At 56.2% G+C, this 914,437-nt stretch carries 865 protein-coding genes, 5 tRNA genes, 1 other RNA gene, 20 pseudogenes and 2 riboswitches (1 of these 893 cut by a window edge); of the genes and pseudogenes, 502 read left to right on the top strand and 389 right to left on the bottom strand.

Annotated elements, in window-relative coordinates:
- Window positions 1-179, bottom strand: the start of a protein-coding gene (clpA, locus tag ACEWZM_RS04450) for an ATP-dependent Clp protease ATP-binding subunit ClpA (RefSeq protein ID WP_414005298.1). It extends 2,143 nt beyond the left edge of the window; the window shows 179 of its 2,322 coding nt (coding positions 1-179); it begins with the start codon at window positions 177-179; its stop codon lies off the left edge, out of view.
- A 181-nt stretch (window positions 180-360) separates the two neighbouring features.
- Complete coding sequence (gloB, locus tag ACEWZM_RS04445; protein ID WP_414005297.1) at window positions 361-1,134, bottom strand: hydroxyacylglutathione hydrolase; 774 nt, start codon at window positions 1,132-1,134, stop codon at window positions 361-363.
- 65 nt (window positions 1,135-1,199) lie between these two features.
- Here gloB and ACEWZM_RS04440 point away from each other — a divergent pair, with 65 nt between their 5' ends.
- The 7 genes from ACEWZM_RS04440 (at window position 1,200) to ACEWZM_RS04410 (ending at window position 7,781) form a co-directional block, all read left to right on the top strand.
- Entirely contained in the window at window positions 1,200-1,946 is a 747-nt protein-coding gene (locus ACEWZM_RS04440; RefSeq protein ID WP_414005296.1) for a class I SAM-dependent methyltransferase, read from the top strand.
- Window positions 1,947-2,391: 445 nt separating this feature from the next.
- A complete protein-coding gene (locus ACEWZM_RS04435; protein ID WP_414005295.1) occupies window positions 2,392-2,952 on the top strand; it encodes a F0F1 ATP synthase subunit delta in 561 nt (186 codons plus the stop codon).
- Window positions 2,953-4,491, top strand: a complete 1,539-nt coding sequence (gene atpA / locus ACEWZM_RS04430; protein WP_414005294.1) for a F0F1 ATP synthase subunit alpha — start codon at window positions 2,953-2,955, stop codon at window positions 4,489-4,491. It begins immediately after the preceding gene.
- A gap of 14 nt (window positions 4,492-4,505) precedes the next feature.
- Window positions 4,506-5,387: a F0F1 ATP synthase subunit gamma gene (locus ACEWZM_RS04425; RefSeq protein ID WP_414005293.1), complete on the top strand. Its 882-nt coding sequence runs from the start codon at window positions 4,506-4,508 to the stop codon at window positions 5,385-5,387.
- 20 nt (window positions 5,388-5,407) lie between these two features.
- Window positions 5,408-6,832 (top strand): F0F1 ATP synthase subunit beta, encoded by a 1,425-nt coding sequence (atpD, locus tag ACEWZM_RS04420; protein ID WP_414005292.1) that lies wholly within the window; start codon window positions 5,408-5,410, stop codon window positions 6,830-6,832.
- An 11-nt stretch (window positions 6,833-6,843) separates the two neighbouring features.
- Complete coding sequence (locus ACEWZM_RS04415; protein ID WP_414005291.1) at window positions 6,844-7,257, top strand: F0F1 ATP synthase subunit epsilon; 414 nt, start codon at window positions 6,844-6,846, stop codon at window positions 7,255-7,257.
- Window positions 7,258-7,430: 173 nt separating this feature from the next.
- Window positions 7,431-7,781, top strand: a complete 351-nt coding sequence (locus ACEWZM_RS04410) for an H-type lectin domain-containing protein (RefSeq protein ID WP_414005290.1) — start codon at window positions 7,431-7,433, stop codon at window positions 7,779-7,781.
- On the opposite strand, the gene ACEWZM_RS04405 is transcribed toward ACEWZM_RS04410, so the two are convergent.
- Both ACEWZM_RS04405 and ACEWZM_RS04400 read right to left on the bottom strand, forming a co-directional pair.
- A complete protein-coding gene (locus ACEWZM_RS04405) occupies window positions 7,778-8,155 on the bottom strand; it encodes a GFA family protein (protein ID WP_414005289.1) in 378 nt (125 codons plus the stop codon). The genes ACEWZM_RS04410 and ACEWZM_RS04405 overlap by 4 nt on opposite strands.
- Before the next feature lie 137 nt (window positions 8,156-8,292).
- The gene (locus tag ACEWZM_RS04400; RefSeq protein WP_414005288.1) at window positions 8,293-9,312 is read right to left on the bottom strand and encodes a ribose-phosphate pyrophosphokinase; all 1,020 of its coding nucleotides are present in this window, start codon (window positions 9,310-9,312) and stop codon (window positions 8,293-8,295) included.
- A gap of 215 nt (window positions 9,313-9,527) precedes the next feature.
- On the opposite strand from ACEWZM_RS04400, the gene ACEWZM_RS04395 reads away from it, so the two are divergent.
- The gene (locus ACEWZM_RS04395; RefSeq protein WP_414007954.1) at window positions 9,528-10,391 is read left to right on the top strand and encodes an alpha/beta fold hydrolase; all 864 of its coding nucleotides are present in this window, start codon (window positions 9,528-9,530) and stop codon (window positions 10,389-10,391) included.
- Window positions 10,392-10,492: 101 nt separating this feature from the next.
- Here ACEWZM_RS04395 and ACEWZM_RS04390 read toward each other — a convergent pair whose 3' ends face one another.
- On the bottom strand, window positions 10,493-10,927 hold the full coding sequence (locus ACEWZM_RS04390) for a hypothetical protein (protein ID WP_414005287.1): 435 nt from the start codon (window positions 10,925-10,927) through the stop codon (window positions 10,493-10,495).
- A gap of 92 nt (window positions 10,928-11,019) precedes the next feature.
- Here ACEWZM_RS04390 and ACEWZM_RS04385 point away from each other — a divergent pair, with 92 nt between their 5' ends.
- Window positions 11,020-11,883: a LysR family transcriptional regulator gene (locus ACEWZM_RS04385; protein ID WP_414005286.1), complete on the top strand. Its 864-nt coding sequence runs from the start codon at window positions 11,020-11,022 to the stop codon at window positions 11,881-11,883.
- Window positions 11,884-11,930: 47 nt separating this feature from the next.
- Here ACEWZM_RS04385 and ACEWZM_RS04380 read toward each other — a convergent pair whose 3' ends face one another.
- From ACEWZM_RS04380 to ACEWZM_RS04360, 5 genes are all read right to left on the bottom strand, one after another.
- Window positions 11,931-12,965: a threonine aldolase family protein gene (locus tag ACEWZM_RS04380; protein WP_414005285.1), complete on the bottom strand. Its 1,035-nt coding sequence runs from the start codon at window positions 12,963-12,965 to the stop codon at window positions 11,931-11,933.
- A complete protein-coding gene (locus ACEWZM_RS04375) occupies window positions 12,966-13,436 on the bottom strand; it encodes a YcgN family cysteine cluster protein (protein ID WP_414005284.1) in 471 nt (156 codons plus the stop codon).
- A complete protein-coding gene (locus ACEWZM_RS04370) occupies window positions 13,433-14,365 on the bottom strand; it encodes a bifunctional riboflavin kinase/FAD synthetase (protein ID WP_414005283.1) in 933 nt (310 codons plus the stop codon). Before ACEWZM_RS04370 ends, ACEWZM_RS04375 begins: the two co-directional genes overlap by 4 nt.
- Window positions 14,366-14,439: 74 nt before the next feature.
- The gene (locus tag ACEWZM_RS04365; RefSeq protein WP_414005282.1) at window positions 14,440-14,883 is read right to left on the bottom strand and encodes a MaoC family dehydratase; all 444 of its coding nucleotides are present in this window, start codon (window positions 14,881-14,883) and stop codon (window positions 14,440-14,442) included.
- Window positions 14,884-15,030: 147 nt separating this feature from the next.
- Window positions 15,031-15,906, bottom strand: a complete 876-nt coding sequence (locus ACEWZM_RS04360) for a TIGR01459 family HAD-type hydrolase (protein ID WP_414005281.1) — start codon at window positions 15,904-15,906, stop codon at window positions 15,031-15,033.
- A 250-nt stretch (window positions 15,907-16,156) separates the two neighbouring features.
- Here ACEWZM_RS04360 and ACEWZM_RS04355 point away from each other — a divergent pair, with 250 nt between their 5' ends.
- Window positions 16,157-18,016 (top strand): methyl-accepting chemotaxis protein, encoded by a 1,860-nt coding sequence (locus tag ACEWZM_RS04355; RefSeq protein ID WP_462046844.1) that lies wholly within the window; start codon window positions 16,157-16,159, stop codon window positions 18,014-18,016.
- Window positions 18,017-18,277: 261 nt separating this feature from the next.
- On the opposite strand, the gene ACEWZM_RS04350 is transcribed toward ACEWZM_RS04355, so the two are convergent.
- Window positions 18,278-19,198, bottom strand: coding sequence for a manganese-dependent inorganic pyrophosphatase (locus tag ACEWZM_RS04350; RefSeq protein ID WP_414005279.1), 921 nt, complete (start codon window positions 19,196-19,198; stop codon window positions 18,278-18,280).
- A gap of 259 nt (window positions 19,199-19,457) precedes the next feature.
- Here ACEWZM_RS04350 and ACEWZM_RS04345 point away from each other — a divergent pair, with 259 nt between their 5' ends.
- From ACEWZM_RS04345 to ACEWZM_RS04315, 7 genes are all read left to right on the top strand, one after another.
- Window positions 19,458-20,168 (top strand): DUF2161 domain-containing phosphodiesterase, encoded by a 711-nt coding sequence (locus ACEWZM_RS04345; protein ID WP_414007953.1) that lies wholly within the window; start codon window positions 19,458-19,460, stop codon window positions 20,166-20,168.
- A 168-nt stretch (window positions 20,169-20,336) separates the two neighbouring features.
- Window positions 20,337-20,624 carry a co-chaperone GroES gene (locus ACEWZM_RS04340; protein ID WP_414005278.1) on the top strand — a complete coding sequence of 96 codons (288 nt, stop codon included), beginning with the start codon at window positions 20,337-20,339 and terminating at the stop codon, window positions 20,622-20,624.
- A 77-nt stretch (window positions 20,625-20,701) separates the two neighbouring features.
- On the top strand, window positions 20,702-22,354 hold the full coding sequence (gene groL, locus ACEWZM_RS04335; protein WP_414005277.1) for a chaperonin GroEL: 1,653 nt from the start codon (window positions 20,702-20,704) through the stop codon (window positions 22,352-22,354).
- A gap of 144 nt (window positions 22,355-22,498) precedes the next feature.
- Window positions 22,499-23,392: an HNH endonuclease gene (locus ACEWZM_RS04330; protein WP_414005276.1), complete on the top strand. Its 894-nt coding sequence runs from the start codon at window positions 22,499-22,501 to the stop codon at window positions 23,390-23,392.
- Between the two features lie 90 nt (window positions 23,393-23,482).
- Window positions 23,483-24,352: a DMT family transporter gene (locus ACEWZM_RS04325; RefSeq protein ID WP_414005275.1), complete on the top strand. Its 870-nt coding sequence runs from the start codon at window positions 23,483-23,485 to the stop codon at window positions 24,350-24,352.
- A gap of 91 nt (window positions 24,353-24,443) precedes the next feature.
- A complete protein-coding gene (locus ACEWZM_RS04320; RefSeq protein WP_414005274.1) occupies window positions 24,444-25,271 on the top strand; it encodes an esterase/lipase family protein in 828 nt (275 codons plus the stop codon).
- Window positions 25,268-26,416 (top strand): alpha-D-ribose 1-methylphosphonate 5-triphosphate diphosphatase, encoded by a 1,149-nt coding sequence (locus ACEWZM_RS04315; protein ID WP_414005273.1) that lies wholly within the window; start codon window positions 25,268-25,270, stop codon window positions 26,414-26,416. Before ACEWZM_RS04320 ends, ACEWZM_RS04315 begins: the two co-directional genes overlap by 4 nt.
- Window positions 26,417-26,559: 143 nt before the next feature.
- Here ACEWZM_RS04315 and ACEWZM_RS04310 read toward each other — a convergent pair whose 3' ends face one another.
- The 3 genes from ACEWZM_RS04310 to ACEWZM_RS04300 form a co-directional block, all read right to left on the bottom strand.
- Window positions 26,560-27,639: a 5-(carboxyamino)imidazole ribonucleotide synthase gene (locus ACEWZM_RS04310; RefSeq protein WP_414005272.1), complete on the bottom strand. Its 1,080-nt coding sequence runs from the start codon at window positions 27,637-27,639 to the stop codon at window positions 26,560-26,562.
- Window positions 27,632-28,132, bottom strand: a complete 501-nt coding sequence (purE, locus tag ACEWZM_RS04305; protein WP_414005271.1) for a 5-(carboxyamino)imidazole ribonucleotide mutase — start codon at window positions 28,130-28,132, stop codon at window positions 27,632-27,634. The genes ACEWZM_RS04310 and purE overlap by 8 nt, the downstream gene beginning before the upstream one ends.
- 129 nt (window positions 28,133-28,261) lie before the next feature.
- Window positions 28,262-28,486 carry a YdcH family protein gene (locus ACEWZM_RS04300; RefSeq protein ID WP_414005270.1) on the bottom strand — a complete coding sequence of 75 codons (225 nt, stop codon included), beginning with the start codon at window positions 28,484-28,486 and terminating at the stop codon, window positions 28,262-28,264.
- Window positions 28,487-28,663: 177 nt separating this feature from the next.
- Between ACEWZM_RS04300 and ACEWZM_RS04295 the strand changes: the two genes are divergently transcribed.
- From ACEWZM_RS04295 to ACEWZM_RS04280, 4 genes are all read left to right on the top strand, one after another.
- Window positions 28,664-29,077: an Hsp20 family protein gene (locus ACEWZM_RS04295; protein ID WP_414005269.1), complete on the top strand. Its 414-nt coding sequence runs from the start codon at window positions 28,664-28,666 to the stop codon at window positions 29,075-29,077.
- A 5-nt stretch (window positions 29,078-29,082) separates the two neighbouring features.
- The gene (locus ACEWZM_RS04290; RefSeq protein WP_414005268.1) at window positions 29,083-29,307 is read left to right on the top strand and encodes a DUF1150 family protein; all 225 of its coding nucleotides are present in this window, start codon (window positions 29,083-29,085) and stop codon (window positions 29,305-29,307) included.
- Between the two features lie 282 nt (window positions 29,308-29,589).
- Complete coding sequence (locus tag ACEWZM_RS04285) at window positions 29,590-30,471, top strand: PhzF family phenazine biosynthesis protein (RefSeq protein WP_414005267.1); 882 nt, start codon at window positions 29,590-29,592, stop codon at window positions 30,469-30,471.
- Between the two features lie 16 nt (window positions 30,472-30,487).
- Window positions 30,488-31,348 carry a hypothetical protein gene (locus ACEWZM_RS04280; RefSeq protein WP_414005266.1) on the top strand — a complete coding sequence of 287 codons (861 nt, stop codon included), beginning with the start codon at window positions 30,488-30,490 and terminating at the stop codon, window positions 31,346-31,348.
- 105 nt (window positions 31,349-31,453) lie between these two features.
- On the opposite strand, the gene ACEWZM_RS04275 is transcribed toward ACEWZM_RS04280, so the two are convergent.
- From ACEWZM_RS04275 to trxB, 3 genes are all read right to left on the bottom strand, one after another.
- A complete protein-coding gene (locus ACEWZM_RS04275; RefSeq protein ID WP_414005265.1) occupies window positions 31,454-33,529 on the bottom strand; it encodes a bifunctional sulfate adenylyltransferase/adenylylsulfate kinase in 2,076 nt (691 codons plus the stop codon).
- Between the two features lie 257 nt (window positions 33,530-33,786).
- Window positions 33,787-34,122 carry a hypothetical protein gene (locus ACEWZM_RS04270; protein ID WP_414005264.1) on the bottom strand — a complete coding sequence of 112 codons (336 nt, stop codon included), beginning with the start codon at window positions 34,120-34,122 and terminating at the stop codon, window positions 33,787-33,789.
- 5 nt (window positions 34,123-34,127) lie between these two features.
- Entirely contained in the window at window positions 34,128-35,069 is a 942-nt protein-coding gene (trxB, locus tag ACEWZM_RS04265) for a thioredoxin-disulfide reductase (protein ID WP_414005263.1), read from the bottom strand.
- Window positions 35,070-35,309: 240 nt separating this feature from the next.
- On the opposite strand from trxB, the gene ACEWZM_RS04260 reads away from it, so the two are divergent.
- A complete protein-coding gene (locus tag ACEWZM_RS04260) occupies window positions 35,310-35,810 on the top strand; it encodes an Lrp/AsnC family transcriptional regulator (protein ID WP_414005262.1) in 501 nt (166 codons plus the stop codon).
- Between the two features lie 76 nt (window positions 35,811-35,886).
- On the opposite strand, the gene ACEWZM_RS04255 is transcribed toward ACEWZM_RS04260, so the two are convergent.
- The 5 genes from ACEWZM_RS04255 to lgt all read right to left on the bottom strand — a co-directional run bounded on the left by ACEWZM_RS04255 (window position 35,887) and on the right by lgt (window position 40,009).
- Window positions 35,887-36,663: a Hint domain-containing protein gene (locus ACEWZM_RS04255; protein WP_414005261.1), complete on the bottom strand. Its 777-nt coding sequence runs from the start codon at window positions 36,661-36,663 to the stop codon at window positions 35,887-35,889.
- Between the two features lie 260 nt (window positions 36,664-36,923).
- Entirely contained in the window at window positions 36,924-37,076 is a 153-nt protein-coding gene (locus tag ACEWZM_RS04250; RefSeq protein WP_414005260.1) for a hypothetical protein, read from the bottom strand.
- 202 nt (window positions 37,077-37,278) lie between these two features.
- Window positions 37,279-38,046, bottom strand: coding sequence for a peptidoglycan editing factor PgeF (pgeF, locus tag ACEWZM_RS04245; RefSeq protein ID WP_414005259.1), 768 nt, complete (start codon window positions 38,044-38,046; stop codon window positions 37,279-37,281).
- Window positions 38,043-39,110, bottom strand: a complete 1,068-nt coding sequence (locus ACEWZM_RS04240) for a class I SAM-dependent methyltransferase (protein WP_414005258.1) — start codon at window positions 39,108-39,110, stop codon at window positions 38,043-38,045. The genes pgeF and ACEWZM_RS04240 overlap by 4 nt, the downstream gene beginning before the upstream one ends.
- Window positions 39,107-40,009 carry a prolipoprotein diacylglyceryl transferase gene (gene lgt, locus ACEWZM_RS04235; protein ID WP_414005257.1) on the bottom strand — a complete coding sequence of 301 codons (903 nt, stop codon included), beginning with the start codon at window positions 40,007-40,009 and terminating at the stop codon, window positions 39,107-39,109. The genes ACEWZM_RS04240 and lgt overlap by 4 nt, the downstream gene beginning before the upstream one ends.
- A gap of 96 nt (window positions 40,010-40,105) precedes the next feature.
- Between lgt and ACEWZM_RS04230 the strand changes: the two genes are divergently transcribed.
- From ACEWZM_RS04230 to ACEWZM_RS04210, 5 genes are all read left to right on the top strand, one after another.
- Window positions 40,106-40,354 carry an accessory factor UbiK family protein gene (locus ACEWZM_RS04230; RefSeq protein WP_317959309.1) on the top strand — a complete coding sequence of 83 codons (249 nt, stop codon included), beginning with the start codon at window positions 40,106-40,108 and terminating at the stop codon, window positions 40,352-40,354.
- A gap of 375 nt (window positions 40,355-40,729) precedes the next feature.
- Window positions 40,730-41,230: a type III secretion system chaperone family protein gene (locus tag ACEWZM_RS04225; RefSeq protein ID WP_414005256.1), complete on the top strand. Its 501-nt coding sequence runs from the start codon at window positions 40,730-40,732 to the stop codon at window positions 41,228-41,230.
- Window positions 41,231-41,287: 57 nt separating this feature from the next.
- Window positions 41,288-42,115, top strand: coding sequence for a pyrroline-5-carboxylate reductase (gene proC, locus ACEWZM_RS04220; RefSeq protein ID WP_414005255.1), 828 nt, complete (start codon window positions 41,288-41,290; stop codon window positions 42,113-42,115).
- The gene (locus ACEWZM_RS04215; protein WP_414005254.1) at window positions 42,108-42,446 is read left to right on the top strand and encodes a tRNA-binding protein; all 339 of its coding nucleotides are present in this window, start codon (window positions 42,108-42,110) and stop codon (window positions 42,444-42,446) included. The genes proC and ACEWZM_RS04215 overlap by 8 nt, the downstream gene beginning before the upstream one ends.
- Before the next feature lie 26 nt (window positions 42,447-42,472).
- On the top strand, window positions 42,473-43,399 hold the full coding sequence (locus tag ACEWZM_RS04210) for a 2-hydroxyacid dehydrogenase (RefSeq protein WP_414007952.1): 927 nt from the start codon (window positions 42,473-42,475) through the stop codon (window positions 43,397-43,399).
- Between the two features lie 76 nt (window positions 43,400-43,475).
- Here the strand turns inward: ACEWZM_RS04210 and ACEWZM_RS04205 are convergent, their stop codons facing one another.
- Entirely contained in the window at window positions 43,476-44,075 is a 600-nt protein-coding gene (locus ACEWZM_RS04205; RefSeq protein WP_414007951.1) for a thymidine kinase, read from the bottom strand.
- Between the two features lie 377 nt (window positions 44,076-44,452).
- On the opposite strand from ACEWZM_RS04205, the gene ACEWZM_RS04200 reads away from it, so the two are divergent.
- Window positions 44,453-44,914 carry a hypothetical protein gene (locus ACEWZM_RS04200; protein ID WP_414005253.1) on the top strand — a complete coding sequence of 154 codons (462 nt, stop codon included), beginning with the start codon at window positions 44,453-44,455 and terminating at the stop codon, window positions 44,912-44,914.
- 49 nt (window positions 44,915-44,963) lie between these two features.
- The gene (gene arsH / locus ACEWZM_RS04195) at window positions 44,964-45,665 is read left to right on the top strand and encodes an arsenical resistance protein ArsH (RefSeq protein WP_414007950.1); all 702 of its coding nucleotides are present in this window, start codon (window positions 44,964-44,966) and stop codon (window positions 45,663-45,665) included.
- Window positions 45,666-45,753: 88 nt separating this feature from the next.
- Here arsH and ACEWZM_RS04190 read toward each other — a convergent pair whose 3' ends face one another.
- On the bottom strand, window positions 45,754-46,878 hold the full coding sequence (locus tag ACEWZM_RS04190) for a beta-ketoacyl-ACP synthase III (protein ID WP_414005252.1): 1,125 nt from the start codon (window positions 46,876-46,878) through the stop codon (window positions 45,754-45,756).
- 197 nt (window positions 46,879-47,075) lie between these two features.
- Here ACEWZM_RS04190 and ACEWZM_RS04185 point away from each other — a divergent pair, with 197 nt between their 5' ends.
- The 4 genes from ACEWZM_RS04185 to ACEWZM_RS04170 all read left to right on the top strand — a co-directional run bounded on the left by ACEWZM_RS04185 (window position 47,076) and on the right by ACEWZM_RS04170 (window position 52,977).
- Entirely contained in the window at window positions 47,076-47,573 is a 498-nt protein-coding gene (locus tag ACEWZM_RS04185; RefSeq protein WP_414005251.1) for a MarR family winged helix-turn-helix transcriptional regulator, read from the top strand.
- Window positions 47,574-47,576: 3 nt separating this feature from the next.
- A complete protein-coding gene (locus ACEWZM_RS04180) occupies window positions 47,577-48,620 on the top strand; it encodes an efflux RND transporter periplasmic adaptor subunit (protein ID WP_414005250.1) in 1,044 nt (347 codons plus the stop codon).
- Between the two features lie 11 nt (window positions 48,621-48,631).
- A complete protein-coding gene (locus ACEWZM_RS04175; protein ID WP_414005249.1) occupies window positions 48,632-51,676 on the top strand; it encodes an efflux RND transporter permease subunit in 3,045 nt (1,014 codons plus the stop codon).
- A 587-nt stretch (window positions 51,677-52,263) separates the two neighbouring features.
- On the top strand, window positions 52,264-52,977 hold the full coding sequence (locus tag ACEWZM_RS04170) for a trypsin-like serine peptidase (RefSeq protein WP_414005248.1): 714 nt from the start codon (window positions 52,264-52,266) through the stop codon (window positions 52,975-52,977).
- 125 nt (window positions 52,978-53,102) lie between these two features.
- Here ACEWZM_RS04170 and ACEWZM_RS04165 read toward each other — a convergent pair whose 3' ends face one another.
- Complete coding sequence (locus ACEWZM_RS04165) at window positions 53,103-54,410, bottom strand: serine hydroxymethyltransferase (protein WP_414005247.1); 1,308 nt, start codon at window positions 54,408-54,410, stop codon at window positions 53,103-53,105.
- Between the two features lie 105 nt (window positions 54,411-54,515).
- On the opposite strand from ACEWZM_RS04165, the gene ACEWZM_RS04160 reads away from it, so the two are divergent.
- Window positions 54,516-55,427, top strand: a complete 912-nt coding sequence (locus tag ACEWZM_RS04160; RefSeq protein WP_414005246.1) for a LysR family transcriptional regulator — start codon at window positions 54,516-54,518, stop codon at window positions 55,425-55,427.
- A gap of 63 nt (window positions 55,428-55,490) precedes the next feature.
- On the opposite strand, the gene carB is transcribed toward ACEWZM_RS04160, so the two are convergent.
- The gene (carB, locus tag ACEWZM_RS04155; protein ID WP_414005245.1) at window positions 55,491-58,850 is read right to left on the bottom strand and encodes a carbamoyl-phosphate synthase large subunit; all 3,360 of its coding nucleotides are present in this window, start codon (window positions 58,848-58,850) and stop codon (window positions 55,491-55,493) included.
- A gap of 187 nt (window positions 58,851-59,037) precedes the next feature.
- Here carB and ACEWZM_RS04150 point away from each other — a divergent pair, with 187 nt between their 5' ends.
- The 5 genes from ACEWZM_RS04150 (at window position 59,038) to ACEWZM_RS04130 (ending at window position 65,688) form a co-directional block, all read left to right on the top strand.
- Window positions 59,038-60,192: an aminodeoxychorismate synthase component I gene (locus tag ACEWZM_RS04150; protein WP_414005244.1), complete on the top strand. Its 1,155-nt coding sequence runs from the start codon at window positions 59,038-59,040 to the stop codon at window positions 60,190-60,192.
- Window positions 60,135-60,788, top strand: a complete 654-nt coding sequence (locus ACEWZM_RS04145) for an aminotransferase class IV family protein (protein ID WP_414005243.1) — start codon at window positions 60,135-60,137, stop codon at window positions 60,786-60,788. The genes ACEWZM_RS04150 and ACEWZM_RS04145 overlap by 58 nt, the downstream gene beginning before the upstream one ends.
- A gap of 247 nt (window positions 60,789-61,035) precedes the next feature.
- Window positions 61,036-62,814 (top strand): aspartate--tRNA ligase, encoded by a 1,779-nt coding sequence (aspS, locus tag ACEWZM_RS04140; protein ID WP_414005242.1) that lies wholly within the window; start codon window positions 61,036-61,038, stop codon window positions 62,812-62,814.
- Between the two features lie 224 nt (window positions 62,815-63,038).
- Window positions 63,039-64,436 (top strand): DUF1800 domain-containing protein, encoded by a 1,398-nt coding sequence (locus tag ACEWZM_RS04135; RefSeq protein WP_414005241.1) that lies wholly within the window; start codon window positions 63,039-63,041, stop codon window positions 64,434-64,436.
- Window positions 64,437-64,458: 22 nt separating this feature from the next.
- Window positions 64,459-65,688 carry a DUF1501 domain-containing protein gene (locus ACEWZM_RS04130; protein ID WP_414005240.1) on the top strand — a complete coding sequence of 410 codons (1,230 nt, stop codon included), beginning with the start codon at window positions 64,459-64,461 and terminating at the stop codon, window positions 65,686-65,688.
- Window positions 65,689-65,859: 171 nt separating this feature from the next.
- On the opposite strand, the gene ACEWZM_RS04125 is transcribed toward ACEWZM_RS04130, so the two are convergent.
- The gene (locus tag ACEWZM_RS04125) at window positions 65,860-66,579 is read right to left on the bottom strand and encodes a response regulator (protein ID WP_414005239.1); all 720 of its coding nucleotides are present in this window, start codon (window positions 66,577-66,579) and stop codon (window positions 65,860-65,862) included.
- A gap of 221 nt (window positions 66,580-66,800) precedes the next feature.
- Between ACEWZM_RS04125 and mce the strand changes: the two genes are divergently transcribed.
- Window positions 66,801-67,205, top strand: coding sequence for a methylmalonyl-CoA epimerase (gene mce, locus ACEWZM_RS04120; protein WP_414005238.1), 405 nt, complete (start codon window positions 66,801-66,803; stop codon window positions 67,203-67,205).
- Between the two features lie 57 nt (window positions 67,206-67,262).
- Window positions 67,263-67,538 (top strand): DUF1467 family protein, encoded by a 276-nt coding sequence (locus tag ACEWZM_RS04115; RefSeq protein WP_414005237.1) that lies wholly within the window; start codon window positions 67,263-67,265, stop codon window positions 67,536-67,538.
- Between the two features lie 87 nt (window positions 67,539-67,625).
- Here the strand turns inward: ACEWZM_RS04115 and ACEWZM_RS04110 are convergent, their stop codons facing one another.
- Together ACEWZM_RS04110 and ACEWZM_RS04105 are read right to left on the bottom strand one after the other, a co-directional pair.
- Window positions 67,626-68,318 carry an EI24 domain-containing protein gene (locus tag ACEWZM_RS04110; protein WP_414005236.1) on the bottom strand — a complete coding sequence of 231 codons (693 nt, stop codon included), beginning with the start codon at window positions 68,316-68,318 and terminating at the stop codon, window positions 67,626-67,628.
- On the bottom strand, window positions 68,315-68,893 hold the full coding sequence (locus tag ACEWZM_RS04105) for a nitroreductase family protein (RefSeq protein WP_414005235.1): 579 nt from the start codon (window positions 68,891-68,893) through the stop codon (window positions 68,315-68,317). Before ACEWZM_RS04105 ends, ACEWZM_RS04110 begins: the two co-directional genes overlap by 4 nt.
- 173 nt (window positions 68,894-69,066) lie before the next feature.
- Between ACEWZM_RS04105 and ACEWZM_RS04100 the strand changes: the two genes are divergently transcribed.
- The gene (locus ACEWZM_RS04100; protein WP_414005234.1) at window positions 69,067-69,225 is read left to right on the top strand and encodes a hypothetical protein; all 159 of its coding nucleotides are present in this window, start codon (window positions 69,067-69,069) and stop codon (window positions 69,223-69,225) included.
- Between the two features lie 18 nt (window positions 69,226-69,243).
- Window positions 69,244-69,399, top strand: a complete 156-nt coding sequence (locus ACEWZM_RS04095) for a DUF167 domain-containing protein (protein ID WP_414005233.1) — start codon at window positions 69,244-69,246, stop codon at window positions 69,397-69,399.
- Between the two features lie 67 nt (window positions 69,400-69,466).
- On the opposite strand, the gene ACEWZM_RS04090 is transcribed toward ACEWZM_RS04095, so the two are convergent.
- Window positions 69,467-69,721 (bottom strand): hypothetical protein, encoded by a 255-nt coding sequence (locus ACEWZM_RS04090; RefSeq protein WP_414005232.1) that lies wholly within the window; start codon window positions 69,719-69,721, stop codon window positions 69,467-69,469.
- A 149-nt stretch (window positions 69,722-69,870) separates the two neighbouring features.
- Here ACEWZM_RS04090 and ACEWZM_RS04085 point away from each other — a divergent pair, with 149 nt between their 5' ends.
- The 3 genes from ACEWZM_RS04085 to ACEWZM_RS04075 all read left to right on the top strand — a co-directional run bounded on the left by ACEWZM_RS04085 (window position 69,871) and on the right by ACEWZM_RS04075 (window position 71,335).
- Window positions 69,871-70,596: a M48 family metalloprotease gene (locus ACEWZM_RS04085; protein ID WP_414005231.1), complete on the top strand. Its 726-nt coding sequence runs from the start codon at window positions 69,871-69,873 to the stop codon at window positions 70,594-70,596.
- Complete coding sequence (locus tag ACEWZM_RS04080) at window positions 70,593-70,985, top strand: YigZ family protein (protein ID WP_414005230.1); 393 nt, start codon at window positions 70,593-70,595, stop codon at window positions 70,983-70,985. Before ACEWZM_RS04085 ends, ACEWZM_RS04080 begins: the two co-directional genes overlap by 4 nt.
- 86 nt (window positions 70,986-71,071) lie before the next feature.
- Entirely contained in the window at window positions 71,072-71,335 is a 264-nt protein-coding gene (locus ACEWZM_RS04075) for a DUF6455 family protein (RefSeq protein WP_414005229.1), read from the top strand.
- 68 nt (window positions 71,336-71,403) lie between these two features.
- Here the strand turns inward: ACEWZM_RS04075 and ACEWZM_RS04070 are convergent, their stop codons facing one another.
- The 3 genes from ACEWZM_RS04070 to rimO all read right to left on the bottom strand — a co-directional run bounded on the left by ACEWZM_RS04070 (window position 71,404) and on the right by rimO (window position 74,189).
- Window positions 71,404-71,778 (bottom strand): thiol-disulfide oxidoreductase DCC family protein, encoded by a 375-nt coding sequence (locus tag ACEWZM_RS04070; RefSeq protein WP_414005228.1) that lies wholly within the window; start codon window positions 71,776-71,778, stop codon window positions 71,404-71,406.
- Window positions 71,779-72,028: 250 nt separating this feature from the next.
- Window positions 72,029-72,289 carry a cupin domain-containing protein gene (locus tag ACEWZM_RS04065; protein ID WP_414005227.1) on the bottom strand — a complete coding sequence of 87 codons (261 nt, stop codon included), beginning with the start codon at window positions 72,287-72,289 and terminating at the stop codon, window positions 72,029-72,031.
- A 481-nt stretch (window positions 72,290-72,770) separates the two neighbouring features.
- Window positions 72,771-74,189 carry a 30S ribosomal protein S12 methylthiotransferase RimO gene (gene rimO, locus ACEWZM_RS04060; protein WP_414005226.1) on the bottom strand — a complete coding sequence of 473 codons (1,419 nt, stop codon included), beginning with the start codon at window positions 74,187-74,189 and terminating at the stop codon, window positions 72,771-72,773.
- A gap of 167 nt (window positions 74,190-74,356) precedes the next feature.
- Here rimO and ACEWZM_RS04055 point away from each other — a divergent pair, with 167 nt between their 5' ends.
- Window positions 74,357-76,324, top strand: a complete 1,968-nt coding sequence (locus ACEWZM_RS04055; protein WP_414005225.1) for an AsmA family protein — start codon at window positions 74,357-74,359, stop codon at window positions 76,322-76,324.
- 81 nt (window positions 76,325-76,405) lie between these two features.
- On the opposite strand, the gene ACEWZM_RS04050 is transcribed toward ACEWZM_RS04055, so the two are convergent.
- Genes ACEWZM_RS04050 through ACEWZM_RS04035 form a run of 4 tightly spaced genes read right to left on the bottom strand, consistent with a single transcriptional unit; the run spans window position 76,406 to window position 81,099 of the window.
- Window positions 76,406-77,902, bottom strand: a complete 1,497-nt coding sequence (locus ACEWZM_RS04050; RefSeq protein ID WP_414005224.1) for a phosphomannomutase/phosphoglucomutase — start codon at window positions 77,900-77,902, stop codon at window positions 76,406-76,408.
- A 21-nt stretch (window positions 77,903-77,923) separates the two neighbouring features.
- Window positions 77,924-78,757 (bottom strand): 3-deoxy-8-phosphooctulonate synthase, encoded by an 834-nt coding sequence (kdsA, locus tag ACEWZM_RS04045; protein ID WP_414005223.1) that lies wholly within the window; start codon window positions 78,755-78,757, stop codon window positions 77,924-77,926.
- A 4-nt stretch (window positions 78,758-78,761) separates the two neighbouring features.
- Entirely contained in the window at window positions 78,762-80,462 is a 1,701-nt protein-coding gene (locus ACEWZM_RS04040; protein WP_414005222.1) for a capsule biosynthesis protein, read from the bottom strand.
- Window positions 80,440-81,099, bottom strand: a complete 660-nt coding sequence (locus ACEWZM_RS04035; RefSeq protein WP_414005221.1) for an ABC transporter ATP-binding protein — start codon at window positions 81,097-81,099, stop codon at window positions 80,440-80,442. Before ACEWZM_RS04035 ends, ACEWZM_RS04040 begins: the two co-directional genes overlap by 23 nt.
- A gap of 290 nt (window positions 81,100-81,389) precedes the next feature.
- On the opposite strand from ACEWZM_RS04035, the pseudogene ACEWZM_RS04030 reads away from it, so the two are divergent.
- Together ACEWZM_RS04030 and ACEWZM_RS04025 are read left to right on the top strand one after the other, a co-directional pair.
- Window positions 81,390-81,982 (top strand): annotated as a pseudogene (locus ACEWZM_RS04030) (uracil-DNA glycosylase family protein).
- Window positions 81,979-82,776, top strand: a complete 798-nt coding sequence (locus ACEWZM_RS04025) for an SseB family protein (RefSeq protein ID WP_414005220.1) — start codon at window positions 81,979-81,981, stop codon at window positions 82,774-82,776. The pseudogene ACEWZM_RS04030 and the gene ACEWZM_RS04025 overlap by 4 nt, the downstream one beginning before the upstream one ends.
- Before the next feature lie 94 nt (window positions 82,777-82,870).
- Here ACEWZM_RS04025 and yghU read toward each other — a convergent pair whose 3' ends face one another.
- Complete coding sequence (gene yghU / locus ACEWZM_RS04020) at window positions 82,871-83,752, bottom strand: glutathione-dependent disulfide-bond oxidoreductase (protein WP_414005219.1); 882 nt, start codon at window positions 83,750-83,752, stop codon at window positions 82,871-82,873.
- 357 nt (window positions 83,753-84,109) lie between these two features.
- On the opposite strand from yghU, the gene ACEWZM_RS04015 reads away from it, so the two are divergent.
- Window positions 84,110-84,628: a YHS domain-containing (seleno)protein gene (locus ACEWZM_RS04015; protein ID WP_414005218.1), complete on the top strand. Its 519-nt coding sequence runs from the start codon at window positions 84,110-84,112 to the stop codon at window positions 84,626-84,628.
- A gap of 140 nt (window positions 84,629-84,768) precedes the next feature.
- Here ACEWZM_RS04015 and ACEWZM_RS04010 read toward each other — a convergent pair whose 3' ends face one another.
- Window positions 84,769-85,368, bottom strand: a complete 600-nt coding sequence (locus ACEWZM_RS04010; RefSeq protein WP_414005217.1) for a GcrA family cell cycle regulator — start codon at window positions 85,366-85,368, stop codon at window positions 84,769-84,771.
- A gap of 313 nt (window positions 85,369-85,681) precedes the next feature.
- Between ACEWZM_RS04010 and ACEWZM_RS04005 the strand changes: the two genes are divergently transcribed.
- Complete coding sequence (locus ACEWZM_RS04005; protein ID WP_414005216.1) at window positions 85,682-86,518, top strand: ABC transporter permease; 837 nt, start codon at window positions 85,682-85,684, stop codon at window positions 86,516-86,518.
- On the opposite strand, the gene ACEWZM_RS04000 is transcribed toward ACEWZM_RS04005, so the two are convergent.
- Window positions 86,500-87,474: a DMT family transporter gene (locus ACEWZM_RS04000; protein WP_414005215.1), complete on the bottom strand. Its 975-nt coding sequence runs from the start codon at window positions 87,472-87,474 to the stop codon at window positions 86,500-86,502. The genes ACEWZM_RS04005 and ACEWZM_RS04000 overlap by 19 nt on opposite strands.
- A 290-nt stretch (window positions 87,475-87,764) precedes the next feature.
- On the opposite strand from ACEWZM_RS04000, the gene ACEWZM_RS03995 reads away from it, so the two are divergent.
- A complete protein-coding gene (locus ACEWZM_RS03995) occupies window positions 87,765-88,949 on the top strand; it encodes an aspartate aminotransferase family protein (protein ID WP_414005214.1) in 1,185 nt (394 codons plus the stop codon).
- A 107-nt stretch (window positions 88,950-89,056) separates the two neighbouring features.
- The gene (argF, locus tag ACEWZM_RS03990) at window positions 89,057-89,983 is read left to right on the top strand and encodes an ornithine carbamoyltransferase (RefSeq protein ID WP_414005213.1); all 927 of its coding nucleotides are present in this window, start codon (window positions 89,057-89,059) and stop codon (window positions 89,981-89,983) included.
- A 113-nt stretch (window positions 89,984-90,096) separates the two neighbouring features.
- Here the strand turns inward: argF and ACEWZM_RS03985 are convergent, their stop codons facing one another.
- The 3 genes from ACEWZM_RS03985 to hrpB all read right to left on the bottom strand — a co-directional run bounded on the left by ACEWZM_RS03985 (window position 90,097) and on the right by hrpB (window position 94,826).
- Entirely contained in the window at window positions 90,097-91,578 is a 1,482-nt protein-coding gene (locus tag ACEWZM_RS03985) for an inorganic phosphate transporter (RefSeq protein ID WP_414005212.1), read from the bottom strand.
- A 90-nt stretch (window positions 91,579-91,668) separates the two neighbouring features.
- Window positions 91,669-92,127 (bottom strand): NUDIX hydrolase, encoded by a 459-nt coding sequence (locus ACEWZM_RS03980; protein WP_414005211.1) that lies wholly within the window; start codon window positions 92,125-92,127, stop codon window positions 91,669-91,671.
- A gap of 194 nt (window positions 92,128-92,321) precedes the next feature.
- The gene (gene hrpB / locus ACEWZM_RS03975) at window positions 92,322-94,826 is read right to left on the bottom strand and encodes an ATP-dependent helicase HrpB (protein WP_414005210.1); all 2,505 of its coding nucleotides are present in this window, start codon (window positions 94,824-94,826) and stop codon (window positions 92,322-92,324) included.
- A gap of 138 nt (window positions 94,827-94,964) precedes the next feature.
- On the opposite strand from hrpB, the gene meaB reads away from it, so the two are divergent.
- From meaB to ACEWZM_RS03950, 5 genes are all read left to right on the top strand, one after another.
- Complete coding sequence (gene meaB, locus ACEWZM_RS03970; protein WP_414007949.1) at window positions 94,965-96,002, top strand: methylmalonyl Co-A mutase-associated GTPase MeaB; 1,038 nt, start codon at window positions 94,965-94,967, stop codon at window positions 96,000-96,002.
- Window positions 96,003-96,327: 325 nt separating this feature from the next.
- The gene (rpmB, locus tag ACEWZM_RS03965; protein ID WP_414005209.1) at window positions 96,328-96,618 is read left to right on the top strand and encodes a 50S ribosomal protein L28; all 291 of its coding nucleotides are present in this window, start codon (window positions 96,328-96,330) and stop codon (window positions 96,616-96,618) included.
- Between the two features lie 157 nt (window positions 96,619-96,775).
- Window positions 96,776-97,132, top strand: coding sequence for a DUF2946 family protein (locus ACEWZM_RS03960; RefSeq protein WP_414005208.1), 357 nt, complete (start codon window positions 96,776-96,778; stop codon window positions 97,130-97,132).
- Between the two features lie 53 nt (window positions 97,133-97,185).
- The gene (locus ACEWZM_RS03955) at window positions 97,186-97,656 is read left to right on the top strand and encodes a copper chaperone PCu(A)C (protein ID WP_414005207.1); all 471 of its coding nucleotides are present in this window, start codon (window positions 97,186-97,188) and stop codon (window positions 97,654-97,656) included.
- A 156-nt stretch (window positions 97,657-97,812) separates the two neighbouring features.
- On the top strand, window positions 97,813-98,253 hold the full coding sequence (locus ACEWZM_RS03950) for a low molecular weight protein-tyrosine-phosphatase (protein ID WP_414005206.1): 441 nt from the start codon (window positions 97,813-97,815) through the stop codon (window positions 98,251-98,253).
- A 49-nt stretch (window positions 98,254-98,302) separates the two neighbouring features.
- Here the strand turns inward: ACEWZM_RS03950 and ACEWZM_RS03945 are convergent, their stop codons facing one another.
- The 3 genes from ACEWZM_RS03945 to ACEWZM_RS03935 form a co-directional block, all read right to left on the bottom strand.
- Window positions 98,303-99,268 (bottom strand): LysR family transcriptional regulator, encoded by a 966-nt coding sequence (locus ACEWZM_RS03945; RefSeq protein ID WP_414005205.1) that lies wholly within the window; start codon window positions 99,266-99,268, stop codon window positions 98,303-98,305.
- A 187-nt stretch (window positions 99,269-99,455) separates the two neighbouring features.
- On the bottom strand, window positions 99,456-99,767 hold the full coding sequence (locus ACEWZM_RS03940; RefSeq protein WP_414005204.1) for a hypothetical protein: 312 nt from the start codon (window positions 99,765-99,767) through the stop codon (window positions 99,456-99,458).
- A gap of 240 nt (window positions 99,768-100,007) precedes the next feature.
- A complete protein-coding gene (locus ACEWZM_RS03935) occupies window positions 100,008-100,190 on the bottom strand; it encodes a hypothetical protein (RefSeq protein WP_414005203.1) in 183 nt (60 codons plus the stop codon).
- Between the two features lie 832 nt (window positions 100,191-101,022).
- Between ACEWZM_RS03935 and ACEWZM_RS03930 the strand changes: the two genes are divergently transcribed.
- A protein-coding gene (locus ACEWZM_RS03930; RefSeq protein WP_414007948.1) for an IS3 family transposase occupies window positions 101,023-102,109 on the top strand; the annotation gives its coding sequence in 2 pieces (ribosomal slippage) (window positions 101,023-101,273 and window positions 101,272-102,109; 1,089 coding nt in all).
- Between the two features lie 808 nt (window positions 102,110-102,917).
- Window positions 102,918-104,732: a translation elongation factor 4 gene (gene lepA, locus ACEWZM_RS03925; RefSeq protein WP_414005202.1), complete on the top strand. Its 1,815-nt coding sequence runs from the start codon at window positions 102,918-102,920 to the stop codon at window positions 104,730-104,732.
- A 402-nt stretch (window positions 104,733-105,134) separates the two neighbouring features.
- On the opposite strand, the gene ACEWZM_RS03920 is transcribed toward lepA, so the two are convergent.
- Complete coding sequence (locus tag ACEWZM_RS03920) at window positions 105,135-105,284, bottom strand: entericidin A/B family lipoprotein (RefSeq protein ID WP_414005201.1); 150 nt, start codon at window positions 105,282-105,284, stop codon at window positions 105,135-105,137.
- A gap of 231 nt (window positions 105,285-105,515) precedes the next feature.
- Between ACEWZM_RS03920 and ACEWZM_RS03915 the strand changes: the two genes are divergently transcribed.
- The 5 genes from ACEWZM_RS03915 to ACEWZM_RS03895 all read left to right on the top strand — a co-directional run bounded on the left by ACEWZM_RS03915 (window position 105,516) and on the right by ACEWZM_RS03895 (window position 110,496).
- On the top strand, window positions 105,516-105,854 hold the full coding sequence (locus ACEWZM_RS03915; RefSeq protein ID WP_414005200.1) for a TraR/DksA family transcriptional regulator: 339 nt from the start codon (window positions 105,516-105,518) through the stop codon (window positions 105,852-105,854).
- A gap of 326 nt (window positions 105,855-106,180) precedes the next feature.
- The gene (locus ACEWZM_RS03910; RefSeq protein WP_414005199.1) at window positions 106,181-106,696 is read left to right on the top strand and encodes a PhnA domain-containing protein; all 516 of its coding nucleotides are present in this window, start codon (window positions 106,181-106,183) and stop codon (window positions 106,694-106,696) included.
- Between the two features lie 105 nt (window positions 106,697-106,801).
- Window positions 106,802-107,455: a protein-L-isoaspartate O-methyltransferase family protein gene (locus ACEWZM_RS03905; protein ID WP_414005198.1), complete on the top strand. Its 654-nt coding sequence runs from the start codon at window positions 106,802-106,804 to the stop codon at window positions 107,453-107,455.
- A 137-nt stretch (window positions 107,456-107,592) separates the two neighbouring features.
- Window positions 107,593-109,011: a TolC family outer membrane protein gene (locus tag ACEWZM_RS03900; protein WP_414005197.1), complete on the top strand. Its 1,419-nt coding sequence runs from the start codon at window positions 107,593-107,595 to the stop codon at window positions 109,009-109,011.
- A gap of 129 nt (window positions 109,012-109,140) precedes the next feature.
- A complete protein-coding gene (locus ACEWZM_RS03895) occupies window positions 109,141-110,496 on the top strand; it encodes a hypothetical protein (protein ID WP_414005196.1) in 1,356 nt (451 codons plus the stop codon).
- Window positions 110,497-110,620: 124 nt separating this feature from the next.
- On the opposite strand, the gene ACEWZM_RS03890 is transcribed toward ACEWZM_RS03895, so the two are convergent.
- Both ACEWZM_RS03890 and ACEWZM_RS03885 read right to left on the bottom strand, forming a co-directional pair.
- A complete protein-coding gene (locus ACEWZM_RS03890) occupies window positions 110,621-112,081 on the bottom strand; it encodes a cobyric acid synthase (RefSeq protein WP_414005195.1) in 1,461 nt (486 codons plus the stop codon).
- A gap of 217 nt (window positions 112,082-112,298) precedes the next feature.
- Complete coding sequence (locus tag ACEWZM_RS03885; RefSeq protein WP_009811619.1) at window positions 112,299-112,616, bottom strand: DUF6280 family protein; 318 nt, start codon at window positions 112,614-112,616, stop codon at window positions 112,299-112,301.
- Window positions 112,617-112,831: 215 nt separating this feature from the next.
- Here ACEWZM_RS03885 and efp point away from each other — a divergent pair, with 215 nt between their 5' ends.
- A complete protein-coding gene (gene efp / locus ACEWZM_RS03880; RefSeq protein WP_414005194.1) occupies window positions 112,832-113,395 on the top strand; it encodes an elongation factor P in 564 nt (187 codons plus the stop codon).
- Between the two features lie 88 nt (window positions 113,396-113,483).
- Here the strand turns inward: efp and ACEWZM_RS03875 are convergent, their stop codons facing one another.
- The 3 genes from ACEWZM_RS03875 to ACEWZM_RS03865 all read right to left on the bottom strand — a co-directional run bounded on the left by ACEWZM_RS03875 (window position 113,484) and on the right by ACEWZM_RS03865 (window position 116,791).
- Window positions 113,484-114,053 carry a hypothetical protein gene (locus tag ACEWZM_RS03875; RefSeq protein ID WP_414005193.1) on the bottom strand — a complete coding sequence of 190 codons (570 nt, stop codon included), beginning with the start codon at window positions 114,051-114,053 and terminating at the stop codon, window positions 113,484-113,486.
- Between the two features lie 101 nt (window positions 114,054-114,154).
- Window positions 114,155-114,895 carry a CAF17-like 4Fe-4S cluster assembly/insertion protein YgfZ gene (ygfZ, locus tag ACEWZM_RS03870; RefSeq protein ID WP_414005192.1) on the bottom strand — a complete coding sequence of 247 codons (741 nt, stop codon included), beginning with the start codon at window positions 114,893-114,895 and terminating at the stop codon, window positions 114,155-114,157.
- Between the two features lie 54 nt (window positions 114,896-114,949).
- Window positions 114,950-116,791, bottom strand: a complete 1,842-nt coding sequence (locus tag ACEWZM_RS03865) for an ABC transporter ATP-binding protein (RefSeq protein WP_414007947.1) — start codon at window positions 116,789-116,791, stop codon at window positions 114,950-114,952.
- A gap of 400 nt (window positions 116,792-117,191) precedes the next feature.
- On the opposite strand from ACEWZM_RS03865, the gene ACEWZM_RS03860 reads away from it, so the two are divergent.
- Entirely contained in the window at window positions 117,192-118,448 is a 1,257-nt protein-coding gene (locus tag ACEWZM_RS03860; RefSeq protein ID WP_414005191.1) for a pyridoxal-phosphate-dependent aminotransferase family protein, read from the top strand.
- A 26-nt stretch (window positions 118,449-118,474) separates the two neighbouring features.
- Here the strand turns inward: ACEWZM_RS03860 and ACEWZM_RS03855 are convergent, their stop codons facing one another.
- Window positions 118,475-119,584 (bottom strand): pyridoxal phosphate-dependent aminotransferase, encoded by a 1,110-nt coding sequence (locus tag ACEWZM_RS03855; protein WP_414005190.1) that lies wholly within the window; start codon window positions 119,582-119,584, stop codon window positions 118,475-118,477.
- Between the two features lie 154 nt (window positions 119,585-119,738).
- Here ACEWZM_RS03855 and ACEWZM_RS03850 point away from each other — a divergent pair, with 154 nt between their 5' ends.
- Entirely contained in the window at window positions 119,739-120,521 is a 783-nt protein-coding gene (locus ACEWZM_RS03850) for a crotonase/enoyl-CoA hydratase family protein (protein WP_414005189.1), read from the top strand.
- Window positions 120,522-120,636: 115 nt separating this feature from the next.
- Here ACEWZM_RS03850 and ACEWZM_RS03845 read toward each other — a convergent pair whose 3' ends face one another.
- The 3 genes from ACEWZM_RS03845 to ACEWZM_RS03835 form a co-directional block, all read right to left on the bottom strand.
- Window positions 120,637-121,017 (bottom strand): VOC family protein, encoded by a 381-nt coding sequence (locus ACEWZM_RS03845; protein WP_414005188.1) that lies wholly within the window; start codon window positions 121,015-121,017, stop codon window positions 120,637-120,639.
- A gap of 68 nt (window positions 121,018-121,085) precedes the next feature.
- Window positions 121,086-121,826, bottom strand: a complete 741-nt coding sequence (locus tag ACEWZM_RS03840; protein WP_414005187.1) for a helix-turn-helix domain-containing protein — start codon at window positions 121,824-121,826, stop codon at window positions 121,086-121,088.
- 138 nt (window positions 121,827-121,964) lie between these two features.
- Window positions 121,965-123,134, bottom strand: a complete 1,170-nt coding sequence (locus ACEWZM_RS03835) for an MFS transporter (protein ID WP_414005186.1) — start codon at window positions 123,132-123,134, stop codon at window positions 121,965-121,967.
- 88 nt (window positions 123,135-123,222) lie between these two features.
- On the opposite strand from ACEWZM_RS03835, the gene ACEWZM_RS03830 reads away from it, so the two are divergent.
- A complete protein-coding gene (locus tag ACEWZM_RS03830) occupies window positions 123,223-124,572 on the top strand; it encodes an aminotransferase-like domain-containing protein (protein ID WP_414005185.1) in 1,350 nt (449 codons plus the stop codon).
- A 115-nt stretch (window positions 124,573-124,687) separates the two neighbouring features.
- Here the strand turns inward: ACEWZM_RS03830 and ACEWZM_RS03825 are convergent, their stop codons facing one another.
- The 3 genes and pseudogenes from ACEWZM_RS03825 to ACEWZM_RS03815 form a co-directional block, all read right to left on the bottom strand.
- The gene (locus tag ACEWZM_RS03825; protein ID WP_414005184.1) at window positions 124,688-125,590 is read right to left on the bottom strand and encodes a fructose bisphosphate aldolase; all 903 of its coding nucleotides are present in this window, start codon (window positions 125,588-125,590) and stop codon (window positions 124,688-124,690) included.
- 213 nt (window positions 125,591-125,803) lie between these two features.
- A complete protein-coding gene (locus ACEWZM_RS03820; protein ID WP_414005183.1) occupies window positions 125,804-126,166 on the bottom strand; it encodes a VOC family protein in 363 nt (120 codons plus the stop codon).
- A 42-nt stretch (window positions 126,167-126,208) separates the two neighbouring features.
- Window positions 126,209-126,542 (bottom strand): annotated as a pseudogene (locus ACEWZM_RS03815) (DnaJ family domain-containing protein).
- A 1,206-nt stretch (window positions 126,543-127,748) separates the two neighbouring features.
- Here ACEWZM_RS03815 and ACEWZM_RS03810 point away from each other — a divergent pair.
- Window positions 127,749-128,105, top strand: coding sequence for a cupin domain-containing protein (locus ACEWZM_RS03810; RefSeq protein ID WP_414005182.1), 357 nt, complete (start codon window positions 127,749-127,751; stop codon window positions 128,103-128,105).
- Between the two features lie 332 nt (window positions 128,106-128,437).
- Here the strand turns inward: ACEWZM_RS03810 and ACEWZM_RS03805 are convergent, their stop codons facing one another.
- Both ACEWZM_RS03805 and secG read right to left on the bottom strand, forming a co-directional pair.
- Window positions 128,438-130,081 carry a CTP synthase gene (locus ACEWZM_RS03805; RefSeq protein WP_414005181.1) on the bottom strand — a complete coding sequence of 548 codons (1,644 nt, stop codon included), beginning with the start codon at window positions 130,079-130,081 and terminating at the stop codon, window positions 128,438-128,440.
- 261 nt (window positions 130,082-130,342) lie between these two features.
- Window positions 130,343-130,705 (bottom strand): preprotein translocase subunit SecG, encoded by a 363-nt coding sequence (gene secG / locus ACEWZM_RS03800; RefSeq protein ID WP_414005180.1) that lies wholly within the window; start codon window positions 130,703-130,705, stop codon window positions 130,343-130,345.
- Window positions 130,706-131,043: 338 nt separating this feature from the next.
- Here secG and nthA point away from each other — a divergent pair, with 338 nt between their 5' ends.
- The 5 genes from nthA (at window position 131,044) to ACEWZM_RS03775 (ending at window position 134,782) form a co-directional block, all read left to right on the top strand.
- Window positions 131,044-131,658: a nitrile hydratase subunit alpha gene (gene nthA, locus ACEWZM_RS03795; RefSeq protein ID WP_414007946.1), complete on the top strand. Its 615-nt coding sequence runs from the start codon at window positions 131,044-131,046 to the stop codon at window positions 131,656-131,658.
- Window positions 131,655-132,350, top strand: coding sequence for a nitrile hydratase subunit beta (nthB, locus tag ACEWZM_RS03790; RefSeq protein ID WP_414005179.1), 696 nt, complete (start codon window positions 131,655-131,657; stop codon window positions 132,348-132,350). The genes nthA and nthB overlap by 4 nt, the downstream gene beginning before the upstream one ends.
- Window positions 132,347-132,700, top strand: coding sequence for a nitrile hydratase accessory protein (locus ACEWZM_RS03785; RefSeq protein ID WP_414005178.1), 354 nt, complete (start codon window positions 132,347-132,349; stop codon window positions 132,698-132,700). Before nthB ends, ACEWZM_RS03785 begins: the two co-directional genes overlap by 4 nt.
- Before the next feature lie 529 nt (window positions 132,701-133,229).
- Window positions 133,230-134,543 carry an adenylosuccinate synthase gene (locus tag ACEWZM_RS03780; RefSeq protein WP_414005177.1) on the top strand — a complete coding sequence of 438 codons (1,314 nt, stop codon included), beginning with the start codon at window positions 133,230-133,232 and terminating at the stop codon, window positions 134,541-134,543.
- Complete coding sequence (locus tag ACEWZM_RS03775) at window positions 134,543-134,782, top strand: DUF2842 domain-containing protein (protein WP_414005176.1); 240 nt, start codon at window positions 134,543-134,545, stop codon at window positions 134,780-134,782. The genes ACEWZM_RS03780 and ACEWZM_RS03775 overlap by 1 nt, the downstream gene beginning before the upstream one ends.
- A gap of 151 nt (window positions 134,783-134,933) precedes the next feature.
- Here ACEWZM_RS03775 and ACEWZM_RS03770 read toward each other — a convergent pair whose 3' ends face one another.
- Complete coding sequence (locus tag ACEWZM_RS03770) at window positions 134,934-137,180, bottom strand: DNA polymerase III subunit gamma/tau domain-containing protein (protein ID WP_462047796.1); 2,247 nt, start codon at window positions 137,178-137,180, stop codon at window positions 134,934-134,936.
- A gap of 139 nt (window positions 137,181-137,319) precedes the next feature.
- Between ACEWZM_RS03770 and ACEWZM_RS03765 the strand changes: the two genes are divergently transcribed.
- On the top strand, window positions 137,320-138,024 hold the full coding sequence (locus ACEWZM_RS03765) for a thiamine diphosphokinase (protein ID WP_414005174.1): 705 nt from the start codon (window positions 137,320-137,322) through the stop codon (window positions 138,022-138,024).
- A 24-nt stretch (window positions 138,025-138,048) separates the two neighbouring features.
- On the opposite strand, the gene ACEWZM_RS03760 is transcribed toward ACEWZM_RS03765, so the two are convergent.
- The 3 genes from ACEWZM_RS03760 to ACEWZM_RS03750 form a co-directional block, all read right to left on the bottom strand.
- Window positions 138,049-139,011, bottom strand: a complete 963-nt coding sequence (locus tag ACEWZM_RS03760) for a DMT family transporter (protein ID WP_414005173.1) — start codon at window positions 139,009-139,011, stop codon at window positions 138,049-138,051.
- Window positions 139,012-139,119: 108 nt separating this feature from the next.
- Window positions 139,120-140,493 (bottom strand): L-serine ammonia-lyase, encoded by a 1,374-nt coding sequence (locus ACEWZM_RS03755; protein WP_414005172.1) that lies wholly within the window; start codon window positions 140,491-140,493, stop codon window positions 139,120-139,122.
- Window positions 140,493-141,239, bottom strand: coding sequence for a glutathione S-transferase family protein (locus tag ACEWZM_RS03750; RefSeq protein WP_414005171.1), 747 nt, complete (start codon window positions 141,237-141,239; stop codon window positions 140,493-140,495). The genes ACEWZM_RS03755 and ACEWZM_RS03750 overlap by 1 nt, the downstream gene beginning before the upstream one ends.
- A gap of 213 nt (window positions 141,240-141,452) precedes the next feature.
- On the opposite strand from ACEWZM_RS03750, the gene ACEWZM_RS03745 reads away from it, so the two are divergent.
- From ACEWZM_RS03745 to ACEWZM_RS03720, 6 genes are all read left to right on the top strand, one after another.
- The gene (locus ACEWZM_RS03745; RefSeq protein ID WP_414005170.1) at window positions 141,453-141,764 is read left to right on the top strand and encodes a Dabb family protein; all 312 of its coding nucleotides are present in this window, start codon (window positions 141,453-141,455) and stop codon (window positions 141,762-141,764) included.
- Between the two features lie 155 nt (window positions 141,765-141,919).
- Window positions 141,920-142,708, top strand: a complete 789-nt coding sequence (rpiA, locus tag ACEWZM_RS03740) for a ribose-5-phosphate isomerase RpiA (RefSeq protein ID WP_414005169.1) — start codon at window positions 141,920-141,922, stop codon at window positions 142,706-142,708.
- 358 nt (window positions 142,709-143,066) lie between these two features.
- Window positions 143,067-144,422: a glutathione-disulfide reductase gene (gor, locus tag ACEWZM_RS03735; protein WP_414005168.1), complete on the top strand. Its 1,356-nt coding sequence runs from the start codon at window positions 143,067-143,069 to the stop codon at window positions 144,420-144,422.
- Window positions 144,423-144,491: 69 nt separating this feature from the next.
- On the top strand, window positions 144,492-145,649 hold the full coding sequence (gene hflK, locus ACEWZM_RS03730; protein ID WP_414005167.1) for an FtsH protease activity modulator HflK: 1,158 nt from the start codon (window positions 144,492-144,494) through the stop codon (window positions 145,647-145,649).
- Window positions 145,649-146,539, top strand: a complete 891-nt coding sequence (gene hflC / locus ACEWZM_RS03725) for a protease modulator HflC (protein ID WP_414005166.1) — start codon at window positions 145,649-145,651, stop codon at window positions 146,537-146,539. Before hflK ends, hflC begins: the two co-directional genes overlap by 1 nt.
- A 273-nt stretch (window positions 146,540-146,812) precedes the next feature.
- Window positions 146,813-148,330 (top strand): Do family serine endopeptidase, encoded by a 1,518-nt coding sequence (locus tag ACEWZM_RS03720; protein ID WP_414005165.1) that lies wholly within the window; start codon window positions 146,813-146,815, stop codon window positions 148,328-148,330.
- Between the two features lie 587 nt (window positions 148,331-148,917).
- On the opposite strand, the gene ACEWZM_RS03715 is transcribed toward ACEWZM_RS03720, so the two are convergent.
- Window positions 148,918-149,523: a Crp/Fnr family transcriptional regulator gene (locus ACEWZM_RS03715; RefSeq protein WP_414007945.1), complete on the bottom strand. Its 606-nt coding sequence runs from the start codon at window positions 149,521-149,523 to the stop codon at window positions 148,918-148,920.
- A 180-nt stretch (window positions 149,524-149,703) separates the two neighbouring features.
- The gene (locus ACEWZM_RS03710) at window positions 149,704-150,249 is read right to left on the bottom strand and encodes a peptidoglycan-binding domain-containing protein (RefSeq protein WP_414005164.1); all 546 of its coding nucleotides are present in this window, start codon (window positions 150,247-150,249) and stop codon (window positions 149,704-149,706) included.
- Window positions 150,250-150,577: 328 nt separating this feature from the next.
- Here ACEWZM_RS03710 and ACEWZM_RS03705 point away from each other — a divergent pair, with 328 nt between their 5' ends.
- From ACEWZM_RS03705 to ACEWZM_RS03695, 3 genes are all read left to right on the top strand, one after another.
- Window positions 150,578-150,901 carry a 2Fe-2S iron-sulfur cluster-binding protein gene (locus ACEWZM_RS03705; protein ID WP_414005163.1) on the top strand — a complete coding sequence of 108 codons (324 nt, stop codon included), beginning with the start codon at window positions 150,578-150,580 and terminating at the stop codon, window positions 150,899-150,901.
- On the top strand, window positions 150,901-151,779 hold the full coding sequence (locus tag ACEWZM_RS03700; RefSeq protein WP_414005162.1) for an FG-GAP repeat domain-containing protein: 879 nt from the start codon (window positions 150,901-150,903) through the stop codon (window positions 151,777-151,779). The genes ACEWZM_RS03705 and ACEWZM_RS03700 overlap by 1 nt, the downstream gene beginning before the upstream one ends.
- Window positions 151,780-151,997: 218 nt before the next feature.
- Entirely contained in the window at window positions 151,998-153,770 is a 1,773-nt protein-coding gene (locus tag ACEWZM_RS03695; protein WP_414005161.1) for a DUF1217 domain-containing protein, read from the top strand.
- A 218-nt stretch (window positions 153,771-153,988) separates the two neighbouring features.
- Here ACEWZM_RS03695 and ACEWZM_RS03690 read toward each other — a convergent pair whose 3' ends face one another.
- Entirely contained in the window at window positions 153,989-154,870 is an 882-nt protein-coding gene (locus ACEWZM_RS03690; protein WP_414005160.1) for a bestrophin family protein, read from the bottom strand.
- A gap of 313 nt (window positions 154,871-155,183) precedes the next feature.
- Window positions 155,184-156,449 (bottom strand): phosphoribosylamine--glycine ligase, encoded by a 1,266-nt coding sequence (purD, locus tag ACEWZM_RS03685; protein WP_414005159.1) that lies wholly within the window; start codon window positions 156,447-156,449, stop codon window positions 155,184-155,186.
- Window positions 156,450-156,582: 133 nt separating this feature from the next.
- Between purD and xseA the strand changes: the two genes are divergently transcribed.
- The gene (gene xseA / locus ACEWZM_RS03680) at window positions 156,583-158,175 is read left to right on the top strand and encodes an exodeoxyribonuclease VII large subunit (RefSeq protein ID WP_414007944.1); all 1,593 of its coding nucleotides are present in this window, start codon (window positions 156,583-156,585) and stop codon (window positions 158,173-158,175) included.
- A 116-nt stretch (window positions 158,176-158,291) separates the two neighbouring features.
- Here the strand turns inward: xseA and ACEWZM_RS03675 are convergent, their stop codons facing one another.
- The gene (locus ACEWZM_RS03675; RefSeq protein WP_414005158.1) at window positions 158,292-158,705 is read right to left on the bottom strand and encodes a hypothetical protein; all 414 of its coding nucleotides are present in this window, start codon (window positions 158,703-158,705) and stop codon (window positions 158,292-158,294) included.
- A gap of 265 nt (window positions 158,706-158,970) precedes the next feature.
- On the opposite strand from ACEWZM_RS03675, the gene ACEWZM_RS03670 reads away from it, so the two are divergent.
- From ACEWZM_RS03670 to ACEWZM_RS03650, 5 genes and pseudogenes are all read left to right on the top strand, one after another.
- Window positions 158,971-159,648, top strand: a complete 678-nt coding sequence (locus ACEWZM_RS03670) for a lysoplasmalogenase (protein WP_414005157.1) — start codon at window positions 158,971-158,973, stop codon at window positions 159,646-159,648.
- 111 nt (window positions 159,649-159,759) lie between these two features.
- Window positions 159,760-160,986: a signal recognition particle-docking protein FtsY gene (gene ftsY / locus ACEWZM_RS03665; RefSeq protein ID WP_414005156.1), complete on the top strand. Its 1,227-nt coding sequence runs from the start codon at window positions 159,760-159,762 to the stop codon at window positions 160,984-160,986.
- An 85-nt stretch (window positions 160,987-161,071) separates the two neighbouring features.
- Window positions 161,072-161,974, top strand: a complete 903-nt coding sequence (locus ACEWZM_RS03660; RefSeq protein ID WP_414005155.1) for an EamA family transporter — start codon at window positions 161,072-161,074, stop codon at window positions 161,972-161,974.
- A 63-nt stretch (window positions 161,975-162,037) separates the two neighbouring features.
- The gene (locus tag ACEWZM_RS03655) at window positions 162,038-162,649 is read left to right on the top strand and encodes an inner membrane-spanning protein YciB (protein WP_414005154.1); all 612 of its coding nucleotides are present in this window, start codon (window positions 162,038-162,040) and stop codon (window positions 162,647-162,649) included.
- A 793-nt stretch (window positions 162,650-163,442) separates the two neighbouring features.
- Window positions 163,443-164,674 (top strand): annotated as a pseudogene (locus ACEWZM_RS03650) (transposase).
- 244 nt (window positions 164,675-164,918) lie between these two features.
- Here ACEWZM_RS03650 and ACEWZM_RS03645 read toward each other — a convergent pair.
- The 3 genes from ACEWZM_RS03645 to ACEWZM_RS03635 form a co-directional block, all read right to left on the bottom strand.
- Window positions 164,919-166,808 carry a PhoX family protein gene (locus ACEWZM_RS03645; protein WP_414005153.1) on the bottom strand — a complete coding sequence of 630 codons (1,890 nt, stop codon included), beginning with the start codon at window positions 166,806-166,808 and terminating at the stop codon, window positions 164,919-164,921.
- 1,058 nt (window positions 166,809-167,866) lie between these two features.
- Window positions 167,867-168,637, bottom strand: a complete 771-nt coding sequence (locus tag ACEWZM_RS03640; RefSeq protein WP_414005152.1) for a hypothetical protein — start codon at window positions 168,635-168,637, stop codon at window positions 167,867-167,869.
- Between the two features lie 98 nt (window positions 168,638-168,735).
- Entirely contained in the window at window positions 168,736-169,197 is a 462-nt protein-coding gene (locus ACEWZM_RS03635) for a RidA family protein (RefSeq protein ID WP_414005151.1), read from the bottom strand.
- Between the two features lie 122 nt (window positions 169,198-169,319).
- Between ACEWZM_RS03635 and ACEWZM_RS03630 the strand changes: the two genes are divergently transcribed.
- On the top strand, window positions 169,320-169,466 hold the full coding sequence (locus tag ACEWZM_RS03630; RefSeq protein WP_414005150.1) for a hypothetical protein: 147 nt from the start codon (window positions 169,320-169,322) through the stop codon (window positions 169,464-169,466).
- Entirely contained in the window at window positions 169,448-169,789 is a 342-nt protein-coding gene (locus ACEWZM_RS03625; protein WP_414005149.1) for a MarR family winged helix-turn-helix transcriptional regulator, read from the top strand. Before ACEWZM_RS03630 ends, ACEWZM_RS03625 begins: the two co-directional genes overlap by 19 nt.
- Before the next feature lie 276 nt (window positions 169,790-170,065).
- Here the strand turns inward: ACEWZM_RS03625 and ACEWZM_RS03620 are convergent, their stop codons facing one another.
- From ACEWZM_RS03620 to ACEWZM_RS03595, 6 genes and pseudogenes are all read right to left on the bottom strand, one after another.
- Window positions 170,066-170,542 carry a hypothetical protein gene (locus ACEWZM_RS03620; protein ID WP_414005148.1) on the bottom strand — a complete coding sequence of 159 codons (477 nt, stop codon included), beginning with the start codon at window positions 170,540-170,542 and terminating at the stop codon, window positions 170,066-170,068.
- A 396-nt stretch (window positions 170,543-170,938) separates the two neighbouring features.
- On the bottom strand, window positions 170,939-171,826 hold the full coding sequence (locus ACEWZM_RS03615) for a GGDEF domain-containing protein (protein WP_414005147.1): 888 nt from the start codon (window positions 171,824-171,826) through the stop codon (window positions 170,939-170,941).
- An 18-nt stretch (window positions 171,827-171,844) separates the two neighbouring features.
- The gene (locus ACEWZM_RS03610; RefSeq protein WP_414005146.1) at window positions 171,845-172,648 is read right to left on the bottom strand and encodes an alpha/beta fold hydrolase; all 804 of its coding nucleotides are present in this window, start codon (window positions 172,646-172,648) and stop codon (window positions 171,845-171,847) included.
- Window positions 172,649-173,403: 755 nt separating this feature from the next.
- Window positions 173,404-173,585 (bottom strand): annotated as a pseudogene (locus ACEWZM_RS03605) (IS110 family transposase); the annotation flags it as partial.
- A gap of 198 nt (window positions 173,586-173,783) precedes the next feature.
- Window positions 173,784-174,827, bottom strand: a complete 1,044-nt coding sequence (locus ACEWZM_RS03600; protein WP_414005145.1) for an alpha/beta hydrolase family protein — start codon at window positions 174,825-174,827, stop codon at window positions 173,784-173,786.
- The gene (locus ACEWZM_RS03595) at window positions 174,824-175,708 is read right to left on the bottom strand and encodes a sterol desaturase family protein (RefSeq protein ID WP_414005144.1); all 885 of its coding nucleotides are present in this window, start codon (window positions 175,706-175,708) and stop codon (window positions 174,824-174,826) included. Before ACEWZM_RS03595 ends, ACEWZM_RS03600 begins: the two co-directional genes overlap by 4 nt.
- A gap of 92 nt (window positions 175,709-175,800) precedes the next feature.
- Here ACEWZM_RS03595 and ACEWZM_RS03590 point away from each other — a divergent pair, with 92 nt between their 5' ends.
- The 13 genes and pseudogenes from ACEWZM_RS03590 to metZ all read left to right on the top strand — a co-directional run bounded on the left by ACEWZM_RS03590 (window position 175,801) and on the right by metZ (window position 193,949).
- Window positions 175,801-176,409, top strand: a complete 609-nt coding sequence (locus ACEWZM_RS03590; protein WP_414005143.1) for a TetR/AcrR family transcriptional regulator — start codon at window positions 175,801-175,803, stop codon at window positions 176,407-176,409.
- Window positions 176,410-176,868: 459 nt separating this feature from the next.
- Window positions 176,869-177,500, top strand: a pseudogene (locus ACEWZM_RS03585) (tyrosine-type recombinase/integrase).
- Window positions 177,501-177,863: 363 nt separating this feature from the next.
- Window positions 177,864-178,448, top strand: a complete 585-nt coding sequence (locus ACEWZM_RS03580) for an ANTAR domain-containing response regulator (protein ID WP_414005142.1) — start codon at window positions 177,864-177,866, stop codon at window positions 178,446-178,448.
- Window positions 178,445-179,629 (top strand): ABC transporter substrate-binding protein, encoded by a 1,185-nt coding sequence (locus ACEWZM_RS03575; RefSeq protein ID WP_414005141.1) that lies wholly within the window; start codon window positions 178,445-178,447, stop codon window positions 179,627-179,629. The genes ACEWZM_RS03580 and ACEWZM_RS03575 overlap by 4 nt, the downstream gene beginning before the upstream one ends.
- 237 nt (window positions 179,630-179,866) lie before the next feature.
- Complete coding sequence (locus ACEWZM_RS03570; RefSeq protein ID WP_414005140.1) at window positions 179,867-181,234, top strand: CmpA/NrtA family ABC transporter substrate-binding protein; 1,368 nt, start codon at window positions 179,867-179,869, stop codon at window positions 181,232-181,234.
- A 56-nt stretch (window positions 181,235-181,290) separates the two neighbouring features.
- A complete protein-coding gene (locus tag ACEWZM_RS03565; RefSeq protein WP_414005139.1) occupies window positions 181,291-182,367 on the top strand; it encodes an ABC transporter permease in 1,077 nt (358 codons plus the stop codon).
- 42 nt (window positions 182,368-182,409) lie between these two features.
- Window positions 182,410-184,095: an ABC transporter ATP-binding protein gene (locus ACEWZM_RS03560; protein WP_414005138.1), complete on the top strand. Its 1,686-nt coding sequence runs from the start codon at window positions 182,410-182,412 to the stop codon at window positions 184,093-184,095.
- Window positions 184,096-184,100: 5 nt separating this feature from the next.
- Window positions 184,101-186,536, top strand: coding sequence for a nitrite reductase large subunit NirB (gene nirB, locus ACEWZM_RS03555; RefSeq protein ID WP_414005137.1), 2,436 nt, complete (start codon window positions 184,101-184,103; stop codon window positions 186,534-186,536).
- Window positions 186,533-186,862: a nitrite reductase small subunit NirD gene (gene nirD, locus ACEWZM_RS03550; protein WP_414005136.1), complete on the top strand. Its 330-nt coding sequence runs from the start codon at window positions 186,533-186,535 to the stop codon at window positions 186,860-186,862. The genes nirB and nirD overlap by 4 nt, the downstream gene beginning before the upstream one ends.
- The gene (locus tag ACEWZM_RS03545) at window positions 186,862-189,492 is read left to right on the top strand and encodes a molybdopterin-dependent oxidoreductase (protein WP_414005135.1); all 2,631 of its coding nucleotides are present in this window, start codon (window positions 186,862-186,864) and stop codon (window positions 189,490-189,492) included. The genes nirD and ACEWZM_RS03545 overlap by 1 nt, the downstream gene beginning before the upstream one ends.
- A complete protein-coding gene (locus ACEWZM_RS03540) occupies window positions 189,489-190,424 on the top strand; it encodes a glycosyl transferase family protein (RefSeq protein WP_414005134.1) in 936 nt (311 codons plus the stop codon). Before ACEWZM_RS03545 ends, ACEWZM_RS03540 begins: the two co-directional genes overlap by 4 nt.
- On the top strand, window positions 190,421-191,839 hold the full coding sequence (cysG, locus tag ACEWZM_RS03535; protein ID WP_414005133.1) for a siroheme synthase CysG: 1,419 nt from the start codon (window positions 190,421-190,423) through the stop codon (window positions 191,837-191,839). Before ACEWZM_RS03540 ends, cysG begins: the two co-directional genes overlap by 4 nt.
- Before the next feature lie 779 nt (window positions 191,840-192,618).
- A riboswitch (SAM riboswitch) is annotated at window positions 192,619-192,698 on the top strand.
- Between the two features lie 60 nt (window positions 192,699-192,758).
- On the top strand, window positions 192,759-193,949 hold the full coding sequence (gene metZ / locus ACEWZM_RS03530; RefSeq protein WP_414005132.1) for an O-succinylhomoserine sulfhydrylase: 1,191 nt from the start codon (window positions 192,759-192,761) through the stop codon (window positions 193,947-193,949).
- Between the two features lie 45 nt (window positions 193,950-193,994).
- Here metZ and ACEWZM_RS03525 read toward each other — a convergent pair whose 3' ends face one another.
- The gene (locus ACEWZM_RS03525; RefSeq protein ID WP_414005131.1) at window positions 193,995-194,144 is read right to left on the bottom strand and encodes a hypothetical protein; all 150 of its coding nucleotides are present in this window, start codon (window positions 194,142-194,144) and stop codon (window positions 193,995-193,997) included.
- Between ACEWZM_RS03525 and folE2 the strand changes: the two genes are divergently transcribed.
- The gene (gene folE2 / locus ACEWZM_RS03520) at window positions 194,143-195,246 is read left to right on the top strand and encodes a GTP cyclohydrolase FolE2 (protein ID WP_414005130.1); all 1,104 of its coding nucleotides are present in this window, start codon (window positions 194,143-194,145) and stop codon (window positions 195,244-195,246) included. The genes ACEWZM_RS03525 and folE2 overlap by 2 nt on opposite strands.
- Before the next feature lie 664 nt (window positions 195,247-195,910).
- Here folE2 and ACEWZM_RS03515 read toward each other — a convergent pair.
- Window positions 195,911-196,378, bottom strand: coding sequence for a hypothetical protein (locus tag ACEWZM_RS03515; RefSeq protein ID WP_414005129.1), 468 nt, complete (start codon window positions 196,376-196,378; stop codon window positions 195,911-195,913).
- Between the two features lie 50 nt (window positions 196,379-196,428).
- On the opposite strand from ACEWZM_RS03515, the gene ACEWZM_RS03510 reads away from it, so the two are divergent.
- From ACEWZM_RS03510 to ACEWZM_RS03470, 9 genes are all read left to right on the top strand, one after another.
- Entirely contained in the window at window positions 196,429-197,877 is a 1,449-nt protein-coding gene (locus ACEWZM_RS03510; protein ID WP_414007943.1) for a TrkH family potassium uptake protein, read from the top strand.
- A gap of 157 nt (window positions 197,878-198,034) precedes the next feature.
- Complete coding sequence (locus ACEWZM_RS03505; RefSeq protein ID WP_414005128.1) at window positions 198,035-199,273, top strand: aspartate kinase; 1,239 nt, start codon at window positions 198,035-198,037, stop codon at window positions 199,271-199,273.
- Window positions 199,274-199,318: 45 nt separating this feature from the next.
- Entirely contained in the window at window positions 199,319-201,559 is a 2,241-nt protein-coding gene (gene ptsP / locus ACEWZM_RS03500) for a phosphoenolpyruvate--protein phosphotransferase (protein WP_414005127.1), read from the top strand.
- 658 nt (window positions 201,560-202,217) lie between these two features.
- A complete protein-coding gene (locus ACEWZM_RS03495; protein ID WP_414005126.1) occupies window positions 202,218-204,512 on the top strand; it encodes a bifunctional salicylyl-CoA 5-hydroxylase/oxidoreductase in 2,295 nt (764 codons plus the stop codon).
- A complete protein-coding gene (locus ACEWZM_RS03490; protein WP_414005125.1) occupies window positions 204,509-205,285 on the top strand; it encodes an SDR family NAD(P)-dependent oxidoreductase in 777 nt (258 codons plus the stop codon). The genes ACEWZM_RS03495 and ACEWZM_RS03490 overlap by 4 nt, the downstream gene beginning before the upstream one ends.
- Entirely contained in the window at window positions 205,285-205,743 is a 459-nt protein-coding gene (locus tag ACEWZM_RS03485) for a MarR family winged helix-turn-helix transcriptional regulator (protein ID WP_414005124.1), read from the top strand. Before ACEWZM_RS03490 ends, ACEWZM_RS03485 begins: the two co-directional genes overlap by 1 nt.
- Window positions 205,740-206,543, top strand: a complete 804-nt coding sequence (locus ACEWZM_RS03480) for an enoyl-CoA hydratase family protein (RefSeq protein WP_414005123.1) — start codon at window positions 205,740-205,742, stop codon at window positions 206,541-206,543. Before ACEWZM_RS03485 ends, ACEWZM_RS03480 begins: the two co-directional genes overlap by 4 nt.
- A gap of 100 nt (window positions 206,544-206,643) precedes the next feature.
- Window positions 206,644-207,804 (top strand): acyl-CoA dehydrogenase family protein, encoded by a 1,161-nt coding sequence (locus ACEWZM_RS03475; protein ID WP_414005122.1) that lies wholly within the window; start codon window positions 206,644-206,646, stop codon window positions 207,802-207,804.
- A gap of 1 nt (window position 207,805) precedes the next feature.
- A complete protein-coding gene (locus tag ACEWZM_RS03470) occupies window positions 207,806-209,425 on the top strand; it encodes an AMP-binding protein (RefSeq protein WP_414005121.1) in 1,620 nt (539 codons plus the stop codon).
- A 26-nt stretch (window positions 209,426-209,451) separates the two neighbouring features.
- Here ACEWZM_RS03470 and ACEWZM_RS03465 read toward each other — a convergent pair whose 3' ends face one another.
- Window positions 209,452-210,573 carry a glycosyltransferase family 2 protein gene (locus ACEWZM_RS03465; protein WP_414005120.1) on the bottom strand — a complete coding sequence of 374 codons (1,122 nt, stop codon included), beginning with the start codon at window positions 210,571-210,573 and terminating at the stop codon, window positions 209,452-209,454.
- A gap of 3 nt (window positions 210,574-210,576) precedes the next feature.
- Window positions 210,577-213,912 (bottom strand): glycosyltransferase family 2 protein, encoded by a 3,336-nt coding sequence (locus ACEWZM_RS03460; protein ID WP_414005119.1) that lies wholly within the window; start codon window positions 213,910-213,912, stop codon window positions 210,577-210,579.
- 637 nt (window positions 213,913-214,549) lie between these two features.
- Between ACEWZM_RS03460 and ACEWZM_RS03455 the strand changes: the two genes are divergently transcribed.
- Complete coding sequence (locus ACEWZM_RS03455; RefSeq protein ID WP_414005118.1) at window positions 214,550-215,035, top strand: hypothetical protein; 486 nt, start codon at window positions 214,550-214,552, stop codon at window positions 215,033-215,035.
- A 475-nt stretch (window positions 215,036-215,510) separates the two neighbouring features.
- Here ACEWZM_RS03455 and ACEWZM_RS03450 read toward each other — a convergent pair.
- Window positions 215,511-216,664: pseudogene (locus tag ACEWZM_RS03450) on the bottom strand (DDE-type integrase/transposase/recombinase).
- 88 nt (window positions 216,665-216,752) lie between these two features.
- On the opposite strand from ACEWZM_RS03450, the gene ACEWZM_RS03445 reads away from it, so the two are divergent.
- Genes ACEWZM_RS03445 through iolB form a run of 3 tightly spaced genes read left to right on the top strand, consistent with a single transcriptional unit; the run spans window position 216,753 to window position 219,174 of the window.
- Complete coding sequence (locus ACEWZM_RS03445; RefSeq protein WP_414005117.1) at window positions 216,753-217,454, top strand: thiamine pyrophosphate-dependent enzyme; 702 nt, start codon at window positions 216,753-216,755, stop codon at window positions 217,452-217,454.
- Window positions 217,454-218,359: a myo-inosose-2 dehydratase gene (gene iolE, locus ACEWZM_RS03440; RefSeq protein ID WP_414005116.1), complete on the top strand. Its 906-nt coding sequence runs from the start codon at window positions 217,454-217,456 to the stop codon at window positions 218,357-218,359. Before ACEWZM_RS03445 ends, iolE begins: the two co-directional genes overlap by 1 nt.
- Before the next feature lie 8 nt (window positions 218,360-218,367).
- A complete protein-coding gene (gene iolB, locus ACEWZM_RS03435; protein WP_414005115.1) occupies window positions 218,368-219,174 on the top strand; it encodes a 5-deoxy-glucuronate isomerase in 807 nt (268 codons plus the stop codon).
- A gap of 68 nt (window positions 219,175-219,242) precedes the next feature.
- Here the strand turns inward: iolB and ACEWZM_RS03430 are convergent, their stop codons facing one another.
- The 6 genes and pseudogenes from ACEWZM_RS03430 to ACEWZM_RS03400 all read right to left on the bottom strand — a co-directional run bounded on the left by ACEWZM_RS03430 (window position 219,243) and on the right by ACEWZM_RS03400 (window position 224,475).
- On the bottom strand, window positions 219,243-220,043 hold the full coding sequence (locus tag ACEWZM_RS03430) for a 3-hydroxyacyl-CoA dehydrogenase family protein (RefSeq protein WP_414005114.1): 801 nt from the start codon (window positions 220,041-220,043) through the stop codon (window positions 219,243-219,245).
- Window positions 220,044-220,045: 2 nt separating this feature from the next.
- A pseudogene (locus ACEWZM_RS03420) lies at window positions 220,046-221,220 on the bottom strand (acetyl-CoA C-acyltransferase).
- 122 nt (window positions 221,221-221,342) lie between these two features.
- Window positions 221,343-221,606, bottom strand: a complete 264-nt coding sequence (locus tag ACEWZM_RS03415) for a hydroxyisourate hydrolase (protein ID WP_414005111.1) — start codon at window positions 221,604-221,606, stop codon at window positions 221,343-221,345.
- Between the two features lie 45 nt (window positions 221,607-221,651).
- Window positions 221,652-222,662 carry a thiamine pyrophosphate-dependent enzyme gene (locus tag ACEWZM_RS03410; protein WP_414005110.1) on the bottom strand — a complete coding sequence of 337 codons (1,011 nt, stop codon included), beginning with the start codon at window positions 222,660-222,662 and terminating at the stop codon, window positions 221,652-221,654.
- A 328-nt stretch (window positions 222,663-222,990) separates the two neighbouring features.
- Window positions 222,991-223,578 (bottom strand): YceI family protein, encoded by a 588-nt coding sequence (locus ACEWZM_RS03405; protein ID WP_414005109.1) that lies wholly within the window; start codon window positions 223,576-223,578, stop codon window positions 222,991-222,993.
- A gap of 57 nt (window positions 223,579-223,635) precedes the next feature.
- Window positions 223,636-224,475, bottom strand: a complete 840-nt coding sequence (locus ACEWZM_RS03400; RefSeq protein WP_414005108.1) for a nuclear transport factor 2 family protein — start codon at window positions 224,473-224,475, stop codon at window positions 223,636-223,638.
- Window positions 224,476-224,580: 105 nt separating this feature from the next.
- Here ACEWZM_RS03400 and ACEWZM_RS03395 point away from each other — a divergent pair, with 105 nt between their 5' ends.
- Window positions 224,581-224,955 (top strand): winged helix-turn-helix transcriptional regulator, encoded by a 375-nt coding sequence (locus tag ACEWZM_RS03395; protein ID WP_414005107.1) that lies wholly within the window; start codon window positions 224,581-224,583, stop codon window positions 224,953-224,955.
- A 41-nt stretch (window positions 224,956-224,996) separates the two neighbouring features.
- On the opposite strand, the gene ACEWZM_RS03390 is transcribed toward ACEWZM_RS03395, so the two are convergent.
- Window positions 224,997-226,154: an aldehyde dehydrogenase family protein gene (locus tag ACEWZM_RS03390; protein ID WP_414005106.1), complete on the bottom strand. Its 1,158-nt coding sequence runs from the start codon at window positions 226,152-226,154 to the stop codon at window positions 224,997-224,999.
- A 22-nt stretch (window positions 226,155-226,176) separates the two neighbouring features.
- Here ACEWZM_RS03390 and ACEWZM_RS03385 point away from each other — a divergent pair.
- The 3 genes and pseudogenes from ACEWZM_RS03385 to ACEWZM_RS03375 form a co-directional block, all read left to right on the top strand.
- Window positions 226,177-226,444 (top strand): annotated as a pseudogene (locus tag ACEWZM_RS03385) (transposase); the annotation flags it as partial.
- 253 nt (window positions 226,445-226,697) lie between these two features.
- Window positions 226,698-228,098, top strand: coding sequence for a selenium-binding protein SBP56-related protein (locus tag ACEWZM_RS03380; RefSeq protein WP_414005105.1), 1,401 nt, complete (start codon window positions 226,698-226,700; stop codon window positions 228,096-228,098).
- The gene (locus ACEWZM_RS03375) at window positions 228,099-228,770 is read left to right on the top strand and encodes a hypothetical protein (protein ID WP_414005104.1); all 672 of its coding nucleotides are present in this window, start codon (window positions 228,099-228,101) and stop codon (window positions 228,768-228,770) included.
- A gap of 404 nt (window positions 228,771-229,174) precedes the next feature.
- Here the strand turns inward: ACEWZM_RS03375 and ACEWZM_RS03370 are convergent, their stop codons facing one another.
- Window positions 229,175-230,086, bottom strand: coding sequence for a LysR family transcriptional regulator (locus tag ACEWZM_RS03370; protein ID WP_414005103.1), 912 nt, complete (start codon window positions 230,084-230,086; stop codon window positions 229,175-229,177).
- A gap of 105 nt (window positions 230,087-230,191) precedes the next feature.
- On the opposite strand from ACEWZM_RS03370, the gene ACEWZM_RS03365 reads away from it, so the two are divergent.
- From ACEWZM_RS03365 to ACEWZM_RS03355, 3 genes are all read left to right on the top strand, one after another.
- A complete protein-coding gene (locus tag ACEWZM_RS03365) occupies window positions 230,192-231,382 on the top strand; it encodes a cytochrome P450 (RefSeq protein WP_414005102.1) in 1,191 nt (396 codons plus the stop codon).
- 33 nt (window positions 231,383-231,415) lie between these two features.
- Window positions 231,416-232,453 (top strand): TRAP transporter substrate-binding protein, encoded by a 1,038-nt coding sequence (locus ACEWZM_RS03360; RefSeq protein WP_414005101.1) that lies wholly within the window; start codon window positions 231,416-231,418, stop codon window positions 232,451-232,453.
- Window positions 232,454-232,819: 366 nt separating this feature from the next.
- On the top strand, window positions 232,820-233,362 hold the full coding sequence (locus ACEWZM_RS03355; protein ID WP_414005100.1) for a YaeQ family protein: 543 nt from the start codon (window positions 232,820-232,822) through the stop codon (window positions 233,360-233,362).
- 398 nt (window positions 233,363-233,760) lie between these two features.
- On the opposite strand, the gene ACEWZM_RS03350 is transcribed toward ACEWZM_RS03355, so the two are convergent.
- The 4 genes from ACEWZM_RS03350 to ACEWZM_RS03335 all read right to left on the bottom strand — a co-directional run bounded on the left by ACEWZM_RS03350 (window position 233,761) and on the right by ACEWZM_RS03335 (window position 238,982).
- Window positions 233,761-234,501 carry a sirohydrochlorin chelatase gene (locus ACEWZM_RS03350; protein WP_414005099.1) on the bottom strand — a complete coding sequence of 247 codons (741 nt, stop codon included), beginning with the start codon at window positions 234,499-234,501 and terminating at the stop codon, window positions 233,761-233,763.
- Between the two features lie 166 nt (window positions 234,502-234,667).
- The gene (locus ACEWZM_RS03345; protein ID WP_414005098.1) at window positions 234,668-237,004 is read right to left on the bottom strand and encodes a sensor histidine kinase; all 2,337 of its coding nucleotides are present in this window, start codon (window positions 237,002-237,004) and stop codon (window positions 234,668-234,670) included.
- Window positions 237,001-238,248 carry an FIST N-terminal domain-containing protein gene (locus tag ACEWZM_RS03340; RefSeq protein ID WP_414005097.1) on the bottom strand — a complete coding sequence of 416 codons (1,248 nt, stop codon included), beginning with the start codon at window positions 238,246-238,248 and terminating at the stop codon, window positions 237,001-237,003. The genes ACEWZM_RS03345 and ACEWZM_RS03340 overlap by 4 nt, the downstream gene beginning before the upstream one ends.
- A gap of 17 nt (window positions 238,249-238,265) precedes the next feature.
- Window positions 238,266-238,982: a response regulator gene (locus tag ACEWZM_RS03335; RefSeq protein WP_414005096.1), complete on the bottom strand. Its 717-nt coding sequence runs from the start codon at window positions 238,980-238,982 to the stop codon at window positions 238,266-238,268.
- A 253-nt stretch (window positions 238,983-239,235) separates the two neighbouring features.
- On the opposite strand from ACEWZM_RS03335, the gene ACEWZM_RS03330 reads away from it, so the two are divergent.
- The 3 genes from ACEWZM_RS03330 to ACEWZM_RS03320 all read left to right on the top strand — a co-directional run bounded on the left by ACEWZM_RS03330 (window position 239,236) and on the right by ACEWZM_RS03320 (window position 241,356).
- Window positions 239,236-239,784, top strand: a complete 549-nt coding sequence (locus ACEWZM_RS03330) for a CoxG family protein (RefSeq protein WP_414005095.1) — start codon at window positions 239,236-239,238, stop codon at window positions 239,782-239,784.
- 121 nt (window positions 239,785-239,905) lie between these two features.
- A tRNA-Gly gene (locus ACEWZM_RS03325) sits at window positions 239,906-239,979 on the top strand.
- A gap of 129 nt (window positions 239,980-240,108) precedes the next feature.
- A complete protein-coding gene (locus ACEWZM_RS03320; protein WP_414005094.1) occupies window positions 240,109-241,356 on the top strand; it encodes a DUF6538 domain-containing protein in 1,248 nt (415 codons plus the stop codon).
- Between the two features lie 333 nt (window positions 241,357-241,689).
- Here ACEWZM_RS03320 and ACEWZM_RS03315 read toward each other — a convergent pair whose 3' ends face one another.
- From ACEWZM_RS03315 to ACEWZM_RS03290, 6 genes are all read right to left on the bottom strand, one after another.
- Window positions 241,690-242,007 carry a hypothetical protein gene (locus ACEWZM_RS03315; protein WP_414005093.1) on the bottom strand — a complete coding sequence of 106 codons (318 nt, stop codon included), beginning with the start codon at window positions 242,005-242,007 and terminating at the stop codon, window positions 241,690-241,692.
- Between the two features lie 19 nt (window positions 242,008-242,026).
- The gene (locus ACEWZM_RS03310) at window positions 242,027-242,149 is read right to left on the bottom strand and encodes a hypothetical protein (protein ID WP_414005092.1); all 123 of its coding nucleotides are present in this window, start codon (window positions 242,147-242,149) and stop codon (window positions 242,027-242,029) included.
- Between the two features lie 13 nt (window positions 242,150-242,162).
- Window positions 242,163-242,618 carry a hypothetical protein gene (locus ACEWZM_RS03305; RefSeq protein WP_414005091.1) on the bottom strand — a complete coding sequence of 152 codons (456 nt, stop codon included), beginning with the start codon at window positions 242,616-242,618 and terminating at the stop codon, window positions 242,163-242,165.
- A 39-nt stretch (window positions 242,619-242,657) separates the two neighbouring features.
- Window positions 242,658-244,766: a DNA cytosine methyltransferase gene (locus tag ACEWZM_RS03300; RefSeq protein ID WP_414005090.1), complete on the bottom strand. Its 2,109-nt coding sequence runs from the start codon at window positions 244,764-244,766 to the stop codon at window positions 242,658-242,660.
- Between the two features lie 182 nt (window positions 244,767-244,948).
- The gene (locus ACEWZM_RS03295; RefSeq protein ID WP_414005089.1) at window positions 244,949-245,215 is read right to left on the bottom strand and encodes a hypothetical protein; all 267 of its coding nucleotides are present in this window, start codon (window positions 245,213-245,215) and stop codon (window positions 244,949-244,951) included.
- A complete protein-coding gene (locus ACEWZM_RS03290; RefSeq protein ID WP_414005088.1) occupies window positions 245,212-245,472 on the bottom strand; it encodes a hypothetical protein in 261 nt (86 codons plus the stop codon). Before ACEWZM_RS03290 ends, ACEWZM_RS03295 begins: the two co-directional genes overlap by 4 nt.
- Window positions 245,473-245,668: 196 nt before the next feature.
- Here ACEWZM_RS03290 and ACEWZM_RS03285 point away from each other — a divergent pair, with 196 nt between their 5' ends.
- The gene (locus ACEWZM_RS03285; protein WP_414005087.1) at window positions 245,669-246,328 is read left to right on the top strand and encodes a hypothetical protein; all 660 of its coding nucleotides are present in this window, start codon (window positions 245,669-245,671) and stop codon (window positions 246,326-246,328) included.
- Here ACEWZM_RS03285 and ACEWZM_RS03280 read toward each other — a convergent pair.
- The 3 genes from ACEWZM_RS03280 to ACEWZM_RS03270 form a co-directional block, all read right to left on the bottom strand.
- The gene (locus tag ACEWZM_RS03280; protein ID WP_414005086.1) at window positions 246,308-247,024 is read right to left on the bottom strand and encodes a helix-turn-helix domain-containing protein; all 717 of its coding nucleotides are present in this window, start codon (window positions 247,022-247,024) and stop codon (window positions 246,308-246,310) included. The two genes, ACEWZM_RS03285 and ACEWZM_RS03280, sit on opposite strands and share 21 nt — an antisense overlap.
- Before the next feature lie 173 nt (window positions 247,025-247,197).
- Window positions 247,198-247,539 (bottom strand): helix-turn-helix domain-containing protein, encoded by a 342-nt coding sequence (locus tag ACEWZM_RS03275; RefSeq protein WP_414005085.1) that lies wholly within the window; start codon window positions 247,537-247,539, stop codon window positions 247,198-247,200.
- Between the two features lie 4 nt (window positions 247,540-247,543).
- Window positions 247,544-247,876, bottom strand: coding sequence for a hypothetical protein (locus ACEWZM_RS03270; protein WP_414005084.1), 333 nt, complete (start codon window positions 247,874-247,876; stop codon window positions 247,544-247,546).
- A 49-nt stretch (window positions 247,877-247,925) separates the two neighbouring features.
- Between ACEWZM_RS03270 and ACEWZM_RS03265 the strand changes: the two genes are divergently transcribed.
- Window positions 247,926-248,372, top strand: a complete 447-nt coding sequence (locus tag ACEWZM_RS03265) for a helix-turn-helix domain-containing protein (protein ID WP_414005083.1) — start codon at window positions 247,926-247,928, stop codon at window positions 248,370-248,372.
- A 140-nt stretch (window positions 248,373-248,512) separates the two neighbouring features.
- On the opposite strand, the gene ACEWZM_RS03260 is transcribed toward ACEWZM_RS03265, so the two are convergent.
- Window positions 248,513-248,773, bottom strand: coding sequence for a hypothetical protein (locus tag ACEWZM_RS03260; RefSeq protein ID WP_040182934.1), 261 nt, complete (start codon window positions 248,771-248,773; stop codon window positions 248,513-248,515).
- 589 nt (window positions 248,774-249,362) lie between these two features.
- On the opposite strand from ACEWZM_RS03260, the gene ACEWZM_RS03255 reads away from it, so the two are divergent.
- From ACEWZM_RS03255 to lysC, 30 genes and pseudogenes are all read left to right on the top strand, one after another.
- Window positions 249,363-249,797, top strand: coding sequence for a hypothetical protein (locus ACEWZM_RS03255; RefSeq protein ID WP_414005082.1), 435 nt, complete (start codon window positions 249,363-249,365; stop codon window positions 249,795-249,797).
- A complete protein-coding gene (locus tag ACEWZM_RS03250) occupies window positions 249,797-250,141 on the top strand; it encodes a hypothetical protein (protein WP_414005081.1) in 345 nt (114 codons plus the stop codon). Before ACEWZM_RS03255 ends, ACEWZM_RS03250 begins: the two co-directional genes overlap by 1 nt.
- Window positions 250,134-250,790 (top strand): hypothetical protein, encoded by a 657-nt coding sequence (locus ACEWZM_RS03245; RefSeq protein WP_414005080.1) that lies wholly within the window; start codon window positions 250,134-250,136, stop codon window positions 250,788-250,790. The genes ACEWZM_RS03250 and ACEWZM_RS03245 overlap by 8 nt, the downstream gene beginning before the upstream one ends.
- Before the next feature lie 196 nt (window positions 250,791-250,986).
- A complete protein-coding gene (locus ACEWZM_RS03240) occupies window positions 250,987-251,571 on the top strand; it encodes a hypothetical protein (RefSeq protein WP_414005079.1) in 585 nt (194 codons plus the stop codon).
- Window positions 251,568-252,323, top strand: coding sequence for a hypothetical protein (locus ACEWZM_RS03235; RefSeq protein ID WP_414005078.1), 756 nt, complete (start codon window positions 251,568-251,570; stop codon window positions 252,321-252,323). Before ACEWZM_RS03240 ends, ACEWZM_RS03235 begins: the two co-directional genes overlap by 4 nt.
- Window positions 252,324-252,914: 591 nt before the next feature.
- Complete coding sequence (locus tag ACEWZM_RS03230; RefSeq protein ID WP_414005077.1) at window positions 252,915-253,373, top strand: hypothetical protein; 459 nt, start codon at window positions 252,915-252,917, stop codon at window positions 253,371-253,373.
- Window positions 253,373-255,136 carry a terminase large subunit gene (locus ACEWZM_RS03225; RefSeq protein WP_414005076.1) on the top strand — a complete coding sequence of 588 codons (1,764 nt, stop codon included), beginning with the start codon at window positions 253,373-253,375 and terminating at the stop codon, window positions 255,134-255,136. The genes ACEWZM_RS03230 and ACEWZM_RS03225 overlap by 1 nt, the downstream gene beginning before the upstream one ends.
- Window positions 255,133-256,374, top strand: a complete 1,242-nt coding sequence (locus ACEWZM_RS03220) for a phage portal protein (RefSeq protein ID WP_414005075.1) — start codon at window positions 255,133-255,135, stop codon at window positions 256,372-256,374. Before ACEWZM_RS03225 ends, ACEWZM_RS03220 begins: the two co-directional genes overlap by 4 nt.
- Window positions 256,343-256,813: pseudogene (locus ACEWZM_RS03215) on the top strand (HK97 family phage prohead protease); the annotation flags it as partial. The gene ACEWZM_RS03220 and the pseudogene ACEWZM_RS03215, both read left to right, overlap by 32 nt.
- A gap of 228 nt (window positions 256,814-257,041) precedes the next feature.
- Window positions 257,042-258,244, top strand: a complete 1,203-nt coding sequence (locus ACEWZM_RS03210) for a phage major capsid protein (protein ID WP_414005074.1) — start codon at window positions 257,042-257,044, stop codon at window positions 258,242-258,244.
- A 70-nt stretch (window positions 258,245-258,314) separates the two neighbouring features.
- A complete protein-coding gene (locus tag ACEWZM_RS03205; RefSeq protein WP_414005073.1) occupies window positions 258,315-258,605 on the top strand; it encodes a hypothetical protein in 291 nt (96 codons plus the stop codon).
- 14 nt (window positions 258,606-258,619) lie between these two features.
- Window positions 258,620-259,225, top strand: a complete 606-nt coding sequence (locus ACEWZM_RS03200) for a head-tail connector protein (RefSeq protein WP_414005072.1) — start codon at window positions 258,620-258,622, stop codon at window positions 259,223-259,225.
- Complete coding sequence (locus ACEWZM_RS03195) at window positions 259,222-259,578, top strand: head-tail adaptor protein (protein WP_414005071.1); 357 nt, start codon at window positions 259,222-259,224, stop codon at window positions 259,576-259,578. The genes ACEWZM_RS03200 and ACEWZM_RS03195 overlap by 4 nt, the downstream gene beginning before the upstream one ends.
- 16 nt (window positions 259,579-259,594) lie before the next feature.
- Entirely contained in the window at window positions 259,595-260,050 is a 456-nt protein-coding gene (locus tag ACEWZM_RS03190) for a hypothetical protein (protein WP_414005070.1), read from the top strand.
- Complete coding sequence (locus tag ACEWZM_RS03185; RefSeq protein ID WP_414005069.1) at window positions 260,050-260,403, top strand: hypothetical protein; 354 nt, start codon at window positions 260,050-260,052, stop codon at window positions 260,401-260,403. The genes ACEWZM_RS03190 and ACEWZM_RS03185 overlap by 1 nt, the downstream gene beginning before the upstream one ends.
- A gap of 46 nt (window positions 260,404-260,449) precedes the next feature.
- Complete coding sequence (locus tag ACEWZM_RS03180; RefSeq protein ID WP_414005068.1) at window positions 260,450-260,785, top strand: hypothetical protein; 336 nt, start codon at window positions 260,450-260,452, stop codon at window positions 260,783-260,785.
- A gap of 64 nt (window positions 260,786-260,849) precedes the next feature.
- A complete protein-coding gene (locus tag ACEWZM_RS03175) occupies window positions 260,850-261,296 on the top strand; it encodes a hypothetical protein (protein WP_414005067.1) in 447 nt (148 codons plus the stop codon).
- 87 nt (window positions 261,297-261,383) lie between these two features.
- Complete coding sequence (locus ACEWZM_RS03170; RefSeq protein ID WP_414005066.1) at window positions 261,384-261,854, top strand: hypothetical protein; 471 nt, start codon at window positions 261,384-261,386, stop codon at window positions 261,852-261,854.
- Between the two features lie 137 nt (window positions 261,855-261,991).
- Window positions 261,992-262,294 (top strand): hypothetical protein, encoded by a 303-nt coding sequence (locus tag ACEWZM_RS03165; protein WP_081497221.1) that lies wholly within the window; start codon window positions 261,992-261,994, stop codon window positions 262,292-262,294.
- A gap of 26 nt (window positions 262,295-262,320) precedes the next feature.
- A complete protein-coding gene (locus tag ACEWZM_RS03160) occupies window positions 262,321-266,907 on the top strand; it encodes a hypothetical protein (protein ID WP_414005065.1) in 4,587 nt (1,528 codons plus the stop codon).
- Entirely contained in the window at window positions 266,904-267,788 is an 885-nt protein-coding gene (locus ACEWZM_RS03155; RefSeq protein ID WP_414005064.1) for a hypothetical protein, read from the top strand. The genes ACEWZM_RS03160 and ACEWZM_RS03155 overlap by 4 nt, the downstream gene beginning before the upstream one ends.
- The gene (locus ACEWZM_RS03150; RefSeq protein ID WP_414005063.1) at window positions 267,788-268,210 is read left to right on the top strand and encodes a hypothetical protein; all 423 of its coding nucleotides are present in this window, start codon (window positions 267,788-267,790) and stop codon (window positions 268,208-268,210) included. The genes ACEWZM_RS03155 and ACEWZM_RS03150 overlap by 1 nt, the downstream gene beginning before the upstream one ends.
- 10 nt (window positions 268,211-268,220) lie before the next feature.
- Window positions 268,221-268,556, top strand: coding sequence for a hypothetical protein (locus ACEWZM_RS03145; protein ID WP_414005062.1), 336 nt, complete (start codon window positions 268,221-268,223; stop codon window positions 268,554-268,556).
- Window positions 268,556-269,389 carry a YncE family protein gene (locus ACEWZM_RS03140; protein WP_414005061.1) on the top strand — a complete coding sequence of 278 codons (834 nt, stop codon included), beginning with the start codon at window positions 268,556-268,558 and terminating at the stop codon, window positions 269,387-269,389. The genes ACEWZM_RS03145 and ACEWZM_RS03140 overlap by 1 nt, the downstream gene beginning before the upstream one ends.
- 9 nt (window positions 269,390-269,398) lie before the next feature.
- On the top strand, window positions 269,399-269,869 hold the full coding sequence (locus ACEWZM_RS03135; protein WP_414005060.1) for a hypothetical protein: 471 nt from the start codon (window positions 269,399-269,401) through the stop codon (window positions 269,867-269,869).
- Window positions 269,850-270,194, top strand: a complete 345-nt coding sequence (locus ACEWZM_RS03130; RefSeq protein WP_414005059.1) for a DUF1353 domain-containing protein — start codon at window positions 269,850-269,852, stop codon at window positions 270,192-270,194. The genes ACEWZM_RS03135 and ACEWZM_RS03130 overlap by 20 nt, the downstream gene beginning before the upstream one ends.
- Window positions 270,195-270,205: 11 nt before the next feature.
- Window positions 270,206-270,583 (top strand): hypothetical protein, encoded by a 378-nt coding sequence (locus tag ACEWZM_RS03125; protein ID WP_414005058.1) that lies wholly within the window; start codon window positions 270,206-270,208, stop codon window positions 270,581-270,583.
- A gap of 189 nt (window positions 270,584-270,772) precedes the next feature.
- On the top strand, window positions 270,773-271,438 hold the full coding sequence (locus ACEWZM_RS03120) for a peptidoglycan-binding domain-containing protein (protein WP_414005057.1): 666 nt from the start codon (window positions 270,773-270,775) through the stop codon (window positions 271,436-271,438).
- On the top strand, window positions 271,435-271,737 hold the full coding sequence (locus tag ACEWZM_RS03115; RefSeq protein WP_414005056.1) for a hypothetical protein: 303 nt from the start codon (window positions 271,435-271,437) through the stop codon (window positions 271,735-271,737). The genes ACEWZM_RS03120 and ACEWZM_RS03115 overlap by 4 nt, the downstream gene beginning before the upstream one ends.
- Window positions 271,691-271,933 (top strand): Rz1-like lysis system protein LysC, encoded by a 243-nt coding sequence (lysC, locus tag ACEWZM_RS20875; RefSeq protein WP_462046775.1) that lies wholly within the window; start codon window positions 271,691-271,693, stop codon window positions 271,931-271,933. Before ACEWZM_RS03115 ends, lysC begins: the two co-directional genes overlap by 47 nt.
- A gap of 190 nt (window positions 271,934-272,123) precedes the next feature.
- On the opposite strand, the gene ACEWZM_RS03110 is transcribed toward lysC, so the two are convergent.
- Together ACEWZM_RS03110 and ACEWZM_RS03105 are read right to left on the bottom strand one after the other, a co-directional pair.
- Entirely contained in the window at window positions 272,124-272,588 is a 465-nt protein-coding gene (locus ACEWZM_RS03110; protein ID WP_414005055.1) for a helix-turn-helix domain-containing protein, read from the bottom strand.
- Window positions 272,589-273,476: 888 nt separating this feature from the next.
- Entirely contained in the window at window positions 273,477-274,232 is a 756-nt protein-coding gene (locus ACEWZM_RS03105; RefSeq protein WP_414005054.1) for a hypothetical protein, read from the bottom strand.
- Between the two features lie 1,130 nt (window positions 274,233-275,362).
- Between ACEWZM_RS03105 and ACEWZM_RS03100 the strand changes: the two genes are divergently transcribed.
- The 3 genes from ACEWZM_RS03100 to ACEWZM_RS03090 are packed head-to-tail and all read left to right on the top strand — an operon-like array spanning window position 275,363 to window position 278,224.
- A complete protein-coding gene (locus ACEWZM_RS03100) occupies window positions 275,363-276,157 on the top strand; it encodes a helix-turn-helix domain-containing protein (RefSeq protein ID WP_414005053.1) in 795 nt (264 codons plus the stop codon).
- A complete protein-coding gene (locus ACEWZM_RS03095) occupies window positions 276,132-277,679 on the top strand; it encodes a GNAT family N-acetyltransferase (protein ID WP_414005052.1) in 1,548 nt (515 codons plus the stop codon). Before ACEWZM_RS03100 ends, ACEWZM_RS03095 begins: the two co-directional genes overlap by 26 nt.
- Window positions 277,676-278,224, top strand: coding sequence for an AAA family ATPase (locus ACEWZM_RS03090; RefSeq protein WP_414005051.1), 549 nt, complete (start codon window positions 277,676-277,678; stop codon window positions 278,222-278,224). Before ACEWZM_RS03095 ends, ACEWZM_RS03090 begins: the two co-directional genes overlap by 4 nt.
- 444 nt (window positions 278,225-278,668) lie before the next feature.
- Here the strand turns inward: ACEWZM_RS03090 and ACEWZM_RS03085 are convergent, their stop codons facing one another.
- Complete coding sequence (locus tag ACEWZM_RS03085; RefSeq protein WP_414005050.1) at window positions 278,669-279,496, bottom strand: calcium-binding protein; 828 nt, start codon at window positions 279,494-279,496, stop codon at window positions 278,669-278,671.
- Window positions 279,497-279,620: 124 nt separating this feature from the next.
- Window positions 279,621-280,313 carry an SOS response-associated peptidase gene (locus tag ACEWZM_RS03080; RefSeq protein ID WP_414005049.1) on the bottom strand — a complete coding sequence of 231 codons (693 nt, stop codon included), beginning with the start codon at window positions 280,311-280,313 and terminating at the stop codon, window positions 279,621-279,623.
- 107 nt (window positions 280,314-280,420) lie between these two features.
- On the opposite strand from ACEWZM_RS03080, the gene ACEWZM_RS03075 reads away from it, so the two are divergent.
- The 4 genes from ACEWZM_RS03075 (at window position 280,421) to ACEWZM_RS03060 (ending at window position 286,000) form a co-directional block, all read left to right on the top strand.
- Window positions 280,421-280,654 (top strand): hypothetical protein, encoded by a 234-nt coding sequence (locus ACEWZM_RS03075; protein WP_414005048.1) that lies wholly within the window; start codon window positions 280,421-280,423, stop codon window positions 280,652-280,654.
- A 393-nt stretch (window positions 280,655-281,047) separates the two neighbouring features.
- On the top strand, window positions 281,048-282,847 hold the full coding sequence (locus tag ACEWZM_RS03070) for an ABC transporter transmembrane domain-containing protein (protein ID WP_414005047.1): 1,800 nt from the start codon (window positions 281,048-281,050) through the stop codon (window positions 282,845-282,847).
- 180 nt (window positions 282,848-283,027) lie between these two features.
- Window positions 283,028-284,923: an acyl-CoA synthetase gene (locus ACEWZM_RS03065; RefSeq protein ID WP_414005046.1), complete on the top strand. Its 1,896-nt coding sequence runs from the start codon at window positions 283,028-283,030 to the stop codon at window positions 284,921-284,923.
- A gap of 141 nt (window positions 284,924-285,064) precedes the next feature.
- Window positions 285,065-286,000 carry an alpha/beta hydrolase gene (locus tag ACEWZM_RS03060; RefSeq protein WP_414005045.1) on the top strand — a complete coding sequence of 312 codons (936 nt, stop codon included), beginning with the start codon at window positions 285,065-285,067 and terminating at the stop codon, window positions 285,998-286,000.
- Between the two features lie 41 nt (window positions 286,001-286,041).
- On the opposite strand, the gene ACEWZM_RS03055 is transcribed toward ACEWZM_RS03060, so the two are convergent.
- From ACEWZM_RS03055 to ACEWZM_RS02990, 14 genes are all read right to left on the bottom strand, one after another.
- Window positions 286,042-286,605: a DUF4453 domain-containing protein gene (locus ACEWZM_RS03055; RefSeq protein WP_414005044.1), complete on the bottom strand. Its 564-nt coding sequence runs from the start codon at window positions 286,603-286,605 to the stop codon at window positions 286,042-286,044.
- A 55-nt stretch (window positions 286,606-286,660) separates the two neighbouring features.
- A complete protein-coding gene (locus tag ACEWZM_RS03050) occupies window positions 286,661-287,497 on the bottom strand; it encodes an alkaline phosphatase family protein (RefSeq protein ID WP_414005043.1) in 837 nt (278 codons plus the stop codon).
- A 193-nt stretch (window positions 287,498-287,690) separates the two neighbouring features.
- The gene (locus ACEWZM_RS03045) at window positions 287,691-289,328 is read right to left on the bottom strand and encodes an ABC transporter ATP-binding protein (protein WP_414005042.1); all 1,638 of its coding nucleotides are present in this window, start codon (window positions 289,326-289,328) and stop codon (window positions 287,691-287,693) included.
- The gene (locus ACEWZM_RS03040; RefSeq protein ID WP_414005041.1) at window positions 289,325-290,140 is read right to left on the bottom strand and encodes an ABC transporter permease; all 816 of its coding nucleotides are present in this window, start codon (window positions 290,138-290,140) and stop codon (window positions 289,325-289,327) included. Before ACEWZM_RS03040 ends, ACEWZM_RS03045 begins: the two co-directional genes overlap by 4 nt.
- Window positions 290,137-291,093: an ABC transporter permease gene (locus tag ACEWZM_RS03035; RefSeq protein WP_414005040.1), complete on the bottom strand. Its 957-nt coding sequence runs from the start codon at window positions 291,091-291,093 to the stop codon at window positions 290,137-290,139. Before ACEWZM_RS03035 ends, ACEWZM_RS03040 begins: the two co-directional genes overlap by 4 nt.
- Before the next feature lie 14 nt (window positions 291,094-291,107).
- A complete protein-coding gene (locus tag ACEWZM_RS03030) occupies window positions 291,108-292,694 on the bottom strand; it encodes an ABC transporter substrate-binding protein (protein WP_414005039.1) in 1,587 nt (528 codons plus the stop codon).
- A 455-nt stretch (window positions 292,695-293,149) separates the two neighbouring features.
- Window positions 293,150-293,596, bottom strand: coding sequence for a D-aminoacyl-tRNA deacylase (gene dtd / locus ACEWZM_RS03025; protein ID WP_414005038.1), 447 nt, complete (start codon window positions 293,594-293,596; stop codon window positions 293,150-293,152).
- 28 nt (window positions 293,597-293,624) lie between these two features.
- On the bottom strand, window positions 293,625-294,296 hold the full coding sequence (locus ACEWZM_RS03020) for a nitroreductase (protein ID WP_414005037.1): 672 nt from the start codon (window positions 294,294-294,296) through the stop codon (window positions 293,625-293,627).
- Between the two features lie 100 nt (window positions 294,297-294,396).
- Window positions 294,397-295,500, bottom strand: a complete 1,104-nt coding sequence (locus ACEWZM_RS03015) for a TFIIB-type zinc finger domain-containing protein (RefSeq protein ID WP_414005036.1) — start codon at window positions 295,498-295,500, stop codon at window positions 294,397-294,399.
- A 501-nt stretch (window positions 295,501-296,001) separates the two neighbouring features.
- Window positions 296,002-297,192, bottom strand: a complete 1,191-nt coding sequence (locus tag ACEWZM_RS03010) for an SPFH domain-containing protein (RefSeq protein ID WP_414005035.1) — start codon at window positions 297,190-297,192, stop codon at window positions 296,002-296,004.
- An 87-nt stretch (window positions 297,193-297,279) separates the two neighbouring features.
- Window positions 297,280-298,164, bottom strand: coding sequence for a DUF2927 domain-containing protein (locus tag ACEWZM_RS03005; protein ID WP_414007942.1), 885 nt, complete (start codon window positions 298,162-298,164; stop codon window positions 297,280-297,282).
- Between the two features lie 86 nt (window positions 298,165-298,250).
- Complete coding sequence (locus ACEWZM_RS03000) at window positions 298,251-299,447, bottom strand: toxic anion resistance protein (protein ID WP_414005034.1); 1,197 nt, start codon at window positions 299,445-299,447, stop codon at window positions 298,251-298,253.
- Window positions 299,448-299,469: 22 nt separating this feature from the next.
- Entirely contained in the window at window positions 299,470-300,378 is a 909-nt protein-coding gene (locus ACEWZM_RS02995; protein ID WP_414005033.1) for a 5-bromo-4-chloroindolyl phosphate hydrolysis family protein, read from the bottom strand.
- Window positions 300,379-300,567: 189 nt separating this feature from the next.
- Window positions 300,568-301,893, bottom strand: a complete 1,326-nt coding sequence (locus tag ACEWZM_RS02990; RefSeq protein ID WP_414007941.1) for a pseudouridine synthase — start codon at window positions 301,891-301,893, stop codon at window positions 300,568-300,570.
- A 61-nt stretch (window positions 301,894-301,954) separates the two neighbouring features.
- Here ACEWZM_RS02990 and ACEWZM_RS02985 point away from each other — a divergent pair, with 61 nt between their 5' ends.
- Both ACEWZM_RS02985 and ACEWZM_RS02980 read left to right on the top strand, forming a co-directional pair.
- Window positions 301,955-302,416 (top strand): nucleoside deaminase, encoded by a 462-nt coding sequence (locus ACEWZM_RS02985; protein ID WP_414005032.1) that lies wholly within the window; start codon window positions 301,955-301,957, stop codon window positions 302,414-302,416.
- Window positions 302,417-302,527: 111 nt separating this feature from the next.
- Window positions 302,528-303,151 (top strand): DNA-3-methyladenine glycosylase I, encoded by a 624-nt coding sequence (locus tag ACEWZM_RS02980; protein WP_414005031.1) that lies wholly within the window; start codon window positions 302,528-302,530, stop codon window positions 303,149-303,151.
- 129 nt (window positions 303,152-303,280) lie between these two features.
- Here the strand turns inward: ACEWZM_RS02980 and ACEWZM_RS02975 are convergent, their stop codons facing one another.
- On the bottom strand, window positions 303,281-303,973 hold the full coding sequence (locus tag ACEWZM_RS02975; RefSeq protein WP_414005030.1) for a metal-dependent hydrolase: 693 nt from the start codon (window positions 303,971-303,973) through the stop codon (window positions 303,281-303,283).
- A 156-nt stretch (window positions 303,974-304,129) separates the two neighbouring features.
- Between ACEWZM_RS02975 and gatC the strand changes: the two genes are divergently transcribed.
- The 6 genes from gatC (at window position 304,130) to rpmG (ending at window position 308,253) form a co-directional block, all read left to right on the top strand.
- Window positions 304,130-304,417, top strand: coding sequence for an Asp-tRNA(Asn)/Glu-tRNA(Gln) amidotransferase subunit GatC (gatC, locus tag ACEWZM_RS02970; protein ID WP_414005029.1), 288 nt, complete (start codon window positions 304,130-304,132; stop codon window positions 304,415-304,417).
- 3 nt (window positions 304,418-304,420) lie between these two features.
- On the top strand, window positions 304,421-305,908 hold the full coding sequence (gatA, locus tag ACEWZM_RS02965; RefSeq protein WP_414005028.1) for an Asp-tRNA(Asn)/Glu-tRNA(Gln) amidotransferase subunit GatA: 1,488 nt from the start codon (window positions 304,421-304,423) through the stop codon (window positions 305,906-305,908).
- A gap of 39 nt (window positions 305,909-305,947) precedes the next feature.
- Window positions 305,948-306,718 (top strand): hypothetical protein, encoded by a 771-nt coding sequence (locus ACEWZM_RS02960; protein ID WP_414007940.1) that lies wholly within the window; start codon window positions 305,948-305,950, stop codon window positions 306,716-306,718.
- 16 nt (window positions 306,719-306,734) lie between these two features.
- The gene (locus ACEWZM_RS02955; protein ID WP_414005027.1) at window positions 306,735-307,439 is read left to right on the top strand and encodes an N-acetylmuramoyl-L-alanine amidase; all 705 of its coding nucleotides are present in this window, start codon (window positions 306,735-306,737) and stop codon (window positions 307,437-307,439) included.
- 118 nt (window positions 307,440-307,557) lie between these two features.
- Window positions 307,558-307,978: RNase P RNA component class A (gene rnpB / locus ACEWZM_RS02950), an RNA gene on the top strand.
- Window positions 307,979-308,085: 107 nt separating this feature from the next.
- Window positions 308,086-308,253, top strand: a complete 168-nt coding sequence (gene rpmG / locus ACEWZM_RS02945; RefSeq protein ID WP_007814563.1) for a 50S ribosomal protein L33 — start codon at window positions 308,086-308,088, stop codon at window positions 308,251-308,253.
- Between the two features lie 389 nt (window positions 308,254-308,642).
- On the opposite strand, the gene ACEWZM_RS02940 is transcribed toward rpmG, so the two are convergent.
- The 3 genes from ACEWZM_RS02940 to ACEWZM_RS02930 form a co-directional block, all read right to left on the bottom strand.
- Window positions 308,643-309,116, bottom strand: a complete 474-nt coding sequence (locus ACEWZM_RS02940; protein ID WP_414005026.1) for a GNAT family N-acetyltransferase — start codon at window positions 309,114-309,116, stop codon at window positions 308,643-308,645.
- A 134-nt stretch (window positions 309,117-309,250) separates the two neighbouring features.
- Window positions 309,251-310,027, bottom strand: a complete 777-nt coding sequence (locus ACEWZM_RS02935) for a Bax inhibitor-1/YccA family protein (RefSeq protein ID WP_414005025.1) — start codon at window positions 310,025-310,027, stop codon at window positions 309,251-309,253.
- 568 nt (window positions 310,028-310,595) lie between these two features.
- A complete protein-coding gene (locus tag ACEWZM_RS02930) occupies window positions 310,596-310,820 on the bottom strand; it encodes a DUF1127 domain-containing protein (RefSeq protein ID WP_414005024.1) in 225 nt (74 codons plus the stop codon).
- A gap of 127 nt (window positions 310,821-310,947) precedes the next feature.
- Here ACEWZM_RS02930 and ACEWZM_RS02925 point away from each other — a divergent pair, with 127 nt between their 5' ends.
- Complete coding sequence (locus ACEWZM_RS02925) at window positions 310,948-311,841, top strand: LysR family transcriptional regulator (RefSeq protein WP_414007939.1); 894 nt, start codon at window positions 310,948-310,950, stop codon at window positions 311,839-311,841.
- 77 nt (window positions 311,842-311,918) lie between these two features.
- On the opposite strand, the gene ACEWZM_RS02920 is transcribed toward ACEWZM_RS02925, so the two are convergent.
- Window positions 311,919-312,887, bottom strand: coding sequence for an NADPH:quinone oxidoreductase family protein (locus ACEWZM_RS02920; protein WP_414005023.1), 969 nt, complete (start codon window positions 312,885-312,887; stop codon window positions 311,919-311,921).
- Window positions 312,888-313,252: 365 nt separating this feature from the next.
- Between ACEWZM_RS02920 and ACEWZM_RS02915 the strand changes: the two genes are divergently transcribed.
- From ACEWZM_RS02915 to ACEWZM_RS02905, 3 genes are all read left to right on the top strand, one after another.
- Window positions 313,253-313,624: a helix-turn-helix domain-containing protein gene (locus ACEWZM_RS02915; RefSeq protein ID WP_414005022.1), complete on the top strand. Its 372-nt coding sequence runs from the start codon at window positions 313,253-313,255 to the stop codon at window positions 313,622-313,624.
- Window positions 313,625-313,689: 65 nt separating this feature from the next.
- Window positions 313,690-314,484 carry a histidinol-phosphatase gene (gene hisN / locus ACEWZM_RS02910; RefSeq protein WP_414007938.1) on the top strand — a complete coding sequence of 265 codons (795 nt, stop codon included), beginning with the start codon at window positions 313,690-313,692 and terminating at the stop codon, window positions 314,482-314,484.
- A gap of 136 nt (window positions 314,485-314,620) precedes the next feature.
- Window positions 314,621-315,961: an 8-oxoguanine deaminase gene (locus tag ACEWZM_RS02905; protein WP_414005021.1), complete on the top strand. Its 1,341-nt coding sequence runs from the start codon at window positions 314,621-314,623 to the stop codon at window positions 315,959-315,961.
- A gap of 51 nt (window positions 315,962-316,012) precedes the next feature.
- On the opposite strand, the gene guaD is transcribed toward ACEWZM_RS02905, so the two are convergent.
- Complete coding sequence (gene guaD, locus ACEWZM_RS02900) at window positions 316,013-317,299, bottom strand: guanine deaminase (protein WP_414005020.1); 1,287 nt, start codon at window positions 317,297-317,299, stop codon at window positions 316,013-316,015.
- A 134-nt stretch (window positions 317,300-317,433) separates the two neighbouring features.
- On the opposite strand from guaD, the gene mgtE reads away from it, so the two are divergent.
- From mgtE to ACEWZM_RS02880, 4 genes are all read left to right on the top strand, one after another.
- Window positions 317,434-318,822: a magnesium transporter gene (mgtE, locus tag ACEWZM_RS02895; protein WP_414005019.1), complete on the top strand. Its 1,389-nt coding sequence runs from the start codon at window positions 317,434-317,436 to the stop codon at window positions 318,820-318,822.
- Window positions 318,823-318,885: 63 nt separating this feature from the next.
- Complete coding sequence (locus ACEWZM_RS02890; RefSeq protein WP_414005018.1) at window positions 318,886-319,446, top strand: 5-formyltetrahydrofolate cyclo-ligase; 561 nt, start codon at window positions 318,886-318,888, stop codon at window positions 319,444-319,446.
- A gap of 133 nt (window positions 319,447-319,579) precedes the next feature.
- Entirely contained in the window at window positions 319,580-320,392 is an 813-nt protein-coding gene (locus ACEWZM_RS02885; RefSeq protein ID WP_414005017.1) for a TIGR00282 family metallophosphoesterase, read from the top strand.
- A gap of 297 nt (window positions 320,393-320,689) precedes the next feature.
- Entirely contained in the window at window positions 320,690-322,468 is a 1,779-nt protein-coding gene (locus ACEWZM_RS02880; protein WP_414005016.1) for an SLC13 family permease, read from the top strand.
- 50 nt (window positions 322,469-322,518) lie between these two features.
- On the opposite strand, the gene ACEWZM_RS02875 is transcribed toward ACEWZM_RS02880, so the two are convergent.
- On the bottom strand, window positions 322,519-324,189 hold the full coding sequence (locus ACEWZM_RS02875) for an FAD-binding dehydrogenase (RefSeq protein WP_414005015.1): 1,671 nt from the start codon (window positions 324,187-324,189) through the stop codon (window positions 322,519-322,521).
- Window positions 324,190-324,301: 112 nt separating this feature from the next.
- The gene (locus tag ACEWZM_RS02870) at window positions 324,302-326,077 is read right to left on the bottom strand and encodes an SLC13 family permease (protein ID WP_414005014.1); all 1,776 of its coding nucleotides are present in this window, start codon (window positions 326,075-326,077) and stop codon (window positions 324,302-324,304) included.
- A 196-nt stretch (window positions 326,078-326,273) separates the two neighbouring features.
- Here ACEWZM_RS02870 and ACEWZM_RS02865 point away from each other — a divergent pair, with 196 nt between their 5' ends.
- Both ACEWZM_RS02865 and ACEWZM_RS02860 read left to right on the top strand, forming a co-directional pair.
- Entirely contained in the window at window positions 326,274-327,014 is a 741-nt protein-coding gene (locus tag ACEWZM_RS02865) for a YebC/PmpR family DNA-binding transcriptional regulator (protein ID WP_414005013.1), read from the top strand.
- 127 nt (window positions 327,015-327,141) lie between these two features.
- Window positions 327,142-327,612 (top strand): GNAT family N-acetyltransferase, encoded by a 471-nt coding sequence (locus tag ACEWZM_RS02860; RefSeq protein WP_414005012.1) that lies wholly within the window; start codon window positions 327,142-327,144, stop codon window positions 327,610-327,612.
- A 3-nt stretch (window positions 327,613-327,615) separates the two neighbouring features.
- Here the strand turns inward: ACEWZM_RS02860 and ACEWZM_RS02855 are convergent, their stop codons facing one another.
- Together ACEWZM_RS02855 and ACEWZM_RS02850 are read right to left on the bottom strand one after the other, a co-directional pair.
- The gene (locus tag ACEWZM_RS02855) at window positions 327,616-328,536 is read right to left on the bottom strand and encodes a COG3904 family protein (protein ID WP_414005011.1); all 921 of its coding nucleotides are present in this window, start codon (window positions 328,534-328,536) and stop codon (window positions 327,616-327,618) included.
- A 19-nt stretch (window positions 328,537-328,555) separates the two neighbouring features.
- On the bottom strand, window positions 328,556-329,440 hold the full coding sequence (locus tag ACEWZM_RS02850; RefSeq protein ID WP_414005010.1) for a LysR family transcriptional regulator ArgP: 885 nt from the start codon (window positions 329,438-329,440) through the stop codon (window positions 328,556-328,558).
- Between the two features lie 143 nt (window positions 329,441-329,583).
- On the opposite strand from ACEWZM_RS02850, the gene ACEWZM_RS02845 reads away from it, so the two are divergent.
- The 3 genes from ACEWZM_RS02845 to ACEWZM_RS02835 all read left to right on the top strand — a co-directional run bounded on the left by ACEWZM_RS02845 (window position 329,584) and on the right by ACEWZM_RS02835 (window position 332,450).
- Window positions 329,584-330,189: a LysE/ArgO family amino acid transporter gene (locus tag ACEWZM_RS02845; protein ID WP_414005009.1), complete on the top strand. Its 606-nt coding sequence runs from the start codon at window positions 329,584-329,586 to the stop codon at window positions 330,187-330,189.
- 145 nt (window positions 330,190-330,334) lie between these two features.
- Complete coding sequence (locus ACEWZM_RS02840; RefSeq protein WP_414005008.1) at window positions 330,335-331,297, top strand: DMT family transporter; 963 nt, start codon at window positions 330,335-330,337, stop codon at window positions 331,295-331,297.
- Window positions 331,298-331,379: 82 nt separating this feature from the next.
- Window positions 331,380-332,450 (top strand): DUF1036 domain-containing protein, encoded by a 1,071-nt coding sequence (locus ACEWZM_RS02835; RefSeq protein ID WP_414005007.1) that lies wholly within the window; start codon window positions 331,380-331,382, stop codon window positions 332,448-332,450.
- A 35-nt stretch (window positions 332,451-332,485) separates the two neighbouring features.
- Here the strand turns inward: ACEWZM_RS02835 and betI are convergent, their stop codons facing one another.
- Window positions 332,486-333,061: a choline-binding transcriptional repressor BetI gene (gene betI / locus ACEWZM_RS02830; protein WP_414005006.1), complete on the bottom strand. Its 576-nt coding sequence runs from the start codon at window positions 333,059-333,061 to the stop codon at window positions 332,486-332,488.
- Between the two features lie 161 nt (window positions 333,062-333,222).
- Here betI and ACEWZM_RS02825 point away from each other — a divergent pair, with 161 nt between their 5' ends.
- The 7 genes from ACEWZM_RS02825 (at window position 333,223) to ACEWZM_RS02795 (ending at window position 340,779) form a co-directional block, all read left to right on the top strand.
- Entirely contained in the window at window positions 333,223-334,431 is a 1,209-nt protein-coding gene (locus tag ACEWZM_RS02825; RefSeq protein ID WP_414005005.1) for a BCCT family transporter, read from the top strand.
- Between the two features lie 186 nt (window positions 334,432-334,617).
- On the top strand, window positions 334,618-336,126 hold the full coding sequence (gene betC, locus ACEWZM_RS02820) for a choline-sulfatase (protein WP_414005004.1): 1,509 nt from the start codon (window positions 334,618-334,620) through the stop codon (window positions 336,124-336,126).
- 61 nt (window positions 336,127-336,187) lie between these two features.
- Window positions 336,188-337,645 (top strand): betaine-aldehyde dehydrogenase, encoded by a 1,458-nt coding sequence (gene betB / locus ACEWZM_RS02815; protein WP_414005003.1) that lies wholly within the window; start codon window positions 336,188-336,190, stop codon window positions 337,643-337,645.
- Between the two features lie 125 nt (window positions 337,646-337,770).
- Window positions 337,771-339,426 (top strand): choline dehydrogenase, encoded by a 1,656-nt coding sequence (gene betA, locus ACEWZM_RS02810; protein ID WP_414005002.1) that lies wholly within the window; start codon window positions 337,771-337,773, stop codon window positions 339,424-339,426.
- A 167-nt stretch (window positions 339,427-339,593) separates the two neighbouring features.
- Entirely contained in the window at window positions 339,594-339,833 is a 240-nt protein-coding gene (locus ACEWZM_RS02805; RefSeq protein ID WP_414005001.1) for a YdcH family protein, read from the top strand.
- A 206-nt stretch (window positions 339,834-340,039) separates the two neighbouring features.
- On the top strand, window positions 340,040-340,483 hold the full coding sequence (locus ACEWZM_RS02800) for a DUF1963 domain-containing protein (RefSeq protein ID WP_414005000.1): 444 nt from the start codon (window positions 340,040-340,042) through the stop codon (window positions 340,481-340,483).
- A gap of 50 nt (window positions 340,484-340,533) precedes the next feature.
- On the top strand, window positions 340,534-340,779 hold the full coding sequence (locus tag ACEWZM_RS02795; RefSeq protein WP_414004999.1) for a hypothetical protein: 246 nt from the start codon (window positions 340,534-340,536) through the stop codon (window positions 340,777-340,779).
- 131 nt (window positions 340,780-340,910) lie between these two features.
- On the opposite strand, the gene ACEWZM_RS02790 is transcribed toward ACEWZM_RS02795, so the two are convergent.
- The 4 genes from ACEWZM_RS02790 to ACEWZM_RS02775 form a co-directional block, all read right to left on the bottom strand.
- Window positions 340,911-341,993 carry a Hint domain-containing protein gene (locus ACEWZM_RS02790; protein ID WP_414004998.1) on the bottom strand — a complete coding sequence of 361 codons (1,083 nt, stop codon included), beginning with the start codon at window positions 341,991-341,993 and terminating at the stop codon, window positions 340,911-340,913.
- Window positions 341,994-342,475: 482 nt separating this feature from the next.
- A complete protein-coding gene (locus ACEWZM_RS02785) occupies window positions 342,476-343,864 on the bottom strand; it encodes a helix-turn-helix domain-containing protein (protein WP_414004997.1) in 1,389 nt (462 codons plus the stop codon).
- 125 nt (window positions 343,865-343,989) lie between these two features.
- A complete protein-coding gene (locus ACEWZM_RS02780; RefSeq protein WP_414004996.1) occupies window positions 343,990-345,201 on the bottom strand; it encodes a multidrug effflux MFS transporter in 1,212 nt (403 codons plus the stop codon).
- 48 nt (window positions 345,202-345,249) lie between these two features.
- Entirely contained in the window at window positions 345,250-346,485 is a 1,236-nt protein-coding gene (locus ACEWZM_RS02775) for a M10 family metallopeptidase (protein WP_414004995.1), read from the bottom strand.
- A gap of 217 nt (window positions 346,486-346,702) precedes the next feature.
- Here ACEWZM_RS02775 and ACEWZM_RS02770 point away from each other — a divergent pair, with 217 nt between their 5' ends.
- The 7 genes from ACEWZM_RS02770 (at window position 346,703) to ACEWZM_RS02740 (ending at window position 353,465) form a co-directional block, all read left to right on the top strand.
- Entirely contained in the window at window positions 346,703-348,235 is a 1,533-nt protein-coding gene (locus ACEWZM_RS02770) for an acyl-CoA carboxylase subunit beta (RefSeq protein WP_414004994.1), read from the top strand.
- Window positions 348,236-348,517: 282 nt separating this feature from the next.
- A complete protein-coding gene (locus ACEWZM_RS02765) occupies window positions 348,518-349,045 on the top strand; it encodes a DUF6497 family protein (protein WP_414004993.1) in 528 nt (175 codons plus the stop codon).
- Window positions 349,046-349,328: 283 nt separating this feature from the next.
- Window positions 349,329-349,469 (top strand): hypothetical protein, encoded by a 141-nt coding sequence (locus tag ACEWZM_RS02760; protein ID WP_414004992.1) that lies wholly within the window; start codon window positions 349,329-349,331, stop codon window positions 349,467-349,469.
- Between the two features lie 69 nt (window positions 349,470-349,538).
- Window positions 349,539-349,895, top strand: a complete 357-nt coding sequence (locus ACEWZM_RS02755) for an SH3 domain-containing protein (RefSeq protein WP_414004991.1) — start codon at window positions 349,539-349,541, stop codon at window positions 349,893-349,895.
- Window positions 349,896-350,448: 553 nt separating this feature from the next.
- Window positions 350,449-350,652, top strand: coding sequence for a hypothetical protein (locus ACEWZM_RS02750; RefSeq protein WP_414004990.1), 204 nt, complete (start codon window positions 350,449-350,451; stop codon window positions 350,650-350,652).
- A 233-nt stretch (window positions 350,653-350,885) separates the two neighbouring features.
- Window positions 350,886-352,931, top strand: a complete 2,046-nt coding sequence (locus tag ACEWZM_RS02745) for an acetyl-CoA carboxylase biotin carboxylase subunit (protein ID WP_414004989.1) — start codon at window positions 350,886-350,888, stop codon at window positions 352,929-352,931.
- 9 nt (window positions 352,932-352,940) lie between these two features.
- On the top strand, window positions 352,941-353,465 hold the full coding sequence (locus ACEWZM_RS02740; RefSeq protein WP_414007937.1) for a hypothetical protein: 525 nt from the start codon (window positions 352,941-352,943) through the stop codon (window positions 353,463-353,465).
- An 88-nt stretch (window positions 353,466-353,553) separates the two neighbouring features.
- Here the strand turns inward: ACEWZM_RS02740 and ACEWZM_RS20870 are convergent, their stop codons facing one another.
- Window positions 353,554-353,943 carry a DUF4174 domain-containing protein gene (locus ACEWZM_RS20870; RefSeq protein ID WP_462047792.1) on the bottom strand — a complete coding sequence of 130 codons (390 nt, stop codon included), beginning with the start codon at window positions 353,941-353,943 and terminating at the stop codon, window positions 353,554-353,556.
- Window positions 353,944-354,376: 433 nt separating this feature from the next.
- On the opposite strand from ACEWZM_RS20870, the gene ACEWZM_RS02730 reads away from it, so the two are divergent.
- The 7 genes from ACEWZM_RS02730 to ACEWZM_RS02700 all read left to right on the top strand — a co-directional run bounded on the left by ACEWZM_RS02730 (window position 354,377) and on the right by ACEWZM_RS02700 (window position 360,918).
- A complete protein-coding gene (locus ACEWZM_RS02730; RefSeq protein ID WP_414004987.1) occupies window positions 354,377-355,312 on the top strand; it encodes a hypothetical protein in 936 nt (311 codons plus the stop codon).
- Window positions 355,275-357,398: a methylmalonyl-CoA mutase gene (gene scpA, locus ACEWZM_RS02725; RefSeq protein ID WP_414004986.1), complete on the top strand. Its 2,124-nt coding sequence runs from the start codon at window positions 355,275-355,277 to the stop codon at window positions 357,396-357,398. Before ACEWZM_RS02730 ends, scpA begins: the two co-directional genes overlap by 38 nt.
- 163 nt (window positions 357,399-357,561) lie before the next feature.
- Window positions 357,562-358,164 (top strand): VOC family protein, encoded by a 603-nt coding sequence (locus ACEWZM_RS02720; protein WP_414004985.1) that lies wholly within the window; start codon window positions 357,562-357,564, stop codon window positions 358,162-358,164.
- Window positions 358,161-358,682 carry a GNAT family N-acetyltransferase gene (locus ACEWZM_RS02715; protein ID WP_414004984.1) on the top strand — a complete coding sequence of 174 codons (522 nt, stop codon included), beginning with the start codon at window positions 358,161-358,163 and terminating at the stop codon, window positions 358,680-358,682. Before ACEWZM_RS02720 ends, ACEWZM_RS02715 begins: the two co-directional genes overlap by 4 nt.
- A gap of 9 nt (window positions 358,683-358,691) precedes the next feature.
- Entirely contained in the window at window positions 358,692-359,390 is a 699-nt protein-coding gene (locus ACEWZM_RS02710; RefSeq protein ID WP_414004983.1) for a TerB family tellurite resistance protein, read from the top strand.
- Window positions 359,371-360,366, top strand: coding sequence for an endonuclease/exonuclease/phosphatase family protein (locus ACEWZM_RS02705; RefSeq protein ID WP_414007936.1), 996 nt, complete (start codon window positions 359,371-359,373; stop codon window positions 360,364-360,366). Before ACEWZM_RS02710 ends, ACEWZM_RS02705 begins: the two co-directional genes overlap by 20 nt.
- A gap of 123 nt (window positions 360,367-360,489) precedes the next feature.
- Entirely contained in the window at window positions 360,490-360,918 is a 429-nt protein-coding gene (locus ACEWZM_RS02700; RefSeq protein WP_414004982.1) for a hypothetical protein, read from the top strand.
- A gap of 55 nt (window positions 360,919-360,973) precedes the next feature.
- Here the strand turns inward: ACEWZM_RS02700 and ACEWZM_RS02695 are convergent, their stop codons facing one another.
- From ACEWZM_RS02695 to ACEWZM_RS02685, 3 genes are read right to left on the bottom strand one after another with little or no spacing between them, the layout of a single operon-like run.
- A complete protein-coding gene (locus tag ACEWZM_RS02695) occupies window positions 360,974-362,518 on the bottom strand; it encodes a Ppx/GppA family phosphatase (RefSeq protein WP_414004981.1) in 1,545 nt (514 codons plus the stop codon).
- 48 nt (window positions 362,519-362,566) lie between these two features.
- On the bottom strand, window positions 362,567-363,328 hold the full coding sequence (locus ACEWZM_RS02690) for a P-loop NTPase family protein (RefSeq protein ID WP_414004980.1): 762 nt from the start codon (window positions 363,326-363,328) through the stop codon (window positions 362,567-362,569).
- Window positions 363,329-363,337: 9 nt separating this feature from the next.
- Window positions 363,338-364,405, bottom strand: coding sequence for an AI-2E family transporter (locus ACEWZM_RS02685; RefSeq protein ID WP_414004979.1), 1,068 nt, complete (start codon window positions 364,403-364,405; stop codon window positions 363,338-363,340).
- 285 nt (window positions 364,406-364,690) lie between these two features.
- Between ACEWZM_RS02685 and proS the strand changes: the two genes are divergently transcribed.
- The 3 genes from proS to ACEWZM_RS02670 all read left to right on the top strand — a co-directional run bounded on the left by proS (window position 364,691) and on the right by ACEWZM_RS02670 (window position 368,323).
- The gene (gene proS / locus ACEWZM_RS02680; protein ID WP_414007935.1) at window positions 364,691-366,046 is read left to right on the top strand and encodes a proline--tRNA ligase; all 1,356 of its coding nucleotides are present in this window, start codon (window positions 364,691-364,693) and stop codon (window positions 366,044-366,046) included.
- A gap of 254 nt (window positions 366,047-366,300) precedes the next feature.
- Window positions 366,301-367,593: a lipoprotein-releasing ABC transporter permease subunit gene (locus ACEWZM_RS02675; RefSeq protein ID WP_414004978.1), complete on the top strand. Its 1,293-nt coding sequence runs from the start codon at window positions 366,301-366,303 to the stop codon at window positions 367,591-367,593.
- Between the two features lie 31 nt (window positions 367,594-367,624).
- Window positions 367,625-368,323: an ABC transporter ATP-binding protein gene (locus ACEWZM_RS02670; RefSeq protein WP_414007934.1), complete on the top strand. Its 699-nt coding sequence runs from the start codon at window positions 367,625-367,627 to the stop codon at window positions 368,321-368,323.
- A 9-nt stretch (window positions 368,324-368,332) separates the two neighbouring features.
- Here the strand turns inward: ACEWZM_RS02670 and ACEWZM_RS02665 are convergent, their stop codons facing one another.
- The 3 genes from ACEWZM_RS02665 to ACEWZM_RS02655 all read right to left on the bottom strand — a co-directional run bounded on the left by ACEWZM_RS02665 (window position 368,333) and on the right by ACEWZM_RS02655 (window position 372,058).
- Window positions 368,333-369,034, bottom strand: a complete 702-nt coding sequence (locus tag ACEWZM_RS02665) for a hypothetical protein (protein ID WP_414004977.1) — start codon at window positions 369,032-369,034, stop codon at window positions 368,333-368,335.
- A 76-nt stretch (window positions 369,035-369,110) separates the two neighbouring features.
- A complete protein-coding gene (locus ACEWZM_RS02660; protein WP_414004976.1) occupies window positions 369,111-371,192 on the bottom strand; it encodes a molybdopterin-dependent oxidoreductase in 2,082 nt (693 codons plus the stop codon).
- Between the two features lie 113 nt (window positions 371,193-371,305).
- Window positions 371,306-372,058 carry a hypothetical protein gene (locus ACEWZM_RS02655; protein WP_414004975.1) on the bottom strand — a complete coding sequence of 251 codons (753 nt, stop codon included), beginning with the start codon at window positions 372,056-372,058 and terminating at the stop codon, window positions 371,306-371,308.
- A 445-nt stretch (window positions 372,059-372,503) separates the two neighbouring features.
- On the opposite strand from ACEWZM_RS02655, the gene ACEWZM_RS02650 reads away from it, so the two are divergent.
- Complete coding sequence (locus ACEWZM_RS02650; protein WP_414004974.1) at window positions 372,504-373,559, top strand: hypothetical protein; 1,056 nt, start codon at window positions 372,504-372,506, stop codon at window positions 373,557-373,559.
- 9 nt (window positions 373,560-373,568) lie between these two features.
- On the opposite strand, the gene parE is transcribed toward ACEWZM_RS02650, so the two are convergent.
- Window positions 373,569-375,527: a DNA topoisomerase IV subunit B gene (gene parE, locus ACEWZM_RS02645; protein WP_414004973.1), complete on the bottom strand. Its 1,959-nt coding sequence runs from the start codon at window positions 375,525-375,527 to the stop codon at window positions 373,569-373,571.
- Between the two features lie 312 nt (window positions 375,528-375,839).
- Here parE and ACEWZM_RS02640 point away from each other — a divergent pair, with 312 nt between their 5' ends.
- The gene (locus ACEWZM_RS02640; RefSeq protein ID WP_414004972.1) at window positions 375,840-377,255 is read left to right on the top strand and encodes a pyridoxal phosphate-dependent decarboxylase family protein; all 1,416 of its coding nucleotides are present in this window, start codon (window positions 375,840-375,842) and stop codon (window positions 377,253-377,255) included.
- A 162-nt stretch (window positions 377,256-377,417) separates the two neighbouring features.
- A complete protein-coding gene (locus tag ACEWZM_RS02635) occupies window positions 377,418-378,026 on the top strand; it encodes a peroxidase-related enzyme (protein WP_414004971.1) in 609 nt (202 codons plus the stop codon).
- 49 nt (window positions 378,027-378,075) lie between these two features.
- Here the strand turns inward: ACEWZM_RS02635 and ACEWZM_RS02630 are convergent, their stop codons facing one another.
- Window positions 378,076-378,810, bottom strand: a complete 735-nt coding sequence (locus tag ACEWZM_RS02630; RefSeq protein ID WP_414004970.1) for a DUF2461 domain-containing protein — start codon at window positions 378,808-378,810, stop codon at window positions 378,076-378,078.
- A 144-nt stretch (window positions 378,811-378,954) separates the two neighbouring features.
- On the opposite strand from ACEWZM_RS02630, the gene ACEWZM_RS02625 reads away from it, so the two are divergent.
- Window positions 378,955-380,340: an MATE family efflux transporter gene (locus ACEWZM_RS02625; protein ID WP_414004969.1), complete on the top strand. Its 1,386-nt coding sequence runs from the start codon at window positions 378,955-378,957 to the stop codon at window positions 380,338-380,340.
- 187 nt (window positions 380,341-380,527) lie between these two features.
- Here the strand turns inward: ACEWZM_RS02625 and ACEWZM_RS02620 are convergent, their stop codons facing one another.
- The 3 genes from ACEWZM_RS02620 to ACEWZM_RS02610 form a co-directional block, all read right to left on the bottom strand.
- Window positions 380,528-381,391, bottom strand: a complete 864-nt coding sequence (locus tag ACEWZM_RS02620) for a delta-class carbonic anhydrase (RefSeq protein ID WP_414004968.1) — start codon at window positions 381,389-381,391, stop codon at window positions 380,528-380,530.
- Between the two features lie 346 nt (window positions 381,392-381,737).
- The gene (locus ACEWZM_RS02615; RefSeq protein ID WP_414004967.1) at window positions 381,738-382,169 is read right to left on the bottom strand and encodes a hypothetical protein; all 432 of its coding nucleotides are present in this window, start codon (window positions 382,167-382,169) and stop codon (window positions 381,738-381,740) included.
- A gap of 15 nt (window positions 382,170-382,184) precedes the next feature.
- Entirely contained in the window at window positions 382,185-383,426 is a 1,242-nt protein-coding gene (locus ACEWZM_RS02610; protein ID WP_414004966.1) for a pyridoxal phosphate-dependent aminotransferase, read from the bottom strand.
- Between the two features lie 59 nt (window positions 383,427-383,485).
- Here ACEWZM_RS02610 and ACEWZM_RS02605 point away from each other — a divergent pair, with 59 nt between their 5' ends.
- The 3 genes from ACEWZM_RS02605 to ACEWZM_RS02595 all read left to right on the top strand — a co-directional run bounded on the left by ACEWZM_RS02605 (window position 383,486) and on the right by ACEWZM_RS02595 (window position 384,709).
- On the top strand, window positions 383,486-383,881 hold the full coding sequence (locus tag ACEWZM_RS02605) for a helix-turn-helix domain-containing protein (protein ID WP_414004965.1): 396 nt from the start codon (window positions 383,486-383,488) through the stop codon (window positions 383,879-383,881).
- Window positions 383,878-384,138 (top strand): FAD assembly factor SdhE, encoded by a 261-nt coding sequence (locus ACEWZM_RS02600; RefSeq protein WP_414004964.1) that lies wholly within the window; start codon window positions 383,878-383,880, stop codon window positions 384,136-384,138. The genes ACEWZM_RS02605 and ACEWZM_RS02600 overlap by 4 nt, the downstream gene beginning before the upstream one ends.
- 73 nt (window positions 384,139-384,211) lie before the next feature.
- A complete protein-coding gene (locus ACEWZM_RS02595) occupies window positions 384,212-384,709 on the top strand; it encodes a MarR family winged helix-turn-helix transcriptional regulator (protein ID WP_414004963.1) in 498 nt (165 codons plus the stop codon).
- Window positions 384,710-385,191: 482 nt separating this feature from the next.
- Here the strand turns inward: ACEWZM_RS02595 and ACEWZM_RS02590 are convergent, their stop codons facing one another.
- From ACEWZM_RS02590 to ACEWZM_RS02580, 3 genes are all read right to left on the bottom strand, one after another.
- On the bottom strand, window positions 385,192-385,620 hold the full coding sequence (locus ACEWZM_RS02590; RefSeq protein ID WP_414004962.1) for a VOC family protein: 429 nt from the start codon (window positions 385,618-385,620) through the stop codon (window positions 385,192-385,194).
- 116 nt (window positions 385,621-385,736) lie between these two features.
- Window positions 385,737-387,161 (bottom strand): hypothetical protein, encoded by a 1,425-nt coding sequence (locus ACEWZM_RS02585; RefSeq protein ID WP_414004961.1) that lies wholly within the window; start codon window positions 387,159-387,161, stop codon window positions 385,737-385,739.
- Window positions 387,162-387,165: 4 nt separating this feature from the next.
- Complete coding sequence (locus ACEWZM_RS02580; RefSeq protein WP_414004960.1) at window positions 387,166-388,104, bottom strand: thymidylate synthase; 939 nt, start codon at window positions 388,102-388,104, stop codon at window positions 387,166-387,168.
- A gap of 344 nt (window positions 388,105-388,448) precedes the next feature.
- Here ACEWZM_RS02580 and ACEWZM_RS02575 point away from each other — a divergent pair, with 344 nt between their 5' ends.
- Both ACEWZM_RS02575 and ACEWZM_RS02570 read left to right on the top strand, forming a co-directional pair.
- Window positions 388,449-389,282: a thymidylate synthase gene (locus ACEWZM_RS02575; protein ID WP_414004959.1), complete on the top strand. Its 834-nt coding sequence runs from the start codon at window positions 388,449-388,451 to the stop codon at window positions 389,280-389,282.
- A gap of 12 nt (window positions 389,283-389,294) precedes the next feature.
- Window positions 389,295-389,771, top strand: coding sequence for a dihydrofolate reductase (locus ACEWZM_RS02570; RefSeq protein WP_414004958.1), 477 nt, complete (start codon window positions 389,295-389,297; stop codon window positions 389,769-389,771).
- Window positions 389,772-389,843: 72 nt separating this feature from the next.
- Here ACEWZM_RS02570 and ACEWZM_RS02565 read toward each other — a convergent pair whose 3' ends face one another.
- The 5 genes from ACEWZM_RS02565 to ACEWZM_RS02545 form a co-directional block, all read right to left on the bottom strand.
- Window positions 389,844-391,001 carry a M24 family metallopeptidase gene (locus ACEWZM_RS02565; RefSeq protein ID WP_414004957.1) on the bottom strand — a complete coding sequence of 386 codons (1,158 nt, stop codon included), beginning with the start codon at window positions 390,999-391,001 and terminating at the stop codon, window positions 389,844-389,846.
- Window positions 391,002-391,125: 124 nt separating this feature from the next.
- The gene (locus tag ACEWZM_RS02560; protein WP_414004956.1) at window positions 391,126-391,926 is read right to left on the bottom strand and encodes a maleate cis-trans isomerase family protein; all 801 of its coding nucleotides are present in this window, start codon (window positions 391,924-391,926) and stop codon (window positions 391,126-391,128) included.
- Between the two features lie 434 nt (window positions 391,927-392,360).
- Entirely contained in the window at window positions 392,361-392,783 is a 423-nt protein-coding gene (locus tag ACEWZM_RS02555; RefSeq protein ID WP_414004955.1) for a carboxymuconolactone decarboxylase family protein, read from the bottom strand.
- 13 nt (window positions 392,784-392,796) lie between these two features.
- Window positions 392,797-393,090, bottom strand: coding sequence for a DUF1330 domain-containing protein (locus tag ACEWZM_RS02550; protein WP_414004954.1), 294 nt, complete (start codon window positions 393,088-393,090; stop codon window positions 392,797-392,799).
- Window positions 393,083-393,814 (bottom strand): GntR family transcriptional regulator, encoded by a 732-nt coding sequence (locus ACEWZM_RS02545; RefSeq protein WP_414004953.1) that lies wholly within the window; start codon window positions 393,812-393,814, stop codon window positions 393,083-393,085. The genes ACEWZM_RS02550 and ACEWZM_RS02545 overlap by 8 nt, the downstream gene beginning before the upstream one ends.
- A 102-nt stretch (window positions 393,815-393,916) precedes the next feature.
- On the opposite strand from ACEWZM_RS02545, the gene ACEWZM_RS02540 reads away from it, so the two are divergent.
- The 5 genes from ACEWZM_RS02540 to ACEWZM_RS02520 are packed head-to-tail and all read left to right on the top strand — an operon-like array spanning window position 393,917 to window position 398,740.
- A complete protein-coding gene (locus ACEWZM_RS02540) occupies window positions 393,917-394,519 on the top strand; it encodes an amino acid synthesis family protein (RefSeq protein ID WP_414004952.1) in 603 nt (200 codons plus the stop codon).
- Complete coding sequence (locus tag ACEWZM_RS02535; protein ID WP_414004951.1) at window positions 394,491-395,303, top strand: alpha/beta fold hydrolase; 813 nt, start codon at window positions 394,491-394,493, stop codon at window positions 395,301-395,303. Before ACEWZM_RS02540 ends, ACEWZM_RS02535 begins: the two co-directional genes overlap by 29 nt.
- Complete coding sequence (locus ACEWZM_RS02530; protein WP_414004950.1) at window positions 395,300-396,208, top strand: flavin reductase; 909 nt, start codon at window positions 395,300-395,302, stop codon at window positions 396,206-396,208. The genes ACEWZM_RS02535 and ACEWZM_RS02530 overlap by 4 nt, the downstream gene beginning before the upstream one ends.
- Window positions 396,209-396,222: 14 nt before the next feature.
- A complete protein-coding gene (locus ACEWZM_RS02525) occupies window positions 396,223-397,260 on the top strand; it encodes an LLM class flavin-dependent oxidoreductase (RefSeq protein WP_414004949.1) in 1,038 nt (345 codons plus the stop codon).
- A gap of 13 nt (window positions 397,261-397,273) precedes the next feature.
- A complete protein-coding gene (locus tag ACEWZM_RS02520; protein WP_414004948.1) occupies window positions 397,274-398,740 on the top strand; it encodes an aldehyde dehydrogenase in 1,467 nt (488 codons plus the stop codon).
- A 170-nt stretch (window positions 398,741-398,910) separates the two neighbouring features.
- On the opposite strand, the gene ACEWZM_RS02515 is transcribed toward ACEWZM_RS02520, so the two are convergent.
- Complete coding sequence (locus ACEWZM_RS02515) at window positions 398,911-399,117, bottom strand: cold-shock protein (protein WP_414004947.1); 207 nt, start codon at window positions 399,115-399,117, stop codon at window positions 398,911-398,913.
- Window positions 399,118-399,336: 219 nt separating this feature from the next.
- On the opposite strand from ACEWZM_RS02515, the gene ACEWZM_RS02510 reads away from it, so the two are divergent.
- Entirely contained in the window at window positions 399,337-399,657 is a 321-nt protein-coding gene (locus tag ACEWZM_RS02510) for an arsenate reductase family protein (protein WP_414004946.1), read from the top strand.
- Between the two features lie 40 nt (window positions 399,658-399,697).
- Entirely contained in the window at window positions 399,698-400,066 is a 369-nt protein-coding gene (locus ACEWZM_RS02505; RefSeq protein WP_414004945.1) for a hypothetical protein, read from the top strand.
- Between the two features lie 78 nt (window positions 400,067-400,144).
- Here ACEWZM_RS02505 and ACEWZM_RS02500 read toward each other — a convergent pair whose 3' ends face one another.
- From ACEWZM_RS02500 to ACEWZM_RS02475, 6 genes are all read right to left on the bottom strand, one after another.
- Complete coding sequence (locus ACEWZM_RS02500; protein WP_414004944.1) at window positions 400,145-400,681, bottom strand: hypothetical protein; 537 nt, start codon at window positions 400,679-400,681, stop codon at window positions 400,145-400,147.
- 3 nt (window positions 400,682-400,684) lie between these two features.
- Window positions 400,685-401,440 carry an HvfC/BufC family peptide modification chaperone gene (locus ACEWZM_RS02495; RefSeq protein WP_414004943.1) on the bottom strand — a complete coding sequence of 252 codons (756 nt, stop codon included), beginning with the start codon at window positions 401,438-401,440 and terminating at the stop codon, window positions 400,685-400,687.
- On the bottom strand, window positions 401,437-402,285 hold the full coding sequence (gene bufB / locus ACEWZM_RS02490) for an MNIO family bufferin maturase (protein WP_414004942.1): 849 nt from the start codon (window positions 402,283-402,285) through the stop codon (window positions 401,437-401,439). Before bufB ends, ACEWZM_RS02495 begins: the two co-directional genes overlap by 4 nt.
- Window positions 402,286-402,352: 67 nt before the next feature.
- Window positions 402,353-402,658, bottom strand: coding sequence for a BufA1 family periplasmic bufferin-type metallophore (locus tag ACEWZM_RS02485; protein ID WP_414004941.1), 306 nt, complete (start codon window positions 402,656-402,658; stop codon window positions 402,353-402,355).
- A gap of 234 nt (window positions 402,659-402,892) precedes the next feature.
- Window positions 402,893-404,824 (bottom strand): threonine--tRNA ligase, encoded by a 1,932-nt coding sequence (thrS, locus tag ACEWZM_RS02480; RefSeq protein WP_414004940.1) that lies wholly within the window; start codon window positions 404,822-404,824, stop codon window positions 402,893-402,895.
- 169 nt (window positions 404,825-404,993) lie between these two features.
- Window positions 404,994-405,998, bottom strand: coding sequence for an Lnb N-terminal periplasmic domain-containing protein (locus ACEWZM_RS02475; protein WP_414004939.1), 1,005 nt, complete (start codon window positions 405,996-405,998; stop codon window positions 404,994-404,996).
- Between the two features lie 298 nt (window positions 405,999-406,296).
- Here ACEWZM_RS02475 and ACEWZM_RS02470 point away from each other — a divergent pair, with 298 nt between their 5' ends.
- From ACEWZM_RS02470 to ACEWZM_RS02460, 3 genes are all read left to right on the top strand, one after another.
- Window positions 406,297-407,076 (top strand): alpha/beta hydrolase family protein, encoded by a 780-nt coding sequence (locus tag ACEWZM_RS02470; RefSeq protein ID WP_414004938.1) that lies wholly within the window; start codon window positions 406,297-406,299, stop codon window positions 407,074-407,076.
- Window positions 407,077-407,219: 143 nt separating this feature from the next.
- The gene (locus ACEWZM_RS02465; protein ID WP_414004937.1) at window positions 407,220-407,651 is read left to right on the top strand and encodes a VOC family protein; all 432 of its coding nucleotides are present in this window, start codon (window positions 407,220-407,222) and stop codon (window positions 407,649-407,651) included.
- Between the two features lie 87 nt (window positions 407,652-407,738).
- On the top strand, window positions 407,739-408,659 hold the full coding sequence (locus ACEWZM_RS02460) for an alpha/beta fold hydrolase (RefSeq protein ID WP_414004936.1): 921 nt from the start codon (window positions 407,739-407,741) through the stop codon (window positions 408,657-408,659).
- Between the two features lie 74 nt (window positions 408,660-408,733).
- Here ACEWZM_RS02460 and ACEWZM_RS02455 read toward each other — a convergent pair whose 3' ends face one another.
- Window positions 408,734-409,306: a DUF6151 family protein gene (locus ACEWZM_RS02455; RefSeq protein ID WP_414004935.1), complete on the bottom strand. Its 573-nt coding sequence runs from the start codon at window positions 409,304-409,306 to the stop codon at window positions 408,734-408,736.
- 60 nt (window positions 409,307-409,366) lie between these two features.
- Window positions 409,367-410,641 (bottom strand): polyhydroxyalkanoate depolymerase, encoded by a 1,275-nt coding sequence (phaZ, locus tag ACEWZM_RS02450; protein ID WP_414004934.1) that lies wholly within the window; start codon window positions 410,639-410,641, stop codon window positions 409,367-409,369.
- Between the two features lie 145 nt (window positions 410,642-410,786).
- On the opposite strand from phaZ, the gene phaC reads away from it, so the two are divergent.
- The 8 genes from phaC to ACEWZM_RS02410 all read left to right on the top strand — a co-directional run bounded on the left by phaC (window position 410,787) and on the right by ACEWZM_RS02410 (window position 420,251).
- On the top strand, window positions 410,787-412,616 hold the full coding sequence (gene phaC, locus ACEWZM_RS02445; protein WP_414004933.1) for a class I poly(R)-hydroxyalkanoic acid synthase: 1,830 nt from the start codon (window positions 410,787-410,789) through the stop codon (window positions 412,614-412,616).
- A gap of 132 nt (window positions 412,617-412,748) precedes the next feature.
- Window positions 412,749-413,192 carry a phasin, PhaP gene (locus ACEWZM_RS02440; RefSeq protein WP_414004932.1) on the top strand — a complete coding sequence of 148 codons (444 nt, stop codon included), beginning with the start codon at window positions 412,749-412,751 and terminating at the stop codon, window positions 413,190-413,192.
- Window positions 413,193-413,446: 254 nt separating this feature from the next.
- Window positions 413,447-414,007 carry a polyhydroxyalkanoate synthesis repressor PhaR gene (gene phaR / locus ACEWZM_RS02435; protein ID WP_414004931.1) on the top strand — a complete coding sequence of 187 codons (561 nt, stop codon included), beginning with the start codon at window positions 413,447-413,449 and terminating at the stop codon, window positions 414,005-414,007.
- A gap of 225 nt (window positions 414,008-414,232) precedes the next feature.
- Window positions 414,233-415,231, top strand: coding sequence for an XdhC family protein (locus tag ACEWZM_RS02430; protein ID WP_414004930.1), 999 nt, complete (start codon window positions 414,233-414,235; stop codon window positions 415,229-415,231).
- Window positions 415,228-416,232, top strand: coding sequence for a molybdopterin-binding protein (locus tag ACEWZM_RS02425; protein WP_414004929.1), 1,005 nt, complete (start codon window positions 415,228-415,230; stop codon window positions 416,230-416,232). The genes ACEWZM_RS02430 and ACEWZM_RS02425 overlap by 4 nt, the downstream gene beginning before the upstream one ends.
- A gap of 126 nt (window positions 416,233-416,358) precedes the next feature.
- A complete protein-coding gene (locus ACEWZM_RS02420; RefSeq protein ID WP_414004928.1) occupies window positions 416,359-416,844 on the top strand; it encodes a (2Fe-2S)-binding protein in 486 nt (161 codons plus the stop codon).
- A gap of 152 nt (window positions 416,845-416,996) precedes the next feature.
- A complete protein-coding gene (locus tag ACEWZM_RS02415) occupies window positions 416,997-419,360 on the top strand; it encodes a xanthine dehydrogenase family protein molybdopterin-binding subunit (protein ID WP_414004927.1) in 2,364 nt (787 codons plus the stop codon).
- 102 nt (window positions 419,361-419,462) lie between these two features.
- Window positions 419,463-420,251: an FAD binding domain-containing protein gene (locus ACEWZM_RS02410; RefSeq protein ID WP_414004926.1), complete on the top strand. Its 789-nt coding sequence runs from the start codon at window positions 419,463-419,465 to the stop codon at window positions 420,249-420,251.
- 85 nt (window positions 420,252-420,336) lie between these two features.
- On the opposite strand, the gene ACEWZM_RS02405 is transcribed toward ACEWZM_RS02410, so the two are convergent.
- A complete protein-coding gene (locus ACEWZM_RS02405; RefSeq protein ID WP_414004925.1) occupies window positions 420,337-420,978 on the bottom strand; it encodes a methyl-accepting chemotaxis protein in 642 nt (213 codons plus the stop codon).
- A gap of 243 nt (window positions 420,979-421,221) precedes the next feature.
- On the bottom strand, window positions 421,222-421,866 hold the full coding sequence (gene infC / locus ACEWZM_RS02400) for a translation initiation factor IF-3 (protein ID WP_462047789.1): 645 nt from the start codon (window positions 421,864-421,866) through the stop codon (window positions 421,222-421,224).
- Between the two features lie 215 nt (window positions 421,867-422,081).
- On the opposite strand from infC, the gene ACEWZM_RS02395 reads away from it, so the two are divergent.
- Window positions 422,082-422,903, top strand: coding sequence for a hypothetical protein (locus ACEWZM_RS02395; RefSeq protein WP_414004924.1), 822 nt, complete (start codon window positions 422,082-422,084; stop codon window positions 422,901-422,903).
- Window positions 422,904-423,207: 304 nt separating this feature from the next.
- Here the strand turns inward: ACEWZM_RS02395 and ACEWZM_RS02390 are convergent, their stop codons facing one another.
- Window positions 423,208-423,924 carry a helix-turn-helix transcriptional regulator gene (locus ACEWZM_RS02390; protein ID WP_414004923.1) on the bottom strand — a complete coding sequence of 239 codons (717 nt, stop codon included), beginning with the start codon at window positions 423,922-423,924 and terminating at the stop codon, window positions 423,208-423,210.
- A gap of 105 nt (window positions 423,925-424,029) precedes the next feature.
- Here ACEWZM_RS02390 and ACEWZM_RS02385 point away from each other — a divergent pair, with 105 nt between their 5' ends.
- The gene (locus tag ACEWZM_RS02385; protein ID WP_414004922.1) at window positions 424,030-424,428 is read left to right on the top strand and encodes a GFA family protein; all 399 of its coding nucleotides are present in this window, start codon (window positions 424,030-424,032) and stop codon (window positions 424,426-424,428) included.
- 256 nt (window positions 424,429-424,684) lie between these two features.
- On the opposite strand, the gene ACEWZM_RS02380 is transcribed toward ACEWZM_RS02385, so the two are convergent.
- The 6 genes from ACEWZM_RS02380 to cobA all read right to left on the bottom strand — a co-directional run bounded on the left by ACEWZM_RS02380 (window position 424,685) and on the right by cobA (window position 429,697).
- Complete coding sequence (locus tag ACEWZM_RS02380; RefSeq protein WP_414007932.1) at window positions 424,685-425,563, bottom strand: ferredoxin--NADP reductase; 879 nt, start codon at window positions 425,561-425,563, stop codon at window positions 424,685-424,687.
- 149 nt (window positions 425,564-425,712) lie between these two features.
- Window positions 425,713-426,111 (bottom strand): DUF934 domain-containing protein, encoded by a 399-nt coding sequence (locus ACEWZM_RS02375; RefSeq protein WP_414004921.1) that lies wholly within the window; start codon window positions 426,109-426,111, stop codon window positions 425,713-425,715.
- 3 nt (window positions 426,112-426,114) lie between these two features.
- The gene (locus ACEWZM_RS02370; protein WP_414004920.1) at window positions 426,115-426,894 is read right to left on the bottom strand and encodes a phosphoadenylyl-sulfate reductase; all 780 of its coding nucleotides are present in this window, start codon (window positions 426,892-426,894) and stop codon (window positions 426,115-426,117) included.
- Window positions 426,895-426,898: 4 nt separating this feature from the next.
- Window positions 426,899-428,563 (bottom strand): nitrite/sulfite reductase, encoded by a 1,665-nt coding sequence (locus ACEWZM_RS02365; RefSeq protein ID WP_414004919.1) that lies wholly within the window; start codon window positions 428,561-428,563, stop codon window positions 426,899-426,901.
- Window positions 428,556-428,864: a DUF2849 domain-containing protein gene (locus ACEWZM_RS02360; protein WP_414004918.1), complete on the bottom strand. Its 309-nt coding sequence runs from the start codon at window positions 428,862-428,864 to the stop codon at window positions 428,556-428,558. The genes ACEWZM_RS02365 and ACEWZM_RS02360 overlap by 8 nt, the downstream gene beginning before the upstream one ends.
- The gene (gene cobA / locus ACEWZM_RS02355; protein ID WP_414004917.1) at window positions 428,864-429,697 is read right to left on the bottom strand and encodes a uroporphyrinogen-III C-methyltransferase; all 834 of its coding nucleotides are present in this window, start codon (window positions 429,695-429,697) and stop codon (window positions 428,864-428,866) included. The genes ACEWZM_RS02360 and cobA overlap by 1 nt, the downstream gene beginning before the upstream one ends.
- A gap of 146 nt (window positions 429,698-429,843) precedes the next feature.
- Here cobA and ACEWZM_RS02350 point away from each other — a divergent pair, with 146 nt between their 5' ends.
- Both ACEWZM_RS02350 and ACEWZM_RS02345 read left to right on the top strand, forming a co-directional pair.
- Window positions 429,844-430,323, top strand: a complete 480-nt coding sequence (locus tag ACEWZM_RS02350; RefSeq protein ID WP_414004916.1) for an Lrp/AsnC family transcriptional regulator — start codon at window positions 429,844-429,846, stop codon at window positions 430,321-430,323.
- Between the two features lie 225 nt (window positions 430,324-430,548).
- Complete coding sequence (locus ACEWZM_RS02345; RefSeq protein WP_414004915.1) at window positions 430,549-431,769, top strand: MFS transporter; 1,221 nt, start codon at window positions 430,549-430,551, stop codon at window positions 431,767-431,769.
- Between the two features lie 60 nt (window positions 431,770-431,829).
- On the opposite strand, the gene ACEWZM_RS02340 is transcribed toward ACEWZM_RS02345, so the two are convergent.
- Window positions 431,830-433,014: a cytochrome P450 gene (locus ACEWZM_RS02340; protein WP_414004914.1), complete on the bottom strand. Its 1,185-nt coding sequence runs from the start codon at window positions 433,012-433,014 to the stop codon at window positions 431,830-431,832.
- A gap of 61 nt (window positions 433,015-433,075) precedes the next feature.
- Between ACEWZM_RS02340 and ACEWZM_RS02335 the strand changes: the two genes are divergently transcribed.
- The 5 genes from ACEWZM_RS02335 to ACEWZM_RS02315 all read left to right on the top strand — a co-directional run bounded on the left by ACEWZM_RS02335 (window position 433,076) and on the right by ACEWZM_RS02315 (window position 439,744).
- Window positions 433,076-434,899: a sensor histidine kinase gene (locus tag ACEWZM_RS02335; RefSeq protein ID WP_414004913.1), complete on the top strand. Its 1,824-nt coding sequence runs from the start codon at window positions 433,076-433,078 to the stop codon at window positions 434,897-434,899.
- Window positions 434,896-436,125, top strand: a complete 1,230-nt coding sequence (locus ACEWZM_RS02330) for a sigma-54-dependent transcriptional regulator (RefSeq protein WP_414004912.1) — start codon at window positions 434,896-434,898, stop codon at window positions 436,123-436,125. Before ACEWZM_RS02335 ends, ACEWZM_RS02330 begins: the two co-directional genes overlap by 4 nt.
- Window positions 436,126-436,538: 413 nt before the next feature.
- Window positions 436,539-437,540, top strand: a complete 1,002-nt coding sequence (locus ACEWZM_RS02325) for a DctP family TRAP transporter solute-binding subunit (RefSeq protein WP_414004911.1) — start codon at window positions 436,539-436,541, stop codon at window positions 437,538-437,540.
- Between the two features lie 123 nt (window positions 437,541-437,663).
- Window positions 437,664-438,341 carry a TRAP transporter small permease gene (locus ACEWZM_RS02320; RefSeq protein WP_414004910.1) on the top strand — a complete coding sequence of 226 codons (678 nt, stop codon included), beginning with the start codon at window positions 437,664-437,666 and terminating at the stop codon, window positions 438,339-438,341.
- Window positions 438,341-439,744, top strand: a complete 1,404-nt coding sequence (locus tag ACEWZM_RS02315) for a TRAP transporter large permease (RefSeq protein ID WP_414004909.1) — start codon at window positions 438,341-438,343, stop codon at window positions 439,742-439,744. Before ACEWZM_RS02320 ends, ACEWZM_RS02315 begins: the two co-directional genes overlap by 1 nt.
- A gap of 79 nt (window positions 439,745-439,823) precedes the next feature.
- Here ACEWZM_RS02315 and tpiA read toward each other — a convergent pair whose 3' ends face one another.
- The 4 genes from tpiA to ACEWZM_RS02295 form a co-directional block, all read right to left on the bottom strand.
- Window positions 439,824-440,576, bottom strand: coding sequence for a triose-phosphate isomerase (tpiA, locus tag ACEWZM_RS02310; protein WP_414004908.1), 753 nt, complete (start codon window positions 440,574-440,576; stop codon window positions 439,824-439,826).
- Between the two features lie 307 nt (window positions 440,577-440,883).
- On the bottom strand, window positions 440,884-441,243 hold the full coding sequence (locus tag ACEWZM_RS02305; protein ID WP_414004907.1) for a HesB/IscA family protein: 360 nt from the start codon (window positions 441,241-441,243) through the stop codon (window positions 440,884-440,886).
- A gap of 69 nt (window positions 441,244-441,312) precedes the next feature.
- Window positions 441,313-442,569 (bottom strand): glycerophosphodiester phosphodiesterase family protein, encoded by a 1,257-nt coding sequence (locus ACEWZM_RS02300; protein ID WP_414004906.1) that lies wholly within the window; start codon window positions 442,567-442,569, stop codon window positions 441,313-441,315.
- A 294-nt stretch (window positions 442,570-442,863) separates the two neighbouring features.
- A complete protein-coding gene (locus ACEWZM_RS02295; RefSeq protein WP_414004905.1) occupies window positions 442,864-443,226 on the bottom strand; it encodes an SUF system Fe-S cluster assembly protein in 363 nt (120 codons plus the stop codon).
- Between the two features lie 492 nt (window positions 443,227-443,718).
- On the opposite strand from ACEWZM_RS02295, the gene ACEWZM_RS02290 reads away from it, so the two are divergent.
- Window positions 443,719-444,192, top strand: coding sequence for a 2TM domain-containing protein (locus ACEWZM_RS02290; protein ID WP_414004904.1), 474 nt, complete (start codon window positions 443,719-443,721; stop codon window positions 444,190-444,192).
- 316 nt (window positions 444,193-444,508) lie between these two features.
- Here ACEWZM_RS02290 and ACEWZM_RS02285 read toward each other — a convergent pair whose 3' ends face one another.
- Window positions 444,509-444,871 (bottom strand): hypothetical protein, encoded by a 363-nt coding sequence (locus ACEWZM_RS02285; RefSeq protein ID WP_414004903.1) that lies wholly within the window; start codon window positions 444,869-444,871, stop codon window positions 444,509-444,511.
- 273 nt (window positions 444,872-445,144) lie between these two features.
- On the opposite strand from ACEWZM_RS02285, the pseudogene ACEWZM_RS02280 reads away from it, so the two are divergent.
- Window positions 445,145-445,296 (top strand): annotated as a pseudogene (locus ACEWZM_RS02280) (IS3 family transposase); the annotation flags it as partial.
- Between the two features lie 1,031 nt (window positions 445,297-446,327).
- Here the strand turns inward: ACEWZM_RS02280 and ACEWZM_RS02275 are convergent.
- On the bottom strand, window positions 446,328-447,107 hold the full coding sequence (locus tag ACEWZM_RS02275; RefSeq protein ID WP_414004902.1) for an IclR family transcriptional regulator: 780 nt from the start codon (window positions 447,105-447,107) through the stop codon (window positions 446,328-446,330).
- A complete protein-coding gene (locus ACEWZM_RS02270) occupies window positions 447,104-447,499 on the bottom strand; it encodes an acyl-CoA thioesterase (RefSeq protein WP_414004901.1) in 396 nt (131 codons plus the stop codon). The genes ACEWZM_RS02275 and ACEWZM_RS02270 overlap by 4 nt, the downstream gene beginning before the upstream one ends.
- 92 nt (window positions 447,500-447,591) lie before the next feature.
- On the opposite strand from ACEWZM_RS02270, the gene ACEWZM_RS02265 reads away from it, so the two are divergent.
- From ACEWZM_RS02265 to ACEWZM_RS02245, 5 genes are read left to right on the top strand one after another with little or no spacing between them, the layout of a single operon-like run.
- Window positions 447,592-450,276 carry a benzoate-CoA ligase family protein gene (locus ACEWZM_RS02265; RefSeq protein WP_414004900.1) on the top strand — a complete coding sequence of 895 codons (2,685 nt, stop codon included), beginning with the start codon at window positions 447,592-447,594 and terminating at the stop codon, window positions 450,274-450,276.
- 20 nt (window positions 450,277-450,296) lie between these two features.
- On the top strand, window positions 450,297-450,992 hold the full coding sequence (locus ACEWZM_RS02260) for a fumarylacetoacetate hydrolase family protein (RefSeq protein WP_414004899.1): 696 nt from the start codon (window positions 450,297-450,299) through the stop codon (window positions 450,990-450,992).
- Window positions 450,989-451,627 carry a maleylacetoacetate isomerase gene (gene maiA / locus ACEWZM_RS02255; RefSeq protein ID WP_414004898.1) on the top strand — a complete coding sequence of 213 codons (639 nt, stop codon included), beginning with the start codon at window positions 450,989-450,991 and terminating at the stop codon, window positions 451,625-451,627. The genes ACEWZM_RS02260 and maiA overlap by 4 nt, the downstream gene beginning before the upstream one ends.
- 12 nt (window positions 451,628-451,639) lie before the next feature.
- Entirely contained in the window at window positions 451,640-452,737 is a 1,098-nt protein-coding gene (locus ACEWZM_RS02250; protein ID WP_414004897.1) for a cupin domain-containing protein, read from the top strand.
- 2 nt (window positions 452,738-452,739) lie between these two features.
- Window positions 452,740-453,171, top strand: a complete 432-nt coding sequence (locus ACEWZM_RS02245; RefSeq protein ID WP_414004896.1) for a DinB family protein — start codon at window positions 452,740-452,742, stop codon at window positions 453,169-453,171.
- 12 nt (window positions 453,172-453,183) lie between these two features.
- Here ACEWZM_RS02245 and ACEWZM_RS02240 read toward each other — a convergent pair whose 3' ends face one another.
- From ACEWZM_RS02240 to ACEWZM_RS02215, 6 genes are all read right to left on the bottom strand, one after another.
- Complete coding sequence (locus ACEWZM_RS02240; protein ID WP_414004895.1) at window positions 453,184-453,525, bottom strand: cupin domain-containing protein; 342 nt, start codon at window positions 453,523-453,525, stop codon at window positions 453,184-453,186.
- A gap of 126 nt (window positions 453,526-453,651) precedes the next feature.
- Window positions 453,652-455,589 carry a TRAP transporter large permease gene (locus ACEWZM_RS02235; RefSeq protein ID WP_414004894.1) on the bottom strand — a complete coding sequence of 646 codons (1,938 nt, stop codon included), beginning with the start codon at window positions 455,587-455,589 and terminating at the stop codon, window positions 453,652-453,654.
- Complete coding sequence (locus ACEWZM_RS02230) at window positions 455,586-456,353, bottom strand: cyclase family protein (protein WP_414004893.1); 768 nt, start codon at window positions 456,351-456,353, stop codon at window positions 455,586-455,588. The genes ACEWZM_RS02235 and ACEWZM_RS02230 overlap by 4 nt, the downstream gene beginning before the upstream one ends.
- A 2-nt stretch (window positions 456,354-456,355) precedes the next feature.
- On the bottom strand, window positions 456,356-457,018 hold the full coding sequence (locus ACEWZM_RS02225; protein WP_414004892.1) for a glutathione S-transferase family protein: 663 nt from the start codon (window positions 457,016-457,018) through the stop codon (window positions 456,356-456,358).
- Between the two features lie 20 nt (window positions 457,019-457,038).
- Entirely contained in the window at window positions 457,039-458,166 is a 1,128-nt protein-coding gene (locus tag ACEWZM_RS02220; RefSeq protein ID WP_414004891.1) for an FAD-dependent monooxygenase, read from the bottom strand.
- Between the two features lie 87 nt (window positions 458,167-458,253).
- Entirely contained in the window at window positions 458,254-459,168 is a 915-nt protein-coding gene (locus tag ACEWZM_RS02215) for a LysR family transcriptional regulator (protein WP_414004890.1), read from the bottom strand.
- A gap of 121 nt (window positions 459,169-459,289) precedes the next feature.
- On the opposite strand from ACEWZM_RS02215, the gene ACEWZM_RS02210 reads away from it, so the two are divergent.
- Window positions 459,290-460,219 (top strand): VOC family protein, encoded by a 930-nt coding sequence (locus ACEWZM_RS02210; protein ID WP_414004889.1) that lies wholly within the window; start codon window positions 459,290-459,292, stop codon window positions 460,217-460,219.
- A complete protein-coding gene (locus ACEWZM_RS02205) occupies window positions 460,216-460,581 on the top strand; it encodes a Rieske (2Fe-2S) protein (protein ID WP_414004888.1) in 366 nt (121 codons plus the stop codon). Before ACEWZM_RS02210 ends, ACEWZM_RS02205 begins: the two co-directional genes overlap by 4 nt.
- Before the next feature lie 100 nt (window positions 460,582-460,681).
- Here the strand turns inward: ACEWZM_RS02205 and ACEWZM_RS02200 are convergent, their stop codons facing one another.
- From ACEWZM_RS02200 to ACEWZM_RS02160, 9 genes are all read right to left on the bottom strand, one after another.
- A complete protein-coding gene (locus ACEWZM_RS02200) occupies window positions 460,682-461,056 on the bottom strand; it encodes a DoxX family protein (RefSeq protein ID WP_414004887.1) in 375 nt (124 codons plus the stop codon).
- Window position 461,057: 1 nt separating this feature from the next.
- Window positions 461,058-461,507 (bottom strand): MarR family winged helix-turn-helix transcriptional regulator, encoded by a 450-nt coding sequence (locus tag ACEWZM_RS02195; RefSeq protein ID WP_414004886.1) that lies wholly within the window; start codon window positions 461,505-461,507, stop codon window positions 461,058-461,060.
- 70 nt (window positions 461,508-461,577) lie between these two features.
- Window positions 461,578-462,726, bottom strand: a complete 1,149-nt coding sequence (locus ACEWZM_RS02190; RefSeq protein ID WP_414004885.1) for an FAD-dependent monooxygenase — start codon at window positions 462,724-462,726, stop codon at window positions 461,578-461,580.
- Window positions 462,727-462,764: 38 nt separating this feature from the next.
- Window positions 462,765-463,730 (bottom strand): fumarylacetoacetate hydrolase family protein, encoded by a 966-nt coding sequence (locus ACEWZM_RS02185; RefSeq protein ID WP_414004884.1) that lies wholly within the window; start codon window positions 463,728-463,730, stop codon window positions 462,765-462,767.
- 14 nt (window positions 463,731-463,744) lie between these two features.
- Complete coding sequence (locus ACEWZM_RS02180; protein WP_414004883.1) at window positions 463,745-464,653, bottom strand: NAD-dependent epimerase/dehydratase family protein; 909 nt, start codon at window positions 464,651-464,653, stop codon at window positions 463,745-463,747.
- 12 nt (window positions 464,654-464,665) lie between these two features.
- Complete coding sequence (locus ACEWZM_RS02175) at window positions 464,666-464,971, bottom strand: antibiotic biosynthesis monooxygenase family protein (RefSeq protein WP_414004882.1); 306 nt, start codon at window positions 464,969-464,971, stop codon at window positions 464,666-464,668.
- Window positions 464,972-464,980: 9 nt separating this feature from the next.
- Complete coding sequence (locus ACEWZM_RS02170; RefSeq protein WP_414004881.1) at window positions 464,981-465,991, bottom strand: SMP-30/gluconolactonase/LRE family protein; 1,011 nt, start codon at window positions 465,989-465,991, stop codon at window positions 464,981-464,983.
- Window positions 465,988-467,505 (bottom strand): class I adenylate-forming enzyme family protein, encoded by a 1,518-nt coding sequence (locus tag ACEWZM_RS02165; protein ID WP_414004880.1) that lies wholly within the window; start codon window positions 467,503-467,505, stop codon window positions 465,988-465,990. Before ACEWZM_RS02165 ends, ACEWZM_RS02170 begins: the two co-directional genes overlap by 4 nt.
- 34 nt (window positions 467,506-467,539) lie before the next feature.
- Window positions 467,540-468,700, bottom strand: a complete 1,161-nt coding sequence (locus ACEWZM_RS02160) for an alpha/beta hydrolase family protein (protein ID WP_414004879.1) — start codon at window positions 468,698-468,700, stop codon at window positions 467,540-467,542.
- 260 nt (window positions 468,701-468,960) lie between these two features.
- On the opposite strand from ACEWZM_RS02160, the gene dctP reads away from it, so the two are divergent.
- From dctP to ACEWZM_RS02135, 5 genes are all read left to right on the top strand, one after another.
- Complete coding sequence (dctP, locus tag ACEWZM_RS02155; protein WP_414004878.1) at window positions 468,961-469,962, top strand: TRAP transporter substrate-binding protein DctP; 1,002 nt, start codon at window positions 468,961-468,963, stop codon at window positions 469,960-469,962.
- Window positions 469,963-470,166: 204 nt separating this feature from the next.
- A complete protein-coding gene (locus ACEWZM_RS02150; protein ID WP_414004877.1) occupies window positions 470,167-471,579 on the top strand; it encodes an FAD-binding oxidoreductase in 1,413 nt (470 codons plus the stop codon).
- Between the two features lie 29 nt (window positions 471,580-471,608).
- Complete coding sequence (locus tag ACEWZM_RS02145) at window positions 471,609-472,859, top strand: (Fe-S)-binding protein (protein ID WP_414004876.1); 1,251 nt, start codon at window positions 471,609-471,611, stop codon at window positions 472,857-472,859.
- Window positions 472,860-472,863: 4 nt separating this feature from the next.
- Window positions 472,864-474,546, top strand: coding sequence for an FAD-binding oxidoreductase (locus ACEWZM_RS02140; RefSeq protein ID WP_414004875.1), 1,683 nt, complete (start codon window positions 472,864-472,866; stop codon window positions 474,544-474,546).
- 62 nt (window positions 474,547-474,608) lie between these two features.
- Window positions 474,609-475,538 carry an NmrA family NAD(P)-binding protein gene (locus ACEWZM_RS02135; RefSeq protein WP_414004874.1) on the top strand — a complete coding sequence of 310 codons (930 nt, stop codon included), beginning with the start codon at window positions 474,609-474,611 and terminating at the stop codon, window positions 475,536-475,538.
- Between the two features lie 62 nt (window positions 475,539-475,600).
- On the opposite strand, the gene ACEWZM_RS02130 is transcribed toward ACEWZM_RS02135, so the two are convergent.
- The 5 genes and pseudogenes from ACEWZM_RS02130 to ACEWZM_RS02110 all read right to left on the bottom strand — a co-directional run.
- Window positions 475,601-476,038, bottom strand: a complete 438-nt coding sequence (locus ACEWZM_RS02130) for a MarR family winged helix-turn-helix transcriptional regulator (RefSeq protein ID WP_414004873.1) — start codon at window positions 476,036-476,038, stop codon at window positions 475,601-475,603.
- A gap of 149 nt (window positions 476,039-476,187) precedes the next feature.
- Entirely contained in the window at window positions 476,188-477,306 is a 1,119-nt protein-coding gene (locus ACEWZM_RS02125; RefSeq protein WP_414004872.1) for a hypothetical protein, read from the bottom strand.
- Window positions 477,307-477,844: 538 nt separating this feature from the next.
- On the bottom strand, window positions 477,845-478,117 hold the full coding sequence (locus tag ACEWZM_RS02120; protein WP_414004871.1) for a DUF2274 domain-containing protein: 273 nt from the start codon (window positions 478,115-478,117) through the stop codon (window positions 477,845-477,847).
- Window positions 478,114-478,389: a TrbI/VirB10 family protein gene (locus ACEWZM_RS02115; RefSeq protein ID WP_414007931.1), complete on the bottom strand. Its 276-nt coding sequence runs from the start codon at window positions 478,387-478,389 to the stop codon at window positions 478,114-478,116. The genes ACEWZM_RS02120 and ACEWZM_RS02115 overlap by 4 nt, the downstream gene beginning before the upstream one ends.
- A 23-nt stretch (window positions 478,390-478,412) precedes the next feature.
- A pseudogene (locus tag ACEWZM_RS02110) lies at window positions 478,413-478,607 on the bottom strand (hypothetical protein); the annotation flags it as partial.
- Window positions 478,608-478,786: 179 nt separating this feature from the next.
- On the opposite strand from ACEWZM_RS02110, the gene ACEWZM_RS02105 reads away from it, so the two are divergent.
- The gene (locus ACEWZM_RS02105; RefSeq protein WP_414004870.1) at window positions 478,787-479,353 is read left to right on the top strand and encodes a T4SS efffector SepA family protein; all 567 of its coding nucleotides are present in this window, start codon (window positions 478,787-478,789) and stop codon (window positions 479,351-479,353) included.
- Window positions 479,354-479,463: 110 nt separating this feature from the next.
- Here ACEWZM_RS02105 and ACEWZM_RS02100 read toward each other — a convergent pair whose 3' ends face one another.
- Window positions 479,464-480,519: a DUF932 domain-containing protein gene (locus ACEWZM_RS02100; protein ID WP_414007930.1), complete on the bottom strand. Its 1,056-nt coding sequence runs from the start codon at window positions 480,517-480,519 to the stop codon at window positions 479,464-479,466.
- Between ACEWZM_RS02100 and ACEWZM_RS02095 the strand changes: the two genes are divergently transcribed.
- The gene (locus ACEWZM_RS02095; protein ID WP_414007929.1) at window positions 480,482-480,847 is read left to right on the top strand and encodes a nucleotidyl transferase AbiEii/AbiGii toxin family protein; all 366 of its coding nucleotides are present in this window, start codon (window positions 480,482-480,484) and stop codon (window positions 480,845-480,847) included. The two genes, ACEWZM_RS02100 and ACEWZM_RS02095, sit on opposite strands and share 38 nt — an antisense overlap.
- 99 nt (window positions 480,848-480,946) lie before the next feature.
- Window positions 480,947-481,120, top strand: a complete 174-nt coding sequence (locus ACEWZM_RS02090; RefSeq protein ID WP_414004869.1) for a hypothetical protein — start codon at window positions 480,947-480,949, stop codon at window positions 481,118-481,120.
- A 654-nt stretch (window positions 481,121-481,774) separates the two neighbouring features.
- Here the strand turns inward: ACEWZM_RS02090 and ACEWZM_RS02085 are convergent.
- Complete coding sequence (locus ACEWZM_RS02085) at window positions 481,775-482,782, bottom strand: LacI family DNA-binding transcriptional regulator (RefSeq protein WP_414007928.1); 1,008 nt, start codon at window positions 482,780-482,782, stop codon at window positions 481,775-481,777.
- A 448-nt stretch (window positions 482,783-483,230) separates the two neighbouring features.
- Here ACEWZM_RS02085 and ACEWZM_RS02080 point away from each other — a divergent pair, with 448 nt between their 5' ends.
- The 6 genes from ACEWZM_RS02080 (at window position 483,231) to ACEWZM_RS02055 (ending at window position 489,614) form a co-directional block, all read left to right on the top strand.
- Window positions 483,231-484,469, top strand: a complete 1,239-nt coding sequence (locus ACEWZM_RS02080) for an ABC transporter substrate-binding protein (RefSeq protein WP_414004868.1) — start codon at window positions 483,231-483,233, stop codon at window positions 484,467-484,469.
- Between the two features lie 52 nt (window positions 484,470-484,521).
- The gene (locus ACEWZM_RS02075) at window positions 484,522-485,550 is read left to right on the top strand and encodes a carbohydrate ABC transporter permease (RefSeq protein WP_414004867.1); all 1,029 of its coding nucleotides are present in this window, start codon (window positions 484,522-484,524) and stop codon (window positions 485,548-485,550) included.
- Between the two features lie 64 nt (window positions 485,551-485,614).
- Window positions 485,615-486,442 carry a carbohydrate ABC transporter permease gene (locus tag ACEWZM_RS02070; protein ID WP_414007927.1) on the top strand — a complete coding sequence of 276 codons (828 nt, stop codon included), beginning with the start codon at window positions 485,615-485,617 and terminating at the stop codon, window positions 486,440-486,442.
- Between the two features lie 4 nt (window positions 486,443-486,446).
- Window positions 486,447-487,454: a nuclear transport factor 2 family protein gene (locus ACEWZM_RS02065; protein WP_414004866.1), complete on the top strand. Its 1,008-nt coding sequence runs from the start codon at window positions 486,447-486,449 to the stop codon at window positions 487,452-487,454.
- Window positions 487,451-488,449 carry a nuclear transport factor 2 family protein gene (locus tag ACEWZM_RS02060; protein WP_414004865.1) on the top strand — a complete coding sequence of 333 codons (999 nt, stop codon included), beginning with the start codon at window positions 487,451-487,453 and terminating at the stop codon, window positions 488,447-488,449. The genes ACEWZM_RS02065 and ACEWZM_RS02060 overlap by 4 nt, the downstream gene beginning before the upstream one ends.
- 1 nt (window position 488,450) lies before the next feature.
- Window positions 488,451-489,614 (top strand): nuclear transport factor 2 family protein, encoded by a 1,164-nt coding sequence (locus tag ACEWZM_RS02055; RefSeq protein ID WP_414004864.1) that lies wholly within the window; start codon window positions 488,451-488,453, stop codon window positions 489,612-489,614.
- A gap of 393 nt (window positions 489,615-490,007) precedes the next feature.
- On the opposite strand, the gene ACEWZM_RS02050 is transcribed toward ACEWZM_RS02055, so the two are convergent.
- Window positions 490,008-490,658 (bottom strand): tyrosine-type recombinase/integrase, encoded by a 651-nt coding sequence (locus ACEWZM_RS02050; protein WP_414007926.1) that lies wholly within the window; start codon window positions 490,656-490,658, stop codon window positions 490,008-490,010.
- 372 nt (window positions 490,659-491,030) lie between these two features.
- Here ACEWZM_RS02050 and dusA point away from each other — a divergent pair, with 372 nt between their 5' ends.
- The 3 genes from dusA to ACEWZM_RS02035 all read left to right on the top strand — a co-directional run bounded on the left by dusA (window position 491,031) and on the right by ACEWZM_RS02035 (window position 493,907).
- Window positions 491,031-492,035, top strand: a complete 1,005-nt coding sequence (gene dusA / locus ACEWZM_RS02045) for a tRNA dihydrouridine(20/20a) synthase DusA (protein ID WP_414004863.1) — start codon at window positions 491,031-491,033, stop codon at window positions 492,033-492,035.
- A 188-nt stretch (window positions 492,036-492,223) separates the two neighbouring features.
- A complete protein-coding gene (locus ACEWZM_RS02040; protein WP_414004862.1) occupies window positions 492,224-493,090 on the top strand; it encodes a sulfite exporter TauE/SafE family protein in 867 nt (288 codons plus the stop codon).
- A gap of 25 nt (window positions 493,091-493,115) precedes the next feature.
- Window positions 493,116-493,907, top strand: a complete 792-nt coding sequence (locus ACEWZM_RS02035) for a hypothetical protein (RefSeq protein WP_414004861.1) — start codon at window positions 493,116-493,118, stop codon at window positions 493,905-493,907.
- Between the two features lie 198 nt (window positions 493,908-494,105).
- Here the strand turns inward: ACEWZM_RS02035 and ACEWZM_RS02030 are convergent, their stop codons facing one another.
- Genes ACEWZM_RS02030 through ccmI form a run of 3 tightly spaced genes read right to left on the bottom strand, consistent with a single transcriptional unit; the run spans window position 494,106 to window position 496,065 of the window.
- Window positions 494,106-494,339, bottom strand: coding sequence for a DUF1289 domain-containing protein (locus tag ACEWZM_RS02030; RefSeq protein ID WP_414004860.1), 234 nt, complete (start codon window positions 494,337-494,339; stop codon window positions 494,106-494,108).
- Window positions 494,340-494,344: 5 nt separating this feature from the next.
- A complete protein-coding gene (gene ruvX, locus ACEWZM_RS02025; RefSeq protein ID WP_414004859.1) occupies window positions 494,345-494,818 on the bottom strand; it encodes a Holliday junction resolvase RuvX in 474 nt (157 codons plus the stop codon).
- Window positions 494,815-496,065 carry a c-type cytochrome biogenesis protein CcmI gene (gene ccmI, locus ACEWZM_RS02020; protein ID WP_414004858.1) on the bottom strand — a complete coding sequence of 417 codons (1,251 nt, stop codon included), beginning with the start codon at window positions 496,063-496,065 and terminating at the stop codon, window positions 494,815-494,817. Before ccmI ends, ruvX begins: the two co-directional genes overlap by 4 nt.
- A 243-nt stretch (window positions 496,066-496,308) precedes the next feature.
- Between ccmI and ACEWZM_RS02015 the strand changes: the two genes are divergently transcribed.
- From ACEWZM_RS02015 to ACEWZM_RS01985, 7 genes are all read left to right on the top strand, one after another.
- On the top strand, window positions 496,309-497,553 hold the full coding sequence (locus tag ACEWZM_RS02015) for a sarcosine oxidase subunit beta family protein (protein WP_414004857.1): 1,245 nt from the start codon (window positions 496,309-496,311) through the stop codon (window positions 497,551-497,553).
- Between the two features lie 33 nt (window positions 497,554-497,586).
- On the top strand, window positions 497,587-497,916 hold the full coding sequence (locus ACEWZM_RS02010) for a sarcosine oxidase subunit delta (RefSeq protein WP_414004856.1): 330 nt from the start codon (window positions 497,587-497,589) through the stop codon (window positions 497,914-497,916).
- A 58-nt stretch (window positions 497,917-497,974) separates the two neighbouring features.
- Complete coding sequence (locus ACEWZM_RS02005) at window positions 497,975-500,992, top strand: sarcosine oxidase subunit alpha family protein (protein WP_414004855.1); 3,018 nt, start codon at window positions 497,975-497,977, stop codon at window positions 500,990-500,992.
- On the top strand, window positions 500,985-501,557 hold the full coding sequence (locus tag ACEWZM_RS02000; RefSeq protein WP_414004854.1) for a sarcosine oxidase subunit gamma: 573 nt from the start codon (window positions 500,985-500,987) through the stop codon (window positions 501,555-501,557). The genes ACEWZM_RS02005 and ACEWZM_RS02000 overlap by 8 nt, the downstream gene beginning before the upstream one ends.
- Window positions 501,558-501,735: 178 nt before the next feature.
- Window positions 501,736-502,191 (top strand): hypothetical protein, encoded by a 456-nt coding sequence (locus tag ACEWZM_RS01995; RefSeq protein ID WP_414004853.1) that lies wholly within the window; start codon window positions 501,736-501,738, stop codon window positions 502,189-502,191.
- A 118-nt stretch (window positions 502,192-502,309) separates the two neighbouring features.
- Window positions 502,310-502,735, top strand: coding sequence for a hypothetical protein (locus ACEWZM_RS01990; protein ID WP_414004852.1), 426 nt, complete (start codon window positions 502,310-502,312; stop codon window positions 502,733-502,735).
- A gap of 186 nt (window positions 502,736-502,921) precedes the next feature.
- On the top strand, window positions 502,922-503,521 hold the full coding sequence (locus ACEWZM_RS01985; protein WP_414004851.1) for a superoxide dismutase: 600 nt from the start codon (window positions 502,922-502,924) through the stop codon (window positions 503,519-503,521).
- Window positions 503,522-503,633: 112 nt separating this feature from the next.
- Here the strand turns inward: ACEWZM_RS01985 and ACEWZM_RS01980 are convergent, their stop codons facing one another.
- On the bottom strand, window positions 503,634-504,176 hold the full coding sequence (locus ACEWZM_RS01980) for an LOG family protein (RefSeq protein ID WP_414004850.1): 543 nt from the start codon (window positions 504,174-504,176) through the stop codon (window positions 503,634-503,636).
- A 164-nt stretch (window positions 504,177-504,340) separates the two neighbouring features.
- On the opposite strand from ACEWZM_RS01980, the gene ACEWZM_RS01975 reads away from it, so the two are divergent.
- Window positions 504,341-506,254, top strand: coding sequence for a LysM peptidoglycan-binding domain-containing protein (locus ACEWZM_RS01975; protein ID WP_414004849.1), 1,914 nt, complete (start codon window positions 504,341-504,343; stop codon window positions 506,252-506,254).
- Between the two features lie 98 nt (window positions 506,255-506,352).
- Complete coding sequence (locus tag ACEWZM_RS01970) at window positions 506,353-508,161, top strand: ABCB family ABC transporter ATP-binding protein/permease (RefSeq protein WP_414004848.1); 1,809 nt, start codon at window positions 506,353-506,355, stop codon at window positions 508,159-508,161.
- 42 nt (window positions 508,162-508,203) lie between these two features.
- Here ACEWZM_RS01970 and ACEWZM_RS01965 read toward each other — a convergent pair whose 3' ends face one another.
- The 3 genes from ACEWZM_RS01965 to ACEWZM_RS01955 all read right to left on the bottom strand — a co-directional run bounded on the left by ACEWZM_RS01965 (window position 508,204) and on the right by ACEWZM_RS01955 (window position 513,790).
- Window positions 508,204-508,431, bottom strand: coding sequence for a hypothetical protein (locus tag ACEWZM_RS01965; RefSeq protein ID WP_414004847.1), 228 nt, complete (start codon window positions 508,429-508,431; stop codon window positions 508,204-508,206).
- Between the two features lie 218 nt (window positions 508,432-508,649).
- A complete protein-coding gene (locus tag ACEWZM_RS01960) occupies window positions 508,650-512,468 on the bottom strand; it encodes an efflux RND transporter permease subunit (RefSeq protein WP_414004846.1) in 3,819 nt (1,272 codons plus the stop codon).
- On the bottom strand, window positions 512,465-513,790 hold the full coding sequence (locus ACEWZM_RS01955) for an efflux RND transporter periplasmic adaptor subunit (protein WP_414004845.1): 1,326 nt from the start codon (window positions 513,788-513,790) through the stop codon (window positions 512,465-512,467). Before ACEWZM_RS01955 ends, ACEWZM_RS01960 begins: the two co-directional genes overlap by 4 nt.
- A gap of 298 nt (window positions 513,791-514,088) precedes the next feature.
- Between ACEWZM_RS01955 and ACEWZM_RS01950 the strand changes: the two genes are divergently transcribed.
- From ACEWZM_RS01950 to ACEWZM_RS01930, 5 genes are all read left to right on the top strand, one after another.
- Window positions 514,089-514,760: a hypothetical protein gene (locus tag ACEWZM_RS01950; protein WP_414004844.1), complete on the top strand. Its 672-nt coding sequence runs from the start codon at window positions 514,089-514,091 to the stop codon at window positions 514,758-514,760.
- Window positions 514,761-514,817: 57 nt separating this feature from the next.
- On the top strand, window positions 514,818-516,140 hold the full coding sequence (locus tag ACEWZM_RS01945; RefSeq protein WP_414004843.1) for a PQQ-like beta-propeller repeat protein: 1,323 nt from the start codon (window positions 514,818-514,820) through the stop codon (window positions 516,138-516,140).
- A gap of 99 nt (window positions 516,141-516,239) precedes the next feature.
- Window positions 516,240-517,700, top strand: a complete 1,461-nt coding sequence (gene der, locus ACEWZM_RS01940; protein WP_414004842.1) for a ribosome biogenesis GTPase Der — start codon at window positions 516,240-516,242, stop codon at window positions 517,698-517,700.
- Window positions 517,701-518,069: 369 nt separating this feature from the next.
- Entirely contained in the window at window positions 518,070-519,086 is a 1,017-nt protein-coding gene (locus ACEWZM_RS01935; RefSeq protein WP_414004841.1) for a fatty acid desaturase, read from the top strand.
- Window positions 519,086-519,835 (top strand): helix-hairpin-helix domain-containing protein, encoded by a 750-nt coding sequence (locus tag ACEWZM_RS01930; RefSeq protein ID WP_414004840.1) that lies wholly within the window; start codon window positions 519,086-519,088, stop codon window positions 519,833-519,835. The genes ACEWZM_RS01935 and ACEWZM_RS01930 overlap by 1 nt, the downstream gene beginning before the upstream one ends.
- 92 nt (window positions 519,836-519,927) lie before the next feature.
- On the opposite strand, the gene serS is transcribed toward ACEWZM_RS01930, so the two are convergent.
- Together serS and ACEWZM_RS01920 are read right to left on the bottom strand one after the other, a co-directional pair.
- The gene (gene serS / locus ACEWZM_RS01925; RefSeq protein WP_414004839.1) at window positions 519,928-521,220 is read right to left on the bottom strand and encodes a serine--tRNA ligase; all 1,293 of its coding nucleotides are present in this window, start codon (window positions 521,218-521,220) and stop codon (window positions 519,928-519,930) included.
- 121 nt (window positions 521,221-521,341) lie between these two features.
- Window positions 521,342-522,817, bottom strand: a complete 1,476-nt coding sequence (locus tag ACEWZM_RS01920; protein WP_414004838.1) for a pentapeptide repeat-containing protein — start codon at window positions 522,815-522,817, stop codon at window positions 521,342-521,344.
- A gap of 176 nt (window positions 522,818-522,993) precedes the next feature.
- Between ACEWZM_RS01920 and yajC the strand changes: the two genes are divergently transcribed.
- From yajC to ACEWZM_RS01875, 9 genes are all read left to right on the top strand, one after another.
- Window positions 522,994-523,278 (top strand): preprotein translocase subunit YajC, encoded by a 285-nt coding sequence (yajC, locus tag ACEWZM_RS01915; protein WP_414004837.1) that lies wholly within the window; start codon window positions 522,994-522,996, stop codon window positions 523,276-523,278.
- A 34-nt stretch (window positions 523,279-523,312) separates the two neighbouring features.
- Window positions 523,313-524,974: a protein translocase subunit SecD gene (secD, locus tag ACEWZM_RS01910; RefSeq protein WP_414004836.1), complete on the top strand. Its 1,662-nt coding sequence runs from the start codon at window positions 523,313-523,315 to the stop codon at window positions 524,972-524,974.
- Window position 524,975: 1 nt separating this feature from the next.
- On the top strand, window positions 524,976-525,944 hold the full coding sequence (secF, locus tag ACEWZM_RS01905; RefSeq protein WP_414004835.1) for a protein translocase subunit SecF: 969 nt from the start codon (window positions 524,976-524,978) through the stop codon (window positions 525,942-525,944).
- A gap of 192 nt (window positions 525,945-526,136) precedes the next feature.
- Complete coding sequence (locus ACEWZM_RS01900) at window positions 526,137-526,490, top strand: Mth938-like domain-containing protein (RefSeq protein ID WP_414004834.1); 354 nt, start codon at window positions 526,137-526,139, stop codon at window positions 526,488-526,490.
- Between the two features lie 96 nt (window positions 526,491-526,586).
- Entirely contained in the window at window positions 526,587-527,213 is a 627-nt protein-coding gene (gene ccmA, locus ACEWZM_RS01895; RefSeq protein ID WP_414004833.1) for a heme ABC exporter ATP-binding protein CcmA, read from the top strand.
- Window positions 527,210-527,866 carry a heme exporter protein CcmB gene (gene ccmB, locus ACEWZM_RS01890; RefSeq protein ID WP_414004832.1) on the top strand — a complete coding sequence of 219 codons (657 nt, stop codon included), beginning with the start codon at window positions 527,210-527,212 and terminating at the stop codon, window positions 527,864-527,866. Before ccmA ends, ccmB begins: the two co-directional genes overlap by 4 nt.
- Before the next feature lie 46 nt (window positions 527,867-527,912).
- Window positions 527,913-528,644, top strand: a complete 732-nt coding sequence (locus tag ACEWZM_RS01885) for a heme ABC transporter permease (RefSeq protein ID WP_414004831.1) — start codon at window positions 527,913-527,915, stop codon at window positions 528,642-528,644.
- Window positions 528,644-528,814 (top strand): heme exporter protein CcmD, encoded by a 171-nt coding sequence (ccmD, locus tag ACEWZM_RS01880; RefSeq protein WP_414004830.1) that lies wholly within the window; start codon window positions 528,644-528,646, stop codon window positions 528,812-528,814. The genes ACEWZM_RS01885 and ccmD overlap by 1 nt, the downstream gene beginning before the upstream one ends.
- Window positions 528,807-529,346 carry a DsbE family thiol:disulfide interchange protein gene (locus ACEWZM_RS01875; RefSeq protein ID WP_414004829.1) on the top strand — a complete coding sequence of 180 codons (540 nt, stop codon included), beginning with the start codon at window positions 528,807-528,809 and terminating at the stop codon, window positions 529,344-529,346. The genes ccmD and ACEWZM_RS01875 overlap by 8 nt, the downstream gene beginning before the upstream one ends.
- Before the next feature lie 61 nt (window positions 529,347-529,407).
- Here the strand turns inward: ACEWZM_RS01875 and ACEWZM_RS01870 are convergent, their stop codons facing one another.
- A complete protein-coding gene (locus ACEWZM_RS01870) occupies window positions 529,408-529,707 on the bottom strand; it encodes a putative quinol monooxygenase (protein ID WP_414004828.1) in 300 nt (99 codons plus the stop codon).
- 281 nt (window positions 529,708-529,988) lie between these two features.
- Window positions 529,989-532,676: an aconitate hydratase AcnA gene (gene acnA / locus ACEWZM_RS01865; protein ID WP_414004827.1), complete on the bottom strand. Its 2,688-nt coding sequence runs from the start codon at window positions 532,674-532,676 to the stop codon at window positions 529,989-529,991.
- A 245-nt stretch (window positions 532,677-532,921) separates the two neighbouring features.
- Between acnA and ACEWZM_RS01860 the strand changes: the two genes are divergently transcribed.
- Complete coding sequence (locus ACEWZM_RS01860; protein WP_414004826.1) at window positions 532,922-533,653, top strand: DUF1223 domain-containing protein; 732 nt, start codon at window positions 532,922-532,924, stop codon at window positions 533,651-533,653.
- A 19-nt stretch (window positions 533,654-533,672) separates the two neighbouring features.
- On the opposite strand, the gene ACEWZM_RS01855 is transcribed toward ACEWZM_RS01860, so the two are convergent.
- The 5 genes from ACEWZM_RS01855 to ACEWZM_RS01835 all read right to left on the bottom strand — a co-directional run bounded on the left by ACEWZM_RS01855 (window position 533,673) and on the right by ACEWZM_RS01835 (window position 539,772).
- Entirely contained in the window at window positions 533,673-534,614 is a 942-nt protein-coding gene (locus ACEWZM_RS01855) for a lysophospholipid acyltransferase family protein (protein WP_414004825.1), read from the bottom strand.
- 290 nt (window positions 534,615-534,904) lie between these two features.
- Window positions 534,905-536,104 (bottom strand): flagellar motor switch protein FliG, encoded by a 1,200-nt coding sequence (locus ACEWZM_RS01850; RefSeq protein WP_414004824.1) that lies wholly within the window; start codon window positions 536,102-536,104, stop codon window positions 534,905-534,907.
- A 75-nt stretch (window positions 536,105-536,179) separates the two neighbouring features.
- Window positions 536,180-536,797 (bottom strand): tetratricopeptide repeat protein, encoded by a 618-nt coding sequence (locus ACEWZM_RS01845; RefSeq protein WP_414004823.1) that lies wholly within the window; start codon window positions 536,795-536,797, stop codon window positions 536,180-536,182.
- A 201-nt stretch (window positions 536,798-536,998) separates the two neighbouring features.
- The gene (gene purB, locus ACEWZM_RS01840; protein ID WP_414004822.1) at window positions 536,999-538,303 is read right to left on the bottom strand and encodes an adenylosuccinate lyase; all 1,305 of its coding nucleotides are present in this window, start codon (window positions 538,301-538,303) and stop codon (window positions 536,999-537,001) included.
- Window positions 538,304-538,515: 212 nt separating this feature from the next.
- A complete protein-coding gene (locus tag ACEWZM_RS01835; protein WP_414004821.1) occupies window positions 538,516-539,772 on the bottom strand; it encodes a bifunctional alpha/beta hydrolase/OsmC family protein in 1,257 nt (418 codons plus the stop codon).
- A gap of 95 nt (window positions 539,773-539,867) precedes the next feature.
- Between ACEWZM_RS01835 and ACEWZM_RS01830 the strand changes: the two genes are divergently transcribed.
- Window positions 539,868-540,428, top strand: a complete 561-nt coding sequence (locus ACEWZM_RS01830) for an NUDIX hydrolase (protein WP_414004820.1) — start codon at window positions 539,868-539,870, stop codon at window positions 540,426-540,428.
- A gap of 256 nt (window positions 540,429-540,684) precedes the next feature.
- On the opposite strand, the pseudogene ACEWZM_RS01825 reads toward ACEWZM_RS01830, so the two are convergent.
- Together ACEWZM_RS01825 and dddP are read right to left on the bottom strand one after the other, a co-directional pair.
- Window positions 540,685-540,852 (bottom strand): annotated as a pseudogene (locus ACEWZM_RS01825) (ATP-grasp domain-containing protein); the annotation flags it as partial.
- 767 nt (window positions 540,853-541,619) lie between these two features.
- Window positions 541,620-542,972, bottom strand: coding sequence for a dimethylsulfonioproprionate lyase DddP (gene dddP / locus ACEWZM_RS01820; protein WP_414004819.1), 1,353 nt, complete (start codon window positions 542,970-542,972; stop codon window positions 541,620-541,622).
- Window positions 542,973-543,157: 185 nt separating this feature from the next.
- On the opposite strand from dddP, the gene ACEWZM_RS01815 reads away from it, so the two are divergent.
- Window positions 543,158-543,925: a heme-dependent oxidative N-demethylase family protein gene (locus ACEWZM_RS01815; RefSeq protein WP_414004818.1), complete on the top strand. Its 768-nt coding sequence runs from the start codon at window positions 543,158-543,160 to the stop codon at window positions 543,923-543,925.
- A gap of 25 nt (window positions 543,926-543,950) precedes the next feature.
- Here the strand turns inward: ACEWZM_RS01815 and ACEWZM_RS01810 are convergent, their stop codons facing one another.
- The 3 genes from ACEWZM_RS01810 to ACEWZM_RS01800 form a co-directional block, all read right to left on the bottom strand.
- On the bottom strand, window positions 543,951-545,045 hold the full coding sequence (locus ACEWZM_RS01810; RefSeq protein WP_414004817.1) for a hypothetical protein: 1,095 nt from the start codon (window positions 545,043-545,045) through the stop codon (window positions 543,951-543,953).
- Window positions 545,046-545,572: 527 nt separating this feature from the next.
- Window positions 545,573-546,979, bottom strand: coding sequence for a type I glutamate--ammonia ligase (gene glnA / locus ACEWZM_RS01805; protein ID WP_414004816.1), 1,407 nt, complete (start codon window positions 546,977-546,979; stop codon window positions 545,573-545,575).
- Between the two features lie 95 nt (window positions 546,980-547,074).
- Complete coding sequence (locus tag ACEWZM_RS01800) at window positions 547,075-547,413, bottom strand: P-II family nitrogen regulator (protein ID WP_414004815.1); 339 nt, start codon at window positions 547,411-547,413, stop codon at window positions 547,075-547,077.
- Window positions 547,414-547,593: 180 nt separating this feature from the next.
- Between ACEWZM_RS01800 and ACEWZM_RS01795 the strand changes: the two genes are divergently transcribed.
- Both ACEWZM_RS01795 and ACEWZM_RS01790 read left to right on the top strand, forming a co-directional pair.
- The gene (locus ACEWZM_RS01795) at window positions 547,594-549,255 is read left to right on the top strand and encodes an NAD(P)H-hydrate dehydratase (protein WP_414004814.1); all 1,662 of its coding nucleotides are present in this window, start codon (window positions 547,594-547,596) and stop codon (window positions 549,253-549,255) included.
- 120 nt (window positions 549,256-549,375) lie between these two features.
- Window positions 549,376-549,460 (top strand) — tRNA-Leu (locus tag ACEWZM_RS01790).
- Window positions 549,461-549,626: 166 nt separating this feature from the next.
- Here the strand turns inward: ACEWZM_RS01790 and ACEWZM_RS01785 are convergent.
- From ACEWZM_RS01785 to ACEWZM_RS01775, 3 genes are read right to left on the bottom strand one after another with little or no spacing between them, the layout of a single operon-like run.
- Entirely contained in the window at window positions 549,627-550,088 is a 462-nt protein-coding gene (locus ACEWZM_RS01785; protein ID WP_414004813.1) for a DUF4265 domain-containing protein, read from the bottom strand.
- Window positions 550,085-550,708 carry a recombinase family protein gene (locus tag ACEWZM_RS01780; protein WP_414004812.1) on the bottom strand — a complete coding sequence of 208 codons (624 nt, stop codon included), beginning with the start codon at window positions 550,706-550,708 and terminating at the stop codon, window positions 550,085-550,087. Before ACEWZM_RS01780 ends, ACEWZM_RS01785 begins: the two co-directional genes overlap by 4 nt.
- Before the next feature lie 46 nt (window positions 550,709-550,754).
- On the bottom strand, window positions 550,755-551,189 hold the full coding sequence (locus ACEWZM_RS01775; RefSeq protein ID WP_414004811.1) for a recombinase family protein: 435 nt from the start codon (window positions 551,187-551,189) through the stop codon (window positions 550,755-550,757).
- Window positions 551,190-551,590: 401 nt separating this feature from the next.
- Here ACEWZM_RS01775 and ACEWZM_RS01770 point away from each other — a divergent pair, with 401 nt between their 5' ends.
- The 5 genes from ACEWZM_RS01770 (at window position 551,591) to ACEWZM_RS01750 (ending at window position 554,177) form a co-directional block, all read left to right on the top strand.
- Entirely contained in the window at window positions 551,591-552,040 is a 450-nt protein-coding gene (locus ACEWZM_RS01770; RefSeq protein ID WP_414004810.1) for a hypothetical protein, read from the top strand.
- 3 nt (window positions 552,041-552,043) lie between these two features.
- On the top strand, window positions 552,044-552,262 hold the full coding sequence (locus tag ACEWZM_RS01765) for a helix-turn-helix transcriptional regulator (protein ID WP_414004809.1): 219 nt from the start codon (window positions 552,044-552,046) through the stop codon (window positions 552,260-552,262).
- A 61-nt stretch (window positions 552,263-552,323) separates the two neighbouring features.
- Window positions 552,324-552,935, top strand: a complete 612-nt coding sequence (locus ACEWZM_RS01760) for a LysE family translocator (RefSeq protein WP_414004808.1) — start codon at window positions 552,324-552,326, stop codon at window positions 552,933-552,935.
- A 30-nt stretch (window positions 552,936-552,965) separates the two neighbouring features.
- Window positions 552,966-553,583 carry an NAD(P)-dependent oxidoreductase gene (locus tag ACEWZM_RS01755; protein WP_414004807.1) on the top strand — a complete coding sequence of 206 codons (618 nt, stop codon included), beginning with the start codon at window positions 552,966-552,968 and terminating at the stop codon, window positions 553,581-553,583.
- Between the two features lie 141 nt (window positions 553,584-553,724).
- Entirely contained in the window at window positions 553,725-554,177 is a 453-nt protein-coding gene (locus tag ACEWZM_RS01750) for a DUF2267 domain-containing protein (protein ID WP_414004806.1), read from the top strand.
- A 93-nt stretch (window positions 554,178-554,270) separates the two neighbouring features.
- Here the strand turns inward: ACEWZM_RS01750 and ACEWZM_RS01745 are convergent, their stop codons facing one another.
- Together ACEWZM_RS01745 and ACEWZM_RS01740 are read right to left on the bottom strand one after the other, a co-directional pair.
- The gene (locus ACEWZM_RS01745) at window positions 554,271-555,137 is read right to left on the bottom strand and encodes an SDR family oxidoreductase (RefSeq protein WP_414004805.1); all 867 of its coding nucleotides are present in this window, start codon (window positions 555,135-555,137) and stop codon (window positions 554,271-554,273) included.
- Complete coding sequence (locus ACEWZM_RS01740; protein ID WP_414004804.1) at window positions 555,134-555,493, bottom strand: VOC family protein; 360 nt, start codon at window positions 555,491-555,493, stop codon at window positions 555,134-555,136. Before ACEWZM_RS01740 ends, ACEWZM_RS01745 begins: the two co-directional genes overlap by 4 nt.
- 100 nt (window positions 555,494-555,593) lie before the next feature.
- Here ACEWZM_RS01740 and ACEWZM_RS01735 point away from each other — a divergent pair, with 100 nt between their 5' ends.
- The 3 genes from ACEWZM_RS01735 (at window position 555,594) to ACEWZM_RS01725 (ending at window position 557,969) form a co-directional block, all read left to right on the top strand.
- Window positions 555,594-556,481 (top strand): LysR family transcriptional regulator, encoded by an 888-nt coding sequence (locus ACEWZM_RS01735; protein ID WP_414004803.1) that lies wholly within the window; start codon window positions 555,594-555,596, stop codon window positions 556,479-556,481.
- Window positions 556,482-557,010: 529 nt separating this feature from the next.
- Complete coding sequence (locus ACEWZM_RS01730) at window positions 557,011-557,379, top strand: MerR family transcriptional regulator (protein ID WP_414004802.1); 369 nt, start codon at window positions 557,011-557,013, stop codon at window positions 557,377-557,379.
- Window positions 557,370-557,969, top strand: coding sequence for a short chain dehydrogenase (locus ACEWZM_RS01725; RefSeq protein ID WP_414004801.1), 600 nt, complete (start codon window positions 557,370-557,372; stop codon window positions 557,967-557,969). Before ACEWZM_RS01730 ends, ACEWZM_RS01725 begins: the two co-directional genes overlap by 10 nt.
- A 459-nt stretch (window positions 557,970-558,428) precedes the next feature.
- Here the strand turns inward: ACEWZM_RS01725 and ACEWZM_RS01720 are convergent, their stop codons facing one another.
- The gene (locus ACEWZM_RS01720; protein ID WP_414004800.1) at window positions 558,429-559,529 is read right to left on the bottom strand and encodes a hypothetical protein; all 1,101 of its coding nucleotides are present in this window, start codon (window positions 559,527-559,529) and stop codon (window positions 558,429-558,431) included.
- 720 nt (window positions 559,530-560,249) lie between these two features.
- Between ACEWZM_RS01720 and ACEWZM_RS01715 the strand changes: the two genes are divergently transcribed.
- The gene (locus tag ACEWZM_RS01715; protein WP_414004799.1) at window positions 560,250-561,452 is read left to right on the top strand and encodes a multidrug effflux MFS transporter; all 1,203 of its coding nucleotides are present in this window, start codon (window positions 560,250-560,252) and stop codon (window positions 561,450-561,452) included.
- Between the two features lie 286 nt (window positions 561,453-561,738).
- Here ACEWZM_RS01715 and ACEWZM_RS01710 read toward each other — a convergent pair whose 3' ends face one another.
- From ACEWZM_RS01710 to ACEWZM_RS01680, 7 genes are all read right to left on the bottom strand, one after another.
- Window positions 561,739-562,662, bottom strand: coding sequence for a hypothetical protein (locus tag ACEWZM_RS01710; protein WP_414004798.1), 924 nt, complete (start codon window positions 562,660-562,662; stop codon window positions 561,739-561,741).
- 278 nt (window positions 562,663-562,940) lie between these two features.
- Window positions 562,941-563,612 (bottom strand): hypothetical protein, encoded by a 672-nt coding sequence (locus tag ACEWZM_RS01705; protein ID WP_414004797.1) that lies wholly within the window; start codon window positions 563,610-563,612, stop codon window positions 562,941-562,943.
- 89 nt (window positions 563,613-563,701) lie between these two features.
- Window positions 563,702-564,340 (bottom strand): TetR/AcrR family transcriptional regulator, encoded by a 639-nt coding sequence (locus ACEWZM_RS01700; RefSeq protein ID WP_414004796.1) that lies wholly within the window; start codon window positions 564,338-564,340, stop codon window positions 563,702-563,704.
- 290 nt (window positions 564,341-564,630) lie between these two features.
- Window positions 564,631-564,900, bottom strand: a complete 270-nt coding sequence (locus ACEWZM_RS01695) for a glutaredoxin family protein (RefSeq protein ID WP_414004795.1) — start codon at window positions 564,898-564,900, stop codon at window positions 564,631-564,633.
- A gap of 165 nt (window positions 564,901-565,065) precedes the next feature.
- Window positions 565,066-567,369, bottom strand: a complete 2,304-nt coding sequence (locus ACEWZM_RS01690; protein WP_414004794.1) for a TRAP transporter permease — start codon at window positions 567,367-567,369, stop codon at window positions 565,066-565,068.
- Window positions 567,370-567,472: 103 nt separating this feature from the next.
- On the bottom strand, window positions 567,473-567,694 hold the full coding sequence (locus ACEWZM_RS01685; RefSeq protein ID WP_414004793.1) for a hypothetical protein: 222 nt from the start codon (window positions 567,692-567,694) through the stop codon (window positions 567,473-567,475).
- Window positions 567,695-567,796: 102 nt separating this feature from the next.
- Window positions 567,797-568,552 carry a TAXI family TRAP transporter solute-binding subunit gene (locus tag ACEWZM_RS01680; RefSeq protein ID WP_414004792.1) on the bottom strand — a complete coding sequence of 252 codons (756 nt, stop codon included), beginning with the start codon at window positions 568,550-568,552 and terminating at the stop codon, window positions 567,797-567,799.
- Window positions 568,553-568,663: 111 nt separating this feature from the next.
- On the opposite strand from ACEWZM_RS01680, the gene ACEWZM_RS01675 reads away from it, so the two are divergent.
- The 8 genes from ACEWZM_RS01675 (at window position 568,664) to tig (ending at window position 578,726) form a co-directional block, all read left to right on the top strand.
- Window positions 568,664-569,173 carry a MarR family winged helix-turn-helix transcriptional regulator gene (locus ACEWZM_RS01675; RefSeq protein WP_414004791.1) on the top strand — a complete coding sequence of 170 codons (510 nt, stop codon included), beginning with the start codon at window positions 568,664-568,666 and terminating at the stop codon, window positions 569,171-569,173.
- Entirely contained in the window at window positions 569,170-570,822 is a 1,653-nt protein-coding gene (locus ACEWZM_RS01670) for a sulfatase-like hydrolase/transferase (RefSeq protein ID WP_414004790.1), read from the top strand. Before ACEWZM_RS01675 ends, ACEWZM_RS01670 begins: the two co-directional genes overlap by 4 nt.
- A 297-nt stretch (window positions 570,823-571,119) precedes the next feature.
- Complete coding sequence (locus tag ACEWZM_RS01665; protein WP_414004789.1) at window positions 571,120-572,202, top strand: agmatine deiminase family protein; 1,083 nt, start codon at window positions 571,120-571,122, stop codon at window positions 572,200-572,202.
- On the top strand, window positions 572,172-572,654 hold the full coding sequence (locus ACEWZM_RS01660) for a hypothetical protein (protein WP_414004788.1): 483 nt from the start codon (window positions 572,172-572,174) through the stop codon (window positions 572,652-572,654). Before ACEWZM_RS01665 ends, ACEWZM_RS01660 begins: the two co-directional genes overlap by 31 nt.
- A 173-nt stretch (window positions 572,655-572,827) precedes the next feature.
- A riboswitch (cobalamin riboswitch) is annotated at window positions 572,828-573,031 on the top strand.
- A 109-nt stretch (window positions 573,032-573,140) separates the two neighbouring features.
- Complete coding sequence (locus ACEWZM_RS01655) at window positions 573,141-574,364, top strand: aromatic ring-hydroxylating oxygenase subunit alpha (RefSeq protein WP_414004787.1); 1,224 nt, start codon at window positions 573,141-573,143, stop codon at window positions 574,362-574,364.
- 5 nt (window positions 574,365-574,369) lie between these two features.
- On the top strand, window positions 574,370-575,452 hold the full coding sequence (locus ACEWZM_RS01650) for an FAD-binding oxidoreductase (protein WP_414004786.1): 1,083 nt from the start codon (window positions 574,370-574,372) through the stop codon (window positions 575,450-575,452).
- A gap of 581 nt (window positions 575,453-576,033) precedes the next feature.
- Entirely contained in the window at window positions 576,034-577,164 is a 1,131-nt protein-coding gene (locus tag ACEWZM_RS01645; protein WP_414004785.1) for a porin, read from the top strand.
- 230 nt (window positions 577,165-577,394) lie between these two features.
- Entirely contained in the window at window positions 577,395-578,726 is a 1,332-nt protein-coding gene (tig, locus tag ACEWZM_RS01640) for a trigger factor (RefSeq protein WP_414007925.1), read from the top strand.
- 194 nt (window positions 578,727-578,920) lie between these two features.
- Here the strand turns inward: tig and ACEWZM_RS01635 are convergent, their stop codons facing one another.
- The 7 genes from ACEWZM_RS01635 to rpsF all read right to left on the bottom strand — a co-directional run bounded on the left by ACEWZM_RS01635 (window position 578,921) and on the right by rpsF (window position 585,159).
- On the bottom strand, window positions 578,921-580,189 hold the full coding sequence (locus tag ACEWZM_RS01635) for a calcium-binding protein (RefSeq protein WP_414004784.1): 1,269 nt from the start codon (window positions 580,187-580,189) through the stop codon (window positions 578,921-578,923).
- 298 nt (window positions 580,190-580,487) lie between these two features.
- Entirely contained in the window at window positions 580,488-582,446 is a 1,959-nt protein-coding gene (locus ACEWZM_RS01630; protein WP_414004783.1) for a bifunctional 2',3'-cyclic-nucleotide 2'-phosphodiesterase/3'-nucleotidase, read from the bottom strand.
- Window positions 582,447-582,593: 147 nt separating this feature from the next.
- Window positions 582,594-583,064 carry a transglycosylase SLT domain-containing protein gene (locus tag ACEWZM_RS01625; protein WP_414004782.1) on the bottom strand — a complete coding sequence of 157 codons (471 nt, stop codon included), beginning with the start codon at window positions 583,062-583,064 and terminating at the stop codon, window positions 582,594-582,596.
- Window positions 583,065-583,494: 430 nt separating this feature from the next.
- Window positions 583,495-583,665, bottom strand: a complete 171-nt coding sequence (locus tag ACEWZM_RS01620; protein WP_414004781.1) for a peptidyl-tRNA hydrolase — start codon at window positions 583,663-583,665, stop codon at window positions 583,495-583,497.
- A 257-nt stretch (window positions 583,666-583,922) separates the two neighbouring features.
- Window positions 583,923-584,537: a 50S ribosomal protein L9 gene (gene rplI / locus ACEWZM_RS01615; protein WP_414004780.1), complete on the bottom strand. Its 615-nt coding sequence runs from the start codon at window positions 584,535-584,537 to the stop codon at window positions 583,923-583,925.
- Between the two features lie 12 nt (window positions 584,538-584,549).
- A complete protein-coding gene (gene rpsR / locus ACEWZM_RS01610) occupies window positions 584,550-584,777 on the bottom strand; it encodes a 30S ribosomal protein S18 (RefSeq protein ID WP_005982441.1) in 228 nt (75 codons plus the stop codon).
- A gap of 28 nt (window positions 584,778-584,805) precedes the next feature.
- On the bottom strand, window positions 584,806-585,159 hold the full coding sequence (rpsF, locus tag ACEWZM_RS01605; protein WP_414004779.1) for a 30S ribosomal protein S6: 354 nt from the start codon (window positions 585,157-585,159) through the stop codon (window positions 584,806-584,808).
- 702 nt (window positions 585,160-585,861) lie between these two features.
- Between rpsF and ACEWZM_RS01600 the strand changes: the two genes are divergently transcribed.
- Together ACEWZM_RS01600 and ACEWZM_RS01595 are read left to right on the top strand one after the other, a co-directional pair.
- Window positions 585,862-586,443 carry a hypothetical protein gene (locus ACEWZM_RS01600; protein ID WP_414004778.1) on the top strand — a complete coding sequence of 194 codons (582 nt, stop codon included), beginning with the start codon at window positions 585,862-585,864 and terminating at the stop codon, window positions 586,441-586,443.
- A gap of 204 nt (window positions 586,444-586,647) precedes the next feature.
- The gene (locus ACEWZM_RS01595; protein ID WP_414004777.1) at window positions 586,648-587,223 is read left to right on the top strand and encodes a YceI family protein; all 576 of its coding nucleotides are present in this window, start codon (window positions 586,648-586,650) and stop codon (window positions 587,221-587,223) included.
- Between the two features lie 192 nt (window positions 587,224-587,415).
- On the opposite strand, the gene ACEWZM_RS01590 is transcribed toward ACEWZM_RS01595, so the two are convergent.
- Window positions 587,416-588,345: a glutathione S-transferase C-terminal domain-containing protein gene (locus ACEWZM_RS01590; RefSeq protein ID WP_414004776.1), complete on the bottom strand. Its 930-nt coding sequence runs from the start codon at window positions 588,343-588,345 to the stop codon at window positions 587,416-587,418.
- A 104-nt stretch (window positions 588,346-588,449) separates the two neighbouring features.
- The gene (locus tag ACEWZM_RS01585; protein ID WP_414004775.1) at window positions 588,450-588,938 is read right to left on the bottom strand and encodes an Lrp/AsnC family transcriptional regulator; all 489 of its coding nucleotides are present in this window, start codon (window positions 588,936-588,938) and stop codon (window positions 588,450-588,452) included.
- Between the two features lie 111 nt (window positions 588,939-589,049).
- Between ACEWZM_RS01585 and ACEWZM_RS01580 the strand changes: the two genes are divergently transcribed.
- Window positions 589,050-590,171 (top strand): glycine cleavage T C-terminal barrel domain-containing protein, encoded by a 1,122-nt coding sequence (locus ACEWZM_RS01580; protein ID WP_414004774.1) that lies wholly within the window; start codon window positions 589,050-589,052, stop codon window positions 590,169-590,171.
- A gap of 130 nt (window positions 590,172-590,301) precedes the next feature.
- Here ACEWZM_RS01580 and ACEWZM_RS01575 read toward each other — a convergent pair whose 3' ends face one another.
- Window positions 590,302-591,585 (bottom strand): cytochrome b/b6 domain-containing protein, encoded by a 1,284-nt coding sequence (locus ACEWZM_RS01575; RefSeq protein ID WP_414004773.1) that lies wholly within the window; start codon window positions 591,583-591,585, stop codon window positions 590,302-590,304.
- Window positions 591,586-591,770: 185 nt separating this feature from the next.
- On the opposite strand from ACEWZM_RS01575, the gene fabD reads away from it, so the two are divergent.
- The 29 genes from fabD to ACEWZM_RS01435 all read left to right on the top strand — a co-directional run bounded on the left by fabD (window position 591,771) and on the right by ACEWZM_RS01435 (window position 617,144).
- Window positions 591,771-592,703, top strand: coding sequence for an ACP S-malonyltransferase (fabD, locus tag ACEWZM_RS01570; RefSeq protein ID WP_414004772.1), 933 nt, complete (start codon window positions 591,771-591,773; stop codon window positions 592,701-592,703).
- Between the two features lie 84 nt (window positions 592,704-592,787).
- Window positions 592,788-593,525 (top strand): 3-oxoacyl-[acyl-carrier-protein] reductase, encoded by a 738-nt coding sequence (gene fabG / locus ACEWZM_RS01565; RefSeq protein WP_414004771.1) that lies wholly within the window; start codon window positions 592,788-592,790, stop codon window positions 593,523-593,525.
- A 617-nt stretch (window positions 593,526-594,142) separates the two neighbouring features.
- Window positions 594,143-594,376 (top strand): acyl carrier protein, encoded by a 234-nt coding sequence (locus ACEWZM_RS01560; RefSeq protein ID WP_005982462.1) that lies wholly within the window; start codon window positions 594,143-594,145, stop codon window positions 594,374-594,376.
- A gap of 165 nt (window positions 594,377-594,541) precedes the next feature.
- Window positions 594,542-595,285, top strand: a complete 744-nt coding sequence (locus ACEWZM_RS01555; RefSeq protein ID WP_414004770.1) for a 1-(5-phosphoribosyl)-5-[(5-phosphoribosylamino)methylideneamino]imidazole-4-carboxamide isomerase — start codon at window positions 594,542-594,544, stop codon at window positions 595,283-595,285.
- A 611-nt stretch (window positions 595,286-595,896) separates the two neighbouring features.
- A complete protein-coding gene (gene fabF / locus ACEWZM_RS01550) occupies window positions 595,897-597,162 on the top strand; it encodes a beta-ketoacyl-ACP synthase II (protein ID WP_414004769.1) in 1,266 nt (421 codons plus the stop codon).
- Window positions 597,162-598,316 (top strand): endolytic transglycosylase MltG, encoded by a 1,155-nt coding sequence (mltG, locus tag ACEWZM_RS01545; protein WP_414004768.1) that lies wholly within the window; start codon window positions 597,162-597,164, stop codon window positions 598,314-598,316. Before fabF ends, mltG begins: the two co-directional genes overlap by 1 nt.
- Before the next feature lie 294 nt (window positions 598,317-598,610).
- The gene (locus ACEWZM_RS01540) at window positions 598,611-598,952 is read left to right on the top strand and encodes a recombinase (protein ID WP_414004767.1); all 342 of its coding nucleotides are present in this window, start codon (window positions 598,611-598,613) and stop codon (window positions 598,950-598,952) included.
- Window positions 598,873-600,216, top strand: a complete 1,344-nt coding sequence (locus tag ACEWZM_RS01535) for a DNA-packaging protein (RefSeq protein ID WP_462046671.1) — start codon at window positions 598,873-598,875, stop codon at window positions 600,214-600,216. The genes ACEWZM_RS01540 and ACEWZM_RS01535 overlap by 80 nt, the downstream gene beginning before the upstream one ends.
- 192 nt (window positions 600,217-600,408) lie before the next feature.
- Window positions 600,409-601,602: a phage portal protein gene (locus ACEWZM_RS01530; RefSeq protein ID WP_414004766.1), complete on the top strand. Its 1,194-nt coding sequence runs from the start codon at window positions 600,409-600,411 to the stop codon at window positions 601,600-601,602.
- Window positions 601,595-601,813: a GTA head formation protein, RCAP_rcc01685 family gene (locus tag ACEWZM_RS01525; protein WP_414004765.1), complete on the top strand. Its 219-nt coding sequence runs from the start codon at window positions 601,595-601,597 to the stop codon at window positions 601,811-601,813. Before ACEWZM_RS01530 ends, ACEWZM_RS01525 begins: the two co-directional genes overlap by 8 nt.
- A 34-nt stretch (window positions 601,814-601,847) precedes the next feature.
- Window positions 601,848-602,465, top strand: coding sequence for an HK97 family phage prohead protease (locus tag ACEWZM_RS01520; protein ID WP_414004764.1), 618 nt, complete (start codon window positions 601,848-601,850; stop codon window positions 602,463-602,465).
- Between the two features lie 80 nt (window positions 602,466-602,545).
- Window positions 602,546-603,730 carry a phage major capsid protein gene (locus ACEWZM_RS01515; protein WP_414004763.1) on the top strand — a complete coding sequence of 395 codons (1,185 nt, stop codon included), beginning with the start codon at window positions 602,546-602,548 and terminating at the stop codon, window positions 603,728-603,730.
- A 180-nt stretch (window positions 603,731-603,910) separates the two neighbouring features.
- The gene (locus ACEWZM_RS01510) at window positions 603,911-604,558 is read left to right on the top strand and encodes a head-tail connector protein (RefSeq protein ID WP_414004762.1); all 648 of its coding nucleotides are present in this window, start codon (window positions 603,911-603,913) and stop codon (window positions 604,556-604,558) included.
- Window positions 604,555-604,929 carry a head-tail adaptor protein gene (locus ACEWZM_RS01505; protein WP_414004761.1) on the top strand — a complete coding sequence of 125 codons (375 nt, stop codon included), beginning with the start codon at window positions 604,555-604,557 and terminating at the stop codon, window positions 604,927-604,929. Before ACEWZM_RS01510 ends, ACEWZM_RS01505 begins: the two co-directional genes overlap by 4 nt.
- Entirely contained in the window at window positions 604,926-605,333 is a 408-nt protein-coding gene (locus ACEWZM_RS01500; protein WP_414004760.1) for a DUF3168 domain-containing protein, read from the top strand. The genes ACEWZM_RS01505 and ACEWZM_RS01500 overlap by 4 nt, the downstream gene beginning before the upstream one ends.
- Before the next feature lie 113 nt (window positions 605,334-605,446).
- Entirely contained in the window at window positions 605,447-605,860 is a 414-nt protein-coding gene (locus ACEWZM_RS01495) for a phage major tail protein, TP901-1 family (protein ID WP_414004759.1), read from the top strand.
- 67 nt (window positions 605,861-605,927) lie between these two features.
- Window positions 605,928-606,248: a GTA-gp10 family protein gene (locus ACEWZM_RS01490; protein ID WP_414007923.1), complete on the top strand. Its 321-nt coding sequence runs from the start codon at window positions 605,928-605,930 to the stop codon at window positions 606,246-606,248.
- The gene (locus ACEWZM_RS01485; RefSeq protein ID WP_414004758.1) at window positions 606,245-606,547 is read left to right on the top strand and encodes a rcc01693 family protein; all 303 of its coding nucleotides are present in this window, start codon (window positions 606,245-606,247) and stop codon (window positions 606,545-606,547) included. Before ACEWZM_RS01490 ends, ACEWZM_RS01485 begins: the two co-directional genes overlap by 4 nt.
- Entirely contained in the window at window positions 606,540-607,196 is a 657-nt protein-coding gene (locus ACEWZM_RS01480; protein ID WP_414004757.1) for a phage tail tape measure protein, read from the top strand. The genes ACEWZM_RS01485 and ACEWZM_RS01480 overlap by 8 nt, the downstream gene beginning before the upstream one ends.
- A 15-nt stretch (window positions 607,197-607,211) precedes the next feature.
- Window positions 607,212-607,844 (top strand): phage distal tail protein, Rcc01695 family, encoded by a 633-nt coding sequence (locus ACEWZM_RS01475; protein ID WP_414004756.1) that lies wholly within the window; start codon window positions 607,212-607,214, stop codon window positions 607,842-607,844.
- The gene (locus ACEWZM_RS01470; RefSeq protein ID WP_414004755.1) at window positions 607,844-608,809 is read left to right on the top strand and encodes a DUF2163 domain-containing protein; all 966 of its coding nucleotides are present in this window, start codon (window positions 607,844-607,846) and stop codon (window positions 608,807-608,809) included. Before ACEWZM_RS01475 ends, ACEWZM_RS01470 begins: the two co-directional genes overlap by 1 nt.
- A complete protein-coding gene (locus ACEWZM_RS01465) occupies window positions 608,806-609,273 on the top strand; it encodes an NlpC/P60 family protein (protein ID WP_414004754.1) in 468 nt (155 codons plus the stop codon). Before ACEWZM_RS01470 ends, ACEWZM_RS01465 begins: the two co-directional genes overlap by 4 nt.
- The gene (locus tag ACEWZM_RS01460; RefSeq protein ID WP_414004753.1) at window positions 609,273-613,229 is read left to right on the top strand and encodes a baseplate multidomain protein megatron; all 3,957 of its coding nucleotides are present in this window, start codon (window positions 609,273-609,275) and stop codon (window positions 613,227-613,229) included. Before ACEWZM_RS01465 ends, ACEWZM_RS01460 begins: the two co-directional genes overlap by 1 nt.
- Before the next feature lie 10 nt (window positions 613,230-613,239).
- Window positions 613,240-613,536, top strand: a complete 297-nt coding sequence (locus tag ACEWZM_RS01455) for a DUF7742 family protein (RefSeq protein ID WP_414004752.1) — start codon at window positions 613,240-613,242, stop codon at window positions 613,534-613,536.
- Between the two features lie 291 nt (window positions 613,537-613,827).
- The gene (gene cysE / locus ACEWZM_RS01450) at window positions 613,828-614,643 is read left to right on the top strand and encodes a serine O-acetyltransferase (RefSeq protein WP_414004751.1); all 816 of its coding nucleotides are present in this window, start codon (window positions 613,828-613,830) and stop codon (window positions 614,641-614,643) included.
- Window positions 614,644-614,959: 316 nt separating this feature from the next.
- Window positions 614,960-615,571 (top strand): GNAT family N-acetyltransferase, encoded by a 612-nt coding sequence (locus ACEWZM_RS01445; protein ID WP_414004750.1) that lies wholly within the window; start codon window positions 614,960-614,962, stop codon window positions 615,569-615,571.
- Between the two features lie 387 nt (window positions 615,572-615,958).
- Window positions 615,959-616,360, top strand: a complete 402-nt coding sequence (locus tag ACEWZM_RS01440) for a hypothetical protein (RefSeq protein WP_414004749.1) — start codon at window positions 615,959-615,961, stop codon at window positions 616,358-616,360.
- Window positions 616,361-616,446: 86 nt separating this feature from the next.
- Entirely contained in the window at window positions 616,447-616,782 is a 336-nt protein-coding gene (locus tag ACEWZM_RS20865; RefSeq protein ID WP_462046670.1) for a DUF6630 family protein, read from the top strand.
- A 56-nt stretch (window positions 616,783-616,838) separates the two neighbouring features.
- Complete coding sequence (locus tag ACEWZM_RS01435; protein ID WP_414004748.1) at window positions 616,839-617,144, top strand: hypothetical protein; 306 nt, start codon at window positions 616,839-616,841, stop codon at window positions 617,142-617,144.
- Between the two features lie 544 nt (window positions 617,145-617,688).
- Here the strand turns inward: ACEWZM_RS01435 and ACEWZM_RS20860 are convergent.
- A pseudogene (locus ACEWZM_RS20860) lies at window positions 617,689-617,952 on the bottom strand (transposase); the annotation flags it as partial.
- 306 nt (window positions 617,953-618,258) lie between these two features.
- Here ACEWZM_RS20860 and ACEWZM_RS01425 point away from each other — a divergent pair.
- From ACEWZM_RS01425 to ACEWZM_RS01365, 13 genes are all read left to right on the top strand, one after another.
- Window positions 618,259-619,017, top strand: coding sequence for a FadR/GntR family transcriptional regulator (locus ACEWZM_RS01425; RefSeq protein WP_414004746.1), 759 nt, complete (start codon window positions 618,259-618,261; stop codon window positions 619,015-619,017).
- Between the two features lie 172 nt (window positions 619,018-619,189).
- Window positions 619,190-620,254 carry an ABC transporter substrate-binding protein gene (locus ACEWZM_RS01420; RefSeq protein WP_414004745.1) on the top strand — a complete coding sequence of 355 codons (1,065 nt, stop codon included), beginning with the start codon at window positions 619,190-619,192 and terminating at the stop codon, window positions 620,252-620,254.
- 11 nt (window positions 620,255-620,265) lie between these two features.
- Complete coding sequence (locus ACEWZM_RS01415; RefSeq protein WP_414004744.1) at window positions 620,266-621,081, top strand: ATP-binding cassette domain-containing protein; 816 nt, start codon at window positions 620,266-620,268, stop codon at window positions 621,079-621,081.
- On the top strand, window positions 621,071-622,291 hold the full coding sequence (locus ACEWZM_RS01410; protein WP_414004743.1) for a sugar ABC transporter permease: 1,221 nt from the start codon (window positions 621,071-621,073) through the stop codon (window positions 622,289-622,291). Before ACEWZM_RS01415 ends, ACEWZM_RS01410 begins: the two co-directional genes overlap by 11 nt.
- Before the next feature lie 6 nt (window positions 622,292-622,297).
- Window positions 622,298-622,741 (top strand): gluconate 2-dehydrogenase subunit 3 family protein, encoded by a 444-nt coding sequence (locus ACEWZM_RS01405; protein ID WP_414004742.1) that lies wholly within the window; start codon window positions 622,298-622,300, stop codon window positions 622,739-622,741.
- Window positions 622,731-624,350: a GMC family oxidoreductase gene (locus ACEWZM_RS01400; RefSeq protein ID WP_414004741.1), complete on the top strand. Its 1,620-nt coding sequence runs from the start codon at window positions 622,731-622,733 to the stop codon at window positions 624,348-624,350. The genes ACEWZM_RS01405 and ACEWZM_RS01400 overlap by 11 nt, the downstream gene beginning before the upstream one ends.
- Window positions 624,351-624,358: 8 nt before the next feature.
- Window positions 624,359-625,819, top strand: coding sequence for an NAD-dependent succinate-semialdehyde dehydrogenase (locus ACEWZM_RS01395; RefSeq protein ID WP_414004740.1), 1,461 nt, complete (start codon window positions 624,359-624,361; stop codon window positions 625,817-625,819).
- Window positions 625,816-626,985, top strand: a complete 1,170-nt coding sequence (locus ACEWZM_RS01390; protein ID WP_414004739.1) for a mandelate racemase/muconate lactonizing enzyme family protein — start codon at window positions 625,816-625,818, stop codon at window positions 626,983-626,985. The genes ACEWZM_RS01395 and ACEWZM_RS01390 overlap by 4 nt, the downstream gene beginning before the upstream one ends.
- Window positions 626,986-627,022: 37 nt before the next feature.
- Window positions 627,023-628,015, top strand: coding sequence for a TRAP transporter substrate-binding protein (locus tag ACEWZM_RS01385; protein WP_414004738.1), 993 nt, complete (start codon window positions 627,023-627,025; stop codon window positions 628,013-628,015).
- Window positions 628,016-628,083: 68 nt separating this feature from the next.
- Window positions 628,084-628,614: a TRAP transporter small permease gene (locus ACEWZM_RS01380; protein ID WP_414004737.1), complete on the top strand. Its 531-nt coding sequence runs from the start codon at window positions 628,084-628,086 to the stop codon at window positions 628,612-628,614.
- Window positions 628,611-629,924: a TRAP transporter large permease gene (locus tag ACEWZM_RS01375; RefSeq protein ID WP_414004736.1), complete on the top strand. Its 1,314-nt coding sequence runs from the start codon at window positions 628,611-628,613 to the stop codon at window positions 629,922-629,924. The genes ACEWZM_RS01380 and ACEWZM_RS01375 overlap by 4 nt, the downstream gene beginning before the upstream one ends.
- 3 nt (window positions 629,925-629,927) lie before the next feature.
- On the top strand, window positions 629,928-630,833 hold the full coding sequence (locus ACEWZM_RS01370; protein ID WP_414004735.1) for a 2-dehydro-3-deoxygalactonokinase: 906 nt from the start codon (window positions 629,928-629,930) through the stop codon (window positions 630,831-630,833).
- Window positions 630,826-631,434 (top strand): 2-dehydro-3-deoxy-6-phosphogalactonate aldolase, encoded by a 609-nt coding sequence (locus ACEWZM_RS01365; RefSeq protein WP_414004734.1) that lies wholly within the window; start codon window positions 630,826-630,828, stop codon window positions 631,432-631,434. The genes ACEWZM_RS01370 and ACEWZM_RS01365 overlap by 8 nt, the downstream gene beginning before the upstream one ends.
- Window positions 631,435-631,811: 377 nt before the next feature.
- Here ACEWZM_RS01365 and ACEWZM_RS01360 read toward each other — a convergent pair.
- The 3 genes and pseudogenes from ACEWZM_RS01360 to ACEWZM_RS01350 all read right to left on the bottom strand — a co-directional run.
- A pseudogene (locus tag ACEWZM_RS01360) lies at window positions 631,812-631,937 on the bottom strand (IS3 family transposase); the annotation flags it as partial.
- 223 nt (window positions 631,938-632,160) lie between these two features.
- Window positions 632,161-632,373 (bottom strand): annotated as a pseudogene (locus tag ACEWZM_RS01355) (transposase); the annotation flags it as partial.
- 169 nt (window positions 632,374-632,542) lie between these two features.
- Window positions 632,543-633,037, bottom strand: coding sequence for an Lrp/AsnC family transcriptional regulator (locus tag ACEWZM_RS01350; RefSeq protein ID WP_414004733.1), 495 nt, complete (start codon window positions 633,035-633,037; stop codon window positions 632,543-632,545).
- 137 nt (window positions 633,038-633,174) lie between these two features.
- Here ACEWZM_RS01350 and ACEWZM_RS01345 point away from each other — a divergent pair, with 137 nt between their 5' ends.
- On the top strand, window positions 633,175-633,765 hold the full coding sequence (locus ACEWZM_RS01345) for a LysE family translocator (protein ID WP_414004732.1): 591 nt from the start codon (window positions 633,175-633,177) through the stop codon (window positions 633,763-633,765).
- 16 nt (window positions 633,766-633,781) lie between these two features.
- Window positions 633,782-634,189: a DUF2000 family protein gene (locus tag ACEWZM_RS01340; protein ID WP_414004731.1), complete on the top strand. Its 408-nt coding sequence runs from the start codon at window positions 633,782-633,784 to the stop codon at window positions 634,187-634,189.
- Between the two features lie 250 nt (window positions 634,190-634,439).
- On the opposite strand, the gene ACEWZM_RS01335 is transcribed toward ACEWZM_RS01340, so the two are convergent.
- The 10 genes from ACEWZM_RS01335 to ACEWZM_RS01290 form a co-directional block, all read right to left on the bottom strand.
- Window positions 634,440-634,691 carry a transposase gene (locus ACEWZM_RS01335; protein WP_414007922.1) on the bottom strand — a complete coding sequence of 84 codons (252 nt, stop codon included), beginning with the start codon at window positions 634,689-634,691 and terminating at the stop codon, window positions 634,440-634,442.
- 906 nt (window positions 634,692-635,597) lie between these two features.
- Window positions 635,598-636,365, bottom strand: coding sequence for a hydroxypyruvate isomerase family protein (locus tag ACEWZM_RS01330; RefSeq protein WP_414004730.1), 768 nt, complete (start codon window positions 636,363-636,365; stop codon window positions 635,598-635,600).
- Window positions 636,362-637,009 carry a 3-oxo-tetronate 4-phosphate decarboxylase gene (gene otnC, locus ACEWZM_RS01325; protein ID WP_414004729.1) on the bottom strand — a complete coding sequence of 216 codons (648 nt, stop codon included), beginning with the start codon at window positions 637,007-637,009 and terminating at the stop codon, window positions 636,362-636,364. Before otnC ends, ACEWZM_RS01330 begins: the two co-directional genes overlap by 4 nt.
- Window positions 637,006-638,256 carry a 3-oxo-tetronate kinase gene (otnK, locus tag ACEWZM_RS01320; RefSeq protein ID WP_414004728.1) on the bottom strand — a complete coding sequence of 417 codons (1,251 nt, stop codon included), beginning with the start codon at window positions 638,254-638,256 and terminating at the stop codon, window positions 637,006-637,008. The genes otnC and otnK overlap by 4 nt, the downstream gene beginning before the upstream one ends.
- Window positions 638,256-639,152 carry an L-threonate dehydrogenase gene (gene ltnD, locus ACEWZM_RS01315; protein WP_414004727.1) on the bottom strand — a complete coding sequence of 299 codons (897 nt, stop codon included), beginning with the start codon at window positions 639,150-639,152 and terminating at the stop codon, window positions 638,256-638,258. The genes otnK and ltnD overlap by 1 nt, the downstream gene beginning before the upstream one ends.
- Before the next feature lie 11 nt (window positions 639,153-639,163).
- Window positions 639,164-640,114, bottom strand: coding sequence for an SMP-30/gluconolactonase/LRE family protein (locus tag ACEWZM_RS01310; protein WP_414004726.1), 951 nt, complete (start codon window positions 640,112-640,114; stop codon window positions 639,164-639,166).
- Between the two features lies 1 nt (window position 640,115).
- Window positions 640,116-641,027 (bottom strand): ABC transporter permease, encoded by a 912-nt coding sequence (locus tag ACEWZM_RS01305; protein ID WP_414004725.1) that lies wholly within the window; start codon window positions 641,025-641,027, stop codon window positions 640,116-640,118.
- A 38-nt stretch (window positions 641,028-641,065) separates the two neighbouring features.
- Window positions 641,066-642,031, bottom strand: coding sequence for an ABC transporter permease (locus ACEWZM_RS01300; protein WP_414004724.1), 966 nt, complete (start codon window positions 642,029-642,031; stop codon window positions 641,066-641,068).
- Window positions 642,024-643,541 (bottom strand): sugar ABC transporter ATP-binding protein, encoded by a 1,518-nt coding sequence (locus ACEWZM_RS01295; RefSeq protein WP_414004723.1) that lies wholly within the window; start codon window positions 643,539-643,541, stop codon window positions 642,024-642,026. Before ACEWZM_RS01295 ends, ACEWZM_RS01300 begins: the two co-directional genes overlap by 8 nt.
- A gap of 106 nt (window positions 643,542-643,647) precedes the next feature.
- Window positions 643,648-644,727 (bottom strand): sugar ABC transporter substrate-binding protein, encoded by a 1,080-nt coding sequence (locus tag ACEWZM_RS01290; RefSeq protein ID WP_414004722.1) that lies wholly within the window; start codon window positions 644,725-644,727, stop codon window positions 643,648-643,650.
- Window positions 644,728-644,862: 135 nt separating this feature from the next.
- On the opposite strand from ACEWZM_RS01290, the gene ACEWZM_RS01285 reads away from it, so the two are divergent.
- A complete protein-coding gene (locus tag ACEWZM_RS01285; RefSeq protein ID WP_414004721.1) occupies window positions 644,863-645,876 on the top strand; it encodes a LacI family DNA-binding transcriptional regulator in 1,014 nt (337 codons plus the stop codon).
- Window positions 645,877-646,192: 316 nt separating this feature from the next.
- Here the strand turns inward: ACEWZM_RS01285 and ACEWZM_RS01280 are convergent, their stop codons facing one another.
- From ACEWZM_RS01280 to ACEWZM_RS01255, 6 genes are all read right to left on the bottom strand, one after another.
- Window positions 646,193-646,432, bottom strand: a complete 240-nt coding sequence (locus ACEWZM_RS01280; RefSeq protein ID WP_414004720.1) for a GNAT family N-acetyltransferase — start codon at window positions 646,430-646,432, stop codon at window positions 646,193-646,195.
- A gap of 64 nt (window positions 646,433-646,496) precedes the next feature.
- Window positions 646,497-646,934, bottom strand: coding sequence for a GNAT family N-acetyltransferase (locus ACEWZM_RS01275; RefSeq protein WP_414004719.1), 438 nt, complete (start codon window positions 646,932-646,934; stop codon window positions 646,497-646,499).
- Window positions 646,931-647,680 (bottom strand): ribosome small subunit-dependent GTPase A, encoded by a 750-nt coding sequence (rsgA, locus tag ACEWZM_RS01270; RefSeq protein WP_414004718.1) that lies wholly within the window; start codon window positions 647,678-647,680, stop codon window positions 646,931-646,933. Before rsgA ends, ACEWZM_RS01275 begins: the two co-directional genes overlap by 4 nt.
- Window positions 647,671-648,012, bottom strand: coding sequence for a ribosome small subunit-dependent GTPase A (locus tag ACEWZM_RS01265; protein WP_414004717.1), 342 nt, complete (start codon window positions 648,010-648,012; stop codon window positions 647,671-647,673). The genes rsgA and ACEWZM_RS01265 overlap by 10 nt, the downstream gene beginning before the upstream one ends.
- Window positions 648,009-648,590, bottom strand: coding sequence for a TetR/AcrR family transcriptional regulator (locus ACEWZM_RS01260; protein ID WP_414004716.1), 582 nt, complete (start codon window positions 648,588-648,590; stop codon window positions 648,009-648,011). The genes ACEWZM_RS01265 and ACEWZM_RS01260 overlap by 4 nt, the downstream gene beginning before the upstream one ends.
- 376 nt (window positions 648,591-648,966) lie before the next feature.
- Window positions 648,967-649,881, bottom strand: a complete 915-nt coding sequence (locus tag ACEWZM_RS01255; RefSeq protein ID WP_414004715.1) for a LysR substrate-binding domain-containing protein — start codon at window positions 649,879-649,881, stop codon at window positions 648,967-648,969.
- 94 nt (window positions 649,882-649,975) lie between these two features.
- Between ACEWZM_RS01255 and ACEWZM_RS01250 the strand changes: the two genes are divergently transcribed.
- From ACEWZM_RS01250 to ACEWZM_RS01230, 5 genes are all read left to right on the top strand, one after another.
- Complete coding sequence (locus ACEWZM_RS01250) at window positions 649,976-650,947, top strand: sodium-dependent bicarbonate transport family permease (RefSeq protein WP_414004714.1); 972 nt, start codon at window positions 649,976-649,978, stop codon at window positions 650,945-650,947.
- 136 nt (window positions 650,948-651,083) lie between these two features.
- The gene (locus ACEWZM_RS01245; protein WP_414004713.1) at window positions 651,084-653,900 is read left to right on the top strand and encodes a [protein-PII] uridylyltransferase family protein; all 2,817 of its coding nucleotides are present in this window, start codon (window positions 651,084-651,086) and stop codon (window positions 653,898-653,900) included.
- On the top strand, window positions 653,890-654,180 hold the full coding sequence (locus tag ACEWZM_RS01240; RefSeq protein WP_414004712.1) for a hypothetical protein: 291 nt from the start codon (window positions 653,890-653,892) through the stop codon (window positions 654,178-654,180). Before ACEWZM_RS01245 ends, ACEWZM_RS01240 begins: the two co-directional genes overlap by 11 nt.
- A gap of 107 nt (window positions 654,181-654,287) precedes the next feature.
- Window positions 654,288-655,502 (top strand): RSP_2647 family RNA methyltransferase, encoded by a 1,215-nt coding sequence (locus tag ACEWZM_RS01235; RefSeq protein WP_414004711.1) that lies wholly within the window; start codon window positions 654,288-654,290, stop codon window positions 655,500-655,502.
- 7 nt (window positions 655,503-655,509) lie between these two features.
- Window positions 655,510-656,052, top strand: coding sequence for an RSP_2648 family PIN domain-containing protein (locus tag ACEWZM_RS01230; RefSeq protein ID WP_414004710.1), 543 nt, complete (start codon window positions 655,510-655,512; stop codon window positions 656,050-656,052).
- A 34-nt stretch (window positions 656,053-656,086) separates the two neighbouring features.
- Here ACEWZM_RS01230 and ACEWZM_RS01225 read toward each other — a convergent pair whose 3' ends face one another.
- From ACEWZM_RS01225 to mazG, 3 genes are all read right to left on the bottom strand, one after another.
- Window positions 656,087-657,082 carry an LLM class flavin-dependent oxidoreductase gene (locus ACEWZM_RS01225; RefSeq protein WP_414004709.1) on the bottom strand — a complete coding sequence of 332 codons (996 nt, stop codon included), beginning with the start codon at window positions 657,080-657,082 and terminating at the stop codon, window positions 656,087-656,089.
- 200 nt (window positions 657,083-657,282) lie between these two features.
- Window positions 657,283-657,969: a M48 family metallopeptidase gene (locus ACEWZM_RS01220; RefSeq protein WP_414004708.1), complete on the bottom strand. Its 687-nt coding sequence runs from the start codon at window positions 657,967-657,969 to the stop codon at window positions 657,283-657,285.
- A gap of 58 nt (window positions 657,970-658,027) precedes the next feature.
- The gene (mazG, locus tag ACEWZM_RS01215; RefSeq protein WP_414004707.1) at window positions 658,028-658,864 is read right to left on the bottom strand and encodes a nucleoside triphosphate pyrophosphohydrolase; all 837 of its coding nucleotides are present in this window, start codon (window positions 658,862-658,864) and stop codon (window positions 658,028-658,030) included.
- A 64-nt stretch (window positions 658,865-658,928) separates the two neighbouring features.
- Between mazG and ACEWZM_RS01210 the strand changes: the two genes are divergently transcribed.
- The 4 genes from ACEWZM_RS01210 to ACEWZM_RS01195 are packed head-to-tail and all read left to right on the top strand — an operon-like array spanning window position 658,929 to window position 662,553.
- A complete protein-coding gene (locus ACEWZM_RS01210) occupies window positions 658,929-660,122 on the top strand; it encodes a M20 aminoacylase family protein (RefSeq protein ID WP_414004706.1) in 1,194 nt (397 codons plus the stop codon).
- Between the two features lie 59 nt (window positions 660,123-660,181).
- Window positions 660,182-661,150: an agmatinase gene (gene speB / locus ACEWZM_RS01205; RefSeq protein ID WP_414004705.1), complete on the top strand. Its 969-nt coding sequence runs from the start codon at window positions 660,182-660,184 to the stop codon at window positions 661,148-661,150.
- The gene (gene speB, locus ACEWZM_RS01200; RefSeq protein ID WP_414004704.1) at window positions 661,143-662,090 is read left to right on the top strand and encodes an agmatinase; all 948 of its coding nucleotides are present in this window, start codon (window positions 661,143-661,145) and stop codon (window positions 662,088-662,090) included. Before speB (ACEWZM_RS01205) ends, speB (ACEWZM_RS01200) begins: the two co-directional genes overlap by 8 nt.
- Window positions 662,091-662,133: 43 nt before the next feature.
- The gene (locus ACEWZM_RS01195) at window positions 662,134-662,553 is read left to right on the top strand and encodes a DUF1499 domain-containing protein (RefSeq protein WP_414004703.1); all 420 of its coding nucleotides are present in this window, start codon (window positions 662,134-662,136) and stop codon (window positions 662,551-662,553) included.
- 64 nt (window positions 662,554-662,617) lie between these two features.
- Here ACEWZM_RS01195 and ACEWZM_RS01190 read toward each other — a convergent pair whose 3' ends face one another.
- Entirely contained in the window at window positions 662,618-662,911 is a 294-nt protein-coding gene (locus ACEWZM_RS01190; RefSeq protein ID WP_414007921.1) for a hypothetical protein, read from the bottom strand.
- Between the two features lie 169 nt (window positions 662,912-663,080).
- Here ACEWZM_RS01190 and prfA point away from each other — a divergent pair, with 169 nt between their 5' ends.
- From prfA to ACEWZM_RS01175, 3 genes are all read left to right on the top strand, one after another.
- On the top strand, window positions 663,081-664,136 hold the full coding sequence (gene prfA, locus ACEWZM_RS01185; protein WP_414004702.1) for a peptide chain release factor 1: 1,056 nt from the start codon (window positions 663,081-663,083) through the stop codon (window positions 664,134-664,136).
- Complete coding sequence (gene prmC, locus ACEWZM_RS01180; RefSeq protein ID WP_414004701.1) at window positions 664,133-664,990, top strand: peptide chain release factor N(5)-glutamine methyltransferase; 858 nt, start codon at window positions 664,133-664,135, stop codon at window positions 664,988-664,990. Before prfA ends, prmC begins: the two co-directional genes overlap by 4 nt.
- A 225-nt stretch (window positions 664,991-665,215) precedes the next feature.
- On the top strand, window positions 665,216-665,962 hold the full coding sequence (locus ACEWZM_RS01175) for a DUF4167 domain-containing protein (RefSeq protein WP_414004700.1): 747 nt from the start codon (window positions 665,216-665,218) through the stop codon (window positions 665,960-665,962).
- A gap of 131 nt (window positions 665,963-666,093) precedes the next feature.
- On the opposite strand, the gene rsmA is transcribed toward ACEWZM_RS01175, so the two are convergent.
- From rsmA to lptF, 6 genes are all read right to left on the bottom strand, one after another.
- Window positions 666,094-666,939 carry a 16S rRNA (adenine(1518)-N(6)/adenine(1519)-N(6))-dimethyltransferase RsmA gene (gene rsmA, locus ACEWZM_RS01170; protein ID WP_414004699.1) on the bottom strand — a complete coding sequence of 282 codons (846 nt, stop codon included), beginning with the start codon at window positions 666,937-666,939 and terminating at the stop codon, window positions 666,094-666,096.
- A gap of 85 nt (window positions 666,940-667,024) precedes the next feature.
- On the bottom strand, window positions 667,025-668,017 hold the full coding sequence (gene pdxA / locus ACEWZM_RS01165; RefSeq protein ID WP_414004698.1) for a 4-hydroxythreonine-4-phosphate dehydrogenase PdxA: 993 nt from the start codon (window positions 668,015-668,017) through the stop codon (window positions 667,025-667,027).
- Window positions 668,014-669,279, bottom strand: coding sequence for a peptidylprolyl isomerase (locus ACEWZM_RS01160; protein ID WP_414004697.1), 1,266 nt, complete (start codon window positions 669,277-669,279; stop codon window positions 668,014-668,016). The genes pdxA and ACEWZM_RS01160 overlap by 4 nt, the downstream gene beginning before the upstream one ends.
- Window positions 669,264-671,453 carry an LPS-assembly protein LptD gene (locus tag ACEWZM_RS01155; protein WP_414004696.1) on the bottom strand — a complete coding sequence of 730 codons (2,190 nt, stop codon included), beginning with the start codon at window positions 671,451-671,453 and terminating at the stop codon, window positions 669,264-669,266. The genes ACEWZM_RS01160 and ACEWZM_RS01155 overlap by 16 nt, the downstream gene beginning before the upstream one ends.
- A 1-nt stretch (window position 671,454) precedes the next feature.
- Complete coding sequence (gene lptG / locus ACEWZM_RS01150; protein ID WP_414004695.1) at window positions 671,455-672,558, bottom strand: LPS export ABC transporter permease LptG; 1,104 nt, start codon at window positions 672,556-672,558, stop codon at window positions 671,455-671,457.
- Entirely contained in the window at window positions 672,555-673,697 is a 1,143-nt protein-coding gene (gene lptF, locus ACEWZM_RS01145; protein WP_414004694.1) for an LPS export ABC transporter permease LptF, read from the bottom strand. Before lptF ends, lptG begins: the two co-directional genes overlap by 4 nt.
- A gap of 225 nt (window positions 673,698-673,922) precedes the next feature.
- On the opposite strand from lptF, the gene ACEWZM_RS01140 reads away from it, so the two are divergent.
- Together ACEWZM_RS01140 and ACEWZM_RS01135 are read left to right on the top strand one after the other, a co-directional pair.
- Window positions 673,923-675,398: a leucyl aminopeptidase gene (locus ACEWZM_RS01140; RefSeq protein WP_414004693.1), complete on the top strand. Its 1,476-nt coding sequence runs from the start codon at window positions 673,923-673,925 to the stop codon at window positions 675,396-675,398.
- Between the two features lie 34 nt (window positions 675,399-675,432).
- Window positions 675,433-675,897, top strand: a complete 465-nt coding sequence (locus ACEWZM_RS01135) for a DNA polymerase III subunit chi (protein ID WP_414004692.1) — start codon at window positions 675,433-675,435, stop codon at window positions 675,895-675,897.
- Window positions 675,898-676,010: 113 nt separating this feature from the next.
- Here ACEWZM_RS01135 and ACEWZM_RS01130 read toward each other — a convergent pair whose 3' ends face one another.
- The 3 genes from ACEWZM_RS01130 to ACEWZM_RS01120 all read right to left on the bottom strand — a co-directional run bounded on the left by ACEWZM_RS01130 (window position 676,011) and on the right by ACEWZM_RS01120 (window position 679,136).
- Window positions 676,011-676,592 (bottom strand): retropepsin-like aspartic protease family protein, encoded by a 582-nt coding sequence (locus ACEWZM_RS01130; protein WP_414007920.1) that lies wholly within the window; start codon window positions 676,590-676,592, stop codon window positions 676,011-676,013.
- Between the two features lie 70 nt (window positions 676,593-676,662).
- A complete protein-coding gene (locus ACEWZM_RS01125; protein WP_414004691.1) occupies window positions 676,663-677,283 on the bottom strand; it encodes a MarC family protein in 621 nt (206 codons plus the stop codon).
- Window positions 677,283-679,136 (bottom strand): ABC-F family ATP-binding cassette domain-containing protein, encoded by a 1,854-nt coding sequence (locus ACEWZM_RS01120; RefSeq protein WP_414007919.1) that lies wholly within the window; start codon window positions 679,134-679,136, stop codon window positions 677,283-677,285. The genes ACEWZM_RS01125 and ACEWZM_RS01120 overlap by 1 nt, the downstream gene beginning before the upstream one ends.
- A gap of 245 nt (window positions 679,137-679,381) precedes the next feature.
- On the opposite strand from ACEWZM_RS01120, the gene ndk reads away from it, so the two are divergent.
- Window positions 679,382-679,804, top strand: a complete 423-nt coding sequence (gene ndk / locus ACEWZM_RS01115; RefSeq protein WP_414004690.1) for a nucleoside-diphosphate kinase — start codon at window positions 679,382-679,384, stop codon at window positions 679,802-679,804.
- Between the two features lie 155 nt (window positions 679,805-679,959).
- Here ndk and ACEWZM_RS01110 read toward each other — a convergent pair whose 3' ends face one another.
- On the bottom strand, window positions 679,960-680,289 hold the full coding sequence (locus tag ACEWZM_RS01110; protein ID WP_414004689.1) for a TfoX/Sxy family protein: 330 nt from the start codon (window positions 680,287-680,289) through the stop codon (window positions 679,960-679,962).
- Between the two features lie 239 nt (window positions 680,290-680,528).
- On the opposite strand from ACEWZM_RS01110, the gene ACEWZM_RS01105 reads away from it, so the two are divergent.
- The 3 genes from ACEWZM_RS01105 (at window position 680,529) to cydB (ending at window position 684,995) form a co-directional block, all read left to right on the top strand.
- Window positions 680,529-681,887, top strand: a complete 1,359-nt coding sequence (locus ACEWZM_RS01105) for a glycosyltransferase family protein (RefSeq protein ID WP_414004688.1) — start codon at window positions 680,529-680,531, stop codon at window positions 681,885-681,887.
- A gap of 653 nt (window positions 681,888-682,540) precedes the next feature.
- Window positions 682,541-683,977, top strand: a complete 1,437-nt coding sequence (locus tag ACEWZM_RS01100) for a cytochrome ubiquinol oxidase subunit I (RefSeq protein WP_414004687.1) — start codon at window positions 682,541-682,543, stop codon at window positions 683,975-683,977.
- Between the two features lie 13 nt (window positions 683,978-683,990).
- Window positions 683,991-684,995, top strand: coding sequence for a cytochrome d ubiquinol oxidase subunit II (gene cydB, locus ACEWZM_RS01095; protein WP_414004686.1), 1,005 nt, complete (start codon window positions 683,991-683,993; stop codon window positions 684,993-684,995).
- 317 nt (window positions 684,996-685,312) lie between these two features.
- Here the strand turns inward: cydB and ACEWZM_RS01090 are convergent, their stop codons facing one another.
- Entirely contained in the window at window positions 685,313-685,927 is a 615-nt protein-coding gene (locus ACEWZM_RS01090; RefSeq protein WP_414004685.1) for a response regulator transcription factor, read from the bottom strand.
- A 337-nt stretch (window positions 685,928-686,264) separates the two neighbouring features.
- On the opposite strand from ACEWZM_RS01090, the gene ACEWZM_RS01085 reads away from it, so the two are divergent.
- Entirely contained in the window at window positions 686,265-686,789 is a 525-nt protein-coding gene (locus tag ACEWZM_RS01085) for a putative pterin-binding protein (RefSeq protein ID WP_414004684.1), read from the top strand.
- Between the two features lie 74 nt (window positions 686,790-686,863).
- The gene (locus tag ACEWZM_RS01080) at window positions 686,864-689,425 is read left to right on the top strand and encodes a hybrid sensor histidine kinase/response regulator (protein ID WP_414004683.1); all 2,562 of its coding nucleotides are present in this window, start codon (window positions 686,864-686,866) and stop codon (window positions 689,423-689,425) included.
- Window positions 689,426-689,636: 211 nt separating this feature from the next.
- On the opposite strand, the gene ACEWZM_RS01075 is transcribed toward ACEWZM_RS01080, so the two are convergent.
- Both ACEWZM_RS01075 and ACEWZM_RS01070 read right to left on the bottom strand, forming a co-directional pair.
- Complete coding sequence (locus ACEWZM_RS01075) at window positions 689,637-690,056, bottom strand: DUF4345 domain-containing protein (protein ID WP_414004682.1); 420 nt, start codon at window positions 690,054-690,056, stop codon at window positions 689,637-689,639.
- Window positions 690,057-690,083: 27 nt separating this feature from the next.
- Window positions 690,084-690,911 carry an NAD(P)H-binding protein gene (locus tag ACEWZM_RS01070; RefSeq protein WP_414004681.1) on the bottom strand — a complete coding sequence of 276 codons (828 nt, stop codon included), beginning with the start codon at window positions 690,909-690,911 and terminating at the stop codon, window positions 690,084-690,086.
- Window positions 690,912-691,060: 149 nt separating this feature from the next.
- On the opposite strand from ACEWZM_RS01070, the gene ACEWZM_RS01065 reads away from it, so the two are divergent.
- On the top strand, window positions 691,061-692,044 hold the full coding sequence (locus ACEWZM_RS01065) for an AraC family transcriptional regulator (RefSeq protein WP_414004680.1): 984 nt from the start codon (window positions 691,061-691,063) through the stop codon (window positions 692,042-692,044).
- Between the two features lie 13 nt (window positions 692,045-692,057).
- Window positions 692,058-692,546 carry a P-loop nucleotide/nucleoside kinase family protein gene (locus tag ACEWZM_RS01060; protein ID WP_414004679.1) on the top strand — a complete coding sequence of 163 codons (489 nt, stop codon included), beginning with the start codon at window positions 692,058-692,060 and terminating at the stop codon, window positions 692,544-692,546.
- A 102-nt stretch (window positions 692,547-692,648) separates the two neighbouring features.
- Here ACEWZM_RS01060 and ACEWZM_RS01055 read toward each other — a convergent pair whose 3' ends face one another.
- Both ACEWZM_RS01055 and ACEWZM_RS01050 read right to left on the bottom strand, forming a co-directional pair.
- Window positions 692,649-692,894: a hypothetical protein gene (locus ACEWZM_RS01055; protein WP_414004678.1), complete on the bottom strand. Its 246-nt coding sequence runs from the start codon at window positions 692,892-692,894 to the stop codon at window positions 692,649-692,651.
- A 319-nt stretch (window positions 692,895-693,213) separates the two neighbouring features.
- A complete protein-coding gene (locus ACEWZM_RS01050) occupies window positions 693,214-694,290 on the bottom strand; it encodes a serine hydrolase domain-containing protein (RefSeq protein ID WP_414004677.1) in 1,077 nt (358 codons plus the stop codon).
- Window positions 694,291-694,630: 340 nt separating this feature from the next.
- Here ACEWZM_RS01050 and ACEWZM_RS01045 point away from each other — a divergent pair, with 340 nt between their 5' ends.
- Window positions 694,631-694,924: a hypothetical protein gene (locus ACEWZM_RS01045; protein ID WP_414004676.1), complete on the top strand. Its 294-nt coding sequence runs from the start codon at window positions 694,631-694,633 to the stop codon at window positions 694,922-694,924.
- Window positions 694,925-695,212: 288 nt separating this feature from the next.
- On the opposite strand, the gene ACEWZM_RS01040 is transcribed toward ACEWZM_RS01045, so the two are convergent.
- Together ACEWZM_RS01040 and ACEWZM_RS01035 are read right to left on the bottom strand one after the other, a co-directional pair.
- Window positions 695,213-696,226, bottom strand: a complete 1,014-nt coding sequence (locus tag ACEWZM_RS01040; protein ID WP_414004675.1) for an endonuclease/exonuclease/phosphatase family protein — start codon at window positions 696,224-696,226, stop codon at window positions 695,213-695,215.
- Between the two features lie 970 nt (window positions 696,227-697,196).
- Window positions 697,197-697,409 (bottom strand): AAA family ATPase, encoded by a 213-nt coding sequence (locus tag ACEWZM_RS01035; RefSeq protein ID WP_414004674.1) that lies wholly within the window; start codon window positions 697,407-697,409, stop codon window positions 697,197-697,199.
- Window positions 697,410-698,421: 1,012 nt separating this feature from the next.
- Between ACEWZM_RS01035 and ACEWZM_RS01030 the strand changes: the two genes are divergently transcribed.
- The gene (locus ACEWZM_RS01030) at window positions 698,422-699,090 is read left to right on the top strand and encodes a hypothetical protein (protein WP_414004673.1); all 669 of its coding nucleotides are present in this window, start codon (window positions 698,422-698,424) and stop codon (window positions 699,088-699,090) included.
- Here ACEWZM_RS01030 and ACEWZM_RS01025 read toward each other — a convergent pair.
- The 7 genes from ACEWZM_RS01025 to ACEWZM_RS00995 form a co-directional block, all read right to left on the bottom strand.
- Window positions 699,061-699,765 carry a helix-turn-helix domain-containing protein gene (locus ACEWZM_RS01025; RefSeq protein WP_414004672.1) on the bottom strand — a complete coding sequence of 235 codons (705 nt, stop codon included), beginning with the start codon at window positions 699,763-699,765 and terminating at the stop codon, window positions 699,061-699,063. The two genes, ACEWZM_RS01030 and ACEWZM_RS01025, sit on opposite strands and share 30 nt — an antisense overlap.
- A gap of 313 nt (window positions 699,766-700,078) precedes the next feature.
- The gene (locus ACEWZM_RS01020) at window positions 700,079-700,339 is read right to left on the bottom strand and encodes a helix-turn-helix domain-containing protein (RefSeq protein ID WP_414004671.1); all 261 of its coding nucleotides are present in this window, start codon (window positions 700,337-700,339) and stop codon (window positions 700,079-700,081) included.
- 286 nt (window positions 700,340-700,625) lie between these two features.
- A complete protein-coding gene (locus tag ACEWZM_RS01015; protein ID WP_414004670.1) occupies window positions 700,626-701,003 on the bottom strand; it encodes a DUF1761 domain-containing protein in 378 nt (125 codons plus the stop codon).
- A gap of 11 nt (window positions 701,004-701,014) precedes the next feature.
- Window positions 701,015-701,443 (bottom strand): SRPBCC family protein, encoded by a 429-nt coding sequence (locus ACEWZM_RS01010; protein ID WP_414004669.1) that lies wholly within the window; start codon window positions 701,441-701,443, stop codon window positions 701,015-701,017.
- Entirely contained in the window at window positions 701,440-701,772 is a 333-nt protein-coding gene (locus ACEWZM_RS01005) for an ArsR/SmtB family transcription factor (RefSeq protein ID WP_414004668.1), read from the bottom strand. The genes ACEWZM_RS01010 and ACEWZM_RS01005 overlap by 4 nt, the downstream gene beginning before the upstream one ends.
- Before the next feature lie 33 nt (window positions 701,773-701,805).
- Window positions 701,806-702,054: a hypothetical protein gene (locus ACEWZM_RS01000; RefSeq protein ID WP_414004667.1), complete on the bottom strand. Its 249-nt coding sequence runs from the start codon at window positions 702,052-702,054 to the stop codon at window positions 701,806-701,808.
- 539 nt (window positions 702,055-702,593) lie between these two features.
- Window positions 702,594-703,511 (bottom strand): MBL fold metallo-hydrolase, encoded by a 918-nt coding sequence (locus ACEWZM_RS00995; RefSeq protein WP_414004666.1) that lies wholly within the window; start codon window positions 703,509-703,511, stop codon window positions 702,594-702,596.
- A gap of 112 nt (window positions 703,512-703,623) precedes the next feature.
- On the opposite strand from ACEWZM_RS00995, the gene ACEWZM_RS00990 reads away from it, so the two are divergent.
- Window positions 703,624-704,484 (top strand): LysR family transcriptional regulator, encoded by an 861-nt coding sequence (locus ACEWZM_RS00990; protein WP_414004665.1) that lies wholly within the window; start codon window positions 703,624-703,626, stop codon window positions 704,482-704,484.
- A gap of 583 nt (window positions 704,485-705,067) precedes the next feature.
- Here the strand turns inward: ACEWZM_RS00990 and ACEWZM_RS00985 are convergent.
- Window positions 705,068-705,289: an adenylate/guanylate cyclase domain-containing protein gene (locus ACEWZM_RS00985; RefSeq protein ID WP_414004664.1), complete on the bottom strand. Its 222-nt coding sequence runs from the start codon at window positions 705,287-705,289 to the stop codon at window positions 705,068-705,070.
- Between the two features lie 28 nt (window positions 705,290-705,317).
- Here ACEWZM_RS00985 and ACEWZM_RS00980 point away from each other — a divergent pair, with 28 nt between their 5' ends.
- Entirely contained in the window at window positions 705,318-705,491 is a 174-nt protein-coding gene (locus tag ACEWZM_RS00980) for a hypothetical protein (protein ID WP_414004663.1), read from the top strand.
- On the opposite strand, the gene ACEWZM_RS00975 is transcribed toward ACEWZM_RS00980, so the two are convergent.
- Window positions 705,492-705,737 carry a hypothetical protein gene (locus ACEWZM_RS00975; RefSeq protein WP_414004662.1) on the bottom strand — a complete coding sequence of 82 codons (246 nt, stop codon included), beginning with the start codon at window positions 705,735-705,737 and terminating at the stop codon, window positions 705,492-705,494.
- Between the two features lie 238 nt (window positions 705,738-705,975).
- Between ACEWZM_RS00975 and ACEWZM_RS00970 the strand changes: the two are divergent.
- From ACEWZM_RS00970 to ACEWZM_RS00960, 3 genes and pseudogenes are all read left to right on the top strand, one after another.
- Window positions 705,976-707,050: pseudogene (locus tag ACEWZM_RS00970) on the top strand (IS3 family transposase).
- Between the two features lie 620 nt (window positions 707,051-707,670).
- The gene (locus ACEWZM_RS00965) at window positions 707,671-708,357 is read left to right on the top strand and encodes a c-type cytochrome (RefSeq protein WP_414004661.1); all 687 of its coding nucleotides are present in this window, start codon (window positions 707,671-707,673) and stop codon (window positions 708,355-708,357) included.
- Between the two features lie 24 nt (window positions 708,358-708,381).
- Window positions 708,382-709,647 carry an FCSD flavin-binding domain-containing protein gene (locus tag ACEWZM_RS00960; protein ID WP_414004660.1) on the top strand — a complete coding sequence of 422 codons (1,266 nt, stop codon included), beginning with the start codon at window positions 708,382-708,384 and terminating at the stop codon, window positions 709,645-709,647.
- A gap of 432 nt (window positions 709,648-710,079) precedes the next feature.
- Here the strand turns inward: ACEWZM_RS00960 and ACEWZM_RS00955 are convergent, their stop codons facing one another.
- Complete coding sequence (locus ACEWZM_RS00955) at window positions 710,080-710,496, bottom strand: GFA family protein (protein WP_414004659.1); 417 nt, start codon at window positions 710,494-710,496, stop codon at window positions 710,080-710,082.
- Between the two features lie 252 nt (window positions 710,497-710,748).
- Here ACEWZM_RS00955 and ACEWZM_RS00950 point away from each other — a divergent pair, with 252 nt between their 5' ends.
- The 3 genes and pseudogenes from ACEWZM_RS00950 to ACEWZM_RS00940 all read left to right on the top strand — a co-directional run bounded on the left by ACEWZM_RS00950 (window position 710,749) and on the right by ACEWZM_RS00940 (window position 714,438).
- The gene (locus tag ACEWZM_RS00950) at window positions 710,749-711,156 is read left to right on the top strand and encodes a GNAT family N-acetyltransferase (protein ID WP_414004658.1); all 408 of its coding nucleotides are present in this window, start codon (window positions 710,749-710,751) and stop codon (window positions 711,154-711,156) included.
- A gap of 367 nt (window positions 711,157-711,523) precedes the next feature.
- Window positions 711,524-712,947 (top strand): annotated as a pseudogene (locus ACEWZM_RS00945) (transposase).
- A 528-nt stretch (window positions 712,948-713,475) separates the two neighbouring features.
- Complete coding sequence (locus ACEWZM_RS00940) at window positions 713,476-714,438, top strand: glycosyltransferase family 2 protein (protein WP_414004657.1); 963 nt, start codon at window positions 713,476-713,478, stop codon at window positions 714,436-714,438.
- A gap of 181 nt (window positions 714,439-714,619) precedes the next feature.
- On the opposite strand, the gene ACEWZM_RS00935 is transcribed toward ACEWZM_RS00940, so the two are convergent.
- From ACEWZM_RS00935 to ACEWZM_RS00910, 6 genes are all read right to left on the bottom strand, one after another.
- On the bottom strand, window positions 714,620-715,147 hold the full coding sequence (locus ACEWZM_RS00935; protein ID WP_414004656.1) for a GNAT family N-acetyltransferase: 528 nt from the start codon (window positions 715,145-715,147) through the stop codon (window positions 714,620-714,622).
- A 138-nt stretch (window positions 715,148-715,285) separates the two neighbouring features.
- Entirely contained in the window at window positions 715,286-716,602 is a 1,317-nt protein-coding gene (locus tag ACEWZM_RS00930) for a pyruvate dehydrogenase complex dihydrolipoamide acetyltransferase (RefSeq protein ID WP_414004655.1), read from the bottom strand.
- Window positions 716,603-716,614: 12 nt separating this feature from the next.
- Window positions 716,615-717,988: a pyruvate dehydrogenase complex E1 component subunit beta gene (locus tag ACEWZM_RS00925; protein ID WP_414004654.1), complete on the bottom strand. Its 1,374-nt coding sequence runs from the start codon at window positions 717,986-717,988 to the stop codon at window positions 716,615-716,617.
- A gap of 16 nt (window positions 717,989-718,004) precedes the next feature.
- On the bottom strand, window positions 718,005-719,018 hold the full coding sequence (gene pdhA, locus ACEWZM_RS00920) for a pyruvate dehydrogenase (acetyl-transferring) E1 component subunit alpha (RefSeq protein WP_414004653.1): 1,014 nt from the start codon (window positions 719,016-719,018) through the stop codon (window positions 718,005-718,007).
- A gap of 315 nt (window positions 719,019-719,333) precedes the next feature.
- Window positions 719,334-719,633 carry an FtsB family cell division protein gene (locus ACEWZM_RS00915; RefSeq protein WP_414004652.1) on the bottom strand — a complete coding sequence of 100 codons (300 nt, stop codon included), beginning with the start codon at window positions 719,631-719,633 and terminating at the stop codon, window positions 719,334-719,336.
- A gap of 251 nt (window positions 719,634-719,884) precedes the next feature.
- On the bottom strand, window positions 719,885-721,075 hold the full coding sequence (locus ACEWZM_RS00910) for a phosphoglycerate kinase (RefSeq protein ID WP_414004651.1): 1,191 nt from the start codon (window positions 721,073-721,075) through the stop codon (window positions 719,885-719,887).
- A 181-nt stretch (window positions 721,076-721,256) separates the two neighbouring features.
- Here ACEWZM_RS00910 and ACEWZM_RS00905 point away from each other — a divergent pair, with 181 nt between their 5' ends.
- The 3 genes from ACEWZM_RS00905 to ACEWZM_RS00895 all read left to right on the top strand — a co-directional run bounded on the left by ACEWZM_RS00905 (window position 721,257) and on the right by ACEWZM_RS00895 (window position 723,578).
- Window positions 721,257-721,763: a peptidylprolyl isomerase gene (locus ACEWZM_RS00905; protein ID WP_414004650.1), complete on the top strand. Its 507-nt coding sequence runs from the start codon at window positions 721,257-721,259 to the stop codon at window positions 721,761-721,763.
- Complete coding sequence (locus tag ACEWZM_RS00900) at window positions 721,756-722,304, top strand: peptidylprolyl isomerase (RefSeq protein ID WP_414004649.1); 549 nt, start codon at window positions 721,756-721,758, stop codon at window positions 722,302-722,304. The genes ACEWZM_RS00905 and ACEWZM_RS00900 overlap by 8 nt, the downstream gene beginning before the upstream one ends.
- Window positions 722,305-722,654: 350 nt before the next feature.
- Window positions 722,655-723,578 (top strand): DUF3179 domain-containing protein, encoded by a 924-nt coding sequence (locus tag ACEWZM_RS00895; RefSeq protein ID WP_414007918.1) that lies wholly within the window; start codon window positions 722,655-722,657, stop codon window positions 723,576-723,578.
- Window positions 723,579-723,675: 97 nt separating this feature from the next.
- On the opposite strand, the gene ACEWZM_RS00890 is transcribed toward ACEWZM_RS00895, so the two are convergent.
- From ACEWZM_RS00890 to ACEWZM_RS00865, 6 genes are all read right to left on the bottom strand, one after another.
- Window positions 723,676-725,172 carry a calcium-binding protein gene (locus ACEWZM_RS00890; RefSeq protein WP_414004648.1) on the bottom strand — a complete coding sequence of 499 codons (1,497 nt, stop codon included), beginning with the start codon at window positions 725,170-725,172 and terminating at the stop codon, window positions 723,676-723,678.
- Between the two features lie 239 nt (window positions 725,173-725,411).
- The gene (locus ACEWZM_RS00885; RefSeq protein ID WP_414004647.1) at window positions 725,412-725,963 is read right to left on the bottom strand and encodes a calcium-binding protein; all 552 of its coding nucleotides are present in this window, start codon (window positions 725,961-725,963) and stop codon (window positions 725,412-725,414) included.
- A gap of 492 nt (window positions 725,964-726,455) precedes the next feature.
- A complete protein-coding gene (locus tag ACEWZM_RS00880; RefSeq protein WP_414004646.1) occupies window positions 726,456-726,998 on the bottom strand; it encodes a bactofilin family protein in 543 nt (180 codons plus the stop codon).
- Entirely contained in the window at window positions 726,988-728,319 is a 1,332-nt protein-coding gene (locus tag ACEWZM_RS00875; RefSeq protein WP_414004645.1) for a DUF5930 domain-containing protein, read from the bottom strand. The genes ACEWZM_RS00880 and ACEWZM_RS00875 overlap by 11 nt, the downstream gene beginning before the upstream one ends.
- A gap of 430 nt (window positions 728,320-728,749) precedes the next feature.
- The gene (locus ACEWZM_RS00870; RefSeq protein ID WP_414004644.1) at window positions 728,750-729,622 is read right to left on the bottom strand and encodes a ferritin-like domain-containing protein; all 873 of its coding nucleotides are present in this window, start codon (window positions 729,620-729,622) and stop codon (window positions 728,750-728,752) included.
- Between the two features lie 134 nt (window positions 729,623-729,756).
- On the bottom strand, window positions 729,757-730,218 hold the full coding sequence (locus ACEWZM_RS00865) for a peroxiredoxin (protein WP_414004643.1): 462 nt from the start codon (window positions 730,216-730,218) through the stop codon (window positions 729,757-729,759).
- Between the two features lie 505 nt (window positions 730,219-730,723).
- Here ACEWZM_RS00865 and ACEWZM_RS00860 point away from each other — a divergent pair.
- The 7 genes from ACEWZM_RS00860 (at window position 730,724) to uvrA (ending at window position 743,536) form a co-directional block, all read left to right on the top strand.
- Entirely contained in the window at window positions 730,724-734,077 is a 3,354-nt protein-coding gene (locus tag ACEWZM_RS00860) for a YhdP family protein (protein WP_414007917.1), read from the top strand.
- Window positions 734,078-734,185: 108 nt separating this feature from the next.
- Window positions 734,186-735,256: a tRNA preQ1(34) S-adenosylmethionine ribosyltransferase-isomerase QueA gene (gene queA, locus ACEWZM_RS00855; protein WP_414004642.1), complete on the top strand. Its 1,071-nt coding sequence runs from the start codon at window positions 734,186-734,188 to the stop codon at window positions 735,254-735,256.
- A gap of 246 nt (window positions 735,257-735,502) precedes the next feature.
- Complete coding sequence (locus ACEWZM_RS00850) at window positions 735,503-736,777, top strand: MFS transporter (RefSeq protein ID WP_414004641.1); 1,275 nt, start codon at window positions 735,503-735,505, stop codon at window positions 736,775-736,777.
- Window positions 736,778-736,914: 137 nt separating this feature from the next.
- Window positions 736,915-737,493: a DUF924 family protein gene (locus tag ACEWZM_RS00845; protein ID WP_414004640.1), complete on the top strand. Its 579-nt coding sequence runs from the start codon at window positions 736,915-736,917 to the stop codon at window positions 737,491-737,493.
- A 267-nt stretch (window positions 737,494-737,760) separates the two neighbouring features.
- Complete coding sequence (lpdA, locus tag ACEWZM_RS00840) at window positions 737,761-739,155, top strand: dihydrolipoyl dehydrogenase (RefSeq protein WP_414004639.1); 1,395 nt, start codon at window positions 737,761-737,763, stop codon at window positions 739,153-739,155.
- Between the two features lie 182 nt (window positions 739,156-739,337).
- Window positions 739,338-740,525 (top strand): MFS transporter, encoded by a 1,188-nt coding sequence (locus ACEWZM_RS00835; RefSeq protein WP_414004638.1) that lies wholly within the window; start codon window positions 739,338-739,340, stop codon window positions 740,523-740,525.
- Window positions 740,526-740,635: 110 nt separating this feature from the next.
- Entirely contained in the window at window positions 740,636-743,536 is a 2,901-nt protein-coding gene (gene uvrA, locus ACEWZM_RS00830) for an excinuclease ABC subunit UvrA (protein ID WP_414004637.1), read from the top strand.
- Window positions 743,537-744,314: 778 nt separating this feature from the next.
- Here the strand turns inward: uvrA and mmsB are convergent.
- From mmsB to ACEWZM_RS00815, 3 genes are read right to left on the bottom strand one after another with little or no spacing between them, the layout of a single operon-like run.
- A complete protein-coding gene (mmsB, locus tag ACEWZM_RS00825) occupies window positions 744,315-745,190 on the bottom strand; it encodes a 3-hydroxyisobutyrate dehydrogenase (RefSeq protein WP_414004636.1) in 876 nt (291 codons plus the stop codon).
- Window positions 745,187-746,233: an enoyl-CoA hydratase/isomerase family protein gene (locus ACEWZM_RS00820; RefSeq protein WP_414004635.1), complete on the bottom strand. Its 1,047-nt coding sequence runs from the start codon at window positions 746,231-746,233 to the stop codon at window positions 745,187-745,189. Before ACEWZM_RS00820 ends, mmsB begins: the two co-directional genes overlap by 4 nt.
- Window positions 746,234-746,255: 22 nt before the next feature.
- Entirely contained in the window at window positions 746,256-747,401 is a 1,146-nt protein-coding gene (locus ACEWZM_RS00815; protein ID WP_414004634.1) for an acyl-CoA dehydrogenase family protein, read from the bottom strand.
- A gap of 308 nt (window positions 747,402-747,709) precedes the next feature.
- Between ACEWZM_RS00815 and ACEWZM_RS00810 the strand changes: the two genes are divergently transcribed.
- A complete protein-coding gene (locus tag ACEWZM_RS00810) occupies window positions 747,710-749,461 on the top strand; it encodes an O-linked N-acetylglucosamine transferase, SPINDLY family protein (protein WP_414004633.1) in 1,752 nt (583 codons plus the stop codon).
- Between the two features lie 212 nt (window positions 749,462-749,673).
- Here ACEWZM_RS00810 and ACEWZM_RS00805 read toward each other — a convergent pair whose 3' ends face one another.
- From ACEWZM_RS00805 to ACEWZM_RS00795, 3 genes are all read right to left on the bottom strand, one after another.
- Window positions 749,674-750,273: a L,D-transpeptidase gene (locus tag ACEWZM_RS00805; protein WP_414004632.1), complete on the bottom strand. Its 600-nt coding sequence runs from the start codon at window positions 750,271-750,273 to the stop codon at window positions 749,674-749,676.
- 180 nt (window positions 750,274-750,453) lie between these two features.
- On the bottom strand, window positions 750,454-751,488 hold the full coding sequence (locus ACEWZM_RS00800) for a fatty acid desaturase (protein ID WP_414004631.1): 1,035 nt from the start codon (window positions 751,486-751,488) through the stop codon (window positions 750,454-750,456).
- Window positions 751,489-751,698: 210 nt separating this feature from the next.
- Window positions 751,699-753,198, bottom strand: a complete 1,500-nt coding sequence (locus tag ACEWZM_RS00795) for a CoA-acylating methylmalonate-semialdehyde dehydrogenase (RefSeq protein WP_414004630.1) — start codon at window positions 753,196-753,198, stop codon at window positions 751,699-751,701.
- 131 nt (window positions 753,199-753,329) lie between these two features.
- On the opposite strand from ACEWZM_RS00795, the gene ACEWZM_RS00790 reads away from it, so the two are divergent.
- The 3 genes from ACEWZM_RS00790 to coaD all read left to right on the top strand — a co-directional run bounded on the left by ACEWZM_RS00790 (window position 753,330) and on the right by coaD (window position 755,398).
- Window positions 753,330-754,226 (top strand): LysR family transcriptional regulator, encoded by an 897-nt coding sequence (locus ACEWZM_RS00790; protein WP_414007916.1) that lies wholly within the window; start codon window positions 753,330-753,332, stop codon window positions 754,224-754,226.
- 56 nt (window positions 754,227-754,282) lie between these two features.
- Complete coding sequence (locus ACEWZM_RS00785; RefSeq protein ID WP_414004629.1) at window positions 754,283-754,717, top strand: CBS domain-containing protein; 435 nt, start codon at window positions 754,283-754,285, stop codon at window positions 754,715-754,717.
- A gap of 186 nt (window positions 754,718-754,903) precedes the next feature.
- Window positions 754,904-755,398, top strand: a complete 495-nt coding sequence (gene coaD / locus ACEWZM_RS00780; RefSeq protein WP_414004628.1) for a pantetheine-phosphate adenylyltransferase — start codon at window positions 754,904-754,906, stop codon at window positions 755,396-755,398.
- A 138-nt stretch (window positions 755,399-755,536) separates the two neighbouring features.
- Here coaD and ACEWZM_RS00775 read toward each other — a convergent pair whose 3' ends face one another.
- The gene (locus tag ACEWZM_RS00775; protein ID WP_414004627.1) at window positions 755,537-755,680 is read right to left on the bottom strand and encodes a hypothetical protein; all 144 of its coding nucleotides are present in this window, start codon (window positions 755,678-755,680) and stop codon (window positions 755,537-755,539) included.
- 130 nt (window positions 755,681-755,810) lie between these two features.
- Window positions 755,811-756,812 carry a type I glyceraldehyde-3-phosphate dehydrogenase gene (gene gap / locus ACEWZM_RS00770; RefSeq protein WP_414004626.1) on the bottom strand — a complete coding sequence of 334 codons (1,002 nt, stop codon included), beginning with the start codon at window positions 756,810-756,812 and terminating at the stop codon, window positions 755,811-755,813.
- Window positions 756,813-757,092: 280 nt separating this feature from the next.
- On the opposite strand from gap, the gene ACEWZM_RS00765 reads away from it, so the two are divergent.
- The 3 genes from ACEWZM_RS00765 to ACEWZM_RS00755 all read left to right on the top strand — a co-directional run bounded on the left by ACEWZM_RS00765 (window position 757,093) and on the right by ACEWZM_RS00755 (window position 760,281).
- Window positions 757,093-758,064, top strand: a complete 972-nt coding sequence (locus ACEWZM_RS00765; protein ID WP_414004625.1) for a DUF808 domain-containing protein — start codon at window positions 757,093-757,095, stop codon at window positions 758,062-758,064.
- A 521-nt stretch (window positions 758,065-758,585) separates the two neighbouring features.
- Window positions 758,586-759,431, top strand: coding sequence for a crotonase/enoyl-CoA hydratase family protein (locus ACEWZM_RS00760; protein WP_414004624.1), 846 nt, complete (start codon window positions 758,586-758,588; stop codon window positions 759,429-759,431).
- An 85-nt stretch (window positions 759,432-759,516) separates the two neighbouring features.
- Window positions 759,517-760,281 carry a Stf0 family sulfotransferase gene (locus ACEWZM_RS00755; RefSeq protein WP_414004623.1) on the top strand — a complete coding sequence of 255 codons (765 nt, stop codon included), beginning with the start codon at window positions 759,517-759,519 and terminating at the stop codon, window positions 760,279-760,281.
- Window positions 760,282-760,409: 128 nt separating this feature from the next.
- On the opposite strand, the gene tkt is transcribed toward ACEWZM_RS00755, so the two are convergent.
- Complete coding sequence (gene tkt / locus ACEWZM_RS00750; protein WP_414004622.1) at window positions 760,410-762,431, bottom strand: transketolase; 2,022 nt, start codon at window positions 762,429-762,431, stop codon at window positions 760,410-760,412.
- Window positions 762,432-762,704: 273 nt separating this feature from the next.
- Here tkt and ACEWZM_RS00745 point away from each other — a divergent pair, with 273 nt between their 5' ends.
- Together ACEWZM_RS00745 and ACEWZM_RS00740 are read left to right on the top strand one after the other, a co-directional pair.
- Window positions 762,705-763,712 carry a coiled-coil domain-containing protein gene (locus ACEWZM_RS00745; protein ID WP_414004621.1) on the top strand — a complete coding sequence of 336 codons (1,008 nt, stop codon included), beginning with the start codon at window positions 762,705-762,707 and terminating at the stop codon, window positions 763,710-763,712.
- Window positions 763,712-764,110, top strand: coding sequence for a cell division protein ZapA (locus ACEWZM_RS00740; protein ID WP_414007915.1), 399 nt, complete (start codon window positions 763,712-763,714; stop codon window positions 764,108-764,110). The genes ACEWZM_RS00745 and ACEWZM_RS00740 overlap by 1 nt, the downstream gene beginning before the upstream one ends.
- A gap of 152 nt (window positions 764,111-764,262) precedes the next feature.
- Here ACEWZM_RS00740 and grxD read toward each other — a convergent pair whose 3' ends face one another.
- From grxD to ACEWZM_RS00710, 6 genes are all read right to left on the bottom strand, one after another.
- Window positions 764,263-764,625, bottom strand: coding sequence for a Grx4 family monothiol glutaredoxin (grxD, locus tag ACEWZM_RS00735; RefSeq protein ID WP_414004620.1), 363 nt, complete (start codon window positions 764,623-764,625; stop codon window positions 764,263-764,265).
- A 111-nt stretch (window positions 764,626-764,736) separates the two neighbouring features.
- Window positions 764,737-764,994: a hypothetical protein gene (locus ACEWZM_RS00730; protein WP_414004619.1), complete on the bottom strand. Its 258-nt coding sequence runs from the start codon at window positions 764,992-764,994 to the stop codon at window positions 764,737-764,739.
- A gap of 256 nt (window positions 764,995-765,250) precedes the next feature.
- A complete protein-coding gene (locus ACEWZM_RS00725; RefSeq protein ID WP_414004618.1) occupies window positions 765,251-765,487 on the bottom strand; it encodes a BolA/IbaG family iron-sulfur metabolism protein in 237 nt (78 codons plus the stop codon).
- Window positions 765,488-765,554: 67 nt separating this feature from the next.
- Window positions 765,555-766,103 carry a hypothetical protein gene (locus ACEWZM_RS00720; protein ID WP_414004617.1) on the bottom strand — a complete coding sequence of 183 codons (549 nt, stop codon included), beginning with the start codon at window positions 766,101-766,103 and terminating at the stop codon, window positions 765,555-765,557.
- Window positions 766,104-766,211: 108 nt separating this feature from the next.
- Window positions 766,212-768,377, bottom strand: coding sequence for a phosphoribosylformylglycinamidine synthase subunit PurL (gene purL, locus ACEWZM_RS00715; protein ID WP_414004616.1), 2,166 nt, complete (start codon window positions 768,375-768,377; stop codon window positions 766,212-766,214).
- Between the two features lie 743 nt (window positions 768,378-769,120).
- Window positions 769,121-770,026 (bottom strand): LysR family transcriptional regulator, encoded by a 906-nt coding sequence (locus ACEWZM_RS00710; RefSeq protein ID WP_414004615.1) that lies wholly within the window; start codon window positions 770,024-770,026, stop codon window positions 769,121-769,123.
- Window positions 770,027-770,206: 180 nt separating this feature from the next.
- On the opposite strand from ACEWZM_RS00710, the gene ACEWZM_RS00705 reads away from it, so the two are divergent.
- The 10 genes from ACEWZM_RS00705 to ACEWZM_RS00660 all read left to right on the top strand — a co-directional run bounded on the left by ACEWZM_RS00705 (window position 770,207) and on the right by ACEWZM_RS00660 (window position 782,182).
- Window positions 770,207-773,626, top strand: a complete 3,420-nt coding sequence (locus ACEWZM_RS00705) for an indolepyruvate ferredoxin oxidoreductase family protein (protein ID WP_414004614.1) — start codon at window positions 770,207-770,209, stop codon at window positions 773,624-773,626.
- 304 nt (window positions 773,627-773,930) lie between these two features.
- The gene (locus tag ACEWZM_RS00700) at window positions 773,931-774,809 is read left to right on the top strand and encodes a lysophospholipid acyltransferase family protein (RefSeq protein WP_414007914.1); all 879 of its coding nucleotides are present in this window, start codon (window positions 773,931-773,933) and stop codon (window positions 774,807-774,809) included.
- A gap of 20 nt (window positions 774,810-774,829) precedes the next feature.
- Complete coding sequence (locus ACEWZM_RS00695) at window positions 774,830-775,639, top strand: glutamate racemase (RefSeq protein WP_414004613.1); 810 nt, start codon at window positions 774,830-774,832, stop codon at window positions 775,637-775,639.
- Window positions 775,640-775,768: 129 nt separating this feature from the next.
- On the top strand, window positions 775,769-776,797 hold the full coding sequence (argC, locus tag ACEWZM_RS00690) for an N-acetyl-gamma-glutamyl-phosphate reductase (RefSeq protein ID WP_414004612.1): 1,029 nt from the start codon (window positions 775,769-775,771) through the stop codon (window positions 776,795-776,797).
- Window positions 776,798-776,849: 52 nt separating this feature from the next.
- Window positions 776,850-777,293: a cytochrome c maturation protein CcmE gene (ccmE, locus tag ACEWZM_RS00685; protein WP_414004611.1), complete on the top strand. Its 444-nt coding sequence runs from the start codon at window positions 776,850-776,852 to the stop codon at window positions 777,291-777,293.
- Between the two features lie 145 nt (window positions 777,294-777,438).
- The gene (locus tag ACEWZM_RS00680; protein WP_414004610.1) at window positions 777,439-778,050 is read left to right on the top strand and encodes a holin-associated N-acetylmuramidase; all 612 of its coding nucleotides are present in this window, start codon (window positions 777,439-777,441) and stop codon (window positions 778,048-778,050) included.
- A complete protein-coding gene (locus ACEWZM_RS00675; protein ID WP_414004609.1) occupies window positions 778,041-778,652 on the top strand; it encodes a holin family protein in 612 nt (203 codons plus the stop codon). Before ACEWZM_RS00680 ends, ACEWZM_RS00675 begins: the two co-directional genes overlap by 10 nt.
- Before the next feature lie 120 nt (window positions 778,653-778,772).
- Window positions 778,773-780,737, top strand: a complete 1,965-nt coding sequence (locus ACEWZM_RS00670) for a heme lyase CcmF/NrfE family subunit (RefSeq protein ID WP_414004608.1) — start codon at window positions 778,773-778,775, stop codon at window positions 780,735-780,737.
- Complete coding sequence (locus ACEWZM_RS00665) at window positions 780,734-781,228, top strand: cytochrome c-type biogenesis protein (protein WP_414004607.1); 495 nt, start codon at window positions 780,734-780,736, stop codon at window positions 781,226-781,228. Before ACEWZM_RS00670 ends, ACEWZM_RS00665 begins: the two co-directional genes overlap by 4 nt.
- A gap of 177 nt (window positions 781,229-781,405) precedes the next feature.
- Complete coding sequence (locus tag ACEWZM_RS00660) at window positions 781,406-782,182, top strand: enoyl-CoA hydratase-related protein (protein WP_414004606.1); 777 nt, start codon at window positions 781,406-781,408, stop codon at window positions 782,180-782,182.
- A gap of 160 nt (window positions 782,183-782,342) precedes the next feature.
- Here the strand turns inward: ACEWZM_RS00660 and ACEWZM_RS00655 are convergent, their stop codons facing one another.
- The 3 genes from ACEWZM_RS00655 to gltX form a co-directional block, all read right to left on the bottom strand.
- Complete coding sequence (locus ACEWZM_RS00655) at window positions 782,343-783,233, bottom strand: calcium-binding protein (protein WP_414004605.1); 891 nt, start codon at window positions 783,231-783,233, stop codon at window positions 782,343-782,345.
- A 366-nt stretch (window positions 783,234-783,599) separates the two neighbouring features.
- Window positions 783,600-784,895, bottom strand: coding sequence for a citrate synthase (gene gltA, locus ACEWZM_RS00650; RefSeq protein ID WP_414004604.1), 1,296 nt, complete (start codon window positions 784,893-784,895; stop codon window positions 783,600-783,602).
- A gap of 126 nt (window positions 784,896-785,021) precedes the next feature.
- Window positions 785,022-786,422 carry a glutamate--tRNA ligase gene (gene gltX / locus ACEWZM_RS00645; RefSeq protein ID WP_414004603.1) on the bottom strand — a complete coding sequence of 467 codons (1,401 nt, stop codon included), beginning with the start codon at window positions 786,420-786,422 and terminating at the stop codon, window positions 785,022-785,024.
- Window positions 786,423-786,501: 79 nt separating this feature from the next.
- On the opposite strand from gltX, the gene ACEWZM_RS00640 reads away from it, so the two are divergent.
- Window positions 786,502-788,565 carry a ComEC/Rec2 family competence protein gene (locus ACEWZM_RS00640; protein ID WP_414004602.1) on the top strand — a complete coding sequence of 688 codons (2,064 nt, stop codon included), beginning with the start codon at window positions 786,502-786,504 and terminating at the stop codon, window positions 788,563-788,565.
- A gap of 300 nt (window positions 788,566-788,865) precedes the next feature.
- Here the strand turns inward: ACEWZM_RS00640 and lexA are convergent, their stop codons facing one another.
- The 7 genes from lexA to ACEWZM_RS00605 all read right to left on the bottom strand — a co-directional run bounded on the left by lexA (window position 788,866) and on the right by ACEWZM_RS00605 (window position 794,421).
- Window positions 788,866-789,552: a transcriptional repressor LexA gene (lexA, locus tag ACEWZM_RS00635; RefSeq protein ID WP_414004601.1), complete on the bottom strand. Its 687-nt coding sequence runs from the start codon at window positions 789,550-789,552 to the stop codon at window positions 788,866-788,868.
- 139 nt (window positions 789,553-789,691) lie between these two features.
- On the bottom strand, window positions 789,692-790,864 hold the full coding sequence (locus tag ACEWZM_RS00630; RefSeq protein ID WP_414004600.1) for a molybdopterin molybdotransferase MoeA: 1,173 nt from the start codon (window positions 790,862-790,864) through the stop codon (window positions 789,692-789,694).
- Entirely contained in the window at window positions 790,865-791,335 is a 471-nt protein-coding gene (gene moaC / locus ACEWZM_RS00625; protein WP_414004599.1) for a cyclic pyranopterin monophosphate synthase MoaC, read from the bottom strand.
- Entirely contained in the window at window positions 791,335-792,147 is an 813-nt protein-coding gene (gene trpC, locus ACEWZM_RS00620; protein ID WP_414004598.1) for an indole-3-glycerol phosphate synthase TrpC, read from the bottom strand. The genes moaC and trpC overlap by 1 nt, the downstream gene beginning before the upstream one ends.
- A 14-nt stretch (window positions 792,148-792,161) precedes the next feature.
- Window positions 792,162-792,815 (bottom strand): uracil-DNA glycosylase, encoded by a 654-nt coding sequence (locus ACEWZM_RS00615; RefSeq protein ID WP_414004597.1) that lies wholly within the window; start codon window positions 792,813-792,815, stop codon window positions 792,162-792,164.
- Window positions 792,812-793,843, bottom strand: coding sequence for an anthranilate phosphoribosyltransferase (gene trpD / locus ACEWZM_RS00610; RefSeq protein WP_414004596.1), 1,032 nt, complete (start codon window positions 793,841-793,843; stop codon window positions 792,812-792,814). Before trpD ends, ACEWZM_RS00615 begins: the two co-directional genes overlap by 4 nt.
- Complete coding sequence (locus tag ACEWZM_RS00605; protein WP_414004595.1) at window positions 793,840-794,421, bottom strand: anthranilate synthase component II; 582 nt, start codon at window positions 794,419-794,421, stop codon at window positions 793,840-793,842. The genes trpD and ACEWZM_RS00605 overlap by 4 nt, the downstream gene beginning before the upstream one ends.
- A 200-nt stretch (window positions 794,422-794,621) precedes the next feature.
- On the opposite strand from ACEWZM_RS00605, the gene ACEWZM_RS00600 reads away from it, so the two are divergent.
- A complete protein-coding gene (locus ACEWZM_RS00600; RefSeq protein WP_414004594.1) occupies window positions 794,622-796,268 on the top strand; it encodes a divergent polysaccharide deacetylase family protein in 1,647 nt (548 codons plus the stop codon).
- 125 nt (window positions 796,269-796,393) lie between these two features.
- On the opposite strand, the gene trpE is transcribed toward ACEWZM_RS00600, so the two are convergent.
- The 6 genes from trpE to fabI all read right to left on the bottom strand — a co-directional run bounded on the left by trpE (window position 796,394) and on the right by fabI (window position 803,404).
- On the bottom strand, window positions 796,394-797,905 hold the full coding sequence (gene trpE, locus ACEWZM_RS00595) for an anthranilate synthase component I (RefSeq protein ID WP_414004593.1): 1,512 nt from the start codon (window positions 797,903-797,905) through the stop codon (window positions 796,394-796,396).
- Between the two features lie 15 nt (window positions 797,906-797,920).
- Window positions 797,921-799,762 (bottom strand): peptidylprolyl isomerase, encoded by a 1,842-nt coding sequence (locus tag ACEWZM_RS00590; protein WP_414004592.1) that lies wholly within the window; start codon window positions 799,760-799,762, stop codon window positions 797,921-797,923.
- A gap of 160 nt (window positions 799,763-799,922) precedes the next feature.
- Entirely contained in the window at window positions 799,923-801,125 is a 1,203-nt protein-coding gene (locus tag ACEWZM_RS00585) for an aminotransferase (RefSeq protein WP_414004591.1), read from the bottom strand.
- Between the two features lie 186 nt (window positions 801,126-801,311).
- A complete protein-coding gene (gpt, locus tag ACEWZM_RS00580; RefSeq protein ID WP_414004590.1) occupies window positions 801,312-801,815 on the bottom strand; it encodes a xanthine phosphoribosyltransferase in 504 nt (167 codons plus the stop codon).
- Window positions 801,816-801,852: 37 nt separating this feature from the next.
- Window positions 801,853-802,467, bottom strand: coding sequence for a LysE family translocator (locus ACEWZM_RS00575; protein WP_414004589.1), 615 nt, complete (start codon window positions 802,465-802,467; stop codon window positions 801,853-801,855).
- A 118-nt stretch (window positions 802,468-802,585) separates the two neighbouring features.
- Window positions 802,586-803,404, bottom strand: a complete 819-nt coding sequence (fabI, locus tag ACEWZM_RS00570; RefSeq protein WP_414004588.1) for an enoyl-ACP reductase FabI — start codon at window positions 803,402-803,404, stop codon at window positions 802,586-802,588.
- A 169-nt stretch (window positions 803,405-803,573) separates the two neighbouring features.
- Between fabI and pdxH the strand changes: the two genes are divergently transcribed.
- From pdxH to ACEWZM_RS00545, 5 genes are all read left to right on the top strand, one after another.
- Window positions 803,574-804,179: a pyridoxamine 5'-phosphate oxidase gene (gene pdxH, locus ACEWZM_RS00565; RefSeq protein WP_414004587.1), complete on the top strand. Its 606-nt coding sequence runs from the start codon at window positions 803,574-803,576 to the stop codon at window positions 804,177-804,179.
- Window positions 804,180-804,295: 116 nt separating this feature from the next.
- Window positions 804,296-804,832: a cold-shock protein gene (locus tag ACEWZM_RS00560; RefSeq protein ID WP_414004586.1), complete on the top strand. Its 537-nt coding sequence runs from the start codon at window positions 804,296-804,298 to the stop codon at window positions 804,830-804,832.
- Window positions 804,833-804,837: 5 nt separating this feature from the next.
- Window positions 804,838-805,359: a DUF192 domain-containing protein gene (locus ACEWZM_RS00555; protein WP_414007913.1), complete on the top strand. Its 522-nt coding sequence runs from the start codon at window positions 804,838-804,840 to the stop codon at window positions 805,357-805,359.
- Window positions 805,360-805,402: 43 nt separating this feature from the next.
- Window positions 805,403-805,479: transfer RNA gene (locus tag ACEWZM_RS00550), tRNA-Pro, on the top strand.
- An 823-nt stretch (window positions 805,480-806,302) separates the two neighbouring features.
- Entirely contained in the window at window positions 806,303-809,947 is a 3,645-nt protein-coding gene (locus ACEWZM_RS00545) for a vitamin B12-dependent ribonucleotide reductase (protein WP_414004585.1), read from the top strand.
- Between the two features lie 195 nt (window positions 809,948-810,142).
- Here ACEWZM_RS00545 and ACEWZM_RS00540 read toward each other — a convergent pair whose 3' ends face one another.
- Entirely contained in the window at window positions 810,143-811,312 is a 1,170-nt protein-coding gene (locus ACEWZM_RS00540; RefSeq protein WP_414004584.1) for an MFS transporter, read from the bottom strand.
- Window positions 811,313-811,588: 276 nt separating this feature from the next.
- On the opposite strand from ACEWZM_RS00540, the gene ACEWZM_RS00535 reads away from it, so the two are divergent.
- From ACEWZM_RS00535 to ACEWZM_RS00505, 7 genes are read left to right on the top strand one after another with little or no spacing between them, the layout of a single operon-like run.
- Window positions 811,589-812,428: a FadR/GntR family transcriptional regulator gene (locus ACEWZM_RS00535; protein ID WP_414004583.1), complete on the top strand. Its 840-nt coding sequence runs from the start codon at window positions 811,589-811,591 to the stop codon at window positions 812,426-812,428.
- Window positions 812,421-813,572 (top strand): aminotransferase class I/II-fold pyridoxal phosphate-dependent enzyme, encoded by a 1,152-nt coding sequence (locus ACEWZM_RS00530; RefSeq protein ID WP_414004582.1) that lies wholly within the window; start codon window positions 812,421-812,423, stop codon window positions 813,570-813,572. The genes ACEWZM_RS00535 and ACEWZM_RS00530 overlap by 8 nt, the downstream gene beginning before the upstream one ends.
- 55 nt (window positions 813,573-813,627) lie before the next feature.
- Complete coding sequence (locus ACEWZM_RS00525) at window positions 813,628-814,884, top strand: ABC transporter substrate-binding protein (protein WP_414004581.1); 1,257 nt, start codon at window positions 813,628-813,630, stop codon at window positions 814,882-814,884.
- Complete coding sequence (locus ACEWZM_RS00520; RefSeq protein ID WP_414004580.1) at window positions 814,866-815,816, top strand: carbohydrate ABC transporter permease; 951 nt, start codon at window positions 814,866-814,868, stop codon at window positions 815,814-815,816. The genes ACEWZM_RS00525 and ACEWZM_RS00520 overlap by 19 nt, the downstream gene beginning before the upstream one ends.
- Before the next feature lie 8 nt (window positions 815,817-815,824).
- Window positions 815,825-816,676, top strand: coding sequence for a carbohydrate ABC transporter permease (locus ACEWZM_RS00515; protein WP_414004579.1), 852 nt, complete (start codon window positions 815,825-815,827; stop codon window positions 816,674-816,676).
- Between the two features lie 13 nt (window positions 816,677-816,689).
- Window positions 816,690-817,757 (top strand): ABC transporter ATP-binding protein, encoded by a 1,068-nt coding sequence (locus tag ACEWZM_RS00510; RefSeq protein ID WP_414004578.1) that lies wholly within the window; start codon window positions 816,690-816,692, stop codon window positions 817,755-817,757.
- 26 nt (window positions 817,758-817,783) lie between these two features.
- Window positions 817,784-819,037 carry an AGE family epimerase/isomerase gene (locus ACEWZM_RS00505; RefSeq protein ID WP_414004577.1) on the top strand — a complete coding sequence of 418 codons (1,254 nt, stop codon included), beginning with the start codon at window positions 817,784-817,786 and terminating at the stop codon, window positions 819,035-819,037.
- A 200-nt stretch (window positions 819,038-819,237) separates the two neighbouring features.
- Here ACEWZM_RS00505 and ACEWZM_RS00500 read toward each other — a convergent pair.
- Window positions 819,238-819,312 (bottom strand) — tRNA-Asn (locus ACEWZM_RS00500).
- A gap of 479 nt (window positions 819,313-819,791) precedes the next feature.
- On the opposite strand from ACEWZM_RS00500, the gene ACEWZM_RS00495 reads away from it, so the two are divergent.
- On the top strand, window positions 819,792-822,752 hold the full coding sequence (locus ACEWZM_RS00495; RefSeq protein WP_414004576.1) for a hypothetical protein: 2,961 nt from the start codon (window positions 819,792-819,794) through the stop codon (window positions 822,750-822,752).
- A gap of 16 nt (window positions 822,753-822,768) precedes the next feature.
- Here the strand turns inward: ACEWZM_RS00495 and ACEWZM_RS00490 are convergent, their stop codons facing one another.
- From ACEWZM_RS00490 to ACEWZM_RS00480, 3 genes are all read right to left on the bottom strand, one after another.
- Window positions 822,769-824,238: a phosphatase PAP2 family protein gene (locus ACEWZM_RS00490; protein ID WP_414004575.1), complete on the bottom strand. Its 1,470-nt coding sequence runs from the start codon at window positions 824,236-824,238 to the stop codon at window positions 822,769-822,771.
- Between the two features lie 134 nt (window positions 824,239-824,372).
- Window positions 824,373-826,136 (bottom strand): tetratricopeptide repeat protein, encoded by a 1,764-nt coding sequence (locus ACEWZM_RS00485; RefSeq protein ID WP_414004574.1) that lies wholly within the window; start codon window positions 826,134-826,136, stop codon window positions 824,373-824,375.
- Between the two features lie 123 nt (window positions 826,137-826,259).
- A complete protein-coding gene (locus ACEWZM_RS00480; protein WP_414004573.1) occupies window positions 826,260-826,748 on the bottom strand; it encodes an Lrp/AsnC family transcriptional regulator in 489 nt (162 codons plus the stop codon).
- A gap of 93 nt (window positions 826,749-826,841) precedes the next feature.
- Between ACEWZM_RS00480 and ACEWZM_RS00475 the strand changes: the two genes are divergently transcribed.
- The 8 genes from ACEWZM_RS00475 (at window position 826,842) to ACEWZM_RS00440 (ending at window position 836,263) form a co-directional block, all read left to right on the top strand.
- A complete protein-coding gene (locus ACEWZM_RS00475) occupies window positions 826,842-828,047 on the top strand; it encodes a methionine gamma-lyase (RefSeq protein ID WP_414004572.1) in 1,206 nt (401 codons plus the stop codon).
- Window positions 828,048-828,119: 72 nt separating this feature from the next.
- Window positions 828,120-830,516, top strand: a complete 2,397-nt coding sequence (locus ACEWZM_RS00470; RefSeq protein WP_414004571.1) for a transketolase-like TK C-terminal-containing protein — start codon at window positions 828,120-828,122, stop codon at window positions 830,514-830,516.
- A 363-nt stretch (window positions 830,517-830,879) separates the two neighbouring features.
- On the top strand, window positions 830,880-832,016 hold the full coding sequence (locus ACEWZM_RS00465) for an ABC transporter substrate-binding protein (RefSeq protein WP_414004570.1): 1,137 nt from the start codon (window positions 830,880-830,882) through the stop codon (window positions 832,014-832,016).
- 76 nt (window positions 832,017-832,092) lie between these two features.
- The gene (locus tag ACEWZM_RS00460) at window positions 832,093-833,013 is read left to right on the top strand and encodes a branched-chain amino acid ABC transporter permease (RefSeq protein WP_414004569.1); all 921 of its coding nucleotides are present in this window, start codon (window positions 832,093-832,095) and stop codon (window positions 833,011-833,013) included.
- On the top strand, window positions 833,013-833,996 hold the full coding sequence (locus ACEWZM_RS00455; RefSeq protein WP_414004568.1) for a branched-chain amino acid ABC transporter permease: 984 nt from the start codon (window positions 833,013-833,015) through the stop codon (window positions 833,994-833,996). Before ACEWZM_RS00460 ends, ACEWZM_RS00455 begins: the two co-directional genes overlap by 1 nt.
- The gene (locus tag ACEWZM_RS00450) at window positions 833,989-834,759 is read left to right on the top strand and encodes an ABC transporter ATP-binding protein (RefSeq protein WP_414004567.1); all 771 of its coding nucleotides are present in this window, start codon (window positions 833,989-833,991) and stop codon (window positions 834,757-834,759) included. Before ACEWZM_RS00455 ends, ACEWZM_RS00450 begins: the two co-directional genes overlap by 8 nt.
- Window positions 834,756-835,445: an ABC transporter ATP-binding protein gene (locus ACEWZM_RS00445; protein WP_414004566.1), complete on the top strand. Its 690-nt coding sequence runs from the start codon at window positions 834,756-834,758 to the stop codon at window positions 835,443-835,445. The genes ACEWZM_RS00450 and ACEWZM_RS00445 overlap by 4 nt, the downstream gene beginning before the upstream one ends.
- Window positions 835,446-835,519: 74 nt before the next feature.
- A complete protein-coding gene (locus ACEWZM_RS00440; RefSeq protein ID WP_414004565.1) occupies window positions 835,520-836,263 on the top strand; it encodes a glycosyltransferase family 2 protein in 744 nt (247 codons plus the stop codon).
- A gap of 61 nt (window positions 836,264-836,324) precedes the next feature.
- On the opposite strand, the gene ACEWZM_RS00435 is transcribed toward ACEWZM_RS00440, so the two are convergent.
- Window positions 836,325-837,875, bottom strand: a complete 1,551-nt coding sequence (locus ACEWZM_RS00435) for a trimethylamine methyltransferase family protein (RefSeq protein WP_414004564.1) — start codon at window positions 837,873-837,875, stop codon at window positions 836,325-836,327.
- A gap of 475 nt (window positions 837,876-838,350) precedes the next feature.
- Between ACEWZM_RS00435 and ACEWZM_RS00430 the strand changes: the two genes are divergently transcribed.
- The 5 genes from ACEWZM_RS00430 (at window position 838,351) to ACEWZM_RS00410 (ending at window position 844,185) form a co-directional block, all read left to right on the top strand.
- Complete coding sequence (locus tag ACEWZM_RS00430) at window positions 838,351-838,944, top strand: outer membrane protein (RefSeq protein ID WP_414004563.1); 594 nt, start codon at window positions 838,351-838,353, stop codon at window positions 838,942-838,944.
- Window positions 838,945-839,348: 404 nt separating this feature from the next.
- A complete protein-coding gene (locus tag ACEWZM_RS00425) occupies window positions 839,349-839,930 on the top strand; it encodes an outer membrane protein (protein WP_414004562.1) in 582 nt (193 codons plus the stop codon).
- Between the two features lie 331 nt (window positions 839,931-840,261).
- Window positions 840,262-841,659: a cysteine--tRNA ligase gene (cysS, locus tag ACEWZM_RS00420; protein ID WP_414004561.1), complete on the top strand. Its 1,398-nt coding sequence runs from the start codon at window positions 840,262-840,264 to the stop codon at window positions 841,657-841,659.
- Window positions 841,660-841,774: 115 nt separating this feature from the next.
- Window positions 841,775-843,406 (top strand): citramalate synthase, encoded by a 1,632-nt coding sequence (gene cimA, locus ACEWZM_RS00415; RefSeq protein WP_414004560.1) that lies wholly within the window; start codon window positions 841,775-841,777, stop codon window positions 843,404-843,406.
- Window positions 843,406-844,185 carry a squalene/phytoene synthase family protein gene (locus tag ACEWZM_RS00410; RefSeq protein WP_414004559.1) on the top strand — a complete coding sequence of 260 codons (780 nt, stop codon included), beginning with the start codon at window positions 843,406-843,408 and terminating at the stop codon, window positions 844,183-844,185. Before cimA ends, ACEWZM_RS00410 begins: the two co-directional genes overlap by 1 nt.
- Window positions 844,186-844,308: 123 nt before the next feature.
- On the opposite strand, the gene ACEWZM_RS00405 is transcribed toward ACEWZM_RS00410, so the two are convergent.
- Entirely contained in the window at window positions 844,309-845,535 is a 1,227-nt protein-coding gene (locus tag ACEWZM_RS00405) for an MFS transporter (protein ID WP_414004558.1), read from the bottom strand.
- A gap of 124 nt (window positions 845,536-845,659) precedes the next feature.
- Between ACEWZM_RS00405 and ACEWZM_RS00400 the strand changes: the two genes are divergently transcribed.
- Window positions 845,660-846,310, top strand: coding sequence for a DNA-3-methyladenine glycosylase family protein (locus ACEWZM_RS00400; protein WP_414007912.1), 651 nt, complete (start codon window positions 845,660-845,662; stop codon window positions 846,308-846,310).
- The gene (locus ACEWZM_RS00395) at window positions 846,307-846,972 is read left to right on the top strand and encodes an alpha/beta hydrolase (RefSeq protein ID WP_414004557.1); all 666 of its coding nucleotides are present in this window, start codon (window positions 846,307-846,309) and stop codon (window positions 846,970-846,972) included. The genes ACEWZM_RS00400 and ACEWZM_RS00395 overlap by 4 nt, the downstream gene beginning before the upstream one ends.
- A gap of 57 nt (window positions 846,973-847,029) precedes the next feature.
- Here the strand turns inward: ACEWZM_RS00395 and ACEWZM_RS00390 are convergent, their stop codons facing one another.
- Window positions 847,030-847,731: a pseudouridine synthase gene (locus ACEWZM_RS00390; protein ID WP_414004556.1), complete on the bottom strand. Its 702-nt coding sequence runs from the start codon at window positions 847,729-847,731 to the stop codon at window positions 847,030-847,032.
- Window positions 847,732-848,348: 617 nt separating this feature from the next.
- Here ACEWZM_RS00390 and ACEWZM_RS00385 point away from each other — a divergent pair.
- Complete coding sequence (locus tag ACEWZM_RS00385) at window positions 848,349-848,915, top strand: HNH endonuclease (protein WP_414004555.1); 567 nt, start codon at window positions 848,349-848,351, stop codon at window positions 848,913-848,915.
- 78 nt (window positions 848,916-848,993) lie between these two features.
- Here ACEWZM_RS00385 and ACEWZM_RS00380 read toward each other — a convergent pair whose 3' ends face one another.
- Complete coding sequence (locus ACEWZM_RS00380; protein ID WP_414004554.1) at window positions 848,994-850,040, bottom strand: ornithine cyclodeaminase; 1,047 nt, start codon at window positions 850,038-850,040, stop codon at window positions 848,994-848,996.
- Window positions 850,041-850,150: 110 nt separating this feature from the next.
- Window positions 850,151-851,077, bottom strand: a complete 927-nt coding sequence (gene rocF / locus ACEWZM_RS00375; RefSeq protein ID WP_414004553.1) for an arginase — start codon at window positions 851,075-851,077, stop codon at window positions 850,151-850,153.
- 112 nt (window positions 851,078-851,189) lie between these two features.
- Here rocF and ACEWZM_RS00370 point away from each other — a divergent pair, with 112 nt between their 5' ends.
- Window positions 851,190-851,615 (top strand): Lrp/AsnC family transcriptional regulator, encoded by a 426-nt coding sequence (locus ACEWZM_RS00370; protein WP_414004552.1) that lies wholly within the window; start codon window positions 851,190-851,192, stop codon window positions 851,613-851,615.
- Between the two features lie 60 nt (window positions 851,616-851,675).
- Here ACEWZM_RS00370 and ACEWZM_RS00365 read toward each other — a convergent pair whose 3' ends face one another.
- Both ACEWZM_RS00365 and ACEWZM_RS00360 read right to left on the bottom strand, forming a co-directional pair.
- Window positions 851,676-852,146 carry a disulfide bond formation protein B gene (locus tag ACEWZM_RS00365; protein WP_414004551.1) on the bottom strand — a complete coding sequence of 157 codons (471 nt, stop codon included), beginning with the start codon at window positions 852,144-852,146 and terminating at the stop codon, window positions 851,676-851,678.
- Between the two features lie 2 nt (window positions 852,147-852,148).
- Window positions 852,149-852,727, bottom strand: a complete 579-nt coding sequence (locus ACEWZM_RS00360) for a YqaA family protein (RefSeq protein WP_414004550.1) — start codon at window positions 852,725-852,727, stop codon at window positions 852,149-852,151.
- A gap of 179 nt (window positions 852,728-852,906) precedes the next feature.
- Here ACEWZM_RS00360 and ACEWZM_RS00355 point away from each other — a divergent pair.
- Window positions 852,907-852,992: transfer RNA gene (locus ACEWZM_RS00355), tRNA-Leu, on the top strand.
- 102 nt (window positions 852,993-853,094) lie between these two features.
- Here the strand turns inward: ACEWZM_RS00355 and ACEWZM_RS00350 are convergent.
- The 12 genes from ACEWZM_RS00350 to ACEWZM_RS00295 all read right to left on the bottom strand — a co-directional run bounded on the left by ACEWZM_RS00350 (window position 853,095) and on the right by ACEWZM_RS00295 (window position 865,469).
- The gene (locus ACEWZM_RS00350) at window positions 853,095-853,850 is read right to left on the bottom strand and encodes an ABC transporter ATP-binding protein (RefSeq protein ID WP_414004549.1); all 756 of its coding nucleotides are present in this window, start codon (window positions 853,848-853,850) and stop codon (window positions 853,095-853,097) included.
- Window positions 853,850-854,704, bottom strand: a complete 855-nt coding sequence (locus ACEWZM_RS00345; protein ID WP_414004548.1) for an ABC transporter ATP-binding protein — start codon at window positions 854,702-854,704, stop codon at window positions 853,850-853,852. Before ACEWZM_RS00345 ends, ACEWZM_RS00350 begins: the two co-directional genes overlap by 1 nt.
- Window positions 854,701-855,642, bottom strand: a complete 942-nt coding sequence (locus ACEWZM_RS00340; RefSeq protein WP_414004547.1) for an ABC transporter permease — start codon at window positions 855,640-855,642, stop codon at window positions 854,701-854,703. The genes ACEWZM_RS00345 and ACEWZM_RS00340 overlap by 4 nt, the downstream gene beginning before the upstream one ends.
- On the bottom strand, window positions 855,639-856,697 hold the full coding sequence (locus tag ACEWZM_RS00335) for an ABC transporter permease (RefSeq protein WP_414004546.1): 1,059 nt from the start codon (window positions 856,695-856,697) through the stop codon (window positions 855,639-855,641). Before ACEWZM_RS00335 ends, ACEWZM_RS00340 begins: the two co-directional genes overlap by 4 nt.
- 1 nt (window position 856,698) lies before the next feature.
- The gene (locus ACEWZM_RS00330; RefSeq protein WP_414004545.1) at window positions 856,699-858,294 is read right to left on the bottom strand and encodes an ABC transporter substrate-binding protein; all 1,596 of its coding nucleotides are present in this window, start codon (window positions 858,292-858,294) and stop codon (window positions 856,699-856,701) included.
- A 96-nt stretch (window positions 858,295-858,390) separates the two neighbouring features.
- Window positions 858,391-859,461, bottom strand: coding sequence for a dipeptidase (locus ACEWZM_RS00325; protein WP_414004544.1), 1,071 nt, complete (start codon window positions 859,459-859,461; stop codon window positions 858,391-858,393).
- 207 nt (window positions 859,462-859,668) lie between these two features.
- Window positions 859,669-860,340 carry a class II aldolase/adducin family protein gene (locus ACEWZM_RS00320; protein WP_414004543.1) on the bottom strand — a complete coding sequence of 224 codons (672 nt, stop codon included), beginning with the start codon at window positions 860,338-860,340 and terminating at the stop codon, window positions 859,669-859,671.
- A 4-nt stretch (window positions 860,341-860,344) separates the two neighbouring features.
- Window positions 860,345-861,451 (bottom strand): S-methyl-5-thioribose-1-phosphate isomerase, encoded by a 1,107-nt coding sequence (gene mtnA / locus ACEWZM_RS00315; protein WP_414004542.1) that lies wholly within the window; start codon window positions 861,449-861,451, stop codon window positions 860,345-860,347.
- Window positions 861,452-861,556: 105 nt separating this feature from the next.
- Window positions 861,557-861,844, bottom strand: a complete 288-nt coding sequence (locus tag ACEWZM_RS00310; RefSeq protein ID WP_414004541.1) for a MoaD/ThiS family protein — start codon at window positions 861,842-861,844, stop codon at window positions 861,557-861,559.
- A gap of 9 nt (window positions 861,845-861,853) precedes the next feature.
- Window positions 861,854-864,124: a xanthine dehydrogenase family protein molybdopterin-binding subunit gene (locus ACEWZM_RS00305; protein ID WP_414004540.1), complete on the bottom strand. Its 2,271-nt coding sequence runs from the start codon at window positions 864,122-864,124 to the stop codon at window positions 861,854-861,856.
- The gene (locus ACEWZM_RS00300; protein WP_414004539.1) at window positions 864,124-864,606 is read right to left on the bottom strand and encodes a (2Fe-2S)-binding protein; all 483 of its coding nucleotides are present in this window, start codon (window positions 864,604-864,606) and stop codon (window positions 864,124-864,126) included. The genes ACEWZM_RS00305 and ACEWZM_RS00300 overlap by 1 nt, the downstream gene beginning before the upstream one ends.
- Window positions 864,603-865,469: an FAD binding domain-containing protein gene (locus ACEWZM_RS00295; protein ID WP_414004538.1), complete on the bottom strand. Its 867-nt coding sequence runs from the start codon at window positions 865,467-865,469 to the stop codon at window positions 864,603-864,605. Before ACEWZM_RS00295 ends, ACEWZM_RS00300 begins: the two co-directional genes overlap by 4 nt.
- Window positions 865,470-866,176: 707 nt before the next feature.
- On the opposite strand from ACEWZM_RS00295, the gene ACEWZM_RS00290 reads away from it, so the two are divergent.
- From ACEWZM_RS00290 to ACEWZM_RS00280, 3 genes are all read left to right on the top strand, one after another.
- Entirely contained in the window at window positions 866,177-867,142 is a 966-nt protein-coding gene (locus tag ACEWZM_RS00290) for a TAXI family TRAP transporter solute-binding subunit (RefSeq protein ID WP_414004537.1), read from the top strand.
- Between the two features lie 178 nt (window positions 867,143-867,320).
- A complete protein-coding gene (locus ACEWZM_RS00285) occupies window positions 867,321-869,930 on the top strand; it encodes a TRAP transporter permease (protein WP_414004536.1) in 2,610 nt (869 codons plus the stop codon).
- Window positions 869,927-870,358: a universal stress protein gene (locus ACEWZM_RS00280; RefSeq protein ID WP_414004535.1), complete on the top strand. Its 432-nt coding sequence runs from the start codon at window positions 869,927-869,929 to the stop codon at window positions 870,356-870,358. The genes ACEWZM_RS00285 and ACEWZM_RS00280 overlap by 4 nt, the downstream gene beginning before the upstream one ends.
- A 90-nt stretch (window positions 870,359-870,448) precedes the next feature.
- Here the strand turns inward: ACEWZM_RS00280 and ACEWZM_RS00275 are convergent, their stop codons facing one another.
- From ACEWZM_RS00275 to ACEWZM_RS00265, 3 genes are read right to left on the bottom strand one after another with little or no spacing between them, the layout of a single operon-like run.
- On the bottom strand, window positions 870,449-871,537 hold the full coding sequence (locus ACEWZM_RS00275) for a lipocalin-like domain-containing protein (RefSeq protein WP_414007911.1): 1,089 nt from the start codon (window positions 871,535-871,537) through the stop codon (window positions 870,449-870,451).
- A 28-nt stretch (window positions 871,538-871,565) separates the two neighbouring features.
- On the bottom strand, window positions 871,566-874,037 hold the full coding sequence (locus ACEWZM_RS00270) for an ABC transporter permease (protein WP_414004534.1): 2,472 nt from the start codon (window positions 874,035-874,037) through the stop codon (window positions 871,566-871,568).
- Window positions 874,034-874,699, bottom strand: coding sequence for an ABC transporter ATP-binding protein (locus tag ACEWZM_RS00265; protein WP_414004533.1), 666 nt, complete (start codon window positions 874,697-874,699; stop codon window positions 874,034-874,036). The genes ACEWZM_RS00270 and ACEWZM_RS00265 overlap by 4 nt, the downstream gene beginning before the upstream one ends.
- A gap of 89 nt (window positions 874,700-874,788) precedes the next feature.
- Between ACEWZM_RS00265 and ACEWZM_RS00260 the strand changes: the two genes are divergently transcribed.
- The 4 genes from ACEWZM_RS00260 to ACEWZM_RS00245 all read left to right on the top strand — a co-directional run bounded on the left by ACEWZM_RS00260 (window position 874,789) and on the right by ACEWZM_RS00245 (window position 877,153).
- Complete coding sequence (locus ACEWZM_RS00260) at window positions 874,789-875,271, top strand: hypothetical protein (RefSeq protein ID WP_414004532.1); 483 nt, start codon at window positions 874,789-874,791, stop codon at window positions 875,269-875,271.
- Between the two features lie 104 nt (window positions 875,272-875,375).
- Window positions 875,376-875,822 (top strand): potassium channel family protein, encoded by a 447-nt coding sequence (locus ACEWZM_RS00255; RefSeq protein ID WP_414004531.1) that lies wholly within the window; start codon window positions 875,376-875,378, stop codon window positions 875,820-875,822.
- 128 nt (window positions 875,823-875,950) lie between these two features.
- Entirely contained in the window at window positions 875,951-876,835 is an 885-nt protein-coding gene (locus ACEWZM_RS00250; RefSeq protein ID WP_414004530.1) for a YihY/virulence factor BrkB family protein, read from the top strand.
- Between the two features lie 132 nt (window positions 876,836-876,967).
- On the top strand, window positions 876,968-877,153 hold the full coding sequence (locus ACEWZM_RS00245) for a hypothetical protein (RefSeq protein WP_414004529.1): 186 nt from the start codon (window positions 876,968-876,970) through the stop codon (window positions 877,151-877,153).
- An 81-nt stretch (window positions 877,154-877,234) separates the two neighbouring features.
- Here the strand turns inward: ACEWZM_RS00245 and ACEWZM_RS00240 are convergent, their stop codons facing one another.
- Together ACEWZM_RS00240 and ACEWZM_RS00235 are read right to left on the bottom strand one after the other, a co-directional pair.
- Entirely contained in the window at window positions 877,235-877,990 is a 756-nt protein-coding gene (locus ACEWZM_RS00240; RefSeq protein WP_414004528.1) for an RlmE family RNA methyltransferase, read from the bottom strand.
- Window positions 877,991-878,061: 71 nt separating this feature from the next.
- The gene (locus ACEWZM_RS00235; protein ID WP_414004527.1) at window positions 878,062-879,174 is read right to left on the bottom strand and encodes a Ppx/GppA phosphatase family protein; all 1,113 of its coding nucleotides are present in this window, start codon (window positions 879,172-879,174) and stop codon (window positions 878,062-878,064) included.
- A 323-nt stretch (window positions 879,175-879,497) separates the two neighbouring features.
- On the opposite strand from ACEWZM_RS00235, the gene ACEWZM_RS00230 reads away from it, so the two are divergent.
- The 3 genes from ACEWZM_RS00230 to ACEWZM_RS00220 are packed head-to-tail and all read left to right on the top strand — an operon-like array spanning window position 879,498 to window position 881,818.
- Window positions 879,498-879,794: a virulence factor gene (locus ACEWZM_RS00230; RefSeq protein WP_414004526.1), complete on the top strand. Its 297-nt coding sequence runs from the start codon at window positions 879,498-879,500 to the stop codon at window positions 879,792-879,794.
- A 26-nt stretch (window positions 879,795-879,820) separates the two neighbouring features.
- Complete coding sequence (locus ACEWZM_RS00225) at window positions 879,821-880,753, top strand: methylenetetrahydrofolate reductase (protein ID WP_414007910.1); 933 nt, start codon at window positions 879,821-879,823, stop codon at window positions 880,751-880,753.
- Between the two features lie 3 nt (window positions 880,754-880,756).
- Complete coding sequence (locus tag ACEWZM_RS00220; RefSeq protein WP_414004525.1) at window positions 880,757-881,818, top strand: methyltetrahydrofolate cobalamin methyltransferase; 1,062 nt, start codon at window positions 880,757-880,759, stop codon at window positions 881,816-881,818.
- Window positions 881,819-882,296: 478 nt separating this feature from the next.
- Here ACEWZM_RS00220 and ACEWZM_RS00215 read toward each other — a convergent pair whose 3' ends face one another.
- The 4 genes and pseudogenes from ACEWZM_RS00215 to ACEWZM_RS00200 form a co-directional block, all read right to left on the bottom strand.
- On the bottom strand, window positions 882,297-882,821 hold the full coding sequence (locus tag ACEWZM_RS00215; RefSeq protein ID WP_414004524.1) for a GNAT family N-acetyltransferase: 525 nt from the start codon (window positions 882,819-882,821) through the stop codon (window positions 882,297-882,299).
- 140 nt (window positions 882,822-882,961) lie between these two features.
- Window positions 882,962-883,101: pseudogene (locus ACEWZM_RS00210) on the bottom strand (IS3 family transposase); the annotation flags it as partial.
- Between the two features lie 229 nt (window positions 883,102-883,330).
- Window positions 883,331-883,501 (bottom strand): annotated as a pseudogene (locus ACEWZM_RS00205) (transposase); the annotation flags it as partial.
- A 166-nt stretch (window positions 883,502-883,667) separates the two neighbouring features.
- Entirely contained in the window at window positions 883,668-884,366 is a 699-nt protein-coding gene (locus ACEWZM_RS00200) for a GntR family transcriptional regulator (protein WP_414004523.1), read from the bottom strand.
- A 186-nt stretch (window positions 884,367-884,552) separates the two neighbouring features.
- On the opposite strand from ACEWZM_RS00200, the gene ACEWZM_RS00195 reads away from it, so the two are divergent.
- The 9 genes from ACEWZM_RS00195 to ACEWZM_RS00155 all read left to right on the top strand — a co-directional run bounded on the left by ACEWZM_RS00195 (window position 884,553) and on the right by ACEWZM_RS00155 (window position 893,307).
- Window positions 884,553-886,067 (top strand): sugar ABC transporter ATP-binding protein, encoded by a 1,515-nt coding sequence (locus ACEWZM_RS00195; RefSeq protein WP_414004522.1) that lies wholly within the window; start codon window positions 884,553-884,555, stop codon window positions 886,065-886,067.
- On the top strand, window positions 886,064-887,071 hold the full coding sequence (locus tag ACEWZM_RS00190) for an ABC transporter permease (protein WP_414004521.1): 1,008 nt from the start codon (window positions 886,064-886,066) through the stop codon (window positions 887,069-887,071). The genes ACEWZM_RS00195 and ACEWZM_RS00190 overlap by 4 nt, the downstream gene beginning before the upstream one ends.
- A gap of 45 nt (window positions 887,072-887,116) precedes the next feature.
- Window positions 887,117-888,061 (top strand): ABC transporter substrate-binding protein, encoded by a 945-nt coding sequence (locus tag ACEWZM_RS00185; RefSeq protein WP_414004520.1) that lies wholly within the window; start codon window positions 887,117-887,119, stop codon window positions 888,059-888,061.
- A 126-nt stretch (window positions 888,062-888,187) separates the two neighbouring features.
- A complete protein-coding gene (locus ACEWZM_RS00180; RefSeq protein WP_414004519.1) occupies window positions 888,188-888,616 on the top strand; it encodes an RbsD/FucU family protein in 429 nt (142 codons plus the stop codon).
- Window positions 888,613-889,449 (top strand): amidohydrolase family protein, encoded by an 837-nt coding sequence (locus tag ACEWZM_RS00175; protein ID WP_414004518.1) that lies wholly within the window; start codon window positions 888,613-888,615, stop codon window positions 889,447-889,449. The genes ACEWZM_RS00180 and ACEWZM_RS00175 overlap by 4 nt, the downstream gene beginning before the upstream one ends.
- A complete protein-coding gene (locus tag ACEWZM_RS00170; protein WP_414004517.1) occupies window positions 889,449-890,186 on the top strand; it encodes an SDR family oxidoreductase in 738 nt (245 codons plus the stop codon). The genes ACEWZM_RS00175 and ACEWZM_RS00170 overlap by 1 nt, the downstream gene beginning before the upstream one ends.
- A gap of 18 nt (window positions 890,187-890,204) precedes the next feature.
- Window positions 890,205-891,050 (top strand): fumarylacetoacetate hydrolase family protein, encoded by an 846-nt coding sequence (locus ACEWZM_RS00165; RefSeq protein ID WP_414004516.1) that lies wholly within the window; start codon window positions 890,205-890,207, stop codon window positions 891,048-891,050.
- Window positions 891,047-892,336, top strand: a complete 1,290-nt coding sequence (locus ACEWZM_RS00160) for an L-fuconate dehydratase (protein WP_414004515.1) — start codon at window positions 891,047-891,049, stop codon at window positions 892,334-892,336. The genes ACEWZM_RS00165 and ACEWZM_RS00160 overlap by 4 nt, the downstream gene beginning before the upstream one ends.
- Entirely contained in the window at window positions 892,336-893,307 is a 972-nt protein-coding gene (locus tag ACEWZM_RS00155) for an aldo/keto reductase (protein ID WP_414007909.1), read from the top strand. Before ACEWZM_RS00160 ends, ACEWZM_RS00155 begins: the two co-directional genes overlap by 1 nt.
- A gap of 290 nt (window positions 893,308-893,597) precedes the next feature.
- On the opposite strand, the gene ACEWZM_RS00150 is transcribed toward ACEWZM_RS00155, so the two are convergent.
- Entirely contained in the window at window positions 893,598-894,626 is a 1,029-nt protein-coding gene (locus ACEWZM_RS00150) for a LacI family DNA-binding transcriptional regulator (RefSeq protein WP_414004514.1), read from the bottom strand.
- Window positions 894,627-894,784: 158 nt separating this feature from the next.
- Between ACEWZM_RS00150 and ACEWZM_RS00145 the strand changes: the two genes are divergently transcribed.
- From ACEWZM_RS00145 to ACEWZM_RS00095, 11 genes are all read left to right on the top strand, one after another.
- Window positions 894,785-894,976, top strand: a complete 192-nt coding sequence (locus ACEWZM_RS00145) for a hypothetical protein (RefSeq protein ID WP_414004513.1) — start codon at window positions 894,785-894,787, stop codon at window positions 894,974-894,976.
- A gap of 21 nt (window positions 894,977-894,997) precedes the next feature.
- Entirely contained in the window at window positions 894,998-896,146 is a 1,149-nt protein-coding gene (locus ACEWZM_RS00140) for a TRAP transporter substrate-binding protein (protein WP_414004512.1), read from the top strand.
- Window positions 896,147-896,246: 100 nt separating this feature from the next.
- Entirely contained in the window at window positions 896,247-896,759 is a 513-nt protein-coding gene (locus ACEWZM_RS00135; RefSeq protein ID WP_414004511.1) for a TRAP transporter small permease, read from the top strand.
- An 11-nt stretch (window positions 896,760-896,770) separates the two neighbouring features.
- Window positions 896,771-898,099 carry a TRAP transporter large permease gene (locus ACEWZM_RS00130; RefSeq protein WP_414004510.1) on the top strand — a complete coding sequence of 443 codons (1,329 nt, stop codon included), beginning with the start codon at window positions 896,771-896,773 and terminating at the stop codon, window positions 898,097-898,099.
- Window positions 898,100-898,109: 10 nt separating this feature from the next.
- The gene (gene hisD, locus ACEWZM_RS00125; protein ID WP_414004509.1) at window positions 898,110-899,417 is read left to right on the top strand and encodes a histidinol dehydrogenase; all 1,308 of its coding nucleotides are present in this window, start codon (window positions 898,110-898,112) and stop codon (window positions 899,415-899,417) included.
- Window positions 899,410-900,171, top strand: a complete 762-nt coding sequence (locus ACEWZM_RS00120) for an SDR family NAD(P)-dependent oxidoreductase (protein WP_414004508.1) — start codon at window positions 899,410-899,412, stop codon at window positions 900,169-900,171. The genes hisD and ACEWZM_RS00120 overlap by 8 nt, the downstream gene beginning before the upstream one ends.
- Complete coding sequence (locus ACEWZM_RS00115; RefSeq protein WP_414004507.1) at window positions 900,168-901,166, top strand: zinc-dependent alcohol dehydrogenase; 999 nt, start codon at window positions 900,168-900,170, stop codon at window positions 901,164-901,166. Before ACEWZM_RS00120 ends, ACEWZM_RS00115 begins: the two co-directional genes overlap by 4 nt.
- A gap of 3 nt (window positions 901,167-901,169) precedes the next feature.
- Entirely contained in the window at window positions 901,170-901,574 is a 405-nt protein-coding gene (locus ACEWZM_RS00110) for a universal stress protein (protein WP_414004506.1), read from the top strand.
- Between the two features lie 25 nt (window positions 901,575-901,599).
- The gene (locus ACEWZM_RS00105) at window positions 901,600-902,106 is read left to right on the top strand and encodes a sulfopyruvate decarboxylase subunit alpha (protein ID WP_414004505.1); all 507 of its coding nucleotides are present in this window, start codon (window positions 901,600-901,602) and stop codon (window positions 902,104-902,106) included.
- Window positions 902,103-902,657, top strand: a complete 555-nt coding sequence (comE, locus tag ACEWZM_RS00100; RefSeq protein ID WP_414004504.1) for a sulfopyruvate decarboxylase subunit beta — start codon at window positions 902,103-902,105, stop codon at window positions 902,655-902,657. Before ACEWZM_RS00105 ends, comE begins: the two co-directional genes overlap by 4 nt.
- Before the next feature lie 8 nt (window positions 902,658-902,665).
- On the top strand, window positions 902,666-903,802 hold the full coding sequence (locus ACEWZM_RS00095; RefSeq protein ID WP_414004503.1) for an alpha-hydroxy acid oxidase: 1,137 nt from the start codon (window positions 902,666-902,668) through the stop codon (window positions 903,800-903,802).
- A 71-nt stretch (window positions 903,803-903,873) separates the two neighbouring features.
- Here ACEWZM_RS00095 and ACEWZM_RS00090 read toward each other — a convergent pair whose 3' ends face one another.
- Entirely contained in the window at window positions 903,874-904,080 is a 207-nt protein-coding gene (locus tag ACEWZM_RS00090; protein WP_414004502.1) for a helix-turn-helix domain-containing protein, read from the bottom strand.
- Between the two features lie 10 nt (window positions 904,081-904,090).
- Window positions 904,091-904,600 (bottom strand): hypothetical protein, encoded by a 510-nt coding sequence (locus ACEWZM_RS00085; protein WP_414004501.1) that lies wholly within the window; start codon window positions 904,598-904,600, stop codon window positions 904,091-904,093.
- Window positions 904,601-904,779: 179 nt separating this feature from the next.
- Here ACEWZM_RS00085 and ACEWZM_RS00080 point away from each other — a divergent pair, with 179 nt between their 5' ends.
- The 3 genes from ACEWZM_RS00080 (at window position 904,780) to ACEWZM_RS00070 (ending at window position 906,147) form a co-directional block, all read left to right on the top strand.
- Complete coding sequence (locus ACEWZM_RS00080) at window positions 904,780-904,914, top strand: hypothetical protein (protein WP_414004500.1); 135 nt, start codon at window positions 904,780-904,782, stop codon at window positions 904,912-904,914.
- An 8-nt stretch (window positions 904,915-904,922) separates the two neighbouring features.
- Window positions 904,923-905,546, top strand: coding sequence for a COG3904 family protein (locus ACEWZM_RS00075; protein ID WP_414004499.1), 624 nt, complete (start codon window positions 904,923-904,925; stop codon window positions 905,544-905,546).
- 241 nt (window positions 905,547-905,787) lie between these two features.
- The gene (locus tag ACEWZM_RS00070) at window positions 905,788-906,147 is read left to right on the top strand and encodes a RidA family protein (protein ID WP_414004498.1); all 360 of its coding nucleotides are present in this window, start codon (window positions 905,788-905,790) and stop codon (window positions 906,145-906,147) included.
- A 229-nt stretch (window positions 906,148-906,376) separates the two neighbouring features.
- Here ACEWZM_RS00070 and ACEWZM_RS00065 read toward each other — a convergent pair whose 3' ends face one another.
- Window positions 906,377-906,796, bottom strand: coding sequence for a winged helix-turn-helix transcriptional regulator (locus ACEWZM_RS00065; RefSeq protein WP_414004497.1), 420 nt, complete (start codon window positions 906,794-906,796; stop codon window positions 906,377-906,379).
- A 202-nt stretch (window positions 906,797-906,998) separates the two neighbouring features.
- On the opposite strand from ACEWZM_RS00065, the gene ACEWZM_RS00060 reads away from it, so the two are divergent.
- Entirely contained in the window at window positions 906,999-907,631 is a 633-nt protein-coding gene (locus ACEWZM_RS00060) for a YdhR family protein (protein ID WP_414004496.1), read from the top strand.
- Window positions 907,632-907,638: 7 nt separating this feature from the next.
- Here ACEWZM_RS00060 and ACEWZM_RS00055 read toward each other — a convergent pair whose 3' ends face one another.
- On the bottom strand, window positions 907,639-907,872 hold the full coding sequence (locus ACEWZM_RS00055; RefSeq protein WP_414004495.1) for a hypothetical protein: 234 nt from the start codon (window positions 907,870-907,872) through the stop codon (window positions 907,639-907,641).
- Window positions 907,873-907,904: 32 nt separating this feature from the next.
- Window positions 907,905-908,501 carry a YceI family protein gene (locus ACEWZM_RS00050; protein WP_414004494.1) on the bottom strand — a complete coding sequence of 199 codons (597 nt, stop codon included), beginning with the start codon at window positions 908,499-908,501 and terminating at the stop codon, window positions 907,905-907,907.
- 117 nt (window positions 908,502-908,618) lie between these two features.
- On the opposite strand from ACEWZM_RS00050, the gene ACEWZM_RS00045 reads away from it, so the two are divergent.
- On the top strand, window positions 908,619-909,107 hold the full coding sequence (locus ACEWZM_RS00045; protein WP_414004493.1) for an RNA polymerase sigma factor: 489 nt from the start codon (window positions 908,619-908,621) through the stop codon (window positions 909,105-909,107).
- A complete protein-coding gene (locus tag ACEWZM_RS00040) occupies window positions 909,104-909,829 on the top strand; it encodes an anti-sigma factor family protein (protein ID WP_414004492.1) in 726 nt (241 codons plus the stop codon). Before ACEWZM_RS00045 ends, ACEWZM_RS00040 begins: the two co-directional genes overlap by 4 nt.
- A gap of 66 nt (window positions 909,830-909,895) precedes the next feature.
- Here the strand turns inward: ACEWZM_RS00040 and ACEWZM_RS00035 are convergent, their stop codons facing one another.
- Window positions 909,896-910,438, bottom strand: coding sequence for a superoxide dismutase family protein (locus ACEWZM_RS00035; RefSeq protein ID WP_414004491.1), 543 nt, complete (start codon window positions 910,436-910,438; stop codon window positions 909,896-909,898).
- 223 nt (window positions 910,439-910,661) lie between these two features.
- Between ACEWZM_RS00035 and ACEWZM_RS00030 the strand changes: the two genes are divergently transcribed.
- From ACEWZM_RS00030 to ACEWZM_RS00020, 3 genes are read left to right on the top strand one after another with little or no spacing between them, the layout of a single operon-like run.
- Window positions 910,662-911,249 carry a TetR/AcrR family transcriptional regulator gene (locus tag ACEWZM_RS00030; RefSeq protein ID WP_414004490.1) on the top strand — a complete coding sequence of 196 codons (588 nt, stop codon included), beginning with the start codon at window positions 910,662-910,664 and terminating at the stop codon, window positions 911,247-911,249.
- The gene (locus ACEWZM_RS00025) at window positions 911,246-911,710 is read left to right on the top strand and encodes a hypothetical protein (protein WP_414004489.1); all 465 of its coding nucleotides are present in this window, start codon (window positions 911,246-911,248) and stop codon (window positions 911,708-911,710) included. Before ACEWZM_RS00030 ends, ACEWZM_RS00025 begins: the two co-directional genes overlap by 4 nt.
- Window positions 911,707-912,363, top strand: a complete 657-nt coding sequence (locus ACEWZM_RS00020; RefSeq protein ID WP_414004488.1) for a hypothetical protein — start codon at window positions 911,707-911,709, stop codon at window positions 912,361-912,363. The genes ACEWZM_RS00025 and ACEWZM_RS00020 overlap by 4 nt, the downstream gene beginning before the upstream one ends.
- 138 nt (window positions 912,364-912,501) lie before the next feature.
- On the opposite strand, the pseudogene ACEWZM_RS00015 reads toward ACEWZM_RS00020, so the two are convergent.
- The 3 genes and pseudogenes from ACEWZM_RS00015 to ACEWZM_RS00005 all read right to left on the bottom strand — a co-directional run bounded on the left by ACEWZM_RS00015 (window position 912,502) and on the right by ACEWZM_RS00005 (window position 914,322).
- Window positions 912,502-913,113: pseudogene (locus tag ACEWZM_RS00015) on the bottom strand (RNA polymerase factor sigma-54).
- A 268-nt stretch (window positions 913,114-913,381) separates the two neighbouring features.
- Window positions 913,382-913,645 (bottom strand): hypothetical protein, encoded by a 264-nt coding sequence (locus ACEWZM_RS00010; RefSeq protein WP_414004487.1) that lies wholly within the window; start codon window positions 913,643-913,645, stop codon window positions 913,382-913,384.
- A 347-nt stretch (window positions 913,646-913,992) separates the two neighbouring features.
- Window positions 913,993-914,322 (bottom strand): hypothetical protein, encoded by a 330-nt coding sequence (locus ACEWZM_RS00005; protein ID WP_414004486.1) that lies wholly within the window; start codon window positions 914,320-914,322, stop codon window positions 913,993-913,995.
- Window positions 914,323-914,437 lie beyond the last annotated feature (115 nt).

Raw genomic sequence — 914,437 nt, 5'->3', positions numbered from 1 at the left:
AGGGTCGCGCGCAATTCTGTGAGGTCCACATTGCAGGCGCGCATGACGCGCCCCGCCTCAGGCTCATCTAGCAGGGCCAACAGCAAGTGTTCCAGGGTTGCGAACTCGTGACGCCGTTCGTTTGCCAGCGCTAGCGCGGCGTGAATGGCCTGTTCCAAAGTGCTCGAGAATGAAGGCACGGGCGTGCTCCTCTTGGTCTTGGGTTGGTGGTGAGGCTGCGGGACGGATGCCTCGCCTTCCACAGTCCAACCATGTCCTGATAGTATTAGAGTTTGGTTGATACGTGCCCGGCTTCAAGATCTTTCTTGCATTTTATTGTCACATTTATCGTGACTGTGCCGTGAAAGGATGCCGAAACGGTCAGAAACGGTCCTTCCGGGCTCGAATTTCGGCAAAGACCTCGGCAGCTGGGGCTCCAGCCATGCCCACGGCATCTTTGACACTGTCGAGATGTGCGCGCAGGAAGGGGTTGGTGTCCAGCTCTTCTTGCAGCTGTGAAGGCACGGTTGGGTGATCTTTTTCGCGTGCGCTGTGAACCGCAGCACTGCGCTTTTGAAGCGCTATGTTACCAGGCTCGATGCTGAGTGCAAAGCGCGCGTTGGACTCTGTATATTCATGACCGGAATAGACCGTGGTGTTGTCTGGCAAGGCCGCCAATTTCTGCAGGCTCTGCCACATCTGTGCCGGTGTGCCTTCAAACAGGCGGCCACAGCCCAATGCCATTAAGCTATCTGCGGTGAAGACAGCAGCTAATGCCGGAAAGTGAAGGGCAATATGGCCGACGGTATGGCCAGAGACATCCAGCACGTTGACCTCTTCGCCGAGGCAGGAGAAGGTCTCACCTTCTTTGACCGCCAGATCCAGATCCGGTAGCCGGTGGGCGTCTGCACTGGCGCCGACTATTTGCGGATCATAGGCTGCCTGCAGATCGGCAACTCCGTCGATATGATCCCAGTGATGGTGAGTTAGCAGGATCTGGTCCAAACCCCAACCTCGGCGATCCAGCTCGGTCTTGATTGCACCAGCGTCCGGTGCATCAACCAGTGCCGTGCCGCCGGTTTCCGCATTGTGCAGCAAAAAGGCATAGTTGTCGGAAAGACAGGGTAGGGTAACGATCTCAAGGGGCATGGTCATTCGCTTCTCGATGGGTAAACTGACGGCGACTGGCCTCAGATTGGCCCAAAGAACGGACGCCCGCAATGCATCTTGATGTTCAGGATCTGAGGAATTTCTACTATCGCAGCACTTTGGGGCGGGCGGCGCAGGCCTCAATCCGTGGTCGGCTGCTTGAATTTTGGCCAGAGGCTGCCGGGCTGACGGTGGCGGGATTTGGCTTTGCCGCGCCGTTGCTGCGCCCTTACCTTGCAGAAGCCCGCCGGGTTGTTGCGTTGATGCCCGGACCACAGGGGGTGATGCAATGGCCCGCCGGGATGCCGAATGTCTCTGTTCTGTGCGAAGAGACATCCTGGCCGATTGAAACTGGGCATGTTGACCGGCTGGTGCTCTTGCACGGGCTGGAGACGTCGGATCGACCCTCTCATTTGCTTGAAGAGTGTCGACGGGTACTTGGTCCCGGTGGGCGCGCGATCTTTGTGGTGCCGAGCCGTGCAGGTCTCTGGGCGCGATCGGACGTCACCCCCTTCGGTTTTGGACGTCCCTATACGCTGAGCCAGGTTGAGAACCAGTTGCGTCTGCACCAATTCACGGTCGAGAGGCACTCTGCGGCGCTTTATTTACCACCGAGCCAACGGCGGTTTTGGTTGAAATCGGGGGCTTTGTTTGAACGAATGGGCGATCGACTTCCTGCGATGCTAGGTGGCGGTGTGTTTTTGGTGGAGGTCAGCAAGCAAGCTCATACGCGGCGGGGAGAGATGACACGGTTGCGGGCACCAAGCCGGATCCGTGTCTTGGAGGGCCTGTCAAATCCGATGCCGGAACCGGCTTGATTGCGCAAATTCAGCGGGTGTTACATCGGACGTTCTTAATCTCTTGCCGTAAGATAGGCGACCTCGCAGGAGGTGGAAAGGGATCACAGAGTGCTTGATTCCCGGAAGATAGTTCAAAATCGCGCTTTCAGCGCCCATTTTCGACTGTCTGAAGGTTTTTTGACGCGCTCGAAGCGAATTTTCCCGATTTGGAATCGCAAAATTGACCTCTAAAGTTGGTTTTTTTGACGCATGATCTGCCGTTTCATTGCCGGTTATTGTCTAATCACTTGAAAACGCTTGATACTTCCTTTTTCGCGTTACTGTCCAAGGCAGTTGATAGGTTGCCAACGCTCTGCTACATCCACGCTGATTTTGACGCCCCACGAAATTGTGGGGAAACCTCACGCCCCCGGACGCCGACTGCACAGGTCAGCCAACCGGGGCCAATATCGGAAGGGTGGACGTGTCCGAACCAGCTTCGATCTCCGCAGGCATTGCCGCGCGCTATGCCACCGCGATCTTTGAGATCGCCGAAGAGAGCAAGGCGCTTGATAGCCTTGAAACCAGTATCAATGACCTGTCTGCCGCTTTGGCGGATAGCGAGGATCTCCGCGACCTGATCACGTCACCTCTGGTGTCACGTCAGGAACAGGGGACAGCGATTACTGCGATTGCCAAGAAAATGGGTCTGTCCCCGGTTCTGGCCAACGCGCTGACGCTGATGGCCGAAAAGCGCCGCTTGTTTGTGGTGCCTGCGCTGCTTGACGCTCTGCGCGCACGTCTAGCCGAAACCCGTGGTGAGATTACTGCCGATGTTACATCGGCTAAGGCTTTGACCAAAACCCAGAGCGAGAAGCTGGCCAAGACATTGGCCGAGCGCACCGGGAAGAAGGTCGTGATCAATGCAACCGTCGATGAGAGCATCATTGGCGGTCTTGTCGTTAAAGTGGGCTCGAAGATGATCGACAACTCGATCCGCTCCAAGCTCAACTCCCTACAGAACGCAATGAAAGAGGTCGGATAAATGGGTATCCAAGCAGCAGAGATTTCTGCGATCCTGAAAGACCAGATTAAGAACTTTGGTCAAGAAGCAGAGGTGGCTGAAATTGGCCGCGTGCTGTCCGTTGGTGATGGTATCGCCCGTGTCTACGGTCTCGACAATGTCCAGGCCGGCGAAATGGTCGAATTCCCAGGCGGCATTATGGGCATGGCGCTGAACCTCGAAGCCGACAATGTTGGTATCGTTATCTTCGGCTCTGACCGTGACATCAAAGAAGGTGACACCGTTAAGCGCACCAACTCCATCGTGGACGTTCCTGCAGGCCCCGAGCTGCTGGGTCGCGTTGTTGATGGTCTGGGCAACCCGCTGGATGGCAAGGGCCCGATCAACGCAAAGGAACGCAAGGTTGCTGATGTTAAAGCACCTGGCATTATCCCGCGTAAATCGGTTCACGAACCAATGGCGACCGGCCTTAAGTCTGTTGACGCGATGATCCCAATCGGCCGTGGCCAGCGGGAACTGATCATTGGTGATCGCCAGACCGGTAAGACCGCCGTTGCACTGGACGCTATCCTGAACCAGAAAGTCTACAACGACGCTGCTGGTGATGATGAATCCAAGAAACTGTACTGTGTTTACGTTGCTGTTGGCCAGAAACGCTCAACCGTTGCTCAGCTTGTGAAAAAGCTGGAAGAAACCGGTGCGATGGAATACTCGATCGTGGTTGCTGCAACCGCGTCCGAACCTGCCCCAATGCAGTTCCTGGCACCTTATGCTGCAACCGCCATGGCCGAGTACTTCCGCGACAGCGGCAAGCACGCGCTGATCATCTATGATGACCTTTCCAAACAGGCTGTTGCTTATCGCCAGATGTCCCTGCTTCTGCGTCGACCACCGGGCCGTGAAGCTTATCCTGGTGACGTTTTCTATCTCCACTCTCGTCTGCTGGAGCGTTCGGCAAAGCTGAACGAGGAATTCGGTGCAGGTTCGTTGACGGCTCTGCCGGTTATCGAAACTCAGGGCGGCGACGTGTCGGCATTTATTCCGACCAACGTGATCTCGATCACCGACGGCCAGATCTTCCTTGAAACCGAATTGTTCTATCAGGGCATCCGTCCTGCTGTGAACACCGGTCTGTCGGTCTCTCGTGTGGGCTCCTCAGCTCAGACAAACGCGATGAAATCGGTTGCTGGTCCGGTTAAACTGGAGCTGGCTCAGTACCGCGAAATGGCGGCCTTTGCTCAGTTCGGTTCCGATCTGGATGCCGCTACTCAGCAGCTTCTGAACCGTGGTGCGCGTCTGACCGAGCTGATGAAACAGCCTCAGTACGCACCTCTGACCAACGCTGAAATCGTCTGCGTGATCTTTGCCGGTACCAACGGCTACCTCGACAAAGTCGACGTAAAGCAAGTTGGCCGCTACGAGGCTGGTTTGCTCGCGCACCTGCGCGGTAAGCACCAGGACCTGCTCGATTGGATCACCAACGAAGATCCGAAGATCAAAGGCGATGCCGCCGACAAGATCAAAGCAGCTCTGGACGCGTTCGCAGCTGACTTCGCTTAAGGGGGGATCAGGCGTTGCCTAACCTTAAAGACCTTAAAAATAGGATCGCGTCGGTCAAATCGACCCGCAAGATCACCAAGGCCATGCAGATGGTCGCGGCTGCAAAACTGCGCCGCGCCCAAGAGGCTGCTGAAGATGCGCGTCCCTACGCTGAACGGTTCAATGCCGTCATGGCCGGGCTCGCCGCATCCGTCGGTGGCAGCGATTCTGCACCCAAACTGCTTGCAGGCAGCGGCAGCGACCAGGTTCATCTCCTGGTCGTGCTGACCGCCGAACGCGGGCTTTGCGGGGGCTTCAATTCCAACATCGCCAAGTTGGCGCGGCTGAAAGCTCGCGAGCTGACTGAGGCGGGCAAAACTGTCAAGATCCTGACAGTTGGCAAAAAGGGCCGGGACGCAATGAAGCGCGACCTTGGCGACTATTTTGTCGGACACGTGGATCTGAGCGAAGTCAAGCGCCTTGGATATACCAACGCGCAGGATATCGCCAAGGATGTGCTGGCCCGGTTTGATGCCGGGGACTTCGACGTTGCCACGCTCTTCTATTCGAAGTTCGTGAACGTTGTGACCCAGATACCTACAGCCCAGCAGGTGATCCCAGCGTCGTTCGAGGCGAAGGAAGATGAGGCTGCAACAAGCGCTGCCGTTTATGACTACGAGCCCAGCGAAGAGGCCATTTTGGCTGACCTGCTGCCGCGCGGCGTCGCAACGCAGATCTTTGCAGCCCTGCTGGAAAATGGGGCCTCCGAACAGGGTGCCCGGATGAGCGCGATGGACAACGCTACCCGCAACGCGGGTGAGATGATCGACAAACTGACCATTGAGTTCAACCGCTCGCGTCAGGCCGTGATCACCAACGAGCTGATTGAAATTATTTCGGGCGCTGAGGCGCTCTAAAAGAAAACCGGAGACGAAACATGGCAAATGCAAAAGGCAAGGTGACCCAGATCATCGGCGCCGTTGTGGACGTGCAATTCGACGGCCACCTGCCGGCGATCTTGAACGCGCTGACCACCGACAACAACGGCAAAATACTGGTTCTGGAAGTTGCTCAGCACCTGGGTGAAAACACCGTTCGTACCATCGCAATGGACGCGACCGAAGGTCTGGTTCGTGGCCAGGCTGTCGGCGATACGGGTTCACCGATCTCGATCCCCGTTGGTAATGCGACCCTGGGCCGCATCCTCAACGTCGTGGGCGAGCCTGTGGACGAGCAGGGCCCTGTGGTAGCCGCGGAAACCCGCGCTATCCACCAGCCTGCACCTGAGTTTAGCGACCAGTCCACAGAATCCGAAGTGCTGGTAACTGGCATTAAGGTGATCGACCTTCTGGCGCCCTACGCAAAGGGTGGTAAGATTGGTCTGTTCGGCGGCGCCGGCGTTGGCAAAACCGTTCTAATCATGGAACTGATCAACAACATCGCCAAAGTGCACTCGGGTTTCTCCGTGTTCGCCGGTGTTGGTGAGCGGACCCGTGAAGGCAACGACCTTTATCACGAGATGATCGAATCCAACGTCATCAAGCCCGACAACCTCGAAGAATCGCAGGTTGCTCTGGTTTATGGTCAGATGAACGAACCTCCGGGTGCGCGTGCACGTGTTGCTCTGACAGGTCTGACCCTGGCGGAACAGTTCCGTGACCAGTCCGGAACCGACGTTCTGTTCTTCGTGGACAACATCTTCCGCTTTACACAGGCGGGTTCTGAGGTTTCGGCTCTGCTTGGCCGTATTCCTTCGGCGGTTGGCTATCAGCCTACGCTTGCCACCGACATGGGTGCGATGCAGGAACGGATTACCTCCACCAAAAACGGCTCGATCACCTCGATCCAGGCTGTCTATGTTCCCGCGGATGACCTTACCGACCCGGCACCGGCAACAACCTTTGCCCACCTGGACGCGACCACCGTTCTCAACCGTTCGATCTCGGAGCTGGGCATCTACCCGGCTGTTGACCCTCTCGACTCCACTTCGCGCCTGATGGACCCGTCCATCGTGGGTGAAGAGCACTACGGTGTGGCGTCGGACGTTCAGCAGATCCTTCAGCGCTACAAGTCGTTGCAGGATATCATCGCGATCCTCGGCATGGACGAACTGTCCGAAGAGGACAAGTTGACCGTGACCCGTGCGCGTAAAATCCAGCGCTTCCTGTCTCAACCATTCGACGTTGCAAAGGTATTTACCGGCGCAGACGGCAAGCAGGTTCCGCTCGAGGATACCATCAAGTCGTTCAAAGCTGTTGTGGCTGGCGAATACGATCACCTGCCCGAGGGCGCCTTCTACATGGTTGGCGGCATCGATGAGGTGATCGCGAAAGCCGAGAAAATGGCTGCTGACGCGGCCTAAGGAGGGCCCTGATGGCTGATACGATGCAATTCGACCTCGTGAGCCCGGAGCGCCGTTTGGCGTCGCTCCCGGTGACCGCGGTAATGATCCCCGGCGCAGAAGGCGACATGACGGCTATGGCCAATCATGCGCCGACCATCACCACACTGCGTCCGGGTGTCCTGCGGGTGGAGAGCCCGCAAGGCACATCGGAATATCTGGTCACGGGTGGCTTTGCTGAGATTGGCACTGACGGTCTTTCTGTCCTTGCTGAGAAAGCAATCCCGATGGACCAGATGACACGCGAACATCTGGATGAGCTGATTGAAGAGGCCCGCACGACCTATAAGTCCGTGCAGGAAACGGCTCAGCCGCACGGCCTGGTGGAAGATGCCGCCAAGCTGCTGGCTGACATGGAAGCCCTGGGCACCCATATGAGCCTCTGATTTTCCAGAGCAATACTACGGCAATTGAAGCCGGCCCCTTGCGGGCCGGTTTTATTTTTTGGCAGTATAAGTACCAGAGCAATTCTACGCGATCTGCTGGTGCAAGCCAGGCGTCACCAAGACCAGATGCGGATAGGGTGGGGGTCACACCACTAGGTGTGCAGAATAGCAGTATGAAACGTGTACAGAGCCCCCGCATTGGGGTTGATCAGGGCGATATCGAGATTTTCTCAGAGTTTGAAAACGGCGGCGATATGTGGACCGGTGCCGGGCCGCGCGAACGTCGTCGAAAGGTTCAGTTCTCCGAACTCTTTGCTGTTGTGCCAGCGGTTCATCTTTCCTGCTCGTTGATGGATATTGCTTCCGGCGCTGCCATTCGAACGGAATTGGTGGCGGATAACATCACAACGGACGGGTTCGACGTGGTGTTCCGTACGTGGAACGACAGCCGCATCGCGCGGATCCGAGCGGCGTGGCTGGCCATCGGTACATTACCCTTCGCCGACGATTGGGATGTGCCCTAGGTCGGGCCTCTGTCACGGATATAGCCGGTTGTGTTCGTAAACTCTGGCAGCCAGTCTTCACGGTGTCGGCACCAGCTCTCATAGCTTGGAACCAAGCCGCTTGTCGTCTCAAGTGTACCGAGATGAATCTCGATCTCATTTCCGCTTTGGGCAAAGACGGAAGAGCCGCAGGTGCCGCAAAAATGTCGACCTTTGTAATGTTGTGACGAGCCATTGATAAGGACAGCGTCCTCAGGGAAAACTGCGGCCGCATAGAACAGTGCTCCATGGTGTTTTCGGCAATCTTTGCAATGGCAGATGCCAACCCTGAGCGGCGAACCAACGGCCTTTAGCTGAATAGCACCACAAAGACAGCCGCCTTGATATTGCTCCATGTAAGACCTCATCATTTATTTCTTGCCGAACTTAGCGCGGTTCACTGCAATTGGCCGATAGGGGGAGTTACAACCGCCAAAGAAAAACCCCACGCGCGGGGCGTGAGGTTCGGATTTCGTCTCTATACAGCGAGAGGCTAGCCACTGCGCGATAACGATTCATAGATAGGTACCAGCGTTTTGTCCTCAAACAGTGAAGACACCGAGGTACCATGCCAGATATTGAGGATGGCCTGAGTAAACAGCGGAGCGGTTGGCAGAATACGAATGTTGGGCGCACCAAGAACCGCTTCGGTTGGCTGAATGGTGTCAGTCAGGACCAGCGATTTCATGACGGAGTTGGTGACGCGTTCTACGGCTGGGCCGCTCATCACGCCGTGGGTGATGTAGGCGTGTACTTCCTTGGCGCCGTTGTCGAGCAGCACCTGAGCCGCCTTGCACAGCGTGCCAGCGGTGTCGCACATGTCATCGATGATCAGGCAGATTTTATCGGTGACATCACCGATCACGGTCATTTCTGCCACTTCACCAGCCTTTTCACGGCGTTTGTCTACGATCGAAAGCGGCGCGTTAATCCGCTTGGCCAGCTCACGCGCGCGGGCTACGCCGCCCACATCAGGAGAGACGACCATCAGATCGCTCATATTGTCTTTGAACTGGTTTTTCACATCCAGTGCAAAGATTGGCGACGCGTAAAGATTGTCTACTGGGATATCGAAGAAGCCCTGGATCTGTGCGGCATGCAGGTCCATGGTCAACACCCGCTCGATACCAGCACCGGTCAGCATATTTGCCACCAGTTTGGCCGAGATCGGTGTCCGCGCTTTGGTGCGGCGATCCTGTCGGGCATACCCGAAATATGGGATCACTGCTGTGATGCGCTGAGCCGAAGAACGGCGTAGCGCGTCTGCAATAATCAGCAACTCCATCAGATTGTCATTCGCCGGATTCGATGTCGGTTGAATGATGAACATGTCTTCGCCACGTACGTTCTCGTAGACTTCGACAAAGATCTCGCCGTCGTTGAAACGTTCGACGCGGGCATCAACGAGGCCCTGATCGACGCCGCGGTGCATCGACATGCGGCGGGTAATGGTTTCGGCAAGCGGAAGATTGGCGTTCCCAGCAATAAGCTTGGGTTCGTTCAAGGTCGGCATTGGCTGATATCCCCAGGCAGCAATGGCAGTGTGACAGATTCGTGATGTTGAACCCCGCTTAGCATGGGCATACCGTCGCGCCTAGATTTAAAGCGGGAGAACAGGCCCATGGTGGCGAACGACAGAGCAAGGATGACTTTCTGGGGTTGCAGGGGCGCTGGGGTAGAACTTGCCAGGGTTGAGACGCGCATGGCCGCATCGTTGGGGCACGAATGATGGTGGAAATCTCTGCAGGTCTGGCGCAACCCGTGTATGCGCGCGGCTTTGGTTCGGGCCCGAGGCAAGTGCTGGGGGTGCATTGTTCCTTGGCGCACTCCGGCGCATGGCGTGGCTTGGCGACGGTACTTGAAGATCAGGTGACCTTTGCCAGCTTTGATATGCTGTCCCATGGGCGTAGCCCGGATTGGGATGGTGATGGTTTGCTGCAATTGCGGAATGCAGAAGCGGGGTTTGCGTTGATTGAGGCTGAGAGCCTCGCCAAGGATGGTCCTATTGATCTGGTCGGTCATTCTTTTGGGGCCACGGTTGCATTGGCCATGGCGCAGATGCGTCCGGATCTTGTGCGATCCCTGGTAATGGTCGAGCCGGTGTTGTTTTCACTCGCGACCGCTGAAGATACCGAAGATCCGGAAGCGCTTGAAACGCTGCGCAGGAATCACATGATGGTTCGAGAGACCTATCTGGGTGGTGACATAGAGCAGGCGACACGCCTATTTAACCGTGCTTGGGGAGCTGGCAACTCAAAGTGGTCGGACCTGCCGGAGAGCGCCCGCGATGCTATGGTGCGTAGTTTTCCAGCTGTAATGGCCTGCGATACGCAGGTCTATGAGGACATGCTAGGGGTACTGAATCCTGAGCGCCTAGCTTTGCTGACGATGCCATGCCTTCTGATTTATGGCGGCCAAACCCAGCCAATTATGCACGAAGTTATTCGCGCCCTGGCAGGACGGTTGCCTAACGCAAAGTGCGCCCGGATTGACCGTGCGGGGCATATGCTGCCCATCACACATCCTGCCGAGACCGCCACTCTGTTGCAGGAGTTTTGGTCTGAGATGATAGTAGAAACCGCCGGTAGCTAGTCAAACAAGCAGCATCGCATCGTCTCGAAGTGATGGCCCGAGGTGCTAATTGCCCCTCGGGTCTGCAATGCTCTGTTATCAAGCAGGTGATGTGAGCAGCATTAGATATCGGTAACGGTAGTCACCGTTTCCCGGAAGTAGTCGATCTGGCCGTTGTTTTGATGCGACAGAATGAAGGTCAAGCTTTCAACCATACGATCCCGTACCGCATAATGGTATCGCTGACAAAAGCGCGTATTGCACCAGCCGTCGCCTAGGTCCTGAGTGCGCAGATCGATGATTTTGGTACCTTGTGGAAATACTTCTGGGCCCAGTCGCGACAGGATTACACCGAAACCTTCGATATCGCTGGCCTGTTGCCAGCTGACATCGGCTCCGTCGCCGTCACGGTAGTGATCAATGCGAAAGTCGATGTCAGGGGCGATGAACCCCATCAGCGCTGGATCACCGGCCTCGAACAAGCGCAGGAGTTGCTCGATAATGGGTTGCTTTGACGCGCTGTTAGCGTTGGTTGTGGCTGGGTTGGTCGCGGACATGATGCACTCCTGTTGGGTTATGTCCGCAAGATTGCAGAGGAGAGGTATATAGGGAATTGCGCAACAGACTATCTCAAGTATAGTTATCAACTATGGATGACTTGACACCGCTTCGTTATTTTCGGGCTGCATATGAATTAGGTACGTTTAGCGCGGCGGCGCGGGCTTGCGATGTCCGTCAGCCATCGGTGTCAGCGGCGATCGCACGGCTGGAAGGGCGGTATAATGGTCCGCTGTTCCAAAGAAGCAGGGATGGATTGACGCCGACAGCGCTTGGGCATGAGCTGTATCAACAGGCAGGCGGGGTGCTGGCGCAGGTGAGCCAACTGGAGGCGCGGCTGAAAGGGCATACCATCCAAAGGGTCCGAGTCTGCTGCGCGCCCGATGTTTTTATGGCACCGTTCGAGGCAGGGCTAGCCCGGATTAGGCGAGCAGTGCCGCGGGCGCAGTTTCAGTTTACCGACGACCCGGCGCAGGCGGATTTACATTTTGCGGCTGATGATTGCCTGCCGCGTGGGTGCGGGTTCTATCCGCTTTGGCAGGATAAGTATGGCGTGGGCTTGCACAAGGGGCATCCGCTTGTAGCGAATGCGGAGATCACAATGGCGGACCTCATAGGGGAAGCACTGATTTCGCGTCCCTATTGTCCCGGTGCGGATCTATTCATGAGCAGGCTAACCCAGCTCGACGGCGCTACAGGCCTATCTGTAGCTGCCAGTGCCATCCATGATGCTCAGTTGATGGATTTGGTCGCTGCCGGGCTTGGCGTAGCGCTGATGCCAATCTCTCATGGCGATGCCCACCGTGATGTCGTGCTGCGTGAAGTTGCAGGTGTAGACCCCGTTACGCGTATGGTTGGGGTTGGCTATCGCAAAACAGGATTTGCAGGTGACATGGCCCGTCATTTTCTGTCACGCGATACTTTGTTAGGTGCTGCGAGCCCAATCTCGGCGTAAACCACTTTAGGAGAGTTTGACTGCCGTGCAATGGACGCAATACCGCGTTACAATAGCTCCAAAAACTTGTCGATCTGATCCTCGCCGATAGACCAGTCACAGACAAACCGCGCTGTGACCTCTTCCTCATCCGCTCCCTCAAGACCGCCATCCCAGAGATGATAGACCGCGCCTGCATTAAACAGCTTTTGATGGGTGGCCCGTGGCAGAGCGGCAAAGATCATATTGGCCTGAGGTGTATGGCTAAATTTCGCCCCAGCGCTGCGCAGCCCCTCTGCCAGTCGTAGGGCCTTGGCATTTGCAGTACGGGCGTTTTTCAACCAGAGATCATCGGTCAGATATGCAAGCATCTGAGCCGACAGATATCGGTGTTTGGAGAAGAGATGTGCCCCGCGTTTGCGCCGATATTCGAACTCCTGCGCTTTGGCCGGGTCAAATAAGATCACGGCCTCAACTCCAAAACAGCCATTCTTGGTGCCGCCAAAGGAAACAGCATCAATCCCGGCTTTCCATGTCATCTCAGCCGGGGTGCAGCCGAGCGAAACCATCGCATTGGTGAAACGGGCGCCATCCAGATGCACGGGCAGCCCATAGGATTTGGACACGTCACACAGTGCGCCCAGTTCGTCCAGTGAATAGACCGTGCCAAATTCGGTCACTTGGGTGATTGATACCGGCCCACGTTGCGGGCCGTGAACGCCACGGTTTTCCTCGCCCTCAATTGCGGTTCGCAGATCAGCGGGGGTCATTTTGTCGGCCCCTGTGACAAGTGTCAGTTTCGCGCCGCCCGCGTAAAACTCTGGTGCGTTGCACTCATCCATATTGATATGGGCCGGGCCTGTGCAAAACAGTGTTTGCCATGGCTGCACCAGCGTCGAAAGTGCCAGTACGTTTGCTGCCGTGCCGGTGGCGACGAGATAAACCGCAGCCTCTGGTGCCTCAAAAATCTCGCGGATGCGCGCAGTGACTTTCACCATCTCTTCGTCCGCGCCATAGCCCATGGCGTAACCAGCATTCGCTGTTGCTATGGCCGCGAGGATTGCGGGGTTGGCAGGGCCAGAGTTGTCAGAGGCGAAATGCATTTAGAGCGGCTCCTCGATAATGTGTTCTTCCCAGTCTTCTTCGGGAGTGTCGAATTCGGATACTGTCCAACCGCGCACCGAAACACCGGCCTCATGTACGCTGGTCGGATAACCGGTGATCAGGGGATGCCAATCGGGTAGGGGCTTTTCTTCCCAAAGCAACCGGTAGGCGCAAGTCTGTGGCATCCAATAGGCGTGTGTGTCCAGATTGTCGGGCTTCAGCACGATGCACTCTGGCACGAATTGGTGTCGATTTTCGTAGTGGGCACAGCGGCAGGTGGCATCATCCAGAAGGCGGCAGGCGACACGGGTCAGGGCGACCTCTCCGCTATCCTCGTCTTCCAGTTTGTTAAGGCAACACTTGCCACAGCCGTCGCAGAGTGCTTCCCACTCGCGATCGTTCAGCTTGGCCAGCGGTTTCTTTTCCCAAAACCGGTTTGCCAGCCCATTACGATCAATGCCGGTGCTCATAGCGCAGCCAGCAGGCGGCGGGCCGTGGCGCAATCCGCCTCCATCTGTTCCAGTAGTCCCTCAAGACCGTCGAAGGTCATTTCCGGGCGCAGGTACTCGACCAGGCCAACAGACAATGTGGCGCCATAGAGGTTGCCGGTGAAATCAAACAGGAAGGTTTCGATATTGGGGTGACTGCCGTCAAACATCGGCCGCACGCCGACCGAGGCGGCACCATGATAGCTTCCCTGATGTGGCCCATCCAGTACGTCAACGAGCACGGCGTATACGCCAAAGGCAGGCTGATGCAGCCCGTCTATGGACATGTTGGCTGTGGGGTAACCCAGTTCGCGACCGCGCTGTTCGCCGCCGATCACCTCGCCTTCGATACGGTGCCAATGGCCAAGCATGTTGGCCGCATCACGGGGGCGTCCATCACTCAACGCACGACGGATCGCAGTAGAGGACACCGTGTCTTCGGAATATTCCATCAATGGCGCTACCGTGACGCCAAATCCCATCTCGTCACCAAAGTGTTTGAGATCCTCAGCTGTTCCCGCTCGGCCCTTGCCGAAACAGAAATCTGATCCAACAACCACGTGACGCAGGCCCAAGCCATCGGCGATCACTTTTCGGGCGAATCCCTCGGGCGTCAGGCTCGAGAGCGCGGCATTGAAATTCAATTGATAGAGCCGTTCGACGCCGAGCTTTTCCAGCCGTGACGCACGTGCATCGGCAGACATAAGACGAAACGGCGGTGCATCAGGGCCAAAAAATTCGCGCGGATGCGGTTCAAAGGTCATAACCCCCAACGGTGCATCGGGTAAGGCGTCGCGGGCCAGATCAATGACAGACTGATGGCCCCGGTGGACACCATCGAAATTCCCGATGGCGGCAGAGGCTCCACGATCCTTTGGATCTACGAATTGAAAGTCACGGATAATGCGCATGGCCACTGCCTAGCCGCGCCGGGACGCGCTTGCAAGAGCCATGCCGTGACTTGTCACGGGTTGTTATCCCTAGCTCAGTCGAACTTGCGCGAGGGGGCCATAACCATGGCTTCGCCAACAAGGACCTTCTTTCCATCGACCATGCAGCGGCAATCCAGTTTGACCCGGCGTTTGTCGATCTCGATACCTGTCACTTCGACTTCGGCCAGAACAAGATCGCCAGGGCGCACAGGGGCCAGAAACTTCAGTGACTGGCTCATATAGATAGTGCCATGGCCGGGGAGCTGTTCGCCGATGACTGCTGAAATCAAGCCGGCGGTCAGCATTCCATGAGCGATGCGCCCTTGAAACATGGTATCCTGAGCATAGCCCTCATCAAGATGCACCGGGTTGTGGTCGGTTGAAACCTCAGCGAACATTTCGATGTCCTTATCGGTCACCTCTTTGCGTAGATAGCGAACCATCCCCATCTCAATGTCTTCGATACAGATGGTCCCGCGTGGAAAATTGTCCAACATGTGCCTCTCCCGGTTGGCGATGATCTGCCGTGACTGATGATCGCCGCTCTGCATTTTGAAGTTTGCGACGAAACAAATGCGCAAATATTAAGCTATTCGCAGCAACTTTATTACTTCGCAGTCGCAGAAAATCAAGTGTTTTCTATATCAGCGTAACTTTCCTATCGAATAGGTCGGCGCAGATTTTTCTTTTTCTAGATAGTGCTTTAGAGCCACCGCATCGGGTTGGTGATCGGTTTTCGTTTCTTTTGCTGCAAGTCCACCTGTGATGAAAAGTGAGTCCAGCCCCTCTCCCATAGCCCCTGATACATCGGTATGAGGGCCATCGCCGATCGCCAGAATGTCATGGTCCGCGATGTCCTGTCCCAGTTCTGCGAGACGGCGCCGCGCCAGATCATAGATTGGGGGATGAGGTTTGCCGAAATAAAGGCTCTCGCCACCCATTTCAGTATAGAGCCGCGCCAGCGCGCCCGCGCACCATTCACGTATTTCACCGCGGTCGACCACGATATCGGGATTGGCACAGAGCAACTTCAACCCCATCTGCTTCGCATACAGGAAATCGGGTCTGTTCACATCTGGATCTGCCTGAGTGTCGAAGGGCCCGCAGCAGACAATACCCTCAGCCTCTTTCAGTGGGACACGGGTAACATCCAGCGGATCATCCAGCATTTTGAGGGGTTCAAAAAAACCGGCGTCACGCTCCCATTCGCCCATGAAATAGACCTTGCGACCTACCGCCCCGCTGAACATAGCTGATCGGGCAGAATCACCTGATGTGGCGATCGTGTCATAGGCATCATCTGGTACACCGAACTCGCCCAGCTGGGCTGCCACCCCGGCGCGTGGCTTGGGCGAATTGGTCAGTAGCACGACTATGCCGCCTGTTTCGCGATAGGCTTTCAGGGCCGAGACCGCTTCTGGATAGGCGGTGATACCATTGTGAACACAGCCCCATAGATCCACGAACAGGGCTTTGTAACGGTTTGAGACCTCTGCGAGGGAGGCGATGATCTGGGTCATGAGAGCAGTCTTTCGCATAGGATTTCTGGTTCCCAAGCTATGTCAGAGCAAGCGGTATTTGACCAGATCGGCGGTATTTTCATTTTTTTAATAACAGAGGCGTAGAACAGAAATTGTTTCAACCCTGAGGTGTGCAGTAATGTTTCGAAGTATATCCACAAAAAACCGGTTTGTTATTTCAGGTGCGGTTTCAGTTTTTACAATTCTAGTCCTGGCTACAATGTCAGTCTATAGCCTTTGGCAAAGTGAATTGGAACTTGAAAGGCAAATTGATGTTACACGTACTGTACGTCACGAGCTGAAAATTGATCTGCTGCATGAAGAGTTGCACGCAGAAGTAGTCTATTTGGTCTTTGCAGGTGACCATGCAACTGCGGCGAAGAAAGAAAAACTACGGCAAAGAGTCGGTGAGGCCGGCAAAGAGCTTCGTGAGAATCTCGAATTGCTGAAGGGAGATTTTTTACCACCAGAAGCGTTAGCCCAAGTTGAAAGCATGACCGCTGAGGTTGATACTTTTCTCTCGCTTGGAACCGCACTAGCTGATTTAGCCCTGGTTGATCCGGTTGCAGCGGACGCCGCTCTTGATGCGTTTCAGGACAGCTACTACGAGCTCAACAAAAAATTGCATCCGCTGAGCGATTGGATTGAGGAAGCTGCAATTCAAACGGCCGAAGACGCGCGGGCACATGACATCGCACTGCTGTATACGCTGTTGGTGACATCTGCAGTGTTGATAGTTGTGTCGTTCTTTAACGCCCGAAAAATGACGCTGAACATCGTACGCCCGATTGATCGCATGCGTGATGCGCTCCGTGATGTGGCCGAGGGCGATTTCGGTCTCAAGGTTGAAGAACGGATGCGCGGCGATGATTTTGGGCAAATTGCTCATGATATTGACCGGGTTTCCGGGCGCGTTCTTAAAGAATTGGCCAAACAAAACGAACGTCGTGAAGAAAGCGAAAAGGTTATTGACCGGTTGCGCCGTGGGCTTCAGGCGCTTGCCTCTGGAAACTTCAGTGATCGCATCAATGAGAGTCTGGGCGAGGAATATAACCTGCTTCGGGACAATTATAATGATACCGTTGATAAATTGAACGAGGTAATGGCTCAAGTCGTCAAAGCCAGCGCAGGAATTCAGAAACAATCTGATGAAATACGCAACGGTGCAGAAGATATGTCTTCACGCACAGAAAGTCAGGCTGCAACCCTAGAGGAAACGGCCGCTGCTCTTGAAGAGATGACCGTCAGTGTCAACAGTTCCGCAAATAACGCAAAAGCGGTAGAAAGCGCTGTCGACTCGGCACGTAAAGACGTCGAAAACAGTGGTCGCGTCGTTGAAGGAGCTATCGAAGCGATGAATGAGATCGAGCGGTCCTCCGGGCAGATTTCCCAGATCATCGGCGTTATTGATGATATCGCTTTCCAGACGAACCTTTTGGCACTGAATGCCGGCGTAGAGGCAGCCCGTGCGGGCGAAGTTGGCCGCGGGTTTGCTGTTGTTGCCTCCGAGGTTCGCGCTTTGGCGCAACGCTCTTCTGATGCGGCAAATGAAATCAAGACCCTGATCACCGCAAGTACGAAAACGGTCGAAGAAGGCGTAGAGAAGGTCGATAGCGCAGGTAAAGCACTGTCGCAGGTCGTCGGCGAGGTTGTGAATATCGCGACGCTTGTTTCTGGCATCTCAACCGAGGCCGGAGAGCAGGCTCAAGGGTTGAACGAGATCAATATCGGGGTGGCGCAGCTCGACAGTGTTACCCAGCAAAATGCTGCAATGGTTGAAGAATCCGGGGCGGCAATTCTGAGTATGAACGGTGAAACTTATGGACTGAACCAGATCGTCGGCCAATTCATATTGCTCCCTTCCGACGGGACGGTAAGCCAGCAATCAGCACCTCCCGCAAAGGCGGCGGCTGCGCCTGTCGAGGATAGCCTTCCAACTGAAGAGCGGTGGGAAGATTTCAATGAGGCATCAGCGCATGGGTCTATGTCAGGCGATGGTATTGATGACTGGGATACCCACGGAACAGAGCAGCAAGCGTCTGGATCGACAGGTGGCGATGTGGACGATGATGGTTGGGAAAACAACAGCGATCTTGCCAATTTTGCCTGATACATAACACGATTGGCTTGTTTCAGTCTGGATTGATCAGATTGCATCATTTGGTGGCGACTTAGTCACCAAGCTATAGAGCACTAACAGATTGGTTTCACTCTCAGGGTTGAACCACGGCAAAGGCGGGGTGCCTACCTCGCGCCATGGGGAAATGATTGAAACCAATCCTGGCACTGCTGGTCGCTATAGGTGAAAAAATGCGGAGCTCGCTCGAGCTCCGCATTTCATATTTATAAACCATATGAGCGATCTGACGCCTCAGATCTTGAGGTTGGGAATGATCTGCTTTTTCCGGCTCATCACGCCGGGTAGCACAACTGTGTCGCCTTCGACGGTCATATCGAAGCTCTTGGTGGCGAGGGTCTTTACCAAGTCATTGGGAACCAGCAGAGTTGCTTCTTCCCGCAGAATATCCACGACAAACAGCAGAACCTGGTCGACACCATCTTCTGCGGCGACGGTTGTCATAGTGTCCATCAACGATGCCTTGCGATCCAGTACGACAGACGGGGCAGTGGTTTCCAGAACGGAGACGCGGAATTTGGTTCCCTCAACCGCATATTCTTTGGAATCCATCCGCAGCAATTCGGCATCGGAGAATGCGGAAACGTCGGACTTTGCGGCGAACATCTCGGCGGCATAGGCGGCGATATCGACGCCTAGATCCTCGGCCAGGCTATTGGCAACGTCTCTATCTTCTTGGGTTGTCGTGGGCGAGCGGAACTCCAGCGTATCGCTGAGAATACAGGTCAGCATCGCGCCTTTGATCTCGCGGGGAGCCTGCGCGAGATCTGTGCCGATCATTTTCCACATGATGGTTGCGGTGCAGGCCACTGGTTCGATGCGAATGTTGATCGGGCCTTTGGTTTCCAGGCCGCCAACCAGCTTGTGATGGTCAATGATTGCCTGAACATCAGCGCCATTGATGTTGGCGGGCAATTCAGCTGGGTTGTTTGTGTCCACGATGACAACAGGTTGGTCGGCTGCCACATCCGCGATGATCTCTGGTTTGTCCAAACCCCAATGTTGCAGCATGAAAGCGGCTTCAGTATTTGGTTCGCCAAGCAGTTTTGGTGCCGCGTCGACACCTTTGATGTTGGAGAGATACCAAGCCCAGATGATGGCGGATCCGGTTGAATCAGTGTCTGGAGATTTATGTCCAAAAACGAAGGTCGTCATGAGTGCAGTCCTATGTATAGGGGGCATTTTGCGCGCCTTATAGGCAGCCAGACTTGACTTGTCACCCCGGCTCAGCCAGCCAATGACTGTGTTATGAGCTGTGCGCAGGTCCGCCCTGCAGTCAGGGTCCGACCTCTAAAACAAAGCGATGTCGCGATCGTTCCCACGTCGTCCATCAGGCTTTCGCTTATGTTCGGTTACCCTGTCATCTGATCGTGATCTGCTTTTGTTCGCGCAACACAAGCGTTATGCTTTGGCAATGGACCGCGAAGATCAGCTTTACCCGCCGATAAAGGCGCTTCTTGAACGGCAGGGTTATACTGTGAAGGGCGAGGTGGGCGCTGCTGATGTGGTCGGGTACCGCGACGATCCGTCACCAGTGATAGTCGAACTGAAACTTAAATTCTCTTTGACGCTTTTCCACCAGGCTATCGCGCGGTTGGCCGTTAGTGATCTTGTATATATAGCTGTACTGCGACCAAGGGGACGCCAAGCTCAGCGGATGCTGAAAGACAATTTGGCGATGTGCCGGCGTTTGGGAATAGGGCTGATCACCGTTCTTCCAGACGGCCGTACCGAAGTGCATTGTGATCCTGGACCTTATGCGCCGCGCAAGTCCGCCAAAAAACAGGCACGTTTGTTACGAGAGTTTCAGCGGCTTCAAGGGGATCCAAACGCAGGCGGCGCGACCCGTCATGGAATTGTTACCGCCTATCGTCAGGATGCATTGCGTTGCGCGGCCCATCTGGCCGAAACCGGTGCAGAAAAAGGTGCGGTAGTGGCCAAGGCTACTGGGGTTCCACAGGCCACACGGATCATGGCGAGCAATCACTATGGTTGGTTCGAACGGGTGGAAACTGGAATCTACGGGTTGACCGAATCCGGTCGGGCAGGGCTGGTTCACTGGGCCCATAGCTGGGAGCCGGTCGCGTCCGATACTGCTGCAAAGGTGGAGCCAGATCAGGCGTAGCACTCACGCCAAAATATTGCCGCAAAAATTCCCAACCAACCTGTTGACAGGGCCGCAGGGCCTGCTTAGCTATTCAATCGTTAGCACTCGATAGTGATGAGTGATAACACCCTCTGCGGGGAGTAGAGGGCGAGACAACAACCTTTGAGCCTTTAAGGAGCTACAAAGATGGCATTGAAACCGCTTCATGACCGCGTGCTGGTCCGTCGCACCGAAAGCGAAGAAAAAACCGCTGGTGGTCTGATCATCCCTGATTCCGCCAAGGAAAAGCCGAGCGAAGGCGTTGTCGTCGCAACTGGCGAAGGCGCACGTAAGGACAGTGGCGAACTGATCGCGATGGCTGTTTCGGCTGGCGACACGATCCTGTTCGGCAAATGGTCCGGCACCGAGGTCACCGTCGACGGCGAAGAGCTGCTGATGATGAAGGAAAGCGACATCATGGGTATCATCGAGTAAGACATCAGGATTTTCCCTGATATCTGCTCTGATCCCATCCATCGCTAAACATAAGATTTTCTCTAGGAGAGTGAACAATGGCTGCTAAGGACGTCAAATTCGACACCGATGCCCGCAACCGTATGCTGAACGGCGTCAACATTCTGGCTGACGCTGTGAAAGTGACCCTGGGTCCCAAAGGCCGCAACGTGGTTCTGGACAAATCCTTTGGCGCACCGCGCATCACCAAAGATGGTGTTTCGGTTGCCAAAGAGATCGAACTGGAAGACAAGTTCGAGAACATGGGCGCCCAGATGGTGAAGGAAGTTGCTTCCCGCACCAACGACGAAGCCGGCGACGGCACCACCACTGCCACCGTTCTGGCTCAGGCAATCGTCAAAGAAGGCTTGAAGCAGGTTGCTGCTGGTCTGAACCCGATGGATCTGAAGCGCGGCATCGATCTGGCAACTGCTAAAGTTGTTGAAGGCATCAAAGGCATGGCCCGCGAAGTCAAAGATTCTGCAGAAGTAGCACAGGTTGGCACCATTTCCGCCAACGGCGAAGCTGAAATCGGCCAGCAGATTGCTGACGCGATGCAGAAAGTCGGCAACGAAGGTGTTATCACCGTCGAAGAGAACAAGGGCCTGGAAACAGAGACCACTGTTGTTGAAGGCATGCAGTTCGACCGTGGCTACCTGTCACCTTACTTCGTGACCAACGCCGACAAGATGATTGCAGAACTCGACGACTGCATGATCTTGCTGCACGAAAAGAAACTCTCGTCGCTGCAGGCCATGGTGCCACTGCTCGAGCAGGTGATCCAGTCGCAGAAGCCGCTGCTGATCATTGCTGAGGACGTTGAAGGCGAAGCGCTGGCAACTCTGGTTGTTAACAAACTGCGCGGCGGCCTGAAAATTGCTGCTGTTAAGGCACCTGGGTTCGGCGACCGTCGTAAAGCTATGCTGCAGGACATCGCAATCCTGACTGGTGGTCAGGTGATCTCCGAAGATCTGGGCATGAAGCTCGAGTCCGTTACCATGGACATGCTGGGCACCGCCAAGAAGATCGAAATCACCAAAGACGAAACCACCATCGTTGACGGTGCAGGCGAGAAAGCCGAGATCGAAGCACGCGTAGCTCAGATCCGCGCTCAGATCGAAGAAACCACCTCCGACTATGACCGTGAAAAACTGCAAGAACGCGTTGCCAAACTGGCAGGCGGTGTTGCTGTGATCCGCGTCGGCGGCATGACCGAAGTCGAAGTGAAAGAGCGCAAAGACCGTGTTGATGATGCTCTGAATGCGACCCGCGCTGCCGTTCAGGAAGGCGTGATCGTCGGTGGCGGTGTTGCTCTGGTTCAGGCTGGTAAAGCTCTGGAAGGTCTGGAAGGCGCAAACGCTGATCAGAACGCTGGTGTCGTGATCGTGCGTAAAGCAATCGAAGCGCCTCTGCGCCAGATCGCTGAAAACGCTGGTGTCGACGGTGCTGTGGTTGCTGGCAAGGTGCGCGAAAGCTCCGACAACAACTTTGGTTTCAACGCTCAGACCGAAGAATATGGCGACATGTTCTCCTTCGGCGTGATCGACCCGGCCAAAGTGGCGCGTACCGCTCTGGAAGATGCGGCCTCGGTTGCTGGCCTGCTGATCACTACCGAAGCAATGGTTGCAGACAAGCCTTCCAAAGAAGGTGCGGCTGCAGGCGGTGGCATGCCCGACATGGGCGGCATGGGCGGCATGGGCGGCATGATGTAATCATAAATCCCATCGGGATTTGTGATGAGGCGAACGGCGATTGAGGGCCAATCGGCGAAGCCTTACCGCTAATGACTGCAAGATTTGGGGCTGCCTTCGGGCAGCCCCTTTTCGTTTTCAGTTTAGTTGCCTACAACCACAGGCATGGCAAAGGCAGTGTTCATTCAATCATCCCATTCCAGCTATGATGATCAGCCGGGAAGCGCTTATCATTTTCCAAAACGGCAGTACCTAAGCCGGGTCGAACAGACGGTAGGCGACTGGGTGATTTTCTACGAAGGGCGTCGTGGCGGCGGCAGAGGTTATTATGCGGTTCAAAAGGTTCTTCAAGTTGTAGATGATCCGTTGGGTCCCAAGATGGCTTACGCCATTCTTGATCAAGGGAGCGAATTATCCTTCGAGAATTTTGTTCCCCGCTGGATCGAGGGGCAGGGGCCGTACGAGACAGGGCTGCCGCAGTCACGGGGCAACAACACAAGTTCTGTCCGGGTGATCTCTGATAAAGACTTCGCAAAGATCATAAATACAGGGCTTGAGCCAAGAGACGAGCCAAATGCGATTCCAAGAACTGGTGAATTTCATCTGGAAGATGGTTTTGCCGAGGCTCAAACGCCGTTTTTGCCGCAAGGCCAGCCAAGAGAACTCATTTTATCGCAGCGCCAATTTCGAGATCAAAGTTTTGCCAGACAGGTAAAACATGCCTATGGGGGACGCTGTTCAATGTCTGGGTTGGAGCTGAGAAATGGCGGTGGCCGCCCTGAAGTAGAAGCCGCGCATATTGTTCCTGTCTCAAAAAGCGGCCCAGATACTGTTAGCAACGGTCTGGCTCTGTCTGGCACTGTGCATTGGATGTTTGACCGCGGATTGATTTCGATTGGCGACGATAACGAAATTTTGGTTGCCAAGAAGGCCGTTGACGATAGCACACTGGACCGGTTGCTGGTGCCTAGCAGGCGCCTGGTAGAACCAGTTGAACCGGCTTATAAGCCTCACATTGCCTACCTCAGGTGGCACCGTGAAAATGTCTTCAAGGGGTAAGAGGGCTACAGCGGCTGAGTTTCGATAGCCCGAAATCTTGACACAATAAATTCATTGGCAGGACAGTACAGAGCAAGATAACTGCGCCTTATGCATTTGATTTTTCTTGTCTCCCTTACCATGATCGCCTTCGCGGCAAATTCTATCCTTGGCCGCTGGGCCATTGGCTTGGGCTATATGGATGCAACTGGCTTCGGGTTGCTTCGCCTGTTTGCTGGGGCGGTCACGCTGATAACGCTGTGCCTTAGGAGTCGGGTTTCGCTGCGTCGCAGTCTTTCCCAGACCATCTGGGGTGGAGGGGCACTGACAGTCTATATGATCGGGTTTTCTGTGGCCTATCAGGATCTTGATGCCGGTCTTGGTGCGTTGATCCTGTTTGGCGTAGTACAGGTGTCGATGTTTCTTTGGGGCAGTTTTAGAGGCAGCCCAACCTCTGCAGGGCAAATCGGTGGCGCTATTATTGCGTTGCTGGGGCTGGCTATTGTGGTCTGGCCGGATGGCAGCGCCGCAACGCCGCTTGATGCCTCGCTGTTGATGGCGCTGGGCGGGTTGGGATGGGCGGCATACAGTCTGCTGGGGCGGGGTGCGACAGCCCCGATTGCGGCCACTGCAGTGAACTTCGCTGCTGCTACCGTCATGATGATACCGGTTGTTTTTCTGCTGGGTGGCGGAAGCCTTGTCACCGGCCCAGGGATTGCACTGGCCGTGTTGTCGGGAGCAGTCACATCCGGTCTGGGCTATGCGCTTTGGTACTACGTCTTGCCACAGCTTACGCCATCAGTTGCCGCTACGATTCAGCTAAGTGTACCAGTTATCGCCATTCTTGCTGGCGCGGTATTATTGGGCGAAGCGATTGGTCTGCGGCTTTTGATAGGGTCGGTCGCGGTGCTGGGCGGGATTGCTGTCGTGGTCAGCGCTACAACACCCAAACGCAGCGAGGTCGCCGCCCGTAGCAGATAGGGCGGGGTCGGATCGCGGGATGTCGAGCTGAAACATTATCCGGTGGTATCCGGGCTTCCAGCTGGCATAATTTGGCATTATCTGGTGTTCCATGACAGTCAGACCTTTCCGATATCTTCGCCGCCTCGTCACGCTAGCCGTCTTTGCCGTTTCCCCCGGCTTGGCCTTCGCGGATTGCACCATCCTTCTGCATGGGCTCGCCCGCAGTGAGATCTCTCTCGCGGTTTTGGGTAAGGTGTTGGAAGCGCGTGGGGTTGATGTTGTGACGCCAGGATATCCATCAACCGACAAGCCGGTAGCGGATCTGGCCTTCGATACACTGCCAGATGCTGTGGCTCAATGTGAGACGTTGATGAACCCGCAGGACCGCCTGCATTTTGTCACGCATTCCATGGGCGGGATATTATTGCGATACTGGTTGCAAGAAGCCCGGCCTGAGGCATTGGGACGTATCGTCATGCTGGCACCGCCCAATCAAGGTAGCGAATTGGTGGATGAGTTAGGCGCCTGGGAGGTCTTTGGTCTGTTGAATGGTCCGGCTGGTTTGCAACTGGGTACAGGAGAAGACAGCCTTCCGAACCAACTGCCAGCGGTCAGCTATCCAGTTGGGGTGGTTGCAGGGGATCTCTCATTCAATCCGGTATTTTCCGCGATCATACCTGGTCCGGACGATGGCAAGGTCTCGGTCGAGAGTACAAAGGTCGCTGGCATGCAGGCCCATATTATATTGCCGGTCACCCATACATTCATGATGAACAACCCGCAGGTTATCGCCCAGGCGCTGCATTTTCTCGAGGCCGGACAATTTGATCCATCAATTACTTGGCTCGACTCCGTCACCGGCAGTATTGAGAATGCCTGTGCAGAGGGGCGCTGCCGACAGGATGACAAGCAAAGTTTGGTGGAGGACAGCGAATGAGTGCGCTGGAATTGACGCTGGTCGGGGCAGATGTTCTGCGACCGGGCGGGGTGGACGCCAGCGGAGAGATTGCGATTGGCGGTGGGCTCATCCAGTCTGGCACAGTCGGGCGTCGAATTGATCTGACGGGATACCGCGTGATGCCGGGCATTATTGATTGCCATGGCGACGGGTTTGAACGCCATCTTGCGCCGCGCCGAGGCGCAATGAAGCAGATGGTTGAGGGGGTGATTGCCGCTGAGGCAGAGGTGGCTGCCAATGGTATCACCACCGCTGTTCTGGCGCAGTTCATATCTTGGGAAGGCGGGTTGCGCGGGCCGGAATTCGCGGCGCAAGTCTTTGAGAGTATCAAAATTGCCCGAGCAAGAGTGGTCACAGATGTGGTGCCGCAGCTACGGTTCGAGGTTCACTTGCTGGATGCCTATGAGAGGCTTCCGACGCAGATTGCTGAATGGGGGGTGCAATACGTGGTGTTCAATGACCACCTGCCCCACGACAAGCTCGCAGCGGGTAAAAAGCCACCCCGGCTGACCGGTCAGGCGCTAAAGGCAGGGCGAAACCCGGATGTACATTGGCAGATGCTGAAAGACATGCATGCGGCAAAGTCTGAGGTGCCTGCCGCGTTGGATCAACTTGCTGCCACTTTGGCAGCTGAAGGTGTGCGTCTGGGCAGTCACGACGATCAGACAGCGGAGGATCGCAAGATTTGGCGCGCTCGAGGCGCGCGGATATCAGAATTTCCTGAGACGCTGGAAGCGGCGGAAGCCGCACGCGGTGGAGGCGATCATGTTATCCTGGGTTCGCCCAATGTAGTGCGCGGTGGATCGCATAAGGGCAATGCTTCGGCGCTTGATCTCACGGCCATGGGGCTCTGCGATGCATTGGCTTCAGACTACCACTATCCCAGCCCGCGTCGTGCGGCGCTGATGTTGGCCAAATCCGGGTTGCTGTCGGTCGAGCAGGCTTGGGCATTGGTGTCTGATGGCCCGGCCAGAGTTTTGGGGTTGAAGGATCGCGGCAGACTGGAGGCCGGAAAGCGGGCCGATTTGGTTATTCTAGACGCGGATGACCGTGTGGCCGCAACTCTATCCGGGGGACGCGTTAGCTACATGAGCGGTGATGTGGCTGCCCGGTTTCTGGGGTGACGCCGGATGGCCGCCTTAGTGCAGGATAGACCCTTAGCCTAAGGGAGGGAGCGCCGCGCATCAGGCCGGATAGCCCTCTTTGCGGCGCAGTAAACCGGCTGGGCCGATTTACTTTTGACCAGCCGCTAGGTCACGCGTTTGCCTCAGGTCTTGGCGGGTGGGACGACGCGGTTAACATGTCCCATTTTGCGTCCCGGTTTTGCGTCGGCCTTGCCATAGAGATGGAGCGCACAGTTGCGCTCGCGTAGCAGGTCTGGCACGCGATCCATATCAGCACCAATCAGGTTCTCCATCACCACATCGCTGTGACGCTGACCGTCACCGAGGCCCCACCCAGCTACAGCACGAATGTGCTGTTCGAACTGATCCACGGCGCAACCGTTTTGGGTCCAATGGCCGGAATTATGCACGCGCGGCGCTATTTCGTTCACGATCAACCCCTGTGGTGTCACAAACAACTCAACTGCAAGGACGCCAACATAGTTTAGAGTATTCATGATCTTGCCCGCCATCAGGACGGCATCCATACGCTGTCCGGCGCTCAACCTTGCAGGGATGGTCGTGGTGTGCAGAATGCCGTCGCGGTGGACATTCTCGCCGGGGTCAAAGCATGAAATCTCTCCACTGACGCCACGCGCAGCAACGACAGAAATCTCATGGCTGAAGTTTACAAACCCTTCCAGAACCGAGGGAGCCCCGGCCATTTCACTAAGCGCCGTCGTTGCTTCTTCGGGTGTTTTTATCCGCGCCTGCCCTTTGCCATCATATCCAAAGCGGCGGGTCTTTAGGATAGATGGGGTGCCAATGGTGCTCATTGCGGCGTCGAGGCTTGCTTGATCCGAAACATCGGCAAATGGGGCTGTGCTCAGGCCTAGTTCCTGCAGGAACGTTTTTTCCGTGAGACGGTCTTGGCTGATCCTAAGTGCTTCGCGATCCGGGCGGATCGGTTTGTGCTGTTCCAGCAGATCCAGCGCCGATGTTGGGATGTTCTCAAACTCGTAGGTGATCACGTCGACGGAGGCGGCGAAGGCGGCCAGGGCCTCGGCGTCCTCATAGCTGGCAGTTGTCACCTTATGCGCGACATCACCGGAAGGTGGATTGGCGCTTGGTTCAAAGATGTGGGTTTTGAAGCCAAGACGCGATGCTGCGACCGACAGCATCCGACCCAATTGCCCGCCACCCAGGATGCCGATTGTTGCGCCTGCTTTCAATGCATCAGTCATCTACGGGTTCCTCGGGGATAGAGGCAGAGAGAGCCGCACGCCAGTCATCCAGTCGCCGGGCTAGGCTCTCATCTTGCAGCGCGAGAATACTTACCGCCATCAGTCCGGCATTGGCAGCCCCTGCAGACCCAATAGCCATGGTTGCAACGGGAAATCCTTTGGGCATCTGCACGATGGAATAGAGCGAATCAACACCAGACAGCGCGCGGGTTTGAACCGGAACGCCGACCACCGGCACACGGGTTTTGGACGCAACCATACCTGGAAGATGGGCAGCGCCGCCTGCACCAGCGATGATCACTTGCAGCCCGCGTTCGGCAGCAGATTTGCCATAGCTCCACAAGCGGTCAGGCGTACGATGGGCCGAGACGATCTTGGCTTCGTAAGGGACGCCTAGTTCATCCAAAAGGATGGCAGCTTCTTTCAGGGTGGGCCAGTCCGATTGACTGCCCATTATGATGCCCACTTTTATGTCGGCGGAATGCTCTGGCATAGGCTCAGATCCTGTCATGCCGCGGGCCTGCGAACCCGCTGGGGTGGAGGAAGCGCGCACTATAGAGAACCCTGTGCATCCCGCAATGCGGCAATGGAGCTATGTGGCGCGTTGGATTGGTTTGGCGGATCAGGCGATGATGTCGGGGGTCAACCGGTCCTCAATCAACGCAATTTTATCTTTGAGCGTTAACTTCTGCTTCTTTAGCCGCCGGATAGTCAGCTGATCGCTGGTGCCGCGCTCTTGTAGGGCGCTGATCGCCTCGTCCAGATCGCGATGTTGCCTGCGAAATACCTCCAGCTCCACCTGTAAAACATCATCGGTTTTCATGGAGATATCGGTTGGTGCGTTCATTGGCGACTCGTTGGATGGCAGGTTAAGACTTGGCTAATGTTACGCTTTTAGAGGCTTTTGCACCAGCGCTGCAGTGCCTCGGGCTTGTGAAAACACATAAAACACCCATATTCTTAGGGAAGCGGTCGCCATAATGGGGCCGCCCCATACGTCGCTTTGGAATCAAGGACGAAACCTGTGTCGAAACTCACACTTGGCTCATATCCGCATATGTTGGGATTTGAGCAATTGGAACGCCTTTTAGAACGCTCGGCTAAGTCCGGGAATGAGGGCTATCCACCCTACAATATTGAACAAACTTCGGATCACTCTTACCGCATCACATTGGCAGTCGCAGGGTTTGCTGAAGTGGATCTGGCGATCACCGTTGAGGACCGTCAATTGGTCATCCGGGGTCGGCAGGGCGACGACAGTGATGGACGGGTGTTTTTGCACCGGGGTATTGCGGCACGACAGTTTCAGCGCATGTTTGTGCTGGCTGATGGTGTCGAAGTTGGCGAGGCAGTCATGGAAAATGGCTTGCTGCATGTCGATTTGACCCGCGCACGACCCGAAACCGTGGTTCAGACAATCAACATCAAAAAGGGGTAAGACATATGCATACAGCATACCAGTTCCACGATACGGATAGCCGCATTGTGTACGTTAAGACGGTTGATGTTGCGGATTTACCGGCCGAGGTTCAGGCCAGTGCCGACGGGCGTGCGCAGCTTTACGCAGTACATGATGCAGCAGGGGAGCAGCTCGCGCTGGTCAGTGATCGTAAGATGGCGTTTGTGTTGGCGCGGCAGCACGACTACGCGCCTGTACCCGTGCACTAACTGCACGCGCGACGCAGTGGCTAAATGGCCACCGGCGCTGTGCATAGGGCGGGTCTTCTGGCGACCAGCTATAGAAAGTTATTCGAATTGGGCACCACGGTTTTGGTGCCCTTTTTTATTATGTGGCCCTTGTTGCCACAACAACGTTTTCTGCAATATCTGTGGCGCTGGGATTGGGCTTCGCCGAGCGATCCCGGTGGCTTAGAGCAATGTTCTCTTGCGATGCTCGGCACAGCGTGGTCTTCCTAAAACAAGGAAGCAAACAGGCGGGGAGAGTGTGCATTGCGATATGATTTTGATTGGGTCGATGCGTTTTCGGGGCGTGCATTTGGTGGCAATGGCTGCGCGGTCGTGCATGGCGGTGCCGAGCTTAGCGATGATATCTGTCTGGCATATGTGCGCGAAACCTCACTGGTGGAATGTACGTTTACCGGCCCATCTGAGGTTGCCGATTTAAGAGTCCGATATTTTCTCGCCAGCCGGGAAATCCCCTTCGCGGGACATCCGACAATTGCGACTGTTGCGGCCCTGCGTGATCGTGGGATGATGACAGGGGATGCAGTCACGCTTGAAACCAGTGCTGGGTTGGTGCGGGTGACCGTCGCGGATGATCTGATAGAGATGACCCAGGTCGCGCCGGAGTATGGTGCATTTGCCAATCCCGAATTGGTTGCGGCGGCGGTGTCTCTGCCGGTTGATGCGATTGTTGGTCGACCCCAACGAGTTTCTACCGGTCTGCCATTCTGTATTACTGTGCTGCGGGATCGAGCAGCACTGGAGGCCGCACGGTTGGATATTCAGGCTCTCCAGCGATTGGGAGAGGCAATGGGCGCTGAGGGCATAGATCTGATGGAGCCTTACTTGGTTACATTAAATGGCGCCACGGCTGAGGGCGATACGTTCTCGCGGCTGCTGATGGCACCACCCAGCCCACCAGAGGATCCATTTACCGGCTCCGCAACTGGGGCAATGGCAGCGTATCTTTGGCACCACGGCATGATGGAGCCGGATCAATTTATTGCCGAGCAAGGGCACGGCCTTGGCCGTCCTGGGCAAGCGGTCGTCACGCGAGTAGGGCCAGCGGAAGCCCCCAGCGGTATTCGCGTAGCGGGCAAGGGATATGTGCTCATGCGGGGCACGGTAGACCTACCCGACGCCACCTGACCGAGGCGCTGCTGTAATGCGAAAATCTGCTATTGCGGTGGTGCCTTATGGCATCAAGTTGGGCCGTGACTTTGCCGAGAGAGCGCTTTCCACCTTGCATTGGCCACTTGGGTGCCCGGCTGATCTTGCCGGTGGGCGAGTGGCCAACCTAGGCCCGCAGGATCATTTGATCGTCTGGGCTAAAACCGGAATGCATCTGCAGTGGCAGCGGCCCTGTCGCGCATGGGTGTCTATGATGGTGATGGAGCCCAAGATAATGTCGGCTCTGCACCACCGCCTGCTGCCATGGACATGGCGGCGATTTTGCCGTGTATTCAGCTACGATGAAGAGCTGCTGCGCCGCATCGGCAATGGGATATTCTTACCTTTTGGCACGACTTGGGTGCCGGATTGGCGGAATCTGTCACCTGAGAAGGGGGCTGATCTATCACTTATCGCCTCTGCCAAGTGTGACCATCCGGGCCACAAACTACGGCATGAGATTGTCAGCCATTTGCAGGCCTGTCAGCCAAAGGCCGCAATTTTGGGGCGCGGATATCAACCGTTTGAGGCAAAGTCAGACGGGCTGGCCCCCTATCGTTACAGCGTGGTGGTTGAGAACGTGCGAGAGCGAAACTACTTCTCCGAAAAGCTCATTGATGCGATCCTCTGCGAAACAGTGCCGATCTATTGGGGGTGTCCCAATGTTGGTGATTTCTTTGATCCTGAAGCGATGATGGTTTGTCAAACGGCTGAGGATATCCGCGTTGCCATCGGCCAGATCTCGCAGGAGGACTACGATACACGCTTGCCGAATCTTCGCGCGATGAAGGAGAGGGCGGCAACCCTAGGGCAGATTGAACTCCGTGCTGCCATTGCATTGCGCGACAGCCTGTGACGGTTTGGTGTCATCGGAAACGCTAAGATAAAATGGCCGCCCTCGTCTGTGGGGCGGCCATCTATTTTGATGTCGGTATTTTAGACATAGGCGCTGGGCCGTAAATCAGCCCGCGATCAGACCCATGTTCTCCAGTTTCAACAACACCTGATGAGCGCAGTTGTCGACATCTACATTTTCGGTCTCGACGCGAAGTTCCGGCTCGACTGGCACATCATAGGGATCGGAAATCCCGGTGAATTCCTTGATCTTGCCTTCGCGAGCCAGCTTGTAGAGACCTTTGCGATCCCGGCGTTCGCATTCTTCGATCGAGGTGGCGACATGCACTTCCAGGAAGGCACCGAACTGCTCGACATCTTCGCGTACTGCGCGGCGTGTCGTGGCATAAGGGGCAATCGGGGCGCAGATGGCGATGCCGCCGTTCTTGGTGATTTCAGACGCCACATAGCCGATACGGCGAATGTTGAGGTCGCGGTGTTCTTTGGAGAAGCCCAACTCGCTTGAGAGGTTCTTTCGCACGATATCACCGTCCAGCAGTGTGACAGGGCGACCGCCCATCTCCATCAGCTTTACCATAAGGGCATTGGCGATTGTGGATTTGCCTGAGCCGGAGAAACCGGTGAAGAACACCGTGAAACCCTGTTTTGAGCGTGGCGGTTTGGTCTTGCGCAGTTCATTCACAACCTCAGGGAAGGAGAACCACTCAGGGATTTCCAGACCTTCGGCCAGGCGGCGGCGCAGTTCGGTGCCGGAGATATTGAGAATGGTGACATTGTCACGATCTTCGATCTCGTCATTCGGCTCATACTGGGCGCGCTCCTGCACATAGACCATGTGCTTGAAGTCAACCATTTCAATGCCGATTTCTTCCTGATGCTCGCGGAACAGATCCTGCGCGTCATAGGGGCCATAAAAGTCTTCACCGGCGGAGTTCTTGCCGGGGCCAGCATGGTCGCGACCAACGATGAAATGGGTGCAGCCGTGATTTTTCCGGATCATCCCATGCCAGACTGCTTCACGCGGGCCTGCCATACGCATTGCCAAATTGAGCAGCGACATAGAGGTGGTGGCGGCCGGGTATTTGTCCAGCACAGCCTCATAGCAGCGCACGCGGGTAAAGTGATCGACGTCACCCGGTTTGGTCATGCCGACAACGGGGTGGATCAGCAGATTGGCCTGTGCTTCACGGGCGGCGCGGAATGTTAGCTCCTGATGTGCACGGTGCAGCGGGTTGCGGGTCTGGAAGGCGACGATGCGGCGCCAGCCCAGTTTGCGGAAATAGGCGCGTAGTTCGTTCGGAGTGTCGCGACGGCCACGGAAGTCATAATGCACGGGCTGTTGGATACCGGTCACAGGACCGCCCAGATAGATTTTACCTGCTTGGTTGTGCAGGTAGTTCACCGCGGGATGCGCATCATCATCCGCACCAAAGACCATTTCGGCCTCGTGTGACTTATTCGGTTCCCAGCGGTCGGTCACGGTCATTGTGCCTAGGATCACACCTTCCTGATCGCGCAGGGCGATGTCTTCGCCGATTTCCAAGGAGGCTGCAAAATCGTCGGAGACATCCAGCGTGATTGGCATCGGCCAGAGTGCGCCATCGGCCAATCGCATGGTGTCGACAACACTGTTGTAATCTTGTTCACCAAGAAAGCCCTTCAGCGGGTTGAAGCCGCCGTTCATCAAAAGGTCCAGATCACAGATCTGGCGCGGGCTCAGGTCGTGGCTTTTGAGCTCCGCAGCTTCAATCTTCAGCTTCTGAGCGGATTCATAGGAGACATAGAGCTCCGGGATGGGGGCAAGATTGTTTTGCATCAACTTGGTCCTGTACTTGAAAGGGGCAAGGCTACTGGTTGTTCCCGTGAGTTCAGCATGAAGCGCGTCATACTCGGCGAACTTGCGGGCGAGAAATTGATCGGTGAGCCGGATCTTTTCGGCACCACCACGGGTGGTAAGGGCATAGGCAAAGCGCTGGCGTTTATCCGGGCCCGCGCGTTCGCTGATCTTCACAAGGCCGGCCTCGGTGGCTGACCGGAGCTGCGCATTGAGTCGCCCCAGTGAAATTCCCACAGCTGCTGCCGTTGCCCGCTGCGAGGCGTCTGGTGCCTTGTCGAGCTGGCTGAGAATGCGAAAGAGCAGGTCTTCGTCCTCATGGCTGGGAGTTTCGGGTGCGGATGTCATGGCTCGACTCATGGTGCGTTCACTCGTGAACGCTTCTCATGCTTTACGGGTTCAGCAAAGGTGAAACGAAACAGGCCTGTACGAAAAAGACCGCAGTTCCCGAATTGCAACGAAGATAGAACAGCGGAGCCGTGCGATACGATCCGGCGGAACAGCGTTTCGGGCGGAATGCCGAATTGGGCAGGGGCCAGAAGGCGCATGACCAGTTATTGAGGTCTAATCTGTGTGTTCGAATCTTGGCCTGCCTCCGATGGGGTTTAAACCTCGGCAAATCCCCAGCCATCGGGAGTAAAACCGTGCTCCAAAGCCGAGCGGGTCGCCACCTCTTCAACCATCCAGATTGCCGAGGCAGACAGTAGCTGGTCCGGCATGGTTGCAATCAAAGTTGCCCGCTCGTCTCCTTCCGCTTCGGCCCATTGAGTGTCAAACCCAAGATCTGCAAGAGCCTGGGCCAGTGGCATCCACTCAGCGCCTTCGGTAGACGGGTTAAAGAACAAATCAAGATCCGCCTCAGCCGGGAGATCATTTGCGGCCTGAAGCTCAGAAAAGGCCGAGAATGTCTCGGCCTTTTGCGTTTCGAAATCATGCGCCAATGCGCTTACTCCTGCTCTGCAAGGAAACGCTCGGCGTCGAGCGCCGCCATGCATCCCATGCCAGCCGAAGTGACCGCCTGACGGTATTTGTGGTCGGTTAGGTCGCCGGCAGCAAAGATGCCAGGGATCGAGGTTTCGGTGGTACCGGGGGTGACCTTCACGTAGCCACCGTTATGCGTCTCGAGAACATCCTTCACCAACTCAGTTGCAGGCGCATGTCCAATGGCAACAAAAACACCCTTGCAAGGAATTTCGGTGATCTCACCAGTGTTGACGTTTTTGACACGGACGCCTTCAACACCCAGAGGATTTTCGGTGCCGACAACTTCTTCTAGCTGGTGGAACCAAAGGGGCTCGATCTTCGGATTCTTCATCAGCCGGTCCTGCAGGATTTTCTCTGCACGCAGTTCATCGCGGCGATGGATCAGCGTCACCTTGGAGGCAAAGTTGGTCAGGAACAGCGCTTCCTCGACGGCCGTATTGCCGCCACCGATTACGACAATTTCCTGGCCGCGGTAGAAGAACCCGTCACATGTGGCACAGGCAGAGACGCCAAAGCCTTTGAATTTCTCTTCCGATTCCATACCCAGCCATTTTGCGCGAGCACCCGTCGCTAGGATCACGGCATCCGCCGTGTAGATAGTGCCGCTATCGCCCTTGGCCACAAAGGGACGCGAGGTGGTTTCAAGCTCGGTGATGATGTCGCCTATAATCTCGCAGCCCATGGTTTTGGCATGTTCCTGCATACGCACCATCAGATCCGGGCCTTGAACTTCGGTGTCGCCAGGCCAGTTCTCAACTTCGGTGGTCGTGGTCAGTTGGCCGCCGGGCTCAATGCCTTGCACAAGGATCGGCTCGAGCATAGCGCGGCTGGCGTAGACGCCTGCGGTATACCCTGCCGGGCCGGACCCGATGATCAGAACTTTGGTGTGGCGCGTATCGCTCATCTCATTTTCCCGTCGATGAAAGGGCGGACTTGCCGCCGTCAGGCAATGCATATAACTGCAGCGGGCGGCGTCTTAAAGCCCTGCATCAGGCGAAATCGAGCGCCCGCGTTCCGCCTCCCTGACCTAAGAAGCTGAGGTTTGGACTTTGTAACGACAAATATTGTTGCGCAGATGTGAAATAATATTGCGCAAATCTTGGATATTGTTATAACAAACGGAAATTTCAACAGGAGCCACCAGATGGTCACAACACGCCTTGATCCGATTGATCGCATGATTTTGTCGGAATTACAGGCCGACGGCCGCATGACCAATGTTGAGCTTGCCAAACGAGTGGGCATTTCGGCACCGCCGTGCCTACGCCGTGTGCGGTCTCTCGAAGAAGCCGGGCTGATCCGGGGCTACCATGCCGAGGTCAACGCACGCGAGCTGGGATTTGAGGTTCAGGTTTTTGCGATGGTGGGCCTGGAAAGTCAGGCCGAAGCAGAGCTGAGTGCCTTTGAGGCGAAGTGCCGCGAATGGCCACTTGTACGCGAATGTCATATGCTGAATGGCGAGGTGGATTTTATCCTGAAATGTGTATCACCAGATCTGAGCACCTTTCAGAGCTTTCTAACCAGCGATTTGCTGACCACACCCAATGTGGCAAGCGTTAAGACCTCGCTGGTGATCCGGGGTGCTAAAGATGATCCCGGTGTGCCGTTTGATGTGCTCGAGCAGCGCCTTGCACGGGAAGCCTGATCACAACCTATAGACGGCCTATATATAAGAAAAGCGCCTCGCAATGCGGGCGCTTTTTTGCGTTTTCCGGGTCGTCTCAGGCTAAATCGGAATCCTGCAGATCAATCCGAGGAAATGCCAGCGGACCAAAGCCCGTGACCGAATCGACATGCGAAAACAGGTTCAGGTACAAGGTACGGATCGCCTGACTTACCAGTTTCAATGCCTCCGGGCCGGGATGGTAGGTCTCGAAGGGCAACCCGCCGACTTTGATCACAGCATGGCGTGGCAAGCAAATATGGTAGAGATCGACAGCCGTCGGCGGGGCAGTTTCGACAATACTCATCCCGTCTTGGTACTGCTGGACTGGAACCAATGAGGCACCATGTTCGAGCCGGATGCCGGGCAGTGGTGCGCGTTGCAGCAACCGCGCTGCTGGGCCTGCGACAACTGTCGACATCGGCTTCGTTTCGCCCAGACTATCAGCGGTAAAGCTGGTTAGCCGCAGACTGCGGCCGTTCTGGGCTGCCCGTGACGGAACAAGGCTTGTGCACCCTTTCCATACCAAGGGTTGGATGTCACCCTCCGCAGTAATCAATTCGTCTCCAGGTAATAGGTCTTCGATCGCGATTGGCCCCTGCGACGTCTCCACCAGGGATCCGCGACAGAACGCGGTAAAGGCTTCTTCAAACAGTGGCAGCGAAGGGGCGACGTGGCGGGTTTCAGCGATGTTACCATTGGGCAGCAGGCAGCGGACGTCATAGCGACGCAGCTGTGGCCGTACCGTGCCGCGCTGGGCAGCTGGGTCTTTCAGTAGTGCGTTGGCTTCGACCGCATTTGCAGCAGCACGTTGTAGCGACTGAGGTATGGTCATGGCTACCGAGCCTTTCTCAAACTAACGTATATCGGTCCCGGACAGCGCAATGAGCAGAAGGCGCGTCGGAATCGCTTGGTGTCCTGTCAGCTCACCCGACTGCAATACACGCGGTTCGGGATGTCGTGCCAAACAGGGGCAGTGATTTCAGGGCGGGGCATCTCTTGGGTAGAGAGCCCCGCCAGGCCTGAACATTGGTGGACGATGTCAGGCGGGTGTTGGATAGGCTCGCCATTCTGATGGGAGCCAAATGCAGGCGTCTAGGCGCTCTTGGCCTCTGTCTGGTGCGCTTCGGTGCGCTGACGAAGTTCGATCGCGGCTTGGCGGGTGGCGCCACGGGTCCACGGCAGACGGACCTCGTCTGTCTTGGCGGCAGCCACTATAGATTTGATGAAGCGCGAATTCGGTTTCATATGGCGTCTCCTGTCGGGGCGGGGCAACGTCCTGCTGCCCACGCTTTGGTCCCGTCTTTTGTGGCCTGCCAATGCGCCACCAATGTGGCCGATCTGTGAAATTCGCTGGAATCTTGCCGTGATTAGGCCCGCCAATACCGATTAATCCAACATCACACTGAGTCGGTGTCCATGCTGGGGATTGTGCTGCAAATGATCCGGGCTACAGGCGGATACAGGAGATCAAGCGGCCGTAGTCTGCTTCTTTTTTATGGGTCGCACGTCTGAAGGAATAAAACCGATCCGGGTCAGAATAGGTGCAGTGCCCGGTCCAGATCGCTTCCTCTACACCGGCGCTTCGCAGTCTGTGCAGACCAAGCGAGGGCAGATCAAAGAGATAGCGATCCCCTTGGCCATTGGTAAAGAATCTGGCGTTTTCCGGATCCTGCATCATGAAATTATCGAAAAACTCAGGCCCGACTTCATATGCGCTTTGCGAAATCGAAGGGCCGATGACTGCGCGGGTGTTCTGCCGTTTTGCACCCATCTGCTCCATCGCGTCCAATGTAGCCTCCAGCACACCATCCAGTGTGCCCCGCCATCCTGCGTGGGCCGCACCCACTACTTTGGCCTCCGCATCGTGAAATAGCACGGGCTGACAGTCTGCGGTCAGAATAGACAGCACCACGCCGGGTACGTTGGTCACCATCGCATCAGCGCGGGTGCCGCCCTGAAGATTGTCCTGCTGCGCGTCCGTGACTGTCAGGACATCGGCAGAATGCACTTGGTTTACCCGACCTAACGCCTCTGGCTCAGCCTCCATTGCTGCAGCGGCACGCGTTCTGTTGATGTTCACGGCTTCGCGCTGATCCGAGGAGCCAAGACCGCAATTCAACCCGGCAAAGATACCGGAGGAGGCGCCGCCACGTCGGGTGAAAAAACCGTGTTTGGTGCCATTCAGCAGGTCAGAGATGAGAATTTCCAACGTCATGCGTTCAATCCCGGTGGAGGTGGGGCCTGTGTTGGGAAAATCCCAAGCACTTTGAATAGGTTTCCCATTTCCTCTGGGTGCGTCAACCGTCGATGTGCAGCGACTAGCGATTGTCGTGCATCGCCTTTCAAGCGCGAGGCTAAAGCCTGTGCCCTTTCGGTGATTCCGAGCCGTTCGAGAAATACGCCCTGCGGCGTTAATCGGCTGTAGGCAGAGCCTGCAGATTTAGCAGCAAGCGCTAGCGCTTCAAAATCAACATGGGTTGTTAGATCAGCCTTACCTGGATGGTCGAGGGGGGCGCTGGGTTCATGGGCGCGCAGGGCCTGCAGCGTATCGCCAAGTGATCGCCAGTCGCCGTAGTCCAATATCAATGCCGCACCGCCATGGTCAGAAATACGGGACGCAATGGTCTGTATCATTGGCTGTGCGGTTTCACATAACTCCACCAAATCGCCATCCTTGGTGTCATCCAGCCGATGTATGAGGGCTGGTTGCGACGACGCTGAGCCGAGCCCGAAGCTGAGTATATCGTCGTGAAGGCCGACCGATTTTTCTCGCCAACCGTCGCCATCGCGTAGGAACTGGCGTACGGGCAGGGCATCAAAGAACTCGTTGGCTACTAAGAACAGTGGTTGATTGGCTAGGTCAGTAATTCTCTCATGCCACTGAGGGTTATAGTGGACGAGGTGATCCGCCTGACGCGCTCGCAAGATGGGCGAGGCCTCCAACAAGACAATCTGCATCGCATCGTGAAATCCCGGCACCAGCTTGGTTGCTCGCAGCAGATCCGCCATAAGTGTGCCGCGTCCAGGGCCGAGTTCTGCCAGCGTGAAACGAGCGGGTGCGCCCTGATCCAACCAGGATTGTGCAAGTGATAGACCGATAAGTTCACCAAACATCTGGCTGATTTCCGGCGCAGTGGTGAAATCACCCTTGGCCCCCAGCGGATCTCGGGTCGTGTAATAGCCGTAGGTCGGATGCAGCAGCGCATCTGCCATGAAGTCGGCCACCGAAATCGGCCCCTCGGCACGTATCCGGGATTTGATATGGTCGCTTAGGCTCATGCACCGGCCTCAATCGTGCGGCGGGCACGGACCACCAGTAGCAGGCCGATGGCTATCATCGGTAACGACAAAATCTGTCCCATCGTAAGGCCGTACCCGCCAATATGCCATGCCAGGCCTAGAGGATTGTCAAAGCTTGCAAACTGGATATCTGGTTGGCGGGCAAATTCCACAACAAAACGAGCTGTACCGTAGCCAGCCAGAAAGACGCCAGTAGTCTGTCCGGGATAGCGCATGGCTCCGCGCCTATAGGCCAGCCACAACAGAACGACGCCTAGGATTAACCCTTCAAGTAGCGCTTCATAGAGCTGTGATGGATGGCGGGCGCAGATTTCCCCAAGCGCCTGACCGCAGGATTGTGCAGCTTGACCAGGGAAGGCAACGCCCCACGGCAGGTCGGTCGCACGGCCCCAGAGTTCGGCGTTGTTGAAGTTGGCCAGCCTTCCTAACAGGAGCCCCGGCGGCACAGCATGGGCCACCAAATCGGCGATCTGTAGTCGTGGAATGTTGTTTCGCGACGCATAGACCCACGTGGCAAGGATGACACCCAAAAGTCCGCCGTGAAACGCCATGCCACCTTGCCAGATACGCAGAATTTCGAGTGGGTTCTGGAGGTAATAGCCGGGTTGATAAAACAGCACATAGCCCAGTCGCCCACCTAAAATAACACCAAGAATGATCCAGGTCAGTAGATCCTCGACCTGCGCAGGCTTCATCGGCGGCTGAGTATCTGGCCACAATGCAGGGCGTCGCAGAGCGGCGACGGCCAATCTCCATGCAATGACAATGCCAACGATGTAGGCCAGTGCATACCATCGGAGCGCAAACTGGCTGCCAAACAGCTCAATCGTGAAAATTTCGGGTGTGAGATCGGGGAATTGGAGTAGAAGTGCGTGCATATGCCGTCAATGCCTGTGTGGGGGCTGCGGTGTCAACGGCTTGCCGCCGACGGTGTTGATGCCCATATAGGGGGTAAGGCAGACATGGAGAAGACAATGCAGACGCGCAACAAGATCATGGATGATATTTCTCAGCTGATGACCAACGCCATGGGGGTTGCCCACGGTGCGCGGGAAGAGGCCGAGACGGCGATGAAGGGGCTGATTGACCGCTGGCTGGCTGATCGCGACTTTGTGACCCGTGAGGAGTTCGACGCCGTACGCGCCATGGCACAGAAAGCCCGAGAAGAAAACGAAGCACTGAAAGCGCGGCTAGATGCGCTGGAAGCCGGTAAATCCGCCTGAGCTTAATTAACGGATGAATGAGCGGGTTCCGCCTGTCTCGTGACGTTCGAATACCCAATCTGCAACATCCATTGGCGCACCGGCCTATGAGAGGCTGTGCGCCATTTTCTGTATTGCCCTGGGCAATGTCGCGGGGTTCAACATTTGGATGATTGACTGCTGAACAAGATCACAGCATCGTCACGATATTTTGAGGGTGATCATCATTCGTCCACAAGTTATTGCAGTTATCCCCAAATAAAGGGTTGCCAGACAGCGTTGCTACCGCCACCATATCTAGTAGGAGAAGAGGGAAGTCTCTCTCCTTATTGAGCAGTCCGCTAGCAATTGTGGGTGCCCCGCAGCTCTTTTGCTAGAGATCAGAGAGGTGGCAACATGGCTCTTTCCGAACATTTTCTGGAAGACGAAATTCACCCTATCGACATCGTCGAACATTTGGCCTCAGACCACGATTGGGACTTTGACCGCATAGGCGATGATCAAATCGCCATGGCAGTTGAAGGGCAGTGGCGAACCTACGCGCTAACGCTTGCGTGGTCCGGTTATGAGGAAACCCTAAGGATGGTATGCAGCTTTGAGATGGAGCCCCCTAAAGAGCAGCACTCACGTCTTTATGAGCTGATCAATGAGATGAATGATCAGTGTTGGTCTGGTGGCTTTACCTTTTGGCCCGACCACAAATTGATGTTGTACCGTTATGGGTTGGTGCTGACCGGTGGGCAGGTTGCCAGCCCGGAGCAGATCGACACGATGATCAACTCGGCGGTCGCCAATTGCGAGCGCTACTACCCGGCAATCCAGTTGATGGTCTGGGGCGGGCAATCGCCACGAGATGCGCTTCAGGTCGCCATTGCAGAGGCCTACGGGCGCGCGTAAACCTTTCCCTGAACTGGCCCCATAGCGGGCCAGACAACCCAGCAGGGGAGGGGAAAGATGCAGGTATCTGAGATCGCAGCGCGTGGTATTGCGCTTTTGGGTTGCGGCAAGATGGGGTCAGCGATGCTGGCTGGTTGGCTTGACCGTGGTGTTTCTCCCAGCGCCGTCTGGGTGATTGATCCGAACCCATCTGATTGGTTGCGCGCGACCGGCGTGCATATCAATGCGCCCTTGCCACAGGCGGGTGAGCACGCGCCGGGCATCGTGTTGATCGCGGTTAAACCGCAGATGATGGGTGAAGCCCTGCCGCAGCTGAAACAGCTGGGGAATGGGGGCACTCTGTTCATCTCCGTTGCTGCAGGCACATCGATTGCGACTTACGAAGAGCTTTTGGGGGCCGAAACGCCGATTGTGCGCGCGATGCCCAACACACCCGCAGCTGTTGGTCGCGGAATCACTGCGATTACGGGCAATGGCTGCGCATCAGATACCGACATTGGGCGCGCTGACATGCTACTACAGGCCATAGGCCAGACTGTCCGGCTTGAGAGCGAGGCGCAAATGGATGCCGTGACGGGGGTCAGCGGCTCCGGTCCGGCCTATGTATTTCATCTGATCGAAACCCTCGCCGCGGCTGGAGAGGCCGAAGGATTGCCTGCAAATCTCGCGATGCAACTGGCCAAGGCCACGGTAGCAGGCGCAGGGGCATTGGCTGAAGCTGCAGAAGAAACACCAGCCCAACTGCGCATCAATGTCACAAGTCCTAATGGGACCACACAGGCAGCGCTCGAAGTTCTGATGGATGAGGACGATGGTTTCCCGCCCCTTTTGCGCCGTGCCGTTGCCGCAGCAAGCAACCGTTCAAAGGAACTTTCTCGTGGATGAAATCAGTTTTGACGATTTTCTGAAAGTCGATGTTCGCGTCGGCGTGGTTGTGCGCGCCGAAGACTATCCTGAGGCGCGAAAACCTGCGATCAAGATGTGGGTGGACTTTGGCGATGAGATCGGCGTTAAGAAAACCTCCGCGCAGGTCACGGCCCATTACACCCCGGAAAATTTGTACGGCAAACAGGTGATGGCAGTTGTCAATTTCCCGGCCCGGCAAATTGGCAAATTCATGTCCGAAGTGCTGGTATTGGGATTGCCGGATGATGCGGGCAGCATCATCTTGATCGGCCCTGACGGTGACGTTCCAATTGGGGGGCGGATGCATTGAACGCGAAAGTCTGGATTACACGTCCGATGACTGCGGCTGTCGAAGCACGGGCACGTGCTGAGTTTGATGCTGAAATCCGTCAGGAGACGACGCCGCTTACGGCCGAGGAGCGTCAGCGTGCGCTGAGTGAATTCGATATCGTCGTACCCACGTTAGGGGATCAGTTCGACGCAGGCAGCTTTGCAGGTGTTCCGGTACCGCGTTGCAAACTGTTGGCCAATTTTGGTGTTGGCTTCAATCATATCGACATCACTGCGGCGAAGGCATCAGGCATTGCGGTTAGCAATACGCCTGGGGCTGTTACCGATGCGACCGCTGATATCGCGATGACGCTTATGCTGATGACAGCGCGACGCGCGGGCGAGGGCGAGCGCCTGGTGCGCTCCGGCCAGTGGCAGGGATGGCATCCGACTCAGATGCTTGGGGTGCATTTGACCGGAAAACATGTTGGTATCGTTGGTTTTGGTCGCATTGGCGAAGCTATCGCCCGGCGTTGCCATTTCGGTTTTGGGATGTCGGTCAGCTATCTTGCACGCAGTGACAAATCCCCGGGCTTCCCGGTAGTACGGGCCGAGAGGCTGATGGCTTTGGCAGCTGCGGTCGACGTGCTGGTTCTGGCTGTTCCAGGCGGAGCTGAGACGCGGCATCTGATTGACAAGGCAGTCTTGGAGGCCATGCGTCCCAGTTCTCTGCTGATCAATATCGCCCGTGGTGAGGTGGTTGATGAAGCCGCTTTGATTGCAGCACTTGAAGCAGGCACGCTCGCAGGCGCTGGCTTGGATGTTTATGAGTTCGAACCAAAGGTGCCGGAAGCGCTGAGCAGCATGGAGCAAGTTACATTGCTGCCGCATCTGGGCACAGCCACAGAAGAGGTGCGCAGCGATATGGGACATCTGGCGTTGGACAATGTTGCGGCTTTCCTCGCGAGGAAACCGCTACTTTCGCCAGTCTGACTTCAACGGGAGCTAAGGGAAACAGAACGGGCAGATATCTGTCCCGTTTAGTCTATTGGCGGTAGGTGAGTTGTGATCAGTCTTTAGGCCCGGTCGGTAGATCGCCAGTGGCCTCGCGCCAATGGCGGCGGCAGAGGGATACATATGTCTCGTTGCCGCCGATCTGTACCTGCTCACCTTCGGTGATTGGCCTGCCGGTTTCATCTTGTCTGATAACCATTGTCGCTTTCTTTCCGCAGTGACAGATGGTGCGCACCTCCCGCATTTCATCGGCCAGTGCCAGCAGCGTGGCCGACCCTGGGAATAAATTACCCTGAAAGTCGACACGAAGACCGTAGCACAGCACGGGCACCCGCAAATCATCTACCACTCGAGCCAGATCCCAAACCTGGTCGGGTGACAGAAACTGCGCCTCATCGACAAAAATGCTGGCGACAGCGCCTTTCTCCAGACGGTCGGACACCTTTCCGAACAGATCTTCACCGGGCCGAAACATATCAGCCTCAGCACCGATCCCGATGCGCGAGGCGATCCGTCCCTGACCGGCTCGGTCATCCAGTGAAGCGGTCAGTAAATAGGTATCCATATTGTTCTCGCGGTAGTTGTGCGAGGCTTGCAAGAGCACCGTCGATTTGCCGGCATTCATGGTGGAGTAATGAAAATAAAGCTTGGCCATGGCGCTGATGTAGCCGCTGTCTGGTACGGAGGAAACGGTTTTTTTTAAACCTTTCACCGGGTGCGCCTGTATGTTTGCACTGACAGTAGAAGCACCCTGCACGCCGATGTGGGTTCGAGACGAAACAACCCGAGAAACGAACCACAATACATCTGCGGCAGGGCGCAAACAGGACGAAAATTGCCCTCCAGCGAAGACACACGCAACACGCCCTCGCCCCTCAGCGTATTCTCTGGTCTTTCGACTAGGTTCAGCGCTGTAAGTCCCTTAAAACCTTAGGGATAGAAATAGCTTCACATTTCCTTTAAGTGTCGTGAATGGGAAATTAACTCGTTTCTTCCCCAGTGGGACAGCGGTCATATGCAGGTATATTTTATATGGCAGACATAGGTACTTATCTAAAAAAGCACACCGAGGCTCTGGTCAAGGATGTGGGGATCGAGGCAGCCTGCCAGATCACGGGGAAATCTAAGGCAACACTTGGGCGGTATTATTCTGATAATGCCGAGCACACTGATCGCTTCATGCCTGTCGACGCCGTCGCCAAGCTGGAAGCTGCGGCCTCCTTTCCTCATGTGACGTCGGGTCTGGCAGACCTTAAGAACATTACGCTGTCGTACTGCGAACCAAGTGCGGCATCGGAGGCCCGTAATGGCGGGGTCAATGCAGATGTGATCGCCTTGAGCCAACGCTTTGCTACCTTGATGAGCGAATATCAGGAGGCCATGGCTGATGGGATCATCACCATCAATGAAGCCAAACGGCTGTTGCGCGAAACCGTGATGCTGCAGCAAGTGCTTCTGGATATGAAGCTGCATCTGGAAGAAGAAAGTGGCTGAGATATCGGCGGCTGGCCCGTCCGGGCCTGAAGAAGCGAATGCTAACAAGTTGCCAGCGCTCGTCGCGGAGGCTTTGCCAAAGATCGATGGGACGGGGTTGAAGGCGGCGGAGGATCCCCAGCATCCGCCGCGCATACTGCTGCTCTATGGGTCGCTACGCGAGGTCAGTTATTCGCGCAAAGCGGCTGAAGAGGCGGCTCGTATCCTTCGCAACTTGGGTTGCGAAACGCGGGTCTTTGATCCAAGTGGACTGCCCTTGCCAGATGACGTGGGATCCCAGAGTCACCCGAAGGTGATTGAATTACGCGATCTTGTCGTTTGGAGCGAAGGCATGGTCTGGTCCAGCCCCGAACGCCACGGCGCTATGACTGGTATCATGAAGACCCAGATCGACTGGCTGCCGTTGTCGCTAAAAGGCGGGATTCGACCCACCCAAGGAAAGACGCTGGCCGTAATGCAGGTTTCCGGAGGGTCACAGTCGTTCAATGCGGTCAATCAATTGCGCATTCTCGGTCGTTGGATGCGAATGATCACCATCCCGAACCAATCCTCGATTCCAAAGGCATGGCTGGAGTTTACGGATGATGGTCGTTTGCCCGACGGTCCATTCTACCGTCGCGTTGTGGATGTGATGGAAGAACTGGTGAAATTCACTTGGCTAACCCGCGGTCGAAAGGACTATTTGGTCGACCGTTACTCTGAGCGAGTAGAGAGCGCCGAGGCTGTGCATCAGCGGGTATCACAGAAATAGTCTGCGATGTTTCTTGGAGAAATTGTAAAAATGGCCCACCAAGAACGGCCGGCCATTTTTGGACTTGGTTGCTGGGCTATCGAGGCGCTCAGGAAACGCGCCGCAGGATGACGGACCCCACGGAGTATCCGGCCCCGAATGAGCAGATTAGCCCAAGATCGCCCTGGGACAGATCTATCGAGTATTTTGAGAATGCGATGATGGAACCAGCCGAAGAAGTATTGGCGTAGTCCTGCAAAATATTGGGCTGTTCTCCGGTTTCGGGCGTGCGCCCCAGAACCTTTTTGCCAATGAAATCATTCATTGTTTTGTTTGCCTGATGCAACCAGAGCCTTTTCAGATCAGTATTGGCGATACCCTCAGCCTCCATATGGTCGGCGATGTGCTGGCTGACCATAGGTAGAACTTCTTTGAATACTTTACGTCCATTTTGCATGAACTGCATGTCGCGGCGATCCTCGACACCATCGGGGCGGGAGCGGCGCAGATAGCCATTATTGTTACGGATGTTATTGGAGAAGCTGGTGGCGCAACGTGTCGACAAAACTTCGAAATGAGGCCCGGCTGCATCGTCACTGCGTTCAATAAGTGTAGCTGTTGCGACATCACCAAAGATGAAATGGCAATCGCGATCACGCCATTCCAGATGGCCGGAACAAATCTCAGGGTTAACCACCAATGCAGAGCGAATGGAGCCCGAGCGGACCATATCCGCAGCGGCCTGAATCCCAAAGGTGGCAGAGGAGCATGCGACATTCATGTCAAAAGCAAAGCCCTTGATGCCAAGCAGGTCCTGAATTTCGATCGCCAGCGCAGGGTAGGCACGTTCCATGTTGGAGGCGGCACAGATCACGGCATCCACGTCGGCGGCGGTCTTACCTGCCTGGGCTAGCGCTGTCTTGGCGGCATCCAGTGCCATCTCCGCCATTATGGAGGGCTCGTCGTCGCTGCGCTGCCGCAGCAATGGGTGCATTACCGCCGGATCCAGAACCCCGGTTTTGTCCATCACATAGCGCTGTTCAATCCCGGATGCTTTTAGGATGAATTCCTCCGAGGAATGGGCCAATGGCTCCATCTCTCCAGCGGCAATCGCTTCGGTATTTTCAGCGTTTATCTTGTCAGCGTAGGCGTTGAACGCCACCACCAACTCGGCATTGGTGATCGTCTGTGACGGGGTAAAGACGCCCGTACCGGTGATGGCGGGTGTATACATGGCCTGAACCTTCGGGTGAGTTTTCAAAGTGGCGCATATCTGGGCATCTTACCCCTGTCAGGTCAAGGGTAGCCCCGGTTTCGAGCGTTAGGACGGCCCTTACGTCAACCAATCTTGGAGAGTCAGAGAGGAAAAAAACCTTTCCTTGCTTGAATGGTTCGAAATTTGAAGTATATGCGCACCCAAGGTGGTGCGCTATGATTCGAGAGACCGATATTGGTGACAGTAGGGCGGAAGTCGACAATCTCAGCGGGATGCGTCCTGAGGTCTGTGCGATGCTGGGTGTTTTTGCGCTCTATTGGCGCATCGATGCCTGTATCGAGGATACTGTTAATTTGCCGGATCTGAGCCGTATAGAATGCCATGTTCTGGCACGTCTCAGAAACCCTTGCCGTATGGGTGAATTGGCCCGCATGTTGCAGACCGTACCTTCGTCGGTGACCACGGCTGCAGATCGGCTGGAGGCGCAAGGATTGATCCAGCGCAGTCGCGATCCGCAGGATCGACGGGCTTGGCTCTTGTCGTTGACACCGGAAGGTACTGCTAAGAGAGACCAACTGGTTGAAGCGATGTCAGGGCTTTTCCGTCGCATATCCGGTCTGAGCAAAGATGAAATCCAGCACTTTGCCACCCTGTCGGCCAAAATTCATGACAATGTACTACGAGCGGACTCGAATCCGCTTCGGAAGGAGTGACTTATGCAGCTGAGTTCAAAAGTACTGGCTGGAATTGCCTCGCTTGTTTTGGGTGCTACGCCCACCTTTGCGCAGGATATTCTGAAGCCGGTTAAACTGATGGAAACCCAATCAGGGACCAAGCCGATCCACCGTGAATTCTACGGTCAGGTCGCAGCTAAGGAAACGGTTGATCTGGCATTTCAGGTTGGGGGGCAGGTCGTGACGTTCCCGGTCGCCGAAGGGTCAATCGTGCCCAAAGGATCCCTGATCGCGGAGCTGGATCTTGAGCCCTTCGAGTTGAAGCTCGGCCAGGCCCAGCTGCAAAAAGAACAGGCAGACCGTACTGTCGCCCGTTTGGAAAAATTGACTGGCACCGTCAGCCAAGTGTCCATTGATGATGCCGAGACACAGTCCGGACTGACCACAATCGCTTTGCGCGATGCGGATTATGCGCTGGAGCATGCGACGCTGAGCGCGCCTTTCGATGCCTTGGTTTCCAGCCGTGAGGTGGCGCTGTTCAGCACTGTCAGTGCTGGTGCCCCGATTGTACGTTTGCATGACATGTCTGAGCTGCATATTAAGGTCGATGTACCCGAGGTGCTGTTCCAGCAGGGCGAAGACAGCAATGCGATGACGATCACCGCAAAGTTCCCGGGCAGCGCAAATAAGTATCCACTGGAAATTCTTGAGTTCGATGCAGAAGCCAGCAGTGTTGGTCAGACGTACCGCGTGACCCTTCGCCTCGACCCGCCAAAGGATCGTCAGATCTTTCCTGGGGCCTCAACCACTGTTCGGGTGACTGTGGAGACAGGATTATCGGCGATTGTTGTGCCGACCACCGCCATTGTTCCTTCCTCCAGTGGCGATACCGGCGTGATGCTGTTTTCGGCCAAAGGCGCTGATGAAGGCGCTGTTAGCTGGACCAAGGTTGAAACTGCTACCACCGACAGTGGTGAGATCGAGATTGTTTCAGGACTTGAGGGCGGAGAAGAGATCGTCTTGACCGGTGGCAGCGCGTTGACCGATGGAGAGGCCGTACGCCGCTTCACCGGCTTCACCAACTAAGGACGGATCTCATGGATATTGCACGCGGGTCGATCAATCGACCGCTATATACGTGGATCATCATGCTTACTGCTCTGTTTGGCGGTATCTGGGGTTTTTTGAACCTCGGGCGGCTTGAAGATCCGGCCTTTACTATCAAACAGGCGGTTGTCATCACTCAATATCCGGGCGCCAGCGCGGAACAGGTGGCGCTGGAAGTCTCCGAGCCACTGGAATCGGCAATCCAAAAGATGGGAGAGGTGAAGCAGATCACCTCTACGAACCAGCCGGGACGGTCGCGCATCGATGTTGAGATGCAGGACACTTTTGACGGAACCGAACTGCCAGGGCTTTGGACCAAACTGCGCAGCGAAGTTGAGGATGCAGCACGCAATCTTCCAGACGGCGTCACAATGCCAATTGTGAATGATGGGTTTGGCGATGTTTTTGGTGTCTTCTATGCCGTGACTGCAGAAGGCTACACAGACGCTGAACGACACGAACTGGCGACTTTTCTGCGCCGCGAACTCCTTGCAGTGGATGGTGTGGCAGATGTCGAGATCGCGGGCCTACCGGAGGAAGCGATCTTTGTTGAGCCAAAGATGGCCATCACGGTTAATCAGAATATCCCACTCAATGCCATAGCCAACGCACTGGCCACGGCCAACTCTGTCCGCGCCGCAGGCAGCATAGAGAACAGCCCCGTAAAGACCCGGCTTAGCGCGCCAGAAGGCTCCGATTCTGTCACTGAGATTGCAGGTCTCACGATTGGTTCCCAAGGCGAGGTGATCAATGTCATCGACATGGCGGATGTCTTTCGCGGCCGTACTGATGATCCCTCTCAGATCATCCGATTTGACGGTGTCGAAGCGTTCACCATGGGTATTGCGGGTTTGGCGACCGAGAACATTGTCGAGGTCGGTCAGCGTGTTGATGAACGCCTGGCAGAGCTGGACAGCCAGATCCCATATGGCGTCGAACTAAAGCCGATCTACCAACAGCACGTCGTTGTTGATGAGGCGTCCAACGATTTCCTCGTGAATCTGGCGATGTCTGTCAGCATCGTTGTTATTGTCCTTGCGATTTTCATGGGGTGGCGTGCGGCCGTTGTCGTTGGCACCACGCTGTTGCTGACCGTGGTTGGCACACTGATGTTTATGAATTTTTTCTCCATCGAGATGGAACGGATCTCCCTCGGGGCTTTGATCATTGCGATGGGGATGCTGGTCGACAACGCCATCGTGGTTGCCGAGGGTATGCAGATCGCAATGGCGCGCGGGCGCACATCGCGTGAGGGCGCCCATGAGGCTGCTGCCAAGACGCAGATACCGCTCTTGGGGGCGACGGTGATTGGCATTATGGCCTTTGCCGGTATTGGCCTTAGCCCGGACTCTACGGGTGAGTTCATGTTCTCACTCTTTGCGGTGATCGGTATCTCGCTTTTGCTGAGCTGGTTACTGGCGCTGACCGCGACGCCGCTACTGGGTCACTACTTCTTTAAGCAAGGATCAGGCGACGACCACGATGCTTACTCGGGATTGTTGTTCCGCGGTTATGGGAAGATACTTCGTCTGTCACTCAAGCTGCGTTGGCTCGTTGTTCCGGGCCTGCTGGTTGTGACCGTACTTTGCTTCATCGGCTTTGGTCAGGTGAAGCAGCAGTTCTTCCCGAACTCCAACACGCCATTGTTCTTTGTGCATTACAAACTGCCGCAGGGTACATCGATTGAAACCACTTCAGAGCACATGCGCGTCTTTGAGGAGTGGTTGGCCACGCGTGAAGAGGTCGAGACAGTTGTGACATTTGTCGGGCAAGGCGCCACGCGCTTTATGCTCACATATGATTCCGAAGATCCCAATCCCAGCTATGGGCATCTGATTATCCGGGCTGCCAGCCTGGAACAGATTCCGGCAGTGCAGGCCGATCTGGAAGTCTTTGGGCAAGGCCGGTTCCCAGAGGGCGAATTCCGTACCAAACGGTTGGTCTTTGGTCCCGGGGGGGGGGCGCCGATTGAGGTGCGCTTTGCGGGGCCTGATCCGAAGGTGCTCCGTGGACTGGGCGAGGAAGCCATGCAGCGCCTGCACAGCGCTACGCCCGATATTCTGAGTGTACGTCAGGACTGGCGCGAGCAAGAGGTCACGCTGAAGCCGATATACGCGACGGATCGTGCTCAGACGGCGGGTGTCACCCGCGACTCAATCGCGGATGCGTTGCAGTTCTCGACCGATGGTTTGCGGGCCGGCGTCTTCCGCGATCGTGAACGCTTGATCCCTATCATTATTCGCCGCGCCGATGAGGGTGAATACAACATGATGGATCAGCTCGTCTTCTCAGAGGCAGCGGGTAAATTCGTCCCACTGGAACAGATGATCGATGGCGTTGATGTGAACGTGGAAAATACGCTTGTGCATCGTCGCGATCGGGTACCCACATTGACCGTCGGGGCGGATATTCCTGCGGATCTCACCGCCGCCAGCGTATTTGTGCAGGTCAAGGACAGTATCGAAGAGATGCAGTTACCGCCGGGCTATGTGATGGAATGGGGTGGCGAGCATGAAAACTCCGCCGATGCCAACGCCAGTTTGGGTAAACAGCTGCCGGTGACCATCCTGATAATGGTGTTGATTTCTGTGCTGCTGTTCAATGCAATCCGGCAACCAATCATCATTTGGCTTCTGGTGCCAATGTCTGTGAATGGTGTTGTGATCGGTCTGTTGGGCACAGGCATGCCCTTTACCTTCACTGCGCTTCTGGGCCTGCTCAGCCTCTCTGGCATGCTGATCAAGAATGGCATCGTGCTGGTTGAGGAAATCGATCTGGTCCGTGCCGAGGGCAAGCCCTTGCGCGATGCCATCGTCGAGGCTTCTGTCTCACGTTTGCGCCCGGTGATGCTCGCAGCAGTGACAACTATCCTCGGTATGGCGCCATTGCTGACCGATGCGTTCTTTGTGTCGATGGCGGTCACAATTATGGGGGGGCTGGCCTTCGCTACCGTTTTGACTTTGGTGGCGGCTCCGGTGTTCTACCTGATCTTCTTTGGTCGTGACGAAAAACGAGAACTGGCCGCGAGCGCCTGATCGCAATCCCCGATATCGTTAGAAAAGCCCCGGTTGTGAAACCGGGGCTTTTATTTTGTCTGGGTTTTGTATTCCCGCATAGGGCGTGTTCGAACGCCTGCTCAATGCAGGTCTTTCACGCCTATTCTAAGGTTTCGAGACTAGTGAGTAACGCGTTCGGCACGCCAGATTTACAGCTGAAAGGCACGCAAAGTACCCCTGACGCCAGTTAAGATATGGCTGCTCGAATACGTAGATAGGATTCGCCTCATTTGCGAATTCACGGACCCAATCCCGCCTCAATTCCCACGATTCGTTTCCAAACATCGGCGTTAAACCAACAGGCACAGGGGAAATCTCATCGAATTCCTTGCTGGAAAAATGACAATTTTTCAGATATTTGAGTGAATTTTTCCTAAAAATGTTTAGAAAGGTTAAGGAAAATATAGAGCTGAGGCAGATCGATGGCGGTAGAAATCTCTGACATTAACTGAACGTTAATCACGTCACATTCTGCCCGTGTTTCTGACAGCTCCGTACAGCTCTAAGCCGCATTCCAGCCTCAGCCGACCCCGATGATGGCGATGTGGGAAAATTTGGAGTGGACCATGAGACACTTTATTCGGCTTATCGCCGCGGCCTTTGTCGCAAGTACAACCCTTAGCGTATCTGCAGAGGCGCAATCGGCTGGAGTCAGAGCTATTCAGGGATGGGAGGCGGTGGGACGCCTTAACATCGCTGGGCGCAATATGTGTACGGGCAGTCTGATCGCCCCAAACCTTGTGCTGACCGCTGCGCACTGCCTTTACAATCCGCAGACTGGGCAGGCGGTAAATCCGCGCAACATCAAATTCGAAGCGGGTTTAAATGGTCGACGAGCCAAAGCCTCACGCCGGGTGGTCAAGGCTGTGATCCATCCCGGTTACCGCCACAAATGGTCCAGTCGCAGCGAAGCGGGTAGCGATATTGCGGTTTTGCGTCTGAACCGTCCCATTTCAGGGAGTCAGATCCGTCCCTTTGTGCTGGCGGCTGCGCCAACTCCGGGAGAGAGCGTAGATGTGCTGTCTTATACCGTGAACCATGCGAGCCGCCCGGCGCGGGAAAGAGACTGTCGAATATTATCAACCAGAAGCGAAACGCTGGTGACATCCTGCAGAGCTGACTACGGTGCGTCGGGTTCACCTGTATTGCAAATGCGCCCCGGGCATTCACCGATGCTGGTCTCTGTGATTTCGGCGAAGGCTCAGATGGGGCGAAAACGGGTATCACTGGCGACTACTTTTGACAGATCCTTGCGGGCACTCATGCGCCGCGCGGGCTGAAACAGGCCCGCCTAGCCTCCACTCTGTTTCTCACAAATGTATGTGTAGGGGCGGGTAGGGTCCAACCAACGAAAAACCCCGGTGGATGTGCACCGGGGTTTTTCGTTAGTTGGTATGATATAGTATCAGTGCACGTAGTGGAGCCTATTAAAGCTACTACGCCATTTTGAGACTTCTCCCAGCACTGGCTCACCGCGCAGGGCTGCCGCGATCAACTTAGCCAACCGTGGGGCGTCCTCTACTGTCATTCCCCAGCGTACCAGTTCGGGTGTTCCTATGCGTAGCCCGTTCATATCTCTGTCAACCGATGGCACCGGTAGGCCGATGCCACAGGCCAGAAGCCCGTTCTGCCGAAGCAGTTTCGATGCCGCCTGTCCGCCGCCATAAGGCGCTGCCAGCAGGGCAAACTGGTGCGATGTGGTAATACCCTCTGCTGTCTTGAAAAGCGGGACACCTTCGTCCTCCAGCGCGCTTGCAAGGGCCTGTGCCAGGGCAATCATGTCTGCCGCATAAGCACGACCAAAATCACGCCAATCCAGCAGGGTGACAGCAAGGGCGGCGGATTTCGCGACGTCAAAATTGGCTGTCATGCCGGGAAACGCAATACTATCCAACGTTTTGGCGATATCAGCATCATTGGTGACGATCAGACCACCCGCGGGGCCGCCAAGGCTTTTGTAGGTGCTCATGGTCATGAAATGTGCACCTTCGACCAGTGGGTCTGACCAGGCTTTACCGGCAATAATGCCGCATTGATGGGCAGCGTCGAACATCACCTTGGCACCGATTTCATCTGCAATGGCCCGCACCCCGGCGACGGGATGTTCAAACAGATTGAGGCTGCCGCCAATAGTGATCAACGTGGGGTGTTCTTTCCGCGCCAGCTGACGTAGCGCGACCAGGTCGACGGTATAGCCATCCGCCAGAACCGGCGCATCAATGCAACGTAGGCCATAAAGCCCCGCACAGCCCGCACCGTGATGTGTTACATGCCCACCGATAGCGGCGGGCGGCGCTATGATGGTGTCACCCGGCTGGCAGGTCGCCATAAAGCCGTAGAGATTGGCCAGCGCGCCGGAGGGCACCCGAATTTCTGCGAATTCCGCGTTAAAGATCTCACAAGCAAGCTGGGCTGCAATGACCTCGATCTCTTCGATGGCTTCCAGCCCCATTTCGTATTTATCCCCTGGGTGACCCAGCGAAGGACGCGAGCCTAGCCCAGATGCCAAAAGCGCTTCGGCTTTGGGGTTCATCACATTGGTGGCCGGGTTGAGGTTAAAGCACTCTTCTTCATGAATGACGCGGTTCTTGTCTGCCAGTGCATTGATATGGGCCAGCAGTGTATCGGAACTTGCGGCGGGGGTGGCTTGGGTGATGTCTGAGATACGTGTGGCGCTGACGTCAGTAAGCCAGCTGCGCGAGGCTTGGGTCATTTTATCCTCCATGTCTGGGCATCACCCTGCGCCAACAGTGCGTGACCGGGCAAATCAGATTTGCTATTCTTTGGCTTAGTAAAACTAAGCCTAGGAAATGTTGTCATGGCCGTAGCACCACTACGCCCCAAGGGGCCGCCGCTGAATGCAATGCGCGCGTTTGAAGCTGCCGCGCGTCTACAGAGCTTTGTTGCCGCTGCGGATGAGCTTGGTGTGACACCTGGCGCAGTATCTCAGCAGGTAAAAGCGCTCGAGGAATGGGCCGATACGCCGCTATTTCGGCGGAACCCGCAAGGCGTGGCACTGACGGTTGCAGGGCAGGCGCTGTTGCCGACCTTTGAGGCGGCCTTCGATGCGCTCGGGGCGGCGACACAAGCGCTCAGATCTCTACACCCGGTTAGAGAACTTCACATTGCGGCGCTCCCCTCCATTGCACAACTGTGGTTGCCCCGCCGACTTGAGCGTCTGCGTCAAGCACTGCCAGATTTGAAAATCTCGGTCACGGCGATGGAGATGCCGCCAAATCTTAACAGAGAGCTATTTGATTTTGCTCTGTTCTTCACTGCGCCAGGGGATTGCCCTTCAGGGGCAAAGGTTTTGCAAGGGGACCGGATCTTTCCGGTTTGTACGCCAATGATTGCCGAGGCGCTGGATCTGCCAGAACGACTGTCGGACTGCGTGTTGCTACAGGATCAAACATGGGTCGACGACTGGCTACATTGGGCTAGCGAGACTGGTGTTGCGCTGGAAAATCCAGTTAGCGGCCCGCGTTATTCGCTCTACAGTCTCGCCTTGCAGGAAGCGATGTCTGGTGCCGGTATCCTTATGGGGCATGAGGCGTTGGTTGCAGATGCGCTTAAGCAGGGCAGTCTGGTTTGCCCTTTCAGAGAGCTGAATGTGGATACGGGACGCCAATTGACGCTGACGCAGCCTCCACGGGCCCGCCGCTGCCCGGATCACGATGTCATTGTTGGGCTTCTTCAACAGGGGCCGATAGGCAGTGCAGCGGATAACTGAAAAGGCCCCGGACTTGCGCCGGGGCCTTTTCAGTTAATCGGTCTGTTTGCGAACGAAGGCTGATCAGCCCTGCAGGCTTTTCACTTCAACGTCGCCTTCCGCTTGTGCCTTTATGGCGCGGGCAGCGGCATTGGCCCCAGCTGCGGTCGTGAAATACGGGATCTTATCGTAAAGAGCGACAGAGCGCATATCCTTACTGTCCTGCACAGCCTGCGCGCCTTCGGTGGTGTTCATCAGCAGTTGAACGTTGCCGTCCTTCAGCATGTCCACCACGTGCGGGCGGCCTTCATAGACCTTATTTACCAGCTCACAAGGAACGTCGTGCTCGTCCAACCAGGTCTGGGTGCCGCGTGTGGCGACCAGAGTGAAACCCTGTTCGATCAGGATGTTTGCCGCATCCAACATGAGCGTACCCTTGTCAGCATCCTTGATCGAGATAAACGCACGGCCTTCGGAAGGGAGTACCATACCAGCACCCATCTGAGCCTTGAGGAAGGCGCGGGCAAAGCTGCGATCCCAGCCCATGACTTCGCCGGTGGAGCGCATCTCTGGGCCCAGCAATGTATCGACGCCGGGGAAGCGGGCGAAGGGCAGCACTGCTTCTTTGACCGAGAACCAGGGCATGTCAGGGTCGGCCAAGGTCATTGGATCTGCCATTGGCACATTAACGTCATAGCCTGCGTCCGGCTCATACGGCGCTCGTTTGGGGAAGGCTGACAGTGGCTCGCCGGCCATGACGCGCGCGGCGATCGACGCAATGGCTGAGTCTGTGGATTTCGCCACAAAAGGTACTGTGCGCGAGGCACGTGGGTTTACCTCGATCAAGTAGATTACTTCGTTGCCATCGGCGTCAGGTTTGACTGCGAACTGGATGTTCATCAAACCAACAACATTTAGCGCCTTTGCCAATGCGTTTGTCTGCGTCTTGACCTCAGCGATCACCTCTTTGGACAGAGAGTAAGGGGGCAGCGAACAAGCACTGTCACCAGAGTGCACACCGGCTTCTTCGATGTGCTGCATGATTCCTGCCACATGCACCTCGATGCCATCGCAGATTGCATCTACATCCAGCTCCACCGCGCCTGAGAGATAGCTGTCCAGCAGCACAGGGCTATCGCCGGAAACCACTACAGCCTCGGCGATGTAGCGGCGTAGCTGATCCATATCGCGCACGATTTCCATGGCACGCCCGCCCAGAACATATGAGGGGCGGATCACCAGCGGAAAGCCGATCTCTTCTGCAATTTCAAGCGCCTGCGCGTCTGTGGAGGCAATGCCATTGTGCGGCTGTTTCAGGCCCAATTGGTTGACCAGCGCCTGAAAACGCTCACGGTCCTCAGCAAGATCAATCGCGTCAGGTGAAGTGCCAAGGATCGGAATACCTTCCTCTTCCAGCGCGTTGGCGAGCTTCAGCGGGGTTTGACCACCGAATTGCACGATAACACCATGCAGGGTTCCGTTTTCCAGCTCTTTGGTTAGGATTTCCATCACATGTTCAAAGGTCAGCGGCTCAAAATACAACCGGTCAGACGTGTCATAGTCGGTAGACACGGTTTCTGGGTTGCAGTTGATCATGATGGTTTCATAGCCTGCGTCTGTCAGAGCAAAACAGGCGTGGCAGCAGCAGTAATCGAACTCGATACCTTGACCGATCCGATTGGGACCACCGCCCAGAATGACGACCTTTTTACGGTCGCTTGGACGGGCTTCGCATTCGACATCTCCAAAGGCCGGTGCCTCATAGGTGGAGTACATATAAGGCGTCTGCGCCTCAAACTCGGCCGCGCAGGTATCGATCCGCTTGAACACAGCATTGACGCCCAGACCGCGGCGGGTGCGACGCACATCGTTCTCGCTTCGATCGGTCAGCAAGCCAAGGCGGGCGTCGGTAAAGCCCAGCATCTTAATTGCGCGCAGGCCATGCGCGTCTTGCGGCAGACCTTCGGCGCGGATCTTTGCTTCAGCTTCAACAATTTCACGGATGCGGGCCAGGAACCAGGGGTCGAATTTGGTAACCGCATGGATCTCATCATCCGTAAGTCCGTGCCGCATCGCTTGAGCAATGGTACGCATCCGGTCCGGGGTCTGCTGGCTGATAGCCTTAATTACCGCAGCCTTGCCGTCGGTTTCATCTTCGGCACCGGGGATGACTACTTCGTCAAAGCCGGTAAGACCGGTTTCCATCGATGCCAGCGCCTTTTGCAAGGATTCGTGGATGGTGCGGCCAATGGCCATCGTCTCGCCCACAGATTTCATCGCGGTGGTCAGATACGGTTCGGAGCCTGCGAATTTCTCAAAAGCAAAGCGCGGGATCTTGGTGACAACATAGTCGATTGTCGGTTCAAACGACGCCGGGGTGACACCGGTAATGTCGTTGTCTAGCTCGTCCAAGGTAAAGCCTACAGCCAGTTTCGCAGCGATCTTTGCAATCGGGAAGCCCGTTGCCTTCGACGCCAGAGCGGATGACCGGCTAACGCGTGGGTTCATTTCGATCACAATCATACGACCGTCGGCAGGGTTTACAGCCCACTGAACATTGGATCCGCCCGTTTCCACGCCGATTTCGCGCAGGACAGCAATCGAGGCCGAGCGCATCATCTGGTATTCTTTATCCGACAGAGTAAGCGCAGGTGCCACGGTAATCGAATCGCCTGTGTGGACGCCCATCGGGTCAATGTTCTCAATTGAGCAGACGATAATCGCATTGTCAGCGGTGTCGCGCACCACCTCCATCTCGTATTCTTTCCAGCCCAGAAGGCTCTCGTCGACGAGGATCTGATTGACCGGTGAGGCGTCCATACCAGAGCGGCAGAAATGGATGTAGTCCTCACGATTGTACGCGACGCCGCCGCCGGTCCCGCCAAGGGTAAATGCCGGGCGGATGATCGCGGGCAAGCCGATGTCTTCCAGCTCGTCCAGTGCCATCTGAACACCTGCGTCCAGATCGGCGTTGCCGTTGTCTTTCTTGGGGGCAGTGATGATTGTGGCGCGGGGGTTTTCCAGCCCCAACCTATCCATCGCTTCGCGGAACAGCTTGCGGTCTTCTGCCATTTCAATGGCTTCGCGCTTGGCTCCGATCATTTCGACGTCGTATTTTGCCAGCACGCCCATCTCTTCCAGGGCCAGTGCCGTGTTCAATCCGGTCTGCCCACCCATGGTAGGCAGCAGGGCATCGGGACGTTCCTTTTCGATAATCTTGGCCACTACTTCGGGTGTGATCGGTTCGATATAGGTCGCGTCGGCCAGGCCTGGATCAGTCATGATGGTCGCTGGGTTGGAGTTCACCAGAATGACCCGGTAACCCTCTTCACGAAGTGCCTTACAGGCCTGCGCGCCCGAGTAGTCGAATTCGCAAGCTTGGCCAATAATAATCGGCCCCGCACCAATGATCATGATCGATTGGATATCGGTTCTTTTGGGCATGGCCTGGATCCTTTGATGTGCGCGAGTCATGGGCACCCCCGTGCGCCCAAATTGTCCTGCGTTATAGGGACCGCGCAGAAAGGTTCAAGGGGGATCGGAAACCGAATTGGAAATGCCGCATCTATCTCTTTTGTTCGCATAGCGAACGGATATATGTGGAGAGGTCGTAACGACGGAGCAGGCAGACGTGCGGATTCGCTTTGATCAGGGGCCGATGGGGCCCAGCACATATTTTGAAAACCCATTGCGGGTGATCCGCGCGGATGGGCCGGAAGAGGTGCCTACAGCGCTTGTAGCGCTGGATGCTGCCCGCGCCGCAGGGCATTGGCTGGCGGGATACGCTACGTATGAACTGGGCTATGCGCTGGAGCCAAAGCTGGCGCGCAGGATGCCCGACATACGTCGCCTGCCATTGATCTGCTTTGGAGTTTACGCCGGCCCGAATCCTCAAGCCGCCGAAACGAACACCAGGCCGCTAGCGGAAAACGAAGCTGGCCTTGAGGGGATTAAGCCGCGCTGGACGTATGAGCGCTACGCTCAGGCCTTCGCAGAGGTAAACCGCAATATCGGCAAGGGTGATATCTACCAGGCCAATCTGACCTTTCCGATTTCAGCAGACGCCTATGGTACCGCGGAAGAATTATACGCCGCTCTCCAGGACAGGCAGACCGTTGGACATGGGGTTCTTGTTGAACAGGATGGTCTGCCTGACCTATTGTCGCGCTCGCCCGAGTTGTTTTTTCGCACCGATTCTGACGGCGATATCGAAACTCGCCCGATGAAAGGCACTCAGCCCCGCAGCTCTGACCCGGTAGAGGATGCCCGCCGTCGCGATTTCCTGCGTCAGGACGAGAAGAACCGCGCCGAAAACCTGATGATTGTGGATTTATTGCGCAATGACATCTCTCGTGTGGCGCAGATCGGGTCGGTTCATGTGCCGGACCTGTTTGCGGTCGAAAGCTATGCGACCTTGCATCAAATGGTTTCCACAGTCCGGGCGAAACTGCGCCCTGATGCCGGATTGGCCGAGATCTTTGCCGCCTTGTTTCCCTGCGGATCGATTACCGGTGCGCCCAAAATCCGCTCGATGGAAATCCTTGCCGATCTGGAGCCTTGGGCGCGCGATATCTATTGCGGCACCATCGGATGGGCAGCACCGGATGGCGCATCGGAATTCAATGTCGCAATCCGCACCTTGATGCTGGAAGACGGCCGCGCGACGCTCAACGTTGGCGGTGGTGTTGTCTGGGACAGCACCGCAGACTCGGAATATGAGGAAGCCCTATGGAAAGCCCGATTTGCTCAGGTAACGCCCTCCAGAACGATCCCGCTTTCCGCCTGATCGAGACTCTGGGCTGGCATCCGGGGGAAGGGTTCCGGCATCAGAAGCAGCACCTTGCCCGAATGGAGCGCAGCGCGGCGGAGTTTGGCATTGCCGTTGATCCAAATCAGATAAGGCGCATTCTGGAGAAGGTCGCGGGGGATAGGCCACTTCGCTGCCGCCTAACATTGGATGTGGGTGGCCAGGCGGAGTTGACACAAACACCGCTGGCGGGAAACCCAAGCGAGTGGCGGCTGGGAATAGCTGATACAAGATTGGATGCCTCAGACGTTTGGCTAAGGCACAAAACCACCCGGCGAGCCCTTTATGACCAAGCGCGTGCCACTATGTCCGCTGACCTAGATGAACTGCTGTTCCTGAACGGACGCGCCGAACTGTGCGAGGGAACGATCACGAATATATTTGTTTCTCGTACTGGCGGCGAGTTGGTTACGCCGCCGCTATCCTCGGGCTTGCTACCCGGTGTACTTCGGCAGGTGATGCTGGATCAGGGAAATTGCAGTGAGGCAGTCCTAAACCTGCAAGATCTACGGGAAGCCCGGGCCATCTATATGGGTAACTCCCTGCGTGGGTTGATCCCGACGCGGCTTGTCTGAGACAGGCTATCTTTGCCTTTCAGGGGCGCTCTTATGGCGGCAGGGATTTGGCTTGGCATAGAGAGAAGGGGCTTGAACTCGCGTGGATGGGTCAGAAACGGTCAGTTGAGGTGGGAAAGCACCCAGTTTGCTTGACAACCGCGCCGCAACCTAGTGTACCACCCCGGACGAATTCCGCGCCGTTCTGGCGCATCTCTCGAATGACGGCCCGCCCGGACATGAGACCGGTATAACGAAAGGTCACCCCATGCACGACTATCGCAGCCACACCTGCGCCGAACTGAACAAATCCAACGTCGGTGATACCGTCCGCTTGTCGGGCTGGGTACACCGTGTTCGCGATCACGGCGGCCTTCTCTTTATCGACCTGCGCGACCACTATGGCGTTACTCAGGTCATGGCAGATCCGGATAGCCCTGTTTTCGCTGATATTGAGAAAGTTCGCTCTGAGTGGTGCATCCGTATTGATGGCAACGTCAAGGCCCGTGACGAAAGCCTAGTGAACAGCAAAATCCCGACAGGTGAAATCGAAGTTTTCATCCGTGATATCGAAGTGCTGGGCAAATCCGAAGAACTTCCACTGATGGTATTCGGCGAGCAGGAGTACCCGGAAGAAACCCGTCTGCGCTATCGCTACCTCGACCTGCGTCGCGAAAAGATGCAGAAGAACATGCTGCTGCGCTCCAACATGGTTCAATCGATCCGCCGCCGCATGTGGGACAAGGGGTTCAATGAATATCAAACCCCGATCATTACGGCGTCGAGCCCCGAAGGTGCGCGCGACTTCCTGGTGCCATCGCGTCTGCACCCTGGCAAATTCTACGCGCTACCGCAGGCTCCACAGCAGTTTAAACAGCTGATGATGGTCTCGGGCTTTGACAAGTATTTCCAGATCGCGCCGTGCTTCCGCGATGAAGACCCGCGCGCCGACCGCTCGCCAACCGATTTCTATCAGCTTGACCTGGAGATGTCCTTTGTCACTCAGCAGGATGTTTTCGACACCATCCAGCCGGTGATGCAGGGCGTGTTTGAGGAATTCGGCGGTGGCCGCAAGGTTGATAGCGAATGGCCGCAAATCTCCTACAAGGATGCAGCCAAATGGTACGGCACGGACAAGCCGGATCTGCGAAATCCGATTAAGATGCAGGATTGTTCCGAGCATTTCCGCGGTTCTGGATTTGCTATCTTTGCCAACCTGTTGGAAAATGACGGCACCGAAATCCGTGCAATCCCAGCGCCCACAGGCGGCAGTCGCAAGTTCTGCGATCGGATGAATAAGTTCGCTCAGGCCGAAGGTCTGCCGGGCATGGGTTATATTTTCTGGCGTGATCAGGGCGAAGGCTTGGAAGCCGCAGGTCCGCTGGCCAAAAATATCGGCCCAGAACGCACCGAAGCAATCCGCCAACAACTTGGCCTTGATGTGGGCGATGCGGCCTTCTTCCTCGGCGGCAAGCCGAAGGCGTTCGAAAGCGTTGCAGGCAAAGCCCGCACTGTGATTGGCGACGAGCTGGGTCTGACCGACAATGACCGCTTTGCCTTTTGCTGGATCGTGGATTTCCCGATCTACGAGAAAGACGAAGAAACCGGCAAGATCGACTTCGAGCACAACCCTTTCTCGATGCCGCAGGGTGGGATGGACGCGCTTCTGGAAGATCCGCTCGCGGTCAAAGGCTACCAGTACGATTTGGCCTGCAACGGCTACGAACTGGTTTCGGGTGCGATCCGGAACCACAAGCCTGAAATCATGTTTAAAGCGTTTGAAATCGCGGGCTACGGTAAGGATGAGGTCGAAAAGCGGTTTGGCGGTATGGTCAATGCTTTCCAATACGGCGCCCCCCCGCATGGCGGTTGCGCAGCAGGTATCGACCGTATGGTAATGCTGCTGGCGGACGAAGCAAACATCCGCGAAGTTATCATGTTCCCGATGAACCAACGCGCTGAAGATTTGATGATGTCTGCCCCATCCGAGCCGCTGAGCGATCAGCTGATGGAGCTTGGCCTGCGTGTGATCCCGCGGGATCAATAAGCACAGCAACTATTTTGCAAAAGGCCCGGGCAATTGTCCGGGCCTTTTTTGCATCCGCAGGTACGCTGGTGTTTATTTGATCCTCCATTGAGGTTGTGCGAAATCTGTTGGGCCTACGGTGGGAGGAAGCGGAGATCTGCGTATCACGGGAAATTCCGCTGTGGATCGGCGCTGCGATGCTTTAACCTGCAGATGCGGTGGCAGCACAGCGAAGAAGGAGAGCGATGCGCTTTGATCCGGAATTGGCAGAGATCCGCTTTGGCTGTGGTCTCTCCCCGCTCCATGTCCCTCCCTCTGACGCAGAGATGCTCCTAGCGGGGCTACGTGCGCCAGACGTGTCCGCACGGGATTGGCCTATCCCGGGCTTTGAGGGCGCATTGGCAGATGCGCGTGCCTATTCCTCGGCCCGCCGTGCCCGCAAACATGCCATCGATACCTCGCTTTTTGAGGCGCGAGACAAGGATCTGAAGCAGCATCGCGCCCTTATGCGAGATCATCAGGCGCTTTGGTTTACCCGTCGGTTGCTGCGCTGCGTAACAACTCCCCATGGTTTTCGTGAGCGGCTTACCTTGTTTTGGGCGGATCATTTTACCGCGCAGGGCAAAATTGCAGCCTTCCGCTACGCGGCGACCCCCTATGTGGAAACCTCTATCAGGCCAAATATTGCGGGGCGGTTTGAGGATCTGTTGATCGCGGCCGTAATAAGCCCTCTTATGTTGCACTATTTGGATCAACACCGGTCAACCGGCCCAAACAGTCGCCGTGCGAAACGAGTGGCACGGCGTCAGGATCGTCAGGTGGGGCTGAATGAAAACCTCGCCCGCGAGGTGTTGGAACTCCATACGCTGGGGGTCGACGGACCGTATACGCAAGCGGATGTGCGCCAATTGGCGGAGCTGTTCACGGGGATGATTTATGATATCAAAACCGGCTTCAAATTCGCCCCCGGATGGGCGGAACCGGGTGGGGAGACCGTGCTGGGTCAAGACTATGGCGTCGAGACGACGGGGTTAGACGCGATCACACAAGCGCTGCGTGATTTCGCGCGGCACCCCGCTACGGCCCAGCATCTGGCCCATAAACTGGCCGTTCATTTCACAGGCGACACACCGGACCCTGCACTGGTCGCGCATCTTGCGGCGCGCTACTGGGACAGTTCTGGTGATCTGATTGAGGTTTACACCGCCCTGTTGGAGCACCCGGCCGCGTGGCAACCTAACTTGGATAATGTCAAACCGCCCTTTGCCTATCTGGCGTCCGCATGTCGCGCGTTGGCAGTGCCGCCAGAAGCTCTGACCCAGCTCACTCGTCCCCAGGTCAACCGGTTCTTCTTACGCCCTATGCAGCGCATGGGCCAGCGCTGGGAGTCTTCCAACGGGCCTGATGGTTGGAGCGAGACGGATGGCGACTGGATCACCCCGCAAGCGTTGGCAGAACGGCTGCGTTGGTGCATGACGGTGCCTGCTCACATACTTCCACAAATGCCAGCGCCGCTGAATGCACTTAAGAGCGCGCTTGGCGGTCTGACCACAGCACAGCTGCGTTTTGTTGCGACAGCTGCCGAAACTGAGCGGGAGGGGGTCGGGCTGATACTTGCCTCGCCTGCTTTTCAGCGCCGTTGAAACCCTTGAGAAGGAGATCTAGATGATCAGGACGTCGTCGACCGGAGCAGGTGTTCTGTCCAGACGCGGCTTTCTCGCCCGCTCAGGGTTGATTGGCTGTTCGCTGGCCGCAAGCCCATTGCTAACGCCCGTTAGTTTTGCTGCAGCGCCATGGGATACCCGGTTGGTAGTGATCATTCTGCGCGGGGGTATGGATGCGATCGACGTGGTCCAACCTTATGGTGACCCCGCTTATGAGGACCTCAGACCCAGGCTGCTCGGGGGGCCGCAGAACGGCGCGCTGGATCTTGATGGGTATTTCTCCCTGCATCCGGCTCTGGCCCCGTTGATGCCCTTGTGGCGCGCGGAGCAACTCGGGTTTATCCACGCGGTTTCAACTCCATACCGTAACAAGCGCAGTCATTTCGATGGGCAGGACCTATTGGAAGCCGGTACCCCGGGGTTGCACCAACGCCGGGATGGTTGGCTGAACCGCCTGCTGCAAGTCACACCCGGCGTAGAGGCGCGTACGGCCTTCGCCATTGGACAAGGGGAAATGAAACTGTTGCAGGGAACAGCTCCGGTTTCCGACTGGTCACCTGATGCCGAGATCACACTCAGCCCGCAGGCAGAACGTTTGGCAGGGCTGATGATGGAGCAGGATCCCATGTTTCATACGGCTCTAACAGAGGCACTGGATCTGGCCCGTGCCGCCGGAGATTATGCCGGAGGGCAGAGCGATGGGGAGAAGAAACAAGATCGAGGTCGAAAAAAGCCGCATCAACGGATTGCGAGTTATGCGGCGCAGCAGCTGCGCGGCGACAGCCGGATTGCGGCCTTTTCTATTAATGGTTGGGACACTCATAACCGTCAGGCAGGCGCATTGTCGCGGGCATTGCGCCGACTGTCTGACACCATTCTTACACTAAAAGCGGATCTGACGGCTGACATCTGGGGCAAGACCGCGGTTGTGGCGATGACGGAATTTGGCCGCACAGTACGTGAAAACGGAACCGGGGGGACGGATCATGGGACTGGTGGCGCAATGGTGCTGGCTGGAGGAGCAATTCGGGGAGGTAGGGTGCACGGGCGATGGCCAAGCCTGGATGAGGCCGCGCTTTATGACCGTCGTGATCTGATGCCTACCGGGGATGTGCGGGCGCATATGGGTTGGATCATGCGCGGCATGATCGGTACCGATACCCAGAAAATCGCGGATGTGATTTTCCCCGGCGTGCAACTTGGCACGGATCCAGGTTTGCTACAGGGCTAGCTGATGTGAGCCGCATTGACCGGTTCTTGTTAGCTGTCGCCGGGATCAAGGATGACCAGAGACCCCACGCTGTGGTCGCGATTACGACGTATTTCTCGGGCCGAAAACCGCACTTGCAAGTATAAGACAATGCCCAAAGTTGCCGACGCGATAAGAACAATTTCGATCATTTCAGATAGCGACCTTTTGTTTCAGACGTTCTTGCACCAATCCGGCGACCCGTGCGGCCACAGCTGTCACTGGTTGACCGCTCTTGCGGGCATTCGCGAGATCTGATGCAGCCTTGGCCAGATGGGAATCCCCAACGCTACGGGCAACTCCGCCAAGGAACTGCGCTACATAGTCCAGTGTCTGTCCTTCTTCAGCTTCGTTCAGCACCTCAGCGGCGTGAGACATGTCATCCCGGAAGGCCAGCAGATCCGGTTGGATCACTTCGTCGGTCAGCGCATTGGGGCCAGAGAGTTGGCGGTCAGCAGGCAGCCGAGAAAGGATCGCAGACTGGAATTCAGCCAGTGAGGTGATTGGTTTGGCAAGAAATCCGTCCGCTCCAGCTTCCATTGCCGTCGCTTCACCGGTCTCATCTCCGGAAATACCAATGATGACACCAACCCGTGGAGTGGCTTCGGCCAGCGCGCGGATAAGATCAGCACCGGAACCATCGGGTAGGCCGAGATCTGCGATTACGACGGAAGGCCGGTAGACCTTCAGGTGACGGTGGGCAGATTTCAGGCAATCGGCACGACGGATCCTAGCCCCGCTGCGCAAGCACAGCAATCTCATTGCCTCACAGGCGTATCGGCTGTCTTCCACCACTAGGATCGTCAGCCCCAACAAAGGTCGTTTGGTGGTTGGCAAACGGTGGGCGGCAGCGAACAGTTCCGAATCGTCCATAACAAAGGCTCCTTACTGGATACGACTCAACGCTATGGAAACGGGGCTAACAGCCGGTTAACGATCATGCACACCTTGAAGTTGAATCGAATTATCCGTGTTAAATGCATGCAAAAAGGAGGTTTTCTTTTGGAATTTTCTCCGCGCGGATTAGCGCACTTGCTCGTAAGGCCAGCCTCTTTGATAAGTCATCAGCAAAAGATCACTCAGGAGACCGTAAAATGATTGGCCGCCTCAACCATGTCGCAATCGCCGTTCCCAACCTTGATGCCGCGTCGGCGCAGTATCGCAATACTCTTGGGGCCAAAGTTGGTGCGCCACAGGACGAACCGGATCACGGTGTTACCGTTGTGTTTATCGAACTGCCCAACACCAAGATCGAACTGCTCTATCCACTAGGAGACAACTCTCCGATCATGGGGTTTCTGGAAAAAAACCCTGCCGGGGGCATTCACCACATTTGCTACGAGGTTGATGATATCCTTGCGGCCCGCGACCGGCTGAAGGCCGAAGGTGCGCGCGTGCTCGGTTCGGGCGAACCAAAGATCGGGGCTCATGGAAAACCGGTTCTTTTCCTGCATCCAAAGGATTTCAACGGCTGCCTGGTGGAACTGGAGCAAGTTTAACGCTATCTGCCCCTTGTCTCTACGCAAGGGGGCAGTGGCAGAAGAAGGACGGCTAACATGGGCATTACATCCGGTTTGGTTCTCTATGCGGTGATCTGGTTCATGACCTTTCTGATCGTGATCCCGATCCGCATCCAGACCCAAGGTGATCGCGGAGAGATCGTCCCCGGCACCCATGCAGGCGCGCCGGAACATCACTATCTGAAGCAGAAAGCGGTGATTACCACGATTGTTTCAGCTGTCATCTGGGGAATTATCGCCACGATCATCCTCAGTGGCTGGATCACTGTGAATGATTTCGATTGGCTCGATCGGCTTCCGGACCCAGAGTAACTTGAGTTGGTGAATGATGGTATCTGGAACAGGCGGGCAAATGTCCCGCCTGTTTGTGTCTGTGGATAGAAAATGGCCAGAGGATCGTTACTGATCTCGGGTCAGGCGGTGAAACAGATGGGTAAAGGTCGCCGCGCCGATAATTGGGATCACCAGATTCACAAGTGGGATGGACAGTGGCATCGCCATCAGCACACCTGCCATCCAGATTGTGCCTAAATGCTTGCGGCGCAGACGCTTTGCTTCGGGCAAGCCTAAGCGGCGTGCGGAGACGAGTGTGAAATACTCTCTGCCGAGCAGAAACCCGTTGAGGCCCCAGAATATGAACAGCGCAAAGGGGGCAAACACCAGGTAAAGGACCAACGCCAGTAGGTTTGTGAGCACCAGAACGCCGAGAAAGTTGATGGTATCGCGGACGCTGTCCCAGAAGGGCGTCTTTGTGGCCGGAGAAAGACCCGGATAGTGCCGATCTTCCACTGCCTGAGCGACCTCATCCAGAAACATGGATGTGATCGCCGATGCTACTGGCACCATCAGGAAAACCGACAGTACCAGCATCAGCACCAGCGAGGTGATCGACAGTAGATCATCGACCCAGGTCACAGGTCCGATTAGCGGTAGCGTGGCATCAGGGCCAACCAACCATTGGATCAGAGCCAGAAACGCCGCGTAGGTGACCACCAAAAGAGCAATGGTCAATCCCACGCCGAGGAACAGCACCCGGCGAAACCGGGGGTCGCCAATCTGGCTCAGGGCTTTTGTAAAATCGGTCAGAATCATTTGTCGACCCAGGTCGTCAGCGCCGCCAGGTCGGGACGGGGCCGTTCAGGAGGGGGGGTGGACTCAGTTGCAATATGGATCAGGCCCGCAATACGTTCATGAGGCTGCAGGTCAAAGGCCTCGGCGCAGAACGTAGCATCATGGCTGACCCAGCCCGACAGCCAGTTGGCCCCCCAACCGGCTGCAAGGGCTGCGTTTAGAAGTGCCAGACAAACGGCTCCGGCTGAATAAGTCTGCTCAATGGCAGGAATCTTGGGGCTGGATTGCTGGACCTCAACCACGACAACGGCCAACTGGCCCAGCTCGAACTGGCTGCGCCCTTTGACGATATCCTCGGGTGATTTGCCCAGACGTTCACCGGCCTTGGTGGTGATGCTCGCCAATCGGGCCATCGCGGGTTTTTCAACCACGATGAAGCGCCAAGGCTCCAGCTTGCCGTGATCCGGTGTTCGCGAAGCGGCGGTGAGCAACGGCATCAGCTCGTCACGGTTCGGGGCAGGAGCCACCAATGTCTTCGCCGGCCGTGACCGGCGCGACAAAAGAAACTCCAGGGCAGCATCATTGCGAGGGGGCATATGTGAAACCTTTTTACATCTATCGCCCATGTCGGCAGGGCAGCGCGGGATTTCAAGGGGGAACGGAGCCACCAGCAACAATTGTTTGCTCAATGCTGGCAAAAGGCTGGCGGAAGCTGGACCCAAATGCGAGGTGTTGTGCAGGAAATATCCTGTACGGCTTGGCAAAGTCTATGGATTTTGCCGACAATTCACGCCATCACTTCGATATGGTCAGTCCAAAGCAAAAAGACCTTCTTGATCTGAGTTATCTGGCCGTTGACCGAGCGGAGATTGCTGTGCGCGTCACGCCGACAGCCACCCGTATGCTGTTAGCCCCGTTGAAGCGATAAGGGGCACGCGGGGGTGCGATGTTAAAGATTACGGTAACGGTTGCACCTGTGAACGGTAAGGCAAACGTAGCTGTTCAGGTACTTTTAGCCAGTGCCATGCCGATCGCGCCGTCCGATCTGGCGCTGCAACGTGGGGCAACGGCACGGAACAAGGTCTTTGCCGATCGCCGGTAGGCATCTCTCGGTCAGGTATCCCTGACGCCGTCTCCATAGGATCTCGACAGGCCATGGCTTTGTCCGATCAGTTTTCGGCCTCTGGCTCATCGTCTTCGGTGAAGCGGTAGACGCCTTCGGGTAGGTCCAGTGCGGCGGCAAGGTCACGCACCTGACTGTGGGACAAGGTGATCTTTTGAACCCGGTCAGTGCGCGGATCCAATTGCTCAACCGTGATACATTCGGTGAAAATATTGATGGAGACATCTTCCATCAACTGGGCGGCCTCGTCATCGACGAGGGTTACGACTGTGGCGTCAAATTCATGTTCGATGGTAAACATACTCCCAGCTTGCCACTGTGCCACCCGCGCTGACAAGGCTTTGTCGCATCACGTATTCTTGCGATACATTGCAGCTTTATCGGCGACTTGCGATTGATCCCGGGTTGGCTGTCACAGTAGGATAGCACTGGCAAAGCAAAGGAGATGTCATGCGCCGGTTGTTGCTGTGGATGGGATGTGCGGTCGCGATGGGTCTTGCGGCCTGTGACGTCGTAGTTGATCCAGGACCGGCCCCAGTATCGCAACCAACGGGCCCGAAGGCGCGGGGCATGTCTCCGACCGAGGGGCGTAATGCCTTTGCCTCAGTAACCCGTTTGGTCGAGCCGGTCTCTGAACGTGAATGCCGGGCGAGGACACAAGGCTTGAACTGTGATTTCCTGATCCGGATTGATCCCAACCCCAACGCGCCGCCAAATGCCTATCAAAGTCAGGACCGGTCCGGTCGGCCTGTGATTACCTTCACTCAGCGGATGCTAGGCCAGATCGCCAATCGGGATGAATTGGCCTTTGTGATGTCGCATGAGGCTGCGCATCATATTCGTGGCCACCTGGCACGCAAACAGCAAAGCGCAATCGCAGGCTCAATTCTGCTGGCAGGGCTTGCCAGTGTTTCGGGCGCCAGTGCCGCAGATGTCGCGCGTGCCCAGGATCTCGGTGCGGCAGTGGGCGCACGCACCTATTCCAAGACCTTCGAACTGGAAGCGGATGAACTGGGTACAATTATCACCCATAAGGCCGGGTACCGCCCCAGCGTCGGCGTTAAGTTTTTCAACCGGCTACCGGATCCCGGTGATCGCTTTCTGGGCAGCCATCCTGCGAACCCGGACCGGGTGCGGGTGGTGAACCAAACCATCCAGAAATACAATCTGAATTGACCAATCCAGAGCAGGCCGTCGCCACATTGAGGCAGTTGGGCGTGGTGCTGACCGACCGCGGCTCACGCTATGCTGTCAGCGGTGCACAGGTCACCAGCCGTCAGGAGATCGACGCGGTGCTCGCAGCGCTGAAGTCTGACCGCAGCTATGCAAAGGCAACACATAACACCTGGGCTGCGCAATTGCCCACTGGTGGGCTTAAGGCCGATGATGGCGAAAGCGGTGCAGGCATGGTGATCCTGCGCATGATGGAACGTGAGGGGCTGCGTGATCACGTCATCATCGTCACCCGCTGGTATGGTGGCAAAAAATTGGGCGGTGACCGGTTTCGCCGGGTTCAGGATGCAGTCCGCGCCTATCTGGAGCCAGGGGACCAACGCTCCGATTGAATTGCCGAGGTTTGACCTGCATCAAATCGCAACTCCTAATAGGCCGCTAAGCTGCTCCTTGAATGAATGTTTCAGGGGAGAGCGCGATGACAGCCCAAGCCGATCTAAAAACCCATGCTACCCTGTTTGATTGCATGGCGGAAACCGTGGGTCTGGACCTACAGGACGAGGCGATCTCAGGTCGTTTGCGATTTGACGAGATCAGTGAGGCAGTTTTGCGCTGCACGCGGTGCAGCGGCGTTGGGGCCTGCCACAAATGGTTGGACAAAGGCCAGCGGCCCGGTACTGACGCTCCAGACTTTTGCCGGAACCGCGACCTACTGGCCTATCTTAATGAAGACAGGGCTTAAGCGGCATCTATTGTATAGACTGCGTCACACCAGAAGACTGGAGTGAGGCAGTTGATTCGCCGGAGCTATCACTTCTGACGCAGGCGATGCCAGCGATAGAGCATCGGCGCCAACAGGTAGTCGTATAGGCCGGAGGCAAGCTGGCGCAGACCCGGCAGGCCGACAATGCGCGCCACCCAGCGATAGCGCGGCATTTGTGCCCAAAGCACCAGAAATGCAGGAATGCCGCTCAGCACTTTCCCTTGATGACGTACATGCAGCCTCCGCACGGCGCTGTCGGCATCAATACCCCATTGGGCTAGATCGTCTGAATTCAGGTCATCAAATTTGAGAGGCAAGTTCCGCCGTTCTGCCAGATTGGCGTAGTGGCGGATCTCAATACTGCAAACCGGGCAATCCCCATTGTAGAGGATGTCGGTGGTGTCGTCCTGAGAGGTTGGCATGATGTGTTTGGTGCCTCCAATTTGGATGATCTGCTATGTCATATATTCTCAGATATGCAGGACGAAAGAGGCGGATGGTCACAGGCCGTTGGAAAGAGCAGGCTGGTGGCTATTATCTGAAAAGAGAGGGTGCTGAATGATTGAGTCGAGGTTCGACAAGACGGTTCAGTCAGTGAAGTTCCAGGACCGCAAAACTCGATTTGATTAGCGGTGAAGGTTAAGGTGGCCTTTGGTGACCACCTCAGTTTTGTTACTTCGGTTTAATGGCGAAGTGTTTCAGTACCTTCTCCTTGATTTCCCGGACACCGTTGAAATCGGCCTCAATCACAAAGGCATCGCCGGAGCCAACCTCTACCGGGCTGCTGCCTTCTGGGGTGATGACAATCCGACCTTCGATCATATGCACGAATTCCAATGCGGCGTAGGTGGCGTGATAGGTGTCGGGTGTGGCGTCCCACCAGCCGCTGATGATACCTCCGTCCCCAGAGGTGTATTCGATCCAGGTGTTCATCGACGGCGCGCCGTCCAGCTTCTTCCAGCGTCCAAATCATCGGTGATTGGTTTAACTGAGCGGTTCGGAAGTTTGGTAACTGCAGGTCTTTTCACTGTAATCTCGTGGGGTCATTCAGGTAATCGATGATAGGTTTCCTATCGGAAATATATGTAGCCAAATGTGGATGACCTGCATAGGTGGTGGTGCTGCACAAAGAGCGTGTCTGGCTTTTTGTTTTGAAAACAAAAATATAAGCCATGGAAATACTTGGCCGATCACCATTCCGCCATCGCATGGAGTGAGGTTTCCCCCAGGGAATATGGTTCATCGGGCACGGTGAACCTGAACATCATCCTTTGGCGAGGCTAGTGGGCGGCACGCCGCTGGGGCGCCGGATCAACCTGTCCGCTTTTGTGGCTTTTGCAACTCTCAAAAAGCAAAAGGCGGCCCTGAGCAGGAACCGCCTTCTCATGGCAAAAATGTCTTGGGCTGAAACGCGTTAGCGGAGCCGCCCCCACAGATCATAGTCCCCGGCCTCATCAACTTCTACGGTGACCAGTTCACCAACCTGCAAGCCGTCAGTGTCTTCATCTATGAACAGGTTGCCGTCGATTTCCGGCGCGTCGGCCTTGGTGCGGCAGGTGGCAATGCCGTCCTCATCGATGTCGTCTACAATAGCCTGAACGGTTTGACCAACCTTGGCCTCCAGCTTGGCTTCGGAAATGGCTTGTGCCTTTTCCATGAACCGCTCCCAGCGGTCTTGCTTGACCTCTTCGGGCAGGTGGTCCGGCAGATTGTTTGAGCGTGCGCCATCAACGTTTTCATATTTGAAGCAGCCAATTCGATCCAGCTGCGCCTCGTCCATCCAGTCCAGCAAGTGCTGAAACTCTGTTTCCGTCTCACCGGGGAAGCCGACGATGAAGGTCGACCGCAAGGTGATGTCAGGGCAGGTTTCCCGCCAAGCGCGGATTTCATCCAGTGTCTTTGCCGCGGCGGCCGGGCGCGCCATGCGCCGCAACACATCCGGATGTGCGTGCTGGAAGGGGATGTCCAGATAGGGCAGGAGAGCATTGTCCGGATCCGCCATCAGCGGGATTAATTCGCGAACATGGGGGTAAGGGTAGACATAATGCAGTCGCACCCAAAGTTCGTCTGCAGGGCCCAGCTTGCCCAATTCGCGGCTAAGATCCTGTATGTGGCTGCGGACTTCGCCATCTTTCCAAGGGTTGACGTCATATTTGCGATCCAACCCATAGGCGGAGGTATCCTGTGAAATCACCAGCAGTTCGCGTACGCCCGCGTCGACCAGTTTCTCGGCCTCGCGAAGAACGGCATGAGCCGGACGCGACGCCAGCTTTCCGCGCATATCGGGGATAATGCAGAATTTGCACTTGTGATTGCAGCCTTCCGAGATTTTCAGATAGCTGAAGTGGCGCGGGGTCAGCTTTACGCCAGCTGCGGGTAGCAGATCGACATAGGGGTTTGGTGAGGGCGGTACGGCGGCGTGGACGGCGTCCAGCACCTGTTCATACTGATGCGGGCCGGTGACGGCCAAAATGCGCGGATGATGTTCCCGGATATAGTCCGGTTCCGCCCCCAGACAGCCAGTGACAATAACCTTGCCGTTTTCCTTTAGGGCTTCACCGATGGCCTCCAGGCTCTCGGCCTTGGCGCTGTCCAGAAAGCCGCAAGTATTCACGATAACTGCATCCGCACCCGAATAGTCAGGCGATACGCCATAGCCTTCTGCACGCAGGCGGGTCAGGATCCGCTCGCTGTCCACCAATGCCTTTGGGCAGCCCAGTGAGACCATCCCAAGGGTCGGCTGCCCATCACGCGGGGCATCGCCAAGCCGTGGCTTGGGGGCTAGGTCTGGGCGAAGGCTGGGCGGATTGGCTGAACCGGGTGTCTGTGTCATGGCCGGGCATATAGTACGGGCAAAGGCTGCTGCCTAGCCCGTTTGCACATTGCGCGCGGCCTCAGGGACGTTAATCTGCTTGGAAAGAGGCCTGTCCGTAAGGGAACAGCAATGGTGCGGAGCAAACCGGGCCAAACAGACCGAGTGGTCGAGCAAGGAGACGACAGATGCGATTGCTAATGCGGATAGGGATGGCTCTGGTGGTGGCGGTCGTGTTGCTGGTCGGCGCGTTGTTGTTGTTACCCGGCGAAAAACTGGCGCAACTGGCTGCAACTCAGATTGAGGCCCAGACCGGGCGCAAGGTCACTTTTGCTGGGAGGGTGGGCTATACGCTCTGGCCGACTTTGGGAGTGAAGGCTGATCGGGTGGCCCTGTCAAATGCGCCCTGGGCCGGGCCTGAGCCGATGCTGACAGCAGAGCGACTGACAATTGGTGTTGCAGCGGCTGATCTTTTGCGAGGGAATGTCCGGGTTACTGAACTTTCTGCAGTCTTGCCGCAGCTAAATCTTAGCACGCGCGATGACGGAACGGGCAACTGGGTATTGGACCCGGCTGACGCGACTCAAGGGGGTGGCGCCGGTGAGGAGGGAACGTCAGCGCCATCTGGCAATATGGAGAGCTTGCCCGTTAGCATCGAAGCACTGAACCTCACCGGAGCGAGTCTGCGCTACGCTCCGCATGGTGAGACGCCGGTTGAATTGAAACAGATTGATCTGGCTCTTCAGTGGCCTGATCCGACAGGAACCGTTGTTGCTGATATCACCTTGCGCCCCGCGGGCGCGCCGGTTCAGGTCGAGGCTGAAATTGGCACGTTTGAAGCTTTCTTGGCGGGGCAAGTCGCGTCCGTCGGAGCCACAGTTACTGCAGATGAGACGTTTCTGCGGTTTGATGGGCGAGCCGATATCAGGGGGGCCGCAACGGGACGTTTGACTGGCAAGAGCACTGACCTAGCACGCAGTTTGACCGTGCTGGGCGCGGGCGACGGTATCGAGATACCTGCGGTGAAAACATGGATTGTCGGTTCAGACATGACCTATACCACCGATGGACGCTTGGCATTGCGTGATCTGGCGCTGGAAGCTGACAGCAACAAGTTGCGCGGCGCTGCGGATCTGGTGCTTGGCAATGTGCCCAAGGTTACAGCGCGGCTCAATGGCGGCAATTTGGATTTATCGGCTCTTCTTCCCTCAGGTGAGGATGACGCGCCCGCTGGTGCTGTAGCAGGTACTAGCACCGACCCGGTGAGCCAAGGCTGGTCATCGACGCCGATGGACTTTGGCTGGCTGGCTGCGATGAATGCGTCGATTTCCCTTGATGTGCAGGGCATAGAAACGGGTTCGGTTGCCCTGGGGCCCAGCAAGCTGGATCTGGCGCTGGACAACTCTCGCGCCGTTCTGAAATTTCTGCCTGCTACATTGTTCGACGGACAGGTGCAGGGCCAGCTGGTTGTCAATAACCGCAACGGGCTTTCTGTCGGCGGCAAACTGAAATTTCGAGACATACACCTGGAACAAGCGTTGGGTCAGACGATGGGCTATGATCGGCTGAATGGCGAGGCATTGGGTGAGCTGGAGTATTTAGGCGTCGGCAATTCGATGGCCGCTATTATGTCCTCCCTCAGCGGGAAGGGTTGGCTGGAGGTCGGCAAGGGCTTCTTCACCGGGTTTGACCTTGAACAACTGATGCGCAGCGGCACCGGCAATGGCGGCAGCACTGTTTTTGACCAGTTGACTGCCAGCTACGCGATGGAGAGCGGCAATATTACCAATAAGGATCTGTTGTTGACGCTGCGTGGCCTACGTGTCGATGGTGAGGGGCGTATTGGACTAGGGGCGCAGGATCTGGATTATCTGTTTACGCCCAGCATTCAGCGTGGTGATGGCAGCACTCGCTTGTCGATCCCCGTCACAGTCACAGGCCCATGGAGTGATCCCAAGATCCGTCCGGATCTGAAGCGCGCGCTGGAGCCGGAAATTGATGTGGTTGAAGACGAAGCCAAGGAGCGCCTGCGAGAAAAGTTAACCGAGGAGCTGGATACTGAAATAGCACCAGAGCAGGATATCAACGAGGCCATTCGCGACCGGATTGAGAAAGAGGCCAAGGATCAGCTGTTACGCCTATTGGGTGGCGATTGATCAGCGGCATCTGATGGAAGTTCTGTAACAATAGAAAACGCCCGCCATCGGCGGGCGTAGACCTTCGACCTAGCATCTCAATCAAAATGTCTGGTCGTAGTTACCCACTAGAGGTTCTGTGCGGATCACTGCGTCGATTTCGGCAAAGATCTCACGCAGCTCAGCTTCGCTCTCACTGCTTTCACAGACCACGACGAGGTTAGGCGTGTTGGACGACGCCCGCACCAGTCCCCAGGATCCGTTGTCAAGGATTACACGCGCCCCGTTCACGGTAACAACCTCCTTGATAGGACGTCCTGCCAGCGTGTCACCGGCCCCGGCCTTTGCGACCAGCTTTTCAACCAGCCGTTCCAGCACGATGTATTTTTCGGTATCGGCGCAATAGGGCGACATTGTCGGGGTGGCCCATGTCTTGGGCAGTGCCTTGCGCAGATCAGACATGCTCTTGTCTGGGTTCCGATCCATCAGCTTGCAGATTTCGACGGCGACACGCATGCCACAGTCATATCCCCGGCCCACAGGTTCCGCCAAAAAGTAGTGACCGGATTTCTCAAAACCGGCCAGCGCGCCGATTTCTTTCACCCGTCGCTTCATGTGGCTGTGACCGGTTTTCCAATAATCCGCCGTCACACCATTGGCTTGCAGTTCGGGATCTGAGGCAAATAAGCCTGTAGATTTCACATCCGCAACAAAGGTTGAATTGGGGTAAAGCTTGCTGAGATCGCGGGCGATGATGACACCAACCTTATCAGCAAAGATCTCCTCACCCTCATCATCAACAACACCGCAACGGTCGCCGTCGCCATCAAAGCCCAGGGCCATATCGGCTCCTGAGGCTTTCACGCTGTCCGACATATCGTGCAGCATTTCCATGGCTTCGGGGTTGGGATTGTAATTCGGGAATGTGTAGTCCAGCGCATTGTGGCTATCGACAACCTCAACGCCCATGCGCTCAAATAGTTCCGGTGCAAAGGCTGATGCCGTACCGTTGCCGGTCGCGCAGACCACCTTTAGCGGGCGGGAGATTTTGAAATCGCCGACGAGATCATCCAAATAGGCTTCTTTCACACCATCAACGAACTGATAGGAACCGCCGGGGCGAGCGACACCTTCGCCATTGAGTACAATGTCGCGCAGTTCACCCATTTCGTCCGGACCATGGGTTAGCGGGCGTTCAAAGCCCATCTTTACCCCTGTCCAGCCATTTGGATTGTGGCTGGCGGTTACCATCGCTACCGCAGGAACATCCAGATGAAACTGCGCAAAATAGGCCATCGGTGAGAGGGCAGGGCCGATATCGCGCACCTCAAGGCCTGCCTGCATCAGACCGATGATCAACGCGTGTTTGATGGATACGGAATAGTCACGATAGTCATTGGCCACCGCAATAACGGGAGGGATGCCGCGTTTGTGCATCTGTGTTCCAAGCCCCAGACCCAGCGCGGTCATGCCGGGTAGATTGATCTCTTCGGGGTACTTCCATCGCGCATCATATTCGCGAAAACCGGTAGGCGCGATCATCGGATCGCGAAGAAAGCTCCAGGTGTTCGGACGCACCTCAGGGATGGGTTTGGTCATGGGATTAGGCTTTCTTGTCAATCAGATGCTAATGGGGTTGGCCTTGGCCAGCGCATCAAAGCGCATCAGGGTTTCCACCAGCTTTGGCATTTGATCCAGATAGATCATGTTCGGCCCGTCGCAGGGCGCATTGTCCGGGTCCTCATGCGTTTCCATAAAGACAGAGGCAATACCTGTGGAGACTGCGGCACGAGCCAGAACAGGCGCAAATTCACGTTGCCCACCAGAAGCGCCACCGAGGCCACCTGGCTGGGCGACTGCATGGGTCGCATCCATCACCACAGGATACCCGGTGCGTGCCATTTCTGGCAGGCTTTGCATGTCGACAACCAAACGATTGTAGCCAAAAGAAACTCCCCGTTCCGTGAGCATGATGCGCTCATTGCCGGTGCTTTCGATTTTGGCCACCACGTTCGGCATGTCCCAAGGCGCGAGGAACTGCCCCTTTTTAACATTGATCACCGCACCAGTTCGTCCAGCAGCCAGCAACAGCGAAGTCTGGCGACACAGAAAAGCAGGGATCTGCATGATGTCGACTACGGCTGCCACGGGCTCGCACTGATAGGCTTCGTGTATATCGGTGAGAACGGGCACACCGATTGCATCCTTTACCGATTGCAGAACCGCCAGCCCCTTTTCAACGCCTAGCGCCGGTTTGGCGTTGATTGACGTACGGTTGGCCTTGTCAAACGAGCCCTTGAAGACATATTGCGCGCCGACCTTGTCACAGGCTTCTTTCAAAGTTCCTGCGATCATCTGTGCGTGATCAGCGCTCTCCAGCTGGCAGGGGCCAGCCAAAATGGTCAGTGGGCGGTCATTGCCGATATTGAGATCGGCGACGGGGATATTTTTCATGGCGTTATGACGAAACCTGTTCTCGGAGGATGGACGCAGTAAGCGAGCACATCAGGTAGATACCGGAAAAGATCAGGAATGCCAAAATCGTATTTTCAAACCGGCGGGGATAGGACGCTTCCTGGCTGGGAACGGGTTCTACCGCCGTCGTGAGGTAGCGCACCTGGCGGTTTGCCTCCATGCGAGTCTGTTCAGCCTGTTGTAGGGCAGATTGCAGCATCAGATCTCGGGTTGCGAGATCAGCCTGCGCCATCTGGATCTGTACGGTCAGGCTGGCCAGCGAGTTTTCGCCTGCCGAGGCATCAACCATGCGATCATTCAGCCGTTGGATCAGGCTGTTCAGCCGTGCAATATCGGCACGGGCGCCATCGACCTTGGCTTGATTGGGGCGGGTATTGTCCAACAGCGCTGCCAGCTCGAGTTCTTTCTCCTGACGTTGCAACTCAAAGGTACTGATCTGCGAGCGCAATGATATGATCACGCCTTCGGGATCAAGCACGGTGCCGCGTTGTTGTAGCCGCACCAGTCTTTCCTGTGCGTCCCGGCGTTTGCCTTCTGCCATGTCCAACGCGGTTTCCGCATCGCCAACCTGGTCCGAACGTTTTTGCACCGACAGTTGGTTCACCTTTTCCTGAGCGTAGCTGATCAACTTGCGTGAGAACTCCGCTGAGACTTGCGGATCTGCTGCAGTGACCTCCATACGAACCACACCTTCGGTTGGGTCGTAGCCAATCTTCACATGGCGTGAATAGGTTTTGTAGGCATCTTCATTGGTTGGGGCGGTCTCCAACCGTTGGATCGGGTCGATCCACTCTTGTGTGAAATGCGATTTGAACCCGATCTCGCGATCCAGACGCAGCATCGCTTCTTTGGATTGCAGGTAGCTTTGTACAGCAATGGAATCCTGACTGGTGGCAAACTGTGTGCCACTGAGCAGCCCGCCAAGGCCGCCACCGCCACCAGCGCTATCGGCCTTCAGAACGAGGAATTCGGACTTTGAGGCATACATTGGCGTGGCAACATTGTAGAAGTAATACCCGGCCAACAAGGTTGGCACCATAACGAAAAATGCCAACCGCGCGCTAAGCAGCAACAACCTGCGACGGCGGCGGCGTGCGATATCGCGTTGAATTTGCTGAATTTCACGATTTCGGCGTTCCGCCGGGCTTATCTCGGTTGCTGGTAGAGAAATCTGGTCGGACGGTACCGTTTGAGGCAGCTGAACGCTTTCCGGTGCTTCTGGTGCGCCATCTGGATGTGCGGTATTCCGCTCTACAACCAATTCCAGCATATTGGCGCGCTGGAACGGATCGATGCCTTTCATCCGTAGCTGACGCACTGCATCGAAATCTGATGTGGCTGGCAGGTTGTTTTTTTGCGCGATCCGGCGGGCGATCCGCAATTGACGCCCGGTTAGCCCCTCTTTGCGGATGTCATCCAGATCAGTTGACGGCTTGTCATGGTTCTTTGCTGCCTTTTTGGTGTCACGCACTGGTGTCGCTTCGCTTGCGGGTGCGGCGGAGGTCTCGCTTGGTGCTTTTCTCGCCTCATGCTGTGATGTCGTTGCATCATGCGCCATTTGTGCAGTCGTCGCCATTGTCATCTCTGCATCGGGTGGTGCCACAGGTGTTGCTGCGGCAGGCTGGACCGCAGTGTTGCCCGTACGACGGACGCGGAATTTCTTAGCCTTGGGTTTGGTAGTCATAGAGCTGCTTCGCTTCTTCCAAGGTTTCAAACATATGCAGGTTACCATCGACCAGTACTGCTGCCGAACGGACGAATTTTTCCAGCGTTTTGGGCTGGTGTGACACCATGATGATGGTGGTGGTCTCAAGCCGTTCCTGAAGGATCGCGCCGGCTTTCTTGTTGAAATCCACATCGGTGGTGCTGGGCATCCCTTCATCAATGAGGAAGATGTCGAAGTCCAGCGCTAGCATCAGCGCGAAACTGAACCGCGCCCTCATGCCAGATGAATAGGTGCCAACAGGTTGGTCGAAATATTCCCCCAACCCACAGAGCCAGCGGCAGTACGCCTCCACATAATCGGGGTCCAGGCCATAGAGGTTGGCAATATAGCGGGCATTTTCCATCGCTGACAGGCGATTGATCACCCCCCCCATAAAGCCCAGAGGAAACGAGATACGGCATCCGCGGCGAATTTCGCCCTCATCGGGTTTTTCCAGCCCTGCCATCATGTTGATCAATGTGGTCTTTCCGGTCCCATTGGGGGCCAGAACCCCCATAGATTTACCCAGGTCAACGCGAAAGGACACCCGGTCAAGGATCACCTTGCGCTGGGTGCCGGTCCAGTAGGACTTGCTCACATTTTCAAACTCAAGCATCGCGGTTTCCGGTGCTGCTCTCGGCCCCATTCAGGGGCGTCTGGTCCTCTAGAAGCGCCAGGCGGATCCCGGCTGCTTTATGTCTGCTCTAACAGATATGTGTTAACGATATAGGCTGCTATTTGGACCACATTATGTCCAATTTTTGTAGGTTTTACCAACGCCCTCTTAATCAGATGACACAGCTTTGATCTCATCTTGGTGCGCTTGTGCAGTAACAACCGGGCTATAACGACAGATGTTTTGGGTAGCAAAACGAGGCGAGCGCGGCAGATGGTAGGGTGACAAATATGACGACAGCGGCTGGCTCGAAGCAGGAAATTCGCGCCTGTCGTCTTTGTGCTGAGCGGTTTTCTGCGACTGCTACAAGACATAGCCTGCGGCCAGTTGCCTGGTTCGACCGGCCCGCTCGCATATTGATCGGGGGGCAGGCCCCTGGTACGCGAGTGCATGAGAGCGGACGGCCGTTCACAGCCCCTTCCGGCGACCGGCTCCGGGATTGGCTAGGGTTGAGCGAGGCACAGTTCTACGATCAGTCTTTGGTTGCTATCGTGTCCATGGCCTTCTGTTTTCCGGGGAATTCTGCAAAAAAACCGATCTGCCTCCGCCAGCGGTATGCCGCACCACATGGCACCACCGGGCTATGAGAATGCTGCCTAATATTGGGCTGCGCGTATTGGTCGGTGCCTATGCACACAGCGACCATCTGGGACGAAAAGAGCCGGTGCAGGCGCGCGTCGAGGGTTGGCGAGACCATGCGCCACATGACTTTCCCTTGCCACATCCGTCCTGGCGCAATACCGCATGGCTGAAACGCAATCCCTGGTTCAAGACCGATCTGCTGCCGGTACTGCGCGCCCGGGTTCAGGAGCTGATAGAATGATAGATGCCACCCCTCTGGATACCAGCCATGCCGCGATGTTGGCAGCGCCACAGGACGACGCCACGCGTCTACGTTTCTACGAACGGCTCGCCGATAGCGAATTGTTTTTGATGCTTGCAAAGGAGTCGGAAGGCGACACCATTGCTCCTGAGTTGTTTGAGACATCAGATGGTACCTTTGCGCTGGTTTTCGATCGCGAAGACAGGCTGGCGGAATTTGCGGGCCGTATCGTGCCCTATGCTGCATTGTCAGGACGGGTCGTTGTGCAAATGCTGTCAGCTCAGGGATTAGGCCAAAATATCGGTCTTGGCGTTAACCTTGATGTGGCTCCCTCGGCGATCCTGATACCGGCGGAGGCAGTAGCCTGGCTGCACGAAACTCTCGGCCAGGCCCCGGCAGAGGTGGATGCCGAGATTGAGGCGATTAGTGCGCCGAAGGGCCTGCCAGAAGTGTTGATCACTGCTTTGGATACCAAACTGGCCACCGCAGTTGGGTTGGCCAAATCCGCCTATCTTGTCGGGCTGCACTACCGAGGCGGCGGGCAAGGGCATCTGCTGGGCTTTGTTGATTCCATGGACGCCGCCCAGCCCGCCTTGGCCAAGGCTGTGGGAGAAGCGCTGACATTTTCGGGTATTGAGGCCGGTGCATTGGATGTTGGATTTTTCGCCAGCAGCGATGTGATGGCGGCCCGCCTGGCGCAGACGGGACTGCGGTTTGATTTGCCGCAACCGACAGAGCCGACGACGCCCTCCGCGCCGGGCCGTGATCCCGATACACCGCCACGGTTGACCTGAGTCGGCCGACTGTGTGGCTAGAATGAAAACATCGCGACCCGAGAAGGCCGCGATGTTTATTTGTCGTTAGAGGCGGGGTGGACCCGCGCATGCATCAGCTCTCGGCGTCTGCCGGTTCCAGCTTGTCCTGTGTTTTGGTGTCAAAATCAGACGCGCTATGGCGTTCACGCAGCTGGGTATGCAATTCGCCGAAGGCCCGGTTGACCATACGCCCACGTGATACCGCCGGACGGGCGTCGATCTCCTTGGCCCAGCGAACCATATGCGTGTAGCTCTCGACGTCTAGGAATTCAGCCGCTTCATATAGCCGTCCCAGAACCAACTGACCGTACCATGCCCAGATCGCCATATCGGCGATGGAGTAATCAGCGCCCGCGATATAGCGGTTCTCGGCCAATTGGCGATCCAAGACATCCAGCTGACGCTTGGTCTCCATCGAAAAACGGTTGATTGGGTATTCGTATTTTTCTGGGGCATAGGCATAGAAATGACCAAAGCCACCGCCCAGATAGGGTGCGCTGCCCATCTGCCAGAACAACCAGTTCATCACCTCTGCCCGTGCAGCGCCTTCTTTGGGCAGGAAGGCATCGAATCTCTCAGCCAGATGCACCAGGATCGAACCGGATTCAAAAACCCGCACCGGCGCATCGCTACTGCGATCCATCAGCGCTGGGATTTTGGAGTTTGGGTTCACATCAACAAAGCCAGAGCCAAACTGATCACCTTCGCCTATATTGATCAGCCAGGCGTCATATTCTGCGCCGGAGTGCCCTGCAGCCAGTAGCTCCTCCAGCATCACGGTGACCTTCACCCCATTGGGCGTCGCCAGCGAATAGAGCTGATAGGGATGCTCGCCCACCGGCAGTTCTTTATCTTGGGTGGCGCCAGCGATGGGGCGGTTGATTGAGGCGAAGCGTCCGCCGCTTTCCTGTTCCCAGGTCCAGACTTTTGGCGGTGTATAGGTTGTGTCACTCATCTCTTAGCCTTGTTTTGAAGGTTTTTTTGAATGTGTTAGGCAAATCTTTCTGACATCGGTGGTGGCTCGTCCAAGTCTGGAAGCAACACCGTCTTCTGCAGAACATAAGCGGGCTGAGAGAAATTCCAATGACTGGAAGGTCTGTCTCGAACACTTTTTCTTGACGAAGCGCGTAAATAACGGGTGCCTGTAACAAATCCGGGCTTCAGATCACAGTGGCTCCGTATCGGACACAGGGCCGTGAGGCCCCCTTCGCATCTTCGCAGATGCGCATATTGTTGAGCCAGCCCGGCCGTTCCGGTCGGTGTTCAGCCTCTTCCGGGCGTTTACGCCCCGGACCCTAGAAAAGGATAGTTTATGAAACGCGTTCTCTTTGCCGCCCTTGCTGCCGCATCTTTCGGTCTGCCTGCATTTGCCGGTGACCAGTATGTAGATAGCACCGGTTTTGCAGTTTCCGGTTATGACGTTGTAGCCTATCGCGATTTGGCACAGAATCCGGTTGGGGCTGCTCAGCCTTCTGCGGTTCCTGGTAATGCGGCCTATACCGCTGAGCACAACGGTGCCAAATTTGCGTTCTCCAGTGCCGAGAACCGTGACAAATTTGCAGCTAACCCCGACTACTACGCGCCTCAGTACGATGGTCACTGCGCTTTTGGGGTGTCCAAGGGTGGCAAGGTTCCGGGCAACCCGAATCTGTGGCGCATCATTGATGACAAACTGTATTTGAATATCACCAAGAACGTTGTTGGATTCTGGGAAGAAGACATCCCCGGAAACATCAATCTCGCAGAAGGCAACTGGCCCGAAATCGAACCTGCAGATGCCTCCAAAAATGTGATTCCAAACTTTACATCCGTGGCTCCAGCAAAGGGCTGATTTCGCTCATACCCGGATCATATGGGGGAGGCGACGTAGGTTGTCTTCTCCTCATAGAAAAACAGCGCCCCGGAGCTGACCGGGGCGCTGTTTTTGTTTTGAGACGACAATGTCGGATCAGTGTCCAACAGGATCGCCGTTTACCGTTTGCGGTCGCGGCGTGCACTCATGGGCTGGAACGCGACGCCGACATGCGCTTCGCAATATGGCTTGCCCTGTTGAACAGGCAGGCCGCAGAACCAGAAATCCTCGGTCGCAGGGTCGCCTACGGGCCATTTGCAGGTCCGTTCGGTCAGCTCCATGAGGCCCAGTTTTTTGGCCTTTTTCTCGATCTCATTGACCTTTGCCAGCGCTTCAGGGCTGATTTCATTGGCCGAGGGCTGCGGCGGAAGCGGCTGGCCCGCCGGGATGATCTGGCGGCGCGCCGGCGTGGACGGCTTTGCATCAGCCGATGCAGCAGGCTCTGGCGTTACCGGACGGGCCGGTTCGGTCTTGGGCTGCGGCTTTGGCTTGGCCGGCGCTGCAGCTTGCGCCGGTTTCGGCGCTGCGGCTGGTTTTTCCTTGGGCTCGGCTGCGGGCTTTGCCGTACCGCTGTTGCGATTGGACAGTCCCAGGCGATGCACCTTGCCAATAACAGCGTTCCGGGTCACTCCGCCCAGTTCCTTGGCGATCTGGCTTGCAGATTGCCCTTCGCCCCACATTTTCTTGAGCAGTTCGACGCGCTCGTCTGTCCAGGACATCTGTTGCCTTTCCAAGCTAAAAGCGGCCCCAGGAACCTGCGGCCGCCATCGAATTCCGTAACAAGCCTCTATTCTAATCACTGCGTGGGGAGTTACAAGAGCGTCTTGCGCTTGCAAGCCTGCAACGGTGCTGCGTTGCTATGAAATGGGTGAAAGCCGCTTGCCCTGCAAGAGGGACCATGGTTTGAGACGGTGCAGTACGAAACAGGGTAGGGATCGACGAGGCCCGGTGAGCAGACGATTTCGCCGTGACCGGGGATAGACATAGAAATGGCCCCGGGCGTAAGCCCGAAGATTACTAAAGAGGCGCGATATGGCACAGGATACACCACCGCACATGGTTGAGATCGGAACTGGCATTGCGCTGGGCGAGCGCCGCTTTGGGCGGGTGAATTGGCTTGGTCTGCGAACCTTGGCCCGGCGCGAGATTACACGGTTTTTAGTGGTCTGGACCCAGACGCTTCTTGCGCCGATGGTCACCGCCGCTTTGTTCCTGATGATTTTCAATATTGCGATCGGTCCGGGGCGTGGCACTGTCATGGGTGTGCCGTTTATTGTGTTTCTTGCACCTGGCATCATGATGATGACAGTGATCCAGAACGCTTTTGCCAATACCTCGTCTTCGATTGTGATCACCAAGGTGCAGGGTAATATTGTTGATACCCTGATGCCGCCGCTTTCGGGATTTGAGATCTTGCTTGGCTATCTGGCTGGGGCTGTTGCGCGTGGTGTACTGGTAGCAGTGGGGCTCGGCGTTGGCATCATGCTATTTCTGGGTGTGGTGCCTGAATATCCACTGGTGGCACTGCTCTTCATAGTGCTTGGTGCGTCGTTTTTGGGGGCTCTTGGCATTGTTGCCGGGGTTTTTGCCGAGAAATTTGACCAGATGGCGGCGATCACCAATTTCATCGTTACACCACTCGCCTTTCTCTCGGGCACCTTTTACTCGGTCGAAGCCCTGCCGCCGGTGTTGCGGACCCTGTCCCACCTCAATCCGGTTTTCTACCTAATCGACGGCATGCGATTCGGTGTTATTGGCACGTCCGACAGCTCACCTTTGCTGGGGCTGGTGATCTGCAGCCTGTCCAGCCTTGGGATTGGGACCTTGGCGTGGGTGATGCTGCGCAGTGGTTACCGGCTCAAATCCTGATCAGCCTTTGTGCCGGGATCCAGATGCAGGGTAGGCGGCCGTTGTCGCCCCTCGCGCCAGGCCAAAAGTGCCGCCCCGTTCAGAATGATGACCGCGCCCAGCACCGTGATCGCATCCGGTGTCGCGGAAAACACCGCATAATCATAGATCGCTGCGAAGATCAGCGTCGCATAGCTGAACGGTGCAACAAAGGACGCATCCGCCCGGGCCATGCCATTGACGAAACACCCCTGTGCACAGGCCATCATGCAACCCAGCATGACCATCAGGGCCCATTGTTCTGCGCTCGGAGGCTGCCAGAACGCGAACACAGCAATGCAGGCAATCAGACTGCCAAGCAAATTGTTCAGCCATAGGATCTGTAGCGGTCGTTCGCGCCCCGCCAACCGTTTGATGAAAATCAGCTCAAGCCCCATCACGGCCGCTGCCGTCAGCGCGAGCAGGCTGGCCGGCTGAAAACTTGCAGGCGTTGGTCGCAGCAGCACCATTGCACCCACCAATGCAATTACCGCGGCGGCCCAACGCCAGGGACCAACTCGCTCTCCAAGCAATGGGACGGCGAGGATCATGGCAAATACCGGGTTGAGGAAGGTCACTGCCGTGGCATCCGCCAGTGGGATGTAGGCGACCGAGGCAAACATCAGGGTCGCCCCCATCCAGCCGAAACTGGTGCGCCCGATATGAAGCCCCCAATTGGGGCGCGTCAACTTGGGGCGTCGCAGGCCGACCAGCATGCTGATCGCCAGAAATGCAAATATGAACCGCCCAAAGCTGATCTGAAACGGGTGCAGCGGCGTGCCAAGAGCATCTGTGCCCAATGCTTTCGCAATCAGGGTGGTGCCGGCGATAAAGACCGTTGCGAGCAGAACAAGGGCGGCAGCAAGTGCCGGGTTTTGACGAGTACCGATCATATCGCGCAGCGTTGCCCGCCTCAGCAGATAAAGGCAAGCCGTCATCGACCATAAGCTCTTTGGTGGTTGCGCGAGGGCAGTCGTGATCGGAGCGTCTGGACGCTCGAATTGATAGTTGATTCTGACAAATAGTCTTTTCTTTTCTCAAAACCTCCGTTATGGACGCTGCCATGATCAACGCTGCACATATCACTTTGCTGCGACGCCGACGCCACAGCGCGTAATCGGCCCCGATCCCCCGTGTCTTATGCAGGCACATTTGATATCCAAAATCGTTGACCCTACGGCCTTGCTGCGTCACTGCTTGGCCCATTCTGTCCAAAAGGAAGATCCCGATGATCCCGTCCGTTCTGCCGACTTACAATCGTGCCCCCCTTAGCTTTGTGAAGGGCGAGGGCGCCTGGCTGATCGAGGCAGACGGGCGACGTTTTTTGGATCTGGCGGCGGGCATTGCTGTGAACGCGCTTGGCCATGCGCATCCGGCTCTGGTCAAAGCTTTGACCGAACAGGCGGAAAACCTCTGGCATGTTTCTAATCTCTACCACATTCCCCAACAACAGGCGCTGGCGGACCGGCTGGTTGAACATAGTTTTGCCGATACCGTCTTTTTCACCAACTCAGGCACGGAATCTTGCGAACTTGCCGTGAAAATGGCGCGTAAGTACTTCTATGAGAAAGGCCAGCCAGAGCGGGTTGAGATCCTGACCTTTTCCGGTTCTTTCCATGGCCGTTCGACTGCCGGTATTTCTGCAGCGGGGTCAGAGAAAATGACCAGGGGCTTCGGCCCGATGTTGCCGGGGTTCACACATCTTATGTTCGGTGATTTGGACGGGGTGACTGATGCGATCAGTGACCAGACAGCCGCGATCCTTATCGAACCGGTGCAGGGTGAGGGCGGCATTCGACCTGTTCCTGATGCAGAAATGAAGGCGCTGCGCCAGATCTGTGACGAAAATGGCATTCTGCTGATCCTCGATGAGGTTCAATGCGGCGTTGGCCGGACCGGCAAGCTGTTTGCGCATGAATGGGCCGGGATCACGCCGGATATCATGATGGTGGCCAAGGGCATCGGCGGGGGGTTCCCGCTTGGCGCGGTGTTGGCAAGGGAAGAGGCCGCATCCGGTATGACTGCTGGCACTCATGGATCGACGTATGGTGGCAACCCGCTTGGCTGCGCAGTAGGCTGCGCAGTAATGGACCATGTCACCGATCCTGCGTTCCTGGCGGAGGTCAACCGGAAGGCGGGCCTGCTCCGCCAAAAACTCGAAGGTCTGGTTGCTGGCCATCCGCATGTCTTCGAAGAAGTACGCGGATCAGGTCTTATGCTGGGTCTGAAATGCGTGGCAGCCAACACTGATGTGGTTGCTGCCGGATATGAGGCTGAGGTGGTGACGGTCCCTGCCGCTGACAATGTGATCCGTTTATTGCCGCCGCTGACACTCTCCGATGATGACATTGCAGAAGCTTATGCGCGGCTTGAACAGGCAGCCACCGCAGTAGAGGTCAAAGCGGGCGCTTAGGTGTATCTTTCCAGAAATACTCACGGGCTGCAGGGCTGGCCCTGCATGGCTCTTCAGCACTTTAAGGTCTCCGCCAAGACCTAAGATCAACGAAAGCGACGTTCGACATGAAGCATTTTCTCGATATCCATAAAACTGACGCAGGTGATCTGCGCACTATCATCGATCAGGCCAAAGCCACCAAGGATGCACGTCTTGGACGCCCCAAGGCGGCACTGGATGATGATTTGCCACTAAAGGACCGCATGGTCGCGCTTATCTTTGAAAAGCCATCCACACGGACGCGGGTCTCTTTTGATGTCGGGGTGCGTCAGATGGGGGGGCAGACCATGGTTCTGTCGGGCAATGATATGCAGCTTGGTCATGGCGAAACCATTGCCGATACCGCCCGAGTGCTGTCGCGCTATGTGGATATGATCATGATCCGGACCTTTGATGAAACCGTTCTGACGGAAATGGCGGAATATGCCGATGTGCCGGTCATTAACGGTCTCACCGATCGCACTCATCCCTGTCAGATCATGGCCGACGTGCTGACCTACGAGGAACATCGCGGCCCTATCAAGGGTAAAAAGGTTGTCTGGTGCGGTGATGGTAACAATGTCTGCGCTTCCTTCCTCCATGCTGCAGCACAGTTCGAATTTGACTTGACATTTGCAGGCCCCTCGCAGCTCGATCCTGAACCGGATTTCGTGGGCCTTGCGCGCAAAGCAGGCTCGCAGGTGATCATCGAACGCGATGCGCAAAAGGCTGTCGAGGGCGCTGATCTGGTGGTGGCTGATACCTGGGTGTCGATGCATGACAGCCAGTCTTCAAAGGAGCGTCGTCATAATATGCTGCGCGGCTATCAGGTGAACGATGCCTTGATGGTGCATGCGAAACCTGACGCGTTGTTCATGCACTGCCTACCGGCCCACCGGGAGGAAGAGGTGACTTCCGCCGTTATGGATGGCCCGCAATCGGTGATCTTTGATGAGGCCGAAAACCGTTTGCATGCGCAAAAAGCGATCATGCGCTACTGCGTAGGCGGTTAATCTGTCGAACTCGCGCGCCGAAAGGCGCGCGATGTATTGCTATTTTGATTGCCCCCGTTCAGCAATTTTCTGGGCGGGGTTTCGCGTTTCCGAGGAGAGCTATCCTGTGTGGATCACATGATGATTGCGGTCAACATCAGGAATACGCAGCCCGACAACAACGCAGCGGCCGGGACAGTGATGATCCAGGCGGCGGCAATCGTCATAAAATGGCTGCGGCGCACCAGCTTACGTCGGCGACGTTCTTCCGGTGCTATGCGCAGGATCTCGGGCCGTACAGCTTTGCTGTTACGCAGACGGCGCTCCATATGCCATTCGCGGAAAAATCCGACACCAAAGACCGCGCCCACTGCGATATGGGTCGATGATACCGGCAACCCCAGCCAACTGGCCACGATCACCGTGATCGCAGCTGACAGCGACACACAATAGGCGCGCATTGGGTTCAGCTTGGTGATCTGGCTACCAACCATGCGGATCAGCTTGGGTCCGAAGAGAAAGAGGCCAAAGGAAATGCCAAACGCGCCGATCACCATGACCCAAGTTGGTATCGCCACCTTGGAGGCTATGTCGCCGAACTCTGCGGTGTGTACAATCGCTGCAAGCGGGCCCACTGCATTCGCCACGTCGTTGGCCCCATGGGCAAAGGACAGTAGGGTTGCGGATATCACCAGCGGGATTGAAAACAGCACTTTCAGCGATTTGTTGCGGTTCTCTAGCCCCTCGGACTGGCGTTTGATCAAGGGCGCGGTCACCACATAGCTGAGACCACCAACAACTGCCCCGATCAACAGTGCGATCTCGAGATCGATCTTGATGATCCGCTTCAGACCTTTCAGCGCGAGATAGGAGGCAAAAGCCCCTGCCATGATGCCCACCAGAACCGGCACCCAGCGTCGCGCGGCGGCAATCTTATCATCTTGGTATATGATCTTGGCTTTGATGAAGGCGAGGAACCCGGCGGCAATCAAGCCGCCCAACAGCGGCGAGATCACCCAGCTCGCGGCGATCTTGCTCATTGTGGGCCAGTTCACTGCGCCAAACCCCGCCGCGGCAATACCTGCCCCCATCACGCCACCCACAACGGAATGGGTCGTCGACACAGGTGCGCCGATCCAGGTTGCAAGGTTGACCCACAATGCCGAGGAAATCAGAGCGGCCATCATCGCCCATATGAACATTTCAGAGCTGGCAACCCCAGCGGGATCAATGATGCCTTTGGAAATAGTCGAGACAACATCACCGCCCGCCAGCAGCGCTCCGGCGCTTTCGGCGAGGGCCGCAATAACGATGGCTCCACCCATGGTCAGCGCATTGGCACCCACTGCCGGGCCCATGTTGTTGGCCACGTCATTTGCGCCAATGTTGAGCGCCATATAGGCCCCAAAAGCAGCTGCCGTGATCACCACAAAATTTGAAGGTGCAGACCCAAGAAACACTGCGGCGCCGACACCTGCCAACGCGATAAAGACCAGTGCAATGCCCGGCGCAACAAGCGGTCGAGACACATAAGAAGTGGCCAGTTCAAGTTGAGAGATCCGGTTAAGATCCCGGTCCAGTGTTTTCCACTGCGGTCGCTGAGGTGCGTCGCTCATTGTCTCGATCCCGATTCAAATTCCGCGCACGCGCCTAGCCTCCCCTCTGCTGCCTTGCAAGGGGGGCGTCATATTTATGTCATGAAACTGTTACAAATTTCGCAGTAAATCGCGCAACTGCGGTTCGGCAACCAGTTCCGCTGCAGCCTTTGGCGATATCCATTTACGAACCCGTTCGGATTGCTCGGGATAGTCATCCGCCAGCTTGGTTACTTCAGCTTTATACACCAACGTATGTAAAACTTCTTTGGCACCATTATCCTGCGATTTCACATATTCGTAGCTGCCGATTGGCTCGCCTTCGATATGAGCTTCACGTACCCCAGCCTCTTCCCAGGCTTCCTGCAACGCGGATTGCGCGCCGTTCTTACCCTTGATGGGCCAGCCCTTCGGCAGAATCCAGCGGCCGGTGCCCCGGCTGGTAATCATCAGAACATCCTTGCCCTGCGCACCATTACGATAGCACATGGCGGCTACTTGCAGCCGGTTTGGTCGAAAGAACATAGGCCGGAGATACTCCTCCCAGGCACTGGACATGATATGTTTCATTGCTGCTCAGCTTTCTAGCACCTGCCGGATCTGTCTTTCGTGACAGTTCGGTGCATTTTTGCTTTGCAACGATTTTGGCATGTTGCGGCAAGATTTCAAGAGGAGTAGGGGGGTGAATCCCATGAATTTCGCTGATTTCGCTGTAATTTTCCGTGAAATAGTGGGGAAATTACACGTTTTGACGTCAATTTGGGCTATTTTCGTGGTTTCGCCCGCAACGTCGGGTCGGCTTGTGTGGGGTCCTCCGGCCAAGGATGTTTGGGATATTGCGCCCGCATGTCTTTACGTACATCTGCATAAGATCCAGACCAGAACCCCGGTAGATCACGGGTAATCTGGATGGGACGCTGTGCGGGCGAAAGAAGCGAGACTTTTAGTGCGACACCGCCCACCGTTGGATGCCGGGTGACGCCGAACATCTCTTGCAGTCGGACAGAGATTTCGGGGACCGCTTCGGTATAGTCAATTGGTACCGTGCGGCCCAGAGGTGTGGTGAAATGCGGTGGTGCCAGTTGGTCCAGTCGCTGCGTTTGCTCCCAGTTCAGTGCTGTACGTAGGGCGGGCAACAGATCAAAGCGTTTCCAATCTTCCTGGCTGCGCACGCCGCCCAACATTGGGAGTAGCCAGTCTTCAAGTGTGGCAAGCAGGGCAGTCTCGCTGAAATCAGGTAGGTCTTCGCCTGCCTCCTGCAACAGGCGTACCCGCGCCACGAAGCGCGCAGCTGCGCCCGTCAATCGCAGACCTAGCTCGCGCACACCGTCCAACATGGCCGCGGCAACTGTCTCTGCCGGGATATCTTTCCAAATGTGGTCCTCCAGCACGATGGCGCCCAGGCATTGCTGGCGACGCGCTACCACCCGGCGATCTCGCTTAGACCAGGCACAGGTCAATAGCGGTTCGATCTGTGCGGAGAATTCGTCGCGTAATTCCGACAGCGTGATTGGAGCAGCCAGACGCAGCCGTGCCTCACGCGGGTTGCCGTCGCTGTCCAGCCCCACCAGAAACGGAGTGGCAGCCAGACTATCTTCGAGTGGCAGGATCGCGCCCTTCCCGCCGGACAGCACATATCGGGGTGTGTCACCTTTGCGCCGTTGACCGATCCGGTCGGGGTAGGCGGCAGCGGCCATTACAGCAGGGCTTGCAGTTGATGTTTGTGATCTGTTGCGGGCTTGCTGCGTCAGCCGCTTGGCCTCCGCCCTGATGCGATCCAGCGTGGGGATGTTCAATTGATAGTTTCTGCGTCGTTGAAACCCTTTGGCATCACGCAGGGCCTCCAACCGCAGGGCAAGATCCACCGGCGCGCCACGCAATGGGTCGCGTTCTGCCAGCAGCGCTGCCAAAGGTGCGGCGGCGGCACCGAAACGTTGCAGCATATGCCCCAGGCGCGGATGCAGCGGCAGTTTGGCCAGTGCTTTGCCATGAGGGGTGATCCGCCCGTCATCGTCCAGAGCACCTAGCAGTCCCAGCAATGCCTGTGCTTCCTGCATCGCGCCCGCGGGCGGTTGTGTCAAAAAGGGCAGATCACCCGGACGCGCCCCCCATAGAGCGAGTTCCAGCGCCAGTGCTGTAAGATCGGCCGCTTGAATTTCGGGCGGCGGAAATGCTGCAAGAGCTCCTTCTTCACCCTTGGTCCATAAGCAGTAGCTGACACCGGCCGCCACCCGGCCGGCGCGGCCCTGTCGTTGGGTGGCCTCGGCGCGAGTGACCCGTTCAGTGATCAGCCGCGACATACCGGAACCGGGATCAAACCTGCTGCGCCGGGCCTGCCCCATATCCACAACCACGCGGATATCTTGGATGGTCAGTGACGTTTCAGCGATTGAAGTCGCCAGCACCACCTTGCGCGCCTGCGGATCAGGCTGGATCGCGGCGCGTTGCTCGGCAAAGGGCAGGGCACCAAACAAGGGGCGCACCACGCAATCACCGGGCAGTCGGCCTGCCAGTGCCGCAGCTGCCTTGCGGATTTCGCCTTCGCCGGGAAGGAACACCAGTATACCGCCACCTTTGGCCTCGGAGCCGCCTCTCCCACTTGATCCTGTAGGACGTGTCTCCGCCTCGGCGCGCAGCACTAGATCGACCAGTGCATCCAGACGCCGGGGCGCCCGCCCGCTGCGGCTGTCTATGGCCAGTGGAACCTCCAGCCAGCGCCTCTCCACTGGATAGCTGCGCCCCTCAGATGTGATCAGCGGGGCTTCCATCAGCGCGGCTACCGGAGCTGCATCGAGCGTTGCGGACATCGCTAGCAGGATCAGATCCTCCCGCAGTGCGCCTGCGACCTCGAGACAGAGGGCAAGACCAAAATCGGCATTCAGAGACCGTTCGTGAAACTCGTCAAAGATCACGGCACCAATACCCGGTAAATCAGGATCGGATTGTAGCATTCGTGTCAGGATGCCTTCGGTGACCACCTCAATTTGCGTCGCAGCGCTGGTCTTTGCCTCGCCCCGGATGCGGTAGCCCACGGTTTCACCCACAGGCTGCCCCAAAGTATCGGCCATGCGTTCAGCTGCCGCACGTGCGGCCAGACGGCGCGGTTCCAGCATCAGGATGCGGCCTGAACACAGTCCGGCCTCCAGCATGGCCAGCGGCACGCGGGTGGTTTTGCCCGCACCGGGCGGGGCCTGCAACACAGCACGTTTTTCGGCGCTTAGGGCTGCGATCAACTCGGGCAGGGCGTCATCTATGGGCAATCTTGTCATGCCGCCTTATCGCCAATGGCGCGGGTTTGGTCTAGCACCGAGACGACAGGCTTGCGCAGGTAGTAAGCGATGTTCTCTGGACAACCGCCGCCCGGCTGCGCCATCAATGCCCAAACCAAAGAGCGGGAGACAGCCACCATGGCAGCAGCAGGTAATTCCGGTGGATCAGAGAATACAGCCGCAAGCCGGAAGGCTCCGCTGGATATCGATGATCTGGCTGCACGCATTTTGAACGGCGAACGCCGTGCCTTGGCCCGGGCTATTACACTGGTCGAGAGTGGCCGGGCTGATCACCGCGAAGCGACGACCCTCTTGTTGGACCTGCTGGCGCGCGAAAACCGTCAGGCGCTACGTATCGGCCTGTCGGGAACGCCTGGTGTCGGGAAGTCCACTTTCATCGAAAGCTTCGGCATGAAGTTGATTGCAGAAGGTTTACGGGTTGCGGTGCTGGCTGTTGATCCTAGTTCGACGCGCTCCGGAGGCTCGATACTGGGTGACAAGACACGGATGGAATATCTGAGCCGTCAGAAAAATGCGTTTATCCGCCCTTCTCCCAGTCAGACGCATCTGGGCGGCGTCGGCCGCCGATCGCGCGAAGCAGTTGCGTTGTGCGAGGCCGCAGGGTTTGACGTGGTGCTGATCGAAACCGTCGGGGTCGGTCAATCCGAAACAGTGGTGTCGGAGATTTCTGATCTCTTTCTGTTGCTGCTGGCCCCTGCTGGGGGTGATGAATTGCAGGGCGTCAAACGTGGCATTATGGAAATGGCCGACATCATCTTGGTGAACAAGGCCGACGGCGATTTGAAAGCTGCCGCCACCCGGACTTGCGCCGATTATGCAGGTGCCTTGCGATTGCTGCGCAAACGCCCGCAGGATCCTGAAGGTTATCCCAAGGCACTGATGGTCTCGGCTATGGCAAAGGACGGTCTTGGGCGGGCTTGGGATGAGATGCAGGCGCTGGCCGATTGGCGGCAGACCAATGGCCACTGGCAGGGGCGGCGCAGTGAGCAGGCTCGCTATTGGTTTGACGAAGAGGTGCGCCAGGCACTGCTGGCCAGGTTGCAAACCCCATGGGCTCAGTCTCGCATGGCCGATTTGTCCGAAGACGTTGCCGCAGGCCAGATGACCCCGGCAGCAGCAGCCAAGGATATGCTGGCAGGGCTCGGTGTCGGTTGATTCCAGTGTTGCAACGAAGTGGCATGGGAGCAGCCGAGCCAGGCAACAAACGGCACGTAAACGGCAGGATAAACGCCGGATCAGCGCTGGATTTCGCTAGTTTGGCAGGCTAAAAGGGCGTGAACCTTGGTTGCGCGGGTGATCCGTCGGAGTTTCGATAAGGCCTGCCACATAAATCCGTTTCATATGGCTTGACCCTGCACGTGATTCCTCCTAAACGCATCCAACCAGTTTTCGGGCGCAGCCAATGGCCGCGCCCCTTGTAATTTGGTGTCCGAACTCAGATCTTCCATCTACGGGCGCCCCAGATACGAAGGATGAACCTATGTCGCGCCGTTGCGAATTGACCGGAAAAGGCCCGATGACTGGCAACAATGTCAGCCACGCCAACAACAAAACCAAGCGTCGCTTTCTGCCGAACCTGAACGACGTAACCCTGCAGTCCGAGACCTTGGGCCGTGGCATCAAGCTGCGAATCTCCGCAGCAGCGCTGCGCACCGTTGATCACCGTGGTGGTCTGGACGCGTTCCTGGCGAAAGCCAAGGATGATGAGCTGTCCAACAGCGCGCTGAAGGTGAAAAAAGAGATCGCCAAGGCACAGGCCGCCGAGGCTTGATTGCCTGAAACCTAAGCCGTTAGTGGCTGGGAAAAGAATTTGAAACGCCGTGCATGACATAGTGCGCGGCGTTTTCTTTTGTCCTATATAAGGCCTTTGACTGCGTCCCTTTTTCACCTTGTAGTGGCGTGGCCTTGCGCGCATATCTCGCGTCAGGATGACAAGTTTGCGTAGATATCTGGCACTGGCCCTGATTGCGTTGATGGCCGTTACCGGCATCAATGCCAAGGCGGGTATGCGTGATGCTGCGGGTCAGATGGTGATCTGCACTGGTACCGGCCCGGTCATGATCTATCTCGACAGCGATGGTCAACCTGTTTCGCCGCCGATGGACTGCCCTGAGTGTCTAACCTTCGTTGCCGATATAGGGCTAACCTTACCTGAACTTTGGCATAGCATTTTACCGCGACAATTGCCGCGCGAGCTGGGCCGAAGTGCTGAGATAATACCGGTGTTGCGACCGGCAACCTGGGCGCGTGCGCCACCGGACTTTGGAAGTTACCGCGCGATCTAATCGCGCCTCTTTCTCACCAAATTTCAAAGCTTACGTATCAAGGATGTAGTCTCATGACTTTCAAAACCACCTTCGCAGCGGTCATCGCTGCCGCCAGTTTCGCCACTGCAGGCTTCGCTGCCGATGTAACCGTTATGGACTCTTATGCCCGCGTGTCTTCAAAATCCGCCAAAAGCGGTGCGGTGTTCATGATGATCGAAAACACCTCCGAAAACGGCGACCGCCTGATCGACGCGCGCAGCGATGCCGCGAAGTTGGTCCAGTTGCACACCCATAAGGAAGGTGACAACGGCGTCATGCAGATGCTGCATGTCGAAGAGGGCTTTGCCATTCCGGCAGGTGAAATCCACATGTTGCAGCGCGGTGGCGATCACGTGATGCTGATGGGGCTGACAAAATCGCTGGCACATGGCGACAACGTTGATCTTACACTGGTCTTTGAAAAGGCCGGCGAAGTCTCCGTGACTGTTCCCGTCGATCTCGAGCGCAAGCCTGAGCATGGTGAGATGAAACACTCGCACTGATCACCGGTTTGATCCGGAAACGGATCCCGTAATTTCTAGCCAATCCGTTTATCTTTGCTGCACGGGTTGGCTATTTTCTTTAGCGGTTATTGCGCTAGGGTGAACCTTCATCCACGTGGTGTCGAATGGCCGAGAAGACAGCGAAAGTCAGTCATCATGACACAGAGAGTCCTTTTTGTTTGCCTTGGAAATATCTGTCGGTCCCCCGCCGCGGAGGGTGTGTTTCGCACCCTGCGCCGTGATGTTGTCACCGATAGTGCAGGCACGGCAGGCTACCATATCGGATCACCGCCTTATGGCGCTATGAAGACGGCGGCCGGCCTTCGTGGGATTGATCTGTCGGATCTGCGGGCACGTCAGTTCACGTCGCAGGATTTTAGCCGCTTTGATCTGATCATTGCGATGGATGATGACAATCTTGCAGATATCGAGGCCCAGCGACCGGCAGGGGTCACCGCTACCGTACACCTGTTCACTGATTTTGCTTCGGCAAGCGAAGCGGATCATGTGCCGGATCCATATTACACCCGCGATTTTGATGGCTGCCTTGACCTGATCGAAGAGGCAGCCAGAGGCCTGTCCGAGGCACTGCGCTAGCCGCCTGACAGACTTGCAAAAAAAACGTGACTAAGAGGAGCGGTCGCGTCTACTCGTCTAGGACTTTCAATTCCCCAGCCAACCAGGGCAGGCGATAGACCGCCGGATCAATCATATGCCCCTGTACCAGCCGTCGCATCGTCTGCGCAACATCGCGCGGAACCCGGTCGGCCCAATCAGCGCTAGAGAATAGTGAAATTCGCCGCGCAAACGTTCCAAAGGGCAGGGGGAAGGCTTCGATCTCATCATGAAAACGGGCCGCCCGCATATAGCCCAACGGGGTGGTGATCGCCCAACCGATCCGCCGCGCTACCAGTGCCATCAGCGAAAGGTGCGACCCGATTTCGAACCGCTCCTCAAACAGCAGTTTTTGCCGAGCGAGATGCGCTTCAATCTGTTGTGAAATCAACTGGCTGCCTTCGTAACGCAGAAACGGCAACGAATTGAGGATATCCATCTCGGCCTCAGGCTTGTGCAGCATCCCGCGGGGCGCAACCAGCATGAATGGATCCTGTACCAGCGGATATTCGGTGATCCCTTCGCGTAGCGCGCCCGCGGTCGCGGCGACGGCGATATGCAGCTCACGCGCGTCCAATGCCTCAAGGATGTCGTGGCTGGAGGCGGTGATCATTTTAAAGCGGCAATTGACAAGGCTTTCAGCCAGTGTTGTCGCCAGACGAGGGGTCAGATCATTGTCAAAATCATCGATCAGCCCAATGGATAGCGTCGACAGGTGGTTGAGATCAACCACGCTCAGCTCGCTCTGCGCCAGTCGCAACTCTGCCAGCACGGCCTCGGTGCGGGCCAGAAAGTTGCGCCCCGCCGGTGTCAGCACCATCGGGCGACGGCCATGATTGACCAGTTCGGCCCCCAGCGCGTTTTCCAGATTGCGCAGTTGCTGGCTTACGGCGGGTTGGCTCAATCCGGTCAGGGCAGCGGTTTGCGCCACGGATCCGGTCTTGGCCAACGCTTCAAAGACTTCAAGTCCCCGCAGCGTCACCCCTTTCATCAACATGTCTGCGCTCCTGCGTGGCGTTGTGGGCGCTGCTGTGCGCCTGTCAAAAGGGGAGGTAGGGGAGGGCGGCCTTGCCCGGTTTCATAGATACGCGGCCAATCCGAACCTCTCAAATATCTTGTCGGCCGATACTGAAATGGGTGGGGTGCCCTTTGCCTACAGCTCAGGACATCCCCGAAACAGCCACTCAGCTGCAAACGCGGGAGGCGTTTTCACCAAAGGACTTGTAGCGTTTCCAAAGGCGCTCGTCCGAGATGCGGCTGGATTGGCGCACAACCTGCGCCTGATGCGGGTCGTTGAACCATTTGGAGACGGTTTTGCGCTCACTGCGATTCAGGCTCGCATTGGCAACCGATTGTATGCAACGGCACAACGAAGGCGAGGCGGCGGTACGGTCTGACTGACGGCAGGCTCTCTCGATCGCGCCGGCATTGACTGGGGCGGGCATCACTCCGGTGATCATCGCAGCGCATAGCGTGGCTGACAGCAGTAGCTTCATCTTCATCGTCCCTAGAAATCTGCAAGTGCTCTGAACTTAGCGGGTCTGGTGCCCGAACTTGCCGGGACTATGGCGCAAGCGGCGGGGGCTTTCAATCTAGGTAAACAGTTGCTTTACCCTCGGCGGAAACTCGCCAATAGGGACGGGCAAGGCGAGTGATCCTATGTGCCTGTAGACATGCGCTATCCTGAGTATGTCAGGCTTGGCCTTTCTTACCGGCTGTCGAGCAAGGGTTGGCAGTCAAGACTGGCTTGGGCCCCGCAGTGAGAAGATCATCTGGCGCACGGATTTCCAATTTGCGGCCTCGGCAATCTTGCCGGTTTCCTGGCACCGCCGCATTTTCTGCGCCACTTCAACCTCGGCCTTCTCTCCATGTGCAGCATAAAGCGCACGGGCATATTCGGCGGTTTTGATGGTATCCATTGCGGTGTTCTCCCTTGTCTTATGTGTGCTGCATCAAAGACGCACACGGATCGCGGTCTGGCAGGACTATAACTGATTCTGAATTGCCGCATAGGGTGAGTGGTGGTGTGGTGTATAAAATCATGGGTTGCGTCGCTATAACGCAGGACTGGACTTGGCAAGGTGCAATCCGGGGGATGTCCGATCAGCCGGGCGGCAATATTTTGGCAAAGGCTTCAATGGCCTTCAAAATGGATTGCTCACCCTCCTTCTGTGCTGCGAAGGACGCGGCTGCCGCAAGCACTGTCCATTTCGCTCCGGTTTTGTACAGTTCCTTCACCTACTCGCGGATCATATCATCCGCAATCGATGCGCAGTATGCCGCGATGCGCAACGAAATGTCCCTGAGGGTTTGACCGATTTTTCTCAGTCTTGGCGGCGAGGGCGTAGGTTTCGCGATCTCCACTTCTATCTTATCAATTTCTTTCCAGATGAGCGATGGATCGGTTCGCAATGCCCGCTCAGTAGCATCGTTTAATGGTGGCCCGCCATTATCCCCCATCAGACTTGCAGCAGGTGTTTGGCTTGTTGGTGATAGTTGCGCCTTAAGGTGGACAACTTCCTGTTCAAGCTCAAAGAGGCGGCGGATTCGCTCGATTTCCTTGGCGACGGCTTCTGGGCCAGCGCCTCAGACTGTGTCATCAATCAACGCGATCCGGCGTTGGAGGTCCCAATCCAGCGGTTCTCCATCGAGGAAGACTTGATACCAATCAAGCCAAAATGGTACTCCCCCCTAAAATTAGTGGTGTTCAAAAGTAGAATTTTCTCGGCAAGATCTCTGAGGAGATTTACGATGAAGAATGGACGATGCAGCGACGCGCAGATCATGGCGATCCTGAAGCAAGCAGAGGGCGGGGTGCCGGTTTCTGAGCTGTGCCGCGAACACGGGATGAGCAGCGCGAGTTTTTACAAGTGGCGCGCCAAATTCGGCGGCATGGATGCTTCATTGATGTCTGAGATGAAGGATATGGCGGAAGAGAACCGTCGTCTGAAGCGCATGTACGCTGAGATGAGCATGCAAAACGATCTGCTGAAGGAGGCCTCGGAAAAAAGCGTTAAGGCCGTCTCAGAGGCGAGAGATGGCCATGAATGCGATTGCGCAACATGGGGTCAGTATCGCGCTGGCCTGTCGGGCGTTTGAGATCAGCGAGGCATGCTATCGCTACAGCCCTATTTTGAGCGACGAGAACGAGGAGATCGCGGACTGGCTGGAACGGCTGACGACGAACAAACGCAATTGGGGCTTCGGCCTTTGCTTTTTGTATCTGCGTAAAGTGCAAGGCTTCGGCTGGAACCACAAACGGGTCTATCGGATCTACTGCGAACTGGAATTGAACCTGCGGATCAAGCCTAAGAAACGGGTGAAGCGGGACAAGCCTGAACCATTAGCTGTGCCTGATAGGCCCAATGAGACATGGTCCATGGACTTTATGGCTGATCAACTGGCCGATGGCGGATCGATCAGGACATTGAACGTGCTGGACGATTTTAATCGTGAGGGCCTGGCGATTGAGGTCGATTTCTCATTACCTGCCGAGCGCGTCGTTCGCAGTCTGAACCAGATCATCGAATGGCGCGGCCAGCCCCAAACTATTCGTGTCGACAACGGCCCCGAATATGTCAGCGAGAAGCTGATGGAATGGGCTGAGAAGCGCAACATCTGCCTGCAATACATCCTGCCAGGCAAACCCCAACAGAACACCTACATTGAGCGCTACAACCGCACCGTTCGTGGCGAATGGCTGGGACAGTATATCTTTGAAACCATCGAGGAGGCAGAAAACCAAGCGACCGAATGGCTCTGGACTTACAACAACGAGCGACCCAACACGGGCATCGGTGGGGTGACACCCGCAATGAAACTGAAAACAGCCGCCTGAATTCTACGGCTGGACCCCATTAAAAATGGGGGCATTACCAAATGACCACGAAGGATTGGTGTCGGCATAGTCTTTGAAATCGAGCCAGATCGGAATTATTCCTTCTAACCCGACCAGCCTAACCCGACCAGCGACGACGGCGTAACTGCGACTGTAGCCTCGCCTGCAGGCCCCTTAAGTTCATGCTCGGCTTCAGCCATAGTCGTGTTGTAGGCGCAATTGCCTAGGTTTAGACGCTGCTGAAAGGGCATAAACCGGCCATGAAGACGGCTGGTCAATGCAGAGGCAAGATCGCTGACCCCTCTGGCCGCGACTGCAGCCTCAGGATTTGGATCAGCGGCTGCAGCGCTAATCCTTCCGGCCTTACGAAATTGTGAAATTGAGATGTCATTCTGGGTATTTTCGAGAATGTTCGAAAGTCGTCCGTGTGTATGATCTAACGCACTAGCGAGGTTCTCGTTCTCTTCGTTGGAGCTTGCTCCGAAAACCGCGGAAACTAAGGTTGCGCGAAAGCAGAACATGAGTAGTGCGGAACCGTCGAGGGCGGTGGAGTCTCCGTTATGGTGAAGAACAGGCATTGCCGCTGGCAAGCAACGCAGAGCTGTTTGCGTAGTAATGAGTTGACGTTTTGTTGGAACCATTGCGTCGAGAAGCTCTTTAAGCGGTGCCTCAAGCTTAATTCTCTCCCGAAATTTGGGATCGATCCCGAAGTCTGTCTAAGTCATGTGTCGAATAAACCCTGAAATATAGTCTGTTCGGTCAATGCGCCCGCTTGACCAAATCCCAAAACCAAATCATATCCCCTTGCATGACAGACCTCGCTCACATCCGCAATTTCTCCATCGTCGCCCATATCGACCATGGCAAATCCACCCTTGCTGACCGGCTTATTCAGGAGACCGGTACGGTTGAGGATCGCGATATGAAAGAGCAGCTGCTCGATAGCATGGATATCGAGCGTGAGCGCGGGATCACCATCAAGGCCAACACCGTGCGTATCGACTACAAGGCTGATGACGGTGAGACCTATGTGCTGAACCTGATCGACACCCCCGGTCACGTCGATTTCGCCTATGAGGTCTCCCGCTCCATGCGTGCGGTTGAAGGCTCTCTCTTGGTGGTCGACAGCTCGCAAGGGGTCGAGGCGCAGACGCTGGCCAATGTCTATCACGCGCTGGACGCCGACCACGAAATCGTGCCAGTCCTGAACAAGATCGACCTACCGGCCTCTGATTGTGATCGTGTGGCCGAACAGATCGAAGATGTGATCGGCATCGATGCATCCGAGGCCATACGGGTTTCTGCCAAAACCGGGCAGGGCATCCGTGACACGCTAGAGTCCATTGTCCAGACCCTTCCCGCGCCAACCGGCACACGCGATGCACCGCTGAAGGCGATGCTGGTGGATAGCTGGTATGATGCCTATCTCGGCGTGATCGTTCTGGTGCGCATCATGGATGGCGTGCTGAAAAAGGGTATGCGGGTCAAGTTCATGTCGAACAACACCCTGCACCACGTGGATCGCATCGGCGTGTTCCGCCCTGCCATGCAGGTGGTGGATGAACTGGCGCCGGGCGAGATCGGTTTTCTCACCGCGTCGATCAAACAGGTGCGCGACACCCGCGTTGGTGACACCATCACCAATGATCGCAATGGCACCGATGTTGCACTGCCGGGCTTTAAACCTGCGCAGCCCGTGGTGTTCTGTGGGCTCTTCCCCGTGGATTCATCCGAGTTCGAAGACCTGCGCGATGCCATCGATAAGCTGGCGCTGAACGACGCGTCCTTCTCCTTTGAAATGGAAACCTCCGCCGCTCTTGGCTTCGGCTTCCGCTGCGGCTTCCTTGGCTTGTTGCACCTGGAGGTGATCCGCGACCGGATTGAACGTGAGTATAATATCGAGCTGATCACCACCGCACCTTCCGTGGTCTACCATGTCTATATGAAAGGCAAGGAAGGCGAAGACGGCGAGATGATCGAGCTGCACAACCCTGCGGACATGCCCGACATGTCCAAGGTGGATCACCTTCAGGAACCCCGCATCAAAGCAACCATTCTGGTGCCGGATGAGTATCTGGGCGACGTGTTGAAGCTGTGTCAGGATCGCCGCGGCATTCAGGAAGATCTGACCTATGCCGGCTCTCGTGCCATGGTTGTTTATGATCTGCCGCTCAATGAGGTGGTGTTTGACTTCTACGACCGCCTGAAATCGGTTACCAAGGGCTATGCCTCCTTCGACTACCAGATGACCGGCTACCGCGAGGACGCGCTGGTCAAGATGTCGGTGCTGGTCAACGACGAGCCCGTGGATGCGCTGTCGATGATGGTGCACCGGGACCGTGCCGAGATGCGTGGCCGCGCCATGTGCGAAAAGCTGAAGGATCTGATCCCACGCCACATGTTCAAGATCCCGATCCAGGCGGCCATCGGCGGCAAGGTGATCGCGCGCGAGACCCTGTCTGCCCTGCGCAAGGACGTGACCGCCAAATGTTATGGCGGCGACGCGACGCGGAAGCGCAAGCTGCTGGACAAGCAGAAAGCCGGCAAGAAGAAGATGCGCCAGTTCGGCAAGGTTGATATTCCGCAAGAGGCGTTTATTTCCGCCCTTAAAATGGACAGCTAAGGCTGGTCAATTTGAGCGATGGCGTTGGTTCGCGGTTGGCAAAGCCCATTGCGTGCCCGCACCTCAGCAGTGAATCGGTGACTACGCGACACCTTCAATAAGTTACCAAACGGGGCCATGGCCCCGTTTTTTGTAGTGGTCCTTTTTAATGTCCCGCCCTCCCGTGGGCAGCGCCCGACCGTCCCCACGGGAGGGCGCTTCGCACCCACCCAGGGTCAGGCGCTCCCCTTTGTGGCTGTTACACCGGCTCGACTATACTCCGCTCAACCACACCATAGGTTCGCCACCAGTAAAAAGCCGGGCACTGCCCTCTGTGGGGGCACGCGTCCCTGGCGGCCCAACAAAAAACCGCCCAGCCCCTCGGGCCAAACGGTTCCTCTCTTTCCCGCAACTGTAACAAGGTCAGAGGTTGTTCTGCACATCCTGTGCGGCGCCGCTGATGGCTTGGCCGGCTTTGGAAATGTCGCGGCCTGCGCCTTTGGTGGTTTCGCAGGCTGTCAGGCTAAAAAATGCGCCCAACAGGGCGAGGGTGGTCACTGCGGCTCGGATCATCTTATGTCTCCCTTGGTCGATCTTGCCCAACAGATAGCAAGGCGGCGGGATGCGTTCCAGTGGTTTGCGCCGCGTTCTTTGTCGTGGTTTCACGATGTGTTGCGCTGGATCTTGCCGTCACCCTATCCCCCATATCCGGTGAGTTTCGCGTTAGGCGAAAACCGCATAGGTTGAGTCGGGCCGATAGAATTTCGTCAGCAAAACCTGTCACCGATCCGGGGAGGATTTCTAATGAACCACGCCGCTCAAAAAGACATACTGACACATCTACGCAGTGAATTGCACGCCGATGGTGGCCTGCCGACCGGGAACACACAGTCTGCTGATACTGCTCCGCATGGCGGCAATGTCGTGCCCATGACATCCCGGCTGGGTACATCTGTTGTGGCACAGCCTGCGGGTGCGGTGCTCACCCGCAAATGGCTGGAACTGCGCCGCGATATTGACTGCGCTCTCGCCCGTCTGGATGAGGGTTCTTATGGTTACTGCCAGATTTGCGGAGATCGCATCACCGACAGCCATCTTTCAGAACATCCGGCGACGCCATTCTGCGCCTCTTGCTCCGGATAATCGCGTCATTGTACTGCCCAGTAGGGTAGGGCAGTTCCGAGCAGCCCGCTCAGATGCGTCGCCTCAATTACGCCCCAGCTAAAACCACGCCGCCTATGACCCAAATCGGAGACGTAATTTTACCCAATTACAACACCCAAGAAGCGAATTACCCTGCGCAACCACCTTCTATCATTTATCGGTCCTCCCCCTGTGGACCTGCAGCACACCCTCGTGCTGTGCCCAACTCGCCCGCGCCCCTCGCGCGGGCGCTTTTCTTTAGCGGTTTTCTTTAGGGACCCGCTCGCCTAAAGCAGAGGCTTCTGAAATCTGATGGAGCTTTGCCAATGTCCTGCGCCCTATGTTCCGCCGAAACACCGCTTGTCGCATATGAGGTAGCCGGCGCGCCCGACGGGCAAGACGCATCGATCCTCATTTGCGCGACCTGTGCCGATCAGATTGCAGGAGTGCCAGATCCCAACCATATGCGTTGCCTCTCGTCAGCCATGTGGTCCGAGAACCCGGCAGTGCAGGTTCTTTCTGCGCGTCTGTTGGCCAGGCTCTCTGATCATGATTGGGCGCGTGACCTTTCTGAGCAACTTTGGCTGGACGATGAGACACGTGCATGGGTTGATGTTGTGCCTGCCGCCAGTGATCACCGTGACAGCAATGGCGCGCCTCTGAAGCAAGGCGATAACGTCGTGTTGATCAAGGATCTGCCGGTCAAGGGGGCAGGCTTTACCGCTAAGCGTGGTACAGCGGTGCGCAATATCTCTCTGGTTGCTGACAACCCTGAACATATCGAAGGCCGGGTCGAAGGTCAGCGCATCGTGATCCTCACCAAATTTGTGAAAAAGAAATAGACGAACCTTCGCCACAACTCCTGTGAAAATGCGCTCGCGCCCGTTGCCGCCCTGTCTTGGATGTGGCACAACGAGACCAACTGACTGAACAGATGAGTTTAGCATATGACTGACTTTGCCGAACGTCGCCGCATGATGGTCGACACGCAGATCCGCCCGTCGGATGTCACCAAGTTCCCGATTATCGAAGCCATGCTGGCGGTGCCGCGCGAAGCATTTGTTGCCGATGCGCAGCGAGAGGCGGCCTATGCTGATGGCAATCTGGATATCGGTCCGGGTCGCGTCCTGCTGGAACCGCGGACCCTTGCGAAGATCCTCGATGCTATTGATGTGCAACCGGATGAGCTGGTGCTCGATGTGGCTTGCGGTCTGGGCTATTCCACCGCAGTCGTCGCCCGCGTCGCCGAAATGGTGATCGGTGTCGAAGAAGATGAAGCAATGGCCGCCGAGGCGCAGGATCAGCTGTCGACCGTCGGGGCAGACAATGCCATTGTGCACGCCGGTGCGCTAAGTGAAGGCGCCGCGGAGCATGGCCCTTATGATGTTATGATCGTCGAGGGCGGGGTGGAAGCCCTGGCGGATTCTTTGCTGGATCAGTTGAAGGACGGCGGCCGAGTGGCTGCGATTTTCATGTCCGGTGCCTTGGGCGAGGTCAAAATCGGCTATAAAAGCAGCGGTCAGATTTCCTGGCGTCTGGCCTTCAACGCGGGCGCTCCCGTGCTGCCCGGATTTGAAGCGGCAGAAGAATTCGCTCTCTGATAGACTGAGAGTATACCAGCGATCCGCGCTGACCCCATGTTGGGGCGGATTGCAGCAGGCAGGCGTCTGACGAACCGCAGCGCCGAAGAGCAGAACGGCACTGCCGCGTCGGTGGGCCGGACCACATGAGGCTAAAGATGCGCAAAAAATTGACGGCAAACCTGTTCAAGGCCTTCGTCTTCGCTGGAAGCGCAGCGATGCTACTGGGCGCGCCGAAGCAGGCCAACGCCGACAATCTCTCCGATGCCATGATTGGTGCCTATAAAACCAGCGGCCTTCTCGAACAGAATCGGGCATTGCTGCGGGCGCAGGATGAAAATGTCGCCGCTGCCGTCGCGCGGTTGCGGCCGGTGGTGGATTGGGTTGCCCGAGCGGAGCGTCAATATGTGCGCAGCGGCAACAACAATGCTGCGACGTCGAACCATGATTCGACAGTTTCCACCGGGATTGATGTGTCTTGGCTGCTGTTCGACAACGGGGTCTCCCGGCTCAGTCAGCTTGCGGCGCAGGAAACTGTTTTGGCCACCCGTCAGGCATTGTTAGATGTGGAGCAGCAGGTATTGTTCACGGCCGTTCAGGCCTATGTCAACGTGTTGCTGCAGCAAGATACCGTGGCTCTGCGCAGCAACAACCTGCGTCTTCTGCGTGAAGAACTGCGTGCGGCAAATGATCGGTTCGAGGTCGGCGAAGTGACGCGGACAGACGTGGCGCTGGCTCAAAGCCGGGTTGCCGGCGCACAGGCCAACCTGATCGAAAGCCAGGGCGATCTGCGCAATGCTAAGGCAACTTATGTTCAGGCAGTCGGTAGTGCTCCTGGCCCGATTGCTGGGCAGCCGCCGCTGCCTCAGCGCGTTGCGTCACTGCAATCTGCCGAAGCCATTGCAATGAGAAATCATCCTAGCCTGATTTCCCAGCAGCATGCTGTAAAATCGGCTGATTATGCCTCACAGAGCAATACCCGCAACCTTGGTCCGTCGGTCACTTTGAATGCGAACGCGACCCACGCATCTGACGCGAGCGGGCCTGGCACACGGGATAGCTCCGGTGCAAGTGTTACGCTGTCGCAGCGGCTTTATTCCGGTGGGTCGCTGGCGTCGGCTCGACGCGCGAGCATAGCTCGTTTGCAAGCTGAACGCGGGGCATTGATCACCACCCAACGAGCGGTGGCGCAGGATGTTTCTGCTGCTTTCGTGGCCCTTGAGACCGCCCGTGCCAGCCTTGTGTCATCAAACGAACAGGTTCGCGCCGCTCAGGTGGCTTTTGACGGCATTCGAGAAGAGGCAACCTTGGGTGCTCGCACCACTCTGGACGTTCTGGAGGCGGAACAAGAGCTGCTGAATGCTCAGACTGCGCGTGTCCAGTCTCGCGCCAATCAAGCGCTTGCGGCCTATGCTTTGCTGCAATCGCAAGGCTTGCTTACCGCAGAACATCTCGGGCTTGCCGTCGAAATTTATGATCCGACGCTTTACTATAATCTGGTGAAGGACGCGCCCGCACATGTCAGCCAGCGCAGTAAAGATCTGGATCGGGTGATGCGCGCCCTAGGCAAGAACTAAGGCCTTACAAGAACCTAGGTGGGAGGCCCGCAGTTGCGAGCCTCCTTCAAATCCACTTGATTCATACGGTTGTCTGGACCGAGACAGCTCGCTACACTCAAACCTAAGAGGCGAGAGTGATAATCAAAAATGTCTGAACCGGTTACCCAAGCTGAAATAGAAGACGTCCTGTCATCGATCCGCCGTCTGGTGAGCGAGGATAGCCGGACAGTTGGTGCACAACCGGGCAAGGGAGTGCAGACTGCTTTGGCGGCGCAAATCGGCCAGTCCTATGCTGGAGCCCCCGGCAATGGCACTGCAAAGGGTGCGCCGTCCGGCGGCCAGTCGGTAACACGTCTTGTCCTGACACCTGCGCTGCGCGTGCCGGAAAACAAACTTGCCCCAGTTGATTCCTCGACCACATCATCGACATCCGCAGACTTGGCTTCCAGCGGGGGTGACGATATCACTGATCCCGCTCACGAACCGACTAACGCCGCCGACCAGACTGACGACAAGGTGGGGCTTGATCAAGCTGGCGCCATTGAATTTTGGGAGGAGCCGGAGGATCGCGTCGCGCAAGGTGTTGCGCTGCACGACGATGACCCCGAAAATGAGGATCTGGCGTTTTTCAAGGGTCTCGCTGCGGTCACGACTACGACTGGGGATGAGGCTTCTGACGATGCCCAATCGAGTGAATGCGTGGCAGATGCCGAGGCCCAACCGTCAATAAATAGAGAAGCTCCTTGGAGCGACCCTGATGCAACGCTTTATCAGGCTGCGGCGGGCACGGGCCATACAGTCGAACCCGGGAAACAGCTAATAGAGACCGTCACAACAACAAAGTCTACATCACAGTTGAACCCAAAGGTGGGGGCAGTGGTGCAGAAACTGGCGGAGATGGAAGCGGCAAATACTGCAAGCCCAGTGCTTTGGGAACCTGACGGAACACGCGATACGCCCTACGCTGGTGTCGATCTCGAGTCCCTTCCTTGGGAAGACCAAGACAGCATTGAGCCAGATAACGGTGATACCAATGGTGCGATTGGGCGGCCTGATCAGGACAAGGCTGCATTGAAGGACCCGGCGGACGAGCCGGAGAAGGTAGAAACTCAGTCTGCGACTGCGCCAGATGAAACGCTGAGTGGACCGCTTGCGGAGAGTGCAAACGGCGTTCCAATCGCGGCGCGACCAGACGAGGGAGCAATGTCACAGTCGACGGAGGGCCGGATCGACCAGATTGAGGCGTCTCAGACTGAGACGGCAGCCTCCTTTGATCACAGTGATACGCTCACCGAGGCTGCGATCACTGACACAGCGCTGGATACGCTAGATACACTGGTCGCCGAAGAGAGCTTTTTGGACGAACACGCCCTGCGGGAGCTCGTTTCGGAAATCGTTCGCGAAGAATTGCAAGGGCCACTGGGAGAGCGGATCACCCGCAACGTTCGTAAACTGGTCCGTCGAGAAATCCATCGCGCTCTTTCGGCGCAGAATTTGCTCTGATTTCGATAGCCTCTGTACGCTTGTAGGTGAATTGTAACGCCATCTAGCTGAGCGGCCGAGAGACTGGCAACGCCTGGTTTTCGCTGGTGGCCAATGCCACTGGCTAACATCGCAGGTCTTCCAGTTATGCACCGCTGACCGGCTCGGCCAGCACAAGAAGCGCATCCAGATCCATGCAATCTTCTAGGTGCTCGGCCAATGCATCCAGCGTTGCCTCGACCCCGTCGTCATAGCCTGCAACGCTTTCATGCCCGAGGCGAGACAGGACCGCGGCCCGGAACGCATCAGAACTGAACAACCCATGCAGATAGGACCCTCGGACGCGGCCATCCGCTGAGACAGCGCCCTCCGGACGACCATCAATATTGAGCCAAGCACGGTCACAGTCTGCACCGTCTGTGCGGCCCATGTGAATTTCATAACCACTCACCGGCAGGTTGCCATCTCGAGCCACGGCCTCGGTCAGGGTAACGCGTTTTTCACCGGCCATGACCGTATGGACATCCAGCAGGCCCAGCCCGGACACCTTGCCAGGATGACCATCAACGCCTTCTGGGTCGTCTATGGTCTGCCCGAGCATCTGATAGCCTCCGCATAGCCCCATAACATGGCCGCCGCGCCGATGGTGGGCCAGAATATCGATGTCCCAGCCCTGCGCGCGCAAGTAAGCCAGATCGCCGATGGTGGATTTGCTGCCGGGGATCAACACAAGATCCGCGTCACCGGGCAGGGCGCGCCCTGCGGGAACGATCTCTACAGTGACATTTGGCTCGGCCGCCAAGGGATCAAGATCATCAAAATTCGCCATCCGTTCCAACTGCGGGACGGCGATTTTACATGCGCCGCCGGGGCGGGAGGCGATATCCATCATGTCTTCTGCCGGTAGTTTCCAGGCATCCCAGAACCAGGGTATCACGCCCATGGACGGCCAACCGGTACGCGCAGCGATATCATCTCGCCCAGCATCAAACAGGCTGCGGTCGCCGCGAAACCGATTGACGGCAAAGCCTTTGATCCGTGCCAGATCCTGCGGTTCCAACACGGTATGGGTGCCAACGATCTGTGCAATGACGCCGCCACGATGAATGTCGCCGATCAATACAACCGGAACATCCGCAGCGCAGGCAAAACCCATATTCGCGATATCGCCCTTGCGCAGGTTGGTTTCGGCAGGAGATCCGGCCCCCTCAATCAGCACCAGATCCACGCCCTCCGCCAATTTGTGGAAGCTCTCCAATGCCGCCTCCAGCAAGCCGGATTTGTCACGCATAAAGGAAGCCGCCGCCTGAGTGCCTCGGCGCTTGCCCTGTACAATCACTTGCGCGCCTGTTTCGCTTTCGGGCTTCAACAATACCGGGTTCATGTCGGTATGAGGCGCGCGCATTGCAGCACGTGCCTGTAGCGCCTGCGCACGACCGATTTCACCGCCTTCGGGGGTTACGGCAGCATTGTTGGACATGTTTTGCGGCTTGTAGGGGGCAACTGACAGGCCACGGCGGACAAATGCACGTGCCAAGCCCGCCACAATAATTGATTTGCCGACGTTGCTGCCGGTGCCTTGGATCATGAGTGCCTTGGCTGTCATCTCTCGCCCCATCGGTCTGCGCGTTTGTCCAAGCCTAGCCTTGGCTGATTCTATCGCCGCTGAAAAGCCTGCGCTGCGTCCATCGGCTGCGCAAAACCGCCATCAGGAAAAGGCGCAAGGTCCGAAAATAAAATACATGATGTGTAAAAGAAAAAAACGCGCCCCCCAGGACGCGCTTTTCTTCGATCGTATGCTTTTGTCAGAGTGGCAGGTCTGACTAGGCCGCTTCGGCCTGGGCCGCATTGCGACGTTCGCTTTCTTCGCGGGACAGCGCGACAGATGTACGGACACCTCGGCCAACAAAATCCATCAAGCCGCCGACCACACGTTCATTCGGGTCAATACCCGCACAGCTCAGCACTTCGCGCCCGTCGCGCGACCGTGCCCACCGAGCAATCTGCTCAGGGCCGTTACCGTATTTCTTGTCATCGGCAATCGCGTCATCAAGCGCGGCCAACACTACCGCAGCAAACAGCTTGCGTGCTCGGTTGCCTTGCTCATTATTATATGCGGTGCCGTCAACGAAATCTCGCATCGTGCTTCCTTTTTGTTCTTGCTATTGCAATTTCGGCGTGACGCTCCTTATGGCGGAATTGTGACGATTCGGATAGCCTTCTAGCGCATATCTTTTATGCGTAATTTGCATAGCTCTCCGGTTCGCCGCACGACATATCGTTGTCTTGCCAGCCGACTCCCTGCCAGATATAGGGGCGGTTAACAGTTCATCAACCACCGAGAGGGATTTTTGTCATGCCCAAAATCAACGGTAACGAGATCCGCCCCGGCAATGTTCTCGAGCACAATGGCGGTCTGTGGGCCGCTGTAAAAGTCGATCACGTGAAGCCCGGAAAGGGCGGTGCATTTGCTCAGGTCGAGATGCGCAACCTGCGCAACGGCTCCAAATTGAATGAGCGTTTCCGCAGCGCCGACAAGGTGGAAAAGGTACGGCTTGAGCAGAAAGACCAGCAGTTCCTCTATGAGAGTGACGGCATGTTGGTGTTCATGGATACCGAAACTTATGAACAGATCGAACTGCCGGTAGAGCTGCTGGGTGACCGTCGGCCATTCCTGCAGGACGGCATGACCATCGTCGTAGAATTTCATGATGCCGAGGCGCTGAACGCCACGGTGCCGCAGAAAGTCACTTGCAAAATCGTGGAGACAGAGCCTGTCGTCAAAGGCCAGACAGCGGCAAATTCATTCAAGCCTGCGATCCTCGATAATGGGGTCAAGGTCATGGTGCCGCCCTTCGTGGGTCAGGATGAAATGATCATCGTCAATACCGAGACTATGGAGTATTCTGAGCGCGCATAAGTAGTTAGCACCGACTGGCTTTTAAAATGAAACCCCTTCAGCTTAGCTGTAGGGGTTTTTTCTTCTCAGATTGGGCTGTGACGCGCGTTCAGTTGTAGTCGATTTCGAGCTGGCGAAGCTCCAGACTGTACCCGCATTCGTCCATCATCTTACCATATGCGGCAGTGAATCCGGCCAAGGAGACATCCAGTAACATCTGGCCGGTTGCATAGGGAACCACCGTCCGAACTTCCATCCGCTGGCCGCTCTGCATCCAGCGGATGCTGTGCAATGCATCCATCCAGCGGACCCGAGCGCTGGCTTCGGCCAGACCTTCGTCGTTAATCTCTCCATTGGCGATCCCATAGAAAACCGCCTGGCGGTCGATGACAAATCCAATGGCCTGGCCATTCTGAACCTGTGTGGGATAGTGACGAGGAGCGCTCTCAAATAGCTCCAGCTGCGGGTAGGTTTCTGGTGGGCCGGCGTCGCCTTGGGTCACCGACAAGCGCAGGAGCGGTAGCCCATCACCCCCGGTCCAGGCGGTGCAATCTCGCCAGTCATGTTGTTCGGTGATCCGCATTTCAGCAGCCACGGACCAGTCCTGATATTCCCAATAATCCGTTGCAAGGGCAGGCAAGGGAAGCATCATAAAAGCAAGAAAAGGAAGCAATCGCATCAATTCGTCCTCTTGAAAACGGTGCCAAATCGATACCCGAGCTGCGGCCCCTGATCGGAGTGACGTTACGTCAGAATTCGGGCCGCGGCCACGGGGGTGGCTCAGGTGTTAACCTGCCACTGAATTTGCGCGTCCTGCGCACACATATCCTCTCCCGCGCGGTCGAATCGCAGATAGGCGATCGCCTGATTGCCGGACTGAGTGAACAATGTTCCCACAGGCTTTTCGGCGCGGCGAATCTCGGTGTTGATCGGGGCTGTGCCCTCGATGGATACGGTCGTCAGACCTTTGCGCAGGGTGGTCTTGTGTTTCATCCGCGCGGTGACCTCTTGCCCGACATAGCAGCCTTTGCGAAAATCGACGCCGTTCAACCGTTCAAAACCGGCCTCCAAGATGTAGCTGTCTGGCCCTAGCTCTACGCCGGTTTGCGGTATGCAGTTGTTAACGCGGATCGCGTCCCAGTCACTGCCATCGTCTCCAGCCTCTGGTCCGTACAGTCGCCAACCCAGATCCGGGTGTCGGGGATCCTGCAATGCGCCTTCGGGCGTATCTGTGGTGCCGCGGCGTACGGCGATATCGCTTTCAGTAATGGTCACCTTGGCACGCAGCCGATACATGGTCAGCCGTTTGGCCAGCCCGGCAGCCAGACTCTCGTCTACGTCAACCAACAGATCATCGCCGTCGGCGGTTACAAAGAAATCCGCCAGATACTTGCCCTGTGGCGTCAGTAAGGCGGCATAGACTAGGCCCTGATCGACCTTGCAGATGTCGTTGGTGATCAACCCCTGAAGAAAATCCCGGGTATCAGCGCCTGAGAGGCGCAGGATGCGGCGGTTTGTCATAAATCAGGCTCCTGAAGTGTCGAAGGGCATTGTAGATCAAGGACGCGCGGGGTGCTAACCGAACATGCGGCGAGCCAGTTTCTGGAACCAACGCGGTTGATCACCGCCATCGCGGACCTGTCTTGGTGCCTGTGCTGCGACACCTTCGCGGTCCACTAACGTTTTGCCGTCCTGAAACTGCAGGCGGTAGAGATCAGCGTAGATGCCGCCTCGTTCCAGCAACTCTTCATGGGTGCCGTGGTCCATCACCTGGCCGCGCTCCATCACCACGATCTTGTCAGCGTTGCGAATGGTCGACAAACGGTGTGCGATCACCAGCGTTGTACGTCCGCCGGAGAGCTTCTCGAGTGCTTGCTGCACTACTTTTTCTGACTGCGCATCCAACGCCGAGGTCGCTTCGTCCAACAGCAGGATTGGGGTGTCGCGCAGCAGCGCGCGGGCAATAACAACCCGCTGACGTTGACCACCGGACAGGGCAGAGCCGCGCGGGCCTACCAATGTGTCCAGCCCATTGGCCAGTTTCGGCAGGAAGTCGGCTACATGCGAGGCTTCAAGAACCTCCTGGAGCCGCGCGTCACTGACGTCAGTCCGGCCCAGCAAGATGTTCTCGCGCAAGGATTCATCGAATAGCAGCGCCTCTTGTGTGACCACGGAAAACAACCCGCGTAGAGCGTCTAGATCGAGATCCCGCACAGCTACTCCGCCAACGCAAACGGATCCCTCCTGTGGATCCACAAGTCGCGTCAGTAGGTTGAAGATCGTCGATTTCCCAGCGCCAGAGGCGCCTACCAGTGCGGTGGTCTTCCCGGCCTCCGCCACCAGCGACAGCTGACGCAACACGTCCGACTCGCCATAGCGCAGGGTGACATCCTTGAGTGCGACCTCGGGCAGGCCTTTCGGGGCAGCAACGGGATTAGTTGGCGAGACCAGTTTGATTGGAGAATCCATCAACTCCTTGATGCGCTCCATCGCAGCCGCCGCAGCCTGCCATGTGCCGCTGATCGAAGCCAGCCTGCGCATCGGGTCAAACGCCAGACCGATGGCGGTGAAAAAGCTCATGAATTCACCGACGGTCTTGGTACCTTCGATGATTTCCGCACCACCATATAATACAACGCCCATCACGCCCAATCCGGCCATGATGTCGATCATTCCGGTTGTAGAGGCGACGCCAAAGGATGCGCGCACTTCGGAGCGCACGAACTGATCCATATGGCCGCCAAAACGGTCTGTTTGATAGTCTTCAAGATTGTTTAGCTTGATTGGGACGATACCGTGGAAAATCTCGTCCAGCCGTGTCGACAGGGATGCACCAAGATCACGTGCCTGCGACGCCTTGCGCCGCACATAGCGCTGCACTGCCGCCAGCGGCAACAGCAGCATAGGCAGGCCGATCAGCATGATAGCGGTCCAGCGCCAGTCAACGCTGATGGCGACAGCCAGCACCGCTACCATCTGAGTGACATCGCGTCCTGCCCCAGTGATTAGCGCTTGCCAGACCGAGTTGATCGCCATCACGTCGCTTTGCACGCGTTGGATCAGAAAGCCGGGTGGGTTCACCTGATGAAACGACGGGTCCTGACGGATCAGTCGCGAGAGCATGTCTTTTCGCATATGCGCGGCGGAGGTTTGGGAAATCTTGCTCAGGATCACCTTCTGGCAGACGCTGGAAATCCCGCGCATAGTGAAGATGATCAAAAAAGCCAGGCTAACCCAGAACAATGCGGTGGTATTACCCGCGACAAACACCAGATCAAACATCGGCTGCATCATATAGCTGAGGCCACCGACGGTGCCGCCCTCAATCAGCATGAACACAACCGCCAGCCCCAACAGGCCCATATAGTGCCGCAGATACCCGCGCCACAACCAGCTTAGCAACTCCCGCGAGGACATGTGTTCGGGCTTGGATTTTGGCTTTGCCAAAGGCGCCTGCTCAGTCTCGTCAATAGCCGCAGACGTGGATTCCGCCGCTGTGTCTGCGTCATCCGGTGCAGAGGCGGCAGGGAGGTCCTGCGTCTGGGATTGGGGCGTTGTCTTTGGGTCAGTCTGGGGCAAGGATCACAACCGATGTGGTTTTTCTGGTGCTGACATCTGTGTCAGACCTGCGCCATTTAAGCAGCTGGTGGCCAAGGTGCAAGCGTAGCGCGTGTATTGCGGCCGAAGGGCATGCCTGATCAACAACGCGGCGTCGCTTCAAGAATTGCATCGATAGGTGCTTTGCAAGGGGTTGCAGTGCTCGCGCCCGCGCGCCACAGTCCGGACAAGAAGATCCCTAACAAGACAGGAGAGCAGCATGACAGCGGGTGTTTCCCTCGCCGCTGGGCGCGGATATCTGGCCATCCCCGGTCCTTCGGTCATTCCGGACGCGGTGTTGCAGGCCATGCACCGCCCCTCGCCAAATATCTACGCGGGCGAGCTGGTCGAGATGACGGCAACGCTGATCCCGGATCTGCGTCGGTTCGCGCGCACCGAACATAATGTCGCGATCTATATTTCCAACGGTCACGGGGCTTGGGAGGCGGCATTGCAAAACACTCTGCAGCCCGGTGACACCGTATTGGTCGCCGCTTCTGGTCGTTTTGCCATCGGCTGGTCCGAAATGGCAGAGGCTTTGGGCATCAATGTTGAATTACTGGATTTTGGCACCGGCGCAGCCTGGAATATGGACCGTGTCGCGAGCCATCTTGCGGCGGATACGGAGCATCAGGTCAAGGCAGTGCTGGCGGTTCATGTTGATACATCCAGCTCTATCCGCAACGATGTGGCCGCGATGCGTTCAGCACTGGATGCTTGCGATCACCCGGCGTTGTTGATGGCCGATTGCATCGCCTCGCTGGGCTGTGACCGCTTTGAGATGGATGCTTGGGGTGTCGATGTCATGGTATCGGCCTGCCAAAAAGGGCTGATGGTGCCAGCAGGTATGGGATTTGTTTTTTTCAGCCCCAAGGCGGCCGATGCGCGCGCGCGACTACCGCGCGTCAGCCGCTATTGGGATTGGATGCCCCGTGCCAACCCCGAAGAATTCTACCAGTACTTTGGTGGCACAGCGCCCACGCACCACTTATACGGCCTGCGCGCGGCACTGGATTTGGTCCACAGTGAGGGTATGGAAAACGTCTGGGCACGGCACCACCACCTTGCGCAGGCGATCTGGGCGGCCTGTGATAGCTGGGGCCAAGATGGTCCGCTGCGGATGAATGTGCAGGATGTGGCTTTACGATCCAACGCTGTGACATCGCTGCATCTGGGCAATGATCACGCCACCCGGCTCCGCAGTTGGGTAGAGCAGAACCTTGGCCTGACGTTGGGCATTGGTCTGGGCATGGCCCCACCGAACAGCCCGGAATGGCATGGGTTTCTGCGCTTGGGTCATATGGGTCACGTCAACGGTCAGATGATCATGGGCCTATTGGGGGGCGTAGATGCCGGGCTGAAGGCATTGGCTATCCCACACGGGTCCGGCGCGCTGGAGGCTGCGGCAACTGTGATTGCGGGTGCTGATGCGGCGCAGGCATTAGCGTCGGCCGATACGGAGAGCGTTTGCGGGTAGTCTGCTGTCAACAACGGCGTGCGACCTCAGCGGCTGTTCGCCCGCTCCAACGCGATAGGCAGAGCGGCGGCGAAGGCGGCCAGATCATCCTCAGGGCCGCAGCTCACTCGGATACAGCGGTTTTGAGGTGCTGCAAAAGGCATCCGGACAAACACGCCCTGATCCACCAGCCCGTCCAATACTGACTTGGCAAAATCGCCACTGCCACCGCAATCGATTGCCACGAAATTTGTTGCGGAGGGCAGCGGTTTCAGGCCGTTGTCACGGGCGATCTGGGCAATTCTGTCGCGCGCGGCGGCGATACGGCTGACCACCTCCGCCAACCATGTCTGGTCTTGCAAAGCGGCCAGCGCCCCAATCTGGGCGCTGCGGTTCATGCCAAAATGATTGCGGACCTTGTTAAAGGACTGGACCAGCCCACTTTCTGCCAGCAGGTAGCCGATGCGCGCGCCGGCCATGCCATAGGCTTTGGAGAATGTGCGGGTGCGGATCACGCGAGGGTCATTGATATCGATGGGCAGGGCTGTGCCCTCAGGCGCGCAGTCGATATAGGCTTCATCCAGCAGCAACAGACAGCTCTCGGGCAGGTTGTCAATCGCCGTCAATAGGTCAGCCCCGCTGTGCCAGCTGCCCATGGGATTGTCGGGATTGGCAAGGTACACCAGTTTGGCATCCACCTCTCTAGCTTTGGCAAACAATGCGACGGGGTCTTCGTGATCGTTCCGGTAGGGCACTGTGTGCAGCACGCCACCGAACCCGGCAACGTGGTAGTTAAACGTCGGATAGGCGCCAAGCGATGTTACCACCGCGTCGCCTTGCCCCACCAGCAACCGGACAAGGTAACCCAGTAGGCCGTCGATACCTTCGCCAACCATGATGTTCTCGGGGGCTACCCTATGGTGCGCCGCCAGCGCCTGACGCAGATCAAAGCTCTCGGCATCGCCATATTTCCATATGTCTGCCAGCGAAGCCTGCATCGCGGCAATCGCCTTTGGTGACGGGCCAAAGATGTTTTCATTGGCACCTAAACGGGCAGCAAACGGCGCGCCACGCTGACGTTCCTGTGTTTCCGGCCCGACAAAAGGGACCGATGCAGGAAGGGATTTGGCAAGCGGGGTGTAGCGTGGCTGTGTCATGGTGGCAGATAACGTGATCACGCGCTTTCGGGCAAGAGCTGGTACAGGCCACGCGGCAACCAGCCTCCTTTGCCCCGGCGTTACACTGGTACGGCCACAGAATCCGGGGCAGTCTGATAGTCAAACAAGGCATAAGAGAAGAAGGAGGCCAGCTATGGCACGGGTATCGGTAGAGATCGAGAACCACATCGCACGAGTCACGCTGACCCGCGGCGACAAGATGAACGCTCTAGACAGTCAGATGATTGAGGAAATCATCGCCGCAGGCCAAAGCCTGATGGACAGTAAGGCGCGGGTGGTGATCCTGTCGGGCGAAGGCAAGGCGTTTTGCGCTGGGCTTGATCTGATGAGCTTTGCTCAGATGGGGATGCAAAACCCCGAAGACTGGCTAATGAGCCGCGCTTATGACGATGCCAATCAGGTACAGGAAGTTGCGATGGTCTGGCGTCGCCTGCCGATGCCCGTCATCGCATCGATCAATGGGGTTGCTTTTGGCGGCGGGCTGCAGCTCGCGCTCGGGGCAGATATCCGTATTGCCGCCCCGGATGCGCGGTTTTCGGTGATGGAGATGAAATGGGGCATCGTGCCGGATATGGGCGGCATGGTGTTATTGCCGCGTCTACTGCGCTCTGACGTGCTGCGGCGCTTGACCTACACGGCGGAAAAGATCGAGGCACCGCAAGCGCTTGATTGGGGGCTGGTTACAGAGCTAGCCGAGGATCCGAATGCCCGCGCGGCAGAACTGGCGGAGATGATTGCAGGCCAAAGCCCGGCTGCTATCAGCGCGGCAAAATCCCTGATCGAGACTGCAGAATCCGCAGATCGCAACGAGGTACTGCTGGAAGAATCCCGTATGCAGGTCGGCCTGATCGGCAAACCCGAGCAGATGGAAGTTGTTGCAGCCCAGATGCAAAAACGCGCGCCGGTGTTTAAGTAAGCCGGCGTTAATGTGAGCCGGATTTTCTGCAGGTTCGTGTTTACTTAGATTTTGGCTGCAACGCTGACTTAGATGGGCCGGTCCTCAATCAGACCGGCCTGCGCATGCAAATATCTTACTTCATTGAGCTGATACCGAATAGGTTGCCTTCGGTATCCTTGCACAGTGTGACAAACCCATAGTCTCCGATTGAGAATTTCGGCTGCACCACCATTCCGCCTGCGTCGGCCACACGAGATTCTTCTTCGCCGCAATCCTCCGCGAGGAAATAAATCACGGTGCCGCCTATTCCCGGCCCTGCATGGGGTGACTTATTCAGAGCACCACCGGCCCCATATGCGTTCATCTCGGTTGGGAAACTCATCATCTGGGCTTCTCCGGTTGGATCACCCATCGGCTCCAGCTTGGTGGCAAGCACGGCCTCATAAAAAGCTACGGCCCGGTCCATATTGTCCACATAGATATCGAACCATCCAACTGCGTTCATCTTGGTCATATCACATTCCCTTCGGCTGTCGTTATGCAATCAACCTAGCCAGTCGTCAGGGATGTGTATTGTAGATATCAGACATCGAATTCGCGGGCGTAGCGCCCCGGCGTATATCCCGTCGCCTTGCGAAACGAATGGATAAAATGGGACTGATCGGCATAGGACCAGGTGTCATTGCCATTCAGAGATTGCTGCAGTCGCAGGATTTTCAGGAAATCATGTGGCGCGAACCCGGTGCTGCGTTTCAGGACCCGTTGCAGTTGCCGCGCTGAGATCTGGCAGATCTCAGCCATATCAGCAACAGAGCTGATCTGATCGAGATGTTGAAAAATCTGAGAGGTAATCGGGTTCGCCTGCACAGTTTTTTGTTCGACCAATTGTTCCACCAACCCCACTAGCAGTGATTGCTGGTCTGAGAATGGAAGGCCCGCGAGATCCCGGTTCAGCTGCGCCAAGTGCAACTCGCCAAGGTAGGGCTCTGTAATCAAGCCATAAGACAGTGGAGCGCAATTTGTCTGCCAGACACCGGGCAGGAACCGGATATTCACAAAATGAAACTGACGGCCAAGGTTGAACTCTTCAGACACTGCGCGCAGTTTGGATACCCCGGTGATGTCTCGGTTCAATTGATCAAACACCACATAGACGCAGGCATCCGGCAATGCATGAAAGCGATAATCTGCTTTCAGCACCGCGGTGGTCTTCAGCTCCAGAAATCTGTGAACTATGCCACGCAGATGCGCTGGCGGTTCGGCCTCGATAAAGTGCACAGGCTGTGCAGCCTTGTCCTTGGCGTTTCCCTTTGGGTCGTACATCGCAGGCTCTGCCTTCTGAGCTGTTCAGGGCCGCGTGACACTGGTTCGCAGCTGCCGCTGAATTGTTGCATTGCCTTGCGTCGTTGTACATTTGTTTAGTGCTGTGGGGTCTGGGGCCGGAGATGGCTACGGACATGACTAAGGCGGGGTCGGGGCGAGATAGCTGCGCGCCGTCACCTTGCTGCGCCATAGTGCCACAATAAGAGCGGTCGCGAGTACCTGTGCTGCGCCAAAGACCAGCATCGCATGGGGCAAGCCGATCATGTCAGCCAAAGCACCAGTCGCAATCGCTGGCAATGAGAACCCGCAATAGGCGTACACGAATAACCCCGCGGTGGCCCTTGCGCGATCTTCCGGTGCCCGCAACGATACCTCAGCCAGAGACGCGAGATAGGTAAAGCCATAGCTGGCCGCACTGGTGATGCAGGTGCCGACAAGGACCAGTAGCAGGAATTTGTACCAGACACCGGCGAGCAGCACGGTAAAGCCGAGCGGGATCAACACAAAGCCAACGGCGAGAGACCGCGGATTGCTTAAACGCTTTGCAAAAGGTTGGCAGAGAAACCCTACGAAGATAGCCAGAAAAATCACGAGCCCGGTCCAACTGCCCAGTTGGTTTGCGGCTAGTTCAAGCGGGACAACGGCGATGGTCATTCCGGTGGTGGACCAGGCCAAAGCCATGGCCGAGCCGTAGACCCAGGTACCTTGCGGAAAGCTGGGCAAGCGTAGCAGGGAGACTTTGCGGAGGCGGTCAGCACGGGGCAAACTCAGCGCTAGTGCTGCCAGGATAGGGGCGGCCAGAAAGAGTGCGATATAGCTGGCGGGCAGCAACGTCGAACCTTGCAGCCCAAGGCTGACGCCGGTTGCCAAAGCGCCGCCACCAAATCCGAGCGAGGTCGCCGAAGCGGTGATCAAAGCTGCGGTTCTTGCACGCGCTTCACCAAGAAGTTCGGCCATATAGGCGGTGCCGGCCGTCGTCGCCAGCCCGGTGCCCACGCCCAAGAGCCCGCGTGCGATGACAAGGCTGGTCCAGCTGGGCCACAGGATTAAAATGCCCGTTGCCACTACGCCAAGCAACAGTGCCGCCGCTATCGGCAACCGTCGTCCGATCCGGTCGGAAAGACCGCCCAGAAACATCAGCGTCGGCACTAGCCCGGCGACATAGGCGGCAAAGGCAATGGTGACAGCAGTGGCACCAACATCGCTTTCGGCTGCGTAGACATCATAGAGCGGGGCCTGAAGGTTAACCGCAAATGTCACGGTGAAAAGGCTGAGTGTCAGAAGTGCGGTAGCGAGAGCATGGGGCATCGATGAACCTCTTGGATTGACTTGGGTTCGAATTGCCATGACACAGGAGTCATCACAATTTTAATATTGTCATAGATACGGTCATCTTATGCCCAAACCTCGATACCTTGCCCTTGCGGATCAGATCGTAGCGACCATTGAAAATGGAAAACTGATGCCTGGCACGCGATTGCCAACACATCGGGCGTTTGCGGAACAGTTCGGGGTGGCGTTGGCGACAGCGACCCGAACGTATGGCGAGCTGGAACGTCGCGGTGTGGTGGTGGGTGAGGCGGGTCGCGGCACTTTTGTGCGCGATCTTGAGATCCCGGTTGCGCTGGGAATGCAGCAGACCGCCGCAGATGATCTGGTTGACCTGGTGTTCAACATGCCTGCGGCGCCGGGCGATGCGGATATGTTGCGTGACGGATTACGGCGGCTAGCCTCGGGTGGCGACATTGAGGTCATGCTACGCTACCAACCCCATGGCGGGCGCATACATGAACGCCGGATCATAGCGGATTGGTTGGGTCAGGCCCAGGGCGACACATTAGGACCGGTTGACCCGAACCAGCTGCTGGTGACCTCTGGCGGCCAGCACGGATTAGCCGTTGTGGCCTTGGGCCTGTTAAAACGCGGTGATCTGGTGGCGGTGGACCCTCTGACCTATCCCGGTTTTAAATCAGTCGCGGGCCTGCAGGGGCTCGATCTGCTACCGGTGGCTGGGGCAGACGGTGTTATGGACCCGACAGCGTTGGAGGGTGCATGTAAAACCCGGCCCCTCCGCGCGATTTACCTGATGCCAACTGTCCACAATCCATTGGGTGCAGTGATGGATACGCAGACACGGTTGCGACTGGTTGAGGTTGCGCGGACATATGATCTCCTGATCATTGAGGACGCAGCCTATGCGTTTCTTGAGACAGATCCACCACCCAGCTTCCACGCACTTGCGCCCGAGCGCACTGTACATATTGGCGGCTTTTCCAAGAGCCTCGCGACGGGGTTGCGGCTCGGGTATGTTTTGTCCGGTGAGGCTCATAACCCCCGACTAATTGAGGCAATCCGTGCGACCACTTGGAACGCACCGGCGCTGATTTCCGCGCTGGTCACGGGCTGGATCAGCGATGGGACGCTCGCCCAGTCCGAGGAGTCCCGACGTACGGATGGGGCGATGCGACAGCAGTTGCTGACCGATGCCTTTGGCGACATCCTTCTGCTCTCGCATCGCAATGCGGGCTTTGCTTGGGTGCCGCTACCAACTGGCCTGCGGGCAGAACCGATTTTAGCCCGGTTGCAAGCGCAAGGTCTGTCGGTGTCCGGTGCGGATGCCTTTGCCACCACGTCAGCCGTGCCGCAGGCTTTGCGATTGGCCTTTGGTGGCACGCCAATTGAAGCGATGAGTGAGATTTTCCAGACGGTGCGTCAAGCCATACGGGACACCGCAAAAGGGGATTGAACAAGGCCTGATTCTCAAAAGGACCCGTTCACAAAAAAGGGGCGATACGCAAACACGCCTCACCCCCCCAATAGCTTAGTATAGCTATGCCCCTGATCGATCAGGGACGCCGATCTCAGATCGAAGCGCGGTAGATTTTGTCGATGTTGGTTCCCAGCGCCGAGTTATAGTCATCGTTGCTCATCGCGACATTCAGGCCTTCGGTCAACGCGCGGCTGAAGGACGCGATCATGGTGGCGTTTCCAGCCAGTTTTTCACAAGCGTCATCGGTTGTGTAACCGCCGGATAGCGCAACAACCCGCACCACATTTGCGTGGGCAGCGAGGTCATCGTAAAGGCCTGCTTCTGTCGGAATGGTCAGTTTTAACGCCACTTTGGTGTCTGTGGGCAGCGCGTTCAGCTCTGCCTGAATGGCATCCTTCAACAGGGCTTCTGCCTCGGATTTGGTGGCGGAATGGATATCCACCTCTGGCTCGATGATGGGCAGCAGGCCGGCGGCTGCAATCTGGCGGCCGACGGCAAATTGCTGACCGACGACATTCTTGATGCCCGTCGCATTTGCGCCCTTGATGACGGAGCGCATCTTGGTGCCAAAGATCCCGGCCTGCGCGGCACGCGACAGCAGCGCATCCAGATCAGGCATTGGTTTCATGGTCTGGGCATCGTCGGCCTCATCAGCAAGGCCTTTGTCCACTTTGAGAAAGGGAACAACGCCACAGTTGTCCCACAGATAGGCAGGTACAGGTGTTCCGTCGATGGCGGCATCCATGGTTTTTTCAAACAGGATCGCACCAAGAATCTTGTCGCTGTTGAAATCCGGCGCAGTGATGATGCGCGCGCGCATTTTCTGGATTTCGCCAAACATCTCCTCATCATTGCCGTAGGCTTCTTCGGTTACGCCATAGAGCGCCAGCGCTTTTGGGGTGGAGCCGCCGGACTGGTCGAGCGCCGCAATGAAGCCCTTGCCGTTTGCGATACGATCAAGCTGAGCGGTCTGGGTCGAGGTTTCTTGCGCCATTGTGTCGGGCCTCCACGGAAAGGGATTGTCTGTCTGGCACCGTCTATACCGCGCTTGCCGCAGGAAACAACTATTAGCATCAGTTGGTTGCGCTAACGACGACGCTAACAGTGGGATGAATGGCCCGCATCTGGGCGAATGGCCGCGGATGGGATCTTCAAACCATCGTTTCCAGAGCCAAACAGGGCCATAACTGGCAGAGCAGATCACGCCTCAGGGGACAAAAGCCCGGCTCGAGACGGAGATCGCGTTGTTCGATGGATCTTTTGCGTTTGCAAAGCTGTAGCCATCGGCATGATGAATGGGGCCAAAGACCAGGCCGTTGACCTTGGCTGCGGTGCAGAAGGCGTCGACATCTCGAACGTCGAACACCAGTTTGACCAAGACCTGCCCCTCCTTTTGGCCTTTGGATGCCGGGTGCAGGAGAAGCGGCAGACCTAGCCCGGTGGGCGATAGTTCAACGATACGGTCGTTGTCTTTGCGGTGTGGTCGATACCCAAAATGCACGCTGTAAAACGCGATCATCTCATCGAGTTTTTTAGTGTAGATGAGCAAACGTCCCAGTCTTGCAGTCACAGTCTGATCCTTTGTTGGAAAGGCGGAGCGTTCCGCAGGGCACTAGCGTAGAAAGGACCTACGCGCATCCCGTGCCATAATTGTAGCGCATTTCCAAATCCGAGATCCGGGCCATGGCGGCCCTGCGCGCGCTTAGGTCGTTCAATGCAAGGTAATCTTTACGTGCTGTCGCGAGCTGCGCTTTCAGAGGAAACTCTTCTGGCAACACACCCGCCTGCGCCATCGTTCGCATGCCGACGGCCACTCCGGCATCCTCAAAGGTCTCGGCCCGGCGGTCGGGGAGTGGCTTGCCTGCACCGTCCAGCCCTTGCAACTGACCGCCGGTCTGTGCCTTCGATATCTGGCGTTCAACAAGATTTCGGAATGCGCGGATCATGCCGTTCTCCCAACCCATCTCTTAGATATGTGCAAATAGTATAGCGAATGTGGGCTGTCCCATCCAGTTCTCGCTGAGCGCCCCACCACTTGCCACAGCGAACTCCGCTGTTTTTGGAACGCACTATTCCCCAGTATACTAAGCACATTTTTCGCTGATATCAGAAGCGCGCCCGTGTTTTCCTTACCTATGTATGTGATCTGAAATTGTGTGTGTACGCCGTGATGAGTTTGCTTCGTCGCTCCAGTGGCACTGGTTTTGTCTCGGTGTTAGACGTTGCTTTCTCGTGAGCGATCGTATGCGTGCTGTGAGGCGCCGCTGAACGGTCGTGATGAGCTGGTTGCGCCATGGCGCCGCTGGCTGACAGAGTGATGATGAGAGCGGGTGTCGCAGTCAGTTTTGTGATGGTGTTGAAGCGTTTCATTTTCGATTTCCTTGTGTTGCCGTACATCTCAAACCTAGGAGTTCGATCGCTTGGGCTGCTATGAGAAGAGATCAGTTTTTTGCGAATTTCCATTAAGCTGACGCCGGTTCGCAGCACAATTTGCAGTGGGCTGCTCTCTGTCAGGTCGTCATTGGCCTTACGGCGACCTCGGGCCAGGTTGAATAGTTGGACATCGACAGCGCCGAAACAGCCGTCATTGAGGGACGGTGCCGCGTTAAACAGAGAGGGTTCGGATCTGCTTTGCCGAAGCGCAGCGTCCTGAGCGCGCCTGAACGGCAGCGTTGATTTCTGGGAAACCGAGGAAGACCTAGATGATGATGTTACAGAGCTTAAAACGCGGGATGGTCGATCACGTCTAAGAAGCCAAATACTGCGTGGAAAAAGGAAGTTGAGCTAGATGTTTCAACTGCGAAGCCGGCATCGGGTCACACTGTAGCATCATGCAGGTTTTGGGGCGCAAAGCAGCCTTTGCAGCGGCGGCGTCATGATCGCGCGTCTGGACGGCTGACTGAGCATCGTCAGGTGGCCGGAGGCAGCCCTAAGTAGACATTCGTGCTGCCTGCTGCAATCGCTAGCTCGCAGGCGCGGAAACGTCGGCCGGATTTCCCACAAGCAGCCGTTCAGGGGAAAGCCTCAGCCATGGCCGATGACGCGCCGGTCATCAACGGCTGCTATGTGGATCTAGCTAGCTGTCGCTGTAGTTGCATCATCATCCGGACCATGTGAAGAATTATTCTGCACCATGCAGGGAAATAATCGACATGAAGACCGTCAACCTCAGCGAAAAACTATCCAAATTCTCGAGCCATTGGGATCCACATGTGATTGCGGATTACAATCAGAATGACGTCATGGTGGTGAAATTCATTGGCGAATACCCGTACCATAAACATGATACGACGGATGACTTCTTTTACGTTCTGGAAGGCGAGATGGTGATGGACATCGAAGGCGAACCATCCCGCATGGTTAAGGCTGGAGAATTATTCATCGTTCCCAAGGGTGTTGTGCATCGCCCCAGAGCAGAAAAAGAAGTCAAAGTTCTTTTGATTGAGCCCAAAGGAGAGCCAAACTCGGGCGACTCAGACCGAGAACCAGCGCCTAAGCCGCGCATTTAATTCGGGGTGGAATAAGCCGACAGATAAGCTGTCCTCAGCAGCATGCCTTTTGGGCTCGTTGGATATTTCACGCATATCACTGGTATGGAAAAGCAACCTATGCTCGACAGTGGGCATGGAAAAGTTTGGCTATGACCCTTTAGGTTCAGTATTTGGCGGGGAGGCCAAAACTATTTGACAGTCTATGCTTTGGTTGAATGTAAAAAAGGCGGGCTGCAGTGCCCGCCTTTGTATTGATTGAGATCTGTTGACGGCGCGGAGCCTGAAAAGATGCGTTCACCTGATCTGAGAAGACAACAGGCGAGATAGTGTCCCGCCTGTGACGAAAACTCTTAGACCAGACGCGAGGCTTCCTTGGCCGCGCGAACGAAATCGTCGAACAGCGGGTGAGGATCAAATGGCTTCGACTTCAGCTCGGGGTGGAACTGTACGCCAATGAACCATGGGTGATCGGACCATTCAACGATTTCGGGCAGGCGGCCATCGGGGGACATGCCCGAGAAGTTCAGGCCGCAGGCTTCCAGCTGCTCACGGTATTTGGTGTCCACCTCATAGCGGTGACGGTGGCGTTCCTCAATCTTGGTGGTACCATAGACCTCGGCCACTTTGGAGCCTTCGGCCAGTGTGGCGTTGTAGGACCCTAGGCGCATTGTGCCACCTTTGTCGTCATCAACTTTGCGCGCGACGGTGTGGTTGCCCTGGACCCATTCCTTGAGGTGATAGACCACAGGCTCGAAGCGTTTCTTGCCTGCTTCGTGGTCGAATTCCTCAGATCCCGCTTCGCTGATGCCGGCCACATTGCGGGCTGCTTCGATTACCGCCATCTGCATGCCTAGGCAAATGCCCAAGTAGGGCAGCTTTTGTTCGCGGGCGTATTGCGCAGCCTTGATCTTGCCTTCGGTGCCACGCTCGCCAAAGCCGCCGGGAACCAGAATGGCATTATAGCCTTGCAGGTATGGGGCGGCATCTTCCTTGTCGAACAGTTCGGCGTCGACCCATTCGATTTTGACCTTCACCCGGTTGGACATGCCGCCGTGGGTCAGAGCCTCAGCGATAGATTTATATGCATCTTCCAGCTGGGTGTATTTACCCACGATGGCGATTTTGACTTCGCCTTCCGGGTTGTAGATGCGATCGGCCACATCTTCCCAACGCGACAGTTTGGGTTTGGGGGCAGGAGCGATGCCAAAGGCATCCAGAACCGCCTGATCTAAACCCTCGCGGTGATAGGCCAGTGGGGCCTCGTAGATCGATTTCAGATCCTGCGCAGCAATCACGCTATCAGCGCGAACATTGCAGAACAGTGCCAGCTTTTCGCGTTCCTTATGGGGGATCGGACCTTCGGAACGGCAGACCAGAATATCCGGTGCCAGACCGATGGAGCGCAGCTCCTTTACCGAGTGCTGTGTCGGCTTGGTCTTCAGCTCGCCCGAGGCCTTGATGTAGGGCAGCAGCGTCAGGTGCATAAAGATACACTGACCACGCGCCTTGTCATTAGCGAACTGACGGATGGCTTCAAAGAAGGGCAGGCCTTCGATGTCGCCAACAGTGCCGCCGATTTCGCAGAGCATGAAATCAACTTCATCTTCGCCAATGGAGATGAAGTCTTTGATTTCATTTGTTACATGCGGAATGACCTGAATGGTCTTGCCAAGGTAGTCACCGCGACGTTCTTTTTCCAACACGTTGGAATAGATCCGACCCGAGGAGACCGAGTCGGTCTTGCGGGCGGCAACGCCTGTAAAGCGTTCGTAGTGACCAAGGTCGAGATCGGTTTCGGCACCATCGTCGGTGACAAAGACCTCGCCATGTTCGAACGGGCTCATCGTGCCCGGATCGACGTTCAGATAGGGGTCCAGTTTACGCAGACGGACGGAATAACCGCGGGCCTGCAAAAGTGCCCCAAGAGCGGCGGACGCCAACCCTTTGCCCAGTGATGATACAACACCGCCAGTAATGAAAATGAAACGCGCCATGAGTGTTCGGCTGCCCCCGTGAGAAGTCAGAATTCAGCTGCCCGGCGGTTGCAAAAACCGCAGCATCACGGGGCTTTACATATAAAGGATTCGCGCAAAATGCGCAAGCAAGCCGCAAGATGCTGTTACGGCTGCTTTTGTTTATTCTAAGTCTAGTAGATTCTTGCGAATCCTGCGTCACACGCAGTTGTCTTTGGTGGATTTTCCCGGACGTCTGAGACGCGCCGGGCCGAATCCAACGGCCCGGACCTTGTGCCGGACTTAGTCTGCGCTGGGAACCAGCGGCGCGTTGTCACCCTGTACGGGTGGCAGCAGATCGCTGCCAAGCGGGGCTTCTGGTGCATCGGCTGCACCTTCGGCCGTAGGGGCAGAGAGACGGTCAGCAACTGATGAGCCTGCGGATTTTTGAGCCGCGAGAATGGTCAGGGTGATCGACGTGCAGATAAAGGCAATGGCCAGAGCCCATGTCACCTTACTTGTAGCCGTGGCCGCCGCACGACCGGACATGGCACCGCCGCCACCGCCGCCCATGCCAAGACCTCCGCCTTCGGAGCGCTGCAAAAGAACAACTGCAATCAGCCCCAGGGCCAGAAGAAGATGGATGATGAGTACGACGTTTTCCATAGGATCCTACGGCGGTTGGCTGAGTATCGGGCGGTAAATAGGGAAGATTGCTCTGAGGGGCAAGGGCTCAGTTTGCCGAACGGCGGAGAACACCGGATTGCGGGCGTAATGGCGCATCAAATCCACTCCAAAAGCGACTAAAAAGCGGCCCCTAAAATGGCTATGTCCTGGTCGGTGTGGGAGGGGAGGCTTTGGCCCCTATGGCAGGCGTCCGGTGAGTGACAGGCGTGTGGTTGTTCGTAGGTTTTAGGGCTGGTCATGTCGCATCAGCGATGTTGATCGGATCCGTGACAGATTGTGACTGGACAGGTCTGCGCCGCTGGGGGCAGTCTCGCACTATGCCCCATGATCACGCTGATGCCCCGCACGCCCTGTTGCCCTCTGATCCTGCCCTGCGCGTTAAGACGCTGGAGACAGTTTTGGCCCGCAAAGGGCTGATTGATCCCGCTGCGCTGGATGAGATCATCGATATATATCAGAATCGGATTGGCCCCTCAAACGGTGCCCGTGTGGTGGCACGTGCCTGGAGCGATCCGGTGTTTAAGGAACAGCTGCTAGCCGATGCCGATCCAGTGCTAGCAGGTCTTGATTATTATGGCCGTCAGGGTGAGCATATGGTCGTGGTCGAGAACACGCCTTTGCAGCATAATATGGTCGTGTGCACCCTATGCAGCTGTTATCCGTGGCCGCTGTTGGGGATACCGCCGGGCTGGTATAAATCGGATGCCTATCGCGCCCGCGCCGTGCGAGAACCGCGCAAAGTGCTAAGTGATTTTGGCGTAACCCTGCCCGAAGGCACGTCAGTTCGTGTTTGGGATTCCACTGCCGAGGTCCGCTATTTGGTACTGCCAATGCGCCCTGAAGGCACCGAAGGGTTGAGTGAAGACGCGCTGACCGAGTTGGTGAGTCGTGACAGCATGATCGGTATGGATATTCCAAAGGTGTTCGCTTGAGCCGGTTACATGACATGGGGGGGCGATTCGGCGATGGGCATATCCAACCCGCCGGTCGCGATGCACCGGTCTTTGCCGAAGATTGGCATGCCCGTGCGCTAGCAGTAACATTGGCCTGCGGGGCGCTGGGGCAGTGGAATATCGACACCTCGCGCCATGCGCGCGAACGGCTGGCGCCTTTGGACTACATGCGATTTTCCTACTATGAGAAATGGCTGGCCGGTCTGGCAGTTCTGCTGGTGGAGAAAGGCGTGCTGAGCCGCGAGGATTTGACCTCGGTCGATGCTGGCACGGGCACGGATGGCGTGGCCCCGCATCCGCTCGCGGCCCGTGCGCTGAAAGCGCCGGATGTCGCCGCAGCTCTTGCCAAGGGTGGTCCGGCAGATCGCCCAAGCGATATAACGGCCGTGTTTGCGGTTGGTGACGCGGTACGATGCCGTCGCCCAGGCGGCAACCGTCTGGTGGCGGGGGGGCATACACGTTTGCCAACCTACGCAGTCGGCGCGACGGGGCGTATTTTTCGTTTGCATGGCACCCATGTACTGCCTGACAGTGCAGCGCATGGTTTGGGTGAAGCACCAGAGCCGCTGTATGCGGTGAGCTTCCCGGCGGGTGAGTTGTGGAACCATGCGGAAGACCCGTGTGACGAGGTTGTTCTGGATCTCTGGCAGAGCTATCTGGTGCCAGCATGATTTCTGAAAACGCCAAGGTACCACAGAGGGTTAATCGCCGGGAGCCAGCCTTTGACCAGCCTTGGCATGCTCAGCTCTTTGCGCTGACGGTGCACTTGAATGAAAGCGGGGCGTTTTCCTGGGGGGACTGGGTAACTAGGTTTTCGACAACCCTGCGCCAGCACGGTCTGAACCGGGATTTGAACGGTGGCGAAGATTATTTCGCCGCTTGGCTGGAGACGTTGGAAACCTTTCTTGCGGAAACAGGTCAGGTCGCGCCAGCCGATGCCGAGGTTATACGGGCGCGCTGGGAAGAGGCCTATCTTACAACACCGCATGGCGCGCCAGTGCATCTGCACGACGATCGCTAAGCACAATATATGTTGGCGGTATGTGTTGGCCGTCAGTGCTGCTGCTCCTTCATATGTGTCGCTGACAATCTATCCGATCATTTGCATTGGTATCGTGTGTCGGGCGGGCCAAAGACTAAGAGGCGGCGCCGCTGGTGGAGGTGGACAGGTCCAGTTGGGCCTGCACTGGCAGGATATCCTGACGCGTCCCCGATGAGATCGGAGCGGTCTCCTGTGGCCTTGGGCGCGAGGGGGTTAAGTAACCCATCGCAGGTGAGGTGATCGATCGCTGCTAGACTGACAGATTCACCGGGAAAACAAATGAACGCAGAGCACGGTCCTGGCGCAATATCAGCATCGAACGCTTTGGTTAACGCCGTCGCAATGGTGATTTGTCAGCACGTTTACAGGTCTTATGCAGGGCTTGGCGAAGGTTGAGAGGGGGATTTGCAGTGGATTCCCGCACCCTGCGACGAAAAACCGGTTCCCCTGTCTGCACCGCCTCGCTATACGGGGCGTCGGTTTCAACCAGCATACATGAGGACCTGAGATGGCCAATGTCGTGGTAGTCGGCGCCCAATGGGGTGACGAAGGTAAAGGCAAGATTGTCGATTGGCTCAGCGAACGCGCTGATGTCATTGCGCGTTTTCAAGGCGGCCACAACGCCGGGCATACGCTGGTGATCGACAGCAAAGTCTACAAACTGCATGCGCTGCCTTCGGGTGTGGTGCGCGGTGGCAAGCTCTCGGTCATTGGCAACGGCGTGGTTCTGGATCCTTGGCACCTGATGAAAGAGATCGCAACGGTGCGTGCGCAGGGGGTTGATATCTCTCCTGCGACACTGATGATCGCGGAAAACACACCGCTGATCCTGCCACTGCACGGCGAGTTGGATCGCGCACGCGAAGAAGCGGCTTCCAAGGGCACCAAAATCGGTACAACGGGTCGTGGCATTGGTCCGGCCTATGAGGATAAGGTTGGCCGTCGGGGCATTCGCGTGGCGGATCTGGCGGATGAAGCCACGCTGGTGGCTCGTGTTGATCGTGCGCTGCAGCACCATGATCCGTTGCGCAAAGGTCTTGGCATCGAAGCGGTGGATCGTGACGGGCTGATCGCACAGCTCAAAGAGATCGCATCCGAAATCCTGCCCTTTGCCGCACCGGTTTGGAAAGTGCTGAACGAGAAGCGCAAAGCAGGCAAGCGGATCCTGTTTGAAGGGGCCCAAGGCGCTCTGCTTGATATTGATTTTGGTACATACCCCTTTGTGACCTCATCTAATGTGATTGCCGGGCAGGCCGCCACTGGTGTGGGTATCGGCCCCGGTTCAATCGACTATGTGCTTGGTATTGTGAAAGCTTATACCACCCGCGTGGGTGAGGGACCGTTTCCGACCGAGCTGCTGAACGAAGATGGCACGCCCGATGCCGATGGCGACCGTCTGGGTACCCGTGGCCATGAGTTCGGCACCACAACCGGCCGTCAGCGACGGTGCGGTTGGTTTGATGCCTGCCTTGTTCGTCAGACCTGTGCGACGTCCGGCATCACCGGTATTTCCCTGACCAAGCTGGACGTGCTGGACGGGTTTGAGACGCTGAAAATCTGTGTTGGCTATGATCTGGACGGGGAACGCCTGGACTATCTGCCGACTGCGGCGGATCAGCAGGCACGCTGCACCCCGATTTATGAAGAAATGCCGGGTTGGAGCGAGTCCACCGAAGGCGCACGCAGCTGGAACGACCTTCCGGCCAATGCGATCAAATACGTGAAACGAGTGGAAGAGCTGATCGACTGCCCTGTTGCATTGCTTTCCACCAGCCCGGAGCGGGACGACACCATTCTGGTGACCGATCCCTTTGCTGACTGATGTCGGATGATGGCGGGCTGAGTTATAAGGCGCGGCGGCGCTGGGCTTTGGTGATCTTGTTGATCGGGATGCCTGTCTATGTCGTGCTGGCGATCAATCTGATCAGCTGGCTCGACCGTCCGTCGATGCTGGTCGAGCTGATCGTTTATGTGCTGCTGGGCATCTTGTGGATCGTTCCGTTCAAATTCGTTTTTCGCGGTGTCGGCAAGGCGGACCCTGATAACCCGGATCAGAACTGAGCAGAGGGGCATTGCCCTCTCGGCTTGGCTTGTTGCTCACCCGAGGGTCTTTCCGACCCCGGAGTTTGCCTTAAAGGCCGGTGGCAGATATGCATTGAAATTGAAAAAGGCGGCCTCGCGGGGCCGCCTTTTTTCGTTACGAAACGTCGGCTCAGCCAGCGGCACGATTGCCTGGCTTGAAGCCAATCTGGCCCGAGGCAGTAAAGCGACCATTGTCGGCGCGCTCGATTTTGCCGTCGCGAAGGAGCTGACCAAAGCTGCGCAGCCCGTCTTCTCGGTTGAATTCTGTGCCATCGACGTCACGGACCTTGTTCATCAGCTGTGGGCGCGAGAAGTGATCGCGACCTTCGACAAAGCTCATGTAGGCGGCCGCGGCTTCCAGAAGTTCGGCGAGTTCAACTGCGCCGGTTTTTTCCGCATATGCGGCAAAGCCACCTTCGCTGCCGATGTCGCGTGTCGCGTCTTCGGTAAGAACGGCAGCAGAGACGCGGCGCGGACGAACCGGTGCTGCGGGAGACGCAGCGCTGTCGTCAATGCGTTGTTCCTGCACCAGCTTCAGTGGCGCTGGGCGGCGGCTGGGTTTCGCTGGGCGTTGATCGTCAGTGTCGCGCGCTTCGGGGCGGGATTCAGGCCGACGGGGGCGTACCACGCTGGCTAGATCGTCGCGGTAAACCTGTGCCTCGTCCTTGTTTTCCAATGCGCCACCGGCCCCACGTTCGCTTGAAGCAGCGGCCATGACTGCGCGGAGCTGGCTGTATGTCTCGCGAGATGTCGTGTTTTCCGGGTCTTCCAACCGTTCATCGGCTGAGGCCATCAGACGCGCAATATCACTATCGGCGGTGCTGGTTGCACCGCGTTTCGCGCTCGGTTGAACTGCGACAGCGGCTGCGGCTTCCGCCGGGGTGCTGATCGTGGCGTTTGCCTGGATGTCTTCCGCCGGAGACTGAATAGGTGCGTGGACCGCTGTGGTGTCGATCGCCGCGTCCTCTAATGTGGCGTCTTCATCCTCACCATCCGCGACCAAATCTTCAGCCGCATCTTCTGGCGTGTCCTCAATATGATCAGTGCCAAGCAGATCTGCTTCAACTGCCGCGAGTTCAGCGAGCAATTCAGCCTCATCATCAGGTGACAGGCTGCTGTCTGGCTGAGGTTTCGGCGCGGGAATTGCGGCTTCTTCCTGCTGCATCTCAGGTTCCTGCAATGTCACAGGATCGGTTCCTGGAACCGGCGCGTTTTCTTCAGCGTCGGCCACTTCTTGCAATTCGCCGGTGGCTGTTGCTGCGTCGAGTTCGCGGCGTGTAACCCGGACAATGCGACTACGTTTGGTTCGTTTTGGGGTATCGGTTTGGGCGGTGTCCGGCTGCTGCGCTGCTGGCGGGGTGTCCGTTTCTGGTGCGGCTGCTATAGTCTGTTCGGTGGCTATATCGTTTTGATCACCATCATTCAGATCGCTATCTGCTTCGTCTTCCAAATCTGTGGAGGCAACATCTTCATCACCCTGGGTGTTGCTCTCGCTGAAGAATTCTACTGCACCTTCGGGCGCATTCGGAACAACCGGTGCCTCAGTCTCGGCTGTTGCAGTGCCTAGGTCGAGATGACTAAGCGCATTGGCAATTTCCTCGTCGCGGTCTGATTCTATTGCGTCATCAAGGTCGCCCTCGACGTACTCATTGATATCAATGTGATCGGCGTCGTGATCTGCCGAGAGAGCATTGGTGATGTCTTTTACAGCTTCTTCGCGCACCTGATCGGCATGTTGGTCTTCGTTAAACTCATCTGTTGGCGTTTTGGCGACGACCTCGCGGATGCGGCGCAATTTGGCGGCAATGCTCTCGGCCGAACCATCAGCACTTGCTGTTGACTCTGGCTCTGCCACTGGTTCAGCAGCTACGGCCTCAGCGGCTGGTGCAGATGGCGCTGCGGGTGGAGGGGCTTGTTCAGTTGGTTTTACCTGCACCTTTGCCACGGATGCGACGGGTTTGGGCGCCGCAGTTTCGGCAGCTTCTGAAATAGCGTCCTGTGGTTCTGCCGGTACTGCGCTAGGCGTAACAGGGGGTTCCGCTACAAAAACGGGTTCAGCGGTTTGAGGCTGGGGTACATCGTCAACTGGCTGAGGTGGAGTCTCGGCGGCCGGAACGGGCAGGGTGGCTGCGCGCAGATGTATGCCTTCAGAGCTCGTCCGCGCCTCTACCTGACGGGCGACCTCTCGCTGTGCGATGCGGGCAAGCATTTCCGCATCCGGTTGAGGCGGCTCAGCCCCGAAATAGCGGTCATCTGACGCCAGATCACGAAAATACTCCGCGATCGCCTTCATGGTGCCAAATGAATCATCGAACCCTTCCAATGTGCAGGAGAAAGTCCCGTAGGAGACTGTTAGAACCTTGTTATTCTGTACCATCGGATAGGTGTCCTCGCCAAAGTCATTGCCGTTCACGTTGAAGGCGCAGGGGGTCAAATTCCGCCCGAATCCGTGCAATTGATCGTATCATTTTGTGTTCAGATTGTGGTCTGTTTCCTTTTCTGCGAGTAATTCCAGCATGAAAGAGCTTATTGTTGAACGGTTTGAGCCTGTGACACTGATTGGTGCAGGGGCGTTGGATCCCGGTGATCTGGAGGCGGCTCTGGCGCTGGCGCCGACACTGGTGGCTGCGGATGGTGGCGCGGCGGCTGCGTTAGCGGCGGGATATATGCCGGTGGCTGTGATTGGCGATTTAGATTCTCTGTCAGCGGATGTGCAGGCAGACCTCCCCTCAGATGCGCTGCATCATGTTGCAGAGCAGACCACTACAGACTTCGACAAAGCGTTGAGGATGATTGATGCGCCAGTCGTACTGGGTGTTGGGTTTCTGGGTGGGCGGATTGATCATCAATTGGCTGGCTTCAATACACTGATGCAACCCCACCCGAGCCCTTGCGTCCTGCTGGGGCCGCAGGAGGTTGTATTTCATCTGCGCGGCGAGATTGCTTTGCCGCTTGAACCGGGCGAGGTGGTATCGCTGTTTCCGATGCAGCAGGTAACCGGTTGGTCGGAGGGGCTGGAATGGCCCATCGAGGGCCTGCACCTGGATCCGATGGCGCGGGTGGGGACTTCAAACCGGGCGGAGGGGCCGGTTCGATTGCGCGCGAATGGTCCGGGGATGCTGGTGATCCTGCCGCGAGTGCGTTTGGGTCTGGTTACCCAAGCGTTGGTCGAAAAGGCGCATGCGGAACTGACGCGTGTTGAACCAGCGGTGCGAGACTAGGGTAAGGCCAGACGGCAGCCTGTTTCAGACGGGCGCTTGCTCCGGGGCAACGGGTGGGTCTTCAGTCAGCAGGCTATTCTTGGTTGCCGCTGACTGACGGGACTGGATATGCCGTTCGCGCAGTATTACGAACAGCCCGGCCGCGACAGTGACTACAATGCCGACCGCGGCAATACCGTTGGGCAGATCGGCAAAGATCCACCAGCCAAAGAGTGCGGCCACCGGAATTTCCAGATATTGCATGGAAGCCAGCGTGGCCGCCGGTGCATACCGAAGGCTCCAGGTCATCAGAAGATGCGCTGCAGTGCCAAGGCTGCCAATTGCTGCGAGTAGCCCCCATTGAGTGGGCGTAGGCATCACCAGCGCCAACATCGGGACATCCGTAACCTGTCCAAGCAACATCACCGGTATCATCATGACGCAGGCCATGGTGCCCGAGACTGCCTGCAGGCCAACCGGATCGGTGTCCTTGGCAATCTTGCGGGTGACGAGCATGAACAGGGCAAAAACCACTGCAACCATCAGTGGCCACAGCGCGTGAAGGCCTACTTCGGCAAAACTGGGTTGTATGACCAGCAACGTGCCACCAAAGCCGACAATGCAGGCCATAAGGCGCACCAGTCCGACCTCTTCTTTGAGGACATATTTGCCGAGCAGAAGCATGATGAACGGCATGACGAAGGCGATCGCCACCGCATCTGCCAGCGGCAGGTATTTAAGGCCGGTGAACATCGCTCCGATCCCTGCGATATGCAGAAGGGTCCGCAGAAAGGTCAGCCAGAGCACGCGCCCCCGCATCTGCCACATCCGTCCGGTTGCCCAGATCAATGGAACCAACAGCAGAACCTGCGCGGCGAAGCGGACAAACAACAATTGCCCCAGTGGAATATGTGCGCCCAGCAGTTTGGCCACGGCGTCGCCCAGGGGGGCAACAACGCAAAACCCAAACATGAGCAGGATACCAAGAGAGGGGCGATCGTGTGTCATGCGGCGACGCTAGACGCGGCGTTAGATGGATGCAAGCAGCGGTTGAGATTTGTAAGGTTGGGGGTGTACGACGTTGGTCGCACACCCCGCGTAATGGGTCTTATGGCGTCAGCAATTCGGAACGTTGACAGCCAGACCGCCGAGCGAGGTTTCTTTGTATTTGTCATGCATGTCGGCACCTGTCTGGCGCATCGTTTCAATACAAGCGTCGAGTGGTACGAAGTGCTCGCCATCACCGCGCAATGCGAGCGAGGCGGCGGATACTGCCTTGATTGCGGCAAGGCCGTTGCGCTCGATGCAGGGCACCTGCACCAGACCTTTGACCGGGTCGCAGGTCATGCCGAGATGATGTTCCAACGCGATCTCGGCGGCGTTTTCCACCTGTTCCGGCGTCCCGCCCATAACGGCGCAGAGACCTGCCGCGGACATGGCGGCGGCTGATCCTACCTCAGCCTGACAGCCGGCTTCGGCACCAGAAATAGAGGCGTTGAACTTGACGAGGCCGGCGATAGCGGCAGCGGTCAGGAGAAAATCCTCCACATGGCTTTCGGAGGCACCCGGCACGTGGTCAAGGTAATAGCGTATCACGGCTGGGAGCGTTCCGGCGGCCCCATTGGTGGGGGCGGTCACGACCTGACCGCCAGCCGCGTTCTCCTCGTTCACTGCCATCGCATAGACGCTCATCCAGTCATTTATAGTGTGCGGGGCTTTTAGGTTCATGCCGCGCTCAGCCAGTAGCGCGTCGTGAATGCCCTTGGCGCGGCGACGTACATTCAGGCCACCGGGCAGGATGCCGTCACGTTCGAGACCGCGATTGATACAGTCATTCATCACCTGCCAGATGCGGGCCGTGCCTTTGGCGAGGCTTTCCGCGCAGCCGCGCGCAACTTCGTTGCTGCGTTTCATCTGGGCGATGTTTTTGCCGCTGGCTTTGGCCATCTCCAGCATTTCGGTGGCTGACTTAAATGGGTAGGGGACCGGCGCGCCATCGTCAGTGTCTTTGCCGGCGGAGAGTTCTTCCTCGGTCAGAACAAAGCCGCCGCCAATGGAGTAGTAGACTTGGCGCAGGATTACATCGCCCTGTGCGTCGGTTGCCATCAGGATCATGCCATTGGCGTGGCCGTCAAGCGCGTGATCGTAATCAAACACCAGATCAGTTTTGGGGATAAAGGCGAGTGTGCCAAGACCCTCGGGGCTAACGGTGCCGCTGACTTCGATCTCGGCCAGAGTGGCCTGCGCTTTGGTGTCATCGTAGGATTCCGGCACATAGCCTGCGAGCCCCAGAATGGTGGCGCGATCCGTAGCGTGGCCAACGCCTGTAAAGGCCAAAGAGCCGTGGAGCGAGGCCCGCAAACCGTGGAATTCGAACGGGGAGGTGCGCATCAGATCCAGAAACTTCGCAGCGGCCACCATCGGTCCCATAGTGTGCGAGGACGAAGGGCCAATGCCCACTTTGAACATGTCGAAGACGGAGAGAAACATTAGGTGGCTGATCCTTCTGGCGGATTTGCGAGATGCGGCTGTGTAAAAGGCGTGGGGCCTAAACCTTCGGCCTTGATGGCGGCGGCTGTGCTGGGGCGGTTCTCAAGCCCGGAAAGCAACCGGGCCAGTTGGGGTGTGTCGGCAAGGTGGAACCAACTGCGATCGCTGTCACGCGGATAGAGCGCCATCCAGCGCATCATGCAGGCCAGATACAGCGTGAGTACGGTGGGCTGTCCCGATGACGCTTCGTCTCCGTTAGGGGCAGAGGGCGCTGTGAACAGCGAAGGGGTAGCAGTGGCGGCCGCGTCCAGATTGCGTAGGTGGACCATGATCCTCTCCTGCATGGTGGCCTGTAGTAGCTGTTGAGTTTCGGGGTCTGCGCCGATGTATTTACCCGGGTAAAACAGTATTCGCAGATCCGCATGCAATGTGTTGGAAGCATGAAACAGCCACTTCAGTAAGGCTGCACGTTGGGGGCTGTTTGCCGCAGGAACCAATGCTGAGTCCGGATGGCGGTCGCCCAGCCACAGAAGAATCGCGGCTGTTTCGAAGATAGCCCCGTCAGGGGTCTCCAATACAGGGATCAAGCCGGCAGGGTTCAGCGCGCGATAGGCGGGGTCATGCAGCGCCCCGGCACGGCGGTCAACCAAAGCAGTTTCATAGTTCTGACCCATCTCTTCCAGCGCCAGCCGGATAACCAGCGAGGCGTTGTCGGGGGCGTAATGCAGGCAGTACATATCCATCATGGAGCCGTTCTAAGGTTTCTAGTGGCATGGGTAACGCCCGTTTCCGACGTTTCCAATAGGAAACACGCAGTTTGCGCAAACACTGCGCCTGGCTGGTCGGCGCGTCTGTACATGAGGTTGACCTTGCTCTGTCAGCGCAGGCGGAGCTAGGGTCGGGCAGTATCGGGACAGGTTCATCAGTGACCGGTCATCGCCCGAACGGAGGTCGTACCTGTGATCCTACATTGTGTGTTTTTCCGGTTTCGTGAGGACGCCCCTTCAGAGACGTGTCGCGATGTTCTGAGTGAACTGGCGACATTTGCGCGCGGGCTTGCGGGCGTGCTGGATTTTGATGCTGGTCCAAATCGGGATTTTGAAGGGAAATCGCCGAACTATAGTGAAGGCTTCGTAGTCCGGTTTTCCAATCGTGGTGCCTTGGACCATTATGCCCAACACCCCGCTCATCAGGAATTGGGCGCGCGGCTTTGTGACTTATGTGTGGGCGGTGCGGATGGAATAATCGTTTTTGATCTCGAGACACCTTAGCCGTTTTGCGTGGCGGCCGGTGGTCGCAAGGCTGCCCGGGCGCAAGTAAGCGGCGGCACTGCCGCGCGAAATCTCCGGCAGGACCGGCATGACCTCTCGCGCGGGTGCGGTAAGTTGCTTATAACACCCATAAACAAGAGTATGGAGTCGCTGTCATGACAGGAGAATTGTCCCCGATCGACAAAGCCAAATTTGTTGCAGCAAAACGCGCAGCTGACATGGTTGAGGATGGCATGCGGGTCGGGCTCGGCACCGGATCAACCGCCGCCTGGCTGGTGCGCTGTCTCGGAGAGATGGTGCAAAACGACGGGCTGCGCATAAAGGGCGTGCCGACCTCTACGCGCACAGCTGAACTGGCCCATGAAGTTGGGATTGAGATTCAGACACTGGATGAGGCGAAATGGCTGGATCTGACCATTGATGGCGCTGATGAATTCGACCGGGATCTGAACCTAGTCAAAGGCGGCGGTGGGGCGTTGTTGCAGGAAAAAATCGTGGCAACGGCCTCGGACCGGATGGTGGTGATTGCGGACAAAGCCAAGGAGGTCGAGAGCCTTGGAGCTTTTCCACTGCCTGTGGAGGTGATCCCCTTTGGCTGGCAGACGACTCAGGCGCTGCTGGAGGAAACACTGGTGGCGATGGAGGTCATGGGCCGCAAAACAACGTTGCGGATGAATGGTGATGCTGCCTTTGTTACCGGTGAAGGCAATCACATTCTGGATTTGCATCTTAACCGCATCGGCAATGTTCGGCAGATGGCGTTGGTGCTGAACCAAGTTCCCGGTGTGGTGGAAAACGGGCTGTTTATTGATATTTGCGATACCGTTGTGGTGGGCTATGGCGATGGCAAGGTCGAGGTGCGCGACATCAACGAAGGCACCGTGGAAACCGACCGTCTGGATTTTGTCGAGACTGATAATCTGTTTAAGGATCTGAGTGATTGAGGTGGGATACCTGAGGCGGGTTCTCCTGCCAAATGGGCAGTATCTGGGTCTCGCTGATGACCACGAATTGGCCAACCAAACCAGACGCGCCTTTCCCTGACCTTTGATGGTCGGCGAAGAGGCTTCTTGTTGGTGAATCTGCGTGCCACTCTAATTGCTCCGGTTGGTTGCTGAAGTGTACTCGCGGGATACATCGACCCGGGGCCTTTGATGTCTGGTTATTCACGGGCTCTTCACGCTTTCGCGACTAAAACGCCCTAGGGCATTATAAACTCGGTACCGCACCCCCACCTGCGAGACTGGCAATTACCTCTGCGCTATGTGATACCTCGCGCAAGATATGAGAAGGGCGACCGAAATGAGCTTTGATTACGATCTTTTTGTTATTGGTGGCGGGTCCGGCGGAGTGCGTGCGGCACGGGTCGCAGCGCAGCAGGGCGTCAAGGTGGCGCTGGCCGAGGAAGACCGTTACGGCGGCACCTGTGTCATCCGCGGTTGCGTGCCGAAAAAGCTGATGGTGTTTGCCAGTGAATACGCGGGTATGGTCGAAGATGCGCAGGCCTATGGATGGGATCTGTCGCCGGGCAATTTCAACTGGGACCGCTTCAAGGGTAAGCTGCATGCGGAACTGGACCGGTTAGAGGGCATTTACCGCAACATCCTGAAAAACAACGAGGTCGAGACCTACGATCAGCGCGCCAAATTGGCAGATGCCCATACGGTTGAACTCGCGGATGGTACGCGCAAGACGGCCAAACACATCCTGATCGCGACGGGCGGCTGGCCGGTCAAGCCTGAGATCACGGGCGCGGAGCTGGCGATCACCTCAAACGAGATTTTCCACCTGGAAAAACTGCCTGAAACCATGCTGATCATTGGCGGCGGCTATATCGCCTGTGAATTTGCGGGCATCATGAATGGCCTGGGTGTCAAGACCACGCAATATTACCGCGGTGCGCAGATCCTGCGTGGCTTTGATGATGAGGCGCGCGGGCTGATTTCGGAAGAAATGTGCCAATCGGGCGTCGATTTGCATCTGGGTACAAATGCGCTGGAGATGCGCAAAGAGGGCGATAAGATCTGGGTCAAGGCGACCAATGGCGATGAGAACCTGTTCGATCAGGTGATGTTTGCAACCGGGCGCAACCCCAAAGCGGATAATCTTGGCCTCGAGGCGCTGGGCGTTGAGCGTGACCGAGCCGGTGCCATTGTGGTGGACCAATACAGCCAGACCGGGGTGCCATCGATCTATGCCGTGGGTGACGTGACCAACCGGGTGAACCTGACGCCGGTGGCGATCCGTGAAGGCATGGCCTTTGTCGAGACTGTCTTTAATGGCACCCCCACCAGACCTGACCACGAATTGATCCCGACGGCGATCTTTACCCAGCCGGAAATGGGCACTGTGGGTTTGAGCGAGGAAGCCGCAGCGGAGCAGGAACCGATCGAGGTCTACGCGACCTCGTTCAAACCGATGCAACAGGCCTTTGCTGGGCGTGCGCAGCGTGTGCTGATGAAATTGATTGTCTCTAAGGCCACGCGTAAGGTTCTGGGATGTCACATTGTCGCTCCTGGGGCTGGTGAAATGATACAGCTCGCGGGTATCGCCGTTAAGATGGGCGCAACAAAAGAAGACTTTGATCGTACCGTGGCGGTGCACCCGACCATGTCGGAAGAACTCGTCACGATGAAGACACCGGTGCGGACGGCTTGATTTTTCAGGCAGAAACCACAGGTAGGAACAACAAGCCGCGATGGGCGGCGAGATAGGGATTGGACACATATGGCGGGCAATAATGGTGGCCCCTGGGGCGGCGGAGGCTCTTCTGGCGGCTCAGGCAAAAATGGCAGCAACCAAGGTGGCGACGACAATCGGGGTGGCGGACGCCGTCCGGATGACGGTCAGATCCCCGAGATCGACGAGCTGGTGAAAAAAGGCCAGGAACAGCTGCGCGTCCTGATGGGCGGTCGCGGTGGTGGTACTGGCGGCGGCGGTCGTGGTGGCTCTGGCGGCGGCGGGGGTGGCCCGCAGCTGACCAAAGGCACAATTGCGCTGGGCGTATTGGCTGCGGTTGGTTTCTGGGTCTTTGCCAGCTTTTACACAGTAAAGCCGGAAGAACAGTCGGTTGAACTTTTCCTGGGCAAGTATTCCTCGACCGGACAGCCGGGCCTGAACTTTGCTCCCTGGCCACTGGTGACCAAGGAAATCCTGCCGGTGACCCGAGAACAGACCGAAGACATCGGTGTCGGCGGTGGCCGTAGCTCTGATGCGGGTCTGATGCTTACCGGGGATGAGAATATCGTTGATATCGATTTCCAGGTGGTCTGGAACATCAATGATCCGGCGCAATTCCTGTTCAACCTACGTGACGCGCGGACCACCATCCGTGCGGTTTCAGAATCTGCGATGCGTGAGATTATCGCTCAGTCTGAACTGGCACCGATTCTGAACAGGGATCGTGGCGCGATTGCATCGCGGTTACAGGACCTGATCCAGTTCACGCTGGACGACTACGACAGCGGTATTAACATCATTCGTGTCAACTTCGACAAGGCGGATCCGCCTGCTTCTGTGATCGCGGCTTTCCGCGATGTTCAGGCTGCAGAACAGGAGCGCGACCGTCGCCAGAATGAAGCGGATGCCTATGCGAACAATGCACTGGCCGAGGCCCGTGGTCAGGCGGCAGAACTGCTGGAAAAAGCCGAAGGCTATCGTGCGCGTGTCGTGAACGAAGCCCAAGGTGAAGCAAGCCGTTTCAGCGCGGTTTTGACCGAATACGAGAAAGCACCAGAGGTGACACGCAAACGCCTGTATCTCGAAACAATGGAACAGGTGCTGGGTCGCGTCGATAAGATCATCCTTGATGAGCAATCGGGCGAGGGCCAAGGCGTGGTACCATATCTGCCGCTGAATGAACTGCGCCGTGGAGGAAGCAACTGATGCGTAAGACAACTCTTTTGCTGCCCGCGCTGGTGGTTATCGTCATTACGGCGCTGTCGTCGGTGTTCATCGTGGACGAGCGTGAAAAAGCGCTGGTTCTGCAGTTCGGCCGGGTTGTTTCGGTTAAGGAAGAGCCGGGTCTGGCGTTTAAGATCCCAGTGATTCAGGAAGTCGTTCGCTATGATGACCGTATCCTGAGCCGCGACATTGACCCGCTTGAAATCACCCCGTCGGATGATCGCCGCTTGGTGGTTGATGCTTTTGCGCGTTACCGGATCACTGATGTGAACAGGTTCCGTCAGGCGGTTGGTGCCGGTGGTATTGCCACAGCGGAAAATCGTCTGGATTCAATCCTGCGGGCACAGACTCGTGAGATCCTCGGCTCGGTCAGCTCCAACGATATCCTGTCGTCGGACCGAGCCGCGCTGATGCTGCGGATCCGTAACGGCGCGATTGCTGATGCTCTTGCTCTCGGGATCACGGTTATTGACGTGCGCTTGAAGCGGACTGATCTGCCAACCGAAAACCTTGATGCAACTTTTGAGCGGATGCGAGCAGAGCGTGTGCGTGAAGCTACCGATGAACGCGCCCGTGGTAACGAAGCTGCGCAACGGATCCGCGCACAGGCTGACCGGACCGTGGTTGAATTGGTTTCAGAGGCACAGCGCGAAGCGGAGATCATTCGCGGTGAATCAGATGCGGAGCGGAACGCGATCTTTGCCGAAGCTTATGGCGCAGACCCGGAATTCTTTGAGTTCTATCGCTCGCTGAACGCCTATTCGAACTCGCTTCAAGCCGGGAACTCCACAATGGTTCTGTCGCCAGACAATGAGTTTTTCAACTATCTGAAATCCTCGAATGGAAAACCGGCGGCGGCTGCCCAGCAATGATCAATGCCGCAGATCATCTGCGCACAGAGTTGAGTAATACTCTGTTGAGTAAACAAACAGGGGGCTGGCCGGTTGGCTGGCCCCTTTTTTCTACGGGCTTGATCCCTTGTAGGACCTCACCGGGTTTCACTTCGATTTGAATACGTGCAACATTCATTGTGACGGGAATGAGAAAGACTACATTACGCCCATGATCTTTTGCGGCCTCGATAACGCCCACCGCGTATACCGCGCCGCAGAACATGGAATAGACGACAACTAAGGAGTAGTTTCGTGCAGCCACAGGCAAAGACGAACACAAACAATAAGGCACGCGCCCTTGCAAGCCAGCGCTCGGAGCAAGTGACACCGATGCGTCTGATCTGGCTTGCTATGATCAGCACATTGGTGCTGCTCGCGCAGGTTGCTATTGCGCAGGCCCGCCCTGAAAGCCTTGCGCCACTGGCCGACAAGGTCAGCCGCGCGGTGGTCAATATCACCACAACAACGGTGGTTGAGGGCCGCTCCGGCCCACAAGGCATCGTGCCCGAAGGATCACCTTTCGAAGATTTCTTCCGCGAATTTCAGGACCGTAACGGCGGTGGTGACGGAGAGCGTCCGCGCCGTTCATCCGCCCTTGGGTCGGGTTTTGTGATTTCGGAAGATGGCTATATTGTCACCAACAACCACGTGATCGAAGAAGCCGACGAGATCGAGATCGAGTTTTTCCCCGGTGAGGGCCAGCCCGCGCAGCCACTGCCTGCCAAAGTGGTCGGCACAGATCCAAATACCGATATCGCACTGCTGAAGGTTGAGGCACCAATGCCGCTGACCTTTGTAAAATTTGGCGATAGCGATCTGTCGCGCGTTGGTGACTGGGTCGTTGCAATGGGCAACCCTCTGGGGCAGGGGTTCTCGCTGTCTGCGGGTATCGTTTCGGCTCGCAATCGCGAACTTTCAGGGTCCTATGACGACTACATTCAGACTGATGCCGCGATCAACCGGGGCAACTCGGGCGGGCCGCTGTTCAATATGGACGGCCAGGTTGTCGGCGTGAACACTGCGATTCTGTCCCCCAATGGTGGATCAATCGGTATCGGTTTCTCCATGGCATCGAACGTTGTCAGCAAAGTGGTGAACCAACTGAAAGAATTCGGTGAAACCCGCCGCGGTTGGCTTGGCGTGCGTATTCAGGACGTGACCAAGGATGTCGCCGAGGCGATGGGTCTCGACAGTGCTAAGGGCGCGCTGGTCACTGATGTGCCCGAAGGCCCAGCGAAGGCAGCAGGTCTGCTGGCAGGCGACGTTATCTTGTCATTTGACGGTGTGGATGTGAAAGATACCCGAGGTTTGGTGCGTCAGGTCGGGAATACCGAAGTCGGCAAGGCCGTGCGGGTGCGAGTGTTCCGTGAAGGCAAAACCGAAACCCTCCGTGTTACTCTTGGTCGCCGTGAAGATGCACAGCGTCAGAGCACGCCTGAGGATGATGATGAGACTCCTCCTGAAACCGCCGAGAAACAGCTGTTGGGCCTGACGATCAGCCGCCTGAACGATGATCAACGTAGTGAGCTGAGTATACCGGACGACATGGATGGCTTGGTGATCACCTCCGTCGACGAAGCGTCGGAGGCCTGGGAAAAAGGTATGCGTGCTGGCGATCTGATCACTGAAGCGGGCCAGCAGAAATTGACCTCGATCAGTGAGCTGGAAGCGCGTATCGACGAGGCGAAAGAAGCTGGGCGTAAATCCTTGCTACTCTTGGTGCGCCGCGCTGGCGAACCGCGATTCGTCGCGCTGAACCTCAGCGAATAAGCGTCGACGAACATACTCCCTAAGCTAAGGACCGCCGGTTACGGCGGTCCGCTCTGATGACTGGCCTTACGACCGGTCGAGGGTCCTAATTTGCGGGACTGGTTTGGGGCCGGGAGGCAAATCAATACAAAATAGCCGGGCAAGAATGCCCGGCTATTTTGCGTGGATCGGTACAGGGCGGCCAAATTGCCCCCAGCCATTGGTCTCCGGCACGTCACGGACTCGCACCGATGGGAGGCGTCATCACATGGGCCTAAAGACCCCAGGCGCCTCCAGGCACCTTCTGTTCGATCCAACGAGTTGTTCTCAGATATCCGCCGCCCCAGATGGCGCATCTGGTCCCCGAATGCGCCCGACGGTTGTCTGGGTCCCGTCGAGCCATGTGCCGCGACACATGGCTCTTGATGGGACAGGCCACCGTTGGGATGGAACGGATAACGGCGGCCTGCGTACACCATGGCCCTTGCAGTGGGGCTGGTCTGTGATCCAGTTCACAATCAAGAGTATTTAGCGATTTGGCGTCTGTTTGGATCTTAGTCTGCTGCGTTGGCCGTGGTTCGGCCGCCGCTGAGATTCACCCACCTGGATCAACCCAGATCCGGATCAGCCAATAACCGCAATGCCGCCCGGTCGCGGATAGTCAGTCCGCCACGGCTGATGTCAATCACATCACCACGTTTCCATTGTGACAGCGTTTTGGAGACCGCTTCGCGGGTTGCACCGACAAACTCGGCCAGTTCACTTTGTGACAGGGACAGCCGCCCGTCGCCGCCCTCTGTCGTGAGATACAGCAATTTACGTGCCAGTCGCACTGGCATGGGCAGGAAAACCTGTTCGCTGTACTGCGTGTTCATCCAGCGCATCCGTTGCCCTGCAAGTCTAAGCAGGTCTCCGGCCAATGCAGGGTGATGCTGTAGCTTTGTCAGGACATCGCCGCTGCGCAGGCGACGCAGGCGACTGGGTTCCAGTGCTGTCGCAGTGGCCGTACGCGGACCGGGATCAAACAGGGCAATTTCGCCAAAGACAGCTCCTGGGCGCATAATATCGAGCGACAGTTTGCGCCCAGCAGAAGATAGCGTTGAGAACTCTACAGTGCCGCTGACAATCGCATAAAGCGCATCGCCCTCGTCACCTTGTTCGAACAATTCTTCCCCAGCCTGTAACAGGACTTCGCTTGCCTGACTGTCGAGCATCTCCAGCAGGCGGTCGGAAGCGCCAGACAGAAAACCGCGATCAGGGAGGAACCATTTACGCCGAGCAGTGGTGCGCGCGCTGCCATTGCCAGATCCCGGCGTGGGTAGCGTGTCAGAGGCAGGCGGTTGCGTGCTCATAGCGTACCCTTGCAGGTGAATTGGCGGGGATGTGAGAGCGTCCTAATTTTCAACGGCGACCAATCCCAACTTGCGGGCACTGACCAATGACAGCTGATCATTGGCAAATCCATCCTGTTCCTGAAATTTACGTACTGCCGTACGCGTATTGCGATCCATAAGACCGGTGATCTCGTCCCGGTAGAGGCCGCGAGCTGCCAGCGCTCGTTGAACTGAGCCGACGAATTGGGGTGTCATATCCACCGGGCAGGGCGTTTCGAACCAGCTTTCACGGCGTGGACGCACGATCTCTTGGCGGGTCTCGCGGCGAAAACGGGCGGGCTGCAAAACACGCCCATCCGGTGCGGTTTTGGCAGACCGGGTCATGACCTGAAAGGTGACGGTTTCAATCACGGCGGGGGTTGTATGTGTGCCCCAGCAGCTACCGGCCGGCGCACCGGGCGGGGCCGTTGGGCCTGCGCTGCGCGAGACCTGAGCGGTACCCGCTCTGGGCTGCGGTTCGACGCAGGCCACTGTCAGTGTCAGAGACCCCAGCGCAAACCACGTCCACAATGGACCGGCCCATATGAGGCGCGAGAGGTCAGCCATGAACAAAGTCCCCGTGTCTTGAAATCGGCAGCCGTGATGCCGCGATAGCCCGTCCGTATGGGGCTATCGCTATCAAACTACCGTAGTTCCGCGTCTGGCGCAAAGCCCAGTTACGGGTGCGGAGGGAGATGACTGGTTGGCCGTTATTGTAAGATCAAATATACGCAGAGACCAAAATTGTTGGGTGGTGGGCCTAGGCCGCCGGGCTATTTGGGGATTTGCGGCACTTCTGGGCAGGAGTTTTCTAATGCAGGCGGTTTCTGACTGGCGCGGTGCGCGGTGGTTGGCTACAACCTCGGACGCAACGCGAAAAAGGATGCAGCTGACGATGGCAAAAATCACTTATGTCGAACACAATGGTGCCGAACACGTTGTGGATGTGGCCAATGGGCTGACCGTGATGGAAGGCGCGCGCGATAACAACATTCCTGGGATCGAGGCGGATTGCGGCGGGGCCTGTGCCTGTTCAACCTGCCATGTCTATGTCGATGCCGCGTGGGTAGAGAAAATCCCTGCCAAAGACGACATGGAAGAGGACATGCTTGATTTCGCCTTTGAGCCGGATCCGGCACGCTCGCGTCTGACCTGCCAGATCAAGGTGACCGATGACTTGAACGGTCTTGTGGTACATATGCCTGAAAAACAAATCTGATGCGGCTGGGGCCGCAGGCGCGGCGTTGGCTGCGGTGCGCCTTGCCCTCGTCCTTGCGCCGCGCCAGCCAACCGCTGCACCTGTTGCAAGCTGGATGGCAACCTGGCGTGGCGCCTAGTCGTCTCCAAGCAACCTTTGCCATGGTTACAGGTCTTGTGACACTGTGCCTTGCGTCCGGTGGGGCAGCAGAGACTGCATCTCGATCGGCAGATGCGCATTTGCTGGAGGCCAGATTTGCGGTTCCCACGACACACTATCCGCATGGTGTGTTGGGGGATCGTATCGAATATTCTGCCATGACATTGCGTGACAGTCAGGGACGTGTGTTTCGCATAGACCTGCGCTCACGCGGACCAGTGTTTGAGGATCTGTCGCCACGGCTATGGGATGTCACCGCGGATGGTGCGCCGGAGGCCGTGGTGGTCGAAAGTGACCCGGAGAAGGGCGCGCAGTTGGCGGTATATGGGTTGCAGGATGGGGCCGTGCGCAAGATTGCGGCGACACCCCACATTGGCACTCGGTTTCGCTGGCTTGCGCCAATAGCTGCGGCGGATCTGGATGGGGATGGCCATATCGAAGTTGCCTATATTGACCGTCCTCACCTTGCGAAAACGCTGCGAGTCTGGCGCTATCGAGATGGCAAGCTGCATGAGTTGGCTCAGGCCGGCGGGCTGACCAACCACCGGATAGGCGAAGATTTCATCACGTCGGGCTTGCGCAGATGTGGCGATAAGCCCGAGCTGATCACAGTTGATGCTGGATGGGCCCGTATTATGGCCACTGCATTTGAGGCAGGCGAGTTGGTCAGTCGCGATATTGGGGCGTTTTCCCGGGCGCACGGGCTTGCAGCTGCATTGCAGTGCAACGATCCTGAGTAACCCGTCAACCACCCTACCTGTGCTATAGCTTCGCGTGGGGCAATGTGGCTTGGCCCATTGGTAAAGTTGCACCTATTTTCTGACAAATCCCTGGTGATGATCGCCTCGTTGTTTGAGGTTTGTTCACCACTTTGACCGTAGTGTATTGTCAAATACATCTTCCGGACCGCACTGGCGTGGCCCGTGACGCAACCCGTTTGCAAGCAGGAGACAGGCGTGTGACCTTTTCACCCTATGTGCTGGGAACCGGTATCGCCGGATGGAATTTTCTGGATCGAACTCGGGTTGAGCAGCAGAGAATATTTGATAAATCTCCGATACTTGACCGTGCGGTGGAGGAGTTTACGCAGAAGATCGATAGCATTAAGACTTCGGATCAGTTGCTAGACAACTATAATGTGCTGCAGGTTGCCCTGGGCGCATTTGGTCTTGAAGAAGACATCAATAACCGTGCCTTCATCAAACAAGTTCTGGATTCTGACCTGTCCGAGCCGACGTCATTTGCCAACCGTCTAAATGATAACCGTTATCTTGGGCTGGCCCAAACCTTTGGCTTTGGCAGCGAAGATGGTCCACAACTGCCAAGCAACACTGCCGACAAACCATATGTCACAGTCGCCAGCCCGGAAGATTTGCTGTCCAATCAGACATTGCTTACCCAGGCGCTGGAAGATTTCAGTCTCCAAAAATACGCCGGGAATGAGTTCTTTTTGATGCGGGTGCTGGAGTCGGACACGTCGGATCCCGCCTCGTTTGTAAACCGCCTGAGTGATCCCAATCTTACAGGTTTTGTGAACGCGTTCAAATTCAACCAGTCGCCAGAATATAGTACCGACATGGAAGCATTGGTGGGTGAATTCAGTGCTATGAACGATGGCAACGGCCCAGCCAATGCGGATGAGTTGCTGGCCGACGAAGGGCTCCTGAACGCGGTGATCAAAAGCTTCGATCTGGAATATACCAACACAATTTTCCTAAAACGGATGTTGGAATCAAATCCCCATGATCCGGAGTCGCCTGTAAACCAGAGAGAGGATCCACGCTACGTGGCGATGTCACGCGCCTTCGGCTTTGGGATATCGGATATCAATGAATTCACCAGCCCGGACGAGCTTTTGGCGCAGCCAGGGCTGCTTGCGGATGCGCTTGAACAGTTCAATGTCAGCAATCCGGGAGAGCAGTACATTCGCGATGTGTTGGAATCGGATCTATCGGATCCCAATTCGTTTGTGAACCAACCGGAAAACCTTGCCTATTATGACTTTGCTGATGCATTCCAGAACGAATGGCCAACAGCCCCCAGCAGGATGAAAGTGCTGGCAGATGAGGTCGGAAGCAAACTGTCGGGCTACGACACACCGCAGCAATTTGTTTTTGATTTTGATGCGTTTGAGGCGGGCCTCGACGTGTTCAATATCAGCAACCGAGCGCTCGACTTTGATGTGATGATCAAGGCGTTTGAATCAGACCTTTCTTCAGAAACATCATATGCGAACCTGCACCGCGACCCAAACCTCAAGGCTATGGCCAATGCTTTTGCCTTTAATTCTGGAGAAAGCGATCATACTTACCCTGGTGGCTTTGGGCAGGAAATTGCGAACCTTTACAAGGATCGTAATTTTGAGATCGCAATCGGAGAGAGCGATCCGAATATGCGGCTTGCGCTTGCGCTTGAGCGTGAGTTGCAGACTATTGCCGATTCTGGTGGAAGCGAGGATGCACATTGGTTTGGTATTATCGGGTCGCCGCCGCTTAAATCGGTGTTTGAGACTGCATTGGGCCTGCCATCCAATTTTGGCCAACTCAATATTGACCGTCAGGTGACTGAGATGAAAGAGCGGTCTTTGGCATCTTTTGGCACGACTCATCCGGCTGATCTGTTGGAGTCGGATAAACTGGATGAGTTCCGCAACAGGTTTCTTTTGCTAAGCGGTTTGAATAGCGACCAGACAACAGCTGGCTTCAGTGATCCGGTGCTGATGCTATTCTGATCGGGTTGATGCTTTGATTTTTTCAGTTTTGGCAAATAGCTGAGCCTGCCCTGAAGAATGTGGGGTGTGTGGTTCTTTATTTGGCGACATCTGGTATGCACCAGTCCGATTTTTTGTGGAGAAATTCCCCACGCCAGCGCATCTGTGAGGAATACTACGAGCGAGAGATATCTCATTAGAAGTAGGCACTTAAGGTGGCATATCTATCGAAGTCTGGATCAGGATAGATAGTAGCCCACCGGTTGAAGAGGGGGCGGCGCGTCTTGTCCCAACTTGGGTGCCAGCGCGCGTTCCACTGTGCGGCAAATCGCGTTCAGCGGCAGGCCGTTCACCGTCTCGCCAAAAGGGTGCGACAGCTCCTCGGTCACTTCGGCGAGGCCGAAAAACACATAGGCAACGATGCCCACAAAGATCGGCGTTAGCCAACCAGCGCCGTCGATCAATGCGAATGGCAATAAGATGCAGTAGAGATATGTCGTCCGAAACACCAACAGCGAATAGACATATGGCAGCGGTGTGGTGGCAATGCGCTCGCAACCTGCCTGTGCGAGGGCGATATTGGCAATGCGTTCGGCCAGTGCCTTGCGGGCAAAGCCATCGTCGGCACCTGCTGTCGCTTCGGCGGCCAGTGCGTCGAGTGCAGCACAGGGCGGATGAGGAGTGGATGCAAAATCTTCTCCTGCCCAGCGGATTGCCACTGAGGTGTCGGCCTGCTTACGCAGATTGATACGATGCAGGTGCAAAAAGCCGAGCGCCAGCTGCAGGATCCGCTTGCGTCTCTCAATATCCGTAACGAAGAGATCCACTTCGCGACTGAGGCTACGTAGATCGGCTACCAACTGGCCCCAGAGCTTGCGCCCTTCCCACCAGCGGTCGTAGGCCGCGTTGTTGCGAAACCCTAAGAACAACGATAGCGCGATACCAAAGACCGCGAAAGGTGCCGCATTTGTATGGGGCAAGGCGATGACTTTTGTATCGAGCCAAAGTACTAACGCTGATAGAGCCGAGAGACCAAGGATCCGTGGCAGAATGCGTGGCAGCACAGAGCCGCGCACCGCAAACAGCAGCTGCATCATGCCCGGTTTATCTCGTAGGATCATCGCTGTTGGCTCCTTTGTTCAAAGGCAAGCAGGATTTATCCTAGTGCGTTACGAAAGGGAATTCCGGTTCAGAAACGGCGGGCTGGAAGCGGTCGCGCCATTATCTATGACGGAATCGGATCATGGTGTCTCCGAACTGTATTTTGCAGCTCTTTGCCAGGGGCGGGTTTGCACATGTGCTCGTTGTTGCATGCTTCCCGCCGGGCGCGTCGCGCCCGGCTATGCCCAACTGTATTGAACCATCTTTGATGGGTCAGGAACAGGCGGGAGACGGCGCCCGCTATCTTGGCATCTTGCTGAAAACTGACCTTAATTAGTCAAATGCACGCCAGCCGATGTCGCGACGATAGAACCCTTCGGGCCAGTCAATAGCGTCGACCATCTCATAAGCGCGATCTCGGGCTTCCGGCAATGTTGCGCCCCGTGCGGTCACGTTCAACACACGGCCGCCGACTGCCAGCACCTTGCCGCTGTCACGCTTCGTGCCCGCATGAAAGACCATATTGCTGCTGTCCTCAGGCAGGGTATCAAGGCCTTTGATCTCGGTGCCTTTTTCATAAGCCTCAGGATAGCCATTGGCAGCCAGAACTACGGTTATGGCGTGGTCATCTGCCCAGTTGACCTTGGCTTCGGACAGGCGGCCTTCGGCGACTGCCTGCATCAGGTCCAGTGCCTGCGCACCGAGCCGCATCATCAGGACCTGACATTCGGGATCACCAAAGCGAACGTTGTATTCGACCAGCCGTGGCACACCATCTTTGATCATCAACCCGGCATAAAGCACACCCTGGTAGGGCATACCGCGATCGGCCATCACGCGCATCATGGGCTTCACGATTTCGCCCATGGCGCGGGCTTCGATCTCGGTGGTTAATACTGGTGCCGGCGAGTAAGCCCCCATGCCGCCCGTGTTGGGTCCCGTGTCTCCCTCGCCAACGCGTTTGTGGTCCTGCGCGGATCCTATGGCCAGCACGTCTTCGCCATCAACCAGAACAAACAGCGAGGCTTCCTCGCCTTCCATGAACTCCTCAATCACCACTTCAGCGCCAGCACCGCCAAATGCGCCTCCGAACATGTCGTCGATGGCTGCAATGGCCTCATCTTCGGTCATGGCGATAATGACGCCTTTGCCCGCTGCCAGGCCGTCAGCCTTGACCACCGTGGGCGCGCCATGTTTGCGCACATGGGCCTTGGCAGCCTGTGCATCGCTGAAATGGCCATAGGCCGCGGTCGGGGCGTTGGCAGCGTCGCAGATTTCTTTGGTGAAGCTCTTCGAGGCCTCCAGTTTTGCTGCCGCTTCCGAAGGACCAAAAACCAATACGCCCGCGTCGCGGAGACGATCAGCTACGCCAGCCGCCAGCGGCGCTTCGGGGCCAACGATCACGAAATCAATGGCGTTTTCCTCGGCGAAATTGACCACAGCGCCACCGCTTTCAATGTCCAGCGATGCGCAATCGGCGATCTGGGCAATACCTGCATTGCCGGGCGCGATGATCAGCTTGTCGCATTTGGGGTTCTGCATCACTGCCCAGGCGAGGGCGTGTTCACGCCCACCGCTGCCGAGGATAAGGATGTTCATGTCCGTGTTCTCCGATCTGCCTGCACCAATGGCTCCGCCGGCGATTGCCGGGGCTTGCCTTGCTTGCGGCGGGTTCTATGCTGCGCGCGACTTCAAAACAAGAACCACATGTGCCGCAGGAGAGCCGCGCCCGATGTCCGATCTGTTCGACGATCCCACCCCGGACACCAATCCCGGCCAGAATGCGCCCGAATTCACCGTTTCGGAGATTTCTGGTGAGGTAAAGCGCACGCTGGAAGGCAGTTTTGGGCGCATCCGGGTGAAGGGCGAGGTTGGCCGCGTATTCAAGGCACGTTCCGGCCATCTCTACTATGATATCAAGGACGACCGATCCGTACTTGCCTGCACCACCTGGAAGGGCCAGATCTCTAGCCTTTCGGTTGTGCCCGAAGAAGGATTGGAAGTGGTCGTCACAGGGCGGCTTACCGCGTTTGGAGCCCAATCCAAGTATAATATGAACGTGGATGAGGTGGCAGTTGCGGGTCAGGGCGCTTTGATGGCGCTATTGGAAAAACGCAAGAAACAGCTTGAGACAGAGGGGCTGTTTGCTGCTGAGCGCAAGCAGGCATTGCCCTATCTGCCGCAGGTTATTGGCGTGGTGACATCACCTTCAGGAGCGGTGATCCGGGATATTCTGCACCGCTTGCGTGAACGCTTCCCACGCAAGGTGCTGGTCTGGCCTGTTGCGGTTCAGGGCAAAGCCTGTGCCCCGGAGGTGACTCGCGCCATTGAAGGATTTAACCAATTTACACCGGGGGGAGCACTTCCACGACCGGATTTGATCATCGTTGCCCGTGGCGGTGGTTCGATCGAGGATCTCTGGGGCTTCAATGAGGAGGTCGTCGCGCGCGCGGCGGCGGCTTCGCAAATTCCGCTGATATCTGCGGTGGGCCATGAAACCGATACGACGCTGATCGATTTTGTGTCTGACCGACGCGCGCCAACCCCCACTGCTGCCGCGGAATTGGCTGTGCCTGTGCGGTTGGAATTGATGGGCTGGACCGAGAATCAGAGCGCGCGGCTGGTGCGCACTGCCGGGCAGGCGGTGCAGCAGCGCCGACAGCGGTTGAATGACCTGACCCGCGCGCTTCCGAATCCAGACACTTTATTGGAAAACCCGCGTCAACGGCTGGATCGCATCGCGGACAAGCTGCCCGATGCGTTGATCCGGGGGGTGGAGCGCCGCCGCCTGAGGCTAAGCGAGGCCACTGCCGCATTGCGCCCGAGCACCCTACGCCAGTTGGTACATGGGCGTCGCGATACGCTACGCTACCTCTCTTCGCGGCTGACATTGCGCCCGATTCAGCAGGAGCTTGCACGCCAACAGGATCGTCTTGGCCAATTGGCGCAACGCTTGGATACGGTTCAGAACCAACGGCTGGATCGGCAGCGGCGGAGACTGGAGGCCACTGGCCGTCAATTGGAAATTCTGAGTTACAAGGCCACGCTGGATCGTGGCTATGCTGTGGTGCGCGGTGGCGAAGGAGTGATTACTCGTGCGGCCGACGCTGCGTCGCAGGAAAATTTGTGGATCGAATTCGCTGATGCAGAGATTGAAGTCGCGTCAAACGGGAGCCGACGTCACGAGGATGGCGCGTCGCATAGCAACGCCAAGCAGGCCAAACCTAAACATTCCAAAATCAAATCAGCCAAAGTTACAGATGCAGAGCCCGAACCACCGAAGCATGACAAGCCGGAGCCCGACGATCAGGGGTCATTGTTCTAGTGGTATGATCGGCCTTGCTGCAGGCAAGCAAAAGGCTGCGAATTGAGAGGCGGGGCATTTAGCAAAAACTGAGTGACAGGCGGCAGCCTACGCCGTTCTATCTATATTTAGATCGATCAGACACCGATCTTGGGCCCAAGACAGAGCATTTCCTCGCCCAGTTCGTCGGCTTCATAGAGTTCGGTCGCCTCAGGGTCGCCCTCAAACTGGGCAATCAGGCCTTTGTCGCTGATTGAAAACTCCCAACATTGCGGCGCGCCGATCTCATCGTAGATAAAACAGATCTGATTGGCCTGCGGATACCATTCGCCGTTTTGGCATTGGCCATCCAGAAAAGACCATATCACGCGCCTGTTTGGTAGATATCGCTCGACTCCATAGGGAACTCCGTCAAAGCCATAAAATAACGTGCGGCCCTGCGTATAGCGATCAAACTGATCGGCTGACAGTGCTGCACCGGCCTGCGCCATTTCGCCGTGCAGAACGCCGCCACACAGGACGAGCGAGAGAATCGAACAGAGTGATCGCATTGTCTAACTCTGCCAGAGTGGTAAGCGTCTGGCCAATGTTTCTGTTGGTTTGCCAGTGGTTGGCATCAATTCGCGGGTGTTGCCGGGGTGCCGGGCGGATACTGGGGTTTCGCTGCGTCACCTTTGACCGATGCCACTCTGACGGGCAACATCGCGCCAGCAATCGGACAGAGATCTGCGACGGAGCCAAGTATGCTTGCGTCAAGACAGCTAAGTCTGATCAGCCAGAGTTGACAAATTAAGTCGATGCAGGGGAGAGATCAGAATGCCAGATTTGGGGGGCGCATCGATAGGGGATGTGCTGGTATTATTCGCAGCGCTGTTTGCACTCGTCTATCTGGGACTGACGGCCCGCTCGCCGAGTATCTTGCGCAGTGCCACCAAAACTTTGGCGGTGTTGCTGCTGGCCTGTGCTGCTTGGTTGGGGGGCGGATCCGCGCTTCTGATCCTGGCACTCGGCCTTTGTACATTGGGTGACTTGTTCTTGTCGCGCGACGGCGAGAGCGCATTTATGGCGGGCGTCGGTTCCTTTGCCGCAGGGCATTTGGTTTATATTTTTCTGTTCCTTGGACAGGAAAACAGTGATTTCGGCCGACTTATGCAGGTTCCCCAGCTTTTGGGCGTTGTGGTGCTTGTGCTTGCCGGTTTGGCGATGGCGCGCCTGCTAGCGCCCCGGGCTGGTGTACTCAAAGGGCCGGTACTCGCGTATGTGCCGATTATTCTTGGTATGGGGCTGGCGGCGTTGACCCTGCCGTTGGGGGCATCCACTGCTGGTCTTGCACTGGTGTTGCCTGCGGCGGTGGCCTTTATGGTGTCGGATATTGTTCTGGCTTTTGAGACCTTTGTGTTGTCGGAAAACCACCCGATGCGCTGGATCACGCCTTATGTCGTCTGGCCGCTATATTGGGGCGCACAGGTTGGATTTTTGCTGGCTTTTCTCTAGGGCTGTATCGGTTTTGCGGCGGTCAGCGGTCTGAGGTGCTTTGCACTTGCTGCAAAACCGCATTAGGTGTCCGCATGACAATACGCAAAGACCCAATATGCGGAGACCGACATGGCGTTTTTCTCAAAACTGAAGGACCGGCTGTTTAAGTCGTCAAACAAGCTTGAGGAAGGGCTGGATGCCATCGTCGAGGAGGGGCTAAGCGACGCGTCGGTAGAAAAGTCCGCCCCTGAATCGCCTCCAGAACAGGAGAACGTTCAGTCGACAGAACCAGCCGTCGAAGCGCCTGTCGCCCCCTCTGCGAATGTACCTGACGAAACACCACCGAAGAGCTCAATTGAGCCGACCGGCGCTACTCCTGACCCTTCACCCATTCCGACCGCGCCCATGCCGAAACCGGCCATGAAGCCCGAAATAGTATCGGAACAAGCACCGGCTGCACCCGGTTTCCTTGGCCGCCTGATGGGCCGTGGTCGGGCAGATGAACCACGCCGTGTGCTGGATGATGACATGTTGGAGCAGCTGGAGGATCTTCTGGTTGGCGCCGACATGGGGGTCGATACCGCGCTGCGTGTCACCGCGAATATGGCTGAGGGGCGACTTGGCAAGCGGCTCTCAACCCGTGAAATCAAAGAGTTACTGGCGGCTGAGATCGCGCGCATCATGGACCCCGTTGCCCGCCCTATGCCAATCTACCAAAAGCGCCCGCAGGTGGTGTTGGTGGTTGGTGTCAACGGGTCTGGTAAGACGACAACCATTGGCAAGCTGGCGAGCCAGTTCAAGGCGGCCGGAAAGAAGGTTGTGATTGCGGCTGGTGACACTTTCCGGGCTGCTGCGGTGGAACAGCTTCAGGTTTGGGGGGATCGTGCCGGAGTGCCGGTTCTGACAGCACCGGAAGGCTCAGACCCCGCGTCGCTTGCATTTGATGCGATGGCAAAGGCCCAGGAAGAAGGTGCAGATCTGCTATTGATCGACACCGCCGGGCGATTGCAGAACCGGGCTGATTTGATGGAAGAATTAGCCAAGATCGTCCGGGTGATCCGCAAGAAGGATGAAACAGCGCCGCATAATACTCTTTTGGTGTTGGATGCGACGACAGGTCAGAACGCGCTCAATCAGGTCGACACCTTCCAGAAACTGGCGGATGTCTCCGGACTGGTGATGACCAAATTGGACGGCACCGCTAAAGGCGGCGTGCTGGTCGCGCTTGCAGACCGGTTTGGGCTGCCGATCCATGCCATCGGCGTAGGAGAGCAGATCAATGATCTGGCCCCCTTTGATCCAGAGGAATTTGCGGCTGCGCTGACCGGTCTGGAGGCGTCTCAAGCCTTGATGTGAGTGGGCGTTCGTCGGGCTCTAGATATCGTCGGGCATCTGACGTGCAAAATCTCCGACCCATCGTTTTGATACAAAGGTATTCTGTTTGAGCGATTGGCTGATTTCCCTCGAAGGCACTGAAGCTGGTCACCACATGGCCTTGGTGCTGGCTCTGATGGCGGCAGTTCTGCATGCAGTGTTTGGCGCATTGCAAAAAGGCCGCTACGATCCCTGGCTATCACGCGGAGCGATAGATTTTTCCTATGGAATGATGGCAATGCCACTGGCGCTTTTTCTGGTGCCTTGGCCGGAACCGCATATGTGGCCGATTTTTGCCGCCGTCTGGCTGATCCATGTGCTCTACAAGATTTTGCAGGGACTGGCCTATAGCAAGGGCAGCTATACGGTGGTCTACCCTGTGGTCCGTGGCACGGGGCCGCTATTCACGGTGCTGGGCGCGTCGGTCCTGTTTGACGAGCAATTCACGCCAGTGCAATGGCTTGGCGTTGCGGTGCTGCTGGCGGGGATTTTCGGCCTCGCGCTTTATAACTACCGCAATCTGACTGCTAATCGCGAAACCCTTGGCAGTGCTCTGGCACTCGCTGTGGCCACCGGGGTATTTGTGGCGCTTTACACAACCTATGACGCCTATGGCATTCGAGCGACGGCGAATCCGTTCACTTTTCTTGCCTGGTTCTTCTTTATCGACGGTTTGACCATGCCGCCCTACGCCTATCTTCGGTGGCGGTCGATGTCGCCTCGCCCAGCCCCCGGACCATTGATGGCCAAGGGGTTGCTGGGTGGTTTGATTGCCTTTGGCTCCTTTGGTGCGGTGATGCTGGCCACGCGACTGGACAAAGTGGGCGAAGCGGCGGTTCTGCGCGAGACCTCCACCGTTTTTGCAGCCCTTATTGGTTGGCTGGTGTTGAAGGAAACGGTAGGGCCGCGGCGTATCGCCTTGATGGCTTTGATCGCGCTTGGCGCCGTGATAGTGGAGATGGGCGGCTGATCCAGCGGGCAGATTGCCCGAATTTCGGATCACTTTAGGCACAGGCAAGGAACAGGAACGACCATGGCGGGCAAACCGATCAACCCAACTCTCAAGATGGTGCTGGAATTCGGCCCGCTGGTTCTGTTCTTCATCGGCTATATGCGCCTGCGGGACGAGATGCTGATGATCGGTGGCCAGGAGTACAAAGGCTTCATCGTCGTGACGGCGGCCTTTATCCCGCTGATGATCCTGTCGAGTTTGGCGCTTTGGCGGCTCACCGGGCACATCTCCAAAATGCAGGTTGGCACCTTGGTCATTGTCGTCCTTTTTGGTGGCTTATCGGTCTGGTTCAATGATGAACGGTTTTTTAAGATGAAACCGACCATCCTCTATGTTGCACTCGGCGGCGCGCTGGGGCTGGGGCTGTTGAAAGGTCGAAGCTATCTCAAGGTGATGATGGAGGAAATCATGCCTCTGCAAGATGCAGGCTGGATGATATTGACCCGCAGGCTCTGCATGTTTTTCTTTGCGTTGGCAGTTGTGAATGAGCTGGTTTGGCGAACCCAGAGCACGGACACTTGGGTCTATTTCAAGACTTTCGGTCTGTCGGTGGCGATGTTTGCCTTCTTCATGACGCAGGCACGCGTATTTCAGGCCTATGCACTGCCGGATGACGACGTCGAGGAAACCTAGCTCTTCGGGATGGCCTGAAGCAGTTTTCTCCGATCGTTGCATATCGCGCGTTGCTGTCGTCTTCGGCGCGGGCTCATGTTAGAGTGATGCTATATTGAACTGCGATAGCGCTCTGAGCGGCATCGCGGGCTTGACCAAATGGCCAAATGACCTTAACCGAAATACTCATGTCGTGGCGATTTTTTGCTGGATGTATTTGTATTTGCGTTTAAGCCTTTGTTTTTATGTTGAAAAATATATCATGAAGTTTCAAGGTATACGCTGAGGCATTCATTTGAATATATCTTAGCCATCTAAGGAAAGTGGCGCTGTCGGTATTTTTGGAATGATCCTGAGATCGGAAGACGCTAACCTATACCGTCTGGGGCACGATCAATTTGAAACGCATACCGTGCCGCCACAGGCTAGAGCTGTTCCTCGAGCGGCGTTGTTCGTAGCGTAACAAGCGCGCTTAGAATGTTCACTTCGCTTCTTTGCTAGAATGTTTTAAGCTATGGTCTGCCATTTCGCTTATTGAGGCCGCACGTGCCAGGTAGCTGCGCTAAGCTACTGCAAACGGACTATACCGTCTGCGGCCCAATTCAGACACTCGTGCTGCCCGCTGTAATCGCGATGCCGCGAGCATGTAAGCTCAAGTCGGACTTCCCGAAAGTGGACGTTCATGGAAAAGCGTCGGCCTTGGCCGATGCTGCGCCTTTCATCAGAGTCCGTACTGCGGAGATACTGTTGAAAAAGTCCGTTGATCTGATGATTCAGTCTTGATTCACTTGATTTGAGAGTGGAGGACATGGCGATGATGGTTCCAAGTCTGGTTGCGCAAGGCGCGCTTTTCTATGAGTTCTCAATCGAAGATTTTGTTCGGCAGGATCATCCAATGCGCAGGATCGATCGGTTCCTTGATCTGGCTGAGGTGCGGCCGTTGCTTGCACCATTTTACAGGTCTCATGGTCGCCCGTCGATTGATCCTGAACTGATGATCCGGATGGTGTTGCTGGGCTATTGCATGGGCATCGGGTCTGAGCGTGGGCTTTGGGAAGAGGTCCATGTCACTCTGGCCTATCGGTGGTTTTGCAGGCTCGATCTGTCGGATGCGGTGCCTGATCATTCAGGCTTTGCCAAAAACAGGCACGGCTGTTTCCGGGAAAGCGGCTTATTCCGGCATCTGTTTGAGATCGTCTTGCAGCGCGGCATTGATGAAGGACGAGTTGGAGGTCACAGCTTTGGGCTCAATGCCAGCTTGATCCCGGCGAATGCGAACCAGACGCCTGGGATCGAGAGCAAAGAAGACTTGCCGCCGGAACTGACGGCCCGCGTCATCGACGACTATCTGGAAACGCGGGATGATGCCGCATTCGGCGCGGCCACCAAGATCGTTCCAAAATACATCTCACCGGTTGATCCTGCTGCGCGCCGGACCGCTTCGATATGGAACCTGACACATTGCTCGGCGACAGGGGGTACGGATCGGCGGAGATGCTGGGCTGGCTGATCGCGGAACGGGGCATTGCCCCGCATATTCCGGTCTGGGACAAATCAAAGCGGACGGACGGCACCTTCTCGCGCGAAGACTTCATCGAAGATACCGCAACCGACAGCTACACGTGCCCAAGCGGGAAGCGCCTGCAAACCGGTCGCAGAAACGTCTCCAAGCCGCGAAAGGCAAATGGTGGCAAAGACGGCTTTATCCGATACCGTGCTTCAAAACACGATTGCGATGCATGCCCGCTGAAGCCTCAATGCTGTCCGAAGGACACCGGGCGACGCCTCATGCGCTGCGTGCACGAAGCTGCCCGAGATGTCGCCCGAGATGTCACCCGCGAGATCCGCAAGACAGATGCCTACATGACCGCGTTCATTCAGAGGCGGAAGGTCGAAATGCTCTTCGCCCATCTGAAACGATACATCGGCGTCACAACCATGCGGCTGCGAGGACCCAAAGGCGCATATGAACAGCTCCAACCCGCCGCAACCGCCCAAAACCTCCGGAAACTGGCAAAATTGCCCCCGGAAGCATCGCCAACGTGAAGAGGAAGCAGGCAGGCCTGCTCCTCGCTTAGCATCAAGCTCGCCAAAACACCGACTTTTTCAACAGTATCCGGACAAACCAAGCTTTCGTTGCGGTTGCGCCGATGGCCGTTTCGGGGAAGGGGAGGTGCGCGCAACCGGCCGATATCACAGACGCCAAAAACGGTTGCGTTTTTCCTTTGTCGACCTTGCTGATTGTTGATCGACCACAGGCATGTGACCGATCAACTTCTAACCTAACAAATTAGCCTACAAGGCCGCCATCTTCGCGCGTTACAGCGATAACCGCCGAACGTGGCACCGAAGTACCACCCTCTGGCCAGTGGCTGTTTCCATCTTCGCCTGGGTGCTGGATGCCCACAAACATGGTGCGGCGATCAGGTGACCAGGTCAGGCCTGTGACTTCGCATTCGTTCGGTCCAACCAGGAAGCGGCGAATCTCACCAGTAGCAGGGTCACCCGCCAGCATCTGGTTGTTGCCTTGACCTTCGAAGTCGCCTTCATTGGAGTAATTGCCGTCTGTCTGGATCCATAGCAGACCATTGCTGTCGAACTTGATGCCATCAGGCGAGTTGAACATGTTGTCCGTGGTCACGTTGTCGGAACCCGCGTAGGCGTCGTCATGTACAACCGGGTTGCCGGCCAGAACATACAAATCCCAAGTAAAGCCAGACGCAGTGTGGTCTGCATTCTCGGGCCACCAGCGCACGATTTGACCATAGTTGTTGGCCTCGCGTGGGTTTGGGCCGGAAACAGGTGTTGCATTGCCGCCCGCATTGGTTTTGACACCGCGGTTCTTGTTGTTTGTCAACGCGCAGTAGATTTCCGCTTTGTTGGGGTTGGCCGTGATCCACTCCGGGCGGTCCATAGTGGTTCCGCCAACGGCAGAACCGGCCTGACGTGTGTGGATGCAGATCTCAGCCGCAGACGCCATGCCTGTTGTTTCCGGCGTCAGCTCCAACCACTCACCAGTGCCATTTTCGTAGAACTTGGCAACTGACAGCGTACCACTTTCAAGCAGGCTATTGGTGTCGGCACCCGGAGCAAAAACGCCCTCGGACACGAAGCGGTACATGAATTCGCCGCGCTCATCGTCGCCCATGTAGACCACTATGCGACCGTCGTTGTTGACAACAGCTTCTGCGTTCTCGTGCTTGAAACGGCCCAATGCAGTCAGCTTGCGTGGGGTGGATGTTGGATCGGTTGGGTCGATTTCAACAACATAACCGGCACGGTTTGGCTCATTCGGGTTTTTAGCAACGTCGAAACGCTCATCAATGCTGGCCCAGCTATAGCCCCAGTCACGGGAAGATACGCCATACCGCTGCAACTCAGCTGCAACTTCATGTGCTTCATCTTCTGCAGAGAAGTAGCCGTTGAAGTTTTCTTCACAAGCCAGGTAGGTGCCCCATGGTGTCACGCCGTTGCCGCAGTTGTTCCAAGTGCCCTTTGAGGTCGTGCCTGTCGTATCGGCTGCGGTTTTCATCAGATCGTGGCCAGCTGCCGGACCGGTCAGCGCCATGTCTGTCTGCGGTGTAATACGGCGGTTATAAGGGCTGTCCTTGACAACCTGCCAAGCGCCATCAACGTCAGCGATTTCCAAGACAGAAACACCATGCGCCATCATGCCCTTGGTGATCTCGCCTTCGTCCAGAAGCTTGTTGTCGCCGGTTACGGACAAGATCGACCGGTTGGTGTATTCGTTATTGGCCACCAGCAGCATTTTGCCTTCATGCGAGAACACATCCATGCCGTCGTTGTTGTCGCCAAAGGCCCGCTCTTGGCTTTCAGCCGTGCCGCGTGTGGCATGGTCGAACTCTGGTGCGTCAGCGAACAGTGGATCACCCCAGCGCACGATAACCTCAGCCTTGTAGCCAGCAGGCACGATAATATCGTCAGCTGTGGAAATGCCAATTGCGTTGAACGCAAAGCGGTCAGTTGCAGCACGCGCTGAGGCTGGAACCAAAGCGCCGCCCAGCGTGGCAAAGCTACCCATAGCTAAGACGCCGCCAAGGAGCCCGCGGCGGGAGATCGCAGATTCGACAACCTGGTCAAAATCGCAGTCTTCTGGGCGCGGGTAGTTGATTTCATCAAAGTCGTCGAAAGAGACGTTATCTTTTTTGTCGCTAGTCATTTGGCAGTCCTTTTGGCTCGGTGTCTATTTCAAACTCGGGTCAGGCGCACGACGCCAGTCAGCATGTTTTGAATCGTCTAATCCGGTTCCGTTACAAGGCAATGACATCGATAAATCGATGACGCTAAAGTCACTGAATTCTCTTGGAGCGCTGGCTTTCTACAAAGCAAGCATCGGTTCTGCCCTATCGTTGGATGAGGTTTTCGAGAGCACACGCCCGTTGTTGGTCTCGTCTTGAAAACCGGACATTCGTGTGCAGCGCAGCATTGGTAGAGATGGTCTCAAAGCCGATTTGCGGCGACGCTACGTCATGGTCGTGCGCCTGGACGGTTGACTGAGCGTCGTCAGGTGGCCGGAGGCCGCTCGAAGCGGCCGTCGTCAGAGAGTGTGACGCCATCAGTGCCGCAGTTGCGAAGTTTGAGGGTCAATTTCCCGAACGCGGTTATTGTGGACCACCCTCGCGCGGGATCGTCAATGCTGCAGCAACACCAGCGGCAGCTATGCGCAAATCGCGACCTTTGCAAAGCCCGCCTTTCGGCCTGGGGACACAGCTCTTGACGGCTGCGCTGCTGCGTAAGAACCGGTCATTGGTGAGGCTTGCTGCAAGGTTTCGAGGTTGAAGAGCAGTTGAGCGGACCAAACGGTCGTTCGCCGAGGCTGCGCAGATCACCGTTTTTGTTCATTGCACAACCATAGGTGAGGTCGCAAGTAGGAACATTTTTACCTATCCTGGAGCGGCGGCCTCTTCTACTGCTCACATAAAATCCGCCAGTATTTTATTGAACCTCAAGCGCTGGCATCGGGGCTGCGTTAACATCTGGCAAACAGACAGGTTTCCCAGACAAGGATCCAATCAGTTCCTTAGTTGGCATAGCTTTATCACATCCGTTCCGCGCTATATGTTTGGCATTGAAATGCTCTCTGGTTGTGTCCGGCATTGGTCAATTTTACGTTTGGATGGACATCCGCCATTGAACATCTGGAGCCAACATCCGCCAACTGAATTGCGACCGCCCCCAAAACATCTTCACCTATTTATTATAGCAGTTCCAGAGTCGTTACGGCTTGGAGAAATCGATGAACGGGTTTCCGCCAAGTCCTGCTTCTTTGGTGAATCCTGGGGCCTCATACCGCATTGTCCACGTTTCAGGACCTGTGATGTAGGCAATGCACAATCCAACTTCAGAATGAAAGTACGCACCATGTGGAGTTAATCCAGGGTACTTTAATCGCCACGCCTTATCTCCGGGCGCAATCTTTGCCATATGAAGTTCGACCGTGACACCGTCTTCGATCTGAAAGTACCATGTCCATGGACCTCCAGATGGCAGCGTCATGACCTCGTCCACCCCCATGCCATCATCAGTCGAATTCACGTGAAGCCGCGCAAATTTGTTCCTAGCGCCTAACCGGTCTTGTGTGCCCATCGACCTCAGATCATACAATTTTGGGTAAGACGCTACCCCGGCTTCGCCGGTTGACATGCTGCCCCCGCCCTCAATGACAGCTTCACGTCCAGCAATTCCCGCCTGTTCAAGCACCTCGGCTCGAGAAAGAGAAAAATACGACAGAATCTGCGTTGCTTCTTCCTGCTTTAGTGGTCTCTCCAACGATGTTCTCAGTAAAGAAACAGACTTTGCTGGCACATCAATTTGCGCAAGATGAACGCCGACACTTAACAAAACTTTGTTGATCTCACCGATGTTCGACAGGCTGGCACGACCATCTGAGAAATTCAAAAGCGCACCATCCTGCACCTCTTCTGCACTGGCCGGGCTGGAAACTATTGTGCATAGAAGAAAAAACACTTTGATTATGTTGAACTTCATTTCAATAGTTCCTCATCTTTGTGATTTATTGAATAAGCCAGATAGCGGCAGGGCTACGGTAAAGCTGACTCCAAACCGGGTATCTGTTTCATTAGGACCTATCGCGTCACCGCGACGGCACTGATCTCAAAATTCACTTCATCAATGTAAAGGCGGGTCACGGGAATTAGCACGCTCGCGGGTGGGCTATCCCCGAAAACCTCCCGTCGCTTTTTGCCGATGTATGCCAGCTTCTCTGGATCATAATCCTTGATCAGTAAAGTGATGCGCACGATGTTCTCAGGTGCGCCCCCAGCTGCTTTCAACGCGACCATCAAATTGGCAAATGAGCGATCAACCTGGCTTTCGAAATCGTTAGGACCTTCGACGGTTTGGCCAACCTGACCAGCAACATAGATGGTCCGCGCTGACGCGGGAACGCTGACGGCCTGTGAGTAGCCGTATTGGGTTGAATCTACCAGTTCTGGAGGATTGTGAGCCGTTTTTAGGGACGGCTCGCTTAAAGTCGCTTTGGGCAGGGCCACCGACACAAGGGCTGCAGCCATCAGGGCAAACTTCATGTTCATCATTTTCTCCGAAAGACATGCTCAATTTTTAGGCGAAAAAGTGTAGAGCTCTTATCTTGATGTCAAGATACGTCAAATTGTCTTGGAGTCAAGAGATTAAGGTGAAGCAATAAATCATGGACTTTGTTGATCTTATCATCGCGCAATGGGCTGGTGTTCGTTCCGACCTTGATACTGGACCAATGGAAACTGTCGGTCGCATCGACAGGCTTCACTTCGCGCTACGGCGCGAGATGGAGAAGACATGGAAACTGTCGGACTGAATGCGTCCAGTTTCGATGTCCTGGCCACTTTGCGTCGGTCAAACAGCGACGAGGGGCTTTCGCCCAATGGCTTGCTGAACGCCACCATGGTGACATCTGGTACGATGACCAACAGGATTGACCAGCTTCAGAAGTCCGGGCTCGTAATACGAGTCGCGAATCCAAAGGACAAAAGAAGCTGTTTTGTAAAACTTACGCAATCAGGACTAGAACTCATCGACGCAGCCATCACCGATCATGTTAGAACGCAAAAAGAACTGGTTTCATCGTTCACCTCCGAACAGCGCTTGAGGTTCAACATAATACTGGCGGATTTAATGTGAGCAGTAGAAGAGGCCGCCGCTCCAGGATAGGTAAAAATGTTCCTACTTGCGACCTCACCTATGGTTGTGCAACGGATAAAAGCGGTGATCTGCGCAGCCTCGGCGAACGACCGTTTGGTCCGCACAGCCGCCGCTGCAAAGCCGCGAGATTTGGCGGCATGACTTAGGGTCGATGCCGCATGCGCACAGGGAAAAGCCGCCCTTCGCCACAAGAGCAGCCTCAAATCAGGGTCGATCGGCAGCTATGCGGACTTTGCTGCCGTTGGGGTTGGCCAGCTATTTGTGACTTTGGTCTAGTGAAACCATCTCGGGTGTGCCGCGCCCATCGTTCCACCAACGGTTCGGATTGTCGTTCCTTGGTGTGTAGTTTGCGCGGCTCGCCCATCCCTCGCAGATGTGAATGATTGGCTCCTCATACTGATGGGCGTGCAGAACTGCTTCCATGATCTTTTCGAGTAGCTGCACATCGCGCTCAAAGGAAACTTTCAGCTCGACCGAGGGATAAACCTCGGTGCCGTCGGCCTCAAAACCTTCGTTATGAATTCGCGTAACCGTTTGTTCTCCGGGTCTTCCAGTCTCAGCTCCTTGAGCGGTCACGGTGGCATTTCGCTCGTATGCGCCAACAGCAAGAGGATGGACTTTGAAAATGGCATCCAATAAGCGCTCGGCATCATCCGATCGCGTATTAATTTCCATTCGAAAGACAGGGATCAGTCTTCCGGATTGGGATTCATAGTTATTGATGCCGCTCATTGTTGCTCTCCCACGCCAGCTTTGTTCGAAGATGGCATACGTCTCGACCAAGATATGTCAGTAGTGTCATCAGGGACCGGATTTTGCATCGCAGCATCGGTTAAAGTGGGCTCCGAGCTGCCTTGCGGCGGTGCGGCAGCACTGTTGCAGCGCGATCGTATTTAGTTTTACATGGCTGAGGGCCGCAGGCAGCCCAAAGCGGACCCGTCTTGGCACGGCCTACGCTTGTGCAGCACCTGAAAGGAGGGCGGGAAGGAGACTTTCGCTGCGGGTGCGAAATATAGGCCAACCGAATGAGAAAGCAGACATTTGGCGGCGCGCGGCACTTTCAACCGCAGAAAACGGCCGCAACAAGCCCCTCTCCTCATCGGGGAGCACGCAGTTAAAGTCCGGTTCTTAGGTGGCATTCGCTCTTCTTGTATGAGAGGCATTTCCGCCGTTCCGTTTGACGACGTACAGGCATTGATCAGCTAGCTTCAGCATGTCTGACAGTGCCATCTGCGCACCGTTTGGTTTAACAGAAAAGCCGATGCTGACCGTGATCTGGCAAGTTTTAACCCCAATCCCAGCAACCGCTTCGTGTATGCGATGGCAAAGCGCGGAAGCTTCAGCTTCATCGGTGTTGATGAGGACGCAGACAAATTCGTCCCCGCCAAGTCGGGCCATTATATCGCTTTCTCGGCAGACCGATCTCAATACATCGGCGAGCGCACAGATCACTTGATCGCCAATGTCATGACCATGAACGTCATTGACGGCCTTGAAATGATCAATATCCAAAAGGACAAGAGACACCGGCACGGAACTTCTGTCTGCATTCAGAAGTAAAAGTTTTGCAGATACTTCGAGGTCGCGTCGGTTTGCCAATCCCGTCAAGGCATCTGTGCGTGCCAAAATTTCGAGTTGTTCGCTTTTTTCCTGTAAGGCAATCCGCGCGGCTTCCAGTTCTTTAAAGAGTCTGTTTCGGTTCTCAGCTGGAAGCAAAACCCAGGCTAAATTGCCGTCCGGCATCTTTTGAACATTGGCAACCGCTGGGAAAACCGCGCCGTCCGGCGAGCAGAGTGTGATTAGGACTTCTAAACACTGTCCCTCGCGCAGAACCATTGGGATCACATAGCTTTCACAGAACAACTGCGTTGCTTTGTTCAACACGAGATTCAGTTTCTGATCCGCCAGCGCTGCAACGTGCCAATCAAAGGCCTCCGAAAAGTACCGGTTGATAGACAGTATTTTTTGATCCGGCGAAGTGATCAGGCACCCACAGGGCAAATGGTTAATATCCACCACAAGCGAAACCCAAAGTTACTTAAGAGCAAATTCTATGAGCGAAGGCGCGATTTCTTTCGGATGTGTCATGTGGAGGCAATGGCCATGTGCCTCAAAAACTTTCATCTCTGCGTTTCGCATATTTGACTGAATGAATTCCCCGACAGACACGGCTGCCAATGCATCTTCGGTGCTTTGGAAGATCAAGGTCGGCTGCTCGGCTTTTGGCAAAAGGTCCCGGCAATCCGAAAAGAAAGTTGCCTTAGCGAAGGTTTTGGCAAAGAGCGGGTCCGTAGAACAGAAGCTATCGCTCAACTCTTTGGACATTCCAGCCCCGCTTTGCCCCATGACCAAAGGCGCGAGATGGTTCGCCCAGCCGATATAGTTCTGATCCATCAATCCGATCAGCCCTTCCAAGTCTTCGCGCTCAAACCCGCCCGAATAATGCGGCGGGTCGTTCAAAAAGCAAGGGGATGGACAAACCATGGCCAGTTTGGTGATCACGTCGGGCGCTTTGAGTGCTGCGATCAAACCCGTCATCGAGCTCACGGAATGGCCGACGAGTGTGACGTCGCGCAGTCCCAGTTCTTCACATACGTCGATGATGTCCTGTGCATAACCGTCAAGCGTTTCGTAGCGTTTCATTTTGAATGCCTTCGGGTCCGATTGGCCGCAGCCGACATAGTCAAACAAAACAATTTTGAATTGATCGAGAAGGCTCGGGGTCAATAGCCGCCACATCGTTTGGTCGCATCCAAATCCATGGGCTAAAACAAGCGTTTTTGTCCCATTTCCAATCACTTTGACAGCGTTGCGTTCACGTGTATCCGTGCCAATCATTTATCGCGCTCCTTGCTAAGGGTCGCGCAAAACCATTTACTACATCACGCGCATTTTAACCTTTATTTTAGAATTGCTAACATTTGGCTAACTATAGATCTACACCCTAGAGCTTTAAATGATCGAAAGGCAGTAAAGTCCGCGATGCCGACCGTCCTACCCAGAAAATGCTGCGCAATGGACGAATGGCCGCTCTGGTGACTCTGCGGTTCGGCATCGGCCTGATGGGAGAAAGGCAGCTTTGGGCCGATCGGATTAACAAGTGCGCCCGATCACCCCGACTTTGCAAAGGTCACTTACTGCGCTTCACTGACATCCATGCCAGGCGCAGCATTGTCCTGAAAAGAAAAGCAAACCGGAAGGTCCGCTAACGGGAAGTTTGGCCTGATTATTCGTGCCCGCAGCAGAGCATTTGCTGCGCCTTGGATGAATATCGACATTGGGCTGACAGCCGCCCTCAGGCATGTAAAACTAAATGCGATCGCGCTGCCGCCGCACTGCCGCAAGGCAGCTTTGAGCCCAAAGTTACCGAGTTGCGGCAACGCCGCGAATGACGGCTTTTGTTGACACGGGCGGTGCTTCTAGCCGTGAGCAAAAAGTGAACATGACACATTGCCCGTGCTGAACAGGAGTGAGTTATGACCAAAGATCATCCTATCCACTGGCGCGACCTTCGATCACCGCAACTCAGGGAACTGGCCCAGAAAGACGCTGTTGTGTTGCTCCCGGTCGGCTCAATCGAATAGCATGGGCCCCAGGCACGCCTCCATACCAACAATGCAGCGTGGCAGTCCCTCAAACGTCGCGATCAATGCCATGCGTTTGATCTTCTTACGCAAAACACGCTGACATCTCGGTCAAAGCAAACAAAGTGAAACACATCTTTGCCAAAGCCGACGCCTACGGGCATCAGCTCGTCAAAATCGTTCTTCGCCATACTACTTCTCCATGCTGCAGAAATAGGCCAAGCCTAACCTGCGGGGGGAAGCAGCCGGTACATCCCATTATTACCCAATGCTGCGATCAGCACGAATGTCGGCATTTTGGTGCGTTTAAAAATCTGCGGGCTTCGTGCCAAGTCTCGCGACATTTTTTTGGCTTGGCAATAGAACCCATGCGGTAGTCCTCCCGAGTCTCATAAGTCGTCCAGCCACTTGGCCATTAGATCCATTACTGAGGGGTCAATAGTTGTGTCGATCCACATGTACTCTGAAATTCGGCCAGTCTCAGATGGCTGAAACAGGTGATTTAGCCCGTCCAGGACAATCACTTTGGACTGGGGATGTCGCAGCAAGCGTCGCATCAGTGGCGCGTTTTCTTTTGCCGAAACCTGAAGGTCCGTGCCGCCAAACAGAGCGAGAACCGGGCCATCGAAAGCGCGCAGAGCCGGTTCGGGATCGTAGGATGCATATTCGATACCCCATGGTGTGCCCCATAACTCCAGCGTCTCGCGTCTTGGGCCCGGTTTGATGTCTTGCGTTATCAGGTAAGCGTCTAATTCTGCTCGGGTTTCTCTTATTGGGCCAGGCCGGGCCAATATTTGCGTGGCCGCTTCATATTGTTGTCTGGCTTTGGCGATGACGTCTTCATCTACGCCCTCAATTCGCTGCGTATCGGCGAACTGAGTGGCCATGACGTCCGGCAGCAACGGTTTGGCTGAACCGCCCAAAAACACCATGAATTCAGCAGGCACTGACATAGCCGCCAACGGCGCTTTGTAGCCGCCTTCTGAATGGCCAATGAAACCAATTCGGCGACGATCAATGTCCACGCGTTGATAAAGCGCGTTGAAGGCGCCAACCGCGTCCTCGGCAAAATCGCGCAGCGTTGCGGTGTCGAAATCTCCGGTGCTTTTGCCGACACCGCGGTCATCAAACCTCAGCACGGCATATCCGGCACGGGTGAGGTGATCTGATAACACCAAAGCTGGGCGATGGCCCAGAATGGTTTCGTCACGATCACTCTCGCCGGACCCAGATAGGAAAATCGCGGCTGGAAAGGGTCCACCCGTCGATGGCATTGTCAGCTCTCCGGCGAGGATCACGCCGTCACCGCCGCTGAAGCGAACTTGCTCCACCAAGTAGGGACGGTCTCTGGGGTCCTGCGGACGAGGCCACGAGATAAACGCTGCGCAACCTGCCAATAAAACCAGACCAAAAATGACAAGGAAGAGTTTCACTTTTGCGCCTCCTTTTCATGCTTGGTTGTGTTTTGCGGGGACCAACCAGGAGAGCGAAACAGATGGCCAAACGCGTTTGGCCAGCTTTTGGCACGGCGAATGTCACGCCATAGGCTCGTGTATTCCTTGAAGTTGATGACCAGCGGATTGTGCGATGCGATGGGGGTTGTGATGCCATATTTGACCGGCTCGACCTCTGACGCATAGGTGCCGAACAAGCGGTCCCATATGATCAGAATACCGCCATAGTTCTTGTCGATATACTGCGCGTTCGAACCGTGATGAACCCGGTGAACAGAGGGTGTGTTAAACACCCCATCCAGCCAGCCCAATTTGCCCACCTTCTCAGTGTGTATCCAGCTCTGATAGGCCACAACAACAACCAATCCCACGACAGTATGAACAAGGCTGAACCCAAGCAGGATCATTGGAATGAAGAACACCCATTCAATCAACGCATCCATCCAGCTGATCCGTAGGGCGGTGGTGAAATTGAACTCGGGCGACGAATGGTGCACGCTGTGATTGGCCCAGAACAGGCGCACTTCATGTTCGCAACGATGCATCCAATAGTATGTGAAATCTGCGGCCAGAACTGCGAGCGGCACGCTCCACCATCCTTGCGGTATTTCAAGAACTGCAAATGAGGCGGTGAGCAGAAGCGCGACAACAAAAATAAGCCCGTAGAAGGTGCGTTCCAGAAGTGCTGTAACGATGGCGATTGCTACGTTGGCAAAGGTCTCTCCCAACCCTTTGCGCCGACCTGCGACAACGTCCCAGACGGTCTCCGAGGCCAGCGCAAACAAAAAGGCCAGGCCCAGAATTTCAACGACGCTGAACAACGTGTTGTATGCCTGAAATTGTGCCTCGATAGGGTCCATGGCTCTTTCCTTCTCGTGGGTAGTGATTTAAAAATGAACGAACGATTGTTCATGCAGGTAGATCTAAGTAGGAATTTCTTCAAGAGGTGCTTATGAAAAAAGGTGAGAAATCCCTGACGAAGCGGGAGCTATCGACAATCGAACGACGTAAGCACATCGTCGAGGCGGCCGCTGTCTGCTTTGTCGAACAGGGCTTTCACCAATCAAGCATGCGCGACGTTGCCAAACAGGCGCAGGTGAGCCTGGGCAATCTCTACAACCACTTCGACAGCAAGACAGATCTGATTGCCGAAATTGCCGGTTTGGAAGCCGATGATCTCGCGGGTATCTTCGACTTATCGCAAAAGGCTGTCTCAGGATTCGAGAGCTTGGGAGCTTTCGTTGCCGTGTATTTTGACTATATTTCCAAACCCGAAAACGCAGTACTTGCTGCCGAAATCACAGCTGAGGCAATGCGGAGCCCCGAACTTGTCGAGAAATTCACAGCCAATCGAAACCGGAATCTTGATGCGATCGAGGTGCTTCTGACGTCGGATGATATGGTGTTTCCCGAAACAGGGCAGGTCATGGCGGAGATTCTGCTGGACCTGATCGAAAGCACAGCAACACGCGTGGCTTTTGAGAGCGAGCAAACCAAGGCTTCAGCCCGCTCGGGTTTGCGATCAATTCTAGGACGATTGCTCAATATTCGAAAGGGGTAACCGGATTTGGTAAAGCCGCCCTGGGCGCAGCCACAGCGAAGGACCGGACAGTCCGCACGGCCGCCAGTCAGTTACAGTCGGCAGCGCGCTTGCAGCGAAAGGCGGCTTCCCTGTACGCATGCGGCATAGACCCTCAGTCAAGCCGCCAGATCTCGCGACTTTGCAAAGGGTGCTATCTGCGCTTCACTGACATCCATGCCAGGCGCAGCATTGTCCTCGCAAGAGAAGCAAACCTGAAGGTCCGCTAACGGGAAGTTTGGCCTGATTATTCGCGCCCGCAGCAGAGTATTCGCTGCGCCTTGAATGAATGTCGACCTTGGGCTGAAAGCGGTCGGATACGCGTGTACAGATACAGCTTTGCAAACGACTTCGGATAGCGGCAATTCAAACCGATGCTATGTTTCTGTCGTCAGCGCGGTGCTGATGTCTGGGTTTGGAGGGGGGATTAGAGCGCGCAATATGCCAAGAGTCCAACTGCCCGCAGTCACCCCTAAACACAAAGCCTGGAACAAGGGCCGCATTATCGGTGAGAAACGACCGCTGCTTCCTAAACAAGTGTGGACCATTCGTACCCGGCTCGAACTTTGGGGCTACCTTCGTGACCTTGCGCTGTTTAACTTTGCGATTGACAGCAAATTGCGCGGCTTTGATCTGGTCAAACTTGCTGTGGCCGATTTGGTCAAAGATGACCGCGTGCGTGAACGGGGCTCAGTGGTCCAGAGCAAAACCAAGAAACCCGTTCAGTTCGAACTTACTGAAAACACGCGAGATACCGTCGCTGCCTGGGTGAGATCACCTGAGATGAACGGGTGCCGCTACATGTTCACAAGTTGCTTCCATGACCGCCCGCATATCTCAACGCGGCAATATGGCCGCCTTGTGCGTTACTGGGTGACAGCGATTGGCCTGGAACCCGGCGGCTACGGGACACACTCGATGCGCCGCACCAAAGCTGCGGAGATTTACCGCAAGACGGGCAACCTTCGCGCCGTGTAACTTCTGCTCGGCCACACCAAGGTCAATAGCACGGTGCGCTTTTGGTCGTTGTGCAGGAAGATGCGCTGAGCATCGCTGAACGAATCGACATCTGAACGAAGTGGGCGGACAGCCCCGACCGTTCGCCAATCCAGACTAGGCCTTGATACATCCCTCATTCGACATCGCGCTCAGTGTGGCGATTCCTGTGTAGCGATTGGATGTCGGCTTCGGTGCGATCAGTGGACTTTCTCTGCAGATGGGTTCTCGCCTTTCAAGTTCTCGAACGAGTGGATGAAAGCATAACCCGTTATGGATGCTGAAGGCCAAGAGAACGGTCCCGTTGAGTTCTGTGCGCCGCTCCAGAAGTGTTGAAAAAATGGGCAGACTGGCGCGGAACAAGGCGCCGGTCAGAAATGTCGGTCCGAGCCTGCGCCAGTTGTATTGCCCTCATAGGGAAATCACGACACTGCAGGACCATGAAGGCAGAGTTGCGAATAGTCGTGGTTGAACAGGATGTGGATCGGGCTGCCGCGATACGAGACGCGTTGACAGCGGCCGGTCCGTGCACCGTTCAGATCATTACAGATCCAAGCCGCTTGTCGCGCCAGATCGCTGCGCAAGAGCCGGACATCGTTTTGATCGATATTGATCATCCGACCCGCGACATTATGGAAGAACTGACGTTGGCATCCGGTCCGCTCGAAAGACCGGTGGCGATGTTCGTATCCAGCAGCACCGACGGGCTTGCCCAATCCGCGATCGAAGCCGGCGTGTCTGCCTATGTGGTGGATGGCCTTGCACCGGGCCGGGTGAAAGCGGTGATCGACACGGCAATCGCGCGATTTTCGATGGTTCGTCAGATGCGCGAAGAATTGGCCGAGACCCGACGCGCGCTTGAGGAGCGCAAGGTGACAGAGCGGGCCAAGGGCCTGTTGATGAAAGCGAAAGGCATCGACGAAGAGGCCGCCTACGCGCTTTTGCGCAAAGCGGCGATGGATCAGGGACGGCGGGTCGCGGATGTCGCCGAAGCGTTGGTAACAGCCGCCGGATTGCTTGAATGAAGTTGGTCGAGATCTCTGTCGCTTATATGCCGCTAGTCGATGCCGCGCCGTTGATCATCGCCCAGGAGATGGGCTTTGCGCAGGCAGAGGGTATCGCTCTGGATCTGATCGTAGCGCCGTCTTGGTCATCGGTTCGCGATATGCTGGCCTTTGGGCGGGTGGACGCGGCGCATATGCTCTCTCCCGTGCCGATCGCGATGGCGATGGGTCTGGGCGGCATCAGCACGCCGATTTCTTCGGTGTCGGTCCTGTCGGTGAACGGTAATGTTATTGGCGTGGGCAATGCATTGGCCCAAAAACTGCGCAGTGCGGGTTACAGGTTCGACTTTGCCGATCCGTTGGCTGCGGCGCGGATGTTGGCACAGGTTGGAGAAGGTCCGATCACATTTGGCGTTCCGTTCCCGTTCTCGATGCATGTGGAATTGCTGCGCTATTGGGCCGAAGCGACGGAACTGGGGGCCGATGGAATTGCGATCCGCACCGTGCCGCCACCACTGATGGCCATGGCCCTCGCTGCCGGAGAGGTGGATGCCTTTTGTGTTGGCGAACCCTGGGGCTCTGTCGCTGTCGAAGCAAGTGCGGGCGCGCTTTTGCTACCGGGCAACGCGATATGGGGGTTTTCGCCGGAAAAAACGTTGGCCGTTCGAACGGACTGGGCCGACACGGAGCCAGATCTGCTAGGCCGCCTGATGCGTGCCGTTTGGAAGGCGGGGCGTTGGCTTTCGAACCCTGATGTATGCGCGACGGCCAGTGATCTGTTGTCACGCAAGGCCTATCTTGATGTATCGGCAGAGCTGATCGATCGCGCTTTGTCCGGCCATTTGACGGTGACAGGTTGGGGAAGCCACCGTCAAGTGGAAAGGTTCCTCGAATTTCATGACGGTGCGGCGACCTTTCCATGGCGCAGTCAGGCAAAATGGATTGCTCAGCGCTTGCACCGGGTTCATGGCGGCGTTGAATTGACGGACGCCCAACTGGCGAAGGTCGTGCGCCCCGATTTGCAGCGAGAGCATTTTGGCGGCGCAGGGATCGATTTGCCAGGGGCGTCGGAAAAATTGGAGGGGGCGATTCTCGAACCAACCGCGGTCGCATCAGCGGCTGGGCAGATCACATTGCTCCCTGATCGGTTCTTTGATGGTCATATTTTTGACCCGTACGCAAAAAATCTGCACAAAAAATAGGCTGAGTTCGATCCGCTCTTGAAAGCAAAAAACCTTGGCTTTGCATTCTCTCCGCGCTGCGGCATTGATTGATCGAGGTCAGCAACGGCGCTGACATCACTGAATTTCGTCCCGATGACCGGGATATTCTGAGCAAGGTCGCTCACTGACTGTCAGGGTTTCCTGATGGAAAGTGGTCGGCCTTTTTTCGTTTCCGTTCGGTGCTTTGGCTGTTCCGAACACATCATGGGGCAACACATGAAAAAACTTCTTCTTTCGCTCGCTGCAACAACGGCACTCGCAACTCCCGCTTTCGCAGAGCTTTTGGACCTTGAGAAAGATGAACTGACGTTCGGCTTTATCAAGCTGACAGACATGGCGCCTCTCGCTGTCGCGTATGAGCAGGGCTATTTCCTTGATGAAGGGTTGTTCGTCACGCTCGAAGCGCAGGCCAACTGGAAGGTTCTTTTGGATGGCGTGATCGACGGGCAGTTGGACGGCGCGCACATGCTGGCCGGTCAGCCGCTGGCGGCCACGATCGGCTACGGCACCAAAGCCCACATCGTCACACCCTTTTCCATGGACCTGAACGGAAACGGGATCACCGTTTCGAACGAGGTCTGGGACATGATGCGCCCGCATATCTCCAGCATGGACGATGGCCGCCCGCAGCACCCGATTTCAGCCGAAGCGCTGGTGCCCGTGATCCAGGATTTCAATGATCGCGGCGAGCCTTTCAACATGGGTATGGTGTTTCCGGTTTCGACCCACAATTACGAATTGCGCTACTGGCTGGCGGCTGGTGGCATTGAGCCGGGCTATTACAGCCCCGAGAACATTACCGGCCAGATCGGTGCGGATGTATTCCTGTCCGTGACGCCTCCGCCTCAGATGCCCGCAACCTTGGAAGCCGGCACAATCCACGGCTATTGCGTGGGTGAGCCTTGGAACCAGCAGGCTGTGTTCAAAGGCATCGGCGTGCCGGTCATCACAGACTATCAGATCTGGAAAAACAACCCAGAAAAGGTGTTCGGTTTGACGGCCGGGTTTGTCGAGCAAAACCCGAACACCACGCAGGCCTTAACCCGTGCGCTGATCCGCGCGGCCATGTGGCTGGACGAAAACGACAACGCTAACCGCGAAGCAGCGGTCGAAATGCTCAGTCGCCCGGAATATGTGGGCGCGGATGAGGAAGTGATCGCCAACTCCATGACGGGTACTTTTGAATTCGAAAAAGGCGACGTGCGTGAAATTCCCGATTTCAACGTCTTCTTCCGCTACAACGCGACCTATCCCTACTATTCCGACGCCATTTGGTACCTGACCCAGATGCGTCGCTGGGGTCAGATCGCCGTGCCCCAGACCGATGAGTGGTTCATGGAGGTCGCCGAAAACGTTTATCGCCCGGACATCTATCTGCAAGCCGCGCAATCGCTGGTCGATGATGGTCTTGCTGATGCCGCAGACTTCCCTTGGGACAGCGACGGCTACAAAGAGCCGACGCACGCTGCCGATGTCATTGACGGCATTCCCTATGACGGCCGCACGCCGAACGCCTACCTTGAGAGCCTGCCGATCGGCCTTAAGGGCGATCAGGTCGTCGTTGGTGATGAAATCCAAGGCTAAGAGCCAAACGCCCGGGCAGATGTGCTGCCCGCGCCATTCAGCCAGGAGGCAGGTTCATGACGACCGTAGACTCGAATTTCGATACAGCAGCAGAGCGCGAAGCGCGCCGGGAACGTCGCTTCACCCGCATCAACGCGGCCGATAAATGGTTTCAAGTTTTGGGTTTGGCCTGGATCACACCCATTCTCAAAGCCATCGCTGGCGACAACCCCAAGGCGCAAATATCCGAGATTTGGCGCCTGCTCGGCGTTCCGCTCTTGGCCATCGCTGGGTTCTTGTTGTTATGGGCCACCTTGGCGCCGACGGTTCAGACATCTCTCGGCGCGATCCCTGGCCCTGCTGCGGTCTGGGAAGAGGCTGTGAACCTGCATGAAGACGCGCAGAACAAGGCCGAAAGCCGCGCCCGTTTTCAGGGACAGGTGGCCACGCTGAACGAACGTCGGATCGAGCAAGGCCAGGAGCCGGTCGAGCGGGCCTATACCGGCGCACCCAGCTACTACGCACAGATATGGACGTCCATCAAAACAGTGTTCTTTGGCTTCCTGATTGCAAGCGTCGTCGCCATCCCGCTTGGCATGATGGCCGGGCTGTCGCCCACGGCAAATGCCGCGCTGAACCCGATCATTCAGATCTTCAAACCGGTCTCGCCGCTGGCTTGGCTGCCCATCGTGACTATGGTGGTGTCCGCCGTTTACGTCACCCAAGACGGCTGGTTCGCCAAGTCGTTCCTGACCTCCGCGATCACAGTAACCTTGTGCTCTCTCTGGCCGACGTTGATCAACACCGCGCTAGGTGTTTCCAGCATCGACAAGGACCTCGTGAACGTCTCGAAGGTGTTGAAGATGAATACCTATACCAAGATCACGAAGCTGGTGTTGCCCTCGGCGCTACCCCTGATCTTCACCGGCCTGCGTTTGTCGCTGGGCGTTGGCTGGATGGTGTTGATCGCGGCTGAAATGCTGGCCCAAAACCCCGGTCTGGGCAAATTCGTCTGGGATGAATTCCAGAACGGTTCCTCGTCCTCGCTTGCCAAAATCATGGTGGCGGTTCTGACCATCGGGATCATCGGCTTCATGCTGGACCGGGTGATGTATGCCCTCCAGTCGCTCTTCACCTTCACGAATAACCGGTGATCCGCGCTCAAGCAGCGACGCGATAGCGCGAAAGGAAAAGACATGAGCATTTTGAAACTGGATACCGTCAGCAAATCCTTTGGGTCCGGTGTGCATCGTACGGATGTCCTCAAGGACATTACCCTTGATGTGAAAGAGGGCGAATTTCTGGTGCTGCTGGGGTTCTCTGGCACTGGTAAGACGACGCTGATCAACATGATGGCCGGGCTGGACAGCCCGACCACCGGCACCGCGACCTTCAAGGGCGCGCCCATCAAAGAGCCGAGCCCAGAACGTGGTGTGATTTTCCAAAGCTATTCCCTGATGCCGTGGCTGACGGTGAACGGCAATGTGCGGCTGGCGGTGGACACGGTGTTCCCTGGCCTGACGTCGAAGGAAAAAGATGAAAAGGTCGCGCATTATGTCGGTATGGTGGGCCTCAGCCACGCCGCCACCCGCCGCCCAGCAGAGTTGTCGGGTGGGATGCGGCAGCGGGTCAACGTGGCCCGTGCATTGGCCATGAACCCTGAGATGCTGCTGCTGGACGAGCCGCTGTCGGCGCTGGACGCGTTGACCCGCGCCAATCTGGCGGACGAGATCGAACGCATCTGGGAAGCCGACAAAAAGACCTGCGTGCTTATCACCAACGATGTGGACGAAGCCATCATTCTGGCCGACCGTATCATCGCGCTGAACCCGGACGGGACGCTGGGCGAAGAGTTTGAAGTGTCCATTCCGCGCCCCCGCGACCGGATGGAGATGAACAGCAACGACGATTTCAAAAAGTTGCGCGTCGCCGCCACCAAATATCTAATGGATGTCGGGATCGAGGCCAAGGTCGAAGGTACGCGTCTGTTGCCCGACGTCACGCCGATCCACGGTGTGCCGATGGCCGTCGCCGACGCGCAGAAGGGGATAATCGACAATCGCTTCCTCGATTTTTCGCAGCTGCACAAGGTCTACCCGACGCCCAAGGGGCCACTGACGGTGGTCGAGGATTTTGACCTTAAGATCAACCGGGGCGAGTTCATTTCTTTGATCGGCCATTCGGGCTGCGGCAAATCCACTGTGCTGACCATGGCTGCCGGCCTGAATGAAATTTCCAAAGGCGCGATCAAACTCGATGGCCGCCATGTGGAAGGGGCCGACCCGGAACGCGCCGTGGTATTCCAATCACCCAACCTGTTCCCGTGGCTCACCGCGCGTGAGAACTGCGCGATTGGCGTCGATAAGGTTTATCCGCGCGCGTCCCGCGAAGAACGTACAGACGTGGTGGAATACTACCTTGAACGGGTCGACTTGGCCGACGCGATGGACAAGCCAGCATCGGAAATGTCGAACGGCATGCAACAGCGTGTCGGTATCGCCCGGGCCTTTGCGCTGTCGCCGAAGCTGCTGCTCTTGGATGAACCTTTCGGGATGCTCGACAGCCTGACGCGGTGGGAGTTGCAAGAGGTGCTTATGGAGGTCTGGTCGCGGACGAAAGTCACGGCGATCTGCGTGACGCACGACGTCGACGAGGCGATCTTGCTGGCCGACCGCGTGGTGATGATGACCAACGGACCGCAGGCGACGATTGGCAAAATCGTCAAGGTTGATTTGCCCCGCCCGCGCACCCGTAAGGCGCTGCTGGAGCACCCCGATTACTACAAATACCGCCAGGACGTTCTGGATTTCCTTGAGGAATATGAACACGGGGCAAAGCCTAAACCGAAACCGACGGCACCGACGGCCGTGGCAGCGGAGTGAATGCGATGACCAAACAACGAATCGTGGTTATTGGCGCAGGCATGGCATCGGGCCGGGTGCTGGAACACCTGACGGATGCCGCGCCCGACACCTTTGAGATCACGCTGTTCAACGCCGAACCACGTGGGAACTACAACCGTATCATGTTGTCTCCGGTTCTGGCAGGCGACCAGACTTACGAAGACATCGTGACCCATGATGACGCCTGGTATGCCGAGCGCGGTATCACCTGCCGCTTCGGCGAAAAGGTCATGAAAATTGATCGAGACGCCAAAACGGTCGAGGGTGAAAACGGCAAGGTGTCCTATGACAAGCTGATTTTAGGCACCGGCTCGAACCCGTTCATGATCCCGCTGCCCGGCCACGATCTGGACGGCGTCATCGCCTACCGCGATCAGGAAGACACCGAACGCATGATGGGCCTTGAGGCAGGGCAGAGATGCGTCGTCATCGGCGGCGGGCTGCTCGGTCTTGAGGCCGCCGCAGGTATGGCCGCGCGCGGGGTCGAGGTGACAGTGGTGCACATCATGGGCCACCTGATGGAACGCCAACTTGATGAGGCGGCGGGCTATCTGCTGCGGAAATCGCTAGAGGCCAAGGGCATCACGATCAAGTTGCAGGCGAACTCCAAGGAGATCACTGGCCAAGACGGCCGTGTAAAGGCCCTGATGCTGGATGACGGCACTGAATTGCCCTGTGATTTGCTGGTCATGGCCGTGGGTATCCGCCCCTCGGTTACGCTCGCCCAAGAGGCAGGCCTGGCTGTGGGCAAGGGCATTCATGTGGATGACCAGCTGCGCACTTCGGACGAGAATGTCTACGCCGTAGGCGAATGTGTGGAACATGACGGCGCGATCTTCGGGCTTGTCGCCCCGCTCTATGATCAGGCGAAGGTGCTGGCCAAGACGCTCATAGGCGAAGAGGCGGCGTTCGTGCAAAAGACGCTGTCCACCAAGTTGAAAGTCACAGGCTGTGATCTGTTCAGCGCGGGCGATTTTACTGATGGGGAGGGGCGCGAAGACATCGTGTTTCGCGACCCGGCCCGGGGTGTCTACAAACGGCTGGTCATCGAAGGCGATAAACTGGTCGGGGCCGTCATGTATGGCGATACAGCCGACGGCAATTGGTTCTTTGGGCTGATCAAAGACGAAACGCCCATCGAAGAGATGCGCGAGACGCTGATCTTTGGCCCGGCCTATCAGGGGGGCGACACCGCGGACCCTCTCTCAGCCGTTGCAGCATTGCCGCTTGAGGCGGAGATTTGCGGCTGCAACGGCATTTCCAAAGGCACGATCATGGACGCCATCGCAGGTGGCGCGACGGACCTGGCCGCGATTAAGGCCACGACCAAGGCCAGCGCCTCTTGCGGGACATGCACCGGGCTGGTCGAGCAGGTGTTGCGCGTTTCGCTGGGAGACGATTTTGTGATCCCCACGGCACAGCCGATCTGCGGCTGTTGCGACCTGACCCACGAAGACGTCCGGCGGTTGATCAAGTCGCAGGAATTGAAAAGCCAGGAGGCCGTATGGCAGGAACTGGGCTGGAAAACCCGCAACGGTTGCCATGTCTGTCGCCCTGCGATCAACTTCTACCTGTTGGCCGACTGGCCGCTGGAATATCAGGATGATCCGCAGTCGCGGTTCGTGAACGAACGCAAACACGCCAACATCCAGAAAGACGGCACCTTTTCCGTCGTGCCGCGCATGTGGGGCGGCATCACCAACCCCGCGGAACTGCGTGCAATTGCGGATGCGGCGGACAAATACAACGTGCCGACCGTCAAGGTAACAGGCGGCCAGCGGATTGACCTGCTGGGTGTGAAGGGTGAAAACCTCCCCGCGATCTGGGCTGATCTGAACAAGGCCGGGCTGGTCTCGGGCCACGCCTATTCCAAAGGCCTGCGCACGGTCAAAACCTGTGTCGGCACGGACCATTGCCGGTTCGGCACGCAAGACAGCACCGGGCTGGGGATCAAGCTGGAACAGGCACTGTGGGGGTCATGGACGCCCCATAAGGTCAAGTTGGGCGTGTCCGGCTGCCCGCGCAATTGCGCGGAGGCCACCTGTAAGGATGTGGGCATCATCTGCGTCGACAGCGGCTATCAGGTGGGGGTCGCAGGTGCGGCGGGCATGGACGTGAAAGAAACGGAACGGCTCGGCGATGTGGCCACCGAACAAGAGGCCATTGACGTCACCGTGGCCTTCGTTCAGCTGTATCGTGAGAACGCCAAATACCTCGACCGGCCCTACAAATGGGTCGCCAAGGTGGGGCTCGATTGGGTGCAAGACCGCATCGCCGATCTGTACGAACGCGCGCGCCTGATCGCCGCGTTTGAGCTGAGCCAGACGATCTACCGCAAAGACCCGTGGGCCGAACATGCAGCGACGAAGGCGCAGACCTACCAGCCGCTTGCTGACCTGACACTGGAGGCTGCGGAATGAGCTGGATCGACATCGGACATATCAACGACATCCCCCTGCGGGGGGCACGCAAGATCAAAACGGCGCTTGGCTGCATCGCGCTGTTCCGAACAGGGGACGCCGAGGTGTTCGCCGCCTCTGACACCTGCCCGCACAAAGGTGGGCCACTGTCAGAAGGCATCGTGCATGGCCAGTCCATCACGTGCCCGCTGCACAACTGGGTGTTTGATCTCAACACGGGCCAAGCACAGGGCGAGGACGGGCAGATCGCAACCTATCCGGTGCGTATCGAGGGCGACCGCGTCCTGATCGACTGCACCAAGCTCAGCCGGGCGAGTGCGGCCTGATGGACGGAACAAGCATGCCGGACACCAAATCGACTTGCCCGTATTGCGGTGTGGGCTGCGGTGTTCTGCTGCGCCCCGACCGGCAAGGCGGGCTGGCGGTGCGGGGCGATCCAAGTCACCCTGCCAATCAGGGACGGCTATGTTCGAAGGGGTCCGCCCTCGGGCAAACTGTAGGGCTGGATCAGCGGCTGCTGGTGCCTATGGTGAACGGGGTGCAAACCGGTTGGGACAGTGCGCTAGCCCATGTCGCTGACACCTTTACCAAAACCATCGCAGACCACGGCCCTGACAGTGTCGCCTTTTACGTATCCGGCCAATTGCTGACCGAGGATTATTACGTCGCCAACAAGTTGATGAAGGGCTTCATAGGCTCCGCCAATATCGACACCAATTCGCGGCTATGCATGGCGTCGTCTGTGGCCGGGCACAAGCGCGCATTCGGCACCGATACGGTGCCGGGCACCTACGAAGATATCGACGAAGCCGATCTTGTCGTCCTGACCGGATCGAACCTCGCGTGGTGCCACCCGGTTTTGCACCAAAGGCTACTGGCGGCTCAGAAAAAGCGCGGCACCAAGGTTGTCGTGATCGACCCGCGCCGCACTGCCAGCTGCGAAGGTGCCGATCTGCACCTGCCGTTGGCGCCGGGCAGTGATGTGGCGCTGTTCAACGGGTTGCTTGCCCGCGTTTCAGAACAGGGTGCGGTTGACCACGGCTTTGCGGATCATCTGAATGGCCTCGACGCGGCCATCGCCTCCGCCAAAGCGGATGACCCTGCCATCACAGGCCTATCAACCGACCTTCTCAACAGCTTCTATGACCTCTGGATCGACACCCCAAAGGTCGTCACGGTCTATTCGCAGGGCGTGAACCAATCCACCTCCGGCACCGACAAGGTTAACGCGATTCTGAATTGCCACCTTGCCACGGGCCGGATTGGCACGCTCGGCTGCGGTCCGTTCTCGGTCACCGGTCAACCCAATGCCATGGGCGGGCGCGAGGTGGGCGGGCTGGCCAACATGCTGGCTTGCCATCTCGATCTCGAAAACGCCGATCACCGGGCGGCCGTGGGTGAGTTCTGGCAAACCTCCCGCTTGCCCGCCACGGCGGGGCTGAAGGCCGTCGAAATGTTCAAAGCGGTGGAAAGCGGTCAGATCAAGGCGCTTTGGATCATCCATACGAATCCGGCCGTGTCCATGCCCGATGCCGCACGCGTACGGGCGGCGATTGCGAAATGCCCCCTGACGGTCGTCAGCGACATTACCGCCCGGACAGACACCGCCCGTTTGGCCGATGTCCTGTTGCCTGCGATAGCCTGGGCTGAGAAGGACGGCACTGTCACCAATTCCGATCGCACGATCAGCCGCCAACGCGCTGTGCTACCAGCTGCGGGTTCGGCCCGCCCCGACTGGGATATTCTGGCCGAGGTCGGGCGCCGCATGGGGTTTGCTGCTGCCTTTGATTTCGCCCATCCCGCCGAGATTTTCCGGGAATACGCCTCGTTGTCAGATATTTCGGGTCGGTTTGGCCTGGATTTCGACATTTCCGGCCTCGCCGCTTTGTCCGACACCGGCTACGGCGCGCTCGACCCGATCCGTTGGCCTGTTACAACACAACGCCGAGGCGGACGGTTCTTTGCAGACGGCGCTTTCTATCATCCAGATGGCAAGGCGCGGATGATCCCGGTTGCCGCAAAGGCCCCCGCATCACAGCCGTCAAAAGACACGCCGTTTGTTCTCAACACCGGCCGGTTGCGCGACCAATGGCACACGATGACACGCACCGCCTTGTCGCCGCGACTGACGGGGCATTTTCCTGAACCCTTCCTAGATATCCATCCCGTTGACGCCCAAGAAAGTAACATCGCCACTGCAGATTTGGTTGAGGTCCGCAACAGCCATGGCCGCGCGATCCTGCGCGCGCGGATCACCGAGGACGTCCAGCCGGGGCAGCTGTTTGCACCGATCCACTGGACGGGGGAAACCGCACCGTCTGCCCGCATTGACGATCTTGTTGCGCCCAAGACAGACCCGTTTTCAGGCCAACCTGAAAGCAAGGCCAGCGTGGTGTCTCCGCAGCGGTTTGCAGCGTCTTGGTATGGGTTCGCCGTAAGTCATCGTCCCATGGCTCTGACGGCGGACTACTGGGCTACCGCGCGCACGACCACCGGGTACCGCGCGGAGATCGCCGGTCTGACCCCCATCGTAGACTGGGAGGCCGAGGCCCGCAGGATGTTCGGTGTGACAGACGCGACCGCGTCGTCGCTCATTGATGTGAAACGAGGGACCGCACGCGTCGTTCTGTGGCAGGGCGATGCTCTTGTCGGTGCCCTGTTCGTGTCGCGGACCCCCGTCGCTGTGATGCGCGACTACCTTGTAACGTTGCCGGGCGGTGCGGCTGAAAACCCTCTCGCCGGGCGCGTGCCTGCTTCGCGACCCAACCCAGGTCCCGTGCTGTGCTCGTGCTTTGGAACCGGCCTCAACACGATCATCGACGCGATCGAAACGCAGGGCTTAGTCACCGTCGATCAGATCGGAGAGGCCCTTGGCGCGGGCACAAATTGCCGGTCGTGCAGGCCCGAACTGGCACAATTGCTGTCGCGGGTGAAAGTGACGGAGGCCGCAGAATGAGCCTGTCCGAGTATGTCCGCATATTGGGCCGCGGCCCCGGCCGGGCCCGCAGCCTGACTCAAGACGAGGCGTTCGCCGCCATGAGCCTGATGTTGCGCGACGATGCAGTCGCCGAAGCCGTGGGCGCGATCTTGATGCTGTTGAGGATGAAAGGCGAAACGGCGCAAGAGATTGCGGGCTTTGCCGCTGCCGCTCAGGCAGCTTTGCCCGCCATGCCGCAGGCTGATCTGGATTGGCCCAGCTATGCCGCAGGCCGCACGCGGGGTGCACCTTGGTTTTTGAAGGCCGCGCAGACACTCGCGAATGACGGGCAGCGGGTGCTTTTGCATGGCTGGAATGGCGCGGATCCGAAAGTGCGGGCGGGGCTGAACGATCTGGGCATAGGGATTGCGCACTCCGCAGCTGATGCCCCGCGGCTGCTGGACCGTGACGGGATCGCCTATATGCCGCTCGAAGACCTCCACCCCGCCTTGTTCCGACTGTTGCGCCTGCGAGATGTTCTGGGCCTGCGGTCTTGCGTTAACACGGTCTGCCGCATGTTGAACCCATCCTACGCATCGGCCAGCGTCCAAGGTGTGTTTCACCCGTCTTACCGGCTGCTGCAGGCCGATGCGGCTGCGCTGCTGGGGTGGGCAAACCTGACGATCATCAAAGGCGGTGGCGGCGAATTTGAATGCCACCCGTCCAAGGACATCGAGGCCTTTGGTTTGCGCGCGAGGCGACCTTGGCAGGCGGTTTTGCCTGCATCCATGACCGACACGCGCCGCCTGAGCGAGCCATCAGGGGCCGAACTTAGCCCAAGGTGGGCCAGCCAGTCCGCCGACGCTTTCGAAGTTGCCATTATCGAAACCACAACACACGCCGCACGCGGCACCGTTGCTGGCGCGGACCCTATCGCCCGCAACGCCGCTTACGAGGAGACGCCCCCATGAAAGCCTTTCCGATGTTTATCCGCACAACAGGGCGCAAAGTCGTCGTAGTCGGAGGCGGCGAGCAAGCCGCACAAAAGGCGCGGTTGCTTCTCAAATCAGATGCGCAAATCGTGATAATTGCGGCGGCACTGGAGGATGAATTGGCTGGGCTGGTGCAAGAAGGGCCTGCGTCCCATGTCACCGAACTGACCGCACAGACGCTCATGGACGCGGCCATGGTGTTCATCGGCACCGGCTGCCCCGGCTTTGACGCGGCAGCACACGGGCTGGCAAAGGCTGCGGGCTGCATGGTGAATGTCGTCGACCAGCCGGAACTGTGCGACATGACCACGCCCGCCATCGTTGACCGCGATCCGATCGTCGTTGCAATCGGAAGCGCGGGAACCTCTCCGGTTCTGACGCGAGACATCAAGACCAAACTGGAAGAGATGCTGCCGCTCAACCTCGGAGGGTTGGCGGCACTCGCGGGACGCCTGCGCCCAAGCGTGTCCCGCAAAGTCCCACGCGAGAAACGTCGCGCCTTCTGGGCGTGGGTTTTCAAAGGGGAGGCCCGAGGTCAGTGGACCCGCGGTGCGGAACGCGATGCCGCTCGCGCCATCAAAGCGGCGATCACTGCAGGGGGGGCGCCGGAAGAAAACCAGCGCGGGCATATCTCTCTGGTTGGGGCGGGCCCGGGCGCACGCGACCTTCTGACCTTGCGCGCTGTTGAGCGACTGCAAGAAGCAGACGTGGTCTTCTATGACCGGTTGGTCGATCCGGACGTGCTTGAGCTTGCACGCCGCGACGCGGAACGGGTTTTTGTCGGCAAACAAGTTGGCGCACATGCCTGGCCGCAAGACAGGATCAACGCGATGATCGTGGCAGAGGCCGCTAGGGGACGCAAAGTCGTGCGTCTGAAATCCGGCGACCCGGGCGTCTTTGGGCGCGCCACCGAAGAACTGCGGGCTGCACAAGACGTCAGGATCTCCATCGACATTGTTCCCGGCGTCACGGCAGCGTCCGCCGCAGGGGCCGCCCTGGGCCGCAGTCTGACCGAACGTGGCGCGACAGATACATTGGTCATTGCCACGGGCACCGGCTGTGTGGACGACCCGTTCCCGGAAAGCGCGCGCCTGTCGGGGCCGGGGACAACTACGGCTTTCTATATGTCCGTGAGGCAAGCAGGCAGAATTGCCCGGTCCCTGATGGATCAGGGCCTGCCGGGGCACAGCCCGGTTGATCTATGTGCCAATATCTCGAAAAAGAACGAACAGCTGATCCACACAACCGTTCGCGACCTATCCAGCGCGGTGGAACGCCACGGGATCAAAAGCGAAGCTATTATTCTGGTCAGTTGGCCCAAGCACCTGACCGCCGCCGCAGAGAATGTCCCAAGCGCGACACATGACTTGCTCGCCCACAAGATGGCAAACTGACATGGGTCATGACTGCGGCCGCCCGCCGATGCCGACATGCGTGGCGGGCCACTGCATCACAAACAGATAGTCAATGTCGGGCGAGGACCGGAGCAGCGAAAGGACAGCTTCGGTTCTACCCACATCCCGACCAACGAATGACCGGATCGACGACGCACACTGCGCCGCAACAAAGGTAGTTCTGCATCTGCAAGCAAATGCTGCGTCAGCAATAGCGGCATGTGCATAAGGCCGGTTCGTCCCGCGTCAGGACCGTTCGACCCTGAATTGAGGCTGCTCTTGCGGCGAAGGGCGGCTTTTCCCCGTGCTCATGCAGCACAGGTTCGCCACCCGGCTGTCAGATCCCGCGACTTTGCAAAGGGTGCTTTCTGCGCAAAGTGGACGCACGGGACAGCTCAAACTGCAACTGTTGCGAAAGCTTGCATTGTCTTGGAGATTGTCGCGGAGCGGACTATTTTGGGATCCAAACAGTGGCTGCAACGTTTATGATGAGAACACCGCCCCTTGCAATGCTGGTGTTTTGACATTCGTGGTTGTCTTATGCCTTGCATTTTAGCACTCATCTGGCGTATTTCCACCCGATCCTACTCGTCGCAGGGAGTGGTGAAATGGCCCTTTGCGGGTCGGTTTGCTACGGTATGCCCTAGAAGCTGAAGTATTCCTATCGGGCATACCGTTAGTGGCGAGCAGGTGAAAGACGCTAGGGTCGTGGCAAAGATCCAACCAGAGAGATTATTTAATTTATTGATTTGTTTGGTTTTTTAGGTTTCGAGGGTTGCTGCCTCAGACGTGTGTGATTTGTTGCCGGATTGCGGGCCACGTAAAACAATCCCGCTAAAGAGGTCAGGATGTGAAGGACCCCCTTTCGCTTGGCCGAACGGGGGTTTTTTAATGCGCACTGCGCGCAAGGAGACAGAAGATGAGCGAGACCTGGAACAAGCGTACCAAACTGGTTCATGGCGGCACCCGACGGAGCCAATACAATGAAGTCAGCGAGGCGATCTACCTCACGCAGGGTTTTGTCTATGAAAGTGCGGAGCAGGCTGAGGCGCGGTTTATTGAGACAGGCCCGGATGAGTTCATTTATGCCCGCTATGGCAACCCGACCGTCGCCATGTTTGAGGACCGTATCGCCGCCCTAGAAGGGGCCGAAGATGCCTTTGCCACCGCTTCCGGTATGGCGGCGGTAAATGGTGCGCTCGTTTCCATGCTGAAGGCGGGCGATCATGTGGTATCTGCCAAAGCGCTGTTTGGGTCCTGCCTTTATATTCTGGAGAATATCTTGACCCGATATGGGGTTGAGGTGACATTCGTGGATGGCACCGACCTTGACCAGTGGCGCGCAGCGCTGCGTCCTGAGACCAAGGCAGTGTTTTTTGAGAGCATGTCCAATCCGACGCTGGAAGTGATCGACATCGCTGCCGTAGCTGAGCTTGCACATCGTGTTGGCGCCACCGTGATCGTCGACAATGTGTTCTCGACGCCGGTGTTCTCTAACGCCATCGAGCAGGGCGCGGATGTAGTGATCTACTCAGCCACCAAGCATATCGACGGCCAAGGTCGGGTATTGGGCGGTGTCATTCTGGGCACGCGCGATTTTATCCGCGGCACGGTTGAGCCCTATATGAAACACACTGGCGGCTCGCTAAGCCCGTTTAATGCCTGGACCCTGCTGAAAGGGTTAGAGACGATTTCCTTGCGGGTGAATGCGCAAGCGGAGACTGCACTTGCAATGGCTAGGGCGCTCAGCGGCCATTCAGCTCTGTCTCGCCTGATGTATCCCGGTCTGGAAGATCACGCACAACACGCGTTGGTGCAACGCCAGTTGGGTGGAAAAGGCGGTACTGTGTTGTCGCTGGATCTTAAGGGTGGCAAAGAGGCCGCTTTCCGGTTCCTAAACGCACTGAGGATCCCGGTGATCTCCAACAATCTCGGGGATGCAAAATCTATCGTGACTCATCCGGCAACGACCACTCATCAGCGGTTGTCAGAAGATTTGAAGGTCGAGCTGGGCATCACACCGGGATTGGTCCGTGTTTCCGTGGGGCTTGAAGACGCATCCGATCTGATCGCGGATCTGACGCAGGCACTGGCCGCGGCAGAGGCCTGAGAAAGCTAAGGGGCGGGGTCGAAGGCCCTTTTGCCCCGATCCTTTTCAGGATTTTGCATGATCCTCTGCCAATCGCCGCAATTGCGCAAAAGACGACGCTTTTGAATGATCCGTTTTGCGATCTGCTGCGTAACAGACTAAAACCCAATCTGCTGTCTGATGACCGGGCAGCATCATCGGAGGTCTCTGTTTCATGAACTCTCACTCGCGTAGTTTGACCAAGGCGCCTGATCGAGCAGATGCAGAGGATGCGCTCGACCTTTTGCGCCAATGGGCCAGCACGGCAACTGAGACTGAAATTGCCCAGTTAAACCCGGCGGTTGCCCGGCTTCTGCCGGATGCACCAATGGGTAATTATCCTGATTTATCACGGCAATACCCCGACGAGTTTGAGGCAGACAGCGGCTATCGTGCCACCTTGCCTGATCTGCAAAATGGTCCATCCAGTTTGATCCGTGGCGCGCATGAGCAGATCCAGCACGTTGGGATCTCCAATTTTCGGCTGCCGATTCGCTTTCATACTCGCGACAACGGTGATCTGACACTGGAAACCAGTGTCACCGGCACTGTCAGTCTGGAGGCGGATAAGAAGGGCATCAATATGTCCCGGATCATGCGCTCGTTCTACAAACATGCCGAACGAACCTTCAGCTTTGAGGTGATGGAAGCGGCGTTGGATGACTATCTTACCGATTTGGAAAGCCTGGATGCACGTTTGCAAATGCGGTTTTCCTTTCCGGTGAAGATTGAAAGCCTACGCTCTGGCCTGTCGGGTTATCAATACTATGATATCGCACTTGAAATTGTGGATCATGATGGGGAACGGACCAAGATTGTTCACATTGACTACGTCTATTCGTCGACCTGCCCCTGTTCGCTGGAACTGAGCGAACATGCCCGCAGCGCACGCGGGCAACTTGCGACGCCGCATTCGCAGCGTTCCGTGGCCCGAATTTCACTGGTGCAAGAGCCGGGTGCAGCGCTGCTGTGGTTCGAAGATGTGATCGACCATTGCCGCCGTGCGGTGCCGACCGAAACGCAAGTGATGGTAAAGCGCGAAGACGAACAGGCCTTCGCTGAGTTGAATGCCGCCAATCCAATCTTCGTTGAGGATGCGGCACGGCTGTTCTGCGAGGCGCTGCAATCTGACCCCCGAGTAGGTGATTTTCGCGTCGTGGCCAGCCATCAGGAGAGCCTGCACAGCCATGACGCGATCAGCGTTTTGACGCGGGGGCCGACATTCGCGGCACGCAGCATCGATCCCAAGATGTTTACGACGCTGATCCATCAGGGATGATGTCGTACTGGTATCAACCTGCCAAAAATCCGAACATATTGAAAACCGCTTGCCCATCTGGGCGGCGGTTTTTGTAATTTTATCGAACATCTCTGCGACGCGGCAAATTTTATGCTGCGACGCCGCAAGAATCGGGTAACATGCAGCCTGAAGGGGTGCGTCTATCCGTGCCCTGTCCGAGAGGCGGAGGGAGGCTCGTGCCGCTGTCGGTGACGTGGTCTTGTACTATGGTCTGCGGTTTGTGGGCGACTGACTGATGTCTCTTGTCATCTGTGCCAGCCGGGTATTCCTGATGTCTGGCCAGTCATATCGCGCGTGTCGCGGCGGGGCGACCCGACAAACAGGAGAGTTGAATGATCCCTCTACTAGACTTCACTGATCTTCCCCGGACGCCTGCGGAACTTGCAGGTAAGCTTGTTGGGCGCCAGATGCGGTTCTGGCGCGGGGCAATGACCCTGATGGCGGCTATGCCTGCCACACAGATGACACTTGCCGGACAGGCGCTTGCTGCGGGGTTAAATCAGTCTGGCGTCAAGACGACCACTGCAAGCAGATCACAGACTAGTGCTGCCGCGCCGACTACACCGGCTAAACCTAAACCCGCAGCTACGAAGGTAAAACCGGCCCCTCGTCGTAAGGGCACGCGCAAACCGGCCCGGCCTGCTCAGGTTTCGTCGCCAGCGAAACCGAGAGCCACCAAGACTGCTACGGCAACGGCCTCTGGCTTTGCAAGCAAACGTGCGACCGCTAACACAGAGGAAGCCGTTGCCAAACCATCGGAACCCGCGACCGCTAAGGCGAAATCGGTCGTGGCTGCGCCGACTAAGCCGACTCGGAAAACCACGCGTGCTCCGTCTACGCCGAAAGTGATGCCCAACAAACCAACGACTAGAGCCAAGACCGCGGCAGCGACATCTCCGGCCAAGGCTGCCTCACCAGCCAAAGCAGCATCACCAGTAAGTAGGAAGCAGGCGGGTACGACCAGCACACAGGCCCAATTGGTGGGGCCAGGAGGTGGCGCTACAGCGGCGAAGACTTCTGCAAGCCAGGTAAAAACCGCTACAGGCCCGATAGAAAACAAGGTGGAGCCGATAGCACAGAAGCCGGCAAAAGCATAACGGCTAGGCCTCAAGCACGCGCCCTCTCTTGACACTACGCCCGGTGGAGGCCAACGCTGCGCAAATGTTGGATCTGCGTCCGGTTGGATATGTCATTGGCCTCTTGGTGGCCATCCTTGGGGCGACCATGGTGTTTCCTCTGGCCGTCGATCTCTACGACGGGCAGGGGGAGTGGCCGGTTTTTCTCGAAAGCGCGGTGATCACGATCCTTGGTGGTGGCTTGATCGCTCTCTCCTGTGCCAATGGTGTGCGTGAGGGGCTGACCATTCAGCAGACCTTTTTGTTGACCACGCTGGTCTGGGTGGCGTTGCCATTGTTCGGGGCTATTCCGCTGATGCTGGGGGCAACCGAACTGCGCTTTGTCGATGCGTTCTTTGAGGCGATGTCGGGGCTGACCACCACCGGGTCTACTGTGATTAGTGGTCTTGATAACCTGCCACGTGGTCTGTTGCTGTGGCGTGGTATCCTGCAATGGCTGGGTGGCATCGGCATCATTGTGGTCGCCATGGTATTTCTACCTGAGCTACGTGTTGGTGGCATGCAGATTTTTCGCTCTGAAGCCTTTGACACCATGGGGAAAATTCTGCCACGCGCGCAAGCCATCGCGAAGCAGATATCGCTGATCTACGTAGGGCTGACCTTCGCGTGTATGGTGGTCTACATGCTCCTGGGGATGTCCCCTTTTGATGCGTTGGTCCATGCACTGACGACCTGTTCTACCGGTGGTTTCTCAAACTATGATGCGTCGTTCGGGGCGTATTCTGGCGCGCCGGAGTACGCCGCATCGGTGTTCATGATCCTCGCGGCTCTGCCGTTTGTTCGCTATGTACAGATGATTAATGGGCAGTCTAAACCACTGTTTCGCGACAGCCAAATCCGTGCATTTCTGGCGACTATTCTGATCCTTGTGACTGTCACGGCCTGTGTACTGGTCTATGTGTTTCCGCATCATCCTGAGCAGGCGGTGCGCGAGGCGTTGTTCAACATTACGTCGATCATCTCCGGCACTGGATATGCCAGCGTGGATTACATGAAATGGGGCAGCTTTCTGGTCATGCTGTTCTTCTTTATCGGATTGATTGGCGGGTGTGCTGGGTCTACTGCCTGCTCGGTCAAAATTTTCCGCTATCAGCTGCTGTTTGCCTCGATCCGGGTGCAGATCCAGAGGATCCATTCACCGCATGGCGTTTTTGTGCCGCGCTATCAGGGGCGTACAGTGGACACCGAGGTGCTCAGCTCTGTCATATCCTTTTTTATGTTCTTTGTGGTCACACTGGGAATTGTCGCCTGGGCGCTGGCGCTGACGGGTTTGGATTTTGTCACTGCCGTATCGGGGGCCGCGGCGGCTGTAGCAAATATCGGTCCTGGTCTTGGGGATCGGATCGGACCTGCGGGTAATTTTTCGACCCTGAACGACGGTGCCAAGTGGATCCTGTGCGCGGCGATGTTGATTGGGCGGTTGGAGCTGATGGCCGTCTACGCTATTCTGACTATCCGGTTTTGGCGTAACTAGACAGAACGACCACAACGCGGGACATTTGCGCATCAATACTGCGTGCAGCCCCAATGTTTAGATGTGTATCGCTACAATCCGCAGTCTTGCCCTCGTGGGGCCGCTCGCATAAGAGGCGGGGAGTTGAAACCCGCAAGCGCACGGAGACCTCTGCCCAATGCCCGTTCTTGTGATGAAATTCGGTGGCACATCTGTCGCCAATCTGGACCGTATCCGCCGCGCGGCTAAACGTGTTGGTGTCGAAGTGGCCAAGGGGTACGACGTGATCGTCATCGTTTCTGCGATGTCGGGCAAGACCAATGAGCTGGTGGGCTGGGTCAATGAGACATCGCCGCTGTTCGACGCACGCGAGTATGATGCCGTCGTTTCTTCGGGAGAGAATGTGACTGCCGGTCTGATGGCGTTGACGCTTCAGGAAATGGATATTCCGGCGCGTAGCTGGCAGGGGTGGCAGGTACCGCTGAAAACTACCAGTGCCCACAGCCAGGCCCGGATTGAAGAGATCCCGCCCGAGAATATCAATGCTAAATTTGGCGAAGGCATGCGGGTTGCAGTGGTCGCAGGCTTTCAGGGTATCAGCCCGGAAGGTCGGATCACTACGTTGGGCCGTGGAGGCTCAGACACTACGGCTGTTGCCTTTGCCGCAGCATTTGAGGCCGAACGCTGCGATATCTATACAGATGTAGATGGGGTTTACACCACTGACCCGCGCATCTGCGACAAGGCACGTAAGCTCGACAAGATCGCTTTTGAAGAGATGCTGGAACTGGCCTCACTTGGGGCCAAGGTTTTGCAGACCCGCTCAGTTGAGCTGGCGATGCGCTACAAGGTGAAACTGCGCGTGCTGTCCAGTTTCGAGGAACAATCGGACGAGGCCGGAACACTGGTCTGCGACGAGGAGGAAATCATGGAATCCAATGTTGTGGCCGGTGTGGCCTATTCCCGTGACGAAGCCAAGCTGACCGTCCAGTCGGTTGCCGATCGTCCCGGTATCGCTGCGTATATCTTCACCGCGCTGAGTGACGCTGGTGTGAATGTCGATATGATCGTGCAGGATATCTCGGATGAAGGCCGTACTGATATGACTTTCTCCTGCCCGACCGATCAGGTCGCGCGCGCTGAACAGGCGTTGCAGGCGGCGAAGGAAAAGGGCGAACTGAATTACGCCGAATTGCTTGCCGACCGCGAAGTCGCCAAGGTCTCTGTTGTTGGGATCGGTATGCGATCGCAATCTGGGGTTGCGGCGAAGATGTTTAAGGTGCTTTCGGACGAAGGCATCAACATCAAGGTTATTACAACATCAGAAATCAAGATTTCGGTGTTGATCGACCGGAAATACATGGAACTTGCTGTGCAAGCACTGCATGATGCTTTTGACTTGGACAAGGCTGCCTGATCTTAACCTGGCTGCCTGACACCGAAATCTGTGTGAACGGCCCCCATGGCAAAGACGACCGAATCCGAAAGTCGCAACCTATTGATGCGCTTACGCGAGGCGATGGCCGGCGATGATGCCGGTCAGGCCCGGCTGGATAAGATCACTCAACTGATCGCCGACAGCATGCGCAGCGAGGTGTGCTCGGTATATCTGTTCCGTGATGACGAAACTCTTGAGCTATGCGCGACGCAGGGTCTGAACGTCGAATCCGTGCACCAGACGCGGATGCGCATTGGCGAAGGTCTGGTGGGGCGCGTGGCGCGCTATGGCAAGGTGGTCAACACCCCTGACGCCCCCAGTGCCAAGGGATTTCGCTATATGCCAGAAACCGGCGAGGAGCGTTATGCGTCGTTCCTCGGTGTGCCAATCCAGCGATTGGGTGAAATGCTTGGCGTTTTGGTTGTGCAATCCAAGGAGGGGCGAGAGTTTTCCTCCGATGCGGTCTACGCGCTAGAAGTAGTGGCCATGGTCATCGCCGAGATGACAGAATTGGGTGCCTTTGTTGGTGAGGGCGCAGCCCTGTCGCCACTGCACCAACAGCCGGTTCTGTTGCGCGGTACAATAGCGCAAGAGGGTGCGGTTGAAGGCCATGTTTGGCTGCATGAGCCACGCGTTGTTGTAACCAACCCAATTGCTGATGATCCCCACCGTGAGCTTGACCGTCTACATGAAGCGGTAGAAGAGCTGCGCGTTGGCGTCGACAAGATGCTGGAAGTGACCCAGACGGGTGACAAGGAACAGCTGCAGGTGCTGGAAGCCTACCGGATGTTTGCCAATTCTAAAGGTTGGATGCGCCGGATGGAAGAGGACATTGGCCGTGGCCTCAGCGCGGAAGCCGCGGTTGAGAAAGAGCAATCCCAAGCCCGTGCGCGTATGGCGCAGGTGCAGGACGCCTATCTGCGCGAGCGGTTGAGCGATCTGGATGATCTGTCTAATCGTCTGTTGCGGATTTTGACCGGGCAGGGCAGTGAAACTGGCGCGGAGTTACCCGAGGATCCGGTTCTGATTGCGCGCAACATCGGGCCCGGTGAGTTGCTCGAATACGGTCGGAATTTGCGTGGTATCGTGCTGGAAGAAGGCTCGGTCGGGTCGCATGCGGCAATCATTGCCCGCGCGCTTGCCATTCCGCTGGTCGTCCATGCCAAGCGTATCACGACGGAGGCGCTGAACGGCGATCATATTATGGTCGACGGAGAGCAAGGCGTGGTGCATCTGCGCCCTGATGATACGGTTGTCGGCGCCTTTCGTGATAAGATCGCGATGCAAGCCAAAGCCCAGGAGCGCTATGCCTCGATCCGTGACAAGCAGGCGCTGACGCGGGATGGCCAGCGGGTTCACCTCCTGATGAACGCAGGTTTGATGGCTGATCTGCCATCGCTTGAAAATTCGGGGGCCGAAGGCGTCGGTTTATTTCGCACTGAGCTGCAATTTCTGGTTCGCAACCAGATGCCGAAACGCTCTGAGCTTGTGGCACTTTATCAGCGGGTTCTGGATGCGGCTGGTGGAAAGCGGGTGGTTTTTCGTACGCTTGATATCGGATCCGACAAGGTACTGCCGTATATGAAGCCAACGGATGAGCCTAACCCAGCTTTGGGTTGGCGGGCGATCCGCGTGGGCTTGGACAAGCCCGGCGTCATGCGGATGCAGTTGCAGGCATTGCTAAGGGCCGCCAATGGTCGCCCCCTGACTGTTATGTTCCCTTTTGTGGCGCAGTTCGAAGAGTTTCGCAGCGCGAAGGCGGAGGTTGCTAAGACGCTGGAACGTGAACGCCGTTTGGGCCATCCGTTGCCAGAGAAACTGGAAGTTGGGGCGATGCTTGAAACTCCGTCGCTCGCTTTTGCGCCACAGCAGTTCTTCGATGAGGTCGAGTTTCTTTCGATCGGTGGCAATGATCTAAAGCAGTTCTTTTTTGCCGCAGACCGCGAGAATGAACGGGTGCGCAAGCGCTATGATACGCTGAATGTTAGTTTCTTGAGCTTCATCGCTCAAATAGTTGAACGCTGTGAGAATTCCCAGACGCCCCTCAGCTTTTGCGGTGAAGATGCCGGCCGTCCGATTGAGGCAGTTTGCCTTGCCGCGATGGGGTTGCGATATTTGTCCATGCGCCCTGCGTCCGTTGGTCCGGTCAAGTCGCTGCTGATGCGGGTCGATCTGAACGAGATTCGCAAAATCATCACCGACGCGCGCCATAGAGGCGAACAAACCGTGCGCCCGGCAGTGATGCAATATCTCCGGGAACTCTGAAAAACCGTGCATTGTCCTGAGGGCCGTGTAGCTGATGCTATGCGGTCCTTCATCGTTGCGAAGCAGGTAAGTTGTGCACTTTATTGGTGTGAAGGGCGTGGGAGATGTTAGGTTTAGCCATAGGGTAGTGTGCAATGAGCTTGAATATTTTAGACTTTGCGCCTGAATTTATCTTTTAAGCTTTTGTTAATATCTTCTGGATTTGTACTATACCAACAAATTTGAAGATTTTACCGTAGTGCAACGACATCTTGCTACGGTTGAGAGTTCAGAATTCTTCCCCAGACTTATCCACAGACTTGGTTGAGTATCGGCGAGACTCCTAACTACTTGGATTAAATGTATAAAATGTTGTGATACTAGTGCCGCGCTTATGCGGAGCCGATGAGTTCTCTACATCAGCTATGATGCGTAATTATCTGAAAAAATATGAAATATGGCAGCAGATGCCGTTGATAGTCGCGCGGCAAGATTGACGACGCTGGAGAAACGAAACTGCCGTGCTGATGTTGCGAGCCTAAACTGGCGAACTGAACAGTCCGTTAAGGTAAAATAGGCTGTCCGCTGCAATTGCTTCATGTTTAAAATTTTAAGCTTGAAGTTTATTCGCATCCGCCTATCCTATCCCTAGCTCTGGTAGCACAATGGGAGAGGTTTTATGAAAATTGCCTGTTTGGGAGGCGGTCCGGCCGGCCTTTACTTTGCGATCTCTACCAAGCTGCGCCAGCCAGATGCTGAGATCACAGTCTTCGAACGAAACAAGCCTGATGATACCTTTGGCTGGGGTGTGGTTCTCTCTGATGATGCGTTGGAGAACCTGACTGCGAATGATCCTGTCAGCGCCGGACAGATCCGAGACAAATTCGCCTATTGGGATGATATCGCCGTTGTGCATGGTGGTGTGCGAACAGTTTCAGGTGGGCATGGGTTTGCGGGTATCGGGCGCAAGGCGATGCTGGTGATCTTGCAGGAACGGGCGCGGGAGCTGGGGATTGATCTGCAGTTTGAAACCAAGGTGGGATCCGCGGCGGCCTATCAGGCGGATTACGATCTTGTGGTGGCCTGCGACGGGTTGAATTCGCGGGTGCGCGGCGAGTTCGCCGAACATTTCAAACCAGACGTAGATGTCCGCCCTTGCAAGTTTATCTGGTTGGGTACCCGCCAGAAATTCGATGATGCCTTCACCTTTATTTTTGAGAAGACACGGCATGGCTGGGTATGGATCCACGCCTATCAATTTGATGTGGATACGGCGACCGTGATCGTAGAATGCTCTGCGGAAACCTGGGAAAACTGGGGTTTTGAGAGCATGAGTAAAGAAGAGATCCTGCGCACCTGCGAGGGGATCTTTGCTGAACATATTGATGGTCACTCGCTGATTTCCAATGCCGATCATTTGCGCGGCTCAGCGGTTTGGATCAATTTTCCACGTGTGCTCTGCGAGACTTGGTATCATCAGAATATTGTATTGTTGGGGGATGCCTCGGCAACGGCGCATTTTTCTATCGGGTCGGGTACACGGTTGGCCTTTGATAGCGCGATTGCCTTGGCAGAGTTCATCTCGACTGAGGAGGCGCTGGAGGACGCGTTTGTTCGCTACCAGGATGAACGGCGGTTGGATGTGCTGCGCTTGCAATCAGCGGCGCGCAATTCATTGGAGTGGTTCGAAGAGGTTGAACGCTACCTCGATATGGAACCAGTCCAGTTCAACTATTCTCTGCTAACGCGATCGCAACGAATTTCTCATGAGAACCTGCGATTGCGGGATGCAGCTTGGCTTGCTTCGGCTGAGAAATGGTTTCAGACTTCGGCGGGAGCAAGTGAGGCCGCGCCAGTACGCCCACCGATGTTCGCACCGTATCATTTGCGTGAAATGACATTGAAGAACCGGATCGTGGTATCGCCGATGGCCCAGTATAAGGCCAAGGATGGATGCCCTACGGATTGGCATTTGATCCACTACGGTGAACGTGCCAAGGGCGGGGCTGGATTGGTCTATACCGAAATGACGTGCGTCAGCGCAGAAGGGCGGATCACACCGGGTTGTCCGGGGCTATATACCGCCGAGCATGAGCAAGCATGGAGGCGGTTGACGAATTTTGTCCAGGTTGAGACTGACGCCAAGATTTGCTGCCAAATTGGTCACTCCGGGCGCAAGGGGTCGACCCAGTTAGGCTGGGAAGTCATGGACGCGCCGCTGCAGGAGGGGAACTGGCAGACGGTCTCGGCCTCCGCAATTCCGTGGTCAGACAACAATCCTGCCCCGCGTGCGATCACGCGAGAGGAAATGGGCAGTATTAAGGGTGAGTTCGTGGCCGCAACGCAGATGGCCGAACGTGCTGGGTTTGACATGGTCGAACTTCATGCGGCTCATGGCTATCTCATCTCCTCGTTCATTTCGCCCAAGTCCAATATTCGCGATGACGACTATGGCGGCAGTTTGGAAAACCGCCTGCGCTACCCGCTGGAAGTGTTTGAGGCAATGCGCGCGGTCTGGCCCGAGGAAAAGCCGATGTCGGTGCGAATTTCTGCAACTGATTGGTTGGCAGAGGATGGGGTAACGCCCGAAGATGCGGTAGAGATTGCGCGCGCCTTTACCGCTGCAGGAGCAGATATCATTGATGTCTCGGCCGGGCAAACCTCGATCGATGCCAAGCCGGTTTATGGCCGCATGTTCCAGACGCCGTTTTCGGATCGCATCCGCAATGATGCGGAGATCGCGACAATGGCAGTGGGCAATATCTATGAGGCAGACCACGCCAATTCTATCCTGATGGCAGGGCGGGCGGATCTGGTCTGCATTGGGCGGCCTCATCTGGCGGATCCCTATTGGACCTTGCATGAGGCGACGCGCATAGGCGATCGCCATGCGGATTGGCCGTTGCCCTATAAGGCTGGTCGGGATCAGGCTTGGCGATTGGCGGATCGCAATGCGGAAGTCATTCGGGCATGACTGGTGATGAGGTGACAGCTAATCTCATGGGGAAACATGTGGTTATCACAGGCGGTGGCTCGGGGGTTGGTGCCGCGCTGGCAAGGAGCTTTGCTGCGCGCGATGCCAGGTTAACATTGCTTGGTCGCAGGCTCGCACCGCTGGAGGAAATCGCAGCGGAGACTGGTGCGACAGCGTTGGCTTGTGACGTGACGGATGCCGATGCTGTGCAAGCGGCGCTGGAGCAGGCTCGGGCACAGAAAGGGTCGGTTGCAGTGGCAATTGCCAATGCTGGGGCCGCGCCATCGAAACCCTTTTCAAGAATGGACCTGTCAGATTTCGAATCAGCCTTGTCAGTTAATCTGTCGGGTGTGTTTAATCTTTGGCAGGCATCACTGCCGGACATGAAAACACTGGGTTGGGGGCGGATGATTGCCATCGCTTCAACCGCGGGATTGAAGGGGTATCCCTATGTGGCAGGGTATTGTGCAGCCAAACACGGAGTGATCGGATTAACCCGTGCGCTAGCGCAAGAACTGGGGCGCAGTGGCATTACGGTAAATGCACTCTGCCCGGGGTTCATTGATACGCCACTGTTGGAGCGATCGATCAAAACTATTGTCAGCTCTACGGGGATGAGCGAGGAAGACGCCGCAAACTCGCTGCTTGCGGGCAATCCCCAAGGTCGCTTAATCCAACCCGAAGAGGTGGCAGAGGCGGCGCTCTATCTGGCTGGTCCTGCGGCAGTATCCATCAACGGCAGTGCACTGCCTATCACCGGAGGTGAGATTTGATGCAATCCGACCGCTCAAAGGACCGGCTGCGGCTGTGGCTTAAAATTCTCAAAGCCACCCGTGCTGTTGAAAGCGAAATTCGCGAAAACCTGCGCCAGGAATTTACCACAACACTCCCGCGATTTGACGTGATGGCGGCGCTGAGCCAGCATCTTGATGGCCTGAAGATGAGCGAGTTGTCAGGCGTGCTGAAAGTGTCCAACGGCAATGTCACCGGGATCATCGAGCGGCTGGTGGATGATGGCCATGTGCAGCGCGAAAAGGTTCCCGGTGATCGGCGTGCCAGCCGCGTACGACTGACCGAGGAAGGGGGGTCGGAATTCACCCGTCAGGCCGCCGCACATGAAATCTGGATCGACCAGATGTTTGACACAGTTCCTGAAGCCGAAGTCCAGACCTTGTCTGATGCATTGGATCAGGTGGCAAGGCGACTTGAAAACGAAGGGCGTAATGGATGATCTCGATGGATACCAAACACTTCCTGTGCAGTGTCAGCGATGGCGTAGCGACCGTATCTCTGGACCGACCCGAGCGTAAGAACCCGCTGAGCTTTGAAAGCTATGCCGAACTCCGCGACTGGTTTCGCGATCTGCACTACGATGACGACGTAAAAGCAGTGGTTTTTGCCTCCAATGGCGGCAACTTCAGTTCGGGTGGCGATGTGCATGATATCATTGGCCCGTTGACGAAGATGTCGATGAAGGAACTGCTGGCCTTTACCCGCATGACTGGTGATCTGGTAAAGGCGATGGTGAATTGCGGCAAGCCGATCATCGCAGCGTTGGATGGCGTCTGTGTTGGTGCGGGTGCAATCATTGCCATGGCCTCAGATATTCGTCTTGCCACGCCTGAGACCAAGACAGCGTTTTTGTTTACCCGCGTCGGGCTTGCGGGCTGTGACATGGGGGCTTGTGCTATTCTGCCGCGCATCATCGGCCAGGGCCGCACGGCGGAACTGCTTTATACTGGGCGGTCGATGAGCGCAGAAGAAGGCCATGCCTGGGGCTTTCACAATCGCGTGGTGTCGGCGGAAGACTTAATGGGTGAAGCACGCAATTGGGCGGAGCGCATCGTGGCCGGACCGAATTTTGGTCACATGATAACCAAGACGATGCTGGCGCAGGAATGGTCCATGTCTATTGAACAGGCCATCGAGGCAGAGGCGCAGGCGCAGGCAATTTGTATGCAGACTGCGGATTTTAAGCGGGCTTATCAGGCATTTGTCAAAAAAGAGAAGCCTCTATTCGAGGGCGATTGAGTCGCAAATGGCAATTCTAAGATTAAGGCGGGATGCTTCCGGCGGGAATATTTGAAGAAAGCTAGAAGGGGTGGCCAGCCCTGAAAATAGGAGGATCGATATGGCGGATAGAACATTTCTCAGCTGGCCTTTCTTTGAGGATCGCCACCGTGCGTTGGCAGCTGAACTGGAGCGTTGGGCCAGAGATACGCTGAAGAAAATCGATCACAGTGATACAGATGCGACCTGCCGGAATTTGGTCGCGCAGTTGGGTGAGGCTGGTTGGACGCGACACTCTGGCGCCATGCAGGGTGAACATCTGGATGTGCGTACACTATGCCTGATCCGTGAAACATTGGCTCGTCATGATGGTCTTGCTGACTTTGCCTTTGCCATGCAGGGGCTAGGTACCGGGGCAATTTCTCTGTTTGGCAGCCCTGCACAACAAGCGGAATGGTTGCCTTTGACCCGTAGCGGGAAGGCAATTGCGGCCTTCGCTCTGACCGAGCCACAGTCGGGGTCTGACGTGGCTAATTCCACAATGACGGCGGTGCTGGATGGCGACAGCTATGTGTTGAACGGCGAAAAGACCTGGATCTCCAATGGTGGGATCGCGGACGTCTATACGCTGTTTGCCCGCACCGGTGAGGGGCCGGGTGCAAAAGGTCTATCCGCCTTTGTGGTGCCAGCCGACCTATCTGGTTTCGAGGTGGTTGAGAGGTTGGAGACGCTGGCGCCGCATCCGTTGGCAACGTTACGGTTTACAGATTGCCGCATCCCTCGCAGTGCGCTGCTGGGAGAGCCCGGAGCAGGTTTCAAGATTGCCATGTCGGTGTTGGATGTGTTCCGGTCTACCGTGGCGGCGGCGGCATTAGGGTTTGCGCGCCGGGCTTTGGACGAAGCGATGGTAAGGGTGACACAGCGCCACGTGCAAGGAGCGCCACTAGCAGATTTGCAGATGGTGCAGGGTCATGTCGCAGATATGGCGTTGGATGTGGATGCAAGCGCCCTTCTGGTTTATCGCGCCGCCTGGGCCAAGGATAATGGGGCCGCTCGGATTACCCGCGAGGCCGCGATGGCGAAGCTGTTTTCGACCGATCAGGCGCAAAAGGTGATTGACCGTGCGGTACAGTTGCACGGAGGCGATGGCGTGCGAAAAGGTCAGAAGGTAGAAGAACTGTACCGCGATATCAGGGCGTTGCGGATCTATGAGGGGGCATCGGACGTGCAGCGCATCGTCATTGCCCGCCAGACCATTTCTGCGTTTCAAAAGGAGAGCTGAGATGTTGGGGCCTAGTGCACATATCGATAGTTTTACCCGTGACAACCTGCCCGCAGCTGACCAATGGCCGGAGTTTCTGCTGGAGGGAGGTGAGTATCCTGACCACCTGAATGCCGCAGTAGAGTTGACGGATGCCATGGTTGCCAAAGGGTTTGGCGATAATACGGCATTGATCGGCAACGGGCGACGGCGCACCTATAAGGAACTGGCGGATTGGACCAATCGCTTGGCACATGTGATGAGCGAGGATCTTGGGGTGACACCGGGCACCCGTGTGCTGATCCGCTCAGCGAATAACCCCGCAATGGTAGCCTGCTGGCTCGCGGCGACCAAAGCCGGGGCAGTGGTTGTGAATACCATGCCCATGTTGCGGGCAGGCGAGCTTGCCAAGATCATTGACAAGGCGGAAATCAGCCATGCGCTGTGTGATACGCGGCTGATGGATGAATTGATTTCCTGCGCGAAGACCTCGGAATTTCTGAAATCTGTTGTGGGCTTTGACGGGACCTCCAATCATGACGCAGAGCTAGACCGCTTGGCGTTGGAAAAACCTGTGACCTATGATGCTGTCGCGACAGGGCGGGATGATGTGGCCTTGTTGGGATTCACATCTGGCACCACCGGATCGCCAAAGGCAACGATGCATTTTCACCGTGATCTGCTGATGATCGCGGATGGCTACGCGGCGGAGGTTCTGGGCGTGACGCCGGAGGATATCTTTGTTGGATCGCCGCCGTTGGCGTTTACTTTCGGGCTTGGTGGTCTGGCGATTTTTCCGCTGCGGTTTGGTGCAGCGGCGACCCTTTTGGAAGATGCCTCGCCGCCCAACTTGATTGAGATCATTGAAAAATACCGCGCAACCGTGTGTTTTACAGCGCCGACCGCATATCGTGTCATGCTGCGCGCGATGGCGGAGGGGGTGGATCTGTCTTCTCTGCGTGCTGCGGTCTCGGCGGGTGAAACACTGCCTGCGCCAGTCTATGAGGATTGGATGGCCCAAACCGGCAAACCGCTGCTGGATGGCATCGGCGCAACAGAGATGCTGCATATATTCATCTCTAACCGGTTCACCGATCACCGCCCGGCTTGCACCGGTAAACCCGTGCGTGGTTATCAGGTCCGGGTGCTGGGTGCTGATGGTAGCGAGGCCCCACGGGGTGAGGTTGGCAGGCTTGCGGTAAAGGGGCCGACGGGGTGTCGGTATCTGGCGGATACACGCCAGAGCGATTACGTCAATGATGGCTGGAATATTACCGGGGATAGTTTTGTGATGGATGCAGACGGCTATCTTCATTTTGCAGCACGAAATGACGACATGATCGTCTCAGCCGGCTACAATATCGCCGGACCAGAGGTTGAGGCGGCTTTGCTGTCCCATAAAGCGGTTGCCGAGTGCGCTGTAATTGGTGCTAAGGATGAGGCACGCGGTGAAATCGTGCAGGCCCATGTGCTACTTGCCGAGGGGAGCAGCCCGTCGGATGTATTGACCAAAGATCTGCAGGACCACGTGAAGGCAGCCATTGCGCCATACAAATACCCCCGTGACATTGTTTATACCGACGCGTTGCCCAAGACCGAAACCGGCAAAATTCAGCGGTTTCGACTGAAGGGCAATAGTTAGTCCAACAAGATGCAGACCGGTAGCACCTAAAGAACCGGCACGGACTTAAGGCGGTTGATAAGTGCGGGCGAAATGGTTTCCGGGCCATCGTTGAACTGTGCACGTGATATGAAATTCAGATGCCGCGACAGAAGTGTCAGTTTGTCGTCGGAGATTTCATCATAGAACGATTTCATATCGCTGCGTGACATCAGTTCTGCGATTTTGGAGCGATGGGCGGTGACTGCTGTGTCATGTAATGCCTTGATGCCCTTTAGACGTTTGAGCCGCGCCAATTCCTTCTTCGTTGCCGCGACACGGCGCTGAATGGAAAAATCTTGCTCCATATTGAAATTCATGCGCATCCAATAGGCGAGCCCCTGATCGCGTTCGACATGGTTCACCCGTCCACGATCCCGTTTGACCAGAAAGCTCTCGGTGCTGCGAACGGCGTAGTGGTTCAGCGTCACCATGTCATATCCGTGATCACGAATGCCAAAGCGCCAGCCTTGATCGGCCATATCCTCAGGCACGGGTTTTCCAGTGCCCGCGACCCAGTTTGCGAACCCGTCGATGCGGCGCTTGAGCGGGCGATGGACACCAATGCGATCATAGGCGCCGGCAACATAGTCACCTTTTGTCTTGAAAAGGGTTTTGATTCCCCAGGCCTGAATGGGGGCAGGGCAGTATTTCGGCGCGCAGTGGGTATGCTGCTGGGTCAGAAGAATATCATCGTATTGATCCCGGAAACTGTTGCCAAACAAGCGCCACTGCATCGAGATCATGTCGGGGTCATTGGTCGCGGCTATTAGGCTATCAAAGTCGCCGTCTCCGACGTGAATGTTTACGAACTCGTCCACATCCGAAACCAGAACCCATTCAGCCTCTCTGACCAGATCAAGGCTTTCTGCAAATTTCAGCGCACCTTTTTGCGGATTATAGCCGTTGCCCACCTGCTGATATGGGTTGTCCATCCGGGTCACATAACCCCGAAGGGCCAGCGCATCTAGCAACTCAACTGTGCCGTCGTCGCAATCGTTGGTGAAGACCAGAACATGGTCAAAGCCTATTGCACGGTGATGAGCGATCCATTCGAGGATAAAGGGCCCTTCGTTTTTCATGCAGGTGATGATCAGGCGGTTTGCTTTGGGCTTGGGTTTACTTGCCATGACCTAGCCGTCCGTCTCTGCGACTTCGGCGCGCAAGCGTTCAAGGGAGTTGCGTATGTTTTTCGCATTGCGCTTTTTCAGTGTGTATTCGCAGACTTGGATCGCCAGTTTCCGGTGGTTCCTTTCCTCGGCCTTCATGAGCAGATCATGCTGATAGCGCGGTAGATCGCGTCGCGCCCGGAGTAGTTGGTAAAACTGCTCACTGGTAAAGCCGCCTGAGCAGATTTCGCTGAGCATCGGTTTGAGGATTTCCATATTAGCCAGTGCTTGTGGCAGCTGATGACCAAAGAAAGGCATCCGCATTGTACGTATGTTGTCGCCCTTAAGTCGGCTCACCTGATCTACATCAGGGGCAAAGTAGGGATCATATAAAACGACCACATCATCAGCCAGATGAGTTGCTGCTGCTGCATCCGCATAGCGGTCATCCCAGTCTAGGCGCGCGGTCCAGCCCCAACGTGCCTCATTCGGTACAATGCGCCGATCCAATGTGGTTTGAGGTGCGATAGCAAAGACTTTGGATCCCGGTGCACACTGAGAGTATGTCAGCGCTCCAAAAGCCCCCATTGACGCGCCGTAGAACAGAACCTCATCAAATTGCTTGAAAAATCCGCTGTCGCGCAAACGATCAAAGCTGTCATGGACGAAGGGGTTGCGGAACCAGTTACGTTTCGAGCCAAGTACGCCAAGTACGGAACATCCGAGGGTTTGTGACAAGAGCTTGTAGCCCCAGGGCCAGCGTTGGCCGTCTTTCTGTTGTACCACGTGGATGTTGTCGAAGGTGACCACTAACCGCTTGCCGAAGGGTTCGAAAAACAGCGCGTTCTCCTCTCCCTCCCAAAAGAAGCCGGCCCTGTGCGCTGCATGCGCGCGCATCTCTGTGAACCGAGAATCGCTGTTGCCAGATGTCGCTGTGTCGGGAGCTTTGGGAAGCCAGATCGGTTCGTGATCGAGGGCGTTTGGAGCGGGTGTCTGGACGCGTTCCGGGGCTTTTTCTGCGACGGATGTAGGAGAGGACGGAGCCACTCTGTTATGAGGCACAGGAATAGATGATGCGCTCATGCCCCCTGAGCTGCGTTGCATTCGTTGCGCTAAAGCTGCGACATCAATGGATGCGCCCAGTTCTTTTTCACGGGTTTTAAGATCAGAAACCCGGATACGGCCCTGGATCATTTCTTTGAGAAGTTTCGTCTTCGCCTCGATCTGAGAGGGAGACAACAGCAGCGCCTCAGGTTCGGGGATATGGACGTCGCTCGGTGTTCCCGCTTCAGACTGATCCTCTAATTTGGTAAGGTAGATTGCATCCGGGCGCGCAACGTCGGTGAGGTTTTCATAGAGGGTCGCGTATTCTGGTTGTGACTTCAGGTCTTCAATCTTTGCCTGGTGCCATTGGACCGCATCTACATGTAGGGCAGCCAATTTTGGATCGGCCATCAAAGTATCCAGTTCAGCGTGCATCAGCGGCAGTCGGTTGTGCATCCGCGTGTCTGTCTCGGAAGCATAGTTGCGCCGGGCCCAGTAATCGATGCCTTGATCCTGCTCTGTATGATTGATCCGACCACGATCGCGTTTCACCAAAAAACTGTCGGCCGATCGCAGAACATAGTGGTTCAGCGTCGCCATACGGTACCCAAGCGAGCGTTTTGTGGAGCGCCAGCCGTTATTGGTCAACAACATCTCTGGCATGGTACGCCCGGAACCGTTGACCCAGCGCACCTGAGAGACGTTTTCTTCATCATTTATTTTCAACGGCCGATGTACGCCAATTTTTGTGTAGGGCGCAGACTTGTGCAGCATGCTTTTGAAGCCCCAGCCGAGACGGGGCTTGGGGATGAATTCTGGCGCGCAGGCGGTAAACTGCTCGATTATCGGACGGTCTGAATAATCAGAGATCCCGCCGTTGCCGAAAAACTTCCAGGTGAAAGAGATGACATTAGGGTTTCCGGACGCCTTGAACAGATCCGATAATGTTCCGTCGCCGACGTGTATATTTACAAATTCATCGACATCAATGGTCAGAACCCAATCCGCATCCTTGAATACGGGTTGTTTCATCGCATCTTCCAGCGCCATATGCTGGGGTTTTTTCCCCGAGGCAGGATCCCAAGGGTTAGCCATACGGGTGACAAGGCCTATTTCGGCCAGATGATCCAAAATTTCATTTGTATTGTCGAGACAGTCATTTGTGTAGACGAGGAAATGTTTAACTCCTATCGCTTTATGATAGGCGATCCATTCCAGAATAAATGGCGCCTCGTTTTTCATCGAGGTTAGGACGAGTATATTTTCATTTGAGATTGGTTCCGTCAGCGGCGGGAGGCGATCAGAAATCGTATCAGTTCGCAGCTCGAGATTGTCTATTGCGCGCTGATAATGCGGGCTTTGTACCAACGAATCCAGGGGCATGTTATGCGGCAAGGGCGGGGCAGTGCGAGGTGACGGTGCCTGACCTTTTGGAGCAACTCCGGCATTTGCTTTCGCGACCTCTGCCTGGGTTGCTTTTCCTTGCGGCGGGCGGTCCGGTATGGGCGCAGCGGCGGCATCAATGTCATGACGGACCAAGGCGCGACCCAGATAGCTGTCTGGGTGCGGGATGCCACCTTCGTGAGTGATCAACCGTCGGCTAAGTCGCCGGTTCCAAAGGTGCACACCATAACAGCCGTCATCGATTTTCTTCTCGACGATATAGCCTGGGGACAAGAGGTTACGCCGTTCTTTGAACGAAATCTGGAAAAACGCCATCTGTGGCTTCACATGTGCAATTTCACCTGTTTCATTCAGGAAATGAGTGAGGGCAGAAGGTCCCCAAACGCCCCATTTTAGTTCTGATACGTGGACCGGATTGCCTGCTGCATGTGCGGCCTCCAACTGGGCGCGTTCCTCTCCTTTGACCCACGGTGGGATCGGGTATTCGTTTTCGCAGAATTTGTTCAGCCGCTGCAGTGTTCTTGAGAACCGAGGTAGCCCCAAAACGGCATTGCAGACCAGACGCCCCGGTTTCTCCCACCCAAACACCCATTGGTCCTGAAAATCCCACGGGCGCACACAAAGAACATCCGCATCCACCCAGATTACATTCTGCATCGAGATCATTTTGTAACGGAACGCATCCGCATGAACCGCCGGCGATCCGGATACTTTATGGCGAATAAAATCCGAAGCTGGAAAAATAGCGTTTGCATCCATCAATTCCACACCGGGAGGGCAGTTTTCTACCGTTTCGTAGGTGTAGAGAATTGTGCGATGACCATGGTCCGCAAACGATTTCAGGCATGTCTGTTCAAGATAGCTGAGATTGCCACCAATCCAGAGTGAGGCGATTAATGGTAGGTCTGACATTTTTGTTTCCGCACTGCTTCTTTTATTGGTTGGCGAATTTTTATTTGTGTTCTTTAGATGGCTGAGCCCTTGCCGCTACCTGGTACGCGGATTTTCTGAAAAGCTCGATCTATGGCACATCGATGTTCCCTGCTTACCGGTCTTCTGGACAATGCTGATCCTCTAGGGGCTGTCGGAACTCGCGGCAAAAAGATGCACGGTTTCAGCTGCCTTCAATGCGAAATCCTCTGTGACCAAGGACGGGTTGAGGGCGTTCTGATATCGTCAGCATCTATATGTCGCGAGCGGCCAGCTGTCGTTGATTGACGTGACCCGGCATGTCATAGGCGGACGATACCGTACGTTCAGAGCGCATTCAAATGATTGTAAGCCACAAGCATAACTTTGTTTATGTGAAGCTTGGCATGTGCGCATGAAGTTCAATCGAACTTGCAGTCAGTGAATACTGCGGTCCGCAAGACATGATTACCAAACTGCGCCCGCGTGACGAATATCGGCGTGAAGGTTGTGTTGCGGAGGCTGTAAATTCACAATTTCAAAACATAAATTCGGGCGAAATAATCACCCTACAGAACCATTCCAGATATCGCGAGGCGCTGCGTTCCTATGGAGATGACATTGTCGACTATGACGTCATATGCTCCGAGCGGAACCCTTGGGAAATTTCTTCTGGAAAGGAAGTGGACGCCCAGAACGTCTTGTTGAGCCGCGTTTCAAGCGGTTTGTGAATGATAGGCGTTGGCCTCAGGGTTTCGAGGTCGCTTCACTGAATGACGTCCGTGTTGCCGACCATATCATTCGGGTGGAGCGGCTTAAGGAGGGCTACCGGGATGTTCTTGGTTCTCTTGGGATCATCATCGAGGACGAGATGCAGTTTCCGGCGTCCAGGGGATTTCAACGCCCCAAAGAAGCCACGCGCGAGGCTATGTTTATGCGCCCATGGGTGAACCGCAAGATTCTGGAAAGCAAAGATAATTTACGCTCGGTTCTGCCTTGCCAGTCCGGAGATCGCTCGCCACCCCATATCCACCTCAATGAAGAGCGCCTGGCGGTTCGATATCAATTTCCGGAGCAATATGATTGTGGCCTGGCCTATTGGGTACCGATTGATACCTATGCGTGACGCTGAAAAAAACTCACCGAGAATGCTGTCCTATCGGCGGCCACCTTGAACCCTTTGGGGTCAGAGATGTCGCAAGTTTAGGGGCGTGGGTTTTTTGATAGCCAAAATGGATCAGGTTCGCGATTGGAGTTAGCGGTTACCTTATTGCAATGGAATGTTCCGCTTTACACATTTTTAGGCGTATAAATGTCAAAGCCCAGACCAACCCGCTGTGCCGCGGCGTCGACCCCTGCCTGTTTGGCTTTGATCAGCGTACTTATCGTCTCGCATGCGAAGGTCTGCATTGGATGGGAAATCACCATGTTAAGGCTCCCATTGATCAAATCCGCACGGGTCTCATCTCTCCTTAGTCAGGGATTTTGGGACAGATGGCTGCCTTATCTAAGAAAGGGTCTGGCGCATCTGATTGGTTTGATTATGCGGCGGATTTGCGGTGAAGAGAGCGTCGCGTTTCGATGGTCTTCCGTTTGATCCTTTATCGTTGTTTCAGAATGGTTTTGCGCCGTCCGAAGTAGACGTCAGCCGGGGTGAGGTTCTTCAGGCTCTCGTGGTAGCGCTGGTTGTTGTAATGATCGACAAAGGTGTCGATCGGTTGCCTGAGGTGACCGGTCAGGTCGTAGTTTTCCGGAAGGATGCGGGTTTTAGCGTCTGATGCCAGCGCGCGATCTTGCCCTGGGTTTGCGGGTGGGTTTGCGGGTGATAGGGTGATACGGTGCGCCACGGAGGTGATCCATCTGTTGATCTTCAAGCCAATCAGCCAATTCACCAGATATGTAACGCGCCCCCCTTGTCACTGAGCAGGCGCGGCCATGCAGAATCGTCGCCTGATCACAACCCGAATCCTGCAGCGCCAGGTTGAGCGCATCAGTCACATCGCCAGACTTCATCCTCGTGCAAAGCTTCCCGGCGACGATGTCCCGGCTGTAGTCGTCGAGGATCGTGCTGAGATGGAACCTGCCCCAGCCGATCACTTTCAGATAGGTAAAGCCGGTCTGCTACAGCTCGTTGGGACGCGTTGTCTTGTCTTTGAACTCGTTTGCGGCCGACAGAACCACATAGGCCGGACCGGCTGGAGACTGCGATTCCAGACCCGTGACGGCTTGGGACTGCGATCCTCAAACGCTTAAGGGCCGCCGGCCAGATACCGGTCGTACCAACGGTAGAAAGTGGTTCTGGGGATGCCGAGCTTATCAAGCGTTCGTTTCGTCGGCAGGTGCGAACCTTCGAAGAAACGGATGATCTCGAGTTTTTCGGATGCGGGGTAGCTCATTCGTAGTCGTCCCCATCCGCGATTATGCTTTTTTTGAGCCGTCGAAGTTCCAAGGCCTGCTCAGCGACGACCTCTTTCAGATCACGGGTTTCCCGACGCAGATCCTTTAGCTCAGTCTAGGTCGCGGCGCGGGCTGTGTCGCCCGCCAAGGTGTTTCTTACCAGCTTCGAGAAACGCCTTGGACCAGCTCTAATACAGGCTCTGTGCAATGCCTTCGCGGCGGCACATGTCTTCGCCTTTCAGACCGTCCAACACGATCCTGATCTTCTCTTCCGCTGAATACTGTTTGCATGTCGCACGGCGAATGTCTTCGACGCCTTTTCGCCGTGGCTCCGCTTCGTGCTGGGTTTCTGTCTCATCTCCACTCCCTGGTCGTTGCGATGCGCCAGAAACTCTCTCTTATCAAATCACCCTAAACTGTCACATCCGCGCTGACGTCAAATACCCTTGGCTGACGCACCTGGCGTTACGGCACTGCCAACAGACATGCAGGTGATTGGTGCGGTGCAGCGTGCTGCTACCGATGACACTGTGGTGATGTGTGCGGCTGGGACCATGCCAGAGGAATTGCATAAGCTTTGGAAATCCACACGCCCTATATCCTACCATATGGAATACGGCTTTAGCTGTATGGGTTACGAAATCATAGGCGCTATGGGTATCAAGATGGCCCGTCCTGAACGGGACGTGATCTGCTTTACCGGTGACGGCACCTATATGATTGCCAACTCCGAGATGGCGACCGCACAGCTAGTATGGGGATTTCCTTCACTGTCGTGGTTACGGATAATCGCGGCTAGGGCTGCATCAACCGGTCGCAGATGGGCACCAGTGGCGCTGAGGTTTAACAACCTTCTCAAGCACACGATCCACGATAAGCCTTCGAACATTGACTTTCCCGCGCATGCTGCCGCAATGGGGGCGACAAGCGTCAAGGTAGGCTCAATCGTTGAGATGGAAGAGGCATTGACAAAATGCGGTGATATCAAAGGCCCCTACGTCATTGTCATCGACACGGATCCCTATCCCAGCACTGAACGGGGTGGGACATGGTGGGATGTTGGTGTGCCCTCAGTATCTGGACGCGCTGAAGTGAACGCCGCACGGGAAAAATACGAAACCCAGAAGCAGTCACAAAGGGTCCAATAATGGCAGTGCAAGTTGGGATATCCCTCATCGCATGGCAGAATGACGATCTGCCTGATCTAACGGCGGCCTTCACCACCGAAGGCGCAATGGAGGATGCAGGCCGCATCGGCTACACAGGCGTAGAACGCGGTCGTCGGATGCCCGCGGATACCAAGGCGTTACAAACCTATCTTGAGCGCTATGGCGTTGCGCTTTGTGGCGGTTGGTGTTCCGGCAATCTGCTGGTCACCTCTGTCGCTGAAGAGAAGGAGGCGATCCACCAGCAGGTCGATCAGTTTGCTGCGCTGAATGCGCCTTGTATCGTCTATGCGGAATGCTCCAACACTATCCAAGGTATGAGAAGCACGCCGGTGTCGCGGCGGCCCAAGCTCACGCGGGATGAGGTAATGGCTTATGGTGCCAGACTCTCAGATCTTGCGAAATGGTCTGAAGATCAAGGCGTTGTCCTGAGTTACCATCACCACATGGGCGCGATCATTCAAGACTCCGATGACATCGATTGGCTGATGGACGGCTCGACTGACGAGCTGACGCTACTCTACGACACCGGACATCTGCACTTTGCAGGGGCCGATCCGGTATCTGTTCTGGATAAGTGGGGCCATCGTGTCCATCACGTCCACTTCAAGGATGTGCGTCAATCGGTTCTGGATTGGGTGCGTGCTGAGGATCGCAGCTTTTTGGATGGTGTGGCGGCAGGCGTTTATTCTGTTCCGGGCGATCCCGAAGGCTGCATCGACTTTCAAGGGATAACGGACAAGCTCAAGTCGCTTGGCTATGCCGGGTGGATCGTCGTGGAGGCCGAACAAGATCCAGCCAAAGCCCCGCCCTTTGAATACTCCAAATTGGGCTACGACTACATCATCGACATTTGCGGCCGTTCCGGCCTAACCCTCCAAACATGAGGCCAGATATGCCTGATCTTCTCAACAAGCCTTTCGGCGCTCGCGGTAAAGTACATCAAATCACACCGGAAAGCGCCGGCTGGCGCTATGTGGGTTTCTCACTCTACCACTTGAAGGCAGGAGACAACGCCAAGGAGATGACGGGCGACCGTGAGGTCATCTTGGTTCTGGTCGAAGGTAAAGCGCGGATCATTGGCGCCGGTCAGGATTGGGGTGTGCTGGGCGAGCGAATGAACGTGTTCGAAAAAACACCACCGCATTGTTTGTACCTACCCAATGGCACCGAATGGGAGGCCACGGCTCAGACCGATTGCATCATCGCCGTCTGCACCGCCCCTGGAATCGGCGGCCATGACGCGCGCCGGATCGGGCCGGACGGCATCACCTTGACGGAACGTGGAAAAGGGACCAACACGCGCTACATTAACAACATCGCCATGGAGAATGAGGACTACTGTGACAGCCTGTTGGTGACTGAAGTCTTCACACCTGCAGGGCATTGGTCGTCGTTCCCCAGCCATCGCCATGATGAGGACGATTACCCTCGCATTACTTATCTGGAAGAGACCTACTACCACCGCCTGAAGCCCGCATCAGGTTTTGGTATTCAGCGGGTCTATACGGACGATGGGCAGCTGGACGAGACGATGGCCGTAAGTGACGGCGATGTGGTCTGCGTACCGCGCGGTCACCATCCTTGCGGCGCACCCTATGGATTTGAAATGTACTACCTGAACGTCATGGCAGGACCGAAACGCAAGTGGCGCTTTGTTGCGGCACCCGAGGTCGAATGGATCATGGAACGGGATGCCTGATTGATCACTTCTCAATCCGGGTAGGGCCTAGGGATATCCGGTTTGCGGAAGGCCGAATTCATCGTGCCTTACATATATGAGCGCTTTGGACGAACTGAGTGAAGGCGCTGCTCGTCCAAAGCGGTTTCGCATCGAATAATTGACGAACATGGATATTGGCGGACGGTTTGACGATATTTCATCACTGCAAAAGGGCCGATGGCCACACCAAGTGCCGATTTTGCCACCGCGTTTATTTGTGCTGTGCGGCCCAGACCTTCTTCAAGGCAGCGTACGGCCTCGTTTGTATACGGGCAGAAGAAACGATTTAGGGCGAAGCTGCTCTGATCTTTACAGCGGATCGCGGTTTTCTGGGTCTGTTCCAGAAACGGTAGTGCTGTATCAATGGTCGCGTCTGAGGTCTCTAGCCCCCGGATGACTTTGACCACAGGGGTGATCTCGGTAGGGCTAAAGTCATGCATACCGCAGAAACGGCCTTTGTGCGTTAGCGCTTCGGCTATATCAGTCACCTGCTGAGCGCTCGTATTGGTCGCCAATGCCGCGTCCGGGCGCACTATAGTCTCCAGTAGTGAAAAGACGTCTTTCTTAACATTCAGGTCTTCAAAAATGGCCTCTATCACCAGACCAGCCTTGGACAGCCCACCCATCGTCTTCACGGTTGTCAGACGGGAAGAGACAGTTCGCGTCTCTTCCTCTGTAATCCGACCCTTTTCGACCTGCCGGGCCAGATATGTCACCAGTTTTGCCTGTGCACGATCCAACGCCGCGTCGGAGTTGTCCGACAGCACGGTGTCAAAACCACCCATCACAGTCGAAAGAGCAATGCCGCTGCCCATGGTGCCTGCGCCCAATACTCCAATCGTTCTCATGGTTATGTAGCATGTGGGTTTTCGACGACTACGGCAATGCCCTGACCACCGCCTATGCACATGGTTGCAAGACCATAGCGGCCGCCGGTGCGGCGTAGCTCATAGATCAGCTTGATCAGAATGACGGTACCTGAGGCACCAATCGGATGGCCGAGCGCAATTGCACCGCCGTTGGGATTGGTGATCTCCGCCGGAAAATCGAGCTCTTCTGCTACACCGCAAGCCTGCGCTGCAAAGGCTTCGTTGCTTTCAATGACGGCTAGATCCGCTACGGTCAGGCCAGCAATTTTCAAAGCCTTTTGGGTCGCCGGGATTGGGCAAACCCCATGACTTCGGGCGCGACGCCGCCGACAGAGGTCGCGCGGATAACGGCCAATGGTGCGTTGTCTGTCGCATCTGCCGCAGCCAGAACCAGAGCAGCAGCCCTGTCCTTGATACCTGACGCATTGCCCGCGGTCACGCTGCCGTCCTTTTTGAACGCAGGGCGCAACTTTGCCATATCCTCGGATTTCATGTCCTTCCGCACGTGTTCATCGGTATCGAATACAGTTGCGCCCTTACAAGACCTCAGTTCGACTGGTAGGATTTGATCCTTGAAATACCCTGCCTCCATAGCGCTGGCAGCGCGCTGGTGACTTTCGACAGCCAATGCGTCCTGCGTTGCACGGCTGATGCTCATCCACTCTGCGATGTTCTCTGCAGTTACGCCCATGTGCCCGTTACCAAAGGGATCGGTCAACGCGCCGGTTATCATGTCGACAGCGGTGACATCAGCCATCTTTGCACCAAAACGGGAGGCGTTCATCCGATGGCCGACGCGGCTCATGTTTTCGACGCCACTTGCCAATGCTATATTGGCGTTGCGGAGCGTGATCTGCTCAGCGGCAGTCACCACGGCCTGCAAGCCGCTGCCGCAGAGACGATTCAAAGTCAGAGCCGGAGAGGCAACAGGCACTCCCGCGCCAATCGCAGTGACACGGCTGATGTACATGTCTTGGGGTTCGGTATGTATCACATTGCCAAACACGCTGGTCTCAATCTGTTCAGGCGTAACACTCGCGCGGGCAATTGCTTCTGATGCGACTTTGGTGGCCAGCGCGCAGAGGGCAATCTTGGCGAGAGATCCGCCGAAGCTGCCGATAGCGGTGCGTACACCAGACAGGATGGCGATATTCATAGGTGAAGGCGTCTGTGTCATTTAGTTTCCTGGAGACCTAGGAAGGCCAGTACGGTGTGCCGAACCATGGACCTTTGGTTGAAGCGGCAACTGCGGTTTGGTTTCAGCTGCCGAAGAAGGTCCTAACTGGAAGACCAGGTTGAGTAGGTGTTTGGCCCTAGGATAATGGGCATATGGTAGAGGTTGTCTGCATCTGGCATGTCAAACCGCAGGACAATTTGTCGGATATGCCGAACTGTCGAAGGACCGATATTCTTTGTCGCCCAATAAGGACCTGTCTCAAAGACCAGCTCATATGTCGCGTTGGGATCGATCTTGTCCGGGTCGATGTCTTCCCGCAGTCGGCGACCGGCGTCGGTACAGAGAGACGTTGATGCCATCTGCATGGCTGCCATCAACGCCGTTCAAACTGTGTGAGGATACCGTCGCCATTACTCGATTGAGGCCTTGTCGCGTTTGCCGGCAGTCGCTGCCACGATTGGGCTGATCACGCCGCGGCACTTAACGTTGACGCAGGCCGCCTTGCGGCTGGCAATAGCGCGCTGAATTGCGCCAGATAGCTCTTCGCGTTTGGTGACCATTTCGCCGTAGCCACCCATGCCCTCAAACAAGGTGTGAAACGGGATATCGCGGAAATCGGTGGCATAGTGCTGACCGTTGCCAAACAGTTTTTCCTGCAGCCGACTGATGCAATCCAAGCCACCATTGTTGTCGATCACCACAACAATCGGCGGGTTTTCCCGAAAACATGCTTCGACCGACAATCCACCGGATAGAAAGGCGCCGTCGCCGGAGATTACAACCACGGTTTTGTCGGGGTGTACGTTCTTGGCCGACAGGCCAAACGAAACTCCGACACCCTGCAGACTGTAGTTGCCCGGATGTAGGATGCCGCCTAGTTTTAAGCCACGTTTGGCAGCTATGTTGGTTGCGATTTCGTTCCAGAAATGGGTGTTACCGCCAACGAAGACCAGCCAGTCACTATCATTGATTTCGGCCTGTACATCGACACCCAGTTGCAACGGGTGCATTTTTCTGCCCTCGGCCTGATCCTTGGCGGTTTCCTCTTCCAGATGGGCGCTCCATTCCTTCACCCATTCGGTACGGCGCTGCACCTGTAGATCGAACCAAGCATCCCAAGTCTTGTCCAGATCACCCATAGCATCCAAAAAAGCGCCCGGATCGGACAACAATGGCATGTCCGACCCGTGGTTGTAATCCAGCTCTCCATGGCCTGCGATCACTACGGGGCGCTCCGCGTTATTGATAGCCTCCAACACAGGCGCTAGCGCGTCTGGATCGGACCATGCGCGCGGCAGGGGTTGCGCAGTGCGGTCAAATGAGCGCTCCTGCAGGCCGACATTTTCGGCGAAGGAGGAGAACATGATATCCACCGGCAGTGCCAGATGTACCGGGCCGGGGTAGCCGGTGAGGAAATGCATAAAAAGGCCCATCGCTACTGTTTCGTCGCGAATTCAATCAGTGCCAAGATGACGATTACCCCTGTGGTCTGACTCGGGCCCTATAGGGGAGGTCAGAAGCCTTGTGAGACTGTTGCTCCACAGCAGTAGATCGCTAACTTCCACAGCTTTGACGGTCTATGTGAATACGCCAACTGTCTACGTGTTGCGCATGCCTGGGCTGGGGGACTGACGCACCGAAAGCGCGTCAGCCAGAAGATGTATCGGTTGTTTTATTCCGGTTGAGCATTGTGTGAATAGGTACTCAATCTGCTAACACCGCTGTAATCCGATGGCCTCAGATCGGCCGCTATTCAGCCGCTTTTAGCTCGGTGTCGATCTGGATGGTCAAATTCCCCACCGGGATGCTGCTACCGACACCGAAATCTGCTGGATCGATTGCGCCCTGTGCAGAGAAAGCCACCCAATCGCCCTTGTAGTAGTCGAAGAACTGGCCAACCGGATGAGCACCGAGATGGGTGAGACGGGCCTGTAGTTGCACGGGCTTGGTCACACCATGCAGGGTCAGATCACCGGTGATTTCGGCAGTATCCTCACCAGTCAGTACGACATTGGTGCTGGCAAAGGTGATTTCCGGATAGGTGTCTGTGTTCAGGAAATCCGGGCTCTTTGCATGCTTATCCATGGCCTCTACGCCAGAAAAGAAGCTGTCGGCTGCAATGGTGGCTGTAATGCTGGCTGTATCAGGGCTTTTGGGATCTAGGTCCAAGGTGCCGCTAACTGTTGTGAATTCGCCGTGCTGCATGGAAACGCCAGCGTGGCTCCAGCCGACACGGACCTCTGTGTGGCCGGGGTCAGTTAGATAGGTTTCCGCAGTAGCGGCACCAGCCGTGATTGCGAACATGGTCAGAGCGCCAAGAAGATGGAGTTTGGTCATAGTGTTTCCTTTTGGATGTGTGTTGAACTTTGATGTGTGTTTAATGAACAAGCGCTGTCAGAACATGCCGTTGGTGTGGGCGAATTCCGTAGGGATTTCCTGAACCGCGTCCCAATGTTCGGCGATTAGCCCGTCCTCGACGCGCCACAGATCGTAGAAAGCAACGGGTGTGCCGTCGTATATCCCCTCAGCCTGAGTCATCACGAAATTGCCCTCAGCCACGACATTGTACAGCGCTGTGTAGGCAAAGGAGATGTCGCTTTCCGCCAGGCCGTTGATAAAGCTTTTCAGCCCATCGCGGGTATCGGGCACATAGGGGCTGTGCTGCATGTAATCGGCACGGATGTAGTCGTCGATGGCCGCAAGATTGCCACCCATCAGAACATCTTGGACCAGTTTCGTGACCAGCGTTTTGTTGGAGTCGGTCTTGTCCAGATCAGTGATTTCGGTTGTGCCGCCGGTCATGGAACGGCCGTTTGCAGTGTCGGCCACATCGTCCTGGATTGCGTCCCAATGCTCTACAACTTTGCCGTTTTCGAAACGAAACAGATCAATCACCACTTTGGGGCCCATAAACTCGGCTGCCTGATGGATTACGACAAACTTCTCATCTGCAAACACCCTTAGTGGGTTTACCTCAACTGGCGGCTCCAGAGTTTCCAGAAAATCGACAAATCCCAAAAGACCTTCACGGCCATCCGCGGCCAATGGGTTATGCTGGATATAGTTTTCAGCGACATGAGAGAGAATGAATGCTCGATCCCCCTTCGCCAGGCCTTGCTCTAGCAGTGCAACAGCGGTCGCCTTGTTGTCCGCGGGAGTGGCAGCTGCCACACTGCCAATTGAGGTGGTTAGGAGGGCAGCTGCCGCTGCCGCCGTCGTTTTCGCGATGCTCATCTTGGTTTCTTTCGAAGTGATTGCGTGAGTCGATATATTCAGTTACTAATAATAACTATAAAATTTAGTTGGAAGTAGGCACTTTTTAGTAACTAAGGGGGATGTATGAAACGGCGTGAAGAAATTGAACAAAGGTTGGGATTGGATCTCTGTCCAATTCGCACAGTGCTGGCGCAGATCAGTGGTAAATGGAGCTTGCTGGTCATTCTGCTGTTGCGGGATGGCGAATACCGGTTCTCTGCAATTCAGCGGGCGATCCCGGATGTATCTCAGCGGATGCTGACACAGACGCTAAGGCAGTTGGAACGGGACGGGCTGGTAACACGTAAGGTCACACCAGTTATTCCGCCGCGCGTAGACTACACAATCACCGATCTGGGCAGATCGCTGTTTGAACCGATTGGTGCCATGGCGGCTTGGGCTGTGGAGAAACAACCGGAAATCGAGTCAGCGCGAGAACGTTACGACCTTGCTGGTTAGAACCTGGTAGTGGACCAAGACGGTAGCCTCGGTCCACTAGGTCAGGTGAACATCACTTGGATATAGGTGTATTCCTTTAGACCTTCTTCGCTGAACTCCACGCCCAGTCCAGAGGATTTCACACCGCCAAAGGGCGCATTCGGCTGAATGGCGCCGTGCTTGTTGATCCAGACAGACCCGCATTCCAGCCGCGCCGCGACGCTGCGCGCCGTGGCTGTATCTCTGGACCATACCGACCCGCCCAGCCCGTTGGGGCTGTCGTTGGCGGCGGCTATCGCCTCTTCCACGTCGCGGTATTTGATCACCGGCAGAGCCGGGCCAAACTGTTCCTCATCTACCAGTGGATCGCCATTGCTGAGACCTGTGATGATGGTCGGTTCAAAGAACAGCCCCTCACCGGGGTTGCCGCCCAGCAGGACGTGCCCGTTGCGACTGGCGGCAGCCACCAAACGCGATAGTTTGGCGTGCTGCGCAGGGTTTTGGACAGGGCCGAGAATGGACGCTTCGTCAGAGCCGGGCCCAACCGGGATGCTGCGCGCAAATTCTACCAGCGCGGCGCACACCGCATCGTGGATGTCCTCATGCACATATAGACGCTTCAGCGCGGCGCAGGTCTGGCCGTTGTTGATAAAGGCGCCCCAGAACAATCCTTCGGCAATCGCCTGGGGATCGGCGTCGGGCAGCACGATGCCCGCGTCGTTGCCGCCCATCTCCAGCGTCAACCGTTTCATCGTCGGTGCCGCCGAGGCCATGATTTCCTGCCCCGTGGCACAGGAGCCGGTGAAGACGATCTTGCGGATGCCCGGATGGGTGGACATCGCTGCCCCCAGATTCTCAGCCTGGTCATCGCCGGTGACACAGTTCAGGACGCCTGCAGGCAGCACCTCGTTCAGCAGCCCCACCAGCCATAATGTGCTGAGCGGCGTCAGCGGCGAAGGTTTGATCACCACGGTATTGCCGGTCCGCAGCGCTGGCAGGATGTGCCAAACCGCAATCATTACCGGGTAGTTCCAAGGGGTGATTGATGCGACCACACCCAGCGGTTTGCGGTGCAGCTCTATCCGGCCTTCGGAATCCTCCTGCAGCACCTTGACCGGCAGCGATAGTTCTGCGGTGTATCTCGCCCAGGCCTGGGCACCGCCCATTTCAAACCGGGAGCCAAGCCCGTTGAGCGGTTTGCCTTGCTCGGCAGTGATCAATTGGGCCAGCTCTTCGGCACCGGCTGACTGGCTGCTGGGAGATCGAGGCTATGACGCAGATTGGTTCCGCGAAGCCCTTAATGACAGGGGAATAAAGTCCTGTCCCAGGTCGAAAGTCACGCGACAAGCCTGTCCGATACGACAAGCGCCGCTACAAACGACGCAACCGCATTGAGATCATGTTCGGATGCCTGAAGGATTGGCGGCGCGTCGCCACCCAATATGACAGATGCCCAAAGGTGTTCCTCTCGGCCATCGCTCTCGCTGCAACGGTCCTATTCTGGCTGTAAATCAATGAGTCTGGAGCCTAACAACAGGGGCTGTATTTTTGCTCATTTCTCCCAAACGCTGCTGTTAGAGGCACCATTCTCGAACGAACACTCTGCAACCGGTCGAATTTTAACTCGGAGTTTTATTAACTTTGGTGTTAGCGTTCGGATGAGAGCCGTCGCTAAGCTAACAAGTGCTCTTGTAATAAGAGATAAATGAAGCCCGTAGAAAACAGACCTGACAGGATATTCATTTCAAACTGGGAGGAACGATATGAATCTGAGACCTGATCCGACATTCCATGCATCGCCAAAACTTGCAATGGAAGCGCCTATTGAAAACTACGCCTTTACAGTAATGCTAAGCCCTGATGGCTCGCAATCCGATGGTATTGCCGTCATTGACCTCAAGCCTGGCTCAGACACCTATGGTCAGATTGTCCATCAGGTGATTGTGCCCAACAAAGGTGATGAATTTCATCACTTCGGCTGGAACGCTTGTTCATCTTCTCTTTCTCCACTTTCGGGTCACGCCTTCCTTGAGCGACGATATCTGATTGTGCCGGGCATTCGCTCCTCGCGCATTTATGTCATCGACGTAAAAGAGCCGCTCAAAGCCCATATTCACAAGACGATAGAGCCTGAGGAATTGTTCTCCAAGACGGGCTATTCCCGCCCCCATACGATCCATTGCGGCCCCGAAGGCATTTATGTCTCTTGCTTGGGTGGAGGTGGCGAAGATGGCACCGATGGCCCTCCGGGTATCTTTATCATGGATTGCGAAACCTTCGAGATCATCGGTCAATACGAGATGGACCGAGGCAAGCAAGACAAACACTATGACTTCTGGTGGAACCTGCCGCAGGACTACATGGTCAGTTCCGAATGGGGGCTACCACCGCAGTTCGAGAACGGCGTCGTACCCGAGGATTTGCTGTCCAATAAATATGGGCACTCGATTCACTTCTGGGATCTGCGTGCGCGAAAAAATATTCAGACCATGGATTTTGGCGACAACTACCAGATGGCTCTGGAAATACGTCCCGCGCACGATCCAACCAAGTCATATGGGTTCTGCGGCGTCGTGGTGGATACGACCAACCTGCAAGGGGCTATCTTTACGTGGTGGCGCGACGACGACGGCGTGTGGCAATCCAAGAAAACCATCACTATTGATCCGCGTCCTGAAGACCCTGCAAACCTGCCCCCACTCCTGCAAGGTTTTAGCGCCGTTCCACCGCTGGTCACTGACATCGACCTTAGCTTGGATGACAAATACCTGTATGTGGCGTGCTGGGGCTTGGGGGAAATGCACCAGTATGATGTAAGCGACCCGATGAATCCTGTACTTGCAGGCAAGGTTGAACTGGGTGGTATCGCAAAAGGTGAGAACCACACAAACGGCAAACCCTTTGCCTACGGGCCGCAGATGGTTGAAATCAGTCGCGACGGCAAACGTGTATACTGGACAAACTCGCTCTACTCTACTTGGGACGACCAGTTTTACCCTGATGACGAAGGCGGGCAGATGGTAATGGCCGACGTGGGCGAGAATGGTGGCCTGACGCTTAACAAGGATTTCTACATCGATTTCCCGAAGGGGCTAAGGTCACACCAGATCCGGCTTGAAGGTGGCGACTGCTCCACCGACAGTTTTTGCTACCCATCTGTCTAAATGGTTGATGAACTTGCTTCTGCGACGGCCCTCTGGGGGGCCGTCATTTTTTCGGGCTTCTATCATGGTGTTAACCCTGGAATGGGCTGGCCGCTTGCTGTCTCCGCAGCTCTGATGGAACGTGATCCCAAAGCCATGCCAAAGGCATTGGCGATGCTTGCCCTTGGACATTTTCTGGCAATGGTCGGTATTTTGCTACCGTTTACATTGATGATTATGCTGATCGAGTGGGAGGTTGAAATTCGCATTGCTGCGGGCCTTTTGGTCATCGCAATGGGGATCTATCTGCTTATCAACAGGCGGCATCCGAAATTCCTGGCGCGGGTGCATCCAGCGCGTTTGGCACTTTGGTCGTTTCTCGCGGCTATGGCGCATGGCGCGGGGCTGATGTTGGTCCCGATCTATCTGGGCATCTGCGCCATTGGTGCGACTGAGACAGGCCACTTGGCAGCGCAAAATCTAATGGGTGACAACATCGTCACAGCTTTTGCAGTCGCCGCTGTACATACGTTCTCCATGACGATCGCTGGCGGAGTGATTGCTGTGGTGATCTATTTTTGGCTTGGTCTCAAATTTCTTTCACGCACATGGTTTAACTTGGATGTGGTTTGGGCGTCGAGTTTGATTTTGGTCGGAGCATTCGGCATTTACTCAGCTTACATGCCGCACTGAGACTGCATCTTGTTTAATTTGCGAATTTGGATTTCCGCACCTGTCAGTCAACAGGCTCAGCGCGCCGATGACGCTGCAATAGGACCGCCCCAGTTCGGTGTTTTCTGACGGTGGGACAGTGTGATGTAGCAGGGCGTGGCCCGGGCTGCCTGAAGAGCCGCACAAGGCTTTCGACGAAATTCGCTGTTTGGCTGAGAAACATCCCAAGTGAACCCTACCAGTTCAGGCAGATTTGGATAACGGCATCACCGAAATTCTGTAGTCGGCCAACCGCAGAGAACCTGCTCCTCTTGGCTGGGACAAGCGGGAAGACTCTCGTCGTGGGAGGGGGGCTGTCACACATCTTTTCCCGACTTCTTGGAAAACCGATCAGTTTAACTGAAAGTGGCAAACAGCTATCGCGTTTACGTTTCTTCCACTGTGATACGCGATGCCGCCTCGGCGATCTTGGAACGTAGCCACATATGGGGCGCGGATACATGGGTCCTTGCAGTCCAATAGAGGTCGATCGCGAACTGGGCCAGAAAAGGGCAGGGAACCGACGCCACTGAGCTCCCAAACATCTGGCTGATACGGGAGGGGACCGTGGCAATCATATCTGTGCGCGCCAGGAGCTCGGGCAGGTTTGCCGGGCTAGGTATTTCCAGCACTGTATTTGGCACATGTCCGGCGGCTTCCATTACAATCAGAAACTTGGACCGGAAGTTTCCACCATAGTTCACGACAACTTGCGGCGCGTTGACAAATTGCTCAATGCTCAGTCTGTCCTTGGCCAGAGGGTTCGATGGATCCATGACGCAGGCATATTCTTCTTGCAAGAGCGACCTTTTGTAGTAGCCGGTGTCCTCGATTTTGATCGGACCAATCAGAATATCGCTTTCGGAGCGCAACAACTGCTGTTTGCCCTGCGCAGATGATGAGATCACCTTGAGTTTGATACCCGGGGCCTCACGTCGGAGCGTCCGTATGACATGGGGCAAGATGGTTACGCGCTCGTAGTAGTTGCAGCTGAGGCCGATTTCGACCGAGGCTTCGCCCGGGTCAAACTTCCGTTGGGCGGTCATTGTTTCAAACTGATTGATCAGCTGTTCGGCTTGGGCCGCGATTTCATGGCATCGTTCGGTTGCCACCATACTGCTGCCTTGTCGCACAAATAGCGGATCTCTGAACACGTCTCGTAAGCGTGTCATCGTGTAGCTGATTGTCGATTGGGTCACACCGAGCGTTTCGGCTGCGCGTGAGAAACTCCCATGGGCATAGACCAATCGCAGGGTGCGCAGAGCAGTGAAGTCCAAAGCAAGGGGATCTGGTGGCATTATGCATCCTATCGAATTTTTCGAACCACACTATCAAATCCATCGGATTGCCCAATGAGAAATCGCTGCCTACCGTTTCAAACCACCGCATTCTTAGGACCTAATATGCCCTTATCCAGCTTACAGGCGATCCCTGTTGACGATCAGATCGCGATCGCTCAGCTGACGGAAGACCCATATTCGATCTACAAACGCCTGCGGGCCCAGTCGCCAGTCTTACGCATTCCCTCCATCAACAGAATTTTGCTGACCAAAGCGGCGGACACGAGACAGGTCAAAGAAAACTGGGAACTGTTCAGTTCAAATGACCCGCGCACTCCTATGAGGCGTGCCTTTCAGGCCGACACGTTGATGCGTAAGGATGGTGAAGCTCATAAACGAGAGCGCAATGCCATGGCTCCGGCCTTTGCGCCCCGTAACATCACCGGATGTTGGCAAGATATTTATACACAAGTGGCAGAAAACTATATCGGGCGACTGCCACGCGGCGAAACGGTTGATTTGTTTTCCGCACTCGCGGCACCACTGTCAGCCCGTTGCCTAACCCATCTTCTGGGCATTCCGGAGGCGTCAGACCAAGAGATGATCCACTGGTCACAGGCGTTGATTGACGGGGCAGGCAATTTCGGCAATGCGCCTGAACTTTATGATGTCTCGGACCGTGCCAACACGGCAATGGACGCGTTGTTCGACAAGTGCATCAAACGGGTCAGTGCCACGCCCGATCAATCCGCGTTATCGGCCATGGTCAACGCGGATCACCCAATCGAGAAAAGCCAGATCCATGCCAATATCAAGATCGCAATTGGGGGCGGAATAAACGAGCCGCGTGATGCGCTGCTCACCATTCTCTATGGGTTGCTTACAAACCCTGAGCAATTTGAGGCCTGCAAGGCCGACACGCTTTGGAATGCTGCTTTTGAAGAGGGGATACGCTGGGTGGCCCCGATACAGGTCAGTTCGCGCCTTGCGATGGAAGACACCGAAATCCGCGGTCATGCGATTGCCAAAGGCGAAGTGGTGATGACTTCGCAAGCCTCAGCCTGTCACGATGAGGATCTGTATGACAGGCCGGAAGAGTTTAATATCTTTCGCCCCAAAACACCCCACCAGGCATTCGGGAATGGCCCGCATTTCTGCCAGGGCACCCATATCGCCCGAAGGATGTTGGCGCAGATCGTTCTTCCGATGCTGTTTGACCGGTTTCCAAAGATGAGTTTGCAGGACCCCGGTGCAGTCAAGTTTTGGGGATTTGGTTTTCGCGGGCCACTCAGCCTGCCTGTTACGCTGAACTGATAAAGCACGAGATATAAAAAAGGGAGGAACCACATGAAACGTCTTACAAGCCTCAAATTCGCGGCGACTGCTGTGTTGGCTATTGGGCTTATGCCTGCAAGCGCACTGGCGCAGGAGGTTACACTTAACCTGCACCAGTTCTTGCCGGCACCGGCAACGGTGCCGAAACATATTCTCAAACCCTGGGCAACCGCCGTTGAGGAGCGTGCAGGTGGCAAGCTAAAGATCGAACATTTCGACTCAATGGCCCTTGGCGGCAAACCATCGGGGCTGATGGACCAGGCCATTGACGGCGTGGCTGATATCATCATGACTGTTGTAGGATATACCCCTGGCCGCTTCCCACAAACCGAAGTTTTCGAGCTGCCCTTTATGATGACCGATCCGGTGGCCACATCAAAAGCATTTCAGGATTTGGTCGAAACGGACCTGCAGGACGGTGAGTACAAAGACGTCAAGGTTCTGGGGGCGTGGGTTCATGGTCCGGGCGTTATCCATACAGCGTCTGCTGTGAAACAGGTTGAAGACCTGGAGGGGCTAAAGATACGTGCACCAACGCGTGTCATCAACGACATGCTCAAGGAACTGGGGGCAACGCCGGTCGGGCTCCCTTTGCCTGCCATTCCCGAGGCCCTGTCAAAAGGGGTGGTTTCGGGCACAGTGATCCCATGGGAAGTCACGCCTGCGATCAAACTCTCTGAGCTGGTTACACACCATACAGAGTTTGTTGGAGAGGAATCTCTTTATACCGCTACGATTGTTCTGGCTATGAACCGAGCCAAGTATAACAGCCTGCCTGAAGACATCCGTGCCGCGATTGATGCAGAATCCGGACTTATTCTTTCTGAGATGGCTGCCAGAGTGATGTGGGAGAAAGATGCGCCCGGCAGGGAAATTGCCGAAGATGCGGGCAATACAATCATCCAGCTGTCCGAGGCTGAGGTCGCCCGGTTTAAGGACCGCTCCCGGCCGGTTGTTGATCGTTGGGTGGCGGAAATGGATGCCAAAGGCATAGACGCCCGCGCGCTCATAGCTAAGGCAAAAGGCCTGATCGAAAAACACGGCGGCTAAACGCTGAACTCTAGATCGCAAAGGTGCTAAGCGGCACCTTTGCGATATGGAGCTAACAACTGGGACGTCAGGAATAGGCCTCCCAGTATTTTTGCATGCGGTATTGTTACATCAAATACTTGGCTGGTTTTGCACTGAACGCTTAGCGTGCCTAAGTCGGTGTCTTGAGCGCTTCCAAGTCACCGGCCCCTTGAAAACCCCACTAGGATTTCTCTCAGTCCAGAGGTCCCATACGTGCGGTATTCAAATGGTGATGGGCATTTGATTGAAAAGGCAGAACATCACGAGTGGATGGCAGTCGCTTTCCGCTTTCACAAAGCTGCGCTGCGCTCTAGACATGCCCATCTTCGCTAGTCAGGAAAAACCATGGCGCAAAAAGCCACCATTCATAAAGCCGAGCTTACCGTTTCGGATATGGATCGCCACTATTATGAAACGCACAAGCTGACCGTTGCTAAACATCCTTCGGAGACGGATGAACGACTGATGGTGCGTCTTCTCGCTTTTGCGCTAAACGCCCATGAACAATTGGAACTGACCAAGGGCCTTTCAACGGATGATGAGCCAGATATCTGGCAGAAAAGCCTGAGCGGCGAGCTGGAATTGTGGGTGGCGCTAGGGCTTCCTAGCGAGAAGATTGTTCGTCAATCTTGTGGTAAATCCCAAAAGGTCATTGTCTATAGCTACGGCCGAACGGCTGAGGCGTGGTGGGAAAAAATCAAAAACAGCACCACCCGGTTCGAGAACCTCCAGGTTGTCAATTTTTCGGAGACGGTTACCCGTGAGCTAGCTAACCTTGCAAGCCGTTCAATGAAATTGCAGGTGAATATTCAGGATGGCGACGTAATGGTCAGCGTCAATGACAGCATCGTCTATGTAACTCAGACTAAATGGAAAAATGTGGGGTAGGCGAGGTAAACTAGCCTTAGGCCCGCGCGATTCGGTGAGCTACTGCTGGTTTGTCAATTTAGCTGCTGCTCTTCTACAGTATACTGCATCACTCTCTAGGGACTTCAGACCGTGGGTCTACGCTTGACAGTTTTGCCGGAATATCGGCGCTGCTTTGAACGCTTCTGTGCGCGTTTGGGCCCGTCGTTGATCAGGCTTCGTCCAATTTTTGAAATTCACTTCGCAACTGAACCAGTATTTCCACAAATGAACGATTGAAATGGCCGCTGCACGGCGTCGCTGTCATGATGTCTGGTGGTAGTAGTCGACATGAGATTGGCCGTACGCTGCGGTGTTGTGGCTGACTCTGACACCAGGACATATGTCTTCTGCCGATGGTTTGATGAGGTTTGATTTTCTCAACGGGTAGCCGCCTCCGGGCTAGTAAGCGCCTCAGCGAGGGCGTTTGCGATCAGCTGTGGAACATCGGGGAGAGCCCCAAGCACAGGGATTGTTTCGCCGCTGAAATTAGCCTCTCTCAGCGCTTCCGGTAGGTCATCGCGTACGTGCTCGCCGGATTGTGCAAAAAAAGGCAAGCATAGGCTGGGCTGGGGTGGATGCGCTGTTTCTAGCGCGCGGGCAGAGGTGGCAATGCGTGGTTCCTCCTCGACATAGCCGGTAACTAAGTCTGTGCTAGGCAGGCGTTTTCGCAGATCTGTCGCAAAGGCTTCGGCGGCCTCGGCGGCTTTGGGACCGCGCGCAGATCCATGCGCGGCTAATAGAATGCGGGTCGTGTCGAGGCTCCAGCCCCTTTCGCGACAGGCCAATGAAAGCGCATCGCACGCCAGTTGTGGCAACGCTGGATCGAGTCCGAATGGAGGCAGCAGACGCACCTCGTGCTCTCTTAGCCGGCGTGGCAGAACAGAGCTGGTGAACCAGCCCCTGGCCATAAAGAACGGGTAAATTAAAGCACCTTGCGGGGTTACCTGTTCCAGCCGATTTGGCATGGCAAGAGTGGCCGAACGTATTTCCCAACCGGGCAACAATGCGGCAGTCGAATTGGCGAGGTCTGCCAAGGCGATTTCCTGAGGCTCCGGGGCAGAGGGTTGTCCGTGTGCCGTAATCACGGCGACCGGGTGCGGAGGTGTTGGGTGCGTCATGTCAGGCGGCTTTCAAGGTGTATCTGCACTGCCGGAGGATACTGGCAGGGACAATTGGATCTCAAATCTCTACGGAAGGCCAGTGGCGATAGATCATTCTTCCGCGGGATGGGTCGATTGAATAAGTGAAGTGAGCGACTAAGCCGACGTATTGTGTCGGGCTTGACTAAATCACAGGAGCGCGCACGCGGTTGAGAAATAGGAGCAGGTCGTCGCCAGTCGTAGGTTCCGTGAATAGTGTTAGGTTTTGCTGTCCTGCCAGGGCAGTCAGTTCTGGGGTATGAGTGGCGGCGATCAAACCTGCGGGAAACATACCAAGATCGTGGCGTAGGTCTTCAATCACGCCAATGCCGTCTCGGTTGCCTTCCAATTGCTGATCGCAGATGACGGCATCCGGGGCGACGTCGATTTCTGCCAATAGCGAACGGGCCTCTGCTTCGCTGCTACATGGCAGAACGTCGATATCCCATTGTTCTATTGTCAGGGTCAGCGCTTGGCGGGCATCGGTATCGGTGACGATCAGCAATGCTATCAAGTGTGGCACGGAGGCAGTTGGTGGATTTGAAGCTGCGTCTGGCGCAACGCCTTTGGTATTTCTATTGTGGTTTGAGGCGGTCACTGCCGAAACGGTCTGCTCACGCGGCAGGTTGATGGCAAAAACAGTGCCGATCCCTTCCTTGGATCGTAGAGTCAGCGGATGGCCAAGCAGGGCGCAAGCGCGTTCGACAATGGCGAGACCTAGGCCGATGCCATCGGCGGCGCTGGCGGTTGCGTTAAGGCGCTGAAACTCCCCAAAAATATGAGCGCGATCGTCTTCGGCAATGCCGATACCTGTGTCCCAGATTTCAACCCGCACGGCCCCCATGCGTTGGCGTACTCCGACCAGTATCCCGCCAGTGGTGGTATAACGTAAGGCGTTGGAAATGAGATTTTGGATAATACGCCTCAGATAGGTGACGTCGCTTCGGACCGTGGCGTGGCTTGGGCGCAGGCGAAAGGACAGACCTTTTGCCTCGGCAATTGGACGCATTTCGTCCTGCAATTGGCTAAGCAGGTCGTCCAGATCAACTGGTGCAATATGAACCTGTGTTCGCCCGGAATCGAGCCGCGATATGTCGAGGAGTGCCGCCAGTAAGGTCTCCACGCTATCCAGTGCGTTGGTCGCCTTTGAGAGTGTATCGCGAGGAGTGTCTGGGGGCAGTTCCGTCTCTAGAGCTGCAACAAAGAGTTTCGCGGCGGAGAGGGGTTGCAGCAGGTCATGTGAAGCAGCCGCAACAAAGCGGGACTTGGAGGCGTTTGCGCGTTCTGCGGCTTGCAACGCATCCTCCAGTTCTAGGGTGCGCTCCAATACACGTTGTTCCAGGGTATCACGGGTGGCGTTCATGGCGCGGGCGGCCTGACGTTCGGCGGTCACATCCGTGAAACTGATCACAAAGCCCCCATCGGGCATGTCCTGCATAAACACAGTCAGCACCCGTAGCCCACCTTGCTGGATATCATCTGTCCCTTGCTGGATGTCAAAAGAGAGCGGGACTCTGGCGGGTGGCATATGGGCTTGATTATCACTTGTCGATATTGGGTTGGCTGAAGGGGCTGCGCTGCCGTCCGGGGTAGGTCTTGGGCTGGCCCAGCGTTCCACCTCGCTGGCCATTTCTTTGTCTGCAAAGGTGAAATCAGCCCGCAGCCGATCAAAAATTGATCCAAACTGACTGCCTATGCGAAACCGCGCGATGGGTATGGACAGCTGCTCTCCCATGAGCCGGTTCCAACCGACGAGACGGGCTTGCCGATCAAAAATGCAAACGCCCTGATTTAAATGCTCAAGGGTGGCGCGGATCAGGCGAGCCTGATCATCCAGAATGCGCTCTCGTTCTTGATGTTGTAGCCGCATGATGTCGGTGACATCTGTTTGCAGGATAACGGTGCCGCCATCAGGTGTGCGGTGTTCGCTGACCTGAAGCCACCGATTGCCTGCTATGCGGACATTAAACATCACGCTGCGATCCTGGTGACGGTTCAACCTCCGCGTGGCCCAGTTGGCAGCTGTGGTGCCCGCCGGCAAGGACAGGGCGGTGCTGCTGCTGACCAGTTGCACGTAGGCCTCGAAGTCCAAACCGGGGCGCAAGTACGAGCGGATGTCGGGCATATGCATGCCAAACCGGCTGTTGCACATCACCAGCACATCCTGCGGGTTAAACAGGGCAAAACCTTCCTGTACGGTTTCAATGGCATTGGCGAGATTTGCGCGCGCGGCTTCGGTCTCGCGATTCGCCTCGGCCAGTTTGGCGTTGGACAGATTAAGAAGATCCAGCGTGCGTTCAAGATCGCGGGTCCGGCTGCGGATCTCTTCCTCCAACAGCACGGCGCGTTCAAACTGTGCATAGGCGAGGCCGGAGGCATCGGTGTCCTGTTCGACCCTCCGCATTAGTGTCGAGGTGATTTTCAGCAGCTTTTCATTCTGCCGCTCCAGCGAGTCGCGAGGATCAATTAAACCCTGCGTCATGATCGCTCTGAAGGCTCAGATGTGGTCGGTGGATATATCGCTACTCCAGTCAGTGTATGGTTCACATGGATAGAGTCCACCTGCTCTCCATATGTGCAGAATCCTACTGCGCGATGCTTCGCCAAGAGCGATGAAATCTGTGTAGTGAGCTGTTTCTGCTGGGCTTCCATCCGGCGCAAAACACAATCACAAGCGAGAATCACATCGGGTGTTTGCGCCTCTCCCAATCCTGAAAGGGCGCGATCCAGATGGTCTACCATGTCCAATGACTCAGCAAGGGTCAGCACCACGCCTTCGTCGATTGCGGAGAAGAACAGAAGATCACCTGTGTCCACAACCTGTTGGATGGCGCGGACGTGGTGTTGGCCACCAATGCGCACCACCACCGGGTGGGCGGCAAAAGTAAAGGTTGTCAGTTGTTCGGGATCCTTGCCCAGTAGCCTGGCATATTCACGCGCCGCGGGTTCCGCGTTGATCTCATGGACCAGCCTGCGAGCAGGGTCAGCACCTGTGACCACCATGCGTTGGGCGCTGGGCACAAGATGATCGGTGTTGAACACCTTGATCGGGCAATTGCTACGGATTTGCAGAAGCGCCGCTGTATTTTGCCTCGCTTTCCCGTCACTTAGTACATAGGTTGCTCCAAAGTCGGTGCCATCGCCGGCAGAGCCTCCAAATAAGGGTACAGGCCCAAGCCCAGGCGCTAGATCTGCGGTTAATGCGTCTTCCTTGATCGACAGGCCGTCGATCAACAAGAAGGCGAATTCTGATGTCCAGTCAGGCGTCTCATGGGCCATTTCATTGCGATTGCGAATGATTTGGTCGATCTGATCTTGGGCATTGTAGTTGCCTAAATCGTCAATGAGCAGAACTCGGGCACAGAAATGGCTGCGGGGTATACCGATGGCAATGATCTCTCCATCGGTATACCCGGTTTCGCCAATCTCTCCCGCAGTGGTGCAGCCAACCACACGGGTCGGCGCTAGATCACGTGCGGCATCGACGCCAAGTGTGTGGATATCGGCCAGCGGAGAAACGAAGAGGATCACCAGTTCCAGTTCGTCAAGCGGAGCCAGTGCTTCTGCAAGCTTTGCGACCGCATTTGGATCTCGTGCGTTGGCAGACCCGGTCCGTGTGATACGACCCGCCTGTTGCAAGGCTTTGCCAATGCTTGGCACAGCGCGCTGTACCTGGTCTGACGCAGGTTTCTTTTGGGTAGCTTCAGGGTAATCAGAGCGGGTCATGCAGAATGTTAGGCGGCTCAACCCAGGTCTTGCAAGACGTTTGCAAAACTGGTTTCCTTCGCGATCAGAACAGCTTGGGTTCGGCTTTGAACGCCCAGCTTACGCATAATAGCAGTGACATGCGCCTTTACCGTGGTTTCGGCTATGGATAGGTCAAAGGCGATTTGTTTGTTCAACTTACCTGCACAGATCAGCTGCAGGATCCTTGCCTGCTGGTTGGTCAGCGTAGCGAGGCGACACGTAGCATCCTGCGTTTCCGCGTCCTGCGGCAGCAGAACATAACCGGGCGGTACATAAGGTGTCCCTTTGCCGATGGCCGCGAATGCCGTCAGATAAATGTCGCGCTGGCTGTGTTTAGGAACAAAACCGGCAGCCCCTGCATGGATGGCGGCGCTGATAACTCGATTGTCGGCCATGGAGGACACCACAAGGATAGGCGTGGTTGTGGCATTCCTCAGCCGGACCAGCCCGTCCAACCCCTGTACGTCCGGCAAGTTCAGATCAAGCACCACAACATCAAGGGCAGGTTGATCTGCAATCTTGGCAATCGCAGCTTCCAGCGTCGAAGCGGTCGCAATGTCGCTAATGCCGACAGTCGCGCGCAGTGTCATGGCCAGCGCATCGCAGAACAGTGGGTGGTCTTCTACTATCAGCGCAGTGGAAAAATGGGTTTTATCACCCGGTGCAGAATTGCGCGGCGTGGCGGCATGGGGTGAGGCAGACGAATGTGACATCAAACTCCTGACGGCGGGTCGTTTGCAAAGGGCAAGGTCTCCCTGCGATCGAAATTTCGCAGGGCCTGCTATGGGAATCATGCTAACAGGGCGGATATGTTGTGGCCAATAGGCGAAAGGTCGGAGATGGCCGCCAATATTGTGCAACCAATGTCTCATAGCGGATTTGCCCTCGTTCGCGTTATCCACACACCATGATAGGCGACCGGACGCCTGCAACTCTACCGACCGCCAGCAGAAGGAATGACCACTCATGAAACTTGCCGATACCCGTACCATTGCGGCACCGCGCGCAGATGTCTGGCAGGGCCTGCTGGACGCTGAGACATTGAAAAGCGCCGTTCCCGGTTGCCAGGAAATGGAAGGCTCTGCCGAAGATGGTTTTTCCGCCGTCGTGGTCCAGAAAGTTGGCCCGGTCAAAGCCACGTTTCGCGGCACTGTCACCCTGTCCGATCTGGACGCGCCTAACAGCCTGACACTGCGGGGCGAGGGTAAGGGAGGTGCTGCAGGGTTCGCCAAAGGCGACGCCCAGGTAACGTTGAGCGATACTGACGATGGTCAAACCCTGCTGACTTACGAAGTCGAGGCCAAGGTTGGCGGAAAGTTGGCTCAACTCGGTAGTCGGATTATCGACGGGTTTGCCAAAAAAATGGCGGACCAGTTCTTTGAGCGCTTTCAAATGGCCGTTGAAGAAGAGGAAGCGGTTGAGGCCGCAGCCGAGCCTGAGGATGCTCAAACCGCAGATGCCGCTGAAGAGGAAGCGCCACGTAAGGGCTGGATCGGGCGCATGCTAGGCAAGTAATGCGTAGCCGGGGGCAGGGTCTCGTGACGGCTTAATCGCGTTGCTTCTACGAAATTTGATAAATTCGCACCAGAGCCGCTTGACGCTCCGAAAGTACCGAATTATAGACGAAATTCCCTGAGCGGGTATGGTGAAATGGTATCATAAGAGCCTTCCAAGCTTAAGGTGCGGGTTCGATTCCCGCTACCCGCTCCAGTGGACCTCCTTTTTTGAATTTAAAATCCTTGCAAAACATAGTGTTAGCTTACTGTCTTGCAATGAGGTATTGAATCACCCCACAAATCACCCCACAAATCGCCACACAAAGGGCGTTTGGAGAGTGTGATGACGCGGGTAAAGCTGGTTGGCAGAACCTATCGGTTCAGAATGCGCGTTCCGAAGATGTTCCGTGAGGTCGAGCCGCGGAATGAGGTCGATATCTCACTAAAGACGCCAGACCTGCTGGTCGCCGAGGCGAAGGCCCGCAAGTTCGAGAAAGAACTCGTCGCGATGTGGGAAGCTCGCATGGCCGGAGAGGATCCGGATTACGATGCCATCGTAAAATACTGCCAGGCGATGGGGTTTGCCTATCGAGCGGTGGGAGACCAAAGCGATGGTGACTTCATGCGGCGTATGGGCGCGCTTGATCCGTACAGTAAGGTTCAGAGCCAGTCCCTGATGGGCACGGTATCCGCACGCGGTATGTCGATCTCTCGCATGCCCAAAATGTACGAGACCCTGAGCGCCTATCGTCTAAAAGCGAAAAATGAAGAACAGCTGCGCATCTGGCGCATTCCGTTTAACCGAGCCGCCGATCTGTTCGTCGAGGTGTGCGGCGATCTGGCCATGGAAGATGTAAGCCAGCAGGAAGCGCAGAAGCTTAGAGATCACCTGCGCACCGCAGTCGAGAATGGGGAAATCGTTGCAAACACTGCAAACCGTATGATTGGCTCGCTGCAGACGATGTTCAAAGAAATATGCCGAGACAAGAAGCTATGGTTGCCCAATCCCTTCAACGATATGCGGCTCAAAGAATCCAAGACCAAAGGGCGGCGAAAGGCAATCCCGCCGAAAATGATCGACAAAATCTTGGCGCCCAAGGCGTTGGATCGATTGAATGATGAGGCAAGGGATGTGCTCTATATCTGCATCAACACTGGTTGCCGACCGTCTGAGATCTGCGGTGTCCTGAAGCATCACATGCATCTTACCGCAAACGTTCCTCACTTCGAGTTGGTCGAGGAGGAACGAGAGTTGAAGACGTCGGCGTCAGTTCGAAAAGTTGTGCTGGTTGGCATTGCCCTGGAGGCTATGAAGCGCCGATACAAGGCCGGAGGTTTTCCGCGGTATAAGGGCAAACACAGCAGCATGACGGCCCTGATCAACAAGTATCTGAGGAATAATGACCTGATCGACGAAGGCTACACGCTGTACGGCTTGCGCCATTCCTTTGAGGATCGCTTGATATCGCAGAATCTCGCAGATCGAATATCTGCAGAGCTGATGGGGCATGAGGTGAAGCGGGAAAGGTATGGCGATGGCCCTGACCTGCATCTTTTGGCGGAGATTTTAGCGCCGATCAGTTATCACTAGGCCGACAAGCGGCGCGCAACCTTCCGGGCTCTCTCTACCGCGTTTTGGCCCCTCAGGGCGTCTTCGAGCATGCGCTCTGCGCGCAAGAATGTTGGAACAAATTCCTCGCCCCAAAGCTCAACCAGCTTTGCGGCTTTCTCATACGCCATCTGGAGATCTTCAATGGGTTGCATGGGGACGTTGATCCGGGGTTAGTTGGTCATCCAGCCGTAGACGTAGGCGGCGACGATGGGTGAGTTCAGCAAGGTGTGCGCTGTGTAGAGAGCCAGCACATGAAAGAACGTGATGGGCTTGTGCAGCATGTTGCCTCCGGTGCGTTTCGGGGTTGGTCTTTTATGGACGGTTTTCATTTTGGAAGCTGGCCGCGAGCTTTTCGGCCTCTTCCTCAGTAATCACTTCCCCGGCGCCAAATTCGATGGCCCCGTTTATGGCTTGATCCATGATGTCCATGACCAGGGTATTCCCGCCCCGGTCATCCTGCTCGGCGTTGAGCGTGTGGAGCATTTCCTTTGCGAATGCTCTGGGGTCATCTACCCGCACCGGCGTATCGACTTTATGCGCGGCCCAGCCTGCATTGACGGCCACGGGGATAGTTGCGATGGGCATACGGATGACAATTTCGTCGCCTTCGATTTTTGCGAGATCAGGCATGTGTTCCTCCTGGCGGAACTTAGTTGGACAGCAGTCCGGCGACAAAGGCGGCCAGAATTTCGCTGTTGAGCGTTGAGTAGAAGACCCAGATCCAGATTGCGGATCGATAGGTGATCGGACGGTTGAGAAGTCGATCAAGCATTTGGGCCTCGGGGTTAGGTGGAAAGGTGGGGGTTGATCGCTCTGGAATGGATCTTGACCGATGCGATCTCGGCCATGAATTCCACCAAGGGCCATTCGCATTCCGAGTGGAGATATGCCGCATACCTTGCGGCAGAGTGGCTTTTGGCAGGCAGCAAGCTTGGAGGGTAATCACCCTGGCCCTTGTAGGTCACAGCATACCGCGCAGGGACGTGGAAATTTTTGAGGATGTAATCTCGCAAGGCCGACCGCCCTTCATCAGTCACGCTGAAATAGGTCGAGCCATGAGCTTTTTTGCCGCCGGTCCAATGCGGGGATGCGCGCATACTCTCTGCAATCTCGGTGTCGTCGCCAGTGCAGAAGTAGTTACGGTACGTCTCGCCCATGATCTCGTCCGGCCACGGGCAACCCAGCGAATGATGGATTTCCTGAAAGTGGCGGTCATCAATTCGGGTGTTGAATTTTCGCATTTTATGGCTCCATCAAAGGGGGGATTGTTGGAATTCAGGTCACGAATTTGCCGCTTCCATTTCGGGTTGTCCCGCTGCGATGAGGTGCCCGCAGTTAGCGGCAGCCAGGGCGCGAGCTAGGCCGGGGCAAACGCTGTTACCGCAGCAGCTCACCTGCACGTTCTTGGTGAAGGCATGGAACGACCAGGCACCGGTCTTGGTATCAAGCGACCAAACCCCTTCAATCACGTAGTCTGGCGGGAAGCCTTGGGCGCTGAACAGCTCACGCGGAGTGAGCATGCGCATGCCGATATCGACCACGACGAACTCTTGCCCCTTGATCGTGACAGTGACGAACTCGCCACCATGCCAAACGCCTTGGCTGCGTAGGAACTGTGCCACTACGCGTGCGCGGGCTTCATGTTCTGCTGAGAACGTAGGTGCCGCAAGTTCTGCTTGCATATGGCCCATTCGGTCTTTGACCGTGACCGTGTGCATGGGGTCGCTGCAGCGGGCCCCATCGCCGGTGCCGTAGTATTTGGCAAACCATGGGGCAACTATTCCGGACTTGCCGCCGCCGCCCGCTGTAACGGTGCCCAGCGGGGAATTTATCGCGTGGCCGGTGCTTTGCCCAAAGTGACGGACCACCACCGGTGCGACAAGACCCTGCTGGGATCCGGTGGCGGTGACGGTCGAAATCGGTGCGTCAAGGTTGCGCCCCGGATTAAATCCGCTGCGAGCTTTGTTGTGCTGGGCCAGAAACGGGGCAACTGCAGCATGTTTAATGCCGCCTGCCACTACGGTGCCGAGGGGTGCGGAGACGTCTAGGGTTCTTGGTGCTTGACCCTTACGCTCGCCATAACCTGACTGCACCAACATTGGGGTGATCATTGCGTTCTGGTCTTTTGTGCTGGCGGTAATCGTGTGGTGCGGGGCGGCTACGTCGCGGTTACGTCCACCTTGCTGTGCGTAGGTCAGAACAGGGGCGATAACACTCAAGCCGCTCGCGCTAGTGATTGTGCGGGCTGGCTCGCGAGTGTCCCAGACATTGGGCCCTCTGCCTGTTGTCTTGCTGTTGGCGAGATTCATTAGCGCTGGTGTAAGCAGTGCATGACGGTTTGCCGTGGTGACAGTCCGCAGTGGTTCTTGAAGATCCGCCGTGCGTGTTCCGCGACTCCCGTTGTGGCCATAGAAGGTTGCGAGAGCTGGCGAGATCATCCCTAACGGCGCTGCGCCTCCTGGCTTCTTGATCCAACTGTTTGCGGTGATCGTAGCTAGAGGGTCCCGCAAATCCTGTCCGGTAGCACCAGTGTTGAACCTCTGCACTGATGGCGTAGCGAGCTGACCGTCTGGCAATTCCACCACAAAGGGCTCGTCGGCATTCAGGACATAGCGCTGCATGCCGCGTGCAACTCTGGCCAGCGTGTTCTTGGCAAGAGGCCGGATCGCGCGCAGGCCGTGCTTTTCTTTGATCTCGGCTGAGGAGTCAAAAATAGACGGGCAGGGCAGGGACCAATCAATGCACTCGGCAGCGGTGCGCCAAGGCTTCAACTTGCCAGAAAGTACATCTTTGCTCTTTGGGTCGCCATGTGTCGGCTTTGGCCAGACAATTGGCCGACCGTCACGGCGCGCGATCAGGAAGAACCGTTTGCGGATGGTCGGGTCGCCATAGTCGCAGGCGCGCAACTCGCCCCATTTGAGCTTGTAACCGGCCTTTTTCAGGCGTTTGGTCCAGAGGTCAAAGGTTTGGCCCGCAGCCCATTTCAGAGGTTGCCCGTCTTCGCCTACTGGGCCCCAAGTTTTGAATTCCTCGACGTTTTCCATAAGGATCACGTCAGGCTTCACCTTTTCAGCCCAATCTACGATCACCCACGCGAGATCCCTGATGTTGCGATCACGCGGTGCGCCGCCTTTGGCTTTGCTGAAGTGCTTGCAATCAGGTGACGCCCACAACAGCCCGACCGAACGCCCCTTGGTTACAGAGGTCGGCTCGACATCCCAGATATTGCTATCCAGATGGATCGTGTCGGGGTGGTTGGCCTCATGTAAGGCCAAGGCTTTGGCGCTGTGGTTGATCGCATAGTCTGGGCTGCGACCTAAGGCCATTTCAATCCCGGTGCTGGCACCGCCACCACCTGCGAAGCTGTCAATGATCAATGGAAGGGGCATATTTGGCTCCATCAAAGGGGTGCGGTTCGCGGGGGCGGGATGAGGCGCGGCGGTAGGTCCGTGAGTGGGAGGCCGCGCCTCTGACGCAGCGTCTATGCTGCGGGTGCTCTATCCGGCTTAGGGGGTTTCAGCCTTCATCAGGGCGGGGGGCTTGGTCAGTGTCATCACACGTGGGTCCTTTCTTAGCGTGGGGTCGCGATTTTGCCTGTCCAGGCGTCGAATTCGGTGCGCAGGGCGGCGAAGCGGTTGGCAGCGGCCTTGTTGCTATTGAGCAGGCCACGGCTGTTCACGCCGCAGATCATGCGGACGTATTCAGCGGCGGCGCTGGACATCAGCGATGTGCCGGGAAAGCCGCTGCGCTGTGCGGCGAATTCCTGAAAGCGCGGATCATTGCAGAGGATCCCTGCCTGCTGGGCGGGTAGCATCTCGGCAAAGGGCTGGCGGGTCATGCGATCGCGCCTTGGGCGATCAGTGCCGGGGGGCGGTTTGAGTAGCCCTGCGCGGCCATGTGGCGATGTGCCAAAAGCTCACCAGCTATGTCTGGTAGTAAATGGCGTGCCATAGCGGCCAACTCTTCGTCTGACACTGTGGCCAGAGAGGTGTTGGGGTCGAGTGATGCGAGATCGCGCAGATTTCCATCGGATATTAGGTCGGATGGGCTTGCAGCCGCCTGATCTGTAGACGCTAGGCAATGTGCATTGTGCATGCTGTCTCTCCTGTTGCTCAAGCGACAGCATAGTTTGGCATTTGCCAAACGGCAATGAAAAATTTGGCATTTGCCAAATTGCCAGAAATCCCTTGCCGACTTTTCGCCCAATACTCGTAGCCAGCTGCGAGCGCAGAAGTGCAATCTTCTATCAGCCAGAGCGTGGGCTTTGGCATTTCAAATGGAGAAAGGTAACATGGACAAAAACGTTGTTTCTCAGCATCTTCAAGATCTTGAAGGAAAATTTTCTCGGTGGGGCCTCGATGCCTGCTTGGTGGCTGGACGTGCAGAAATAGAAACTATGATGTGCAGTGTGGGAAAGGAGGCCGTTCATCCGGTATCTGAGATCGAACCGAGGCAGATAGATCAGGGGCAGGCTTTTTGGTTAACACTGAAAAGGGGTGATCTACATATAGCCTGCATCGCCGCCAGATTTATACACCTGACCCCTATGGGGTTTGAGTGCTATTGGCGTGAACTTTGCGCGGGGAAGTATCCAAATCAGAAGTGTCCGGTTGGGTCTGTTTCTGAGGATATTCAGCGCGCACTACACGGTAAGATTGTGTACTTCGGCGGGGTTCAGGTTGCAAAATCTGAGCAGGGAAGCATATCCAAACTGGGAGCTTTTATTGAGTACGCGAAGCTCATCTCCATGCGTATGTGGTCCTTTGATAAGATCTACACGATCATCAACACAGAGCATCGCCCGCTTGCGCGAGTATATAGATTTGGGAGTATATTTGAGGCTGCTGTACGCTGGACTTCGCCACCACCCGACGGCCTATCCAACGATCAGCTTTACTTGGTCGAGGGAAGATCAGAGTTCGAGAATAGGCTAGCCCCTCAGCCAGGTTAATTTCGAAAAAACAGCGGTTACAGGCTGATCGTTGTCATCTTGCACTCGCATCGTGATTTTCCTGTAACCAGCTACTACTTTTTGCCCTTTGATTACTTCGTTGATTTCCTCATCAGAAACAACGAACCCGACGCACTGAGCCGCTTTGTGCGATTGCATCGCATGGTCGAGCCGTGATTGGCTCATGGCACCAACCGTTTGATAATAGTCTTCTTTTGAAGAAAGTAGCAGGCGTTCCATAGTGATACTATTGGTACCGAAGCTAATTGGCCGCATGAGTCGGTCGCAGACTTCAAGGGGGTTGTACAGGTCTACTTGGTCGGCGAACCACTGCCAGTTGCGTAGCCTTGCACCCTCTTCCCTATACCAATCCAGAATGTGATCGGTTGTCACTTCGAAACCGGCTCTGGTTACTTTTGCTCGTTGCCAGTTTACTTTTCGCGCCAGCCGCGCGTCTTTGCCTTCAGGGGCGTTTTGGGTAATTTCACCTTGGGGAAAAAAGAAATTTAGCGGGACGCCTAGCGCCGCCGAAATCTCACCTACTGTTGTGGCTGGAACGTCTCGACCGAGCCGGATTTGGTTGAACGTCGTGTTGTACTTCACTTTCGCTAGGGCGCAGGCTTTCTTTAGGCTGACGCCTGATATGTCACAGGCCGCCTTAATACGCTCTCCGATTAGCTTGCGGTGATTATCCATTGCACCCCTCCAAGTGGACGTATGACAACTATTTTAGCCATAGTTGACATGCGTTTAATTGAGGGTCAACAATCTAAGCGCGAAAAACAATCGCAAAAAATTACATCTGTGAGGAATTCTGGTGAAAGATATTAGGGAGGAGGCAGAGGAGGTGATCGGGCTACTTCGCAGGATTATTGATCTTCCTGACGACCCCCGGCGCGCATTGCTTCTGCAGCAGCTTTCAAAACACGCAGCTCTTCCTGACTTAGTTGATTTAATAGATCTTGCAATTCACCACGAAGGCCATCGTCTTGATCATCAATCGGTAGGCCGTTCATTAGATGACCAGTCGAAACACTGAGCGCTGATGCGACCTTTTCGAGTGCCTCAGCATTTGGAATAGCATTCTCACGTCTACCCCAGGTGTGTATCTGATGGTAGGGTATGCCCGACAGGCGAGATAGATCCGCAATGCTTAGGCCGAGACCTCTCATGCGGGCTTCAAGTCTCTGATAAAATGCGCTCTTGCTCATGCAGCTATGTTAATCTTGGCACTTGCCAAGAGCAATTTGGCATTTGCCGATTGACAAAAGTTGGCAAATGCCAAAAAGTGGCGACATGCCAGACATTGATATCATCAAGACGATAGACGACCTCGTAGAGCAAACTGGCTTTAGTGTTACCACTATCGGCCAGCGGGCCTGTGGGGATGCCCTGCTCTATGAGCGCGCCAAACGGAGGCAGGCTAAAGACGCCGACAGGCAAAAACGGCTTATCGCCTATCTGCATCAGGTCATGAAGGGCAGGCAATGAACCCGCTTTTCCATCCGACCAATCCGTCAGTTCTAGGTGTGTCGGTTTCATCTGCAAATCGCATGTCTCCATGTCTTCAACTTGGCCACGTGTTGATAGGATTGCCATGACAAACGAAACTGTCATTCCGCAGGATCTTGCGGTTCGGAAGCTTGAGGATGCGCTGCGCCTTCGCGTAGGTCGCGGACGCCGCTATACTTTTGCTGCCCTCGCGGATGCGACCGGCATCAGGACGCGAACATTGGAGAGCTACGTGCAAGGTGCTTCGCCTTCATTGGCAAACCTGCTGTCCCTTTGTTCTGTGCTCGGGCCTAGCTTTACAAGCGATTTGCTGTCTGTGGCGGGTCAGAGTGCAAAAGAGGGCACAACTGAAGACCCAGAACACATGCGCGCGCTCTGTACCTTGACCGGGTTTGCTGCCCAATTGGCTGAAGCCGTACAGGACGGTCACGTCGATCACCGCGAAGCTGCGGTCCTGCAGCCCTTCGCTCAACAGGTGATTGACCTCATTGAGCCAATTGCTCGTGGCAACAGTGTGCAGGGCAAGCGATGACCTTGCGCGGCAGACAAGCGCAGGGCGATTTCAAAAACGCAGCGAGCACAGAGGGCCGCCACCCTCATTGGTGCTCATATTGGGAACACGAGCGTCTGCATGTGGTCCCCGTTTCCCCCTGGATGGTATTGCTTCTTGGATTAAGCTGCTCTCAGAAGCCTGTAGGCTTCAGTTTTAGCATCCGGGTGTTCTTCACCTTTGAATACCTCAACAACGCGGGCTGGGTTTGTGCCCAGTTTCTGCGCAATGAGTGTGACCGACACACCTTGAAAAAACATGATGTGCGCAGTGACTGCCTCGATGAAATCGAGTGCAGGTCGCTTCTTTGCGGTGACATTCAATTTGACACCCGTAATTGGGTGTCTTTCGTATGGGGGTCCTTCCCCAAACAAGTCAGCCATGTCGGTTTTTCCTTTCGGGACGTGGTTGGCCGGACCGCACAGGGCACTATTGGTATCGTGCCTGCGATCCTTTGGTTCCGCGCTTTGCGTGAGTGCGCGGGTTCCTCAGCTGGGGCGATGACTGCGAATCGTCGTCCCAGCACACAAAATATCAAATGTGGCCCCATCGTTTCTCAATCCCCAATAGTTGGGAAACGCTGTGGAAAGCCGTGGAAGTCTGTAATTTTCAGAGGACCCCATTCCCGTAAGTATCAGATATCGATCCGTAATATTAAAATCAGCATTTCCCGTAGTAGACTGCTGATTTTACTCTGTCTTTACGGATTTCGGGTGGCACCCTGTGTCCGATGGTACGTGTCCCGCGTGACGCTATGGGCAGTAATTCAGCATCAGATGTTCTCTCGTTCAGTTGGCTATGCGGATTTGGTTAGCTCTGTAAGAAACGCAGCGGGCACAGAGGGCCGCCACCCTCGCTTCGTCGCCGATTGGGGGCAGGCGCGCCTGCATGTGGCCCCCTTATCCTCCCTGTTGGAACTTGGGCGCGTTGGTGCAGCTTGTGCCGCGCGCTCCTTTTTCCAAGGGGGTTGCCATGCTTGACCTTCAATCCTGCGCTTTGGCGTTTCCTGACCGGCCCGATTGGGTCTGGTTGCGCTGGTATTGGGGCGTCACAGATTTGCTGCGCGACGGGGTGACGCTTGATGACGTTGCCGCGCGTGAACGGGGGCGGATTGCCTGCCTCGCCACGCCCTATTCGGATTTTCCCGGTGGTCCGGTGTTGGCGGCTGATTATGCGGCGGAATGGGCGGGTTTGTTGAGTGGGGCAGGGCTGCTGCCCTTGTCGCCTGCGCTATCGGCGTTTGAGGCTGGCGCGGCCAGCGCTGAGGTTGGCCCGGTTTCTCGCGTTGCTGAGGTTGTCGTGGTGCCGCCGATCGAGGGCTGGCGTCAGTCGGCAGAGGTTTGGCGCGCTGTCTGCGCCGGGTTGGGCGCGATGCGGCCTGTGTATTTGCTGAATGGGGGTGCCTGATGGCTGAGCGGGATCTTTGGCGGGCGATCTTGGCCCTGGCTGTATCGGATACTCTCTATGAGGGGGATGCACCGGTCGCCTGCGATGCGCGCGATGCTGCGTGCGAGTGGTTCCGGTTTGGTGGCCGTGATTTCCGCTTCACATGCGTGATGGCGGGATTTGACCCCGATGCAGTGCAAGCACGGTATATGGCGGGCAAGTTCTCAGCGGTCGCCGAGGCTGGGCGTGCGTTCATGCATCATTCTGGGCGAGGGCCGCGTGTACCTGAGGCAGTAAGCGCATGGCCGCGCGTTTCAGCCGGTCACCAACAAAAATCAGAGCAGCAGGGAGGTCAGAATGGATGATCTAATTGAGTGTCCGAATGCGCCGCAGGATATTTGGCCACTGAAGAGGGGTGACACTCTGTCATCTCATGATTGGTTCCCCTTCTTCACTCATAGGTTTCTAGGCTCAAGTTTCGTGCGACGTTGCCGCGTCACTGGGCGGCGCGAAGATATCGGAACTGCGGTGATTTTGTGGGCTGAATCAATGCGTCAAGATCCGGCTGGCACCCTGCCACCCGGTGATCTTGACTTGGCGGACCTCGCCCACTTTCACTGCATGGAGGAGTGGCAACAGGCAAAAGAAAACGTGCTCTATGGCTGGGTGCCGGTCCTGGTTGAGGATCCGCGCACGGGCGAGTTTGAGACCAAGCTCGGTCATCCGGGCATGATTGAAGACATCGTGCAGGATATGCACAAGCGCAAAAAGGGGCGTGATCACGCTCGGGAGGCGCAGAACCTTGCTACCAAAAAGTTCAGAATTCGAGACAAGATGCGGGCCATGGGCGTTGATGAACACATCGTCAGTGATGATCGCGCTGTCACAGCGCTTGCAGAATTCTTCGCGCAATCTGGCCTCTACATAACACCTGATAATGTGCGGACGGCCATGATCGAGGTGTTGGGCTACACTGGCAAGGTTACCCCGATAAGCGCCGCGCGGGAGCGGTGACATTCATCTGCAATACACCTGAAATGCAGCTGAAATGATTTCACTACATTTCAGGATGATTTCACCCTGTAAGTGAAATTGCCCTACAGGACAGAACAAAAAAATACAGAAAAATACAAAACACCTTATTGGCGCAGAACTCTGGCGGGACGCCTGTGGATAACTTGGAATTGCTTAGAATAAAGGCAGAGCAGACATGGACGCTAGAGAGCAACAAGCGGGCGAAAAGCGGGTGCGGGAGCACCTGATTGATCCGCTGACCCGGTTGGGGTTGGTGAGGCCCTCGGGAATGACGGTGGCGCAATTCAAGGTGATGCAGGACGAACTCTGCGGCAAGCTGGCCTATATGACGGATCTGAACCTTCAGGCGCTGGCCGAGCAGGTGCGATCGATGCCGAGCGGCAAGAGCAAGGATCGGTTTCCGATTGCTGCCAAGGTGCTGGGCTGGGCTGCGCAGATCCAAGCGCCCGCCGATGATGCATCGCCCTTATTCCGCGCGGTGTTCGGTGGTGCCCTCGGTAAGGCTGCGATGGCGGAGGATTTCGCGCCGGAACTGTTGGCGCATCTGCGGAGCCATCGGGTGTGGCCGCGCGAATACGATGTTCGCCAGATCCGCGAGCGGTCAGTTGAGGTCAAGCGGCGCATCACTCGGATGACTGAGGCCGAGCAGCGCGGCGGTGTCGTATCTGAGGAAGATCAGCGGCTGCGGGCTGCGCGGGCGCAGGCAGCAGAGAAATGCCGGCGCATTGTTGCGATCGTCGAGAGTGGGGGTGCAGCATGACTGAACATGTGGTGATCGTTGCGTCCGATGGTGTTGCGCGGCTACAGGCTGAGGCTGATCGTATTGCCGCAATCAAGGCGCGCTGCGCTGTTCCGCTGGCCTGTGGTGATGAAATTCGGTTGGCCCCTGGTCGTGGTCCTATGATCCAGTTCACTCCGCGAGAAATCCGGGCGACGGGCAATGGTGGCTTTGCGGCGCTGAAGGCAGGGCATGAAGGTAAGGATGCCGCGCGGGTCGCAGATGTGTTCGATGAGATGGAACGCGCCGCGCGTAAGGCGCATCGGGCGGTTCAGCACCGGTTGGAGAAAGAGGGGAAAGATCCACAGCCTTATGTGCCGCCGTTCACGCCCGGGCAGATCAGCGCGGGTCGAGACTATGCCGCGCTGGTGGAGCGAGTGAGCGCATCGGGTGTCAAGTGTTCCTCCCTTGAGGCGGTCAATTCCAGCGGTGGTGGCGGTGATCGTGAAGAGGCGATCTTGCGCGACTTCCAGCGGCTGCGCGCGTTGCAGCGTAGGATTGGCGATGGGTTGGCAAAGGAGGTGCGGCGCATACGCCCCTCGCAGAATGGCGGGCGCAAGCGGTCGGCCATCTATGTTCGGCGACTTGTTGATTTGGTCTGTCTTGGCGATTTGCCGCTAGAAGGCGTCTTGGCTTCGCATGGCTGGGCAAAGAACGGGCAGGCAGTTGGTGCGCTGCGCCTATCTCTCTGCGGCGCTCTGGACAGAATGCAGGGCTATGATCTGTCAGGGTGAAAAAGGGTGTTGACACTTAAGTCACCTGCGAGGCATGAATAGTAAATCATCACGAAATGCGCCCTCGGGAAACCGGCGGGCGCTTTTGCGTTGTATCATCTGAAATCTGCGAAGGGGCGCTGGATGCCAAAGAAGCCCTGCGCGCATCAGGGATGTTTCCGCCTGGTCGAGGTCGGGACCGGCTACTGTGATGCGCATGCGCGGTCGGAGAAACGAGAGCGAGACAGGCCCTCTGAGGTAAAGCAGCGAACCGCGAGGCCGAGCCGCAAATGGTACAATAGTGCTGGTTGGCGCGGGAAAGATGGCAGGCGTTTGAAGCAGCTTGATGCCGAGCCGTTGTGTCGTCTTTGTCCTGACCATTCAAAGCAATTGGCTACCGTCGCGGATCACGTGGTCCCACACCGGGATGACTATGGATTGTTTTGGTTCGGTGCGTTGCAGTCACTTTGCAAGAGTTGTCACGACATTAAGAAGCAGCGGGCTGAGAGGCGCGCTGTCAAGGGAGGGGGGCTCTGAAAGTCTGGAACCTCCAAGGCTGAAACCGGCGTGGGTAATCGGATTTATTCGCGCGCAAATTTTATAGGGGGGGGTATGCACCACACCGGCACAGACATTCAGAAACTGGTCGACCTTCTCGGAGGCTGGCCCCCTCATTTTGATGAGGTCGAGCGGGCGCATGGCGAAAGCATCCTTCGCTACCTGAAGCGTGAAAAGAGAATTGATGAGCCGGTTTTTGGCCAGGTCGTGCGCTACGCGGTGCACCGTGCCGCCTTTGATCGGCTGTCTGTCTTGATTGTCGAGGAGGGGTTCGAGGCGACAGAGGGGAACTACCTCTCTGGCCTTAGCCAGCAGAGATCCTCTCATATCAACCAATTGAAGGCATTGGAGAAAGAGCTTCTTGGAACGCCCTACATTCGAGCGAAGGTAGGCGATTCTACTCAGACGAGCTTTATGGATCAGTTCGATGATCATGTGCCGAAAGACGGCGAGCATGGCGGCAAGGTGATTACTCCGTTCCGACCTTTGACCCGCAAGCGTGGGCCGTCTTGATGCTGGATACATCGTTTTCAACGCCGGTGACCCAGCGCGGGCTTGATTGGGCAGAAGACGTATTGGCGGGGAATGTACCGTCCTGCCGCCGGATTCAGCAGGCCTGCAAGCGTTTCAAAAGGGATCTGAAGCGGGCCGGAACGGATGAGTTCCCTTATGTGTTCGATGGCGAGGCCTCAGAGCATATGTGTGCCTTTATCGAGGCGCTGCCGCATATCGAGGGAGCTTGGGCGGCGCGCGGTGATTGCCTGACGTTGCTGCCTTGGCAGGCCTTCATGATCAGCCAGATTGGTGGCTGGCGTCATATGGTAACGGGGCTGCGACGCTTTAGGACCGCCTATGTTGAGGTGCCGCGCAAGAATGGCAAGTCCACGCTGTTAGCTGGTGTGGGTCTCTACTTTTTGGGGCCAGATGGCGAACCGGGTGCCAAGGTCTATTCGGCGGCGGCATCGACGCATCAGGCACGGATTGTCTTTGATGCGGCGCGTGTCATGGCGGTGACTGGCGAGGCTGACGGTGTGGGTCTAGATGAGGTCCTGGGGCTAACGGTCGAAGAGCATAAGATAAAGACGCAGGATCCGGCGGCGGTGTTCCAGCCGATTGCGAGCCAGACGAAATCCAAGGATGGCAAGAACCCGCATTGTGCGATCGTGGATGAGCTGCACGAGCATGATAAACGTGATGTCTGGGATTCTATGGCTTCGGCACTTGGGGCGCGTGAGCAACCGCTGCTGATTGCCATTACCACAGCAGGTTTTAACACTGGTGGCATTTGTTTCGAGCAGCGTAAATATCTGCAGAGCCTGCTGGATGGCGACCGGAAGAACGAACGTTATTTTGGCCTAATCTTTGAAGCCGATGAAGGTGACGAACCCAGTGATCCTGCAACCTGGGCAAAGGCCAATCCTAGTCTGCATACCGCAAAGTCGCTGGAATACATGCAAGACGAGTGGGAAAAGGCAGCGGCTAGTCCGGCAGCAATGGGCGAGTTCCTGCGGAAACACTTGGATATTTGGACCAGTGTTGGCGCGGCAGCCATCGATATGGAGGCATGGCGGGCCAGCGAAGATGCCAGCATGACACTGGCGCAGTATCGGGGGCAGAAAGCCTATATCGGGGTGGATCTGGCAACCCGGAAAGATCCGGCTAGCGTTGTGGCGCTGATCCCGGATGGGAAGCTCTATCGCCTGTTCAGTTGGCACTTCTTGCCGCAGAAAATCGTGGATTCACCTGGCAATGAACACCTCTGGGGCTGGAAGAAAAAGGGCCTGATCTACACCACGCCGGGGGCTGAGCTGGATCTCAATATCGTTGAGGCGCTTGTTCTGCAGCTTGCCGGTCTGGGCGATGATACTTGGGGCTGGTCTGATGTGCCGGCGCTTGATGTTGAGATGGTGGTTTATGATGCGGCCTTTGCGGCGCAGATGGCCGCGAATTGGGAAAACGCCGGGATCACAGCCGTTGAGTTGCGATCGCGGGCCGCAAACCTGAATGAGCCCTTCAACAAGCTGATTGCCAGCGTTGAAGATCACCGGGTGGTCAATGACGGCAATGAGGTTCTGACCTGGATGGCCGGTAATACCCTGCAGAAACAGGTGCAGGGCGGTGACTACATCTATCCAACCAAACAGGTGCCAGAGGATTCCATTGATGGGATGATCGCTACCATGAATGCCATCTGGCCCTTGTGCCAGGTGCCCGAAGATACAAGCGACGCGGAACGACGCGGCAGCTTTTTTGCAGCACTTGGAGCCTCCTCATGAGCCTTATCAACAAGGCGCTGTCAGCCGTGGGGCTGCAGCTCAAATCCGCAAGCTCGGTAAAATGGACCGATGGTCGGGGGCAGGCTGGCGCAGCGGGCAATGCCGGTGAATTGGTCAGTGCGCAGTCTAGCCTTGGGCTTTCGGCGGTCTGGGGCTGTGCCAATCTGATCAGCGGCACGCTGTCCTCACTGCCCTTTGAGGCGACCCGGCAAACGGAGGACGGAATTGCCGAGGTGGCCAGTGCTCATCCGTTGCACCGGGTGATCTATGAAAGTCCGAATTTTGACCAGACAGCGCTGGATTTTTGGGACTTCATGAACCTGTCGCTGGAGCTTTGGGGCAACGCCTACGCTTCAGTAGTGCGTAAGGACGGGAAGGTGACTGCGCTCTATCCGGTGCATCCGGAGGCGATGGCGGTGAGGCGGTTGGAATCTGGACGCATAGAGTATCGCTGGAGCGACAACGGCACGTCTTATGTAAAGCTCGATCGCGATGTGTTCCATGTTCGTGGTCCAGGCGGCAATCCCTTGGGTGGTATGTCCACCCTGCGTTTTGGGCTGCAGACTTTTTCTTCTGCGCTGGCGGCGGAGCGGGCGGCAGCAGGGATGTTCAAAAACGGTTTGCGCCCTTCTGGCCTGATCAAATTCAAGGAATGGCTTAACCCGGAAGAGCGCGCGATTGCAGATGCAATCGTCGAGAAATACCTGGGAGCAGTGAACGCAGGGAAACCCTTCATTGCGGAGGGTGGTTTCGAATATGAGCAAATTAGCATTTCGCCGGAAGATGCGCAGATGCTGGAGACGCGGCAATTCTCTGTTGAAGAGATCTGCCGATTCTTTCAGGTGCCGCCTGCTTTGATCGGGCATGCGGGGGCCTCGACCGCCTGGCCGACAAGCGTGGATCAGCAGGTTCTGATGTTCACCAAATTCTATCTGCGCCGCAGGGTAAAGCGGATTGAGCAGGCGGTGCGCAAGCAGTTGCTGACGCCAGCAGACCGGGCGGCGGGGATCTCGGTACGGATCAATATGGATGGGTTGTTGCGGGGCGATAGCGCCAGTCGCGCCAGCTTCTATCAGACCATGGCGCAGATTGGCGGCATGACCATCAATGAGATCCGCAAGCTGGAGGGCAAGTCGCCTGTGTCTGGTGGCGATGTCGTGCGCATGCAGATGCAGAATATTCCGCTCACAGATACAGGAGAAAGCGATGTCGATCGAGACAAAGGATATGGTGTTTGACCTCAAGGCTGCGGCTACAGATGGCGCGATTGAGGGCTATGCCAGCCTGTTTGGTGAAGTGGATCAGGGCGGAGATATCGTCGCTCCTGGGGCCTATGGCGCGAGCCTCGCCAAATTGGCGGCACAGGATCGCAAGGTGAAAATGCTATGGCAGCATGATCCCTCACGCCCGATTGGTGTTTGGGAGGACCTGCGCGAGGATGACCGTGGGCTTTGGGTTAAGGGTCGGATCTTGACCGAAGTCGAGAAAGGGCGAGAGGCGGTTGCTTTGATAAAGGCTGGCTCGATAGACGGATTGTCGATCGGCTATCGAACCATCAATGCGCAAAAAGACGACGGCGGCAATCGCGTGTTGCAAGAGGTTGATCTCTGGGAAGTGTCTCTGGTGACCTTTCCCATGCTGCCGACTGCGCGAGTGGCCAGCACGGGCGATGTGCCTTCAGATCTCATTGATAAGCTCAAGGCCGGGGACCGGCTGACAGAGCGGGAGTTCGGAAAGTTGGCCAAGGGATTTGGCCTTTCGAATTCACAGGCGGAGCGTTCCGCGCGCATCCATCTGAAAGGGCAGGGGGATCCTGCTGCAGCGGAGAATGAAGCGAGGGTCTTTATAACGACCCTCATGGGTTCTAAACCCAAAACCACATCCCACATTTAGAGGAGGTTCCCCATGTCGGGAGAAACCAAATCCGCTGCAGAGCTTGCAGTGGAAATGAAAGCCGCGTTTGAAAGTAAATTCGATGCGGTGAAGGAGATCGCAGAGGATGCCCTGGGCAAAGCCAAGGCGGGTGAGAGCCTGAGCCAGTCGATGAAGGAAAAGGCCGATGACGCCCTGACTGAGCTTGGCGGTCTCAAGGGCAGCCTGGAAGAGCTGGAGCAAAAACTCGATCGCTCTGGAGGCGGTGCAGGGGCAGATGTGAAATCTGTTGGCAGCCAGTTTACCGAGAGCGACGAGTTCCAGCGCTTCAAGGACAACCCGCGCAAGAGCGACAGCGCAGAGCTGATGGTCAAGGCGGATCTGACCACCACCACCGGCGGTGCCGGTGGCATGGGCGCGGCTGTGCATTCCAATCATTTGCCTGGCATTGCACCGATGCCGCAGCGCCGAATGACGGTGCGTGGCCTGCTGATGCCGGGGCAGACGGACCAGCCCATCATCGACTATGATCGCGAAACCGGGTTCACCAACAATGCGGATGTGGTTGCTGAGGGCGGTTTGAAGCCGCAGTCGGATTTTGAGATCGAAGAGATCCAGACACGCACTAAGGTCATTGCGCACTGGATCCGGGCTTCCAAACAGACCTTGTCCGATGTGTCGCAGATCCGCTCGATCATCGACAACCGATTGCTGTACGGGCTGTCCTTTAAGGAAGAGCAGCAGTTGCTGTTTGGCGATGGTACGGGCGAAAATCTACATGGCATCATTCCGCAAGCCACGGCCTTTGCGCAACCTGCCGGTTTCCCAGCTGGGACTTCGATTGACAAAGTGCGCTATATGGCGTTGCAGGCGGTGCTGGCTGAATATCCCGCCACCGGTATCGTTATGCACCCTGCGGACTGGGCGTGGATCGAAACCCTGAAGGATGGTGAGGGCCGATATATCATCGGCAACCCGCAGGGCACGTTGTCGCCAACTCTCTGGGGCTTGCCGGTGGTCGCAACCCCAGCCATGGCGCTGGATAAGGTGTTGGTTGGGGCTTTCGATATGGGTGCTCAGATCTTCGATCAGTGGACGTCTCGCATCGAAACTGGCTTTCAGAATGATGATTTCACACGCAACAAGGTGACTGTCCTGGCGGAAGAGCGTCTGGCTCTGGCGGTCTATCGTGATGAATCTTTCATCTATGGCGATTTTGGACGTCAGGCGGACTAACGCCCGTTCTCTCATCAATCGGAGAGGCGGCAGGTCGCCTTTCCCTCTCTCGAAATTGGAGTGACATTTCATGGACTTTACAGTGTTGCGCCCACACTTGGGCGACAAGCCGTATCGGTCTGGCGACGTTCGTTCGGCCAAAGAGGCAACTGTATCTCACTTGGTGGCTAAGGGTGTTCTTACCCCTGTGCGCCAAGGTGAACCAGCGGTTGAAACAGATCTTAAGGCGGTGACTGAACCGGACGGCGACGGGGCGGGCCAGCAGGTTGTGCCGGAACAGAAGGTGACTGCGCCGCCGCAAAATGCAAGCCATGGTTTGGCACCGTCAGAGGCGGCTGGCAAAGCCAAACCCAAAGACTAGCGGGAGCGCGGTGGATGTGGCTAGAGAGGCTTACAGGGCGCGCGGTCGACCTCATCACTTTGGCGGATGCCAAGGACAAACTGCGCATTATTTCACCAGAAGGGGAGGACCCGGAACTGGATGCGGAAATCTCGCGAGCCATCGCCGCCGCATCTGCGGCGCTGGATGTAGACCGGGATGGCTTCGGCGGGTTGGGATTTCCTCTGGTCTCACAAACTTGGGTGCGTAAGGGGGCATGTTTTGACGATCAATTCCTGTGTTTGCCTTTTGCGCGTATCCGCTCAGTTGAGGCTCTGAGTTATCAAACTGAGGCGGGTTCAGTTGAAACAATTCCGGCGGAGCGCTACGCGTTGGTTGGGCGAGGTCGGTTGCGCCAGCTGGTTGCAGTTGGCGGTTATTCGTGGCCATCGGTTGCTGATCGCCCGGATGCTGTGTCGCTAGAGTTTACGGCTGGGTTTGCTTCGGTAGCTGAGGTTCCGGAGGATCTTAAGGCAGCGGCGCGCGAGTTGGTTAAGTTCTACTATGACCAGCCACTTGCGGATGCAGCCAAAGGCGTTCCTGAACAAGTGCAACGTGGCGTTGACCGGCTAACTCTACGATATAGGGCTTTTGCGCTATGATCCGTGTCGCGTTTGACCGGCCGGAAAGGGGCGAACCCGGTGAATATGGTGGCTATGACACCAGTTTTGCCGAAATGCGGACATGTAGGGCAGAAGTGATCTACATGCGCGGGTCAGAGGCTGTAGAGGCTGCACGGCTGCAAGGGCGGGCGGTGTTCAAGGTCAAAATTCGCAAAATGGGAAGTGCAGCAGATATCAACTCGGATTGGCGAATGCGAACTGTTGGCACCGGACTGCCTGACGGAAACGGGCCGGATGATGATCTGCCAGGCGCGCGCTACAACGTGCGCGAAGTGGATGCCCTCTCCGACAAAAAATGGGTTTATCTCATCGTTGAGAGTGCCCTCTTATGACGATGGGAAAACGCTCATGAGATCCGTTTTGAATTTTGCCGGGGTTGATGAAATCGACGATTCCTTGGCCGCACTGCCGCGCGCAGCAAGAAAGCCCGTTATTCGCCGCGCGTTGAAAAAACAGCTTAAACCGGTCGCACGGGAAGCAAACAATCTCTGGGCTGGTGCGGGTCAGGAAGCCTTCGGGGTGTCAGAAAAGCTGCGCCAAAGTCAGCCAAAGGTCAGCCCATCGAACACAGCCGTCACGATGTACGTCGGTTCAACAAATGCCGCACCACATGCTCATCTGATCGAGTTTGGAACTGAGCCGCGATATCACAAGAGCGGCAAATATGTTGGCGCGGTTGCTCCGGCCCCCAGCCTTGGACCGGCTTGGGACGCCCATAAGGATCAAATCTTGAGTGGGATTGCCGAAGAAATCGGCAAGGAAATTGAAGCCACCTTGAACCGTAGCAGCGCGCGGGGTCGATGATGGAAGGTTACCTCCTGCAACTCCTCCAATCGGCTCTGAGTGTTCCGGTTGAATGGGGGAATTTTCGCGATGGGCAGGGCCTGCCGCGCGTGTCATTGACGCGGGTTGGCGGGCGACGTGATCAACATTTGGCCAGCAACGGACCTATGCGGGGGTCTGTCCAGATCGACTGCTGGGGCCGCGATGTAAATGAGAGTATCCCAGTTGAAAAGGATGTGCGGGCAGCGCTTGAGGGCCATTTAGGCGGTCCCCTCCTGAATGTTCAGCTGACTTCAATTCGTGACGGGTTCAGCAATGATCCCGCAGCTGCTGCACGGGTTTCTCTGACGTTTGCGCTGACCTGGCGCGAATAGAACGCCGGTCATCCGGCACTCACAACACTGCAAAAGGACTGTTCCTATGGACACAAAATCAACCGCTCTGGCGGACAGATCAGCTATGGCAGAAGAAAAGGCCCCGCCTTCCAAGCCGTCGCGCGCCACACTTGGCACCAAACCGGAGACACCTGTCACCGTGGTGGAGGGGGTCACGCTGGGCCGCAGCCCGATGCGGGCAAACGAAACCTCGCACCCTGTCGCTAAGTTCAAGGGAACAGAGGTTCCTGAACGCGGTGGCGTTTTGGAATTCAGTCTCGCAAATGGCGTCACTTATCGGGGCATCGTTGCCGATGCAACGCATGTGGACGGTGAAGTCCTCGTTGAGTTCTCAGAGGCTCTTCAACCGAAGCCAGAGTAAGAGGCGCACAGCCTCAACAGGCGTCTAAGACGCAAGTTCCCATACATCAGAAGGAATCAATCACATGGGTTTTCAAACCGGGTCAGGAGTGATCGTTGGCATCTCAAAGACGAAGCCTGCCACTCACGATGCAGCGGGCTTCGATGCTGTTAGCTTCGACGTATTGGGCGAGGTCACCAATGTTGGCGAGTTCGGAAAAGAGTGGGAGACCGTTACGCATAATCCGCTCGCGTTACGCGGCACGAAGAAAGGCAAGGGGACTTACAACAACGGTACGCTGAACCCCACCATCGCTCTCGACAATTCTGATGCCGGTCAGGCCCTGATGAAAGAAGCCTTGGCCAGCGATGATGATTACTACTTCACGATCACGCTTCAGGACGGCTCTGTCTATTACATGGTCGGCCTGGTCATGAAGTTTCGCCCCAATGTGGGTGCGGGTGGTGAGGTCGTCACAGCACCCACCACGATCGAATTGCAACCCGATAAGATCGTCGAAAGCACTGTCTGATCCGTTCTCGCGAACGGTTGGGCCGGGTGGAAAAGTGGTTCATTCCCCCGGCCCCTTTGAACCACCGAGCCAACAAGGAAAATACACATGGATTTCACGAAATTTGACAGCGTTGCAGCTTCAGAGCAGGGCGCGGACTATCATCTCAAATGCGCAGCTACAAGAAAACCGCTCTTTGACAATGACAAAGATCCCTATGCGGATAATGGCAAGCCTTGCCTGATCACCGTGAAGGGCCAGGAGGCCGCGTCGGTACGTGAGCAATCCCGAATGCGTCAAAAAGCCAAGGCACAAGAAAAACCGTCGACAGGCGATGGCGAGGATGATTTTGTCACATTCGATGATCTCCATAACGAGGCGGTAAAGATCATCATCCCCCGGATTATCGGTTTCAAGAATATCCGCAAGGGCAAGAAAGAGATCGGTCTTGAGGATGCGGAATGGCTCCTGAACCTAAACCGGTTGAACGCGCACCCCAATGAGGAAGCCTTTGTCAAACAGCTGAGCGACTTCAGCGCCTCGCGTGCAGGATACCTGGGAAACGCCTCGACCGCCTAAGGCTCTATTCCAGACATCTGGGATTCCTTGCCGCGCGTCCTGAAGAGTGGCAGTCAAATCGTTTCAAGATTTGGCAAAAACATGAACTTGACTTCGGGTTTCCAGACGTAAGCGGGGTGGAGTACCTGTTGGATTTCATGGCACCGGAGATGCTCGGTTGGTGCATCTTCGATCCGATGGGCGGTGCTAGGCCGATTGCATGGTCAGAAATCCGAGCTTTCTCATCGGCGGCGGGGCTGGATCTCGAGCCTTGGGAAGCCCAACAATTGCGCGCTATGAGCGCCGATTATGTGAGCGGGCTTCACCTTGGCAGCGACCCCTTTGTGGTCTCTCCAGCCTATGAGGCCTGTCCGGAAAAAGACCCCGGTATCAAGTACGAGCGCCAGCTCATCAACGACACACTCAAGGCCGGTTTTTCGGCTCTCAAAAGCGCCTCCTGATTGGGGGCGTTTTTTAGTTTCAATGAATGGCATCCAAGGGAGTGATGGCTTTGGCTTACGAAATCGGCGCAGTTCGCGCCTCTGCCTCCTTTGATGCTTCTGGGTTCCACTCAGGCGTTCAATCAACCCGGTCCTCTCTTCGCTCTTTGAGGGGGAGCTTCGATGAAACCTCTCGCGATGCCCTGCGATCGATGGGAGCAATGGAACGTGGTTGGGACACCAATGTCAGTAAGACCAAGGCATCGGTCAAAGATCACACTCTGGCAGTCATGGGATTGGTCCAGGCAAACAGCCGCGGTTCTGCGTCAGCGCGTGCATGGGCTGCTGACCTTGATCGAAATGCCCGTTCCTTCGACAACCTGCGCGCGTCACTTGATCCGGTCTATGCTCAATCCAAGCAATATGAGGCGGTTGTCGAAAAGGTCAAAACTGCTGTCAGTAGTGGTGTGGCCAGTCAGGCCGATGCAAATCGCGTCATGGATCTGGCGGCAACCAAGTATCTTGGTCTGACTTCTGCAGCGGAACGTATGGCTGAGGCCAAAAAGAAGGAAGCTGCCATCACAGCGGCTGCAGCACAGAGCTATCAGCGGCTGCGGTCCAGCATCGATCCGGTTTATGCAAGGAAGAAACAGCTTGAAGCCGCAGTTGAGACCCTGACCGCTGCCCAAAAAGCGGGCGTGATCTCTGATCGTGAGCGCGTTGAAACGCTGCAGCTGCTGAAGCAAAATCTGGCGGCTGTCAGCCCTGCATCATCCGGCGCGCAGAAAGGTGTGAACAAGTTCGGGTACATCGCAAATCAGGTGGGTTTTCAGATTCAGGACGTGTTTGTCTCTGGCCCGATGATCGGCTGGTTTCGGGCGGTTGCGCAGCAGGCTCCTCAAGCTGCCGGTGCTTTCTCAATGCTGGGTGGCAGTATCGGCACTATTGTGCCTTGGCTTGGGACGGCTTTGGCAATTGGTGCCGCGCTGGCACCTACGCTGCTGAATATGGGTGACGCCTCAGAAAAGATGTCTGAGCAGGCAAGATTGAATGCCTCAGCTGTTGATGCGGTAGTGGGCGCGCTTGATGACTACAGCAGATATTCAGAGATCGCCCGCCGTAGCACCGTCGATTTGATCGAGGAGTTTGGTGTCTTCGCTGAAGATGTTCGCCGAACATATGAATATCTGTCCGGTGTATCGGTAAAACGGGCCATGGACGCCCTGAAAACAGATAACTTTGATCTGTTTGCCAACCTCAGTGATGCGGCTTCTGTCATTACCCAGATGGATGATGCGCTGAGCGCGCTTGAGCGCAACAAGGCACTTGGTGCGACCTCTGAACAGGTGCAGATATTCCAAGAGAATTTCGAAGCTTTGGAAGATGAGGCGTATATTGCGGCTCAGGCGATTGGCCTTTTGCCAGAGCAGGTGATGGCCATCAAATCCGGTTTCGATGAGCTGAAAAATGCGCAAGGGTTGGAGGATATCCGACGACAGGCGCAAAACGCACTCGATGTGATCCAGAAAATATACCCTGAAGGTGCTAAGATTCCTTCGGCGTTTACGGCGGCTGCTACTCAGCTGAAAGGTGTCATTCACTCCGCTTCGGCGGCGGTCGCGGAAACCCAGAAGGCGAGTGGGGAGACTTTTAACTGGGCTGCGGCTCTATCGGGTGTGAATGCAGAGGTGAGCGCAATCATGAGATTGCTGTCTGCCATCGGCGGCGGGATCTTGAGCAATGCAGCAAAGCAGACCGAAATTGATGCTCTGCGGGCTGGTCAATCGATCAAAAGCGCAGCGGTTGAAGCCGAGCGCTTTCGCAAAGAGCTGGAGTTTGATGCGCGTCGTGAAAACGCTCAGACTTGGCTGGATAAAATGGTCGTTGATGCGGAAGCCGCTCAGTATGCGCATGGTCTCGCACTTGATGCGACCCTCGATAAAGAGCGCACGGTTGCGCGCGAGAGAGATCGCAATCTCAAGAAGGTTTCGAGCGCCAGTGCCAAGTCGACCAAACAGCTGAAAAAAGAAGCTGCGGCTGTTCGTGCCAGCCTCAGCCCTATTGCGCGATACAATGATGAGTTGGCCGAACTTGCTAAGCTCAAGGGGCTGCTCTCTGATGATGAGATGGCCAAGGCAGTGGCCAACATGAACGTAGAATTGGCAGATTCTCTGCCGCTGGTGGGCGATCTAACCGATACTCTCACAGAAGGTTTGTTCAATGGGTTCAAGGGCACATTGAATAGCATGGGTGATATCTTCAAGCGTTGGCTGATCCAATTGATCAGCACGGCAGCCAAAAACCGGATCATGCTTTCACTTGGCTTCGGCGGCTCGCTTGCTGGAACCGCCGCCTCAGCCGCAGGCGGGCTTGGTGGCGGCGGTGGCATTCTCGGTGGGGGTGGCAGGGGCCTGATCAACATTGGCGCAAATCTGCTCGGGGGCGGTCAGATCGCCCAAGGCATTATGTCTGGACTTGGTGGCGTCTTCACTGGTGGTGGTCTCACATCCAGCTTCGCCAATCTCGGCGGGCTGGTCAGCGGGGCTTCCAGTGGTCTCGGCGCATTTGGTGCAGCGCTACCCGCCCTCGGCATTATCGCAGGCGGTATCGCCATTCTATCCAAAGGCCTCTCGCGTGAATATGACGGGCGCGCCGTACGCGGTTCGCTTGGTCCCGAAGGGTTTGACGGTTTTGAATTTGACTTCTGGGACGGTGGCTTTCTGAGAGGAGACAAACAGGTCAACCACGCCGCGCGGCCTGAAATCCAAAGTATGCTGGATGACGGTGCGTTGGCAGTTCGCAGCAGCGTTGAGGAAATGGCGGCAGCGCTAGGGTTGGCCTCGACAGCTATCGATGACTTCACAGCAGATGGTTTCACGATCTGGCTGACCGGCCCGAATGCAGGGAGTGAAGAACAGATTGCGAAGGCCTTCGAGGACCAGCTGACCCGTCTGGGCGACGGTATGGCGGATCTGGTTTTGGAAACAGAGGATTACGCAAAGGCAGGCGAAGGCGCGTATGACACACTGACACGACTTGGCGGTTCACTGATCACGGCCAATGAGGGCTTTGGCCTGCTGAACCAATCACTGTTCGAGGGCAGTCTCAAGGCGGCTGAAAGCGCTTCAGCACTCATGGACGCCTTTGGCGGTGTTGAGCAGTTCACAACCGGCCTCGGTTCCTACTTCGATCTGATGTTTACCGATGTGGAAAGGCAGGCCAAGCGGCAGGAATATGCGCAGAAAGCCCTTGGTGAGGCGGCAGGAGAATTGAACCTGACCTTGCCGACCACACATGCGGAATTCCGCAACCTGGTCGGTGGCCTTGACCGGACAACCGAAGAGGGGCGTACCGCCTATGTGACGTTGATTGGTCTCGCGGATGAATTCGCCGTTGTGCATGGAAATGCACAAGAGGCGTCGGACGCCCTGGAAGGGGCGGGCGATAGCCTGTCGCAGTTGGAGGCTGAAGCGCAGAAACTCAAAGAGCAAAATATCAGATCTGCTTTGTCTGACCTGAATGCCGCGATCAAGGCTGCAACAGATGATTTGCAAAGCCAGCTCGGTATTGTTGAAGATCGGTTGCGTTTGCGCTTCAAGCGCCTGCAGGTTTCTGTCGGTGTCGAGCGTGAAGCGATCACATCCGCACATGAGCAGCTTATTGGCTCTTTGTCCGGACGTCTGGAGACGCTCGAAGCAGCAGCAGAGGCATCGCGCGCTCTGTTTGAAACTCTGGGTGAGGCGGCTCAATCACGTCGGCGTGTAGATACAGAAGGGGCTGAATGGGAGCGCCGTCGCGCCTTGATGTATGTCCAGGGTGGCGGGTCTGATCCCGAAAAACTATCCAAGGCTCTTGGTGTGTTAGGGGAAGATAACTCCGCTAGTTTCTCCAGCTATGCGGACTATCTGTCTGACTATTACCGCACGTCTAACATCATTTCAGGTCGTGCCGGAGAAGCACGATCCGAGATGTCAGCTGATGAGGCTGCTGTTGATGCGCTGCAGCAGCAAATCGACCTTGCAACGCTGCATCATCAGGAAGAGATGCAGCGCCTCGATCAGATCTTGGAGGACGCCCGCCAAACCTTGGATATGGCTTTGGGGCAGTATGTCGCTGCCATCAAGGTTGAAAATGCAGTTGCGCAATTGACCCATACTGCGGATCGACATGCTCTGGTTTCCGAGCGGGTTGAGGTCCGGATGGCGGAACTTGAAACGATCCGTCTCAGTATGGAGCAACTGGTCGAGGGCGCGCTTGGGGCGGAGAACGGGCTGCCCAGTATCAATCAGGGTGTCCAGAATGTTGTTGGTGCCGTGAACGCCCTGGGCGGTGCTATCGGTCAAATGACAGCTGGGATTGCTGCTGCGACCCGCGCGCAGGCGGAAGCAAACCGTATAGCCCAGACCAAAGCCTTGGAGCGAAAGCATATCGTCACAGAACCTCGCTCAGCCAGTGTTGGCAGTGCGCGAGACGATGGCACCGTGTCGGAATTGCGTGAATTGCGCAAAGAAGTGGTGCGCCTGCGGGAAGGAAATGAAGGCTATCTCGGCCCGATTTCCAAGGCGACCGGAGCGACAGAACGAACCCTGAAGCGAGCAGAACGGGATCGTCAGACAACGAAAGGGGCAGCATGATCATCATCGAGCCTATTGATGTCACAGAGGCAAACATGACCACGGATGTCCCGCTGTCCGAGATCGAATGGACGGCGGGCACCACGCCAGAGGGTGAAGATCGCCGCATCGGCAATGACCTCTATCGCGCGGTGATCGAGACCGCTGATGATCCCGTCACGGGCGTTAATGCGGATCCGCCAACATGGATCCGCATTGGCGTGGTCAATCGGTTTCAGATGTTTGATGAGTTCTACCACTCGCAGACGGTGGCAACTGAGCGGATTGAAGTCACTGTGCAGCCCTCAGAGGTCGTGAACTCTGTCACACTGCTCAATCTCGATGCCCTAGAGGTTCGGGTTCAAATTGAGGATGGGCAGGGCGGCACCATCTACGACGAAACCAAGAGCCTGCTGGATAACAGCCAGGTGGTCGACTACTGGGAATACTTCTTCTCGCCTATTCTGAGACGGCGGGATGTGACCTTCATTGATCTGCCTGCCTATTCGCAGCCGGTGCGCATTTCTGTGATTGGGCCGACCGGCGGTGAGGTCAGGATAGGCGGGGCATTTATTGGCCGTCAGCGGATCATCGGGGAGGCAGTCTATGGCACCCGTCGCGACCTGCTCAACTTCTCGACCAAAGAGCGCGACCAGTTTGGCCGCTTCCAGATCGTGTCACGACACAAGGCCAAGCTGGTCAGCTATGACGTCGCTGTGGAGACACGCAACAACGATTATGTTGCGGATTTTCTTGAGGATGTGGCTGACGTGCCCTGCATCTACATTGGCGATCCGGAACGCGGTGGCACGATAACCTACGGCTATCCGCGCGACTTTGGCTTTCCCTATGAAACCCCATCGATTTCCAAGCTGTCACTAGAAGTGGAGAGCGTGACCTAATGGCCATTAAAACAATTCCAAGTTTTACCAAGGTGCCAAATCGCAGCCAAGCGCCAAGCACCTTTTCAGACGATGTGGACACCTACCACAGCGAGATCCCTGCATTCATCGATGCCAGCAATCAACAGGCGCAGGAGGTCGCCGCAGCGGCAGAGCAGGTGGCCACACAGGCCGCAGCCGTGGCAGAGGCCAGCGCCGCGTTTGAAAGCGGTGTGAACGCGGATCGCTGGGCCGCTGGCGATTACAGCGACGGCGATGCGGTCTGGTCACCCTCGGATGGGCTGACTTACCGCGCCAAGGCCGATTTCAGCTCGGCCATCGATCCCGCCGCAGATCCCGCCAACTGGCACAACCTGAACCCGGTCGCGCAGGCCAAGGACGAAATGGCCCGCCTCGCGCTGGTCTTCGCCGCTCATCGTTAAGGAGAACCCGATGTCGCAATTTCCTGTGTCCAAACGTCTCGCGCTTGATGCGATGGCGACGGTCTACACCGTGCCTGCCGGTCGCTATGCGATGGTCTCACACCTTCAGATCACCCCGATCGATCCCGACAATGAGGTGGACGTCTCAGTGCAATGGCTGGACGCATCGGACGGCGATGCGGTCACGCAGCTTTGTCAGGGTGAGACGATCAAGCCCAACGGTACCGGCCCGATCTACCCGATGGGTGGCACTCTGATCCTCAGTGCAGGCGATCAGGTGCAGGCCGAAGCCTCTACTTCTGGTGACGCGGTGCTGAGCTTCAGCGCCCTGGAGTATGTTCTCTGATGGGCGGTATGATTGGCACCATGCGCGGGGATCGCATGTTGCGGGCCCGTGGGGGTGGAAAAACTCCGGTTGGACCGTTCCAGTTTGGGGTGTCGCCTGGCGCGACCTTCAGCATTGGTAGCAAGATTTCAGCGCTGACGGGTTTGACCGTTTCGCGCGATGGGCTGAACGCCTATGTTTCTGACATTGCTGACGACACTATTCATCGGTTCGCCCTCGCGACTGGCTGGGATGTCTCAAGTGTATCTGACCCAAACGATAGCCTCGCAATGTCTAGCCGCATCGGCAATCTTGTTGGGGTTGAGATTTCTCAGGATGGTTCGAAACTCTACGCCATGGACAGCGGCGTGAATGTGGAACAGTGGAGTCTGGCGGTCCCCTTTGACCTGTCGACCGCATCCTATGATGGATCTGGCGCGATTTCGGGAAACACGGCGTTACGCATCAGCGGGGATGGCTACTGGGCCTATGCAGTATCGCAAGGCGCTAGCATAATCCGGCAATACAGTCTGGGCACCCAATGTGACATGACTACCGCGACGGCTGCGGGAACCTTGCTGACCAGTACGGACCCACTCGTTGATGGGCAGCCATACGACATTCAGTTCTTTGATGAAGGTGCCCGCGCCCTTGTTCTGATTGGCACTGAATTCGCTCTCTATGAATACGTGATTGCCACGCCCTATGACCTGCGTACGGCGATTGCGACCGGCTATCGGCTTCCGGGTATCCGTGAAATCGTCAGCAGCAGTACATTCGTGATGAACCCTGCCAGCAAGGCCACAATTTGGGTCGGCGGATCCAGTGAAACTCTCTATCAATTCAATTTCTGAGGTGACGCAATGACCCTTTACACCAAGGGCGGCAGCTATCCTGCGCCGCTCCCTTTCCGCATTCGTCTGAGCGACGGGCGCAGCCGCACCGATCCGGCCAGCTTTACCGCCGAGGAAATCGCAGATGCGGGCTATATCGCAGCGCCTTCGCAGCCTGATCATGATCCAGCAACCCAGCGCCTAACGTGGGACGGGGCCGCTTGGGGCGTTGAGGATATTCCGGTGCCGGATCCGGTCTATCAGCCGCTGACCAAAATCGGGTTCATGCGGCTGTGCATGTTTCTTGGCGGCATGACCCCCGACATGCTGGTGGCGGCGCGGGAAGCGCCTGAGCTGAAAGCGATGTGGATCATGCTGGATATGGCCGAACAGGTGCAACGGGATGATCCTGAGGTCGCGCCGGGGCTGGCGCTGCTTGCTGGATTGGGTCATCTGCCAAACGGCCCGCAGGCCGTTCTGAATGGCTGGCCAGCCGCCTGATTGGTGCGCCCGCAGCGGGTCGGGCTATCACACCACCAAAGCAATCAGTTGGGAGATCGGCACCAAGGGATCCGGTCTCTTTTTGTACGTGCCGCAGGGGTTTCCCTTTGACGTCTCGATTCCGAGATGGGCCGGGTGGATCTTTGACCGGCACGATCCCCGATATCTGAAAGCCGCAGCGCTGCACGACTACGCAATTCACGTCCTCGGTTGGGGCCGGGTCAGCGCGGCGGCACCCTTTTCCGAAGCCCTCCGCGCCGATGGCGTGGGGCGCATCCGCAGGCTGGCAATGGTGCTGGCCGTCACCATCCACAAATGGAGCTGAAGGGCAATTTTATGAAACTGGAGCTGTTTCAATCCGCGCTGGCAGGCGCGCTTGGTGTGATGTCAGCCATCCTGACCAGCTATGGAACGTCATGGCCGGTTGTGGTTGTCGTCTGTCTGGGCGTTGCAGCGGCGTTGCTGGAGATCGAAAACCTGCGTTGGCGGCCAGCATTGGTCCTCAGCGTCTTTAACCTGATGATCGGCGCGTTGGGCGGGCCGATGGTCGCGGCGTTTCTGGGGGCTAAGTTCGACCTGCAGTTTCCAGCCTTGACGCTGATCATTGCCTTTCTGGTGGCCTATGTGGCGCATGACGCCTTCAGCAAGGCGCGCGGGCCGATCATGGCGCTGATGGTGAAGGTGATCGGCTTGGCCGGAGGGTCGAGCCGATGAATGCCCTCATTGATCTTGTCACCACGATCGCGGGGCCGGTGCTACGGCACCGCGCCCGCTGTGTCGTCTGTTTCCTCAGATCTCGCACCTGGGGCCGGGTGCGCCTGGTGCTGTCAGTCGTGCTTTGGGCGGCGCTGTGTTTCGCCGCGATCGCGATGCAACCAATCCAACATCAGGAGGGGCATTCCCATGAAACTCACCACCCGTGATATTCAGGCCCGATGCGCCGCTCTGGGCTTTCACCCTGGGCCAATAGACGGACGCAAGGGGCCGCGCACCTCTGCGGCCATTCGGGCCGCTCTTGAGGCGCAGAACGGCAGCACCATCACTGATCTGTTTCACAAGAGCGGTTTGCACCGGGTGCATATGCACTGGACCGGTGGAGCCGAGGGCGTCATCGACATGGAGCGCCGCGCCTATAACTCGCTGGTCACGCATGACGGTCAGCGGGTGCAGGGCGTGTTTAAGCCTGAGGCGCAGGCAACCTATGCTGTCGGGCGCGCGGCATCCCATACACGCATGTTCAACCCCGGTGCGATCGGGCACGCAATGGACGCAATGGCGGGCGCAAACGAGCGTCCCTTTGATCGTGGATCCGCGCCGATCACGCCACGCCAGCTTAATACGTTCTGCCGGTGGGCTGCGGAATACAGCGTCCAGTATTGGATTCCGGTCAATGTCTACGGCATGCCGACCCATGCAGAAATCCAGCCGATATTCGGTGTGCGCCAGCGCTGTAAATGGGACGTCACCTGGTTGCCGGGAATGCCTGGACCCGGTGATCCCTTGGTGGTTGGTGAGCGCCTGCGCGACATGATCCGCGAATGCCTGCCTGATGTGAGGGTTGCAGCATGATGCGGTTCATCACCAGTGGGGCCTTAGTTCTCGCGATCGTTTGCGGGTCCGTGGCGGTCTATCTCAATTGGCGAAACGATAGGCTGCAGGTTCAACTGACCGCTGCAGATCTCCGCCTAGATGTGCTGAACCGGAAGCTTGACGATGCCCGGCATGACAAAGCCGTCCTTAGGGCTCACCTAGATCGCATGCAGACGGATCAGCGTGGGCTCGAAACTCAGTTGCAAAACCTTCGGGGAAAGGAGGGATACGATGCGCCTCTGTCTGATTTTCTTGGCGATGTCTATGACGGGCTGTAGCTGGTTATCCCCTGATCCCCAGCCAATCTATATAGAACGGGAAGTGCCTGGTTATCTGGTAACGCCCTGCGATGAGCCGACGAAAGGGCCACGATCAGAGGGGGGGCTTGCTGAACTTGCGATCCGCTGGAAATTCACCGCCGGGTGCAACGCTGACAAGCTCCGAAGCGTGGGCGAGTTGGTTGGGCCGCACTGATTGAAGAAAGCCCCGCCAAGTGGCGGGGCTTTCTTGTCTACTCACTGACGCCCAGGGCCTTTAGTGCGAGGCGGGCGCTGTAGCGGGCGTTTGGGGTCGGCCGCCTTTTGCCATGCGCCTTGGCTTGCCTTCCCCGATGGCAGCGCTAAGAGCGTGCCTGAAAGGACGTACAGGTGGGTTTGGCGGGTGGTTACTTGGTGGCGAGGTCTAGGCCATGCTCTGCCATTAGGGCCTTCAGGCGTTCGACTGCATGTGGATTAAGGGTTAGCGGCCTGCCGCTAGACTTGTTCAATTTCCCATGTTCGATGTCATTCATGGTTTTGCCGCGAGTGTTGTGGTTTCCATTATAGCCCAGGGCGGCTGCAAAATCGGCGCAACTCAATCCCAAAGATTTGCGAGCATCCTTGACAACATCGCCGTACATAGTCGGCACAGAATTGTGCATGCGCTTCACATGCGCGCGGGCTTCCTCAACGGTCTTGAACCAGCCAGACGGGGCAGGCATGCCCTGCAGCCAGATCCGTGCTGCGTCTTCATCCTTCAGCACAGGGGCCTCTACAAGCGCCGCTAATGCCTCTACCAGTTTAGCTGCGGTATCTTGCATAATGATGGCCGGAATGGCCCCCTTTTGGGACATTACGATTGCAACAGGCATATTGCGTTCCTTCTATTTCTGAATTGTTGGGATAGTGACTGGCTCACTTGAGCCAGTCAGGGGGTGTCAGGACAATCATGTGGGGGCGTTTTTCTGTGCCACCGACTAAGACGGAAGACCTGGGGCGGTCGCGCCTGACTTCCTCTGCCCACTCTTTCATCAGGAGTATAGGGGGTTTTCTGGTTGGCTTTTAGCATCGGGCTCTCCTTTATTGTGTGGGATCTCTTATCCCTTGCCGATAACTAGATAATATGGGTTGTGACCCATAAATGCAAGAGCTATTTCCCCACAAAAAAGAAAATCAGCGGAGCGAATGCCCTGCCTTTTGTCATGCGTACCAGCTAGAATATTTTTCTTTTCCGTCCCAGATCAAAGCTGTTACCACCTTGCAGATTCTAACGCTCGGGCGGCTGCCGGACATATCCACCTTTCGGCGGAACGATTTCCCGATCTTGTTCTCCGGGTTCGGGACGCTATTGCCGGACATGACGAGCGATCAATGCCGCAGCCGCACGAGGAAAAGCTGACCTTCGCCGCGAGTTCAGCCGCCAACCATCATCGAATGGAAGGGGGGGCGAACAAAATACCATTTCGCCGCGGCTGCGCGAAGGTCAGCTTTGGAGGTTTTAGTTCCGCCAAAAACGGTCGTTTCTGCCGGTGGCACAAACCCTGTCCCAAAACCTCTTCTGAGCAAACAGTGGGCGACAAAAAGGTAGGGTTACGCAGCGTCGGGGGCCCAAAGTCTGGCAAAAAGTCTGGCGATCAGTTTTATGTAACTTAGTGCGCTCGATGCAACGTTTCGATGGTATATCAAGGTGCACAGATTTTTGTTATAAACCCTGAGGTCGGCTGCCCGCTCGGCCGTAGAGGGGATCGCGTCAACCATATTCATCCAATTTTCGCTTCAAAAACAACTGTTACTGGCTCAAATCCGTTTCCATCCGTAGAAATTGCACCTCCTTCGAGGCGGACAGCTTGATCTAGCAAACTTGTGCCAGCTGGTAAATTGAGACCAATAGGCAAGCTCAAAACTGGTTGAGAAAGTGTCGCCCAAATTTCTCTAATCTCTTTAAGTACTTGTTGTACTACTGGCAAAGACCAGTTCAGGTTCTGCACCCAGACAATGTCGATAGTCATTCCCAACCGTACTTCTTGTCCAACTTGAACAAGTGAGGGGATCGCGTAAGAATCTAATGTATGAGCTGATATCTGCCTTCCACCCATGGAAATTTGATATTCGTGTTCTGTCTTTGTGATCCCAAACTTCATCATGTTTTTTGCAAACTGAAGAAGTGGGTCTTGAATACCCAAACCAAAGGTCTGAGACAGTACTGCGGCACCGTGGGGTATCGTGATTGTAGCACCACCTAGACCGATTGTGCGTCCTTCAAAAAAGCCTTCAATCATCTGGTTAATCGCGCCCGCCGGAATGTTCTGTGTCCAATCTGGAGACGAGACGTATCGAGGTGGGTTGGGCCAGATGGATTTTTTTTCTGAATATCTCAGTAATGGCGAAAACTCATCAACATCTATTCTTGTTGATCTGTCTTCCGTCTTCGGGGCTGTAATATGTCCGAGCATAGTGTCCTCTGAAATTTCCAAAAAACGCGCCGGCGGACCAAGAGTGGTGTTTACCGACATCATTTCTAAGTTTAATCGAAGCGACTGTACATATTGGAACCTTTAAACAAGCTCTTGCTTTTTGGCGAGCCAACTGAACCTAGCATACCTTGCACCCTCCCCTTTCGTACACCCCAATCTTAGCCGACCAGAGGGTGGGATAGTTTCCACTCGTTCAGACTTGGTTTCGGTGGTTCCAATAACGGAAGTTACTGTAAAAGTTACCTTTACGCTGCGGCTTCTATTCGTGTTCACAGCGTACATAATATTCCCAGAGTTGGCAAAACCACACCATTCCCCAAATTCGAGTCTAATGATCGAGGTTTTCTCTGTAGCTGCGCTGTCAGCTGTTCGATGAATGAATTCGTTCATCTCATCTTCGGTCAAGGTCTGTATTTGGCTGTCAGGGCTTTGTTCGTATGAATTTAGTTCTCTAGCAATCGTTTCCAGGTCTTGCTTTGTAGTCATTTCGAGCACCTCTGAGTAAGTCGCACCAAGGTCAGTTGATAGTGTGCTTTTAATTGTTAAATGACAGAAAATTTTCCTCAATGAAAAATTGACACCAAGGAGCGGTGGAGGGTGCAGCTAAACAAAGCCGGTCGTTTTGACACAGGCGTTGCTGTCGCCGCAAGCGTTGAAAATTCTTGTGCCGTAAACCCTTGGTAAAACTCAGTTTGATTCTGCCACGTATTTGGCCGGGGTCGAAGGGGCAGACATTGGTGCAAAGTGCAGCATTCGGTAAAATGGGCTCACTGCCGCCATGCGGCGGTACAACACCGAGAAACCAGCACCAGCCTGCCCTAGGCCAGTTGTGATCGGCTCAAGCCAGCCCAAAGCGGACCTGGCCTGCGCTACCGCAGCATCAGAACCTCCAAGCAGGCGGGGCGGGAAGCAATTATTCGCTACAGGTGCACATTGGAACTTCTTTGAGCGACAAAGCGGACATTCAACGAGGAGCTTTCTCAACGAGTATTGCTGAACGAAGGCTGGAACCGCTTTTCCCGGCGAGTACCAAGCTTTTGAAGGATAGTGCTTGCACACGTCAGGGTGTAGCGCAAATGCTCTTTGCCACTAAATATGGACGAGGCGGCCGAATATTCCTTGTGAGGAATAATCACTTTTGTTACGTGTTGGAAAAAGAAAGCAGGTCGGGCATGAGCGATATCAATGGCAAAGTTGTGGAGATCAGGCGCTCTCAGGACGAGGACGCATCGGCTAAAATCGGCGAAGCACTGCGGCGAATGCGCAAGTTCTCTGGCTTGACCCAAGCCGAAATGGCGCGCCGTCTCGATGTGGGCCAAGCTTCGGTATCTAAGGTGGAAAAAGGTCGATCAGACGTTCATGTTTCGACGATCCAAAAATATGTCGAAGCATTAGGCGGAAAGTTACAAGTTGGCGCAGCATTTGATGCTGACAGCCCTCTCTCGTTGCATGTCCGAGAAGCCTTTGATGTCGAGCCGATTCACGACGATCAGCTCATCTTTCCGATTTTTGCCGATGAAGAGTTCAAGCATCAACGTGACGTAGTCTTGAGTATCCGACCACAATACTCAAGCAAGATCATGACTGGTCAAAAGACTGTAGAACTGCGGCGGCGGTTTCCGGTCTCCGCTCCCAAAGGTACCATAGCTTACATCTACTCGACCTCACCTGAACGAGCTATGGTTGGTATAGCTGAGATTGCTGCGGTCAAGAAGTTGGCAGTCGACGATATTTGGCGCAGCTACTCAAATGTGGCGTTTATTGATCGGCCAGATTTTGACAAGTATTTTGATGGTCTCGAATATGGAATGGCGCTGGAATTTACCAATGTCCGTCCGTTCGATAAACCAATGCCTTTAACCGACCTGCGAAAACGATTTGGTTTCGAACCTCCCCAGTCATTCTTGTACGCCAAACATAATTTGAGAAAGGCCCTTCAAGATGAGCCAGCAATCGTATCTCATTGATACGAATATCCTGATCGGGCTCGAGGATAATCATACAGTTGAAGCGGCTTATTCGCGATTCCACGCACTTGCATCGACCCACAAAGTCGACATTTATGTGCACGAGGCTGCCAAAGATGATTTCGCTCGTGACAATAAGGTAAAGCGGCGAGAAATCTCGCTCAGCAAATTTGATAAGTATCGCCTGTTGAAAAAGCAGCGGGGCTTGGCTAGAGCTGATCTCGAAGCTAATTTTGGCTCACTCAAAAAGCCCAACGATGTTGTGGATGCTACACTTCTACATACCCTTGAACAAGGGGTGGTGGATTTTCTCGTCACTCAGGACAAAGGCCTTCATCAACGCGCCCAAAAACGATCGTCCGATCTGGCGCGACGCGTGCTCTTTATTAGCGACGCAACTGAGTTGCTCATCCAGACCTATGAGCCGAAAGAGGTCCCCATCCGCCACGTCGGCAAGGTGAAAGCTCACGAAATCGACGCAGACGACATTTTTTTTGATAGCCTTCGTGATGGTTATCCGAAGTTCAACGATTGGTGGCGAGAGAAGTGTGTCAAGCAGCATCGTTCGTGCTGGGTGGTCTATGATAGCGAGCAATTGGCCGGGCTGATTGTTCGCAAAGACGAAGACGCGGCAGATACCGATGCCATCACGAAAGCCAGGAAAATCCTAAAGATTTGCACCTTCAAAGTGGGGCCCGAAAGTCGCGGCGTTAAGCTGGGTGAGCTGCTCCTGAAACAGGTTCTTTGGTATGCACAGCGCAACAGATACGACCTCGCATACTTGACTACTTACGAAGATCAGGTCGCATTAATGGAGTTGCTTGAATATTACGGATTTCGAAATGCCGGTAAAAACTCCAACGGCGAGTACATTTACGAACGTGACTTTTCTGCCGACGCGCTAGCACACTTAGAAAGTGAAACTGATTTCGATCAGGCGAGAAAAAACTACCCTCGATTTGTGTTTGATACCGACACCCTCGGCTTCGGAATCCCGATCAAGGAAGACTACCACGACACCCTTTATCCGGACCTTTGGCGCCCACGCCAACCGGATCTATTCTCAGGTGCGTCACGCGCCGAAGGCATAACCCGACCGGGAAATACGATCCGAAAAGTCTATTTGTGTCAGGCGCAATCAAATTTGGGACCTCCAGGTTCAATCCTATTTTTTTACAAGGGCGTTTCAAAAGATTCACCTTCGCAAGCTATAACGGCGCTTGGGATACTGGAAAGTATGACCCTTGCAGGCACCAAGAGAGAGCTGATGCACTTAACCGGCGGTAGGTCGGTATATAGCGAAGTCGAGCTGGAAAAGTGGGAGCAAAAAGTCAAAGAAAAAGGTAGACCAGTCAAGGTTATCAACTACTTGCTCGTTTCATACATCGAACCTGCCATTTCGATCGATGAGTTGAAGACTATGGGTGTCATCGCAAGGCACCCTCAGCAATCGATCTATGGGCTCTCTCACGAGTTGACCAATGGCCTCATAAAACGAACAGAATTGGAATTTGATGTATGAGCCAACGTGTCGTTGCATTTACGGGGATTTCCGGAGTCGGAAAAACTACATTTCTGAGGAAGTTTGCCGAACTGATGGAATTTCAGCATGTCACTGGTGGCAGCCTCATTGCTGCAGCTAAAAATGTCGCTAGGGACGCCCGTGATGACCTGCGCCATGCGGATCTTGATGAGAACCAACGTCTTTTAATCGAGGGATTCACGGTGGCGCGTGACGCAAATGCAGAAGTCATCATACTGGATGGGCATGTTGTCATTGATGATGGAGAACGTCCGACGAAGATTTCGAGCGACGTTTTCAAAGCGCTCGGTGTGATGGCCATGGTCCATCTGGAAACCGATCCAAAGCGCATTGCCAAAAACAGATCTAAAGACTCGGCTCGCTCCCGCCCCAGGTACGACACAGATATACTTAGGCAACATCAAGATATGTCGCGCCAAAATGCCCATTCTATCGCGGAGGAACTCGGCATCAGCTTCTATATAGTTACGCACAATGATGTCGCTCACTTGGCCTCGCTGCTGGAAGGCGCGCCCTTGGATTGAACGGTTCTCTTTACGGCCTGCTTATTCCGCAGTACCGCCGTCTGATCCTAAAGAATGCGGCACACTTCGCGAAGATCCGGTTGTGGCAAGCTACACTGCGGCGTTGCGAACGTTGGCCAAAGTCAGCCAGGGGCCGGTCAGACCGCTCTTGGCGCTTCTTGGACGCGGCTTTGCAAAGTTCACTATCTGCGCCTCGCTGCCCTTGGTGCGGGCCGCAGCATCACCTGAGACAGCTTAGCCCTGCCGAGAGTCCGCTTTCGGGAAAGTGGCCATGGAATTTTGCAGCGGCAGCATCATTGATCCTTGTCGCCATGTCTATGTCCGCTTCGGGCTGAGACCGGACGTCTGCTAGAACAGAGTGCCGAATGGTTCGATCAGCTTCGGTATCCCAATACGCTGGCCGTTTGCGTGGGCCGAACAGAACTGCGCGCGGAGGCATCATTCCTACCAAAATACAATCGAGTCCACGATTTCATCTGTAGTGAATGAGCCCAGAATGACAATTATCTCGATGGAGTCTGCGTTGTTAACGCGCAGCGGATCGTCAAAGTCAAACACCACTCGACCATCGTAGAAACTGGCAAACCGGTCTACCAGCTGCTCAGGCGATAGAAACTGAAAATGCCATAGATCGCGGTTCAGAAAAAGGTTGTCGAAATTCGCGTCAAAATCGCGAATGACGTCACGTCCGAAGTCATTGTTGAAGATGAAATTGTCTGCTCCGCTCCCTCCCCAGAATTGATCGTTTCCATCGTGCCGCCCCCTATCTGTGTTTTTGCCGGTCCAGAAGGAGTCGTCTCCGCGACCGCCGCGCTGAGTGTCATTACCTATTCCGCCACGAAAAACATCGTCACCCCGTCCCCCGATGAGCAGGTCGTGCCCCTTACCGCCGCGCAATTGATCGTCGCCATCACCACCTTCTAGTCGATCTCTACCGCTTCCGCCACGAAGGTTGTCATCTCCTGGGCCACCGTAGAGCCGGTCGTTCCCACCATATCCGAAGAGAGAATCGGCTTCTCGCTTTCCTATGAACACATCCTGCAGATAACCACCGTGAAGGATGTCGCGCCCGACCGTTCCAGTGATTGAGTATTTTTCAAAACCGTCAACATCAAAAAACGCGCTGTGCAGCGTGGTGTTGAGGAATGTGACCGCAACCGAAGTGTCTGTTTGTGCGTGGAATTGTACTGTTCTAGGGGTAAATCCGAGATAGTCGCTATGATAGTTCAATATTAACCAATCTACTCCGGGACCTCCTGTAAGATCTTCCAATAGGTATCCCGCATTCGTTCTAGTTGCCGCAACTGGCATTTGCTGCCCCCCAAGATTGCTAAAACTGAAAGCACAGTATTGACGGTCGTAAGTTCTGTCATTTTTTATCTATCTAGTGGTAGTGCTAGAACAGCGTGCCAAGTGGCTCGATCAGCTCCGGCCCATCGTCGTCGCGTCCAAAGGGGGAAACCTTGTGCGCTCTCATGCGCCCGTCCCAAACGGTTCCTAGGCGCTGCTCTTCGGCACTCTCAAGATTGCCTGATAGCCATGGGTGGACCTGATCATCCGCAAGTATCACCGGAGAGCGTGCGTGTATCTCGCTGATCTGCGGCAACGCTGATCGCGTCAGAATAGTGCATGTGTGCAGATCATCGCTTAGGCGTGAATAGAGCCCAGCGAAGAACAGGGCCGGGGCGTTGCTATCGGTGGTGATCCACCAAGGTTGTTTGTTGCCTCTCGGTCCTGTCCATTCGTAGTAGCCTGCTGCCGGGATGATGCAGCGCCGTGACTTCCATGCGTTGCGAAAACTTGGCAGGCTGGCCGCGGTCTCAATCTTCGCGTTGAAGGTGGTGCGTTTCCAGTCCTTTACATCGCCGCGATGCCAGCTTGGCACTAACCACCAGCGGGCTGTCGTGCTGAACAGCTGGTCTGCATTCAGATAGGCGATGTCCACCAGCTGGGTGGGCTTTACATTCCAGCTCGCAGATAGCTCAATAGCATTCGGATCGCGCACTGGTATAGGTGGGCCGAGAAAACGGCGCTCCAGCTCGTACAGCTGTCGCCACGTAAGATCTGGCCTGCCCAGTCTTCCGCACATGAACGATGCTCCTCTTGCCAAAGGGGGTCAGTGCAATACGATAAGCCGACGCTTTAATTTTGCAATACGTTCGCTTTATGTTCTCACCTTGTAAGGGGGATGTTCAGATGCCAAACGTCATGCATATGTGGTGCGTCTGCGGTCATGTCGGTACGATAAAGGTGCCCTACAGGGTGGATCACGCACCTCTTTGCGCCCGTGCGCGCTGCTTGGTCTGTGGCCGCTTGGGGCAGATTGAAGACATACGCCTTGGCTGGACCGATGATGCGTCATGGGAGCTAGAAAAACGTACCAAAGATAGTGGATTGAGCGAGGGCGACAAGCAGAACCTGCCATCCTGAGATCACCTGTGTTTCGCGCAAGATCCGTGTCCGCCATTCACCAACTGTTCCGAGGTTTTGGCGGGAGATCAGTGCTGCGGCAATAGTATAGAACTCAAGAAATAGATCGCCACACAAAACACCACACAAAACGCCACACAGTTTTAGTTATATACTTTAATAACATCGCCTTAAGTAATGGGTGTGATTCCCGCTACCCGCTCCAGGATTTCCTAACCAAGCAGGCTTTTGGTATAGATCAAGACGCTAACCCGGCTACTTTGACATGGTCATGCGACGGTTTGCCGGGGGCATAAGGCACCTGTGCGCTTGACCTCAAAGGTCTGCGCGGTCATGAACCTTTGCGATGCGCGGGGCACTCGCCTTGCCACACGGAACGTCAAAGGAGTTGACATGGCAGGCAATCAGGCCATCCCGACTGCGGATGTAGAGCGCGAGAAATCACGCAAAGTTGGTGTGCTGTCCGCTCTTTGGCCATTTATGCGCCCCTATAGTCTTTTGATGGCCACGGCGACGCTGGCTCTGGTCCTGACTGCCGGCCTTTCGTTGACCCTGCCACTGGCTGTACGCCGCGTGGTCGATAATTTCCGAATTTCTGAGACCGCACTGCTGAACCAGTATTTCGGGGCTGCACTTGTTATTGCAGCCTTGCTCGCAGTTGGAACCGGCCTCCGCTATGCGCTTGTGACTCGGCTGGGGGAGCGGGTGGTAGCAGATATCCGCAAGGCGGTTTTTGATCGTGTTATTGGCATGAGTCCGGCATTCTTCGAACAGGTCATGACCGGGGAAGTTTTGAGCCGGATCACCACTGATACGACATTGATCCAATCGGTATTGGGCTCATCTGTGTCGATAGCTTTGCGCAATATACTGATTTTCAGCGGTGGTTTGGTTCTAATGCTACTGACCTCGGCTAAGTTGACGAGCCTGGTGCTGCTGATTGTCCCCGCGGTCATTGTGCCAATCCTATTTTTAGGTCGGCGTCTGCGTGCCATCAGCAAGGAAAACCAAGACTGGATTGCGGCCTCATCTGGCAATGCAGGTGAGGCGCTGGGTGCCGTCCAAACCGTTCAAGCCTACACTCATGAGAGCGCCAGCCGGAGCGAGTTTGGACGTATGACCGAAACCGCCTTTGCTGTTTCGATGCGGCGCATTCAGACCCGCGCATTGCTGACAGTGATCGTGATCTTTCTGGTGTTTTCCGGTGTGGTCGGGGTGTTGTGGATGGGCGCAAATGATGTGCGCGCCGGTGCCATGTCCGAAGGCACATTGGTGCAATTTGTGATCTATGCTGTCCTGGTTGCCGGATCTGTTGCAGCGCTTTCTGAAATCTGGAGCGAGCTGCAACGGGCGGCGGGCGCGACCGAGCGTCTGGTCGAGTTGTTAACAGCTGTAGATCAGGTCCAGGATCCTGTAGCTCCGTGTAGAATGAAAGCGCCTGTGCGTGGCGAGATCCGTTTCGATGATGTCTCATTCCGCTACCCCGCACGCCCGCAGATCCCGGCCTTGGTCGATGTTTCTCTTACTGTGCAGCCGGGCGAAACTGTGGCCTTCGTCGGGCCGTCCGGGGCAGGGAAGACTACCATTATTCAGCTGATCCAACGGTTTTACGATCCGACTGCTGGCGCGGTTTGTCTGGACGGTATCCCGCTGCGCGATCTGCAACGGGATGTGTTCCGCAAGCACATCGCGCTGGTGCCACAAGATCCTGTGATCTTTGCCGCTACTGCACAGGAGAATATCCGCTTTGGCCGTCCGGGGGCCAGCGACGCCGAGGTAGAGATCGCGGCCCGTGCTGCTGCCGCCCATGATTTCATCACTGCATTGCCCGAAGGCTATGACAGTCAGGTAGGCGAACGTGGGGTGATGCTGTCGGGCGGACAGAAACAGCGTATCGCCATCGCCCGTGCTATCCTGCGTGATGCGCCGGTACTGCTGCTAGACGAGGCAACCTCAGCTTTGGACGCGGAAAGTGAGCGTTTGGTTCAAGCCGCGGTGGATGAACTGAGCCAGAGTCGCACGACCTTGATTGTGGCGCACCGCCTGGCAACTGTGAAGAAGGCGGATCGCATCGTGGTGATGGAAGAGGGGCGCATTGTGGCCACCGGCAACCATGATCAACTTGTTGCGGAAGAGGGGCTATATGCGCGGCTGGCGCGATTGCAGTTCACTGATGGTCTGGCTGCAGAATAGGCAAAAGCTGCCTTAAGCGATCAGAATTTGGGTTTCATGATTGAAAATCGGTAAATGTCGCTGCGTCAAAGTACTGACTTCCTTGACGTGACCCTATCGGCGCGCTTGCGCGGCGCTGCGTTTCAACTCATTTTGTGGTAACTGAAATTCCCCGGCACAAGGGGACTAGGGGAGGGAAAAATGGGATTTGCTACTGCCGCGGACTGCTTGACACTCGTAACTGAGATGCCTTTCGAGCAACGTAATATGCCGACGACGCTTTACGGATTGTTGTCCCGTACGGCGGGTAAATTTCCTGACAACAACGCGGTCAGCTATCAGATCTTTTCCGGCCCGACCGACAAAGCCGAAACCCTGACATGGCGCCAACTGAAGGACAAAGTGACCCAGGCTGCCAATATGTTCCGCTCTATGGGGATCGGCGAAAAAGACGTGGTGGCTTATATACTACCCAACTGCAACGAAACGGTTGTCACCCTTTTGGGGGGCGCGGTCGCAGGGATTGCAAATCCGATCAATCCTTTGCTGGAGCCAGAACAAATCGCGTCGATCCTGCGCGAAACCGGTGCCAAGGTTGTGGTGACGCTGAAGCCCTTCCCGAAGACCGATGTGGCGCAGAAGGTCGCGGAGGCGGTCCGCCATGCGCCCAAGGTGACCACGGTTCTGGAAATTGACCTCAACCGATATTTGACCCCTCCAAAATCATGGATCGTGCCGATGATCCGCCCCAAGCTCGACGGTAAGGATAAGCTGGCACATGCGGACTACAAAAACTTCAATAAGGAACTGCGCAAACATCCAACCGAGCTGACCTTTGCAGATTCGGAGAGTGATCGTGTCGCCTGCTATTTCCATACAGGTGGCACCACGGGCATGCCCAAAGTGGCCCAGCACACCTATGCCGGTATGAACTACAATGGCTGGTTGGGCAGCAAACTGCTGTTTAGCGCGGATGACAATATCATGTGCCCGCTGCCTCTGTTCCATGTGTTTGCCTGCCATGTGATCCTGATGGCGGCTGTGGCTTCGGGCGCACATGTGGTTTTCCCGACCCCGCAAGGCTATCGCGGCGAGGGGGTGTTCGATAACTTCTGGAAGTTGATCGAACGGTGGAAGATTTCTTTCATCATCACGGTGCCCACCGCGATCTCTGCCAAGATGCAGCGTCCGGTGGATGCTGATGTGTCGAGCGTAAAAACCGCTTTCTCGGGTTCGGCACCGCTGCCGGTGGAGCTGTTTAAACGGTTCGAAGAGGCGACGGGGATGAAAATCGTAGAAGGCTATGGCCTGACCGAAGCGACCTGTCTTGTGTCCTGTAACCCGGTTGCAGGTGAAAAGAAGATCGGCTCCATCGGTATTCCGTTGCCTTATACAGATGTGAAAATCGTGAAGGGCATCGAGGGCGGTTCGGTTGAGTTGGGTGTGGATGAGATCGGGGAGATCTGTATCTCCAGTCCCGGTGTCTACGCAGGCCACACCTATACAGAGGCCGAAAAGAACGAGGGCCTATTCTACAACGGCACGCATCTGCGTACAGGTGATCTCGGGAAACTCGACAGTGACGGATATCTTTGGATCACAGGACGCGCCAAGGATCTGATTATTCGTGGTGGCCACAATATTGATCCGGCAGAGATTGAAGAGGCTCTCTTGGGACATGAAGCCGTCGCCTTTGCCGGGGCCATCGGCCAGCCCGATGCTCATGCTGGCGAAGTGCCTTGTGCTTTTGTCGAGCTGGTTGCAGGAGCTAGCGTGACGCCTGAAGAGCTGTTGGCTTATTGCAAGGTGCATGTACATGAACGCGCGGCGATCCCGAAACATGTAACGGTGATGGACGAGCTGCCCAAAACAGCAGTAGGCAAGGTTTTCAAACCAGATCTGCGCAAGAATGCTATCACTCGTATCTACAATGAGGCGCTGCTGAAGGCGGGACTGCCTGCGCGGGTTGAACATGTTGTCGATGACAAAAGCCGGGGCCTGGTCGCACAGGTTGAGGACAACGGTGCCGGCGCAGCCGAAATTTCGGATGTGCTGGGTGCGTTCACGCGCCCTTGGGAGCCAATGCCGAAGCCTTAATTCACATATGTGATCTGAGGCGAATGTTCCCAAGATCCAGAAAGCGCCCCATTGGGGCGCTTTTTTCGTTTGTGAGGCATGGTTTTTGGCATCAGCGCTGCTAATCTCCTCCGACGCGCTATGAGGATGGGAACAGGCGAGATGAACTACGAGCGGCTAATCGACGAGGAAACCTGGGCCTTTATTCGCAGAACCGGCGAATGCTACCCGGATGATGCGGTAGATCTATCGATTGAGGAACAACGCAAAGTCTATGATGCCATGGCGGCTGACTTTCGCGCCGCACGCCCGGATGTGGTCACCTGCGAAGATCTCCTTGTTGGCGCGGTTCCAGTGCGGATCTACACTGCTGGGGAGCCGGGTTGCACGGTGATGTATTGCCACGGTGGGGGCTTTGTCGTGGGCGGGCTGGACAGCCATGACGATGTCTGCGCCGAGCTCTGCGCCCAGACCGGATACCGTGTCGTAGCGGTGGACTACCGTCTATCCCCCGAACATCTGCATCCTGCGGCCTTTGAGGACGCATGGGCGGTTTGCCAGTGGGTCCATGACAGTTTTGACGGGGATATGGTTCTGGCAGGTGATAGTGCTGGTGCAAATCTCTGCGCGGCTGTAGCGCAGCACGCGCGCGGGAGGATCGGCGGTCTTGTTGGGCAGGTGCTGATATATGGAGCCTTTGGCGGTGACATCAACGCAGGTTCCTATCTGGAGCATGCTCAGGCACCAATGTTGACCCGGGATGATATCCTCTTTTATGGCAATCTGCGGAACCCGGAGGGCGCTGATGACTCGTTTGATGTTAGTGACCCCACGCTTGCCCCGCTCGCGGATAGTGATTTTAGCAATTTGCCTGCGACTGTTCTGGTGACCGCTGATTGCGATCCGGTGCGCGACGATTCCCGCCATTACCGCGACAAGATCATGGCTGCCGGTGGCAAAGCGCATTGGATCAACGAGCCGGGGTTGGTTCATGGCTATCTACGTGCCCGTCACAGTGTTGGCCGCGCCCGCGACAGTTTTGAGCGGATATCCGTAGCGGTAGAAGCATTAGGGCAGGGGCTATGGCCCTATGAATAACAGTTAGCCGACTAGGACAAACGGAAAGACCGGCGCCCAAGTCAGCCAGCGTGTTTCCGACAGTTTTCCGGCGTAGCACTGCGGTCGTACCAGCCGCCACTTTTCACGCGCCAGTCGCTGCTGTGGGTCGTGACATAAGACCAGCTCCCAACCTGAAGATGGGCGTAGCCAACGATATCTCCGGTTCGGATCATACCGATGCGCGCTGTGCCCGAACTATGGCCTGAATACAGCGGTACAGGCTCGCTCAGCCAGCCAAGGCAAGCGCCTTCAAATTCATCGCGTATTGGCAAGTCGACCAGAAAACGCCGTAGATGCGTGTCATCTAGTGTCAGCTGTCGCCGGCCAGTGTCAACTTTGCAGCGGTGATATTGCTCAAGCCCACGGATCTCCTGCACCAGACGATTGCTATGTGGGTCCAGGGCTACGGATTTTCCCAGGCAATCTCCGTTGTCAAAGACGCTCTGTCCGAGTGCCGTGCCAAAGCAATAACCAGCGCGGTCCATGATCAGATTGCGGGTGAACCACAGGTCATCGCAGCCATCCTGCGCCAGAGCGGGCACTGGGAGCAACATCAGCAAGAAAGCAATGCATCGAATAGACATGACAGGCTCCTGTATGTAAGCGATCAGATCACGTTAAGAAGCCTGCCATGTATTTTCAGCTGAGGAAAGATTTTGCCTTCATCGTTTCGGCAATAGGTGCACCAAGGCGGCCTAAAATGGTTGGAGCCAGCTGGCGTTGATCGATAACCACATCTTCGGCAGGACCGGTTGCCTCGCCAAAGTAATAAAGCGCGGTTTCTTGTTGCAGCGGGCTACGTCCGCCGTGGTGCCCGCGTTCATCCTGACCATGGTCAGCGGTGACAATGATTTCATAGCCCATGCCACGCCATTTGAAGATAAATGGTGCCAGCATTTCATCCATCACGAAACAGGCATGGTCCATTTCCTGGCAGTCGTGAAAAAACCGGTGTCCCATGCTGTCCAGCGTACAGGTATGCAGCAGCCCGTAGTTAAGTTCAAAGCGCTGGCACAGATTGGTCAAGGTGCCGAACAGATCGACATCCGATGGGGTCATCTGGTTGGCCAGACCGTAACCCATCATGGAATGAAACCGTCCGTGATTGATGGTGGAGCCACTTGGCTCATCATATTCAACGTCGCGCACCGGGTCATAGGGATGGCGGTTAAAGAAGGACGACCAGAAGCTGTGGGCAACCGCGCCGGTGGTACCACCACCCTCACGGACCTGACTGAATACATCCTTGTGACTCAGACGAAAGACATTGCCGTTGCCTGTACAGCCGTGTTCGGCGGGTGCAACGCCGGTGTGGATCGACGCATAGCAGCTAGCGGAGATTGACGGCAGCACTGCGCGCTGCTTCCAGACCCGCGCCTCGCCACTATCAACCCAGCCTTCGAGGTTGCCAAACAGACGACGGAAGTTGCGCCAGGGCACACCATCCAGAATGATGAGGAGAAGTTTGTTGTCCATGACCCGAATCCTATGTTCTGCGGGTGTCTTTGATCCCATTTTTGCGACAGGAACTTAATCGACTGCTCCGAAAGCGACAGGGTTGGAGTAATTGCAGCGTTGTAAGCAATCTAGTCACCGTTTGGGACGTTTAAGCCAAAAGAGCCCGCACGGATTAGGCACGGGCTCTCTTCTATCTTGAGGGGCGAAGGTGTCAGTTGCCGGCGCTTTCCATCTTCCGATTGGCAATGACTTCTTCCAGCCAGCCCAGCCGCATTTCCGGCACCGAGCTGAGCAGCAAATCAGTGTAGTCGTCAAAGGGGGGCGACAGCACTTCGGTCTTACCGCCATAGCGCTGCACACGACCCTGATACATCACCGCGATATTGTCTGAAATCGCTCGCACGGTGGCAAGATCATGGGTGATGAATAGGAAGGCGACACTCTCGATTTTCTGCAGCTCCAAGAGCAGCTTTAGGATACCGTCCGCCACAAGAGGATCCAGCGCAGAGGTGACTTCGTCGCAGATGATCATTTTGGGCTTAGCTGCCAACGCTCTGGCAATACAGACACGCTGTTTCTGCCCACCCGACAGCTCCGCAGGATAGCGATCGATGAAGCTCTCGCCCAGTTCGATTTCATCCAGAAGCTCAATGGTCCGTTTGCGTCTCTCGGCACCTTTAATGCCGAAATAGAACTCCAGAGGACGGCCAATAATGGTGCCAACGGTCTGACGTGGGTTCATTGCCACATCTGCCATCTGGTAGATCATTTGCAGCTCGCGGAGATCCTCACGGGTCCGACCCGCCAGATCAGACGACAAGGTACGTCCAGCGAATTCGATCTCGCCTTCCCGCGGCGGCAGTAGGCCTGTAATCACCCGTGCCAGCGTCGATTTACCGGAGCCGGATTCACCCACGACAGCCAGCGTCTGACCGGGGTGCAAATCTACATTCACATTGTGCAACACGTCAAATTTGGTGCCTTTGTAGCGCGCAGTGATATTGCGAACACTCAGCACTGGTTCTGTGGTTGGGGCTTTTTCCTCGTGATTGATCGAACGCACTGAGACCAAGGCCTGAGTGTACTCCTCCTGAGGTGCGTTGATTATCTGATCAACCGGGCCGTACTCCACCATATTGCCGTGGCGGAGCACCATGATATCGTCGCTCACCTGTGCCACAACTGCAAGGTCGTGAGTGATATACAACGCCGCCACACCAGTATCGCGGATGGCTTCTTTGATCGCCATCAGCACCTCGATCTGGGTGGTCACATCAAGCGCTGTGGTCGGCTCGTCAAAGACAACCAGATCCGGCTCCGGGCAAAGCGCCAGCGCTGTCATGCAGCGCTGTAGCTGACCACCCGAGACCTGATGCGGATACCGTTCGCCGATGTTGTCCGGGTCGGGTAAACCCAACTTGGCAAAGAGAACGCGTGCACGGGCTTCGGCGTCTTTCTTGGAGAACTTGCCTTGCTCCACAGCCGCTTCAATCACCTGTTCCATGATCTTTTTGGCAGGGTTGAAAGAGGCCGCTGCCGATTGCGACACATAGGTCACCTCACCGCCGCGCAGGCTACGGATATCGCGCAGTGTGGATTGCAGAATATCGCGACCGTTAACCCAGACCTCTCCGCCAGTGATCTTCACGCCACCTCGGCCATAGGCCATGGAGGCCAGACCGATGGTGGATTTACCAGCGCCGGATTCCCCTATTAAACCCAACACTTTGCCGGGTTGCAGATCAAAACTGACCCCGTGCACGATTTCAATATCATGGGGTTTCTCACCAGGGGGGTAGACAGTTGCGCCGATTTTGAGGTCGAGCACTTTCACAAGAGGTTCGCTCATCCGCGGCCTCCTTTCAGAGAGGTTGTGCGGTTCAGAACCCAGTCCGCTACAAGGTTGACCGAGATCGCAAGGGTCGCAATGGCGAGGGCAGGCAGCAATGCCGCCGGTATGCCATAGACGATACCTTCCTTGTTTTCCTTCACAATCCCGCCCCAGTCAGCTTCGGGTGGTTGTACACCAAGGCCAAGGAACGAGAGGGTTGAAACAAACAACACCATGAAGATGAACCGAAGCCCCATTTCCGCCACCAGTGGGGACAGGGCGTTGGGCAAGATTTCACGGAAGATGATCCAGGCGGTTTTCTCACCCCGAAGACGGGCGGCTTCGACGTAGTCCATCACCTCGATATCCACCGCGACCGCACGGGCCAGACGATAAACACGGGTGGAGTCCAACAGGCCCATGACGACGATCAGAACCGGGACTGTTACGGGCATCACTGACAGCACCACGAGAGCAAAGATCAGCGTTGGGATAGACATCACCAGATCGACCAGTCGTGACATCACCTGATCCACCCAGCCACCGGCAACCGCGGCAAAAAAGCCGAGGATAGAACCGGTGGTGAAGGACAGGATCGTTGCAGCGGTGGCGATAAAGATCGTGGTGCGCCCGCCGTAGATCATCCGGCTGAGGAGATCACGACCAATATTGTCTGTGCCAAGGAGATGCTCCGCTGTGCGCGGCTCCCAAACATCACCAACGATTTCTGCCATGCCGTAGGGGGCCAGCAGCGGGGCAAAGATTGCCATTAGAAAATAGAGGGCCGTGAACAACAGCCCGATCATTGCGGAGATAGGGATATTCTTCATTTCGGATGCCTCAAGCGCGGGTTCGACAAGATGGCGACAATGTCAGCGATCATGTTCAGCACGATGTAGACAGCGGCAAAGATCAGGCCGCAGGCCTGCACCACTGGCACGTCACGCTTGGAAACATGGTCAACCAAGTACTGGCCCATGCCGGGATAGACAAAGACCACCTCGATCACCACAACGCCGACCACCAGATAGGCAAGGTTCAGCATTACGACATTCACGATAGGTGCTACCGCATTGGGGAATGCATGGCGTGCAATTACCTTGAAGGTGCTCAGCCCCTTCAGCTCTGCCGTCTCAATATAGGCAGATTGCATGACATTGAGGATTGCGGCTCGTGTCATACGCATCATATGCGCGAGAACAACCAAAGTCAGCACGGCTACGGGCAGGGCAATCGCGTTAAGCTTTTCCAGCAAACTCATGGAATCATTAATCATCGCGACTGAGCTAAACATGCCCATCTGCACGGCCACGAAATAGATCAGCAAATATCCAATAAGGAATTCCGGGATCGAGATCGAGGCCAGTGTCACGGCCGAAATCAGTTTGTCAGGCCAGCGATCGCGGTAGCGCACCGCCAGAAGTCCAAGGAAAATCGCCAGCGGAACCGAGATGACAGCGGCCCAGAAGGCGAGGAACAGCGTGTTGCCAAGACGGCGGCCAATGCTGGTTGCAATGTCCTGACCATTGGTCAAAGCCGTGCCCAGGTCGCCTTGCATGGCACCAAACAGCCAGTCGAAATAGCGCAGCATGGCAGGTTCATTCAGGCCCAGCTCCTCGCGCAGATTGGCGAGTGCTTCGGGGGTGGCCGATTGGCCCAGAATGGACTGCGCCACATCGCCGGGCAGGATTAGCGTGCCCATGAAGATAAGCACGGATGCGGCGATCAGGAGAATTAGTCCCAGCGCTAGGCGCTGGGACACAAGTTTCACTACGGGGTGCATGGCATAAACCTCTATTAGGCCAACCAGCACTTATGCGACCATTTGCCGGCCATGGTGTCACCAGTGGAATCCACCACCCAACCCTGAACCTTGCTGCTGGTCGCTTCGATGAAGTCGTTGAACATCGGGCAGATCAAACCGCCTTCATCGCGAACCATCATGCCCATCTGGCTGTAGATCGCTTTGCGCTTGGTTTCGTCCAACTCGCCGCGGGCGGCAAACAGCAGGTTGTCAAAATCTTCGCGCTTGAAGCGGGTATCGTTCCAGTCTGCAGTCGACAAATAGGCGGTGGAATACATCTGGTCCTGTACTGGACGGCCACCCCAGTAGGAGGCGCAGAACGGCTGAACGTTCCAGACTTCCGACCAGTACCCATCACCGGGCTCACGCTTCAGCTCCAGTGGGATACCTGCTGCGTTTGCCGACTGTTGGAACAGCTGAGCAGCATCCAGCGCGCCGGGGAATGCAACATCCGACACCTGAAGAGTGATTGGGCTGCCGTCATGGCCGGATTTTTTATAGTGCTCTGCGGCTTTGACAGGATCAAATGCACGCTGGGGGATGCTGTCGTCAAACAGCGGGTAGGCCCCATTGACCGGCATATCATTGCCAACCGAACCGTAGCCACGCAGAACCTTGTCGACCATTTCCTCGCGGTTGATGGCATATTTCAGCGCAAGACGCAGTTCGTTGTTGTCATAGGGCGCGGTGTCACAATGCATGATGAAAACATAGTGGCCGGGCCCTGCAGCATTGCGCACGGAGAGGTTAGGCGCGCGGTCCAGTAGGCCTGCTACCTTGGGCTCAACACGGTTGGCGATGTGCACCTGACCGGACTGCAGCGCCGCCATACGGGCGGTTGCGTCGTTGATCACGACAATCTCGACCTCATCAACATGGCCGCGGCTGTCATCCCAGTAGTTGGGGTTCTTTTTCCACAGGTGACGTACACCTGGTTCATCTGCAACCAACATATAGGCGCCGGAGCCGATGCCTGCCGTTGGGTTATCAAAGCCGCCATCGGGTTGAATCATCAGGTGGTAGTCGGCCATCAGATAGGGCAGGTCGGCATTGGGAGTGGTCAGCGAGACAACGAAATCGTCGCCATCAGCCTTCATGCTTTCGATCCCCCGCATGATACCAAGCGCACCGGATTGACTGTCGTCGTTGGAATGGCGCTCCATGGTGCGCATCACATCCTCGGCCGTGACAGTTTTGCCGTTGTGGAATTCAACGCCCTTGCGGATCTTAAAGGTCCAGGTCTTGGCGTCCGCGCTGGCTTCGATGCTTTCAGCGATGCGGTTTTCGATGCCACCTTCGGGCGTTACATTCACCAGCGTCTCACCAAACTGGTTAAGGTTGTGATATGGTACCTGGCTTGCGGCCACTGCTGGATCCAGCGAGTCGGTGCTGCCACCGCCGATGGAGCCGAGCTTTAGCGTGCCACCCTTGACCGGGCCTGCGGCCTCAGCTGCGCGGGCGAACAGGCTGCCAGCCACAGCGGCGCTGATCCCCAGTGCTGCGGTTTTGCCCATGAATTCACGCCGGGTCATTTTCCCGGAGGTGACGCTTTGCGTCATGAAATCGAGTTGGTCTTTCATTGCGGACTCCCTGTCGTGCGTAGACGCTGAACACGTCATTTCTTGAATTGTCATTCAAGGTTTGCGCATTTGCTGCAACCTCGCAACCCTTATTACCGCCATTTTTGGCGCCATCCGGGGCTGCAAAGTCATGAAGAGACGGTAATTCCGTCGCCTTTTGCGAGTGGTATGTCGTATTTGACTGGAAGTGAATGGTTGGCAGGGCAATATATGCAAAAAAACCACCCTTTCGTGGCTCCAAATACTATCGCTATTGCAGTATGAAATTCATCTTTTGGATGTTTTTAAGATGATAATTCACATTAAGGTGGTGTTTTTGTGGATACCAGCCGTCGCTTTACGAATTGCCTGGATCGGCGGAATTCGCGACTTTTCGCTTTGGTATATATGCTCATACCGAGCCCGATTGCAGTGGTGAGAACGGACGATAAACGACATCTGTTTTTTGACCGAAATTACCAATCAGCGCTATCCATCCAGATGGTCACCGGGCCGGAGTTGACCAGCGAGACTTGCATATCAGCGCCAAATGAGCCGCGGGTAACCGGCACGTCCAGAGAGGCCAATTGGTCGGCGAACCGGGTATAGAGCGTTCGGCCAAGATCCGGCGCAGCGGCACTGGAGAACCCTGGACGGTTTCCACGTCGGGTGTCAGCGGCGAGGGTGAATTGACTCACTACCAACGCGCCGCCACCAATGTCCTTGACCGAACGGTTCATCTTGCCGTTGTCATCGCGAAAGATGCGAAGCTTACTGATCTTTGTGGCCATCTGATCCGCTTCGGCTTTGCCATCACCCTCCATTGCACAGATCAGCACCAACAAGCCGGGGCCAATGTCACCGATGATATCGTCTTCAACAGTGACGGAGGCTTGAGAAACTCGTTGTATAAGGGCGCGCATGTGGTTTCCTGCGTAGTGATGGGCCGTGTCAATCGCGCCAGCTGATGAACTCTTCAAGCTCGGCGCGTTCGGTTCGGAATTGATTGGCCGGATGATCCGTATCAGCATAGCCAAACGACAGCGCACAAAGGATATTGCGATCCTCTGGTATGCCGCAAACCGCGTGAAGCATCGGGGCATATGTCGCAACAGCTGCCTGCGCAATCGTGGCGACACCGGCGGCAGTCGCGGCTAGCGTGAAGCCGGCTATAAAACCACCGCAATCTAGCGCGCCATATGGGCCAAGCTCTTTGGGGCTGGTCAGAATCGCGCAGTGGGGGGCGTCAAACAGGTCAAAATTCCGCATCATTTGCCGATGTGAAGCTGCCCGGTCGCCGCGTGTGACACCAACTGCCTCGTATAAGGCCCAACCGCAGGCATGTCGGCGCGCTTTATAGTCCCCGCTGTAGCGCTCGGGAAACTGCAGATCGGGTGCAGCGGAGGCCGTTTCGACCGCCTCCTTCAGCGCGTCGCGCAGCATATCGGTAGCTTTGCCGCCGAACATCGTCACCTGCCACGGCTGCGCATTACACCAGGATGGGATCTTCTGCGCGCAGCGAATAATATCTTCGATCACCGCGCGGGGTACTTGGTCGGGCCGAAAGGCGCGGCAGCTGTGGCGCTGACTGAACAAAACATCAAGTGCGGGCAGGGTGGTCATTGGAGATCCTCGTGCCGTGGGTGTGCCATATGATGCAAAGAAAGAATGGGCATGCATCACACGGTTTGAAGCGATCCTGGGGGCAAAGCGATCCCAAGTGTTAACGCGATCCGAAGTAGGCCACTGCTCCGCCGACCAGCATGGCCAATGCTATGGCCGCTGCGATCTTCCACGCGGAATAGGGGCGTTCCCCCTGTACCCGGCCTGATTGGCCGTTCACCACGAAGCGGTAGGTTTTTCCCCGGTATCTATAGGCCGCTAGCCAGACCGGCAGCAGCACGTGTTTGAAAGTGATATCGTCAAATTCACTGTCGATATGTTCAATGCGTTGACGATCTCCGCCGATGTCGAACCGGACGTCACGCTCAATCACCCTGCGCATCCGCGCATTGGCCTCGCTGTAGCCTTTGTCCAGTTCCACCGCATAGACTTCGGCCCGGAAACCGGCCAGATACTGTGGCTGATAGGGTTCCAGCGCTGAAAGATCCCAAGGTTCAAGCGCATCGGTATTCTTCTTTGGGAGGCTCTTGGACGCCAAAACAAGAACATCGTCAAAGAACCGTTTAACCCGACCTGAAACAGGTCGCCACCGGACTTTCGGTACTTGGCGGGACTGGCGCTTTCCATCGACCATCACCGTTTCAGTGACATAGTAGACCGTGCCGCGTTGGCCGCGATACTGTGACCGGGTGTCAGCGTCAAAGGTCCAATACGGCACATAGATGCCATCCATGCGCCGCCCCTTTCGGGCATATTGCTGCAGGCCGTTTGGGGCGAACCACAGCCGTCCCAACCAGTTCGACATCGCTTGATGAGCGCTGCGTTCGTCAAAGGCGAAGGGGAGAACGCCCTTGGGTTTAATATGGCGGTGAGTTCCGGTGTCTGTGACCATCGGCGTCGCACAGAAGGGGCATTCGCCGGCATGGTTTTGCGGACCCAGTTCAACCTGTGCAGCGCAGTTCGGACAGCGCAATACACGGGTTTCTTCCATATCGGCCTCGGCGAGACCGGATGCCAGCGCAGTTTCAAAATCCAACTCGCGCAGGCTGCCACCACGCCACGGGCCGGATCGGATTGTCTCCTGATGGCCGCAATGATCACAGGTGAGAGTGCCATTCTGCGGATCATATCGATAATCCGCCCCGCATTGCTCACAAGGAAAACGGTGCTCTTCCAAGGGTGCGTCAGTGTTGGATGCCGACATATTGCCAGCTGAAGACTGAGTGGACGGTGGCGGAGGTGGCGGCGTATGGGTCACAAATGGGCCTCAAAGATACTAGTGCAGCGGTTCCGGCACCATGATGCCGTGGGCGACGTCCTTCAACAAGAAATGATGCCAAAGCTGGAACAACACCCCGCAGGGGACAATGACAAATCGCAACGCATCACACGCGATCTCATGCTGATATTCCGCCAGCTCTTGCAGGCGCGAATAGCCCTTTGCGCAAATAGACCAGGATCCAGATCAGCGCGACTGGCGAATGGATCAATCCAACGCGGGCGTCTGTGGCAGGTGCGAAACTGGGCTTGGTGTCGTTTTCGCCAGCTTCGGCCAGAACGATTTAGAGCAACGGAATCAAGCTTGTCCAGTGAAGCCATGACAGCGCACTGCATCGGATTATTGGTCGAGAATCTTAGCGACATAAGAGCTGCGTAGATCATTTGCAGGGCACTTTTTGTCCAGCGCCCTGCAGCGATGCATCTGTTAGTTGGCTGGCGGAGCCGGTGGCGGAGGAGGCGGTGGCAGGACAGTGAAGAGCTGTGCCAGCTCCAATACATCGCCAGCGGACTTCCAGCCGTCTTGGCCGGGTGTCCAGACCAGACTGTCGCGGCGTAATCCGCCTTCCTGCGCCATACGGCCCAAACGTGCCTTTGAATACGGCCCTGTGGTTTGACCGTTCTCGGCAATGTGCCAGACATGCTCCACTGGCGGTGGCGGCGGTGCGATGGGCGCGGCTTGCGCTGGCGCTTGCGTGGCAGCGGGCGCGCGCCGGGCGCTCCAAGGACCGGAAGCGTGACCCGCTGCATGACCGGCGGCACCGGGTTGCGCCATCTGAGCCATCTGCTGCGCCATCGCCATGCCCATTCCCATGCCCATCCCGGCACCCATCCCGCTATTTGGGGTCTGAGCGGCGGCCGTCATCGCCTCGGCCGCAGAGAACTGGGTGTAACGTCCAAGATCGCCGACGATGCCCATCTGGGTGCGTTTGTCCAAGGCCTGTTCTACGGCTGCGGGCAACGAGATATTCTCGATATACAGCTCCGGAATTGCAATGCCGTACTCGGCCACTGTTGCTGTGATCTCGGCTGCGACCAGCTTACCCAGATCAGCAGTATTTGCTGCCATATCGAGAACAGGGATACCCGAGCCTGCAAGCACGCGGCTCACTTGTTGAACAATGATATTGCGGATCTGGAATGAAATCTCATCCATGGTGAATTCACCATCGGTGCCAACGATTTCGGTCAGGAAACGTGCAGGATCAACAACCCGGATGCTATAGGTTCCGAACGCGCGCAGCCGGACCGGACCGAACTCAGGGTCGCGCGCCATAATTGGGTTTTTCGTACCCCACTTCAGATCGTTGAAACGCGTGGTGTCGACGAAATAGATCTCGGATTTGAACGGTGACTGAAACCCGTGATCCCAATGCTGCAAAGTCGTCATCACCGGCATGTTGTTGGTCTCAAGCATATAGAGACCAGGGGTGAAGACGTCCGCCAATTGACCTTCGTGGACAAAGACGGCGGCCTGGCCTTCACGCACGGTTAGTTTGGCCCCGTATTTGATTGCGTGATCTTCGCGCTCAAACCGCCAAACAAGCGTATCGTTGGTGTCATCGGTCCAGTGGATGACGTCGATGAACTCTCCTTTGAGAAAGTCGAATATACCCATAGTTTCATCCTCTTTCGGTGATGCACACGGCATCTGGTCAGGCGTGTGCCGTAGCCTCGCAAGGGTAAGGCATACAGGCGCAGGGAGCTACTGTGGCTCCCCCAATATATCATATGCTATTGTCTTTACGATCGGCCGGGCCTCATCGGCGGACATGCCAGGGCGCAGACGTGAGTCATAGAGAACCTGTAACAGGTTCTCATCATGGCTGGTCAGAAGCGCAAATTCATCGTCATCGTTGAAGATCGAGGGGCGCGCGCTTGGGCTGTCATTGCGCAGGCCTAGGCCTTGGGCGATTTCTTCGTGGATACAGCTGCGGCGTGCCAGATCTGGGTGTTCAGCGCGTATGAGCGCCACTCCGCGCATGTAAGAGGAGGGATCTGCCTGCAGGCCGCCCGCGCGCACGAGGCAATAGTAACTTTGCGGCGGGTTGGCAAAGACCTGAAGATCGGCATCACTGATCGAAGGCAAGAGATCGCGCACCCGTTCGGCGACATACGCGCTATCGTCGGCCCCGGCAAAAATCACGTTGAAATTGGCGCGGGCACGGCTGGTGGTGGTGCTGATCGGGTGGCCTGTGACCCTCGCCAGACGCGCGGCATAGTTATCAAGGGTCTGGCTGTCTTTCTGCCGCTGTTCCGCGCTGACCGAAGGGCCAAAATCTGCGCGCAGCCGCACCGGCCCCTCCCAGCGCCCCAATGCGCCCGAGGTGCGCAGATTGCCACTGCCATATTCGTCATAAAAGGCGATTAACTCGAAGTTTTGGCGCAGATCATCTGCATCATACGGCGTTTCCGGGCCACCGCCGTCGGTACGCAACAATCCCCGTGTCAGCAGATCCTGCTGCAAAGCACCGTAGTAGCGCGCCAACCTTTGGCTCTCGGCCGAGGGTGTTCTGGGCGCGGGGGTCAAATTGGCTGGTCGCGTTGGCGGCACCAGAGACGTCCGCTCCGCCAACGGTTCACACCCCATAAGCAAGGCGGCGGTGGCAACAGTGCCGACAAGCGCCGGAAACAGCCGTCGCAACGCTCCACCCTGCAATATGATATCAGCCTTGGTCATGCCGTGCCGGGGACCGCCGTGGCTGCGTTGTCGCCGACACCATCGCGACGCGCTTTTGCAGCCGCCAATGTGTCGCGCAATTCGGCTTCCATCTTCTTCAGATCCTGTTCTGCAGCGGCACGCTTGGCCTTACCATCATCAGCGATCTGCAGGCTTTCCTGAATGGTACCGATTAGATCTGCATTAGCCTGTTTCACTGCTTCGATGTCGAAGACACCCCGTTCCATTTCTTCGCGGATCACCTTGTTGGTCTCCCGCAAGTTAGCGGCGTTAGAGGTCAACAGTTCATTTGTCAGATCATTGGCATCGCGCACTGCAGCCGCCGCCTCGGCAGAGCGCTGGATGGTAACCGCCTGCGCTAGCTGGGTTTCCCAGAGCGGTACGGTATTCACCAGCGTGGAATTGATCTTGGTGACCAGTGATTTGTCATTTTCCTGCACCAGCCGTATGGATGGCAGAGACTGCATGGTCACCTGGCGTGTTAGCTTCAGATCATGCACTCGGCGTTCAAGATCGTCACGTGCCGCCCGCATGTCGCGTAGCTCCTGTGCGCGCATGACCTGATCCGCCTCAGGTGCAGCAGCAACGGCGTCCTCAAGTGCAGGGATCTCGGTGACATCCAGATCAGCAAGTTTGGCCTCACCGGCCGCGATATAGAGCGCCAGCTCGTCATAGAAATCCAGTGTCTTGGCATAGAGCAGGTCGAGTGACTTAATGTCTTTCAGCAGCTTATGTTCATGACCGAGAAGATTGTCGGTAACGCGGTCGATCTGGTCTTGTACGTCCTCAAACCGCGCGGTGAATTTGGCGAAAGGCGCGGCCCGACCCAACAGCCGCTCCCAGAAGCTACGCTTGCGACGCACGTCAAGTTCCGACACCGAAAAGCCTCGGATGGTGGTGACGATATTGCGCAGAGAATCTCCGGCGGGGCCTACGTCCTTATTGCGAACATCCGTTAGCATGGCCTGGCTGATTTGCTGCAATTCGGCCTGTGCGCCAGAGCCAAAGTTGATGATCGAATTGCTGTCCGACATGTCGATCTGCGCCATGCGTGACTTGATATCGGTACTGGTGGTTTGATCGGCTTGTTCCAGAGATTGGATTTCGGCCATCGGTTCCGGCAAGGCGATCGCGGTGATTTCGGAAATTTCCTTTGCCTCTTGGGCGGCTTTCTTTTGAGTCGTCTCGGACATGTGCAAATTCCTTATGGCTATGTCAGCGGGTGTCCAGATGGACACCCTCACGCTGCAAACGATCCCGCAGCACGTCGATTTCAACGGTCAGATCAGTGCGATCTTCTCGTAGCATCTTGCGGGTGCGGGCGGCGAAGTTTTCCTCAAGATCCTGTAACAACGCCAGATAATCTACGCGTGATTGGGCGTCGCCACTGCGGGTGTAGATATCGGCAAACTTGATTGTCGCGTCGCGTGCGCCCATCAAATAAACTGTCAGGTAGCGCCGTGCTCCGGTCAGGTCGCGAGGATCTTCCTCAACCGTGCGGAAAAGATCGCGTGCGACTTCCTGAAATGCATCTACGCGCTGTTCGACCTTGCGATCACGGGCGCGCAGGGCGGCATCTTTCATGGCAGACAGATAGTTTTCGGCCTCATCGACAACGCGGGCAACGCGATCACGCTGAAAACCGTCGATGCCCTCTGTGCCCTTGTCGCTTAGTGGGTCAAGGCCAAATGCGGCGATGTGCAGGCCTAAGGCTGCAGTGGCATAAATCAGAGCTGACAGCGCTCCGGGGTCTTGTCGCCACACGGCAAACAGGGTGCCAACTCCACATAAACCGGCGGCTACAATTTTGCGCGGAAGCACAGGGCGGCGCGCAACGGTGCGTTCATCATAGGCCGCTTCGGCACGTAGGCCATCGCGTAACAGATAGGCGGACCCGGCCCATGTAGCGGCTGCGAGTAAGCCAAAGGCCAATCCGGCGGCGCTCGAGAAAACTGACAAGAGTGCTATTAACCCGGCAGGCAGTACCATCAGGTTGGCGCGCACCCCAACGGGATCGACCTTAGCGCTGCGATACCCGTTGGGCGCTGGGCGCGCCTCGGGCTCCTGTTCCGCTTTCGGGTCGCGGTCATCGGGGCTGTATTTGCCGCCAAAACGTTGTGCCATGCGATCAGCCTCCGACCAGCCAGCCGGTTGCCAGACCGATCATTAGGATCAGCAAGGCCACAAAGGCGAGTTTCTGCACGTCTATTCCCCCGAGATGAGCGCTCCAACCAATTGGAAACTTAGGATATGCAGCGCCATCTTGCTAGGGGGAACTCTGATGCCATAGACGCAGCTTCTCGACCTTGGCTATTATCGGCGTGGTGGCTTGCCACCGCTGCGCGGTGCAGGGCCGCGCCCGGTACTGCGGTTTCCACCACCACCGGAAGGTTTACCGCTTGGCTTGCCACCAGGTTTGCTCCCGAATTTGCCTACGGGCTTGCCGCCAGGTCTGTCAGACGATCTGGCTGCGCTGCCGCCTGATGTTTTGCCGTCGGATCGATCCGCAAACCGATCAGATGATTTGCCTTTGCCTGCGAATTTGCCGCCGGGCTTGCCCGAGGAGGAGAACTTCCCCGAAGGACGGGCACCGGTGCGGTCGCCGGACTTTTCACCAGACCGCTCTGACGTGCCAAAGGATCGACCGAGAGGTTTCCCTGCCGGTTTTCCGCCTAGCCTTGCGCTCGGTTTACTCGCTGGTTTGCCGGAACCGGAACCGGAACCGGAACCGGAACCAGAGCCGGGGCGCTGTCGCACAGGCCGTTTGGGCTTTTCCTCTTCTTCGGTGTCCGGAGCTGCTAAACCCAGCTGATCGCGAACAACGCGTGAACGCAGTTCTTCGACCTCTCCGGGTTTCAGAGCGCCCAGCTGAAACGGACCGTAGGACAGGCGGAGCAGGCGGTTTACCGTGAAGCCGATATCTTCGATGGCGCGGCGGATTTCGCGGTTTTTGCCTTCGCGCAGGCCAATTGTCAGCCAGGCATTTGCGCCCTGCTGGCGGTCCAGTGCCACGGTCATCGGCTGGAACCGTTCCCCCTCGATCACCAACCCCTGCCTTAGTGGTTCAAAATCAGTGTCTTGCGGGCGGCCGTTGATCCGAACGCGGTAACGGCGCAGCCACCCCGTCGAGGGCAGTTCCAACTGGCGCTTGATCCCGCCGTCGTTGGTCAGCAGCAGCAATCCTTCGGAGTTGAGGTCGAGCCGACCCACGGTCATGACGCGCGGCATGTCCTCGGGTAATTCGTCAAAGATGGTCTTGCGGTCCAACTCGTCACTTGTCGTTGTCACCAGACCTGATGGTTTGTGATACATCCACAAACGCGGTGGTTCGGGATCTTGCATCGGATTGCCATCCACCACGATCCGATCCCGACCCAAGACCACGTTGAGCGCCGGGCTGTCGATCACCTTACCGTTCACCGCGACGCGACCTTCGGCGATCATCCGTTCGGCTTCACGTCGGGAGGCGACACCGGAGCGGGACAGGACTTTGGCGATGCGGTCGCCTTCAGGGCTGTCGCCGGTTGCGGACGAGTCGGCAGCTGCCTTACTTGTACGCGCCGCTACTGGACGTGTGGTGCGGGCCGGTTTGGCCGTGCCGGGGCGCTGGCCCTTGGGGGAAGATGGTGTTTTGCTCATATGGAGGCCATAGATCATTCCGCGCAGTTGCGAAAGCTCCCATTCTGAGGCAGGGAGGGGCATGCCGTTTCGTTCTTACATGGATATTGCTCTTGCGGAAGCGCGCGCTGCGGCGGCGCGCGGAGAGGTGCCGGTCGGGGCGGTTCTCATCTCTCCGGCAGGTCAGGCGGTTGCGAGAGCCGGTAATCGCACCCGTGAATTGAACGATCCGACAGCTCATGCAGAGATGCTGGTGATCCGAGAGGCCTGTGCTGCTGCAGGCACCGAACGATTGATGGATCATGACCTCTACGTCACACTGGAACCCTGCGCGATGTGCGCTGCTGCAATTGCTGCAGCCCGTATCGGACGTATCTACTACGGTGCGTCTGATCCTAAATCCGGCGGTGTCGCCCATGGGGCCTGTGTGTTCTCGCATTCCCAGGCACATCACACACCAGAGGTTTACGAAGGTATAAGCGCCAGTGCCGCGGAAACTCTGCTAAAAGATTTTTTTGCTGCGCGCCGCTCTGGCGGAGATTGATCAGCGGCGGGTGGGGATGGTCAGGTGCAGGGTAACCCCGTGCTTGACGCAGCAATAGCGCGGCCCATAGCGTAGCGTTTCTGATTGGCATTAGCAGAAAGGCAAAGGCCTATGAGTAAGGAATTTCTGGCACCTGACGGGCAGTTGCGTTGTGGTTGGGCCGGATCGGTTGCTGAATTTCTACCCTATCACGATAACGAGTGGGGCTACCCCGTTGATGATGACCGCCGCCTATTTGAGAAGATCTGCCTAGAGAGCTTTCAATCGGGTCTTAGCTGGCGAACCATTCTGGCCAAGCGTGAAAATTTTCGTGTGGCTTTCCTCGATTTTGATTGGACCAAGGTCGCCCATTTTGGCCCGGCAGATGTGGATCGGCTGTTGCAGGACGCAGGCATCATTCGCCATCGCGGCAAGATCGAGGCGGTGATCAACAACGCCATGCGAGCGGTGGAAATGGTCGAGGCCGAAGGCTCGCTTGCTGCGTTTTTCTGGCAATATGAACCCGGACCTGATGATCAGGTGCTGCCTCAAACGGCCTCTATCACACCGCATTCCATAGCGCTGTCAAAAGAGTTGAAGAAGCGTGGCTGGAAATTTGTTGGCCCCACCACCTGTTTTGCCTTCATGCAGGCAATGGGGCTGGTCAATGATCACGCAACATATTGCATCTGCCGTGCCAAAGTGACTGAGGCGCGGGCAAATTTCAGATCACCTGCACTGCGGATAGCGATTTGATGGAACTTATTTTTTGACCGCCACTATTAGTGTCTTGATCTGACTTTAGCACCGGCCCGGAAGGGCTGGTGCCACGTCCAACGGGACCAAATCTGTCCCGCAGATCATGGTCCGGACTGGAGTATTTGTTCAGACTTCGATCGCTTCCAGAACCTGAGGCTCGATCACCTGCACATCGGGAAGAGATTCTGTAAGTACTGCAGCGCTTTGTTCCAGCACCGGGAAGGTGCGATAGTGGCAAGGAATTAACGTCTTGAACTTGAAATATCTCTTCGCAGCATAGGCCGCCTGCGCCATATCCATGGTAAAATGTCCACCTGCACTAAGAATGCCGATGTCAGGTTTGTAGTAGTCACCCATCCAATCCATATCCGCCATGATGCCGGTGTCACCGGAGATATAGACAGTCTTGCCCTCGCTCATCAGCATATAGCCAATTTCGGTACCGCCGGTGCGCAGCCCGTCCTGCGTCGAGAAGGTTGAGCTATGCGAGGCAGGCACCATCGCCAGTTTGGGACCATCAAGATTGACCGTGCCCCCCTTGTTGAAGCCGATTGTGGTAACACCCTCGGTCTCTCCCCAGAGGCCCATCAGATCATATTGGCCCACAATTGGCACATCCAACCGGCGCGCCAATGCGAGCACATCGATGACATGGTCAAAATGAGCATGAGTCAGAATGATATGTGTTGCGCCGGTAAGGGCCTCGTTGTGCTGGTCACCCTGCAGCATCGGGTTGCCGGTTAGCCAAGGGTCAATCAGCAGAACCTGCCCCACGGTTTCGATACGAAAACTGCCATGCCCAAGCCAGATGATCTTCATTGTGCTTCTCTCCTGCTGATTTGAGTCTCTTCACACTATCGCCGCATCGGGAAAAATCCACCGATCAACGGGTCCATAACTCGAATAGCGTTCCCATAGGCTTGCGGCGGCGGCGGCACGGCGGTAAATGCGTCTTAACACGAGATGAGGGTTTCCATGTCGATTGACCAAAGCACCGCCGCCAAGGTGGCCAAACTGGCCCGTATCAAGGTCGAAGAGGACGCTCTGCCCGCGCTGGCAGATGAGTTCAACACAATCCTTGGCTTTATTGAGCAGCTGAACGAGGTGGATGTCGAGGGCGTTGAGCCAATGACCTCCGTCACGCCCCAGCGCCTGAAGCGCCGGATCGATGAAGTCACGGATGGCAGCCAGCAGGATAAGGTCCTGGCCAATGCTCCCGATGCCCGCGAAGGCTTTTTTGCAGTGCCCAAGGTGGTTGAATAAGACATGACTGAACTCAACAAACTCACATTGTCCGATGCACGTGATGCACTGCGCAAAGGCGAGACTACATCGGTAGAACTGACCGAGGCCTGTCTGACAGCTATCGACGCTGCTGGGGCATTGAATGCCTTTGTTCACAAGACGCCTGAAATTGCGCTGGAACGTGCCAAGGCAGCTGATGCACGCATCCGGGAGGGTGATGCTCCGGCAATGTGTGGCCTGCCCATCGGCATCAAGGATCTTTTCTGCACCAAGGGCGTCGCCTCGCAGGCCGCTTCCAAGATCCTTCACGGGTTCAAGCCTGAATATGAATCCACGGTGTCGCAGCAGTTGGCGGACGCGGGCTCGGTTATGCTGGGCAAGCTGAACATGGATGAGTTCGCCATGGGCTCGTCAAATGAAACCTCTGCCTATGGCGACGTTGTCAGCCCTTGGCGACGCAATGCAGATGACGCGGCGCTGACGCCCGGCGGATCCTCGGGTGGATCGGCAGCGGCTGTGGCGGCAGATCTTTGTCTGGCGGCGACAGGTACGGATACCGGCGGCTCGATTCGCCAGCCCGCGGCCTTTACCGGTATCACCGGTATTAAACCCACCTACGGTCGCTGCTCGCGCTGGGGTGTGGTGGCCTTTGCCTCCTCGCTGGATCAGGCAGGCCCGATGACCAAATCGGTGCGTGACGCGGCAATGATGTTGGAAGCCATGTGTGGCCACGATCCCAAGGACAGCACCAGCGCCGATCTGGCGGTGCCAAACTTCGAAGCGATGCTGACCGGCGACATCAAAGGCAAGAAAATCGGTATTCCGCGCGAATACCGTATGGACGGCATGCCGGGGGAGATCGAAAAACTCTGGTCCGAAGGTGCTGAAATGCTGCGCGCTGCGGGCGCCGAGATCGTTGATATCTCACTGCCACATACCAAATATGCGCTGCCTGCCTATTATGTGATCGCACCAGCAGAAGCTTCGTCGAACCTCGCCCGGTATGACGGTGTGCGCTATGGTCAGCGCGCTGCATTGGAAGCCGGTGATGGCATCACCGAGATGTATGAGAAAACCCGCGCCGCAGGCTTCGGTCACGAAGTTCAACGCCGTGTCATGGTTGGCACCTATGTGCTTTCAGCCGGTTTCTACGACGCATATTATAACCGTGCCCGCAAAGTCCGTACTTTGATCAAGAAGGATTTTGAGGACGTCTTTTCCCAAGGTATCGATGCGATTCTAACCCCGGCAACGCCCTCCGCAGCCTTCGGTCTGGGTGAGATGACGGATGCCGATCCTGTTCAGATGTATCTAAATGACGTCTTTACGGTCACGGTGAATCTTGCCGGTCTTCCCGGTGTTTCAGTGCCGACTGGCGTGGATGCACAGGGCTTGCCATTGGGGCTACAGCTTATTGGCCGCCCTTGGGAAGAGGGCGATCTGCTGAATACAGCCTATGCGCTGGAAAGCGCTGCGGGTTTTGTGGCCAAGCCTGGGCAATGGTGGTAAACCTTTTTCTGATCTGAGCAGAACCAACAGGTGGTGATGATGCGTGCATTCCGGTCCATTCTGGCGACCAGCAGCCTAGTCCTGCTGGCCGCATGCCAGCCACAGGTGCCTGATAGCGGTCCTGAGGCCGGGTTCGGCTCCAGCCCCTTTGACGGAGCGCCTGCAACGGGAACGACGATCAATGGTGATCCATTGGTGCCGCCGGTGCGCGTCGCTAGTGAACCGCTACCGCGCAATGTGCAACCAGCCCCACGGGTGGCGGCACGTAGTACGGGGGCAGGGACGCTGGCATCGTCCGGCGGCAGCAGTGATATCGCGCGCGAAACGGCTGCTGCATTGGCTGCCGCAAACGGCAATTCCGGCACCGCGCCGATCGAGGCAAGCCCGTCTAATCCGGCTCCGGCACTGGTTGGCAATCCGAACATTTCGGATGAGAACGACTTTGATGCTGTGTCATCACGCCAGAGCATCGAAAGTGATGCCGACCGTCTGGCCCGTCAACGTGCACAATATCAGGTGGTCAGTCCGACGGCTGTGCCCACGCGCAGTGGCAGCCGTGACCCCAATATCGTGCGCTATGCGCTGAGCACCTCCAACCCCCGTGGGCAGCGTGTCTATTCGCGCTCCGGTATCAATCTGGCAGCGCGATCCTCGCGCAATTGCGCGGGCTTTACGTCGCCCGAGCTTGCCCAGATTGCTTTCCTTCAGGCCGGTGGCCCGAAACGTGACCGGCAAGCGCTTGATCCCGATGGGGATGGCTACGCGTGCGGCTGGGATCCGGCGCCATATCGGCTTGCGCTGCAGAACTAAGGCCCGGAGCGGCCACATGTATAACCGACCAGAGAATACCCAAGAAGGGCAGGGTGCAATCTGGCATCCAAGCCCTAATTTCGGTGCGCGCCGTGATGATCTGCGACCGCATTTGGTTGTGTTGCATTATACCGCGATGGACAGTGCCAGTGCCGCGCTGGAACGGCTCTGTGATCCGCAGTACGAAGTCTCAGCCCATTACCTGATCGGCTCTGATGGCAGACTCTGGCAGATGGTCCGCGAGGCGGAACGCGCCTGGCATGCCGGAGCCGGAGAGTGGTGCGGGCAGGATGATATCAATTCCCGTTCCATAGGTATTGAGCTGGACAATCGTGGCAATCACCCGTTTTCGGCCCCGCAGATGGCGCGTTTGGAAGAGTTGTTGCACGGAGTGCTGTCACGTTGGGATATCTCACCCAGTGGGGTCATTGGGCACTCCTGCATGGCACCTGGGCGCAAATTTGACCCCGGACCACGCTTTGACTGGGAGCGCTTGGCCCGACAGGGCCTCAGCGAATCGGTATGCCCTGCACAGCACGCGCAAGAGATCGATGTGAGTATGGATCTGTTCCGCCGCCTTGTGCGTGAGCGCGGTTTCACCGCGGATGTAGATGATGCAGCGCTATTGAATGCCATAAGGCTTAGGTTTTGCCCCTGGCAGCGCGGACCATTGACGCGCAAGGATCTGCTGCCGCTTTTGCCGCCAGTAGCCCAAGCGTAACGGCTTGTGGCGCTTAGCCATGCAATGCTGAATGCAGTTAGCCAACAGTGGCAACACCCTGTGACGATGGCATTATCCGCTTGACGTCGGGTGTGGTTGTTTCTAGGCCAGTCACCGCGCAGAGGGCTGGATGGCCGCGGGATGCCGCAAGGTGTCGCGAGGAAAGTCCGGACTCTACAAAACGACGGTGCCGGGTAACGCCCGGGCAGAGCGATCTGACGGAGAGCGCCACAGAAAACAGACCGCCCGCGTGCGCCTGCCTAGCAGACGGTCCCGCGTGGGTAAGGGTGAAACGGTGGGGTAAGAGCCCACCGCGCCGCTGGCAACAGGGGCGGCATGGCAAGCCCCACCGGGAGCAATGCCAAATAGGACCCCCGCGCGGGCCGGTCGGTGCAAGCCGATACCGCCGCTAGGCATGTTTTGGCCAAGAGGGGTCGGGTTGGCAGCTGGAGGTGCGCAGTAATGCGCATCCTAGATGAATGGTCGTCGAAGGAGCCTTGGCTCTGGAACAAAATCCGGCTTACAGGCCCTCTGCGCAAAATAACCCCTCGAATCCTATTGACTCGAGGGGTGGTGCAGGTAAAAGCGCACGCTCATATAGGAATTTACCGAGAGGCCCCTGCCTTTTCGGACGCAGGAGAATACCATGGCGAAGCCGACCACAATCAAGATCCGCCTGAACTCGACCGCGGGCACGGGCCACTTCTACGTGACCAAGAAAAACGCACGTACCATGACCGAGAAAATGGTTGTGCGTAAGTACGATCCGGTCGTGCGCAAGCACGTTGAATACAAAGAAGGCAAAATCAAATAAGCCTCACGATATCGCGCAGCCTCTGGCCGCGGTATCAACCCGATTTTCGGGACAGTAGATAGAAAGGGTCGCACCAGGGTGCGGCCCTTTTTCGTTTTCAGTCGCCTGGGTGATCGCCGGGGCAAAACTTGATGCCGAGCGCATTTTATTAAAATTGGGTAAACGAAAGCACGGAAGCGCCGTGGCTTTGGCCCGGAATTGCCATATTTCACCGCGAAAAGTGATTTCAGGAAGTGGGTGAGAGAGTGGACCCGGGTTGCCAAGCCAGAAGCGCGAGGCCTCGGAACGTCACGGCACCACAGGTCGTTCGGGGGAGCGACCAGAGCAGGAGGCGGCGGTGGGGCTGCCTCCTGCTTTCCATTTTGCGGATCACGGCTCGCGCAGGGCCCTTAGCTGCGCAATTCCGCTGTAACCATAACCGGTAGCAACCCCATACGCGCCATCAGCGCCGCTGAGGCGGTGTTGAATGGGGCGTAGGTGGTCGCAATCACGTTGATACCTTTGGCAGCCACAGCGCGTTTCATATCCATGATTAGGGCGGTTCCCACGCCCATCCTTTGCCAGCAGTCGGCAACAGCAATATGATGCAGCATGGCGCGGGTTTCGCCTGTCCGAACTGGGATGGCTGGCCGCTCCTCTATCCCGTAGATCATATAGCCCATAACACTGCCTTGGGGGCTAACAGCCGCGCGCGCTGTCAGGCTCTCGTTGCTTAGCCAGTTTTCCAGCCATTGGGCCAATGTCGCGTCATTTGGCTCTGCAGGGTAGCGCGCAGGTTGATGGGCCACGTGTAGGGCATGCAGGCCCTGCAGGAGCGGAATAAGCCGGCGGGCTTCCTTGGGGTGAATGTCGATCAAATCCATGGTGGTCTCAAATCAGTTATATCGGTGTTGTGCGTGGGGTGACCGCATAGGGTCTCGGATTCGTGTTTCGCAAAAGAAAAAGGGCGGATCGCTGTGATCCGCCCCGTTTGTGCTTTTGATTGGAAAGAGGTGCGTTATTCGCGGTTTCCAAGCAGCTGGAGCAGCATCATGAACATGTTGATGAAATCCAGATAAAGGCTGAGGGCGCCCATGATCGCAGACTTGGCAAGCCATTCTTGATCACCAGAATGGGCCATCTGCAGATATTCGTTCTTGATCCGCTGGGTGTCATAGGCGGTGAGGCCTGCAAAGATCAGCACACCGATCACCGAGATTGCAAACGCCATCGCCGAGGAGGCGAGGAAGATGTTCACGATCGAGGCCACGATCAGGCCGATGAGGCCCATGATCAGGAAGGCACCCATGCCGGACAGGTCTTTCTTGGTGGTGTAGCCTACCAGTGACAGACCTGCAAAGGCGATGGAGGTGATCAGGAACACCTGTACAATGCTCTCACCAGTAAAGACGAGGAAGATCGAGCTGATCGACAGGCCCATAACGGTTGCAAAGACATAGAACAGCAGCTGAACGCCAGCCGCGGACATGCGGTTTGCAGCAGCGCCGATGCCAAAGACAAAGGCCAGCGGCGCAAACATGATGACCCACTTCAAAGGCGAGGCATAAAGCGCATAGCCGATGCTGGTCAGATATTTATCCGCGCTCAGCTGAGCTGCGGCATTGGCTGGGTCGCTTGTGACAGCCAGGCCGGATACAGCCCAAGCTGCCAGAAAGGTGATGAATGTCCCTACGGCCATAGTGCCGTAGACCTTGTTCATATGGGCGCGTAGGCCCGCATCGATCTCGGCAGTGCGTGCGCCTGCAGCGGACCGGATGGTGTCAAACTGTGCCATGTATCATGGTCTCCGTCATTAAACTCCCTCGCGCAGCTTCCCTGCTGCGTGCAGAGAACTGGCCTTCCCCGCAAATATCGGGTGAAGTCGGGCATGGTTCAAGCCTGTAGATCAAAGTTTCGGCGCAATTATCGACAAAAAGCCTATGTCTGACGGCTTACTAAGGTCCAAAGGGCAATAACTGCAAAGCAAGAGTGGTTTTTACAGGCCAATTGCATCTTTCCGGCGAGTTTGAGTTGCTACTGTTTTCAGGGAATGCCGTATGCTGATGTCATGTTCTCCCACAACACTCTCGTGCAAGGGATCGCCCTGCGTCTTTTAGCGGCTTTCTTGATGACGGCGATGTCTGCGGCTATCCACGGCGCGCCTCACAGTGTTCCGATTGGTTCGATAATGTTCTGGCGATCTACTTTGGCCCTGATACCGATCTGTTTTTACATGGTTTGGCTTGGATATACTCCAGCAAACGCAAATTCCTATTTAAGTGTATCTCAATGAGAAGAAGGCCCGCGTAGCGGACCTTTTGGTGTTCTTTATTCAGCTTTGGCTGGACGCGTGTGTGTCGCGCTTACTGGCGCCAGTTGCTCGGCGCATCCCAGATGGGGCGGCGGGCTTCTGCTTCCGCCTGGTCTTTTCTGATGCCCATATCATCTAGGGCAGTCTGGTCGAGCTGTCCAAGCATCCGACGTTCGCGCCAGATTGCGAGGCGCTGAACGATTGCGCCCAGAACCGAACGACGTGGTGCTGGGGTCTTGCAAGCGGCGGAGCGGAAGCTGTCGTCCATATAGGTCATAATTCGTGTCCTTTTCTGGATGTCTGATGGTGGATCGCTGTGTGATCAATTATGTTGATGTATATGGCGCAGTGTGATTGATATGAAAAACGAATGTTTATGATTTCAACTATCAAGGATTGTGATGATGCGGAATCTCGATATCACCACCCTAAGGTCGTTTGTTGCGGTCGCGGACAATGGCGGGGTTACCCGTGCGGCCGGTTTTCTGCATTTGACCCAATCTGCCGTATCGATGCAGCTCAAGCGTCTGGAAGAGCTGTTGGGTTTGCAATTGCTGGACCGCTCGGGTCGCACTATTGCGCTGACGGCATCGGGCGAGCAGCTTTTGGCCTATGCGCGGCGTATGGTGGCTCTGAATGACGAGGTGATCGGGCGGTTGACTGATCAGGCGTACGAAGGGGAGATCGTCCTCGGCGTGCCACATGATATTGTTTATCCGGCAATCCCACAGGTGCTTCAGCGCTTCAATGCGTCGTTCCCACGTGTGAAGGTGCAGTTGATTTCCAGTTTCACGCGCTCGCTTAAGGAGCAATTCTCGCGTGGGGAATGTGATCTGATCCTTACGACGGAAACCAGCACTTCGGAAAATGGTGAAACCTTAGCCGAACGTCCCTTGCGCTGGGTTGGCGCACCAAATGGATCCGCTTGGCGGCAGCGTCCTCTGAAACTGGCCTTTGGCCGCTATTGCACCTTCCGGCCCAAAGTGGTGGGCGCGCTTGATACAGCCGGGATCGCTTGGGAGATGATGGTCGAGACCGATAGTGACCGCACGATCGAGGCGACTGTCAGTGCCGATCTGGCCATTCACACCATGATCGAGGGGACCGAGCCACCACATCTGGTGCAGATCGATCATAGCAGCAGCCTGCCGGATCTCCCGATCCAGTTGATCAATTTGTACGGTGCGGAAACTTCAGGTTCACCCACGGTGACAGAGCTGGCGTTTCTGGTGCGCAAAGCCTTTCAAAATGTGAGCACTCCGCTCGCCGCCGCACAGTCGCATTGGACCGCGGCCTGAGATGTCACAAAGCTAGCCTAGGGCCTTTGCAGGCCATAGGCTGTAGGTCAGCAAGTCGCAGCGGTGGCGATTAGGCTCTATGCCTCTGGTTGGATCATAATGACCACTTTGCCGGTGGCCTTGCGGCTGCGCAGCAGGTCCAGCCCTACGTCAACCTGTTCCAGCGGTAACTTGTGGCTGATATGAGGGCGCAGGGATCCATCGCTATACCAGCCAAGCAAACGGCCAATCGCGCCGCGGACCACCGCAGGGTGGCTCTTGAGGTAGCCAGCGAAATAGAAGCCGATCACGCTGAGGTTTTTGACCAGCAGATGGTTGGCCGGGATCAGCGGGACGTCGCCACCGGCAAAACCGATGGGCAACAACCGCCCGCCTGGATTGGTGGCGCGAAAGGCGGCTTTCCAAACCTCTCCGCCGATGGCCTCATAGACCACATCTGCACCGCCCAAATCCTTGACCGCCTGACGCAGATCCTCGTTCGCATCGATCAGGTGGTCGGCTCCGGCCGCTTTGGCCACGGCTAGCTTTTCAGCACCGCGTGCATGAGCAATTACCCGCGCGCCTAGTCTTTTGCCAATCTCGACCGCTGTCAGACCTACACCCCCGGCGGCTCCTGTTACCAACAGGGTTTCACCAGGCTGCAGCCGGGCACAATGATCCAGCGCCAACAAGCCGGTGCCATAGGTTATCTGAAACGCCGCGGCGTCGGCGAAGGACATGTCGTCCGGAATGCGGGTTACGCGTTCAGCTGGAAACACACCGGCCTCGGCTAGCCCGCCTTGACCTGAAAAAACCGCCACCCGATCCCCAATCGCAAGCCCATTCACATCTGCCCCGACCTCACGGATAATTCCAGCCAATTCCAGCCCTGGTATGAATGGCAACGCAGGCGTGTCCTGGTATCGTCCAGATAGCAGAAGGAGATCCGCAAAATTCAACCCACAGGCGTGTATTTCTACTGCAACCTCCCCGCTCTTAGGTGTACTTTTCTCAACCTCAACGATAGCTGGTGAAACGTCGAAATTTTGAATAAAGCAGGCGCGCATACTATTTTTCCATATTTGGCATTGGGTAAGGTGATTCTGGATGTCGAAACGATGCCAGATTCGCAGTGATGGCACCTCGCTATTTATGGGGAGGTGTGGAACATGAGTAAAACATGCAAAAAAGTGCAATAAAAATGATACATGAAATCATGCGTTTGCCGTACAGAGGCTTAATACAGCGAGAGCGACCGCTTGAATTCAACCGTTAAGGTCGTAAACTCAACCGCAATGGGAACGCCTTATCGTTTGGATGGGGACTTTCGGGTTTTTTGACAACATTGGTCTCACGCGGTGTTTTTACGGTGGGCGGGGGTTAGGAAAGACGGTCAGGGTGGTGCCCAGTTTGTAAATCTTAGGAGAAACGCATGGCTCATCCAGTGGACGTGCACGTGGGGAAACGTATCCGGCATCGCCGGTGGCTCATCGGCATGACGCAACAACAGCTCGCAGAGCTGGTTGGAATAAAGTTCCAGCAGATTCAGAAATATGAAACCGGTGCAAACCGGGTCAGCGCCTCTCGGCTCTGGGATATCTCCGACGCGCTTAGCGTGCCGGTCAGCTTCTTTTTTGAAGGTCTGCAGGACGATGAGGCGCCAGCATCAGACAAGGCGCAAGTGCCGGATGATCTGATGGGCGATAAGGAGGCACTGGATCTGGTGCGGTCCTATTACGCGATTCCTGAAAACCAGCGCCGTCGTCTGTTCGACCTAGCGCGGGTTCTTAGCGACGCGGCCTGATTTTCCGGCCCCAAGTGGGGGCTTGGGGCTTGAAATCTACGCGGTTGAATGTCACCCCTTCGGGTATGACTTCAGCTGCGTTTTCAGATCTAGACGTTGCCCATCGGATGGCCGATGCCGCACGTGAGGCGATCCTGCCACATTTTCGTTCCGCCGGGCTGCAATCCGACAACAAATTGGACGAAGGCTTCGATCCCGTGACCATTGCTGACCGCGCTGCCGAACTGGCGATGCGATCAGTGCTTGCCGAGCTTCGTCCCGAGGATGGAATCTTGGGCGAGGAGTTCGGTGAAACCAACGGCGTGTCCGATCGCACCTGGGTATTGGACCCGATTGACGGCACGCGCGGTTTCATAAGTGGTACTCCAACCTGGGGTGTGTTGATCGCACTGGGCGATACGGACGGACCTTTCCTCGGTATCATTGACCAACCCTACATTGGTGAACGTTTCATCGGCACGCCCGAAGGCGCAAGCCTGACGGGTCCACTGGGGGAGCAGGGGCTCAGAACCCGGAAGACCGCCAGTCTGTCCGAAGCAACACTGTTCACTACTTTTCCTGAAGTGGGTAGTGATGCGGAACGGGCAGCATTTCAGCGTGTCGCCACTCAGGTACAACTCACACGCTATGGCATGGATTGCTACGCGTATGCATTGCTGGCGGCTGGGCAATGTGACCTTGTAGTCGAGGCCGGGTTGAATGCCTATGACATTCAAGCACCTATTGCGGTCATCAAGGCCGCTGGCGGTGTGGTTACCAATTGGCAGGGTGAGCCAGTCCATGAGGGCGGACAGGTCGTCGCTGCTGCAACGGCTGATTTACATGCGGCAGCTCTTGCGTTGATCCAAAAAACAACCTGAAACCGTCTGGGAGAGTCTTGAACCTTCCAGTGGCAATCAGGTATGATGCGGCCGCGCGTCGAGTCCTTTGCCCTTATTCTGTCGGCGTGCCCTCACACTTCTGAACCGAAATGGGCGGCCTGACGGAGTGTGACCTGTGCCCGAAATTCTGATTGAAGATATTGATATTGTGCTGACTATGGATGATCAGCGCCGTAGGCTAACTATGGTGGATCTACGTATTCGCGATGGGGTGATTGCCGAGATCGGCAACGATCTGACCACAACCGGTGAGCGGATCAGCGTGACAGGCTGTGTGGTAACTCCGGGCCTCGTGAACACCCATCATCACCTCTATCAGAACCTCACCCGCGCTGTGCCGGGCGCGCAGGATGCTCTGCTGTTTGGCTGGCTAAAACAGCTCTATCCGATCTGGGCGGCCTTCAACCCTGATGATATCCACGTCTCCGCCCAGTTGGGGCTAGCCGAGCTGGCGTTTTCCGGCTGCACACTTACGTCCGATCATCTCTATCTCTATCCTAATGGCGCAAAGCTGGAGGATACCATCGAAGCCGCTGGCGACATCGGCCTGCGCTTTCACCCGACGCGTGGGGCTATGAGTATCGGCGAGAGCGCTGGGGGGCTGCCGCCTGACAGTCTGGTGGAGGATGAACGCGCCATACTGGACGATATGATCCGCGTGGTTGACCGTTTTCATGATGCATCCGAAGGATCGATGTGCCGGGTTGCTCTCGCGCCCTGCTCGCCGTTTTCCGTTAGTCGCGAACTGATGCGTGACAGTGCATTGCTAGCGCGGGATAAAGGTGTGATGCTACATACGCACTTGGCAGAAAACGAAGAAGATATCGCCTATTCGCTTTCACAGTTTGGCTGTCGTCCCGGTCAATATGCCGAGGAATTGGGCTGGACCGGTTCCGATGTCTGGCACGCTCATTGTGTCAAACTGGATGCGCAGGAAATCGACCTTTTTGCCCGAACCAAAACAGGCGTGGCCCATTGTCCCTGCTCCAATTGCCGTCTTGGCAGTGGCATTGCGCCGGTGCGTGCCATGCGCGACGCACGTGTAGCGGTCGGTCTTGGGGTGGATGGATCAGCCAGCAATGATATGGCTAGCCTGATGGGCGAGGCGCGTCAGGCTATGTTGTTGCAACGAGTCGCAAAGGGCGCTGGCGCTATGAGCGCCTATGAGGCTCTCGAGATTGCAACCCGTGGTGGCGCAGAGGTGCTGGGGCGCACCGATGTGGGACAGCTAGCGGTCGGTAAGCGCGCTGATATCGCCGTTTGGGATGTATCTGGGATTGCCTCCAGCGGCAGCTGGGATCCGGCAGCCATGTTGCTGGCAGGGCCCGCGCAGGTGAAGCACCTGTTTGTCGAAGGCCGTCAGATTGTTCGTAACGGCGAGCTGACAAGACTGGACTTGCCAAACCTCATCGAACGCCACCAGAAATCCACGGCACGTCTTATGCAGCTGGTGTAGACAGGCCCGCGTGCGCGCCTCTCTTGCCAGCTATCATATTGGCAGCGCTACTCAGTCGCGAGAGCCGTTGATCCAAACTTCGGCGATAGCGCGGTCATCACCCATCATGATGGTGCAAAAAGCCGCCTCCCAAAGATCCTTCGCACCGGCGCTACGTTGTGCAATCGCCGGGGTTGAGGCCAGGTCCAGTACCACCAGATCGGCCTCCATGCCGGGGGCTATATTGCCGATTTTTGTTTCCATATGAAGCGCCCGCGCAGAGCCTTGCGTGGCGAGCCAGAGCAACTGGGCGGCATGTAGCGCTGTGCCCCGCAGCTGACCAACCTCATAGGCGGCGGCCATGGTGCGCAGCATAGAGAAACTGGACCCGCCACCGGTATCTGTCGCCAGACCAATCGTCTGCCCCTCGACCATCAACCCGGCCATATCAAACAGGCCCGATCCGATGAAGGTATTTGAGGTCGGGCAATGCACCAGTGCAGCCCCAACGTCTCGCAACCGGCTGCGCTCTCGGTCTTCCAGATGGATTGCATGCCCGTATAAGCCGCGTTCACCCAGCAGGCCGTAACGCTCGTAGGTGTCCAGATAATCCCGCGCCTCGGGGAACAGGGATTTTACCCATGCGATCTCATCCGTTTGCTCGCTCAGATGAGTCTGCATCAGGCAATCGGGATGTACCGCCCAAAGCGCTCCCAGCGCCTCCAGCTGTTCCGGCGTCGAAGTAGGCGAAAACCGCGGTGTGATCGCATAAGACAGTCGGTCAACCCCATGCCAACGTCCAATCAGCGCGTCGCTATCGTCATAAGCCGATTGCGCCGTGTCGCGCAGCCCATCAGGCGCGTTACGGTTCATGCAGGTCTTACCTGCGACTACCCGTTGCCCACGCGCCCGTGCCGCAGAGAAAAACGCGTCCACGCTTTCGGGGTGGATGGTGCAATAGCTGCACATAGTGGTGGTGCCATTGGCACGTGTCAGATCCAGATATCGACCGGCAATTTCATCGGCATAGGCACGATCGCCAAACCGCATCTCTTCGGGAAAGGTATAGCTGTTCAGCCAGTCAATCAGTCGTTTGCCCCAGCTGGCAATGATAGCGGTCTGCGGGAAATGTACATGCGCATCTACAAACCCTGCCAGGATCAGCCGGTCGCCATGATCTACCAACTCTGCTGCTGGGTGGGCTTTGCGCAAGCTATCCAGCGGGCCAACGGCCAGCAGCTTGCCGCCACCGATTGCCACTGCCTCTTGGAGTTTTGCTGCCGCCTCAGGGCTATCGCCATCAAAAGGGTTGCCCACAAATGACAGAACCTGCCCCCGTAAGATGTATTCTGCCTGCATGAGACACGGTCCTTTATTGCCAAAATACGATACGCAGGATACGCGCAGCAACATCGGCGGTAAATTACGTCATTGTCATTGTTTTTCGGTAACTGCTTCTTTTATTCCAGAAGCAAGCGCGAAAGGGGCCTCAGATGATAGCAGATGACCACCAAGAGCCAGTCGATCCCGCGTCTGAGGATGCCTATGAATTGGATCGCAAGCGCGTTGCCCAGATCCTCTATGCGGTGGATTGCAACGACAAAGCCCAGCTGACCGACCTAATGGAGCCGCTACACGCGGCCGACATCGCCGACCTTCTGGAACAGATCAACGCCTTTGACCGTGGGCGGCTGATCCGCCTTTATGATCGAGAATTTGACGGCGAAATCCTGTCGGAATTGGATGAATCCATCCGCGAAGAAGTGATTTCGATACTAGCTCCTCAGGTGCTGGCAGAGGCCGTACGGGATCTGGAAAGCGACGATGTCGTTGACCTGCTGGAGGATCTGGAAGAACCCCAGCAAGAAGCCATTCTGAATACGCTGGAGGATGCAGACCGGGTCGCTGTTGAACAATCTCTAAGCTATCCTGAGAACTCCGCTGGCCGTTTGATGCAGCGTGAAGTGGTGATGGCTCCTGACCATTGGACCGTTGGTCAGGCGATTGATTTCATGCGTGAATCTGATCACCTGCCAGATCAGTTCTACCATGTCGTGCTGGTTGATCCCCGGCTCTATCCGGTGGGCAATGTCACGCTCGGGCGCATTATGGCATCCAAACGCGAGGTGCCGCTGAGCCAGATCGTAGAGGAAACGTTTCAGATTATTCCCGTCGATCAGGACGAGGAAGATGTGGCCTATGCATTCAATCAGTATCACCTGATCTCAGCCCCGGTTGTCGACGATCAAGGGCGACTGGTTGGTGTCATCACCATGGATGACGCCATGGTCGTATTGGATGAAGAGCACGAAGAGGATATTCTGCGTCTCGCTGGAGTAGGTGAGGGCAGTCTCGCCGACCGTGTTCTGGCCACCACCAAGCAGCGCTTTCCCTGGCTCGCAGTGAATCTCGCCACCGCTATTTTGGCCTCATTGGTGATTGCCCAGTTCGAGGCAACAATTGCTGAATTTGTGGCACTTGCAGTCCTGATGCCCATCGTGGCCTCGATGGGTGGCAATGCCGGCACCCAGTCGCTGACGGTTGCGGTGCGTGCACTGGCCACCCGCGACCTTACCGGATCCAACGTCTGGCGGGTGATCCGACGAGAGGTTCTGGTCGGCCTTGTGAACGGTTTGGCCTTTGCCGTGATCATGGCTGTTGTCGGTATCCTTTGGTTCGGCTCGCCCATGCTGGGCGCGGTGATAGCCGTCGCTATGGTGATCAATCTGGTCGTCGCCGGGCTGGCGGGCACTGGGGTGCCAATTATCCTGGAAAAGATCGGCGTCGATCCGGCTTTGGCCTCTGGTGCCTTTGTGACGACGGTAACGGACATTGTTGGCTTCTTTGCCTTTCTTGGCATGGCTGGGGTGGTTCTGCTCTGATCTCTTCACCTTCGGCGCGCGACCATGCGGGCCGTATTCATTTGCTCTGACAGGATTGCAGTCATGGAAGACCTCACCGAGATCAAGGCCGTTGCCCGCAAAGCCGCGTTTCAGCGTCGAAAGGCTGCCTTTGATATGAACAAGCCGGGCGTGGCGGGCCATCTTTCCGAGGTGCTGGCAGGATATCGCGGCGTGCCCTTGTCGGGCTATATGCCGATCCGCAGCGAAATTGATCCGCTCCCTGCGATGGCCGAAGCAGCAGCCCACGGCCCAGTAGGCGTGCCGGTTATTCAGGCGAAAGATACACCGCTGAAGTTCAGCCGCTGGCAGCCAGAAGGCGCGCTGCGCGATGGGGCCTTTGGTGCCAAAGTGCCTGAGGTAGATGATTATTTCGAACCTGAAATCCTGATTGTGCCGCTTGTCGCCTTCGATACGCGCGGTGGTCGATTGGGGTATGGCGGTGGCTTCTATGATCGCACGTTGGAGTTACTACGCGCCAAACGGCCGACGCTTGCGCTTGGATTTGCCTTCGACCTGCAAGAGGCGGAGGACCTGCCGCTGGAGCCGACTGACCAACCGCTGGACATGCTGATTACCGAAAGCCGGATTTTGCAGTTCACCTGATCCGACGCAAAAGGGTAAAAGCCCTGCTAAATTTCAGTCATGCAGGATTTTTGGTGCTTAAAACACTGTGAAATTGGCTCTGGAGGCACTGCGGGACTTGTTCTGCAAGGCGGAGCGGCCTAGGAGGGCTGCCATGCGACTATTATTTCTTGGCGATGTCATGGGCCGTGCGGGACGCAAGGCCATCTCCGAACACCTCCCGCAATTGCGCAAGGACTGGCGGCTCGATTTCGTCGTGGTCAATGGCGAGAATGCGTCCAACGGCATGGGTCTTAATGGCGAACATGCCAAAGCCCTGCTGGATGCGGGGGCTGATTGCCTGACCTTGGGGGATCATGCCTTTGACCAAAAGGACATGTTGCAGGCGATTGAAAAGGATCAGCGCATTATCCGGCCGTTGAACTTTGCCAAGAACGCACCTGGTCGCGGTTTTCGGCTGTTTAATGCGCCTGGCGGGCGCAAGGTTCTGGTGGTGCAGGCGCTGGGGCAGGTGTTCATGAAACGTGCCTATGATGATCCCTTTGGTGCGGTCGAGGCGGTGCTGAAATCGCACCCCCGTGGTGGTTTGGCGCAGGCCGTGATCGTTGATATGCATTGCGAAGCCACCTCTGAGAAAATGGCGATGGGCCATTTTTGCAATGGTCGCGCCTCTCTTGTGGTGGGAACACATACCCACGTACCGACTGGCGATGCCCAGATCCTGTCCGAAGGCACCGGCTACCTGACAGATGCGGGCATGTGTGGTGACTATAATTCCGTCATTGGTATGGAGAAAGCCGAACCGATGCGGCGTTTCCTGACCGGTATGCCCAAGAACCGCTTTTCCCCTGCGGAGGGCCCGGCGACGTTGTCCGGCGTTTTTGTCGACACTGATGATCGTACTGGCGCCGCCAAGTCGATCCGTATGGTGCGGTTCGGCGGACTTCTGGAGCAGGCGATCCCCTGAAAGAACTTGGCTTCTTGCACGCCCAGTTCTTGCGCCAATACGCGCGTGTTGTCTCCCTCGGCACCGTGGATGGATTTGCTGTGGGATATCTGCCTGTTGTCAGGGCAGAAAAACGAACTCTATTCGCGGAAGACCGCTAAATGAGGGCCACAGAAACCTGTCACACAGCGCGCCCCTTGCCTCAACCTGCCGTATCAGGTTCACTCCAGTGATCCGGACAATGCGTAACCCGGTACTGGCAGTTCTCTCAGGTCGCGGATGATTGATCTTTCAACTTCTTGGATGTCTTTACCCCTGATGCAGTTTATTCCCCTTGGCGAAACCGGTGGCGCGGTGCTGACGTTGCTAATCGTGGCTGCAATGTTCGTGGCTTTTCTGCGCGAAACGTTTCCGACCGAAGTGGTCGCACTTGCCGGGGTTTCTCTCATGCTTGCGACCGGGGTTCTGCCCTATCAGGCAGCACTGCCGGTGCTCGCAAATCCGGCACCCTGGACCATTGCGGCAATGTTCATCATCATGGGGGCACTGGTCCGTACAGGGGCGCTGGACGCCTTTACTGCTCAGGCGCGCAAACAGGCCGAGGTGAACCCGAAACTGGCCATTGCCTTGCTGATGGTATTCGTCGTTGCTGCCTCGGCGGTGGTGTCGAACACGCCTGTTGTTGTGGTGATGATACCGGTATTCATTCAGATCGCCCGCACGATGAATGTCTCGGCATCTAAGATGCTGATACCGCTCAGCTATGCGGCAATACTTGGCGGCACGCTTACCCTGATCGGGACCTCTACAAACCTGCTGGTTGATGGTGTCGCACGGGCGCAGGGGCTGGCACCTTTCACGATCTTTGAGGTCACGCCACTAGGCATAGTTCTGGTGATCTGGGGGATGATCTATCTGCGCTTTGTTGCGCCGCGCCTGCTGCCGGATCGCAGCAGCATGGCCAGCTTGCTCAGCGACCGGTCGCGCATGAAATTCTTTACCGAGGCGGTGATTCCCCCGGACAGCAACCTTATTGGTCGCGAAGTAACCGGTGTGCAGCTTTTCAAGCGTCAGGGCGTGAGGTTGATCGACGTCATTCGCGGTGATATCTCTCTGCGGAATGCTCTCAAAGGCGTCGCGCTGCAGGTCGGGGATCGTGTGGTTTTGCGCACCCAAATGACTGAAATCCTGAGCCTGCAACGCAACAAGGAACTAAAGCGTGTCGATCAGGTGTCTACGGTGGAAACCGAGACGGTTGAGGTCCTGATCACGCCGGGTTGCCGAATGGTTGGCCGTTCGCTGGGTGCCATGCGTCTGCGCCGTCGCTACGGTGTATACACGCTGGCGGTTCATCGCCGAAACCAGAACATCGGCGTTCAGCTGGAGGACCTGGTGATACGGGTCGGCGATACCTTGCTATTGGAGGGCAATGCCGAAGACATTCAGCGACTGGCAGCGGATATGGACATGGCAGCGGTGTCACAACCATCTGTGCGCGCCTACCGCCGCCGCCACGCACCCATTGCGATTGCCGTACTCATCGGCATCGTAGTGCTCGCCGCGCTTGGTGTCGCACCAATCTTGTTGCTGTCGATTTTGGCGGTATCAACTGTGTTAATCACCCGCTGCATCGATGCGGATGAAGCGTTTTCCTTTGTGGACGGCCGCTTGCTGACATTGATCTTTGCCATGCTGGCCATTGGTGCCGCTTTGGACAGCTCTGGTGCGGTGCGTTTGATCGTAGATGCGGTCGCGCCGTCTCTCTCAGTGCTGCCGCCGTTCATGTTGATCTGGGCCATATATCTTCTGACTTCGATCCTGACGGAGCTGGTCTCCAACAACGCGGTTGCTGTGGTGGTCACTCCGATCGCGGTAGGGCTGGCACAGGCCATGGGTATTGACCCGCGTCCGCTGGTGGTGGCGGTGATGGTCGCGGCATCAGCCTCCTTTGCGACACCCATCGGTTATCAGACCAATATGCTGGTCTATGGCCCCGGCGGGTACAAGTTCACCGATTTTCTGCGCGTCGGCATTCCGCTGAACCTCAGTATCGGTGTGTTGGCGTCGCTTCTGATCCCGTTCATCTGGCCACTTTAGGATCGGACGTTAGGATTTTGTTAACCATAAGTTTTCTGCAATAGCATGGGTCATGCTATTGCAAGAGACTGTCCTGCCTGACGACCTGTGAACAGGCAGCCGCCCAAAAAGCTACCTTCCAGTGCGTTGTAGCCGTGATAGCCACCGCCGCCAAAACCCGCGACCTCTCCAACCGCAAACAAGCCTGATACGGCTGAGCCATTCGCGCCGATTAACTGACCGTCCAGATTGGTCTGCAACCCACCCAAAGATTTGCGTGTCAGAATGTTCAGCCGTACGGCGATCAACGGCCCGTTTTTGCGATCCAGAATGCGATGAGGCTTGGCTGTGCGGATCAACCGGTCACCGCGATAGTTGCGTGCGGCATTTATGGCGATCAACTGCGCATCCTTGGCAAAGGGATTGTCGGCCTGTGCATCGCGCGCCTCGATCTGACGGCGCAGATGGCTTTCTTCCAGTGGTACCTCACCCAGCTCATTCATTCCGGCCACCAGCTCAGTCAGGGTGTCGGCAACCACAAAGTCTGCTCCGTGTTTTTTGAAGGCCTCAACCGGGGCGGGGGCGCGGCCGCGTGACAACAGTCGCGCTCGCAGCACTTCACCCCATTTGCCAGAGGTCAGATCCGGGTTCTGCTCCGATCCCGATAAGGCAAATTCCTTCTCAATGATCTTCTGGCTCAGAATAAACCAACTATAGTCTTGTCCAGTCTTCAAGATTTCGCGCAGCGTGCCCAGCGTATCGAACCCCGGCAGATAGGGGGCAGGCAGGCGGTCGCCATTGGCATCGAACCACATCGAGGAGGGCCCCGGTAAAATACGAATACCGTGATTGGGCCAGATTGGATCCCAGTTACGCAGGCCTTCTGTGTAGTGCCACATCCGGTCTGCATTGATAACATGGCCACCAGCGGCCTCGGTGATCGGGATCATTCGGCCATCAACGTGAAAGGGCACACCAGCCACCATGCGACCTGGGGCAGGGCCAAGACGCTCCACGGGCCAGTTTTTTCGTACGGCCTCAAGATTGCCGCCGATCCCGCCCGAAGCAACTAGCACGGAAGGCGCATAGACCTCGAACTCGCCGATTTCCTGCCGGTTGGTCCGGGCACCCTGCGGAGCGTCATCTACAGCAAGCACCTCACCTGACACGCCTTTGACAATGCCAGCTTGGGTGATGATATGGCTGACCTGATGGCGAAATCGCGGTTGGATCAATCCTGCTTCAATATGGGCACGCACCCGGTTCGCAAAGGGGGCGACCACCCCCGGCCCGGTGCCCCAGGTCAGATGAAACCGGGGCACCGTATTGCCATGGCCCTCGGCATCACCGCCACCGCGTTCAGCCCAGCCAACCGCCGGAAACCAGCGTAGACCCAGCCCATGCAGCCAGGCCCGCATCTCGCCGCTGGCAAAGTCCAGATAGGCACGCGCCCAACGTTGTGGCCAATGATCCTCTGGACGATCAAACTGTGCGCTGCCGAACCAGTCACGTCGCGCCAGATCCGTGCTGTCACGAATACCCATGCGACGCTGCTCTGGTGTATCGATCATGAACAGCCCGCCGAGACTCCAATGTGCCTGCCCACCAAGGAAGTGTTTGGGTTCTTGGTCGAGCAGGATCACCCGCTTGCCCCGATCCCCCAGTTCCGCCGCTGCGACCAGCCCGGCCAATCCTGCGCCGACAATGATCACATCTGCACTGTTTTCGCTTGGTTTTGCCATGGCGCGCCTCTGCTGCTGATCCTTGATGCTTTATCAGCCTAAGCGTGCGGATAGCATTGGTGCAAACACTGGTGGCCCTGCCGTCGGGTCAGATCAGCAAAGCGCAGCGGAGTTAGAGCGGCCAGAACACAAGGATAGACGGGATGGAGACGGCGATTATCAGAACCTCCAAAGGCAAGCCAATGCGCCAATAGTCGCCAAATTGATAGCCGCCGGGACCGAGAACCAGCGTGTTGTTCTTATGTCCGATCGGGGTCAGAAAGGCGGCTGATGCCGCTACGGCCACGGCCATCAGAAACGGATCTGGTGACACGCCAAGCCCATTTGCCATCTGGATCCCAACCGGGGCCGCAACAATTGCTGTGGCGGTATTGTTCAGCACATCCGACAAGGTCATGGTCACCACCATCAGAACCGTCAGAATGGCCCAGGCGGGCATGCCATCAGTCAGCGTCAGCAGGCTGTCGGCAATCAGCGCCGTCCCCCCGGCGCTGTCCAGCGCAGCTCCCAGTGGGATCATTGACCCAAGCAAGACCACCACGGGCCATTCGATGTGATCATATAGCTCCGCCAACGGCAGGATCTTGGTTAGAACATAGGCGACGACCACCATACCCAGCGCGATCGGCAAATAGATAATCCCCAGCGACGCTGCCAGAACCGCACCGGCAAACAAGCCGATGGCCAGCCAGGTCTTGTCATTTGCTGTCACTGACAGACCGCGCTCCGCAAGCGGAAGACAGCCCAGCCATTCGGTCACATCCGGGCCACGGTCGCGTGGGCACAGTAATAGAAGGATATCACCCGCCTCAATCTGTTCCTGCCGAATATGCCGGGTCAGGCGGCGCCCCTGACGTGCCAGCCCCATCAGAACGGTATTCTGACGCCAGGCCAGCCCAAGCGCCTGTGCGCTGCGGCCCTTGATGCGCGCTGTTTCCGGAACCACGACCTCGACCAATTCCAGCCCGTCGCCGGCAGCACCCAGTTTTTCCTGCCGCGCCGCATCCGCAAAATCAAGCGAGGCCGCAGTGCGAAATTCATCCAGGGCCTCAGGCGTGGCCTCCAGTACCAGCGCATCACCCGCGCGCAGCAATTGCCCAGCCGAACGCCCATAGAGCCGCTTGCCGTCGCGGATCAGCCCAAGGATGGCGGCATCTGCTTTCTCGGCATCCTTGTCGAACTCACCCAGCCGTTGGCCGATCATGTCAGAGTCTTCGGGCACGGTCAGCTCTGCGATATACTGCGACAGCTGCGCCTCGGATGCGCCGGCCGCATTCTGGCGCAGCGGGATCAGCCGCCAGCCGATCAGCGCCACAAACAGCAAGCCCGCCAGCGCCGCGATGCCACCGACAGGGGCGAAATCAAACATCCCAAACGGCTCGCCCAATGTCTCCTGACGGATTGATGCAATGATGATATTGGGCGGGGTGCCAATCAGCGTGGCCATACCGCCTAGTATTGTGGCAAAGGACAGCGGCATAAGGCTCATGCCTGGGGTGCGTCCAGCCTTGCGCGCGGTCTGGATATCCACGGGCATCAGCAGCGCCAGCGCCGCCACATTGTTCATGAAGGCAGACAGAACCGCGCCAATTCCACCCATCAGCGTAATATGTGAGCCCAGATTGCGACTGCTGTCGACCAACGTGCGTGTTATCAGGAACACCGCCCCGGACCGCACCAGCCCAGCGGATACGACGAGTACAAGCGCCACCACCAGCGTTGCCGGATGGCCAAATCCCGCGAAGGCGTCATTTGCAGGCACGACACCGAGCACGACCGCCACCATGAGCGCTGAAAATGCTACAATATCATAGCGGTACTTTCCCCATAGCAGCAGGCCAAAGACAGCGGCGAATAGGGCGAATAGAATGGTCTGGTCAAATGTCATGATGTCACTCTAGCTTCTAAGACGCGCGGCACAACCGCTTGAATGCGCAAGTAGACCCAAGATGAAAGCGCCCGATCAGCCGGTAGTGGTGGGATTGGGGGCCATAACACGTGCTTGACAGATGGGGCGCTTGAAAGCCCCCCGGTGTCGGGGCTATATGGGCGCCAGATCCAAATTGAAGCAGCAAGGATGCACCATGGCAGGCCATTCCAAATGGGCGAATATCCAGCACCGCAAGGGCCGTCAGGACGCCGCGCGGTCGAAATTGTTCTCGAAACTCTCTAAGGAGATCACCGTCGCCGCCAAAATGGGCGACCCCGATCCCGAAAAAAACCCGCGTCTGCGTCTGGCTGTCAAAGAAGCCAAGAGCCAGTCCGTTCCGAAGGATGTGATTGACCGCGCAATCAAGAAATCCACCGCAGGCGACGGCGATGATTACGAAGAAATCCGCTATGAAGGTTACGGCCCTAATGGCGTTGCGGTTATCGTCGAGGCAATGACAGACAACCGCAACCGTACCGCCTCCACTGTGCGCTCCACGTTTTCCAAGAATGGCGGCAATCTCGGCGAAACCGGTTCGGTTGGCTTCATGTTCGACCGCAAGGGCGAGGTGACATACCCGGCCACGGTCGGGGATGCGGACACTGTTATGATGGCGGCGATTGAAGCCGGTGCAGAAGACGTGGAAAGCTCGGAAGACGGTCATACGGTTTACTGTGCTGACACCGACCTCAATGAGGTGTCAAACGCGCTCGAAGGTGAGCTGGGCGAGTCGGATTCGACCAAACTGGTGTGGAAACCCACCACCACAACTGAGCTGGATCTCGAAGGCATGCAAAAGTTGATGAAGCTGGTGGACGCGCTTGAAGATGACGACGATGTCCAGCGTGTGACTACAAATTTCGAAGCCTCGGATGAGGTGATGGAGCAGCTCTAATAGCTGCCCTGCAAGTAATGATGGTCTCGGCCCAAAGGCCCGCTGCTATGGCGGGCCTTTTTGGTCTCTAGTCCGGCTCAGGGTCTCTGCCTTCCGGACGGTTCCTCGGTTCTGAAAAGGTATATTGATGAATATCAGACACTTTCGTTCCGAAGATGCAGCGGCCTTGGCGCAAATTTTTCATGCAGCGGTGCACGGCGTCGGCGCGCGCGATTACAGCGCGGCACAACTCGCAGCATGGAGCCCGGAACCAGCCCCATCGGACCACTGGCATCGCCGTGCCACCGACGGGCGCGAGGTCTTTGTGGCGGTCGATGCCAATGATCAGGCCTGGGGGTTTATCGAGCTGGAGCAGGACGGACATATCGACTGTTTTTATTGCCATCCTGATGTGGCCGGCATAGGCGTTGGCCTTGCTCTCTATCAACAATTGGAGACCTGCGCGTGGGATCTTGGTCTGACGCTTTTGTTTGTGGAGGCCAGTGAGGCTGCGAAGCGGTTTTTCATACGGCAGAGTTTTATTGACGAAGGTCGACGCGATTTCGAACGTCGGGGCGTGCCAATGCATAACTATCGCATGACTAAAACGCTGATCTGAGGCTCAGGGCAGGGTCAACACCCCGGCACGGTGCAGCTCCGCTGCATCCGGGATCCAGAGATCGCTGTTAGCGGTGGCAAACAGCCGGTCGGTAAAGCCCGCACTGATGCCCTGTTGCACCAGAAACGCCCGGTCCCGCTGCTGTTCTTTCTTCAGGTCCACCTGTGGTAGGCCGCCAGGATAGGCCAGCATATAAGAGTGGAAGCCTAGCGCGCCGCCTTCGGCCAACCTGCGATCCCGCCCAGCCACAAAGACCAACGTGCAAGCCGAGGCGCATAGGCCCTCGACAACAGTGTCCAACGACCGCTCCCGTATTAGCTGGGCAACGCCACGTGCTTCATAAATGAGGCCGCCAGGACCACTCAGCGCGACCTCGCGCAAGGCAGGGGTATCCTCCATCAGGGCTTCCATGCGTCGCGTCAGCCCATGTGGGATTTCCCCGGCAAAGACCAGCCGCTGCCCATCCGGTGACACCGACAAATCATATAGCGCTTCACGGGCCAGCTTTTCCTGCTCTGCATAGGCTGGTTCGGCAGGGGTGGTGGCGATCAGGACAGCGTCCCACCACAGCGTAACCGTGGCAAACCCAGAAAAGAGAATGGCAAGATAGCCCCCCCAGACCGGCGCCAGATGACCCGTGTCGCGGATATGCATATCCGCGCTGCGCAGAAAACACTGTGCCTGCCAGAGCAGCAACAGCCCATCAATCAGCACCAAAGCATAGAGCAGGCGCACCGGGAGAGCGACGACTGCATTCAGCAACGACCATGTCAGCAACACCGTCACCCTCGGCAGGACGAGTTGCCACAGGAAGCTGCGCCCCAGCGTCAGAATGCGCAGTCGCTTTGGTGAGCTGCGAGCCACGTCTTTTCTGATGTTTAACAGTTTGGTGCTTTCGGTCTTGCTGTCGTGGTCCTCTGGCACTTTGCTGTGCCTCCGCTGTTTACACTGGCATCAAATGTCGCCTAGCTGATTTGAGCACGGCACGGGTCACATCGGCAAGGGCCGGGGCCAGAACGCGGCTCACCTGCCATGTCAACGGTACATCCAATGGTGTGTGGTCGATCATCGGACGCAAGCTTTCCGTCGCCAGATAGGGTGCAACCAGCTGCTCCGGGTTCATGCCCCAGCCGACCCCCGCCAACGCTGCATCGACAAATCCATGGCTGGACGGAAGGAAATGCGCAGGCGGGGCAATTCCCCGTCCGACATGGGCAGACAGCCAGCGTGCTTGCAGCTGATCTTTGGCGTTGAAAATCAAACAGGGCGCGGTGGTTGCGGCTGCTTTTGTAACGCCCTGAGCAAACCACCGATCCCTGAAGACTGGCGCGACCGTCGCGATATAGCGCAACGCACCCAGCGGATAGGCATCACAGCCTGTCACCGGCTTTGCATGCGCCGTGACAGCTGCAGAAACCTCACCACGGCGCAGCCAATCGGCGCTGTGGTCCTGATCGTCGATCACCAGATCGAACAGCAACCCGTCAGTAGCTGCCATCACCGGAATGAACCAAGTTGCAAGACTGTCAGCATTGATCGCCACCCGCAGGCGTGATGCGCCCGGCGTTCGTTCCAGCCGCAGATCATCGGATACGGCCGCCTCCAACAGTGCCACATCCTCGGCATGTTTTGCGATCCGCAGGCCTGCCTCAGTGCCCATGCAAGGAGGGCCGCGTTTGACCAGACTTGTACCAATCCGATCCTCCAACGCCTTGATCCGTTGTGAAATAGCCGAGGGTGTCACCAATAACGTCTGCGCCGCCGCATCAAAGGAGCCAAGCCGCAGAACCGCTGATAGCGCAGCGAGCTGATTGGGGTCAAACTGCATTAGCATTTCTTAATTAGCGTTACTCTGTTTAATTTGCTTACATCTAGCAGGCGGCGTAGTCAAAACCTTAGCCATCGACAGAGCCTGCTAACATCGGTCTGGACAAACATCGGTCTGCGCATCGATCAACAAAGGATACCGCAATGCCCCCGAGCCTGATCGCCGGATTTTTTCTTGGCCTGAGCCTAATCCTGGCCATCGGCGCGCAAAACGCCTTTGTGCTGCGGCAGGGGTTGCGCCGGCAACATGTGTTCTGGATCTGCCTGACCTGTGCAAGCTCCGATGCGCTGCTGATCACAGCAGGGGTCTTGGGCTTTGGCTCGTTGGCACTGGCCGTGCCATGGTTCGAATTGGCGATGCGTCTGGGAGGTGCGGCATTTCTACTGTGGTACGGCGCGCGCAGCCTAAAGGCTGCCTGGCTCGGTGGCGCGCATCTGGACAGTGAGGCCGGGCAGGGCGCACCGGTGAGGCTATGGCCGATGCTTGCGACGGTGCTTGCACTGACTTGGCTGAATCCGCATGTGTATCTTGATACTGTCGTGCTGCTTGGCTCGATCTCGGCGCAGTATCCGCAGCCGCTGTTGTTTGGCCTGGGTGCTGCGGTCTCCAGCTTTGTGTTCTTTTTTACTCTTGGCTATGGCGCCAGCCTTCTGGCACCGGTCTTTGCTCGCCCCCGCGCGTGGCAGGTGTTGGATCTGCTGGTCGGTCTCACCATGTGGGCCATCGCCATCAAACTGCTGATGATGTGAGCCTGTCGGTTGTCCTGAATGATCTGTCTGGTGTCCCAAATGGTCTATCTGGCCGGTTTGACCAGTCAAACGATGGGCGGCATCTTCTGAGGATCAGAAGTATTTCATATGTGAAGGGTTGTCCTGCGGTGGTCCGGGTGCTCTCATGCGCACCATGACCCAAACACCCCAAGATCGCCTCGCGCTTGAGCCAGCCACAGACCCGTCGTCAGCAGCCTCCAGTCAGCCATTAAAAGGCGTATTCTGGATGTTGATGACGGGTTTTTGTTTCGTCGCGGTGACGGCGCTTGTCAAATATCTTGGTGATCGTATTCCGCCAGCCGAATCCGCCTTTTTGCGCTACCTTCTTGGGTTGGTGTTTCTGGTGCCGATGATCGGCACGCTGCGTCGCACTCGGATCACCACTCGGCTCTGGGGACTTTTTGCTCTCCGGGGCTTTGTCCATACACTGGCAGTAATCCTGTGGTTCTTTGCGATGACCCAGATCCCACTCGCTGAGGTTACGGCAATGAATTACCTCTCGCCGATCTATGTCTCTATCGGAGCTGCGCTGTTTCTGGGTGAGCGCATGGCACTGCGGCGGGTGGGGGCAATTCTGATTGCTCTTGTGGGGGCGTTGATCATTCTGCGTCCCGGGTTCCGCGAGGTGGAGGCAGGTCACATGGCGATGCTCGTCACCGCTCTTGGATTTGGCGCGTCCTATTTGTTGGCAAAGACCACCGTTGACGGCACCAACCCGGTGGTTGTTGTGGCGATGTTGTCGATCTGGGTCACTGCGTTCCTGGCGCCTTTTGCCGCCGTTGTCTGGGTGACGCCAACCCTTTGGGAACTGTCGATCCTGTTTGCGGTCGCCTGTTTTGCCACTGCGGGACACATCGCGATGACACTTGCCTTTGCGTCAGCCCCGGTCACGGTGACGCAACCGGTAACGTTTTTGCAATTGGTTTGGGCAACTCTGCTTGGCGCATTGGTCTTTGGTGAGGCGGTGGATGTCTGGGTCGTCGCGGGGGGCTGCTTGATCCTCGCTGCTGTCAGTTTCATCACTTGGCGGGAGGCCGTGCCGAAACGGCGTGCACTAACGCCTGTCAGCCTTGCTACGAAGGTCTAAGTTTGCAAAATCGTTACTTAATACTGATAGTTGTTATGAGCGGATCTTGTAACAGGCAGATCTGGGAACAGAGGTGAGAGAGATGTACGCCCGATTGATCCTGGCGCTTTTGCTTGCACCACTGCTCGTGGTGCAGCCTGCGCAGGCAGATCAGGCTTATGTTGGTTTAGAGATCTGCAATGACACGCCGGTACCGCAATCCGTCAGCGTGGCTTACCGCGAGGATGGTCAGTGGACCTCTCATGGGTGGTGGCATCTTCCGCCCGAAACCTGTGAGAGCATTATCGACAGTCCCTTGCAGAACCGTTTCTACTACTTCCACAGTCAGGCGCAGGGCTGGCAGTTTCTGGATGAACGGATTTCCTTTTGTACAGCGCCAGGTGAATTCAGCATCTCTGGCGACAAAAATTGCGTAACACGCGGATATGAAAACGCATTTTTTGCCAAGATCGACACGACTGTTGCCAGCGAATTGGAGGGTGTAGCACCGCTTGCATATGTCGCTGCGCTGGGCGATCACTCGAGATCTCAGAATAGCGGGACCGATACTGGGGCCGTTGCTTCCGGGTCAATATTCGAGGTTGGAGCTCCTTTCGTGCGGGATGTTACTTTTCAAGGATGCCAACGACGGCGCGGTGACGGTCGGGTGATCTGTAAAATGGTTGCTAATGACGGCCAGCTTTGCGTGATGGATGACGGCCGAACCGAACAGGCCATTATCGACCGCTTGCAACAATTAGAACCCGGCACGCCGGTGCGGGTTTCCGGCAACAGTCTGGCGACGGATGACAGGATCACCCATGTAAGCCTGAGTACCCTGACCGAGCGCGATGAAACCCGCTACGATCATATGCTGCAACAACTCTCCGGTGAATGGGTGTCGCAGGCTGATGGCTATGACCACTTTGTGGTAGAGGGCGCGACGCGGCGCAACTACTACGGTGTGGTTGAAACCATGACCGAGCTTCTGTCTGTTCAGAATGCCTGCGGCGATAGTCCAGAGGATGGGCCGTATTTGGTGTCACAGGCTGAGGATGGCGGCCCGGATCACTGTTATAAGATCACTTCGCTGACAGAGAATGACCTTGTTTTGACCTATCTTCCGCATGGGACCGAGTTGAGGTACCAGCGGTCCGATCTGCCATTGAATTGAACCGGCGCCATATGGCCGGGCCACCTTGGTCTAAATTAGCCAATCACCAGATCCACCACGCGGTGGGCGGCGCGGCGTGCTTCGGCTGGATCCAGCGGTGTTTCGGATTGGGCGGCTTGCAACCAGACGCCATCCATATAGCACTGTAACGCGTGGCGCGCGGTCTCGACCCGGTCTTGTGGCAACAGACGGTTCAGCTCGGCCAGAAAATGGCTGCGCACGCGGCTGCGGTTGATTCTGTGCAGACGCGACAGACGCGTTGAATAGGGGGCGCTGGCCCAGAATTGCATCCACAGACTGCACGGGGCGACTTGGAATAAATCATCGTCAAAATTGGCGTCCATCACCGCATATAAACGGTCTTTTGGGGTGCTCGCAGTGGCATAGCCTCTGATCATCGCCTGACGCAACTTGTGCAGAAGATGACGCATCGTGGCCTCCATCAGACCCTCTTTTGAGCCGAAATAGTAGTTGATTGAGGCAGCCGAAGCGCTAGCTTCCCGCGCTATTTCTGCCATTGTAACAACGCCATAGCCGCGAAGATGGACCGCGATTATGGTGGCTTCGATAAGCTCTTCGTTACGGATGTCTCGAATTCTTTTTCTTCCCATTATTCAGTCTTGCGTCAGGTCGCCGCCTGTTTCAACTCCTGTTATGTGCATTTTGGATCTTAAATGATCATTTAAAAAAATGTTTAGAGACGCACCTTTTTCTGCTATGCCTCCCCCACACGTCAAAAGGGCGATCAACGCCTATCCAAAGGGAGGGACGTATGACAACTATCATCTCAGCCGGGATCTTGCTGGCCTTTGCGCTGGTGATTTTCTGCGTGATCAAGTGGTGGAACATGCGCATCATCGGGGTGACCCCGGTGCCGCTGTTCACCTTCGTCGCAATTCTGTTCACCTCGGGTCTGGATGTGGGGCTGATCATGTTCCCTCTGGCCTTTGACTTTCCGCTCTATGCCGACACGGCAGCAGAGCCGGCCTATGCTTTCACCAATCCACTGGCGCTTGAGTTTGGCTTTTGGGGCTTCCTGATTTGGGCCTTCTATTTCCTGACCTCCTTTTACTTCTGCGCCATCGAGCCACGGGTGAAGTTCTTCGAGATCAAGCTTGTGAAGCTGCTAAACAATCTGGTGATCATCACCACCTGTGCCTTCACCGGCGCATTGTTCCTGATCTACATGCCGTATTACATCGCCGAAGTTGGCGACGGCGAGACGGTCATTCCGGCCTTCTACGTGATCTGCTTCCTGGTTATTCTGGCGGCGGCCTATTCCTCCACGGACATCAAATATGTGCGTATCCTCTCTGTCGGTTCCAGCATCTTGTTCCTGGCGCTGATCTTGGGCATGTGGGCCTATGCCGGCATGGGATTGGGCGAGTTCTTGTCAACCGCTGGCAATATCGGCGGCTACTTCGCCAACATCCACAAATTCATCATACCGCTGACAGAGTATCATGAATTCTACCTGTTCTGGTGGTTTGCATGGTCCATCATGATTGGCCAGTTCACCTCCCGTTTTGTTGGTGGTCTGACCACATGGCAACTGCTCGCCGCCTTGCTGGTGATCCCGTCCATCCCGCTCGGTTTGTGGTTCTCGGTGCTTTACTTCTATCACCTCAACGCCATCCCAACCGCAGGTCTCATCAACTGGTCCATGACCGTCGTTGGTATCCTCTTCGTGATCAACTCGTTTGACTCGCTGATCCGCCTATACACCGATAACATGAACCTGAGCGCGGAACGCCTGGGCAAGCTGCCTTACGTTCTGGGCAATGCGGTGGCTCTGTTTGCGCTTACTCTGGCGTTCCAAAGCCAGTGGTTGCAGATCCAGTGGGTCGGTACCGTGGTGATTGGCATCTACATCGCCTGCTTGGTCTATATCTTCGCCAATAAACGCAGTGAAGTAGCGGCGATCACAACCTCACCTGAAGAAAATACCCTCGATTTCGAGCGTATCAAAGCAGCCCACTAAATCCGGGCGCCCCGGCCCGCCACTGGCAGGGCCGGGGCCACACGCGGCTCTGCCGCAATCGTATATCTGCCGTCAGGATTGGGCCGTCGCACCACGCCGTGGGTTTTTCACTCGCTGCAATACCCGCCCTCACGCACGCCACCGCCGAACGGCCAAATTGCGATACCTGTAGGAGATGTTTGAAATATGACTGCCCCGAATATCTTGATCGTGATGGTGGACCAGTTGAACGGTACACTGTTCCCGGATGGTCCGGCTGATTTCCTACATGCTCCCAATCTCAAAAAACTGGCCGCGCGCTCTACCCGATTTGCCAATGCCTATACCGCGAGCCCTCTTTGTGCGCCGGGCCGTGCCTCGTTCATGTCCGGTCAGCTGCCATCACGCACCGGCGTTTATGACAATGCGGCAGAGTTCCGCAGCGACATTCCCACATATGCCCACCACCTGCGTCGCGCAGGCTACTACACCTGCCTCTCGGGCAAGATGCATTTCGTCGGTCCAGACCAAATGCACGGCTTCGAAGATCGGTTGACCACAGATATCTACCCGGCCGACTTTGGGTGGACGCCGGATTACCGCAAACCGGGGGAACGCATTGACTGGTGGTATCACAATATGGGCTCGGTCACCGGAGCCGGCGTCGCCGAGATTTCCAACCAGATGGAATACGACGACGAGGTTGCCTATCACGCCAAGGCTAAGCTCTATGATCTGGCGCGCGGCAAGGATGACCGCCCATGGGCGCTGACTGTCAGCTTTACCCACCCGCATGACCCCTATGTGGCACGCCGCAAATACTGGGATCTTTACGAGGATTGCGAGCATCTGTTGCCGCAAACCCCGGCGATGGGCTATGAGGATCACGACAGCCACTCTAAGCGGATATTTGATGCCAACGACTGGCGCAGCTTTGATATTTCCGAAGAGGATATCAAACGCTCCCGTCGTGCCTATTTCGCCAATATCTCCTATCTCGATGACAAAATCGGTGAGATACTGGAGGTGCTGGAAACCACAAGGCAAGAGGCAATTATTCTATTTGTCTCTGACCATGGCGACATGCTGGGAGAGCGTGGCCTCTGGTTCAAGATGAGCTTTTTCGAAGGCTCTTCGCGCGTCCCTTTGATGATCTCTTCACCGGATCTGCCAGCCGGGTTGATTGAAACACCTGTATCCACATTGGATGTCACGCCAACGCTGGGCGCGCTCGCGGGTGTGGATATGGCAGAGATTGAACCTTGGACAGATGGTCAAAACCTGTTGCCACTGGCCATTGGCACAGAACGCGCTGAACCGGTTACGATCGAATACGCAGCCGAGGCATCTTATGCGCCACTGGTATCGCTGCGCTATGGCAAGTGGAAATACAACCGCTGCGCGCTGGACCCCGATCAGCTGTTTGATCTGGATGCAGACCCGCAGGAGCTGACCAACCTCGCCGATGATCCGGCCCACGCGGGCACGCTGCAAACCTTGCGCGCCAAATCAGAAGCCCGCTGGGATCTGGACAAGTTTGACGCGGATGTCCGCGCCAGTCAGGCCCGCCGCTGGGTTGTTTACGAGGCGCTGCGTCAGGGCGGTTACTACCCATGGGACTACCAGCCACTGCAAAAGGCCTCGGAACGCTACATGCGCAACCACATGGATCTCAATGACGTCGAGGACGGCAACCGCTTTCCTCGCGGCGAATAACACTCACACACTCCTAGGTCAGTTTCCTGGCCCTCAATATCCCCGCCGAAGGCAAAATATCATGACACAACCCGCACAGCCCAAAGCCAGCCACTTTATCAATGGCGCATATGTCGAAGACACCGCAGGAACACCGATCCCGGTGATCTACGCCGCCTCCGGCGAGCAGATCGCCACAGTACACGCGGCAACGCCAGCAATCGTGGAGCAGGCGCTCTCCTCCGCCAAGGAAGGCCAGAAGGTCTGGGCCAAAATGACAGGCACCGAACGTGGCCGCGTCCTGCGGCGCGCCGCCGACATTATGCGCGACCGGAACCATGACCTGTCGGTTCTGGAAACCTACGACACCGGCAAGCCGCTGCAGGAAACCCTTGTGGCTGACGCCACGTCTGGTGCGGATGCGCTGGAATACTTCGGTGGTTTGGCCGCCAGTCTCACTGGTGAACATATTCCGCTGGGTGAGGATTGGGTCTATACCAAACGCGAACCGTTGGGCCTCTGCGTAGGGATCGGGGCATGGAACTATCCAACGCAGATCGCCTGCTGGAAAGGTGCGCCTGCCTTGGCTTGTGGCAATTCGATGGTGTTCAAACCCTCTGAGACAACACCGCTCTGCGCTCTGAAAGTAGCCGAAATTCTACACGAGGCAGGCCTCCCCGCTGGTGTCTACAACGTTGTTCAGGGCATGGGCGACGTCGGTGGCGCGCTGGTCACTGATCCGCGCGTTGACAAGGTATCGCTCACGGGGTCGGTTCCGACCGGCAAGAAAGTCTACGCCGCCGCCGCCGAAGGTATGAAGCACGTCACCATGGAGCTCGGTGGGAAGTCACCGCTTATCATCTTTGATGATGCAGATATCGACAACGCTGTCGGCGGTGCCATCAATGGCAACTTCTACTCCTCCGGACAGGTCTGTTCCAACGGCACACGTGTGTTCGTCCAAAAACGCATCAAGGATAAGTTCCTTGCTCGCCTCGCTGAGCGCATTGGTAATGCTATCCTGGGCGATCCGATGGATGAGGCCACCAGCTTTGGTCCGATGGTCACCGAGAACCAGATGAATATTGTGCTCGGCTATATCGAGAAGGGGAAAACCGAAGGGGCGAGGCTGATCTGCGGCGGCAACCGCGCAGACATGGATGGCTATTTCATCACGCCCACCGTTTTTGCCGACGTCACCGATGATATGACCATCGCGCGCGAAGAGATTTTTGGCCCGGTTATGTCTGTTCTAGATTTCGACACCGAAGAAGAGGTCGTGGCCCGCGCCAATGATACTGAATTCGGTCTGTCGGCTGGCGTTTTCACCAAGGATTTTACCCGCGCGCATCGTGTGATCGGAAATCTGGAGGCTGGTAGCTGCTTTATCAACTCCTACAACGACGCGCCTGTTGAAGCGCCGTTTGGCGGTGTCAAAGCATCAGGTGTCGGCCGCGAAAACTCGAAAGAGGCCATCAAGCATTTCAGCCAAGTGAAATCCGTTTACGTTCGCATGGGCGACGTCGAAGCCGCGTTCTGATTGGCATCTGCCAGACGCCAACAACAGGCCGGAAACGAGCTAAAGGGCAGGGTGCCTCTTGCGCCCGTCCAATCTAAAGAGAACGGCAGCGCTCGGGATGTGTCGGCTGCCGGATGGAGAAAGATATGAATGCGGATTATGTGATTGTCGGTGCTGGCTCGGCGGGTTGTGCTATGGCCTACCGTTTGTCGGAGGCTGGCAAATCGGTGCTGATCATTGAGCACGGTGGCACCGACGCAGGCCCCTTCATTCAGATGCCGGGCGCGCTCAGCTATCCGATGAATATGTCGATGTATGATTGGGGCTACAAATCCCAGCCCGAACCGCATCTGGATGGGCGTGAGCTGGTTTGCCCGCGCGGCAAAGTGGTCGGTGGGTCGTCTTCGATCAACGGTATGGTCTACGTGCGGGGCCATGCGGGCGACTACAATCACTGGGCTGAATCCGGAGCCGCGGGCTGGTCCTATGCAGATGTGTTGCCTTACTTCAAACGTATGGAAACCTGGGATGATCGTGGCCATGGCGGTGATCCTGACTGGCGCGGCAAGGACGGCCCGTTGCACGTAACGCGCGGCCCTCGCGACAATCCTTTGCATGCGGCTTTTGTAAAGGCGGGGGAGCAGGCTGGCTACCCCGTGAGCAAGGACTACAACGGCCAACAGCAAGAGGGCTTTGGCCCGATGGAAATGACTGTTTACAAAGGGCAACGCTGGTCCGCAGCCAACGCCTATCTCAAGCCAGCGCTGAAACGCGACAATTGCGAGATGATCCGTGCATTTGCCCGCAAAGTGGTCATCGAAGACGGCTGTGCAATCGGCGTGGAGGTCGAGCGTGGTGGCAGGATCGAAGTGATCCGGGCCGAAGCAGAGGTCATTCTGGCCGCCTCATCGCTAAACTCACCCAAACTACTGATGTTGTCGGGTATTGGACCCGCCAAACATCTGGCAGAGCACGGCATTGACGTGGTTGTTGATCGTCCAGGCGTTGGCCAAAACCTGCAGGACCACTTGGAATTCTATTTCCAGTTTGCCTCCAAACAGCCGATCACCCTGTTCAAATACTGGAACCTCTTTGGCAAGGCCTGGGTCGGGGCGCAGTGGCTGTTTACCAAAACCGGTCTTGGGGCGTCCAACCAGTTTGAAAGCTCGGCCTTCATCCGCTCCGACAAGGGTGTTGACTACCCGGATATCCAGTATCACTTCTTGCCCATTGCGGTGCGTTACGATGGTCAAGCTGCAGCGGAGGGTCACGGATTTCAGGCGCATGTTGGCCCGATGCGCTCGGATTCACGCGGCGAAGTCACTTTGGCGTCCAGCGATCCTAAAGATGCGCCGAAGATCCTGTTTAACTACATGTCGACCGAAAAAGACTGGGAAGATTTCCGCAAATGTATTCGTCTGACGCGCGAGGTCTTCGCTCAGGATGCAATGGAGCCTTTCGTCAAACACGAAATCCAACCCGGAGATGCGCTGCAAAGCGACGAAGAACTTAACGGATTTATCCGCGAACATGTCGAAAGCGCCTATCATCCTTGCGGCACCTGCAAGATGGGCGCGGTGGAAGACCCGATGGCGGTGGTCGATCCAGATTGCCGCGTCATCGGTGTCGAAGGTCTGCGTGTGGCGGACAGCTCTATTTTCCCGCGCATCACCAACGGCAATCTCAATGGCCCATCGATTATGACGGGTGAGAAAGCGTCTGACCACATCCTTGGCCGCCGCCTGCCGTCGTCCAATGCAGAACCGTGGTTTAATCCGGCTTGGGAAACCTCGCAACGCTGAGCCCTCCTTTACAGGTCACTACCATCGCCCGCCGCATCGCGTGTGCGGGCGATTTTCATTCGGATCGCGAAGTCGGCACAAATGAGGTTGTGATTTGATCCGGGTCAATGTGGCGTGGTCTGGTACGCGGTAGGGTCTGTTTGACACCAAGAAAAAGGAGCGAACAGATGTCCAATACCCCTCATGAACTGGCTGCAGAGTTTCCGGATAAACTATCGAAGATCCACGCGCTGAAACAGTCCGATGCCCATTTCTCCAAACTTGCGGACAGCTACCACGAGGTGAACCGGGCTGTTCACCGCGCTGAGACCAACGTGGAGCCGATGTCCGACACCGCCGAAGCAGACCTGCGTAAACAACGTGCCGCGCTTAAGGATATGATCTGGCAAATTTTGTCAAAAGCGTGAAGCTTGAATGGGTTGTCAGAGCAAAGGGACGTCAACGGCGCCCGTTTTTATGTTAGCTTAGATAGCCGGATACAGGCCAATATTGCGGTTGACTCGGATTGATGGAATGCCCTCTCCCAATCTATAGATTTGGGTAGCAGCCCGTTGCTTGGGCTTGAGTTTGGGCCAGGGCAATATGTCAAAAATCGGCCTTGTGAAGCAGATGTATGAATAGCTACAGAGCGGAAAACTCTGTGCCGCATGCGCATCAAGATACTGCTGGCTTATCTTTTATCGGCGGAACCCCGACCAAAGGGGAGAAGGACTGGCCGACCAACCCAGAGATGCCAAACGAACCATTGCATTTGGTTGCACAGCTCAGCTGCGAGGACATTCACCGTTCGCTTCCGACTAACCCACTTCCGAACCACGGTGTTCTCCAATTCTTTTTGGACATGGGCAGTTTCGTGGACTGTGAGGAGAGGCCAGTGTGCCGCTTCGTTCGCAGTGCCGCCCAGAGACCCAAGAAACACTGGCGTCACCTGAGCCGCAAAAACCATTGGCAAGGGGATGTGGTCATATCTATTTGGCAAACCGAGCTTCGAAATGGATATGTCGGGCCAGCTGCCACAAACAAGTCTCGAATTTCATCCACTCGATACGTGCGGTGAACGGGCGATCCAGGATGTAGCGAAACTGCGTAAAATGGATCTGGTGGGATATGATCCGCGCAATATCGGGGCTTGGCATCAAGCACTTGGAAAGCTGCCTTCTGATCTTGGAAGGGGCCGCTGGGCGCGACCCCAAGGTGGCAGATCATGCTATGTTGCCGCGTTTGGCTCGTGATGAGGAACATGGGTTAAACTGGGACGGTCATCATAACCCATTACTTACGTTTTGGAATGTCGGCGATGATCTAAATGCGGGTCGATGGGCTCAGGCTTACGGGCTGTTTACAGACTTCTAAGAAGCTGCAGAGCAGCGATCAAGTGCTGTGCCGGTATCGTGTATTCCACTAACGCTCCAGGCATTGTGCGAATGGTACACGTATTATGTCAGCTACCTGATCTGACAATCGAATATTGCCGGTACCTACACTCAGGCGTTTTCGACTACCGGTCGACTTTTTTCGACGTGCTTGGCGACAAGTTGTTTTTGCATGTCTTTGCACGGAACATAGCGCGCGAAACCTGACGAATAGTCGAGCGCTGTCAGTTCCGGGAACATGCTCAGGATCTCATCACGCGCCTCGGGAGCTACGGACTTTAAGGCTTCCGGACCCGTGAACAGGCTTTCAGATGCTGCACCCTCGGCATAGATAATCTCATGTTGATCGAACAGCAGATGAAAATACTCGACGCGTTCGATGTCTTCGTCAACGAAAACGCCAGGAAGCTGCGACAGCTTGATTGCTGGTATCAGAACCTCGGTTTCACCACACATGCGCTTGGCAATCTTTGATCGTACCAACACTCTATGTTGACGCGAAACCAATAGGTCACGTTTCGGGAGCCCCCCACCGAGAGCGCCGGACATGATCCGTATTGGTCTTTGTTTTACATGTGCTGCAAGGACACTCTCGTTCGCCTTGTATGAGCCGGCCCAGCGAATAGCTTGATAGCCGTTGTCAGCCGTTTTCACCCGATCGCCGATTTGCAGGGTCTCTATTTCTTTATGCCCTGAAGAGGTCTCGATCAGAGTGCCCTTTGCAAAGCAGACAACGGCATCGAAGCTATTGACGCTAGAGAGCAGATCTCCACCGTAACTTCGGGTGGAGAAGGTCAGATCATATGATACTATCTTTCCGGATTCCCAGATGCTGTTGTCTCTAACTCCATCCTTTGCGCCCCCCTGTTCATCGACAATGAATACATCACCGTTAAGGGTTTGCATCACGTCGACGCGTTCCGTTTGAGTGCCGGTACTGCCATCCTGGTAACGGAGAACAATGTCATATCTCGCACCACTCGACATCAAACTGGTAACTTGGCCAGCGCCCAGATCATAGGAAAGCCCGTCTCCCCCTGTTGATGTATTCAGGGCGTTATTCGAGTCGTTGTCCAATAGTGTGACATCTACAAAACAGCTCGGGTCGGTCGCATCAAACGCATGGTTTCCATCTAGTGCGAATACGTTGAAGGTATCCTCTGTGAGCAAGTTGTAATTGCCAACATAGATCAATTGGACCATTCGAGGTAGCTCCATACAGTAACAGCAGATTGGCCAATAAATATACTGGAAAAGTATGGGGATATCGTGAATCGTTGGGGCGATCTCTTGCGTATTCCTGCTGTCTCGAAATCGTCAGATTTAGAAGTATTTCAGAGCCTTGTTGAGAGCTGAGATGTGATGGCTGGCAGGTGAAAATGATATTTAACAACGGCTTACGGGTAATTTTTTTCGCTAGTACGCGGCGGTAGTAAGGCTATTTGTATTTTGAGTGGCTAGTCAATTACTTCAACGCCTAATAACTTGATTGTCAGGCTTACTAATTGTGCAGGTTTCTTGAATGCTGCGGATATGACTGTCCTGTACAGAATGGGTCTCGAAAATCACGAGCCGTCCCTGTCGGCCTTCACCCTGCTTGCATCCATTGCTGAGGCCTGAGGAAAACCTCGCTATTTTTCTTATGGAATAGAGCGGTTCCCGCCCGCCTTAGTATTTCAGTTCACCTCGTAGGGCAGGATGCCGCGTTGGTCGGTGTTGATGGTCAGTCGCCGCTCGAGTGGTGGTACAGATCGCTGATGACAATCAGGCCGTTCGCAGATGCGGCAAGAGATGCCGATTGGCTCATAGGCGCTGTCCTGGCTCACATCCAGCGTATCCGCATAGACCAGCGCGTCAGCGTGGCGTACTTCGCACCCGAGCGCAATGGCATAGCGTCTGACCGGAGAGCCAAAGGACCCGCCGGGTTTCGACACATCGCGGGCAAGCGAGATATAGCGAACCCCGTCGGGCGTCTCTGCCAGCTGCCGTAAAAAACGGCCCGGTGTTTCGAACGCCCGATGCACATTCCACAGTGGGCAGGCACCGCCGAATCGTGCAAATTGTAGCCTTGTGGCCGAGTGGCGCTTGGTGATGGTACCGGCCTGATCAACCCGCACAAAGAAGAACGGCACGCCTTTGGCTCCGGGGCGTTGAAGCGTTGATAACCGATGTGCGACCTGCTCAATCGACGCGCCAAAACGGGTGGAGAGCAGCTCCAGATCATGACGACAGTCAACGGCTGCATCCAGAAACTTGCGATAGGGCATCATGGCGGCCCCAGCAAAGTAGTTGGCCAGTCCGATTTTCGCAATCGACCGCGCGGCCTCGCTGTGGAATTTTGCAAAATCCAGCGTTGCTTCCAGCAGATCGTTTTGCCGCAACAGAGCCACCTGTAACAGCAATTGAAAAAGCTGCGTCTGGGGGGAGGCGCGGTTTGACAGCCGCAGTCGTTTGCCTGATGGATCATAGCTTCGCAGCCCGTCGATATCGCCAAAGGTCACGCTGATACCGGCCTGATCCAGAGCTGTGATGGCCGCACTGCGCGCATCAAGTCGTCCGCAGAAATTCTCAGCGGCGCGGTCAACAGCATCTATGTAATTGTCGCAATAATGGAAGAAGTCGCGCACCTCTTCCCAGGGGGAGGCTTGTATGCGTGCATCCTCCCGGCCCAACGCCTCATCCAGTGAGGCCAACCGTTCATGCGTTTGGCGATAGGCGCGGTGCAGGGTCAGCAATGCCCGCGCCAGTGCTGGCGCATTGGAGGCTGTTAATCTCAGATCCGCGATCGGTGGCGCTGTATCCGCAAATACCGGGTCCGCCATAACCTCGCGCATGTCGCTCACAAGACGCTCGCTGTCGCCGGTAGACAGTTCCGTAACATCCAGTCCGAATTCTTGCGCCAGTGCAAGCACCACAGTCGTGGAGACCGGGCGGTTATTGTTTTCCATCTGATTGAGATAGGGGAGCGAAACGCCCAGTTTAGCCGCAAACTCCTTCTGCGTCAGTGATAAACGCAGTCGCATTTCGCGTAACTTGGCCCCGGCATAGAGTTTTTGTTGCGCCACCTGATGTACCTTTGCAAACCTCGAACCATGCAATTGTAGAATTGCAAACTCTTCGGTGCAATAGCGGGCATCGGGCCGATTTTCTCAAACACGGCGAATTTGGTAAGGGATTCGGCGCAGGCGGCCTAAAGCCCGAGTGTTTTCTCGCGGCGCATAACCACCCTGATTGATACAAATCCTGCGACTGCCGTGCCCAGCATAATCAACAGCAGCGGAACCGGCGTTGATCCGGGCACGAGCAGGTAGCCGGCATAAGCACTGAGCGCAGCGCCCACGCCAATCATGATTGCGCCTGCCAGACCTGATGCGGTGCCTGCCAGATGTGGGCGTACGGAAATCGCGCCAGCGGTCGCATTGGGAATGGCCATACCATTGCCCAGCCCGACAAAGGTCATGAAGCCAAAGAACGAATAGACCGTGTCCGCGCCGACCAGCGCGAATGCCAGTGAAAGTGCGACGCCGATGCCGTTGATCAGGCAGCCCCAAAGCACCATCTGATTCAGTCCGATGCGCGTCGAGTAGCGCCCGGACAAGAAGTTCCCGATGAAGTAGCCAACAGCCGGAGAGGCGAAGAAAACGCCGAGCTGTGCGGCTGATAGACCGTAAACCTGTGTGCCCATAAATGGCGCGCCGCCGAGATAGGCAAAAAACGCGCCCGCGGACAGGCCGGAGGCCAGCGAATATCCCCAGAACCGGGGGGATCGCAGCAGCTCTGGGTATTCGCGAAACTGCGCCATTAAGGTCTTGCCGCTTTTGCAGGCGGTTTCTCCCAGATCCAGATACGCGATGGCAAATGTACCCGCGCCAAGCGCCATCAGCAGCCAGAAATTGGCCTTCCAACCGATCGTTTCCTCTAGCGCGCCGCCAATCATTGGCCCAATCATGGGAACGACCGCCATGCCCATCGTGACATAGCCAATCATGCTCGCTGCATGATCATTGTCGTAGATGTCGCGAACGGCGGCCCGGCTTAGAACCATAGCGGAGGCGACAATGGCCTGAAACATCCGAAACAGTAGGAAGACCTCGGCTGAAGGGGCATAAAGGCAGCCCAGAGTTGCCAGAAGAAACAGTGCCACGCCCCATAAAATCACCGGGCGGCGCCCCAATTTGTCAGATATCGGGCCGATAAAGATCTGCACCGCAGCACTGACGGCCAGATAAAGTGCTACCGACAACTGCATCAGGCTGTAGTCGGCGTTGAAATAGCGTGCCATCCCGGGAAGGGAAGGCAGAAATATATTCATCGCCAGAGCCGACAGTCCAGAGAGCAGGATCAGCGTGCCGATGTTGGGGTTGGACCGACGGTCCAGAAATCGCCGCGGAATGGTTCGCATGTGAACGAATTAGGTCAGACCGCGACGATTGTCCATATCGTTGGGGGCCTAGACCAGCAAATCGTCGTTGATCTGATCCAATGTCATATTGCGCAGCGTGACGCTGTGATTGCCATCAAGGTCGAAAAATAGATCTCCATCAATCTCGCTGGCCCTCGCTAGAACCTCGGCGCGGTTGCCGTGACCAACAATGCGCAGGGTGTCGATATCGTCTTGGAAATCGCGAACAGTATCATTGCCGCCATTGCGCGCAAAGACGAAGATATCTGCGCCGCTATTGCCAACCAGCCGGTCATTGCCGCCGGCACCGTTCAGGCGATCATTGCCGCCGCCGCCGACCAGCAGGTCAACACCGCTGTTACCATTCAGCGCGTCGTTTCCGCCATCACCGCGCAGGGTGTCGCGCCCGCCACCTCCGACCAACCGATTGTTGGCGTCATTGCCGACGATCCGGTCCCGACCACGCCCGCCAATTGCATTCTCTATGGTGGAGCCATAGGCTATGGTCACGTCGCTCTCTGCATCGAAGCTTGAGAAATGCGCTTCACGCAGATCCAGTGCCACGGCGTTGGTTCGGTCGCTGGCGTTGAAAGTGTCTCTGCCGCCGGTGTCCCAAACCACGTCTACGGTATCGGTCCGTGACCCGCGGTAGATTGTATTGCCGGTGTTGTAACCGGCAGCACCCCAGATGTCCTGCAGGGCCAGCACATCAAACAACATCATGGCATCGCTGTCCTGGCCATTTATCGGGTTCTCAGTGTAGGACATCACCGAATAGAGGTTGTTTTCATATTCATCGGGCAGGGGCGGATCGGCGGAAAAGGGATGTTCCAGCCCAAGGGCATGCCCCAACTCATGCAGGATCAGGCTTTCGCGGTTGTCCTGCGACATGTCCAGCGTATTGTCGAAAACCACATATCCTTCCCAGTTGGAAATGTCATTGCCGCGATAGCTGATACTATAACCGCCGACTCCAACCGTGTTGCCAGGGATCGTGACAGAGCCGATATTCAGATCCGGATCCGCGTTACCGCTTACCTCTACAAAATCCACATTCAGGAACGTTTCAATATGGGTAAAGGCTTCGGCGAAAGAGGCCTCCTCAGCAGCCGTAAAGTTTCGCCATCCACCATAGTTGTTGTTGGTTGGCAGGTCGCCCGGAGCGGAGTTTCCTGCAAACTGATATGTGATAGTCAGGCGCGGTTCGTCATCGGTGTTTACGGGGTTGCGGGTGTAGAAGCCGTCGAACTGCATGGCCTGGATGATTTGGGAAGGTTGTAACATGGGGGCTGTTCCGTTTCCGTTGCTCGGCCCCGGTGATACGAGCACATCGGTCAACACATCAAGAATACCCGCCTCGCTTGCGGTTTCTGCGCGGTTATGCGCTGATTTGCAAATTTGCGAACCGCATACGCAAACACTTTGCAAATTTGCCATTATTGGCTTTGGGTTCTCTTGCTCAGCGTCTATGGTCGCCTGAAATTCAACAGGGGGCATGGCCATGAAAGATATCCTTTCCGAGCTGGAAGACCGTCGCAACGCAGCGCGACTGGGTGGCGGACAAAAGCGGGTCGACGCCCAGCACGGGCGCGGAAAATTGACGGCGCGCGAGCGGATCGAGCTGCTGTTGGATGAGGGTAGTTTCGAAGAATTCGATATGTTCGTGGCGCATCGCTGCACTGATTTCGGTATGGAAAATCAACGTCCGGCAGGCGATGGTGTGATCACCGGTTGGGGCACCATCAATGGTCGGATGGTCTATGTCTTCAGTCAGGATTTCACGGTCTTCGGTGGTTCCCTGTCCGAAACCCACGCGCAAAAGATTTGCAAAATCATGGATATGGCGGTTCAGAACGGCGCGCCGGTTATAGGGATCAATGATTCCGGCGGCGCCCGTATTCAGGAGGGTGTCGCCTCGCTTGCGGGCTACGCCGAGGTGTTCCAGCGCAACATTATGGCCTCTGGTGTGGTGCCGCAGATTTCTGTCATCATGGGACCCTGCGCCGGTGGTGCGGTCTACTCGCCCGCGATGACCGATTTCATCTTCATGGTGAAAGATACCTCTTACATGTTCGTTACCGGCCCTGACGTTGTAAAAACCGTCACCAATGAGGTTGTCACCGCCGAAGAACTGGGCGGCGCGTCGACCCATACGAAGAAGTCGTCGGTCGCCGATGGAGCCTTCGAAAACGACGTTGAGGCCTTGGCAGAGGTCCGCCGACTGGTCGACTTCCTGCCGTTGAACAATCGCGAAAAGCCGCCGGTTCGTCCGTTCTTTGATGAGCCGGGCCGTGTTGAGGCCTCGCTCGACACGCTGATTCCAGAGAATCCCAACACGCCCTACGATATGAAGGAGCTGATCCACAAAGTGGCGGACGAGGGAGACTTCTACGAAATTCAGGAAGATTTCGCCCAAAACATCATCACCGGATTTATCCGCCTTGAGGGGCAGACAGTCGGGATCGTAGCCAACCAGCCGATGGTGCTGGCGGGCTGCCTTGATATCGACAGCTCCCGCAAAGCCGCCCGGTTTGTGCGCTTCTGTGACTGTTTCGAAATCCCTATCCTGACGCTGGTTGACGTGCCGGGGTTCCTGCCGGGAACCAGTCAGGAATACGGCGGTGTGATCAAACACGGTGCCAAACTGTTGTTTGCCTACGGCGAGGCAACGGTACCCAAGGTCACGGTTATCACCCGCAAAGCCTACGGCGGCGCATATGATGTGATGGCGTCCAAGCATTTGCGTGGCGATTTCAACTACGCGTGGCCAACTGCGGAAATCGCGGTGATGGGAGCCAAGGGCGCGACCGAGATTATCCACCGCGCTGATCTGGCGGATGCCGACAAGATCGCTGAGCACACCAAGGATTATGAAGAACGCTTTGCCAATCCCTTTGTGGCGGCGGAAAGGGGCTTCATCGACGAGGTGATCATGCCGCAGTCCACACGCAAACGTGTCAGTCGCGCATTTGCATCTTTGCGAGGCAAGCAGCTGAAAAACCCGTGGAAGAAACACGACAATATCCCTCTTTGAAATCCGGACCTGTTCCGAATTTCCTCGCCCCAGACCCTTGCGCTCAAAGGTGAATATCGCCTTGGCTGTGCGGATTAATTAGGATGCAACGCAGATGACCACCCATGGATGTGCCTGGATTTGTCGCCGCGTTTGTAGGGAAAGCCTGTTGAAAATCAGCGGACTGGAACCAATGACACCTGAATCGTGCAGATTGTTCGCAAAATGCGATCAATTTGAGCGATCTCAAATGTTTGCGCCTAGAAATGCGTCTTTGTTTGACACCGGAACCGAATCTGCCCCATGATCCGCGCCAGCTCATATCGAACAGCGCGCACCGCGTGTGCAGCGCCTGCAGCCCCGACAGGAGGAGCCCATCGTTTTTGGGGTCGGGGCTGCGGTATTGAGCTTGCTATTCGTTCTTTTGTAAGCGTCGGCGTTCTCGCTTTCGGGATCTGTATCTGCGGATGGGCTCAGCCTGCACGAGCTGGGTCGCTGGCCATCGAACTGCCATCAGGGCAGACGGTTGATCTGCAAGAGGTGCTTTTGGACGACCAAACTGGCGAGCTGTGGGTGAGGTTTCGCTTTCTTGCGCCGCAAATTGCTCGGGGTGCAGCCAAGATCAGTTACGAACAGGCTGCCCCGGATATGGATCATCTGTGTCAGTCTCTTGCGCTTGCCTATCTGCGCGAACATGCGTTGACACCCAGCCGTATCGTGATCTCGCTCTCCGATCGTGCGGTGGAATTTGGCCAGGCCGATGCGTCTGCAACTCAGTTCTTTGAAAGCTATCGTCCCGACGGTGACAGCTGCATCTGGGAGGCATTCTGATGATTTCATGCCTACCATCCGACGTTCCAGCCATGAATGCGAGAGTGACGCCGTCAATTTCGGTGTCATTTGGCGACGCAAAGACGCCTATGCCAGCTGAAGACTGGCGCTTTTTTGCAGCTTTGCCACCGGAACTGGCTGGGCGCGCAGCTTTGGGATGTGAAACCACATACTTCTCGGTTACTCTCGCGGCGGGTCACATCCGTGTGATCTGTTATTTGAGGATGAGGCAGGCGCCGGCCATGGCCCGCGCAAGTTTCAAAGACACAATTGGGAGACAGAAATGTCCAAGAGTATCAAACTCGTTGCCCTGGCGGGCCTGCTTGCTGCCGTCACAGCCTGTGCACAGCAGGAAGAAGAATACGTCGTTGTTGAGCCCGAGCCGATTTCGGCTGAGCCAGTTTACACCGGCAAATACAAGTAATCACTACAGGGGTCCGGCCCTGCGGCCGGACCCCACCGTCCCGCGGGGTGCCGGACTGGAGGCACCAATATGCTAAAACACCGCGGCTTTCCCGGCCGTTTGCCGGGCACCGATTTCCAATTCATCATCCGACGTCCTAACCCCAAAGGGGTGACGCCCATTACCCGGCGCGAACGCTTTCGTGATCGCCGCCCTGCCGACCGGCGCGCGGATGCCGGGTTTATGCAGGCGCTTTGGGATTGTTTTGGCGACCAGCCGTTTGAACGCGGCAATCTTGATGCCGGTCGTCTCAGCTGGCTGTTTGGCCGCGAAGTGATCGCGGCTGAAGACCCGTTTGATCCCGACAGCTACGAAGCACTGCTTGTCATCGACGTTGATGCCGCGCAGCTGTCCTTTCCTGAAGTCTTCGACGGAAGCGCGCGCTAGGGATGTGCGTCAGGTCCGATCATCACCTTGTTCGCAATGGCCCCGGCATGGGGTCGCTACAGCAAGTCTGTGAGGCTCGAACCTCGACGCATCTCTTGCCTTTGCACCGCAATGAGACGCCAAGATCTCAGACCCTGCGGTGGCGGGTTGAGATGCGAGGGCGTGATACGATCTGGTCGAGGATTGGGCCATTTCAGAGTGATTTCGGCATAATCCTGCAGAGCAGTTGTTGGTTTGCGCAACTTCTCGCCAAATTGGTGTGTTTTGCAACTCGGGGGATGTTTCTAAGACGTAAGGCGTGCAATCTCGCCGTGACAGGTCAGCCTGTCGTGCATCTGATCCAGCCCCTTCGCCTGGAAGGGCAGGCTTGCCCCCCCAATCGCGGCCTGCCCATTTTTTCCTTGGATGCAAAGGCGGAAGCTTGCCAATTGCCCCCCAGTGTTTGGCAGGCTTCTGCGCATTCCATCGCGTCACAATGGATGTCCTTGTCTCATGTCGGGGCTCTTGCAATCAGTTGCGCAGAGCTTGGATCACACAACGAAGGATCACCCCTATGCAGGCAAAATTCATTCTCGCGGCTTTCGGTCTTTGCACCACACTCGCCGCCTGTGGCGACACCACGGGCGAACAGGTCGTCTATGGTGCGGGTGCCGGCGCGGTTGGCTCGGCGCTTCTCAATGGCAATCTGGTTGCAGGTGCTGCTGTCGGGGCAGCCGCCAATGTCATCTATTGCAAGGAAAACCCGCGCAAGTGCTAGATCTGCGGGCCTGACGACCGGCGCCGTACAACGTACGACAGCGTATCGCCAGACATGCCCGGCGCCTGACCGTCTGCCCATATGTGGCAACGGCCAACGTCGCATATCCACCGCACAAAGGCTGCGCCCGGAGTTTTCTCCGGCGCGGTCTTTTTTGTGTTTCGACAACGCCAAAGGGGCGGCGGGGCAGGGCCTCGTCACTCTCCGAAGACACCGAAGACAAGGGACAGCCAATGTTTGAGAAGATCCTGATTGCCAACCGGGGCGAGATCGCCTGCCGAGTCATCAAGACCGCCCGTAAGATGGGCATCAAGACCGTCGCCATTTACTCGGACGCGGACAAACAGTCCCTGCATGTGAAAATGTCCGATGAGGCTGTCCACATCGGCCCGCCACCTGCCAACCAGTCCTATATCGTCATCGACAAGGTGATGGAGGCGATCCGTGCCACTGGCGCGCAAGCGGTGCACCCCGGCTATGGCTTCCTGTCTGAAAACGCCAAATTCGCCGAGGCCTTGTCGGCCAAAGGTGTTGCCTTTGTTGGCCCGCCAGTCAATGCGATCGAAAGCATGGGTGACAAGATCACCTCGAAGAAAATCGCGCAGGAAGCCGGTGTCAGCACCGTTCCGGGCTACATGGGCCTGATTGCCGATGCTGATGAAGCGGTGAAAATCTCCAATGAGATCGGCTACCCGGTGATGATCAAAGCCTCGGCCGGTGGCGGTGGCAAGGGGATGCGGATTGCCTGGAGTGACGAAGAGGCCCGCGAAGGTTTTCAGTCCTCCAAGAATGAGGCCGCGAATTCCTTTGGGGATGACCGGATCTTTATTGAGAAATTTGTGACCCAACCACGTCACATCGAAATTCAGGTGCTATGTGATGCACATGGTAACGGCATTTATCTTGGAGAGCGAGAATGCTCGATCCAGCGCCGGAACCAGAAAGTTGTGGAAGAGGCGCCATCGCCTTTCCTTGATGAATCGACCCGCCGGGCCATGGGCGAGCAGGCCGTCGCGCTGGCCAAGGCTGTCGGCTACGCCTCTGCCGGAACCGTGGAATTCATCGTTGATGGCAACAAGAATTTCTACTTTCTGGAAATGAACACCCGTCTGCAGGTGGAACATCCGGTGACCGAGCTGATCACCGGCGTTGATCTGGTAGAGCAGATGATCCGCATCGCAGGCGGAGAGCCACTGTCGATCAACCAAAATGATGTCAAACTGAACGGCTGGGCCATTGAAAATCGTCTCTATGCCGAAGACCCCTATCGCGGTTTCCTGCCCTCCATCGGGCGTCTGACCCGCTATCGTCCGCCTGCCGAAGTTGCCGCAGGCCCGCTGCACGACAGTGGAAAATGGCAGGGAGATGCGCCTGCTGGTAATCTGGCCGTGCGCAATGATACCGGCGTCTTTGAGGGCGGCGAGATCTCTATGTATTATGACCCGATGATCGCCAAGCTCTGCACCTGGGGGCCCACTCGCGATGCGGCAATTGCTGCGATGCGCGACGCGCTTGATGGGTTTGAGGTCGAAGGCATCGGTCATAACCTGCCGTTCCTCAGCGCGGTGATGGATCATCCGATCTTTATCGCAGGTACCATGACCACCGCCTTTATTGAGGAGCAATATCCCGAAGGCTTCGTTGGGGTCGAACTGCCGACAGAGGATCTTCGCAAGATCGCAGCGGCCTCTGCAGCCATGCACCGGGTTGCTGAAATCCGCCGGACCCGAGTGTCCGGCCGGATGGACAATCACGAACGGAAGGTTGGCAGCGACTGGGTCGTCACTCTTCAGGGCGAGGACTTCAACGTCACTGTAGATGCAGACCGGGATGGCGCGACCGTACGGTTCGATGATGGTAGCGATTTGCGCATCGCCTCGGACTGGACACCCGGTGATCAACTGGCGCGGCTCTCCGTGGGTGATGACAGTCTGATGCTGAAAGTAGGGAAGATCTCCGGCGGTTTCCGCATCCGCTCGCGTGGCGCCGATCTGAAGGTCCATGTCCGCACCCAGCGTCAGGCCGAGCTGGCAAAACTGATGCCGGAAAAAGTTGCCCCTGATACTTCCAAGCTGCTGCTCTGCCCGATGCCGGGTCTGGTCGTGAAGCTGGAAGTCGAAGTTGGTGACGAGGTCCAGGAAGGCCAGTCGCTTTGCACGATTGAGGCGATGAAGATGGAAAACATCTTGCGCGCCGAACGCAAAGGTGTGGTCAGCGCCATCAATGCGGCAGCGGGCGATAGTCTCGCCGTTGACGAAGTGATCATGGAATTCGAATAACACCTAATGATGTTGGTGCAGCCATATCGCAAATTGGCGCGTGTCGCCTGTCTGGCGCTGGTCCTTTCGGGGCTGGCGGGCTGTGCCTTGCAAGATGAGGCGGCGGCCCGCGCCGCCGTCCGCGATTGGGTGCAGCTGGGGGAGACACAGTACTACTTCTCTCGCAACAACTGCGCGGCTGGCGTGTTTGAGATCAAGGCCACCCGCATTTCATCCGTGTTGACCAAGGCCCGGTCGATCCCGGCCGGGCTGCGCCAGCTGGACGATAACAATCCCGTCGCATTTGAAGTGGAAGGTTTGTCACCGAATATGGTGTCTGTGCAGGTGATGACGCTGGATCAGGGACGTGGCAATCGTATCTTTGCCGCAGGTATCGTTGGCAAGGATTGTATGCTGGAAGAGGTGAGCCAGGCGTATCTCCTAGCGCTGCTCGATCCGACCTCGGTGCTGATCTACGAACCTCGCTCAAAGTTTGTAGCCGTTGTTGACCGTGCCAACAGGCGCCTGTTCTACGCGCAGGGCGGGGGGCCGTGATGCGCCGCGGTGTTACTTCGAACCAAAGACGGGTTTGCTCCGGCGGCAGGCTGGGTGAATGCTCTGGTCGCAGCTGGTCGATATCGGTTCAGCTGCCGCGCCGTTCCTCAACTTCGCGCAGCCGGTCGGGAAATTTATCGATGGTCCGGCTCAACTCTCGCACGGTCCAGGGCTGCGGTTTGCGCAGTTTGACACCACCATCTTTGCCCATTAGCACCATCATGAACCCACGCGGTCGCAGCTTTTTACGAAGAGCGGATTTTATGCTCGGGTCTGTGTCCGTCAGCACGATCACGTCTCGCTCAAGCAGGGCAGCGGCTCCTTCGGTCAGACGTTCCATCTGCTCATGGTACTGCGGATCGGCAGGGCTGTCGGCAAAAACAACAATTGGCCGTTGCAGCCACAACAAACTGTCCAGATCAACGCTGTCACCAGCGCGGATCAACCGGGTGACGGGATCCTCGGCCTGCTCGGTCACGTCAACCCGCTCGGCATCCGCATCGTCTGCCGCGCCGATCTCAAGTGGCGTAGTGAGTGTCGCTGCGTCGTCAGCCGCTGCAGGTATGGCTTCTTGGGCAATAGTAGCCAAGGGCAGACCAGCAGCCAGTAGAACTGCCGCTCCCAAAGCACACGCTGTGCCAGGGCGTCGCTCACAAGGCCAGGCCCATGACCCAAATCCGGTTTTTGCAAAGACAAACAAGTGTTTCATCAGCTCTCCTGTAGCGATGAATATATGCCCGTTCACGGTAATTGCGATGGGCAATCCCACTAGGCACACAAAAAAACACACCCCGCACAGAAGATGTACCCGTCGTATTAACTCTATTGTCAACCCACCCGTGGCAACCTCTTGGCCTCTGCAAACCGGGCTGCCCGTATCGCGTGGCGCCACGATCGGGATAGGACTGACCATGGAAATCATGCTGCATGTCGGCGCGCACCGCTGTGCTACCGGGTATTTTCAGGGCTTTCTTGCCCATAACGAGGAAGCGTTACGTCGCGATGGCACAGCCTTCTGGGGCGAGGAGCAGACCGGCGACGGGCTATTGCACGGCATTCAGCCGGGGCCAGTATCTGCGGTGGGGCGCGATCTGGTTACCCGTGCGCGCGGTCGTCTGCGGTTGCGCCTGGCGTCCGAACGGACCAGCGGCAGCAAACGCCTTTTTATCAGTGATGCCAACCTGATGGGCTCACCTCATGATCTTATCCGGCAACGCCAGCTATATGCAGACGCGGGTTTGCGCATGGCGCGGTTCGATGCAGCTTTTGATGGTCAGGTGTGCGATGTGATGCTGAACCTGCGCAGCCCGGATCGGTTCTGGACGTCGTTGATGACCAAGATGGTGGCCAATGGCCATCCCCTGCCTTCTGCTGATCTCTTGGGCCGGATTGCTGCCCATCCACGCAGTTGGCGCGATGTAATCACGGATATCGCCTGCGGCATGCCGAATGCCCGAATCCGGGTGATGCCCTATGAAACCTATGGCGATCGCCCCGAAGTACAGCTGTCGCTGTTGATCGGCACCCGGTTGCCGAGACGCCCGCTTTCTGACCGGATCAACTGCTCCGACGGGCTCCCGACGCTGCGCCATCGCTTGGCCCCTAACGTGGCCCGCGATCTGCCACGTGGTCAGGGGCGGTGGAGCCCATTTACCGACATTCAATCTGCGGCGCTGCGCGAGCGCTATGCCGATGATCTGATGTGGTTGCACAGCGGTGCCGATGGTCTGGCAGAGCTGATGTGCGACCCTGACAAACACGCGGCGGGCTCGAACCCGCCCCCATATGACCTGACAAGAGGAACTCCCGATGACGACCAAAACCGACGATTGGCGGACACTGGCTGAAAAAGAACTGCGTGGCCGCCCGCTGGACGGGCTGACCTGGAATACCTTGGAAGGTATTGATGTAAAACCGCTATATACCGAGGTCGATACTCAGGATCTGCCTCATATGGGCACCATGCCGGGCTTTGGCCCCTTTACCCGTGGTGTAAAGGCGACAATGTACGCAGGTCGCCCCTGGACCATCCGCCAATATGCGGGTTTCTCCACGGCCGAAGAATCCAACGCATTCTACCGTCGCAATCTCGCGGCAGGTCAGCAAGGTGTCTCGGTTGCGTTCGATCTTGCCACCCACCGCGGCTATGACAGCGACCACCCCCGTGTGATGGGCGATGTCGGTAAGGCCGGCGTGGCCATCGACTCGGTTGAGGACATGAAAATCCTGTTCGACGGTATCCCACTGGATCAGGTTTCGGTCTCGATGACCATGAACGGTGCAGTGATCCCGATCCTCGCCAGTTTCATTGTCGCGGGTGAGGAGCAGGGCCATGACAAAGCCCTGCTTGCGGGCACCATTCAGAACGACATTCTGAAGGAATTCATGGTCCGCAACACCTATATCTATCCGCCGGATCCCTCGATGCGGATCATTTCGGATATCATTGAATATACCTCGAACGAGATGCCGAAATTCAATTCAATCTCGATCTCCGGCTACCACATGCAGGAGGCCGGCGCGAACCTCGTGCAAGAGTTGGCCTATACGCTGGCGGACGGTCGAGAATATGTACGCGCTGCAATGGACGCAGGCATGGATGTCGATAAATTCGCCGGCCGTCTGTCGTTCTTCTTTGCGATCGGCATGAATTTCTTTATGGAAATCGCAAAGTTGCGCGCCGCCCGTACGTTGTGGCATCGGGTGATGACTGATTTTGATGCCAAAAGCGACCGCTCCAAAATGCTGCGCACTCATTGCCAGACCTCGGGCGTGTCCTTGCAGGAGCAGGATCCCTATAACAACGTGATCCGTACCGCCTATGAGGCGATGTCAGCGGTTCTCGGCGGTACCCAGTCCCTGCACACCAATGCTCTCGACGAAGCCATCGCATTGCCCACTGACTTCTCCGCCCGCATTGCACGCAACACCCAGTTGGTGCTGCAGGAGGAAACCGGCGTCACCAATGTGGTCGATCCTCTGGCCGGCTCCTACTATGTCGAAAGTCTCACCAACGAGTTGATCGAAAAAGCCTGGGCCCTGATGGAAGAGGTCGAGGAAATGGGCGGCATGACCAAGGCGGTTGCATCCGGCATGCCGAAACTGCGCATCGAAGAGAGCGCGGCACGCCGTCAAGCGATGATCGATCGCGGCGAAGAGGTCATCGTCGGCGTCAATAAATACCGCAAGGAGAAGGAAGACCCGATCGATATTCTGGATGTCGATAACGTCAAGGTGCGCGACAGCCAGATCGCCCGTCTGGAACAGATCCGTGCCAGTCGCGATAGCGCAGCCTGCACCGCGGCACTGGACGAGGTGACCCGTACTGCCAAGGAAGGCGGCAATCTTCTGGCAGCCGCAGTCGAAGCCGCCCGCGCCCGGGCCTCAGTCGGAGAGATCAGCATGGCGATGGAAAAGGAATTCGGCCGTCACAGCGCCGAGGTGAAAACCCTCGCCGGTGTTTACGGTGCCGCTTATGAAGGTGACGAAGGTTTTGCGGCCATTCAAAAATCCATTGAGGATTTTGCAGAAGCCGAGGGCCGTCGCCCACGTCTGTTGGTGGTCAAGATGGGACAGGATGGTCACGACCGGGGCGCGAAGGTGATTGCGACCGCCTTTGCTGACATCGGTTTTGACGTCGATGTTGGCCCTCTGTTCCAGACCCCGGAAGAGGCAGCGCAGGACGCCATCGACAATGACGTTCATGTCATTGGGATATCTAGTCAGGCCGCCGGGCACAAAACTCTGGCCCCACAGCTGGTCAAAGAACTGAAGGCGCAAGGCGCAGAGGATATCATCGTAATCTGCGGCGGAGTGATCCCGCAGCAGGACTACCAGTTCCTCTATGACAATGGCGTCAAAGCGATCTTTGGTCCTGGAACCAATATCCCCGAGGCAGCGCAGGACATTTTGAAACTGATCCGCCAGTCTTGATTACCCAGTCCTGATCACAATGTATTGGGTGTGTGATTAGAAACCTGCGCGGGTTTTGCGCATTGAACCACCCGCGGCAGTGCGTGCAGCGGGTGGTTTTTCTTTCTCGCTTGCACCCAGGCGTCTTGTGGCTAGTCTCACCGCCGATAACGGAGAGCATGTTATGAAACTGGATCACTTGGCTGTTGCGGCCGATACGCTGGAAGAGGCGATCGCCCATGTGGAGGAGAGCCTTGGTGTGAAGATGCAGCCCGGTGGGGTGCATCCGGTGTTTGCCACCCATAATCACCTGCTTGGTCTGGCTGATGGTCTTTACCTCGAAGCCATTGCGATTGACCCAAGCGCTGAACCGCAGCGCAGCCCGCGTTGGTTTGATCTAGACGGTCGTCGCGGCCCTGCACGACTGACCAATTGGATATGTCGTTGTGAGGATCTGGCGGCCGCGCTGGCTAAGGCACCCGAAGGCACAGGCGAGATTGTTGATCTGCAGCGGGGCGCGTTGCGGTGGCAGATGGCGGTGCCGCAGAGTGGATGCTTGCCGTTTGACAATCTTTTCCCGGCGCTCATGCAATGGCATAGCCCGCACCCGGCCTCAGCGCTGATCCAGCAAGGTTGCACTCTGCGCCACTTGCATCTGTCGCATCCCGAGGGGGCGGCGTTGGCCGATGCATTACCACTGACTGATCCGCGGGTAACCATCCATGTCGGCCCTGCTGGATTTGAGGCGGAATTTGACACGCCCCATGGTCAACGCGTGTTGCGATGATCATCCGCCCAGCAAACGCTACGGATGCCGAGGAGGTTTGCGCCATCGCCAATTGGGTGATCCGTGACACCCTGGCGACCTTTAACACCGTTGAAAAGACGCTGGATCAGGTGCGAGCGCAGATCAGCGAGGCTCAGGGCACATATCTGGTGGCGGAACAGGACGGTGTGATACTGGGTCATGCGTATTACTTCCCGTTTCGCTCAGGCCCCGGTTATCGTTTCACCGCGGAGCATACGATCCACCTGCTGCGGGATGCACAGGGTCAGGGGGCGGGGCGCAGCCTGATGCAGGCGCTGGAGGAGACAGCAAAAGATGCAGGGATACATGTTTTGATCGCCAGCGTCAGCAGTGCCAATCCTATTGCCATCGCCTTTCATGCAGCTCTTGGATACAGCGAGACGGCACGGATGCCTGAACTTGGCTGCAAGAATGGCCTCTGGTTGGACACTGTTTTCATGCAGAAAATTCTGACGCCGGGTATTCCTGCCCCTGACAGTCCGACCAAAGCGCGGTAGTCTCAACCCATGTCACTCTGGACCCGCATCACCGAAGCGCTCTCTGCACTGGCCTCTGGCCAGAGCCTGAGCGAGGTTTTTGACAGTCTGCGCGCCCCGCCCGAACGCACCGTTGCCTTTGCCATCGCGGTGATCGCACTTGGTGCCAAAATGGCCAAAGCAGATGGGCAGGTCACCCGCGATGAGGTTGCGGCCTTTCGCGAAGTATTCCAGATCGCGCGGGAAGATGAGGCGGGTGCCGCACGGGTGTTTGATCTCGCCCGGACAGATGTTGCCGGCTATCAGGACTATGCGGCGCGCATCCAGAAAATGTTTGCCAATGATCCACAGACGCTTTGTGATCTGATGGAAGGGCTGTTCCATATTGCCATGGCTGACGGATTCTACCATCCGGGCGAGAATGAATTTCTGTCCGAGGTAAGTCGTATCTTTGGACAGAGTGAGCAACAGTTCATGGCGCTGCGCGCGCGGTTCGTAGCGGATGCGCCCCGTGATCCCTTTGCGGTGCTGGGCATCTCGCCCGATATGCCGCGAGACGAAATCCGCAGTCACTGGCGCAAGCTGGTGCGTGAAACCCATCCCGATGCAATGATGGCCCGCGGTGTTCCGGAAGAGGCCGTTCGACTGGCCGAAAAACGGATGATCGATATCAACCGTGCTTGGGACGAGATCAATGGATGCAGTGGCTATGCGGCTCGTAACCTATAACGTTGAATGGTTTGCCTCGTTGTTCGACGACGAGGATCAATTGCTGCTGGACGGTGGCAGATCCGGTCGCCACGGGGTAAACCGCGAGACACAGGTGCGCGCACTTGCGCAGGTGTTTCAGCAACTGGATGCCGACGGCATCATGATCATTGAGGCACCGGATACCAACCGTCACCGCAAGACGGTGCAGGCGTTGCAACTGTTCGCAACAGAGGCCGGGCTGCGCACCAACAAAGCCGAGATCGGTTACGCAAATGACACCCAGCAGGAGATCGCGTTTCTCTATGATCCGAAGGTTCTGACAGCGGTGCATGCCCCGATCGAAAGCGCCGAAGCCCCCCGGTTCGACAATGTCTTTCACATCGATCTGGACATCGATGCAAAAAAGGATGCGGTGCGGTTCTCTAAACCTCCTTTAGAACTTACCGTAACGACGCGGTCGGGCAGGGAGGTTTCTCTGATAGGTGCGCATCTGAAATCCAAAGCACCGCATGGTGCAAAGTCTGATGACCACGCCGTCAGCCTGTCAATCGCCAACCGGCGTAAGCAGCTGGCGCAAGCAATCTGGTTGCGTCGCCGGGTTGAGCAGCTTTTGGCCGATGGCAGGGATGTCATTGTCATGGGGGATCTCAACGACGGACCGGGGCTGGATCAATACGAACAATTGTTCAACCGCTCGTCGGTGGAGATCGTGATGGAACAGGATCTTTATGATCCCAACGCGCACAGTCTGCTGCAGCCTAGGCTGCGTGTGATGCCCAGTTCCGCGCGCTTCTATAGCAGCGAATCCAAGCGGTATTTCAGTGCCTTGCTGGACTATATCATGGTGTCATCGAGACTGCGGCAACCGTCACAAAACTGGCGGATCTGGCACCCGTTCGAGGATGCTATTTGCTATGAGAACACTGACCTGCGCGAGGCTTTGTTGATGGCGTCTGATCACTTCCCGGTCAGTCTGGATCTGGATCTGGAATGAGTGTCACGCGGGTGGATTTCCGCTGTTCCCGTGCTTTGGCAAGCTTGTATCAGCTTCAATCCTGACATGTTTCACCTATATTGACTGCAGCCGATCCCTGTACAAAGCAAAGGGGGCAATCAGATGATGCCTTGGTTTCGAATAACACCGCAACTGACCCCTGTCTTGGTCCTTGGTGGAGCGCTGATGCTGCCGCTAAGTGCACCGCTGCAAGCCGAAAGCGGGCCCTCGCAGAATAACGAAGGCGGCAGCCTGATGCAGCGCGGAGCAGAGCTGTTCTGGGAAGGTCTGCGTGAGGAAATAGCGCCTGCCCTTGACGATCTGCAGTCGCTTGCAGATGAATTCGGACCTAGTTTCCGTGGGTTTATGTCCGAGATGGGCCCCGCGCTTGCGGATATCGCTGATAAAGTTGAAGACTGGAGCGTGTATGAACGCCCCGAAATCCTGCCCAATGGCGATATCATCATCCGGCGCAAGCCTGAGGTCGCGCCAGAGGCCTCCCCTGAAGACACTCCAGCGCCAGATCTGCCCGAAGGCCCCACGGACATTTGAATAGACATCCCGTGATCTGATCCGGACGGTCGATCTGCGGAGTATTGTGGGAGGATTATTTGGAGATCTTTACCCGCACCTCCGCTTCGAGAGATCGAGCGAGAGAGGCCAGCCGCACCTCAGCGACTTCGCTGAACAGAGGTTCCGCCTCTCGGGGTAGCTCCAGCAGCAGATGTTTCTTGCGCGGCTGCCAGACTAGTTTGCCGATATTGCCATCCTTACTGACCATCAGCATGGCGCCAAACCGCATCGCCTTACCCAGGATTTCGGCTTCTTTTTTGCCGCGATCATCCAGCAGATCATAGAGGTATTCGAACGGCGTGCCTTGCCGCTTGTTTCGATAGCGATGCAACAGAGCCAACCCCAGAAACACCCGTTCGGAGTGTTTAAGCCCGCCAAGATTGGCGCGGGTGGCATTATCGAAACAGACCTCCGCACGATAGTCCGGGTGGGCACGCCAACTGACGTCATGCAGCAGGCAGGCGGCCTTCACCAACCGGGTTTTGGCGTGGTCAGATGACTTAAACAGCGGTGTGACAAACTCATAAAGCGTGCGGCCAAAACCGGGGATGCGGGCATCCTTCATCTCGGCAAAGCGGCTGGCCTCAATCAATGGATCCCGGTTGCGCAGTCGCTGCGGCATCTGCTCATAGAGCAGACCTTCGCGGATCCCATAGCTTGAGACGGCTATATCCTTGGGTTTGAAGGTCTTGACCAGGCGAGACAGCACATCAACCGCATATGGCACCAGAGACATACGTGCGCTGGAGATATCACATTCGACGCGCAACTCCTCCAGATCCCGGCTCTCGATGTATCGCAGGGTTTCGCGGACTGCCTGCGCATTCATGCGGTATTCATGCAGCACGCGCAGGGGGTAACCCTGTCGCGCCATATCGATACGCGCAATCGCCCGCCAGCTGCCACCAACCAGAAACAGTCGGTCGTTTTGCTGGCCCATTTCGGCACGCAGTTTCTCCATCACCTCGGTGATATGTGCCTTGCGGCCGCGTTTGCCGCCGGGAATGTCGCGCAGCTTCAACGGACCCAGTGAGGAGGTCACGCGCTTGCCGATTTCGCCGTCGTGCATCTCGGCCAGTTCCATGGAGGAGCCGCCAATATCGCAGACTAACCCATAAGAGCCGGGCCAGCCCAACAAGACGCCCTGCGCCGATAGGCGGGCCTCTTCCTGGCCGTCAATAATCCAGATCTTGAGGCCAGTTTCCCGCAGAACCTCATCGCAGAACTCTTGCCCGTCGCTGGCATCCCGCACCGCGGCTGTGGCCACCACCGATAGCGGCGGCATGTCCATGCCTTTGGCCAGATGCTGGAACCGGCGCAGGGCCGCCAATGCACGGACGCGCCCCTCGGGGTTCAGGCGGCGGGTTTCCGACAGGCCAGCCCCCAATGCGCACATGATCTTTTCATTGTAGAAATAGGCAGGGCTACGGGCGGCGCCGTCAAAAATCACCATCCGGACCGAGTTGGAGCCGACGTCAACGACGCCCACCCGCGATAGCGCGCGCGCGCCGGGATCGTCAAACAGGGGGCGGCCAAATGGCTCCCAATCAGCAGTGGCAGGCTCCGGTGTCACGTGCATATTGGCTCCGTTACATATTCGTCAGGATGGGGGATTGGGATCAACGGGTCAATCGTCGGCTGCGGCTGGGCCTGTGGAGACAGGGCTGAAAAGCTGCGGATCTACAGGCTGTACGTCATCTATGCCACACGACGGCAGCTCGGAGCGGTCAGACATAAGTTCCACCGCGAGCAAACGAGAGACCATCCGGCCTTCGGTCAGCGACAGACGGTCCAGTTCTTCGACGATTTGCGAGGCGGCGGCAAAGGAACGGTCCATATGCGCCACCAGATAGGGGATTACATCTGGTTTTGGGGTGATCTGACGGTCGTTGAACAGTTTGGCCAGCACCACGGATAACAATGCATCATCGGCGGGTTGCAGCTGGGCATGGTGTGCGCCGTCGATCCGGCTTTGCAGATCAGGCAGTGACATGCCCCATAGATGGGGCGCGGCCCGCCCCGTCAGCATCAAGGCATGACCGTTGGCAAGGACCAGATTATGGAGGTGAAACAAGGCATCCTGTGCCTCGGCTGATGCGGCGATATCGGGCACATCTTCGATCGCGATGGGACCATCGGCCAATTGCGGCACATCGGCCGTGGTCAAGGCGCGGGCGGGCAGGATCCGCGCGCCTGAATGGCTAGCCCAGACATGCACCAGATGGGTTTTGCCGGACCGTTTTGGCCCGCTCAGCACCAGCTTTCCACCGGGCCATGCAAAAGAGGGGTCTAACATAGCCACAGCCATTGCATTGGAGGGGGCTACAAAAAAGTCATCCCGCCCAAGTGCTGGTTTCGCAGGGAGATCAAAGCTCAGCTGTTGTGCCATGAGTGAAGGTCAGTCCGCGTCGTGATGGGCTTTGCCCTGATAGAGCCGACTGTCCAGATACTGCTCAACGAAGAAACGTGCAATCACTCCAAGTGCGGCAGCAACAGGAACCGCGATCAACATGCCGACAAAGCCAAACAATGCGCCAAAAACCGACAGCGCCAGGAGCAGCCAGACCGGATGCAGGCCAACCGAGCTGCCGACCAGTTTGGGGGTAAGGAAATTGCCCTCGATCACCTGACCAATTGCAAAGATCCCTGCAACCATCCCAATGGACCACCAATCGCCCCAGAACTGGAAAAGCGCAAGACCAATGGCCAGCGCCCCGCCGATGAGAGCCCCCAAATAGGGGATGAAGGTTACAAGACCGGCAATGAAGCCCACTGCCAGGCCAAAGTTCAGCCCGACCAGCATCAACGCGACTGCGTAATAAGTGCCAAGGATCAGGCAGACGGTGCCCATGCCGCGAATGAATGACGCAAGTACTTTGTCGATCCGAGATGCCAGCTCACGAATGGTTGGGGCGTGATCGCGAGGCAGCAGCTCGTCAATGCGTTCTACCATGCGATCCCAATCCAACAGTAGGTACACCGCTACGACCGGTACGATCACAAACAGAACCAGCACATTGACCAGGGACACTGCGGAGCCGACGAGGCTTTGCAGCATGCCGATGGCTTTGGTTTGCAGGGTCTCGGCAATGGACGCGATGGTTTGTTGCGCACGGCTGCCTTCGTCAAACAGCGACGGGGCATGTTTCTGTGCAAATTCCCGAAGGTTCTGGAAGGCTTCGGGCAGCACTTTGGCCAGATCCAGCATTTGGTAGATCAGCGTTGGCACCACCACCAGCAGCATGATCACAAACACCAGCACAGCGCAGACAGTGATCGTGGCGGTTGCCGTGGTCCTGCTGAGGCCAAGTGCCTCAAGCCGGTCGGCAATCGGATCGATCAGATAAGCAATTGCGGCGCCCAGCACAAAGGGCAGCAGCACATGGCCGAGTGCCCAGAGCACCACGGCAATTACCAGAGCGACGATCCCCCAGTATTTCATCTGTTTCTGTGCGGGAAGAGCCATGGGTGTGTCCTTGCTGTCAGCCCGAGCCTGTGGCGCGTGTTTGGCTCAAGTCTTCGCCGATGCGCCCCGATGATGCAACAGATGATGCGCAGGTGATTCATTGCGAAATGCTGTGCGTTTGCCGTGTGACCCATGTTTCTTGTCGTATCTACCGTTTCGTATCTACAGGGGCGATCAAAGCGATGAGAGGTGATTGCAGATGGTGACAGCTGGCAAAGTGCGATTGCCTGAGGCGCGCCGATGGCTTAGACCGCTTGAGAACCCAGATTGATGAATGAGACCGCCATGCGCCTGTCCCGCTATTTCCTGCCTGTTCTCAAAGAGAACCCCTCCGAGGCCCAGATCGTCAGCCACCGCTATATGTTGCGGGCCGGTATGATCAAGCAATCAGCCGCCGGGATCTATTCCTGGCTGCCCTTGGGCTTCAAAGTGCTGAAGAAGATCGAAACGATCATCCACGACGAGCAGATGCGTGCGGGCCATATTCCGATGCTGATGCCGACGCTGCAATCAGCGGATTTGTGGAAAGAATCTGGCCGCTATGAAGCCTATGGCCAGGAAATGCTGCGGATCAAGGATCGGCACGATCGCGATATGCTGTTCACCCCGACGGCTGAAGAGTTGATCACCGACATCTTCCGCAGCCATGTCGGCAGCTACAAAGATCTGCCACTGACCATGTATCAGATCCAATGGAAGTTCCGCGACGAGATCCGGCCTCGTTTCGGGGTCATGCGCGGCCGCGAATTCTACATGAAGGACGGTTATAACTTTGACCTGACCAAAGAGGATGCGCTGCATGCCTACAACCGCCATCTGGTCAGCTACCTGCGCTCATACGAGCGCATGGGGCTGCAGGCGATCCCGATGCGCGCGGATGGTGGTCCGATCGGTGGCGACTACACCCATGAATTCCTGGTTCTGGCGGACACGGGCGAAAGCGAAGTCTTCTATGACAGTGCTGTCACCGATCTGACGTTTGGTGATCGCGAGATCGACTATGATAGCGTTGAGCAGTGTCAGGGCGTTCTGGAGGAGTTTACTTCCAAATATGCCCGCACGGATGAGACCCATGAGGAGGCGCTGTTCAACGAGGTGCCCGAGGATCGCCGCCGGGTGGCCCGCGGTATCGAAGTTGGTCAGATTTTCTATTTTGGTACGAAATACTCCGAAGCATTGGGCGCAAATGTCCAGGGGCCGGATGGCAAGCAATCACCTGTCCACATGGGCAGCCACGGTATTGGCGTCTCCCGCCTGCTAGGGGCCATCATCGAGGCCAGCCATGATGACAAGGGCATTATCTGGCCCGAAGGTGTGACCCCCTTCCACTGCGGGATCGTTAACCTGAAGCAGGGCGACGATGAGGCGGATGCGGCGTGCGAAAGCCTGTATAAAGCATTGACCATCGCAGGGCTGGAGCCGCTCTATGACGACCGTAAGGAACGAGCTGGCGGTAAATTTGCCTCCATGGACCTGATCGGTTTGCCTTGGCGTATCACTGTCGGCCCACGTGGTCTGAAGAATGGCGTTGTTGAGCTGACCTCCCGCCGCACTGGCGAAAGCGAAGAGCTCTCACCCGAGGCCGCAGTGAGAAAGATCATCGAGATCTATGCGAACCATCAGACCGGTCGCGGGTTCTGAAGGCGAGCTGACGCCTGTTAGACAATTAGACGGCCTGCGTATCATTCCGGTGGACGCGGGCCGTTATGTTCTTGTGCCGCATTGTTTTGAGGAATTCGGCCCGTTTTCTTATGTAAAATATTCCAGCGTGTCCTGAAACTGAGGGCTGAGATACCACGCGGCCGGGCGGGGAATACTGCCGGGGGCGAAACCAGATCTTGACCCGAGGCCCTAGTCGGCACAGGTTGCGCTGAAATTTCCGGGGCAGGACAATTATGGCCACACCACTACCGTTTTCGCGTTTTGAATGGCTGATCGCCTGGCGTTACCTCAGGGCGCGCCGCGCCGAAGGGGGTGTCAGCGTGATGACCTGGATCAGTCTCGTTGGGATTGCGCTGGCTGTTTTTGCCCTGATTGCAACATTGGCGGTGCGCACGGGCTTTCGCTCGGAGTTCGTGGGAACGATCCTTGGCGCAAATGCTCATGTGACGCTGTATTCGCACGGGCAAGTCACGGAGCAAGGCCAGCTGGACCGCAAGTTGACAGATTATGATGCGCTGGCAGCGCAGGTAACAACGGTTCCGGGGGTGATCCGTGCTGCGCCGCTGATCAAGGGTCAGGTGATGGCCAGCCTGCGCCAGCGCAGTGCCGGAGTCGAGGTGTTTGGTATTTCGGCGGCTAATATTGCCACCCTCCCGGGCGTTGCCGAGAGTGAGACTGCTATTGGCGATCTGTCGCGTTTTGACGAAGGTGTGGCGCTGGGCTCGGGCGTCGCGCGTGAGTTGGGCCTGCAGGTTGGCGACCGGATCAAGCTGATTTCGCCCAACGGAGTAAAGACCGCCTTTGGCACCAGCCCGCGCGTCAATGCCTATGAGGTGGTCTATGTTTTCACGGCCGGGCGATATGACATCGACCGCACCCGGCTCTACATGCCATTTGCCGAGGCGCAGAGCTATTTCAATCGCGAAGGTTTTGCGGATGAGATCGAGGTGATGGTGGAAGATCCGGAAGCCGTTGATCGTATGGTGCTGCCGCTGCTGCAGGCCGGAGATCAGGTGGTTTCGGGCATCGGCGTCTGGACCTGGCGCGATGCATCGGGTGGGTTCCTGCGCGCACTGGAGGTTGAGGACAATGTGATGTTTATCATCCTGTCGATCCTGGTGTTGATTGCGACGATGAATATTGTCTCAGGTCTGATCATGCTGGTGAAAAATAAGGGTCGCGATATTGGCATCCTGCGAACCATAGGGCTCAGCGAAGGATCAGTGATGCGGGTGTTTTTCTTATGCGGGGCCTGTACCGGTGTGGTGGGCACGGCATTGGGGGTTGTTCTCGGCTGTCTCTTTGCGATCTACATCGATCCGATTTTTTCCTTTGTGAACTTTGTGATGGGTGGTGGCGTCTGGGATCCCGCGATCCGTGGCATTTACGCGCTGCCCGCTGAATTGCGATTGGCGGATGTCCTGTCTGCAGTGTCGTTATCGTTGACGCTGTCGTTTTTTATTACGATCTTTCCGGCCCGCCGGGCTGCACGCATGAACCCGGTGGAGGCGCTACGTTATGAGTGATTCCGAGATGCAGAAAGACGTGACGAAAGATATGCGCCAATCGACAAGCGTGGCGGTATTAGAGTTGAGCCAGGTTGGTAAATCTTACAACCACGGCCTGCCGACGCAGGTAGATGTGCTGAGCGATATCGATCTGACCGTAGCCCCGGGTGAGATCGTGGCATTGGTCGCTCCCTCCGGGGCCGGCAAATCAACACTGCTGCATACTGCCGGGCTGTTGGACACCCCAGATCGCGGCACGGTGCAGATCAACGGGCAGGCTCTGACCGATAAATCAGAGCGCCGCCGCACCGCGGTGCGGCGTCAGGACGTGGGGTTTGTCTATCAGTTCCACCATTTGCTGGCAGAGTTTACGGCCTTGGAAAACATCATGTTGCCGCAGCTGGCCAATGGCACCAGCCCAGCACAGGCTGAACACCGAGCGCAGGAACTTTTGGCACGCGTCGGCCTGAAGGATCGCGCGGGGCACCGGCCTGCGGCCATGTCCGGTGGCGAGCAACAACGCGTTGCATTTTGCCGGGCCTTGGCGAATGGTCCGCGCCTTCTGCTGGCGGATGAGCCGACAGGCAATCTGGATCCGGGCACTGCCGATCAGGTCTTTGAGGCGCTGATGGAACTGGTTGCCGCCACCGGCATGGCGGCGTTGATTGCCACTCACAACTTTGAACTGGCGCAACGTATGGACCGGGTGGTGCGGTTGGATGGCGGTAAATTACACGCTGGGCTGTGATGGTTTTGTTCAGGTGCAGATGCCGGTCAGCTCAGCGTCTTTCCACGGCAGGTAGACATCGCTTTCGCGGTTCTGCGGCAGATCGGAGACGGGCATTGCGGCCTTGAGCATATCGTGCAGCCGTTTGGTGCGCCCGCCGGTCGGGTCCAGCGCCCGGCAGCATACATATTCCTCTACAATTGCGCCCTGTTGTTCATAGGCGTAATCGAGGAAGCGCTCCTTGCCTTTCAGCTCAAACAGATAAGGGTCATCCGTAGCCCGGTGCTCAGCGGCTGCGCGTAGCGGATGATAGCCGGTTTTGGCACGCTGCTGCCATTGCCAGACATGTGTGGCTTCATGAGCCAGCAACATCGCCTCTACCAGATAGAGCCGTTCGGGATAGGCGGGCATATAGTCGTCGATATACCAGTCGCGCACAAAAAGGATGCGGTTGAATAGCGCCAATGCTGCGGGAGAGGTGGTGACGATTTCGTCCTTGGCCGGCGGCAAAACGCGTTCGCGGCAGGTCACGCGCGGGCGTGGCTTACGGCGAAAGGTGATTTGCGACAGCGGGGCGCCTTTGACGATGCGCATCCGGTTCATATCAAGTTCAGTCCCATGGATGCGGGTCAGGAAGTGCTGTTCGCCATCCGACAGCGGCCTGCCACAGGATAGCAGGACAAGACAGCCCAGCAATAGACAGCCGACGGGAAGGCGGGAACCGGTGATCATAGCACCCACACTAGTGCAAGTCGTGCCGGGGTGGGAACTGGTTTTACGCGGTTTGAGAAGAGCGCAGCGGCGGCTGCTAGCTCGCGGCGCGGCGCACGTCCACAAAGGTCTCGTTATAGCAGGCACCATCCTCAGTATCGGTGCGGATATCTGCAGGGATCAGTGCATTCACTGTCAGACCGGTGGCACTGCTGGCGCGCCAAGTGCCTTTGGGGCTGTAGAGAACGCCGGGGCGGGTGGTATCACTTATTTTGAGGCGCAGGGTCACGACCCCTTGGGCGTTGAAGATCTCCAGAATATCTCCGTCGCAAAGGTTCTCGCTGGCTGCGTCCTGAGGGTGCATTTCCACCACCTCTGCCCCGTCAGAGGGCGGCTGGTCGCCAAAGGTGGCATTTGTGCGCTTGGCCGAGGAGGGCGTGATCAGCACAAAAGGCGCACTGCGGGGAACAGGATCATAGCGCGGCAGTCCAAAACCATAGCGGGCTTCGTAGCCGTCGCTGAACAGTTCGATCTTGCCCGAGGCGGTAGCTGGCGCGATTGTATCACATAGGATCGGTGCAGCCCCATCTGGTGCAGTGATTTCCAGTGCCTGATCCAAGGGGATTTCGCTCGGGCGAAGCCCTGCTAGCTGCGGGTGATCGTTGTCCAATGCCTGATCCATCAGCTCTGCATCGCTGGTCTGAAACAGCGGATCGTCATAGCCAAAGCGCGCGGCAAGGCGGCGGAAAATCTCGGTGTTGGGCAGGCTTTCACCCACCAGTGGGATCACAGGTGCTGCCCGTTGGAGGTAGTTCTGGCCATATGCGCCATAGACGTCGTCATATTCAAAATGGCTGGCGGCAGGCAGGATTACATCGCACATGCGCATTGAATCTGTCATCGCAACATCACTGCCAGCAATAAAGATGTCTTCCTGACTGAGCGCCTTGATCAGGCGGGCCTGGTCGGGGTGGGTCGCAACGGGGTTGTGGTTGTAGATCATTACGGCTTTGACCGGGATGCGCATGTTTTGATCCAGCAGTTTGCGCGCTACATCGAGAATGTTGAACACGCGGCTGTCCGGGTCGATCAGACGCGCGCCTTGTAATCTGTCCGTTGTTTTGGGCACCGCAAGGCCGGGTTTGGCGAGAACGCCAGCGCCCAGGCGACCGTGATGCCCCGTCAGTGCCTGCAACGCCATTGCCGCGCGCAGTCCAGAACCGCCAGAGCGGCCGCGCTCGATCCCGTTGCCAAGCGAGGTGGACATGCAGCTTGCCTGGGTTATCCAGTCAGCGAGCTGGTGGAACTCCGCCAGTGACAGACCACAAACCTCGACGACCTGATCAGGAGTATAGGCGCGGGCGGCGTGAAGATACTGATCTGCCCCCTTGATCCATTGGTCAATAAAGGCCTGGTCCAACGCATCACGGCGTTCCAGCTCAGCGGCCAGCGCCATGGCCAAGACGACATCTGTGCCCGGTATCAATTGCAGATGCAGGTCGCAGTGTTCAGCAATTTTGGTGCGTTTGGGGTCGATCACCACCAGCCGCGCGCCTTTGGCACGGATCTGTTTCAGAAGTGGGGCCATGTGCAGGTTGGAGACGGTGACATTGTTGCCCCAGACCAGCACCAGATCCGATTGCAACACCTGTTGCGGTGGCATCCCGGGGGCCGGTCCAAAGAGGCTCTCATAGGCGCCGCCACGCACCGCACCACACAGGGGGCCGCGGTTCAGCCGGGTCGCACCCATTTTGTAGAAGAACCGCCGGTCCATCGATCCGCCTGCCAGCTCGCCATGTGGACCCGCGTAGTTGAAAGGCAGCACCGATTGCGGGCCGTGGGCTGTGATCGCGCGTGTGAAACCTGCATGGATCAGATCCAGTGCCTCGTCCCAGCTGAACGGTTCATAGGTGCCGCTGCCACGTGGGCCGGTGCGACGTAGGGGGTGGGTCAGGCGATTGGGGCCGTGCACAAAGCCTGCAAAGCTGCGCATCACTTTGTTACAGACCACCGCGTCGGTCAGCGGATTGGCACGGGAGCCGCGCACAGATGTAATCTGGTCATCCGCGACGCCGACGGTCAGGCTGCAGGTGTCAGGACAGTCCAGTGGGCAGACGCTGGGGTGCTGCTTGACTGAGGGATCGGGCGACGAGGGGGCTGGGCTGGCGGTATCGCGCATGGCTGGGCTCGCAAATCAGGAGGAGGTAATCGCGAGCAGTGTAGCGGGAATTTTGACCTTGTCGAAATGGCCAGATTTGGACAATTTGATAAGGCCAAAACTCTGTGGTTGTCCTAACGCAGATCCACCACGGATTTGCCCAACCGAAAGGGCGCGGCAAAGGCCACCATGCAGAGTGCGAGGATCTGCAACACCAGAATATGGGCATTGGCCTGCAGGTATTCCCATTCTCGTTTCAGCTGGGTGATCTGGTCGATCAGCGCATCATAGGCGCGGGCTAGGATCAGAAAATCACCCGCAATCGCAGGCACCTTGCGCCGCAGCGTATTGACGGAAGTCTGCGTTGAGGTGTCCAGCGCGGTGAAGACGGTGAAGGCCGCCGGATCAAACGAATCTGCCCTAGCGGCCATCTCTTTCATTTCGCTGGTGTTTTCCGACCGGCCAAAGAGGGCTTGTAGCCCCTGCAACGGGGCCACCTGATCGGTCACCGCGATGAACAGCGGCAGATCGGCGTTGCCTGCGGTGGAGGCGGAGAGGAATTCGATCTTGTCGCAGAGGACCGCGATATCGCTGTCATAGGCGGGTTCGCAGAACCTGAGGCGGAAGCGCGCGGCATCGCGGTCAAAGGCCGAGGTGGCCGCATAGGCGATGTCGATCTGGCGCTCCAACCGCCCCGTGTCGGCCTTGTAAATTCCCGCCAGCACGGCAATCAGCGCGCCTATGCCGCCGAGAACCACCCAGCCCAGATCAGCAAGCCGCCAGACCCTGTGCCCCGCCGGTTTGCGCAGCAGGAAACCCGTCCCGACCAAGCCAATGCAAAAGCAGGCCAGGATCAAAAAGAACTGGTTGTCGGCGATAAAAATCATGGCGGCTCCTTGGGGCAGGGCATCTGTCGCAACAGTAGGAAGCCTGAAGGGGATCATGCAACAGGGGTGAAGGAAACGTGATCACTGTGGGTGTCTGGGCTGTATCAATTGAAGGATCACCAAGGCAGCCAGAGAGCCGGGGGGCAACACCTAATTGGAGCGCTGCACGGGCGGAGCCCCTCGCTGGTGTCCGCAGCTTTGGAAGGTCAGTTGCGAGGTGTTCGCTTGGGCCGCCAGGCCCGCGCCTGACCTTCCCGTCATGCCGGAGGCATGCTCTCAGCAGGGCGAAGGCGCATTCGCGCCTCCCCTAGTTCAGGCGCGGACCTTGTGTTGGGATGCCTCCGGCGGGAGTATTTTGAACCAAGAAGAAGCGGGAGCGGTTTTGCTGATTGACGTGGATTTATTTCTTGTGAAAGTTGAGTGGTGATTAGCAAGGGTAAGTGTCTTGAGCCAAATACAAATCCGGTTCGAAGTTCCGAACCACTACATTAGCGTTAACGCCTTTGTGGCATCTGCGAGTTCGGCTCAACGAGCACTGAAGGCCCTAAATAGAGAACTCTTCGAAGACCAATTGGATCTGGAGTTAGTTGTCTTTGCTCCCGAGCCTGGTAGCGTTCGCCAGATCCTTAAAGTAGTGGTGAAAGGTGCGAAAACTACTGCATGGACAATGGCTGGTGGCTACACGTTACTCTGGACCATTGTACAAGGCCTAGAAACGGATATCGCAAAGGAAGTTGTTAAAGAGCTGACAGGTAAGCTTCCTGCACAAATCGCGGCGGAGGCAGTAGGTGATTTCAAAGAACGTATCGAACTGGCGAATACTGAAAAAGAAAGAGAAGAGCTTGAGAGAGCTGCGACAGAACAAGCATGCAAAGAAATTGCAGAAGTAATGTCACAGGCTTCGTCGTCTGTACTGGCCGCGCCGCGTGAAAAGCTGGAAGCACTGCCGGTATCGGAGAAGACAGTTTTCGAATTGTCCGATGCTCAAGCCGAAATGTTCGAAGGGTGCATTGCGGATCCTGCGATCTCATCGGTTGAGATTGAAAATAAAGATCTCCCCCCTATTCCCAGAAATGAATTTCCGCGAAGGGCAATTCGGCCTAAGAGGCCTGATCCTGAACTAGATGAAAACGAAGAATGGAGGGTGAGTTTGGAAACCCTTATTGTTACCTCTCCAAACCTTGAGGAAGAGGACCAACAAGCTAGGCAATGGAAGGGCAAGACTGCCAACGAGAAAAAGGCGTTGTTTACTGTCGAAGATCGAGAATTCTGGGATCGGTTACACCGAAAAGAGTTCAGTTTTGCAGAAAACACGGAGATTGTCGTTCAAGTTGCTACGCGATTTTTGAACGGTAGAGCAAAGCAGTCCAAAGTCCTAAGGGTACTCAAATTCGAGGGGATGAACATAGCACAGCCCATTGATGAAAATGGGCTGCGTGCAATCTTGGGGGAACTGAGTTCAGCTAGCAAAGATGAAGGGTTTGGGTTTTTGCTTCATTAGCAGCACTCCTCAAACATCCAGCTCCTCCACGAACTTCGCGTTCTCCTGAATATACTGGTAGCGGAGCTCGGGTTTTTTGCCCATCAGCTGTTCGACCAGCTCACCGGTCTCACCCGGTTCGTCCTCGTCGATAGTGACGCGGATCAGCTTGCGGGTCGTGGGGTCCATTGTGGTCTCTTTCAGATCCTTGGCGTCCATTTCGCCAAGACCCTTGAAGCGGCTCACGTCGATCTTGCCTTTGCCGCCCAGGCCTTTTTCCATCCAGGTGTCGCGCTCGGCTTCGTCTAGGCAGTAGACGCGCTTGGCGCCCTGGGTCAGGCGGAACAGGGGCGGGCAGGCGAGGTAGAGGTGGCCGCCGTCAATGAGCGGGCGCATCTGGGTGAAGAAGAAGGTCATCAGCAGGGAGGCGATATGGGCGCCGTCGACGTCCGCATCGGTCATGATGATGATCTTGTCATAGCGCAGATCGTCGAGGTTGAATTTGGTTCCGGTGCCGACGCCAAGCGCCTCGCACAGATCGCGGATTTCGGCGTTGGTGCCGATCTTGTTGGAGGCGGCCCCCAATACGTTGAGGATCTTGCCCTTGAGCGGCAATAGCGCCTGATTGGTCCGGTTGCGCGCGCCCTTACCAGAGCCGCCAGCGCTATCGCCCTCCACGATGAAGAGTTCGGTGCCGGCCCGGTCCTTGGAGGTGCAGTCGGTCAGCTTACCGGGCAGGCGCAGTTTCTTGGTGGCGGATTTACGTTGTGTCTCTTTTTCCTGTTTGCGGCGCAGGCGTTCCTCGGCCCGCAGAACAAGGAAGTCGAGGATAGCACCTGCCGATTTGGTATCAGCGGCCAGCCAGTTGTCGAAGTGGTCGCGGACGGAGTTTTCCACCATCTTGGTAGCGGCCTCGGTCGAGAGGCGATCCTTGGTCTGGCCCACAAAGGCGGGATCCGCGATAAAGCAGGAAACCAGCGCACAGCCGCCCGCCATCAGATCATCACGGGTGATCTGCGCGGCTTTCTTGTTGCCGACCAGCTCTCCATAGGCCTTGATCCCCTTGAGGATCGCGGCCCAGAACCCTGCGACATGGGTGCCGCCCTCGGGCGTGGGGACGGTGTTACAGTAGGATTGGGTGAAGCCGTCGCGGGAGGGGGTCCAGTTGATCGCCCATTCGACATAGCCCGGTGCGTTGAATTTCTCGCGGAACTCCACTTTACCCGCGAAGGGCGCATCCGCGTAGACCGAGGATTTGCCAAGCACTTCTGTCAGATAGTCCTTGAGACCGCCGGGGAAGTGGAAGGTGGCTTCGTTTGGTGTTTCACCATCGTCAATATGGCTCTTCCAGCGGATTTCAACGCCGGAGAACAGATAGGCCTTGGAGCGCACCAGTGTAAACAGGCGCTTGGGTTTGAACCGGTGCGAGCCGAAGATCTGCTCATCTGCGTGAAAGGTCACAAAGGTGCCGCGCTTGTTCGGGGCGGCGCCAATCTTTTCCACCGGCCCCAATGGCAGGCCGCGAGAGAAGCGCTGTTCGAACAGCTCCTTGTTCTTGGCCACTTGCACAACCAAGGAATCCGACAGCGCGTTTACCACCGATGAGCCAACACCGTGCAGGCCGCCCGATGTCTGATAGGCTTTGCCGGAGAATTTGCCGCCTGCGTGTAGGGTACAAAGAATGACCTCAAGCGCGGATTTGTCGGGGAATTTGGGGTGTGGATCGATTGGGATGCCACGGCCGTTGTCGGTGATGGTGACGGAATAATCCGCGTTCAGGATGACCTCGATACGGTTAGCATGGCCCGCGACAGCCTCATCCATGGAGTTGTCGAGGATCTCTGCCACCATGTGGTGCAGCGCGCGCTCATCGGTGCCGCCGATATACATGCCGGGGCGCTGGCGGACCGGCTCCAGTCCTTCCAGAACCTCGATTGAGGAGGCGTCATAGGTGTCGGTATTCGGCGTGCTGAGGAGGTCGTCGGCCATATGTGGGGGCTGCTCTTCTTTGGTTTTGGTTAAGTCCATTATGGCAGGAGTGACGGTGCTGCGAAAGAGGGGGAAACGGCTGTCTGTTTTGGAACCGCGGCGTGTGACTGCGGTGTGGGCCGGTGGCTTGTGGGTAACCTGTGGACCACTGCCGGATCTGTTGTGGGCAACCTGTGGAGGGTTTGTGAACAGAAGGCGGGCCTCTGTGGACAATATCGTTCAATTGACTGTGGGGTTTGGTGAATAATCCGTGCGATGCGCACGCTCGCAGGCTAGACCGATGCCTGAGCAGACAATGAGGAGGGCACGCAGATGGCCGATAAGGGACTGGACCCAGAGGATTGGGCCGAAACACGGGCAGAGGCGCATCGGATGCTGGAGGCCGCACTGGATCAAGTGCAACAGGCCGCAGATCGTCCCTGGCAACCTGTGCCCGATGATATTGATGCACGTTATGCGGTGAGACCTGAGGCGGGCGGGCCGCAGGCGGCAGTCGAGCGGATTATTCAGGATGTACTACCCTATCATGGTGGGAACACCCATCCGCGGTTCTGGGGCTGGGTGCAGGGGAGCGGGCTGGCATCGGATCTGATCGCTTCGGTCGCGGCGGCTGCCCTAAATGCTAATATGGGTGGGCGTGATCACGGGGCCAACTACATGGAACGCGCCGTGGTGGAGTGGACACGCGCTAAGATGGGAATGCCTGAAAGCGCCAATGGCCTGCTGGTTACGGGGACGTCACAGGCGACGGTGATCGCGTTTCAGGCTGCGCGGTTGCGGGTGCTGAAAAGCCTGCGCAAGACCGGGCAGGGGAACGCGCGACTGATGGTCTACGCGGGCGACGGGGTGCATAATGCAACGATGAAGGCGGTTGAGCTGCTTGGCATCGGCTCAGATAATTTGCGGCGGGTGCCATTGGTGGCAGGGCAAATGGACTGTTCAGCATTGGCTGAGATGGTCGCTGCCGACCGGGCTGCGGGAGCTTTGCCGTTTCTGGTGGTTGGCACGGCAGGGTCTGTGGATCTGGGCTTGTTCGATGATCTGCATGCGCTAGCGGATGCGGCGGCGGATCTGGGGCTGTGGCTGCATGTAGACGGAGCCTTTGGTGCCTGGACACGGATAGCGGAGGAGCCTTGGAGATCGCTGTCAGACGGGATTGGACGGGCAGACAGCATTGCGCTGGATTTCCACAAATGGATGTATGTCGGATACGATTGCGGCATGGCGTTGCTGCGCCACGAGCACGAGCACCGGGCTGCCTTTGCAGCGCGCCCGTCTTATTTGGAAGGCGCCGAGCGCGGACTGGCCGGTGGCGAGCCATGGTTCTGTGACTATGGTATTGATCTTAGCCGTGGGAACCGGGCGCTGAAGGTCTGGACAGCGCTGGAAACCTATGGCGAAACAGCATTTGCGCAGGCAATCACTGACAATTGCAAGCTGGCAGCGTTTATGGCGGCAGAGGTTGAGGCACAGCCCCTTATGGCGTTGGGGGCACCGGTGGTGTCAAATGTCTGTGTGTTCACCGCCCGCAGCGATCTGGATGCGCAGGGGCAATCTGAAGTGAACGCACGGGTTGTCCAGTCCCTGCAGGAGTGCGGTGATGCTGTATTTTCCACCACACGAGCCGACGGCCGGGTTATGTTGCGCGCTGCGATTGCCAACCACCGCAGCCGTGCAGAGGATGTACGTGCGGCGATCGCGGCCGTGGCGCGGGAGGCAGTGACATAGAGGCGGTGACGTATTCGGAGTGCCTTGTAGGGTACCCCATCCTTAGATGGGCCTAGAGCATGCGGAGTGTCCCGACTTAAGGCCAGACTATCTGCGTTCCGTTTCTACTTCCATTGAGCTGAACAGCCGCTAGTCTCCGGGCAAATGATCAGGGAGGGGCGCATGGCCTGGATCAGGACAGTTCCGTTTGAAGAAGCAGCCGGTAAGCTGAAAAAGCTCTATGAGCGGGTGACTGGCCCCGGAGGGAATGTCGACAATATCATGTTGGTGCATTCTCTCAGGCCGCATTCGATGGAAGGGCATATGGCGATCTACAAGGCAGTGCTGCACCACAGCGGTAACAGCCTACCCAAGTGGTATCTTGAGGTGCTGGGTGTTTGGGTGTCGTCTTTGAATGATTGCGGATACTGCGTGGAGCATCATTTCTCCGGGCTGCAGCGCCTGTTACGGGATGCCACGCGAGGGGAGGCCATTCGCGCCGCGATTGAGGCTCGCAATCTTGAGCAGGCTCCCTTGGATGCAGCGCAACGCGCAGGCTTGGCCTATGCACGTAAGCTGACAGAAGCGCCAGCCGCAGTGATTGAGGCGGATGTCAATGCGCTGCGCGCCGCCGGTCTGGATGACGGCCAGATCCTGGAGATCAATCAGGTCACGGCCTATTTTTCTTATGCCAATCGCACGGTCCTGGGTTTGGGGTGCTCGACCAAGGGTGATGTGCTGGGCCTGAGCCCTAACAACAGTGAAAATCCGGACGATTGGGGCCACAGCTGAGTGGCTTCCTGATAGGCCTTGGGATCTATGCGCTGGGCTGTCGAAGACGCTAGGCCGTGTCAATATCTGTCAGGATTGGGCGTAACAGGATAAACAGTGGTTCCAGCATGAGAGCCGCGCTGCAGATTGTGCCCATCGGTACAATTTGCGCCTTAGGGTCCAGATCACACCAAAGGGTCAGCGATTTGCGGCGCAACAGATCCGCATGGGGATGGGTCTTCCCAAAAGGCGCAGGTACGCGGGTCAGTTCGGCAGCATTGGCCATAAACCGCTTGAGAGTGAGGATATCTGTCAGGGCAGCGAGCTCATCGGCAAAACCGCTGTCAGGTGAGGCATCGTGGCCTGCCACATGATCCAACCCGGCGGTGGGGTAGTCTCGCGTGAACGGTTGGCCCGCGACAGCACTACGCCACCGGGTGAGAGCCGCGCCCTTCAATGTCATGACACCACCACCTACCCGCAGGCGGTTTGCTTCGATGCCAAAGAACAACCCGGCCCCGGGCAGGCCGGGCAGCTGCCAGAGCATGTGTACATGAGTGTGATAGGGCGTTTTGTTCTTTGAAAACCGCAGATCACGTTGGGGGCGAAACAGTTTGCCCTGAATGCCGGGATGATGGGGACGCAGATAGTCAGCAACTTCGCTCAGCAGGGTTTGTGCGGGATCACGCACCTGTAGGTCATATCGACTTTTTTGGGTTTTGAACCAGTCACGCGAATTGTTTTTTGCAAGCTCCGCAAGGAAGGCTTGCGCATCCGGAATCAACTGGCCTGTGGTGTTGCTCATGCTGGCTCTTCCTCGTGACAACTGACCTCTACCGGCGAGCCTAGCACAGGTTGAGCAAATACGGTGGCGAAGGACAATGCCTCCAATGAACCCAGAGTAGAAATCATGCTTGCCGTTACGTTGCCCGGTGCCTAAGGCTTGGGCATGACACAAAGATTGCCGCCACCCGCCCCGAACACGCTCCTTGGCCACAGCCGCGCGATTGCGCTGCTTGGGGTGCCATTGATCGGCGGCCATGTTGCGCAGTTTGCTATTGGTTTGACGGATACGGTCATGTTGGGTTGGTACGGAGTGGAGGCCCTGGCTGCGGTGACGCTGGGCTCGACCTATTTTTTTACGATTTTCCTTCTGGGTTCAGGTTTTGCATTTGCGGTGATGCCGATGGTTGCAGCGGCGGCAGGCGCCGGTGAAGACCGCCAGATCCGGCGCAGCACCCGGATGGGGCTATGGCTGTCGCTGGCTTATGGCGTCATGGTCATGCCGTTGCTGTGGTGGTCGGAAACGATATTGCTGCTGCTGGGTCAAAAGGTGGAGGTCGCCCATGCGGCGGCACAATACCTGAAGATTGCCGGTTGGGCTCTGTTTCCGTCGCTGCTTTACATGGTGTTGAAAAGCTACCTTGCAGCGCTGGAACGTACGCAGATCGTGCTTTGGGTATCAGTGTTGGCGGCGGTGCTGAATGCTGCAATTAACTATGCCTTGATTTTTGGCAATTGGGGCGCTCCAGAGCTGGGCGTCACCGGGGCGGCGCTGGCCTCGCTTGTGACCAATATCTTTGCCTGTCTGATTGTCCTGTTCTATGCGCTGAAGGCCCTGCCGGAATATGAACTGCTAAGGAATTTCAGCCGCCCCGACTGGGAGATGCTGGGCCGGGTGCTGCGTATGGGTATACCGATCGGTCTGACCAATCTGAGCGAGACCAGCCTGTTTGCCGCTTCGGCGATGATGATGGGTTGGCTTGGAACAGTGGCGCTGGGCGCGCATGGGATTGCGCTGTCGCTTGGCGGACTGACCTTCATGATGCATTTGGGGCTGTCCAATGCTGCGACGATCCGGGCTGGCAATGCCTTTGGTCGTGGGGACCGGGATCACATGGCACGCGGTGCGCGGGTGGTGACGGCGATGTCTTTGGGCCTGTCTGTGCTGGGCATGGCTCTGTTTCTGGCAATACCGGAGACGCTGATTTCGCTGTTCCTCTCACCCAATGATCCGGATCGGGCCGAGATTGTCATTATCGGAGTTGTGCTGCTGGCAGCGGCTGCATTATTTCAACTGATGGACGGAATGCAGGTTATAGCGCTGGGCCTATTAAGGGGCGTGCAAGATACCGGCGTGCCAATGGTGATTGCGGCTCTCAGCTATTGGGCAGTTGGTATTCCCGCGTCATATCTCCTGGGATTTACCTTCGATATGGGCGGGCTTGGTGTCTGGCTTGGGTTGGTCATGGGGTTGTCGGTTGCAGGCATGTTCCTGATGATCCGTTTCTGGCGCCGGTCGATCAACCTGGTTGGTCAGTCGGCTGAGTCGTAAGCAGAGGCGTATCGATGACCGTGGTCCTGAGTGGCAGCAAGATCTCTGAAAATTTCGCCCAGAGCCCTCAGCTCCAATGAAAGACGGAGGGACAGCACGCCCCTCCATTCGTTGTTTCTATTCAGCAGGCTGAGCTACCGCCTGTGTGCCCTGCCAGCTACTTCCCGCCAATGTAGGCGTGGCAGTGTCAGTTGCTGATCGGTGACAACAGATCCTGGTTGGTCACCAGATTGCGCACCCCATGGGCGTGGGTTTCATCGAAGCTATTGTTCGCCAACCAAGTGGCAACGCTGTGAATATTGACGCGAACCACCTCGGGCCGGACGCTCCATGTCACCTGAAATGGGGAACCCGTAGTGTTGTAGCCTGGGCCGGTGGTCGAGCCTGCATACGTTACGGGCGTGCCAGTGTTGCTGGGGATGTTCTGTACCTGGTGCAGATCGTTTTTTACTGTCAGATCTGTCAGTTCTGTGAAGTCTGCGGCGGATTTGTCGTTGACCAACACATAGACTTGCGCTTCGACACGCAGCTGTGGGTTTTTAATCGCATCACTGAGGCAAGCGCCCAGTGTTGGGCCTGGGGTGACTTTGGCAGTGGTATGAACGTAGTGAACCTCAATCGTGTCGCCGGGTTCCAGATCGCCGTGACCACCAGCGCCGATGGGGCTGTCCAGCGGCGCCAGTTCAGCCTCTGTCAGAGTGCCGTCGTATTGATAGCCACTGCCATAGCCCTTGCCATCGCCATTGCCCGCATAGCGGGTAAATTCACCACCGCGATGTTCTGCATTCTCATGAAAGTGGATATTGCAGAGGTTCATTTCTGCTGCAGGCGGCGCAGTTTCAAAAATACGGGGGTTTTGGCCTTCGGCCAGATCGATGTCACGGGGTGATTGTGGGCCGAAACCCGCCCCAATAGTTGATTTTGCCAAGGCGGCACGTTGTTCGGCAACAACACCGTCATTTACGGGACCGGCGCTATCTGTGGACGCGAAGGTAACGGAGGCAAGAGGCAGCGTGGCAACGGCGGCAATAACCGAGAGATATGACGTCATAATGAGTCCTGTCTTAATTGATTTTCATTGGGAATGGTGGCGACAGTGGTGAATTTGTACGGGACCTTGAGGTGGGGCCGGGGGGATCACGTCACAATCCTCACTGTCGCTTCTGTTTTTTAGGTCGATTGTGTGACAATTATATTAATCGACCTGCAGTTGCAATCATCGCATTTTGGCCTCACAGTTTTGTCAAGGTCTTTTTGATGAATTGCGTCACCGTTATTTGCGGTGACGTTATGAAATACGGCCATTTGCGGCTCGATATATAGATAGACCAAAGAAACCATATGGCCCGGTAGGAGACTGATTATACTGATTATACTGATTATCAGGTTAAACCAAATCAGGAGGCGTTGTCATCCTTGCTGTCATCACCATTCTTGATCAACCGGTCGGCTTTTTTACGGACCAGTACAGAACGTAGATCATGCATGGCTAGCAGAATCTGATCGGTGATCTCTTCCAGCTGTGCGTCGCTGGCCCCGCTCTGCGCCCAATGGGTCGTGAGGTTGAGGTGATCAATAGCGCGATGAATATCGTCGATATCCCGTGCCGCCAGAGTGGCTTGACGTTGATCAATCCAATCCTGAATAGCCCTTAGATCCTCGGGGCTGAGGCTGCGATCGCCATGCGGGCGGATCTGGCCACTGCGTAGTTTGACCACTGCAATGTGATCCAACTCCAACCGCCGCTGTCGATTCTCGCTATCAACGCGAAACACAAACGCACCGTTGTCACGCACGCGAAAGTAATAGTCAGGCAGTGATGCAGCCATGTGGGAGATCTCCGGTCAGCGCAGCGCGGCGCAGAATGTCTGAATGCGGCGACAGGCTTCGGTCAGGGTCTCATCTGATGCGGCATAACTGATACGGAAGTTTGGTGATAGCCCATAGGCTGCGCCATGTACAACGGCGACATTTGCTTCCTCCAGCAGTGCCGTGGCAAAGGTTTCATCATCGACAATCTTTACGCCCGCGGCGGAGGTGCGCCCGATCAACCCGGCAATCGATGGGTAGACATAGAAGGCCCCATCGGGAACCGGACAGGCGAGGCCGTCGATATCATTCAACATCGAAACCACCAGATCGCGGCGGCGATGGAATAGCGCGTTGTTGGGAGCGATGTAATCTTGGGGGCCGTTCAGGGCCTCCACTGCAGCCCATTGGCTGATCGTGCTGGGATTGGATGTCGATTGCGACTGGATCTTGCGCATCGCATCAATCAGGATTTTGGGGCCGGCCGCGTAACCAATCCGCCAACCGGTCATTGCATAGACCTTTGAGACGCCATTGCAGGTGAGGGTGCGATCATAGAGTTTGGGCTCGACCTGGGCCGGGGTGCAGAAAGTAAAATCGTCGAACACCAGATGCTCGTACATGTCATCGGTCATCACCCAAACATGCGGGTGCCGCAGCAACACGTCAGTCAGCGCTTTCAGCTCCTCGGGGTGATAGCCAGCACCGGTCGGGTTCGAGGGAGAGTTGAAGATGAACCATTTGGTATTCGGCGTAATCGCGGCTTCCAGCTGGTCTGCAGTGATCTTGAAACCTGTCTCGAGCGAGGATTCCACGCAGACGGGCGTGCCGCCTGCCAAGCGGACCATATCAGGATAGGATACCCAATACGGGGCAGGGATAACCACCTCATCGCCGGGGTTCAGTGTTGCCATTAACGCGTTGTACAGGATCTGCTTGCCACCGGTGCCAACCGATACCTGTGCCGCCGTGTAGTCCAGCCCATTGTCGCGTGCGAACTTATCGCAGATCGCCTGTTTCAACTCGGTGATGCCGTCGGGGGCGGTGTATTTCGTCTTGCCCGCCTGAATGGCGCGGATCGCGGCTTCTTTGATATTGTCGGGCGTGTCAAAATCCGGCTCGCCAGCGCTCAACCCTATCACATCGCGACCAGCGGCGCGCAGTTCCCCGGCCAGAGTGGTCACGGCGATTGAGGGTGACGGTTTGACGCGGGAGAGGCTGTCGGACAGGAGTTGCAATGGAAAGACCTCTGTTTGAAGTTCATGTAGAACTGTCATAGGGTGCCGCTAACATGCGATCAAGCGACATCGCTGAACAGGCTAACAGGAGCAGGCAAATGAGCAACGACGACATGAATTGGTATGGCCCTGAGGCCGCTACATTTGGGGATCGGGTGGCTGCTGCGCGTGAGGCCGCCGGTATGACGCAGGCGGAGCTGGCGCGTCGTTTGGGAATCAAGAAGACAACATTGGCCGGTTGGGAGCAGGATCTATCTGAGCCGCGCGCCAATAAGCTGTCGATGATGGCAGGCCTGTTGAATGTGTCTATGCGCTGGTTGTTGACCGGCGAAGGCGAGGGCATGGAAGCTCCGGCAGGTGAACAGGTGCCACAGGATCTGGCAGCCGTGATGACCGAACTGCGTCAACTGCGCGAAGAACTGCGCGGCAATGCCGACCGGGCTGCGCGTTTGGAAAAACGCCTACGCCTGGTGATGGAAGGCAGCGTGCAATGAGCGAACTGCCTGCTCATCGTCTGAAGCGGCTGCAAATGCGATCCATGCGCCGCGGAATCAAGGAGATGGACATTCTCCTCTCGGCCTATGCCGAGCGGACGCTGGCGGGTATGGAAACGGCTGAGTTGGATCTCTATGATCTGCTGCTCGAAGAAAATGACCAAGATCTCTACCAGTGGGTGACAGGCCAAGTGGCCGCACCTACACAGTTTACCGCGCTGGTTAACGACATAGCGCAAACGCATCAAAAAGAATAAAATTTCAGCTTAACGGATTTTTCGGGAATTTTCCGCATTGTGGCCGTCAGACACCATCGAGTCGGAGATGCGGATGAGTATGGAAATGCAAATCGGCCAGCAGGACACCAAAGGGTTCATGACTGGCTACCTTGAAGCGCTCGCTATGGTCGAGCGGCTTCACCGGCTGCTGCTGGATGTGATCAAGGATGAGTTTGAGCGCGTCGGCGTGCTCGAGATCAATGCGGTCCAAGCCCTGCTGTTGTTCAATATCGGCAACAACGAGGTTACGGCGGGCGAATTGAAATCGCGCGGCTACTACCAAGGCAGCAATGTTAGCTACAACCTGAAGAAATTGGTCGAAATGGGCTATATGCACCACCAGCGTTGCGAGATTGATCGTCGCTCGGTTCGGGTGCGCCTGACGGAGCGTGGTCGCGAGATCCGCGATATCGTCTCAGCCCTGTTTTCGCGCCATGCCGAGGGTTTGGAAGGCAAGGGGGTGATCAGCGGTGAAGGCATTGCAGATATCACAACCTCGCTGAAGCGGGTGGAACGTTACTGGTCTGACCAGATCCGCTACATTTACTAAGCCGGATTATGCACGTCTATTTTGACGCGCCCTATAGATCGCAACGCATATTTCTTACAGGCAGAACGCCGTATATTTTTGATATGATAGATCCCTTTGATCTGCTGCACGCCAGCTGATCTGACCAAGCTAAACCGACGCTGACCGTGCAGAAGGCCGGAACGTGATCGGATACGGAGACCAGAAGGTCCAGCAGGCTTGGAAGCTCTTAAATCACAGTGCGATTGCTACACCACCGGGATACCGGCTGGTGCGTTTTGGTGTAGCCTGATGCCGGTTGAGTGATCTTTGGCCTAGATAAGGCATCGGCCAGCAATCTTACACGGTAGTTCGATCTAGGTGCAGTCCGGAATCGTGTATGCTCGGGTTGTACGACGATATCCGCGGCCGATGATCGTGTTCTAAGTTGTAGGGATGATGGTATCGCCGACGTTCCGAGGCAGGTGATTGAAACCATCCTGCCCCGGAGTGCATCCGGCAGTTTACCAGCTGCCGGTGTTTTCCATGCTGGCCCAAGGCTCAGCCGGGGCCTGTGACTCACCGTTTTGCAGCAGCTCGATCGAGATGTTGTCGGGGGAGCGGACAAACGCCATATGACCGTCGCGTGGAGGGCGATTGACTGTAACGCCATTGTCCATCAAGTGCTGGCAAGTGGCGTAGATGTCATCAACCCCATAGGCGAGATGGCCAAAGTGGCGGCTGTCGCTGGGCAGCGCGTCGTCGCCATCCCAATTATATGTCAGCTCAAGCGGCGTGTCTTCCTGACCTTCTGCGGCCATGAAAATCAGCGTGAAGCGACCTTTTTCGCTATCGTAACGTTTGGTCTCTTTCAGGCCTAAGAGCGCAAAGAAGGCCATGGATTTTTCCAAGTCTTTGACGCGAACCATAGTGTGCAGGTATTTTAGTGGCATCAGTGTATTCCTCGTGTCAGGACGTCTGGCGCAGCGGGCGCGACGACGTGTCGGATATCTCAGGCCAAGACCATAATGCGCCAGCCACTGGTGACCAGAGCGATTGCGGGTTCTTGTTAGAATTTGGACTGAATTCCCAGTGATAGTGACAGCTCACGCGATTGAAAACGGCTGTGATTGCTGTCCTTTTTACCCGCGCGCAGGCGCAGCGTCGGGGCAAACCCTGCATAATCATAATCCTCGAAGAACAGATTAACATCCGCGTAGAGCGAGGTATCCTCGCGCCCGTCGGGCAGGTGCCGAGCAGGAAACCCGGCGATAAACTGTGGATAATCCGACCGACCCAGGATCAACCCGGTGCTGACCTTAGCCGGGCCGAGCGGCTTGGCAAACTGATAGCCCAGCCGAAGCGTCGCAGTGCGGTTGGAGGTGTTTACATGGCCAGAACGGATATCGCGCAGGGCGACGCTGACGTCGATCTGATCGCCGTTCTGCAATTTGCGGTTCACCCGTGCCCCCAGCCCGAATACTTCGCCATCTTGTGAGGGCCCTCGGGGATCGAGCCGCTGTTCGGCCATACCATGTACGGTTAAGCCTGTGCGCGCCGACAGCTGCCAGCTGCGCCGGGCCGTTAGTTTGATCAGGTCATAGCTTTTGTCGCCACCATACCACGCACTGCCGAAGCTGATCCCAATGGCGGCCGAACTTTTTCGTTCGGGGGCGCCGATAGCAAAGGCATGGGTCAGGTTCAGCTCCGCATAGGTGGAGCCGAACTCGCTGTTGCGCGGCACGCTGGTGCGGGACTGCTGGGCAAGGGTGGCCGCCTTTGCCTTAGCATCTGACGACAGCGCCACGCGTTGCACATATCCGCGCAAACTCAGCGTCGTCAGGCTGTAGCGGCTTTCGTGAAGGCGGCGGCTGAGCGACATGTCCAGAACTCCGACCGTCCCTTCAAGTGCGACGGACCGGGGACCAAACCGCCCGAGCGTTGGCACGCCGTCGATGACCTCCAGAGTGCTATCAGCACCGTTGTTGACATTGTTTGATGGCTTAAGTTCCCCGCGCAACTGAAAGGACCACGGGTTGATACGCCGCAGGATCTTGTAGTCTGCAGCGATGCGTTTCTCGCTGACATCATCCGGGGCATGAATGGCAGTGCGGCGCAGCCAGATCTGCGCGAGCGTTGGTCGTTCGTCCTGTACCGAGAGGCGCGCGGCAAGCTGGGCGGCGCGAAATTTTCCAGCACTGTCAGGTGAAAATCGGTAGGCTCGTGCGGCAGATCTACGTCCAGCGCCGGGAGTTTTGAGTCGAGCCTGAGCCGCTGCTCGCAGATACCAGGCCAGGTGATCTCGCCGATCTGCCCGCAACAAGGCGCGGGTCAGATCCAAAGTCAGCTCAGGCTTGCCGGTGCCAAGAGAATGGACCGCCAGAAGTCGGCCCTGCTCAAGGCTTAGATGCTGTTCGGGTATCGGCTCTGCTGCAGCCAAAGGTGGTGCAACAAGCATCGCCAGTGTGAAGGCTGCGGCCAGGCTCCGCCGCATGGGATCAAGGTACCGGTTGGTCGCAGACGTCGGAACTTTCAGCGGTACCGCACTGGCCCAGAACAAAAATTCCGTATTCCTCGACACCCTGAATGGTTTCAATATGTTCGGCCGCGAAGATCGACCCACCAACCGATGTGGCATCGGTGCCAGCAAAAATGCCACCGTAGGTGCCGACATCAGTACGGGTGCCGTTGGCGACTTGTGACGCGATCCCTGTAAAGGTGCCGTTGTCTGCAATCGCCGTTGGGGCGAGATCAAGCGCCAGAAGTGTTTCGGGAACGGCGCCAGCTGACGTGGGTTCAATCTGTCGATTGTAGATGGTGCCGTTGACCACGTTATCGCCAAAATCGGCATTGATGAAAGCATCGCCGGTCACTTCGGCAGTTTGGGCTGGGCGAATGTCGCCGGGCGTGCCGGGTGTCACCGGCAGCAAATCACCACCATCACCTGCAACATTCAACAGACCGACATAGGTGCCAGCGTAGCTGACCAGACCACCCGAAGCGACGTCCTCGGTTGGCGCTGAATAGTCACCACGGCGGCCGTAGTTTGTGCCCGCAAAGTAGTAGGAGAACTGACCCCCGGTGCCGACCGCAACTGCAAAAGCGCCATCTTCGATTTCGCGAACATAGGCTGTGACGTGACGGTCAAGCGAGCTGTCCTGTGCCGTATAGGCCAGATAGCCGTCGCGATCGAGTGCCGGACGACGGCGATAGCTGGCGGAAAATGGTGTGTCATCCAGGCTGAGGCCGGTGATCACCAAGGTGCCTGCGTCGGCGTCGTAGGCGACGCTATCAACATCGGAGGCTAGGACTTCGGGAACAATTGGATCGGTGGTGGTGTCGCCATCAGTGGTATCATCGGTGGCAAAGGGATTGGTGCCCCCACCACATGCCGACAACAGTAACACTGCTGCAAGTCCAAGCATTGCCCGCTTCATCTGAATTGACCTCAAAATTTCTTTGTTTCCGGTAGTGTCTTGTCGCGGTTGCGGAAAGTCAATTGAATTGGCGCGTCTGTTCGGTGGTCTGCTGGGGATCGTGGCGCTTCGGTGACCCTTTTCAAGTGGAGGTCTATCTGACTTACAATTTGCAAGGGCTGTCGCGTTCACAGAAGCCAAAAGGAAGGGGCGTGTTGGTCTGTAATTTGCATGCAAACGCTTGAGATCCGAGGCCAGAGCAGGCTAGACACATTAAACACCAGAACTGACACACGACAGACATAAGTGCAGGATCGGCGGGCAAATCTATATGCGCCGCTTTGGAACCCGCCGGGGAGAGCGACATGCGCCAATACCACGATGCTTTGCAGCATATTCTGGACCACGGAGAAGCAAGCAGCGACCGAACCGGGACTGGTACGATTTCCTATTTTGGTATGCAGACGCGCTATGCGCTCGCGGATGGGTTTCCTTTGGTGACCACCAAGAAACTACACCTGCGTTCCATCATTCATGAACTGCTGTGGTTTCTCTCTGGTGATACCAATATCAGCTATCTGAAGGAAAACGGGGTCTCGATCTGGGATGAATGGGCGGATGAAAACGGAGATCTGGGACCGGTTTATGGCCATCAGTGGCGGCATTTTCCGCGACTGGAGCTTGCACCGGGCACCACCGGGGATGAACCATTATACCGTGCAGGCAGCGTGGATCAGATCGCAAATCTGGTTGAGATGATCCGTACCAGCCCGGATAGCCGTCGCCTGATTGTATCGGCCTGGAATCCCGCAGATGTGCCCGATATGGCGCTGCCGCCATGCCATACGCTGTGGCAGGTGCGGGTGCAGGGGCGACGGGTGCATCTGCAGCTCTATCAACGCTCGGCGGATATGTTTCTCGGGGTGCCGTTTAACATTGCCTCCTATGCGTTGCTGCTAAAGATGCTGGCGCATGTGACCGGCTATGAGGCGGGTGATTTCATCCATACCATTGGCGATGCGCATATCTATTCCAACCATATGGATCAGGTGAAATTGCAATTGTCGCGTAATCCGCAAGCGTTGCCGGAACTGCGCATCACCCGCGATGTACCTTCGCTTTTCGATTTCAACTACGATGACTTCGAGGTTCTGAATTACACCCCGGATCCGGGCATCAAAGCTCCTGTAGCGGTTTGAGGAAGACCTGAAATGATTACTCTTATTGTTGCGCGAGACCAAAATGGGGCCATCGGCAAGGACAATACAATTCCTTGGCATGCACCTGAGGATCTGAAGTGCTTTCAACGCGAAACCCTGGGTGGGGCTTTGGTTATGGGGCGTAATACCTGGGATAGCCTGCCGGTGAAGCCATTGAAAAACCGGCTGAACCTTGTGGTGTCCTCAAATCCGGATGCTGCTGATCTGGTCTGCCCCTCTATTGAGGCTGCGGTGGAAGAAGCAGGTGCACAGGGCTATCATCGGATCTACGGCATTGGCGGTGCAGGCATCTATCAGGGGATGATGGATATCGCGGATCGAATGCTGATTACCGAGGTCTGCACCGAGGTCGCGGATGCTGATACCTATTTCCCAGAGTTTCAGGCTGGGGATTGGCGCATTGCCGGTCAAACGCGGCTTCGCAGCGAGGCACCGGCCTGTACCGTAATAGAATATCTCCGCCGTTGAGCCGGGAGATTTTGGGCATAAGGCCATTCGCCCCGCTGGATCACCTTGCGGTGGGGTGAATTTCATTTGAACTTAGATAACCGGTAGGTCTGGTGCAGCGCGCGTGCTAAGCAGGCGACCGCCCTGCGGTGTCACCACAATGTTTTCCTCATGCACCATCATCAGCCCTGCGCCATAGGATAGTGATGGCTCCAGCGTCAGGACCATGTTTTCCTGAAGTTCCGTTGTGTCAAAGGCGGCGTGCGAAGGTTGCTCGGTCAGTTGCAGGCCCAATCCATGCCCCAGACGGCCGATGTCGCCACCGCTATCGTCCATTTCTGCGATCACAGATGACATGGCCTGGAACAGATCGCGGCAGCTGTTGCCGGGGCGTGCGGCGGCCAATCCGGCATCGGTTGCGCGCCACAGGACATCATAGGCACGCTGCGCGGTTGTGTCTGCGTGGCCGATGGCCCAGTTGCGATCAAAATCGCAATAATACCCATCCAGAACCATGCCGCTGTCCAACATCAGGATATCGCCAGTGGCCAGCGGGGTCGCATCGGGCGGCGAGATCACGTCGGCGTAGCCACCCGGCGCGCTGGCCCCGACCACATAGGGCGCTCCATCGGCTCCCTGTGCCAGCGCTTCGCGGCGAAAGGCGCGGAAGACCTCCTCCAGCGGGACGCCTTCGCGGGCAAATTGCGGGACCGCGTCAAATGTAGCGGAGCCGATAGCGCATATCCGCGAAAGTTTGTCAATTTCGGCAGGAGATTTCACCATCCGAAGTCCGTGCACCAAACCGGTTGCATCACGGATGCGCAAGGCGGGCAGGGCCGTCATCAGCCGTTCCCAATCCCCCAAGGGCATCCGCAGATGGGTTTCATGGCCCTTCATCACGCCAACTGTCTTGAGCGGCGACAATGCCTCAATCAACAGGCTGATTCCGTCGTCCTGCGGGTTGGGTGCGGACCAGCTGCGAATATCGTCCAGCCAGCATTGGCGCATCAGGCTCACGCCGATTTCGGGTATGATTGCGATGGGTTTGCCATTGGCAGGGACCAGCACAAACCACGGCCGCGTCGGGCTTTGCCAGAACAACGTTTGAAACCCGGTAAAGTACTGCACCTCGGGTTCGCTCATCAGCAGCATCCCGTCCATCCCGGCCTCGGCCATACGATCCTGGGCAAGCTTTGTTCTGGCGGCGTATTCTACATCGGGAAATCCGCGTGTGGTCGGCGAATCTGTCATAGGGACCTCTGTGACTTTGGGCGTGTAGGTGAATGGGTGTTTGCTGAGATGGCGGCAGCGACGAATACGGCGACCGGCACCAAACGTGGCATGGCGTGACGTGCGGGCGAAAACCGCAAAAAGATCAAATTCTGGCTGTTGGCTTCAGATCCTGACCAGCATGTTTGAAAATCTGCCCAAACCCCTCCAGCTCATCCATGATCCCGGCGCGGCGCAGGCAGGACCACATCAGCGCCTGATTGGAGGTTATAACCGGTTTGCCTGCGGCCTGTTCGATCTCATCCACCACTTCCAGTGAACGGATGCCACTGCAGGAAAGGAAAATCGCATCGGCCTCTGGTTGATCAATCTCCAATGCGAATTCTTTCCAATAGGAAGGTTCCACCTGGCCGAACTCCGCACCGGTTTCCAGCTGCAGTCCCTGAATGTCGAGAATGTCAAAGCCAGCAGCCAGCAAATACTCCGCCTCGGAGGTGTTGATATCGTCAAGATAAGGCGTGCCAACAACAATCTGTTTTGCGCCGATTTCGTGCAGGGCGTCGATGACGCCGGTGACGATACACATCGGCTGCGTGTATGGCGCGCCCTTACTGATCTCGCGAAAGACGTTTTCCTCTCGGCATACAATTGATCCGGAGGTGCAGCAATAAGCAACGACTTCGGGCTTCATATCCGGTTGCAGACGTCCGGCAGCATCGGCCATGTGGTCAATGTGGCGGGCCAGTGTTTCGTTGGTGGTGTAGTCGTCTGTTTTGAGCCGGGTGACATGGACGCCAACACCGACTGGAGCCATAGCAAAAATATCCGCTTCGCAGGCCAGATCGGTGGACATCAGGATAAACCCGAGACTTGCGCGATGCGCTGTGCCCTTGCCCATCAGCGGCGAGCGGGGTTTCGACTGAACGATTTGACCGGATTGGAACATCAGAGACGACCCTTGTTTGTGTATTTTGGATGGTGCGCCAGTTCTGCCCATCCCTTTGGTGTAAGCATTGTGCAGATTCCGCCTTAGGTTCGGTATCCTGTGACCGGGCGGTGGCGGTCAATAGCTTGCAACATGTGTGTTAGCTTGACCAGCCGCCGACCTTTTGTGTTATCGCGCTAGGGGATAATTGCGCAGCTGACAGGATGTGGCGTATCGAAAACTCTGTAAATGGTGATCAAATAGGGAGCCATTTCTGACTGTCGCGAGAAAATTCATCACCGCATGGCAGGAGTAACTATTGGCAGGTCCAAAGTCGGGCGATTCATGCCGACGGATGTGATGAAGGTCGTCAAAGCGTCGCTTGATATCCTTGGAGCTGGGCAGCCGCGTAGCTTAATGTGTGAGTGGCCAATAGCTGCCCGATATATTATCGATCAGGCCGGTTCGTGTTGGCTCAGTACCGCTTTGGCCGCACGAAAACACTCCAGCCCCTGCGGGACACCACAGTAGATTGCAACCGCGTGGATAATCGCGCGGATTTCCTCTGGGGTAACGCCATTGTTCAACGCACCTCGGCAGTGCAATTCCCATTCATGCATCTTGCCAAGCGCGCCAATCATGGCGAGGTTCATCATCGAGCGCGTTTTGGCGTCAATTGTGTCGTCACCCCAGCCGAAGCCCCAGCACCACGCGGTCATGGCTTCCTGAAACGGGCGAGTGAAATCATCGGCTGCGGCGAGGTTCTTTTCCACATATTCCGCCCCAAGTGTGGATTTGCGCTGCTCCAGACCTTTCAGAAACAGATCTTCGTCAAAGGTGCTCGTTTGGGCGGTGGTCGGCGCGGGTGTGCTGCTCATTGAGTTTTGTCCTTCATGGGGCGAGGCCTTCGACGATGGCGATTTCTGCGGTGCAGGCTGCCATTCGATGGGCGCGGGCAGATTGATATTCCGGCGAGTGGTAGCAGGCCAATGCGGTGTCCATGCTTGCAAACTCAATGACTACGTGGCGTTGATACCCATTGCCTTCCAGTGTTTCTGCAGCGCCGCCGCGCGCCAAGAACCGCGCACCGTATTTGGCAAAAGCCGCCGGTGCGTGTTCCTGATAGCCAGCGTAGCGGGCCGGGTCTGTAACAGTCACAAAAGCGATCCAGTAGCCCTTAGCCATGATGTATGTCCCGTTCTAGCAAATAGGTGTCGTTTGGATCTTTCTTGGGCTCTTTCAGGAAACGTTCCGCCGTGGCGGCGGCGTCGGTAATATGTGCTTCTATCGACCGTCGAGCGGCCTCGGGATTGCGGCTGAGGATGGCGTCGTGGATGGCTGCCATATGGCTCATCCCGGAGATCTCGCGGTCTTTGGCGGCGATGGTCAGCGCACGTAACCGGCTTATTCTGCCATTCAGACGCTGTACGATTTCCCAGGCGATGGAATGGCCGGCCTGAAGGAAGATCAGCTGATAGAATTCGGTGGTGGCCTGCAGAAGGCTGCTCCATTCGGTGTCGCTCATTGATGCCTCAACAGCTGCCAAGGCGCGGCTGAGGCCTGGTGCAAATTCGGGTTTCTGGATCTCTGCGCAGGCAGCAGCGGCAGAACCTTCCAATTGACGGCGTACCTCATAGATCTGCTGCGCCTGATCCCAGGATAGACGTGCCACTACTGGGCCGCGATTTGGGATGATCTCGACCAACCCTTCGGCCTCCAGATAGCGAATCGTCTCGCGCACAACGGTCCGGCTGACACCGAGCTGGTCGCAGAGCGGGCGCTCAACCAGCCGTTCTCCGGGGGCGAAATGGCCATCGATAATCGCCTCTCGCATCCGATCCTGCACGATATCACGCAGGGTTTGCGGGGCTTTTTCGATTTTTCGGAGCGTAGTCTGAGGGCTATCCATGGCGATCTCACTAGCAGTGTCCGACGGGCGTATCAAGTAGTATTGACATACAGTATAATGGTATACCATAAGATGATTAAGATGCAGATCAGGAGAGTCTCAATGCCCGCTGAAATCCGTAAAACGCTGCTTCATGTCGAAAAGACACTGATCGAAGGCGGCAAAACTGCTGCAACGCCGCTGACGCTGATTGCGGCCATGGCGGTTATACGCAACCCATGGGCCGGGCAGGGGTTCGTCGAGGAACTGGGCCCGCAGATCCGGGACTGCGCACCGGGGCTGGGCGCGCTGTTGACTGAGATGATACTGGAAGCTGCAGGAGGCGGTGATCGGGTCGAAGGTTACGGGAAATCCGCGATCGTTGGTCTGAACGGAGAGGTCGAACATGCCTCCGCGCTGATCCACACACTGCAATTTGGCAATCACTATCGTAACGCGGTCGGGGCGAAGTCCTATCTGTCGTTCTGCAACACTCGCGGCCCGGCCAATGCGCCGTTGATGATCCCGTTGATGGATAAAAACGATGCGGGCAAACGGTCCCATTACCTGACCATCCAGACATCCGTTGCCGATGCACCGGCCGCAGATGAGATCCTGATTGCACTTGGGGCTTCAATCGGCGGACGTCCGCACCACCGTATTGGTGACCGCTATCAGGATCTGAAAGAGCTTGGCCATGACGTCGACAATCCTGCAGCTGTCTGAAACAGGCCAGGCCTTCGCGTTTCGCGAACGGGGGCAAGGCGCGCCTGTATTGCTTTTGCATGGCGTTGGCATGCAATCCGCGGCTTGGGATCCACAAGCCGAGGAACTGAGCCATACGTACCGGGTAATCGCCCTGGACTTGCCCGGACATGGCGGTAGCGCGCCGGTGCCTGCGGGCAGTGAGCTGCCGGATTTTGTAAGCTGGCTACACGATGTGATCCGCACACTGAAGATTGGCCCGGTTAGTATAGCCGGGCATTCCATGGGGGCGCTGATCACCGCTGGTTTTGCCATAAGTCATCCGGAAATGACCGCCCGCGCTGCCCTTTTGAACGGTGTGTTTTGCCGTGATGCCGCAGCCCGCGCTGGGGTGGTTGCCCGAGCTGCGGATATTCGCGCAGGCAAAGGTGATCTGGAAACGCCCCTGGCGCGCTGGTTTGGCGATAGCGCGACGGATATCAGCGCCCGCAACCTCGTGGCAGGCTGGCTTCGGGAGGTTGATCCATCGGGCTATGCCACGGCTTACTCTGCTTTTGCGCGGGGGGATGCGACCTATGCTGACCGGTTTTCCGAGATTGCTTGCTCTTTCCTGGCCATTACGGGCGATGGCGATCCAAATTCAACGCCGGCTATGTCGCAGGCGATGGCCGCACAGGTACAGGATGGTCGTGCAGTAACCATCACCGGTCACCGTCATATGGTAAACCTGACTGCACCAGACCTCGTTACCAGCCATCTACGCGACTGGCTGAACTCACCGACCCAACTGGAGGCCCTGTCATGACATCTCTTGATCCGCGCGCGCTGCGCCACGCGTTTGGCACCTTCATGACGGGGGTGACGGTGGTGACGGCCCATGATCAGGCTGGTGAACCCATCGGCTTTACCGCCAATTCCTTTACCTCAGTCTCGCTGGATCCGCCCATGTTGTTGGTTTGTCTTGCCAATAGCTCGCGTAATTATGATGCAGTGGTCACCAGTGAAGGGTTTGCAGTGAACATACTGGCGGAGACGCAGATCGACATCTCAAATACCTTTGCCCGCCCGGTCGAGGATCGTTTTGCCGGGATCAACTGGCAAAAGGGACCAGAGGGCTCCCCCTTGATTGAAGGCGTGTCTGCCTGGTTCGACTGCAGCCTGCACAAAACGGTGGAGGCCGGAGACCATGTGATCCTGATCGGCGAGGTCAAAGCGTTTGATGCCAGCCCGCATCCGGGCCTTGGCTATGCACGCGGGGCCTATGTGACGCCCGCCATGACGGCAGAGAGCGCAGTGACTGGCCCCGATTTGGTGGTCTCGGCGCTGATCGAACGCGCTGGAGAGGTGCTGTTGGTCGATGATGGCCAAGGCGGCGCGACCCTGCCTGAAGCGATAGCAGGAACTGATGGTGCCTCTGCTGCGCTGCGTCAATTGATTGACGAGACGGGCCTGAACGCAGAGCCGGGGTTTGTCTATTCGATCTTTGAGGATGTCGCGCGCAAACGGCAGCATGTCGCGTTCTTGTGTCATGCCGCGACCGGCACGCCCTCGCGCGGCGCCTTTGTCCCATTGGACAGAAGCGCGCTCGAGGATGTCGGTGACACGGCTATCCTAACCATGTTGGACCGGTACATCCGCGAGGCGGCATTGGGAGATTTCGGAATTTATTCAGGCGATCAACGCAGCGGCGAAGTCCGCCAAATCGCATAACGGCAGGTGACACAATGCGCTTTTCACTTTTTGTCCATATGGAACGCACCTCTGCGGAGCAGGATCAAAAGAAGCTTTATGACGACTTTGTCGCCTTGGCCAAGATTGCGGATGCCGGTGGCATGCATGCTGTTTGGACCGGCGAACACCATGGAATGGATTTCACCATTGCGCCAAATCCATTCCTGAACCTGATCGATCTGGCGCGCCAGACCAAACATGTGCGGTTGGGAACTGGCACCATTATCGCGCCGTTCTGGCACCCTATCCGCCTTGCTGGCGAAGCCGCTATGACGGATATGATCACTGACGGGCGTCTGGATCTGGGCATTGCGCGTGGGGCCTACTCTTACGAATACGAACGGATGGTGCCGGGTATGGATGCCTGGGACGCAGGCCTGCGGATGCGAGAGCTGATCCCGGCTTTGCAGGGGTTGTGGCAGGGCGATTATGCCCAGGAGGGCACCTATCATTCCTTTCCCGCGACCACGTCGTCTCCCAAGCCACAGCAGAAAAACGGCCCGCCCATCTGGGTTGCGGCGCGTGATCCCAATAGCCATGAATTTGCGGTTGCCAATGGCTGCCATGTGCAGGTGACACCGCTATGGCAGGGGGATGAGGAGATCACCCGGCTTATCGAGACCTTTGACGCGGCCTGCGCCAAGTTTCCCGATGTGCCGCGCCCACAGATCATGCTGTTGAACCATACCTATATTGCAGCCGATGCAGCCGATGCGCAGCAGGCAGCAGAGGAGATCAACCAGTTCTATTGCTATTTCGGTGCTTGGTTCAAAAACGAACGTTCCGTATCGCAGGGCTTGATCGACCCGCTGAGCGACGCTGACATCGCCGCACATCCGTTCTATTCGCCTGAGGCCATGTTGCGTGACAATGTCATTGCCACCGCCGAAGGTGCGATTGAGCGGATCCGAGGCTATAAGGCGCTTGGGTACGATGAATACAGTTTCTGGATCGACAGCGGGATGAGCTTTGAGCGCAAGAAAGCCTCGCTCGAGCGGTTTATCCGCGATGTCATGCCGGCATTTGCCTGAAGAGGGACATATCATGCAGCAGTTTCAACAGTACATCGGCGGGGTGTTCTCTGATGGCTCCGCCCGGTTTGAGAGCCATGATCCCGCGATAGGAACCGCTTGGGCTATGATGCCTGAGGCGCGCACCGTAGATGTGGAGGCTGCTGTTGCAGCGGCGCGTGCGGCGTTCCAGTCCCCCGATTGGGCGGATATGACGGCCACCGCGCGCGGCAAACTGCTGTACCGGCTGGCGGATCTGATTTCCGAAAACGCAGAGACACTGGCCCAGTTGGAAACCCGCGACACAGGCAAGATTATCCGCGAAACCTCTGCGCAGATTGCTTATGTCGCCGAATATTACAGATATTATGCTGGCCTCGCGGATAAGATCGAAGGTGCGCATCTGCCCATCGACAAACCCGATATGGAGGTTTGGTTGCGCCGCGAACCACTTGGGGTGGTGGCGGCAGTGGTGCCATGGAATTCGCAACTGTTTCTGGCGGCTGTCAAGATCGGCCCGGCGCTTGCGGCAGGTTGTACTGTGGTGCTGAAAGCATCAGAGGACGGTCCTGCGCCAATGCTTGAATTTGCCCGTATCTTTGATCAGGTGGGTTTCCCGCCAGGTGTTCTGAACATCATCACCGGCTTTGGTGCGGATTGCGGAGCGGTGCTGACTGCACATTCTGGAATTGACCACGTGGCCTTTACCGGCGGGCCTGAGACGGCGCGCCATGTGGTGCGCAATTCGGCAGAAAATCTCGCATCGACCTCGTTGGAATTGGGGGGGAAGTCGCCCTTCATCGTGTTTGAGGATGCCGATATCGATAGCGCTGTGAACGCGCAGGTTTCCGGCATCTTTGCCGCCACGGGCCAAAGTTGTGTTGCCGGCTCACGGTTGATCGTCTCCAACCAGATCAAAGACGTCTTCCTGCAGCGGCTAAAGGAAAAGGCCGAGAGCGCGCAAATTGGCGTGCCGGATAAGCGCACGACCGAGATCGGGCCGCTCTGCACCAAGGCGCAGTTGAACCGCGCGGTGGATCTGGTGGCCGCGTCGGTGGCCGCAGGTGCACAGATCGTAACCGGTGGGGCGCCGCTGGATCGTGAGGGTAATTTCTTTCCGCCAACGATCCTTGATTGCTCCAAGGCACCCGATGCGCCTTGCCTGAGCGAGGAATTTTTTGGCCCGGTTCTATCCGTGCGTGGGTTTGATACGGAGGCCGAGGCACTGGCGATCGCAAACGACACTGCACATGGCCTTGCCTCAGGTGTTTTTACCCGCGATCTGACACGGGCGCACCGGATGATCCGGGGTATTCGCGCGGGCATCGTCTGGGTTAACACCTATCGTGCGGTTAGCCCGATAGCGCCATTTGGTGGGCATGGGCTATCTGGTCATGGGCGCGAGGGTGGTCTGGAGGCCGCATTGGACTACACCAAGGTTAAGACGGTTTGGCTACGCACCAGCGATGATCCGATCCCGGAACCATTTGTCATGCGCTGATTACTACCGTAATCGCTGCTCTAGTCCACAGGGGGCAATGGTAGGCGCACAACGGATTGCATCCAGACCTTGCGATACCAGCGGCTGGATCTTGTCAGATTGTTGGGATTTTCAACAGACGTCGCAGGCTGGCTGCGCCTAAGGGTCAGCCTTAGCGCAGCCTGATTGTATCATTGGGGTCGAATGTCGCTGGCCATCTGGCGGCCGTCGCGCCCTTCAGTCATTTCGAAATCGACTCTTTGATTATCCGCGAGACCGGTTAGTCCTGATCGCTCAACCTGTGAGATGTGTACAAATACATCCTTGCCGCCGCCTTCAGGCTCGATAAAGCCATAACCTTTGGTTGTGTTAAACCATTTCACGGTGCCACTCGCCATGTTCCCGTGTCTCCTTCTTGTTATTGAGCCGTGCTAAACAACGATAATTTCACGATGCAGCGCGGTATGATCGGTCCTGACGCAGCTTGCTGACAGAACAGGTCGAGGAAGTCTTCCCAACCCGGTTTTAACTTTTGCACGGACCATGTAAAAATCAAGAAAAACAGTGTGACTCTACCATAAATTGTGTTGAGCCGCCTCCTCTGGAAAGGAAATAACGTGCAAATCTTCGGATTGAAGACCTGTGATACCTGCCGCAAAGCATTGAAACAGCTGCCGCAGGCGGAGTTTGTTGATGTGCGTGCTGACGGCGTGCCAACGCCGATTCTTGAGTCCGCCTTGGCACAGTTCGGTGACCGGTTGGTCAATACACGCTCCACGACCTGGCGCGGGATGAGCGAAGACGAGCGCGCGGGCGAGCCGTTGGCGCTGTTGGCGGCAAACCCTACCCTGATGAAGCGCCCGCTGATCAAATCCGGCGAGGATCTGCATCTCGGATGGGATGCTAAAACCAAGGCAGCCCTTGGCGTTGATGGATAACGGCCCCATGTAATCTGGGAAGAAGTTAAGGAGAGCCGGAATGCGCAATGCAGCTCTGATACTTGGCGTACTGGCCGGGTTGCTTGGTCTGATCGTAGGGTTTGCGGGGTATGGCTATACGGCTGCCGTAGATTACTTTGGTGAAATCGATGGTATTGCCCAGCAGGTCGACAATGTCGACCAATTGCGCCTGTTGGCGGTCGCTTCGCCGATACTGGCACTAGCCGGGGGCGCTATGGCAGTGTCGCGTGCGCTTTGGGGCGGAGTGTTGCTGTTGGCTGCCGCGGCGGGATTTTACGCCGGGTTCGGCTTCAATGTTTTTACCATATTCCCGATCTCAATGGCGTTCTTAGCTGGACTGTTGGCGTTGGCGGCTGGCAAACCCGATGAGCCTAAGGCGCATTTCTAGAGACTGTCGAACGCGATCTAAAAAGGCGCCGCTGCTGATGCAGGGCGCCTTTTGTTGTTGAAATATTGCGGGCTGGTGTCAGGCCGCAGCCGGAGCGGTTACACGTCGCGCCAATGCGTCAAGCGACAGCGGGCCTGCACCTTTGAATACCAGCACTAGCAATAGGAAAGTCCACATCACCCGCTGATCAACAAGACCGATGGCATTGTCAAAAAGGCTGCCTAGTTTGACGCCATGGCCGGTGACATCAACAATCGTCTGCACCCAGATGAAGCCGATGGTGCCAAGCGCTGCCAAGCGTGTCAGCAGCCCCAATAGGATTAATGCGGGCAGCACATATTCTGCTACGGTCCCGGCAAAGATCACCAGCCGCTGAAAGATGTTGAGCTGTGACACATCATAAAGCACCGCTTCAGCGGCATGAGGGAAAATCTGGCCAAACGCCCCGGCAGAGGGGGAGAAGATAGATCCGTCGGTCTTTAACCCCGCGGAATTCCAATAATAGACCAGTAGCACCGCCACAAAAACGAGGCGAGCCAGGGTCGGGACAACGAAGTCCGACATCTTGTCAGCCTTGCCAATGATGGAAGTATAAGAGGAAACAAGCGCCTGCATCGATTATCCTTTGCGATTTAGGTCAATGATTGCACCGCCTTGCAGCAACAGGGCGAGTGGTGTGGAAAGGTCGAAGTCGGGATGGTCTGCCTGCACATCTGCAAGCGCTGCTTCAAGCGAAGCGCCATCCGTGATGGCGGATATCCAATCAGCGCCGCCCGGTGGCAGCTCCTGGATTAGTGGATCGAACTCTGGACGTGTAATCAGCACATCTTGTGCCATATGTCGCGGTTTTGGCGCGCTGTCTTCTGTGTTGAAACGCCAGATGTCATAGATCGGCCAGCGCGAGCGTAGCACCATCACAGCAGGGGCAAGGTGCAGGCCGGTGGCCATCAGTTCCTCGGGTGCCAACGCGCCCAGCTGAGCAGGATCCAGTGTGGTTGCATCGGCGGCATGATAGGCGCGGCGCCGTGCAAGCTCTAACCGCGCCATATCGGGGAGATACCCCAAGTGGCTGAGCTGTTCCATATTGGCCAGAAAGGCAGGAAACTCTGATCCATAGTGCATCATGAGCGGTGATGTTGGCGGATGCGCACGCAAGTACATCCCGGCCAGACCATCGATGTTCTGCTTGCCCAGCAGCTTGGTGATGATTGGAAAACCAGTATGCATTGCCTCGGTCAGGGAGACCGCGATGTTGTTGCGATAGACACTGAAGCGCCGCCCAGCAGGTTGATTCAGATGGTCTTGTAGATCTTGTGGCACCGGTTGTCCTGCGTCCATCATCGCGCGGGTAAACTCTGTCTGACTGACGCTCATGCCGGGACATGCTCCAGCGCGGTTGCCGCACGGGTTGCCTCTGCTGCCAGAACTTGCCATTCGGGAACATCGGTATCCCATTCCACAAGCACAGGTTTCGGGCCGGATTTCGCGAGCGTGTAATCCAACAGCGCCCAGACCGGGTCCACGACCTCGGCCCCGTGGCTGTCGATCAGCAGGGGATGACCATGGTCATCCTCATCCTCGTCATGGCCGCCAAGGTGGATTTCGCCGACGTGATCCAGGGCGAAGGCATCAATGTAGCCCTGAGGAGAGAAATCGAGATTGGTGGCGGAGACAAAGACGTTGTTTACATCAAGCAGCAGCCCGCAACCGGTGCGGCGGGTAATCTCGGCCAGAAATTCGGGTTCTGACCAGGTGCTCTCAGCGAAGGCGAGATAGCTTGAGGGGTTCTCAAGCAGCATCCGACGTCCGATTGTATCCTGGACCAGATTGATATGGCCGCAGATCCTTGCCAACGTCGCATCAGTATAGGGCAGGGGCAGCAGGTCGTTGTAGAAATGGCTGTCATGTGTGGACCAGGCAAGATGCTCGGAGAAGCTGGCTGGATTGAGCCAGCCGACCAGATGTTTCAGCCGTGCAAGATGATCACTGTCCAGCGGGCCTTCGCTGCCAATGGACAGGCCAACGCCATGGACGGACATGGCGAATTGTTCCGTCAGATGGCGCAGCTGCGCGATGGGGCGACCACCGTCCCCCATGTAGTTCTCGGCGTGGATCTCCAGCCATTTCACCGGGCCGGCATCCGCAAGGATATCGGCAAAATGCTGCGGCTTGTAACCAACACCCGCTGCTGCGGGCAGGGAGAGGGCGGCATCCAGCATGGTGAGACCTATGATCAGCTACAAAAAGGGCGGGAGATATCCTCCCGCCCTGATACTCTAACCTGACTTATGCAGGCAGGTCACGCTCCAGCGGCTCGAGTGAGCCGTTGCGGTCGGAACCATCCGCCATCTCGGGCAGATCCATACCTTCGCAGCTACCCGCGTCAACCAGGGTCCAGGCGTTACCCTGATAGTCAACGGTGGAGGTGCCTGCGCAGGTGGTGCCGGGGCCGGCGGCGCAATCATTCTGACCCGCCAGGGAGACGCCATAGCACTTCTCTTTCGACTGGGCGGCAGCCGGTGTGACCATTGCAGAGGTCAGTGCGGCAGCAACGGCACCAGCGACGGCGAGGGATTTTGCAGTGTTTGACATGTGTGTCTTCCTTCTTTGAATTTAATTGCGAGGGCGGTGTTACTAACGAGACATTAGCTCAGCCCGAGAAGTGTTTGAATTCACGAGCCTGTGTCTCACGCGGGCGTCAGCATCCGTGACTGTTTATTACAGTCGATTGGCTGCCGAACCCTTAAAACCATGCGCAAAAAGAAACCGGCCCCGCAAGTGGGGGCCGGTAAATCGGTAGAGGATCAGCAAAAGACCGCGGAAATGTTACAGAAGGTCCGGCGGAGTTGCGTCAACCGACAGGGTTTTTGTTACAGCATCCAGTGTTTCCACCTTGGTCTGTTTTTCACCAAGCCGGCGCACTGAGACGGTGCGCTCTTCTACTTCTCGGTGACCAACGGCCAGGATAACAGGCACTTTGCTCAGCGAATGTTCCCGAACCTTGTAGTTGATCTTCTCGTTGCGGATATCCGCCTCGGCCTGCACGCCAACGGCGCGTAGGGTTTCAACCACTTCGTTCACGTAATCGTCGGCCTCTGATGTGATCGAGGCTACGACGACTTGGCGCGGGGCAAGCCAGAAGGGCAGTTTGCCTTCCCAGTTTTCGATCAGAATACCGATAAAGCGTTCAAGCGACCCAAAGAGCGCACGGTGCAACATGACGGGGGCCAGTTTTTCACCTGCTGGGCTGACATAGGTCGAACCAAAGCGTTCCGGCAGGTTGTAGTCCACCTGCAGGGTGCCGCACTGCCAATCACGGCCAATTGCGTCACGCAGAACATATTCCAGCTTGGGTCCGTAGAACGCACCTTCGCCTTCGAAGATCGTGTAGCTCATTTCGGCCCGATCAAGGGCGGTTTTCAGCGCGCCCTCTGACAGATCCCAGCTTTCATCACTGCCGATACGGTTTTCAGGTCGGGTTGACAGTTTGACGTGCACATCCTCAAAGCCGAAGTCCTTGTAGATCGACAGGATCAGGTCGTTGACCTTGAGGCATTCGTCAGTCAGCTGCTCGGGGGTGCAATAGATGTGCGCGTCGTCCTGGGTAAAGCTTCGGACGCGCAAAAGCCCGTGCAGCGCCCCCGAGGGCTCATAGCGGTGCACCTTGCCAAACTCCGCTATCTTCATCGGCAGTTCGCGATAGCTGCGCAGCGCATGGTTATAAACCATCATATGACCGGGGCAGTTCATCGGCTTGAGCGCATAGTCCCGCTCGTCATGGGTTTTGGCCAAAAACATGTTTTCCATGTAGTTGAACCAATGGCCCGAGGTCTCCCAAAGGGCGCGGTCCATGATATCGGGTGTGTTTACCTCAACGTAGCCAGCTTTTTCCTGACGGCGACGCATGTAAGCAATCAGCGTCTGGAATACGCGCCAACCGCCGGGGTGCCAGAAGACAGATCCCGGTGCGACTTCTTCGAAGTGGAACAGGTCCATCTCGCGGCCCAGCTTGCGGTGGTCGCGTTTGGCGGCCTCTTCCAGCATAGTCAGGTGGGCTTTCAGCTTCTCTTTGCCGGTGAAGGCCACGCCATAGATCCGTTGTAACATAGCGCGGTCGCTGTCGCCACGCCAGTAGGCCCCAGCCACGGACATCAGCTTGAACGCGTCACCCGGCAGTTGGCCGGTGTGCTGCAGGTGTGGTCCGCGGCAGAGATCCTGCCAGTCACCATGCCAATACATCCGAAGTGGTTCATCGCCGGGGATGCTTTCGATCAGCTCGACCTTATAGGGTTCATCATTGTCGGCGTAGTGCTGGATCGCGCGGTCGCGGTCCCACACCTCGGTACGTACGGCATCACGCTTGTTGATGATCTCTTTCATTTTTTTCTCGATCGCGCCGAGATCTTCGGGGGTGAAGGGGGCGACGCGATCAAAGTCGTAGTACCAGCCATTATCAATGACCGGGCCAATGGTGACCTTGGTGTCGGGCCAGATTTCCTGCACCGCGCGGGCCATGATATGCGCCAGGTCGTGACGGATCAGTTCATTGGCCTGTTCTTCGTCCTTCATGGTGTGAATCGCGATGGAGGCGTCAGCATCAATGGGCCATTGCAGATCCCAATGCGCACCGTTCACGGTGGCAGAGATCGCCTTTTTGGCCAGAGACGTGGAGATGGAAGAAGCGACCTCGGCGGCGGTTATGCCTGCGTCGTAGGATCGTGCATTGCCATCGGGGAAGGTGAGTGAGATCTGGGCCATATTGGCTGCTCCTCGTCGGTTTGGCGCCCACAGAACGCCCGGTTGCGGGTTATGGTGTTTGGTCCGTTTGGCAGGGGTCGGCGAGGCTGTCAAGCGGGCGAGGGGCTAACCCCTCAGGCTGACCCAAATATTTTCTGCCAGACGACACCGATAGATATAGACAGGTTGATCAGGGCGCCGGAACTGGAACGCCTTCGCGGATCACTGCGGAGTATTGATCTGTGATGCCCATCGCTTGCGCCATTGCCGTGATGCTACCCAGTTTGCGCAGCTCCTCGGTGCTGAATGATTGGGCCAGAACGCCCTGATCATGGGCGTATTCGGGCAGGTAGCCATTGGCCAGCAGCCGCCAATCCAGCGGCACGTCCTGAACAATGGTGCGGATCATCGTCATCACAACAGTGGTACAGTTTTTGGTCAGCGAATTGTACCATTGGGGCCGTTGGGCCAGCCCATTGGCGGCGTCGACATATTGCATCAGCAAGGTGCGGGCAGTTTCGGGATCGGCCTTGATGCGAAACAACTGTACATCTTCGCCTCGGGCATTGGTGCGGGTTCCAATCACGTCGCGCTCATCAGCTGCGATCAGCACCAAGGTATTGGTTTTGAACAAATCTGCAATCGGTGAGAACTCGCCGCCGACCTGTCGCCGTACCTCAACCGACCAAGCGATATGCTCGCCATCTGCAAAACCAAAGCTGACCACCATATGGGCCATCTCCGGTCCAGCCCAATAGGACATAAAAAGATCGATGCTCTGCAGTTGGCTCAGATCATAGCTGCGGTTGTCCCAGCGAGCTGTGAAATCAGTGGGGGTGCGCCAGTCAAAGTTACGCACATTGGTTAAAGTCAGGATATCACCATCGCGGGTGCCGGTAACCTGCCGGGCGACATCAGGTGACCAATTGGCATCGGCTGGCGGGGTCAGGCTGCCCCACCACCAGATCACGGCGGCCAGCGCCAGACAAAAGGTAGCAAGCCCGCGCAGCGCGCGTCCACGGATCAGCGCCCACAGCGTGGCCAGACCCAATCCAGCAAATCCCGACGCCGCAGCTGTGCGCCACAGACTGTCAACTGGCAAGCGATACCACAGCGCCATCGTGCCCCAGATGGTGGCCAGAAGGATTAACAGGCACAGTAGACCAAGGCAGAAGAGGCGAAGGGCGCGGGTCAAGGGGATGGCTCCTGGTCCAAATTGGGCAGTGTCTCAGCGACGCCGACCGCTTTCTACGGTTGGTGGCGCCTAAGTCGCGCGGACCGTAGGCAGCAGGGCCGCCGGTCGCAAGAGGTGGCTCCCTATGACTAGGATAAGGCTGCGCAGCGTTGCGCGGCTGCATCTGGCGCATGTAGATGGCGGCTGTACTTGCTAGACCTTTGGTAACCGGTACACACATCCATTGCGGTGGCCTTGTCGTCGTGGCAAATCTGACTGCAACGCAATTTGACTGATGGCGCCGCCGCAGGGGGATATCATGGGGACGACCCAATTTCTGGACACCAAGATGGGCCGCCGTCTGGCCTATCACCTTACCGCCGCGACAGGCGCTACCGATGTACCAACAGTGGTGTTTCTAGGCGGGCTGAAATCTGACATGGAGGGTACCAAAGCGGTGCATCTGGAAGCTTGGGCCAAGGCGCGAGGCATTGGTTTTCTGCGGTTTGACTATTCCGGTCACGGCGAGAGTTCTGGCCGTTTTGAGGAGGGCTGCATTGGTGACTGGCATCAGGATACGCTGGCCGCGGTACAGGCATTGACCAACAGCCCGATCCTGCCGGTTGGCTCGTCCATGGGGGGCTGGCAGGCGTTGCTGTTGGCCCGCGCGCTGCCGGAGCGGGTGGTAGGCATGGTCACAATTGCTGCCGCACCGGACTTTACCGAAGATGGCTATTGGGCCAATTTTACCGAAGATCAAAAGGCAGAACTGGAGTTGCGCGGGCAGGTAGAGCTGCCGAGCGACTACATGGAGCCTTATGTGATCACCAAACACATGATCGAAGACGGGCGTGTTCATTTGGTGCTGCGAGATCCGCTGGTTTTGGCGATGCCGGTACGCTGCCTGCAAGGGACTGCTGACACCGCTGTCAGTACAGAAACAGCACTGCGTCTTCTTGATCACGCGACTTGCAGTGACATGCGTCTGGAGTTGGTAAAAGACGCCGATCATCGGTTCTCTGACGCGACTTGTCTGAGGTTGATCGAAACGGCCGTTGCCGAGGTTCTGGGACTATCTGGCGCGGCTAAGATCGGCTAGGCTAGTGATCAAAGCAGACTCGCCTAATTCCGATGTAACCTCTGGCCACTGCTTTGGATTATTATGAGGCCTGCCACATTGGATTGGCCTGTGTCTGACGAAATGGCGATGGGATGTGACGTAGCCCGAACAGGAGAGTACCGATGGAACAACGCATCAGCCTGATCACCCTCGGTGTGCATGATATGGGGCAAGCCGCTGCCTTCTATGAGGCGCTTGGCTGGAAACGCGCTGACAGCCCTGATGGAGTCATTGCCTTTGATCTCATATCCCAGACACTCGGGCTTTATCCGCTGGCGGCGCTGGCTGAGGATATCGGGCTGCCGTTGGAGGCGTTGGGAACTGGCGCGATGACGTTGAGCCATAATACCCGTAGTGCGGAGGAGGTCGCAGAGCTGTTGGCAAAAGCTGAGGCTGCTGGAGCTAAGGTGCTTCGCCCGGCCGGCGAGGTGTTTTGGGGCGGTACCATCGGGTATTTTCGCGCACCTGACAATCATATCTGGGAGATTGCCCATAACCCGTTTTCGCCTCTGTCTGACGAAGGGGCCTTTCGTTGGAACGGGTATGGGTCGTAGGCATGAATTGGAGTGCTATGGCCCCGATATCCTGACTTGGGGTGCTTGCCAAATCTACTTGTGCCATATCAAAGAGGTAGAACGCACGTGACAGATCAGCAAGGCGGCGCAGTACAGGGCGGTTGCGATAACCATGAAGCAACTCCAGGGACCTCCGGGTTCGAGCCTTTGGTGATGCTACCGGGATTGATGGGCACGGCTGAGGTATTCTTGCCGCAGCTGCGCGCGCTCTCAGGTGTCTTGCCCACCATGGTTGCTCCGCTTGTAGGCGGTGCGCGGATAGAGACAATAGCAGATCATCTGTTGACACAATTGCCGCCCCGGTTTGCGCTGGCTGGCTTGTCGATGGGCGGCATCGTCGCGATGGAGATCTTACGCCGTGCGCCAGATCGGGTGACAAGGCTGTGTTTGATCTCAACCAGCCCGTTGCCAGATACACCAGCACAGGCAGCCGAGTGGGAGCCACTGATCATCGCGGCGCGCAGCGGTCGAATGGAGGATGTATTGCGGCATTGTCTGCCGGTGGAGTGCCTTGCGCCCTCACAACAGCGGCTTGATGTTCTGAATGCAGTGTATCAGCAGGGGTGCGCGCTGGGGCCGGATCTCTTTGTGGCACAGGCGCGCGCCTTGCAACGGCGCACGGATCAGCAAGCAGCGCTGCGCCGCTGCAAAGCGCCGACGCTGATTTTATGCGGGGCGCAGGACCGGCTGACGCCGCTGAAACGACATGAATTCATGGCGGCGCTGATGCCCAACGCGCGCCTGCATGTGATTGAAGAGGCAGGTCACCTTCCAACCCTGGAACAGCCGGATCTGGCGACCAGTGCCATCGCGGAATGGCTTGCAGAGGTTGATCCGCGCCAGTCGGATGTGGAAAGCAGCGTATCAACGGCTCCGGTTCAGGGGCAGACACATACACGGACCATATCTGAGGTTGGCGGCACGCCACCCGCGACATCAAACGGCTTACCGCCGCTCACTCTGACGAATCCGTTGAAATCAAATTAACTCAACGGCTTCCGCCTGTAGGTTACTCCAGCCGATAGCTATGCCAGAACATGGAAAACAGCAAGTTGCCGTGCTCAGCGATAGAGCGCCGCACGTTCTTCTTTGCTGATTACCATTGGCGTTGATGTCGGCGTGCCGTTTTCGACGTTAAAGAATGGTGTCTCTTTCCAGCGACCAGACAGGCGGGCGGAAATCATCCGGCTGAGCAGCGAAATCACCATCCGAATAGCCCCCTCGGTCCGGGGCTGTTTTCCGGTTTTTTTCACAAAGGCGCGGGTGCGGATCTTGCCAAGTGCGTCCTTGTCGGCAAACCGGTCCGACCGCATCCCGGCGAAAGGCAGCGTGGGTTTCGCCAGTGTGTTGGCCATCGGGGTGCCGCAACAGCCAGCATACCAGCGATGCAGCCCCTTAGGACTCAGCCGCATCACACGCAGTAATCCCTGCCCTTGATGGAACTTGAGCCCATCAGGGTTGACCTGGAACAGGTCAACCGGGCCGGGGGCCGGGTCGGGTTGCTTATGATAGATCTCGTTTGCGCGGCAATCAGGACAGAAGCAAACAATGCGCGTACCGGCCTTTTGGGCATCTTGCGACAGCTCACCTCGGATCTGTCCACAATCGCAGGCGAAATTCAGCGGACCAGCCATTCAGGGTGTCCCTCACTTTGTGATTTGCGCCCAACTTCCAGCTGGGCGCAGCAATGCGTCTCAGGCGGAAATCTTGGCGCGTTTGGCCGCGGGGGTGCGCGGTTTGCGAGCGTTGGCGTTCATGAATTCGATAACCAACGGGCGGATGTTATCGCGCCAGCTGCGCCCGGCAAATATGCCATAATGTCCCGCCCCGGGTTCGACATGGCTGGCCTTTTTCTCCTCGGGCAGGCCGGTGCAGAGATCTAATGCCGCAATACACTGACCGGGGGCTGAGATATCGTCGTTGGCGCCTTCTACGGTTTTCACCGCCACATTGGTGATTTTGCCAATATCGACCTTGTGGCCTGCGACGACAAAGTCGTTGCTTGCAATCTCGCCCCCCTTGAACACACGTTCCACCGTCGAGAGGTAGAATTCCGCTGTCATATCCATAACTGCGAGGTATTCATCGTAGAAGCGGTTGTGGGCATCATGGTCAGAGGCTTCGCCGCGGCTGACCCGTTGGATCTGATCCATAAAGGCCTTGGAATGCCGTTCGCCGTTCATCGACATGAAGGACGATAACTGCAGCAGCCCGGGATAGACCTTGCGGCCGACGCCTTTGTATTTGAAACCGACGCGCTGGATCATTGTCTCTTCAAGCTGGCCCATGGTCACACGGCGACCAAAATCAGTGACATCCGTTGGGGTTGCATCGGGATCCACTGGCCCGCCGATCAGCGTTAGCGAGCAAGGCTGCGCGTCGGGATCCTGCTCCGCCAGATAGGCCGTCGCCGCCAGTGTCAGCGGTGCTGGTTGGCAGACAGCTATGACATGGGTGTCCGGACCCATTTCACGCATGAAATCAACCAGGTATAGTGTGTAGTCTTCGATATCGAACTTGCCGGCCGACACCGGAATGTCGCGTGCGTTGTGCCAGTCGGTGACATAGACTTCGCAATTTTCAATCAGGCTTTTTACGGTCGACCGCAGCAGAGTTGCATAGTGACCAGACATCGGAGCCACCAACAAAACCTTGCGCGGCTGTTCGGCTCGGCCTGCCACGCGGAAATGGATCAAGTCGCCAAATGGGCGTTCGACGACGGTGTCGATTTCGACCACGTGATCGCGGCCATCAGCACAGGTCTGGGTATAGATGCCCCAGTCTGGTTTGGTCACCATACGCTGATAACTGCGCTCTGTTACCTCACCCCAGGCGGCCATCCAGCTTAGTGCGGGATTGGGGATTGCGGCAAAGGCGGGGTTGGACGCCATCGATAGGGCCGTTGCGCCAAGCCACTGGTTTGTGTTGCGCATCGTTTCCATCAGATCGTACGACATCATGTAACGCATGTTATATCTCCATTGCGTTGGCCGCCCAGATCCGATCTGAATCCACGTGCGGTTGTGTCACAGCCCATCGGAGGTTTCACGGCTTTGTCGTATGATGGGCGGACGGTATTCTGCATAGCAGAAAGATTACGGGGGATTTGTTAAGATGACAACAAGTGACAGCGCGGACCCAGCGGTCTCGCCGGAACATATTGAACGAATTAAGAAAAATATGGAGCAAGTTGAGCAACTATCGAAACGCCTGATGGATGTTCTGGCTCAGAAAAAATCTCACCCCAAGTCATTGGATGGTCCGAATCAGGAGTTATTCGCACGTGCAGCAACTGCGTATTGGTCGGAGATGGCCCAGAACCCAGGTAAGCTGTTGGAAAAACAAGTGTCTTATTGGGGGCAGGCGGTGGTGAATTTCGCAGAAGCCCATTCATTGATGACGAAATCGATGGAGAGCGGCTGCACGGGTATCGCGGAAAAGCCAAAACCCGCTGACCGTCGCTTTGCCAATCCGATGTGGCAGACCAACCCATATTTTCACTATGTCAAACAACAGTATCTGACCAATGCTGAGATGATCCAGGCCGCAGTGGCTGAGGTCGAGGATCTGGAAGATATCGACAAACGTCGACTTGGCTATTTTGCCGATCAGATTGTGCAGATGATGGCCCCCACGAATTTTCTGGCGACGAACCCCGACGCGCTGGAAAAAGCGGTGGAGACCGAAGGCCAGTCGCTGATCGACGGGCTGGAAAATCTTGTTGCTGATCTGGAAGCCAATGATGGCGAATTGGTGGTGCGGCTGGCCGACGAGAGCGCGTTTGAAATAGGGCGAAATGTCGCCACGACGCCCGGTGAGGTTGTGTTTCGCAATGAGATGATGGAGCTGATCCAATATCACCCCACAACCGAAACCGTGCATGACATTCCGATCATACTATTCCCGCCCTGGATCAACAAATTCTACATCCTTGATCTCAAGGCTCAGAACAGCCTGATCAAATGGGTCACCGAGCAGGGCTATACGCTCTTTGTTGTCTCCTGGCTGAACCCCGGCCCAGAACACGCCGACCTGGGTTTAGACGATTATGTCGATAAGGGGTTCTTGACCGCAATTGAAACCGTCAGGTCGATCTGCAATGTGAAACAGGTTAATGCGGTTGGCTATTGCATCGCGGGCACCACGCTCAGCCTGACGCTGTCTTTGATGAAACAACGCGGCGACACTTCGGTGAAGTCTGCGACCTTCTTTACCGCACTGACCGATTTCTCTGACCAAGGAGAGTTCACGCCCTTTCTCCAAAACGATTTCATCGATGGCATTGAGGAGGAGGTCAACGCCAACGGGTTGCTGCGGTCTTACATCATGGCGCGGACTTTCTCCTATCTACGGTCAAATGACTTGGTCTATGGCCCGGCAATCCGCAGTTACATGATGGGGGAAACTCCACCTGCCTTTGATCTCCTGTATTGGAACGGGGATGGCGCAAACCTGCCGGGGCGGATGGCGATGGAGTATCTGCGTGGCCTGTGTCAGCGCAATGAATTTGTCAACGATGGCTTTGAGTTGATGGGCCACACGCTGCATGTGCGTGACGTGACCGTGCCCGTGATGGCCATTACTTGCGAGACCGACCACATCGCTCGTTGGAAAGATTGCTATCGCGGTGTGCAACAGATGGGGTCCCGCTCTAAAACCTTTGTGGTGGCGCAGTCAGGGCATATCGCGGGCATCGTTAACCCGCCGACCCGCAACAAATATGGCCACTACACCAATACCAGCCTTAAAGGCGTTCCCGATGCGTGGATGGAGGGGGCTAGCTTCCACGAAGGTTCCTGGTGGCCGCGCTGGGAAACCTGGCTCTCCAAGCGTTCTGGCAAGCAGATTCCGGCGCGCGATCCCGGCGATTCGCAGCATCCTCCGTTGACCTCAGCGCCGGGCGACTATGTGCGCGTTAAGGCGAGACAGGCAGTAAGCGGCTGATTTGTAATGACTTTGGAAAATTTTCTGCGCCGCAGCAATAAATATCTTGAAATGCTGCGACGCAGAAATAATATTGATCTCATGCGAAGGCGGCATCAGGATCTGGCCGCGTAACCAAGAGGAACTAGTACTATGGCTAAGACCCAAGATTTTACCGCGATGATGAAAGACATGATGGGTGCATTCCCAGTTGACACAAGCGCGATGGAAGACGCGTTCAAGAGCACTGCAGCTCTGAACGAAAAACTGTCCACTGTTGCCCTGCAGGCCGCTGAGAAATCCGCTGAGATTTCCAACAGCTGGGCCAAAGAAACCCTGACCAAGCTGGGCAGCGTTTCCAAAGCTCAGGCAGAGCCTGCTGACTACGCAAAGGCCGCAACTGATTTCGCCTCCGCTTCCGCTGAAGTGGCTGCTGAAAACATGGCTGCCTTCGCTGAAGTTGCCAAAAAAGTTCAGATGGACACGGTTGAGCTGCTGATGTCGGCTGGCAAAGACATCTCCGAAGAGGCGTCTGCCGCTGTCAAGAAGGCCACTGATGATGTGACTTCCGCTGCGAAAAAAGCAGCTGCTAAGTAAGCGCTATTAGAACTCGCAAAGAGATTTCGCACTCCTCCCGATGGCATCTCTTTGTACCGAAAGGGGCAGGTCACATGACCTGCCCCTTTTTCGTATCTGCATGACCGGGGTGATTGCCTCATGTGGATGCGGTCGTTTTGTCAGATGATATTGGATCCGACGATCAATTGTTGCGCGGTTTGGCGTAACGCTTCCCTTTTGTTCTGCGCTCGCATAGGCTTTGCTGCAATGCATCATGTCTGGGGAGAAGTGACATGTCGGATAAGGATAAACCCTTGTTGATCAAACGATATGCCAGCCGTCGGCTCTATAATACCGAGACCAGCGACTACGTTACGCTTGAGGATATTGCCGGGTTCATCCGAGAGGGCCGCGAAGTCCAGATTGTCGATCTGAAGACGGGCGATGACCTGACACGTCAGTATCTACTACAAATCATCGCCGAACACGAAAGCCGTGGTGAAAATATCCTGCCGGTCAATGTGCTCAACGATCTGGTGCGCAGCTACATGGTTCCCGGTGGCGGTGTTATGCCTCAGTTCCTGCAAAGCTCATTCGACATGTTGCGCGAGAACCAAAGCAAGATGGTTGAGAACATGAGCGCGATGAATCCGATGGCCCAGATGCCGGGGTTTGAGGCGATCAAAGCACAGCAGGAAGCATTTCTGAAGGCAATGACTGGTGGCTTTTCTGGGAGCTGGCCCACAGGTGGTACAGCACCAAGCGAGGCTGATAGCGACAAGGGCGGCGATGGGCTGGACGATATCAAGCGTCAACTTGCAGAATTGCAGGACAAGCTCTCCAAATTGAAGTGATCGCAGTCAGATGATGGGCGGCTTGGATCCGCAAGTCGGGTCCATCACTAGGGTCATGCTCAAATTTTGCGACCAAAGTCTCAGGGCTTGCACCGTATTTGTGATCCCGTTCGGGGCGCTCCAGAGTTAAGCTAGATTGGCCAGGCCTCCATCCGGTGTTCCGACCGCCTGGTATTTCTTTTCGTGTACTACGTGACGATTGCGACCCAACCCCGAAGGATCCAAATGACTACGCCGAGCTTGCAGCGTTTTGATAACATTCCTGAAACTGCGCTTGACTGGCATTGCGCCGGTAAGGCGGCGGGGCAGGGCGCTGCGCTGGCAACAGTGGTGGAAACATGGGGGTCAGCTCCTCGTCGCACGGGGTCGCAGCTGGTGGTTGCCAGCGATGGACGTATCGAAGGCTCTGTCTCGGGTGGCTGTGTTGAAGGCGCGGTGATCGTTGCCGCTCAGGAGGCAATCAATACTGGCCACCATCAGGTTCTGGAGTTTGGTGTCAGCGACGAGGATGCGTTTGCTGTGGGGCTGGCCTGCGGTGGCACTATTCGCATTCTGGTCGAACCTATTGGCGGCACATTGCCTGAAACGGTGCTGGCTGATCTTGTCGTGGCCCGCGCTGAACGTCGCGCCGTGGCTTATGTGGTCGATCTCGAGACAGGCCTAGGCCGGTTGGAGAGCGACACCCACGTCGAACGGATGCGCATGGATCGCTCCGGGGTGGAAGAGGATGGCACGACATTTGTCGCCATTCACAATCCTCCACTGCGGCTCATTGTGGTGGGCGCTGTGCATATCGCGCAGGCGCTGGTCCCGATGGCGCGGATCGCGGGATATGATCCGGTTATCATTGATCCGCGCGCTGCCTTTGCCTCCCCTGAACGCTTTCCCGGTGAGACACTGGTGGAGGATTGGCCGGATGAGGCGATGGCGCGCCTTGCTCCTGATGCCCGCAGCGCCGTTGTCTTGCTAACCCATGATCCCAAGATTGACGATCCTGCACTGGAGGCTGCCCTGCGCGGGCCATGTTTCTATATCGGGGCGTTAGGATCATCCCGCACCCATGCCAAACGGGTCGCGCGCATGCAGGATGCAGGATTTGATGCCAGCACCATTGAGCGTATTAACGGGCCTATTGGCCTCAATATCGGTGCAGCTGGCCCCGCAGAGATCGCAGTGTCCATTATTTCCGAGATGACGGCGGTGCTGCGCGGTCGCAAGATATGATTTTTGGTGAGGTGCCGCTTTCTCAGGCTTCGGGCTGCTATCTGGCCCATTCGCTCCAAGGAGCGGATCGCCGTATCGCCAAGGGCACCCGATTGGCTGCGCCCGATCTGGCCGACCTTGCCGCAGCTGGCCATAGCGCGCTGATTGTGGCGCAGCTTGAACCTGGCGACATTCATGAGGACCGCGCCGCTGAACACCTTGCCGAGGCACTGTTGCCCGACCCGCAGGCGCGTGGCCTGCGTATTTCAGGTGCCGGAGCGGGGCGGGTGAACCTCCATGCGCTTGGCCCCGGTTTGATCAGAGTCGATGCGGCGCGGATAAATGCGCTGAACGCGGTTGATCCGATGATCACGCTGGCAACTGTGCCTGACTATCATCGCGCAGATCCTGGCAGCATGGTCGCTACGGTGAAGATAATTTCCTATGCCGTGCCGAATATCGCTCTGGAAGCTGCTACCCGTGATGTGGCAGGCGCAATCAGCCTGATCCCTCCTCAGCTGCGTCGTGCGACATTGATTGAAACCCGCACCAGTGATGACATTCCATCGGACAAGGGGCGTGCGTCCATGATCGGGCGCTTGGACCGTTTTGACATGGTCATGAGCCCCCGGCAGGTGGTGCCCCACCGCGAGGCCGAACTGGCCGGCGCCCTAAAAGCTGCCAGTGCAGATAGCGATCTCCTTATGGTGCTCACCGGATCGGCTACATCTGACCCGTTGGATGTGGCCCCCGAAGCCCTGCGTCGCGCAGGCGGCGGGGTGCTGCGGTTTGGCATGCCGGTCGATCCCGGTAACCTGCTGTTCCTGGGACATCTGGCTGGTCGTCCAGTGTTAGGGCTGCCGGGTTGCGCGCGCTCGCCTGCGCTCAACGGCGCGGATTGGGTACTGGAGCGATTGATATGCGGCTTGGAGGTCAGCAGCGCCGATATCGCTGGAATGGGCGTCGGGGGCCTGCTGAAGGAAATCCCGACACGCCCGCGTCCGCGTCGCAGCAACCTCTGACTTCGTTTGCAGAGTGCAACTGCAACTGCGACTTTAGTCGCGGCTGGTGCGATTAGTGCTTCGCGCAGGCAACAGGCCCGTGTTTAACTTCTGCAAGCGAGTTAACACGAGCCAAGGGAGGCGCTGATGGTGAAAGTCACAATGACCGTAAACGGTCGGACTGCGAGCGGAGAGGTCGAGGGGCGAACGCTTCTGTCCGGTTTTCTGAGAGAAGAACTGGGGTTGACGGGTACCCATGTCGGCTGTGACACCAGCCAATGCGGCGCTTGTGTCGTGCATGTCGACGGCAAGGCGGTGAAATCCTGCACCATGCTGGCTGCCGAAGCCGAAGGCGCGGATATCGCGACCATCGAAGGGCAGGCGGCCCCGGATGGCACGCTCAATACCATTCAGCAGGCTTTTCAGGACCACCATGGTCTGCAATGCGGCTTTTGCACGCCGGGAATGGTGATGTCTGCAGCCGCCTTGCTGAAAGACAACCCAAAACCGAGCGAACAGGAAATTCGTGACTATCTCGAAGGCAACCTGTGCCGCTGTACCGGCTACCATAACATCGTGAAGGCGATCATGGCAGCTTCTGGTCAGGATGTCTCTGCTATCGCGGCAGAGTAATTACGCGGCGGCCACTCGATCTCCGAAGAAGATCACCGAATACGGTGGTACGGGACGGAGGGAACAGGACCTGCGACGAGACCAGATTCAGAACCAAAGTATGACCAAGAAGTTTGCCCCAGTGCAGACCATCCAGGGAGGAGATTTGGAGAATGCCAAAGGATAGCGGCATAGGCGCCAGCCCAAAGCGGCGCGAAGATGTAAGGTTCCTGACCGGAACCGGAAATTACACCGACGACATTAATCTACGTGGCCAAGCCTATGTGCATTTCTTGCGCTCGGACGTGGCTCACGGGCGTCTAACCTCAGTCGATACCTCGGATGCCGCTGCCATGCCCGGCGTTGTGCGCATCTTTACCGGCGCTGATTTCGAAGGCGTTGGTGGGCTGCCATGCGGCTGGCAGGTGACTGACCGCTTCGGTGAGGTGATGCAGGAACCCGCCCATCCGGTGTTGGCCCAGGGAAAGGTGCGCCATGTTGGTGATCCGATCGCGGCCATTGTGGCCGAGACGCCGGAACAGGCGCGTGATGCGGCTGAGGCGATAGATCTGCAGATTGAGGATCTACCCGCTGTCGTCAATATGAAAGAGGCCGTGAAGGATGGCAGCACCAAGGTGCATGACGATCTGACCTCAAACCTCTGTTACGATTGGGGGTTTGTTGAAGAGAACCGCGATGCCGTGGATCAGGCAATCAAGGCTGCCGCCCATGTCACCACGTTAGAACTGGTCAACAATCGTTTGGTTGCCAACCCGATGGAACCTCGGGTTGCAGTTGGTGATTTCAACCGCGCAACCGGCGACAGTACGCTCTATACAACCTCGCAAAACCCCCATGTTATTCGCCTTTTGATGGGGGCTTTTGTGCTCGGCATTCCAGAGCACAAACTGCGCGTCGTGGCCCCGGATGTGGGTGGCGGTTTTGGCACCAAGATTTTCCACTATGCAGAGGAAGCGTTCTGCACCTTTGCCGCCAAAGCCCTGAACCGCGCGGTTAAATGGACCTCGTCCCGGTCCGAGGCCTTTATGTCGGATGCGCATGGTCGCGATCATGTTACCAAGATCGAACTGGCGCTGGATGCTGACAACAACTTCACGGCGCTGCGCACTGAAACTTATGCGAATATGGGGGCTTATCTGTCCACTTTCGCGCCTTCGGTACCAACCTGGCTTCATGGCACGCTGATGGCGGGCAATTACAAAACGCCGTTGATCTATGTGAATGTGAAGGCCGTATTCACGAATACTGTTGCGGTGGATGCCTATCGCGGAGCAGGTCGGCCTGAGGCTACGTTCCAGCTCGAGCGTGTGATTGATAAAGCCGCCCGTGAGCTGGGCGTTGATCCGATAGCCCTGCGGCGTCAAAACTTTATCACGGACTTCCCCTATGCCACCCCTGTTGCGGTTGAGTATGACACAGGGGACTACGTGGCCACGATGGATAAGCTGGAAGAGATCGCTGATCTCGCCGGTTTTGAGGCCCGCCGTGCAGAAAGTCGCAAGAATGGCAAGCTGCGTGGGCTTGGGGTTAACTGCTATATTGAAGCCTGCGGCATCGCGCCCAGCAATCTTGTCGGTCAATTGGGAGCCCGTGCCGGCCTTTATGAAAGTGCGACAGTACGGGTCAATGCCACAGGTGGCATTGTGGTGATGACGGGCAGCCACAGTCACGGGCAGGGGCATGAGACATCGTTCCCGCAGGTGATCGCGGATATGATCGGCATCGACGAAAGCATGGTCGAGATCGAACATGGGGATACCGATAAGGCTCCGATGGGCATGGGCACATATGGCTCGCGTTCGCTGGCGGTTGGCGGTTCTGCCATGGTGCGGGCGACTGAGAAAATCATCGCCAAGGCCAAGAAAATCGCGGCCCACATCCTTGAAGCCTCTGATGCGGATATCGAGCTGAAGGATGGCCAGTTCAGCGTCGCCGGCACGGACAAGTCATTGGCTTGGGGGGATGTGACCCTTGCGGCTTATGTGCCGCATAACTACCCGCTGGAGGATATCGAGCCTGGGTTGGAGGAAACCGCGTTTTATGATCCGGCGAACTTTACCTATCCCTCGGGCGCCTATGCTTGCGAAGTAGAGCTGGACCCCGACACCGGAAAGGTGACTATCGAGAGCTTTGCTGCCGCAGATGATTTTGGCAATATCGTCAACCCGATGATCGTGGATGGTCAGGTGCATGGAGGCATTGGTCAGGGTATCGGCCAGGCGTTGATGGAGGGGTGTGTCTATGACGACGACGGTCAGCTGCTCTCTGCGTCCTTCATGGACTATGCCATGCCCCGCGCGGATGACGTGCCATTCTATCAGGTGGATCACTCTTGCCAGACGCCCTGCACCCACAACCCATTGGGGGTGAAAGGCTGTGGTGAGGCTGGTGCCATTGGCACCCCGCCTGCGGTGGTAAACGCGGTGGTTGATGCATTGCAATCTGCAGGCAGTTCCGTGACCCATATCGATATGCCACTAAGCCCGGCGCGGGTCTGGGCCGCAATGCAGGGTTGATGTGCGACTTACAACGGCGGAGGCGGGGGCCAGCTCCCGCACCCCCGGAGTATTTTCGGAAAGATGAAGGCCGGTTAGCCGGTTTTCGGAAAGGATACGAAAATGTATGAATTCGAATTCGAAAAGCCAACGACCATCGCCGATGCGGTGGCGGCTCTGGCGAAAGAAGAGGCCCAGGCCCTGGGCGGTGGGCAGACCCTTATTCCAACGTTGAAGCAACGGTTGGCGATGCCCGGTACGTTGGTCAGCCTGAGTGGGATCCCTGATATGCGGGGCGTCTGCGCGGATGGCGATGCTTTGGTGGTCGGTGGTGCTACGACCCACGTCGAAGTAGAAGCAGCGGTGGCGGCAACATATCCGGCACTGTCAGCGCTGGCGGGCCATATCGGCGATCCGGCTGTGCGTAATCGTGGCACAATTGGTGGATCTCTGGCCAATAATGATCCGTCGGCATGTTATCCGGCAGCCGCGCTGGCCAGCGCGGCGACGATCATCACCAACACGCGTGAAATCGCAGCGGATGATTATTTTCAGGGATTGTTCACCACAGCGCTGGAAGAGGGCGAGATCATCACCTCGGTTCGGATGCCAGTCCCAGAAGGGGCGCACTACGAGAAATTTGTCCAGCCTGCCTCGCGCTTTGCCCTTGTTGGCGTGTTTGTGACGCGGTTTGCAGATGGTGTGCGGGTGGCAGTCACCGGCGCGTCCGAAGACGGTGTGTTCCGCTGGGGAGCGGCGGAAAACGCTTTGGCCGCGAATTTTTCCCCCGATGTGATTGACGGGCTAAGCGTGGCAGAAGATGGCATGATTGGCGATCTGCATGGCAGCAAGGCCTACCGTGCACATCTCGTCGGGGTGATCACCAAGCGGGCCGTGGCTGCCGCCAGCTAGTCCCGCTGAGCGCAACGATTGACGGCCCTGGCGGATAGCCGGGGCCGTTCGTTGTTTTCTTGCAGTAGTTTGATCTGTTCGTGGATCAGGCGCGCAGGTAGCCGGACATCGTATCGAGCAGCGTCTGGGTGCGCCCAGAGAGGTTACGGATTTCCGAGGCAATCACCGCAAAACCTTTACCCTGATCCCCGATACGCGCGGCTTCAATCGACGCGTTGAAGGCGATCAACTGGATGTGCCGCCCCACGGTTTCGGCATTTTCAATCGCCTCGCGCATCCCGTCATCGCGCGCACTATCGCGAGATTTCTGCGCGTCGAACATGTTCTTGGTCATATCAATCAAAAAGGCAGAAACTTCCGGCTCGACCTTGTAGAGGGCCTGGGCCGTAAGTGAGGGCATCTCGCGCACACGCTTCAGCAACTCGGAATCGGATTTTTCCTCGACAACCTCGGCAAAGGGGGTCAATGCGTCGACGGATTTCTTGTGTTGTATCCGTAGTTCGGCCGGTAGCTCATACTCGCTCTCGGCGAGGAGCTTATCCAGTTTCTTGGTCAGCATCGCATAGGCGACCTTAATCCGAGAAACAGACTGATCGAGCAGTTCTTTCATGGTGTCGGGCGCGTGCTGGGTGTCTTCGTTGGCCAGAACAACTAGCGCAAGCGAAGCGGCGCGGCAGGGGGCGATGGCCATAAAGGCGCTGTTTTGGACGTCGCTGAGAGGCTTCAAGAGAGGCTCCATATTTGCGGTGATTATTCTTGTCGGAGGCGAGAGCGAACTCCCACTAGGAATTAACGCGAGGGCGTAAATAAAACGTCACCATAGGGGGCATTAAGCTTCATCGTGCTCGAAAAAGTCTATGCAATGCTCGAAATGGTGCTGTCTGATGTCGGTTGATGTGACAGGGCACGAAAAAACCCCGCTCCAGATGGAACGGGGTTGCTAACTCTGGATGGATGGTACAGCAGTTGCTTACTTCTGCGGCAGTGGCCCGATCATCATGATCATCTGACGGCCTTCCATCTTGGGCATGTTCTCGACCTTGCCCTGTTCTTTGATATCTTCTGCGACACGCAAAAGCAGCTCACGTCCCAGGTTCTGGTGCGCCATCTCGCGGCCACGGAAACGCAGGGTGATCTTCACTTTGTCGCCGTTCTCAAGGAACTTGTACACATTGCGCATCTTGACTTCGTAGTCATGGATATCCGTGTTGGGACGGAACTTCACCTCTTTGACTTCGATGATCTTCTGCTTCTTGCGTGCTTCGCTTTCCCGCTTTTGCTGTTCATACTTGAACTTGCCATAATCCATGATCTTGCACACGGGCGGGGTGGCGTTGGGCGAAATCTCGACCAGATCGAGACCGGCCTCTTCTGCCATCTGCATCGCCTTGGCGGGGTGAACCACACCAACGTTTTCCCCCTCGGCGCCAATCAGGCGAATCTCAGGAGCACGGATTTTTTCGTTTGTGCGCGGGCCGGTGTCGCGTTGCGGCGGCGCATTATGGGGTCTGCGGGCTATGACGTCTATCCTTCTGTCACTTCGGAAAAGTGCCCGGAAAATAACGATCCCGGGCCTGCGATTCAAGTCAATTGCGGGTATGACCGCGCATATCATGGTTTTCAAGGTTTGTTTGCACCTGAGAAGGTCAGCAAATGGTTAATTCTGATGTGCGCTGATCTTGGCAAACGGTGCCGAGCCAGAATGGCGGCGTTTGGCCTATGGCGACGACTATAGATTATTCCCCTTGTAGTTTCAGGTGCATAGGCCCAAATGCTAAGCCGCAAGCCCAACCGTTTTGCTGGGCAATTGAAGAGTTAAGGAGACCTATCATGAAACCGATCGTCATTGGCCTGGGTGTAGGAGCCGTCGCATTGGGCGGATATTTCTATGTCTCCTCCATGGAGACAAGCGAACCTGCGCCGGAAACTGTCGTCGTCACGCCCGAAAGTGAGACTGCTGCAGAAATTGCGGCTGAGGTCGAAAGCGATGTCGCAGCTGCCGCTGAAGAGGCCGAAAGCACCGTTGATGCAGCTACAGATGCCGTCAGCGATGCGGCCACCGCCGTGACTGATGCGGCGGAAGAGACTGCAAACGAAATTGCTGAAGGTGTAACCGATACTGTTGATCAGGTTCAGGAGAACGTGACTGACGTTGTTGAAGGAGCGACCGAGGGTGCCGCAGCTTTGACCGATGAGGCTGCTGCCACTGCAGAAGCAGCCAGCGACGCAGTAGCTGATACCGCCGCTGCTGCGGGTGATGCCGCGGCAGATGTTGTAAATGATGCAGCTGAAACTGCAGGCGATGCGGCAGAAGCTGTGTCAGATACCGCCGAAGCGGTGACTGACACCGTTGCTGATACCACGGCCGACGCGGCAGCTGCTGTATCCGATACGGCTGAAGCCGTCACCGACAGTGTTGCGGATACTGCCGCTGATGCGGCTGCCGTCGTTGATGGGGGTAAAGACGCGGCCATGGGTGCGCTGCTGACGCCTGAAGGCTTCAACTACGACAAGGTGATTGCCATGATCGAGAAGTCCTCAATCGACACCACACAGAAAGCGCTGCTGGCCACGACGTTGGGTCAGGCACGCGACAACCCGGCGCTGTTGGAAACGGTGCTAAAGCGGATCAAGGACGCGCTGTCGCTGTAAGCCGGTTCTGGTAATACACCAAACGATTGAGGCTCTCGTCAAACTCTGGCGGGGGCCTTTCTTGTTGGGCAATCTCTGAGATTAGCTCGCTATTTGCCAAACAGCGCCACTCGACCTCAACAAATTCCATACCTGTTCGAGCAATTTCCACTAGTGCATGGAAAAGACATCCGGCAGGCGAAAGCCATATTGAACTTTTTGGGTCGAAGATGATCGCTAAGTAGCAGGATCATCTGATGAATATCGACCAGTCGCCCAGGCACGCGATCATGACACCATTCGGGCGCAAGGACGCAGGGGCCCGTCATCCCGCGCTGCTAAGTTGGTTCGCGTAGCTGGCTCGTTCTTGATCCATCGCGGAGCGCCACCGTGCACGAAGAGCCAATGCATTTTCTGGGATCCTTTGCTCCAGAACATCCGTCGAAATCATACGATCTGTACGAAAATAGCGAAAGCTGTTGCGCAGCTCACACCACGCCGCGAGAATTCGGCCTTCGTCCCGATAGCCAAGCAGAATAGGCCAGACCACGCGCTCTGAACGTACTCCGGAGCCACTTTGATATATCAACGCTATTTTTCGATGGGTACGGATGGCATTCCTAAGAAATGAGGAATCGACGGCCTCAAATGCCGGAACAACTGGAGCAATACTCATAGCTGGCTGCAACACATGTCCTCGCAGACGTTCTGGAACGACCACCTCGATCTTGGCAAGAAAATTAAGAGCAGCTTTTGCCAAATCTGGTTCGCCTCTGCTTGCAACCCAATGCGCACCCAAAACTGCGGCATCAAGTTCATCTGAGGTCAACATCAAAGGAGGCATATCAAACCCCTTTTCGAGGACGTATCCGACGCCAGCTTCGCCTCGGATGGGAACGTCTTGTGACTTCAGTGCGGCGATGTCGCGATAAACAGACCGTTTGGACGATCCCAATTCGGAAGCAATATGCTGTGCCGAAAGCGGCTCTCTCGCTAGGCGAAGAAGCTGAATAATTTCAAACAGTCGCTCCGCTTTGCGCAAAAGTGGATCCTCATGTTGAATGCTGCCATGATGCTGTCAGCATGCCAGATTTATGTCGCCAGGCAAACGTGTGATTAAGACCACGCAATCAAAAGAGAGGCGAACATGATAAAGGGAAGTTGCTGTTGCAAAGCTGTCCAATTTGAGTTGATGAACGAACCTTCGTTTGTTGGTACCTGTCACTGCTCAAGGTGTCGCAAAGTTGGTGCAAGCACTATTGCATTTGTGAAAAAGGAAGACCTCAGATGGGTTTCAGGTAAGGAATTCGTTCACGTTTTTGAGCCGTCCGCCCCCTATATCTATGGGCGCTGTTTTTGCAAAATCTGCGGCACATCACTCGGCGAAATATTATCCGCCGACGACAGCGTTCCGATCGCAGCAAACGCACTTGATGGTGATATCGGCCTTAAGAACCAATCCCATGAATTCGTCGGTGAAAAACCATCTTGGTATAGCATCTGCGACGACGCCCCCCAGAACGACGGTCATCCAGAGAAAGCGTAGGGGAACATTTAATTTTGCTGTCGGACGGACGCTTTTCCGTACCGCCGTCATTCGCTTCGGCCCGCGAGTGATAGGTGGACGACTGTAGAGGATTGCCGTTGTACCGACCTGTCATATGGATGAAGGTCGTCCTGGCCGTTATAGTTTCAACACTTAAACATGCGAACAGCAGCGCGGTGATAGCCTGCGCTGCTGTCTCATTTTGTTCAATAATTCCATTGCCACTGGGGCTTCCAACCAGTTGCTGGTCTTCGGGTCAGTCGAGGAACGCTTTTTCCACCACGAAATGCGCGGGTTTGGAATTTGCACCTTCTTCAAGACCGTAGGTGTTCTCGAACAGGTCTTTCAGTTCGAGATTGAACGCAAGGTTGCCGCAGATCATCGCGCGGTCGCGTTCTGGGTTCAGTGGTGGCACGCCGAGATCGGCGAACGCTTCTCCGGAGCGCATCAGGTCAGTGATACGGCCCATTTTTTCGCTCTCTTCACGAGTGGTGGTGGGGTAGTATTTAATCTTCTTCCAGAAGCCTTCACCAATCACCTCATTGAGCAGTTCGTCTTCCTTGAGGCTCTCAATCAGCTCTGCGCCGTAGGTCAGCTCGCCTGCTTCGCGGCAGGTGTGGGTGATGATCACCTCATCAAATTTCTCATAAGTTTCGGGCTCGCGTAGGAGCGAGGCAAAAGGCGCAAAGCCGGTGCCGGTGGCAAAGAACCAGATACGTTTGCCGGGAACCAACGCGTCATGCACCAGCGTGCCGACGGGCTTGGGACGCAGGATAATCTCGTCACCCACGTTGATGTGCTGCAAACGCGAGGTCAGCGGGCCGTCTTGCACCTTGATCGAGTAGAACTCCATTTCCTCATCCCAGCTGGGGGAGGCGATGGAATAGGCGCGCAGCAGGGGTTTGACCTTGCCGGTCTTGGGGTCAGGGTCATTCATCAGGCCGATCATCACAAACTCACCCGAGCGGAAGCGCAGGGAGGCCGGGCGGGTCACCTTGAAGGAGAACAGCCGGTCGGTCCAGTGCTTCACCTCGGTGACGGTCTGAGCGTCGGGCAGGGCGGGCACGGCCTTGGCCGGTTTCGGTTCGGTCGCAGTATCTGTCACAGTTTCGCTCACGGGGGTCATCTCGTTCATCGGATCCATTGCCGGAGGAATAGCCGGCACCTCTGATTAATCTTTGATACAGGTCAGGAAAACCCCCTGTTTTGCAAAAGCGGATCCGCGCAGGGCGCAAAGGAACCGGGTCTGCCAGGAGTTTTCCCAAGAAACGGAAGATGGCTGGCTTAGCGCGCGGCAGTTCCACGCAGGCGGGCCTGGTAGTCATGCGCCTGCCAGTTGGCACGAGCAAGCCATTGTTCCTGCGGCTGGCGGGTGGCCAGATCATCGCTGATCTCTACCTCATCAAAACCCGAGCGCCGTGCCATCGCATATTGATCTGCCAGAACATGGCCATAGGCGCGCAGGCGCCCTTTGTAGCCAGCCAAACGCAAACGGCTGGCGAGGGTAAAGCCGCGCCCATCGGCAAAGCTGGGGAAGTGAATGCGGATCATCTTCAGCCCCGGCAGTTGGTTGGACAACGCCGCAGGATCGCCGTCTGGCTGAAGTTCGAGGGCAGTTTCACTGTCAAAACCAGCCGTCCAGCTGTCAGGGCTAAAGCCCGTATCGGTCACAATCACGCTCATCTCTTAAGCTCCCGTGCGAATGAATTTGCCATCCACCACGTGGATGCCGCATTCTTCCTTGTCTTGGTTACGCCAGCGTCCGGCCCGCGGATCTTCCCCGTCCTTGACGGGTGAGGTGCAGGGGGCGCAGCCGATTGAGGGGTATCCCTTGGCCACCAACGGGTGGCGGGGCAATCTGTTCTCGTCCATATAGACGCGGACATCCTGCGGTGCCCAATGGGCAAGGGGGTTGATCTTCATTCGGCCGGTAGGACCGTTTGCGGTTTCTTCCACCTCAAAGAAGTTCAGCGCGGCGCGAGACCCTGCCTGAAACCGTTTGCGTCCGGTGATCCAGCCGTCGAAACCCTCGAGGGCCTTTTGCAGCGGAGCGGTCTTGCGCAGAGCGCAGCACGCATCGGTGTCAGAAAACCGCAGCGCACCAAAGGGGTCTTTCTCGGCGATGTCGGCTGCCCGGATCACTTGCACATTGCGCAGGCCCAGTCGCTCGCTGACCTCTTGCTGGTAGACCAGTGTTTCGGTGAACAACAATTCGGTATCGACAAACACCACCGGCGTCATGGGATCGATCACCGCCGCCATATGCAACAGCACGACAGATTCCGCGCCAAAGCTGGAGACAAGTGCGATATGGCCCGCGTCGTTCAGCGCGCCCTCGATCACGGCGGTGGCAGAATGGTGGCGGAAGCGCGCATTGAGCGCATCCACCTTTGTTGCCAGTGCCTGTTGGTGGGCACTGCTTGGGCCTTGGCGTGTGTCAGGCGGTTGTGCCGCTGCATTGACCATGGTGCTAAGCAACCTTTTTCTGGGCCTCGGGATAAAGCGCGGCTTTGAACGGATCCATGCCGACGCGACGATAAGTCTGGAGGAAGGTTTCCTCGGCGCTGTCGCGCAGAGAGAGATAGGCGGTGATCAGACGTTCCACCGCAGGCACGATTTCATCATAGGCAAAACCAGGACCGGTGCGCGTGCCAATCGCCGCGGTCTCGGTGGCATCTCCACCCAGGGTGATCTGGTAGTTTTCCACTCCGGCTCGGTCGAGACCAAGAATGCCGATATGCCCCACATGGTGGTGACCGCAGGCATTGATACAGCCCGAGATCTTAATCTGGAGGTGGCCGACGTCGTGCTCCAGCTTCAATTCGTCAAATCGGGTCGCAATTTCCTGTGCCACAGGGATGGACCGCGCTGTCGCCAGCGCGCAGTAATCCATGCCCGGGCAGGCGATGATATCGGAGATCAGGCCAATATTGGCAGTGGCCAGACCACACGCCTTGAGTGTGTCGTGCAGCGCGGGCAGATCCGACTTGTGGACATGAGGCAGGATCACATTCTGCTCGTGGCTGATGCGCAGTTCATCATAGCCAAATTTTTCCGCCAGATCCGCCATCACCCGCATCTGCTCTGCAGTGGCATCACCTGGTGTCTGGCCGTGCGCCTTGATAGAGATGGTAACGATGCTGTGGTTGTCATCACGGTGCGCTGCCAAGTTTGTGTCTGCCCAGGAGCGGAACACCGGATCAGCATCGTAGGCGGCCATATAGGTCGCAATATTGCCGCCACGCAGCTTGGGCGGGGCGAAATCTGCTTTGATGTCCGCCAGCAGCAATTGGTCTGTGCCATCAAAGGTCACGCGACGCTCAATAAACCGTTCCTCAACCATCTCACGGATGGTATCGATGCCATTCTCCTGCACGGTGATCTTGATCCGTGCTTTGTATTTATTGTCGCGGCGACCGAGCAGGTTGTAGACCGCCAGAACAGATTCCAGATAGGGGAGCAGGTCGGCTTGTGGCAGGTAATCGCGGATCACCTTGCCAATCAACGGCGTACGACCAAGCCCACCGCCCACGATGACCTCAAACCCCGGCACACCGTCACGTTCAACCATGCGCAGGCCGATGTCATGCGCTTTGGTCACTGCACGGTCATTGGCACTGCCGGTGATGGCGATCTTGAACTTGCGACCCAGGAACTGGAATTCTGGGTGATCGGTTGACCACTGGCGGATCAGTTCGGCGTAGGGGCGGGGGTCTGTTAGCTCATCCTTGGCAGCGGCGGCAAAATGGTCTGATGTGACATTGCGGATTGTGTTACCGGAGGTTTGGATCGCATGCAGGCCGACCTCACCCAGTGCGTCCAGCATATCGGGCACATCACGCAGCTTGGGCCAGTTGTACTGGATGTTCTGGCGCGTGGTAAAATGGCCGTAGCCCTTGTCCCATTTCTCCGCCAAGAGCGCGAGGGTGCGCATTTGCGCGGAATTGAGCGTGCCATAGGGGATGGCGACCCGCAGCATATAGGCGTGCAGTTGAAGATAGAGCCCGTTCATCAGGCGCAGGGGCTTGAACTCATCCTCGGTGAGAGAGCCGTCAATGCGGCGCTCAACCTGGGCACGGAACTGTGCGTTGCGTTCAGCCAAAAAGGCTGTGTCAAAGGCGGTGTACTTATACATTTGCGCTGGCCTCTTGCTTGCCGTGGTCATAGTTTGAGGGTCCGGTGCGGCGGAACTCCTCGCGGAAATGGGTGGGTTCAGGGCCGTGATCGCCCGGTTTGGCGTCGGCGAGGTAGATCCCCACCACACTCAGAGCATCCTTTTCGGCATCCAGCATGCGCAGCTGTGCTTCGGCCTCATCTTCGATCAGCTCGGCCTCTTGCAGCTGACGGCTCCAGCCGTTGGTGTCGGTGAAATAGATCACATCACCTTCTAGCAGGTCATTGGCGGTGATGATTTTCGGGGTAAACGGACGAGGCATCAGGCAAGCTCCATTTTCAAATCTGTCAGGGCCTGGGCGCTGGCGCGCGGGGCAAGGCCAAGGAATGTCAGCGCCGGGCCAGTTAGGTTCGCGGCGGCAATATCGGTGGGCAGACGCTCCAGCGTGGTCTCAACGATACGCTGGTTGGCGCGCGAGGCGTTCTCAACAATGGTCATCGGCGTGGCACGATCCGCGCCATGCATGATCAGGCGGCCCTGCACAAAGCGGGCGGATTTTTTACCCATGTAGATGGCGGCGACCTCACCCGGGCGGGCAAGTGCGGACCAATCGTGATCAGCAAAGCCTTTCATGTCGTGGCCGGTGAGGAACCGCACAGATGCATTCCGCCCGCGCTGTGTCAGGCTCTGGCCAATAGAGGCCACGGCTGCAGAGGCGGCTGTGATGCCGGGCAGGATTTGATAGGCGATACCGGCGGTTTCGCAGGCACTGAGCTCCTCATCAAGACGGCCATAGACTGTAGGGTCACCTGATTTCAGGCGCAGAACCTTTTTGCCCTCATGTGCATGGGCAACCATGCGGGCGCAGATCTCTTCCTGGCTCATCTGCGGGCCAAAGCCCTCTTTGCCGACGTCTTCCAGCTGTGCTTGGGGGCCGGCCAGTGCCATGATTTCGTAACTGACAAGGCGGTCGAACAGGATCACATCCGCCTGCAAGAGTGCGCGAGCTACCTTGAGTGTCAGCAGATCGGGATCACCGGGGCCAGAGCCGGCAAATGCGACCTCCCCCGCGACCAGCGAGGCGGCAACAGAACCACAAGCGTTGCCCAACATCGACAGGGGCGCAAGGGTGGGGCTGGTGTCCGTTCCGGTCATTTTAGGCCTCATCTCGATTGTTTGACTTACCCTTAGATATAGGAAATATTCCCCCTTATCCGCTATATGCTGCGGCAAATAAGGAAGATTGTTCCAGCTGGCAGCAGATGCAGGCGGGTTGATCCCCAAACAAGGAGAAAACAGGAATGACAGTGCGGATCGACAGCACGGATAGGAAAATTCTGGCAGAGCTGCAGCGCGATGCAGGCCAGTCTCTGGATGAAATCGCCCGCCGTGTGGGTAGTTCTAAGACCCCGGTTTGGAATCGCATTCGCAAATTACGCGAGGGTGGCGTCATCGGCCGTCAGACCATGGTACTGGACGCCGAGGCGCTGGGATTTGAGGCATGTTTCTTTGTACTGATCCGCACATCTGCCCATGAGGCTGAGTGGCAGGCCAAGTTTCTAAAAGCTCTGCGGGATCGTCCGGAGGTGCAGGAAGCGCACCGGCTTGCGGGGGATATCGACTATATCCTGAAGGTGCGGGTGAAAAATGCCCGTGCGTATGACAAATTCTATCAGGCGCTGATCTCTGAGGTCAGGGTGCATAATGTCACCGCGCTTTTGTCGATGGAGGAGATCAAATCCACCACATTGCTGCCATTGGATGCCGTCGACGAAGAGTAAGGCCGTACCGCCAGCTTGGGATCATCTACTGGGATGTGGGCGCTGCTCCCTTTTTTATAGTGGGCCCGATGTGCGGTACCAGCGGCGCATAGGCCCTGCCTATTTGCTGTCCCGGAGTATTTACACTGATGTGGCGTCCTTTTGACTGCCTAACACCAGTGCAGAGCTTGCATGCAAGGCCCTTATCTGGAAAAGCTGGCGTATTCCCGGATGAGTTTTTTCACTATGCCTGTTTCCCCGACTCCCGCAGCGCCTGCCGGCGCACTAACCGCGCGCCTGTTGTTTTTGATGTTGCTGTTCTGTGGCACCATTTGTTCCTCAATGATTATACCGTTCATGGGCTATTTCCTGGTTGAGGGGCTGGGGTATGAGCCGTGGATCATCAGCATTTATGCCGGGATGGCGATTGGCCTGACATTGGTTGCCAATCGGCAATTTGCCCGCCGCATTGATGCGGGCGCACGGGTGTTTCCGTTGGTTGGATTTGCGGCGACCGGGTTTATCTTCGCCGCCGGATCATTGACGTTTGCGCCCAACCTGTGGGTCGTGCTGACAGCGGGTGTATTGGGGTTCGGAACCAGCTCCAGTGCGGTTTCCACCATGTTCAGTTTGGGCGGCAGTCTGGCCGAGCGTCATCAGGTGGAACGGGTACGGTTCAACTCGCATATGCGGGCCACCACCTCGACGGCCTGGATGGTTGGACCGGCGGTGACCTTCCTGATTGCTGACCGGATCGGTTTGCAGGCTGTGTTTGCCACGGCGCTTTGCCTCTCGCTGGTCTGGCTTGCCCTGTGGTGGTTTACGTTGCCCCGCGATATCACTGCCATGGCACGCACAGCGACGCCCAAGACAACGACGTCCAAGACAGATATGGGTGCGCCATCCGTGGCACCACGGGGGGTGTGGCTGGCGGCTGGGTTTGTGTTTTGCCTGTCGACCGCGCATTCTCTGACCTTTTCATCGCTACCGCTCTTTTACGTGCAGGAGGTGGGGCTGCCGGGATATGCGCCGGGTTTTGCGTTTACGATCAAGACCTCTGTCGAGGTCATTGCGATCTTTAGTACGCCTTGGGTGATTGCACGGTTTGGCATGTGGCGGGCATTGGTTGTAGTAACGGGGCTGGCCATCGTCACCATTCAGCTCTTGGCCGCTGTGCAGAGCTTTCCACAAATGCTGGCAGGGGCTGCGCTGGAGGGGATGTACTACGGCTTCTACGCCAGCCTTGGTATCAGCTATGTGCAGTCCTTTGCTCCGGACACCCCCGCCCGTGCAACAGCAATCTATTGGAATACGTTGATGGTGAGCGGGGTTCTGGCAGGGCCTGCAGTGGGGGTGATTGCGCAGATCTATGATTTCCAGACCGTGATCCGCAGTGCCTCTGTGGTGGCAATTGTTGCAGCAGGCGTACTGATCGCCGGACGTCCCAAAGGGCAAGTAACTGCCTGAATTTTAGGATATGTTGTGGCGGGGCCAAGAGTGTGGGCCCGCCACCGTCTGCCGAGCGGCTCAGGCTTGAACCATCAGGGCGCTTAACCCGTGGAAATGGTAGGTGTTGTTATATTCCGGCGCGCCGACCAGTTTCAGATTCGGACATCGCTCAAACAGGATCGGCAGGGCGATCTGCATCTCCATCCGTGCCAACGGCGCGCCAACGCAGAAATGCAGTCCTGCGCCAAATGACGTATTCACTTTCGCCGGGCGTGTTGGGTCAAAACTCTCGGGGCTATCGAGCATTTCAGGATCACGGTTGGCGGCCGCTAAGAGCAACGCCACCTCGTCGCCGCGCTGGAAAGTATGGCCAAAGACCTCGATTTTCTCATAGGCATAACGGGTGAACATGTGCAAAGGCGGGTCGTAGCGCAGGATCTCCTCAACCAGACCATCGATGCCATCGGGTGCGAGCCAGGATGTCTCCCAGCCCTGTTGGAGCATGGTTTTAACACCGTTTCCGAGCGAATGCACCGTGGCCTCATGCCCGGCATTCAGTAGCAGAATGCAGGTGCCGATCAGTTCATCTGTAGACAGGCTTTCGCCGTCTTCTTCGGCCTGGATAAGACGGGTGATCAGATCCTCACCGGGTGTCTTGCGGCGTTCCTCGACATAGGTCGTAAGGAAACCGATGAACTCCTGACTGGCGCGCGCGGCATCGTGTTCTGTCTCGGTGGTTTTGGAGGCCTGATACATCGCTACCATCTTGTGCGACCAATCCAGAAGCTTGGGTGCCATGCCTTCCGGCACGCCGAGCAGACGGCAGATCGCGATCACCGGTACTTGGGTACAGTATGTGGATAGCAGATCAAAGGGCGCATCCTGCGGGAAGGCATCGATCAGCTCATGGCAAAGGGTGTTGAGACCCGGCGCCAATGCTTTGATTTCGCGGCTGGTAAAGGCGCGCATGATAAGGCGGCGCAACCGCGTGTGCCGGGGTGGTTCGGCGTCCAACAGCGAATGTGCCTCGACCTGCAAGAAGGGCGCGAGGTGCACGGGGCTTTCGCGGGCCATCTCCGGTGGGATTTCGCGGCCAAAACGCCGGTCGCGCAGCAACATATGGACGGCCGGATGGGAAAAGGCTGCGACCATGTCGTAGTCCTGCCAGATGTGCAGATGTCCATCGCGGCGGGCAGCGGCGTAAAATCCATAGGGTGATTGGACAAAATCAGGATCGGTGGGGGATTGAATCAATGTCTTCATGCACGAAGCTTTTGCCAAGGTGGCTGGTCAATGCAAGGGGGGCTTTGCTACTGTGCGGACAATGACGCAATTTCTCGGACATCGATGGATCATTCTGGCGCTCCTGTTGGGCGCTGTGACAGCTGTTGCCGGCGGCGTATACCGGCTGGGCTATCGTCAAGCGCTTGATTCGCTTGCAGAACGCAGTGCGGCGGATTTGGCTCTGGCCTCGGACCGGGTGACCACGCAGTTGCAGGTCTATCAAGAGCTGGCGGTGTTGATGGCCGATCACCCGGCCCTGAAGACATTGGACAGCGAGCCCTCGCGCCGCGCGGCCAAGGTCCTGCTGCGCGAGGTGGCGGATAAGACGGCAGCGCTGGATGTGTTTTTTGTGGACCGCGCAGGGCGCGTTGTGGTGGCCGCCGCAGGCGTGATGGGTCGAGACGTGACCCAGGAGGGCTACTTTCATCGTGCCATGCAAGGGGCATTGGGGACAGGTTACGACGTGCTGAACCCTCGTGAGCGCCGCGCCTACATCTATGCGGCACCGGATTTTGACACCAATGGTCGAGTGCGAGGTGCGTTGGTGGTGGTCGCCGATGTGGAGGATGTGGAGCAGACGTGGCGCGGGTCACTGCCGGCGGTGTTTTTCACCAATCGCGGCGGCGAGGTGTTCATCGCAAACCGGCGTGAGCTGTTGTTCTGGCAACGTAGCGTTGAAGGGCCTGGCCTATCCCCGCCGGATGGCCGACCCGTAGCGCTGCGCGCGTGGCGGGAGGGATCCCATGAGATTTGGGATCTGCGTTGGTCGCCTTATCTGCCGGAACGGGCCCTGCATCAGGCGGTGAACCTTCCGCAGATCGGCATGGTGGGCGAGATTCTGGTGGATGTGACACCGGCGCAGCGGCTTGCAGCGCTGCAGGCTGCTGCGGTCGCGGCTATCGTGTTGGCGCTGGGGGCGATGTTGGTACTCGCACTCGACCGGCGGCGCATTCTGGCAAAGGCCAATGCGGTGCTGGAGAGCAGGGTTGCTGCACGCACGCGGGCGCTGTCCGCGACCAATACACGGTTGACGCGTGAGGTGCAGGAACGACTAGAGGCAGAGGCCGCACTGAAGCAGGCGCAAGAAGATCTGGTGCAGGCGGGTAAGTTGTCCGCACTGGGGCAGATGTCTGCAGGGATCAGTCATGAACTGAACCAGCCGCTGATGGCGATCCAGCAGTATGCCGAAAACGGCGAGGCATTTGTCGCGCGGGGCAAGCCGGATCGGGCCGGTGAAAACCTTGGCCGGATTGCGCAGATGGCCGGGCGGATGGCGCGCATCATCAAGAATCTCCGCGCCTTTGCCCGCAATGAAAGCGAACCGATGGGGCAAGTGGATCTGGTGCAGGTGATCGGTACCGCAGCAGAGCTGACCGAGCAGCGGCTGCATCAAGACGGTGTAACATTGAAGTGGGAACCACCAGCGGAACCAGTTTTTGCCTGGGGGGGCGAGGTCCGCTTGTCGCAGGTTTTTGTGAATCTGATCAACAATGCCGCTGATGCAATGCTGGAACAGGAACACCGGGAAATCCGTATCGCGATCCGACAGGGGCGGGCCGAGGAGGGTGATCGGCTGCTGGTTACCGTTGCCGACATCGGCCCAGGTCTGAAAGAGCCGGAAAAGATCTTTGATCCCTTCTATTCGACCAAGGCTGTTGGCAGTTCCGAAGGCATGGGGTTGGGGTTGTCGATCTCTTACGGGTTGGTGCAGAGCTTTGGCGGCAATATTCGCGGCATCAACACTGGTAACGGGGCCGAATTTACCGTGGAGCTGGACCGCTGGGCCGAGCCGTGGCAGCAGACTCGTCAGAAGTGGAGTGAGAAGACGGAGGCGAGTGCCCCAGAAGAGGATGACGTGGCATGACCAATCAGGTTTTGGTGGTGGATGATGATGCCGCAGTGCGTGCGGCGCTTGGGCAGACGCTGGAGTTGGCAGACTGCGAGGTCACAACGGTTGGGTCGTTTGTTGCGGCCAAAGATCTGATCCGCCCCGATTTCGACGGGGTGATCTTGTCAGACATGCGGATGCCGGGTCGCGATGGTTTTCATCTTCTGCGCTACGTGCGCGAGGTGGATGCCGATCTACCGGTCATCCTGCTGACCGGCGAAGGTGACATTCCGATGGCAGTGCAAGCCATGGGGGAAGGAGCTTTTGATTTTCTGGAAAAGCCATGTGCCGGGAGTGAACTGGTCGCTGTGGTGCGCCGTGCTCTGCGTACCCGGGCATTGGTCCGGGAGAACCGCGCGCTGAAATCACGGCTAGAGAGCGGCGACCCCGCGGCACGGATGATCTTTGGGACGTCGCCACAAATGGAAGAGCTGCGCGCCCGCGTGCGGGCAGTGGCAGCCACCGGGGCAGAGGTGCTGGTGACCGGTGCACCAGGCAGCGGTATATCTAAAGTCGCGGAAATCATTCATCTGATGTCGGACGCCGGCCAGGGGCCGTTTGTCAAACGCCCGGCAGCGGGGCTAACTCCTGAAGGGTTTCAGGAGCTCTGCGAACGGGCAGCCGGAGGATCGCTGTATTTAGATGAAGTCTCAGCTCTGCCGTTGGAGACGCAATACGCCATTTTGGAGGTCCTAGAGCAGGGACTAGATCTGCGAATTCTGGTTGGCGCAGTCACTGACCTGGCCGAGTCGTCGGAGCACGGCGGCTTTCTGGCAGATCTGTTCTACAGGCTGGACGTTATGCGAGTGCGGATCCCGGCGCTCTCGGAACGCCCGGAGGATATACCGGTATTGTTTCGCCATTATGTTGCGCAGGCGGCAGAGCAGTCAGGTGTCGCGGTGCCCGATGTTCCGCAGGAGCATTTGGCAGCACTGATGGCACAGGACTGGCCCGGTAATGCGCGCTCGCTCATGTCAGCGGCGATGCGATTTGTTTTGGGGATGCCCGAGGATAGCCAGGCAGCGGCAGATCTGGGGCTGGCGGAGCAATTGGCACAGGTCGAACGGTCGTTGCTGATCGCGGGGTTGGGGCGGCAGAACGGCAATGCCTCTGCCGCCGCCAAAGCGCTGAAGCTGCCGCGCAAAACCTTCTATGACAAGCTGACGCGCTATGGCATCCGGCCTGAGGACTATCGTCGCTAGCGGCATAGGGTGTGTTCTGAGAGGGATCCTGAGTGCGTCCGGGTAGTTGGCCTGTGTCAAATTGGATCTGTGTCACTGTTGGAATTGTGTCGCGACGGGGAGACGGGGATCTGTCTGGCAGGCTTGGTACAAAATAACAGCAGATGATGATTCCAACGCCTAATTGTTGGGCGCTAACAGATGTGCGGGTTTTCGCACAATCTCTAGGAACCCATGTGCGGAATTTCGCACAGTGTTCAAAGACGCACGAAGGTATAACATTAATTTCGTCAATCAAGCATTTGTTAAAAAATGATAAATTCTATAATTTTTTACATAGCTACGAAAGCTTGAGCCGTGCGCGTTGGGTCGTGATGCTAGCTACGGGGTCTTCGCTTAAGCGGAGGCTATGGAGAGAATCCGGGAGGAAAGACATGAAATTTGTAACTGCTGCTGCCACTGCTGTGGCACTGACCATGACTGCTGGCACCGCGATGGCCGCCTGTGACGATGGTGAAATCGTCGTTAAGTTCAGCCATGTGACCAATACCGACAAGCACCCAAAGGGCATTGCTGCCTCGCTGTTGGAAAAGCGTATCAACGAAGAGATGAACGGCACCATGTGCCTGGAGGTCTATCCGAACTCCACGCTCTACAACGACAACAAAGTGCTGGAAGCGATGTTGCAGGGCGACGTGCAACTGGCAGCCCCCAGCCTGTCGAAGTTTGAAAAGTTCACCAAGCAGTTCCGTCTGTTTGATCTGCCGTTCATGTTCAAAAACATCGATGCAGTTGATGCCTTCCAAGGCTCTGAGAACGGTCAAAACATGCTGGATAGCATGCAGCGCCGCGGCCTGCAGGGTCTGGCGTATTGGCACAATGGCATGAAGCAGATGTCGGCAAACAAGCCGCTGATCGAACCGTCGGATGCCAATGGCCTGAAATTCCGCGTCCAATCCTCGGACGTTCTTGTTGCACAGATGGAAGCCATCGGCGGTAGCCCGCAGAAAATGGCGTTCTCTGAAGTCTACGGCGCGCTGCAGCAAGGTGTTGTAGATGGTCAGGAAAACACCTGGTCCAACATCTATGGCAAGAAGTTCTTTGAGGTGCAGGACGGTGTCACCGAGACCAACCATGGTGCGTTGGACTATCTGGTTGTGACCAGCGTAGACTGGCTCGACAGCCTGGATCCGGCAGTTCGTGACCAGTTTTTGACTATCCTTGGCGAAGTCACCGGGACACGGAACTCCGAGTCTACCAAGGTGAACGCAGAGGCACGCCAGTCTATCGTTGATGCAGGCGGTGTTGTACGCGAACTGACGCCTGAACAGCGTGAAGCCTGGGTTGAAGCGATGAAGCCTGTATGGGAAAAATTCGCGGGTGATGTGGGGCAGGACATGATCGACGCAGCACAGGCGATCAACGCTGGTATGTAAGGATCGCTATATACGGGCTGCGGCCCTACGATCCGGGGGCAGGCGCGCCAGCGCGCCCGCCCCATTTTGCACGGGCGCCATCCGCGCCGATCTCTAATTATCCAAACATCGAGGGAGAGCGATATGGCGGGGGCAAAACCTGGCCCGACCGGGCTTATCAATACACTCGAAGAAACGTTGATTGCGCTGCTTCTGGGGCTCATGGCCCTGATTACATTTGCCAATGTGGTCGCGCGATTTGTTTTTAATTCCAATATTCTGTGGGCGCTGGAACTGACTGTGTTCCTATTTGCATGGCTAGTACTGCTGGGGGCATCCTATGCAGTCAAAGTTCACGCACATCTGGGGGTTGATGCGATCCTCAATATGCTCTCGCCGCCTGCACGCCGACTGGTGGGGCTGGTCTCAGTCGGATGCTGTGTCGTGTTTTCACTGCTGCTGCTGAAGGGTGCTTATGACTATTGGGCGGTCTTTGCAGACCTGCCGCCGACCTCAGGCCGCTGGTTTCCCACCGGGTTTGACATGAAGGCCCGCAGCCAGAGTTTTTACGAGGTGCAGGATGTGCCGATGGTTGCGATCTTTGGCTTTCTGGAAGAGCTGATCAACTACGGCGACTCCTATGAAAAACTGCCCAAAGTGGTGCCCTATGTGGTGCTGCCGCTGTCGATGCTGCTGATGCTGCTGCGGTTTGTGCAGGCTGGCCTGCAGATCCTACGAGGCGATGCGGATCGACTGGTTGCCAGCCATGAGGTTGAGGATGAAATTGCCGAAGTGCAGGCGAAGCGCGAGGAGTACGACTAATGGACGTCGTTCTATTATTTTCCATGGTCATTGGCCTTCTGCTGATCGGTGTTCCGATTGCAGTGGCGCTTGGCCTCAGCTCGACGTTGTTTCTACTGATCTACTCCGACAGCTCTCTGGCTTCGGTGGCGGGCACACTGTTTGAAGCCTTTGAAGGTCATTTCACTTTATTGGCGATCCCGTTCTTCATTCTGGCGTCGTCTTTCATGACCACTGGCGGTGTTGCGCGGCGGATTATCCGCTTCTCTATTGCTTGTGTGGGCCACCTGCCGGGCGGGCTGGCGATTGCAGGCGTGTTTGCCTGCATGTTGTTCGCAGCGCTCTCTGGCTCGTCGCCGGCGACTGTTGTTGCCATCGGGTCCATCGTGATCGCAGGTATGCGTCAGGTTGGTTACTCCAAGGAGTTTGCAGCCGGTGTGATCTGTAATGCGGGTACATTGGGTATCCTGATCCCGCCCTCAATCGTGATGGTTGTCTATGCCGCTGCGGTTGAGGTCTCCGTCGGGCGTATGTTCCTTGCTGGTGTCATTCCGGGCCTGATGGCTGGTCTGATGCTGATGGTGACTATCTACGTGATGGCCAAGATCAAGAACCTGCCCAAAGGTGAATGGCTGGGTTGGGGCGAAGTTGCCGCCTCAGCGGGCAATGCTTCAGTCGGCTTGTTGCTGATTGGGATCATTCTGGGCGGTATCTATGGCGGGATCTTTACCCCGACAGAAGCTGCGGCTGTGGCGTCGATCTATGCGTTTTTTGTGGCGACATTTATCTACCGCGACATGGGGCCATTGAAATCAGCCCCCAAGCCTAAGGACATGGCGCAGTTCCTGACCATGTTACCCAAGATGCTGGGGCAGACGGTGGTTTATTTCGTTCCGTCCTTCTTTCATGCCGATACACGCCACGCGTTGTTTGAGGCTGGCAAGTTGACGGTGACGCTGTTGTTCGTGATCGCGAATGCGTTGATCCTGAAGCATGTGTTGACCGATGAGCAAGTCCCGCAACAGATCGCAACGGCGATGCTTTCGGCAGGGTTTGGTCCGGTCATGTTCTTGATCGTGGTCAACGTGATCCTGCTGATCGGCGGTCAGTTTATGGAGCCATCAGGCTTGCTGGTCATCGTGGCACCGCTGGTGTTCCCGATTGCCATCGAACTTGGCATTGATCCTATCCATCTGGGCATTATCATGGTTGTGAACATGGAAATCGGCATGATTACCCCGCCGGTAGGTCTAAACCTCTTTGTGACCTCTGGGGTTGCGGGCATGCCAATGATGGCGGTGGTCCGTGCGGCACTGCCTTTCCTTGCGGTACTCTTCGTGTTCCTGATTATGATCACCTACATTCCCTGGATCTCAACCGTGTTGCCAAATGCGGTGATGGGACCTGAGATAATAACCAAATAGATCCCGAAATCAGGGATCTGAAAAGAAAAAGGCCCGGGAGCTTTCCCGGGCCTTTGCTTTTGTCAATATGGCAGGCGTTTTATGCGCTGGCGTCGAGGGCCGATACAATCGGGGCGAAGTCGGCAGCCTTGAGGCTAGCGCCGCCAACCAGAGCGCCGTCGACCTCTGCCACGGCAAAAATTTCCTTGGCGTTGCTGGATTTCACAGAGCCGCCATAGAGCAGGCGGATGGCTTTTGCAGTTTCGCCGCCAAACCGTTTGACCAGACTTGCGCGCAGGCCGCTGTGGACCTCAGCAATCTGTTCAACTGTTGGCACTTTGCCGGTACCGATTGCCCAGACAGGTTCATAGGCCACAACCACTTTGGAGCCGCTGCTGTCATCGGGGAGGGAGCCTTCGAGCTGCGCCCGCACCACATCCATTGTCCTGCCTGCTTCGCGTTCGACCAGTGTTTCACCGACGCAGATAATCGCGGTGAGACCGGCTGCGATAGCGGTTGTGGCTTTGGCCCGGACGAGTTTATCCGTCTCTGCGTGATCGGCACGACGCTCGGAATGACCGAGAATGACTGCTGTAGCGCCTGCATCATGAAGCATTTCGGCGCTCAGATCGCCGGTATGGGCACCGTATGTGGCGCTGTGACAATCCTGCGCACCGATTTCCACCTTGCTGTCCACGCAGACATTGGAGGCGCGGTATATCAGCGTTGAGGGCGGGCAGATCAGCACCTCGGATTTTGCTGATTTGCAGCTATATGCGAGATTGCCCAGCTCGGTCAGCGCGCTTGCGGTGCCATTCATCTTCCAGTTGCCTGCGACCAGTTTCTGACGCATCTGCGTATCTCCTCAAAGTCTTGTTGCGGCCTGCGCTGCCTTCGTCTGCAAGTCAGCTTACTGCCGCACCTGTTATGACAGTGTTCGGCCCGTCCTAGCATTGTTCGGAATGGGGAACAATTCGTGTCTTAGCACTGTAACTGCAACCAACATATGTCGAACAATACCTATGGCGTTCGGAAAACGATCACAAAAAAAGAGGCAGGGGTGCTGCCTCTTTCTGAACTGTGTTGTCTGGGCGTCATGTTGGGCCCGACGGTCGACTGTACGAGATTGGGTTCAGGCCCTGGTCTGAGGGCTGGCGCAATCAGCCTGCGGGCATGTCCTTGAAGCTGATCGATTCTCCGCAGCCACAGGCCTCTGAGACATTGGGGTTGTTGAATTTGAACCCAGCCTCCAGCAACGAGACCTCATAGTCTATTTCGGTTCCGAACAGGAACATCTGTGCCATTGGCGCAATCAGGACCCGTGCGCCGTCCTGTTCGACTACTTCGTCATTTGGATCAGGTTGATCGACATATTCCATGGTATATTCCATGCCGGCGCAGCCGCCCTTTTTAACGCCGATGCGCAGGCCGGAATGTCCGCCCGTGTTCATCAGCTTAGCGATCTGCGCTGCTGCCTTTTCGGTGATGGTCACCGCTTGTTTGCCGGGAATACCGAACATGTCTGTCTCCAATGTCGCGCGTTACCCCTAATCTAGGGGGGCTGCGGTTCAGGCTCAAGGGGGCTGATGTCACAAGCCCATGCAATTGGCATAATAGGTGACTGTTGCGGGCCAGTCTGAAAAGACACCAACCACACCGACATCTTGGGCAAGGGCATCCAGAACTTGATAGGTGGCCCCATCTGAGGTCACGGCGTCAGCCACTGACTGGAAGTACCAGCCTCCACCGTTTTTCAGCGGACCGGAACGTTCGAGGGTCCAGGTGATTATCTTCAGATCGGCCGCGTTGGCGGCTTTGGCATAGGGGGACGGGACCATTTGGCCGTTTTCCAGGGTAAGCAGCATCCAGATGGGCGGCGCGATGTAGTTAAGGCCCATATCCTTCAGCTCCTGCATCGAAGGGCGGAAGGTTGCCGGATCCATCGGGTCGACCTGACCCTCGTCTTCATCATGGCGTGCAAAACGGTCATCAAGATAGACAGCTTGGCGTCCAAACTCTGGCGTATGAGCCAGCCAATATTTGATATCACTGAGATTGAAGCTCTGGGCCCAGACATCAGCTGCAGGAATGCCAGCATCCACATAGGCATCGACCAGCTTTTGGGCGTAGTCTTCTTGAGTCATTTCGTTGAAAGGCATGACGACGACGGGGGCTTTCAGCTCAGGCATGAAACGCGCACCGAGATCTGCAAAGAGAGAAATGCTTTCGGCGTGGGTGAGCAGGGTTGTCCCGCTCTGATAAAGCGTGCTGCGCCAGGGAGAGAGACCGCCCTGATAAGCCTTGGCGGTGCTGGCTTTGGGATCGCGGCTGTCCATTTTGGGGTGCAGCGTTTTCAGTTCAGCCAGCGTCAGATCACTGGTACGGCACTCTGCCAAGGCTGGCGCATCTGCGGTGGTGGCCGTGAAGGGTTGGGTACAGCGGCCCGCCAGATCACTGGTGAGGATATCGGTGGTGGTGTGCAGGTCATTCTGGGAGTGCCGGCAGACCAGCTCCAGATCCTTGGTAAAGGTCACGTCGCACTCCAGAATCCCCGCGCCCATGGCAGCCGCCGCACGGTTGCCCTCGACCGTGTGCTCGGGAAACATCAGAGGCGCGCCTCGGTGGCCGATGGAAAATTCTGTGGTCTGTGGTGTCTGTCCGGCGCAGGACTGCAATCTAGATTTCAATGCGCCGTCGGGAAGGGCTGCAATCAGATGGGCCGGGCGGGGACCGTAGCTGAGGGCAGTCTTGGCCTCGGGTGTTTCGGCTAAGGCTGGGTTGAGCAGCGATGAAGCAGCAATCGTAAGCGCAAAAGCGCGGGCGCAGACGGCGGGGATGCGGTGCAAAATGAGGAACTCCAAATAATAAGGTCGCTCTGTGGTCTGATGCCCAATGGTAAGACCTGACACAGAACGGCTGCGGCTGAGAGGCACAGCGGATTATTGGAGGATGTTAAAAGTGCTTGGCCTGAAGGTGCAAGAGGTCTTGTGATCGTCTGTTGTCACTCATGTCTGGTATCAGGTGCGCCACATCAGGCAATCACACATAGAAAACGCGGCAGGGGAAATGCCATGCCGCGCTTTCAAAATCAACGCTGCTCCCACGCGCGCCCATCCGGGAGGGCGGGGCCGCGGCGCCGGTCACATAAAGCCGAGTTCGAGCCGGGCCTCATCTGACATCATATCCATACCCCAGGGTGGCTCCCAAGTCAGTTCGACATCGCAGCTTTTGACGCCGGCCACCGGTGAGACCGCATCAACAATCCATCCCGGCATTTCACCAGCCACCGGGCAGCCGGGCGCTGTCAGTGTCATGATAATTTTGACGTCATTTTCGGATGAGATATCAATCGTGTAGATCAGGCCCAGCTCATAGATGTTCACAGGAATTTCGGGGTCATAGACTGACCGGCAAGCCTCAACCACCGGCTCGTACAGCGCGTGGCTGACAGAGGAGGGTGCGATCAGCGGTGTGCCTTCCAGCGGCTCGGGTGCGTTGGTCATAAGTGCCTCAGTTCGTTTCCTGACCATTTATATAGGGAAGCCGGGGGCGGGGGTCCAGTGGCGGATGAAGAATGGAAGAGAGGGTAAATGTCGCAATGTTGATGGAGTAGCGGAGGCCGCCTTTGAGAAATGCAGAACTTGCTGCAAAATCGCTAACGGCCCATCCTTGCAAACGGTAGGGGTTCAGTGGGGAAACTCACCGTCCATTCCGCAGCAATATACAGTCAGGTCTGCGCCTTAGGAACACAGCTGGGAAAGACTGCGTTGCAATACAAACACCGGTTATTGGTGCGAGATCTAGAGAGATTTCAGCAAGGCTCTAAGCAGCGTGGACTAGGCTGACTTTTGTAAAAGGACCAATCGCAGCTGTCAGCACTGGCGACTGTCGAGTCGTGGTCGTGACATATACTGACAGGTTGCTGTCGTGGTGTTTAGGTTGGTGCATGTTCAATATTTGCTTTGCCGATACTCAAATGCCCGAGGAGTGATCAAATGCTAATCCGTAAATTGCGCATTAAAAGAGGATGGTCCCAGGAAACTCTGGCCGAGGTCAGTGAACTCAGTGTCCGAACAATTCAGCGGGTTGAGCGCGGAGGGAATGCAAGTCTTGAGACGCTTTGTGCTTTGGCTTCGGTGTTTGAGGTGGATGTGGCCACCATTGCAAAGGAGAAAAGCGTGTACACAGAAAATGAGTTGCCAGATAACGAGCGCAAGGCGGTAGAATATGCGCGCGACATCAAAGGCTTTTACAGCCATTTGGTCCTATATATCGTTTCGGTCGTGGTCATGGCTGCGGGCAACATGTACTTTCAGTCTGACAATCTCTGGTTTATTTGGCCATCGGTCGGTTGGGGACTTGGCGTAGCGTCCCATGGCCTGGCGGCGTTTGAAATATTGTCTTTCTATGATGTAAACTGGGAAAGACGCCAAATTGATAAGTGGTCAAGTCGCGGGCAGCACAAATAGCCACACAGCATGCAATGACCCCTGTTGCCGCAGCTGTAGTAGGGGGATTGTGAAACATGATTTTGGGTGTCGCGCGAAGAATCTTAGCCACGATGTGAGCTGATATTATAGAGATAATACGAAATTTCTCTCTAAAAGTGCTCGTTGCAGTGCTGTTCCATATGATTGGAAGCAACCCTGAGCCCGACATAACTTGTGCCTACAAAAAGGCACTTGATGCCATCCGGCTTGAGCTGTGCAAAACCAACTTGGATTTGCGGCAAGTCAGACATCCAACTCGATTGATGGTGGCCCTGAACTTAAGTTCTTATCAATTCTAACCAGGCGGGTTGAAACCCCTTTGATTCATAGAAGCTGACGGTATCAAGGTTTTGTGCCAGCGCACCGATAAGATGATCATTTGCCCCGGCATGGATACTTTACGTTCAATTGCAGCAGGTATGGCAGATCCAATGCCCTGTCCGCGGGAACATTCATCAACCACCGGGAATTTTGTTTCGGCAATTCTTGCACCTCTGGCCCAAGCGTCGGAGTATCCTTCCATCTCATCCGCACGGTATATCGCGGCGCTAACAAATCCGATCGGTTTTTCGTCTTGATTGACCGCGAAGAGCAATCCATCGACGGCTGCGGCGATCAGTAAGTCTTCGATGAATTTCCAGAAGCATTCATCCCCCACCCATGGGCCAAGGTTGGGAGAAACACTTTGGTGACGATGATGTTGGGCGAGCCAAAGGGGCCGCGACGCGCCGACATCGCCGACCGGGACGCGCTCTACACGTATGCTTGGATCTTGTTTGACACTAGGATAATTCGTTGAAACCGTGTCAGTATCGACCAGACCGGATGATACCCTCTTGCCTGGTATGTTTGACGTCAGCGCGGATGTGACAGTTTAGGGTGATTTGATAAGAGAGAGTTTCTGGCGCATCGCAACCACCAGGGAGTAAAGATGAGACAGAAACCCGGCACGAAGCGGAGCCACGGCGAAAAGGCGTCGAAGACATTCGTCGTTCGGCACGCAAACAGTATTCAGCGGAAGAGAAGATCAGGATCATGTTGGACGGTCTGAAAGGCGAAGACAGCATCACGGAGCTGTGCCGTTAGGTGATCTCGTAGAATGGTTCTGAAGACCAATCTGTCGGCTCGCGAGAGTTCCTCGTCGGCCTTGGCGCTTCCCTTTTGCTTTTGGCAATTGAACGTTTGGTGGACGTTTCGGATTTTTGGGGTTTCAAACGTCTTGGTGATGCCCCGGTGAACGCCAGTGACTGGGACGTGAAGGGTGAACCCGCAGATTGATTGCGCGAGATTCCTTCAAATGGCTTGCGGAACTGTGTTGAGTGGACTGAGATATGACCTTCTTCCTTAGTCGGCTATGAGGAGTTGGTGCTGTCTTGTTCCAGCTGGAAATTGCATGAGAGAGTCTTGTGAAGTCCGGGTCGGAAGTTAACGGCGACCGTACCAGCAGGGTCCCTTACTTGGGGATGCAGGCCGCGTATAAAGCTGCCGTTTGGTAGCAAGCGTTCTCTGGAAACCCACGGAAACCGCCGCAAATCGAGGTGAACCACAGGAAATGCGTCAAAGTAACGAAACCACGGACTTCCTGTTATGTCTCTGATTTAAAAAATTGATTAATCTGCTCGGCTCAGTGTTGGGCCAATGATGGGTTGGACGGATTAATACCTAAATTCAATCGGTTAGGTGGCGTCGTGTGCGCTGTGTGTGCAACGTGAAATCACCTTCTGGCGTGCCGCGTCGGGTGCTTGGCGATCGTGCAAAGTTGGTTGGATTGCAGCGCGTCGGAACCGGAGCGAACTAGGGATTTCGCTAACCCTGCAAAGGGACGAAGTCATTTACCCCGCAGCGCATTGACCCAACAGTCACACCATTGAACCTTGGCTAAGGGCAGGGGGCAACGGCGGCACTTGCTTACCGGTTTCAGGGGAACGTTTTGACAACAGACTGATCCGGCAACCGGCCGGTCTTGATCGACACGGCCCTTCAGAGCCTTGCGCTGCGTTGAACGATCCTGATGAAACTCTCGGCAGGGCCTCCGCTCTGAGATGACTGAGCGGAGGCCTGCTGCGAAGCATTTGGTGACTGGCCCAAGGTCGATTAGACGCGCGGCTAACCTGCTAAGTCGCGAGGGACCGCTTTTCGCAGAATGCTAGGATTTGCGAGACAGCTTGACTGTCTGCGCGCGTCGCCTCCGGATCAATCCCGACCAATGTGACAGCCGCCTGCGCTTCACCTTGCCAGTCAAGAATGGGTGCCGCGACGGCGACCAAGCCGGGGATGTAGTATCCGGTGACGGCCGCAAAGCCGCGGGCGCGCGTTTTTTTGATCAACGTGTCCAGCTCCGCCTTGGATGTCGGCGCGCTGTCCCGCCCCAGCGGATTTCGCGCCAGCAGCCGCATTTGCCGTTTGGCGACATCCAACATGGCAGCTTTTGGTGCCCATGCCAAAAACACATGCCCAGTCGCCGAGTTCAGCAACGGCATCGTCGTGCCCAACCCAATCGCGGTGTCTGTCGGCGTCGGCCCGCGTTTCCAGCGCACGACTGTGGCGCCTTCATTTGCCCAAACCGTCACAAGGGCGGTCATTCCTGTTTCATCAACCAGGTCCGCCAGCCCGTCAGCGGCGTCATCGACAAAGTCATGCTGGGCAATCGCCGTGACACCAAGTTGCAGCGCTTCAGGCCCGATGCCGTATCTACCCGAGCGACCTTCTTGTTTGATCAGACCCGCCTGCACAAAAGATGCCAGATAGCGGTGCGCTTTGCTTGGACTCATGCCGCAGTCGCTGGCAATGGTTGATAGCGTTTGTGGGGCGTTGTAACGGGCGACTAAGGCCAGGACGCCAAGCGCGGTGTCCAGTGACTTCAGCCCCTGGCCGCTAGATTGATCGTCCGTCATTCGAGCATCTCTTTCAGCAGGCCAATCGGACCCGCCGAAATGCCATTTTCGCTGGCAACAAACATGCAGCGCACCTCTTTCCCGGTGAAATGGACCTCATCCTTGATGCGACCCGAATATTCCAATGTCAGCGTTTTGCTGGTCCATGCCATGTCATCTATGTGGATGTCCAGCGCGTCCATGTCGCCGATGGGTCGCGAAAATTCCGCACTGGCTGAGGCCAACCCAAACCCGACAGTTCCAAGATCGCTGCAGATCTTTGGGTGCCCTCCATGCGGGGCCAGGCTGAGGTGAAACGCTTTATCCATCCATGAAAACATATTGGGGTAGTAGGCAATTCCTGCAGGATCGCAGTCTCCGAAAGAGACGAGGTGGGTGAAGATTTTAGCCAAGTATAATTTCCATATTGTTGAATGAGTTTCACAATAGTAAATTACACGAGCGAATCTGCGGCGTCGAGGAACATTTGGGGAGGAGGAGGACAATGTTGAATAAAGTTGATATTTTGGGCGCAGGCCCAGCCGGGCTTTACACGGCCATCCTGCTCCGGCGCCATTTCCCAACTGCACAGGTCCGTGTCACCGAACAGAACCCGGAAGGCGCCACATTTGGCTTCGGCGTTGTGTTCTCGGATCAGGCGCTGAGCTTTCTGAAAGCCTCTGATCCAGACACTTACGACTTGATCACGCCCCATATGGAGACGTGGCAAAACATGACCATCAATCACCCGGATGATCAGGTCATTCTGGATGGTGTGGGTTTTGCGGCCATCGGGCGACTTGAGTTGATTGAGGTCCTCAAGGACCGCGCCCGTGCGCTTGGGGTCGACATTCGTTTTGACACCCATATAGCCGCGATTGATGAACTGCAGGCGGATCTGGTCATTGGCGCAGATGGTCTGAATTCTGTCCTGCGCCAGACTATGGCCGAGCGGTTCGCACCCAAGATGGATCACTTCAAAACCCACTTTGCGTGGTTCGGGGCCGAAGTGCCGTTCGATACGCTGACGCAGACGTTCGTCCAGACCGAGAACGGCCCGATGAATGCCCATCATTATCGGTTCAGCAAAGACCGCAGCACGTTCATAGTGGAATGCGAAGAAGACACGTTTCGCGCCTTCGGCTTTGAGACGATGGGTGAAGCTAAAAGCGCACGGGTCTGCAGCAATATTTTTGCGGATGTGCTGAAGGGCACGCAGCTTGTCACCAACAAGTCAAACTGGCGTCAATTCCCTCGTCTTTGGTGTGAGAACTGGGTAGCGGATCGTTATGTCCTTTTGGGTGATGCAGCGCATACCGCGCATTTTTCTATCGGCTCAGGAACAAGGTTGGCCTTGGAGGATGCGATCGCCTTAGTGGATGCGCTGAAGACAGAGGATAACGTTGATCAGGCTTTGCAGACTTACCAAACCCAGCGCATGCCAATTGCCAAAAAGATCGTCGACGCGGCCAATACGTCGGCGATCTGGTATGACAGCTTTGGCGAGAAGATGACCCAGCCACCGCTCGAATTTGCCTATGGTTATTTGGCGCGGTCGGGGCGGTTAAGCCGGGATCGTATGCGTGGCATTGCGCCCGAATTTGTCAAAAGGTTTGAGGCCGAAGTTGAAGGCAAGATCGTGGATCCTGTGCCCGCTGGATTACCCTGTGCACAGCAGATCGGGTTTGAGAAATCAACCCATCCCAATTGCTCGGAACTTCTTTGGCAGAACCTAAGCCGCAATCCTGACAAGACCGCGTTGATCGGCCCGTTTGATGAAGTCAGCTATGCTGAGCTTGTCGCTAAAGCCAGTCAATGGGGGCATGCGTTTGGCGCGATGGGGCTGCAGCGCGGTGCGCGGATCGCGTTCTTCCTTGATGATACACCGGTCTTGCCTGCTGCCTTTTTTGGCGCAGTGCGCGCCGGATTTGTGCCAGTGCTGCTGAACATCCAAACCAAGCCTGACCTGTTGTCCTATTTCCTGAAAGACAGCGGCGCGCGATTGGCTTTGTGCGACGCTGAGGCTGCGCATCTTTTTGAAGACAGCGGGCTCGAGAAAGTCGTCATCGCCGAAGAGGCCGATGCCTTCCTTTGTGGACATGCAACAACGCTGGATGTGGCGGATACTGGCCCCGATGATATGGCGTTTTGGATGTATTCATCGGGCTCGACCGGGCGGCCAAAGGGCATCGTGCATCTGCACCACGACATGTTCTATGTCCAACAATCCTACGGGACGTTTGTCTTGAAACTCCGGGGTGATGACGTCTGTTATTCGGTTCCCAAAGGGTACTTTGCCTATGGGTTTGGAAATTCTTTCATCTTCCCATTTTCGATCGGCGCCACCACGCTTTTGCTGAGCGGGCAGCCGCGCCCTGATGTGGTGCTTGGCGCGATCGAGACCTACCGGCCCAGCGTTTTGTTCGGGTTGCCAACGCTTTACACCGCCCTGGCGCGTCATGAGAGCATTGAGACCCGCGATCTTTCGTCTCTCAGACAGTCCATGTCCGCCGCCGAGATACTATCTAAAGACGTTTATGATGCCTGGGCTGACAAGGTCGGCCATGGCCCGACAGAAGGGTTGGGCTCCACCGAAATGCTGCACATTTATCTATCCAACGCGCTTGGCGATCACCGCCTGGGTGCGGCGGGTGCTGTTGTGCCGGGCTATGAAGTTAAGCTTGAAACAACCGAGGGAGAACCAGTCGCGCCGGGCCGCGAAGGGGTGATGTTTGTGCGCGGAGATTCATCGTCTCCGACCTACTGGAAAAGGCCCGACAAAACGACCGAAACCATGCGGGGCGACTGGATTTATACCGGTGATCTGTTCGTCGAAAAGAACGGTTACTACTACTTTCATGGGCGCGCGGACGAGCTGATCAAGGTCTCGGGCCAATGGGTTTGGCCGATGGAAGTCGAACGCTGCTTGAACGAACATAAGGACGTCAACGAATGCGCGGTTTTGGCCCATCAGCTTGATGACAAGCGCATGGGGCTTCGGGCTTATGTCAGCCTCGTGCGGGGCAGTGCACCGGGCGACCCGATGACAAGCGCGCTGCGCGATTTCGTCAAGTCCGAACTGACCCCATACAAAGCGCCGCGCCAATTTGAATACATCGACACGTTGCCAAAAACCGGGACGGGCAAAATCGACCGTCAGGCGTTGATCGCAGCACATCCAAACACCTAAGCAATGAGAAGGCCCGAGCAATGAACTACGCGTTTGAACCAGCCCCACAGGCAAGTATGGCGATAGCCGACAGCGAAAACAGAATTCCGGTACGGCGCATTTTTTGCGTTGGTCGGAACTATGCCGCGCATGCGCGCGAAATGGGCAAAGATCCGGATCGCGATCCGCCGTTCTTCTTTACCAAACCTGCAGATGCCGTTGTCGAAACCGGTCAAACCATTCCTTACCCACCGCTGACCGAGAACTTTCACTACGAAGCCGAGTTGATCGTTGTGATCGGCAAGGGCGGACGCAATATCGCAGAAGAGGACAGCCTTGATCACATTTGGGGCTATGCCGTTGGCAATGATCTGACCCGTCGTGACCTGCAGCTTGAGGCGCGCGAAAAAGGCCGCCCTTGGGATTGGGGCAAGGCCTTTGATAAATCCGCGATCATCGGGCCAGTGCACCCGGTTGGCAAAGCCGGGCACCCGTCTTCTGGCTCCATTAAGCTGACGGTAAACGGGGAAACCAAGCAAGACGCCGATCTGAACGAGCTTATCTGGTCCGTGCCCGAGATCGTTTCGATCCTGTCTCATTCAATGGAAATTGCGCCGGGTGATGTGATCATGACAGGCACACCAGCAGGCGTTGGCCCACTGGTCGAAGGCGATACATGCGTTGTCGCGATCGAAGGTTTGGGCGAGATTGAAACCAAGATCGGGGCGCGCTTGTGACCTTGCGTTTGCACAATTTCTTCCGCTCATCGACGTCGACAAGATTACGCGTCGCGTTAAACCTTAAGGGGCTTACATATGACTACGTGCCCTATGTGCTCCGCGATGGGGAGACGCGCACGCCCCAGTATCTGAGCAAGAACACGCAGGGTCTGGTGCCAACGCTTGAGGTTGATGAAGACACCTATCTGACCCAATCCCTGGCGATCATCGAATGGCTGGAAGAAACCTACCCGGAGCCTGCGCTTTTGCCATCCGATACTTTGGGGCGGGCTCGCGTCCGCGCAATGGCGCAGATGATCGCTTGCGAAATTCATCCGCTGAACAACCTGCGGGTTCTATTTCGTATCCGTGATGAATTCGGGGCCGATGACGATGCGCAAAAAGCGTGGTTTTCGCATTGGGTGTCGACGACTTTTGACGCGCTAGAGGCCATGCTGCCCGAGGGTGCGGCGTTTTGCTATGGCAGCACGCCAACCCTCGCGGATGTCTGCCTTTACGCGCAGGTTTGGAACAACAAGCGTTTTGATGTGGACATCACCGCGTGGCCGCGGATCGCGGGGGTCGCCGAAAACTTGGAAAACATCGAGGCCTTTGCCAAGGCTGCCCCACCAAGACAACCGGATGCCGCCTAAGGAGGGCAAGATATGCGCAATGCAAAGACACACGACACTGTTGTTCACGGCATGCAGCCCGAAGACACGCCAGAGCTGCGCGCACTTTACGAAGGGTTCGAAAAAGAAAGCCTGATCCCGCTGTGGACCCAACTTGGGGACTTGATGCCCATGCATCCCAAACCCAAAGCGGTGCCATATGTGTGGAAATGGAACCGGCTGTTGCCATTGGCCAAGGCGTCTGGTGATCTGGTGCCAGTGGGCCGGGGCGGCGAGCGTCGCGCGATTGGTCTCGCCAATCCGGGGCTTGCGCCAAACGCCTATATTAGTCCGACGCTTTGGGCGGCCATTCAATACCTTGGCCCTAAGGAAACCGCGCCTGAACACCGACACGCACAGAACGCTTTTCGCTTTGTTGTTGAAGGCGAGGGCGTGTGGACCGTGGTCAACGGCGATCCGGTGCGCATGTCGCGCGGTGATCTTCTTTTGACGCCGGGCTGGCACTTTCACGGCCACCACAACGACACCGACAATCCGATGGCTTGGCTTGATGGGCTTGATATCCCGTTCAGCCAGCAGATGGATGTAGGTTTTTTCGAGTTCGGGGCAGATCGGGTGACAGATTATGCCACTCCGGAATTTTCTCGGGGGGAGCGGCTTTGGGCGCATCCCGGATTGCGGCCCCTATCGGGTTTGCAAAACACTGTGTCATCGCCTTTGGCCGCTTTTCGCTGGGTGCACACAGACCAAGCCCTCACCGAGCAGCTTGCCCTAGAGGACGAAGGACATCCAGCCACCGTAGCACCTGGCCATGCCGCGATCCGCTATACCAACCCCACGACGGGGGGCGACGTGATGCCCACCATCCGCTGCGAATTCCACCGCTTGCGGGAAGGTGCTCAAACGGTCGCCCGCAATGAAGTGGGCTCAAGCGTGTTTCAGGTCTTTGACGGCCAAGGTGCGGTTGTCCTCGGCGGTGAACGCACCACCCTTGAAAAGGGCGACATGTTTGTTGCGCCGTCCTGGGTGTCCTGGTCGCTTGAGGCAGAGAGCCAGTTCGATCTGTTCCGGTTTTCAGACGCCCCCATCATCGAACGGTTGGACTTCATGCGCACATACGTAGAGGGCTAGGCATGCCGGCCCGCCACGACGCGCCCGGAGCGCCGCATGACGACCTGCTGCACATGCGGCGCGGCACGGCCTTTTTCGCACGCGTGCTGGCGGATCTGAGCGATGACGACATTGCGCGAACCCCGCAGCGACGCATGATCATAGCCGAGGTGAGCCTTTGGGCGCGCAAAACTGCGCTTTGGGTCAAATCCCATCGTGAAGCGCTATCGGACGAAGAAACAAATTTCGAGGTTGATGTGCCTTACACGGCTACTTTGCCCATTCCGGCGCTCAGGCATCTGTTCACCCACAGCGCGTTGCATCTGAACGTAGAACTGCGCGATCTGGATGACCTTCATTGGGCACCAGTAGCAGATATTCCAAATCAACGGGCTGAGGAGATTTGGAAAGCTGGCAGCCGCCTGAAAGAACCGGCGGCTGCCAAAGATGTCTAAAAGGCTGCGGCCTTATTCCCCAAGCATTTGCGTGTCTGGTTGGCCATCCCAGGCCACGTACAGAACTGTTGGCCCATCCGTTGGGAATTGATCCTGATAATTCTGCCCACCGGCCTGATACCAGAAATCACCAGGGCCTTGCAGGGCGACATCGTCCGCTGTCTGGCCTTGGACCCAGTGCTTTGACGCGCCGCTGATGATCACCGCGCGATAGGCATGGGTGTGCTTGCGCACGGCGCCGGGCGAGCTGCGCGCCAACTTAACCATCTGTCCATGCCGCTCAATCTCAGGGTCCACCCAAAGCGGGGCGATCCTGATGCCACCGGGAGTGTCGACCCATTCGAGATCAGCCATGGCTTTGCGGATGTGTCACCTGTGGCCATCCGCGAGAAGGGGGCTTGCCGCGAGGGCTGTCCCTAATATGACCAGGCTTATGAGAGTCTTGATAGGTCGCATTGGCAGGCCTCCTCAAGTTTTGGGTTAATTCATTGTCGACGGCAGCCACAGCGCGATGGCAGGAAACGCAACAAGAAGGACGATCTTAATAATGTCGGCAAGCACGAAGGGCACGACGCCTTTCATCACGCCGCTGATCGGCTGGTCTGGCTGCAGGCTTTTCAGGACGAACAGGTTGATGCCGAAGGGCGGGGTGATCAGCCCGATCTCGACCACCACCAGCATAAGAATGCCCCAGTGAAAGATGTCAAAGCCCAGCCCCAGTACAATCGGTGTGACGACAGGGACCGTAATGACCATGACCGCGAAACTGTCCATCACGGCGCCGAGCAGAAGGTAGAACATCAACAAGATCAACAGGATCACCACGGGGGCGGCGTCCATCCCACCAATCGCACGGGCGATGAGTTCAGGGGCCTGACCGAGGTTGACGTAGAAAGAAAAGATGAGCGCGCCAAAAATCAGCGCGTAAATCAACGCTGTAGTGGCGGTGGTCTCAGACATGACTTCCAGCAGTCGGTCTTTGCTCAGTTTGCCGCGGAGCAACGCCAGGATAAATGCGCCTACGGCACCTACCGCCGCGCTTTCAGTGGCCGTAAAGACGCCGCCATAAAGCCCGCCAATGACCACACCGAACAAAACCGCAACAGGTGCCGCGCCGATAAGGGCGGGCAGGAATGGTTCACCTACGTCATCTGCGACAGGCGCTTTTTGAGGTTGCAGCTTGAGGACAATCCAAATTGTTGCAAAGTAGAGCAGTAAAGCCAGTATGGCAGGGCCCATCGCTGCAATGAACAATACGCCGATGGATTTCTCTGTCAGAAGCGCGAAGAGGATGATCGCCCCAGAGGGCGGGACAAGTGCGCCCAAGGTGCCGCCAGCGGCGACGACGCCTGACGCCAGTGTCGGATCATATTTGCGCCGTGCCATCTCGGGCAAAGCAATTCGTCCAAAGGTCGCCGCCGTTGCCACGGACGATCCGCTGACTGCTCCAAAACCGGCACAGCCTGCAACCGTGGCATAAGCCAGGCCGCCTTTGATGCGCCCAAGCGCAGCGTTAGCCAGACGATAGATGTCATCCGAGATTCCAGCCGCAACTGAAAAGCTACCCATCATCAGGAAAAGCGGCAAGGTGGCCACCTGCCAGTTGGTCAGGAATTCCATTGCATCGGTCGCAAACACCCGGCCTGTGGAGGGCAGCGACAGGATGATCGCGGTACCGGCGAGGCCCAAAAGGCCTGTCGCAGGGCCAAGCGGAATTTGACACAGCACGGCCACCCAAAGCAGGGCAAAGGTCAGCGCCACGAACAGCCCGGGGCGATTGCCTGCCGTGCTTTGCAGCGATGCGAAATCGAGCAAACCCCAGACCACAACGCCGCCGATGACGCCAAACAAAATGCATGCCAAGATAACGCCAGCCACCGAAGATTTTTCAGATTTGGTTTGCACAGGGTTGACAATGTCGCGCCAGATTTTGACGAGCTGCACCAGAAAGGTCAGTGCGACAGCGCCACTGACGAATATATAGGTCGGGCCAAGCGGCCATTGCAGGATCAGTGTCTCGCGCCCTTGCGCCAAAAAGCGCAAGCCAAGCGCCCAAATGTAATAGCAAAGCGCCCCAAAAAAGACCGCCAACAAGATCGAACCTGTCACATTCGAAAGGCGCGTCAGCTTTGGCCCAAAGGCCGTTGCCATCAAATCAACCTTCAGATTCACACGGCGTGACGCGCCAGCGGGCAATGTTGCGGCAACCGCCATGGCAAACATCTGCCCCATGATCTCATTGAGCGCAGCAATGCCGCCGCCCAGCGTCCAGCGCCACAATACATCGGTCACAACGACGAGCGCGCCAGCCAGAAGACCAAGAACAGCGAGGCCCGAGATGAAACCAGTCAGCCGGTCGGTGAATGCCTCAAGGCGATCAAGAACGACCGTGTTGGTGATTTGTGAGATATCAGTCATTGGATCACCGCCACCGGCCGGCACCAGCCCGCAGAGGCACGCGCGACCTTTACTGGAAAGGCCATTACCGTGAATCCGGTGTCTGGCAAGCTGTCGAGATTGCTAAGTTTCTCCATATGGCAATAGACGCAATCCGCGCCTGCCTTATGGCCTTCCCAAAACAGGCTATAGTCGCCGGTTTCTGCGATCCGTTCCATCTGGCTCGCCAGCGGCGGATCCCAGCTCCACGCGTCTGTGCCGCACACGCGCACCCCTTGTGCTGTCATCCAAAGCGTTGCGTCGCGTCCCATGCCGCACCCGGCGCTAACGTAGTCGTCCTTACCATACCGGCTGCCCGCGCGCGTGTTGACGACAACGATATCGCCCGCGCTGAGCGTGTGGCCTATGCGGGTCAGCTCGTCCTGCATCTCGCCTGCAGTGACGACGTGGCCATCGGGCAGGGCGCGGAAATCAAGCTTCACACCTGGTCCCATGCACCAGTCCAGCGGGATTTCATCGATGGTCAAAGATCGTTCGCCGCCGTTCATCGTCGGGTGGTAATGCCAGGGCGCATCCATGTGGGTCCCATTATGAGTTGTCATCGACACGCGCTCTGCTGCGGCGCCTTTGCCGTCGACCTGCTTGTCTACGGGCATGCCGAAGATTTTTTCAAATTCAACGGCGCCCTCATCATGTGCCTTGTATGTGATCTGCGGCCCAAGACCCGGAGGGTCGGCAATGATCGTGTCATCTAAGGTGACTGAAAGATCGATAATCGTGGTCATTGTTAACCCATTTTCGGAAGTAGACCTTCCGCCTCAAGCGTAGATTGCATTTCCGCCTCGCGCGCTAACGCGCGTTTGACAGCGGGCCGGGCATTCATACGAGATGCATGTGCCGACCAATTTGGATAGGGTTTGGTCGGGAAGTTGCCTCCGACAATACGGAACCACACCCAGAAAATATACGCGTCCATGATCGACCACTCATCGCCATACCACCAAAGCCCGTCGCCGAGGTGGTCGTCGATCAGCTTGGCCATTGGTATCATCGCCTCGACTGCTTTTTCCTTCACGGACTTGATCGCCTCTGGTCCGTCAGCCATGAGCATCGGCACCCGCATGCGTGACACAATGGGGTGGAGTGTGGCTGAGCAAAACACGAGATCGGCCGTTATTTTTGCCTGGTCAATCGCGTGTACCGCTTTCGGAAGCAAGCCGCTAAACTGGTCCGCCAAGTAAAGCGCAATGGCCGGATTTTCCGTGAGTGGTCCGTCCTGCGTGATCAAGCAAGGCACTTTCCCTTTTGGGTTCAATGCCAGATAACTGGGTTGTTTGTGGGCGGCGCGCATAAAACGGACCAGCTCCACATCAAATTCTGCGCCCGCTTCTTCCAAAGTGATCATCGGCACGCGAGAACATGCCCCCGGAGAGGCATAAAGTGTGTACATGGATGTTTCCTTTTTGGAGGTCATATGGGCTGAGACATCAGTTGGATTGTCTGCGCATTGAGCGTCTCGATATCAGCAGGTTCACCTATGCCCATTTGGGCTTCGCCGATGCGAATCGAATTCAGGGTAATATGGTCAACGCGTTCCAGTCTGCGGTCGCGATACGCTTTAAAAGCAATCTCAGGAGCGTCAGAACAGGCCATCTCTTGCGCTAGAACAAGGGCGTCTTCAATCGCTATGCCCGCGCCTTGGGCCAGATGCGGCGTTGTGGTGTGCACGGCATCCCCAAGAAGAACAACACGTCCTTTGTGCCAATCTTGATCCTGCAAATACACGACCTTCAGCGGGCGCGCGACGACTTCAGAATCGTCTTTGATCTGTGCGATCCATGGAATGAGTTGCGGCGGTGGCATCTTACTGGCGCGAGCACGCATGGCCGCGGCCGATCCTTCTTGTTCCAGGAACATGCCGTCTGGTTCTTCTGTGACCAGAAAGATGTACATCAGCTCATCAGTCATCGGGACCAATCCAGCATTGCAGGGGCCGGCGAAGACTTTCATCCCATCTAGATCGGCAGGTCGCGGCAGGTTATAACGCCAGACCCATTGTCCGGTGTAGCGCGGCTGCGGTGCATCCGGAAAAAGGGTTTCCCGCATCTGAGAGAAGACACCATCAGCACCGACAACGGCACCATAGCGGGCAGAGCTGCCGTCCGAAAAGGTAACATCAACGCCTGCTCCATCATCATTCAACGCGGTCACAGTCAGGCCAAGGCGCACATTTGTGCCCAAGGAAAGGGCTTTGTCACCAAGGACTTTTTGCAGATGGGGGCGCCGGATACCTGCATTGGACGGGTAGTTCGGCCCGGCAAGCTTTGGTGTTTCAAACTTGGTTTTCTCGATTCCCTCGGGTCCGACAAAGATCGTTGTACTGTCATATCCGGTTGCCATTGTCAGATAGTCGTCCAGCACCCCGATGTCGTTCATTGCCCGGATCACATTCATCTGCTGCGTGATCCCGACGCCGTAAACCGACCAATCAGGATCCCGTTCGATGATGTCGACCGCAAAACCCTGACGGCGCATGGCAATGGCCGCAGTCAGACCGCCGATTCCGCCACCGACGATTAAGATCGTTTCCCAATTCACAGGATGCTCCTCCCCTGATTGGGCAGACGCTAGAAAACTCCGGGGTATTTGAAAAATTGAAAGGTTTGATCTTATGTATTCATGCCATCAATTTAATAACAGCGCGTCGGATGCGTTTGCAAAGACGTTCCGCAGCCAGATAATGCCGGGATCGCGGTCCCGATAGCTGTGCCATTGCACCATTTGCCGAAACGGCCCGGTTTCGAATGGCAGCGGATAGGACACCAAAGGTGCGTGCCGCATAACAGCCTTGGCCAAGTGGCCATGCACGGTTGCGATCCTGCTGGTGCCGACGATGAGATGGGGCAGGGCGGAAAAAGAAAATGTGGTCAGATCGACGTTACGCGTGATTCCGGCCGCAGCAAGCAATTGCGTTTCGGCCGGGTTTGACGTCGATCCGGGCGGCACCATGATCGCATGGGGTGTTTCCTGATACCGCGTGAGGTCCATGTCCACGTTGCCATGGGGGCCGTCTGACCAGGCGACAACAACGTACTCGTCTTCAAACAAGAAGTGAGAAGGGTGGTCGCTAGAGATGAACAGGTCCGGGGTGATCAACAGATCGGCATCACCGCGTTCCAGCATCAGATAGGGGGACTCTTTTTGGGCAACCATGTTCAGGCTGCAGCGTGCGCCTTGGCGCTCCATCTCGGCAACGACAAGTGGCATCAAAACACGTAGCGTGTAGTCCGAAACAAGCACGTTGAAACTCCGGTTTGATACGGTCGGATCAAACTCGGGCTGGGTTTCAATCGTGGCCTCAACCCGGACAAGGATATCGCGTAGCGGGTCCTTCATTGCTTCGGCTTGTGGTGTCAGAACCATGCGTTTGCCCATCTGAACAAGCAGTGGATCACCAAAGTAATCGCGCAGCCGGGTCAGTGCATTGGACATCGCAGATTGGCTCATGAACATCTTGTCCGCCGCGGCACTCACAGACTGAAGCGTCAGCATATGATCTAGCGCCACCAGCAAATTCAGGTCCAGTTTTTTGAATCTCATCTAGGTCCCCTCCCAATCAGTATTCATTTACATCGTGAATGCTACGCATCCAATTTAATGATTTTATAAATGGTATGGAGCTTGGTAGCAAATCGTCAAGACTTCTAAATCGGAGGCAGTCATGCGCATAATCGGACCGGACGAACTGGTCTTTGGGGTGGATAATCTCAACGCCTGCAAAGATTTTTTACGAGACTATGGTTTGGCCGAAAAGGACAATGGCAAGTTCGAGGCTTTGGACGGCACCGCACTGACGGTGCGGGAAAAAGATGACGCTAGCCTTCCGCCTCCCCTCCCAACGGCCACTATGCTGCGCCAAACGATCTGGGGTGTTGAAGATCAAGGGACGCTGGACGAAATCGAAACGGAGCTGTCCAAAGATCGGACGGTTGACAAGGCCGCTGACGGCACTTTGTCTTGCGTAGACGATTCAGGGTTCCAGATCGCCTTCCGGATTTCGACCCGCACCAAGCTTGATTTGCCTGCAGAGTTGATCAATTCGCCCGGCGCCGAACCCGGCCGCCCTGCAAATGTTATCGGCGCTGACGAATCGGTCGACGCCAAGCCGCGCACCCTGAGCCATGTGGTCTACTTCGTGCCTGACATGGATATATGCGCGAATTTCTATATTGAGCGATTGGGCTTTGTCGTCACTGACAAATTCACCAACACCGGCCCATTTTTGCGCCCCCAGGCCAACGATGATCACCACGTTCTGTTTGTCATCCAGACGCCTGAATACATGCAAGGGCTCGAACACGTGGCCTTTCACATGCAGGGGCCAACGGAATTGATGCTGGCTGGCTCGCGCATGGTCAAAAAGGGGTATGAGAGTTTTTGGGGGCCGGGACGTCACAAATTTGGGTCCAATTGGTTCTGGTACTTCAATTCCCCGATGGGCGCGCACATTGAATATGATGCAGACATGGACAAGCACGACGGCGACTGGATCCACCGCGAAGTGCCAATGTCAAAAGAAGCATCCCAAATTTTCCTCTTCGAGAATGTGGAAAAATGGGCGCCCGGTGGGCCGCCCCCCGGTGACGAATGATTGCGCTTTGCGCGATAGATGACATCCCCGATGGCGCATCCAAAGGGGTGCTCCCGGGAAAACGCGGTCGCGACCGCGTTTTTCTCGTGCGGCAGGGCCGCCGCGTCTACGGGTATATCAACAACTGTCCGCATTATGACCGCGCGCCCTTGGGCTGGAAAACAGATGAATTTCTGAACAGCGCGCGTACGCATATCATGTGCGCTGCCCATGGCGCATTGTTTGGCATTGCCGATGGGCTGTGCGAAATTGGCCCCTGTCTTGGGCAACGGCTAGCGCCTGTTCCACTGAAGATCCAAGATGGAATCGTACATCTTAACAGCACGTTAGATGCATTATTAGAAAAGAGTGTGACGGTGTAGGTCAAGCGGGACCGTGCTGGCCCGCGCGCTTGAGCGCCTCCCGTTTTGTCTTATCGGCGCATAAAGGCCCGGCGCGTAGCGCCGGGCCTTTATGGGTAGCTTACGCCATTCCCGCAGCATCGCTCGATTTGCGGAATGACATGAAAATGAAGGCTGTGATCGCAAGCAGCACAAGGGCAGGGACACCCTCGCCAATGGGCGTATAGATGGCGTGGAACAGGAATGCGCCAAACGAGGTGGCTCCTAAGCCAAGGGCGGCCCATACGCGTACAGGCTTGACGAATAGCCCAACGACACCCGCGACTTCCAGCGCGCCGATAATGTAGGTGATGATGGCGGGCCAACCGGCTGCGGCCATCATGGCATGTACGGCCTCTACCCCCAGTAGCTTGGCAATGCCTGCACCGCCAAAGGCAAATGTGGCCAGCGCTATAGCGCCGTAGGTCGCGTATTTCATTGGTTTTGATTGGGACATTTCAGGTTTCTTTGTCTTTAGAATTTAGGGCGTCCACATTGCCTTTGAGAGAGCCCAAAGCGGTAATGAGCGCGCGTTTTTCAGATGTACTGGTTGTGCCCAGCAAGCGTTTCAGTTCGGCTTTATGGGCTGGGTAATAGGCGGCGATTTTCTCTTCGCCGGTCGGGGATAGGGTCACCACCCGTTTTCTGGCATCGTCTTTGCCCTGCTGTTTTTCGATCCATCCTGCCTTCAGCAAATTGTCGATCACCACGGTGATGTTTCCACTGGTCGACAGGACGTCTTCCGTCAGCTGCGTCACCGTGCGCGGGCCCTTGTGATGCAGAACCTCGAGAACGCTGAACTGTCCGGGCGTGAAGCCGGCATCCGAGATGTGGCGAAACAGCGGTTTCAGGATCGCGCCAACGGTGCGCGACAATGTGACGATGAGATTTTCTTCAAGCGACGGCATTTATAATCCCTAACTAGGGGTATTATGTCTCTAGTTAGGGATTGTTTCAAGCCTGATCCAGTTGGTTAGTTCAGAACGGCTGCGCCAATCGGTGCAGTGCGCCGCCCATCAGTTGCCCAAGCTCTTCTGGGGGCATGTTCGCCATTTGCGCCTTGCCGATCTCGACGCCGGACTCCACCACATCGCGGCACCGATCATGACGACGACTCACATAGGCGGCCAAAGCGTCTTCAATCGACTGGCCCTCTTTCGACAGCTCTTGGGCCAAGACCACAGCGCCTTCGACGGCCATGCCTGCACCCGACGCCAAATGCGGTGTCGTTGCATGCGCACTGTCACCCACTAGAACCACGCGACCTTTAACCCACTGATCTTTTGGCTGAATCAAAGCCTCTAGCGGGCGGTAGTTGACCCAATGGCTTTCGTTCATGTTGTCGCGGATCCAACCTATATTGCCGCCAAACCCTTCCAGGCGGTCGTGCAACATGCCGACGCCTTCCTTGTCATCGACCCAAAGTGAACCGTCGTCGGGCGTCAGCATCCACATGTACATCGCATCGGGCCCGCACAGGGTGATGCCTGCAGGGAACTTGTGGCCAAAGTAGATTTCGCCCTTGTCCATGCCTTCAGGGCGGTTGGTCGCGATGCGCCAACAGCCTTGGCCCATGGGCTTTGCACCGGTTGTCTCAGGGAACACCATCTGGCGAATTTCGGAGGCAATGCCGTCGCTACCGATCAGCAGGTCATAGGTGCCCGAGGTGCCGTCGCTGAGGGTGACAGTCACCGATGTATCTTGTTGTGTCAGGTTTTCAACCTTAACCCCCAGCTTGACCGAGACCTCGGCCGCGCGCACGCGCGATGACATCATCTCGTGCAGGATCGGGCGCATAATGCCGGCTGTTGCAGGCTCTTCGCCAACGGTTTCGGGCACGGCCATCTCACGCAGAACAACACCGTCAGCGCGGTACAGCAGGGAGGAGCGGACGATCGCGCCCTTTTCGGCAATCTCGTCATACATCCCAAGATGGCGATAGGCGCGCAGAGTGGTGCCGTTGATCGTGATACCGGCCCCATAAACGCGCCATTCCGGGTCAAGGTCGATCAGGTCCACCTGATAGCCTTGCTTGCTGAGCGTGATGGCCGAACACATTCCGGCAAAGCCGCCGCCGACAACCAGTATCTTGGTGTCTTCTGGCTTCTTGTCTGCTGAGTTTGTCATTGGTTCCTCCCAAACTTGTGACGGTCGTGCGTGGCGAACTAGGCGTCTGCCTTGACGACCTTTTGCTCGATTACCCCGAACAAGGGGCTGCCATCTGCGGCGGTGCATTCAAGCCGGACGGTGTCATTAAACGACATGAACGGGGTCGTGGCTTCGCCGGTCGCAACAAGCTCGATGGCGCGGCGCTCGGCAATGCAGGCCGATCCGACTTCGTCATAGTTGGTGTTGGAAACGGTTCCCGTACCCACAATCGTGCCTGCCGGAAGCGCGCGTGAATAGGCCCCATGTGCGACCAGCTCGTCCAATCCAAAGGCCATCGGGTAGGCGTTGGGCGAGCCGAACCACTCGCCGTTCCAATGCAGGTTCAGCGGCAGGTCAACGCGGCAATCGCGCCAGCTTGCGCCCAGTTCATCGGGTGTCACCGCAACGGGGGCCACGGAGCAGGCAGGTTTGGCATGGATCCATCCGAAGCCCGTTTTCATTTCGCGTGGACCGACAACGCGCAGGGACCAATCGTTGATCTGGATGACCAATGCGATGCTGTCGGCAGTGTCAGTTTTGCCCATCGGTACGGCTTTGGTGATCACACCAAATTCGCCCTCGAAATCGATGCCATCGGCCTCATCGCGCATCAGAACGTCTTCGGCATTGGCCAGAAACTGGTTGGAAATGCCTTGATACATCAGAGGGTAGCCGCCGCTATCGAGCGGTGGCAGATTGAATGCGGTCTGCATCAGGTCAGCGTGGTTTTCATAGGCTGACCCATCAAGCCACTGCCATGCACGTGGAAGAGGGGCGAGCGCTTTGGCGCCTTCAAAGGGCTCACCACCGCCTGCATTCAGCGCATCATACTCGGCCTGAAGCTTTGGTGTCAGCGCGTCCCAGTCTTCCAACGCCGCTTGTAGGGTTTCGGCGGTTGTGGACGCTGTGCAGCGGGCGTTGTCGCGGCTGACAATGTAGAGCCGACCATCGGGTGTGCCGTTAGGTAATGTGGCAAAGCGCATTAAAATTCTCCGTACTAGGACATAGAAGCCAAGACCAAAGCATCGGCATCAGCATCGCGGCTGAACCCAAGGCGGTCGGCGGTTTGAGTTTTCAGTTCAGGAAAGCTGCCGAACAGCGTGACGGTGTCGGGATCTGGCGCGAAGGTCACGTTGGCTTGGCTTTCGGGGAAACGGCGACGCAGGGCTGCAAGCAGCTCGCCATATGTCAGGCGCAAGGCGGGCAGGGTAAAGGCGCGGGTGTCGCCAACCTCTGGCAGGATGGCCGCATGGATAAAGTTTTGCGCCACATTTTCGACCGAAGACAGCCAGATCGTGTCCTCTGGACCGACGGGCAGAACGATGTCTTCGCCGCGCTGCACGCAATAAAACAGCCGCGACATAAAGGCGGATTTAAGCCGCGCATCGGCGCCATCCCGCGCCATGATGCCAGAAGGGCGCAAGGACACCGCATCCAGCCAGCCGCGCAGGGCAAAATTGTTCAGCGCGACCTCCATCATCGCCTTTTGTGCGCCATACACCATCGTTGGCCCATGGGGCGTGGTGTCATCCACCAGTGGCGCCATGGGCGTTGCATAGACACCGATGGTCGAGGCAAACGCGAACCGGGTCGTAGGCGCCGTGGCCTTGAGGTGGTCGATCAAATCCATCGACGTATCAAGGTTCACGCGGCGCGCCAGATCATAATCCACCTCTGCCGCACCACCAAGTATGGCAGCCAGAAAGATCACCGCGTCCGCTCCATCCAGCAAAGGATCGCGCAGATTGGGATCTGCAAAGTCGCCTTGTAAAACAGTGGTCTTTGGGCCGCCTTTGGTCGGTACCACGTCAATTGCAGTGACCTCGGCCACATCGTCGCGTTGTTCCAGCCGGTCAACGATACGTTGTCCGACAAATCCGCCGGAGCCAATCAGTGCGATCTTCATGTTCAAAGGCTCCTAGAGTTCCACCAGCGGCATAGCGATTTCAAAGTGCTGGACTTGTGGGGCTCCGTCGAAGAATGGGCCCACCAGGGCGCGCCATTCCTGAAACAGGGGGCCTTCGCGGAAGGTCACGGTATGGGCTTCCAGCGTGTCCCAGCGGATCACGACTTGGTATTCATCTGGTGCTTCAATGCAGTGCTGCAGATGCAGACCCCGACATTCTGGCACGCGCTTGAATACCTCGACGGCCTGTTCGACGGCAGCCTCAAAATCTGCGTTGTGACCGTCTTTGATCTTCACATGGGCGACTTCGATAATCATGGGATCCTCCTACCAGCCAAGAAGCGGCTGCCCAGCAATGGGGCTTTGAAAATACGGAATGGTGTCGCCGCGCAGCGAGCCAAGATAGACGGTCTTCAGATCGGGTCCGCCAAAGGTGACCGATGCCATCCAAGGACAGATCGACCCGCCAGCGGCAACCATCATATCGGGCGTCAGCGTTTTATCGGCCCAGGCGGCATCCATAATCGCCAGGGCATCCTTGTCGCCGCCCGCATCCAGAATGGTCAGCAGATCACCATCCGGGGTGATTGCGACCAGACGGTCAGCGGTGATCAGCGTGCTCCACAGATTGCCAAAAGCGTCAAAGGCGATGCCGTCACAGAAACCGCCGATATTCGTCGGCCCATAGATCTCGCGATCGACCAGAGTGTCGCCGTCCACCCGGAACCGAGTGACGTTGCGGGCCGAGGTCTCGGCGACATAGAGGAACTCTTCCTTGGGATCGAAACGTAGCTCGTTCGTTCCACATAGATTGTCGGCCACGATGCGCACGCCCTTGTCGTCGATCAGGGCGATATAGCCGTCGCGCGACATGGTTTTCACGTGATCTGTCCAAGGATTCATTGTGGTTGTGACTGTCAGCCAAAGCCGGCCCTTGCTGTCGCGGGTGACAAAGTTGGCTTTGCCAAAAGGTTGACCATCAATGTTGTCGATCAAGATTTTGGTGTCGCCGGCACGGGTCATATGCTCGACCCGGTCAGTACCGAAATTCGCGATGTAGAAATCGCCGTTCTCGTCAAATGCCAGACCGTTGGGCAGGGTGCCGATACCCTTGATGACCCGCTCAGCCAGCGGCGTTGTCGTGTCGGTCTCTATGCCTTTTTGCAAGATCAGTTCTTGCGTGCCATCCGGATCAATTCGCATCACACCGCCGCGCGCATCCGCGGACCACAGGGTACCGTCCCGCTCGGCCAAGATGCACTCGGGCCGGGCGAGATCGTGACCGACGTATTTCAAGTCAGATGGATCGATTTGGAAGCCGATCAGCGGATTGCTCATGGTTTGTCCAATCTATGAAGCTCGCGACGCATGATCTTGCCGGTGCTGGTCTTGGGCAGGTCGTCCACGAACTGAATGGCGCGTGGGCATTTGTAGGCCGACAGGTTTTCTTTGCAGAACGCGATCATCGCATCTGCATCGCCGGTGGCGCCATCTTTCAGCACCACATAGGCTTTCGCGATCTCGCCTTTTACCTCGTCAGCGAGCCTGCCAACGGCAGATAGGGCGACGTCGGGATGTCCTGCCAAAACGCGCTCAATTTCCGCTGGGTAAACGTTGTACCCGCCGGTCAGGATCATGTCCTTCTTGCGGTCCACAATCCAAACGCAGCCGTCTTCGTCCATGCTGGCCAGATCGCCGGAATGCAGCCATCCATCCGCTTCGAGCGTCTCTGCCGTCTTCTGGTCGTCGCCGTAATACCCAATCATCGTGATCGGTCCGCGCACCATCAGCTCGCCAACCTCGCCGCGTGGCATCGTGATTGACGGATCTTCGGCATCCGCAATCCGCAATTCGCAATAAGGCATCGCGCAGCCGATAGAGCCATGCTTGTTCTTCCCATAAAGCGGATGGGTCGAGCCCAGACCGGCGATTTCGGTCATCCCCCAAAGCTCTATCAGGGGAACGCCGAATTTTTCTTCCACCGCTTTCATGGTCGTGACGGGCATGGTCTGCCCGCCAACATAGCAACGCCGGAGGCTGCTGAGATCCGTGCTGGCCAGCGATTGCGCCGTCAGCATGTACATATACATGGTTGGCACGCCGTCGATGATGGTCACGCCGTGTTTCGCGACATCGGACAGGAACACATCGGGATCAAAGGTCTTGTGCAGCACCAGCTTGGCACCAAACATGGTCATGCCCGACATCACGGCATTGGCATAGACATGCGGGCAGGGCAGGGCGCTTAGGATCACGTCATCGCTGCCGCGCATTTGCATTTGCGATGTCATCGCCCCGTTCAGGATAACCGCTTTGTGCGATTGCTTGGCGCCTTTCGGGTGACCGGTCGTGCCAGAGGTGTAGCAAATGGTGGAACAGGCCTCTGGGTCAATATCGATTGCGGGCAGCTTAGGGTGGTCTGTGTTCAACAGATCATCGAACCTTGTGACGCCTTCGAACGCGCCATCGCCGAAACAGATCGCGGCTTTGATTTCGCCGAGCAAGGGTTTGATCACGTCGATCTTGTCGGATGAACAAATCACAACCTGCACGCCGCAGTCTTTGACCACATATCCCAGCTCGGGCGCGGTCAGCATTGTGTTGACGGGGTTGATGATGCCACCACAGCGCGCAATGGCGTAATAGCTGACGATCCATTCCCAGCAATTTGAGCTATAGAGCGTGACGACATCGCCCTTGGCGACCCCTTGCGCTGCAAGCCCCGCAGCCATGCGTTCGACCAGATCGTTTAGACGGTTAAAGCTGAGACTTTGGCCTTCAAAAACCAAAGCTTCCTTTTCGCCAAACTTCTCAGCGGCGACCGACATGGCATTTCCAAGATGTGACAGCATCTGTGCTCCTCCCAAAGACACGGCAAATGTGAAGTTACGCCTCCACACGTCCCCCAAGTTGTTCTGCAACCCAGTCGGCGATATACGCCCCGGCGTTTGCAGAGTTATCGAAACTTGAGTGTTGTACGCCTCCCGTACGCGCATCGAAGATCTTAAGCTCGCGGTTGGGGCTGTTGACCAACTGATCATAGGTCGCATGGGCCCATTTCAGTGGGATTTGGCTGTCTTTTTCGCCGTGTGTAACAAGGAACGGCACTTTGATGCGATCCAGCACTCCGTGCAGATGCATGTTTTCGGACATCTCCATAAACTCTTCGTCCGTTTCCGCGCCAAAGACCCAGCGAACATGGCTCCAATAATGCGGCACTGGGAAATCGCCCTCGGCTTCTTTGCGGCGCTTTTGTACGTCGCGCCAGTCGTGGTTTGCACCCCAGATGACACCGCATGCAAAGCGGGGTTCAAAGGCGACGGCGCGCGGGCAGTAGTATCCACCAAGGCTGACGCCGTGCAGGCCGATACGCTTGGCATCCACATCGTCGCGCGTTTCAAGGTAATCCACGACGGCCGAGGCCCAATGCTCGCTGTCGTAGCGCGCGGTCAGATTTCGGAGGCGCAGCGCATCACCGGTGCCGGGCTGGTCAATGACCAAGGACGCAACGCCGCGCGCGGCCAGCCAGCGGGGGCCGCCGACCATGTAAACCATCTCTTTGATGCTATCGAGGCCGTTGACCTGGACCAAAACGGGCTGCGGCCCTTCGATATTGTCGGCAGGGTAAAAGATGCCACTCAGAAAGCTGTCGCCATAGGGAATTTCAACGCGGGTCGCTTTCGATCCGCTGAGCTTCAGGCCGGAATAAAACGTTTCCTGCATCCGCTCATACAAAGCGACCCGGCCATCGGAACCGTGTGCCAGCAGACGTTCGGCGGTGCCCATGTAAACGGCGGCGCGCAGGTACTTGTCACCCGCCGAGATCATGCGGCCCAAAGCCTCATCGTCTCTTGCCAGACCGCACAGCTTGTCGGCCATTGTCACCCAGGTTTGACGAAACGCAGCGGTGCCCTCTGCATCTTTCTTCGTTGCAGCCTCCGCCAGCGGGGCGCACATTTCTTCGATCTCGCCCATCTTGGCACCCATTTCGATCGCCAGATTGACGGAAAGGTCCCAGACGTAATTTGTCGGAAAATATCTGAACATATGTGCGGCTCCGCAGGGTTGTTATTTTGGGGAGTGCCCCCGGTGGCCGGGTTTTAGACCGCGGCAATGTATTTGAAAAATTTCTTTCTGAAATCTGATGCATTGATTAGATGAATGCCTGGAGCTGGCTGGCCGAGGCGCTGGTGGGTGTCATGAATTCACGGGATCAATGTTGGTGGTTGATAAGATCAATTTTCTGAATTCCTTTTTGCACTTTATGAGATAGCTCTAGAGGTATTTCGAAGTTTGGGAGGACTCGTATGAAATCGCTTAGGACCCTTGGCGCAGCTGCGCTTGCACTAACGGCTTCGCTGGCACCAGCACACGCCGAAACACTGGTTTTTGCCAGCACAAATCCAGCGCCAGTGCCAATCAACCGCTTCTTTGAGCAGTGGGTTGAAAAAGTAAACGCAACTGCAAACGGGGCGGTCGAAATCCAACTGCGCCACGGGCCAACCCTTGCCAACCAGGTTAACGCTTATGACCGCGTCATCGACGGCGTTGTCGATATCGCGTGGAGCGGTAGCGTCTTTAACCCGGGCAAGTTCACCAACTCGCTCGCGTTCTCAATTCCATTCTTTATCCAAACATCTGAGCAGGGCGCGCAAGCTGCCTGCGCGATGCATGAAAATGGCGCGTTCGGCGCAGACTACGAAGACCTGCACCCGCTGCTCTTTGGGTTCTTCGGGAACTCAGCGCTTCACACGGTAGACCGTGAACTCACTGACGGTTTGGCCGGCATGAAGGACCTGACCATCATCGCGCCATCGTCGTCTGCGGTTGAGATCACCTTAGGCAACGAAGCCACGCCAATCTCTGTAAATGTGACCGAAGCGTACGAGTCACTGCAGCGTGGCGCGGCAGATGGCATGATTATCCCGTTCTCTGCTTTCCCGGCTTTCCAGTTGGGTGACGTGCTGAACCACCACTATGCCGCCCCGCTGGGTGGTATGCTTGGTGCGGTCTTTATGGCGAAATCTGACTACGAAGCATTGTCAGATGAGGCACGGGCAGCATTGGACGCGCATTCCACATGCGAAGACACGCGTGAATTCGGTGTCTTTATGGATGAGTGGTCAAACGGTGCCATGGAGATGGCAAGGGGCCTAGAAGGGCACACCTTCCATGAAATGTCACAAGACGAAATCGACGGAATTATCGCAGGCGTAGGCGGTGATATTCGCGAAAGCTTTGAGCAAGCATTCCCAGGTGGTAAGCCGCTGATCGACGAAATGATCATGCAGGTTGAGGCCTTCAAGTAAGGGCAACCGATCTATGCCTTCGGGCTACGAATGTTATGCGCGGGTCACCTAAGTGGCCCGCGTTTCTTCTTGTTACGCAACATTTTTTCATAAAACTTGATATAAACACTGAATCTTGGTAAATAATAGGCAACAATGTTGACTAAAAGTGGGTTGAGTGGATATAAACGATTATCAAATTTGAACATCTGGGAGGAGAATCAGTTGCTCAAAGCAATAGAACAAGACCGCCTTTCAATGGCCGAGCTATCCGATGTGCCATTGGCGGTATCCGTTGCTCGTGTCGGACAAGCCGTCGTTAATCCAAAGACACCAGAAGACATCGAAGTCATGGTGAACTGGGCGCGTGGCAAAAGTGTGAAACTGGGCACATCCAGCTCTTCCGCTCAGTCCAACGCACCTCTGGCCGATCTGGGGACAATCGACGTCCTGATGGATCTTAGCGACATGAACAAAGTGTTCCATGTTGACCCAGACGACGGTGTTGCCATCATCGAAGCGGGCGTCACCTTCGCGGACGTCGACAAGGTCCTGGCCCCGCAAGGCTTGCGCGCCATGAAACCGCTTCTCCCAGCAGCCGGGAAATCGGTTCTTGCCAGCTATATCGAACGCGAACCTCTCACAATCACACGAGAACAATGGGACGTGCTTGACCCAATGGGCTCCGCACAGATCATCTTTGGTTCGGGCGAGCGGTTTTATACCGGGAACGCCGCAAACCAAGGGTCCATGGAAGAGCACTGGAAATCCGGCCTGCGCTATATGACCGCGACGGGCCCCGTCGGCACCGACTTCCTACGCGTAATGCAAGGGTCGCAAGGAACGCTGGGCGTTCTCACCTGGTCCGCGATCTTCTGTGACCGCATTCCAGTGGCAGAACAAAGCTTTTTCATCGCCGACAATGATCAAGACAAACTGATCTCTGTCATGGCAGAACTGAACTACCGCCGGATCGGAAGCGAAATATTCCTGTCGAACAAGACGCATTTGGCAACCGTCGCAAAGGCTTGTGGCAAATCCATTGATGCTGCGGCCTTGCCAGAATGGGTTCTCTTCGCGAACTTCAGCGCCAATTGTGACCTGTCAGAAGACCGCGTGGCATTCGAAGTCAGCGACCTGAATGACATCACCAACAATGCAGGCGTCAAACCAGTGGTAGAGCTTTCAGGCTTCGCCGCCAGTGATGTGATCGCCGCCCATGCCAATCTACCGACAGGCGATTATCGCGATGGCCCAACAGGCGGTCACCGTTCCGTCGTGTTCCTGACGCAGGCGGATCGCACGCCGGGTTTCGTCAAAATCGCAAGGGACCTGGCGGGCAAGCACGGCGTGAACCCCAACGATCTGGCCACCTACATTCAGCCAAGGTTGCAGGGCCGGAATTGCAGCATTGAAATCATGCTGCTGACCGATGCGGGCAACGCCGGCAAAGCCGACGCTTTCGTTGTTGAACTGGCGCAGGCCACATGCGACGCCGGTGGATTTTACAGCCGCCCTTATGGCGATTGGACAGACATGGCCTACGAGAAAAACCCAGAGCTCGTACCCTATCTGCGCCACTGTAAATCAATGTTCGACCCCGACGGGATTTTGCATCCCGGTCGGCTTGGTCTCTGAACAAAACCTAAGAACTTGGGAGGGCAGATATGACTCTGCAAGATCGCGAACTTTCGATGAAAAACTGCATGCGCTGCTCATTTTGCAAATGGGTGCCGAGCATGAACACCGAAGAATTTGGCCATATCTGTCCAAGCATCCGCTATGGCAAATTCCATTCATATTCTGGCGGCGGCAAGGTCATCACCGCTTTTGGTTTGATGCATGATGTTGTCGAATACGATGACAAGATGCTGGACACTGTCTATGCCTGTTCTGCCTGTGGTGGATGCGGCACCGGGTGTTCCGCAAACCTGTCTGATCTGGTCGAACCGATGGAGACGATCTACGAGCTGCGCGCGCGTATCTTCAAGGATGGTAAGTTACCGGCTGCGTTATCGGCGCTTTTAGACAACCTCAAATCAACTGGAAACCCGCAGGGCAGCACTCAGGATCGCGGTGTATGGGCGACAGGATTGAGCGCAGAGCCATCAACGGGGGATATGATATTGGTCGTCGGGGAGGCCGCGTTTGAACAGTCCCAATGGCCCCAGCTGACCAGTTTGGTTGGGTTGTTGGACGCTGCGAAAGCAGACTACGCGATCCTTGGTGCGAACGAGGTTGACTGCGGAGGTCTTGCCTATGAGCTTGGTGATGTTGCGCAGGCCAAAGCGCTCGCGACTGATTTGGTGGGCCGGATCAAAGCCAGCGGCGCGCGCCGGGTCCTGACGCAAAGCGACGCGGTCTTTATGGCCCTGCGCAATTACGCCCCGCGCCTAGGCGTCGACCTAGCTGGGATTGAGGTGATCCACGCGTCCGAATGGATGGCCGAAAACGCAAAGCCAAAGGCCAAAAGCACTGAGACCGTAACCTACCACGATACCTGCAAATTGGGGCGCCTTAGCGAGCCCTATGTGCCATGGAATGGCGAACATGAAACTGTCATGGGCAGCATCTGGGTGCGCGAACAGCGCGATGTGAAGCACAGGTTTGGCAATGATGGCGTCTATGACGCGCCGCGCAAGGTGGTCGAAGCCACAGGGGCAAAGATCGTTGAAATGCCACGCCTCCGTGAGACCAGCTATTGCTGCGGTTTGAACGCTGGGGCCAAGGATTTCAATCCGGACTTCGCAGCCTCAGCCGCAAAGGACCGCTTGACCGAGGCGCTATCGACAGGGGCCAAGACCATGGTCACCAGCTGTGCGGACTGCGCCTGCCACCTTCAAGACGTCGCGGACAAAGAAGGCATGGACATCAAAGTGTCCAGCCTTCTGGAATTCACTCAGGCGCCGGGGGAGTAAGATCATGAAGATCAAATCAGATGCCTTAGAGACGCTTCAAAAGGCCGTCGGTGCAGAAAACGTCGCCACCGATCTTGCGACCCTAGCCAGCTATGCCTGGAACGGTGGGGTCGGGGGCATGCCCGGGCCAAAGCTGAAATTCTGGCCCGCTGCGGTCGTGCTTCCCGGTAGCACGGAAGAAGTAGCCGCAATCGTGCGGGCCTGTAACGCACATGGGCTCAAGTTCCGGCCGCTTAGTTCTGGCAACGGGGCAATGCACCTTCCGCAGATGCAAGGCGCTGTCATGATCGACCTTGTCCGCATGGATAAGATCGAAAAGATCGACCGCAAGAACTCTATGGCGGTCATCCAACCCTATGCGACTGCCGGTCGTTTGATGGCAGAGGCGATGAAAGTCGGCCTGACCTGCCACGTCGTCGGGGCCGGAGCAGGGCACTCCCCTTTGGCGTCCGCAACATCGATGCTGGGCATCGGCAGCTCCGGTGCATCCACCGGAACGAATGCCCGCAACATCCTTGGGCTTGAGTGGGTCACGCCAGAGGGTGAGATCGTGCGCATCGGTACAACCGGCGAAGACAACTGGTTCTCAGAAGAGGGCCCCGGCATCGGGTTCCGCGGCATGATCCGCGGCTATATGGGCGCGCATGGGGCATTGGGTATCTTCACCCGCATCGGGTACAAATTGCACCCATGGGCCGGCGACAAAGAAATGAAGCTGACAGGTGTCTTCCCACAAGCCGGGATTGAACCGTCAAACTACGCACGCTTCTACGCCCCTGTTTGGGACGCGCCTGAAAAGGTCGCGGAATGTGCCCAACGCCTCAGCCGGTCTGGTCAGCTTTTCGCCTTCCTGCGCCTGTCCGCGACAGCTTACGGCCTTGTTCTGACACCAACGAATGAAGACTTCGTTGAACAGAAAGAAGCAGGCACGTTGCCCGAAATCGCACATGACGAAAACCGCCACGGCACGCAGATCATGACGCAGGCGCATTCTGCAGCTCAAGCGGCCTATCAGGAAAAACTCGTTAAAAAGGTGGTCGAAGAAACCGGGGGTCGGTTCTTGGAGCTCGACCCAGATCACGAAAAGCAATTGATGCGCGGGCTTGTCACCTCGCAATACGTGGCACGCGTATCCCGTCAGGGTGGCGGGGGTGCCACCAGCTTTGGCATCAACGACTCGTGGAACCTCTGGCCCAAAGCACTTGAATTGGCAGAAGAGCTTGTCGAAGCCGACAAGAGCAGTGATTTGATGTGTACCGCTGATGTTGAAAGTCATTGGGCTTGGGTCCACGAAAACCGCCAGCTGTGGACGGAACACGTGATGATGCCTGGCCACAAAAAGCCAGAAGGCACCGGCATGGCGATTGGATCGTTCCTGCGCCACCTGCACCGGATGGATGAACGCCATCTTGGCATGCGTGCGCTTATCGGTGGCCCAATCGTTGATCTGTTCCAAACCAAATCGAAAGAAGGCGTCTGGATGCGCCGGATCAAGAACAGCATCGATCCAAATTGGAACGCAGATGCAAGTTTCTACATCCCACCAAAGGCTTTGCCGGGCGGGAATATGATGCCCTTCATCCGCAAGATCCTGTTCTCAGACAAGACGCGTCCATTTGTGAACTTCGTTCTCAAATCCGGTACCAAAGGGGCCGCGAAGACAGCTGCTGTCGCGCGCAAAGACTAAACAGATCTCAGCCTGAGGCGGCCGACGCCGCTTCGGCGTACTTGAATACCGGAGATGACCAAATGACCATCAAGAAAATACCCGAAAGCGTGCTGATCTTTGGCGCGGCCAATCACATCGGTTCGCCACTCGCCGCATTCCTCACCAAAGAAGCGCCTCAGGTTAAGCTGCGACTGGTGTCCAGCAAAGCAGACAAAGTCCCTGCGCTTCAGGAAAAATTCCCAAACGCCGAAGTCATTGTTGCGAACTACTTTGATGCGGCTTCCATGGATGCGGCCGTCGACGGGATCGAAGGGATGTTCGTAAACGCCCCGCCCGGATTGGACGAAACTGTTGTGACGGAAAACTTGATTTCGGCCGTCAAGAAATCCGGCACCATCGTGCACCTGCTGCGCACCACAGGCCTAATGCCCGAAGCCAACATTCACCGTGTCCCACAAGCGTTGCGGGAAATCCCCGGCGACCCGTTCGTGCAGCATCACCATGCAAAGAACTTGCTCTACGCAAGCGGACTACCGGTAACCATTATGAATTTTGGTGCGACTTTCATGGACAACTTCCTGACGATGATGGCGCCAGGCATTCGCAATGATCGCAAGCTGATCTGGAACAATCGCAAAGTACCCTATATCGACCCGCTCGATATCGCTGAAACGGCTGGACGCTTGTTGCTATCCGACAATGCCAAACACATCGGCCAGTTCCATACGCTCAACAACGGGCAAGACCTCTATCGCTATAGCGAAGTCGCGCCGATCATGTCCGAAGTGTTTGGTGAAGAGATCACGTACCACGGCAGCCGTGAAGACTTCATGGCGCAATACTCCCCCATGATGGGGCCATTCGCCCCCGCTCTTTGGGCGTTCCTGTCGTATGAGGGCGCAAATGAGGAGGTCTGGGCCCTCAACGACTTTGTCGAACGTACTATCGGCCGCAAACCGAATTCTCTGCGAAATTGGCTCGCCGATCACAAAGAACAACTGCTAGGCTAGCAGCTGCAACTTCGTTTCTAAAAAGAAATGATGGCGTCCAAGCGGCGCCGCTTTTCTATGGGTCAAGGAAGGTCAGGTTCGCCCCAATCTTCGGCAAGAGCCGCGCGCAGAACGGCCAGACGATCAGCGCCGATGATATCGCCAAGTTTTTTCTCCAAGCGTTGTGCGTGACGAAGTGTATTGCGCATCTGATCTTCTGCACTTGGGTCAATTTCGACAATGGTCGCGCGCCCATCGTCGGGATCTGGTTTGACCACCAAAGCGCCTGCCTCGACGAGATCTCCGATCAAACGACCGATGGCCTGACGGGAAATTCCCATTGCGTCAGAAAGTTCCTGCGGCTTTCGCATACCAAGCGTGACATTCAAAACCACCAAGGCCTGAGCCCGCGGAAAATTTGCCCCGCCTTCAGCTTTGGTAGCACGGCGTAGACCTTCGTCAAACCAATATGCAGACCGCAAAAGTCGCAACATTAAAATTGGGCTGTCGGCGTCTATCATGTGCATCATCTCCTTGATTTTAAGGGGTAGCGCGCAAAGATATAGATTACAAGCGCACCGAACTAAGTGGTCTAATTCTGTCGTGACTAACGTAATAAAGGCCCGCCAAAATAGCGGACCTTTGCTGTTTCACCGAAGCGTGGTCGTATTCAGAATGTGATCCCGTATGCGACGACCAAAGTATCCTGTGTTCGGTTTCCATTCAGACCTTGCCGCCGTTCATAGCCAACCTGAAACCTATTCCCATCTTTTGAAGTGAGAGAAGCGCCAATGCCCCCTATCAGGTAGGTATTTTCGTCAATAAAGTTGTCTAAATCGTCCTGGTAGACATGTTCGACGCCAAGCCTGAAGCTGGGGGCCCAACCGCCACCGGGGCGTACTTCTTTGACGAGGTCAGCCATCGCCCAGATTGAACCGGATTCTTCCGTGGAGCCAAAAACGCCGCTGCGTGTTCCGCCGAAGTTGTTTTGAGTTTCCTCAAGCGTTGAGCGCAAAAATGAAGCTCCAACCCTTGGATGCAGGACCCAGTCTTCAGGAACAAACGACAGGTCGCTGTGGCGAAAGTTGCCGACCAGATCGGCCTGCAGATAGAGCCGATCATCACGCTGCGTCTGTTCAAGCCCGGGGCCGAAAACATTAGTGGTCGACTCGCCGATTGAATAGGTCGCACGACCAGCAACACCCCAATTGTCATTCAGCTTGGTCAGGTAGTCCAAGCGGAAGTCGAGGGCTGGCCTTTGAACGCGTCCAATCCGATCACCGTTCGGCCGGAAGGTCCGAACATCAAAGTCAACATAAGTCAAAGACGCACCAAACATCGTGTTTGGACCAGTAAACTTCTGATACGCCAGTCGAAATGCCGGATATTCGGTGCTTGCCGCGATCTGGTTTGGCGCTTCATCTACGATTGCAACGGGCAATGAAAACGTCAAAAAAGAACTTTGGTCTGGCAACATCGTTGATGCCCCAAACCCAAGGATCAAAGAGCGACCCCCCTCTTTGATGCCATTGGCAGGCACGTTGCCCGACAGAACTTGGCCAATCCGCACACGCGATGCACCAAGACGTCCCTGCTGAATCCCGTACTGCGCATCCGAAAAGTACGGTGCAAGCAGGCCAGCACGCGCCATGTTGATCGTGCCTAGAATACCCGGAGGTGGTGGTCCACCTGGACCACCCGGTGGTCGGCCACCTTGTGGGTTCTCTTGTGCAAACGTCATAGACGCGCACAGCATTAGCGCCGCGCTGGCCACGGTTGTAAGTTTCATATGGATCTCCTCCCGATCACTCATGCCGCCGCAAGTATTGAATAGCGGTAGACGACCTGTAGGGCGTCCACCTGACCATCAACCGCGGAGGCAGTCATGGTATAATTGGTCAGCAATGTTTAATAAAATTGATAGAATGTATGTCCAGTATTGAGCCAGCGAATGGCTGGTCGTTTGCAATCACGGCCAACTCGGCAGTCAAAACGGCGAACATCCATGAGGGTGATGTTACCGTTGGGAACCGGGTTCAACTCCCCAAGCAATCAACATCGATCGCATGCCCTCGTTCTCGAGGGGCTAGACTGCCCCAATTCCTGTGCAGTAAATGTGCAATCTGGATGTAAAACCCTGATCGCGGGCCATTGAAGAGCTCAGAATGCCCGACATTGCCGCTCTTGATGCAGCGTGCTTGTCCGTCTCTCCTATGGAGGAGTGGAGCGAGACCGCTAACAGATCAACGGGTTAGGTGGCGGGCCTGTGCAAGCTGTGTGTAATCGTAGCGGATGCCCTTCTGTTAGAAGGCCGCGGGTGGCCAGATTCAAGTGTCTGAGGGCGGTTCGGTCGTCTTTCCGGACACCTTCTGACGCGATGCTGCATCCACAGTCTTGCGCGCTTTCGCAATCCCGCGATCGGTGGCCATGAAACGCGCTGACATGGGGGCGATCAGTCGTGGTGGGGCAAGCTCTCGGCCGGTCTGCTTGCCCAGAACGCGTGCATGGTCGATCAGATCCCGATGAACATCTGCGGGCAATTCCACGGTGGCCTTGACGGGTTTTTCGTCGGGGGTGGCACTCAGCTTCAATTTCGTCATCTTACTTCTCCCAATGGCTCGAGGATCAGATCGCGGGTGACCATGACATGGGCGGGAAATCCAGGGCGGATGGTGAATGTTGGGGGAACCGCGATTTGTTGGCGGACGATCTCGTTGCCTGTGCGCCCTATGGTGTCCTGTGCAGCCTCGCGGATGGCGGTTGCGACATCGTCCTCGCTCTCACCACCGCTCTCAAGCCCGAGGTTGAGGATCGTTGCGAACCATGCAGCGAGGAAGACGCGGCCCCAGTGGTAGTTGACCCGGTCCTGCAGCCCCCCGCCGCGCCGGCGCTGTCGGTCTCGGCGCCGTTGTCGTCCAGCATCGGCCGCACGGTGATGGAACTGAGCAGCGTCCGCCGCGCGATGTCCTTGACCAGTTCCTCGATCGCTACGCCCGCCTTGACGTGGCGCACGTTTGACTGGCTGAGCATCAGCTTGTTGAAGGGGATGTCGCGCGAGGCGCTGAGGGTGATTTTCTGTTGCTTGGTCATTGGGATATCTCCGTGACAGGCCAACCGGGAGCCTCTCTCCCGACCTCCAAACCCGTCACGGAAAACCCGGCACCTCTCTCACTCTCAATCGCCCTTCTGGAAATATGTAACATATTTTCTTGACTGCACGGCAGAATCCATGTTACATATTCCATATACCAAAACCAAGCGAGATGGCCATGATGCCCGTAGTTAGGATTAATGACGCAACGTTTGCCGATATCAGCACGCTCAAAGTCTGGTTCGGAACCAAGTCGCCAAGTGAAACGATCGATCGCATCGTCCAAGAGGCGATGGAACAGCTTGGTATGGAACGTGATTATGAAGTGCTGGAAACATCCGAGACTTCGGATGGTGGCGTACTGACATTTGACACTGCACCAAGCCTTACATTCACGAAGCCGATGAAAGCATCCATCGACGGAGAACTGATCCAGAATCCGAAATGGGCCTCAATCCTGAACTCGATGATTGTAGGATTGAAGTCCAAAGGGTTCGAGGGTGAGAAGCTGGTTCGGGAACTGGGTATTCCGGCAAAGGCTTCCAGCTATGAGGAAGAGGGCTACCGGTACTATACGGAGCTCGGGATCTCGATTCAGGGTCAGTCAGCCGCGGATGCATGGAAAGAGGTCGATCGACTTGCCAATCAGCATCGCATTCCCGTTACTGTGGAGTTCGTCTGGCGCCAAAACCCGAAAGCACAGTATCCTGGAAAGGCCGGTGTCCTCCGAGCCGGCAACGCTTAAGCACGGTCGAAAGCACTGAAAGCGCTTCAGTCAAAGCGCCGTGGGCCGGTCCCCTTTGCATTCTTCAATATATAGCGACGGCTTATCAGCAAGCCGTCGCTAAAGGCTTCTCAACTGACCTTCTCCAACAGCCCCTTCGCCTTCTCCTCCATCACCAACCGCGCATCCTGCTGCGGCTTTGACCGAGCCACGGCCGTGATCCCCTGAACGAAGTCGAAGACACTCTCGGGCGGGCGGTCTTCTTCGGCCAGCACTGTCTTGACTATCCGCCCTGTCTCCGCTTCCGAGAACCCGCGCTTGCGCAGAAAGTCCTCACGGTTGTCGTCCGGCCGCGTGACAATCTTCTCGCGCGCCGCGCGGATGCCGTCGATGAAGGGCGCGGGCGAGGACTCGGCGAAGCGGGAGGCAGCGTATTTCGAGTGTCGGATCGTGATCTCTGAAAATCCACAGCGCCCCAGAGGTTGCGGTTCTGGCAGCCACCCCGTCTCGATCGGGTTGAGGTCGTCGACAAGGAACAGGAACACGTCGCGGTCCGAAGCATAGAGCGTCATCGTCTCCTTCGTCACGTCCATGCGCGGGTTGTAGATGCCGGTGGACCAGTCCAGCACGCCGGGGACCTTCCAGCGGGTGTCAGCCGTGCCGTAGCCTGCAATGCGCTGAACGGCGGAAACCGGTTCGTGGTCGTAGATGCGCCCGTAGTCGGGGCCGGTCACCGCGCGCAGTTCCGTGCGCCCATCCGCGACTTCTATGGTCTTGATTTGCTCGGCGCGATGGCTGGTCAGGCCGTATTGCAGGTTGATCCCCAGCAGAGGGGCGGACAGCTGGCGCAGATAGGCCGCGGGTGCGCCAACGAGGCTCGAGAGCTGGCCGAAGGACCAATGCGCCGGCGCGATGGGTTCATCCGCATCGGGCAGGACAAGCCCGAGCTTCTCCGAGTTGTCGCGATGCGCCTCGACCCGGATCGCGGTATTTTGCACCGTGCAGGTGCGGCTCCGGTCTGCCCGGTCCTCGACCGGGGCGAACGGATCGACGAGCGACAGATGCGGCTCGTCATCGGGGCGCGAGAGCCACTCCGATGACACGCTATCCACGTTTTCACCGCGTGACACCTCAACCTTGTAGCGGCCACTGGCGTTACGCTCGGTATCGATAATCTCGGTATTCAGTGGGAAACCTTCGCGACGGACGCTCAGGAGCCTCTCTCTCGACCTCCAGGCACTGTATCTGCGGTATCCGACCGCGACACCGCTTGATGCCTACATTGCCAAAGCTGTGAAAATCGAGTCCGGGGCCAAATCAGCGCTTGATCCCAATTCAGTGCGCAGCATCGGTCCCTATCTCCAAGAGGATGTGCCGGATATTGATCTGACGGTCGGTAACGTCACTGTCGTCGATGTCGAGCGAACATTTTGGGACAAGATTGTCATCCTGCACGGCCAGCGACGTTGGTTCGACATCTGTGGGGAACTGAAGGGCAGCGGTCAACGCGTGTAGCGGCACTAATACGACACCTATCAACTTCTCGGATCGGATCTGAGCGAACGGGCACTGGCTGATCGCGCGCTTGGTGCAGACCGCGTTGCCCACGCGCGCATGTTTTTCAACCGCCCGGCCTTTGATCTCGCAACAGCAGTTGCACCGACATTTTCCATCAGTCTCGTTGGAAAGATGCTCGATGACCTGCGCCGAGACTACCGCGCGATGTCGGGCATGATCTTCGGACAGGCGCCGCCATTCGGTACCGTGATAGAACGGGTTGCTGATTAGGAGAGAAGGCTCAACACAACGCCGACCGGGTTGAAGGGCGCTTTGGATGGAAATTCACGATATTTGCAACAACCTGAGTTGGCCATAATAACAAGGCAAGTGAGATGGTGCATATATCAGTTGCAAAACTATGCTGGACCTAGCCGCTAAAGTCACTTGCTCAACGAACAGATCTAGGGCCCAGATTATGGGCTTTTTAGGGCAGGCGGCTCACTTCCCAATTGCAGGGCACCGATCGACACCAGGGCGGGAAGTGTGAATTCGCTGCACCTGCGAGAGCGTCTCATCTGAAAGATCAAAACGGCCATTCAAATACCCTTTACCTTTCCGGACTTGAGACTCTGATTCGAATTTGGCCCATTCCAACAGCCAGTTTCTGATCATAAATTTCATTGCGCAGTCTTGATTGGAAGATTCCGATGCAATGGGGGTGCGAGCCGGTCGATAGAGTCGAATTTGGCTGCCGCTGCTTTACGTCGTTGATCAATCGGCATCCAATTGAAGTTTATGGAAGACCACTTTGAAGCGTAAAAAGGGTTGTAAAAAACTGGTTCAGAGGCCGGGCTTGCTTTACCGCGAAAACTGGCTTTCAAAATCGTTGCAGCTCGCGATTGCAGCACTCCTTGGTTCCGGTCTGAGTTATCGCAATTATTGCTACCCGACGTCGTTTGCGCTGGTGGTCACAGGAATCCGCGATGAGCCGCGAATGATCAAGGGGCCATCCAGTGCAGTTCGACACGGTACCATGTCCTTGTTTTCAATCATCTGCAATAATATCCGCACGGTCTCTTCTGCCATCCGGTTTGTGGGCTGGCGAACTGTGGTAAGATCGAAACAAGGCCAAGCCGACATGGCGACATCGTCAAACCCAACAATTGAGATATCCTCCGGGATGCGCAAATTGTACTCGGACCGGATCACATCCATGACGGCAAAGGCCATATGGTCGTTCGAAACAAAAATAGCATCCGGGCGCACCGGTGCGCGCATTAGGACGCGCGCGGCTTCCTGGGCCTGATCATAGTGGTAGTTCCCACAACTGCGCGCAAACAACGTCACGCCGTGAGCCGCAAGCCCTGACAGAAATCCTGCCTCCCGATCTCGTTGGGTTGAGGCGCCGTCCCAACCGGCGACATGTGCAATGCGCTTATGACCTGCTTGCACCAGAAATTCCGCAAGTTTGCGCCCGCCAGAAAAGTTATCTGAGGTAACGGCGGACAATTTGTCATCCCCCTGATGACGATTGAATAACAAGACAGGGATGCCAGCGGCCTCGCAACGCCGGGTCAGTACATCTGTCATACCCACCGAGGCAGCGATAATGCCATCGACCTGATAGCCCAGCAAATCATTGATGACGGTTTCAGGGGCTTCGGTTTCGTCCCAGGACATAAACATCAGCACGTGATAGTTGTTTTCCTGAAGTGTGTTGGCGAGCTTTTCAATGGCTTCGGGGTAAAACTGGTTTTCGAAATAAGCGACCACAAGGCCGACAATTCGACTTTTGCCTGAGGCCATCGCGCGGGCGAGCGTATTTGGTCGATACCCCAGCTCTGCCGCGGCCTTGCGCACTTTGCGCGCCGTCTTTTCGGAAACCGACGCCCCGGGCTGGAAGGCCCGACTGACTGCCGATTGACTGACACCAGCCCGCTCAGCGACCATGTAGGAAGTTACTTTTTCGCCCACTTGGAGATCCTCTTATGCCGAAACCCATCCACCAAAACCCAGTGCCGACCTTTTGGAGGGGTATAGCGTGTTGATTCTGATTCTTGCATAAAATTCACTACTTTTTGAATGCGCAGTCAATATTTGAACTCAAGATCTAAGTCGTCAAATATCTTTCGCTCCATAGTAACCGGGTCGATTGGATCGCGGCACACAGACAGATTTCAACTTAACTATTTGATTTTTAACTATATATGAAACTCAAATATTATCAAATTTTTTGCCTGCCCGGCCGTGATCCCTGCTGCAACGTCAAAAAAATCCAATGAAAAAAATTCTTGTTGAGGCAAGATCAAAACTGGTGAATTATTTTGACTACGCATGCAAAACTGAAAGCGACAGTTCGGAACAAACAAAGTGCCAAAGACCTAGGGAGATAAGCCAAATGAATATTCAAAAATTAGGAACAGCTACGGTAGCCGCGATTGCGCTAAACGCAGGGGTCGCTTTTGCGGGCTGCGGTATTGCCAGCGGCAACATCAGCATTCTGGCCAATGATTTCCCCGCGCTCCAAGTCGTGGTATCAACGGCCGAAACCTGCGCAACGGACGGTATTGGTTTTAACAAGAACCACACCGCTCAGCACAACGAGATCTCAGTTGCCGCGATGAGCGCGAACCCCTCTGAATACACATCCAAGATCGTCGCTAACTCCTCCATCGTGCCACTGCTGAATGATGGTCTGATCCGCCCCTTGGATGATCTTGTCGCCAAACATGGCCAAAGCCTCAAGCCCAACCAACTGATCAAGATCGATGGTAAGGTCATGGCCGTGGCCTTTATGGCCAATGCACAGCATTTGTTTGTGCGCAGCGACATTCTTGAGCAAGTCGGCAAAGACGCCCCGACCTCATATGAAGAAGTACTAGACGTGGCCAAAGCCATCCGCGAAGCGGGGATCATGGAGTACCCTTTTGCCGCTTTGTTCAAGTCCGACTGGAATCTGGGCGAAGAGTTCGTGAACATGTATCTCGGCCATGGTGGCACGTTCTTTGAAGAAGGCACCGCCAAGCCTGCTGTAAACAATGAAACCGGCATCGCAACGCTGAACATGTTGAAAGAACTGGCGGGGTACACCAACCCCGACTTCCTGACCTACAACACGTCAACTGTCGCACCGATCTGGGAAGCAGGCAACATTGCCATGGCTCAGCTTTGGGGCTCTACTGGGGGGCAGCTTTTGGATGATGAAGGCTCCACGGCCGAAATCGTTTCTGCCACAATGCCGGTTGCAGCACCAACGGTTGGTGGTGGCAGCACGCCTGCCTCTACCCTTTGGTGGGACGGATTTACGATCGCCAAGAACATCAGCGATGAAGACGCGGAAGCCACTTTCATTGCGCTGGTGCATGGTATCTCTGATGATATGGTCAAGGCCAACAACGATAAGGCCGTCTGGCTGAGTGATGCCTACGTGCCCGGTGCTGCCGCCAAAGGCATTGCAGCAACAGCCGGGATGGGTGCAGAGCCCTATCCGATGTTGCCCTTCATGGGCTTGATGCATCAGGCATTCTTCCAGGAACTTCCAGACTTCTTGCAGGGCAATGAGAGCGCTGAGCAGACGCTGGCCGACATCGAAGCGGCGTACATCACTGCCGCGACCGAGCAAGGTTTCCTGAAATAAGTCACCTGTGGCGGCGCGTTTTGCGCCGCTACATCATCCTGTCGGACGCCCCATGCCACATAGATTCTTCTTTTGGTTCATCCTGCCCTCACTGGCCGCGATGCTGTTGTTTATCGCTCTGCCGATTGTTTCGGTCGCGATCCAATCGCTTTTTGTAGAGCACGAGCAGGTCATGAAGGAGGTCGAAAACTGCGGTCCATTCAACTGCACCAAAGTCCTGCAAATCGATAATGAGGCCACGGACGCCCTGCGAGAAGAAGCACCTTTGGGACGGTTCAATGGTCTGGGCACCTATACCAACCGCAGTCATTTGGCCTTTGGAGAAATATCAGAGATTTGGGGCAAGACGGATACGGCCGGAGACTTCATCAAGGGCGTCTACAATCTGCCGCTCTACAAGGCCTTCAGTTTTACACTGGTCTATACATTTGTGGTTACGCCGCTGGTGCTGGTCCTTGGATTGTTTATTGCACTGGGCGTCAACCGCCTGCCGGCGATTACCAAGGGTCCGACGATCTTTGCCTCCCTGTTGCCGATGATTGTCACACCACTAATAGGCTCTTTGATCTTGTTCTGGATGGTAGACGCAGATGGCATTTTGGGGGCCACGCTTCAACTGATCTTTGACGATGATGATTTATCGCTCAAGGCATCCGCCCCGCTGACGTGGATCATGTTGATGGTCTACGGCATATGGCACAACGCGCCTTTTGCCTTTGTAGTCTTTTATGCCGGCCTTCAGGCTGTGCCTCATGAAACCCTTGAGGCCGCCAAGGTCGACGGTGCTTCGCGCTGGCAGCAGGTTCGTTATGTGATTGTGCCTTTCATGATGCCGCTGGTGGTCTTCATCACCTTGATGCAATTGATGGATGGCCTGCGCGTCTTTGAACCTATCATCGGTTTTTCTGCACAGGCCAAGGCCAGCTCTCTGAGTGTTGCAATCTACACAGACCTCTTTGGAGACACCAAGCTGTATGCTTCGGCTGCCGCCACGTCCGTGATTACCATTGTCGCGGTCTGCATTCTGTTGACGCCAGTATTGATCCGAACATGGCGCGACTTCAACCGCAAGCCGACCTGAGGAGGCTGACATGAGCTCGACATCAAAAGGCAAGTTCGGCCTGTTTGGATGGTTCGCTACCAGCATGGTGGTGTTCTGGTTGCTGATCGCCATCGGCCCATTTATTTGGACCGTCTGGGGGTCTTTCAAGGTCCAGGGGGACTTCTTTTCTAAAGCCGACTGGCGCAATGCCATCTACGGGGTGATGACGACCGTCGAGACCGGCGATGCCTTTTCAGGCAATGGCTATCGCGGGGCGTGGATACAAGAGGAATTCTGGCGCAACGTCATGAACACTTCTATTGTGGTGTTCTTCACCGTCATTGTTTCGCTGACTATGGGCACGCTGGGTGGCTATGCCTTGGCGCGTTCGGGCTTTCGATATGCTTTCTTTATCCTGATTGCAGCTCTTGTATTCCGCGCCATGCCACACGTTACTCTGGTTTCGGGCTATTTGCTGCCGTTCTTTGAGTGGAACCTTTGGGGGCGTCTCAGCACGACCATTGTGGTATTGGTCGCGATCAACCAGCCCTTTACGCTTTGGATGTTGCATTCGTTCTTTTTGAACGTCCCAAAGGATCTGGACGAAAGCGCGCTGATCGATGGATGCACACGCTTTCAGGCCTTCCGCCATGTGATCATTCCGGTGATGTGGCCGGGCGTGATCACCACGGGTCTGTTTTCCTTCCTGCTTGCATACAATGACTTCACCGTAACCTCGATGCTGCTGAGCTCCGAGAACCAAACTATGGTGCCCCGTATAGCCAGCTTCCTTGGCACCGTGCGCGAACAGGGCAATGTGATGTTTGCCGTCTCAGCCGTTGTCAGCGCCATTGTGCCGCTGTTCTTCCTTGTTCTTTTCTTCCAACGCCAGATCGTTAGCGGCCTGACAGCTGGTGCCGTCAAAGGGTAAAACCATGGATTTCCAATCTGAAAAGCGCCTTGTGCGCGACTATTATGCCGCCCTGGATAGCGCCGAAGGGCCCATGATCGAGGATGTCATGACGCGTTTCGTCGCGGATGATTACATCTGGCGCGGCTATCATCCGTTTCACGAGCAAACCAGCGGACAGGACGTGGCCCGCGTGTTCTGGCAGCCGTTCCGTCAGGCGTTCACCCGCATGCAGCGGCGCATGGATATCTTTATTGCCGGCAAGAATGAAATGGACGGATTTCAATCCACCTGGGTGATCTCCATGGGACATCTGATGGGGATCTTCAAAAAGCCATGGCTGGGCATCCCTCCCACCGGCAAGATCGGGATTATGCGGTATTGCGAATTCAACAAACTTGAAGATGGCAAGATCACCGAGACCGCGATGTTCTTTGATATCCCGATGGTGATGATGCAGGCCGGTTTGCAGCCGTTTCCGCCCCAAACCGGCACCCACATGGTGCAACCTGGCCCAATGACGCACACGGGCTTGTGCTTTGATCCGCAAGACCCTTTGGAGGGTGAGAAAACGCTTGCTGCGATCAACTTCATGATCGGTGACATCCGCGACTGGAAAGACCGAGAGCCAGAGGGCCTCGAAATCGAACTGCCACGCAGTTGGAATGACGACATGATATGGTGGGGGCCTGCCGGCATTGGCGCGTCTTATACAATTGACGGCTACATCCGGGGGCACTCAGGCCCGTTCCGCGATGGCCTGGGCGATATGACTTTTAACGGTCATCTATGCCGCCTCGCCGAGGGTGAGTTTGGCGGCTTTTTTGGGTGGCCCAACCTGACCATACTGCCAGAGGGCGGTTTCATGGGCATGCCCGCGACGGGCAAATATTCCGACATGCGGGTGATCGATATGTACCGGCGTGACGGCGACAAGCTGACCGAGAATTGGATCTTCATCGACCTATTGCATTTCTGGAACCAACAGGGAGTGGATATCCTCGCCCGCACAACAAAGGACGCTCAGCCATGAGTGATATCTCGACCGCCAAGGCCCTGATCGCAAGGTTTATCGACAAGCTGGATCAAGCAGCAACTGATAGTGAAACGCGGGCCGTGTTTGAGGCGGCCTGTGCGGAGAACCTGAAGTATCGCGGAGTGCATCCCTTCAATGAGTTGCAGGGCCCGCAAGCTGTGGCTGATCAGGTCTGGTCGCCGCTGAAGGCGGCGATGCCAATGCTGCAGCGACGCCCTGATATCTTCCTGGGTGGCCACAACAACCTGCCTGGCCAATCCGGTCTTTGGGTTGTGCAAATGGGTAACTTTCTGGGTGATTTCAACGAAAGCTGGCTGGCCATCCCACCAACGCAAAAGACGACTTACGTACCATATGTCTCCTTCTATCGCATTGAGGGCAACAAGATCGCCGAGGTGGTCGAATTCCTCGACATCTTTGCCGTCATTTCACAGGCTGGTCTGAACCCATGGCTCGCTGAGCATTCCGGCGGGTTCATCATGTCTCCGGGGCCAATAACCCATGATGGTGTAATGCAAAGCCCCCAGGATGCAGGCGAAACCAAGAAGACATTTGATCTGACCTACGACATGTTGGCCGATTTGGCCAAATCCTACACCTCGCCCACCGATCACATGGCGCAGTTCTGGCACCCCGACATGAACTGGTTTGGCCCCACTGGCATAGGTGCGAGTCTTGGCTTTCCGGGCTATCGGCGCGGCCATACAGGGCCTTTTGAGCACAAACTCGATACGGTTGATATCCTCACCGAAGAGATCACGGCCGCTGAGGGCAATTTTAGCGGTGTGATGTGGTGGCCTTGCCTGCGCATGCGCAACACCGGCAACTACATGGGCGTGCCTGCCAATGATGCGCTGGCCGAGATGCGGGTCGTGGATATGTACCGCCGTGACGGCGACAAACTGGCTGAGAACTGGATTTTCATCGACATGCTGCACTACCTCCTAGGTCAAGGGATCGATGTGCTGGTCAGTATTCAGAAAGGAACCTGAGATGAGCGGCTTTGAAAACAACCGGACGCGGCAAACCTTCCATCCTGCAGCACCTTTGTCCCGCGCACATATGCCAACGGATTTTGCGATCTCTTTGGATGGCTACACGCGCGGTCGTGGTGTCCGTATTCCAGATGATTTCGGTCCCGCACAAAGTCTGAGCGGCTTTGACCCGGAGTACCGCAACATTGTGGATTATATCGTGCGTATCACCCACCGCATCTGGGAAACCGATGAAAGTGGTGTGGAATACATCGCTGATTGTTATGCACCGGACAGTTTGGTCTATGACGACTATGGACTTCAAACCGGCAGCAAAAAAATTGTTGCGGACACCCATCATACCACCGGTGCCTATCCGGGCATTATTCTGGACGCCGAAGAGGTGATCTGGGCCGGAAATGACCAAATCGGCTTTCACACCTCTCATTTGACGCGCATTCAGGGCAAGAACACCGGGCCCAGCCGTTATGGTGAGGCAACTGGTAAAGACATTAGCGTCATGGTCATCGCCAATTGCGTGGCATTGGGGAACGATATCTTTCTTGAACATGTGCTCTACAATACCTCCGCCATGCTTGAACAGCTTGGCATTGATCTGTGGGAAGAAGCAGAGCGCCTTGTTGGCGATCCGCCAGCCGGATGGCCGCGTGACAATGCATTGTGGGATGACCTCCGCGCAGCAACGGCGCCCCGGGCTCCTCTATCGAGCGCTGAGCCAGTGGAGGGATTCGATCCTGACCGTTTTGCGCGAGATCTGCACGACAATATTTGGAATGGCGACGGTAGCATTGCGGCGCAATCATACAAGAAAGGCTTTGCTTTTGAGGGCACAACCAACCGGGCGTTTGAAGGCCACGCAGCCCATGCTGCTTATGTATCCGGCTTGCGCGAGGCCTTTCCGGATCTTAGTCTGCAGGTGGATGAAGTCTACTGGATGGGAAATGAGACCGACGGTTGGCTCATCTCAACACGGTGGAGTGCCACGGGGACCCACACTGGTGGAGCGGTCTACCGCGATCCGTCGGGCGCGTACTGCCAAATATGGGGCATTACCCAATGGCGGGTGGAACAGGGACAGGTTGCTCAGGAATGGCAGCTGTTCAATGAGCTGGATTTGATGATGCAGATTTCGGCGGCACGTAAGCGTACCGCCTCTGGGTAGTCAAAAGCCCCTTTTCCCCAGTCAGCCCCAATTTTTCCCTATGAAATGGCATCATCAAAATATCTAAGAGACCTCCATAGTTCGGATACAGCACGTTATTCTCAGCGCTCAAGTCGCCTCGTCCAGCAGTTGACTTTTATGGGGAACATCCATCAAGGACTGTGAGTTCGCACACTATCCGACTTTGCATTCGCGGCGAACGGCTGGTTCAACGGGCCGCACCGCAGCGGAGGCATAGTACGGTGAATGTCCGATAAGGGTCGTGAGTGACAGGGCAGGGGCATAACGAAACTGGCTTACACTTGCGAATAGGTCATATTTACTGACTTATCACGCAATAATCAGTATGCCTTACATGGATTCATCCCAGCGCTGTCACTTGCACCCAGAACCTTACTTCGGCTGGACGCCTCTGTCTGAGCGACGTTTCCGTGGAAACTGGCCATTTCGAACCAACTTGAGCGAGTTGTCTCGCTTCGTGACTTCTGCCAGCCAAGTCCAATCAGCGTACTTGTCGCCAGTTCGACTCAGATGAGTATAGCGCTTTAGTGACGTCCAAGACCGATGGCCTGAATTGGCGGCAACGTACGGAATATTGAGGCCAGGTTCGAACAGGCGTGAGACCCCATCATGCCGGAGATCGTGAAAGTGCAGTCCCTCTATTTCCAGAAGTTTGCAGGCGCGCGTGAACGCTGCGCTGATAGCATCCGTTGAGTAAGGGAATATCTCGTCTTCTATCAATGGCATGGCCTCGATGATCGCTAGAGCCTGTTCCTGCAGATCACACCAGACATCGTCGCCAATCTTCTCGCCCGGGTTCTTCATGTCCCGGACCAATATGCGTTTGCCTTCCACGTCGAGTTCTTTCCAGCGAATGCGGACGATCTCTTCCTGTCGTCGGGTGGAAAAGATGGCGAAGGCAATGATCCTATGCATGGGGATTGACCTGGGGCGACGTCGCGAGCGGTCGAGGAAGTGCTGCATGAGTTGATCTAGTTCAGCGAGCGTGGGGCGCCTACCACGTTCGCGACTCTTGCCAGTGATACCTAGTTAGTCAGCGACTTTCCGGGCGTCTTCCATAGCCCGCGCGTGTAATGGGAAGCCCCAGGCGGGTCTCGCGATGGAGAAAACAGCACCGGGTCGTGCAAGACGTTCTTCGCAGTTTTCAATCCACGCGGCAGCGGTTGATCTGCGCTCGAATGTCTGACTTTCGCGAAGTAAGACTTTACCTTGCCGCATCACTGAGATTTGTGCGAGCCAAGCTATGGTGCCATTCTTGCGACGACGCTTTATGATGGTTCACATGATTTACAACATGGCCTTTCATTTTATAACACGTGTTGTAAATGCAGCAGGTAATTGGCCTAAATGGCAAGATATCGAACATAGACGGACTTGAATACTCGGAGCTAAGTATTGGAAAAAGCGGTAAAATCGCAGATTGGCGTAAGTAGCAGATTGTCCGTGGCTCCGATGATGGATTGGACCGACCGCCACTGTCGTTATCTGCACCGGCTGCTGAGCAATGAGGCGTTGTTATACACCGAGATGGTCACATCCCCGGCGCTGGTGCGTGGCGGCGCTTTGCATTTGTTGGACCACGATCAAAGCGAACATCCCGTTGCGTTGCAGCTGGGCGGGTCAGATCCTGCAGAGCTGGCGAAGGCGGCCCGTCTTGGTGCAGCGGCGGGCTATGACGAAATTAACCTGAATTGCGGCTGCCCGAGTGATCGTGTGCAATCCGGGGCGTTTGGAGCCGTTCTGATGAAATCGCCGGACCTTGTGGCCGATTGCGTTGCGGCAATGTGCGCGGCAGTGGATGTCGAGGTGACGGTGAAATGCCGGATCGGTGTTGATGATCAGGACCCGCAGGCGGTGCTGCCAGTGTTTCTGGACCGGATCGCGGAGGCAGGCTGCGAGCGGGTTACAATCCATGCGCGCAAGGCCTGGCTCAAGGGTCTGAGCCCAAAGGAAAATCGCGATATTCCGCCACTGGACTATGATATCGTGCATCAGATGAAGGCTGCATTTCCGCAATTGCATATTTCGCTCAATGGCGGGGTGGCTTCGCTGGATGAGGCGCTGCCACATCTGGAGCGTGGTCTTGATGGCATTATGATTGGGCGCGCGGCCTATCACCAACCCAGCGATATCCTGTCAAACGCGGATCCCTTGATCTATGGCACTGGCACGGCGGCGGATCCAGTTGTCGTGGTTGGGCAGATGCTGTCCTATATCGATGATCAAATGGTGAAAGGTGCGCGCCTGCATCAGATCACCCGGCACATGTTAGGTCTATTTGCTGGCCGCCCCGGTGCACGCAATTGGCGGCGGGTCTTGTCGGAGGGGGCAAGCCGGCCTGGGGCCGACACGCAGTTGGTCGCAACGGCGCTGGAAAAAGTCACGGGTATCGCTGCCTGACATGGGCCACGATTTTCCGAGCCCTGCGACCACGGGTCGCCGCCATAATCGACTAAGGTATAAGAAACCCTGAGACAATTTCCCCCGCCGCGTGTAGGGGATTGATGTGCCCGAGCAGAAATCCCGCCTATATCCACCATCGATATGCATCGGGCTGCTCACTTGGTCCGCCAGATAGGAGAGCCCCCATGTCGACCATGACAACCAGCCTGGTCACCACTGCGACGCTGCTGCCAGACACCGGGGTGCTTGCGCAGATGGCCGGGTTGCTGATCGTGACGGGGGCCGTGGCCGGAGTTTTGGCCGGACTATTGGGGGTCGGGGGCGGAATAGTTTTGGTGCCTGCATTTTTCTATGTGTTTCAGACACTAGGCTACGGCGGCGATCAGCTGATGCAGATGTGCCTGGCAACCTCACTCGCAACGATTATCGTAACCTCCCTGCGCTCTGTATTTAGCCACAACAAAAAGGGCGCGGTTGATTGGGAAATCCTACGCGGCTGGGGACCTGGGATCGCAATTGGTGCCATCATCGGCGTCACAGTTGCGGCCTCACTGCGCTCCACCACGTTGCAGGCACTGTTTGGCATTCTTGCACTGGTGATCGGGCTTTATATGGCGCTGGGACGAGCGGAGTGGCGTTTGGGTGATGCGATGCCCAAAGGTCTGCGCCGCGCTGTTGCATCGCCTATGGTCGGCCTCCTGTCTGTTTTGATGGGCATCGGCGGAGGCAGTTTCGGTGTCCCTTTGATGAGCCTGCACGCAACCCCGATCCATCGCGCGGTCGCCACTGCCGCTGGCTTTGGTGTGATAATCGCGGTGCCTTCTGTCATAGGGTTTTTGTTCGTCCCGATTGATACGGCAGTACGTCCGCCGTTCACGGTCGGGGCGGTCAACCTCGCAGCCTTTGTCGTGGTGATTGCAATGACGCTGGTCACGGCTCCTTGGGGGGTGAAGCTGGCCCATGCGATGGATCCCAAACCCCTGAAACGGGTATTTGCCGTGTTCCTGATCCTTGTGGCGCTGAATATGCTTCGCAAATCTCTGGGCTTTTGATCTCTCCATTTAACAAGGTTTTACAATGAGCTGGCAGCGTTTATCAAATTCGGGCTGGTGCCAATTTCCGATGAATGCGGCAACATTGGCCTGGGCAGAGCATGCTCGCATAGCAGGGACTAAGGCCCTGTATGATCCGGCCAATGCCGAGTGGCTGCAATGTGACGGAACCTGGTTTATTGGTGTGGATGCCCTGCCGAATGATCCTGATGGACGCTTGCCGGGAGGCCCAGAGTTGGCTGGCCCTGCGATAGATTTCATCAAGACCCATCTGGGTGGCATACCTAATCTTCATCGCGGTCAGGTCTCTTCAGTGTTTCCTGGCTACCCACGACCACGGCCGGGCGAGGGTGAAGCGGCTCTGCGCTACCGGATCAAACGCGATGCCGCTCATGTTGATGGGGTGAAGATCTTTGGTGAAAAGCGGCGCCGCAAGGTGGAGGAACCGCATGCCTGGGTGCTTGGCCTGCCGCTGAATGCCAGCAGCCTGGATGCGTCGCCATTGGTGATATGGGAAGGCAGCCATGTGATCATGCGCCGCGTCTTTGCTTCCACCTTTGATGGCATCCCTGCAAGGGAGTGGAGCGAGGTTGATGTAACTGACGCCTATACTGCCGGTCGTGCTGAGGTCTTCGAGACCTGCCCGCGGGTTGTGGTCTCTGCCAGGCCCGGCGAGGCCTATTTGATGCACCGCCTCTGTTTGCATGGCGTTGCGCCATGGGGTGCGGATGCCAGCGCGCCTGAAGAGGGACGTATGATCGCCTATTTCCGCCCTGAGTTGGAGAATTGGACCAATAGTTGGTTGGCGCAGGAGTAGCTGCTTATAGCGTGGGGACAGGGGCTTCCGTTTTAGGTCAGCCAACCTGCCTGTTTGTTTCGCGTGCGAAACAATGGTTCAGGTGGTGTTCCGCATGATTTTCAACCTGTTAACGAGGTGCCCGATCGAGTGCGGGTCTTGTTCTTATTCGCCACTAAGATGTTAGCCGTTGCAGTGCATCGTTTGCCGCGCGCCGCGTTAGCTGCGTTTTAGGCGGGCACTGCGGCCGCCGCGGCGCTTGGTCAGGTCTTTGGCGCGGTCGGGCAGGGCAGCCAGCAGTTCGGCCCGTTCGGCGTTGCTCATTTGCGACCAACGGGTGATTTCATCAATGGAGCGGTAGCAGCCGGTGCATATCCGTGCCTCCGGGTGGACAACACAGATTTGAATGCAGGGCGATTGCACCTCATCACGTTTCCAAAGCTCTTCGCTCATTCTCATTATCCTGCCTTGATATGGCGCATCCGGTCGAGCGCCCCTTGTAGGATATACGAAGCGGCGACGTGATCGATCACCTCTGCGCGACGTTTTCTGCTCGTATCCGCCTCCAAAAGCGCTCTTTCTGCGGCAACTGTGCTCAATCGCTCGTCCCAGAAGCCGATTGGCAAGTCTGTCAGCTTTGCAAGGTTACGCGCAAAGGCACGGGTTTTCTGGCAGCGGGGGCCTTCGCTCCCATCCATATTGCGAGGCAAGCCTAGGAGCAGTGCACCAACTTCGCGGGTTTTCACAATTTCGAAAAGCCGCTCGGCGTCGAGAGTGAATTTCTTCCGACGAATAGTCTCCAGCGGCGTCGCAACAGTGCCCATCCGGTCCGAGATGGCAACGCCCACTGTCTTGTCGCCAAAGTCGAGCCCAGCAATCGGCGTGAAGCCGGGGGTCGCCTCTGCGAAGGCTTCGAACTCATCATATATCATTGGGTCAATCCTGCACTTTCTGCCGCCGCCGTGATGGTTTCAAGCGCATCCGGCACATCGGCGAAGACCTGCTGCGCCTCGGCGTATATGGCCTGTGCGCGCTCGGTGTCTTGCAAAACACCGAGGGCGCCGATCAGCCGCGCCCATTCCTGCGGTGTGCCGCCTGCTGTTGCGAGCCGGTCGGAGAGGCCTTCAACCATGCCGCGGATCATATGCTGGCGGTCCTCGACGCTCATCTCCTGTGCGGCGGCGATGTCGTCTTCGCTGGGGCCGGGGACGGCCGGGCCACGGCCGGGCATTGCCATACTGCCAGGTTCAATTGGGGTGTATTCGACACCTGCGCGAAATGCGATGTCTTCAATCTGGGAGGAGATGGCATTTACCCAGGGCGCGCCTTCTGGTCCCATGGCGAGCGTTTCGCTCCAGATTTCATAGGCCACATCTGGACGGCCGATCTGCGCCATCATCAAGCCCCAGTAGTACCGCGCCCCGCCATCGAAACGATTAAGCGTCAGTGTGGTTCGCAGCGCGTCCTCGGCCTCGGGAGAGACATAACCACCGGTTGCCATGATCTGCAGTTCTGCCAATTCGCCAAAATCCCGGGCTTCAACATCGCCCGACATAATGCGGATATAATTTGCCTTTGCTTCGGCAGCGGCAGCAAAGTTTCCAAGGTTTGCTTCGTGTTGCGCGAGCAGCGCCTGACCTTCTGCATCATCGGTCCGTTCACCTGCGGTTTTGCGCAGCTGATCCACCAACGTTGCGTAGCCCGGTTCTACCACGCGTTCCGGACTGGCGGGGGCGCTGGCCTCCCCCTCTGCTTGCGAGGGGCGATTTGCGGCGCGTTCGGCCGCGGCGTTGATACGCAGTTGCAGACCAAGGTCGCTGTAGCCCGGTGCGCCAAGGTTGGCATAGAGCAAATAGGTTCCGCCGCAAACCAGTCCGGTCAGAACAATCGCGATTGCGCCTGTGAAAGCGCGCGGTTGGCTGCGCCCTGTTGCGGCGGCCTGCGCCTGGGTATCGGCAGTTAAGATACGGCGGGAGATTTCGGTGCGGGTGCGATCAGCGTCGGCCTCCTGCAGGACCCCGCGCGCCAGATCCTTATCAACGTCGCGCAGTTGCTGGCGATAGACCTGCAGGTCATAGGCAGCGGCCGGCTCGCCGCTATCGCGCCCACGCAGCAACACGAGGGACAACAGCGCGGCGGTGGCCAGCGTGATAAGGCTAATGACGATCCAGAAGGTCATGACGGCTCCCGTGGTTTCATTCTCATCTATAGGGCCACCGGGGCGGAAAAAAGGCCTATCTGCTGCGGCGCGCTGTCTCGTCTCCCACATTGGTACGGGCTAGCGTAGTATCAACGGCTATATTCACGGGTGTCGTCTTTGCAAGGCAGTGTCGCAATCATACAAGATTGCGACGATAAACGGCGCAGGTCTGTCCTGCGCTTCGTGCATACCCGTTAACAGTCTCGAACCACGGATTCGCCCATGAAACGTTATTCTGCCTTTGCTGTCGCACGTGAGGCCCTGCGCTATCACACTGGATGGGGCCGCGCCTGGCGCTCTCCTGCTCCAAAACGTCATTACGACGTCATTATTGTTGGTGCGGGTGGCCATGGTCTTGCCACTGCCTATTTCCTTGGCAAGAATTTTGGCATTACCAATGTTGCGGTGTTGGAAAAAGGCTGGTTGGGCGGCGGTAACACCGGGCGTAACACCACGATTATCCGGTCCAACTATTTGCAGGATCCGTCGGCTGCGATCTACGAGAAATCGCGTTCGCTGTATGAGACGATGAGCCAGGACATCAACTACAACGTGATGTTCAGCCCGCGTGGCGTAATCATGCTGGCGCAGACCGAGCACGAAGTGCGCGGCTATAAGCGGACCGCCCATGCCAATGCTCTGCAGGGTGTGCCGACTGAATGGATCGACCCGAAACGGGTCAAAGAACTGGTGCCGATCATCAATCTTGAGGGGCCGCGCTATCCGGTTCTGGGTGGTCTGTGGCAGGAACGCGGGGGAACCGCGCGCCACGATGCTGTGGCCTGGGGCTATGCGCGCGCCTGTTCTGCGATGGGGATGGACATCATCCAGCAATGCGAAGTCACCGGTGTGCGTAACGAAAACGGTCGCGTTGTTGGTGTGGACACCAACAAGGGCTCCATCGATTGTGACAAGCTGGGCATGGTGGTTGCGGGCAATTGTTCGCATCTGTCGGAAATGGCGGGTTTCCGTCTGCCGGTCGAAAGCGTTGCGCTGCAGGCACTGGTGTCTGAGCCGATCAAGCCCTGCATGGATGTGGTTGTGATGGCCAATACCGTGCACGGCTACATGTCACAGTCCGATAAGGGCGAGATGGTTATCGGCGGCGGCACCGACGGGTTTAACAACTACACGCAGCGTGGATCTTTCCACCATATCGAGGAAACCGTACGTGCGCTCAACGAGACCTTCCCGATGGTCAGTCGGCTGAAGATGCTACGCCAGTGGGGCGGTATCGTAGACGTGACAGGCGACCGCTCGCCGCTGATTTCCAAGACGCCGGTTGGCAATATCTTTGTCAACGCAGGCTGGGGCACGGGCGGGTTCAAAGCGATCCCGGGCTCTGGCTGGGCGATGGCGGAACTGATGGCCACAGGCCATTCACCGCTGGCCGAGGAGTTTTCGATGATGCGTTTCAAAGAAGGCAAGTTCATCGATGAGAGCGTCGCTGCCGGTGTGGCGCACTAACGCTGCAAAATTCAATACAATGGAGCACGCACAATGCTGATCCTTGAATGCCCATATTGCGGCGTCAAAGCCGAAGAAACTGAACTGCAGGCTGGCGGCGAGGCGCATCTTAAGCGTTTTGGCCCCGGTTCGTCGGATGAAGAGTTCCACGACTACCTGTTCATGCGCGAAAATCCCAAGGGGGTGCATTTCGAGCGCTGGCGCCATGCCAATGGCTGTGGCAAGTGGTTCCATGCTGCACGCTGCACCATGACGCTGGAGGTGTTTGGCACCTATTCGGCGCAGACCACTGAGCCACCGCAGGATATTCTGAACGCGGTTACGGCCAAGCGCCCTGATTGGACATGGCGGGATCTGAAATGATCACGTGCATGAACGTTTCCTCCCTTTTCGTCGCCCTCTCTTGCGAAAGGTCCGCTACATGAGCACGCGCCTTGCCAAAAACGGCCGGTTGATCGACCGCTCCAAACCGATCGAATTCACCTTCAACGGCACGCAGATGAAGGGCTATGCAGGCGATACGCTGGCGTCGGCTCTTTTGGCGAATGACCAGATGATGGTTGGTCGTTCATTCAAATACCACCGCCCGCGCGGTCTGGTTGCGGCTGGCCCCGAAGAACCCAATGCTCTTGTCGGGCTGGGCACGGGGGATCGGTTTGAACCCAACCAACGCGCCACCACGACCGAGCTGTTCTCGGGCCTGTCGGCGCAGTCTCAGAACCATTGGCCGAGCCTTGAGTTCGACGTTGGTGTGGCCAATAACGCGTTGGCGCGTTTCCTGCCTGCAGGCTTTTACTACAAGATGTTCATCCATCCGCGGCCCTTGTGGAAACATGTCTATGAGCCGATCATCCGTCATTCGGCTGGTCTGGGCAAAGCCCCTGATAAAGAGCTGAAGGATGCCGACACCTACGAGCATTTCTACTACTTCGCCGATGTACTGGTGATTGGTGGCGGTGTTGCAGGCCTGCAGGCGGCGAAGGCGGCGGCGACGTCCGGTGCCAAAGTGTTGCTGCTGGAGCAGAACAACCACTGGGGCGGCCGTGCGCCGGTTGATGGCGGCACCATTGACGGGATGGAGCCTGATGCCTGGGTTGAGAAAACTCTCGCCGAGCTGCGTGACATGGACAATGTGGTGCTGCGGGATCGCTGCATGGGCGCTGGTGTTTATGACCACGGCTATGCGTTGGGATACGAGCGCCTGACGGATCACGCGCCGGGGCAAGGCGGTCCACGCCACCGCCTGTGGCGGATCCGAGCCAGCCAGATTGTCACCGCGACCGGTGCGATTGAGCGGCCATTGTCCTTTGCTGGGAACGATGTACCGGGTGTAATGCTTGCGGCGTCCATGCGGGACTATGCTGTGAATTGGGGTGTAACCCCTGGGCAGAAAGTGGTTGTCGCCACCAACAACGATGATGCCTATCGCACTGCAATTGCGTTGCATGGTGCTGGTGTTGAGGTTGTCCGCGTATTGGATGCCCGTGACAGCGGCGGCGGCGCATTGATGGAAGAAGTCCGTCAGCTGGGTATACGCGTTGAATGTGGACGTGGTATCGCCAAGGTGAAGGGGGGCAAGCGGGTTACCTCCGTGGCGATTTGCGCCCAGAATGGCGAAGGCGGCGCACAGGAAGACGTGGCAGCGGATGCTGTTGCGATGTCCGGTGGCTGGTCGCCGGTTGTGCACCTGTGGTCCCATTGCGGTGGCAAGCTGGTCTGGGATCAGGCCCATGCGAATTTCCGACCTGATGCCACGCGTCCGCCGCTTGGCGCGGATGGAAATGGTTTTGTGATCGCTGCTGGTGCTGCCAATGGTGCCGCTGGTCTGGGCGAGGCGCTGACAGATGCGCAGGCCGCGGGCGTTGCTGCAGCCAAGGCTGCTGGCTTCAAAACGAAATCTGGTGCGGCTCCGGTTGGCGATGCGCCAACAGAAACCGCGATGGAACCAGTCTGGCTGATGCCTGCCAAGGCTGACATCAAGCTGCGTATGAAAACCTGGCTGGACTATCAGAACGACGTGAAGGTGTCGGATGTGCAGCTGGCTGCGCGCGAAGGCTACGAAAGCGTCGAGCATACCAAGCGTTACACCACGTTGGGTATGGCAACCGATCAGGGTAAGTTGAGTAACATCAACGGATTGGCGATCCTTGCTGATGCGCTGGGATCGGAAATTCCGCAGGTCGGGACCACCACGTTCCGCCCGCCATACCACCCGATTTCCATGGGCGCGATTGGCGGCGAGGCTCGCGGAGAGATCTTTCAACCGCTGCGCAAAACCCCGATGCACGACTGGCACGAAAGCAATGGTGCGGATTGGGAACCGGTTGGCCAGTGGCGCCGTCCCTATGCCTATGTCCGTTCTGGCGAGAGCTTGCATGATGCGGTGAACCGCGAGGTAAAAAACACTCGCGATAATCTCGGCCTGCTTGATGCATCGACGCTGGGTAAACTGGTCGTCAAAGGGCCCGATGCGGGCAAGTTCCTCGACATGATGTACACCAACATGATGTCGACGCTGAAGATTGGCAAATGTCGCTATGGCCTGATGTGTTCGGAGAATGGGTTTCTGATAGACGATGGTGTGGTTGCCCGCGTCGACGAAGACACATGGCTTTGCCACACCACCACAGGCGGTGCCGAGCGCATCCACGGCCATATGGAAGAATGGCTGCAGACCGAGTGGTGGGACTGGAAAGTCTACGTTGCGAATGTGACCGAACAATTGGCGCAGGTCGCTGTTGTGGGCCCTAGTGCGCGCAAGGTTCTGGAAAAGCTGGGCGGAATGGATGTCTCCAAGGAGACGCTGCCCTTCATGGAATGGCGTGACGGCGAGATCGGCGGCTTCAAGGCAAGGGCTTACCGGATTTCGTTCTCGGGAGAGCTGTCTTATGAAATCGCGGTTGCTGCTTCTGACGGTCTCGCTTTCTGGAACGCGCTGATGGACGCAGGCAAAGAATTCGGTGTGATGCCCTATGGCACCGAATGTCTGCACATCCTGCGGGCCGAGAAAGGCTTCATTATGATCGGCGACGAGACCGACGGGACCGTTATTCCGCAAGACCTTGGGCTGCATTGGGCTCTGTCCAAGAAGAAAGAGGACTTTCTGGGCAAACGGGCACATACCCGCAGCCATATGGCGGATCCCGATCGGTGGCAGCTGGTCGGCCTGGAAACCACGGACGGATCGGTTCTGCCGGACGGAGCCTATGCTGTGGGCAATGGCGTCAATGCCAATGGCCAGAAGAACACCATTGGCCGCGTAACTTCGACCTATTACTCCGCCAACATGAGCCGTGGCATTGCCATGGGTCTGGTTAAGCACGGCACCAAACGGATGGGTGAGGTGATCGAGTTCCCGGGAACTGATGGCACCATCTACAAAGCCAAAATCGTCGACCAAGTGTTTTACGATAAAGAAGGGGAAAAGCAGAATGTCTGATCCTGTCAGCGCAATGAATGGTGCTAAATTTTCCGGTTTGGCCCAGGTGGAAGACAGCGGATTGCAGGGGATGATCACGCTGCGCGGTGATCTTACCTCCAAAGCCCTGAAGGCCGCCGTAAAGTCGGCCACTGGGGCCGATGTACCAGCCAGTGGTTTCGTCTCTATGGCGAAAACCGGTGGCGTGGCTTGGATGTCCCCGGATGAGCTGCTGTTGTTGGTGCCTTACGGGGAAGTGGACGCCCGCGTTGCGGACCTGGACGAAGCCTTGAAGGGTGAGCACGCGCTGGCGGCCAATGTGTCCGATGCGCGCGGTGTGTTCCGCCTGTCCGGAGCGGGCGCACGTGAGGTTCTGGCCAAGATTTGCCCGGTTGATATGTCGGCAGAAGCCTTTAAATCGGGCCAATTCCGCCGCACGCGGATGGCGCAGGTTGCTGCGGCGTTTTGGCTGGATGACGCCGGTGACTTCCACATTGTGTGCTTCCGTTCGGTTGCGGCATATGTCTATAACTTGCTATGCACAGCCGCACATCCACAATCTAAGGTAGGGGCGTTAACTGGTTAAGGCAATTTAGCCTTGTGGTGATTTTTACGCCCAGATAAAGTGTCCTTGGATCTCCGGGGGCACTTTTTTGTTTTTATTTGTTGGTCGTTTTCCAACTTTGACTACTAAATACAGCCAAATCAGGAGTTTTTTTACGCGTCGTGGTCCTGCCACGTTTTTTTGCCGGTGGGATTACTCTATGCCTGATTTCACTGATCTGCTGTTGCCGATTGCCAGATCGTTGAGCCTCGTGGCAGGCCTCGCAGTTGCTGCGGGCTTGGCAACCCCGGTCGCGGCACTGGAGGGCCTGTTTACCTGCAAGATCAAATCCCTGTCCGGTCATGGCTGGATTCCGCCTCAGATTACATTGCGTTTCAATGATGAATGGTCTGCTGAGGTCGTGCATTCCGGCAATGTCAGCGCCCTGTCAGGTCGGTCACTAAAGGCCGGTTTTTTTCGTATCAGCGATATTTCTTATCGGGTGAGCTGGACGATTTCCAGCATATCTGTCGGTAATAGATCCGACGCGGTAGAAACCCATTATCGCGCGGTGTTCAATACTCAAAATAAGAAGCTATCGGTGCAGGTGATTTCTGCGGATACCGAACCACGATCCCCTCGTGGCATCGGTCAATGTACGCTGGTGACTGGTTAGCTGACTGTATCGGCGCCCCGCCATCCAAAAAGACAGTGATAGGGCGGCTCACAGCTGGTAGGAGATCCAACAGAGCTGTAACACACCTATTCCTATTTCTAAGATATGGATATTACGTATGAAAACCCTGATTAAAGCCGTCATTTCAGCTAGCGTCGTGTTCGCAGCGTTTCCTGTTTTGGCCGCGCCGATGACCTATGACTGTGCTATTCAATCTTATGAAAAACACGGCTGGATCTCTCCTCGTATTCTTGTCTTTGTAGACCATGATCAAGAGGTTGCTGGCGTTATGGACAGTGTGATTGCCAGTACGCAGAATACGCCGATGATTGTCCCCTATGATGTGCGATCCAAGCAGCGGATGAGGCTGACATGGACAGTGAACAATATTGACGCCCGTAGTGGATCAGCGAAGGCCAGCTATTCAGCTACTTTAGACGAACGCCGTATGAAGCTCTCAATCTCAGCTCGTGTTCACGGCTGGGACAACCGGCCGGCTGGCAGCGGCCCCTGCAAACGCAGCAATATCAAGTTGACCAAGTAGGCTTGGCAAGCGCGCCTTATCGGCGCGGTGGTACCTTGCAGTATATCGCTCATGGGGGCTTGTCGCTTTGGCCTGCTATAAAATCATCGGTTATTTTTGGGTGTTTCTCCGGCATGGTCTTGACCAGAGGGGAGACCCGCCGCATGTATCTGCCTAGGAACGCAACTGATAAAACAGGGGGCCCAGATGGCTTTTGAACTTCCCGATCTTCCTTATGCTCACGATGCGCTGGCATCCAAAGGCATGTCCGCCGAAACGCTGGAATACCACCACGACCTGCACCACAAAGCCTATGTCGACAATGGCAACAAGCTGATCGCCGGTACCGAATGGGACGGCAAGTCGATGGAAGACATCATCAAGGGCACCTATGATGCGAACTCTGTCGCTCAAAATGGTATCTTCAACAACATCTCCCAGCTGTGGAACCACAATCAGTTCTGGGAAATGATGGGTCCGGGCGAGAGCAAGATGCCGGGAGACCTAGAAAAGGCCATCAACGACAGCTTTGGCTCTGTTGATAAATTCAAGGCAGAGTTCTCTGCTGCGGGTGCTGGTCAGTTCGGCTCCGGCTGGGCGTGGCTGGTTAAGGACACTGACGGTGGTCTGAAGGTGACCAAGACTGAAAACGGCGTGAACCCTGTTTGCTTTGGTCAGACTGCTCTGCTTGGTTGCGACGTGTGGGAGCACTCCTACTACATCGATTTCCGCAACAAGCGTCCCGTCTATCTGACCAACTTCCTGGATAACCTGGTCAACTGGGAAAACGTTGCATCTCGCATGTGATAGCTGATTATCAGCACGCGGCTTTAGGCCTCGTCCGGGATCGGACGGGGCCTTTTTTATGTAAGAGGATTGGTAGGCTGAATAGGCGGATCAGCATTTTGGGTGTTGTCGGTCAGTTGCGCAACATGGTCAACGCATCTTCGACGCTGTCAATCCAAGTGAGAGCTGCCGCAGTTTCGACCCCGGCAAACCCTTCTGCGACGATATGCTCTACCAGTGCCTTCAGCGGATCCCAGTAGCCGTCGATGTTGAGGATCAAAATAGGTTTCTGGTGCAAGTCAAGCTGTCGCCAGGTCAGGGCCTCAAACAATTCATCCAGCGATCCGGCGCCGCCTGGCAGCACGACCACTGCATCGGCATTATAAAGCATGACCTTTTTACGCTCATGCATGGTTTCGGTGACCACATAGGTGCTCAGATCGGTCTTGGCGACTTCGCGACGGACCAGATGTTCAGGAACGACGCCGAAGGTGGTGCCGCCCGCCGCCTGAGCGGCGCGCGCGACTCTGCCCATCAGACCCACATCGCCCGCACCGTAAACCAGTCGCTGACCTTGCGTTGCGAGACCGGTACCAAGGGCTTCGGCGGCCGTGGCATAGGTCGGACTGCCCCCATCGCGCGATCCACAATACACACAGACGGAATGAATACGCATTGTGATCACCTTTTTTGTTGTGTTCTGCGGGGAAATAGGTCGTCCTTTGGACCCTGATAGCCGCATTGAACGGCTGGCTCAAGCAAGCGGGGGGCACATCCCGTAGGATCGACATTTAAAGATATCCGAAGTGGTATTTTGGCTGTCGGAAGGGAAGGAACGGAATGACGGATGTAACGGGCAAAGGCGGATTGTCCACGACGGCTATTGGCGGTGTCGCGGCAGTGGTCGTGGTTCTTGGCGGGGTTGTTTTCCTGCAGTGGGGAGGCTCTGACGAGACCAGAACGCCGGGCGTCAAAACGGCCGACGGTGATCGTCTGGTGATTTCACCCAGCGCACCCGCGGACGGTAAGCTTGCTTCGCCTAACGTGATGACAGACGCGGCAAATGATGCGCCTGCTGAGGAAACAGCCACTGCACCGGTGGCCGAAGATGTGGCGACAGATAGTTCGGAAGCTGAGACGGTCGCCGCGGAGAGCGTAGTTGAAGAGGCCGCGACCAGCGAACCTACTGCAGAGATAGCCGCCGAAGAAATCGCTGCGGCGGCTGCGCTGGCTGAAGCGGTTCAAGAGACAGAGGCCGAGACCTTGGACAGTACGCCGGAGGCGGCGACAGATATAGGTGCAGCTGAGAGTCCCGAGGTGACAGGGCTTAGCGCACCGCAGATGGATCTCGCGCGGTTTGAGATGGATGGTAGCGGAATGGTCGCGGGGCGTGCAATGCCGGGATCGGTGGTCTCACTCATGCTGGACGGGGCAGTGATCGAACAACTCACCGTACCGTCGGATGGCAGTTTTGTCGTATTCACCAATATCGCACCATCGGCGCAGCCACAGGTGATCTCGCTTGAGGCGGTGCTCGGCGATGAGGCCATGGCCTCTGATGCTCAGTTTATTTTGGCACCTGTCACGCCGGTTCAGGTGGCAGAGGCAACGACTGAAACGGAGGTTCAGGCACCGCTTGTAGAACCACAAACCGATGCCACTGATCCGGCGATTGCCAGCGTAGATACACCAACTATAGACACGTCCAACGTAGAGACAGCAGGTACAGATACCGACATTGCAGTTACATCAGTAAAGAATGATGTTGCGGTTGTTGCAAGTGAGAGCCCAACCAATGATGTTGACAGCGCTGACGTTGCTTCAAGTTCTGCAGAGGCTGCGCCGAACCTGCCTGAAATCACGGCCAGTCTGAATGCCGCTGATGCGGTGGGTAAGGACCCCGGTGCAGCTGATACGGGCAGTGATGTGGACAATAACGGCAGCAGCACGACTGATACGGCTGCGCCGAACAGCGACGTGACCGTAGCGGACAATACGGCGAACGAAGCTGAAGTTACCCCTGAACCGGAACCAACAGGTGTTGCTACAGCGGCTAATCCGGAGCCAGCAGAAGCCAGGATTGCGGCTGTGGCTGGTGCGTCGCCAGATCCACAACCCGAACCACAACCTGATACCGAGGTCGCGCCACAACCAACCACATCAGAACAAACAGCGCCACAGCAGGTGGCAGTGCTGCGCGCTGATGCCAGCGGTGTGACACTGGTGCAGCCAGCGACACCGACTCTGGCCGAAGTACCCGATAGTGTGGCGCTTGATACCATCTCTTATGATGACGAGGGCGCGGTGGTGCTGAGCGGGCGTGTTCGCTCCGACACGGTGGTACGTGCTTATCTGGACAACTCCGCCGTTGCGGATTTACCAGTGGATGAGGACGGGCGTTGGTCCGGCATCCTGCCGGATGTCGCACCGGGAATATATGCGTTGCGACTTGATGCGGTGGATACGGATGGCAAGGTGCTGAGCCGCCTTGAAACTCCGTTTAAGCGTGAGGCGCCGGAGGTCCTGCAACAGCCAGCCGCGGAACCCGCAACGACACCTGATGCAGCCCCCATAGGCGCGCAACCCTTGGTGCGTCTGGTCACCGTACAGGAAGGCGATACGCTCTGGGCAATTTCGCGAGAACGCTACGGCGACGGGTTCCTTTATGTGCGGGTATTCGATGCGAACCGTGCGTCGATCCGTAACCCGGATCTGATCTATCCCGGGCAGGTCTTCACGGTACCGGTACAGTAACGAAAATACGCGGATCAAGGTCGGGGTGTCCGGCGCTCATGTGCTGGTCAAACAGCCGGGCTGCCCCTATGTCATAGGTCTTGCAACAAGGACATGTGATGACAGACATCGATATGACGACTGCGCAGGAGGAACGCCGATCTGGTCTGCGCACTTTGCGACGTGTTGGCCCCTACCTCTGGCCAAAGGGGCAGGCGTGGGTCAAATACCGTGTGGTGGTTGCGCTGGCGGTGCTGGTGCTGGCCAAGCTGGTCGCCGTCACGACACCTGTGCTCTACAAAGGCGCGGTGGACAACCTGGCCGGTGAGGGCGTGCCGCCGCTGGCACTGGGCGCGGTTGGCCTGACTGTGGCCTATGGCATGGCGCGCATCCTCACAATTGGATTTCAGCAGCTGCGTGACACGGTGTTTGCACCGGTTGGACAGCGGGCGTTGCGGCGTCTGGCGCTGGAGACCTTTCGCCATATTCATCGCCTGTCAATGCGCTATCACATCACCCGTAAAACCGGTGGGCTGAGCCGGATTATTGAGCGGGGAGTAAAAGGCGTCGAGTTTCTCTTGCGCTTTTTGGTGTTCTCAATCGGGCCGTTGATATTGGAGCTGGCGCTGGTTGCCGTGATCCTCGCGGTGTTGTTCGACATCTGGTATCTGGTCGTGGTGGCCGGGACTGTGGGGCTATATATTTGGTTTACATTTGCTGTAACCGAATGGCGCGTGACGCTACGCCGTGAGATGAACAAGCAGGACACCGATGCCAATCAAAAGGCGATCGACAGTCTGCTGAACTATGAAACCGTGAAATATTTCGGGGCAGAAGAGCGTGAGACCGCACGGTATGATGTTGCTATGCGCGCCTATGCAAAGGCTGCATTGAAAACGGCCTATTCGCTGGCATTTTTGAACTTTGGCCAGAGCCTGGTGATAACCAGCGGTCTGGTTGCGGTGATGGTGATGGCGGCGATTGGGGTGCAGCAGGGGACTTTGACGGTTGGCGACTTTGTCATGGTCAACGCCTATATGATCCAGATCACCGTACCGTTGAATTTCCTTGGCACAGTCTATCGCGAAATCCGTCAAAGCCTTGTTGATATGGGGGAAATGTTTGATCTTATCGAACAGGCCCCCGATGTAAGTGACCAAAAGGATGCCAAGCAGCTGACGGTGACTGGCGGGGCGATCACACTGGACGAGGTTGAGTTCGGCTATGACAGTGACCGGCAGATCCTAAAAGGTGTCAGCTTTGAGGTGGCAGCGGGACAAACGGTAGCTATCGTTGGCTCAACCGGGTCTGGAAAATCGACTATCGGACGGCTGTTGTTCCGGTTCTACGATGTCACGCGCGGGTCCTTGCGTATTGATGGACAGGATGTGCGCGATGTGACCCAAAAAAGCCTGCACGCGGCGATTGGCGTGGTGCCGCAGGACACTGTGCTGTTCAACGATACCATCCGCTACAATATCGCCTATGGGCGCGATGGGTCGACACAGGATGATGTGGAGCAAGCCGCGCGGGATGCGCAGATCCACGACTTTATAATGCAGCTGCCAGAGGGATATGAGACGCAGGTCGGTGAACGTGGGCTGAAGCTGTCTGGTGGTGAGAAGCAGCGGGTTGGCATTGCGCGTACTCTGTTGAAGAACCCACCGATTCTGTTGCTGGATGAGGCCACATCGGCGTTGGACAGCGATACCGAGCAGGAGATCAAAGGCGCGTTGGCGCGGGCCGGCCTGGGGCGCACAGTGATTACGATCGCGCACCGTTTAAGCACGGTCGCGGAGGCAGATCAGATCATCGTTCTGGAACAGGGTGAGATCGCTGAACACGGCACCCATGATGAGCTGTTGGCAACGGATGGGCGCTATGCACATCTGTGGCAACGCCAGCAATCGGATCAGGACGCCGCGTGACGGCGATCTCAGAGACACCAGGTTAGGGTCGGGTCTACGTGGTTAGCCGCTGACGTAGACCCCGTCCTTGGGTTTGTAGAATATCTTTTGATTGTGCAGCCGCCCCAGTAACTCATGAATTTGGCGCAGGGTGTCGTCACGGCTGCGACCAGCGATCCCCTGAGCGGGCTGGCTGGCATCAGCAAGGCTGTCACGTGTTCTCTGTAAGGCAGCCTCAATCAGATCAACATCGGCGATGGTCAATTCGAACATATCGTTGAAATCGGGCATGGGTCGTGTCCTCTGTGCTGGCGACAGCTGTGTGCACCCCGCGTGATGGGGGATGCGTGGCTGTAGCGGGCTGTGATGGGCCATACCAAGCTGACGCAGTTCCCAAGTTATTGCCACCGAAATATGTTGATGCGGCGGATTGGTCGCTGATCCCGCCGTTGCAGCATCTGATCTGGGCCCAAACGAACAACGCCCCGCGTTTGCGGGGCGTTGGCAGTCTATTCAGCGGCGCGCAATGGCGGGGAGGGTGGTTTGTCGTTGTCCCAAACGTTATTGGGTTTGGCTTCGGCCTTCTTCGGCGCATTCGGTTCTGTACGGGTCTCGGTTTCCCACAGGATTTCCGTTGTTGGCAGGGTACGGGCCTTGGTCGCCAGTCGCATGTCGCGCGCGATCCGGCTTGAACGGCCACGGGTGATCCGTGCCAGCAAACGCCCGAGGGCACCAATATAGATCCTCAGCCAAACCCGGATGGCCAACAGCGATGGCGTGACCAGCAGGGTCAGAATCGTGGCAATGCCCAGACCAAAGACAACGGCGGTCGCCAGCTGTTTCCACCACAACGATGTCGGGCTATCGATGGAATAGCCGCCATTGATGAAGTCGAGGCTGAGCCCGAACATCATCGGGGCAAGACCGGCCATCGTGGTGATTGTGGTCAGAAGAACCGGACGGATGCGCGCCTCAGCGGTCCGAATGATCGCCTCAATCCGTGGCATCTTCTGGGCGTATTCCTGATAGGTGTCGATCAGAACGATATTGTTGTTCACCACAATCCCCGCCAGCGCCACGATGCCAGTCCCGGTCATGATGATCGAGAAAGGCTGCTGCATCACCATCATGCCAATCAGTACACCAGTGGTGGAGAGCACCACCGCCAACAGCACCAGCACCGAGTTGTAGAAGCTGTTGAACTGCGCCAGCAGGATCACGAACATCAGAGCCAGCGCACCGGCAAAGGCTTTCATCAGGAACGCACCGGATTCGGCTTGTTCTTCCTGATCTCCTGTCCACTCCCAAGTCACATCGGCAGGCAGCGGGTTGGTGTCCAACCATTTTGTTAGGGCTTCGATGCGTTCATTGGCATTCAGCGCAAGAACGCGGGCGTCATCATCAAGTGCGGCTTGCACCGCGTCAATGCTGCTCGCGGTTTCAAGGCTACGCAGTTTCAGTGGTGCACCGGATGGGCCAGTCAGATTGCTGCTGCTGGTGTCGGTGCCGTCAGCAAAGGTTTTGACATAGGCGAGTGTTTCATCTTCGCCGTTATCTGCATTGGTAGTGATTACCTTCGACAGACCCGGTTCGATATCCGCTTTCACATCGTAGTAGCGCTGCTGTTGCACACGGCTGATTTTGTCCAGTTTGGGCACGGGCTGACGGCTGATGAAGTTCGACAACGGCACTAAGCCATCCTCTGTGCGCAGCTTCAGCACATCCAGTGTGGACAGGACACGGTCCTCTTCCGGTAAGCGAACGCGGATTTCGATCTCCTCGTCGGAGCTGTCTACTCGCATCGTGTCCAGAAGAATACCACGTGTGACCAGTTGCACCATGGCCCCAACGGTTGCGACATCGGCACCATAGCGGCCGGCCTTTTCAACATCGACGTCGATCTGCCAGTCGATACCGGGCAGGGGCAGGCTATCTTCGATCAGATCCAGACCGGGGGTGTCGTCAAAATGAGCGCGGGCCTGTTGCGTGGCCGTGGTCAACGTGTCCCACCGGTCGCCCTTGATGCGCAGGTGCACAGGTTTACCAGAAGCAGGACCCTGTGCGAGCGCACGGATTTCAGCTTCGAACCCGGGCAATTTTGCCAGCTCCGCGTTGATCTCCTCAATCACGGTATCACCGTCGAAATCGGTTGCGGTGACCTGCCGGGTGAACCAGCCGTTGAACCAGCTTTCGGTCTGAGTTGGACGATCTTCCCATGGGATGATCTCAAACTGAACCTGGCCGATGGTATCGGGCGGTGTTTGTGCCCCGGAGGCATCGGTGTTCAGGCCACCTTCTCCGGCAAAGGCAAAGACGTTTACAACGGCGGGGTGCTGCAGGATGACCTGTTCGGTCTTGCGCACCATTTCATCCTCTTCCAACAGGGAGGTATTGCCGCGCGCACGCACATAGGCCGTTGCCTGTTCCGGTTCAGATTCGACGAAGAATTCCACCCCGTAATTGTTTTCACCGAACATGGCGAAGACCGACATGATCGCAAAGCCGACGGCGGCGATGGTGACGAGCGGCATCACTGGATTGCCAACAATGAACTTGATGAAGTGACCAAATGGCGTGTTTCTATAACCGGCATCAACGCTCTTTTCAGCTCTTTGCAGGCTGGCCGCCCCCAGAGTGACCGAAGCACCAAACGCCGAGAGGACAAAGATCAAGGCGCCAAAGATCAAGGCAGCCATATCTGGCACCGCAGGTGGTAGCAGGTAGTCGCCATTGAGCATCTGCATAGCGCCTGCAAACATGCCCCAGAGCGTGACCGGCACCAATGCCGCCCGCAGCCACCATGGCGCTACGGCGCGTAACCCGTCGGACAGGCTTTCAAACAGGCGGCTCATGCGGCCCGTTACACCGCCCATAACAGGCAGATAGATCAGCGCCACAACCAGCGATGCCGACAGAACGAAGATCAGTGTTACCGGCAGCATGCCCATGAATTCGCCCGGCACACCGGGCCAGAACAGCATGGGCAAAAAGGCGCAAAGCGTGGTCGCTGTAGAAGAGACCACAGGCCAGAACATGCGTTGTGCGGCCTCTACATAGGCGTGCATCGGGCCGACGCCGTTCTTGATCCGTTTATCCGCATACTCCACGACCACGATGGCGCCATCCACAAGCATCCCCACTGCGAGGATCAGACCGAACATCACAATGTTGGAGATACTGATGCCCATTACGGCCAGAAACGCAAAACACAGCAGGAAAGAGGTGGGAATAGCAAAGCCAACCAGCAGTGCGGCACGGCTTCCAAGGGCGGACAGCACAACAATCATCACCAGCGCGACGGCTGTCAGTACTGAACCTTCCAGCTGTCCGACCATGGAGCCCACCACGCGGCTTTGGTCGTTTGACGTGCCGACGGACACAGCGGCCTGTAGCTCTGTCGGCCATTTGTTCTTGGCCTTGGCGATAGCCTCCTTCACGACATCGACCGTGTCGATCAGGTTGTAACCTTTGCGTTTGACCACCTGGAGGGCCACGGTGTCTTCGCCGTTAAACCGGGCTGTGCCGCGACGATCCTCGAAGGTGAAGTTGATGGTCGCCAATTCACCCAATGTGACAACACGGTCACCATTTGTTTTGATCGGCAGCTGGTAGATATCGCGGACATCGTCAAAGGAGGAGGGGATCTTCACGGAGAAGGTGCCCTGATTGGTTTCCACCTCACCTGCGGCGATCAGCTGGTTGTTGTTCTGTACAACGGTGATCAGCTCAAGCGCCGTAACATTATAGGCCTCAAGGCGCAGGGGGTCGATCAAGACCTCGACCATCTCGTCGCGGTTGCCCGCGATCCCGGCCTCAAGTACTGGCTCCAGAGCTTCCAGATCGTCCTGCAAGTCCTTAGCGATACGCGCCATCGTGCGTTCGGGCACGGCGCCGGTCAGGTTGACGATCACAATCGGAAATTCAGAGAAGTTGATTTCGTTGATCGTGTATTTTTCAGCGCCTTCAGGGAAGTCGGCCTCGGCGGCATCCATCGCATCACGGACATCGGCCATGATAGCGGTCTTGTCCCAACCGAAATCGAACTCCAATGCCACGCCGCCATAGCCTTCGGCTGCGGTCGCAGACATCTTGTCCAACCCATCAAGATCGGCCAGCTCCGTTTCCATAACCTTGACGAGCAATGTCTCGGCGTCCTCGGCGGAGATGCCGGGGAAAGGCACGGAGATGAACAGAGCCGGGATTTCAATATCCGGTTCACCCTCTTTGGGAAGGCTGGCATAGGCAAAGCCACCAACCAGGAGCGAGATGGCGATAAACGCCAGGATCATACGGGCCCGTTCTGCGGCCCAACTGACGACGCCGGTCATTGGGAAACCTCTTCATAAGTGGGCGCGACAGCAACGCCCGCAACAACAAAATCCTGGCCAACAACGATCACATCGGCCTGTTCCGGAAGACCACCGACCCAGACGCCGCTGGCTTCATCGCGCTGCAGCTCGATCGGGAAAAACCCGACAGTCTGATCTGCCTTCACCACGCGAACGCCCAACTGACCATCATTGTTCAATGTCAGTGCAGATTGCGGCAGGTAATGCGCCTTGGAGCCTTCGGCGGAGATCACGATATCGGCGGTCTGGCCATCCCGGATCGACAGATCGGGGTTGGGTACGGTGATTTCCACCTCAAAGGTCCGGGTGGTGGGGTCGGCGGACCGGCTGATAAAGGTGACTTTACCCGCCACCTCACGGCCATTCGCCAGTTCAGCCCGTGCACCGGCTCCCACGGTGACACGGTTCACTTCGGTCTCCGGCACGTAGCCCACTAATTTGATGGTTTCCAGCTGGATCACGGTCGCACAAAGGCTGCCGGGCTGCATCAGGCTGCCAAGCTCTGCGGTGTCGCTTTCCAGTAGCCCATCGAAAGGTGCGAGAATATCGAGGCGGGAGAGTTCCTTTTCCGAGGCCGCAACCTGCGCGGAGGCGGCTTCGATCCCGGCGCTGGTGGTTTCCAGACCGGTTTCTGCGGTGGCAACCCCGGCGACGGCGGAACGTTCCGCGGCCTGGGCAGCGGCCAACCGTGTCTCGGAGGCAAAGCCGCCCTCGGAGAGTTTGGCAGCGGCGGTCAGGTTTATTTGCGCCTCTTTTAAGCGTGCGCGCGCTTCTTCCAGACGGGCCTTCGCTTCGGGAACGCGAATCTTGGCTTCGCTTAGGCGTGCCTTGGCCTCTAGCAAGGTGGAGGGGCGGGTCCCCGGATCCAATTTGCACAGAAGATCACCTGCCTTTACCTGGGCCCCTTTGCGTAGCGGCTCTGACAAGACGGTGGACGTGGTTTCCGAACGCACCTCAACCTGACGAATGGCCTGGGTTTGGCCGCGCAGGACGACTGCGCTGTCGATGCCTCGGGCTGTGCTGCGCAGGGCGACAACGCCGACACCCGAATTACCCACCTCACTGACATCTGTCGTTTGCGGATCAGCAGCTGTGCCAGCCGTCATATCGGTCTCCGCCGCCTCTGAGCCGTCTTCGGATTCTGCTGTGGCAGTGTCTTTGGCACCATCTGATGCCCCCATGGTCGCATCATCACTGATCTGCTCACCACGGGCAAAGGCCAGAAGCGAGTCCCGTTCGATTACGGCATAGTACAATCCTGCGGTTACAACGGCAGCAGTCAACAAGGGAATTACACGCATCTGGGGGCCTTCCTAATTCATAGTCATCCCAATCGGGACATATAGAGCCACTGAACAATCATACCATTAATGGGCATGTTTAGGCGAACTAGCGCCAAGTGATATGGCGGATATAGGTATTGTCCATACTAAACTCTGTAGTTCAGTTCACATTTTTTGCCTTTTTGGAGCAGTTTGTGCGCGATCCTGTGTGTCAGGGCCACTTGGCTTGGCATCGGTTGCACTGTAAGAGAAGCAGAACAAAGGAAACTGTCCGGTAACTGCGGGGGCGGTTGCGGGATTTGCTAGGGACATTTTCATGAGCGACACCGACAGCTTTATCGATGAGGTGACAGAAGAAGTCCGCCGTGAACGTTTGTTCACGATGATCAAACGTTATGGCTGGATTGGCGGCGTGGCCGTGGTTCTGATCGTCGGCGGGGCCGCACTGCGCGAGTACAACAATGCCCAGACCGAAGCCGCATCGCAGGCCCTAGGTGATCAGGTGATCGCCGCCTTGGATAGCGATGACAATGCGGAACGCGCTACGGCTCTGGATGCGATCACCGCCGGGACTGATGGTGGCGATACAATTCTAAAGCTGCTTCAGGCTGGTGCACTGGCTGATGCAGGTGAACGTGAGACCGCTGTGCAACGGCTGAATGCTGTCGCAAGCAATGGTGACATGCCGCTGATTTATCGCCACATCGCGGCTTTCAAGGCGCTGGGGCTACAAAAGGACAGTCTTCCTGCCGCTGATCGCCGTATCCAGTTCGAAGCACTTGGCCAACCGGGCGCACCATTGTCCTTGCTGGCGCAGGAGCAGCTGGCGTTGATTGATATTGAACTGGACAATTCTGAGGCCGCTATCACGCGGTTGCGCGACATTATTGCGTCTGCTGGTGTCACCACGGACTTGAAAGACCGTGCTTCGCAAGTGATTGTAGCGCTTGGGGGCGTTCTGGATCCGCAGGCGGCACCAGAAGGTTAAAGAACAGATCTGTGCCCCTCGGGCACATAAAGAATAGTGCAGTAACGGGGCATGGCAATGACGGTAGTAACAAGCTATTGGGGCGCAAAGGGTATACTGACAGGGAGCGCATTGGCGTTGATCCTGTCCGCCTGTGCCGAGCCTGAGGTCATCCTGCGCGGTGAACGTCTGGACTTGCGTGAAGACAGTCTCACCATTGTGACCAACAATTCCCGCGCGATAGCGCTGCCAGCGACCCGCAACAATGTCAGCTGGCCACAGGGGCCGGGCATCGAAGGATCGCGTCCGACACATCCCGCCCTTTCAGCAGCGCCAACTGCGATCTGGTCCACATCCATCGGCGATGGCGATAGCCGCCGTCAACGCATCATCGCAACGCCGGTGATAGGCGATGGCCGTATCTACACTCTGGACAGCGGTGCCAAGGTTTCAGCCGTCAGCCCGAGTGGCACTTTGCAGTGGCAAAGTGAGCTGCTTCCGACCTCGGACAGTTCCGGACAGGCGACTGGTGGCGGTTTGGCCTATGATGCGGGCGTGCTTTATGTTTCATCCGGCTATGGTGCGGTGACCGCATTGGATGCATCCACTGGCGTGACCATCTGGCGCCAAGAATTGGAGGCCACCGGGTCTGGTCAGCCGACTGTGCGTGATGGCTTGCTCTATTTGGTTGCCGGAGATGACACGGGTTGGGCCATTCATACCAAGGATGGCCGCATTGCCTGGCAGATCGAGGCAACCCCGAGCCCATCGAATATTCTGGGCGCGCCTGCGCCTGCAGTGACCTCGGATCTCGCGATCTTTGCGTTTGGATCGGGTGATCTTACCGCGACCTTCCGCAAGGGCGGATTGCGGCGCTGGAACGCATCGGTTTCGGGCAAGCGGATTGGCCGCACGATTTCACGGATTGGCGATGTGACCGGTGCGCCGGTTGTGTCGGGCAATAGGATGTATGTTGGCAATCAATCCGGTCGAACGGCGGCCTTTGACCTTGGTACCGGTGATCGCCTGTGGACTGTGCGTCATGGTGCGGTGGATCCGGTTTGGCCTGTTGCTGGCAATATCTTCTTGATCAGCGACCAGGGCCAGCTTGTGCGGTTGGACGCCGAAAGTGGTGAGGCGGTTTGGGCCGCTGATTTGCCTGGGTATCTGAAGGATAAGCCGCGTAAGCGCGGTGCCGTTGTAGCCCATCATGGCCCCGTTGTGGCTGGTGGGCAGGTGGTGGTGGCCTCTAACGATGGTTTGCTGCGGTTCTTTAGCCCTCAGGACGGCACATTGGTGCGTACTGTCGAAATCCCCGATGGTGCCAGCACAGCACCTGTCGTGGCGGGTGGGACGCTTTATGTTGTGTCTACCAAGGGGCAATTGCACGCTTTCCGATAGCGTTTTGATGCGGTAGGAGAGATTTACGCAGCGATGTGCTCTGGCAGGGCACGCGCAGATGCGCTATGGGGCGCGTCTGAATCGCAGAAAGTTGGTCTGATGTCTTTTACCCTCGCTATTGTGGGCCGCCCGAATGTGGGCAAATCCACATTGTTCAATCGTCTCGTAGGCAAGCGGCTGGCGCTGGTGGATGACCAGCCCGGCGTTACGCGCGATCTGCGCGAGGGCGAAGCACGTCTTGGCGATTTGCGCTTTACCGTGGTTGATACGGCTGGTCTTGAAGATGCCACCGACAACTCGCTCGAGGGACGCATGCGCCGTCTGACCGAGCGCGCTGTTGATATGGCTGATATCTGCCTGTTCATGATTGATGCGCGTGTTGGTGTGACACCGATCGACCAGATGTTCGCGGAAATCCTACGCAAAAAATCTGCCCATGTGATCCTGGCTGCGAACAAGGCTGAGGGCAATGCCGCGGATGCGGGTGTTCTGGATGCCTGGGGTCTTGGGTTGGGAGAGCCGATCCGGCTATCTGGTGAGCATGGCGAAGGTCTGAACGATCTCTATTCACAGCTGATGCCGCTGTCAGACGAGTTTGAAAAACGTGGTGATGACAGCAGCCCGGATGTCGATGTCGTTCTGGATGAGGATGCCGACGAGGAAGACCTCTCGGTGCCTATGCCAACCCGGAACAAACCGTTGCAGGTGGCCGTAGTGGGCCGCCCAAATGCGGGAAAATCCACTCTGATCAACAAGATTCTTGGCGAAGATCGCTTGCTGACCGGTCCCGAGGCCGGAATTACCCGCGATGCGATATCGCTGCAGATCGACTGGCAAGATGTGCCGATGCGTATCTTTGATACAGCTGGTATGCGCAAAAAGGCCAAGGTTCAGGAAAAGCTGGAAAAACTGTCGGTTTCCGATGGTCTGCGCGCGGTCAAATTTGCCGAAGTGGTGGTGGTTCTGCTGGATGCGGCGATCCCATTTGAGCAACAAGATCTGCGCATCGCCGACCTTGCCGAACGTGAAGGCCGCGCGGTGGTTGTTGCGGTGAACAAATGGGATATCGAAGACGAAAAGCAGGAAAAACTACGCAACCTGAAAGAGGCCTTTGATCGTTTGTTGCCACAGCTGCGTGGCGCGCCGTTGATCACAGTTTCAGCCAAAACCGGCAAAGGTCTGGACCGTCTTCACGCGGCTATCATGCGTGCCTATGACGTCTGGAACCGCCGTATCCCAACAGCTGCGCTGAACCGTTGGTTGATTGGTATGTTGGAACAGCACCCACCGCCCGCACCGCAGGGCAAACGGATCAAGCTGCGCTATATGACACAGGCCAAGACCCGTCCGCCGGGCTTTGTGGTTATGTGTTCGCATCCCGACAAAATGCCAGAAAGCTATAATCGCTATCTGGTCAACGGGCTGCGGCAGGATTTCGATATGCCGGGCACTCCCATTCGTTTGACGCTGCGCTCGCAGTCGGACAAAAACCCCTACAAGGGCAAGAAAAAAGCGCCACCTTCGAAGTTGCGCAAACACCTTGAAGGTCGTCGCAACTGATTGCAGACACGCTTGATCCGGGACGAGACAAAAGGCAGCTTCCTTATTTTTGGGCGGCCCTTTTTCTTTGGCGTTGTATCCATGTGTGAGCGTTTTGTCCCACGAGCGTATATCTGCGCAATGAATCTGGCTTGATTTGACCGCAAGCTGTTGGCTTTGCTAGGGTTAACGATAAGTCAAGCAAGTATCGGAAATGTCCCCGTGTAGAGAGTGAGGCCAGACAATCACCTTTGAAACAGTGGTGGTTCTGTCGGGGGGCTGTGTCGGAGCTAGCTACGGTGGCGTGTTGGGGCTGTTCGCGGACCTTCTGGCAATTGTGCCTGAGATGAGCGTCATTGCGGCGTTACACTGTGCCTCTAGGGAACATTTATGGATCTGAGAGCATATACACGGACCTATTGTGACAAGGATAACCGGCTGGCCGCGCTCAGCTATTTCGGAACCTTTGCCGTCTATTTCCTGTCATTGACGATTGCTATTCACTTCGCCGGGATGTGGTTTTTGATGCTGCCTGCTGGCGTTGTTTTTGCCTTCGCCGCGGTCCGGCTTTATGTTCTTCAGCACGACACCGGGCACCATTCGCTGTTTGAAACCCGTCTGCAGAACGAGATTGCAGGCCATTTTCTGTCTCCTTTCACCTTTGCTCCGTTTGAGGTGATGAAACAAAACCACAACGAACATCATGCCTTTGTCGGCAACCTTGAACATCGCGAGTCGGGTGAGATCCACACTATGACCCTGCGCGAATGGCACGCGGCAAATTGGGGTCGGCGTCTGGCCTATCGGCTCTATCGTAACCCGTTTGTTCTGGTGCCATTGGGGGCGGCATTCACTTACTTTATTCGCTACCGCTGGCCTAAGAATACGCTGCGGTTTGGCGTTTTGGGAGTGGTCCTTCACAATGTTGCTATTATTGCGTTGCTGGGGCTGCTTTTTGTCGTTGCGGGGCTGACAGGTGTGATGGTCTGGCTGGGGTTTTCCTTCCTCGGCGGTATGATCGGGGTGTTCCTGGTCTACCTGCAGCATAACTTCGAAGACACCTATTGGGATCGGCGCCCTGACCTCAATCCGCAAGTTGCGGCGCTTCAGGGCTCCTCATGTCTCGATTTCGGCTGGCTTTTTGACTTCGCAGTTGCCAATATCACGCTTCATGACATTCATCACTTCAATGCCCGCATTCCGAGCTATCGTTTGCGCCGCTGCCATCACAATCTGCCGCCGGAAATTGCGCTGCGCCGGATTAAGTTCGGGGAGGCTATCCGCGCCATGGGGCTGAAACTCTGGGATGAGGATCAACAGCGACTTGTGCCCTTTCCGAGGCATAATCCAGCGTCGACGGATCTGGCTGGAACCGCAGGGTATTGCAACACGCAGGAGCCTTCTTGATGACATCTATCACAAAACTACCCGGTGTCGGACCCGCATTGGCGCGGGTGCTGACAGAAAACGGCTGCACCACGATCGAAGCCCTTGCGCAGAAAACGCTTAGCGAATTGAGCGAGATCCCGAGGATCGGCAAACTAAGGGCCGCGAAACTCGCGGCGGAGGCAAGCAAGCTGCAAACCGGGGCAACTCCGGAGACCACGGCAAGCGCTCCTGCCGCATCAAAATCCATGCCTACGCGCGGGGCTAAGAGTGCATCGAAAACCGGGCCTACGATTATAGGCAATGGTAAGAGCTCGGGGCAGGCTGATACTGTACAGCTCAGCTCTGCACTGGCAGCTGCAGAAGCTGCCCGCCGAGCGGCGGAGGCAAAGGCGGAGAAAGCAGTTTCAAAAGCCAAGAAATCAGCCAAACAGGCGGTCGCTCTCGCAGAAGAATTTGCAGAGGCAAAGATAAAGGCCAAAGCCAAGGCCAAACGGGTCAAGGCCAAGGCCAAACGGGCGATTGAGAAGGAAAAGGCCAAGGCCAAGGCGATACTGGAAGCCAAGGACAACGCCAAGAAAGACAGTGCTAAGTCCGGCGGCGGCAAGAAAGACGGTGCCAAGAAGGACCCGGTGAAGAAAGCCTCCGGCAAGCCGACATCTGCCAATGCAGCGTCCGGTAAGACTGACGCCAGCAAAAAGGATGCGTCTAAGAAGCCATCCTCCAAAAAACAGAGGGCGCCAACGCCAAAGGTTAAGAAGAAGAAATAGCAGCCGTTCAGGTGATGAGATCAGAATAAAAGAAAGCCGGCGCTATGATGCGCCGGTTTTTTTAATTTTTATTAAGAGGTTGCGGAGGTCTGCTAAACCAGCGCGCCCTCGGCTGTCAGGGTCAGGCGCCCCCCCAGATAGGGGGCTAAAACCTCGGGCAGTTTGACAGACCCATCTTCCTGCTGGCCGTTTTCCAGCACCGCGATCAGGCAGCGGCCGACCGCCAGGCCAGAGCCATTCAGGGTGTGCAGATACTCCGGTTTGCCACCATCAGCAGGCTTGAACCGCGCGTTCATGCGGCGGGCCTGAAAATCGCCGGTGGTGGAGACAGAGGAGATCTCGCGGTAAGTATTCTGACCGGGCACCCAGGCTTCGATATCAAAGGTGCGGCGCGCGCCAAAACCCATGTCACCGGTGCAGAGCACCACAGTGCGATAGGGGATGCCCAGTTTTTCCAGCAGCCCCTCGGCGCAGCGCAACATGCGTTTCTGCTCGTCGTCAGATTTGGTCGGGTGCACCACCGATACCATCTCGACTTTCTCGAATTGGTGTTGGCGCAGCATGCCGGAAGTGTCTTTGCCGGCGCTGCCCGCCTCGGAGCGGAAGCACAGGGTATGCGCGGTCATCCGGATCGGCAGCGCGCTTTCATCTAGTGTCTCGCCGGCCACGGAGTAGGTCAGCGGCACCTCGGAGGTGGGCACCAGCCACCAGCCATTAGTGGTCTGATAGCTGTCTTCGCCGAATTTGGGCAGCTTATCCGTGCCATACATCGCCTCGTCACGCACCAGAACCGGGCTGTTCACCTCGGTCAGGTCGTTTTCGTCGACATGGGTATCGATCATGAACTGGGCCAGCGCCCGGTGAACGCGCGCCACGGCACCCTTCAACAGCACAAAGCGCGCGCCGGAGATCTTCGCTGCGGTTTCGAAATCCATCGCAGCTGTGACGCCTTTGATGTCAAAATGCTCCTTGGGATCAAATGCGAAATTTGGAATCGCGCCCCATTTGCTGACCTCTACGTTGTCGTCCTCATCCGCGCCCGTCGGCACGTCGGCGGCGGGCAGATTGGGGATACGCGCCAGAACGTCGGTCAGTTTGGCGTCCAGCTCTTTGGCTTCGGTTTGCAGGGCGGCAACTTCGGCTTTCTTGCCGGCCACTTCCGCGCGCAGGCGTTCGAATTCAGCGTCGTCGCCCTTGGCCTTGGCCGCGCCGATGGCTTTGGCCGCCTTGTTCTGGTCGGCTTGCGCGGTTTCCGCCGCCAGGATTTTGCTGCGGCGGGATTCGTCCAGCGCCAAGATGTCAGACGACATCGCCGCATCCCCACGCCGCGCCAAAGCGGCGTCAAAAGCGGCAGGGTTTTCGCGGATAGCGCGGATGTCATGCATGGGAGGTGCTCCTAAAGCGTTGAATCAGTGCCGCAAGCATATGCCGGATGGGGACGGGAAGGGGAAGGGGGCGCGCACGTTTGCCGCCGGGGTGTTGTGGGATGGCACGTTAGGGCGCGGGCTAAGAATTTCTCCATATAAAGAACTTTTCTTCGAACTCGTCATCCGAAAGTGTTTCTTCGATCCAGTGGTCGGGTGCGGATGTCGGCCAGTTGGTGACCGAGGTATCAGCGAGCAATTCGTTGAAGCAACCATTGTCGCGCGCCTTGTCTGACAGGCGGAGTTGCTGAAGCGCACATTTGCAAAGTGTATTTCCTGTAGAGGACCCGTACGGATATCTTGAATCGTCGTTGAGAGCTTCGAATTGTTGAGTTGATCGAAATATCATCCCTCTGATTTTTGAGCTCCGGACCACTCTTAGTGCGTCGGGGATTGGCACCCCATCGACATTCAACTCGCAGTTCTCGATCCTCGGCCCCCAATGGCCATAGTCGCTGGGCGTTAGAAAGCACTCGATCTGCTCCGCTTCGAAATGCGTGAAGCGCAGCTCAGCTCGCTCAATTTTCGCGTTCTCGAAACTACACTCAGCCATCGCGAGCTTTGAGAGGCGGCTTCTTCGAAAATCTGTTTCGACAAAGCTCGCATCAGAAAAACTGGCCTGTTCTAACGCACAATCTGACAGATCGGCTCGATTCCAGTTGCCACTGATTTGAGCGCCTTGAAGGTTGCAACCATTTAAGCCCAAAACAAAATCTGCGATGGCTTCTCGCTTTCTGATGCTGGCATCGGACCGTCGTCCCAGCGCATCAAGAGCTGTTTGGATATCGATGCGTAGGATAGGACAGTCATCCCATCTCTTTGCAACGGAGTGCCGATCCATATTACGTGGAAATTCGGCAGCACTTTGAAGCGGCGAATTTAATCGAATGTAAGTGCATAGGAGACCCATGGCTTGAACATGAAAGTCCAAACTTTCACGGGCTATGCGTTCGAGAGCAAAGATCGCCCCAATTCTCATTTCCAGATTGGGTTCTGTTGTTTCGGCAAAAACTGGCTTTGCAAAGTCTTGTTGGCCAACAGAGTTTCTCTCGTAGGTCAGGTTCCCTTCACTGTCGCGGCGCTGCCGCTTCACGGTTTTTTCGGCGCCTAGCCCCTCAACAGCTTTGTTAATGCGATCCGTGATCAAACCCTGTTCGGTTGCCGTGGTGTTCCGTTCATTTGTCCACACCCGGATCGAGGCGAAGAATACGGTGGCGGAGCCTGCAAGTATGGCGACGAGGATGCCTATGCTGTGAGCGAGTAAGCGTAGCTCCTCAGCCTTTGGTTCTGGCCTGGCAAGTTCGTTCCCCAGAAGATCGACAAGGCGACGCACGCTCAGCCCGATTTCGACCAAATAGAAGGTCATCGCGAGGACAAAGAGCACACCAACCACGATCAGCAGCGCCTTGACGTAGTGCTGGCGCAGCCAAGCCAATGGTTGCGGGAGTGTGGCGGGCTTAAGGCTGATCGCCCAGAGCAGCGCATAGACCCCGCCACAAAGCGCAAGAAACGTGAAAAACAGCGGCTGGCTGACAATCGCCAAATAGGTGTTGAACACGAAAATAACCTTGCTGAAAAATGCGCTTTCACCCTCTCACCGCCTCTGCCGGTGGTCAACTGCGTTTGCGGTATCAGCTAAGGCCGCCTTAGCCTTGCAAACCCTCGGGGCAACGCATAGGTTCCCCTGCAAAATTAAGGGCGTCACAAGCGCCCGTCACACAGAAGGAATATCCCATGGATGGTGGCGCACTCGCCCAATTTCTCCCGCTCATTCTGATCTTTGCGATCATGTATTTCCTGTTGATCCGTCCGCAGCAGAAAAAGCTGAAGACACATCAGGCGATGGTCGAAGCGCTGCGCCGAGGCGATCAGGTGGTGACCCAGGGCGGCATCATCGGCAAGGTGGCCAAGGTCAAGGAAGATGGCGAAATCGAAGTGGAAATCTCCGATGGTGTCAAAATCCGCGTGATCAAATCCACCATCGCACAGGTTCTGAACAAGACCGAGCCGGCAGCGTAAGTAGCCCCGCTTAACCAATTGAAAAGGCAGGGCAATGCTGCAAATTGATCTCTGGAAGCGGGTTCTCATCTGGCTGGTCTGTGTGACCGGCCTTTTGCTTGCCCTGCCAAATGCATTTTACACGCGCGTCGAGCAGGCCAATGATGCCGCCGCCGAAATTACGCTGCGGGGGGAAACCTCCGAGCGGCTGGAAGTGGCGGGTCAGTGGCCGTCGTTCATGCCATCGTCGCTTGTTAACCTTGGTCTGGACCTGCGCGGTGGCGCGCATCTTCTGGCAGAGGTGAAGGTAGGCGACGTTTATGCTGCCCGTATGGATGCGCTGTGGCCTGAAGTGCGCGACGCGCTGCGCCCTGAACGCGCTGAGGTTGGCACGTTCCGGCGTCAGCAGGCTCCCGACGGGCAGATTCGCCTGAAGATTACAAAGCCGGATGGCATGGCCCGCGCGCTGGAGGTTGTGCGAGGGCTGGCCAATCCGATTACCAGTCTGACCGGGGCAGGGGCTACGGATATCACGGTGTCTGGTAGCGGCGATATCATCACGGTCGAGCTGAGCGAAGCCGAGCAAGTGGCCTCTGATGATCGTACTGTGCGTCAGTCACTGGAAATCATCCGCCGCCGGATTGACGAAGTGGGCACCCGTGAGCCGACCATTCAGCGACAGGGCAGTGATCGTATCCTGATTCAGGTGCCGGGCATTGGCTCTGCGTCTGAGTTGAAAGAGATTATTGGCACTACCGCGCAGCTGACCTTTAACCCGGTTGTCGGGCGTGGTGGCGATGCGGATGCCAATGCCGGTGTCGGCAACAAGCTGGTCCCCTCTTTGGACGAAGAAGGGGTTTATTATACCGTAGAAGCCGCCCCCGTCGTGACCGGCGAAGAGCTGGTTGATGCGCAGCCATCGTTTGATCAGAACGGCCGCCCGGCAGTCAGCTTCCGTTTTAACACAACTGGCGCACGCAAGTTCGGTGACTACACCGCCGAAAACATCGGGTCGCCCTTTGCCATCGTACTGGATGATGAGGTGGTCTCCGCCCCGGTAATCCAGTCACATATTCCGGGTGGGTCCGGTATCATCACCGGTAATTTCGACATTGAGGAAAGCACCAATATGGCGATCCTGCTGCGGGCGGGCGCATTGCCTGCCGGGTTGGAGTTCCTCGAAGAGCGCACTATCGGCCCCGAACTGGGGCAGGACAGCATCGACGCGGGTAAGGTTGCAACTATCGTGGCCTTTGTCGCGGTGCTGGTGTTCATGGCGCTGAGCTATGGTTTGTTCGGTCTATTTGCCAATATCGCGCTGATCCTCAATATTGGCCTGATCTTTGGCGGGCTGAGCCTGATTGGTGCGACACTGACCCTGCCGGGGATCGCGGGCATTGTTCTGACAGTGGGTATGGCCGTGGACGCCAACGTGCTGATCTTTGAACGGATCCGCGAAGAGCTGAAAGCCGGTCGGGGGCCTGCAAGGGCCATTGATGAGGGGTATTCAAAGGCGCTGAGCGCCATTCTTGACGCCAATATAACCACTTTCATCACTGCGGTGATCCTGTTTGCCATGGGCTCTGGCCCTGTGCGCGGCTTTGCGATTACGCTGGGTCTGGGGATCATGACATCGGTCTTCACCGCTATCTTTGTGACGCGGGTGATCATAGTGATGTGGTTTGAACGGCGTCGTCCGAAAACGATCGAGGTCTGAGATGCGGCTGAAACTTATTCCCGAAAATACCTTGTTTGATTTCTTCAAGCGTTGGAAGCTGTGGCTGGGCATCTCTGCCCTGATGATTGTTGTAGGATTTGCCTCCTTTGCACTGCAGGGGCTGAACTTTGGTATCGATTTCCGGGGCGGGACGACCATCCGTACCGAAAGCACCACCGAGATTGACGTAGGCACCTACCGTTCTGCGCTGGAGCCTCTTGAGCTGGGTGACATCACGATCAGCGAAGTCTTCGATCCGACATTCGCCGAGGATCAGCATGTCGCTATGGTGCGTATTCAGGCGCAGGCCGATGGCGAGTCTGTCTCTGGTGATGTGATTGCCAGCGTTAACGCGGCACTTGATAATGTGGCACCCGGCATCAAGTTTGTATCGGTCGAATCCGTTGGCCCCAAGGTCTCCGGCGAGCTGGTGCAGACGGCGGTATTGGCGGTCGCGCTCGCGATTGGGGCGGTTCTGATCTACATCTGGCTGCGCTTTGAATGGCAGTTTGCGCTGGGGGCCGTCGCGGCGCTGGTGCATGATGTGGTGTTGACCATCGGCGTGTTCTCGGAACTCCAGATTAAGTTTGATCTGGCGATCATTGCGGCGCTGCTGACCATTGTCGGCTACTCGCTCAATGATACCGTGGTGGTTTTTGACCGGGTGCGGGAAAACCTGCGCCGCTACAAGAAAAAGCCGCTGGCCGAGGTGCTGAACATCTCGATAAATGAAACCCTGAGCCGGACGGTGATGACCTCGGTGACCACGCTTCTGGCACTGATCTCGCTTTATGTGCTCGGCGGGGATGTGATCCGGGGGTTTGTCTTTGCCATGATCTGGGGCGTCATTATCGGCACCTATTCATCGATCTTCGTCGCTTCCACCATCCTGTTGTGGCTGGGCGTAAAACGGGACTGGACCAAGCCATCAAACACGGCGGGCAACCAGTTCGCCAATATCGACGCCTGAGCCTTCTGCACGGAAGGCGCATGTTACGAGAGGTCGCAGCCGGAACGCTGCGGCCTCTTTTTATGTGGCGGTATTTTGTCAACGGGACCGACGTGTTATGCAGCGCACCAGAGAGATAGTCAGTAGACAAATCCCGCAGGCTTTCTCGCCGAATGACACCTTAGGATCTGGCACAGTACGAAAGGATGCCCGATGCGCATGAACGAAGTTGCTTATACTGACGCGCTGCCAATTGACGGCTATGGGCCTGGGTTTTTCCGGGTCGGGGGCGAGGTACATCAGGGCAATATTCTGACCGGGCCCACAGGCACGACCGATTGGGGCAGTTATGAGGACAGCGCATCCCTGATCGCACTCGCGGGGGAGGTCGATGTGCTGTTTATTGGCACCGGTGCTGAGGTTGCACATATCCCGACTGCGCTGCGTCGGCAGCTGGAAACTGCGGGCATCGGGGTCGAGACGATGAACTCTCCCGCCGCTTGCCGTACATACAATGTGCTTTTGTCCGAAGGGCGCAGGGTCGCGCTTGCAGCACTTGCTGTTTGATCATCACAGGTGGTAGCACGCGGCCTTGATCTGAGATGATAGCAGGAAGTGCTAGATCGCGTTTTCGACACAAAGCCAAAGAGGTAGGTGGATTTCATGACGGTGACCATCGCAGGTCTGAGCATCGCGCGCGGCGGTGTTCCGGTGCTGGACGGGGTGAGCTTTACGCTGACACCGGGCCGGGCGCTGATCCTGCGTGGGCCAAATGGCTGCGGCAAGACCACGCTGCTGCGGACCATTGCGGGCCTGCAACCAGCACGGGCGGGCGAGATCATCTTTGAGGCCGCTGGAGGCGAGGACGAGTTTGCCTATGCCGGTCATGCAGACGGGATCAAACTGACCCTGACAGTGGCCGAAAACCTGCAGTTCTGGGCGTCTATCTTTGCCACTGGCGATATTGATCGCGCGGTTGATGCCTTTGACCTGCACAGCTTGCGGGATCGGCAGTCTGGCGCCCTATCGGCGGGACAGAAACGTCGTCTTGGTCTGGCGCGCCTGATGGTGACCGGGCGTCGTTACTGGATCTTGGATGAACCGACCGTCAGTCTGGACCGCGCATCGGTCCAGCAGTTCGCTGGCGTGGTGCAGGGGCATTTGGCCGAAGGCGGTGCGGCACTGATCGCGACCCATATTGATCTGGGACTGGATGGCGACACGCTGGATGTCAGCCGGTTTCGGGCCAAACTGCCAGAGCTGGACGATTTTGACGGAGCGTTTCTGTGAAGGCGCTCCTGCTGCGGGATCTGAAACTTGCACTTCGTGCGGGCGGTGGCTTTGGTCTTGGCCTGGCGTTTTTCCTTATCGTTACGGTTCTGGTGCCGTTCTCAGTTGGGCCGCAGTCAGACCTTCTGGGGCGAATTGCTCCGGGTATTTTATGGCTGGGCGCGTTGCTGGCTTGCCTGCTGTCACTGGACCGGCTCTTGGCGCTGGATTGGGAGGATGGAACGTTGGATTTGATGGCCACGGCTCCGCTGCCGCTGGAGGCCGTGGTGACAATCAAGGCGCTGGCCCATTGGATCACCACCAGCTTGCCCTTGGTGCTGGCAGCTCCGGTGCTTGGTATACTCCTGAACCTGCCAACCGAGGGGTTCCTGTGGCTGGTTGTATCACTGCTGCTTGGCACGCCAGCGCTGTCCGTGATCGGCACTTTTGGAGCAGCGCTTACGGTGGGGCTGAAACGCGGTGGATTGCTGATGTCACTGCTGGTGCTGCCGCTGTATGTACCGACGTTGATTTTTGGCGCCGAAGCCGCAAGAGCTGGCGCGGCAGGTATGGCCGTTGAAACACCGCTTTTGATGCTGGCAGGTATTTCGGCGGCGACGCTGGCCCTATTGCCCTTTGCCAGCGCCGCCGTCCTGCGCGTCAATTTGCGCTAGGATGAATGAATTGAGATCCCTTCAAGCAAGAGCTAGATAAGCCACTATGTCGATCTGGGAATATGCCAATCCAAAGAAGTTCCTGAACACCTCGGAGCGGGTTCAACCTGTGCTCTGGGTGAGTGCCGCGGTGCTTATCGTCGTTGGCTTGATCTGGGGGTTCTTCTTTACTCCCGATGATTACCGTCAGGGATCTACGGTCAAGATCATTTTCCTGCATGTCCCTGCTGCGTTAATTGCGATCAACGCTTGGTTCATGATGTTGGTTGCGTCGCTCATCTGGGTGGTACGACGTCATCACGTCAGCGCACTGGCTGCAAAAGCGGCAGCACCTGTTGGTGTGGTGATGACGCTGATCGCGTTGATCACTGGCGCGCTGTGGGGGCAACCGATGTGGGGCACCTGGTGGGAGTGGGATCCACGGCTGACATCATTTTTGGTGCTGTTCCTGTTCTATCTTGGCTATATCGCCTTGTGGGAGGCTATTGAGGACCCAGATACTGCGGCTGATCTGACATCGATACTCTGTCTGGTTGGATCCGTTTTTGCCGTGCTCAGCCGGTATGCCGTGAACTTCTGGAACCAAGGCTTGCATCAGGGCGCGTCACTGTCGCTAGATAAGGAAGAAAACGTGGCAGATGCATTTTCCAATCCGTTGTATGTCTGCATGATCGGCTTTGGGCTGATATTTTTGGCGCTGGTGTTGTATCGCACTGGAACGGAAATCCGCGCTCGCCGGATCCGCGCGTTGATGCTGCGTGAAAGGATGGAAGCGTAATGCCCGATCTTGGAAAATACGCCACTGAGGTGCTGTCCTCTTACGGAGTCTCTCTGGTCCTGCTGCTGGGGCTGTTGGTGGTGACATTTGCCCGTGGCCGCAAGGTGCGGGGTGAGATGCAGGAACTGGAACAGAAGATGCAAAGCCGAGAGGAAGAGCGTCGTGGCTAAAGTCTCCCCCGTGATGGCGCTGCCGGTTTTTGTGTTCGGCGGCCTTGTCGCGCTGTTTCTGGCGGGAATGTTCCGTGATGATCCCGAAGGCCTGCCATCGGCACGTGAGGGTCAGCCCGCGCCGCCGGTTGTTCTGAGCGGTTTTGCCGACGATCCCGGATTTGATGATGCGACGTTGCGCGATGGCACGGTGAAGTTGGTGAACTTCTGGGCCAGCTGGTGCGGACCCTGCCGTGTTGAACACCCCAGCCTTGACGCGTTGTCCAAAGAAGGGCTGGCGATCTATGGCGTCAACTACAAGGATCAGGAAGACAACGCGACTGGGTTCCTTGAAGAGTTGGGCAATCCCTATGAGGCGATTGGTCAGGACAAAGCTGGGCGTATGGCATTGGATTGGGGCGTTTACGGCGTACCGGAAACCTATGTGATTGACGGCGAGGGGACCATTATCCTGCGCTTTGCCGGCCCGATTACGCAGCGGGTGATTGATACGACACTGCGTCCGGCGCTGGAGCAGGCTGCCAAAAAGTAAGCGTTGCAGTAGAGCTGGTTAGCGCCGTTGAGACGGGGTTAGTTCCACCAATCGATGCCTATCAGCCCAGCGAATAGGTGCGGAAAATTTGCTCTTCTTCGATGTACTCGGAACAACGTTCAAAATCACCGCGTTCTGCACGCCATGTCAGATAGGCGTTTTGCGCTTCGCTGCTTTCCCAGATTTGGAAAATTACCATTTCATGCCGTTCTGGCGACAGTAGGAGATGTGCTTCTATGCAACCCGAATAGTCACGGGTCTCAGGCATCATCTTCTGTATGACAGCAGTCAGTTCGTCAAAGGTGCCGGGGATCGCCGTGATGGTGACAATGACGGCTTCTTTCTCGGAAGTGTATTTCACATGTAGTCCGTATTGGTGAGTAACGCCGCCGGAACCGGCAGACGAGATCGATTGAGTGTGGAGCCAAAAGGGCAACGATCTTTACCGAGCGGTCGTTCTGAAGCCTAGACTGTTGCGAGAAGGGGCGTCCAGTAGAAAGGTAACGCTAGGGCAATTTGCCGCTGCTTTGGAATGTGGTGCCTGTGGTTTAGCCGGTCGTACTTATGGTCGGCTGAAACTGAAACGGGCGCCCCGAAGGGCGCCCACTCAGAATATCTAAGACACAGATAGCTGCGTCAGATTTACGATTTGGCGAGGTTCCGCAGAACGTAGTGCAGCACGCCGCCGTTTTCGATGTATTCGATCTCGGGCGCGGTATCGATACGGCATTTCAGCGTGATGGTTTTCTTGCTGCCATCCGCATAGGTGATGTCGCAGTTGACCTCTTGCAGCGGTGTAACGCTTTCAAGGCCTGCGATATCCACGGTTTCGTCGCCGGTCAGTTCCAGAGACTTCCGGGTATCCCCATTTGTGAACTCAAACGGGATAACCCCCATGCCCACCAGGTTGGAGCGGTGAATACGCTCAAAGCTCTCGGCGATCACGGCCTTCACACCCAAGAGCGCTGTACCCTTGGCTGCCCAGTCACGCGACGAGCCCGCACCGTATTGTTCGCCACCGAAGACAACCAGCGGCGTGCCGTTTTCCTGATGCGCCATGGACGCTTCAAAGACAGAGGTCTGCGCGCCGTCGGGGCCCTTGGTATAACCGCCTTCGACACCATCGAGCATCTCGTTCTTGACGCGGATATTGGCAAAGGTGCCGCGCATCATGATCTCATGGTTGCCACGACGCGAGCCATATGAGTTGAACTCACGCGGTTGCACCTGACGGTCCAGAAGATATTGGCCCGCCGGTGTGGTGGTCGCAAAGGAACCCGCCGGAGAGATGTGGTCCGTGGTGATCATATCGCCCAGCATCAGCAGCACTTTCGCGCCTTCGATGTTGGAGATGGTGCCCGGTTCCTGACCCATGCCCTGGAAATAAGGAGGGTTCTGGATATAGGTGGAGGTCGCAGGCCAATCGTAGGTCTCTTGGTCCGGAACATCCACGCCCTGCCATTTTTCGTCGCCTTTGAAGACGTCGGCATATTTGGTCAGGAAGGCTTCGCGGGTCACGGTCTCCTGGACCAGATCAGCGACTTCTTGTGTGGTCGGCCAGATGTCTTTCAGGAAGACGTCGTTGCCGTCCTTGTCCTGACCCAGCGGATCGCTTGCCAGATTGATATCCATGGTGCCCGCCAGCGCATAGGCGACGACCAGAGGCGGAGACGCGAGGTAGTTGGCGCGCACATCCGGTGAAATCCGGCCCTCAAAGTTGCGGTTGCCCGACAGAACGGCGGTTGCAACCAGATCACCTTCGGCGATGGCATCAGAGAGTTCTTTCTGGATCGGGCCGGAGTTGCCGATACAGGTGGTGCAGCCATAGCCTACGAGGTTAAAGCCGATTTTATCGAGATCTTCCTGCAGGTTCGCCGCCTCAAGATAGGCAGACACCACCTGAGAACCGGGCGCAAGAGACGTCTTTACCCAAGGTTTGCGGTTCAGGCCAAGAGCGGCGGCTTTGCGGGCCACAAGACCAGCCCCGATCATCACATAGGGGTTCGATGTGTTGGTACAGGAGGTGATCGACGCGATCACGACCTTGCCGGATTCCATGGTGTAGTCCTCGCCGGATACGGCGATTTCTTTGTTCATGGGACGCTTAAACGTGTCTTCCATTTCTTTGTGGAAGGCGTCTTTGGCACCGGTCAGGGCAACATAGTCCTGAGGACGCTTGGGACCGGAGATCGCAGGCACGATGCTGCCCATGTCGAGCGACAGGGTGTCTGTGTAGATCGGCGCGTAGGTCTCATCGCGCCAGAAACCGTTTTCTTTGGCGTAGGCTTCGACCAAAGCGATGCGGTCTTCGTCGCGACCGGTGTTCTTCAGGTAGCGGATGGTCTCTGCGTCAATCGGGAAGAAGCCACATGTCGCGCCGTATTCGGGTGCCATGTTGGCGATCGTCGCCCGGTCTGCCAGCGGCAGCTTGTCGAGGCCCGCACCGTAGAATTCAACGAATTTGCCAACCACGCCCAGTTCGCGCAGCATTTCCACAACCTTCAGCACGAGGTCGGTGCCGGTGGTACCTTCCATCATCTCGCCGGTCAGCTCAAAGCCGATGACTTCGGGTATGAGCATGGAGATCGGCTGACCAAGCATTGCGGCTTCGGCCTCAATGCCGCCAACGCCCCAGCCCAGAACCGCCGCGCCGTTGACCATAGTGGTGTGGCTGTCGGTGCCGACCAGCGTGTCGGGGTAGGCGACTTCGTTGCCATCCTGGTCTGTATCGGTCCAGACGGTCTGCGCCAGATACTCAAGGTTCACCTGGTGGCAGATACCGGTGCCGGGGGGAACAACGCGGAAGTTGTCAAATGCGGTCTGACCCCATTTGAGGAAAGTGTAGCGCTCCATGTTGCGCTCATACTCGCGGTCCACGTTCATCTGGAAAGCGCGAGGGTTGCCGAACTCGTCGATCATTACCGAGTGGTCGATCACAAGATCGACAGGCACCAGCGGGTTGATCTTGTTGGCGTCACCGCCGAGGTTCTTGATACCATCGCGCATTGCGGCCAGATCAACCACAGCCGGAACGCCGGTGAAGTCCTGCATCAGAACACGGGCCGGGCGATAGGCGATTTCGCGCGGGTTCTTACCACCGTTGGCGCCCCATTCGGCAAATGCTTTGATGTCATCGGTGGAGACGGAGAAACCGCCGTCTTCGAACCGCAGCATGTTTTCCAGCACCACTTTCAGTGCGGCGGGCAGTTTGGCGAAATCGCCAAGACCGGCTTCGGTCGCTGCGGGGATCGAGTAATAAGAGATCGACTTGCCACCTGCGCTTAGCTTACGGCGCGTTTTGGCATTGTCCTGTCCGACGGTGATAGGCATGTTTGGCCTCCCTCTGGGATGTGAAAACAGGGAATTCGCTAAGGGCTGTTTGCAACAGGTCGGGCGCTCATTCAATAGCTGAAACGCCGCAGATGGTATTTTTGTATGCAATAGTACACAAAATTTGCAGCAACACCGTAATTTGCCCAAAAAAGACCCGCGCACGGGCGTCTCAAGAATGATTGATTGGTCATTACAAGCCGGGGCAGCTAGATCAAAAGGCAAGAGTAGAAAGGGTTCGATGCATGAGATTTGTTACATCTCTTCTTTTCGCCACATGGATGGCCTTGCCGACGGTGGCCACCGCGCAAAGCGGTGAACAGGTTGCGGATCTGGTGGTCGTAGAACTGTTCACTTCGCAGGGGTGTTCATCCTGTCCGCCCGCCGATGCGCTGTTGCGGCAGCTGACAACACGGGACGATGTTCTGCCTTTGGCGCTGCATGTGGACTATTGGGACTATATCGGCTGGAAAGACCAGTTCGCAGACCCCGCCTATACCCGACGCCAAAAGGGATATGCCCATGTCAGCGGGCGGCAGATGGTCTATACACCGCAGATGATCATTAACGGTCAGGACGATGTGGTTGGAGCCAACGCGATGAAGCTGGCGGATGCTATATCTGCGCATAGAGATCGGTCGAGCCAGGTCGCGATTACCATCGATGAGAGCCAAAGCGACACGACCGGTGTTTCTGTGACACTGCATCGGGCCGAGACTGCACCGGCGCTTTCGCAGCCAATTACAGTACAGTTGGTGCGATATGCGCCGCTAAAAACAGTTGATATTGCTCGCGGAGAACTCGCAGGCCATCGGCTGGACTACGCCAATGTGGTCGAGCAGATCGACCGCGTCGCAGAGTGGGACGGGCAGGGCACATTGCAGTTTACAGTGGCATTGACGGATCCACGCGAAGCAGCCTTGCTGGTTCAGCAGGCCCCATACGGAGCCATTTTGGCAGCAGCTAAACTGAACTAACCAACTCCGTGATGGCCAGTCAGCTGCCGTCAGCGGGTTTTTGTGCCGGTGCCGGTGCCGGTTTCGGAACTGGATTGTAGGGTTTCCAGCGTCGATGGATCCAGAACCATTGCCCCATATTCTCACGCACGAGATCTTCCAGACGCTTGCAGACCGTGGTGGTCATTGTGATCGGATCGGAGGGGGCAATTTCCTCCTGCAGGATGATTTCAAAATCCAGACCGTTCGGCTGCCGAATAGCATAGACCGGGATCATCGCGGCCTTGTATCTCAGCGCCAGTTCCGCCGGTACGATTGAGGTCACAGCCGGTTTGCCAAAGAAATCAATATTGACGCCGCCATGGGCATGGAGATCGGCAACAATTGCGATAATGCCGTTTTGTTTCAGATGGCGGACCATCTCTATCATGCCGCGTTTTCCCTGTTCAAACATGGGTTTACCGGTTTTTTCTATCGCGCGCACATAGTGATCGTTGAAATATGGGTTTGCCATTCGGCGGTAGAGCGCGCCCATGGCGAAGCCGCGTTTTATCAAGTTCGCGCGGGCGGCGTCGTAGTTGCCAAAATGCCCGGTCACCAGAATGACCGGCCGTCCTTCTGCGCGGGCGCGTTCCAGATCAGGCAGGCCTGGGCCTGACACGGGTGCGGCCCAGGCGCGTTCCAGAAATGGCTGTCCGGCATAAAGCTCTGCCACCACACGGCCCACATTGTCGCTGACCTCATGACAAAGCCGGGCGATATCAACTTCCTGCAACTCAGGGCAGGTCAGCGCGAGATTGTCACGGACACGTTTGTCAAACCCCACCAATGGGGCTGCTTTACGTATGATCCATCCCATTGCGGGGATACGTTTTCTGTAAGGAATAAGCCCAAGCGCACCGATGAGGCCGCGCAGGGCCACGTTACTGGCATAGTAACTGGCGCGACGGCCTGAGGACAGGGTGGAGGGATCGACGGGCATGTCCGGAGGGCCTGCGTTTAGGGGCAATAATATCACCCGCGACCCTAAACGTCAGCGCCATTGGGTACAAGCAAGGCTGGCAGCGCAAAGCCGCTTGCGGAGTAATAATCGTGGCGGGAGAGAGCAGTGCCCTGTTCAATTTTCTGACAGGTTTGTAAACCTGCAGGATCGTGTGTCACCGAGGTTCATTAGATTGCGCGAGTCGCGGGCGGGGAACTGTTCTGCCTCTTAACCCCGGTGAAGCGCAGACACGGGCGTCTCGGACGCCGTTTTACTGACCTGCTGTAGCTTTACTCTTCTTCTTCCTCTTCCACGGAGCGCAGTTCGATTTCGCCGGAGTTCACCAGCTCGCGCAGTGAGTTGACGATGGTACTCATCGCGCCTTCGCCAATGCTGCGCTTGACCTTGCCGCGTTCGGTGACTTCTTCGCGGATATTGTTGGCCATCCGGCTGGACATATTGGCTAGCATAAATTCGCTCGTTTCGACATCGTCCTCGCCGGTGGAGAAGGCAATAGCGGTGACCAGATCCTGCTGTGCCAAAACACGGGTGATCTTGGGGACATCAACTGGGCTGACACGTTGTGCGATCAAGGCGTAGGTAAAGATCGACTTGCGCACATCGCCTGCAAATTCCTCGTCTTCTTCATCCAATGCGGTGAGCACTTCGTCGCGTTTTCCTGCTGCGGCCTGGGTGAGGATCGCGCCCATGCGCTGACCCGGCGTTTCGTCAAAGGCAACTTCGGGGCGCGCTTCGATCTGGGCGGCAAGAGACAGGCCAATACGATCAACAGTGTCGGGCGTTACAGCGGCGGTCTGACTAACGGCATAGGTGATGCGCCGTGCAACGGGGCCGGGCAGGTGGATCAGCATCTGTGCGGCCTTGGCGGTGTCGAGTTTTGACAACAGTACGGCGGCGACCTCGGTGCTTTCGGCCTCTGCCAACTCCGCCAGCTCTTCGGGCGGTAGGGCGCGCAGGCGTTCCCATGGATCGCCAAACTGGCGCACGCCGGCCTCTTTACGTAGGCGACTGGCGGTCTGACGGCTGATTTTACCTTCCATCGCGGAAAGCGCGCCGGCCAGGCCATTTGGGAACGACAGGCCGATATTGTCCAGCATTTCTGCAAACTCGTCGGCCACCTCATGCAGGGTATCACGGTCAATCAGCCCCATGCGGCCCATTTGCTGAGTTAACTCGATTTGAAGGTCGTCTGGCAGGGATTCCAGTGGGATGTCCGCGCCTTCATTCAGCAGGAGACGCACCACGATGGCTGCTTTGGCCTTGCCACTGAGCTTTGATTTGGTGGAGGGCAAACCACCACCCATGGCGGGCATATCCAATGCGCCGCCGCCCATGCCACCCATTCCCATGTCGCCGCCGCCAAAATCGCCCCCTAGATCAATTCCGCCAAGCGGAGCCGGGGCGGAAAAATCACCCAAGTCATCTGAGGAGGCCGCCATGGGAAGCGCCAAAGCATTTTCATTCTGCATTTATGAGCCCTAGCCAAAAAGATTCTCTTTCTGTTACTTCAATCTAGGGCGGAAGCCGTAAAGAAATGCTGAAAATCAGTAGCTTTGCGTCTGCCCCGACAAAAGAGCCTCGCGCAGAGAGACCTCGGCCCAACTGTCAGTACCACCATTGGCACGAATGATCTTCCACTGTTCCAGTGCCTGGCCGTATTTCCCTTCGGTAACAAATCCTTGCCCCATGTAGGAGCGCGCAAGATGATTGCCCGGATCCTGAGCGATGGCTCGATTGTAGTAGGACATCGCCAGATCGCGATAGCCCTGCTTACGATGGGTAAAACCCCAATAGGTCAGCACCCGGCTATCCGTCTGGTCAGGCATGGCAGCCAGTACAGCCTGCGCATCATCATAGCGTTCGGCATAGGCCAGTTCGCGGATGGCGTCGTACAACTCATCAGGGTCGAGTGAGGATTGTTCTGGCGCGACACAGCGCTGTTTCTGATCGTCCCAGACCTTCGCGCCTTTGCATGCCTTGGTGGTATTGGTTGGCTTGGGTGCTGCGCTATCCTCACCACCTGCGGCACTTGCTCCGGTGGCAAAGGCCAAAGATAGGGCAAATGCAGGCAAGGCCAGCAACAAGGCGGTCCCGGTTGCGCGCGTCGTCGAGTGAGATAAGGAACGGGCGAGGGTGGGCGATAGTGTCGGCGTTGCAGGCATCAGTCTGTCCTTGTGTCGCGCGCGCCGCGGATTTGCGGCCTTATGTACCTACCATAGATGGTTGATCGCAAAGACGGGATAACAAGGTAGTGAGGACCGGCAGCTACGAAATGAGCCGCCCTGCATGAGACAGAGCGGCTCTAGAGTCAGATCAATTGTCGATGCCCAATGATGGCTTAAGCACCGAACACCCGTGATGGCTTAGGCACCGAACACCCGTGCAAAGATCGTGTCGACATGTTTGGTATGGTAGCCCATGTCGAATTTCTCGTTGATGGCGTCTTGGCCAAGGGCGGCAACCACGTCTGCATCCGCCAGAAGCAGTTCCCGGAAATCAACACGGTCTTCCCAGACTTTCAATGCGTTACGCTGCACCATAGCATAGGCGTCTTCGCGGTTCACGCCCGCTTGGGTCAGCGCCAAAAGAACACGCTGCGACATCACCAGGCCTGGGAATTTATTCATGTTATCCAGCATGTTATCTGGAAAAATCAACATTTTATCGATGACACCGGCCAGGCGGTTCAAGGCAAAATCCAGCGTCACGGTGGCGTCAGGGCCGATGCCGCGCTCAACGGAAGAATGCGAGATATCCCGCTCGTGCCACAGGGCGACGTTTTCCATTGCGGGTATAACGGTCATCCGCACCAGACGCGCCAGACCGGTCAGGTTTTCGGTCAGGACAGGGTTTTTCTTATGCGGCATCGCAGAGGAGCCTTTTTGGCCCATTGAGAAGAATTCCGCACCTTCCAGCACCTCTGTGCGCTGCATGTGGCGAATTTCTACCGCGATATTCTCGATTGAAGAGGCGATGACACCAAGCGTGGCAAAGAACATCGCGTGACGATCGCGCGGGATCACCTGAGTGCTGATCGGCTCTGGGCTGAGGCCCAGCTGTTCGCAAACATGCTCTTCGACGCGGGGGTCGATATTGGCGAAGGTGCCCACCGCACCTGAAATCGCACCCGTGGCAACTTCGCTGCGGGCGCTCTGCAGGCGCTGCTTGTTGCGATCCATTTCGGCATAGAACCGGGCAAAGGTCAGGCCCATGGTGGTTGGCTCGGCGTGAATGCCGTGCGAACGACCAACGCGTACGGTGTCTTTGTGCTCAAGCGCGCGTTTTTTCAAGGCCGCCAGTACCTTGTCCATGCCATCCAGAAGGATGTCTGCGGCGCGGACCAGCTGGACGTTTAGGCAAGTATCCAGAACGTCGGACGACGTCATACCCTGATGCACGAAACGTGCTTCTTCGGAGCCCACATGCTCGGCCAGATGGGTCAAAAACGCGATGACGTCATGTTTGGTGACCGCTTCGATTTCATCAATACGGGCGACGTCGAATTCCACATCCTTGGCTTTCCACACGGCATCGGCATTCTGGCGCGGGATCACGCCGAGGTCGGCCATGGCTTCGCAGGCATGGGCCTCGATCTCGTACCAGATCTTGAATTTGGTTTCCGGCGACCAGATGGCAACCATTTCAGGACGGGAATAGCGAGGGATCATGGGCAGCAGCACCTTTTTGTAACAGGGCAGAAGGGAAGCGGATGATGCCGCGCGTCTTAGAGCAGCGCGCCCCACAGGGCAAGGGCACCGCGAAAGGCAGCGACAGAAAGCCCTAAATTCGGGTGCGTTATGCCAAAAGACCTGAGATTTGATCCCTTGTGGCAGGTCGTGGGTGTCAGAAATGGTGGCTAAGCGGCGTATTCAGGCGCGGTTCAGAAAGGAAGATGCGCCGGATCGACCTCGGTTTCGGCGTCCACCTGATCCAGCCGGGTGGTGACCTTGGCACCATGTTCCAGCGTCCGGTGAACTGGGCAACGATCTGCAATATCCAGCAGTTTGGCGCGTTGCTCTTCGGTCAGTTCACCACTGAGGTAGATCACACGGGTGAACTGGTCGATCTGCGCGGGGCCGGAGGGCAGGGTGTCCTGTGCATGTACCTTGTCGTGGCAGACATCGACGCTGACGCTCTCAAGCGGCAGGCCTTTGCGGCGGGCATACATACGTATGGTCATGGAGGTGCAAGCCCCAAGACCCGCTGCAATGAACCCATAAGGTGTCATGCCTTTATTGCTGCCACCATAAGCCAAGGGTTCGTCGGCATAGGTGTGGTGGCGTGGCCCGGATTGCACATCCTGAAGGAACCCATTGGGATCAGCTTCACTTACGCGCAACACGCCTTCGGGGGCGCCGGGCGGAGGTGCGGGCGGTGACAGATCAATATAGCGTCCGGCCCATGCGGCGATGAGATCGGCTGCGTATTCGGCGTCGCGGGCACGCGTGATCAGGTGATCTGCATCATCGAGCGTGACAAAGCTCTTGGGGTGTTTTGCCGCGATAAAAATATCGGCAGCATTGTCGATGCTGACGGTGGCATCCATTGGCGCGTGCATTACCAATAGGGCCGCATCCAGATCCTTGATGGCGCTGAGCAGAGCCTCATTGCGAATGTCGTCGACAAATTGCTTGCGGATAACAAAAGGGCGGTCGGCGAGGCAGACTTCGGCAGAGCCTTCGGTTTCGATCTTGTCCAGCGCTTCCCCGAATTGATGCGCAACATGGCCGGGATCAGATGGCGCGCCAAGCGTCACCACACCGCGAACCGACGGCAGCCCTGCACGGGCGCGCAGCACGGCAGCCCCGCCCAGCGAATGACCGACCAGCAGCGAAGGTGCTAATCCGCGCCCTGCCAGATACTGCCCGGCTGCAACGAGATCAGCGACATTAGACGTGAAGTTGGTGTTGGAAAATTCGCCGTCGGAATGACCAAGCCCGGTAAAGTCAAACCGCAACACCGCAATCCCCATAGCTGCAAGACGGGCCGAGATGCGGCGCGCAGCGGGAATATCTTTGGAACAGGTGAAACAATGAGCAAACAATGCGGTGGACAGGATCGGACCTTCGGGCAGGTCCAGACGCGCAGCCAGTTGGCCACCGGAGTGGCCGGGAAATGAAATGCGTTCAATGGGCATATGATTAGCCTTTGTCTGGAGGTGGCCCTAAGGTGCGGCTATGAGAGGGCAGGCACAAGGTATCTGTCTGCAACGTCACGCGAAGGTGAGGGATATTGACAACATTACGAATAATCGAGCGATGTGCCGGTATCGGAGAGTTTGCGCCTCAGACTGCCCGCGACCACCAGATGTGGCAGCGCTTGACGGCGTTCTGCGCAGCGGAGGCCAAAGCATTTGAGCGTGATCCCGCAACCGGCCATGTGACCGGATCGGCATTTGTCCTGTCTCCAGATCTGAAGTCTGTGTTGCTCACCCATCATGCCAAGCTTGATCGCTGGCTGCAGCTAGGGGGACATTGTGACGGTATCGCGGATGCCTGCTTTACCGCCTGGAAAGAAGCCTATGAGGAAAGCGGGCTAATACGGATCAGCCTGCTGTCGGATAAGGTGTTTGATATTGATATCCACGAGATCCCGGCTAATACCCGCGAGGACGCGCATCTGCACTACGATGTGCGCTACTTGTTTCGTGCCGAGGCCGGTGAAATCCGTGCGAGTGCGGAATCAAAAGCCTTGGCATGGGTCCCTCTGGTAGAGCTGTCGAAGTACAGTTCTGCAGATAGTGTTCTGGTTCTGCAGGACAAAATTGATCGGTTCGAATGCAAAACCGCTTGATCGCGCCAGAGGTGCAATGGCCCAACAAGCGGGGAAACTCTTTCAACCCTTTGCAGCAAATGGTGTAGCGCGGGCCCAGGATTGTATCCTGGGAAGGCCAAAAGCGATAGATTGCCCCGGGAGATCTTTGGGAGCGGCCCCCAAAAAAGCTCACGCGAACAAACGAAGCGACATGCAGTTCCACATGTAAAAACGTCGACCTCTCACTTAAACCAGCCACGCACCCGTTGATTGATGACATCGGCTTCAATAAGTCGGCTTCATAGAAACCCGCCGCATTGATGCAATTCGTTTCAAGCATCTTCAACCCATCGTTGCTCCGACATATATCGATGACATAGGTGGGCGCATATTTTGGGTTTGCTTCCACCAGCTGCTTGGCGAATTTCAAAGCATCCTCATCAATTTCATCCCGGTAAGCCACGCGGGTAACCTCTTTATTGAGGGAGAAGGTGAGATAACCTCGTCTCCAACGACCAAATGGCGCCACTCTTTAAGGATGCGTGCCGGTTTGGTGAACATCAGTTCAGTATCGTGACGCAGTGAGCTGTTTGGTACCCGCGTTCTTCGAGCGCGAGTACCCTGTTGGTCAGGTCATTGATTTCACAAGTAGGCCTGACATTTATTGGTTTTTCTTTGCTGTCGACTACGGGGGCAGAAACCAGAGTTTCCCGTCATCAGGTCGTTGTTCGGGAACGTCTCGCAGTGTCCGGAAAAGTGCGTCAGCGCCATTCAGAAGAAACGGATGCCGAGGTGTCTCATGCACAAATGGCCTGATCATGAAAACGCCGGGTTTGAGGTTCTTCGCCTTTGCGTATCGCCAAAGGGTATAAGAACCGAACATCACCGCAGCGTTTGTGTCATTGATAGTGGGTTCCGGTGTAAGGTCTCCGACGAATGGGACAACTTTGTGCCATGTGTACGGGATTTCAAGTTGATCAAGCGCATCAGCCAATTTCCGAGTGTCCTCGAAATCCTGAAGTAACCATTGCGTATATTTGCGCTCAGTTCTTGTGCTATCAGCCCTCATATGGAGAGCATTATTCTGCCAAATGCACAACAGCAGACGTCAGGGACGTGTTTGGCGCTGTGGGTGTGGGCTTAGAGCGATCATTGCGGTCAGAGCCCAACCGCCGGAACCTGCACCAGCTATTGTATAGGAGTAGGGTGAGGCGCCAGTTGTTTGCTGCCTCACCCCCGGCTTGTTGTATCCATCAGGGCCGGGTCAAAGGGGTAAGTGGTGAGGTTTTCATAGCCGGTCTCAGTAATCAGCACCTGATCTTCCAGCTTGATGGAGAAATCCCCGCCCTCTGCGCCGACCAGCGCTTCGACACAGAGTACCATGCCGGGCTCTAGTTCGTAGTCAAACGCGCCCTCTACCATCGCATCGGGGTAGGCCACCAATGGCCATTCATCGCACAGGCCTACGCCGTGCATCATGCAGCCGTATTTCTGTTTCTGGAACTGTTTGTCCAGCGGATGGCAATTGCGCGACAGGTCTTGCAGGTTCACGCCGGGCTTGAGCATCTCCATATTTGTTTGGATATGTTCGACTGCATGCTGCATCGCATAGACCATGTCCGCAGGCGGAGGACGATCGCCGATCCACCAGCTGCGAGAGATGTCGATACAGATCCCGTATGAGCCGACAAGATCGGTGTCGAAACTGACGATTTCATTGTTCTGGATGATGCGCCCACCACATTCCTGAAACCAAGGGTTTGTGCGCGGCCCAGAGGTCAGCAGGCGTGTTTCGATCCATTCACCGCCACGTCGGATGTTTTCGGCATGGAGTACGGCCCAGACGTCATCTTCGCTGATGTTCCCGCCGGGGATGGCGGTGCGGGCATAATGTTCCATTTCGGCAACCGCGGTCTCGCAGGCGTGATTGGCACAGCGCATTGCGAGGATTTCATCAGGGCCTTTGACGGCGCGGCATTTCTCGGTCAGCTCTTCGCCGGGGAAGACTTCTAGTCCTTGTGCCTCCAGCGCGCGCAGGCCATGCAGCATAATCTTGTCCACGGCGATCCGGGTATTGCCGCCGCTATGGGCTCGTAGAAGCTCGTGAACCTCGTCGGCGAAATTGTCGGCAGCCACATCAACTTTGTCGCCGCGATCAAAGTAAAACAGGTCTGCACCCGCCCTCTGTTCACGTACCAAGGGGTTGAATTCGCTTAGAAACGGAGCCTGCTTGTAGTCCCACATCACCATGTAGCCATCGGCACAGATCAACAGTGCGCGAAATGGATTGTGAGTGTTCCAAAGCTGCATGTTAGTGGAATCCGTCGCGTAGCGAATGTTCATTGGATCAAATACCAGCAGTCCGGCATAGCCGCGATCATTGATGAACTTAGTCAATCGCTCCCAGCGATAGAGGCGCATCGCCTGAAGATCGGGGAGCTGCAGTCCGGCAGCGGCCCATTCGCGATAGGCAAGCTGGGTCGGACCGATTTCAACCCGGTTCTGATCATTTGGGGTATTGTCTCCAAGCGTGGCCCCACATGTCGGATCGATCTTGCGGGTGTCGCGGTAGTATTCGTTCATTTGCGGCTCCGTCTCTGGACAGCTATGTCCAATGTGGCGCGGAGGTTTTGACCGCGTCGCCCCCAATTGCGACGGAGCGGGCGGTCGTTTTCAGACCGGCTGCTGCAGGCGAGGGGGCGGCACAGACGGTTGCTTACGCATGCGCGCAGGGGTGGTGCGGCGCGATTTGCTTGCTACAAAGTGACATGACTGAGATTCTGCAGACCCGCCTGTCCTATAATCCGCTGGAGAGCCGCAAGCTTCCGGGTATTCAGCCGCTTGAGCCTGCGGATTGGCTCTATTTTGACGATGCATTTGCTGCGCAGATGGCGGAGCGTGCGCGCTTGTTGGGGCGGCACCGCACAGAGGTGCTGCAATGCGCGCCTGAAGCGGTGCCAGCGGCAGAAGAACTGTTGGGGGTGGTGGTCGCGCAGCTTTATCCTGATGCGGCAGATTCTGGCACTGTAATACGGCCAGACGGCGTAGAGGTAGCGCTGGACTGGCGCGACCCGCTGGGTACGCTCGGACTGATTGCTCAGCAGGATTTTTGTATTCTGGAGAAACCCGAAGGCGCGGATGAACACGTGCTGACGGGAGCCGTCGTCTGCTTTCCGGCGAACTGGAGCCTGGCCCAAAAATACATGCGCCCGCTGATTGCCATTCATGCGCCCGTCGACAGTTACGATGCGGGTATTGCCGCGCGGGTGCAGCGGCTTTTTGACGGAGTGCAGGTTGGGCGTCCAATGTGGCGGTTTAATACGCTATGGTACGCCGATGCCAGCTTGCATCAGCCGCGCCGTCCAAGTGGTGACCGGCCACGACCGGGAGCGGATACCGCTCCATTTATCCGAACCGAGCGGCAGACGATCCTTCGATTGCCGCACAGTCGCGCCGTTGTTTTCAGCATCCATACCAGTGTCTTGGCACGAGAAGATGTTCTCAACCAATGGGGGGCACCAGTTGGATCGTCTTAGCAATCGGCAGCCGCTATCAAAGCGATCAGAAGGCGATGGCGGCCGAGCTTTGTAGAGCGAGCAGGGCGACAGAGCCGCAGATGATATGCAAGTGGCTGCGTAGATTCCCCCGTCGTTGCGGATTGCTTAGAGCATGTGAGGTCGCTGCAATTATCCGTTGTGGCATTGCCGCCAGCAAGCTGCCAAGACCCGCAACACTGGCATGATAGCCTCGCCTGTGATTTAGAACCGCTGTGGCACGGGCACGGGCGCGTTTCCGGGCATCAACAGCATGGCGTCCAATGGCGGGTGCCTCAGAGGGTTGCAGCATGGCGGTGCAATGTTCTGAGAGCTGCTCGGCGGTAACGTCCACCGGTTCAAAGCAGGCTTTCCCTCGCATTCGTGCAGGATGCGTTGGTCTGGCATCGCCGACCAATGACTGGACCGGGTCCTTGGGGGTGTCCGGCACCCGTGTGGGAGGCGTGTCAAGTGCGGCATCAATTGGTGCGTAACGAGGCGGTGCAGGCTGTGCTTGTCCCTCAGCTCGGGGTTCAATCACGCTTTCGGTCTGACTATCTATCTGCTGAAAGGGGTCGGCTTCGAGGTCGGCCATATCGAAGCCTATATTCAGCATCGCTTCTACTTCTGTTTCCTGCTCTGCGGTTTCGGCAATTTCTGTGGCTTCCGCTACAGGATTTCCCGCCTCTTCAAAGGCACCCAGAAAGGCTGCGCGTGTCAGGGTGAAAGGTACGTGCATCCAATCCACAGTCGCGACCTCTAGATCTTCGACCAACCGATGCAGAATTACTGCCAGCAATAGTTCGCTCAGTTCCACGTCACAATGATCGGGGTAATTTGGGACCAACGTCACGCTGAGCGAGCTACGCAGAGGGGCTTCGGTAGCATCTGCGTCAGCTGTGGTCGCCTCTGTCGGCTTTATCGGGTGGCGGCGATAGCGCAAGTCGATCCTGTAGTGGTCACAGTCAAGATGGACCAGGTTGGAACTTCGAGACTGAAATCGGCGCACGCAGTGGCCGTATTCTTCCAATGTGCTGACTACTGCGGCAGAGCCGCTGGATAATGCATCCGGGTGCCGGGCCTCAAAGCCAAGCTTGCCTTTGTACTGATCTACCTGTGTCACCGTCAGGGTCCTCCGCTCAGGTGCTTCAGTAATCAAGTTAAAATTTGAAATAGAGAAAAGTGAGGCGATAGGAGCCGAAGCGTAAAAAAATCCTTTCTATTTTAACGATTGTTTTGCATTGCCTTTAAGGCTTTGAAAACAATAACATAAAAATTCTGTTAGGCATCTATCTCACTTGGATTTGGGCGAAATAGCGGCGGGGGACGGCCATATTGATGCCGCAGCTATTACAAATCGGCGTATATCGGAGGCAATGTTTCCGCATGGATGATGGTAGCAATACTAACCGTATCTTCCCTGAGGACTTCGCCCAGGCGGTTTCGAACATCAGTCAAAGTTGAAAAACGAGCATGCATTCAGCGAGCAGATCCGCAGTCGCGTGCATCATGCTATCCGTGAGGCGCGTGTGACGACCTGGTACGAGACAGGTCCAGCGCTACCTTTGAGGTTGTGACAAGAGCGATGGTTGCCAAACGAAAAGGGCGCCCCCAAAGAAGGGGACGCCCAGTCAGCCTGTAGATCAGGGATCAGCAGCTGTAGTACATGCCATATTCAACGGGGTGCGGCGTATGTTCGTAAGTTTCCACCTCTTCCATCTTGAGGGCGATATAGCCTTCAATCTGGTCTTTGGTGAACACGTCGCCTTGCAGCAGGAAGTCATGATCTCCAGCCAGCGCTTCCAGCGCTTCACGCAGGCTGCCGCAGACGGTTGGGATATCAGCCAGCTCTTCTGCAGGCAGATCGTAGAGGTTCTTATCCATGGCTTCGCCCGGATCGATCTTGTTCTTGATGCCGTCAAGGCCAGCCATCAGAAGTGCTGCAAAGCAGAGGTAAGGGTTGGCCGCCGGATCGGGGAAGCGAGCTTCGACGCGCTTTGCCTTCGGGCTCTCGGTCCATGGGATCCGCACACAGCCAGAGCGGTTGCGGGCAGAGTAGGCACGCAGAACTGGAGCTTCAAACCCGGGGATCAGACGCTTGTAGGAGTTGGTCGCCGGGTTGGTGAACGCGTTCAGCGTTTTGGCGTGCTTCAGGATGCCACCGATGAAATACAGAGCCTCGTTGGACAGATCTGCGTACTTGTCACCGGCAAAGAGCGGTTTGCCGTCTTTCCAGATCGACATGTTAACGTGCATGCCGGTGCCGTTGTCACCGTAGATCGGCTTGGGCATGAAGGTTGCCGATTTGCCGTAGGCGTGTGCCACATTGTGGATCACATATTTGTACTTCTGCAGCTCATCGGCCTGTTTGGTCAGGCTGTCAAAGATCAGACCAAGCTCGTGCTGGCAGGACGCAACCTCGTGGTGGTGCTTGTCCACCTTCATGCCAAGACGCTTCATGGTCGACAGCATTTCGGAACGCAGGTCCTGGGATTCGTCGATCGGGTTCACTGGGAAGTAGCCGCCCTTAACGCCCGGACGGTGGCCCATGTTGCCCATTTCGTATTCTGTATCGGTGTTCCAGGAGGCGTCGGTTGCATCAACCTCAAAGGACACTTTGTTAATGGTGTTGGAGAAGCGCACATCATCAAACAGGAAGAATTCTGCTTCGGGGCCCATATATGCCACGTCACCAATGCCAGACGCCTTCAGAAAAGCTTCTGCTTTCTGAGCGGTACCGCGCGGGTCACGGGGGTAGGCTTCGCCGGTGTCGGGTTCAACAACGGAGCAATGAATGCAGATAGTCTTCTCGGCATAGAAGGGGTCTACATAGGCCGAGGATGTGTCGAGGATCAGCTTCATGTCGGAGTTTTCGATCGACTTCCAACCTGCGATGGAAGAACCATCGAACATGAAACCTTCTTCGATGAAATCTTCGTCCACGAGGTCGACGTCAACGGTCACGTGCTGGAGCTTGCCCCGCACGTCGGTAAAACGGATGTCGACATAGGCCGCATCTTCGTCTTTGATCATCTTCAGAACTGCGTCTGCGCTCATTTCCAATGGTCCTTCTGATCTTGTAATCTTGATTGTGTTTGGTTTGTCCCGCCTACCAGCAGCAGGGGAAAACCAGCGTACTTTTGGTCAGACTCTTAAAGAGCCTCGGAGCCGGTTTCGCCGGTTCGGATACGGATAGCCTGCTCGACGGGGGAGACAAAGATTTTGCCATCGCCGATTTTGTCGGTTTTGGCCGCGGCGACGATTGCTTCAATCGCGGCATCAACCTGATCGTCGTCCAGAACCACCTCGATCTTTACCTTGGGCAGAAAGTCGACGACATATTCGGCACCACGATAAAGCTCGGTATGGCCCTTCTGACGGCCAAAGCCTTTGACCTCAATCACTGACAGGCCCTGCACTCCAACGTCTTGCAAGGCTTCCTTTACCTCGTCCAGTTTGAACGGCTTAATGATGGCTTCGATTTTTTTCATCACGGGGCTCCTCGCAACCTTGTCGAGAGAGGTCAGATCACTTCTACTCAGGGACGACAATAAAAGCCGCAATTCCTGTAGTGAAACTGCGCATGATTTCATCGCGCTTGCTTAAAAAATAGGCGCAATGCCTGATTTATGCGCATTTGTGAATCTGTGCGTGTGAAGAGGGCCCGAGAGATGACCGAATTGCTGACCGCTGCCCAGATGCGCGCCATTGAACAGACGGCTATTAGCTCCGGTAAAGTGACGGGCTTAGAGCTGATGGAACGGGCCGGGCAGGGGGTGGTTGGGGCTATTTTTGAAGAATGGCCAGAGCTGGCGAATGCGCCCGTTGCAGACCAGCGAGGGGTCAACCCCGCGCGCTCCCCGGAGTATTTGGAGAAAGATGACGGGCCACGGGCCGTCGTTTTGTGTGGGCCGGGTAACAACGGCGGTGACGGTTTTGTTGTGGCACGGCTCCTGCATGAGCAGAAGTGGGAGGTTGTCGTCTACCTCTATGGAGACCCGAACAAGCTACCGCCGGATGCAAAGGTAAACCACGACCATGTGGCTGACCTGGTTCGTCCATGGATAGCAGAACAAATAGCAAGGGAAACGGCTGAGTTGTTTGTCGACGCGGTATTTGGTGCAGGTTTGACACGCCGCCCTGCCAGTGAGGTTCTGGAACCGCTGACGACGCTCTATTGTGAAGGGAGAACGTTCAATCGCATGGTCGCAATTGATGCGCCTACGGGCCTTTGTATGGACAGCGGTCGCGCATTTTGCAGCCATTACGGAGCTGTATGGAGTTGGCTTACCGTCACGTTCCATCGGCCCCGCGTCGGCCATTTCATTGGTGACGCGCAAAGCTATTGCGGGAAAGTTCGGGTTATAGACATCGGGCTAGGAGGTTTTGAATGGGGCGGAGCGGCTCGAGCGGCGCTGAACGCTTTCCATGGTCTAAACGATGGCAAAGGTCTGGGTAGGCAGTTAGTGGACCTCGTCGACGCAAATAACCTATCGCCTTATCTTGCCAAAGAAAGAGACGAACACAAGTTCACCCACGGTCATGGGCTTGTGCTTTCTGGAGGTATTGGTCGAACTGGCGCTGCCCGTCTTGCAGCAAGAGGGGCTTTGCGGATCGGGGCGGGGTTGGTCACAGTTGGGTCACCGCCCTCGGCAATGATGGAAAACGCTTGCCAGCTTACCGCGATCATGTTGCGCCAGATTGAGGGCGCAATTGGATTGGAAGAGCTGCTGAAGGATACCCGGATTAACGCTCTCTGCCTTGGCCCTGGGCTCGGACTGGGGAAGGAGACGCAAGCGTTGGTGATGGCGGCGCTGAAAGAGCGGCGCGCCACCGTTCTGGACGCGGATGCGCTGACACAGTTCGAGCCGGATCCAGAGGTCTTGTTTGTAGCCCTACACGAACATTGCGTATTGACGCCCCATGCTGGTGAATTTGCAAGGCTGTTCCGTGATCTGACCGGAAGGCTGACTATGCCTGCAATCAAAGGCCCAGCCTATTCCAAGATCGATGCCACGCGTGATGCAGCAAAACGTGCGGGGTGCGTGGTTCTGTTCAAGGGGCCGGATACGGTAATTGCCACGCCGGATGGGCTTTGCTCAATCTGTTCGGCTCAATACGACCGGTCTTCTCCGTGGCTTGCGACGGCCGGGTCAGGAGATGTGTTGGCAGGGTTCATCACCGGATTGCTGGCACGTGGCTTCGGCCCTAGGCAAGCAGCCGAAACTGCGGCCTATCTGCATGTGGATTGTGCGCTTGAATTTGGCCCCGGCCTGATTGCTGAGGATTTGCCGGAGCAAATCCCGGCGGTTTTTCATAAGTTGACGTTGTAAGCTCTCTGCGTAGACATCCACAAATGAAAAAACTTGTCAGAAACCTGCGCTTTCCCTTTTGCATCCGCTGAAAAGCTTTGCTATTGAGCGCGGCAAGGTGGGAATGCCCACTGATAGGATGCGGGTGTGGCGGAATTGGTAGACGCACCAGATTTAGGTTCTGGCGCCGCAAGGCGTGGGGGTTCGAGTCCCTTCACCCGCACCATCATTCAAACAGAACTGAACGTGTTTGAATATTTATTCTTACAAAACAATATGGTTACGGATTTTGGTGACCTGAGTGACTACCCATGGTGTGCAGAAATGTGTATTCGTTTACGCATATTTTCCGCACGGTGCGTAATTCATGCAGACTGTGTGGAAACGGAAGGCTAGTTGCCGTGTGCGCAATGGCCTTCTTCAAAATCCCAGATGCCATTTTGTTCCCCGCGTTCGAGCAAAGCGTATGCAGCTTTCACATCTGTGGAAGCGGGAACATCTACGGCGAATAGTTGGAAGCCGAAGTCTCCATGTTCGTATCGGCACCCTAGCTTTTCCATGGGGCTCCAGTAATCCTCGAACCGCGACACTTGATGCTCATTCTGGATAAGCGAGATGCGGTAGGTGGATCGGCCAGAGCGTGTGATTGCTTGTTTGGCCAACCGTTGTGCGCCAATCAATTCGGTCGTGAAGCTGTCTTCGAAGTTCGCGCCTTTAGCAAAAAAGGGTGTGTTTTCTAATCGGAACACCCCGCCTCCCAGATCGCTGGCCCACACACTTTCCGTTTCGTAGCTGTGCCATTCGCCGGGACCGAGATTAAAGTGCACCTTCTCCATGGCCGTGTCGTTGGTCATTGGCTCACTCCGCCATCAACAACTGTCTCCGCCTTTGCTTTGTAGACGGAGCTTCGCGCGACGCCCATATCGTGGGCTATGTTTACTGGGCGTTCGCCGTCTGACAGGCGTGGCTTGATATCGTCCATGTCGATCTTGGGTGGGCGGCCCTTGTAGATGCCTTTGGTTTTAGCGGCGGCGATACCTTCGGCTTGGCGTTCCCGGCGCAGGCTGGTTTCAAATTCAGCGAACACACCCAGCATGTCGAAGAAAGCCTTACCTGCCGCTGTCGAGGTATCGACAGGCTGTTCCGTGGCCACAAGGTGTGCGCCTTTCTGCTTGAGCCGGTCCACGATGATCTGGAGATCGCGCATGGACCGGGCCAAGCGGTCAATGCGGGTCACGACCAAAGTTTCGCCGTTGCGGATGAAGTCGAGAATCGTGGACAGCTCGCGCCGGTCTTTGAGGCTCGCGCCTGATTTCTGCTCGGTGCGGACCATGGTACAGCCCGCAGCCTCAAGCGCTGCGATCTGCGCATCGAGGTTTTGCTCTACCATCGAGGTGCGCGCATAGCCTATGCGGGCGGGGTGTTCATTTTGGGGGTGCCTATGCTCATTTCTGTCCAGTTTCTCACGAACCACCCAAAATGGACAAGGGAAATCAGCTTTGTGGTGTCTGGGCTGTGGATTATTTTGGGTATACCCAAAGTGACTTTCTAGATTCCACGGCTTTGCGCAAGATGCTATGAGCGGCCATTACCTTCATGACGGGGATGATCTTGGTTGTCGAGACGCCCGCCAGGGCAAGTTCTGCCGCTTTCTCCATCCGTTCGGGTGTCATTGTCTGCGGCCTGCCGTGACGCGCGCCGCGCTCACGGGCCGCTTTGAGGCCTGCTATGGTGCGCTCTCTGATCAGGTCGCGCTCCATCTGCGCAAGAGAGGCCATGATGTGAAACATGCCCTTGCCCATCGGGCTTGCGAGGTCAAAACGCTCTGTCAGGCTCACCAGTGTGACGTTGTTGACCTCGAAGATGGCATCGAGCCAAGTATGCCCATCAGGGTTCGGCCCAGCCTGTCGAGCTTCCAGACCGGCTTTGTTGCACAAATCGGGGTGTGAGCGCACTTCCCCTTTCCCGGACGGATTTATCCTACGACCTCTGTTACAGGTATGCCAAGAGAGGTGTAGCGGTTGAGGCCGGCGACTTGTGCAACAAAGCCAGCAGGAAGGTCATTTGACCCGATAGTGATGTAGCTAATCATGAGTCCTCTTTTTGCATGAGTATACCGTGCGCCTCAGATATGGACGCGATATCTAAACCATCGGATGGTTGTCGGAGGGGTAATTTCAAGCAATCAATCCAAGTGCTTGGCAGTGCGTTTTGACGCAGAAAATGGCGATATTTGCCTCGTTTCTACGCCCGGTCTGTCCAAATTTGTGTAAAAAATACTTTACACCTAGTATGGTGAGGCATACACGGAATGGACAATGCACTACACAGGCGTCGCGCATCAAGGAGCATCAGGATGGCATATCAAGATCGCAATACCGTTGTCTCGATCTTAGTGAATCTTGCTGTCAGTGCTTTCGTAATCCTGCGACTTTTGGAAATGAATGCGTCGGGATTGTTTGATGGCCCCGATGCCGTAAACAACTGGGCTCGTTTGGTGATCTGGTTGATCCCTTTGGGCGTTGTTGGCACGATCATCGGTACCGTCCTGTTCAACATTGGTTTTGCGATCATCACAAATGAGTCCAAACCGAGTTTCGTCGTTGACGAGCGTGACAAGCTTTTTGAACGTCGCGGCAGTCTCGCCATAATCACTTTCGCAGGGGCGGGTTTTGTCAGTGCCGTAATCGCCTTGGCACTCGGCGCTTCAGCCTTAGTCGGGTTCAACATCGTCTACTTTGGTATGGCCTTGGGGGCTTTGGCTGCGGATTTCGTCAAGTTCGCCAGCTATCGTCGTGGGTATTGAGGCATGGGAAAGCTCAAGATCACCAATTCAATCCGGCGGCTGCGATTTGATGCCGACGAAATGACACAGAAAGACCTTGCCGAAAAAGTGGGGGTCACGCGACAGACCATAGTGGCGATAGAAAAGGCCAAATATTCACCAACGCTTGAGCTGGCAATCCTGATTTCCCGCGTGTTCGACAAGCCGCTTGAAGAGGTCTTTGATGTCCATGACGCCAACTAAGCCCATTCAAATGCGGGCGCGCGATTGCGTCGGCCTACTCTAAATCACGGAGCAAAAAAACATGAGTTTCAGCGCTTACTTTGCTTTCGCAACGGGGATGTGCCTTCTGGCGATGTCCCCCGGTCCCGGCCTTGCGGCTGTGTTGTCGAGATCCATCGTGTCCGGGGCAAAGGCAGGGGCTATGGTTGTTGTGGGTCTGGTGCTTGTCGATTTTCTGTTTCTGGGGTTGGCGATCGTAGGGCTGTCCGCGATTGCCACAGCATTGGGGCCGTTGTTTCAAATCGTCAAATATGCGGCTGCGATCTATCTGCTTTGGCTGGGTTACAACACCATCAAACAAGCGGGCCAGGTAATTTCGGTTGAACGTCAGGGCGCTCGCTCCGATCTTCGAGATGTTGGCCTTGGGGCGGCAGTTACGCTGGGGAATCCCAAGGCGATCTTGTTTTACGGCGCATTTCTACCAACTTTTTTCGACATCTCCCTTATCGGGTTTTCGGAATTTCTGGCGATATGCGCGATCATTGTTGCTGTCTCTTTTGCGGTTTATTGCACTTACATGTGGCTCATCGCGCGTTCCCGCCAGTTCTTTGCGACCCCAAAGTTGCAGAAGCGGCTTCACCAGGTCACAGGCACTGTCTTTTTAGGGGCAGGTGTTTCAGTTGCACTGAAATAGTGGCGCAAGATATTTCACAAAGGGCACAACATGAAGATCGTTTTACTAGGTGCAAATGGACGAACAGGGCGCGAAGTGTTGAAACTCGCGCTCGCGGCAGGGGATAAAGTAACGGCGTTGGTGCGCGACGTGAGCAAGCTTGTTGATATTCAAGACGATAACCTGACGGTTCACGCAGGCGACGTTTGCGACCCCAAGACTGTGGCCGCGCTCCTCCCTTCACATGATGTCGTGATCTCAACGCTTGGGCCACGTTCCCCGCGAAAGGCGGCTTGCAAAATCTACTCTCAATCCGCCACGTCCATCATTGCGGCGATGGAACGCAGCGAGGTGAACCGGCTGCTTGTGATCTCAACGGCTTTGCTGTTCCCACCGCGCGGCTTGTTCGATCGAGTTTTAGGGACTATTGCAGGCAATAATGCACGTGAGGCCAAGGCGATGGAGGAGACTATTCGCGTGTCCGATTTGAACTGGTGTATCGCCCGCGTTGGGTTCCTGAACTCAAATCCCACCGACGTCTACCAATTCGCCGAAGGTCGTAGGGCCAGAGGGGGGAATTCAATCTCCCGCGCGGCAGTGGCCAGTTTTCTGCACTCCGAAGCTTCGAGCGCCAGACACGATCAAAAAATTGTTGGACTATGTTGTTAGGCAATAAATCCGCAAAAACGTGATTGGCGCAACTGCTGCCACGGCCGGTTCAACCTATTGATTGTAGCTCGACACTTTGTGAACAATCCCAATAGGCTAATTGGTAACTGAAATGAAATGGAGACAGGATTGCCAATGCCCATGCCGTGGACATATCGGCACGCATCCAAAGAATGGCGTGCCTTTCTTGCGGATGCCAAAGAGCGCATGTCGCTGGACTCCGACAATATGACCTACACAGCCGTCGACGCGGTATTGCAGGTGTTTCGACGTCGATTGACCGCGCAGGAAGGCCTGGATTTCGCAAGCGTGCTACCGAGCGTACTTCGTGCAATCTTTGTAAGCGGGTGGGACGTTACGAAACCTGCGGTGCCTTTTCCTTCGCGAAACGCACTGATTGACGAGGTAAAGCGAGTCCGGGTGAACCACAATTTGACACCCAACAATGCGATTGAAGCAACCGCTTGGGCCATCCGTCGCTATACCAACAAGAAAGACTTCGAGCGTGTGTTGACGCAATTGCCCGACGACGCCGTCGCTTTTTGGCACGTCGATGTAGACGATCCTGCTGAACTTGAACAACGGATCGTCTAGCTGTGGCGCAATGGCTTTCCAGATGGCTCATAGCCTTGCCTATGCAACAACCGACATCTGTGTGTGGGCATTAAATCAATCGTGCCAGAGATTCTATCCAGTTAACGCAGGCAAAAACACCTCTGATGCAAAGGCTCGGATTGAGCGTGGCGACGTTCCGGTGATTTTCTTCACGTTGTCGGTTGTGAAGTCACCCCAGCCCGATGCGTAGGCTTGTCCATAGTCTCTGGCCAAAGCAGCCATCCATTCGCCCCAACCAGCACCTTCGATCATCGCATAGATGTTTTCTGGTGAAACCGGTTGATAGGCCGTTGGCTTGCCACGTAATTCGCTCAAGACATCAGCCACGTCGAAATAGCTGATTGTTGCTGGCCCTGTCAGCTCATAGGTCTCGCCATCCCACTGATCCGAAACAGTACAGGCCACGGCACATGCCGCGATGTCGCGGGTGTCAATCATCCCCATGCGGCCATTGCCCATTGCGAAAGAGAACTGCCCTTGTTGACTAATCTGATCCGCGGCCATGAAGAGGTTTTGCATAAACAAATTGGGTCGCAGCATGACATATCCCATACCGCTTTCGATCAGCTCTGCCTCGGTTTTTCCATGCGCTCGCGTGTTGTTTGTCGGCCCATTTGGATCAGCCTTGATTGCAGACACCCTGACGATCCGTTGCACACCCGCAGCGCGGGCGGCCTTTTTCACATTGGAGGCATGGATTTCAGCCGAGGGATCGGCGGGCGTAATCAAGATGACGGTTTCGACATCCGCCATCGCAGTGGCCACAGCTATCTCATCCTCAAACGCACCGACCACCGCGGACATGCCTTTCGCTTCAACTTGTCCGACCTTGTCAGAGTTGTGTACCAAAGCGCGGATATCGGACACCCCGCGCTCAGCAAAGAGGCGCAGAACCTCCGACCCAATGGTGCCCGTGGCACCCGTTACCAGAAACGTCATTCCGCCACCTCGGCCCAAATGGCAAGCTCGTTACCGTTGGGGTCGGCGAAGTGGAACCGACGCCCTCCCGGGAAGCTGTAAACATCTCGGAGTATCTTTCCTCCGGCGGCTTTGACTTCCCCAAGAGCTGTTTCCAGATCTTCCGAGAACAGAATGACCAACACACCAGGGCTTTGCACAGGCGTTCCGTCTTCGCCGTTGAACCCTCCATCAAGACCCGCGCCGCTGAAGCTCAGGTATTTCGGGCCCCATTCCTGAAATTCCCATCCGAAAACGGTTTCGTAGAACCGTTTTGTCGCAGCAGGGTCGGTTAGCGGAAACTCGACATAGTTTATCGTTTTGTCCTCGTGGGGCATCAGGCTGTCCTCGTGTGTTTGTAATTCACACCAAGCTAACACTTCCGTTTACAGAAGAAATGGATAAGACTGAAACTATAATCCCAAATTTGGAAGTGACATGATGCAGCTGGATGCCATTACTGTTTTTGCAGAAGTCGCCCGTTTAATGAGCTTTACTGAGGCTGGACGCGCCCTAAATGCTCCGCTGTCCACCGTTAGCCGCAAGGTATCTGAACTTGAAGCCAGTCTGGGCACTCGCTTGATTGATCGCAGCAAACGACAGATCAGGCTGACGGATGCGGGCGAAACCTACTACAACCTCTGCCGCAAGGGGCTGGAAACGCTGGCTCATGCAAACAGAGTCATGAATGATCGGCGCACCGACACAGCCGGGACCGTTACGGTCACGATGCCGCCAAACCTGTGCGAGTGCGTTTTTCTGACTGCAATCGAGACCTTCCAACTCCGTTATCCGAAGGCACATTTGCGGGTGCTGGTGTCGGAGCGTATGTTAGACCTTGTTGATGACAATGTTGACATTTCGTTTCGGGTCGCGCCTCCAACCCAACCGGATTTGGTATCCCGCACAATCATGCGGCATCGCCATCGGCTGGTTGCAACGCCCGATTACGCGGCTATCAATGCACTGCCGATGGAGCCAGAAAACCTTGCCGATCACAGGCGCATAGGGTTTGGGTTCAGTACAAGGCGGAAAGTCACTTGGTCCTTGTCGAAAGGCACGAAAACCGAAGAGATCAGTTTCCAGCCCGAACTTGCGATCAATGACTACGCTGCAATCAAAGCGGCTGTTCTTGCCGGTCAGGGTATCGGTGAATTGCCAAAACCGTTGTGCCAGGGTGCGCTGCAAGCCGGGCAGTTGGTCGAGGTCATGCCAGACTGGCGTTTTCCTGAAATCAAGCTTTATGCCGTTCACTCCGGAGATGGGTTACTGTCAAAACTGGCACGCCTATTTCTCGATATTGTCGCCACGCGGATAAAATCCTAGCGCTGTTGAGAAAGACAAACAGACATTCGGCTGTTTCTTCCCGATGACCGGTTCGTCCCGCGTCTGGGCCGTTCGACCCTGATTTGAGGCTGCTCTTGCGGCGAAGGGCGGCTTTCCCTGTACGCATGCGGCATCGACCCTCAGTCATGCCGCCAGATCTCGCGACTTTGCAAAGGGTGCTTTCTGCGCGTCACTGACATCCATGCCAGGCGCAGCCTTGTCCTGAAAAGAGAAGCAAACCTGAAGGTCCGCTAACGGGAAGTTTGGCCAGATTATTCGCGCCCGCAGCAGAGCATTTTCTGCGCCTTGGATGAATGTCGACCTTGGGCTGCCCTGCGGCCCTCAGGCCTGTAAAACTAAATGCGATCGCGCTGCTGACCTGCTGCCGAACTGCCGCAAGTCCGCTTTGAGCCCACTTTACCTGATGCTGCGATATGAACGAATGGCTGTTCATGCGATCATGCCTGATAATCCCGCTTGACCTAAAGTAGCTTTAGGTCCGTATGAGAGTGAACAGAAAGCGGATCACATGAAAATATCAGAAGTTGCTGAAAGCACGGGGCTCAGCATTTCCACAATACGTTTCTATGAGAAATCTAGACTGTGTCCGTTCATCGAGCGCGGCCCTGATGGAAAGCGCGTATTTTCTAAAACGAATGCTGATTGGCTAGCATTGCTGGCATCATTGCGCGCAACAGGGATGCCCATGGAGGAAATGCGCGCTTTTGCGGAGCTTTACGCATCGGGCGACGAAACAATTCCCGAGCGCAAAGCGGCACTATTGGCACACAGGCAAAGCCTTGTAGACCGACAAGAAGAATTGGACCAGTGCCACGCAATTCTGAAACAGAAATTGCAAAGATACGATGAGATAATGAAGGATCAGACATGCGAATAGTCTTAGTTGGTGCGACAGGCGATATCGGACAAGCCGCCCGTAAGGAGCTTGAGCAAAGACACGAAATCATCACCGTTGGTCGCTCCGGCGGGGATTACCAAGTCGATGTGGGCGATCTGAACGCGGTGAAATCACTCTATGCGGCGGTAGGCGACTTCGAGGCCGTTGTGTCCTGTGCAGGGGATGCAACATTCGCGCCCTTGGCCGAGATGGATCAGGAAACCTTCATGGTCGGTCTTCGCCAAAAAGTCATGGGACAGGTGAATCTGGTCCTCGCTGGGTTGGACGTTATTGCCGATGGTGGATCGTTTACCCTGACCAGCGGCGTCCTGGATCGCGACCCGATTCGCATGGGCGCGAATGCAGCGACCGCGAATGGGGCGCTGGCGGGGTTTGTCAAAAGCGCTGCAATAGAGATGCCGCGTAGCCAGAGGGTCAACGTCGTCAGCCCCGGAATGCTGGACGTGTCAGCCTCGCGCTATGGTGCGTGGTTTCAAGGGCATAAACCTGTGTTGTCGCATCATGTTGGGTTGGCCTATGCGAAGTGCGTCGAGGGTGCTTTGACAGGGAAAGTCGTTATTGTCGATTGACAGGCAATTGACGAAACCAGCCATTGGCCCAGTTGCAGCGAAACGACAGTTAGTCCGTGTCTGGACCGTTCGACCCTGATTTGAGGCTGCTCTTGCGGCGAAGGGCGGCTTTTCCCGGCGCGCATGCGGCATAGACCCTCAGTCAAGCCGCCTGATCTCGCGACTTTGCAAAGGGTGCTATCTGCGCATTGCTGCCCTTGGTGCTGACCGCAGCATTGTCCTGAAAAGAGAAGCAAACCTGAAGGTCAGCTAATGGGAAGTTTGGCCTGATTATTCGCGCCCGCAGCAGAGCATTTGCTGCGCCTTGAATGAATGTCGACCTTGGGCTGGCTGGCGTCCTCTGAGGACCGGGAACATGTGCGCGCGCGCTGCAAGCCTGCTGGTGCATCGCCGCAAGGCAGCAATGAGCCCATATCCACCAATGCTGCGAGACGCATGAACGGCGGCTTCTTGTAAAAGCTAGAGGCCTTCGTTCCCAATTTCGAGAATTTTTAGGAGGGCATCGGCTCCTTGAGCAAACAATGAAACGGTTTCGGCTCTCTCAAGCGGAGACAGATCGGACCATGTTCGCCCGGCATGCTCTCCTTTCAAAATAAGCGCGTCTGCTTCTCCTGTTTCGGCATCCAGAGTCAGGCTCAGCTCTTCTGTTTCCATCTGTACTGAAGAGGCGCCCATAGTCAGTTGAAGAAGAGCCGCTGACCTTTCTGCCTGAAGCTCAGCAATACGTTCTTCACGCTCTTGCCCATGAAGGGCTCGCGCTTTTTGCATTTCTGTTCGCCAAGACCGCATCGCCACCAGAATTCCCGCTCCGGCACTGACCGGAACCAACGGGGGAAACAAGACGGCTGCCATTACCCCAAGCCCGACTCCGGCACCAGCCCCATGAGTTAGCGCCTTGCCGCTTGCCTGAAGTCGCATGCCGATAGGTTTGGTAACACTGTCTGACACCATTCCAGCCAGTGTCTGCTGCAAATTGGATGCGAGCGTCTGGACCGCGTGTGCGCGATCGAGAGATGTCAAAACTCCATCTTTTAGCGCCCCAATCACATTTGGTGCGGTTTCAACACTGCTCTTAGCCCTTTGCAAGGTAGTGTTGCAGGCCGACAAAACACCGTCGCGTGTTCGCTCGAACAACGACGCTTTCTTAAATTCCAGAGGGCTGGTTGGTGCATAATTGGCAAGCACGCTGAGTTCGACCTTGGCCTCCGTAAGCACAGATTTTTCAATCTGTTCCCGCGCAGAGGAGGCAAGCTGTGTGGCGCGATGGATTGAACTGTAAAGCTGATGCCGTTCGTCTTCGCTGATCGACTTCATGTCATCGATATCGTCCAGCATCGACATAATCGCCAGCAAACTTGGTATGTGAACTGCATGAAATGCCCGGTTCATTCGCCAGACGTCAGGGTCGCGGCGCATGGCATCAGAAACAAATTTCAAGTCTTGGGCCAGCGATCCTGTCGCTCGCTTGAACTCATAGTCAGTTAGGGATCGATTTTCGACCATCGCAGCAAGTTGATCTAAACTGCTTAGCCGTTCGCCCGTAGTAGGTGTATCTGGCAATTCGATGGTTCCTTGGCCTCGTTGTTATCAACCTAAGTGGTCGAACCACGTATTTGAAGTCGATTACCGATCCTTTGAGGACATTGGCCCAAATCAAAGGAAGCAGTCATTAGTGCAGCAGCAGCGAAAGCTAACTCTGTCCCGCGTCCCGTCCGTTCGATGATGGTTGGTGGCTGCACTTGCGGCGAAGGTCTGCTCCATCCGTTGCTCGTGCAGCATGGGACCGCCGTCCGGCTGGCAGATTTCACGACTTTGCAAAGGTCGCTATCTGCGCATTGCTGCACTTGGTGCTGACCGCGGCATCAGCCAGGGCCGCCACCGCCTGCTGAATGGCAGCTTTCGGGAAAAATGGCGCACATGCTTCGCGCTTGCAGCGGAGTGCGCGCTACGCCGGGTACGAAGGTCTTGTTTGGGCTGCCTGCGGCCCTCAGGCATGTAAAACTAAATACGATCGCGCAGCTGACCTGCTGCCGAACTGCCGCAAGTCGACTTTGAGCCCAAAGTTCCGAATGCTGCATGTTTCAAGAACGGCGGCTTTTCAGATTGCCAAGGCAGAACTGTCTGACTAAGCTCATCATCAGAGGAGAAACGCCATGTCGTTTAAATTCGTCGTCGTAGTCAGCAAGAGGTGCATGGTCCGATAAGGGTTTCCATATCCGTTTCCATGCGCCCCCGAAATCTTCGGGGGCTTTTTTTGTTTCTAGACCTGAGAACTTCAAAATGTACCGTGCAAAAACACCACCGCATTTGCTCACGCTGATACTCCTGACTGGGTTCTCGCCTATGTCTCTCAATATGTTTTTGCCTTCACTGGCGAACATCGCTGTCGATCTTGAAATAGACTATGGAACGGTGAGTTTGGCGGTCTCGGGGTATCTGGCCATTACGGCCATCATTCAACTGATCATCGGCCCCATGTCGGACCGGATCGGCAGACGGCCAGTCCTGTTGGGGGCATTGCTGGTCTTTGCATTTGCGTCGGTGGGCTGCGCTCTTGCTCAAAGCGTTGAGGTGTTTTTGTTGTCCCGGATGCTTCAAGGCGGAATAATCGGCGGATACGCCCTGTCTCTCGCCATCGTCCGGGACACGAGATCAGAGCGAGAGGCTGTGAGCCTGATCGGTTACGTCGGAATGATCATGGCAATCGCCCCGATGGTTGGTCCGATGTTAGGAGGTGTGCTGGACACATTTCTGGGATGGCGATCCATCTTCGCTTTCTATGCCGCTTCAGGATTTGGCCTGCTTATTTTGTGTTGGTTGGACTTGGGCGAAACCAAGCGGGACCGGGACAGTGATCCCGGCACGCCAGTGCCAGGCACGACATCCCTTTTGCGCGAACCGCTGTTCTGGGCTTACGCACTCTGCGGCACTTTCTCGGTTGGTGCGTTCTACATCTTCCTGACGGGTGCTCCGCTTGTGGCCCAAACCGTCTTTGAAATTTCGACGGCCGAGCTTGGATTCTACATAGGAACAATAACGGTCGGGTTCATGTTAGGTGGCTTCATTGCCGGGCGTTTTGGCAAAGGCTTTGAGCCGACAACCATGATGATTGCGGGCCGGGTCATAGCCTGTATCGGGCTTGTTGGAGGTCTGCTCGTCTTGGCTTTGGGCATCACATCGCCACAAACCTTCTTTGCGAGCACGATATTCGTGGGCCTCGGAAATGGGATCACAATGCCCGGTAGCAATGCTGGTGCGATGTCCGTGCGACCGGAACTTGCCGGCAGTGCCGCAGGGCTAAGTGGCGCGTTGATCGTTGCTGGAGGGGCCATTTTGACTGCGGCGACAGGCACAGCTGTGACCGAAATCAATGGCGCGCAAACGCTGCTTGCATTGATGCTTGCTGCATCCGGCTTGGGCTTGGGTTTCGCCACCTGGGCATCGTGGCTCAGGCAAAGGGCAGCGCAATGTGCGAATGAGTAAGGCGGTCGTTCGTGCGGTCGCAGCGAATTCACCCTTCGTCCGCGTCTGGACCGTTCGACCCTGATTTGAGGCTGCTCTTGCGGCGAAGGGCGGCTTTTCCCTGAGCGCATGCGGCATCGACCCTCAGTCATGCCGCCAGATCTCGCGGCTTTGCAGCGGCGGCAGTGCGGGGCAAAGGAGCCATTCGACAGCAATCAGTCAACGTCTGCTTAGATTTCGAGAAGCGTGTTCAGTGGCGCGACAAATGCCTTCTCCTCCTCCACTTGTCCAAGCAATACTGGCCGCTTCATCCAATAGCTTTGCGCCCTCTATGGTCGCCGACAATTTTGGCGAGAGCGAGGATAGCTGGGATCATCGGGAACAGGGCCGTATACATACCGGACGCATATTCGTAGCCTATGCCCAGCATTTGCATGCGCAGCACCGGGAAAACCAGCAAATGGGTGGGTTCACCTAAAATCATGCCTATGATCAAGAACCAAAAGATGAAATTGCCGATGGGGTGTTTGTTCCACAGACTCCACGCAGCAAAGAACCAAACAATTGGACCAACAAGCCCAATCAAAAGCATGAATTCAAAATCGGACCATGGCACGCCTGAGATATCCGAGATCATGCCGTTGAAATCCGTTAGGGCCTCTTCACCGACATGGATGTAAAAGAGCGTCAGCAAGAGCAGCATTAGCGGCACAGACCATGACGGGTCTGCAGGGACGCGCGATGTTGTTTTCCACCAACCAATCAAACCACCCACCATAGAGCCGACGATGATGCCCACAGGCAACAGGCCTGCTTGGCTGAACAATATCACGCCATAAACTGCAGTTGCGATAACAAAAGCAGCGGCCCATAACAGGCGCTCGCGGTTTGTCATCGGGGACGGATTCGGCATAGTTCGTGCTTTTCCAGCAAGAAGTTTCTGCACCATGAGAACCCCGAGGCTGATCAAAGCCAATCCCAATAATGCCGCCAATATCCCGACTGTTGAGTTTGAGTGGGAATGCCCCAGCGCGAGTTGGATTACTCCTTCTACCACCGCGTACAGGGCCACCCACCAGGCTACAAACTGCCCGGCGGGTTTATACGTGCTGATCAAGTAGCCGCCAAACAGGATGAACGTTACGGGCGCGCAGACCAGTAGCACGAACCAATTTGCGCCGGTAAAGGCAAATGTGGCATTGAACCATCCCGCATGATGATGCCCGAGCATGTCCGGCCAACCTCCGGCGTATCGCACGGAATGCAACGCCAATAAAACGGGAGGGACAAGCAGGTACAGGGGTAGAATTCCTGAATTCTGACTTTCGGCCGTGTTAAATGTCACGCGCCATGCCGCAAAGGAAACAACGCAGATCATAGCTAAAAGTATAGCGGGGCCGCGCCCAACTAGAACCAATGTGGCAGCAAGCAGCGTAAGCGCGCAGGCCAAAATCGTAAGGACAGTTGCGAAATTGGATTGGCCGACAGGTTCAGGGAGGGATCGGTTTTTCATGCGCGTTTATACAGAATTGGGATCGCGGCTGTGTTGTTCTGCTCAAAATTGTCCAAGACAAATGGCTTAAACGTTTTATTGAACAAAATAGCGGGCAGGATGTCTCGTAGCCTGTCCCAACGGCAATGATTGATGATTGTGTAGGGAATAGCGGACGCATCGATTGGCAAGAGGACCGTAGAGTTATCGAGGCCTGTTTGATCCTGGAACCAACCTGCGGTGTAGTTCCAAACTTTTAAGTTAAGCTCCAAGCTGTCCGCATAGAAATAGTTGAAAAGAAAGACGCCATCACGGGTATGATCGACAGGACCAATGTGGCGTGTGTTTGAGGCCGAAATGGTAAAAGAATGCCTTGCATTCTGGCTAGTTGTGGCCAAGGTTTCCTTCCATCGCGCTGTGTTCTGAAAACGTTGAGCTGCCTCAATGTCCACAAACTCAACAAGCATCACGACATCAAACCGTGCGACCGGAACGTTCGGGCGCTTGTTCAAAAACGCGCCGCGCCCCGGGGGTACGACCACCGCTTTGAAGACCGTGGCATCAAGGACGTCGTTTTGACTGCGCAGCATTTGCGTCAAGGCTTTGAGGCCCTTTAACACGCGTGTTTTGTGACGGCTCTGGATGAAAAATCCGAGGGGGGGACGGCGATCCACTTCAAGCGCCAGCATCAGGTAACCGGATTGGACCGGCTCCATAAGGGTTACTTCGGGGAACTGATCCTTTGGGCCGACAATCTTTAAGTCGTTGTTCTTCGGTTTCATTTTTCACTATCTCCAACAGCAGTCAGCCTGCGGGCCATCTCTTCAAGATGTTGCCGTGCAAGTGTGGTGGCCAGTGCAATGTCCTGTTCTGAGGCGTCGCCATGCATGTATGTCAGTCGGAGCGATGAGAGAGGCCCGATCACTTGCCAAATAGCGACATCAACCGAAATGTCGGGGCGCGTCGCTCCGCGCGCTTGCCACGCGGTAAAAACGGGCTTTAAACGCAACGTCACCTCTTTTAGGGCAGTGCCTATTCCACTGGGCCCCATGCGCAAGATCAGCGATGTGAAAGCTCTGGCGCGCGGAGTAGTCCACGCGTCGACGACTGCGCCAAACGTTTCGGGGATCGCGGTTTGCGGTGGCAACTGTCTTAATGTGTCTTCCCCAGCAATAGAGATCAAAACGCCTGGGCCTGCCTCGCGCATGAGAGCTTCAAAAATCTCTTTCTTACCTTTGAAGTGGGCGTAAAGCGCTGGATCCGTAACGCCCACCTTTGCGGCAATTTGGCGGACCGTCGCCCCTTCAAACCCCCGTTCCGAGAACACTTCGAGAGCAGCGTCAAGAATGCGATCAGGCGTTGCCTTCTTACCGGACAAAGGCGGTCGGCCACGTTTTGATATTTGTTTGGATGACATGTAAATTAATTAGCGCTTATTAATTTTATAAACAACACAAATCTTCAATGACTTCTCCAATACCCGATATTGAAGGGTATGAAGGGACTGGCGACACTTTTTATCGGCCAATAGCAAAAAATCGAAGCGGTCATCGGAGTGTTTTGCAGCACCGGTCAAAGTGGGATCAAAGCTGCCTTGCGGCAGTTCGGCGTCATGATCGCGACTGAAGGGTTGATGGAGCATCCTCAGGTGGCCATTGCTAGGGCGTACCTGCCATCGCATAGTCGGGCTGCCTGAGACTAGATCAATCAGCGTTGCCAGAAACGCTTTCGCTTCGGTTTTAGTGCTTTGAGGTGCTTCTTAAGGTCCGTATAACCGCCAATTTTCACGCCATCGATGAATACAAGAGGTGTTGTCGTGATGTGATGCTTGTCTTTGAACGCATCCGTTTCATGACGTGTTCGCAGAACATGCTCTTCAATATCGAACTTTTCGCGACGAAGCAGATCGAGAGCTGCCGTTCCGTACCCGCAGGTGTAGTTGGGCAAATCCATGCGATAAACTATGGCCTTGGACATTTGAAACGCTCCTCTTTTTCGCGATGGATCTCGGATGGCCAGTTCTTATATGCAAGGTCACAGCGATCACTTTGACGTGGGCTAGAGGTCGTTTGGATCACTCTCGTGTGCCAAAGGGCCTCTTGCGAGGCCTAACTATTTTCCGGAGCCCTCGGTTGTGGGTCGTTACGGACGAAGTGCGTGGCTTTCACGCAATCTGTTCGTCCAAAAATAGTGAAGGCACAAAATAACGATGGCTGCGGTGATCCCAATCCACATCACCAGGGCCGTTTTCCAAAGTATGAGAACAACGACAAGGAGCCGCGCACCTACTTCTAGTCCACCCATCGGAGCATGGTCATAGCGCGTTAAGGCTGAGGCCAGGAGATAGAGGGCCAAAATGAGACGCGCGCCGAGAAAGGCCATCCATGCCCAGTCGGTTTGGCCGCTATAGCCTTCGATCAGAACGTTTTGACCGGCATCATTTGTGATCGTCACGGCTTCTTCGATCAACAGTAACTCTGGGTACCAGGCGAAAATGAACGGGATGGCGAACATGACAATCCCGACACGTACTGCTGAGAACCCTGTGCGCATTGGTTCGGTATTGGCGATTGAGGCGGCAGCAAATGCTGCGATGGCAACTGGTGGGGTGATGGCCGAGGCAACGGCAAAGTAGAACACAAACATATGTGCTGTGAAAAAGCTTACGCCAAGATTGCTGAGCAGGGGGCCAAGCAGCAGCGCGACGTTTACGTAGGCCGGTACGGTGGGCATGCCCATGCCAAGAAGGATTGCACAAAACATTGCACATATCAGGGCCAGCATCAGGTAGATGCCACCGACTATCGGGATCTCGAACCCAAACAAATGGAGCATTTTTGCATGTTCCAGCCATGCGGTTACGGCGCGTGTCAGTTCTCCGGTCAACCCGCTTTCGTTCAGAAACGACGAAATGATAGATACCGCAAAGAGCAACAGGAACAGCCGGGACAACAAAATGCCGCCTTCTGCCAGAGAGTGCAGGATTTTGCGGGGATTGGCGCGCGTCTTTGGATCCAGCAACAGCAGGGGGAGTAGAACAATTACCGCCCACCAGCCTGCTGATATGGCATCGCCGGTGGCGTTGATGATCGTCTTAAGTGCCCCATCCCAAAGGATCCAGCTGAGCGGCCCATTTGCCACGGCATCTTTGTTGCCTAGCAACAAAAACAAAATAACCAGGATCGGAGCGAAGATCATGACCACGTTGAGCCGGTCCTGCGGCTCCATAATGAGATCTTCGGGAATTTCCTCCATCGCTTCGACACCATCCCGGCGGGCCTGAAACATCACCGTCAGGAATATCGAGAAGAAGAAGGCCATAGCTGGCAGAAATGCTGCGATAACAACCTTGGTGTAAGGGACGGCCGTAAGCGCCACCAACACAAAGGCTGCAACCCCCATGACCGGTGGCATGATTTGCCCACCGGATGAGGCAGCGGCCTCAACCCCGCCGGCGAAACGTGGATTGAACCCATTGCGGATCATCATCGGGATGGTCAAGCGCCCGGTAGAAAGCACGTTGGTCACAGGGCCGCCAGTGATTGTCCCAAACAAGGCCGAAGATACAATCGCCGCATGCGCAGGCCCGCCGCGCAGCCGACGTGTGAGTTTGACGGCCAGTTTGATCAGCGAGGTTCCACCCGCTGAGGTGCCAAAAAGTGCGCCAAGGATCACGTAGGGAAAGACCTGATTAACGACGATATCCATGAAACGACCCATGATGCCATCGGAGGAGATGAAGACATTGGTGGCCTTTTGTACCGCGGCAGCCATGGCGTCGCCGCCATCGGCCCCCAGCTTGGTAACAAGGAAACTGTTCTGGGAGAGATCAAAAACCCAGATCAGTGCCGTGCCAATCGTATAGGCCACAACGATGCTGGCCACGATGACCAAAGGTGCGCCCCAGACACGTACATTATATGTGAAGAACAAGCCGATGATTGTCATCAAAAGGGGCAGGATCCAAACTCCAAACCTGGCCTGACATTCGGGGACTTCCGCATCGAATGACATGCCGGGAATAACTCCGGCCGCGCGTTCCGAAGCGTCCTGAATAAGACGGGCACGTTGGCCTGTGATCTGGTCAAACAAACAGACGCTATCGATCTCGACTAGATATCCGAGCGCGCCAAGAAATGCACCCAGGACAAGGCCCAGCAGCAGCCCGAGCCAAGCCAGACGTGGCCTGTGTTCCTTCCACTGCCGGTACACACTGGCGTTGAGAGCAACAATCACCATCATGACCAAAAAGACTGGAGGATACAGATACTCAGGCGCAAAACCCGATACCCGAAAGAACGGTCGACCTGTGATGTCTCTGGCCCAATCCTGAAGGCCCGCAATCTCCGGCATCGTGTTGACCATACCAACAAGCACCAGTGCCAGCGACAATACAAATGCAATTTTTTGACCCAAAGGTCTGGTTTTGAGTATCGTGCCAGTCATGAGAACGCGCCATCTGTGGCAGGTCCGGCAGGAGCCAGTCCTGTATTGAGGGAAAGAGAGAAAGTGCTGCGGGACCCGGCTTTGCGGCGCGGGCCGCATACGTTTAGGGACGCAGACAGTCAGCGACGGAGTGACCCGCGGCTTCATAGGCCCGAATGGCACCGGGGTGCATTTTTATCTGAACAGCACCGCAAGCGCCCTGACTTGTGCCATCGATATCACCAAAGGTCAGGTTCAGGTTTGGGCCGATAGGGGCGCCTTTTTCAAATCGTTCCTGCGATCCGAGGAAGGCCGTGACAATGTCAAACACCAGCTGTTCATCCATGCCTGCCGGAACAATTTCGCCAAAGGCTGTGGAGTAGCTGTCAAAGGTGTTATCATCGGTGACTATGGTGATGTCATTGCCTGCGTAGGTTGCGCGATAGTCTTAGACGGGCATCGAAAACGGTGCATGACCAGGAGCAGCCGTGATCTGCTTGCCAAGTTCGCTGTTGTACAGCGCAGAAGGTATGTCGTGGATTGTTGTGGCACCGGCCGCTGCAACACGAATTTGACGGCCAGAGGGCAGGCCGTCTGGTGCAGTCCAGGCATCAACGCTACCGCCGGTAATGGTCGAGATTGCATCGGGCCAGGGCGTTTGCACGCCTTCATAGCCTTCGCCTTCTTTCAGACCTGAGAGCAATTGCACAGTGGCGCGTCCCGACGTCAGCGCCGCGCCACGCGGAGGGCCGTTCCAGATGCGTTTTCCGCTTAGCTTGGTGATATCGTCTACAGGGTTGTTGTTGTAGTAGGCAAAGATCTGATGCGATCCGGCATGAAAGAAAATCACCCGGATATTCTCTGCCAGTTCTTTGCCTTTTTCTGCGCCAACGCCGCTATACGGGCCGATGCCACGTGACAAAAGGAAGGGAAGAATCAGCGGAGCAGGTGCGATATCCAGCTGTCCTTCGGCGACGGCTTTGACTGAATTGGTCAGCGTCGCGCCTTCGGTAATCTGCAAGGTTGCAACGCCTGCACTTTCCAACGCAGCGGCAAAAGTTGTGTCGATGTAATGCGGGGTTGAGCCAACGCTGGTTGTCTCTGCTGTAAGTGTTTGCTGTGCGAATGCGGCAACCGGACCAGCAGCAAAGCGGCTCCGAGAACTGTAGATCTGATCATGCGTTTCCTCCCCGAAATGGTACATCTCTCCACGAATGCACCCCCCAATTGTTTCGGTCGCGCCTGAACGGTTGCAAAAAGTATATGACTTGTCACGTATAATCTTTTGAGGCTTTATCAGAACTCGGAGGAGAGAATGATCAAACCACCCATTTCAAAGTCCGAAAGGATCAAGGCGCGGCGTGCTCGGGAAGATGTGAATATCTTTTCCCGGATGCCTGCTGCCTATGCGGCATCCCGCAGCCAGGCCGCGAAGTTTCTGCAACGGGCTGGTGGGCTTTCTGTGGTGGAATGGCGGGTGCTTTGGGATCTCACCGAGGCCGGTCCTTTGTCGATCCGAGAGATGGCCTCCATACAGCGTGTTGATCACTCCCAATTGAGCCGGGCTCTTCCGGGGATGCGGCAAAAGGGATTTGTAACCATGGAGCGAGATGAGATCGACGGCCGCCAGATGAACGTGACATTGACGGATGCGGGGCAGGCTGCCTATGCGCAGACGGCCCCTATTATGAAACAGCGACGGGAAGGACTAAGGCGCGCCTTTACCGCAGAAGAACTCCAGCAATTTGCAGCCTTCATTGATCGGTTCGAAGATTTTCTTCGGCTCCCTGTTGATGAGCTGCTGGAAGAGGAGAAAGACCAATGACCAAACGCCCGAATGTTTTGTGGATAATGGCCGACCAGCTGCGGTTTGACTATCTGAGCTGCTACGGTCATCCGCATTTGCACACACCGCACATTGATGCGCTGGCCAAGCGTGGGGTGCAGTTCAACAAGGCTTATATCCAATCGCCGGTATGTGGGCCGTCGCGGATGTCTGCCTATACGGGCCGTTATGTGCGCAGCCACGGGTCAACATGGAATGGCATGCCACTGCGGGTAGGGGAGCCGACACTGGGCGACCATCTGCGAGAGGCAGGTGCGCGGGCCGTATTGGTTGGAAAAACCCATATGGTAGCCGACAAGGAGGGTATGGCCTGGCTTGGTATCGACCCCGATAGCACAATTGGTGTCAGCCGGTCTGAATGTGGTTTTGAACCCTATGAGCGCGACGATGGGCTACACCCGGACAGTGCGCGACAAAACTGGTCTGCGTATGACGACTATCTGGTGAAAAACGGCTTCAAATCGGATAATCCCTGGGGCGATTTTGCCAACTCGGGCTTAGACGAGAATGGCGAACGGCTCTCGGCCTGGCTTCTTAAAAATTCACGTTTGCCTGCTGATGTGCCGGAAGAGCACTCTGAGACTGCCTATATGACGGATCGTGCCATTTATTTCATGACCGAGGCCACGGCAGATGGGCGGCCTTGGATGTGCCATCTGTCCTACATCAAACCGCATTGGCCCTATATCGTACCTGAACCCTATCACGATATGTATGGTGCGGAACACGTCGTTGATCCCATCCGCTCAGACGCTGAGCGCAACACTGACCATCCCCTGTTGGGGGCCTATCTGAATGCCCGCGTATGTCGCAGCTTTGCACGTGATCACGTTCGTGAACATGTGATCCCGGCCTATATGGGGTTGATTAAGCAGCTGGATGATAACCTTGGCCGTTTGTTTGCCTGGATGGATGAGGCAGGCCTGAGTGACAATACCATCATTGCGTTCACGTCAGATCACGGCGACTACATGGGTGATCACTGGATGGGCGACAAGGATTTCTATCACGATGTCGCCGCCAAGGTGCCACTGATCATCGCAGATCCCCGTCCGGACGCAAACGCCTCGCGCGGGTCTACCTGCGAAGAGCTGATCGAGATGATTGATCTGGCGCCAACATTTATGAACGCGCTTGGTTGCGAGGCCAAACCACATATCATTGAGGGGCGCGATTTAACCCCGATCCTGAATGGAACTGACGGATTTTCCAGGCGTTATGCGATCAGCGAGCACGACTACCACTGGTCCGATATGGCCCGCGAGCTGGGGGTAGCACAAGAACATGCCCACACGGTGATGATCTTTGACGGTCGTTGGAAATACGTTCGCTGCGAGGGCTTCCGCCCGGTGCTTTTTGACCAGAAAACCGACCCACAGGAGCTAAGCGATCTTGGGGCCTCTGATCAGCCCGAGCACGTAGAGGTACGAGCCCGGATGGAGGCGGCGTTGCTGGATTGGGCACGGCGTCATCATACGCGTATCACAGCGACACCGGCTGTACTTGCGCGTCAAAAAATCGCCGCGGAGGGCGGAATTCTGATCGGGTTCTGGGACGAACAGGAATATGAACAGGCCACCGGCAAACCCTTTAGCAGTCTGGAGCCGCTGGGGCGTCCCGAAAGCTGACGCCTGCTATGGCGAGGGCGCGGTTTTCCAGCTTTGCTCTCGCGTACAAGCTGGCTGAAGGTCAGCCAAATGCTGTGCAGGTTTTCGGCACAGCTCCGGCGACATCCAATCGACCCGCTGATTTGCAATCTGATGCCTGCGATTGATGGTGCGCTCAAGCCGTTATTAGGCGGTTCGAACGCGGTATGTTCGTGTTGACTGCAATTCTCTTCGAAGAGGACGAGACAGGTTTTCGATCGTTTGCGGGTGGTGTAGTTAGGGTGCGTAGCCTCAGGAAATTGCGAAAGATTTTGTATTATGCATCGACGTGACGTTCTACTGACAGGGGGGGCTTTGGGTTTGATGGGTCTATCCGCTAGAGGAAGGGCTGGCACTGGCATTGGTAGTGGGTTCGGATATTCTGTCCCGCCGGAAGAAGCTCCGCACCAGCGCACATTCATGCAATGGCCCGTCAATCGTGGCGTGCATCCTGATCCGGTTTTTCTGGATATGGTGCAGCAGACAGTTGCCGATGTTGCAAACGCGATTTCAGCGTTTGAGCCGGTGACGATGTTGGCGGCAAATGAGGATCACGCCGGGGCAAGACGTAAACTGTCCGGCGCAGTGGAGCTGTGGGATATTCCGACCGAGGATCTCTGGTGCCGTGATGCCGGCCCGATTTTTGCTGTGAACGCGGCGGGTGACCTTGCCGTGAGCCATATTCAGTTCAATGGTTGGGGCGAAAAACAAGTCAACCGCCGTGACAGTCAAATTGCGGCACGTGTGGCTGATCGGCTTGAGCTAGAGCTGTTGCCAACAGGGTTGACCGGTGAGGCGGGGGGCGTCGAACAAGACGGCCATGGCTTACTGCTTGCGCACGAGAGCAGCTGGGTCAACGAGAACCGCAATCCGGGTTTGTCCCGTAGCGAGGTCGAAACGCGGCTGCTCGCAGCCTATGGTGCCGACCGGCTGATTTGGTCAGAAGGTGTCTGGGGGGAAGACATCACCGACTACCACATTGACAGTCTTGCCCGTTTCACAGGGCCGGGCCGCGTATTGATTAACCTGCCAGACAGACCTGACATGACCGATCCGTTCCACTTTGCTGCGCTCAACACCCATGATCGTTTGGTAGCGGAAGGGCTGGAGGTTGAGGTTATCCCAGAACCAAATCGGCGCCGCGTGCGCAGCATCGATTTTGTCGCATCTTATGCCAACTACTACGTTTGCAACGACGGCGTGATCGCTGCGCAGTTTGGCGACCCCAAAGCCGATCAAATAGCGGCTGAGGCGCTGACACGTCACTATCCGGGCCGTGAGATTGTGACGTTGAATGTCGATCCGCTGGGCGAAATGGGCGGCGGTATTCATTGCGCAACGCAGCAGATGCCAGCCACGTGACGTGGCTGTCGCGCAATGCCTCGCCCATCGAGGCCATCGCCGCCTGTATAACGGCAGTCGTAGCGGTTGGTGCGCTGATTGGTGTCACCATCCAGCTGGATGAAGCCGACCGGCTGCAAAGGGAGCAATCTGCGCGGGAGGCGTATCGCGGCCATCTTGTACTTGCCGTAGCAAGCCCGCAATTTTCGCGTCCGATGGATGGATGCCAATTGATCGCTTCCAACCAGGGTGGAGCTTATGCCGCTTTTGTTGATCATTTGCTCTATTCAGCTGAGCAGATGCTTGCTGTGAGCGATGGCTGGGATGAAACGTTTCTGATCCAATTGGAGAGCCACAAAGGCTATCTCTGCTCAGAAAACGCGCCGCTTGGCGCGACTGATGAAACGGCGCGTTTGTTGCTGCAGTTTCGCGCAACAACCTGTGATGGGGTAGCAAGCTGCCTATCACAATGACGTACTTCGCCAGTCTCTAGGGTGAACTCATCGGCGGTACCCGACACTGAGCCACCTTTGGCGATGGATCCGTGCACACCTCGGTCAAACTCCATTTCCTCAAGAAAAAATAGACGCGTCTGTTTTGATGCCGAAGATGTCGCAAGCTTTGCAGCGCGTGTTGTTTTGTCTGCAATATCACTGCCGTGTGAGGTGCCGCGGCTTCGTTAAGTTGTCACGGAGAATTGGGAAGCTGGTTTGACTCCAGCACTGCCCCCGCAACGGTAATGAAGGTCAGAGACGGCAAGCGACCACTGAGATGAGGATCTCGGGAAGGTGCCTATCTCGGGTAGATACCCCTTCTGAGTCCGGAAACCAGCCTTGCAAAATTCAAACTGCGGGTGGCGGTTCGGGCACAGGAGACGGTCGCATCCTCAGGCACCGATACGCTGTGTTCATGCCTCATCTGCTCCAGCAAAGCCGCGGGGCGCGGCAGGAGAGCAAGAAGTGAACAATATCCAGGCCTTATTGGCCCGACGGAGTCCCGGATACGCATTGGAACAAGCGTTCTATACTGATCCGGATGTGTTTCAGAACGATTTGGAAGCCATTCATTATCAGGCGTGGCTGTTTGCGGTTCCGGCCTGTGAGTTGGAGAAGTCGGGCAGCTATGTCACGTATACTATCGGCGCTTACCGCATCGCAATTGTTAAGGGAGCTGACAATCAAATCCGGGCTTTTCACAACAGCTGTCGTCATCGCGGATCGGTTATCTGCACCGCTGCCAAGGGTCACGCTCCCAAGCTGGTTTGCCCTTATCATCAATGGACATACGAACTGGATGGATCGTTGCTGTGGGCACGCGACATGGGGCCGAATTTTGATCCCAAACAGCATGGATTAAAAACAGTTCACTGCCGCGAGCTCGCCGGTTTGGTCTATATCTGCTTGGCAGATGAGGCGCCGGATTTTGAAGCATTTTCTGCCACGGTCGAGAGCTATCTTTCGCCACATGATCTGGCCAACTCAAAGGTCGCCTATGAAAGTTCAATCGTTGAGAAAGGCAATTGGAAGCTGGTCTGGGAAAACAACCGAGAATGTTATCACTGTGGCGGCAATCACCCGTCGCTGTGCCGGACGTTTCCCGATGATCCGGCGGCAATCGGGAATGACAATGAGGGCACGGCCTCCATCCTGAGCGCCCATGTGGAGAAGTGCGAGGCGGTTGGTGCCCCGTCTCAATTCACAATTTCGGAGGATTCCGAATGGCGACTGGTTCGCATGCCGTTGCTAGGTAGCACCGAAAGCTACACGATGGATGGCAAAGTCGCAGTGCACAAACCAAATTCGTCCTTTCCGTTCAAGGACGCAGGCGCACTGCTGAAGTACCACTACCCATCCACCTGGAACCATTTCATGTCAGATCATACCCTTGTGTTTCGGGTGACGCCGATCTCCGCAACGGAAACCGAGGTGACAACAAAATGGTTGGTTCACAAAGATGCGGTGGAAGGTGTGGACTACGACATCAAGCGACTGACCGAAGTCTGGGTGGCCACAAATGAGGAAGATCGTGTGGTGGTGGAAGCCAACCAAATGGGCATCAATTCACCTGCATATCAGCCGGGGCCATATTCCCCTACCCAGGAAGCCGGTGTGAGCCAATTTGTTGATTGGTACTGCGCAACCCTGTCCAAGCAATGGGCTGACAAAGCCATTGCTGCGGAGTGAACGGAATGAATAGCCTCAACCGCATCACATCGGCGATCTGGCAAGACGACGAACTGTTGGAATGCGTATCAGTCGTGCCAGAAACCCCGCATACGGCAAGCTTCACATTCCGTGCCCCGTCGGGGGCGCTCTTTGCCTATCAACCTGGGCAGTTTCTGACACTGGAAATCCCGGCGTCAGGCCAGCCGGGGGGCGTTGTGCATCGCACATATACGATTTCATCCTCCCCGTCGCGACCTCGGTCGATCACGGTCACCGCCAAGGCGCAGGCAGACAGTATAGGCACCCGCTGGATGCTGGATCACCTAAAGCCAGGTATGCAAATCAAGGCCATGGGGCCGGCTGGTCTCTTTACCAATGCGAACAGTTCGGCACGCAAATTCCTGCTGATCTCGGCTGGTTCGGGCATCACGCCGATGATGTCGATGACCACCTGTATGTGGGATGAAGGCCGTGATCTGGATATCGTCTTTATCAATTGCGCCAAACGCCCGTCTGAGATCATCTTTCAGCAGCGCTTGGAACAGATGGCGAGCCGTGCCCCCCATTTGGATCTGAAGTTTGTTGTGGATGAACCTGATATCTATCGTCCATGGACTGGCTATCAGGGGCAGTTCAATCAGCTGATGCTGGGTCTTATGGCGCCAGATTATCTGGAGCGTGAGGTTTACTGTTGTGGCCCGGAAGCCTTCATGCAGGCGGTGCGTGATGCATTGTCGGGGCTCGGCTTCGACATGGATCATTACTATCAAGAGAGCTTTGGTGCGCCGGTTCAGAAAGAGGCAGATCAACCTGAACTGTACGATGTCGTTCCTGATGACACAACCTCTGCCGAAATCCTCTTCGCAACCTCAGGGGTTATCGCCAAAGTGGCAGAGACTGACACCGTTCTGGCTGCTGCACGCTCGGTTGGGTTGAATATCCCGTCGGGCTGCACCTTTGGTGTCTGCGGAACCTGCAAGGTCAAAAAGACCACGGGAGATGTCCACATGGTACATAACGGTGGGATCTCGGACGATGACATTGAGGCCGGATATATCCTTGCCTGTTGTTCGAACCCGATCGGTAAGGTCGAAATAGAAGTCTGAAAAATGGCGAAGCGCTCTGCAGGGCTTCGCCAGCCTCCTAAACAAAAAAGAACAAATAGGCGCGGCAGGATCCTAAACACTGTTCTCTCGACCGTCTGTTCACGCAGGCCGTTGTACTCAACCCACCAGATTCACGCCTTGTGGTGATCCGGGAATAGTCACCATTCGACGTAGGCGAGGTGGAATAGTCGCGCCATGTTAGCTCCCCAGGAGATTGTGAAATATTGATATAGAATCTATTAATTCTAGCCTTTATTCGAAGCTTTCCTCTAGAAATTGCATTTTTGGAACTATCGGGCGCTCATGCGCATTCGTGATTCAGACACATCGGTGCAATGCAGGTGGCACTCCGTTTCCAATGTTTCGATGGCAAACCACGGGCGTCAGACGGGTGTATGCCGGGCCATGACTTCCCCGTGCTGATCACAAGTAAGCGAGAATTGGCTCAAAACGTCGCGAAGGAAGTAGGGCTGCATATTTCAAGAGTACTTCGGCGAAATTTCGCGTGATAGCGCCAGATTTAGGACGGCCCCTTAGGGATGGAGAGGGCGCCGCCCCGAACAATATTGGAGTATCTCCTCATGACTACCAAACTTGCCCCACATTTTGGGGTTGCGGCTTTGGTTTCCGGCCTCGTTGCGGGTATCGCAGCACCAGCCATCGCCGGGCCTACGTATGAGAATGGCTCGGGCGGAACTTTCCGTTACTATGGACAATTCAACCCGTCCTTCCAGTCGTTTGACGATGGCAGTGAAGATTTCAGCACCGTTGTCGACAATGCCAACTCCAACTCCCGCATTGGGTTCTGGTTGGAACAGTCGTTTGGCGAAAACACCTTGCGTTTCAACTTTGAAACCGCCTTTGGCCTGCGGTCCTCGGATGGGGTTGATCAAAACGGTCGCCCACAGAATATCAGCTGGGATCGCACACGGATCCGTAAGGTCGATGTTCAATACGTAACGCCGCATTACGGTACCTTCTCCTTTGGTCAGGGGTCGCTTGCGTCGGATGGGATTGCAGAGTCCGATCTCTCCGGTACTGGCGTGATCCAAACCTCAGCCGTCGCAGACTCGGCTGGTGGTTTTCTGTTCCGTAGCAGCACGGGTGCGTTGTCGACGGTCAGCATTGGATCCGCATTCCGCAGCTTAGATGGCGGTCGTTTGGGCCGGGTGCGCTATGACACACCTGAGTTCAGCGGGTTTACTGTGTCGGCGTCTTATGGCGAGGAAATCCTGCGATCAAATTCTGATCGCGAGGCCTATGATATTGCTGTGCGCTACACCAATGACGATCTTGGTGATTTCACCGTTAATGGCGCGCTGGGTGCGGTTTGGAACGAAAACGGCCCAGGTACCAAAACCCGTGATATCGTTGCATCCTTTGCCGCATTACACGAACCAACAGGCGTATCCCTTGCGGTAGCAGCAGGGGATCGCGATACCGGAGGTGACTATGGCTTTGCTAAACTGGGCTACACCGCCAACTTCCTGTCTGTAGGCGCGACCTCCTTCGCCGTTGATTACTATGATGGCTCGGACATGGTCACCAGCGGTGATAATGCGGAATCCTGGGGTGTCGCTGCAGTTCAGAACTTTGATAATCTGAACCTGGAAACTTATGTTGCCTACCGCGACTATTCCTATTCAGACACCAGCGGGACCAGCTTTCAGGACAGCTCCTCCATTATGGCAGGCGCACGCTGGAAGTTCTGATCAGCTGGGCAGCTCGGTCTGTTTTGACCTTGACCCAGGCCTGAACCACTTGAAACACGCCCCGAGGGGCGTGTTTTTCCATTTTACGGCCCAAAAACCGCACCAACACTGCCGGACAGGGGACCTTGGATGGCAATCCCTCTTGCGCCGCCGCTCTTGTCCAAATAGAAGGCCTCAAATTGTCTGGGGGAGCGCCTGCGCGCGCGCCCCGAATCTCTATGGGGAATATGATGCAGGTCACCGAGACGCTGAACGAAGGTCTGAAACGCGGTTACGCGATCACCGTCACCGCCGCCGAGCTGGACGCGAAGGTCAATGAGAAACTGGTCGAGGCGCAGCCCGAAGTTGAGATGAAAGGGTTCCGTAAAGGCAAGGTTCCCATGGCTCTGCTGAAGAAGCAGTTCGGCCAGCGTCTTGTCGGCGAAGCTATGCAGGAAACCATTGACGGTGCTATGAACAAGCACTTTGAAGACAGCGGTGACCGCCCGGCGATGCAGCCTGACGTCAAAATGACCAACGAAGACTGGAAAGAGGGCGACGACGTCAATGTTGAGATGTCCTATGAAGCTCTGCCTGAGATCCCTGAAGTCGATCTGTCCGGTGTTGAGCTGCAGAAGCTGGTTGTAAAAGCTGGTGATGACGCGGTCGAAGAAGCTCTGGCCAATCTGGCAGAGACTGCTCAGGAATTCGAGGCACGCGAAGACGGCGCAGCAGCGGAAGATGGCGACCAGGTCGTCATCGATTTTGTTGGCAAGGTTGACGGCGAAGCCTTTGAAGGCGGTGCAGGCGACGACTACCCGCTGACGCTCGGTTCGAACTCCTTCATCCCCGGTTTCGAAGAGCAGCTGGTTGGCTCCAAATCGAGCGAAGAAAAAGACGTGACCGTCACCTTCCCGGAAGAGTACCAAGCCGAGCACCTGGCTGGTAAAGAAGCTGTATTCTCCTGTACCGTGAAAGAGGTCAAAGCCCCTAAAGCGGCGGAGATCAACGACGAGTTGGCGAAGAAATTCGGCGCTGAAGATCTTGCTGGCCTGAAAAGTCAGATCTCTGAGCGTCTGGAAGCAGAATATGCCGGTGCAGCCCGTGCTGTTATGAAGCGTGGCCTGCTGGACAAGCTGGACGACCTGGTTTCTTTCGACCTGCCTCCCACGCTGGTTGAAGCAGAAGCCAAGCAAATCGCACATCAGCTGTGGCACGAAGAAAACCCTGAAGTTGAAGGTCATGATCACGCTGAGGTCGAAGCTACCGACGAGCACAACAAGCTTGCTGAGCGCCGTGTACGTCTGGGCCTCTTGCTCGCAGAGCTGGGCCAGAAAGCTGAGGTTGAAGTGACCGATGCGGAGATGACACAGGCGATCATGCAGCAGGCACGCCAGTATCCCGGTCAGGAACGTCAGTTCTTTGAATTCATCCAGCAGAATGCCCAGATGCAGCAGCAGCTGCGTGCGCCGATCTTCGAAGACAAAGTCATCGATCACATCGCTGCGCAGGCCAAAGTTGACGAAAAAGAAGTCTCCAAAGAAGAACTGCAAACCGCAGTCGAAGCACTGGAAGACGAATAACTACACTTCGGATCTGCCGCGCGCAGATCCAGAGTTCGAAATTGCAAAAGGCCGCCCGTACGTAATGGGGCGGCCTTTCTGCATTGATGGCACGTCTACCGCCTGTTTAAGACAAAAAAACAACCACCATGGCGCTGCCCAAAGCGGTTGTATTGATCGCTGGATCGTGCCGCAGGCGATACTGATTTTCTTATTCAGAACAGAAAGTTATCGGTGTTTGTTAGCTCGGTGACTGAAACGTTCTCGACTGTGACAACAACATTGTTAAAAGCCATCACAACGTGATCCCCCTTTGCTGTAAAGTCGATTTCATCAATGCTCTGCGTGCCGCTGAGGATATCGATTTGATCCTCACCCAGTTCAAAGTCCCGGATTCGCCCGCGTCCATGGTTGCTTGCAAAGGCAAATGTGTCGTTACCGGCACCGCCGATCAGCAGATCATTGCCTTGTTGGCCGAACAGCTTGTCGTTGCCGTTACCACCAATCAAGGTGTCATTGCCAGCACCGCCGCGGAGGGTATCGGCCCCATGGGAGCCATTCAGCACATCGTCGCCTTGCTGGCCGAGCAAGCGATCGCGTCCGCTGCCACCACGCAGATCATCATCGCCGGCGCGTCCTACCAGCCGGTCGTTGCCGCCACGCCCTGACAGCAGGTCGTCTGCATCGGTTCCATCCAACACATCACGGTTGACGGTGCCAATCTGGGTCTCTCCGGTCTCCTGCTCGCCGGTATCCAGCGGCGCAGTGCCGCCAGCTTTGCGATCCTGCCAAAAGGCAATAAGAGCTTCCGCTGTTGGGCTGTCGTAGCCGCCAAAATCCTGCACGTATTTCAGGATGGAGGTGCCGTATTCATCTGTCGACGCGATATCGCTCAGCAGAAGAGTGGCGAGCCCTGATGCGCCACGCAGGTGGGCAGCGGCCATCAGGCCGGTCAGCGAAAGCGTCACATCGACCATCGCACCGTTTACATCGCGATAGGAAACGGTCTGATCAACATAGTCACTTATGCTGCGGCCCTGTTGGCCAAGGTAGTGCGAGAGTATTTCAAAATTATAGCCAAAAGCCTCGTTGATCGCAGTGTCCTGCGCGGCGTGGCTCTTGAAATCGTCCAGACTATTGACGCCGTTCTTACCCGTCCAGGTGCCGTCCCAGCGATTGATGCTATCACCGCCTAGGTAGTAAAAATCATCCTGATAATAGCCGAGGTCAATCAGCAAGGCTTCGCCGAATTGATAGCCGACAAAGCCCAGAGAATTGGTGGAGTGATACGCCATATCACGCCATTGGGTGTCACTCAGCTGGCCCCAGCTGCTGAGTTCTGGGTAGAAGCTGGCGATTGGCGCACCCACCCATTGCGTCAACTGCGCATCGCTGATCTGTCCTGCATCGTAGCGATCCCGATCCCAACCGGATTCAAAGGCCAGAAGCGCATTGCGAAAGTCATTGAAACTGCCGTTTGTCATCGTAACTGCTCCTCTAGCTCATCAACCGTCTTGGTGCGGACCGCTGTCGTGCAGCGCTGTCCGATACCTGGCATGCCGGTTAACTTTGTCGCAAGAAGGAGGCGGAAATTTGGCAAATAAATGCCTAAAAAAGGAGGGGTTGGGCGCAGTTTTGCTTGAATTTTGTAAAAATTAACTCTTAGGGCGTTCATCTATAGATGGTGTTCAACTGCGGCCTGTGTGCCTAGATCTGCCGCCCGATAAGATTACACCAGGCGGCAGAAATTAGTTAATTTCACTCAAAACGGAAACAGTTTGTTCACAGCGAAATTCTGTAGCGTGCAAAGCCGTCTGGCCCTTCACCCGCAGGTTCAATTGCGATGCTCTCAACACTGTCGATATAGTCGGCCGCTTTTGGTCCGGTGTCGAACAGCACAGAGGTGTCGGCCAGTGGTGCAAAGCGCCAGTTGGCATCTGCACGCGGGCTGATGGTGCCTTTCTCAACAATATAGCGCACGATGACATCGCGGTTGGTGTCCGGACCTTCAAAGACCACAGTATCGCCCTTGGCCCCCGGGAAGGCTCCGCCGCCGCCGGCGCGGTAGTTATTAGTGGCGATAATAAACTCCTGCGCGAGGTCAATTGGAGTACCGTTGTACTCCAAATTCACCACACGGCTTGCCCCCGGATTTTCCAGCTCACCCTTAGGGCCGAACTTCGACGGCTGAGACAGATCAATCTGATATGTCACACCGTCGATCACGTCAAAGTTGTAGCTGGGGAAGGCCGGATTGAGCAGGATCTGGTCGTTTTGACCCGGGGTGACCTGATTGAACATACCGGCAGAGCGCTCAAGCCAGTCTTTCACCTGTGCACCTGTCACACGTACCGCGCGGGCCGTGTTTGGATATAGGTAGAGATCTGCGACGTTCTTGATCGCCACATCGCCTTTAGGCACGTCGGTGTAGTAGTCTGCACCACCGCGGCCACCGGCCTTGAAGGGGGCGGCGGCGGACAGGATTGGAAGGCCTTCATGCTCGGTGCCCTTCAGCATCTGTTCAATATACCAGGTCTGCGCAATCGATACGATCTGCACCGATGGATCATCTGCGACCAGAGCAAAATAGCTGTGCAGTGGCGCGTCTGTCTTGCCTACGGCGCGGCGCACATATTGCAGGGTCTCGTCATGCTCCGTCTGAGCTGCCGCCAGCACTGCGGGGGCGCTGTCGACCAGCGCGGTGATCGAGCGGTCCTCGTTGCGCTTGGAAATGGGCCGTGCTTCGGAGGCATGACCGACCACGCGCCAGCCCGCGCCGTCTCGCTCCAGCATCAGATCGATCAGGCCCATATGGCTGCCCCAGAATCCGCCCATGGTCGCAGGCGTACCATGGATGGTACCGTTGTCGGCATCAACGCCGGCGAAATCGGCGTAGGTGGAGGAGGGGAATACAAGATGCGAATGGCCGGTTAGAATGGCGTCAATGCCCTCAACCGCCGCCAGAGGTACCGAGGCATTCTCCATGCCGTCACTTTCCTGGGCGCTGCCAATGCCAGAGTGGGACAGGGCGATAATGATATCAGCGCCTTTTTCTTTCATCTCCGGCACATAAGCGCGAGCAGTTTGCAGAATATCGCGGGCCTGCACGTTGCCTTCCAGATGGCGACGATCCCAGTTCATCACTTGCGGTGGCACAAACCCAATCAGGCCGATCTTGATCGGATGGGTATTTCCCGCACCATCGGTCAGCTCACGCTCTATGATCACATAAGGTGGCAACAGTGTCTTGTCGTCTCGTGGCGAGGCTCCGGTTGTTTTTGCGACGTTGGCACAGACCACCGGGAAATCGGCCCCGGCCAAAGATTTCATCAGGAAATCCAGCCCGTAGTTGAATTCGTGATTGCCGAGCGTTGAGGCGTCAAAGCCAACGGCGTTCATGGCCTGAATGACAGGGTGGGAGTCGCCTTCCTTCATGCCACGTTCATAGGCGATGTAGTCGCCCATCGGGTTGCCCTGAAGGAAATCACCGTTGTCTAATAGTAGGGAGTTGGTCGCTTCGGCGCGGATGTCCCCAATCAACGAAGCCGTACGCGCGAGTCCGACAGTGTCACGGGGCTTATCTGCGTAATAATCATAGGGAAACACATGCACATGCAGGTCAGTGGTTTCCATCAGGCGTAAATGCACCTGATTGGCGGCGGCCTGAACAGAAAATGGGTGCAGCGCAATCAGGCCGGCGCTGCCAGCAAGAAAGGACCGGCGATCGAGTTGGATAGGCATTTGTCACTCCGACGTCTTTTTAATAGACATTCATCCTAGCAGAAAAATATCCGGCGTCATGTGACAGTTTTGCGCTAACTTTTTGTCGAGGCTGCTATCGGTCCATGCGTAATTTTCAATATATATTAATCTGTTAAGCGACTTTGATTAGGGGCGAAGCCCAGTTTCGCGCAGCATACCCCGACGTTTCGCAGCGTAGTAGTAGCCACGCGAATAGTGCTTTACCGCTTGATCATAGCTGCCGTCTGACAAGAGCCATGCACCGCGCAGATACTTCACCGCGAATTCCAAATTGGTATCGGCATCTAAAAGATCTTTGGGCTTACCTCTAAATCCCATGGAGCGGGCTGTGGCGGGCAGGATTTGCAGCAAGCCGTAGTACGGTCGGTTGATTGCCCAGGGCCGGTGAGTGCTTTCGCGCACTGCAAGCCGATGCACCAGAGGACGTGGCACCTCATAATGATCCGCCCAGAAATTGATTTTCTGCCGCAACTCTGGCGTCTCATTCGGGTAGAGCGGTGGGGCGGTCGGTTTTTTCGGTTCGGCCGGTGCTTCGCCACAGGCGGCCAGGGCCAGTGGGCTAAGGGCAAGGGCCAGTAGCGTTCTGCGTTTGATCATTGGTGTTTGACCTGATTGCAACCCGATACCAGCGGGTCACCGGCAGATTAGGCGGGCCGTGGAGGTTGAGCAAATAACCGTTTTCCGTATCGGCGGATATCCCCGCCTTTGGTTGAGCAAGAAACCAAGAAATAAATATCTGTGCCTATCATTTGAATTTTAGCTGCTAAGGATTTGTGTGCGAACCCTGACTGTCCCAAGATCTTCGCGCGCATGAGCAGGGCTCTGCCCTGGTCCCAACACGGCTCCCGTGCCTGCGGCCCGCCTGGGATGTACATGCACAGGGGCCGCAGGGGGGAGCCTTTGCGGTCCCGCCCGGCCAATGTCTTCGACAAGTGAGTAAATACTGCCGATATCACGACATATCGGTGATCGTTTGCGCTTGGCCCATCTGCTGGTTGGACCAAACACATTGCAACGATTGCGCTTACTAGGGCTCAATCACCCGGTTAGGATTGTGCCGCGTCAGTTCGGAGGTAATCAGTTCGGGAGGAACCAGATTGCTGATTACCTCGCCCCGATATCTCGGGTTTTCAAAATTGAAACCACGTAACAGACGCAGCAGCAGGCGACGGCGTAGCACCGTCTCCTCTTGGATCATATTCTCTTCCATAGTCACCCCCAGATGACAGGCTTCCAACAACACCTTGCTCAATATCGGAACAAGAATTGCAGAAACGACCGAATGTGAGGTTACCACATCCTACGGTTTCTGCTGAGAGTTTAAGATGATTTTGATCCGTTGACGCTCTCAGCCACAGGTGCGGCTGAAGGGGCTGCGACAAAATTTAACATCCGGCCATGAAAAAGGCCGCCCCAAGGGACGGCCAATCTCAATGTCTGATAGATCAATGCCGATTAGGCGTTGGTCTCTTCGTCGCTTGCAGCCGGAGCGGCATCGTCGTCGTCATCCGACGCGGCAGAGCCGATATCGTCGAACAATTCGGAGATTTCGAATTCAGCAGCAGCTTCCTCTTCGGCAGCGAGCTCTTGAATCGATTTGCCTGTTGCCTGCAGCTCGGCTTCTTCAGCCGAACGTGCGACGTTCAGTTTGATCTGAACTTCGACTTCAGGGTGCAGCTTCACAACAACGCTGTGCAGGCCCAGGTCCTTGATCGGCGAGAGCAGAGCGATCTGCTTCTTGTCGACCGAGAAGCCTTCTTCGGTGGCTGCGTCTGCGGCGTCACGGGGAGTGACGGAACCGTAGAGCGCACCAGCGTCGGAAGCGGAGCGAATCACGATGAACTGCTGTCCGTCGAGCTTCTCAGCCAGAGCTTCTGCTTCTTTTTTGGTTTCCAGGTTGCGTGCTTCAAGCTGCGCTTTCTGGTCCTCAAAACGAGCGATGTTGTTCTGCGACGCGGTCAGCGCCTTGCCTTGCGGCAGCAGAAAGTTGCGAGCATAGCCGGGCTTTACGTCCACGACTTGGCCCATCTGGCCCAGTTTGGCCACACGTTCCAGAAGGATAACTTGCATGTGCTTATCTCCTTACTTCACGGCGTAGGGCAGCAGGGCGAGAAAGCGGGCGCGCTTGATAGCACGGGCTAGTTCACGCTGCTTTTTTGCCGAAACAGCGGTGATGCGCGAAGGCACAATCTTACCACGTTCGGAAATGTAGCGCTGCAGAAGACGAGTGTCTTTGTAGTCGATTTTCGGCGCATTGTCGCCCGAGAACGGGCATACTTTACGACGACGGAAAAACGGTTTGGCTGCCATGGTTTAGCGTCCTTTTCTCAAGCGTTGATCAGCGGCGCTCACGACGCGAGTCGCGCTCATCGCGCTTCTGCATCTGAACCGAGGGGCCGTCTTCATGTGCGTCAACCTTGATGGTCAAAACGCGCATCACGTCATCATGCAGGCGCATCAAACGCTCCATTTCCTGGATCGCCGCTGCGGATGCATCGGTCTTCAGGAAGGAGTAGTGGCCCTTACGATTTTTGTTGATCTTGTAGGCCATCGTTTTGACGCCCCAGTACTCCTGATCGACCAGCTTACCGCCGTTGTCGGACAGAACAGCACCGAAATGTTCGATGAGGCCTTCAGCTTGCGAGTTGGACAGGTCCTGACGCGCAATCATGACATGCTCATAGAGTGGCATGTGAACTCCAGTTTTTGTCTAGGCGCATTTCATAGACAGGGCGGTTGATCCTTCCGCTGCCCTGTCACGAGAGTCTGCGCGGATCGAAACGTCGCGGAAGGAAGCTCCCATATACAGCCTGCTGGAGAAAGGGCAAGACCCGTTTGCCTACGGTCATCCACGAACGGTGTGTAGGCGTGGGGCAGGGGTCTCTTGGCCGACATATACTGCGCCGACACATATGCACCAGATATACACGTGACGTTTGGTCTGCCACTCGGTGCTGTAGCGAGCCCGTTTGGGATGTTAAAGTACAGTAAAATGCAATTGTTCCTGCATAATAGCACACCGTGTGAACCTAATTTTAGCAAAATTGTGAAAATTTGAACGCAAGGCACAGGGTCGGAGATCGGTCGGCGTGTTCGGGAGTTCAATACGGAAAGCAGATGCCAGGACGGCGGATCGCGGAACCATGCGCGACACAGGCAGGACACAGGCATGAAGCAGAGCGTCTAACCTAGGGCGGTTCAGCTTACGCCGCAGAACGATTGGTCGGACCCGTATTTACCGCAAGTCCGCCCCAATTCGGCCCCAATGCTGGCGTCAACCTTGGTTAATGAAGCGTTAACGAGGGTGGCCAGACCAAATCAACCGCGCAAAGCAAGCGCGAGAGGCAAGGCAGGCAGCAAACCACAACCGCGTGAACTGTGAAAGGGATCAGAGATGAGCATCATCGAACCATCCGAGATGGGTTTCCAGCCGGTACAACACGGGCGATCTTATCATGCTGGTCAGGGTGCTAGTTCGCAGTCCCGTGCGGCCCGTCGTTTGGCAGATCTGGCACGGTCTGCGCCGCTGAACTTGCAAGTGCAAGCCAACTGGCAGGTGCGGTCTATTCTGTTGCGGATCCTTGGCGGCGGTATGGTGCTCGGTTCCATGGGGCTGTGGCTTTTGCCGGACGCGGGCATCGACCCGCAGATGTCTCTGATCCGGATCGGCATCTCTATTGCTTTTCTTTTTGTTGGTCTGATCCTGTTGACCACTCACCACCCTGACAGCCAACCAGAAGCTTGTTTTGACCCGATCCGGCGAGAGCTGCGTATTCTGCGTAAGACCCGCAATGGAGCGCCACGGATTGTCCTGCGTCGCAGCTACAGCAGCCTTGGCGGTGTGCGCCTATCCGCAGATGCGATTTCGGTTCTGGACACCGACGGCACGATCCTGATGGAGCTGCCGATCGAGAGCAACGACACACGGATGCGCCTGCGCGACCAGCTGAGCGGTGCATTGCCTATCGTCAGCTGAGCCGACCGCTCAGCCGGGATGGCCTTCAGACATCGCCATTCGACCACCAGCATCACAACTGCGCGAGAACCCGCTGCTGGGCGCAGAAGCCGCTTTGGTTGTTCATGTGAACACAGATAGTGTTGGGAATTGCCGACTTCCCTTTGCTATGCCAAAACCGTCATCTGGGAAGTGATGTTATTCGGTCCAATGGAGCCAAAAACTATGAAAAACACTCTTATTGCTGCTGCCCTGATGGGTGCCGCTGCCACTTCGGCTTATGCCGCACCCGAAGCCTATACGCTGGATGCCAGCCACAGCCAGGTTGTGTTTAGCTATAACCACCTGGGCTTCTCCACTACATACGGCATGTTCTCTGGTTTTGAGGGCGAGATTTCCTTTGATCAGGAAAACCCCGAAGCTTCCAGCGTGTCGGTCTCCATGCCTGCAACGTCCATGCTGACCGGTTGGGAAGGGCGCTTTGATCACTTCATGTCCAAGGATTTCTTTGGCGCTGATGATGCAGAGATGATCACCTTCAAATCCACCGGTATCAAAGTCACCGGCGAAAACGCTGCTGAGATTACCGGCGACCTGACACTGAACGGTGTTACCAAAACTGTGGTTCTGGACGCGGCCCTGAACCAGGTTGGCCAGCACCCGATGGCGGGCAAGCCTTGGGCTGGTTTCGATGCAACCACAACCTTGCTGCGTTCTGATTACGAACTTGGCAAATTCGCGCCCTTCGTCAGCGATGAGGTCGAAGTCAAGATCTCTGTCGAAGCGATGAAAGCCGAGTAACGCCTTTGGCATAGGGTGGCGCGATAAAATCGGCCGCCGCTAAATTGTTGAACCGCCATCCAATCCGGGTGGCGGTTTTTCTGTGTCCAGCCCGCAAACCGTTTTATCAAAACTGAGCCTAAAATGTTGATGCTAACGCCGGGCTGAGCCAGTTGCGATTTCAAAGGTGGCCGCATAGTCCGTGCTTGGTCGCTAGTCCGACAAACCTTCGCGGCTGTCCCAATCGATCTGCGGTTGTTGGCCGATGATGCCGTGCGGATTATGGTCGCCGTCATTGATATAATACCCATACCGGATTTCATCGAAATCAACGGTTTGCCGAATATCGGGTATCTGAAAAATGCGACGGGTAAAACGCCATAATCTTGGATAGTCGACCAGTCTTTTGCGGGTACAGCGAAAATGCGTGGCGTAGACCGTATCGAACCGCACCAGGGTTGCGAACAATCTCACATCTGCCTGCGTAAGGCTGTCTCCGAATAGGAACGTTTGGCCGTTCAGGCGATCTTCCAGCTCGTCTAGAGTGCGAAAAACAGTATCGACGGCATCCTCATATTCAGCTTGTTTCTGAGATTTTCCAGCACGATAGACAGCATTGGATAAGCCATCAAATATGTGTTGTGTCAGAGCGTCTACCTTGTCGAGCAGGCCAGCGGGTCGGAGGTCGATCGTTGAGCTAGTGGCGTCGAATGCAGATATGATATCGGCGGAAGAATTGGACACTATTCTGCAGTGGTGCGCATCCCACAGCACCGGAACTGTCGACCGTCCTGTGTAGTTGGCATCTGTTGCGGTGTAGAACTGATGCAGGTGTTGATAGTCCGAACGATTGGGAATTGGTCCGCCGGGTAGCAGTCCATATCCTTCTCGCCTTGGACCACCGGCCCATTGGATGCCCACGGTGTGCTTCAAACCCGCGAGAACCAATGCGATAACAGCACCATGGGACCACGGGCAGCTCGCTGACGCGATCAGAAAGAACCGGTTTTGAGTGTTGCTCAACTCCGCCAGTATTTGATCATCAACAGACGTCGGAAGGGCGCTTTGCTCACGTCGATATGTGCCAGACACCATCGTGCGGTCAGCAGAGGCGTCCCACTTTCCATCAATCAGCATTCCCATGATCTATCTACCTGCCTGTAGCTCTTTTTGAATGTTTATCACTTGGGGCCTGAGGCGAACAACACCCATAGGGGCGAAGCTCCGCGATACAATGAAAGCGAGGGTCAATACTCGCCTTCTGCACTGGTTTGCCGGAGAACATCACAGGGGATGGCAGGTTCGGTTTTGTAGATCTCTGAAATGAAATGCGTCGTGTATCGGACGATGTTGTCATCATCGTCAAAAAGCCGGTCGCAGACGTCCTGATATTCAACCATATTCTGGAAATTCCCGATAAGTATCGCATCTACCTCACCGGTGACACCGTAAGCATATGCAATGGAGGGCTCTGCCTCGACGCGCCGAGCAAAGGCTTCTCTGTCTGCGCGCGTATGATCTCTTGTCGTTGTCGCAATGATTGCCTTCAAGCCGCGCCCGAGTTTGGCTGCATCCGCGAGGAAGATGTTCTTGGCCAGAAAACCAGATTTCTGAAGGTCACGAACCCGCCTCAAACATGTGGATGGAGTTGAGTTCACGATCTCAGCCAATTCCGCATTTGTCATATCGCCACGCTTTTGCAGAGCTTCGATAATTCGGATGTTGAGTGTGTCCATAAAGGGCCTGCAATATTATGCCATTTTTTGGGAAATATTGATCACACCCTGCATCAAAAATCTATAGCACCCATGTAAGTTTCAACACATCCGCCAAACAGGAGAGACCACGTGACGTTCAACATAGGTGTCGGCCCCAACATCAGGAAATCTGTCTATTTCGATGCAACAGTAGCGGATGGGGTTTCGTGTTTTTCAGTTTATAATCATATGCTTATTCCATCGAATTTTGGTAACCCACAGGCAGAATACGATAGCCTGATGACCGGTGTGGCAATGTGGGATGTCGCGGCTCAGCGCCAGATCGAGATTTCTGGATCAGACGCCGCGCAGCTTATTCAATATCTGACCACGCGGGATATGAGCAAAACCAAGATTGGCCAAGGCCGCTATGTGCCGATTTGCAACCACCAAGGCAGCCTTATCAATGATCCGGTATTGTTGATGCTCGCCGCGGATCGGTTTTGGCTCTCGATAGCGGACAGTGACATTGAGCTTTGGGCAAGTGCAATCGCGGCCGAACGTGGGTTGAATGTGCGGGTGTTTGAGCCTGATGTGTCGCCGCTCGCCATCCAAGGCCCATTGGCGGAGGCGCTTGCAGCGGATCTGTTTGGCGACTGGGTCAAAGACCTGAAATACTTCGGCTTTGCACAGACTGAGTTGCAAGGAGTTCCGCTTTTGCTGGCACGTTCGGGTTGGTCAAAACAAGGTGGGTTTGAACTATATTTGCAGGACGGATCGCGTGGTATCGAACTGTGGAATATCGTGAAAGCAGCAGGTGCAGCTTATGGTATCCGACCAGGTGCACCAAATGATGTGGAGCGCCTCGAAAGCGGGTTGGTCTCTTATGGGGCGGATGGGCGATTACAAACAAACCCCTGCAACCCTTTTGAAATCTCGCTGGGCAAGCTGGTTGACTTCGAAAAATCGGATGACTTCGTCGGACGGGCGGCGCTTCTTAAAATCAAGGCCGAAGGTCCAAAGCGAAGGCGTGTTGGCTTTGTTATCTCCGGCCCACGAATTCTTGCGTGTCAGCATTCACTGGACGTGCAAACAACAAGCGGACAGACCGTTGGTATCTTGAGTGAATTTATTTATTCCCAACGGTTTGGAAAGAACATTGGCGTTGGAATGATCGCAACAGATGTTGACAGTGATGCGTCAGACCTCGTGGTCCAAATGGATGGGGATGCGCGTCAAATCAGCGTTGCGCGATTGCCTTTCGATCTGTAGCCGCTTTGCGTTGAAGCCCCGGCCCAAGCGATCAGCTCGGGCCGGGGCTTTGGGGATAGATAACTGGTTGTTTTGACAAGAGCCGGAGCCAAGCCGGCCCATGCCAACTCAATCCTTGCCAATTCAGCCTCTAACGCGCGCGATTGGCAGTCAGATCCACGGCAATGCCCACAGCAAAAGCGAGCGAACCTTCATCCATGACGCCACGACCCACGTTGAAATCCAGACGGTTCACCTCAACGCTGCCTGTCATGACGGCAGCGTCGCCCTGCAAATCCAAGGAGAAAGGCAGGCGCAGAGGCACCTCCTGGTCACGAATTCTCAGGGTGCCATCAGCGACGTATCCGTCCGCTAGTTTTAAAATTTCTGCACTGAATACTGCGGTAGGATAGGTGGAGCTGTCGAAATAGTCGGGACCCATGGCCTGATCGGTGACCGAGGCCAGCATCAGAGATGGGATTGCAATGGTGACGGTGACGGTGCCCGCAGGGCCGGGGGCTTCTGGCTCTTCAAAATCAATGGTCGCCTGCCATTGGTCGAACTGGCCACGTACCTCGCTGCCCATCTGCACAATAGTCAGGGCTAGGGTGCCGTCTGCAACAACCCAATTGCCCGACGGCGCCGGAGGTGTTGTGGACGTATCTGAGGCATCTGCATGATCGGCAGGACCATGGCTATGCGGCGCGTAAAGCCCTAAGGCCCCGCCACCCGCCAGCACCATAACCCATATTGCCAACGCCACCATCATCGGCGCGACGCCGTGGGTGACATCTGTCTGCTGTTCCACAGCCGGTGCTGACCCGGGCAACATCCGTCGCAGAGTGGCGTCGCGGTCGATGATTTGATGCTTCAGCGCCCCCGCGATGTGAAGTGCCAGAGAGACTGCAAGGGTCCAGACAAACAGCCAATGCAGCCCGCCAAAGGCCGCAGCAACACCTTCAGATTTGGCGACAAACGGCAAACTCTGACCAAAGGGCCACCAGATTGGCGCAAAACCAGTGGTCGCAGCATGGTGGATCCAGCCAGTTAACGGTGCCGCAACAAGCGACCCATAGAGCAGCCAATGGACGACTTCGGCCAGTAATGTCTCCAGTCGTCGTTCGGGGTGCAGCGGAACCGGTTTTGGTTGGCTCAGCGCCCAGAGGATGCGCAGCAGTGCGGTCAAGAATAGGGTCAACCCCAGCGTTTTATGCAGCGAAAACAGCCGCGCAGCGCGGTTTAGCGTTGCTTGCGCGCCATCAAAGTCGGCGCTTTGGATGTAATGCGCCAGATCAGTGGCGAAATACCCCAGAGGGAAGACGGCCAGCATCAACAGGGCGGTCAGCCAATGAAACACCTTGGCAACGCTGCCATAGTGCAGGGTGGTGTTCTGGCGGGAAACGACGGGCGCGGGCGAGGACACAGGAGAGGACACGACAAGCAGCACTTTCTCGTTGGGAGTGATGGGAATAGTCTATCCCGTGAGCAATTTGTGACAATACGCAACTCTGTCACCTGATGCACAGCTTTGGTGCATCGGCGCAAGCCTTTGCTTGTACGTAGCGTCACCTGCGTCTAAACCCGGTGCAACGCAGATATGCAGACAAGATGAGGTCTCAGATGACAATTGCATTCGTGTTTCCGGGGCAGGGCGCGCAGACAATCGGTATGGGCAAGGCTTTGGCAGAGGCCTATCCGGCCGCCAAAGCCGTCTTCGACGAGGTTGACGCCGCACTGGGAGAAGCGCTGAGCCAGCTGATTTGGGAAGGTGATATTGAAACCCTGACACTGACTCAGAACGCCCAGCCTGCGCTGATGGCGACCTCGCTCGCGGCTATGCGCGCGCTGGAAGCTGAAGGTATCAGCATCGATAAGGCCGCATTTGTGGCGGGTCACAGTCTGGGTGAATACTCCGCTTTGGCAGCAGCAGGTACGATTTCAGTGGCTGATACCGCACGCTTGCTGCGCATCCGCGGCAAGGCAATGCAAAGTGCAGTGCCAGTGGGTGAGGGCGCGATGGCCGCCATTCTTGGGCTAGATCTGAATGCGGTGAGAACCGTTGCAGAGGAGGCCGCACAGGGTGAGGTCTGCCAGGCTGCCAACGACAATGATCCCACGCAGGTTGTTGTCTCCGGAGCGAAGGCCGCGGTCGAGCGCGCAGCAGAAATTGCCAAGGCAAAAGGCGCTAAACGGGCTGTGATGCTGCCGGTCTCTGCCCCTTTCCATTGTGCATTGATGCAGCCTGCCGCCGATGTCATGGCCGAGGCGCTGGCCGGGGTTGAGATCACATCCCCTGCCGTGCCGCTGATCGCCAATGTGCGCGCGGATGCCGTTACTGACCCTGATGAGATCCGCAAACTGCTGGTCGAACAGGTCACCGGTTCTGTACGCTGGCGTGAAAGCGTGCAGTGCATGGCCGCCAAAGGCGTGACCGAGTTCTGGGAGATCGGTGCAGGCAAAGCGTTGTCAGGGATGATCCGCAAGATCGACCGTAGCCTCAGCAGCCGCCAAGTTGGCACCACCGAGGACGTAACCGCTGCCACTGAGGCCTGAGCGTAGAATTTTCATAAGATACTGGCCCGTTTGATCTGAACATGACGACAGACCCGAGGCCAGGGACGAGATAAAGGAAACCATATGTTTGATCTGACCGGCAAATCTGCCCTTATCACTGGTGCCTCCGGTGGCATTGGCGGTGATATCGCACGCACGCTCTATGCCGCTGGCGCCACTGTTGGCCTCTCCGGAACGCGCGAGGCACCGCTGCAAGAGTTGGCGGCGGAGCTGGGCGATCGCGCGCATGTACTGCCTTGCAATCTTTCAGATGCGGAGGCGGTTGAGGCGCTGCCGAAACAGGCGATTGCAGCCATGGGGTCGGTGGATATTCTGGTCAATAACGCTGGCATTACCCGCGACAATCTCTTCATGCGTATGAAAGATGATGAGTGGAACAGCGTTCTGGAAGTGAATCTGACGTCGACCATGCGACTGTGTCGAGGAGTTCTGCGCGGCATGATGAAGGCGCGTTGGGGCCGGATTATCAATATCTCCTCCATCGTCGGAGCCACCGGCAACCCCGGTCAGGGCAACTATGCCGCCGCTAAGGCTGGCATGGTTGGTATGTCCAAATCGCTGGCCTATGAGGTTGCGAACCGGGGTATCACGGTCAATGCGGTTGCTCCCGGCTTTATTGCTACAGCGATGACGGAGAAGCTGAACGACACCCAGAAAGACGCAATTCTGACCCAAATCCCCAGCGGTCGTATGGGCAATCCCGCAGAAATTGCGTCTGCCGTATTGTATCTGGCAAGCGGCGAAGCAGGCTATGTCACGGGTACCACATTGCACGTGAATGGCGGCATGGCGATGCTCTGATCTGGGGCTCTGAACGCTCCCGCTTTTGGCTTTGCCACGGCTGATTCATCTAGCCCGGCTCCGGTTCCCCGGTGGCCGGGTTTTTCGTAGAGGGCCGTCTCATCGTGGGGTGGCGGCATGTCTTCGACGGGTGGCTGTATGGCGAATGAAACACCATGATCTACGTGGAGTGTTCGTTGAGAATTGGGGCATTCTTCGGCGTATTCACGTGTCTGCATCACAGCTCTATGCGCTAAATTCAGCCTGAAACCCAATTGGAGATCAGTCAAAACATGCTGAAAAATAATAAAAAATTCACCTTCTTGCTGTGCGAGCTGTAAAAAATAAAATATACAAGCCTTGCATATGAGGTCGCCTGTGGCCAAATGCTGAACCTGTCGCCTGAGCCTCAGGGGATAGGCCATTGGCTGGTGGTTGCAGTGATGCTGCGAAACCGTTTGCCTCTGCGTCGGTCTGTGTTATAGGCGGCGCATATTCGCCTTCTGTGGGTCCATGCCGGACCGGCAGTGGCACGTCCTGCTATGTGGGACACGATCGCCCGCATCGGGCACAACCAAGCCGCCCCGAGCGGGCAAGGGCAGAACCGGGCGAATGCCCTGACAAGATGAGGAATTGACATGAGCGACGTCGCAGACCGCGTAAAAAAGATCGTTGTGGAACACCTGGGTGTTGAAGAAGACAAAGTGACCGAGAACGCGTCGTTCATCGATGATCTGGGCGCAGACAGCCTGGATACCGTTGAGCTGGTCATGGCTTTCGAAGAAGAGTTCGGCATTGAGATCCCTGATGATGCGGCCGAAACTATCCAGACCTTTGGCGATGCGGTGAAGTTCATCAGCGAAGCTTCCTGATCCCACCTAATTGGTGACGGTCACAGACGGCGCTTTCCTTATAGGAAAGCGCCGTTTTGCATTTGGTGGACGTTTCCGACCCATGTGAGGTCGGCTTTTCTCCTTAGACGGGAACAAACTCCGTGCTAGCCTTGACGAAACTGCCGACGACAGGAGGGCATTGCGATGATGATCTACCCCACAATGGAATTGAAAGACGGGCGCTGCGTTACGCTGGATAAGGGGCGGCTTGATACCGCCATGATCTGGCACGTGGACCCGGTTGCGACCGCCAGCAGTTTTGCGTCTGATGGTGCGGAATGGATGCATCTGACGGACTTCGATGCCATCGAAGGCGACAACCGCAATGCCGAGCTAGTGGAAGAGATTATCCGCACCGCAGGTATCCCGGTACAGCTCGGTGGTGGGATGCGCAGCCGTGAACATGTCGAGCACTGGATCGACAAAGGGGCAGGCCGCGTTGTTGTCGGCACGCTGGCTGCACAAGATCCCGCACTGGTGCGTATGCTAACCCGCCTTTATCCTGACCAGATCGTTCTGGCGGTTGATGTCTGGGAAGGTCAAGTGATGACAGACGGCTGGCGTCAGGCCGGATCGTTCTCGCCCGATGCCTTTGTTGAGGCTTTTTCCGATTGTCCCTTCGCCGGGATTATCATCACCGATATCGATAGCGACATGTCCGATGTCGAAGCGCAGCTTGGCCTGATAGCGGGTCTTGCCGAGAAAGCCCGCACGCCTGTGATCGCCAGCGGTGTAGTGCGCACTGTCGATGACGTGGCGCGGCTAAAATATATCGGGTCAGTCTCTGGTGCGCTGGTCGGGCGGGCGCTGTTTCGCAAGACGCTGACGCTGACTGATGCCTTGGAGGCTGCGACTCCGAACCGTGAACCGGTGGCTGAATTCCGCTAAATCAGCGCATTGCCGCCATTGCTTAGATAATTGGGTTGCGTGGTTGCAAGACTGCGCAGCCCATTTGTATTTATTGCCCTACTTGTTCGCACTCGACATCGCTGGTTTTCGCCACTCACCGCCAGCCCTCCGAGGCAACCTTGTTAGCAATTTCCGTCGTTGAACACATCCCAGTCGGGCTATCTTCCGCTTTCTAAAACGGTCTGAATTCCGGGAGTTAACCTAACAATACCCAAAACCGGATTGCTGATAGAATATATGCGCGAAGGGGCGCGGTGTGCCGTCCGCAAGCCCCTTCGCAGACCAAAATCCAACAGCGTAGGGCGTTCAAACAAGAACAAAATGCACCATTTATGCGATGCCCAAACTACCGCAAACTTAGATCAAGTGCCCTACCACCGGGCACCGCGTGCCAGCCAATTGCCTGTGTCGGATATGAACCGGCAGAGGAGTACGAACCAGGCACAATTCAAAGGTACCTTGATCGAGTTAACTGCAATCTAAGAGTGTCATCAAATCTGCGCAAAACCGCATCCGTGTTCCGGCTCTTGCGCCTATGCGCTAATCCAAGCTATTTGGGGACAAATTGCTGAGGCAAAGGAGTGCAAGAAATGCGTCGAGTAGTAGTTACCGGACTGGGCCTGGTCACGCCGCTGGCAAGTGGCGTCGAAGAAAGCTGGTCGCGGTTGCTGGACGGACAGTCCGGGGCAGGCCCAATTACGCATTTTGATACGATCGAAAGCGGTGTCACAACGACCTATGCTTGTGAGGTCCCACGCGGTGACGGCAGCGAAGGAACCTTCAACGCAGATGACTGGGTGGTGAAGAAAGATCAGAAAAAGATCGACGACTTCATCCTCTATGGCATTGCTGCCGCCGATATGGCAGTGCGGGATGCAGGCTGGACGCCTGAGAGCGACGAGGACCGTATGCGCACCGGCGTTATGATCGGCTCTGGCATCGGCGGGCTGAGCTCGATTGCTGATACAGCCGTGATGATTAAGGAAAAAGGCCCGCGCCGGGTCTCCCCCTTCTTTATTCCGGGCGCGTTGATCAACCTGATTTCCGGTCAGGTCTCGATCCGTTTCGGTTTCAAGGGCCCAAACCATTCGGTTGTCACCGCCTGTTCCACTGGTGCCCATGCCATTGGTGATGCGGCACGGCTGATCAAATCCGGCGACGCGGATGTCATGGTTGCAGGTGGTGCCGAGGCGGCGATCTGTGAAATCGGGATCGCGGGTTTCAACGCCTGTAAAGCGCTGTCGACAAAGCGCGCCGATGACCCCAAGGCGGCTTCGCGCCCCTATGACGCTGACCGTGACGGCTTCGTAATGGGCGAAGGCGCTGGCATTGTGGTTCTGGAAGACTACGAGCACGCAAAGGCCCGTGGTGCGAAGATCTATGCCGAAGTTCTGGGCTATGGTCTCTCTGGCGATGCCTATCACATAACTGCACCGTCAGAAGACGGCGAAGGTGGCGAACGTTCCATGCGGGCGGCGCTGGCCAACGCCGGTCTTGAGCCCAAAGACATCGATTACATCAACGCCCATGGCACATCCACGATGGCCGACACCATCGAATTGGGCGCTGTTGAGCGGATGCTAGGTGATGCCGCTGGCAAGGTCACGATGTCGTCCACGAAATCGGCCACCGGTCACCTGCTTGGTGCGGCTGGCGCGATCGAGGCGATTTTCTCAATTCTGGCGATCCGCGATCAGGTGGCACCGCCAACCATCAATCTTGATAATCCGGCGGTGGAAACAGCTGTTGATCTGGCCCCGAACGCAAAGCGTGAGCGTGAGATCAATGTTGCACTGTCGAATTCCTTCGGCTTTGGCGGCACGAACGCGTCGGTCCTGTTTGGAAAGCCTGACTGATGTGGCGAAGCCTCGCTTCTAATATGCTGACCGTCCTTGTGGTGCTGCTGTTCCTTCTGGGCGGCGTGATCCTATGGGGGCAGTCGCAATACACCACTGAAGGCCCGTTGGAGAGTGCGATTTGTCTGCGTGTGCCCTCGGGGTCGAATATGTCGCGGGTCAGTCGCAATTTGGAAGAGCAGGGTGCGATCAACTCTGGCCCGCTCTTTCGTGTCGGCGTGCGTTACGCGGAGAAGGCAGCACAGCTGAAGGCCGGCAGCTATCTGGTGGCCGCTGGTGCTTCGATGGAAGACATCGTTGATCAGATCACCCGTGGCGGCGCGAGCAGCTGTGGCACTGAAATCGTCTACCGCGTTGGGGTGACCCGCGTGTTGGCCGAGGTGCGTGAGCTGGATCCTGCTACCAACCGTTTTGTCGAGCGTGCGGAATTCGTGCCTGGTACCGATGAGGTGCCCGCGGTCTACGAAGAGAAGCGGGCCGACGCGGATACCCGCTACCGGATCGCGCTTGCTGAAGGTGTAACCAGCTGGCAGGTGGTGGAATCGCTGAAGGCGATGGATATCCTTGACGGTGATGCCGGTGAGCGCCCCGCTGAGGGGATGCTTGCGCCGGACAGCTATGAGGTCACACCGGGTGATGATCGCGCCACGATACTGGCCGAAATGCAAGAGCGGCAGCTGCTGCGCATCAATGCCGCCTGGGAGAGCCGTTCGGATCGTGCGGCTGTTACAAGCCCGGAAGAGATGCTGATCCTCGCGTCGATCATCGAAAAGGAAACCGGTGTGGCCGAGGAACGGCCTCAAGTCGCCTCTGTTTTCACCAATCGTCTCAATCGCGGTATGCGGCTGCAGACGGACCCGACGGTGATCTATGGCGTTACCAAGGGCGAAGGAGTCCTTGGCCGAGGTTTGCGCCAGAGCGAGCTGCGCCGTGCAACACCGTGGAATACCTATGTGATCGAAGGGCTGCCGCCGACCCCTATCGCCAATCCCGGCATGGCGAGCCTTATGGCGGCTATAGACCCGGATCAGGGCGATTACCTGTTCTTCGTAGCTGATGGCACCGGAGGTCACGCTTTTGCCGTTACCTTGGATGAACATAACCGCAATGTTGCGAAATGGCGTGAGATCGAAGCGCAGCGCAACAGCAACTGATCGCAAAGCGGTGACTAGAAACTATTGGAAAGGGGCGCTTCGGCGTCCCTTTTTTTCATGAACTGTCCTGTTAACTGCCTGGTAGGGATGTGGCGAGATTGCTTAACAAATACGGCAGGTTGCGCACGTCTCCATAGGTGGGTGACTTTGACTTTTACGCCGATCTGTGTCAGTCTCACGATGCAGCTGGAAAAAGACAGAACCCGACCTGCCACGTGCTGACATGCCGCGCGTGGCCGTTATGTTGTGCTGTCTTTTCGACGACGGAGACCCATCAATCTGAGGCTCCGATCTATGACACGCTACACCCCGGAAGACCGGCGTTCTAAAACCGCCGATCTTCTCTTCTCCCTTCACAATTCCATCGAACGACTCCGTCAGGAGGCAGAACAGATGCTCGAACGCCTTAGCGCAGATGAAGACGGCGCGGGCGCCGGTCCGCGCATTGCCAAACTGGAAAGCCTGATCCGTGACAGCCAGAAAGTGGAGAAAACCCTTGTCGAACAGAGTGAACAACACAAGTCCGCTGCCGGTCTCGACACAGAGGCTGCCCGGATTGAAATCGAAGACCGACTGGCTCGCCTGCGCGCCAGCCTTAATACAGCGACAGTTTCTGGACCAGCTGAGCGACCATGACCTCTGTGCGCTGCCCTATCTCTTTGGTCTTTGGGCGCTGCCGCACCAAGTGCCCCCATCAGGCGACTGGCGCAGTTGGGTCATTCTGGGAGGTCGTGGCGCTGGAAAAACCCGGGCCGGTGCAGAATGGGTGCGTAACTTGGTCGAAGGGGCAACACCCCTGTCCGCTGGCCGGGCCTGCCGCATCGCCTTGCTGGGCGAGACCTATGATCAGGTGCGTGATGTCATGGTCAACGGTGACAGCGGTATCCTCGCCTGTACGCCTCCAGACCGGAGGCCCACGTGGAAAAGCAGTGAAAGACGGCTGACCTGGCCCAATGGTGCCACTGCACAAGCGTTTTCTGCCCATGATCCTGAAGGTTTGCGCGGGCCGCAGTTCGATGCGGCCTGGGCGGATGAATTGGCCAAATGGAAACGCGGGCAAGATAGCTGGGATATGCTGCAATTTGCACTGCGGCTTGGGCAGGATCCGCGCGTTTGCGTCACCACAACACCGCGCAACGTTGCAGTGTTGCGTAACCTTCTGGCCAGCCCTTCCACGGTGCAGACCCATGCCGCAACAGAGGCGAATCGCGCCAATCTCGCGGCGTCGTTTCTGCAAGAGGTGCGCAGCCGCTACGCAGGCTCCCGACTTGGCCGTCAAGAGTTGGACGGGATCTTGTTGCAGGACGTCGATGGTGCGCTTTGGACCAACGCGGGGCTTGTCGCGGCGCAGATTGCCAAGGCCCCAACACTGGATCGGGTTGTTGTTGCCGTCGATCCAGCCGTCAGCGCGGGTAAACAATCCGACGCCTGCGGTATCGTTGTGGTCGGCGCAACGCTGTCAGGACCTCCACAGGACTGGTGCGCCTATGTGCTGGCTGATCGTACGCTACAGGGCGTTGGTCCGCTCACCTGGGCGCAGGCTGTCATTGATGCGCGTGAGCGGAGCGGCGCTGATCGCGTGGTGGCTGAGGTCAACCAAGGGGGCGCATTGGTCGAAAGTCTGTTGCGTCAGATCGACCCGCTGGTCCCCTTTAAAGCGCTGCACGCCAGCCGCGGGAAGGGCGCGCGTGCCGAACCGGTCGCGGCACTGTATGAACAGGGTCGGGTGCGTCATTTGCCGGGGCTTGGCGCGCTCGAGGACCAGCTCTGCCAGATGACGCCGCGCGGCTACCTGGGGCAGGGGTCGCCCGACCGGCTGGATGCACTGGTCTGGGCGATTCATGAGCTGATACTGGCGCCCGTCAGCCACCACCGAAGGCCTCGCGCACGCATGTTGTAACGCGCGACACGTATCGACGAACATCACGGAACGCCCGCATTCTGCGGGCGTTTCTTGTTGGGTGCCAATGGTTTGGGTGAGGTGTTGCACGCCCTGCGCACGCCTCGCTCAAATCTTATTCAAATCCAGACGTCATAAAGGATCTCAGCAAACAGGGGCAGAGTTCGCCCCCTTCAATCAAAGGAGTGGCCCATGGTCTTTGACCTCCTGCGGCGCAAGCAACAGCCCGATGAAACCAAGGCAAGCGCCGCTGCCCGTGTGGTGGCCTGGCATGGCAGCACCGGTGGCACAGGCTGGAGCCCTCGTGACAGCAGCTCGCTGACGCGTAGCGGTTTTGCAGGCAATCCGGTGGGCTACCGCTCTGTAAAGATGATCACCGAGGCCGCCGCGGCGCTGCCACTGGTGCTACAGGACGGGCAGCAGCGGTATGACAGCCATCCGCTGCTGGCGCTTCTGGCACGCCCGAATGCGGCGCAGGGCCGGGCAGAGTTGCTTGAAGCATTGTTTGGCCACCTTCTTCTGTCGGGCAACGCCTATGTCGAAGCAGTTGTTGATGCGAACGCGGGTGCGGCGCTGCCGGTTGAGCTCCACGTGTTGCGGCCTGATCGGATGACCGTGGTGCCTGGCAGCGACGGCTGGCCAGTCGCCTATGATTACAGTGTGTCGGGTCGCAAGCATCGCTTTGATGTCACCATGCCCTGCGCGCCGATCTGTCATCTGCGTAATTTTCACCCACAGGATGATCACTACGGGTTGTCACCGATGCAAGCGGCGGCCATGGCCGTGGATGTGCATACGTCCGCCTCGCGCTGGTCCAAGGCGTTGCTGGACAATGCAGCCCGCCCATCAGGCGCACTGGTCTGGAGCGGTAGCGATGGTCAGGGCTTGATGGCGGAAGATCAGTTTCGGCGTCTAAGCGACGAAATAGAAATGAATTTTCAAGGTGCGCGAAACGCTGGTCGCCCGATGGTTCTGGAAGGTGGACTGGATTGGAAACCGATGGGGTTTTCACCGTCGGATATGGAATTCCACCAGACCAAGGACGCGGCCGCCCGTGAAATTGCACTGGCTTTTGGGGTGCCGCCGATGCTGCTCGGCCTGCCCGGAGATGCGACCTATGCCAACTATCAGGAAGCCAATCGCGCCTTTTTCCGCTTAACAGTGCTACCCCTTGTGACCCGTGTCACGGCAGCTCTGTCAGAGTGGTTGTCACGATACCAGGGAGCGGCTGTGACCCTAAAGCCAGATCTTGATCAGGTGCCCGCGCTAGCGTCTGAACGTGAGGCGCAATGGCGCCGTGTCGCCAGCGCCGATTTCCTGACCGCTGCTGAAAAACGCACCCTTCTGGGGCTCCCTCCGCAAGAGGATGCACAGGGTGATGACTGAGATACCGATCCCGCCGTTTGAATGTTCGCCAGGGCTGAGGCTCAGCGCGCATGAACGCATCTCCGAAATACAAAAAGAGGCAATGGACAGGCGTCTCGACCGTTTGGAGATGATGATGGAGCGGATGGAAAAACGCCTCTGGCTCACTGTGTACGGTGTGGCTGCCGTGATTTTAGCTCAGGCATTTCAGTCATTTATAGTAGTTCAGTAAGGCAATTAATTCAACGTGATAAGGGGAGAGGCTAATGCAATCCGATATGCATCTGGAACATAAATTCGCGCGCTTCGGCGAAGATTTGACCATTGGCGATGAGACTGACGCCACGGTCACCATCAGCGGCTATGCCAGCCTCTTTGGGTGCGTCGACGGTGGCGGAGATTTGGTGCAGCCGGGAGCGTATCAGGCGTCGCTCAGTCGTCTCGCTAAATCGGGGGTCGCAGTTAAAATGTTGTGGCAACATGACCCCGCGCAGCCCATCGGCCTCTGGGACGCAGTGCATGAAGATGCCCGCGGCCTGCACGTCAAAGGCCGCATTCTGACCCGCACCCAAAAAGGCGCTGAAGCTGCGGCGTTGATCGCGGCAGGGGCGCTTGATGGTCTGTCCATTGGTTATCGCACACGCCGGGCTACGCCCCGCAAGGGAGGCGGTCGGTCGCTCTGCGAACTGGATCTTTGGGAGGTGTCTTTGGTGACATTTCCGATGCTGCCATCGGCGCGTGTTACGGCCGCCTCGCAGCCTGCAGGTGCCACAAAATCGGATGGTTCCGAGGTTCTGGAAACCGACCTGAGCGAGACTGCGCAGATATGGCGAGAGGTGATTGACCTGTTGCGCAGTGGCGCCAGCTTGACGCCGCATACTTGATTTCAGCGGCGCCAATGTCGGCCTGAGCTAAGCCACCCCGCGTCCTTTCCAACCGACATCAGACACCAAAGGAGAGACAGATGAGCCAATCGCAATCCAACGCTAACCCGGACGTTACCTCACAAGCCGCACCACAGGAGGTCAAACAGGCTGTCGCGGAATTTATGCAAAATTTCAACGGGTTCAAAGACGAAATTTCCCTGAAACTGAAACAATCAGAAGAGCGTATGACCATGCTGGATCGCAAATCCCACTTTGCCACTCGTCCCCCTCTGGCCGCTGCTGAGCCTGGCGGTGCCCCCCATCAAAAAGCCTTTGATTCCTATCTGCGCTCCGGTGATGACGCCGCGCTGCGCGGGCTTGATCTCGATGCCAAGGCGATGGGAACCACCGTCAATGGTGATGGGGGTTACCTCGTAGATCCACAAACCGCTGAGAGCGTCAAATCGGTACTGACAAGCACTGCCTCGATCCGCGCAGTGGCGTCGGTGGTGACGTTGGAGGCCACATCCTATGACGTGCTGATCGATCACGGGGATATCGGTCATGGCTGGGCGAATGAGGTGACACCGGTTGCCGAAACCACAACTCCGGTGATCGATCGGATCACCATTCCACTGCATGAACTCAGCGCCCTGCCCAAAGCGTCGCAACGTCTCCTGGATGACAGCGCCTTTGACATCGAGGGTTGGCTGGCCAGCAGGATCGCCGACAAATTTTCCCGTGCGGAGGCGGCCTCTTTCATCAATGGTGACGGCAATGATAAGCCCACCGGCATTCTCTATCATCCGGTCATCGACAACGAGAGTTGGAGCTGGGGTAATATCGGCTATGTCACTACCGGGGTCGAGGGTGAAATCGGCGATGGGGATGCGATTGTTGAACTTGTTTATTCACTCGGAGCGCAATATCGGGCCAATGCCAGCTTTGTCATGAACTCAAAAACCGCCGGTGTGCTGCGCAAGCTAAAGGACGGCGATGGTCGGTTCCTGTGGTCGGATGGGTTGGCAGCGGCGGAGCCTGCGCGGCTTATGGGGTATCGCGTGGTTGTCGCCGAAGACATGCCCGACGCGGATGTGAACGGCTATGCGGTTGCCTTTGGTGACTTTGCAGCCGGTTACACCATCGCAGAACGCCCCGATCTGCGGGTGCTGCGCGATCCCTTCAGCGCCAAGCCACATGTGCTGTTCTATGCCACAAAACGCGTCGGTGGGGATGTCAGTGACTTTGCGGCCATCAAACTCCTGAAATTCGGCCTGAGCTAACGTTTGGACCGATGACGGAACCGGCAGCCCGGTTCCGCCTGCGGATGTGCGCCCACAGGCCACTGTCGTCCAGCTGCTTCCCTTCCGTCATGCGGCAGCAGCCCGGCGCGCATCCGCCCCGGATCCATTCCGCAAAGCCAGCAAGAGCAGACCCCAAAGATTAGCCGTTGGAGTGAAAACATGATGTTGAGTGAAGTGACACCGGTGCCAGAGGCGGTTCTGCCGCAAGAGGCGTTCAAGGCGCATCTGCGTCTGGGCACCGGGTTTGACGAGGCGGGTCTACAGGATGCGGTGTTGATCAGCTTCTTGCGTGCAGCCATTGCCGCAATCGAAGCGCGAACCGGCAAGGTGTTGCTGGCGCGGGATTTTTTGATGAGCGTCACAGCCTGGCGCGATCCACAAGTGCAGGCGCTCCCACTGGCACCAGTGCAACTGATCCAATCGGTAATAATTGTGGCAGCATCTGGGGATGAAAATCTGCTGGACAGCGCGCGCTACCATTTGGAACCCGACAGCCAGCAACCGCGGCTCCGCCCCGTTGGGGGCGCGCTGCCTGCAATCGAAACTGGTGGAGATGCGCGTATCCTGATGCGTGCCGGAATGGCCAACAGTTGGTCAGCGCTTCCGGGGGATCTGGCGCAAGCGGTGCTGATGCTGGCGGCGCATTACTATGAATTTCGTGATGACACTCGGCTTCAGGGCGGTTGCATGCCCTTTGGTGTGACCAGTCTGATCGAACGCTACCGCGCGCTAAGGGTGAGCCTGGGCGTGGGTGGTGGTTATGGTATGGGGCTTGGCCGTAAACTGGGACCGGGAGCGGGCGCATGAACCGGTACCGCACAGGCAAACGGTCTGCTTCCGCTACCACGCCGCGCCTCAATCGCTGTTTGGCGCTGGAGGACCCGCGCCGGACGTCTGATGGCGCGGGTGGGTTTCTGGAAGCCTGGCAATTGCTTGGTCATCATTGGTGCGAGATGCGTGCGCTCACAGGGCGCAGTACGGATCAATCCGGTACCTCTCTATCATTACAACGCTATCGCATCACGTTGCGGGCCCACCCCTCGGGCAGCTCGGCACGACCGCGACCGGATCAGCGGCTGCGCGACGGCGCGCGGATCTTTCGCATTGATGCCGTGGCCGAGGGCGACCCGGATGGTCGGTTCCTGACCTGCTTTGCCACCGAGGAGACGACGGCATGACCTATGCTCTGGCCTTGCCTCTGCAGGAGGCCCTGTTTCAACATTTAAGCTCGGACCCGGCGCTGAGTAATGCCCTGAATGGGGCGATATATGACGCGCTGCCCGCAGGCACTTTACCACAGACCTATGTGACACTCGGCCCCGAAGACGTTCGCGATCGGTCAGATCGCAGCGGCTCAGGAGCGCGTCACCGGGTCGAGATTACAGTGCATACCGATACGGCTGGTTTCGCCGGGGCCAAGGCAATCGCGGCCAGCATCTGTGACAGCCTTGCCGCCACCCCGCTCGTCCTGACACGGGGGCGGCTGGTAGGGCTGTGGTTTGATCGTGCCCGCGCCAGTCGCACTACTTCCGGTGGCCGAGAGATCCGTCTGCGCTTTGCGGCGCGGCTGGAAGACGACTGAGTGCTGAGTACATGCATCGATATCAGTATTAATATTTATTAACAATGAATTGAAGGGCGAAGCTGAACTGTCTTTGCGCGCTGTTCAATCGTACATCAAGAGGAGACATCACCATGGGTGCCCAAAACGGCAAAGATTTACTGGTCAAGGTCGATATGACCGGTGACGGCCAGTTTGAAACCATCGCAGGGCTGCGGGCCACACGGATCAGTTTCAACGCCGAAAGCGTCGATGTCACCAGTCTGGAGAGCCAAGGCGGTTGGCGCGAACTTCTGGCAGGTGCCGGCGTGCGATCGGCCAATATCTCGGGCTCCGGTATTTTTCGCGATGTCGGCACGGATGAGCGTGCGCGCCAATTATTCTTTGAAGGGCTGACGCCGGCATTTCAGGTGATCATTCCGGATTTCGGCACTGTTGAAGGGGCCTTCCAGGTGACTGCGTTGGAATATGCCGGAAGCCACAATGGCGAAGCCACCTACGAATTGTCGCTCGCCAGCGCCGGTGCGCTGGTCTTCACCGCTGTGTAAGGGGGCTATCGTGATCTCTACTGCGCAGCCCTGTCAGACGGGCAACCCCTATGCGGGCGAAGTTGCCATGCGGATCAATGGTGAGACGCAGAGGCTAAAGCTCACCCTCGGCGCGCTTGCAACGCTGGAAAGTCAGTTGAAAACCGGATCGCTGATCGATCTGGTAGCCCGATTTGAAACGGGCGGGTTTTCTGCTGCAGACGTGCTGGCACTGCTTGCGGCGGGGCTACAGGGCGCCGGGGCGACCCTGACCGTCACCGACCTCGCAGCTGCTGATATCGAAGGTGGTCCGATGCAGGCTGCACGGGTCGCCGCACAGCTTTTGGTGCGCAGTTTTTCCCTGCCGGGTGAGGTCGTAGCTGAAGATACCGGACTGAACGCGCGATGACCGGTCCAGACGTCTCCCGCTCAGGCAAGCGGGCCGGCTTTGATTGGCCTGCCCTGATCCGGGCAGGTTTGCTGGGGTTGCGCCTGCAGCCGGATCAATTCTGGCGGCTCACCCCGGCTGAGCTGCGGTTGATGTTGGGGCAGGACAGCGGCGTCGCACCACTTGGGCGGGCTGGGCTGGATCAGTTGATGCAGGCTTTTCCTGACTTGGCCGACAGCAATTCCACAGCCTTGGATCCGGCCAATCCGGATCCAGAGACACGCGCCCCTAGCACAACAGGAGCAATGAGCCATGAGTGACACCGGACTGAATGAGTTGGGACAGCAAGGCGAGGCGCTGAGTGACAGCCTTGGCGATGCGGCAGGCATGGCGGCCAGTTTCGACGCCGAACTGCGCCGCGTGCGCGCTGCCTTTGCTGCCACAGGAAAGGATGCCCAGACGTTGGAACGCGGTATGTCCAAGGGATTGCGCCGCGCCTTTGATGGAGTTGCTTTTGATGGCATGAAACTGTCCGACGCGCTTGAAACCATGGCTCAGTCGATGATCCAGACCACCTATTCGGCTGCCATCAAACCCGTCACCAATCATATGGGCGGGTTGCTGTCCGACGGGGTGTCAAAACTGATGAGCGGCATTCTTCCGTTTGCGGATGGGGCGGCGTTTTCACAAGGCCGGGTGATGCCTTTTGCAAAGGGCGGCGTGGTCAGCGGACCTGTCAGCTTCCCGATGCGCGGTGCCACCGGGCTGATGGGCGAGGCCGGACCCGAGGCGATCCTGCCACTGACCCGGGGCGCGGATGGCGCGCTTGGCGTGCGCAGCCAGGGCGGGGGTGCCACATCTGTGGTGATGAACATCCATACTCCTGATGTGCAGGGGTTTCAACGCAGCCAGGGCCAGATTGCGGCCCAGCTCAGCCGCGCCTTGTCGCGTGGCAATCGCAACCGCTGAACAGGAGGCCAGCAGATGAATTTTCACGATGTCAGATTTCCCGCATCGCTCAGCTTTGGCTCCATTGGCGGGCCAGAACGGCGCACCGATGTGGTAACTCTTGCCAATGGCCATGAGGAACGCAACACCCCCTGGGCACACTCCCGTCGCCGCTATGACGCGGGTTTGGGCTTGCGGGCGCTTGAAGATATCGAAGCGCTGATCGCGTTCTTTGAGGCACGGCAAGGACAGATGTTTGGCTTCCGCTGGAAGGATTGGTCCGACTACAAATCCGCACGTGCGACGCAGGAGGTGGCGTTTGACGATCAGGTGATCGGTATGGGGGATGGCGCAGAGCGGGTCTTTCAGCTGTCCAAGACCTATCGCTCCGGTAGTTTTGACTATCAGCGCCCGATTGCCAAACCGGTCTTGGGTAGTGTGCGGGTGGGCGTCGAGCAGGATCCGCTGCAGGAAGGTGTTGATTACCAGTTGGATAGCGCACAAGGCCTTATCACTCTGACTCATCCACCGGAGGCAGGGTTGGCGGTGAAAGCGGGGTTTGAGTTTGACGTGCCCGTGCGCTTTGACACTGACCGCATCCAGACCAGCGTCGCATCGTTTCAGGCGGGGGATGTTCCCAATGTGCCTGTGGTGGAGGTTCGGGTCTGATGGTGGGGGTAAGCGAGGCATTTCAATCCCATGTGGCGTCAGGTCTCACAACGCTGTGCCGATGCTGGTCGGTCACCCGCAGCGACGGCGTGCGGTTTGGATTTACCGACCATGATCGGGATCTGGTCTTCGCTGGCTCTGGGACAGAACCGGATGAGGGTGACACAGCCGATATGCTGTTTCGTGCAGGGACCGGACTGACTGCGCGCAGCCTGCAACAGGCAACCGGTCTAGCTGTGGACAATACTGAGGCGTTGGGCGCCTTAAGTGATGCCGCTATCCGCGAGGACGAGATTGAGGCGGGGCGGTTTGATGGCGCGGAGGTCCGTTGCTGGCTGGTGAACTGGGCCGATGTCTCGGTTCGCTGGTTGCAGTTTCGCGGAAGCTTTGGCCAGATCCGCCGGGCAGGTGGCGCATTCGAGGCCGAACTGCGCGGCCTGACCGAGGCGCTTAATCAGCCAATGGGCCGGATCTACCAGAAACCCTGTACTGCGGTGCTGGGCGATAGTGCTTGCCGGTTTGACGTGACGACGCCCGGCTACGCGCTGGAGCTGGCCGCCGAAGATATCCACGAGGGGCAGTATTTCGGATTTGAAGATCTGCCGGGGTTTGAGCCAAATTGGTTCACCTCGGGACGCATTACGGTGCTGAGTGGTGCGGCCAAGGGACTGTGGGGCTGGGTTAAGCAAGACCGCCAGCAGGTCGGCAAATTAGGACCGGGGACTGAGACACCGACCCCTGGTGCCAAGTCTCGCCAACTAACCCTATGGGAGCCGCTGCGTGCAATAGTGCAGCGCGGTGATCTACTGCATCTCACCGCGGGCTGTGACAAGCGGCTGAAGACCTGTCGGCTAAAATTCAACAATGGCGTCAACTATCAGGGCTTTCCAGATATTCCCGGTGAAGACTGGGTGATGAGCGTACCACGTCAAACCGGTCACAACACCGGAGGCAGCCGCAGATGAGCACCGCAGCAACGCGGCCTACGCCTGCGGGTCTGGTTTGTGCAGCGCGGGGCTGGTTAGGCACGCCGTATGTGCATCAAGCTGCCAAACGCGGCGCGGGGTGTGATTGCCTTGGCCTGATCCGTGGCCTGTGGCGTGAGATCTATGGCGCAGAGCCTGAGGTGGTGCCAGGCTATACGATGGACTGGTCCGAACCGCAGGGCGAGGAGGCGCTGTGGCAGGCCGCGCTGCGCCACCTTCAGCCAAAACCGGTGGAGCCTGCGTATCGCGGCGATGTGATTTTGTTTCGGATGCGTCAGGGGGCGGTTGCCAAGCATATCGCATTGCAATCCGAAACCGGGCCAATGTCCCGGTTCATTCATGCCTATAGCGGCCACGGCGTGGTCGAAAGTGCGCTCAGCCAACCGTGGCAGCGGCGGATCGTAGCGCGGTTTTCCTTTCCCGATGTTTATGAGGTGACGTGATGGCGACCATTCTTCTTTCTGCGGCTGGAGCGGCTCTTGGCGGCTCTGTTGGTGGGGCTGTGGCAGGGTTGTCATCGGTCGCGATTGGTCGTGCACTGGGAGCGACCGTTGGGCGCGCGATTGATAGTCGTCTCTTGGGTGCCGGTAGCGAGCCGGTTGAGACCGGCCGGGTAGAGCGGTTCCGCCTGACCCACGCCAGCGACGGTCAGCCGATTGCGCAGGTCTATGGCCGAATGCGGGTTGGTGGTCAGGTGATCTGGGCGTCTGAGTTCCGCGAGACCTCGACCTCCAGCGGTGGCGGTGGCAAGGGAGGCGGCCCGCGCCAACCGAAAGTCACCAGCTACAGCTATGATGTTTCTCTGGCCGTGGCGGTCTGTACCGGAGAGGTTGCCTCAATCCGGCGGGTCTGGGCTGATGGCGAGGAGGTCGCGCCCAAAGATCTGAACATGACCGTCTATCGCGGCACTATGGACCAGCTGCCAGATCCGGTGATCGAGGCGGTCGAGGGCGCAGGCGAGGTGCCCGCCTATCGTGGAACCGCCTATGTGGTGATGGAGAGTCTGGCGCTTGAGCGATTTGGTAACCGGGTGCCGCAGTTCTCGTTTGAGGTGCTGCGGGCCGAACAGCCCGCCTCCAGTACCCATGATCAGGATCTGGCGCAGTTGGTACAGGGGGTGGCCTTGATGCCCGGCACGGGGGAATATGCTCTGGCCACCACGCCGGTGCATTATGACTATGGTCCGGGGCAGGCCAAACCCGCCAACTCGCATAGCCCTTCGGGGGAGACGGATCTGGTGACATCTCTCACGACACTGGAGGAGGAATTGCCCGCCTGTGGTGCCGCCTCATTGATCGTGTCGTGGTTCGGAGGTGATCTGCGCTGCGGTGACTGTACCATCAAACCCAAGGTGGAGCGCCATATTGCTGAAGGGGCCAATATGCCCTGGAGCGTTGCCGGTCTGACCCGCACGGATGCAGAGCTGATCGCGCGTGAGGATGACAGGCCGATATATGGCGGCACACCCACCGATGCCTCGGTGATCGAAGCCATACGCGCCATGCAGGAGATGGGTAAGCGGGTGATGTTCTACCCGTTTATTCTGATGGACCAGATGGCAGGTAATGATCTTCCTGACCCGTGGAGCGGAGAGACTGGCCAGCCGCATTTGCCATGGCGTGGGCGGATTACCTTGTCGCGGGCACCGGGGCAGCCCGGTAGCCCGGATGGTACCGCGGCAGCGGGGATCGAGGTTCAGCAATTCTTTGGGTCTGTTACGGCAGCGGATTTCATCGTGGGCGACGGCACGGTCAGCTACTCTGGTTCAATCGATGATTGGGGGCTGCGGCGCTTTATCCTGCATAACGCTGCTGTCTGTGCCGCTGCGGGTGGGGTAGAGGCATTCTGCATCAGCTCAGAGATGCGGGGCCTGACACAGATCCGGGATGACGGAGGCTTTCCCGCAGTGTCAGAGCTGCGCGCCTTGACGCAAGAGGTGCGTCAGATCCTCGGCCCGGATACCAAGATAGGCTATGCGGCAGATTGGTCAGAATACTGGGGGTACAAAAGCCCGGAGGGGGATCGCTATTTCCACCTAGATTCCCTGTGGGCGGATGAGCAGATCGATTTCATCGGCATCGACAACTACATGCCGCTCTCTGATTGGCGCGAGGGAGATGATCATCTGGATGCCAAAGCGGGTGTCCCGAATATCTATGATCTTGAGTATCTACGGGCGGGTGTCGAGGGCGGCGAGGGATATGACTGGTATTACCATTCGCCCGAAGCGGAGGCTGCCCAGATCCGTACCCCCATCACCGATGGGGCGTATGACGAACCTTGGGTCTGGCGCTATAAGGATCTGCGCAATTGGTGGTCCAAGCCGCACCATGAGCGCATCAACGGTCAGCGGGCTGCCTTGCCCACTGCATGGGAGCCAGAGAGCAAACCGATCTGGTTCACCGAACTGGGCTGTGCGGCCATCGATAAGGGAACCAATCAACCGAATAAGTTTCTCGACCCAAAAAGCTCTGAATCGAAGTTGCCGAAATTCTCCGATGGGCAGCGCGATGACATGATGCAGCTGGCCTATCTGCGTGCGTTTCTGGGGTATTGGAAGCAGGAGGGGGTGAACCCGGTATCTGAGATCTATGGTGAGCCGATGCTGGACATGAACAACGCCTATGTCTGGGCCTGGGATGCACGCCCGTTCCCCAGCTTTCCCAATGCTGTGGAGATCTGGAGCGATGGCGAGAATTATCTGCGGGGTCATTGGCTAAACGGACGGGTAGGGCAGCGGACGCTGGCCTCAGTCCTTGAGGAGATTTGCGCAGCCTCCGGTGTGGGGGCAATTGATATCAGCGATTTGCCTGCGCTGGTGCGTGGCTATGCCATCAGTGACGTGGGCGAGGCGCGCGCCGCCCTGCAGCCACTTCTGCTACGCCACGGGGTGGACGCCATCGAACGAGACGGTGTGCTGCGGTTCCGCCTGCGTGATGGTCGACAAGAGGCAGCGCTGGATTTGGCCGAGCTGGTAGAAGGGCAGGAGCTGGACGGGGTGCTGGAACAAACCCGAGCGCCTGTGGTCGAGCTGGCCGGGCGGATGCGCTTGCGCTTTGTTGAGTGGGGCGGGCGTCATGACCTGCGGGGAGAAGAGGCCATCTTGCCGGATGAAGCGACCCACGCAGTAAGCGACAATGAGTTGCCGATGGCGCTCACGCGCGCTGAAGGGCGGCAGGTGGTGGATCGTTGGCTGAGCGAGGCGCGGATTGCGCGCGATGCCTTACGCCTGGAACTGCCACCGTCCGCCATGGCGCTGGGCGCGGGAGATGTGATCAGCCTGCCTGTTGCAGAAGGCGAGGCGGAGGGTATCGGCACCCAAACCGCACAGGCGCGCTATCGGATCGACCGCGTTGAACAGGGTGCGGCCCAGCTGATTGAGGCGGTACGAATCGAACCCGAGAACTACCGTCCTGCGCCAGTGCCGGAAGAATTGCCGGGTATTACGGCCTTTGCCGCACCGGTGCCGGTTCTGCCACTATTTATGGACCTGCCGCTGATCGGTGGCGATGAGATGCCACACGCGCCACATCTTGCGGTTACCGCCAATCCCTGGCCGGGAACCGTTGCACTATATGGGGCACAGAGTGATGCGGATTATGTGCTGGAGGAGGTGCTCGCCGCGCCTTCAACCATCGGAGTCACCAATACGGTGCTTCCAGCCGGTGCGCCGGGCCGCTGGGAACAGGGCGCGGATCTGGAGGTGGACCTGATCTCGGGCCAGTTTCAGAGCCGGGATCGACAGGCAGTTTTGAATGGCGCCAATCTGGTTGCGATCGGTGATGGCAGCCCCGGAAATTGGGAGCTGATGCAGTTCTCGAAAGCCGAGCTGATCGCACCGGGCCGTTATCTCCTGCGCGACCGGTTGCGAGGCCAACAGGGCAGCGATGCACGAATGCCGTCCTCCTGGCCGAAGGGCTCGTTCGTGGTTGCATTGGACGGCACACCACAGCAAATCGAACTGGCGGCCAATCAGCGCGGGTTAAGCCGGCATTATCGCATTGGCACCGCGAGGCGTGCCTATGATGATCCCAGCTATATGCATATCGAGGCAGCATTTGATGGCGAAGGGCTGCGTCCCTATGCGCCTGTGCATCTGCGTCAGACTGGCGCGCTGGGCGTTGGCGCCATAGAGCTGCGGTGGATCCGTCGAAGCCGCATTGATGGCGATCGCTGGGATCTGGACGAGATCCCGCTGGGGGAAGATCTCGAGCGGTATCGTCTGCGGGTCCTGCGCGGTGGCGAGATTTTGCGTGAAGAGCTGCTCGACAGCCCAGAGTGGATCTATGCTTTGCCTGTGCAGACGGCGGATGGTGCCGCATCGGGGGATCGGGTGGAGGTCGCGCAGATCTCCGCCCGCTATGGCGCCGGGGCGGTCTGCGCACAGCGGTTGATATGAGGGGTTGCTGATGCGCCGACCAATCCTTCCAGGTGATATCTGCAGCACGGCCCGTGCTCTTTTGGCGGTGGCCCCGGCTGAACGGCGCGCCTTGTGCGAGCAGATATTTGCCGGGGCCGGGCAGGCGTCGCACCATCTGCGCCGCCACCGGCAACTTTGCCCCGATTGGGGGGATGGTTCATTGAGTGCGGCGGCGCGGCGGTTCCAGCTTGCAGATGAGCCGTTTTATGATGCACCGCAATATCTAGCATGCACACGGTTAGTACTGGCCCGGCTGGCCCGTCATATTCGCAGAAATACGGAGTGATGTAATGCAATCCAGGCGGGAAAATCACGGCAGATACTACATGATTGTTGCGCGCATATATGCTAATCTCACGGTGTCCAAAGACGTTAAGTTTCGGTCTGCACAACAGATGTGCGGATACGCAAGATATCGCCTTTCCAATGTGAATTGCAATGTAAACAAGGGTGTGCCGCCGCCATAGTGATAGCCGCGAGGAAAACATCAGTGAATCCGATGACACCCATCACAGATTTGCGGTTGGCCTTTTTGCGGATACATAGGTAATCTTTGCCCAGCACAGGAGGCAGAGCCATGCTTGAGACGCGCCACGCCGTTAGTTCCGTTGATCCCGTCTGGGATCAGATCACCACCGAAGCGCAGGAGGCTGTGAGCCGCCAGCCTCTGATGGGCGGGTTGATTCACGCTTGCATCCTGCATCACACGTCGCTTGAGAAGGCGCTGTCCTACCGGATCGCTGCCAAGCTGTGTTCCAATGAGATGTCGATGGTGATCCTGCGCGAGATCGTCGATAGAGCCTATGCCGAGAACCCGGATCTATTTGCTGCCGGACGTGCCGATCTGATGGCCGTCTATGAGCGCGATCCGGCCTGCCATCGCCTGTTGCAGCCGATCCTTTATTTCAAAGGGTATCAGGCGGTGCAGGCGTATCGCGTGGCGCATTGGTTGTGGCGGCAGGGCGACTATGACCTGTCCTATTTCTTCCAGATGCGGATTTCTGAGATCTTTGGCGTGGATATCCATCCGGCCGCCAAAATCGGCCGTGGTATCATGATCGACCATGCCCATTCGATTGTCATCGGCGAGACGGCTGTGGTTGGCGACAACGTATCCATGCTGCACTCCGTCACATTGGGCGGCACGGGCAAGGAAGAAGAAGACCGTCACCCAAAGATTGGCGACGGTGTGTTGATCGGGGCGGGCGCGAAGGTTCTGGGCAATATCAAGGTGGGCCATTGCAGCCGCATAGCCGCCGGTTCCGTGGTGCTACAGGAAATCCCACCCTGCAAAACCGTGGCAGGTGTGCCGGCCAAAATTGTCGGCGAAGCCGGTTGCGATCAGCCATCGGTGAGCATGAATCAGGTTCTGGCGGGCGGCAGAACCGAATAACCGCCGCGGTCCTAACACATTGATTGGCGGTGAAAGGCTGCGCTTCCTCAGGCGGCTGGTATACTGTGAGTGTTTTCTGACCAGAAGATGAGGGGTGGGTTTCGGCTCACCTCATTCTCATTGTTGAGCTGCCATTCGTAGAGGGGAACCTGCTTAGTGGAGATCCTGGTTGGTAAAGTATCCTGCTGTTCCTGGGGCATGTTGGCCAGCGGGCGAAGGCAACGATGCCAGATAATCTGATGGCCCCGTGCGATCAATTCTTCTATGGTCTAAATCGTCTATGATGCGGTCAATCTTATCTGCAAGAGATTACGCCATGTTGAACATTCGACCCGCGAACCCGAACGATCTGGAAGCGCTTTATGATGTCTCTCTCAAGACGGGACATCTTGGCGAAGATGCCTCAAGTCTTTATGCCGATCCGAAGATGATGGGTCATATCTATTCGGCGCCGTATCTCATGTTGGACCCTGAGTTGGCGTTTGTTGCTGAGAGCCGCGATGGAGTTGTCGGGTTTTGCGTCGGCACAGCTGATACATCGGATTTTGAGGCACGGCTTGAACGTGAGTGGTGGCCCGCTCTTCGGCAAAAATATTCAAAACCCAATGAGGAAACGCGATCAGCCTGGACGGCAGACGAACGCAGACGCCAGATGATCCATGTTCCCGAAACCACACCATTGCCTGTTGCAGGGTCATATCCTGCGCATCTTCACATGAACTTACTTCCAGTTGCTCAGGGACGTAAGCTTGGTGGTCGGCTTCTTGAATATTGGTTGAGCAAGGCTGCGCCGATTGGAGTAACTGCTGTGCATATCGGTTCAAACAGCAACAACACGCGCGCCAATCAATTCTGGCACAATCACGGCTTTATCGACATTCCGGGTCCAAAATCCCGGACAAGATGGATGGGCAGAACGCTTACCTAGGCCAACGAGTGTTGCGCCCGCCAATCGGGCGATAACGATCTGAAACCTGAGCACGTATAGTTCCGTCACACCACCGCATTTGGCGGAGGGCAAATGCGGTGAACTTGCCCGGTAGAACGGCTCAGACTATCATGTTTTGTGATCGGACTGGCCAGAAAAGGCCATAAAGGAAGCTGGCGAGCGCAACCCGCCCAAGACTGTCGGCGCGGTCTCTGCCGGGTCCTCCTATAATAGCAAAGACCATTGAGGTAGGACATCCGGAGCCATGCCGTATTACATTGAAAGAAAGCCCTATCGCCATTATCCGAAAAGTTTGTCAGTAAAGAACGCGTGAAAAGGTTTCTAGAATCATCTTCAAGTGGATTTAGCTCAGGTTTACCTCCTCGTGTGCAGCTCCAAATTCGGAATAAATCGATCGATGACTATCAGGGGTTTTTTATTCCAAAGTCGATTTCACTTGGGCGGTATGGCCAAGAATACCCTACATACCATTTGATCATTGTCGGTGGTGAAGTTGACGCGCGTATAGAGGCCCCCTCCAGCACCAAGTCTCCTTGGGTTCTTGAAGACCAGCCATCTCTAGCTTCGATAGAAGGATATTGGCAACTGGTGCGGGGCGCGGATGAAATAAAAGAGATGCTACGATTATTTGAGATCGTTGAAAACCACGCTCGCAATAACCAATTTGACGACGTCACCAATGATGAAAAGCTCTCATCCGTAAGGCGAGAAGATGTGAATGTAGACGCTCTCTACACTTTCAGTAAGATGCTGGGGGCAGACGACTAGGGCACCGAAGACTATATTGAGAATCACGTTATTTTTTCGGCCTATAATCCTCATGAGTATCTTAAAATAGTAAATTGATAGAAAACATGACGCTCGATGGCTGTAGGCATTTATCATGGTGTGAAATTATGTTGGGGGGAAGCTATTTCGCTCGGCAAGGATATTTGTGTCACCTTGACTGGAAAGGGGATACTGGCGATGTGTCGTGGAGTATTAATTCACTTGCTTTGGCCCGAAATTTCAAGAGATTCCAAGAAGTAGAGATTCGACAAGATAAAAATGTATACTTAACAGATATATATCTAGGCAAGGCGGCTCAAATCTTGGCCAAATCCAAGCTATCAATAGCTATCATAGAAAACCCTGAAGATTCCTACATCTTCACGTTACTCAAAGACAAGTCAGTTCAATCATTTATATAGTCCGGGCAAGAGCTTGGCCTTGAGTGCAGTGTTCTGACAGCGCCAAAGAATAATGGGTGGCTCAAAAAGATATTTTCCTGAAGAGCCATTTCAAAGGTCTCGCCCAAATTCCTTTGCGCTCAAGGTGTTTATTCTTCTCCTGCGGCAACAACACAGTAGGTGGTTCTATGTTCGAACGCTCCGGTCGTTCTTTGCAAATCTCGATTTTCTGGTTCATCAGCTTTTGTCGTTTTGCCGTGCTGACTGTGGAAAGTGCGCGCGGATTGGCTATATTTCCTAGAGACGAAGACGTCAGGGCATCGAGGGATGCCGGTGCTATTGTTCTACCGACGGAGATGGGAAAACTCGTAAGTCGGCTTTGAATCTATATTACTGAATGCTGCATCCCGCTCGAAGGTCTGATTTTAGGTGCTTAGGAAAAATTATATTGGCATTTCAAATCGGACGTCCCTGATAGGCCTTGGGCGCGAATTCCCATCAATTATTTCTGAGAGAGAACTGGTCCTTCATCACAAAGGGTTCAAAGCTGCCTTGCGGCGGGTTGGAGCTGTTCATATGCGCCTTTGGGTCTTCGCGCGAGAAGGTGCCGTCCGTCCGCTTTGATTTGTCCCAGACCGGAATATGCGGGGCAATGCCCCGTTCCGCGATCAGCCAGCCCAGCATCTCCGCCGATCCGTACCCCCCTGTCGCCGAGCAATGTGTCAGGTTCCATATCGAAGCGGTTCGGCGCGCAGCAGGATCAACCGGTGAGATGTATTTTGGAACGATCTTGGTGGCCGCGCCGAATGCGGCATCATCCCGCGTTTCCAGATAGTCGTCGATGACGCGGGCCGTCAGTTCCGGCGGCAAGCCTTCTTTGCTCTCGATCCCACGCGTCTGGTTCGCATTCGCCGGGATCAAGCTGGCATTGAGCCCAAAGCTGTGACCTCCAACTCGTCCTTCATCAATGCCGCGCTGCAAGACGATCTCAAACAGATGCCGGAATAAGCCGCTTTCCCGGAAACAGCCGTGCCTGTTTTTGGAAAAGCCTGAATGATCAGGCACCGCATCCAACAGATCGAGCCTGCAAAACCACCGATAGGCCAGAGTGACATGGACCTCTTCGCAAAGCCCACGCTCAGACCCGATGCCCATGCAATAGCCCAGCAACACCATCCGGATCATCAGTTCAACGGACTTTTCAACAGTATCCGGACAAACGAACTTTCGCTGCGGAAGTCCCAATGACCGCTGCTTGAAAACTCTTGTCCCTACAAGAACCTCAGGAATACGTCTGTTGATTCGTGATTGTCAGATGGCAATTCGCCGAATTCTTAATTGGCCAAGCTGATGCCCGCACTGGCACATCACAGGCACGATTTATGATTTACTCATATTGTCAATGAGTTGTCGGATGGGTGTGCTGTGAATGTTGCCCAGTTGAAGGACGCCGATTTGATCTGGACATACAAAACATCAGATGTTTAGTATTATCAAATGAATGAAATGTTGTACTATGATCTAAAAGATGCCAGCGGGGTTGCCCCAGGGCTTGCTACGCAGGTGTCGCGGGAGCTGGGCCGTCGCATTGTTGCAGGGCATTACAAGGAAAACGCCCTGATCGAGGATGAGGGAAGGCTCTCGCAACGGTTTGGGGTAAGTAAGTCAGTCATCCGTGAGGGTGTGAAGCTACTGGTCAGCAAAGGTCTGCTTGAAGTTAAGCGGGGCAGCGGCACGCGGGTACGCCGTCGGGCGAGTTGGGCTTTGCTGGATGATGATGTGTTGGCATGGCATCTGTCTGTTGATCCCAAGCCTGCTTTTTTGCGTCAGTTGCTCGACATGCGCCGTATGATGGAACCCAAGGCCGCTGGTTGGGCTGCCATGCATGGAACTGAGGAACAGTACGCCGAGATCGAGGCTGCGCAGGTGCGCATGGAAGAAGACTCCCATTCGATTGAAGATTTTGTGGTTGCGGATGCCCTGTTTCACCGTGGGATACTGCGTGCTGCCAACAATGAAATTTTGCTATCAATGGAAGGCGTTATCTTTTCCGCTCTGCTCAGTTCGATCCGATTGACCAACCGCGATCCACGAGAAAACGCAAATTCGATCCCGTTTCACCGCAAGGTCCTTGAGGCGATCAAGGCGCGGGATCATGCGCTCGCAGAAGAGATGATGACAGCCCACTTGAACGATACGAGCCAACGTCTTGAGGGCGCACTGAAAGATATGGCCGGAGGAGCTTTGAAAAACTGACCGCCCAGCTGGGCAAAGATATTCACGAGCCTGCTGTGGTGTGCAGGCTAGTGGGTGGCAGCGCAACACCGGATTCAATCAACGTCGCGCTACCGGATCCAACCCGAGATTTCGGGGAAACCACCAGACGAAAAGACGCCCAAAAAAGCGTCAAAACATCAATGAGGAGGATATGATGTTTTCAAACCTAAAGAAAGGTCTTCTCGCGACGACCATGCTGGCCAGTGCAACGCTTGTTGCCCAGTCCGCTTCTGCCGAAGACATGGTGGCACTCTTGCTGCCTGAAAACGTAAACCCACGTTGGGAACAGCAGGATGCAGCGGCCTTTTTGCGCACTATGGCCGAGATTGCCCCTGACGTGAAGGTTGAGGTCTTCAACGCCAACAATGATACGTCCGTGCAGCAGCGTCAGGCAGAGCAAGCGTTGACACAAGGCGCCAAAGTACTGGTTGTGATCCCGATTGACGGTGAAAGCTCTGCTATTATCGCAGACACTGCCGCAGAAGAGAGCGTGCCAACCATCGCCTATGATCGGATGATCAACTCTGAGAACACGACGTTCTGGGTGCAGGCTGATCTTGAAGGCATGGGTTATGACCAAGCGATGCACGTGATCAATAACACCGCAGACGGCGATACGCTGGTCATGCTAAAAGGCTCTCCTACTGACCCCAACGCGGCCGTGATCCACAATGGCCAGCTCCGCGCGTTGACACCGCTCTACGAAAGCGGCGCACGTGTGATGGGCTATGAAAACTGGACCCAAGGCTGGGATCCGGCGATTGCACGCCGATCCATGGACCAGGCTTTGACGCAGTTGAACAATAATGTTCAGGGAGTAGTCTCCTCCAACGATGGTAACGCCGGCGCGGCGATTGCCGCGATGGAAGAACAAGGCATGGCGGGCACGGTTCCTGTCTCCGGTCTGGACTGCACGGTACAGGCGCAGCAACTGATGTTGCTTGGCAAGCAAACTCAATGTGGCTGGCGTCCGCTTGAAGATATGGCCGCAGCAGCCGCGCAAGTGACCGTACGCTTGGTGAACGGCGAAGATTTCTCCGACCTTGCCCCGCAAACGGTTGAAAACGGTGTCGGCGCGACCGTCGCCTACGTTCCGGTCGGATCATACTCCGCTGTTGGTGTGGATGGCGTCGCCTATGTGATCGCAAACGACGCATCGATCACCAAAGAGATGGTGTGCCAAGGCGAAGCCGCAGAAACGACTTTCTGCCAGTAATCGGAACAAAAATGTCTGAACATGAAAGTAAGGTGAGGCCAGCGGCCCCACCCCCTCACCTGCGCGTGAGCGGTATTCACAAACGATTTGGTGGCGTCTACGCCCTGCGCGGCGTCGACTTTGAGGTCTCCCGCGGTGAGGTGATGGCGCTGGTCGGCGACAATGGTGCGGGAAAGTCCACCTTGATGAAGGTGCTGGCCGGTGCCCATGCCGCCGACGAAGGCCAGTTCTTCATGGATGAAGCCCCTGTGAGTGTGAATTCCCCTCATGACGCAAGTGATCTGGGCATCCAGATCGTCTATCAGGACCTTGCGCTTTGCGAAAACTTGGATGTCGCGGCGAACCTGTCTCTGGGCGCGGAGCCGGTGAAAGCGGGTTGGTCATTCCTGCCACGTCTGCTGCGTCCGCTCGACGACCTCGAGATGGAGGTGAAGGCGCAACAGGCGATTGATCGTTTGCAAGTACGCACCCTTCAATCTGTGCGCGCCAAGGTCGGCGGCTTGTCCGGCGGGCAGCGTCAAGCGATTGCTATTGCCCGCGCCGTCGGAGCAGACGGGTCGGTGGTGATGCTGGATGAGCCGACTGCGGCACTTGGGGTCGCGCAAACGCGGCAAGTTCTCGATGTGGTCAAACGGCTGCGCGATACCGACCACGCAGTCGTCTACATCTCTCACAATATGCGCGACATCTTTGAGGTTGCTGACCGCATTTGTGTCCTGCGACACGGCGGCAATGTCGCGACCTGGAGAAAAGAAGACATAACCCCTGATGAAATTGTCGCGGCGATGACGCGCGGCCTTGATGATGAGGCCGGAAATGCAGCCTGAACACAAACTTTCTTTCATCGACCGACTGCGGATCATGCGCGAAACCCGGTTCGGTGCTTTCGTGCCGGTGCTATTGGCACTTGCAGCGATCTGGGCCTACTTCGGTCTTGCCGTTCCGCTTTGGGAATATTGGGGTGATCCGAATGCTGAAAACATCCGGTTCATTTTTCTCAGCCCGCGCAACATCTACAACCTATTCATGCAATCGGCCGTGATTGCGACGCTGGCCGTCGGCATTACGGTTGTTTTGCTGCTTGGTGATATTGACCTGTCAGCTGCGGCAACCGCTGGCGTCTGTGCAGCACTTCTGGGCGTCCTAGTGCTGGCTGGCGTGCCTGGCCCGATCGCCTGTCTGATTGTTATGGGCGTCGGCATTATCATGGGCACGGTCCAGGGTGTCTTAGTCGCTTATGTGGGCATTCCGTCCTTCGTTGTGACACTGGCTGGCTTGCTCGGTTTTCAGGGGCTGATGCAGAAAATTCTGCCGACGGGAAACCTGAATGTTGGTGATCCCTTTGTGCGCGGGTTTGCGCGGATTCTTCTGCCGGACGCGCTTGGCTGGGTGCTGGCACTGGCATGTATCGCAGTCTTCGCGTGGCTAAGCCTGCGCAAGCAAGGGCAGCGCAAGGTACGCGGATTGGAGTTGGACAGCACGGCAGCTGTCTGGGGTCAGATCGCGTTTTTCGGAGCGATCATGCTGGCGACAGTGGCCACGCTAAACAGCTACAGGTCGGTTCCTTTGCTCATTGTCTTACTCATGGCGATCACAGCGTTGGTCGGGTGGATCACAACCTCAACGCCATACGGGCGCTCGATATTCTCGGTTGGTGGCAACCCTGAAAGTGCGCGGCGCGTGGGCCTGAACGTCAAACGTATCCGAGTGTCGGCCTTTGCCATTGTCGGGCTTATGGCGGCTATCGGCGGTATCTTTGGTGCGTCGAGGTTTGGCTCCGTCAGCTACACCGCCTTTGCCGGTGGGTCGCTCCTGCTGGAATCCATTGGCGCGGCTGTCATTGGCGGCACCTCATTGTTTGGCGGGCGTGGATCGGTTTGGAACGCGATCCTTGGGGCTCTGGTCATCGGTTCGCTTGGTAACGGGCTGGATCTGTCTGGCGCGAGTGCTGCGGACAAACTGATGTTCTCGGGCGCGATCCTGTTGCTGGCCGTGGCCATTGATGCCGTGTCCCGTTCGGGCACATCGGAAAGGTAAGCCACCATGTTGAATGAAACCAACAGATCCGTTCTCGATGCCATCCTTGATGAGCTCATTCCACCGAGCGATGATGGTAAGATCCCCGGAGCGGGCGCGTTGGGTGTGGCGGAGTTTCTCCCGACTGCCCAGGCCTATGCGCCAGATCCGGCCGGATCCGTACAGACGATCATAGACGCGGTCTCGGGCGATTTTGAAGCCCTTCCGCGGGATGAAAAGGTCGCGGTTTTGAAGCGTGTCGAAGCGGCACACGTTCAAGCCTTTGAGACGCTCGTCCGGCTGACCTACATGGGCTACTACAGCCGCCCCGACATGCGCCCGCATTTTGGCGTTGGTTCGCATCCCATCCACCCCAAAGGCTACCCCGTCGAACGCGAAACAGACGCGCTGATGGATGAATTGACTGCACCGGTGCGTGCGCGAGGAAAGGCATATCGCGATGCAAAATGAACCCGTCGACGTTCTGATTATCGGTGCGGGTGCCTCTGGTGCGGCCATCGCATGGTCACTCTTGGAGACCCGGATGCGCATCCTGTGTCTGGAACAAGGCCCACGTCTTGACGACACGGATTTCCCTAGCCGCCATGGCGACTATGAGCTTGCGCGATATGGCGAATTCTCCTGCGATCCCAATGTGCGTGGGTTGAAGCAGGACTATCCGATCAATGTCGATGACAGTTGCATCACACCGGTGAATTTCAATGCGGTCGGTGGCTCGACGATCAACTTCCTTGGTCACTGGCCCCGGATGAAACCGTCAGATTTCCGCACGCAAAGCCTTGATGGCGTCGGCGCAGATTGGCCCGTCGACTATGACACCCTCGCACCCTTCTACGATATGAATGACCGCAACACGGGTGTGTCCGGCCTTGGCGGTAACCCTGCTTATCCGGACTACGCCCCGGAACTGCCTCCAATCCCAATCGGCAAATTGGGTCAAACGCTGGCCAAAGGGTTCAATGCAAAGGGCTATCACTGGTGGCCGTCGGATGTGTCGATCCTCAGTCAGGATCATGACGGTCGGCAGAAATGCGTCAATGCGGGCACCTGTGATCTGGGCTGTGCGGCGGGGGCCAAGGGCGGCACCAATTTCACCTATTGGCCGATGCTGGAAAACGCGGGCGTTGAGTTGCGAACGGGGTGCCGCGTCCGCGAAATTCTTGTGGATGAGAGCACAGGCTTTGCCACGGGTGCGTTGTATCACGGGCCAGACGGGCAAGTTTATGAACAACGTGCCGAGCTGGTTATTGTTGCCTGCAACGGTGTCGGTACGCCGCGCCTGTTGCTCAATTCCAAATCAAAAACCTTCCCTGATGGGCTGTCAAATCGCAACGGCATTGTTGGAAAGAACCTGATGTTCCACCCGCTAACTGGCGTGGCTGGAGTCTTTGATGAGCCTATGTTGGGGCACGAGGGGCCTATGGCCTGCTCGATCCTGTCGCAGGAATTCTATGAGACCGATCCGAACCGCGATTTTGTGCGTGGATACGGGTTGCATTCGGGGCGGTCCACGACGCCGATGACCTATGCGCTTGGGGGCTATGGCATCGATAATCCGGTCCCATGGGGCGCTGAACACCGCGAGGTCATGGATAATGTGTATCCGTACCTGGCGGGCCTGACTGTGGTCAGCGAAGATCTTCCCGAGGAACACAACTGCGTCACGCTGGATCCTGATTTGAAAGACAGTGACGGCATTCCAGCGCCGAAGATCAGCTATCGGCTGGGTGAAAACACTCGCAAGATGCTGCGGCACGGGGAAGAACGGGCCAAGGAAATTCTGCTCGCGGCCGGGGCAAAGCGCGTCCTTTCAAAGGGCGATGACAACGTGTGGTGGCGCGCAGGTTGGCATCAGATGGGCACCTGCCGGATGGGCGACGATCCGGAGACATCTGTAGTGAACGGCTGGGGTCGCAGCCACGACGTGAAAAATCTGTTCATCGTGGATGGCTCGATCTTTCCGACAGCAGGGGCGGTCAACCCGACCTCCACCATTCAGGCGCTGGCGCTCTATATCGGCGACAGCATCAAGACCAACATTGAAACCCTGTTTGATTGAGGCGCGCGATGGATTTCCCAACACAGATGTATATCGATGGCGCGCTGACAGACGGTTCTGCAACACGCGAAGTGGTCAATCCTGCGACAGAAACAGCGGTGGCCGCCGTGGCCGTAGCGGGTATGGATGATGTGGAACGTGCCTTGCAGGCAGCGAAGGTAGCTTTTCCCACCTGGGCGGCGGCGCCGATTGCTCAGCGGCAGGCATGGATGCGCAAGTTGCGTGATGAAGTCGTCGCAAGCGAAGACTGGCTGCGCACCTGCGTCCACCACGAAATGGGCAAGCCTTGGGCGCAGACCGAAGAAGACTGGGATCGCTTGGTTGCCTCACTTGAGTTTTACGCTGAAGAAATCACAAGGTTGAACGATTACAGTCTGACCGACCGCGCGGGCACACATACGCACCGCATAGTCTATGAACCGGCCGGGGTGGCAGTCGCATTTCTTGCATGGAACTTCCCGCTGCTGAATCTTGCCTTCAAAATTGGACCGGCTATGGCGGCAGGTTGCCCGATTATCATTCGGCCGTCGGATGCGACACCGATTTCGGCCTATGCTGTCGGGGCGTTGTGCGAAAAGATCGGGCTGCCGAAAGGGGTCGTGCAAATCCTGGCGACCGAGAGCTATGCGGTGGCGGATGCATTGAGTGCGTCAACCATTCCACAAGTGATCACGCTGATTGGCTCAACGAAGACGGGCCAGCATATCATGCGCACGGGCGCGACCTCGATCAAACGATACTCGATGGAACTGGGCGGCAACGCGCCCGTGCTGGTATTTGAGGATGCCGACCTTGATCTGGCGGCTGACATCGTCACAGGCGTGAAGTTCAGCAATGCAGGGCAAATTTGCGTGTCCCCCAACCGGGTGTTTGTCGCCAAAGCGGTGCGCGATGCCTTTACGAAAAAGGTCTTGGAACGTGCAAAAGCCGCCAAGGTCGGGTTCGACAAAGACACCGACATCACCACCGGCCCCGTGATCGACGGGCGGGCATGGACCCGACTTAAGGGGCTGGTTGATGACGCTGTGTCCCAGGGTGCCAGGCTTTTGGCAGGTGGCGACAGGCCAGCGGGCCTGAACGCGGGGCATTACTTGGCCCCCACCGTCCTGACAGAAGTGAACGAGACAATGGCCGTCTACCGCGAAGAGACCTTTGGACCTATCGTCAGCATCGTACCATTCGATACGAAAACTGACCTCTTGCGCATGGCCAATGATTGCGAAGAGGGCGGGCTAACTGCCTATATCTTCACCCGAAATCTGGCGCGTGCTGAATATTTCGCAGCACATCTGCGCTATGGCGAAATTCAAATCAACGGCGTGAAATATGACATTGATCTGCCACACGGTGGGATCGGGCAATCGGGGATCGGGCATGATTGTTCACCGCTCGCGCTGCACGACTATCTTGTGCAAAAGCGGATCACGCGCGCCGAAGGAACCACCACATTCGGAGGCCTAAACCTATGAAGATCGTGCGCATCACCAGCCATGTTTTGGGCTACGACTTGCCGGAACCCTTGGGTTATTCGCAGCAGTACTACACGAAACGCACGGCTCATTTGGTCGAGGTGGAAACCGACGAGGGCATCACCGGTTGGGGCGAGTGTTTTGGCGCTGGCAATATCGCGCTGGCCAACAAGGGCATCGTCGAGCAGGTGATCCAGCCGATGGTGCTGGGAATGGATCCGCTGGATCGCGACGTGATCTGGCACAAGGTCTATAACCTGATGCGCGATCACGGCCAAAAAGGGATGCCGCTGCAATCATTGTCCGGTGTCGACATCGCACTGTGGGACATCGCGGGCAAAGTAGCGGGGATGCCGCTATATCAGATGATCGGTGGGGCACATCGCGACCGGATCGAGGTGTACGGCTATGGCATGATGCTGCGTCCTGAAAGCGCCGACAGCCTTGTTGCGCGCTTTGTGGACGAGGCCGCTGCCATCAAAGACATGGGTTTCAAAGCTGCCAAAATGAAGGTCGGCCTTGGCCCCAGGGACGACGTGCGCCTGATCGAGGCCGTGCGCCGCGGTGTGGGCGATGAATACCGCTTTATGATCGATGCCAACCACGCCTACACGACCCATGACGCGTTCTATGTGGGCCGCGCTATGGAGGAATTTGACCCCTATTGGTTCGAAGAACCTGTCGCCCCCGAAGACCTCGATGGCTACCGCGAATTGCGCTCTGGTCTACGGGTGAACATCTCGGGCGGCGAAGCTGAATTCAACCGTTGGGGCTGGCGCGCGCTGCTTGAAAGCCGTGGCCTCGACATTGCCCAGCCAGAGGTCTGCGCATTGGGCGGGATCAGCGAATACCTGCGGGTGCTGGCCCTGTGTCACGCGCATTTCACGCCCGTTGTGAACCATGTCTGGGGCTCGGCCGTGGCGGTCGCCACCAACATGCATCTGCTGGCTGCCATGCCGCCTCTGCCCGGTGGTTTGTTCCCGTGGGAGCCGATGCTGGAGTTCGACACGACGCACAATGCATTCCGCGATGAATTGCTGACCGAACCCTTGGATATTCAAGGCCAGGTCGCTGCCAACGGTGGGCAGGTTTCCATCCCAGATGGTCCGGGTATCGGGGTCACCCCCGACCGCGATTTTATCCGTCATTACACGATCAGCAGCTGATGCTGATCGCACCCAACCAGTCCCACAGGAGGAAACTATGAAGCTGATGTCCTTTGGCAAAATTGCCATGATCACCGCAAGCACAGTGGCGCTGTCAAGCGCTGCATTCGCGCAAGAGGTCACCCTGCGCATGGGTGTCGTGACACCAACAGATCATCCGCACTCTATCTCGGCACGAGAATTTGCGCGTTTGGTCGAAGAGAAGACAGGCGGCGACGTCGCTGTGTCTGTATCTGACAACGGCGCGCTTGGGTCCAACCCCGAGCTTTTGGATGCGGTGCAGACGGGTATCATCCACTTCACCGTCTCCACCCCAGGTGTGATGGCCGAATATTCCTCTGCGATGGGTATTCTTGAGCTTCCTTATGTCTTCCAAAGCATCGACCACATGAAGGCCGTCACACGCGGCGATGTAGGCACGCAGATGGGCGCGGATTATCAGGACGCCACCGGTGTCGAGGTTCTGGGCTACTTCGGTGGCGCGCAGCGCAACATGATCACGACCAATGCCACGATCAACGGCGTTGAAGACCTCGAAGGTCTGAAAATGCGCACATGGGAATGGAGCGTAATGTTGGACTGGTGGTCCGGTCTGGGTGCGCTTGGGTCTGTGGTGGCCTTCCCCGAAGTCTACACCGCGCTGCAGACTGGCGTTGTTGACGGGGCAGAAAACGAATTCACGACTTTTACAACCGCACGCTGGGCCGAGGTTGCCAAGAATGTGTCGCTGACCCAGCACTCAATCACTGTCCTCCCGCTGGTGGGGAATGCTGCGGCTCTTGCTGGTCTGTCGGACGACCATCAGGCCGCGATCCGCGAAGCCGCAGTCGAGGCCGCCGATTTCGATGTGGCCCTTGAAGGGGAATTGGACATGAAGAACATGGCCGCCCTTGGGGCAGACTACGATGTGGTCTTCACCGAGCCCGACAAAGCCCCGCTGATCGAAGCCTCTGCCGCCGTTGTGACCAACTTTGCCGCCGAAAACGGCCTTGAAGATCTGGCCGCTGCAATCGCTGCCGCTGCTGAATAGGTTACCTCCCGTGCGGTCCCTGCTTTCTGGTGGGGGCCGCATCCCGACACCGCTTTGAGGAGGGCGCGATGTTACACAAGATCGTCGATAAGGTAGAATGGGCGCTGGAAAAGAGCGCGGCACTGATGTGCCTTGTGCTGTTGGTCTGCCTGTTTACCGAAGTTCTGACGCGCTATGTGTTCTTTACGTCGATCCCTGAAATTCAATACATCGTGCCGTTCTGCTTTCTGTGGATGGTCATGTTCGCCTCTGCCATCGCCGTGCGCAAAGGCACCCATTTTGAGGTCGACCTGCTGCAAACGAGCCTGTCGGGTCTGGCCAAACGCATTCACTGCGCTTTGATGTTGCTGATGGTGATGGCGGGCGGGTTGATCATCGCGCGGTCCTCAATTGATTTCGTGCAATTGGGCCTGCTCAAGAAGAGCCCCGCGACCGGCATTCGCATGATCTACATCTACGCCTCGCTTTTGATCGGCGGCGGCCTGATCGCGCTGATGGCGCTGGAACAGTTGTTTGCCTGCTCTGACGACACACCCGATGACATTGATACCATTCTTGACGCCAACAAGGCCGAGATCTCTGCGGAGGACCTGACATGACGTCCGAACTCGCGCTGTCCATTCTTTTGATCAGTTTCGTGATCCTGTTCACGATCGGTGTCCCGCTGGCGATTTCTTTGCTGTTCTCTTCCGTGCTCACAATTGCGGCCGACCCGAGTCTCAGCATCGTGGTGCTGCCGCAAAAGCTCTATACCGGCATCGACAATTTCCTGCTGCTGGCGATCCCCGGTTTCATGTTCGCCGCCCTGATGATGAACAAGATCGGCGTCACCCGCGACATTGTCCGACTGTCCGATCTGCTGGTCGGGCGGATCAAGGGTGGGCTGGCGCATATCAACGTGGTCTCCTCCATGCTGATGGGCGGCGTGTCCGGGTCTTCGACGGCGGATGTGGCAGGGATTGGGGCCATTCTGGTGCCCGCGATGAAGGAAAAGGGCTATTCCCCTGGCTTCGCCGCATCGCTGACCGCCGCGTCGTCGTCGATCGGGTCGATCATTCCTCCGTCAATCCTGATGGTGATCTATGGTGCCTCGGCCAATGTGTCGATTGGCGCGCTTTTCATGGCGGGCTACATTCCGGGCATTCTGGTGGGCCTGACCCAGTTGATAATCGCGTGGTATTACGCCCATAAATTCGGGATCGACCTGCGGAGCACCGAAAAGAAATCGCGCAGCGAAAAGTTCGAAATCCTCGCCAAAGGCCTGATCCCCGTGTCGGTCATCGGTGTGATTATCGGCGGCATTCTGACCGGCGTTATGACAGCGACGGAATCTGCGGCTGTGGCGTCGGTCTATGTCGTCGCCGTGGGCGTCGTGGTTTATCGCAAGATGACGTTCAAGATGCTGATGGATGTGGCGATTGAAACCGCCATGCTCACCGCTGTTGTGATGATCTGCGTTGGAACGGCCACTCTGTTTGGCTGGTTGATGTCCTTTTATGGAATCCTTGATGTAGCAGGCGGGTTGTTTGAAACCTATGCCAGTAGCCCGACGATGTTCCTGCTGTTCGCCACCGTGCTGTTTCTGTTGCTCGGGACGTTCATGGACCCGGCACCGGCGATGTTGATCTTTGTGCCTGTCCTCGCATCGGTTGCTGCCACCATTGGTGCCGACCCTCTGCAACTGGGGATCCTCGTCATCATGGCGCTGGCGATCGGCAAGATTACACCGCCCTATGGCATCAGCCTGCTACTGGCTTGCACGATTGCGGAAATCCCGCTGTCCAAGGGCTTGGGATGGACGTTGGTGTTCTTCGGTTCCTTCTGTTTGTTGATGGTCTTCATCATCCTGTTCCCCGCCATCACGTTGGGCTTGCCCACGTGGCTGGCCCCTGAATTGATGGGACGCTGAGACATGGCTGATCCGCATTTTGTCGCAGTCGATTGGGGCACAACCAGCTTCCGGCTTTGGGTGATGGACGAAGACGCCAACATCCTTGCCACGACCTCTGGCCCTTATGGCATGTCTCGTCTGAAACCCAATGAATATGACCACGCGTTGGAAGACAGCTTGCGAAAGCTGAATGTGGCGCGGGATATTCCTGTTATCATCAGCGGTATGGCCGGCGCGGCGCAAGGGTGGTGCGAAGCGCCTTATCTGTCGGCTCCCACACAACTTGATGATCTTGGCGCAGGTGCTGTAAAAGTCGCTGGCGCATCCCGCGATGTCCGCATTTTGCCGGGGGTTAAACAATCCTCCCCGGCCAATGTGATGCGCGGTGAAGAAACGCAGATTGCAGGGCTCTTGCGCGAGCAGCCTGACTTCGACGGCATTGCTTGCCTGCCGGGCACACATACAAAATGGGTCCGCATCAACAATCGTGCCATCAACGCATTTGAAACCTGTATGACAGGTGAGCAATTTGCGTTCTTTTCCGCGACTTCTGTGCTGTCTCATTCCATGGCCGACGGTGGTTGGGATGAAAACGCCTTTGAAACGGCAGTGCGATTGGCGATCAATGATCCGTTGAGCGTGCCGCGCCGCCTGTTTGCGATCCGGGCTGAAATGCTCGTCGCACAGCAATCCAGCGCTCAGGCGCGGGCCACACTGTCAGGGCTTTTGATCGGACAAGAGCTTATGTCTGTGCCGCATTACTGGCAGGGCCAGCATGTAACTCTTATCGGAGCCGCCGCACTTTGTGATCCTTATTTCAAAGCGCTCGGCCTCGCTGGTGGCGCTGCGTCAATCGTTGATGTGACCGCTATGACCTTGGCCGGGATCGCGGCTGTACATCAGCAAGGGCTGCATGCCAATGCATAGAGAAATCATCGCAATTCTGCGGGGCGTACAACCAAACGAAGTTGAGAGCATCGGTGAAGTTCTGATTGAATGCGGCATTTCTACTATCGAAGTGCCGCTGAATTCTCCTGATCCCTTTGAGAGCATCTCCAAACTGGCCAGACGGTTCGGAGCGGATGCGCAAATAGGAGCTGGTACTGTTTTAGATCAGGTTGATGTGCGCCGGGTCGCCGATGTTGGTGGCCAAATCATTGTATCGCCGGATACTTCGCCGAAGGTCATCCGAGCGACAAAAGACGCCAACCTCGCCGCATATCCTGGGGTGATGACACCAACGGATTGTTTTACAGCACTTAGCAATGGCGCGGACGGCCTGAAGTTTTTCCCATCGTCAGTTTTAGGCATCAGTGGGTTCAAAGCCATGTCTGCTGTCTTGCCCGCCAACGTTCGAACCTATGCGGTCGGCGGCGCAGGACCAGAAAACTTCAGAGATTGGTTATCAGCAGGGATCACCGGATTCGGCATTGGCTCCGCCCTATATCGGGCGGGATTCAGTCCCTCAGATGTTGCGAGCCGCGCGAATGATATCGTTGCGTCCTACGATCTCGCGGCTTTTCAATAAGTAGCCATCCCATTTGAAGATACGCTCGCTTGGAAAACCTGTGACGCTATACCAGCACTGTGTAGGATCATTTGCACGAGAGCTCTCATTCATGCCGACTGCAGCATCGGTTAAAATGGGCTCAAAGCAGCCTTTGCAGCGGCGGCGTCATGATCGCGCGTCTGGACGGCTGACTGAGCATCGTCAGATGGCCGGAGGCAGCGGAAAGCGGACTCGATTGGTCCTGCGGTTGGCCCAAGCGAATACCTGCAGGCAGTGTGGTGTTTGGGCCTTCGAAGCACATTAGAGCAACGGCAACTAGCGCTTAGCCTCGACGATAGTGGAGCTGTCGCGCTTTTGTGCCGCTCCAAGTGCTTGTTTGGCCCGTTTCCGTTCGAAGGCGACAGGGCTTTCCAAGCCAGTGCTGAAAGCCTTCGACGCGGATTGTAGAAGCCATTGATGTATTTGAAGAAGGTCTCGACGGCAGCATTGTCATAACAATTACCTTTCCCAGACATCCACTGCCCGGCGGTGCATGTTTACATGCATGAGAGCGGACAGCTTGAAGCCGCCCAGGCTCAGGCGCGATTGTTCTATAATGTACGCCAGTGTCACCAGGTCAGACCGCTGTCTTGCGACCGGCGGGACAATTGCGGAAAGCGCGCAAAGAACACCGTGGCCTTTTTAATATTTCCCTTTCCTCCTTGAGAATGTGCCCTCTCACACATGCAAGCATGTGCTGTCAGGCAATGGTGTCTCACGCCGAATCCCGCCATTCTCGTGGGCGAGGCTTAAATCCTCTTTCGACACCACATCTGTTTCCCGATGCGCCGTGATCCACTTGCTCAGCGTCGACATTCCAACACCCAGATCCTCAGCCACATGCTTGCGCGTCAGCCCACTGGTCAGCGCGATCCGCACTGCATCTTGGTGGAATTCGCCCGTCCGTTTCAGTCCCAAGGTCAGTCTTCTTTGCTACAGTAAATGCTATCAAAGGAGCGGCACCAAACCGCGACAGGTCCATTTGCCAAGAGCTGAACACGCCGCTCAAGTAGGGAGGGCGAAGAGCTGACTTTCGTGCGAACGCATTGACGCCAACAAAGAACTGAATAAGTAGACATTCGCTCTTTCAGCCTGCGGCGCTCGGTGACGCGTCGATCAAATCGAGGGTATCGACGAGATTGTGCTGGGATACGCTTTCAAAAACGATTGAGGTTTCGATACGGCTGATATCTGCGCGAGAGGAAAACCGTTCTACAACCAACCGGTGCAAATGCGACGTATCCTTGGTTAACACTTCCACCACCGCGTCAAAACGGCCGCTGATCATCCACCCTGCGCGCACTTCGGGGATTTTCAGGATCTCCCTGAGAATTCGATCCAAGTCGGTCTTTTTGTGTTCCGACATCTGGATGAACAAGAGCGCTTTCAAAGACAGACCCAGCCGTTCCAGTCGAATGTCGGTAAAGGTTCCCGCGATCAAACCACTTTGTTGAAGCCGCTTGAGACGCTCGTGCACGCTTGATGCCGCCAAACCGACCTCATGCGAGAGCTCTTTATTTGTCATTCGAGCATCTTTCGACAAAAGCGACAGAATGCGCCGATCTGTTCGGTCAATGTCCATTTACACACCTCTATGGCGAAATCACTTCGATGGATTCCGGCTTTCTCGAATGTTATTCACATGCGAAAGCATAAGTTGCGAAAATAGTTCGGGCAACAGATCAAAATGACGTCGTTTATCCGGATCAAGAGGTGGCCATGGAAGTCTCAGCATTTTTCGTCTTTGCGCTCATCGCTTCGGTGACGCCGGGCCCATCCAATGTCCTGCTGACGACTGTCGGCGCCGGAGTTGGTGTCCTGCGTGGGATGCCCGCGTTGATTGGAACCGCTTTGGGAACGGTGCTAATTCTATTCATTGTAGGATTTAACCTTGGCGTCACAATCCTTGAAAGCCAAGCCATGCTGACAGTGCTGCATGTTGCAGGCATGGGCGCCGTCCTCTGGCTGGCTTGGTCTATCGCTACAGCCGCGGTTTTCGATGAAATTGAACAACGAGGCGGCACGCTGAAATTCGGCTTTGTGTCTGCAATGTTGCTCCAATGGGTCAACCCTAAGGCCTGGATCGTATCTGTATCCATTGTTGGGACCTCTATGGCAGTCGAAGGTTCGGCGATCGAACAGTCCGCAATACTAAGCCTGATCTTCATTCTCGCCGCCGCTATCGGTTGCTTTCTCAGGCTGGCAAGTGGCGTGGCGATGCGGAAGCTTCTGCAACACCCGACCAACGCCCAACTGTTCAACATGACGCTTGGCCTTGGCCTCGCCGCGTCAATGATCACACTGATTTAAGAAGGAACCCCTCGACATGTTCGACACGAAAATCGCTATAATCGTCCGCGATGACCTCGCCACCTGGCAGAAGCTCAATGTGACCGCCTTTCTGATGAGTGGCCTGACCGGCGCCAACCCTGATCTGATCGGCATTCCTTATGAAGACCGCGATGGTAATGCCCATCTGCCGATGTCAGTGCAGCCGGTCATTGTGCTGACGGGCGCAGCCAATGTGCTGACCAACATCCGCAACCGCGCTCGGACTCGCAGCGTCGAAACCGTTGCCTATATCGAAGAGATGTTTGCCACTGGACATGATGACGCGAACCGCGCCGTCTTTGGCGAACATGGTCCCGACGAGCCCAACACGGTGGGGATCGCCCTTCGCGCAGACAAGAAGATCGTCGACAAGATCACCAAGGGAGCAAAGATGCATGGTTGAACACGGCAGTGAGCGTAGGCGCGCCCCTTTGGCGATGCCCCGCTGATCGGTGCAAAACTTGGCCAGATAAGGTTCACCCGACCAACCCTGCCGGAAACAGACCTTTTGCGTGGGCATCACTTTTGAAACCATTGAAGAGGGGCACGGGCAGCACAGCTAAAATACACTTAAGGTCGAAACATTCGACACAGTGTCTGGTGATGTTCTGATCCGCCAGCAACGGCAGCACGGCGTAGGCCTTTGGTACGCATCAAACGCATTCCCCAAGACTTAATTTGCGATTTCGCCATACTTCGCATGAGCAGCGCATTGCCCGCCGCATAAAGTGCAACACGGACGTCACTGTCCTCTGCCTTTGATCGTCGTGCTCTCCTGACTGGTATCGCCGGGGACTAAGCCCAAAATGGGCGCCCACCGTACGGGATCTTTTGAACCGTGTGGGATCATCGACGGCTGCCGTCAACGTCAGTGCTGAAATGGAGCCAACTCCGGGAACCGTCATCAGCCTCAGGCAAACCTCATCCTGACTGGCAGCCTGCTTTATGCGCCGGATCTGCTCCAAATATTGCTGATACAGCGCCACCCTGGCATCATTCTTATCGGTCTTGTTTCTCATCGCTGACAGGGCTGCGTTCACCTGCCGCGCCTCCATGCAAACCACATCAAAACCTGCAGCCCAAAGTAGAGATGCGGGCTCATCGTACCAGCTTACAAACCGATGTGTTCTATCGGGACCTCAAAATCAGAGAGGCACGCAGCAATGTCATCGACCTGGCAAGCCAGCTCGCGCTCGAGAACGACCTTGCCTTCGTATCAACACCGCAAAGCGCGCACGACCGAAGTGACACATCACGTCAAACAAAGTACTCCGTCATCTTTCTCCCTTGTTCACAGCTATCCTGTGATCATACCGGGAGGTCGACCTCGAAACAGCGGTAGCCCAATGGGGAAGTTCGCGCCGACCGCGATAGTCCCTATGCTGCAGGTACAGGCCTCTCGTGGTTTCTCGGCGGCTGTGCGGGACGAAACTGCCTTTTGCCGGTGCGGCTAGTGCTGGTTCAGAAAGCCTTCGCTTGTGCAATATCGTTGACTCGCTTGGCCAGCAGATTTCTCTGTAGCAGTCATTCGTGAGGACCTATCCAACGTTATACAGTCGTCTCTTTCACACTTTGTGAGATGTGATTCAAATGGAGCAGCGCGTGCCGTGTTGCGAAAAGTGGGATCTCTTGTCGCGGCGACCCGCAATCCGCCACAGCACGCAAAATGCTGGCTTTGTAGGAGGATCGAGCATAGCGCAGAGATTTTGGCTGCCTCGGAACTGCCGCTAATTGACGATACAACTACCATCTATTTTGTTCGCAACTGCCTTTCTAGCCGATCACAAGAAATTGGAATGCCAAAGCAAGCATTATTGCGGATGATTTCGCAGCCACGCCAGAGTCTGCTCTGTCGGTCCTTTAGGTTTATACTCCGCACCCAGCGGTGCGCGATAGCCCAGCCTGGCAATGATTTCGAATAAATAGGAATAGTTGGTCTCACCCCAATCCGGTGCACCGCGGTCAGGAACGGATGCAAATTGAATATGTCCAATAATCGGCAGCAACGCAGTAAGCCGATGGGTCAGATCGCCTTCCATCAGTTGCACATGGTAGCAGTCGAACATGAGCGCGATATTGGGCTTTGCGACCTCGGCGATGATGTCCTTTGCCTGATCCGTTGTCTGAAGGAAATAGCCCGCAGCGTCGTAGCGATTGAGTGGTTCAATCAGGATTTTAATCCCATGCGGCGCTGCTGCGTCGCAGGCAAAGCGCAAATTGGCGACAAAGGTAGCGTGGGCTGCCGCGCCTTGCGCAAAACCGGCCATGACGTGGATCGCGTGTGCATTGATGGCAACGGCATAATGCAGTGCCTCGTCGATTGCGGCGCGCGCATCTGTGATGCGATCTGGCAGCGCGGAGAGGCCGTTTTCGCCGTTGTCCACATTACCACGTCGGGTGTTTAAGCCCAGCATAACCAGTCCACTGGCATCCAGCGCGGCTTTTACATCTTCCGCAAGCGTCTCATAAGGCCAGTGGCATTCAACCGCGTCAAATCCGGCGGCTTTGGCAGCATGGATCGCGTCAGTCAGCGGCAAGTCAGCCCAAAGAAACCCAAGATTGGCCGAGAATTTGGTCATTCCTCCCACTCCACATTGAAATGCGTCACCAGATCAGTGATCTGCGCAGGCGTCAGTTGGCGAGCGCGCAAACCCTGCGTCATCATCGCAAGGCGCGCGGTGTCCTCCAGCTCTTCGATGGCATTACAAGCCGCTTCCACGTCCTTGCCAGCCACTACTGGCCCATGGTTGGCCAGCATCACGGCACTGCGCTTGCCTGCAAGGCCACGCACAGCATCCCCTATGGCCGGATCACCGGGGCGAAAGAAGGGCAGCAGCGGAACTTTGCCAAGTTTCATAATGGCGTAAGGAGTGAGCGGGGGCAGAAAGCTCTCCGCATCCACATCGGGCATCAAAGACAGGGCCACGGCATGACATGAATGCAGATGCACCACAGCGCCCGCCGTGCTGCGCGTGTCATAAAAGGCCGCGTGCAGTGGCATTTCCTTGGTCGGTGGATCGCCGTCGATCAAGATACCCGCGCTGTCAAATCTTGAAAGCCGGGCAGGATCAAGACGGCCAAAGCTTGTGCCCGTGGGCGACACAAGCAATCCGCCGTCTTCTGTGCGGGCAGAGATATTACCGGTGGATCCGCCGGTAAGGCCTCGATCAAACATTGACTTCGCTAGGATGCAGATCAACTCACGCAGCGCCGTCTCTGTCATGCTTTTGCTCCAAGTATTTCTGCGGCTTTCGCAAAATAGTCCGGCGCACCGAAGTTGCCGGATTTGAGCGCGATGACCAGCCTGTCACTCGCCCGCAATGCAGGAACGCCCGGATCAATTTCCGGGCCAATTTCAAGGGCGGTCAGATGCAATGCTTCGACGATTGCGCCGGATGTTTCGCCCCCCGCAGTCAATATCTTTCGGATGCCCCCAGCGACCAGCCGGCGCGATACCTCTGCAAAAAAGTTCTCCAAGGCTTCTGCGCTCTTCTCGCGTCCGAACTGGCTCTGGATATCCGCCACAACTGCTGGGTCAGCAGAACTGTACGCCAGCGGGATACCGTTGGCGTCCATCAGCCAATCAGCCACCGATTGTGGGTGCAATGCGCCATTGATCACATCGTCGGCAACGATTTCGTAAGACGGGTTTGTTTTGCGGTGCAGGGCGACCTGAGCCCGCGTCGCGTTTGAACAAGATCCGGACAGAACGACACATTTACCGCGTTCGCCGCGCCAGCCTGCGCCAGTATTGGCAATCTGGCCACGTTTGGCAAAATTGCGCGGCAGCCCCAGTGCCACACCGGACCCGCCGGTAATCAAGGGAAGCCCATCGGCGGCGGCCCCAATCTGTAGTAGGTCTTCGTCCTGCAAAGCATCGACGACGATCAGGCGCCTGCCAGCATCATGCTCTTTGGTCAAAGCGTCCCTGATCGCTTCGGTGCCCGCCAGAACGGTCCTTGCATCAACATGGCCAACGCCGTGCCGCGTTTGTGGTGCCAGCCAGCGGCGGATGTCGGGGTCTGTCATCGGAGTTAGAGGATGGTTCTCCAAGCCACTTTCGTTCAACAGCGTGTCATGCACAAAGAGGTGCCCCTGATAGATTGAACGCCCGGTGCCGGGAAAGGCAGGGCAGACGATCACTTTATGCGCATCTAAAGCGTCGGCAATCGCGTCGGCGACGGGGCCGATGTTGCCCTGGGGCGTGGAATCAAAGGTTGAACAATATTTGAAAAAGAATTGCTCGCACCCTTGCTCTCGCAGCCATGCCAGCGCGTCCAAGGATTGGCGCACGGCCTCTTGCGGATTGATCGACCTTGATTTGAGGGCGATGATACCTGCTTCAACGTCTGGCTGGGCCGGTTCGGATGGCACGCCTGTATATTGCACACACCGCATGCCTTGTTTTGACAAGGTGTTGGCCAGATCAGACGATCCGGTGAAATCATCCCCGATACAACCCAACAACATCAGATATCTCCTGGCAGTGTAAGGCCGGCATTGCGTGCATAAACCTTGGCAACGGCCGCATCGTCTTCGGACCCCAGACCCGAGCCTGACGTCGCGAGGAATTGTTGCAATGCGGCAGCGGTCAAGGGAGCCCCGAATTTGGCGTCTTTGGCGACATCAAGGACAATTCCGAGATCTTTGGGCCATATGTCGACAGTGGAGTGCGGCGTGTAATCACCGGCCACAATATGCGGTGCACGGTTCTCCAGCATCCATGATGTACCGGCACATTTGCTGATCACCTCAAGAAATTGCGCAGGTGTGATCCCTTGGGTTATTCCGAATGTCATTGCTTCGGCCATTGCCGCAATGTGGATACCTGCCAGAAGTTGATTGACTGCCTTCATCGCCGACCCCGCACCGGCGCTATCGCCAAGTTCAAACACAGTTGCGGCTGTCGCGTCCAAGACAGGGTGCGCGGCGGCAAAGGCATCTTTGGTGCCAGAGGCCATGATGCTCAAGGCACCCTGGCTTGCCTTGGCGGACCCACCCGAGATCGGCGCGTCAAGATAATGAACACCTTTTGCATCGCATTTTTCAGACATCTGCCGCGCAAAATCTGGTGCAACGGTAGCGCATGCCATGACGATAGCGCCGGGGGACAACATGCCCACCACGCCGTCCGGGCCAAACAAAACGCTTTCAGTCTGTGCCGCATTCATGACAACCACGACCACGGCGTCCAATGTGCCCGCGACTTTAGCCAAAGTACCTGCGGTCCCGCCCTCGCTTTGGAAACGCTGCGCGGTCTTTGCATTGATATCATAGCCAAACGTTGTGTGACCTGCTCGAAGCAAGGATTGCGCCATGCCGTAACCCATTGAACCCAAGCCAATCACAGCGATACTTTTCTTCATTTGGCTTGCTCCTATTGGGTTTGCGTAAACGATGTGCGGGCCTGTGCTGCATCAGTGCGGCTTGAACGCACCCACCAGACCGAGTCAGACGATGTGATAAACATGTCCGTACCAGATGCTCCGCCAAAGCAGATATTGGAAGTTTGCGCCGGGAGTTTGATCTTGCCCAAACATTGCCCAGCAGTATCAAGACAATGAATACCGTCCAGCGCACTGGTCCAGATCAGCCCTTCATGATCGACCCGAAAGCCATCGGGAACCCCGGGCATGATTTCTACGAATACACGCCCGCCGGATAACGACGTACCGTTCACGTCAAAGACGCGGATATGGTGCGGTAAGGTATAGTCGATCTCCGGAAAGCTGGCCCCCCGGATTGCTCCGGAATCGGCGATGTAAAGCTGGCTTTCATCTGGCGAAAACGCCAATCCATTCGGTTTGTCGAAATCGGTAGCGACAGCCGTGATGGCCCCGTCAGGCGTCACACAAAAAACATAGCAACTGCCAATCTCGCTTTCGGCAGGGTATCCCTCAATGTCGGAATTGATGCCATATGGCGGATCCGTGAACCACACAGTGCCATCGGATTTGACGACAACATCGTTTGGCGAATTGAGCTTCTTGCCCTGATAGCTGTCTGCGATGAGCTCAACTGATTTTACATCTTCTGGATCGCGCCTGCGGATCACACGTCGTCCACCATGTTCGCACGAGACCATGTGACCCCCAATATCCAACGTGTTGCCATTTGCAAATTCACTATTGGGTAGCGCAACCTGTGCCTGTTGACCCGCGCGCCATTTCATCATGCGCTTGGCCGGGATGTCGTTGAAATAAAGCGTGTCGTTTAACCAGACGGGGCCCTCAGTCCAAGTGCATCCGCGCGCTATCCGTTCAGGTGGACGGTTGATATCGACCATATCGGCGAAAGACGCGTCGAAGCTTTCAAAGAAAACATCCATTTCAACCAACCTTTTTTCGCAGAGTCTGAAGTAGCAGCATTGCCAGTATAATCACGCCGAAGATGATATTGCGCCAAGCGTCAGAGATTTGCATGACAGACAGAATGGACGTCAAAAGCGTGATGAACAGCACTCCGCCAATCGTACCGACGAGGCTGCCACGCCCGCCCAAGATAGACGTGCCACCGATCACCACTGCTGCGATAGTGGGCAGCAAAAACGGATCACCCATGGATTGATAGGCCTGATTTGCATAGCCCGCGAGCAATACACCGCCAAAGGCCGAACATATTCCGGCAATCGCGAAGGCCGCAAAAATAACCGAAGGCGTGGAGACGCCCGACAGGAACGTCGCCTTTTCGTTGTATCCGATAGAGGACAGATACCGACCAAACCCAGAGCGCTTCAAGAGCAGCGCCATACTCCCAGCCGTCGCCATCCATACAATAAACGCAGCCGGAATACCCACAACCTTGCCTGTCGCAAGCCAGATCATGGTTTCGCTGGCTTCGCCCTTGGGGTTGAAGCCGCCAGTATTCAGGACCGCAACTCCCAACAGCATCGAATTGACTGCCAGTGTCCAGACCATTGACGGTATCCGCAAGATCGCAACGCCTGCGCCGTTGATAATGCCGACGAGTGCGCCAAAAAGCAGTGCCACAGGAACCGCGACTGCCGTCAGAACCGGATCGCCGGTGCCTGCCAGAGATGTCGAAACGATCGCTGCCCCACCAAGTATCCACGGCACTGACAGGTCGATGTGACCAAGCAGTATGACCAGCGTGGCCCCAAGTGCCAAAAGCCCCAGGAATGCCGAGATTTGAAGTTGCTGGGTGAGATACTCAAACCCCAGGATTTGCGGGTAAACGATGCTTCCGCCGAGGATCAGCAGGAGCGTCCCAACATAGGGCATCAAACTGTCCATTCTTGGCAAGCGTTGTGCAAACGTACTCATCGTCCGAATACCTCCAGCCGATTTTTGACGCGCAGCACATCAGCGCTGCCAATTGCAATTGCCGTGGCAAGGATCAACCCTTCTACAAAGGGTTGCGCAAGCGGCGGGAGCCCGGAGAAGAACATCAAAGCTCCGATCGTTTTGAGTATGAATGCACCCGCAATCGCTCCGGTTAACGTGCCAACGCCTCCGCGCAGCGCAACACCACCCAGCACGACTGCTGCGATTGAATTGAGTGTGAAATTGGGCCCGATCCCTGCATCGCCCGTCGTCGTTACGAAGCTGAAGTAAAGCCCTGCCAACCCTGCAAATAGGCCACCCAACGTAAATGACGCGAGACGTATTTTGGTCACCGGCATACCAGATTGGAATGCAGCTTGTTCCGATGATCCAACAGCGTATAGCCCAAGCCCTAAACCAGTACGTCGCAGTGGCACCCAGATCAGTGCGATGATTGCGGCGGTAATAATCATGGCGGTTGGAATACCGAACAGATCAAGCGTCATTGCATCGGCGAGATCATAGTCGATTTGCCCCCCCGGTGTAGGGCGCAAGAGCAAGGCCACGCCAACGAAGAGTGATGCAGTTGCCAGAGTGACGACGATTGGCTGAATGCGTCCATAAACCACAAGAAGCCCGTTAAGCAGCCCACATCCGGCACCTACAAAAAGGACGGCTATAATACCGAAAGCCATATCTAGGCTGGACCCGACCACAACATATGACGCCACACAGTTGGTCAGCGCCATGACAGCCCCGACCGACAGATCAATACCGCGCACGATCACGGCAAAGAACTGCGCTATTGCCGCCAAAGCAAGGATCAGAGATTGGTTGGCCCAGATCGTCGTCACATAGGTCGTTGGACCCGCCGGATGGGTCGCAAGGTAGATTGTCACCAGCACGGCCAAAACCAGAATAGCGAAGGCCTCGCGTGGGTTGGCACGCAAAAGATCACGCATGATGTGTGTCCTCCACACCATGTATATTCAACGATGCGGCAATGATGTTTTCGGCGGTGATGTCGTCACCGGACAGGTGCTGAACGATACGGCCATCGTAGAAAATATGCGTCTCATCGCATAGGTGGATCAGCTCTTCGTAGTCGGTCGATAGCAACAGGATCGCGACACCGCTGTCAGCCAGCTTGCGCAGCAGGGCGTAAATTTGCGTCTTGGTTTTGACGTCGATGCCGCGTGTCGGATCGGCCAGCAACATGCAGCGCGGTCCCAGTGCGAGCCATTTCGTCAGGGCCACTTTTTGCTGGTTGCCGCCTGACAATTCAGAAACCGTTTGGTCCAGGCTGTTACATTTCAGTTCCAGCGCTTCAAGAAACGGCTGATAAATGTTGAGGTCGCCCGCATCGATACCATCAACACCAAGGGCCGCAAGTTCCAGATTGCGCGCGATGCTTTGATCCATGATCAAGCCTTCAGTCTTGCGATCCTCAGGAACCAGCGCAATGCTTAGTTGTGGCGATTTGGCTATCTTAGGATGGGTGATCGAGATTGGCTCACCACCCATCAGGCAGTTGCCGCTCGTTCCTTTAAGCAGGCCAAACAGACCGTGCAACACATCGCCCTGGCCTTGACCGTCCAGCCCGCCCAGACCTGTGATTTGACCTTTGCGCAGCGTGATGGAGACGTAACGCATACGGTCTCCCCACCCAAAATTGTTGATCTTTATGACCTCTTCAGCATTCGCGTTGGCATCAGGTTTTAGTGGGAATAAATCGTCGATCCGCTGGCCAACCATCTTGCTGATAATGGCACCATAGTCATAGGCACCGTAGTCAAAAGTTTCGACGTGCACGCCATTGCGAAAAATCGAAATCCGGTCGGCTAGGGCTTCGATCTCGTGAAATCTGTGGGAAATGAACAAGACGCCAACGCCGCGGTCGCGCTCTGCTCTGATCAGATGGAATACTTTTTCAACCACGGAGGCGTTCAGTGCAGATGTCGCTTCGTCCAAGATCAGCAGCCTCGGATTGCGTGACAAAGCCTTGGCGATTTCGACTTGCTGCCTCTCGGCTAATGTCAAGTCAGCAATGCGCGCCTTCATGCGGATCGCACCGCCGTCGATCTTTGACAATATGTCTTGCGCGCGCGCTACTACTGTTGAATCTAGCCGCCCGAGCCCAGTTCCGGGCACGCCAAGCATCAGGTTTTCGCGCACACTTAAGTCTGGCACGAGCGATAGCTCCTGAAACATACAAATAAGCCCGCGTGACATTGCATCAGCAGGCGAAACAAGCTGCGCAGCGCTTCCGTCGATTTGAATTTCACCGATCGTTGGTTGAATTACGCCCGATACAAGCTTCATCAGCGTCGATTTACCAGCACCATTTTCGCCGAGAATCGCGTGTATTTCTCCGCCGAAACACGCAAAATCCACGTCTGACAGCGCTTTCGTCGCCCCATATATTTTGGAAACACCTGAGAGGCGCACGATGGCAGCGTCTGACCGTGGCATAGAGAATCTCCACCTGACTAATGAGGGCCGCAATTCCCGGCGGCATTATGAAATGCCGCCGGGTGAGTGTGTACTTATGTGAGCTATAGGGTGATTGAGGGCTGCATTAGGTGTCGTCGGCGCTTTGACCCAACAGCTCTTCCGGAGTGAAAGGTGCAAAACAGTCGGGAAAACCTGTTCCGGTGTTGAACGATTTTGGCAGATCAGGGAAATAGTTCACGCTTGGCTGAAGGTCGTCCGCCATAACTTGTGGGATTGGCAAAAAGACGGTCTGTGGCAGTTCGTTCCCTTGCAACAACGCAACTGCTGCTTCTAGTGCAATCGACGACATGGCAGGCGCCTGTGCCGCTGAGATGCCTGGGATGTCGAGTTCATCCATCAGGATGCGCACGCCATTTTCACCATCGACGCCCATAGGTACAATCGGATGACCTGCCGCTTGCATCGCATTGATCGTTCCTGCGGACCCGTGTTGCGACACGACGGCGTCGAACTGACCGTGTGTTGCCAATGCATCGGCAACAACTTTCTGGCTGGTGCCCGTGTCCCAGTTGCCGACAACTTCGATGATCTCAAGGCCTTCAACGTTTGCGAGCACACTCATCATACCAAGGCGACGGTCACGATCTGTGGCGTTGCCGGGAAGTCCGTTGACCATGAGAATTTTGCTGGCGGTGCCACCAAGTTCATCCATGACGGTCTGCGCCTTGAGGCGTCCTAGCTCAAGTTGGCTTTCGTTGATTTGCACGACCCTGTCGGTATCAAGCACATTATCGAATGGGATCAGCACTGTTCCTGCGCGCTCCGCACGGCGGATAACAGGCTCAAATGCGCTTGGGTTCACCGCAATAAAGGTGATCGCGTCATAACCAGCGGCGATAAAGTTATCGATTGCGGCGATCTGTGCAGCGCTGTCATTGCCCACCGAGACAACGGTGAATTCTTCGATGTTTACAGCGTTTTCGGGGCGCGCAGCCCAAGCCTTGGAGGCTTGGATTGCCGCAATGCGCCAATCGTTGCCCGCAAAGCCATTCACAAATGCCATTTTGTAGGGGCCATCTTTGGCAACACCCTGAACGAAACTTGTCCCCGGTGCCGGTGCAAAACACTCTGCGCGGTAAGTTTCTGCCATCGCAGCCGTAGACATCATCGCAGCAAATGCCGTCCCCAAAAGCAACTTTTTCATTTGAAATCCTCCCAGATCATTATTTCCCCCATATGTTTACGTAAACATATTAGACCTTGGGTACATGTTTACGTAAACATCTGTCAAGAGACTCTCTTCTGTCGTTAGAGACAATTATTGCGAGGCAGGCTTTCGATGAATAATAAAGTTACGCGTCCTACCATGGGCGACGTCGCGGACAAGGCTGGCGTCAGCCAGATGACCGTTTCAAGGGTCATGAACGGGAAGGGGTATATTTCCAAGGAAGTCCACGACCGCGTTAAATCGGCAGCTGAAGAAATCGGCTATGTCCAGAACCGCCTGGCGCGTGGTCTGCGCTCTGAAAAAACGCCACTAATAGCGGTCGTTTTACCGACCTTGGGTAACTCCGTGTTTAATGACGTCCTAAGCGGGATTACTGATGCGCTTACCCACGAAGGGTGCCGCCCGGTTTTCGGGGTTACTGAATATTTGCAGGCCAAAGAGGACGCATTGGTGCGTGATCTACTGTCCTGGCGGCCTTCGGGGATAATCCTGGCCGGCTTGGAGCATTCTGACGGTACGCGCAAAGCGATTGCTGCGGCTGATGTCCGAGTTGCCGAGATCATGGATATTGACGGAGCGCCGATTTCGGTCGCGATAGGCCTATCGCAAACAGCAGCAGGCGAAGCGACGGCCAAACATATGCTGGATAAAGGACACCGGCGTTTCGTTTATGCCGGAAGCCACAGCGGGTGCGATCTGCGGGCCGGCAAGCGCCTTGAAGGATTCCGCAGGACGTTGCGCGAGGCTGGTGCTACGCTCTTGTCCGAGGACATCAGCGACAAACCTTCGTCCATGATGGAAGGGCGCCGGATGACGTCTGATATCCTGTCACGACCGGATCGACCGGACGCGATCTATTATTCAAATGATGACCTGGCAACCGGCGGCATCATGCACTGCCTTTCAGAGGACATTCGGATGCCCGATGATATTGCTTTGGCGGGCTTTAATGGTTTGCCTTACCTAGATGCCCTTCCGGTGCGTTTGACGACCATCGAAACGCCACGTTACGAGATGGGCAGGCAGGCCGGAAAGTTTATTTCGCGACCAAGCGAAGAGAATTCCGAAAGCTGTGCGCGTGCGATCGATCTTGGCTTTAAGTTGTCCGAAGGACAGACATGCTAGCTTAGGCTTTCCTCTAGCATTCTCTACGACCGCTTTTCCAGTCGTTTGGCTTTGTCTGATAGAGCTTGGCTGCAGCAGAAGGCGAACTGTGCGCGCGCGCCGAGAATCCGCATTTCGCTACTTGATTTGTAATGGCGGCACTTCGAATAGATCAAAAATCCAAGCACCGAGACTTAGCTTGATGCCGGATGGCATTTCTAGCTGGATTGAGGCACTCGTAACTGTGGATACCAAGGGTTTGATTTCATATCGCAGCTATGTCGTAGCGACTTTCAGTTCTGACTAATCTTTGTAGGTCATTCCGTAGGCAACTTTGTCACGCACGCCGGATACGTCTTTGAAGAAGCCCTTTTTGCAGCCCTGCGTGAGCATAGCCGTTCCTATCAAGCACGCGCATTGCGCCCTGATTGCTGGCATAGCTTTCAGTGGTGAGTTTGTGAGCACCAAGTTCATCGAACGCCAATGCTGTCATAAACTTGCAGGCCCGCGTTGCGATGCCGTTACGCCAAGCGTGCGGCATCAGCATAAAGCCGATCTTATAATTGCCCGAGTTCATCGGGCTGACCTAGTTTTAGCTGTGCTTTGGCCAGCGTTTTCTTTCGTTGTCAAACGTAAAGGGGTTATGCTATTTTTGCGCCGGGCATAGCCATTTTTAGGGTCAATGTGCCCGATTGCTCATGCAGGTATTCGTCAACGAACTCAAAGCCATAGCGTTCGTAGAACGGTCGTCCGATCTTGTTGTCCTTGAAGACATCAACACACAGTGGACCTTTGAGGCCAACCACATGATCGACCAGTTCGCGACCACGGCCGCGGCCATGATGGTCCGGATCAAGAAATAAGCCACCGATTTCATTGCCGATCATGGCGATGAACCCGATAGGGGCACTCTTGTCTTGGATGACCCATGTTTCTGCGTTGGGCAAATACATGTTGCGCAGCGCATCCCTGACGAAGGTCACGAAATCCGTGGCGAGAAACGGATGCGCAAGCGCGTTCGCCTTCTCCCAGATGGCGATCAACGCGTCCGTGTCATTTGATGCGTATTCTCTAATCATTGTCTTACTTTCGGTTGTTTCTGGACTGCCCGGATCATCTTATGAAGGGCTTTGTGATCTGATTTTCGCTCTGCCAACGAGGCTGAGTTGAACCGCTCATCGGCGACCAGTTTGTTCCACCGGGCCAGCCGATCTGGTGTGATGTCGCCCCGTTTTACAGCGTTTTGAATCGCGCAGCCGGGTTCGGTTTCATGGGTGCAATCGCTGAATCTGCATCGATTTGCCAAAGCTGCGATATCGTCAGACACCTTGGCAATTCCGTCTTGCGCATCTGACAGCTGAAGCTCGCGCGTGCCCGGAGTGTCCAGCACCGCACAGCCATTTTGCAAGAAGTGAAGCTGCCGTCGCGTGGTGGTATGCCTTCCCTTCGCGCCGTCTTCGCGAATGACTGTTGTCTCCACGGATTGTTCATCCGATAGGGCATTGGCCAGCGTTGACTTTCCAACCCCAGATGATTCCAGAAAGGCAATTGTCTGCCTTGATTTGCACCAATCACGCAGCTTGGTTTGTGGCTCGTCGCCAAGCGCGTTCAGGGCCAGAGCCAACACCTGCTGTGAAATGTTAGAAGCTTCCTGAACGAAAGAGCCGACATCTTTGCACAGGTCAGGTTTGGTCGACCGCATCACTGGCGTGACCTCCGCCTCAAACGCCAATGCCACATAGCGTTCAAGCCGTGCCACGTTGAAATCCTGATTGCAGGACGTCACGACAAATGCCGTATCCACATTGGCGGCAATCAATTGCAACCTGCGATCCGTTTCGCGGCACGGTTTTTGAACAGGCTTTTGCGATTAAGTACGATGCTTTCTGGCGGGTACTGCTGGTTCCGCAACAGCCAGTCAGCCACGGCGGCTTCTGGCTCCGGTGGAATGAGTTGATCAATGCCGTCACCAAGGGTTTGTAATCCGATGCGATGGACCTCGACCATGCGTACAGGCGGCGTTTCTGCCAGACCATCAATACTGGTTTGTCGTGTGAAAAACGGCTGCCAACCAAGTGTCACCAATCTGGACGGTTTGTGCACTGCCGGTTTTGCCGCGCCGGGTTGGAGCATGAACTTCGAATAATCTCGTGTCATGGCCGCCCCGCTTGAACGGCGCTGCGGCACCATTCTTTGACTGTCTTTAGAAGGGTTAGCTTCACCTCAGCGAGGGGGTAGTTTTCATACACAGACAAATAGTGCAGGGCTATTCCATCCAACACCGCCAGAAACAGCCGCGCTTGGTTTTCTGGGTCCGCAGAACCCCATTGGGTGAACCAGCCAGTCGTCTTGGACAGCAAGAGTTTCGCGCGCACTTGTTGAGACTGATACACAATGCTCTTTAGTTCGGGCATCAACATAAGGGTCAGTTGGAGCTTTAGAAAACGTCTCTCATTCTCAAGGTACTGGAAATAGACGTCTAAGAACCCGGACATTGACGCTTCTAGTGTTTCTTGGGGTTCCCATGTTGCCGCAACAACATTCATCTTCTCCGTTGTGTCCTCAATAAGGGCGATGAGCAAATCTTCTTTGCTGGAGAAATAGTTGTACACAAGACCTTTAGAGACGCCCGCCTTTACAGTGATTTGCTCCACAGTTGTTGCAAAATACCCCTGCGTTTCAAACAGCTCCATCGCAGCATTGAAAATCTTTTTCTTGCCCGTTTGAGGTCTCATCGGACTCTACCTTCGCGTTGCGACAATGCCGTCGTGAGTTTCTCTTCAAAGAACAGAGGCTTGTGACTGATGCATTTGACCCCTTCACCGGTCCAACACCTGTCGATCTATAACTGACTAATAAGTCAGTGACTGTAAAGTCATTTATAGGGCTAGTGCAATGTTGCGATACCCGAATACCAGCTAAAGCAGCCATTTATATATAATGCAGCATTAGTCCAAACGGGCTCAAAGCGATCGTCACTGCATCGTCCGCTAAGGAATTCCTCACCATCCTGGGTCAGTTTATGACGTGAAGGCGAAGTCATATGGCGTTCAACAATTACCCAGTTTTAGAGATCCGGATTTTCTTTAGCCTTCGTACAATCGCCGGCACTCAGGTTTGCGATACAGCCAGGTCGAGTGACAACGCGGCCTCTCGTATCGCAACGGTCAGCCTGTCACGACCTTCATCAAAGGGCTGATCGGCTGGGAACATCAGACTGATCCCTCGGTTCGCATCGTCCATATCGAGAGGTTTGACCACGATTTCATCGCGGTGGACAGCTTGCCGCCGTACAAAGAGATCGGGGAGCACCGCGACACCGGCACCGGTCGCGGCCATCAAGACAATGGAATCAAGGCTCGTCCCCTCGTAATCATCCGAAACGAGGCCGCCGCTAAGACCAGCGATACCATAGACGATACGTGCCAGCCGGTGGCCTGTATCGAGTGTTAGCAGGCGCTGCCCAGCCAGATCGCCTCCGCTGACTTTGGTAAGCGACGCGATAGGGTGGTCGGTTGAAACTGCGACCCAGAGCGGCTCTGTGAACAGGGGGCGCTGCCAGGTGTTGGGGTGGTCTTCAGGGGTGGAGATGATTGCATCGAACCGACCGTTTCGGATGCCCTCATCAAGGCTTAGAGTGTTTTCCTCACGGACTACAACGCGCAGATCAGGCTGATCGTCGTGCAGGGATCGCATCACCTGGGGCAGGAGATAGGGCCCGATTGATGGCAGCACGCCAAGCCTGAGTCGCCCTCCGAATGGCAAGGCCGAGGTCATGACACGGCGGAGGGTCTCGACCTCTGCCAATATGCGGCGCGCCCGTTGCACGAATTCAAGCCCTTTTGCAGTGGCTTGGGTGCCACCACGCCCGCGCGTGAAGAGCCGGACGCCCAGATCAGCCTCAACAGTGGCGACCTGATTGGACAGACTCGGTTGGCTCACGTTCAGAGTCTCTGCAGCCAGCCCGAACCCGCCGAGCTGATGCACCATTACGATGTATTCCAATTGGCGAAGTGTGGGTCTCATGAATAGCTTCAGGCTATGTTAAATGGTGATATAAAGTATTTAAGCTATCAAAATCGACATGGCAAGAAGCGCAAAACGGAATGGAGCTTCGCGAATGTCTGCCGTCTTCGACACTTTGTCTGTCAACCTCATGGTACCCACTATCCTGTTCTTTATCCTTGGACTTGTGGCCGCAGCCGTAAAGAGTGATCTGTCGATCCCGGAGGGAGCTGCCAAGTTCATGTCGCTCTACCTTCTGCTCGCCATTGGATTCAAAGGGGGGAACAGTCTGGCCGAGCATGGTTTGCGCGGTGATTTGCTGGTGGCGATCATGGCAGGCTTGCTCCTGTCTTTTGTGATCCCCTTTGCGGCCTTCTGGTTGCTTCGTGTTATGACGCGGCTGGATGCAATGAACGCAGCGGCTGTGGCGGGACATTACGGGTCGATCTCAATCGTGACCTTTGTGGCGGCGTCAAGTCTGCTCGAGCTGTCTGGAATTGCGTTTGACGGCTACATGGTTGCGGTTGCCGCCGCGATGGAGGTTCCTGCGATCCTGTCAGCCTTGTGGATCGCGCATCGGTTCTCCGGAGATCAGGCGGTTGGTGGCGTACCTGCACGTGAGTTGTTTGCAAACGGGTCGGTTGTGCTGCTCTGTGGCGCCTTCGTAATCGGGGCCGTAACGCAGGACAAAGGAATGGAGATGGTCGCGCCCTTTGTTGTGACTCCGTTCACGGGTATTTTATGCCTCTTTCTGCTCGATATGGGTATTTCTGCCGGCCGGAGCTTGCTGAACAACCGTCATTTACTGAACCCGGGGCTCTTTTCCTTTGGCCTGCTGATGCCTATCACCGGTGCATTATTGGGTTGGGTGGTTGGGTCAGTGATCGGGTTGCAGACGGGAAGCTTGTTCCTGCTTATCGTCTTGTCCGCCTCAGCCTCCTATATTGCGGTTCCGGCGGCGATGCGTATCGCGCTACCAAAGGCGGAGTCTGGTATCTATCTAACTCTATCACTGGGTGTGACGTTTCCGTTTAACATCACTGTGGGGCTGCCGCTTTATCTCTGGATGGCAGGTATGGGGTCCTGATTTCAGTGGGAATGATGCAGCGGCTGTCTTTCGATCATTCGGGTATTCCTTACCGAATTCAGATTGGGCGGTTTGGGATCATGACTGCACGCTTTCGCCAATTGACGGCAGCTGCATCTGAGCACAATGTCATCACATGGGACATTCTCTTGATATTCAGCGCCTTCCGCGCGCTTTTGATCCGGATTTGGGGCAAGATGCACTGGTGCTTGTGCCTGAACTTTCCGGCGATCAGGCGGCGTTGGTGGCAGGTGCTGCAGGCTCCAGCCCGTATCTTAAGGAGCTGATCACGCGTGAGGCAGATTGGGTGGCACCTGCACTGGCAGATCCGGAGGCGGCCCTGGCGCATATTACCGCCGATGTGCGTGCGCTTGCGCCGGATCAGCTGAAACCCGGCCTACGGCGGGCCAAGCGGCAACTCGCATTGCTAAGTGGGCTATGTGATCTGGCTGGAGCTTGGGATCTGATGCAGGTGACAACGGCGCTTACAAATTTTGCCGAACTCTGTGCAGATGTGGCCATCAAGGCCGAGATCGCCGCTCTTATTAGGCGTAAGAAACTGCCGGGCCTGACCGATGCGGATATTGAAACTGCGGGCGGCCTGACGCTTCTGGCCATGGGAAAAATGGGTGCCTATGAGCTGAACTACAGCTCTGATATCGACATGATTTGTCTCTTTGATGAGACCCGTTTTGATCCCGACGACTTCTATGAGGCTAGGCAAGGCATGGTGCGGGCGACGCGCAACATGTGCACAACTCTGAGCGAACGGACCGCTGATGGTTATGTGTTCCGCACCGATTTACGGCTGCGCCCGGATCCCGCGGTAACCCCGGTCGCCATGGCGATGGAAGCGGCGGAGCGATACTATGAAAGCCTCGGCCGCACTTGGGAACGGGCAGCTTATATCAAGGCGCGCCCCTGCGCTGGCGATTTGGATGCAGGCGCCAATTTTCTCCAGACCCTGCGCCCCTTTGTCTGGCGGCGACATCTTGATTTTGCAGCCATTCAGGACGCTCATGATATGCGGCTGAGGATCCGGGAGAATAAGGGAACCGGCGGCTCACTGACTGTGCCTGGACATGATATGAAACTGGGCCGTGGAGGCATTCGGGAGATTGAGTTTTTCACGCAAACCCGGCAGTTGATCGCCGGTGGCCGCGACGAAAGCCTGCGCTCACGCGGTACGCTCGAAGGTTTGCAGGCATTGGCATCCAAGGAGTGGGTGCCGCAGGATATCTGTGATCAACTTAGCGCACACTATGTTGCGCACCGCGAGGTGGAGCACCGCATTCAGATGGTGCATGACGCCCAAACGCACCGAATGCCACAGTCCGAAGATGGCATCGCGCGGGTTGCCTGCCTGATGGACCGTGACCGTGCGGAGCTGATGGCGGAGGTCAAGGCTCGACTGGAACAGGTGCATGAGTTAACCGAAGGTTTCTTTGCTCCTGACACACCCGTTGAGGTCGTACAGGCCGCGGCCCCTGAGGTGCTTGATGATGACATTTTGGCACGCTGGCCGACCTATCCTGCGCTGCGTTCAGCGCGGGGCGCGCAGATTTTTGAACGGCTAAAACCGGAACTTCTGGCGCGTTTGGCGCGCACCGCTCAACCAGCGGAGGCGCTGGTCGCACTGGATGGATTTCTCGCGGGTCTCCCCGCAGGTGTGCAGTTGTTTTCGCTATTTGAGGCCAATCCTCAGCTGATCGATCTGTTGATCGATATCGTGGGTACCTCCGGTACGTTGGCAAGTTACCTGTCCCGCAATTCCAGTGTTTTTGATGCGGTTATCGGGGGATCGTTTTTTGCCGATTGGCCTGAGCGGAAGGCCTTGGGACAATCTTTGCGGCTGGTTCTGGCTCATGAGGATGACTATGAAACCCGTCTGGATGCAACCCGGCGCTGGTGCAAGGAGTGGCATTTCCGTATCGGTGTGCACCATCTGCGCGGCCTAATCGATGCAAGTGATGCAGGAGCGCAATACGCTGAACTGGCAGAGGTGGTGATCGCTGAACTCGCGCCAATTGTGATGGATCAGTTTGCCCTTAAACACGGACCTGTTCCGGGGCGCGGTGCGGCTGTTCTGGCGATGGGCTCGTTGGGGGCAGGGCAGATCAATGCTCTGTCGGATTTGGACGTGATTGTGATCTATGATCCGGGCGATGAGGACACATCAAACGGGCCACGCCCACTGGCAACCCGTCCTTACTATGCCCGGCTGACACAAGCGCTGATTACCGCATTGACCGCGCGTATGTCGCAAGGCCAGCTTTATGAGGTGGACATGCGGTTGCGGCCGTCCGGCACGCAGGGGCCGGTCGCTACCAGTTTTGAGAGTTTTTGCCAGTATCAGCGCAATGATGCCTGGGTCTGGGAACATCTGGCGCTGACCCGCGCGCGGGTGGTTGCAGCTATACCCACGCCGATCGCAGAGGGGCTGTCTCAGGATATCACGGCTTTTCGCGAGACATTTCTGGGAGCGCCGCGCAGCCGGGGAGCGATCCTGCCCGAGGTCGCAAAGATGCGCGCGCGTCTAGCTGCCGCCAAAGTGCCAAGCGGGCCATGGGATGCTAAAACCGGTGCAGGTCGGATGATGGATATCGAGTTGATCGCTCAGACCGGAGTGCTCCTTAGCAATGCGACCGGACATGATGTAGCCGCCGGATTGACGGGCACTGTCGCCTGCGGCTGGTTGGATGCCGCAGATGCCGCTGAACTACAGCGTTCATATGAGCTATTCTTGTCTGTACAGACTGCCGCGCGGCTGGTTTCAGGCAAGGCCATAAACGCCCAGACATTGGGTGAGGGGGGGGCGCAGTTCCTGTGTCGCAGCACCGGTTATGATGATCTGGCAGAACTGGAAGCCGCGTTGACACAGAGCTATCAGAGCTGCGCTGATATCATTGCTGCCGCATTGGCAAGAGAAGGAGCAACCGACCATGACATCTGAGGCGATAACTGACGCGCAGCTTGCCACTCTGGATCCCAAGGGTTTGATCCGGGAAAGTTATCGCATTGAGGGCATCCAACCGGGTGAATGCCGCAGCATCTTTTTGGACTGGGCGCTGAGCCTGCCGGACGGGGTGGATAGTCGACAGGCTATTGTAACATTACGGGATTATCTGGGGGCTGCCTATCCAGATCATCCGATGACGTCGGTGCTGCAAGAGGGGCAGGATGCCGCTGCCAAACCGCGCAGGCGCGGCGGCTGGCGATCGCGCACTCGGTAGCGGTTTATACGCCGCGCAGGGGCAAATCACAGCGATAGTTGCGGGGCTGTGAACACACAGCAGAGGACACCCTTTCAACATAGCCTCGTTGCGGTTAAGAGGGGCGTATGACAGCTTCTTCCTCCGCGCCCGAGCGCGCCCGTGTAAAATTGAAACCCAAAGCCAACGCCCGTGCCTTGCGCCATGGTTTTCCTTGGGTCTATGCCAATGAGCTGGTTACAGACCGGCGCACCCGAAAACTGGGACCTGGCACCCTTGCAGTGCTGGAAGACGATGGCCTGACGCCAATGGGACTGGTTGCAGTCAATCCCGAGAGCAAGATCATCGGGCGAATGCTTGATACGGACCCCGCAGCGGAGCTGAGTGTGGATTGGTTCAAGAGTCGTCTGCGTCGAGCGCTGGACTTACGTGAACTGCTTTACGACGCGCCTTTTTACCGGCTGGTACACGCCGAATCCGATGGCCTGCCGGGCGTGGTGATCGACCGGTTTGGTGACACCTGCGTGGTGCAGCCCAATGCGGCTTGGGCCGATGCCCATCTGGACCTCTTGACCGAGGCTCTGGTTGCAGTGACCGGTGTGTCCACCGTACTTAAAAACGCCTCAGGGCGCGCTCGCAGCCTTGAAGGCTTGGATGACGTTAGCGCTGCGTTGCGCGGCACTGCGCCAGAGAAAGCTGTAGACGTCACGATGAACGGGGCGACCTATATGGCTGACCTCACCGGGGGGCAGAAAACCGGGCTGTTCTACGATCAACGCGATAACCACGCTTTTGCGGCCAAACTGGTGAAACCGGGCGCGAAGGTTTTGGACGTGTTTTCCCATGTTGGTGGCTTTGGTCTGGCTATGCTGGCGGCCGGAGCGGCTGAAGCAACCTGCGTTGATGGATCTGCGCCTGCGCTTGAACTGGCACGACAGGGCGCCGCTGTCAGCGGCTTTGAAGACCGGTTCACTGCACGGCAGGGCGATGCGTTTGATGTGCTCACTCAGCTTGCTGATGATGGCGCGCAATTTGATGTGATCATCTGTGATCCGCCGGCCTTTGCCCCATCGAAACAAGCGCTTGAAGCTGGGTTGCGCGCCTATGAACGGATTGCAAAACTTGCGGCACCGCTTGTGGCGCCGGGCGGTTATCTTGGGCTGTGCTCATGTTCCCATGCGGCTGATCTCAGCCGATTCCGCAATGCATCCGCGCGTGGGATTGGACGTGGCGGACGCCGCAGCCTATTGCTGCACACAGGTTATGCCGGGCCAGATCATCCGCAGCTGCCCCAGCTGGCCGAAAGCGGCTATCTAAAGGCAGTTTTCTTCCGGCTCGATTGATACGCTGATGAAACTGCTGCTGGATGCCTGCGTTCTTTACCCGACGGTTATGCGCGAAATGCTGTTGGGGGCCGCACGGATCGGTCATTTCACGCCGCTGTGGTCGCCGCGCATCCTGGAAGAATGGGCGCGGGCCGCTCGCAAGATTGGCCCCACGGGCGAGGCGCAGGCGCGTGGCGAGATCGCGCTGATATCTGCGACCTGGCCCAAGGCCGCTGTCGCGCCGACACCCGCAGTGGAAGCGCGGTTGTGGCTACCGGATGTTGCGGATCTGCATGTGCTGGCTTCGGCCATCGTGGGGCACGCGGATGCGATTGTCACGGTCAACAACAAGGATTTCCCGCGCCACACATTGGCCGAGGAAGGGCTGGAACGGATCGGCCCTGATCAGTTGCTCTACGATCTTTGGCTCAAGGATACTGGTGGTATGTCGGAGGTAGCAGCTACAGTGCTGGCCGAGGCCAACAGGCTGTCCGGCGGCGGGTGGGAGATGCGTCCGTTGCTAAAAAAGGCGCGGCTGCCTCGTATTGCCAAGGCACTCGCATCATAGAATTCCGCTTGTGGAGGGTATCAAACCGGTAGGTTCAGATCGTGCTCAGCACCTCGGCGGCAATCTCGAATGAGCGCAGCCGCGCATCATGGTCGTGGATTTGCCCGGTGATGATAACCTCATCCGGTTGATAGTGCTCCACAATTGCCGATAGATCAGCGGCGACGGTCGGTTTGCTGCCGGTGGCCGAGATCCGCAATGCCTCGTTCACACCTGCCAAAATCGGCGGAGCCAGATGTTTGCTGATGTCATCTATGGGTGCTGGCAGCTTTCCAGGTTTGCCTTCACGCAGGCGAGCAAAGGCCTGCTGCATCGTGGTTTTCAGCCTGACACCTTCAGCATCGCTTTCTCCAGCAAAGACATTGATCGCAATCATTGCATGGGGGGCAGCAAGGTGCTCGGAGGGCTGAAAACTGCTGCGATAGGCATCGAGCGCCTGATCCAGTGCCGCCGGAGCGAAGTGCGAGGCAAATGCATAAGGTAGGCCAAGTTGTGCCGCCAGTTGCGCTCCATAGAGGCTCGATCCGAGAATCCACATCGGCACCTTCGTGCCCAGGCCGGGGAAGGCGCGCACGCGCGCATCGGGGCGCTCGGGGCCAAGGTAGTTGATCAGCTCAATCACATCATGCGGAAAGCTGTCGGGATTTCCATCGCCGCTTTGTAAGCCCCGCCGCAGGGCACGGGCTGTCAGTAAGTCGGTGCCCGGCGCTCGGCCCAGGCCAAGATCAATACGATCACCGTAAAGGCTGACCAGTGTACCAAACGCTTCGGCTACCATATAGGGCGCATGGTTGGGCAGCATTATGCCACCAGCCCCGACACGGATCGATTGGGTCTGCCCCGCGATATGCCCGATCAGAACTGCGGTCGCAGCGCTGGCAATGCCGGGCATATTGTGATGCTCGGCCAACCAAAATCGATGATAGCCCCAGCTTTCGGCGCGCTGCGCCAGATCGGTACTGTTGCGCAGGGATTGTACAATATCGAGGCCTTCAGGAACGGGGGCTAGATCAAGAACGGAATAGCGCATGAATATTCTCCGGCGGCCCATAAATGTGGATGTGCGGGGCGAAGTCTGAAGTGGCGTATTCGGATGGCCGCCCGCAAACGCGATTGATCGTTACGAGGTGGGCTTGGCGCGTGCCGCTGACAAGGACGTTTGACGAGTTATCCATGCAGTGCGCGGTGAACCTTGCGTCACTTAGGGCCGGTGTCGGTCGTCCTTAGTTGTCACGCCTTGGACCAGCGTTTCTCCAGCTGGTCGAGCGCGGCGATGCGTTCTTCGGTTTTGGGGTGGCTCATCAGCCAAGCCGGGGCCATGCCGCTGCGCGCCTGCGTTAGGTCTTCCAGTTTACGAAACAGACTCTTTTGGGGGGCGATGCCGATCCCGGCCTTGGTCAGTAGGGCCGCCGCATATTCGTCAGCCTCATATTCATCGCTGCGCGACAGCCGTGCCGCCAGAAGTGATGTTAGCACATTGGCAATCCAAGGCCCGACGAAGGGCACAAACCGGCCGATAATGAGCATCAGAGCGGTGCGCAGGGCATTCTGACCAGAGAAATCGATCATCCGTTTCTTGGCGTGCCCCAGCGCCACATGGCCCAGTTCATGCGCTATGACCGATGCCAGCTCGACATCGCTGACCTCACCATCGCGGTACTTGCGATAGAACCCGCGGGTGATGAAGATCCGCCCATCAGGCGCCGCTAGCCCATTCACCGGATCAATCTCATAGATATAGACCGGAATATGGTCGATCTCGAGCGCGGCAGCCATCCGGTCCGTCAGCCTGCGCAGCTGCGCATCGGCCAGTTCAGTCGATTGCTGATCAAGGGCACGATGGGTGCGCCAGATCGACAGGCGGTAAGTTACCAGCCCGTAGATCACAGCCAAAAGGATAGGGGTCAAACGCAACATGGTTTAGGATATGGGGCTCTTGAGGCGTTGGGGCAAGGGATCGGCGATGTTCTTGGCGTCAGGCTTCATTGGTGTCCGCTTTGGCTCGCGCCTCTGCCTTGACCTCATCCCATAGCGCATCCATTTCTGCCAGATCGCTGTCCTCGGGGCGTTTGCCACGGCTGGCCAGCTTTGCCTCGACACCCTCAAATCGACGGGTGAATTTCGCATTGGCAGCGCGTAGCGCGGCTTCCGGTTCTACACCCAGATGGCGGCCAAGGTTGGCCATCACGAACATCAGATCACCAAACTCCTCTTCGACTTGGGTCTGAGTTAAATTGTCGCGAGCCTCTACCAGTTCGGCGGATTCCTCTGCGATTTTGGCCAAAACGTTGTCGGCAGAAGGCCAGTCAAAACCAACGCGCGCGGCGCGTTTTTGCAGCTTGTAGGCGCGTAGCAAGGCTGGCAGGCCTACGGCCACACCATCCAGCGTGCCCTGTTGGGCTTGTCCTGCACGTTCGGCTGCCTTGATTGTCTCCCAGTCCTGAGTTTGTTGTTCGGCAGATTTCTCGCGGGATTCAGCTCCGAATACATGAGGATGGCGCGAGACCATCTTGTTGGACATCGTGGTCACCACATCCTGAAAGGTGAAATGGCCGGATTCCGCTGCCATCTGGGCATGAAATACGGACTGGAACAGCAAATCGCCCAGCTCGCCCTTCAATTCATCCCAAGCTTCACGTTCGATTGCATCCGCAACTTCGTAAGCTTCTTCAATAGTATAGGGCGCGATGCTGGCAAAATCCTGTTCGATATCCCAGGGGCAGCCCGTTCGGGGGTCGCGTAGGCGGCGCATGATTTCCAGCAGGCGTTCGATGCCGGCAGATTCATTATGGATCAGATCGTTTTCGGGCATTGCGGCGGCTCTTGTTCCAGTGTCAGATGCATCAATCCCGAGTCTGACCAAGGAGTCCACCCCCATGCCCGTCGTGAATAGAATTGCCGATTACGCCGAGGACATGGCCCGCTGGCGGCAGCATTTGCACCAGATCCCTGAACTGGCGCTGGATCTGCCTAAAACGGCTGCTTTTGTTGCTGACAGGTTGCGTGAATTTGGCGTGGATGAGCTGCACGAGGGCATTGCCCGGACCGGCATGGTGGCGATTATCAACGGGCAGGCGGCCGATGGTGAAACGGGGCCAACCATCGGTCTGCGGGCTGATATGGATGCCTTGCCGATTCCGGAAGAAACCGGGGTGGAGTATGTTTCAAACCACGCGGGCAACATGCACGCCTGCGGTCACGATGGTCACACTGCTATGTTGCTGGGGGCCGCAAAATACCTAGCAGAGACGCGCAATTTCAAAGGCCGCGTGGCCCTGATTTTTCAACCTGCAGAAGAGGCGATCGGCGGTGCCCGTATCATGGTCGAAGAAGGCATTATGGAGCGGTTCAATGTCGGCGAAGTCTATGCGCTGCATAATGCGCCCGGCTTGCCGGTCGGTGCCTTTTCCACCACGCCGGGGCCGCTGATGGCGGCGGTCGACACCTTTCATATCAACATTCAGGGCGTCGGCGGCCACGGCGCAATGCCGCATGAAACCCGCGATCCGGTGATGGCGGCCTGTGGCATAGCACAAGCGATCCAGACCATTGTCAGCCGTAACCACTATGCGCTGGACGATCTGGTGGTCTCGGTTACGCAGATTCACACCGGCACCGTCGACAACGTGATCCCGGATACGGCCTACATCAACGGCACAGTGCGCACCTTTGATGCGCAGGTGCAGGATATGGTAATGCGCCGGATGAAAGAAATCGTTGCAGGGCAGGCGGCCAGCTACGGAGTCACAGCTGAGCTGGACTATGAGGTGGGCTATCCTGCAACTATCAATGATGCGGACAAGACGGGGTTTGCTGCAGCCGTCGCGGGCGAAATTTCTGGCGATGCAAATGTTGAGGCTGACTCCTCTCGTGACATGGGGGCGGAAGACTTCTCATATATGCTTCAGGCCCGTCCCGGCGCATATCTGTTCCTAGGTCAGGGCAACACAGCCGGGCTGCACCATCCCAAGTATGATTTCAACGATGATATCGCTCCTATTGGTGCGTCATTTTTTGCGCGTTTGGTCGAGAGGGCACAGCCCATAGTCGATGCGGCCATCGAGAGGTGACAATGGGAATGGAACCAGCTATTTGATCAAATAGCAGGAGCATCGGAAGGAGCCATACAATGGCGTTAGAAGACGCAAAGCACATGATCGATCACGCGTTTACACGTGACGACATGAAGGGGCTCAGCTTTGAGATCACCTTTGGCGGAGCGACTTCCTTTCTGCGACGAAAATACACCAAGGATCTGACCGGTGTGGATATTGCTGTTACCGGTGTGCCGTTTGATCAGGCTGTGACCAACCGCCCTGGCACACGTCTTGGCCCGCGCTCGATCCGCGAAGCGTCTTGCCTGCAAAGCCCCGATGAACCCTATGGCTGGCCGCATAAACCGCTCAGCACTCTGGCTATTGCGGACTATGGTGATCTCGCTTTTGATCACGCTGATGTCCCTGCGTTTCCGGCAGCATTAACCGAGCATATTCGTGGCATCTTGGCGGCGGATACGGCCGCGGTCGTACTGGGCGGGGATCACTACATCAGCTTTCCGATTCTCAAGGCCTATGCCGAGAAATACGGGCCCATTTCACTGCTGCAGTTCGACGCCCACACGGACACCTGGCCGGATGACAATATGGATCGGATTGATCACGGTACCATGTTCTACAAAGCCGTCAAAATGGGCCTCGTAGACCCCAAAACCTCGGTTCAGGTTGGAATCCGAACCACAAATGATGATACGCTTGGGGTCAACATTATTGACGCGCCCACCGTGCATGAAATTGGCCCTGCCGAAACTGCAAAACGTATTAAGGAAATCTTGGGCGATCAGCCCACCTACCTGTCCTTTGATATCGATGCGCTGGATCCGGCCTTTGCACCGGGCACCGGCACGCCGGTCTGGGGAGGGCTGACATCGGCGCAGGCTGCACGCATTCTGCGTGATATCGCAGGGATCAACATAAAAGGCGGCGATGTGGTGGAGGTTTCACCTCCGTTTGATACCACAGGTGCCACCGCTATCGCGGGTGCCCAAGTGGCGACCGAAATTATCTGCCTTCTTGGCTGGAACATGAGAGACAATGACTGACTTCAATCAGCCGATCAGCGGCAATGATCTGGCGCGGTTTTCCGGGCCGAACACTTTTATGCGCTTACCTCAGGCAACCTCGCTTGAGGGGTTGAATGTGGCGATTCTGGGCGTGCCTATGGATATCGGCACCTCCTGGCGTTCCGGCACCCGATTTGGCCCAAAGCAAATCCGTGCAGAAAGCGCGATGATCCGGCCTTATAATATGGCCAGCGGTGCTGCGCCTTTTGACAGCCTGAACATTGGCGACATCGGTGATCTGGCGATCAACACGTTTTCGCTGCCGGAGAGCCTTCGCATCATTCAGGAGAGCTATAGCGCCATCCTGTCCAGTGATGTGACACCCGTTGCAATGGGTGGTGATCACTCGATCACCCTGCCTATTCTTCGCGCGGTCGCCGAAAAATATGGCCCCGTCGCCTTGGTGCATGTGGACGCCCATGCCGATGTGAATGACGATATGTTTGGTGAGCGCGAAACCCATGGCACCGTATTCCGTCGTGCCTATGAAGAAGGGCTGATCGTCGCGGATAAAACCTATCAGATCGGCCTGCGCGGAACGGGGTATGGCGCTGAAGATTTCAAAGAAGCACAGCGTTGGGGATTTCAACATTTCCCGGCCAGCGAACTGTGGAATCGGTCGCTGCATGGCATGGGTGCGGAAATTCGTCGCGATATCGGCAATAGGCCGGTCTATGTCTCCTATGATATTGATAGCCTGGACCCGGCTTACGCTCCGGGGACAGGCACGCCGGAAATCGGTGGGCTGACTACACCGCAGGCACTGGAATTGATACGGGCCTTGCGCGGGTTGAACATCGTTGGCTGCGATATGGTTGAGGTATCGCCGCCTTATGACACGTCGGGGAATACGGCGCTCACAGCAGCGAACCTGCTATATGAGCTGCTCTGTGTATTGCCAGGCGTGACAACTAAATAGGGCAGCTGTCTGGTGGCAGCCGCCACGAGGGAGTTCAGACCATATGGGTCGAGTGATGGTATTTGTCTGGCTGAGCATCGCGGGGATTGTCGTGGTGCTTGGGTTTATTCGGCTTGCGCCAAGTGACCCGCTGGATTGGAACACGCAACCGGAGTTCACTGAGGACAAAACTTTTCGCGGGGGTGTCTTCCGGGTCGTGCGCAGCGGTGCAGACGGGTTGAAGCGGTTTCACACCGTCGCCAGCAATGCTGCACGCACCCGCGTTTTGGCAGGTTCGGTTGAAGACGAGATGGTCACTTATGTAACGCGCACCCGGCTTTTGGGGTTTCCCGATTACACCACGGCGCGGCAAGATGGGGATCTTTTGAAAGTCTATGCCAGACTACGATTTGGCCGCTCCGATCTAGGGGCCAACAATGACCGCATCAGCGGCTGGATGGCCCAGATGGAACAAGCCCCATAGTGATATCTGGTGGCTGAGGTCTGCTGGGCACGGCCTTATCGTTGGAGATAGCGAGGCGATACCGTTAGATCCGTGGCAGAGGGTTAGCCGCATCTGAAGATGTGGGAGCGCTGTTCGCATCCGCTGCAAGACAGCCCTTTTGCACCTCGCGCCACATAGGCACGTTCAGCGACATCTGACACTGCGCAGTGAACATGCGGCCATCGACCTGTAGGCAGATAAATTCGCCCAGCTCAATCCGGCTGCCGGATTTGTCGGTGCAATAGCAATCAATAGTGCGCCCGTTTGGCGCGGTCACGTCGGCTTGGGCAACGCCGGTAGAGCCAAAAACCAAAGTTACGATAGACAGAAACCGCATCGATGTAGACAGGCGCGGCAGAACCGTAGTCAACTCTGATCGGCGATGCTTGAGAGCGGGTCGCTGCCCCGCACCCTCTCTTATGATATGAAGACTGGCATGTTGCATGTCCCTAGCATATCACATGGGGAGCTTTCCGCCAAAGACAGATCAAACGGACATTGCGCGCATGATCCCAGAAGACCGAATCGATCAAATTCTACAACGGTTTCAATATCTTGAGGCCGTAATGGCGGAGGGGCCTGCTGGCGCGGATATCGCGGCGCTGGCCAAGGAGTATTCTGACCTGCGCCCGGTCGCGGAGCAGATCACCGCTTATCGTCGCTTGATGTCGGATCTAGACGAAGCTGAGCAAATGCTTGCCGATCCTGACATGGCGGCTTTGGCTGAGGAAGAGTTGCCAGAGCTGCGCGCGGCCCTTCCGGAGGCGGAACATGCTCTGCAGCTTGCCCTGTTACCAAGGGACGAAGCCGACAGACGCCCGGCGATGCTGGAAATCCGACCCGGCACCGGCGGTGACGAGGCTGCGCTTTTTGCTGGTGATTTGCTGCGCATGTACCAGCGCTACAGTGAGGCGCAGGGCTGGGGGTTTGAGATCATTGAAGAACAGTCGACTGAGCTTGGCGGACTGAAAGAGGTCGTGGCTCATGTCAAAGGGGTAAATGTGTTTGCCCGGCTGAAATATGAATCCGGTGTGCACCGCGTTCAGCGCGTGCCGGTGACGGAATCTGGGGGACGTATACATACTTCGGCTGCTACGGTCGCGGTCCTGCCCGAGGCTGAGGATGTTGATCTTCGGATTGATCCCGGTGATTTGCGGATCGATACCATGCGCGCCTCCGGTGCTGGAGGTCAGCACGTAAATACAACCGATTCAGCAGTTCGGATCACCCATATCCCGACTGGTATCATCGTCGTTAGCTCTGAGAAGTCGCAACACCGCAACCGCGAGATTGCCATGCAGGTTATGCGCACGCGGCTTTATGATCTGGAGCGCCAACGGATTGACAATGAACGCTCGGCCGACCGCGCAAGTCAGGTTGGCTCGGGGGATCGCTCCGAACGCATTCGCACCTATAATTTCCCACAGGGGCGGATGTCGGATCACCGGATCAACCTTACGCTCTATAAGCTGGATCAGATCATGCAGGGCGATCTGGAAGAAATCATCGATGCGCTCACTGCGGATGATCAGGCGCGGTTGCTGGCCGCAATGGGCCAATGAACGGGCCACAGACCGCAGCACAGGCAATGGCGGCTGCGGCGGCTCGCCTGCGTGCGGCCGGGGTCCCTGATCCTGCACGAGACGCCCGTATTTTACTGGCTCATGCGGCGAGCATCGAAGCCAGCCGCGTTACCCTGATTGCGCCCGAGGATCTGGCCCCCGAGATTGCCGAGCGCTATGAGCGGCTGATTGCCCTGCGGGTCATCCGTGTGCCAGTGTCGCATCTGATTGGAGAGCGGGAGTTCTACGGGCGCCGCTTCAAAGTCTCGGGCGATGTATTGGATCCACGTCCTGAAACCGAATGTCTGATAGAGGCGGCACTGGCCGAACCATTCTCGCGGGTTCTGGACCTTGGTCTGGGATCTGGCTGTATTTTGGTTACGTTGCTAGCGGAGATGCCGGAGGCCACCGGCCTTGGAGTGGATCTTAGCGAGGCCGCTTGCCTGCAAGCGAGCGCCAATGCAGTACTGCACAGGGTGGAGCCGCGCGCAGAAATCCAGCAATCGGATTGGTTTTCCAAAGTGGTAGGTCAGTTTGATCTCATTGTGTCGAACCCGCCCTACATCGCGTTGGATGAAATGCAAGATCTGTCTGACGAGGTGCGCGGTCACGAGCCAGAGATGGCGTTGACCGATGGCGGCGACGGTCTTAGTGCTTATCGTGTTATTGCTGCCGAATTGGGCCAGTATCTTGCGCCAACGGGCCGGGTGTTTCTAGAAATCGGCCCGACACAGGGCGCGACGGTCAGTGATCTATTGCTTTCAGCGGGGCTAACCCAAGTATCTGTCATTCCTGATCTCGACGGGCGCGACCGTGTGGTTTGTGGCCGCGGCTGTGGCGAAAACACCTCCTAATTCTGTGAAAACGACCTGAATTCGCAGTTTCGTAAGAAAAAGCACGGATAATCTCATGCAACCCCTTGTCTGAAAGGGCGTAACATGATTATTCAAAGAAGTCGCCTTCGGGCGAGGTTTTAGAATACCTCCCGGCGACATCAAGCCCAAAATGGTCGATGATCCGGCGCAGAGGCGCGCTGGTATGGATCCACGACAAATTCAATCAAGGCTGACGTTAGGCATATGAGATCGTCCAAATCACGTTCGCGTTCCAAGTCAAATCGGAACCGCCCAGCAGGGGCAAATGTTGTCAACCGCGTGTTTGACAGCTCCGGTCCCGAGGGTAAGGTACGCGGTACACCGCAACAGATTATTGATAAATACAATCAGTTGGCGCGCGATGCCCAGTTGAGTAATGATCGTGTTGCCACCGAGAATTTCCAGCAGCACGCAGAGCACTATCTGCGAATGCTGAACGAAGCCCAACGCGAGATCGACGCGCGCCGTGAAGAGCAGGAGCGGCAAAACCGCGAACGCCAGGCGGAACGTGATCGCGAACGCGCTGAGCGGCTTGAGCGTCAGGAACGCGAGGCGGGCAACCGCAACGACGATCCGTCTGCAGCACCTCAGCCTGAGGTGATTGATACGCGCGAGAGCAGTGGTGATAGCGGCTTGGTGGAAACACCAGAGAGCCGCGATCCGGCTGCAGCTGACGGTGAAAGCAAACCGCAAAAACCTCCTCAGACACGCAAACCACGTAGCCGTAAGCCCAAGCCAGAGAGCGGCCAGGCAGACGCTACGAAGGCTGAGCCTGCGAAGGCTGAAGCGCCAAAGGCGGAGACCGCTCCTAAAGGTGGTGACAGCCCTGCTACAGCCGATGCGCCTGTTACCGAAGGTACAGATGCGGCACCTGCGCCCGAGCGCAAGCCTGCCCGTCGCAAGCCCAAGCCGAAACCCTCGGCCGAGGACGCGCCAGAGGCCGCAGAGTAAACCTATATTGCTAGTGCCGCTTGGATAGAGCGCTGGCGACGACATAGAAAACCCCGATCTCAATCGAGACCGGGGTTTTTCATTTTAGAGAGTTTCATCAGAAGAACTCGCCAATCGCTGGCAGTTGCTTGTCAATCCAGCGGTTTCAGGCTTCGCGCCAATGCGCAAAATGCCTCCAATCCGACCTGCTCTGCACGCTCAGTCGGGGGGATGCCAACAGCGACAAGATGGGCCTCAATATCTGGGCTGACGCTTTTGAGGCTGGCGCGCAGCATCTTGCGGCGTTGATTGAAGGCCGCTGCCACCACCTTGTTCAATGTGCCGGCATCCGCCGGGTAGCGCGGTGCGTCCAGTGCTGTTAGATGTACCACCGCACTATGAACCTTTGGCGGCGGGCTAAAAGCTTCAGGGGGCAGGGACAGCACGATCCGAGCATCCGCGCGCCACTGTGCAAGCAGTGCCAGACGGCCATAGGCCTTACTACCGGGCTGTGCAACGATCCGTTCTGCAACTTCACGCTGGAACATCAGGGTCAGGCTTTGCCAGAACGGCGGCCAAGCCTTGGGGGTCAACCAACGTACCAGAAGCTCTGTGCCGACGTTATAGGGCAGGTTGGCCGCAATGCGGATCGGTGGGGTCAGATGGGTGAGGGGGTTCACTTCCAGCGCATCACCCTCGATTACCTCAAGACGGTCCGGATAGGCTGCCGCGACTTCTGCAAGTGCCGGGATGCAGCGGCTGTCTTTTTCCACCGCGAGCACGCGACGCGCACCTTCGGCCAACAGACCACGGGTCAGACCGCCGGGGCCGGGGCCGATTTCCAGCACGTCGCAGTTGCTCAGGTCGCCGGCCTGTCGGGCGATCTTGGCCGTCAGGTTCAGATCCAGCAAGAAGTTCTGGCCCAGCGATTTGCGCGCCAAAAGCTGGTGAGTGTCGATCACCTCACGCAGCGGGGGAAGAGAGTCGATAGCGCTCATATCATTGGTACCTTGGGAGGGGCGCAGCGGCTGCACCTTCAAATTATCATGTCTCCGGTGGGGATATTTCCGACCAGAAGAAGTTTCAAGTGCTGGGGGCCGCACTCCGGCTCATGCTCTGAGCCAGAAGTAGCGCTTCAATCAGGCTAGACGGGTTGGCGATGTCCTGGCCCGCGATATCACAGGCGGTACCATGGTCCGGTGAGGTGCGAATAAAGGGCAACCCCAGCGTGACGTTGACACCGCGGTCGAAATCCAGCGTTTTGATCGGGATAAGAGCCTGATCATGATACATGCAGACCGCAACATCATAGCGTGCGCGGGCGGCAGCGTGGAACAGGGTATCGGCAGGGTGAGGCCCGGTTAGGGTATAGGCGCTGTTCTGCATATCAGCTATCAGCCCCCTGATCCAATCCAGCTCTTCCTGACCCATGGCACCATCTTCGCCAGCATGTGGATTGAGGCCTGCCACAGCAATACGCGGATGTGCGATGCCGAATTGCTTTCGCAGCCCCTGCGCAGTGATCTCAATCGTTGCGCGCAGGCCATCGGGTGTCAGTTTCGCAGGAACCTCTGAAAGAGCGATATGGATCGTGGCAGGGACCACGCGCAGCTCAGGGCTGGCGAGCATCATGACGACGTCATCTAGGTCCCCCAGATTGGCCAGGAACTCGGTATGGCCGGGATAGCTGAAACCGGCCCCGTCAATCAGAGCCTTTTTGTGGATGGGTGCAGTGCACAGCGCGCTCGCCTGACCCGATTGAACCAACGCGACGCCTGTTTCGATGGCAGATATTACGCCTGCTGCATTGCGCGGATCCAGTTGGCCCGGTACCGCGGGCGCGGCAAAACCAACGGGCAACACCGGCAATGCTGTCGCACTGACATCAATGGCGTCGGCTGCGGAGGCGACCTCTTGCCAATTGGTGCCAGATGGTAGGTGACGCGGATCGCCCAGCCAAAGGAAGGGGCATGTAGCGCCCAGCTTCTGCCAGGCCTTCACGGCCAGTTCAGGGCCGATGCCCGCCGGTTCCCCACAGCTCAGCGCGATGGGCAGTGAGCGGGCAGGGTTGCTCATTCGCCGCTGATCCGCGCATCCGCTTTCAGCTGCTCCAGCAGGCTATTTGCAAAGGCGCCGAGGCGCTGCTGAGCCAAGGCATTGCCCACGCTCTCGCGGCTCGCTTCGGCATTCACTTCCGCCGTGCGCCCACAGAGCATCAGCAACATCAGGGTCTGACCGTTGTTACGGGTCAACGCCAACGATTTCTCATTGGGGTCGAGTTTGGCCAGCTCGATTGCGATGTCCTGCGGAATATCAGACGGGGGTAGAGTTTCACGATCCAAGACCGAGGGATCCTGATCCTTTGCTAAACCGTAGAGGTCATCACAGGTGTCGATGGAATTTGACACTTTGGTGCCGGCGGCCAGAGCCTCCGGGCTGCGACCTCCGGGGAGGTAATAGGCGGCATATTCTATAGCAGCGTAGCTGGGCGCAGCGCCGGTGGTTTCACGAAGATCGCGCAGCTGGAACAGGGCTACAGCGCCATCCAGAGGAAGTGGCGCGGTTACCTCACCCGGACGTAGGCCGAGAACAACCTGCTGCAGCTGTGGCGGCAGGTTGGTGAGCGGCATCCAGGGGAGGCGTCCGCCGCTTTGGCGAGTGGCCGTCGCTGAATATTGTTGGGCAGCCTGAGAGAACGCACCTATGGTGCGGATCTTGCTAACGTCTTGGGCGATATCCTCGACCTGAGCGGCGTTCTGGGCATTGATCGGCATGATCAGCTCAGACAATAGAACCTCGACCCCACCAGATCCCGAAAGCCCCATGGCGCGGTCGATTTCTTCCTCGCTGGGCCGGGCTTGGGCCAAATAACGGGCCGCAATATATTCACGCCATGCAATGCCCACACGGGTGAAATCCCGCAGGGTTTCAGGCGCTACGCCGTTCTGACCCAGCACGTTCAGAAATTCTTGCAGGCTGAGGTTGGCGCGCCCGGCCAGTTCGGCCATGCCTTCGGTGATTTCTTCCTCTGTTGGCGAAATTCCCGCCTGCGCCAAAACGTCAAGTTTCAACCGATCGAGGATCAGGGCCTCGCGTGCTTTTTCAAGCGGGTCACCAGGTTCGCGCAACAAGGTCAGGAAACGGGTGCGCTGCTCAAGCTCATAGTTGGTGACAACGGCGTCATTCACCGTAATCGCCGGGGCAAACAACCCCTGAGCCGTTGCAGGCGCAGGGCCAAACATCACCGAAGTCGCCAGCGCTAGCGCTATAGCTGTCTGGGTCAGTTGCTTAACGAAGGGGGCCGCACCTTGGGGCCGAAAACTCAGGTGTTTTTGCATGATCGCCTGTACTTCTTGCTGCCGCTGTCCACGGAAAACCCGTTTAACGCGATGGTAAAGCCGAAATCCGTTGTCGGCTCAACACTTGTTGTCGATGTATAGCGTCTGTTGACCGAAAGATCGACCGTCACGCATTCATTGGAATAGACCAATCCCAACCCGGCGCGGGTGGCGCGTGCGCCGGATATGTCGTAGCGCAGATTTGCGCTGGCGGTCCAGCCGGGCGTCACTTCATAGGCTCCGTCGAACCACAGTTCGGAGACCTCTTCGGAGCGACCTTCGGCGGGATCGGTGCCCAGCCACATATAGGTGCCGGTGAGGCGGCTGCGATCCGTCATCCAGTCGCCGCGCACTTCTGCCTTGGAGAAGTTAAACGACCCGTTCATCAACCCGCGTGTGGTGATCGCCAGATCGTTGTTCAGCTTAAGCTGTGCTGCCAGCAGCAGATCCGACGAGGTGCCGCCAAGGCCCGAACTCTTGGTGAAGCGGCCATCGTCGGCGTTGCGAAACACCTGACCGATGGTCGCGGATGCCTGCCAGCCACTGGGCGAAAACCGCGCCCAGTTCAGGCCGTAGACCACTGTGACGCCGTCTTCGCGCGCATCTATTGCCGGGAACCGGGACAGTTCCAGTAGGTTACCGCGATCGAATTCGACAAAGTTGCTTTCGTCATTGGGAACAGCGGTGTCGCCGGTGTCGGTCCAGCCAATCTGCAGGATCGGTTCCAGATATTGCGTGGCACCAGATTGTTCGCGACGGGTCATCGGCAGTCGGAAGGTCAAAGCGCTACGCGGGCTTAGCCGCGTGGTACGGCTGTCAAAAACGCTGTCATCATAGACCGCAAAGGCATCTGCTGCCGCGCCAAGTGACCATTCCGCAACCAAACCGCTGCCAAAGCGCCAGCTGCGCTGCCAATCAATATCCAACGTCGCTCGGCCCACATCACGCCCGCCGGGGTCGGTCAGATTGCCTTTGTTGTCCGATGTCCGGTTGTGGCCATGGGTTTCCAGTGACAACCGCAACTCGCCACCGATCTGCACCGGGAAGAACCGCCGTTCATAGTAGAGATTGCCGATGGAGGATGGAATCAGGTCCTGATTTTCACTGTCACGTAGGGTTTTGTATGAAATCGCGCTGGCGCGAAATAAACTGTCACGCTCCACCTTGGAAATCACAATTTCGGACCTCAACCGGTCAAGATCGCGCAAGCCATAGTCAGCCAGATAGGCGTCATCCGACACGGACTTGATATCAAACTGCAGTTTGAATTCATTCCTGAGGTCAAACGTGCCTTCGGCAAAGACATAACCGCGATCTTCTCCCCGGTACAATTCATCTCTGGTGTAGGCGCCGTTGATTTCGATTTCGCCGCGTCTGAACGCCTGCCTGTAGCGCAGGTCCACAGTCCGGGTACGTGACGAAAGATATGGCGAAATGGTTAGATCCCGGTGCGGGCCGATGGTCAGAAAATATGGCACCTTTACGCCGGTACCAAGGTTCGATGTGGTCCGTATTGATGGGATCAGGAAACCATTGGCACGCTCGAGCGTTGGATCAGGCAGGCGGATCCCTGGAAAATAAAATACCGGCGTATCAAGAATCCGCAGCTGCGCATTTTCGAGATAGAGCTGGCGTTCCTGTTGATCATGGGTGATCCGCTCAGCGCGGATCTGCCAGAGCGGTGGCCGTCCATCGTTGCAGACGTGGCAGGACGTTACGGCGGTCTTGTACAGCTGCGTATAGCGACCGCCGACCCGTGTCATCTGCAATGAGGCGAGCTGCAGCTGCTCCTGGAACACTAGGCGTGCACCAACCAGCAAGCCATTGCGCAGATCGCGATCCAGTTCGGCTGCATCAGCCAGAATGGTGATATCCCCGCCTTCATCGATCCGGATTGGGCCCTCAACCCGCAATGAACCTTGGGTTTGGTCGAATGTGATCCTTTGCGCGGTTAGTCGAACATCGCCCTGAAATGCCTCGACATTGCCTTCGGCCACTAAGGTTCGATCCGGGGTGATGAACAATTTGTCAGCGACCAGGATAGCCGGAGCAGCTGCCGGCTGCGCGCGGGCACTGCCCAGGGGGGCGGTTTGGGCCGTGGCTGCGTTGGGTAGGGCCAGCTGACCAAGCGCCAGCAGTGGCAAAACCGTCGAAAGAAGCAGGGCGCGGCGCATGTTATCCGTCCTCGGCATGTAAGAGTAACCCCATGGTCAGGAGGATCGCCGCGACGGGCGGAGCCCAACCAGCCAGCGCTACGGGAATCTGGCCATTCTCCCCAAGGATTTGCGCGAAATTGCGCAGGAAATAAAGCCCAAATCCCAACAGCACTGCCGTCAACACGGCCAGACCGGTACCCCCGAAACGTGCGTGACGCATGGTGAAGGCTGCCCCAACCAGCGCCATGGCAATCAGGAACAGAGGTCGAGCCAGTTCAACCTGCAGCCAGACCTCATAGCGTTTGGTTGAAAACCCGGCTTGTGACAGTTCGCGAATTGTAGTGGGCAGATCGTAAACCGAAATCCCGGTTGCCGTACCCAATGTGTCGCGGATCCGTTCAGAGGTCAGCGTGGTTGACAGTCGCAAGGTCGCGTGGCGCTCTGCGTTGGTTTCGGGGTTCACCCCGATGATCAACGGCCAGACTTTTGCCCTTGTCAGCACCCAGTCCCCACCGTCGAGGGTGGCTTCTTCTGCCAGAGTCTGACGGATCGGGCGGCCTTCAGCGCCGTAGGACAGCATAGTCACGTCATACAGGGTGATGTTTTCGGTATCGCCGCTGTAGCCAGTTGCGTGAATGACTGATTGTCCCTGCGCTCCGCCCTGGCGTAGCCACAGCCCCTCACCGGTGAGAGACAGTGCGGCGGGTCCGCCATTGCGATATGTCTCAGCCAGATCGCGGTAGCGGTTGGATGTCGCGGCGACAATCGGGTTCAGCGTACTGACGGCCAGAACTCCGATTACTGCTGCCAGCAAAACCGGTGCGGCAAGCGCGCGAATGCCTGAACGACCAATGGCGCGTGTGACCACCAACTCGCTGCTACGCGCAAGCCCGATGAACAACACGATGGTAGTCAGGATCATGATGAGTGGCAAAAACTCGCTTAGCGCGGCGGGCGTGTTTAGCAATGTCAGCCCAAACAGCTGTCCAAACGACAGATCCTGCGCGTCAAACCGGCGGATCTGCTCGTTCAGATCGATCAGCATCACAAGGGTTAACAGAACGCCACAAATCACTGCAAACCATTGCAAAAACCGACGCGCATAATAGAAATCAAGGGTCATGCGGTGCGCTCCCCCCGGCTATGGCGACTGCGCGCCAATAACGGTCCCAAGGGTTTCGCTGCCAGTTGCAGGAACAAAAACCCAACCATCAATCCGCTAAGCGTTGGCAAATAGATCAACGGCCAAAGATCGGCATCTTTCAGCACCGGTTCTGACACTACGCCGCGCATGCCTTCGATAAATATCAACAGAACAAACGCAAGGAGTGCCTGCCGCCACACCCCAAAGCGGGAGAACCCACCCAGCATCAGTGAGGCAAAGCCGATCAAGACCACCGCGACACAGACCAATGCGCGGGCAAATCGCAAATGAATCTCCTCTGCTAATGCGCCTGCACTATAGGGGCCGTCTGCGATCAGCTTAGGCATATCGCGCAGCATTTCCAGACTTGGAATGGCGCGAATATTGCGGTTCTTCGCTTCCGCTTTGTTTGCAAGGCTACTGATATCGTAGGAGAAATCAGAAAAAATTGTGGAAGAGAGCCGCCGCGTTTCGGCATCAATACGCTGCGACATGCCGTCTACCATCACCAGATGGGTCTTATCTTCGTCGCGCACCAGATAGGCCTTGCCGCCGGTATAGGTAACACTCTGCCCCGGATTTCGACGGTCCGAGAGGAACACATCGTTCAAGGTCCCATCAGGATCAATCCGGCCAATATAGAATGTGACACCGCGCGCAGGATGAAGAAAATCTCCCTCGCTCAAGAGCTTGGCAGTGACATTCCGCGCCACTTCGGATTCGCGCTGCTCTAAAGTTGCAATCGACGCTGGCAACAGAACATGGGTCAGAATGGTCATCATGAACGCTGTGATCAGACCAAACGCCAACGCGGGTTTCGCCATCTGCCAGGGGCTGGTGCCCGTGGCCCGTAATACCGTCAGCTCACTCTCACTATTGAGCCGGTTGGTCACCCAGACGGAAGCGGCAAAGGCGGCAACAGGTAGTACCATGCGCACCAGATTCGGCAGTGCAAGTGCAGTGAATTCAAGGAAAACCAGTGCCGACTGACCATCGCCAATCAGGCGATCAAACAGCACCACCGCGCGATTGATCCAAAATACGGCCACCAGAATCAAGGCAAAGAACCCGAAAAACAGTAGGTATTGGGACAGCACATATCTGTCGTATCGTGACACGCGATCCCCCCAGATCTTCCTGCCCTTGTTTTGCGGTGACCTTAGAGGAATTGTTAGCCGGGGAAAACTGCATTCTGAGCGAGGGCAATAGTCAGCCGGACTGATCCTTGTGTAACTTCATTTGTAAACACCCACTAGCTGGTGGTGGATCTGCCTCTAGTCATTGGTGCACAGGCAAGTTACCTGTTGTGCAATGAGGAAATGAAGCTGACAGGAGCTCTACACATGCGTCCATTGACCCCGACCCGTTTTGTTGAATTTGATCCGAAAACCCTCTCCGATATCGAGGGCCGCGTGGTGGTTCAAATCACACCTGAAGGGACATTGGGGCAGGCGGCGCGCACCGCAAACCGGATGACAAAGGGGGCATTGGCCCGTCTGGTTGAGGACAAGAGCTTTGAAAAGGCGAAGGCGGGCGATGTGATTTCGCTGGCTTGGCCTGCAGGAATGAAGGCCGAAGCGCTGGATGTTCTAGTGACGCCGCGCAAGATCAGCGTGATCGAGGCGCGTAAAGCCGGAGCGAAACTCTCCGCACGCAGCGGCGGCAAATCTGTGACCGTAATGGCCGGGTCTATGCCGCGCGCCGCTGATCTGGCGCTTGGGATGGCGCTGCGCGATTATCGCTTTGATGATCATAAAACCGCCGCTCAGGAGAAACCCGAGGCAGAGGTGGTGATCGCCCATAAGTCGCCTGCTGATATCGAGGCGGCTTACGGCCCGTTGGCCGCTGTGGCTGAAGGCGTCCATATGACCCGAGATCTGGTCAATGAGCCTGCAAATGTGTTGACCACGACCGAGTTTGCCAACCGGTTGGCGGAAATGGAGAGCCTCGGCCTCAAAGTTGAGGTTTTGGAAGAAGATCAGCTGGAAGAGCTGGGCATGCGGACGCTTTTGTGTGTCGGGCAGGGGTCTGACAGCCCCTCCAAAGTTGTCGTCATGCAATGGAATGGTGGCGATGATGACGCTGCCCCGTTGGCACTGGTCGGCAAAGGCGTAGTCTTTGATACTGGCGGTATCTCGCTGAAACCCGGTGCCGGCATGGAAGACATGACCATGGATATGGGCGGGGCAGGCGTTGTGGCAGGCACCATGCGCGCACTGGCGTTACGCAAGGCTAAGGCTAACGTTGTTGGCCTTGTTGGGTTGGTGGAAAACATGCCCTCTGGCAATGCCACGCGTCCTGGCGACGTCATCCGATCCATGAAGGGCGACACTGTCGAGGTGATCAACACCGATGCCGAAGGACGTTTGGTGCTGTGTGATGTCATGTGGTACGCGCAGGAGCGGTTCAAACCTGCGGGTATGATTGATCTGGCGACTTTGACGGGTGCGATTATTATCGGCCTTGGTCATGAAAACGCTGGTGTTTTCTCCAATGATGACTCACTGTGCAATCGCTTCCTCAAGGCCGCCGAAGCCGAGGGCGAGGGCGCGTGGCGTATGCCACTGGGCACGGGTTATGATGAGCTTCTTAAATCGCGCATCGCGGATATGAAAAACATTGGCGGCCGGGCGGCAGGGTCGATTACAGCCGCCCAGTTTCTGCAAAGGTTCGTGCAGGAAGATATGCCATGGATCCATCTCGATATCGCAGGCGTCGCCTCGGTAAAATCAGATACGGATTACGCGCCCAAAGGTGCCACCGGTTGGGGCGTTATGGCGCTGAACCGCATGGTGCAAAACATGTTTGAGGCGGACTGAGTGATCGGTCGGGACAAGGGCTGAGACAGATACCATGGGTGCTGCCTATTTCTACCATTTGACCCGGCGTTCGCTCGAAGAGACGCTGCCGGTCCTCCTCGATAAGGCGCTTGGCGCTGGGTGGCGCATTGTTGTGCGCGGGGTGGACCAGCCGCGGATCACTCGTCTGGACGAACGACTATGGCTGGGGGCAGAGGATCAGTTTTTCCCCCATGGTATTCTCGGCGGCCCCTATGATGCTTTCCAGCCTGTTCTGCTGAGTCATGAGGCTGTAGATGTGCCGGGCATCAGCTGCCTTATGACTGTGGACGGGGCTGAGGTTACCCCGCAAGAAGTCACCGGGATGGCGCGGGTCTGTATTCTGTTTGACGGTACCGACCAGACTGCGGTGGCGCGTGCGCGGGTGCAGTGGAAATCACTGACAGATGCGGGATGTTCGGCGCAGTATTGGTCCGAAGAGAGCGGGCGCTGGGAAAAGAAAGCCGAAAGCGCCAGTTAGAAAGCACGCCAGTCAGAGGCTTTGCTACAAAAAATCTTGATGCATCGAGCACTATTTTGTCGGACCTGACTCAATAGGACTAGGCCAATCAGATCGGCTCAAACAGAATAGGCTTAACGGGTCAGGATAAGTGATCCATTGCGGATTTCGATGCTGGACCAGCGTTGCAGATAATCCATACCCAGCAGCGATTGATCCATCTGTCCTTCATTCACCGACAATGAGATTTTGTGGTCAGTGATACCGCCGAGAGACATGCTCTCGACCCGTGCCAACGCGGTGCGGACCTCGCCATTGGCGGTACGCGCACGCCCTAGATAGGCCAGACGGTCAGGGTCAAGCCCCACGCGGCGGGCGTCTTCTTCGTTCAGCACCACAGCGCTGGCACCGGTATCGACCAGAAACTGCACCGGCACGTCGTTCACATCCACGGTCAGATAGTAGTGCCCATCGCGTGCACGGGGGACATCCACGCGTCCCTTATCACGCATGACCACCTGTTGGGGCTGAACGGTGTTGCGGATGTCTTCCCATAGCCCATAGCCTGCGATCACGCCCAGAAAGATAAAGGCCCAGATCGCCAGCTGTTGTATCGTTTTGCCCAGACCTTGCCGGTTCTGCACAAACACCCAGGATCCGACGGCCACCAGCAACAAGACCAGGTAAATCAACCGCGGTGTCTCGATACTATCCAACATGCCTCTCCTGCGTTGATGATTTGGCCTCACCCCACAATATGGGGAGATACAGTCTGGTTACGAGGGGTTAGCCGCCCGCAAACCCAAAGGCACGCAGCCCGTCCAGAACAAACTGCACTGACAGGGCTGCCAATAGCATACCCAGAAGCCGGGTCACGACCGTGATCCCTGTCTTGCCCAGCATCCGTTCGAAGAGGCCTGAAAACAGGCACATCAGCAGCAGGATGCCCAATACGGCAAAGACCACACCCATCACCATGGCGAACCCAGCAAGCCCAGGCTGCTGACCGGTGAGCAAGATCACTGTCGCAATCGACCCCGGACCCGAAATGAGTGGGATTGCGAGCGGGAACACGGAGGGGTCGTCGAAATCATCTTCTTCACTACGATCTTCGCGCCGCTTGTTGCGGCGTTCAAACAGCATATCCAGCGCAGTTAGGAACAGGAGCACGCCACCTGCGATGCGGAAGGCCGCCATGGAGATCCCGGCAAATCCCAACACCGCCTCGCCAAAGGCCGCAAACACCGCCAGCAAGACTGCAGCCGTCACAGTGGACCGCAGAGCAATTGCTCGGCGCTGCGCTGGCGTCATGCCTTGGGTCAGCGCCAGAAAAATTGGCGTCAAACCGATAGGATCGACAATGACAAACAGCGTCACAAAGGAGGTGATCAGAAAAGCGGTATCCATCAGAGCGCTTCGGCTTTCTCCAGTTTCTCCACCGCTTTCAGCCACAAATCCTCGGCACGGTCCTGGGCTTCCATGACTTCGGAGTATTTACGCTGCCAGACCACGGCTTCGTCCTTGCGATCTTCGTCATAAAGCGCGGGATCAGCCAGCTTCTTGGCAAGTTTGTCGCGCATTTCGCCGACTTTTTCTAGTCGGGCTTCGCCTTTACGTACCTCGGCGCGTAGGGCCTGAATGGCATCGCGGCTGGGACGTTTGGTTTTTTCGGACTTGGTCTTGGATTTACCTGCGGGTTTGTCCCGCGTCAGCAACAGATCGCGGTAGGAGGGCAGATCGCCTTCGTATGGCTTCACGGTCCCGTTGGAGACCAGCCATAGCCGGTCCGCAACAAGGCTCAGCAGGTGCATATCGTGGCTGACCAGAATGACGGCGCCGGAATAGGCAGTCAGCGCCTCGACCAGGGCTTCGCGGCTTTCGATGTCTAGGTGGTTGGTCGGCTCATCGAGGATCAAAAGATGTGGCGCAGGCAGGGTGGCGAGCAGCAGCGACAAACGTGCCTTTTGCCCACCAGACAGACGCCCGACTTCGGTATCCGCCTGATCTGATCCCAGACCAAAGCCCGCGAGCCTTGCACGCAGCCGGGCCTGCCCCTCGTTTGGACGCTCACGCTGCAAATGCTGTAACGGCGTTTCATCAATGTGCAACTCATCGACCTGATGCTGGGCAAAGAAGCCAATCCGCAGCTTGCTGGATTGGGTCATCTTGCCTGTCATCACGTCCAGCCGGCCCGACAGCATCTTGGACAGCGTTGATTTGCCTTCACCGTTCTTACCCAACAGGGCAATACGGTCGTCCTGATCAATGCGCAGATCCAGACGGTTGAGGATCGCCGTGCCGTCATAGCCGACCGAAGCGCCTTCTGTGGCGATGATTGGTGGCGACAGCTCCTCAGGTTCAGGGAAGGTGAACACCGTGCGCGCAGCGTCTTCGGGCGCGCGGATCGTTTCCATCTTCTCCAGCATTTTTACCCGGCTTTGCGCTTGTTTTGCTTTGCTGGCCTTGGCTTTGAACCGGTCGACAAACGCCTGTAAATGGGCGCGACGGGCGTCCTGTTTCTTGGCCTGTGCGGCCTGATTGGCGCGATTTGCCGCCCGTTGACGGGCAAACTGGTCATAGTTTCCGGAATAATAGGTCAGGCCCAGCTCTTCGAGATGCAGAATACCATTCACCGACCGGTTCAGCAGCTCACGGTCGTGGCTGATGATGATCACAGTATGTGGGTATTTGACCAGATAGGCCTCAAGCCACAGTGCGCCCTCAAGATCGAGATAGTTGGTCGGTTCGTCCAACAGCAGCAGATCGGGTTGTGAAAACAAAACCGCAGCCAGGGCAACGCGCATCCGCCAACCGCCCGAGTAGTCAGAGCAGGGGCGCTGCTGGGCGGCAAAGTCAAACCCAAGCCCTTTCAGGATAGCCGCGGCGCGTCCTTCGGCAGACCACGCATCGATATCTGACAGGCGGGTTTGAATTTCAGCGATGCGCCCGGGATCCTGAGCCGTCTCAGATTCTGCCATCAGTTCGGCGCGCTCAGTATCGGCGGCAAGCACCGTATCAATCAGCGATACGTTCGAAGACGGCGCTTCCTGAGCAATGCCGCCAATCCGGGACCGGCTGGGCAGTGAGATGACGCCGGATTCTAGCGACAACTCACTGCGGATCAGTCGGAACAACGTGGTCTTGCCGGTACCGTTGCGGCCAACCAAACCAACTTTGTGGCCTGTGGGGATCGTGGCGCTGGCGCCATCGAACAATAGGCGGCCTTCGACCGCGTAGGATATATCGCTGATACGTAACATATCTGCGGTGTGGCGCAGTGACCCGGTGCTGTCAATCGGCGTCAGGGCAACAATTGGCCCTGCATCACTGTGTTGCGCGCTATTGGGCACAACTCAGGCTGGCGCGTTGCCGGGTTGAGCGAAGGTTGTCGCTGCGGAGGTATCACAACAACACCCTTTCCATGACGCGCAAGCCATGTTAGGCGGCCCGCGAAGTTTCCGGCCACGGGGGTCTCCCGCGGCTCAAATATGCAGGAGTATGCCAAATGGCTCTGGAACGTACATTTTCGATCGTTAAACCCGATGCAACCCGTCGCAACCTGACCGGCAAAATTAACGCCAAATTCGAAGACGCAGGTCTGCGCATCGTCGCACAAAAGCGTATTCACATGACCAAAGAGCAGGCTGGCGTGTTCTATGCTGTCCACTCCGAGCGCCCTTTCTACGGCGAACTTTGTGAATTCATGTCCTCCGAGCCAGTTGTTGTACAGGTTCTGGAAGGTGAAAACGCGATCGCGAAAAACCGCGAAATCATGGGCGCCACCAACCCGGCCGACGCCGCTGCCGGCACCATCCGCGCTGAGTTCGCCGAATCCGTAGGCGAAAACTCCGTCCACGGTTCCGACGCACCGGAAACCGCAGCGGTAGAGATCGCTTACTTCTTCTCCGGTCTGGAACTGGTCGGCTAAGCCACCACTGTTTTCAATACTTGAGTATTAGAAGAGGCCGCACCGGATACACCAGTGCGGCCTTTTTATGTTACAATGCCCGAACATCGCGGCCTTCCTGGTCGTCATGTCAGCGTCGACGCAGATAGCAGATGGTTGAGATTTCCGGATATGTCTCAGCGACGCTCGATCACCCCGATCTCATTCAACGCGCGCTCCAGATCGGATCGATTGGCATCAAAACTGCCTGCCTTCAGGGAATCAAACCGTTTGCGCAGCGCGGCTTTCTCCTCGCCTTTGCAATCGTTCCAGGGGCGCCCTTGCAAAGCCATGACCAATACATAATACCCTATGAAATGTGGCCGGTGGCCCGCCTCAAGCAGCCGGGTATAGGCCGCATCAGCGCCCATAGCCCGCAGATCTTCAGCAGATGTGATCCCCGCCTTGGTACAAGCGGTCTCAAAAGCGGGGCCAAGATTGCGGATGGATGAGACAGGTGTGGACATATCGGGAACATACATGGGGGCACAGGGGGTGTCACGGTCGTATTTTAGGGAAATTTGAACCACTTCTGTGGTGAATTGTGTGTAGGCCCCACGCTAAAGTCGCTCCTGTTCTATCCTTTTTCGCGCATAGAAACGCCCACTGGATAGAAGATCGCGATAGCCGAATTCCCTAGTGTGAAGTCAACACATCATTTCTGGTCTCATCCAGACACGCCACGAAACGCCGAAAGGAATGCAGCATGATCTACCCCATCGTTCTCGCCGGAGCCACAGACGCAGATATCATGAATAGCGCGGATATGGTTCCTATGCACTTCGAAGACGCTGATGGTATTCAGAGCCGCTTCCAGACGCTCCTGTCGTCCATCGCCGCCCCTGAGTTTCATGCCCCAACCGTGCTGACGAGTGGCGCGTTTGCAGAGGTTGCAGGCACTCAGATGGCGGCGATGGACATTGCAGGCAAAATGTTACTGGAACCTTCGGCAACCAAAACTGCCGCTGGTACCATGGCAGCTTTGTACAGCCTGAACTGTGCACCCGACAGCCTCGTGTTGATCGTCCCTGCGGATCAGGATTTTGACAATGCGAACCAGCTCCAGGACGCTCTGGCTCAGGGTGTACAAGCTGCCGAGCAGGGCGATATTGTGATGCTGGGCGTGCAGACTGATCGTGCCTGCCGCAGCCACGGTTATATCGAATGTGCGCACAGCCTCAATGCTGATGGCGTAACCCCGATCAGCAACTTCTTTGACCAGCGCAACCCGGCCTTTGATGGCTGGCGCGAACAGCCGGCCGCGAAACTGTGGAGCACCGGCATCTATCTTGCTCGCCTCGATGTCCTATTGGCGGCATATAAGAAAAACGCCACACGAATTCTGATGCCCAGCAAGACAGCCGTCAGCCGGGGTCACCAGTCCGAAGGGATCATAGCGCTTGAGGCTGCAAGCTACCGCCGCGCCCGTGGCAGCTCCTTTGAGAGTGCCATCCTGTGCCTTCAGGCTCAGCTTTCAGTCGTGGAAATGGACGCTGGCTGGGATGAAGTGGCTGCTTGGCAGGTGGAGCCTGAGGTCGCAAGTGACGCTGAGTGGGAGGCATGGTTGGCCGGTAGCGTTTCTGGCGAGGCATCCTGGTGCAAAACCATGCCGCACAATCGCAAAGCAGTTGCAAACGGTCACTGTGATACCACCCGTGATGTTACTGAGATTAGCGACACAGCAGGGTTGGCGTCCCGGTATGCAGAGCAACTCAGTGATGGTGGCGCTATCCGCGGCATTTCAAGCAAAACAGACAGCTGGGGTCGTAGCGAAACCCTTGATGTGGGTGTGGATCACATCGTGAAGCATCTGACCGTGCTGCCGGGCCAAAGCGTTCCGCTCTCCGTTGCCACCCTTGGCACCCATTGGCGGGTGGTTGAAGGCTCTGCGATGATTTCGTCAGACGAGCGTGTTCGGATGGTCTGGCGTGACCAAAGCCTTACCAGCAACGGTGAGATCCAGCGGATCGACAACATCGGTATTCGTCCCCTGCGCCTGATCGAAGTTGCTCCTGCTCGCAGCGCGGCAAGCCTGAAGCGGACAACCCTGCAGGTGGTTGCCTAAGGTCAGCCGCGACCATGTCGGTCTGAGAGTTCAACGCCGAACATTTGAAAGGGCCGCAGTTTTCTGCGGCCTTATTTCGTTTTTGCTGGTGAAACTCGACGAATGACCTGTGCTTAACTGGCGTTACAAAGATGCGTTAAATCCAGTGAAAATGCTACGATGTTTCCATCTCTATACTCGGCCCTGATGGTCGACTGGATGGTGCACCCAGGCCAGATGCTAGCTACTGCCTATGATTTGTCAGGGCACGAATTGCTGCGCTCCGATACCTCTCAGCAGAGTTGATTCCGTGAGGGCGCGTGAGGTGCAAACTCTACCCTGGCGGGTTGAGTTGGTGAGTCAATTTGCCATAGCGGTCTATGCCGAGGTTATACCTGTTGGTCTATCTTTACCTGCGCCATTCTGCCACCTTCACAGGGAAATTGGGTTCAAATCGCCTGTCGGCGGTCGAAAAAATGGGGTCGCAGTCTCTTTACAGATGATCTCATTGATGGATGACTATTTGAAAGCTGAGACCTGTCGCCGCGCTGCGGCTTTCTGCCACCTGCAATTTTGCTACTCAGTATTAGTTTGTCTCATGAAGCGATCGCGCCGCCGTTGTTCGAACACCCAAGCCATTACGGCGGCGCGCAATTTAATGAAAGAGACCAGACATGTTCGATGGCCTGACAGCCGAGACCCTGGCGCGCATTCAATTTGCGTTCACCGTCTCGTTTCACATCATTTTCCCAGCCTTTTCCATCGGGCTGGCCAGCTATCTTGCGGTGTTAAATGCCCTTTGGCTGCGCACGCGGGACGACAGCTATTACACCCTGTTTGAATATTGGAAGAAGATCTTTGCCGTCGCATTCGGCATGGGGGTCGTGTCGGGCATCGTGATGTCCTACCAGTTTGGGACCAACTGGTCCGTGTTCTCTGATAAGACTGGCCCGGTCCTCGGGCCTCTTATGGCCTATGAGGTGTTGTCGGCGTTTTTCCTAGAGGCAGGGTTCTTGGGCATTATGCTGTTTGGTCGGGCGCGTGTTGGCGACCGGTTGCATATGTTCGCAACCGGTATGGTGGCCTTTGGTACATTAATGTCAGCGACCTGGATCCTCAGCGTGAACAGCTGGATGCAGACACCCGCAGGCTATGGCATCAACGATGTGGGGCAGTTTGTTCCTGAGGACTGGTGGCAGATCGTCTTTAATCCTTCTTTCCCGTACCGGCTGTTACATATGGTATTGGCGGCCTTCCTGACCACAGCGCTTGTGGTGGGCGGCGTCGGTGGGCTGCATCTTTTGCGAGACAAAGCCGACGTCTGTGCTCGGCGGATGTTTTCCATGGCAATGTGGATGCTTGTGCTCGTTGCACCGATACAGATCTTTGCAGGCGATATGCACGGACTCAACACACTGGAACACCAGCCGATCAAGGTGATGGCCATGGAAGGTCACTACGACAGCCATCCCGACGGCGCGCCATTGATCCTGTTTGGCTGGCCAAATTCTGAGACGAAGACTGTCGATTACGCCATTGAAATTCCCAAGCTTTCCAGTCTGATCCTCAAACACGACCTGAACGCGCCACTGGATGGTCTGGACACCATCCCAGACGAGGATGAACCGCCGGTGGCCATCGTGTTCTGGTCTTTTCGGATCATGGTTGGTCTGGGTTTTGCGATGCTGGGTCTTGGGACTTGGTCGTTGTGGCGGCGCCTGCGCGGACATCTATATGAGGACCGGTTGTTGCAACGAGCATCTATTGCGATGGGGCCGATGGGCTTTGTTGCAGTGCTTGCCGGGTGGATCACCACCGAGGTTGGTCGCCAGCCTTTCACTGTCTACGGTCTGTTGCGTACATCGGACAGTCTGGCACCGGTCTCGGCACCGGCGGTTGCTGCCTCGCTCACTGCATTTGTCATCGTCTATTTCTTCATTTTTGGGGCAGGGACCTTCTATATCCTCCGCATGATGAGCAAAGCGACGTTGACCCGAAGCCATGACTTGCAAGACGGGCTGCAGGACGGACCGGTACGCGCAGCCGGTATCACTCCTGCGCAGCAAGTCGCCCCCACCATCACTAACGATCCCAATCCCCGCGGCAACTGACAGAGGTTTTGATATGTTGTTTGACTTATCCTTTATCTGGGCCGGGATTATCGCTTTTGCGGTGCTGACCTATGTGGTGCTTGACGGATTCGACCTCGGCGTGGGTATCCTGTTTCCCTTTGCCAGCTCGGATCGTGATCGCGCGACAATGATGAATTCCATCGCTCCGGTCTGGGACGGCAATGAAACCTGGCTGGTGCTCGGTGGCGGCGGGTTATTTGCGGTGTTTCCACTGGCCTATGCGGTAATTATGCCCGCCCTGTACATGCCCATCACCCTGATGTTGCTGGCACTGGTGTTTCGCGGTGTCGCCTTTGAATATCGCTGGCGAACAACACGCTGGCGCGGTGTCTGGGACAGCGCATTCTTTGGCGGATCGGTTGTTGCTGCAACCATGCAAGGTATCGCATTGGGCGCACTCGTGCAGGGAATCGAAATCGAAGGCCGTGCCTATGCCGGCGGTTGGTGGGATTGGCTCACGCCGTTTTCGGTGATCACCGGTCTGGCTGTACTGATCGGCTATGCGCTACTGGGCGCGGCTTGGCTCAACATGAAAACCGAAGGCGAGTTGCAACAGCAGATGCGTCGCTATGCCCGGTGGCTTGCGGCAGCGACACTTGCCAGTATTGCAGTCGTGAGCCTGTTGACACCATTTCAGGACCCGGAGTATTTCCGACGCTGGTTCAATCTGCCTGGGAGCCTGTTCAGCCTGCTTGTACCGGGGCTGGTCGCACTCTGTAGCTATGCGCTTTTCCAAGGCTTGAAAGGGGAGCGGGATGCACAGCCGTTTTTGGCGGCACTAGGCCTGTTTATCCTTAGCTTCATTGGGATCGGCATCAGCTTTTACCCCTTCATTGTCCCGCCAGGGCTGACCATAGCCGAGGCCGCAGCGCCAGATGAAAGCCTGATGTTCACACTGGTTGGAGCCGTGGTTCTGGTGCCGCTGATCCTAGGTTATACCGCCTACGCGTATTGGGTGTTTCGTGGCAAGGTCGATCCGGAGGAGGGATACCATTGAATCAGCCTCATCCTCCTAAAATACCAAACCAAGACCATGACCCGCAACCTGAAGCGGGGGCTCAACATGCCCTTGTCAGGCTTCTTTGGTTTGCCGCGCTCTGGATTGGCAGCGTCGGTGTCTTGGCCTGTGTCGCCTATGTTATTCGTTGGGCGGTTGTTATCTGATACGGGGTTACGCGGCACGCTAAACTGTATTGTTTGGTTTAACCGGGCAACCGATCAAATATCCAAGAACGGTTCGCCACAAACAAACGCGCACTCAACTATGTTGGGTGCGCGGGCGGTCGAAATTGTGATGTAAATCAGCAGGCGGTTTTAGAACAGACCGGCTTCTTTGGCCGTCAGCGCTGCTTGGGTTCGGTTCTTGGCCTCAAGTTTGCGGCAGAGCGTGCGCACATGCAACTTGATCGTCACCTCTTGCAATTCCAGCTCGCGCGCGATTTCCTTGTTTGACAAGCCACGGCACAAGCCGTCCAGAACTTCAAGCTCACGGGGGCTCAGTTTTTCAGCCAGTGGATGGACCGGGGCCTCAGCCTCTTTGCGCATCAGCTCAACGGGAACATAGATTTCACCCGCGCTCATGAAACGCACAGCATTCAACAGCGATTGCGCGCCCATGGTTTTGGGAATGAAACCGATTGCTCCGGCGTCTAAAGCTTCCTGTGCGGTGCGAGTGGGTGCACTGCCTGAAATAATTGCAACGCCCTTGCCACCGTTGGCTTTCAACGCGGTATTGAGGCCGTCGAGCCCCTGCATGCCCGGCATATTGTAGTCCAATAGAACCAGGTCATAGGGACCGTTCTGTTCCAGTTCGCTCAGCGCACCGGGCAGGTCAACGGTTGAGGTAACCGCCGCGCCGCCCTCTGACTTCAGATAAGCCGAGATTGTTTCGCGAACCATGTCGTGATCGTCCGCCAAAAGAATACGCATGTAAGCTCCTACTAAGTGCCGACCTAAACCCGGATTATAACCCCAAATTGGTTTATGAAATATCAATGGGCCTGGGAGTGGGTGCTGACTGTTTAAACTATGTAAAACTCTCCCTAATCTTGTACTTAAGATAACGTATTCGCGCGTAAAATCGATGGCTTTTGGCAAAAAAAGTCGACGCTGGTTACGAATACTATACCAAAGAATAGCAACCTATCCGCAGGAACAACTGCCCGATGACGCGATTTGTGACAGTCTGGGAGCAGAATATTTGATGAGCATGGCAGCGGGGTAATTTATCTGATCATGCTCAAAGCTTCGGAAAAGGGATAAAGCTATGAAAAACTGGCACCTCCACATCGCGGCACTTGTTGCAGCCGTCACACTGATTTGCAACCTTTCGCCTAACGCAGCGCAGGCCGCACAATCGGACGAGGCTGTGCTGATAGTCGCGGTCAAATCTACAGATGGCAGCGATATGCAGCGCCACGAATTCTCCATGGAAGAATTAAGGACCCTGCCAGTTGCACAGTTCGATACACGCACCATCTGGACGTCTGGGGAACAGGCCTTCACGGGCGTCAGCCTGGCGGCACTCTTGACCTATGTCGGCGTGGAGCAGCGGCAAACCGGCGTTGTTGTTGCACGTGCCATTAATGACTACGCGGTGGAAATTCCTGTCACCGATGCGACCAATGGCGGCCCGATGGTCGCTTACGAACGCAACGGATCGACGATGTCCGTACGTGACAAGGGGCCGTTGTGGATCGTCTATCCCTATGACAGTGATCCGACTTATCGAACGGAAGCGGTTTATTCTCGTAGTATTTGGCAGCTTGAGGAGATTACGATAGGTCAATGATCTACCACGACAAAGGCCCTCTCTAGGTGCGGTCCAGGGAAAACCCTCTGCTGTCGCACAGCGTTCTGATCACCGTGAGCTTGGTTCTTACCTTGCTCGCGGTTCAGTCCGTTCGGCTTGGCCGTGAAGTTCTGGAACGTCTGGACGGCCTCTCCACTGCGGCCAATGACAGCCTGCAATGGACACTGTCACAGGCAGAGATTGAGCAGCTGAAATTAGAAAACGCGGTGCTGTCCGCACACACCGGTCAAGAGCTGTCACAGGTTCGGCGCGAATTTGATATTCTGTACAGCCGTGTGGCCACTATCCGTGAAAGCCAAGCTTTCGCTTCGGTACGTGAAGTCCCTGAAAATGCCGAGACCCTGCGACGGGTGATGCAGCGCATAGATACGTTGATTACCTACATAGACGGCCCGGATGAGGCCTTGTTGTTTGGCCTGCCGAAGGTCACCGAAATTCTACAGGAGAACCGAAGTGATCTGCGCATACTAGCGCTGGCAGGTCTTACCGAACATGCGCGTGTGACGGAGGGAAAACGCCTCAACCTCTTTGGTATTCTGTCGCGCTTGGCCTGGGTTGTTCTGGCGCTTTGTGTGGCGTTAGGGCTGACGGCGCTAATGATGGGGCGTCTCTATCAGCGCGGCAAACGCCTTGCCGAACGGACGCGCCATGCGGTTGCCCGGATGCGTGCCATGATCACCTCGTCCCTCGATGCGATCCTGGTCGTCGGCGATGATGGGCGTATTCAGGAATTCAACGGCGCGGCGGAGACGATTTTTGGGTATTCCCGCGCCGAAGCCACCGGTGCCGAGATGGCAGAGCTTATCGTGCCAGAGCACCTAAGGGTAGCACATGCTCAGGGAATGTTGGACTACCTGTCTGGCGGAGATGCCAGGGTTATCGGAAAGGGTCGTGTGCAGCTGGAGGCGCAGCGAAAATCCGGCGAGATTTTCCCAGTTGAACTATCGGTCAATGTCAGTGAAACACCCGAAGAGACCGTCTTTGTTAGCTACCTGCGTGACATTTCAGACAGGATAGCTGCCGAAGAGGAGCTATTGAAGGCGCGTGATGAGGCGCTTGCCGGCGAACGGGCTAAAGCGGATCTGCTGACTGTTATGAGCCATGAGATGCGCACGCCTCTCACCGGGGTGCTGGGCGCGGTTGAATTGCTGGATGGCACGACCTTGACGACGGAGCAGCACGAATACCTTTCCGTCATGCGGGACTCAAGCGACCGACTGATGTCCCACGTCAATGATGTCCTTCAGATGTCGCAGCTGGAGACCGGAACAGATCATGAGCAGCAGCGCATTTTCCACCTAGCTGACCTTGTGCGTGAAGTTGTCGAAACCCACCAGCCCTTGGCCCGCCAGACCCACAACGAATTGAGCCTACACTGTAGCCTTGGCGCGTCAGATGAGGTTTTAGGACGCCCTATCGCCTTGCAGAAGGTGCTGATAAATCTTGTTAAAAATGCGCTTCAATTCACAGCTGACGGGGCGGTGTCAATCGATGTCATGCGGCAGAAGGACAGCGATATGGTCGAAATCTGCGTCGCCGACACCGGTGCCGGCATCGCAGAGCACGACTTAGAACGGATTTTTGAAGATTTCATTCGCCTTGATTCCAGCTATGCGCGCAGCAGCGAAGGCACCGGGTTGGGTCTAGCGATCACCCGCCGCATCATCGTTTCTATGGGCGGTGAAATTACCTGTGAGAGCGAGCTCGGTGAGGGCAGCCTATTCACGATAGCTCTGCCTTTGCCTGCCTCTCATGCCGGTGTCTCGACACAAGCAAAGCAATCTATGCTAGCTGAAGCCACCCAGTCTATTGGCAAAACGGGGCCGATTGGGGAGTTGCCGGGAACCCCTTCGCAAGGTGTTGGCGCTGCGCGGATCCTCGTGGTCGAAGACAACGAAATCAACCAGGTTTTGGTTGAGCGAATGCTGATCAGCCTAGGCCATGAGGTCGTGCTTGCTCCTGGCGGCGCCGAAGGGGTCGAGGCCGCGCGGCAGGGGCAATTTGATCTCATCTTTATGGACATCAGTATGCCGGAGGTGGATGGGATGGAGGCAACTCGTCGCATCCGTGAACAGAAACTCGCGGAGGGTGTCGATATCGTTGCGCTCACAGCCCACGTTGCGGCCCGCGACCACGCCGAAATGTGTCTCGCGGGATTGGCAGAGGTGGTGACCAAACCGGTTAGCAAAGCTGCGCTTTCGGATGTGATTGCCCGCCGCGCGCGCGCTGATCGCAGTGGGTTGGTAGCGACAGAACCAGCGCAACACTCAGATGGTGGCATGGCTGCAGACGAGGAAGTGTCTGATATATCGCAGTTTTTACATGCCCTTGGAGCAGAGCGAGGGGCACAGTTCTTGCGTGGCTATCTTACTGAGATGCAACAGCTCCTCGATGATCTGGGAGCCGAGCAAAAATTGCGCCAACCCCTGCGTGATGAGGCGCATCGCCTGGCCGGATCAGCGGCCGTGCTTGGTTTTGCTGATCTCAGGGCCGCGTTGCTTGAGGTTGAGCATTCAGAAGGCGATGGCGTGCCTGCACTTGCTGGGCTGACGATGTGCTGGGATCGTGCAAATGATGAGATTACCCGACAGCTGCCAGACAACGCTTCAGGCTAGTGTGAAGATTGCGCATGTTGTGACCTGCGCTGTAACAACGTTCATAAGGTTTTGATATTCCTACAATACGTTCCGAAGCGAATCCTAGACGTCTGCCCAAGAGACGGTCGTGGAGTTGTCCCTGCTCGCAGGTATTGAGGGACGGGCTGCGAGACCCGCCACCAACTCTTGATTGGAACAACTGGCCAAAACCAGATTTGCTTTCAGAACTTTAGGAGACGTGTCCAGAAATCTTGCTGCCTCGAAAGGGTCGGTTCTGCCGTTGTAGTTCGAACAGACACAGCGAACCGACGATGAGCTCTATTGCAAGTGCCACCAGGATGCTTTCACCCGGCCATCCGTCGAGTACGATTCCGACGATGCGGCCGGAGGCATAGGCGAAGAAGACCAAAGTGCCTAGCGCCGCCGAAAGACGCGCCAAACCGGGCCGCAGAACACCGGTAAAGATAACCGCACCAAGGATGGCGAGGTTTGCACCGGGCGCGCGTAACTCGCTCAGGAGTGCTCGGTTTTCGCCTAGGTCAATACCGTAGCCCGCATAGAAGCCATGAGTTGCGAAAGTGATGGCGAGGCCGATGCTGCAGGCCGTGAGGCCCGCAGCGCTAAGGGTGAATTTCTGATAGAAAGACATCGTAATTTCCTTTTGATTATGGGCAAATCAGACTGCGGTTTCCCAGGCCCCGGAGCTGACGGCGTTTGTGGCAAAAGTGGTGAAATCGCGTGGCGGGCGGCCAAGGGCGCGCTGAACCCCATCAGCGATCCGCGCATTGCGGCCATCCAAGGTCTCTCGAGCGATATCGGTAAGCACATCAGCGATCATCTCGCCCTGTGAAGCGAGGAGGGCGGCGTGGAAGTCCTCGAAAGAAATCGGCATATGCGTGATTTTCTGTCCGGTTGCTGCGGATAGAACCTCAGCCATATGTTCAAACGTCATAAGGCGCGGTCCGGTGACTTCATAGGTTTCACTATCATGGTTCGTTTCAGTCAGGGCGGCGACCGCAACATCGGCGATGTCATCTACGTCTACGATGGGTTCAAGCACATCGCCGCCTGGCATTGGGAGGACCCCTGCCATTACCGGCGCATGTAACGCCCCTTCGGAGAAGTTCTGCGCAAACCATGCCGCACGGACGATGGTATAGGGCAGCCCCGAGGTTCGGATCACCTCCTCGGCGCGTTGTGCGTGGTATTCACCGCGTCCGGTGAGCAGGACAATTTTGCGAACACCTGCAACGCGCGCCTGATCGGTGAAGGCCGCAACTGTTTCAACTGCCCCCGGCACGGCAATGTCCGGGTAGTACGAGATATAGACCGCAGAAACGCCCGCAAGAACCGGGGCCCAAGTGTCGGGCGTGTTCCAATCGAAAGGAATAGCGGCACTGCGGGAACCCTGACGCACTGGCAGGCCCTTTGCATCGAGCAGATTTGCGATACGCGCGCCGGTTTTACCGGTGGCGCCAAGGACGAGGATAGGTTGGATAGTCATGGGGAAAATCCTTGAGTTGGGCAGATTGTTGGTTCGATGCCCCGTTTTCTCTCAAGATGAGTAGATGAACCATTCCTCTACGTCCGAAAAAATTGCCTGATCGTCCAGATCATCTGGACGTTCTGTCTTCGTCGATGCACAGTCTGCTTATGACAGAGCCACATGTTCCGAACCCCTCACGTCTCGCACAGCCCATCGGGGATCCCTTGGGAGAGATCCTGCATCTGCTCAAATTGACGGGTACGTTCTATTGCCAGTCACGGCTCAGCGCACCGTGGGGCATCGCCATTCCGGGGTTTCCCGAAGTGATGAGCTTTGCCGTCGTGATTGGCGGCCGGGCGTGGATGAAGGCCGGAGAGACTGCAGCTTTTGAAATACAGAAAGGCGATCTCGTGCTGATCACCAACGGCGTGCCGATCAGTCTTTACAGTGATCCGGACGCCCCATTGTTGACGCTTGAAGAGCTGCCGATCCGTAAGGTGACAGAACTGTACGAGACAGTAGAGTTCGGTGGTGGCGGTGAGGCCTGTAGCATCATGTACGGTCTTGCCCGGCTTGATCATGCCTCAAGCCCGATGCTGATGGCTCTGCTGCCGGATGTGTTGAAGGTCGACCCGTGGGAAGAGGATGCGGGAAGCTGGTTACAGGGCACATTGCAATTCATAGCGAGAGAGGCGCGCGAGCTGCGTCCTGGTGGCGAAACTGTCATCACGCGGCTTGCCGACGTCGTTGTGATTGAGGCGATCCGGCGCTGGCTGATCAGATCTCCCGATGCTGATCGAGGCTGGCTGAAAGCCGCGCGTGACCCACAGATCGGGCGGGCTATTGTGGCCGTCCATCGCGATCCTGCGGCAGACTGGTCAGTTGAGGCACTGGCGCGGGTGGCGAGCATGTCCCGCTCAGCCTTTGCTGCGAGGTTCACCAACCTCGTAGGCACCCCTGCGATGCAGTATCTTGCTGAATGGCGCATGAACCTTGCCCGGCGTACATTGCGAGAGAGCACCCAGTCTATCGCCACCATCGCCGCTGATCTTGGTTATCAATCCGAGCCTGCATTCAATCGTGCCTTTAAACGGGTGTTCGGCACAACACCGGGGCAGGCGCGGCGGGCCTCACGCGATATCGCGTTTTGATAGAGTGACAGGAATGGAACCGACGCTGCATATGCTTTGCGGTAAGATCGCGTCTGGCAAATCCACGCTGGCGAAGCAATTGGTTCGCGAGGATGGCGTTCTTATCTCTGAGGACGACTGGCTGGGTGCACTATTTGCGGATGAGATGAAAAACGGTGCGGACTACATGCGCTGTGCAGGCAAGTTACGCAGCATCATGGTGCCGCATCTTGTGGCGTTGTTGAATGCCGGAACCACCGTCGTCTTGGATTTTCCTGCGAATACAGTTGAACAACGCGTCTGGATGCGGGGTATCGTCACAGTAGCCAAAACAGCGCATCAATTGCATGTGCTGAATACATCGGACGAGGAGTGCCTTGCACGCCTTAGACTTCGCAATGCAGCCGGAGACCATCCTTTTTCGGTGACCGAAGAGCAGTTCTGGCAGTTCTCGAAACATTTCGCAGCGCCCACCGATGACGAAGGCTTCAATCTGGTCGTGCATAGCCCAAGTGATTTGTAAACTTGCACTGACGTCGATTAGCAGCGATGCGGCCCTCATCTAGGCGGCATCAGGGGCCACCTGTGTCAGATGGCCCCGTTATGTTTGCGCGGGTTATTCAGCTTATTCAGCGGGGATCATGCCCTGCACTTGGATTGTGACGTTGTCGCCCGGTGGTGTCAGAGCGTAGACAAAGCCTGCCCGCATCGCCATGGAGATAATCACCACAAGAAACGCAGCGATCATCTGCATCTTGAAGATCGACCGCAGCAGGATGACATGGTCAGGCTTGCACCAGCGCTGCCAATGATCAGCGCCATAACCGCCCCAGCGACATGCCCTTAGGCATCCCGAACTCTTCGATGACACATCACGTCAATAGCCTGATCAAAGCCGGGCTCATCGTTCAGGAGCGCCGCGGACGTACACTCCAGTGTATCCCGCGGTATCGACGCCTCTGGGAGGTTACGGTCTTTTTGCAAAGCGAATGTTGCGTTGGCGAAGCGCAACTTCTAGAGGGTGGTAGTCTAGGGGATTGATGTTTGCCCCATGGGATGCGCACGATTGGCATCTATGATGCTGCAAGGGCAAAACCCAAAAAGCAAAGCACGTCAGGGTTTTCCCGCATTCCGAACCCAGAACATCGTGCGATGGCACAGATATTGAGTGGACGCTGGCAGAGTACTGTCTACTCGGACTGGTGCCTGCCTGCTTCTGGCACAGCATAGTCTAGCAACACCTGGAGCGGCATTTCCCAAGCGCCCGGTTGGTTGTAGTTTCCTGCGAATGTGGCCACGACAAAGCGCGCTTTTGGCTGGATCGTGAGGCGCTGCCCGCCATTGCCCTGTGCTATGAGGATCGGATCGCCACTTGGGCCGCTCGCGACATACCAGAGTAGGCCATAGTTGAATCCGTCTATGATGTTCGCTTCCGGCCGAAAGGAGGCCTCCAGCCATGCGGCCGGTACGATCTGGCGCCCGTCATACTTGCCGTCTTGGGACACCATCACTCCAATGGCGGCGAGGTCACGAGCGGTTAGCCGCAGCCCGGAGGCCGCAGACGGAACCCCATCGCCGCCTCTAACCCATTCATAGTTGGTGATGCCCAATGTATGAAAAAGCCGCGCCTCAGCAAATTGGTCTATCTCCATTTTGGTACCATCAGCGATGAGCTTACCGATTAAGGCCACAGCACCACCGTTGTATGTCCAGATTTTTCCGGGTTCAGAGACCATTGGCCGATCCAGCACGAAACGATATCGGTCAGATGCCATCTCCATCGCAATTTCACTGTTCCGCGGGTTTGAGTAGGGCAGACTCTCATCCCACTGCGTCCCCATCTGCATTGTAAGCGCGTCCTGCACTGTGATGGCTTCACGGGCCGTGCCATCACGCAAATCGGAGTATTCGGGGAACAGATCCAACAATGGAGTGTCGAGCGGTGGGACCAGACCATCGGCGAGTGCAATACCATAGAGCAGGCCTACGACTGACTTGGTGACTGATCTGACATCGTGCAATGTCTCCGGGCCATGATCAACGATCCCGATTGGCATGCCCCAACGTTCATCTTCGCCTGCAAAATAGGCCTCGGAAATGCGCCCACCATCCAGCATGACAACGGTCGCATGAAGCCCGGCAATCTCGTTGGCGTGGATTGCAGCACTGAGTTTTTCTTCCATGGATTGTCCCCAGACGGACGAGCCATAGAGACACATCAACAGCGAAAACGTTGCGGCGAATAACGATGGACGAGCTTCAGACATACGCAGCCTCACGTTGGCCGATACGCTTCGAGACTTTTGGCCTGCTAGGCTCGAGATATTGCTGGTCCGAAGCAATACCCAGCGAGACCGAGCCTAGTTTTAGCGACGACCTTAAGCAAGACGCACAGGACAGTCTCAACTGCTGGCAATAGAATGGATGGTTTTCGCCGCGCAGCAATTTGATACGAGTTTAGTCATTCTAGAAGATCTGTATCCTTACGAGTTCAGGGCGCGCTATCGTATCTTGCCCGATGAATTGCCGACATTAAGTTCGGGCAAACAATTCTATTGACAAATCATCGGGATCAACTCGCCGTGGCGCGGAGGCAAGATCGCGCTCATGAATCTGGTTCGAGAGATTATTACAAGGAAACCCGAACACGATGACGATGTTTTTGCGGATCAGAACGGGGAAGTTCTGAAAGAGCCGCGGGGGGAGACGAAATATAATATCAATAAATATACCGATTCCAATATTATTTTTGCCGATGCCCAAAGTTGGGCTGAAGAGAATTCGGTCGATATTAGAGACGTTATCTTTAGCTCAATTTGCTGCTATTTTAAGGGCGCGGGTTTTTTATCCAGATCAACCAAAGCCAAGAGCGCTGCCAGTTCGGGGTATCCGAGCGATTAGAACATTGAGGCCTACCGCCTCATCTTTTTATCAATTGGACGATAATGTCCAAGGTTGTAGGTCAGATAAGGTGAATGCCGACGCCGGGACAACCGAGTACCCGCCTCGTGCCATTCTGATGGATGTCCTGAAAAAGGTAATAGGCGAGGCAACGGTCGTCATCGTCATTGAGGAGTTTGACCGGTCGCGCCCGGAGTGGACGCGAGGCAGAAGTCGAAACTCTACGCGAAGGCAACGATTAATTGCTCGCCATCTAGTGGATCGCCAAAAAGAGCCGCATATCCGATGTTAGCCAACTGGCGGCATTAAATGATCGTCGAACTGAACAACCATCGGGGCATGATCAGAGGCAGGGAACTTTCGATCCGTGGCAAAAGCGATGCTTTCGTCTTGGAGCCCCTCGTTGTGCACTTCGGAATGCATAAAGCACTCTACCATCCGACGTGAGCCGAGAATGTGGTCGATCATCTCGCCCTTACCGTGGTGGATGAGGGTAAAACGTTTGTCTTCAGGGATATTGTTTTCGAGTGGAAGTAGTACCCGGTTGGTTAAGTCAGCGTTTCCGGTTTCCTCAACCCTGCCGCGCAGAGCCATCACAGGAACCTCGTCTGGGAGAGCGTTGAAATCTCCGGCGAGAATGACGGCGGCATCGGCATCATTATCGAATATCTGATCGACAACGGCGCGGGCTTCGAGCGCGGCCCCAACCCGTTTAAGCGAAGACACGAAGAAGCCCTCGGCCCAGGCAGCGGCACTTTTCCAGGTGAAGCGATCCTCCATCGAGGGGCCGTGGCGAACAGCCAGCTTGGACTTAAAATGCGCGTTAAGCACGTGTAGCGTCTGGCCCGTGGGTAGTCGAAGCGTTACATGCTGGAGAGGCCGTTCCCAAGTCTGGGGTTTGGGAGTCTCGTCGCCCGCGATCTGGCGTTTGTAATGGGGGTGCCCTACGACCTCCCCGTTAATTTGGCGTTGGTCGATGACTTCGATATCCGGGCGGACCAGCACGACTAGATTGCGCTTATCATACACCTCGCTACCGTCTTTGAGCATTGTTGATACAGTTTTATAGTCTGCGTAGCGGGTCGGTGCGACTAGCTGTTGAAGGGTGAGCAGTTGGCGCGGCTCTCCTTCGGTTTCCTGGCCGTGAACCTCCTGTAAACAGATGATGTCTGCGCGAAGACGCTCCAAAGCGGCGCGAAGAACCGGGGCACGTTCGGCAAAGCCCGGGCGGATTAACTCGCCGTTATCATTGAATCGGTCCTCGTCGAGATTTTCAAGATTGTAGGTCGCAATTCGCAACATGAGTATGGTTCCTTGTAAATAGGATCAGGGGCAATGAGTTCTAGCTTAAGGTCTATTGAAATGTCTGACCAATCTCGCGTTTGTTTTCAAGTAAAACTCATCGCAGTCCTTTTGCCGTGTTGAGTTTTTCGGAAGCAGAGGTTCGTTAGCTACGTGGCATTGGCCGAAGCAGGCTTGCCGCCACCTTTTGCTAGATAAGGTGGCCCATACCCTCGATTAACCAGTCATTCGCCAGTCCGCAGAACGGCTCGTTGTACGAGAAATTCGCCGTCTCTGTGAAGTTATAGCTTGCGCCTCTTGTTTGGACGGCTCAGCATTGAAAGCCGCCTGGAGTCAGACAGTATTGGGCCAGCTAGTTGCTCGGTTAACTAAATTTCACTATCAATCTTTCGACACTGGATTTTTATCTTGGGCTTGTCTTCGCCTCGGTAATAGATATTTCGCAAATATATGACGGTACCGTGTCAATCATCATTTTGTTTCCGAAGCGGCAATCATGCGTTTTCTAGAGAAACTATATTTTCGGTCAGCGCTTTGAAACGAACTCGCATTACCTTCCTTTTCATTTCTAGCAGGTATTTAATCTGTCTGGGTTTTCCCGGAAGGGGCAGGGGTATTCCCTGAAAATGTAGGATGCGACAGATCGTTTGAAAATTTATAGAGCGCTGTATTTTATACACTTCGAGACGAGATTTTAAGATTAATATAAAATTTAAACTCGTTGAATGTCATACTGGGAACGTTTCAAGTACCTTCCTGATTATGTTTGAGACCGGGCTAGCCGCCTGAATACCCTCATATAACTCAAACTTCATAAGTGCCGTCAAAAGGTAAGCAAACTGGTTATTGTTTTGCGGAATTTTTATCAAGAGGCCCGGCTTCAGTCTATCTGAGCGCTCTATGCGTCATCGAGCAATGCAGATACCAGTAAGTAGGATTTCCATTTTTTTGGACTTTGAGTATACTAAAATCAGTTCCGAAGTAGTTTCAAGAATTCGAAATTGTGGGTTAGTAGAAAGATCGGTTTGGCATTATTAACAGCGTTTTTTGGGTAGGCGAAGGCTTGGTAGGCGGAGCCGGGATCCAAACTTGTGATAGCATCATCTGTCACGGCGACCTCTTTGGTAAGGTCAAAATATTGATTTCCTAAACGGATAACGAAATAGAAGAAGGTTTTTGCCATCTGTGGGGATGACAGGTTTTTAGCTCAAAGGTTCCCCTCCGAATTGATTGGCGCGAACTTGATCCATGTCGATGCAGTGAAAATGTGAATTAGTGCATATTCACAAGCAAGAAGATGTGCTTTACGGCATGTGGTCTATCTTCAGATTGTTCGTCATTTGTTCCTGTGGCGAATTGCGTCATGCCCGCATTTACGCCAAAAGTTAGAGCGTACCCAGGAAAGCTGTTCCACAACCTGTTAGACGCGGCCCGCGGTAGTCAAATGGTTGCGCTGCGATGTGCTGCGCGCTGTCGCCGCTGTGTTAACGACCTTGACGGTGGCATTGTATAGGTCGTTGGTGGGAAGTATTCGGTGCATATATCGCCACAAATGTTCAAAGTACGGTACAACCAAACACATGTACATTCGCTGCCTTTGGCCACCTTCGGGCAATAGACCCGGTGGCCGAACTTATATCCACAAGCGCATAGCGGGCATAGGTTTGGCTTCCACAAAGGCAATCTAAGAAGATGAACAAATCTTGTAATATCCATAAATAGGCAAGAGCCGCACGACTTGCATTGCGGATGTTACCACGGGTTGCTGAATTGAACTCTTATTGACTTGGATCAGGAATTTGGGCGGCGTGTTGTACTGCAAGGTCTTCAGCCCGATCTGAAAATAGTTAGCTGTCGGTGCCTGAGCCACATGCATAGCCGCGATCTGGTACCGATCCAGTTGTGAAAGGCATCGCAATAAATGTGCGGGGGTACGACAACGACAGTTTACTGTGATCCTAGCTCTCGTAGCTTGGCGGATTGTCTCACCAATGTTGACCTAACTTTCGCATTCAGAATGCTTGATGGTACTCAATATGAGTAATCATAAAAAACTACTCTTCAATATGAGTAGCATCAGATTGCCAGAGGTTACCGGATACGGCCGGGATGTGACTTAACAACCAAAAAGAGAGAATCCTTAGAGGCGACCGCAGCTTTCGGCAGCGGCGTCAATTCAACCTAAGGAGAGAACGATGCAAAACGCAAACATCACGGCGCATTTGAGTGCGATTGGGGCGCGCATGAGGGAAAAAGGCCTATATCCTTACATCGAAACAGATCATTCGGCGCTCTCACCACTGTTTGAACAGGTTGGAAAGGAGAAGGTCCATCCGATGTCAAGTGTGAGTGAAAAGGAGCTGGGAGATGGTAAGGCGTTCTGGTTGTTCCTTCAAAAGGAGGGAAGGAGCATCGCGTGTATTTCTGCGAAACTCATTGAATTGGGACGCGGTGATTTTGGAAGCTACATGTCTGGCCTGGCGAGTTCTCGGTATGAACGGGCGTCAAAAGTTGTGTCCAATGTGGCGCAACCTTTAATTGATGAGATGAGTGGAAGGATGATCTATTTTGGTGGGATCGAGTTCGCAGCAGATCAAAAGGGCAGTGTCAGGCTACTGGGTGATTTTGCTCAATATGCAAAGCTCACATCTGCTTTGAGATGGGAGTTTGATTGGATGTACACCATCATTGCATACAGGCATCGCAGGCTTGCTGATGACTATGGTTTTCACTGGCGCTTGAGGAATGCTATTCACTGGTCAGATCCTGTGCCCGAAGGCTTGGCTAACGATCACATGGTCTTAGCCACTAATCCGGCGCATTTCTTTCATGTGTTAGGTAGCGTGAAGCCAGGTGAGCTTTGAGAAAATAGCTGTGACCGGCCCTCTATCGGGGTCGGTCAACCTCATTGATACTTTACGGTAGCCGCCAAGGACCTTTTGACCCTTTACTGTGACATCAAGCTCTTCATCAGTGACGATGTAAGGCACATCTTGGAGAGCCTTGTGCGATTGCATCGCCCTATCAATCACACGTTTGTCGAAAGACCCAACCACGTGGTAGAAATCTCTGTTTCCACCTAGCATCAATCGTTCTGCCGTCGTGCTGCGCTTCCCTATTTGAAGGGGGTGCATGATGCTGTCGGTGGCCTCAAGCGGTTTATAGAGATCAATTTGATCTCCCAGCCACTCCCAGTTCTTAAGCTGCGCTCCCTCTTTCTGGTACCAGTCAAGAACGTGATCCGTCGTTACCGAAAACCCCGCGCGTGAACAAGCGGCTCGATCGACGTTGACGTGCTCAGCAATCTGCCAGCGATCTGCACCTGGCTGAATTTCCTGAGCTATGGGGCGGGATTCTTCAAAGAATGAGAGGGGCAGGCCCAGTGTAGCTGCAAGCTTGGAGATCGACGAAAACGGGATCTCACGCTCGTTCTTTATCTGATTGTAGAGCGTGCCATAGCTGATGCCCGACCTGTCGCAGGCCTGTTTGAGTTTCATGCCGGATAGTTTGCAAGCCTCCTTGATACGCTGCCCGAGCATGTGACCTTCTCCCTAAAAATATACATATGTGTATATTTAGTTCATTAGTTGACATATGTTCGCATTGAGGTCAACAATCAGGGCGTGTGATTGTTCGACCAAAAGGCTGACTCGAGATTGAAACTACGAGATAACACCGAGGCGCGCGAAGCGTGGGACGATATGGTGTCAAGCTGCGAGAATCGTCGACAATCTTTTTTGGAGGAGGCGCAACGAATCTCTGGGCGCCCCCTTGATTTCTGGGATGAATTTACTGAGGGCTTAGACCACCGAACTCTCGTAATCTTAACATCGAGAGCCCACATGATCGCCGTTACAGATACTTAGATATCCGTGTCGGCAAGTCGTCAGTTATTCCGTAATATAGAAATTCCAGCGATAAACGGTACCGCTTGCGGAGCTTTTTTGCGGCTTGCAGAGAAAGCTCACGCTTGCCGTTTTCAAATGCTCCGTAGGCTTGTTCGGACATGTTTGCACCTTCAGCAAATCCTCGTTTGTCGAAACCCAGCGACTCGCGGACATGCTTAAGACGGGCGGAGACTGCGGCAATGCTGTCCTGTTGATCTTCTAACATGTCGATACGTTATCTGATTTGAGTAACAAAATCACTAAACAATCCGCGTATTTTGCGTAAACTCAAAAGAGCTGATTTTTCGTAGCGAAACGGAATTTTTCAACCGGATATGTGGATCAAATTCGAGACAATGTTGTGATCGCAGTCCAAAGCAGACATTTGTACAGCCCGGAGCTTTCGCTATGCTGCAAGCGCAGCCCTCTGTCGGGTTCGACCGGCAGCTAAGCGGACAAAGTGTCCCTCAGAACACTCCAATTGAATAGCCGCTTTGCCCATATCCGGGGTGCTAAAGCAATCCCTGTGCAAGGATCATCAAGACGCCCGCCGCCACGATGTAACCAGCATCTATCAAGGTTGCTTTGCTTGATTTTTGGCTAAACAAATCCATTCCTGCAACGAACAAGGCCACAGCAAAGATCGCGCCGATGGCTGTCATGATCGCTTGGTCGGTTTCTGTTATTCCTACCACTAACGCTAACAAGGCAGTGCCGACAAACTGAATGATCATTGCCAATATTGGGGGAGACGCAGGTGCTTTTATACTGTGGCTACCGGCAGCCCAAGCCGTACCAAACATCTTCGGGCTAAACCAAATCATGCCAAGACCAAACGCTGCAATTGTTCCGACGGCCACTGCTGCCCAATTCATAAGTGCAATATCCATTGTTTTCCTATCTATGATGAAGGCGTTTCAAAACATCCACGCAAGCGTACATCCAGCAAATGCGCCCAGCCCATTTCATGGCGCGTCCGAAGATCGTCTTCTCCCTTGGGCCAGCCGGAATGCACGATATCCACATGGGTTGTCTCATTCACCTGACGCAGGTTAATTTCCAACACGGTTTCCGCTCGTGGCTCTGATATCACCCAAGAATAGATCAACCGCGCCGCGCCGTTTTTTGGCGGCGATATCTCGCGTATCTCACATTCGACTGGATCTCCGGACCCAATGCCAGGCGGACAATCCATCGTGAACGCCGCACCCTCCTGCATTTGAAAAGTATTCGGCATTAGCCATTCTGCGATCTTTGTGCTGTCGGTGAAGTAGGGCCAGACATCATCAATCACAGCATGAATTTGAATATTTTCGTGGACATGGGTCATTCCTCGCGATCCGATGACTTAGATTCAACAATGTGCTTGAGGCTTTGAAGGCGGCCCTTCCAGAAAGTTTCGTAGCGATTCAACCAATCATGTACTTCACGGAGCGGCGTTGGCGTCAGGTGGTGTTTGCGTTCACGCCCAACTTGTTGAATCTCGACCAATCCATGTTCTTCCAGGACGCGCAGATGCTTGACAATGGCGGGACGCGATATCTCGAATTGTTGAGCAATCTCACCTGCACTCTTATCGCCTCTAGCGAGCATATCAATAATCTGCCGACGGTGGGGGTCTGCGATAACACTGTAAATGCCTTGATTTCGATAAGTCACCGGTCGCCCCGCTAGATTGTCTCAGCTCAACACCTAAGACAAAACCTGTCGTGCAGACCAGATCAAAGCGCCAATCACGACGGTCAACAAAATCCAGCGGCCTAATTTTCCTGAGGGCGCATAGGTGAAACGCCAGATCATTCGGGCCACTCCGTTTGTGAACAGATAAGTCTTACCATCCAATACAACGCTGATGTCCTCACGGCCTTTGGGCAGCTCGCCCTGGCCCTTTTTGATCGCGCCCGCGAGAGCGCAGTCGCCATTATATTCAGGTGAATTCATCAGTATACCCTTCTCAATCGGTTACGGAGAGATATATGTTACCTACAGGTTACACGTCAAGCGCGAAAATCACGCTCAGTATGTTTGACTATATCGAAACGACATGGGAGCCACGCAGCAACGATGAGGTAACTTCAAACTAGCGAACAGATTTTTACTAGCGTCTGCCAACTTCACACACCGGGCGTTTAAGCAGAATGCAGCTTCGTCGCTCTGGGCTCTAAGCTGCCTGGCTGCGATGTGGCCCTCTGATCGCTAGCCTGGACCGTCGACAGAACTACCTCAGGCGGCCGCAAGACGACCAGATCGATTATTGAGGTCTGAAACGTGAGTTAGAACGTGCCCCACGAAACATTGAGGCCGGATCCACTTGTTTACATGAGCCGTCGACAAAACATACGTTCATGCCTTTGTCCTGTGATTGACAGCCAAAGGCCTGAATGCCCGTAAATCACCTTGCCTGGAGTCCTGTGCCGTGAAGGTATATGAGCCCAAGTCGATCCATTCGACTTCGACCTCAGCTGTCAGTGCATGAAGGATCAGTCCAATAGTAACGAGGAGCCGCTCGCGAGGACATCCAGCGGTAGTGCCCCATCCGTGTTGTGCGCCATGAGGTCGGCGATGGGCTCAAGGAAGAGATCGTAGGTCGTGTGGTGTACTGGAAGGATTTGCTTGGGCTGGATGGTCGCCACAAATGGTAGGAGATCATCCGCGTCCATGCTGATCTTGCCAAGTGCGCCGGTGGTTCCCACGCCGCCCACATGCGCAATCATCAGGTCCGGGCGGCCCATTGCCGTAGTCGTGTCAGTCACCTGCTGGGTTCCAAATGTATCGCCTGTCCAATAGATCGACCGCGACCAGTCCCCGATAGAGAAGGTGATCCAATATCCGTTTCCTTTGCCAAGAATTTCAGCGATTTGGGGCGTTTCCGAATGAAAGGCAGGCAGCGCTGTGATCTCAATGTTTCCACTGCCTGCGGCAATTTTGCGCGTCTCGTTCCAGTCTATAGGGTCAAGTCCGGTGAACCCAAAACCCGCGATCTTTGCGACATCAAAGGGCGGTAATATAATCGGGATATCATGCGCCAGTTCACGCGCGGCGGCCTGGTCGAAATGGTCTTCGTGCGCATGGCTAAGAATGACAGAATTCGGCGGGCGCAGTTTCGTTCGACGCAACGGCGTATTGCGTGCGTGTGTTTTGATATTCGGCCCCTTTGCGAGATCAAACATCTCGTTGGGATCGCCCATGACAAAGGCGTTCTCGCCCTCTCCGAAACACGGATCGGCCAACAACGTATAACCATTGAACTCGATCTGCAGGCTAGAGGCCCCAAGCCAAGTGACTTTGACAGCTGGTGTGACTTCGTGTGCCGGCGTGGTTGTGGCATGCACGGCAGAGGCGAGACCGCCAACGGCAGCGATACCCGCGCTATGTTTCATAAATGATCGACGATCCATGTCCGATCCTTTCCTAGGTTGCTTGAAACTTCCTCGTAGACCGGTGTAGCCATCAAAATTATGCAGTTAAATAAGATTAAGTTGCTCAGTTTGGCCATGAAAGTTGGATAATATGAATTTGCAACAGATCGATACATTCCTAGAGGTCGCTCGCACTGGCAGCTTTGCTGCCGCCAGCCGACGCATGTCGCTACCTACCTCGACGGTAAGCGCTCGTATCAAGGCGATGGAGGAGCGTATCGGCACTACACTGTTTCGCCGAACAACCCGGAAAGTTGCGTTGACAAGCGATGGCCAGCATTTTTTCGAGGTCTATACCGAAGTTTTTGAGATTCTTTCGAGCCTCGAACCAAGGGGCGTAGGCGGCGAAGTGCTGAGCGGCCACATCCGCCTCACCGCGCCGATCGATTTCCCAACGTCGTACTTGGCCGATGTTTTGACCCGGTTTACGGATCGGCACCCAGCCGTGACGATCGATATCCTGATGACAGATGACGTGTTGGATTTTGTCGAGGACAACATTGATATCGCGTTGCGGGGGCGTGCGCCTGGCGCAGAAAACCTGATTTGTCGAAAGTTCACGTCTGAGCAACTGGGCCTGTTTGTGAGCCCGGATTTTTTTTCAGAACACCGCGAACGCCTGTTGCAAGGTCAACTAAAAGGCTTGGTGCTTTTTGACCCCCTCCAACAGGCGGCTACGCTTGGGAGTGCCGTTTATGGCACGCTCTGCCCAGCGGTGCGAACAACAAACAAAGAGCTGTGCAAGGCGATGGCCATGCAGTCGCGCGGTGTTGCTCTTCTTGGACATACTGTTTGTAAGAGCGAATTGCAGTCGGGTGCTCTGCTGGCCCTGGATGACACGTTTAACCTGCCAGATTTGCCAATGTATCTTGTAATGCCGAGCAAGCGTTTGCTGCCGCAACGGATTAGGGCTTTCGTTGATCATCTGGTCGATGATCAACGCGGTGAGTGACTGCATTGATCACTGTGCCGACGGTATAGTTCCAAGGCCTTGCCGAAGAGTCCAATGACTTTGCAAAGTCGGTTTTCTGCGTACCTCCGTCGCTGATGGCCCGCGCAGCATCAGCTGGGGTAGTGACTTCCTCTTGTACGGCTGCGTCCGGGAAACTGACTTGAGTGTACGCACTTGCAGCATAGGTATTGTCGCGGGGAGTGCACCTGGTCCGCTATGGCTGTCATGCATCCACCAGCGGAGGCCCTGCCAACTATTCAAGCTCGTGATCCGTAGCCCGCGCCACCGTAAGGCAGTTTTGAGGGCCAGCCTACTATAGGCTGCACCTTGCACCAATGTCGGCGATGTCCACTATGGTCCATTGCGAAAGCTACTTTCTTAAGTTGTGCCCGGTTTATTGCGCCATAAACTGGTGTGTCTCCAATCCGGCCGCGAAGCTGCAAGGGAGCCAGCTCTTTGAAGTATGACTTGAGAGTATCAAAGCCCTCAGAGTTTTCACTTTCAGCGACGATCATCAGAGCAGTGCTCATAAGGATGCTAAATTCTGTCTGTCGGGTACTCTATTTCGGCCCGCTCGCGATGTTTACCGCATCCCCATGACAGCGAATTCCAATCGGTCTTGGGTGCCAATGTCACCAACTACTACGGGGCCAGAATGAACACCAACGCCGATTCCAACGTTCCTCATGTCGGGAGCTGCTTGCTTTTCCTTCCAGCCTTCAAAGAACTTTGAAATATCAACGGCTACTGCAAGCGCGTCAGTTGCATCACGCGACCCTTGTTCTGGCGTTCCGAACGTGTTCATCAGCCCATCTCCAGGAAACTTGTCGAAGGTGCCTAACGCACAGATCCTGATCGAGTGGGCGAATTCACTGGGGTTTGATCTGGTGTTGAGGCCGCGTGACCTGCCCACCTACACCCGCCGCGTGGTGGCCGAAAGCCGGGGAAAGCAAGGCCCGCGGCAAAAGCGTTTCAGGCTGGAGAACCGGCGCCGCTCCGGGCGGTGACTACTCCGTCTCGGCGTTCACAACGTCGCGGACCCGCTGCCAGTTTTGCGCGGCCAGAGCATCGGCCAGCGCCACGCACGCCCAGACCGGTGCGCCCTTGCGGCTCCATTCACCAACTGCCTGCCGGGTCAAATCATAGCGATTGGCGAATTCAGTTTTCCAGCGGGCGGTTCCGAACAGTTGGGTTGCCATCTGGTCGAGCGCGGTAAACCTTTCCTCGGCAGTGATTTCCGTGTAATTGGTCAAGGCCTCGTTCCTTTCGTGGCAATCGCCCTGCACCCGTTCCGCCTCGAAAGAGGGGGGGCAGGGCACCTTATCCATCAAATCAGATCCAGCATATCAAGCTGTTTGGCCGAGTCGTCAAATAGGCCGACGTCGTAAGGCGCCTGTGTGCCCTCTGGTGTTTCCTCGGTGTCGAAAACTGTCTGACGTCAGCACTTATGGGTCCAAATAGGGTCATTTGCTAAGAGAGTGTTTGTTGCTCATCGTAACCACTGAGGAGTGGACGAAGAGAAAGGCAACGAAGAGCCCTGGCGAGAAGATCGTCAAAGATATCAAACGGGCGACCGGCAGGCACTCTTCATCCGAAGAGAAGATCCGGATCGTGCTGGATGGCCTGCGCGGCGAGGACAGCATCGCTGAGTTGTGTCGTTGTGAGGGTATATCGCAGGGCATCCCCCGCACCACGTTCTATCGTTGGTACGATCGATACCTGCAGCGAGGCCGGGTTGCAGGATCAATCTCCTAAGCCAAAGCACGTCTGGAACCGCGTGCCTGACGAAGTGAAGCGCAAGGTTGTCGACTTCGCCCTGCAGGAAACGGAACTGTCACCGCGTGAGCTCGCGGTGACGTTCACAGATCAGGAACGCTACTTCGTGTCAGAATCTACAGTGTATCGTGTGCTGAAGGCGCATGATCTGATCACCAGCCCGGCGTTCATCGTTCTCAAGGCAGCGAACGAGTTCAAAGACAAGACGACTGGGATCAACCAACTTTGGCAGACCGACTTCACCTACATCAAGGTTCTCGGCTGGGGCTGGTTCTATCTCAGTACGGTCCTCGACGATTACAGCCGCTACATCGTCTCCTGGAAGCTCTGCACCAACATGCGGACTGAAGACGTTACCTATACGCTGGACCTCGCATTGCAGGCATCTGGATGCGACCAAGTTCACGTCGTTCACAAGCCACGTCTGCTCAGTGACAACGGCTCAAGTTACGTCTCAGGGGATCTGGCGGAATGGTTGCTGGACAAAGGCATGAAGCACTCTCGCGGTGCGCCATATCATCCGCAAACACAGGGCAAGATCGAACGCTGGCACCAGACCTTAAAGAACCGCATCTTGCTGGAAAACTATTTCCTGCCAGGTGACCTCGAAGCTCAGATCGAAGCCTTCGTCGATCACTACAACCACCAGCGCTATCACGAGAGCATCAACAACGTCACACCCGCTGACGTCTACTTCGGACGCAACAAAGCCATTCTAAGGCAACGCGAAAGGATCAAACGAAAGACACTCGAAGCGCGACGCTTGCATCACCGCCAGCACGCCGCATAATCAAACCAACCAGATGAGCCAAACCCTCTCTTAGATTAGGCAGCCATTGGTTCCAAAAACTCTGACAACGGACAGTCAAGACGTAGTCTTTGGATTAGCTGTACTCAACGGTGGCTAAGTCTGCACAGCCGCCGGTCGAAGCCGCCAGAGGTCCGGGCCTGCAGCATCGGGATTGTTGCGTGTAGTGCAAGTGTCTGCTTTGGGCTGGCTGTGACTAACTGTAATGCTTTGTCAGCCATCCAGGCGCGCGCCTGCGCCGCCGCAAGTAGGCTTTGAGGCCAGAGTGACTGATACTGCGATGCGCATGAATGTCGGCTGCAAATCCAATGTCTCCAAAGGCACTGGGATTCATCTTATGTGCTACAGTGGGTTTTGCGCGGAAATACCTAACGGTATTTTCGGTCGAATGGCCGATGATCGAGACGTCATTTCCTTTGAGTGACCAAGCCCGCAGGCGATCGATCATATATAGATTATTATTTATGATATCGCCAATGAAGCCGATTGTTGACTTAGTATCTATATTCACTAATATGAATATTTGAAGAACCACCGATAGGTCAGCCGTGCCGATTGCAACAGCCGAAAACGAACAGTCCTATTCGAATTGGGCGGGATCAATGGCCCTTGGTTTGATCCTCACATTTCCCGCTGCTGGAGCCTGGGCAGACGAAATCGGCGACCCTGAAAACGGTGCCAAGGTCTTTCGAAAATGTTCGGCCTGCCACCAAATCGGTGATGGTGCGGTAAATCGGATAGGCCCGCATATGAACGGTGTCTTTGGTCGATTGGCTGGATCAGTCGAGGGTTTCAGATATTCTGAATCGATGGATCGTGCCGGGACTGACGGCCTCGTTTGGACCCGAGAAACGCTGGACGCGTTCTTGGAGAACCCAAAATCGCTGGTGTCCCGGTCCCGAATGAATTTCAGAGGCTTGCCAGCCGCCGAAGACCGCGATGATCTCTTGGCATATCTAAGAACTTTTTCCGATGACCCCGCCAATATTCCAGAGGCCGAGCCAACGGCACAGGCAATCGATCACGGCCTTGATCCTGAAATTCTGGCGCTACAGGGCGACCCGCAGTACGGCGAATATCTATCGACCGAATGCACCACCTGCCATCAAGTTGATGGTAGCAACGATGGCATCCCGGCGATCACCCAATGGCCCCAAGAGGACTTTGTGATCGCAATGCATGCTTACAAACGCAAACTGCGCCCGCATCCAGTGATGCAAATGATGGCGGGACGCTTATCAGACGACGAAATCGCGGCCCTTGCGGAGTATTTCAGTAAACTTGAATAAAAAAACCTAAGGGAGGAAGACCAAATGAAACTAGATAGACGTACCTTTTTGGGCACGGCCACTGTGGCGACTGCAACTATGTCGGCGCCAATGGTATTTGCGGCTGGTCACGGAAAACCAAACGTCGTGGTCGTAGGTGGCGGCGCGGGAGGCGCTACAGCCGCACGTTATATAGCCAAGGACAGCGCGGGCGAAATTAACGTCACACTCATCGAGCCCAGCCGGGCATATTACACCTGCTTTTTCTCCAACCTCTATATCGGTGGTTTCCGCAACATCGATGACATTGGCCACACTTATGGCACTTTGGCATCCACTGGCGTGAACGTCCTGCATGACTGGGCCGTTGGGGTTGATCGCGACGCCAAGACCGTTTCACTGGCTGGCGGCGGCTCTGTCCCTTATGACAAGCTGATCCTTAGTCCCGGCATCGACTTTGTTGATGGCGCGGTAGAAGGGTGGGACATGAGCGCTCAGAACGCTATGCCGCATGCGTATAAGGCGGGATCACAGACCGAGCTTTTGAAGTCTCAGATCATGGCCATGCCTGCGGGAGGCACCTTTGCAATGGTCGCGCCGCCCAACCCATATCGCTGCCCGCCTGGTCCGTATGAGCGGGTCTCTATGGTGGCGCATCTGTTAAAGGCCAACAATCCGACGGCAAAGATTATCATCGCTGATCCGAAAGAGAAATTCTCTAAGATGGCCTTGTTTCAAGAGGGTTGGGCAGACCACTACGACGGCATGATTGACTGGATCGGATCGGACTTTGGTGGCGGAGAGGTTTCGGTAGACCCCAGCGCAATGACGCTTACAATTGATGGCGAAGTCACGAACGTGGACGTCTGCAATGTTATCCCGGCAATGAAAGCGGGTCAGATTGCACATTCAGCGGGTGTGACTGACGGGAATTGGGCGCCAGTCAATGCCGCGGACATGGGCAGCAAAGTGGACGCAGATATCTATGTCCTTGGCGATTCCAGCCAACAAGGCGACATGCCCAAATCAGGGTTTTCGGCCAACAGCCAGGCCAAGGTCTGTGCAAACGCTGTTCGGGGTGCTCTGACCGGTTCAAAGGTCTTTCCGGCCAAATTCTCCAATACATGTTGGTCGCTGATCGACACCGACAATGGGGTCAAAGTAGGGGCAACCTATGAGGCAACTGAGGAAAAAATCGCAAAAGTTGACGGTTTCATTTCTCAAACCGGAGAGAGCGCCGAAGTCCGAAAGGCGACCTACGAGGAATCCGAGGGCTGGTATGCCGGTATAACCGCAGACATGTTTGGCTGATTAATTCGCGGGGCTGGTCTCAGGACCGGCCCCGATCCAACTCAGGGAAATAAGCGCCAACAGATTTTGATTTCGATCCAACGACTAAAGCGCTGAGATATCAATCAAATGGATGTGAAAATCAACAAGACGGGCTTTTGTAGTGTGCCAAAACCGTCGTGGATTCAGCCGTAGTGAATTGGCGCGAAGTCCGGCAAAGCTGTCAGTCAAGGGCAGCAGGCCGTCCCGCCTAACGACGAAGGGATCGCCGCAAGCAGTGCGAGTGTCTTCTTCGGGCTGCCTCCGGCCACCTGGCAATGCTCAGCCAACCGTCCAGACGCGCCCAGGAAGCTGCGCCGCCGCAAGCCGGCTTTGAGCCCTCTTTGAACAATGCTGCGCCATACGGGAATGTCGGCTTACGACTGATACCGAAAAGCAGCCAACATGGGACAATCAGGTGGGCATTCCATCTGCTTTTGGGAGATTGGGATCCATTTGATCCCAAGGCTGAGCGCTCTTGACGTAAATGTCACGGCTTGGTGCGTACCAGCTCGGATCATCCAAACTACCCGCAAACAGGATCATCGCGCCATCACTTGCCTTGTTGATCAGAAACAGCGGTGATCCACATTCAGAGCAGAAGCCACGAAGCATAGCATGGCCGCTATCAGCTTGGCGCTCGAACCATTTTGGCTCTCCTTTTTCGACCTTGAAATCCGCCTGCTTCACTAGAACCGCTGGAAAATAAGCGCTTCCAGTAGCCTGCTGGCAATCACGACAATGGCAATTCCCCATGTAGCGGGCAACACCTTTGGACGTGTATCGGACTGCTCCACACGCGCATCCACCGGTGAACTGTTCTGGCAACATAAGCATTCCTCCTGAGATCATTTTAGGTAGGAGAACCAATTTCGCAACAGCCTTATGTTCTTATGAAACTATGTTGGAAGAGCGGCCATTGGAACAGTCGCAGCGAAATGGTGTTTTGTCCCGCTCAGCCGACCTTGACCTCTGGTTTCAGTCCCGGTTTGGTACGCTGGCGCGGCCAACGGCGGCAGTGAGCCCCAAGCTGTCGTTGCATTGCGTGTTTTTAGGCCTGATAGTCACTTGCGGAGGGCGCACGTGACCGCATCAACAATCAGACCTTGTGACATTAGTGATTATCCCGCGCTCAAGGGTTTTGACGAGTTTATGGGTGATCGACGGATCGACATGCAGCAGGGCAGCCTCTTGGTCGCGACGCTGGAAAGTGCGGTAGTTGGCTACGCCAAGGTCGCTCATTCCGAGTTTATGGGGTGGCCGCTTCTCTCGATTGTCTGTGTGGCCCCCTCATCGCGGAGGCAGGGCATAGGTCGCGACCTAGTCGAGGGTGCTAGGCTGGCCGCACAATGGCTTCGGCTTTACACCTCTACCGAGGCATCCAACATACCCATGCGAAACCTGCTGAAAAGCTGCGATGCCAGAGAAATCGGCTTTACAGATGATCTCAACATGTCTGGCGAACGCGAGGTACTGTTCAGACTGAAGTAGCGAACGGCAGCTGAGTCCGCTCTGCCGCCCTCCAACCCCAAAATTTCGCAGCACCTCTGATCAATGACCGCTTTTCACGCGGCATCGCAGCGGTCTTAGGCTGTGTTCTCAGGCCGAAAGGCGGACTTTGCAAAGGTCACTTACTGCGCTTCACTGACATCCATGCCGGGCGCAGCATTGTCCTGAAAAGAGAAGCAAACCGGAAGGTCCGCTAACGGGAAGTTTGGCCAGATTATTCGCGCCCGCAGCAGAGCATTTGCTGCGCCTTGAATGAATGTCGACCTTGGGCTGATTTTGTTAAAAAACTAATACCTGATCGAGGCATAATCTGTTGATTCAATTCTCTTATTGATTGGGAGAATTGGCGATGATGGGACCCAAGCAGGAAGCTCAGGCGGCACTGTTTTACGAGTTCTCGCTGGAAGACCACGTGCCACGAGATCACTTGTTGCGGTCGATTGATCGGTTTGTCGATCTGAGCAGCATCCGATCGCATCTGGCCGATTTCTACAGCCATACTGGTCGCCCTTCCATTGATCCTGAGCTGCTGATCCGGATGTTAGTGGTGGGGTATTGCCTCGGCATCCGGTCCGAGCGGCGGCTCTGCGAGGAGGTCCATCTGAACCTAGCGTATCGATGGTTTTGCCGTCTTGATCTAGGGGATCGCATTCCAGATCACTCTACTTTTTCAAAGACCCGTCATGGCCGGTTCCGCGAGAGCGATCTGTTGCGCCAGGTGTTCGAGATGACAGTTGCGCGCTGCATGCAGGAAGGGCTTGTCGGCGGTCAGGGTTTTGCGGTGGATGCCAGCTTGATCAGCGCTGACGTTCAGAAGCAGAATTCCAGCACCCCCGAAGACTGGGCAGCGCGCGGGATCGACCCCAATGATGCGCCGCGCGCGGTGCGCGAATATCTCGACGTTCTGGACGACGAGGCCTTTGGCGCAGCCAGTGAGGTCATTCCCAAATTTACGGCCCATGCTGATCCAGCTGGCCAGTGGACGGCAGCCCGCAAAGGCCTGCATTCTTTGCCTATTCGGACAACTATCTCATCGACACAGATCACGGGATCATCATGGATGTGGATGGCTCGCGGTCGATCCGGCAGGCAGAGGTGGGTGCTATGCGCAAGATGATTGACCGCACAGAAGAGCGCTTTGACATCAAGCCAGATTGGATCGCTGCCGATACCGCATACGGGTCATCTGACAACCTCGTTTGGTTGACACTGAAGCGGCAAATTCTCCCCTTCATTCCTGTTTTTGATAACTCTAAACGCAAGGACGGCACCTGGTCTCGGGCGGACTTCACATGGGACGAAGACATCGACGGATACATCTGTCCAGAAGGCAAAGAGCTCCGTCATACCCGGCGCAATTATTCTGATCCCGCTCGAAATATGCGTGGCATGAAAGCCCGAAACTATGGTGCTCTCAAATCTGATTGTCAGGTCTGCCCATCGAAGGCCAAATGCTGCCCCAACACCGACACCCGCCGTATCCGTCGCGAGAAATACGAGATCGTCAGAGACTTCGCTCGGGAATGCACCACCTCAGAGTTCAATCCGAAGGCTCAGGCGCGGCGCAAGAAGGTTGAGATGCTCTTCGCACATCTCAAACGCATTCTTGGATTGGGCAGGCTACGATTACGAGGCCCCTCTCAACAGATTTGCTCGGCAAATCGCCTGCCGGGCAGTGCATGCGGCGTCCAAGACGAATTTACACGCGCCGCCATCGCCCAAAACCTCCGGAAACTAGCAAAACTCAAGCCAATGGTGACAACCACCGGCTGACAACAAGCCTCAACATCGGTCGTTCAACGAAATCGGCTTCCTCCGGCCATCTGAGGACGTTCAGTCAACCGCCCAGGCGCACATCTCACAACGCATCTGTCGAAACGCTATGGTTGGTGACAATTTGAAACCTTAAGGTACTCGTAATCCGTCCAGATGGCTCCAATGTGACGTCCGAAAGTCCAAACGTCATAGATCTATGTCGCGGCTTTGCTCATATCTGAGCTTTGAATGTGTCCCCAAACACGGAGCCTGTGGGTATCGTGCGGAGGGCAGGGTGTGCAATCTGTGGGCGCAAACGGCTAATGTCAGATATTCGCGGTGGTTGGGTAGCAAGATAGAGGTGTGGAATTGTCGGTCGCGAATTCCGTATGATTGAGTTATCTCTCGCGTAAGCGTCTGCTATGGCGGACATAGATCGAGAGAATTGCTGCGCATACTTGCGTAAGGTTCCGATTGTGATGTGTTATGAGGTGCTTGCGCGCTTCCCTATCGGCGTTCCGGGAGACTGCATTGTCCTAAACCCTTGTGGCGACGGCCAAAAACGAAGGCCCGTCTATCTTCGAATGGGTTGCCTATCACAAGATGATCGGGTTCGAGACTATTATCATCTATCAGAATGACTCGGATGATTTCACGCATGAGATCCTGAAGACGCTGCGGGACATGGGTGAAATTGAGTATTTCTACAATCGGGCCAAGCGTGGCGCGCACCAAGTACGTGCGTATAAAAGAGCTTCTCAACGGCCTAAGTTCCGAAATGCGAAGCGGGTCATGGCGCTGGATCTGGATGAGTTTCTACTTATCAAGGTGGGTGCTGGGACACTGGATGACCTTGATCGTGCCCTTCCTGATAGCAATTGGATCATGCTGAACTGGAAGCAGTTCGGCGGTGCTGGGGAAACTGAAATCTCGGATAATCTGGTCGTAGAGACGTTCCAATTGGCCGAACACGAAAACCGGATTGTCACACATTTTGCACCGTTCAAATCGTTATTTGATCCGAAGTGTTTTGCCAGATGCGGGATTCACAGACCAAGAGAAGCTCTTGTGCCGGAGGAGACTATCAGGCTCTCCAATGGATCCGGTATGCCTGGTTCATCATACGATCACCATAACTTCCGTGCAAAAGACCCAGGGCGGCGCGCTTTGGCACAAATAAACCACTACCTCACGAAGGATGCTGCGAGTTTCGTGCTGAAATCGCATCGCGGGAGCGCGCATCAGGCCAACCGGGCCATCGATCGCAAATACTGGCAACGGCGCAATTATAATGATCAGAAAGATACCTTGCTGGCTGAAAAGAGCGATGCTCTGCGAGAGCGTATGAGCGCTCTTGATGCCGCATCCGGGGGGCGCTTGCAGGCGCTCCGCGCACAGTCCATTGAGTTGCGTCGCTACCGGTTCAATACGCTTTTGGACGAGGATGCCTACAAAGAGCTATATGATTTTTGTGTTGGCAATCCTGGACTTCCAGAAACCGTCATTTGAGCACATGACAGATAGCTGCACCGGTTAAAGTTACTTTGCTTAAATCGGTGCAAAGGTTAGGCGGCCTTGTCGTGACCTGACGGCGCGCGACGTCAGTCCTATAGCGATCCATTAAGGGATCGGCTGAAAAGCCTCTGACGAATATTTAGTCGTGTTATCAATCTTGGGGCGACCGCTCCGCTTACGTCTGTAGAAGGCGATAGATTTCGACCTCGCGCCCGCAGGTTGGGTCAATAGTTCTACGGTCAAAGACCATTCCGAGTTTTTGCATTATGCGGGCTGAGGCTGTGTTTTCGACTTGGTAAATGCTCACAATGTCTGAAAGGCCCAATTCGTCAACGCCAAACGACAACGCGGCACTGGCGGATTCGCTTGCGAAGCCTTTCCCCCAGCTTTGTTTGGCAAATCTCCAACCAATCTCAACGGAGGGCAGGATTTCCGGCAGAAAGCCGGGCCATGAGAAACCTGTAAAGCCGATGAGTTCGCGGGTTTCCCGCAATTCAACTGCGAATAGCCCAAAACCGCGTTCGGCCCACTCGGCTTCGAACGATCTGATAGATCGAGCGGTCGCGTCTTCGGTACGGGGTGCACCGTTCCCAATGTAACGCATGACATCCGGATCAGCGCAGATCGCTGCAAACGGGGCGTGATCCTCTGGCCTCCAGTCTCTGAGCAGAAGCCGATCAGTCTGAATTTCGTGCTTTGTCATGCTGGGACCTAAGCATATTGCTGGATGGCAGCACAGCCCGGAAAACATGCTGAAACCCATCCACAGGCTTGTCATAGAAAAAGGACCGGAGGTTAATCCGGTCCTTCCCAATCAGTTGGTCTGCCGTAGGCGGCTGGTTTAGGCCAGCATCATCATCGGATTTTCCAGATTGTCCTTGATAGCGTTCAACAGCTCTGCGCCAAGGGCACCATCGATCACACGGTGATCAACCGACATTGTGACCGACATTACGGTGGCCACGGCCAGCTCGCCATCTGCGCCAACAACGGGTTTCTTGACGCCAGCACCGACGGCTAGGATACCCGCGTGGGGTGGGTTCACGATGGCATCGAAATTGTCGATACCGAACATCCCAAGATTGGAAATCGCGAAAGAGCCGCCCTGGTATTCATGCGGCGCTAGTTTGCGATCACGTGCACGTTTGGCGAGGTCTTTCATCTCGGTCGAGAGGGTCGAGAGTGATTTCGTGTCACTATCCTGCAGAACCGGGGTGAACAAGCCACCTTCGATTGCCACGGCTACGGCCACGTCTGAGGAAGACATCTTCAGCACCCGATCACCAGCCCAGACGGCATTGGCATCCGGCACAGCCTGCAACGCCAGGGCACAGGCCTTGATGATGAAGTCATTGACCGAAAGTTTGACGCCGCGCGCTTCCAGTTGCTTGTTGAGCTGCGAGCGGAATTTCAGCAATGCATCCAGCTGGATATCGCGGCGCAGGTAGAAATGCGGCACGGTTTGCTTGGCTTCGCTCAGGCGTGCTGCGATGGTTTTGCGCATTCCATCTAGTTTGACTTCTTCAAAGTCTCGGCCTTCGTACATGCGTGCGACCTGATCTGCAGATGGACCTGTGGAGGCAGCTGCGGCTGGGGCTGCGGCGGTTGCCGGAGCGACTGCTGCCGGGGCGGCGGTCTGCGGTTTGGCGCTTTCCACATCAGCCTTAACGATGCGACCACGGGGGCCGGAACCGTTCAGCTGGGCCAGGTCCAGGCCTTTGTCGGCCGCGATACGTCGTGCCAAAGGCGAGGCAAAAATGCGTTTTCCATCAACACCTTGTGGGGCGGCGGGGGCAGGTTGCGCCGCATCTGTTTTGACCACTGGAGCGGTCGGGGCTACGTCCGGTGTGGCTTCGGCTGTAGGGGCGGATGTAGCAGGAGCAGCACCGGCTGCACCTATGTCATCAGCGCTTTCACCGTCTTCCAGCAGCACGGCGATGGGGCTGTTGACCTTCACGCCTTCGCTACCTTCGGGGATCAGGATCTTGCCGATGGTGCCTTCATCCACGGCTTCGAATTCCATCGTCGCCTTGTCGGTTTCTATCTCCGCCAAGAGATCGCCGGAGGCGACGCTGTCGCCTTCCTTCACGAGCCATTTGGCGAGCGTGCCTTCCTCCATTGTCGGAGAAAGCGCGGGCATCAGGATTTCTGTGGGCATCGCTGTCTCTCCTTACCGGTAGGTCACTTGTTTCACTGCTTCGATCACCTCATCTGTGGTGACCAGCGCGTGTTTTTCGAGATTGGCAGCATAGGGCATGGGGACGTCCTTGCCGGTGCAGTTGATCACTGGTGCGTCGAGGTAATCAAACGCCTCCTGCATCACAACAGAGGAGATATAGCTGCCGACGGATCCCTGCGGCCAGCCTTCCTCGACGGTGACCAGACGGTTGGTCTTCATCACCGATTTGATGATGGAGCCGGTGTCCATCGGGCGCAAGGTGCGCAGGTCGATGACCTCGGCGTTGATGCCATCCTCGGCCAGTTTCTCCGCCGCTTCCAGCGCATAGGTCATGCCGATGCCAAAGGAGACGATGGTGACGTCGGAGCCTTCGCGCCAGATACGGGCCTTGCCAAAGGGAACGGTGTAATCATCCAGTTTTGGCACTTCGAAGGACTTGCCGTAGAGAATCTCGTTCTCGAGGAAAATCACCGGGTTGTTGTCGCGGATTGCGGTTTTCATCAGGCCTTTGGCGTCGGAGGCAGAGTAGGGCATTGCCACCTTCAGGCCGGGGATCTGCATGTACCAGGCGGCGTAATCCTGGCTGTGCTGGGCACCGACGCGGGCAGCCGCGCCATTGGGGCCGCGGAACACCATGGGCGCGCCCATCTGGCCACCAGACATATACAATGTCTTTGCGGCGGAGTTGATGATGTGGTCAATCGCCTGCATGGCGAAGTTGAAGGTCATGAACTCAACGATCGGGCGCAGACCACCAAAGGCAGCACCGGTGGCGATGCCGGCAAAGCCGTGTTCGGTGATTGGGGTATCTATCACACGCTTCGCGCCGAATTCATCCAGAAGACCCTGGGAGATTTTGTAAGCGCCCTGATATTCGGCGACTTCTTCGCCCATCAGGAAGACGTCTTCGTCGCCGCGCATTTCCTCTGCCATGGCATCCCGCAGCGCTTCGCGCACGGTTGTCTGCACAACTTCGGTGCCTTCAGGCCAATCAGGGGTTTCATCCACCTCAGGGGCTGCTGGGGCCGCGGCAGCAGCGACCGGAGCGGCGGGCGCCGAAGGTGCCTCTGCCGCGGACGCTTGGTTGGCCGGGGCAGGGGCCGCACTGGCGTCGTAGCTCTCGCCCTCTTCGACCAGAACGGCGATTGCGGCGTTGACCTTCACGTTTTCGGTACCCTCGGGGATCAGGATCGCGCCGATGACACCTTCGTCAACGGCCTCGAACTCCATCGTTGCCTTGTCGGTTTCGATCTCTGCAAGGATATCGCCGGAATTTACGGTATCGCCCTCTTTGACCAGCCATTTGGCCAGCGTGCCTTCCTCCATGGTCGGCGACAGGGCGGGCATCAGGATTTCAGTTGCCATATCTTGTTACGTCCCCTCAGGCGGTTTCTTGCGGCAGGTTATCCGCATAAATATCGGTCCAGAGTTCCTCGAGCGCCGGTTCGGGGCTCTCTTTGGAGAAGTCTGCGGATTTGTTGACGATGTCCTTGATCTCTTTGTCGATCGCCTTGAGATCATCTTCGGTCGCGTGTTTGCCGGTCAACAGCATGTCGCGAACCTGTTCGATGGGGTCTCGTTCCTCGCGCATTTTCTGCACCTCTTCACGGGTGCGGTACTTGGCGGGGTCGGACATGGAATGGCCGCGATACCGGTAGGTTTTAACCTCAAGGATATAAGGGCCTTTGCCCGCACGGCAGTGGGCGACGGCGCGTTCGCCGGCATCTTTTACCGCCAGCACGTCCATACCATCCACTTCTTCACCCTTGATGCCGTAGGCTTCGCCGCGTTTCCACAACGCAGGCGACTTGGTGGAGCGCTGTACCGAGGTGCCCATGGCGTATTGGTTGTTCTCGATCACGAAAACGACCGGCAAATCCCAGAGCTGCGCCATATTGTAGGTCTCATAGACCTGACCCTGGTTGGCTGCGCCATCGCCGAAATAGGCGAAGGTCACGCGATCGTTGCCTTTGTATTTGTCGGAGAAGGCCAGTCCTGCCCCCAGAGGCACCTGCGCGCCAACGATGCCGTGGCCACCATAGAAATGTTTCTCTTTCGAGAACATATGCATGGACCCGCCTTTGCCTTTGGAATAGCCACCTTCGCGGCCGGTCAACTCGGCCATCACACCGTTGGGGTCCATGCCACAGGCCAGCATATGGCCGTGGTCGCGGTAGGAGGTCACACGTTTGTCACCTTCGCTGGCGGCGGCTTCGAGACCGACAACAACCGCTTCCTGACCGATGTAGAGATGGCAGAAGCCGCCAATCAGACCCATGCCATAAAGCTGGCCAGCTTTTTCCTCGAATCGCCTTATCAGAAGCATCTCGCGGTAGTATTCGGTCAGCTCTTCGGCAGAAACGTTTGGTTTCTTGACACTTTTTCTCGCAGCCATAGTGGCGGGCTCCCCCTTAAGGCTAGATAGTTTAATGCTAAACTAGTTCATAGTGGATTTTACGACGTCATGCGAGTGTTATTATGACGTCCGGTCACCAACGGGTAAAGGAACGCATTTTTATTAGGGGCGACCTGAGGGGGCAACGCTGTGGTTTGCTCTCTTTGACGGGGGGTATGGCGGGCGTTTACAAAACTGCATCTGACGTAGTTGAAGCCCGGTTGCCGACTGTATGGTGACAGCAAAAAGCCCGCAAGCGAGGCGCTGCGGGCAGTTCGTCAGCCATAGTGGACCGTGTTCGCAACGGAATCTGGCTTAGCGAATGACAATTTCATCCGCGCGCAGAAGACCCAGAACCGAGCGGGCCTGTTCATCCAGTAAATCAAGATCAAGATAGTCGTCCGAAAGGCGGTAGGTGAGGTTCTCGATCTGCGCGGTTTCGCGCTTCAGCTCGTCAAGGTCCTGACGCAGTGCTTCAGCCTCGGCCTGAATTTCGACGCGCCTGAATAATCCAAAATCCCCCTGCACAGCGGCGAAGGTAAAATACGCGCTAAGCGCGAATGCAATCGTGGAGAAAACGAATGCGCCCAATGAGGGTCTGTTGTTTCGGGTCACGGTGATGGCCTGTATGATCTGCTGCTCAAGTTTCGCGCCAGTTTGTCCGACGTCTGAAACAATACTGCCACAGGCAAAGTGGTTTGTGAAACGTAAAAATTGTTAATTTTGAACATTATCGAGGAAAATACACCTCAGCCAGGTGGCTGAGGTGCAATGAATTAGGGATATGCCAACGGGTTTTCCGTTTACTCCTAGTCGATCACCTTACGTGTGAGAGCGGCCTACCCTCAGACAGGTATGCGCGTCTCTCAACCTTCGAGGGCTGCAACGCCAGGCAAGGTTTTGCCTTCCATCCATTCCAGAAATGCGCCGCCTGCCGTGGAAATATAGGTAAAATCAGCGGCTGCACCTGCTTGATTGAGCGCGGCAACAGTGTCGCCGCCGCCCGCCACGCTGATCAGGCCGCCCGATTTGGTCAGGCTTGCGGCCTGAAGGGCTGCGGCATTGGTCGCCGCATCAAAGGGGGCGATCTCAAAAGCACCCATAGGGCCGTTCCAGATCAGCGTTTTGGACACGGCCAATGTCTCCGCAATGGCGGCAACAGTCTTTGGGCCGGCATCGAGGATCATTGCATCGGCAGGGCAGGCATCTGCGGCAACGGTCTCATTATCGGCACCGGCCTTAAACTCACGGGCGACAACAACATCAATGGGCAGGATAATCTTACAGTTCTTGGCCTCTGCCTTGGTCAGAATATCGCGTGCAGTATCGGCCATATCATGCTCACAGAGCGATTTTCCGACATCAATGCCCTGAGCGGCAAGGAAGGTATTGGCCATGCCGCCACCAATCACCAGATTGTCGACCTTGCCAACGAGATTGCCCAGAAGTTCAAGTTTAGTCGAGACTTTCGCGCCACCAACAACGGCCGTCACCGGGCGCTGGGGTAGCCCAAGAGCAGATTCCAAGGCGGTCAGCTCGGCCTCCATCAGGCGGCCAGCGCAGGCCGGTAGCAATCGGGCGAGAGCTTCGGTAGAGGCATGGGCGCGGTGCGCGGCAGAGAAGGCATCATTACAGTAGATATCACCCAGCTTGGCGATGTCTGCCGCCAGATCCGCGTCGTTCTTTTCCTCGCCGGGGTGGAACCGGGTGTTCTCCAACAACAGGACAGCGCCTGCTGGTAGTCCAGCCAATGCGGCCTCGGCTGCGGGGCCACGGCAATCAGCAGCAAAGACGACCGGTACACCAAACGCAGCCTCAAGCGATGGCACGAGCGGGAGCAGAGACATCTCGGCAACCACCTGGCCCTTGGGGCGGCCAAAATGGGCCAGCAGGATCGGTTGGCCGCCTTTGGCGAGGATATCCTTGATCGTGGGGGCAATGCGCTGGATGCGCGTATCATCGGTGACGCGTCCGTCTTCTACCGGAACATTGATATCGACACGTACCAAAACGCGCTTGCCTGTCAGTTCCATCGTGTCGAGTGCGTTCCAGCCCATGATTGTATCCTTTTTTGGTCGTGATGAGAGGCGCCAGCGGTGAGAGGCGTCCATATGGCAATGTTGGCGCGATGTTTCGGGGCTTTTTACCCCTCAGTCAATGCTCTGTGAGCAAAGCTCCCTTGGCAATTGGCGGCGCGGGCCTTAACTATCGGGCAAACGCAAAGAACAGGAGGGCCACATGGCCGAGATCAAGGATCCCGATAACACCATCATCATGGAGCTAAAAGACGGCAATGTGGTGATCGAACTGCTGCCTGACGTGGCGCCTCAGCACAGTGAGCGCATGAAAGAACTGGCCCGCAGCGGCGCGTACGACAATGTGGCGTTTCACCGGGTGATTGACGGCTTTATGGCGCAGACCGGTGATGTACAGCACGGTGATATGGAAGACGGGTTTAACCTGCGTATGGCAGGCACCGGTGGATCCGATCTGCCAAATGTTCCGGCGGAATTTTCGAAACTGCCGCATGACCGTGGCACGTTGGGTGCCGCACGGTCTGCGAACCCGGATTCGGCAAATTCGCAGTTTTTTGTTAACTTCAAGGACAACCATTTCCTGAACGGTCAATACACAGTTTATGGCCGTGTGATCGAAGGCATGGAACATGTCGACGCAATCAACCGTGGCGAGCCGCCTGCGGAGCCCGACCGTATGATCAGCGTCAAGGTGGCCGCAGATGTATAAGCTGGCAGCGGTATTTGCGCTGATGGCGGGGCCTGCCTTGGCCAGCGGTCTGGAGATCGCGGTCGAAGGCGAGGGGGCCAATGGCACGATCAAGATCGACCTGTTCGAAGACGTTGCCCCCAAGCATGTTGAACAGATTACCGCGCTGGCGGCTGAAGGCAAATACGATGGCGTGGTGTTCCACCGCGTTATCGAGGGCTTTATGGCGCAGACCGGCGATGTACAGTTTGGCAAGCAGGGTGGCGATATGCGCCGTGCGGGCACCGGTGGTTCCGAACGCGCAGACCTGCCGGCTGAATTTTCTGAGCTGGCATTTGATCGCGGTGTCGTTGGTATGGCGCGTTCTCAGAATCCGAACAGTGCCAACTCGCAGTTCTTCATCATGTTTGCACCGGGTCATTTCCTGAACGGGCAATACACTATCGTGGGCAAAGTCATCGAAGGCATGGATGTCGTAGACACCATCAAACGCGGTGGCGGTCAGAACGGTGCCGTTGTCGGACAACCTGATGCAATGAAAACGGTCACTGTTACTGAGTGATGCTGTCATCCGGCGTACCGGATGAATGTGATTGATGTTGATCGGCCCGTACCCCGGTGGTGCGGGCCGTTTTCTGTTGAGCGCCTGTCACGGGCTTGTGCGGTGCATGTGAGAGCATTTTAGGGCAAGCTGATTTCCAACTTTTCTCGGATACCCATTGGCGGCGTATTGTGGAGGCCTATTGGTGCGCGAACAGGAGGCTGCAGATGTCAGAAGATGTAGATGTAATGGAAGAGTGTCGTGCAGTGCTTAGCAATAGATTGCCGGATGCGAGCTCTGTCCCTCTTTTGAGGACGGCGTGGCTGCCGATCTTGGTGGCGCTGGCATTGTTGGGAGTTTCGATAGCGCAGATGGGCCCGGTCCAAGCGGATCCGGCGCAATGGACCCGAGAGTGGCCGACGACCGATTTTAGTCGCTCGACCGTCAAAGACTGGAGTGACATCAAATCTGGTGGGCCGCCCAAAGATGGTATTCCAGCGCTGAGTGATCCGGGGTTTCTGCCCGCGCGGCAGGGTCGTGGGCTGAGCGCGGCAGAACCCGTGGTTGTTCTGGACCTGCCGGGGCAGGCGGCACGGGCCTATCCGCTGCGCTATCTGATCTGGCATGAAATTGTGAACGACCAGGTCGGGAGGACGCCGGTTGCGGTCACTTACTGTCCTTTGTGCAACTCGGCTATAAGTTTTGACCGGCGTGTTAACGGCCGTACCTTGAGCTTTGGGGTTACTGGCAAACTGCGCCAATCCGATATGGTGATGTACGACCGCGAAACAGAGAGTTGGTGGCAGCAGGCCACAGGCACCGGGATCGTGGGCCAGATGACCGGGCGTGATCTGCGTCAGCTGCCAAGCTGGCTGGACAGTTGGCAGGGGTTTCGTGAGGCCTATCCAGATGGGGTAGTTATGGCTGAACCGCGCCACAACCGAAGCTATGGGCGCAACCCCTATCAAGGCTATGACCGGTCAAATTGGCCGTTTCTCTACGATGGAAGCACGCCGCCTCATGGCATTGCGCCATTGGCGCGCGTGGTCCGCGTTGGGGATCGCGCCTGGCCTTTGGAGCGTCTTGCCGAAACAGGTGAAATACGACAGGCGGGAGTGACTCTTAGCTGGCGGGCAGGTCAGGCCTCGGCGTTGGATGCAGGTGCAATCGGCAAGGGGCGCGATGTTGGCTCGGTCCGGGTACAGAATCGTGATGGCGTAGATTTGCCCCATGATGTGATGTTTGCATTTGCCTATCACGCGTTCTGGCCCAATGGGCGCTGGATGCTGAAGTAATGGGGGGGAAAGGTAGGTCGATATAAAGTAGGTCGATATAAAAAAGGCGCACCCACAAGGAGTGCGCCCAGAGCCTTATTCTGAGAGCGGTAACAAATCAGAACAGGAAGTTGTCGGTATCCATCAGTTGATCAACGGTCACACCCTCGACCAGTATCGAGACATTGGCGAAGGTGACGCGGGTATCGTCGCCCAGCTGGGCAAAGCCCAGATCGCTTATCGCACTAGCGCCTCGCAGGATCTGAAGCAGATCCTCGCCAAGCTTGAAGTCGGTGATTGTGTCATGACCGAAACCGCGCGCAAACACAAAGGTGTCGATGTCGCTGCCGCCAGTCAGGCGATCGTTTCCGGTCTGCCCTATGAGCCTGTCAGCGCCGTCGCTACCAAACAATGTATCGCGACCACGTCCGCCCAACAGAAGGTCATTGCCGGCATCGCCGCGTATGACATCGCGGCCTGATCCACCGCTCAGCCGGTCGTTATCTGCGCCGCCGGTCAGCGTGTCATTGGCACGTCCGCCGGTGAGACTGTCGTTGCCGTCGCCGCCAGCCAACAGGTCACGCCCGCGACCACCTGTCAGACCATCGTTGCCGCTGCCGCCATCTAGCGTATCGGCACCACTGCCGGCCTTGAGCGTGTCGTCTCCCGAGCTGCCGACCAGACTGTCGCGGCCGCTGCCACCGATCAGCAGGTCATCCGAATTGTCATCCGGGGCCACATCATTGTCACCGCGCAAGGTGTCATTGCCGGCACCGCCGATCAGCGTGTCATTGCCAAGATTGCCGCGAAGATTGTCGTTCCCGGCATTGCCGGAGAGATGATCGTCGCCGAACTCGCCATCTAGAAAATCATCATTACCGCCGCCGGAGATGTGATCGTTGCCGTCGCCGCCCAGCAGGAAATCCTTGCCCGCACCGCCCGAAATATTGTCGTTTCCGCCACGACCGTGGATCATCTCTGAGAGAGTGGGGTCAGATGTATTGGTGCTGGCGAAGGTCTCACTTTCGCTGCTGCCTTCCTGAATATGCAGGGTTTGATTGGCGAGCCTTACAGTTTCGATGCCATAAAGCTGATCCCGGCCTTCGACCGTTGTCAGTATGGCGCCGGAGCTTGCGTCAAAGGCGAAGCTGTAGCTGTTGATCCCATCTCCCAACACCAGCTCGTCCTGGCCGGCACCACCGATAATGGTATCATCGCCTGTACCGGCCCGAATGGTGTCGTCGCCACCAAAAGTGTTGATCTGTTCACCTGATGCCCAGGCGGAAGTAAAGCTGTCATCATCGACCAGAGCGGCAGCAAGCAAATCGAAAAGATTGCCTTGGCCGATCAGTTGCGAGGAGATTTGAAACCCCGTCACCGACATCACCAATGCGCCATTATGGAAGTAGCCAAAGTTATTGACGATGCTGTTTGGAGTTAGATTGCCAAGCTCATCGAAGGTGAAGGCACCCTGAAACACCAGCACAAATGCGCCGTATTTCAGCGCGATCTCGCTGTCGGATGCGCTCAGAATCTCAACCTTGGTAAAGTCGAAACTACCAAAGTTAAATGGGGGCGCGAAATTGGCCGCTGACGCGACGAGAACCTCTGCCATGATATGACCTACTGCCTGATTGCCTGCTGCACCTTTTGGCGCTTTTGACGAGAGGCTAGGCGGCGGATGCCAATCTGGAAAGCACCTTGTTAACGATTAATTAACCTTTGTTAGGCCTGTTGCGCAAACTCTTCACCTTGAATTTGCTGCGCCGCAATTGGTTGCCATTGCGGGATAGCTGAAAATGGAAAAGGCACACCAGAGATGATGGGCCTTTCAATGTGTCTGATGTTTTTATTCTAGAACAAGAAGTTGCCGGCATTCGCGAGCTGCTCCAATGTCGTGTTCTCCATCAGAACAGCGACATTGGAAAAGGCGATCTCTATGTCATCACTTTTGCTGGTGAAGGTCAGGCCATCCATCCCATCTGCGCCGCGGACGATTTGGATGTGGTCTTCACCGGTGGTAAAATCGGTAATGGTGTCACTGGTATAGCCGCGGTGGAATACAATTATTCCCGCATGGGCGCCGCCAGTCAGCCTGTCATTGCCCTCTTGGCCAATCAGCATGTCCCGGCCGTCAGCGGAGATGGGTGTTACAATTCCATAGTTAGACGAGATAGAGGCCCTACCATAGTTGTCATGTGCGATTGGCCAGTCTGTGTCGGTGTCGCCGTTCAGATAGTCATCGCTGATCCCTAGGCTGATAACATCATCGCTTCCATAAGCCAGCCAGCGACCACCTTCAGCGATATTGGATGTGATGGTATCGTCGCCAGTTGGAATAGCGGATTCCGGGGCTGCGTCACTACCGGTCGCAAAACGTGAGAAACTGAGGGAAAATCCGATCATAGACTAGACCAGAGTTCCACCCGTGCTGACTGACATAGAGCCGATTGTCCAAATATAGGGCGTCGAAGATATGAAATTTCCGGTCAGTGCAATGGCGGTGCCCGCGGGAGTGCTGAAAAACATCTGATTGATTATGCGGCTGTTTAGAGTGAGACCGTCGAAGTCGGGTTTCGCCACATCTGACAGGGTCATAGTTCCGGTTGGATTGTTTCCCGTAAAACTAGCCATCAGTAGAATAAGTCTTGATCGTGGCATTGCTGAAGCAACAGCTAAAAATCTAGTCGCTTACTGCATGCAGCAACTTCTAAATGCAACGTTGGGCCGCCAGGGTGGCTGGTGTCTCGACGAAATGCATCGTCTGTCATCGGATGGCACGATAGCTGTGCAACCTATCTGGCAGGCCTTCTACTTGAAAAGAAAAACGCCGCAGGCGGCACCTACGGCGTTTGGATTTTATTGGTCAAGGCAGCCGTTTGGGGCCGCCTTAAAAGATCAACTTTCGGCTTTATGTGCAGCTGTCGCTGCAGAAACAGCGGCTGAGGGCGCTGGCGCCGGAGCTGCGGCGCGGGGCGCTGCGGCTTTGCCGGGGTTCAGCGGATCATCCTGACGCTGTACGGAGCCTTCGAAATGGGCGCCGCTTTCGATCGCGATGGTCTTGTGGATGATGTCACCCTCGACGCGTGCGGTGGAGGTTAGGCGTACTTTCAGGCCGCGCACGCGGCCAACGATGCGCCCATTGATGACAACGTCATCTGCTGTCACTTCGCCTTTAATGGTGGCGCTCTCGCCGATGGTCAGCAGATGGGCGCGAATGTCGCCTTCGACTGTGCCTTCAACCTGGATATCACCGGTGGTCTTGAGGTTGCCTGTGATGTGCAAATCCGAGCTGAGCACGGACGCCGGAGGCTTGGCCTTTGGGGCTGTTGCCTTAAAATCGCTGGCGGGCGGTACCGGAGCGGAAGACGGCGCAGGCGCCGCAGGGGTTGCTTCGGCCACTTTTTGGCCGGGCTCGTTGATTTTGCTCTTAGAAAACATTTCTCGCAGCCTTGATATAGATCATCGGGTTTACGGGGTTGCCATTGACCCGAACCTCATAGTGGAGGTGGGTCCCGGTGGACCGTCCGGTGTTACCCATATCAGCAATGTGATCCCCGCGCGAGACCCTTTGACCGACCTTAACGCGGATGTTGGAGTTATGGGCGTATTTCGTCTCAATGCCAAAGGCATGTTGAATTGACACAAGTTTTCCGTAGCCGGATTGCCAGCCTGCATGGGTTACAACACCATCGGCCGTGGCAAAGATATCCGTGCCGGTGCGCCCGGCGAAATCGGACCCTTTGTGCAAGCGGCGTCCCCCTGTTTTGGGGTCACGGCGGTAGCCGAATCCAGAACTGCGGCGCACGATGTTGAGGTTAACCGGTGCAGCGAACGGCGCTTTTTGAGCGGCCAGCCGATAGAGGTTCAACTGATTCATTTGATGCAGCAGGTCATTGGCCCGCAGCTCCTCGCGGGAGGGTTCCTCACCGCGAGTGGACAGGGCTAAAGGGCTGAGCGGACCGCCCTGACCGCTGTATCCGCGCCGCACCTGTTCCAGAATACGGTCTGTGGGCATTCCGGCGCTGCGGAACATCTTATCAAGTGGCGCAACAGAGACCTCCATGGCCTCCTCAAGCTGGCGGAAGATCTGGTCGTTACGCTCATCCATCAGCTTCAATTCCAGTTCCAATGCGTCGCGCTGTTCCAGCGCGAACTGGGCATTGGCTTCGATCTCGTCTCGCTGTGCGGCGGTTTCGGCGAGGGCGTCTGCCATGAATTCCATCTGTACGGGCACGCTGACGGCCATCATCTGGGCAGGGCTGTCAGCAGCGGTTTCCTGTTCCAGTGCTGTCAGCGCACCGCGTGCTGTTTCGCGGTCTTTCATGGTTTGGCGCAGGGTGGTCTGGATCACTTCGATGCCGGTTTCCAGTTCGCGGCGGCGGGTTTCCGACGCCAAAAGTTCGGACTGCATAGAAGAAATCTGGGTGAGGGCGGCGTTAAACCGTTCCTGGGCGGCCAATGCCTCGGCGGCGCGATCATTCCGTTCGCCTGAAAGCGCATTCAGACGTGCGCGGTAAGTCATCTGATCGCGCTTTGCCTGTTCGCGAAAATTGCCGGACCCGATGCTGTCCATCAGCACGATGGCCGTTGCGACAATAGACCAGGCCACCAATAGCGCCATGCCCGCAGCGGCAAAGAGCTGAGTTTCAGATCGTAGCCTTATGAAACGGGTGTCAGAATCGGATTTCAAAAACACGCGCCGTTCCGGGAAACGGCGCTCTAGAAACGAATGTATTTTGATCGCCAGACGTGTCCGCACGCTTTGATCCTTGTCCTGCCCCCGTCGTGACCACGCCGATACCGGCACTCCTCTTGCCGGTGGTAGGCTGTACCGGTCCCAACCGGATCGCCTGTGTTGCGTCGCCAGGCAGCGCATCAGCGCACCTTGGCGAAAGTGAATAGCCAGCCGTTTGGATTTGGGCAAGCCTGTTGACCCAATGTTCGGCGGGACTGCGCGGAAACGGTCCATTGGCTGCAGGGATTGGCCGAAGAATGAGCGAAAAATCGCCTATACCTGCCTCACTTGCGCAGTCGAGAGTGTAAGGACCGATGACAGATGTGAGGCACCTGCAGGTGATCGGCAGGCTGATTTTCGCCGTCATCCAGAACAGTTATGGAGTGCCGTCGATCCAGACCACAGGGCCCAGGTCGACGCGCTCACGGTCAATAACACCCACCCGGTGGTGATGTTATCGCAACGCCGGGGGCTTGACGGGGAGGTCATCGGCCAGCGGCCAATAGAAATCTGGCGGGATCCCGGCCTCTGCGCGTTTTTCCTCGTTGAAGGGTGGCTTCAGAGTGCTGTGGAAATAGGTCTGCACTAGCCCGTGAAAAACTTCCTTTGGATCGAGATTCTCGCGGCCGCAAAGAAAGTGAAACCATTTGGAGCCATAGGCTACATGGCTGACCTCTTCTGCGTAGATCACCTCAAGGGCCTCCACGGCTTGGGTCAGTTTGGCGTTGCGGAAAATCTTGATCATGCCGGGCGTCACATCCAGGCCTCGAGCCTCGAGCACCATCGGGACAACAGCAAGTCGGCCCATCAGGTCTTCGGCGGTGTCCTCGGCAGCGCGCCACATGCCCGAGTGGGCGGGCAACTCACCGTAGTGGCTGCCAAGAGCCTCAAGACAATCGCACATCAGATTGAAATGTTTGGATTCTTCATCAGCGGCTTTGACCCAGTCATCAAAGAAACCAAGTGGCATTGGCACGTGGGAAAATCGCGCGATGATATCCCAGTGCAGATCGACCGCGTTCAGTTCGATATGGGCGACGGCGTGTAACAACGCTTTGCGCCCGGCCTCTGATCCCGGTTTGCGACGGGGAACATCACGTGGATTTAGGAGTTCAGGTTTTGCGGGGCGCGCGGGGTGCAGTGGCGGATTGGCGATCCCAATCTCGATGGCCTCACCATCCCCGGCGCGAGACGCAACCCAAGCCGCAGCATAGCGGTGCGACAGCGCTGTCTTTTCACGTCCGTCCGCCGTGGTCAGCACCTGATGCGCCATTTGAGCAAGGGTGAGCGGCCTGTCGTACCGGCTTTGATCGGCTGGGCTGGTCATCTGTATCCGGTCCAATTCGGCGAAGGGTTTGCAAGTTGATGACATCCCTGCCATCGGCCAGCCTGACCTGCAACCCGCTAGCGGCCCGTCGCATGACGTAGCAGGCCGCAGGCTGGCGCTATTTTCTATCGGAGTCAGAGCGCCTTAGCGGCCTCCAGGACCTCGGCGACATGGCCATCGACCTTCACCTTGCGCCAGACTTGGGCGATGTTGCCGTCGGCGTTGATCAGGAAAGTCGAGCGTTCAATGCCCCAGTGTTTCTTGCCGTACATGTTCTTTTCCTTCCACACACCGTAGTCTTCGCATGTGCTGCCATCAGCATCTGACAAGAGCGGCGTTGTCAGGCTGTGTTTCGCGACAAATTTGTCGTGTTTGGCAACCGGATCCTTGGAGATCCCGAAGACAGCGGTATCTGCATCGGCAAAGGCTTGCAGGTGCTCGGAAAATCCGATGGATTCCTTGGTGCAGCCCGGGGTATCATCCCGTGGATAAAAGAACAGTACGACGGCCTTGCCGCGCAGCTCCTCCAGCGTCACGGTGCCACCGCCATCACGGGGGAGGTTAAAGGAGGGTGCGGTGTCTGAGGGGGCGAGCATAAATTGAGGTCTCCAAAACGGTTTCGCAGTGTTTGCGTGCCATAGTTAGGCCACTACGGGCAAAGGGAAAGCAAGGATTAAACCGGCCTCAACCAAAGCGGTGGGTCCTGTAGAGGAACCATCTTCCGCTGCGTTGGCGGATGTCACGCAGGATGTCGCCTCCACCGAGGGTGCGCCCGAGGAAGATATGGGCGCGGAGGAAACTGCCGTTGCCCGCGCGGTGCCACCGCCGGATGGTCCCGGATTTGTGGGCCCTGACGAGAATATGCCTGAAGTTTTGAGCGGTGCCGAGGACGCGCCGGTTGTCGTGGATGTCGAGCCAAAGCCGGTTCCAGTACCCACTGCCGCAGATGGGATCTCCGCCGGTGATCTGGTGAAGGAGAGTGAGCGCGCTGAGTTCGCGCCCGTCATAGGTAGTTGTGGTAGCGGCGCGGATGGTGGCGCAGAGAAAAATGAGATCGCACCTGAAAACGGCGCTAAGCCCAAACGTGGTCTTCTGGCGCGAATGCTGCGCAGTGCAACCATCACCATGGTTTTACTGGCATTGTTGGTGAGTACCGTTGTTTTCCTTGGCCTTGGCACACAGTTTGATGCACCGGATTGGTTGCGTGACCGCGTAGAGCGGCGGATTGAGCGGCATCTCGGCGGGTTAAGTATAGAATTTGGCGCAATTCATCTTGTGGTGAATCGTGGCTGGCGGCCTCGCGTCAGCCTGCGAGATGTTACCCTGCGCGACCAAAATGGAGCGAGAGTTGCAAGGTTGGCCGATGCACAGGCGTCGCTGGCGATGCGGCCGCTATTGGCCGGTCAGATCCGCCCCAAGGCCATTGCGCTGAGCGGGTTATACGGAACTCTGCGCCGCGACGACAGTGGTGGGCTGGCGCTAAGCCTCGCGGAAGGCGAAGCTCCGTTACGTCAGGCCGCAAATCTGCCCGCGTTGATAGAACAGTGGGATCGGCAACTGGAACTGCCGGTATTGTCGGCATTAACCGAGGTAGAGACAGAAGCCCTGACGCTGCGATACGAAGACGCCCGTCTGGGGCGCGTCTGGACGTTGGACGGTGGCAGTATCCGCATGAACCGTGCCGGGCAGAATATTGAACTGGCTGCAGGTTTTTCGCTATTAAGCGGGCGGGATTATGTCGGCACAATTGAGGCCAACTACAGTTCAGCCATCGGGAACAAGGCTGCGGAATTTGGCGTATTGGTAAATTCAGTCGCCAGTGAAGATATTGCCGCCCAGAGTGCCGCATTGGGCTGGCTCGATGTGCTGGATGCGCCGATTTCAGGGTCGTTGCGTGGAGCTATAAGCACAGATGGTGCCTTGCTGCCGGTGTCGGCCAGCCTGCAAATCGGCGAAGGGGTGATCCAGCCAACCGCCGCTACCCGTCCGGTGCCGATCACCAGCGCGGAAAGCTACTTTACCTATTTGCCTGATCGGCAGGAATTGCGATTTAACGAGCTGTCGGTGAACAGCGGCTGGGGCTCTGGCTCAATGGAAGGGCGGGCGCATCTGATCGGGGTTGAAAATGGCCGGTTGACTGATCTGGTTGGTCAATTGCGGTTCCGAAATCTGAGCCTTAACCCTGTAAAACTGTATGACACGCCGCTGGATCTTGCCGGGGTGACCGCCGATTTCAAGCTTGAGATGAATCCGTTTCGCCTGCGTTTGGGGGAAATGCTTGTGCGCGATGGCGAGACGCGGATCTTGCTGGACGGTCACATTTCGGCAGGAGACACGGGTTGGGATTATGCGCTGAACGGGCGTGCCAACCAAATGTCGGCGCAGCGCCTGAAAGAGGTCTGGCCCGCCGCCGCACCTCCCAAGCCACGGGAATGGGTGCGGGAGAATCTGCTGGATGGTTATGCGCGTGATGTGAATTTTGCCATGCGCGGCAGTGGCGTTTCTGAACCCTTTATCTATCTGGATCTTGCATTTGAGGATGCAGCGGTGAAATTCCAGAAGTCACTGCCGCCTCTGCAAGATGGGGCTGGGCAATTTAGCCTATATGGTAAGCGACTGGTGGTGATGGCGACCAAGGGCTGGGTTGCAGCAGATGACGGTGGGCGCGTGGATGCGGCTGGCACGTCTTTCATTATACCTGATACGTCAGTCAAGGATGGGGGGCCGGGCATCGCCCGGATCGAGGCCTCCGGTCCGGTGACTGCCGCTCTGTCGCTGCTGAATCGCCCTCCATTGTCGGTAATGGACAAGGCAAGCTTGCCCGTGGATCTTGCGGACGGGCAGGTTTCGCTGAGCGGTACGTTGTCTTTGCCCCTGCGTAACCGCGTTAAGCCTGAGGACATCACCTATCACTATGAGGGCGTTATTCGCGATGCCGCCAGCGACAGGCTTGTGCCTGGAGAAAGCGTGTCGGCGCGTGTTTTGAGGCTGAGCGGTGATCAGGATCATGTACAGATCGAGGGGGCAGGCGCACTGTCTGGTATTCCGGGCAGTTTGTTGTGGCGGCACGCGGTTGGACCCGCTGCAGAACGCGTAAGTGTTGCGTCTGGTCGTTCGTCTGCGGTGCGTGTCACCGGAACAATTGAGCTGTCACAGAACACTGTAGACAATCTCCAAATCGGGCTTCCCAAAGGGTCGGTCACCGGTGCAGGGCGGGGGCGCTACGACGTTGTAATCGATAAAGGCACAGCGCCGTTGCTGACGCTGGAGAGTAATTTGGCCGGGCTTGGCCTGCGGATCCCGGCGCTGAGCTGGCGGCTAAGCGAAGCTGCCAAAGGTCAACTGAAGCTGCAGGCGACGCTGGGAGAAACACCGCGCGTCGACTCGATATCGCTGGAAGGACCGGGATTGCGCGCGTCTGGCAGCGTGACACTGGAGCCGGGCGGAGGTCTTGACCGGGCGCGTTTGGGTCAGGTCGTGCTGGGCAACTGGTTCCAGGGCGCTGTTGAGCTGGTTGGGCGGAGCGGACGTGTGCCGGCTATCAATGTGCTGAACGGGGTTCTTGATCTGCGGCAGATGCCCGACGGATCTGACGGTAATGGCAACGGCAATGGCGGTAATCGGTCCGGCGGGACCGGTCCAATTGATCTGCAGTTGGACCGGATGCAGGTGACAGACAGCATCGCGTTGACCGGTTTCCGTGGACGGTTTTCCACTACTGGCGGGCTGAATGGCAATTTCACTGCCGCGCTGAATGGCCAAACCGGAGTAACCGGCGTCGTGGTGCCCAAGGATGGTCGATTTGCCACGCGGATCCAGTCGCAAGACGCCGGCGGTGTGTTCCGCTCCGCTGGGGTTCTGCGGCATGGAAGCGGCGGTACATTTGATATGTCTTTGGTGCCTGCGCCCAGTGCCCCCGGCGAATACGACGGTCAGATTGAGGTCAAGAATACCCGTATAAAAGATGCTCCCTCCATGGCGGCGCTGCTGAATGCGGTCAGCGTTGTTGGGTTGATCGATGCGCTGGCGGGGCAAGGTATTCTGTTTACCGCAGTAGAGGCCAAATTTCGGCTGGGGGCGACCCATCTGATTGTACACGAGAGCAGTGCGGTGGGGCCGTCGATTGGGCTATCCATGGATGGGAATTATGATCTCGAGCGTAGCGTATTGAACATGCGGGGGGTAATCTCTCCGATTTATCTGCTCAATGCCATTGGACGGGTGTTCACGCGCAAGGGAGAGGGGCTTATCGGGTTTGCCTTTACCTTGAAGGGGACGACGGATGACCCACAGGTGCAGGTGAATCCACTATCCGGCCTGGCACCGGGCGTGTTCCGGGAGCTGTTCCGTGGCCCGGCCCCAAGCCTGCCGGGAGAAGAGCCGCAAGAAACCGTAGTGCCACGATCAAAACGCAAGAAACCGGCCTATTCGGTCTCACCTGGTGAGGATCGCTAACCGGCCGTCATTGGGCGCCTGACTCGCATGTAAGAGTGTGCTTGCCGTAACAAGCAGCCGCGCAAAAGCTATTGGCCAAGGGCCGCGCAACAGCCTATATCGCGATTTATGAAACTCAGTGATTTTGACTTTGACCTTCCCGATGACCGCATTGCCACCCGCCCGGCTGTGCCGCGCAGCTCTGCGCGGTTGCTGGTGGCGGAAGGCGACCATATCAGTGATGCCCGTGTCGCGAATCTGAGACAATGGCTGCGCCCCGGTGATCGGCTTGTTCTGAACGATACCAAAGTGATTCCGGCACGGTTGAGTGGCCGTCGTCATCGTGAGACTGCACAGGGGCCTATGGCGGCCAAGGTCGAGGTGACCTTGCTTGACCCGGGTGCCGATGGCAGCTGGGCCGCGTTGTTGAAGCCTTTGAAAAAGGTCAAACCGGGCGAAGAGATCGTCTTCTCTGATGCGCTTAGTGCCAAGTTGGAGCGTGTAGAGGACGGTCAGGGCTATCTGACCTTTAATCTCAGCGGTACGGATTTTGACGCAGCTCTTGCAGAGGCCGGTGCAATGCCTCTGCCCCCTTATATTGCTGCCAAACGTCCAGCAGATGAGCAGGATAAAACGGACTATCAAACTGTCTGGGCGAGCAATTCCGGCGCAGTTGCAGCCCCCACAGCATCCTTGCATTTCGATGCTGCATTGTTGGCAGAATTGCAGGGCATCGGTGTTGAGATTAGCTATGTCACTCTGCATGTTGGGGCGGGCACATTCTTGCCGGTGAAGGTTGAGGACGTCACCACTCATCGGATGCATGCGGAATGGGGTCGCGTCAGTGCCGAAGCTGCGGTAGAAATCGCTGCGACCAAAGCGGCAGGCGGGCGGGTGATCCCGGTCGGAACGACTGCGCTGCGTCTGATTGAGAGTGCTGGCCGCAGTGGTGAGATCGAACCCTGGGAGGGCGATACCGATATCTTTATTTACCCCGGTTTTACCTTCCACGTGGCAGATGCGTTGATGACTAATTTTCATCTGCCCAAGTCGACACTTTTGATGCTGGTCTCGGCGTTGATGGGGCAGGACCGGATCCACGCCATCTATGATCATGCGTTGGCTGAGAAATATCGGTTCTTTTCCTACGGCGATGCGTCGCTTTTGATCCCGCCGGTGGCGGAGACGTCGCAGACCTGAGACGCGATTTCAGCGAGAAGCAGTCTTAACCGGTTAGACCTACGGTCTTGACGGGTTCTGTTGTTACCGGTGCTGCTATTTGCACACACGGCTGCGGGTTCTTGCGGTCATGAAACTGCCACGAGAATCCATTCATAAGGACGCGCGGTAATAGCCGTGCTGGCGACCAATTCATCAAGACCCCGGCTAGGGGCCAGAGCTTGAGGGACATGCTCTGGAATAAACCGAGATTAGGAGAAACGGGCGATGTGGCAGGTGCTGTCGAGCGCATGGGCGCTGCTTTTGGGCATGGGAATGCTGATGGTCGGCAATGGCCTGCAGGGGACGCTCTTGGGGGTCCGGGGCGACATCGAAGGGTTTTCGACTTTGCAGATGTCCTTCGTTATGTCGGCCTATTTTGTAGGCTTTCTGGGGGGCTCGAGACTGGCACCGGAGATGATCCGCCGGGTCGGCCATGTGCGGGTCTTTGCGGCGCTGGCGTCGTTTATCTCGGCCGTGATGATCCTCTATCCCGCAGTGACAAACCCTGTCGCCTGGATGTTGGGTCGTGCGGTCATCGGATTCTGCTTTTCCGGGGTGTATGTCACCGCTGAAAGCTGGTTGAACAATGCCTCTGACAATGCCAACCGGGGCAAAGCGCTGTCTCTTTATATGATCGTGCAGATGATCGGTATTGTGAGCGCACAGGCGTTGATGCTGGTCGGCGATCCCTCAGGCTATGAGACCTTCGTTATTGCCTCGGTCGTGGTTTCGGTTTCCTTTGCGCCTATTCTGCTGTCGATTTCGCCAACGCCTGCGTTTGATCGGACCAAGCCGATGTCATTGCGTCGGCTGATGGATGCCTCACCGTTGGGCTGCGTGGGTATGTTCCTGCTGGGCGGTGTGTTCTCGGCTCAATTCGGTATGAGCGCGGTTTATGCGGCATCTGCAGGGCTTAGCCTCGCCCAGATCTCAATCTTCATCGCGACATTCTATGTGGGTGCTGTGTTGATGCAATATCCGCTGGGATGGATGTCAGACCGGATGGATCGCCGTATTCTGATTTTGTTCGGGGCAGCTGTTGCTGGTGCAGCAGCGATCGGGGCTATGAAATATGGCACTGATTTCAACTTCCTTTTGGTCGCGGCTTTCCTGATTGGTGGCATGACCAACCCGCTCTATTCGTTGCTGATAGCGCATACCAACGACTATCTGGACTATGATGATATGCCGGCCGCTTCTGGTGGACTTGTTTTCATCAACGGTTTGGGAGCCGTTGCGGGCCCGCTGATCACCGGTTGGCTAATGAGTGATAGCGTCTTTGGAGCACCGGGCTTTTTCTTGTTTATGGCGGTGTTGTTGTTGGTGTTGGCAGTTTACGCCGGCTATCGGACGACTCAGCGCCCTGCCATTCCGACCGACGAGACCGGGATCATGTCTGCAATGTCACCAACCGCATCACCCGTTGCGGTTGAGTTTGCCCAAGAATACGCCATCGAAACGGATATTGAGGAGCAGGAATCTGCCGTTGAAGCTGGATGATTGCGCTAACTATCGGGCGTTGTGGTGAAATTTTCACGAAACTGTCGTGTATGACGCAAATCGTGACGCGCTTCCCCTTGTAAAACTTCTGCAAAAGCGTCTGAATTTCAGAACGGTATCTATGTGGAGGCAGACCTATGACAGGTCCTGAGGAGATCCTATACTTTTGGCTCGAGACCACGGGCGAGAAGGGGTGGTATATGCAGGATGACGCGTTGGATCAGGAGATCCGGCGCCGGTTCGAAGCAACCTGGGAGGCGGCTTGCGCCGGCGACTGTGACAGGTGGCGCAGCGGACCGCGTGGGGTATTGGCCTATATCATTCTGACCGACCAGTTCCCGCGCAATATGTTCCGAGGGCGGGCGCAGGCGTTTTCGTCGGATGCGCTAGCGCTGGCGGCTGCGAAATGTGCGATCAGCAAATCCTGGGATATGAAGATCGACGAGCCGCAGCGGCAGTTTTTCTACCTGCCGCTAATGCACTCCGAAAACCTGTGTGATCAGGAGCGCTGTGTTCGGCTGATGTTGGAGCGGATGCCGGTGAACGGTGCCTCTAACCTGTTGCACGCACGTGCACATCGCGAGGTGATCCGGCAGTTTGGACGCTTCCCCTATCGCAATGAGGCGCTGTCGCGCAGCAGTACGGCGCCGGAGATGGACTATGTCATGGCTGGTGGCTATGGCAGCACCATGCGCAGCTTGCAGACTGCTGGTTAAGACCAGCGGTCTGAGTTCCTCTGCGGCTTCGTATTGGCTTCTGAAGTAAAGATAACAGCTCCGCGCCCGGTCATTTGATCGGGCGCGGTGTTGTCTTTTTCTGGTGTGCCGACACGGCGCAAACGGTCTGTCACACCGAGGAGGGCTGTTTTTGGGGTTGGGCCGGTTTTTGCATGGCAGATATGCGGATGCACTGTATGATTGCAGTGCAATCAGAAATAGTTTACCGCTAAACTAGTTTTTGATCCAGTTTGGCGAGGAACCACCATGGCCGCAGAAACCTATGACGTTATTGTAATCGGAGCAGGGCCGGGGGGCTATGTTGCCGCAATCCGCGCCGCACAGCTGGGGCTGAAAACCTGCATTGTCGAACGCGAGCACATGGGTGGCATTTGTCTGAACTGGGGCTGCATCCCGACGAAGGCGTTGCTGCGGTCCTCTGAAGTGTTCCATCTGATGGAGCGAGCCAAAGATTTTGGTCTGAAAGCGGACAATATCGGCTATGATCTGGATGCTGTGGTGAAACGCTCGCGCGGGGTGGCGAAACAGCTGTCCTCGGGCATCGGCCATCTGATGAAGAAGAACAAGATTGCCGTGGTCATGGGCGCGGCGACGATCCCTGCCAAGGGCAAGGTCTCTGTCAAAACCGACAAAGGCACCCAAGAGCTGCTGGGTAAGAACATCGTGTTGGCCACTGGCGCACGTGCCCGTGAGCTGCCGGGCTTGGAGGCGGATGGCGATCTGGTGTGGACATATAAGCACGCGCTGGATCCTGTACGGATGCCGAAGAAATTGCTGGTTATTGGATCAGGTGCAATCGGCATTGAATTTGCCAGCTTTTACAACACACTGGGCGCCGATACGACTGTGGTCGAGGTGATGGACCGGGTGTTGCCAGTGGAAGATGCTGAGATTTCGGCCTTCGCCAAGAAAGCTTTTGTCAAACAAGGCATGAAGATCATGGAAAAAGCCATGGTCAAGCAGCTGGATCGCGGCAATGGCAAAGTGACGGCGCATATTGAAACCGGTGGCAAAGTAGAAAAGCAAGAGTTCGACACCGTGATCTCTGCTGTTGGGATTGTGGGCAATGTTGAGGGGCTTGGTCTTGAGGGGCTCGGCGTCAAGGTTGATCGCACTCATGTTGTGACGGATGAATACTGTCGCACAGGCGTTGACGGGTTGTATGCGATTGGCGATATCGCTGGCGCACCCTGGCTGGCACATAAAGCATCACATGAAGGCGTGATGGTTGCCGAGCTGATCGCGGGCAAACATGCTCATCCGGTAAAGCCCGAAAGCATTGCAGGCTGCACCTATTGCCATCCGCAGGTTGCTTCTGTTGGCTATTCCGAGGCCAAGGCCAAAGAGCTGGGCTATGATATCAAGGTCGGTCGCTTCCCTTTCATTGGCAACGGCAAGGCGATTGCGCTGGGAGAGGCTGAGGGCATGGTGAAAACCATATTCGACGCCAAAACCGGCGAGTTGCTGGGGGCGCATATGGTGGGTGCGGAGGTGACTGAGATGATCCAAGGCTATGTGGTCGGGCGTCAGCTGGAAACCACCGAAGAAGATCTGATGAATACTGTCTTCCCGCATCCGACATTGTCAGAAATGATGCATGAATCGGTGCTCGACGCCTTTGATCGGGTCATACATATGTAAGCTGGTCCTTAGACCAACGAAGCCATAGTGAGATTTAATGCCCGAGGCAAAGCTTCGGGCGTTTTTACGTTTTGTGTTTGGCCTCTATCTGGTGCTTTTGAGCGCTACGCTGTATGCCCAATATTTCGGCCAGTATCGGCGGATCCCTTGCGCGATGCGCATCGAAAATCGAGGACAGCCCCATGAGCACATCCGCTATCCGTGCACCGCAGACACGTTGGAGTGTGGTCATGATCATCTGGGCTGCTGGTCTTGGGGCCGCTGCACAATACGGTAAGATCAGCGTTATCTTTGATCAGCTGGGGCTGCTCTATCCCGGTGCAGGGGCCTCACTTAGCCTGACGGTGACGATGGTTGGAGTGCTGGGTATTCTGCTGGGCGTGGTTGCGGGCGGGTTTGTGGCGTCATTCGGGTATCGCCGTAGTTTGGTCTGGGCGTTATGGATTGGCGCGGCGATGTCAGCGCTGCAGGCGCTGCATCTGCCCTACGCAGTATTTCTGGCGACCAGGCTGGTGGAAGGGCTGTCGCATCTGGGCATTGTGGTTGCTGCGCCAACGTTGATCCCGCAAATCTGTAGTCCGCGCCATCGTGGCACCGCGATGTCTATTTGGAGTACGTTCTTCGGCGTGTCCTTTGCATTACTGGTCTGGTTTGGCCTGCCACTGGTCGCGGGGTTTGGTCTGCTGTCATTGTTTGCAGCCCATGCTGTGTTCATGGCAGTGTTGGCACTGGCGTTGGGGTGGGTTCTCAAATCGGTTGATGTTCCGCCACGGTTGCCATTGCCGCGCCTTGCGGAGTTGCCTGCCTTGCATATGGCGATCTATCGCTCACCGCAGAAAGTGGCGCCAGCGGCGGGCTGGCTGTTTTATACCACCTGTTTTGTTGCGATTCTGACGGTATTACCACCGCATCTGGATCCTGCGGTACGAGTCAGCGTAATTAGCGCAATGCCTTTGGTCAGCATCGTCATTTCGATGACATTGGGCGTCTGGCTACTGCGCAGAATGCCAGCGGTCGTGGTTGTGCAGGCAGGGTTCCTTCTGGCGGCTGCTGCAGCTGTCTGGATGTTGCTGATGTCCGGCTTGCCACTGGCCTGTTTGGCGCTGGCAGTGGCTTTTGGTCTGGTGCAAGGGGCCAGCTTTGCTTCTGTGCCTCAGCTGAACGCCGAAGCGTCTGAACAGGCGCAATCCAATGGCGCAATGAGCCAGGCCGGCAACATGGGGAATGCTATCGGGACACCGCTGATGGTGCTGGCGGTCACCCTTGCCGGATACGTCGGTATGATGCTTGTCGCATTGATATTGTTCCTGGGCGGCTTTGCTGTTCACATGATCCTGGCACGGCGGCGGGTGCAAACTGACGCAATCTGATCTTGTTCGCCGTCTGTTCTCATTTTTCTATTGGAGACTCACTGAGCAATCCCTATCTGTAGGGTCGGACACCCCCTATAGGCGTGGGCGGCGTTGAATCTGGGGGCAGTATGGCTGAGTTGAAATCGATCGAAGTGCGCGGCGCGCGCGAGCATAATCTGAAAAACATCGACGTGGACATCCCGCGCGATCAGCTGGTCGTGATTACCGGCCTGTCCGGTTCTGGTAAATCGAGCCTTGCCTTTGACACCATCTATGCCGAAGGTCAGCGCCGCTATGTCGAAAGCCTGTCGGCCTATGCCCGGCAGTTCCTCGATATGATGGAAAAACCGGATGTAGATCACATCAGTGGTCTGTCGCCTGCAATTTCGATTGAACAGAAAACCACCTCGAAAAACCCACGATCCACCGTTGGTACCGTCACAGAGATCTACGATTATCTGCGTCTGCTGTTTGCACGGGCAGGTACGCCCTATTCTCCTGCGACCGGCATGCCGATTGAGGCGCAACAGGTGCAGGATATGGTCGACCGGGTGATGACCCTGGAAGAGGGCGTTCGCGGCTATCTGCTGGCGCCCATCGTGCGTGATCGTAAGGGGGAGTACCGCAAGGAATTCCTGGAACTGCGCAAGCAAGGTTTCCAACGCGTGAAGGTTGACGGAGAGTTCTACGAACTGGACGAGCCACCGACGCTGGATAAGAAATTTCGTCATGACATTGATGTGGTGGTGGACCGCCTTGTTGTGCGCGAGGGGCTGGAAACCCGATTGGCTGACAGCCTGCGAACCGCACTGGATTTGGCAGACGGCATCGCTATTCTGGAAACAGCGCCTCGTGCCGCCGAGGGCGAAGAGGCACCGGAACCGGAACGGATCACGTTCTCAGAGAATTTTGCCTGCCCGGTCAGTGGGTTCACCATTCCCGAGATTGAACCACGGCTGTTTTCCTTTAACGCGCCGTTTGGAGCCTGCCCGGAATGTGACGGGTTGGGGGTTGAGCTGTTTTTCGATGAACGGCTTGTGGTGCCGGATCAAAACCTGAAGATCTATGACGGTGCACTGGCGCCATGGCGGAAAGGAAAATCGCCCTATTTTCTGCAGACCATCGAAGCGATCGCGAAACACTATCAGTTCGACAAAAACACCAAGTGGAAAGATCTGCCGAAGACCGTACAGCAGGTCTTCCTGCATGGCTCAGGTGAAGAGGAAATCAAGTTCCGCTATGATGAAGGCGGCCGCGTCTATGAGGTGACCCGCGTTTTTGAAGGGGTCATTCCGAATATGGAGCGGCGCTACCGGGAGACCGATTCCAACTGGATCCGTGAAGAATTCGAGCGGTATCAGAACAACCGCTCGTGCGGTGCTTGTGACGGCTATCGTCTGCGCGAAGAGGCGCTGGCGGTCAAAATTGGCCCTGCCGGAGGCTCACCAGACCAGCTGTTGCATGTGGGGCAGGTTGTTCAGATGTCGATCCGTGAAGCTCTGGCCTGGATTGAGGACGTGCCGAACCAACTGTCGCGGCAGAAACAGGAAATTGCCCGCGCGATTGTAAAAGAAATTCGCGAGCGCCTCGGCTTCCTCAACAACGTTGGTCTGGAGTATCTAACCCTGAGCCGAAATGCGGGCACATTGTCCGGCGGTGAAAGTCAGCGGATCCGTCTCGCGTCACAGATTGGTTCCGGGCTTACAGGCGTCCTGTATGTTCTGGACGAACCCTCCATCGGGCTGCACCAGCGCGACAACGATCGCCTGCTGGAAACGCTGAAAAACCTGCGAGATCAGGGCAATACAGTGATCGTGGTGGAACACGACGAAGATGCAATCCGCGAGGCGGATTATGTCTTTGATATTGGTCCGGGGGCTGGGGTGCACGGTGGGCAGGTGGTCAGTCATGGAACACCGGATGTGGTCGCCGCTGATGAAGGATCGATCACCGGGCAGTATCTGTCCGGAACCCGCGAGATCGCTATCCCGTCGACACGACGCAAGGGCAATGGCAAATCTTTGAAGGTGGTCAAGGCGACCGGCAACAACCTCAAGAATGTGACCGCGGAATTCCCGCTGGGTAAGTTTGTCTGCGTATCTGGGGTGTCTGGCGGTGGCAAATCCACGCTGACAATTGAAACTCTGTTCAAGACCGCCTCGATGCGGCTGAATGGGGCGCGCCAGACGCCTGCGCCCTGCGAAACGATCAAGGGGCTGGAATTTCTGGACAAGGTCATCGACATTGACCAGCGCCCGATTGGCAGGACGCCACGGTCCAACCCGGCCACTTATACCGGCGCGTTTACTCCGATCCGTGAATGGTTTGCGGGTCTGCCGGAGGCAAAGACACGAGGGTATAAGCCAGGGCGGTTTTCGTTCAATGTGAAGGGCGGGCGCTGCGAGGCCTGTCAGGGCGATGGTGTTATCAAGATTGAGATGCACTTCCTGCCGGATGTCTATGTTGAGTGTGAAACCTGCAAAGGCGCGCGATACAACCGCGAGACGCTGGAAATCCAGTTCAAAGGTAAGAGCATTGCCGATGTGCTGGATATGACGGTCGAGGATGCTCAGCAGTTTTTCCAGGCGGTGCCCACGATCCGTGACAAGATGGATGCGCTGATGCGGGTGGGCCTTGGCTATATCAAGGTAGGACAGCAGGCCACGACCCTGTCGGGCGGCGAAGCACAGCGGGTCAAGCTCTCGAAGGAGCTGTCCAAACGCTCAACCGGGCGCACATTGTATATCCTTGATGAGCCAACCACGGGTTTGCACTTTGAAGATGTGCGTAAGCTGTTGGAAGTGCTACATGAGCTGGTGGATCAGGGCAATTCCGTCGTGGTGATTGAGCATAATCTCGATGTAATCAAAACCGCTGACTGGATCATCGATATCGGTCCGGAAGGGGGCGACGGTGGCGGACAAATCGTGGCTGCGGGTACGCCGGAAAAGGTCGCGGCAACCGAGGGTAGCCATACAGGCCGCTATCTCAAGGAAATGCTAGACGCGCGGAGCCTGGCTGCAGAGTGATCTGCAAGACTAAATAGGCACCGCACGCACCACTACGAATACCTTCTTGGCGAGTATCCCTATAACAACGCGGCGCCGCCGACATTCTGTCAGCGGCGCGTTCCACAGAGAGCTGGATTGGGGACCATTCGGATCCCTACGGGAGGGAATAATTGCCTGCATACGAGGATAAGCAGGCGACAATAGCCGCAAACCAAAGTGGCTTAATCCAATGGGCGTGGAATCCGTTTTTGGAAGGTTAAACAAAACCGTGTGGTCAATAACAATTACAGATACCGGATGAGGGCCGATTTCGTTTGTTGCGTATTTGAAGTGGACATCTTTTTTATCGTATTTCCTTTTTTTGTTGTCTTGGGTGTTGGTGGCGTTGTTAATGAGGTGCTGAACGTGATGCTACTATGCTGTAGCCCAAATTTCATAAGAAAAGCGAGCGATATGAGGCATGTAACCTTGTCGGATTAGTTGTGGCGTTGATTAATATGATATTGCCATGTGGTCCATTATTCGTCTAGGAAAATGTTAATATTTGAAAACGTGTTAAATCTAAAATTTAATATTTATTAATGTATCTCTCTGCCGGGTTAGTTGCTCTTTCAATAAATTTTCGCAGCGTTTTAGACCGATGAACGGCGGGTCGGAAGAACCAGAGCACAATAAATACTCCTTGTCTTCGCTCAAGGAATACAAAACGCCGCGCCCTTTTAATAAGGCGCGGCGTTTTGATCTAAGTTGAAACCAGCTGATACATGGAGCGGTATTATCGGATTGGCCGGTCCACTCAGTCGTGGCGACTACGTGCCTCAAACCGGGGCAGCATGGCGCTGAAATCTTTTCCGCTGCCGCCCTCTTCTTCAACAAACATGGAATAGAGGGCCTGTGCCAGCGCACCCATTGGCGTGTCGGCATCGGCACTGTGGGCCGCCTGTTGCGCCAGACGCAGGTCCTTCAGCATCAGTTCCGCTGCAAAGCCGGGTGTATAGTCGTTATCGGCAGGGGATTGCGGGCCAACACCGGGGGCAGGGCAATATGCGTTCATCGACCAGCTGTAACCTGAGGAAGTGGAGACGACGTCGAACATCTTCTGGCGGTCTAGTCCCAGTTTATCAGCTAATGCAAAGGCTTCGCAGGTGCCGATCATGGTAATGCCGAGGATCATATTATTGCATATCTTGGCCGCCTGACCCGCGCCCGCGTCTCCGCAATGTACAGCCTTCTGGCCCATAACCTCAAACAAAGGTTCCGCAGCGGCGAATGCCTCGACAGACCCGCCAGCCATGAAGGTGAGCGTACCGCCGGAGGCACCGCCAATTCCGCCTGACACTGGTGCATCAACGAACATAAGATCTGCGGCACCTGCCTGTTGTGCGACGCTGCGCGCGCTGTCGACATCAACGGTAGAGCAATCCACCAGTGTCGCCCCGTTCTGCATGGCTGGGATCAGCTGGTTGGCAACGGCACGCAGGATCTCGCCATTGGGCAGCATGGTGATGACAACCTCGGCCTCCGCGGCGGCCTCTGCCGCGGAGGCCGTCATTGTGACGCCGTCAATCGCAACATCGGCCATATCAAAGCCAATGACGCTATGACCTGCTTTGGCCAGATTGGCGGCCATAGGGCCACCCATATTGCCGAGGCCGATAAATCCGATCTTCATGTCTTGCTCTCCTCAAACTGCAGGGTGTCAGCGCCCAATGGTATCAACAACTGGCTGACGGCGGTGGCCGGGACATCACGATCTGCATGTTGCCATTTCGGCTCGCGATCCTTGTCGATGATCTGGGCACGTACGCCTTCAAGAAAGTCGCTGTGCTCCATCGAGCGATGGGTGAAACGGTACTCCAGTTCCAACGCCTTGCGAATGCTCATGGTGCTGGTGCGCAAACGGTGCAACATCTCAACTGTGCAGGCCATGGACAGTGGTGAATTGTACCCCATGGTTTTCAGGGTTACAGCGGCAAAATCGCTGTCATCGTGTTCCAGAACGTTCAGGATGTCACCCAGCGTTTCACCACCGAAATTGCGGTCAATTTCGGGGCTCATGGCTTCCAGTGTACCTGCGGGGGCTGTCTCTGCGGCGTTCTCCAGAAGATCAGTGCGGCCTGTTTCCTGCAGTTGCGCGATAAGGTCAGGCCAGCGGTTTTCGGGGATGAAGTGATCGGCGAACCCTGCGTGGATCGCATCCGCGGCCGTCATTCGAGCTCCAGTCAAGCCGAGGTACTCTCCCAAGCGTCCCGGTGCTAGTGCGAGCATTAGCGTGCCACCCACATCAGGGATAAGGCCGATGCCCACCTCGGGCATGGAAATTCGGCTGCTGTCGCCTACGATGCGATGGGTTCCGTGACAGCCGATGCCGACGCCGCCGCCCATGATAAACCCTTGCAGAAAACTGACTACGGGTTTGGGATATTCAAACAACCGCGCATTCATCTGGTATTCATCGCGCCAGAACCGGCGGCCATAGTCGTAGTCACCGTTTGTACCGGTCCGATATAGTTCGGCAATATCGCCCCCGGCGCAGAAGGCTTTTTCGCCCTCTGCATCTAGCACGACCAGATCCACGGCATCGTCAGTCGCCCATGCTTTGAGCGCCGTATCTATGGCAAGACACATCTCATAACTAAGCGCGTTCAGTGCCTTGGCGCGCGTCAGAGTGATCCGTCCCGCGCGACCAGAAATGCGAATATTGATATCGCTCATGTCCGTCCCAATCCTGTCAATGTCAGTGGTTTTCTGCCAGCAGATGCCGTGCGGTGATCACGCGCATGATCTCATTCGTGCCTTCGAGGATCTGATGAACCCGCAGGTCACGGACCAGTTTTTCGATGCCATAGTCCGCCAAATACCCATAACCGCCGTGCAGCTGGAGGCATTGGTCAACCACTTTTGAGCCTGCCTCCGTGACGAATTTTTTAGCCATGGCACAATGCTTGGAGGCATCAGGCGCGCCTTGATCCAGTTTCCACGCTGCCTGACGCAGAAAGACCCGCGCTGCTTGCAGTTCGATCTCCATATCGGCGATGCGGAATTGCAGCCCCTGGAACTGATCGATGGATTTGCCGAATGCCTGACGCTCGGACATGTATTGCAAGGTCATTGTTAGCGCTTGCTGTGCTGCACCAAGTGAGCAAGACGCGATATTGAGCCGCCCGCCATCCAGCCCTTTCATGGCGTATTTGAAACCGCTGCCCTCTTCTCCGACCAAATTGCCTGCCGGTATTTTACAATCATCAAACTGGACCTGAGCGGTGGGTTGGCTTTTCCAGCCCATCTTTTCTTCCAGACCGCCAAAGCTGAGGCCGACAGTGCCATCCTCGACGTAGACAGTTGAAACGCCTTTGGGGCCATCTTCACCAGTGCGCACCATGCAAACGTAGGCATCGGAGTAGCCGCCCCCGGAAATGAAAGCTTTGGTGCCGTTCAGCGTGTAGCCTTCATTTGTTTTGGCAGCGCGGGTCTTAAGAGCCGCGGCATCAGAACCGGAGCCGGGTTCAGTCAGACAGTAACTGAGTACGGTTTTCATGGAGAGCACATTGGGCATGATGCGGGCTTTCATGTCGTCACTTGCAAAGCTATCGAGCATTTTTGCGCACATATTGTGGATCGACAGGAAGGCCGCAACCGAAGGGCACGCCATCGACAGCGCTTCAAACACCAATGTTGCATCGAGCCGTGAGAGCCCCGCGCCGCCGGTTTCTTCCGATACATATAGGGATCCAAAACCCAGTTTGCCGATTTGCGGCCAGAGCGATTTTGGGATGGTGCCTTCAGCCTCCCATTCGCGGGCGAAGGGGGCGATATGCTCCTGTCCAAAGGCATGTGCCATATCGAAAATGGCGGTCTGTTCCTCGGTCAATGCGAAATCCACAGCGTGTCCTCCCTCGTGTGAACGCAGCCCGGCCCGGATCTGACCTGCCAGGTCGTCATGAATTGAACGGTTGTTTAGTTATCTAACGACCAAATGGCAGCAGAACAAGCCGCAGCGATGCAAAGCTGCTGTGCATAATTATAGGTTCATGACTGTTCAGGAAGGGCGTGTTGAGGCATTGCTGCAAGAGCGAAACTACGGCGTCGCAGTGAACCGTTTCTTAGGCATTTTCGTTCAAACTAGACGAAATTTGTAAAAACCATGGCGCATTCCCAGCCATGGCCTGATCAGTTGAGGGCAGAACGTCGATGAATAAGCCATTGCGCAAAAAGAACCTTTCAAAGACATCAAGACGTGGAGAGCAGAAGAAAGCGGTGTCACCGCTCGAGATTCTCCTGCGGGCTTCGGTTCAGGCCATTGCTGAGGGCGATACGGAAAGCGCGCGTGGCCACCTCTCCAACGCAATTATCATAAACCCAAACGACTCGTATTTGCATGGTCAGATGGCAGCTCTGCTCATTGAAGAAGAAGAATATGACAAGGCTCTGTTAAGCTTGATGCAAGCGCTGAAGCTGGAACCCGGTAACCCGAAATGGTTTACTTCCATCGGTACTTTGCTGCTGCAGGCAGGCCGCCCCAGTGATGCGGTTGGTTTCTTTGAGGCTGTCTATCAGTTGGACCCCGAGAACACGTTGAATGTCGTGCGGATGCTGCACACACAGATGGATGAATGCAATTGGGTTGCACATCAGGATCGTAAGAACAAGTTGCGTATTATGGACAACGCGCCGGCCTTAGGTGACAGATTTCCAACGCTTCTTTATGTGGACGATGCGGGATTTCAAAAGAAGCGCGCGGTTGCGAAGGCGAAAAATGATGCCTCCCTCATCCGAGCGGAAAACACGTTCAATCGCACGCCTGCGAAGGATCGCAAAATTCGCATTGGTTATTTCTCCAGTGACTTCTACCACCACGCGACCATGTTCCTGATGGTGCGCCACTTCGAGCTCCACGATTGCGACAACTTTGAAATCTTCATCTATGATTATAGCGTCAAACCTGCCGATGAGACGCGCCAAAGGGTGATGGATGCCGTTGATTGCTATCGGTCTGTAACAGACATGAAGGATGCTGACATCGCTGCGCTTGCCCGTGAAGATGGTATTGATATTGCCATTGATATGAAGGGATTTACAAATGGAGGGAGGCTGCCGCTCTTTGCCTTTCGTGCAGCGCCCGTGCAGGTTTCCTATCTGGGCTACCCAAGTACCACAGGCATGCGGACAATGGACTACTTTCTCGCGGATCCGATAACTGTTCCTAAGGATCTCCGACGGCATTTTTCTGAGAAGATCCTTTATATGCCAAACTGTTACCAGGTGAACGATAATACCCGCGAACATCCTGTTCTTAGGCCGACGCGTGCCGAGGTTGGATTGCCGGAGAATGCAGTGGTGTTCTCTAGCTTTAACAACCCGAACAAGGTCACTCCGGTAGAATTTGATATCTGGATGGACCTGCTGAAAGAGGTTGATGAGAGCGTGCTCTGGTTCTTGGCGCCTAGTGAACAGGTTAAGACCAATATCCGTAAGGAGGCAGAGACGCGTGGGGTGCCTGCCAATCGGATCGTTTTCGCTGACCGATGCACCACAGATGAACACCTGGCGCGTCTACCGCTCGCCGATATCTTTCTTGATACCTTTATCTGTAACGCTCACACGACCGCGAGTGAGGTGCTCTGGTCTGGGGTGCCGGTAGTTACGATGCCTGGACAGCAATTTGCCGCCCGGGTCGCCGCGAGCATCGTTACCGCCGCGGGTTGCCCAGAGCTGGCGGTAGAGACAACTGAGGACTATCGCAACCTTGCTCTGCGGTTGGCTACCACCCCGGAAGAACGCCAGGCGCTGCGCGAAAAGCTAATGGTAAACATCCGAACGACGCCGCTTTATGATACCGAGCAATATGTCCGTGATTTCGAGGCCCTGATGGCGAAGGCGATCCAGCGCTACGATGACGGTCTGAAGCCAGACCATTTGGGGCTTACGGAGGGAAAGGTCTAGTCAGAAGATCTGCTCCAACCGGCACCTTGCACAAACTCCTTGCTGTGTTGTCGGGCCTAAAGTGCTTGCGACGGATGTAGGACAAAATAAAACGCGCCCCGCATAGATCGGATGGCGCGTTTCTACTGCCTATTCTATTGGTTCACCTGACGCAGCACAGGTTTGCGGCGGTGGATCGCATGAACGGCTGGAGATAGCAGTCGGCCCGCATGTCAGAGCAAGCGCACTTGTGTGCCGACCTTGACCATCTCATAGAGCGCTTCAGCGTGTTGGTTATAAAGGCCGATACAGCCAGAGCTGCTCTGGCGGCCGATCTTGCGGGTGTCATGGGTGCCGTGAACAAGATACGCAGGCCAGCTGAGGTACATCGCGCGAGTGCCAAGCGGATTTCCCGGGCCACCATTCATGCGCAGGGGGAGGGACGGGTCACGTTCACGCATCGACGCGGTTGGAGTCCAAGACGGGTTCTTGGCCTTGCGCACGACCTTGGTGTAACCGCGCTTGGTTAGCTCTTCAGTCATTGGCACAGAGGAGGGGAACAAACGGTAGGTCACCCCATCGCTGCCCCAGTAATGCAGCGCGCGCGAGGAGATATCAGCCAGCAAGCAGCCAACGCCCAGCTCATCAAAGTGATCTTGCCAGGCTTGCTGCTGGAAGGACGAAATATTCCGTTTTACGGGGACTTCGGTTTCGATCTTAGGTTCAACCACCGGGAAGGCATCGCTTGACTGTGCGCGCAGAAGGGCCGGCGTGGCCAATGTAGCGCCCAACCCTGACAGGGCGGCGCGGCGGGTCATACGGAGCTTGGTCATGCTGTCCCTCGACAATCTATCCAAATTTAAAGGTAGAATAGTGGTGCGCTCAGAATTTAATAGTGGTTTGGACTAGGAATTGGCCTGCCTCACAGGGTTGTGTAGGCCCGTCATCATGAAAAATGGGACGCCTACAGCCGGTGCGTAGCATCCCCTTGTCCTCGTCTCAGAGGCTGAATCTTATCCGTAGAGCTGGCGTGCTTGTGCAAATGAAAGCAGCCGTTTGCTGTCTTCATCCCAAAGGTGCAAGCGCGCATTTGCAAGGCTTTCACGAATGGTCATGCGGTTTCCTTCGGCCAGCTCTGCATGGTCGCGCAAGACTTGCGGAAGCCTGTAGAAGGGAATGCGGCTGTAGAGGTGATGCACATGGTGGATGCCGATATTGGCGCTGATCCATTGCAGAACGGGGGGCAATACATAATGCGAGCTGCCGTGCAGGGCGGCGTCATGCAGGTGCCAGTCGTCTTCCTGTTCCCATTGGGTCGTCTCAAACTGGTGCTGGACATAGAACAGCCACAACCCGGCAGTGGCAGCAATCAGAGTTGCGGGGACGAAAATCAACAGGAGCGGCATTAGCCCGCCAAAATACCAAATAACACCAAGTGCAACTACGATGGTTACATTCGTGCCCATGGCACTGATCCAGTAGCGTGCCTGCCCCATCAAACCAAAAGGGATCCGGTTCTGAAGAAAGAAGAGATATCCGGGACCAATGCCAAATAGCGTGACAGGATGACGATAGAGCCGGTACATCAGGCGACCCCAGCGGCTTTCGGCGCGGTATTCCGCAACAGTCATGGTATGGATGTCGCCCATGCCACGCTTTCCCAGGTTGCCGTGGGTGCTGTGATGGATGGAATGTGTCCGTCGCCATACGTCGTAAGGTGTAAGAGTCAGAACGCCAATAATGCGGCCAGTCCAGTCGCTTAGCTGGCGGTTGCTGAAAAACGAACCGTGGCCGCAATCATGCTGAATTGTGAAGAGACGCAGCAAAAACGCGGCAATCAGGACCGATACGCCCAGCGTCAGCCAGTAGCTGACAGAGAGAGACCACCAGGCCAGTACCCACAAGCCCAGAAATGGGATGACAGTGACGGCCAGCTCGAACAGGCTGCGCAGCATGTTCGGTTCGCGGTAGTGGGCGAGGATCTTGACCCATTCACGTGCTGACTTTGTTGCCGACTGCGGCTCTGTGGACTCTGGGGAATTGCTCATATGCCTGCCGTTTATCTGCCTCTGGCAGACCGGATAGACTACCAGTGGTATTGAGCAAGTAAAATCAGGATCAAAAGCAACGAAATCACGCTTAATTGCAGAGAAAACTCGTAACTGAGACGATGCTACATCAGGTTTAGGTCCGGAGCGGACAAAAAAAGGGCCCCGGTCATACCGGAGCCCTGATCTGTTGTGGAGGTGTCTGAAAGATCAGTCCATCGCTTTAAAGTTGAATTCTCCACCTTCCTTGATGCCCGAGGGCCAGCGGGAGGTCACCGTTTTGGTGCGGGTGTAGAATTTGAAGCTGTCAGGGCCATGCTGGTTCAAGTCGCCGAACACGGATTTCTTCCAGCCGCCAAAGGTATGGTAGGCCAGCGGCACTGGGATAGGCACGTTGATGCCGACCATGCCGATGTTAACACGGCTGGCAAAATCACGTGCGGTATCGCCGTCACGCGTGAAGATCGCAGTGCCGTTGCCGTACTCATGATCCATCGCCAATTTCAGCGCTTCTTCATAGGTATCTGCGCGGACGGTTGACAGAACCGGACCAAAGATTTCCTGCTTGTAGATGTCCATGTCGGTGGTGACATGGTCGAACAGGTGCGCGCCAACAAAGAAGCCGTCTTCGTAACCCTGCAGTTTAAAGTCGCGATTGTCGACGACCAGTTCAGCGCCTTGATCAACACCGGACTGGATCAAGCCCAAAATACGGTCCTTCGCGGCGGCGGTGACAACCGGGCCGAGATCCACATCATTGCCAGCGGTATAGGGGCCGACTTTCAGTTTTTCGATACGCGGGATAAGTTTCTCGATCAGTTTGTCGGCGGTTTCTTTGCCGACGGGCACGGCGACAGAAATGGCCATGCAGCGTTCGCCGGCCGCACCGAAACCAGCACCAATCAGAGCGTCAGCTGCTTGATCCAGGTTTGCATCGGGCATCACGATCATGTGGTTTTTAGCGCCACCAAAGCACTGTGCGCGTTTACCGTTAGCAGTGGCACGGGAGTAGATGTACTGCGCGATCGGAGTGGAGCCAACGAAGGAAACACCCTGGATGATTTCGCTGTCCAGAATTGTGTCTACGGCTTCTTTGTCACCGTTTACCACCTGGAAAACGCCCTCGGGCAAGCCCGCTTCGACAAACAGCTCGGCTAGCATCAGTGGCACGGAGGGGTCACGCTCGGAAGGTTTCAGAACCACCGCGTTGCCGCATGCAAGTGCAGGACCAACGTGCCAAAGAGGCATCATTGCGGGGAAGTTGAAGGGCATGATGGAGCCAACAACGCCCAGCGGCTGGCGCATGGAGTACATATCAATGCCGGGGCCCGCGCTGTCGGTGAATTCACCTTTCAGCATCTGCGGTGCGCCGACGCAATATTCGATAACTTCCAAACCGCGCTGCAAATCGCCTTTGGCGTCGGGAATGGTCTTACCGTGCTCGCGGCTCAGGGCCTCTGCCAGCTTGTCCATATCGCGGTTCATCAGGCTGACCATAGCCATCATAACGCGGGCGCGTTTCTGAGGGTTGGTAGCACCCCAAGCAGGCTGAGCAGCAGCTGCTTTTTCGATGATATCGGTGGTCTCAGACGCGCTGGCCATTGGGCATTGATACTGCACCTCGCCAGTCGCCGGGTTAAAGACATCGTCAAAGCGCCCGGATGTGCCGGATACGCGTTTGCCGTTGATAAAGTGGCCGAGCTCTTCCATCGGATCCTCCTCTGTTCATGTTGTGGGCATCTTAGGCTTGCAAAAAACACTGGAAAAGAGGAAAGATTTCAAAGAGGCTTTGCAAGAACGCAAAGGTTAACAGAATGTTGACGGCAGCAGGAGAAAAGCTCTTGGATCCACAATGGGATGACATGCGGGTGTTCCTCGCAGTGGCACGGGAAAGCAGCTTATCGGGGGCTGGGCGTATCCTGAAAATGGACCCCGCCACTGTGGGGCGGCGGATATCGCGCTTTGAAGAAGCGCTGGACACACCGTTGTTTGTAAAATCCCCGCAGGGCTATGCACTTAGCGCAGCCGGAGATCGTTTGCTGGGGCATGCTGAAGCAGCAGAACAGGCGATGCGGGCAGGGCGGGAGGCCTTGGTTGGTCCCAGTGACACGCTATCGGGGCAGATTCGCATCGGCGCGCCGGATGGCAGTGCGAACTATCTATTGCCCCAGGTCTGTGCACGTATCGGTGAGGAAAACCCGGATCTAGACATCCAGATCGTTGCGCTACCGCGTGTGATCAATCTGAGCCGACGTGAAGCGGATATGGCTATTACCGTCAGCGCGCCTACCGCCGGTCAGTTGTTGGTCCAGAAAATCACGGACTACAAACTACATCTGGTAGGATCGCGTCATTATCTGCGCGACCATCCGCCGATCGAAAAGCTGGAGGATCTGAAGAATCATAAGATGATCGGGTATATTCCTGATATGATATTTGACCGTGAATTGGACTACCTCGCCAACCTTGGTATGGAGCGGGTGGCGCTGGCGTCCAATTCAGTCTCTGTGCAGATTAAACTGGCGGCTGAGGGCACTGCGCTATGTGTGGCGCATGATTTCACGTTGCCTGCTCATCGGGCCCTTCGAAAGGTTTTGACCGACAAAGTCAGTCTTTCGCGGAGTTTTTATCTGGTGCGACATCAAGGGGATCAGCGTAGCGATCGGCTCAATCGCTTTGCACAGGCGTTGTCAAAAGGCATACGCGACGAAGTGGTCAGGCTGGAAGGCTTGACTTGATGCCGCGATAGAGCAACCCTTGGTAGTACGCAATAAAATTACAAAAAGGAGCGCCTATGCTGGTTCAACTGATTCTGAAGTCCAAGGCAAGCTCTGGAGTGGTCACCATAGCTCCCGAGGCATCGATTTCTGAGGCGGCCAAACTATTGGGCGACAACAAGATCGGCACGGTGGTGGTTTCAAGCGACGGCGAGACCGCGGAGGGCATTCTGTCCGAGCGCGATATCGTCCGCGAGTTGGCACGCAGCGGTTCAGCTTGTCTGGATAAGACTACCGGCGAATATATGACGCGCAAGCTGGTCACCTGCACGAGCCAATCCAATGTCGAAGATGTGCTGAAACAGATGACGGGAGGCCGTTTTCGCCATATGCCGGTGATTGAAGACGGCAAATTGATCGGCCTTGTGTCTCTTGGCGATGTTGTGAAAGCTCAGCTGGCTGAGGTCGCGATGGAGAAAGACGCTCTGGCAGGCATGATTATGGGGCATTGAATTCGGGGCATAGATCCCTGAGCAGTGCAGTGAATTCAGAGCCTCTTTTAGCCGCATGATGTGGTCGCAACCGCGTCGGGCGGCTGACGTCACGGCCAAGACAAAGTTCGGTATTTTCACGCTCTTGCGTCCGAATAGCAAAAATGTTTGCTTGCGCGCAATCAATCAGCATGCAGGAGAGGCTCCATGCGCATAGGCTTGTATCCCGGCACATTCGACCCCATCACATTGGGGCATATAGATATTATTCGTCGTGCGAGCGCATTGGTGGACAAGCTGGTCATCGGCGTTGCGATCAATCGCGACAAAGGGCCGCTGTTCACGTTGGAAGAACGCGTTGCCATGATCGAGGCTGAATGCGCCAAGTTGAGCGATCAGACCGGGACCGAGATTGTTGCCCATCCATTTGAGAATCTGCTGATTGACTGCGCCCGTGATGTTGGGGCGCAGATCATCGTGCGGGGCCTGCGCGCCGTGGCGGATTTTGAGTATGAATTCCAAATGGTCGGCATGAATCGTGCGCTCGACAGCTCTATCGAGACAGTGTTTTTGATGGCAGAAGCGCGGCATCAGGCCATAGCATCAAAGCTGGTCAAGGAAATCGCACGGCTGGGCGGAGACGTGTCGAAGTTTGTCACACCACTGGTCGAGAGCGAACTGCGTCGTCAGCTCGCGAAGTAAGCCGACACCGAAAGCAACGCAGCAATGAAAGGCGGTCCGGTTTCGGGCCGTTTTTTATAGTGAAGTCTCTGGCGTAGAAGGATTATACCCTGTTCGCCTATCACCAACGTCTGATGTTTTTTGCATTCGCGGTTGGGGTCAACGCCAGAAAGCAATCCAGTCGATCAGATCAAACAGGCGTTTGCCCAGAAAAACCATATGCTCGGGACCGAATAGCCAGAGGTCTACAGAGATACTGCACAGGATCAACAGTCCAAGAGAAAGTGCAATGCGATTGGTCATTGGGCTCGTTCAAAAAAATACGCCCGGTCAGATATGCCTGACCGGGCGATGTCTTACAAGCAACATAGAGCTAACAGTGCAGGTGCACTTGCTTTCAGCCAGGCAAGTCAGCCGTGGATCGATGTGCTGATCAGGACAGTCGACCCATGGCAACGGCGACATCTGCCATACGCACCGAGAACGCCCATTCATTATCGTACCAAGCCAAAACGCGAACCAGGCTGTTTTCTACGACGCGGGTCTGATCCGGTGCAAAGATAGAACTCTGTTCAGTGTGGTTGAAATCAATTGAGACCAGCGGAGCCGGCTCATATCCGATCACGCGGGACATATGGCCTTTGGCGGCTTCGCTCATGATTGAGTTGATCTCGGTAACGCTTGTCTGCTTGCCAGTGCGAAATGTCAGATCCACTGCAGAGACATTCGGCGTGGGCACGCGGATGGCTGAACCGTCAAGACGGCCTTTGAGGTTTGGCAGAACCTCTCCCAATGCTTTGGCGGCCCCTGTGGTGGTGGGGATCATCGCCATGGCAGCAGCACGCGCACGGTACAGATCGTCATGGCGGCGGTCCAGCGTTGGCTGGTCGCCGGTGTAGGCGTGTATCGTGGTCATGATGCCGCTCTCGATGCCGACGGTTTCATCAAGAACTTTGGCCAATGGAGCCAGGCAGTTGGTGGTGCAGGAGCCATTGGAGACCATCCGGTCGCTTGCCAGCAGCGTGTTATCGTTGACGCCAAACACCACGGTTTTGTCGACATTGGTGCCTGGAGCAGACAGCAGCACTTTCTTTGCGCCGCGCTCCAAATGCGCCTTGGCCTTCTCACCATCGTTGAACTTGCCGGTGCATTCCAGCACAACGTCACAGTCCGACCAGTCCAACTCATCCATCTTGTAGGTGGAGAACATCTGCATGTCTCCGCGGCCAAGGTTCATGGTGTTTTCGCCCAGTGTGACCTCGCCGGGGAAGCGGCCGTGAATGCTGTCGTACTTTAGCAGATGCGCGGCGGTTTCCAGCGGGCCGGTGGCATTGACCTTGACCACTTCGATATCGTCCCGGCCCGAAGCCGCAATATGCGCCAGGGTGCAGCGGCCGATGCGGCCAAACCCGTTGATCCCGACTTTGATGGTCATATGCGTATCTCCAAGCGAGCAATAATTGCCCTCGCTATAGCGGCCATTTCCTCGGGTCAAAAGCTCAAAAAAGGCATTATTCCAGACTGTTAGCGCAAAACTTGACTGATTGCGGTAACAGAATTGACTGATTGCGATAACGGTTTTTCGGACTGCCCGTTCGCTTATGCTTGGTGGATTGCTCACAGGCTGGAACAAAGTGGCCCAGCAACGGCTTGTGCCTGATAGGCGATAGGATAGGGTGGGCAAAAATACGCGCGAATGGAAAAGGGAGCCGGGTATGAGCGGTTTGTTGGCTTTACTCGATGATGTGGCAGGCATTGTAAAGGTTGCTGCGGCCTCGGTGGATGATGTGGCAGCGGCGGCGGGCAAGGCCGGAGCCAAAACCGCTGGTGTCATCATTGATGACGCGGCAGTGACGCCCAAATATTTGCAAGGTTTTGCGCCTGCACGGGAGTTGCCAATTGTCTGGCGCATCACGCGCGGATCCCTGTTCAACAAGTTGATCCTGCTGATGCCAGTGGCGATGCTGTTGGCTAACTTTGCGCCTTGGCTGATCACGCCTCTGCTAATGCTCGGCGGTTCCTATCTGTGTTTTGAGGGGGCAGAAAAGGTCTTTCACGTCTTGTTCCCCCATGCCAGCCACGAGATCGATCAGGATATGTCGGTCAAAGACCCTGGTCACTTGGAAGAACAGAAGATCAAGGGTGCGATTAAGACCGATTTCATCCTGTCGGCAGAGATTATGACCATTGCACTAGCCGCTATTGAGGTGCCGAATGTCTGGATGCAGGCGGCGACTTTGGCGGTTGTAGCCATCGGTGTGACACTTGCCGTTTATGGTTCGGTTGCATTGATTGTGAAGATGGACGACGTCGGATTGTTTCTGGCCCAGAACGCGCCAACGCCCGTCGGGCGTGGCCTGGGGCGTGGGCTGGTGAAATTCATGCCGGTATTGATGTGGATTCTATCGGTGGTCGGCACGGCTGCGATGCTGTGGGTCGGCGGCTCGATCATCATCCACGGGCTTGAGGTGCTGGGCTTTGGGTGGTTGGGACATCACATTCATGATTGGGCCTATGCCGTTGGCCATGCTGTGCCCACCGCCTGGACCGGATTTGCGGAATGGACGGCCAAGGCAACCATGGACGGCGTATTCGGCGTGGCTTGGGGATTGGTCTTGATCCCGCTGGCGACCAAGGTTGTTGCACCAGCGATGCGCATGTTCTCTGCGAAATCAGCAGATCACTAGAGTAGGGAACCAGAGTGAAGGCCGAGGGTTCATATGTGTCGAAACCGATCCTAAAAATTCTATCGGGTCCGACACCCACTCAAGCGGCCGTCAATGAGATGTCGGGAGCCGGAGCATCCTCTTTGCTTTCGACAATGAGCAAAGCAGCAGACCTGGCGCCTATGGATGCAGAGCAACTATATGGGTTTCTTCATTTTCGATTAGACGCGGCGCAAAAGGCGCAAGCACGCCGTAGGTGGTTTGGTGGTTGGATTTACAACAGATTTAGCGGGACGGCTCGGGACTACATACCGCTGTCCGGAACCCAAGTACGGCAATCCTTTCTGGCTGCGGGGATAGAACCGCCGGGGCTTGTTGTCGCCAGTGGTGCTCATGAATAGCGAGTGGACTATGTTCAAAAAGCATATGATGCTCTTAAAGTGGCCGTCGAGACCAGTAGTCGTTAAAATCTAGGCTCATTGACGGAAGCGTAGCAGTTCAGTGTTTCTTGAAACCAATGCTACCTACGATAGGGAGATAGTATGGCAAAGGTACTCTACGAAAGAGATGGCCGGATCGGGCGGATCACCTTGAACCGCCCCGAGGTGATGAACGCGATTGACGATGTTTTGCCGCGGGAGCTTGCTGAAGCAGTGGCTCGGGCGGATGCCGATCCGGGTGTGCATGTGATGGTCCTATCTGGCGCTGGAAAGGCGTTCTGTGCGGGCTATGATTTGGCGCACTACGCGGAGGGCAGCGGACCAAACCAAGCTGTTCAGGACATGCCCTGGGATCCGATGCAGGATTTTCAGTTCATGTGGGCCAACACCCAAGCTTTCATGTCCCTCTTTCGTGCGATGAAACCGGTGATCTGCAAGGTTCATGGCTTTGCGGTCGCGGGTGGATCAGACATCGCGCTTTGCGCCGATCTTACGATCATGGGTGATACTGCGCAGATCGGTTATATGCCCACCCGAGTCTGGGGTTGTCCGACCACAGCAATGTGGGTGCATAGGCTGGGGCCGGAAAAGGCCAAGCGTATGATGTTCACCGGCGACAAGATAACTGGTGTGGAGGCGGCTGAGATGGGGCTGGTGCTCAAGTCGGTGCCTGACAATCAGCTGGACGCAGAGGTCGAAGCGCTTGCCACGCGTATGGGTTCGGTACCGATCAACCAACTTGCGATGCAGAAGATGGTGATCAACGCTGCGGTCGAAGAAAAGATCAACCAGACACAGCGGCTGGCCACTGTGTTCGACGGCATCTCGCGCCATTCTCCTGAGGGACTGAACTTCAAGGTCCGCGTGGAGCACGTCGGTTGGAAACAGGCTGTCCATGAACGCGACACTGGGACCTTCGATTGGACACAGAACAAACCTCTCGGCTGACCTACGCAAAGCAAAAGATAGACAAATTCAGGCATGGGTCGGTCAATCGCCCTAACACGTTCTGAGACAACTAAAGAGAGGCCCCATGGCGGAGTATAAGTCATATGTCATCTGCACATCGCCGCGCAGCGGTAGCACGATGCTTTGCAAGCTGCTGGCTGCCACAAAGGTCGCCGGCAATCCGGGGTCGCTCTTTCACACGCCATCGATTGGATCTTGGCTCGAGTATTACGGACTGAGACCTGATGCGTATGGGTCGAAAGAGCAGGCTCTCGAAGCAATTTTTGGAGCTGCCAAAGCGAAGGGCAGAGGCGACAGCGATGTCTTTGGCCTGCGTCTGCAACGTGGGAGTTTCGATTTCTTTATGGAACAGCTTGATTTGCTGCACCCGAATGAAACCAGCGATCTTGATCGTGTTGAGGCGGCTTTTGGACCGACTCTTTTTATCTTCCTGACGCGCGATGACAGGCTTGATCAGGCGATATCATATTTGCGCGCGGAGCAGACTGGCCTGTGGCATCGCCATGCAGACGGGACTGCTCTCGAGCAGCTAGAACCCAAACGCTCAGATGGATATGAGTATAAAGCCATCAAAGACCTCGTAGATGAGTTCACGCGCGTCAATGATGCTTGGAGACGATGGTTCGAAGTGCAAGCGATCACCCCACTTGAGGTTTCTTACGAGAGATTGTCGAAAGAGCCGAAAGCGGTTTTGGGTGAGATCCTGAACGGACTGGGTCTGGATGGATCAATCAGTCACGGCATTCCACAACAGACGGCAAAACTCTCGGATAAAACCAACAAAGACTGGCGTATTCGCTTCGAAGCACAGGCTGCACTGCCGACCTAGCTGGCACAGCGCAGCTGGTTCGGCTTCCCTCAGAGAAGGCTCGGCCTTTCCTAGGTATTGGCCATGTAACAATTGAAAAGGGCACCCATTGGGGTGCCCTTTGTACTTTTGCTATATCGAGACGCTGCTTAGCCCAGCAGCTCTTTCGCCTTAGCAACAGTGTTGTCTGCGGTGATGCCGAACTTCTCGAACAGCTCACCCGCGGGCGCGGACGCGCCAAAGCTGTCCATGCCGACAAATGCGGATTTCTTTTCCTGGCCGCGTTCACCCATCAACAGGCGATCCCAGCCACCGGCACGCATAGCAGCTTCGATCCCAACGCGTACGGGGCCTGCGGGCAGGACCTTGCGGCGGTAGGCTTCGTCTTGCTCGGCGAACAGCTCCATGCAGGGCATGGAGACAACACGGGTGCCGATGCCTTCGGCTTCCAGCTTGGCCTTCGCATCCATCGCGAGCGACACTTCGGAACCGGTTGCGATCAGGATCACCTGACGCTTGCCCTCGGCTTCGGCCAGCACATAGCCGCCCTTGGCCGTCAGGTTGTTCAGCTTATGCTCGGTCCGAACGGTTGGCAGGTTCTGACGGGTGAGCGCCATTACCGATGGAGTGTCTTTAGAGGTCAGAGCAATTTCCCAGGCCTCTGCTGTTTCGACGGTGTCTGCAGGACGGAACACATAGGTGTTTGGTGTTGCACGACAGATCGCCAGATGCTCAACCGGCTGGTGGGTCGGGCCGTCTTCGCCAACACCGATGGAATCATGGGTCATGACAAACACTGTTGGGATCTTCATCAGAGCCGCGAGACGCATCGCTGGGCGAGCGTAGTCGGTGAAGCAGAAGAAGGTGCCGCCATAGGGGCGCATGCCGCCGTGCAGCGCCATGCCGTTCATCGCCGAGGCCATACCGTGCTCACGGATGCCCCAGTAGATGTAACGTCCCTTGCGGTTGTCGGTATCAAAGATACCCAAGTCACCGGTTTTGGTGTTGTTGGACCCTGTGAGATCGGCAGAGCCACCTACAGTTTCCGGCATGATCGGGTTGATCACGTCCAGCGCCATTTCAGATGCCTTACGGGTGGCGACCTTTGGCTGGTCGTCGCTGATCTGTTTTTTCAGAGCCTTGATGGTGGCAGACAGTTTTTTGGGGGCGTCCAACGTATAGGCGCGGTTGAAGCGATCCTGTTTCTGCTGTGAAGTTTCGGCGAACCGGGCCTCCCAAGCGGCGCGTTCTTCCGCGCCACGTTGGCCAATGGCTTCCCATTGGGATTTGACGTCTGCGGGCACTTCAAACGGGCCGGTTGTCCAGCCATATGCGGCTTTGGCAGCCTTCATCTGGTCTGCGTCCGTCAATGCGCCGTGACCTTTGGATGTGTCCTGTGCCGCGTGGCCCAATGCGATGTGCGTTTTGCAAGCAATCATCGATGGTTTCTTGGACTTCTTCGCAGCTTCGATGGCGTCGTCGATGGCCTTGGGATCGTGGCCGTCGATTTCCAATACCTGCCAGCCCGAAGCCTTGAAACGCTGTACTTGGTTGGTGCGATCAGAAAGCTCAACAGTGCCATCGATGGTGATGTTGTTGTTGTCCCAAAGAACGATAAGCTTGCCCAGAGAATGGCGGCCGGCAAGGCCAATGGCCTCCTGGCTGATGCCTTCCATCAGGCAGCCGTCGCCTGCGATCACATACGTATGGTGATCCACTAGTTTGCGGCCATACTGTGCACGCTGCATTTCCTCGGCCATGGCAAAACCCACAGCGTTGGCGATGCCCTGACCTAGCGGACCAGTGGTGGTTTCGACGGCGTCGATCAGGAAGTTTTCCGGGTGGCCTGCAGTCAGCGCGCCCATTTGGCGGAAGTTCTTAACCTGATCCAAGGTCACCTGCGCATCCCCCATAAGATAGAGCAGCGAATAGATCAGCATGGAGCCGTGACCTGCGGACAGGATAAACCGGTCGCGGTCAGGCCACTGTGGGTTGGCCACATCAAACTTCATGTGCTTTTCAAACAGGACGGTCGCGACATCGGCCATGCCAATCGGCATGCCGGAATGGCCCGAATTTGCCGCAGCAACGGCATCAAGGGTCAGGGCGCGAATGGCCGCAGCCTTGATCCAATGTTCGGGGTTTGCATTTCGCAGGGCTGTCAGATCCACTGGATTTTTCCTCTGGGTTTTCGGCAGAATAATCGCTCAATAGCAGTGATATGGCAAAGATCAAGCGTTTGCGCGGCTTCTTGCGCGAAGATGACGCTGCAAGTGGTTGAAAGCAAACAGGGGGTAATTTATCCCTTCATGAACTAAGCTGGTTCCATAGCGTACTATCGGCTTTGATTCGCGTATTTGGCGATGAAAAAGAACGATGTTAGCGCTGCACAGGGACCGGCAGAAAATACCGGCACATAATCACGGGGTCGCAAAGGGACAGGCATGGAGCAAATCGAAGAATTGCAGGGTCGGATATTGGCCGCCATGGACCGGATCGGCAGCGGTGCCGCCGCATTGCAAGAAAGCGCGCGGTCATCTGCCGAAGCGCATGTTCAGGCGCAGGCCGATGCGCAGTCAAAGACGGATGCCGCACAGAATGACCTCAGCCGAGAGCTAGAGGAAGAGCGGACTGCCAACGCCCAGCTGGAAGAGCGCCTTAAGGTCTTGCGCGCAAAGCTAGAAGAGGCAGAAGCCAAAGTTGCGCCCGCAACCGATGATATCGGCAAGGTGGCTGCACTTGAGGCTGAGTTGGAGCTGCTGCGCAATGAGCTGAGCAACACCAGCGAGAAAGATGCATTGAAGGCAGAAGTCTCGCGGCTGAAGCAGGAAGTGGAAGTGCAGGGCAATGAGGCGGCAACTGCCCGAGAAGCCATGCAAGATGAGCTGGACGAGGCACGGGCCGAAGCCGCACGGCTGGGCGAAGAGCTGGGCGCAGCGGTTGATACTGCGGCCATGGAAACAGAGTTGGCAGCGCTCCGTGGTCAGTTAGAGACGGCACAGTCGGAAGCGGCCGCCGCAACCGCTGCTCTTGCGGCGCGTCCTGCGGGCCCAAGTGCTGAAGATATTGCTCAGCAAAACCAAACCCTGCTGCGGCTGGACGCAACCTTGCAGGAGCTCCGTCATGGCAACGAACAGCTGCGCGCCTCCAATTCCGCGCTGCGAGAGGCCAATGCAGCCGGTGTCGGTGATGCAACGCTGATAAATAGCGCTCTTCAAACCGAAATTGATGCGTTGAATGCTGCCCGTGCCAGTGATCAGGCCGAGGTCAATGCCGTGCTGGCTAAGCTGGAGCCGTTGCTGGCTGCATCGGATGCGAGCCAACAAGCAGGTGCTACATCGATTGATCCAGCGGTTACTGAAGCTTCTCTGGGTGCAGCTCCGGCCGCTGCTGCCCCCGTTGCATCACCGCCGCTGACCGCCCAGCCCATGCCCGAAGGGGAGGATGTATGATGCCCGAAGTCACAATCCATATCGGTGGACGCGGTTTTGAAGTCTCCTGCCAGGAGGGCGAAGAAAGCTACCTGCAATCTGCCGCGAAAATGCTGGACGATGAGGCACAGGTACTATCTGATCAGATCGGCCGAATGCCCGAGGCACGGATGTTGTTGATGGCTGGCCTGATGCTTGCGGATAAGACCGCAGCTGTTGAAGATCGCATCAAGGAAGTGGAGGCCGAACTGGCCGAGCGCGAGGCTGAACTGGCTGATCTGCGTGCGGCGCCCGCCCCTGAACCCGAACGGATCGAGGTGCCAGTGGTCCCGCCACTGGTTACAGAAACCCTCGCTGAATTGGCCGCGCGTAGCGAAGCGCTGGCGCAGGAGCTGGAAGAGCAGGGCGCGGCTGGCTGATTGGCCACTATACATAGCATAGCAAAAACCGCCGCAGGGGTCTGACCCTTGCGGCGGTTTTTCTTTGTGGCCTATGCACCTACGAAAAACACCCCCGGCCTGCGCCGGAGGTGTTTTGTTAATTAGCGTCAGAGACGTGTCCCGATACAGGATCAGCCGTTGGCTTCACGGATCTTGTCGGCGGCATCCTTGTCAAAGGTGACGCCGTTTTCAGCAAACATGCCGTCCAGCTCACCCGAAAGGGTCATTTCAGTGATGATGTCGCAACCGCCTACAAATTCACCCTTCACGTAGAGCTGGGGAATTGTGGGCCAGTCGGAATAATCCTTGATACCTGCGCGGATTTCCTCGTCCGCCAGTACATTCACATCGGTATAATCTACGCCGATATAGTTCAGCACGCCGGCCACGCGAGAGGAAAAGCCACATTGCGGCATGTCCTTGGTGCCTTTCATGAAGAGCACAACGTCGCTGGCTTTGACGGTTTCGTCGATGCGGTTTTTTACGTCGGTCATTTGGTCGTGTCCTTTCGGCTGATGTGCCGTTGTTCTGTTGACCCTGATATAGGCATAAACTCGCGAATTGCCAATCCGGGCCGGTGCATCTGATTGGTAAGACGCGCGCTGTTACTTTTTCCCTCTTGGGACGAAAAAGCGAGCGTACTCCTCCGGGTCCTTGGGAACCTTCCACGTTGTCATGGAGCCGCCACCCATGCCGGACTGATAGTCCGAGCGTAGGGTGTGATAGTTGGGGTCGTCTTCTTCCTCAACAAAAGCGCTGCGCGTCTGGCTGACCCGGGCCACGATGGCGACCATCACAACGATTGCGACGACCAGTATTGGAATGAACCCATCATTTAAGAGATAAGCGAGTACGTCAGTCATCGTTGCCTCCTTGATTGATCGGCGTGGCGCCGTTCAATTGCTTCGTTCTGACGGTTGACCTTATCAACCTCATCAAGATCGGTGGCTTCCATACCGAGCTCTTGGCCTCGGTTTAGGTGGTGATAAACTATCTTGGGCTGGCTGTCTGAGAGCGGGCGGTGCCTACGGCGCCTAGCTAGAAATCTATCCAGCAGATAGATCCTATAACCGAGCGCAACCAGCCCAATAGTAATGACCGACCCCGATGACATCTGCGTTACTCAGGTGCCTTTGTGGTCAGGGCCAGCGCGTGCAGTTCCCCGTTCGCGCCGTCCATTTTGCCTTTGAGAGCCGCATAAACCGCGCGCTGTTGCTGGACGCGGTTCTTACCACGAAAGCTCTCGTCGACGACCATGGCAGACATATGGACACCATCATGTCCACCGACCTGAATTTCCGCATTAGGGAAGCTCTCTCGCAGTAGGTCTTCGATTTCTTGGGCTTGCATCGGCATTAGGGGGATGTCCTTATTTCTAGCTTAGTGAAAATGTAGGTCGCGGCTGGAGGCTCTGCAAGGAGGATTAGCCGCGTGGGGGCACAAAGGCGATAAGCCCTTCGATAAATTCGGGCACCGACGCAAGTGCGCTCTGGACGCTGTCCTCTTCAAAATCCCAAACCGAGGTCGGAGCAGCCGGACAAAGTTCCGCGATCAGGAGCTGACAGCGGTTTTGTACCTCCGTAGGAAGCGGCAGAGCTGCGGCCTCTTTCAGGATCAACAAGGCTTCGTGGATCGGACGCAGGACGCGCAGGGCGTGGCTCATGTGTGATATAAGATCAGGGTCGTCGCGCCAGGTTTCCCCATGGAACAGATCTTGCGTTACACGCTGACCGGCACCGGCACAGGAATAGGCCACGCAGCCTCCAAAACCTCGATTGCTGAGATGATCGTGTATGGTGCAGCCAAAACAGCTACCTGACAGGTTCGGGCAGGGATCCTCTGTTTCCTTGATGATGGCAAAATCTTCTGACGCGTCAAATGGGTAGGCGACACAACACAACGCTGCACAGCGATCACAATCGGCGTCCAGCTGCGGCAGGGTTGGTGTGATTGACTGGGGAGACGACGTCACAGAAACAATTACCTTGGTTGAGAGCGGGCCGGTGGCAAAACGGGTGAGATGACAACGCCATCCCACCCGTATGTACCTTGTTCACAATTGTGAAAGATGCGCCTCAGATCAGGCCACCGCTTCCGCAAAGCTGTTGCGGAAGACATGAGCTAGCTCAGCCAGTGGTGCTTCGGAACCGCCGATCTTGACGCTGTCCCCACCAAATTTGCCGACTGTCGTGACTGTGACCCCGGATTGCCCTGCGGCCATCATCAACGCTTCGGCCTGGTCAAAGTTGCAGGCCACCAGATAGCGTGCCTGATCTTCGCCGAATACGGTCGGGGTGTCGCCCGCGTCGATCTGTACGCCGACGCCAGCACCTTCGGCCAATTCAAAGGCTGCAAGCGCCAGACCACCATCGCTGAGGTCGGTGCAGGCTTTGATCAGCTCGCGGTTGGTGCGAATAAACTCACCATTGCGCTTTTCAGCGTCCAGATCCACAGCGGGGGCATCGCCGTCCTCACGGTTGAACACTTCTGCCAGCAACGCCGACTGGCCGAGGTGGCCAATGGTCTCACCAATCAGAAGGGCGATGTGCCCATCGCGGACTTCCCCGGTGATGGCCTCTTCGCCTGCTGCGATCAGACCGACTGCACCGATGGTTGGGGTTGGCAGAATGCCTTGGCCATCAGTCTCATTATAAAGTGAGACATTGCCCGAAACGATGGGCATATCCAGCGCAGCGACTGCTTCACCGATGCCTTTAATGGCGCCGACAAATTGCCCCATGATCTCAGGCTTTTCGGGGTTGCCGAAGTTCAGATTGTCGGTGGTTGCCAGAGGCGTAGCGCCGACAGCTGTCAGGTTGCGATAAGCCTCTGCCACGGCCTGCTTGCCGCCTTCATAGGGGTTGGCTTTGACGTAGCGGGGCGTAACGTCGGATGTGAAGGCCAGCTGTTTGTCAGTCCCGTGCACGCGCACAATGCCAGATCCCACGCCGGGACGACGGGCTGTATCGCCCATCACAGTGGTGTCATATTGCTCATAGACCCATTGTTTGCCTGCGTAGTTGGGCGAGGTCAGCAGCGCCTTCAGCCCGTCAATCGGATCGATGGTGGGGACATCGGCGTCGGTCAGCGGCTCTGCGGCAGGCGTTGCGACCCACGGGCGGTCGTATTCCGGCGCTGTCGAGGCCAGTTTGGACAGGACCAGATCGGCTTTCACCTCGCCGCTATGCAGGATCAGGAAGCGATCTTCGGCGATGGTTTCACCGACGATGGCGAAATCCAGATCCCATTTTTCGAATACAGCGCGGGCTTCTGCTTCCAACGACGGTTTCAGCACCATCAGCATGCGTTCCTGAGATTCCGACAGCATCATCTCATAGGCTGTCATGTTCTCTTCGCGCTGTGGCACGTCTTCGAGGTTAAGCTTAACGCCCAGCTTGCCTTTGTCGCCCATCTCGACGGCAGAACAGGTCAGGCCAGCGGCCCCCATGTCCTGAATGGAAATCACGGCACCGGTCTGCATCAGCTCGAGCGTTGCTTCCATCAGGCGTTTTTCGGTGAAAGGGTCACCAACCTGAACAGTGGGGCGTTTTTCCTCAATGGTGTCGTCGAATTCGGCGGACGCCATAGTTGCGCCACCTACGCCGTCACGGCCGGTCTTCGCGCCAAGGTAAACAACAGGCATGCCGACCCCAGACGCCGCCGAGTAGAAGATGCCATCAGTCTTGGCGAGGCCTGCGGCGAACGCGTTGACGAGGCAATTCCCGTTGTAGGCGGGATGGAAGCGGACTTCACCGCCGACGCAAGGCACGCCAAAACAGTTGCCGTAACCGCCTATGCCTTCAACCACGCCGTTCACCAGCTGGCGGGTTTTGTGATGGGACGGCTCGCCAAAGGAAAGCGCATTCATCGATGCGATGGGACGCGCGCCCATTGTAAAGACATCACGCAGGATGCCGCCAACCCCGGTCGCAGCGCCTTGATAGGGTTCGATATAAGAGGGGTGGTTGTGGCTTTCCATTTTGAAGACGACCGCATCGCCGTCACCGATATCCACGATACCTGCGTTTTCGCCCGGGCCACAGATAACTTGCGGGCCTTCGGTCGGCAGTGTGCGGAGCCATTTCTTGGAGGATTTGTAAGAACAGTGCTCATTCCACATGGCTGAGAAGATGCCCAGCTCGGTGAAGGTTGGCTCCCGCCCGATGATTTCGAGGATCAGATCGTATTCCTCGGGCTTCAGCCCGTGGTTGGCAATCAGTTCAGGCGTGATGGCGGGTTCTTGCATCCGTGTAACGTCCCCAATGGCTGCGATTGCGCGCCTTTTAGGGCAACGAGGCCCAAGGGGGAAGGAAAAAGAGCAATGCCGCAGAGGGTGAGGCATCCATGCATGATGGCGTCTCTTATCTATCGCCAAGTAGCGCTGCCTGAACGATGTCGGAATGTGTGGCCTGCATGATAAAATGACCAGAGCTATAATAGCGCGGGCTTGATAGAATTCTCATGCGTTACAGGCGGCAGAAAAAACCAAGATTTTACGCGGTAGTGCAAGCTCAGCCAGTCAAGCGGGGAGCCGCTTTCGACGCTGCTATTGGCTTTGATGGCGAATGACGGGGCACACCGCGCCATGCATAGAGTGACCGTATGTTCAGCAGTTGTGATCAAATTTGTGGCGATCTGATGGATGGGAGATGAACGGCGCTGACGTCTGTAGCGCATAGTGTTGACGGGCGTCACAATCATCGTGACGGTATCTCTCATATGATCACAGTTCATTCCGAGAGCGTGATCAATATTGGGCGACGGGGAGTATGTCGGAAATGGCGCTTTAGGGCGCTGCTGCCGATCTAGCGATTGGCCAAAAAAAAGGCCGAGCACTAAGCTCGGCCGAAGTCCAACAGGGAGGTATGAAGGGCGACAGTGTCGCTGCCTTCGATGATTGATTTAGGGGTGGCGTGCGTCCCGATCAAGAGCAATCAGACCTAGACAACAGCAAGGCCGCCATGCATTTTTTGCATGGCTCTCGCACGTCTAGATTTTGCCCAGTTCTTTCATATGCTTGCGATGTGCAATAATCTCGTTCTGGACAAAATCCCGGAATGCGGAAATCCGCCGGGAGTGGCGCAATTCTTCCGGGTACGCGAGGTAGACCGGCACATCGCTGGTATCCTCCTCCTTAAGCACAGGCACCAAATCCGGGAAATCCTCGGTCACGTAGTCCGGTAGAACCCCAATCCCGAGGTCATGTATGACCCCCTGCAACACGCCGAAGTAATTGTTTACCGTCAGCAGGGAAGAGGGGTTATGAGTCATCAGCTTTTGAACCAAGACCGCCGCAGAGCCGACCTGAGCCGAACGAGGGTTCTGACATATCAGCCGATGGTCAACCATATCTTCGGCCTGTTCCGGCGCGCCGTTACGCTCGACATAGACACGCGAGGCATAAAGTTTCATCTGGACCGTCATCAGTCGCTTGCGGATCAGATCGGCCTGGCTTGGTTCCTTCATGCGGATCGCTACGTCGGCCTCACGCATCGGCAGGTCCAGCACACGTTCTTCGAGCATCAGGTCGATCTTGAGGTCGGGGTATTGTTCGTAAAGCTTGGTGAGGCGCGGTGCCAGCCATAGCGTGCCAAAACCAAAGGTCGTGGTGACGCGCAATTCACCGAACACCTCTTCTTCGCTATCGCGGATGCGGGCCGACGCGGCCTCCAACCGTTTGGACATCGATTTTGTGGCGTCAAACAGCAGTTCACCCTGTTCGGTGAGAATCAATCCGCGCGCGTGGCGATGAAAGAGCGTCGAGCTAAGGCTCTCTTCCAGTGCCCGAATCTGTCGGCTGACTGCCGATTGCGACAAGTTTAGCTTGTCGCCCGCATGGGTCAGACTGCCTGCGTCCGCCACTGCGTGAAATATTCTAAGCTTATCCCAATCCATATCCGTCACTTTCGATGCCTCGGTTACAGCCTATATGAAATGTATCGAAACTTTCAATTTGATAGGGCCGTCTGAAACATATTCGGCCGGAATTTGGCCAGAAAACTGTATACAGGTCAGTAATTGTGACCTAATATGACGCTAAGAAGTGCAAGCTAGTCGAGGTTGGGGAGGCCCAGGATGAGCACGCAGAAAATTTCTCTGAATGACAAATTTGATCTGACAAAATCACAGGTGATGCTGAATGGCACGCAGGCGTTGGTGCGACTGATGCTGATGCAGAAACACCGTGACAAAGCAGCTGGCCTGAATACCGCCGGTTTGGTCACCGGGTATCGCGGCTCGCCGCTTGGCGCTGTCGACATGCAGATGAAACGTGCTGAAAAGCACCTGACTGCCAGCGACGTGACCTTTCAATATGGTCTGAACGAAGATCTCGCTGTGACTGCTCTATGGGGCGCTCAGCAAGCTGAGGTGCGCGGTGAAGGTAAGTACGACGGTGTCTTTGGCCTCTGGTACGGCAAGGGGCCGGGCGTAGATCGATCCGGTGATGCGATCCGTCACGCCAATATGGCAGGCTCATCGAAATACGGTGGCGTATTGGTAGCGATGGGCGATGACCATACCGGCGAAAGTTCGACCGTGCTGCACCAATCAGAATGGTCATTGATGGATAGCTATCTGCCCATCGTCAGCCCGGCTGGCGTGCAGGAGATCCTTGACTATGGCGCATATGGTCTGGCGCTGAGCCGGTTCTCCGGTCTTTGGGTGGGCTTGAAGACCATGAAAGACACTATCGAGGTCACATCGGTGGTGGATGGCAGCCCTGATCGGATGCAATTGGTCACCCCGGATTTCGATATGCCTGCTGATGGCTTGAACATCCGCCTGGATGATGACCGGTTTCGCCAGGAAAACCGCATTATCGACTACAAGCGCTTTGCGGCAGAGGCGTTCAGCCGTGCCAATAAGATGGACAAGCGCGTGTGGGGTAAACCTGGTGCCAAGATCGGTTTTGTCGCGGCAGGTAAAAATTGGCTGGATCTGGTCCACGCCATGTCTCTGCTGAACATCGATGAAAACATGGCGGAGCGACTGGGGATCACCACCTATAAGGTAGGGCAGACCTGGCCTCTTGATATGACCAGTTTTAATGAGTGGGCTGAGGGTCTGGACCTGATCGTTGTGGTCGAAGAAAAGCGGAAGCTGATTGAGATCCAGATCAAGGAAGCGATCTTTGACGATCGTCGTGGCCGCCGTGTTTATGGTTGGTACAAAGGTGGTGCAGGGGCACTGCACCGCGAAGAGCTGTTCCCGACAAAATTTGCGCTAGACCCGATCATGATTGCAGAAAAGCTTGGCCAGATCCTGATTGAGGAAGGGCGCGAAACGGAGGCCATTCGTGCCGGTTTAACCGCGCTGGATGACGCCAAACGTGCTGACAACGCTGAAGAAATTGCCGCTCGTCTGCCGTATTTCTGCTCGGGTTGTCCGCATAACTCCTCTACCAAACTGCCAGATGGCAGCCGTGCTTATGCCGGTATCGGTTGCCATTTTATGGTGCAATGGATGGATCGCGAGACCACCGGTTTTACCCATATGGGCGGCGAGGGTGTGAATTGGGTTGGTGAGGCACCGTTTTCGAACCGCAAACATGTGTTCCAGAACCTGGGCGACGGCACGTACAATCACTCAGGCGTGCAGGCGATCCGGGCGGCGCTCGCTGAAGGCACCAATATCACCTTCAAGATCCTCTACAATGACGCGGTAGCCATGACCGGCGGGCAGGAGGCCGAAGGCGGGTTGACCGCGCATCAGATCGCACATGAGCTGAAGGCCATGGGGATGAAAACCATCGCCGTGGTTTACGATGAAAAAGAAGACGTCGATAAGAAGATGTTCCCGGCGGGCATGCGGATGCATGAGCGGGCCGAATTGATGTCGGTCCAGAAGGACATGGAAACGGTCGAGGGCGTTTCGGCGATCATATATATCCAGACCTGCGCGGCTGAGAAGCGACGCCGCCGCAAAAAAGGTCTGTTCCCCGATCCCGATCAACGAGTGTTCATCAACTCCGATGTTTGCGAAGGCTGCGGCGACTGTGGCGTTCAATCCAATTGCGTGTCCATCGTTCCCAAGGAAACCGAACTGGGCCGCAAGCGTGCCATTGATCAGTCCTCCTGCAATAAGGATTTCAGCTGTGTAAAAGGCTTCTGCCCGTCTTTCCTGACGATCGAAGGGGCGAAGATCCGTAAGGAGCCGACAGCCGCGCTGGATCTGCCGGACCTGCCCAAACCGGACCTGCCGCAGATCGATGGGACGCACAATGTGGTGATCACTGGTGTTGGTGGTACAGGCGTCGTTACGATTGGTGCAGTACTGGCACAGGCGGCACAGATCGATGGCAAAGGGGCCGGCATGATGGAAATGGCCGGTCTCGCTCAGAAAGGCGGTGCGGTGCATATCCATTGCCGGATCGCCAACGTCCCTGAGGATATCAGTGCCATTCGTGTCGCTACTGGCGAATGTGATGCGCTTATTGGCGGGGATCTGGTGGTTTCGGCCGGGGCCAAGACCATAGGCCTGATGAAGACCGGCAAGAGTGGTGCAGTCGTCAATAGTCATGAGATCATCACTGGCGACTTCACCCGTGACACCGATTTCCAGATCCCAAGTGACCGGCTCCAGGTCGCGCTTGAGGCACGGCTTCAAGATCGTCTTGATTTGTTTGATGCGTCTGATCTGGCACGTGTCAGCATGGGAGACTCGATCTTCTCCAATATGATGATCTTTGGTGCGGCGTGGCAGCGCGGGCTATTGCCGATTAGCCTTGAGGCCATTCAAGACGCGATCAGGCTCAATGGTGCGGCGGTAGACCGCAACTTGCGCGCTTTTGACATCGGTCGTTGGGCGGTTCTGTATCCGCAAGAGGTCGATAAACTGATTGCACCAAACGTGGTGGAGCTGCCAAAGTCTCTAGATGAAAAAATTGCTGTCCGCACAGCCCAACTGGTTGACTATCAGGGGCCGCGTCTGGCCAGGCGCTATGACAAAATGCTGGATGGTATTGCCGATAAGGCGCTGAAAGAAGCGGTCGCTAAAGGCTATCACAAGCTGCTGGCATATAAGGATGAATACGAGGTCGCGCGCTTGCTGTTGTCCAGCCGCGAGAAAGCGGAAGCGGAGTTTGAGGGGGATCTGAAGATTTCCTACAATCTTGCGCCGCCCATGATGACAGGCAACGACCCGGACGGACGTCCCAAGAAACGCAAGTTTGGCCCCGGTCTGGAACGTGGGTTGCGGTTGCTGGCCAAGTTCAAATCCTTGCGCGGCACACCACTGGATGTTTTTGGCTACACCGCAGAGCGCAAGATGGAGCGTGCGCTGATTGCGCAGTATCAGGCCGACATGAAGGAATGGCTGCCTAAGGCGTCCGCCGACATCATGGCGCCGTTGATTGCGCTGGCAGAACTGCCGCTTGAAATCCGGGGGTTCGGCCCGGTGAAACAAGCGAATGAGCAGAAGGCTGCCAAGCGCCGGGAGGAGCTGTTGGCAGCGCTGCGCCAAGGTGGCAGCGCGTTGAAGACAGCTGCGGAATAACCGACTGCTTTGCGTGCGAGGGCAACAGATCAAAAAGTAAAGAACGCTCCGGATGTTTCGGGGCGTTCTTTTTGTTGAGCGATGCCATAGGATCCGCAACACGCAGAATTACTGACCGGTTGTCGTATGAATGTTACCTCCATTGTGCATTGTATGAGACCGGCACTATCGCCGGATCTGGCACCAACGCTGCCCTAGGTTAGATAGCGACTGAGATCACGAGGCCATTCCCATGTCTTTCACCCGCAATACGCCCGACAATTTGAACAGTTTTCCGTCACGTACGTTGTCTCGGCGCGACGCTATGCGGACAGCGCGTGATTTGTCATATGCCCATTCTGCTCAGACACGGCCCGGCCGCGCAATAATCCGGGCTATGGAAAATGCGACGGGTCGGCTGCAGCTGATCAAACGCGCTGAGGGTTACGAGGCGGATGTCGCTGCTGGTCAAAGCTTTTGGAGCGTGATGCGTGAACGCTACGGCCTGCAGCTTGAGGTCGTCGGTGGTGCTCTGGCCAATATCCCCAAGGAGCGACCGATCGTGGTGATCGCCAATCACCCCTATGGCATTCTTGATGGGTTGATGTTGGGGAATATCCTTTCTGAGGCCCGTGGCGATTTCCGCATTTTGGCCCATCAGGTGTTTCGCAAGGCAGATGACCTCTCGAAGGTTATCCTGCCAATCGATTTCGCCGAAACCAAAGAGGCGCTGAAAACCAACCTTGAGACGCGCAAAACGGCGCTCGAATATCTTGGGCAGGGTGGTGCGATCGGCATCTTTCCCGGTGGAACAGTTTCGACCGCTGCGCGCCCCTTCCTGCGGCCAATGATTCCACCGATGGATCCGATGTGGCGCGGGTTTACCGCAAGGATGATCGCCAAATCCCGCGCAGTTGTTGTGCCGATCTACTTTGATGGGCATACCTCTCGGCTCTTTCAAATGGCCAGCCACCTGCATCCGACATTGCGTATGGGTTTGCTCATCAAAGAGTTTCGAAAACGAATTGATACACCGGTGCGGGTCGCCATCGGTTCAGCCATCGGGCGCGATGTTCTGGACCCCCTTGCAAGTGACGCAAAAGCAATGATGGATTTCCTGCGCAAAGCCACGTATGAGCTGTCTCCAACGCCACTTAAATCCTACGACTATGGATTTGAGTTTGAGGAGAAACACCGCGCCTGAGCGCGCAGCGAGAGAGAGAGATGGCTGTAGGTATCTTTGATTCCGGCCTTGGTGGGCTGACGGTTCTGAATGCCGCGCAAAAGCGGTTGCCCGATGTGGAGTTCCTCTACTATGCGGACAGTGCCCACGCGCCCTATGGTGTGCGAGATGCCGAAGATATCTATCAGCTGACTAGAGCCGCGGTTGAGGACATGTGGTCCAAAGGCTGTGATCTGGTGGTTTTGGCCTGCAATACAGCGTCAGCGGCAGCGCTGCGGCGCATGCAAGAGGGCGGCCTGCCCGAGGGCAAGCGGGTTTTGGGCGTATTTGTCCCCCTGATCGAAGCTCTGACCGAACGTCAGTGGGGCGACAATTCCCCGCCGCGCGAAGTTGCCGTCAAGCATGTTGCGCTCTTTGCGACGCCTGCAACTGTGGCCAGCCGTGCCTTTCAGCGCGAGTTAGCGTTTCGCGCCATTGGTGTTGATGTCGAAGCACAGGCTTGCGGTGGTGTTGTTGACGCGATTGAAGACGGCGACATGATTCTGGCCGAGGCGCTGGTGCGAAGCCATGTCGATGCGCTGAACCGAAAGATGCCCCAACCGCAAGCTGCGATCCTGGGCTGCACGCATTACCCGCTGATGGAAGAGATCTTTCAGGCGGCTCTGGGCGATGATGTGCAGGTTTTCAGCCAAGGCAAACTGGTCGCCGACAGTCTTGCGGATTATCTGGACCGTCATCCACAGATGCTGGGACAGGGCCAGGGTGGCTATTTCACCACTGGTGTTCCAACCCGCGTAAGTGACCGCGCCACGCAGTTCCTGCGACGAGAGATGATCTTTCAGGCGGCTTGACCGGCTCACTTTTGCAGTCTTTTCGACATATGTTTGATCTGCAAGGCTCATGGCCCAGCCTTTTCAGCTATCGCTGCCGCATCAATGACGCGGCGTCTCGTTTCTACCCAATTCACAAAGAGGTCCCTGATGACCCATAAAGTAGCTATTCTTGGCGCATCTGGTTACACCGGTGCCGAACTCGTGCGGTTGATTGCCCAGCATCCGAACATCGATATTGCGGCCCTATCGGCAGAGCGTAAGGCGGGTATGACCATGGCCGAAGTGTTCCAGCATCTGCGCCATATGGATCTCCCCCGGCTGTGCAAGATCAATGAGATCGACTTCTCTGGTATCGACCTGTGTTTCTGTGCCTTGCCGCATAAGACCAGCCAGGAGGTGATCTCTGGCCTCCCTAAGGATTTGAAAATTGTTGATCTTTCGGCTGATTTCCGGCTTCGCGATCCTGAGGAATATGAAAAATGGTATGGCAATCCGCATTCCGCGGTCGAGCTGCAGAAAGAGGCTGTCTATGGCCTGAGCGAATTCTACCGTGAAGAGATCAAATCCGCACGTTTGGTGGCCGGCACGGGCTGTAATGCCGCCACAGGTCTGTTTGCCCTGCGCCCCTTGGTTGCTGCAGGTGTGATAGATCTGGACGAGATCATTCTGGATCTGAAATGCGCGGTATCTGGTGCTGGACGCAGTCTTAAGGAAAACCTGCTGCATGCTGAGCTGAGTGAAGGGTATCACGCCTATGCCGTGGGTGGTGCTCACCGGCATCTGGGCGAATTTGATCAGGAATTCAGCAAGGTTGCAGGCCGTCCGGTCAAGGTACAGTTTACCCCGCATCTGGTGCCAAGCAATCGCGGGATCTTGGCCACCGTCTATGTCAAAGGCGATGCAGACGTGATCCATGAAACGCTTGCAAATGCCTATGCGGAAGAGCCGTTTATCGAGCTTCTGCCGATTGGAGAGGCGCCATCAACCCGCCATGTCCGGGGCTCTAACTTCTGTCATATCGGGGTGACAACTGACCGCATCGAGGGGCGCACGATCGTGGTCGCCGCGCTCGATAACCTGACAAAAGGTAGCAGTGGTCAGGCCTTGCAGAATGCCAACCTGATGTTAGGTGAAGAAGAGACCACAGGGCTGATGATGGCCCCGCTGTTCCCCTGACACTTTGGGATCTGGTACGCAACAGTGCCAGATCCACAGCCATGAGGCCCCGATGAAGTCACTGAAAAAACAACGCCGGATCCAGATCATCGCGATGACTACCGTGGCGCTTGTGGTGGCGACTGGGCTCATCGGATATGCTATGCGCGATGGCATCAACTTCTTTCGCTCCCCAAGTCAGGTGATGGAACAACCACCTGAGGCAAGCGAGGTGTTTCGTATCGGCGGGTTGGTTGAAGAGGGCAGTATCGTACGGGGACAGGGCGAAGTTGTTCGTTTTGTTGTGACAGATGGTGGTGCGTCGGTTCCTGTCGCTTACTCCGGTGTTCTGCCTGATCTCTTTTCTGAAAATCAGGGCATGGTTGGGACCGGTCGCTACATCAACGGAACCTTCGAAGCTTCTGAAATTCTTGCTAAACATGACGAGACTTATATGCCGAAAGAAGTCGTGGATGCGCTTAAGGAACAGGGTGTCTATCAAGCGCCTGAAGGCTGATATTCTCGGGTTATTTCCGGCGGCTTAGGATGATAGAGTCAACTTCCATACAAATCCCGTTGCTATCTGAGCGCACGCCGAGGTCCGGGTGCGCTCATTTTTATTTGTGATGCTGAAGTCCCAATTCCATTGAAGGGACTGACCCATGCAAGACATCAAAGCCATCGCTCAGGACATCGTTGCCCGCGAAGGCGGTTATGTGGATGACCCGGATGATCCGGGTGGGGCAACCAAATACGGCGTGACATTGGACACCCTGCAACGCCTCGCTATGGACCTGACCGGCGACGATCGCATCGACAAGGCCGATGTTGCTGCCGTCAGTCGGACACAAGCCGTAGATCTCTACATTCGTCATTACTTTGACCAGCCGCGCATCGCAGCTTTGCCGGAAGTACTGCATCCATCGGTGTTTGACATGTATGTCAACGCGGGGGCCAATGCGGTTCGGATCCTGCAGCGCTTGTTGGTGCAGATGGGATATGACTTGACGGTGGATGGTCGGATCGGCCGGAAAACCGCCGCTGCGGCCGGTGCCGCAGCCAAGATCGGGCGGATTTCCTTGCGTGACGCCTACGGCGTTGCCCGCCGGAACTACTACTTTGGCATCGCGGATCGCCGCCCTGCCAGCCGCAAATACGCCCGCACCCGCAAAGGCGGCAAGGGCGGCTGGATTTTGCGCGCCGAGAGTTTTGTCTCGCCTCAATACCACCTGAGTGACGCAGAATTTCAGCAGAGGGTGGCCACATGGGGCTGATTGCGGATGTACTTGCCTTATTATTCAGCCGAGAGCGGAACGTAGTTGCCGAGACGCTCGAAGTGTTCCGCGAAAACACCGAGGCGGGCGCGGCACGCGATCATGTCCGTCACGCTGACGCATTGGCTCAGTTTGCAGCTGAATTCGCCCGGTCACCAACACCGGACACATCCGAGAGCCGGTTTGATCGCTGGATGGATGGGGTGAACCGTTTGCCCCGGCCGCTTCTCGCTTTGTCGACGCTTGCATTACTTGGGTCCGCAATGGTCGATCCGTTGTGGTTTGCCGCACGTATGCAGGGGTTGGCGCTGGTGCCAGAGCCGCTGTGGTGGCTGCTGGGGGTTGTTGTCTCTTTCTACTTTGGGGCGCGACAGCAGTTGAAAAACCAGGGGTTTCAGCGTGAGATCGCGGCAAGTCTCGCCCGTGTCCCCGCCGTCGCGGCGAATATCGCGCAGATCACTGCTTTGCGGGCGGCAGACCCCGTTGAACCAGATCTGTCGACCGCAGGTGACCGCAGTGAGGATGGCGGTGGTGTGGCTGACTACCAATCAGAAAACCCAGCTCTCGCAGATTGGTTGAGGAGGTCTGAGCAAGGAGGATGAGCATCGACGATATTTGAAACTCGATCATGGGCGCAGGCTGACACCAGACCGAGGACACTGCGGCGTGACGACGCGTCGATTGCGATTGGCGGCCTAGCTGGATCGCCGTATAGATAGGATATGGTTACAGAACTCGGTCATTTCGCCCTTATCCTCGCTTTTATGATTGCTATCGTTCAGATGGTGGTTCCGTTGATCGGGGCCCATTTTCGATGGCCCGGCTGGATGTCGGTCGCAGAACCTGCCGCGCAGGCTCAGTTCTTCTTTACAGCCTTTTCATTTGGGGCGCTGACCTGGGCCTTTATCACGTCGGATTTTTCTCTGCGTCTGGTGGCTCTCAACAGTCATTCGGCCAAACCGATGCTGTACAAAATTTCCGGCACCTGGGGCAATCACGAAGGTTCAATGCTGCTTTGGGTGCTGATCGTCAGTCTGTTTGGCGCCTTGGCATCGGCGTTTGGAAATGGTCTCCCACCCACTTTAAAGGCCCGCGTGTTGTCGGTTCAGGCGTCGATCGGGGTGGCGTTTTTTGCGTTTATCCTCTTTACGTCCAACCCTTTCCTGCGCCTTGCCGTGCCACCGTTTGATGGACAGGGATTGAACCCTCTGTTGCAAGACCCCGGTCTGGCCTTTCACCCGCCGTTTCTTTACCTCGGCTATGTCGGTCTCAGCATGGCGTTCTCCTTTGCAGTTGCTGCCCTGATCGAGGGGCGCGTGGATGCGGCCTGGGGGCGCTGGGTGAGGCCATGGACGCTTGCGGCGTGGATCTTCCTGACCATCGGCATCGCACTGGGATCATGGTGGGCCTACTATGAGTTGGGTTGGGGCGGTTTCTGGTTCTGGGATCCGGTTGAGAACGCGTCTTTCATGCCTTGGCTTCTTGCGGTGGCGCTGTTGCATTCGGCCATTGTTGTTGAAAAACGCGAAAGCCTGAAAAGCTGGACCATATTGCTGGCGATCTTGGCCTTTGGCTTCTCGCTGATTGGTACCTTTATTGTGCGATCTGGCCTGTTGACCTCGGTTCACGCGTTTGCCAGTGATCCGGAACGTGGTGTGTTCATCCTCTACATACTGGCGTTTTTCACTGGTGGTGCACTGTTGCTGTTTGCCCTGCGGGCACAGGCGATGCAGGCCAAAGGTGTCTTTGGCCTTGTCAGCCGCGAAACAGCGCTTGTGGCCAATAATATCTTACTCGCTGTGAGTTGCTTTGTTGTCTTCTTTGGAACGCTGTGGCCAGTGGTGGCTGAAATGGCCTTTGATCGTAAGTTGAGCGTAGGCCCTCCGTTCTTCAACGCGGCCTTCACGCCGTTTATGGTGGTGCTTGGTGCAATCCTGCCGGTTGGTGCTATGCTGCCGTGGAAACGGGGCTTGCTTGGGCGTACGGCATGGCGGTTGCGCTTTGTTTTTGCACTGGCGGTGGCGTTTGGCGTGTTGGCCTGGGCGATGCAGACCGGGCGGACAGCCTTGGGTCCCGTTGGTTTGTTCCTTGGGGTTTGGATTGTCGTTGGCGCATTTGCCGATCTATGGCTGCGGGGGGGACCCACGGGCCGTATGCAGCGGTTGCTGCGTTTGCCACGCGCGGATTGGGGCAAGACGTTTGCTCATGCGGGGATCGGTGTCACTATCTTTGCTATCGCGGGCCTTACGGCCTGGCAGGATGAAGATATCCGCGTTGCTGAGGTGAACAAGCCGTTTGACGTTGGGGCCTATACGCTGGAGTTGCAAGACGTGCGCCGTGTCCAAGGGCCGAATTATCTCAGCACTATGGCCGACATCGAAGTGACCAAAGCGGGGCGTTTTGTGGCGTTGTTGAACCCGGAAAAACGCGACTATCCGGTGTCCCGGATGCCCACGACCGAGGCAGCAATCGACTATCGGTTCTTGCGCGATCTCTACATAGTGATCGGCGACCAACAGACCAGTGGCGGCTGGACGGTGCGAACCTATATCAAACCTCTGGCCAATTGGATCTGGGGCGGCTGCCTGTTGATGGCGCTTGGTGGTCTGCTGAGCCTGACTGACCGGCGGTTCCGTGTCGCCGCCGGTGCACGGCGTAGCCCACGGGCAGGAGTTCCGGCGGAATGATACGTATGATCCTTGGTCGGGTGCTGTTGTCTGCAATGCTGGTCATGCCATTGATCGGTTCTGGTAATTCTGCAATGGCGGTGCAGCCGGATGAGATACTGGAAGATGCTGCATTGGAGAGCCGGGCGCGTGAGCTGTCCAAAGGTTTGCGGTGTCTGGTGTGCCGGAACGAGAACATCGATGAAAGCAACGCGGACCTGGCGCGTGATCTGCGGCTGTTGGTGCGCGAGCGGTTGGTGGCTGGCGACAGTAACGATGAGGCGATGGACTTCATCGTTGAGCGCTACGGTGAATATGTTCTGCTTAGCCCGCGTGCGACCGGTGCCAATTGGTTGCTATACGCAGCTGGACCTTTGATGCTCGTTCTGGCACTGATACTCGCCGGTGCTTACATCCGCGCACGCAGCCGCACGCCAAGCGATGAGGATCCTGCAGCCGGAAGCCTCAGCACACAGGAGCGCGAACAACTCGACCGTATCCTGAAAGACTGATCCTGGATCTGTTCATTTAATGAACTCGCGGGTGCGGATGATACAACCCTTCCGATATGTCGCACTAGACGATATCTCTTTCGGTGGTTTTGCGACCAAAGGTTACGCGGCGTTTGCCTTTTCCTGCGGGCTTGCATAGTCAAGTCTGCGAAAAACCTTTAACCACGAGGCCCTTTGATGGATTACAAGGAAATTCTGTTCTCGCTGGACGACGGCTTGGCTATTGTGACGCTGAACCGCCCTTCTAAGATGAACGCGCTGACAGGTCTGACGCGGGCAGAGATAACGCACGCGATGCAAAGGGCCGGCAAAGAGGCACGTGCCGTGGTGCTAACCGGTTCCGGCGCGTCGTTCTGTTCCGGGCAGGATCTGTCTGACGCAGCAAGCCAGGGCAAGCTGGATCTAGAGCGCACGCTGCGAGATGAATACACCCCGATGCTGGAGGCAATTTACAATTGCCCGGTGCCGACCATTGCGGCCGTCAACGGTCCGGCTGCGGGGGCGGGTGCCAATCTGGCGCTTGCGGCAGATGTGGTGATCGCCACAGAGAGCGCGTATTTCATGCAGGCCTTTGCCCGGATTGGCCTGATGCCTGATGCAGGCGGCACGTGGTTCATGCCGCGCCAGATGGGTATGGCCAAGGCAATGGGTGCAGCGCTGTTTGCGGATAAGATTACGGCCAATCAGGCCAGCGATTGGGGTATGATCTGGGAGGCCATTCCGGACACTGGTTTTGACGCGCATTGGCGTGCCCGCGCGGCCTATCTGGCAAGTGGCCCGACCCGAGCGTTTGGCGCGATTAAGACTGCGATCCGCGACGGATATGGCAATTCTCTGCCTGACCAATTGTCGGAAGAGGCGCATCTGCAGGGTGAATGCGGCAAGACTCGTGATTTCATGGAGGGCGTCACCGCCTTCATGGAAAAACGCCCGGCAAAATTCGAAGGCCGCTGATCACCGGGATTATAGCCCGGCTCCAAGGCCAACCAGACATAAATGACCCGCCCGTCTGATGCGCAGAGGGCGGGTTTTTTGTTGTTTTATAGGTATTTAGAAGGTTATTGGGTCGAGCCAGACCAATTGACCAGATCCCATAGACTGTGCCTGCCAGGTTTCAGCGAGCAACCAAGGCGACGTGCTCAGCGATACTAAAGCTCGCCCCAGCGTTGATCAGGCGCAGCACTTCTTCGCCGTCGGCCACAAGGAAGGCATCGGTGCCGCCGTCCTCGTTGTCACGGGTGACCACGTCCAGTTCCGGCTCGTCTGCACTGTCGTCATAATAGTAGATGACCCGGTCATCATCGGCAGTAAAGTCAGTGATGGTGGCTTGTTCATCTTCAGTCAGCCATGCGCCGGTCTCAAAGCTGTCATTGCCAGCGCCACCGGTTACAGTGTCATTAAGACCAAAGAGGATCCCGTCATCGCCTGCACCGGCGTTAATTGTATCACCTTCGCCATCCTGATCGGTGGTGTAGTCAAAATTCAGTAATGCGTTTACTGCATCCACTGAGGGCGGTGTAATGCGGCCCTGAACAATGTCTTCATATGCGCCTTCATCCAGAATACCGGCCGCAACAATTAGGTCGTCACCCTGACCGCCGACAATATGATCCGCGCCACGGGTATCAATAAGGGTGTCGTCATCTGCATTGCCGCGCATGAAATCATCGCCGTTGCCGCCGACCAAGATATCCTCGCCGTCTCCGCCAAAGATATTGTCATCTGCGGAGCCACCATCGAGGGTATCATTACCAGCTCCGCCTTCAACGGTGTCTTCACCACCGCGCGCATCGATATTGTCGTTACCGGCGCCACCAAGAATGGTTTCGGTACCTATCGTGCCCAGCAGAAGGTCGTTGGTCTCGCCGCCTTCAATCACCCGGCCGTTGTTGCTGTCGTTGCCGTCGCCGCTTTCACCCGATGCGGCATCGGAGCTGTCGGAATCGTCTGTGTCGTTAATAATTACGCCAGCCAGCAAGCCAACCCCTATCATCGTCATGAACATTAGCAAGGTGCGTCTCCCGTTAAAGTTTAATTAGAAATTGAGATGATGCTTATTAAGGAGGTGGAAGTCCGTCAATCGAAACCCGCTGTAATTGAGTAGAATGCTATGAAACAGGTTAACCAAGTTTCCAATTTGGAAACATCAACTCCCTAACCTTTTGATTGTCCAACTATACGAAAGATGCAGTCTTGCAATTTAAAGGTGTGCATTCGGTTGCCGACTCTCGATGGTCTGAAGCTGGCGGCAGACGAAGTGTACAACGACGATGGTCGAAAGGTCGTGCGCAAAGAAAAACCCTGCCTTCGCAGTGGAAGGCAGGGCCTAGTTTGTCTAGCGGTTACAACGCAACTGCAGATCTATGGCCGTTTAGCGGCTTTCGATATCCACATAGTTGCGTTCGGTTTCGCCAAGGTACAGCTGACGCGGACGGCCGATCTTGTTCTGTGGGTCTGCAATCATTTCTTTCCACTGTGAGATCCAACCGACGGTACGCGACAGTGCAAAAATCGGCGTGAACATCGAGGTCGGGAAGCCCATCGCTTCCAGAATGATGCCGGAGTAGAAATCCACGTTCGGGAACAGTTTCTTCTCGATGAAATACTCATCGTTCAGCGCTGTGCGCTCCAGTTCCTTTGCAACCTGAAGGAGTGGGTTGTTTTCGACACCCAGTAGCTCCAGAACCTCATCGGCGGACTGCTTCAGCACTTTGGCGCGCGGATCTGTGTTTTTATAAACCCGGTGGCCGAAGCCCATCAGACGGAACGGATCGTTCTTGTCTTTGGCGCGTTCAATGAACTCAGGGATACGATCGACCGAGCCGATTTCCTTGAGCATTTCTAGGCACGCCTGATTTGCGCCACCATGTGCTGGGCCCCAGAGACAGGCGATACCAGCAGCGATGCAGGCGAAGGGGTTCGCGCCGGAGGACGACGCCAGGCGCACGGTCGAAGTGGAGGCGTTCTGTTCGTGGTCCGCATGCAGGATGAAGATCCGGTCCATCGCGCGGGCCAGGATCGGGTCCACGTGATATTCTTCGGCCGGGACCGAGAAGCACATGTGAAGGAAGTTGGCAGCGTAATCCAGATCGTTGCGCGGATATACAAACGGCTGGCCGATGGAGTATTTATACGCCATCGCGGCAATTGTCGGTAGCTTTGCGATAAGACGGATCGCCGCCACTTCACGCTGCCAGGGGTCGTTGATGTCCGTGGAGTCGTGATAAAACGCCGACATTGCGCCAACAACACCAACAAGCGTGGCCATTGGGTGTGCATCGCGGCGGAAGCCACGGAAGAAGTTGTGCATCTGCTCGTGCACCATGGTGTGCCGGGTCACACGGGTTTCAAAATCTTCCAGCTGTGCAGCAGTCGGCAGTTCGCCGTAAAGCATCAGATAGCAGACTTCGAGGTGGTGCGATTTGGAGGCAAGCTGGTCAATCGGATAGCCACGGTGCAGCAGCTCACCCTTGCCTCCGTCGATATAGGTGATGGTGCTGTCGCAGCTGGCCGTCGAAGTAAAGCCAGGATCGTAGGTAAACACACCCGCCTGGCCGTATAGCTTACGGATATCCAGAACATCGGGCCCGGTTGTCGGCGAAAAAATGGGAAGCTCGTAAGTTTCGCCATTCAGGCTGAGCTGGGCGGTTTTCTTTGTATCGGTCATAGATGTCCCTTCCTGATACAGGCACGAAAGCAGGGTTGCCCCCTGTTTCGAGCAGGCAGCACCTGCACGGCAATCGTGCAGGTGAGGTCATAGCGATACAGGTTTACCCAACCGTTAACGAAGGGATCAGCCTGCAACGTCGGCGAGCCGGGCCATTGTTTCTTCACGGCCCAGAATAAGCATCATATCGAAAACTGAAGGAGTTACCGCGCGACCAGCCAGCGCCGCCCGCAATGGACCCGCCAGTTTGCCGAACTTAGTATCCTGGGCTTCTGCAAATGTATTTAGAAGCGCCTCCAGATCGTCTCTGGTCCAGCTAGCATTTTGCAGCTGCGGCGTCAATTCACTCAGTATACCTTCGGATACAGATGCCAGAGCTTTCTCCGCTTTCTGGTCCGGCTTGATGGGTCGTGAAGCTAGAATAAAATGAGCTTTTTCAATCAACTCTGGGAATGTCTTAGCCCGGTCTTTGAGGCAATACATCGCACGTTCAAGATCGTTTGACTGAGCGTCACTTATCTGGGGCTTGTCAGCGGCTGTCAGATAGGCCTGAAGTTCTTTCCGCAATGCAGCATCGTCACCGATGGCAATATGCTGGCCGCAGAGATTTTCCAGTTTCTTGGTGTCAAAACGGGCGGGGCTTTTGCCGATGCCATCCAGATCAAACCAATCGCGGGCATCGCCGTCGGTGAAGAATTCATCGTCACCGTGGCTCCAGCCCAAGCGCGCCAGGTAGTTGCGCATCCCGGCGGCAGGATAGCCCATCGCCTGATATTCCTGAGCGCCTAGGGCTCCATGACGTTTCGACAGCTTTTTGCCATCTGGTCCGTGGATCAACGGAATATGCGCCCAGACAGGCACGTCCCAGCCCATTGCTTCATAGATCATCATTTGGCGCGCAGCGTTGTTCAGGTGATCGTCGCCCCGGATCACATGGGTGACGCCCATGTCGTGATCGTCTACGACAACGGCCAGCATATAAACCGGTGTGCCATCAGAACGCACCAGGATCATATCGTCGAGCTCACTGTTCTGAATGGTGACATCGCCCTGAACCTCGTCGCGGATCACGGTTGCGCCGTCCTGTGGTGCTTTGATGCGGATCACATATGGCGCGTCGGGGTGGCTGCCTGCATCGGCGTTGCGCCACGGCGAGCGGTAGAGCGTTGATTTACCGCTCGCCTTGGCCTGATCACGGAATTCGGCGATTTCGTCCTGAGTGGCGAAGCATTTATAAGCCTTACCGGCGTCAAGAAGCTCACGTGCAACTTCTGCATGGCGCTCGGCACCTTCGAACTGGCTGACCACCTCACCGTCGTGATCCAGCCCAAGCCAGGCCATACCTTGCAAAATCGCGGCGGTGGCCTCCGGGTTGGAACGTTCACGGTCTGTGTCTTCAATCCTCAGCAGGAATTTTCCGCCGCGACCGCGGGCATAAAGCCAGTTGAAAAGCGCTGTACGGGCGCCGCCAATGTGCAGATAGCCTGTAGGCGAGGGGGCGAAACGGGTGACGACCTGTTTAGACATGAGCGTGATTTACCTTTTGGAAACCATGGAAGGGCTAGTTTTGTCGTCTGTCTACCGAGCCAGAAGGCAAGGAGCAAGCATGCGCACCCTGGGCGTTATTGACCGGTTGTTGCAATCTCAGCGCGGGGATCTCTTTCCCTGGGTGCCGGTGCTGTTTGGGACAGGCATCGGTATGTTCTTTGCACTGCGATTTGAGCCGGAGGCTATCCAATATTTTGGGCTAACCAGTATAGCTGTAGTTTCCCTGCTGTTGCTATGGCGCGGCGACCGGCAGGATGGGGTGGTGTTTCTAGGCTGGGCAATCTTGTTGATTGTTCTTGGGTTTGCAGCGGCGGGATGGCGGGCCAATTCTGTAGCCGCCCCGGTACTGCAATTTCGTTACTATGGCCCTGTTGAAGGGCGCGTGGTTGCCGTCGATCGCTCTGCCCGTGATCGATTGCGCATCACATTGGATCGGCTACGTCTAGCCCGTTTTGATCCGGATCAGGTCCCCAGGCATGTGAGATTGTCACTGCCCGATGATGAACCGGTGCCTGACATTGGTGATCGGGTGATGACAACCGCGCATCTGATGCCGCCGCAAGGGCCGGTTGAGCCGTATGGATTTGATTTCCGTCGCCATGCTTGGTTCCAGAGGTTGGGCGCTGTTGGCTATACCCGAGTGCCAGTGCTGACTATTCGGCCAAATGCAACTGAACTCCCTGTCGAGCAGTTACGCCAGATGCTGTCCTCCGGTATTCGTGTGCGTATGCCTGATACGACTGGTGGTTTTGCGGCGGCGATTACGACTGGGGACAGATCTGGTATCCCGCAGACAGCTCTGACGGCCCTGAGAGCGAGTAACCTCGCACATCTATTGGCGATATCTGGTCTTCATATGGGACTTTTAGCGAGCGTAGTGTTTGGTGGGTTGCGACTACTCATAGCATTTGCCCCGGCGTTGGCGCAGCGATGTGAAGCCAAGAAACTGGCGGCTGTGGGCGCATTGCTCGCGGCTAGTGGCTACCTCTTGCTGTCGGGGATGCAGGTGGCCAGCACGCGGGCCTACATCATGGTGGCGATGATGCTGGGGGCAGTATTGGTAGACCGTCGTGCGCTGTCTTTGCGGGCGGTCGCATTGGCGGCCATGGTTATCCTGATACTGCGTCCAGAAAGTCTGCTTGGCCCCGGTTTCCAGATGAGCTTTGCCGCGACGACAGCGCTGGTCGTGGTGTTTGGCAGCCTGCGGTACAATATTTCGCCCTATGGTCCGCGTTGGCTAAGACTGGTCACGGGAGTCGTGCTGTCATCGCTGGTCGCGGGTGTCGCCACCGCGCCATTTGGTGCAGCGCATTTCAACATGCTGTCGCACTATGGCTTACTGGCCAATGTTCTGGCGGTGCCCGTTATGGGACTGGTCGTGGTGCCTGCCGCGGTTCTGGCGCTTTGTCTCGTACCATTTGGTGCGGAGGTGCTGGGTTTGAGTTTGATGGATCTCGGGATACGCTGGATCCTCTTTGTCGCAAATTGGGTCGCCTCGTTGGAGGGTGCTCAGGGAGCTGTTTCGATGCCTCCGGCTACCATATTGCCACTGATCACCCTTGGTGGTGCACTATTGGCGCTTTGGAGGGGGCGATTGCGGTGGTGTGGCCTACCGGTAATCGTGATGGCGGGGTGGCTATGGAATGCACATGAACGACCAGAGGTACTGATCGCGCCGAATGGCGGTATTGTTGGCGTAATGACACCGGAGGGACGGGCATTGTCACGTGCCAAGGGGCATGGCTATGCGGCAGAGCGATGGGCCGAGAACGACGGCAGTCTGAGAAGCCAAGCGGACAGTGCGTCACTGTGGCAAAAGGTCGAGACGGATGATGCATATCCTGAGGGAGGCAAATCGGTGACCGCGCAGATCGGTAAAAGCGATCAGTTGTTGATCCATCTTATTGGTAAAGCGTCTGCCGAGGCCATGACAGATTGTGCTGCCGGAGACGTGATCGTAAGCGCCAAATCGATCAATCCAGAGGGTGGCTGTCAGGTCTTCGATCTTGATATCCTGCGAGCTATCGGAAGCGTGCAAATGCAGGCGGATGGTCGTTGGGTCTCTGCAAGGGATGTTGTCGGCGATCGGTTCTGGAGCCGCAATGATGGGCCTGTCAGATGAGAACCATATAGACGTAGATAATCACAGTGGCTTTGTCGGGATCAGGCCGAGGCGTACTCCTAGTTGAATGCATTGGCTGTTTGACTATTTCAAATGTCGTTTCAGGTCGCCATCAACAAATACCAAGCCTGCGAAAACCGGTCACAGAGAGCGGTCGCTCCGATGTACATAACGCCATCGGCTGCCGCTGTCGGGTTCATAACATATGACAGGAACAGCACCTACTTCTACCAGAGAATTCGGCAAATGCGCAGCTAGGGCTATATGCTCGCGGCTGTGACCCGGACCCGCTTTATTCAATCAATAGCTACGAATAAGCCCAACAAGACGGCCCTGAACTTTGACCTGATCCTGAGGATAGCGACGTGTTTCGTAAGCTGGGTTCGCTGCCTCCAGCGCGATGGTGGTGCCATTGCGATAGATGCGTTTCAGGGTGGCTTCCTGACCTTCGACCAGCGCAACAACAACATCACCGTTGTCAGCCACTGCGGTCTCGCGCACGACAACGATGTCACCATCATTGATCCCGGCTTCGATCATCGAATCACCACGAACCTCCAGTGCAAAGTGCTGCCCCTGGGCAGACAGCATAGAGGCCGGGACTGCCACCTGATGAGATACTTGATTGATTGCCTCAATCGGAACACCGGCGGCGATACGACCCATCACCGGAAGCTCTACCGCAGCAATCATTGCTGGTGCGGTTACATGGTTGGCGGGTTCCAGTGCGCGCGCTACAGGCTCCGCAGCCTTTGATGTCTTGCCGCCAAGGCTTTCTGGCAAGCGAATGATTTCAATAGCACGGGCGCGGTGTGCAAGGCGGCGAATAAATCCGCGTTCTTCTAACGCGGTGATCAGTCGGTGAATGCCGGATTTGGATCGTAGATCCAGTGCCACCTTCATCTCATCAAAGCTGGGAGGTACACCGTCCTCTTGCAGGCGTATGTGGATGAAATCCAGCAAATCCAATTGCTTCTTCGTCAGCATGACATCCCTTTCAACCGGTGTAAGTTTCTCTTTGTTCTACGCATGTTCCCGTTTTGTGTCAACGGGTCGTTCCGTAAAACCTTTCAAAATCAGCGGTATTGATGGAAAATTGTTGGCAAAGTGCAATTTGAACACGCGCTCACAGCACAATATATGACAGGTGTTCGCCTTTGGTTTTTGGGGGATCATTGGGGGGCCGGATGGCGAGTGCGTTAGCGTCGGCTAATAACGTCAATCTGGCGCTGTCTTGATCGTCAAAAACGCTCAGGTCAGTACCAGTCAAACGTGCCCGCATATAGTGTGTGCGCGGCCCGTTTTCGGGTAGATCATGGGATAACATCGCCGTGGCCGGACGTTGTGCCTCGGATGGGAGTGCCTGCATCGCACGTAGCATTGGCAACAGAAAGATGTGTCCGCAAACCATTGCAGAGACAGGGTTTCCTGGTAGACCTACCATCGCAGATTGTCCAATCTTACCAGCCATAAGCGGTTTGCCAGGGCGCATGGCAACTTTGTAGAATGCGCGCGACATCCCGAGGTCTTCGGTTACCTGAGCAACCAGATCGTGATCACCAACTGAGGCCCCGCCAATGGTCACAATCAGATCTGCGTCTGCGGCAAGGTCGAGAGCCATGCGCAGGCTGCCCACAGTGTCGTGGGCAATGGGCAAGATACGCGAACGAGCGCCAGCAGCTGTCAGCATAGCGTCAAGGCCAAATGTATTTGAGGCTATGATTTGATCGGGGCCGGGGGTGTCGCCGGGCAAGACCAGCTCATCACCGGTCGATATAAGCGCCACGGTTGGTTTTATGCGCACCGGTACCTCGGCAATGTTCATCGCTGCCAGCAAAGCAATATCGGCGGCGGACAAAACGCGTGGGGCGTCAACCGTGGTGCCAATCTGGAAGTCGCTGCCTTTGGGGCGAATATTATTGCCCGAACCGGGATGATCCGAGATCGTGATCAAAGATGCGGTTCTGCTTGTATCCTCTTGAATAACAACAAAATCAGCTCCTTCTGGAACTGGTGCGCCGGTGAAAATACGAACGGCCTGGCCCGCGCCTACGCGGCCCTGAAAACCGTGGCCAGCTGCACTCTTACCAATGACCTTGAACATGGCGTCACGCTCAACTTCAGCGGATTTTAGCGCGTAGCCATCCATGGCTGAGGCCGCAAATGGCGGTTGATCCCGCTGGGCTGTAACGGGCTCTGCCAGCACGCGACCGGCGGCGATGCGCAGCGGTACCATTTCAATAGCTACAGGTGAAACCAGGGAGAGTAGCGTATCGAGTGCTTCGGATACGGATATCATCTATGCCTCGTAACGGCCTGATTTTCCACCGTCTTTGAGTGTTACGCGGATCCCGCCTATTTGCATGGCCTTATCGACGGCCTTGGCCATATCATAGACAGTAAGCGCAGCCGTTGATACGGCGGTGAGAGCTTCCATTTCGACACCGGTCTGTCCGGTTGTTTTCACAGTAGCGTCGATGCGCACGCCGGGTAGATCCGGATCAAGCGTTAGGTCAACAGATACCTTGGTCACCGGCAGCGGGTGGCAGAGTGGGATCAGGTCTGGTGTTTTCTTGGCGCCCATGATGCCTGCAAGCCGCGCCACGCTTAGTACATCACCTTTTTTCGCACGACCTTCTGAAATGATATCAAAGGTTTCGCGTGCCATGATAATGTGGCCCTCGGCGGTAGCTACGCGGGATGTCACGGGTTTATTCGAGACATCAACCATATGGGCATCGCCCTTGCCATCAAAATGGGTCAACGCCATTACATCGCCCCCGGCATCAGTGGGGATGCCAAGATTGCACGGGTGGCCGCGGTGACATCATCTTTGCGCATCAGGCTTTCGCCAATCAGGAAGCTACGCGCACCGTAACGCGCCATGTCAGAGAGATCCTGCGCCGTAGAGAGGCCGCTTTCGCAGACGATGGTGCGATCCGCCGGCACCAAACGCGACAGTGTGCGTGTTGTGTCCAGTGTGGTGTCAAATGTCTTAAGATTTCGGTTGTTGATGCCGAGGAGCGGGGACTTCAACGCGCAGGCACGGTTCAACTCATCCTCGTCATGAACTTCCAATAGCACGTCCATATTCCATTCAGTTGCTGCCGCCTCAAGCTCAGCCGCCTGCGTATCAGAGACCGAAGCGAGGATGATCAGTATGCAATCGGCCCCCATCGCACGGGCTTCGGCCACCTGGTAGGAATCATACATGAAATCCTTGCGCAGAACGGGCAGAGAGCAAGCAGCACGCGCAGTTGGCAGGAAGGGTTTGGCCCCCTGGAAACTGGGAGTATCGGTCAACACCGACAGACAGGTTGCACCACCCGTTTCATAAGCTATTGCAAGCATTTCAGGATCGAAATCTTCGCGGATCAACCCTTTGGAAGGGCTGGCTTTCTTTATTTCTGCGATCAGCCCATAGCCCTGCCGACTTGCGGTCATTACGGCCTTGGCAAAGCCACGAACAGGATCGGCTTCGCGGGCTTCGGCCTCGACGGCCTCGATTGGTTTTGCGGCTTTGTCGGCGGCGATCTCGTCCAGTTTATAGGCCTTGATCTTATCCAGCACTGTTTCAGTCATCTTGACGCCTCCGGTCACGCGTTCCAATCAATCTGCGGCTGCCCGCGTTTGGCTAGCCAGTTATTCACCGTCGAGAAAGGTCGCGAGCCAAAAAAGCCGCGGCGTGCCGAAAGCGGTGAAGGGTGGGCTGTCCTCAGAATAAGGTGATCGCCCGGTTGGATATGTTTTTCAAGCCCTTGCGCCTGTTTGCCCCACAATATGTAGGCGGTGGGGCGTTGGCTGCTATAGGCCAGTACTTGGTTTGCCAGAGCCTGCCACCCAAGATGTTTGTGGCCATTGGCCTCACCGGCGGGCACTGACAGCACCGTGTTCAGCAACAATACGCCTTGTTGTGCCCAACCGCGTAGGTCCCCATTTGTCTTTTCGACATTAATATCGGACCGTAACTCTTTGAACATATTTTTCAAAGAACGGGGCAGGGGTCGAACCTCTGGTTCCACCGAAAATGCTAGTCCATGCGCATGACCTGGCGTAGGATAGGGATCCTGACCCAGGATAACGACGCGAGTATCCTCGGGTCTTGCCAGGCACAGTGCGTTTAACCGCTGGGCGGCTGGGGGTAGAATCTCGCGCTGGTCGTCAGCCATCGCCTGTGCGATGGCCTGATATTTGTCGCGAAAAAACGGCAAATCCCCCCAAGCGCCAAGATCCGGCAGATCCGATGTCATTTGCTGTCAGCAGCTGCGGTCGTGATACGCGCGACGGCATCGATCTTGCTGCGAGCCGCTCCGCTGTCGATGCTGGCACGCGCCATTTCAACCCCGGTTTTTAGATCGCTTGCGGCGCTTGCCACAACTAGTGCCGCAGCGGAATTCAAGAGCACCGCATCGCGATAGGCAGATTCTGTGCCTGACAACAGCGCCTCAAATGCCTTCGCATTTGCCTCGGGAGTGCCGCCCACGATGTCTTCAAACGGGTGCACGGGGAGGCCGGCATCTTCCGGATGGATTTCCATCTCTTCAACCGTACCGGTGGGGGTAAGGGCCGCGACCCAGCTCACGCCGGTTATCGTCAGCTCATCGGTGCCATCGGAGCCGTGCACCAGCCAGGCTTGCTCTGCCCCCAGCTGCCCCAGAGTTTCGGCCATCGGACGGATCAAGTCGCGCGAGAACGCGCCGGTCAACTGACGTTTCACGCCTGCGGGGTTGGTTAGCGGGCCGAGGATATTGAAAACCGTACGCGTGCCAAGTTCCTGCCGTGTTGGCATAACATGGGCAATCGCAGGATGATGCATCGGTGCCATCATAAAGCAAATCCCGGCTTCCCGCAGGGCTTGCTCTGCCACCTGAGGACCAACCATGACGTTGATGCCCATTTGCCCCAGCGCGTCGGCCGCGCCGGATTTTGACGACAGGTTACGGTTGCCATGTTTTGCAACAATGGTGCCTGCTCCCGCGACCACAAAGGCTGTCGCGGTCGATATATTAAGCGTGCCCTTGCCGTCGCCACCGGTTCCGACGATATCCATCGCGCCGTCGGGGGCGATGACAGGGTTGCATTTGGCCCGCATTACGGCAGCGGCAGCCGCGTATTCGTCAACAGTTTCACCGCGTGTCCGCAGCGCCATCAAAAGGCCACCTATCTGGCTGGGCGTCGCATTGCCTTCAAACAGATGGGTAAAGGCCGCTTCTGCCTCGGTCCGCGACAGGGCGCGGTCGGCGGCCGCGTCGATAAGCGGTTTCATTTCATTGCTCATGCCGAAGGCTCCATCACGTTGAGGAAGTTTTTCAACAGAGCGTGTCCGTGTTCCGAGGCGATGGATTCGGGATGAAATTGCACCCCGTGGATCGGCAGCTCCTTGTGATGCAGGCCCATAATGGTGCCATCTTCCAGCTCGGCAGTGATCTCTAAGCAATCCGGCAAGCTTTCGCGTTCCACGATCAGCGAGTGATAGCGCGTTGCCTCAAACGGCGAGGCGAGACCTGCAAAGAGGCCACTATCGGTATGATGCATTGTGCCCATCTTACCGTGGACAATGTCCTTGCAACGGATAACTTTGCCACCAAAGACTTGGCCGATAGTCTGATGCCCGAGGCAGACGCCCATCAGCGGGGTGCGGGTTTCAGCCGCGGCTTCGGTCAGGGCAAGGCATATGCCGGCCTGATCCGGATCACAGGGTCCCGGAGACAACAGAATACCGGCAGGGTTCATGGCCATCGCATCTTGCACGTTGAGCGCATCGTTACGGTGCACGGCGACATCTGCGCCCAGCTCGCCGAGGTAGTGAACGAGGTTGTAGGTAAAGGAGTCGTAGTTGTCGATCAGCAGCAGCATGTTCGCGGGCTCGTTTAAGGGCTGGCGGGCCGGGGCCACGCCGCAGTATAGTGGTCGCAACATACATGTTCAGGGTTGCGCGGCAGCGTCAAGAGCACATCATCTACAGCTTGAGGATCCAAAGGACCCAGAGGGCTTTTGGTGAGGCATGACCAACAGAATGCGACCCGTTCCAGAAGGCAACGAGAGGCAGGACAGAGATGCGAGGGTTTCTTGGAGGCGTGAGTTTCGGGGCCTTGGTGGCCGCAGGCGGCGCCGTGGTGTGGTCGCTGTCGGTGCCATTGCCAAAATCGGTCGAGGTGAGTGTTGCGAACCCAGCCCGCAGCGAAGTGCAGGCCGCGGCTGATGAGACGCCGGTGGACGGCACGGGGGCTGATGCTGATTTGGTAGAAGCCCCGCCTGCGGCGTTGGATCAACAGGTTGTTGGCGATGATCTGGCAGCTTTGGCCGATGCTGATACGGGCCCAGCAAGTCGGCCTGAGGTCGGCACCGAAGTGGGCGGTGGCGACCGCGATGCCCCAGGTGGTGTTGGCGCGCCCGCCATTGATGTGGCGCGGGATGCGCCTGTCACTCCGATCGAGGCCTTGCCTGCGCCGAATGCACCGAGCCAGGAACAGCGGCTTGTCGTTGCCTCTGAGCCGGCGCAACCGCTACAACCTGCAACCGACAGTGCAGCGCCGACACGATTGGCACCGCAGCCGGATAGCACCTCCGAACCAGCTGAGGCTCAGGGCGAAGGCTCGCAGGCTGCTGTCGACAGCACCGACGATGGCGCGCCGACAGCTTACAGCTTGCCGGTGCCGGATGTTGCAAGTGGAGGTCCGGCGCTGACGGGCGAAGATGCAGATGGCAGTGCTGGGCCTACTCTGGGCGCCGCGCCTGATCCTTCGGCTACTCCGCTGGTTCCTAGCCTCGGCAGCGCAGGGCCTGCGCGCGTCGGGACTCAGCCAGCCGGTGATGTCACTGAGGCAGAGAGCGCTGTTTCTGAGACAGAAGATACAGAAACGGCAGAGACGCGTCGGCTGACGGAGCTGCCGACTACCAATTCGACCGTAGAACCTGAGAGTGACAGCCGCCCACGCATTGGTACCCCGGTCGTGCCTTTGACAGACCGTGATCAGGCCGCACGTCCTCAACCGGGCAGTCAGAGCACCGCGAGCGCTGATGGTCCGCCATTTGAGGCCAACGCCGAATCCTTCGCACCGGATGATGAGCGAGCGTTGATGTCGATCGTCTTGATTGATGATGCGGAGGCTATTGGGGCCGAAGCACTTCAGGACTTTCCCTATCCTCTGACCTTCGCATTGGATCCAGCCGACCCTGACGCCGCAGCCAAAATGACCCGCCATCGCAAGGCCGGGTTTGAGGTAATGATGATCGCTGACCTGCCACGGGACGCTGGCCCACAAGATGCAGAAACCGCCTTGCAGGTTTGGATGGAAACCCTGCCGGAAACGGTTGGCGTATTGGAAGGGGTTTCGACCGGATTTCAGGGAAATCGCCCTTTAGCAGACCAGATGGCCACCGCTCTTGGTGCGATGGGGTTCGGCATGGTCACGCAGGATGCTGGGCTTAATACTGTGCAGAAACTGGCGCTGCGAGAGGGCGTGCCTGCAGGTGTCGTGTTCCGCGATTTCGATGGTGCTGGCCAAGATCCACGTGCTATTCGTCGCTTTCTTGATCAGGCAGCATTTCGTGCAGGCCAGGAGGGGGCAGTCATTATGCTTGGGCGTGTGCAGCCGGATACGATTTCGGCGCTGCTCATTTGGGGTCTGCAGGACCGTGCAAACAGGGTGTCGCTGGCGCCGGTCTCTGCATCCTTACGGGCCAAGCTTGACGCCGAGTGATGTTTGGCCATTTCAAACACAATATCAAAAAGGCATCCCATATCGTGAGGGTCGCCTTATGTCATTGGTGTAGGTATTTTGACGATTATGAAAGTGCCGGAGTGTAGCTCCAGATCCTTAGTGCCTTAGCTATTGCCGTTGCCAGTGAACCGGGCGGCATCAGCAGCCGCGCGACGAATGGCGTTGGATTTATGAACGGTTTCCATATATTCCGCCTCGGGCTCACTGTCGTAAACCACACCGCCGCCGGCCTGAATGTATAGGTTCTGGTCCTTTACAATAGCGGTACGCAGGGCGATGCACATATCCATGTCGCCACCGGCGGAGAAATAGCCGACACCACCGCCGTAGATACCTCGTTTTTCTGGCTCCAGTTCATCAATGATTTCCATCGCGCGTACTTTTGGCGCACCGGAAACTGTGCCTGCAGGCATACCGGCAAAGAACGCATCCAGCGCGTCTTTGTCTTCTGCCAACTCTCCGACGACGTTGGAGACAATGTGCATGACGTGGCTATAGCGTTCGATGATAAATTGCTCGGTCGGGCGCACAGTGCCGATCTTGGCCACACGGCCAGTGTCGTTGCGTCCGAGATCCAACAGCATCAGATGTTCTGCCAGTTCTTTCTTGTCAGCGAGCAAGTCCAGTTCCAGCGCCTTGTCTTCCTCAGGCGTCGCTCCACGTGGACGGGTGCCTGCGATGGGGCGGATTGTGACCTCATCTCCGAAGACGCGAACAAGGATTTCCGGGCTTGCGCCTATCACCTGAAAGCCGCCGAAATTGAAGTAGAACATGAACGGAGACGGGTTTGTACGTCTGAGCGAGCGGTAGAGAGCAAAGGGTGGCAAGGGAAATGCCTGCGTCCAGCGCTGTGCAGGGACCACCTGAAAAATATCGCCAGCGCGAATGTAGTCCTTGGCCTTTTCAACAGCTTCCATATAGCCGCTCTTGGTGAAGTTGCTGACTGGCGGGGCAACTTCATGGGCGTCGCCCAGATCGCGGGTTTCGGCGGGCATCGCACGTTCCAGATCACGCACGGCGTCCATCACACGCTCTGCGGCCTGCGCATAGGCGGCGCGGGCGGATTGCCCATCGCTGACCCACGCCGGGGAGACCACTGTCACTTCGCCTTTGACACCATCCAGTACAGCGACGACCGATGGGCGCAACATCACTGCATCGGGCAGGCCGAGCGGATCAGGGTTCACATCTGGCAAATGTTCCACAAGCCGAACCATGTCATAGCCGAGATACCCAAAAAGACCCGCCGCGGCTTGGGGTAAATCATCGGGCAGATTGATCCGGCTTTCGGCAATGATGTCGCGAAGGCAATCCAGGGGATTGCCCTCCAGCGGTTCAAAGGCATCTGCGTCGAACCGTGCCGAACGATTGAGCGCCGCCGTCTCTCCATGGCAACGCCAGACCAGATCCGGTTTCATACCAATGATCGAATAGCGTCCGCGGACTTCGCCGCCGGTCACAGACTCCAGTATGAAAGCGTCTTTTTGTGCTCCGGTCAGCTTCAGCATCAAAGACACCGGAGTGTCGAGGTCTGCAGCAAGACGGGCGTAGACGACCTGGTTTTCACCGGCCTCATAGGCTTTGGCGAAAGTGTCGAAATCGGGGGTCAGGGCCATCTGAGTATGCCTTGGTTATTGGAAGTTGGCCTGCACGGCGTTGAGCGCCTGCGGGTCGATGCGCGGCGCAGCACGGGTCTGGGCGTCTTGCACGAACGCCTCGAACAGCGCTTGCGCCAATGCCTGATCGAGCTGTGTAGCCATGGCATCGGACAGCGCGGACATTTCGGGGCTGTCGTCCACTGGCAGTGTTTCGTTCAGGCGTACAACAACAGCCGAAGTGCCATCCGTGACTACAGCGATCTCACCCTCTGTCAGATCAAAGACGCGGGCCATCAGCTGTTGCGGGGCTGCGTCGATATAAGCGCCACGTGTTAAACCAGTTTCTGATGTCATTTCGCTGCCTTCGGGCAGTGTCTGGCCGCCGCGCAGGATTTCCGCCAGTCGCTCGGCCTCGGCTTTCAGCGCGTTTTGCAGGCGTTGTGTCTTCCATGCGGCACGCAGCTTGTCGGTTGCATCCGCAAAAGGCTCGGGGCGAGGCTCAAGCTCTTCGTCCAGGCGGATGGCAAAGAGGCTGCCATCTTCTAGGAAGGCGACCTCCGGGAAGTCTTCGGCGGTCACCGCAGATGCCGCAGTACGGAATCCATCATACGCGGCGATGCCATCTGTGCTGCCATTGTGCCAATCGATCTTGCCAAGCTCCATGCCGGGTTCATCCAGCAGCTCTTCCAGAGTGGCACCACCGGCGAGCATATCGTTGATTTCCTCGGCGCGGGTTTCGATCAGCCGGCGGGCACGGTCGCTGGCCAGTTCGGCGCGCAGCTCGTCCCGGACGTCGTCCAGAATGGTAACGCGGGCCTCAAGGCGCCCATTGATGCGGAACAGGGCAGGGCCTAGGTCACTATCCAGCGGTCCAACGACGGTACCGACCTCTGCCGAGAAAACGTCCAGACCGGCAGAACCAAGATCACCGATGGTCACATCACCCAGATCGACATCCGGCAGGCTAAGGCCACGATCGGCAACCAGTGCCTCAAATGTGGTGCCGTTAATGTCCAGCTGTGCCTTAGCACTCTCAGCGGATTCGGTATTGGCAAAGACCAGACGCTCTACGAGGCGGCGTTCCGGCACCTGATACTCATCGCTCCGATCTGTAAACAGCTGTTCCAGGGCGGCTGCGTCGATCTCGATCTCGTCCAGCAATGCGTCGGGACGCAGGGCGGCATAGGTGATGACCTTTGTGCGCGGGAGAGTGAATTGATCGATGTTCTCTTCGTAGTAGGTGCGCAGCTCGGTTTCGGTCGGCTCAACGGCTGTGAGAGCGACGCTGTCTTCGCCGACTGTCAGCCAGTCAAAGCTGCGGCGCGCACCAACATAGTCAGTCAGCGTATTGCGTAGGGTGTCAGGCATTACAGTGCCTGCCATGATAGCGCCCTGCACCATGGTACGAGCGGATTCGCGGCGTAGATCTGCCTCAAACGCAGCTTCGGTCAGGCCGATATTTTCCAGCGCATATTGATAGGTATCGCGATCGAATGCGCCACTTCCATCCTGAAAGGCCGGGATCTGACTGATTTCGTCGAACAGGTTCTCGTCACCGATGGAAAGGCCAAGATCAGCGCTTTCTTGATCAAGTGCGGCAATCGCAATCAAACGGCCCAGCACTACACGGTCGAGGCCGAGGGCTGTCATCTGAGCAATGGGCATACGCTGGCCAGTCTGAGCCTCCAGCGCGCGTTGCTCGCGCTGCAATTCACGGGCGTAGTCATCTACAGTCACTTCCTGATCACCCACCTCAGCCACGGATGTCATCGAGCCTGTGAAGTTGACGGCGCCGAAACCGGCCAATCCGATAATCAGCATCCCCATCAGGATCCAGACAAATGTATTTGATATTTTTTTCATGCCTGTAGCCATGATGCCCTCGTATTGTCGGTCGCCGAACTGCGCGGTGGCAGTCGGAAATGCTGGTGTGTTGTGGCTCTGAATACGCTGCCACCCATTAAGGGGCAAGGGACGACTGATCTGGACCGTTATTCAGACGGGGTGGATGTGTTTGAAATGGAGTGAGGTCTGTTCAAGCGGCCCAGTTTTTCAGCCGATCGAACAGAGTTTTGATACCATCGGTGTCGACATTGGCAAAAGCGATGCGGAATTGGCGTGCACCAGCCGGGTCGTCGTCTGGTGTGAACATACTGCCCGGCAACATCAGAATGCCTGCTTCTTTCACCATGCGCTTGGCCAGCGTCTCGGATCGCTTTGCAAACGGATGGGCGACATAGGCAAAATACGCACCACATCCCAACAGTCGCCAGCCCTGCTTGGCCAGCGACTCAAATCCGGCCTCAATAGCGGCCCGGCGTGTCAGCAGTTCCTGCCGTTCACCAGCAAGCCAGTCGTCAAGGTTTTGCAACCCCCAGAGCGCGCCGGTCTGACCCAGCTGTGCTGGGCAAATGGTTACGGTGTCGAGGAACTTCTCGATCTCCAACAAGTGATCCGGATGGGCTGCAATCGCACCGAGACGATGACCGGTCAGGCGGTAGGCCTTAGAAAATGAATAAAGATGCACCAATGTGTCAGACCATTTTGGATTTTGAAACATGCTGTGCGGTGGGCCGGTTCTGCTGTCAAAATCGCGGTAGGTTTCATCCACAATCAACGTAAGCCCATGGGAACGGGCCAGATCATGGAACCGTTGTACCAGACCACCTGGATATTCAACGCCACAAGGGTTGTTCGGGGTGACCAAGACGATGGCACGGGTGCGCGCGGTGATCAGTTCGGCTGCGGCATCGGGGCAGGGCAGCATGCCCTCTCCAACCTGCAAGGGACAAGTTTCCACCCCTTGCATATCCAGCCACATTTTGTGGTTAAAGTACCATGGCGTTGGCAGTATCACCTGATCGCCTTCACCGCACAGGGCTGCAATTGTCGCGGCAAAGGCCTGGTTGCAGCCGGAGGTGATCGCAACATCTGCTGCAGAGAGATCAGCGGCGTAGTGGCGGCTCATTTTGTCGGCGAGCGCTGCGCGTAGATCATCCCGTCCAAGCACCGCACCATAAAGATGACTGCTATCATCACTTAGCGCAGCATTTGAGATCGCCCGGCGCAATCCATCTGGCGGGGGATCAGCGGGGGCGGCCTGGCTCAGGTTCAGGAGCGGCATGTCAGGCGGCAACGTCAGCCCGTCCAGCCAGCGCCTGGATTCGACGATGGGCGAGACAAAAGTGTCTTTTGTCCGAGCTTGGGGATTGCGTTGTTGTGCTGGTGCCTGTGGCATAGCTCGTCCTGTCTTGCGTCGGCGTATGATTGGGCCGTGGCCTCTTAAATGTGCCCGGCTCACTCCGCCGCAAGTCCTGAGGTTTTGCAAGAGACTTTGGGCAATCGTTGTCAAAAACGCGAGGGTCCAGACAAAAAAACGCGCCCTAGGGCGCGTCGTTGTTTTGTGTTTTGACCTGGACTGCGGTCAGTCGGTGCCGCGATAGGGTTCGACATATTGCAACGCCATGTCCCAAGGGAAAAAGATCCAGGTATCCTGGCTGACCTCGGTGATGAACGTATCGACCATCGGGCGGCCTTTTGGTTTGGCGTAGACCGTGGCAAAATGCGCTTTGGGATACATCTGGCGCACCAGTTCCAAAGTTTTGCCGCTATCAACAAGATCGTCAATGATCAGCACCCCTTCACCGTCGCCCATCAGCTCAGCGTTGGGGGCTTTCAGCACTTCGGCTTGGCCCTGATCTTGGTGGTGATAAGATTTGACGCCAATCGTGTCGACCACGCGGATGTCCAGCTCGCGGCTGACGATCATGGCCGGGGCCATTCCGCCACGTGTGATGGCAACCACGGCGCGCCAGCCACCATTGTCCGGGCCTTGGCCATCCAGGCGCCATGCCAGCGCACGGCTGTCGCGGTGCAGCTGGTCCCAGGAAATGTGAAAGCCTTTTTCATGAGGCAGACGATCGGTCATGTTTTGATGCTCCTGTTAGGATCTGTGGTGGGGGCCGTCAGAGGGCGGCAATTTTGACACCGAGGGCAGCCAACAGGCCACCAAAGATCCGGTCGATCACATGTTTAAGGTTGATATACCCGCGGCGGGTTTTCTCAAAGGAGAAGATACGGGCCACGAGTGTGTTCCAGGTGACCTCACCCAGAAAGATACATAGCAGTAGCGCTACAACGGCTATGGTGCTGCTGTCTTGCGGCACGGTGCCGACAAAAACAGCGCCAAAGAAGGCTGCCGGTTTAGGGTTGGCCAACTGAGTTAAAATACCCAATCGGAAGGCTGCAAAAGCACTCTGCGGCAATTGCGTGTCGCTTTGCTGTGATATCGGTTCACAGGCATTGCGCCACATGTTCCAGGCCAGCCATATCAGATAGATCGCACCACCCATCTTGAGCAGCGTCAGCAGGAAGGGCGCATAGCCAAACAGCAAGTTAAGTCCAAACAGTGCTGTCGATGCCCAGAATACTGCACCGGCACCGATACCAATGGCTAGTGCAAGACCGCTGCGCCAACCATGAGCCAGCCCAACGCGCGCCGCCATCAATACTGCTGGGCCAGGGCTGATGGCAGCCATCAGGCACAGAAAAACTGAGGCAATAAAGGCGGCAAGTGTCATAATCTGGGCTCTTGGTATCTGAAGAGGCGCGTGTGAGCCGCGCGCTCGCATATATCATGTGTCTATATATTGCACCAACGAGGCAAGCCTAGCATCAGTTGGTTAGCTGCAGAAAGGGCTACTTGCGCCCGGTGGCTGCATCAATGTCTGGAGCATCGACGGCTTTCATTCCGACGACATGATACCCGGCGTCCACGTGCAGGTTTTCTCCGGTTACACCCGAAGAGAGATCTGACAGCAAATAGAGCGCAGATTTGCCAACATCATCAATGGTCACATTGCGGCGCAGTGGAGAGTTATACTCGTTCCACTTCATTATGTAGCGGAAATCGCCGATGCCCGAGGCCGCCAATGTCTTGATCGGACCAGCTGAGATAGCGTTGACACGAATGCCATCTTTACCCAGATCTTCAGCGAGGTATTTCACCGAGGCTTCCAGCGCAGCCTTGGCAACACCCATTACATTATAATGTGGCATCACCTGTTCGGCGCCATAGTAGGTCAGTGTTACGGCACTGCCACCTTCGGACATCATCTTCTCTGCTCGCTGCATCACCGAGGTGAAAGAGTAGACAGATATATCCATTGTCATCTGGAAATTATCGCGGCTGGTGTCGACATAGCGGCCACGCAGCTCGTTCTTGTCGGAAAAACCAATGGCGTGAACCAAAAAGTCCAGCTTACCCCATTTTTCTTCCAATGCGGCGAACAGCGCATTGACGGATCCGCCGTCAGCCACATCGCAAGGCAGAACAATGTCGCTGCCCAACTGCGCCGCCAATGGGTCGACGCGTTTTTTCAGCGCATCACCCTGATAGGAAAACGCAAGCTCAGCGCCGGCGTCAGCGCAGGCTCTGGCAATGCCCCACGCGATGGATTTGTCATTGGCAAGGCCCATGATGAGGCCACGTTTGCCGGCCATCAGTTGACTAGACATGCAGGTTCTCCGCCTGTGATATTCGAATTAGACGACGTTTAGTCTTTCATGCGGGGCGCTTCAAGGGCACTGTCTCTTGTCGTCGGCACCTTTGCGACCTAGATTACCAATAGCGAAGCGTAAAACGCCAAAGCCAATTCAAATAAAAAAATAGATCATGAGGTGCATTATGTCCGATCGCAACGGTATCTTTGCCGGAGAGGACCCCTTTGCAATCGCGCGCAGTTGGCTAAGCGAGGCTGAAGAGAGTGAAGCCAACGATCCGAATGCAATTGCCCTGTCGACAGTAGATGCGGACGGCATGCCAAATTGCCGTATGGTGCTGTTGAAGGAAATTGAGGACGCGGCCTTTGTCTTCTACACCAACTACGAGAGCACAAAATCTCAGGAGTTGGATAGCGCGGGCAATGCGGCTTTTGTCATGCATTGGAAATCGCTGCGTCGTCAGGTGCGCGCCCGTGGCATCGTCACTCGGGAAGAGGGGCCCCAGGCCGATGCCTATTATAAGTCACGCTCGCTGAAGAGCCGCCTTGGCGCTTGGGCGTCGGCGCAGTCACGTCCGCTCTCCAGTCGCGGGGCATTGATGGCAGAGGTTGCTAAAGTGACAGCGACCAAGGGGTCCAACCCTGAGCGGCCGCCTTTTTGGGGAGGCTACCGGCTGACGCCCCTGGAGATTGAGTTTTGGGCGGACGGGGCGTTTCGCCTGCATGATCGCTTTGTTTGGCGCAGAGAGAATCCCGAAGCGCTTTGGACGGTAGATCGGTTGTGCCCCTAGGTCATTTAGTGAAATAGTAGATTTGCGATATTTTGGTCTGTTTTTGGCTTGAACTTTGCGCCGAGAATGGCGCATCACCTACAGACAAAACTTGAAGAATACGGTGGACTACGAAAGTGGCAGAAGACTTAAGCAGTTTGCAACAGATACGCGGACTGGTGAAATGGTTCGATCCGACCAAAGGATTCGGTTTTGTTGTCTCCGACGACGGCGGACCGGATATCTTGCTGCACGTAAATGTGTTACGCAACTTCGGTCAAAACTCGATCGCAGATGGCGCTGACGTTGAGTTGGTGACCCATCGTACTGATCGCGGTGTTCAAGCGGTCGAGATTGTATCGATCACTCCTCCCTTGCGTGATGACACCCCTGTCCTGAGTGATTTTGCAGAAATGGACTCCGATACACTGTATTCGGAGCCATTGGTGCCTGCGCGGGTTAAATGGTTCGACAAAGGCAAAGGTTTTGGTTTCGCCAATGTTTTTGGTCGCGACGAGGATGTGTTCCTGCATGTTGAGGTCTTGCGCCGGTCAGGCCTGTCAGAGCTGCAACCGGGCGAGGCGCTTGGGATGCGCGTGATAGATGGCAAACGCGGCCGCATGGCGGTCGAGGTGCTGGCGTGGGAAGCTGCGCTTCTGGAAAATCAGGACTAGAAATGATGCACAGCCTCTGGAACCGACTGTCAGACCATGTGACGTCAGGAACCAGAGCCGCCGTGCTAGGCATGATCTGTGCTGTCACAACTGTGGCGGCAGGTGAAACACAGGCCAATACGGCGTGTCGTCCAGATCAGGTCAACCTGCGTGGCCCATGGGGGCAGACGCAGTTTACCGTCGAAATCGCTGATTCTGTTGAAGAACGTGCGCAGGGGCTGATGCATCGGCAGCAGTTGGCGCGCAGCAATGGTATGCTGTTCGTCTATGAGACCCCGCAGCCCGCCAGTTTTTGGATGAAGAACACGCTGATCCCATTGGATATCCTGTTCATTGATTCTACCGGCATCGTCCAACACATTCATCATCGAGCGATTCCCGGCGATCTGACTCCGATTCCGGGCGGCGATAACGTCTTTGCGGTCCTGGAAATCAACGGCGGCTTGGCTGCGCTTTATGGGATTTCCACTGGTACTCAGCTGCGCCACGAAGTTTTTTCAAATACTGGCGCAATTTGGTCCTGTTAGGGCTTTTCAAATCAGATCGGCAGCGCTAGGAAGGCGCACGGTCCGGGGCGTGGCGCAGTCTGGTAGCGCACCTGTTTTGGGTACAGGGGGTCGTGAGTTCGAATCTCGCCGCCCCGACCATTTCATCCGATTGGATGTAACGTAGACGCCGACATGCCTTTATGAGGCTGTCGGCGTTTCGCGTTTCACGTACCCTTCATCAAAGTGGTCATCTGCAGCAAGGCATGAATGCTCTCATTCTGATTGCGCCGTAACGTGCTTTCAATCGATGCGTGTCGGTCGTGGAGATTCGAAGTGGTTTCCAAATCCTTTCCAAATCGACGACTTTGGCAGGCCTGTTAAGGGTCCCTTAACCATCTGTTGCGCATTGGCGTCGATTTGGTTTTATGCTTCGTGCAAACGATGAAAAAAACCTCATGCGCGCACCGATGAATTTTTCTGGGGGAATTGTGATTTATCAACCCGCGGTAAGGTTGAGTGATTGGAAGTAAGATAATTATTCGGTCAGTTCTGATTACTGAAAGAACGGCGACAACCCCCTCTCAATAAGGGAAATTTTCGTATCAGCAGTCTGGGCTGTCATTGCTGTCTCGGGGCCAAGCGATCAACTCTGAATCGCAGCTTCGTGATCGCCGTCATACCAATAAGCTATCGTCAACGAAAAAGATGGTTAGGAAAGTCTAAAAATGGCGTTGACCCGATATACTACAATACGTCAAATTGTGTACGTCGGATGATGCAGCACAAAATATGGTAGATCCACTGCCGGTGCTGCACCACATCATACAAAGCATCAGTCGCTAGCGGAAATGGGGTGTCAGCCCTGACTCGCATCTTTTATGAGGTGCGCAGCATGGTGTTTTTGTTTTGTGAAACGACGAGGGGCACGTCGGAATAAGGCGTGGTTTGTGACAGTGAGACTGCAAAAAAAGAGGCAGATGGCATGAAGATTGAACGGAAATTTACAAAATCTGGGCAGGACGCATATGCCGATCTGGAGTTCGTTCCCGCAACGTCGGAAATCCGCAATCCGGATGGGACCATTGTGTTCCGGCTGGAAGGCGTTGAGGTTCCAGCAGGCTGGAGCCAGGTCGCCAGTGATATCATTGCGCAGAAGTATTTCCGTAAAGCCGGTGTTCCCAAAAAACTTAAAAAGCTCCGTGAAAAGGGTGTGCCTGAGTTTCTCTGGCGTTCGGCTCCGGCTGGCGATGAAGTGGAATTTGGTGGCGAGACCTCGTCTAAGCAGGTTTTTGACCGTCTGGCTGGTGCCTGGTGCTACTGGGGCTGGAAAGGCGGCTATTTCTCGACAGAGGAAGATGCCCGCGCATATTTCGATGAAATGCGGTACATGCTGGCGACACAGCGCGCGGCTCCCAACAGCCCGCAATGGTTCAACACCGGTTTGCACTGGGCCTATGGGATCGATGGTCCGGCGCAGGGTCACCACTACGTAGACTACAAAACCGGCAAGCTGACTAAATCTGACAGTGCATATGAGCACCCCCAGCCTCATGCCTGCTTTATCCAGTCGGTATCCGATGATCTCGTTCAGGACGGCGGCATCATGGATCTTTGGGTGCGTGAGGCGCGCCTGTTTAAATATGGTTCTGGGACTGGCACCAACTTTAGCCATCTGCGAGGCGAGGGTGAACCGCTGTCCGGCGGCGGTAAATCCTCTGGCCTGATGGGGTTCCTCAAGATTGGTGACCGCGCTGCTGGTGCGATCAAATCAGGCGGAACCACCCGCCGCGCTGCAAAAATGGTGATCGTGGACGCCGATCACCCCGATATTGAGAAGTTCATCGAGTGGAAGGTGATCGAAGAGCAGAAAGTTGCGTCTATCGTTGCTGGCTCCAAAATGCACGAAAAGATGCTGAATGGTCTGTTTGAGGCTATTCGCAGCTGGGATGGTGCTGAGGCCGATACCTATGATCCTGCGGTCAACGACGGGCTGAAAAGCGCGATCCGCGAGGCGAAAAAGGTCGCAATCCCTGAGACTTATGTGAAACGCGTATTGGACTACGCCAAGCAGGGTCACACCTCGATCGAATTCCCTACTTATGACACCGATTGGGATAGTGACGCCTATAGCTCTGTCTCTGGCCAGAACTCCAACAACTCAATCCGTGTGACGAATGCCTTCTTGCATGCCGTAAAGAAAGACGCTGATTGGCAGTTGATCAACCGTGTGGACGGCAAAGTTTCCAAGACCGTTAAGGCGCGTGATCTGTGGGAGAAGGTCGGCCATGCGGCATGGGCCTGTGCCGATCCGGGTATTCAGTTCCATGACACCGTGAATGAGTGGCACACATGCCCATCGGACGGTGAGATTCGCGGCTCAAATCCTTGTTCGGAATATATGTTCCTGGATGACACAGCCTGTAACCTCGCGTCTCTGAACTTGCTGACCTTCCTCAAGGACGGCGTGTTTCAGGCGGATGATTATATGCATGCCTGCCGCCTGTGGACGGTGACACTGGAAGTGTCGGTGATGATGGCGCAGTTCCCATCCAAAGAGATCGCGCAACGGTCGTATGACTTCCGCACGCTGGGTCTGGGTTATGCCAATATTGGCGGCCTGCTGATGACCATGGGCTACGGTTACGATAGCGCTGAGGGCCGTGCCCTTTGCGGTTCGCTTACTGCGATCATGACCGGTGTCTCGTATGCAACCTCGGCTGAGATGGCGTCGGAACTGGGACCGTTTGCCCGTTACGAGCAGAATTCCAGCGACATGTTGCGCGTGATCCGCAATCACCGCGCTGCAGCCCATGGAGCAATTGATGGCTACGAAGGGTTGGCGGTGAAGCCTGTGCCCTTGGATAGCGCCAATTGCCCGGACCCGCGTCTGGCTGAGCTGGCAATGAGCAGCTGGGACGAAGCACTGGAATTGGGTGAACGGCACGGTTTCCGCAATGCGCAGGCTACGGTTGTCGCACCCACCGGTACCATTGGTTTGGTAATGGACTGTGATACCACGGGTATTGAGCCTGACTTCGCACTGGTGAAGTTTAAAAAGCTGGCCGGTGGTGGATACTTCAAGATCATCAATCGGTCGGTTCCCGCCGCCTTGGAAGGGCTGGGTTATTCATCCTCCCAGATCGAGGAGATCGTTTCATACGCTGTTGGCCATGGCACCATCGGCAATGCACCGGGTATCAACCATACCTCATTGGCAGGTCACGGATTCGGACCAAACGAACTGGCCAAGGTTGATGCAGCACTTGAAAGCGCTTTTGACGTCCGCTTTGTGTTCAATCAATGGACCCTTGGTGAGGATTTCTGCACCGGCGTTCTGGGCATTCCCGCGACCAAGCTGAACGATCCTACATTTGATTTGCTGCGTCATCTGGGCTTCAGCAAAGTGGAGATCGAGGCTGCTAATGATCACGTCTGCGGGTCAATGACTCTGGAAGGTGCACCACATCTGAAGGAAGAGCACTACCACATCTTTGATTGTGCAAACCCATGCGGCAAAAAAGGTAAGCGTTATTTGGGGGTTGATAGCCATATCCTAATGATGGCCGCCGCGCAGAGCTTTATCTCAGGTGCGATTTCCAAGACCATCAACATGCCAAACGATGCGACCATCGAGGACTGCCAGAAAGCTTATGAGCTCAGCTGGTCGCTGGGGGTGAAAGCCAATGCGCTGTATCGTGATGGCTCCAAACTGAGCCAGCCGCTGGCGGCCGCCTTGGTCGAGGATGATGATGACGCGGCCGATATTCTTGAACACGGATCGCAGCACGAAAAAGCGATCACCCTCGCCGAGAAGATCGTCGAGAAGGTGGTTGTCAAAGAGATTGTGAAGTCCCATCGCACCAAGATGCCGCAGCGCCGTAAGGGGTATACTCAGAAGGCGGTTGTCGGCGGGCACAAAGTCTATTTGCGTACTGGCGAATATGAAGACGGCAACTTGGGCGAGATCTTCATCGACATGCACAAGGAAGGTGCAGGCTTCCGGGCGATGATGAACAATTTCGCGATCGCGGTCTCAGTTGGTCTGCAATATGGTGTGCCACTGGAAGAGTTTGTGGATGCCTTCACCTTCACCAAGTTTGAACCTGCGGGCATGGTACAGGGCAATGACAGCATCAAGAATGCGACGTCGATCCTCGACTATGTGTTCCGGGAACTCGCTGTAAGCTATCTGGATCGCACTGATTTGGCCCATGTCAAACCCGAAGGCGCCAGCTTTGATGATCTCGGCCGTGGTGAGGAGGAGGGCGTGTCCAACGTCTCCGAACTCAGCGAAACCGCTGCGACACGGTCGCTCGAAGTGTTGAAACAGATTTCCTCAACGGGCTATCTGCGCAAGCGTTTGCCGCAGGAGTTGGTCGTTCTGCAAGGGGGGCAAACGGATCTACTGGCAGATGGCAGCGATCCGGTGTCGGCACTTCAGTCACTGGTGCCCGAAACCTCAGTGGCCGTGGCTCCGGTTATATCCGGTGGGATGGATGCCCGGACCAAAGCCAAGATGCAGGGCTACGAGGGCGAGGCCTGCGGGGACTGCGGAAACTATACATTGGTGCGCAATGGGACATGCATGAAATGCAACACCTGTGGTGGCACCTCGGGCTGTAGCTGAACAGTAGATATAAAGTGAAATATGACTGTTGCGAAAGCTTTGTCGCAACAGTCAGGAACCCGGGATGGGTGCGCTCATCCCGACACGGATCGGACACAGGCAAAGACCTCGGGCGGTAACAAAAAACACCTGATCCGTGCACCTTGAGGGGGGAGGCCACCGTGCCTCCCTTTTTCTTGTCATTAGAATTTTTAGTTAGCTTCGCTTTAGAACACTTGAGAAAATAACGATAAACCCAGCAAGGGCGGCAAGGATTAAAAAGGCCGATTGCAGCGATAGCAGCTCAGCCGTGATGCCGATCATTGGTGGGCCTATTAGGATTCCACCGTAGCCGAATGTGGCGACACTTGCGATGGCGGCTCCAGCAGGCAGGTTCGGATCACTTGCCGCGCGACTGAACGCCAGTGGCATGACCAGCGCGTAGCCAATACCCATGAGAGCGAACCCAACCATGGCCGCACCATAGTTGCCAAATCCTACTGCGATCACTGCGCCGAGGCTGGCGCTGACACCTGCAAAGCGGCCCGCTGACACGGCACCGATCCGCGCGACGATAAGATCTCCAATCAGGCGCACAGCAACCATGGCTACAGAGAAAACAGCAAATCCCAGTGCGGCGTCAGCCTCGCTTGCGCCGGTGGTCAGTACCAGAAAAATCGCGCTCCAATCGGCCATAGCACCTTCGCCAACCGAGCCACAAAAGGCAACGAATCCAACTGCAACCAAGGCCCCGCGTGGCAGTAGGGAAGGCTTTGTTGTGCTGGTATCGGGGCGCGGATCATCAATCCAGGGGATCTGCGCCACATAAAGCGTGAGCGCGGCAGCGACAGCACCGGCCAGAAGGAAATGCAGCGGAATATCCGCCCCGATTGAGGCGGCCGCATAGCCAGACAGTGCACCTAAGCCTGCGCCGAGGCTGAACATCGCATGAAACGACGACATCATTGGCCGACTTGAACGAGTCTCAACTGCGCTGGCCCAGGCGTTCATTGTCACATCCATACTGCCGTGAGCCGCACCAAAGACAAACAGTGCTGCTGCCAATAGGGGCAGGTTGGGTGCCACAGCCAACAGGACGAGACCAAGCATGTAGGCAAGTGCGACCCGGCGGGTGATAAAAGCCGCGCCCATCCGGTCAGCCGCGCGGCCCGCTATCGGAAACGACAAGATAGCACCGGCAGCCATCAGTAGCAGAAGCAGGCCAAGACCTCCCGGCGTAAGTTCATGGATCTCAGCCACAGCCGGAATCCGCGAGGCCCAGATGCCAAATAGCGCTCCGTTAAGGGCAAACATAGCCGAAACCGCACGCCATGGTGTACGCAGCCGAAACCGGGGGCGAGGTGGCTGAGGGCTGATTGCAGGCACGTGGGCTCCTTCCAATGGGGATAAACTCTGCGAGTGGATTTGTGCGGGAGGTTGGTCCTAAAACTTGTCGGTGGCAACCCGCGTTCAGCGTCTTTTGCAGGGCGATTTAAACCATCCACGCTTACTCGTAGCATCAAAATGCTGGCGACAAATTTACGGCGAATCTCTCCGATTTTCTCAAGAGGCTCATCATCCGGATAGTGCATCTTGGTGATGCGAAATGTAGGATTTCGCGGCTTTAAAGTATTTAGTGCTCTGTAAATAAAGAGAAATATAATGTCCTACAATAAGATTGATAATGTAGGACATTACTGGCATGCTTTTCGAGACATGGTCTGGCAAAGCGCTGGACCATACGAAAGGCAGAGAATGGCAGGGCGCGATCCGAAACAAATCAATGACAGCATGTCGCCGCTTCCGCCGCGTAGCAGCAGCCGGGACGTGTTGGAGGCGTTGACACGAATGATCGATGCCGAAGGCTTGGGTATTGGGGATCGGCTGCCGACCGAAGTGGATATTGCGCGCCAACTCGGCGTTGGCCGAGCCAAGGTGCGCGAGGCACTGACCGCCTGGCAGAATATGGGCATCGTGACCCGTAACAAGAAAGCCGGAACGCGACTGGCCACAGGGGTGGTTTCTAACGCGATTCACCTGCCGGTTATGGTGAAATTGGAGGCTGAAAGCCTGTTGCGAACGCATGCTGTGCGCCGACCGCTGGAGTTGGAAACCGTGCGTCTGGCGACCCGCAATATCACAGCACATAGTGGCCGTATCATCATGGGACGGGCGAGCGAACTGATCGCGATCCTTGAGGCGGGTCAGGACTGGCGTGCCGCGGACTACCGTTTTCATGAGGCCCTGCAAGAGGCCTGCGGGAACCCGCTTTTTGGTCAATTGATCCAGCAGATTCAGCACGGTTTCAACGAAGTCTACGAAGCGCCGTTCGGCAAACCGCATTTGGGGCAGTCATCAATACCGCTGCACATGAAACTCGCCGCAGCAGTGGTTGCCGGGGATGAGGCCGAGGCGGTGCGTGTCATGGAGACTATCCTAGACATGGTTGAGGCAGAGATCCGAGAGTCGATGAGTGCCATGATGGAGGGTCGCAATGACTGATGGCTTGGATCTTGCAACGTTGATGGCCACCGTTATGGACGATGGCAATGGAGCGGTCACTCCGCCGATTGTTCAGACGTCGCTGTTCACTTTTGACAGCTATGAGGCGTTTGAGAATCGTATGGCGGGGCGCAGCAATAAGGCGATCTATACCCGCGTGCAGAATCCGACAGTGGCGGCGTTTGAGGCGCTGATGGCCAAGGCCGAACGGGGAGAAGCTGCGGTTGGTTTCGCATCTGGCATGGCTGCAATTTCATCAACAATTCTGGCCTTTGTGAAACCGGGTGACCGTATTGCCTGTGTCGAGCATGTCTATCCAGACAGCTATCGTTTCATGGAGCGGCTACTGCGCCCATTTGGCGTTCAGATCGACTATTATTCACCCAAGCAGTTCGAAGACGATGCAGATTTGCTCAAAGACGTGCAGCTTGCCTATCTGGAAAGCCCCAGCTCTGTCGTATTTCAGCCGCTTAACCTCAAAAAGGTTACAGCTCATGCCAAACGGCATGGCGTGCTGACGATGATAGATAACTCTTGGGCCAGCCCTGTGTTTCAGAAACCTTTGGCGCAGGGCGTAGATATCGTCCTGCATTCCGCGTCGAAATATATCTCCGGCCATTCTGATACCGTTGCTGGCGTGGTGGTGGCCTCGCAGAAGTATATTGACCGGATCCGCGATCTCACTTTGCCATTGCTTGGAGCAAAACTGGCCCCGTTTGAGGCGTTTCTGCTCACCCGTGGATTGCGCACATTGTCTGCGCGGATGCGCCAGCATGAGGCCACGGCAAACCTGTTCATTGATCGCTTATCGGCCTTGCCACAGGTGCGCCATGTGCATTCGCCGGGGCCAAACGATGTTCCGGGCCTGACCGGCCGTTCCGGGCTTTTGTCGGTAGAATTTGATGACAGCGTTGATATTCCTGAATTTTCCAACGCGCTAACGCACTTTCGGCTGGGGGTCAGTTGGGGCGGATTTGAGAGCCTGATCCTGCCGGCCCGTGTGGGGATTGCGCAGATTGGCGAAGAGAACTCGATGCAACGTTTTGGAGTTTCGCCGAATCTCGTTCGGCTGAACCTCGGGCTGGAGGAGGCCGAGGACCTGTGGGCGGATATCACATCTGCCCTCACGACAAGCACGGTCTGACAGGCTTGATCTGACAGCGCTGTGTGCAACGTCACACGACAAGGGGAAGGACAAAATGAAAAAACTTCTGACAGGGATTACCACGGCGGCCATGCTCATGGGGTCTGCCGCACATGCGGAAACCACGCTGAAGCTGGTCGAAGTCATCACCAGCCCGGAGCGCACCAAGGTGCTGCAGGGTATTGTTGATGGGTATGAGGCCGCGAACCCGGATGTATCCGTTGAAATCATCAGCTTGCCCTGGGGGCAGGCGTTTGAAAAACTGGCGACAATGGTTGCCGGTGGCGATATACCCGATGTCGTAGAAATGCCCGATACGTGGCAGGCGCTCTATGCGGGCTCCGGGCAGCTGGCCAGTCTCGCCGACCATGTCGCGGATTGGGAACATGGCGCGACCCTGACCGACAAAACCGTCGCGATGGGCAGCCAGGCAGGCGATCTCTATATGATCCCATATGGGTTCTATCTGAGAGCGATGTTCTACAACAAAAAGCTCTTAGCCGACGCCGGGGTTGAGCCACCGGAGACCATGGCTGACTTTATGGCTGCATCTGCGGCGGTATCGGAATTGGATGGCAAATCCGGTTATTGCCTTCGTGGTGGTCCGGGCGGCACTAATGGCTGGGTGATGATGGCGGCTGCCATGAATGGCACCAATGAATTCTTCACCGAGGACGGAAAAAGCCGCATGAACGAACCTGGTTCCGTTGAGGGTATCCAGTTCATGATCGACATGTATCAGAAGGGCTATGCGCCCAAGGATGCGGTCAGCTGGGGGTTCAATGAAATCGTTGCCGGGTTCTACTCCGGGACCTGTGCTTTCCTTGATCAGGATCCAGATGCGCTCATAGCGATCTCAGAACGTATGCCTGCCGAGGATTTTGCAGTAATCCCGATGCCGGTTGGCCCATCTGGCAAGGCATTCCCCACCATCGGCTTTGCGGGTTGGTCAATTTTTAGTTCAACCGAGCATGAAGACGAAGCATTTGATCTGGTTGCGGCACTGTCTGCACCCGAGGCCAACGGTACCTGGGCCAAGCGCGTTGGCGTGATCCCTGTTCACAAAGGCGCTGATCAGGACCCTTACTTCCAGACCGAGCAATTTGCGGGCTGGTTTAAAGAGCTGAATGGCGAGCAGTATGAACCGACCACCATGCCAACATATCTGGAAAAATGGGGCTATTTCGGTAGCACTGTCGTCCTGGAAACCAGTCAAGAGGCCTTGCTGGGGCAGCGCAGTGCGCAGGATCTGGCGGACGAATGGGCAGATCTGCTGACTGAAGAATATGCTAAATGGCAGGCGAAGCAGTGATTGCCCGCGCCCAAAAAAACGTCGTGCCCGGGGGAACCGGGGCACGACGCTCTCTTTACTGGCAGTATATGGTAGAGCCGTTTCTCTATCTGTCGCCGATGAACCTGTTGATTGGCTGTGTCATGCTGATCCCGTTGATTGTTGGAATATCGTATTCCTTTCAGTCGATTGAACTGCTCAACCCCTTTGCCACCGGTTGGGTGGGGTTTGAAAACTATCAAAAACTATGGTCGGACCGAAAATTCTGGATCGCATTGGAGAATACGTTTTTCTGGACCTTCTGGTCGATATTCTTCCAATTTTTCCTAGGGCTTGGGTTGGCGATGCTGCTCAATACGCAGTTTTTTGGAAAGAAACTGTTTCAGGCTTTGGTGTTCCTTCCTTGGGCCGTGCCCACATTCCTGTCAGCGTTGACCTGGGCATGGCTGTTCAACCCGGTGATTGGACCAATTCCGCATTGGCTGACGGCCTTGGGCGTCTTGTCGGAGCCATACAACATTCTTGGCGATCCTGATCTGGCGATCTGGGGGCCGATTACTGCCAATATCTGGTTTGGCGTGCCATTCTTTGCGATCACTCTGCTGGCGGCACTTCAGTCCATTCCGGGCGAGCTGTACGAGGCTGCCGAGATTGACGGTGCCAGCCCATGGCAGAGCTTTACCAAGATCACCCTACCGTTTCTTGCACCGATGATTGCCATCACTGTGATGCTGCGCACCATCTGGATCGCGAATTTTGCTGATCTGATCTTTGTTATGACAGGCGGCGGGCCGGCCAATTCTACACAGATCCTGTCCACCTATATTTTCACCACTGCGTTCCGCAAACTGGATTTTGGCTATGCCTCCACCATCGCGGTTGCTTTGCTGATCATCCTTCTGGCCTATGCTGTTATCCTGCTTTGGATACGCAAACGGCTGGTCAAGATCTGAGGTCACCCATGGCTACTGTTGCTCCTAAGGACGGGCGTCATCCGATGTTGGCGGTTGGTAAGATTGCCGCCATTATCTTTTACCTCGGTTTTGCACTGTTCCCGCTGTACTGGCTGATGAAAATCGCAGTGACGCCTGATGCGCAGATCTTTTCTGACGGAACGCGTATGTTTCCCAGCGCGATCACCTTCGAGAATTTCGCCACAGTGCTGTTCGAGACAGATTTTCTGGCCTATTTCCGCAATTCGCTGATTGTGTCGCTGGGCACTGCGTTTTTCACTACGCTGATTGCTGCAGGTGCGGGCTATGCGTTCTCGCGGTTTGTCTTTGCAGGCAAGCGGATCATTATTGCGGTGATGCTGATCACTCAGATGTTTCCGCTGTTGATGATCATTGCCCCGATCTACAAAATCGTTGCTGAGCTTGGATTGCTGAACTCACTCACCTCCCTGATCGTGGTCTACACCGCCTTCAACATTCCCTTTGCCACCTTTTTGATGCAGTCGTTTTTTGACGGGATCCCGAAAGATCTGGAAGAGGCGGCGATGATGGATGGCTGCTCGCGGTTTCAGGCGCTGCGCGCGGTCGTGTTTCCGCTGACGCTACCGGGGTTAGGGGCGACGCTTGGGTTTGTCTTTACCGCGGCATGGTCTGAACTGCTGTTTGCACTGATGCTGATCTCAAAAAACGACGCGATGACATTCCCGGTTGGGCTGCTCACTTTCGTGTCGAAGTTCTCGGTGGACTGGGGGCAGATGATGGCTGCCGGTGTGCTCGCACTCATCCCGAGTTGCTTGTTTTTCATCTTCATACAACGCTACCTCGTGCAGGGCCTCACGTCCGGCGCGGTCAAAGGATAGGGGGCCGGATATCATGGCGCGGATCGAACTTAGAGATGTGGTGAAACGCTACGGGGCCATTGAGGTTCTGCGTGACATCAATCTGGATATTCAGGACGGGGAATTCATCGTTCTTGTAGGGCCTTCTGGCTGCGGAAAATCGACCCTCTTGCGGATGATTGCGGGACTTGAACCGATCACCGCAGGGGAGTTTGAAATTGATGGGCAACGTATGAATGACGTGCGCCCACGTGATCGCGACATCGCAATGGTGTTTCAGTCGTACGCGCTTTATCCCCATATGGATGTGGCGCGGAATATGGGGTTCTCGATGGAGATCCGAAAGGATCCGGCCGAGGAACGCAAATCTCGTGTGGCAGCGGCTGCAGACACCTTAGGGCTGTCTGCATTGGTCGACCGTTTGCCCAAAGCCCTGTCAGGCGGACAGCGACAGCGTGTTGCTATGGGGCGGGCAATTATTCGCGACCCGCGCGCGTTTCTGTTTGATGAACCCTTGTCAAATCTGGATGCCGCATTGCGCGTGGAGATGCGATTGGAGATCGCACGTCTACACAAGCAATTGGGCGCAACGATGATTTATGTCACACACGATCAGGTCGAAGCACTGACCCTTGCTGATCGTATTGTGGTGTTGAATGGCGGCGACATTCAACAGGTTGGCTCACCGCTGGATCTCTATGAACGTCCGGCCAATAAATTTGTGGCGCAATTCATCGGCTCACCCACGATGAACATATTGCCAGTCTCCGGTGCCACGTCCGGGGTGATGGCCTCCAATGGGATGATGCTGACACTGGATCATGTAGATGACACATCTTCAGCGGTTGAATTGGGCATTCGTCCGGAACATCTTGATGTGGTGAACCCGGACGAAGGGGACCTGACGGCGGTGGCGGATGTGGTGGAACGTTTGGGATCGGACACCAATATTTATGCCAATGTCGACGGTTTGGGGCCGCTAATGGTGCGCAAGCACGGCAATGTCCCGGTCCGCAGTGGCGAGCGTCTGGGCTTGCGTGTGCAGGCACAGAATGCACATATCTTTGATGCTACGGGCATGGCCATCAGGCCAGCGGCCTAAGCCACGGTAATCACGGAGTATGACCGATGAGCGCACATCCACCTGTCGGTGATTTCAACGCGCCGGGGCACTGGCTAGACCATAGTGATCACCGGGCATTTCTGGTGGCCGATGCAAAACGACAATTGAGGTTTTTCGCCGGAAGCCTGCGTGATGGGCCGGGGTTTTACACCCTGGATGGGGCAGGGCAACCATTGCCAGATGATACCCAAGAACTGCACACGACCACGCGCTTGGTACATTCTTATGCACTGGCGCATATCTGCGGCTATAGCGGTTCCGATCGCATAATTGACCATGGCATTACCTATCTTAACACCTATCATCGTGATCCGGCCCATGGCGGTTATTTTTGGGCGTTGAGCGGCGATGCGGTCGCTGATGATCGTAAACTGGCTTACGGTCAGGTCTTTGTTTTGCTGGCGGCTTCTACTGCCAAACTCGCCGGTCATCCGGGGGCGGATGAGCTGCTGGAGGATGCAGCAGAGGTTCTGGATCAAAGGGTATGGGAAAGTGGGCCGAAACGCTTTGCCGATGAGTGGAACCGCGACTGGACGCCGTTTTCAAACTATCGCGGCATGAACGCCAATATGCACGGTGTGGAGGCGCTATTAACCGCCTACGAAGCCACACAGGATAGCGTCTTTCTGGCCCGTGCAGGTGATATCCTTGATTTTTTCACAGGGCAGATTGCTCCGGCTGAGGGGTGGCGTCTGCCAGAACATTATACCGAAGATTGGAGTATTGATCGCTCATATGCAGGGGATCCGATGTTCCGGCCGGCGGGCACGACGCCGGGCCATTCTTTTGAGTTGGGCCGGTTATTACTACAACACTGGGATCTGGTTGGTCGACCCGACGATGGCGCAGCTGACCGCGCCCGGCGACTGATCGAACAGGCGCTGAGAGACGCTTGGATGCCAGACGGTGGTATCGCCTATACACTTGGCTTTGATGGCAAAGTTGCGATGGGAAATCGGTTCTGGTGGCCGGTCACCGAGGCTATCGGTGCAGTTGCAACCTTGATCAAGCTTGACGGGCGGCCAGAGGACGAACAGTGGTATCGCCGACTCTGGGGTTTTGCTCTGGATCACTTCATCGATGAAGACCGCGGTGGCTGGTATCCGGAGATTGGCCCAGGCGGGCAGGTAACGCGCAGCATTTTTGACGGAAAGCCAGATATCTACCATTCCCTGCAGGCCTGTTTGTTGCCGTTGGGCGCTACTCAGATGAGCCATGTGAAGGGATTGCAGTTGCTGAAAACACAGCTGTTGTCGTGATTGGGTTTGCCTGTCGCTATCGCGGGTTTCTTTCACCAGTTCTAAATTGTGACAACTGATTTTAGATCGTAGCGCCAGGCTCGAGTGGGCCGCGGTTCGCCCTGAAATACGGTGTGAAATTACCGCACATCTATTTCGCGAGTACGCAAGGTAAAACCAAATAAGGACTTAGCGGGTGAGCGCTAAGTCCTTGAAATATTTGGCTCCGGCGGTAGGGATCGAACCTACGACCAATTGATTAACAGTCAACTGCTCTACCGCTGAGCTACGCCGGAATGTGGGGCTGATATATGGTGTGAGTTCTGGCGCGTCCAGAGAAAAAATGACCTTTGGTGCAATTTTTTAGCCATGCGAAGGGCTGCTATATGTACAGCCGTGGTATGTCCAAACGCCTCAAGAACGAAGCGGTGCAGCTTTCGTATCAAGAGCGGCTACGACTTGGTGTGGCCAGGTTGGAGGCCTGCCTACTTTTTGGCGATGAACTGTGTTAGGCTTGGCCGACTGGAGACACCTCAGCAACAGAGAGTTAGGGGTAGGGACGCGGTTTCGTGATCGATTGAGATCACCCAGTAACCAACCGCGTGGCCTCAATTGTGTCTCGAAAGAATGAGGCCGGAAGAGCCATCTGAACGACCGCGGGAAAACGGCTGAATATTATTGGCCTGCTTCCCGATGGGGACACATCCTGAGGATGTCGAGCAAGCTATATTGCATAGACATTGCTGCGCAGATTGCGCGGGCAAAGGGGGATTGAATGGCAAAAGTGACACTTCCGGGAAGCTGGCCGCCAGCGGCAAATATCGCAAGCGGCACATCGAGATCTTGGCTGCGATATGAACGTCAATACCCCGGATCAGACCGCCCGTCGCGGCTGATCTCACATCCATCTGCACCCTATGTCGCACAGGCACAGATAGGTGGTAGCGATGGTGACATTGATCTTACCGCGCTCGGCAATGTTGCTGAGCACTATTTGCAGCAACTTGAGACTTATGTGAACGCAAAGACGCCGCCACCACTAGGTGAGAGCGATCCGATGTTGGAACTGCTTGCGAGTGTGTCTTCTACGGGCAGTTTGCTGGATTGGTGCGATATCTGGCCGGAAATTGACGCGCCGCCGAAACGCCTGCAAGGCCAGATGGCCAGTTGGAATATGTCTCGCAACCCCAAGAGCGCCATGCCGGGAACGGTGATCCTGGTGGCGACCGAGACCATTCCTAATCCGTTGGGATCTTCTGCTCCGATGCGCCTTCCATCCGCCGGTTTCCGAGTGCCGATTGAGGTGCGTGAAACAGCTAGCGGGTTCGATCTGATCATTCGAGGCCTCACAGCGGAGTTTCCGGGCGGCGGATACGACACGCTCTCTTCGATCCTGGCGGGCAGCACTGATGACGAAAGGCTGAATGTTCTGAGCGGATTAGCTCGGTCCTTATCCGGTGTTCCTTTGGGCTACCAATCCGGTGACAGCGGTGTGGGTATCGAACAGGAACCGGTACCGGAAGTTGATGATTTTCCGATGAGTTCAGGAGCGGACGACTACACCAAAAGCGAAACGGCCAAGCCGAAGACAGCAAAGTCAACGAAAAGCCGCATCGTTTCCATTCTCGAAGAAAACATTGCCAAACGCGCCGGGGTTGAGGTCAACTCGTTACTGCTTCAGGACGTCCAGTTTTCTGCGGATCAAGAAAATGCTGCTGATGGCGCATGGAACATGACACTGACGCTATTGGCACGCGGTGAGGAAACCCCGCGCTCTGCTTCGCTCAGCTATCGTTTGACCGTACGCGTCCGGCTGAAAGATTTGACCCAGAACCGAGTTGAACTGGTTTCTGTAACCCGGGTGCCGCTCGTTAGCCATGGAGATGGCCCCGGTGGGGCAGTGATTGAACCCGTTGTCAGAGTTTTCCCGGCGCCACCGCTGGATTGGCGCGCCGCGGCGGGGCAGGTGCCGCCTCAGCCATCGCCGCCGCTGGCTTGGCGCCGCCCTGCGCGCTCCGATAGCTTGCTGGACCTGTTCCGAGAGAACGTGACGATACCGTTGGACCCAGACAGAAAGATGAAACAGGCAGCGTATGTTGTTCGCAATTGCCCCCGCATCGTAAGGGGTGATGGTGATGGCAAACTGCCAAAAGAGCTACCGCCGATTGACGTCTCAGCTGTGCCGCCGCGCAGAGATCTATCCAGCGCGATCAACGCTTATTGGCACTGTAAGACCTTCTTTGACAGTATGCGCGGGCTCGGTTTGCCACCAGAGACCTATGTGGCGACTTCGGATGGGCCACTGTCAGTGCACTACCGGTCTGGTATCACGCCAGGGCCGGGAGGGAGTGGCCGTACCATCAATGCACAGGTACGTTACGAGGTGGCCTCCGACGCCGTAGTTCAAAGCAAGCCAAGCATCGATATGCATTTGGCGCTTGCCAACCTCAATCGATGGGCAAGGGTGAAGCCCGGAACGGCGGACAGCCGACTGGAGCCGCTCAGCATAGCCACGTGTGGTCGCTGGATGATGCATGAATTTGGGCATTATCTGCTGGCCGCGCGCATTGGCCAGTTGGAGTTCGACTTTGCCCATAGCCCCGGTGACGCGCTGGCGGCGGTGTTCTTCGACCCACTGTCGGAGCTGTCCAACCCGAGTTATGCCGGGGATCCACGGATGCGTGGCTGGACCTTCCCCTATATTTTTGCGCCACGACGGCACGACCGAACCCCCGCTATGGGATGGGGATGGTATGGTCTGCTGAACCGGTCGGTGATTGAGGATCCGCCTAAACCGGGTACCGACCACAAGGCATATCTTACCGAACAGATCTTGTCGTCTTCGATCTTCCTGCTGTATCGCGCCCTGGGCGGAGATACTTTGGACGGGGCACAAGCAAATTGGGAGCTACGCGGCCGCGCGTCAGACATGACCCTCTATTTGTTGATGCAGGGTATAGCAGGACTGGCCCAGTCGCCATCGCGGGCAGAAATGCTGGAGATTGCGATGGAAGCTGCCGGATGGGGAGCGCCTGCCGCTGTGCCGTTGCTCAGAGGTGGCCTTGATTGGCAGCCTGCAAGCTCCCACAAAGTCATACGCTGGGCTTTTGAAGCCATGGGCATGTTTCCAGAAGACGCCACAAAGATCACCAGCAAGGCCGGGGCCGCGCCTTTGGTGGATATCTACATTCGTGATGGGCGCCCCGATATCTTTCCGACCGGGGACGGAGCTACGGACGTTGGGCCCGGTAGCTATGTGCCGGTTTCGCTCCACTGGGCGGCGAATGCTGATTGGGTGATGGACAGCGCGCTACCGGAAATCGGAAACCGAGGAAGTGTAGCCGCGAATGGTGCACGACTGCGGGTCTGGGTGGGTTGGGTTCTGAATGACAAACCGATCTCGCAAATCATGGAACGCAGTGTGGTTTGGTTGGGTCAGATGCTTAACCTTGGGCCATATGTCATCAACCCGGATGTGGCGGCAGCAGCGAGCATCAGCAACAGCGATCAACAACAGATCACTCAGCTGGCCGCCGATGGGCAAGGCGCAGCACCGGCGGGTGTTCAAATGGTTGTGCTTTATGAGGTGAGCGATGTCGGCGATCGGGCCAATACCGATCCTGCAGCTGCTCTGCCACTTGCCATCGGAGCAGGGGATACACCGCCCGAGACGGTGCAGACCCTTGTCGATTTAGTGGCCAATGACAACAATCTAGCCCTGAAAGTGCAGGGCTAGACGTTGGAGGCGGATATCAGTTGATATCCGCCGATACCCATGGCGTTGGCCACTCGGTTTTTGCCCTATCGAGGACACGGTGCAGGGTCGGAACATTGATATGGGGCCAAGCGCCGCCTCCATTTGGGTCACTTGGGGCTGCATCCATGATGCAGTACCAAATGCCTGCAGCAATATGGCGACCGGCGGTTGAATCCGATGGGTAATGCACGCCGATCCGCTCGCGGTTCACAGCAATCCGGTTGGCCATGGACAGCAACGGTGAGGCGATGATATCGCTGCCAAGAAGATCGTCGTAGGTTGGTTTGCGCAGCAGCGTACCGGCTGGGATCTGAGTCTCCGTGCCGGATCCGTCTGATGCATAGCCTTTCACAACACCAAATCGCTGGGCCACTCCGGGAATTTCGAGAAGAAGTAGCGAGAGAAAATGAGCCAGGAACGCATGGCCACTGGGAAATGCGGGATGGGCAGGCGGGCCAAACGGGACCGTCAGGCCGGGCCGTAGTATTGATGGCCGTACGCGTTTGAAGTGGGCTTTGTAGCTCATATAGGCAACATTGCCTAGCGCCAGCCCAAGATCGATCAGCTTTAGCGTAAAGGGATGATCAAAGCTGTTCGCCCCCAGGAAATGGATCAGATATGCAGGCAGACCATCAGCCTGGACATCGCACTCGTGAATATAGTGCTGGCGGTCGTCCTCCATATACATCTTGAGCACTTCCAGCTCGGCCACGATGATGTCGAAGCAGTCGCGCGCTTGGTCTTGGGCGTCGTCAGCGGTTCCCGCCTGCGTGTAACGCCAAAGCAGGTCGTTTTGTTCCAGCCAGCGATCACCAACATGAGCCGGGTGCCAGTGTTGGTCCTGCGATGCAAATTCTAGCGCCGCCAGTGTGGAGGGCTCGGACCTCTCTGCAGCCCGTAACCATTCACCAAGGTTGGGATCAAAAGGCAGGGACCAGAACCGCAGCGCTGGGTCCCAATCCTCGGTGATCCATTCCAAAACTATTGGGTATTGCGAGACCGGTGGTGCACCTTTGTCTTTCGGGATCTGGTAGGGGTTGATGATCATCGAGAGCGGGAAAGGATCGCCGCCGTTATTGTCGGGGCTGAAATCAAGTGTCCAAGGCAGCAGGCTTAACTCTGCCGGGGTGGCATAGTAGCTGCGCAATGTGCCGATACCTGCATCGGCCCCGTTCCCCAAAACAGCGCCGTTGCCTCCTAGTCCAAGCCCGGTACCGAGACCCGCTCCCAGCCCCAGGCCATTCCCAAGACCCAAGCCTAGGCCCAATCCCTGTCCGGTACCTAACCCCAACCCGTTTCCAAGCCCAAGTCCGTTACCCAAGCCAAGCCCGTTGCCCAGTCCCAGAGCATTGCCAAGGCCGAGCCCGTTTCCAAGGCCCAAGCCATTGCCCAACCCCAAGCCGAGACCCAAACCCAGGCCAAGCCCGTTTGATGCGCCTTGTGAATTGCCATTCGTTGTCATCATAAATCCCCCTAAAATCGTTCAATACGAGTTAAAAACCTCCTATGTGACTGCCGATATATGGCTCTGTGCCGGTCTGCCTCTCGTGTCTTTATTATTGTCGGGAAACCCCGATAATTCATTGTGTTATCTATGCTTTAGGCGGGCAATCCCGCGTGTACCAACCCTTTGATCAAACGATCCAGGGCTTCTTTTGATTTCAATGGATACCAAGTCGAAAATTTGGATACGGAAAAATGGGGGTCCAACTCCAGAATTTCCTGCGCAACCTTGCGGGCATTATCGGTCTGTCCGCTAAGCGCGAAGGAGGCTGCAAGCAACCGGAGGCTGGCCATAAAACGTGGTTTATTGCGCCGGGCGTTCTTCAATAGTTTGATCGCCTCTGGGAGGTTGCCGTCAACGAACTCTGCCAGACCGGCAGCCGTAAGAAAGAAAAAACTCAATGGATCATAGGGCGCGAGCCGCCATACATTGAGCATCCGGTCACGGGCTTCGCTGCCGTCGCCGAGATAGGCATATGTGGTCGCACTGAGCCCCCAAGCCAGCGGCAAATTCATATTATGGGCGAGCGCGTCTTCGAACAGTTCAAGGGCGTCTTCAGGGCTATTTTCATGCAGGCTGAGCACATGCGCCCGCACTGACAGTGTCAGCGCATCGTCTGGGTCCAGCTCGACCGCGCGCCGAGAATGTTTGATCATCATCAGAATGTCGTCGCGGGGGTTTTTTGAATGACCTTCAGCCAGAAAAAAATTCATGCACCACGCCAGATAAGCATGTGCCTGGGGATAGTTGGGATCCAGCGAGACCGCGCGCTGCAGCAGGGCAATGGCTTCAGTATAGCTATGGTCATCCAGCTGGTACAGGCGGGCCAGGGCGCGTAAAACGCATTTATAGGCGTCAAGACTATCTGTACTGCGGGTGCTGATATGCTCTGCTTCAATAGACAGAACCTTGGGTTCCAGCATCGCCAGCACCCCGGAGGAAATTTCTTCCTGAAAGGCAAACAGATCCTGCAGATCGCCGCGATATGTCTGGGCCCAGATCGCACGATTGCGCATGACATCGATCAGTTCGACAAAGATACGGAGCTGGTCGCGGTGCCGGTCCACCGACCCCGTCAGGAGATAAGAGACGCCAAGGCCGCGCCCGATTTCAGAAGGGTTTACATTGCTGCCACGGAATTTGAGCGTTGATGTGCGTGCCATGACAAACATGGTGCGACTACGGGAAACACCGGAGATGATTTCCTCGGTTACTCCATCGCCAAAATACTGTTCTTCCGCTTGGGCACCACGATCCTCAAACGGCAAGACTGCAAGAGTTGGGCGGTCTTTCCAATCGCTATGGGGCCTTAGAGGAACTGTATCGTTGCTGCCACCTAAGACCTGATAGACATGTACCGTGCGATCAATGTTCTTCAATAGCGGCGCGCCCAAGTCTTGGAAGCGGAGCGAGAGTTTGCCGCGTACGATGTCCCGGACCATCTTGGTGATTACCACAGTGCCCGGATCAGCCAGTTGCTGGATACGCGAGGCGATGACCACGCCGTCGGATTGTACCGTGCCTTCATCATCGATCACATCGTCGATATTGACGCCAATGCGAACCTGCATAGGGTTGGGGTCATCGTGCTGATGCGCTAGGCGGGTCTGGACGGCCATCGCCCAATGGACAGCATCCGTAGCGCTGGAGAATTCCAAAAGCAAAGCGTCGCCCGCGTCAGAGCGGCGCACGCCATTGTATCGGACCAGCTCATCCAAAAGAACCGTATCGCGCAGCAAACACCAGCGCCGCACGGTCTCGGTTGCGCTGATCTCCATATGGCGAGTGTAGTCCGCAACATCGGCAAAGGCAAAAGCCGTGAGCCGCGTCGAGACCTTGGTTGGAATTGGCCCTTGCATGGATGCTATCCTGCCATCAATTGTGGGGCAGTATATCGATTTGTCTCAGATTTCATAGAACATAGAGGACTGGGCCGTCGTTGATGACTCACAATGACGAGCAATGACAATACTGATGGATAATCAGCTATTTGCCTGATCAACCTCAGGGTAAACGGCCGTCTTCTTTACAACCCCGTAAACGAAGCTGGTGTCGATTGAGCTGATGCCGCCGATTGGGTGCAGACGTGTCCGGACAAAGCGTTCGTAGTCCTCCAGATCGGCAACCACGACACGTAGCAGATAGTCTGCAAGGCCCGTCATCACAAAGCACTCCAGTACCTCAGGTGTATCGCGGATCTTACGCTCAAAATTGGCAACTACACTCTCGGTGTGGTTCTCCAGACTGACCCGCACAAAGACCGTGACGGGCAGGCCGTACTGCTTGGCATCGACGTCGACGCTATAGCCCTGGATCACATTGGTGTTTTCCAGAATACGCAACCGGCGCAGGCAAGGCGAAGGTGATAGGTTGACCTCCTCAGCGAGATCAAGATTCGTCATCCGGCCATTGCGCTGAAGAGCGCGTATGATGCGTCTGTCAGTGGCGTCGAGTTTGGGAGATTCTGGCATAATATGCCAATCCTTGTGTCGTTTGGGGATAATTTAGCAACTAATCACCTGTCTTACCAGGCTAACATGCTTGAAACACAATGGGTGATCAACATGACAAAAACTGGCTCCAGCTTCTCAACGCGTGCAATTCACCACGGTTACGACACACAATCACAGCAGGGTGCGTTGAACCCGCCGCTCTATCTGACGTCGACCTTCACTTTCGATACCGCCGAGGCAGGAGGAGAGATGTTCACGGGCGAACGTGAAGGGCATTTCTATAGCCGAATTTCTAACCCGACGTTGGATCATCTCGAGCAGCGGATCGCCAATCTTGAAGGCGGCGAGGCCGGGTTGGCCACGGCGTCGGGCATGGGCGCAATCACATCGACGCTATGGTCGTTTCTCGCTGCCGGGGATGAGATCATTCTCGACAAGACGCTTTATGGCTGCACGTTTTCTTTCATGACCCATGGCCTTCCACGGTTCGGTGTCAAAGTTCGCCTAGTGGATATGACAGATCCCCGAAATCTGGCGGCAGCGATCAGCACCAATACCAAATTGGTCTACTTTGAAACTCCAGCCAATCCCAATAATCGCCTGATTGATATCGCCGCAATTTCCGAAATCGCCCATAAAGTTGGCGCTAAGGTCGTTGTCGACAACACGTTTGCCACGCCAGTTATCACGCGCCCGATTGAATTTGGTGCCGATATTGTGGTGCATTCAGCTACCAAATTCATCAGTGGACATGGCGATGTGATCGCGGGTCTGGTTGTCGGATCCAAGGAGGATATCACTCAGATCCGCCTTGTGGGGCTGAAGGATATGACCGGTGCGGTGATGTCGCCATTTAGTGCGATGTTGCTGATGCGAGGGCTGAAAACGCTGGAAATCCGCATGGAGCGGCACTGCAGATCTGCCCAGAAAGTGGCCGAGGCGTTGCAATCACACCCTGCAGTCGAACGGGTTTACTATCCGGGTCTCGATGGTTTTGCGCAGGGTGATCTGGCGCGCCGTCAGATGTCTGGCTTTGGCGGCATGATTCCGTTCGAAGTTGTCGGCGGCAAGGCCGGTGGTATTGCCATGATGAACCGCCTGGATATGATCCAGCGCGCGGTGAGTCTGGGCGACGCGGAAACGCTGATCCAACACCCGGCCAGCATGACCCATTCTACCTATACGCCCGAAGAACGTGCCGAACACGGTATAGCAGAGGGGCTTGTGCGGATGTCCGTTGGGCTTGAAGGTGTGGATGATATCATAGACGATCTCATGCAGGCGCTGTCGTCACATAACGCCTACGCAGCCGCCTGAGTATAAACTGACATGCTCTTTCCGCGTCCTTGTGGGAAGGCAAACATCTGTCTCTTATCCACGAGTTTGCACATGACCCCCAATGCAGCCGATCTAACGCTCACCGCGCCCGAAACACTCAAGACGATTGAGCAACGGCTTTTGTGGTTATCACATTGGATGATCCACAATGCCAACCACCTTCGGGCGAAGCACGATGGGATCAAGGTCGGGGGGCATCAGGCCAGCTCAGCGTCGATGGTGTCGATCATGACGGCGCTGTATTTCTCGGCGCTCAAGCCAGAAGATCGGGTGGCGGTGAAGCCACATGCCTCTCCCATTTTTCATGCAATTCAATATCTTATGGGAAACCAGACCCGCGATAAGATGGAGGGTTTTCGTGGGTTTGGTGGCGTTCAAAGCTATCCTAGCCGCACCAAAGATATTGATGATGTCGATTTTTCAACTGGTTCGGTTGGGCTTGGGGTAGCGATCACGTCCTTTGCGTCGATGGTGCAGGATTACATCAAGGCCAAACCCTGGGGGCAGGATGCGCCGCAGGGGCGCATGGTGGCGCTGGTGGGTGATGCAGAGCTGGATGAGGGCAACGTTTACGAGTGCTTGCAAGAAGGCTGGAAAAACGATCTGCGCAACACATGGTGGATCATCGACTACAATCGCCAGTCACTGGATGGGATCGTGCGCGAAGGGCTGTTTCAGCGCATCGAGAAGATTTTTGATGCCTTCGGCTGGGATGTGGTGAAGGTAAAGTATGGCGCGCTGCAACGCGCTGCCTTTGCAGAGCCAGGTGGCGACCGGCTCCGTGACTGGATCGACAGCTGTCCGAACCAGATGTATTCGGCCCTGACGTTTATGGGTGGTTCTGTCTGGCGTCAGCATCTGATGGAGGATCTTGGCGATCAGGGGGATGTCAGCGCCCTGATCGAACGGCGTTCTGATAAGGAGCTGGCCGCGATGATGGAGAACCTCGGCGGCAACTGTGTTGCGTCGATGGCCGAGACTTTTGCCGCCATCGACCATGATCGCCCGGTCTGTTTCTTGGCTTATACGGTTAAGGGCTGGGGCACGCCAATTGCCGGACACAAGGATAACCATGGTGGGCTGATGAACAAAACCCAGATGGCGGAATGGCAGCGCTATATGGGGGTCGCAGAGGGCGCGGAATGGGAAAAATTTGCCACCGTCGAAGACCCATCAGCGCTGCAGGCGTTTCTGGATAAAGTCCCGTTTTTTGCCAAGGGTGCCCGCCGCTATCAGGATGCGCAACTACCGGTGCCTAAGATCGCGGTCAACGCTGAGCGTGAGATGTCGACACAGATGGGATTTGGCAAGATTCTTGATGATCTCTCTAAGGGCGATAGCGATCTGGCGGCGCGAATCGTCACCATGTCACCGGATGTGACGGGCACCACCAACCTTGGTCCTTGGGTTAATCGTCGCAAGCTGTTCGCCCGGACTCCACAGTCAGATACGTTTATCGAACATAAGATTCCGTCGACGGCAAAGTGGGAATTCACGCCCGCAGGTCAGCATATCGAACTGGGTATTGCAGAAATGAACTTGTTCCTGCTGCTGGGGGCGGCCGGTTTGTCACAATCGCTCTTCGGCAAGCGGTTGATCCCTATTGGAACAGTTTATGATCCCTTTGTGGCGCGTGGTCTCGATGCGTTGAACTATGCTTGCTATCAGGATGCCCGATTTATGATTGTTGGCACACCGTCAGGTGTGACGCTTGCACCGGAGGGCGGCGCGCATCAGTCTATCGGCTCGCCTCTGATCGGCATGTCGCAGGACGGGCTGGCTGCCTTTGAACCAGCGTTTGTGGATGAGCTGTCGGTGATCATGAGCTGGGCGTTTGACTATCTGCAACGCGACGGTGAAGGCGATCCCGACGAACGCACGTGGCTGCGCGATGAAACCGGTGGTTCAGTCTATTTGCGGCTGACCACCAATCCAATTGAACAACCGGGTAAGCGGGTGGATGACGCGTTCCGCCAAGGCGCTATTGATGGCGCATATTGGTTGAAGAAGCCCGGGCCAAACTGCGATGTGGTGATTGCCTATCAAGGTGCTGTCGCACCAGAGGCGGTCAAGGCTGCCGCAACCATTGGTGAGGGGCGCCGCGATGTAGGTGTGCTGGCAGTAACCTCGGCTGATCGCTTGAATGCCGGTTGGACCGCTGCGCAACGCGCGCGTGCGCGTGGTGTTGCCGGAGCCCGCAGCCATATCGAGACGCTTCTGGCTACGCTGCCCCCTCATTGCAAGCTAATTACCGTTATTGATGGACATCCGGCCACCTTGGCCTGGCTAGGCAGCGTACAGGGGCACCAGAGTATTCCTCTAGGTGTGGAACACTTTGGTCAAACCGGCACCATCGGTGATCTCTACCGCCACTTTGGCATTGATGCGCAAGCCATTACAGAGGCTGCAGATGCGCTCACGGATGGTCGGAAGCTGAAGGTCGTATAAGCCAGCGCGGCCCTTTGCTTCAGAAGGTAGCATTCAGCGCGACTTAGCTACTTTGGTTATGCAGGAATTTTAAGGTTAGATATTTTAATCTTGAAATAAAGATCCACTTCAGCCTAGGCTTCCCTAAGGGCACGATAAAACGGCCCATGGATACAGCGCACCTTGGTCATTCTGGCGCGGCTTACCCAACACAATGTGACCTCATGATTGGGGTCGCATCGGGCCAAGTGGCGTGAGACGAGTAAATCCGAGGTCAGATCAGCAAAAAGCTGGCGCCGCGCGGTCCAATCAGAAAGAGTATGTAGCGAAGAGCCGCCATCAGAAGTGGCCTTCAATGCTCAGACAAATCAGGGAGATGGACCTATGAAGACACTGACGACTATGGCGCTGGCAACAGCCGTTTCTACGTTGGCTTTGGCTGCCGGGGCTGAAACTAAGATCGGCATGATCACAACGCTGTCGGGCGGTGGCGCCGGATTGGGCGTAGATGTGCGCGACGGTTTCATGTTGGCGATGGAGCAAGCCAATCGCGATGATATCGAGGTGGTGATTGAAGACGATCAACGCAAGCCAGAGAGCGCCGTTCAAATCGCCGACCGTATGATTCAATCCGAGAAAGTTGACATTATGACCGGTATCATCTGGTCAAACCTCGCTATGGCTGTGGTGCCCGCCGCAACTGCGCAGGGGGTGTTCTATCTTTCTCCCAATGCGGGTCCATCGGCGTTGGCGGGCAAGCGGTGCCATGAGAACTACTTCAATGTCGCTTGGCAGAATGACAATTTGCACGAGGCAGCAGGCGCTTACGCCAGCGATGCAGGGTTGAAAAACAGCTACGTTCTTGCCCCGAACTATCCTGCTGGCAAGGACGCGTTGACCGGCTACAAGCGGATGTATCAGGGCGATCTGGCGGGCGAAACTTACACCAAACTGGGACAGACGGACTACGCTGCAGAAATTGCGCAGATCCGGGCATCTGGCGCGGACTCAGTCTATTTCTTCCTGCCGGGCGGCATGGGGATCTCTTTCTTGAAGCAATATGCCGATAGCGGTGTGGATCTGCCTGTTGTCGGACCGGCATTCAGCTTTGATCAGGGGATCCTGCAAGCCGTCGGTGGCGCCGCATTGGGGATCAAGAACACATCTCAGTGGAACAAGGATCTCGACAATCCATCAAACACTGCTTTTGTCGCTGCCTTCCAGCAAAAATACGAGCGTTTGCCCTCTCTCTATGCCAGTCAGGGCTTCGATACGGCTAATCTGGTCCTGAGCGCTTTGGAGAAGGCGGATGTATCGGACAAAGACGCGTTTCGTTCCGCCTTGAAGGCCGCAGAGTTTGACTCGGTTCGCGGTGATTTCTCATTTGGTGATAACCACCACCCGATCCAGAATATCTATGTGCGTGAAGTGATTCAGGAGGGCGATGTCTTTACCAACAAGATCATCGCCACGGGTCTGGAAAATCACGCCGATGCCTACGGCGTTGAGTGCAAGATGTAAGATAAGGCGCGGAGTCTGGAAGCCGGGGGCACGTGCTACCCCGGCATTTCGGACCATATCAGGCCGGAAAATCAATATGTCCCTCATTCTTATTCTGGAGCAGATCCTGAACGGATTGCAGTTCGGGGTGATGCTCTTTCTCATGGCAGCTGGCCTGACGCTTGTCTTTGGCGTCATGGGGCTTATCAACCTCGCGCATGGTGCGCTCTATATGGTGGGGGCTTTTGCGGCTGCTATTGTTGCGGCGTGGACAGGGTCTTTTGTGCTGGCCTTAGTGGCGAGCCTTGTTGCTGCGGCAGCAGCAGGTGCTTTGGTCGAGCTGCTGGTGATCCGCAAACTCTATGATCGCGATCATCTCGATCAGGTTCTCGCGACCTTTGCGCTGATCCTGATTTTCTCCGAAGGCACACGTTGGGTATTCGGTTCGTTTCCTCTGTTTCTGGATGTACCGAGTTATCTGTCGGGTCCTGTGACGTTGCCCGGCGGGATCCAATACCCCCTTTATCGGCTCGCTATTATCGCGATTGGTCTGCTTGTCGCTGCCGGTTTGTTCTGGCTCATCGCGCATACCCGCATCGGTATTCAGATCCGTGCGGGTGAAAATGACCGCGAGATGATCGCAGCGCTTGGTGTTGATATTTCAAAGCTTTACACGGTGGTCTTCGCTTTGGGTGCGGCTTTGGCGGGCTTGGCTGGCGCATTGGTTGGGGCGATTCAGTCGGTACAGGTTGGCATGGGAGAGCCGGTATTGATCCTCGCCTTTGTTGTGATCGTAATCGGGGGTATCGGATCGATAAAGGGGGCTCTGGTGGGGGCACTTCTGGTCGGGTTGACGGATACATTGAGCGGCGTGTTCCTGCCGCAGCTCTTCGGATTGTTCATGGAACCAGCGAGCGCCACATCGGTTGGAGCGTCTCTGGCGTCAATGTTGATCTATATCCTGATGGCGGCAATCCTACTGGTGCGCCCCTCTGGCCTATATGGAGGGCACAGCTGATGATGCGCGAACGGATACTGAACGCAGGCGTCATTCTCGCGCTGCTGGCTGTTCCTCTTTGGGCGTGGAGCGCAGATGAGCCATTTCTAATCACTCTGGCCACCAAGGTTGCTATCCTTGCGCTGGCGGGTGTTGGATTGAACATTGCACTGGGCATAGGCGGGCTGGTCAGCCTGGGGCATGCGGCGTTTTTTGGTATCGGAGGCTATGCCATGGGTATTCTTGCGGCCCATGCGCAGAACTATGAGCCGTTGATGACCTGGCCGGTGACAATAGAAGGCAGCAACCAAATGCCCCTGATCTGGCTGATTGCCGGCGTCGTCAGTGCACTTACGGCTCTGGTAATAGGGGCGTTGTCTCTGCGCACATCAGGTGTTTACTTCATCATGATCACGCTGGCCTTTGGTCAAATGCTTTATTACTTCGCGATCAGCTGGTCGGCTTATGGCGGCGAGGATGGATTGTCGATCTGGGTCCGCAATGAGTTTCCGGGCCTCAATACATTGGTACCGATGCATTTTTTCTTAATCTGCTATGCACTCCTATGCCTTGCCTTGTGGTTTTCTGCCCGGCTGGCACGGGCGCCCTTCGGTCTGGCATTGGCTGCGGCGCGCCAGTGTGAGGCACGTGTGGAAACAGTGGGCATTACACCATATAAGTTGCGGCTCACGGCCTTTGTAATCTCGGGCGCGATCACAGGTTTGGCCGGCGCCCTGTTTGCCGATCTGAACCGGTTTGTCAGCCCCACCATGCTCAGCTGGCACACCAGCGGCGAGATTATGATCTTTGTGATTATTGGCGGTGTTGGTCGGCTGTTTGGTCCTGTGATTGGTGCTGCGTTATTCATTCTACTGGAGCATCTCTTAGGCGGTATCAGCGACTACTGGCAGATCTATCTTGGTGGGCTTCTGCTGATCATTGTGCTTTACGCCCGCGGTGGTGTGACCGGTGCCCTTTGCGGGCGGGAGGTTGCGCATGATTGAGGGTGTCGTGTCAGAGCAGGTTCTGAAAGTTCGGGGCTTGAACAAATCCTTCGGTGCGTTGCAGGCCAGCAAAAACATCACACTTGACCTGCGTGTCGGTGAAATTCATGCATTGATTGGTCCAAACGGCGCGGGAAAATCAACACTTATCAAACAGGTGTCCGGGGAACTTCACCCCGATAGCGGCACCGTTGAAGTGTTGGGCCAAGATGTCAGCAATTTAGATCGCGTCGCACGCGCTCGGCTTGGCCTTGGCCGAACGTTTCAGATATCCGCGTTGGCAATGGAGTTTACAGTGTTGCAAAATGCTGTGCTTGGAGCGCTTGGCGCACGGGGTGGTGTGTTCCGGTTCTTTGGCAAGGTGATGCGGGACAGCCTGCTGGTGGCACAGGCCGAGCATGCGCTGGAACGTGTAGGTCTTATTGACGAAGCTAAGCGTCGGACCGCGGATTTGTCACATGGGCAACGCCGCCAGCTGGAAGTCGCCGTTGCCCTTACGATGGCCCCAAAACTGTTTCTGATGGATGAGCCCATGGCCGGGTTGGGCGCGGGCGGCTCACAAACCCTAACAGCGTTCCTCAATGAGCTTCGGCAAGAGGCGCCGATCCTTTTGGTTGAACATGACATGGATGCAGTTTTTGCTCTGGCGGATCGGATCAGCGTATTGGTTTACGGACAAGTGATTGCTACTGGCACTACAGATGAAATCCGCAACAATCCTGAAGTGCGCCGAGCATATCTGGGTGAGGAGGATGCCGTATGACATTGTTATCATTAAACGGAGTCACTGCATCCTATGGCCCGTCCCAAGCGTTGTTCGGGATTGATCTTGATATTGCAGAAGGTGAAGTCGTCGCCTTGATGGGTCGAAATGGCATGGGGAAATCCACCACGATCAAGACGATTTGCGGGATGCTGCCTGTTTCTGACGGGGATATTTCCTTTGCTAGCAAAGACCTGCGCAAGTTGCCGTCTTACAAAATAGCACGCTTGGGAGTCGGGCTTGTACCTGAGGGACGTCGGTGTTTTGCACCGCTCACTGTAGAAGAAAACCTGATTGCAGCTGCGCGCCCCGGATCTTGGGATTTTGCAATGGTTGCAGAGCTGTTCCCGCGCCTGGCGGAACGCCGTGATCAGACGGCGTCTTCTTTGTCTGGGGGGGAGCAACAAATGCTGGCGATTGGGCGCGCACTGATGATCAATCCACGGCTTCTTATCTTGGATGAAGCAACGGAAGGCTTGGCACCGGTGGTTCGGCAGGAAATTTGGGCAGCCATTTCCCGCCTGAAACGCGATAGCGGCCTGTCTATATTGGTGGTGGATAAGACGCTGCGCGAGTTGGCGGCCGTGGCTGACCGTGCGATTATCTTGAACAAAGGCAGATCGGTCTGGGCGGGTGCAATGGATACACTGACACCGGAGCTGAAAGACAGATATCTGGGCGTCTGATCGTCCGGTCTTGCTTGGCCTTGTTGCATCGGTTTACTAGGCAGGGACAAACGCTCTTGGCCAAGGATACGAATATGCCAGCGATCACGATCTGCATACCGGCCTATGCAATGGGCGGGGATGGTGCGCGGTATCTGGCAGAGTCCTTTGACCACCTCTGCAAACAGAGTTTTACCGATTTTGATATTGTCGTGTCTGATCAATCAGATGACGCGGACGTAGAGACCCTGTGTCGGGCGTATGAAGATCGTCTATCTATCACCCATCTGTGGAACCGTGATGGACCTAGGCAGGCTTCTGCCAATGTGAACAACGCGATGGTTCACGCCTCGGGCGATGTTGTCAAAGTGCTTTTTCAGGACGATTTTATTATTGATATCAACGGTCTGAAAGCGATCTTTGATGCGATGGGGCAGGGCGCTGATTGGTGCCTTTGCGGCTCTGGCGTAACGCGTGATGGCCATACTCTGATGCGTCCGATGACCCCGCGCCTGACTGATCGCTTGCACTTTGGTAAAAACACCGTCTCCAGCCCCTCTGTGCTCGCAATGCGCCGTGCGTCGCTGATGAGTTTCGACGAGGAATTGATATGGTTGATGGATGTCGATCTCTACAAGCGGCTGTGGGACAGATACGGGCATCCGGCGATTGTCGAGGATACAGTGATCGCAAACCGTATGCACGACGGGCAAGTCAGCGCCTCGGTTAGCAAAGCACTGCGCCAGAGAGAATTGCGTTACATGAGCCGTAAGTTTGCCAAAACCACCAGATTGCGCGGCTGGTTGGAGTATTTCAGGCAGCGCTTGAAAGCGTTGTAGAGCGTATCTGGGAGCGACGCTGGATGGGCGGCTAAAATGCCCATCCAACATTTTCAATATCTTAGCGAGATAAGTGGATGTTGAAATGTTCTCGTATCGCCATGTCTAACACTGGATCAAACTGTGCCCGTGATGGCTCAGACAGGATTTCGATCTTGCGCGAAATAGCCTTTGCAATCAGGTCGGGCTTATTGATCTCTACCCACTCCTTGGGTGACGTGCGATCAGCAAGCGCGGGGTAAATATAGTCAGTTTGCATCCGTCCCAATGTCTGATCCGAACCCAGATAATGGCCGGGCCCACCGATACAGGTGGCGCGTATGGTTTCCAGACTGACAGAGTCCTCGTCGACCTCGATCCCCCGAACGCAGCGCAGTGCCTGACCAATCAGATCGTCACCCAGGATCAGCGACTCAAGACAGAAACCGAGCAGCGATGCGTGCATGCCCGCGGCCTCATAAACCATGTTTAGCCCGGACAGTCCCGCAAGCACGTTAGAGCACATCTGCTCCCATCCAGCCTGCATATCCGGCATTTTCGCATCTGCAATCCCTGCCGCAGCACCGCCGGGCAGGCCATAGAATGAATGCATCTGCGCGCAACCCGCAGACAAAAGCGCCTGCTCCCCGGACCCTCCAGACATTGCACCCGTCCGCAAATCGGAAACAAAGGGCCAAGTGCCAAATATAGCGGGCGCACCTGGCTTTATCGCGTTTACATAAACCAGCCCAGCAAGGCATTCCGCCACCGCCTGCACAATCGCACCAGCGATAGGTGCAGGCGCAGTTGCGCCGGCCTGCCCAGCGGAGAGAAGCAGCACCGGCATGCCGGCCAATATGGCAGCCTCCATCGCTTCGCAGCTTTCTGTGGCGAATTTCATAGGTGGTACGACAAAACAGTTTGAGTTGGAGACAAACGGACGCTCACGCCAGGCGGCTTCTCCACCGGCGATCATATGCAGCATCTCGATCACCGGCCCGACAAAAGCGGGTTCGGAAAAGGAGGTGCCGACATGTTTTGATGTACCGGAACAGCAGGCATAGATCGTGTTTAGATCCATCTCCAGATTGTCGGTGATATCGCGTGCCACCATAGGGCGCTGCAGGAAATGGATATTATCCATTCGGTCACATATACGGGCGGCATCGTGTAGATCCTGAACTGTGCATTCCCGGTAATTGCGCCCATCGATTTCGACCAGGTGAACAGCAGCACCGGCAGTCCCAAAATGTACTTTATCTCCAGATAGATGCAGGTCGTTCTTTGGATCCCGACCATGCAGGATGACGCTACGATTGGCGTTGCGAATGGTGTCTTCAACCAGTGCGCGCGGGAAGCGGATACGACCGTCTTCGCCTTCAATGCAGCCCGCTGCCGTCAGATAGGCGACCCCGGTGGGCGGGGCATCAGCAAGGCCGATTTGTTCTAGCGCATCAAGCGCAGCTTGGTGAATGCGTTCGACGCCCGCGTTGCTGAGTGGGCGATACTGTCCACCCTCCAACCCGGCACGAACTGGGCGCAGGTGATCGGCAAGCGGTGCTGCACGTGCAGCTCGACGTGCGGCTCGGCCACCGCTGCGCGCCGCACGAGGGGCGTTTGATTGATCTGTCATTTGAGGTCTCTTTTGGCTTAGTTCAGGGGGCTGATCGGCTCAGATCCCCTGCGGACGACCCCGAGCTGCCCGGCCACGGGACGCACCGATGGTTCGGCCAATCAGGATGATGAACCATTGTTCACCTGACTGTTTCCCTGGCTGTCTTTCTGCCATTTCGATGCTCCGTTGACCTCTGGACATCGTTGCACAGAGGGCGACCGATTCTATCTCATTTGCGACCTTTGTGAAATTTGCGACTTAAATTTCAAATCACCTCAGCTGGAGGTCGTCCGTTAAACTGGTAGTAAATAGCGTAAAAAGGTAATTATTATAACGCATTAAGTGGCACGGTGGGGCTGTCTTCGTCCCGCTACTTCGGACACTTTGGAAAAGCGATCATGCTGAACCGAGTGTTAAGCATTTGGATCGATACTCGTCGTAGTTGGACAACCATGCGCGCCTGAATGGCGAGCCGCCAGAAAGGGCAGCGCCGATGACACCGGCCTTCTTTTGCAGAACAGATGAAAACTGCTCGCCACACGCTCAGCGGCGGGTAGGTTGCAAGCCCGCATTGGATGTGTTCTCGCTGCGTAATCTCATCGCCGGACTGGGCGGAGTGTTTATTGGATGCACTCCTGTATTGGCTGAGGATTGGAGTGGCGTTTTTCTGGGTGCGTCGATTACGCAAAGCCATCAATCCCAATCAGATACAGGTTCGACGACAGCATCAGGACTACATCTTGGCTACGATCATGATTTTGGCCGGTTGGTTCTGGGCGGTGAGATCGAAGTTGATCGAAGCGGTCGTGCAAGCGTTAGCCCGCAGGAAGATCATACCCACCGCGTGAAACTGCGTGCTGGCTACGACATGGGCCAGACGCTTGGGTATGTAACCATTGGCTCGGCCCGCAATGAGACCGCGACCGATAGCGATAATGGGGCAGTCTATGGCCTTGGCGTCAGCTATTCTCTCAACCGGGCTCTGCGGTTGAGTGGTGAATATCTGCATCAGGACGCCAATGATGGTGCAGCCCTGCAGGCACCGTCACGCGATATTCTGTCGATCCGCGCGTCTTTTCGGTTCTGACGAACCAAACATCCTGACCCCGGTTCCTGATTTACGTATCCGTCATTGAGCTGCGGATCCGACTCCAGCGCCGCTTCCATCCCCAAATTACATCCCCCATCAGACTGCCGACCTGCTCGGTAGATGATCACGCGATTGTACGCGCACTGCATTGGGCAAGCAGAAATTGGCCTGTTGCATCCATGCTGCGCGCAGCTTTGCCAATCGGCGTATTGCCGCGTCAAAGCGGTCAGCAAGAACCTGCTTTGGGGAGTGGTTTTCGGCCATTTGACGCGCAAGAATCCGGAAAACCACAGCAGGGTCTGGAACAAATCGGTCTTCGATCTTCTTTAGGGGAAGCAGACGCGAGAGTAGCGCGTCTTAGAAAAGCCAGATGTCGTAAAGACAGACAAGGAGAAGTCGAGATGACTCGTATCGTATCTATGGCCGCCATGGCCGCAGTCCTGAGCACCCCAACCTTTGCTGGGAACCTGGAAGAGCCGGTTCTTGTTCCGACCCCATCAGCCCCGCCTGTCGTAGTGGCGAATGATGGTGGCGACTGGACTGGTGCCTATGTCGGCGGCCAGATCGGCCAGCTGGATGCAGACACCAGCACCGGTCTGTCGGGGGATGATGTATCTTATGGTGTGCATGCCGGCTACAACTATGACTTTGGCCGTTTTGTCGTTGGCGGTGAAGTCGATTTTGACGCCACTGATGTGGATTTGGGCGGCGGTGCTACCGTCGACTCGGTCCTGCGTGGCAAGCTCAAGGCAGGTTATGATTTCGGTCCTGTACTTGCCTATGTGACTGGAGGCGTGGCTCAGGTCGACACGTCGGTCGGTGATGAAACCGGTGAATTCTACGGTATCGGCGTCGCTTACCGTGTGACTGATCAATGGACCTTGGGTGGCGAAGTGTTGGAGCATGACTTTGACAATCTTGGCAGCTCCGGCATTGGCGCGGATGCGACCACCGTTGCTTTGCGGGCGTCGTTCCAGTTCTGACCTCAGCCTAATTTGTGAGTATCGCAGCGCGTCCATTTCAATATGGGCGCGCTGTTTTTATATGCAAATTTACGATCGCCGAGAACATGAGGGTAATGCCCAAATTGCAGGCTTGGCGGGGCATTCTCGCTGTGTTATGCCAATCTCATGAACCAGATATGCAACATTATTACCTGCTGCATTACCTGCTGAAAAATTCAGCGGGCTGGTATCTGTCGTTCCTTTCTTTTGAACAAGTTGCTAAGCCCGCGCTGTGCGCCGCTTATCCGCGGTACCCGTTGGGAGATCGGCCAAGGGCGTTAAGGCGCTATGGTCAGACGAAGGAATAGTGATGACGACGATCAAGCTGCACAACACCCGCACGAGAGGCAAAGAGGTGCTGGATCCGATCAACCCTGACGATGTGCGCCTCTATCTCTGTGGGCCGACGGTTTATGACCGCGCCCATTTGGGAAATGCGCGCCCGGTCGTGGTGTTTGATGTGCTCTACCGGTTGCTGCGCCATGCCTATGGCGCTGATCACGTCACGTACGCGCGTAATTTCACGGACGTAGATGACAAGATCAATGCAACAGCTCTTGCGCGCATGGAAGCGGGTGTACCCGGAACACTCGAAGAGCTGGTTCAGGAGCGCACAGAAGAAACCATCAGCTGGTATCTCAATGACATGGGGCAGCTCGGTGCCCTTGAGCCGGATCACATGCCACGTGCGACGGCTTACATCCCGCAGATGATCGCGATGATCGAAGAGTTGATTGCTAAGGATCATGCCTATGCAGATGGGGCGGGTCACGTGCTGTTTTCGGTCAAGAGCTATGCCGACTATGGTGCGCTGTCTGGCCGGTCGGTTGACGACATGATCGCGGGCGCGCGGGTCGAGGTGGCAGACAACAAACGCGATCCAATGGATTTTGTTTTGTGGAAGCCATCGACCGACGAGCTGCCGGGGTGGGAAAGTCCTTGGGGCCGTGGCCGGCCGGGCTGGCATATCGAATGCTCGGCAATGAGCCATGAGCTGTTTGGCGACAGTTTTGACATTCACGCCGGCGGCAATGATCTGATGTTCCCACATCACGAGAATGAAATTGCGCAAAGCTGCTGCGCCCATCCCGACGGTGAATTTGCAAAAATATGGCTGCACAATGAGATGCTGCAGGTCGAGGGCAAGAAGATGTCCAAGTCGCTGGGCAACTTCTTTACCGTTCGGGACCTTTTGGATCAGGGCTATCCGGGGGAGGTGATCCGGCTTGTGTTTTTGCAAACCCATTATCGCAAGCCGATGGATTGGACCGACAAAAAGGCAAAGGAATCAGAGGCAACTTTGCGCAAGTGGCGTGCTCTGACAAAGGGTGCCGTACCTGCGACGACCGCGACGACCTCTGTTATTGATGCACTGTCGGATGATCTGAACACTGCCGGAGCATTAACGGAGTTGCACCGGCTTGCCTCAGGCGGTGAGGCCGCGGATCTGTTGGCATCGGCACAATTGCTAGGCCTGTTGAGCGAAGAGATGGGTGCTTGGGCGGAAGGTGAAGATATCGATCTAACCGCTTATGAAAACGCACTTTTCGACGCACGTCAGGCGGCAATGGCTACCAAGGACTTCTCTGAGGTGGATCGTTTGAAAACCGCCTATCTTGCAGCCGGGGTTGAGGTTCGCATGTCCAAGGATAGCGTTGAACTTGTTCCGGGTCCTGAGTTTGATGCAGACAAACTGAGCGCAATTTAGGGCCTGAACTTAGATTGCTGCGGGTTGGTGACTAGCCTCCCGCGGCATAACGACCAGACTACACGGGCCCTCATGGGTGGGGGCGACTATCATTTGCCAAGCCATAAGGCCAGCCATGACCAAAGAACGTCTTTACCTATATGACACCACGCTGCGGGACGGGCAACAAACCCAAGGCGTGCAGTTTTCCACCGCTGAAAAGGTGCAGATTGCAAGGGCTCTGGATGATCTTGGGGTGGATTACATCGAGGGTGGCTGGCCAGGCGCGAACCCAACCGATAGTGGTTTCTTCGACGCAAGCCCAAAGACACGTGCGACCATGACGGCCTTCGGTATGACCAAACGGGTAGGGCGCTCTGCCGCAAATGATGATGTCCTGGCGGCCGTATTGAACGCCGGCACGGAGGCGGTCTGTCTGGTGGGCAAAAGCCATGACTACCACGTCACACACGCGCTGGGGATCACGCTTGAGGAAAACCTCGACAATATCCGGGCCTCGGTTGCGCATCTTGTTGCAAAGGGCCGTGAGGCATTGTTTGACGCCGAGCATTTCTTTGATGGCTACAATGACAACCCTGACTATGCGTTGGAGGCCTGTCGCGCGGCGCTGGATGCTGGTGCGCGCTGGGTCGTGCTTTGTGACACCAACGGTGGAACTTTGCCGGGCGACGTCGGACGTATTGTTGCTGAGGTGATTGCGGCAGGATTGCCGGGGGATCGCTTAGGCATCCACACTCACAATGATACCGAAAACGCGGTGGCCTGTTCGCTTGCAGCAGTCGATGCCGGCGCACGGCAGATCCAGGGCACATTGAATGGATTGGGAGAGCGTTGCGGCAACGCGAATCTGACCACATTGATCCCGACGCTCCTGCTGAAACACCCCTATGCGGATCGCTATGATATCGGCATCGATCTGGAAGGGCTCAGCACTCTGACAGCTCTTAGTCGGATGTTGGACGAAATTCTGAACCGGGTACCGATGAAACAGGCGGCTTATGTAGGCGCGTCAGCCTTTGCGCATAAGGCAGGGCTGCATGCTAGCGCGATCCTGAAAGATCCGAGTACCTATGAGCATATCGATCCGGCGCGGGTCGGAAATACACGCATCATCCCGATGTCCAATCAGGCGGGGCAATCGAACCTGCGCCGTCGACTGTCCGAAGCGGGATTGAGTGTTGATAAGGGTGACCCGGCACTTGCGCGGATCCTGGAGCGGATCAAGACACGGGAGGCTGATGGCTATTCCTATGATACGGCGCAGGCGTCGTTTGAGATTTTGGCCCGTGAAGAGCTGCGACAGTTGCCCAGTTTCTTTGAGGTGAAACGATACAAAGTCACAGTTGAGCGGCGCAAGAACAAGTATGACCGCATGGTGTCGCTGTCAGAGGCCGTCGTGGTTGTGAAGGTAGATGGTCAAAAGCTGCTTTCGGTCAGTGAATCCCTTGATGAAACCGGCAACGACCGCGGGCCGGTCAATGCATTGGCCAAGGCGCTCACCAAAGATTTGGGCCACTACAGCAAGGCGCTGGACGACATGCGATTGGTCGATTTCAAGGTGCGGATCACACAAGGCGGCACAGAGGCGGTGACGCGGGTCATAATCGACAGCGAAGACGGCAAAGGTCGGCGTTGGTCTACGGTTGGCGTCAGTGCCAACATAATTGACGCGTCATTTGAGGCTTTGCTGGATGCAATCCGGTGGAAGCTTTTGCGTGACACCGGTGCGGCCGGCGACCAGTCCTGATGATAGAATTTGATGACGATATGACCGCCTGTGCCGATCTGGTGCACAAAGGTGATCCTGATAGGTTTGCAACGGTCATGGCCTCTCCGGTCGCGGTTCGTAAACCGCTATTTGCGATCTATGCCTTCAATCTGGAACTGTCACGCGCACCCTGGGCGTCGACCGAGGCAATGATTGCTGAGATGCGCGTCCAGTGGTGGCGCGATGTTGGTGCAGAGATTGCGGCTGGCGGTCCGGTACGCCGCCACTATGTTGCAACGCCCTTAGGGCAGGTGCTGCGGTCCGACCTTGGGGTTCATATCGATTCAATGGCAGAGGCGCGGCGCTGGGATATCTACCGTGATCCGTTCGATGATGAGGCCGCGCTGGTCGATCATATCGACAAGACGTCCGGGTCATTGATGTGGTTGGCGGCTGCAACTTTGGGTGCGGAAGATGAGCAATCTGTGCGCCGATTTGCTTATGGTGTTGGTGTGGCCAATTGGTTGCGCGCGATCCCTAAGTTGGTTGCGGAAAAACGAGTGCCGCTACTGGATGGCACATCTGAAGGAGTGCGCGCGCTGGCCCAGAGCGGACTGACCGCGTTAAAAGAAGTGCGCGCCAACCGGGGGGCGATTGCGGCGTCGGCGCGACCCGCCCTGCTGCCGGGCTGGCAGGCCAGTACGATACTGAAGCAAGCAATATCGGCTCCGCAACGGGTTGCAGAGGGTGCATTGGGCACCAGTGAATTCCACCGCCGAGCAAGCTTGATCTACCGGGTTGCAACTGGCTGCTGGTAGCCCTGCCAAAGTGGTATAGAAAAAGACGCCTGCGGTTTCCCGTCAGGCGTCTTTTTAGTTTTGCCGTCAGATATCACTGGATATCAAATGCAGGTCGGTGCCGCCCAAACAGAAGCGTACGGGCTAAATATCGCGGAGTGGACGCGGTCGTAGCATCAGCCACAACAGTGCACCGCCCGCCAGTACCAGGAACGGAGCCATCGCTATGTTGACGGCAGTCCAGCCCTCGACAGCACTGCCACCGGAGCAGTTCATCAACCCGCCGGAGGCAAGCGAGGCAAAGGTCACGCCGCCAAAGACCAGCAGATCATTGAGCCCCTGCATGCGGCCACGCTCATAGCTCTCATGCGCGCCGGCCAGCATGGTGGTTGCACCGATAAACCCAAAATTCCAGCCAATGCCTAACAATACCAGAGCAACAAAGAAGTTTTCCAGATCCACGCCATGCAATGCAACAGCGCCTGCACCTGCGAGCACTATCAGGCCTGCACCAACGATTTTTTCGACACCAAACCGCGCGATCAGATGACCGGTAAAGAACGATGGCACATACATTGCCAGAACATGTGCGGTAACGACGTCGGCAGCTTTGCCCTCGCTAAAGCCACACCCAACAACGGCCAGCGGTGTGGAGGTCATGACCAGGTTCATCAACGCATAGGAGACCATGGCACAGATGACGGCGACAGCGATGGTGGGCGTGCGCAGTAATTCCATTCTGCTGCGGCCTTTGGGTGCATCTTCGCTTGGAACTGGCGGTTTGGGAATTTTGAGAAACAGGAACAGGATTGCGCCCAGTACATTCACTGCAACCACCGCCATATAGGTGCCGAGGAATGGGATCACAAAGGCCTGGCTGGTTGCTTTCACAATTTGCGGGCCGATAATGGCGGACAACAATCCGCCTGCCATCACATAGGAGATCGCCTTGGGCCGGAAGGAATCCGACGCGGTGTCCGTGGCGGCAAAGCGGTAAAAACCCTGCGCGCTCATATAGATACCAGTCAGGAAACTGCCGAGCAGAAAAATAGGGAAAGATCCAAGGTATAGCCCGTATGCCCCGATAATACCGCCAAGCGTGCCACCTGCCGCACCCACAAAGAAGCCGACCTTGCGCCCATATCGCTGCATAATCGCTGAAATCGGCGTGGCAGCCAGCATGGATCCAGCCACAATCAGCGAAATCGGCAACGTTGCAAAACAAGCATTGCTGGCAAGCGATTGACCTGCGAGACCACCAATGGTGAAGATCATCGGCATCTGCGCCCCCAAAAAGGCCTGCGCGAGCACGAGAATGAGCACATTGCGCTTGGCAACGCTGTCGTCGGGGAGGGGGAGTCTGTCAGTCATGCGAAATGCGTATCCCCGAAATTCCGGCGGGGCAAGATTGATGCTGCATGGGTGCGCAATGCGCGCGAAAAAGACGCGAGGGGATATGTAAGTGAGACAATCGCAAAAACCGCAGGATGTCAGCATGGATGGCGCTGATGATCCGACCGTAGGCCGGATCATCACTAGTGACGCCTGTGTGCAGGATGGCGCGGATTGGCTCGTTGCTCATGACCCGCGTTTTGCAAGGGCCATTGATCTCTGTGGGCAGCTGCCACTACGCCGTAAGCCGGAAGGTTTCGCCGAGTTATTGAGCGCAATCGTTAGCCAACAGGTCAGTGTAGCCTCCGCCAATGCTATATGGGGTCGGATGGTTGAGGCGGGGCTCAATACGGAATCGGCAGTTGCTGTTGCCAGCGAAGACGAATTGCGCAGCGCAGGCCTTAGTCGACAGAAAATACGTTACGCCCATGCGTTGGCTCAGGCCCGGATCGACTATGATGCTCTGCGGAGCCAACCGGATGCCGAGGTGATCAAGATCCTCACACAGGTCTCAGGCATCGGCACCTGGACGGCAGAGATCTACGCGATGTTCTCGCTCGGGCGCGCGGATGTGTTTGCCCATGGAGATCTGGCCCTGCAAGAAGGGGCGCGGGTGCTTCTCGATTTACCTGATCGCCCAAAGCCTGCTGAGATGAGACGCATCGCCGAGGCCTGGTCTCCCTGGCGGTCGGTTGCGGCGCGCGTGCTCTGGGCCTATTACCGGGTGGCAAAGGACAGGGAAGGGATCCGATGACACGAGTATTGAAAGCCGAGCGCAAAGCACCTTTGTCGGGACAGACCCGATCAGTGGTTGTGTTTCTGCATGGCTACGGGGCGAATGGCGCTGACCTTCTGGGGTTGGCTGATCCGCTCGGCGAACATCTGCCGGACACGCTGTTTGTGGCACCCGACGCGCCGGAGCGCTGCGCTGGCACCCCGTTTGGCCTCCAGTGGTTTCCAATTCCTTGGATTGATGGATCGTCAGAAGAGGAATCGATGCGAGGGATGACAGCATCGGTTGAGGATCTGAACGCGTTTCTCGATGCATTGATGGTAGATGAGGACGTTCTACCAGAGCAGGTTGTGCTCTTTGGATTCTCCCAAGGCACAATGATGAGCCTGCATGTCGCACCGCGCCGTGAAGACGCAATTTCCGGGGTTGTGGCTTTCTCAGGCCGACTGCTGTCGCCCGAGACGTTGAAGGATGAGGTGGTCTCCAAGATGCCCATACTTCTGGTCCATGGTGACGCTGATGATGTTGTGCCACCGCAATCGTTACCCGAGGCAGCCGACGCACTGGGCGAAGCTGGGTTTCAGGATGTTTTTGCACACATCATGAAAGGGACCGGCCACGGAATCGCCCCCGATGGACTCAGCGTGGCGCTGGCCTTCATGCGGGATAAGCTCGGCCTTTGATCCACTAAGGATCGGTATTGGATCAAGCTTGCCACTCAAAATCGAGAGTCGCGCGGTTCAACGCTTACGCGGCTTTCGTGGTTTTCTGGGCGGCTTCGGTCCATCTGTTGGCCTTACTGATCCGCCATTGTTGGTTGCGGCCTGACGCCGGGCAATCGCCTGCCGGTTTGGGGCAGGTTTAGGCTTTGGCGGGCCGGGAATAGCTGGCGCTTCCAGATCATCCCAGGTTCCTGGCGCTAATCCATCAAGGGTCCAGATCCCGATAGCGGCACGGATCAGGCGCAGCGTCGGATGGCCAACCGCGGCTGTCATCCGTCGAACTTGCCGGTTTTTCCCCTCACGGATGGTCAATGCAATCCAACTGTCGGGGATGGACTTGCGTACCCTGATTGGCGGATTGCGCGCCCAAATGCCATCTGGTTCGGTGATCAGTGCGGCCTTTGCTGGGCGGGTTAGCCCGTCCTTCAGCTCCACACCTTCGGCAAGCGCCTGTATCGCGGCAGCATCTGGCGTGCCTTCGACCTGCACCCAGTAGGTCTTTGGCATTTTATGCTGAGGATCAGATATCCAGGCCTGCAAGCGACCTTCGTCGGTCAGCAGCATCAGGCCCTCACTGTCGCGATCTAATCGGCCGGCGGGGTAAACACCCGGTAGGTCAATCCAGTCGCTGAGAGTTGCACGTGGGCTGCCTTTGCTGCCGCCATCAGTGAACTGAGGCAGCACGTCGTAGGGTTTGTTAAATCGGATCAATTTGGTCATGTGCCCGCAATAGGCAGAGGGTAGGGTGCTGACAAGGGGAACAGGGCGGATGGGTGATGTCTCAGACTGTCCTTAGGTGCCCCGTTCGGGGTTGTTACGCGGCTGTCATGGAATCACCCTACCGCTTGACCCAGTGACAGGCTGAGATCCCACACAGATCATTGATAATGGGGGCTTGCCAGTTGCCCGACACGATATATAGTTAATTCTAAGCAGGGGCGGGCTCCCCGCTCTGGTGTCGAAACGCAGACAGACAGGGCGATTGAGTCGTTGCAGAACATGCAGATCCATCAGCAACAAGCCAGACCACAGTGGAGCGCTGCCGAACCTATTGGCGCGGACTTATCTGTGACCCAGTATAGCTATGTTTCGCTGCGATTGAGACCGCGAACCGGTCTGCGAATACGTGTTTGGCCAATGCCGAGCCATATGTCGGTCCAGTCGCGGACCTCTGGCTCCAAGATAACTGATCCAAAGACAAGCGCGTGGGCTCCACGCGCTTTTGTTTTTTCTAATACCGGGACTTTTCAACGCGGTGTCTTCAGCGCGTTCAGGGTTTCTGGTCAATGGCTCCGGTCCGGGCGCAGGCCACTGTCATTGGAACGAGGAGGTGCAGCATGACCGTCGCCGTTGGTAGTCTCAGAACGTTGATTCTGAATGCAGATATGCAGCCGCTTAGCTGGGCGCCGCTGTCTGTCTGCAACTGGCAAGATGCCTTTGTCGCCGTTCATCAGGAGCGTGTGATTCAGGTTAAGACCTATGAAGATGTCGCGGTGCATTCGGCCACGGAAGCCTTTGAGGTTCCTGCTGTTGTTGCGCTCAAACGCTACCGCAAGCGTAAGAAGGTGGCCTTTACGCGCTATAACGTATTTCTGCGCGATGAGTTCTGCTGCCAGTATTGTGGCCAGAAGTTCGCAGCTAAGGATCTTACATTTGACCATGTAATCCCGCGCAGTAAGGGTGGGGCTTCGTCCTGGACGAACATCGTGGCCTGCTGCAGCGCTGATAATCTGCGCAAGGGCAATCTGACGCCTCAGGAGGTCGGATTGAAACTGCGCCGCAAAGCCTTCGTTCCGACGCCGCACGAATTGGATGCCATTGCCCGGCGCCTACCGCGACCAAAACCGGAACTGCACCAGACGTGGATGGATTTTCTCTACTGGGATAGTGAGCTGGACAGTTAAGCGATTAGAAACATAGGTAATTGCAAAGAAGGCCCCGACCAAAATGCTGGGCCTTCTTTCGTTTACACAGAGCTGGAATTAGCTCTTTGCGCGTTGGACCATGCCAAAGAGATCACGCGGATCATCGGGATCGGCCAGCATATCCAGCTCAAGAAAGAAATCGGTGCCCTTGATCTGGTCGCGGATGTAGCGCAGAGCTGAGAAATCCTCGATCGCGAAGCCTACACTGTCAAACAGAGTGATCTGCTTATCATCACGCCGCCCAGGTTTCTGACCCAGGATCACCTGCCACAGCTCGGTGACCTCGAAATCTTCGGGCATCTGCTGAATTTCGCCCTCGACGCGTGTCTGGGGCGGGAATTCAACAAATACGTCGGAGCGTGTAAGGATGCCCGGTGCAAGCTCTGTCTTACCGGGGCAATCCCCGCCAATCGCATTGATGTGGACACCGCTGCCGACCATGTTGTCGGTCAGGATAGTGGCGCACTGCTTGTCGGCGGTGCAGGTTGTCAGGATCTGAGCGCCTTCGATGGCCTCTTCCGGTGTCTTGCAGGCTACAACGGTCAATCCGCTGGCTGCGAGGTTGGCTGCGCATTTCGCGGTGGCGGCAGGGTCGATGTCATAAAGGCGGACCGACGACAGGCCGCAGATCGCCTGCATCGCCAGAGATTGAAATTCGGACTGTGCGCCATTGCCAATCATCGCCATCGTAGTAGCGCCTTTGGGGGCGAGATGCTTGGCAACCATGGCTGAGGTCGCGGCTGTACGCAGGGCCGTCAGAATGGTCATTTCCGTCAGAAGCACCGGATAGCCGGTGTAGACATCGGCCAAAAGGCCAAAGGCAGTGACAGTCTGAAGTCCCTCGGATGTGTTCTTAGGATGGCCGTTTACATATTTAAAACCATAGGCTTCACCGTCCGATGTCGGCATCAATTCGATTACGCCCACGTCGGAATGGCTGGCGACACGGGGTGTCTTGTCGAACAGCTCCCAGCGTTTGAAATCATCTTCGATATACGCAGCGAGATCTTTCATCACGGTATCGATCCCGACATGATGAACAAGGCGCATCATATTGTCGACGCTTACAAAAGGCACAAGCGCCTTATCGGAGGGTTGGGTCATGAGTGGATCCTTTCACTGGGGCTACAGCGGATGTTGCCAACATGCGGTGCACCGGCCCGCCAGCGGTTTCGAGTGTTTGTATGGAATGCGTCAGCAAGGTTGTGCAGCGCTTATTGATAGCTCCGTGTCGGACGGTCAAATACCCGGCGTCCCAAGGCTGACGCACAGAGGTCGACCATAAGATGCGCGGTGCGGCCACGTTCATCCAGAAATGGGTTCAATTCCACCAGATCAAGCGAGGTCATCAGACCGGAGTCATGCAGCATCTCGCAGACCAGATGCCCCTCACGCACCGTGGCTCCGCCGGGCACCGTGGTCCCCACGGCTGGGGCTACAGCTGGATCAAGGAAGTCCACATCCAGCGAGACATGCAGCATGCCATTTGCCTCAGCCACCCGGTTGAGGAAGGTCGACAGCGGGCCAGCAATGCCGTTTTCGTCAATTTCACGCATATCGTGGCGATGGATATTGCTGGCCTCCAATGCCAGACGTTCTGGCGTATCAACCGAGCGCAGGCCGATCATGCAGACATTTCCTTCTGGGACCGGGTTTTGAACCTTGGGAAAGCCTGCAAAATCCGGGCGTCCGGTGAAGTAAGCCACAGGGGTTCCGTGAAGGTTGCCACTGTCAGAGCTTGCAGGCGTGTGGAAATCGGTATGTGCGTCCAGCCACAATACGAATTGCGGGCGCCCTTCTTTGGCGGCGTGATTTGCGACCCCGGCCACTGAGCCGAGCGATAATGAGTGGTCGCCCCCCAAGAAGATAGGCAAGCCACTCTTCATGGCCTCTTCCGCAGCACGGATCAGGCGATTGGTCCAGCCAATGGTCTCGTTTCGGGCAAACACAATACCGTCGTTGGTATCTGCCTCGTGGTTTGCTGGGCGCAAGTTGCCTTGGTCGATAACCTTATGACCCAAGCTTTCGATGGCGCGTCCAAGACCGGCGGTGCGATAGGCGTCGGGGCCCATCAGGCACCCAGCGCGCCGCTTTCCGCTGTCTACGGGGGCGCCAATCAGAATACAGGTCTTGGAAGTCACGCACTCGTCTCCTTTGTCAAACATGTACACTCATAGAAATCTCCGATTTGAGGTAGAATATAGCATTCAAATCGCCCATATAGCATGGTGAGTGTTCAAGACGGAGAGTAAATTGGACAAAACGGATGAGCGCCTGATCGCAGCACTGCGCCATAATGCACGTGCTTCTCTGTCCGATCTGGCATTGCAGCTGAACCTGTCACGCACCACGGTTCGGGCCCGGATAGAACGATTGCAGGCGAAGGGCGATATCCTGGGGTTCTCAGTTGTACTGAAAGAGGACGTACTGCGCGACCCGGTGCGTGGGTTGATGATGATCGGTATCGAAGGTCGCGGCACCAGCCGCATTACCCGGCAGCTTCAGGGGCTGCCGGAAATCAGGGCTATTCACACCACCAACGGGCGTTGGGATTTGATTGTCGAGCTGGGCACCGAAACGCTCGAAACTCTTGATGCCGCTCTTGCCAAGGTTCGCACATTCGAGGGTGTCGTGAGCAGCGAAACCAGCTTACTGCTTGCCACCAAGAAGGACAGCTGAACTCTAGCCTCCAATGGCACACCAGTGACGTCCCGTTGCGCGCCCGCGTTGATGCGGACTTTAGATCCGGTTTTTGCGCATATGGTTCGCCGCAGCAATCCAGATCATAGCCAACAGGAGTGAGGCGATTGCATTCCAACTTGCCATGGACATGCCGAACATCTCCCACGGAACATCGTCACAACGCACCAACGGCGCGGACATGATCTGCTGCATAAGGTCTTCGGAGCTGAGGTCGCCAATCGGTCCGGAAGTGCAGGAGTTCGGACCTTCCCACCAGCCATGCTCCACTCCTGTATGATATGCACCGATACCAGCGGTCACTGACGCTGCCAGCGCACCAAGGTACGGCAGGACGGCCATCGGCAATGCCAGAGCCAAAATTCCGATCGCAATTGCGCCTCCATGCGGATAACGCTGCCAGATACACAGTTTACATGGTGGCATATCGCCGATGTACTGAAATCCAAAGGCACCAAGCAATAGTGCAGCTGATCCGGCAGTGGCAATCAGGATGAGGAATCGGCTCATATCTATAGGACCTTTAGTGCGAAAAATCCGCCGAACAACAACACGACAAAGATTGTAAAGACAAGGCCCAGACGGCGTTCGATAAAGTCGCGGATGGGCGCGCCAAATTTCCACAGTAGCCCGGCAACCACGAAAAACCGCAATGCGCGCGCCATAATAGAGGTCGCGATGAAGGTTGCGATGGGCATTCCTGTCCAGCCTGACATTATTGTGATCACCTTGTAGGGGAAGGGCGTGATGCCCGCGATCAGAACTGCCCAAAACCCAAAATCATTAAAACGCTGATTGAAATCCGCCATGGCATCGCCTTTGCCCATTGCGGCAAGGACGGGCTGTCCGATGCTGTCGTAGAAAAACGCTCCTATCGCATAGCCAAGCAAGCCTCCTGCTACTGATGCAACCAAGGCAACCAGCGCGATCAACCAGGCCCGCGAGGGGCGGGCCAGAATCATTGGGATCATGAGCACATCAGGTGGAATCGGAAAAACCGAGCTTTCGATGAAGGCAACGCCTGCCAGCCACCATAGAGCCTTTGGGTGATCGGCCAAGGCCATGGTTCGGTCATATAGCGCGCGCAGCATTGTCGAGGCTCTCTCCTTGGCGGTCTGTTTTGAGCGGTGCCACGCGGGCGCGGGCAGGTCAACCGCCATCGTCGACCAAGGTCAGGGAATACACGCACACTGTGTTGTGAATTTTCCCACTTCAGAGCACGATTTCGCTATGGACCTCCGCCGCGGGCTTGGGTAGGAACAGGGCAGAGGCCCAAGTGGCGGAATGGTAGACGCAGGGGATTCAAAATCCCCCGCTGGTGACAGCGTGCCGGTTCGAGTCCGGCCTTGGGTACCATGAAAAGCAGAGAGTGCGTTCTTCGCCTCTCTGCTTTTTTTGTTTTAAGTCAGTTTGTTGTCTGGCGCCGAGCCTCAGGCTTTCTCAGGTTCGTATCTAGCTTCAGGCCACGCGATTTGCAGAGGCCGCTAGCAGAGTTTGCGTATAGGGATGCTGAGTCTGACCTGCACGCATGGCATCAATACTCAGGATTTCGACAATCTTGCCATGTTGCATCACTGCGGCCTGATCGCACATATGGGCTACGACCGCGAGATCATGCGACACCATGACAAAGGTGAGCCCCTGTGCCGCACGTAGATCACTGAGCAGATTCAAAATTTCCGCCTGCACCGAGACATCGAGCGCGGAGGTTGGCTCATCCAAAAGTAGGATATCCGGTTGGGGTGCTAAGGCGCGCGCGATGGCAACACGTTGGCGTTGACCGCCGGATAGTTGGTGGGGGTAGCGAAAGCGGAAGGAGGGACCAAGCCCCACATCCTTCAGCAGTTGGTCAACCCGATCATCAATATCACGAAACCCATGTAGATGCAGCGTCTCGGAAAGCACCTGATCGACCGATTGGCGTGGATGAAGCGAAGCATATGGATCCTGAAACACCATCTGAACGGTTTTGTAGAACTCTCGGTCTCGGGTCGGGCCTAACCGCTTTTCTTCTACGGTGATCTCTCCATTCCATTGTGGTGCGAGACCGGTGATCGCTTTTAGGATGGTTGATTTTCCAGAACCGCTCTCCCCGACGAGGCCAAAGCTGGAACCCGTCCGAACCGAAAGAGAGGCGGATTTCACCGCATGGACCAAGGCGTGCCGTTCACCGAAATAAACGTTGAGGTCTTTGATATTCAAGGCTGTTGTCATCACCGCCCCTCCACACTTGGAGCATCCCGCCAGGCGGGATCACGTTGTAGAACTTCCAGCCGGGGGCGGGGTGTATCAAATCGGGGAAGGCTGCCCAAAAGCCCCTTGGTATAGGGGTGCTGCGCTTCGTGCAGGCGGTTGGCATTGCAGACTTCGACAATGCGGCCGGCATACATGATCAGGACCCGGTCGCAAAACTGCGACACCAGATTAAGATCATGGCTGATAAAAATCAGGCCCATGCCGCGTTCCTTGACCAGTCGATCCATGATCGACAGCACTTGCCCCTGAACCGAGACGTCCAGCGCCGATGTCGGTTCATCGGCAATCAGGATCTCGGGGTTCGGTATCAGCATCATGGCAATCATGATGCGCTGCCCCATGCCTCCGGACATCTCATGTGGATATGCGGTCATCACGCGTTCCGGATCACGGATCGACACCGATTCCAACATCTCCAACGCCTTCTGGTGGGCCTCGGCTTTGGTTGCTTTGGCATGCAGGCGGTGCGCCTCTATCAGTTGGTCGCCGATTGTCATCACGGGGTTGAGCGAAAACTTGGGGTCCTGCATCACCATAGATATCTGCTCACCACGCACTTTGCGCATACCACGCTCGGATTTTTCAAGCAGGTTCTCGCCGTGAAGCGCGATTTGATCCGCCTCGACCATGCCTGGTTTGCGGATGAGCCGTAGGATCGCACGGCCAGTCATGGATTTTCCTGACCCGCTTTCGCCAACAATACCAAGTCGCTCTCGCCCGAGCGTAAACGAAACGCCGCGCACCGCATCAAAGATACCGTTGCGGGTAGGGAAGCGAACCCAAAGATTTTCTACATCCAATAGCGGGCTCATGAGGCGCTATCCTTCGGATCCAGTACATCGCGCAAGCCATCGCCGAGCAGGTTGAACGCAAGGGATACGGCAAAGATGGCCAGACCGGGCATCGTGGCAACCCACCAATGATCAAGAATAAACCGGCGGCCTTCAGAGATCATTGCTCCCCATTCAGGACTTGGCGGTTGTGCTCCAAGGCCAAGGAACCCAAGACCGGCAGCCGCCAGGATAATCCCGGCCATGTCTAACGTGACCCGTACGATCAGCGATGAGACACATAGGGGCCAGATATGTTTGATAATGATCCTTAGCGGTCCTGCACCTTGCAGGCGAATGGCACTGATGTAGTCTGAGGACCGGATTGTCAGTGTTTCCGCACGCGCCATACGCGCATAAGGCGGCCACGCAGTAAGAGAGATCGCCAAGACTGCATTCTCAATCCCGGCACCAAGTGCAGCAACAAAGGCCAGCGCCAGTACCAGCCGCGGAAAGGCCAGAAAAATATCGGTGATCCGCATCAGAATGATATCGGCCCAACCGCCGACATAGCCGGATACAGTGCCAACCAGCAGTCCGGCGATTGGTGCAATCATTGCAACCAAGGCGACGATGTAAAGCGTGATACGAGCACCATGGATCAACCGGCTCAGGATGTCGCGGCCAAGTGAATCTGTGCCCAGAAAATGTCCCTCGGTACCAAGTGGCTGCAGCCGATTGGCCAGGTTCTGCACATAGGGATCATGTGGTGCTATTACCGGTGCCAGTAGTGCGATGGATATCAGCAGGATCAAAATACCAAGCCCGACCATTGCCATGTGGTTCTGGCGCAGCGACAGCCAGCCTTGATACAGCGCTGCCATTCGTGCTTGGCGACGAGACGTCGGTGTGTCTGTCAGCAGCCAGTCTCGCAGGCCTTGTGGCGGGGTCGGTGTCGACGTTTGCGGTGACGTGCTCATTTCGACCTCGGATCAAAAATTTTGTAGAGAAGATCGGAGAATATATTGAGACAGATGAACACCAATCCTACGACGACAGTGCCGCCCAGTACCGCATTCATGTCAGCAGACAGGAGCGCTGTGGTGATGTAGCTGCCGATCCCCGGCCACGAGAATATGATCTCGGTCAGGACAGAGCCTTCGAGAAGGTTGGCATAGCTTAGCGCGATAACGGTTATTAGCTGCACACGGATATTGCGGAATGCATGGGTCCAGACGACAGCCCATTCGTTCATGCCTTTGACACGGGCGGTGGTAACATATTCTGCGGAGAGCTGCTCGAGCATAAAGGAGCGGGTCATCCGGCTGATATAGGCAAGGCTGTAGTATCCCAGCAGGGCTGCGGGCAGCACGATATGTGAAAACGCATCACGAAAGGCGCCCCAGTCGCCTGCTATAAGGGAATCCAGAAGGATCATACCCGTAACTGACGGGATCATGTCCTCGTAGAAAATCCCCTGACGGCCGGGTCCGCCAACCCAGCCCAGAATGCCATAAAACAGCAGCAGCCCCATAAGGCCCAGCCAGAAGATTGGCATCGAATAGCCTACCAGCGCGATCACACGTGCAATCTGGTCGATCCAGCTGCCGCGGCGTACCGCAGCGATCACGCCGAGCGGCACGCCCAGAATGCAGCCAAAAAGAATACCAATGGTGGCGAGTTCAAATGTCGCCGGAAACACGCGGGCAATATCAGAGGACACATCCCGCGCCGTCAGCAGGGAAGTTCCGAAATCGCCCCTTAGGACATCGGTGACATAGTAGAAAAACTGTACCGCCAGCGAGCGATCAAGCCCCAGCTCGCGGTAGGCGGCATTGTACTGTTCTTCGGTGGCACGTTCGCCGACGATGGCCAGTACCGGATCAATGGGCATCACCCGACCGATCAGGAAGGTCACAAACAAAAGGCCCAGCATTGTGACCGCGATGGACGAGAGCGTCACCAATGTGCCGCGCGCCCAGGGTGGGAGGGGCAGCCAAGGCCGCCGCTCCGATTCTGTTGCGAAATTCGCCATATTACTTGGTCACATCCCAGTAGGCGACCGAGGTGATCGCGCCACCAAGGCTAAGACCTTCGACATTTTTGGCCATACCTGCCTGTTCGATCAGCTGGAACATCACCGCAAACGGTGCGGTGTCACGGAATTGCGCCTGAATATCGTGATACATCACAGCGCGTTTTTCGGTGTCGCCTTCGATCACGGCAGCGGAGACATCTTCGGTCAACCCTCCGGTGTCCCAACCGTTGCGCCAAGCCAGCAGGCCCGTTGCATTGGCTTCGTCCGAGTTATCTGGATTATAGGCAAAGGTGCCTGCGTTTGTATGCGGATCGGGATAGTCCGGTCCCCATGCGCCCAAATAAATGTCCAACTCACGCGCGCGGTACTTGCCGAGGATCTGTTTGCCGGTGCCCACTTCTAGATTGAGTGTAATCCCTGCCTGAGCAAACGTATTCTGCATAGACTGCGCGATTTCCAGCCGTTCCTGTGCTTCACGCACACCGACGGTCAGTTCCAGATTTTCGACACCAGCTTCTGCCAGCAGGGCCTTGGCCTTTTCTACATCGAGCGAGAACGGGTTCTCGTCGACCGCACCCAGATAAGTTTTGGGCAGGAAGTTCTGATGTCCGACATACCAGTTCTTGAGGAAGCTGTTTTCCATGCCGTCATAGTCTATCAGATACTTCAGAGCCTGGCGCACCTGTGGCTTGGACAGTTCAGGGTGTTTCTGGTTGAACGACACATACATCAGGCGACCGCGCATCTCGCGCAGGACTTCGACGCCTTCAACGCCGGCAAGACCGTCCACATCCGACGGGGTAAGGTCGCGGGCCACGTCAATGTCGCCGCGTTCCAGCATCAAGCGTTGGGTGGCGCTTTCCTGCACGTGACGCACGATGACGCGCTTCATGGCCGCTTCACCACCGTAGTAGTTAGGATTAGCGGTCAGGGTGACGCTTTCCTTTGGCTTCCAGCTGGCGAGGGTGTAAGCACCGGAGCCCGCCGAATTGGTTGTCAGCCACTTGTTGCCCATGTCTCCATCGACTTCATTGGCCATGACCAATTCTTTGTCGACAATGGCACCGATGGTTGCTGTCAGGCAGTTTAAGACAAAGGACGTCGCATAGCGCTTGTCCGTGGTGATCGACAGCGAGTTGCCATCCACCTTGATGGTCTCATCAATATTTTCGGGGGTGAAGCCGAATTGTGTGATGATGAACGACGGTGTTTTATTGAGAAGAACCGCGCGCTTGAGCGAAAACGCGGCATCTTCGGCGCGGACCGGATTGCCGGATTGGAACGACACGCCGTCACGCATGGTGAAGGTGATGGTGCGCCCGTCTTCAGATACGGTCCAGCTTTTAGCCAGATCAGGCTGATACCCTGCATCGAGATCAGCAGGATCAAAGTTGACCAGCTTGCCATAGATGTTGCGGATAACATCAGCGCCCGCGAATTCGAAACTCTGCGCCGGGTCCAGGGTGGTGATATCGTCAATACGGTTGGCGATGACCAACATGTTGGCGGGCGTTTCAGCCAGGGTCGTCATCGGTGTCAGGCCGACTGCCAGTCCCAGTGCAGCCGTGCCAAGAAGGGTTTGAATGGTTTTCATTTTTAACTCCCTATCGTTTTTTTGATCTTTGAAATCTGCGCTGTTCTTAGCGTCTTGTTTTTGTGTTGCTTTAAATAAAGTGGGGGTGTGTATCGATTAGCTGTTTGCGCCTTCGACTGGAGTTTTCCAAGTGGCATCAAGAACGCGTAGCCAATTGTCGTAGCACAGTTTTTTCATCAGGGCATCATTCACGCTGTGCTCGCGTAGCGCGGCGCGCAAGACCGGTAAACCGGCTACTGTTTCAATGTCCTGTGGTACGGTGGCGCCATCGAAATCAGACCCGAACCCAACGCGCTCTTCGCCCAATTGGCTTATCAAGTGATCGATGTGGCGGAGGATTCGATCAATCGGTGTGTTTGCGTCCATTCGGCCATCCTCACGCAGGAACGCCACCGCAAAATTGAGGCCGACCATCCCGTCGCTGTCGCGGATCGCATGAAGTTGGCGATCCGTTAGGTTCCGGCTGTGAGGCGTCAGCGCATGGGCATTTGAATGGGTCGCAACCAACGGCGCCTGACTTATTTCAGCTACATCCCAAAACCCGGCTTCGTTCAGATGCGATAGATCAACCATCACGCCCAAGTCATTACAGCGTGCCACCAGCCGCTTACCATCCGTGCTCAGCCCTGGGCCGATGTCGGGCGATCCCGGAAAGCGAAAGGGGACGCCATGGCCAAAGCGGTTAGGACGACTCCAGACCGGACCAAGAGAACGAAGCCCGGATTGATACATGACCTCAAGCATATGAAAATCCGGATCAATTGCTTCCGCTCCCTCCATGTGCAAAACGGCGGCCATCACCCCATCTGCAAGACAGCTCCGGATCTCTGTCGTGCTTCGGCAGATCTTTAAGGCGCCTTCGCGTTCTAACTGAAACAGGATCGCAGCCTGAGAAAGCGCGACATGGGCAGCATCGGGCCAGTTTATTTCCGGCGGCAGAGGCAGATCATAATGATCCGCCATCATTTTGTCTTCGTCGTGAGTATTGACAGGATCAGGGACGTAAATGGCAAAGAAGCCACCGCCAAAGCCGCCCTTTCGGGCTTTTGCCAGATCTATCTGACGTCCACCGTTGCCTTGGAAACCGTCCATGTCGGGTGAAATGTCGCGATTGTGCAATCGCAGCAAAAGATCGTTATGGCCGTCGAAAATAAGCGGGTCAGTCATTATTACTTCCTAATTCCCGGCTATGAGGTCGTGTTTTTTGCGCTAACGCAAGGGAATTTACGTTTGTTTCCGCGATAAGACCGGCCAATGCCTGAAAAGTACCGAAAGAGCGATGATACGGTCGACATGATCGCTCATCGCGGCAAAGCCTTGCTCTGCCAAACCTAAGAAACGTTCGAATATCGCGCATCGGCGACTCGGCAACGCTTAGTCTTGTTTCAGCCCATATGTAGCGAAGGCGGCAATTGCGTCGTTGATCTGCGCCGTACTCAGCAATTTGGGATCCCCAATGCTGCGTGCCAAAATGTAGGTGCGCGCCAGGCTTTCGAGTTCCACCATACGCCACATCGCGTGATCCAGGGTGTCGCCAGTAGCAATCGAGCCATGGTTTGCCATCAGGCACCCATGGCGATGTGCCATCGCGCGGACAACATTTTCGGATAGTTCAGCGGTTCCGAACAGGGCGTAATCTGCCACCGGTACGTCATGGCCGCCGAATGCCGCAACCATATAGTGACAGGGTGGAATCGACATATGGTTAACTGCCAGTGCGCAGCAATTAGCGGGGTGAGCATGCACGACAGCCATTGCATCGGGCTTTGCAGTCAGAAGGGCCTGATGAAGCTGCCACTCTGAGGAAGGAACGCAGGGGCTATCGTTAACATCTGGTGCTGTGTCCAAGGCCATACGAACAATCATGTCTGGTGTTATCGCCTCATACGGGACGCCGGATGGAGTGATCAGCATTTCACCCTTACCAACCCGTAAGGATATATTGCCAGAGGTCCCTTGATTGATGCCTGTCCGGTTCATCTCACGACAGGCATCAATGATCGATTGGCGCAGCATACGGCTGTCAGCAGGGGCAGGCTGGGCCATGGTGCTACAAGGCAGCTTTGCGAATGAGATCCGGGAACATCGCCGCCAAGCCGTGCTCAGACGCATCGCAAATGCCGCGTTCTGTGATCAGCCCGGTTACCAGTCGGTTTGGTGTAACGTCAAAGGCGGGGTTGCTGCAGGAGGTTTTCTCGGGGGTGACACGCAATACGTCAATCTCACCGTTATCAAGCACGCCCTGAACGTGGCTCACCTCGCGGCTGTCGCGGTCTTCGATCGGGATTTGTGAGACACCATCACTGACCGTCCAGTCAATAGTGGGCGAGGGGAGAGCAACATAGAATGGCACATCATTGTCATGTGCGGCCAAGGCTTTCAGATAGGTGCCGATCTTATTGCAGACATCCCCCTGACGTGTTGTGCGGTCGGTTCCGGTGATTACCAGATCAACTTGCCCGTGCTGCATCAGATGGCCACCGGCATTGTCAGTGATATAGCTCTGACTGATACCGTGACTGCCCAGTTCCCATGCGGTCAAGGCACCTTGATTACGAGGGCGGGTTTCATCGATCCAGACGTGGATCGGCACCCCGGCGTCATGGGCCTGATACATCGGGCTGGTGGCCGTGCCCCAGTCAACGGTTGCAAGCCAGCCGGCATTACAATGAGTAAGCAGGCGTACAGGCTCTCCTGCAGGTTTTTTCGCGGCTATGTCGCGGATCAATAACAGCCCATAAGCGCCGATACGGCGATTGATCTCAACATCCTCATCCGCAATGGCATGTGCAAGTTTCAGGGCTGCTGCGGCACGTTCATCCACGGGCAGGGGCTGCAGTGTCTCCGCGCAGCGGTTCAACGCCCAGCGCAGGTTGATCGCTGTCGGCCGGGTGGCGTTGAGCTGCTCCCATGCGGCGTTCAATGCGCTATCAGAAGGATCCAGCGCTGCCGCAAGAGCCATGCCATAGGCGGCGGTTGCCCCGATTAGTGGCGCGCCACGCACCCGCATTTCGATAATAGCTGTGGCAAAATCATCAAGCGTATGCAGTGCCTGAGTGCGGAAATCATGGGGTAACCAGCGTTGGTCGATGATCATCAGGACCGATTGATTCATGTCCCACCAAAGTGAGCGATAATGCGTGCCGTTGACCTTCACGTGGTGTCCTCCGTTATCGCGGGAGTAGAGCCGCAATGCCTGTATTGTGCAGTCTTGATTCAATGCCTTAGCCAATTGGCGGCAACGTACATTCATCTTCCCCAGCTATCCACCGCGCAGACGCTGCATCAGGTAGATTTCATGCTCGGGCCGAAGCGGTTCATCCAGACTGGCCGCGATGATGCGCCCATCAATGGCTACTGACACGCCTGCATCCAGTGCCGGGCCCAGCGCAGGGTAGGCCGCTTTGAGTGCCGATATCATGGCCCCGGTCGTGGCGGCCTCGACTTCTACAGCCTGCTGCCCGTCGGCAAAGCGGCGCAGGCCCGACCACAGATGTATCGTCAGGCGCCGCGCGGCGGTGTCCGGACTGGTTTCGGGTTCAGATGTCATCGCGCGATTTTATCCCGTTTGGGTTTTCTGCTGATCCAACGCGGCAAGAATACGAGGCGGTGACATTGGCAAAGCATGCAACCGGACGCCCGCTGCCGCTGAAACGGCATTGGCAATCGCTGCCAGGGGTGGGCAAATTGAGGTTTCACCAACGCCACGCACACCAAAAGGGTGACCGGGGTTGGGCACTTCGACAATGACCGTGTCGATCATTGGCAGATCAGAGGCCACAGGGATCCGGTAGTCAAGGAACACCGCATTCTGTAGGCGACCATCATCGCCGTAGATATACTCCTCGTTCAGCGCCCAGCCGATGCCCTGTGCTGCGCCGCCCTGAAACTGACCTTCGACATAGGTTGGGTGGATCGCCTTACCCGCATCCTGAATGACAGTGTAGCGGGTGACTGCGGTTTTACCCGTTTCGGGATCTACTTCGGCGTCAACAATATGCGTTGAAAATGAGACGCCGGCCCCTTCGGGCGTCGCCTCGAAATGACCGGAGATAGGACCACCGGTCCGGCCCATATCACTGGTGATATCAGCGAGCGGAAGTGGGTCGAAGTTGCCCGCATTGGGACCAGAAGGGATCGCATGGCCGTCTTCCCATTTCACAGCATCCTCGGGGATGCCCCATTTGGCGGCTGCACGTTTGCTGAGCTTTGCGACAGCGTCCTGGGCCGCCTTGATGGTGGCTAGGCCACTGGCGTAGGTCACCCGGCTGCCATGCGAGACATCATTGTACCCAAGCGTGGCAGTATCCGCGATGGTAACGCGGATGCTCTCGTAGGGGATGCCCAGAACCTCAGCCGCCATCAGCGCCATTGAGGCACGTGAGCCACCGATATCCGGTGTGCCGACCGAGATCTGACACGTGCCATCTTCGGACAAGGACAGGGAGACAGAGGTTTCACCGCCATGGTTAAACCAGAACCCACAGGAAACGCCACGTCCCTGTCCCGGCTTGAGCGGTGCGCTATAGTGGGGATGTGCCTTCGCGGCTTCGAGCGTCTCTACCAGACCGATACGTTCGAACCGTGGCCCGTAGGAGGCTTTGGTGCCTTCGCGCGCTGCGTTTTTCAGGCGCACATCAACGGGGTCAAGATCCAGCTGGCGGCACAGCTCATCAATCACGGATTCCACAGCATAGGCCGCCATGGGCGAGCCAGGCGCGCGATAGGCGGCCTGTTTGGGGCGGTTGCTCATGATGTCATAGCCGACCTGCTGGACATTTTGCAGATCATAAGGAGCAAAGGCACACATCGCGGTCATATCCGCAGGCGCGCCAGGGAATGCACCGCCTTGCAAGCGGAAAGTGCCCTGCGCTGCAGTAATAGTTCCATCGGACGTCATGCCGATCTTGATATCCATGGACGTCGACGCCGTCGGCCCGGTGGCGCGGAAGACCTCAGGGCGGCTCATCACGAGTTTCACCGGGCGGTTCGACTTGCGCGAGAGGGCGAGGGCGACCGGTTCGATGAACACCGTGGTCTTGCCCCCAAAGCCACCACCGATTTCAGATGCCGTTACGCGGAGCTGTGATGTCTCTATGCCCAGCAGCGCGGCGCAGTTTTTCTGCGCATACCAATGGCCTTGGGTGCAGCACCACAATTCACCTTTGCCATCCTGCCCGAGTTGGGCCAGACAGGCATGCGGTTCAATATACCCCTGGTGGGTTGCCTCAGTGACGAAACTCTCCTCGACCACCAGATCTGCGGTAGCAAAGCCTGCATCAACGTCGCCATGACCGCTTTCATGATAACGCACGACATTGGGATGCATCCCCTTAGGAACAGAATAATCTGCGGCCCCCTTGCGGATCACAGGCGCATCATGAGCCATTGCTTTGTCCACATCGGTGACATGTGGCAGCACGTCATAGTCGACCTCGATCAGCTTCAGCGCATCGCGAGCGGCGAGGGCAGATGTTGCAGCCACGGCGGCCACCGCGTGGCCGTCATATAGCGCCGTCTCGCCAGCCATCACATTTTCCAGGACGTTCCACTGCTCACCTTCCAGCCCGGGGGCTGGCTGGATTGCATCCGAAAAATCGGCCCGGGTGACAATTGCCTTAACATCACTCAGCGCCTCGGCCTTGCTGGTGTCGATACGCTTAATCGTTGCATGGGCATGAGGGCTGCGCAGAATGGCACCAAACAACATGCCCGGCGCAGTGACGTCAGCGCCAAACCGGGCTTTGCCGGTCACTTTGTCCAAACCGTCGGGGCGGTTGGGCCGTGTCCCAATCTGGGTAAATTCACTTTTGCGCTGATCCAGAGCCATTATGACGCCTCCCGCATCTCTGCTGCCGCGTCCATCACGGCGCGAATGATTTTGTCGTAGCCGGTACAACGGCATAGGTTGCCAGCCAGCCAGTAGCGCACTTCGGTTTCAGTGGGATTGGGGTTCTTTTCCAACAACGACTTGGCGGCAACCAGAATACCGGGCGTACAGACACCACATTGCAGTGCTGCATGTTCAATGAACTTTCGCTGTAACGGATGCAGCGTTTCGCCAGGTGCGATGCCTTCTACCGTCGCGATTTCTTGTCCCTCGGCCTCGACCCCGAGGACGAGACAGGAACAGACAAGCCGCCCATTGAGCGTTACCGAGCAGGCACCACAATCGCCAGTACCGCAGCCTTCTTTTGCGCCGGTCAGGTTGAGGCGGTCACGCAACACATCCAACAGTGTTTCGCGCGGATCACAAAGGTAATCTGTGGCGTCACCGTTGATCGTGGCCGAGACGTGGATCTTGGAACTCATGCCGTGTCTCCTTTGGCGCGGGTGTAGGCGATCTCAGCGGCGCGACGAGCCATGACGCCGGCAACTTGGGTGCGAAATGCAATCGTGCCGCGTTTGTCCGTTATTGGCATGCAAGCAACGGAGGCGGCCGCGGCCAGCTGTTCAAGTGCAGCATCATCAAGAGTGGAGCCGATAAGTGCATCGGCGCAAGCATCCACCAGCAACACGGTCGGGGCGACTGCCCCCAAAGCGACCCTTGCATCGGCGATCTGGTCGCCGTCTAGTCGCAGCCAGACGCCGCAGCCTACCACGGCGATATCCATTTCGGTTCGCGGGATGAAGCGCAGATAGGCATCGCCCTGATCGGAGCTCGGCGATGGAAGATGCACAGCCGTGATCAACTCGCCTGGCTTGAGTGTTGTCTTGCCCGGGGCTGTCGGGATGTCCCGCGCCGCCGCGCTTCGCGTCCCGTCAGGGCCGGTTATGCTGACCGTTGCATTGGCCGCTACCATAGCCGGGACGCTATCTGCTGCGGGTGAAGCATTACAAAGATTACCCACTAGGGTCGCCCGGCCCTGAACTTGCGTTGAGCCGATCAGGTCCATTGCCTCGACCACACCGGGCCAGGCAGAGCTGAGGGCTCCATGTTCGGTCATCTCGGCGCCGGCTACGGCTGCGCCAATGGTCCAGCTTCCATCATCCTCTTGCCGGATGTCGCGGACACCCTGAATAGATTTAATGTCGATCAGCGTATCTGGTGTCACGATATCGGCGCGCATCTGCACCAGAACATCTGTGCCGCCGGCCAGCACACGTGTAACGCCGGTTGCGGAAGCCGCCAGTTTTGCCGCTTCGGCAAAACTGGTGGGTCGATGATATTCCATTGAGACTGTCCTCTTGCTGGCCTTGCTGCTGGCGTCTGATGGGTGTGACGAAACGGGGGGGGCTGAGCGTGAGCGCTGGCCGCTAAATAGTGCGGCCCAGTTGATGCAGAGTGTATCGAGCCCCGGTGACGGTATCTTTATGTTGTCATCTTGCGTGTAGCTAGCGGCTTGAGCAACCCGCGATCGCATCATTTCCGACGAAAATCACGACTTCTAACCTCTTCGTTCATATGTCGAGCAATTGGGGCAGGCCGCTACAAACAGGCGTTCGAACGGCGCTAACGGGGAGGCTTTTACGCTTTTGCCCCTTGTGGTGTCGGATCCACTCTTTTATGCGAGCGGCGTTTCCGGATTTTCATGAAAAATATTGCCATCAAAAGCATTTGAATGGCAGAGCTGGGTTGCGCTTTGGTGTGACAATCTGCCACAGTGCCTCGAATCCAATGGATATGGATGCGGGGGAATATTCCGAGATTGATATCAGATAAGCAGAAACCCTGCGCCTACTGGCTGGGTGTCTGCTTGTTAACCTTGACTCGGTTCGGCACGACTGAAACGCTTTAGCTTCTGGACCTGCCGGAAATTGTTGCCAGAACGCGCGACACATTAACACCTGGCGTCTACATGTCCCCAAGGGTTCAACGACCCCGCCGCAGATTTTGCGGCCATATGGTTGCGACGACAAAAAACGTGGGAGAACAACGAACATGACCAACACCAAGCTGGCTGTTAGCGCCCTTGTGGCAACTGCCTTTATGGCACCTGCTGCTATGGCAGAAGAATTCATCACAATCGGTACAGGCGGCGTGACCGGCGTGTACTACCCAACTGGCGGAGCAATCTGCCGTCTGGTCAATAAGACCCGCAAAGAGCACGGAATCCGCTGCTCCGTAGAATCCACCGGCGGATCTGTTTACAACATCAATACCATCCGTGAAGGCGAGCTGGAGTTTGGTGTTGCCCAGTCTGACTGGCAGTACCACGCCTACAACGGCACCTCCAAGTTTGAAGACCAAGGCGCTTTTGAAGGCCTGCGTGCGGTATTCTCCGTGCACCCTGAGCCCTTCACCGTTGTGGCGCGTGCAGATTCTGGCGTAACCAACTTTGATGATCTGCAAGGCAAGCGCGTCAACATCGGCAATCCCGGTTCCGGTCAGCGCGGGACTATGGAAGTGCTGCTGGAAGCTAAAGGCTGGGGCATGGACAGCTTTGCGCTGGCAACCGAGCTGAAAGCCGCAGAACAGTCTGCAGCCCTTTGTGACAACCAGATCGACGCAATGGTCTACACCGTTGGCCACCCGTCGGGTTCTATCCAGGAAGCCACCACTGCCTGTGATTCCGTATTGGTGACCGTGGATGGTGACGCTGTAGAAAAGCTGATCGCTGACAATTCATTCTACCGGACGGCGACCATTCCCGGTGGCATGTATCGTGGCTCGGATGCTGATGTTGGCACCTTCGGTGTAGGCGCTACCTTCGTGACATCCGATCAGGTGTCTGATGAAGCGGTTTACACTGTTGTTAAATCGGTTTTCGAAAACTTCGAAGACTTCAAAAAACTGCACCCGGCATTCGCCAACCTCAAGCCGGAGGAAATGGCGACTGCTGGTCTGTCCGCACCGCTGCATCCCGGCGCTGCGAAGTACTACAAAGAACAGGGCTGGGTTGAATAACTTAGTCTGACACTTGAAACGGGGCGCCAATTGGTGCCCCGTTTTGCTCTCTGCCATTATGGCTTTGCCCTTTGCCATGACGCGCTAATCCGAAACGAAGTGATCGGCGCGCCAGGACCAAGGGCGACACCCAAGAAAAAACCGGCCGCAGATGCTGACGGCCTCAGGGGGATACTCCATGACATCCGATGTTCAAGGAAATCGACCGCTAACCGAAGAAGAGCTACAGGAACTCGTCGCATCCTCAGATGCCGGCGCCCGCAACCCAGTTGGGTCGATTGGCGTGTTTCTGGCGATTGTCGCGGTAATATGGTCCGTCTTTCAGGTTGTGCTGGCTTCGCCTATGTCCAACCTTCTGCTACCCGGAAGCGTGGTTAACAACTCACGCCAAATCCACCTTGCTTTTGCTATGTTTCTGGCGTTTGCGGCTTATCCGGCGCTGAAATCCAGCCCACGTAGCTACATTCCGATCCAGGATTGGATTATGTCTGTAGTTGGGGCGTTTATCGCGCTCTACGGTTATATCTTTTATCAAAAAGTTGTTAATTCAGGCGGGCTTGCGGACGATACCGACAAATGGGTGGCTCTTGTCGGATTGCTGTTGTTGTTTGAAGCGGCACGTCGTGCGCTTGGCCCGGCGATGGCGATCATCGCCTGTATTTTTCTTGCCTATGTGTTCTTCGGCTCTTCCGAGTGGGTGCCTGAAGTCATCCGCTGGAAAGGCGCAAGCCTGAAAAAGGCAATGAGCCATATGTGGATCACCTCCGAAGGCGTCTTTGGTATTGCCCTTGGCGTTTCAACGAAATTTGTCTTTCTCTTCGTTCTGTTTGGCGCGCTGTTGGATAAGGCAGGGGCCGGCAATTACTTCATCAAGATGGCCTTTGGCGCGCTGGGTCACCTGCGTGGCGGTCCGGCCAAGGCCGCCGTGGTCGGCTCTGCCGCAACTGGTCTGATTTCCGGTTCTTCGATTGCCAATGTTGTCACCACCGGCACCTTCACCATTCCGCTAATGAAGCGGGTTGGCTTCTCATCTGAACAGGCCGGCTCGGTTGAAGTCGCATCCTCCGTCAATGGACAGATTATGCCGCCGGTAATGGGGGCTGCCGCCTTTTTGATGGTGGAATATGTTGGCATTTCTTATGTCGAGGTGATCACGCATGCCTTTCTGCCGGCGGCGATTTCCTACATCGCGCTTGTCTATATCGTCCATCTAGAGGCGGTAAAGCGCAATATGCCAACCCTTGGCAACCGCGTTGTATCGATGGGTCGTACCATTGGTGGCATGGCAGCGTTCTTTGTCGGGTTTGCGGCGCTTTGCTACGGTATCCAATACCCGATTAAGGCGATCACCGCCGCGATCCCGGGGGCCTCTGGTCTGGTCCTCTCACTGATGGTTCTGGGGGCATATTTGGGTCTTTTGTGGCTGGCCGCAGGCACTGACGATCTGGTGCCTGATGATCCAAATGCCGCCGAGGTCGAACTGCCCGTTGTAGGTGAAATCTACAAGGCCGGTTTGCATTACCTGCTGCCGATCATCGTCTTGGTCTATTTCCTGATGATCGAACAGAAGTCACCGGGTCTCTCGGCCTTTTGGGCGACGGCCTTGCTGTTTGTGATCCTGTTGACGCAGAAACCACTAAAAGCACTGTTCCGTGGGCAAAGTACTTTGGCGCACAGTTTCCTTGATGGGGTGCATGATCTGTGGAACGGGCTGATTGACGGTGCGCGCAATATGATTGGCATTGCGCTCGCAACGGCGACTGCAGGGGTTATCGTTGGTACCGTAACACTGACAGGTGTGGGGCAGGTGATGTCCGAACTGGTCGAGCTGATGTCAGGTGGCAACCTGATCCTGATGCTGATTATGGTCGGCTTACTATCGCTGGTGCTGGGAATGGGGCTGCCGACGACCGCCAACTACATTGTTGTCAGCTCGCTGATGGCTGGTGTTGTGGTGGAACTAGGGGCGCAATCCGGACTGGTTGTGCCTCTGATTGCGGTACACCTCTTCGTGTTCTACTTCGGTATCATGGCTGATGTGACGCCACCGGTCGGGCTCGCCAGTTTTGCCGCCGCAGCGGTGTCGGGAGGCGACGCCATTCGCACCGGTTTCGTAGCGTTTTTCTATAGCTTGCGGACAGTGGCGCTGCCATTTGTGTTTATCTTCAATACCGATCTGTTGTTGATAGATGTAACATGGATGCAGGGTATTCTCGTAGCCATCTCTGCGACAATTGCGATCCTGGTGTTCACCGCTGGAACAATGAACTATTTTCTGACCCGTAATCGTATCTATGAAAGCGTACTTCTGGTTCTTGTCGCCTTTGCCTTGTTCCGTCCAGACTTCTTCATGAACCGCTTGATGCCTCCATTTGCCAGCACCGATCCGGCAGCCTTGGTGGAAACCGTTGCTGCGGCACCAGCTGGTAGTGAGCTGCGGATCACTGTGGAAGGTCCTGACTTTGACACAGGTGAGCAGAAAGCCACCACGTTGATTTTGCCAGTGGCAGAAGGCGGCGATGGTCAGGCACAGGTTGATGGCTTTGGCCTGATGCTGCTACCCGAAGACGGTGTCGTCAAACTAGACGAGCCGATGTTTGGCACGCCTGCGCAATCTGGAATGGACAGCTTCGACTTCTATGCGGACGAACCGGTTCGCCTGCTCAGCGTGCAGGCTCCGGCAGATCAGATGCCTAAGGAGTTGATCTTTATCCCTGCGCTGTTGCTTCTGGCGATGATCGCCTTTTTGCAGCGCGCGCGGATCAGCAAAGAAGGAGTCCCTGCATGAGCAAATCTGTACTTTGTGCGCTGGAGCTGAGCGACAAAACCGTTGATGCCAAAGTGTTGCGCGAAGCGGCCCGTCTGGCAGATCTGGATCAGGCACAGCTGGACGTGGTCAATGTGCTTCCTGATTTCGGCGAAAGCTGGGTTTCGGGGTTCTTTGAAGCGCATCACCACGAGCGTGCGGTAAAGGAGACTGCAGGCCATCTTAGTGAGCTATGCGAAAAGATCCTAGGAGAGGATCGCAATGCCAAGGTTCGCCATGTCGTTGCCACCGGCAAAGCCTATCAGGAGATTCTCAACGTTGCTGCCAAGGCAGGAACCGATCTGATTGTGATTGGCGCGCACAAGCCGGAGTTGTCGGATTATCTACTTGGTCCCAATGCGGCGCGGGTCATTCGCCACTCGATCTGCTCAGTCTATGTTGTGCGCTGATCATCCAAATATGGTTTACATTCGCATGAATAAAAGGGGCGTCCGACTGGGCGCCCCTTTTCCTTGGTCAAGGCCGTGGGAAAGTTTCGCCTAGTCTTGATCTGCGGGCGATCCATAACCTGTCATCTCAAGATAGCCTTGACCACGATGACTGCCCTTAACGCGCACGGGGCCCTCCCAATAGGGGAAAGATGTTCCCATCCATGCCTGCGGGTTCAGGGCGGTAATCTGCACATCCAGATTACGTGCAGGCAGGCGTAGTTGCCAATCTGTCGGAACCTGGCGGTCGGCCACTTGCGTCACCGACAGAGGTGTTGCCTGCAGGCTGCCGGGCTCCAGCGCGGTTGGTGTGCCGTCTGCTGCAATCCAGGTGCCTGAGGTGAAGAGGTTGCTGCCGCGCAACTGGAACCCCATCAGTTTTTCACCGCTTTCAAAACGAAGCGAAAACCAGTCCCAGCCGTGCTGGTCCTCGGCCAGCGGTTGGCTGGACCATTCACGATCAAGCCAGCCTTGCCCCGTCACTGCCACTGGCCCATCCGGTAACTGCAAGACACCGCTGACATTGTAATGCGGTTGCGAATAATAATAGCTGGACTGGCCGTTGGCTGATTTTACCGAATAGCCTGCATCGCCCTGCAGCACCAATGGCCCGTCCGCCTCCAGCATCAGCTTGTAGCGAAAATCTTGACCAGTTGCGCGTACAGTTAACGCCTGTAAACTTTCATCGCTGCTGCGCATATGCCAGTCATCGACATAGGCCTCAAACGGGGTGGCAGCTACACCGGCTTGCCCAATGCCGCCACGGGCGAGCCGCTCAGCATGGTAGTGGGCGTCGGGTGTCGTGAGCCCCGCGTGGCCCATCCAAATCTGTGGATCAGCCCAGGGCAGGGTGATGTCCCCTGTCGTTCCGTCGTCTGGCCGCAAGGCGGACCGGAACAAAGTCCACTGAACGCCGTAACTGAGTCCATCTTCGCCTATCAGGTTGGCTGTAAGATACCACCATTCGATCCGATAGTTGGGGTGGGCCGCATGATCCTGCGGGAACAGCAGTTCCGTACCTTTTTGGGGTACAGAGAAGCCGTCCGCCGCACTCCCCAATCCGGCATACCCCTGTGAGGCAGCTGGGCTTGCATAGTGCAACACCTGCCATAGAAGAGCCGCTGCAATACCGCAAAGCATTGGCGTCCGTTTTTTTCTGCAGGCGTAATTAACGTTCATTTGCAAAAACCCTCAACAGATCGGCCGGTTTCAGGGTCGCCAGCCTACGGGCGGGCAGGGCTGCTGCCAGGGCTGCCGCCGCCAATGCCATCAAGAACAGCCGTATCCAATCGAGCGGAAACAGAGACATCGGAAGGCGCCAGCCAAAGGCCTCGACGTTGACAACAGCCAAGAGGGCCCAGCCAAGCAACAGCCCCAAAGGCAGTGCCAGCAGTGCCGTCAATGCCGCCAAGATCACACTGCGCAAAATCTCGTAACGGGCCAGTTGCCGCCTTGTTAGCCCCATCGCCCAGATTGGGGCCAGTTGTGGCAGGCGCTGGCTCCAGAGTGTCAGCAGACTGGTGAGCATCGCAAACCCAGCCACGCCAAAAGTCAGGAGATTGAGCGCCCCGGTCACAACAAATGTCCTGTCGAAAATGGCCAATGAGCGTGCCTTCAGATTGCTCTGATTTATGAAGGCGCTATCGGGCAAGTTAAATCGCTCCTGTAGCGCGTTCTGTATCTTTGGCACATCCTCGGGTGGCATCCGCAGGCCAAACCGGCGGTTTTCAGTCAAAGGCCGATGAAACAGCAGTGTGTCGAGACCAACAATGCTTTGGGGATTTGGATTGCCATAATCGGAATAGACGCCGGCGATCCGCATCTGCCAATCTGGCGCAACCACCAGCGTATCGCCCGGACCAAGATTGGCGCGTCGGGCCAATTGTTCGTTGATCAAAGCACCGGTTCCTTTGGCGACCTGTTGCCAGACTGTTGGTTCAGCTTGTAATAGCGGCCAGTTCTCTCGATAGGTGGCATCGTCAATCACGCCGTAGACTTCCATCGGAGCACCAGCCACATTGGGTCCGGAATAGCGTTCTTCGCTACGTCTTATGGGCAAGGCACGGATATCACGCTGATCCAGCCAGAGTGTGACGTCATCAGCCATCTCATCCCTTGGCAATGTCATATATAGCTCCGATGCGAGCCGCTGATCCAACCAACCGAGAAAGGTAAGCCTGAAGCTGGAAACCATTGTGCCTACACCAATATTCGTTGCCAGTGCCAACAATAGCGCCATCAGCGCGAGCGAAAGTCCGGGCAACTGCGCGCGCATATCCCCCCAAAGCCAGAGCGTAACCGGTTTGCGGGCCATCTGCGTACCAAGTGTCGCCAAGCGCGATAATGTCAAAGGTAGCAACAGAGCTGCGCCCAGCATCAATCCACCCAGGAATACAAACCCCGCCAGAAGCCCGTCGAATAGCATGGGAACTCCGGCTGCTCCCAGAAGTAACGCGGCCCCGGAGATTGCTGAGATCTTATGTCCGCGCAGAGCCCGCTGCCCGCGTGCGGCGGTGGCTGGTGCGGCCAGAATGGGTAAGCGAGACAAGCTAAACCAGCTTTGCGCGCCAGCGAGCATCATGCCAGCCAGTGCCATCGCGAAACCAGACAACACCCAATCCGGGCGCAGTTGAAGGCTGCCTTCCAGCGAGGCACCATAGAGGCCTGACAAGGTAGCGCCAACGCCTGGAAGCAATGCAGCGGCTACAAGGTAGCCAAGGACAAGCCCTAGTATTGCTGCCAGGCATGTTATGGCGAGTAGCTCCCCAAAAATTAGCCATGCCAATGTCTTGAGAGGTAAACCTAAGCTGCGGAGCGTCCGAAACATTCCGCGCCTTTGCTCTATCCCCAGGGCGATCGTCCCCTGAACGATGAAAAGACCTACTGCAAAGGACAGCAGGCCAAAGGCGGTTAGATTGAGGTGAAAGCTGCGAGTGAGCTGGGCGGTATCAGCACCGGTTGATGGTGTCAGTAGACGCAAGTTCGGCGCGAGCTCTTTCAACGGTTGGAGGTCGTTTCTCTGGTTAGGAAGCACCAGTAAGCGACTTATAAAATCAGGTTTTTTTAGCAGCCGTGCAATAGTCGAAATATCGCCAATGGCCACACCACGCGGTACAACGGTTGTCCGCGTGGTGGGTGGCAGCATTTCTTTGTCAGCAGCCAGATCAGTTTCGGGGTGAACAAACACCCGTCCGGGCGGTAACAACAGGTCCGCTGGTGACAACGGATGATCATCCCTGTTCGAGGCAGTGGATTTCTGGCTATCTGCACCCGTACTCAGCTGCGCCATCATCGGATTGGACAGGATATCAATGCCAATCAACTCAAGAGGTGGTACATCAGTTTCCACATCCTCCCGGTCCAGAACACCCGTCAACACAGGGGATACAAGCCAACCTGCACGTCGCAGTGTAACATATTGGCTTAATTCTATTTCCCCCTCTTTTGCGGCTAGGTAGCTCTTCCCGGAGGGTGAGATCTGCGCGGCTGCCTCGGCGTAGCTGGCGCGCGCCTCTCCGTTGATCGCCTGAACGGCGGACCACAGCGCGGTTGCGAGGGCGAGTCCGGTGACCAGCATTGCCAGTTGCAGGGGATGTTGTCGCCAATGAGAGAGCAATGCAGAAAGCGCGACAGGGATCATGCGCTATCCTTAAAGAGGCGGCCGGAGGTCAGATGGACTTGCTGATCGAGCCTGGCAGCGATCGCGCTAGAATGGGTAACTAGCAGCAATGCTGCTCCGGTCTCACGGACAAGTTCGAGCATGAGACTCATCACAGAAGCGCTTGATGTTTCATCAAGGTTTCCGGTTGGCTCATCCGCGAGCAACAGCTTTGGCCGTAGTGCAAGCGCGCGGGCAATGGCCACGCGTTGTTGTTGCCCACCTGACAGCTGCTCCGGATATCTGTTTTCCAGCTCGCGTAGACCAAGACGCTCGGTGAGCGCATCGATCCAATCGTGGTCAGCATTGCCTGCAAGGCGGGCATGCAGGCTGATGTTCTGCGCGACGCTCAGCGCCGGTATGAGATTAAATTGCTGAAAGACCAAAGAGACATGATGACGGCGCAGCCAAGCACGTCCACTATCATCAAGATCTGCAAGGGAAATGTCGTTCACGATGACTTCACCACTATCGACCTGATCCAGTGCGGCTGCCAGATGCAATAGCGTACTTTTGCCGGAGCCGCTGTCCCCGGTCAACGCTAGGCTGCTGCCTGGGGACAAGTGCAACGATACACCATCCAGAACAGGGACTGGTCCGGATGGGCCTGCATAGGACTTGTAGACGTTCTCTATTGTGAGCATCGCACTATAACCTCTTTCGTTATAACCTTTTTTCCAAGCTCTGGCCTGCGCAAATCCGTTGTTGAGCGTCGTGACTATTAGATGAAAACATGCCCAAACTTGTAGACATCATTGACGCGATACGATGTAGCCCCCATTTGGACGTTACCCATGCTACATTTGTGGGAACGCTTATCACAGGTTGTGCCATGTCTCTGTTTCTACTTCCATACCGCCCGCTTGGTGGAATTGTCGCACTTGCTGGTATGATTGTCATATCGATGGCCAGCAGCGTAGCCGCGCAGGGGACCAGCGCAAACCGTGAAGAAATCTGCCGTAACAGGGCTGAGGCCTATGCGGGTGCCCCTAGAAACGATAGTCCAAGCGGGCTGCGGTTGGGGACTGATCGTGTCGGGATCACCTTTTCCGGTACAGCACGCATTGGCATTAGCGTACGGGACGGCAAGGTCAGTAGCGCAGGCACGCGCAACAGATCAGAACCCGGTGACCGAGATGACTATTTCAACACGCCAGATGCGCGACGCAAACGATTGGTAAAACAGCATTATCGTCATTGCATGTCTCAACCGTGATTTAGCAAACTAAGCTTAAATGAACGATGTCGACACTTTAATGATTAGAGAACTGAAATTGAGCCGGTGACTCGCAAACAGGGCATCTCGAAGGGGCAGGGTATATGACGCTTATTCAACAGCTGCTGCTAGGCAGCCTGTACCTAGGCATCTGCCTGGCAATCGAGGCTGGGTTGCTTGTCTTCTGTATCCATCTGCTGCGCAAACGGCTTGGGGGTCAGCAACGGACACGACAGTTCTTACAAACGACAGTTGTCATGGCCATTGCGATTGGCCTGATTGTGTTTGCGCATACGATTCAGGTGTGGATTTGGGCAACAGCATTGTTCTTTTCCGGAGCCATCGTTGATTGGAATACAGCGATATACTTTTCGCTCGTTACATATACGACACTTGGCTACGGGGACGTTGTGCTGGGCGAAGGCATGCGGATCTTTGCCGCGTTTGGAGCGGTGACAGGATTGTTCGCGTTCGGCATCAGCACGGCGTTTTTGGTAGCGGCACTGCGTGAGGTTTTCCTGCTGGAGGAGCGCCCGGCCCGCAAGGCGTAGTATGCCTCTACAATGCCAAGGATTGCCGGTTAGTTGAATATCGTCATGATTGACGCGGCCGCGGCGCCTGATCCCATATCTCTCTGAAAGGGCTGGTTTTTTGCCCCTAGCTATGAGACCGTTCCGGAATGAATATCCAATCCTATGCGAAGTCCGGTGCCTATGCGTTGTATCTGGCCGCCAAACGGTTCAACGAGAAGAACTGTTGGGTGCTCAGCAGCCATATTGCCATGTCATTGATGCTCGCGCTGTTTCCATTTGTGCTTTTCACGGTAGCGTTGACTGGTACAGTGGCGGGGTCGTTATCAGATCAGATCAATCTGGAAAATCTGGTCGATCTGGTTTTTGGTACCTGGCCCGAAAGCGTAGCAAACCCGATTGTACGCGAGGTCTATTCAGTTTTGGAAACCTCCTCCACAGGGGTAGTTACTCTTGGGGGTATTGTCGCGATTTACTTTGCCTCCAACGGTGTGGATGCGGTGCGCCTTGCGATGGTTCAAGCCTATCATGAACGCGACACGCGGCCGTTTTGGAAAACCCGTGGTCTGTGCATCGGCCTCGTGATCCTTGGCGGTGCCGGGATTATGGCGGCTGCGGTGTTTGAATTGATCTTGCCGCTCTATGCTCGCTATGTGTCCGATTTCTTCCCTCAGGCTCCTATCCCAAGCAATTGGGAGGGGGGCCTAAACGGTATCCTGGTGGCGTTGATCCCACTGATCGCGGTATTCGCTTTTCACATGTTGCTTCCATCCACGCGGCATCGCTTCATTCAGGTGCTGCCCGGTGTTCTGCTCACAGTGGTATTGTGGTGGGCCGCTGGCCTGGCCTTCGCCATTTACATCAGCAGTTTTGCTTCCTACTCAACAACCTATGCTGGGTTGGCCGGGGCAATGGCAGCGCTGATCTTTCTCTATCTCAATTCAGCTATTCTGATCTTGGGCGCCGAGCTGAATGGTGTTTTGCTGCATCCAGTTTCCGAAAACACACCTACCGGCACGAATGATCCGGCATAGACCGTTATTGTTTCGTCAATTGAAACAATAAGGCAGGTTTGCCACAATTGTGTCACGAATACGGCCCAGTGGCCGACTACTCTAAGAAAGACACCGGGCAAACCGGTTGACTACGGTACAAGGGTCTTTCTCATGCGCGTTTTGCACAACAAATTTCCAACCAACCAGTTGGTGCAACGCCTACTGAAGCGCTCGGAAGCCGACAGCGGCACGCAACATACTGAATGCCCGCGTATCTTTCTGCGTAGCGAGGGCACGTCAAGCGAAACCGTGGCTTTGCAGGATACCGCGTTGCGATCTTTCACTGGTACCGCGTAACGCCTCAGTTCAGTCGATCTTGGCCCGAAGTGTGCCAAGAATAGGGCCGTTGCCTCTTCAAGAATGGTGAGGTTCTGAATTTCAAACTTCAGATTCTTCGGGCGCGTCGCCGCGAAACCCGGTTGCCACAACAAATTTTTCGGAGCTGTCCGACCGTGAAGAGGGCGGTTTGACGTGGAAAACCTTGGTGAACTTCTGCTTGAGTAGTTTTTGCAGCTCGCCCTCAGCGCCGCCAGCCAGTACCTTAGCGACAAAGGTGCCGCCAACTTCCAGAACGTCAAAGGAGAAGTATGCGGCAGTTTCACAAAGCGAGATGATCCGCAGGTGATCGGTCTGCTTGTGCCCGGAACTCGCGGCCGCCATGTCCGACATCACAACATCTGCCTTGCCGCCCAGCCAAACCTTGACCTGATCGTCAGCGCCATCATCCATGAAATCCAGTTGATGAAACTCGGCACCTGCAAGGGGCTCAACCTCTTGCAGGTCGACACCAATGATACGGCCAACCGACTTGCCCGATCGCTCCCCTAGTGAGTTGATCCGCTTAACCGCGACCTGCGCCCAGCCACCAGGGGCACAGCCGAGATCGACAACACGCGCGCCTGGCACCAGGAAACGGAATTTATCGTCGACTTCCATAATCTTATAGGCCGCACGACCACGATAACCTTCGGCCTGCGCCCGCTTGACATACGGGTCATTTAACTGCCGCTGCAACCAGCGGGTAGAGCTCAGCTTGCGCCCGCGGGCAGTCTTGACCTTGACCTTCAGGTCACGCTGACCGCGCCCCGAGGTGTTTTTGCCAGTGGGTGTTTTTCCCGTGGGTGTCTTTGCCATATCCGCTGTTCCTTGTCGCCCGTTGCCACATCTGGGCCAATCATCGGACGCTCATATCCTGTGTGTGGCCGTTAAAACGGCCCGTCTTCCAATACGCCATCGGCGCTCATCTGTGCATAGAGCAAGCCTTCGCGCAGCCCACGGTCCGCCACTGACAGCCGGTCCGTTGGCCAGCAGCGCAAGAGGGCCTGCAGGATTGCCGCACCTGACATAATCAGCGCTTGCCGATCCTCGCCAATGCGCGGGTCGCTGCGGCGTCCCTGAGGGCCGAGTTCTAGATAAGACCGGATGACCTTGTCAATCTGATCGCTGGTCATGCGCAATCCGTCCACTTTTGTGCGGTCATAGCGTTTTAGCCCCAAATGCGAGGCCGCAACTGTTGTGACAGTCCCCGAGGTTCCGACGATCTGAAACCCTTGCCGGGTCTGCTCATCCTTGTAAGGGGCAAAGTCGGCGAGGTTTTCCTCAAAGAACCAGCTCATCAGGGCGAAGCGCGCCGCGTCATCCTCCACATCGTGAAACTGGTCACGCAAGGTCGCCACGCCCAATGGAACAGAAATCCAGTCCACAACCTTCGCCGCAGGGAAGGGGCTTTCGGCGGGGTGAAACCCTGCGTGCAGCCGCATGATGGCAGATGGGCGGTCCCGGCGCGCGATGGATGAGATGTCGATCCAGACCAATTCGGTTGACCCGCCACCAATATCAACAACCAGCAGCTGGTCGGTTTTGGTCGACACCAACGGGGCGCAGGAAATAACCGCGAGACGGGCTTCTTCTTCGGGTTGGATAATCTCAAGCGTCAAACCCGTTTCGCGACGCACCTGGCGGATAAATTCACGCGCATTCTTAGCACGGCGACAAGCCTCTGTCGCAACCAGCCGCATACGCTTGACCCGGTTTCGTTTCAGTTTTTGCTGACAAATCCGCAACGCCTGAATGGTGCGCGCCATAGACGCGCGCGATAAGCGCCCGGTACGCTCCAAACCGGCGCCCAGTTGCACCGACTTTGAGAAGCTGTCTACCACATGAAAGCCGCTGCCCTTGGGTTGGGCAATCAGCATCCGGCAGCTATTAGTTCCCAGATCAAGCGCCGCATATAGCGCATCAGGATCTGGGCGGGCCGGTGCAGGGCTCTCTACCGCTCGGGGAAATGCGCCCGCACCTTTGGAACGCCTGGGCGCCATGATTCACGCCCTCCGATAATCGTGTTGATCCAAGCATATGTGTGCTGATCGTCACGTGCAAGGTGGCCTGAGGGTGGCAACGACTATTTGAACAGCGTCGAATTGACGTTTTTTGAGTGGTTCGTATCGCATTGCTGGTCAAATTCATAAAGCTGTTGAATATTATGAGGAAGCCGCACGGTAGCCAGCACAGGGTCCCATTGTTATCCAAGAGCGACCCGCAAAAGGTCGCTCAGAACCAATGTCAGGTCGAAATCCGACGAACGCGCCCGGCGCTGCCACACTAGAAACGCATTTACACAGACGCAAAGGAAGCCAAGGCAATGCCCGACGTCACCATCGTATATTGGCGCGACATACCCGCACAAATCATCGTCGGCAAAGGCCGTCGTGGGGCCAAACGCCAATTGGAAGAGCGGTTTGAACAAGCCATCGATCGCGCCGCCATGAAGGTGAACGCCAAGGATGCCGACGCTTATCTAGCAGAATGGCGCAAAGCTGCGCCTTACGCAGTAGATGGTGACCCGGCAGACATTGCCGAGGCCGAAGCCCTGCGTCTGGAAACGGATTATGATCAGGATCGGCTCAAGACGCTGATCGCTAACGACGGATGGGCATGAGCCTGACATCTTTATGGGAGGCCACGATGGCTTTGTTGAACTTCAAAAAACGCGACGCGGGTGCGGCCAAGCCCAGCAGCCCAGAGGTCGAGGCCTTTCTGGAAAACTACTCCATCGAGGTGATGCCACGCACCGCGGCGAAAATCGACAGCTTTGCTGATCTGCTGCCTGCAGGAACTCGCGTCTATATCGCGCATATTGAAGGCACCCCGATAGAGGAAATGGTCGAGACCGCCAAACGGGTAAATGCCGAAGGATTCCCGGTGATGCCGCATTTCCCTGCTCGCATCATTCAGGATGAGACCACGCTGGCGGATTGGATCGCACGCTACCAAGGCGAGGCAGACGTCAAACAGGCGTTGCTGTTGGCTGGCGGCGTGAGCAAACCTCACGGCGCATTCGATAGCTCAATGCAACTGTTGGAGACCGGGCTGTTCGACAAAGCCGGGTTCAGCAATCTACATGTTGCCGGGCACCCCGAAGGCAACAAGGATATTGACCCCGATGGCAGCATGAAGAATGTCTCGGATGCGCTTCTTTGGAAACAAAAATTTTCCGAGCGCACGGATGCGGATATGGCTCTCGCAACGCAGTTTGCCTTTGAGGCAAAACCGATCATCGAATGGGCGGATAGTATCAAGGCAGCCGGTGTCGATCTGCCAATCCACATTGGTATCGCAGGTCCGGCCAAGCTACAGACATTGATCAAATTCGCTATTGCTTGTGGCGTCGGCCCATCGCTTAAAGTCCTGCAGAAACGCGCAATGGATGTCTCCAAGCTGTTGCTGCCGTATGAGCCCAACGACGTGATCAGCGAGCTGGCAGCTCACAAGGCCGCCAACCCAGATTTCAACATCACCAATGTGCATTTCTTCCCGCTAGGTGGCATCAAGACCAATGCCACCTGGGCCATCAACAACGGTGGCGCAGCAGCGCAGCCGGTCAATTCCCAAGGATAAACAATGACCCGTACTGTCGTAGAATCTAAGACAAAAACTGCAACTTTGGGGTTTGATGAACCGTTCTGTGTGATCGGCGAGCGGATCAACCCGACGGGCCGTAAGAAACTGGCCGCTGAGCTGGAAGCGGGCGATTTTTCCACTGTTGAGAAAGACGCGCTTGCGCAGGTTATGGCCGGCGCAAACATCCTCGATATCAATGCAGGCGTTGTCTACAACTCCAACCCGAACCCTAACGAGACCGAGCCACCGCTGATGACCAAGATCGTCGAGCTGGTTCAAGGGTTGACCGATACGCCGCTCTGCATCGACTCGTCTGTTCCCGGCGCGCTTGAGGCTGGTCTGCAGGCCGCAGAAGGGCGCCCACTGCTGAACTCTGTCACCGGTGAGGAAGAACGTCTGGAGCACGTGCTGCCGCTGGTAAAGAAATACAATGTCCCGGTTGTGGCGATTTCCAACGATGATACCGGCATCTCCGAAGATCCTGATGTGCGCTTCGCTGTTGCGAAGAAAATCGTTGAACGTGCCGCCGACTTCGGCATTCCAGCACATGACATCGTGGTTGATCCTCTGGTTATGCCCATCGGTGCAATGGCAACAGCAGGCCTGCAGGTCTTCGCTCTGGTCCGTCGCCTGCGCGAAGAGCTGGGTGTAAACACGACCTGTGGCGCTTCCAATGTGTCCTTTGGCTTGCCAAACCGTCACGGCATCAACAACGCGTTCCTGCCGATGGCGATGGGGGCCGGCATGACCTCTGCAATCATGAACCCGGTCGCACTTCCGATCACTCAGAAGAAGATTGCTGAGAAAAAAGCCGAAGTTGAAGCCGCCGGTATTGTCCTGCCCGAGGGTATGGAAGACGAGGCGTTTGTTCAGATGTTTGGTCTGGGCTCAACCAAGGCGCGTCCCGGTAAGGAAATGGAAGCCATTCGCGCCGCCAATTTGCTGACCAACAACGACCCGCATGGTGGTGATTGGATCCGAGCCAACAAAGAACCTGCAAAAGAGGGCGAAGAGGGTCGTGGCCGAGGTGGCCGTTCTGGTGGACGCCGCCGCCGCGCCTAATCGCTGCCCTTCTAACAATAGTGAGGTCAGGCCGCCGGTCTGGCCTTTTTTTGTAGGCCTAGAACAATAGGTGCAGCCAAAGATCAGCAGTTGCGGACCCATCCCAGAGACTTGATTGAATAAAGGTAAGTTCAAACGAGCGGCCTACGGGTAAAACCATTCCTCATGGACGCAGACCGCTCTCTCCCGCCCCGGATTCCTCGGGATTCTCCAATAGTAGTGGGGCAGGCAGGCAACGTCTATGTTAACGGTTCTGACCGGCAAGCCTTTGCTAGCTTGCGAAACAGGCAGGTGACAAATCAATCAGTTATCATACCCCGAACAGAGGAGATGGTAACCTACGTGGATAAGCGTGAGCGACGGTCGATGTGTACTGATCCGGCGGCCTCATCCCTGAGGAAATCGCGGAGGAGGGCGATGTAGCCTCGGCGCCAAAACCGAAGCACGACCCGGCAAGGCGGCTTCGAGCCCGACATGATCATTCTGGTTCAGGTCGGTGTGTCCAAACTTCTGCATTTGGTTCGTGATCAGCGCGCGTGCCATCGGTCTCCGCTCCGAGCCGTTTTGCAACCGCTTGTGAACGATGGTTCTCGAAATCGATATAGCTAACCAATTGCTCAATACCATGAGCTTGATACGCCCACTTGCGAACAGCTAGGCCAGCCTCGGTGGCATATCCTTTACCTTCGGCCTCATCAAAAAGATGCCACGCCAACTCAACGTCCGGCCAATTTGAATGCTTAAGCAACCCGACACGACCTAGTGGATGGCTCCCCCTCAGCTTCGTTATTGTAAAGAATCCAAACCCGTGCCATTGCCAATGGCCAACCCCGATCAAGAACCCGAACCAACACTGTTCATCGCTGACCGTTTCGCCTTGGGATTGCAGCCTCGGCGAACGCGTCATGTAGCGGGTAAATTCGGGTAAATCACTTTGTAAGGGCCCGCGTAGAGTTAGTCGCTCTGTTTCAAGGACTGGAGCAGACGTCAAAGGTTTTGCCATTTCGGCCTCCGTTCGGGCAGTTTACCTGAGAGAGTAGCCCCGGTAGCGGGAAAACCGCATCGATTTTTCCGCGAACTGGAGATCGGCTTTGTATGCACACTTTGGAGCTGTCGCGCTTTTGTGCCGCTCCAAGTGCTTGTTTAGGCCAGTTTCCGTTCGAAGACGACAGGGCTTTCCAAGCCAATGCTGAATGCCTTCGATGCGGATTGTAGAAGCCATTGATGTATTTGAAGAAGGTCTCGACGGCAGCATTGTCATAACAATTACCTTTCCCATACATCCACTGCCCGGCGGTGCATGTTTACATGCATGAGAGCGGACACCTTGAAGCCGCCCAGGCTCAGGCGCGATTGTTCTATAATGTACGCCAGTGTCACCAGGTCAGACCGCTGTCTTGCGACCGGCGGGACAATTGCGGAAAGCGCGCAAAGAACACCGTGGCCTTTTTAATATTTCCCTTTCCTCCTTGAGAATGTGCCCTCTCACACATGCAAGCATGTGCTGTCAGGCAATGGTGTCTCACGCCGAAGCCGGTCGTTTTCTTTGGCGAGTTCCAAATCCTCTTTCGACACCACATCTGTTTCCCGATGCGCCGTGATCCACTTGCTCAGCGTCGACATTCCAACACCCAGATCCTCAGCCACATGCTTGCGCAATGCCGCACTTGAGCCAGAGGGCATAACTGGCTTACGCTATAGCGCGAACATTTTAGTTCAGTTCAGGGATGCAATTATTGGTTTTTCGAGAGCGGTTCTCTATCAGAATTGGCAGGTCTGATTGATGTGGCTCTTTAGTCTCAGTTCAAATGTTCACAAGCACGCCGTTCGATCTAAAGCGCTATCATAGCTACGCTTTTCGGAAGAACTCTGGGTGTGTTGTCTCCAGCGGCGTAAGACGGTCGATGAGTTGACGCAAATGGATGGCCATACTTGCTCGTGCCGCCTTGCTGTCTTTGGCTTTGATCGCATCAAGGATTGCTTGATGTTCCTCTACTGCCTCTTTCGGCCGCCCCTTAGTCGGGAGCAAGAGCATCCGTGCGCGCAGTAACTGAAGCGAGAGATGATCTGCTGCAGCGATCACTTTTGGAAACCCGGTAAACTGCAAGATCAGATTATGAAATTCGACATCGGCCTCAAAGAACCCTGCGTGATCGCCGTCTTCAATTAGCAAAGTCTGCAGGCGGAGGTTTCGAGACAATTTGCAGAGTTGTTCCTCACTTCGTTCATTCGCAATTTTGGCGACTGCCGCTACCTCAATCGCTTCGCGCAAAAAGCTCTCTTCCTGAATCGCAGTCAGGGATAAGCGTGAAACACGGGTGGCTGATTGTGGGACAATGTCCACAAGCCCTTCTGAGGAGAGTTTGCCGAGCGCTTCGGCGACCGGTGACCTTGAAACACCAAGCTGTTCACACAGCGCGCCTTTGCGCAGAACAAAACCTGGCTCAAGTGACATATTCAGGATCTGGTCACGCAAAACCGTATAGACTCGGTGGCCCAGAGTGCCATCAAGCCCATCTATGCCCAACTCAACCGGTGTTCGTTGCATTTGAATTCCCATAACTGACATGTTAGTTGACATATGGCGCGAGTCAACCTAGTCAAAGATACCGGAGACAGAAGTCGACATCCAGAGGTCCTCGTTGACCACTGTCTGATGTGACTACGGCGCCCACAAGACGGCTGCTGGTTCTTCTGCGCGTACAAAAGCGATCGGCTTGGGAGGGCTGTACGCATGACAAACTTGGTGGAGATGAGGGGAATCCAAAAACGGTTCCCAGGCGTCCATGCCCTAAAGGATGTTCAGTTCGACCTGCGCCCCGGCGAAGTCCACGCATTGATGGGGGAGAATGGCGCGGGCAAGTCGACTTTGATGAAAATCATGTCCGGCATCTATGCTCGCGACGAAGGCGAAATGTACGTTGATGGCAAACCCATTGCCCCCAAAGGGCCGCGGGCTGCACAAGATCTGGGTATCGGGATCATTCACCAGGAATTGAGTCTGATGAACGATCTTACAGCAGCACAAAACGTTCTTATCGGGCGTGAACCACGCCTTCGCTTTGGTCGACTGGATGAGGCCGCGCTGAATGCGCAGGCTTCGGAGATTTTCAAATCGCTCAACCTGAGTATGGATCCGCGCACACTGGTCGGAACTCAGACAGTAGCCCGCCAGCAGTTGATAGAAATCGCGAAGACGCTGTCATACAACCCACGCTGCCTGATCATGGACGAACCGACGGCGGCGCTGAATGACACAGAGATCAATGAGCTATTCAAAGTAATTGCAAAGCTGAAAGCTGATGGTGTGGGGATTGTCTATATCAGCCACCGGATGGACGAAATAAAGCGCATCGCAGATCGCGTCACGATTCTTCGGGATGGGGCGTATATCGACACGGTGCAAGCCGCCGAGACGCCATTGTCTAAGATCATTCAATTGATGGTTGGCCGCGAAGTAACACACGACGAGTCAAACATCTCCGATCTTTCGCAGAGCCCCATTGCCCTTGAGGTGCGCAACCTATCGCGTGGTTCCGTTGTAAAGGATGTCAGCTTTGATGTGCGCAAGGGGGAAATCCTGGGGTTTGCAGGCCTAATGGGCGCAGGTCGCACCGAGGTGGCTCGTATTATCTTCGGGGCTGATCCCCGCGAGGCTGGCGACATATTGGTTCAAGGTCAGCCCGTGAACATTCGCTCTCCGAATGAGGCGGTTCAGGCGGGCATTGGATATCTGTCAGAGGATCGCAAGCACTTTGGTCTTGCTGTGGATATGACGGTTCGCGCGAATATCGCGATGGCAAATATGTCCTGGTTTACAAACTCTATGGGCGTGTTGAACGAGGCAGCAATGAAGGAAACCGCGCTTAAGTACATTGATCAACTCGGCATTCGGACACCTTCAGATATGCAGGATGTCCGGCTGCTTTCAGGTGGAAACCAACAAAAGGTCGTCATCGCGAAATGGCTATTGCGCGATTGCGATGTGCTGATCTTTGATGAGCCAACACGTGGCATCGACGTGGGCGCAAAATCCGAAATTTATGATCTGTTGGAAGACCTCGCCGCACAAGGGCGGGCGATCATCGTTATCTCATCTGAGCTTCCCGAAGTTTTACGACTGTCCCATCGTATCGCAGTCATGTGCGAAGGCCGCCTGACCGGCATCCTGCCACGCGATGGCGCGACACAAGAAAACATCATGGAACTCGCGACCCAGACCGACAAAACTAAGGAACCCATCCAATGACAGTGATGAGCCAGGATGCGCCCGCCAGTGCTTTGCGGAAGCTGACCGCAAGCGGTGCCTTTCAAAAATTGCTCGCCTTCGCCAGTCTCGTGTTGCTTTTGATCGCGTTCAGCATTGCCTCGCCCAACTTCATGCAGACCTCGAATATGATCGCGATTTTGCAGGCCACGTCGGTCAATGGCGTGTTGGCAATTGCTGCAACCCTTGTGATCATTACAGGCGGTATCGATCTATCTGTCGGCACTTTGATGACATTTACAGCCGTGATGACGGGTGTGGTGTTGACCAATCTTGGACTGCCTTTGCCGCTTGGCGTTGCTGCCGCGATTGCGACGGGGACATTGGCTGGCTTTATCTCGGGAACGCTGGTTGCCAAGATGAAAATCCCGCCTTTCATTGCGACTTTGGGTTTGATGCTCATTCTCAAGGGATTGTCACTGGTGGTGTCTGGCACGCGTCCGATCTATTTCAATGACACGCCGGGTTTTGACAAGATTTCCCGCGGCTCGCTGATAGGTGAAATTTTCCCAGCTGTTCCGATCCCCAATGGCGTCTTGATCTTGTTTCTGGTCGCCGGTGCCGTCTCCTATATTCTTAGCCGCACGGTTTTGGGGCGCTATTGCTTTGCATTGGGCAGCAACGAAGAAGCTGTGCGCTTGTCTGGCGTGAACACGGATCGTTGGAAAATCGCCATCTACAGCTTGTCTGGCGCAATTGTTGGCATTGCTGGCCTTTTGATTGCCTCGCGCCTGAACTCCGCGCAACCAGCCCTTGGACTTGGCTATGAACTGGAGGCTATTGCCGCCGTTGTGATTGGCGGCACGTCCTTGTCGGGGGGGCGCGGCACAATCCTTGGGACACTCATCGGGGCGTTGATAATGGCCGTTTTGTTGAATGGTTTGCGCATATTGTCTGTTCCACAAGAATGGCAAACCGTTGTCACGGGCGCGATCATTATTCTCGCTGTCTACGCAGATATCATGAGACGACAAAAGGCCAACTAAACCGGCCGAGAATTAAGCATAATTTCAAATGGGAGGAACTAGAAAATGATGAATAGAAGACAAGTAATGGGCACAATGGGTGCCGGTCTCGTCATGGCGCAAGCCACGGTCGCTATTGGTCAGGAAACCAAACTTATTCCGCTGATTTCCAAGGGTTTTCAGCACCAATTCTGGCAGGCTGTTAAGGCCGGCGCAGATCAAGCTGCTGCCGAATTCGGTGTTGAGATGACATTTGAAGGTCCAGATTCCGAAGCTCAGGTTGATCGCCAGATCGACATGCTGGCTGCTGCCTTGGCCAAATCACCTGCAGCGATTGGTTTCGCAGCATTGGACAGCCAAGCGGCCATTCCGCTTTTGCGCCAAGCCCAGGACGCAGGCATTCCGATTGTCGCATTTGACAGCGGTGTCGACAGCGACATTCCGGTCAGCACCTGCACCACAGATAATGCGGCTGCGGCTGGCATGGCCGCTGCCAAAATGGCCGAATTCATTGGTGGTGAAGGCAAAGTTGCTGTCGTGGCACATGACCAAACGAGCCGTACGGGCATTGACCGCCGCGATGGTTTCTTGAACGAAATCGCGAAACACCCCGGCATCGAAGTCGTCACTGTCCAGTACGGTGCCGGTGATCAGTTGCAATCGACAGAGATCACAAAGTCGATCCTGACAGCCAACCCTGACCTGAAAGGTATCTTTGGCACCAACGAAGGCTCTGCAATCGGCGTTGTGAATGGTGTAAGCGAAAACGGCGCTGAGGGCGTGGTCGTGATCGGTTACGATTCCGGCGCTGCTCAGAAGAACGCAATCCGATCTGGTCTGATGACGGGCGCAATTACACAAAACCCGGTTGGCATTGGATATGAAACGGTGAAAGCCGCTTTAATGGCCGCCAACGGTGAAGCTGTTGCCCCGCTGATCGACACTGGTTTTTACTACTACGACGCCAGCAATATCGACGATCCAAAGGTCGCGGCGGTGTTATACGACTAAATAATAATTTGCATCGCAGCCCGGTCAATTCGGGCTGCGCTCATTCATTGAAACGCGACACTTGCGCCCCGCGAACCTGCTCAGCGTAAGACGTCAATATGAACACTTTTGAAAGCGCACGCTGCCATGCTTCGAAATATCAATCCTCTTCTCTCGCCCGATTTGCTGCATGCCCTGCGCGCAATGGGGCACGGGGACTTTATCGTTCTGGCAGACGCAAATTTTCCGGCTGAGAGGATTGGCCCCCGTTGCATCCGGGCGGACGGGTCGGATGCGTCGATGATGCTGAACGCGGTCCTGTCTGTTATGCCACTGGATACTTATACAGATGATCCGGTCAGATGTATGCAGGTCGTAAGCGATGCGGACGCTGTGCCAGAGACTGTCGAGGATTTCCAACGCATTATTGACAACGTAGCTGACGCACCACAGCCGATCCAGTCGATAGAACGGTTTGCGTTTTATGAACTAGCTAAATCCGCTTTTGCTGTGGTCCAGACTGGAGAACGTCGGCTTTACGGCAATATCATTCTCACCAAAGGCGTGATAGAATGAAGATCGACGCGCATCAGCATTTTTGGGCCCTTGCGCGTGGGGACTATGGATGGCTGACGCCAGAGTTGCCACCCCTTTACCGCGACTTTTTACCCGCCGATCTTGCACCAGTATTACGCGTCAATGGTGTTGAGGGCACGGTTTTGGTGCAGGCTGCACCAACAATTGCAGAAACCGAATTTATGCTTGGGCTGGCTGATGACAATCCCTTCATCCTTGGCGTTGTCGGATGGGTAGATTTTGAAGCACCAGACGCTATCGGGCAAATAACCCGGCTTGCCACCCACCCAAAATTTGTTGGCCTGCGTCCAATGATCCAAGACATCTCGGATGTCGATTGGATGCTGTCGAAAACGCACACGCCCATCTTTCGGGCAATGGCCACCTCAGAGCTTGCCTTTGACGCGCTTGTCTTGCCCAAACACCTGCCTAACTTGCAAGAATTAGTGCGAGACCACCCGGATCTGAGCATCGTGATCGACCACGCCGCAAAGCCGGAAATTGCCGCTGGTCAGTTCAACGAATGGGCGGCCAATATGGTGTCATTGGCCCAAAATACATCCGTTGCCGTGAAACTCTCGGGTTTGGTCACAGAGGCCGCCAAGGATTGGACCGTTTCGCAGTTAAGACCATATGTCGAGCACCTGCTGGATCACTTTGGTCCTACCCGGATGATCTGGGGCAGCGATTGGCCTGTCTGCACTCTGGCCTGCGCATATGACGACTGGTGCGCCGCCACAGATCAAATCTTGAAAGATCTGAATGAGACCGACAGGGACGCGATATTAGGCGGAAACGCAGCACGTATCTATAGAATAAAAGGAGCGGCCTGATGGGACGATTAGATGGAAAAACAGCGCTGATTACGGCAGCAGGTCAAGGCATTGGTCGGGCTACGGCTGAGATGTTCGCGCAGCAAGGCGCACGGGTGATTGCGACGGATATCAACGTCGCAAGCCTGTCAAAGATTGGTCCGACTGATGGGATCGAGACGCATGTGCTGGACGTGTTGGATGGCGCCGCCGTCACCGCGTTCATTGCCAATATCGGCAAGCTGGACACTCTCTTCAACTGCGCAGGCTATGTGGCTAATGGGACGATTTTGAACTGTGCCGAGGATGATTGGGATTTCAGCTTCGACCTGAATGTAAAGGCGCAGTACCGGCTAATCAAACTGGTTTTGCCCGGTATGATTGCACGGGACGGTGGGTCGATCATCAACATGTCCTCCGTGGCATCATCTATAAAAGGCGTGCCAAACCGGCTTGCATATTGTGCGTCCAAAGCGGCGGTCATTGGGTTAACCAAGGCGGTGGCGGCGGACTACGTCACGCAGAACATTCGCTGCAATGCAATCTGTCCCGGCACGGTCGATAGCCCATCAATGCACCAACGACTGCGCGACACAGGCGATTATGACTCAGCACTCAAAGCATTTATCGAACGCCAGCCCATGGGGCGCATTGGCACGGCCGTAGAAATAGCCGCCCTCGCACTTTACCTGGCCAGCGACGACGCGGCGTTCACAACGGGACAATGCCACGTCATCGACGGCGGCTGGGCAATTTGAGATTTATCGGAGAGACTTATGAAACTACTACGCTATGGGCCTGCTGGCCACGAAAAACCCGGCCTCTTGGATGCGAACGAACAGATCCGCGACCTTTCAGGGGTGATATCTGATCTCGCAGGGCCGGTTCTGGATGATGCAAGCCTTGCAAAACTGCGTAATCTTGATCCAACCACCTTGCCTTTGGTGGGTGGGGACCCTCGCATCGGGCCTTGCGTCGGCAACGTGGGCAAGTTCATTTGCATCGGTTTAAACTATGCCGATCACGCTGCTGAAGCTGGCATGGAATTGCCGCAAGAACCTGTGATCTTCTTTAAGGCCACGTCTTCGATCATCGGATCAAACGACACCGTTGATATCCCTCGGGGCTCAGTCAAAACCGATTGGGAGGTCGAGCTGGGCGTGGTTATTGGCAAGCAAACGAAATACGTGACCGAGGCCGATGCACTGGATCATGTCGCGGGCTATTGTGTCGTGAATGATCTGTCCGAACGTGACTTTCAAATCCATCGGTCCGGTCAATGGGTGAAGGGCAAATCAGCTGATACCTTTGGGCCAATCGGGCCTTGGCTCGTCACCCGAGATGAGGTTTCTGACCCTCAGAACCTGCCAATGTACCTTGAGGTCAATGGTCATCGCTATCAGGACGGCAGCACCAAGACGATGCACTTTAGCGTCGCTACCGTAATTTCGCATTTGTCGCAGTTCATGTCGTTGCAGGCGGGCGATGTGATCTCGACCGGCACGCCTCCGGGCGTGGGCATGGGGCAGAATCCAGAAACCTACCTAAAGCCGGGCGATAAGATGGAATTGGGCATCGAAGGTCTCGGCATCCAACGCCAGAACGTACAGGCCTCTGCATGACTACGATCACCAATCTACGCACCCACGACCTGCGCTTTCCGACGTCTGAAAGCCTTGATGGCTCGGATGCGATGAACCCTGACCCTGATTATTCGGCGGCCTATGTGGTTCTGGAAACCGACGGCCCGCACGAGGGTCACGGGCTGACCTTTACCATCGGGCGCGGGAATGAGATTTGTGTCGCAGCAATTCATGCTCTGCGGGACCGTCTTGTGGGGCTTGATCTGGATTGGATTAAAGAGGACATGGGCCGGTTCTGGCGGCATGTGACATCTGACAGTCAACTGCGCTGGATTGGTCCCGACAAGGGCGCGATCCATTTGGCAACGGGTGCGGTGGTCAATGCCGCCTGGGATTTGTGGGCTAAAGAAGCTTGTAAACCAGTCTGGGAGCTGGTGTCCGAAATGTCGCCTGAAGAGATCGTTCAGCTGGTCGATTTTCGGTATATGACCGATGCTTTGACCCCCGAAGAGGCGCTCGAAATTCTGAAGCGCGCCGAGGCGGGCAAGGCGGATCGCGTCACCAAACTCAAGGCCGAAGGCTATCCGTGCTACACCACCTCGGCAGGCTGGCTTGGCTACCCCGACGACAAGCTACGCCGCCTGTGCCGAGAGGCCAAAGACGCGGGCTTTACCCATACAAAGTTCAAAGTGGGCCGTGACCTGGAGGACGACATTCGCCGCCTGACGATTGCCCGCGAAGAACTTGGCTGGGACATGAATATCATGATCGATGCCAATCAGGTGTGGGAGGTTGATCAAGCGATAGACTGGATCAAGGAATTGGCGTTTGCCAAGCCATTCTTCATGGAGGAACCGACCTCGCCCGACGACGTGTCCGGGCATAGAACGATCCGCGAGGCGATCGCACCCATCAAAGTGGCTACAGGCGAGATGTGCCAAAACCGGATCATGTTCAAGCAGTTCATTAAGGAAGGCGCTATTGATATCGTCCAAATCGACAGCTGTCGGATGGGCGGATTGAACGAAGTTCTGGCAGTGATGCTGATGGCTGCGAAATACGATTTGCCGGTTTGGCCACACGCGGGCGGCGTGGGCCTATGCGAATATGTGCAACATATGTCGATGATTGACTACATTACTATCACTGGCGAAAAAGACAGCAAGCGGATCGAGTTTGTGGATCATTTGCACGAGCACTTCGTTGATCCTTGCGTGGTGCAGAACGGCGCTTATACGGCCCCATCCTTGCCCGGATTTTCTATCGAGATGAAACCGCAATCTATTGCGGATTATACGTTTCGACCCAAGATTGCCGCTGAGTGATGTTTGAGCTTCGTCAAATCGGACAAACCAAAGTCAGCGTCACATCTGTGGCATTCGGCTGCGCGTCGATCGGGAATCTCTACCGCGAGGCCACGGAGGCTGAAGCCCAAGCCGTGCTAGACAGCGCGTGGAGGAGTGACATACGTTATTTTGACACCGCTCCCCACTATGGGCGCGGGCGTTCAGAACAACGGTTGGGGCGGTTTCTGGTCAATAAACCTCGCGATGACTACGCACTTTCGACAAAGGTCGGCCGGGTTTTGTCGGCAGGCGCGCAGCGGGCTGAAGCGGATAGTTATATCAATCCGCTGCCCAACGATATGCGCTACGACTACTCTGGCGACGGGATTGAATCCGCCCTTGAGGGCAGTCGGTCACGCCTTGGCAGCACCTACATCGATATCGTCTATGTGCATGACATCGGCACATATACGCACGGGACCGATAACGCCGCGCACATGGATGCGTTCTTGGGCGACGGATATGAACGTCTTGTTCGGCTGAAAGAAAAGGGCGCGATCGGAGCTATCGGCTTGGGCGTGAACGAGAACGAGATCTGCATAGAGATTATGAAAGACCACCCTTTGGACGTGATCTTGCTCGCAGGGCGTCTGACATTGCTTGATCGCTCTGCCGAAGAAACACTGGTGCCCATGTGCCACGCGGCTGGCACTTCGCTGGTACTAGGCGGTGTGTTCAACTCAGGCGTCCTCGCAACAGGGCCAATTGAAGGCGCGACATATGACTATGGGCCGGCGTCGGGCGACGTTCTGGCAGCCGTGACAGAGCTTCAGGCAAAGGCAGAAAGCCTGTCAGTACCTCTTTCAACGGCAGCACTTCAATTCGCAAAATGCCACCCACAGTCTGCATCCGTTCTTATTGGAACCGCGGAAGCTTCGATGCTATTGAGCAATTTAGCGGCATTAGAACACGTACCACCAGAAGGTTTTGCTCAGACGTTCACACTCTAGTTCAGTGCTCCCACCATCAGATCATGTCTCGTTGGCGATCAATGGTCCCGAAATCTAACACGGTCCTTGTTTGTCACATCGCAGGTCGTCTGGTTTCAGGACAGCGACTGTTCTCTCAGTGAACGTTTGCTGCGATATCTCAATTCAGAGGCTTGGGCTCGGCGCCGCTTTGAGGAGGCAGTGCGGCACCCTGATCACGAGCCTTAACGGTTGAATGAGCTGTCACAGGTGGATGTAAATAGCCAAGTTAGCGATTCAACCGCGCGACTTCGTCGATCCCACGTCTTAGATCAGGCTTTGCCCAGTGAGGTCCGCATGACCAAAGATGTTTCAATCAACACACTACTCTGGGTCTGAGTAGCGTTGACGAGGCCAATAAGAATATTTGCGGCCTCCTTGCCCATGCGCCGGTGTGGGACGTGGACAGTGGTTAGTGCTGGCGATGAAATTTTCGCAATCTCTATGTCGTCAAAACCAGTCACCGAAATATCCTCGGGAACGCGCAAGCCTAATTCCTGCGCCTTGGCGATTGCTCCAACAGCCAAAACATCGTTGCCGCAAATAACTACAGAGGGCCGGACAGACTGGCGCAAGAGCTCTTCTAGCGCCGCACCACCTTCGTCAATTCCATATTCAGCTTCAACAATCGACAGCTCCGTTTCGGGAATGCCTGCCCCAGTCATCGAGGCACGAATGCCTCTTAGGCGCTCACTGGCTCTATCATTACCCTCGGGGCTGGCAGTAATCGTTGCAATGCGGCGATGCCCCATACTGATTACCTTATCGGCCAAGGCTTTCATCGCTTCGTAATTATCAAAGCCGACGGTCGAGACTTTGGCATTCTGATCAAAAACCCAGGCCACAACAACCGGGACATTCTGGCGCTTGAGGAACTCATAAATCTTGGGGTCGCGGTGGAATCCGATAAGCAAAATTCCGTCGGCGCCGCGCGACACCAAAGTACGGATCTGCTCTTCTTCAAGCTCCGTTTGGTAGGAAGAGGATGCAACCAGCAGGGTGATCCCACTGCGTCCCAGCTCTTCTTGAAATGCTTGCAATCCGCGGGCAAAAATGGCGTTTTCCATCGTCGGGATGATCGCGCCAATTGTGTTGGTCCGTTTCGCAGCTAGCGCACGGGCATTAAAATTTGGCGCGTAGCCAAGTTCTAGCACAGCATTCCCGACTTTTTTGCGTGTTTCCTCAATGACCCGGTCCGGTGAGTTCAGATAGCGCGACACCGTAGCCGTGGACACACCGGCAAGCCGTGCGACGTCGGCTAGGGTAGGGGTTCGGCCGTTGTTCTCGTCATTGCTCATCATTCTGGCTCTGTAACGTGTTTGTTAGTTTTTCACACCCCATCTCTGAAATCTAGTTGGTCTTGTCTTCGATCATTGATGTAAGCGCTTGCACGGCGTCGGTGTAAGCGCTTACATTAGTCCTGCGAATCAAGCTTTTCACTGTTTTCCCGGAGAAATCGATGCTTTTGATCCTAGCCCTTATTCTTTTCGCTTTGTTCGGTACGAATGTGGCTTTGGGATCCATGGGATTAGGAGGGTTCCTGGGGGACGTGTCCGAAATGCTGTTTTTGCTCGCTGCTTCGGTAATTTTTGTGGCGGCAATTTTGCAAAGGGAAGCTGCTGAAAAAAAAGCCAAAGAGCAACAGCGCTGAACTGTCCATCGGGAGGAAAACATGGACCGGAACAACAAAGAACTCGCTTCGGCGTCGCGCCGTAACTTTTTAAAACTGGCCGGTACGGGCAGTTTCACAGCTGCGTTGGTGGCTGGTGCCGCAGGCACGCTTTGGTCCACAGAGGCCGTTGCCCAAACAAACAAAGAAGAGCGTGAGCGCGAACAGGCTGCCGCACATATCATGACATTGGCCACAGCCTATGTTTTGGGAGCGTCGCGCAGCTATCCAATCATGCAGCTGGACCTCAAAGAGAACATTCAGAACGCCACGAACGGTAAGGTTTATGTGAAACTTGCACCTGGCGGGCAATTGGGGGCCGGCGGCGCATTGGTGCAAAAGGTTCAGGGTGGAACCATTCAGGCAGCACAGCATTCGCTGTCAAATTTTGCCCCTTTCGCCTCTACCGTCGATTTGATCAATATGCCGTACCTCTGCGGTTCCAATCAACGTTTCACCAATCTGGTGAACTCCGATCATTGGAAAACTGAAGTTCATCCCAAAGTCGAAGCCGCTGGCTTTAAGGCATTGTTCTATGTGAATATTGATCCTCGCGTTGTTGCTGTCCGCAAAGGTGGCGCCGGAGCGGTGCTTTCTCCGGCGGATCTCAACGGCGTCAAATTTCGCGTTCCCGGCTCTAAGATGCTGCAGCAATACTACCGTCTCGTTGGGGCAAACCCCACGCCGGTCGCCTGGGGCGAGACACCATCGGCGATCAAGCAGGGCGTCGCTGATGCGCTCGATCCTTCGGTGGGCGCACTCTATGTCTTTGGCTTCAAGGATATCCTTAGCCATGTCACCTTCACCCAAGCCGTGCCAGACAGCCAAGTCTATTCGTGCAATCTGGAATGGTTCAACAGCTTGCCTGCAGATGTGCAAGAAGGGGTCATGTGGGGTTCTGAGATGACCGCGCATCAGAACCTCTCCAAAGTGCCGTCGGCGCGGGCCTATGCGATGTCCGAGCTGGCAAAATCCGGTGTGGAATTTCATTCGCTGAGCGATGACCAATTGTCGGAATGGCAGGCAGCAGGTGGCTATCAGCGGCCGGAGTGGGATGAGTTCAAGAAAGAGCTCGCTGGGTCCATGGATTCGTTTGCCAAGCTGGAAGAGGCCGCTGGGACGCAAGGCAAGTACTTCGTCCACGACGCATAAATAACGCACGTTGGGGGCCCGTTGGGGGCTCCCACATTTCTGCATGAACCGACGTTTGTCTCCACGTCGGTCCCCTCACCATTAGCCGTCGAGGCCCGTGATGAAGTTTCTCAGAAACATAGATCAGAATGCCGAGCGTTGGCTCCTGTTGGTCTTTTACGTGATGCTTGTCGCCACAATGGCAATCGAAGTGCTTCGCCGGGAAGTTTTTTCGTACTCATCGATCTGGGGTGAAGAGATCGTTCGATACTCGTTTATCTATCTTGCCTGGATTGGCGCTGCCGCGGCAGTGAAGGAGCGGGCTCATATCCGCATTGATGTCTTATTGCACTACCTTGGGAACCGACCAAAGGCGGCCGTCTACATCTTCGGTGATTTGGTGATGTTCGTCGTAGCCATAGTGGCCCTTTATTGGTCGTTCGAAACCGTTCTGGTGTCTGCCAAATTTGGGTCGGTGACGGACGGTCTTCGCATATCAAAAGTTTGGTTTCTTGCTGCAGTCCCTGTGGGTTTCGGATTGATGATTTTCCGGCTCACCCAATCGCTCCTGCGGGATCTCCGATCGCTTCGTGATGGCACCGCCGTCTACGAAGGCGACAAACTGTTTGATTGAGGGATAACATCATGCTCTGGAATAATCTTCAGCAAACGGTTGAACTTGGTTGGGATTTCTATCTGCCTGTCATTCTTTTTGTCGGGCTCATTGCAATGGCCGTGCCTGTTTGGGCCTCTATCGGGTCGGCGGCTATTCTTATGCTGGTCATGTCCGGAGATCTGCCGCTCAGCCTGGTCGGTGAGAGCCTGTTTACAGGCATAGACGCCTTTGCGCTGACGGCTGTACCGCTGTTCATCCTGACCGGAGACGTGCTGGTTCGCACTGGTCTAAGCCGCAAATTTTTGAATGTGGCAGAGGCGCTGACCTGCTGGGCGAAGGGAGGCTTTGGGTCGGCGACGGTTCTGGTCTGCGGAATGTTTGCTGCCATATCTGGTTCTGACGCGGCTGGTGCTGCAGCCGTTGGTCGGATGACCATCGCGCGATTGGTCGAAAGCGGCTACCCACGCCCCTATGCCTGTGCGCTGGTGGCCGCAGGTGCCTGTACTGGCATCCTGATCCCGCCGTCCATTGCATATATTATTATTGGCCTTGTACTGGGCATATCGGCATCGACCCTATTTCTGGCGGCCCTAATCCCTGGCCTTGCGATCCTAATCGCGATCCTCGTTACGAATATCGTGGTGAACCGGGTCTACGGCTATGAGGGCGGCGGCAATATGAGTGTCGGCGAGTGGTTCACGAACCTGCGCCGCGCCCTCGCTTCCGACTGGTATGCGTTCATTGTTCCCGGAATTATCTTTTACGGCATCTTTTCCGGCCGCCTTACCCCAACAGAAGCCGGCGCAACTGCTGTAGTCGTTACCATCATAATGGGTTTTATCCTCGGCACACTGAAATTGGCGGATTTCCCGGCGATGCTGGTAAGCTCTGCAAAGGTGAACGGCATTATTTTACCGATCATCGCATTTTCTGCCCCCTTGGCCGAAGCGCTTGCCATCATGGGGGTGCCTCAGGGATTTGTCACCGCTGTGACCTCGTTGACTGAGGATCCTTACGTTCTGATCCTGTTGATGATTGGCATCCTGATCGCTGCCGGCTGCGTTATGGAAACCACTCCGAATATTGTGATCCTCGCGCCGATCCTGAAGCCTCTGGCTGACAACATCGGCATGAACGAGATCCAATTCTGTATCATGATGATCACTGCACTGGGCGTCGGCTTTATCACCCCACCGCTCGGGCTCAACCTTTTTGTGGTGTCAGGCATAACCGGTGAATCCATTCTCAAGATTGCGGCCCGCGCTGTGCCTTTTGTGTTCTTCATGCTGCTTGTCGTCCTGCTGATCGCCTATGTGCCCGCAATCTCGACATCCTTGCTTCCCGATATCTACAAATAGGATCCATAAAATGGCTCGTGACTACCTTAAGAAAGCATCTTTGACGTCCAGATCGAATGCGTCAGATGTGCATGACACGGTGGTAAAAATCCTGTCTGACATCGAGGCCGGCGGTGATGCCGCAGCCTTGGACTATGCGGCCAAGTTCGACAAATACGATGGCAGTGTTCTGTTGAGCGCCGAAGAGATCGAGGCCGCATGCCGATCGGTGCCGGAGAAATTGAAGGCTGACATCCAGTTTGCCCACGACAATGTCAAACGATTTGCCGAGAAGCAGAAATCTACTGTGGCAGATGTTGAATACGAAATTGTTCCGGGGCTTATCGCAGGCCAAAAAGCGATACCGGTAGATGCTGCTGGCTGTTACGCGCCGGGCGGGCGTTACAGCCACGTGGCCAGCGCGATTATGACAGTGACAACAGCTAAAGTTGCGGGTTGCAAGCATATCACCTGCTGTTCCCCGCCGCGTCCGGGTATTGGGATTGCCCCCGCGATTGTCTATGCCGCGCATATCTGTGGCGCGGATAAAATCATGGCCATGGGAGGGGTGCAGGGCATTGCAGCAATGACTTTTGGTCTGTTTGGCTTACCCAAGGCCAACATATTGGTTGGTCCGGGCAACCAGTTTGTTGCGGAAGCAAAACGCATCCTCTTTGGCCGCGTTGGTATCGACATGATCGCAGGGCCGACAGATAGTCTGATACTGGCTGACAAGACCGCAGATCCGCATATCGTTGCCACTGACCTCGTTAGTCAGGCAGAACACGGCTACAATTCGCCGGTCTGGCTGGTCACGGGTGACCGGGCCTTGGCCCTGGATGTTATGTCTCGTGTGCCTGCGTTGATCGATGACTTGCCCGAGGTGAACCGTGAAAATGCAACAGCTGCGTGGCGAGACTATGCCGAGGTCATTGTCTGTGCAGATCGCGAAGAAATGGCGGCAACTTCAGATGATTATGCGCCCGAACATCTGACTGTTCAGGCTGAGGATCTGGATTGGTGGCTGGAGCGACTGACATGTTACGGCTCATTGTTTCTTGGTGAAGAAACCACTGTATCTTATGGCGATAAGGCAGCAGGGACAAACCATGTATTGCCCACCTCTGGTGCGGCCAATTACACAGGGGGGTTGTCCGTCCACAAGTATATGAAAATCGTTACTTGGCAGCGGGCCACACGCGAAGGCTCCAAACCGGTCGCCGAAGCCACCGCGCGCATTTCCCGACTGGAAGGCATGGAAGGACATGCCCGTGCCGCAGACGTTCGTTTGGCGAAATACTTTCCGGATGAAACTTTCGACCTAACAGCAAATGGGTGAGCGTCGAGAGCAGTTTTCAGTGCGCGGTAAAGTCGCTTGCGTGACTGGTGCGAGCTCTGGACTCGGTCGCCACGCGGCTACGGTTCTGGCACAGGCAGGCGCGAGAGTAGTCGGTGTGGCCCGCCGCAGTGATGCTTTGGCCGAATGGCAGGCTGAGGCAGGCGGCGAGACCAGCGCAGTAACATGTGACGTCTCAAACCGTGATGGGTTGGGAGATTTGGCGCAGGAGGTCAGCAAACCATTCGGAGCGCCGGATATCCTGATCCACGCTGCAGGTATCAACACACGTCAGGCCGCCGATGACGTTACCCCCGACGGGTGGGACGTTACTTTGAGTTTGAACCTATCAACCCCATTTTTCCTTAGCCAATATCTAGCACCGTCGATGAAGGGCAGGGGATGGGGCCGGATCGTCAACTTTGCGTCGCTACAAACCTCGCGGGCCTTTCCTGGAGGCATCGCCTACGGCGCAAGCAAAGCGGGGATTGCCCAACTCACCCGCGCCATGGCGGAAGCTTGGTCGCCACATGGTATCACGGCAAATGCAATCGGGCCTGGTTTCTTTGAAACGGAACTGACGGCAGCCGTCTTTGATGATCCCGCCCGTGCGGCAGCCAATGCTGCTCAAACCTGCATAGGGCGTAATGGTGAGTTGCAGGACCTTGATGGCCCGTTGTTGTTCTTGTGTTCTGATGCTTCAGCCTATGTGACCGGTCAGGTGCTGATGGTCGACGGAGGTTTTACAGCAAAATGAAGGCGTTAGTATATACTGGTCCCGAGCAGCTAAGTTATCTTGATGTGCCACCTCCAACTGTAGGGGAGGGTGACCATTTGGTTCGGGTTTGTTGTGTCGGGATTTGCGGTTCAGACATGCACGCCTACCTTGGGCATGACGATCGACGTCCTGCACCCTTGATCCTTGGTCACGAAGTTGCGGGTGTTATTGAGGGCGGTCCACGCGATGGTGAGCGGGTGACGGTCAATCCTTTGGTCACCTGCGGTACCTGTCCAGCCTGCAGGGAGGGGTACGACAACTTGTGCCCGAAGCGCCAGATCATTTCGATGCCGCCGCGTGAGGGAGGATTTGCAGAGTTCCTGGCGATACCCGGTACAAATCTAGTCAAGGTGCCAGATACTGTGTCACTATCCCAAGCCGCCTTGGCTGAACCCATCGCCTGCGGTTGGCATACGGTGCGGCGATCTCTGGCTGTTCTCTACGGTGCACACAACAGGGCGTTGGTCTTGGGCGGCGGAGCCATCGGTCTGGGGGCTGCACTCAGCCTGAAGGCACAGGGCATAGATGATGTTACAATCGTAGAGCCCAACCCGGCACGGCGAACCTATCTAATAGACGTCTGTAGTCAGACTGTGCTGGAGACTGCGCCGGAGAATGGGCTGTTTGATCTTGTCATAGACGGGGTTGGATATACATCAACGCGTGCCGCTGCCTCGGCCTGCGTCCGGCCTGGAGGCGTGATTGGCCATATCGGTTTGGGCGAGGATCAAGGCGGTCTGGATATCCGCCGAATGACGCTTCAGGAAGTGACTTTCGTCGGTACCTATACCTATACCGCAGAAGATTTTCGGCAGACGGCGCATGCCATTTTTGAGCAGCGACTTGGTGCATTGGACTGGACCGACCATCGGTCCCTCGCAGATGGCGGGGGGGCCTTTGAGGATATTCGCAATGGTGCCGTAGCCGAGCCGAAAATTCTGCTTGTCCCAACAGCCGCTCCAGAAAGGAACTGAGCCATGTATGAAAAGATCATCCTCGCCCTGTCGTTGGAGCACGGGTTTGCCGAACAGGCGATAGAGACAGCACAACGCCTAGGGAGCAAGAGCGCAGAAGTTATTGCCGTGCATGTCTATGAACCACCCAGTGGATCTGTCAGCGCCTATCTGGACGATGATCTCGTGCAGAAGGCCTACAATGACGCCAAACGTATGCTGACAGCGCGTGTCAATGGAGTCGCGAACGTGACGCCCGTGATCCTTAAAGGGCATTCCAGCCGTACCATCACCGAATACGCCACTAAGATTGGAGCTGATGCGATCATTGTCGGCTCCCACAAGCCCGGCTTGCGGGATTACTTCCTCGGCACCACTGCAGCCCGGATCGTTCGCCAAGCGTCGTGCGCTGTTATTGTACTGCGTTGAATTTTCTTCTCAAAAGGAGGCCTTTTTGTCTATCAACACAAAAATCGTTGATGATCTGGTGGCAAATGACATCAGCTTCGTCACCACTGTTCCCTGCAAGCAATTGGCAGGCGTCATCGATGAAATTGATGCCCGACCGGGTGTTCTTCACATCCCGTCAAACAAAGAAGACGAGGGCATGGGGCTGTGTGCAGGCGCATGGATGGGGGGCAAACGCCCAGCCATCATTATGCAAAACACCGCCATAGGCGTAACTATCAACACGCTGGCTACCTTGATTCAGTACTACCGGATGCCACTGCCCATGCTGATCTCATATCGGGGTGAGCTGCGAGAACCAGTCGCCTGTCAGGTCGAGATGGCCGTTCACACCAAGGCGCTGCTCGCTCAGATGAATATCCCGACCTATCATTTTCACAGGCAATCGGATGCTGACGAGCTGGATAACATCCTGAAATATACCTTCATGTGCAACAAGCCGGTCGCCATTCTGACCGATGCCAACTTCTGGGGAGGCTACGGCGACCAATGATCCGTTCTGACATTCTAAAAGACATCGCTCCCATTCTGCGGGATCAACTGGTGGTCTGCAACATCGGCCTGCCCAGTCAGGAACTGCATATGATCGACGACCAGCCAAGCACCTTCTACATGCTTGGTACCATGGGGCTATCGTCCTCTATCGGCTTCGGTCTGGCATTGGCGCAGGACAAAAAGGTGATTTCCATTGATGGGGACGGCTCCGTCCTGACCAACTTTGGCACGCTTCCAACGATCGCCAACAATCCCGCTGATAACTATATTCTCCTGATCATTGACAACGGCAGTTACGGATCAACCGGCGATCAGCCGACATATGCGGGGAAAAAGACATCGCTGGCAGCGGTAGCCCGTGCTTGCGGTTGCGAGAACGTCGTCGAGGTTGCCGCCGAAGAGACCGCAGCAGCCCTTCGGCACGCGATAGACGCAGATCAGATGACTATCATTGTGTCTAAATGCGAAAGCGGCAATATCCCTGTGCCAGTCATTACCATGGACCCGGTTGTTATCCGGGACCGGTTTATGAAAACAGTGCAGGCATAGGGCTATCCATGCTTTTTGAGACTGGCATCCACAGCTCTGCGGATGCGCGTCGTTTGGCGCGTAGGCGCCTGCCTTGGATGGTATTTGATTACATCGATGGGGCGGCAGGCCAGGAACATGGTGCTGCTCTGAGCCTGCGAGCGATGCAGGACATTAGGCTGACGCCGCGTGTTCTCAGAAATGTAGGGAAACGGGACTTGTCGGTTACCCAATTTGGCAAGCTGGCGTTGCGACCCTTTGGCATCAGTCCGATGGGAATGTGCAACCTCGCAGCCCCAGAAGCCGATCTGATGCTGGCAAAGATCGCCCGAGAACATCGGGTCCCGCACGGGGTGTCGACTGTCGCATCCACTGACCTCGAAACGCTTTACAAAGCGTCCGGTGGCACTGCTTGGTTTCAGTTGTATTTCAGTGGGGATGGCAGCGGCACGCTAAAACTATTGGACCGCGCCAGAGAGGCTGGGTACGACACACTGGTGTTGACCCTGGATGTTCCTGAGGTTGGGCGACGTCCGCGCGAGCTGCGCCATGGTTTCAAGATGCCGTTTCGCATCGGTCCCAGGCAATTTCTGGATTTCGCGATGCACCCGGGCTGGTCTCTCGCATCGCTGGCAAAAGGCAGCCCCAAACTGGCCAACTTTGATGGCAAGGATTACGTCTTTGATCGAACCGAAAGCCGTGCCGCAGCAGACTGGGGGTATTTTGATACCTTGCGTATGGCTTGGCCGGGAAAGCTCGTTGTCAAAGGTGTCTTGAGTGCCGACGATGCGCTGCGCCTTCGCGATGCCGGTGCCGACGCTATCCAGGTGTCCAGTCACGGATGCCGTCAGCTGGACAGCGCTCCGCCCGCCATCTTGACCTTACGTGAAATACGCGAAGCTCTAGGTTCGGAATTTCCACTTTTCTTTGATTCAGGCATTCGCTCAGGCGAAGATATCGTCAAAGCCTATGTCATGGGGGCTGATTTTGTTTTCCTTGGTAGGATATTACTGTTCGCCATAGCAGCAGGAGGCATCGAAGGTCTGCGAACCCTCTGGTCCGTTCTAAGCCAGGAAATTAGCCTCACGATGGCTCAACTGGGTGTCACAACGATTGCAGAATTGAAAGATGTCAGTCACCTATGGACGCCACCGAATGGTTCCTAACAACTCAACCTGCCACCGAAACTCAGCTGTGAGCTAAATTTTCAGATGCTGGACCTGTAAAGTGGGCTCGGTCAATCCGGTTCAAAACTCAATAGATCGCCGGGCTGGCAATCAAGATAGGTGCAAATTGCGTTAAGCGTTGAGAACCGGACACCCTTTATCTTGCCCGATTTGATCAGCGACAAGTTTGTTTCCGACAACCCAATCGCCGCGGCCAGTTCGCGGGAAGAGGTTTTTCGTTTCACCAGCATCAGGTCGAGGTTCACTTGGATGGTCATGACATCGCCCTCACAAAAAATGCTTGGTTTCGTCTTCGGCCAGCCAAGCACGTTCCAGCGTTTGGGAGATCGCCAGCAAGACAATACCAATGATTGCAAAGACAATATCGAGATCGAGCGGATCCCAGCCAAATTGGAACCCCTCGAGATTGGGCAACCCGATAACGATAAGATATTGCATGCCGCCTGAGAGCAGGTTGTAGCCCAGCCAAAACCCTAACAACCCCCAGGCGATACGGCGCAGGTTCTTCCCCAAATCCCGAAAATCCTGATTAGGCCCTCCACTAAGAATGACCCAGCCGCCACGATATGCACTGGCCAGCGATACAAGACCGAAGACAGTAATCAGCAATCCTACAATCACGGTCCATGTAGGTGGTGTTGTGGATTGAGTAGGGAAATCAAAGGCCTCCCAGACCTCATTGTGAAGGCCGAACAACTGACCAATCCAAAGATACCCGAGCATAGATGCATAGTAGGCTAAGCTGAGCGTCATCGCGGTCTTGGCTATAAGGTTCATCGTGTAGTCCCGGATTGTTTTGGACGCATGTAAAGCAGAGTTCTATGCTGCACCATACATAACATAATTTAAGTAAAACATAAAAATATTGTTGTTAAAGGCAACAGCGCACCCTAAATAGCCACGGAACATCAATAGTCGCTGCCATGCAAACCCAGTCTGGCATGTGAGGAGGCGCAATGACACTGAAGTCGATAGCCGGTCGCAATTCCGGTGCTGTCATTGGTGATCTGGCAAGTGAGGTTTCTGACGCAAAATCGTCGGTATCGTCGACGTCAGAAACTAATTTGTTTCAGTTTCATACAGGTAAGTAGGTAAAAAAATGTCAGATAAAAACAACATCCAGCGCCGTCATTGGTTTAAGGGCGGCTTAGCAGTTCTCGTATTTTTGGTCGCTACAAAGGTCCTAACCGGTTGTGGCATGGTGACGATTGTAGCCATGAACCAGATCAAAACGACGCATTTCGAAATACAAGATAACTCTCTCTTGATGCGTGGAGTGATTAACTCAAAAACACTGGCTCAGTTCGAAGACATCATCGCGGAGAACCCCAATATTACCACTTTGGTAGAGTTGGATGTTCCCGGCTCTGTCGACGACGACACGATGATCGCGTTGTCATACCGCGTTCGAGAACTGGGTCTGAATACGCATTTGACTGCCAACAGTGAAATCTATTCCGGTGGCGTTGATCTTTATCTGGCAGGGGTCAAACGCTCGATGGAACCGGGTGCAACTATCGGGGTTCATTCGTGGTCCGATGGCTCTAGAGATGCAAAAGACTACCCGCGTGATTCCCCTGCGCATGAACAGAACCGACTGTATATCGAGCGGATGCTAGACGACGATGCATTCTATTGGTTCACCATCTACGCTGCCCCTGCCGATGGAATGCACGTGATGACTGGGGCTGAAATTCGTAAGTACAAACTCGTCAATGGCTAGAGCCAGACGTGTGGATCTTCAGGTCGCAACTTAGCCGTCAGATACAGATTGCAACCTTTTCATCGGTTCGCATCCGCCATCGGAGTACGGCCCGGAGACGTTTTGATGCTGTATGACGATCCGCGAGCCGTAAAGTATATTTTTCGGGTTAGAGTATTGCTGTGCGTGCAGAGTTGACATTCGTTCCTATGCGACGAACGTCAACTATGAATCATACGAACCATCGGTTGGAGTGCGAAAAATGGATATCAAACGTGTTCTAAGCAGCGCGCGGGGACGAAGCGATGCTGTCGCATTTAATGGCATGGCATTTCTAGTCGCTTACGATCCCGACGCAGCAAATGGAATTGAAGCACAAACGCGCAATTGCCTACGCTTTCTGGATACCAAGCTGTCCGAGGTCAGCAGCGGAAAACATGCACTTCTCCAGGTTACAGTGTTTCTAAGCGACATGACGATGAAACCAGCCATGGATGAGGTCTGGTGCAATTGGATTGGACCGGAAAGAAACTGGCCCCAAAGAGCATGTGTTGGTGCAGACTTGGGCGATGAAGTGTCACTGATCGAGATCACGGCAATAGCTGCGCAATCCAAGAACTAACAACGGTGCAAAGTGCCGCACAGAGAATTTTGTGTTTAAAGCGTATATTTGCACTGCGCGAGACAATCTCTATGCTGCAGGCCTCTAGTGGCTTCGACCGGTGGCTATGCGGACAATCCAGGCTTTGAAGCTACAATGCTGAATGGCCGCTAGGACCGTACCACAGCGCTGCTCGGATATAACACGCAACGCGTTCCCAATTGAACAAAAATCAGATTTTTGCGTGCTGTCAACGCGCATTTTGGTCATTTGAGCGAATCTCATCTTCAAACCCGACACGGTCAGACCGAACAGTGTTGTAGGCTTCGTTCATAGGCTCATCAGCTTCATTGTAGGTGCCACCCCACAAAATGATCTCTGACAGAAGTGGTGCAAGGTCACGCCCTTTTGGCGTCAACTCGTAGAGGGAGCTTCGCCAGTTGGTGGGGTTTTTCCGCTTTTCAACGATACCTTTGTCTTCCAGATGCTTCATGCGTTGGGCAAGAATGTTCGTTGATATTCCCTCCCAACCCTCCAGCAGTTCTGCATAGGTTTTTACGCCCTTTATCGCGAGGTCGCGGATGATCAACAGTGACCAACGATCCCCGAAAACGCTGAGAGCGTAGTCGATGGGGCATCCTGACAGGGGGCGTTTGGATTTTGCACTCATTTTGTAATCCTAAAATATCAACTTGCAATTTGCAACCACACAGATCAAAGATGTGTCTACTTGCATAATGCAAGTTGTTAGGAGCGTTACGATGAACCCGCCAAAATCCAATCTGGATTCCAGGCTCTCCCGTCGCGAGTTGCTTATGGCAACGGCCGGAGCCGCCTTGGTCCCTTCGATCATTCAAGCAAAGGAATACCCTATGACAACAAAAGCCTTCGTTTACACTGAAGTCGCAATTTCGATTCCATTTGACCAGGCGCCATGGCCAACCATCAACGAAGAAATCAAAAAACAACCGGGATTTCTAAACAAGACGTGGCTGCACGGCCATGGAACAAGCTCGGTTGGGGGCTTTTATGCGTTCGACAGTCGTGAGAACGCTCGCGATTTCGTAACGGGATATTTCCCGACAGAGCCCCGCGCTTTTGGCGTTGCGCATAATACGCGGGTGTTTGATGCCGAGATTGTTAAAGAGGCAAGCGAGGATCTTGGCGCGGTGCACTACGGGGCGTCGCCTGCAAAGGCACCCGGGGCCTTTGTTTACACCGAATTGCAGCTTTCGCAGCCCTTCGAAACCTTTGATTGGCACGCTCGCAACAGGAAACTCAAACAGGTGCCTGGCCTTCAAAGTAAAATTTGGCTCAGCGGTGTTTCGACCAATACGCTCGGTGGCTTTGATGCTTTCGACACTTTGGATCTGGCGCTCGACTATGCGATTCACCAATTCCCTGAAGTTGCCGAAAGCTTGGGGGCTGCCTTCTATACAAGGGTTTTTGACGCGACGACCACGGCAGAAGCAAGCCGTCAGATGCAATCGCCATTTTATCGCTGATTGAAGTCTACTGTCGCGTCTTGGCATAAGCCGGGGCGCGGCTCATTCCCTTGGCATAGTATTGATATAGTGCATTCGAGAAAAATGCAGCATTAGGCACCTTGGGCACGAAGCTGCCTTGCGGTGATGTCGCGACGGTTTCTTGGTGTTCGAAGTCTGGATCGCGGATAATTCCGCTGTTCTTGATGTTCTCCCAAACGGCGGCTTGGGATCGGTTCAAGTGGCAGAGATTTGAGCCCATCTCCGCCACCTGTACAATTTTATAGCGAAGGACTAGCTATTTGCGTCAAACACCAAGCGCATAGTTACCGGGCTAACACGCGTGATGGAATCGAGACTTGCCAGTTCTTGCAGTTTGTCGATCCCTTCGTTGAACGCAGTATCTTCCGTGCTGAGCATGATCATACCATTGGTCGTGACTAGAACTTTGTCCTCGCTCAGACGCATCACAAAGATGGACGCATCCAATTCGGTGTCCGTGCCCAGCAGGCTGAGAGCGCCGCTGGTGTCAATAACGGTAGCTTGGTTCACAGAAAGGTTGCCAAGTTCAGCCATGTCCACTTCAGCGGCAATTGTCGCTGAGGGTGCATTTTGGAATACAAACTCCGCCATACGTTCGTTGCGGATATCGATCATGGTTTCCAGCGATGCCAAACCCACTGTGATTGAGACTTTGCCGTGCACATCCACGGATCCGCTCATGTCACTGAATGTGTGGTTTTCCCCTGTGTAGTCGTTCTTGATAGACCCAAATGAGATGTTCGAGAGTGATGGATCGAGCGTCCAAACCGCGGCCTTATCCCCAGCGTAGCTTGCCCCAGCCCATATCGAAACGAGTACCGCCGCGGCATAGATATTAAATTTGCGCATCAGATTTCCCTGCCTTAAAAGTTACTTTCCGCCGCATGTTTTTGTAGCGGCCACTGAGTAAACACCTTGGGGAGCGGAATTATTCGTTGGTTAAATAACAAAACCCGAAGAAAGGCTGTGACGGATGGCCTGACCTCGATCTATCCACGTCTGTGGCGGTTTTGTTTAGTCCTGACCAAAAGCCGACCGGCAGCGGATGACCTGGCACAGGCAACGTCTGAACGTGCTATCTCGCAAGCGGATAAATTCGAAATAGGCACAGACCTGGATCGTTGGCTTTTTACAATCGCGCGACGTATATGGCTGAATGACATACGCAGCGCAAAGGTGCGCTCTGGTCGGGGGCTTGTGTCTGTAGAAGACACCGATCTGGAGGATAACTCGCCACCTGTTGAAACGAATATTTTTGCGCATCAGGTGTTAGAGAGAATACAGGCGCTTCCGGAAGGGCAGAGATTGTGCGTTCTTCTGGTTTATGTTGAAGGCTATTCTTATAGAGAAGCGGCGGACATGCTGGGTATTCCCATTGGAACAGTGATGAGTAGATTGTCGACAGCGCGCCGAGCGATTTCGGATCATGTAGGAGAAGAGAGGATGGAGAATTGAATACGCCCAGCTCTTCGTTTTCTGATGGCGATCTGATGATGTTTGCTGACGGTGAGGCCAGTGCTGAGCTGGCTGAGAAGCTAACGATAGCGATGCAAACTGATGCAATACTGGCGAGACGGGTGGGTGCTCTTCAAACGCAGGTTGCTGACGTGCAAAGCGCCTTAGATTTAGATCTACTTGGCGCTCCCCCAATGCCCGAACACCTACTCGAGGCCGCGCCAAAGCCCAGAAGATATGCTGTCCCGCTTGCTGTTGCTGCGTCATTTGCGCTGGGGATGGTTGCGATGACTATTCTGCAACCCAAATCGAATTGGGTTGACCAGGTTGCATCCTATCAAGCCCTATATGTGAAAGAAACGCTGGCGGGCGGTCTGCAGGATCCAGCACTTACTCAGGCTGTCCTTGGGCAAATGCAGCAGAAGATTGGGATCGACTTAAAGGCGATTCCTGAGCTGGATGGGATGACATTTAAACGCGCTCAGATGCTCGCGATTGATGATGCCCCACTGGCGCAAATTGCTTATCTGGCAGACGACGGAACACCATTCGCGCTGTGCATTATGCGCATCGGCGGTCCAGATCAGATCACTGAACACATTCAGTCACATGACCTCTCGGCGACGACCTGGAGCAAAAATGGGGTTGGTTATGTGCTGATTGGCGGATCAGATGCAGCCCGCGTATCAGAGATTGCAACAGATCTGCACACAAAGATATGACCTGCTGATCATGGGGCGACCTGTTCCGCGCGCGCCCCAAACAACGGCCGCGCGCAGGTCGTAAGCCTAGCTTGCCTGAAGCAAACCACAGACGATGCGAGCGCCTGCGCCACCGATCGGCTGTGTCACCTGATCATCTGCTTCAGCGTGGATTACGATCGCCGTTCCGTCTTCATCCATTAGCGGCAAGTCACCACTATCCAAGAAGACGCCAGTCTTGAAAAACTGCATTTCACCCACGCCGTTCTCACCGACATAAATGTTCCCGAGATCACCCATCCCTGGGCCTGCAGCATTCAGGAGACCATGTTCACCTTTGCCTTCTCCGTGGTGGCCGTGGGAGGATTTAAATCCCGTTTGTTCGGCGCAATGCGCTTTGCTGTGAAAATGGACCGCTTTGGGGCCCCGCGGCAGGTCATTTACTTTGATGTGAACGAGCAGGCCATGCGGGCTTTGAGTGAGGTCGGCGGCACCGATGATTGCGCCCTCGATATTTTTCAACTCAGCTGTTGCAGCCGCTGCATGCCCGCCAGCAAGTGCCACCTGAGAGCTCAATCCAATGACGCCCAAAAAGCCAAATGCACTCAGCAGAGTAGGTGTAGATTTCATCATTTTTTCCTTTGTCGATGTTGGTACACAAAGGAAACACAGCAGGGGTAACCTTTATTCGACAAATTCAGTTGGTCACTTTGACGCAGTTGTTTTCATCGATGATTGTTGAACGGGATCAAGCCTGTTGTCCTCACTGTGCTGCATTCTGGTAAGTCTGCCGTGAGTGTGATTGTACAAAGGCTCTCTTGTATCAGAATGATCATTCTGTTAAATTAAAGAGATGCCACGCCAGACATCCTTTACGACAGAACAGTTAGCCGACCGGGCATTGCACAGGTTCTGGGTGCATGGATTTCATGCGTCATCCATGGATGAACTTGTTAAAGCGACCGGTGTCAGTCGTCACGGAATCTACACAACGTTTGGGGGTAAGAAAGCGCTCTTTCTGGCCTGTTTTGAACGCTACCAGCAGATTGTTGTTACGCCAGCGTTTGCCGTTGTCGAAACACCTGGTGCAGGTCTGGACAGCGTTGCGGCGTATTTTGAAAAACAAATCACCAGTGGCGAGGCGGCAGGCCTGCCCGGGCCAGGTTGTTTTGTTGCGAACTCCGCAACCGAAGTGGCACCGGACGATCCTGCTGTGATGACAGAGGTTCAACGACACAATGATCGTTTGAAGATCGGGTTTGCCGCTGCGTTGGAGACAAGCATACCAGACATCAGCGAGAGAAAGGCCAGTGATCTGGCCGATGTGATGGTGATTTTCACCAATGGTCTATGGACCATGTCGCGTAATACGACCGACGCCGACGCGTTACGTCGGACGGTTCGAAATTTTATAAGCCTTTTATCGGAAGACAAAATATGAGCACGATAACTCAGGTTCCAAAAGCCAAGCGTCGTATGTCGCCTCTGGCCATGGCATTCCTCGTCAACTGTCTTTGGATCAACGCATCTGAGGTTTTTCGCTATTTCACCTTCGTGATGCCAATGATGCGCGAGGCCTTTCCAGCCCTGCCTGACGTTGCCCCGATGAATGTGTCTATATTTCTGATCTGGGGCGTTTGGGATACGATCATCGTTGTCACGGCTACGTTGTTGCCGTGGACAGCCATGAAGGTCTACGGGTCTTCACTGTTGCATGCCGTTGTTTATGGAAGCGCGGTATGGCTGGCGGTTTTCGTCATACTGTGGCTAGGGCTCTACAATATGAACCTTGCCACTCCACAAATGCTAATGGTGGCACTGCCGTTGGCATGGCTAGAACTGATCGTCGCGTCTGTGATTGTCTGGTGGTTCGCCTCCAGAAATGCGGTGGAGGAAATATGAGCAAAACCCTATCAGAGTTCATGCTAGCCCCAGATCGATCGAACCTTTGGTCGGCGCGAAAACGCGACTTGCGATGCACCGCACTTAGACTTCGCGATGGGTCACTTTGTCTTTATAGTCCGGTTCTTGGATTAGGTGATCTGGCACGCGAAAGCCTGGCATCTCTTGGTGATGTGTCCGTCCTTCTTGCGCCGAACCATTACCACCATAAGGGTCTGGCCCAATACGCTACGGCCTTCCCTGATGCTGAACTGATTTGCTCTAATTATGCGCGCCCGCGGCTTGAAAAGCAGACCGGCCTCTCGTTTGGGAATCTGACGCGTTTGGCAAAATTGCTGCCCGACGTCTACCAGATCGTTGAACCAGAGGGGTTAAAGACCGGTGAAGTCTGGCTCACTTACCAGACGTCCACAGCATGTGGCTGGATCGTCTGCGATGCATTCAAGGGATCTTCGAATAAGGCGGATGACGTTGCAAGGCGGATTGAATTATTGAAAGCGTTCCCGACCTTTGGGATCAAAGACAAGGATACCTATTCGATCTGGGTTGAAGGGATGCTAGCGACCAAGCCGCCCAACACCATATTGCCCTGTCACGGCTCAATTGTAGAAAGCGAAAACCTCGCTGTAGACATTAAGTCCTTGTTGGCTTGATACTCGCAGCTGATCATCAAGACCGAGGTTTCTATCTGCCACAGCATACTCTGTTTTTGTTTATGGGCAGACCTACGTTGTCACCGGGATCCGCGATGGCCAAGGGCAGACGAACATAGGACGCTTGATCTGAACTGATCAGGGTTTCCGTCTGTGGTGGCCGCCAGGTATGCGCAGTATGTTTCGATACTTGGCGACAGTTCTGCGAGATACTGTGAAATTCAGTTAATAAAGCTGTTGAGCCAGTTGCTCATCAGATCCGGGCCGTTTGGGATCTTCTGTTTCGATCAACAACGCAAGCCGTCGAAGTGCCTGGTCACGTGTTTTGTTGTGCTGACCATCCTTGGTGAGCGCGCGTGCCAGAAAATCATGTGCGTGGAACGTTCCGCGATCTGTCATGATGCTGCATGATTTGAACGTGCGGGTTATCGTGCTCTTGTTCACACCGATATGGCTGGCAAGCTGTTCGATTGTAGGTGGTTGATGGTCGCGATCACGGCCGGTTTGAATGTACTTTTCCTGCTGCTTTGCGATTGAGCTACCGGTCGCCAGAAGAGTGTTCGCCCGCTTTTGCATCGCGCGAACCATATTGGTCGCACTTCGATGGTAATCCAGATAATAGGCGTGCGAAAGTCGGTCAGTTTCGGTCGCCATTGTTTTGGAAAACAGCACATTGTCTGTCGGGACACGGGGCAGGGTGGCCTCGTTTAGTTCAGCTTTGAGGTCACCGCCTAGCGTCTCCTTTATCATAATCTCAGGTGCGGATTGCACATTTGGGCTGTCTGGCCGTTGGCGCAATAGAGCCGGATCCAGTCCATGGATATCGTCCAACATGTCGACGGCGGCTTCTTTATCAATGTCGAACAGGATGCTGCCGGCCCCCGGAGTTGGTATCCGGGGGCCGGCAACAGGTGGTGGTACTTCGCGATTTCTCAGCGCCGTCTTGTCTGGCTCAACACCATGCAAGTAGCGGGTCAACCAAGGTTCGCGAGATAGCACAGGATGATCATTTTAGGGTCTAGTAATCCACAGGAATAACTTTGTTTTCTTCAGAACCCTGGAGCGGGGTTGAGGACGAGTCTTCTTGATCCTGATTGAAGCCAGGGTCGGTTTGGTGGGTATGGGCCCCACGGTCCGCGTTGTTGAGCGCTTGCGATGCGGCGGCGCGCACATCATGTGCTTTCCCGCCGAAGCTGTGGCCATTCAAAGGTCCGGCCATGGACGCTCCGGCGCTCATGACCAGTGCGAATACTGTGGCGGCTGTAATCATTGTCTTTTGCATCTGTCTTATCCTTTTGAGGTTGAGCGTGTGTGTCACGCTGTCTGTGCACTCAATTTGGCAGCTTACGGCGCGGATTTATTGTGCTGGCGGCTCAGGGTTTTGCGAAAAAACTTCAATTGAACGGGCTCAAGCGTATTTGCGGTGGGGCCGTCTCTGTCAGATCAACATCGGCTTGGCGGCCACCGCGCTGATCATCTGGCTTGGGGCAACATGGGGTTAGGCGTACACTGGCCGTAGGGAAAATATGCTGACCTGTTTCCGTTCAGAAGCCGGGTCCCGGCATTTGCAGCCAGGGCCCGGCGGTGAATGGCAGTGCTCCGCGCCGTCTCATCGAAGACGTGTCGGGATCAACAGAACGCTTGAACCGGACAACCGTAGAACCAGATTGGATCAACATTACTCGGCGTCTTACCAATAACCCAAGATTGCTTGCCATCGCCGTCAACGGGGATAAAGACAACATTGGGCAACTCCGTGCTCGGGTTCGAACCAGTCACTGTAGTGGTTTGATGGGCCAGGGTACTCTGATCAAACTGGCTGAGTGTTTGTGATACAGATGAACGAACATCCTGTGTAAACGCACGGTTGCCGTTGCCCCCCAACGGGCCGGCCATGGAGGTTCCAGTACTCAAAACAAGTGCGGCCACTGTAGCAGTTGTAATCATTGTCTTTTGCATTTGTCTTCTCCTTTTGAGGTTGAGCGTGTGTGTCACGCTGTCTGTGCACTCAATTTGGCAGCTCGCGGCGCGGATTTATTGCGCTGGCAGCTCAAGGTTTTGCGAAAAGACATCA

It is taken from the genome of Phaeobacter cretensis (assembly GCF_047372505.1).
GTDB classification, from domain to species: Bacteria; Pseudomonadota; Alphaproteobacteria; order Rhodobacterales; family Rhodobacteraceae; genus Phaeobacter; species Phaeobacter cretensis.
This window is presented reverse-complemented; position numbering and strand designations above follow the sequence as displayed.

Coding starts and splice junctions, on each gene's coding strand:
- ACEWZM_RS03265 (WP_414005083.1), top strand. CDS start 247,926: ATGACAAACGAAACTGTCATTCCGCAGGATCTTGCGGTTCGGAAGCTT.
- ACEWZM_RS02590 (WP_414004962.1), bottom strand. CDS start 385,620: ATGCCACTAAAATACCTGCACACTATGGTTCGCGTCAAAGACTTGGAA.
- hflC (WP_414005166.1), top strand. CDS start 145,649: ATGCGTAAGACAACTCTTTTGCTGCCCGCGCTGGTGGTTATCGTCATT.
- ACEWZM_RS01850 (WP_414004824.1), bottom strand. CDS start 536,104: ATGCAGAATGAAAATGCTTTGGCGCTTCCCATGGCGGCCTCCTCAGAT.
- ACEWZM_RS00160 (WP_414004515.1), top strand. CDS start 891,047: ATGACTACGATCACCAATCTACGCACCCACGACCTGCGCTTTCCGACG.
- ACEWZM_RS02915 (WP_414005022.1), top strand. CDS start 313,253: ATGGCTCATCCAGTGGACGTGCACGTGGGGAAACGTATCCGGCATCGC.
- ACEWZM_RS00885 (WP_414004647.1), bottom strand. CDS start 725,963: ATGATCGGATTTTCCCTCAGTTTCTCACGTTTTGCGACCGGTAGTGAC.
- ACEWZM_RS00485 (WP_414004574.1), bottom strand. CDS start 826,136: ATGCAAGGGCCAATTCCAACCAAGGTCTCGACGCGGCTCACGGCTTTT.
- ACEWZM_RS04280 (WP_414005266.1), top strand. CDS start 30,488: ATGCGAAAATCTGCTATTGCGGTGGTGCCTTATGGCATCAAGTTGGGC.
- ACEWZM_RS02320 (WP_414004910.1), top strand. CDS start 437,664: ATGGCGGGGGCAAAACCTGGCCCGACCGGGCTTATCAATACACTCGAA.
- ACEWZM_RS01040 (WP_414004675.1), bottom strand. CDS start 696,226: ATGTTGCGAATTGCGACCTACAATCTTGAAAATCTCGACGAGGACCGA.
- pdxH (WP_414004587.1), top strand. CDS start 803,574: ATGTCCGATCGCAACGGTATCTTTGCCGGAGAGGACCCCTTTGCAATC.
- betI (WP_414005006.1), bottom strand. CDS start 333,061: ATGGGAAGAAAAAGAATTCGAGACATCCGTAACGAAGAGCTTATCGAA.
- ACEWZM_RS03185 (WP_414005069.1), top strand. CDS start 260,050: ATGGAAGGTTACCTCCTGCAACTCCTCCAATCGGCTCTGAGTGTTCCG.
- ACEWZM_RS02730 (WP_414004987.1), top strand. CDS start 354,377: ATGGAAATCATGCTGCATGTCGGCGCGCACCGCTGTGCTACCGGGTAT.
- ACEWZM_RS01240 (WP_414004712.1), top strand. CDS start 653,890: ATGACATCTGAGGCGATAACTGACGCGCAGCTTGCCACTCTGGATCCC.
- ACEWZM_RS00130 (WP_414004510.1), top strand. CDS start 896,771: ATGCTCTGGAATAATCTTCAGCAAACGGTTGAACTTGGTTGGGATTTC.
- ACEWZM_RS04390 (WP_414005287.1), bottom strand. CDS start 10,927: ATGTCCGCGACCAACCCAGCCACAACCAACGCTAACAGCGCGTCAAAG.
- ACEWZM_RS00165 (WP_414004516.1), top strand. CDS start 890,205: ATGAAACTACTACGCTATGGGCCTGCTGGCCACGAAAAACCCGGCCTC.
- secG (WP_414005180.1), bottom strand. CDS start 130,705: ATGGAAAACGTCGTACTCATCATCCATCTTCTTCTGGCCCTGGGGCTG.
- mce (WP_414005238.1), top strand. CDS start 66,801: ATGATTGGCCGCCTCAACCATGTCGCAATCGCCGTTCCCAACCTTGAT.
- ACEWZM_RS03910 (WP_414005199.1), top strand. CDS start 106,181: ATGTCCTGCGCCCTATGTTCCGCCGAAACACCGCTTGTCGCATATGAG.
- ACEWZM_RS01475 (WP_414004756.1), top strand. CDS start 607,212: ATGAATTTTCACGATGTCAGATTTCCCGCATCGCTCAGCTTTGGCTCC.
- ACEWZM_RS01520 (WP_414004764.1), top strand. CDS start 601,848: ATGCAATCCGATATGCATCTGGAACATAAATTCGCGCGCTTCGGCGAA.
- ACEWZM_RS01025 (WP_414004672.1), bottom strand. CDS start 699,765: ATGCTCGGGCAGCGTATCAAGGAGGCTTGCAAACTATCCGGCATGAAA.
- ACEWZM_RS02860 (WP_414005012.1), top strand. CDS start 327,142: ATGAATATCAGACACTTTCGTTCCGAAGATGCAGCGGCCTTGGCGCAA.
- ACEWZM_RS00250 (WP_414004530.1), top strand. CDS start 875,951: ATGAATATCCAATCCTATGCGAAGTCCGGTGCCTATGCGTTGTATCTG.
- ACEWZM_RS02395 (WP_414004924.1), top strand. CDS start 422,082: ATGAAACCGATCGTCATTGGCCTGGGTGTAGGAGCCGTCGCATTGGGC.
- ACEWZM_RS03830 (WP_414005185.1), top strand. CDS start 123,223: ATGCCCAAACCTCGATACCTTGCCCTTGCGGATCAGATCGTAGCGACC.
- cobA (WP_414004917.1), bottom strand. CDS start 429,697: ATGACCGGAACGGACACCAGCCCCACCCTTGCGCCCCTGTCGATGTTG.
- ACEWZM_RS00435 (WP_414004564.1), bottom strand. CDS start 837,875: ATGACAGATCAATCAAACGCCCCTCGTGCGGCGCGCAGCGGTGGCCGA.
- rpmG (WP_007814563.1), top strand. CDS start 308,086: ATGGCGAAGCCGACCACAATCAAGATCCGCCTGAACTCGACCGCGGGC.
- ACEWZM_RS03360 (WP_414005101.1), top strand. CDS start 231,416: ATGAAACGTCTTACAAGCCTCAAATTCGCGGCGACTGCTGTGTTGGCT.
- ACEWZM_RS00630 (WP_414004600.1), bottom strand. CDS start 790,864: ATGATATCCGTATCCGAAGCACTCGATACGCTACTCTCCCTGGTTTCA.
- ACEWZM_RS01995 (WP_414004853.1), top strand. CDS start 501,736: ATGCCTGATTTCACTGATCTGCTGTTGCCGATTGCCAGATCGTTGAGC.
- ACEWZM_RS04145 (WP_414005243.1), top strand. CDS start 60,135: ATGGAAAGCCCGATTTGCTCAGGTAACGCCCTCCAGAACGATCCCGCT.
- ACEWZM_RS03220 (WP_414005075.1), top strand. CDS start 255,133: ATGAGCCTTATCAACAAGGCGCTGTCAGCCGTGGGGCTGCAGCTCAAA.
- hisD (WP_414004509.1), top strand. CDS start 898,110: ATGGCTCGTGACTACCTTAAGAAAGCATCTTTGACGTCCAGATCGAAT.
- ACEWZM_RS00220 (WP_414004525.1), top strand. CDS start 880,757: ATGACCCGTACTGTCGTAGAATCTAAGACAAAAACTGCAACTTTGGGG.
- ACEWZM_RS02685 (WP_414004979.1), bottom strand. CDS start 364,405: ATGGCTCTTCCCGCACAGAAACAGATGAAATACTGGGGGATCGTCGCT.
- ACEWZM_RS03335 (WP_414005096.1), bottom strand. CDS start 238,982: ATGTCACATTCGTCTGCCTCACCCCATGCCGCCACGCCGCGCAATTCT.
- ACEWZM_RS02555 (WP_414004955.1), bottom strand. CDS start 392,783: ATGAGCAGCACACCCGCGCCGACCACCGCCCAAACGAGCACCTTTGAC.
- ACEWZM_RS02340 (WP_414004914.1), bottom strand. CDS start 433,014: ATGAAGACATTGATTCAATCCCCCACCGATCCTGATTTTGTCCAATCA.
- ACEWZM_RS01405 (WP_414004742.1), top strand. CDS start 622,298: ATGTTGAATGAAACCAACAGATCCGTTCTCGATGCCATCCTTGATGAG.
- ACEWZM_RS04405 (WP_414005289.1), bottom strand. CDS start 8,155: ATGGAGCAATATCAAGGCGGCTGTCTTTGTGGTGCTATTCAGCTAAAG.
- ACEWZM_RS01530 (WP_414004766.1), top strand. CDS start 600,409: ATGGTCTTTGACCTCCTGCGGCGCAAGCAACAGCCCGATGAAACCAAG.
- ACEWZM_RS00260 (WP_414004532.1), top strand. CDS start 874,789: ATGCCCAAACTTGTAGACATCATTGACGCGATACGATGTAGCCCCCAT.
- rsmA (WP_414004699.1), bottom strand. CDS start 666,939: ATGAGCGCTATCGACTCTCTTCCCCCGCTGCGTGAGGTGATCGACACT.
- ACEWZM_RS04170 (WP_414005248.1), top strand. CDS start 52,264: ATGAGACACTTTATTCGGCTTATCGCCGCGGCCTTTGTCGCAAGTACA.
- ACEWZM_RS00995 (WP_414004666.1), bottom strand. CDS start 703,511: ATGGATCGTCGATCATTTATGAAACATAGCGCGGGTATCGCTGCCGTT.
- ACEWZM_RS03280 (WP_414005086.1), bottom strand. CDS start 247,024: ATGGATAATCACCGCAAGCTAATCGGAGAGCGTATTAAGGCGGCCTGT.
- aspS (WP_414005242.1), top strand. CDS start 61,036: ATGCACGACTATCGCAGCCACACCTGCGCCGAACTGAACAAATCCAAC.
- ACEWZM_RS00725 (WP_414004618.1), bottom strand. CDS start 765,487: ATGCCGATGCAAGCCCAAGAAATCGAAGACCTACTGCGAGAGAGCTTC.
- ACEWZM_RS04340 (WP_414005278.1), top strand. CDS start 20,337: ATGGCATTGAAACCGCTTCATGACCGCGTGCTGGTCCGTCGCACCGAA.
- ACEWZM_RS00400 (WP_414007912.1), top strand. CDS start 845,660: ATGGATGGCGCTGATGATCCGACCGTAGGCCGGATCATCACTAGTGAC.
- ACEWZM_RS04260 (WP_414005262.1), top strand. CDS start 35,310: ATGGTCACAACACGCCTTGATCCGATTGATCGCATGATTTTGTCGGAA.
- ACEWZM_RS03370 (WP_414005103.1), bottom strand. CDS start 230,086: ATGCCACCAGATCCCCTTGCTTTGGACTTCACTGCTCTGCGCACCCTG.
- ACEWZM_RS04345 (WP_414007953.1), top strand. CDS start 19,458: ATGGACCGCGAAGATCAGCTTTACCCGCCGATAAAGGCGCTTCTTGAA.
- ACEWZM_RS04125 (WP_414005239.1), bottom strand. CDS start 66,579: ATGGACGATTCGGAACTGTTCGCTGCCGCCCACCGTTTGCCAACCACC.
- ACEWZM_RS03635 (WP_414005151.1), bottom strand. CDS start 169,197: ATGAAGTTTGCCCTGATGGCTGCAGCCCTTGTGTCGGTGGCCCTGCCC.
- ACEWZM_RS02760 (WP_414004992.1), top strand. CDS start 349,329: ATGTCCAAGAGTATCAAACTCGTTGCCCTGGCGGGCCTGCTTGCTGCC.
- ACEWZM_RS03760 (WP_414005173.1), bottom strand. CDS start 139,011: ATGACACACGATCGCCCCTCTCTTGGTATCCTGCTCATGTTTGGGTTT.
- cydB (WP_414004686.1), top strand. CDS start 683,991: ATGTTGTTTGACTTATCCTTTATCTGGGCCGGGATTATCGCTTTTGCG.
- ACEWZM_RS01755 (WP_414004807.1), top strand. CDS start 552,966: ATGAAGATCGTTTTACTAGGTGCAAATGGACGAACAGGGCGCGAAGTG.
- ACEWZM_RS04395 (WP_414007954.1), top strand. CDS start 9,528: ATGGTGGAAATCTCTGCAGGTCTGGCGCAACCCGTGTATGCGCGCGGC.
- rpsR (WP_005982441.1), bottom strand. CDS start 584,777: ATGGCAGCCAAACCGTTTTTCCGTCGTCGTAAAGTATGCCCGTTCTCG.
- ACEWZM_RS01795 (WP_414004814.1), top strand. CDS start 547,594: ATGACCGAATTGCTGACCGCTGCCCAGATGCGCGCCATTGAACAGACG.
- ACEWZM_RS03610 (WP_414005146.1), bottom strand. CDS start 172,648: ATGATTGGCACGGATACACGTGAACGCAACGCTGTCAAAGTGATTGGA.
- ACEWZM_RS01785 (WP_414004813.1), bottom strand. CDS start 550,088: ATGACCAACGACACGGCCATGGAGAAGGTGCACTTTAATCTCGGTCCC.
- mgtE (WP_414005019.1), top strand. CDS start 317,434: ATGATAGCAGATGACCACCAAGAGCCAGTCGATCCCGCGTCTGAGGAT.
- ACEWZM_RS01680 (WP_414004792.1), bottom strand. CDS start 568,552: ATGTACCATTTCGGGGAGGAAACGCATGATCAGATCTACAGTTCTCGG.
- ACEWZM_RS03400 (WP_414005108.1), bottom strand. CDS start 224,475: ATGAGCATCGCGAAAACGACGGCGGCAGCGGCAGCTGCCCTCCTAACC.
- ACEWZM_RS02500 (WP_414004944.1), bottom strand. CDS start 400,681: ATGCAGGCGCTTGTTTCCTCTTATACTTCCATCATTGGCAAGGCTGAC.
- proC (WP_414005255.1), top strand. CDS start 41,288: ATGCAGGTATCTGAGATCGCAGCGCGTGGTATTGCGCTTTTGGGTTGC.
- ACEWZM_RS04010 (WP_414005217.1), bottom strand. CDS start 85,368: ATGTCCTGGACAGACGAGCGCGTCGAACTGCTCAAGAAAATGTGGGGC.
- phaR (WP_414004931.1), top strand. CDS start 413,447: ATGTCGGATAAGGATAAACCCTTGTTGATCAAACGATATGCCAGCCGT.
- ACEWZM_RS03840 (WP_414005187.1), bottom strand. CDS start 121,826: ATGTACGACCCAAAGGGAAACGCCAAGGACAAGGCTGCACAGCCTGTG.
- ACEWZM_RS00475 (WP_414004572.1), top strand. CDS start 826,842: ATGACAAAAACTGGCTCCAGCTTCTCAACGCGTGCAATTCACCACGGT.
- ACEWZM_RS00765 (WP_414004625.1), top strand. CDS start 757,093: ATGAGCGGTTTGTTGGCTTTACTCGATGATGTGGCAGGCATTGTAAAG.
- ACEWZM_RS02865 (WP_414005013.1), top strand. CDS start 326,274: ATGGCAGGCCATTCCAAATGGGCGAATATCCAGCACCGCAAGGGCCGT.
- argC (WP_414004612.1), top strand. CDS start 775,769: ATGACCCATAAAGTAGCTATTCTTGGCGCATCTGGTTACACCGGTGCC.
- fabG (WP_414004771.1), top strand. CDS start 592,788: ATGTTTGATCTGACCGGCAAATCTGCCCTTATCACTGGTGCCTCCGGT.
- ACEWZM_RS04090 (WP_414005232.1), bottom strand. CDS start 69,721: ATGTTTACCATCGAACATGAATTTGACGCCACAGTCGTAACCCTCGTC.
- ACEWZM_RS00835 (WP_414004638.1), top strand. CDS start 739,338: ATGAGCACATCCGCTATCCGTGCACCGCAGACACGTTGGAGTGTGGTC.
- ACEWZM_RS01070 (WP_414004681.1), bottom strand. CDS start 690,911: ATGACTATCCAACCTATCCTCGTCCTTGGCGCCACCGGTAAAACCGGC.
- ACEWZM_RS00455 (WP_414004568.1), top strand. CDS start 833,013: ATGATGCGCGAACGGATACTGAACGCAGGCGTCATTCTCGCGCTGCTG.
- ACEWZM_RS00195 (WP_414004522.1), top strand. CDS start 884,553: ATGACAAACTTGGTGGAGATGAGGGGAATCCAAAAACGGTTCCCAGGC.
- ACEWZM_RS02560 (WP_414004956.1), bottom strand. CDS start 391,926: ATGTTCCAATCCGGTCAAATCGTTCAGTCGAAACCCCGCTCGCCGCTG.
- ACEWZM_RS03485 (WP_414005124.1), top strand. CDS start 205,285: ATGCAATCCGACCGCTCAAAGGACCGGCTGCGGCTGTGGCTTAAAATT.
- ACEWZM_RS00895 (WP_414007918.1), top strand. CDS start 722,655: ATGGGCCCGGTCCAAGCGGATCCGGCGCAATGGACCCGAGAGTGGCCG.
- ccmA (WP_414004833.1), top strand. CDS start 526,587: ATGACGGTGACCATCGCAGGTCTGAGCATCGCGCGCGGCGGTGTTCCG.
- ACEWZM_RS01460 (WP_414004753.1), top strand. CDS start 609,273: ATGGCGACCATTCTTCTTTCTGCGGCTGGAGCGGCTCTTGGCGGCTCT.
- gpt (WP_414004590.1), bottom strand. CDS start 801,815: ATGACCGATCGTCTGCCTCATGAAAAAGGCTTTCACATTTCCTGGGAC.
- bufB (WP_414004942.1), bottom strand. CDS start 402,285: ATGCTGGATGCCGCCCTCTCCCTGCCCGCAGCAGCGGGTGTTGGTTAC.
- ndk (WP_414004690.1), top strand. CDS start 679,382: ATGGCTCTGGAACGTACATTTTCGATCGTTAAACCCGATGCAACCCGT.
- ACEWZM_RS02190 (WP_414004885.1), bottom strand. CDS start 462,726: ATGACAAACTCAGCAGACAAGAAGCCAGAAGACACCAAGATACTGGTT.
- ACEWZM_RS02755 (WP_414004991.1), top strand. CDS start 349,539: ATGCTAAAACACCGCGGCTTTCCCGGCCGTTTGCCGGGCACCGATTTC.
- ACEWZM_RS01380 (WP_414004737.1), top strand. CDS start 628,084: ATGTTACACAAGATCGTCGATAAGGTAGAATGGGCGCTGGAAAAGAGC.
- ACEWZM_RS01060 (WP_414004679.1), top strand. CDS start 692,058: ATGGAACCGACGCTGCATATGCTTTGCGGTAAGATCGCGTCTGGCAAA.
- ACEWZM_RS03040 (WP_414005041.1), bottom strand. CDS start 290,140: ATGAAGAATATCCCTATCTCCGCAATGATCGGGCTGTTGTTCACGGCC.
- mazG (WP_414004707.1), bottom strand. CDS start 658,864: ATGCCCGAAAACGATCTGATCCATAATGAATCTGCCGGCATCGAACGC.
- ACEWZM_RS00320 (WP_414004543.1), bottom strand. CDS start 860,340: ATGGCCCAGCCTGCCCCTGCTGACAGCCGTATGCTGCGCCAATCGATC.
- rpiA (WP_414005169.1), top strand. CDS start 141,920: ATGACAGGAGAATTGTCCCCGATCGACAAAGCCAAATTTGTTGCAGCA.
- hflK (WP_414005167.1), top strand. CDS start 144,492: ATGGCGGGCAATAATGGTGGCCCCTGGGGCGGCGGAGGCTCTTCTGGC.
- lgt (WP_414005257.1), bottom strand. CDS start 40,009: ATGCACGCACTTCTACTCCAATTCCCCGATCTCACACCCGAAATTTTC.
- folE2 (WP_414005130.1), top strand. CDS start 194,143: ATGAACTCTCACTCGCGTAGTTTGACCAAGGCGCCTGATCGAGCAGAT.
- ACEWZM_RS02205 (WP_414004888.1), top strand. CDS start 460,216: ATGATTGCGCTTTGCGCGATAGATGACATCCCCGATGGCGCATCCAAA.
- ACEWZM_RS02660 (WP_414004976.1), bottom strand. CDS start 371,192: ATGCGCGATACCGCCAGCCCAGCCCCCTCGTCGCCCGATCCCTCAGTC.
- ACEWZM_RS01990 (WP_414004852.1), top strand. CDS start 502,310: ATGAAAACCCTGATTAAAGCCGTCATTTCAGCTAGCGTCGTGTTCGCA.
- ACEWZM_RS01365 (WP_414004734.1), top strand. CDS start 630,826: ATGCATAGAGAAATCATCGCAATTCTGCGGGGCGTACAACCAAACGAA.
- ACEWZM_RS03430 (WP_414005114.1), bottom strand. CDS start 220,043: ATGAGAACGATTGGAGTATTGGGCGCAGGCACCATGGGCAGCGGCATT.
- ACEWZM_RS00850 (WP_414004641.1), top strand. CDS start 735,503: ATGTGGCAGGTGCTGTCGAGCGCATGGGCGCTGCTTTTGGGCATGGGA.
- ACEWZM_RS02580 (WP_414004960.1), bottom strand. CDS start 388,104: ATGAAGCGGGCAATGCTTGGACTTGCAGCAGTGTTACTGTTGTCGGCA.
- ACEWZM_RS03160 (WP_414005065.1), top strand. CDS start 262,321: ATGGCATCCAAGGGAGTGATGGCTTTGGCTTACGAAATCGGCGCAGTT.
- ACEWZM_RS02525 (WP_414004949.1), top strand. CDS start 396,223: ATGCGCTTTTCACTTTTTGTCCATATGGAACGCACCTCTGCGGAGCAG.
- ACEWZM_RS02495 (WP_414004943.1), bottom strand. CDS start 401,440: ATGAGCGTCAGTCAGACAGAGTTTACCCGCGCGATGATGGACGCAGGA.
- ACEWZM_RS01335 (WP_414007922.1), bottom strand. CDS start 634,691: ATGACGGTTCCCGGAGTTGGCTCCATTTCAGCACTGACGTTGACGGCA.
- ACEWZM_RS00710 (WP_414004615.1), bottom strand. CDS start 770,026: ATGGATTGGGATAAGCTTAGAATATTTCACGCAGTGGCGGACGCAGGC.
- ACEWZM_RS03565 (WP_414005139.1), top strand. CDS start 181,291: ATGACGACCGTAGACTCGAATTTCGATACAGCAGCAGAGCGCGAAGCG.
- ACEWZM_RS04055 (WP_414005225.1), top strand. CDS start 74,357: ATGCGATTGCTAATGCGGATAGGGATGGCTCTGGTGGTGGCGGTCGTG.
- ACEWZM_RS00080 (WP_414004500.1), top strand. CDS start 904,780: ATGACACTGAAGTCGATAGCCGGTCGCAATTCCGGTGCTGTCATTGGT.
- ACEWZM_RS00740 (WP_414007915.1), top strand. CDS start 763,712: ATGCCCGAAGTCACAATCCATATCGGTGGACGCGGTTTTGAAGTCTCC.
- ACEWZM_RS00335 (WP_414004546.1), bottom strand. CDS start 856,697: ATGGCGAATTTCGCAACAGAATCGGAGCGGCGGCCTTGGCTGCCCCTC.
- ACEWZM_RS02040 (WP_414004862.1), top strand. CDS start 492,224: ATGTCGACCATGACAACCAGCCTGGTCACCACTGCGACGCTGCTGCCA.
- ccmI (WP_414004858.1), bottom strand. CDS start 496,065: ATGACCTTCTGGATCGTCATTAGCCTTATCACGCTGGCCACCGCCGCG.
- ACEWZM_RS02225 (WP_414004892.1), bottom strand. CDS start 457,018: ATGTACACACTTTATGCCTCTCCGGGGGCATGTTCTCGCGTGCCGATG.
- ACEWZM_RS03230 (WP_414005077.1), top strand. CDS start 252,915: ATGCACCACACCGGCACAGACATTCAGAAACTGGTCGACCTTCTCGGA.
- ACEWZM_RS03510 (WP_414007943.1), top strand. CDS start 196,429: ATGTTGGATCTGCGTCCGGTTGGATATGTCATTGGCCTCTTGGTGGCC.
- ACEWZM_RS03560 (WP_414005138.1), top strand. CDS start 182,410: ATGAGCATTTTGAAACTGGATACCGTCAGCAAATCCTTTGGGTCCGGT.
- ACEWZM_RS03345 (WP_414005098.1), bottom strand. CDS start 237,004: ATGACGCAGGGTTTAATTGATCCTCGCGACTCGCTGGAGCGGCAGAAT.
- ACEWZM_RS01245 (WP_414004713.1), top strand. CDS start 651,084: ATGGGACATTCTCTTGATATTCAGCGCCTTCCGCGCGCTTTTGATCCG.
- ACEWZM_RS03670 (WP_414005157.1), top strand. CDS start 158,971: ATGCCAGATTTGGGGGGCGCATCGATAGGGGATGTGCTGGTATTATTC.
- ACEWZM_RS03105 (WP_414005054.1), bottom strand. CDS start 274,232: ATGATGTCGGTAAACACCACTCTTGGTCCGCCGGCGCGTTTTTTGGAA.
- lpdA (WP_414004639.1), top strand. CDS start 737,761: ATGGCCGCAGAAACCTATGACGTTATTGTAATCGGAGCAGGGCCGGGG.
- ACEWZM_RS00555 (WP_414007913.1), top strand. CDS start 804,838: ATGCACAGCCTCTGGAACCGACTGTCAGACCATGTGACGTCAGGAACC.
- gatC (WP_414005029.1), top strand. CDS start 304,130: ATGTCGATTGACCAAAGCACCGCCGCCAAGGTGGCCAAACTGGCCCGT.
- ACEWZM_RS02290 (WP_414004904.1), top strand. CDS start 443,719: ATGCTAATCCGTAAATTGCGCATTAAAAGAGGATGGTCCCAGGAAACT.
- ACEWZM_RS01065 (WP_414004680.1), top strand. CDS start 691,061: ATGACAGAGCCACATGTTCCGAACCCCTCACGTCTCGCACAGCCCATC.
- ACEWZM_RS02180 (WP_414004883.1), bottom strand. CDS start 464,653: ATGAAGATCGCACTGATTGGCTCCGGCGGATTTGTCGGACAACGTATC.
- hisN (WP_414007938.1), top strand. CDS start 313,690: ATGACTTCAGCTGCGTTTTCAGATCTAGACGTTGCCCATCGGATGGCC.
- ACEWZM_RS00890 (WP_414004648.1), bottom strand. CDS start 725,172: ATGGCAGAGGTTCTCGTCGCGTCAGCGGCCAATTTCGCGCCCCCATTT.
- ACEWZM_RS03130 (WP_414005059.1), top strand. CDS start 269,850: ATGGCTGGCCAGCCGCCTGATTGGTGCGCCCGCAGCGGGTCGGGCTAT.
- guaD (WP_414005020.1), bottom strand. CDS start 317,299: ATGCAGGCAGAATACATCTTACGGGGGCAGGTTCTGTCATTTGTGGGC.
- ACEWZM_RS00010 (WP_414004487.1), bottom strand. CDS start 913,645: ATGCAAAAGACAATGATTACAGCCGCCACAGTATTCGCACTGGTCATG.
- ACEWZM_RS02565 (WP_414004957.1), bottom strand. CDS start 391,001: ATGACAGATTCGCCGACCACACGCGGATTTCCCGATGTAGAATACGCC.
- ACEWZM_RS02080 (WP_414004868.1), top strand. CDS start 483,231: ATGAATATTCAAAAATTAGGAACAGCTACGGTAGCCGCGATTGCGCTA.
- ACEWZM_RS00880 (WP_414004646.1), bottom strand. CDS start 726,998: ATGTTTTCTAAGAGCAAAATCAACGAGCCCGGCCAAAAAGTGGCCGAA.
- ACEWZM_RS00525 (WP_414004581.1), top strand. CDS start 813,628: ATGAAAAAACTTCTGACAGGGATTACCACGGCGGCCATGCTCATGGGG.
- ACEWZM_RS03805 (WP_414005181.1), bottom strand. CDS start 130,081: ATGGCGCGTTTCATTTTCATTACTGGCGGTGTTGTATCATCACTGGGC.
- gor (WP_414005168.1), top strand. CDS start 143,067: ATGAGCTTTGATTACGATCTTTTTGTTATTGGTGGCGGGTCCGGCGGA.
- ACEWZM_RS03205 (WP_414005073.1), top strand. CDS start 258,315: ATGGACTTTACAGTGTTGCGCCCACACTTGGGCGACAAGCCGTATCGG.
- ACEWZM_RS00480 (WP_414004573.1), bottom strand. CDS start 826,748: ATGCCAGAATCTCCCAAACTCGACGCCACTGACAGACGCATCATACGC.
- ACEWZM_RS02595 (WP_414004963.1), top strand. CDS start 384,212: ATGAGTATGGAAATGCAAATCGGCCAGCAGGACACCAAAGGGTTCATG.
- ACEWZM_RS02670 (WP_414007934.1), top strand. CDS start 367,625: ATGCGCCAATCGACAAGCGTGGCGGTATTAGAGTTGAGCCAGGTTGGT.
- ACEWZM_RS00760 (WP_414004624.1), top strand. CDS start 758,586: ATGGCAAAGGTACTCTACGAAAGAGATGGCCGGATCGGGCGGATCACC.
- ACEWZM_RS01075 (WP_414004682.1), bottom strand. CDS start 690,056: ATGTCTTTCTATCAGAAATTCACCCTTAGCGCTGCGGGCCTCACGGCC.
- otnK (WP_414004728.1), bottom strand. CDS start 638,256: ATGTTGTTGGGTTGTATCGGGGATGATTTCACCGGATCGTCTGATCTG.
- ACEWZM_RS01470 (WP_414004755.1), top strand. CDS start 607,844: ATGGTGGGGGTAAGCGAGGCATTTCAATCCCATGTGGCGTCAGGTCTC.
- comE (WP_414004504.1), top strand. CDS start 902,103: ATGATCCGTTCTGACATTCTAAAAGACATCGCTCCCATTCTGCGGGAT.
- ACEWZM_RS02245 (WP_414004896.1), top strand. CDS start 452,740: ATGCCGGCCCGCCACGACGCGCCCGGAGCGCCGCATGACGACCTGCTG.
- ACEWZM_RS03315 (WP_414005093.1), bottom strand. CDS start 242,007: ATGCCTGATCTCGCAAAAATCGAAGGCGACGAAATTGTCATCCGTATG.
- ACEWZM_RS02705 (WP_414007936.1), top strand. CDS start 359,371: ATGCGGCTCGTAACCTATAACGTTGAATGGTTTGCCTCGTTGTTCGAC.
- atpA (WP_414005294.1), top strand. CDS start 2,953: ATGGGTATCCAAGCAGCAGAGATTTCTGCGATCCTGAAAGACCAGATT.
- ACEWZM_RS02035 (WP_414004861.1), top strand. CDS start 493,116: ATGAGCTGGCAGCGTTTATCAAATTCGGGCTGGTGCCAATTTCCGATG.
- ACEWZM_RS03350 (WP_414005099.1), bottom strand. CDS start 234,501: ATGACGCACCCAACACCTCCGCACCCGGTCGCCGTGATTACGGCACAC.
- ACEWZM_RS00265 (WP_414004533.1), bottom strand. CDS start 874,699: ATGCTCACAATAGAGAACGTCTACAAGTCCTATGCAGGCCCATCCGGA.
- ACEWZM_RS03950 (WP_414005206.1), top strand. CDS start 97,813: ATGACACAGAGAGTCCTTTTTGTTTGCCTTGGAAATATCTGTCGGTCC.
- ACEWZM_RS02740 (WP_414007937.1), top strand. CDS start 352,941: ATGTTGGTGCAGCCATATCGCAAATTGGCGCGTGTCGCCTGTCTGGCG.
- ACEWZM_RS00340 (WP_414004547.1), bottom strand. CDS start 855,642: ATGAGCACGTCACCGCAAACGTCGACACCGACCCCGCCACAAGGCCTG.
- ACEWZM_RS04085 (WP_414005231.1), top strand. CDS start 69,871: ATGCGCCGGTTGTTGCTGTGGATGGGATGTGCGGTCGCGATGGGTCTT.
- ACEWZM_RS00665 (WP_414004607.1), top strand. CDS start 780,734: ATGATACGTATGATCCTTGGTCGGGTGCTGTTGTCTGCAATGCTGGTC.
- ACEWZM_RS01885 (WP_414004831.1), top strand. CDS start 527,913: ATGTCGATCTGGGAATATGCCAATCCAAAGAAGTTCCTGAACACCTCG.
- otnC (WP_414004729.1), bottom strand. CDS start 637,009: ATGACAGAGACGGCGCTGCGTGAGTTGATCTGCATCCTAGCGAAGTCA.
- ACEWZM_RS02715 (WP_414004984.1), top strand. CDS start 358,161: ATGATCATCCGCCCAGCAAACGCTACGGATGCCGAGGAGGTTTGCGCC.
- ACEWZM_RS02985 (WP_414005032.1), top strand. CDS start 301,955: ATGCCGTTTCGTTCTTACATGGATATTGCTCTTGCGGAAGCGCGCGCT.
- ACEWZM_RS01285 (WP_414004721.1), top strand. CDS start 644,863: ATGAATAATAAAGTTACGCGTCCTACCATGGGCGACGTCGCGGACAAG.
- ACEWZM_RS02640 (WP_414004972.1), top strand. CDS start 375,840: ATGGCCGATAAGGGACTGGACCCAGAGGATTGGGCCGAAACACGGGCA.
- ACEWZM_RS04325 (WP_414005275.1), top strand. CDS start 23,483: ATGCATTTGATTTTTCTTGTCTCCCTTACCATGATCGCCTTCGCGGCA.
- ACEWZM_RS00385 (WP_414004555.1), top strand. CDS start 848,349: ATGACCGTCGCCGTTGGTAGTCTCAGAACGTTGATTCTGAATGCAGAT.
- ACEWZM_RS04320 (WP_414005274.1), top strand. CDS start 24,444: ATGACAGTCAGACCTTTCCGATATCTTCGCCGCCTCGTCACGCTAGCC.
- ACEWZM_RS02055 (WP_414004864.1), top strand. CDS start 488,451: ATGAGCGGCTTTGAAAACAACCGGACGCGGCAAACCTTCCATCCTGCA.
- der (WP_414004842.1), top strand. CDS start 516,240: ATGTCTTTTACCCTCGCTATTGTGGGCCGCCCGAATGTGGGCAAATCC.
- ACEWZM_RS04370 (WP_414005283.1), bottom strand. CDS start 14,365: ATGCGCATTATCCGTGACTTTCAATTCGTAGATCCAAAGGATCGTGGA.
- ACEWZM_RS01560 (WP_005982462.1), top strand. CDS start 594,143: ATGAGCGACGTCGCAGACCGCGTAAAAAAGATCGTTGTGGAACACCTG.
- ACEWZM_RS01675 (WP_414004791.1), top strand. CDS start 568,664: ATGATCAAACCACCCATTTCAAAGTCCGAAAGGATCAAGGCGCGGCGT.
- ACEWZM_RS00900 (WP_414004649.1), top strand. CDS start 721,756: ATGTATAAGCTGGCAGCGGTATTTGCGCTGATGGCGGGGCCTGCCTTG.
- ACEWZM_RS02570 (WP_414004958.1), top strand. CDS start 389,295: ATGATTACTCTTATTGTTGCGCGAGACCAAAATGGGGCCATCGGCAAG.
- ACEWZM_RS00460 (WP_414004569.1), top strand. CDS start 832,093: ATGTCCCTCATTCTTATTCTGGAGCAGATCCTGAACGGATTGCAGTTC.
- ACEWZM_RS00390 (WP_414004556.1), bottom strand. CDS start 847,731: ATGACCAAATTGATCCGATTTAACAAACCCTACGACGTGCTGCCTCAG.
- ACEWZM_RS02885 (WP_414005017.1), top strand. CDS start 319,580: ATGCGACTATTATTTCTTGGCGATGTCATGGGCCGTGCGGGACGCAAG.
- ACEWZM_RS03410 (WP_414005110.1), bottom strand. CDS start 222,662: ATGCATTTCCTCACCGGCTACCCCGGCCCGGTACATCTGGCACTGCCG.
- ACEWZM_RS01485 (WP_414004758.1), top strand. CDS start 606,245: ATGACCGGTCCAGACGTCTCCCGCTCAGGCAAGCGGGCCGGCTTTGAT.
- prfA (WP_414004702.1), top strand. CDS start 663,081: ATGATCCCAGAAGACCGAATCGATCAAATTCTACAACGGTTTCAATAT.
- ACEWZM_RS00800 (WP_414004631.1), bottom strand. CDS start 751,488: ATGAGCAATTCCCCAGAGTCCACAGAGCCGCAGTCGGCAACAAAGTCA.
- ACEWZM_RS01735 (WP_414004803.1), top strand. CDS start 555,594: ATGATGCAGCTGGATGCCATTACTGTTTTTGCAGAAGTCGCCCGTTTA.
- ACEWZM_RS03835 (WP_414005186.1), bottom strand. CDS start 123,134: ATGCCCCATGCTCTCGCTACCGCACTTCTGACACTCAGCCTTTTCACC.
- ACEWZM_RS04175 (WP_414005249.1), top strand. CDS start 48,632: ATGGATATTGCACGCGGGTCGATCAATCGACCGCTATATACGTGGATC.
- ACEWZM_RS01045 (WP_414004676.1), top strand. CDS start 694,631: ATGAATCTGGTTCGAGAGATTATTACAAGGAAACCCGAACACGATGAC.
- ACEWZM_RS00090 (WP_414004502.1), bottom strand. CDS start 904,080: ATGACCATCCAAGTGAACCTCGACCTGATGCTGGTGAAACGAAAAACC.
- ACEWZM_RS03945 (WP_414005205.1), bottom strand. CDS start 99,268: ATGTTGATGAAAGGGGTGACGCTGCGGGGACTTGAAGTCTTTGAAGCG.
- ACEWZM_RS01525 (WP_414004765.1), top strand. CDS start 601,595: ATGACTGAGATACCGATCCCGCCGTTTGAATGTTCGCCAGGGCTGAGG.
- ACEWZM_RS02975 (WP_414005030.1), bottom strand. CDS start 303,973: ATGAAGATCATCTGGCTTGGGCATGGCAGTTTTCGTATCGAAACCGTG.
- ACEWZM_RS00730 (WP_414004619.1), bottom strand. CDS start 764,994: ATGACTGACGTACTCGCTTATCTCTTAAATGATGGGTTCATTCCAATA.
- ACEWZM_RS03075 (WP_414005048.1), top strand. CDS start 280,421: ATGCCAAACGTCATGCATATGTGGTGCGTCTGCGGTCATGTCGGTACG.
- ACEWZM_RS01220 (WP_414004708.1), bottom strand. CDS start 657,969: ATGTTGCGTTTGACCCCTATCCTTTTGGCTGTGATCTACGGGCTGGTA.
- ACEWZM_RS00255 (WP_414004531.1), top strand. CDS start 875,376: ATGACGCTTATTCAACAGCTGCTGCTAGGCAGCCTGTACCTAGGCATC.
- ACEWZM_RS02635 (WP_414004971.1), top strand. CDS start 377,418: ATGGCCTGGATCAGGACAGTTCCGTTTGAAGAAGCAGCCGGTAAGCTG.
- ACEWZM_RS01665 (WP_414004789.1), top strand. CDS start 571,120: ATGCATCGACGTGACGTTCTACTGACAGGGGGGGCTTTGGGTTTGATG.
- ACEWZM_RS00680 (WP_414004610.1), top strand. CDS start 777,439: ATGCAAGACATCAAAGCCATCGCTCAGGACATCGTTGCCCGCGAAGGC.
- ACEWZM_RS02535 (WP_414004951.1), top strand. CDS start 394,491: ATGACGTCGACAATCCTGCAGCTGTCTGAAACAGGCCAGGCCTTCGCG.
- ACEWZM_RS00020 (WP_414004488.1), top strand. CDS start 911,707: ATGAGCAAAACCCTATCAGAGTTCATGCTAGCCCCAGATCGATCGAAC.
- ACEWZM_RS00085 (WP_414004501.1), bottom strand. CDS start 904,600: ATGAACCTTATAGCCAAGACCGCGATGACGCTCAGCTTAGCCTACTAT.
- ACEWZM_RS02515 (WP_414004947.1), bottom strand. CDS start 399,117: ATGGCGAGTGGCACCGTGAAATGGTTTAACACAACCAAAGGTTATGGC.
- ACEWZM_RS01345 (WP_414004732.1), top strand. CDS start 633,175: ATGGAAGTCTCAGCATTTTTCGTCTTTGCGCTCATCGCTTCGGTGACG.
- ACEWZM_RS01685 (WP_414004793.1), bottom strand. CDS start 567,694: ATGGATGAACAGCTGGTGTTTGACATTGTCACGGCCTTCCTCGGATCG.
- iolE (WP_414005116.1), top strand. CDS start 217,454: ATGGCAGTGCAAGTTGGGATATCCCTCATCGCATGGCAGAATGACGAT.
- fabI (WP_414004588.1), bottom strand. CDS start 803,404: ATGTCTAGTCAACTGATGGCCGGCAAACGTGGCCTCATCATGGGCCTT.
- ACEWZM_RS00530 (WP_414004582.1), top strand. CDS start 812,421: ATGACTGATGGCTTGGATCTTGCAACGTTGATGGCCACCGTTATGGAC.
- ACEWZM_RS00535 (WP_414004583.1), top strand. CDS start 811,589: ATGTCCTACAATAAGATTGATAATGTAGGACATTACTGGCATGCTTTT.
- efp (WP_414005194.1), top strand. CDS start 112,832: ATGCCCAAAATCAACGGTAACGAGATCCGCCCCGGCAATGTTCTCGAG.
- ACEWZM_RS03240 (WP_414005079.1), top strand. CDS start 250,987: ATGGACGCTAGAGAGCAACAAGCGGGCGAAAAGCGGGTGCGGGAGCAC.
- ACEWZM_RS01110 (WP_414004689.1), bottom strand. CDS start 680,289: ATGTCCACACCTGTCTCATCCATCCGCAATCTTGGCCCCGCTTTTGAG.
- argF (WP_414005213.1), top strand. CDS start 89,057: ATGAAGCATTTTCTCGATATCCATAAAACTGACGCAGGTGATCTGCGC.
- ACEWZM_RS04240 (WP_414005258.1), bottom strand. CDS start 39,110: ATGAGCCTAAGCGACCATATCAAATCCCGGATACGTGCCGAGGGGCCG.
- ACEWZM_RS02185 (WP_414004884.1), bottom strand. CDS start 463,730: ATGCGCTTTGCCACATTACCTAACGGCACACCCGATGGTCGGCTCTAC.
- ACEWZM_RS02545 (WP_414004953.1), bottom strand. CDS start 393,814: ATGGATAGCCCTCAGACTACGCTCCGAAAAATCGAAAAAGCCCCGCAA.
- ACEWZM_RS04105 (WP_414005235.1), bottom strand. CDS start 68,893: ATGCCCCCTCGCAATGATGCTGCCCTGGAGTTTCTTTTGTCGCGCCGG.
- ACEWZM_RS03405 (WP_414005109.1), bottom strand. CDS start 223,578: ATGACCAAACTCCATCTTCTTGGCGCTCTGACCATGTTCGCAATCACG.
- ACEWZM_RS01395 (WP_414004740.1), top strand. CDS start 624,359: ATGGATTTCCCAACACAGATGTATATCGATGGCGCGCTGACAGACGGT.
- ACEWZM_RS01190 (WP_414007921.1), bottom strand. CDS start 662,911: ATGCGGTTTCTGTCTATCGTAACTTTGGTTTTTGGCTCTACCGGCGTT.
- ACEWZM_RS04005 (WP_414005216.1), top strand. CDS start 85,682: ATGGCACAGGATACACCACCGCACATGGTTGAGATCGGAACTGGCATT.
- hrpB (WP_414005210.1), bottom strand. CDS start 94,826: ATGACAAGATTGCCCATAGATGACGCCCTGCCCGAGTTGATCGCAGCC.
- ACEWZM_RS03070 (WP_414005047.1), top strand. CDS start 281,048: ATGGCAGGCAATCAGGCCATCCCGACTGCGGATGTAGAGCGCGAGAAA.
- coaD (WP_414004628.1), top strand. CDS start 754,904: ATGCGCATAGGCTTGTATCCCGGCACATTCGACCCCATCACATTGGGG.
- ACEWZM_RS02575 (WP_414004959.1), top strand. CDS start 388,449: ATGCGCCAATACCACGATGCTTTGCAGCATATTCTGGACCACGGAGAA.
- dtd (WP_414005038.1), bottom strand. CDS start 293,596: ATGCGCGCCCTTATACAACGAGTTTCTCAAGCCTCCGTCACTGTTGAA.
- ACEWZM_RS03490 (WP_414005125.1), top strand. CDS start 204,509: ATGACTGGTGATGAGGTGACAGCTAATCTCATGGGGAAACATGTGGTT.
- ACEWZM_RS02010 (WP_414004856.1), top strand. CDS start 497,587: ATGCTGATCCTTGAATGCCCATATTGCGGCGTCAAAGCCGAAGAAACT.
- ACEWZM_RS04015 (WP_414005218.1), top strand. CDS start 84,110: ATGAAACGCGTTCTCTTTGCCGCCCTTGCTGCCGCATCTTTCGGTCTG.
- acnA (WP_414004827.1), bottom strand. CDS start 532,676: ATGCCTATCACCGTCGGACAGGACAATGCCAAAACGCGCCGTAAGCTA.
- ACEWZM_RS02470 (WP_414004938.1), top strand. CDS start 406,297: ATGGGGACGACCCAATTTCTGGACACCAAGATGGGCCGCCGTCTGGCC.
- ACEWZM_RS03750 (WP_414005171.1), bottom strand. CDS start 141,239: ATGATGGATATGTACTGCCTGCATTACGCCCCCGACAACGCCTCGCTG.
- ACEWZM_RS04410 (WP_414005290.1), top strand. CDS start 7,431: ATGAAACGTGTACAGAGCCCCCGCATTGGGGTTGATCAGGGCGATATC.
- ACEWZM_RS01500 (WP_414004760.1), top strand. CDS start 604,926: ATGACCTATGCTCTGGCCTTGCCTCTGCAGGAGGCCCTGTTTCAACAT.
- thrS (WP_414004940.1), bottom strand. CDS start 404,824: ATGGCCCAGATCTCACTCACCTTCCCCGATGGCAATGCACGATCCTAC.
- ACEWZM_RS02960 (WP_414007940.1), top strand. CDS start 305,948: ATGCGTGCATTCCGGTCCATTCTGGCGACCAGCAGCCTAGTCCTGCTG.
- ACEWZM_RS04205 (WP_414007951.1), bottom strand. CDS start 44,075: ATGGCCAAGCTTTATTTTCATTACTCCACCATGAATGCCGGCAAATCG.
- ACEWZM_RS03165 (WP_081497221.1), top strand. CDS start 261,992: ATGGCACCGGAGATGCTCGGTTGGTGCATCTTCGATCCGATGGGCGGT.
- ACEWZM_RS03200 (WP_414005072.1), top strand. CDS start 258,620: ATGTGGCTAGAGAGGCTTACAGGGCGCGCGGTCGACCTCATCACTTTG.
- ACEWZM_RS00930 (WP_414004655.1), bottom strand. CDS start 716,602: ATGCCCACAGAAATCCTGATGCCCGCGCTTTCTCCGACAATGGAGGAA.
- ACEWZM_RS00445 (WP_414004566.1), top strand. CDS start 834,756: ATGACATTGTTATCATTAAACGGAGTCACTGCATCCTATGGCCCGTCC.
- atpD (WP_414005292.1), top strand. CDS start 5,408: ATGGCAAATGCAAAAGGCAAGGTGACCCAGATCATCGGCGCCGTTGTG.
- ACEWZM_RS01400 (WP_414004741.1), top strand. CDS start 622,731: ATGCAAAATGAACCCGTCGACGTTCTGATTATCGGTGCGGGTGCCTCT.
- ACEWZM_RS03590 (WP_414005143.1), top strand. CDS start 175,801: ATGAAAAAAGGTGAGAAATCCCTGACGAAGCGGGAGCTATCGACAATC.
- ACEWZM_RS01730 (WP_414004802.1), top strand. CDS start 557,011: ATGAAAATATCAGAAGTTGCTGAAAGCACGGGGCTCAGCATTTCCACA.
- ACEWZM_RS02840 (WP_414005008.1), top strand. CDS start 330,335: ATGCGCACCATGACCCAAACACCCCAAGATCGCCTCGCGCTTGAGCCA.
- ACEWZM_RS00985 (WP_414004664.1), bottom strand. CDS start 705,289: ATGAACACGTTCGGAACGCCAGAACAAGGGTCGCGTGATGCAACTGAC.
- ACEWZM_RS04180 (WP_414005250.1), top strand. CDS start 47,577: ATGCAGCTGAGTTCAAAAGTACTGGCTGGAATTGCCTCGCTTGTTTTG.
- ACEWZM_RS02980 (WP_414005031.1), top strand. CDS start 302,528: ATGAGTAAGGAATTTCTGGCACCTGACGGGCAGTTGCGTTGTGGTTGG.
- ACEWZM_RS02210 (WP_414004889.1), top strand. CDS start 459,290: ATGCGCATAATCGGACCGGACGAACTGGTCTTTGGGGTGGATAATCTC.
- ACEWZM_RS03700 (WP_414005162.1), top strand. CDS start 150,901: ATGCGGCTGGGGCCGCAGGCGCGGCGTTGGCTGCGGTGCGCCTTGCCC.
- ACEWZM_RS03415 (WP_414005111.1), bottom strand. CDS start 221,606: ATGCAGATGGCATCAACGTCTCTCTGTACCGACGCCGGTCGCCGACTG.
- ACEWZM_RS00170 (WP_414004517.1), top strand. CDS start 889,449: ATGGGACGATTAGATGGAAAAACAGCGCTGATTACGGCAGCAGGTCAA.
- pdxA (WP_414004698.1), bottom strand. CDS start 668,017: ATGAGCAACCCTGCCCGCTCACTGCCCATCGCGCTGAGCTGTGGGGAA.
- ACEWZM_RS00245 (WP_414004529.1), top strand. CDS start 876,968: ATGCGCGTTTTGCACAACAAATTTCCAACCAACCAGTTGGTGCAACGC.
- ACEWZM_RS00495 (WP_414004576.1), top strand. CDS start 819,792: ATGGCAAAAGTGACACTTCCGGGAAGCTGGCCGCCAGCGGCAAATATC.
- ACEWZM_RS00785 (WP_414004629.1), top strand. CDS start 754,283: ATGCTGGTTCAACTGATTCTGAAGTCCAAGGCAAGCTCTGGAGTGGTC.
- ACEWZM_RS01710 (WP_414004798.1), bottom strand. CDS start 562,662: ATGCTCGGGCATCATCATGCGGGATGGTTCAATGCCACATTTGCCTTT.
- ACEWZM_RS01635 (WP_414004784.1), bottom strand. CDS start 580,189: ATGACAAACGGCAGTTTCAATGACTTTCGCAATGCGCTTCTGGCCTTT.
- gap (WP_414004626.1), bottom strand. CDS start 756,812: ATGACCATCAAAGTCGGGATCAACGGGTTTGGCCGCATCGGCCGCTGC.
- ACEWZM_RS02350 (WP_414004916.1), top strand. CDS start 429,844: ATGACAGTGCGGATCGACAGCACGGATAGGAAAATTCTGGCAGAGCTG.
- yghU (WP_414005219.1), bottom strand. CDS start 83,752: ATGAGTGACACAACCTATACACCGCCAAAAGTCTGGACCTGGGAACAG.
- ACEWZM_RS02140 (WP_414004875.1), top strand. CDS start 472,864: ATGAAGATCAAATCAGATGCCTTAGAGACGCTTCAAAAGGCCGTCGGT.
- ACEWZM_RS01030 (WP_414004673.1), top strand. CDS start 698,422: ATGCAAAACGCAAACATCACGGCGCATTTGAGTGCGATTGGGGCGCGC.
- ACEWZM_RS00325 (WP_414004544.1), bottom strand. CDS start 859,461: ATGACTGACCCGCTTATTTTCGACGGCCATAACGATCTTTTGCTGCGA.
- ACEWZM_RS03120 (WP_414005057.1), top strand. CDS start 270,773: ATGAAACTCACCACCCGTGATATTCAGGCCCGATGCGCCGCTCTGGGC.
- ACEWZM_RS01225 (WP_414004709.1), bottom strand. CDS start 657,082: ATGCGCTATTCCGTTCTTGATCTAGCCCCCGTTCCTGAAGGCCTCGAT.
- purD (WP_414005159.1), bottom strand. CDS start 156,449: ATGAACATCCTTATCCTCGGCAGCGGTGGGCGTGAACACGCCCTCGCC.
- ACEWZM_RS00240 (WP_414004528.1), bottom strand. CDS start 877,990: ATGGCAAAGACACCCACGGGAAAAACACCCACTGGCAAAAACACCTCG.
- ACEWZM_RS00860 (WP_414007917.1), top strand. CDS start 730,724: ATGCTGCGCAGTGCAACCATCACCATGGTTTTACTGGCATTGTTGGTG.
- ACEWZM_RS04365 (WP_414005282.1), bottom strand. CDS start 14,883: ATGTTGGACAATTTTCCACGCGGGACCATCTGTATCGAAGACATTGAG.
- ACEWZM_RS00005 (WP_414004486.1), bottom strand. CDS start 914,322: ATGCAAAAGACAATGATTACAACTGCTACAGTGGCCGCACTTGTTTTG.
- lepA (WP_414005202.1), top strand. CDS start 102,918: ATGACAGACCTCGCTCACATCCGCAATTTCTCCATCGTCGCCCATATC.
- ACEWZM_RS01100 (WP_414004687.1), top strand. CDS start 682,541: ATGTTCGATGGCCTGACAGCCGAGACCCTGGCGCGCATTCAATTTGCG.
- ACEWZM_RS01980 (WP_414004850.1), bottom strand. CDS start 504,176: ATGCGTATTCATTCCGTCTGTGTGTATTGTGGATCGCGCGATGGGGGC.
- ACEWZM_RS03690 (WP_414005160.1), bottom strand. CDS start 154,870: ATGATCCTACGAGATAAACCGGGCATGATGCAGCTGCTGTTTGCGGTG.
- ACEWZM_RS00410 (WP_414004559.1), top strand. CDS start 843,406: ATGATAGAATTTGATGACGATATGACCGCCTGTGCCGATCTGGTGCAC.
- ACEWZM_RS01745 (WP_414004805.1), bottom strand. CDS start 555,137: ATGACGTTTCTGGTAACGGGTGCCACGGGCACCATTGGGTCGGAGGTT.
- ACEWZM_RS00845 (WP_414004640.1), top strand. CDS start 736,915: ATGACAGGTCCTGAGGAGATCCTATACTTTTGGCTCGAGACCACGGGC.
- ACEWZM_RS01540 (WP_414004767.1), top strand. CDS start 598,611: ATGACACGCTACACCCCGGAAGACCGGCGTTCTAAAACCGCCGATCTT.
- ACEWZM_RS01385 (WP_414004738.1), top strand. CDS start 627,023: ATGAAGCTGATGTCCTTTGGCAAAATTGCCATGATCACCGCAAGCACA.
- ACEWZM_RS01625 (WP_414004782.1), bottom strand. CDS start 583,064: ATGATCAAACGCAGAACGCTACTGGCCCTTGCCCTTAGCCCACTGGCC.
- ACEWZM_RS01975 (WP_414004849.1), top strand. CDS start 504,341: ATGACGGATGTAACGGGCAAAGGCGGATTGTCCACGACGGCTATTGGC.
- ACEWZM_RS02920 (WP_414005023.1), bottom strand. CDS start 312,887: ATGCGCGCCTGCTTTATTCAAAATTTCGACGTTTCACCAGCTATCGTT.
- ACEWZM_RS02315 (WP_414004909.1), top strand. CDS start 438,341: ATGGACGTCGTTCTATTATTTTCCATGGTCATTGGCCTTCTGCTGATC.
- ACEWZM_RS03065 (WP_414005046.1), top strand. CDS start 283,028: ATGGGATTTGCTACTGCCGCGGACTGCTTGACACTCGTAACTGAGATG.
- ACEWZM_RS03895 (WP_414005196.1), top strand. CDS start 109,141: ATGTCTGAACCGGTTACCCAAGCTGAAATAGAAGACGTCCTGTCATCG.
- ACEWZM_RS02770 (WP_414004994.1), top strand. CDS start 346,703: ATGAAAGATATCCTTTCCGAGCTGGAAGACCGTCGCAACGCAGCGCGA.
- lysC (WP_462046775.1), top strand. CDS start 271,691: ATGCGCCTCTGTCTGATTTTCTTGGCGATGTCTATGACGGGCTGTAGC.
- ACEWZM_RS01090 (WP_414004685.1), bottom strand. CDS start 685,927: ATGCGTATTCTTTTGGCGGACGATCACGACATGGTTCGCGAAACAATC.
- ACEWZM_RS03320 (WP_414005094.1), top strand. CDS start 240,109: ATGACGCGGGTAAAGCTGGTTGGCAGAACCTATCGGTTCAGAATGCGC.
- ACEWZM_RS03865 (WP_414007947.1), bottom strand. CDS start 116,791: ATGTCCTCGCGGGAGTTGCTAAGCTGGTTGTGGCGCGGGTATCTGCGG.
- ACEWZM_RS03825 (WP_414005184.1), bottom strand. CDS start 125,590: ATGGCGCAAGAAACCTCGACCCAGACCGCTCAGCTTGATCGTATCGCA.
- ACEWZM_RS03540 (WP_414005134.1), top strand. CDS start 189,489: ATGAGCCTGTCCGAGTATGTCCGCATATTGGGCCGCGGCCCCGGCCGG.
- ACEWZM_RS04415 (WP_414005291.1), top strand. CDS start 6,844: ATGGCTGATACGATGCAATTCGACCTCGTGAGCCCGGAGCGCCGTTTG.
- ACEWZM_RS00110 (WP_414004506.1), top strand. CDS start 901,170: ATGTATGAAAAGATCATCCTCGCCCTGTCGTTGGAGCACGGGTTTGCC.
- ACEWZM_RS00215 (WP_414004524.1), bottom strand. CDS start 882,821: ATGGCAAAACCTTTGACGTCTGCTCCAGTCCTTGAAACAGAGCGACTA.
- ACEWZM_RS01305 (WP_414004725.1), bottom strand. CDS start 641,027: ATGCCCTATGTTGGGACGCTCCTGCTGATCCTCGGCGGAAGCATCGTT.
- ACEWZM_RS02230 (WP_414004893.1), bottom strand. CDS start 456,353: ATGACCACGATTATCGATCTTTCAGTCACCTTAGATGACACGATCATT.
- ACEWZM_RS02745 (WP_414004989.1), top strand. CDS start 350,886: ATGTTTGAGAAGATCCTGATTGCCAACCGGGGCGAGATCGCCTGCCGA.
- phaZ (WP_414004934.1), bottom strand. CDS start 410,641: ATGCGTTACATGATGTCGTACGATCTGATGGAAACGATGCGCAACACA.
- nirB (WP_414005137.1), top strand. CDS start 184,101: ATGACCAAACAACGAATCGTGGTTATTGGCGCAGGCATGGCATCGGGC.
- cysG (WP_414005133.1), top strand. CDS start 190,421: ATGAAAGCCTTTCCGATGTTTATCCGCACAACAGGGCGCAAAGTCGTC.
- ACEWZM_RS01175 (WP_414004700.1), top strand. CDS start 665,216: ATGAGATCGTCCAAATCACGTTCGCGTTCCAAGTCAAATCGGAACCGC.
- ACEWZM_RS03900 (WP_414005197.1), top strand. CDS start 107,593: ATGCGCAAAAAATTGACGGCAAACCTGTTCAAGGCCTTCGTCTTCGCT.
- ACEWZM_RS01700 (WP_414004796.1), bottom strand. CDS start 564,340: ATGTCATCCAAACAAATATCAAAACGTGGCCGACCGCCTTTGTCCGGT.
- ACEWZM_RS02615 (WP_414004967.1), bottom strand. CDS start 382,169: ATGGCTGCATCACTGCCTGACTATTACTTTCGCGTGCGTGACAACGGT.
- ACEWZM_RS03310 (WP_414005092.1), bottom strand. CDS start 242,149: ATGCTTGATCGACTTCTCAACCGTCCGATCACCTATCGATCCGCAATC.
- ACEWZM_RS03465 (WP_414005120.1), bottom strand. CDS start 210,573: ATGGCAAGTAAACCCAAGCCCAAAGCAAACCGCCTGATCATCACCTGC.
- ACEWZM_RS00180 (WP_414004519.1), top strand. CDS start 888,188: ATGCTTCGAAATATCAATCCTCTTCTCTCGCCCGATTTGCTGCATGCC.
- ACEWZM_RS02105 (WP_414004870.1), top strand. CDS start 478,787: ATGATGCCCGTAGTTAGGATTAATGACGCAACGTTTGCCGATATCAGC.
- ACEWZM_RS03845 (WP_414005188.1), bottom strand. CDS start 121,017: ATGACCAAGATGAACGCAGTTGGATGGTTCGATATCTATGTGGACAAT.
- ACEWZM_RS03100 (WP_414005053.1), top strand. CDS start 275,363: ATGAGCGATATCAATGGCAAAGTTGTGGAGATCAGGCGCTCTCAGGAC.
- ACEWZM_RS02930 (WP_414005024.1), bottom strand. CDS start 310,820: ATGACCTATATGGACGACAGCTTCCGCTCCGCCGCTTGCAAGACCCCA.
- ACEWZM_RS03210 (WP_414005074.1), top strand. CDS start 257,042: ATGTCGGGAGAAACCAAATCCGCTGCAGAGCTTGCAGTGGAAATGAAA.
- moaC (WP_414004599.1), bottom strand. CDS start 791,335: ATGGCGTTGACCCATTTTGATGGCAAGGGCGATGCCCATATGGTTGAT.
- ACEWZM_RS00190 (WP_414004521.1), top strand. CDS start 886,064: ATGACAGTGATGAGCCAGGATGCGCCCGCCAGTGCTTTGCGGAAGCTG.
- ACEWZM_RS01715 (WP_414004799.1), top strand. CDS start 560,250: ATGTACCGTGCAAAAACACCACCGCATTTGCTCACGCTGATACTCCTG.
- trpE (WP_414004593.1), bottom strand. CDS start 797,905: ATGGCCCTGACCCCCGATTTCGACACTTTCGCCAAAGCCTATGAGGCC.
- ACEWZM_RS01330 (WP_414004730.1), bottom strand. CDS start 636,365: ATGACCAAATTCTCGGCCAATCTTGGGTTTCTTTGGGCTGACTTGCCG.
- ACEWZM_RS03850 (WP_414005189.1), top strand. CDS start 119,739: ATGGCACGGGTATCGGTAGAGATCGAGAACCACATCGCACGAGTCACG.
- ACEWZM_RS04050 (WP_414005224.1), bottom strand. CDS start 77,902: ATGACCAAACCCATCCCTGAGGTGCGTCCGAACACCTGGAGCTTTCTT.
- ACEWZM_RS00145 (WP_414004513.1), top strand. CDS start 894,785: ATGCTTTTGATCCTAGCCCTTATTCTTTTCGCTTTGTTCGGTACGAAT.
- tig (WP_414007925.1), top strand. CDS start 577,395: ATGCAGGTCACCGAGACGCTGAACGAAGGTCTGAAACGCGGTTACGCG.
- ACEWZM_RS01280 (WP_414004720.1), bottom strand. CDS start 646,432: ATGAACTCGGGCAATTATAAGATCGGCTTTATGCTGATGCCGCACGCT.
- ACEWZM_RS00955 (WP_414004659.1), bottom strand. CDS start 710,496: ATGTTGCCAGAACAGTTCACCGGTGGATGCGCGTGTGGAGCAGTCCGA.
- ACEWZM_RS03595 (WP_414005144.1), bottom strand. CDS start 175,708: ATGGACCCTATCGAGGCACAATTTCAGGCATACAACACGTTGTTCAGC.
- gatA (WP_414005028.1), top strand. CDS start 304,421: ATGACTGAACTCAACAAACTCACATTGTCCGATGCACGTGATGCACTG.
- ACEWZM_RS03355 (WP_414005100.1), top strand. CDS start 232,820: ATGGCGCAAAAAGCCACCATTCATAAAGCCGAGCTTACCGTTTCGGAT.
- purL (WP_414004616.1), bottom strand. CDS start 768,377: ATGCAAGAACCCGCCATCACGCCTGAACTGATTGCCAACCACGGGCTG.
- ACEWZM_RS00235 (WP_414004527.1), bottom strand. CDS start 879,174: ATGGCGCCCAGGCGTTCCAAAGGTGCGGGCGCATTTCCCCGAGCGGTA.
- ACEWZM_RS01845 (WP_414004823.1), bottom strand. CDS start 536,797: ATGCCTGCAACGCCGACACTATCGCCCACCCTCGCCCGTTCCTTATCT.
- ACEWZM_RS00025 (WP_414004489.1), top strand. CDS start 911,246: ATGAGCACGATAACTCAGGTTCCAAAAGCCAAGCGTCGTATGTCGCCT.
- mmsB (WP_414004636.1), bottom strand. CDS start 745,190: ATGAAGATCGGATTTATCGGCCTCGGCAATATGGGTGGCCCTATGGCC.
- ACEWZM_RS03090 (WP_414005051.1), top strand. CDS start 277,676: ATGAGCCAACGTGTCGTTGCATTTACGGGGATTTCCGGAGTCGGAAAA.
- ACEWZM_RS04185 (WP_414005251.1), top strand. CDS start 47,076: ATGATTCGAGAGACCGATATTGGTGACAGTAGGGCGGAAGTCGACAAT.
- ACEWZM_RS02195 (WP_414004886.1), bottom strand. CDS start 461,507: ATGCCGTCGCTTGAAGAAAATCTCATCGTCACATTGTCGCGCACCGTT.
- ACEWZM_RS03050 (WP_414005043.1), bottom strand. CDS start 287,497: ATGGACAACAAACTTCTCCTCATCATTCTGGATGGTGTGCCCTGGCGC.
- proS (WP_414007935.1), top strand. CDS start 364,691: ATGCGCCTGTCCCGCTATTTCCTGCCTGTTCTCAAAGAGAACCCCTCC.
- ACEWZM_RS01705 (WP_414004797.1), bottom strand. CDS start 563,612: ATGCTGGCGCTTGAAGTGGATCGCCGTCCCCCCCTCGGATTTTTCATC.
- ptsP (WP_414005127.1), top strand. CDS start 199,319: ATGGCAAAGACGACCGAATCCGAAAGTCGCAACCTATTGATGCGCTTA.
- ACEWZM_RS02060 (WP_414004865.1), top strand. CDS start 487,451: ATGAGTGATATCTCGACCGCCAAGGCCCTGATCGCAAGGTTTATCGAC.
- ACEWZM_RS01275 (WP_414004719.1), bottom strand. CDS start 646,934: ATGATTAGAGAATACGCATCAAATGACACGGACGCGTTGATCGCCATC.
- ACEWZM_RS00430 (WP_414004563.1), top strand. CDS start 838,351: ATGACACCGGCCTTCTTTTGCAGAACAGATGAAAACTGCTCGCCACAC.
- ACEWZM_RS00775 (WP_414004627.1), bottom strand. CDS start 755,680: ATGACCAATCGCATTGCACTTTCTCTTGGACTGTTGATCCTGTGCAGT.
- ACEWZM_RS03060 (WP_414005045.1), top strand. CDS start 285,065: ATGAACTACGAGCGGCTAATCGACGAGGAAACCTGGGCCTTTATTCGC.
- parE (WP_414004973.1), bottom strand. CDS start 375,527: ATGGCCGACGACCTCCTCAGCACGCCGAATACCGACACCTATGACGCC.
- ACEWZM_RS00575 (WP_414004589.1), bottom strand. CDS start 802,467: ATGACACTTGCCGCCTTTATTGCCTCAGTTTTTCTGTGCCTGATGGCT.
- ACEWZM_RS00345 (WP_414004548.1), bottom strand. CDS start 854,704: ATGAGCCCGCTATTGGATGTAGAAAATCTTTGGGTTCGCTTCCCTACC.
- ACEWZM_RS01740 (WP_414004804.1), bottom strand. CDS start 555,493: ATGCCCCACGAGGACAAAACGATAAACTATGTCGAGTTTCCGCTAACC.
- groL (WP_414005277.1), top strand. CDS start 20,702: ATGGCTGCTAAGGACGTCAAATTCGACACCGATGCCCGCAACCGTATG.
- ACEWZM_RS00030 (WP_414004490.1), top strand. CDS start 910,662: ATGCCACGCCAGACATCCTTTACGACAGAACAGTTAGCCGACCGGGCA.
- ACEWZM_RS03905 (WP_414005198.1), top strand. CDS start 106,802: ATGACTGACTTTGCCGAACGTCGCCGCATGATGGTCGACACGCAGATC.
- ACEWZM_RS03340 (WP_414005097.1), bottom strand. CDS start 238,248: ATGACCCGCTCTGATTACCCTGAAGCTACCCAAAAGAAACCTGCGTCA.
- ACEWZM_RS00810 (WP_414004633.1), top strand. CDS start 747,710: ATGAATAAGCCATTGCGCAAAAAGAACCTTTCAAAGACATCAAGACGT.
- ACEWZM_RS03470 (WP_414005121.1), top strand. CDS start 207,806: ATGTTGGGGCCTAGTGCACATATCGATAGTTTTACCCGTGACAACCTG.
- ACEWZM_RS03645 (WP_414005153.1), bottom strand. CDS start 166,808: ATGACTAGCGACAAAAAAGATAACGTCTCTTTCGACGACTTTGATGAA.
- ACEWZM_RS03810 (WP_414005182.1), top strand. CDS start 127,749: ATGAAGACCGTCAACCTCAGCGAAAAACTATCCAAATTCTCGAGCCAT.
- ACEWZM_RS02365 (WP_414004919.1), bottom strand. CDS start 428,563: ATGTATAAGTACACCGCCTTTGACACAGCCTTTTTGGCTGAACGCAAC.
- ACEWZM_RS02335 (WP_414004913.1), top strand. CDS start 433,076: ATGACGCAATTTCTCGGACATCGATGGATCATTCTGGCGCTCCTGTTG.
- ACEWZM_RS04110 (WP_414005236.1), bottom strand. CDS start 68,318: ATGATTCTGACCGATTTTACAAAAGCCCTGAGCCAGATTGGCGACCCC.
- ACEWZM_RS00380 (WP_414004554.1), bottom strand. CDS start 850,040: ATGACCCAACCCTCCGATAAGGCGCTTGTGCCTTTTGTAAGCGTCGAC.
- ACEWZM_RS00440 (WP_414004565.1), top strand. CDS start 835,520: ATGCCAGCGATCACGATCTGCATACCGGCCTATGCAATGGGCGGGGAT.
- ACEWZM_RS00910 (WP_414004651.1), bottom strand. CDS start 721,075: ATGGGCTGGAACGCACTCGACACGATGGAACTGACAGGCAAGCGCGTT.
- ACEWZM_RS00115 (WP_414004507.1), top strand. CDS start 900,168: ATGAAGGCGTTAGTATATACTGGTCCCGAGCAGCTAAGTTATCTTGAT.
- ACEWZM_RS00310 (WP_414004541.1), bottom strand. CDS start 861,844: ATGACATCTGAACCCGAAACCAGTCCGGACACCGCCGCGCGGCGCCTG.
- ACEWZM_RS03935 (WP_414005203.1), bottom strand. CDS start 100,190: ATGGATACCATCAAAACCGCCGAATATGCCCGTGCGCTTTATGCTGCA.
- ACEWZM_RS03030 (WP_414005039.1), bottom strand. CDS start 292,694: ATGAAAGACCAACTCGATTTCATGACGCAAAGCGTCACCTCCGGGAAA.
- ACEWZM_RS01195 (WP_414004703.1), top strand. CDS start 662,134: ATGGGTCGAGTGATGGTATTTGTCTGGCTGAGCATCGCGGGGATTGTC.
- ACEWZM_RS02160 (WP_414004879.1), bottom strand. CDS start 468,700: ATGTTCAGATATTTTCCGACAAATTACGTCTGGGACCTTTCCGTCAAT.
- dctP (WP_414004878.1), top strand. CDS start 468,961: ATGAAATCGCTTAGGACCCTTGGCGCAGCTGCGCTTGCACTAACGGCT.
- ACEWZM_RS04350 (WP_414005279.1), bottom strand. CDS start 19,198: ATGACGACCTTCGTTTTTGGACATAAATCTCCAGACACTGATTCAACC.
- ACEWZM_RS00935 (WP_414004656.1), bottom strand. CDS start 715,147: ATGACAAAGCACGAAATTCAGACTGATCGGCTTCTGCTCAGAGACTGG.
- infC (WP_462047789.1), bottom strand. CDS start 421,866: ATGATATGCGCGGTCATACCCGCAATTGACTTGAATCGCAGGCCCGGG.
- ACEWZM_RS01085 (WP_414004684.1), top strand. CDS start 686,265: ATGAAAAACTGGCACCTCCACATCGCGGCACTTGTTGCAGCCGTCACA.
- ACEWZM_RS02200 (WP_414004887.1), bottom strand. CDS start 461,056: ATGTCCCAATCAAAACCAATGAAATACGCGACCTACGGCGCTATAGCG.
- ACEWZM_RS02520 (WP_414004948.1), top strand. CDS start 397,274: ATGCAGCAGTTTCAACAGTACATCGGCGGGGTGTTCTCTGATGGCTCC.
- ACEWZM_RS01815 (WP_414004818.1), top strand. CDS start 543,158: ATGACTGAGATTCTGCAGACCCGCCTGTCCTATAATCCGCTGGAGAGC.
- secD (WP_414004836.1), top strand. CDS start 523,313: ATGCTGCAAATTGATCTCTGGAAGCGGGTTCTCATCTGGCTGGTCTGT.
- ygfZ (WP_414005192.1), bottom strand. CDS start 114,895: ATGACAAACCGCCGCATCCTGCGCCTCTCAGGCGCTGATACCCGGGAT.
- ccmD (WP_414004830.1), top strand. CDS start 528,644: ATGCCCGATCTTGGAAAATACGCCACTGAGGTGCTGTCCTCTTACGGA.
- rplI (WP_414004780.1), bottom strand. CDS start 584,537: ATGCAAGTTATCCTTCTGGAACGTGTGGCCAAACTGGGCCAGATGGGC.
- ACEWZM_RS03275 (WP_414005085.1), bottom strand. CDS start 247,539: ATGAGCAAGAGCGCATTTTATCAGAGACTTGAAGCCCGCATGAGAGGT.
- ACEWZM_RS01590 (WP_414004776.1), bottom strand. CDS start 588,345: ATGGGAATGCTGATTGATGGAAAGTGGGACGCCTCTGCTGACCGCACG.
- ACEWZM_RS03380 (WP_414005105.1), top strand. CDS start 226,698: ATGAATCTGAGACCTGATCCGACATTCCATGCATCGCCAAAACTTGCA.
- ACEWZM_RS01455 (WP_414004752.1), top strand. CDS start 613,240: ATGCGCCGACCAATCCTTCCAGGTGATATCTGCAGCACGGCCCGTGCT.
- grxD (WP_414004620.1), bottom strand. CDS start 764,625: ATGACCGACGTAAAAAACCGCATCGACGAAACCGTCAAAGCCAGCGAC.
- ACEWZM_RS00670 (WP_414004608.1), top strand. CDS start 778,773: ATGGTTACAGAACTCGGTCATTTCGCCCTTATCCTCGCTTTTATGATT.
- pgeF (WP_414005259.1), bottom strand. CDS start 38,046: ATGACGTTGGAAATTCTCATCTCTGACCTGCTGAATGGCACCAAACAC.
- ACEWZM_RS00360 (WP_414004550.1), bottom strand. CDS start 852,727: ATGCTGCGCGCGCTATATGACCGAACCATGGCCTTGGCCGATCACCCA.
- ACEWZM_RS03150 (WP_414005063.1), top strand. CDS start 267,788: ATGGCCATTAAAACAATTCCAAGTTTTACCAAGGTGCCAAATCGCAGC.
- ACEWZM_RS02655 (WP_414004975.1), bottom strand. CDS start 372,058: ATGATTTTTATCGCCGACAACCAGTTCTTTTTGATCCTGGCCTGCTTT.
- ACEWZM_RS00065 (WP_414004497.1), bottom strand. CDS start 906,796: ATGAGTGCAAAATCCAAACGCCCCCTGTCAGGATGCCCCATCGACTAC.
- ACEWZM_RS00295 (WP_414004538.1), bottom strand. CDS start 865,469: ATGGAATATCATCGACCCACCAGTTTTGCCGAAGCGGCAAAACTGGCG.
- gltA (WP_414004604.1), bottom strand. CDS start 784,895: ATGACCGATACAAAGAAAACCGCCCAGCTCAGCCTGAATGGCGAAACT.
- ACEWZM_RS01600 (WP_414004778.1), top strand. CDS start 585,862: ATGAGCATCATCGAACCATCCGAGATGGGTTTCCAGCCGGTACAACAC.
- ftsY (WP_414005156.1), top strand. CDS start 159,760: ATGGCGTTTTTCTCAAAACTGAAGGACCGGCTGTTTAAGTCGTCAAAC.
- ACEWZM_RS02665 (WP_414004977.1), bottom strand. CDS start 369,034: ATGATCACCGGTTCCCGCCTTCCCGTCGGCTGTCTATTGCTGGGCTGT.
- glnA (WP_414004816.1), bottom strand. CDS start 546,979: ATGAGCGCAGACGCAGTTCTGAAGATGATCAAAGACGAAGATGCGGCC.
- ACEWZM_RS02465 (WP_414004937.1), top strand. CDS start 407,220: ATGGAACAACGCATCAGCCTGATCACCCTCGGTGTGCATGATATGGGG.
- carB (WP_414005245.1), bottom strand. CDS start 58,850: ATGCCCAAAAGAACCGATATCCAATCGATCATGATCATTGGTGCGGGG.
- ACEWZM_RS03625 (WP_414005149.1), top strand. CDS start 169,448: ATGGAAACTGTCGGACTGAATGCGTCCAGTTTCGATGTCCTGGCCACT.
- ACEWZM_RS03920 (WP_414005201.1), bottom strand. CDS start 105,284: ATGATCCGAGCCGCAGTGACCACCCTCGCCCTGTTGGGCGCATTTTTT.
- ACEWZM_RS03755 (WP_414005172.1), bottom strand. CDS start 140,493: ATGTTTCTCTCCGTCTTCGACATGTTCAAAGTGGGCATTGGCCCTTCG.
- ACEWZM_RS02325 (WP_414004911.1), top strand. CDS start 436,539: ATGAAATTTGTAACTGCTGCTGCCACTGCTGTGGCACTGACCATGACT.
- ACEWZM_RS03980 (WP_414005211.1), bottom strand. CDS start 92,127: ATGAAACATATCATGTCCAGTGCCTGGGAGGAGTATCTCCGGCCTATG.
- ACEWZM_RS04250 (WP_414005260.1), bottom strand. CDS start 37,076: ATGAAACCGAATTCGCGCTTCATCAAATCTATAGTGGCTGCCGCCAAG.
- ACEWZM_RS01505 (WP_414004761.1), top strand. CDS start 604,555: ATGAACCGGTACCGCACAGGCAAACGGTCTGCTTCCGCTACCACGCCG.
- ACEWZM_RS03570 (WP_414005140.1), top strand. CDS start 179,867: ATGAAAAAACTTCTTCTTTCGCTCGCTGCAACAACGGCACTCGCAACT.
- purB (WP_414004822.1), bottom strand. CDS start 538,303: ATGATCCCTCGCTATTCCCGTCCTGAAATGGTTGCCATCTGGTCGCCG.
- ACEWZM_RS03260 (WP_040182934.1), bottom strand. CDS start 248,773: ATGGCTGACTTGTTTGGGGAAGGACCCCCATACGAAAGACACCCAATT.
- ACEWZM_RS00035 (WP_414004491.1), bottom strand. CDS start 910,438: ATGAAATCTACACCTACTCTGCTGAGTGCATTTGGCTTTTTGGGCGTC.
- gloB (WP_414005297.1), bottom strand. CDS start 1,134: ATGACCATGCCCCTTGAGATCGTTACCCTACCCTGTCTTTCCGACAAC.
- ACEWZM_RS04315 (WP_414005273.1), top strand. CDS start 25,268: ATGAGTGCGCTGGAATTGACGCTGGTCGGGGCAGATGTTCTGCGACCG.
- ACEWZM_RS01630 (WP_414004783.1), bottom strand. CDS start 582,446: ATGCCTATCCAACTCGATCGCCGGTCCTTTCTTGCTGGCAGCGCCGGC.
- ACEWZM_RS03475 (WP_414005122.1), top strand. CDS start 206,644: ATGGCGGATAGAACATTTCTCAGCTGGCCTTTCTTTGAGGATCGCCAC.
- ACEWZM_RS04025 (WP_414005220.1), top strand. CDS start 81,979: ATGATAGATGCCACCCCTCTGGATACCAGCCATGCCGCGATGTTGGCA.
- ACEWZM_RS02420 (WP_414004928.1), top strand. CDS start 416,359: ATGGTGAAAGTCACAATGACCGTAAACGGTCGGACTGCGAGCGGAGAG.
- ACEWZM_RS00280 (WP_414004535.1), top strand. CDS start 869,927: ATGAGCAAATCTGTACTTTGTGCGCTGGAGCTGAGCGACAAAACCGTT.
- ACEWZM_RS01855 (WP_414004825.1), bottom strand. CDS start 534,614: ATGCCCGTCGATCCCTCCACCCTGTCCTCAGGCCGTCGCGCCAGTTAC.
- ACEWZM_RS02240 (WP_414004895.1), bottom strand. CDS start 453,525: ATGGCTGATCTCGAATGGGTCGACACTCCCGGTGGCATCAGGATCGCC.
- ACEWZM_RS02620 (WP_414004968.1), bottom strand. CDS start 381,391: ATGACGTCATATCTCTCGGTTATTGCCGCCGTTGCCACGCTGCCTCTT.
- fabD (WP_414004772.1), top strand. CDS start 591,771: ATGACAATTGCATTCGTGTTTCCGGGGCAGGGCGCGCAGACAATCGGT.
- ACEWZM_RS02675 (WP_414004978.1), top strand. CDS start 366,301: ATGGCCACACCACTACCGTTTTCGCGTTTTGAATGGCTGATCGCCTGG.
- ACEWZM_RS00330 (WP_414004545.1), bottom strand. CDS start 858,294: ATGAAAACCATTCAAACCCTTCTTGGCACGGCTGCACTGGGACTGGCA.
- ACEWZM_RS00060 (WP_414004496.1), top strand. CDS start 906,999: ATGACAACAAAAGCCTTCGTTTACACTGAAGTCGCAATTTCGATTCCA.
- ACEWZM_RS03655 (WP_414005154.1), top strand. CDS start 162,038: ATGGCGGGCAAACCGATCAACCCAACTCTCAAGATGGTGCTGGAATTC.
- uvrA (WP_414004637.1), top strand. CDS start 740,636: ATGGCTGAGTTGAAATCGATCGAAGTGCGCGGCGCGCGCGAGCATAAT.
- tpiA (WP_414004908.1), bottom strand. CDS start 440,576: ATGCGTCAGAAACTGGTCGCAGGCAACTGGAAGATGAATGGCACCGCA.
- ACEWZM_RS00925 (WP_414004654.1), bottom strand. CDS start 717,988: ATGGCAACTGAAATCCTGATGCCCGCCCTGTCGCCGACCATGGAGGAA.
- ACEWZM_RS00200 (WP_414004523.1), bottom strand. CDS start 884,366: ATGCAACGAACACCGGTTGAGTTGGGCATAGATGGGCTTGATGGCACT.
- ACEWZM_RS02385 (WP_414004922.1), top strand. CDS start 424,030: ATGATAAAGGGAAGTTGCTGTTGCAAAGCTGTCCAATTTGAGTTGATG.
- ACEWZM_RS00230 (WP_414004526.1), top strand. CDS start 879,498: ATGCCCGACGTCACCATCGTATATTGGCGCGACATACCCGCACAAATC.
- ACEWZM_RS03110 (WP_414005055.1), bottom strand. CDS start 272,588: ATGCCTGTTGCAATCGTAATGTCCCAAAAGGGGGCCATTCCGGCCATC.
- ACEWZM_RS03885 (WP_009811619.1), bottom strand. CDS start 112,616: ATGCGAGATTTCGTTGACGGCACCGCATATAATAATGAGCAAGGCAAC.
- ACEWZM_RS00135 (WP_414004511.1), top strand. CDS start 896,247: ATGAAGTTTCTCAGAAACATAGATCAGAATGCCGAGCGTTGGCTCCTG.
- ACEWZM_RS00545 (WP_414004585.1), top strand. CDS start 806,303: ATGAAGATTGAACGGAAATTTACAAAATCTGGGCAGGACGCATATGCC.
- ACEWZM_RS02505 (WP_414004945.1), top strand. CDS start 399,698: ATGCGCAATGCAGCTCTGATACTTGGCGTACTGGCCGGGTTGCTTGGT.
- ACEWZM_RS01035 (WP_414004674.1), bottom strand. CDS start 697,409: ATGGCAAAAACCTTCTTCTATTTCGTTATCCGTTTAGGAAATCAATAT.
- ACEWZM_RS03180 (WP_414005068.1), top strand. CDS start 260,450: ATGGACACAAAATCAACCGCTCTGGCGGACAGATCAGCTATGGCAGAA.
- ACEWZM_RS00615 (WP_414004597.1), bottom strand. CDS start 792,815: ATGACATCGGATCTGCCGGATCTTGGCGCTTGGGGGGATTTGCCGTTT.
- ACEWZM_RS02550 (WP_414004954.1), bottom strand. CDS start 393,090: ATGGCTAAGGGCTACTGGATCGCTTTTGTGACTGTTACAGACCCGGCC.
- ACEWZM_RS03860 (WP_414005191.1), top strand. CDS start 117,192: ATGACAGCGGGTGTTTCCCTCGCCGCTGGGCGCGGATATCTGGCCATC.
- fabF (WP_414004769.1), top strand. CDS start 595,897: ATGCGTCGAGTAGTAGTTACCGGACTGGGCCTGGTCACGCCGCTGGCA.
- ACEWZM_RS01340 (WP_414004731.1), top strand. CDS start 633,782: ATGTTCGACACGAAAATCGCTATAATCGTCCGCGATGACCTCGCCACC.
- mltG (WP_414004768.1), top strand. CDS start 597,162: ATGTGGCGAAGCCTCGCTTCTAATATGCTGACCGTCCTTGTGGTGCTG.
- ACEWZM_RS00465 (WP_414004570.1), top strand. CDS start 830,880: ATGAAGACACTGACGACTATGGCGCTGGCAACAGCCGTTTCTACGTTG.
- ACEWZM_RS02935 (WP_414005025.1), bottom strand. CDS start 310,027: ATGGCACAGTTTGACACCATCCGGTCCGCTGCAGGCGCACGCACTGCC.
- ACEWZM_RS01750 (WP_414004806.1), top strand. CDS start 553,725: ATGCCGTGGACATATCGGCACGCATCCAAAGAATGGCGTGCCTTTCTT.
- cysS (WP_414004561.1), top strand. CDS start 840,262: ATGACGACGATCAAGCTGCACAACACCCGCACGAGAGGCAAAGAGGTG.
- ACEWZM_RS01445 (WP_414004750.1), top strand. CDS start 614,960: ATGTTGAACATTCGACCCGCGAACCCGAACGATCTGGAAGCGCTTTAT.
- ACEWZM_RS01010 (WP_414004669.1), bottom strand. CDS start 701,443: ATGACCCATGTCCACGAAAATATTCAAATTCATGCTGTGATTGATGAT.
- ACEWZM_RS03480 (WP_414005123.1), top strand. CDS start 205,740: ATGATCTCGATGGATACCAAACACTTCCTGTGCAGTGTCAGCGATGGC.
- speB (WP_414004704.1), top strand. CDS start 661,143: ATGACTGACTTCAATCAGCCGATCAGCGGCAATGATCTGGCGCGGTTT.
- ACEWZM_RS03290 (WP_414005088.1), bottom strand. CDS start 245,472: ATGCACAATGCACATTGCCTAGCGTCTACAGATCAGGCGGCTGCAAGC.
- ACEWZM_RS00515 (WP_414004579.1), top strand. CDS start 815,825: ATGGCTACTGTTGCTCCTAAGGACGGGCGTCATCCGATGTTGGCGGTT.
- ACEWZM_RS00655 (WP_414004605.1), bottom strand. CDS start 783,233: ATGTTCATGACGATGATAGGGGTTGGCTTGCTGGCTGGCGTAATTATT.
- ACEWZM_RS03145 (WP_414005062.1), top strand. CDS start 268,221: ATGTCGCAATTTCCTGTGTCCAAACGTCTCGCGCTTGATGCGATGGCG.
- ACEWZM_RS01935 (WP_414004841.1), top strand. CDS start 518,070: ATGGATCTGAGAGCATATACACGGACCTATTGTGACAAGGATAACCGG.
- ACEWZM_RS01985 (WP_414004851.1), top strand. CDS start 502,922: ATGGCTTTTGAACTTCCCGATCTTCCTTATGCTCACGATGCGCTGGCA.
- ACEWZM_RS04100 (WP_414005234.1), top strand. CDS start 69,067: ATGGATTTTGCCGACAATTCACGCCATCACTTCGATATGGTCAGTCCA.
- ACEWZM_RS00660 (WP_414004606.1), top strand. CDS start 781,406: ATGGATTACAAGGAAATTCTGTTCTCGCTGGACGACGGCTTGGCTATT.
- ACEWZM_RS01310 (WP_414004726.1), bottom strand. CDS start 640,114: ATGGATGTTTTCTTTGAAAGCTTCGACGCGTCTTTCGCCGATATGGTC.
- ACEWZM_RS02530 (WP_414004950.1), top strand. CDS start 395,300: ATGACATCTCTTGATCCGCGCGCGCTGCGCCACGCGTTTGGCACCTTC.
- ACEWZM_RS02235 (WP_414004894.1), bottom strand. CDS start 455,589: ATGACTGATATCTCACAAATCACCAACACGGTCGTTCTTGATCGCCTT.
- yajC (WP_414004837.1), top strand. CDS start 522,994: ATGGATGGTGGCGCACTCGCCCAATTTCTCCCGCTCATTCTGATCTTT.
- ACEWZM_RS03190 (WP_414005070.1), top strand. CDS start 259,595: ATGAGATCCGTTTTGAATTTTGCCGGGGTTGATGAAATCGACGATTCC.
- ACEWZM_RS00795 (WP_414004630.1), bottom strand. CDS start 753,198: ATGGAAGAGCTCGGCCACTTTATCAACGGCAAACGCGTATCCGGCACA.
- ACEWZM_RS04190 (WP_414005252.1), bottom strand. CDS start 46,878: ATGTATACACCCGCCATCACCGGTACGGGCGTCTTTACCCCGTCACAG.
- ACEWZM_RS03235 (WP_414005078.1), top strand. CDS start 251,568: ATGACTGAACATGTGGTGATCGTTGCGTCCGATGGTGTTGCGCGGCTA.
- ACEWZM_RS02330 (WP_414004912.1), top strand. CDS start 434,896: ATGACCAATCAGGTTTTGGTGGTGGATGATGATGCCGCAGTGCGTGCG.
- ACEWZM_RS20865 (WP_462046670.1), top strand. CDS start 616,447: ATGACGCTCGATGGCTGTAGGCATTTATCATGGTGTGAAATTATGTTG.
- ACEWZM_RS02765 (WP_414004993.1), top strand. CDS start 348,518: ATGATCCGCGCCAGCTCATATCGAACAGCGCGCACCGCGTGTGCAGCG.
- ACEWZM_RS03620 (WP_414005148.1), bottom strand. CDS start 170,542: ATGAGCGGCATCAATAACTATGAATCCCAATCCGGAAGACTGATCCCT.
- ACEWZM_RS03630 (WP_414005150.1), top strand. CDS start 169,320: ATGGACTTTGTTGATCTTATCATCGCGCAATGGGCTGGTGTTCGTTCC.
- ACEWZM_RS00640 (WP_414004602.1), top strand. CDS start 786,502: ATGCGCACCCTGGGCGTTATTGACCGGTTGTTGCAATCTCAGCGCGGG.
- ACEWZM_RS01415 (WP_414004744.1), top strand. CDS start 620,266: ATGTCTGAACATGAAAGTAAGGTGAGGCCAGCGGCCCCACCCCCTCAC.
- ACEWZM_RS00605 (WP_414004595.1), bottom strand. CDS start 794,421: ATGCTGCTGCTGATCGACAACTACGACTCCTTTACCTACAACCTCGTT.
- ACEWZM_RS01350 (WP_414004733.1), bottom strand. CDS start 633,037: ATGGACATTGACCGAACAGATCGGCGCATTCTGTCGCTTTTGTCGAAA.
- ACEWZM_RS01480 (WP_414004757.1), top strand. CDS start 606,540: ATGAGTGACACCGGACTGAATGAGTTGGGACAGCAAGGCGAGGCGCTG.
- ACEWZM_RS02375 (WP_414004921.1), bottom strand. CDS start 426,111: ATGAGCGTGATTGTGACCGATACGGGCTTTAGCCCTGACAGCTGGACG.
- ACEWZM_RS02070 (WP_414007927.1), top strand. CDS start 485,615: ATGGTGGTGTTCTGGTTGCTGATCGCCATCGGCCCATTTATTTGGACC.
- ACEWZM_RS02825 (WP_414005005.1), top strand. CDS start 333,223: ATGACAACTATCATCTCAGCCGGGATCTTGCTGGCCTTTGCGCTGGTG.
- ACEWZM_RS04290 (WP_414005268.1), top strand. CDS start 29,083: ATGCATACAGCATACCAGTTCCACGATACGGATAGCCGCATTGTGTAC.
- ACEWZM_RS02415 (WP_414004927.1), top strand. CDS start 416,997: ATGCCAAAGGATAGCGGCATAGGCGCCAGCCCAAAGCGGCGCGAAGAT.
- ACEWZM_RS04380 (WP_414005285.1), bottom strand. CDS start 12,965: ATGCATTTCGCCTCTGACAACTCTGGCCCTGCCAACCCCGCAATCCTC.
- ACEWZM_RS01595 (WP_414004777.1), top strand. CDS start 586,648: ATGAAAAACACTCTTATTGCTGCTGCCCTGATGGGTGCCGCTGCCACT.
- ACEWZM_RS02775 (WP_414004995.1), bottom strand. CDS start 346,485: ATGTTACAACCTTCCCAAATCATCCAGGCCATGCAGTTCGACGGCTTC.
- ACEWZM_RS04360 (WP_414005281.1), bottom strand. CDS start 15,906: ATGACCCAGATCATCGCCTCCCTCGCAGAGGTCTCAAACCGTTACAAA.
- ACEWZM_RS00820 (WP_414004635.1), bottom strand. CDS start 746,233: ATGAGCGATATCAATATTCGCATTTCTGGTCGCGCGGGACGGATCACT.
- ACEWZM_RS02000 (WP_414004854.1), top strand. CDS start 500,985: ATGTCTGATCCTGTCAGCGCAATGAATGGTGCTAAATTTTCCGGTTTG.
- ACEWZM_RS03455 (WP_414005118.1), top strand. CDS start 214,550: ATGCTCCGAGCGGAACCCTTGGGAAATTTCTTCTGGAAAGGAAGTGGA.
- ACEWZM_RS02130 (WP_414004873.1), bottom strand. CDS start 476,038: ATGATAGACGCCGACAGCCCAATTTTAATGTTGCGACTTTTGCGGTCT.
- ACEWZM_RS01770 (WP_414004810.1), top strand. CDS start 551,591: ATGGCATATCAAGATCGCAATACCGTTGTCTCGATCTTAGTGAATCTT.
- ACEWZM_RS02295 (WP_414004905.1), bottom strand. CDS start 443,226: ATGACCAACGCACCCGAGCCGCTGGAAGGCACACCGCTGATCGCACCC.
- ACEWZM_RS03960 (WP_414005208.1), top strand. CDS start 96,776: ATGACAAGTTTGCGTAGATATCTGGCACTGGCCCTGATTGCGTTGATG.
- ACEWZM_RS02120 (WP_414004871.1), bottom strand. CDS start 478,117: ATGACGAAATTGAAGCTGAGTGCCACCCCCGACGAAAAACCCGTCAAG.
- ACEWZM_RS00225 (WP_414007910.1), top strand. CDS start 879,821: ATGGCTTTGTTGAACTTCAAAAAACGCGACGCGGGTGCGGCCAAGCCC.
- ACEWZM_RS03005 (WP_414007942.1), bottom strand. CDS start 298,164: ATGGGGTGTGAACCGTTGGCGGAGCGGACGTCTCTGGTGCCGCCAACG.
- ACEWZM_RS01760 (WP_414004808.1), top strand. CDS start 552,324: ATGAGTTTCAGCGCTTACTTTGCTTTCGCAACGGGGATGTGCCTTCTG.
- ACEWZM_RS03580 (WP_414005142.1), top strand. CDS start 177,864: ATGAAGGCAGAGTTGCGAATAGTCGTGGTTGAACAGGATGTGGATCGG.
- ACEWZM_RS00600 (WP_414004594.1), top strand. CDS start 794,622: ATGCGAGGGTTTCTTGGAGGCGTGAGTTTCGGGGCCTTGGTGGCCGCA.
- ACEWZM_RS04400 (WP_414005288.1), bottom strand. CDS start 9,312: ATGCCGACCTTGAACGAACCCAAGCTTATTGCTGGGAACGCCAATCTT.
- ACEWZM_RS02750 (WP_414004990.1), top strand. CDS start 350,449: ATGCAGGCAAAATTCATTCTCGCGGCTTTCGGTCTTTGCACCACACTC.
- ACEWZM_RS03095 (WP_414005052.1), top strand. CDS start 276,132: ATGAGCCAGCAATCGTATCTCATTGATACGAATATCCTGATCGGGCTC.
- purE (WP_414005271.1), bottom strand. CDS start 28,132: ATGCCAGAGCATTCCGCCGACATAAAAGTGGGCATCATAATGGGCAGT.
- ACEWZM_RS03035 (WP_414005040.1), bottom strand. CDS start 291,093: ATGCACCCCGTAGTGAAACTTGTGTCCCAGCGCCTAGCGCTGGGACTA.
- ACEWZM_RS04075 (WP_414005229.1), top strand. CDS start 71,072: ATGACAGCCCAAGCCGATCTAAAAACCCATGCTACCCTGTTTGATTGC.
- ACEWZM_RS01020 (WP_414004671.1), bottom strand. CDS start 700,339: ATGTTAGAAGATCAACAGGACAGCATTGCCGCAGTCTCCGCCCGTCTT.
- ACEWZM_RS00095 (WP_414004503.1), top strand. CDS start 902,666: ATGCTTTTTGAGACTGGCATCCACAGCTCTGCGGATGCGCGTCGTTTG.
- ACEWZM_RS04130 (WP_414005240.1), top strand. CDS start 64,459: ATGATCAGGACGTCGTCGACCGGAGCAGGTGTTCTGTCCAGACGCGGC.
- ACEWZM_RS01900 (WP_414004834.1), top strand. CDS start 526,137: ATGCGCATGAACGAAGTTGCTTATACTGACGCGCTGCCAATTGACGGC.
- ACEWZM_RS02145 (WP_414004876.1), top strand. CDS start 471,609: ATGACTCTGCAAGATCGCGAACTTTCGATGAAAAACTGCATGCGCTGC.
- ACEWZM_RS03010 (WP_414005035.1), bottom strand. CDS start 297,192: ATGGGTATATTCGACTTTCTCAAAGGAGAGTTCATCGACGTCATCCAC.
- ACEWZM_RS00290 (WP_414004537.1), top strand. CDS start 866,177: ATGACCAACACCAAGCTGGCTGTTAGCGCCCTTGTGGCAACTGCCTTT.
- ACEWZM_RS00425 (WP_414004562.1), top strand. CDS start 839,349: ATGACTCGTATCGTATCTATGGCCGCCATGGCCGCAGTCCTGAGCACC.
- ACEWZM_RS03915 (WP_414005200.1), top strand. CDS start 105,516: ATGAACCACGCCGCTCAAAAAGACATACTGACACATCTACGCAGTGAA.
- ACEWZM_RS00365 (WP_414004551.1), bottom strand. CDS start 852,146: ATGAGCCGATTCCTCATCCTGATTGCCACTGCCGGATCAGCTGCACTA.
- ACEWZM_RS00745 (WP_414004621.1), top strand. CDS start 762,705: ATGGAGCAAATCGAAGAATTGCAGGGTCGGATATTGGCCGCCATGGAC.
- pdhA (WP_414004653.1), bottom strand. CDS start 719,018: ATGGCTGCGAGAAAAAGTGTCAAGAAACCAAACGTTTCTGCCGAAGAG.
- ACEWZM_RS04375 (WP_414005284.1), bottom strand. CDS start 13,436: ATGAGCACCGGCATTGATCGTAATGGGCTGGCAAACCGGTTTTGGGAA.
- ACEWZM_RS02175 (WP_414004882.1), bottom strand. CDS start 464,971: ATGATTATCGAAGTCGCCCATGTGAAGATCAAAGACGGTCACAACGCA.
- iolB (WP_414005115.1), top strand. CDS start 218,368: ATGCCTGATCTTCTCAACAAGCCTTTCGGCGCTCGCGGTAAAGTACAT.
- betC (WP_414005004.1), top strand. CDS start 334,618: ATGACTGCCCCGAATATCTTGATCGTGATGGTGGACCAGTTGAACGGT.
- ACEWZM_RS04040 (WP_414005222.1), bottom strand. CDS start 80,462: ATGACTACCAAACCCAAGGCTAAGAAATTCCGCGTCCGTCGTACGGGC.
- ruvX (WP_414004859.1), bottom strand. CDS start 494,818: ATGATATATGATGAGTTCGAAGCCTTCGCAGAGGCGACCCCCGGCTTC.
- ACEWZM_RS04300 (WP_414005270.1), bottom strand. CDS start 28,486: ATGAACGCACCAACCGATATCTCCATGAAAACCGATGATGTTTTACAG.
- ACEWZM_RS03715 (WP_414007945.1), bottom strand. CDS start 149,523: ATGCTCGACAGTCAGGCAAGCGAAGTCCTGTTACAGGCTGGGGAAGAA.
- ACEWZM_RS02090 (WP_414004869.1), top strand. CDS start 480,947: ATGTTTTTCAACCGCCCGGCCTTTGATCTCGCAACAGCAGTTGCACCG.
- ACEWZM_RS02165 (WP_414004880.1), bottom strand. CDS start 467,505: ATGCTGTCACATCTTGGAAATGCCATGTCGGTCGCCGCTGAGAAGTTT.
- ACEWZM_RS01135 (WP_414004692.1), top strand. CDS start 675,433: ATGGGTGCTGCCTATTTCTACCATTTGACCCGGCGTTCGCTCGAAGAG.
- ACEWZM_RS01370 (WP_414004735.1), top strand. CDS start 629,928: ATGGCTGATCCGCATTTTGTCGCAGTCGATTGGGGCACAACCAGCTTC.
- trpD (WP_414004596.1), bottom strand. CDS start 793,843: ATGAGCAATGAAATGAAACCGCTTATCGACGCGGCCGCCGACCGCGCC.
- ACEWZM_RS02625 (WP_414004969.1), top strand. CDS start 378,955: ATGACACAAAGATTGCCGCCACCCGCCCCGAACACGCTCCTTGGCCAC.
- ACEWZM_RS00755 (WP_414004623.1), top strand. CDS start 759,517: ATGGCGGAGTATAAGTCATATGTCATCTGCACATCGCCGCGCAGCGGT.
- ACEWZM_RS00585 (WP_414004591.1), bottom strand. CDS start 801,125: ATGCCACAGGCACCAGCACAACAACGCAATCCCCAAGCTCGGACAAAA.
- ACEWZM_RS02305 (WP_414004907.1), bottom strand. CDS start 441,243: ATGTTCGGTATTCCCGGCAAACAAGCGGTGACCATCACCGAAAAGGCA.
- ACEWZM_RS02605 (WP_414004965.1), top strand. CDS start 383,486: ATGAGCAACGACGACATGAATTGGTATGGCCCTGAGGCCGCTACATTT.
- ACEWZM_RS01140 (WP_414004693.1), top strand. CDS start 673,923: ATGCGTCCATTGACCCCGACCCGTTTTGTTGAATTTGATCCGAAAACC.
- nirD (WP_414005136.1), top strand. CDS start 186,533: ATGAGCTGGATCGACATCGGACATATCAACGACATCCCCCTGCGGGGG.
- ACEWZM_RS01860 (WP_414004826.1), top strand. CDS start 532,922: ATGAGATTTGTTACATCTCTTCTTTTCGCCACATGGATGGCCTTGCCG.
- trpC (WP_414004598.1), bottom strand. CDS start 792,147: ATGACTGAAACAGTGCTGGATAAGATCAAGGCCTATAAACTGGACGAG.
- ACEWZM_RS02800 (WP_414005000.1), top strand. CDS start 340,040: ATGAATAGCTACAGAGCGGAAAACTCTGTGCCGCATGCGCATCAAGAT.
- ACEWZM_RS02710 (WP_414004983.1), top strand. CDS start 358,692: ATGTCACTCTGGACCCGCATCACCGAAGCGCTCTCTGCACTGGCCTCT.
- ACEWZM_RS01265 (WP_414004717.1), bottom strand. CDS start 648,012: ATGACACGAGATTATTCGAAGTTCATGCTCCAACCCGGCGCGGCAAAA.
- ACEWZM_RS03195 (WP_414005071.1), top strand. CDS start 259,222: ATGATCCGTGTCGCGTTTGACCGGCCGGAAAGGGGCGAACCCGGTGAA.
- ACEWZM_RS00155 (WP_414007909.1), top strand. CDS start 892,336: ATGTTTGAGCTTCGTCAAATCGGACAAACCAAAGTCAGCGTCACATCT.
- secF (WP_414004835.1), top strand. CDS start 524,976: ATGCGGCTGAAACTTATTCCCGAAAATACCTTGTTTGATTTCTTCAAG.
- ACEWZM_RS03140 (WP_414005061.1), top strand. CDS start 268,556: ATGGGCGGTATGATTGGCACCATGCGCGGGGATCGCATGTTGCGGGCC.
- ACEWZM_RS02265 (WP_414004900.1), top strand. CDS start 447,592: ATGTTGAATAAAGTTGATATTTTGGGCGCAGGCCCAGCCGGGCTTTAC.
- ACEWZM_RS01230 (WP_414004710.1), top strand. CDS start 655,510: ATGAAACTGCTGCTGGATGCCTGCGTTCTTTACCCGACGGTTATGCGC.
- ACEWZM_RS02215 (WP_414004890.1), bottom strand. CDS start 459,168: ATGAGATTCAAAAAACTGGACCTGAATTTGCTGGTGGCGCTAGATCAT.
- ACEWZM_RS00960 (WP_414004660.1), top strand. CDS start 708,382: ATGAAACTAGATAGACGTACCTTTTTGGGCACGGCCACTGTGGCGACT.
- ACEWZM_RS04160 (WP_414005246.1), top strand. CDS start 54,516: ATGGCCGTAGCACCACTACGCCCCAAGGGGCCGCCGCTGAATGCAATG.
- kdsA (WP_414005223.1), bottom strand. CDS start 78,757: ATGAAAAATATCCCCGTCGCCGATCTCAATATCGGCAATGACCGCCCA.
- ACEWZM_RS00805 (WP_414004632.1), bottom strand. CDS start 750,273: ATGACCAAGCTCCGTATGACCCGCCGCGCCGCCCTGTCAGGGTTGGGC.
- betA (WP_414005002.1), top strand. CDS start 337,771: ATGAATGCGGATTATGTGATTGTCGGTGCTGGCTCGGCGGGTTGTGCT.
- ACEWZM_RS00505 (WP_414004577.1), top strand. CDS start 817,784: ATGAGCGCACATCCACCTGTCGGTGATTTCAACGCGCCGGGGCACTGG.
- rimO (WP_414005226.1), bottom strand. CDS start 74,189: ATGACACAGACACCCGGTTCAGCCAATCCGCCCAGCCTTCGCCCAGAC.
- ACEWZM_RS01585 (WP_414004775.1), bottom strand. CDS start 588,938: ATGGACACACTCAACATCCGAATTATCGAAGCTCTGCAAAAGCGTGGC.
- ACEWZM_RS03460 (WP_414005119.1), bottom strand. CDS start 213,912: ATGTCAGACCTACCATTAATCGCCTCACTCTGGATTGGTGGCAATCTC.
- ACEWZM_RS00285 (WP_414004536.1), top strand. CDS start 867,321: ATGACATCCGATGTTCAAGGAAATCGACCGCTAACCGAAGAAGAGCTA.
- ACEWZM_RS03395 (WP_414005107.1), top strand. CDS start 224,581: ATGAAACGGCGTGAAGAAATTGAACAAAGGTTGGGATTGGATCTCTGT.
- cysE (WP_414004751.1), top strand. CDS start 613,828: ATGCTTGAGACGCGCCACGCCGTTAGTTCCGTTGATCCCGTCTGGGAT.
- ACEWZM_RS02455 (WP_414004935.1), bottom strand. CDS start 409,306: ATGGCTGGTCCGCTGAATTTCGCCTGCGATTGTGGACAGATCCGAGGT.
- ACEWZM_RS02430 (WP_414004930.1), top strand. CDS start 414,233: ATGACTACGCCGAGCTTGCAGCGTTTTGATAACATTCCTGAAACTGCG.
- ACEWZM_RS03675 (WP_414005158.1), bottom strand. CDS start 158,705: ATGCGATCACTCTGTTCGATTCTCTCGCTCGTCCTGTGTGGCGGCGTT.
- ACEWZM_RS04440 (WP_414005296.1), top strand. CDS start 1,200: ATGCATCTTGATGTTCAGGATCTGAGGAATTTCTACTATCGCAGCACT.
- ACEWZM_RS03020 (WP_414005037.1), bottom strand. CDS start 294,296: ATGACCACCCTGCCCGCACTTGATGTTTTGTTCAGTCAGCGCCACAGC.
- ACEWZM_RS02075 (WP_414004867.1), top strand. CDS start 484,522: ATGCCACATAGATTCTTCTTTTGGTTCATCCTGCCCTCACTGGCCGCG.
- ACEWZM_RS03940 (WP_414005204.1), bottom strand. CDS start 99,767: ATGAAGCTACTGCTGTCAGCCACGCTATGCGCTGCGATGATCACCGGA.
- ACEWZM_RS02700 (WP_414004982.1), top strand. CDS start 360,490: ATGATGCCTTGGTTTCGAATAACACCGCAACTGACCCCTGTCTTGGTC.
- ACEWZM_RS03295 (WP_414005089.1), bottom strand. CDS start 245,215: ATGACCCGCCAGCCCTTTGCCGAGATGCTACCCGCCCAGCAGGCAGGG.
- ACEWZM_RS02845 (WP_414005009.1), top strand. CDS start 329,584: ATGCCCCCGAGCCTGATCGCCGGATTTTTTCTTGGCCTGAGCCTAATC.
- ACEWZM_RS01465 (WP_414004754.1), top strand. CDS start 608,806: ATGAGCACCGCAGCAACGCGGCCTACGCCTGCGGGTCTGGTTTGTGCA.
- ACEWZM_RS01390 (WP_414004739.1), top strand. CDS start 625,816: ATGAAGATCGTGCGCATCACCAGCCATGTTTTGGGCTACGACTTGCCG.
- ACEWZM_RS02835 (WP_414005007.1), top strand. CDS start 331,380: ATGTACGCCCGATTGATCCTGGCGCTTTTGCTTGCACCACTGCTCGTG.
- ACEWZM_RS01410 (WP_414004743.1), top strand. CDS start 621,071: ATGCAGCCTGAACACAAACTTTCTTTCATCGACCGACTGCGGATCATG.
- ACEWZM_RS02135 (WP_414004874.1), top strand. CDS start 474,609: ATGACCATCAAGAAAATACCCGAAAGCGTGCTGATCTTTGGCGCGGCC.
- ACEWZM_RS01125 (WP_414004691.1), bottom strand. CDS start 677,283: ATGGATACCGCTTTTCTGATCACCTCCTTTGTGACGCTGTTTGTCATT.
- ACEWZM_RS02260 (WP_414004899.1), top strand. CDS start 450,297: ATGAACTACGCGTTTGAACCAGCCCCACAGGCAAGTATGGCGATAGCC.
- ACEWZM_RS00070 (WP_414004498.1), top strand. CDS start 905,788: ATGGATATCAAACGTGTTCTAAGCAGCGCGCGGGGACGAAGCGATGCT.
- ACEWZM_RS02990 (WP_414007941.1), bottom strand. CDS start 301,893: ATGAGCAAAACACCATCTTCCCCCAAGGGCCAGCGCCCCGGCACGGCC.
- ACEWZM_RS03955 (WP_414005207.1), top strand. CDS start 97,186: ATGACTTTCAAAACCACCTTCGCAGCGGTCATCGCTGCCGCCAGTTTC.
- ACEWZM_RS01690 (WP_414004794.1), bottom strand. CDS start 567,369: ATGACTGGCACGATACTCAAAACCAGACCTTTGGGTCAAAAAATTGCA.
- ACEWZM_RS01250 (WP_414004714.1), top strand. CDS start 649,976: ATGTCTGCCGTCTTCGACACTTTGTCTGTCAACCTCATGGTACCCACT.
- metZ (WP_414005132.1), top strand. CDS start 192,759: ATGAGCGAGACCTGGAACAAGCGTACCAAACTGGTTCATGGCGGCACC.
- phaC (WP_414004933.1), top strand. CDS start 410,787: ATGACAACAAGTGACAGCGCGGACCCAGCGGTCTCGCCGGAACATATT.
- ACEWZM_RS01960 (WP_414004846.1), bottom strand. CDS start 512,468: ATGACCGGCGTCGTCAGTTGGGCCGCAGAACGGGCCCGTATGATCCTG.
- ACEWZM_RS04230 (WP_317959309.1), top strand. CDS start 40,106: ATGCAGACGCGCAACAAGATCATGGATGATATTTCTCAGCTGATGACC.
- ACEWZM_RS02425 (WP_414004929.1), top strand. CDS start 415,228: ATGATTTTTGGTGAGGTGCCGCTTTCTCAGGCTTCGGGCTGCTATCTG.
- ACEWZM_RS01765 (WP_414004809.1), top strand. CDS start 552,044: ATGGGAAAGCTCAAGATCACCAATTCAATCCGGCGGCTGCGATTTGAT.
- ACEWZM_RS02875 (WP_414005015.1), bottom strand. CDS start 324,189: ATGGCAAAACCAAGCGAAAACAGTGCAGATGTGATCATTGTCGGCGCA.
- ACEWZM_RS01050 (WP_414004677.1), bottom strand. CDS start 694,290: ATGTCTGAAGCTCGTCCATCGTTATTCGCCGCAACGTTTTCGCTGTTG.
- betB (WP_414005003.1), top strand. CDS start 336,188: ATGACACAACCCGCACAGCCCAAAGCCAGCCACTTTATCAATGGCGCA.
- ACEWZM_RS01555 (WP_414004770.1), top strand. CDS start 594,542: ATGATGATCTACCCCACAATGGAATTGAAAGACGGGCGCTGCGTTACG.
- gltX (WP_414004603.1), bottom strand. CDS start 786,422: ATGTCTAAACAGGTCGTCACCCGTTTCGCCCCCTCGCCTACAGGCTAT.
- ACEWZM_RS00965 (WP_414004661.1), top strand. CDS start 707,671: ATGGCCCTTGGTTTGATCCTCACATTTCCCGCTGCTGGAGCCTGGGCA.
- ACEWZM_RS02805 (WP_414005001.1), top strand. CDS start 339,594: ATGTCCAATACCCCTCATGAACTGGCTGCAGAGTTTCCGGATAAACTA.
- ACEWZM_RS03505 (WP_414005128.1), top strand. CDS start 198,035: ATGCCCGTTCTTGTGATGAAATTCGGTGGCACATCTGTCGCCAATCTG.
- ACEWZM_RS02940 (WP_414005026.1), bottom strand. CDS start 309,116: ATGGATTTGATCGACATTCACCCCAAGGAAGCCCGCCGGCTTATTCCG.
- ACEWZM_RS03115 (WP_414005056.1), top strand. CDS start 271,435: ATGATGCGGTTCATCACCAGTGGGGCCTTAGTTCTCGCGATCGTTTGC.
- ACEWZM_RS03055 (WP_414005044.1), bottom strand. CDS start 286,605: ATGTCTATTCGATGCATTGCTTTCTTGCTGATGTTGCTCCCAGTGCCC.
- ACEWZM_RS01000 (WP_414004667.1), bottom strand. CDS start 702,054: ATGAATTCACCTGAATATAATGGCGACTGCGCTCTCGCGGGCGCGATC.
- ACEWZM_RS03170 (WP_414005066.1), top strand. CDS start 261,384: ATGGATTTCACGAAATTTGACAGCGTTGCAGCTTCAGAGCAGGGCGCG.
- ACEWZM_RS00520 (WP_414004580.1), top strand. CDS start 814,866: ATGGCAGGCGAAGCAGTGATTGCCCGCGCCCAAAAAAACGTCGTGCCC.
- ACEWZM_RS03015 (WP_414005036.1), bottom strand. CDS start 295,500: ATGTCGGCATCCAACACTGACGCACCCTTGGAAGAGCACCGTTTTCCT.
- ACEWZM_RS04095 (WP_414005233.1), top strand. CDS start 69,244: ATGTTAAAGATTACGGTAACGGTTGCACCTGTGAACGGTAAGGCAAAC.
- ACEWZM_RS01155 (WP_414004696.1), bottom strand. CDS start 671,453: ATGCGCCGCGCCCTGCTTCTTTCGACGGTTTTGCCACTGCTGGCGCTT.
- ACEWZM_RS03175 (WP_414005067.1), top strand. CDS start 260,850: ATGGGTTTTCAAACCGGGTCAGGAGTGATCGTTGGCATCTCAAAGACG.
- ACEWZM_RS04310 (WP_414005272.1), bottom strand. CDS start 27,639: ATGACTGATGCATTGAAAGCAGGCGCAACAATCGGCATCCTGGGTGGC.
- ACEWZM_RS03155 (WP_414005064.1), top strand. CDS start 266,904: ATGATCATCATCGAGCCTATTGATGTCACAGAGGCAAACATGACCACG.
- ACEWZM_RS03250 (WP_414005081.1), top strand. CDS start 249,797: ATGGCTGAGCGGGATCTTTGGCGGGCGATCTTGGCCCTGGCTGTATCG.
- ACEWZM_RS03775 (WP_414005176.1), top strand. CDS start 134,543: ATGTCGGATGATGGCGGGCTGAGTTATAAGGCGCGGCGGCGCTGGGCT.
- speB (WP_414004705.1), top strand. CDS start 660,182: ATGGCGTTAGAAGACGCAAAGCACATGATCGATCACGCGTTTACACGT.
- ACEWZM_RS00865 (WP_414004643.1), bottom strand. CDS start 730,218: ATGCTCGCCCCCTCAGACACCGCACCCTCCTTTAACCTCCCCCGTGAT.
- ACEWZM_RS03780 (WP_414005177.1), top strand. CDS start 133,230: ATGGCCAATGTCGTGGTAGTCGGCGCCCAATGGGGTGACGAAGGTAAA.
- ACEWZM_RS03890 (WP_414005195.1), bottom strand. CDS start 112,081: ATGACAGCCAAGGCACTCATGATCCAAGGCACCGGCAGCAACGTCGGC.
- ACEWZM_RS03080 (WP_414005049.1), bottom strand. CDS start 280,313: ATGTGCGGAAGACTGGGCAGGCCAGATCTTACGTGGCGACAGCTGTAC.
- ACEWZM_RS00990 (WP_414004665.1), top strand. CDS start 703,624: ATGAATTTGCAACAGATCGATACATTCCTAGAGGTCGCTCGCACTGGC.
- rpsF (WP_414004779.1), bottom strand. CDS start 585,159: ATGCCACTCTATGAGCATGTCATGATTGCGCGTCAGGACCTGTCCAAC.
- ACEWZM_RS01495 (WP_414004759.1), top strand. CDS start 605,447: ATGGGTGCCCAAAACGGCAAAGATTTACTGGTCAAGGTCGATATGACC.
- ltnD (WP_414004727.1), bottom strand. CDS start 639,152: ATGAAGAAAAGTATCGCTGTGATTGGCTTGGGTTCAATGGGTTACGGC.
- ACEWZM_RS02065 (WP_414004866.1), top strand. CDS start 486,447: ATGGATTTCCAATCTGAAAAGCGCCTTGTGCGCGACTATTATGCCGCC.
- ACEWZM_RS00490 (WP_414004575.1), bottom strand. CDS start 824,238: ATGATGACAACGAATGGCAATTCACAAGGCGCATCAAACGGGCTTGGC.
- ACEWZM_RS03045 (WP_414005042.1), bottom strand. CDS start 289,328: ATGAGCGAACCTCTTGTGAAAGTGCTCGACCTCAAAATCGGCGCAACT.
- ACEWZM_RS02795 (WP_414004999.1), top strand. CDS start 340,534: ATGATCCGCGCAATATCGGGGCTTGGCATCAAGCACTTGGAAAGCTGC.
- ACEWZM_RS01375 (WP_414004736.1), top strand. CDS start 628,611: ATGACGTCCGAACTCGCGCTGTCCATTCTTTTGATCAGTTTCGTGATC.
- ACEWZM_RS03710 (WP_414005164.1), bottom strand. CDS start 150,249: ATGGCTGACCTCTCGCGCCTCATATGGGCCGGTCCATTGTGGACGTGG.
- ACEWZM_RS02880 (WP_414005016.1), top strand. CDS start 320,690: ATGCAGTTTATTCCCCTTGGCGAAACCGGTGGCGCGGTGCTGACGTTG.
- lptG (WP_414004695.1), bottom strand. CDS start 672,558: ATGACCCTTGATTTCTATTATGCGCGTCGGTTTTTGCAATGGTTTGCA.
- ACEWZM_RS04035 (WP_414005221.1), bottom strand. CDS start 81,099: ATGCTTGAGTTTGAAAATGTGAGCAAGTCCTACTGGACCGGCACCCAG.
- ACEWZM_RS01970 (WP_414004848.1), top strand. CDS start 506,353: ATGACAGACATCGATATGACGACTGCGCAGGAGGAACGCCGATCTGGT.
- ACEWZM_RS00120 (WP_414004508.1), top strand. CDS start 899,410: ATGGGTGAGCGTCGAGAGCAGTTTTCAGTGCGCGGTAAAGTCGCTTGC.
- ACEWZM_RS02485 (WP_414004941.1), bottom strand. CDS start 402,658: ATGTCAAACACTGCAAAATCCCTCGCCGTCGCTGGTGCCGTTGCTGCC.
- ACEWZM_RS02600 (WP_414004964.1), top strand. CDS start 383,878: ATGAGCGAACTGCCTGCTCATCGTCTGAAGCGGCTGCAAATGCGATCC.
- ACEWZM_RS01955 (WP_414004845.1), bottom strand. CDS start 513,790: ATGCGTGTAATTCCCTTGTTGACTGCTGCCGTTGTAACCGCAGGATTG.
- ACEWZM_RS04210 (WP_414007952.1), top strand. CDS start 42,473: ATGACTGCGGCTGTCGAAGCACGGGCACGTGCTGAGTTTGATGCTGAA.
- ACEWZM_RS04255 (WP_414005261.1), bottom strand. CDS start 36,663: ATGACCATACCTCAGTCGCTACAACGTGCTGCTGCAAATGCGGTCGAA.
- ACEWZM_RS02345 (WP_414004915.1), top strand. CDS start 430,549: ATGCCTGTTTCCCCGACTCCCGCAGCGCCTGCCGGCGCACTAACCGCG.
- ACEWZM_RS00050 (WP_414004494.1), bottom strand. CDS start 908,501: ATGCGCAAATTTAATATCTATGCCGCGGCGGTACTCGTTTCGATATGG.
- ACEWZM_RS04200 (WP_414005253.1), top strand. CDS start 44,453: ATGGCAGACATAGGTACTTATCTAAAAAAGCACACCGAGGCTCTGGTC.
- ACEWZM_RS00510 (WP_414004578.1), top strand. CDS start 816,690: ATGGCGCGGATCGAACTTAGAGATGTGGTGAAACGCTACGGGGCCATT.
- ACEWZM_RS00185 (WP_414004520.1), top strand. CDS start 887,117: ATGATGAATAGAAGACAAGTAATGGGCACAATGGGTGCCGGTCTCGTC.
- ACEWZM_RS01695 (WP_414004795.1), bottom strand. CDS start 564,900: ATGTCCAAGGCCATAGTTTATCGCATGGATTTGCCCAACTACACCTGC.
- ACEWZM_RS02410 (WP_414004926.1), top strand. CDS start 419,463: ATGTATGAATTCGAATTCGAAAAGCCAACGACCATCGCCGATGCGGTG.
- ACEWZM_RS02005 (WP_414004855.1), top strand. CDS start 497,975: ATGAGCACGCGCCTTGCCAAAAACGGCCGGTTGATCGACCGCTCCAAA.
- ACEWZM_RS00175 (WP_414004518.1), top strand. CDS start 888,613: ATGAAGATCGACGCGCATCAGCATTTTTGGGCCCTTGCGCGTGGGGAC.
- cimA (WP_414004560.1), top strand. CDS start 841,775: ATGACCAAAGAACGTCTTTACCTATATGACACCACGCTGCGGGACGGG.
- prmC (WP_414004701.1), top strand. CDS start 664,133: ATGAACGGGCCACAGACCGCAGCACAGGCAATGGCGGCTGCGGCGGCT.
- ACEWZM_RS02360 (WP_414004918.1), bottom strand. CDS start 428,864: ATGCCTCGTCCGTTTACCCCGAAAATCATCACCGCCAATGACCTGCTA.
- ACEWZM_RS04065 (WP_414005227.1), bottom strand. CDS start 72,289: ATGAACACCTGGATCGAATACACCTCTGGGGACGGAGGTATCATCAGC.
- ACEWZM_RS00450 (WP_414004567.1), top strand. CDS start 833,989: ATGATTGAGGGTGTCGTGTCAGAGCAGGTTCTGAAAGTTCGGGGCTTG.
- ACEWZM_RS03125 (WP_414005058.1), top strand. CDS start 270,206: ATGAAACTGGAGCTGTTTCAATCCGCGCTGGCAGGCGCGCTTGGTGTG.
- ACEWZM_RS02870 (WP_414005014.1), bottom strand. CDS start 326,077: ATGACATTTGACCAGACCATTCTATTCGCCCTATTCGCCGCTGTCTTT.
- ACEWZM_RS01835 (WP_414004821.1), bottom strand. CDS start 539,772: ATGCCCATTGAACGCATTTCATTTCCCGGCCACTCCGGTGGCCAACTG.
- ACEWZM_RS01650 (WP_414004786.1), top strand. CDS start 574,370: ATGAATAGCCTCAACCGCATCACATCGGCGATCTGGCAAGACGACGAA.
- trxB (WP_414005263.1), bottom strand. CDS start 35,069: ATGAGCGATACGCGCCACACCAAAGTTCTGATCATCGGGTCCGGCCCG.
- ACEWZM_RS02850 (WP_414005010.1), bottom strand. CDS start 329,440: ATGCAGTTTGACCCCAATCAGCTCGCTGCGCTATCAGCGGTTCTGCGG.
- ACEWZM_RS02440 (WP_414004932.1), top strand. CDS start 412,749: ATGGCTAAGACCCAAGATTTTACCGCGATGATGAAAGACATGATGGGT.
- ACEWZM_RS03525 (WP_414005131.1), bottom strand. CDS start 194,144: ATGAAACAGAGACCTCCGATGATGCTGCCCGGTCATCAGACAGCAGAT.
- ACEWZM_RS03855 (WP_414005190.1), bottom strand. CDS start 119,584: ATGACACAGCCACGCTACACCCCGCTTGCCAAATCCCTTCCTGCATCG.
- ACEWZM_RS02170 (WP_414004881.1), bottom strand. CDS start 465,991: ATGAGCAATCCGCTGATCGGCTTCCAAATCGATCCATCTGACTTGAAA.
- ACEWZM_RS01120 (WP_414007919.1), bottom strand. CDS start 679,136: ATGTTACGTATCAGCGATATATCCTACGCGGTCGAAGGCCGCCTATTG.
- ACEWZM_RS02030 (WP_414004860.1), bottom strand. CDS start 494,339: ATGAGCGAAGAGCTTTGGAAACGTGATGAGGTGCAATCGCCCTGCATT.
- ACEWZM_RS03255 (WP_414005082.1), top strand. CDS start 249,363: ATGCTTGACCTTCAATCCTGCGCTTTGGCGTTTCCTGACCGGCCCGAT.
- ACEWZM_RS04385 (WP_414005286.1), top strand. CDS start 11,020: ATGGATGACTTGACACCGCTTCGTTATTTTCGGGCTGCATATGAATTA.
- ACEWZM_RS00300 (WP_414004539.1), bottom strand. CDS start 864,606: ATGAGTTCCAAGATCCACGTCTCGGCCACGATCAACGGTGACGCCACA.
- ACEWZM_RS00305 (WP_414004540.1), bottom strand. CDS start 864,124: ATGGCTCTGGATCAGCGCAAAAGTGAATTTACCCAGATTGGGACACGG.
- ACEWZM_RS03495 (WP_414005126.1), top strand. CDS start 202,218: ATGAAAATTGCCTGTTTGGGAGGCGGTCCGGCCGGCCTTTACTTTGCG.
- ACEWZM_RS01295 (WP_414004723.1), bottom strand. CDS start 643,541: ATGCCACGGTCAGACGCTGCCATCGTGCGCCTCTCAGGTGTTTCCAAA.
- ACEWZM_RS03330 (WP_414005095.1), top strand. CDS start 239,236: ATGAAACTTGCCGATACCCGTACCATTGCGGCACCGCGCGCAGATGTC.
- ACEWZM_RS00075 (WP_414004499.1), top strand. CDS start 904,923: ATGTCAGATAAAAACAACATCCAGCGCCGTCATTGGTTTAAGGGCGGC.
- ACEWZM_RS00675 (WP_414004609.1), top strand. CDS start 778,041: ATGGGGCTGATTGCGGATGTACTTGCCTTATTATTCAGCCGAGAGCGG.
- ACEWZM_RS02995 (WP_414005033.1), bottom strand. CDS start 300,378: ATGGCACAACGTTTTGGCGGCAAATACAGCCCCGATGACCGCGACCCG.
- ACEWZM_RS03375 (WP_414005104.1), top strand. CDS start 228,099: ATGGTTGATGAACTTGCTTCTGCGACGGCCCTCTGGGGGGCCGTCATT.
- ACEWZM_RS00590 (WP_414004592.1), bottom strand. CDS start 799,762: ATGGCTACAGGCATGAAAAAAATATCAAATACATTTGTCTGGATCCTG.
- ACEWZM_RS01425 (WP_414004746.1), top strand. CDS start 618,259: ATGAATGAAATGTTGTACTATGATCTAAAAGATGCCAGCGGGGTTGCC.
- ACEWZM_RS03765 (WP_414005174.1), top strand. CDS start 137,320: ATGAAAGAGCTTATTGTTGAACGGTTTGAGCCTGTGACACTGATTGGT.
- ACEWZM_RS01105 (WP_414004688.1), top strand. CDS start 680,529: ATGATCTACCCCATCGTTCTCGCCGGAGCCACAGACGCAGATATCATG.
- ACEWZM_RS00870 (WP_414004644.1), bottom strand. CDS start 729,622: ATGACCAGCCCAGCCGATCAAAGCCGGTACGACAGGCCGCTCACCCTT.
- ACEWZM_RS02690 (WP_414004980.1), bottom strand. CDS start 363,328: ATGGCACAACAGCTGAGCTTTGATCTCCCTGCGAAACCAGCACTTGGG.
- ACEWZM_RS03300 (WP_414005090.1), bottom strand. CDS start 244,766: ATGCCCCTTCCATTGATCATTGACAGCTTCGCAGGTGGTGGCGGTGCC.
- ACEWZM_RS00395 (WP_414004557.1), top strand. CDS start 846,307: ATGACACGAGTATTGAAAGCCGAGCGCAAAGCACCTTTGTCGGGACAG.
- ACEWZM_RS01420 (WP_414004745.1), top strand. CDS start 619,190: ATGATGTTTTCAAACCTAAAGAAAGGTCTTCTCGCGACGACCATGCTG.
- ACEWZM_RS02125 (WP_414004872.1), bottom strand. CDS start 477,306: ATGAAACTTACAACCGTGGCCAGCGCGGCGCTAATGCTGTGCGCGTCT.
- ACEWZM_RS02540 (WP_414004952.1), top strand. CDS start 393,917: ATGCCCGCTGAAATCCGTAAAACGCTGCTTCATGTCGAAAAGACACTG.
- ACEWZM_RS01260 (WP_414004716.1), bottom strand. CDS start 648,590: ATGAGACCTCAAACGGGCAAGAAAAAGATTTTCAATGCTGCGATGGAG.
- ACEWZM_RS03640 (WP_414005152.1), bottom strand. CDS start 168,637: ATGAAGTTCAACATAATCAAAGTGTTTTTTCTTCTATGCACAATAGTT.
- ACEWZM_RS01670 (WP_414004790.1), top strand. CDS start 569,170: ATGACCAAACGCCCGAATGTTTTGTGGATAATGGCCGACCAGCTGCGG.
- ACEWZM_RS04330 (WP_414005276.1), top strand. CDS start 22,499: ATGGCAAAGGCAGTGTTCATTCAATCATCCCATTCCAGCTATGATGAT.
- ACEWZM_RS01015 (WP_414004670.1), bottom strand. CDS start 701,003: ATGGATATTGCACTTATGAATTGGGCAGCAGTGGCCGTCGGAACAATT.
- ACEWZM_RS01950 (WP_414004844.1), top strand. CDS start 514,089: ATGAGCGACACCGACAGCTTTATCGATGAGGTGACAGAAGAAGTCCGC.
- nthA (WP_414007946.1), top strand. CDS start 131,044: ATGCCCCATGATCACGCTGATGCCCCGCACGCCCTGTTGCCCTCTGAT.
- ACEWZM_RS00695 (WP_414004613.1), top strand. CDS start 774,830: ATGGCTGTAGGTATCTTTGATTCCGGCCTTGGTGGGCTGACGGTTCTG.
- ACEWZM_RS02275 (WP_414004902.1), bottom strand. CDS start 447,107: ATGACGGACGATCAATCTAGCGGCCAGGGGCTGAAGTCACTGGACACC.
- ACEWZM_RS02780 (WP_414004996.1), bottom strand. CDS start 345,201: ATGCGAACCATTCCGCGGCGATTTCTGGACCGTCGGTCCAACCCCAAC.
- dddP (WP_414004819.1), bottom strand. CDS start 542,972: ATGAACGAATACTACCGCGACACCCGCAAGATCGATCCGACATGTGGG.
- ACEWZM_RS03245 (WP_414005080.1), top strand. CDS start 250,134: ATGGATGATCTAATTGAGTGTCCGAATGCGCCGCAGGATATTTGGCCA.
- ACEWZM_RS00055 (WP_414004495.1), bottom strand. CDS start 907,872: ATGGGCTCAAATCTCTGCCACTTGAACCGATCCCAAGCCGCCGTTTGG.
- ACEWZM_RS02890 (WP_414005018.1), top strand. CDS start 318,886: ATGGAAGACCTCACCGAGATCAAGGCCGTTGCCCGCAAAGCCGCGTTT.
- ACEWZM_RS02370 (WP_414004920.1), bottom strand. CDS start 426,894: ATGGTCAATGCAGCGGCACAACCGCCTGACACACGCCAAGGCCCAAGC.
- ACEWZM_RS01725 (WP_414004801.1), top strand. CDS start 557,370: ATGCGAATAGTCTTAGTTGGTGCGACAGGCGATATCGGACAAGCCGCC.
- ACEWZM_RS01800 (WP_414004815.1), bottom strand. CDS start 547,413: ATGAAAAAAATCGAAGCCATCATTAAGCCGTTCAAACTGGACGAGGTA.
- ACEWZM_RS00705 (WP_414004614.1), top strand. CDS start 770,207: ATGAGCACGCAGAAAATTTCTCTGAATGACAAATTTGATCTGACAAAA.
- ACEWZM_RS04000 (WP_414005215.1), bottom strand. CDS start 87,474: ATGACGGCTTGCCTTTATCTGCTGAGGCGGGCAACGCTGCGCGATATG.
- lexA (WP_414004601.1), bottom strand. CDS start 789,552: ATGCTGACGAAGAAGCAATTGGATTTGCTGGATTTCATCCACATACGC.
- ACEWZM_RS01645 (WP_414004785.1), top strand. CDS start 576,034: ATGACTACCAAACTTGCCCCACATTTTGGGGTTGCGGCTTTGGTTTCC.
- ACEWZM_RS03285 (WP_414005087.1), top strand. CDS start 245,669: ATGGACAAAAACGTTGTTTCTCAGCATCTTCAAGATCTTGAAGGAAAA.
- scpA (WP_414004986.1), top strand. CDS start 355,275: ATGACGACCAAAACCGACGATTGGCGGACACTGGCTGAAAAAGAACTG.
- ACEWZM_RS03785 (WP_414005178.1), top strand. CDS start 132,347: ATGATTTCTGAAAACGCCAAGGTACCACAGAGGGTTAATCGCCGGGAG.
- ACEWZM_RS04165 (WP_414005247.1), bottom strand. CDS start 54,410: ATGACCCAAGCCTCGCGCAGCTGGCTTACTGACGTCAGCGCCACACGT.
- xseA (WP_414007944.1), top strand. CDS start 156,583: ATGTCCGATCTGTTCGACGATCCCACCCCGGACACCAATCCCGGCCAG.
- serS (WP_414004839.1), bottom strand. CDS start 521,220: ATGCATGACATCCGCGCTATCCGCGAAAACCCTGCCGCTTTTGACGCC.
- ACEWZM_RS03705 (WP_414005163.1), top strand. CDS start 150,578: ATGGCAAAAATCACTTATGTCGAACACAATGGTGCCGAACACGTTGTG.
- ACEWZM_RS03000 (WP_414005034.1), bottom strand. CDS start 299,447: ATGTCCGAGACGACTCAAAAGAAAGCCGCCCAAGAGGCAAAGGAAATT.
- ACEWZM_RS00275 (WP_414007911.1), bottom strand. CDS start 871,537: ATGCTTTGCGGTATTGCAGCGGCTCTTCTATGGCAGGTGTTGCACTAT.
- ACEWZM_RS02585 (WP_414004961.1), bottom strand. CDS start 387,161: ATGCGGCGGAGCCTGGCCGCAGCCTTCACACTGGCGATGCTTGTTGCA.
- ACEWZM_RS03770 (WP_462047796.1), bottom strand. CDS start 137,180: ATGGTACAGAATAACAAGGTTCTAACAGTCTCCTACGGGACTTTCTCC.
- ACEWZM_RS02925 (WP_414007939.1), top strand. CDS start 310,948: ATGCGGAATCTCGATATCACCACCCTAAGGTCGTTTGTTGCGGTCGCG.
- ACEWZM_RS02630 (WP_414004970.1), bottom strand. CDS start 378,810: ATGAGCAACACCACAGGCCAGTTGATTCCGGATGCGCAAGCCTTCCTT.
- ACEWZM_RS01210 (WP_414004706.1), top strand. CDS start 658,929: ATGCCCGTCGTGAATAGAATTGCCGATTACGCCGAGGACATGGCCCGC.
- ccmE (WP_414004611.1), top strand. CDS start 776,850: ATGAAGTCACTGAAAAAACAACGCCGGATCCAGATCATCGCGATGACT.
- ACEWZM_RS00405 (WP_414004558.1), bottom strand. CDS start 845,535: ATGACTGACAGACTCCCCCTCCCCGACGACAGCGTTGCCAAGCGCAAT.
- ACEWZM_RS01290 (WP_414004722.1), bottom strand. CDS start 644,727: ATGAAAAAGTTGCTTTTGGGGACGGCATTTGCTGCGATGATGTCTACG.
- ACEWZM_RS00470 (WP_414004571.1), top strand. CDS start 828,120: ATGACCCCCAATGCAGCCGATCTAACGCTCACCGCGCCCGAAACACTC.
- ACEWZM_RS03135 (WP_414005060.1), top strand. CDS start 269,399: ATGACCCTTTACACCAAGGGCGGCAGCTATCCTGCGCCGCTCCCTTTC.
- ACEWZM_RS02720 (WP_414004985.1), top strand. CDS start 357,562: ATGAAACTGGATCACTTGGCTGTTGCGGCCGATACGCTGGAAGAGGCG.
- ACEWZM_RS02695 (WP_414004981.1), bottom strand. CDS start 362,518: ATGCACGTGACACCGGAGCCTGCCACTGCTGATTGGGAGCCATTTGGC.
- ACEWZM_RS02610 (WP_414004966.1), bottom strand. CDS start 383,426: ATGACAGTTCTACATGAACTTCAAACAGAGGTCTTTCCATTGCAACTC.
- ACEWZM_RS01515 (WP_414004763.1), top strand. CDS start 602,546: ATGAGCCAATCGCAATCCAACGCTAACCCGGACGTTACCTCACAAGCC.
- ACEWZM_RS02085 (WP_414007928.1), bottom strand. CDS start 482,782: ATGGTCGCTGAGCGGGCTGGTGTCAGTCAATCGGCAGTCAGTCGGGCC.
- ACEWZM_RS04275 (WP_414005265.1), bottom strand. CDS start 33,529: ATGACATCCGCACCCGAAACTCCCAGCCATGAGGACGAAGACCTGCTC.
- ACEWZM_RS00150 (WP_414004514.1), bottom strand. CDS start 894,626: ATGATGAGCAATGACGAGAACAACGGCCGAACCCCTACCCTAGCCGAC.
- ACEWZM_RS01300 (WP_414004724.1), bottom strand. CDS start 642,031: ATGCGTGATCTTTTGCGTGCCAACCCACGCGAGGCCTTCGCTATTCTG.
- meaB (WP_414007949.1), top strand. CDS start 94,965: ATGGCAGCAGCAGGTAATTCCGGTGGATCAGAGAATACAGCCGCAAGC.
- ACEWZM_RS01620 (WP_414004781.1), bottom strand. CDS start 583,665: ATGATCCAAGAGGAGACGGTGCTACGCCGTCGCCTGCTGCTGCGTCTG.
- ACEWZM_RS00140 (WP_414004512.1), top strand. CDS start 894,998: ATGGACCGGAACAACAAAGAACTCGCTTCGGCGTCGCGCCGTAACTTT.
- ACEWZM_RS03875 (WP_414005193.1), bottom strand. CDS start 114,053: ATGCGATTGCTTCCTTTTCTTGCTTTTATGATGCTTCCCTTGCCTGCC.
- ACEWZM_RS00270 (WP_414004534.1), bottom strand. CDS start 874,037: ATGATCCCTGTCGCGCTTTCTGCATTGCTCTCTCATTGGCGACAACAT.
- ACEWZM_RS02955 (WP_414005027.1), top strand. CDS start 306,735: ATGTATAACCGACCAGAGAATACCCAAGAAGGGCAGGGTGCAATCTGG.
- ACEWZM_RS01510 (WP_414004762.1), top strand. CDS start 603,911: ATGATGTTGAGTGAAGTGACACCGGTGCCAGAGGCGGTTCTGCCGCAA.
- ACEWZM_RS01945 (WP_414004843.1), top strand. CDS start 514,818: ATGACGGTAGTAACAAGCTATTGGGGCGCAAAGGGTATACTGACAGGG.
- ACEWZM_RS00905 (WP_414004650.1), top strand. CDS start 721,257: ATGGCCGAGATCAAGGATCCCGATAACACCATCATCATGGAGCTAAAA.
- ACEWZM_RS03225 (WP_414005076.1), top strand. CDS start 253,373: ATGCTGGATACATCGTTTTCAACGCCGGTGACCCAGCGCGGGCTTGAT.
- ACEWZM_RS02380 (WP_414007932.1), bottom strand. CDS start 425,563: ATGAACGAGATGACCCCCGTGAGCGAAACTGTGACAGATACTGCGACC.
- ACEWZM_RS02015 (WP_414004857.1), top strand. CDS start 496,309: ATGAAACGTTATTCTGCCTTTGCTGTCGCACGTGAGGCCCTGCGCTAT.
- ACEWZM_RS01490 (WP_414007923.1), top strand. CDS start 605,928: ATGCGGATCAATGGTGAGACGCAGAGGCTAAAGCTCACCCTCGGCGCG.
- rpmB (WP_414005209.1), top strand. CDS start 96,328: ATGTCGCGCCGTTGCGAATTGACCGGAAAAGGCCCGATGACTGGCAAC.
- ACEWZM_RS01930 (WP_414004840.1), top strand. CDS start 519,086: ATGACATCTATCACAAAACTACCCGGTGTCGGACCCGCATTGGCGCGG.
- ACEWZM_RS03575 (WP_414005141.1), top strand. CDS start 178,445: ATGAAGTTGGTCGAGATCTCTGTCGCTTATATGCCGCTAGTCGATGCC.
- ACEWZM_RS03365 (WP_414005102.1), top strand. CDS start 230,192: ATGCCCTTATCCAGCTTACAGGCGATCCCTGTTGACGATCAGATCGCG.
- ACEWZM_RS02250 (WP_414004897.1), top strand. CDS start 451,640: ATGCGCAATGCAAAGACACACGACACTGTTGTTCACGGCATGCAGCCC.
- ACEWZM_RS01965 (WP_414004847.1), bottom strand. CDS start 508,431: ATGCCCGATTTCAACGATATGTTCGAATTGACCATCGCCGATGTTGAT.
- ACEWZM_RS04070 (WP_414005228.1), bottom strand. CDS start 71,778: ATGCCAACCTCTCAGGACGACACCACCGACATCCTCTACAATGGGGAT.
- queA (WP_414004642.1), top strand. CDS start 734,186: ATGAAACTCAGTGATTTTGACTTTGACCTTCCCGATGACCGCATTGCC.
- ACEWZM_RS04135 (WP_414005241.1), top strand. CDS start 63,039: ATGCGCTTTGATCCGGAATTGGCAGAGATCCGCTTTGGCTGTGGTCTC.
- ACEWZM_RS01235 (WP_414004711.1), top strand. CDS start 654,288: ATGACAGCTTCTTCCTCCGCGCCCGAGCGCGCCCGTGTAAAATTGAAA.
- ACEWZM_RS03305 (WP_414005091.1), bottom strand. CDS start 242,618: ATGCGAAAATTCAACACCCGAATTGATGACCGCCACTTTCAGGAAATC.
- ACEWZM_RS03995 (WP_414005214.1), top strand. CDS start 87,765: ATGATCCCGTCCGTTCTGCCGACTTACAATCGTGCCCCCCTTAGCTTT.
- ACEWZM_RS00700 (WP_414007914.1), top strand. CDS start 773,931: ATGCGGACAGCGCGTGATTTGTCATATGCCCATTCTGCTCAGACACGG.
- ACEWZM_RS00350 (WP_414004549.1), bottom strand. CDS start 853,850: ATGACAACAGCCTTGAATATCAAAGACCTCAACGTTTATTTCGGTGAA.
- ACEWZM_RS01255 (WP_414004715.1), bottom strand. CDS start 649,881: ATGAGACCCACACTTCGCCAATTGGAATACATCGTAATGGTGCATCAG.
- ACEWZM_RS03545 (WP_414005135.1), top strand. CDS start 186,862: ATGGACGGAACAAGCATGCCGGACACCAAATCGACTTGCCCGTATTGC.
- ACEWZM_RS04225 (WP_414005256.1), top strand. CDS start 40,730: ATGGCTCTTTCCGAACATTTTCTGGAAGACGAAATTCACCCTATCGAC.
- ACEWZM_RS03985 (WP_414005212.1), bottom strand. CDS start 91,578: ATGAGCGACGCACCTCAGCGACCGCAGTGGAAAACACTGGACCGGGAT.
- ACEWZM_RS01160 (WP_414004697.1), bottom strand. CDS start 669,279: ATGCAAAAACACCTGAGTTTTCGGCCCCAAGGTGCGGCCCCCTTCGTT.
- ACEWZM_RS04115 (WP_414005237.1), top strand. CDS start 67,263: ATGGGCATTACATCCGGTTTGGTTCTCTATGCGGTGATCTGGTTCATG.